572 protein-coding genes, 7 tRNA genes, 2 pseudogenes and 2 riboswitches (1 of these 583 running past the window's edge) are annotated in these 667845 nt (G+C 61.0%); of the genes and pseudogenes, 275 read left to right on the forward strand and 306 right to left on the reverse strand.

The window, feature by feature from the left end; all coding sequences use genetic code 11:
• The 3 genes from F0P96_RS05005 to F0P96_RS05015 form a co-directional block, all read right to left on the reverse strand.
• Positions 1-1136, reverse strand: partial view of a DUF6438 domain-containing protein gene (locus F0P96_RS05005; protein ID WP_151077733.1) — the 5' portion only. The gene continues 145 nt to the left of window position 1, outside the view; the window shows 1136 of its 1281 coding nt (coding positions 1-1136); the start codon lies at positions 1134-1136; its stop codon lies beyond the left edge, outside the window.
• 138 nt (positions 1137-1274) lie between these two features.
• The gene (gene yidC / locus F0P96_RS05010; RefSeq protein WP_151077734.1) at positions 1275-3107 is read right to left on the reverse strand and encodes a membrane protein insertase YidC; all 1833 of its coding nucleotides are present in this window, start codon (positions 3105-3107) and stop codon (positions 1275-1277) included.
• A 333-nt stretch (positions 3108-3440) separates the two neighbouring features.
• Positions 3441-5096, reverse strand: a complete 1656-nt coding sequence (locus F0P96_RS05015) for a CTP synthase (RefSeq protein ID WP_151077735.1) — start codon at positions 5094-5096, stop codon at positions 3441-3443.
• A 362-nt stretch (positions 5097-5458) separates the two neighbouring features.
• Between F0P96_RS05015 and F0P96_RS05020 the strand changes: the two genes are divergently transcribed.
• The 10 genes from F0P96_RS05020 (at position 5459) to lepB (ending at position 13938) form a co-directional block, all read left to right on the forward strand.
• On the forward strand, positions 5459-5803 hold the full coding sequence (locus F0P96_RS05020; protein ID WP_151077736.1) for a hypothetical protein: 345 nt from the start codon (positions 5459-5461) through the stop codon (positions 5801-5803).
• Positions 5804-5991: 188 nt separating this feature from the next.
• Complete coding sequence (locus tag F0P96_RS05025; protein ID WP_151077737.1) at positions 5992-6594, forward strand: YdeI/OmpD-associated family protein; 603 nt, start codon at positions 5992-5994, stop codon at positions 6592-6594.
• A 100-nt stretch (positions 6595-6694) separates the two neighbouring features.
• Positions 6695-7177 carry a YdeI/OmpD-associated family protein gene (locus tag F0P96_RS05030; RefSeq protein ID WP_151077738.1) on the forward strand — a complete coding sequence of 161 codons (483 nt, stop codon included), beginning with the start codon at positions 6695-6697 and terminating at the stop codon, positions 7175-7177.
• Between the two features lie 141 nt (positions 7178-7318).
• Positions 7319-7909 (forward strand): helix-turn-helix domain-containing protein, encoded by a 591-nt coding sequence (locus F0P96_RS05035; protein ID WP_151077739.1) that lies wholly within the window; start codon positions 7319-7321, stop codon positions 7907-7909.
• Positions 7910-8081: 172 nt separating this feature from the next.
• The gene (locus F0P96_RS05040; RefSeq protein ID WP_160620436.1) at positions 8082-8489 is read left to right on the forward strand and encodes a hypothetical protein; all 408 of its coding nucleotides are present in this window, start codon (positions 8082-8084) and stop codon (positions 8487-8489) included.
• 105 nt (positions 8490-8594) lie between these two features.
• Entirely contained in the window at positions 8595-9950 is a 1356-nt protein-coding gene (locus tag F0P96_RS05045) for a D-alanyl-D-alanine carboxypeptidase/D-alanyl-D-alanine-endopeptidase (protein ID WP_151077741.1), read from the forward strand.
• Positions 9951-10170: 220 nt separating this feature from the next.
• Positions 10171-11115 carry a ParB/RepB/Spo0J family partition protein gene (locus F0P96_RS05050; protein ID WP_151077742.1) on the forward strand — a complete coding sequence of 315 codons (945 nt, stop codon included), beginning with the start codon at positions 10171-10173 and terminating at the stop codon, positions 11113-11115.
• Between the two features lie 17 nt (positions 11116-11132).
• Complete coding sequence (locus F0P96_RS05055) at positions 11133-11837, forward strand: DUF5683 domain-containing protein (RefSeq protein ID WP_151077743.1); 705 nt, start codon at positions 11133-11135, stop codon at positions 11835-11837.
• A gap of 21 nt (positions 11838-11858) precedes the next feature.
• Positions 11859-12578, forward strand: coding sequence for a 4-hydroxy-tetrahydrodipicolinate reductase (dapB, locus tag F0P96_RS05060; RefSeq protein ID WP_151077744.1), 720 nt, complete (start codon positions 11859-11861; stop codon positions 12576-12578).
• A 202-nt stretch (positions 12579-12780) separates the two neighbouring features.
• Entirely contained in the window at positions 12781-13938 is a 1158-nt protein-coding gene (lepB, locus tag F0P96_RS05065; RefSeq protein ID WP_151077745.1) for a signal peptidase I, read from the forward strand.
• A 78-nt stretch (positions 13939-14016) separates the two neighbouring features.
• On the opposite strand, the gene F0P96_RS05070 is transcribed toward lepB, so the two are convergent.
• On the reverse strand, positions 14017-14679 hold the full coding sequence (locus F0P96_RS05070; protein WP_151077746.1) for a uracil-DNA glycosylase: 663 nt from the start codon (positions 14677-14679) through the stop codon (positions 14017-14019).
• A gap of 126 nt (positions 14680-14805) precedes the next feature.
• Here F0P96_RS05070 and apaG point away from each other — a divergent pair, with 126 nt between their 5' ends.
• Both apaG and F0P96_RS05080 read left to right on the forward strand, forming a co-directional pair.
• The gene (apaG, locus tag F0P96_RS05075; protein ID WP_151077747.1) at positions 14806-15192 is read left to right on the forward strand and encodes a Co2+/Mg2+ efflux protein ApaG; all 387 of its coding nucleotides are present in this window, start codon (positions 14806-14808) and stop codon (positions 15190-15192) included.
• A gap of 100 nt (positions 15193-15292) precedes the next feature.
• Positions 15293-16096, forward strand: coding sequence for an O-methyltransferase (locus F0P96_RS05080; protein WP_151077748.1), 804 nt, complete (start codon positions 15293-15295; stop codon positions 16094-16096).
• A 130-nt stretch (positions 16097-16226) separates the two neighbouring features.
• On the opposite strand, the gene kdsA is transcribed toward F0P96_RS05080, so the two are convergent.
• Both kdsA and F0P96_RS05090 read right to left on the reverse strand, forming a co-directional pair.
• The gene (gene kdsA, locus F0P96_RS05085; RefSeq protein ID WP_151077749.1) at positions 16227-17051 is read right to left on the reverse strand and encodes a 3-deoxy-8-phosphooctulonate synthase; all 825 of its coding nucleotides are present in this window, start codon (positions 17049-17051) and stop codon (positions 16227-16229) included.
• A 137-nt stretch (positions 17052-17188) separates the two neighbouring features.
• The gene (locus tag F0P96_RS05090) at positions 17189-17791 is read right to left on the reverse strand and encodes a methyltransferase domain-containing protein (protein WP_151077750.1); all 603 of its coding nucleotides are present in this window, start codon (positions 17789-17791) and stop codon (positions 17189-17191) included.
• Between the two features lie 126 nt (positions 17792-17917).
• Here F0P96_RS05090 and F0P96_RS05095 point away from each other — a divergent pair, with 126 nt between their 5' ends.
• Complete coding sequence (locus tag F0P96_RS05095; protein WP_151077751.1) at positions 17918-18865, forward strand: hypothetical protein; 948 nt, start codon at positions 17918-17920, stop codon at positions 18863-18865.
• A 94-nt stretch (positions 18866-18959) separates the two neighbouring features.
• On the opposite strand, the gene cphA is transcribed toward F0P96_RS05095, so the two are convergent.
• Positions 18960-21605 carry a cyanophycin synthetase gene (gene cphA / locus F0P96_RS05100; RefSeq protein ID WP_151077752.1) on the reverse strand — a complete coding sequence of 882 codons (2646 nt, stop codon included), beginning with the start codon at positions 21603-21605 and terminating at the stop codon, positions 18960-18962.
• A 329-nt stretch (positions 21606-21934) separates the two neighbouring features.
• Here cphA and F0P96_RS05105 point away from each other — a divergent pair, with 329 nt between their 5' ends.
• The gene (locus F0P96_RS05105) at positions 21935-22330 is read left to right on the forward strand and encodes a hypothetical protein (protein WP_151077753.1); all 396 of its coding nucleotides are present in this window, start codon (positions 21935-21937) and stop codon (positions 22328-22330) included.
• Between the two features lie 94 nt (positions 22331-22424).
• Here the strand turns inward: F0P96_RS05105 and F0P96_RS05110 are convergent, their stop codons facing one another.
• The 4 genes from F0P96_RS05110 to F0P96_RS05125 form a co-directional block, all read right to left on the reverse strand.
• Complete coding sequence (locus F0P96_RS05110; protein WP_151077754.1) at positions 22425-27140, reverse strand: fibronectin type III domain-containing protein; 4716 nt, start codon at positions 27138-27140, stop codon at positions 22425-22427.
• Between the two features lie 352 nt (positions 27141-27492).
• Positions 27493-27563, reverse strand: a tRNA-Cys gene (locus F0P96_RS05115).
• A gap of 197 nt (positions 27564-27760) precedes the next feature.
• Positions 27761-29875 carry a 30S ribosomal protein S1 gene (gene rpsA / locus F0P96_RS05120; protein ID WP_235917391.1) on the reverse strand — a complete coding sequence of 705 codons (2115 nt, stop codon included), beginning with the start codon at positions 29873-29875 and terminating at the stop codon, positions 27761-27763.
• Between the two features lie 181 nt (positions 29876-30056).
• Complete coding sequence (locus F0P96_RS05125) at positions 30057-30377, reverse strand: DUF7878 domain-containing protein (RefSeq protein WP_151077755.1); 321 nt, start codon at positions 30375-30377, stop codon at positions 30057-30059.
• A gap of 318 nt (positions 30378-30695) precedes the next feature.
• On the opposite strand from F0P96_RS05125, the gene F0P96_RS05130 reads away from it, so the two are divergent.
• Positions 30696-31598 (forward strand): alpha/beta fold hydrolase, encoded by a 903-nt coding sequence (locus F0P96_RS05130; protein WP_151077756.1) that lies wholly within the window; start codon positions 30696-30698, stop codon positions 31596-31598.
• Between the two features lie 85 nt (positions 31599-31683).
• Here F0P96_RS05130 and F0P96_RS05135 read toward each other — a convergent pair whose 3' ends face one another.
• On the reverse strand, positions 31684-32751 hold the full coding sequence (locus F0P96_RS05135; protein ID WP_151077757.1) for a fatty acid desaturase family protein: 1068 nt from the start codon (positions 32749-32751) through the stop codon (positions 31684-31686).
• Positions 32752-32998: 247 nt separating this feature from the next.
• Entirely contained in the window at positions 32999-34075 is a 1077-nt protein-coding gene (locus F0P96_RS05140) for a fatty acid desaturase family protein (RefSeq protein ID WP_151077758.1), read from the reverse strand.
• Positions 34076-34332: 257 nt separating this feature from the next.
• Between F0P96_RS05140 and F0P96_RS05145 the strand changes: the two genes are divergently transcribed.
• A complete protein-coding gene (locus F0P96_RS05145; RefSeq protein ID WP_151077759.1) occupies positions 34333-34806 on the forward strand; it encodes a hypothetical protein in 474 nt (157 codons plus the stop codon).
• Positions 34796-34996 carry a helix-turn-helix transcriptional regulator gene (locus F0P96_RS05150; RefSeq protein ID WP_151077760.1) on the forward strand — a complete coding sequence of 67 codons (201 nt, stop codon included), beginning with the start codon at positions 34796-34798 and terminating at the stop codon, positions 34994-34996. Before F0P96_RS05145 ends, F0P96_RS05150 begins: the two co-directional genes overlap by 11 nt.
• A 69-nt stretch (positions 34997-35065) precedes the next feature.
• Here the strand turns inward: F0P96_RS05150 and F0P96_RS05155 are convergent, their stop codons facing one another.
• From F0P96_RS05155 to tsaD, 5 genes are all read right to left on the reverse strand, one after another.
• Positions 35066-35560, reverse strand: a complete 495-nt coding sequence (locus F0P96_RS05155) for an HNH endonuclease (RefSeq protein ID WP_151078285.1) — start codon at positions 35558-35560, stop codon at positions 35066-35068.
• A 197-nt stretch (positions 35561-35757) separates the two neighbouring features.
• The gene (locus F0P96_RS05160; RefSeq protein ID WP_235917392.1) at positions 35758-36564 is read right to left on the reverse strand and encodes a C40 family peptidase; all 807 of its coding nucleotides are present in this window, start codon (positions 36562-36564) and stop codon (positions 35758-35760) included.
• 231 nt (positions 36565-36795) lie between these two features.
• Positions 36796-37266, reverse strand: a complete 471-nt coding sequence (gene smpB, locus F0P96_RS05165) for an SsrA-binding protein SmpB (protein WP_151077761.1) — start codon at positions 37264-37266, stop codon at positions 36796-36798.
• Between the two features lie 77 nt (positions 37267-37343).
• The gene (locus tag F0P96_RS05170) at positions 37344-37751 is read right to left on the reverse strand and encodes a thioesterase family protein (RefSeq protein WP_151077762.1); all 408 of its coding nucleotides are present in this window, start codon (positions 37749-37751) and stop codon (positions 37344-37346) included.
• 567 nt (positions 37752-38318) lie between these two features.
• The gene (gene tsaD / locus F0P96_RS05175; RefSeq protein WP_151077763.1) at positions 38319-39329 is read right to left on the reverse strand and encodes a tRNA (adenosine(37)-N6)-threonylcarbamoyltransferase complex transferase subunit TsaD; all 1011 of its coding nucleotides are present in this window, start codon (positions 39327-39329) and stop codon (positions 38319-38321) included.
• A 166-nt stretch (positions 39330-39495) separates the two neighbouring features.
• Between tsaD and F0P96_RS05180 the strand changes: the two genes are divergently transcribed.
• From F0P96_RS05180 to F0P96_RS05240, 13 genes are all read left to right on the forward strand, one after another.
• A complete protein-coding gene (locus F0P96_RS05180; RefSeq protein ID WP_151077764.1) occupies positions 39496-44055 on the forward strand; it encodes a translocation/assembly module TamB domain-containing protein in 4560 nt (1519 codons plus the stop codon).
• Between the two features lie 105 nt (positions 44056-44160).
• Positions 44161-45054, forward strand: a complete 894-nt coding sequence (locus tag F0P96_RS05185; protein WP_151077765.1) for a cell division protein FtsX — start codon at positions 44161-44163, stop codon at positions 45052-45054.
• Positions 45055-45076: 22 nt separating this feature from the next.
• Positions 45077-45472: a four helix bundle protein gene (locus tag F0P96_RS05190; protein ID WP_151077766.1), complete on the forward strand. Its 396-nt coding sequence runs from the start codon at positions 45077-45079 to the stop codon at positions 45470-45472.
• Between the two features lie 20 nt (positions 45473-45492).
• Positions 45493-45804 carry a DUF3098 domain-containing protein gene (locus F0P96_RS05195; RefSeq protein ID WP_151077767.1) on the forward strand — a complete coding sequence of 104 codons (312 nt, stop codon included), beginning with the start codon at positions 45493-45495 and terminating at the stop codon, positions 45802-45804.
• Between the two features lie 3 nt (positions 45805-45807).
• Entirely contained in the window at positions 45808-46608 is an 801-nt protein-coding gene (locus F0P96_RS05200; RefSeq protein ID WP_151077768.1) for an undecaprenyl-diphosphate phosphatase, read from the forward strand.
• Positions 46605-47501: a tRNA pseudouridine(55) synthase TruB gene (gene truB, locus F0P96_RS05205; protein ID WP_151077769.1), complete on the forward strand. Its 897-nt coding sequence runs from the start codon at positions 46605-46607 to the stop codon at positions 47499-47501. The genes F0P96_RS05200 and truB overlap by 4 nt, the downstream gene beginning before the upstream one ends.
• A gap of 64 nt (positions 47502-47565) precedes the next feature.
• On the forward strand, positions 47566-48519 hold the full coding sequence (locus F0P96_RS05210; protein WP_151077770.1) for a bifunctional riboflavin kinase/FAD synthetase: 954 nt from the start codon (positions 47566-47568) through the stop codon (positions 48517-48519).
• Positions 48520-48569: 50 nt separating this feature from the next.
• Entirely contained in the window at positions 48570-48899 is a 330-nt protein-coding gene (locus tag F0P96_RS05215; protein ID WP_151077771.1) for a hypothetical protein, read from the forward strand.
• 26 nt (positions 48900-48925) lie between these two features.
• A complete protein-coding gene (locus tag F0P96_RS05220) occupies positions 48926-49624 on the forward strand; it encodes a CoA transferase subunit A (protein ID WP_151077772.1) in 699 nt (232 codons plus the stop codon).
• Between the two features lie 135 nt (positions 49625-49759).
• The gene (locus F0P96_RS05225; RefSeq protein WP_151077773.1) at positions 49760-50419 is read left to right on the forward strand and encodes a CoA transferase subunit B; all 660 of its coding nucleotides are present in this window, start codon (positions 49760-49762) and stop codon (positions 50417-50419) included.
• Positions 50420-50524: 105 nt separating this feature from the next.
• Positions 50525-51652, forward strand: coding sequence for a hypothetical protein (locus F0P96_RS05230; protein WP_151077774.1), 1128 nt, complete (start codon positions 50525-50527; stop codon positions 51650-51652).
• Between the two features lie 321 nt (positions 51653-51973).
• The gene (locus F0P96_RS05235) at positions 51974-53620 is read left to right on the forward strand and encodes a bifunctional GNAT family N-acetyltransferase/carbon-nitrogen hydrolase family protein (RefSeq protein ID WP_151078287.1); all 1647 of its coding nucleotides are present in this window, start codon (positions 51974-51976) and stop codon (positions 53618-53620) included.
• A 235-nt stretch (positions 53621-53855) separates the two neighbouring features.
• Positions 53856-57416, forward strand: coding sequence for a M36 family metallopeptidase (locus F0P96_RS05240; RefSeq protein WP_151077775.1), 3561 nt, complete (start codon positions 53856-53858; stop codon positions 57414-57416).
• A gap of 79 nt (positions 57417-57495) precedes the next feature.
• Here the strand turns inward: F0P96_RS05240 and F0P96_RS05245 are convergent, their stop codons facing one another.
• Positions 57496-57867: a hypothetical protein gene (locus F0P96_RS05245; protein ID WP_151077776.1), complete on the reverse strand. Its 372-nt coding sequence runs from the start codon at positions 57865-57867 to the stop codon at positions 57496-57498.
• Between the two features lie 312 nt (positions 57868-58179).
• Here F0P96_RS05245 and F0P96_RS05250 point away from each other — a divergent pair, with 312 nt between their 5' ends.
• The 3 genes from F0P96_RS05250 to F0P96_RS05260 all read left to right on the forward strand — a co-directional run bounded on the left by F0P96_RS05250 (position 58180) and on the right by F0P96_RS05260 (position 62043).
• Positions 58180-60261 (forward strand): family 20 glycosylhydrolase, encoded by a 2082-nt coding sequence (locus F0P96_RS05250; protein WP_151077777.1) that lies wholly within the window; start codon positions 58180-58182, stop codon positions 60259-60261.
• Positions 60262-60326: 65 nt separating this feature from the next.
• Complete coding sequence (locus tag F0P96_RS05255; RefSeq protein WP_151077778.1) at positions 60327-61193, forward strand: hypothetical protein; 867 nt, start codon at positions 60327-60329, stop codon at positions 61191-61193.
• Between the two features lie 232 nt (positions 61194-61425).
• On the forward strand, positions 61426-62043 hold the full coding sequence (locus F0P96_RS05260; RefSeq protein ID WP_151077779.1) for a 3'-5' exonuclease: 618 nt from the start codon (positions 61426-61428) through the stop codon (positions 62041-62043).
• Positions 62044-62685: 642 nt separating this feature from the next.
• Here F0P96_RS05260 and F0P96_RS05265 read toward each other — a convergent pair.
• The 19 genes from F0P96_RS05265 to F0P96_RS05355 all read right to left on the reverse strand — a co-directional run bounded on the left by F0P96_RS05265 (position 62686) and on the right by F0P96_RS05355 (position 88033).
• On the reverse strand, positions 62686-66486 hold the full coding sequence (locus F0P96_RS05265; protein ID WP_151077780.1) for a hypothetical protein: 3801 nt from the start codon (positions 66484-66486) through the stop codon (positions 62686-62688).
• A gap of 121 nt (positions 66487-66607) precedes the next feature.
• Positions 66608-70312: a sensor histidine kinase gene (locus F0P96_RS05270; RefSeq protein ID WP_151077781.1), complete on the reverse strand. Its 3705-nt coding sequence runs from the start codon at positions 70310-70312 to the stop codon at positions 66608-66610.
• A 121-nt stretch (positions 70313-70433) separates the two neighbouring features.
• Positions 70434-70817, reverse strand: coding sequence for a DUF983 domain-containing protein (locus F0P96_RS05275; protein ID WP_235917393.1), 384 nt, complete (start codon positions 70815-70817; stop codon positions 70434-70436).
• Between the two features lie 10 nt (positions 70818-70827).
• Complete coding sequence (locus tag F0P96_RS05280; RefSeq protein WP_151077782.1) at positions 70828-71082, reverse strand: hypothetical protein; 255 nt, start codon at positions 71080-71082, stop codon at positions 70828-70830.
• A 50-nt stretch (positions 71083-71132) separates the two neighbouring features.
• Entirely contained in the window at positions 71133-71693 is a 561-nt protein-coding gene (locus tag F0P96_RS05285; protein WP_201743865.1) for a DUF420 domain-containing protein, read from the reverse strand.
• Positions 71680-72234 (reverse strand): SCO family protein, encoded by a 555-nt coding sequence (locus tag F0P96_RS05290; protein ID WP_160620427.1) that lies wholly within the window; start codon positions 72232-72234, stop codon positions 71680-71682. Before F0P96_RS05290 ends, F0P96_RS05285 begins: the two co-directional genes overlap by 14 nt.
• Before the next feature lie 123 nt (positions 72235-72357).
• Positions 72358-72708: a cytochrome C oxidase subunit IV family protein gene (locus F0P96_RS05295; RefSeq protein WP_151077784.1), complete on the reverse strand. Its 351-nt coding sequence runs from the start codon at positions 72706-72708 to the stop codon at positions 72358-72360.
• A gap of 91 nt (positions 72709-72799) precedes the next feature.
• Positions 72800-73546: a cytochrome c oxidase subunit 3 gene (locus F0P96_RS05300; protein WP_151078290.1), complete on the reverse strand. Its 747-nt coding sequence runs from the start codon at positions 73544-73546 to the stop codon at positions 72800-72802.
• Positions 73547-73590: 44 nt separating this feature from the next.
• The gene (locus F0P96_RS05305) at positions 73591-74178 is read right to left on the reverse strand and encodes a cytochrome c oxidase subunit 3 (RefSeq protein WP_151077785.1); all 588 of its coding nucleotides are present in this window, start codon (positions 74176-74178) and stop codon (positions 73591-73593) included.
• Between the two features lie 91 nt (positions 74179-74269).
• Positions 74270-75145: a heme o synthase gene (gene cyoE, locus F0P96_RS05310; protein ID WP_151077786.1), complete on the reverse strand. Its 876-nt coding sequence runs from the start codon at positions 75143-75145 to the stop codon at positions 74270-74272.
• Positions 75146-75197: 52 nt separating this feature from the next.
• The gene (locus tag F0P96_RS05315) at positions 75198-76286 is read right to left on the reverse strand and encodes a COX15/CtaA family protein (protein WP_151077787.1); all 1089 of its coding nucleotides are present in this window, start codon (positions 76284-76286) and stop codon (positions 75198-75200) included.
• Between the two features lie 105 nt (positions 76287-76391).
• A complete protein-coding gene (locus tag F0P96_RS05320) occupies positions 76392-78248 on the reverse strand; it encodes a cytochrome c oxidase subunit I (RefSeq protein ID WP_151077788.1) in 1857 nt (618 codons plus the stop codon).
• Between the two features lie 29 nt (positions 78249-78277).
• Positions 78278-79339 carry a cytochrome c oxidase subunit II gene (locus F0P96_RS05325; protein WP_151077789.1) on the reverse strand — a complete coding sequence of 354 codons (1062 nt, stop codon included), beginning with the start codon at positions 79337-79339 and terminating at the stop codon, positions 78278-78280.
• A 94-nt stretch (positions 79340-79433) separates the two neighbouring features.
• The gene (locus tag F0P96_RS05330; RefSeq protein ID WP_235917394.1) at positions 79434-80762 is read right to left on the reverse strand and encodes a quinol:cytochrome C oxidoreductase; all 1329 of its coding nucleotides are present in this window, start codon (positions 80760-80762) and stop codon (positions 79434-79436) included.
• A gap of 2 nt (positions 80763-80764) precedes the next feature.
• Complete coding sequence (locus tag F0P96_RS05335; RefSeq protein ID WP_151077790.1) at positions 80765-81487, reverse strand: c-type cytochrome; 723 nt, start codon at positions 81485-81487, stop codon at positions 80765-80767.
• Positions 81487-82011 carry a DUF3341 domain-containing protein gene (locus tag F0P96_RS05340; protein WP_151077791.1) on the reverse strand — a complete coding sequence of 175 codons (525 nt, stop codon included), beginning with the start codon at positions 82009-82011 and terminating at the stop codon, positions 81487-81489. The genes F0P96_RS05335 and F0P96_RS05340 overlap by 1 nt, the downstream gene beginning before the upstream one ends.
• Positions 82004-83458 (reverse strand): NrfD/PsrC family molybdoenzyme membrane anchor subunit, encoded by a 1455-nt coding sequence (nrfD, locus tag F0P96_RS05345; protein ID WP_151077792.1) that lies wholly within the window; start codon positions 83456-83458, stop codon positions 82004-82006. The genes F0P96_RS05340 and nrfD overlap by 8 nt, the downstream gene beginning before the upstream one ends.
• Positions 83459-83533: 75 nt before the next feature.
• Entirely contained in the window at positions 83534-86602 is a 3069-nt protein-coding gene (locus F0P96_RS05350) for a TAT-variant-translocated molybdopterin oxidoreductase (RefSeq protein WP_151077793.1), read from the reverse strand.
• 105 nt (positions 86603-86707) lie between these two features.
• Positions 86708-88033, reverse strand: a complete 1326-nt coding sequence (locus tag F0P96_RS05355) for a cytochrome c3 family protein (RefSeq protein WP_151077794.1) — start codon at positions 88031-88033, stop codon at positions 86708-86710.
• Positions 88034-88412: 379 nt separating this feature from the next.
• Between F0P96_RS05355 and rpsF the strand changes: the two genes are divergently transcribed.
• The 7 genes from rpsF to F0P96_RS21180 all read left to right on the forward strand — a co-directional run bounded on the left by rpsF (position 88413) and on the right by F0P96_RS21180 (position 97526).
• Positions 88413-88790 (forward strand): 30S ribosomal protein S6, encoded by a 378-nt coding sequence (rpsF, locus tag F0P96_RS05360; RefSeq protein WP_151077795.1) that lies wholly within the window; start codon positions 88413-88415, stop codon positions 88788-88790.
• A gap of 1 nt (position 88791) precedes the next feature.
• Positions 88792-89043, forward strand: a complete 252-nt coding sequence (gene rpsR, locus F0P96_RS05365; RefSeq protein ID WP_151077796.1) for a 30S ribosomal protein S18 — start codon at positions 88792-88794, stop codon at positions 89041-89043.
• A 30-nt stretch (positions 89044-89073) separates the two neighbouring features.
• Positions 89074-89517 carry a 50S ribosomal protein L9 gene (gene rplI / locus F0P96_RS05370; protein WP_151077797.1) on the forward strand — a complete coding sequence of 148 codons (444 nt, stop codon included), beginning with the start codon at positions 89074-89076 and terminating at the stop codon, positions 89515-89517.
• A gap of 179 nt (positions 89518-89696) precedes the next feature.
• Positions 89697-91802 carry a GSCFA domain-containing protein gene (locus F0P96_RS05375; protein WP_151077798.1) on the forward strand — a complete coding sequence of 702 codons (2106 nt, stop codon included), beginning with the start codon at positions 89697-89699 and terminating at the stop codon, positions 91800-91802.
• 91 nt (positions 91803-91893) lie between these two features.
• Entirely contained in the window at positions 91894-93969 is a 2076-nt protein-coding gene (locus F0P96_RS05380) for a thioredoxin domain-containing protein (protein ID WP_151077799.1), read from the forward strand.
• A gap of 99 nt (positions 93970-94068) precedes the next feature.
• On the forward strand, positions 94069-96636 hold the full coding sequence (gene priA / locus F0P96_RS05385) for a replication restart helicase PriA (RefSeq protein ID WP_201743864.1): 2568 nt from the start codon (positions 94069-94071) through the stop codon (positions 96634-96636).
• A gap of 272 nt (positions 96637-96908) precedes the next feature.
• Complete coding sequence (locus tag F0P96_RS21180) at positions 96909-97526, forward strand: TM2 domain-containing protein (protein ID WP_151077800.1); 618 nt, start codon at positions 96909-96911, stop codon at positions 97524-97526.
• Positions 97527-97604: 78 nt separating this feature from the next.
• Here F0P96_RS21180 and F0P96_RS21130 read toward each other — a convergent pair whose 3' ends face one another.
• Positions 97605-98168: a hypothetical protein gene (locus F0P96_RS21130; protein WP_201743863.1), complete on the reverse strand. Its 564-nt coding sequence runs from the start codon at positions 98166-98168 to the stop codon at positions 97605-97607.
• Positions 98169-98369: 201 nt separating this feature from the next.
• On the opposite strand from F0P96_RS21130, the gene F0P96_RS05400 reads away from it, so the two are divergent.
• The 3 genes from F0P96_RS05400 (at position 98370) to F0P96_RS05410 (ending at position 100788) form a co-directional block, all read left to right on the forward strand.
• The gene (locus tag F0P96_RS05400) at positions 98370-99152 is read left to right on the forward strand and encodes a class I SAM-dependent methyltransferase (protein WP_235917395.1); all 783 of its coding nucleotides are present in this window, start codon (positions 98370-98372) and stop codon (positions 99150-99152) included.
• Between the two features lie 43 nt (positions 99153-99195).
• Positions 99196-100422, forward strand: coding sequence for an S-adenosylmethionine:tRNA ribosyltransferase-isomerase (locus F0P96_RS05405; protein ID WP_151077801.1), 1227 nt, complete (start codon positions 99196-99198; stop codon positions 100420-100422).
• 63 nt (positions 100423-100485) lie between these two features.
• Entirely contained in the window at positions 100486-100788 is a 303-nt protein-coding gene (locus F0P96_RS05410; protein ID WP_151077802.1) for a hypothetical protein, read from the forward strand.
• 72 nt (positions 100789-100860) lie between these two features.
• Here the strand turns inward: F0P96_RS05410 and F0P96_RS05415 are convergent, their stop codons facing one another.
• The gene (locus F0P96_RS05415) at positions 100861-103440 is read right to left on the reverse strand and encodes a M14 family metallopeptidase (RefSeq protein WP_151077803.1); all 2580 of its coding nucleotides are present in this window, start codon (positions 103438-103440) and stop codon (positions 100861-100863) included.
• Between the two features lie 150 nt (positions 103441-103590).
• On the opposite strand from F0P96_RS05415, the gene F0P96_RS05420 reads away from it, so the two are divergent.
• A complete protein-coding gene (locus F0P96_RS05420) occupies positions 103591-104037 on the forward strand; it encodes a DUF2721 domain-containing protein (RefSeq protein ID WP_151077804.1) in 447 nt (148 codons plus the stop codon).
• Between the two features lie 6 nt (positions 104038-104043).
• On the opposite strand, the gene F0P96_RS05425 is transcribed toward F0P96_RS05420, so the two are convergent.
• Positions 104044-104322 (reverse strand): hypothetical protein, encoded by a 279-nt coding sequence (locus F0P96_RS05425; RefSeq protein ID WP_151077805.1) that lies wholly within the window; start codon positions 104320-104322, stop codon positions 104044-104046.
• A gap of 151 nt (positions 104323-104473) precedes the next feature.
• Here F0P96_RS05425 and F0P96_RS05430 point away from each other — a divergent pair, with 151 nt between their 5' ends.
• From F0P96_RS05430 to F0P96_RS05445, 4 genes are all read left to right on the forward strand, one after another.
• Positions 104474-104944 carry a hypothetical protein gene (locus tag F0P96_RS05430; RefSeq protein WP_151077806.1) on the forward strand — a complete coding sequence of 157 codons (471 nt, stop codon included), beginning with the start codon at positions 104474-104476 and terminating at the stop codon, positions 104942-104944.
• A gap of 79 nt (positions 104945-105023) precedes the next feature.
• Positions 105024-105461: a DUF5362 family protein gene (locus tag F0P96_RS05435; protein ID WP_151077807.1), complete on the forward strand. Its 438-nt coding sequence runs from the start codon at positions 105024-105026 to the stop codon at positions 105459-105461.
• Between the two features lie 169 nt (positions 105462-105630).
• Complete coding sequence (locus F0P96_RS05440) at positions 105631-106536, forward strand: prohibitin family protein (protein WP_151077808.1); 906 nt, start codon at positions 105631-105633, stop codon at positions 106534-106536.
• Positions 106537-106639: 103 nt separating this feature from the next.
• On the forward strand, positions 106640-107830 hold the full coding sequence (locus tag F0P96_RS05445) for a ribonuclease D (RefSeq protein WP_160620425.1): 1191 nt from the start codon (positions 106640-106642) through the stop codon (positions 107828-107830).
• Between the two features lie 102 nt (positions 107831-107932).
• Here F0P96_RS05445 and aceA read toward each other — a convergent pair whose 3' ends face one another.
• Together aceA and aceB are read right to left on the reverse strand one after the other, a co-directional pair.
• Positions 107933-109234 carry an isocitrate lyase gene (aceA, locus tag F0P96_RS05450; RefSeq protein ID WP_151077810.1) on the reverse strand — a complete coding sequence of 434 codons (1302 nt, stop codon included), beginning with the start codon at positions 109232-109234 and terminating at the stop codon, positions 107933-107935.
• A 190-nt stretch (positions 109235-109424) separates the two neighbouring features.
• Complete coding sequence (gene aceB / locus F0P96_RS05455; protein ID WP_151077811.1) at positions 109425-111053, reverse strand: malate synthase A; 1629 nt, start codon at positions 111051-111053, stop codon at positions 109425-109427.
• Positions 111054-111268: 215 nt separating this feature from the next.
• Between aceB and F0P96_RS05460 the strand changes: the two genes are divergently transcribed.
• Both F0P96_RS05460 and mltG read left to right on the forward strand, forming a co-directional pair.
• A complete protein-coding gene (locus F0P96_RS05460) occupies positions 111269-112747 on the forward strand; it encodes a helix-turn-helix domain-containing protein (RefSeq protein ID WP_151077812.1) in 1479 nt (492 codons plus the stop codon).
• A gap of 100 nt (positions 112748-112847) precedes the next feature.
• The gene (gene mltG / locus F0P96_RS05465) at positions 112848-113912 is read left to right on the forward strand and encodes an endolytic transglycosylase MltG (protein ID WP_160620423.1); all 1065 of its coding nucleotides are present in this window, start codon (positions 112848-112850) and stop codon (positions 113910-113912) included.
• Positions 113913-113927: 15 nt separating this feature from the next.
• On the opposite strand, the gene F0P96_RS05470 is transcribed toward mltG, so the two are convergent.
• Positions 113928-115439 (reverse strand): hypothetical protein, encoded by a 1512-nt coding sequence (locus F0P96_RS05470; protein ID WP_151077814.1) that lies wholly within the window; start codon positions 115437-115439, stop codon positions 113928-113930.
• 63 nt (positions 115440-115502) lie between these two features.
• Between F0P96_RS05470 and dtd the strand changes: the two genes are divergently transcribed.
• Together dtd and F0P96_RS05480 are read left to right on the forward strand one after the other, a co-directional pair.
• Entirely contained in the window at positions 115503-115958 is a 456-nt protein-coding gene (gene dtd, locus F0P96_RS05475; protein WP_151077815.1) for a D-aminoacyl-tRNA deacylase, read from the forward strand.
• 13 nt (positions 115959-115971) lie between these two features.
• Positions 115972-116298, forward strand: a complete 327-nt coding sequence (locus tag F0P96_RS05480; protein ID WP_151077816.1) for a nucleotide pyrophosphohydrolase — start codon at positions 115972-115974, stop codon at positions 116296-116298.
• 367 nt (positions 116299-116665) lie between these two features.
• On the opposite strand, the gene F0P96_RS05485 is transcribed toward F0P96_RS05480, so the two are convergent.
• Positions 116666-117391 carry a 2-phosphosulfolactate phosphatase gene (locus F0P96_RS05485; protein WP_151077817.1) on the reverse strand — a complete coding sequence of 242 codons (726 nt, stop codon included), beginning with the start codon at positions 117389-117391 and terminating at the stop codon, positions 116666-116668.
• Positions 117392-117540: 149 nt separating this feature from the next.
• Entirely contained in the window at positions 117541-118641 is a 1101-nt protein-coding gene (gene gcvT / locus F0P96_RS05490) for a glycine cleavage system aminomethyltransferase GcvT (protein WP_151077818.1), read from the reverse strand.
• 148 nt (positions 118642-118789) lie between these two features.
• On the opposite strand from gcvT, the gene F0P96_RS05495 reads away from it, so the two are divergent.
• The 3 genes from F0P96_RS05495 to F0P96_RS05505 all read left to right on the forward strand — a co-directional run bounded on the left by F0P96_RS05495 (position 118790) and on the right by F0P96_RS05505 (position 121213).
• A complete protein-coding gene (locus F0P96_RS05495) occupies positions 118790-119158 on the forward strand; it encodes a CZB domain-containing protein (RefSeq protein ID WP_151077819.1) in 369 nt (122 codons plus the stop codon).
• Positions 119159-119182: 24 nt separating this feature from the next.
• Positions 119183-120685: a sensor histidine kinase gene (locus F0P96_RS05500; protein WP_151077820.1), complete on the forward strand. Its 1503-nt coding sequence runs from the start codon at positions 119183-119185 to the stop codon at positions 120683-120685.
• Between the two features lie 72 nt (positions 120686-120757).
• Positions 120758-121213 carry a response regulator gene (locus F0P96_RS05505; protein ID WP_151077821.1) on the forward strand — a complete coding sequence of 152 codons (456 nt, stop codon included), beginning with the start codon at positions 120758-120760 and terminating at the stop codon, positions 121211-121213.
• Positions 121214-121298: 85 nt separating this feature from the next.
• Here the strand turns inward: F0P96_RS05505 and F0P96_RS05510 are convergent, their stop codons facing one another.
• The 3 genes from F0P96_RS05510 to F0P96_RS05520 form a co-directional block, all read right to left on the reverse strand.
• A complete protein-coding gene (locus F0P96_RS05510) occupies positions 121299-121874 on the reverse strand; it encodes a ribonuclease HII (RefSeq protein WP_151077822.1) in 576 nt (191 codons plus the stop codon).
• 109 nt (positions 121875-121983) lie between these two features.
• Positions 121984-122232 (reverse strand): hypothetical protein, encoded by a 249-nt coding sequence (locus F0P96_RS05515; protein ID WP_151077823.1) that lies wholly within the window; start codon positions 122230-122232, stop codon positions 121984-121986.
• Between the two features lie 154 nt (positions 122233-122386).
• The gene (locus tag F0P96_RS05520; protein WP_151077824.1) at positions 122387-128248 is read right to left on the reverse strand and encodes a right-handed parallel beta-helix repeat-containing protein; all 5862 of its coding nucleotides are present in this window, start codon (positions 128246-128248) and stop codon (positions 122387-122389) included.
• A 519-nt stretch (positions 128249-128767) separates the two neighbouring features.
• Between F0P96_RS05520 and F0P96_RS05525 the strand changes: the two genes are divergently transcribed.
• The 15 genes from F0P96_RS05525 to F0P96_RS05595 all read left to right on the forward strand — a co-directional run bounded on the left by F0P96_RS05525 (position 128768) and on the right by F0P96_RS05595 (position 153267).
• Complete coding sequence (locus F0P96_RS05525; RefSeq protein WP_151077825.1) at positions 128768-129352, forward strand: NUDIX domain-containing protein; 585 nt, start codon at positions 128768-128770, stop codon at positions 129350-129352.
• A gap of 78 nt (positions 129353-129430) precedes the next feature.
• Positions 129431-130261, forward strand: coding sequence for a lysophospholipid acyltransferase family protein (locus tag F0P96_RS05530; RefSeq protein WP_235917396.1), 831 nt, complete (start codon positions 129431-129433; stop codon positions 130259-130261).
• 13 nt (positions 130262-130274) lie between these two features.
• Positions 130275-130562, forward strand: a complete 288-nt coding sequence (gene gatC, locus F0P96_RS05535) for an Asp-tRNA(Asn)/Glu-tRNA(Gln) amidotransferase subunit GatC (protein WP_151077826.1) — start codon at positions 130275-130277, stop codon at positions 130560-130562.
• A 3-nt stretch (positions 130563-130565) separates the two neighbouring features.
• Positions 130566-133280: a hypothetical protein gene (locus F0P96_RS05540; protein WP_151077827.1), complete on the forward strand. Its 2715-nt coding sequence runs from the start codon at positions 130566-130568 to the stop codon at positions 133278-133280.
• An 11-nt stretch (positions 133281-133291) separates the two neighbouring features.
• Complete coding sequence (locus tag F0P96_RS05545) at positions 133292-134017, forward strand: ABC transporter ATP-binding protein (RefSeq protein ID WP_151077828.1); 726 nt, start codon at positions 133292-133294, stop codon at positions 134015-134017.
• Positions 134018-134137: 120 nt separating this feature from the next.
• Positions 134138-134686, forward strand: a complete 549-nt coding sequence (locus F0P96_RS05550) for a cob(I)yrinic acid a,c-diamide adenosyltransferase (protein ID WP_151077829.1) — start codon at positions 134138-134140, stop codon at positions 134684-134686.
• Between the two features lie 92 nt (positions 134687-134778).
• Positions 134779-135843 carry a branched-chain amino acid aminotransferase gene (locus F0P96_RS05555; RefSeq protein WP_151077830.1) on the forward strand — a complete coding sequence of 355 codons (1065 nt, stop codon included), beginning with the start codon at positions 134779-134781 and terminating at the stop codon, positions 135841-135843.
• 156 nt (positions 135844-135999) lie between these two features.
• A protein-coding gene (prfB, locus tag F0P96_RS05560) for a peptide chain release factor 2 (RefSeq protein ID WP_151077831.1) occupies positions 136000-137077 on the forward strand; the annotation gives its coding sequence in 2 pieces (ribosomal slippage) (positions 136000-136050 and positions 136052-137077; 1077 coding nt in all).
• Between the two features lie 358 nt (positions 137078-137435).
• The gene (locus F0P96_RS05565; protein ID WP_151077832.1) at positions 137436-140603 is read left to right on the forward strand and encodes a SusC/RagA family TonB-linked outer membrane protein; all 3168 of its coding nucleotides are present in this window, start codon (positions 137436-137438) and stop codon (positions 140601-140603) included.
• 67 nt (positions 140604-140670) lie between these two features.
• Positions 140671-142158 (forward strand): SusD/RagB family nutrient-binding outer membrane lipoprotein, encoded by a 1488-nt coding sequence (locus tag F0P96_RS05570; RefSeq protein ID WP_151077833.1) that lies wholly within the window; start codon positions 140671-140673, stop codon positions 142156-142158.
• Between the two features lie 135 nt (positions 142159-142293).
• Entirely contained in the window at positions 142294-143592 is a 1299-nt protein-coding gene (locus tag F0P96_RS05575) for a cytochrome c (RefSeq protein WP_151077834.1), read from the forward strand.
• 177 nt (positions 143593-143769) lie between these two features.
• A complete protein-coding gene (locus F0P96_RS05580; RefSeq protein ID WP_151077835.1) occupies positions 143770-146856 on the forward strand; it encodes a SusC/RagA family TonB-linked outer membrane protein in 3087 nt (1028 codons plus the stop codon).
• Positions 146857-146877: 21 nt separating this feature from the next.
• A complete protein-coding gene (locus F0P96_RS05585; protein WP_151077836.1) occupies positions 146878-148296 on the forward strand; it encodes a RagB/SusD family nutrient uptake outer membrane protein in 1419 nt (472 codons plus the stop codon).
• A 152-nt stretch (positions 148297-148448) separates the two neighbouring features.
• On the forward strand, positions 148449-151598 hold the full coding sequence (locus F0P96_RS05590; RefSeq protein ID WP_235917397.1) for a SusC/RagA family TonB-linked outer membrane protein: 3150 nt from the start codon (positions 148449-148451) through the stop codon (positions 151596-151598).
• Between the two features lie 22 nt (positions 151599-151620).
• A complete protein-coding gene (locus F0P96_RS05595; protein WP_235917398.1) occupies positions 151621-153267 on the forward strand; it encodes a RagB/SusD family nutrient uptake outer membrane protein in 1647 nt (548 codons plus the stop codon).
• Positions 153268-153320: 53 nt separating this feature from the next.
• Here F0P96_RS05595 and F0P96_RS05600 read toward each other — a convergent pair whose 3' ends face one another.
• The 4 genes from F0P96_RS05600 to lon all read right to left on the reverse strand — a co-directional run bounded on the left by F0P96_RS05600 (position 153321) and on the right by lon (position 159461).
• A complete protein-coding gene (locus tag F0P96_RS05600) occupies positions 153321-154049 on the reverse strand; it encodes an SDR family NAD(P)-dependent oxidoreductase (RefSeq protein WP_151077837.1) in 729 nt (242 codons plus the stop codon).
• A 102-nt stretch (positions 154050-154151) separates the two neighbouring features.
• Positions 154152-155564, reverse strand: a complete 1413-nt coding sequence (hslU, locus tag F0P96_RS05605; protein WP_151077838.1) for an ATP-dependent protease ATPase subunit HslU — start codon at positions 155562-155564, stop codon at positions 154152-154154.
• Between the two features lie 186 nt (positions 155565-155750).
• Positions 155751-156806 (reverse strand): type IX secretion system protein PorQ, encoded by a 1056-nt coding sequence (gene porQ / locus F0P96_RS05610; protein ID WP_151077839.1) that lies wholly within the window; start codon positions 156804-156806, stop codon positions 155751-155753.
• 147 nt (positions 156807-156953) lie between these two features.
• Entirely contained in the window at positions 156954-159461 is a 2508-nt protein-coding gene (lon, locus tag F0P96_RS05615) for an endopeptidase La (RefSeq protein WP_235917399.1), read from the reverse strand.
• Between the two features lie 248 nt (positions 159462-159709).
• On the opposite strand from lon, the gene F0P96_RS05620 reads away from it, so the two are divergent.
• Entirely contained in the window at positions 159710-161743 is a 2034-nt protein-coding gene (locus F0P96_RS05620) for an OmpA family protein (RefSeq protein ID WP_235917400.1), read from the forward strand.
• A gap of 74 nt (positions 161744-161817) precedes the next feature.
• Here the strand turns inward: F0P96_RS05620 and F0P96_RS05625 are convergent, their stop codons facing one another.
• The 6 genes from F0P96_RS05625 to F0P96_RS20895 form a co-directional block, all read right to left on the reverse strand.
• Positions 161818-162324, reverse strand: coding sequence for a DUF6702 family protein (locus F0P96_RS05625; RefSeq protein WP_151077840.1), 507 nt, complete (start codon positions 162322-162324; stop codon positions 161818-161820).
• 114 nt (positions 162325-162438) lie between these two features.
• On the reverse strand, positions 162439-163752 hold the full coding sequence (gene rseP, locus F0P96_RS05630) for an RIP metalloprotease RseP (RefSeq protein WP_151077841.1): 1314 nt from the start codon (positions 163750-163752) through the stop codon (positions 162439-162441).
• Between the two features lie 197 nt (positions 163753-163949).
• Positions 163950-165122, reverse strand: coding sequence for a 1-deoxy-D-xylulose-5-phosphate reductoisomerase (locus tag F0P96_RS05635; protein WP_151077842.1), 1173 nt, complete (start codon positions 165120-165122; stop codon positions 163950-163952).
• 164 nt (positions 165123-165286) lie between these two features.
• A complete protein-coding gene (locus F0P96_RS05640; protein WP_151077843.1) occupies positions 165287-165733 on the reverse strand; it encodes a 3-oxoacyl-ACP synthase in 447 nt (148 codons plus the stop codon).
• A gap of 553 nt (positions 165734-166286) precedes the next feature.
• The gene (locus tag F0P96_RS05645; protein WP_151077844.1) at positions 166287-167780 is read right to left on the reverse strand and encodes a GH3 auxin-responsive promoter family protein; all 1494 of its coding nucleotides are present in this window, start codon (positions 167778-167780) and stop codon (positions 166287-166289) included.
• 40 nt (positions 167781-167820) lie between these two features.
• Positions 167821-168264, reverse strand: a complete 444-nt coding sequence (locus F0P96_RS20895; RefSeq protein WP_167291169.1) for a hypothetical protein — start codon at positions 168262-168264, stop codon at positions 167821-167823.
• Positions 168265-168471: 207 nt separating this feature from the next.
• Between F0P96_RS20895 and F0P96_RS05650 the strand changes: the two genes are divergently transcribed.
• Positions 168472-168903 (forward strand): OsmC family peroxiredoxin, encoded by a 432-nt coding sequence (locus F0P96_RS05650; protein ID WP_151077845.1) that lies wholly within the window; start codon positions 168472-168474, stop codon positions 168901-168903.
• 164 nt (positions 168904-169067) lie between these two features.
• Complete coding sequence (locus F0P96_RS05655; protein WP_151077846.1) at positions 169068-169565, forward strand: hypothetical protein; 498 nt, start codon at positions 169068-169070, stop codon at positions 169563-169565.
• A 96-nt stretch (positions 169566-169661) separates the two neighbouring features.
• Here the strand turns inward: F0P96_RS05655 and dnaA are convergent, their stop codons facing one another.
• The 4 genes from dnaA to F0P96_RS05675 form a co-directional block, all read right to left on the reverse strand.
• Positions 169662-171218: a chromosomal replication initiator protein DnaA gene (gene dnaA / locus F0P96_RS05660; RefSeq protein ID WP_151077847.1), complete on the reverse strand. Its 1557-nt coding sequence runs from the start codon at positions 171216-171218 to the stop codon at positions 169662-169664.
• A 131-nt stretch (positions 171219-171349) separates the two neighbouring features.
• Positions 171350-172279 carry a bifunctional metallophosphatase/5'-nucleotidase gene (locus tag F0P96_RS05665; RefSeq protein ID WP_151077848.1) on the reverse strand — a complete coding sequence of 310 codons (930 nt, stop codon included), beginning with the start codon at positions 172277-172279 and terminating at the stop codon, positions 171350-171352.
• A gap of 85 nt (positions 172280-172364) precedes the next feature.
• The gene (locus F0P96_RS05670; RefSeq protein ID WP_160620422.1) at positions 172365-173126 is read right to left on the reverse strand and encodes a 5'-nucleotidase C-terminal domain-containing protein; all 762 of its coding nucleotides are present in this window, start codon (positions 173124-173126) and stop codon (positions 172365-172367) included.
• A gap of 50 nt (positions 173127-173176) precedes the next feature.
• Entirely contained in the window at positions 173177-174430 is a 1254-nt protein-coding gene (locus F0P96_RS05675) for an outer membrane beta-barrel protein (protein WP_151077850.1), read from the reverse strand.
• A 143-nt stretch (positions 174431-174573) separates the two neighbouring features.
• Between F0P96_RS05675 and F0P96_RS05680 the strand changes: the two genes are divergently transcribed.
• The 5 genes from F0P96_RS05680 to F0P96_RS05700 all read left to right on the forward strand — a co-directional run bounded on the left by F0P96_RS05680 (position 174574) and on the right by F0P96_RS05700 (position 181154).
• Positions 174574-176397 (forward strand): methylmalonyl-CoA mutase family protein, encoded by a 1824-nt coding sequence (locus F0P96_RS05680; protein ID WP_151077851.1) that lies wholly within the window; start codon positions 174574-174576, stop codon positions 176395-176397.
• 105 nt (positions 176398-176502) lie between these two features.
• Positions 176503-178644 carry a methylmalonyl-CoA mutase gene (gene scpA, locus F0P96_RS05685; protein WP_151077852.1) on the forward strand — a complete coding sequence of 714 codons (2142 nt, stop codon included), beginning with the start codon at positions 176503-176505 and terminating at the stop codon, positions 178642-178644.
• A gap of 396 nt (positions 178645-179040) precedes the next feature.
• On the forward strand, positions 179041-179232 hold the full coding sequence (locus F0P96_RS21415) for an energy transducer TonB (RefSeq protein ID WP_160620420.1): 192 nt from the start codon (positions 179041-179043) through the stop codon (positions 179230-179232).
• A gap of 171 nt (positions 179233-179403) precedes the next feature.
• Positions 179404-180036, forward strand: a complete 633-nt coding sequence (locus F0P96_RS05695) for a hypothetical protein (RefSeq protein ID WP_151077853.1) — start codon at positions 179404-179406, stop codon at positions 180034-180036.
• A gap of 401 nt (positions 180037-180437) precedes the next feature.
• Positions 180438-181154 (forward strand): hypothetical protein, encoded by a 717-nt coding sequence (locus F0P96_RS05700; protein WP_151077854.1) that lies wholly within the window; start codon positions 180438-180440, stop codon positions 181152-181154.
• A gap of 66 nt (positions 181155-181220) precedes the next feature.
• Here F0P96_RS05700 and F0P96_RS05705 read toward each other — a convergent pair whose 3' ends face one another.
• Positions 181221-181643, reverse strand: a complete 423-nt coding sequence (locus F0P96_RS05705) for a hypothetical protein (RefSeq protein WP_151077855.1) — start codon at positions 181641-181643, stop codon at positions 181221-181223.
• 351 nt (positions 181644-181994) lie between these two features.
• Entirely contained in the window at positions 181995-183587 is a 1593-nt protein-coding gene (locus F0P96_RS05710; protein WP_151077856.1) for an ABC-F family ATP-binding cassette domain-containing protein, read from the reverse strand.
• 741 nt (positions 183588-184328) lie between these two features.
• Between F0P96_RS05710 and F0P96_RS05715 the strand changes: the two genes are divergently transcribed.
• Positions 184329-185294: a hypothetical protein gene (locus tag F0P96_RS05715; RefSeq protein WP_151077857.1), complete on the forward strand. Its 966-nt coding sequence runs from the start codon at positions 184329-184331 to the stop codon at positions 185292-185294.
• A gap of 59 nt (positions 185295-185353) precedes the next feature.
• On the opposite strand, the gene F0P96_RS05720 is transcribed toward F0P96_RS05715, so the two are convergent.
• Positions 185354-185752, reverse strand: coding sequence for a DoxX family protein (locus F0P96_RS05720; RefSeq protein ID WP_151077858.1), 399 nt, complete (start codon positions 185750-185752; stop codon positions 185354-185356).
• Between the two features lie 366 nt (positions 185753-186118).
• Here F0P96_RS05720 and F0P96_RS05725 point away from each other — a divergent pair, with 366 nt between their 5' ends.
• Together F0P96_RS05725 and F0P96_RS05730 are read left to right on the forward strand one after the other, a co-directional pair.
• A complete protein-coding gene (locus F0P96_RS05725; protein ID WP_151077859.1) occupies positions 186119-186904 on the forward strand; it encodes a hypothetical protein in 786 nt (261 codons plus the stop codon).
• 123 nt (positions 186905-187027) lie between these two features.
• Complete coding sequence (locus tag F0P96_RS05730; protein WP_151077860.1) at positions 187028-187762, forward strand: metal-dependent hydrolase; 735 nt, start codon at positions 187028-187030, stop codon at positions 187760-187762.
• A gap of 84 nt (positions 187763-187846) precedes the next feature.
• Here F0P96_RS05730 and F0P96_RS05735 read toward each other — a convergent pair whose 3' ends face one another.
• Positions 187847-188332, reverse strand: a complete 486-nt coding sequence (locus F0P96_RS05735) for an ankyrin repeat domain-containing protein (protein ID WP_151077861.1) — start codon at positions 188330-188332, stop codon at positions 187847-187849.
• A 144-nt stretch (positions 188333-188476) separates the two neighbouring features.
• Complete coding sequence (locus F0P96_RS05740; RefSeq protein WP_151077862.1) at positions 188477-189469, reverse strand: alpha/beta hydrolase; 993 nt, start codon at positions 189467-189469, stop codon at positions 188477-188479.
• 177 nt (positions 189470-189646) lie between these two features.
• On the opposite strand from F0P96_RS05740, the gene F0P96_RS05745 reads away from it, so the two are divergent.
• Positions 189647-190039: a YybH family protein gene (locus tag F0P96_RS05745; RefSeq protein WP_151077863.1), complete on the forward strand. Its 393-nt coding sequence runs from the start codon at positions 189647-189649 to the stop codon at positions 190037-190039.
• 102 nt (positions 190040-190141) lie between these two features.
• Here F0P96_RS05745 and F0P96_RS05750 read toward each other — a convergent pair whose 3' ends face one another.
• Positions 190142-191830: an SBBP repeat-containing protein gene (locus F0P96_RS05750; protein ID WP_160620418.1), complete on the reverse strand. Its 1689-nt coding sequence runs from the start codon at positions 191828-191830 to the stop codon at positions 190142-190144.
• Between the two features lie 428 nt (positions 191831-192258).
• On the opposite strand from F0P96_RS05750, the gene F0P96_RS05755 reads away from it, so the two are divergent.
• The 4 genes from F0P96_RS05755 to F0P96_RS05770 all read left to right on the forward strand — a co-directional run bounded on the left by F0P96_RS05755 (position 192259) and on the right by F0P96_RS05770 (position 195340).
• Positions 192259-192969 carry a L,D-transpeptidase family protein gene (locus F0P96_RS05755; RefSeq protein WP_151077865.1) on the forward strand — a complete coding sequence of 237 codons (711 nt, stop codon included), beginning with the start codon at positions 192259-192261 and terminating at the stop codon, positions 192967-192969.
• 100 nt (positions 192970-193069) lie between these two features.
• Positions 193070-193528 carry a VOC family protein gene (locus tag F0P96_RS05760; protein WP_151077866.1) on the forward strand — a complete coding sequence of 153 codons (459 nt, stop codon included), beginning with the start codon at positions 193070-193072 and terminating at the stop codon, positions 193526-193528.
• Positions 193519-194076 carry an NUDIX hydrolase gene (locus F0P96_RS05765; protein ID WP_160620414.1) on the forward strand — a complete coding sequence of 186 codons (558 nt, stop codon included), beginning with the start codon at positions 193519-193521 and terminating at the stop codon, positions 194074-194076. Before F0P96_RS05760 ends, F0P96_RS05765 begins: the two co-directional genes overlap by 10 nt.
• Positions 194077-194242: 166 nt before the next feature.
• A complete protein-coding gene (locus F0P96_RS05770) occupies positions 194243-195340 on the forward strand; it encodes a WD40 repeat domain-containing protein (protein WP_151077867.1) in 1098 nt (365 codons plus the stop codon).
• An 87-nt stretch (positions 195341-195427) separates the two neighbouring features.
• On the opposite strand, the gene F0P96_RS05775 is transcribed toward F0P96_RS05770, so the two are convergent.
• Entirely contained in the window at positions 195428-196849 is a 1422-nt protein-coding gene (locus tag F0P96_RS05775; protein ID WP_151077868.1) for a DUF5723 family protein, read from the reverse strand.
• A gap of 150 nt (positions 196850-196999) precedes the next feature.
• On the opposite strand from F0P96_RS05775, the gene meaB reads away from it, so the two are divergent.
• Positions 197000-197986, forward strand: a complete 987-nt coding sequence (meaB, locus tag F0P96_RS05780) for a methylmalonyl Co-A mutase-associated GTPase MeaB (protein WP_151077869.1) — start codon at positions 197000-197002, stop codon at positions 197984-197986.
• A gap of 4 nt (positions 197987-197990) precedes the next feature.
• Here the strand turns inward: meaB and F0P96_RS05785 are convergent, their stop codons facing one another.
• The 8 genes from F0P96_RS05785 to F0P96_RS05820 all read right to left on the reverse strand — a co-directional run bounded on the left by F0P96_RS05785 (position 197991) and on the right by F0P96_RS05820 (position 208375).
• Positions 197991-198374: a VOC family protein gene (locus tag F0P96_RS05785; protein ID WP_151077870.1), complete on the reverse strand. Its 384-nt coding sequence runs from the start codon at positions 198372-198374 to the stop codon at positions 197991-197993.
• A 9-nt stretch (positions 198375-198383) separates the two neighbouring features.
• On the reverse strand, positions 198384-199676 hold the full coding sequence (locus F0P96_RS05790) for a gliding motility protein GldB-related protein (RefSeq protein ID WP_151077871.1): 1293 nt from the start codon (positions 199674-199676) through the stop codon (positions 198384-198386).
• Positions 199677-199740: 64 nt separating this feature from the next.
• Positions 199741-202344: a DUF5916 domain-containing protein gene (locus F0P96_RS05795; protein ID WP_151077872.1), complete on the reverse strand. Its 2604-nt coding sequence runs from the start codon at positions 202342-202344 to the stop codon at positions 199741-199743.
• A gap of 249 nt (positions 202345-202593) precedes the next feature.
• Positions 202594-205140, reverse strand: a complete 2547-nt coding sequence (locus tag F0P96_RS05800) for a M56 family metallopeptidase (protein ID WP_151077873.1) — start codon at positions 205138-205140, stop codon at positions 202594-202596.
• Positions 205137-205565, reverse strand: a complete 429-nt coding sequence (locus F0P96_RS05805; protein ID WP_151077874.1) for a BlaI/MecI/CopY family transcriptional regulator — start codon at positions 205563-205565, stop codon at positions 205137-205139. Before F0P96_RS05805 ends, F0P96_RS05800 begins: the two co-directional genes overlap by 4 nt.
• Before the next feature lie 210 nt (positions 205566-205775).
• A complete protein-coding gene (gene folB / locus F0P96_RS05810) occupies positions 205776-206147 on the reverse strand; it encodes a dihydroneopterin aldolase (RefSeq protein ID WP_151077875.1) in 372 nt (123 codons plus the stop codon).
• 193 nt (positions 206148-206340) lie between these two features.
• Positions 206341-207348 carry a DivIVA domain-containing protein gene (locus F0P96_RS05815; RefSeq protein WP_151077876.1) on the reverse strand — a complete coding sequence of 336 codons (1008 nt, stop codon included), beginning with the start codon at positions 207346-207348 and terminating at the stop codon, positions 206341-206343.
• Positions 207349-207442: 94 nt separating this feature from the next.
• Entirely contained in the window at positions 207443-208375 is a 933-nt protein-coding gene (locus F0P96_RS05820) for a WD40 repeat domain-containing protein (RefSeq protein WP_151077877.1), read from the reverse strand.
• Between the two features lie 178 nt (positions 208376-208553).
• Here F0P96_RS05820 and F0P96_RS05825 point away from each other — a divergent pair, with 178 nt between their 5' ends.
• Positions 208554-209213 (forward strand): 4'-phosphopantetheinyl transferase family protein, encoded by a 660-nt coding sequence (locus tag F0P96_RS05825; protein WP_151077878.1) that lies wholly within the window; start codon positions 208554-208556, stop codon positions 209211-209213.
• A gap of 23 nt (positions 209214-209236) precedes the next feature.
• Positions 209237-209839, forward strand: coding sequence for a redoxin domain-containing protein (locus F0P96_RS05830; protein WP_151077879.1), 603 nt, complete (start codon positions 209237-209239; stop codon positions 209837-209839).
• A 124-nt stretch (positions 209840-209963) separates the two neighbouring features.
• Here the strand turns inward: F0P96_RS05830 and F0P96_RS05835 are convergent, their stop codons facing one another.
• From F0P96_RS05835 to F0P96_RS05855, 5 genes are all read right to left on the reverse strand, one after another.
• Positions 209964-210863 carry a transglutaminase-like domain-containing protein gene (locus F0P96_RS05835; protein ID WP_151077880.1) on the reverse strand — a complete coding sequence of 300 codons (900 nt, stop codon included), beginning with the start codon at positions 210861-210863 and terminating at the stop codon, positions 209964-209966.
• Positions 210864-211425: 562 nt separating this feature from the next.
• On the reverse strand, positions 211426-211824 hold the full coding sequence (locus tag F0P96_RS05840; protein ID WP_167291171.1) for an OsmC family protein: 399 nt from the start codon (positions 211822-211824) through the stop codon (positions 211426-211428).
• 777 nt (positions 211825-212601) lie between these two features.
• Entirely contained in the window at positions 212602-214257 is a 1656-nt protein-coding gene (locus F0P96_RS05845) for an acyl-CoA carboxylase subunit beta (RefSeq protein WP_151077881.1), read from the reverse strand.
• A 102-nt stretch (positions 214258-214359) separates the two neighbouring features.
• Positions 214360-215379, reverse strand: coding sequence for an MlaD family protein (locus F0P96_RS05850; RefSeq protein ID WP_160620412.1), 1020 nt, complete (start codon positions 215377-215379; stop codon positions 214360-214362).
• Between the two features lie 89 nt (positions 215380-215468).
• A complete protein-coding gene (locus F0P96_RS05855; protein WP_420840943.1) occupies positions 215469-216266 on the reverse strand; it encodes an N-acetylmuramoyl-L-alanine amidase family protein in 798 nt (265 codons plus the stop codon).
• Between the two features lie 104 nt (positions 216267-216370).
• Here F0P96_RS05855 and F0P96_RS05860 point away from each other — a divergent pair, with 104 nt between their 5' ends.
• From F0P96_RS05860 to rplS, 8 genes are all read left to right on the forward strand, one after another.
• Positions 216371-219220: a putative LPS assembly protein LptD gene (locus F0P96_RS05860; protein ID WP_151077883.1), complete on the forward strand. Its 2850-nt coding sequence runs from the start codon at positions 216371-216373 to the stop codon at positions 219218-219220.
• A gap of 149 nt (positions 219221-219369) precedes the next feature.
• The gene (gene panB / locus F0P96_RS05865) at positions 219370-220185 is read left to right on the forward strand and encodes a 3-methyl-2-oxobutanoate hydroxymethyltransferase (RefSeq protein WP_151077884.1); all 816 of its coding nucleotides are present in this window, start codon (positions 219370-219372) and stop codon (positions 220183-220185) included.
• A gap of 266 nt (positions 220186-220451) precedes the next feature.
• Entirely contained in the window at positions 220452-221168 is a 717-nt protein-coding gene (locus F0P96_RS05870) for an RluA family pseudouridine synthase (RefSeq protein WP_151077885.1), read from the forward strand.
• A 156-nt stretch (positions 221169-221324) separates the two neighbouring features.
• Positions 221325-222086, forward strand: a complete 762-nt coding sequence (locus tag F0P96_RS05875; RefSeq protein ID WP_151077886.1) for an acyl-CoA desaturase — start codon at positions 221325-221327, stop codon at positions 222084-222086.
• A gap of 165 nt (positions 222087-222251) precedes the next feature.
• Complete coding sequence (locus tag F0P96_RS05880) at positions 222252-222803, forward strand: 30S ribosomal protein S16 (protein ID WP_151077887.1); 552 nt, start codon at positions 222252-222254, stop codon at positions 222801-222803.
• Between the two features lie 107 nt (positions 222804-222910).
• Entirely contained in the window at positions 222911-223492 is a 582-nt protein-coding gene (gene rimM / locus F0P96_RS05885; RefSeq protein WP_151077888.1) for a ribosome maturation factor RimM, read from the forward strand.
• 66 nt (positions 223493-223558) lie between these two features.
• A complete protein-coding gene (gene trmD, locus F0P96_RS05890; protein WP_151077889.1) occupies positions 223559-224302 on the forward strand; it encodes a tRNA (guanosine(37)-N1)-methyltransferase TrmD in 744 nt (247 codons plus the stop codon).
• A 98-nt stretch (positions 224303-224400) separates the two neighbouring features.
• Positions 224401-224775 carry a 50S ribosomal protein L19 gene (rplS, locus tag F0P96_RS05895; protein WP_151077890.1) on the forward strand — a complete coding sequence of 125 codons (375 nt, stop codon included), beginning with the start codon at positions 224401-224403 and terminating at the stop codon, positions 224773-224775.
• A gap of 63 nt (positions 224776-224838) precedes the next feature.
• On the opposite strand, the gene F0P96_RS05900 is transcribed toward rplS, so the two are convergent.
• Complete coding sequence (locus F0P96_RS05900) at positions 224839-225243, reverse strand: hypothetical protein (protein ID WP_151077891.1); 405 nt, start codon at positions 225241-225243, stop codon at positions 224839-224841.
• A gap of 154 nt (positions 225244-225397) precedes the next feature.
• On the opposite strand from F0P96_RS05900, the gene F0P96_RS05905 reads away from it, so the two are divergent.
• Both F0P96_RS05905 and F0P96_RS05910 read left to right on the forward strand, forming a co-directional pair.
• Positions 225398-228409, forward strand: coding sequence for a M1 family metallopeptidase (locus tag F0P96_RS05905; RefSeq protein ID WP_151077892.1), 3012 nt, complete (start codon positions 225398-225400; stop codon positions 228407-228409).
• A gap of 4 nt (positions 228410-228413) precedes the next feature.
• Complete coding sequence (locus F0P96_RS05910; RefSeq protein ID WP_160620411.1) at positions 228414-229034, forward strand: inorganic diphosphatase; 621 nt, start codon at positions 228414-228416, stop codon at positions 229032-229034.
• 103 nt (positions 229035-229137) lie between these two features.
• On the opposite strand, the gene F0P96_RS05915 is transcribed toward F0P96_RS05910, so the two are convergent.
• Complete coding sequence (locus F0P96_RS05915; RefSeq protein ID WP_151077894.1) at positions 229138-229842, reverse strand: hypothetical protein; 705 nt, start codon at positions 229840-229842, stop codon at positions 229138-229140.
• A 269-nt stretch (positions 229843-230111) separates the two neighbouring features.
• Here F0P96_RS05915 and F0P96_RS05920 point away from each other — a divergent pair, with 269 nt between their 5' ends.
• The 4 genes from F0P96_RS05920 to F0P96_RS05935 all read left to right on the forward strand — a co-directional run bounded on the left by F0P96_RS05920 (position 230112) and on the right by F0P96_RS05935 (position 232739).
• Entirely contained in the window at positions 230112-230519 is a 408-nt protein-coding gene (locus tag F0P96_RS05920) for a 6-pyruvoyl trahydropterin synthase family protein (RefSeq protein ID WP_151077895.1), read from the forward strand.
• Entirely contained in the window at positions 230512-231180 is a 669-nt protein-coding gene (folE, locus tag F0P96_RS05925; protein ID WP_151077896.1) for a GTP cyclohydrolase I FolE, read from the forward strand. Before F0P96_RS05920 ends, folE begins: the two co-directional genes overlap by 8 nt.
• Positions 231181-231364: 184 nt before the next feature.
• Positions 231365-232288, forward strand: a complete 924-nt coding sequence (locus F0P96_RS05930; protein ID WP_151077897.1) for a TIGR01777 family oxidoreductase — start codon at positions 231365-231367, stop codon at positions 232286-232288.
• Positions 232289-232466: 178 nt separating this feature from the next.
• On the forward strand, positions 232467-232739 hold the full coding sequence (locus tag F0P96_RS05935; RefSeq protein ID WP_151077898.1) for a BPTI/Kunitz domain-containing protein: 273 nt from the start codon (positions 232467-232469) through the stop codon (positions 232737-232739).
• Between the two features lie 105 nt (positions 232740-232844).
• Here F0P96_RS05935 and F0P96_RS05940 read toward each other — a convergent pair whose 3' ends face one another.
• The 8 genes from F0P96_RS05940 to F0P96_RS05970 all read right to left on the reverse strand — a co-directional run bounded on the left by F0P96_RS05940 (position 232845) and on the right by F0P96_RS05970 (position 239921).
• Complete coding sequence (locus tag F0P96_RS05940; protein ID WP_151077899.1) at positions 232845-235247, reverse strand: transglycosylase domain-containing protein; 2403 nt, start codon at positions 235245-235247, stop codon at positions 232845-232847.
• Between the two features lie 216 nt (positions 235248-235463).
• Positions 235464-235613: a hypothetical protein gene (locus F0P96_RS20905; RefSeq protein WP_160620409.1), complete on the reverse strand. Its 150-nt coding sequence runs from the start codon at positions 235611-235613 to the stop codon at positions 235464-235466.
• Positions 235614-235669: 56 nt separating this feature from the next.
• The gene (locus tag F0P96_RS05945) at positions 235670-236050 is read right to left on the reverse strand and encodes a hypothetical protein (protein WP_151077900.1); all 381 of its coding nucleotides are present in this window, start codon (positions 236048-236050) and stop codon (positions 235670-235672) included.
• A 28-nt stretch (positions 236051-236078) separates the two neighbouring features.
• Positions 236079-236885, reverse strand: a complete 807-nt coding sequence (locus tag F0P96_RS05950; protein ID WP_151077901.1) for a hypothetical protein — start codon at positions 236883-236885, stop codon at positions 236079-236081.
• Positions 236886-236947: 62 nt separating this feature from the next.
• Entirely contained in the window at positions 236948-238621 is a 1674-nt protein-coding gene (locus F0P96_RS05955; RefSeq protein ID WP_151077902.1) for a DUF4153 domain-containing protein, read from the reverse strand.
• A gap of 108 nt (positions 238622-238729) precedes the next feature.
• On the reverse strand, positions 238730-238927 hold the full coding sequence (locus tag F0P96_RS05960) for a hypothetical protein (protein WP_151077903.1): 198 nt from the start codon (positions 238925-238927) through the stop codon (positions 238730-238732).
• A gap of 50 nt (positions 238928-238977) precedes the next feature.
• Complete coding sequence (locus F0P96_RS05965; RefSeq protein WP_151077904.1) at positions 238978-239277, reverse strand: winged helix-turn-helix domain-containing protein; 300 nt, start codon at positions 239275-239277, stop codon at positions 238978-238980.
• Complete coding sequence (locus tag F0P96_RS05970; RefSeq protein WP_151077905.1) at positions 239274-239921, reverse strand: hypothetical protein; 648 nt, start codon at positions 239919-239921, stop codon at positions 239274-239276. The genes F0P96_RS05965 and F0P96_RS05970 overlap by 4 nt, the downstream gene beginning before the upstream one ends.
• 145 nt (positions 239922-240066) lie before the next feature.
• On the opposite strand from F0P96_RS05970, the gene F0P96_RS05975 reads away from it, so the two are divergent.
• The 3 genes from F0P96_RS05975 to F0P96_RS05985 all read left to right on the forward strand — a co-directional run bounded on the left by F0P96_RS05975 (position 240067) and on the right by F0P96_RS05985 (position 242551).
• Complete coding sequence (locus tag F0P96_RS05975) at positions 240067-240852, forward strand: class I SAM-dependent methyltransferase (protein WP_151077906.1); 786 nt, start codon at positions 240067-240069, stop codon at positions 240850-240852.
• Positions 240853-240954: 102 nt separating this feature from the next.
• Complete coding sequence (locus F0P96_RS05980; RefSeq protein ID WP_151077907.1) at positions 240955-241836, forward strand: UbiA family prenyltransferase; 882 nt, start codon at positions 240955-240957, stop codon at positions 241834-241836.
• Between the two features lie 76 nt (positions 241837-241912).
• On the forward strand, positions 241913-242551 hold the full coding sequence (locus F0P96_RS05985; protein ID WP_151077908.1) for a hypothetical protein: 639 nt from the start codon (positions 241913-241915) through the stop codon (positions 242549-242551).
• 43 nt (positions 242552-242594) lie between these two features.
• Here the strand turns inward: F0P96_RS05985 and F0P96_RS05990 are convergent, their stop codons facing one another.
• Both F0P96_RS05990 and rho read right to left on the reverse strand, forming a co-directional pair.
• On the reverse strand, positions 242595-243266 hold the full coding sequence (locus tag F0P96_RS05990) for a DsbA family protein (RefSeq protein ID WP_151077909.1): 672 nt from the start codon (positions 243264-243266) through the stop codon (positions 242595-242597).
• A 167-nt stretch (positions 243267-243433) separates the two neighbouring features.
• A complete protein-coding gene (gene rho / locus F0P96_RS05995) occupies positions 243434-245596 on the reverse strand; it encodes a transcription termination factor Rho (RefSeq protein ID WP_151077910.1) in 2163 nt (720 codons plus the stop codon).
• A gap of 423 nt (positions 245597-246019) precedes the next feature.
• Between rho and serS the strand changes: the two genes are divergently transcribed.
• Entirely contained in the window at positions 246020-247294 is a 1275-nt protein-coding gene (serS, locus tag F0P96_RS06000) for a serine--tRNA ligase (protein WP_151077911.1), read from the forward strand.
• A 46-nt stretch (positions 247295-247340) separates the two neighbouring features.
• Here the strand turns inward: serS and F0P96_RS06005 are convergent, their stop codons facing one another.
• From F0P96_RS06005 to polX, 6 genes are all read right to left on the reverse strand, one after another.
• On the reverse strand, positions 247341-247703 hold the full coding sequence (locus F0P96_RS06005) for a zinc ribbon domain-containing protein (protein WP_151077912.1): 363 nt from the start codon (positions 247701-247703) through the stop codon (positions 247341-247343).
• 48 nt (positions 247704-247751) lie between these two features.
• The gene (locus tag F0P96_RS06010) at positions 247752-248021 is read right to left on the reverse strand and encodes a UBP-type zinc finger domain-containing protein (protein WP_151077913.1); all 270 of its coding nucleotides are present in this window, start codon (positions 248019-248021) and stop codon (positions 247752-247754) included.
• Between the two features lie 13 nt (positions 248022-248034).
• Positions 248035-248502: an OsmC family protein gene (locus F0P96_RS06015; RefSeq protein WP_151077914.1), complete on the reverse strand. Its 468-nt coding sequence runs from the start codon at positions 248500-248502 to the stop codon at positions 248035-248037.
• Between the two features lie 4 nt (positions 248503-248506).
• The gene (locus F0P96_RS06020) at positions 248507-248818 is read right to left on the reverse strand and encodes a phosphoribosylpyrophosphate synthetase (protein WP_151077915.1); all 312 of its coding nucleotides are present in this window, start codon (positions 248816-248818) and stop codon (positions 248507-248509) included.
• A 130-nt stretch (positions 248819-248948) separates the two neighbouring features.
• Positions 248949-250013, reverse strand: coding sequence for a glycosyltransferase family 9 protein (locus F0P96_RS06025; RefSeq protein ID WP_151077916.1), 1065 nt, complete (start codon positions 250011-250013; stop codon positions 248949-248951).
• Between the two features lie 31 nt (positions 250014-250044).
• Complete coding sequence (polX, locus tag F0P96_RS06030) at positions 250045-251814, reverse strand: DNA polymerase/3'-5' exonuclease PolX (protein ID WP_151077917.1); 1770 nt, start codon at positions 251812-251814, stop codon at positions 250045-250047.
• Positions 251815-252006: 192 nt separating this feature from the next.
• Here polX and F0P96_RS06035 point away from each other — a divergent pair, with 192 nt between their 5' ends.
• The 4 genes from F0P96_RS06035 to F0P96_RS06050 all read left to right on the forward strand — a co-directional run bounded on the left by F0P96_RS06035 (position 252007) and on the right by F0P96_RS06050 (position 255150).
• On the forward strand, positions 252007-252411 hold the full coding sequence (locus F0P96_RS06035) for a hypothetical protein (protein WP_151077918.1): 405 nt from the start codon (positions 252007-252009) through the stop codon (positions 252409-252411).
• A 109-nt stretch (positions 252412-252520) separates the two neighbouring features.
• Positions 252521-252928 (forward strand): EVE domain-containing protein, encoded by a 408-nt coding sequence (locus F0P96_RS06040; RefSeq protein ID WP_151077919.1) that lies wholly within the window; start codon positions 252521-252523, stop codon positions 252926-252928.
• 91 nt (positions 252929-253019) lie between these two features.
• Positions 253020-254498 (forward strand): hypothetical protein, encoded by a 1479-nt coding sequence (locus tag F0P96_RS06045; protein ID WP_151077920.1) that lies wholly within the window; start codon positions 253020-253022, stop codon positions 254496-254498.
• Positions 254499-254586: 88 nt separating this feature from the next.
• Positions 254587-255150: a DUF4252 domain-containing protein gene (locus F0P96_RS06050; RefSeq protein ID WP_151077921.1), complete on the forward strand. Its 564-nt coding sequence runs from the start codon at positions 254587-254589 to the stop codon at positions 255148-255150.
• Positions 255151-255294: 144 nt separating this feature from the next.
• Here F0P96_RS06050 and F0P96_RS06055 read toward each other — a convergent pair whose 3' ends face one another.
• Positions 255295-256584 (reverse strand): aminopeptidase P N-terminal domain-containing protein, encoded by a 1290-nt coding sequence (locus tag F0P96_RS06055; protein WP_151077922.1) that lies wholly within the window; start codon positions 256582-256584, stop codon positions 255295-255297.
• Between the two features lie 144 nt (positions 256585-256728).
• Between F0P96_RS06055 and F0P96_RS06060 the strand changes: the two genes are divergently transcribed.
• From F0P96_RS06060 to F0P96_RS06090, 7 genes are all read left to right on the forward strand, one after another.
• Positions 256729-257184 carry a hypothetical protein gene (locus F0P96_RS06060; protein WP_151077923.1) on the forward strand — a complete coding sequence of 152 codons (456 nt, stop codon included), beginning with the start codon at positions 256729-256731 and terminating at the stop codon, positions 257182-257184.
• A 92-nt stretch (positions 257185-257276) separates the two neighbouring features.
• Entirely contained in the window at positions 257277-258305 is a 1029-nt protein-coding gene (locus F0P96_RS06065; RefSeq protein ID WP_151077924.1) for a glycosyltransferase family 9 protein, read from the forward strand.
• A 159-nt stretch (positions 258306-258464) separates the two neighbouring features.
• A complete protein-coding gene (locus F0P96_RS06070) occupies positions 258465-259718 on the forward strand; it encodes a M16 family metallopeptidase (protein ID WP_151077925.1) in 1254 nt (417 codons plus the stop codon).
• 6 nt (positions 259719-259724) lie between these two features.
• Positions 259725-260177, forward strand: coding sequence for a YDG/SRA domain-containing protein (locus tag F0P96_RS06075; protein ID WP_151077926.1), 453 nt, complete (start codon positions 259725-259727; stop codon positions 260175-260177).
• 211 nt (positions 260178-260388) lie between these two features.
• Positions 260389-261036, forward strand: a complete 648-nt coding sequence (locus F0P96_RS06080) for an O-methyltransferase (protein ID WP_151077927.1) — start codon at positions 260389-260391, stop codon at positions 261034-261036.
• A 119-nt stretch (positions 261037-261155) separates the two neighbouring features.
• Positions 261156-264167, forward strand: a complete 3012-nt coding sequence (locus tag F0P96_RS06085; protein ID WP_151077928.1) for a TonB-dependent receptor — start codon at positions 261156-261158, stop codon at positions 264165-264167.
• 208 nt (positions 264168-264375) lie between these two features.
• Positions 264376-266706, forward strand: a complete 2331-nt coding sequence (locus F0P96_RS06090; protein WP_151077929.1) for a lytic transglycosylase domain-containing protein — start codon at positions 264376-264378, stop codon at positions 266704-266706.
• A 94-nt stretch (positions 266707-266800) separates the two neighbouring features.
• Here the strand turns inward: F0P96_RS06090 and F0P96_RS06095 are convergent, their stop codons facing one another.
• Complete coding sequence (locus F0P96_RS06095; protein ID WP_151077930.1) at positions 266801-267865, reverse strand: fatty acid desaturase family protein; 1065 nt, start codon at positions 267863-267865, stop codon at positions 266801-266803.
• 244 nt (positions 267866-268109) lie between these two features.
• On the opposite strand from F0P96_RS06095, the gene F0P96_RS06100 reads away from it, so the two are divergent.
• From F0P96_RS06100 to trxA, 5 genes are all read left to right on the forward strand, one after another.
• Positions 268110-269336: an NAD(P)/FAD-dependent oxidoreductase gene (locus F0P96_RS06100; RefSeq protein ID WP_151077931.1), complete on the forward strand. Its 1227-nt coding sequence runs from the start codon at positions 268110-268112 to the stop codon at positions 269334-269336.
• Between the two features lie 41 nt (positions 269337-269377).
• Positions 269378-269836 carry a hypothetical protein gene (locus tag F0P96_RS06105; RefSeq protein WP_151077932.1) on the forward strand — a complete coding sequence of 153 codons (459 nt, stop codon included), beginning with the start codon at positions 269378-269380 and terminating at the stop codon, positions 269834-269836.
• A gap of 147 nt (positions 269837-269983) precedes the next feature.
• Positions 269984-271618, forward strand: a complete 1635-nt coding sequence (locus tag F0P96_RS06110) for an FG-GAP-like repeat-containing protein (RefSeq protein ID WP_160620407.1) — start codon at positions 269984-269986, stop codon at positions 271616-271618.
• 215 nt (positions 271619-271833) lie between these two features.
• The gene (gene dnaE, locus F0P96_RS06115; protein WP_151077934.1) at positions 271834-275550 is read left to right on the forward strand and encodes a DNA polymerase III subunit alpha; all 3717 of its coding nucleotides are present in this window, start codon (positions 271834-271836) and stop codon (positions 275548-275550) included.
• Between the two features lie 132 nt (positions 275551-275682).
• On the forward strand, positions 275683-276012 hold the full coding sequence (trxA, locus tag F0P96_RS06120; protein WP_151077935.1) for a thioredoxin: 330 nt from the start codon (positions 275683-275685) through the stop codon (positions 276010-276012).
• Positions 276013-276109: 97 nt separating this feature from the next.
• Here the strand turns inward: trxA and F0P96_RS06125 are convergent, their stop codons facing one another.
• The 5 genes from F0P96_RS06125 to F0P96_RS06145 all read right to left on the reverse strand — a co-directional run bounded on the left by F0P96_RS06125 (position 276110) and on the right by F0P96_RS06145 (position 284776).
• Entirely contained in the window at positions 276110-277048 is a 939-nt protein-coding gene (locus F0P96_RS06125) for an energy transducer TonB (protein ID WP_151077936.1), read from the reverse strand.
• Between the two features lie 141 nt (positions 277049-277189).
• Complete coding sequence (locus F0P96_RS06130) at positions 277190-280159, reverse strand: T9SS type A sorting domain-containing protein (RefSeq protein WP_151077937.1); 2970 nt, start codon at positions 280157-280159, stop codon at positions 277190-277192.
• A gap of 273 nt (positions 280160-280432) precedes the next feature.
• Entirely contained in the window at positions 280433-280897 is a 465-nt protein-coding gene (locus F0P96_RS06135) for an Lrp/AsnC ligand binding domain-containing protein (RefSeq protein ID WP_151077938.1), read from the reverse strand.
• A 534-nt stretch (positions 280898-281431) separates the two neighbouring features.
• Positions 281432-282535, reverse strand: a complete 1104-nt coding sequence (locus F0P96_RS06140; RefSeq protein ID WP_420840944.1) for an isoaspartyl peptidase/L-asparaginase family protein — start codon at positions 282533-282535, stop codon at positions 281432-281434.
• A 30-nt stretch (positions 282536-282565) separates the two neighbouring features.
• Positions 282566-284776 carry a protein-disulfide reductase DsbD family protein gene (locus F0P96_RS06145; RefSeq protein ID WP_151077939.1) on the reverse strand — a complete coding sequence of 737 codons (2211 nt, stop codon included), beginning with the start codon at positions 284774-284776 and terminating at the stop codon, positions 282566-282568.
• Positions 284777-284926: 150 nt separating this feature from the next.
• Here F0P96_RS06145 and F0P96_RS06150 point away from each other — a divergent pair, with 150 nt between their 5' ends.
• Positions 284927-286261, forward strand: coding sequence for a hemolysin family protein (locus tag F0P96_RS06150; RefSeq protein WP_151077940.1), 1335 nt, complete (start codon positions 284927-284929; stop codon positions 286259-286261).
• Between the two features lie 141 nt (positions 286262-286402).
• Here F0P96_RS06150 and F0P96_RS06155 read toward each other — a convergent pair whose 3' ends face one another.
• Positions 286403-286918, reverse strand: a complete 516-nt coding sequence (locus F0P96_RS06155; protein WP_151077941.1) for a gamma carbonic anhydrase family protein — start codon at positions 286916-286918, stop codon at positions 286403-286405.
• A gap of 81 nt (positions 286919-286999) precedes the next feature.
• Between F0P96_RS06155 and F0P96_RS06160 the strand changes: the two genes are divergently transcribed.
• A complete protein-coding gene (locus F0P96_RS06160; RefSeq protein ID WP_160620405.1) occupies positions 287000-288352 on the forward strand; it encodes a Fic family protein in 1353 nt (450 codons plus the stop codon).
• Between the two features lie 48 nt (positions 288353-288400).
• Here F0P96_RS06160 and F0P96_RS06165 read toward each other — a convergent pair whose 3' ends face one another.
• From F0P96_RS06165 to F0P96_RS06200, 8 genes are all read right to left on the reverse strand, one after another.
• Positions 288401-289099 (reverse strand): hypothetical protein, encoded by a 699-nt coding sequence (locus F0P96_RS06165; protein WP_151077943.1) that lies wholly within the window; start codon positions 289097-289099, stop codon positions 288401-288403.
• A gap of 331 nt (positions 289100-289430) precedes the next feature.
• A complete protein-coding gene (locus F0P96_RS06170; protein WP_151077944.1) occupies positions 289431-290414 on the reverse strand; it encodes a radical SAM protein in 984 nt (327 codons plus the stop codon).
• A 148-nt stretch (positions 290415-290562) separates the two neighbouring features.
• On the reverse strand, positions 290563-291324 hold the full coding sequence (locus tag F0P96_RS06175) for an endonuclease III domain-containing protein (protein ID WP_151077945.1): 762 nt from the start codon (positions 291322-291324) through the stop codon (positions 290563-290565).
• Positions 291325-291456: 132 nt separating this feature from the next.
• The gene (locus tag F0P96_RS06180; RefSeq protein WP_151077946.1) at positions 291457-292164 is read right to left on the reverse strand and encodes a YiaD family glycine zipper/OmpA-like lipoprotein; all 708 of its coding nucleotides are present in this window, start codon (positions 292162-292164) and stop codon (positions 291457-291459) included.
• A 429-nt stretch (positions 292165-292593) separates the two neighbouring features.
• Entirely contained in the window at positions 292594-292893 is a 300-nt protein-coding gene (locus F0P96_RS06185) for a glycine zipper domain-containing protein (RefSeq protein WP_151077947.1), read from the reverse strand.
• A 188-nt stretch (positions 292894-293081) separates the two neighbouring features.
• Positions 293082-293825: a YiaD family glycine zipper/OmpA-like lipoprotein gene (locus F0P96_RS06190; RefSeq protein ID WP_167291173.1), complete on the reverse strand. Its 744-nt coding sequence runs from the start codon at positions 293823-293825 to the stop codon at positions 293082-293084.
• Positions 293826-294052: 227 nt separating this feature from the next.
• The gene (gene accD / locus F0P96_RS06195; protein ID WP_151078305.1) at positions 294053-294928 is read right to left on the reverse strand and encodes an acetyl-CoA carboxylase, carboxyltransferase subunit beta; all 876 of its coding nucleotides are present in this window, start codon (positions 294926-294928) and stop codon (positions 294053-294055) included.
• 138 nt (positions 294929-295066) lie between these two features.
• Positions 295067-296119 (reverse strand): class I fructose-bisphosphate aldolase, encoded by a 1053-nt coding sequence (locus tag F0P96_RS06200; RefSeq protein WP_151077948.1) that lies wholly within the window; start codon positions 296117-296119, stop codon positions 295067-295069.
• 162 nt (positions 296120-296281) lie between these two features.
• Here F0P96_RS06200 and F0P96_RS06205 point away from each other — a divergent pair, with 162 nt between their 5' ends.
• Genes F0P96_RS06205 through F0P96_RS06215 form a run of 3 tightly spaced genes read left to right on the forward strand, consistent with a single transcriptional unit; the run spans position 296282 to position 298862 of the window.
• A complete protein-coding gene (locus F0P96_RS06205) occupies positions 296282-297292 on the forward strand; it encodes an OmpA/MotB family protein (protein ID WP_235917401.1) in 1011 nt (336 codons plus the stop codon).
• Between the two features lie 50 nt (positions 297293-297342).
• The gene (locus F0P96_RS06210; RefSeq protein ID WP_151077949.1) at positions 297343-298146 is read left to right on the forward strand and encodes a hypothetical protein; all 804 of its coding nucleotides are present in this window, start codon (positions 297343-297345) and stop codon (positions 298144-298146) included.
• A gap of 41 nt (positions 298147-298187) precedes the next feature.
• Positions 298188-298862: a hypothetical protein gene (locus F0P96_RS06215; RefSeq protein WP_151077950.1), complete on the forward strand. Its 675-nt coding sequence runs from the start codon at positions 298188-298190 to the stop codon at positions 298860-298862.
• Positions 298863-298950: 88 nt separating this feature from the next.
• Here F0P96_RS06215 and F0P96_RS06220 read toward each other — a convergent pair whose 3' ends face one another.
• A complete protein-coding gene (locus F0P96_RS06220) occupies positions 298951-299934 on the reverse strand; it encodes an MBL fold metallo-hydrolase (protein ID WP_151077951.1) in 984 nt (327 codons plus the stop codon).
• Between the two features lie 159 nt (positions 299935-300093).
• Positions 300094-301233, reverse strand: a complete 1140-nt coding sequence (locus F0P96_RS06225) for a cystathionine gamma-synthase (protein ID WP_151077952.1) — start codon at positions 301231-301233, stop codon at positions 300094-300096.
• Positions 301234-301383: 150 nt separating this feature from the next.
• Here F0P96_RS06225 and F0P96_RS06230 point away from each other — a divergent pair, with 150 nt between their 5' ends.
• The 4 genes from F0P96_RS06230 to F0P96_RS06245 all read left to right on the forward strand — a co-directional run bounded on the left by F0P96_RS06230 (position 301384) and on the right by F0P96_RS06245 (position 303957).
• Entirely contained in the window at positions 301384-302370 is a 987-nt protein-coding gene (locus F0P96_RS06230; protein ID WP_160620401.1) for a DUF2167 domain-containing protein, read from the forward strand.
• An 84-nt stretch (positions 302371-302454) separates the two neighbouring features.
• Positions 302455-303168 (forward strand): TVP38/TMEM64 family protein, encoded by a 714-nt coding sequence (locus F0P96_RS06235; protein ID WP_151077954.1) that lies wholly within the window; start codon positions 302455-302457, stop codon positions 303166-303168.
• 109 nt (positions 303169-303277) lie between these two features.
• A tRNA-Arg gene (locus F0P96_RS06240) sits at positions 303278-303351 on the forward strand.
• 321 nt (positions 303352-303672) lie between these two features.
• Entirely contained in the window at positions 303673-303957 is a 285-nt protein-coding gene (locus F0P96_RS06245) for a helix-turn-helix domain-containing protein (RefSeq protein WP_151077955.1), read from the forward strand.
• Between the two features lie 64 nt (positions 303958-304021).
• Here the strand turns inward: F0P96_RS06245 and F0P96_RS06250 are convergent, their stop codons facing one another.
• The 3 genes from F0P96_RS06250 to F0P96_RS06260 form a co-directional block, all read right to left on the reverse strand.
• Complete coding sequence (locus F0P96_RS06250) at positions 304022-304333, reverse strand: hypothetical protein (protein WP_151077957.1); 312 nt, start codon at positions 304331-304333, stop codon at positions 304022-304024.
• A gap of 469 nt (positions 304334-304802) precedes the next feature.
• On the reverse strand, positions 304803-305399 hold the full coding sequence (locus tag F0P96_RS06255; RefSeq protein WP_151077959.1) for a hypothetical protein: 597 nt from the start codon (positions 305397-305399) through the stop codon (positions 304803-304805).
• Positions 305396-305794, reverse strand: a complete 399-nt coding sequence (locus F0P96_RS06260; protein WP_151077961.1) for a hypothetical protein — start codon at positions 305792-305794, stop codon at positions 305396-305398. The genes F0P96_RS06255 and F0P96_RS06260 overlap by 4 nt, the downstream gene beginning before the upstream one ends.
• Positions 305795-306258: 464 nt before the next feature.
• On the opposite strand from F0P96_RS06260, the gene F0P96_RS06265 reads away from it, so the two are divergent.
• Positions 306259-307596: a hypothetical protein gene (locus F0P96_RS06265; protein WP_151077963.1), complete on the forward strand. Its 1338-nt coding sequence runs from the start codon at positions 306259-306261 to the stop codon at positions 307594-307596.
• 130 nt (positions 307597-307726) lie between these two features.
• On the forward strand, positions 307727-308035 hold the full coding sequence (locus F0P96_RS06270) for a hypothetical protein (protein ID WP_151077965.1): 309 nt from the start codon (positions 307727-307729) through the stop codon (positions 308033-308035).
• Between the two features lie 113 nt (positions 308036-308148).
• Here the strand turns inward: F0P96_RS06270 and F0P96_RS06275 are convergent, their stop codons facing one another.
• Genes F0P96_RS06275 through F0P96_RS06290 form a run of 4 tightly spaced genes read right to left on the reverse strand, consistent with a single transcriptional unit; the run spans position 308149 to position 317157 of the window.
• Positions 308149-311178 (reverse strand): type I restriction endonuclease subunit R, encoded by a 3030-nt coding sequence (locus F0P96_RS06275; RefSeq protein ID WP_151077967.1) that lies wholly within the window; start codon positions 311176-311178, stop codon positions 308149-308151.
• 20 nt (positions 311179-311198) lie between these two features.
• Complete coding sequence (locus F0P96_RS06280) at positions 311199-314564, reverse strand: sacsin N-terminal ATP-binding-like domain-containing protein (protein WP_151077969.1); 3366 nt, start codon at positions 314562-314564, stop codon at positions 311199-311201.
• A gap of 17 nt (positions 314565-314581) precedes the next feature.
• On the reverse strand, positions 314582-315688 hold the full coding sequence (locus F0P96_RS06285; protein ID WP_151077971.1) for a restriction endonuclease subunit S: 1107 nt from the start codon (positions 315686-315688) through the stop codon (positions 314582-314584).
• Positions 315688-317157, reverse strand: coding sequence for a type I restriction-modification system subunit M (locus tag F0P96_RS06290; protein ID WP_151077973.1), 1470 nt, complete (start codon positions 317155-317157; stop codon positions 315688-315690). Before F0P96_RS06290 ends, F0P96_RS06285 begins: the two co-directional genes overlap by 1 nt.
• A gap of 142 nt (positions 317158-317299) precedes the next feature.
• Here F0P96_RS06290 and tcmP point away from each other — a divergent pair, with 142 nt between their 5' ends.
• Both tcmP and F0P96_RS06300 read left to right on the forward strand, forming a co-directional pair.
• Positions 317300-318154: a three-Cys-motif partner protein TcmP gene (tcmP, locus tag F0P96_RS06295; protein ID WP_151077975.1), complete on the forward strand. Its 855-nt coding sequence runs from the start codon at positions 317300-317302 to the stop codon at positions 318152-318154.
• A gap of 4 nt (positions 318155-318158) precedes the next feature.
• Positions 318159-318878, forward strand: coding sequence for a DUF5131 family protein (locus F0P96_RS06300; RefSeq protein ID WP_151077977.1), 720 nt, complete (start codon positions 318159-318161; stop codon positions 318876-318878).
• 7 nt (positions 318879-318885) lie between these two features.
• Here the strand turns inward: F0P96_RS06300 and F0P96_RS06305 are convergent, their stop codons facing one another.
• Positions 318886-320370, reverse strand: coding sequence for a type I restriction-modification system subunit M (locus F0P96_RS06305; RefSeq protein ID WP_151077979.1), 1485 nt, complete (start codon positions 320368-320370; stop codon positions 318886-318888).
• Positions 320371-320651: 281 nt separating this feature from the next.
• On the opposite strand from F0P96_RS06305, the gene F0P96_RS06310 reads away from it, so the two are divergent.
• The 6 genes from F0P96_RS06310 (at position 320652) to F0P96_RS06335 (ending at position 329872) form a co-directional block, all read left to right on the forward strand.
• Positions 320652-322046 carry a site-specific integrase gene (locus F0P96_RS06310; RefSeq protein ID WP_151077981.1) on the forward strand — a complete coding sequence of 465 codons (1395 nt, stop codon included), beginning with the start codon at positions 320652-320654 and terminating at the stop codon, positions 322044-322046.
• 579 nt (positions 322047-322625) lie between these two features.
• Positions 322626-323831 carry an aldose epimerase family protein gene (locus tag F0P96_RS06315; protein WP_151077983.1) on the forward strand — a complete coding sequence of 402 codons (1206 nt, stop codon included), beginning with the start codon at positions 322626-322628 and terminating at the stop codon, positions 323829-323831.
• A gap of 95 nt (positions 323832-323926) precedes the next feature.
• Positions 323927-325633, forward strand: a complete 1707-nt coding sequence (locus tag F0P96_RS06320) for a ribulokinase (protein WP_151077984.1) — start codon at positions 323927-323929, stop codon at positions 325631-325633.
• A gap of 28 nt (positions 325634-325661) precedes the next feature.
• On the forward strand, positions 325662-326357 hold the full coding sequence (locus F0P96_RS06325; protein WP_151077986.1) for an L-ribulose-5-phosphate 4-epimerase: 696 nt from the start codon (positions 325662-325664) through the stop codon (positions 326355-326357).
• A 128-nt stretch (positions 326358-326485) separates the two neighbouring features.
• Complete coding sequence (gene araA, locus F0P96_RS06330) at positions 326486-327976, forward strand: L-arabinose isomerase (RefSeq protein WP_151077988.1); 1491 nt, start codon at positions 326486-326488, stop codon at positions 327974-327976.
• A gap of 192 nt (positions 327977-328168) precedes the next feature.
• Positions 328169-329872, forward strand: coding sequence for a sodium:solute symporter family transporter (locus F0P96_RS06335; RefSeq protein WP_151077990.1), 1704 nt, complete (start codon positions 328169-328171; stop codon positions 329870-329872).
• A 64-nt stretch (positions 329873-329936) separates the two neighbouring features.
• Here the strand turns inward: F0P96_RS06335 and F0P96_RS06340 are convergent, their stop codons facing one another.
• Positions 329937-330587, reverse strand: coding sequence for an HAD family hydrolase (locus tag F0P96_RS06340; RefSeq protein WP_151077992.1), 651 nt, complete (start codon positions 330585-330587; stop codon positions 329937-329939).
• 252 nt (positions 330588-330839) lie between these two features.
• Here F0P96_RS06340 and F0P96_RS06345 point away from each other — a divergent pair, with 252 nt between their 5' ends.
• Positions 330840-331877, forward strand: a complete 1038-nt coding sequence (locus tag F0P96_RS06345; protein WP_160620399.1) for a LacI family DNA-binding transcriptional regulator — start codon at positions 330840-330842, stop codon at positions 331875-331877.
• 27 nt (positions 331878-331904) lie between these two features.
• On the opposite strand, the gene F0P96_RS06350 is transcribed toward F0P96_RS06345, so the two are convergent.
• Positions 331905-332573, reverse strand: a complete 669-nt coding sequence (locus F0P96_RS06350) for a DUF2461 domain-containing protein (protein ID WP_151077995.1) — start codon at positions 332571-332573, stop codon at positions 331905-331907.
• Positions 332574-332896: 323 nt separating this feature from the next.
• On the opposite strand from F0P96_RS06350, the gene F0P96_RS06355 reads away from it, so the two are divergent.
• The 4 genes from F0P96_RS06355 (at position 332897) to F0P96_RS06365 (ending at position 336275) form a co-directional block, all read left to right on the forward strand.
• Positions 332897-333958 (forward strand): LacI family DNA-binding transcriptional regulator, encoded by a 1062-nt coding sequence (locus tag F0P96_RS06355; RefSeq protein WP_151077996.1) that lies wholly within the window; start codon positions 332897-332899, stop codon positions 333956-333958.
• Positions 333959-334122: 164 nt separating this feature from the next.
• Positions 334123-334446 carry a carboxypeptidase regulatory-like domain-containing protein gene (locus F0P96_RS20910; RefSeq protein WP_167291167.1) on the forward strand — a complete coding sequence of 108 codons (324 nt, stop codon included), beginning with the start codon at positions 334123-334125 and terminating at the stop codon, positions 334444-334446.
• 243 nt (positions 334447-334689) lie between these two features.
• The gene (locus F0P96_RS06360; protein ID WP_151077997.1) at positions 334690-335334 is read left to right on the forward strand and encodes a sce7726 family protein; all 645 of its coding nucleotides are present in this window, start codon (positions 334690-334692) and stop codon (positions 335332-335334) included.
• A gap of 143 nt (positions 335335-335477) precedes the next feature.
• Positions 335478-336275: an oxygenase MpaB family protein gene (locus F0P96_RS06365; protein ID WP_151077998.1), complete on the forward strand. Its 798-nt coding sequence runs from the start codon at positions 335478-335480 to the stop codon at positions 336273-336275.
• Between the two features lie 120 nt (positions 336276-336395).
• Here the strand turns inward: F0P96_RS06365 and F0P96_RS06370 are convergent, their stop codons facing one another.
• The 9 genes from F0P96_RS06370 to F0P96_RS06415 form a co-directional block, all read right to left on the reverse strand.
• The gene (locus F0P96_RS06370) at positions 336396-337340 is read right to left on the reverse strand and encodes an N-acetylornithine carbamoyltransferase (protein ID WP_151077999.1); all 945 of its coding nucleotides are present in this window, start codon (positions 337338-337340) and stop codon (positions 336396-336398) included.
• A 23-nt stretch (positions 337341-337363) separates the two neighbouring features.
• Positions 337364-337855 (reverse strand): hypothetical protein, encoded by a 492-nt coding sequence (locus tag F0P96_RS06375; protein WP_151078001.1) that lies wholly within the window; start codon positions 337853-337855, stop codon positions 337364-337366.
• Positions 337856-337980: 125 nt separating this feature from the next.
• On the reverse strand, positions 337981-341229 hold the full coding sequence (gene carB / locus F0P96_RS06380) for a carbamoyl-phosphate synthase (glutamine-hydrolyzing) large subunit (protein WP_151078002.1): 3249 nt from the start codon (positions 341227-341229) through the stop codon (positions 337981-337983).
• Between the two features lie 148 nt (positions 341230-341377).
• Positions 341378-341779 (reverse strand): hypothetical protein, encoded by a 402-nt coding sequence (locus F0P96_RS06385; protein ID WP_151078004.1) that lies wholly within the window; start codon positions 341777-341779, stop codon positions 341378-341380.
• A gap of 111 nt (positions 341780-341890) precedes the next feature.
• Entirely contained in the window at positions 341891-342967 is a 1077-nt protein-coding gene (gene carA, locus F0P96_RS06390) for a glutamine-hydrolyzing carbamoyl-phosphate synthase small subunit (protein ID WP_151078007.1), read from the reverse strand.
• Positions 342968-343631: 664 nt separating this feature from the next.
• The gene (locus F0P96_RS06400) at positions 343632-344771 is read right to left on the reverse strand and encodes an aspartate aminotransferase family protein (RefSeq protein ID WP_151078011.1); all 1140 of its coding nucleotides are present in this window, start codon (positions 344769-344771) and stop codon (positions 343632-343634) included.
• Positions 344772-344908: 137 nt separating this feature from the next.
• Complete coding sequence (argC, locus tag F0P96_RS06405) at positions 344909-345889, reverse strand: N-acetyl-gamma-glutamyl-phosphate reductase (protein ID WP_235917426.1); 981 nt, start codon at positions 345887-345889, stop codon at positions 344909-344911.
• A 70-nt stretch (positions 345890-345959) separates the two neighbouring features.
• Complete coding sequence (gene argG, locus F0P96_RS06410; protein WP_151078013.1) at positions 345960-347141, reverse strand: argininosuccinate synthase; 1182 nt, start codon at positions 347139-347141, stop codon at positions 345960-345962.
• A complete protein-coding gene (locus tag F0P96_RS06415; protein WP_151078014.1) occupies positions 347142-347717 on the reverse strand; it encodes a GNAT family N-acetyltransferase in 576 nt (191 codons plus the stop codon).
• Positions 347718-348550: 833 nt separating this feature from the next.
• Between F0P96_RS06415 and argB the strand changes: the two genes are divergently transcribed.
• Positions 348551-349333, forward strand: coding sequence for an acetylglutamate kinase (argB, locus tag F0P96_RS06420; RefSeq protein ID WP_151078015.1), 783 nt, complete (start codon positions 348551-348553; stop codon positions 349331-349333).
• The gene (locus F0P96_RS06425) at positions 349321-350391 is read left to right on the forward strand and encodes a M20 family metallo-hydrolase (protein ID WP_151078016.1); all 1071 of its coding nucleotides are present in this window, start codon (positions 349321-349323) and stop codon (positions 350389-350391) included. Before argB ends, F0P96_RS06425 begins: the two co-directional genes overlap by 13 nt.
• 38 nt (positions 350392-350429) lie before the next feature.
• On the opposite strand, the gene F0P96_RS06430 is transcribed toward F0P96_RS06425, so the two are convergent.
• Positions 350430-350894, reverse strand: coding sequence for a VOC family protein (locus tag F0P96_RS06430; protein ID WP_151078017.1), 465 nt, complete (start codon positions 350892-350894; stop codon positions 350430-350432).
• A gap of 177 nt (positions 350895-351071) precedes the next feature.
• On the opposite strand from F0P96_RS06430, the gene argH reads away from it, so the two are divergent.
• The 6 genes from argH (at position 351072) to F0P96_RS06460 (ending at position 359123) form a co-directional block, all read left to right on the forward strand.
• Positions 351072-352373 (forward strand): argininosuccinate lyase, encoded by a 1302-nt coding sequence (gene argH, locus F0P96_RS06435; RefSeq protein WP_151078018.1) that lies wholly within the window; start codon positions 351072-351074, stop codon positions 352371-352373.
• A gap of 113 nt (positions 352374-352486) precedes the next feature.
• Positions 352487-353119 carry a peroxiredoxin gene (locus tag F0P96_RS06440; protein ID WP_151078019.1) on the forward strand — a complete coding sequence of 211 codons (633 nt, stop codon included), beginning with the start codon at positions 352487-352489 and terminating at the stop codon, positions 353117-353119.
• Between the two features lie 397 nt (positions 353120-353516).
• Positions 353517-356630 (forward strand): T9SS-dependent M36 family metallopeptidase, encoded by a 3114-nt coding sequence (locus tag F0P96_RS06445; protein WP_201743862.1) that lies wholly within the window; start codon positions 353517-353519, stop codon positions 356628-356630.
• Positions 356631-356871: 241 nt separating this feature from the next.
• The gene (locus tag F0P96_RS06450) at positions 356872-357888 is read left to right on the forward strand and encodes an NAD(P)/FAD-dependent oxidoreductase (RefSeq protein ID WP_151078020.1); all 1017 of its coding nucleotides are present in this window, start codon (positions 356872-356874) and stop codon (positions 357886-357888) included.
• Between the two features lie 92 nt (positions 357889-357980).
• Positions 357981-358307 carry a 2Fe-2S iron-sulfur cluster-binding protein gene (locus F0P96_RS06455; protein WP_151078021.1) on the forward strand — a complete coding sequence of 109 codons (327 nt, stop codon included), beginning with the start codon at positions 357981-357983 and terminating at the stop codon, positions 358305-358307.
• A gap of 63 nt (positions 358308-358370) precedes the next feature.
• Positions 358371-359123, forward strand: a complete 753-nt coding sequence (locus F0P96_RS06460) for a hypothetical protein (RefSeq protein WP_151078022.1) — start codon at positions 358371-358373, stop codon at positions 359121-359123.
• Positions 359124-359172: 49 nt separating this feature from the next.
• Here the strand turns inward: F0P96_RS06460 and F0P96_RS06465 are convergent, their stop codons facing one another.
• Both F0P96_RS06465 and F0P96_RS06470 read right to left on the reverse strand, forming a co-directional pair.
• Positions 359173-359601 carry a hypothetical protein gene (locus F0P96_RS06465; RefSeq protein ID WP_151078023.1) on the reverse strand — a complete coding sequence of 143 codons (429 nt, stop codon included), beginning with the start codon at positions 359599-359601 and terminating at the stop codon, positions 359173-359175.
• Between the two features lie 181 nt (positions 359602-359782).
• The gene (locus F0P96_RS06470) at positions 359783-366160 is read right to left on the reverse strand and encodes an alpha-2-macroglobulin family protein (protein ID WP_151078024.1); all 6378 of its coding nucleotides are present in this window, start codon (positions 366158-366160) and stop codon (positions 359783-359785) included.
• A 226-nt stretch (positions 366161-366386) separates the two neighbouring features.
• Between F0P96_RS06470 and F0P96_RS06475 the strand changes: the two genes are divergently transcribed.
• Entirely contained in the window at positions 366387-367097 is a 711-nt protein-coding gene (locus F0P96_RS06475; protein WP_160620390.1) for an outer membrane beta-barrel protein, read from the forward strand.
• Positions 367098-367240: 143 nt separating this feature from the next.
• The gene (locus F0P96_RS06480) at positions 367241-368002 is read left to right on the forward strand and encodes a fatty acid desaturase (RefSeq protein ID WP_151078026.1); all 762 of its coding nucleotides are present in this window, start codon (positions 367241-367243) and stop codon (positions 368000-368002) included.
• Between the two features lie 30 nt (positions 368003-368032).
• On the opposite strand, the gene F0P96_RS06485 is transcribed toward F0P96_RS06480, so the two are convergent.
• Complete coding sequence (locus F0P96_RS06485; protein WP_151078027.1) at positions 368033-368605, reverse strand: DinB family protein; 573 nt, start codon at positions 368603-368605, stop codon at positions 368033-368035.
• A 105-nt stretch (positions 368606-368710) separates the two neighbouring features.
• On the opposite strand from F0P96_RS06485, the gene F0P96_RS06490 reads away from it, so the two are divergent.
• The 5 genes from F0P96_RS06490 to F0P96_RS06510 all read left to right on the forward strand — a co-directional run bounded on the left by F0P96_RS06490 (position 368711) and on the right by F0P96_RS06510 (position 375387).
• A complete protein-coding gene (locus F0P96_RS06490; RefSeq protein WP_151078028.1) occupies positions 368711-369685 on the forward strand; it encodes a hypothetical protein in 975 nt (324 codons plus the stop codon).
• A gap of 102 nt (positions 369686-369787) precedes the next feature.
• Complete coding sequence (locus F0P96_RS06495) at positions 369788-373387, forward strand: hybrid sensor histidine kinase/response regulator (protein WP_151078029.1); 3600 nt, start codon at positions 369788-369790, stop codon at positions 373385-373387.
• A 45-nt stretch (positions 373388-373432) separates the two neighbouring features.
• A complete protein-coding gene (locus tag F0P96_RS06500) occupies positions 373433-374161 on the forward strand; it encodes a LytR/AlgR family response regulator transcription factor (protein WP_151078030.1) in 729 nt (242 codons plus the stop codon).
• 31 nt (positions 374162-374192) lie between these two features.
• Positions 374193-374825 (forward strand): PKD domain-containing protein, encoded by a 633-nt coding sequence (locus tag F0P96_RS06505; protein WP_151078031.1) that lies wholly within the window; start codon positions 374193-374195, stop codon positions 374823-374825.
• 184 nt (positions 374826-375009) lie between these two features.
• Positions 375010-375387, forward strand: coding sequence for a hypothetical protein (locus F0P96_RS06510; RefSeq protein WP_151078032.1), 378 nt, complete (start codon positions 375010-375012; stop codon positions 375385-375387).
• A gap of 21 nt (positions 375388-375408) precedes the next feature.
• On the opposite strand, the gene F0P96_RS06515 is transcribed toward F0P96_RS06510, so the two are convergent.
• Positions 375409-376917 carry a hypothetical protein gene (locus F0P96_RS06515; protein ID WP_151078033.1) on the reverse strand — a complete coding sequence of 503 codons (1509 nt, stop codon included), beginning with the start codon at positions 376915-376917 and terminating at the stop codon, positions 375409-375411.
• Positions 376918-377271: 354 nt separating this feature from the next.
• On the opposite strand from F0P96_RS06515, the gene F0P96_RS06520 reads away from it, so the two are divergent.
• The 4 genes from F0P96_RS06520 to F0P96_RS06535 are packed head-to-tail and all read left to right on the forward strand — an operon-like array spanning position 377272 to position 381297.
• Positions 377272-377502: a hypothetical protein gene (locus F0P96_RS06520; protein WP_151078034.1), complete on the forward strand. Its 231-nt coding sequence runs from the start codon at positions 377272-377274 to the stop codon at positions 377500-377502.
• 57 nt (positions 377503-377559) lie between these two features.
• The gene (locus tag F0P96_RS06525) at positions 377560-379305 is read left to right on the forward strand and encodes an ABC transporter substrate-binding protein (RefSeq protein ID WP_151078035.1); all 1746 of its coding nucleotides are present in this window, start codon (positions 377560-377562) and stop codon (positions 379303-379305) included.
• 55 nt (positions 379306-379360) lie between these two features.
• Complete coding sequence (locus tag F0P96_RS06530; protein WP_160620388.1) at positions 379361-380329, forward strand: ABC transporter permease; 969 nt, start codon at positions 379361-379363, stop codon at positions 380327-380329.
• Between the two features lie 50 nt (positions 380330-380379).
• On the forward strand, positions 380380-381297 hold the full coding sequence (locus F0P96_RS06535) for an ABC transporter permease (RefSeq protein WP_160620386.1): 918 nt from the start codon (positions 380380-380382) through the stop codon (positions 381295-381297).
• A 452-nt stretch (positions 381298-381749) separates the two neighbouring features.
• Here F0P96_RS06535 and ftsH read toward each other — a convergent pair whose 3' ends face one another.
• Both ftsH and rsfS read right to left on the reverse strand, forming a co-directional pair.
• A complete protein-coding gene (ftsH, locus tag F0P96_RS06540) occupies positions 381750-383879 on the reverse strand; it encodes an ATP-dependent zinc metalloprotease FtsH (RefSeq protein ID WP_151078038.1) in 2130 nt (709 codons plus the stop codon).
• 155 nt (positions 383880-384034) lie between these two features.
• Positions 384035-384421 carry a ribosome silencing factor gene (rsfS, locus tag F0P96_RS06545; protein WP_151078039.1) on the reverse strand — a complete coding sequence of 129 codons (387 nt, stop codon included), beginning with the start codon at positions 384419-384421 and terminating at the stop codon, positions 384035-384037.
• A 41-nt stretch (positions 384422-384462) separates the two neighbouring features.
• Here rsfS and F0P96_RS06550 point away from each other — a divergent pair, with 41 nt between their 5' ends.
• The 5 genes from F0P96_RS06550 to rlmB all read left to right on the forward strand — a co-directional run bounded on the left by F0P96_RS06550 (position 384463) and on the right by rlmB (position 391537).
• Positions 384463-385227, forward strand: a complete 765-nt coding sequence (locus F0P96_RS06550; RefSeq protein WP_167291175.1) for a biotin--[acetyl-CoA-carboxylase] ligase — start codon at positions 384463-384465, stop codon at positions 385225-385227.
• Between the two features lie 293 nt (positions 385228-385520).
• Entirely contained in the window at positions 385521-386147 is a 627-nt protein-coding gene (locus F0P96_RS06555) for a T9SS type A sorting domain-containing protein (protein ID WP_151078040.1), read from the forward strand.
• Between the two features lie 204 nt (positions 386148-386351).
• Entirely contained in the window at positions 386352-389288 is a 2937-nt protein-coding gene (locus tag F0P96_RS06560; protein WP_235917403.1) for a glycosyltransferase family 117 protein, read from the forward strand.
• A gap of 267 nt (positions 389289-389555) precedes the next feature.
• On the forward strand, positions 389556-390734 hold the full coding sequence (locus tag F0P96_RS06565; protein ID WP_160620382.1) for a GWxTD domain-containing protein: 1179 nt from the start codon (positions 389556-389558) through the stop codon (positions 390732-390734).
• Positions 390689-391537 carry a 23S rRNA (guanosine(2251)-2'-O)-methyltransferase RlmB gene (rlmB, locus tag F0P96_RS06570; protein WP_151078043.1) on the forward strand — a complete coding sequence of 283 codons (849 nt, stop codon included), beginning with the start codon at positions 390689-390691 and terminating at the stop codon, positions 391535-391537. The genes F0P96_RS06565 and rlmB overlap by 46 nt, the downstream gene beginning before the upstream one ends.
• A 132-nt stretch (positions 391538-391669) precedes the next feature.
• On the opposite strand, the gene F0P96_RS06575 is transcribed toward rlmB, so the two are convergent.
• On the reverse strand, positions 391670-392755 hold the full coding sequence (locus tag F0P96_RS06575; RefSeq protein WP_151078044.1) for a mannose-1-phosphate guanylyltransferase: 1086 nt from the start codon (positions 392753-392755) through the stop codon (positions 391670-391672).
• A gap of 83 nt (positions 392756-392838) precedes the next feature.
• Entirely contained in the window at positions 392839-393819 is a 981-nt protein-coding gene (locus F0P96_RS06580) for a KpsF/GutQ family sugar-phosphate isomerase (RefSeq protein WP_151078045.1), read from the reverse strand.
• 80 nt (positions 393820-393899) lie between these two features.
• Here F0P96_RS06580 and recQ point away from each other — a divergent pair, with 80 nt between their 5' ends.
• From recQ to F0P96_RS06595, 3 genes are all read left to right on the forward strand, one after another.
• Positions 393900-396128 (forward strand): DNA helicase RecQ, encoded by a 2229-nt coding sequence (gene recQ / locus F0P96_RS06585; protein ID WP_151078046.1) that lies wholly within the window; start codon positions 393900-393902, stop codon positions 396126-396128.
• A gap of 145 nt (positions 396129-396273) precedes the next feature.
• A complete protein-coding gene (locus F0P96_RS06590; RefSeq protein WP_151078047.1) occupies positions 396274-398370 on the forward strand; it encodes a M3 family metallopeptidase in 2097 nt (698 codons plus the stop codon).
• A gap of 102 nt (positions 398371-398472) precedes the next feature.
• A complete protein-coding gene (locus tag F0P96_RS06595) occupies positions 398473-398994 on the forward strand; it encodes a dihydrofolate reductase family protein (protein ID WP_151078048.1) in 522 nt (173 codons plus the stop codon).
• Between the two features lie 73 nt (positions 398995-399067).
• Here the strand turns inward: F0P96_RS06595 and F0P96_RS06600 are convergent, their stop codons facing one another.
• Complete coding sequence (locus tag F0P96_RS06600; RefSeq protein ID WP_151078309.1) at positions 399068-399484, reverse strand: BrxA/BrxB family bacilliredoxin; 417 nt, start codon at positions 399482-399484, stop codon at positions 399068-399070.
• A 376-nt stretch (positions 399485-399860) separates the two neighbouring features.
• Between F0P96_RS06600 and F0P96_RS06605 the strand changes: the two genes are divergently transcribed.
• Both F0P96_RS06605 and F0P96_RS06610 read left to right on the forward strand, forming a co-directional pair.
• Complete coding sequence (locus F0P96_RS06605; RefSeq protein ID WP_151078049.1) at positions 399861-400919, forward strand: tetratricopeptide repeat protein; 1059 nt, start codon at positions 399861-399863, stop codon at positions 400917-400919.
• 25 nt (positions 400920-400944) lie between these two features.
• Entirely contained in the window at positions 400945-403068 is a 2124-nt protein-coding gene (locus F0P96_RS06610) for an OmpA family protein (protein WP_167291177.1), read from the forward strand.
• Between the two features lie 135 nt (positions 403069-403203).
• Here the strand turns inward: F0P96_RS06610 and F0P96_RS21420 are convergent, their stop codons facing one another.
• Positions 403204-403437 (reverse strand): DUF2750 domain-containing protein, encoded by a 234-nt coding sequence (locus tag F0P96_RS21420; protein WP_420840945.1) that lies wholly within the window; start codon positions 403435-403437, stop codon positions 403204-403206.
• A 252-nt stretch (positions 403438-403689) separates the two neighbouring features.
• Here F0P96_RS21420 and F0P96_RS06620 point away from each other — a divergent pair, with 252 nt between their 5' ends.
• The 6 genes from F0P96_RS06620 (at position 403690) to F0P96_RS06645 (ending at position 409072) form a co-directional block, all read left to right on the forward strand.
• Entirely contained in the window at positions 403690-404343 is a 654-nt protein-coding gene (locus F0P96_RS06620; protein WP_151078051.1) for a LutC/YkgG family protein, read from the forward strand.
• Position 404344: 1 nt separating this feature from the next.
• Positions 404345-405121: a UDP-2,3-diacylglucosamine diphosphatase gene (locus tag F0P96_RS06625; protein ID WP_235917405.1), complete on the forward strand. Its 777-nt coding sequence runs from the start codon at positions 404345-404347 to the stop codon at positions 405119-405121.
• Positions 405081-406055, forward strand: a complete 975-nt coding sequence (locus F0P96_RS06630) for an NHL repeat-containing protein (protein WP_151078053.1) — start codon at positions 405081-405083, stop codon at positions 406053-406055. Before F0P96_RS06625 ends, F0P96_RS06630 begins: the two co-directional genes overlap by 41 nt.
• Positions 406056-406181: 126 nt before the next feature.
• Positions 406182-407174 (forward strand): ComEA family DNA-binding protein, encoded by a 993-nt coding sequence (locus F0P96_RS06635; protein ID WP_151078054.1) that lies wholly within the window; start codon positions 406182-406184, stop codon positions 407172-407174.
• 102 nt (positions 407175-407276) lie between these two features.
• On the forward strand, positions 407277-408149 hold the full coding sequence (locus F0P96_RS06640; RefSeq protein WP_151078055.1) for a hypothetical protein: 873 nt from the start codon (positions 407277-407279) through the stop codon (positions 408147-408149).
• A 41-nt stretch (positions 408150-408190) separates the two neighbouring features.
• A complete protein-coding gene (locus tag F0P96_RS06645) occupies positions 408191-409072 on the forward strand; it encodes an SDR family oxidoreductase (protein WP_151078056.1) in 882 nt (293 codons plus the stop codon).
• A gap of 132 nt (positions 409073-409204) precedes the next feature.
• On the opposite strand, the gene F0P96_RS06650 is transcribed toward F0P96_RS06645, so the two are convergent.
• From F0P96_RS06650 to F0P96_RS06660, 3 genes are all read right to left on the reverse strand, one after another.
• Positions 409205-410914, reverse strand: coding sequence for a hypothetical protein (locus F0P96_RS06650; RefSeq protein ID WP_151078057.1), 1710 nt, complete (start codon positions 410912-410914; stop codon positions 409205-409207).
• A gap of 227 nt (positions 410915-411141) precedes the next feature.
• Positions 411142-411645 carry a gliding motility lipoprotein GldH gene (locus F0P96_RS06655; RefSeq protein ID WP_151078058.1) on the reverse strand — a complete coding sequence of 168 codons (504 nt, stop codon included), beginning with the start codon at positions 411643-411645 and terminating at the stop codon, positions 411142-411144.
• A gap of 9 nt (positions 411646-411654) precedes the next feature.
• Positions 411655-413187 (reverse strand): PSP1 domain-containing protein, encoded by a 1533-nt coding sequence (locus tag F0P96_RS06660; protein WP_151078059.1) that lies wholly within the window; start codon positions 413185-413187, stop codon positions 411655-411657.
• A gap of 445 nt (positions 413188-413632) precedes the next feature.
• Here F0P96_RS06660 and F0P96_RS06665 point away from each other — a divergent pair, with 445 nt between their 5' ends.
• A complete protein-coding gene (locus F0P96_RS06665) occupies positions 413633-414442 on the forward strand; it encodes a M57 family metalloprotease (RefSeq protein ID WP_151078060.1) in 810 nt (269 codons plus the stop codon).
• Between the two features lie 463 nt (positions 414443-414905).
• Here the strand turns inward: F0P96_RS06665 and F0P96_RS06670 are convergent, their stop codons facing one another.
• The 6 genes from F0P96_RS06670 to F0P96_RS06695 all read right to left on the reverse strand — a co-directional run bounded on the left by F0P96_RS06670 (position 414906) and on the right by F0P96_RS06695 (position 422481).
• Positions 414906-417578: a S8 family serine peptidase gene (locus F0P96_RS06670; RefSeq protein ID WP_160620378.1), complete on the reverse strand. Its 2673-nt coding sequence runs from the start codon at positions 417576-417578 to the stop codon at positions 414906-414908.
• 100 nt (positions 417579-417678) lie between these two features.
• Positions 417679-418746 (reverse strand): NHL repeat-containing protein, encoded by a 1068-nt coding sequence (locus F0P96_RS06675; RefSeq protein WP_151078062.1) that lies wholly within the window; start codon positions 418744-418746, stop codon positions 417679-417681.
• 105 nt (positions 418747-418851) lie between these two features.
• Entirely contained in the window at positions 418852-420015 is a 1164-nt protein-coding gene (locus F0P96_RS06680; protein ID WP_151078063.1) for a zinc-dependent alcohol dehydrogenase, read from the reverse strand.
• 139 nt (positions 420016-420154) lie between these two features.
• The gene (locus tag F0P96_RS06685; RefSeq protein ID WP_151078064.1) at positions 420155-421057 is read right to left on the reverse strand and encodes an SDR family oxidoreductase; all 903 of its coding nucleotides are present in this window, start codon (positions 421055-421057) and stop codon (positions 420155-420157) included.
• An 86-nt stretch (positions 421058-421143) separates the two neighbouring features.
• Entirely contained in the window at positions 421144-421833 is a 690-nt protein-coding gene (locus tag F0P96_RS06690) for a peptidylprolyl isomerase (RefSeq protein WP_151078065.1), read from the reverse strand.
• A 39-nt stretch (positions 421834-421872) separates the two neighbouring features.
• A complete protein-coding gene (locus F0P96_RS06695) occupies positions 421873-422481 on the reverse strand; it encodes a GNAT family N-acetyltransferase (protein ID WP_151078066.1) in 609 nt (202 codons plus the stop codon).
• Positions 422482-422582: 101 nt separating this feature from the next.
• Between F0P96_RS06695 and F0P96_RS06700 the strand changes: the two genes are divergently transcribed.
• Positions 422583-423215 carry a DUF2238 domain-containing protein gene (locus F0P96_RS06700; RefSeq protein ID WP_151078067.1) on the forward strand — a complete coding sequence of 211 codons (633 nt, stop codon included), beginning with the start codon at positions 422583-422585 and terminating at the stop codon, positions 423213-423215.
• On the opposite strand, the gene hemC is transcribed toward F0P96_RS06700, so the two are convergent.
• Positions 423212-424168, reverse strand: a complete 957-nt coding sequence (hemC, locus tag F0P96_RS06705) for a hydroxymethylbilane synthase (protein WP_151078068.1) — start codon at positions 424166-424168, stop codon at positions 423212-423214. The two genes, F0P96_RS06700 and hemC, sit on opposite strands and share 4 nt — an antisense overlap.
• 68 nt (positions 424169-424236) lie before the next feature.
• Positions 424237-425265: a hypothetical protein gene (locus F0P96_RS06710; protein ID WP_151078069.1), complete on the reverse strand. Its 1029-nt coding sequence runs from the start codon at positions 425263-425265 to the stop codon at positions 424237-424239.
• 154 nt (positions 425266-425419) lie between these two features.
• Between F0P96_RS06710 and F0P96_RS06715 the strand changes: the two genes are divergently transcribed.
• The 3 genes from F0P96_RS06715 to F0P96_RS06725 all read left to right on the forward strand — a co-directional run bounded on the left by F0P96_RS06715 (position 425420) and on the right by F0P96_RS06725 (position 427311).
• Positions 425420-426037, forward strand: a complete 618-nt coding sequence (locus F0P96_RS06715; RefSeq protein WP_151078070.1) for a class I SAM-dependent methyltransferase — start codon at positions 425420-425422, stop codon at positions 426035-426037.
• Positions 426038-426071: 34 nt separating this feature from the next.
• Positions 426072-426515 carry a hypothetical protein gene (locus F0P96_RS06720; RefSeq protein ID WP_151078071.1) on the forward strand — a complete coding sequence of 148 codons (444 nt, stop codon included), beginning with the start codon at positions 426072-426074 and terminating at the stop codon, positions 426513-426515.
• Between the two features lie 82 nt (positions 426516-426597).
• A complete protein-coding gene (locus F0P96_RS06725) occupies positions 426598-427311 on the forward strand; it encodes a TIGR04283 family arsenosugar biosynthesis glycosyltransferase (protein WP_151078072.1) in 714 nt (237 codons plus the stop codon).
• Positions 427312-427318: 7 nt separating this feature from the next.
• Here F0P96_RS06725 and F0P96_RS06730 read toward each other — a convergent pair whose 3' ends face one another.
• From F0P96_RS06730 to F0P96_RS06745, 4 genes are all read right to left on the reverse strand, one after another.
• Positions 427319-428461 (reverse strand): DNA polymerase III subunit, encoded by a 1143-nt coding sequence (locus tag F0P96_RS06730; RefSeq protein ID WP_151078073.1) that lies wholly within the window; start codon positions 428459-428461, stop codon positions 427319-427321.
• A gap of 24 nt (positions 428462-428485) precedes the next feature.
• Positions 428486-428758: a hypothetical protein gene (locus F0P96_RS06735; protein ID WP_151078074.1), complete on the reverse strand. Its 273-nt coding sequence runs from the start codon at positions 428756-428758 to the stop codon at positions 428486-428488.
• A 27-nt stretch (positions 428759-428785) separates the two neighbouring features.
• The gene (locus F0P96_RS06740; protein ID WP_151078075.1) at positions 428786-430021 is read right to left on the reverse strand and encodes a GlmU family protein; all 1236 of its coding nucleotides are present in this window, start codon (positions 430019-430021) and stop codon (positions 428786-428788) included.
• Between the two features lie 163 nt (positions 430022-430184).
• Positions 430185-430433, reverse strand: coding sequence for a type B 50S ribosomal protein L31 (locus tag F0P96_RS06745; protein ID WP_151078076.1), 249 nt, complete (start codon positions 430431-430433; stop codon positions 430185-430187).
• Positions 430434-430642: 209 nt separating this feature from the next.
• On the opposite strand from F0P96_RS06745, the gene F0P96_RS06750 reads away from it, so the two are divergent.
• The 11 genes from F0P96_RS06750 (at position 430643) to F0P96_RS06800 (ending at position 441325) form a co-directional block, all read left to right on the forward strand.
• Positions 430643-431056, forward strand: a complete 414-nt coding sequence (locus F0P96_RS06750; RefSeq protein ID WP_151078077.1) for a hypothetical protein — start codon at positions 430643-430645, stop codon at positions 431054-431056.
• 141 nt (positions 431057-431197) lie between these two features.
• Entirely contained in the window at positions 431198-431794 is a 597-nt protein-coding gene (rdgB, locus tag F0P96_RS06755) for an RdgB/HAM1 family non-canonical purine NTP pyrophosphatase (RefSeq protein ID WP_151078078.1), read from the forward strand.
• Positions 431795-431932: 138 nt separating this feature from the next.
• A complete protein-coding gene (gene udk, locus F0P96_RS06760; protein WP_151078079.1) occupies positions 431933-432553 on the forward strand; it encodes a uridine kinase in 621 nt (206 codons plus the stop codon).
• A 201-nt stretch (positions 432554-432754) separates the two neighbouring features.
• Positions 432755-433165 (forward strand): hypothetical protein, encoded by a 411-nt coding sequence (locus F0P96_RS06765; RefSeq protein ID WP_151078080.1) that lies wholly within the window; start codon positions 432755-432757, stop codon positions 433163-433165.
• 34 nt (positions 433166-433199) lie between these two features.
• Complete coding sequence (locus F0P96_RS06770; protein ID WP_151078081.1) at positions 433200-433628, forward strand: hypothetical protein; 429 nt, start codon at positions 433200-433202, stop codon at positions 433626-433628.
• A 173-nt stretch (positions 433629-433801) separates the two neighbouring features.
• Entirely contained in the window at positions 433802-436795 is a 2994-nt protein-coding gene (gene secDF / locus F0P96_RS06775; RefSeq protein WP_151078082.1) for a protein translocase subunit SecDF, read from the forward strand.
• A 225-nt stretch (positions 436796-437020) separates the two neighbouring features.
• On the forward strand, positions 437021-437611 hold the full coding sequence (locus tag F0P96_RS06780) for an RNA polymerase sigma factor (protein WP_235917406.1): 591 nt from the start codon (positions 437021-437023) through the stop codon (positions 437609-437611).
• The gene (locus F0P96_RS06785) at positions 437598-439277 is read left to right on the forward strand and encodes a hypothetical protein (RefSeq protein WP_151078084.1); all 1680 of its coding nucleotides are present in this window, start codon (positions 437598-437600) and stop codon (positions 439275-439277) included. The genes F0P96_RS06780 and F0P96_RS06785 overlap by 14 nt, the downstream gene beginning before the upstream one ends.
• Positions 439278-439367: 90 nt before the next feature.
• The gene (locus tag F0P96_RS06790; protein ID WP_151078085.1) at positions 439368-439784 is read left to right on the forward strand and encodes a c-type cytochrome; all 417 of its coding nucleotides are present in this window, start codon (positions 439368-439370) and stop codon (positions 439782-439784) included.
• A gap of 13 nt (positions 439785-439797) precedes the next feature.
• Complete coding sequence (locus F0P96_RS06795; protein ID WP_151078086.1) at positions 439798-440385, forward strand: YceI family protein; 588 nt, start codon at positions 439798-439800, stop codon at positions 440383-440385.
• 31 nt (positions 440386-440416) lie between these two features.
• The gene (locus F0P96_RS06800; RefSeq protein WP_235917407.1) at positions 440417-441325 is read left to right on the forward strand and encodes a DUF5777 family beta-barrel protein; all 909 of its coding nucleotides are present in this window, start codon (positions 440417-440419) and stop codon (positions 441323-441325) included.
• Between the two features lie 105 nt (positions 441326-441430).
• On the opposite strand, the gene F0P96_RS06805 is transcribed toward F0P96_RS06800, so the two are convergent.
• Positions 441431-442057, reverse strand: a complete 627-nt coding sequence (locus F0P96_RS06805; protein WP_151078087.1) for a NifU family protein — start codon at positions 442055-442057, stop codon at positions 441431-441433.
• 193 nt (positions 442058-442250) lie between these two features.
• Between F0P96_RS06805 and F0P96_RS06810 the strand changes: the two genes are divergently transcribed.
• Positions 442251-443318 (forward strand): OmpA family protein, encoded by a 1068-nt coding sequence (locus F0P96_RS06810; RefSeq protein WP_160620376.1) that lies wholly within the window; start codon positions 442251-442253, stop codon positions 443316-443318.
• Positions 443319-443344: 26 nt separating this feature from the next.
• On the opposite strand, the gene aroC is transcribed toward F0P96_RS06810, so the two are convergent.
• Positions 443345-444424: a chorismate synthase gene (gene aroC, locus F0P96_RS06815; RefSeq protein ID WP_151078089.1), complete on the reverse strand. Its 1080-nt coding sequence runs from the start codon at positions 444422-444424 to the stop codon at positions 443345-443347.
• Between the two features lie 66 nt (positions 444425-444490).
• Positions 444491-445915, reverse strand: a complete 1425-nt coding sequence (locus F0P96_RS06820; RefSeq protein ID WP_160620374.1) for a BatD family protein — start codon at positions 445913-445915, stop codon at positions 444491-444493.
• Positions 445916-446740: 825 nt separating this feature from the next.
• Between F0P96_RS06820 and F0P96_RS06825 the strand changes: the two genes are divergently transcribed.
• From F0P96_RS06825 to F0P96_RS06845, 5 genes are all read left to right on the forward strand, one after another.
• Positions 446741-447457: a ferritin-like domain-containing protein gene (locus tag F0P96_RS06825; RefSeq protein WP_151078091.1), complete on the forward strand. Its 717-nt coding sequence runs from the start codon at positions 446741-446743 to the stop codon at positions 447455-447457.
• A gap of 39 nt (positions 447458-447496) precedes the next feature.
• The gene (locus F0P96_RS06830) at positions 447497-448348 is read left to right on the forward strand and encodes a ferritin-like domain-containing protein (RefSeq protein WP_151078092.1); all 852 of its coding nucleotides are present in this window, start codon (positions 447497-447499) and stop codon (positions 448346-448348) included.
• A 168-nt stretch (positions 448349-448516) separates the two neighbouring features.
• Positions 448517-449206, forward strand: coding sequence for a ferritin-like domain-containing protein (locus F0P96_RS06835; protein WP_151078093.1), 690 nt, complete (start codon positions 448517-448519; stop codon positions 449204-449206).
• A gap of 13 nt (positions 449207-449219) precedes the next feature.
• Positions 449220-450047 (forward strand): ferritin-like domain-containing protein, encoded by an 828-nt coding sequence (locus F0P96_RS06840; protein WP_151078094.1) that lies wholly within the window; start codon positions 449220-449222, stop codon positions 450045-450047.
• A 237-nt stretch (positions 450048-450284) separates the two neighbouring features.
• Positions 450285-450479 (forward strand): hypothetical protein, encoded by a 195-nt coding sequence (locus F0P96_RS06845; RefSeq protein WP_151078095.1) that lies wholly within the window; start codon positions 450285-450287, stop codon positions 450477-450479.
• Here F0P96_RS06845 and queG read toward each other — a convergent pair.
• The 3 genes from queG to ruvB all read right to left on the reverse strand — a co-directional run bounded on the left by queG (position 450476) and on the right by ruvB (position 453030).
• The gene (gene queG, locus F0P96_RS06850; RefSeq protein WP_151078096.1) at positions 450476-451456 is read right to left on the reverse strand and encodes a tRNA epoxyqueuosine(34) reductase QueG; all 981 of its coding nucleotides are present in this window, start codon (positions 451454-451456) and stop codon (positions 450476-450478) included. The genes F0P96_RS06845 and queG overlap by 4 nt on opposite strands.
• Positions 451457-451588: 132 nt before the next feature.
• A complete protein-coding gene (locus F0P96_RS06855) occupies positions 451589-451837 on the reverse strand; it encodes a hypothetical protein (RefSeq protein ID WP_151078097.1) in 249 nt (82 codons plus the stop codon).
• A 143-nt stretch (positions 451838-451980) separates the two neighbouring features.
• A complete protein-coding gene (gene ruvB / locus F0P96_RS06860) occupies positions 451981-453030 on the reverse strand; it encodes a Holliday junction branch migration DNA helicase RuvB (protein WP_151078098.1) in 1050 nt (349 codons plus the stop codon).
• A 215-nt stretch (positions 453031-453245) separates the two neighbouring features.
• On the opposite strand from ruvB, the gene F0P96_RS06865 reads away from it, so the two are divergent.
• Entirely contained in the window at positions 453246-454283 is a 1038-nt protein-coding gene (locus F0P96_RS06865) for a hypothetical protein (RefSeq protein ID WP_151078099.1), read from the forward strand.
• A 22-nt stretch (positions 454284-454305) separates the two neighbouring features.
• Here F0P96_RS06865 and F0P96_RS06870 read toward each other — a convergent pair whose 3' ends face one another.
• A complete protein-coding gene (locus F0P96_RS06870) occupies positions 454306-454650 on the reverse strand; it encodes an HIRAN domain-containing protein (protein WP_160620372.1) in 345 nt (114 codons plus the stop codon).
• Positions 454651-454768: 118 nt separating this feature from the next.
• Between F0P96_RS06870 and F0P96_RS06875 the strand changes: the two genes are divergently transcribed.
• Positions 454769-455230, forward strand: coding sequence for a DUF4268 domain-containing protein (locus tag F0P96_RS06875; RefSeq protein WP_151078101.1), 462 nt, complete (start codon positions 454769-454771; stop codon positions 455228-455230).
• 24 nt (positions 455231-455254) lie between these two features.
• On the opposite strand, the gene F0P96_RS06880 is transcribed toward F0P96_RS06875, so the two are convergent.
• Positions 455255-455548 carry a hypothetical protein gene (locus F0P96_RS06880; protein ID WP_151078102.1) on the reverse strand — a complete coding sequence of 98 codons (294 nt, stop codon included), beginning with the start codon at positions 455546-455548 and terminating at the stop codon, positions 455255-455257.
• Positions 455549-455617: 69 nt separating this feature from the next.
• Entirely contained in the window at positions 455618-456850 is a 1233-nt protein-coding gene (locus F0P96_RS06885) for an acyl-CoA dehydrogenase family protein (RefSeq protein WP_235917408.1), read from the reverse strand.
• Between the two features lie 221 nt (positions 456851-457071).
• Between F0P96_RS06885 and F0P96_RS06890 the strand changes: the two genes are divergently transcribed.
• From F0P96_RS06890 to F0P96_RS06900, 3 genes are all read left to right on the forward strand, one after another.
• Entirely contained in the window at positions 457072-458808 is a 1737-nt protein-coding gene (locus F0P96_RS06890) for an APC family permease (protein ID WP_151078103.1), read from the forward strand.
• Between the two features lie 126 nt (positions 458809-458934).
• Entirely contained in the window at positions 458935-459789 is an 855-nt protein-coding gene (locus F0P96_RS06895) for an FRG domain-containing protein (RefSeq protein ID WP_235917409.1), read from the forward strand.
• Between the two features lie 103 nt (positions 459790-459892).
• A complete protein-coding gene (locus F0P96_RS06900; RefSeq protein ID WP_151078105.1) occupies positions 459893-460729 on the forward strand; it encodes a phosphodiesterase in 837 nt (278 codons plus the stop codon).
• A 173-nt stretch (positions 460730-460902) separates the two neighbouring features.
• Here the strand turns inward: F0P96_RS06900 and hrpB are convergent, their stop codons facing one another.
• Positions 460903-463446: an ATP-dependent helicase HrpB gene (gene hrpB / locus F0P96_RS06905; RefSeq protein WP_235917410.1), complete on the reverse strand. Its 2544-nt coding sequence runs from the start codon at positions 463444-463446 to the stop codon at positions 460903-460905.
• Positions 463447-463765: 319 nt separating this feature from the next.
• Between hrpB and F0P96_RS20915 the strand changes: the two genes are divergently transcribed.
• Together F0P96_RS20915 and F0P96_RS06915 are read left to right on the forward strand one after the other, a co-directional pair.
• Positions 463766-464500 (forward strand): peptidoglycan-binding protein, encoded by a 735-nt coding sequence (locus F0P96_RS20915; RefSeq protein ID WP_201743860.1) that lies wholly within the window; start codon positions 463766-463768, stop codon positions 464498-464500.
• A 39-nt stretch (positions 464501-464539) separates the two neighbouring features.
• On the forward strand, positions 464540-466252 hold the full coding sequence (locus F0P96_RS06915) for an esterase/lipase family protein (RefSeq protein ID WP_151078106.1): 1713 nt from the start codon (positions 464540-464542) through the stop codon (positions 466250-466252).
• 7 nt (positions 466253-466259) lie between these two features.
• On the opposite strand, the gene F0P96_RS06920 is transcribed toward F0P96_RS06915, so the two are convergent.
• Complete coding sequence (locus F0P96_RS06920; protein ID WP_151078107.1) at positions 466260-466586, reverse strand: rhodanese-like domain-containing protein; 327 nt, start codon at positions 466584-466586, stop codon at positions 466260-466262.
• Positions 466587-466683: 97 nt separating this feature from the next.
• On the opposite strand from F0P96_RS06920, the gene pnuC reads away from it, so the two are divergent.
• The 4 genes from pnuC (at position 466684) to F0P96_RS06940 (ending at position 469293) form a co-directional block, all read left to right on the forward strand.
• Positions 466684-467346, forward strand: coding sequence for a nicotinamide riboside transporter PnuC (gene pnuC / locus F0P96_RS06925; protein ID WP_160620368.1), 663 nt, complete (start codon positions 466684-466686; stop codon positions 467344-467346).
• Positions 467346-467918 carry an AAA family ATPase gene (locus F0P96_RS06930; RefSeq protein ID WP_151078109.1) on the forward strand — a complete coding sequence of 191 codons (573 nt, stop codon included), beginning with the start codon at positions 467346-467348 and terminating at the stop codon, positions 467916-467918. The genes pnuC and F0P96_RS06930 overlap by 1 nt, the downstream gene beginning before the upstream one ends.
• Before the next feature lie 45 nt (positions 467919-467963).
• Positions 467964-468845 carry an aldose 1-epimerase family protein gene (locus F0P96_RS06935; RefSeq protein WP_151078110.1) on the forward strand — a complete coding sequence of 294 codons (882 nt, stop codon included), beginning with the start codon at positions 467964-467966 and terminating at the stop codon, positions 468843-468845.
• A gap of 70 nt (positions 468846-468915) precedes the next feature.
• Positions 468916-469293, forward strand: a complete 378-nt coding sequence (locus F0P96_RS06940) for a GNAT family N-acetyltransferase (protein WP_338074386.1) — start codon at positions 468916-468918, stop codon at positions 469291-469293.
• Positions 469294-469305: 12 nt separating this feature from the next.
• Here F0P96_RS06940 and F0P96_RS06945 read toward each other — a convergent pair whose 3' ends face one another.
• A complete protein-coding gene (locus F0P96_RS06945; protein ID WP_151078112.1) occupies positions 469306-469545 on the reverse strand; it encodes a hypothetical protein in 240 nt (79 codons plus the stop codon).
• A 205-nt stretch (positions 469546-469750) separates the two neighbouring features.
• Positions 469751-469861: riboswitch (TPP riboswitch) on the forward strand.
• A gap of 58 nt (positions 469862-469919) precedes the next feature.
• On the opposite strand from F0P96_RS06945, the gene F0P96_RS06950 reads away from it, so the two are divergent.
• The 11 genes from F0P96_RS06950 to F0P96_RS07000 all read left to right on the forward strand — a co-directional run bounded on the left by F0P96_RS06950 (position 469920) and on the right by F0P96_RS07000 (position 484333).
• Positions 469920-472433: a TonB-dependent receptor gene (locus tag F0P96_RS06950; protein ID WP_235917411.1), complete on the forward strand. Its 2514-nt coding sequence runs from the start codon at positions 469920-469922 to the stop codon at positions 472431-472433.
• Between the two features lie 161 nt (positions 472434-472594).
• Positions 472595-473398, forward strand: a complete 804-nt coding sequence (locus F0P96_RS06955) for a DUF2490 domain-containing protein (protein ID WP_151078113.1) — start codon at positions 472595-472597, stop codon at positions 473396-473398.
• 96 nt (positions 473399-473494) lie between these two features.
• The gene (gene guaB, locus F0P96_RS06960; protein ID WP_151078114.1) at positions 473495-474973 is read left to right on the forward strand and encodes an IMP dehydrogenase; all 1479 of its coding nucleotides are present in this window, start codon (positions 473495-473497) and stop codon (positions 474971-474973) included.
• Between the two features lie 183 nt (positions 474974-475156).
• Positions 475157-477244, forward strand: a complete 2088-nt coding sequence (locus F0P96_RS06965; RefSeq protein ID WP_151078115.1) for a GAF domain-containing SpoIIE family protein phosphatase — start codon at positions 475157-475159, stop codon at positions 477242-477244.
• A 14-nt stretch (positions 477245-477258) separates the two neighbouring features.
• Positions 477259-477588, forward strand: coding sequence for an STAS domain-containing protein (locus tag F0P96_RS06970; RefSeq protein ID WP_151078116.1), 330 nt, complete (start codon positions 477259-477261; stop codon positions 477586-477588).
• Between the two features lie 29 nt (positions 477589-477617).
• Entirely contained in the window at positions 477618-478028 is a 411-nt protein-coding gene (locus F0P96_RS06975; RefSeq protein ID WP_151078117.1) for an ATP-binding protein, read from the forward strand.
• A gap of 109 nt (positions 478029-478137) precedes the next feature.
• A complete protein-coding gene (locus tag F0P96_RS06980; RefSeq protein WP_151078118.1) occupies positions 478138-480465 on the forward strand; it encodes a peptidylprolyl isomerase in 2328 nt (775 codons plus the stop codon).
• A 289-nt stretch (positions 480466-480754) separates the two neighbouring features.
• A complete protein-coding gene (locus F0P96_RS06985; RefSeq protein ID WP_151078119.1) occupies positions 480755-482134 on the forward strand; it encodes a peptidylprolyl isomerase in 1380 nt (459 codons plus the stop codon).
• 109 nt (positions 482135-482243) lie between these two features.
• On the forward strand, positions 482244-483209 hold the full coding sequence (locus F0P96_RS06990) for an AAA family ATPase (protein ID WP_151078120.1): 966 nt from the start codon (positions 482244-482246) through the stop codon (positions 483207-483209).
• A gap of 77 nt (positions 483210-483286) precedes the next feature.
• Entirely contained in the window at positions 483287-483742 is a 456-nt protein-coding gene (locus tag F0P96_RS06995; protein ID WP_151078121.1) for a hypothetical protein, read from the forward strand.
• Positions 483743-483823: 81 nt separating this feature from the next.
• Positions 483824-484333 carry a hypothetical protein gene (locus tag F0P96_RS07000; protein WP_151078122.1) on the forward strand — a complete coding sequence of 170 codons (510 nt, stop codon included), beginning with the start codon at positions 483824-483826 and terminating at the stop codon, positions 484331-484333.
• 70 nt (positions 484334-484403) lie between these two features.
• Here F0P96_RS07000 and F0P96_RS07005 read toward each other — a convergent pair whose 3' ends face one another.
• Complete coding sequence (locus F0P96_RS07005) at positions 484404-485288, reverse strand: SDR family NAD(P)-dependent oxidoreductase (RefSeq protein ID WP_151078123.1); 885 nt, start codon at positions 485286-485288, stop codon at positions 484404-484406.
• A 220-nt stretch (positions 485289-485508) separates the two neighbouring features.
• Between F0P96_RS07005 and F0P96_RS07010 the strand changes: the two genes are divergently transcribed.
• Positions 485509-486042 carry a GNAT family N-acetyltransferase gene (locus F0P96_RS07010; RefSeq protein ID WP_151078124.1) on the forward strand — a complete coding sequence of 178 codons (534 nt, stop codon included), beginning with the start codon at positions 485509-485511 and terminating at the stop codon, positions 486040-486042.
• A gap of 90 nt (positions 486043-486132) precedes the next feature.
• On the opposite strand, the gene F0P96_RS07015 is transcribed toward F0P96_RS07010, so the two are convergent.
• Positions 486133-487278, reverse strand: a complete 1146-nt coding sequence (locus F0P96_RS07015; RefSeq protein WP_151078125.1) for a hypothetical protein — start codon at positions 487276-487278, stop codon at positions 486133-486135.
• 161 nt (positions 487279-487439) lie between these two features.
• Here F0P96_RS07015 and recA point away from each other — a divergent pair, with 161 nt between their 5' ends.
• From recA to F0P96_RS07035, 4 genes are all read left to right on the forward strand, one after another.
• On the forward strand, positions 487440-488528 hold the full coding sequence (gene recA / locus F0P96_RS07020; RefSeq protein ID WP_151078126.1) for a recombinase RecA: 1089 nt from the start codon (positions 487440-487442) through the stop codon (positions 488526-488528).
• Between the two features lie 365 nt (positions 488529-488893).
• On the forward strand, positions 488894-489736 hold the full coding sequence (locus tag F0P96_RS07025; RefSeq protein WP_151078127.1) for a DUF3108 domain-containing protein: 843 nt from the start codon (positions 488894-488896) through the stop codon (positions 489734-489736).
• 100 nt (positions 489737-489836) lie between these two features.
• Positions 489837-490547 (forward strand): response regulator transcription factor, encoded by a 711-nt coding sequence (locus tag F0P96_RS07030; RefSeq protein ID WP_235917412.1) that lies wholly within the window; start codon positions 489837-489839, stop codon positions 490545-490547.
• A gap of 117 nt (positions 490548-490664) precedes the next feature.
• Positions 490665-491840, forward strand: a complete 1176-nt coding sequence (locus F0P96_RS07035; protein ID WP_235917413.1) for a sensor histidine kinase — start codon at positions 490665-490667, stop codon at positions 491838-491840.
• A gap of 72 nt (positions 491841-491912) precedes the next feature.
• Here F0P96_RS07035 and F0P96_RS07040 read toward each other — a convergent pair whose 3' ends face one another.
• Positions 491913-492098 carry a hypothetical protein gene (locus tag F0P96_RS07040; RefSeq protein WP_151078128.1) on the reverse strand — a complete coding sequence of 62 codons (186 nt, stop codon included), beginning with the start codon at positions 492096-492098 and terminating at the stop codon, positions 491913-491915.
• Positions 492099-492232: 134 nt separating this feature from the next.
• Here F0P96_RS07040 and F0P96_RS07045 point away from each other — a divergent pair, with 134 nt between their 5' ends.
• The 4 genes from F0P96_RS07045 to F0P96_RS07060 are packed head-to-tail and all read left to right on the forward strand — an operon-like array spanning position 492233 to position 495492.
• Positions 492233-492484 carry a hypothetical protein gene (locus F0P96_RS07045; RefSeq protein WP_151078129.1) on the forward strand — a complete coding sequence of 84 codons (252 nt, stop codon included), beginning with the start codon at positions 492233-492235 and terminating at the stop codon, positions 492482-492484.
• Between the two features lie 43 nt (positions 492485-492527).
• Complete coding sequence (locus F0P96_RS07050) at positions 492528-493271, forward strand: hypothetical protein (RefSeq protein ID WP_151078130.1); 744 nt, start codon at positions 492528-492530, stop codon at positions 493269-493271.
• A 32-nt stretch (positions 493272-493303) separates the two neighbouring features.
• Complete coding sequence (locus tag F0P96_RS07055) at positions 493304-494431, forward strand: SHOCT domain-containing protein (protein WP_151078131.1); 1128 nt, start codon at positions 493304-493306, stop codon at positions 494429-494431.
• A gap of 8 nt (positions 494432-494439) precedes the next feature.
• Positions 494440-495492, forward strand: a complete 1053-nt coding sequence (locus F0P96_RS07060) for a DUF3089 domain-containing protein (protein WP_151078132.1) — start codon at positions 494440-494442, stop codon at positions 495490-495492.
• Here F0P96_RS07060 and F0P96_RS07065 read toward each other — a convergent pair.
• From F0P96_RS07065 to rplM, 5 genes are all read right to left on the reverse strand, one after another.
• The gene (locus F0P96_RS07065; protein ID WP_151078133.1) at positions 495489-495800 is read right to left on the reverse strand and encodes a hypothetical protein; all 312 of its coding nucleotides are present in this window, start codon (positions 495798-495800) and stop codon (positions 495489-495491) included. The two genes, F0P96_RS07060 and F0P96_RS07065, sit on opposite strands and share 4 nt — an antisense overlap.
• 66 nt (positions 495801-495866) lie before the next feature.
• Positions 495867-496706: a translation elongation factor Ts gene (tsf, locus tag F0P96_RS07070; RefSeq protein ID WP_151078134.1), complete on the reverse strand. Its 840-nt coding sequence runs from the start codon at positions 496704-496706 to the stop codon at positions 495867-495869.
• A 157-nt stretch (positions 496707-496863) separates the two neighbouring features.
• The gene (rpsB, locus tag F0P96_RS07075; protein WP_151078135.1) at positions 496864-497631 is read right to left on the reverse strand and encodes a 30S ribosomal protein S2; all 768 of its coding nucleotides are present in this window, start codon (positions 497629-497631) and stop codon (positions 496864-496866) included.
• 18 nt (positions 497632-497649) lie between these two features.
• Positions 497650-498036, reverse strand: a complete 387-nt coding sequence (gene rpsI, locus F0P96_RS07080) for a 30S ribosomal protein S9 (RefSeq protein ID WP_151078316.1) — start codon at positions 498034-498036, stop codon at positions 497650-497652.
• A gap of 49 nt (positions 498037-498085) precedes the next feature.
• Positions 498086-498538 carry a 50S ribosomal protein L13 gene (rplM, locus tag F0P96_RS07085; RefSeq protein WP_151078136.1) on the reverse strand — a complete coding sequence of 151 codons (453 nt, stop codon included), beginning with the start codon at positions 498536-498538 and terminating at the stop codon, positions 498086-498088.
• Positions 498539-498731: 193 nt separating this feature from the next.
• Here rplM and F0P96_RS07090 point away from each other — a divergent pair, with 193 nt between their 5' ends.
• Positions 498732-500201, forward strand: coding sequence for a hypothetical protein (locus F0P96_RS07090; RefSeq protein ID WP_151078137.1), 1470 nt, complete (start codon positions 498732-498734; stop codon positions 500199-500201).
• A gap of 9 nt (positions 500202-500210) precedes the next feature.
• On the opposite strand, the gene F0P96_RS07095 is transcribed toward F0P96_RS07090, so the two are convergent.
• The 3 genes from F0P96_RS07095 to F0P96_RS07105 form a co-directional block, all read right to left on the reverse strand.
• Entirely contained in the window at positions 500211-500924 is a 714-nt protein-coding gene (locus F0P96_RS07095; RefSeq protein ID WP_151078138.1) for an RluA family pseudouridine synthase, read from the reverse strand.
• Positions 500925-501119: 195 nt separating this feature from the next.
• Positions 501120-502148 carry a YeiH family protein gene (locus tag F0P96_RS07100; protein WP_235917414.1) on the reverse strand — a complete coding sequence of 343 codons (1029 nt, stop codon included), beginning with the start codon at positions 502146-502148 and terminating at the stop codon, positions 501120-501122.
• Positions 502149-502225: 77 nt separating this feature from the next.
• Positions 502226-503137, reverse strand: a complete 912-nt coding sequence (locus F0P96_RS07105; RefSeq protein ID WP_151078139.1) for a LysR substrate-binding domain-containing protein — start codon at positions 503135-503137, stop codon at positions 502226-502228.
• A gap of 175 nt (positions 503138-503312) precedes the next feature.
• On the opposite strand from F0P96_RS07105, the gene F0P96_RS07110 reads away from it, so the two are divergent.
• On the forward strand, positions 503313-505457 hold the full coding sequence (locus F0P96_RS07110; RefSeq protein ID WP_151078140.1) for a S9 family peptidase: 2145 nt from the start codon (positions 503313-503315) through the stop codon (positions 505455-505457).
• Positions 505458-505543: 86 nt separating this feature from the next.
• Here F0P96_RS07110 and F0P96_RS07115 read toward each other — a convergent pair whose 3' ends face one another.
• The 6 genes from F0P96_RS07115 to F0P96_RS07140 form a co-directional block, all read right to left on the reverse strand.
• A complete protein-coding gene (locus tag F0P96_RS07115) occupies positions 505544-505909 on the reverse strand; it encodes a hypothetical protein (RefSeq protein WP_151078141.1) in 366 nt (121 codons plus the stop codon).
• 462 nt (positions 505910-506371) lie between these two features.
• Complete coding sequence (locus F0P96_RS07120; protein WP_151078142.1) at positions 506372-507346, reverse strand: bestrophin family protein; 975 nt, start codon at positions 507344-507346, stop codon at positions 506372-506374.
• Between the two features lie 127 nt (positions 507347-507473).
• Positions 507474-509300, reverse strand: a complete 1827-nt coding sequence (locus F0P96_RS07125) for a MutS-related protein (RefSeq protein ID WP_235917415.1) — start codon at positions 509298-509300, stop codon at positions 507474-507476.
• Positions 509301-509435: 135 nt separating this feature from the next.
• Positions 509436-510995, reverse strand: a complete 1560-nt coding sequence (locus F0P96_RS07130; protein WP_151078143.1) for an FAD-dependent oxidoreductase — start codon at positions 510993-510995, stop codon at positions 509436-509438.
• A 96-nt stretch (positions 510996-511091) separates the two neighbouring features.
• A complete protein-coding gene (locus F0P96_RS07135; protein ID WP_151078144.1) occupies positions 511092-514607 on the reverse strand; it encodes a PAS domain S-box protein in 3516 nt (1171 codons plus the stop codon).
• 104 nt (positions 514608-514711) lie between these two features.
• Complete coding sequence (locus tag F0P96_RS07140; protein WP_160620366.1) at positions 514712-517723, reverse strand: CheR family methyltransferase; 3012 nt, start codon at positions 517721-517723, stop codon at positions 514712-514714.
• A 445-nt stretch (positions 517724-518168) separates the two neighbouring features.
• Here F0P96_RS07140 and F0P96_RS07145 point away from each other — a divergent pair, with 445 nt between their 5' ends.
• Together F0P96_RS07145 and F0P96_RS07150 are read left to right on the forward strand one after the other, a co-directional pair.
• On the forward strand, positions 518169-519197 hold the full coding sequence (locus tag F0P96_RS07145) for a chemotaxis protein CheB (protein ID WP_201743859.1): 1029 nt from the start codon (positions 518169-518171) through the stop codon (positions 519195-519197).
• A gap of 188 nt (positions 519198-519385) precedes the next feature.
• Positions 519386-519670, forward strand: a complete 285-nt coding sequence (locus F0P96_RS07150; RefSeq protein WP_151078146.1) for a KGG domain-containing protein — start codon at positions 519386-519388, stop codon at positions 519668-519670.
• A gap of 95 nt (positions 519671-519765) precedes the next feature.
• On the opposite strand, the gene F0P96_RS07155 is transcribed toward F0P96_RS07150, so the two are convergent.
• Positions 519766-520407 (reverse strand): response regulator, encoded by a 642-nt coding sequence (locus tag F0P96_RS07155; protein ID WP_151078147.1) that lies wholly within the window; start codon positions 520405-520407, stop codon positions 519766-519768.
• A 262-nt stretch (positions 520408-520669) separates the two neighbouring features.
• Between F0P96_RS07155 and F0P96_RS07160 the strand changes: the two genes are divergently transcribed.
• Together F0P96_RS07160 and F0P96_RS07165 are read left to right on the forward strand one after the other, a co-directional pair.
• On the forward strand, positions 520670-521020 hold the full coding sequence (locus F0P96_RS07160; protein WP_151078148.1) for an STAS domain-containing protein: 351 nt from the start codon (positions 520670-520672) through the stop codon (positions 521018-521020).
• A gap of 189 nt (positions 521021-521209) precedes the next feature.
• Positions 521210-521518: a KGG domain-containing protein gene (locus tag F0P96_RS07165; RefSeq protein WP_151078149.1), complete on the forward strand. Its 309-nt coding sequence runs from the start codon at positions 521210-521212 to the stop codon at positions 521516-521518.
• A gap of 100 nt (positions 521519-521618) precedes the next feature.
• On the opposite strand, the gene F0P96_RS07170 is transcribed toward F0P96_RS07165, so the two are convergent.
• Together F0P96_RS07170 and F0P96_RS07175 are read right to left on the reverse strand one after the other, a co-directional pair.
• Positions 521619-522494, reverse strand: coding sequence for a cyanophycinase (locus F0P96_RS07170; RefSeq protein ID WP_151078150.1), 876 nt, complete (start codon positions 522492-522494; stop codon positions 521619-521621).
• Positions 522495-522992: 498 nt separating this feature from the next.
• Positions 522993-523436: a RidA family protein gene (locus F0P96_RS07175; protein ID WP_151078151.1), complete on the reverse strand. Its 444-nt coding sequence runs from the start codon at positions 523434-523436 to the stop codon at positions 522993-522995.
• 115 nt (positions 523437-523551) lie between these two features.
• Here F0P96_RS07175 and F0P96_RS07180 point away from each other — a divergent pair, with 115 nt between their 5' ends.
• Both F0P96_RS07180 and F0P96_RS07185 read left to right on the forward strand, forming a co-directional pair.
• Positions 523552-524361 carry an energy transducer TonB gene (locus tag F0P96_RS07180; protein WP_151078152.1) on the forward strand — a complete coding sequence of 270 codons (810 nt, stop codon included), beginning with the start codon at positions 523552-523554 and terminating at the stop codon, positions 524359-524361.
• A gap of 160 nt (positions 524362-524521) precedes the next feature.
• Positions 524522-526045 carry a diadenylate cyclase gene (locus F0P96_RS07185; RefSeq protein WP_151078153.1) on the forward strand — a complete coding sequence of 508 codons (1524 nt, stop codon included), beginning with the start codon at positions 524522-524524 and terminating at the stop codon, positions 526043-526045.
• Between the two features lie 42 nt (positions 526046-526087).
• Here F0P96_RS07185 and F0P96_RS07190 read toward each other — a convergent pair whose 3' ends face one another.
• The 5 genes from F0P96_RS07190 to F0P96_RS07210 form a co-directional block, all read right to left on the reverse strand.
• Positions 526088-526597, reverse strand: coding sequence for a PaaI family thioesterase (locus F0P96_RS07190; protein ID WP_151078154.1), 510 nt, complete (start codon positions 526595-526597; stop codon positions 526088-526090).
• A gap of 40 nt (positions 526598-526637) precedes the next feature.
• On the reverse strand, positions 526638-527198 hold the full coding sequence (locus F0P96_RS07195; protein WP_235917416.1) for a PPC domain-containing DNA-binding protein: 561 nt from the start codon (positions 527196-527198) through the stop codon (positions 526638-526640).
• A gap of 143 nt (positions 527199-527341) precedes the next feature.
• Entirely contained in the window at positions 527342-528586 is a 1245-nt protein-coding gene (locus F0P96_RS07200) for a hypothetical protein (RefSeq protein ID WP_151078155.1), read from the reverse strand.
• 17 nt (positions 528587-528603) lie between these two features.
• A complete protein-coding gene (locus F0P96_RS07205; protein WP_151078156.1) occupies positions 528604-529326 on the reverse strand; it encodes a hypothetical protein in 723 nt (240 codons plus the stop codon).
• A gap of 100 nt (positions 529327-529426) precedes the next feature.
• Positions 529427-529990, reverse strand: coding sequence for an RNA polymerase sigma factor (locus tag F0P96_RS07210; RefSeq protein WP_151078157.1), 564 nt, complete (start codon positions 529988-529990; stop codon positions 529427-529429).
• Positions 529991-530234: 244 nt separating this feature from the next.
• Between F0P96_RS07210 and F0P96_RS07215 the strand changes: the two genes are divergently transcribed.
• Positions 530235-530765 (forward strand): hypothetical protein, encoded by a 531-nt coding sequence (locus F0P96_RS07215; RefSeq protein WP_151078158.1) that lies wholly within the window; start codon positions 530235-530237, stop codon positions 530763-530765.
• A gap of 60 nt (positions 530766-530825) precedes the next feature.
• On the opposite strand, the gene amaB is transcribed toward F0P96_RS07215, so the two are convergent.
• Positions 530826-532424 carry an L-piperidine-6-carboxylate dehydrogenase gene (gene amaB / locus F0P96_RS07220; protein ID WP_151078159.1) on the reverse strand — a complete coding sequence of 533 codons (1599 nt, stop codon included), beginning with the start codon at positions 532422-532424 and terminating at the stop codon, positions 530826-530828.
• 184 nt (positions 532425-532608) lie between these two features.
• Here amaB and F0P96_RS07225 point away from each other — a divergent pair, with 184 nt between their 5' ends.
• Positions 532609-533034 (forward strand): hypothetical protein, encoded by a 426-nt coding sequence (locus F0P96_RS07225; RefSeq protein ID WP_151078160.1) that lies wholly within the window; start codon positions 532609-532611, stop codon positions 533032-533034.
• A 75-nt stretch (positions 533035-533109) separates the two neighbouring features.
• Here the strand turns inward: F0P96_RS07225 and F0P96_RS07230 are convergent, their stop codons facing one another.
• The 8 genes from F0P96_RS07230 to F0P96_RS07265 form a co-directional block, all read right to left on the reverse strand.
• On the reverse strand, positions 533110-534609 hold the full coding sequence (locus tag F0P96_RS07230) for a Do family serine endopeptidase (RefSeq protein WP_235917417.1): 1500 nt from the start codon (positions 534607-534609) through the stop codon (positions 533110-533112).
• A gap of 209 nt (positions 534610-534818) precedes the next feature.
• Positions 534819-535265, reverse strand: coding sequence for an Hsp20/alpha crystallin family protein (locus tag F0P96_RS07235; RefSeq protein WP_151078161.1), 447 nt, complete (start codon positions 535263-535265; stop codon positions 534819-534821).
• Positions 535266-535494: 229 nt separating this feature from the next.
• Entirely contained in the window at positions 535495-536286 is a 792-nt protein-coding gene (locus F0P96_RS07240) for a DUF2490 domain-containing protein (RefSeq protein WP_151078162.1), read from the reverse strand.
• 57 nt (positions 536287-536343) lie between these two features.
• Complete coding sequence (locus tag F0P96_RS07245) at positions 536344-537531, reverse strand: M20 metallopeptidase family protein (protein ID WP_201743936.1); 1188 nt, start codon at positions 537529-537531, stop codon at positions 536344-536346.
• 90 nt (positions 537532-537621) lie between these two features.
• Complete coding sequence (locus tag F0P96_RS07250; RefSeq protein ID WP_151078164.1) at positions 537622-538017, reverse strand: hypothetical protein; 396 nt, start codon at positions 538015-538017, stop codon at positions 537622-537624.
• Between the two features lie 3 nt (positions 538018-538020).
• Positions 538021-538578, reverse strand: coding sequence for an SPOR domain-containing protein (locus F0P96_RS07255; protein ID WP_151078165.1), 558 nt, complete (start codon positions 538576-538578; stop codon positions 538021-538023).
• Positions 538559-539269 (reverse strand): deoxyribose-phosphate aldolase, encoded by a 711-nt coding sequence (gene deoC / locus F0P96_RS07260; RefSeq protein ID WP_151078166.1) that lies wholly within the window; start codon positions 539267-539269, stop codon positions 538559-538561. Before deoC ends, F0P96_RS07255 begins: the two co-directional genes overlap by 20 nt.
• Positions 539270-539332: 63 nt before the next feature.
• Complete coding sequence (locus F0P96_RS07265) at positions 539333-540319, reverse strand: helix-turn-helix transcriptional regulator (protein WP_151078167.1); 987 nt, start codon at positions 540317-540319, stop codon at positions 539333-539335.
• Between the two features lie 108 nt (positions 540320-540427).
• Between F0P96_RS07265 and F0P96_RS20920 the strand changes: the two genes are divergently transcribed.
• Positions 540428-540970: a cupin domain-containing protein gene (locus F0P96_RS20920; RefSeq protein ID WP_160620365.1), complete on the forward strand. Its 543-nt coding sequence runs from the start codon at positions 540428-540430 to the stop codon at positions 540968-540970.
• 159 nt (positions 540971-541129) lie between these two features.
• Here F0P96_RS20920 and secA read toward each other — a convergent pair whose 3' ends face one another.
• The 8 genes from secA to F0P96_RS07305 form a co-directional block, all read right to left on the reverse strand.
• Positions 541130-544546, reverse strand: coding sequence for a preprotein translocase subunit SecA (gene secA, locus F0P96_RS07275; protein ID WP_151078168.1), 3417 nt, complete (start codon positions 544544-544546; stop codon positions 541130-541132).
• 168 nt (positions 544547-544714) lie between these two features.
• Positions 544715-545659 (reverse strand): dTDP-4-dehydrorhamnose reductase, encoded by a 945-nt coding sequence (rfbD, locus tag F0P96_RS21135; RefSeq protein ID WP_201743858.1) that lies wholly within the window; start codon positions 545657-545659, stop codon positions 544715-544717.
• A 3-nt stretch (positions 545660-545662) separates the two neighbouring features.
• Positions 545663-546955, reverse strand: a complete 1293-nt coding sequence (locus tag F0P96_RS21140; protein WP_201743857.1) for a family 1 glycosylhydrolase — start codon at positions 546953-546955, stop codon at positions 545663-545665.
• A 67-nt stretch (positions 546956-547022) separates the two neighbouring features.
• Positions 547023-548219: a UDP-galactopyranose mutase gene (glf, locus tag F0P96_RS07285; RefSeq protein ID WP_151078169.1), complete on the reverse strand. Its 1197-nt coding sequence runs from the start codon at positions 548217-548219 to the stop codon at positions 547023-547025.
• Between the two features lie 79 nt (positions 548220-548298).
• Positions 548299-549528, reverse strand: a complete 1230-nt coding sequence (locus tag F0P96_RS07290) for a glycosyltransferase family 1 protein (RefSeq protein ID WP_151078170.1) — start codon at positions 549526-549528, stop codon at positions 548299-548301.
• Positions 549529-549707: 179 nt separating this feature from the next.
• Positions 549708-550235 (reverse strand): GNAT family N-acetyltransferase, encoded by a 528-nt coding sequence (locus F0P96_RS07295; protein ID WP_151078171.1) that lies wholly within the window; start codon positions 550233-550235, stop codon positions 549708-549710.
• 3 nt (positions 550236-550238) lie between these two features.
• Positions 550239-551033, reverse strand: a complete 795-nt coding sequence (dapF, locus tag F0P96_RS07300) for a diaminopimelate epimerase (RefSeq protein WP_151078172.1) — start codon at positions 551031-551033, stop codon at positions 550239-550241.
• A gap of 49 nt (positions 551034-551082) precedes the next feature.
• Positions 551083-551571 (reverse strand): DinB family protein, encoded by a 489-nt coding sequence (locus tag F0P96_RS07305; RefSeq protein WP_151078173.1) that lies wholly within the window; start codon positions 551569-551571, stop codon positions 551083-551085.
• Between the two features lie 110 nt (positions 551572-551681).
• On the opposite strand from F0P96_RS07305, the gene F0P96_RS07310 reads away from it, so the two are divergent.
• The 3 genes from F0P96_RS07310 (at position 551682) to F0P96_RS07320 (ending at position 554778) form a co-directional block, all read left to right on the forward strand.
• Complete coding sequence (locus tag F0P96_RS07310; protein ID WP_151078174.1) at positions 551682-552566, forward strand: class I SAM-dependent methyltransferase; 885 nt, start codon at positions 551682-551684, stop codon at positions 552564-552566.
• A gap of 89 nt (positions 552567-552655) precedes the next feature.
• A complete protein-coding gene (locus tag F0P96_RS07315; protein ID WP_151078175.1) occupies positions 552656-553609 on the forward strand; it encodes a Ppx/GppA phosphatase family protein in 954 nt (317 codons plus the stop codon).
• 101 nt (positions 553610-553710) lie between these two features.
• Positions 553711-554778, forward strand: coding sequence for an Ldh family oxidoreductase (locus F0P96_RS07320; protein WP_151078176.1), 1068 nt, complete (start codon positions 553711-553713; stop codon positions 554776-554778).
• Between the two features lie 118 nt (positions 554779-554896).
• Here F0P96_RS07320 and F0P96_RS07325 read toward each other — a convergent pair whose 3' ends face one another.
• Positions 554897-555745 carry a murein L,D-transpeptidase catalytic domain family protein gene (locus F0P96_RS07325; RefSeq protein ID WP_151078177.1) on the reverse strand — a complete coding sequence of 283 codons (849 nt, stop codon included), beginning with the start codon at positions 555743-555745 and terminating at the stop codon, positions 554897-554899.
• A gap of 268 nt (positions 555746-556013) precedes the next feature.
• Here F0P96_RS07325 and F0P96_RS07330 point away from each other — a divergent pair, with 268 nt between their 5' ends.
• Positions 556014-558386 (forward strand): alpha-amylase family glycosyl hydrolase, encoded by a 2373-nt coding sequence (locus tag F0P96_RS07330; protein WP_151078178.1) that lies wholly within the window; start codon positions 556014-556016, stop codon positions 558384-558386.
• A 132-nt stretch (positions 558387-558518) separates the two neighbouring features.
• Here the strand turns inward: F0P96_RS07330 and F0P96_RS07335 are convergent, their stop codons facing one another.
• From F0P96_RS07335 to F0P96_RS07355, 5 genes are all read right to left on the reverse strand, one after another.
• Positions 558519-560834: a TonB-dependent receptor gene (locus F0P96_RS07335; protein WP_151078179.1), complete on the reverse strand. Its 2316-nt coding sequence runs from the start codon at positions 560832-560834 to the stop codon at positions 558519-558521.
• Between the two features lie 125 nt (positions 560835-560959).
• Positions 560960-561346, reverse strand: coding sequence for a hypothetical protein (locus F0P96_RS07340; RefSeq protein WP_151078180.1), 387 nt, complete (start codon positions 561344-561346; stop codon positions 560960-560962).
• A gap of 66 nt (positions 561347-561412) precedes the next feature.
• Positions 561413-562099, reverse strand: a complete 687-nt coding sequence (locus F0P96_RS07345; RefSeq protein ID WP_151078181.1) for a HupE/UreJ family protein — start codon at positions 562097-562099, stop codon at positions 561413-561415.
• 15 nt (positions 562100-562114) lie between these two features.
• On the reverse strand, positions 562115-563449 hold the full coding sequence (locus tag F0P96_RS07350) for a tetratricopeptide repeat protein (RefSeq protein ID WP_151078182.1): 1335 nt from the start codon (positions 563447-563449) through the stop codon (positions 562115-562117).
• A gap of 107 nt (positions 563450-563556) precedes the next feature.
• Positions 563557-565680: a DUF4331 family protein gene (locus tag F0P96_RS07355; protein WP_151078183.1), complete on the reverse strand. Its 2124-nt coding sequence runs from the start codon at positions 565678-565680 to the stop codon at positions 563557-563559.
• Positions 565681-566230: 550 nt separating this feature from the next.
• Between F0P96_RS07355 and hscA the strand changes: the two genes are divergently transcribed.
• Complete coding sequence (gene hscA / locus F0P96_RS07360; RefSeq protein ID WP_151078184.1) at positions 566231-568093, forward strand: Fe-S protein assembly chaperone HscA; 1863 nt, start codon at positions 566231-566233, stop codon at positions 568091-568093.
• Positions 568094-568260: 167 nt separating this feature from the next.
• Entirely contained in the window at positions 568261-569466 is a 1206-nt protein-coding gene (locus F0P96_RS07365) for an anhydro-N-acetylmuramic acid kinase (protein ID WP_151078185.1), read from the forward strand.
• Here F0P96_RS07365 and F0P96_RS07370 read toward each other — a convergent pair.
• The 55 genes and pseudogenes from F0P96_RS07370 to F0P96_RS07645 all read right to left on the reverse strand — a co-directional run bounded on the left by F0P96_RS07370 (position 569463) and on the right by F0P96_RS07645 (position 614558).
• Positions 569463-569948: a hypothetical protein gene (locus F0P96_RS07370; protein WP_151078186.1), complete on the reverse strand. Its 486-nt coding sequence runs from the start codon at positions 569946-569948 to the stop codon at positions 569463-569465. The two genes, F0P96_RS07365 and F0P96_RS07370, sit on opposite strands and share 4 nt — an antisense overlap.
• Before the next feature lie 115 nt (positions 569949-570063).
• On the reverse strand, positions 570064-573657 hold the full coding sequence (locus F0P96_RS07375; protein ID WP_167291179.1) for a CARDB domain-containing protein: 3594 nt from the start codon (positions 573655-573657) through the stop codon (positions 570064-570066).
• Positions 573658-573821: 164 nt separating this feature from the next.
• Positions 573822-574139, reverse strand: a complete 318-nt coding sequence (locus F0P96_RS07380; RefSeq protein WP_151078188.1) for an FtsB family cell division protein — start codon at positions 574137-574139, stop codon at positions 573822-573824.
• Between the two features lie 71 nt (positions 574140-574210).
• Entirely contained in the window at positions 574211-575482 is a 1272-nt protein-coding gene (eno, locus tag F0P96_RS07385; protein ID WP_151078189.1) for a phosphopyruvate hydratase, read from the reverse strand.
• Between the two features lie 196 nt (positions 575483-575678).
• Positions 575679-576260 carry a 50S ribosomal protein L17 gene (gene rplQ / locus F0P96_RS07390; protein WP_151078190.1) on the reverse strand — a complete coding sequence of 194 codons (582 nt, stop codon included), beginning with the start codon at positions 576258-576260 and terminating at the stop codon, positions 575679-575681.
• 153 nt (positions 576261-576413) lie between these two features.
• Positions 576414-577406, reverse strand: a complete 993-nt coding sequence (locus F0P96_RS07395; RefSeq protein ID WP_151078191.1) for a DNA-directed RNA polymerase subunit alpha — start codon at positions 577404-577406, stop codon at positions 576414-576416.
• Positions 577407-577505: 99 nt separating this feature from the next.
• The gene (gene rpsD, locus F0P96_RS07400) at positions 577506-578111 is read right to left on the reverse strand and encodes a 30S ribosomal protein S4 (RefSeq protein ID WP_151078192.1); all 606 of its coding nucleotides are present in this window, start codon (positions 578109-578111) and stop codon (positions 577506-577508) included.
• Positions 578112-578206: 95 nt separating this feature from the next.
• On the reverse strand, positions 578207-578599 hold the full coding sequence (gene rpsK / locus F0P96_RS07405) for a 30S ribosomal protein S11 (RefSeq protein WP_151078193.1): 393 nt from the start codon (positions 578597-578599) through the stop codon (positions 578207-578209).
• Between the two features lie 78 nt (positions 578600-578677).
• Entirely contained in the window at positions 578678-579055 is a 378-nt protein-coding gene (rpsM, locus tag F0P96_RS07410) for a 30S ribosomal protein S13 (protein WP_151078194.1), read from the reverse strand.
• Between the two features lie 22 nt (positions 579056-579077).
• Complete coding sequence (gene ykgO, locus F0P96_RS07415; RefSeq protein WP_034256541.1) at positions 579078-579194, reverse strand: type B 50S ribosomal protein L36; 117 nt, start codon at positions 579192-579194, stop codon at positions 579078-579080.
• A 9-nt stretch (positions 579195-579203) separates the two neighbouring features.
• Complete coding sequence (gene infA / locus F0P96_RS07420) at positions 579204-579422, reverse strand: translation initiation factor IF-1 (RefSeq protein ID WP_078013177.1); 219 nt, start codon at positions 579420-579422, stop codon at positions 579204-579206.
• Positions 579400-580206: a type I methionyl aminopeptidase gene (gene map / locus F0P96_RS07425; RefSeq protein WP_151078195.1), complete on the reverse strand. Its 807-nt coding sequence runs from the start codon at positions 580204-580206 to the stop codon at positions 579400-579402. Before map ends, infA begins: the two co-directional genes overlap by 23 nt.
• A 2-nt stretch (positions 580207-580208) precedes the next feature.
• Positions 580209-581525, reverse strand: a complete 1317-nt coding sequence (gene secY / locus F0P96_RS07430) for a preprotein translocase subunit SecY (RefSeq protein ID WP_151078196.1) — start codon at positions 581523-581525, stop codon at positions 580209-580211.
• Positions 581526-581536: 11 nt separating this feature from the next.
• On the reverse strand, positions 581537-581983 hold the full coding sequence (gene rplO / locus F0P96_RS07435) for a 50S ribosomal protein L15 (protein WP_151078197.1): 447 nt from the start codon (positions 581981-581983) through the stop codon (positions 581537-581539).
• A 13-nt stretch (positions 581984-581996) separates the two neighbouring features.
• Entirely contained in the window at positions 581997-582176 is a 180-nt protein-coding gene (gene rpmD / locus F0P96_RS07440; protein ID WP_151078198.1) for a 50S ribosomal protein L30, read from the reverse strand.
• A 6-nt stretch (positions 582177-582182) separates the two neighbouring features.
• Positions 582183-582701, reverse strand: coding sequence for a 30S ribosomal protein S5 (rpsE, locus tag F0P96_RS07445; protein WP_151078199.1), 519 nt, complete (start codon positions 582699-582701; stop codon positions 582183-582185).
• A gap of 3 nt (positions 582702-582704) precedes the next feature.
• Positions 582705-583052, reverse strand: coding sequence for a 50S ribosomal protein L18 (gene rplR, locus F0P96_RS07450; protein ID WP_151078200.1), 348 nt, complete (start codon positions 583050-583052; stop codon positions 582705-582707).
• A 9-nt stretch (positions 583053-583061) separates the two neighbouring features.
• Positions 583062-583616: a 50S ribosomal protein L6 gene (gene rplF / locus F0P96_RS07455; protein WP_151078201.1), complete on the reverse strand. Its 555-nt coding sequence runs from the start codon at positions 583614-583616 to the stop codon at positions 583062-583064.
• A 19-nt stretch (positions 583617-583635) separates the two neighbouring features.
• Positions 583636-584034 (reverse strand): 30S ribosomal protein S8, encoded by a 399-nt coding sequence (rpsH, locus tag F0P96_RS07460; protein ID WP_151078202.1) that lies wholly within the window; start codon positions 584032-584034, stop codon positions 583636-583638.
• A 216-nt stretch (positions 584035-584250) separates the two neighbouring features.
• Positions 584251-584520: a 30S ribosomal protein S14 gene (gene rpsN / locus F0P96_RS07465; RefSeq protein WP_151078203.1), complete on the reverse strand. Its 270-nt coding sequence runs from the start codon at positions 584518-584520 to the stop codon at positions 584251-584253.
• 8 nt (positions 584521-584528) lie between these two features.
• Positions 584529-585077, reverse strand: coding sequence for a 50S ribosomal protein L5 (gene rplE / locus F0P96_RS07470; protein ID WP_151078204.1), 549 nt, complete (start codon positions 585075-585077; stop codon positions 584529-584531).
• 24 nt (positions 585078-585101) lie between these two features.
• A pseudogene (rplX, locus tag F0P96_RS07475) lies at positions 585102-585356 on the reverse strand (50S ribosomal protein L24); the annotation flags it as partial.
• Between the two features lie 3 nt (positions 585357-585359).
• Positions 585360-585728: a 50S ribosomal protein L14 gene (gene rplN, locus F0P96_RS07480; protein WP_110976717.1), complete on the reverse strand. Its 369-nt coding sequence runs from the start codon at positions 585726-585728 to the stop codon at positions 585360-585362.
• A gap of 1 nt (position 585729) precedes the next feature.
• A complete protein-coding gene (gene rpsQ, locus F0P96_RS07485) occupies positions 585730-586020 on the reverse strand; it encodes a 30S ribosomal protein S17 (protein ID WP_151078206.1) in 291 nt (96 codons plus the stop codon).
• Between the two features lie 20 nt (positions 586021-586040).
• The gene (rpmC, locus tag F0P96_RS07490) at positions 586041-586241 is read right to left on the reverse strand and encodes a 50S ribosomal protein L29 (RefSeq protein WP_151078207.1); all 201 of its coding nucleotides are present in this window, start codon (positions 586239-586241) and stop codon (positions 586041-586043) included.
• A 2-nt stretch (positions 586242-586243) separates the two neighbouring features.
• On the reverse strand, positions 586244-586669 hold the full coding sequence (gene rplP / locus F0P96_RS07495) for a 50S ribosomal protein L16 (RefSeq protein WP_151078208.1): 426 nt from the start codon (positions 586667-586669) through the stop codon (positions 586244-586246).
• A 34-nt stretch (positions 586670-586703) separates the two neighbouring features.
• Complete coding sequence (gene rpsC / locus F0P96_RS07500; protein WP_151078209.1) at positions 586704-587594, reverse strand: 30S ribosomal protein S3; 891 nt, start codon at positions 587592-587594, stop codon at positions 586704-586706.
• A gap of 164 nt (positions 587595-587758) precedes the next feature.
• Positions 587759-588103: pseudogene (rplV, locus tag F0P96_RS07505) on the reverse strand (50S ribosomal protein L22); the annotation flags it as partial.
• A gap of 3 nt (positions 588104-588106) precedes the next feature.
• The gene (gene rpsS / locus F0P96_RS07510) at positions 588107-588385 is read right to left on the reverse strand and encodes a 30S ribosomal protein S19 (protein WP_078013193.1); all 279 of its coding nucleotides are present in this window, start codon (positions 588383-588385) and stop codon (positions 588107-588109) included.
• Positions 588385-589212 carry a 50S ribosomal protein L2 gene (gene rplB, locus F0P96_RS07515; protein WP_151078211.1) on the reverse strand — a complete coding sequence of 276 codons (828 nt, stop codon included), beginning with the start codon at positions 589210-589212 and terminating at the stop codon, positions 588385-588387. The genes rpsS and rplB overlap by 1 nt, the downstream gene beginning before the upstream one ends.
• 54 nt (positions 589213-589266) lie before the next feature.
• Positions 589267-589554 (reverse strand): 50S ribosomal protein L23, encoded by a 288-nt coding sequence (gene rplW / locus F0P96_RS07520; RefSeq protein WP_151078212.1) that lies wholly within the window; start codon positions 589552-589554, stop codon positions 589267-589269.
• Positions 589554-590192 (reverse strand): 50S ribosomal protein L4, encoded by a 639-nt coding sequence (gene rplD / locus F0P96_RS07525; protein WP_151078213.1) that lies wholly within the window; start codon positions 590190-590192, stop codon positions 589554-589556. The genes rplW and rplD overlap by 1 nt, the downstream gene beginning before the upstream one ends.
• Before the next feature lie 5 nt (positions 590193-590197).
• Entirely contained in the window at positions 590198-590818 is a 621-nt protein-coding gene (rplC, locus tag F0P96_RS07530; RefSeq protein WP_151078214.1) for a 50S ribosomal protein L3, read from the reverse strand.
• A gap of 267 nt (positions 590819-591085) precedes the next feature.
• Positions 591086-592378: an O-antigen ligase family protein gene (locus F0P96_RS07535; RefSeq protein WP_151078215.1), complete on the reverse strand. Its 1293-nt coding sequence runs from the start codon at positions 592376-592378 to the stop codon at positions 591086-591088.
• Between the two features lie 158 nt (positions 592379-592536).
• Positions 592537-592842: a 30S ribosomal protein S10 gene (gene rpsJ, locus F0P96_RS07540; RefSeq protein WP_106930172.1), complete on the reverse strand. Its 306-nt coding sequence runs from the start codon at positions 592840-592842 to the stop codon at positions 592537-592539.
• Between the two features lie 24 nt (positions 592843-592866).
• Positions 592867-595005 carry an elongation factor G gene (gene fusA, locus F0P96_RS07545; RefSeq protein WP_151078216.1) on the reverse strand — a complete coding sequence of 713 codons (2139 nt, stop codon included), beginning with the start codon at positions 595003-595005 and terminating at the stop codon, positions 592867-592869.
• A 98-nt stretch (positions 595006-595103) separates the two neighbouring features.
• A complete protein-coding gene (gene rpsG, locus F0P96_RS07550; protein ID WP_151078217.1) occupies positions 595104-595571 on the reverse strand; it encodes a 30S ribosomal protein S7 in 468 nt (155 codons plus the stop codon).
• 111 nt (positions 595572-595682) lie between these two features.
• Positions 595683-596111 carry a 30S ribosomal protein S12 gene (gene rpsL / locus F0P96_RS07555; RefSeq protein ID WP_151078218.1) on the reverse strand — a complete coding sequence of 143 codons (429 nt, stop codon included), beginning with the start codon at positions 596109-596111 and terminating at the stop codon, positions 595683-595685.
• 227 nt (positions 596112-596338) lie between these two features.
• Positions 596339-596587, reverse strand: coding sequence for a hypothetical protein (locus F0P96_RS07560; RefSeq protein ID WP_151078219.1), 249 nt, complete (start codon positions 596585-596587; stop codon positions 596339-596341).
• A gap of 98 nt (positions 596588-596685) precedes the next feature.
• Entirely contained in the window at positions 596686-597429 is a 744-nt protein-coding gene (locus F0P96_RS07565; RefSeq protein WP_151078220.1) for a class I SAM-dependent methyltransferase, read from the reverse strand.
• Between the two features lie 72 nt (positions 597430-597501).
• Positions 597502-597834: a DUF3467 domain-containing protein gene (locus F0P96_RS07570; protein WP_151078221.1), complete on the reverse strand. Its 333-nt coding sequence runs from the start codon at positions 597832-597834 to the stop codon at positions 597502-597504.
• Between the two features lie 182 nt (positions 597835-598016).
• Entirely contained in the window at positions 598017-602360 is a 4344-nt protein-coding gene (gene rpoC / locus F0P96_RS07575; protein WP_151078222.1) for a DNA-directed RNA polymerase subunit beta', read from the reverse strand.
• Positions 602361-602695: 335 nt separating this feature from the next.
• Positions 602696-606580, reverse strand: a complete 3885-nt coding sequence (rpoB, locus tag F0P96_RS07580) for a DNA-directed RNA polymerase subunit beta (RefSeq protein WP_151078223.1) — start codon at positions 606578-606580, stop codon at positions 602696-602698.
• A gap of 255 nt (positions 606581-606835) precedes the next feature.
• Positions 606836-607216, reverse strand: a complete 381-nt coding sequence (gene rplL / locus F0P96_RS07585; RefSeq protein ID WP_151078224.1) for a 50S ribosomal protein L7/L12 — start codon at positions 607214-607216, stop codon at positions 606836-606838.
• Between the two features lie 60 nt (positions 607217-607276).
• The gene (gene rplJ, locus F0P96_RS07590) at positions 607277-607831 is read right to left on the reverse strand and encodes a 50S ribosomal protein L10 (protein ID WP_151078225.1); all 555 of its coding nucleotides are present in this window, start codon (positions 607829-607831) and stop codon (positions 607277-607279) included.
• Between the two features lie 14 nt (positions 607832-607845).
• Positions 607846-608544: a 50S ribosomal protein L1 gene (gene rplA, locus F0P96_RS07595; RefSeq protein ID WP_151078226.1), complete on the reverse strand. Its 699-nt coding sequence runs from the start codon at positions 608542-608544 to the stop codon at positions 607846-607848.
• Positions 608545-608556: 12 nt separating this feature from the next.
• Positions 608557-609000, reverse strand: a complete 444-nt coding sequence (rplK, locus tag F0P96_RS07600) for a 50S ribosomal protein L11 (protein WP_151078227.1) — start codon at positions 608998-609000, stop codon at positions 608557-608559.
• A gap of 113 nt (positions 609001-609113) precedes the next feature.
• Positions 609114-609674: a transcription termination/antitermination protein NusG gene (gene nusG, locus F0P96_RS07605; protein ID WP_151078228.1), complete on the reverse strand. Its 561-nt coding sequence runs from the start codon at positions 609672-609674 to the stop codon at positions 609114-609116.
• A gap of 21 nt (positions 609675-609695) precedes the next feature.
• The gene (gene secE, locus F0P96_RS07610; protein WP_151078229.1) at positions 609696-609890 is read right to left on the reverse strand and encodes a preprotein translocase subunit SecE; all 195 of its coding nucleotides are present in this window, start codon (positions 609888-609890) and stop codon (positions 609696-609698) included.
• A gap of 70 nt (positions 609891-609960) precedes the next feature.
• Positions 609961-610031: transfer RNA gene (locus F0P96_RS07615), tRNA-Trp, on the reverse strand.
• 117 nt (positions 610032-610148) lie between these two features.
• Positions 610149-611336: an elongation factor Tu gene (gene tuf, locus F0P96_RS07620; protein WP_151078230.1), complete on the reverse strand. Its 1188-nt coding sequence runs from the start codon at positions 611334-611336 to the stop codon at positions 610149-610151.
• Positions 611337-611486: 150 nt separating this feature from the next.
• Positions 611487-611558 (reverse strand) — tRNA-Thr (locus tag F0P96_RS07625).
• 53 nt (positions 611559-611611) lie between these two features.
• A tRNA-Gly gene (locus F0P96_RS07630) sits at positions 611612-611684 on the reverse strand.
• A gap of 28 nt (positions 611685-611712) precedes the next feature.
• Positions 611713-611795: transfer RNA gene (locus tag F0P96_RS07635), tRNA-Tyr, on the reverse strand.
• Between the two features lie 186 nt (positions 611796-611981).
• Complete coding sequence (locus F0P96_RS07645) at positions 611982-614558, reverse strand: M1 family metallopeptidase (protein ID WP_151078232.1); 2577 nt, start codon at positions 614556-614558, stop codon at positions 611982-611984.
• Positions 614559-614664: 106 nt separating this feature from the next.
• Between F0P96_RS07645 and F0P96_RS07650 the strand changes: the two genes are divergently transcribed.
• The 3 genes from F0P96_RS07650 to frr all read left to right on the forward strand — a co-directional run bounded on the left by F0P96_RS07650 (position 614665) and on the right by frr (position 616644).
• Positions 614665-615165 (forward strand): acyl-CoA carboxylase biotin carboxyl carrier protein subunit, encoded by a 501-nt coding sequence (locus F0P96_RS07650; RefSeq protein ID WP_151078233.1) that lies wholly within the window; start codon positions 614665-614667, stop codon positions 615163-615165.
• Positions 615166-615231: 66 nt separating this feature from the next.
• Positions 615232-616029: a UMP kinase gene (pyrH, locus tag F0P96_RS07655; protein WP_151078234.1), complete on the forward strand. Its 798-nt coding sequence runs from the start codon at positions 615232-615234 to the stop codon at positions 616027-616029.
• 51 nt (positions 616030-616080) lie between these two features.
• A complete protein-coding gene (gene frr / locus F0P96_RS07660) occupies positions 616081-616644 on the forward strand; it encodes a ribosome recycling factor (RefSeq protein ID WP_151078235.1) in 564 nt (187 codons plus the stop codon).
• Between the two features lie 76 nt (positions 616645-616720).
• On the opposite strand, the gene nadD is transcribed toward frr, so the two are convergent.
• The 7 genes from nadD to F0P96_RS07695 all read right to left on the reverse strand — a co-directional run bounded on the left by nadD (position 616721) and on the right by F0P96_RS07695 (position 622066).
• Positions 616721-617317 (reverse strand): nicotinate (nicotinamide) nucleotide adenylyltransferase, encoded by a 597-nt coding sequence (gene nadD, locus F0P96_RS07665; protein ID WP_151078236.1) that lies wholly within the window; start codon positions 617315-617317, stop codon positions 616721-616723.
• Positions 617318-617323: 6 nt separating this feature from the next.
• A complete protein-coding gene (gene gmk / locus F0P96_RS07670; RefSeq protein ID WP_151078237.1) occupies positions 617324-617908 on the reverse strand; it encodes a guanylate kinase in 585 nt (194 codons plus the stop codon).
• 9 nt (positions 617909-617917) lie between these two features.
• A complete protein-coding gene (locus F0P96_RS07675) occupies positions 617918-618211 on the reverse strand; it encodes a hypothetical protein (RefSeq protein WP_151078238.1) in 294 nt (97 codons plus the stop codon).
• Positions 618212-618249: 38 nt separating this feature from the next.
• Positions 618250-618900: a sigma-70 family RNA polymerase sigma factor gene (locus F0P96_RS07680; protein ID WP_151078239.1), complete on the reverse strand. Its 651-nt coding sequence runs from the start codon at positions 618898-618900 to the stop codon at positions 618250-618252.
• Positions 618901-618968: 68 nt separating this feature from the next.
• Positions 618969-620243, reverse strand: coding sequence for an O-antigen ligase family protein (locus F0P96_RS07685; RefSeq protein ID WP_160620363.1), 1275 nt, complete (start codon positions 620241-620243; stop codon positions 618969-618971).
• A 21-nt stretch (positions 620244-620264) separates the two neighbouring features.
• On the reverse strand, positions 620265-621302 hold the full coding sequence (locus tag F0P96_RS07690) for a glycosyltransferase family 9 protein (protein ID WP_151078241.1): 1038 nt from the start codon (positions 621300-621302) through the stop codon (positions 620265-620267).
• Complete coding sequence (locus tag F0P96_RS07695; protein WP_151078242.1) at positions 621299-622066, reverse strand: glycosyltransferase family 2 protein; 768 nt, start codon at positions 622064-622066, stop codon at positions 621299-621301. Before F0P96_RS07695 ends, F0P96_RS07690 begins: the two co-directional genes overlap by 4 nt.
• Before the next feature lie 95 nt (positions 622067-622161).
• Between F0P96_RS07695 and F0P96_RS07700 the strand changes: the two genes are divergently transcribed.
• Positions 622162-622857: a hypothetical protein gene (locus F0P96_RS07700; RefSeq protein WP_151078243.1), complete on the forward strand. Its 696-nt coding sequence runs from the start codon at positions 622162-622164 to the stop codon at positions 622855-622857.
• A 73-nt stretch (positions 622858-622930) separates the two neighbouring features.
• On the opposite strand, the gene ahcY is transcribed toward F0P96_RS07700, so the two are convergent.
• On the reverse strand, positions 622931-624244 hold the full coding sequence (ahcY, locus tag F0P96_RS07705; RefSeq protein ID WP_151078244.1) for an adenosylhomocysteinase: 1314 nt from the start codon (positions 624242-624244) through the stop codon (positions 622931-622933).
• Between the two features lie 117 nt (positions 624245-624361).
• Positions 624362-625078: a DUF4397 domain-containing protein gene (locus F0P96_RS07710; protein WP_151078245.1), complete on the reverse strand. Its 717-nt coding sequence runs from the start codon at positions 625076-625078 to the stop codon at positions 624362-624364.
• Positions 625079-625223: 145 nt separating this feature from the next.
• Between F0P96_RS07710 and F0P96_RS07715 the strand changes: the two genes are divergently transcribed.
• Both F0P96_RS07715 and F0P96_RS07720 read left to right on the forward strand, forming a co-directional pair.
• On the forward strand, positions 625224-625844 hold the full coding sequence (locus F0P96_RS07715; RefSeq protein WP_151078246.1) for a hypothetical protein: 621 nt from the start codon (positions 625224-625226) through the stop codon (positions 625842-625844).
• Positions 625845-625890: 46 nt separating this feature from the next.
• Positions 625891-627105 (forward strand): class I SAM-dependent methyltransferase, encoded by a 1215-nt coding sequence (locus F0P96_RS07720; protein WP_151078247.1) that lies wholly within the window; start codon positions 625891-625893, stop codon positions 627103-627105.
• Positions 627106-627128: 23 nt separating this feature from the next.
• On the opposite strand, the gene F0P96_RS07725 is transcribed toward F0P96_RS07720, so the two are convergent.
• Positions 627129-627728 carry a DNA-3-methyladenine glycosylase gene (locus F0P96_RS07725; protein WP_151078248.1) on the reverse strand — a complete coding sequence of 200 codons (600 nt, stop codon included), beginning with the start codon at positions 627726-627728 and terminating at the stop codon, positions 627129-627131.
• A 117-nt stretch (positions 627729-627845) separates the two neighbouring features.
• Positions 627846-628073, forward strand: a riboswitch (cobalamin riboswitch).
• Between the two features lie 236 nt (positions 628074-628309).
• On the opposite strand from F0P96_RS07725, the gene F0P96_RS07730 reads away from it, so the two are divergent.
• Positions 628310-630181 (forward strand): TonB-dependent receptor, encoded by a 1872-nt coding sequence (locus F0P96_RS07730; RefSeq protein WP_160620361.1) that lies wholly within the window; start codon positions 628310-628312, stop codon positions 630179-630181.
• Positions 630182-630219: 38 nt separating this feature from the next.
• Complete coding sequence (locus F0P96_RS07735) at positions 630220-631305, forward strand: YncE family protein (RefSeq protein ID WP_151078250.1); 1086 nt, start codon at positions 630220-630222, stop codon at positions 631303-631305.
• A gap of 78 nt (positions 631306-631383) precedes the next feature.
• Here F0P96_RS07735 and F0P96_RS07740 read toward each other — a convergent pair whose 3' ends face one another.
• On the reverse strand, positions 631384-631662 hold the full coding sequence (locus tag F0P96_RS07740) for a hypothetical protein (RefSeq protein ID WP_151078251.1): 279 nt from the start codon (positions 631660-631662) through the stop codon (positions 631384-631386).
• A gap of 167 nt (positions 631663-631829) precedes the next feature.
• Here F0P96_RS07740 and F0P96_RS07745 point away from each other — a divergent pair, with 167 nt between their 5' ends.
• The 3 genes from F0P96_RS07745 (at position 631830) to F0P96_RS07755 (ending at position 634331) form a co-directional block, all read left to right on the forward strand.
• Positions 631830-632201, forward strand: coding sequence for a DUF502 domain-containing protein (locus tag F0P96_RS07745; RefSeq protein WP_151078252.1), 372 nt, complete (start codon positions 631830-631832; stop codon positions 632199-632201).
• Positions 632202-632206: 5 nt separating this feature from the next.
• Positions 632207-632770, forward strand: a complete 564-nt coding sequence (locus tag F0P96_RS07750; RefSeq protein ID WP_151078253.1) for a helix-turn-helix domain-containing protein — start codon at positions 632207-632209, stop codon at positions 632768-632770.
• A 106-nt stretch (positions 632771-632876) separates the two neighbouring features.
• On the forward strand, positions 632877-634331 hold the full coding sequence (locus F0P96_RS07755; RefSeq protein WP_151078254.1) for a hypothetical protein: 1455 nt from the start codon (positions 632877-632879) through the stop codon (positions 634329-634331).
• A 2-nt stretch (positions 634332-634333) separates the two neighbouring features.
• Here F0P96_RS07755 and F0P96_RS07760 read toward each other — a convergent pair whose 3' ends face one another.
• Positions 634334-634906, reverse strand: coding sequence for a hypothetical protein (locus tag F0P96_RS07760; protein ID WP_151078255.1), 573 nt, complete (start codon positions 634904-634906; stop codon positions 634334-634336).
• A gap of 92 nt (positions 634907-634998) precedes the next feature.
• Here F0P96_RS07760 and F0P96_RS07765 point away from each other — a divergent pair, with 92 nt between their 5' ends.
• On the forward strand, positions 634999-637365 hold the full coding sequence (locus tag F0P96_RS07765) for a B12-binding domain-containing radical SAM protein (RefSeq protein ID WP_235917418.1): 2367 nt from the start codon (positions 634999-635001) through the stop codon (positions 637363-637365).
• Between the two features lie 80 nt (positions 637366-637445).
• On the opposite strand, the gene F0P96_RS07770 is transcribed toward F0P96_RS07765, so the two are convergent.
• From F0P96_RS07770 to F0P96_RS07780, 3 genes are read right to left on the reverse strand one after another with little or no spacing between them, the layout of a single operon-like run.
• Complete coding sequence (locus F0P96_RS07770) at positions 637446-638798, reverse strand: alpha/beta hydrolase family protein (protein WP_160620359.1); 1353 nt, start codon at positions 638796-638798, stop codon at positions 637446-637448.
• Positions 638795-639331 carry a GNAT family N-acetyltransferase gene (locus F0P96_RS07775; protein ID WP_151078257.1) on the reverse strand — a complete coding sequence of 179 codons (537 nt, stop codon included), beginning with the start codon at positions 639329-639331 and terminating at the stop codon, positions 638795-638797. The genes F0P96_RS07770 and F0P96_RS07775 overlap by 4 nt, the downstream gene beginning before the upstream one ends.
• A 27-nt stretch (positions 639332-639358) precedes the next feature.
• On the reverse strand, positions 639359-639628 hold the full coding sequence (locus F0P96_RS07780) for a hypothetical protein (protein ID WP_151078258.1): 270 nt from the start codon (positions 639626-639628) through the stop codon (positions 639359-639361).
• Between the two features lie 146 nt (positions 639629-639774).
• Here F0P96_RS07780 and F0P96_RS07785 point away from each other — a divergent pair.
• Positions 639775-639847 (forward strand) — tRNA-Gly (locus tag F0P96_RS07785).
• A 158-nt stretch (positions 639848-640005) separates the two neighbouring features.
• Here the strand turns inward: F0P96_RS07785 and F0P96_RS07790 are convergent.
• A complete protein-coding gene (locus F0P96_RS07790) occupies positions 640006-640545 on the reverse strand; it encodes a hypothetical protein (RefSeq protein ID WP_151078259.1) in 540 nt (179 codons plus the stop codon).
• A gap of 117 nt (positions 640546-640662) precedes the next feature.
• Between F0P96_RS07790 and F0P96_RS07795 the strand changes: the two genes are divergently transcribed.
• Together F0P96_RS07795 and F0P96_RS07800 are read left to right on the forward strand one after the other, a co-directional pair.
• A complete protein-coding gene (locus F0P96_RS07795) occupies positions 640663-640899 on the forward strand; it encodes a helix-turn-helix domain-containing protein (protein ID WP_160620357.1) in 237 nt (78 codons plus the stop codon).
• Between the two features lie 160 nt (positions 640900-641059).
• Positions 641060-643252, forward strand: a complete 2193-nt coding sequence (locus tag F0P96_RS07800) for a tetratricopeptide repeat protein (protein WP_151078261.1) — start codon at positions 641060-641062, stop codon at positions 643250-643252.
• Between the two features lie 74 nt (positions 643253-643326).
• On the opposite strand, the gene F0P96_RS07805 is transcribed toward F0P96_RS07800, so the two are convergent.
• Entirely contained in the window at positions 643327-644361 is a 1035-nt protein-coding gene (locus tag F0P96_RS07805) for a DUF3871 family protein (protein WP_235917419.1), read from the reverse strand.
• Positions 644336-645184, reverse strand: a complete 849-nt coding sequence (locus F0P96_RS07810; RefSeq protein WP_235917420.1) for an AAA family ATPase — start codon at positions 645182-645184, stop codon at positions 644336-644338. The genes F0P96_RS07805 and F0P96_RS07810 overlap by 26 nt, the downstream gene beginning before the upstream one ends.
• A 928-nt stretch (positions 645185-646112) precedes the next feature.
• Here F0P96_RS07810 and F0P96_RS07815 point away from each other — a divergent pair.
• Entirely contained in the window at positions 646113-647393 is a 1281-nt protein-coding gene (locus tag F0P96_RS07815; protein WP_160620355.1) for a hypothetical protein, read from the forward strand.
• Between the two features lie 209 nt (positions 647394-647602).
• Here the strand turns inward: F0P96_RS07815 and F0P96_RS07820 are convergent, their stop codons facing one another.
• From F0P96_RS07820 to F0P96_RS07835, 4 genes are all read right to left on the reverse strand, one after another.
• Entirely contained in the window at positions 647603-649882 is a 2280-nt protein-coding gene (locus F0P96_RS07820) for a KAP family P-loop NTPase fold protein (protein ID WP_151078264.1), read from the reverse strand.
• A 134-nt stretch (positions 649883-650016) separates the two neighbouring features.
• Positions 650017-650610 carry a 3'-5' exonuclease gene (locus tag F0P96_RS07825; RefSeq protein WP_151078265.1) on the reverse strand — a complete coding sequence of 198 codons (594 nt, stop codon included), beginning with the start codon at positions 650608-650610 and terminating at the stop codon, positions 650017-650019.
• 755 nt (positions 650611-651365) lie between these two features.
• The gene (locus F0P96_RS07830) at positions 651366-652463 is read right to left on the reverse strand and encodes a DNA/RNA non-specific endonuclease (RefSeq protein ID WP_235917421.1); all 1098 of its coding nucleotides are present in this window, start codon (positions 652461-652463) and stop codon (positions 651366-651368) included.
• A 125-nt stretch (positions 652464-652588) separates the two neighbouring features.
• Positions 652589-653020, reverse strand: a complete 432-nt coding sequence (locus F0P96_RS07835; protein ID WP_151078267.1) for a hypothetical protein — start codon at positions 653018-653020, stop codon at positions 652589-652591.
• 105 nt (positions 653021-653125) lie between these two features.
• Between F0P96_RS07835 and F0P96_RS07840 the strand changes: the two genes are divergently transcribed.
• From F0P96_RS07840 to F0P96_RS07865, 6 genes are all read left to right on the forward strand, one after another.
• Complete coding sequence (locus F0P96_RS07840; protein WP_151078268.1) at positions 653126-653389, forward strand: hypothetical protein; 264 nt, start codon at positions 653126-653128, stop codon at positions 653387-653389.
• A 59-nt stretch (positions 653390-653448) separates the two neighbouring features.
• Positions 653449-653721, forward strand: a complete 273-nt coding sequence (locus F0P96_RS07845; RefSeq protein ID WP_151078269.1) for a hypothetical protein — start codon at positions 653449-653451, stop codon at positions 653719-653721.
• Between the two features lie 108 nt (positions 653722-653829).
• Positions 653830-654303, forward strand: coding sequence for a LexA family protein (locus F0P96_RS07850; RefSeq protein ID WP_151078270.1), 474 nt, complete (start codon positions 653830-653832; stop codon positions 654301-654303).
• On the forward strand, positions 654278-655588 hold the full coding sequence (locus F0P96_RS07855) for a Y-family DNA polymerase (RefSeq protein ID WP_151078271.1): 1311 nt from the start codon (positions 654278-654280) through the stop codon (positions 655586-655588). Before F0P96_RS07850 ends, F0P96_RS07855 begins: the two co-directional genes overlap by 26 nt.
• A 36-nt stretch (positions 655589-655624) precedes the next feature.
• Complete coding sequence (locus tag F0P96_RS07860) at positions 655625-655903, forward strand: hypothetical protein (protein WP_151078272.1); 279 nt, start codon at positions 655625-655627, stop codon at positions 655901-655903.
• A 47-nt stretch (positions 655904-655950) separates the two neighbouring features.
• A complete protein-coding gene (locus F0P96_RS07865; protein ID WP_151078273.1) occupies positions 655951-656571 on the forward strand; it encodes a hypothetical protein in 621 nt (206 codons plus the stop codon).
• 173 nt (positions 656572-656744) lie between these two features.
• On the opposite strand, the gene F0P96_RS07870 is transcribed toward F0P96_RS07865, so the two are convergent.
• The 5 genes from F0P96_RS07870 to F0P96_RS07890 all read right to left on the reverse strand — a co-directional run bounded on the left by F0P96_RS07870 (position 656745) and on the right by F0P96_RS07890 (position 666020).
• Positions 656745-658793, reverse strand: coding sequence for an FG-GAP-like repeat-containing protein (locus F0P96_RS07870; protein WP_151078274.1), 2049 nt, complete (start codon positions 658791-658793; stop codon positions 656745-656747).
• A gap of 474 nt (positions 658794-659267) precedes the next feature.
• A complete protein-coding gene (locus F0P96_RS07875; RefSeq protein WP_151078275.1) occupies positions 659268-659588 on the reverse strand; it encodes a hypothetical protein in 321 nt (106 codons plus the stop codon).
• 109 nt (positions 659589-659697) lie between these two features.
• Complete coding sequence (locus F0P96_RS07880) at positions 659698-661002, reverse strand: site-specific integrase (RefSeq protein WP_151078276.1); 1305 nt, start codon at positions 661000-661002, stop codon at positions 659698-659700.
• 529 nt (positions 661003-661531) lie between these two features.
• The gene (locus F0P96_RS07885) at positions 661532-661729 is read right to left on the reverse strand and encodes a PID-CTERM protein-sorting domain-containing protein (protein ID WP_235917422.1); all 198 of its coding nucleotides are present in this window, start codon (positions 661727-661729) and stop codon (positions 661532-661534) included.
• Positions 661730-661808: 79 nt separating this feature from the next.
• On the reverse strand, positions 661809-666020 hold the full coding sequence (locus F0P96_RS07890) for an FG-GAP-like repeat-containing protein (RefSeq protein WP_151078277.1): 4212 nt from the start codon (positions 666018-666020) through the stop codon (positions 661809-661811).
• Positions 666021-666825: 805 nt separating this feature from the next.
• Between F0P96_RS07890 and F0P96_RS07895 the strand changes: the two genes are divergently transcribed.
• Positions 666826-667677: an aldo/keto reductase gene (locus F0P96_RS07895; protein WP_151078278.1), complete on the forward strand. Its 852-nt coding sequence runs from the start codon at positions 666826-666828 to the stop codon at positions 667675-667677.
• Positions 667678-667845 lie beyond the last annotated feature (168 nt).

The raw sequence follows: 667845 nt of genomic DNA on the forward strand, positions 1-667845 counted from the left end.
CTCAGGTACTGGTCTTGCAGCTTGCTGAAACCTACCTCCTGGGCCTGACGGAGCATTTCGGTTACCGTGGCAGCCGGGAGCTTCAACTCGTAGGTGCCTTCTTTCGCCACGTTGCGGTATCCCACGTAATGCACCCGGCCGCTGGCCCAAATGCTGGCCTCGTAGTGCGGGCAAGGGCCGAAACAGGGCGTTTTACGGAACACAATGACCGGTGCTTCTTCGCTGGCTTCGCCGCGGCCGGGGCTGCTGGTTTCCATGCTGGCCATCGGGCCTTCCTCCACGGCTTTCACCGTGCCGCCGCTGCCCATGGGCTGATCGGCGGGGTTGGTGGCCGGGGTCAGGCGCGTCCGGATGTTTTTCCGAATGGGCGGCTCGGGCTTGTGGCCCCCGGTTTCGTAAACGGGCGACTGTTCCCCTTCGGGTTGCTGCGTCACGCCTTCGGGCCGTGCCGGGGGCTCTGGCTTATGTCCGCCGGTTTGGTATACCGGTTCCCTTTCCAGTTTGGGGCCGCCGGCCGGGCTGGTGCCCGCAGTCGTTTCGGGCTGGTGCCCGATGCTGTGGGACGCCCCTACCGCCGGGGGCTCGGGCTTGTGCCCGCCCGTTTGGTACACCGGCTCTTTCTCCAGCTTGGTGCCGCCGGTGGTGCTGTTGCCGCTCGGCGGCTCGGGCTTGTGGCCGCCGGTCTGGTATACCGGCTCTTTTTCCACCTTGGTGCCACCGGTTGCGGTACCGCCAGCGGGCGGCTCTGGTTTATGGCCACCGGTTTGGTACACGGGCGGGCGCTCTACTTTGCTGCCGCCCGAGTTGCCCGTTGGCGGCTCGGGCTTGTGGCCGCCGGTTTCGTAAACGGGCGGGCGCCCACCGCCGGTGGGTGTTTGGGGGCGCACCGGCGGGCGAGTGGCAGGCGGGGTGGTACGCACAGGGCCGGGCTGCGTCGAGCCGCTGCTGGCGCCGTTTCCGGGGTACGAGCCGTACACCGGTCCGGGCGTGTTACCACCACCGCTGTATACTACGTCGCCGCCGTAGGGGCGCGGGCCGCGCTGCTTGTCGGTCACGTAATAATTGACGGTGCAGGCCGGCAGCAGGGCGGCGCTCAGCAGCAAAGCGGTCAGGTAAGCGGGTATGGGTAGACGCATGGCTGTAAGGAGAAAGGGGTCTGGTTCGGCAATTTCCAAAAAGCGGACCAATACCGCGGAAGTAAAATATTCGGCAACAAAAAAGCCTCCCGGCGCGTGCACCGGAAGGCTTTAAATGCTTGACAGCGAAGTTGAAAATTATTTTTTCTTCGGCTGCGGCTGCTTCTTGGCTTCTACTTCGCGCTCCTGCGCGGCCTTCATGGCTTCGGCCAGGCGGGCCTGGAAGCCGGCGGGCTTTTTGTCTTTGTTTTTCTCTTTGTTGGCCTGCAACTGGGCGTGCAGCTTGTCTTCGTCCACGAAGCGGCGGGTAATGGCCTGCTGGGCGAACGTCACGATGTTTGACACGAAGTAGTACCAGGTCAGACCGGCCGGGTAATCGTTCAGCACGAAGAAGAAGATGAGCGGCATGAGGTAGCTGTACACCTTCATGGGGCCCTGCATGGCCGAGGGGTTCAGCTGGTTGCTCTGCCAGGTCATGAGCAGCGTAGAAGCCGTCATCAGCAGCGTAAACAAGCTGATGTGGCTGCCCAGGTACGGCAACTCAAACGGCAGCCGAATGGGGGCGTCGTAGGTGCTCAGGTCTTTGGCCCAGAGGAACGACTCGCCGCGCAGCTCAATGGCATTCGGGAAGAACTGGAACAAGGCCAGCAGCACCGGAATGGTAGCCAGCATCGGAATGCAGCCGCTCAGGGGGCTGGAGCCGGTGCTTTGGTAGAGCTTCATGGTTTCGCTCTGCACCTTCATCTGGTCGTCGCCGTACTTTTCCTTGATGGCGTCGACCTCGGGCTTGAGCACCCGCATTTTGGCCTGCGAGAGGTACGACTTGTACACCAGCGGCCAGAACAGCAGCTTGATGAGCACCACCAGAATGACGATGATCAGGCCGTAGGAGCTGATGAACTGCTCCAGGAACGAGAAGACCGGAATGACCAGAAAGCGGTTGACGTAGCGGAACACGCCCCAGCCCAGGTACACGTTGCGCTCGAAGTTGGGCGCTACGGCTTTTAGGGTGGAGAACTTGTTCGGGCCGAAGTAGTACTGCATCTGCGCACCGGCGGCCGACTGCGCTTCGGCGCCGGCAATCTGCACCGTGCTTTGCAGCGTCTTGATGAAGGTGCTGTCGGGCAGCGACACGTTGGAGTTGAACTTGCCCGTGGGGAATTCCTTGCCGGCAATCAAACCAGCCGTGAAGAAGTCGTGCTTGTGGCCTACCCATTTCACGGGACCGGGCGCGGTTTGCTCCTCGGGCTTTTCGCTGGCTTCGGCAATCGAGCCCAGGTCGTCCTCGGCCAGGTAGTAGTTGATGGTCGAGTGGTTGCGGTTCTGTTTGAGGCTCTGCTCGGTGTGGCGCACGCGGTCGAGCCAGGTCAGCGTCAGCGGCTCGGCGCTTACCACGCCGCTCAGGCCTGCCAGCTTCAGGTTGTAGTCAATCTGGTAGCTGTTGTCGAGCAGGGTGTAGGTCTGCAGCACCTGCTGACCGGGCGCCAGCTCGGCCGTGAACGTCACGCGCTGGCCTTTCTTCTCTCCCTCAGCCACCGGCTGCGCGCCCGACGAGCGGAAGAACAGGCTGGAGAGCTTCACCTTGCGGCCGTCCTGCAGGGGCAGCTGCACGTCGATGTTGCCGCTTTGCTTGTCGAGCAGGTAGAAGGGCTGACCGAAGAAGGTTTTCTCTTTGTTGAGCATTACCACCTCGGGACGGCCGCCCTGGGTCGAGAGGGTTACCGTCAGCTTGTCGTTGCGCAGCTCCACGGTTTCGGCAGTGCCTTGGCCGGCGGCGGCAAACGCACCGAGCGTGCGGGCCCGGGCCGCCGAGTCGAGCGGCGCGGGCGCGGCGGGCGTGGCGGCTTGGGCGGCCGTGGTGGTGGTAGGCTTGGCGGCTTGCTCTTCGGCCGGCTTGGGCTTGAAGAAAAACAGGTAGGCCAGCAACAGCGCCGAAATGAGCATGAGGCCAGTGGCCTGATTCTTATCCATGAATGGACGGGGTATTGAGTAAAAGGCAGTTAGAACCGGTTAGCGGCCCAGCGCTGCCAAAACGAGGCGCAAAAGTACATGACAATCAGCCAACTGCCCACAACCGATTTGCTATCGACTGAGGTTCCACGGGTTACAACAACCGGGCGCATCGGTAGGCGGCTGCCAAATTGGCCGGGGGCAGCGCAGCTTCAGCCCAATCAGCCTTGTCCTTAAGGCCGTCATGCTGAGCTTGCCGAAGCATCTCTACCGCTTCGTTGAGTCGTTCGGTAGAGATGCTTCGACAAGCTCAGCATGACGTTCTGGTACGGCTTCGGGTCAGCCGATTTATCCCTACACGGCCACCAGCTGCTTGTGGTGCTGAATGGCGGCACGCACGAAGCGCACGAACAGCGGATGCGGGTTTTGCACGGTGCTTTTCAGCTCGGGGTGAAACTGCCCGGCCACAAACCACGGATGGTCGCGCAGCTCAATCATTTCCACCAGGCCGGTGTCGGGGTTGGTGCCCGAGGCCACCATGCCGGCTTCTTCGAATTGCCGCAGGAACTCGTTGTTGAACTCGTAGCGGTGGCGGTGGCGCTCCTCGATGTGGTTACGGCCGTAGGCTTTGGCAGCCTTCGAGCCTTTGCGCAGCTCGCAGGCGTAGGAGCCCAGGCGCATGGTGCCGCCTTTCTGGGTAATGAGCTTCTGCTCGGCCATCAGCCCGATAACCGGGTGGGGCGTTTGCGGGTCCATTTCGGTGGAGTTGGCGCCTTCCAGCTGGAGCACGTTGCGGGCAAACTCAACCACGGCGCACTGCATGCCCAGGCAGATGCCGAAAAACGGAATGCCCTCTTCGCGCACGTACCGAATGGCGGCCAGCTTGCCCTCGAAGCCCCGCTCGCCGAAGCCCGGCGCCACCAGCACGCCGTCGACGCCGTGCAGCAGCTGGGCCACGTTGTCGGGCGTGATGTGCTCCGACTGAATCATGCGCACCGACACGCGGCACTCGTTTTGGGCGCCCGCGTGCACAAAGGCTTCCAGAATGGACTTGTAAGCGTCGGGCAGCTCCACGTACTTGCCCACCAGGGCCACGGTCACTTCCTCGGTGGGGTTTTTCAGCTTGCCCAGGAAGTCTTTCCAGATTTCCAGGTCGGGCTCGGGCGCGCCGCCGGTGAGCTTCAGCTTCTTGATGACGCGCTCGTCGAGCTTTTCCTTGCGCATGAGCAGCGGCACCGAGTAAATGCTGTCGGCGTCGAGCGACTCGATAACGGAGTTGATCTGCACGTTGCAGAACAGCGCAATTTTCTTGCGCATCTCCGGGGGAATGGGGTGCTCGGAGCGGCAGACGAGGATGTCGGGCTGCAGGCCGGCCTCGCGCAGGTCGCGCACCGAGTGCTGGGTGGGCTTGGTTTTCAGCTCGCCGGCCGCTTTCAGGTAGGGCAGCAATGTGAGGTGAATCACGAGCGAGTCGTGCGGGGGCAGCTCCCAGCGCAGCTGGCGCACGGCCTCCACGAAGGGCAGGCTCTCGATGTCGCCGATGCAGCCGCCGATTTCGGTGATGACCACGTCGAACTCGCCGTGCTGGCCCAGCAGCAGCATCCGGCGCTTGATTTCGTCGGTGATGTGGGGCACCACCTGCACGGTTTTGCCGAGGTAGGCACCCTCGCGCTCCTGCCGAATCACGGTGTCGTAGATGCGGCCGGTGGTCACGTTGTTGGCCTGCGAGGTGGGCGTGTTTAAGAACCGCTCATAATGGCCCAGGTCGAGGTCCGTCTCCGCGCCATCATCCGTGACAAAACACTCGCCGTGCTCGTAGGGGTTGAGCGTGCCGGGGTCGATGTTGATGTAGGGGTCGAACTTCTGGATGGTGACCCGGAAGCCGCGGGCTTGCAAGAGCTTGGCCAACGAGGCCGAGATGATGCCCTTGCCCAGGGAGGAGGTAACTCCGCCGGTGACAAAAATGAACTTGGCCGTTGCAGCCGGGGGGGTGGGGGTTCGGTCTGGCATAACGGGAAACAAAGGTAGGGAAAGAGTTGGGGCTTCCCGGTCTTTGTTGCCCGTTCTGCGCGGGGCAGGCGGCTAGCTGTTGCTGCGGCTCGGCCTATACCCGCAACTGGTGCCAATAGCGGCAATAGCACCACCGGTAGCTATATTGCCGAAGGTTTCTTGCGGGCTAAACCGATATAACCGAAACTCAAAAGCTGTTGCCAGTTTCGGCAATAGGAATGTTGTGTGCTATACTTTGATACAGCGTTTAACATTAAAGTAGGACACATCAAAAAGACCTTTAATTTTAGCAAAAACAATTAATATTTATGAGGGTCTATTTGTGGGGTTTTTTGACAATTGTTTTGACTTCCTGCATATATATGAGGAAGCCTGCTGAAATCATTTCTTCCCCTTCTGGAGAATATAGTTTAAAGATTGATTTAAACAAAGACAAAACGGCCAGAACTAAGTATGACTGCATTTTACTGACTTTATATGACAAGGAAGGTAAAGAAATAACAAAGCTGCAAACAGGAGCATCAAATAACATGAAATGGGCCGTAGGCTGGTATTCCAATAAAGACACAATAATTGTGAACAGTAAAGACATAGGCACTCACGCTTATCATCTAACGGACAAAAAGCAACTTGACACACTTACTATAACACAGGACATAAATTCGATAGCTGAAAATCTTCTTAATAAGAAGTATGCCGGTCGTTGAGGCTGACAGATAAGTACAGCACACAACAGTGTGTTTATAAAATTGTGGCGGGACGTTAAGCATTTGACTTTAAATCACTATTTTGCTTTTGTGGTTAATTGAACCTGACGTTTTTCAATTGCCACAACTTCATAAACACTGAAACGTTGCCCAAGTAATTATTTTAATTCGTGACATAACCTCTCCCCATGAACCCCAAAACCGACTTCTATTTCCGCAAAAACGAGCAATGGCAAGCCGAACTAGCCCAGCTGCGCCGGATTGTGCTCGACTGCGGGCTGGAGGAAGAATTGAAATGGGGCGTGCCGTGCTACTCGTTTCGGCAGCGCAACGTGCTGCTGCTGCACGTCTTTAAGAACTACTGCGCCCTGCTGTTCATGAAAGGCGCACTGTTGCAGGACGCCGACGGCCTGCTGGTGCAGCAAACCCGCAACGTGCAGGCCACGCGGCAGGTGCGGTTTACCGCGGCCGCCGACATTGTGGCGCTGGAGCCCACCCTGAAAGCAACCATCTACGAGGCCATTGCGGTGGAAGAAGCCGGCCTGCAAGTGCCCTACAAACCCACCGCCGAATTTGCCATGCCAGCGGAGCTACAGCAGCAGCTGACCGCCAACCCGGCGCTGCAAGCCGCTTTTGACGCCCTCACGCCGGGGCGGCAGCGCGGGTACCTGCTGCACATCGGCGAGGCCAAGCAGGCCAAGACCCGGGCGGCGCGGGTAGAAAAGTGCACGCCGCTCATATTGGCGGGCAAAGGCTTGCAGGACGACTACTTTACTTCCCGCCGCCGGTAACCCCCTGCCAAGGCATTCGGTTGCTTTTCGGCCCGCTCGTTTCCGCTCGCGCCGAGGCTATTGCCCACCAGACTACTTCCACCACAACACGGCGACGCGCATGCACCGGTTTGAAGCGCCCATTGACCTGATTGGCATCAACCCCTTCGTGTGGGTGCCCGACGACATCCTGCTCGACCTCTTCGCGCAGGCCGGCACCAGCAAAGGCCCCATTCCCATTTGCGGCACGGTGAACGGCAAGGCGTACACCCAAACGCTGGTGCGGTACCAGGGACACTGGCGGCTGTACATCAACACCGCGATGCTCAACCATTCGCCCCAGCGAATTGGCGAAACCATCGACCTCACCATTGCCTTCGACCCGGCCGACCGAACGATTGCGCCCCACCCTCGGCTGGTGCAGGCCCTGGCCGACTGCCCCGACGCCAAGCGGGTGTTTGACGGGCTGGCCGCCTCCCGGCAGAAGGAAATCGTTCGGTACATTGCTTCGTTGAAAACGGAAGAAAGCATTGCGCGGAACGTCGCTCGGGCTATCGACTTTTTGTTGGGCAAGGGCCGCTTCGTGGGGCGCGACAAGGCCTGACGGCAACTCGCAACTGGGTCTTTGCTGGGCGCGTTGCCCTACACCAAACGCGTGCCGCTGTAGGGTATTTTTCTTCTTCAGCGCAAACACCCTACACCAGTTGTAGGGTATTTTTGTTGGCGAACAGCAATACCCTACACTATGCCCCGCCCTGCTTCCCCTTCCGATACTGCAATAGCTGCTGTACGAACACACTTTGGCCTTAGCCAACAGGAAATGGCCGCGTGGCTGGGTGTCGGTGAAGCCCAGGCCGGCCACCTCGAAACGGGCCGGCGCGGCCTCTCCCCCGCCGCCGCCGAAGCCCTGGCCCCGCTGGTGCGGCAGCTGCCGCCGCCCGATGCGCCCTCGGCGCTGGCCGCTGCCCCTCCCCCGCTGGCGCTGGGCCGGCCCGAAGCCGCTCCGCTCGAAGCGCGCCTCGACTACTGCCAGCACCACGCCCGGCGGCTGCGGCGGCAGTTGAAGCCCCTCGAAGCCCAGGCCGCCGTAGCCGCCCGCTGGGCCGAGGCTTTGCCCGCCATCCGCGCCGCCTTGCCCGCTGCCCCCGCCGCCGAGCCCGACGCCACCGCCGATTGGGCCGGCTGGCACAACTGGTTTCGGCACCGCTGGCTGGACAAGCGCCCCACGGCTCTGCCCTCGCATCAGAGCGCCCGCTACCACCTGCTGCGCCTGCAGACCGAAGCCCTCGAAACCGAAGCCGCCGCACTGCAAGCCCTGCTGCCCACTAATGCCTGACGGGATTTCGCTAGGCACTACTTTCTTTTGCAAAGTGCAAGCTTACATCATCGATTGATCGACCATATATTTAAAATATATCCACTGAACTTGCCATAATTCCAATCATTGTTACATTTAAGCAGTACCATTTTCCACCATTTATTCTCGTCTGACCGTCATGGCCTACGATGTGAACACCCTTAAAACCCGGCCCCAGTGCCTGGAAGCTAAAGACAAGTTGGAAGCCGAGCTGGACGGCTACCAAAACCGCAATCAGAACCTGGATTTCCAGGACCGGCGCGACGGCCGTACCGACGCCTCCACCGCGCAGCGGCTAGCCAAGGCCACGAGTCAGGTGACCTACCTGACGGAGCAGCTGGCCAACACCGGCCTGTCGGAGAAGGACCGTTTGCGCTTCGAGGACCAGCTAGATACGGCCACGTACCAGCAAAAGCGGCTGAGCCGACGCGCCACCAACGCTGGCGGCGCGGAGGATTTTCTGGCCGAGGTCGACGCCGACCAGGTGGACGCCCAGGTAACGCTGCTGAGCGGGGCCATAGCCGCCGTGCAGGCCCGCCACGACGCGCTGCCGGCGTAGAGCCCGGTACGAGTTCCACGAAAGCCCCCGGCCAAGGGGCCGGGGGCTTTTTTGTTGCCGGCTGCGGCGCCCAACTCGCGGCCGCTGCCGTAGCTTAGACGCCCCATGCGTCGCTCGATTCTCCTGCTTGCCGGTTTGGCCCTGTCGGTTTCCCTCGCCACAGCCCAAACCACGCCGCCCACCATTCCGCCGCCCCTGCCCGCCGCGCCTGCCGACTGGCTGCTGCGCGAGCTGGAAGCCTCGCCCGTGCTGCGCCAGCACCACGCCGGCCTGCAGCTCACGGCCGTAGCCACCGGCCAAAGCCTGCTGAGCTGGCACGCCGAGCAGTATTTCACCCCGGCCAGCACCCAGAAGCTGCTCACGCTCTACGCTGCGCTGCGCATCCTGCCCGACTCGGTGCCCAGCCTGCGCTACCTCGTGCGCGGCGACACGCTCCTGTTTCGCGGCACCGGCGACCCTACCCTGCTGCACGGCGACGTGCCCTCGGCGCGGGCCTACCAGTTTCTGCGGCAGTGGCCCGGTCCGCTCGTGCTGTGCCCCACGCCCTACGCCGAGCCCGCCTACGGCCCCGGCTGGACCTGGGACGACTACCCCTACTATTTCCAGCCCGAGCGCGGCGCGTTTCCCATCTACGGCCACACGGTGCGCTTCTACGCCCGCCAGCCCGGCCGCGCCCCGTTGGTGCTGCCCCGCGTGTTTCGGCCCTGGGTAACGCCCGCCCCGCCCGGTGCCACCAGCCCCGACCACATCCGGCGCGACCTGGAAGCCAACCGCTTCCAGTGGTTTGCCTCACCAAAGGCCTGGGTCGATGAAACGCCCTTCCGCACCAGCCCCGAGTTGCTGCTCACGCTGCTGCGCGACACCCTGCACCGCCCCGACGTGCAGCCCGGCCGCTGGCGCCTGCGCCCCGGAGAGCAGGCCCGCGTGCTGCACGGCCTGCCCGTCGATTCGCTCTACCGCCGCACCATCCGCGTGAGCGACAATTTTCTGGCCGAGCAAACCCTGCTGCTCTGCTCGGCCCAGCTCGGCCACGATACCCTCAGCGCCGGCCGCGTCATCCGGTACGTGCGCCGGCAGGGCTGGCTGCGCGACCTGCCCGACTCCACCGCCTGGGTCGACGGCTCGGGCCTCTCGCGCCTCAACCTGACCACCCCGCGCAACCAGGTGGCCCTGCTGCTGAAGCTGCACCAGCTGGTGCCCGAGCCGCGGCTGCTGAGCTTGCTGGCGGCCGGCGGCGGGCAAGGCACCCTGCGCCGCGTGTACCGCCCCACCGACCGGAAAGCGTGGCTGTGGGGCAAAACCGGCACGCTCAGCAACAACCACACGCTCTGCGGCTACCTGCGCACCACCTCGGGGCAGCTGCTGGCCTTTAGCTTCATGAACAACAACCACTTGGCCGAAACCACCGTGGTGCGCCGCGAGATGGAGCGGCTGCTGACGCTGGTGCACGAGCGGCTCTAGACGGGCCTTGGGCGGCAACGGCCCAGCACCCAGCCGGTGCCTCACCCAAAGCCCAGGCGAGGCGCAGCAGAAAATGTTCCACGAATAGTTAGTTAACATTCAGCCACTTAAATACCAGCCGGTCTAATGTTCCACAAAAACTATAGGTTCTTTCCCGGTGCTTTCTGCTATTTTTGATTTCCCATCGGCCGCTATTTGGCCGGCAGGTTCTTGAGCGAGTATGTCAGAGAAGCACGAAGAGAAAACCGCCCCGACGCCGTTGCCGAAGCGCCGCGTAGGCGGCCTGGGCCGCGGGTTGAACGCCCTGATCGAAGGCAGCTACGAGAAAAAGGGCGAACGGCTGGTGCCGCACCCCGCCAACTCGGTGGGGCTGATTCCGGTGGAGCAAATCGAAGCCAACCCCTACCAGCCCCGCACGCACTTCGACCAGGACGCCCTCCAGGAACTGGCCGAAAGCATCCGCATTCAGGGCATCATTCAGCCCGTAACGGTGCGCCAGACCGGTCCCGCCGCCTACCAGCTCATTTCGGGCGAACGGCGTTTGCAGGCTTCCAAATTGGCGGGCCTGGAGACCATTCCGGCCTACATCCGCAAGGCCGACGACCAGCAAATGCTGGAAATGGCGCTGATTGAGAACATTCAGCGCGAAAACCTCAACGCCATCGAAATTGCCCTCAGCTACCAACGCTTGGTGAGCGAGTGCAACCTGAAGCAGGAAGAGCTGGGCGACCGGGTGGGCAAAAACCGCTCGACGGTAACCAACTACCTGCGCCTGCTCAAGCTGCCGCCCGCCATCCAGATTGGCCTGCGCGACACGCTCATTTCGATGGGCCACGCCCGCGCCCTGCTGAGCGTGGAAGACGGCCAGCAGCAGCTGAACCTGTTTGAGCGCATTGTGGCCGAAGATATGTCGGTGCGGCGCGTGGAGCAGCTGGTGCGCCAGGGCCTCTCGCCCGCGCCCAAAGCCACGCCCGGCGTGCAGCCGCAGGGCGAGCAGCCCGTAGTGCCGCCGGCCGAAATCAAACGGGCCGAACGGCACTTGTCCGACCGCTTCGGTTCGCGCGTACAAGTAAAACCCACGGCGCAGGGGCGCGGCGAAATTCGCATTGCCTTCGACTCGGCCGAAGACATGCACCGCATCCTGAACATACTGCAACCGGCGTAGCCTGCGTTGGGCCAGTTATGAGCAATTCGCGTTTCCATGGCCTCCCGGTGGCCCCACTGCTGCTGGCGGTGGGGCTGCTGCTTTTCCCGGCGGCCCGCTTGCAGGCCCAAACCGTCACGGCCGGGCCCGACTCCGCTCGGGTGGCTACGTCCAGCAAAGCCGTGGCCGATTCGCTGCGGCGTACCGAGCGGCTCTTCGGCCTGCGCATGACGCGCCCCACCAAGGCGGCGGTGCTGGCCATGGTGCTGCCCGGCGCCGGGCAGGTGTACAACCACAAGTACTGGAAACTGCCGCTGGTGTACGGCGCCCTGGGCCTGACGGTGTACGGCGAGGTGTTTTACTACGGCCGCTACCTGGAGTTCAAGAAGGGCTACGAGATACGCCAACGGCGCGTGCTGCTGAAAGACCCCACGTTGCTCGATACCGGGCCGAACTCGGGCCAGTACACCAACACCACCGAGGGCGACGCCACCCAGCAGCGCGTGTTCTACGCCTACCGCAACCGCCGCGACGTGTTTTTTGCCTACATCGGCCTGGCCTATGGGCTGCAGATAGTGGATGCGCTGGTAGATGGCCACCTGCACGATTTCGACATCAGCGAAGACCTGAGCCTGAACTGCCGGCCCCACCTGATGCTGCCCGGTGTGGGCCTGCCGCCCACGGCCGGCATGGCCCTTACCTTTACGCTGCACCCGCCCAAGCCGGCGGGGGCACGCCGCTAATTCCCCGACGTTTCTTCCCTTATGAAGCTTTTACTGATTGGCTACGGCAAAATGGGCCGTACCATCGAGGCGCAGGCCCTGAGCCGCGGCCACCAGATTGCCGGCATCATCGACCCCTCGCACCCCGACGTGAAGCTGGCCGATTTCGGTTCGCACAACGCCGACGTGGCCATTGAGTTTACCCACCCCGACGCGGCTTTTGCCAACGTAACGGCCTGCCTGCGCCAAGGCCTGCCGGTGGTGTGCGGCTCCACGGGCTGGCTGCACCGCTTCCCCGAGGCCAAGGCCTTGGCGCAGGAAACGGGCGGCTCGTTGTTCTACGCTTCCAACTACAGCGTGGGCGTGAACCTGTTTTTCCACTTCAACGAGTACGTGGCGGCCAAAATGCACCAGTTCGGCGGCTACGACGTGCAGGTGCGCGAAATTCACCACGTGCACAAGGTCGACCAGCCCAGCGGCACGGCCCTGACGGTGGCCGAAGGCATTTTGCGCCACTACCCCGAGAAGAAAACCTGGCGCAACGATGCCGCCGAGTCGCCGCAGGAGCTGGCTATTCTGTCGGAGCGCTCGGGCGAGGTCGTGGGCACGCACATCGTCACGTATTCGTCCAGCGCCGACGTGCTGGAGCTGAAACACGAGGCCTTGTCGCGCGAGGGGTTTGCGCACGGCGCGGTGCTGGCGGCCGAATGGCTGCCCGCGCACCAAGGCGTGTTTGGCATGAAAGACCTGCTCGGGCTGTAGCTCCGCCGCGGTTGGCGGTTGGCGAGTACCAGCCCTTTGGGGGGCCGCACACGCTTTCGGGCCGGTCGTCGTTTAGGCGTCGAAGCCGAGCTGCCCAAGGCTGAATGTTGACTCTGGCTACCGAAAAAAACCGGATATTCAGCCGCCTAATTATTCTCTCCCGACATTTTTGCGGACGTGCTTGTCGTCCTTTTGTTTGCACATGGCAGTTACCTTCTGGAAGAAAAAAGAAGCCGAGCAACCGGCCAAGCCCAAGAGTTTCTGGCGCGAGTGGGGCGACGCTATCCTGTTTGCGGTGGTGGCGGCCACGCTCATTCGCTGGGCCACCTTCGAGGCCTACACCATTCCCACGCCTTCCATGGAGCACTCTTTGCTGGTGGGCGACTACCTGTTTGTGAGCAAGCTGCACTACGGCCCGCGCACGCCCCAAACGCCCCTGCAGGTGCCCCTGACGCACCAAACCCTGTGGGGCACCACGCTGCCCAGCTACTCCGACGCCATTCAGCTGCCCTCCTACCGCCTGCCGGGCTTTTCGGAGGTGAAACGCAACGACGTGGTGGTGTTCAACGTGCCTTTTGAGGACCAGCACCCCGCCGATTTGCGCACCAACTACATCAAGCGCTGCGTGGCCGTGGCCGGCGACGTGGTGGAAGTGCGCAACCAGCAGGTGTACGTGAACCAGCAGGTGAACCCCACCCCGCCCGAGTCGCAGACGCGCTACTACCTGCAGGTGAGCGAACCGGTGCGCCCCAAGATTTTTCAGGAGCGCGGCGTGGTCGACTACAACTCACCCGACGGCACACCCATGCTGGGTGCCCTGCCCGACGGCACGGCCGCCTACATGGCCGACATGACCGCCACCACGGCTGCGTTCTTCAAGCAGCAGCCCTACGTGAAGGGCATCATCAAGGAAGATTCCGAGGTCGGCAAAGCCGAGCTGGACGTGTTTCCCAACAACCCCGACTACCCGCACAGCACGCCTTCGCAGGTGGTAGCCTGGAACCGCGACAACTACGGCCCGCTGCAGCTGCCCAAGAAGGGCCAGACCGTGCAGCTGACGGCCCAGAACGTGCCCATCTACCAGAAAATCATTCAGCGCTACGAGCACAACGAAGGTATTACGGTAGCCAATGGCCAGATTCTGCAGAATGGCAAGCCCCTGACGAGCTACACCTTCAAGCAGAACTACTACTTCATGATGGGCGACAACCGCCACGACTCCCTCGACTCGCGTTACTGGGGCTTCGTGCCCGAAGACCACATTGTGGGCAAGGCCGTGCTCATCTGGATGTCGGTGGACCCGCACGCTTCGTTCCTGAGCAAGATTCGCTGGAGCCGCCTGTTCCACACCATCGACTAGGCTGCCCGACCAGGCCCAAGCCCAACGGCCCGCTGGATATGCGTCCAGCGGGCCGTTGCTGTTAGCAGCGCCAGCCGCCTACCACTGAATTGGCTGTTGCCCGTGCTTTTCGAGGTACGCGTTGGTTTGGCTGAACGGCCGTGAGCCGAAGAAACCTTTGTCAGCGGCGTAGGGCGAAGGGTGCGCGGCTTTCAGGATGAGGTGCTTCCGGCTGTCGATGAGTTCGGCCTTTTTCTGGGCGTAGGCGCCCCAGAGGATAAACACCACATGCTCCTTCTGCTCCGAAACCTTGCGAATGACGGCGTCGGTGAACTCCTCCCAGCCGCGTTTCTGGTGCGAGCCGGCCGTGGCGGCGCGCACGGTGAGCGTGGCGTTGAGCAGAAGCACGCCTTGCTCGGCCCACCGGTCGAGGTTGCCGTCGGGCGGGCGGGGTGTGCCCAGGTCGCTTTCCAGCTCCTTGAAGATGTTGATGAGCGAGGGCGGCGTGCGCACCCCGTGCTGCACCGAAAACGCGAGGCCGTGGGCCTGCCCGCGCCCGTGGTAGGGGTCTTGGCCCAGGATAACGACTTTCACCTGATCGAAGGGGCAGGCGTCGAAAGCGTGGAAAATCTGGTTGCCGGCTGGGTACACCGTTTGGGTGGCGTACTCGTCTTTCACAAACTGAATAAGTTGCTGGAAGTAGGGCTTTTCGAACTCGGGCTGTAGCACCTTGCGCCAGCTTTCTTCTATCTTTACGGACATACCTCTGCGGTTTTTGGGGTCGGCAATCAGGGCCAAACGTAGCCCCGTTGCGTACGTAAACCAAAACCGAAAGGCTGCTGTTAGCCTCCTTGGTATCTTCCTTCCCGCCGTCTACACCCAGCCGTCATGAATTCGACCACCACGCAAGGCGTTACGGTCAGCGTTTCGACCAGCTATTTGCCCGACTACTCCAGCCCCCAGCAGGAGCACTTTGTGTTTGCTTACAAAATCGACATTCGCAACCGCAGCGAGTACACCGTGAAGCTGCTGCGCCGCCACTGGCACATTCACGACGCCAACGGCGTGGTGCGCGAGGTGGAAGGCGAAGGCGTGGTGGGCCAGCAGCCTACCCTCGAGCCCGGCGACGCCCACCAGTACGTATCGGGCTGCAACCTGAAAACCGGCATCGGCAAGATGCGTGGCACCTACCTGATGGAGCGCGTGGCCGACGGTCGTACCTTTGAGGTCGACATCCCCGAGTTTACCCTCGTGGTGCCGTTCCGTCTGAATTAAATCACCTGGCTAAATGGCTGAATGGTTGACTGGCTGGTCGTTCTGAAACGTTGGAACGGCTGGCCAGTCAACCATTCAGCCATTTAACAATTCTTCTCCCTTGCTTCACCACGCCCTGCGCTACATCCGCTTCTGGCTCCGCTCGGGGAATGCACACGGGTTGCATTCCCCGTTTGTTTTTGGTCTCTACACCGACGTGGTGCTGCACACCGGCTCCTTCGCCGCCTTCGAACCCGTTGAGCAGCGCCGCCAGGCGCTGCTCAACGACCGGCGCCGCCTGCGCATCACCGATTTCGGCGCGGGTTCCCAAACCGGGGCGGGAACCGAACGCGAGGTGCGCGCCATTGCCCGCTCGGCCGCCAAACCGCCCCGGCTGGCGCAGCTGCTGTTTCGGCTCGTCAACCGCTTTCGGCCCGCCACCATTCTGGAGCTGGGCACCTCGCTGGGGCTGACGACGGCCTACCTGGCCGCAGCTTCATCGAAAGCCCGGGTGTTTACGCTGGAAGGCTGCCCGCAAACGGCTGCCGTGGCCCGCGAAACCTTGCAGCAGCTCGGCATCGGCAACGTGCAGCTCACCGAGGGCAACTTCGACCACACGCTGCCGCAGGTGCTCCGGCAACTACCCGGCCCGCTCGACTTCGCCTTCTTCGACGGCAACCACCGCTACGAGCCCACCGTGCGCTACTTCGAGCAGTGCCTCCCCTACCGCACCGACGCCTCCGTGTTCATCTTCGACGACATCCACTGGTCGGCCGAAATGGAGCAGGCCTGGGCCGCCATCAAAGCTCACCCCGAGGTGACGCTGACGGTGGACTTGTTCTTCATCGGCCTCGTGTTCTTCCGCAAAAGCCAACCGAAACAGCACTTCACGCTGCGTATCGAAGCGCGCGGGTTGGGCGTGTAATCAACCTCTCCTGTCATCCTGAGCGTGAGCGAAGGACCTTCTCACGTTAGAACAATGGTTGTTCAGCGGTGAGAAGGTCCTTCGCTCACGCTCAGGATGACAGATAAGTACAGTAACCACCAACAAACGGTTAGCGCACGGCGTCGCGCACGCGGGTGAGCTTCTCGAGCAGGGTTTGCAGGCGGTCGAGCTGGAGCATGTTGGCACCGTCCGACAGCGCCGTGGCGGGCGTGGGGTGGGTTTCGATGAACAGGCCGTCGGCGCCCACGGCAATGGCGGCTTTGGCAATGGTTTCGATGAGCTGGGGCTGGCCGCCGGTTACGCCGCTGCTTTGGTTGGGCTGCTGCAGGGAGTGCGTCACGTCCATCACCACGGGCACGCCAAAGGCACGCATGGTGGGCAGGTTGCGGAAATCGACCACCAGATCGGAGTAGCCGAAGGAGTTGCCCCGGTCGGTGAGAATCACGTGCGGGTTGCCCGACTGCTGCACCTTGTCAACGGCAAACCGCATCGACTCGCCCGACAAGAACTGGCCCTTTTTCACGTTTACCACCTTGCCGGTTTGAGCCGCGGCCACCAGCAAATCGGTCTGGCGGCACAGGAAAGCCGGAATCTGCAGCACGTCCACGTACTCGGCGGCCAGGGCAGCTTCATCCGATTCGTGGATATCGGTGACGGTGGGCACGCCGATTTCGCGGCCGACTTTCTGCAGAATGCGCAATGCGGTTTCGTCGCCGATACCGGTGAAGGAATCCAAGCGCGAGCGGTTGGCCTTGCGGTACGAGCCCTTGAAAATAAAGGGAATCTGGAGCCGGTCGCAGATGGTGCGTACCTGCTCGGCAATGCGCAGGGCCATGTCTTCGCCCTCGATGACGCAGGGCCCGGCCATCAGGAAAAACTGGCCGGAATTGGTGTTGCGGAAATGAGGAAGCGCAGTGGCGAGGGTTTCTAGCATGAGAAATTGCGGCGGAAGGCCGGTGAGACGTGGGATGTAGCGCGAGCTTTCAGTTCGCGTGTCGTTGCCAATGCCGCGACGGTTGTCGTTCTGCAATACGCGAACTAACAGTTAGCTTCGCTGACCTGCGGTTCGCGCTACGAAGCTTTGCGCTGTAAACAAATGAACAGCTCCCGGCCGGCGCGGGGCTTGATGGAGTTGTGGGCCGTATCGAAATGCACGAAGTCGAAGTACGGCGCGAAGTAGGCGCGGTATTCCTCGCGGCTGCCGCCGAAGGGCGGCTCGTTGCCGGGGCCCACGGGCCCGTCGAACAACAAGCCCACGAGCTTGCCGCCGGGCCGCAACAGCTGGGCGCATTGCCGGGCGTAGGCGGGCCGCTGGCCGGGGTCAAGGGCGCAGAAGAAGGTTTGCTCCACAATAAGGTCGAATGGGCCTTGCAGGGCGAAGAAATCGGCCAGCAGCAGGTGCTCAGCCGGGAAGTCGGGCACGCGCGCTTGCAGGGCTTCCAGAGCTTCGGGCGCAATGTCGGCCACGAATACGTGGGGCCAGCCGTGGCGGTGCAGCCACTCGGCTTCGTAGGCGCGGCCGGCGCCCGGAATGAGGATGCGACGCTGGTCGGGCGCGCCGAGCTGAGCGAAGTACGCCCGGAGCGGTTCGGTGATGGTGCCCACGTCCCAACCGTCGCGGCCGGCGTGGTAGCGGGAGGTCCAATAAACGGCGTCGAAAGGCTGAGAATCCATGCAGGAAGTGGGCTACCGAGGGCTCCAAAAGTTGCCCGGGGATAATATCCGTCTATTTTTGCCGTAAAGGTAACGTCGGGGTCCTACTTGAAACAGGCCCGACTTCATTCACTTCTCCCCGTTGCTATGGAACAAGAGCAGGCTCCCGAACGCCGCAATAATAACCGCATCCTGCTGATTGTGGCGTTGTTTCTCGTGCTGCTGGGCATCAACGGCATTCTGTTCTACATGAACCAGCAGAAGGCCAAGCAAAACGAGCAGCTCACCACCGACATCAAGGCCAAAGACCTCAAGCTGGAAGAGCAAATCAAGCAATACGAAACCCTCAAGGGCGATTTTGAACGCCAAAGCCAGGAGCTGCAGGGCATGGGCCTGGCCAACGACTCCCTCGAAGCCAAAATTGCCAGCATCAACGCCGATTTGCTGAAGCTGCGCTCCTTCCGGGCCGGCTCGTTCTCTCTATCCGATCAGAAACGCTTTCAGCAGCGCGCCCAGAACTTTGAGCGGCAGTTGCGCCAGAAAGACGAGGAAATTGCCCAGCTGAAAAAAGACAACGAGACACTCTTCACCGAAACGCAAACGCTGAAGGACCGCCAGAACCGCCTCACCGACACGCTCACGACGGTAGCCAAGTCGAACCAGGAACTGAGCGAGAAAGTGGCCATTGCCTCGCGTCTGCAGGCCGAAAACATTCGCATTGGCGTGATTAACCGCCGCAACAAAGAGGACTCGGACGACGACAACGAGTTCAAGGCCAAGAAGGTCGAGAAAATCAAAGTGACCTTCAACCTGAGCCGCAACGACGTGGCGCCCAAGGAAACCAAGCAGATTGTGATGCGCCTGCTGGAGCCCGATGGCTCGGCCCTCTACAACCTGAGCACCGGCGGCGGCACCTTCATTTCGGAGGGCAACGAGGCCTTCTACACCGCCAAACAGGAAATCGTGTTCGACAACACCCGCCAGGGCGTGCAGTTTGTGTACGCCAAAGGCGCCGACTACAAGCCCGGCCAGCACACCGTGGAGCTGTACGCCGACGGCTACATGATCGGCAAGGCCAACTTCACGCTGAAGTAGTAGCCCGCACACAGCCTCCGACGTTTGCTCCCGCAAAAAAGCCCCGCCAGAAATCTGGCGGGGCTTTTTTGTGCTTGTTCAGGACGAAAGGGGCCTACACTTTCTCCGGCTGGCGCTGGCCCAGGCTGGCTTCAAAGGCTTCGAGCTTGGCCAGCGTGGCCTTGATGTTTTCGGTGAAAATGGTAATGACCGACCCTTCACGCGCGGTTTGCAGCACGTAGTCGATGGCGTCGGGCTCGGTTTCGATGTAGGTGATGGGCAGATCGGGCTTGTCGGTCACGAGGCCGGCGCGCATGAGCCCCTCTATTTCGGCGGCCGTTTTGCCGCGCAGGTCCTGGTCCTGGCGCAGCACCACTTCGTCGAAAATGCGGCCGGCCACGCGGGCAAAAGCCAGCGTGTCTTCGTCGCGCCGGTCGCCAAGGCCCGACACGATGCCGACCTTATGGGTAGCGGGCGTGGCGTCGAGGAATTCGGCGAATTTCTGAATGCCGTGGGTGTTGTGGGCGTAGTCGACAATGACCTCGAAGCCGGGAAACTTGAAGAGGTTCATGCGGCCCGGCGTTTTGGCCGCCGACGGGATGTAGGTGCGCAGCGCGGTCTTGATGTCGTCCTTGTCGAAGCCGTAGCAGTAGCAGGCCAGGGCGGCGGCCAGCGCGTTTTCGATGTTGAACTTGGCCCGCCCGCCAAAGGTCACCGGCATTTCGGAGGCCCGGTCGATGCGCAGCTTGTAGCTGTTCTTGAAGATGGTCACGTAGCCGTCTTCGTACACCGCGGCCACGCCGCCGCGCTCCACGTGCTCCTGAATGCGCGGGCTGTTTTCGTCCATGCTGAACAGGGCCACGCGGCAGTCCACCACGTGGCGCATCTCGTAGGTCAGGTCGTTGTCGGCGTTGAGCACGGCCCAGCCGCTTTTGCGCACGGTGCGGGGCACCACGCTCTTCACCACCGCCATTTCCTCCACGGTATGAATGTCGCGCAGACCCAGGTGGTCGGCGGCCACGTTGGTTACCACGGCCACGTCGCAGCTGTGGAAGCCGAGGCCCGAGCGCAGCATGCCGCCGCGGGCCGTTTCCAGCACCGCAAAGTTCACCGTTGGGTCTTTCAGCACAAACTCGGCCGACACCATGCCGGTGCAGTCGCCCGATTCGAGCTGCTTGCCCTGAATGTAGATGCCGTTGGTGCTGGTGTTGCCCACTTTGTAGCCTTTGGAGGCCACAATGTGCGCCAACAAGCCCGTGGTGGTGGTTTTGCCGTTGGTGCCGGTTACGGCAAAGATGGGAATGCGCGCCGTGGAGCCCTGCGGAAACAGCATGTCGACCACGGGCGCGGCCACGTTGCGCGGCAGCCCATCGGCGGGCGAAATGTGCATGCGGAAGCCCGGGGCCGCGTTTACTTCGATGACGGCACCGCGGGTTTCGTTGAGCGGAATGGCAATGTCGGTCGTCAGCACGTCGATGCCGCAAATGTCGAGGCCCACGATGCCGGCGACGCGCTCGGCCATGAGCACGTTGTAGGGGTCCACCTGATCGGTAACGTCGCTGGCGGTGCCGCCGGTGCTGATGTTGGCCGTGCTTTTGAGGTAGAGCGTTTCTCCCGCCGGCAACACCGATTTGGCAGTCAACTCTTTGGCCTTCAGAATCTGCTGGGTGTGCTTGTCGATTTTGATCTGGGTGAGCACCTTTTCGTGGCCCACGCCGCGGCGCGGGTCCTCGTTCACCTTATCCACGAGCTGCTGAATGGTACTCACGCCGTCGCCCGTAACGGCGGCCGGGGTGCGCTTGGCTGCGGCCACCAGCTTGCCGTTGATGACGAGCATGCGGAAATCGAAGCCCTCGATAAACTGCTCCACGATGACGGCGCGGGAATACACCTGTGCGGCCTTGAAGCCCGCCAGTGCTTCTTTCCAGCTGTTGAGGTTGATGCTGGCGCCCTTGCCGTGGTTGCCGTCGAGCGGCTTGGTCACGATGGGAAAGCCTAGTTTTTCGATGGCCTCGCGCAACTCGTCGGCGTCGTACACTGTGGTGCCGCGCGGCACGGGCACGCCGGCCGCGCCCAGCATGGCCTTCGTGCGGTTTTTATTACCCGCAATTTCCACTCCCGCGTGCGAAGTGCTGCTGGTGGTGGTGGCCCAGATGCGCTTCTGATTGACGCCGTAGCCGAGCTGAATAACGTTGCTGTGTTTGAGCTGGATGTAGGGAATGCCCCGCGACGCGGCTTCGGCCACGATGCTGTAGGTGCTCGGCCCAATGAATTCCTGCTCGCGGATGTCGTGCAACCGGTCGACGAGGCCTTTCAGGTCGTACTTCTGCTTTTTCACCAAGGCGTTCAGCAGCTCCACGCCGGCTTCCACGGCCACGCGCCCGGCCCGCTCTTCCTGGTACTCGCAGAGCACCATTTCCTGGCCCGGTTCGTGGGCCGGCATCGATTTGCCCCAGCGCACGGGCATGCCGGCCATGCGCTGCAGTTCTACGGCTACGTGCTGGAGCACGTGCCCCCACGGTTCACCGTCGGACAACTGGTCTTCGGTGAGGGGCGGACGCTTGGCGGTTTCGCGCGGGTCCTTGCTGCGCGACTCGGCCAGGCCGGGCATCAGCTTGAGCAACCGGGCCGCAAACCCAGGTACGGCGTTGCTCCACGTATCGGCCAAATCTTCCAGGTCTACTTTGGCCACGATAAGCTTGGGGTGCTTCACGGACCAGTAGCTGGGCCCACGCATGGTGCGGAGGTCGATAATCTGCATAAAAGGAAGTGTTGAGGGAGGGAGAATGTAGCCGGTTTGTACGCGCAGTTTAAATGTAGGGATATTGTCCGGTTGCCTGCGTATTGTACAGCTTGAAGGGCTTTTTCTTCAACTTCCTGAGCATGTGCTGCCTTGCCCCAAACCGAAAAATTCCTGCGGTATGAAGCCATACTGTTATTGCCCCACGCACCGCGCAGAAGTCCGCGGTATATCGTATCTTTGCGCTACCAAAAACTATTCTTTCAGCGCCCCGTTGGCTTCGGCCGGCGGGGCGTTTTGGTTTTACCGCCGACTCGGTACCTTGCTGCTCCCTACAATACTCTTCCAACATGGCCTCGGAAACCGTTGAACGTTTCGTGCACGACATGCGCGCCCGTATGGCGCAAGATGCCCACACCGAGCGCGCCACCCAGGTGGTGCTGCTACGGCGGTTACTAGCGGTAGTGCGCGCCCTGCTGCCCTACGAACCCCAGGCCATTGTGCCCGGCACCGCCCCCTGGACGGAAGCCGCCGCCTTGGAAGCGCGTTGGCGCAACGGCCGTACGCTGGTAATAGCCACCCGTTGCCGCCCCTTTTCGCCCGATTCGCGCCTCACGCTCTACAAGTACAACGAAATCAGCCTTTCGCTTTCCGTCGCCCACGAGCAGCTTCCGGCGGCCTTGGGATTGTGCCTGGGCCCAGCCACGGTGCAGCAGACGACGGAACAAACGACTGGTCCGGCTTAACTAATTAGCCCCGGCTTACGAGCGCACAAAAAAAGCCCCGCCAATTGGCGGGGCTTTTCGTTGGGCATTGCACGACTGGCGGTCGTGCTACTTGCTATTCAACAATGAGGCGCTTCACCAGTAGCCCTTCGGTGGTCGAAAGTTGCAGCGAGTACATGCCGCGGGGCAGGCTCGTCACGTCAAACGACGCCTTTAGGCCGTTGGCCGCCGCAGGCAGCATACGCGCCTGCACCTGCTGGCCCAACGCGTTGTAGAGCGTGGCCTGCACTGCTTTGTGCGTCAGGGCTGCGGGTAGCTCTACCCAAAACAGCTGCTGTGCCGGGTTGGGGTATACCCCAACCTGCTCGGCCAACGCGGTGCTATGGGTAGTACCGAGCACAGTGGTGAACGGCACGTTGGCCGTAGCGGTAGACCGGGTGCCACCGGCGCAGTTGCTGACGATGCTTACGGTGTAAGGCGTATTGGGCGTCAGTCCCATCAGGGTTAGCGGCGAACCACTCGCCCCAACGCTCTGGGCACTGCCACCGGCGGGAGTGTACGTTACGGTGTAGTTGGTAGCCGATGCACTGGGCGTGAAGCTCACCGTTGCAGCGGTGCTGCTCACGCTTGTCACCAACACGTTGGTGGGGGCGGCACACACGGCCGGCAGCGAAGCCGTCAGGAAGTTCAAGCAAACAGGCGTCGTTGAGGTCTGGCTGCCGCAAATGCTGGTCACGCACACGGTATATTGCGTGTTCGGCTGCAGACCAGTGATGGTCACCGGCGAGCTGGTCGGGTTCGGCGTCACAATCACCGGCAGGCTACCGCCCGTGGTGATGTACGACACCTGGTAGCTCGTATTGCCAGCCGCGCCCACAAAGTTCACCTGGGCCGAGTTTGGCGTGATACCCGTTGCCGTTAGCCCGGTGATGGGCGGGCAGGCGGGTGCCGCAGCCGTGGTAAACGTAGTCGTGGCTGCCGTCGACGTCTGTCCACCGCCGCAGTTGCTCACCACGCTCACGGTGTATTGTGTGCCGGGAGTCAACCCGCTTAAGGCTACGGGTGAAGCCGTGGGCGCAGGCGTGACGGTGGTAGCCGAACCACCTTGCGGCGTGTACGTTACCGTGTAGCCCGTGCCGGCACTGGCTGGCGTAAACGTGAGGCTGGCAGAAGTAGACGTAATGCTGCCGGCCGTCAAGTTGGTAACGGGGTTGCAAGGCGCCAGCGTGGTAAAGGTGGTGGTAGCAGCGGTGGAAGTTTGACCAGCGCCACAGTTGCTCACCACCGACACCGTGTAGGTAGTGCCGGGCAGCAAACCCGTCAGGGCCACCGGCGACGCCGTGGGGTTGGGCGTGACGGTGGTAGCCGAGCCGCCCGCCGGCGTGTACGTCACCGTATAGCTCGTGCCGGTGCTGGCAGGCGTAAAGCTGAGGCTTGCCGACGTAGTGGTAATGCTACCGGCCGCCAGGTTCGTTACCGCGTTGCACGGGGCCAGGGTGGTAAACGTAATGGTGCTGGCCGTCGAGTTAAGCCCGTTGGAGCACTGGCTCGTCACCGAAACCGTGTACGTAGTGCTCGGGGCCAAGCCCGTCAGCTGCACCGGCGAAGACGTGGGTGCAGGCACAATGGTAACCGCCTGCCCAGCCTGCGACGTGTATGTAACCGTGTACGTTGCCCCACCAGTTGGAGGAGCAAACGTGAGCGTCGCGCTGTTCGTCGTTACGTTGGTAGCCGCTAGGCCCGTTACCGGGTTGCAGGGCGTGAGTGTAGTGAAAGTAGCCGTTGCCGCCGGGCTCTGGCCACCGCCGCAATTGCTCACAATGCGCACTGTGTAGGTGGTACCCGGTGTCAGGCCCGTCAGTGCCACCGGCGAGCCAGTAGGATTAGGCGTGACGGTGGTAGCCGAGCCACCAGCCGGGGTGTACGTCACCGTGTAGCTCGTGCCGTTGCCAGCCCCAAAGCTCACCGTAGCCGACGTAGTAGTAATGGCACTTACCGTGAGCGTCGTCGGCGCTATGCACGTGGTGGTGGTGAAGGTCGTGGTAGCGGCCGTCGAGGTTTCACCCGGCAGGCAGTTGCTCACCACCGACACCGTGTAGGTAGTGCCGGGCAGCAAACTCGTCAGGGCCACCGGCGACGCCGTGGGGTTGGGCGTGACGGTGGTAGCCGAGCCACCAGCCGGCGTGTACGTCACCGTATAGCTCGTACCAGCCGTTGGCGGCGTGAAGCTCACGTTGGCCGAAGTGGTGGTGATACCCGAAACCGCCAGGTTGGTCACGGCCGGGCACGGCGGATCGGTGGTAGCGCATACCGTGAACTGGCCGCCGGCTGCGCTGCCCACTTGCCACACGCGGGCGTACACCGTAGCGCCCGGCGTCAGGCCCGTGGCACGCACCTGCGAGAAGTTGTTGGCGCCGAAATTATCGTTGCAGCCCAACGGCGTCAGCGCACCGCAGCTGCCCGAATACAGTTGCAGGCCAGTGTCGGTTACCGTGCTGCCACCCACAGCGCCCGTCGCCACCTGCACGATGCCATTGGCGGGTACAGTCAGGCTAAACCACACGTCGTTGACGGCACCGGTGGTGCAAGTCGGCGCTCCGATGGGAGCCGCAGAAGCCGTAGCGCCTACCGTGGTAGCCGTTACAGGCGCGCAGGCCGTAGCCACAGTCAACGCCGTAGGTGCAGCGCAGTTGTCGTTGGCCGGCGGCGGCGGGGCGGTCGTCAGCGTCAGCGCCAGCGGCAGGCCCGTGCCGCTGGGGCAGGTGGCCTGAATGGTGACGGTGTAGGTGGTGCTCGGCGTCAGGCCCGTCAGCACGGCGGGCGAACTGGTGGGGCTGGGCGTGAGAATGGCCAGGTTGCCACCCTGCGGGGTATAGGTAATCGTGTAGCTGGTGGCACCCGTGGGCGGTGTAAAAGTCAACGAAGCCGTGGTGCTGGTGATGGAGCCCACGCCCAGGTTGGTTACCGTACCACAAGGGGCGTCGGTGGTGGCACACACGGTCAGTTCGCTACCGGCCGTAGCACCGAACTTCCACACCCGCACATACACGGTGCTGCCCGGTGTGAGGCCGGTGCGGCGTAGCAGGGAGAAGTTGCCGTTGGGCGAGGCATCGTCGTCGCAGCCCAACAGCGTGAGGCTGCCGCAACTACCGGAATACAGAGCCAGGCCGGTATCGTTCACGCTATTGGTGGCGCCTGGGCCCGTTTCTACTTGCAGAACGCCGTTGGCGGGCACCGTCAGGCTGTACCAGATGTCGGCCGTAGTAGCCTGGAAACCGGCGCAGCCCGGAGCCGGCGCACCTACCGACGAAGTGGCTGCACCCACGCTGCCCGGCACGAGGGCTCCGCAGGTCCCAATACCAATGCTGGTGATGGGCGTTGCGCCGACGCATTCATCATTGGCCGGGGCACCGCCCAAGTTCGTGTAGGTGCGCGTCAGCACCGAACCGACGCCGGCCGGACACACGCTCTGCAGCGTCACGGTGTAAGTAGTGTTAGCCAAAAGGCCCGTCAAGGCAACCGGTGAGCCGGTGGGGGCCGGCGTTACGGTAGTCGTGGGGCCACCAGCCGCCGTGTAGGTCACAATGTAGCTGGTGGCGTTGCCGCTGGGCGTAAACGAGAGGCTAGCCGTGGTAGCGTTGACGCCGGAAATGGCAAGATTGAGCGGATCAGGACAGGCCGGAGCGCCGGTGACACAAATTGTAAACGCACCGCGTGGGCTCGTGTCGCTGTAGCCTGCCACCAGGACATAGTAGGTAGTGTTGGGCGTGAGCGACGTATAGCTCAGCGGCTGAGCGGGGCCGTTGGGATTCTGCGAACAAGCCAGTTGGGTGAGCGGAGCGCTGCAGGAAGCGGCCGAAAACAAGCGCACCTGCCCGGCGGCAAAGCCCGTGACGGTGATGGTAGCACTGGTGCTGGCGCCACCGGTGGCCGGCGTCGTAAACTGGTACCACACGTCCATCGGGCTCAGGTCGGCGGCGCAACTGGGGTTGGAGTAGCCGTTGGGCGTGGTGGTGCCGGCCCCAAAGGTGGTGCCGGTGGTGGGGTTACACGTTGCGCCGACGGGCAGGTTGATGGCCCCGCAAGGGTCGTCGTTCAGCAGCGGCACGGTAAAGCTGAAAAACGGCGACTGCAGCGTGTTGCCACCGCACTCTGTGCGCACCGTCACGAAATAGGTGGTACCGGGCGTCAAACCCGAAAAAACCGTCGGAGAAGTAGCATTCGTGACCGTTTGCTGGCCTCCGGCACCGCCCTGCAGCACCACGGTGAAGGCCGTGTTGCCCGGCCCGGCCGTAAATGCCACCGAAGCCGACGTACCCGTCGGGAAAGTAACGCCCAGCACCGCCGGCGCTCCGCACGTGGGCGGATCGGTAATGCAGATGGTGAATTGTCCCTGCGTATCGGTGGAGGAGAAACCCGCTACCTGAACGTAGTAAGTCGTGTTGGGCTGCAGTGCGCCCGTCACCAGGCGAGGCGCCGGCGTATTGGCCGCATTGGAAGCACTGCAGCTCACTTGCGTGAAAGTACCGGTGCACGAAGGCGCCGAAAACAGCCGAATCAGACCGGCTGGGTTGCCCGTCACCGTGATGGTGGCCCCGGCGCTACCAGCCCCGGTCGCATCGGTCGTAAACTTGTACCACACGTCCTTGGGCGTGGGGTTGTTGAACGACCCGCAGGTGTTGGCCACCGTGCCATTCACGGTAGTTGTGGTAGCGCCTACGTTGGTACCCACCGTTGGCACCGTGCAAAGGCTGCCGTTCAACGACAGTTGCACGGCCCCGCAGGGGTCGTCGTTGGCCGGAATTTGCGCCTGGGCAGCGCCGCTACTCAATAAAAAAACCGCCAGCAACAACCCCGTGAGGCGTGTTGTGGCGGTAGCGCCGCGTGTTCGCAGCACCCTACAGAACCATGTAGTGAGGAGTACGGGTGGGTACATAGAAAAGGGTGAAGGGTGAAATGGAGTGGAAACCACAAGCCGGTTGTTGAAGCATTGGGCCTGTGGCAGTAATGTATTAATTAAATGGAAAACTACAATACCGATTTCCATTTCTACAGCCCCATTCAGCACCGCTTTTCACGTCTCCCCCGCCGCCCAATTTCACACCCATAGCCTGCTTCCTGCCAGCCCTAAAAGCCGAAAGCCCCGCCAACCAGGAAGGTCGCGGGGCTTTCGGATTTCTCAGAGGTGACGAGCGGATTCGAACCGCTGTAGGAGGTTTTGCAGACCTCTACCTAGCCACTCGGTCACGTCACCTTGTTGGGGCTTGGGGGCGCAAACATACGTTATCCTTCTGCTTTTGCCAAACCGACAGGGCTCCTTTCAGCCTCATACAAAGATAAGCCGCTGTGCATGTGCAGGAAAATAACGCTGCAACGTAGCTAAAAAGGCAATAAAAAGCCCCCGACCGAACGGCCGGGGGCTTTTGTTACGAAGGCTGAAAGCCAGGCGAATTACGCCTTGTCTTCTTTCTTCTCGTCAGCGTTTTCGTCGCTCGACGAAGAGGTCAGGTCCTTCACTTTCTCGGTGATGGAATCCACCACGTCGCCAGCTACTTCTTTGGCCTTTTCGAAAGCGGCCGAGTGCGTAGCGGCTTCCAGTGCGTCGCCGGCTACTTCGGTTACTTTGTCGAGGGCGGCCGAAGCGGCACCGGTTACGGCGGCGATGATACCACCTTGCGCAGCTTCTTCGGCAGCGGGAGCTTCTTCAGCTTTGCCAGCCTTCGGCGTGCGGTCCGACAGCTTCTGCTCGGCGTCGGCGCGCTCGGTGCCCATCAGCTTGTCGCGCAGGGCGCTCAAAGCATCCAGGTCGCCCAGGGTCGACTTCTCAGCGGTCTGGTTTTTCTTCAGGTCGCTGATCTTGCCTTCGCCAGCAGCAGCGGCAGCACCAGCGGCCGGCTTCTTCTTGGCGAATTTCGAAGCACGGTTCGTGTCTTCTTCCTGGCTGTAGGTAGCGGTGTGCGACAGCACGATGCGACGGTCATCCTTCGAGAATTCCGACACTTTGAAATCGAGCGAGTCGCCAACCTCGGGCTGCGAGCCGTCTTCTTTCACCAGCGACTTCGGGTAAGCGAAGCCTTCGATGCCGTAGGGCAGCTCCAGCACGGCGCCGCGGTCCGATTTCTCGGTGATGGTCGCCTTGTGGGTCGAGCCGGGGGTGAATACCGTCTGGAACGTATCCCAGGGGTTTTCCTCCAGCTGCTTGTGGCCCAGGGCCAGGCGGCGGTTCTGCACGTCCAGCTCCAGAACTACTACGTCCAGACGGTCGCCCACCTTCACCATTTCAGAGGGGTGCTTCACCTTCTTGGTCCACGACAGGTCCGACACGTGCACGAGGCCGTCCACACCTTCTTCCAGTTCTACGAACAGGCCGAAGTTGGTCAGGTTACGCACGAGGCCGTTGTGCTTGGTGCCCACGGCGTACTTGCCACCGAAGTCGGCACGCGTCCAGGGGTCCTCGCTCAGCTGCTTGATACCGAGGCTCATCTTACGGTCGTCGCGGTCGAGGGTCAGAATCTGCGCCTCTACTACGTCGCCCTGCTTGATGAAGTCCTGCGGGTTGCGCAGGTGCTGGCTCCACGACATTTCCGAAACGTGGATCAGACCTTCTACGCCGGGTACGATTTCCATGAACGCGCCGTAGTCGGCCACGTTCACGATGCGACCCTGCACTTTCGAGCCGGGCTGCAGGTCTTGCGGCAGCGAATCCCACGGATGCGGGGTCAGCTGCTTCAGGCCCAGCGAAATACGCTTCTTGGCTTCGTCGAAGTCCAGAACAACCACGTTGAGTTTCTGGTCGAGCTGCAGCACTTCGCTCGGGTGCGCGATACGGCCCCACGAGATGTCGGTGATGTGCAGCAGGCCGTCGACGCCGCCGAGGTCGATGAACACGCCGAAGTTGGTCATGTTCTTGATAACGCCCTCGAGGATCTGGCCTTTCTCCAGGTTGTTGAGGATGGCTTCGCGCTGCTTCTCGAGGTCTTTCTCGATCAGGACTTTGTGCGAAACAACCACGTTGTCGAAAGCGGCGTTGATTTTCACCACTTTCACTTCCATGCGACGACCCACGTAGATGTCGAAGTCGCGGATGGGCTTCACGTCGATCTGCGAGCCGGGTAGGAAGGCTTCTACGCCGTCCAGCTCCATGATCAGACCGCCCTTGGTGCGGCGCTTCACTACGCCTTCCAGGATGTTGTCGAACTCCAGGGCGTCGTAGATAGCCTTCCAGGCTTGCTTGATCTTGGCCTTCTTGCGGCTCAGGATCAGCTGCCCGTTGGCATCTTCCTGGTCTTCGATGAATACTTCTACTTCGTCACCGGGCTTGAGGTCGGTCAGGTCGCGGAATTCCGAGCGCGGAACCAGGCCGTCCGACTTAAAGCCGATGTTCACGATTACGTCGCGGTCGTTTACCGAAACCACCGTGCCTTTTACCACCTGCTCTTCCTCTACCGTAGTGAGGGTGCCGGCGTACATTTCTTCGAGGCGGGCGCGCTCCTCTTTCGAGTAGTTACCGCCGAAGCTGTTGGCTTCAAGGTTGTCCCAATCGAAGCCGTCTTGCAAATCTGCCATGATGTAGTGCAGTGGCCCTGGTGTACACGTCCGGGGCAGGGCCCACCGTCGGAACGCGTTTTTACTTGATTACCAAGGCCAAAGCCCCGGCCCGCCACCCTGGCGGGGCGGCAAAGATACGAGTTTGAAGCCTAATTACCAGCACCATTAGGGTAGTTACTATAAGCTTCAATGGCTCTTATTATCTGCTTAACTGTTCGTCTTCTCGCATTTGAATGGCGGCGTCCAGCACTTGAACAAAACGAAGGAATATAGCTTTCAAAACGCTAGCCTCGAATTGGATGTGGCTTTCGTACTCCTGCCAAATAGAATAAAGCCTGTAGCGCTGAGTTGGGGTTAGTTCGAATTTTAGGATTGGTCCTTCTCTTTCGTCGTGGTCCATGGTGAAGTATTCCATGCTCATTTCTTGCCCCGAGTTTTCGGTGTGGGTCAGCCATGCACGCAGCGTTTGTGAAAACTCGAGCAGTAATATGTTTTCATCACGGCAGTAATATGTTTTCATCACGGAAGAAGACTTGTTGGTCGATTTTAATAACAAGTAGTCCTTCTAACAAGGCCTGCCAATACTCTCTCCGGTCATCGGGGGGAAACGAATGAACTGAGAAGTCTACTGTCAAAGCCATACAGATTGGGGTACGGTGAAGAAATAAAGTGCTAAAATATTCATCTGTTGTAACCGATCATTCATCGGGCACTTTCGCCCACTCATCCCAATTATTCGCTTGATAATTCTTGGTTCATCAATAATTCAAACAACCCAAGCGCCCATTAGAAAGTAAGCCCTACCTCATCCTTTTCCACACCTAACACCTACCCCCTTATGCCTTACCTCAAAGCGGGCCAAGACGCCCAGGGCAACGACGTCAACATCTTTTACCAAGACTGGGGCCAAGGCGACCCGGTGGTACTTATTCACGGCTGGCCCGCCGACCACCAGATGTGGGAGCATCAGTCGCATAGCCTGGCGCACTACGGCAAGCGCGTTATTGCTTACGACCGGCGCGGCTTCGGCAAGTCGGATAAGCCTTGGGGCAAGTACGATTACGACACGCTGGCCGCTGACCTGAACGCCCTGCTCGAAGGCCTGAACTTGCAGAACGTAACGCTGGTGGGCTTTTCGATGGGCGGCGGTGAAGTGGCCCGCTACATGAGCAAATACGGCGGCGCCCGCGTGAGCCGGGTGGCCTTGGTGGCGGCCGTGACGCCTTACCTGCTGAAAACCGACGACAACCCCAGCGGTGTACCCAAGGAGGAGTTCGACAAAATCGTGGACGGGCTGCGCAAGGACCGCCCCGACTTTCTGCAAACCTTCGGCAAGCAGTTCTACGGTGTGGGCGTGGTGAGTCACCCCGTCAGCCAGGCCACACTCGACTGGATGCAGATGATGTGCCTGCAAGGCGCACCCCACGCCACCGAAGAATGTGCGCGGGCCTTCAGTGAAACCGATTTCCGCCAGGATTTGCAGCGCATCAACGTGCCCACGCTCATCATTCACGGCACCAGCGACAAAACAGTGCCCATCGAATCGAGCGGCGACCAAACGGCTAAGCTGCTGCCCAACGCTACCTATATTAAATACGACGGCGAGCCGCACGGGCTGTTTGCCACCGCCGATGGCAAAGACCGCCTGACACAGGACTTGCTGGATTTTGTGGGCGGCAGCGCCTCTCCCGCTACCGGTTCCGCCGACGGCTCGGGCCGCTACGGCGTGCGGCCCCAGTAGTCCCCGGCTGCATTCATCTATCAGCAAAAAGCCCCGGCTACGAAGTTTCGTAGCCGGGGCTTTTTGTGATACAGAATGGTGCAGGCTACGCGGCGCGTCCCATCTGGCGCAGGAAGAGCACGTGGGAGAGGACGGCTTGGCGCATGCGCGGGAATTCGTTGTAGGTCACGTTGAACTCGGCGCAGGCCTGCTTGATGATCTTGCTCAGGGCCGGGTAGTGCACGTGCGAAATCTTCGGGAACAAGTGGTGCTCCACCTGGAAGTTTAAGCCGCCCACGAGCCAGCTAATCACGCGGCTTTCGGTGGCAAAGTTGGCCGTGGTCTTGATTTGGTGAATGGCCCACTCGTCTTCCAGCTTGTTGGTGGTGGCGTGGGGCACCGGGAAGGCCGTGTGCTCCACGGTGTGGGCCAGCTGAAATACCAAACTCAGCACCAGGCCAGCAAAGCTGGTGACAACGGCAAAGCCAATCAGCCAGTTGACGAAACCCAGCGTGTAGATCGGCAGACCGATGTAGAGGGCGAGGTTGAGCACCTTGAAGCCCCAGAACACCAGATGGTCGCTCACCTCCATCTTCTTAATGGCAATGGTGCCGATTTTCCGCTTGAAATACTTCTGGTAATCCATCACGAAAATCCAGGAGATGTAGAGCAGGCAGTAGAGAAACCAGAAGTACAGGTGCTGAAAGCGGTGCAGCTTGTGGCGCTTCTGCTCCAGGCTCATGCGCATCCAGGGCTGGATGTCGATGTCGTCGTCGGCGCCGTCGATGTTGGTGTACATGTGGTGTACTAGGTTGTGCTTGGCGTTCCACATATAGCTGCTGCCGCCCAGCACGTTCAGGGTGAAGGCGGCCACGTTGTTGAGCCACTTGTGCTGCGAAAACGAGCCGTGGGCGCCGTCGTGCATCACGTTGAAACCGATGGCGGCAATAGTGCCGCCCAGCACCACGGCTTCGAGTAGGGCCCACATGGGAGCAGGCGTGAAGAACACCAGATGCACATAGAGCACCACAAAGCCCAGCAGCAGAATGGCGGCCTTGCTGAGCAGACCGGTGCTGCCAGTGGTGGACTTACCGGTTGCTTCGAAGTAGTGGTTAATGCGGTTTTTCAGCTCCACGTGGAAGGAGCGGGTGGCGGCAAACTTGGGAAGGGACATCAATGGCTGTGTAAAAAATGAGTCCCGGCGGCAGTGAAGCACCGAAACGAAGCCAAAGAACCTACCTCGGCAACCGACTTGCCGCAGAGCATAAGCCACGCCGCAAGTATACCTACCCCAACGGCGTCACCGCTTGGCTGGTTCAGTGCGGCTGGCTGTGCCACCCGGCCAGACACGACAAAAGGGCCAACCCAGGCAATGAGTACCTGTATTGGCCCTTTTATATTTTTACCGGGTTGGTAGCGTTTTACGCGGCGCGCCCCATCTGGCGCAGGAAGAGCACGTGGGAGAGGACGGCCTGGCGCATGCGCGGGAATTCGTTGTAGGTCACGTTGAACTCGGCGCAGGCCTGCTTGATGATCTTGCTCAGGGCCGGGTAGTGCACGTGCGAAATCTTCGGGAACAAGTGGTGCTCCACCTGGAAGTTCAGCCCGCCGAGCAGCCACGTTACCACCTTGTTGTTGGTGGCGAAGTTGGCGGTGGTTTTCAGCTGGTGAATGGCCCATTCGTCTTCCAGCTTGTTGGTGGTTTCGTGCGGCACGGGAAAATCGGGGCCTTCCACGGTGTGCGCCAGCTGAAACACGAGGCTAAGCGAAAAACCGGCCACGGCGGCAAAAATCAGAAACCCGATAAGCCAGGGCGTGAAGCCGACGATATAGATAGGCAAGGCCACGAACAGCGCCAAGTACAGCGCCTTGAACCCCCAGAACACGAACTGGTCACTGGTTTCCATCTTCTTGATGGGCACCGAGCCGATGCTGCCCTTGAAGTATTTCTGGTAGTCCATCATGATGACCCAGGCCAGGTAGAACAGGGCGTACAGAAACCAGAAATAGTAGTGCTGGTAGCGGTGCAGCGCGCGGCGCGGCTGCGTGGTGCTCAGGCGCAGCCAGGGCTGGGCGTCGATGTCGTCGTCCACGCCGTCGATGTTGGTGTACATGTGGTGGATGAGGTTGTGCTTCATGTTCCACATGAACGAGTTGCCGCCGAATACATTCAGCGTGAAGGCGGCGGCCTGGTTCAACCATTTGTGCTCCGAGAACGAGCCGTGGGCGCCGTCGTGCATGATGTTGAAGCCGATGGCAGCCCCTACCCCACCCATCAGCACGCACTCCAGCATGGCCCAGCCGGCCGAGGGCGTGAAAAACACGAGGTGGATGTAGAAGAACAGCAGTGCGCCGGTGAGCAACGCGGCTTTGGTGAACAGCGTGGCGTTGCCGGTGGTGGCTTTGCCGGTTTCGTCGAAATACTCGCCAATGCGGCGCTTCAGCTCAGCGTGGAACGACTGGTTGTGCCGGACAGCGGCAAACTTGGGTACAGACATGCAATCGGGGAAAACAAGCGGGGTGCAAAGGTAGACCGCAGCCGCCGATTGATGCTATGGGTGCTCAACCAAGCCGGAGGCGGCATAATTCATCTACGCAGAAACCGGGCGACGCAGCGCACTATCGGTGCTCTAATCGACACCGCACCACCCCGAAACGTTCAGCTCAGGGGAAAAACAGCACCGCATTTATGTAAAATAAACTTGACTTTATGTCGCGTTTGCTTTACAATTGCTTAACCCAATTCTGAACCCTCATGAATACACGCTTTCTTTTTCCGCACCGCTACAAGGCCACCGGCTGGGTGCTTTTTGCCGCTGGTGCGGTATTGGGCCTTGCCGCCTGGAATTTTGAGTGGCAACCGTCTTGGCTGACGTTTCAGATACCCCCTTTTGTGCTGCCCCATCCCACGCTCGGCAAAGACGGCATGCCTACCCCGCACAATTTTCTGCCCGAGCTGAGTGCGGTGCTGTGCATCATCGGGGCCTTGCTGGCGGCCTGTTCCCGCGAGCGGTACGAGGACGAATTCATCATGCGCCTGCGCCTCGACTCGCTGCTGTGGGCCGTGTACATCAACTACGGCCTGCTCATTCTGGCCTTGCTGTTCACCTACGAGCTGGTGTTTCTGAATATGATGGTTTACAGCATGTTCACGCCGCTGGTGCTGTTTCTGCTGCGCTTTCACTACGTGCTCTACCGCACCACCCGCGCCGCCCGCTATGCTGAATAAGCTGAAACTGGCCCGCGTGGCGTTGGGCCTCACGCAGGAAGACGTAGCCCGCCGCATTGGCGTAAGCCGGCAAACCGTCAACGCCATGGAATCGGCTAAATACGTGCCCTCCACGGTGCTGGCCCTGAAAGTGGCGCGGCTGCTGGGCAAGCCGGTGGAAGAGCTGTTTGTGCTGGAAGCCGACGACTGAACCGTCCAAAAGCGTCCGGCCTTCGGAATCGACGCCCACAAAAAAACCGGGCAGCTGTTGCTGCGCCGGTCAGTTGAGGTACGCGTGCCAGGTGTGGTCGATGGAGCCGGCCGAGAGCTTGAGGAAACTGGCCAACGTGGGTTTTTTGGGCTTTTGCCTGACGGTGAGGCCAGCCTCCTCGGGGGTTCGGTGGCCCTTGGCGTGGTTGCAGCGGGCGCAGGCGGTCAGCAGGTTCACCCAACTCGAGTCGCCGCCGCGGGAGCGGGGCATCACGTGGTCGAGGGTCAGGTTTTTGGTCGAGCCGCAGTACTGGCACTCAAAATGGTCGCGCTTCATGATGTTGTGGCGGCTGAGGGCAATGCCTTTGTAGGGCACGCGCACGTAGCGCTGCAACTTGATGATGCTGGGCTTGGGGTAGGCGCGCGACACGGTACGCAGGAACGCACCTTCCTTGTTGGCCACCAATTCGGCTTTGTCGAGGTACAGGAGCACAAACGCTTTCTGCACGCTGCACAGGGTAATGGCGGAGTAGTCGCCATTCAAAACGAGCACTTTCTGATCCATACGAGCTTGAGGCGGAAGCATGCGGAACTAGCGGTAAGCTAGGGGTTTCCGGCTGCTTACGCAACTCCAATGCCCGGTGGTTGGTTCACGCCGATTGGGCGGGCGTGGCAACCAGACAACTCGTGGCGCTTGCTGTGGCGGCGCTGCCGCCGCCGAGGCGTTCGGCTGGCCCTGTTTGCAGCCCCGGCGGGAGGGGTTTATTCCGGCAGCAGGCGCTTGATGAGGCGCAGCTTGTGGGTGTATTTCTGCCGCTGGCGGTTGTAAATACCGTTGTGGTCGAGCGGGTCGATGCGCACCTCGCCGCTGGCGTGCAGAATCTGCTGGTCGTCGAGCAGCATGCCCACGTGCACGATGTTGCCCTCGGCGTTGTCGAAAAAGGCCAGGTCGCCGGGCTGGGTTTGGGCCACGAAGTGTACGGGGCGGCCGTGGTCGATTTGCTGGCGGGCGTCGCGCGGGAGCTGCTGGCCGATGAGCCCGTAGAGCTGCTGCATGAGGCCCGAGCAGTCGATGCCGAACAGGGTTTTGCCGCCCCAGAGGTAGGGCGCTTTCAGGAACAGCTGGCCCGCTTTCAGCAGCAGGGCCTGGCGCTTGTCGGTGGGGCCGTGCAGGCCGTGGCCGTTGAGCGGGTTGGTGGCGGCCCCGTTGTAGAAATACGTGTCGTTGTCGCCCAGGCGCAGGCTCATGCCGTCGAAAAACGGCAGGCGGGCGCCGAGGCTGACGGGAATGCGCACGTCGGCGTTGCTCACCATTTGCACCACGTCGAGGCTGCGCGGGTGGTCCTGGGCGCTCCAGGCGGCCAGGTACTCGGCCGACACGGGCTGGTGCTGCTTGAAATCGATCCAGCCCACGTACTGGTCGGCGGCGAGGCGCACCTGCAGCCAGTTGCCTTGCGCGAGCAGAATGCTGTAGCACTCCCCGAAAATCAGCTGGGTAACGATTTCGGCTCTATCGGTGGGTTCGGCGCGCACCGGCACGACGCTCAGGGCGCAAATTCCGTGTTCCAAGGGGTAATTTGAAATAAATCAGGCAGCAAGGTACGCAAGGAAACCTGCAGGCAGGTGGCATTACGGGAAGGCACGGCATTCCGCGCCTCAAGCAGTGCCAATCGGTCCGGGCCGGTGGCGGAAACGCAACGAGCCTGACGAGCCGAATCCAGTTTCGGTTCATCAGGCTCATTCGGCTGGGGCTTGGCGAAGGACCGGTTGCGCCGGCTCGCGCCTCGCAACGGCAGCGGGCTAGTACTGGGCGCGGTCCATTTCGCGCTTCTGGTCTTTGGCTTTCAGGTCTTCGCGCTTGTCGTAGAGCTTTTTGCCGCGGGCCAGCGCAATGTCGACCTTGGCAAAGCCCCGGTCGCTGATGAAAATATGGAGCGGAATGATGGTGAGGCCCTGCTCCTGGCTTTTGTCGTGGAGCTGGCGCATCTCCTTTTTGGTGAGCAGCAGCTGGCGCGGGCGGGTGGGCTCGTGGTTGTTGTAGGTACCCTGGGTGTACTGGGCAATGGTGACGCCGTGCAGCCAGAGCGTGCCGTTCGAGCCAAAAGTGCAGTAGCCCTCGGTGATGTTGGCGTTGCCCACGCGCAGGCTCTTGATTTCGGTGCCCACGAGCACCATGCCGGCCGTGTACTTGGCCAGGAAGGAATATTCGTAGCCGGCGCGGCGGTTCTGGATGTGAATGGCGCGCGGGGCGGTGTCTTTGGCTTTGGCCATGAGGAGAAAAGAGTCGCGGGGGAAGCAGCGGGCGGCAGGAGCAGCCGTTGCGTCACGAAAATAGAGCGGAAAACAGGTTAGGCAGACGCTTGCAGCGCGGCAAACCGGGCCGCCAGCTTGGCCTGGTCGACGATGCGTTGGCCGGTGCGGCCGGTAGCTACCAGCCGCGGGCCCACGCGGGCTTCTACGGTGCAGGTCAGTTCGCGGCCGTGCAGGGCGGCAAAGGTAGCAGTCAGCGTCAGGGTTTCGCCCGCAAAGGCGGGGGCGTGGTGCTGCACCTCCAGCATCGTGCCGATGCCCTCCTCCCCTGCCTCGCGCATCTGGAGCACGAACAGGCGGCCGGCCCACTCCATTTCGCGGGCCAGGGCGAAGGTGCTCAGAACCGGATGCACCAAGCCACCGCCGGCGTCGAAAGCGGCGAAATCGGCTGGCACGACGGTGTAGCGGTGGGTTTGCTGGTCGCCTAGGTGAAAGGGGTTGGTCATATTAGAACGTCATGCTGAGCTTGCCGAAGCATCTCTACTGCTTCGTTGCAGAGTCTAGTTATTTGCCTAGAACCAAACCTGAACGAGAAAAAACGCGGGCGCGCATGCCCAAAACCACATAAAAGCCCGCTTGATGGTTTCTTGGTTTCGCAGCAGCCACTGGAGAGGCGGGCGGTGCACATTCTCCTTGTTGTAATTCAGGTGGAACCACACCTGCAAATCGACCATTAGCCGGGAGCCTCGACTCATGAGAGCTACCGTTACAAGAAGCCACGCTGTTTCACGGAGCTGCCCAGCAAGCAAGTTGGTCGTAGGAAGATACGGCCACAAAGCATCCGTCACTAAGAGCAAGCAAATGCCGCCAACTATCAAAAGCCATAAGGTCATTTCGGAGACTTTGGCTGGCAAAACCATTACGGCCCCGTAGTTCAGCACAATAGCAACGAGGCAAGAAAGTATGGAAACTACAATCACTGATTCTCTATTACAGCAGGACTTAATAAGCAGCTTGCCTAACGAAGCGGTAGAGATGCTTCGGCTGCGCTCAGCATGACGTTCTGATAAAGCCTACCCCAGCTTCAACCGTGGGTCGGGGCTGGCTAGCTGGGTGGCAAAATCCCCAGCTTCGTACTGGAAATGCGCGGTCATGGCAATCATGCCGGCGTTGTCGGTGCAATACTGGAAGGCCGGGATGAACACCTGCCAGCCCAGCTCGTCGGCCAGGCGCTGCAGCTCGGCGCGCAGACCGGAGTTGGCGGCCACGCCGCCGGCAATGGCAATGTTGGTGAGGCCGTACTCGGCGGCGGCGCGGCGCAGCTGGCGCATCAAGGTCTGAATGATGGTGTGCTGAATGCTGGCGCAGAGGTCGGCCAGGTTTTCTTCGATGAAGGCCGGGTTCTGCTGCGTTTGCTGGCGCAGGAAGTACATCACGGCGGTTTTCACGCCGCTGAAGGAGAAGTCGTAGCCGGGCATCTGGTTGACGGGGAACGGGAAGCGCAGCGGGTTGCCTTGCTGGGCCAGCTTGTCGAGGCGGGGGCCGCCGGGGTACGGCAGGCCCAGCAGCTTGGCGGTTTTGTCGAAGGCTTCGCCGGCGGCGTCGTCCTGGGTCTGGCCGATGATGTCCATCTCGAGCGGGCTGCGCACCACCACGAGCTGGGTGTGGCCGCCGCTCACGGTGAGGCACAGAAACGGAAACTGCGGCCGCGGCTCTTCAATGAAGTGCGCCAGAATGTGGGCCCGCATGTGGTTGACGCCGATGAGCGGTTTGTCGAGGGCCAGGGCGAAGCTTTTGGCGAACATGCCGCCCACCAGCAACGAGCCGAGCAGGCCGGGGCCCTGGGTAAAGGCCACCGCGTCGAGGTCGTTTTTGCTGATGCCGGCTTTTTGCAGGGCCGCCTGCACCACCGGCAGCAGGTGTTGCTGGTGGGCGCGCGAGGCCAGCTCGGGCACCACGCCGCCGTATTGTTCGTGCACTTGCTGGCCGGCCACGATGTTGGCCAGAATCTTGCCCCCGGCCATGACGGCGGCGCCGGTGTCGTCGCACGACGACTCGATGGCCAGAATGATGGGGTGTTCCATACGCTCGTATAAGCTAGGCTGAGAGGCCGAAGTGCCGGCAATCAGCTTTTTTTGTAGAAATTCCGCCGATCGGGAATGCACAAGCATCCTCCGATTCGGCGTTTACGTCTTGCAGTCGGGCCGATTGCCGTCGGCTCCACCGCTTTTCTTCCCTCCCGACAACCGCGTGCAAGTTATAAAGGCCATTCTGAAGGTGCTGCTGGGGCTGCTGCTCCTGCTCGGCCTGTTGCTGGGCGCGGCAGTGCTGGCCCTGCGCATTCCGGCCGTGCAAACGAGCGTGGCGCGCAAAACGGCCGCCATTCTTTCCGACAAGCTCGGCCACCAGGTTACCATCGGGCGCGTGGACGTGCGCCCTTTCACCCGCGTGGTGCTCGACCAGGTGCACGTGCTCGACCGGGCCGGCAACGAACTATTCCATATCGGCCGCACCGATGCCACCATCAGCGTCTTCTCCATTTTCTCGCCCAACAAGCTTTACATCAGCAAGGCCACGCTCACCGAGCCGCGCTTTTCGCTGGTGACTTACGCCGGGCAGCCCGATTCCACCAACCTCGACCAGTTTCTGGGGGCGGTAAAAAAGCTGCTGGGCGCACCCGATACCACGAAAGCCAAGACACCCTTCGACTTCAAGATTGAGGCCGTGGACCTGCGCAACGCCCGCTTCGTGCTCAACCGCCAGAACCGGCCCAAGGAGCCGTACTACGGCAAGTCGATGGACTACGCGCACATGGACATCGACAGCGTGTACGCCGACTTGTCGCAGATCTGGTTTCGCGGCGACACCATCCATGCCCGCATTGCAGGCATGCGCGCCGTGGATATTCCGTCGAAAACCCGCCTGAAAGAGCTGGCGGCCGACATGACCTTCGCCACCCATTTCTGGGAGTTCGACCAGCTGAACCTGCGCGTGGGCAACAGCCGCCTGCGCGACTACGTGAAGTTTGAGTACGCGCACTTCCTGAACTTCGTCGACTTCAACGACTCGGTGAAGGTGACGGCGCGCCTCAAGCCCAGCCGCGTGTATTCCAGCGACATTGCGCTGTTTGCCCCGCAGCTCAACGGCTGGAACGAGCAGGTGCTGATTTCGGGCGAGGCCAAGGGCTACGTGCGCAACTTCACGGCCAAAAACCTCGACCTGCGCTACAGCACCGGCGGCACCCACATCATCGGTAACATCACGGCCGAGGGCCTGCCCGAGTGGAAGGAAACCTTTGCCGAGCTGCGCCTGCGGCCCGGCACCGTGCTCAACCCCGTGGACCTGAAGCCCATGCTGCCCAAGGACGTGTACACGTACTTCGACCGCGTGGGCACGCTGAAGCTGAACGGGCAGTTTCTGGGCTTCTACAACGACTTTGTGGCCAACGGCGACTTTGAGACGCGCCTCGGCAACGTGACGTCCGACGTCAACCTCAAGTTCAAGAACGACGCGCGCTTCTCGTCCTACGAAGGCACCGTGCGCACCAGTAATTTCCAACTGGGCAAGCTGCTCGGCGACGAATCCATCATCCGCGACGTGGCCGTGAACGGGCGCGTGAAAGGCCAGGGCTTCACGCCCGAAGGCGCCCGAGCCCGCGTAACGGCCACCATCCCGCACATTTGGGTGAAGGGCTACCGCTACCAGAACATTCAGGTAACCGACGGGCAGCTCAGCCGACAGTCGTTCGACGGCAAGGTGCGCGTGCAGGACCCCAACCTGCAAGTGAGCGGCGAGGGCACCATCAGCTTCGGCCGCCAGCAGGCCTTCGATTTGATAGCCAACGTGCAGAAAGCCAACCTGCAGGCCCTCGGCATTATCAACCAGCCGCTCACCGTTTCGGCGCGGGCCGACGTGAAGTTTCAGGGCCTGACGCTGGACGCGCTGCTGGGCCGCATTCACCTGCGCGATGCCCGCCTGGCCCTGCGCGGCCGCACCGTGCACCTCGATACCCTCGATTTGCTGGCCACGCGCCGCAACGGAGAGCGGCTGCTGGCCATGCGCTCCGATGCCTTTAACCTGCGCGCCCAGGGCAACTTCGAGTTTACCCGCGTGATTCGCGACGTGCAGCAGCTGGCCGACGAGTACCTGCTCAACTTCCAGGGCGACGCCGCGGCCACGGCCGCCTACTACCGCCGCAAGCGCCGCCTGCCCACACCCGACTACAACATTGCCCTCAACCTGTACCTGAAGCGCCCGAACCCGCTCATTCACGTGTTCTTGCCGCAGCTCACCGTCAGCGACTCGACGCGCATCGAGGGCTCGTTCCGCAACGGCAACACGTCCATTCTCAACTTGAGCGGCAGTGTGGCCAAGGTGCAGTACGACAGCATTCGGGTGGAAAAAGCCACGTTTGACCTGCTCACTTCCAAGCTGCCCTACGAGCCCACGGTGCTGGCGCAAACCAGCGTGACTTCGCAGCGGCAGCGGCTGCCGCTGCTGGGCGCCACCGAGCAATTTTACGTGGAAGGCGTGTGGGACCAGGACAAAATCAACTTCTCGTCGTCGTTGGCCCAAACGGGAACCACCAACCGCGCTCAGATCAACGGGGCGCTGGATTTCCTGCCCGGCGCGGTGCAAATCGTGTTCCGCCAGTCGGGCGTGAACCTGCTGGGCCGTGAATGGACCATTGCCCAGGACAACGCCATTACCATCCGGGGTGGCGGCCGTGAGGTAGACGTGCAGAACTTCACCCTCTCCAACGGCGGGCAGCGCGTGAGTGCCGTGGGGCAAGTATCGGAAGACCCGTCGCGCACGCTCCACCTGGAAGTGAAAGACCTGGAGCTGGCCACCCTCAGCAGCCTCACCCGCCAGAACATGACCGGGCGCGTGAATGCCGTGGGCGACGTGCGCGGCGTGTTTGGCAAGCTCGTGGCTTCGGCCCGCCTGAACGTGGACTCGCTCTACTTCGACAAGGTGCTGATTGGCAACGTGGCGGGCGTGTCGGACTGGGACAACCAGGCCAGCCGCCTGGGCGTGAACCTGAACGTGGTGCGCGACGGGCGCAACGTGCTGAGCGTGGCCGGCACCATTGCGCCCGGCGCCGCGCAGGAACAGCTCAACCTCACCGGCGTGCTCAACGATGCGCCCATTAAGCTGGCCGAGCCGTTTCTGGCCGGTGTGCTCAAGGACCTCGGTGGCACCGGGCGCGGCACGCTGCGCCTCACCGGCAAGTTTGCCTCCCCCAGCCTGCGCGGCGACGTGGCCGTGCGCAACGGGCAGCTCACGTTTGCCTACCTGAACACCACTTACACCTTCGAGGACCGCATCCGGTTCTTCGAGGACCGCATGGTGTTCCGCAACATCAAGCTGCGCGACATGCTGGGCAACAACGGCACCCTCGACGGCACGATTTACCACAGGGGTTTCGACGACATGCGCCTGGACCTGAAGGCCTCGTTCCGGCGCATGCAGGTGCTCAACACCACCCGTCGCGACAACGACCTGTACTTCGGCACGGCCTTCGCCACGGGCACTGCCACCGTTACCGGCCCCACCGACAACCTGGTGGTGAACGTGCGCGCCCGCAGCGAAGCCGGCACCCGCCTCTCGCTTCCGCTCGACAACGCCGCCACGGCCACGCAGGCCAGCTACATCCGCTTCGTCAACCGTAACCCGGCGCTGCAGGACACCACCAAAACCGCCACCGGCCCGGTGCGGCCGAAGGTGGACCTCTCGGGCATCTTGCTCAACTGCGTTTTCGACGTGACCCAGGACGCCTATATGGAGGTGATTCTGGACGAGAATACCGGCGACGTGATTCGCGGAGCCGCCGCTGGGCAGCTGCGCCTGAACATCGACACCCGCGGCGACTTCAACATGTACGGGCAGCTGGAAATCGTGCGCGGGGCCTACAACTTTACCTTGCAAGGCCTTGTGAACAAAGAGTTTCAGGTGCGGCCCGGCGGCACGCTCACCTGGAACGGCGACCCGTTGGCCGGTGAAATGGACGTAACGGCCACCTACACCCAACGCACGCCGCTGGGTCCAGCCCAGGGCTTCAGCAGCAACTACACCGCCTCGGTTACGGCCGTGATGAACCTGACCGGCGACATGCTGCTGCCGCGCATTCAGCTCGGGCTGGAGTTTAACGATTCGCCCTCGGCCGCCGAGGGCGAAATCATTTCCTTCCTCTCCAACATCCGCAACGACGAGCAGGAGCTGAATCGGCAGGTATTTTCGCTGCTGCTGTTCCGGCAATTGGCGGCCGTGGGCGGCGTGGGCGGCGGGGCTTTGGGCGGCACCACCGGCACGGTGCAAAACAGCCTGGGCCAGATTCTGTCGACGCAGCTGGGGTTGCTTACCTCGCAAATCGACCAGAATCTGGAAATCAACTTCAACCTCGACGGCGTGACGGCTGAGGAACTGCAACGGCTGCAAGTGCGCCTGAGCTACAGCCTGCTGCAAGGGCGCCTGCGCTTTACCCGGCAAGGCGGCATCAGCAACACCACGACCACGCCCGACGGCGGCGTGGCTACCAGCCAAACCTCCTTGGTGGGCGACCTGAGCCTGGAATACTTCGTGCGCAAAGACGGCAAGTTCCGGGTGCGCCTGCGCTACGAAACCACCCCCCGCGACCTGGGCCAGACGCTGGTGAACCAGCAGCGCGCCGGCCTCAGCTTCGTGCACACCGAGCAGTTCGACAACCTCACCGAGCTCTTTGCCCGTAAGCGCCTGCGCCGCCGCGAAGAAGCCGCCCGCAAAGCCCGCGAGCAGCTCACCATCGACGACGACCCGCGCACCTCGCTGTAAGTTGCGGATTGCCAGTTGCTAGCTTGCCTGGGGCAGCCTGTTTTACCTCAATTGCCGGGCAACTGGTAACTGGCAACTCGCAACTGCCTATTTTTGCCCTCCCCTATGCCGCAATTCCGCCCCGTCCGCAAAAAGAAGCTTGGTAGCTACCCCCACACGATGGTGGTGTTCAGCATCACGCTGGCGTTGCTGGTCATTGGGCTGTTTGGGCTACTGCTGGTGCACGCGCACAAGCTTTCGGAAGCGGTGAAGCAGAACCTGGAGGTGCAGGTGTACCTAGAGCGCGACCTGCCCGAAACCCAGTTGCTGGCCTTGCAGCGCACGTTTGCGCAGAAGCCCTACATTGCTTTCAAAGGCAGCGAGCCGCAGGTGCGGTTCCTCTCGAAAGAGGAAGGCGCCCAAGAATTCGTGCAGCTCACCGGCGACGACTTTCAGCAGTTTTTGGGCGACAACCCCCTGCGCGACGCCTACATCCTGAAAATCAACCCCGAGTTTGCCGACTCCGTAAGTTTGCGCCGCCTCAGCCAGGATTTGCGCCAGCAGCCGGGCGTGTTCGAGGTCAGCTACGTGCAGAGCCTGATTACTTCCATCAACCAGAACGTGCGCAAGGTGAGCCTGTTGCTGCTGGGTTTTGCGGCCTTGCTGGTGGTGGTGGTGTCCATTCTCATCAACAACACCATCAAGTTGGCGCTGTTCTCGCAACGCTTCCTCATCCGCTCGATGCAGCTGGTGGGCGCCACGTCGTGGTTTATTCAGAAGCCGTTCCTGCGTCGCGCTACCTGGCAGGGCGTGGTGAGCGGCGCCTTGGCGAGCCTGCTGCTGTTGGCCCTGCTCCAATACGCCTACCTGCAGGTTACCGAGCTGCAGCTGCTGCGCGACGAACGCCTGATTGGGGCCGTGCTCGTCGCATTGGTGGTACTGGGCGGTGTCATTGGCTTTTTCAGTTCCTACCGCGCCGTGCGCAAGTACCTGCGCATGTCGCTCGACGACTTGTACTAGCGTTAAATGGCTGAATGGTTATATGGCTGAGCAACCCTTTCCGGCACCGAAGTATCTACGCCTCGGCGACATCGAGTGCTACCGGGTTAGTTTTGCCCTCAGCAACGTGGTGTGGCAGCAGGTGAAAGGCTGGCCGGCCATGGCTCAACGCACGGTTGGCGAACAGTTCGTGCGCGCCACCGACAGCATCTCCGCCAATATTGCAGAGGGTTTTGGCCGCTATGGCAAGAAAGATAAGATCAAGTTTTACCGCATTGCCCAAGGCTCCCTATTCGAGGCGCTGGATTGGAATGAAAAGTCCAAAATTCGCCAACTGACTACCCCCGAACAGTACGAGCACGTTTTTCACGAACTTCAGCGGCTACCCAAAATGATCAACGCACTGGTGAAATACACCAACAGCCATCTGACCATTTAGCCATTTGACCATTTGACTTTATGCAACCCACGCGCTTTGCCTTCGGGCCCCGCAACTACCGGCTGATGTTCCTCGGTCTGGGCGTACTGGCCGCCGGCTTCATTGCCATGTCCCTCGATTCGGCCCCCTACGGCGAAGGCGTTCTGGGCCTGACCGTCGGTCCGCTGCTGCTGCTGGCGGGCTTCATCATCGAGTTCTTCGCCATCATGGTGCGCTCGGGCCACCCGACCAATACGGCCCCAACGCCCGCGGCTCCGGTAGCCGGCCAACCCACCCCTGCTGCCCCGGTGCCGGCCGTGCCGGTGACGCCGCCCACCTACCAGCGCCGCTAGCCGATGACGTACTGGCAAGCCCTGCTCCTGGCCATCGTCGAGGGGCTGACCGAGTTTCTGCCCATTTCCAGCACCGGGCACATGATTATTGCCTCGGCGCTGGTGGGCATCGAGCCCACGGCCTTTACCAAGCTCTACAGCGTGGTCATCCAGCTCGGGGCCATTGCCTCGGTGTTTGTGGTGTACTGGCGCCGCTTTTTCCAGAGCCTCGACTTTTACTTCAAGCTCATCGTCGGCTCGTTGCCCGTCATTGTGGTGGGCCTGTTGCTCGACGATTTCATCGACCAGCTGCTGGGTTCGGTAGCCGTTATTGCCACGGCCCTGCTGCTGGGCGGCATCGTGCTCATGTTCATCGACAAGTGGCTGCCCCAAACGCCTCCGCAGGAAGGCGGCCACCCCGTGACCACGCCCAGCTACCGGCAGTCGTTTATCATCGGTGTGTTTCAGTGCCTGGCGGTGCTGCTGCCCGGCACCAGCCGCTCGGCGGCCACCATCATCGGCGGCCTCACCCAGCGCCTCACCCGCCAGTCGGCGGCCGAGTTTTCGTTTTTTCTAGCCCTGCCCGCCATGGCCGGCGCTACGGTGCTGAAGGTGTACAAGAACTTCCACCTGATTCAGGCTCAGGACATCAAAATCATCCTGTTTGGCAACGTGGTGGCCTTTGTGGTGGCGCTGCTGGCCATTCGGCTGTTCGTCGGTTTCGTGGCCAAGTACGGCTTCCGCGCCTTCGGCATCTACCGCATCATCGTGGGCGGCTTGCTGCTCATCATGCTGGCCCTGGGCATTGATCTGCGCCTGATATGAACGAAGAACAAGCGGACGTTCATCCGTCTGAGCAAAACCAGCCTACCCCGCCGCCTGCCACCCACAGCCAGCAGCCAACAGCTAATGAGCTGCTGACGCCCGAGCGCATTGCCGAGGGCGCGGTGCTGCTCATCGACAAGCCGCTGACGTGGACCTCGTTCGACGTGGTGAAGAAAACCAAGTACCTGCTCAAGGCCAAGAAAATCGGCCATGCCGGTACGCTCGACCCCTTGGCTACCGGCCTGCTGATTTTGTGCACCGGCAAGCAAACCAAGAGCATCGACCAGATTCAGGCGCAGGAAAAGGAGTACACCGGCACGTTTCGCCTCGGCCAGACCACGCCGAGCTTCGACCTGGAAACGCCCGTCGACCACGAGCTGCCCACGGCGCACCTGACCGAAGAAGCCGTGCGGGCTGCCACCGCGCCCTTCGTCGGCCTGATTGAACAGACGCCGCCGCTGTTTTCGGCTGTGAAGGTGAACGGCGAGCGGGCCTACGAGGTAGCCCGCCGCGGCGCCGAGGCCGAAATCAAAAGCAAGCAGATTACCATCAAGGCCTTCGACATCACCGCTGTGGCCCTGCCCGACGTGCATTTTCGGGTGGTGTGCTCCAAGGGCACCTACATCCGCAGCCTCGCCCGCGACTTTGGCGCGGCCTTGAGCTGCGGCGCGCACCTCACCAAACTGGTCCGCACCCGCATCGGCGAGTACCGGCTGGCCGATGCCCTGAGCATTGCCGACCTGGAAGCCCACCGCGCCCCGCGCCCCGAGGGCGAAGCCACGCGGCCGCAACGCCCGCGCCGGGAACGGCAACCCGAGCGCCGCGCTGGTCTGGAGTACTACAATGCCCGGAACAGCGCCCCGACCGCACCCGAAGCGCCCGAAACGGCGTAGGAAAAGCGGCGCATACAGCGCGGACGCTACCTTCGCGGCCGCCACTCACCGAAATCAGTGCCCCATGCAAGTTGTTCGTGACCCCGCCGCGTTTCCGCACCTGACCAATGCCGTGGTAACCAGCGGCACCTTCGACGGCGTGCACGTGGGCCACCAGCGCATTTTGCACCGCCTGCAGGAAGTGGCCCGGCAATCGGGCGGGCCGAGCGTGGTGATTACCTACTGGCCGCACCCGCGGCTGGTGCTGGCCCCGCCGGCCGCGCACCCCGAGCCCTTGCAGCTGCACTTGCTCAACACCCTGGAGGAGCGCATCGACAAGCTTGAATCTTTCGGCGTCGATTACCTGCTCATCGTGCCGTTCACGCGGGAGTTTTCGGAGTGGACTTCTGAGCAGTACATCCGCGAGCTGCTGCTGAATACCGTGGGCACGAGCAAACTGGTCATTGGTTACGACCACCGTTTCGGCAAAAACCGGGAAGGCGGCTTCGACTACCTCAGCCAGAACGCCGACCGCTACGGCATGAGCGTGGAGGAAATTCCGCGCGAAGACGTGGACGCCGTGGGTGTGAGCAGCACCCGCATCCGCCGCGCCCTGGAAGCCGGCGACGTGGCCACCGCCAACCGCTACCTCGGCTACAATTACCCCTTCACGGGCACCGTGGTGCGCGGCAAGCAGCTGGGCCGCACCATCGGGTTTCCCACCGCCAACATGCAGCAGCCCGAGGGCCTGAAGCTGGTGCCGGGCCGCGGCGTGTACGCCGTGCTGGCCACTACGGCCGCCGGCACGCACCACCAGGCCATGCTCAACATCGGCGTGCGCCCCACCGTGGGCGGCGACCTGCAGCAAACCGTGGAAGCCCACCTGCTCGACTTCGACGGCGACCTGTACGACCAGCCGCTGACCGTGGAATTCATTGCCCGCCTGCGCGACGAGCAGAAGTTCGACGGCCTCGACGCCCTGAAAGCCCAGCTGGCCAAGGATGCCGACGCGGCCCGTCAGCACTTGGTAGGCGGCTAGAGTTCCGGCCAGCCAATGGTGCCGGAGCGCGAGAAAACGTAGGTTTGTGCATGGCCGTCATTCGCCCCGCTCGCCCGTTGCCTTCGCTCGAAGCCCTGCTCATCGAGCTGGAAGACCAATTGCCCCAGTATTCCTACCGCCTGCGGCGCTACGTGCACGGCACCTGCATTTTGGCGTGGCGCAGCACCCGGCCGGGCGCCGAAATATGGGTGAAGGCCGGCGGGCTGCTGGTGGAAGAAGCCGTGCCCGATAACTGGACGGCGGCGCTGTCGGGGCGTTTCGGCTTGCTGGGCTTGCTGGTGATGCGCCTCTTCAACCGCCGCGTGGGCGAAGCGCGGCGCGTCATTGCGCGCTATCTTGCGCTGCGCTACGGCGCCTGACCCTCCTCAACTTTCCCCTTCGTTTCATGATCAACAAAGTGGTAGCCGATGCCCAGGCCGCGCTCCTGGGCATTACCGACGGCATGACGCTCATGCTCGGCGGCTTCGGCCTGTGCGGCATTCCCGAAAACTCGATTCAGGAGTTGCTGCGCCTGGGCGTGAAGGACCTGACGTGCATTTCCAACAACGCCGGCGTCGACGATTTCGGTATTGGGCTGCTGCTGCAGCGGCGGCAGGTGCGCAAGATGATTTCCTCCTACGTGGGCGAAAACGCCGAGTTTGAGCGGCAGCTGCTGGCCGGCGAGCTGGAAGTGGAGCTGATTCCGCAAGGCACTTTGGCCGAACGCTGCCGCGCGGGCGGCGCGGGCATTCCGGCCTTCTACACCCCGGCCGGCTACGGCACCGAGGTGGGCGAAGGCAAAGAGTCGCGCGAGTTCAATGGCAAGATGTACCTGCTGGAAACCGCTCTGCACGCCGACTACGCCCTGGTGAAAGCCTGGAAAGGCGACACGGCCGGCAACCTCATCTACAAAGGTACGGCCCGCAACTTCAACCCGATGATGGCCACGGCCGGCAAAATCACGGTGGCCGAAGTGGAAGAGCTGGTGCCCGCCGGCGAGCTGGACCCGAACCAGATTCACACGCCCGGCATCTTCGTGCAGCGCATTTTCGAGGGCAAAAACTACGAGAAGCGCATCGAGCAAAGAACGGTTCGGCAAGGCTAGGCCAGCACGTCATTCCGAGCGCAGCCGAGGAATCCCGCGTGTTTACCTCAGTAGTAAAATTACTCTTGAGCATCAGCACGCGAGATGCCTCGCTCACGCTCTGCATGACGTTCTAACCCTCAACTTCAGCACATCATGTTAGACAAACACGGCATTGCCCGGCGCATCGCGCAAGAAGTAAAAGACGGCTACTACGTCAACCTCGGCATCGGCATTCCCACGCTGGTGGCCAACTACATTCCGCAGGGCATCAACGTAGAGCTGCAAAGCGAAAACGGCCTGCTGGGCATGGGCCCCTTCCCCACCGAGGCCGAAGTCGACCCCGACCTGATTAACGCCGGCAAGCAGACGGTGACCACGCTGCCGGGCTCCAGCATCTTCTCCTCGGCCGATTCGTTCGGCATGATTCGCGGCGAGCATGTGGACCTCACCATCCTCGGCGCCATGGAGGTGTCGGAGCGCGGCGACATTGCCAACTGGAAGATTCCGGGCAAGATGGTGAAGGGCATGGGCGGCGCCATGGACCTCGTGGCCTCGGCCAAAAACATCATTGTGGCCATGCAGCACGTAGCCAAAGACGGCTCCTCCAAGCTGCTGCCCAACTGCACGCTGCCCATTACGGGCCTGCACTGCGTGAAGAAAATCGTGACCGAGCTGGCCGTGCTCGACGTGACGCCCGACGGCTTCGTGCTGCGCGAGCGGGCCCCGGGCGTATCGGTGGAGCAAATTCAGGCGGCTACCGCCGGCAAGCTGGTGATACCCGCCGAAGGCGTGCCGGAAATGACGGGCGTATAAGCTCCTCCGCTGCTAGTAGCGCAACGCCGCGCGGCTGCCGGGTTTTCCGGGCGCCGCGCGGCGTTGTATCTTTCCGGCCCGTTTGGTTCACTAGCTCAGCTTTCTATGCTCCGACACTTCTACGCCCTGGTTCTGCTGCTGAGCTTGCCCCCCACTGCGGCCGTGGCCCAGTCGCCCAGCATCGACCGTACTGACATGCCCATCATCGGCGACTCGCTGCGGCTGAGCCAAGCTGCGGCGCAGCTGCCGGCCACGGCCCCGCCCCTCTCGCGGCGCGGGGCCAACCAAACCTGGAACTACACAGGTCTGCAGCCGGTGAGCCAGCGCGTGGAGCGCTACGCCAATGTGAACACCACGGCCCTCACGCTGCAGTTCACGTTCGGCCCGACGGGCGGCGTGAACCGCGCCACGCTGGTGTCGCCCCAAAACCTGCCCGTGCCGCCCGGCGTGCCCGTGCCCTTCACCGACCCGGTGGAGTTCTACAACCTCTCGAACGCCGATTTTCGTTCGGTGGGCTTCGGGGCTTTGGTCAGCGGCTTCGGGCTGCCTGCTACCTACCAAAGTCAGGCGCAGCAGGATGTTATCTACCGTTTTCCGCTGAGCTACACCAGCGCCCCCGATTCCAGCAATTCGTACTTTCAGATCAGCGTGCCGGGCACGGGCTTCCTCTCGCGCAAACGCAAACGCGTGAACCGCCCCGATGCCTGGGGTACGCTTACCACACCCTTTGGCACGTTTCAAACGGTGCGCCTCGTCACGCGCCTCGAAGACCACGACAGCGTGGCCGTGGGCGCCGGCGCTGGGCAAGGGCTGACGCTGCCCGTGCAACGCGAATACAAGTGGCTGGCGAAAGGCATTCACGTGCCCGTGCTGACGATTACCACGGCCGTGGTGGCCGGCCAGGAAACCATTACCGGCGTGGAATACCGCGACGTGTACCGCCGCATTGTTACGGCCAACCGCGAAGCCGCAGCCCTGGCAGCGGTAACGGCCTTTCCCAACCCCATTTCGGCGGGGTCGGCCCTACAGCTCACCGGCTTTGCCTCTTCCGACAGACGGATACGCGTATCGGCTACCGACCTGACCGGCCGGCTCTTGTTCGACCGCGCAGCACTAGTGCTACAGGGCGTGGCTACGGTTCCAGCCGAAGCGTTTGGCCGCTTCCGCGGCGTGGCGGTGCTTCGCCTTCAAACCGACCAAGGCGTGGCGGTGCGACGGGTGGTGCGGCAATAGCGGCACCGGACGCATAGATTACGACGGGCCGTTTGGGCTGGCGCACCCCAGGCCAGACCGCTCAACTGCCCGCGGTGAAGCCTCGGGGAACCTCTCGGCTGCGGCGGCGCTTTGTAACGGATGGGGCTTGCTGCTGGCCGAGGTCAGCAAAAAGTGCTGCTGTAACGTATGCATAGCGGGAAACGGCACGGCGCGGTCCGAAGCTGTACCGCTGCTGCCCCATTCCCTACTTTTGACTTCTCCATTTCGCCTTTTCCTATGGCTACCAACTCGCATGCTACCAAAACCGGTGGCACGGCCAAGAAAAATACCCTGCCGGGCATGCCTCAGGCGCCCGAGCTGCTGACGCCCACGGCTGTGCCGGCCCACAAGCTGGTGCTGCGCACCCTGCGCCGCTCCGACTTCAAGGCCGTCAAGAACATCATGGACAAGGTGTATTCCAACATGGAAGGCGCCTGGGCCCAGGACGAATACAACAACCTGCTCCGCAAATTCCCCGAGGGCCAGATCTGCATCGAAGACAACGGGCAGGTGGTGGCTGCGGCGCTGGCCATCATCGTGCAGTATTCCGACTTCGGCGACCGGCACACCTACTCCAAGATTACCGGCAACGGCCGGTTCGACACCCACAACCCCGACGGCGACACGCTCTACGGCGTCGACGTGTTTGTGGACCCCGAGTACCGCTCCCTCCGCCTGGGCCGCCGCCTCTACGATGCCCGCAAGGAGTTGTGCGAAAGCCTGAACCTGCGGGCCATGGTAGCTGGCGGCCGCATTCCTGGCTACGCCCAGTACGCCGGCGAGATGACGCCCGCCAAATACGTGGAGATGGTGCGCGCCAAGGAGTTGACCGACCCGATCCTCACGTTCCAGCTCTCCAACGAGTTTCACGTCCGCAAAATCATCCGTGGCTACTTGCCCTACGACTCCGAGTCGAAGGCCTTTGCCACGCTGCTGGAGTGGATCAACGTGTACTACGACGAAGATTCGGAGAAGCTGATCGGCAACGTGAAGAGCAACGTGCGCATCGGCATTGTGCAGTGGCAGATGCGCGCCGTGCGCAGCCTCGAAGACTTCTACCAGCAGATGGAGTTCTTCGTGGACACTGTGTCGGGCTACAAGTCCGACTGCGTGCTGTTCCCCGAGTTCTTCAACGCGCCGCTGATGGCCCTGACCGAAGAATCGTCGCCGGCGGTGGCTATCCGGGCCATGGCGGCCTTCACCGAGCCCATCAAAACCAAGCTCATGGAGTTGGCCGTGAGCTACAACATCAACGTCATTGCCGGCTCGATGCCGGTGTACGAAGACGGCAAGCTGCACAACGTGGCCTACCTCTGCCGCCGCGACGGCACCGTGGACGAGCAGTACAAGCTGCACGTGACGCCCGACGAGGCCAGCTACTGGGGCATGCGTGGCGGCGACAAGCTGCGCTGCTTCGACACCGACTTCGGCAAAATCGGCATTCTGATTTGCTACGACGTGGAGTTTCCCGAGCTGGCCCGCCTGCTGAGCGAGGAAGGCGTAAAAATCCTGTTTGTGCCGTTCTGGACCGACACCAAGAACGCCTACCAGCGCGTGCGGCTCTGCGCCCAGGCCCGGGCCATTGAAAACGAATGCTACGTGGCCATTACTGGCTCGGTGGGCAACCTGCCGCGCGTCGAGAACATGGACATTCAGTACTCGCAGTCGGCCGTATTCAGCCCCTCCGACTTTGCCTTCCCGCACGACGCCATCGTGGCCGAAGCCACGCCGAACACCGAAATGACGCTGATTGCCGACCTCGACCTCGACTTGCTCAAGGACCTCAACAGCTCGGGCGCCGTGCGCAACCTGCGCGACCGGCGCAAGGATCTGTACTCCATCAGCTGGTCGGTGAAGAAAGCCGAGCGCGACGACGAGCTGCTGGCCCAGGGCGAAGAGCGCGCCCCGCGCAGCACCAAGCGCAAGCTGATGCACACGGCAGGGTAAAGCGGTTTTATGGCAGTTGCCTAATTTATGAAACGGCCACCCTACAAGGTGGCCGTTTTGCATTGAAGTAGCTCCTATGCCTTGCTGGGCAGCTGCAAACCGGGCCATTCCACTCGGGGTACGCGTGTGGTGGTTTCCATTCAACTATCTGTATTTTTGAACCTACGCTTATCTACTGCGGCCTTTGTTGCTCTGCCCAACGGCAGTCCGTTTTTTCCCCGAACCATTTTTGCCCGTGAGGAAAACCTCTACTCTTCGCCAGCTTGGCCTGGCGGCCCTCGGCTTTTTGCCCCTGACTGCCCTGCACGCGCAGTCGCTCAACCCCCAACAGGCGTTTGAAAAAGCCCTGGCCGTGCGCGGTCAATGGGCCGCCGGCTACGCGCCTACCGACTTGCGCCTAAGCAACGCCTACGCCGATGCCAACGGTCTGGAGCACGTGTATGTGCAGCAGGTTTACCGCGGCATTCCGGTGTACAACCGGGTGCAGTCCCTGGCTTTTGCCAAAGGCCGTTTGGCCTCGCACGCGGGTACGTTTGTGCCGGTTAAAGAACTAATGGCCTTGCCGGCCTCACCGGCTATTTCGGCCGCTACTGCGGTGAGCCGCACCCTGCAGCATCTGGCCGCCAGCACCACCAAGGCCCCGGCCCTGTTGACGGAAACCGGTGGCCCCGAAGCCCGTCAGACGTTCGACGGCGCCGGGGTGGCCCGCCGCGACATTGTGGCCAGCCTGACCTGGGCACAAGACGATGCCGGCAAACCGCACCTGGCCTGGAACGTGAACATCGACCTGCTGAACTCCTCCGACTGGTGGAACGTGCGCGTAGACGCCGGTACCGGGGCCATTGTGGGGCAAGACAGCTGGACCGTGCACGAAGCCGCCGCCAACCGCCACCGTAGCCGGCCAGCTACCGGCACGACTTCGCAGGTGGGGTTCAATACCTACGCGGCCGCGTACCTGCCGCCCACTACCACCACGGGCACATACCTGGTGGTGCCGTACCCGCGCGAAAACCCCTTCGCGACTGGTTTTCAAACCGAAACCGAGCCGTGGCTGAAAGTGGGCGCCGGCAACAGCGCCACCACCCACGGCTGGCACTTCGACGGCACAACCAACTACGCCTTTACGCGCGGCAACAACGTGGCTGCCTACGACGACGTGGCCCGCACCAATGCGCCGGGCAACTACGCCGCTTCGCAAACGCCGGCTCCGGCGCTTAGCTTCGCCTACACGCCCAACCCGACGGCGGCGCCCAGCACCTCGGCCAACCGCAATGCCGCCATTGTAAACCTGTTTTACTGGAACAACATCGTGCACGATGCGCTGTACCAATACGGGTTTACGGAGGCTGCCGGCAACTTTCAGAACGACAACCTGGGCCGCGGCGGTAGCGGTGCCGACTACGTGAAGGCCGAAGCCCAGGACGGTGGCGGCACCAACAACGCCAACTTCGACACCCCGCCCGATGGCGTGAGCGGCCGCATGCAGATGTTTCTCTGGAGCCCGGCCGACACGCCCCTGATGATTGAAACGCCAACCAGCATTGCCGGCTCCTACCAGATGGCCGAAGGAGCCTTCAGCACCAACAACCGCTTGGCCAACGTGGGTCCGGTTTCGGGACAAGTGGTGCTGTACACCGATGCCGGCAGCAACCCCGTAACCAGCCTGGGCTGCGCCAGCCACGCGGGCGCTTCGCTCGCGGGCAAAATTGCCCTAATCTACCGCGGCAGCACCTGCGGCTTTGCCGCCAAAGTGAAAAACGCCCAATTGGCCGGCGCGGCGGCCGTTATCATGGTCAACAACGTGGGAGGGGCCATTATAACCATGGGCGGCACCGACAACACGGTGACGATTCCGGCCGTGATGGTGTCGCAGGACGATGGCGCCCTCATTGCCGGGCAACTGGCGGCGGGCGTGCAGGTTACGCTGAGCCGCCCCTCGCCCACCGCTCCGCAGATGGACGGCGACCTGGACAACGGCATCATTGTGCACGAGTACGGCCACGGCGTATCGAACCGCCTGACCGGCGGGCCTTCCAACAGCAGCTGCCTCAACAACGCCGAGCAAGGCGGGGAAGGCTGGAGCGACTACCTGGCGCTGATGCTGAACACCGACTGGACGAATACGCCACTGACCGACGGCCCGCGCCCGCGCCCGGTGGGCAACTACGCCGATGGCCAGCCCGCCAACGGCCTGGGCATTCGTCGCTACGCCTACTCCACGTCGCTCACCACCAACCCGCTGACGTACGCCAACGTGGCTGCCACGCCCGAGTCGCACGCCATTGGCGAAATCTGGTGCGCGGCCCTGTGGGACATGACGTGGAACATCATTCAGCAGCACGGCCGCATCGAGCCGAACTTGTTTAACGGCGCCGGCAACGGCGGCAACAACGTGGCCCTGAACCTGGTGATGCAGGGCATGAAGCTGCAGCCCTGCCAGCCCGGTTTCCTCGACGCCCGCGACGCTATTCTGGCTGCCGATTCGCTGCTCTACCAAGGCCAGTACCACTGCTCCATCTGGCGGGCCTTTGCCCGCCGGGGAATGGGCTACAGCTCAGTGCAGGGCCGCTCTACCAGCGCCACCGACCAGGTAGCCGCCTTCGATATGCCGCCGAGCGTGACGATGGAGAAACTGCCCGCCGTGGTGCAGGGCAACACGTTCAACGTGGCCATTAAGCTGAGCTGCAACTGCCAGGTGCCTACCTCGAGCTACACCGTTACCAACGAATTGCCGGCCGGTATGCAATTCGTGAGCAGCAGCACGGGCGGCACGCTCTCAGGCACCAAAGTGGTGTTCGACAACCTCACTTTCACCACGCCCGGCCAAACGCAGACGCTGCGCTTTCAGGCCCAGGCCTCGGCCGCGGCCGCCTGTGCGCAGGTATTGCCCGTCAACGACGACCGCGAAGCCAGCACCCTCGGCAGCTTTGTGAGCCAGCCCATTTCGGGCAGCACCAACTGGTCGGTAAGCACGGCCCACGCCTTTAGCGGCACCCATACCTGGTTTGCGCCGCCGCCCCTGGTGCCGTCGGATTTTGTGCTGACATCGGCGCCGTTTACTCCCACTGGGCTGTCGGTGCTGTCGTTCTACCACTACTTCGACTTCGAAGCCACGTACGACGGCGGCACGGTGGAGCTGTCGACCAACAACGGCACCAGCTGGCAGAACGCGGCCACGTACTTCGTGCAGAACGGCTACAACAGCACGTTCGACGCCAGCACTTCGGCCCCGGGTCAGCGCTGCTTCTCGGGCCGCAGCGTTTCGGGCAGCACCGGCTTCATCCGCTCGGTGCTCGATTTGCGCTCCTTCGCCGGCACGCCGCTGCGCCTGCGCTTCCGCACCCGCACCGACACCGACAGCCCCGGCACGTTCGAAGGCTGGTTTATCGATGACATCCAGGTCATCAACGGTTGCGGCGGCACCCAGCGCGTAGAGCTGCTGGCTGGCAACACCCTGCAAGAGGCCCAGAACGTTCTGACTTATCTGCTACCGGTCACCACCACGGCCCAAAAGCCGTCGTTGGCCCAGGCCAGCCAGTTTTCGGCCCAGCCCAACCCCTTCGGTGCCGAAGGTGTACGGCTGCAGCTGAACCTGCCCGCCGCGCTGCCCCAGGTAGGCCTCACGCTCTACGACGTAACCGGCCGCGTGCTGTTGCGCCGTACGCTGCAGCGCGTAGCCACCGGTACCAGCACCGTGAGTTGGCCCGAAACGGCTGATCTGCCGGCCGGCCTTTACTTGGTGCGGGTCCAACTGCCCGACGGCAGCGGCACCACGTTGCGCGTAGAGCGGAAGTAAAACTTCAGCTATTAAGTCGCACAAAAAGGCCTCGCCGAAATTCGGCGGGGCCTTTTTGTGTTGGGGCGTTCCTGTGCGCTTAGGCGCCTTCGGGGCCGTGGTGGGGGTTGGCCGGCTCGTTGGTGTCGATGTTCTGGGTGCCGCTCTGGCGGAACCGCTCGTCGCCGCGCTTGGTCTGCGAAGCGTCTTCGGGCGGGGTTTCCTGGCCGTAGCGCGGCTGAAAATTGTTGGCCGTTTCGCCAACGACGGCGGTGCCGCCGGGTACGCCGCCAAACTCGCCGTAGTTGGGGCTGCTTTGGTGCGGGGCGTGGGCTTGGCCGGTGGGCTGCTGGGTTTGCTGCTCGTGGGGCAGGTTATCGGCGTCGGCGGTGCCGCGACGCAGGTTTTCGGCCTCCTGGGAGCCTCGCAGCTCCGAAAATTCGTCGGGGTTTTGGTGTTGTTGAGTAGCCATGGTTGCGGAGCCGGACTATGGGGTCCGGTTCCAAGGCTTACGCGAAACCCGCCCGGCAGGTGACGAAGCCGCCTGTTTTTCGGCTACTCGGCGCGGCCGGCTGCTTGCTGGGCCAGCTTCTTCGCAACCCGCCCGCAACAGCCCGGCGCTGTGCATGAACAGTTCTTACTCATACCCATTCCGCCTCCAATGCCCCAAAGCGGCGTTGCTACGCCCGGCAATCAGATTTAGTGGGCTCCAGCAAATAGCCACTGTAGTCCTTTCGGCAAAGAAATTGCGCGCTGCCGAGGCATTTCGCCGTAAACTCGCCTCATGCTTCGTCTGCTGATTCTGTTCCTGCTACTGCCCTTCTTGTCTTTCGCCCAAGCCCCGGCCGATACCCGCCAACTCATGCCGGTGCCGAATATCGTGCAGTGGGGCAGCGGCCGCCTGGCCTTGCCCGCCGCGTGGCGCGTGCGCATTGCCACGGATACCGACCCGGCCGTGCGCGCCGGGGTCGAGCGGTTTAATACCTGGCTCAGCACCCAGGCCGGCGGACCCAAGCGGCTCCCATCCAGCTTCGTAACCGGTGGCGCGGCCGAGCTAACCGTGACGTATAGTGCGCCGCTGCGGGCCACACTCAGCAACGACGAATCGTACTCGTTGCAGGTTACGTCGGCGGGCGTAGCGCTGTCGGCACCGGCGGGCATGGGCGTGCTGCGGGGCTTGGCTACGCTGCAGCAGCTGCTCACGCGCGGGCCGAAAAACGCACTATATTTCCCCGAAACCACGATTCTCGACAAGCCCCGCTTTGCCTGGCGTGGTTTGCTCATCGACGCGGCGCGGCACTTCATGCCGGTGTCGGTCATCAAGCGCAACCTCGATGCCATGGCCGCCGTGAAGCTGAACGTGCTGCACTGGCACCTCTCCGACGACCAAGGCTTTCGGGTGGAAAGCAAGGTGCTGCCGCGGCTGCACGAGGTGGGCGGCGCCAACGGCTACTACACCCAGGCGCAGGTGCGCGAAATCGTGGCCTACGCGGCTGCCCGGGGCATCCGGGTGGTACCCGAGTTCGACGTACCCGGCCACACCACGGCCTGGATTGCGGCTTACCCCGAACTGGCCTCCAACGACTCGACCTACGGCGTGTCGCCGCGCTGGGGCGTGCTCAACATTGCCATCGACCCCACCCGCGAATCGACCTACCAGCTGCTCGACAAGGTGCTGACGGAGATGAGCGCGCTGTTTCCCGACGAGTACTTCCACATCGGCGGCGACGAAAACGACGGGCGGCAGTGGCGGCGCAACCCGCGCATTGCGGCCTGGATGCGCGAAAACGGCTTCGTGAAAGCCGCGGATAACAAGCAGCTCGACAAGCACGCCCTGCAGACCTATTTCAACCGGCGCATGCTGCAAAAGCTCAACGGCCTGCACAAGAAGATGGTGGGCTGGGACGAAATTCTGGGGCCCGACTTGCCCGAAAGCACGCTCATCCAGAGCTGGCGCGGGCAGAAGGGCCTCGTGGAAGCCGTGAAGCTCAAGCACCAGGCTTTGCTTTCCAGCGGCTACTACCTCGATCTGAACTACTCCGCCGCCGCCCACTACGCCGTCGACCCCATTCCAGCCAACACCACCCTCAGTAAGGAGGAGCAATACCTGGTGCTGGGCGGCGAGGCGGCCATGTGGGCCGAGTTTGCCGATTCCGTCATCGTCGATTCGCGCATCTGGCCCCGCGCCGCGGTGGTAGCCGAGCGGCTTTGGTCGCCGGCTTCGGTTACCAACGTGCCGGATATGTACCGCCGCATGGCCTTGGTGTCGGCCGAGCTGGAAACGCTGGGCCTGCAGCACCGCCGCGCGCCCGAGCAGCTGCTGACGATGATGGCCGCCGGCCACGACGTAGCGCCGCTGCGCACCTTGGCCAGCGTGCTGGAGCCGGTGAAAGACTACAAGCGCCACTTTCAGGGCTTCAAGTACACTACCAGCACCCCGCTCAACCGTTTGGTCGACGCGGCCCCGGCCGAATCGGAGGCGGCCCGGCAGTTTAGCGTCACGCTCGACAGCCTGCTGCGGCAGCCGCGCGCGGCGCAGGGCCGGCTGTCCAGCGCGCCCGAGGCCCGGCGCCTGTTGCGGCGCGTGCAGGCGCAGCTGAAAACCTGGCAGCAGAACGACGCCCGCGTGCAACCGCTGCTCAAAGCCAACCCAAGCCTGCAGGAGTACGCCCCGCTGTCGGCGCAGCTGAAAACCGTGGCCACGCTGGCCCTGCAGCGCCTCGACCAGCTCGAAAAAGGCCAGACGCCGCCCGCCGATTGGCTGGCCGCCGCCCAGAAGCAGCTGGACGCCGCCAAACAGCCCGCCGGGCAAACCGAATTGGCCCTGGCCACCAAGCTCGGCAAGCAGCTGCTGATGCTGCCGTAGCCAAGCCGCGCCAAACTGCGTAGGTATGGCAGCCACCTTGCCGCCTTCGGGTGCTGTTATCTGCTATGCCGTTTTCTGCCCGCCGCTGCGCCGCCGCGCTGCTCCTGTTTTTTCCCCTGGCCTGCCAACGCGGCGAAACCGAACGCGACGGCCCGACCGAAACCGTAGCGCCTACCGAAACGGCCGCCGTGCTGGCCCGCCGTCTCAGCCCGCTGCTGCGCGGCGTGTGGGTGCGCGCCGAGTACCTCGAAACCCTGCAGCGCACCCGTTCGCCCCAGGCCGCCGCCGGGCAGCTGCGCGATATCGTGGCCCTGGCCATTAACCCCGCTCGCCGGGCCGGCGACAGTTTGCTGGTGGAAACCAACCTCAACAACCACGAGGCCGGGCAATTTATGCTTTACTTCCGCCCCGGTCGCAAGGCCGCGTCCCTGCCCACCAGCCGCGTCGATTACGACAGGGAAGGCGGGTTCTACGAGCTGGCCTACGTCACGTCGGGCACCGATACCACGCTGCAATACCAGCACTTCAATAAGCGCGAGAAGCCGCTCGAAACCCTTTCCTTCCGCCGAGTGCGGGGGCTGACGGCTGCGCCCGGTGCCACCGCCGAAGCCGTGCAGCGCGTGGCCAACGCGGTGCTGGCCGGCTCCTACACCGCCCTCGATTCGGCCGGACGCCGCAGCCGGGTACGCCTGCGCCCCGACGGCACCGTGCAGGGCCTGCCGGGCGTGCGCAGTTTCCGCTTAGCTACCGACTTTGCCCAAACCCTGGCCAACGACCGCGACAACCTGCTGCTGAACCCCGGCAGCAAGCGTCCGCAACTCTGCACCTACACCCTGCGCGGCGACACGCTGCGCCTCTACGCGGCCCGCATTGTGGAGCCCGAGCTGCGCCAGGGCCACCTGCGCTACACCCTGGTGCGCCAGCGGCCGTAGATTGAGACGCATATTTGCGTCTCAATCGTTGAACGACTCACGCTATGATGATTTCCTACACGGGGCGGCCGCTGAGACGCAACCGAAGGACGGAGTTAGTCAAGTAGGCGTCACTACCACCGGGCGGCTAATTGCGGGCGGCGTTTTTTACCCCGTGGGATTATGACTTACTTCGGTTTGGCATTGCCGGCACGTGGCCGTTGTGTGCCCGTATCCGGTACCTACCCGCCCCATGCAGCGCAAGATCCAGCAAGACCTCGACGAGCTTAACTTCACCGCCATCGACTTTGAAACGGCCACCGAGAAGCGGCACAGCGCCTGCTCCATTGGCATGGTGCAGGTGCGCGGCGGGCAGATTGTAGAGCAACGGCAGTACCTCATTCGGCCGGTGGAGCTGCGGGTGTCGCCCATGAACTACAGCATCCACCGCATTTCACTGGAGCAGCTGCGCACGGCCCCGCAGTTGCCGGAGCTGTGGCCGCTCATCGAGCCGTTTCTGCACGAACAGCTGGTGGTGGCCCACAACGCGTCCTTCGACATGAGTGTGCTCGACCACACCCTAGCAGCCTACCAATTGCCCGCGCCCCGCTGCCACGCGCTGTGCTCGGTGAAGCTGGCCAAAGCGGCGTTTCCCGAGCTGCCGCGCACCCGCCTCAGCGACCTAGCCGCGCATTTCGGCTTGGAGCTGAACCACCACGACAGCCTCTCCGACGCGGCCGCCTGCGCCGAAGTAACGCTGCGCGCCCTACGCAGCGGCCACCCCTTCACGTTCTCCTTTGCCCAACGCGAGCTGACAAAGGGCATGGGCACGAAGCCGCGTACGGCGCAAGCTTGGCGCGGGTGGCGCTAAACGGCAGGCGGCCTCTCGCCCGTCATGCTGAGCTAGTCGAAGCATCTCTCCCGCTTCGTTGAATGTCAGAAATCTTTCGCAGGACTTTTGGGCTTTGAATATGGATAAATAGGCTCTGAAGTAGGGGTGTATCTTTACCTCTCTCCACATCTATATCCACCTCAATTCGTGAGTCTATTCTTTCGCGCCATTGCGTTTTTCGCTCAGGTTTTACGAAAACTTGGTGCCCGTTCCCCCTTGATTCAGCTATTGCGGTGGTCTGCACGATACAGATTTCCTTGCTGCTTCTGATACTCACAGTCATCAGCATCGCCCGGCAGCATAGGATGGTCAGCAAGCCGCAGTTCATTCTGTTGACCTGTGTGCTGATAGTGTGCAATTATTATTACTTCGGGAAACGCAAAAAACGAATTCGAACCTATCAAATAGAAACCTTCGACGGCTTGCATGTGGCTGTTGGCATCGCGCTTTACTTTGCTCTAACGGTTGGAGTGCTAGCTCTAATAATACCGATCGGGAAGCTTCTCACTGCCGAATAAGCTATGGGTGGAGGACAGATTGGCGCAGGTAAAATAGTTTCTAAAGCTCCAACGAAGCGGTAGAGATGCTTCGACTAGCTCAGCATGACGGGCGAGTTACCACTTAAAACAGCACCGACACCTGCATCCGGCCGGTGTGCACCACGCCCAGGCCGTTGGCTTTGCGGCCGTCGTAGTTCAGGGCTAGGTTCAGGCCGTTGCTCAGGCGCTGCTCCACGCTCAGGTTCCAGGTGAGGTTGTTGCCGGGGCGCAGGGCGTTGAGGATTTCGAGGCCCACCACCGAGGCCGGGTCGCCTTGGAAGGCCACGCGGGTAAAGCGCGTGGCGGCCGAGAGGGTGCGCTGGCTCACCTGGCTGATGCGGGTTTCCAGGCCCAGCTCGTCGAAGGTGCCGCGGGTATCGGCCTCGGCGCCGCCGGCTAGGGTGTTTTTCTTGGTGGTGCGCAGGTAGGTGCCCGTGAAACGGAACACGCTGCCGGGCTGGTAGCTCAGCTCGGGCGCCCACTCGTACTGCTCGATGCGGAAGTTGCGCGGGATGAGGTAGGTGCTCTGGCTTTCCCGGATGCTGCGCGTGCCGGTGAGGCGGCTGGTGAACGACTGCGAGAGGTTGCGGCGCAGCAGCACGCTTTGGCTGGCCAGGTTGCGGGTGTCGGTGCCGGTGGAGAGCAGGCTTTTCTGCTGGGCCTGCTGCACCGTGAATTCGGCCCCGAAGATGGGGTTCGAGCGGTTGAAGTACACGGTGTTGCGCAGCAGCTTGTTGAGCGAAAGCAGCGTGGCCTCGTCGGTTTGGTAGGCGAAGGGGTTGAGGCGGGCGCTCAGGCTTTTGTCGGTGGTGCGGCGGTCGAGCGTGACGGTGCTCAGGGTGCTGAGGCGGGCCACGGCGGCGCGCCAGCCGGTGCCCTCGCGCCAGCCACGCGGGGCCGCCACCGTCAGGCGGTAACCGAAGCGGTTGGTGAAGGCAATGATATAGTCGTCGGTGGGAATGAACACCTTGATGTGGGTGCGGTAGACGGCGTCGGGCGTTTGGGCCTCGAAGAACTCGTCTTTCTGCTGCTGCCCGTCGAAAGGGGCCGCGTCGCGCCAGTAGTGGGTGCCGCCGTAGGGCACTGGCACGTAGGAGTAGTCGCGGCGCAGCTCGCGGCCGGTGGCCACGCTGTAGGTCAGCTCCGAGCGAACCTGCTTGTTGAGCAGCGAGGCATTCCAGCCGATTTGGCCGAGCACGGTACGCTGCCGGGCCGAGTCGCGGGCGGCCAGGTCGCGGTAGGTGGCCAGCAGGTTCAGGTCCTGGTTCGGGCCGAGGCGGGTGGTGAGCGTGCCCTGCACGGTTTGGGCCTGGGCGCGCGGGCGCAGCTGGGTTTGCTCGGCGTTGGGCGTCTGGTCGCGGCGGTAGGTGTAGTCGAGGCGGTAGTGGGTGCGGGCCGTGTCCTGGCTCTGGATGAACACCGCGTGCTCGTCGAAGTAGTTGGCCGACTGGATGGAGTCGCCGGAGGGCAGCTGCACCCGGTTTTTGTCGAAACGGTAGGCGTAGCCGGGTACGATACGGCCCCTGGTGTAGCGCACGGCGGTTTCGCCGCGGGCCCAGGTGCTGCGCTTGCGGCCGGCGTCGGCGGCCAGCACAAACAGGGAGCCGCGCAGCTCCACGTCGCCGATTTTCTGGGCCGCATCCAGCCAGTGCTGCAAGCCGCTGACCTCGCCCGCCCGGTAGCGCCGGCTTACGCGGTAGCCGAAGTTGTTGTCGGCATCCTTGATGGCGCCCACGGCGAAGTTGAGGATGTTGTCTTCGCGCGGCGTGCGGGTATTACCCACACCCAACTGGCTGTTGCCGGTGCTCCAGTTGCGGTCGAACTCAATGTCGCGGTACCGGTCGATGGGCGCAAACCGGGCACTGGTGTACTCGTAGTCGAGGGCCGAACGCAGCTTGTAGCCCTGCACCACTGGCAGGTTGCCCAGCTTCGACCCGAGGACCTGGCTCAGGGGCCGGTCCTGCACTACGTAGCCCACGCGCAGGGCGCGGCCCTGGTCTTGCTCGGGCGAGAAACGGTTGAGGTCGAGCTGCGAGGCGGCCAGGTCCACGAATACCGAGGCCGTAGGGTCGAGCCGGTAGCTGGCGCCGGCCGTTACCAGCTGCTTCTGCAGGGGCGTGGGCAGCTGCCGCTCGGCGCGGTAGCGGCCCTGGCGCACGCCGTTCTGCGGCGCCCGGTACTCGTACACCCGCCCGTTGGCTGACTGGTAGGTGGCGCTCAGCACGTAGTCGCCGTTGCCCTGCCCCACGTCGGTAAAGCGGGCTCCGTATACCTGCCCGCTCAGCGAATCGGTGGCGTACACGAAGATGTCCTGGCCGGTAATGGGGTCGGTCCGGCGCAGGTACTGCACCTGGCGGCGGTCGTAGGTGACGGGGGGCGCGCCGGGCACCGACACGAGGCTCACGTTGGCGGGCGTGTTGCGCAGCAGCTCCTTGTCGTCGTCGCTCAGGTTGAGGTTGGGCGAGTTGTCAGGGTTGTCGGCTTCGCGGTAGAAGTTGGCGTGCAGCTGCAGGCGGCCGGCTTCCTGGTAGTGGCTCAGGTGGTAGAGCGAGCGGGAATAGTTGAAGTCGGAATACTCGAAATCGATGCGGATGCGCGAGTTGCTGGTGATGAGGTGGCGGGGCGAAAACGTAACTTCGGCCGTGTTGTAGTCGATGACGTAGTCGTTGTCGAAGCCGCGCAGCAGCAGGCGGCCGTCGAGATACACCCGCTCGGAGTTGGCCAACACAATGATAAACTGCTCCCCATTGGGCCCGCGCAGTCGGTACGGCCCCTGCACGTTTTCGATGGGCGGCACGACCAGACTGGCAAACTTGCCCTTGGCCACGCCGGCCGCCACCGTGGTGCTGCTGCGCAGCGGCCGCAGCCCGCGCACCTCGGTTTGCACCGTCTGCTCCCCGGCCCCGCCCGCGGCCGGCTGCGTCACGTTCACCGATGGACTTCCCCCCTGCTCCGGCGACAACGGCGGCGTGCCCACCCCGGGCGTGCCGAGCGTTGGGGCGAGAGGGTAATACGGATTGGGCAGCGTGACGCCGGGCTGCGCGGCCCCGGCGGCGGTGCTCATCAACCCCAGCTTCACACCGGTATTCACTTCCACGGCCGCGCCCTGCACGTTTTTGTAGAAACGCAGGAAGTAATCGGGCTTGTTGCGCAGCACCACGTCGCCGGCCGTCAGCGTCCAGTTCGGGTGCGTGAGGGTGATGAAAATACGGTCGAACTCCTGCAGTTGCTGGGTGTTGCCCTCGGGCTGAAAGGGCACGTTCTGGTCCGAAATGTTGGCCGTGAGGTTGATGTTGTCGGTGAGCTTGCCTTCGAGCTGCAGGTTTAGGGCCGAGTTGACGAATACGTTCTGGGCATTGCCGAAGGAAATGCCGCGGGTGAGGTTGCCGGTTTTGTTGATGCCCGGCGTGGCCAGAATCTGCTCTTTCTGAGTGAAGTCGCCAAAGCCGAAATCGGGCCGGGCGTGGAAACCCACGGAGTCCATGAGGCTGCGCGGCCGCCGCGCCACCGTGGCCGACAGCCGCAGCGGCAGCACGCGGTAGCACACCAGTACCGAGTCGGGCCGGTTGGTGGCCAGCCGCACGTCGGCCTGCCCCGCCTCGGGCGAAGCCACCCGGCTGCTGGGCCACACGATGCGGTAGCGTCCCGTGCGCGCATCGTAACCCACTGCGCGGCCGTCGACAGCCACCGACGACGGCACGACCGTGAGCGTGTCGTTGAGCACAAAATCGGTAGTGTCGCGCCCCGCTGGCACCCGCACCCACGCGCACCGGCGCGACGACGGCACCGTGCCCGGCCGTACCTGCCCGAATGCCCGCACGCCCGCCGCCAGCAACGCCAGCAGCAGCACGGAGCAGACGAAACGGGGTAAGCGGTGCGGCATAGAACGGGCGTGGGCGCGCGGCAGAAGCAAATAACGTTCGGCAAGCTAACGTCGTGTACGACCGGAAAAGTCCCCGCAGCGGCCGGTGGCTACCTCCTGGCCTTTGGCACCGTTGGCTGCATTACTGCGGAGCCAGCGGCAGGTCAATGCAGAAAGTGGTGCCGACGTCTTCCTTCGTCTCAAACCAGATGGTCCCGCCGGCGCTTTCGATGCCGCGGCGCGCCACAGCCAAGCCGATGCCCGAGCCTTTTTCCTTGGTGGTAAAGTTCGGCCGGAACACCTTCTCGCGCACGTCGTCGCTCATGCCCGCGCCGTTGTCTTGGATGCAGATGCGCACGTAATCGGGCTTGGGCAGCTCGATGCGGGCCACCACGTGAGGCTTGCGGCCCTCGGGAATTGCCTGCAGGGCGTTTATGAGCAGGTTGTTGAAGGTGCGCACCAGCAGGTTTTCATCGGCGTACACAATGAGGTGCTCCGCATTTTCGGGCAGCTCCAGCGCCACGTGCTGGTGCAGGGCCACGCAGCGGCGCAGCACCTCGGCCACGGCCAGCTTCTCAGGGCGCATGGCGGGCAGGTTGGTGAAGTTCGAAAACGAGGTGGCAATGTCCGTCAGCACGTCAATCTGCGTGATGAGCGTCTGGGCAATGCGGCCGATGAGGTCTTCGAGGTTGTCGCGCTTTTCTGTGAGGGCCCGCTGCAGAAACTGCAGACTCAGCTTCATGGGCGTGAGCGGATTCTTGATTTCGTGGGCCACTTGCCGCGCCATTTCGCGCCAGGCGGCCTCTTTTTCCTGCATGGCCAGCTCCCGCTTGCTGTCTTCCAGCTTGTGGAGCATGGTGTTGTACTCGCGCACTAGCAGCCCAATCTCGTCGTTCGACTCGTAGCCCAACGGCTCGTTCTGGCCCGTGAGGGTGGTATGGCGCAGCTTTTCGGTGATGACCTTGAGCGGGCGCGTGAGAAAGCGCGAGGCCACAAACGACAACACCAGAAACAGGATGAACATCACGGTGAAGATGTTCAGGATGGTCGTCGTCAGCTCCGTGAGCTTGGTGTTCAGCTCCTTGGCCGAGTCGAAGAACGGAATGCCCACGTAGCCGATAACGGCCCCTCCGCCCGGCGACGCCGACTCGGCCCGCAGCGGCAGGTACAGCGCGTTGAAGGAAAGCGTGCCGGCCCGCTCGGTAAGCAGGATGCGCGGCTGGCCGTGCTCGGCCAAAGCCACTACGGCCTGCGGGTTCATCAGGCTGCTCAGCAAGCCGGCCTCGAAGATGAGCGGCTGGCTGCTCACCAGCAGCTGCCCCTGCTCGTCGTAGAGGTTCAGGTCGGTTTCGGTGAGGGTCGAGACATTTTCGGCCAGTTCGGTAAGGCGGTTATGCTTGGTCGAGTCGGCCAGAAAGGCGCGGTTCTTCAGTAGGTTCTGCTGGGCCAGCTGCCCGCGCCGCTCGTAGCTGCGGCGCAGGTCGCGCTTGTAGGTGTCGGTGAACAGGCTGGCCGTGGCCAAACTCACCACCAGCAGCGGCACCACAATCCCGATGTTGAGAAACAGCTGAATCTTGGTGCTGAAATTGGTGCGCAGCACCGTCAGGCGCGGGCCGCGGGCGAAGAGCAGGTAGAGCAAAGCCGCCACGAGCATCCCCGCTAGATGCAGCAAAAACCAAAACGAGAAGTTGGCCAGCCACTCGGCCGCCGCATATGTGGCCGACGACACCACCACCACGCGCTGCTGCGGGCCGCGCACGCCCAAGTGGTGTACTTTGTTGACAACCACCCCGGTTGTGTAGAGGCGCGCATCCGCAAACTGCGCCAAGGGGAAATTATTGGTGTAGTCGAAGTCGCCTTCGCTGTACACCAGGCGCTGGTCTTCGTAGCCGGCGTAACTCAAATCGGAGCTTACCGTCGGCTGGAAGTATTTCTGGTCGACGAGCAGTTCGGGCACAACGCTGTTGGCGGTCAGCTTCTTCAGCGCCAGTTCCAGCAGCACCGTCGATACGGTTCCGTTCACGGTGCGCACCGGCACGAAGGCGGCGTAGCGCCGGGTATCGAAAGAGCCGCCCGAGCGCAACAGGTAGACATTGGGCAGGTCGGTGGCCGAGGCTTGCCGCAGCAGCCGGGCCCGCACCTGGGCCAGCTTCGGGGCGGCCGCATCGGCGTTCATTTCGTTGCCCGCCGGGTCGTAGAGGGTGGTGCGGGCTTCGTACTTGTTGAAGTAGCCGCGCAGGTAGTACTTCACGATTTTCTGCCGCACCACGTCTTGGTTGTCGAAGGCGCTGGCCAGCTTGGTCCGAATGAGCGGATCGGCGGCAATGTCGCGGGCACTTTCCGCCAACAGAAACTCGCCTTGCAGGTCGTTGTCCACGAGCAGGTTGCCGGCCAGCCGCTGCTTGTTGAGCAGCAGTTGGTGGTCGAAGTGTTCGTAGAGGGCCACCGCTCCGGTGGTGGCGCTCAGCCCGAGTAACAGAAAGAAGAACAGGTACAACTGGTACGGCAACACCGCTCCCGCCGGTCGCAGCCCCGTCAGTCGGATAACCAGAAAAAACAGCAGCGTAAGGCCCAGCAAACCCGAAGCCGCTTGATCGTTCCAGAAGCCCAGCAGCGCGAACAACACCCCGAAAGTCGCCAGCGCCAACGCCCCGATCAAGCGCGTGCGCGGGCGCACCGCCGCTTCAAATACCTGGGCCAGAATCCAGAAGCCAATCATGTAGCTGCCCGTGTGCAACACAATGGCCAGGCACAGCAGCAACTTGAAGCCGGAGAACTGCGTGTTCTGCGTGATGTCGAGCACCAGTTGCGAGTTGCTCACGCAGCTGAGGTAGAATTCGTAGAGCGTGACCAACAACCCGTAGAACGTTAGCACGGCCACGGCCCCTACCGCCACCCACCGGCTCGGCTGCCCCAAGCGCCGGATGTAGCGCACCACCCCGTAGCGCCGAAACAGCAGCAGCGCATACCACGCGACGGTGAGCAGGTAACAGGCGTTGATGAGCAAGTCGCCGAGCGACGGCGACACCCACGAAGCGGCAAACACCCGCGGATCGAACAACGGGAGTTCGATAAAGGAAAACGGTAGCCCGAAGTACAGCAGCACTGCCCGAAACACGGTGAGTGGCACCACCATGGCCAAAGCCCCCAACAACGGCTGCCCCTGCAGAAACTCCTGCCGGGCCAGCCGCAACCACCCCACCACCGACAATACGAGCCCTAGAATGAGCAAGCCCAGCGGCACGTATTTGCCGGCTACGGGGTCGGGTTGGAGGTCGTCGAGGTACAGCAGCAGCTTTCCATCGGAGCTTTGAAGCTGCGGCAGGCCAGTGTAGCTCTTGCCCGCTGCGGGCGGCACTACGTGCAAGCCCTTAAAAAGAGCCCGCTCAGAGCCTTCGCGCAAGTAGCGGTTGCTGATGCCGTAGCGGCGCTCCAACGGAATATAGGTCAGGATGACGTACGGGCCCACGGGCTGGCGCAGGGCCAGGTAGTAGCCGAAGCGCATTTCCACCAGCTTCTCCCGAAACGGCTGCGTCACGTTCTCCGGCTCGGGCTGAATCGTATGGTCGGACCAATACAGCAGCCGCTCGCCTCGAAAAACGAAGGTAGGATAGGCACACTCCTGCAAGTCCTGAAAACTGCCGGCGCCTTTTCGCAAGCGAATTGCCAGCGTGTCGGCGTCGCGTCGGGCATCCTGCGTGGCGTTGTGCAACAGCTGTTGCAAGGCTGTTACATCGGAACGCTGCAGAACTCCTTCTCCCGCGGCGTAGCGGTTGCTCACGTAGGCCCCGACAAAGCAGAGCAACGCCAGCAACAGTAACACGATGGGAAAACGGGTTGATTTCACGCAGCAAACAAACTAATATGACAGCCTTCAGCCGCAAAAGAGCCTTGACCGGACCGCTTTAAAAGCAAAAATGCCGCCAGCAGGCAGCATATACGCAAATAGCAAGCGGGGAATCGAGAAGCTACTGCTCTCGACCGGCGTACTTGGGGTCGTAGCACGTTCCGCCAAACCAATACAGCATCAGCGCACGGGCGTACCGAAACAACACCGGCGTGAGCAGCACTACTACGCCCGCCACGGCCGCAATGTACACCCACACCGCCGGATCGTGGGCTAGAAAATACACCAGGATTCCGGTAAGAACGACTACGCCCACAGACAGACCGTAGCTGATGTACATGGCGCCCCAGTAGAAACCCACTTCCGGTTCGTAGTGCAGCCCGCACACGGGACAAGCCGTAGGCATGTCATCGAAATGCTGCAGGTTGAGGGCGCTGTGGGTGAATAGCCGACCACGGCGGCAACGCGGGCACTTCAGGCGTAGCAGCGCCAACGGCGCAGACATGGCCATTGCCCTAACGAGCGGCCGCCTGTCGCTTTTTCAACTGGCTGTTGCGGTACCAGAAATACCCCACCGAACCAATGAGCACATAGGGCACGGCCATTAGGTACAGAATACCCGAGTTCAGCCCCGAAAAATCGTAGGCCTTTTCCTCCGAAGTACGACCCGACTCCACGTTGGTTTTGCACATGGCGCACTGGGCGGCGGCCAGTTGCGGCGCGGTGCTAAGCGTGAGGGCGAACCATGCAGCTACGAACGACTTTCTCATCCCTTTTGAAACACCTTTTGGGCAGTTAAGTTTCCTGCAGACCGCGCTGGTTAGTGCTGGTAGTACGGTGAAATCATGAGGTACACCACTACCCCGGTTACCGATACGTAAAGCCAGATGGGAAACGTCCAGCGGGCAATGCGGCGGTGGCGGGCAAACTGATTGGTCAGGGCGAAGTACAGCGTAAATAACACCAGCCCCACCGTTACAGCCGCCAGCACAATATGCGTCAGCAGCACGAAGTAGTAAATGCCGCGCATCAGTCCCTCGCCGCCGTAGCGCGTGGTTTGGGCCTGCGAGTGGTACACCACATACGACACCAGGAACAGCGCTCCGAGCACGAAAGCAGTACCCATCATGGCCCGGTGCTGCGCCACTTTTTTCTGCCGAATGAACACGTAGCCGATGACCAGAACCAAGGCCGTCAGCGAATTCAGCACGGCATTCACGGCGGGCAGATAGCTCACGTCGAGGCCTGCTACGCGAAACACCTGCGGGAAGTAATACAGAACGGCCACAGCAACCGGAATAATAAGGCCTAGGGCCAGCATTCCAATTTTGTAGGCCTGCGGCGTGGCCGGCGCGGCAACGCCGGAGTTAGTCGTGGTCATAAGTGTAAAGCAGTACGCGGATTTCAGTGATGAGCCGGTCCACCTCGCGCGCATCCAAGCCGTCATAGATGCCGCGAATGTGCTGGTCGCGGTCGACGAGCACGAGGCGCTGGCTGTGTACGGAACCGGCAGCCGGCCCAATGGTTGCGGGGCCGGGCTCCCCCACGCGGTACTCATGCAGTGCCAAATGGCGGATGCTGTCTTGCGGACCGGTCAGAAAAAACCACTTACCCGCAATGGCCCCGTATTCCTCGGCGTAGCGCGCCAGTACCGGCACCGAGTCGTGCTGCGGATCGATGGAGTACGACAGCAGCTTGACGCGCGGCTCGGCGCGGTATTTCTCCTGCACGCGCTGTAGCTGCGCATTCAGGCGCGGACACACCTGCGGGCAGGTAGCAAAGAAAAAACTGGCGACGTACACGCTGCCCTTCAGGTCGCCGGGGGCCAAGCTGCGTCCCGACTGGGTTTGCAAACTCCCCGGCGCGACCCGATGAAAAACAGTATCGCGCTGCCACTTACCTCCCGCCTGCGTGGAATCCACACGACTGGGATAGTAAGTGCGTAGCGCGAAACGGTTGGTGCCGAACGTGGTTAGAAACACGAAGGCCAGGACCGGCACAAGCAGAATGAGGCCCAGAACGAGAACTTGCTTGGGCCGCATTCGCTATTTGTAGGCGTTGAAAATAGACTCGCCGACGAAGCTACCTTCCGAAATCAGTGCCACCAGCAGCCAGATGAGCAAAGCCATCGGTACCAGAATGGTCCAGATCAGTCCTTTGGTTTCGTGGCGCAAGTGCATAAACTCGGCAACGATAAAGAAGGCTTTGAAGATGGTCAGGATGATGAAGATGCTGTTGCGCAGCGTGCTCGAGGGCATGGTGAAAGCCAGCAAGAACTCGAAAGCGGTAATGCCGACAATCCAAGCCAGAGCCTTCAGAATGGGCTTTACGTTCGGCTTGCCGTGGTCTGCAGCGCCGTGGGCGTTGTAGTCAGTTTCAGGGGCGTGATGAGCCATTTCGTTGAATGGTTAGATGGTTAAATGGCTAAATGGTTGATGGTTCTGCTGTCAGAACGACCAGCCATTTAGCCATTGGGCCACTTGACAATTAAATTAGGTAGAAGAAGGTGAAGACAAAAACCCACACCAAGTCTACAAAGTGCCAGTAGAGGCCGATTTTCTCCACCATCTCGTAGTGGCCGCGCTTGTGGAAGGTGCCGTTGGAGGTAGCAATGAATGCCCACACCAGCAGGCAAAGGCCCGAGAATACGTGGGTGCCGTGGAAGCCCGTGATGAAGAAGAACAGGTCGGCGAAGAGCACCGGACCGTATTCGTTTACCGTAAGGTTGGCGCCAAATACGGTGCTGCCGTCGGCCATTTTCAGGCCATGCTCGCTACCGGTGATAAAGTGGGTCCATTCCCACGCCTGGCAGCCCAGGAACATGCCCCCGAATAGGATGGTCCACAACAACCACTTTTGCACGTCGTCTTTGTCCATGCGGTGGCCAGCTTCTACAGCCAGCACCATGGTCACCGACGACACGATGAGAATCATCGTCATTAAGGCCACAAACGCCAGCGGAATATCGATGCCGTGCAGGCCGGGGAAGGCGTTGAATACTTTCTCCGGAATGGGCCAGTGGGCCGTGGAGAAGAAGAAATCATGCGCTTTGCCGACGTAAGCAAGGTGGCGGTGACGCACCATACCGTAGGTGGTCAGGAACGCCGCGAACGTGAAAGCATCCGACAGCAGGAAAAACCACATCATCAGCTTGCCATAGCTAGCCTTGAAGGGTTCGTTGCCGCCGTCCCAGGTACCGGTGCGCGGTGCCTCAGCCGTGGCCGCAGTTTGCATTGCCGCGTGTGGAATGGCCATAATGAGCGTGAAAAAAGACGAAACTAGTGGTTCAAAAGTAGGAACAAATACAGGTACAACCAAAGCGCGCCGAGGAAGTGCCAGTAGATGGCGCCGTTGGTAATAGCCATCATGTTGCGGGAGTGGACCTTAAAGCGCAGGCTTTTCAGCAACACCACCAGCACGAACACCAAGCCGGTAACCAGGTGAAAGGCGTGCACGCCCGTCAGCACGTACAGAAACGAGCCGGACGGATTCGCATCAACGCCACCAAAGAAAATCTTGTTGCGTACCAGCTCGCCCCACACGTTCCATTGCCCTACGAGAAAAGCCAAGCCCAAGGCCAGCGTAGCGAACAGCCCGATTTGCACGCGCTTCAACTCGTCGCGGCGGGCTTCAAACCACGCCCACTGCATAGTGGCGCTACTGGCTACGATGAGGATGGTGTTTACGAGCAGGCCGTTGGGCAAGGTGTATTCCAACCAGTTGCCTTCGCCCCGGCGCACAATGTAGGCGCTGGTAAAGGCAGCAAACATCATGGTGATGCTGACAATCATCAGCCACAACAGGAACCGAAGCGGGTGAATACCGCTGCCGGGCTGCTTGTTGCTAAGCGTTTCGGAAGAATGCATGTCGTATCAGGTATTGAGTGTTGATTGTTGAAACGGCCGTCCCAGCCGCGGGCATGAACAATGGCCCTTTCTCTCAATCAACAATCCGCTTTTAAATTTTGTCAAAAACCAAGGCTATCTGCACAATAGGCAGATAGAGAAACGAACCAAACATGATGCGCATGGCGGCTTTTTTGGTGCAGGTGCGCATCAGGTAAAGGGTTTGCATCAGAAACAGCACGCCGCAGACCACGGCAATAAGCGCCGAGGTTTTGCCCGTCATGCCAAACTGCATGGGTAGCAAGCTCAGCGGTATGAGCAGCAGCGTGTAGGTCATTATTTGGAACGCCGTGCGCAGGTCGCGGCCACCAGGGGCCGGGAGCATCCGGAAGCCGGCTTTGCGGTAGTCCTCGTCCAATACCCAAGCAATGGCCCAGAAGTGCGGGAACTGCCACATAAACTGGATGCCAAACAGAATCCAAGCACCCATGCCCAATTCGCCGGTCAGGGTGTTGGTAGCGGCTACCCAGCCAATCATAGGCGGCAAGGCGCCGGGAATGGCACCTACAGCCACGCAGATGGGGGAAATCGTTTTGAGCGGCGTGTAAATGAAGCCGTACAGAATGAGCGAAATCAGCGACAACGCGGCTGTCAACGGATTGAAGTACAAGCCCAGCAGCGCCAAGCCGGCTATGCCGGTGAGCCCAACAAACACCCACCCCTCAGCCACCGACAGCACACCTTTGGGCATGGGCCGCTTGGCAGTGCGCTTCATCAGTTTGTCGAGGTCTTTCTCGTAAATCTGATTAATGGTGTTGGCGGCGCCCGTCACCAGCATACCGCCCAGCATCACCAGCAGCGCCCCAACCCAGTGAATTTTCCAGCTGAACTCGTGCTGTCCGAGCATATAGCCAATGGCAGCCGAAAAGGACACCGTTAGCGAAAGACGGAACTTGAGCAGTTGGAAGTAAGCCCTGACTTTGGTCATCAGTGGTTAAAACAAGCGAGCCTGTGTAAAGGCTCCGAAACGGGCCGCAAAGTTACGCAACAACGCCCGGATACCGCTCCAACCGCGTCACTTTCACAGCCTGCCGGTAGCGAATGAGTGCGAGGAACTGCAGACCAAACAGCAGCGTGCCCAGTGTGAGGTGCACCGGCTGCACAGCAGCAGGCACAGCCAGATAGGCCAATACAACACCCGCCACAATTTCCAACCCAATAACCACCATAATGGCCACTGCCAAGCGCTGCAGCCGGATGTTCCGACTGTGGTATAACTGCCAAGCGGCGTAGGCATTGATCAGGAGCAGCACCAGCGAGAATGTGCGGTGGACTTTAAAAGCACCGCCTAACTCGGCTATCCATTGCTCGCGGTGCAGATAATTCAGGCCAAAGGCAATCATGTCGATTTGCTCCCGCACTTGCGTACCGAGCAGGATCTGCCCAAACGTCAGCAGCGCTGCTGTGGCCAGCACGACGGCCAGCCCACGCGCTTTGGGTATGCCCGCTCCAGACTCCCCTCCTAGTCCCTGCTTATCGGCGCGCACAAGGGCCCATTCCAGCAGTGCTACCAGCACCAGAGCCAATGCCATATGAATGGTTACCAACTCGGGCAGCAAGTTGGTGGAAACGACCAATGAACCCAGCCAACCTTGGATGCCTACGGTGATAAAACTCACAAAGGCAGCCCAGAATACGAGCGAATCGCGCCGCAGAAAGGGCCAAGCGGCCAGCACCGTTGCGAAGATGAATACACCAATCAAAGCGCCCAGCAGTCGGTTGACGTACTCAATCCACGTTTTGGTAGCATTGAAGTCGGTGTCGATATACTGCGTAGGGTGCGCAAACAAATCGGCGGCTACTTGCTTGAAACCGAGTTTCTGCAACGTTCCGGCGACGCGCTGGTTTTTGGCCACACGCTGCGCGGTGTACACTTCTTTGTAGTTCGGCGGCAATTGGCTGGCTTCGGTAGGCGGCACCCATTGGCCGAAGCACTTAGGCCAGTCGGGGCAGCCCATGCCAGAGCCGGTGCTGCGCACGATGCCTCCTACCAGAATGAGCAGGTAAACGGCCACGATGGTCAACGTGGCGGTCAGCCGAAAGCGGCGGACGAAAGCAGGTTGATTCATTTGCGTAGTCAAAACAGCGTAGGGCTCGGAAGTTCCGGCCACACACGGTCAAAAAGAAAGGGAAACCCTGCGCGGATTTCCCTTTCGGTGAGCTGTGAAGCTCGATTATTCCATTTCCTTCTCGTAAGGCAGGTTCGACGACACCGTCTGCGAGTAGGGCACGTTCTGCGGAATGAAATCCGACTCTGAACCCGGCTTGCTGTAGTCGTAGGGCCAGCGGTACACGGCCGGAATCTCGCCGGGCCAGTTGCCGTGACCAGGCTCGATGGGCGTTGTCCACTCCAGCGTGGTCGAACGCCAGGGGTTTTCGGTGGCGCGACGGCCGCGGAAGATGCTGTAGATGAAGTTAAACAGGAAGACGAACTGCGCGAAGAATGCCAGGATGGCGGCAATCGAAATAAACGCGTTCAGGTCGGCGAACTGGTTGAACATCTCGAAGCCCGTCCAAGCGTAGTAGCGGCGCGGGAAGCCTGCAATGCCCACGTAGTGCATCGGCAGGAAGATCAGGTAGGCCGAGGTAATGGTCAGCCAGAAGTGCACGTAGCCGAGCTTCTCGTCCATCATGCGGCCAAACATCTTGGGGAACCAGTGGTACACCCCGGCGAACATGCCGAAGAACGCCGACGAACCCATTACCAAGTGGAAGTGAGCTACCACGAAGTAGGTATTGTGCATCTGAATGTCCAGAGCGGCGTTGCCCAGGATGATACCCGTCAGACCACCCGAAATGAACAATGACACGAAACCGATAGCGAACAGCATGGCCGTGGTGAAGCGGATGTTGCCGCGCCACAATGTTGCCAACCAGTTAAACGTCTTCACCGCCGAGGGAACGGCAATGATGAGCGTCAGGAACATAAACACCGATCCAAGGAAGGGGTTCATGCCGGTGATGAACATGTGGTGAGCCCACACAACAAACGACAGCAGCGAGATGCCCAGCAACGAGCCAATCATGGCGCGGTAGCCGAAGATGGGCTTGCGGGCATTCGTGGCCATTACTTCGGACACGATACCCATGGCGGGCATGATTACGATGTACACTTCGGGGTGACCCAGGAACCAGAACAAGTGCTGGAACAGGATGGGCGAACCGCCAACGTGGTTGAGTGCTTCACCGCCGATGTAGATGTCCGACAGGAAGAACGAGGTACCGAACGAACGGTCGAAAATCAGCAGCAGGGCAGCCGAAAACAGTACCGGGAACGACAGCACACCCAGAATAGCCGTCAGGAAGAACGACCAGATGGTGAGCGGCAGCTTGGCCATCGACATTCCCGCGGTGCGCAGGTTGATGATGGTGGTGATGTAGTTCAGGCTACCCAACAGCGACGACACGATGAACAGCGCCATGGCTACCAGCCACATTGTCTGGCCCAGGCCCGAGCCGGGAATGGCTTGGGGTAGAGCCGACAGCGGCGGGTAAATCGTCCAGCCAGCCGAAGCAGGACCGGTTTCGAGGAACAGCGAGATGAACATGATTACGCTCGACAGGAAGAAGAACCAGTACGAGAGCATGTTCAGGAAGCCCGAAGCCATGTCGCGGGCGCCGATCTGCAGCGGAATAAGGAAGTTCGAGAACGTACCGCTCAAACCAGCCGTCAGCACGAAGAACACCATGATGGTGCCGTGCATTGTTACCAAGGCTAGGTAGAATGCGGGGTCAAGCTTGCCGCCCTCTACCCAGCTGCCCAGAATAGGCTGCAGCCATTCCAGCGTAGCCTCGGGCCAGCCGAGTTGCAGACGGAAAATAGTAGAGAGCGTAGCGCCGATGAACGCCCAGAAAATCCCCGAAATCAGGAATTGCTTGGCAATGACCTTGTGGTCGGTGCTGAAGACGTACTTCGTGAGGAAGTTGCCTTCGTGGTGCTCGTGCTCGTCGTGGTGGTCGCCGGTGGCGTGATGCTGCACGTGCGGGGCTTCCTGCGCGTGGGCATTCGTCGGGATATTGGTAGCAGCCATTAGGGACGCGTGCTTTAAGTAGTTACGGGTTACAGCGAAGCCTTGGCTTCAATAGCCGCGGGCGCAGCCGCCGTTGCTTCTTCAACCGACCCAGCCTGATTCTGTTTCAGGTTGGCCAGTACCTCGGGGTTCTGCTCCACAAACGGCTTCTGCTGGGCATACCAAGCTACGTAGTCGTCCGGCTCGTCCACGATGATGTTGAGCTTCATAGCGAAGTGGCCGCGGCCGCAGATCTGGTTGCAGGCCAGTTCGTAGTTGAAATTCGGGTTACCGGTTTGGCTCCGCATTTCGTCGGTCGTTTTGGTCGGCGTAAACCAGAAGCGAGTGGGCATACCCGGCACCGCGTACATCTGCACGCGGAAGTGCGGCATGTACACGGCGTGCAGCACGTCGCGCGAACGAATCTTCAGCAGCACCGGGTGGCCTTTTGGCACGTGGATTTCGCTGGCCGTGAAGTCGTCTAGGTTCTTCTGGTCGTTGAAATCGAGGCCCATTTCATTCGTGGCGTCGATCATGCGGAAGTTGGAAGCACCCAGCTGTTGGTCACGACCGGGGTAGCGCACCATCCAGTTGAATTGCTTAGCGACTACTTCCAGCACTACCGAATCTTTGGGAGCCGGACCAGTGATGCTGGTCCATTGCTTCCAACCACCGAAAATCAGGCCCGACATTACAATGGCGGGAATGACGGTCCAGATGATTTCAATCTTGTTGTTGTGGGCAAAGAAGTACGCCCGACGGCCCTCGCGGTATTGGTACCGGTAGGAGTAAACAAACAACGCAACCTGGGTGATGACGAACACGATGCCGATGATGAGCATGGTGGTCCAGAACATCCGTTCCAAGTGCGCCCCGTGAACAGAGGCAATGGGCGGGTTCATCTTGTCCCAGTTGGCCACGAACGAGTAGGCAAAAGCGCCACCGCCCACTACCATGAATACCAGCATCAGGATGGCATTCACCCGGTTGCTAAGGCCAATTTCACGCGAGTAGCTACCCGAGAAAATGGAAGTCAGAACTTGAAGCCGGAACAGCAGGCCGAATACGACCAGCAGCAGTACCAGCGCCAAGAGAATACCGAGAGCAATCATTACTTGGATGAAGAAGTGAGAGTTGAGAGGTTAGAAGTGAGATGTCGTTATACCGTCAAGTCTAACTTCTCACTCCTCAATACTCATGTCTAAACTAGGTGGTGTGGTGAATACTCTCGTCCACGAACGGATGGTTCACCGGCAGCAGCGAAGCTTGCGACAGACGACGGGTCATCAGGGTCAGCCAAGCGCCCAGGAAAATCAGGGCGACACCTATTTCGATGATAAACCCGCTGTCACCTTTAAGCGTTCCGGGCATGATCATCAAGTAGAAGTCGAGCCAGTGACCGATGAGGATGGCAATGGTAGCGAGCTTCAGCATGATCATCTGACGCTTGGCGTCGCGGGTCATCAGCACCAGAAACGGGAAGGCGAAGTTGATGATCAGGTTGAAGAAGAACAGCCAAGTGTACTTGCCGTCGAAGCCGCCGAGGCGCTGGTTGAAGTACACGGATTCCTCGGGGAGGTTAGCGTACCAAATCAGCATGAACTGGGAGAACCACACGTAGGTCCAGAAGATGCTGAAACCGAACATCAGCTTGCCCAAGTCGTGCAGGTGGTTCGAGGTCAGGAAAGGCAGGTAGCCGGCTTGCTTCAGGAAGATGGCGCACAGCGTAATGGCAGCAATGCCAGATACCCACCACGAAGCAAATACGTACCAGCCGAACATCGTCGAGAACCAGTGCGTGTCAATCGACATAACCCAGTCCCAGGCGGCCATCGACGAGGTAACGGCAAACAGTACTAGGAACAGCGCCGACACATTGATGCTCTTGTCCCAGAAACCAGTGCCCCCCATCTGGTCTTCCTCGAGCGATAGTTTGCGCAGACGCTCCGAGAAGAACCACCAGATGGCCAGGTACACCACCATGCGAATCACGTAGAAGGGCAGGTTCAGAAAACCCGACTTGCCGGCAATAACGGCGTCGTAGTTTTCCGATTTCGGATCCATGATGCCCGGCATCGTCCAATGGAAGATGTCGTGGTTAATCAGACCCACACCGAAAACCACCAACATGATGATGGCGCCAGGCAGCAGCCATGCGCTAAAGGCCTCAGCAATGCGCTTAACTACAATGGACCAGCCAGCATAGGCGACGTAGTTGATAGCTACGAACACCGTGCCTACCACCGCAATACCGGTGAAGTAAACGTTGCTGTGCCACAAGCTTATGATGAGGCGTTTTAGCCAGATGGGGCTGCCGTGGTGTTCGGCCGAAGCTCCTGCACCAGCAGCATGATGGGCGCCCTCGGCGCCGGCAGCATGGTGCTCAGCACCAATGCCCATGAAAGCCAGTACCAAGCCGATAGCGAGCAGGATAACGCCCACTACCATGAACAAGGTGAAGCGGCGGCGAGCCGACGGTGCCAGCTCCAGAAACTCAGCCGTAGCGGTTTCGTGATGATGCGTCGTTGTTGCCATAGTTAGTTCGCCGTGCCGTTACGGGCTTCATCGCCTTGGGCGGGCGTTTCCGAGGCTTTGCCAGCCTGGGCTTCACCGTAAGGAGACGTGTTTTCCGGATTCGTTTTCTGACTTGGTTCGAGTTGGTCGTTCACCAGTTCGGACAGAGCGTCGGGGCCTTTGCCCTTCTGCAGCACACGTACGTACATGGCAATCTTCCACCGCTCTTCGGGGTTCACCTGCGAGCCGTGCGGCATCATGCGGTTACGTCCCCATTGAATCACGTGGTAGATATGACCGTCGTTCATGGTAGCATAAGCACCAGTAGCGTAGTTAGGCACGCCTTTGAACTTCTGCCCTACCAAACCCTGACCATCGCCTTGCTCTCCGTGGCAGTGTTGGCAAATGCGGGTGTAAAGCACTTTGCCTTCTTCCAGGTTTTCGCGGGTGTAAGGCAGCGGATTGCGCAGCGTACGCTCAGCAATACCAACACTATCCTTACCAATGTGGTCGTAATAGTTGAGTTTGCCGCGGGGCACCGTACCGTTTACCGGGGTGCGCTCGTTGATGCCCATCGGGTTGATCGTATTGGCATCAACCTGCCGCAAGGGGTCGTACGGTATTGACTCGTACATCTCCGGCGCGTACTCCAAGCCGGGGTCGTTGGCGTCGTTGCAAGCCGTGGCCAGCACCGAAGCAAACAGAACAGCCGAAGCCCGTACGCCGTGTTTGAGGAATGGCGTCATTATTCTTTGGTCATTTCTTTCTCGTTCACTTCGGATGCGCCGTTGGCACGGAGCAACTGGCCGAGTTGGCCCATATCAGCACCATCTTTCAGTTCGATGGCCATAACGAACTTGTCGTCGGTCGAGCGAACATCCATGACGGGTACCTTAAAGCGGGGGAAAAGCTTGCTGATAACGTAGAAGGTAATTACCATCCCGTGGCAGCAAAACAGTACCGTCAACTCGAAGGAAACCGGGATAAAAGCCGGCAGCGCAATGTGCGGCTTACCGCCAATAATCATTGGCCAGTCGAAACCCAGCGTGTAGATCTGCAGCCAGAGCGCGAAGGCCAAGCCAGTCAGTCCAAAGAAGAACGCAGCAATGGGCAGACGCGAGCGTTCGATACCCAGGGCATCGTCGATGCCGTGGACCGGGTACGGCGAGAAAACGTCGTAGATTTTTACGCCGGCCGCGCGGACGTTGTCAATGGCGTGCAGGAGCACGTCTTCGTCGTCGAAGATGCCGAGCGCGTAACGCTTAGTCATGCTTGTCGTAGTTTACGGGGGCTGAAGCAGGAACACCGGTGGAACGGTAGGTCGACTGTTGCGCCCCCGTGTTGGGGCCGCCGTAGGTCGGGCCGTTATCGACACCGTACTTGAGGATGGTCTTCACTTCGGCCATGTTAATCACGGGGAAGAACTTGGCGAAGAGCAGGAACAAGGTAAAGAACAGGCCCAGCGTACCCACGTAGATGCCGATGTCGATCCACGAAGGCGAGAACATGGCCCAGCTCGACGGCAGGTAGTCGCGGTGCAGCGAGGTTACGATGATTACAAAACGCTCGAACCACATGCCGATGTTCACGATGATCGAGAGAATGAACGTGGCCGGGATGCTGTAGCGCACGCGGCGAATCCACACCAACTGGGGCGAAATCACGTTGCAAGTCATCATCGAGGCGTAAGCCCACCAGTACGGACCGGTTGCGCGGTTGATGAAGGCGTACTGCTCAAATTCTACCTGCGAGTACCAGGCAATGAAGAATTCGGTGATGTAGGCTACACCTACAATCGAGCCCGTAATCATCATGATTTTGTTCATCAGCGCGATGTGCTCGAGCGTGATGTAGTCTTCCAGCTTGAATACCACGCGGGTGATGAGCATCAGCGTGAGTACCATGGCGAAGCCGGAGAAGATAGCACCAGCAACGAAGTAGGGCGGGAAGATGGTGGTGTGCCAGCCCGGCACGACCGAGGTAGCAAAGTCCATCGATACGATGGTGTGTACCGAGAGTACCAGCGGAGTCGAAACCCCGGCCAGAATCAACGACACCGTCTCGTAGCGCGACCAGTGCTTGGCACCGCCTTTCCAGCCCATGCTCAGCACAGCGTAAGCGCGGCGGGCAATGGGACCGGTAGCCCGGTCACGGATGGTAGCAAAGTCGGGTACCAAACCGGTGTACCAGAATACCAGCGACACCGAGAAGTAGGTCGAAATAGCGAATACGTCCCAGAGCAGCGGCGAATTGAAGTTCGCCCACAGCGAGCCATAGGTGTTTTGCAGCGGCAGCACCCAGAAAGCGAGCCACGGCCGGCCCATGTGCAATACCGGGAACATGGCCGCGCAGATTACGGCGAAGATGGTCATGGCTTCAGCCGCGCGGTTGATGGAACTCCGCCACTTCTGACGGAACAGCAGCAGTACGGCCGAAATCAGGGTGCCAGCGTGACCGATACCTACCCACCACACGAAGTTGGTGATGTCCCACGCCCAGCCAACGGTTTTATTTAGGCCCCACTCCCCGATTCCGTACCACAGCGTGCGGTACACCGAGTAGAAGAAGATGCCCAGAAAGAACAAGGCAACGGCCAGCGCGGCCATCCAGCGGATGTTCGGCTTGGCCTCCACCTGGCGGCACACGTCCTGGGTGACGTCGTGGTACGTCTTACCATTCGTTACGAGTGGTATGCGTACAGGCGAAACGTGCTGCATATGCTTTATGAAAAAGTGAAGGGCGCGGCGGCTAGGCGTTGCGGCCCAGTTGCCGCGCCCGGTTAAGTCTCTGGATTAGGCTACAGGCTTCTCAGCACTCTTCTCAACGTTGCGGATCTTAGTGAGGTACGCAATGTTGGGTTGCACGTTGATGGCATCGAGGGCGTGGAAAGCCCGCTCGCCGTCTTCGCGGCGCAGGATTTTCGAAATCCGCGACTCCGGGTCGCGCATGTCGCCAAATACGATGGCCTGCGTGGGGCACGACTGCGCACAAGCAGTGACAATTTCGCCGTCTTTCGGACGACGCTTTTGCTTCTTGGCTTCGAGTTTACCAAGCTGAATGCGCTGTACGCACATCGAGCATTTCTCCATCACACCACGCGCACGCACCGTCACATCCGGGTTCAGCACCATGCGGCCGAGGTCGGTGAACATGTGGCCGTTCACGGTTTCGAACTTCTCGTTGGAGTAGTACGAGAACCAGTTGAAGCGACGCACTTTGTAGGGGCAGTTGTTGGCGCAGTAGCGCGTGCCCACACACCGGTTGTAGGTCATCTGGTTGAGACCTTCCGAGCTGTGGGTGGTTGCCAGTACCGGGCACACCGTTTCGCAGGGGGCGTGGTTGCAGTGCTGGCAAAGCATCGGCTGGAAAATTACCGACGGGTTGTCGGAAGGATCTTCCATAGCGGCGTAAGTCGCCAGCTTGCCTTTGGTTTCAAAGTCCGACTTGTGGGCATCCGAGCTGTAGTAACGGTCGATGCGCATCCAGTGCATCTCGCGGCGGTTGATAACCTCCTGCTTGCCGACTACAGCCACGTTGTTTTCCACCTGGCACCCAATCACGCACGAGCCGCAGCCGATGCACGAGTTCAGGTCGATGGCCATGCCCCAGTGGTGGTTCTTGTACTCGTAATCCTGCCACAGCGAAACCTTGTTCGGTTTCTCCAGGCCTTCCGGCGTGGCAATCTTGTCGTACTCGGTTACTTCCTTGGGGTTTTCACGGTATTGAGCCAGTGTCGACTCCTGCACCACCGGCTTGCGGTCCATGATGGTGTGGTGGGTTTGCGTCTGGGCAATGGGCTGACGCGCACCGGTCGAAGCAACTTGGGCCGTGGTAGCTCCCACGAGGCCGCCGTTACGCAGTACCATCATCGGGTACACGTTGGCACCGACTTTGTCGGCTACTTTACCGGCCTTTTCGCGGCCGTAACCGAGGGCAATACCGATAGTGCCTTGGGCTTGGCCCGGCTGAATCAGCACGGGCAACTCGGCAATTTTGCCTTTGCCAGTCGTCACGCGCACTACGTCGCCTTGCTCCCACTTCTGCTCCACGGCCATGGCGCGCGGAACCGTTACGTAGTTGCCCCACGTAGCTTTCGATACCGGGTCGGGCAATTCCTGCAGCCACGGGTTGTTGGCTTCGCAGCCGTTGCCAACGCCTACTTTTTCGTAGATCATCAGCTCGATGCCACTCACAGCCGGGGCCGAAGCAATAGCCGAAGCAGCAGCGTCGGCCGACATCGTCGGGCCGGCTTGGGCTGCCGAAGCACCGCTCAGCGTGCCGGTGGCAACACCATCGTGTACGGCTTTGTCCCAACCGCCCTGGAAGTTACCGCCCAAAACACCGCGCCAAGAGTTGCGCAGGTAGTTGTAGTAGGTATTGGGGTTACCAGCCCATGTCAGCAGGGTTTCCTGTGCTTGGCGAGTCTTAAACAGCGGCGTAATTACCGGCTGCGACAGGCTCAGGAAGCCACGCTTGGGCTCGTAGTCGTTCCACGACTCCATCCAGTGGTGGTCGGGGCACTGGTAGGTGCAAAGCGAACCTGTTTCGTCGAGCGTCGGGTTCAGCGAGATGGTCAGACCCACCTTCTTGCCTTGTAACGCCTGCTTCAGCTGGTCACCCATCGGGTGGTCGTACACCGGGTTGGCGTTGTAGAAAATCACCGCGCCTACCTGGCCCTGGCCGATGGCGTTGATGAGGTTCAGCATGCGCTGATCATCGCCCTGGCGCACTAGTGAAGGTGCATTCGGGTTAATGGTCGTGCCACTGTTGCCGAGGGCCGCGTTGATTGCGGCCACCAAGGTTTGCTCAGCTACATCGTTGGAGCCGCACACTACCAAACCACGGCTACCAGCAGCGCGCAGCTCAGCAGCCGCTTTGTTGATGGCCTCGTTTAGGGCTTGGTTTTGCAGGGCAGCACCGCTGCCGCCTACCAGCTTGTTGTAAAGGGCCAATACGGCTTTACCGTGCTCCGAGGGCTTTACCGCTACGCGCACGTCGGCATTGGAACCGGTCAGCGACATGTTGGTTTCGAACTGGAAGTGGCGCGACATGGTCTTCTTGTCGCTCGACACTTTGCGGTTCGTGATGTACTGGGTAGCGTACTCAACCGGCGAAATCCAGGTACCGAGGAAATCGGCGCCGAAGCTCACGATTACCGAGGCTTGACCGAAGTCGTAACCCGGAACCACTCCGCCGTTCGCGCGCAGCAGTGCCGAGGCCGAATGGGCATCGTACATCACGTGCTCGGTACCCGCAAAACGCCCGGCAAACTCGGCAATGGCGCGCTTGGTGGTCGGGCTGATAATGGTCGGCGAAACGATGGCAATACGACCGGCCGAAGCCAGCGCGGTGCGAATTTCCTGGTCGATCTGGTCGCGGTCAATTTTCGCGTTCCGGTCGCCGTTTTTCGTGAAGGCTTGCAGGCGCTCGGAGTCATAAAGGCTCAGCACCGAAGCTTGGGCACGGGCCGAGAGGCCACCGCGCGTGATGGGCGACTCGGGGTTGCCTTCCAGCTTGATCGGACGTCCTTCGCGCGTCTTGATCAATACCGCGTTGTAATCCTGACCCGTGAAGTAGGTCGAGGCATAGAAGTTGGCAATGCCCGGATCAACTTCTTCCGGCTTATTCAGGTACGGAATGGCTTTGCGAACCGGCGCCTCGCAGCTAGCCAGCGTGGCAGCAGCCAGGCCAAAACCCATCAGCTTCAGGAAGTCCCGGCGCGGGGCCACCGTCTCATCGGTCGAGGCGTGGCGTTCCTTCACCGGCATGAACGAACCGAATTCGCTCAGGGCGTTGTGCACAAACTCCGGCGAGTTTTCGAGTTCCTCGATTCCCTTCCAGTACTTAGGCGACTCTTGCATTTCGTTGGTAGTCGGTATTTGGCAGTGAGTATTGAGCAGTTGGTAGTGAGGGGTTGGCTGGGCCAAACGATCAGTACTCAACACCCAGGTCTCAGTACTTTCAAATTAGTAGTGGCACTTCGAGCATTCGGTGCCGCCGTTCGACGACACGGTGAACGGAGCGCCGGCATTGGCATCGTTGTGCAGCTTCACGAGGTTGTCGTAGTAGCCGTTGCCTTTGGTGTTCAGCGGCGTCTCGCGGTGGCAGTTGATGCACCAGCCCATCGTCAGGGCCGAGTATTGGTACACCACGTCCATCTTCTCAATCGGGCCGTGGCAGGTCTGGCACTGAATACCGCCAACTTGCGTGTGCTGCGAGTGGTTGAAGTAGGCCAGATCCGGCAGGTTATGGATACGCACCCACTGAATCGGCTGCTGGCGCTGAATGGCGCGGTAAATCTTCTTGATTTCCGGCGAGGTCGTCTTGATCTGCGAGTGGCAGTTCATACAGATGTTGGCCGACGGAATGTTGGCCGACTTGCTCTTGTACACCGAAGTGTGGCAGTACGCACAGTTGATCTGATGCTCACCCGCGTGCAGCTTGTGCGAGAAGGCAATCGGCTGGGCCGGCTGGTAGCCTTGGCTCAGGCCTACCGCCATCAGGCCTTGGATGGATTCGTACAAGATAACCAGCACGAACAGCACCCCCACCACGCCGCGCAGCCAGCCCGATTTCAGGATAGCAGCCCAATCGGTCTTCTGCTCCAGAATCTCAACGTCGCGGCCGTCAAGGTCTTTGCGGCCTCGCAGCACGTCTTTCATGATGTTGGCAATGATGACCAACGTCACGACAAGCACGATGAGCACTACTACCAACACGATCAGCACGGCGTTCATGTACTTACCCGCACCGGCAGCGTCAGAAACGCCTTTACCTTCCGAAGTATCGACAGCCGTTCCAGCTGGATCTTTAGCCGCAACAGGAGCGCCTTCGGCCGACTTCACATAGGCAACAATCGAGGTAATTTCCGCGTCGCTCAAGGCGAAGCTGGGCATCTGCTGCTTCTGGTACTCGTTGAAGATTTTCACCGCGTACTCGTCGCCGCTAGCTACCACCTTGCTGGAGTTCTTCACCCATTTGATGATCCAGGGCATGGGGCGGCGCTTGTCGATGCCAGCCAGCGCCGGACCAACCACCACGTCGTTGACGGCGTGGCACTGGGCGCAGTTACCTTTGAAAAGGGCGTCGCCGGCCGCAATAGCGGCGGCATCACCTGCGGGAGCGGCGGTACCGGCGGCAGCCGCAGCGGCGCCAGCCGGCGCAGCGCCGGGCGTCACACCTTCTTTACTTACTGAAGCGGCGTCTTGCGCGGCCAGTTGGCCAACGGCAGTAAACGTCAGAAACAGAGCAAGAAGCCAGTGTGAAAAGGGACGTAGTCGGTAGCTACTCATTGCAAAACGTGCTGAGAAAACGTAAAAGCAGGGCGCTTTAGGGCCACAAATGTAGCCCACGATTGCCAGACAACAAACCGCGTTTGGCTCTTTTTTGGCCTATTTGGCCTGCTTAGAATCATTCTAAGGGAGCCGACTCACACCTTATATATATAGGTATCAGCCCGGAGCAGCTACGCTTGATGCCAGTGCAATTTCACACGTTACTGCATCCTCAATCTGTTTATCAGCCTACGCACGGAGCAAGTTGCCGGTTGGCAATCAAGGCATTAGTTGCCGGCCAACAGAAATTATTTGCAGCTCAGTGGCGGCGCCGGGCCGAAAAAGCTTTACCTTTGCCGGCTCATTCATCGTCTCACTTACAAATCTCTGTTCCAACATGGACAACAGAAACTATGAGACCGTCTTTATTCTGACGCCCGTTCTGAACGACGCGCAGGTACAAGAGACGATCGAGAAGTTCACGCAGGTGCTTAAGGAAAATGGCGCCGACCTTCTGAACACGGAAAATTGGGGCCTGCGCAAGCTCGCCTACCCGATTCAGAAAAAATCGACCGGGTATTACTACTTGGTAGAATTTACCGCTCCCACCACGGCTATCGACGTGCTGGAACTGGCATACCGTCGCGATGAGCGCGTTATCCGCTTCCTGACCACGGCCCTCGACAAGCACGCTGTGGCTTACAACGAGCGTCGCCGCAAGGGCGAACTGAAAGGCCAGAAGGCCAATACGCAAACCGAAGCCGTAGCCCAGTAAGATGAGCCTCGCCAACGAACGCATCCATAAGCAGGAGCAGCGCACCAAGTACTGCCGCTTCAAGAAAGCCGGCATTCGCTACGTCGACTACAAAAACCCGGACTTCCTGCTGAAGTTCGTGAACGAGCAGGGCCGCATTCTGCCCCGCCGCATCACGGGCACCAGCCTGAAATTCCAGCGTAAAGTAGCCCAGGCCGTGGCCAAAGCCCGTCACCTGGCTATCATGCCTTACGTGGCTGACCAGCTGAAATAGTCCTTTACCTGATAACGACGACCGACTGAGATGGAAGTAATCCTGAAAGACGACGTAAAAGGTCTGGGCTACAAGAACGACATCGTTAGTGTAAAGCCCGGCTACGGCCGCAACTACCTGCTGCCCCAAGGCATTGCAGTGCTGGCTGACAAGACCAACAAGAAAATCGTAGCCGAGAACGTGCGTCAAGCCGCTCACAAGGCCGATAAAATCAAAGGCGATGCGCAAGGCTTGGCTGACCGCATCGGTGACCTGACCATCGAAGTTCCGGCTAAGGTGGGCGAATCGGGCCGTATTTTCGGCCGCGTAACCACGCTGCAGATTGCCGACGCGCTGAAGGCCAAAGGCTTCGACGTGGACCGCAAGCGCATCAGCTTGGACTCGGATCCTGCTTCGGTGGGCGAGTACAGCGCCACGATTGACCTGCACCGCGAGGTGAAGCATAAGCTGCGTGTAAACGTAGTAGCTGAATAAGCTTCTGCAACGTCAGTTCTTGAAAGCCCTGCCCCTGCGGCGGGGCTTTCTTTTTTTAGGGCGAAATTTGCGCACAGCAAGCCTGCCGATTACTGGACAAATCGGCGTTGGTTTTGGCTAACCGCGCGGTGTTGCGTAGGTTGCTTGTCCATTGCGCGGCCCTGAAGCCGCATTTGCGAATGTTTCGAACTGAATTAGCTATAAAACCCGATCCGCAGCCGCTTTCTGTGGGGGCGCGGGTCTTCACCATTGGTTCCTGCTTCTCCGAGGTCATCGGCGGGCGGCTGGCGGCGCACAAAGTGGCGACGCAGGTTAACCCCTTCGGTACCGTCTTCAACCCGCTGGCCGCTGCCAAACTGCTGCGCGCCGCCGCTGGTGAAGACGTGGACTGGCAGCAGCACGTGGTAGAAGCGCGCGGCCGCTGGCAGAGCTACGACCTGCACGCCACTTTCGGCGCCGACTCGCCGGTGGAGCTGGTACAGCACATCGAGCAAACCGTACAAGCAGCCGCGGACTTTCTACGCACCGCCGATGTAGTGTTGTGGACGCTGGGTACCGCCTTCAGCTACCGCCTGCGCGACACGGGCGAGCTGGTGAATAACCTGCATAAGCTGCCGGCCGAGCGGTTTGAGAAAGAATTGCTGAGCGCCGAGGAAATTGTGACGGCCGTGGCCGAAACCCACGCACTGCTGCGCCGCCTGAACCCCAACATCCGACTAGTACTGACGGTGAGCCCCGTGCGCCACTTGCGCGACACACTGCCGCTGAACGCGGTGAGCAAGTCGGTACTGCGCGTAGCCTGCCACTACCTGAGCGAACTGCTGCCGGCTACTTCGTACTTCCCGGCCTACGAGCTGTTGCTCGACGATTTGCGCGACTACCGCTTCTACGGGGCCGATATGCTGCACCCCTCGGAGGTGGCGGAAGATTACGTGTGGGAGAAGTTCATGGGCGCTTATTTCGACGAGGCCTTCCGCGGCTTTGTGTACGAATGGGACGCTATCCAACGCTCATTGGCACACCGGCCGCTACACGAAGGTGCGCCGGAGCACCGGCATTTCCTGGAGCAGACCGAAGCCCGTTTGCAACGCCTGGCCAACGTAGTGAACGTGCGGCAGGAGTTGCGGGAATTGCACAAACGCATTGTTGCGCTGCCGCCGCCCAAACCAGCTCCGGCAGTCGATGAAGACGACGATGAAGAGCGCATCGACATCGGGGAAGGCTCGGCACCGGCGCCGGCTCGACGCCTGGAGCCCGTCGTTACGCCCGTAGTGGAAGCGGAAGCCCTGGAAGAAGAGCGGGAGCAGGAAGCGGAAGCCGTAGAGGCCGAGGAAGCCCGCATCGACGAGGACCACGACTACTTCAGCATGGTGGAAGGAGCGTCGTTGGACGAAACAACGGATCAGGAACAGGCCGAAGGCACCGCTCCCAAACGGCGGAAACGCAAGCGTGGCGGCCGCAAACACAAGAAAGGCAACCGCAATGCGGCCGAAGGCGCTGCGTCCGAAGCAGGAGAAGCCGAAACTGTGGCAGCGGTTCCGGTGGATGCGGTACCTGTGGACGTAATTTCGGTTGAGCTTGCTCCAGTCGAGCCAGTTGAGTCGCCGGCCGCTTCCGATGGGGCGCATGAGCAGGCGGCAACGTCGAAATCAAGCCGCTCGCGCCGCGGACGACGCGGCAAGCACGCTCCCGAGGCGGCGAAAACGCCGGAAGCGTTGTCGGCCGAAGCGGCAGCCCCGCTAGCAGAACCATCGGCTGCGGTACCGCAACAGGAAACGGCGTCGGAAGCCACGCCGGAAATGCCAGGCGCGCCTTCGGAATCGGCAGAAGCTGCGCCCGCGAAATCAGCGCGGACGTCGAACCGCAAACCGGCCCGCAAGCCGGTACCGGCACGTCCGCGGCCTATTCGGCAGGCTACGGCTGGGCTTACGGCCACGCCTTCGGTGGCGGAACCAGCACCGGCACCGGAGACTCCGGCAGCAGGTGAGCCTACGGGGGCAGCAGATGCTGCCGGAACACCTGCGCCGCGTCGGCGACCGGCGCCGCGCCGCAAGGCGGCGGTTTCGGCCGCTGCTGAAGCAGCTGCTTCAGTTTTGGCACCTACACCTCCAGTTCCGGCACCTGCGGTGGAAACGCCCGCAACGCCGGAACCGGCCCGGCGACCAGCCCGAGCGCCACGCCGCAAGCCCGATACACCAGCCGCCGATGCCGCGCCCGCATCAACTGCGCCGAAACGACCGACTCGTGCGCCGCGCCGCAAGCCCGGCGCTTCGGAAGCCTCCTAACTTTTCTCTGCAAACCCGGCCCTGCAAGGCCGGGTTTGTCTTTGGGGGCCGGCGCGTACGTATGCATCACGGCCTCTCCCTCTTCCCTGCCATGCACACCCCTTCACCCGACGCCCGCCCTAACCGCCTCGCCCACGAAACCAGCCCGTACCTGCTTCAGCATGCCTACAACCCTGTCGATTGGTATCCGTGGGGCGAAGAGGCATTGCAAAGGGCCCGCAACGAGCAGAAGCCGATTCTGGTGAGTATTGGGTACGCGGCCTGTCATTGGTGCCACGTGATGGAGCGCGAATCGTTCGAGCACGAGCAGATTGCGCGGGTGATGAACGAGCGGTTTGTGTGCATCAAAGTGGACCGGGAAGAGCGGCCCGACGTGGACCAAGTGTATATGGACGCGGTGCAGGCCATGGGCGTGGGCGGCGGCTGGCCGCTGAACGTGTTTCTGACGCCGGAGGCCAAACCGTTCTACGGCGGCACGTACTTCCCGCCGAAGGGCTGGTTTGAGCTGCTGCAGCAGGTATCTAATGCCTACGCCTCGGCAGAGCATCGGCCCGAGTTGGACAAGTCGGCGGAGGATTTTGCGCGGGTGCTGAGGGCTTCGGACCTGGAGAAATATGGCGTGCAAGCGGCTGCTGAGAGCGTAGACCGCCAGCAGTTGCAGAAGCTGCTGCTGGCGCTGGAAAAGCGCTTTGACCGGCAGCGGGGCGGCACCGGCCGGGCCCCCAAGTTCCCGATGCCGGTAATCTGGCGGTTTCTGCTGCGGGCGCACCAACTTACCGGCAACCACCTGGCCCTGACCCAGACCACCCGCACGCTCACCGAAATGGCTTGGGGCGGTATCTACGACCAAGTGGGCGGCGGTTTTGCGCGCTACTCGGTGGACGAAGAATGGCTGGTGCCGCACTTCGAGAAGATGCTCTACGACAACGGCCAGCTCGTGAGCCTCTACGCCGAAGCCTACCAGGTGACGCAGGACGAAGAATACCGCGCCGTGGTACGCGACACGGTGGCTTTTGTACAGCGCGAGCTGCTGAGTCCCGAAGGCGGTTTTTACGCCTCGCTCGATGCCGACAGCGAAGGCGTGGAAGGCAAGTTCTACGTGTGGGAGCTGGCCGAACTCTACGACGTGCTCGGCGACGAAGCCCCGCTGGCGGCCGCGTATTACCGCTGCACCGCCGAGGGCAACTGGGAACACGGCCAGAATATCCTGCACCGTCGCCAGAACGACGCCGAGTTTGCTGCCGCCCACCAGCTCACGTCCGGCGTAGTGGCCGAGTTAGTGCGGGGCTGGCAGCAGAAGCTCCTCACCCACCGCAGTCGACGCGTACGCCCCGGCCTCGACGACAAAATCCTGACCGGCTGGAACGCCCTGATGTTGCGCGGCCTCTGCGACGCCTACCGCGCCTTCACTGAGCGCGAATATTTGGCGCTGGCGCTGCGAAATGCCGAGTTCATCGAAGCCAACCTGGTGCGAACTTATACGGGCGGGCTGTGGCGCAGCTGGAAAGCCGGGCGCGGCAGCGTGGTGGCTTTTTTGGAAGACTACGCCCTGCTCGTCGATGCTTACACGAGCCTCTACGAAGTGACGTTCGAGGAACGGTGGCTGCGCCGGGCACAGGAACTGGCCGACTACGTGCTAGCGCATTTCGGCGACGATACCGGCGACCCGCACCTGTTCTACACCGACGCGACGGGCGAGGCGCTGATTGCCCGCAAAAAGGAGCTGTTCGACAACGTCATTCCGGCTTCCAACTCCGTCATGGCCTACAACCTGCTGCGCCTAGGCACGCTGCTCGACGTGCCGGCCTGGCGTGAGCGGGCCGCGGCCATGCTGGCGCGGGTGCAGGAGTTGGCCGTGAAAGAGCCGCAGCATTTGGCCAACTGGGCCGCGCTGTACCTGAGCCGGCTGGCCCCGCTGGCCGAAATAGCCATTGTGGGCCCCGATGTGGAAGCCCTGCGGCAGCAGCTCAGCCGCCACCCGCTGCCCAACGCGGTGCTGGCCGGCAGTACCCAGGAAAGTGAGTTGTCACTGCTGCAAGGGCGTTTTCAGAACAGCCAAACGCGCATCTACGTGTGTTACAACCACGCTTGCCAGCAGCCGGTAAGCTCAGCAGCCGAAGCCCTGGAACAGCTGCGGGCGGCTTGGGCGGCCGCACAGACCGGATGAGCTCATGCGGGCGGTAGATAACCCCGGCCATTGCTCGGCGGTTGTGCTTCCATCCCACCCCCGCGCGGGTTACCTTTGTAGTTCGCCGCCCCCGAATCCGTGTCGCAGACCCAGCTATTCATCCTTCCCGACTCCGAGCCCACCCCGGCCGCAGCCGACCGCGTTACGTTGTTTGCCGACGTAGTGCTGCCCCTGCCGCTGCCCAAGCTCTACACCTACCGCGTGCCCTACGAGCTCAACGACCAGGTAGTGGTTGGCGGGCGGGTGCTGGTGCAGTTCGGGGCCAAAAAGACGCTGAGCTGCATCGTAGCCGCTGTGCACGAAACCGCGCCCAAGGATTACCAAGCGAAGTATATCTTGGAGTTCATCGACGATGCGCCGGTTGTCACGCAGCCGCAGCTGAAGCTGTTTCGCTGGATTGCCGAGTACTACCTCTGCACGCTGGGCGAGGTAATAAACGCGGCCTTGCCGTCGGCGCTCAAGCTCAGCTCGGAATCCAGGGTGCAGCTGCACCCGGCCTACAAGCGCGACGAGCACCCCTACCCGCTGAGCGAGCAGGAAGAGAAAATTGTGGACGCGCTCAGCACCGAAGAAGGCAAGGCGCTGACGTTTTCGGAGGTGGGCGAAGTGCTCGGCATCAGCTCGTTTCACAAGGTGATTAAGAGCCTGATGCAGAAAGACGTCATCTTTCTCTTCGAGCACATTGCCGACAAGTTCACGCCCAAGGTGGTGAAGAAAGTGCGCTTGGCCCACCATTTCGTGAGCGAGGCGGCGCTGGAGAGTTTGTTCGAGCAATTGGCCGCCAAGGCCAAGCAGCTCGACGTGCTGATGCGCTACATACAGCGCGTGCCGGTGTACCAGAACGAGCACCTCAACCACCGTGGCCTGGAAAAAGCGGCGCTGACGAGCAGCCCGCACCTGTCGCCCTCGGCGGTGAACACGCTCATCAAAAACGGCGTGCTCGAGCAATTCGACCAGATTGTGTCGCGCTTCCCGATGGATGACGACCCCAAGCAGCAAATGCCGTTTGCGCTGAGTGAAGGCCAGCTGACGGCCCGCAACGAGGTGCTCGACCACTTTCAGCAGAAGGATATTGTGCTGCTGCACGGCGTAACGGGATCGGGCAAGACGGAAATCTATATCGACCTGATCAAGAACGCGCTGGAAGGCGGCGGGCAAGTGCTGTATCTGCTGCCTGAAATTGCCCTTACGGCCCAGATTGTAACCCGTCTGATGCGCGTATTCGGTACGCGGCTAGGCGTGTACCACAGCAAGTTCTCCGACAACGAGCGGGTGGAAGTGTGGAACGGCGTGCTGTCGGGCCGCTTTCAAGTGGTGGTGGGCGTGCGCTCGGCCGTGTTTCTGCCCTTCGACAACCTCTCGCTCATCGTGGTCGACGAGGAGCACGAATCGAGCTACAAGCAGTACGACCCCGCCCCGCGCTACAACGCCCGCGAGGTGGCCCTGATGATGGGCACCTTCCAGGGCGCCAAAATTCTGCTCGGCTCGGCCACGCCCTCGGTCGAAACCTACTACCAATGCCGCGCCGGCCGCTGGGGGCTCGTCACGCTCACCAAGCGCTTCGGCGAAGCCGGTTTGCCCGACATCGAACTGATTGACACCCGCCGTAACCAGTCGCCGGGTGCCAACGGGCAGCCGAAGCGGCCCACGCACAACTTCACGCCCGAGCTGACCGCCGCCATTGAGGGCCGGCTGGAGCAGAAAGAGCAGGTGATTCTGTTTCAGAACCGCCGCGGCTACTCGCCCTTCATTACCTGCCTCGACTGCGGCTGGATACCCAAGTGCAAGAGCTGCGCCGTGAGCCTGAGCTACCACAAGCACGCCCACGAGTTGCGCTGCCACTACTGCGGCCACCACGACCAGATGCCGCGCGAGTGCCCGGCCTGCGGCTCGATGGCGCTGCGCATGATGGGTTTCGGCACCGAGCGCATCGAAGACGACCTCAAGATTATGCTGCCCCAAGCCATGGTGCAGCGCATGGACCTCGACACCACCCGCGCCAAAAACGCCTACCAGCAAATCATCAGCGACTTTGAGCAGCAGCGCACCAACGTGCTGGTGGGTACGCAAATGGTGACCAAGGGCCTCGACTTCGGCAACGTGAGTTTGGTGGGCATCATCAACGCCGACAGCATCATCCACTACCCCGATTTCCGGGCCCACGAGCGCGCCTACCAAATGTTTGTGCAGGTGAGCGGCCGGGCCGGGCGCAAGGGCAAGAAGGGCAAGGTCATCATCCAGACCGGCGACCCGCAGCAGCCCATCTTCGACAAGGTGATGCGCAACGACTACGTGCAGTTCTACGAGTACGAGCTGGAGCAGCGGCGCGAGCATCTGTACCCACCGTTTGCGCGCGTCATCAAAATTACGGTGAAGCACGTGGAGGAGCGCGGCGCGCAGGAAACGGCTATTTCGCTGGTGCAGGAACTGGTGGAGCGGCTTGGCCGCGAAGCCGTGTTGGGCCCTGAGGCGCCGTACATCTTCCGCATCCGCAACTTCTACCTGCAGGAAATCACCATCAAGCTCAGCCGCGAGCATACCGTGCTCAAGCACGCCAAGGCCCAGATTCTGGAAAGCATCAACCTGATTAAAGCCGCGAAAGACTTCAAAGGCGCCCGCATTGCCGTCGACGTCGACCCGATGTAATTCCTCCTATTCCAAACGCAACGCCCCGACTTGCTGCTGCTTAGCGCGAGTCGGGGCGTTGCGTTTTGGGCGCTTTTAACGAGGCAAATCCATTTCAGGTTGCGCCAATTGGCGTTATCACCCGATTATGTGGCCAAAACTTTATTGTACCGAATGTTTGGCGCGCTAGAAATCGTCCTATATTGCCACCCAATTCCGGGAAAATTCATTCCCATTGCCGCCTTACTCCTACTCATCTCTTCACTTTTCCTACCTCTTACCCTTTTACCCATATGGGCAAAATCTCCTCCCTCCTGACCACCGCGCTGGTGGTAGTGTCCCTCGCCTCGTGCAGCAAAGAGAGCTACACGTTCCAGAACAAAGCTCCGTACGGCGCTACCTACACGGCTGCTACCACAGCTGCTCCCGTAACGGAAACAGCAGCTGCCGAGGCTCCCGTAGCAGTTGCTACGCCCGAGCTGACGGCCTCGGCTACCAAGCCTGCTGCGGTGAAGCACACGGCCCGCACCTACGCGGCCCACGCCCAAGCTGCCAAAACGGTAGCGGCTGCCGAAACCAAGGCGGCTCCCACCAAAGCCGAAATCAAAGAAGCCAAGGCTACGCTGAAGGCCATGCACAAAGCCGCCAAGAAAGCCAACCCGGCTTCGCCGCTGGCTGGTGGCAAAAGCCAACTGGTGGCCGCGCTGCTCTGCTTCTTCCTGGGCGGCCTAGGCGTGCACCGCTTCTACCTCGGCTACACGGGCCGCGGCCTGCTCTACATTGCCCTGGCAGTTACCAGCTTCCTGATTGTGCCGGCCATCGTACTGCTGGTGCTGGTTATCATCGACCTGGTGAAAATCCTGACCGGCAGCTTGCAGCCCAAAGGCGGCAGCTACGAAACGACACTGTAGAAGTAATCTTGCTTTACAGGCAACAAAAAACCCGGTCATTGCTGACCGGGTTTTTTGTTGCCTGTAAAGCGTCTGTGCCTATACTTCTTCGAGCAGGCCCAGAATCAGGAGCACCACGCCGATGATGGCCAAGATGTAGCCCAGCAGGCCAATCACGCCGCCGAAGATGCCCAGCAGTACGCCGGCAATCAGCAGAATCAGGCCCAGCTTCACGTAGTGGTTCAGGGCTTGCGCATCCGAAGCCGATGCCGCGTTGTGGTGCTGGCGGATTTGCGCTTTAGCAGCCAGCTTGTCGGCTTTTTTCAGCACGTTGTTGAGGGCCAGCTTTTGCACCACGTTCAGCTTCCGGGCGGGTGCGGGCGCTTCCACTTTGGCGGCGGATGCCGTGCTGGCGGTAGCGGGTGTAGCGGCCGCCACCGGAGCGGCTGGAGCCGTGGCTACGGGCGCTTCGGCTGCTACCGGAGCGGGCGTTTCGGCGGGGGCCTGAGCGGGCTGCTGCACAGCTACCGAGCGGTGAACATCGCCGTGGTAGGGGCTGGTCTTGGGCAGCATTGCGTACTCGCTGCGGCCGCAGCCCGACAGCGCCGCGGCAATTACCGCAGCACCTGCGAGTTTGTTGAGCAGTTTGGCAACGTGCTTCATAAGGGGTAGGAGTTGGTGAAAGTGCGAAAGTGCAAGTATTACGGGCCCAAAATAGAAATGGCTGAATAAATATTGCAGCTTATCGATTCCTGAGGGCAGGCCAACGGCGGCATTTCCAAAGCGTAGAAGCAGTTAAGCGGTTGAGCGAACGTCGCGGGGTTGCGCGTTGTTAATCGGTTGCGCTTTTCTTTGCACGCACGTATGCCGATTCTGTTCCGATTAGTTCTGCGCGAAGCCTTGCCGGGCTTGCTGATGGTTTTACTGCTGGCTGCCTGTGCGCAGCCGCCGCTCGAAAGCACCGCTGCTGCCAGCGTGCAGCGCCGCGCCGACATCATTCCCGACACGGCCGGCTACCAGCGCCGCGCCCCGCAGGACCCCAACGGCATTGGTCGCTACTATCAGGGCCGGCAAATTGCCCACGTGATGGGCCACGAGGGCGCCGACTGGCTGGAGCGTCCCGGCCGCGACGAGCAGGAAGGCACGGCCATTTTGTTGCGCGAACTGCAGCTCAAGCCCACCGACGTGGTAGCCGATATCGGGGCGGGCACGGGCTATTTTACGTTCCGCATCAGTCCGCTGGTGCCGCGTGGCAAAGTGCTGGCCGTGGATATTCAGCCCGAAATGATTGCCGAGCTGCAGCGCAACAAAGCCAAGAAGCAAGCCTACAACGTGGAGCCCGTGCTGGGCACCGTGGAAAACCCCAATCTGCCCAATAGCGGCGTGGACGTGGTGCTGATTGTGGACGCGTACCACGAGTTTGACCACCCCCGCGAGATGATGCGCGCCATTCGCAACGCGCTGCGCCCCGGCGGCCGGCTGGCCCTCATCGAGTACCGCGCCGAAGACCCCAACGTGCCCATCAAGCGCATTCACCGCATGAGCGAGGAACAGGCCCGCCGGGAGGTGGAGGCCGTGGGTTTGCAGTTCGTGGAAAACCGCACCGCGCTGCCCCAGCAGCACATGCTCATTTTCCGGCGCCCGTAGCAACCCGCGCAGCAGCCAGCAGCGGGCCTTACCTTTGCGGCTTATGCAGCCCGCCAACCCTCGCCTGCTCGCCATCCGCGACTTTACCTACGACCTGCCCGCCGAGCGCATTGCGCCCGAGCCCCTCCCCGACCGCGACGCCTCCCGCCTGCTCGTTTGCCGGGCTGGTGAGCTTACCGACCGCACGTTCCGCGACCTGCCGGCTGAGCTGCCAGCTGATGCGCTGCTGGTGTTCAACAACACCAAAGTGGTGCGGGCGCGCCTGCATTTGAACAAACCCACCGGCGGGCAAATCGAGCTGTTTTGCCTTGAGCCCGTAGCCCCGCACCGCGCGCTGGAGCAGGCCATGCAGCAAACCGAAAGCTGTACCTGGCGCTGCCTGGTGGGCAACGGCAAACGCTGGAAAACCGGCGCCATTTCCACCGATTTCGTTACGCCCACCGGCCAGCCTGCACAGCTGTTTGCCGAGCGGGCCGCCATTGAAGACGGCAGCGCGCTCATCCGCTTCAGCTGGCTGCCGGCCGAGCTGCCGTTTGCGCAGGTGCTTAGCGCCGTGGGCAAGCTGCCGCTGCCGCCCTACCTCAACCGCCAGCCCACCAACGCCGACGATGTGCGCTACCAAACTGTGTATGCGCAGCACGAAGGTGCGGTGGCGGCTCCTACTGCCGGCCTGCACTTCACCGATGCCATCATGACCGCGCTGCACCAGCGCGGCATCGGTACGGCGCAGTTGACCTTGCACGTGGGCGCGGGCACTTTTCAGCCGGTGAAGGCCGAGCAGATGCAAGGCCACGCCATGCACGCCGAGCCCATCAGCGTAGATGCCGGGCTGCTGCGGCAGCTTTTGGCGCACGCGCCGCGGCCGGTAATTGCGGTGGGCACCACCAGCCTGCGCACGCTCGAAAGCCTGTATTGGCTGGGGCGTGAGCTGCACCTGAGCGGTGCGTTGCCAGCTGCCGTAGAGCAGTGGCAGCCCTACCAAGAAGATGCCGCTGAGGTTTCGACCGCCGACGCTTTGCAGGCTTTGCTGACTCACCTGACCACTACCGGCTCCCATGCCATTCAGGCCAGCACGCAGCTGCTCATTGCGCCGGGCTACCGGTTTCGGGTGGTGCAAGGGCTGATTACCAACTTCCACCAGCCCGAAAGCACCTTGCTGCTGCTGGTGGCGGCCCTGCTGGGCCCTGACTGGCGCACGGTGTACGACCACGCGCTGGCCAACGGCTACCGGTTTCTGAGCTACGGCGACAGTTCGCTGCTGCTGCCGTAGTCGCGCAGCATCTTTCCGGTCGAGCATCCGTACAAGGTTCGTTTCCAACCCCAGAATACGACCATGAAAAAGATAACTCTGCTGCTGGCCGCTGTGGCGCTGACCAGCGTTTCGGCCCTGGCCCAGAATACGCCCACTCAGAAAACGGAAGTAGACGTACGCGAAAATGGCACGGTGAAAGCCGAAACCACCACCCGTACGGGCCGCACCAAAGCCGGCCAGAAAATTGAAAACACGGGCCAGGACGTGAAATACGCTGGCAAGAAAACTGGCCACGCCGTGCATCGCGGTGCCCAGAAAACCGGCCATGCCGTGAAGAAGGGCGTTAAGAAAGTAGGTAACAAAGCCGAAGACGTTGTAGACTAAGCAAGGCTTTATTGCCCACAAAAAAGCCCCGGCCGAGTATAATCGGCCGGGGCTTTTCGTTGCGGTTGGCTGCTACTGCCCCACGAAAAACACCGCATTTGTGAAGAGCAGCTTGCCGGCCTGCCAGAAACCCCGGAACAGGGGATTATCGGCAAGGTAAATGACCTGGCCGCGGCCCATTTCCTGGTTGGCCAGCACCACAGTATCGGAGAGCTTACGGCGGGCGCGGCTACCGGCGAAACCGGCGGTGTACTCGTTTTTGCGCAGCACGCCCACGTTCCAGCTGCCTTCGCCCAAAAACTGATAGTTGAGTGGGTCGCGCACGAGGGCGTAGTAGCTGCTGCCGTAGCCGAAAGCCAGGGGGTGCGAGTTGTCGAGCTGCACGCGGTAAACGCTGCCTTGCACCCGCTCGCCGAGGGCTTCGCGCTCGGCGTCGGCGTAGCGGCGCAGCAGGCGGTAGGGGTCGGCTTTCTTAGCGCGGGCCGAGTCGGCGGGCTTCACTTTCAGGGCGAAGTCTTTTTTGCCGGCCAGGTAGCTCATGGCGCCTTCGAGGGCAATGAGGCGGCCACCGCCGCGCACCCAGGTTTTCACGTTTTCCAGCTGCTTGTCGGTCAGCAGGTCGCCGTAGTCGCCGTCGGGCAGAATGAGCACGTCGAACTTGCCCAGCGGCACGGCGGCGAAGTAATCGGTGCCGATGACGCTGATGGGGTAGCCGAGTTGTTGCTCGAAGAAATGCCAGATTTCGCCAAAAGCCGTGGGCGAAATGCCGTTGCCGGCTACTACGGCCACATTGGGCCGGCCTACGGAGCGCACGTAGCCCGAGCCAATATCGGCGCCGGTGGTCGAGAAGCCGGTTTGCACAGCTGTCAACTCGGCTCCTACCGAATCGGCCAGGGCCCGCACCAGCGCGTCGAAGCGCGGACCAAGGGCCTCGTTGCCGGTGCGCGGAATGACGAGCGTGCCGGGCTGAAACTGCTGCTTGCTGGCCTCGAAGGCCTTTTGGGCTACGCGCACCCGCATCCGCCGCTGCAGCAGCGCCGATAGCAGGCGGGCGTCGCGCGGGGAATTCCAGCGGGCCACGTAGGCGTAGGGCTTATCGGTTGCCAACTGCGCGTTGGCGGTTGCCAATTTAGGGTCGGCAGAACGGTCTGGCACCTGCGCATTGGCAGCCGGCAACTGCGACGTTAGCGCGTAGCCTTGCAGGCCGTAGGCGTAGGGCAAGGCCCAGGCGGTAATGTCGTAGGTCAGCGAATCCTCCAGCGCGGGGCTGGGCTCGAACAAGACCTTCACCAGCGTCGATTTGGGCTGGTACATGCTCACCACCACGTCGGTGGACTTGATGGTCAGGGCCTCGTCTTTGCCGGTGGCGTAGTTATAGCCGCGCAGCTTGCGCTGTTTGCCGGCGTAGCCGAACTCGATTTGCTGCTGGCGCAGGTATTCCGTGAGCGGACGGAGCTGGTCGGCGGCACCACTCACCACAAAGGTTTTGTAGCGACCGTGGGGCTTGGTGCGGGCATCGGTGTAGTACTTGCCGAACTCCTTCAGCAGCTGCGTTTGGTTGTCGGCAGCGGCCCGAATGGTGGCCAGGCTGGCGGCGTGGTGGTGCGCAATGCGTTGGCTGAGCGTGAGCGTGTCGCCGTCGGACTTGGTGACGCGCACGCCGGCCCGGCCCGAACCGCCCTGCTCGTAGGTCATGCCGATGGCGCCGTTGAACGAGGGCCAGGTGTCGCCGTAGCTGGGGTAAAACAGGTCGTAGGTTTCGCGAGTGAAGTAGAGCCAGTTGTTCTGGTCGAACACCTTGCGGTTGTATTCGCCGATGGTATTCTGAAACGTACGCTGCCAAGCGGTAATGTCTTCGTGGTAGGGCTTGGCGGCGGGCGAAAAATAGTAGGGGTCGTCCACGCTCATTTCGTGGAAATCGGCGTGCACCTGCGGCAGCCACTGGTTGTAGAGGGCCACGCGCTGGCGGCTTTCCTGCTGCGTTTGCCAGGCCCAGTCGCGGTTCAGGTCGAACAGATAGTGGTTGTAACGGCCGCCGGGCCAAGCTTCGCGGTGCTCCCAACTCAGGGGTGACGCGTTGGTGGGCGCACCGGCTTTCTGGCCGTACCACTGCACGTACCGCTCGTGGCCGTCGGGGTTCACGCAGGGGTCAATGAGCAGCACCACGCGCTCCAGCCACTGCTGCGCCTCCTGGTTTTGCGGGTTGCTCAGGTCGTAGAGCACGCGCATTACGGCCTCGCTCGACACGGCCTCGTTGCCGTGGATGTTGTAGCTGAGCCACACCACGGCCGGTTGGTCGGCCGACGGGGTGGCGTTGCCTTTCTCGATGCCGGTGAGCTGCAGGTTGCGGTGCCGGATGTCGTCGAGGCGCTGCAGGTTGCGGGCTGAGGCTACCTGCACCACTTCCAGCGGGCGGCCTTCGTAGGTTTTGCCGTAGGGCTGAATGCGCAGGCGGTCGGGTGCTTGCTGCGCGAGGTGGGCCACGTAGCGCAGCAGCGACTCGTGCGGCGTGAAGCGGCTGCCGAGCGGGTAGCCCAGAAACTGCTCGGGCGTGAGCGGCGCGGTGGGCTGTTGGGCAACGCTGGCAGTAACACTACACAGCGCGCTGGCCACCAAACCAACGCGTAACAGGCGCGAAAGGCATTTTATCATGCGTGAAGAAAGCAAAAAAGAGGCAGCCGCCACTACTGCCCAAATTGCAGTCGGCACACCCGGCACGCGGCCGAATCCCAATATCCCAGGCGGCTGTTTATACTCGTGAGCGGCGCGGCATTGGCCGGCGCCTCCTACTACTTCCGCCCGATGGACATTTCACTAACTACTCCTGCCCTGCTCTTCCCGGCGTTGTCGCTATTGCTACTGGCCTACACCAACCGCTTCATGGCGCTGGCCAACCGCGTGCGCACGCTCAAAAGCCAGTACGTGGAAACGCACCGCGAGCATCACATGCGCCAGATTCAGAACCTGCGCCGGCGCCTCGTCATCGTGCGCAATATGCAGACCGTCGGCATCGGCAGCATGTTTAGCTGCGTGCTGTGCATGTTTTTGCTGTTTGCGGGCCTGCGCTCCGCCGGCGAATTGGTGTTCGGCGCGAGCCTGCTGGGCTTGCTCGTGTCGCTGGGCATGTCGCTTTGGGAAATCCAGATTTCGGTGGATGCCCTCAACATCGAACTCGACGATTTGCAGCAAGACGAGCAACAGCGGCAGAATAGCAGCCGGCAGGAGGCTCGTGCCGAAGAAGAGCGGTAGGCGTGGCTAGTCGAGCGGCATGGTCAGGCGGCGGTCGGCAGCGCGGTGCGGTTTTCCGGTCGATTTTTCGCGCAGCTGATACAGCACGCTTTCGGCCACGCCCCGCCCAAACAGGCACATACCGGCATTGAACACGCCCAGGGCCACGGTACCGGCCGCTACCCATTGGCCCGTAGGGGCGCCGTTTTGTTTCATGGCCGTGGCCCATTGCACCAGGCACGTGCCGAAGCCAATTACCATCAGCCCGCTGGGCGCAAACGTCAGCCACTTGGTTTTGTGAGTCATTGCAAAAGAATGTGAGTGGGGAAACAGGAAGCCGAAACGCGCGCCTACCAGGCCGGCGGGCGCGTTGTTTCCCTACGTACAATCGGGCTGGGCGGTAACGCTACCTTTGCACACCCGCCGTTTGGCTTCCTCCGATTTATCTGCCTGCCCTATGTCTGCCTTCACCTTCGACCGCCTGCTCCAACTCACCTTCGGTCCCAACAACACCGAACTGCTCACGCCTGCTGCCTATTCCGCCTACGACGAATTTGAGGCGGCCCAGCCCGCCGAGCAGCCGTTCCGCTTCGAGCGCGTGCGTCTGCTGGTGGCCATGAGTTTGCTCAAAGCCTTGTCGGACCTCGGCGGCCCCGACGACAGCCACCAGGTGTTGCTGGTGCTGCAGCGGGCGCTCCAGGCCCGGTCAACCGACGAAATCGACGCCATCATCACCAAAGACGCGCAGCGGTTCGAGAAACTCTACACCAACCTCTACGTGAACGACGAAGGCGGCCAGTTGCTGGAGCTGTTCGAAGAAACCCTGTCGGCCGACACCGAGCCGGCCATGTCTCATGTCATCGACGATGCGGCCGAACTCATCAGCACACTCGATTTCGACGCCGCCCACGACGAAGACGAAGAGTAATTTTGCCCCGGGCGGGAGTCGGTAATTGATTTTCCTTAAGTTGGCAGGAGTTATTTTTCCTTCCCCCCTTTTTCCTCCTATGGAACACGATTACACTTCTTCCACCAGCCTGACGCTTTCGCAGGCCGATCAGCATTACTTGTCGGCTACCCGCCGCTGGACCAGCTTTCTGGCCATTGTGGGGTTTGTTATGACGGGTTTCATCGTGCTGATGGGGCTGGGCGTGGGGTTGTTTGCCAGCAGCATGCCGGGCCAAATGAAAGGCATGGGATTCATGGGCATTTTCTATGTGCTGATTGCGGCGCTCTACTTTTTCCCTTGCCTGTACCTCATGCGCTTCAGCTCCCGCATGAACACGGCTTTGCTGCACAACGACCAGCAGGCGCTTACCCAGGCGCTGGCCAATCACAAATCGTTCTACAAGTTCATCGGCGTGCTCATGATCATCACGCTGGCACTCTACGCCTTGGGCATTGCCGTGGCCATGACTATCGGCCTGGGCAGGCTGGTGGGCTAATCAACTGGTATTAAGCTCCCATTAGCTTGAAAAGCTGCCCCAATGGGCAGCTTTTCTTATTGCTGGTAGCCGAACCGGCTGGCGCCGGTTGTATTCGCGCCCAACCGCTACCTTTTCGGCGGATTCTGCCAGCACGGGTGCCATAGCCTGCGCCTTACATTTACCCACCATGACCCTCGCTTTCATTGGCCTGCTACTGCTCATTTTCGGGCTGAACGCGGGCAAAATTTCTCCCGCTGCCTTTCGGTTTCGCGGTGGGCTGTTGTTTACGGGGCTGTTGCTGCTTGTGCTGGGTGTGGCCACGGCCGTCGTCAAGCAAATTGAGCCCGGCGAAGTGGGCGTGCAAACGCTCTTTGGGCGGGTGCAGTCGCGCATCCTCACCAGCGGCCTGAACGTGGTCAACCCCTTCGTCAACGTCACCACCTTCGACACGCGCACCCAAAACTACACCATGTCGACGGTGCACGACGAGGGCCAGAAATCGGGCGACGACGCCATTCGGGTACTCACCGCCGACGGCCTCGAAGTGGTGGTCGACCTGACGGTGCTCTACCGCGTGATTCCCGAGCGCACCCCGCAGATTCTCACCCGCATTGGCGAAGACTACCAGAACAAAATCGTGCGCCCCATCACCCGCACCCGCATCCGCGACAACGCCGTGTACTACGACGCCGTGGCGCTGTACTCTACCCGGCGCAACGAGTTTCAGGCGCGCATTCTGAGCACCATCCAGACCGATTTCCAGCGCAACGGGCTTGAACTGCAGCAGCTCCTGATTCGCAACATTCAGCTGCCGCAGTCGGTGAAAGGCAGTATCGAAAGCAAGATTCGGGCGGAGCAAGACGCGCAGAAAATGCAGTTTGTGCTGCAGAAAGAGCGGCAGGAAGCCGAACGCAAGCGCGTGGAAGCCCAGGGCATTGCCGACTACCAGCGCATCGTCTCGTCGCAGCTAAACGAGCAGATGCTGCAGTACGAAAGCATCAAAGCCCAGAAGGAAATTGCCACCTCGCCCAACAGCAAAGTCATTGTGATGGGCCGCGGCAACGGTGCCCAGGTGCTGCTTTCCGATAAGTAAGTCCCGCGGCTGCGGCTGCCGGCTTTTGGCGACCCGCCCCGAGGTAGCTACATTTACTCACCCGGCCGCGCCGGCTCCAATCTGCTTTTCCCTTCGACTGCCCTTGCCTGATATCCTTTACCTGACCACGTCCGACGCATTAGCCGACGCCGTGGCCGCGCTGCGTAGCGCCCCGCGCATCGCCATCGACCTCGAATTTGACGACATGCGCCACCGCTACGGGCGCAACTTGGCGCTGATTCAGGTATTCGACGGCCAGCGCGTGTACCTGATTGACCCGCTGCCGCTGCCCAACCCCGCGCAGGAGCTGCAGCCCCTGTGGGACGTGCTGCAAGACCCCGCCGTGGAGAAAATCTTCCACAGCTGCCGCTCCGACATCTTGCTGCTCGACGAGCTGTACGGCGTGCACGTGCGCCACATCACCGATACCAGCGTGCAATACCAGCTGCTGGGCGAGGCCGACAACAACATTTCCCTCGGCCGCCTTGTGCAGCAGGAGCTGGGCCTGGAACTGGACAAAGGCGAGCAAAAATCGAATTGGCTGAAGCGCCCCCTCTCCGAGGCGCAACTGGAGTACGCCGCCAACGACGTTATCTATCTGTTTGAGCTGGCCGAGCGCCTCACTGCTCGGCTGGAATCGTTGGGCCGGGGCCAGTGGGCCGCCGAAGAAAGCGCCGCCCTCGAAGACGTGCGCTACCAGCGCGACGACCGGCCGTGGATGAAAATTGCGGGCCGCTACCGCATCAGCCACGACGAGATGCCGCTGTTCCGCGACCTGTATCAGCTGCGCGAAGAAGTGGCCAGAATCATCGACCGGCCGCCCTACATGGTGTTTGCCAACGACCGCCTCGCCGAGCTGGTGCGCGACACGCCCAACGGCACCAACGCCTGGCGCAACGCCCGCGGCCTGCACCCCGAACTCAAGCGCAGCCCCTACTTGGAGCGTCTCACGGCCATGTCGCCGGGCCAGTACCAGCCCGCCCCCGACCCGCCTACCCCCTACCAGGAGCGCCGCTTCCCGTCGCGCCGCCGCCTCACCGGCGCCGCCGCCGCCCGCGCCGACCAGCGCGAGCAGCAGCTGATGGCCCTCAAAACCCAATTGGCCGACAATTTCAACGGCTACGTGGCCAACCTCGTACTGTCGAACCGCCTCATCGGCGAGATTGTGGAGCAAGGCGCCGCCGAAGCCCTGCGCCCGTGGCAGCAGGAGCTATTGCGCGAAGCCAGCCGCCGCCAGGGTGTCGATTTTGAAGAATTGGCCCGCCCACTCGACGTTTCCGGCAGCCGGCGCTAACCCATTGCGTCCTAAAAACAACAACGCCCGGCTAACTTGGTCGGGCGTTGTGCTGTTTATGCGAGCAGGTAGTAAAACAGGGCGTTTGGGCGCATAACGCACTTAGTGCCCGTGAAATTGCTCTTCCTCGGTAGAGCCCACCAACGCCGCCGTGCTACTCTGCCCCGCCGACACCACGTTTTGCACCGCATCGAAGTAGCCCGTGCCCACGAACGACTGATGCTTGACGGCCTTAAAACCGTCTTTCTGCAGCGCAAACTCGCGCTGCTGCAGTTGCGAGTAACCGGCCATGCCCCGGTCGCGGTAGGCCAAGGCCAGTTCAAACATGCTGGTATTGAGGGCGTGAAATCCGGCCAGCGTGATGAACTGAAACTTGTAGCCCAAAGCGGCCAGCTCTTCGCGGAAGGTTTCCATCTGCTCGACGCTCAGCTTGGAGGCCCAATTAAACGAGGGCGAGCAGTTGTAAGCCAGCAGCTTGCCGGGGTAATGCGCATGAATGCCTTCGGCAAACTGCCGGGCCTGCTCCAGATCGGGGTGCGAGGTTTCCATCCAAATCAGGTCGGCGTAGGGCGCATAGGCGAGGCCGCGCGCAATGCAGGCTTCCACGCCGCAGCGGACACGGTAGAAGCCTTCGGGAGTACGCTCGGCCTCTTGCAGCACAAAAGGTTTGTCGCGCGAGTCCACGTCGGCAGTGAGCAAGTCGGCCGCGTCGGCATCGGTGCGGGCCACAATGAGCGTAGGCACGCCCAGTACATCGGCGGCCAGGCGGGCCGAAACGAGCTTCTGCACGGCCTCCTGCGTAGGCACGAGCACTTTGCCGCCGAGGTGGCCGCACTTCTTGGCCGAGGAAAGCTGGTCTTCGAAATGCACGCCCGCAGCGCCGGCCTCAATCATCATCTTCATCAGCTCGAAGGCGTTCAGGTTGCCGCCAAAGCCCGCTTCGGCATCGGCCACAATGGGCACCAGCCAGTGCACGTTGCCTTGCTCGCCGTTTTCATCTGCCAGGTGCTGAATCTGATCGGCGCGCAGCAGGGCGTTGTTGATGCGGCGCACTACGTTCGGCACCGAGTCGGCGGGGTACAGGCTTTGGTCGGGGTACATCTGGCCGGCGCCGTTGGCGTCGGCGGCCACTTGCCAACCGCTCAAGTAAATGGCGTTCAGCCCAGCTTGTACTTCTTGCACCGCTTGGTTGCCGGTGAGGGCACCGAGGCCGGCCACGTATTCTTCGGTGTGCAGCTGTTGCCAGAGCCGCTCAGCCCCTTGTCGGGCCAAGGAATACTCGATGCACACCGAGCCCTGCAGCTTCACTACGTCTTCGGCAGAATACGGGCGCTGGATGCCCTGCCAGCGGGGGTTGGTCGACCAGTCGTGGGCAATGGCGGCAATACGTTCGGCGCGGTTCATAAGCAGTGGTTTGGGGTTGTGGAAAAGAGGTCAGAAAAGGCAAAGCGGTATCGTCCGACCGTTTTAGGGTCGGTGTAGGGGCGCGTTGCACGCACCTATCGAGACTTCGTGAATGTGCTGGGGCCGGACTGCCAGCCGCCGTTAGCATCAGCTTACGATGGCAGCAACGACGGGCACCTGTGAGGCGCCGCTACGGCAGGAGTTCGTAGGCGGGCAGCGTCAGGAAATCGGCGCATTCGTCGGCCGTCACGAGGCGGTCGAGGAGTTGCACGGCCGGGCGGTAGTGCTCCACGTAGGTTTCCTCCTCTACTTCCTGGCGCAGTTTGTCTACCACGTCTTTCAGCAAAGCCCGGTACAACTCGGCCGTTACGGCGCGGCCATCGGCCAGTTCGGTGCCGGGCGTGTGCAGCCATTGCCACACTTGCACACGCGATATTTCGGCTGTGGCGGCATCCTCCATCAGGTTGTAGAGCGGTACGCAGCCGTTGCCGCCAATCCACGCACCGAGGTAGCGCAGCGCCACATCGAGGTTCTGGCGAAGGCCGGCCTCCGTAATGGTGCCCTGCGGCGCCTGCAGCAATTCGGCGGCCGTGGGCAGCGGCTCGGTAGAACGCGGCTTGTCAATCTGGTTGGGGCCGGGCATCAGCTCGTCGAACACCTCCAGCGCAATGGGCACCAGCGCCGGGTGCGCTACCCATGTGCCGTCGTGGCCGAGGCGGGCTTCGCGGAGTTTGTCGGTGTGCACCTTGTCGAGGGCAATGGCGTTTTCGGCTTGGTTGTCTTTGATAGGAATTTGGGCGGCCATACCACCCATGGCGTGCACACCCCGGCGGTGGCAGGTATCGATGACGAGACGCACGTAGGCAGCCATATTGGGCACCGTCATCGTCACTTGGCTGCGGTCGGGCAGGCGGTATTCGGGCTGGGCACCCACGGTTTTGATGTAGGAGAAGATGTAGTCCCAGCGGCCGCAGTTCAGTCCGGCCGAGTGCTGGCGCAGCTCCCACAGAATTTCGTTGGTTTCGAAGGCGGCCGGTAGCGTTTCAATCAGCACCGTGGCTTTAATGGTGCCTTTTGGAATCTTCAGCTCCCACTGCGCCAGCTCAAATACCTCGTTCCAGAGGCGCGCTTCGAGGTGGCTTTCCAGCTTGGGCAGGTAGAAATACGGGCCGGTACCGCGGGCCAGCAGCTCGTGGGCGTTGTGGAAGAAATACAGCCCGAAGTCGAACAGCGCGCCACTCACCGGTTCGCCATCTACCAGCACATGCTTTTCGTTGAGGTGCCAGCCTCGCGGGCGCACCAGCAGCGTAGCGGTTTTTTCTTTCAGCCGATAGGTTTTGGCAGGCGTTTCCAGCGCAATGGTGCGGCGCACGGCGTCGCGCAGGTTAATCTGCCCGTGCACCACGTTTTCCCAAGTCGGCGCCGAGGAGTCCTCGCAGTCGGCCATAAACACCTTTGCTCCCGAGTTCAGGGCGTTGATAATCATCTTCCGCTCCGTGGGGCCGGTAATTTCCACGCGCCGGTCCTGCAAATCGTCGGGCAGCGGTGCCACCTGCCAGTCACTTTGGCGCAGGCTCTGGGTTTCGGGCAGAAAGTCGGGGAGCTTTCCGGCGGCGTATTCGGCACGGCGCAGCTGCCGCAGTTTCAGCAATTCCTGACGGCGCGGCTCGAAATGGCGGTGCAACGCGGCCACGAATGCCAACGCCGAGGGCGTCAGGATTTCTGCAAAGGTGCTGGCATGTGCGCCCGTTACTTTCACTCGTTCGGGACAGAGAAAGGAGCTTGAGGTACTCACACGCGGTTGGTCGAGGGTTTCCATGATGTTTTAGCGAAGGTTAGGTCGAGTAGTGACCAAACATACGCTAGCGAATTTGTTTTTTCAAGCGAATTTTCGCTAATAATAAATTATTCTCTAAAAATGAGTCTTTCACTAAATGCAAAGCTGCTTTTGTTTCTTTGTATTCTCCCTTGATACATGTCCACAGCCTATCCGATCAACTGCTGTCAGGCTTTGGCTTACGCTCATTTCCCTCTATGCTTACGCACGCCCAGGTTGTTCGCCTGATTTTCGGCCTAAAATTGCGGCAGCTGCGGCAGGAACGCAGTTTTACTCCCGCTGCTCTGGCACAGGAGGTCGACGTTTCGGTGTCGTATCTGAACGAAATTGAGAAAGGGAAGAAGTATCCCAAGGCCGACAAAATCATGGCTTTTGCACGGGTGCTGGGCGTGAGCTACGACGAGTTGGTGTCGCTGAATCTAGGCAAGCGGCTGGCGGCCGTGTCGGAGTTGCTGCAGTCGCCGGTGCTGCGCGAGTTTCCGCTGGATATGTTCGGGCTCGACCCCAGCCGGCTCATCGAGCTGGTTTCGGACGCACCGACGCGGGTTATGGCGTTTGTGAGTACGCTCTGGGAACTGGCCCGCAACTACGAGGTGCGGCAGGAGCACTTTTACCTGGCCGCACTCCGCTCCTACCAGGAGATGCACGAAAACTACTTCGACGACTTGGAGGACGCCGTGCGCAGCTGCGTGGCGCGCTTTCGGCTGCGCACCGAGCCGCCGTTTGACCTGCATCAGCTGGAAGACTTGCTGGGGCAGGAATACGACTACCTAATCGACCGGCACGAACTGGGCACACTGCCCGAACTCCAAGGGCTGCGGTCGGTGTTTCAGCCGGCGGCCAAGCGGCTGCTGTTGCGGCCGGGCCTGTCGCGGGCGCAGGAGGCGTTTGTGCTGGGGCGCGAAGTGGCGTTCAACTACCTCGGGCTGAAAGACCGGCCGTACACCAACGTGCCGGCCGCTACGCCGGGCTCGTTTGAGCAGGTGCTGAACCACTTTCGGGCCTCGTATTTCGCCGTGGCGTTGTTGATGGAAGAAAGCCAGCTGGTGGCCGATTTGCAGGCGTTTTTCTCGGCGTCGCGCTGGAACGCGGCCCTGCTGCTGGGTTTGCTGGCGCGCTACGAGGTGTCGCCGGAAATGCTGCTGCAGCGCGTAACCAACCTGCTGGCGCGGCACTTCGGCATCGGCAGCCTGTTCTTCCTGCGCTTCGACCAAGCGCCCGGCGACGAGCGGTTTCAGCTGACCAAGGAGCTGCACCTCTCACGCCTGCACAACCCCCACGGCAACGAGCTGCAGGAACATTACTGCCGCCGCTGGGTGAGCTTGTGGCTGATGGAGCAGGCCCGCCAGGCCGGCAGCCCCGGCTTGCGCGTGGGCGCGCAACGCTCCCGCTACTGGGGCACCACCGACGAGTATCTGTGCCTGACCATTGCTCGTTCCGACGCCTCGGGCCACACCACGAGCGTAACAGTGGGCCTGCCCATCGACCAGAACCTGCGGCAAAAAGTGGCATTTCTCGACGACGAAGCCATTCCCACGCGCTGGGTGAACGAAACCTGCGAACGGTGCTCGATTCCCGACTGCGAGGTTCGTGCCGCGCCGCCGGTGGTCATCAACAAGCAGCTGCAACGGCAGGCCCTCACCGATGCCGTGGCGGCGTTGGTGCGCGGGCAATAGCGCCGTAGCGCGGAACCCGGCAGCTGGCTGTTAACGTCTCTACTCCATTCCATTCGATGCCGGCACCTTTCCGTACCGGCTTCGCTTCACCGATTGCTCTTTGGCCTCTCGCAGTTCTTCTTCCAAACTCTGGCGCCGTGTAAGCGCGGCCTTGCTGTTGCTCCTGCTGGTGCTGGGCGGCGCCAGCCTATACGCCGCATGGCGGGTGCTGTGGCGGCCCAACGTAGCTGATTCGGCTTATGGGCCGGCCTACTTGTTTATCCGCACGGGCGCTACTTACCAAAGCGTGCTCGATTCGCTGGAACGGCACGAGCTGCTGCAGGAGCCGGCCACCTTTAAATGGCTGGCTGAGCGGCGCGGCTACCCCGCGCAGGTGCACCCCGGCCGGTACCGGCTCGATTTCGGCCTCGGCAACGCGGCCTTGCTGGACCGGTTGCTGCGCGGCGAGCAAGACACGGTGGATTTCGTGCTCGACGCCTTCAAGTACAAGCCGCAACTGGCGCGGCAGATGCAGCGGCAGCTGGAAGCCGATTCGACTTCACTGCGGCGCTTGCTGAACCGGCAAGCGTGGCTGCAGCAGCAATATGGCGTCGATACCACGTCGGTGCTGACGCTCTTTATTCCCGGCCGCTACCGGTTCGTGTGGAATACCTCGACGCTGCAGTTTGTCGACAGCATGGCGGCGCATCACCGCCGGTTCTGGACGGCTGAGCGCCGCCGCCGGGCCGATTCTTTGCAACTCAGCCCAACCGAGGTGCACGTGCTGGCCAGCATTGTGCAGCGCGAAACCGCCAAGCCAGAGGACAAACCCGTCATTGCGGGCGTATACCTCAACCGCCTGCGCCGCGGTATGCGCCTGCAAGCCGACCCCACGCTGCTCTGGGCCATCGGTAACTTCGGCGTGAAGCGGGTCCTGAACCAGGACAAGCTGGTGGATTCGCCCTACAACACCTACAAGCACAAGGGCCTGCCACCCGGCCCCATCACCTCGGCTAACCGCCAGACGCTCGACGCCGTGCTGAAGCCTGCCGCGCACCAGTACCTGTTCTTTTGCGCCCGACCCGACGGCAGCGGCTTTTCCGACTTCGCCGTAACGTTTGCCGAGCACAAGCAAAACGCCCGCCGCTACCAGCGCCGCCTCGACAGCCTCAACATCAAGCGCTGAAGCGGGAAACACGGCTTAGCGCAGCGGAATCAGCCGCAGTTGCACCGAATCGTGGGCGGCTTGCTGCTGGCGGGCTAGCGTGGCGCGGTAGCCGAGGCCGGTAAACTCGGAGTGCTCCAAGTACAGCAATGGCGCGGTCAGCGGCGGCTCGGGCCACGCGGCCACGGGCGGCACCGCACGCAAGGAATCGAAGGCCCGCACGTTGGTCACGCGGTGGTAGTCGTCGAGCAGCAGGTAGTGGTAGCCTTGCCGGCGCAACGCCCGCAGCTGCGCGCCGGTGGTGGCGGGGGTTACGGCAATGCCGTAGCGCTGCGCGGCGGGCACCAGGCCAATACCCACGGTGGTGGCCACCCGCTGAATGCCGTGCTGATGCAGCCACGCGGCTACTTGCGGGTAGCGCGTGGGTAGGTAGGCGTACACCTCGCGCTGCAACTGCCACACGTTGTAACCGATAGCGGCTAGTAGTGCTACGACGGTAATGGGCCGCGCAAGCCACTGCCGCAGCACCAATACCACCAGCCCGTACATCGGCACGAAGCCGAACAACAGGCCGCGCGGCGCTTTGTAGAGCAACGACATGCCCGCCAGAATGCACACGGCCCACACCAGCAGGTAGGTGGCAATGGGCAGTGGCCGCTGCCGCACTCCGCCCCCAAACCACACCAACCCGGCCGCCAGTGCCGGCAGCAGCAAGGGTGTTTCGAACGCGGCCAGAAAGCGGAAGTAGTATGACAAATCCAGGTCGCGGGTGGCTTGCGCGATGCCGCCGCGCCCGGCCGCGTTGGCGCCGGGAAACAGGATGGACACGTATACCGCCGGCCAACGATACACCGGCACGCCCGACACCGCCCAGGCCACCACGCTCAGTACCACAAACGGCGCGGCCAGCACCAGCAGCACGCGCCACCAGTTGCCCGAGCGCGTCAGTAGGCCGTCGTGTTGCTGCACCTCCAGCACGGCCAGAATGGGCAGCGTGAGCAGGAATTTGTAGTTGATGCTGAGCCCAAACGCCAGCCACGCAGCCGTGCGCAGCAGCGTAGCCCGCGACGGATGGTGCAGCCGCTGCCAGTGCGCCCGCAGCAGCCCGGTTAGCGCCAGCAAACTCCAGGAACTCATGATAAAGTCGCGGCCGGAGGCGGTGAGAAATACCGAAGAACCCGTAAGCATCACCAGCAGCGCAATTTCGGGGCCGGGCAGGCGGGCGGCGCGGGCAATCCAGTCGGTGAGCAGGCCCAGAGCGGCTACGGCCACAAGGGCGTTCAGCACGAGGAACACGCGGTAGTCGGTGCTGAACCAGGCCACCGGGGCGTAGAGCAGGTAGAAGGCGGGGCTGCCGTGCCGGAAAATCTGGCCGAAGTCGAGATGGGCGACTTGCTGCACAATCTGCCAGTTACGCACCGAGTCGAAATCGGCCAGCGAGGCTTCGGGCAGGCGCCAGAGCCGCAGCAGCGCCACGGCGGCCAGGGCCGGCAGCAGCCAGCGCAGCTGAGCGGCGGGCAACGGAACGGAAGCGGGAACGGGCTGCACGCGGCGAAGATGGGTATTTGCTGCCTTTCTTTGCCGTAGCATCACGTTCCGACGTTCCCGTTTATGCGAGTAGTAGTACAACGCGTCACCGAAGCCTCGGTGACAGTAGAAGGCGAAGTTACCGGCCAAATTGCGGCCGGCCTGCTGGTGCTGGTCGGGTTTGCCCCTACCGACACCGCCGCCGACCTCGACTGGATGGCCCGCAAGCTGGTGCAGCTGCGCATTTTTGGCGACGACGAGGGCCGCATGAACCGCTCGGTGCAGGACATCGGCGGCGACGTGCTCGTGGTGAGCCAGTTCACCCTCTTGGCCGACGCCCGCAAAGGCAACCGCCCCAGCTACATCGGCGCCGCCGGGCCCGACATTGCCGTACCGCTCTACGAGCAGCTTGCGACCCTCTTGCAGCGCCTCATGGGCCGCCCCGTGGCCACCGGCCGTTTCGGCGCCGACATGAAAGTGCGCCTGCTCAACGACGGCCCCGTGACCATCGTGCTCGACTCGCCCAGTTCCGCCGCCTAACTCCACCCGTACCATGACCATCGAAGAAGCCCAACAAACCGTCGACCAGTGGATTCAGACCACCGGCGTGCGGTATTTCAACGAGCTAACCAATATGGCCATGCTCACCGAGGAAGTGGGCGAAGTGGCCCGCATCATTGCCCGGCAGTATGGCGAGCAGTCCTTTAAGCCTTCGGACCGCGACAAAGTGCTGGCCGATGAGTTGGCCGACGTATTGTTTGTGGTGATTTGCCTGGCTAACCAAACCGGCGTGAACCTGACCGAGGCCCTGCAGCGCAACTTGGAGAAGAAAACCCAGCGCGACGCCATCCGGCACCAGCAAAACGAGAAATTGCGGTAGGGGTACGTTGTTGCACGCGCCCGCCGTCAGGTCATTCCTGCAAACCGGAATAGCAAACCCGGGCCTCGTACACCATTCCCCTGCGCGGGAATGGCAAACCGGAGCAGCCGAATGTGAAATCGGAACACCGGAATCCCATTCCGCCGCAGCCGAACGCCGTTCGGCTACAGCGGAGGGCCCTCCGCTACAGCCGAACGTGAAACCGGTGCAGCCGAATGGCATTCGGCTGCACCGGTTTCACGTTCGGCTGCACAGGAATGAGGTTTGGCTGCTACGGTTTGCCATTCCGCTGCACAGGAGGGGCCTCAGCTACAACGGAGGCCCCTCCGCTGCACGGGAGGGGCCCCGCCGCCAACTCCGAAACGGCCTAGCCGGCTGCTACCAGCCGGTCGTCCTGCCACACGGGTAGCGTGGTGGGATACTCGTCGAGGCGCAGACAGAAATCAAAGTCTTTGTTGGCTTCGAGCGAATTCAGGCGCCGCACGTGCGACGACTGCAGCAGGTAGGCATGTAAATCGGGTCGGGCTTGCTGCCACAGGTGCAGCGCGGCCAGGGTATCGTCGGAGGACGTTACATCGAAGGTAGCGGCCAGGCGCTCGGCCAGGGCCCCACCGAATACGGTGTCTTCGAGGCAAAACTTGCCTTTCCAGCCGGCGCACACCACCACCACGTCTTTCTGCTGGGCCTGGGCAAAATCGGCCACGGCCTGCAGGTTCAGGAACGCGCCCACCACCACGGCATCGGCTGCCAAGGAGCGGCGCAGGGCCAGCGTGCCGTTGGTGGTGCTGATGGCCACGGCCCGGCCACGCACCGGCAGCCTGCCGCCCGGAAGGTAGCCGAAGGGCGAATTCCCGAGGTCGAAGCCCTCGGCGGCGCGGCCGTCGCGCTCGGCGGCGGTCAGGCAGCCGTGCTGCTGGCCCAGGGCGGCGCATTCGGCCAACTCGGCCACCGGAAATACGTGCGTCACGCCGTTGGCCAGCGCCGTAACGATGCTGGAGGTGGCGCGCAGAATATCAACCACCACGGCCACCTTGCCGCGCAGGTCGTAGAGCGGCAGCAGCTCGGGCGAGAAACAGATATCGACGGAGGGCATGGTACGGTGGGTAATGAAATACGTCTGTCATCCTGAGGCGCAGCCGAAGGACCTTTTCACCACTGAACGGCCATCGAAACAACGACTCGTTCGGCAAGCATAAGGTCCTTCGCTGCGCTCAGGATGACAGACGATTTGCTAGGTTCAACTTATTCCTCCGTGCCTTTTACCAGCGGCAGCTTGCTCACGGTGGCGGGCAGGTTTTTGCCGCGCACCTGCACGAAAATGGGGGTACCGGGCTGGCTGTACTCTGTTTTGACGTAGCCCAGGCCCACACCCTTGCCCAACGAGGGCGACTGGGTGCCCGAGGTAACCTCGCCGATAACCTCGCCGGCTTCGGTCACCAGCGGGTAGTGGCTGCGCGGAATGCCGGCAGCGTCCATCACAAAGCCCACCAGCTTGCGCGTCACACCTTGCTCCTTCTGCTGCTTGAGGGCGGCCGAGTTGGTGAATTCTTTGGTGAACTTGGTAATCCAGCCCAGGCCGCCTTCCAGCGGCGAGGTGGTGTCGTCGATGTCGTTGCCGTAGAGGCAGTAGCCCATTTCCAGGCGCAGCGTGTCGCGGGCGCCCAGGCCGATGGGCTTCAGGCCGTAGGGCTGGCCGGCTTCCATGATCTTGTCCCATACCTGCCGGGCCGACTGGTTGGGCACGTACAGCTCGAAGCCGCCCGCGCCGGTGTAGCCGGTGGCCGAGATGATGACATCGGGCACGCCCGCAAACTCGCCCTGCACGAAGGAGTAGTAGGGAATGCTCTTGAGGTCGGCGGCGGTCAGGCCCTGGAGCGCGTCGGCGGCTTTGGGGCCCTGCACGGCAAACAGGCTCATTTCGTCCGACACGTTCTGCAGGTCGGCGCCCTGGGTGTTGTGCTGGCTGATCCAGTTCCAGTCTTTGTCGATGTTGGAGGCGTTGACCACCAGCATGTAGTCCTCGTCGGCCAGCTTGTAGACCAGCAAATCGTCGACGATACCGCCCTCATTGTTGGGCAGGCACGAGTACTGGGCCTTGCCGTCGGCGAGCTTGCTGGCGTCGTTGCTGGTCACGCGCTGAATCAGGTCGAGGGCATGGGGGCCGCGCACCCGAAACTCGCCCATGTGCGACACATCAAAAATGCCTACGGCCCGGCGCACGGTGTGGTGCTCGTCGAGGTCGGAGGAGTAGCGCACGGGCATGTTGTAGCCGGCGAAGGGCACCATCTTGGCGCCGAGTTGCTGGTGCACGTCGTTGAGCACGACGGTTTTCAGGTCGCTCATAAAAACAGGATGCGTGGGAGGTCGTCGATGGGGAAACTTCGGCCCGGGGGCCGGGCGCAAAAGTAGCCCAATTCGGGCGGAGGCCAATTGGTTATCTTTGGGCCTGGTTGCCCGTTTACCCGTCTTCGGCAGGGCGTTATTTGGTTCCATGCCCCGTCCCTTCAAGGAAGAGCTTGACGCCGCCCGGCTCAAGCACGTACTCTTCAAGTCCAAGCTGCGCTCCTACCTCTACGGGTCGGGCATCGACGATGCGCCCATTCGCGACCCGCGGGTGTGCGCCCTGGGCCAGTGGATTGAGCAGATTGGCCGGCCCCAATTTCGGCACCTGCCCGAGATGCAGCAGCTCGACGAACTGCACGAAGAAATGCACCGCGAAGCCAACCGCCTGCTCGACCTTTACGGCGCCGGCCGCCGCGACGAAGCCGTGGCCGGGCTGAGCGGCGTCAACCGCTTGGCCGATATGCTGACGGACCTGCTTGATACTTTAGAAGCGAAGTTGCGTACAGAAGGCCGCTAACCCCAGCGCCCCCTGCCGCTCCTGATGAAGCTCAAGCTTTCTACCCGCCTCTTTATTGGGTTTCTGTCCATTGCGCTGCTGTTTCTGGCAGTCGTCATCGTCAACTACCAACTCTCGCGCAGCGTGCTGCGCAACTCCGAGCGCGTAGCCCATTCCCAGAACCGCACCGCCCAATCGACGCGCATGCTGGGCAGCGTGGTGGACATGGAGGCCGGTTTTCGGGGCTATTTGCTGGTGGGCAACGAGCGGCTGCTCGACTCTTACTACGAGGGCGAGCGGCAGCTGCTGGGCAGCTTCACCAACCTGCGCGCCGAGTTCGAGCCCGACGACCCGCAGTACCAGCGCCTGCTGCGCGCCCAAAACCTCTACGAGCGGTGGTCGGCCTACTCGCACCTGCTAGTCGCCGAAAAACGGGCGGCGCGTAAGCGCAACCCCATTCAGGAAGGCCTCGACGGCATGGAGCACCGCAACTTGGCCGGCGACCTGACCGGCAAGCGCCTCATGGACCAAATTCGGGTGCTGTTCCGGGGCTTCGACCGCACCGAGCTGGCCGCCCGCGAGAAGCTGCGCGAGAAGCTGGCCGACAGCATCCGCGAAACACGCATCCTGTCCATCACGCTCACGCTGCTGGCCCTGCTGCTGGGGCTGCTCAGCGCCTTATTTCTGGCCCGGCTACTCTCGCGCCGCATCAATATCATGGTGCAGCTGGCCCAGCGCATTGCCCAAGGCGAATACCACGCCCACCTGGCCGACCGCGGGCAGGACGAGCTGAGCGAGCTGGCCGCTTCGCTGAACTCGATGGCCGGCACCATCGGCACCACCATTACCCAGCTGGAGCGTCGCAACCAAGAACTCGACCAGTTTGCCTACGTGGTGTCGCACGACCTGAAAGCGCCGTTGCGCGGCATCGAAAGCGCCTCGCGCTGGATTGAGGAAGACATGAACCAGGAGCTGCCGGCTCACATTCAGGAGTTTCTGATGCTGATGCGCGTGCGGGTGCACCGCATGGAAAACCTCATCAGCGGCATTCTGGAGCTGGCCCGCATCGGCCGCGTCGAGCAGCTCGACGAGCGGGTAGATGTGCGCGAGCTGCTCACCGAAATCGTGGACGTGCTGGCCCCGCCGGAGGGTTTTCAGATTACGCTGCCCTCCTACCTGCCCGTGCTGCTGGCCCCGCGCGTGGAGCTGCACCAGGTGTTCAGCAACCTGCTCAGCAACGCGCTCAAGTACCACCACGAGCCCGCGCGCGGCGTGGTGCGCGTGGGCTACCGCGAAACGCCCGCCGATTATGTTTTTACCGTAGCCGACAACGGCCCGGGCATTGCGCCCGAATACCACGAGCGGGTGTTCGTCATTTTTCAGACCCTAACCGAGCGCGACACCCTGGAAAGTACCGGCGTGGGCCTGGCCATCGTCAAAAAAATTGTGGAGCGCCACGGCGGCACCATCCGGCTGGAATCGGCCGAGGGACGGGGTGCCACGTTCACATTTACCTGGCCCAAGCAGGCGCCGAAGCCCGGCGCCTGACGGGCTGAATAACTCAAGGGCCTGCGTTTCGCGTATACTGCGCTCCGCCCTTCTGCTTTCCTTCTTCTTACTATGCTCCCTGCCCCTACCACAGCTGCCAGTATCCTTCTGGTTGAAGACGACCAAATGGATATCATGAACGTGCAGCGCGAACTGCGCAAGCACGACATAACCGTTCCCATGTACGTGGCCCGCAACGGCCGCGAGGCCCTTGCCCTGCTGCGCGGCGAAGGCGACAAAGCCCCCATTCAGAAACCCACGGTGGTGATGCTCGACATCAACATGCCCCGCATGAATGGGCTGGAGCTCCTCGAAGTCCTCCGCTCCGACCCCGAGTTTGTGGGCCTGAACGTGTTCATCATGACGACTTCCGACCTCGAATCGGACCGTCTGAAAGCCCAGCAGCTGGCGGTGAGCGGCTACATCATCAAGCCCCTGAACTTCGACAGCTTCGGCGAAGGCGGTTCCACCGTCGATGGGTTTAGCCTGTTTCTGGATTTGCTCAAGCTCAAAGAGCACCACCAATAGAGCTGCATTGCAGCGAACCTGCCCAAACGCCGCGGCCGGCCTTGCTACTTCAGCACAGGCCGGCCGCGGCGCTTTACCCCGGCACCTACAGCAACCGGAACCCCATGCGGTGGTGCGGGGTGGGGCCGAAGTCGCGGATGGCTTGGCGGTGCTGCGCGGTAGGATAGCCCGCGTTCTGCTCCCAGCGGTAGTGCGGGTAATCGGCCGCCAGTTCTCGCATTCGCTCGTCGCGGAAGGTTTTGGCCAGCACCGAGGCCGCCGCAATGTGCCGGTACAGCCCGTCGCCCCGAATGATGCAGGTATGCTCGATGCCCTCGTAAGCCTTAAAACGGTTGCCGTCGACCAGCAGGTGGGTGGGCGTGATACTTAGCTGGGCCACGGCGCGGTGCATAGCCAGGTAACTCGCCTGAGCAATGTTGTAAGCCGCAATATCGTCGGGCGAGGCTTCGGCCACGGCCCAGGCCACGGCTTCGCGGCAAATGATTTCGCGCAGGGTGTCGCGGCGCTTGGCCGACAGCAGCTTGGAATCGGTGAGGCCGGCGGGGGCTAGGTCGGGCGGCAAAATGACGGCGGCGGCAAACACCGGCCCGGCCAAGCAGCCGCGGCCGGATTCGTCGAGGCCGGCCTCGTGGGGCTGACCGGTAAAGGAAGCGAGAAGCATAAGTGGCGCAAAGGTAGGCTGCTATGGCCTTCAGCCAGACTCCAGTACACGCAAAACCGCCTCCCTGTTGGTGCAAGGAGGCGGCTTACTTGTATTGGAGGAACCGTCGCTAGTGTTTGCCGGCGGTGCTGCCGGTAATGTTGGCCGAGTCGTTTTCGCCACGGCGCTGGCCTTGGCTGTCACGCGGGCCCTCGTCCAGTTCCCCGTCTTCGTCGGTGCTCATGTATTCGTTGGTGGTCGGCCCCAGGCCACCGGTTTGCTGCTGCAGTTCGGCTTCTACCTGGGCGTGCTTCAGGTTGAAGAGCGGGTCGCCGGGTTGTTGGGTGTTTTGGTTGGTCGATTTTTGGTTGTTAGCCATAGTAGTGCGGCGCTGGTCGGGATGTAGGCGGCCAGCAGAACCTAAGGTACGGAGCCAACAAATACAGAGTTAAGCTAATATTACCCCAAGCTCAACAAAAACGGCCGCTACCCTAAGGTAGCGGCCGTTGCCGTTCATGAAGGGTCCATCCACCCTATTGTTTCACGAAGCGGCGGGTCAGGCTCAGGCCGTTGGCGCCCTGAACTTTCACGTTGTATACCCCGGCCGGCAGGCGGCGCAGGTCCAGCGTCGTACGCAGGGTGCTGTCGAGCGCCTGGGTCATCAGCAGGGCGCCGGTGGTCGAGTACACCTGCACCGTAGCCTGCTGGGCCGAGGCCTGCAGCGTCACGTTCAGGTAGTCGGCCGCCGGGCTGGGGTACAGCGCCAGTTCCACAGTGGCATTGCTGGCCCCGAAGCGCACGGTGCGGATTTCCGAAGCGGTAGCCGTGCCGTCGAAGTCCACCTGCACGAGGCGGTAGTACACCGTGGCGGCCGTGCGGGCGGCATTGGCGTCGGTGTAGGCGTATTGCTGCTTGGCGCTGGTGCTGCCGTGGCCTTCCACCGAGCCCACCTTCTCGAAGGTCTTGCCGTCGATGGAGCGCTCTACGTCGAAGTGGTCGTTGTTTTTCTCCGAAGCGGTTTCCCAGGTCAGCAGCGCGTCGGCCGACTTGGCTTTGGCTTCAAAGCTCGTCAGCTCTACCGGCAGGGGCTGGTTGAGACCCACGGCGGCATTGCCCGAAAACTCCGAGGTATTGCCTACTGCCGTACCGTTGACCAACGTACCGCTCAGCAAAGTGGCCGTGGCCGTGATGCGGGCGTTGGCGGCCGTCAGCGCGGCGCGCTGGGTAGAATTAAGGCTGCTGATCGGGATGATGAAGGCGTAGCGGTTCACGCCGGACTCCGTGCCCTGGTTCAGGCCGTTGATCAGGCCGCTGTAGCCCCAGGTGCGGGTGTCCACGTCCTGGGTCGAGAGGCCTTCCGTGCGGGCGGTCAGGTACGTACGGCCTTCACCGAAAGCGGCCGTGGTGGCGTCTGACACGAAGAACTCCAGCAAGGCACCGGCCGGGGCAAAGCCCGTAATTTCCAGGTTGCCGGTCGTCGTGTTGGTGATTACCGACTGCGTGATGATAGGGAAGTTCAGGATGCCGTTGGCACCCGAGTCACCGTCCCCGTTGTCGTTTACAGTCGTGCCGTCACCGTTGGGGCTGGCCGCGCTGGCCAAGTCAATGCCGAGGCCGGTGGCGGCGCCGTTCAGGAAAATCGAGTTCTGCGTGAAGCGGTTGCCCGAGGTACCGGTACCGGCGGCAATACCGGCGGCGCTGTTGTTGTTGATGGTGTTGCCGCTGATCAGGTTGTTGGTGCCCAGCTGGATGCTGATGCCCGAATCGTTGGCGGTGCCGCCAGTGCCGTTGTTGTTGATGGTGTTGCCGCTGATGTTGTTGGTGCTGTTGGCACCCGCCCCCGACAGCTCAATGCCGTAGCCGGCGTTGTTGCTGATGAAGTTGTTGGTAACCGTGTTGCCGGAGGCATTCTGCAGTACCACGCCTTCGGCATCGGTGGCGGCAATACCGGCTGCCGCCACCGTGGCCCGACCGGTACGCAGCACGTTAGCCGTAACGGTTACGCCCGTGGCGCCACCCGTGAGCAGCACGCCCGCCGTGGCGTTATTGAGCGTCGTAACGTCGGTGATGGTGGTGCCCGTGGCTGCCGCGCCGCTCACCGTTACGCCTGCACCCTGCGCCAATACCGCGCCGCTGGTGGCCGTGCTGTTGCCCACGGCGCTGCTCAGGCCGAGAGAGGCAAGGCGCGTGCTGGCACCCGTCACAAACAGACCGGCGTTGTTGTTGAAGTTCACAATCACCTCCGGATCGGTCGTGGTAGCGTCCGAAGCGGCCGGGCCGTCACCGGTCAGGGCCGTTTGCGTCGAGCCGTCGATGGTGGTTTGGCCGTCGATGATGGAGGGCAAGGCGCTGCTGAGCGTGATGGTAAAGGCTTTGGTGGCGGCGCTGTAGCCGGCCGGAGCCGTCAGGCCAGTGCGCAAGCCGGCCAGCACGTCCGAGGTGCGGCCGTCGTTCATCATAAAGATGGCCGACTCGATGCCCGCGGCGGGATTGACGCCCGTGGGCGTGCCGTTGTTGTTGAACTGCTCCTGATTCAGGTTGGTGTTCGGCAGGGCGTTGGCGTTGGTAATGAACTGGCGCAACGAGCCTTGGCCGGTGTCGTTGGTATTCACCACGGCATCGAAGTTGAAGCCGAAGTTCACGTTTGTAGCAGCGGCTACTACCGTCGGAATCGAAACCGTGCTGATGGACTGCGGCAGTTTGTTACCCGCCGTCAGGGCCGACAGCAACTGGCTGCCCGAGTTGGCTGCGGCGTCCTCCTTGGTGGGGTCTACCCCGCCCACGTAGTTCGTCACGCCCTTCACGTACGTCTGCACCGGCACTACACCGCTGGCCGCGCTGTTGCGCACCGACGTTACGGTGGAATTAACCACGCGCACCGAGTAGTTGCCGCTCAGCACGAGCGGGAAGGTGTACGCCCCGTTGGTGCCCGACGAGATGGTGTTGACGATTGCACCCGATTCGGTGTCGTACAGCTCCACGGTGGCTCCGCTGCGGCCGATGGCGTTGTTGGCAAAGCCGCTGGCTTGCGCCGCCGTGTTGGCGGCGGCAAAGTCGCGGCCGGCACCACCGCCGTAGTTCACGTCGTCGAAGATGATGCCCGAAATGGTGGTGCTGTTCTCCACCGAAATCGAGTAGGTAGCAGCCTCGCTCAGCTCGCCGGTGTTGTCGCGGCTGCTGTAGAGGAATTCGGCCGTGCCCACGTAGCCCGAAACCGGGGTAAACTTGATGCGGCTGGCGTCGGCGAGGGAAATTTCCTGGCCGTTGCGCAGCGCCGCGCCGTCGAGCGTGAGCGTGCCCTGCGTGGTGGGCGAGGTAATGGTCTGGATGTAGAACGAGCTAACCGAGCCGGGCGCCGTGTCGGAGCCGGTGAGGGCCGGAATGGTGGTGGCCGAAGCTTGGTTCGAGACGCGGAAGGTCTTGGCGTCGGCTACGGGCAGCACGTTCACGGTGCAGTCGTTGCCGTCGTTTTTGGCCGTGGCCACGGCGGCGTTGCTCACACTCACTTGGTCGAGGCTGACGGTGGTGGTGCTGGCAGCGGCCGTCGTGAAGCCGATCTGTACTTTGTACACACCGCTTTGCGGAATGCTCACCGACAGGTTTTGCACGTTGGCGTTGCCGAAGGCAGTGCTGGCCTGTACCGCCGTGCTATTGCCCGCTGCGTCGATGATGTTTACACGGTAGACTGGCGTGTTGGTCGTCGCCGAAGCTTTGGCCTGGAAAGTTACCACCGACGAGCCGTTCAGGCGCAGGAAGGGGGTAGTGTACGAGCTGAGTGTAGTGCTCAGCGCACCGCTCAGCAACGATTCGTTGCCCGTGAGGGTCGGCGTGGTGCCGCCGTCGTTCAGGCTCATGTTGGTCACCGCTTCGCACAAATCAGTCACGATGCGGCCCTCGAAATCCTGGGCGTACGCCGTGGTACCGGGGTTGACGGTCTGGCTGGCCTGGTTGTTATTCAGGTTGGTTTCGGCCTGCGTAGCGGCGCCCGAAATAGTGGCTGTGTTCGTGAATGTGCCGTTCTGGGACAGCGTAGCCTGAATAGCCAGAGTAGCCGAAGCGCCGTTGGCGAAGTTGCCAATGGTCCAGATGCCGGTGCTGGGGTCGTAGCTACCAACCGAAGGCGTAGCCGATACGAAGGTCAGGCCGCCGGGCAGTTGGTCGCGCACTTGCACGCTGGTAGCGGCGGCACCGTTGTTGGTAGCCGTTACCGTGAAGGTCACCGTTTCGCCGAGGGAGTACGGGCCGAGCTGCACTTGCTGGGTCACGGCCAAATCGGTACCACCGGTAGCCGAAGGAGCAACTGGAATGGTATAAGTAGCCGTGTTCGATGTCGCGCCGATGTCGTCCACCGCCGTGTAGGTGAAGGTCGGCGTAATAGCTACAGCTACTACAACCGGCGAGAAAGTCAACCGCGAAATTTCGGTCGGCGTAAGCGTGCGGTCGGTCAGCGAGGAGGCTGTGGTCAGCGAAACGACAGTGCCGTTGTCGCGGGTGTATTTCAAAGAACCCTGCGTGGCCGTGTTTGGAATGCTGGCGGCCGTAATGACGTAGCTGGCAATGGTGTTGTCACCATTCGGGTCGGTAGCTACCAAGGCCGGAATTGGCTGGTTGGCCGTGCCGCTCACCAGCGTCGGCGAGGTAATGTTGCGCGCAACGGGCGCCTGGTTGGGCTGCGTCGTTACCTGAGCGGCGCTCAGGCTGCCGTTGTTGTTTTCCGGCTGGTCGTCTACCGTTACCGTGCTGGCCGCCACACCCGAAACCGAGTTGCTGGGCATGGTGAAGGTCACCGTGTTGGTCACTACCGCGCCCGAAGCGACAGTGGGGTTGTTGGCGAAGGTCACCACGCCGGTGGTGCTGTTGTAGCTAGCCGTGCCTGGAATGGTAGGCGTCACACCAATCGGCAGCTGCAGAGTCGGCTGTACGTTAAGGGCATTTTCGGCGCTGTTGTTGGTCGTCGTCACGGTGTAAGTGACGGTGTTGCCAGTAGTGGCGCGAGCCGGGCCACTCACCACGGTAGCCACGTCGGCGGCGCACCACGAAAACGACTCGAAGGTCAGCAACTGCTGGCCGGGGTTAGCGGCCGTAGTAGTATTGGAGTAGGTTATGACGACCTTGTTGATCGGCACGGGAAAAGTCACTACCGTATTGCCGTCAGGCGAGGTGCTGTTGGCACCGGAACCCGTGAAGGTGTTGCCGGATTGGGTCACGTTGGTACCTTCAACAGCGTTGGCGGCGCTAAGCGTGTAGATGGTGCCGTTGCTCTGGTAGCCTTCAATTCTTACTTGGTCGGTCCAGCTGGCGTTCTGGAAGTCAACGTCCCCCATGGACATCGAGAAGCCCGACACGAAGCGGCTCAATGTGAAAGTTACCGTCGCCGTCTTGTTGGTAGCGTTGTTGGGGTAATCGGAAGTCCACACCAGGGCATTACCAGGCATGGTGGGGTTGGCTTCTATCCGCAGTGCCGAAGGCACGCTGCCCGTGTAACCCGGTACCGAAAAACCGCTAGCCGAAATGGTAGTAGCACCTACTTTAACTGCTTGGGTACCGGTCGTCCAGTCTTCCAGCATCGGGCGGGCGGCAAAGTCGAGGACCGAGTTTTTATTGCAGCCCGCATTGCCGACCGGAATAGCGTATAGCACCGAAGCCGCCCCCGAAGCGCCGTTGTTGTCGGTGGCGTTGTACGAGAACGTGACGTTGCCAAACAAACCGGCAATGGGGTCAAACGTTAGGCTGGCAGCCTGCGCCGGCGTGAGCGGTTGGTTGACCGGTACGGCCACGCCGTTCAGCTTCAGCGTGCCTTGAGTAGCAGGGTCGGGCACCGTCAGCAGGGTATACGAGGAGATGCTGCCATCCACATCGGCGGCAAACAGCGGGTACGCCAGCGGCGTGTCACCAGCCGTGTTTTGCAGCAGCGGCGAGGTAATTTGGCGCGGAAAAGGAGCCGCGTTGACGCGTGCGCCGCTCGTGATGCTGTTGATGGTATAGGTAGCCGTGTTCGACGTTGCGTTGGTATTGTCGGCTACGCTGAAGGTAAAACTGTCGCTGCCTGTGGCACCGGCATTGGGGTCGTAAAGCCAAGCCGGGTACTCCAGTGGGCTCACCGTCAGGCCGGCCGTTACTTGCACGGACGCCCCGTTCGAGACGTTGTAGGCATACAGCACACCTTTGGTGGGCACGGTCACAAACGTCAATTCCGTCACCGTGAGGTTGGCGTCGGCGTCGGCATAGATGGTGGCGCTGATGGCGTTGTTGAACAGCAACGTTGGCCCGTTACCGTTCGGGATGGCCGTGGCATAGGCCGTGTTGTTGGCTACCGGGGCCGCCGCGTGAGCAGCTAGCCCCGTAAAACCGCTCAGCGCCAGCAGAAGCACTGCAAAGCGTACGGCTGTTTTCATTGAAGTATGGTTTGAATGGATGGATTCTTCGCCAAGCCAAGGACTGCCCTTCGCTTCATAATGCAAAACTATATCGACCTTCTATGACAGCTCATTGATTTTCGACCAACGTAGCATTTTGCTAGGCGAACGATAAATTTGAGTTGCTGTACGAATCCATTGCCCCTGCACTATTCCAGCAAGTGAGATTCGTAATAATCGGCCCTACTTGAGACCTTCTACACGGCTAATTTTCACCAAACGAACTATTTTTCTAAGATTGGCTCGTTTTGAGGTTATATATAAATAGTAAAATATACACACATAATGGCCTTTCCCGCCTTGCATTAACAGGGCTCTTCAAAAGGTGAAACGCAAAATCAGCCACCTACGAAGTAGCTAGAAAGCCGGATTTACAGCAGCCCATTTTATTTGATAAATACAAATATTTCACATTACAGATAACTCCAAACTCCACTTCTACTTGTGGCATGTTCCCCAGCTACATTTGCGGTGCTGGTCTATACCCACTACTCGCTCATGCAAGCTCAACCCGACGAAACCCACAACCCCTGGCAAACGCTCAGCACACAGCCTATCTACCAGAACCCTTGGATCAGCGTGCGCGAAGACCAAGTGATTAACCCGGGCGGCGGGCGTGGCATCTACGGCGTGGTGTCGATGAAGAACAAGGCCCTCGGCATTGTGCCCATCGACGAGCACGGCAACACGTGGCTGGTGGGCCAGTACCGCTACACGCTCAACGAATACTGCTGGGAAATTCCGATGGGTGGCGGCCCGGTAGAGCTAGACATCCTCGAATCGGCGCAGCGGGAATTGCTGGAAGAAACCGGCCTGCGCGCCCACCGCTGGACCAACATTGCCCGCCTGCACACTTCCAACTCCGTAACCGACGAAGAGGGGTTCGTGTTTCTGGCCGAGGAACTGGAACAAGGCGAGGCTGTGCCCGAGGAAACCGAGGAGCTTCACCTCTGGAAGCTGCCTTTGCACGAGGCGGTGGAAATGGTGATGAACAACCGCATTACCGACGCCATTAGCGTGGCCGGTTTGCTGAAGGCCGAGCGGGTGTTGGCTGCCCGCACCGGCCACAGTTCGGCCACGTAACGGCACTTAATGCAGACCGGGGAGCGTTAAGACCTCGTTTCTGCCCGGTCCATCCTTGTTGGTTGCTACCTTTGCACGATGCGTCGATTGTTGCGCTATATCGGTCACCGCCTATACACCACCTGGGCTACGTTCTGGTTCGTTATGCCGTTTGTGCTGACGTACCCGCTGCAGTGGCTCCTGAGCCGACGCCCGGCCGGGCATCGGTACATGCACGCGCTCAACCGCGTATGGGCGCTGCTCTTCATTCGCATGTGGGGCATTCCCGTCGATATCATTCGTAAGGCTCCCATGCCCACGGGGCCGTACGTGTACGTATCCAACCACAGCTCCTACATCGATATTCCGTTGCTGTTCAAGGCCATTCCGGGTTTTTTGAACATCATCGGCAAAAGCTCCCTGGCCAAGGTGCCGCTCTGGGGAACCATCTTCGGCAATACCTACATTACTGTCAACCGCGACAGTGTGGTGAGCCGGGCCCGCTCGATTGTGCAGGCCCGCAAGAGCCTGGAGGAGGGCCGTTCGGTCATCATTTTCGCCGAAGGCAAGATTTCGGACAAACCCGGTGAGGAGTTGATGCCCTTTAAAGACGGACCCTTTCAACTGGCCATTGCGGTGGGCGTACCGGTGGTGCCCATTACTATGCCCTACAACCACCACTTCATGCCCGATGTGAGCGGTTCGTTGCGGGTACGTTACGCGCCGCTCCGGGTGGTAATGCACGCACCTATTTCCACCCAGGGCCTTACCGCGGCCGATGCCCCCGCGCTGAGGGAACGGGTGCAAGGCATTGTAGCCAGTGCGCTGGATCCGGCCGCCGGCGGCATACCCGAGCCCAGCACTTGGCGTACCTTGGTGGCGCCGAAGCGCACTACGGCCCCAGCCGACGCGGTGCTGCCCAATTCTTAACGACTTCTTTCCGATGAGTACTGACCTGAATACCCTCCGCCAGCTGGCGCACTTGGCCCGTCTCGAATTTGATGAGCGCAACGAGCAAAAAATGCTCGGGGACCTGAACGAAATCCTGAACTGGGTGGAACAGTTGCGGGAGTTGGATACCACCCAAGTAGAACCCCTGGTACACCTCTCGCGCGAGCTAAACGTGCTGCGCGAAGACACGCCGCGCAACACCGTTTCGCACGCCGAGGGCCTGCTCAACGCCCCGCGCAAAGACAGCGACTATTTCCGCGTGCCCAAAGTATTGGAATAAGGCGTGCCCGAGCCCATTTCTTCACCGTCCCCGCTAGCCCGTTTTCGCGGCATTACCGCGCTGCTCGGCACGCTGGTGGTGTTGGCCTTGGGCTTGGCGCTGTATCAATTTCTCACGGGCAACGACCATACTCTGCCCGTGGGCACGGTGGCGCAGCTAACGCCCGTGCCCGTCACGGTGGCCCGTATTCCCACCGGCCTCGACAGCCTCGCGCTGCAGGTCAACGGCTACTTAGTGACCCAAACCCGCGACGTGGGCGGCCCCGAACTATGGCCCGCCGCCGCCACGCTGTGGGTGGTGTGGCTGGGGGTGGCCCTCACCGTTTGGCTGGCCGTCATCAGCACTTTGGCCCGCCCGGCGTTTCTGGGCGGCATGGTGGCCGTCATCTTCCTGCTCATGTCGCTCAATGTAGATGTGCTGGAGGTTTTCGGGGCGCAGCGGTATTTCCTGCTGGCCGCACTTATCCTGTTGGGCGGTGCGGCGTTTGTCTTGCAGGCGTTTCTGGAGCATGTTTCGCTCGGTCTGCGCCTAGTGCTGTTCGCAGTGCTGGTAGTCGGTTTGGGCGCTTTGCTCTACTGGCGGGCCCCGTTTCCGGCTGCTTATATCACCTTACATTTAGCCGCCTACGGCACGCTGGCTGGCGCCGCGGCCGTGGTGTTGCTGGCCCTGTGGGTTGGCGTTGAGCTGATCTTCGCCCTGCTGTGGTTCAACACGCAATCCGACAATCCCAAAAGCCGTTTCGGCCTGTTGCCGTTTGTGCTGACGAGCCTGCTGCTGTTGGGCTCGTTGCTGTTTTATTACCTAAACGGCGGCCAGCTTCAGATTTTTCCCGGTGGCATCTACCTCGACCCCTACCTGCTGGTGCTCTTGGCTGCCGTAGCAGGCTGGTGGGGCCTGCCTCAACGGGCCCGTACCTACACCGACTGGCTTCCCTACCCTGCCGCGGCCTTGCTCTACCTTACGTTGCTCTTGGTGGCCATAGCCTCGGCGGGCTACGCGGCAGCTACGGCCAACGGACCGGTGCTGTCGGCTAGTCGGGAGTTGGCGGCATTGGCGTTGCTGAGCGTGGGCGGGGCATTTTTCCTGTATCTGCTGCTCAATTTTGCACCGCTCATGCGCAAGCGGCTGCAGGTGTTTCGCGTGGCTTACGACCCACGCCGGCTGCCCTTTTATACCGTGTATCTATTGGCTGCCGCCGCAATGGGGGCTGTACTCGTCCGCAACAATGCGGATTTGATTGACCAAGTTCATGCCGGGCAATACGTGCAGCTGGGCGACCTTACCCGCTTCCAAAGCGAAGGCCAGCCCAACGACGAGTACTTAGCCTTGCTGGCCGAACGCTACTATGCCGAGGCCGACCAACTCGACCCGCGCAATGCCCGCGCCGCGCTGGGCCGGGCGGCTTTGTACCAAAGGCTGGCCCAGCGGCAAAACGAAATCAATATTCTGCGGCTGACGCTGGAGCGAGAGCCCAACGAAAAGGCCCTGTTGCGTCTGGCAGCCCGCTTCGACCAAGCCACCGACTTCTTCGAGCACCAGCAGATTCTGCGGCAGGGCCTGCGCAGCTACCCCGCCAGCCGGTGGCTCAACACCGAAATGGCGCAGCTCTACACCCGCTCCGCCCTCACCGATTCGGTGGTGTATTACCACCAGCGCGCCGTCGCCGTCGATGCCGACGACGCTGTGGCCCACACCAACTGGCTGGCCTTTCTGCTGAAAAACAACCAACTGCGCGGCGCTCAGGAAGCCACAGCCGCTCATCCATTGCCCTCTTGGCTGGCTTGGCAGAGCAACGACGTGCTTCGGCAACTTATGGCCGGCGCGAGCACCCCGTTACCGGCTTCCCAAACGAGCAATGATTCGGTGTTGACGGCCGCACAGTTTGCCCGCTTCTACCACGTTGGGCTCATGCGGGCCGCCCGCCGCGACACGGCCATGCTGCCCTCGTTGCGGCGCCTGCGTCAGCTACCGGCCAACGACGCCTTTGCCGACCAGCTGATTTTTCTACAGGCTCTCACGCAACTACGCAGCCAGGAACCGGCGCAGGGCTACAACCTGATGGAAACACTTGCAGCGGGCGACAACGGCGGTTACTTTCATCATGTACTCGGGCTTTACTTGCTGGAACGCGGCCTCTATGCTTCGGCGGCGCCGCGCTTCCAACTAGCCCAGCAAACCGGCGACGTCTCGGCCTCCTTGCCTCGTGCCTATGCTTTCGCCCTCAGTTCCCAGCCCGATTCGGCGCGGGCAGCGGCAAGCGTAGCGGCGGCTACGCCCGCGTTGGCGACGTCAGCAAAACGTTTAGTTGACGCCTTGCCGCTCCAGGCAAAACCGGTACCGTTTCAGCCGCTTGCCGCCCAATTCCGGCAAGCGGCGGGGCTCCCGAAACGCGCTGCCGAAAACCAGTACCGCCGGTTGGTCGAGGTTGACCCGTTCTCCGAAACCGGCATTGTGCAAGCCGCCGATTTCTTCGCCGGCCAAGGTCAATACCTAGCGGCGTATGAGGCCCTGCGACGCGCCACGCAGTATAATCCCGAGTCTACGGCACTTCTGCAGCGGTTTGCCTTAGCCGCCGCCGACGCTGGTTTGGTTCAATACGGCGACCAAACAGTAGCCAAATTGCGCCCATTGCTTCCAAGCGCGGAATATATTACCTTTCAGCGCCAATACGACAAGCGGCGCGCCGTCCACCGGGCCGCCGCAGCACCCTGGGACTAAAACCACGCGCCATGCTGCCGCCTGTCATCGACACGTCCGAAATTTCCAAAATGTACCAGATGGGTACCGAGCGCATCCATGCGCTCCGTTCCATCACCATTCGCATTCAGCGAGGGGAGTACGTCGCCTTCATGGGCCCGTCGGGCTCGGGCAAATCCACGCTCATGAACATCGTGGGCTGTCTGGACACCCCCACATCGGGGTCCTACGTGCTCAACGGCAAAGACGTCAGTCGCATGACCGACAACCAGCTGGCGGAGGTACGTAACCGCGAAATTGGGTTCGTTTTCCAGACGTTTAACCTGCTACCTCGCGCCACCTCGCTCGATAACGTAGCCCTGCCGCTCATCTATGCCGGCTACAGCAAATCGGAGCGCGAAGAGCGGGCCATGGAGTCGTTGCGCTCGGTAGGCCTAGCCGACCGCGCCAAGCACAAGCCCAACGAACTGTCGGGCGGGCAGCGCCAGCGTGTGGCCATTGCCCGTGCCTTGGTCAACGACCCGAGCATCATTCTAGCCGACGAACCGACCGGTAACCTCGACAGCAAGACCAGCTACGAAATCATGGACTTGTTTGAGGCGCTCTATGCCAAAGGCAACACCATCATCATGGTTACCCACGAAGACGATATTGCCCACTACGCCCACCGCATTGTGCGCCTGCGCGACGGGCTTGTGGAAAGCGACAACGTCAACGAAAACGTAGCCTCGCACCACGCCGCCATGCGCGGCGTATAGCACCCGCTCTTTCTCCATTTCTTTTGATGCCTCAACCCGGCCCGTTGAGGCATTATTTTTTGCCTGTTACCTTCGAAGTCGCTAACGTTCGTTAGCTTTCATTCTCTTTCACCTTCCGCTGTGAAAATTTATACCCGCACCGGCGACAAAGGCCTCACTTCCCTCATAGGCGGCACGCGCGTGCCCAAGTCGAGCTTGCGCATCGAAGCCTACGGCACCGTCGACGAGTTGAACTCCTGGATTGGGCTGGTGCGCGACCAGGATGTGTGCGCTCTATACCGCCCCCTGCTGAAGCAGATTCAGGACCGCCTTTTCACCATCGGGGCCACGCTGGCCTCCGACCCCGAACGAGCCCGCATGGCGCTGCCCGACTTGCACGATGCCGACGTGCTGGTACTGGAGCAGGAAATGGACCGCATGAATGATATTTTGCCCGAGTTGCGGCATTTTATTCTGCCCGGCGGGCACCCCTCGGTTTCCTACGCCCACGTCGCCCGTTGCGTGTGCCGCCGCGCCGAACGCCTCGCCATTTCCCTGCGCGAAGAATCCTTCGTGCCCGATTTAGTGGTAATGTACCTGAACCGCCTGTCGGATTACCTGTTTGTATTAGCCCGCCTGATGTGCCACGACCTCGGCAGCGAGGAAATTACCTGGCAACCGCGGGGCTAACGGAAGCGTTTCAGCCTTATTCCCCCTTTTAGGCTGTATCTTCCTTACCCCCTACCCACCTTTCCCCTCTCTCCATCTCCTTCTCGCTTGTCATGACTGAAACTCTGACGATCAATATCCACCGTAGCCCGGTTTCCCGGCTGGGCGAACTGGATCCTGCGAACATTGAATTCGGCAAACTCTTTTCCGACCACATGTTTGCGGTCGATTTTGTAAACGGAGAGTGGCAGGAGCCTCAGATTGTTCCCTACGGCGACATGGCGGTGAGCCCCGCCAACTCGGCGCTGCATTACGGCCAAGCCATTTTTGAGGGCATGAAAGCTTACCGCACCGCCCAAGGCGGCGTGGCACTGTTTCGCCCGCTGGACAACCTGCTCCGCCTCAACGCCTCGGCCGAGCGCATGTGCATGCCCGCTCTACCCGAGGAACTCTTTATGCAGGGCCTCACCCAACTCGTTCGCCTCGATGCCGCCTGGGTGCCCGAAGCCGCCGATACCGCCCTCTACATCCGGCCCTTCATGTTCGCCACCGACGGTTTGTTGGGTGTGCGGCCCTCTGATACTTACCGCTTCATGATCATCACCTGCCCGGTGGGTGCTTTCTACAACAAGCCCCTGCGGGTACGCTTTGAGGAGAAATACGTACGCTCCGCCGAAGGAGGCGCTGGTTACGCCAAGAATGCCGGCAACTACGGCGCCGCTATGTACCCTACCAAGTTGGCTCAGCAGCAAGGCTACAACCAACTCATCTGGACCGATGCTTCCGAGCACCGTTACGTAGAGGAATCGGGTACGATGAACGCCATTTTCGTCATCAACAACCGCATCATCACCCCGGCCCTCAGTTCCTCCATTCTCGACGGTATAACCCGCCGCAGCGTGTTGCAACTGGCCCGTGACTGGGGTATGCCCGTAGAGGAACGGAAAGTATCAACGCACGAAATTATCGAGGCCCTTCAAACAGGCACTCTGCAAGAGGCATTTGGCGTTGGAACGGCTGCTACCATTGCCCCTATTACTGCCATCGGCTACGAGGGCCACGATTACGAATTGGCCGCTGTAGATAACAGTGCTTTCTCGCGGCGGGCGGCGGCGGCGCTACAAGCTATTCGCACCGGCGAAGCCGAGGATTCTCACCGTTGGATGGTGGAGGTATAATCCTCTCCGCTAGCTGCTTCTCGTGCCGCCCGTTGTTTGCCCATAGCAAGTAGCGGGCGGCACTGCTTTCAACGGTGTACATTTACTTTTCTGCTTGGCTGCCGCAGCTTGCTGCGGTGCGCTAAAGTTTCGTTTAACCCCGCTACCCTTTCGCTCATGACATTGGAGCAAGTGAAAGACTTGAGGGGCCGTGTGGAGGCCCTGAGGAGGTATCTTTGACTACGATGCCCGCAAAGAACACGTACTGGCTGTAGAAGCTCAGAGCCAAGCGCCCGGTTTCTGGGATGATTCGCGACAAGCCGAACTCACCTTGAAGGAGCTCAAGTCGGTGAAAGTGTGGACCGACGACTACGAAGCTGCTGCCAAAGCAATGGACGACGTGGACGTGCTCTTCGACTTCTACAAGGAAGGCGAAGCCACCGAGCAGGAAATGCGCGCTGAATACGACCACGCGCTGCAAACCGTCGAACAATTGGAGTTCAAGCGCATGCTTTCCGACGAGGAAGACCAGTTGTCGGCTATCATCGACATCAATCCCGGCGCCGGCGGAACCGAAAGCCAGGACTGGGCCGAGATGCTGATGCGCATGTACATCATGTGGGGTGAAAAGCACGGCTTCAATGTGCGCCAAGTGAGCTATCAGCCGGGCGAAGGCGCTGGAATAAAATCTGCTTCTTTGGAAATTGAAGGTCAGTTTGCCTATGGGTACTTGAAAAGTGAAATCGGCGTGCACCGCCTAGTTCGCCTTTCCCCCTTCGATTCCAGTGGCCGCCGACACACGTCGTTTGCATCTGTCTTTGCCTATCCAGTAGTCGATGACACCATCAAAATCGAGGTTAACCCCGGAGATATTGAATGGGACACATTTCGTGCGGGTGGAGCTGGCGGCCAAAACGTGAACAAAGTAGAAACAGCTGTGCGCCTGCGGCACAAGCCCTCTGGCATCGTTATCGAGTGCCAGATTGAACGGTCGCAGCTCATGAACAAAGAGCATGCGTTGCGCATGCTTCGTTCGCGTTTGTACCAGCAGGAATTAGACAAGCGCAATGCTGCTAAAGCCGAGGTAGAAGCTGGCAAAAAGCGGATTGATTTCGGCTCCCAGATTCGGAATTATGTACTGCACCCTTACAAGCTGGTGAAAGACCTTCGTACTGGCATTGAGCGCAGCGACGTGCAAAATGTGCTGGACGGAGATTTAGATCAATATATAAAAGGGTACCTTATGGAAAATTAACTTCTTGAGCATCTATCTACTGAAGCCGGCCTTAAACGGGTATTAACAACAAAGGTTTCTCCAAATATTGCCTGCCTATTTATTACACAATTGCTGTAATTATATACCCCTTTTATTATTATAAATAGCCTAGCTTTTTTGGAATTTTAGATCCAACTGCTTCTTTCAAAAAGTTTATTATGCCAACACTTTTCTTGATATAATTTTACAAAAAAGCCTTATATTGACATAGCACCTGTTGGTATTCCAATACAGCTATGTCGAGTTGTTAAGTCCCTTTTTGCGGTTTCAAGTTGTAAATTCTATTATTGCTTACAGAACCTTCACTCACCATTCACTCACCAAACCCAAAATCCTCATGAAGAAAACTTTATTTATGGCCGGCTTGCTCACCACTAGCCTGTTGCAACAGGCGGAGGCGCAAGTGCGGACCATAACCGGTCGGGTTACCGATGCGGAGACCAACACAGGATTGCCTGGTGTAACTGTACTCGTTAAAGGCACTCCTACCGGTACTTCCAGCAACTCGGAAGGTCAGTTTACGCTTGAAGTGCCTGCAAATGCTACCACCTTGGTATTTAGCTTTGTAGGCTACACCACCGTGGAGCGCCCCATCGGTAACGCCAGCACTATCGACGTGCGCTTGGCCACCGACACCAAGCAATTGGGCGAGGTAGTGGTAACGGCCCTGGGCCGTGAGGAAGAGAAAAAGTCTCTGGGCTACTCCGTACAGGATGTTAAGGGTGCCGATCTGACCCAAGCGCGCGAAACCAACGTGGTTAACTCGCTGCAGGGCAAAGTAGCCGGCGTGCAGATTTCGAACAGCTCGGGCCAGCCCGGCAGTTCGTCGCGTATCGTAATCCGCGGTGCCAAATCGGTTACCGGCAGCAGCCAGCCGTTGTTCGTAATTGACGGTCAGCCGATCGACAACTCGAACTTCGCCAACAGCGGCCCCAACGGCGGTGTTGACTACGGAAACGCAGCCTCCGACATCAACCCCGACGACATCGAGAGCATGACGATCCTGAAAGGCGCTAACGCAGCGGCTTTGTACGGTTCGCGCGGTGCCAACGGTGTTATTGTCATTACCACGAAATCGGGCCGCAAAAACCGTGGCTTGGGTATTTCGATCAACAGCACCACGACGTTTGAAACGCCGCTGAAGCTGCCTGAGTACCAGAACGAATACGGCCAAGGCAACGCGGGCGAATTCGAGTTTGTGGACGGCCAAGGCAGCGGTACCAACGACGGTGTGGATGAAAGCTGGGGTCCCAAACTGGACGGCCGCCTGATTCCGCAGTTCAACTCGCCGGTAGTGAATGGCGTACGCCAGGCCACGCCGTGGGTAGCCCACCCCGACAACGTGAAGAACTTCTTCGAGACGGGCCGTACGCTGACCAACAACGTGGCCCTGTCGGGCGGCAACGACAAATCGGGTATCCGGGTGTCGTACACCAACCTCGACCAGAAAGGCCTACTGCCCAATACGTTCCTGCGCCGCAACACGGTGAACGTAAACGGTGGCACCGACATTACCGACAAGTTCAAGGTTAGCACGAACATCAACTACTCGGAAACGCGTGGCCGCCGCCCGCAGCTGGGCTACAGCTCCCAGAACCCGATGCAGCAGTTCGTGTGGTTTGGCCGCCAGGTAGACATCAGCGAGCTGAAGAACTACAGCAAGCCGAACGACATCAGCGGTACCAAGTACAACTGGAACTACAACTACCACAACAACCCGTACTTCACGCTGTACGAAAACCAGAACAACGACCGTCGTGACCGGGTAATTGGGAACCTGACCCTGACCTACTCGCCGGTGCAGTGGCTGACGTTGACGGCTCGTACGACCAACGACTTCTACAACCAGATCAACACCCGCCGCATCGGTCTGGACGACATCGAACAAACCATCAACGACGACTACACCGAAGACAAAATCTTCGTGTTGGAGCGTAACACCGAATTCCTGGCTACCATCAACCGTAACATCACGGAGGATATCAACCTGGACGTGCTGGTGGGCGCCAACCGTCGCGACAACCGCCAGGAGTACAGCTCCATTGCAGCTCCTGACTTGGCGGTTCCGGGCTTGTTCAACCTGAGCAACTCGTCGAAGCCGCTGGCATTCAACACGACGAGCAACAACAACACGGCCGTTTTGAACCCCATTTCAAAGCGCCGGGTGAACAGCTTGTACGGTTCGGCGAAAATCGGCTACCGCAACTTCGCGTTCTTGGGTGGTACGGTTCGTAACGACTGGTCCTCGACCTTGTCGCCCGACAACAACTCTTACTTCTACCCGTCTATCGACGGTAGCTTCGTAATCACGGAGGCCCTGGGCATCGAAAACTCGCCCTTGTCGTTTGCCAAAGTGCGTGCTGGCTACGCCGAAGTAGGTAACGATACCAACCCGTACAACCTGCGCAACTACTACCTGATCAACCAGCCGTACGGCGGCGACCCGGCAGTAACGGTAGGCAACACCCTGCTCAACCCCGACCTGAAGCCGGAGCGCACCAAGTCGCTGGAAGCTGGCGTGGAAGTTCGCTTCCTGCAAGACCGCATCGGTCTGGAACTGACGGGCTACAAGACCAACTCTATCGACCAGATTCTGGCTGTGCCGGTTTCGGCTTCGACGGGTTACCTGGCTAAGAGCTTCAACGCGGGTAAAATCTCGAACCGCGGTATCGAGGCTATCCTGAACGTTGCGCCCCTGGCAGCCGACAACCCCTTCCAGTGGAACCTGACGGCCAACTTCGCCGCCAACCGCAACCGCGTTGACGAGTTCGACAAAGAAGGTCAGATCAAGACGCTGGTTCTGGGTACCACCTGGAGCATGAACGTAGAAGCTCGTGTGAACGAAACCTACGGCGCGTTCTTCGGCAACGACTTCCTGCGCGTGAAAGAAGGTCAGTACGCTGGCCAGATCATTTACGACGAGGACGGCCTGCCCCAGAGCGACCCGACCCGCAAAGTGTTGGGTAACTACACGCCCGACTGGATTGGTGGCTTGAACAACGCCTTCAGCTACAAAGGCGTCAACTTCAGCTTCCTGATTGATACGCGTCAAGGTGGCGACATCTTCTCGGTAACCAACCTGTGGGGTAACTACGCCGGCACGCTGGCTACGTCGCTGCCCGGCCGCGAAGGTGGGATTATTGGCGAAGGCGTGAAGGAAAATGCCGACGGCAGCTTCAGCCCGAACGACATCAAAGCCAACGCTGAAGACTACTACAAAGCTCGCTACATCAACAGCATCCACACCTCGAGCATCTTCGATGCCTCGTTCGTGAAGCTGCGCGAAGTGAAGCTCGGCTACCAGCTGCCAAAATCCCTTGTTGAGAAAACTTTCTTGAAGGGCATTGGTGTTTCGGCAGTAGGTCGTAACCTGTGGATTATCCACTCGAATGCACCGAACATTGATCCGGAGTCGGCTTTCAACAACGGCAATGCGCAGGGCCTCGAGTTTGGTCAGATTCCCTCGACCCGTAGCTACGGTTTCAACATCAACCTGACTTTGTAATATGAAAACGGGTCGGCGTTTTTACCGGCGTCGACCTGCTTTCCTTCACACTTTGTTTCTTCCTACAATGAGTGCTTTTAACTACCGCAAGCTTGCCTTCGCCTTGCCGCTCGTCCTCGGGCTGGCCTCGTGCGATAAGGGGTTTGAGGGGCTGAACAAGAACCCCAACAACCCGGAAACGGCTAACCCCGCTTACGTTCTCACCAACGCCGAGCGCCAGAACATTTTCCGCCTGTTCGACGTGCCCGCCGCGCAGGACGGCTCGCAACTGATTGTGCAGCACTGGGCCAAGGTGCAGTACACCAACGAAGACCGTTACTCGTTCCGTCCGGCTTCCTACCAGAGCATCTGGGATGGTTTCTACAGCCAGGGCCTGCAGGACTTCAACGACATCATCCGCCAGGGCAAGGCGCAGAACAACCCCAACTACCAGGCCGTCGGCATGATCATGCGGACGTACTTCTTCTCGGTGCTCACCGACATCTACGGTGATATTCCGTACTCGGAAGCCGGTCGTTTGGCTGACAACATCATCACGCCCAAATACGACAAGCAGGAAGACATCTACACCGGCATGATTGCGGAGTTGAAAACGGCTAGTGCCTTGATCAACACGAGCGGTGCCGACATCAGTGGCGACGAAATCTACTTCGGCGACATGGCTGCGTGGAAAAAGTTTGCCAACTCGCTGCGCCTGCGCTTGGCCATGCGCATTGCCGACGCAAACTCGACCCTGTCGCAGTCTGCCGCAGCAGAAGCACTGGCCGCTGGTGTGTTTACCAGCAACGCCGACAACGCCCAGTTCAACTTCCTGCCCGCTTCGCCGAACAACAACCCGGTTAACGAAAACCGCAAGACCCGCGACGACCACCGCGTAAGCCGCACTTTGGTGCAGCGCTTGCTGAAGCTGAACGACCCGCGCATTGCCGTGTATGCCAACCACCCCGAGTGCGGTGATGCTAGCGCTCCGTACGGTGATTCGACGAACACCTACCGCGGTGTACGCAACGGCCTGACGAATGCTCAAGCCACCGGCCTGGGACCGTTCTGCGCTACCTCGAAAGTAGGCGACTACTTCACCGCAGGTGATGCTCCGGGTGTGTTGATGACCTACGCCGAGGTGCTGTTCTTCAAAGCCGAAGCTCTTGCCCGCGGTACTTACGGCATTACGGGTGATGCTACCACCGAGTACAAGAACGCTATTACGGCTTCGATGGAGCAGTACGGCATTTCTGCCGCTGATATTGCCACCTACTTGGCCCAGCCGGCAGTAAACGTGACCGTAACCGGCACCAACTTCAAGCAGGCCATCGGCGAGCAGAAGTGGATTGCACTGTTTGGCCAGGGCAACGAAGCGTGGTCGGAATACCGCCGCCTCGATTACCCGGTACTGCCCCTGCCCCGCAACCCCGTGGCAGCTGCTGGTGGCAAAATCCCGGTTCGTTTCCCTTACCCGGCCAACGAACAATCGGTTAACCAGGCCAGCTACGCTGCGGCTGTTGCCCGCCAAGGCGCCGACGGTTTGACCACCAAACTGTGGTGGGATAAAAACTAAGGTTCAACTTGGTTAAGCTTTAAAAGCCCCTCGGCGTTTGCCGAGGGGCTTTTTTATTCCCCAACGGAACCGGAAATCATGAGTAACTTTATCAACGGAACCGTTTCCCATTACTTCCCGGCTCCTACTTCTGTCTTGAGCGTACTCACTCGGCTGCTTTTCCTGGCTGCAATTATGGCGTGGCCTCTGGCCGGCTTTTCGCAAGGCCAGGCCATAACCTACACCCAACATATAGCCCCCATTCTGCAGGCCAACTGCGTGCCCTGCCACAAGCCAAGCGGCGCAGCTCCTTTCTCGCTGCTGACCTACAGGGATGCCGCTCGGAGGGCCAAGACCATTCAGGTGGTTACGCAAGCGCGCTATATGCCGCCGTGGAAGGCGGACAGTCATTACCGATCCTTCGCCAATGAGCGCCGCTTAACAGATGGCCAGATTGAGTTGATAAAGAAGTGGGCCGCTAATGGTGCCCCACAGGGCGCCGTGGCGAAAACTACCGCATTGGCCCACGCCGAAACCAAAGCCCCGAAGCCCGATTTGGTCTTACGCCCCAAGGAGGCGTACCGTATTCGGGGAAACAACACAGAGAATTTTGTGATGTTCAAGATTCCCGTGGACCTGCCCGCCGATCAGCCTGTTCGTGCCATTGAGTTCGTTCCGGGCAATCGGCGGCTGTTGCACCACGCCAATTACGCTATCCAAGCCGTAGATGCCAACACCGACATTTACCGGGGAAGCGACTACGTGCTGTCTGATCAGTTTCTGACCAATCTGGGCGAGTTTCAGCCGCTGATGGCGGACTTGGTGTACTACGGCGGCTGGATTCCGGGCTCGTCTATGCAAGAGTTTCCGAGCGGAGTGGGCTTTGCCCTGCCGCGTCGAGGAGTCATTTTGCTGACGGTGCATTACGGCGGTTCCGCCGTCGACACCTCCGACTGGTCGGCCATCAACGTGTACTTTGCCGCTCAGCCCGTAAAACGGGTGGTGCAAGCCGTCAGCATTGGGTCGGGAGGCATCGGTGAAATCACACCTCCGCTCATCATTCCCGCCGACAGCGTCAAGCGGTTTGAAGTAAAGCTGCGTACCAGCACCGATCTATCCTTGCTTTATGCCTGGCCGCACATGCACCTGCTGGGCAAATCCTACAAAGCGTGGGCCACCCTGCCGTCGGGCGAGGATGTGCCGCTGGTGCGAATACCGGCTTGGGATTTCCGTTGGCAGGAGTCGTACAGGTTCAAACAAATGCTTTACCTGCCTAAAGGCTCTGTTATAACGGTCCAAGGGGTTTACGACAACACCCGCAAAAACCCCAATAACCCGTTCAATCCGCCTCAGATGATTATTTCAGGTGGATTGATGGAATCCCGCAGTGAAATGCTGAACTTAATATTGCTATTCCTCCCCTACCAGCAGGGCGACGAACGAGTTACATTGTAAGGCGCAGTAAGGTTTTACATACAAGTCATTTACAGCTAATTACTCAAACAGCCACTTACAGCTCACGGCAATCGGACTTCGTTGGTGAAGCCGGTAAATTGCCGTATACTTGCTATTGGGAACGTGCCTTTTAGCACGGAATGCCCTCGCCCACCTCACCCAACAACCTTTTTTCACATGAAGAAAACTTTACTCATGAGCAGTGGGCTCATGATTTCTCTGCTGCAGCCCGCAGCGGCTCAGGTGCGGAGTATATCTGGCCGGGTTTTCGACCGAACCAACGGTGAGGCCCTACCGGGCGCCACGGTTCTGGTTAAGGGAACCTCTGCTGGTGTATCGACCAATTCCGATGGCACCTTTGCCCTGGATGTACCAGCGGGTGGCACTACTCTGGTTATTACGTCGGTGGGCTATCTGCCTATCGAACAAGCACTGGGCAAGCAACAGCGCTTGGATATTGGCTTGGCTCCTGATACCAAGACCCTTAATGAAGTAGTGGTAGTGGGCTACGGTGAGCAGTCCAAAACGCTCATCACCACTGCCGTGTCGACCATCGACAACAAGCAGTTCCAAGGCCAGCCCGCTACGGGCGTCGACCAGATTCTGCAGGGTCGGGCATCGGGCGTACAGGTAACCTCCAGCTCGGGTACGCCGGGCGGTGGGGTTTCGGTGCGTATCCGCGGCAACAACTCCATTACGGCCGGTAGCCAGCCGCTGTACGTAGTCGACGGCACGCCCGTGCTGAGTGGCAGCTACTCGGATATCGGAGTGGGTGGCCAGGGCCTGAACGCCCTGTCGGACATCAACCCCAACGACATTGCTTCCATCGAAATTCTGAAGGACGCTTCGGCCGCGGCTATCTACGGTTCGCGCGGCTCCAACGGGGTCGTGCTTATCACCACCAAGCGTGGCCAAGCCGGCCGTACGAAGCTCAACTTCGACATGTACGTTGGCACGCAGGAGGTTATCAAGAAGCGTGAGGCCCTACCGGGTCCCGAGCTGGTAGCCCTGATTGGTGAAGCCTACAACAACACCGGCCAGGCGCCTCCCGCGGGTTTGCCCACCGATGTTAACACCAACTGGCAAGACGAAATCTTCCGCAAAGCCCCTATTTCCAACTATACCCTGACCATGTCGGGTGGCGACGCCAAAACCAAAATCTTGGCCACGGCTTCCTACTTCGACCAGAAGGGTATCGTTATCGGTTCGGGTTACAAGCGGGGCAGCGGCCGTCTGAACATCGACTACAACGTGTCGGATAAAGTAAAAACCGGTTTCAACGTGGGCCTTAGCCGTTCGTTGAGCAACCGTATTTACAACGACAACAACATCTACGGTGTAGTATCGGGCTCGGTACTGCTGGGTTCTTACGTACCGGTGCGCAATGCCGACGGCACGTGGGGCAAGGATGAAACGGGCCTGACTCCGGTAGCCAACCCGGTACAGCAAGCCACCGAGGCCATCTTCGATTCGCGTTCGACGCGTTTGGTTGGCAACGCCTTCGTGGAGTACGAGCCCATCCGGGACCTGCTCATCCGCAGCAACTTTGGCACCGACTACATCAACCTGAAGGAAGACCAGTTCGAGCCGAGCACCCTGCCGCAAGCGTCGGCTTCGCGCGGTGCCGGTACGTCTAACAGCCGTTCGGAAGTGCTGTGGCTCAACGAAACCACCGCCCGCTACAACCGCACGTTTGCCAACGACCACAACCTGAGCCTGCTGCTGGGTGCCGGTGTACAAAGCAACTACCAAGAAGGTCAGCAAACCAGCACGACCAACTTCCCCGGCAACGACATTCGTACGGTGGGTGCTGGTGCTGTGAACGTAGGTGCCGCCTCTGATATTACGGAGTGGGCCTTGGTATCGGGCTTTGCGCGCTTCAACTACGACTACAAAGGCAAGTACATTTTCCAAGCTTCTACGCGCCGCGACGGTTCTTCCCGCTTTGGCCGCAACCAGCAGTACGGCTGGTTCCCGGCTGCTTCGGTAGCTTGGCGTGTAGGTCAGGAAAACTTCCTGAGTGGCTTTACAGCCCTGAGCGAGTTGAAACTGCGTGCTGGCTACGGCCGCACCGGCAACCTCAACATCGGCAACTTCGCCTCGCGTGGTCTTTGGTCGCCTAGCTACTACGGCAACTACGCAGGTCTGGCTCCTTCGCAGTTCGGCAACGACGACCTGACGTGGGAGAAAAGCGGCGAGTACAACGTAGGCGTAGACTACGGCTTCTTCGACAACCGCATTATCGGTTCGGTGAACGGCTTCTCGCGCAAATCGATTGATTTGTTGCTCAACCGCCAAGTACCGTCTTCTTCTGGCTACTCTACACGCGCCGAAAACTCGGGCGAAGTGACCAGCAAGGGCTTGGAATTTGACCTGACGACCGAAAACTTCCGTGGCTCCAACGGCGCTTTCAGCTGGACGACGAACCTGAACCTCTCGTTCATTCGCAACGAGATTACGCAGCTCGCCACCAACAACCAATTGCAAGGTTTCGGCAGCATTCTGAAAGTAGGCCAGCCGCTGGGTGCCTTCTACGGTTACCGTGTCGACCGTATTTACCAGAACGTTGAGGAAATCAAAGCCGACGACCAAGCCGCCCGCGACAAAGCTGGCAAACCGAACGACGGCTCTATTTTCTATCAGCTGAGCTCGGCTATTCCCGGCAAGGGAACCTCGCCCGGAGACATCCGCTTCAAGGATTTGAACGGCGACGGCCGCATCACCTCGGCTGACCAAGAGGTAATCGGTTCGGCTCAGCCGAAGTTCTTCGGCGGCATGACCAACACGCTCAGCTGGAAAGGCATTGACCTGAGCTTCTTCTTGCAGTTTACCTACGGCAACGATATGTACAACAGTACCAAGGACTTCGGCGAAAGCATGTCGACGGTTTACGGCCAGTTTGCTACCGTACGCGACCGTTGGAAATCAGAAGCCCAGCCCGGCAACGGCAAAATTCCGCGTGCTGCTGCTGGCGACCCCAACAGCAACCGTCGCGACTCGGACCGCTACCTGGAAGATGGCTCTTACGCTCGCCTGAAAACGGCTACGCTGGGCTACAATCTGCCTTCCCAATTGGTTAACAAAGCCCATTTGCAGTCTGCTCGCATTTACGTAGCCGGCCAAAACCTGCTCACGTTCACCAACTACTCAGGTCTTGACCCGGAAGTAAGCACCTTCAACACCACGAACACGGCGTTGGGTACCGACTTCCTCACCTTCCCGCAAGCCCGCACTTACCAACTGGGCGTGAACCTGGGCTTTTAACCAATTTTCGACTTTCACCGAATGAATATTCGTCAGAAAGCCATCGGGCTGGCCCTTTTGGGCCTCCTCGTTGGTGGCACTTCCTGCAAAGATTTCCTCGACGTTACGCCTGCCAACTCGGTAGAGGACCGTCGAATGTTTGGCAACCCCGAAAACGCAGAAGCTTCGGTATACGGTTGCTACGGCGCGCTGTCGTCGGCTAACTACCTTGGGTTGCGCTACCCATTGTTTGCTGATTTAGCAGCTGATAACCTCACCCAGACCGGTACCTTCGCCTCCTTCAACGAAATTGACTTGGCAAGCATTCAGCCGAGCAATACGGAGACGACGGGCATGTGGGGCACCATTTATGCTGGTATCAACACGTGCAACAACGTGATTGAGCGCGTAGAAGCTACGCCGGGGTTGTCGGACGCGCTGAAGAAGCAATACGTAGCCGAGGCCAAGGCCCTGCGTGGTTTCCACTACTTCAACCTGGTACGTTACTGGGGTGGAGTTCCGTTGGTTCTTAAGTCAACGAAAGTTGATGAGCCAATTTCTTCGCTGAGCATCCCGCGGAGCACGGTCGAAGAAGTGTATAATCAAGTGCAAGCTGACTTTGATGCAGCTGAACTTGATTTGCCCCTGACCTCCGACCCCAGCCGGCTCAACAAGTGGTCGGTACGCGGCCTGAAAGCTCGCTTGGCTTTGTACCGCAAACAATGGGCTACCGCAGCAGACCTCTGCGACCAGATTCTGGCCAACCCGAGCTACGGCTTGGTGCCCAACTACCGCGACCTGTTTGAGGGTGGTTTCACCAAGGAAAGCCTCTGGGAAGTCGATTTCACCCAGACCAACTCCAGCCAATTCGCGTTCTTCATGTTCCCGTCGCCATTCGGGCGTGGTGAAGTAGCTGCCACGGGTGCCACAGCAAACCTGGCAACAGCCAGCACCAACGGTACTTCTTACGAGAACCGCACGACCGACAAGCGCTACGCCGCTACCCTTTCCGTTGGTTTCCAGCTGAACGGCACAACGGTAAAGGGCAACACGGTAGTGAAGTACGACGACCCCGGCAACGGCGACGACAATTACATTGTCATCCGTTTGGGCGAAATCATCCTGACGGCTGCCGAAGCCAAAGCTGAGCTGGGTGGAGCCCGTCTTAATGAAGCTCTTGCTCACATGAACGACATCCGGGTACGCGCCGGCTTGGCCCCTCGCACTTTGGCTACCACCAATGCTCAGGCAACGCTCTTGTCGCAGATCGAACGCGAACGTCGCTTGGAACTGGCCCTCGAAGGCCACCGGTGGTTCGACCTGAAGCGTCGCGACCGGGTACAAGCAGTACTGGGTACGTTGGTTCCCAATTTGGCTCAGAACCGCGACCGGGAGTTGTGGCCGATTCCAGCTCGTGAGCTAACCAACAACTCCAAGCTCGTGCAGAACAACGGGTATTAATCCAATATCCTATTTACATTAAAAGCCTCCATCGTCAGTGATGGGGGCTTTTTCTATTTCTGCTGTTAAAATTCGAAGCATTTTGTAATAAAAATATTAGCACGTGCCTTACATTTAAGCAAAACTCTCACTTCATACTCACTCACTCTCGTATGAATAAACTTTTACTGGGTCTGATTCCCCTAATGAGCCTCGCTCATCTGGCGGAAGCCCAAAATCGTCAAGTCTCTGGCCGGGTAACTGACCGTACGACAGGCGAAGGCATACCGGGGGCTACGGTTCTCGTCAAAGGAACTACCAGCGGCGTTTCTACAAACTCCGATGGTACGTTCACGCTGGGTGTTCCCACCGGCGGAGGTACGCTGCAGATCAGCTCGGTGGGCTTCATCACCGTAGAAAGGCCCATTGGCGAAGAAAGCCAAATCACCATTGGGCTGGCAGCCGACAACAAGCAGTTGAGCGAAGTCGTTGTAACGGGCTATGGCACGCAGGAACGTCGCGACGTAACCGGCTCCATTGCATCCGTGCAAGGCGAAAGTATTTCGAACCTTCCCACGCCGAGCTTCGACCAGCAGCTGGCTGGCCGTGCCGCTGGTGTACAAGCCACCACGCCTTCGGGTCTGTTGGGCCAGGCACCGCGCATCCGTATTCGCGGCACCAACTCCATTTCGTCGGGCGCCCAGCCCCTCGTGGTAGTTGATGGCGTTCCGGTGCTGACCGGTGACCAAAGCGGGGTAGTAGCCAGCAACGCGTTGGCCGACATTAACCCGTCTGATATCGAGTCGTACGAGGTGTTGAAAGACGGTTCGGCAACGGCTATCTACGGTTCGCGGGGTGCCAACGGGGTTATCCTGATTACCACCAAGCGTGGCCGTCTGGGCAAAGCTCAGATCAACTACGACAACTGGTTTGGCTGGGCCAAAACGGTGAAGCGCTACGACGTGCTGAACGCTGATCAATTCATCGAAATCAGCAACGAAAAGCGCAAAAACAACAACCAGGCCGCCATTGCATTTCCTTTTGAAGTGAATGGCAGCAAGGTTAGCACCGATTGGCAGGACGAAATCTTCCGGACGGGCTTCCAGCAAAACCACGCCCTCACGATTAGCGGCGCAACAGACAAGACCAACTACTTCTTCTCTGCCGGCTACACCGACCAAAATGCTGTGTTGATTGCCAACTCCATGAAGCGGGCGACTTTCCGCACCAAAGTGGAGCAGGAAGTAATCAAGTGGCTGCGCGTGGGGCTGAATGCTGGTTTGACGCGCACCGAAACCAATGGCCTCAACACGAGCGTCAACGGCCTGTCGGGTAACGTTACCAGCGCACTGGCTCTGTTCCCCAACGTTCCGGCTCGCAATGCAGATGGCACACCTTACATCAGCACTACTAACCCGGCAGTAGTTGGCCAAGGCAATAACACCGTTTCGATTGCCTTCAACTACCCGAACATCATTTTCCCGCTGGAGAACAACATCTACCGCGGTACCAGCTACCGTGGGTTGGGAAATGTCTTCGCTGAAGTTGAACCGCTGAAAGACCTGCGGCTGCGCACCCAATACGGTGTTGACCTGTTGCTCAACGACGACTTCCAGTTCAACGACCCGCGTCATGGCGACGGTCGGGGGCCCAACGGTATCGTGTTTCAACAGTTTGCGCCTACTTTCCGCTGGAACTGGCAGAACACGATTTCTTACAACAAGACCCTAGCTGAAGCTCACAAAATCGGAGCAGTAGCCGGCCTTGAATACCAGCGCACTAAGTTCCAGTCGTACTTCTCGCAAGGCACTGGTTTGTCAGATATTGACTTTGGTGTTAACAACCTGGTTTCGGGCACTGTAGCCTCGCCCACGGTTGGCGGTGGCGTCAACGAAAACGGTTTTCAATCCTACTTTGGTCGCCTGAACTACTCGTTCAAGGACCGCTACCTGTTCAGCCTTACTGCCCGTTACGACGGTCTGTCGTCGCTGCCGGAAGACAACCGTTACGGCTTGTTCCCCGGAGCTTCGGTTGGCTGGCGCATCTCGGAAGAGCCGTTCTTTGAAGGCCTCGGGATAGAAGCCATTTCTGACTTTAAGGTGCGTGCCAGCTACGCTATCGTAGGCAACACGGATATTGGTCTTTTCCCCTACGCCGGCACTTTCGGCCCGGCTAAGTACGGTTCGCAAAATGGCATTGGCTTCAACCGCGATGGACAGTTCGGCAACCCGGACTTGAAATGGGAGACGTCGAAGAAAAAGGACATCGGCTTTGACTTTGGGCTACTGGACAACCGGATAACCTTTGGCGCCGATTACTACATCAACGACAACGACGACCAGATTCTGCGGGTGCCGATTCCGCTGTCGTTTGGTATTCCAGGCAACGGCTACAGCGCCAACATCGGTCGTCTGGAAAGCAAGGGGTTTGAATTCAATTTCAACTCCCAAAACATTCAGGGCGAAGATTTCACGTGGAATACCAACCTGAATTTCTCGACCAACAAGAGTGTCATCAAAGAACTCTACAACAACGAGGACATTCTGTTCACCTACACCATTAACCGAGTTGGCCAGCCGATTGGCTCTTTGTTCGGCTACGACTACCAAGGGGTGAATTCGGCTAACGGCTACCCGATCTACCGTCGTGGTGATGGAACGACCCTGATCCAGGCTAACGTGGACAACAACACGTTCTACCCCTACGACCCGAACAACCCCGGCGCAACCCTGGGTCCGGCTACGGGTACTACTCCCGCAGGGCAAGTGGCCCGCACCACCGCCTTGGGAGCTACTGATAAAATCCTATTGGGCAACACGAACCCAACTTGGTTTGGCGGTGTAACCAACTCGTTTACGTTCAAAGGGTTTGACGCTTCGTTGTTCGTCCGCTTTGCCGGAGGAAACAAGATTTTCAACGAAACGGCTCGTCAGATGCTGCGGCAGGATTTCCTCAACAACAGCACCTTGATTCTGGACCGTTGGACGACGCCTGGGCAAAATGCCGATGTACCCAAGCTGCGCTACGGCAACACGGACTTCATCAACCGTTCTGGGGAGGCTCTTTCGCGCTTCGTTGAAAAAGGCGACTTCGTGCGCATCCAGAACATCACGCTCGGCTACACTTTGCCGAAGCAGGTTATTTCTGGCTTGAGCCGGGTACGCATCTACGGGCAAGTGAACAACGCCTTCACATTCACCAAATACACCGGTGTAGACCCCGAGGTTAACTCGAACGGTGAAACAAACAGCCAGTTCGGCATTGACTACAACAGCAACCCGCAGCAACGCGTGTTCACGGCTGGCGTCAACGTCGGGTTCTAACCACTTTTGCTGACTCTGCTTTATGAATAATAACATCTTGGGCCTTTTCGCTCCGCACCGTTTGCGGGTAATGGCCTTGGTCGCTTTCCTGGCACTTGGCAGCACCGGCTGCGAAGTAACCGACTTGCAGCCGCAAGACGCCATTTCTGAAACGCTGGCCTTCAACACTCCCGACCGCATTGCTCTGGCCGTAACCGGGGTATACAACGCAGCCCAGTCGGGCTACTACGATGCTTTGAATGGCACCGCACTTGGCACCCGCGGCTATCCTTTTGGCTCAGCAGCAACTGCTCTAGGCGACGTGCGAGGAGAAGACGTTGTTGACATGGCCGGCTTCTTCGGCATTGTCGGCCTGAACAACATCACTCCTTCCAGCCCGAACGTGGTGAACATGTGGAACAATTTGTATTCCACAATTAACCAAGCCAACGTAGTGATTGAGGGGGTACGTAAAGCGGCCACGGCTGGTACCATTACGGCAGCCAACGCAGCCATTTACGAGGGTGAAATGCGTTTCCTGCGCGCCCTCTCTTACCACGAATTGCTGCTCAACTTTGCTCGCCCCTACAACGACAACAATGGCAGCAATCCTGGTGTCCCGTACCGGGACTTCCCGGTAAATACCATTGAGTCGCTGGAAAAAGCCCGGGCACTAGATCGTAGCTCCGTAAGCGTAGTCTACGACAAGATGCTGGAAGACCTCGACTATGCCGAAACCAATCTGCCCGGCACTCGTGGGGGCAGCCTGAAGGTTACCCGTGCTACCAAAGGAGCGGCTATTGCTTTAAAGCAACGCCTGCGGATTCACCAAAGCAAGTGGGCAGAAGCCAAAGCGGAAGGTGACAAGCTCGTCACGGGTACGACTACGTTTACGGCACCAGCTGCCAACGGAGGTTACAGCTTGCAAGGCTCTCCCGACGCAGCCGCACCTGGCCGTACTACTGTTACCAGCGAGAACATTTTCTCGATTGAGAACAGCGCGGACGACAATGCTACTACCAACGGATCATTGGCTTCGGTGTTTGGTTCAGCCGCCGCCACTCCCGTAGGCGTTGGTGGACGCGGTCTGGAAGCCATTAGCCCTAACCTGTTCAACGCTTCATTCATCCCGTGCAACGACCGTCGTCGTACCACGCTGATGCAGCAGAACGCTGGCGCTTACTACAGCTTCAAGTACAAAGACGCCGCTACCTACTCCGACTTTGCACCGCTCATCCGCTACGCTGAGGTTATCCTCAACCAGGCTGAAGCCGAGGCCAATATCGGTGGGGCTAACTCGGTTCGCGCGTTGGCACTCCTCAATGCCGTGCGCGGACGCGCCGTTGATGCTGCTGATTTATATGTTGGCCTAACCGGTGATGCGCTTATTCAGGCTATCCTCAACGAGCGACGCATCGAACTGATTGCAGAGGGCTTCCGCTGGGATGACATTCACCGCTTGTCGGTGGGGCCATCGGTACGCTTTAGCCCACGGCCAGGTGGCGGTATTCCCCGCAAGCTGGATTCGTCGCAAGCTATTGCTGCCAACTACAACTGCACAACCCGGCCAGCAATAAACGGCTCTGTGGCGGACATTCCGTACACGGATTACCGGTTCCTGTGGCCGATTCCGGCTTCGGAAATTGCCAACAACCCAGGCCTGAAAGGCAAAAACAACCCTGGCTATTAACCTAGTGTTGCGTTGAATAAAAAGCCCCAGCCGCTGGCTGGGGCTTTTTGTTTTTATAGGTCGCCAATACGCAGTACAACGGATTCGGCCTGATGCGGCGGCCTTGTCAGCCATTGCTGAATCTTGGCGGCTACCGCCTGAGCATCGGCCAGTTGATTCTCTTGGTGCAACGCATTGAAATGTTTGGCCTGGCTGAACTGCTGCTCGTCGGCCGTGCGAATCTGGGCTTGCATGTCGGTATCAATTACACCGGGGACCAGGCTGCGGATACGCGCGCCGCGGCCGCGCAGGTCCTGCTCGTGCTGGGCTACTTGGCTGAGCATGTCCAACGCGGCCTTGGAGGCACAGTACGCGCCCCAGCCGTCGACGGGGCGCTGGGCGGCACCGCTGCTGATGTTGAGCACGGTGCGCGGCACCGCCAAGCCGCTGTACGCGCTCAGAAAGGTATTCATGAGCATGGCCGGCGCTACCACGTTCACATCGAACACGAATTCGTAATGTTCGTTGGGCTGCTCGCCGATGTAGCCGATTTCGCCCACCACGCCGGCGTTGTTGATGAGCGTGAGGGACTGCGCATCGGGGCGGGCCGGGAAGATTTTGAACAGGTTGTTTTCCACTGCCACGATGTCGGACAAATCGAGCGGCTGGTGCTGGTAGCGCGGGTGCTCGATGGTGGCGTGGCGCGACACCCCGAGGACGTGGGTATCGGGCTGAGCCAGCAACGTTGCGGCCAGGGCTTTGCCAAGGCCACGGCTGGCTCCGGTGATGATGTAGTAGTGCATGCGCAAAACAGATGGGTTCAGGGAAGGATGTACGCAGAAAACGCAAAAGGGCCGTCGGATGGACGGCCCTTTTGCGTTCGGGAAAAGTTGTGTTCGGCGCAGTTACAAAATATACTGGCTCAGGTCGCGGTTCTTCACCATGCCCTGCAGCCGCTCGTCTACCAGTGCGGCCGTAATCTGAATGCGGGCGTTGGCGCCAATCTTGTCTGGCACATCGAACAGGATATCGTTCAGCAACCGGCTCATGACTGTGTGCAGGCGCCGGGCACCAATGTTTTCGACGTCGCTGTTGACATCGAAGGCAATTTCGGCGAGGCGCTCCAGGGCCGCATCGTCGAAGAGCAGTTCCACGTCCTCGGCTTTCAGCAGGGCCTCGTACTGCTTGGTAAGGGCGTTTTTGGGATCTTTCAGAATGCGGTAGAAGTCGTCTTTCGTCAGGCTTTGCAGCTCCACGCGAATGGGGAAGCGGCCCTGCAGCTCGGGAATGAGGTCGGAGGGTTTGCTGACGTGAAAGGCCCCGGCGGCAATGAACAGGATGTGGTCGGTGTGCACGATGCCGTACTTGGTATTCACGGCCGAGCCTTCGACCACCGGCAGCAGGTCGCGCTGCACGCCTTCGCGGCTCACGTCGGGGCCACCTTTCTGGGTGCTGCTGCTGGCCACTTTGTCGATTTCGTCGATGAAGATGATGCCCGCGTTTTCGGCTAGCCGAATGGCCTCGTCCTTCACCTCGTCCATGTCGATGAGCTTGGCGGCTTCCTCGTCGAGCAGAATGCGGCGGGCTTCGGCAATGGTGACTTTGCGCTTGCGGGTTTTCTTGGGCATCATCGAGCCCAGCATGTCCTGCAGCCCGGCCAGCGAAGCTTCGTCGATGCCGGCCTGCCCACCCATGATGCCGAGGCCGGGGTTGGTGGCCTGCTGCACCTTGATGTCGATGTGGCGGTTTTCCAGCTCGCCGTTGCGCAGCTTTTCGCGGAACCGCTCCCGCGTCCGCTCGTTCAACTCGGCGTCGGAGTGCGGCACGTCGTCGGAAGCGCCGCCAAAGCCTACCGACGACGGCTTGACAACGGAGCTTCCCATGCCCTGAATGGGCGGAATGAGGGCGTCGAGAATGGCGTCTTCCACCAGCTGGGCGGCCTGGGTTTTCACGGCCTCTTTGCGACGCTGCTTCACCAAGTTCACGGCCTGCTCGGCCAAGTCGCGCACCATGCTTTCCACGTCGCGACCCACGTAGCCCACTTCGGTGAACTTGCTGGCCTCAACTTTGGTGAAGGGCGCGTCGGCAATGGCGGCGAGGCGGCGGGCAATTTCGGTTTTGCCCACGCCGGTGGCCCCAATCATGAGAATGTTGTTGGGCACGATTTCGCGCTGCATGTCGGCGGGAGCATGCATGCGGCGCCAGCGGTTGCGCAGGGCAATGGCCACGTTGCGCTTGGCGTCGTGTTGGCCGATGATGTATTTGTCCAGCTCGGCCACAATCTGGGCCGGCGTGGGAAAAGTGGCAGAATCCAGCATAAAGAAGGGCGGCCGGGAGTGTGGCCGGTTAGTAGATACCAAGCCGCGGGCTTAGCGTTGCCCGGGTAGCAAAAATGATGGCGGATGCGGGTGCGTGCCGTTCTGGCAGGACGCTTTGCCGAACGGATAAACGAGAAGCGCCACAGCGGTGGCTGTGGCGCGTTCCGATTGTTGTCAACCACTCCCCTATTTCTCCTTCTTGGTAAAGAGTTCGTCGATGTTGCGCGCGAGGGTAAGGTAGTTGGTGGCACCCGACACGTGGTAGTAGGCGCGGGTGTACTCAAACTGGTACTTGCTCACTTTCAGCAGCACGCCGAAAGCCAGGCCGGCGCCGCCGGAGGTGTTGTCGAGGCGCAGTTCGCGGCGGCGCAGGTGGTTGTAGCTCACGCGCACGTTCAGGCCTTTGCCCAGCAACAGTTCACCGCCCACCGTGAAGTGCCGGGCAATCTTGTCGCCGGTGCTCTTCTTCGCCGTTTTCTGCTGTCCGTCGAGGGTGTTGCGGTTCACCTGGGCCGTGTCGAGGTACACGATGTCGAAGTCGGTAAGGTGGTGCGCCGTGATGGTGAAGCGCAGCGGCATGTGCTCGGGCTTCACGGTGAGGCCCAGCTGCACATCCAACGGCAGCGGCTCCCGCTCGGCGCCGTCGAAGGGCTTTACCTGGTAGCCGAGGTTTTTGACGGCCAACCCCACCGAGAAATCCTGCGTGGGGTGCTTAAACAGGCCGCCGACATCGGCCAGCACCGCCGTGGAATGATTGCCGGCAATGCCGGCCACGGCAAAGCGCGCGGCCCAGCCCAGCGTGATGGGCCCGCGCGTGTGGGCGTTGGCCACGGTGAGGTGGTAATCGTTGACCGAAAACGTACCCAGGGCGTTGCCCGCCGGGTCGTACTGGTCGAAGTCACCGTAGTTGAGGTACGACAGGCCGAAGCCCCAGCGGCCCAGCTTCTCGGTATTGCGGGAATACACGGCGGTGCTCTGGCGGATATCGGCCAGATAGTCGCCGTAGCTCAGCGCCAAGCGCCCATCCGAATCGGCATTGAGCAGCGCCGGGTTGCCGTAGAGCATGCCGGGGTCGTTGCTCGGGCCCGAAACTACCGCGCCGCCCAACGCCGCCAGCCGTGCCGTGGGCGGCAGCGCCAGCGACGTAAACACGGTTTGGCCGCCAATCTGGGCCTGGGCCGACAGCGTAGCCGCTAAAGCGGGCACCACAAGCGCAAGAACGCGGCGTAGGGGTCGAATCATGGGTAACAAAAGTGCAAATGAGGGAGGCCGATGACGCTGCAGCAACAGGCGCTATTGCGCACGGAGCTTGCCCAATCCCGAAGATACAACAGCGCCCCGGTCAAACGAACCGGGGCGCTGTTTCTTGTTTGGCCTACCGTTTTGTTTCTACTGCACCTCTACTTCGTGGGCCGAAACGGGCACCGTACGGTCGTCGCGCACGGTGAGCTTGAGTGGCTTGTTCACCAGTTCATCGAGCAGGGCCACACGCAGCACGTCGTCCACGCGGTCGACGTAGTGAATCTTGAGGCCCTTCACGTACTCGGCGGGGATTTCGTGGAGGTCCTTGCGGTTTTTCTCGCACAGGATAATGTCGCGGATGCCGGCGCGCTTGGCGGCCAGAATCTTCTCCTTGATGCCGCCCACCGGCAACACCTTACCGCGTAGCGTGATTTCGCCGGTCATGGCCAAATGGCTGCGGATTTTGCGCTGCGTAAACACCGAGGCAATGCTGGTGAAGATGGCAATGCCCGCGCTGGGCCCGTCTTTGGGCACGGCACCTTCGGGAAAGTGAATGTGCAGGTCGTACTGGTCGAAGAGGCGGTAGTCAATGTTCAACTCCTCGGCGCGGCTGCGCAGGTAGCTCAGCGCCGTCACCGCCGATTCCTTCATCACGTCGCCCAGTTGGCCCGACAGTGTGAGCTTGCCCCGGCCCCGGCTCAGCAGGCTTTCCACGAACAGAATGTCGCCGCCCACGCTCGTCCAGGCCAGGCCCGTCACCACGCCGGCGGTTTCGTTGTCTTGGTACAGGTCGCGGTCGAAAATCTGCACGCCCAGAATGCGCGTCACGTCCGAGGGCTCCAGCTTGGCCGGAAACGGCTCTTCCATGGCCTTGTGCTTGGCAATGTTGCGCACCACGGCGCCCAGCTTGCGCTCCAGGCTCCGCACGCCCGATTCGCGGGTGTAGTCGTCGATAACGCGCGTGAGGGCGCTGGTGCTGATGGCAACATCCTTTTGCGTCAGCCCGTGCTCGGCGAGGAGCTTGGGCCACAGGTGCTTTTTGGCAATCTGGGTTTTCTCCTCCAGCGTGTAGCCCGACACGTCGATGATTTCCATCCGGTCGCGCAGGGCCGGGTGAATGGTATCGAGCGAGTTGGCCGTGGCAATGAAGAGCACCTTCGAAAGGTCGTACTCCACTTCCAGGTAGTTGTCGGTGAAGGTCGAGTTCTGCTCCGGGTCGAGCACTTCGAGCAGGGCGGCCTGCGGGTCGCCGCGGAAATCGGCCCCTACTTTGTCGATTTCGTCGAGGATGATGACCGGGTTGGAAGCGCCGGCTTTCTTGATCTGCGAAATGATGCGGCCGGGCATGGCCCCCACGTAGGTTTTGCGGTGCCCGCGAATTTCGGCTTCGTCGCGCACGCCGCCGAGGCTCATGCGCACGTACTTGCGGCCCAACGACTGCGCCACCGAGCGGCCCAGCGACGTTTTGCCCACGCCGGGCGGGCCGTAGAGGCACAGAATCGGGGCTTTCAGGTCGTTCTTGAGCTTGAGCACGGCCAAGTACTCCAGAATGCGCTCCTTCACCTTTTCCATGCCGTACTGGTCGGCATCGAGGATTTTGCGGGTGCGCTTCAGGTTGAAGTTGTCCTTGGTATACTCGCCCCAGGGCAAATCGAGCAGAAACTCCACGTAGTTCAGGCTCACCGGGTATTCGGCGGCCATCGGGTTCAGGCGGGCCAGCTTGTCGAGCTCCTTGGTGAAGTGCTTGGCCACGGCCTCCGGCCATTTTTTGGCCTTGGCCCGCTGCCGAAACTTGTCGACGTCCTGGTCGGGGCCGTCGTGGCCCAGTTCGTCCTGCAGCACCTTCAGTTGCTGGCGCAGAAAATAGTCGCGCTGCTGCTGGTCGATGTCGGTGTGAACCTTGCTCTGGATTTCGTGCTTGATTTCGAGCAACTGGATTTCCTTCAGCAGCATTTCCAGCAGCTGGGTGCCGCGCTGCACGCCGTCGTTGATTTCGAGCAGGCGTTGCTTCTGCCCCACCTCCACGTTCAGGTTCGACGACAGGAAGTGGATCAGGAACGCGGGCGACTCGATGTTGTCCAGCGCCACCTGGGCTTCCTGCGGAATTTCCGGGTTCAGCTTCAGCATCTTGCTGGCCGCGTCTTTCAGCGACGCCATCAAGGCCTTGATTTCCTTGCTCACCCGCGCCGGCAACGACTCCGGCAGGTACGTGACCCGTGCCGAGAGGTAAGGCACCTCCGACGTGACTTCATCGAGCTGAAACCGCTGCTGCCCCTGAATGATGATGGTGGTGTTGCCGTCGGGCAGTTCCAGCAGCTTCAGAATGCGGGCCAGCGTGCCCACTTGGTAGAGGTCGGTTACGCCGGGGTCTTCGGCCCCGCTCGTTTTCTGGGCAATCACGCCCACCAGCTTGTTGCCGCGGTAGGCGCGGCGCACCAGCCGGATGCTTTTTTTGCGCGTCACCGTTACGGGCAACACCACGCCGGGGAAGAGCACCGTGTTGCGCACGGGCAGAATGGGCAGGACCTCGGGCGCTTCGCTCAGCTCGGGCTGGTTTTGCTCGGGGTCGGTGGCCACCAGCGAAACCATTTCGTCGGGGCCATCGGTCATCAGCAAAATCGAGTCGGGGAAACGCGGATCGGATTTTTTTGTCATAAATAGCAGTCAGTCGCGGCGGCGTGCCAGAGTGGCAGCCCTGGGCGGGGGCGCGGCGACTAATTTTCGAAGATACAGCTTTGTCAAGAGCTGTGCCACGGGCCTGGCCGGTACAATTTTCGGCCGCTGCGGTACACCCAGGGCAAGTCACTCGGCCAGAGCGGCAGGCGGATAGCCGCGCATGCCCGAAAAGCTATATTTTTGATGCCCCATTCCGCCCGATTCGGTTCCCCGCGCTACCGCTTTATATGTTTCGCCTGATTCGTCCGCTCTTCCTGCTTCTGCTGCTTACCACGCTTCTAGCGGACCGGCTGCTGGCCCAGCAGCCCGCCCCCATGCGGCAACGGGCGCTGACGGGCAAAATCACGCGGCAATTGCGCGTGCGCCCCGATGCCACGCCCGATTTCCTGAACGTCAACCGCATTGCCTACTTCGAAGACAAGAAAGCCCTGCGCGATATTGCCAAGGCCGAGAAGCGCAAGAACTGGAACGCCGCGCGCGGCCTGCTGGAGAAGTACGTAGCGCAGTTTGGCATCGAGAATTTCTACAAAAACAACCAGATGCTCTGGCGCATGGGGCAGCTCTACGAGCGCGCCGGCAACGAGGAAAAAGCCAAAGCCTACTACCGCCTCGCCCTCAAGCACCACCGGCAGGACGTCACCAAAATTCAGCTGTACTACGACTCGCTGGAGCAGAAGGACGCCGACCTCTACGTGCCGCTGAAAACGTACTACGACATTGTGGAGTACCGGAAAAACATTGCCACGTTCCGGCCGCCCAAAAACGTGTACACCAACATGGGCTCGGGCATCAACTCGCAGGTGGAGGACTACGGCCCGAGCTACAACGACGACTCGCAGCAGCTGATTTTCTCCTCGAAGCGCAAGCGGCGCGGCATCCACGGCGTTGTCGACGAAGACCTGTACGTAGCCAAGCGCGAAGGTGAGCAGTGGCTCGACGCCGAGCCGCTTCCCAAGCCCATCAACTCGCCCTACAACGAGGGCTCGGCCTGCCTGAGCAAGGACGGCACCACCATGTACTTCTCGCGCTGCGAATGCCCGACCTGCCACGGCAACTGCGACTTGTTTGTGAGCAAGTTTAAGAACGGGCAGTGGACGGTGCCGCAGAGCCTGGGCATGGCCGTCAACTCCACGGCCTGGGACTCGCAGCCGACCCTCTCGCGCACCGAAGACACGCTGTACTTTGCCTCCGACCGCATCGGCGGGTTCGGGCTGTCGGATATCTGGTTTACCCACAAGCTCAAGAACGGGCAATGGGCCAAGGCCCAGAACATGGGCCCCATCATCAACACCCGCGAGAGTGAGGTAAGCCCCTTCTACCACCCGCTCTACAACGTGCTCTACTTCTCGTCGCGCGGGCAGCTGCTCAATTTCGGTGACTTCGACATCTACAAGGCCTACCGCGTGACGGGCCGCTGGCAGGAGCCCATCAACATCGGGCCGCTGGTGAACGGGAAAGGCTCCGAGTACTACTTTACCATCGACGCGGCATCGAAAAACCTGTACTATGCCCGCTCGGAGGAAAAGCAACTCAAGAACCTCGACCTGTATTCCTTTCCCCTGCCGATGGAAGCGCAGCCGCTGGCTACCACGCACGTCGAAGGCTCGCTCATCGACTCCATCACGCAAAAGCCCCTGGGCGGCATCGTAAGCATTGTCGACGTCGACAACGGCATTGAGGTGGCATCCAAGTACGTGCGCCCCGACGGCTCCTTCGATTTCGACCTCATCGACGGCTCGAAGTACGTGATGCTCATTCAGAGCCCCGATTACTTCACTGTGGAGAAGAAATTCGATTTGCAGGCCGATACGGTGATGAAGCTCATGACCACGAGCATCGACTACAACATTCCGCTCATCTTCCGCAATATCGAGTTCGACGAGGGCAAGGCCACGATTCGGACGAGCATGCACACCACGCTGGACCGCATTGTGGTATTCATGGTCGACCACCCCGAAACCAAGCTGCGCATTGCCGGCCATACCGACGCTATGGGCGACTCCGACGTGAACGAGAAACTCTCGCAGGACCGCGCCGATGCCATTCGCAAGTACATCGAAACGAAAGGCAAGCTGCAGCCCAACCGCATTGAAAGCTTCGGCTACGGTAGCTCGCAGCCGCTCAAGGACGAGGCCACCGAGGAAGACCGCCGCACCAACCGGCGGGTGGAATTCCGACTCGTGAAGCCGCAATCGGACCAGAAGCCCGCGCCAGCCGGGAAAGACGCCAAGGACAAAGACGGCACCGGCAGCTGGAACTAGAAACACCGCGGGCCCCGACTTTCGAAAGTCGGGGCCCGCGGTGTTTTACAGTCGTTTTTAGCGCCCGCGTGGCGTTACCAGCTCAGCAGCTGGGCCTCGTTGCCGTTGCGGAACAGGGCGCTTTTCTTGCCGCTGCTGGCCTCCACGTTCACGATGTTCATCTGGTCGGGGAACTGCTCCAGCAACAGGCGCTGCTGCAGCCGCACGCCCTGCAGCGGCCGGGGCAAGGCCACCGAGAAATACAGCCAGTGCGCGTCGTTTTCGCGTTCCATACCGATGTACTTCAGCGGAAATTCCTCGCTTGGCTTGCCAGTGAATACGATGGTTTTGCGCAGGTAGGCGGCCACCAACGGCTGCACCACAAACGGCGGCGTTTGGTCGAGGCTGATGGGCCGGGGCTGCCCTACGGATAGGCCCTTTTCCAGGTCGTCGGTAAAGACTTTCAGGGCTACTTCCAGCTGTTTCTTCTGGGCATTCACCTTCACGTCCATGATGCTGGCGTGGTAGGCGTGGGCAAAGGCGGCAAGGCTTAGCAGCAGCGCAGAAGCCAGTACAAACAGGCGGCGGGGCATGGGCAACATCGGGGGTGGGAGAAGGAGAAAGACCTTACCGCGACCAAACGACGGCCGCGGGGCAAGTCGTTCAAACGGGGTAAGGTCTTGGGCTACGCCAGGCGGCGAAACAATTGGGCGGGATTAAAAGAACGACTTGAAGATGTCGTTGAAGAACACGAACACCATGAGGCCCAGCAGCAGCACCATGCCCACTTTCTGGGCGTTTTCGAGGAAGTTATCCGAAGGCTTGCGGCCCGAGAGCATCTCGTAGGTGAGGAACACCACGTGGCCGCCGTCGAGGGCCGGGATGGGGAGCAGGTTCATGAAGGCCAGCACCATCGAGAGCATGCCGGTGAGCGTCCAGAACTTCACCCAATCGAAGGTGCCGCCGTAGGTTTGGGCAATGGCAATGGGGCCGCCCAACGACTTGCGGGCCGAAGCCTCGCCGCTGAAAATCTTGCCGAAGGCCTTCAGCTGCGCGCCGATGATGCCAAACGCCTGCTTGGTGCCGGCCGGCACCGATTCGGCCAGTCCGTACTCGCGGGTGGCGTACTTCAGCAACGACTTAGGCCGGAAACCCACCTTGCCTTCCTCGTCCACGTTCACCGTGAGGGGCACTTGCTGCGTGCCGCGCTGCACCAGCAGCGGCGTGGGCTTGTTGGCGTTGGCTTTGAGGGCGGTCTGCAGCTCGGGGAAAAACTGAATGGTCTTGTTGCCCACCTTCAAAATTCGGTCGTTCACTTGCAGGCCGGCTTTGGCAGCCGGGCCGGCGGGCACCACTTCGCCCACCACAAAGGGGTCGTTGGGCACCACAAAGAACGATTGGTCGGCATCGGCCATCTTGTCCATGAAGTCCTTGGGCACCGAAATGTCCACCAGCTGGCCGTTGCGGTCGACGGTGTAGTAGCTGCCGTTGCCCAGCACCACATCGGGCGAGTACACGTCGTTGAACTGCTCGAAGGGCCGCCCGTTGATCTTCACAATCTTGTCGCCGGGGCGGAAGCCGATCTGCTCGCCCAGCTTGTTGGGCACCACGCCAAAGCGCTGCGCCTCGGCGGCGGGCAGGTAACTCTCGCCGTAGCTGTAGGTGAGCAGCGTGAAGATGAGGATGCCGGTGAGGACGTTGACAATGATGCCGCCCAGCATTACAATCAGGCGCTGCCAGGCCGGCTTGGCCCGGAACTCGTAGGGCTTGGGCTCTTCCTTGAGCGCGTCGGTATCCAACGACTCGTCGACCATGCCGGTAATCTTGACGAAGCCGCCCAGGGGAACGGCACCAATCATGTACTCCGTTTCGCCGAATTTCTTACCGAAGATTTTGGGTGGAAAGCCGATGGAGAATTTCTCCACCCGCATGCCAAACCACTTGGCCGACAGCATGTGTCCCGCCTCGTGCACGCCCACCAAAATGGTGAGCCCCAGCAGGAGTTGCGCGGCCATTACCAGAATATCCATCTATTGTGTGTTGGGGGTTGTTTTCGTTAAGAGTTGAACGTCATTCCGAGCGAAGCCGAGGAATCTCGCGTGTTTACTGGATAGTAAAATTACGCTCTGGCACCAGCACGCAAGATGCTTCGCCTTTGGCTCTGCATGACGTTCTTATTGGTATCGTTTAGGACGACACCGTTTATTGGTAAACCGTTGCCAGCCCACTAAGATTTCACCAGCTCGGCAGCAACCCGGCGCGTTTCCTCGTCGGTGGCCACGTAGTCGTCCAGCGACGGGTCGGCAAGGTACGAAACCTTGGAGAGGCAGCTTTCCACCACGTCGGGCAATTCGAGGAACTTGATCTGGTCGCGCAGGAAGGCAGCCACGGCAATTTCGTTGGCCGCGTTGAGCACGCAGGGCGCGTTGCCGCCGCGCCGCATGGCCTCGAAGGCCAGCGGCAGGTTGCGGAACGTGTCGCCGTCGGGCCGCTCGAAGGTGAGCGTGGGGTAGTCGAGAAACGAGAAGCGCGGAAACGTGTTGGGCAGGCGCTCGGGGAAGCCCAGCGCGTATTGAATGGGCAGCTTCATGTCGGGCAGCCCCAGCTGGGCTTTCAATGACCCGTCGCGGAACTGCACCAGCGAGTGAATAATGCTTTGCGGGTGCACCACCACATCGATCTGCTCATCGGTCAGGCCAAACAGCCACTTGGCCTCAATCACCTCCAGGCCCTTGTTCATGAGCGAGGCCGAGTCGATGGTGATTTTGGCGCCCATGTCCCAGTTCGGGTGCTTGAGGGCCTGCGCCTTGGTTACCTGCGCTAGGTCCTGCGCCGAGCGGCCCCGAAACGGTCCGCCCGAGGCCGTCAGAATGATTTTCTCCACTGCTTCGGGCTTCTCTCCTACCAAGCATTGGAAGATGGCCGAGTGCTCGGAATCGACGGGGTAAATGGCCGCGCCGTGCTGCCGGGCCAGGGCCGTGACGAGCTGCCCGGCTACTACCAGGGTTTCCTTGTTGGCCAGGGCAATGGTTTTGCCGGCTTTCAGCGCGGCCAGCGTGGGCAGCAGCCCGGCGTAGCCCACCAGGGCAGTCAGCACCACGTCTACCTCGGGGCGGGCGGCTACTTCGGCTAGGGCGGCAGCCCCGGCCAGCACCTCGGTTTCGGGCTGATTGGCCAGGGCGGCTTTCACCGCCAGATAGTTGCTTTCGTCGCCGATGACGACCACGGCGGGGCGAAACTCGCGGGCCTGCATCACCAGCAAATCGGCGCTGCGCTGGGCCGTGAGCACCGCCACGCGGAAGCGGCCGGGGTGGGCCCGCACCACGTCGAGCGTTTGGGTGCCAATGGAGCCGGTGGAGCCCAGCAGGGCCAGCACGCGTTGGGGTTGGGGAAACGACATGGATTCGGGACGCTGGCCGCTTGGGTGCGGCTGCGCCAGTGGCAAAGGTACAGCTTCGGGCGACCGGCTCCGCAAGTTGCACCGGCACCGCACCGTCGCTTGCTTCTGACATCGGTTTCGCCTTGCTTACGGGCCTCTGCCAACGGTGCAGGGGTGCCGGGTGTCTACTGCACCTGTTCTACCCGTATCGGCTTGCCGTTGAACACGGCCTGCTCGCCGGCTCGCTTGCCGCTGAGCGCCGCCGCTACCGGTGCGGCGGCCGATACGGCGAAGTAATCCTGGCCCTCAACGGTGAGCTTGCCGGCGCTGATACCGAGGTAGAAGCGGCCCAGATTGGTGGTGACCAGCGCGCCGGGGTGCACTGCGTCGCAGGGCTTGGCGGGGTCGATGCGGGCCAGCTCGGCGAGCAGCTTGCGGGCTTCGGCCAGCTGCACCAGGTTCCGGTCGCGTTCGTTCTGGGCCATGGCGCGGCCGGTTTCGTACTTGTCGCCCGCGCTGCTCTTGGTTTCGGAGTTGGCCGACTCCTGGGCCGCGTTGATGGCGGCCTGGCAGGTGGCCATGCGGGCTTCTGCGTATTGCTGGCAGAGGGCGTAGAGGCGGGGTTTGATCATTTGCAGAATATGAAATAAGCCAACCGCTGTTGATCGGGCCGATCAATTCTACCACTCTATTCTGAGAAGTCCCTTCTGCACCGAGGCACACAACTGTTTTCACTGACTCTTTGTGCAAATAATGGTCTGGCAATGTGGCAAGTCAAAATCCTCCGTCGATGTCCTAATGCGCTTGTGGTACTGGAGGAAGGGATATAATAGTCGAATTTGCAATTGCATTAGTGACTGAAGAAGATGCCTGTTCCGGTAAAGGCGACCAACAAGCTTAAACATAAACCCACCAACAACGCTCGTTTAGCCTTCCTGAATACTTCAGCATTCCCGCTCAGCTTAAGCATTATGACGTGGAGCAACCACAACGCAACAGCACCTAAACTTCCAAATACCAATGCTCCAGTAAATCGAAGTAAAAAGCTGGTAACCAAAGATTCTTTCAACCTCTCGTACGTCTCTTCGGAACCTATGAAGAACATAGAGAATGCAAAGGTCAGCGCTCCAATGAGTAGCCAGCACACGAGGTTTATTGCTTTTAACATCGTGCTGTATTCCGCTGTCAAGCTCTTAGTAACCCATCCGCCAGCACTCGGTCATTGCTCAGGCGCGGCACCTTGTTCTGCCCGCCCAGCTTCCCCTGGCTCTTCATGTAGCGCTGAAACGCCCCGGCCGGCAGCGGCGTGAGTTGCAGCGGCGCGAGGATGTTGCCCCTGAGCAGGTCGTCGTAGTACACGTTGCGGCGGCGCAGGCCGGCATCGAGGGCAGCGGCGAAGGCAGCGGCATTGTGGGGCGGGCGGGCAAATTCCACGAGCCACTCGTGGCGAGAGGGCTCGGTGGCGGTGTCGCTCACGCGCGGGGCCACGGTGAATTCCACCACCTCGGCCTCGGGAAACTGCTGCAAGGCCTCGCGCAGTGTCTGCTCCACTTCCTCTCCGATGACGTGCTCCCCAAAGGCCGACAGGAAGTGCTTGATGCGGCCCGTGACGAGGACGCGGTGCGGGCGCAAACTCACGAAGCGCACGGTGTCGCCCACGGAGTAACCCCACAGCCCGGCGTTGGACGACACCACCAAGGCGTAGTTGCGGTCCAGCTCCACCTCGGCCAGGGTGAGGCGCGGTGGGTTGGGCTCGAAAAAGCGTTCGGCGGGAATGAACTCGTAGTAGATGCCCGCGTCGGCGAGCAGCAGCAGGCCGGGGTTGCCGGGCTCGTCCTGGAAGGCAAAGAAGCCCTCGGAGGCCGGAAACAGTTCCAGTGTATCCACCGGCCGGCCAATGCTGTCGAGCAGCTTGCGGCGGTAGGGCTCGAAGTTGACGCCGCCGTACACGAACAGCTGAAACTGCGGAAACACCTCCCCTACCGGCCGACCGGTGCGCTCGGTCAGGCGGTCGAAATACATCTGCACCCAGGGCGGAATGCCCGAAATGAGCGTCATCGGCTGGCCCAGCGTTTCGTCCACGATGTGGTCGAGCTTCTGCTCCCAGTCGTCGATGACGTTGGTTTGGTAGCTGGGCAGTTGGTTGCGGCGCAGGTAGCCGGGCACGTGGTGGTTGGCAATGCCCGAGAGGCGGCCGGTGTGAATGCCTGCCACCTGCTCCAGCTCGGGCGAGCCGGACAGGAAAATCAGCTTGCCGTCGAGAAACTGCGGCTTGCCGGTGCGGTGCACGTAGTGGAGCAGCGCATCCTTGGCCCCGTTGATGTGGTTGCCGATGCTGTCCTTGGTAATCGGAATGTACTTGGCGCCGGAGGTGGTACCGGAGGTTTTGGCCAGGTACAGCGGCTGACCGGGCCACAGCACGTCCCGCTCGCCCTGCTTGATGCGCTCGATGTAGGGGCTCAGGGCTTCGTAGTCGCGCACGGGCACGCGCTGCTGGAAGTCCGGCGCGGTGCGGGCGGCGGCCAGGTCATGGTCGCGGCCGAAGGCGGTGGCGGGGCCGAGACGCAGCAGCTCCTGCAACACCCGCTGCTGGGCGGCTTCGGGGTGTAGCGCCCACTTTTGGTACTGGTGGGCGACGTAGGCAGCAAGGGGGCGGCTTAGGAAGGACTTCAGGCCCATTCGGAGAGATGCGGGAAAGGCGGGAAGGTAAATGTAGCGGCTAAGGGCTTACCCGTTGCCAGCCGTTTGGGTTGAAGCGCGCGGTGTCAACGGGCTGAACAAGCTGCCACAGGCCCAACACAGGAGTAAGCTTTACGACTCTGTAAGTAGTGCTGGTGGTTACGAACAGGTTATAAGTCTGCTCTGTAATTCGGATGCTCGGATTTTCTTCAGACCTATACAAAACTCGCTTGGTTTGCCATGGTACAGCATCTTCGAAAAAGAAGCTAAGCGGCAGCACAATCAACAGCACCAACAGCCAAGCCAATGTGAGCAGTAGGAGAATACCCCTAGCTGGTGATTCGTGCTTGTTCTCTTCTCTAAGTGCAACGTGTAGCCATACAGCAAACGGGCCCACAACGCCAAATAGAATATTTCGCACTAAGTCGAATCCCCTGACTAGATAGGTGCAAGTCGTTTCGAAGGGCAGAAAACGGAATAGCACATCGGCAACCGCTAACGTTACGCCAGTCCACCCCAAAATGACAACCCAGCGTCGCCAACCCGTCCATCTATTCGCATAAGCTCTAAAAGGCATGATCTGACATCAGGTTATATATCCTGAAGAGACGCTAAGTTTAAGCAACCTCCGCCATACGCATGCGGTATTGCAAGCACATTCTTCTCTCCCAAACCCAACACCCTACCCATCATGATCAACCAACGTGGCAATGCCGTGTGGAACGGCGACAGCAAAGGCAGCGGCGAAATCACCACCCAGAGCGGCTTGGTAAAAGTCCCCTACTCCGTCGGGGCACGCTTCAACGGCGAAAAGGGCAGCAACCCCGAGGAGCTGGTAGCGGCGGCCCACGCCGCCTGCTACACCATGTTCCTGGACGTTATCCTGACCAAAGACGGCAAGCAGGTCAAGCAGCTTCGCTCCGAGTCGAAGGTGACGCTGGACACCTCGGGCGACGTGCCGCGCGTCACCAAGATTGCGCTGACTACCGAAGGCGAAGTAGAAGGCATCACGCAGGAAGAGTTTCAGCGCTACGCCGAAACGGCCAAGGAAAACTGCCCGATTTCGGCCCTGCTCAAAGGCGGCGCGGAATTGACGCTGGCTTCCGCCACGCTGAAATCGTAGACCAAAGCATATTCCGAAACGTCGTGCTGAGCGCAGTCGAAGCATCTCTACCGAACAGCAAAGCGGTAGAGATGCTTCGACTGCGCTCAGCACGACGTTCTTTTCATCTAGCACCCGCCTACAGCGGTTTTGCGTAGTTTTGCCGCCTCCCCTACCTGCTTTCTATGCCTTCATCCTATACCCGCATTGGGTTGCAGCCCGCCAACACCTCGCGCGTGCCGTTCTTTGGTCAGCTGGTTTTTGCCCTCGTGGCCATAGCCTACCCGCTGCTCTCCATCATGGGCGACCCAAACCGCACGCCCGGCGTGCTGCGCTACCTCGACTGGATGTTCCTGGTGCTGGCCGTGGTGTTTCTGCTCTACATTCTGGTGCAGAACCTGCCGCTGTTTGGCACCCAAACCTACCTCGAAATCACGCCGGCCTACCTCGTACACAAGCCCGGCCTGTTCATTGGCAAGCAGCCCTTTGCCGCCCGCGACCTGCGCGGCCTCGACCTGGAGCCGCGCCAGCTGCTGCTGCGCATGCAGGACGGCACCAGCTACTCCTTGAACCTGCGCCAGGTGCGCGGCAAGCGCCGCCGCCAGCAGCTGCGCGGCATGCTCCAAGAATTCGCCCAGCACAACAAGCTGGATTTCCGCGAGCAAACCGCCACCGAGCTTTAATTTAGAACTCAGACATAGGAACTGAGAGCTTAGAGACCGTTCCGGATGGAATCCATTCGGAACGGTCTCTAAGCTCTCAGTTCTACTTTCTACGCTCTACTTATTGCCCGTAAACTTCTTGCGCAGCTCCTGAATGGTGGCGCGGAAGGTCTTATCAGAGTCGATAAGGTCCGACACGGTTTGCACCGAGTGGATAACGGTGCTGTGGTCGCGCCCGCCGAAGTGGTAGCCGATGCTCTTGAGCGAGTGGTTGGTGTGCTCCTTGGCGAAGTACATAGCCACCTGCCGGGCCGTTACCACTTCTTTTTTGCGCGTTTTGGCCTTCAGCAAGTCCACCGGAATGCTGAAGTGCTCGGCCACGGTTTTCTGGATGAAGTCGAGGTTTACCTCGGCCTCCACGTCCTCGATGATGTGGCGCAGGGCCTGCTTGGCCATTTCCAGGTCTACCTCGCGGCGCGTGAGGCTCGACTGCGCGATGAGCGAGATGAGCACGCCTTCCAACTCGCGCACGTTGGTTTCAACGGAATAGGCAAGGTACTCCACCACCTGCGGCGGAATGTCGATGCCGTCGGCCATCATCTTGTTCTGGATGATGGCTACGCGCGTTTCGAAGTCGGGGCTCTGCAAGTCGGCCGTGAGGCCCCACTTGAAGCGGCTCAGCAGGCGTTCCTCGAAGCCTTTCAGCTCGCGCGGCGGCACGTCGGAAGTCATAATCACCTGCTTGCCGGCCTGGTGCAGGTGGTTGAAGACGTGGAAGAACATTTCCTGCGTGCGGTCTTTGCCCGCCAGGAACTGCACGTCGTCCAGAATCAGGATGTCAACCAGCAGGTAGAAGTTGCCGAAGTCCTGCACCGAGTTGTTGCGCAGGCTCTCGATGAACTGGTTGGTGAACTTCTCGGCCGATACGTAGAGCACAAACTTGCCCGGCGCGTGCTCCTTGATGTGGTTGCCGATGGCCTGCACCAGATGGGTTTTGCCCAGGCCCACGCCGCCGTAAATCATTAGCGGGTTGAACGAGGTGGTGCCCGGCTTGTTGGCCACGGCAAAACCCGCCGAGCGGGCCAGGCGGTTGCACGAGCCCTCGATGTAGTTGTTGAACGAGTAGTTCTGGTTCAGCTGCGAGTCGAGGTAGCTGCGGTCGGCCACCGAGCGCGCCTCGAAGGGGTTGCGCAGCGGTGGCGGCGGCGCCAGTGCGGCCGCGGCGGCCTGCACGTTGGCAGCTTGCCGGGCGGCGTTGTTGGTCACGCTGCCGTTGCCGGCAAACGCCGACACGGCCGGGTTCTGGTTCGAGCCCATGGGCCGCACCTGCGCCGCTGTGGGCGTGTTGGCCGGGGGCCGTTGGCTGGCGGCGCGGGCCGCCGGCAGGTTCACCGTGCGCGGCCGCGACTGTTCGTTGCCCTGGTCGACCACGATGGAGTACTCCAGCTGGCCGTCGGGGCCCAGTTCCTGCACAATGGCCTTCTTCAGCACATCGACATAGTGCTCTTCGAGCCACTCGTAGAAGAACTGGCTGGGCACCTGAATGATGAGCAGCGCCCCTTGCAGGGCCACCGGCACGATGGGCTCAAACCACGTACGGAAGCTCTGTTCCCCGACGTTGGCGCGGATCACATGCAGACAGTTGGCCCATACGGTACGGCAATCCTTCTGCATTAGTGGAGCGGCGCAAGCGGTGTGCGGTGAGGTATAACGGAGCAGGTACCAAAACGCGGGCGCGAAGCCACGGTTCGGCTAAAGGGAGACAAAAATGTGGAAAAGTCGGCAGAGCGCCAAACCCTTTTCTGCTACCCCAAAGCTGACGCATTGATACTCAACGCCCCAGCCGCAGCCACGCCCATTTTGCGCGTAGCCCGGTCGAAAGAATAGTCGATGCGCCCGAGTTTGATGCCCGACCAGCCCACTTGGTTGACCAAGGTACGATGCCCTTGCGCACCTTCCACCACGGTGGGCGTGTCGAGGAAGGTGTGGGTGTGGCCACCCAGGATCAGGTCGATGCCGGGCACGGCGGCGGCCAGCTTATGGTCGTCGACTTTGGCGCTTTCGTACTTGTAGCCGAGGTGCGAAAGGCAAATGACCAGGTCGCACTTTTCCGGGCCGCGCAGGTGCTGCACTTGCTCTTTGGCCACGGCAATGGGGTCGAGGTACTTGGTGGCGCCGAAGTTCTTATCGGCAATGAGGCCGGCCATTTCGATGCCCACGCCGAACACCCCGATGCGCACGCCCTGCTTCTCAAACACTTTGTAGGGCTGAAAACGGCCCTTCAGCGGCGTTTGGGAGAAGTCGTAGTTGGCAATGATGAACGGGAACTGCGCGTTGGGCAGCTGCTTCTGCAGGCCCTCGAGCCCGTTGTCGAAGTCGTGGTTGCCGAGGGTGGCCGCGTCGTAGCCCATCTGGCTCATGAGCTTGTATTCCAGCTCGCCGCCGAAGAAGTTGAAGTACGGCGTGCCCTGCCAGATGTCGCCCGCGTCGAGCAACAGCACGTTGGGCTGCTCCTTGCGGATGCTCTGTACCAGCGCCGCCCGTCGCGCCATGCCGCCCTGGTCGGCCCACTGCGCGCTGTTCACCGGAAACGGGTCGATGCGGGAGTGCATGTCGTTGGTGTGCAGGATGGTGAGGTGCACGGCGCTGCCCGCGGCCGACAGCACGCCGGGGCCGAGGAGGCCCAGGCCAGCGGTAGTCAGGGCAGAAGATTTGATAAAGTCGCGGCGGTTCATGGCGAAGTCGTGGTAGGGCGCGAAGCAAAGCGGCCTCAGCGCGGATGCGGGTTGATAACGGCAGTTCGGCTATATCGATGCCGGCTTATAGCACTTTCACCCGGCCTTCTGCTTTGGCTTCCACCGGCTTGCCTTCTTTGGTGAGCTGGCGGATGTGGTCGTTGATGGCCGAGCGCACCAGCACGCCGGTTTTGCGCGGCACCAAGGGCTTGAAGAAGTCCAGATGGTCGCCGCCGCCGGCCAGGTAGTCGGAAATGGCAATGGTGTAGGTGCGGCTGGGGTCGAAGGGCTTGCCGTTGATGAGGATGTCGGTGGGCTTGCCGCCCGCGGACGTGTAGGTAGCGCCCGACAAGGCCATTTTGATGGGCGCGGCGTACTCAAACATCTGCTGCACCACCGGGCCGGGGGCGTCGAGCACCACCAGCTCGTTTTCGAAGGGCATCAGCTCAAACACCGACCCCACGGTGAGGTTGCCGGCCGGCAGCTCGGCGCGCAGGCCACCGTTGGTCATGACGGCCAAATCGATGGGGGTGCCGAGGGCCGCAGTGGCGCGGGCACGCAGGATATCGGCCGTGAAGTTAGCCAGCGGCGACTCGCCGGGGTTCTTCCGAATGGCCACCGGCGCCGTACCGATAACGGTGCCCATCTGCTCCTGCACGCGCTGGCGGTAGGGCACAATCACCGCCTCGGCCTTCGGGTCGGCGGGCTGGGCGGCGGTTACGGTTTGGGCCGCGGTGGTGTCGAGCTTGGGCTGGTAGGCGCCGCGTTGGCAGGCGGAGGCCAGTGCAACTACAAGAAACCCGAGCGGAAGTGCCCGCCGAAACGGGGCCGTCGAAAACAACTGCATGGGAGGCGAAAAGGGAAAGTAGTCGACAAAGATACGCCGCTGCCGGTGCGCTACTGGCCCGCGTGCTGCCCGAACCGATAGCCCAACACCAGCTGCAAGGCGTGGGGCGAGGCGTTGGTTCCGGTGAAGCTGGAAATGGCATCGACCCATTCGTAGCGCACTTCCGCTTCCAGCTGATGGCCGCCAACTGGCACAGCCAGCCCCAACGCGCCCAGCGCCCCGTAGGCTACCGTCCGCGGGTCAATCAGTTCGGGGTCGTTGGTCTCAGAAACGGGAAAACCGGGCCGGGTTGATACGCTGTGATAGTTGCTGGAAGTTTGGAATTGCGTCGAAATCAGCACCCCGGCCTGAACGAACGGCTGCAGTTTGGAATTGCCCAGGCTGTAGCGCAGGGAAATGGGCAGGCGCACAAACTGCGCTTTGTAGCGGGCTGTGGCCTGGCTCGGATAGCCAATGTAGAGTCCGCTCGCACCTCCTTCAAACTGCTTTTCCACGTCGATGGAAGTCCAGTAAGCTTCGAGCCCCACAGCTAGGCGCGGCCCGAACCGCGCCGGATGCACGAGGATGCCCGCGCCCACCATCGGCCGCATGCCGGTCTTGAACGTTTGTCCTTGCAAACGCCCCTCGCCAAAGCTCAGGGAGCTTTGCTGACCGCCTGCAAACACCCGGAAAGTGGTGGTTTTTTGCGGCGGAATGACGGCGGCAGCGGCGCCGAGCGTTACGCAGGCGTTGTACTTCGTAATCAGTCGGGCCAGCTCCGTGTCGGTGTAGCCCACGCGCTCGATGAGGGGTTCCACGGCCGGGCAACCGCTCAGAATCTGTTGCAGCTGGGTGCGGTAGCGGGTATCCTGCACGCGGCCACGCTGCAGCTGCCCGCCCACCATCCGCTCCACGGTGGTGTCGCGCTTCAGCAGCTCAATCAGGCTTGGGGCCGCCGGAGCCGCTACGTAGAACCGTACGCGGTCCTGGGCATCGGTGAACGAGTACAGCCCAACGGCGCCGCGCACCAGCTGCAGCACAAACACCGGCACGCCACTCACCGGCTGGCTCTCGAACCGAGGGCCCTTGAATAAGCCGTAGCCTCGCAGGCCGCTGGGTTTGTACTGCTGCGTGGTGCCGTTTTGCCGGAATTCCACTTGCTGGGCATTGTAGCGGTAGCCCCGGAAATCGACTTCGCCGCGCAGGGTGTCGCCGGCCAGGGGCACCACGTAGCCGGGCCGGAAAGTGCCTTGGCCCTGGGCAGCCCCGGAAATGAGTATAAACAGCAGGACTAGCTGACGGAATGGAGGTATGCGTAGGGGCATTCGAACAGGAAATTGTGACTGGAACAGCCGACAAAGGTAAGGCGGCATTCCGTCATCGTTCTTCACCGGCCAGAATACCCGCATTGCGCCAAACTGCGGTATCTTTCGGCCGCGCCGCCCTCCCCGCGCGCCTCGTCTGCTCTATGTCCGATTCGCCCCGCTCTGCCCCCGTCTCGTTTTCCGAATTTGAGCCGCTGACCACCGCCGCCTGGCAGGAGCGCATACGGCGCGACCTGAAAGGTGCCGACCCGGCCGATTTGCGCTGGGACACCCGCGAAGGCCTCACGCTTGAACCGTTTTACCACCGCGAGGCGCTGGCCGCCCTCGGCGAGGCCCCGACCCCGCTGGTTCGGCCCGGCCGCCAGGCCGCGCCCAATGCCTGGCGCAACGTGCCCACCTTGCTGGTGCCCGCCGGCCACGACGGCCGGGCGGCCATCGACCACGCGGCCCGCGCCTTGCAGAACGGTGCCGACGGCGTGCACTTCGAGCTGACCGAGCCGGAGCGCTTTGACCTAGAGTACCTAGCCACTACCCTCCCGCTGAACAGCCTCGTGCTGGGCTTCACGGTGGCCCGCCAGCCCGAAGAGTTTGTGCACCGCTTGCTCGCGGCAGCAGCGCAGCTGCAGCTGAAGGGATTTCTGCGGTTTGCGCCGGGCCAGGGCCTCTCGCCCGACGACTACGCCCACCAAACCCAGGGGCTGCAGCGCTGCCTGCAGCTCACGCGCCACTGGCCGGAGTTTTTCCCGCTGTCGGTCAACAGCAGCTTTTTCGGCAACCGCGGCGCAACGGCCGTACAGGAGCTGGCCTACTCGCTGGGCGTGGCCGTGTCGTTTTTCAGCAACCTGGTTTCCGAAGACCAGGACGTGGACGCGACGGCCGTGGCCTCGGCGCTGCACTTCCACGTGAGCGTGGGGCCGAGCTACTTCACTGAAATGGCCAAGCTGCGCGCCCTGCGTCGGCTGTGGGCCACCTTGCTGCACGCCTACGGCGTACATCCCGAAGTAGCCGCCACGCTGCGCATTCACGCCAGCACGTCGTCGTGGACGCAAACCACGCTCGACCCGCACACCAACCTGCTGCGCGTGACCACCGAGGCCATGAGCGCGGTGCTGGGCGGGGCCGACTCGGTTTCCGTGACGCCCTTCGACAGCCTCTACGCCGAGCCCAACGAATTTTCGGCCCGCATTGCCCGCAACGTGCCGGTGATTCTGCGCGAAGAAGCCCATCTGGATAAAGTAGCTGACCCCGCCGCCGGCTCTTACTACATCGAGACGCTGACCGACCAGCTGGCCAAGGAAGCCTGGGCACTGTTTCAGCAGACGGAAGCGGCTGGGGGCTTTTTGGTGGCCCGCGGCAAGGCCATGGAAAGCATCCGGCTGGCCAACATGGAGCAGTTCCGGCGCATTGCCACCGGCGAGCAGGTTATTGTGGGCACCAACCTTTTTCAGAACCTGCACGAGCAGTTCAGCTTCGACCCCAAGAAGCTGCTGCGCAGCCGGCAGTTCGATACCGCGCGGGCGGCCTACCCCTCGGAAGTGCTGCGGCTGGCCACGGCCATGCACTTCATCCGCAAGGAGCAGAAGCGCAAAAAGGCCGCCGTGGTGTTGCTCGGCACCGATACCATTCAGCAGATCTACGACTCGTTTGTGCGCCTGCTGCCCGCCGACCAGCGCCCGGCCATGACCGAGGTGCCCGCCCGCGGCGACCTGTCGCTGCTCTTCTCGTCGGCCGAGGAAGCCACGCTCATGTCGGCCAAGCCCGAGCAGTTCCAGCAGTTCGCCGACTTCATCCGCAACCGCCCCGACGACAGCGAAGACGACGGCGCCCAAATGCAGAACGAAGCGCCCGTGCTCCTGGCCTGCGACCTGCCCACCATGCAGGACGCCGTGAAGTACTTCGGCTTCCGCGAGTTCACCGTGTCGGGCTACAGCACCGACGACGTGCTGGCCCGCCTGCAAGGACGCTAGCCGTTCCACCTGACAATGATTATGAACGTCATGCTTCGACTGCGCTCAGCATGACGGCCACAAGGCCTTTTAGCCAGCGGCCCGCCGCAGCCCCAGCCATTCCCCATGAAACCCGACTTCGCCCATATTCCCTACGACGCGGCTCCGCTGCCTGCGCTACCCGCCAAACCGGCCAGCAGCGCCACGCCCGAAGGCATTGAGCTGAAAGGCCACTACACCGCCCACGATGTGGCCCACCTCGACCACCTCGGTTTTGGGGCGGGGCAGGCGCCGTACTTGCGCGGGCCGTACGCCACGATGTACGTGCAGAACCCCTGGACCATCCGGCAGTACGCGGGCTTCTCCACAGCCGAGGCCAGCAACGCCTTCTACCGCCGCAACCTCGCCGGCGGGCAGAAGGGCCTTTCGGTGGCCTTCGACCTGGCTACCCACCGCGGCTACGACTCCGACCACCCGCGCGTGGTGGGCGACGTGGGCAAGGCGGGCGTAGCCATCGACTCGGTGGAGGACATGAAGGTGCTCTTCGACCAGATTCCGCTCGACCAGATGTCGGTGTCGATGACCATGAACGGGGCGGTGCTGCCCATTATGGCCTTCTACATTGTGGCGGCCGAGGAGCAGGGCGTGCTGCCCGAAAAGCTGGCGGGCACCATTCAGAACGACATTCTGAAGGAGTTCATGGTGCGCAACACCTACATCTACCCGCCTGAGCCGTCGATGCGCATCATTGCCGACATCTTCAGCTACACGGCGCAGCGGATGCCTAAGTTCAACTCCATCAGCATCTCGGGCTACCACATGCAGGAGGCCGGCGCCACCGCCGATTTGGAGCTGGCTTACACCCTGGCCGACGGCGTGGAGTACGTGCGCGCCGGGCTGAAAGCGGGCATGACCATCGACCAGTTCGCGCCTCGCCTGTCCTTCTTCTGGGCCATCGGCATGAACCACTTCATGGAAATTGCCAAGATGCGCGCTGGTCGCCTGCTCTGGGCCAAGCTCATCAAGCAGTTCGGGGCCGAAAACCCCAAGTCGCTGGCGCTGCGCACGCACTGCCAGACCTCGGGCTATTCGCTCACCGAGCAGGACCCATTCAACAACGTCACGCGCACCTGCGTGGAGGCGCTGGCCGCGGCCCTCGGCGGCACCCAGAGCTTGCACACCAACGCCCTGGACGAGGCCATTGCCCTGCCCACCGACTTCTCGGCCCGCATTGCCCGCAACACCCAGCTGTATCTGCAGCACGAGACTGACATTACCCGGGCAGTGGACCCCTGGGGCGGCTCCTACTACGTGGAAACGCTCACCCACGAGCTGGCCGACAAGGCCTGGGCGCTGATTCAGGAAGTGGAGGAACTGGGCGGCATGGCCAAAGCCATCGAAACCGGGCTGCCCAAGCTGCGCATCGAGGAAGCCGCCGCCCGCAAGCAGGCCCGTATCGATGCCGGCAAGGAGGTGATTGTGGGCGTGAACCGCTACCGCCTCTCCGACGAGGAAGCGGCCCGCGAAGACCAGATTGAAATCCTCGACATCGACAACGCCGCCGTGCGCGAGTCGCAGATTGCGCGCCTCAACCAACTGCGCGCCGAGCGCGACGCCACCGCCGTGCAGCAGGCCCTGGCGGCCCTGACCGAGGCCGCCCGCTCGGGCGCGGCCAACCTGCTCGACCTGGCCGTGCAGGCCGCCCGCCTGCGCGCTACCCTCGGCGAAATCTCCGACGCGCTGGAAGCCGTGTACGGCCGCCACCAGGCCACCATCCGCACCGTCTCGGGCGTGTATTCTGCCGAAATGGACTACGACCAGGAATTTGCCAAGGCCCGCCAGCTGGCCGACGAGTTCAGCCAGAAGGAAGGCCGCCGCCCCCGCCTGATGGTGGCCAAAATGGGCCAGGACGGCCACGACCGCGGCGCCAAGGTCATTGCCACATCCTTCGCCGACGTGGGCTTCGACGTGGACATTGCCCCACTGTTTCAGACGCCCGAGGAAGTAGCCCGCCAGGCCGCCGAAAACGACGTGCACGTCGTGGGCGTGTCGTCGCTGGCGGCCGGCCACAAAACCCTGGTGCCCCAGCTCATCGGGGAGTTGGCCAAGCTCGGCCGCGAAGACATTCTCGTCATTGCCGGCGGTGTCATCCCGGCCCAGGACTACGCCTTCCTCTACGAGGCCGGCGTAACCGGCATCTACGGCCCCGGCACCGTCATTGCCGTAGCCGCGCAGGAGATTCTGCAGAAGCTCTCAGCACATGTTTAGTACAATGTCACCCCTTGAACAGGTACCTAAGAGACTGGTGGGTTTACTAGAGTAATGAAAAAGCTGCTACTCTTGGTGTCTTTTTTTATGATTGCGGGGCAAGTGCCTGCGCAGGTGAGGAAGGGTCATCCAACTAAGAAAATCAGCACATCCACACGCCGGACGAATGCTGCCATTGCCCCTGCCGATTCTCAAGGTCGAGCCTCAGTTGATCTTGATGAAGCCCAAGCAGGCCCGCCTTGTGGGGTCCCGTGCCCGGCTTTCAACCCTAGCGAAGACATTGTTTAGATCTTTGTAGAAAAGCATCCGGTTCCTCCGGGTGGCTTTGAGGCTTACAGAAAAGCTCTTTTAAATGCGGTACGAGTACCAGTTGAAAAGCCTCTTTTGAAGGGAAATGTGTTTGTAAATTTTGTGGTCGACAAAAAGGGAAAGCTCACGGATATGGAAGTCGTCAAGGGTCTTTCTCCTGAATACAATGCCGAAGCAGTGCGAGTAGTACAGTTGTTTCAGCCGTGGACTCCCGGTTTCCAGAACGGGCAAGCCGTGCGGGTTATGCATACGATTATGGTGCCTTTCCCTCCCAAATAGTCACATCCAAGCCTTGTGGGGTTTTCTCCGTCTGCGTCATTTAACCGGCCCGCCACCCCAGCGGGCCGACTTCGTTTCTTCCCTTTCGCTTCTTCTGTCGCTTAAGCAGCCACAGCAGCGCGGGGCGGATAAGGCTAATCCTTCTAATCCTTCATTTGCATCTACAGCAAAATGAAATACCAACTCTGGCTACGCTCTAAACCGGAAGCTTCAGTAGAAGAGAAGCATAAAAGCCTGATAACTGCTCTGCAGAGCTTAGAAGAACCCTGGCGGCTGCACGGGGCTGACTTTCCTACACCAGAATTTGGGAGTGACCTATATGCCAGCTTTTCCTTCCATAAATGTCTATCCAAAGGCATAAGGGGCCACGTTTTCTACAGGTATCGGAACATGCTGGCTGATACTTCAGGCCATGACGATTACCTGTATTTTGAATTCAATGCAAGGAAGATTGACTTCAGATACATAGTCGACTCTGTATTACCAGCACTTATCCGCTCCTTCAATGCATACTATGGGTATCTGGCAATTGAAGAGTTGATATATGTTGATTTCAACAAGAGCAGGCACAGGGATTATAGGAAAGAGTTAGTCAGATTTTATCCCGTCTTCTTCATGAGCGACGAACTATGCACAAAAGCATTAGGATTTACGGCGCGTTCTGTGAAGGCGAAGCTTGAAAACACCCCAACGAAAACCGAACTACTTAACGACGGCATACTGCTGATAAGCAGCTATTCTCCGCTTACTGTAGCAGAATCCGCCCGGGTTGATACAGCTTTGAATTCGTTGTTGTGCGCATAGTTAATACCACCATATCAACCATTATTTCCTACTGATTACCTCAGTCGCTCGAGCAGCCGCAGCAGCGCGGGGCGGGTGGGCAGTAGCGGCCGTTACTCGTCCAGTAATGCGTTTCGGTTGGCCAGTAGAGGATCTTAGGTGCCCAGTAGTTCATTTCGGTCGGCCAGTAGTCGGCTCAAGCAGGACAGTAATGGGTGTCGGATGCCCAGTAGTCCATTTCGGGCGGCCAGTAGTCGGTTTCGGGTGGGCAGTAGAAGGTTTTGGGCCGCCAGTAGTCCGTTTCGGTCGGCCAGTAAAGCGTTTCGCTCGATTTTGGCGGTTGCGGGCGATATAGGGAGCTTGTTTAATCTATACATTCCTATACCTTATCGGCATTGTTCAACTACTTACCCCACTCATTTATGGAGCCTACCGAGTCGACCCGCCGCTTATTTACCGAGTCCGATGCCGCCATGCGCAGCCGCATGCGCACAATGCACGGCCATTACCTTACCGATGCGGCCGCGTTTGCCGCCTTCAACCCCGCGCTGGGCGGCACCTTCGGGGCCGACTGGCTAACCGCCATCGACACGGCCGACCTGGCGCCCAACGTGGACGCGCGCCGCGGCGAGCTGCGCGAAGACACCGCCGCCGTGGGCTCGGGCATGGAGCAGGCCAAGCGCGTGGCCCAGCAAGTGTTCTACTACGTGGAGCAGGCCTTTCCCAAGAACAAAGGCCGCCTGAGCCAGTACGGCAAGGACCGCTACGCCAAAGCGGCCACCGACTCCGAAGAAATGCGCCTGCTGCTCGACATGGCCGCCCAGGCCGCCGAGCGCGACAAAACCGAGCTGGCAGCCCACGGCTTCGGCCCCCAGCAGCTGGCCGACCTCAAAGCCCTGGCCACCCGCCTCGACGCAGTGGACACGGCCCAGGAAATGCAGAAAGGCACCAACCAGGAAGGCACCGACGACTACGTGCGCCTCCAGAACGCGGCCTTCGGCTTCGGCCAGCAGCTCAACAAAGCCGCCAAGCTGGCCTTTGCCGCCGATGCCACCAAGCGCCAGCTCTACCGCCTCTCCGACGCCGACCCGGACGCCGCGGCGCGACCGGGCAAAAGCCCGCAGCCGCCCACCGCGTAGCGTAACGCAACCGGCCCGTCCTTCCAGGCGGGCCGGTTTGTTTGTGGGTGGCCCCGCGGCCACGGGCTAGGCCTGCTGCTTGAGCCAGGCGGCGGCCGTGGCTTCGTCGTCGCAGAACTGGTAGGCCACAAACTGGCTGTGCGAGGTAGAAAGGACCGACTTGGAGGCCAGACGCGCAAAGACGTCGGTGGGCAGCAGGATGGCCGCGTAGCGGTAGGGGCCCTCCCCCACGGCTTTGGGCAGCCACACGTCGGTAACCCAGGCGGTTTCGTCGGCGGTGAAGGGCGCCATGTCGCGCTGGTCGGCCAGCAGCTTGCTCCAAGTGCGCAGGCGCAGCAGCTGGTCGAGGTGAGTGAGTACGGCCTGGAAATCGGCGAGCTGCCGGCTGCCGGGCTTCCATTTCACCACGGCAAAGCCGCCGGGGTGCTCGGCTACGCGGCCGGCCGCGTTGTCGAAATACGCGCGCTGCGAGGTAGAGGTAGACAACATAGAGTAGAGGTGGTGTAGGAGCAGGTACCCAAAGTACGCACAGCCGCGCCGCCCGGCACCCTCCGGGCCGGTTTTTCTCTTGCTTCTGCTGACGGTCATGCTGAAAAGGGCTGGGAGGCAACGGCGGACGACCCGCGTTGCCAGAACGTCATGCAGAGCGCAGCGAAGCATCTCGCGTGTTTAGTTGGGGTTGCCAACTGACATCAGCACGCGAGATGCTTCGCTTACGCTCTGCATGACGGCCTGAAGGGAGCAGACGAAGCGGTAGAGCTGCTTGGCTGCGCCGACCTTCGGTTCGACAAGCTCTGCATGACGGGCTGGGTTACTTGGCGGCGGACTGCACGGCGGGCTTTAGGGGAGGGTGATGGTGGCGGCCACGCCGATTTCGTCGACGAAGTGCTGGTCGTGGGAGATGAGCAGGATGGTGCCGCGGAAGTCCTTCACCGCTTCGGTGAGTACCTGCTGGCTGCGCAGGTCGAGGTTGTTGGTGGGCTCGTCGAGGATGAGCAGGTCGGGGGCGTTGTTGCGCACGGTGAGGCAGCAGAGCAGCAGCTTCATCTTTTCGCCGCCGCTCAGGCCCTCACACCTCCGGTCCCACCCGTCGCGCGGAAACTGGTGGTAGTGCAGCACCGTTTTCAGCTCGTGCTCCAGCAGCCCACGGGAGTTGAAGTGCTGAATCTGCTCAAACACGGTCCGCTCGTTGTCGATGAGCGAGTAGCCCTGGTCGATGTAGAAGTACTCGAAGTCGGCCCGCGCAACGGTGCCGGCCGACGGGGCGAGCTGGCCGGTCAGGAGCCGGAGCAAGGTGGTCTTGCCCGCGCCGTTGGGGCCCGCCAGGCGCACCCGGTCGCCGGAGCGCAGCTGCAGCGTGAGCGGCTGCGGCCACAGCGGCCGGGGGCCGTAGCCCACGTTGACGGCCTGGGCCTCCACCAATACCTTGCCCCGGTGCAAGTCCGACTGCGTCAGGTCGATTTTCAGGGCGTGTTGCTCCCGCAACTGCGCCCGGAGCTGCTGCACGCGGTCGGTCAGGCCGCTCAGCTTCTCGCTCTGCACTTCCTTCAGGTGGGCCGAGCTTTGCTCGGCCTGCCGCTTGAGGTTGCCGGCCACAATGCGCGGCAGGCCTTTTTTGTGCTGGCCGGCCTTGCCGCGGGCTTCCAGCTTGTGGCGCTGCTCGGCCAGCTCGCGCGCCTTTTGCTGGGCCTGGTGCAGGGTTTTGTGGCTGTCGTCGAGCTGGGCCTGCAGCGCCGCCAGCTGGCCGTCTTTTTGGGCGCGGTAGAAATCGTAGTTGCCGCCGTAGGCCTCCACGGCGGTGGGGGTCAGTTCCAGCGTGGGCTCGAGCAGATTAAGCAGGGCCCGGTCGTGGCTTACCACCAGCAGGGTGGCCGGGCTGCGCCGGATGAAGTCGTAGAGCAGGCCGCGGCTCTCGGTGTCGAGGTGGTTGGAGGGCTCGTCGAGCAGCACGATGCCGGGCGTTTGCACCAGCACCCCGGCCAGGAACACCTTGGTTTTTTCGCCGCCGCTCAGTGCGCCCAGAGGCTGCGTGAGCGGCACATGCTGCAGGTGCCAGAAGGCCAGCGCCGCCTGCACGCGCTCCTCCACGCCCCAGTCGTCGTCGAGGCAGGCGAAATGCGCGGGCGCGGCGTTGCCGCCGAGAATAGCCGCCAGGGCCTGCAGCTTGGCCTCGATGCCCAGGGCTTGCGCCAGCGTGTAGTCGTCGTACTGGCCCAGGTGCTGCGGCACGTAGTACGGCGGCTCGGCCAGCGTGGCGCTACCGGCGGTGGGCTGCAGGTGCCCGGCAATGAGCTGGAGCAGGGTCGATTTGCCCACACCGTTGTGGCCGACTAGCGAGGCTTTGCTGCCGGCAGCAAGGGCCAGGTGCAGGTCCCGAAACAGCACTTCGCCGTCGGGGTGGGTATAGGAAAGCGCGTTGAGTACGATACTCATACAGGGAAGTCGGAAGAGAGTGGGATGCTGCGCACGCCTCTGACCTCGTCTGTTGGACGAGGAGGCTGCGGGAGCAGAAATTTTGGAATAGCCACCAACGAGCAACGGCACGCACCTACCGGACAAGCGGCAGAGACTGAAACCCAGCGTGGCGGACTTATAGCTCACCACGCCCTGAAACGCAGCTGGAGGCTGGGGTCGGTGCTTGGTGGCCGGACGTGGTTGGTTCGTTGGCTAGCCCGGTGTGCCGGGCTGCCTTTGGGAAAGCGGCGCTGGCGCTAATGCTTCGCAGCACGGCCGGGGAAGAGAATTACATGCAAGCTGAGTTGAGGCAGCCCCCCCGCATGCGGGGCACTGCACAAGTGGGCAATTTCATGGTCAGCTCATTCCGCAGCGGCGGAAACGGGGCTGACGCGCCATCGGCTTGTTTGCTCAGATGCTTTCCATTGGGATAGTGCTTGGCTTATCCGGGTGCAAGTATACGCAAAGGCCGGAAGTACAGCCGCCATTGCCATCTGACACAGGACACAAGTGGTCAAGCCATTGGCGGTACACAGGCACCTCAAAACGTTGAAATCAGCTTGGATCAGGAGGGCTGCTGGCGGAAACGTGGCCCTCCCTGCGCGCCCAGCCAAACTGCATTTGGCAGCGGCAGCACATGTATATGTGAGGCCCTGAATTTGGTCGATGGTGCACCGAGGCGCTACGTTTGGGGCGGCCAACTTCGCCGCCCCAAACGCCATGAAAAACACCATCTGGGCATTGCTCGCGGCCCTGTGCCTCTGGCTGGCCGTGCCGGCCCAGGCCGCTCCGCGCGCCGCAACCGATACGCTGTTGCGCATTGCGGCCAACCCGGCCAAGGGCTTCAACTACCCTTACTTCCTGCTGGTGCCCAAACGCACGCCCCGCAACGCGCCGGTGTACCTGATGGTGGAGCCCAACAACACCGGCGCCCTGAACGACACGCTGGCCGTGCACGAGCGGGCGGCACGCATTGCCATTGGTGGTCCGAAGGCGGGACTGTCGCGCCCCCTGGCCCGCGAAATCGGCGTGCCGCTGCTCACGCCGGTGTTTCCGCGCCCGGCCACACAATGGCAGATCTACACCCACGCCCTCGACAAAGATGCCATTCACGCCACCGGCGACCTGGCCCGGCTCGACGTGCAGCTGCTGCGCATGATTGACGACGCCCGCCAGCAGCTGCGCACCCTGCAGGTGCAGGCCCACGAGCAGGTGCTGCTCAACGGCTTTTCGGCCTCGGCTACGTTCGTCAACCGCTTTACGGTGCTGCACCCCGAGCGCGTGCGGGCCGTGGCCGGCGGCGGGCTCAACGGCCTGCTGATGCTGCCGGTGGCCAAGGTGCAAGGGGCCGCCCTGCCCTACCCCCTCGGCCTGGCCGACTACCGGGAGCTAACCGGCCACAAGCTCAACCTGCGCCAGTACCAGGCCGTGCCGCAGTTCTTCTACATGGGCGCCCTCGACGACAACGACGCCGCCGCCTTCGACGACGCCTACGACACGGCCGAGCGGGCCCTCATTTACCAGCACCTGGGCCAGCAGATGCAGCCCACCCGCTGGGCCTACTGCCAGCAGGTGTACCGCGACCATAAAATCAACGCCCGGTTCCAGACCTATCCGCACATCGGCCACGGCACCGACATGGTCATTTTCAACGAGCTGAAAGCCTTTTTCCTGGCCCAGCTATAGGCCCGCGGGATAAAGCGGGCAGTTGGTGGCCGTCGAAGTATTGGTGTAGCCACATCGGCTCAGGCGGTACCCGCGCGGTGACGCAGGCTGTCGAGACTCCACGGCCCTGGGCCCTGGAAGAAAATGTAGAGAAACACGAAGCAAAACAGCACGGCTGGTTCGCCGCTGTTGAGCAGCGGCAGCGGGTGCTGGGGCACGTGAGCCATGAAGTAGGCCACGGCCATTTCGCCGCTGGCCAGGAAAGCCGCCACCCGCGCAAACAACCCCACGGCTACCAGCAGACCGCCCACGAGTTCGATAATCCCGGCCACGCCCATATGGGAAGCCAGCTCCACGGTCGGCTTGTCGCCGGGGAAGCCCAGCAGTTTCTGGCTGCCGTGCAGGGCAAAGAGTACCCCTACCACGATGCGGAGCAGGGCGTAGATGTAGGGTGCGTAGCGGCTGAGCGAGGCGTTCATGGCGCAAACGGTGAAGTGACCAGAAGTAGACTGAAGGTTTAACGCGGCCCTTCCGACCCAGGTTGGGTGTCCGCCGAAAGGCGCTACTGCCCTGCCTCCTGCCCAACTCTGCTTAGGCGCATCAACCGCTTGCCTGGCCTCCGCTCCTACTCAACACGGTTTCGCGGCGGCTTCCCATACTCATTACTGCTTCTGTGGCAAGCTGTTTTTATGCAGGCCAGCGCATCCTGGCCCGATTTTCTCCGTCCCGACGGCCCTTGGTGTTCTACCCTATCGGTCCGGTACATGGTGCATTCTTTACTTCTCGTGTTGGGGCTGTGGCAGCCCGTAGCCCCTCTCGCTGCCGCCGACTCCCTGTCCCGCCCCTTGCTGCGACGTTGGACCTGGTACGGCGGCCCGTTGGTGGGCTTGGCCCGGCCGTCGATGAAGATTGAAAACAACTTTCCCTACGCGAGCTACGCGGGCGGGCAGCTCGTGGAGCCGGCGTATCTGCTGGGCCAGAATGTAGATGCCCGCTTGCGGCCCTTGGGCGGCTTGCAACTGGGGCTGGAGTCGCCGGAGCGGCGCTGGGCTCTGCACACCGAAGGCACGGTGCGGCAGTTCGGCGGCTATCGGCAGCAGTTTGCCACCGGCTACGCGGCCTTCCCTACCAAAACGTACTCCATGAATGCCGCTGCCGTGGCCTTCACCCTGGGCGGGCGCTACCAGCTGCCGCTGCGGCAGGTGCGCGTATTTGTTGGTGCGGGCTGGAGTATTACCCGGTGGTACGGCGTGCGTTCGGGCGTGCAATACGATGGTGTGATGAGCCGCGAGCTGGAAGGCATTGTGCTGCCGGCCAGCGGCTCGTTCATGCAGGGCCTCGCCCCCGGCTCCGTCGACCAACGAGTAGCGCAGCCTTACTTTCCGCATGCCGGCGGACCGTACGCCGAAGCCGGCGCGCACTACCGCCGCTGGACGTTGGCCCTGGGCTACCGCCGTACCCGCGCCCACACCTTCGACGACCCCAGTTCGGCCGCCTTTCGGCAGCAAAGCCGCCAAACCGGCGAGTTGATGGGATTCAAAACCGCGTTTGGGTACTACGCCACGCCGCGCACCAGCTACCTCACCGTCGGCTGGCGGCTGTTTGACTCCCGGCACGTGCCGGAACTGTAGCGCCGCTGGGCGCAATAGCTGAATTACAGTCCTTGCGCAGCGTGCCGCCCCCGATGAGGTTTGGTGGGGAGGCAATCGGCTTTGCTACCTTCGGCCGCCAGTTCTTATCAGATTCAGCCTTAGATGCCCGCCACCACGCAGCTGCAGTTTCTCGGCCACGCCGCTTTCCGCCTCATTTCGCCCGAGGGCAAGATTATTCTCATCGACCCCTGGTTTACCAACAACCCCTTCGTGCCGGAGCACCTCTGGCAGCCGGAGCAGGCCGACCTCGTGCTCATTACCCACGGCCACGACGACCATTTCGACCCCGAGCTGCCCGGCCTGCTGGCCCGCACCGGAGCCGTGTGCGTGGCCCAGGCACAGGTGCGCTTCTACCTCTACGAGCAAGGGGTGCCCACCGCGCAGTTTGAGCCCCTCAACAAAGGCGGCGCCGTAGAAATCCAAGGTGTCGAAATTACCATGACGCTGGCTTTCCACGCTTCCCACATCGACCTGCCCGACGGTACCGCCGGCCACGCGCACGAAGGTGTCGGCTTCATCCTGCGTTTCTCCGACGGCGCGGTGATATATGCCGCCGGCGACACGGCCCTGTTCGGCGACATGCGGCTGCTGGCCGAGCTCTACCAGCCCACCGTGGCCCTGCTACCCATTGGTGGGCGCTACACCATGGGGCCACGCGAGGCCGCCCACGCCGCTCGGCTGCTGCGCGTCTCCCACGTGGTACCCTTTCACTATGGCACCTACCCCGCCCTCACCGGCACACCCGACGAGTTGCGGGCCCACCTTGCCCCAACCGACGGCGTGACGGTGCATGCGCTGAAAGCCGGTGAAATGCTGCCCCTGGAAAAGCGGCAATAAGCTTCCTAAGGCTTACCTACAACGAACCTGGCCCGCCTTCAGCAGCTGAAAGCAGGCACGTCTTTTTTCAGCAAAATCTGCGGCTTATTGGGGCAGCACCTTCAGGGCTTCTTCGTTGCCTTGCTGAATGGCGAGGTCGTACGCCGAGAGGCCGCGCACGTCGCGGATGGCGGTATCGGCGCCGGCATCGAGGAGCACGGGCAGGATGTCGTGCCGGCCGAAGAGCGTGGCAAACATGAGCGCCGTGCCGCCGTTGCCGTTTTGCAGGTTCAGGTCGGCACCGTGGTCGATGAGGGCCTGTGCCACCTCGGGGTAGCCCTTGAAGCTGACGCCCATCAGGGCGGTGTTGCCGGCGGCGTCCTGCACGTTGGGGTCGGCACCGGCTTCGAGCAGGGCATACGTGGCGTCGAGGTGGCCGTCGTAAGCGGCTACGATGAGCGGGGTAAAGCCCTTGCCGTTCTGAATGTTCACGTCGATGCCCCCGTCGAGCAGCTCTTTCAGGTAGGCAACATTGCCGCGGCGGGCGGCATCAAACAGCAGGTCTTCGGGGCGGGAGGAAGAAAAATCCATTGAGTACAGAAGGATGGGGTCTACATAACCGCTGGAACCTGCCCTTGGTTGAAGGGACGCGCCAACGCATTAAAATCAACTGTGCAAGCATACGATTTTCTCTCCTTCCATCCGCCCCGGTTTTGTAGCGGCCGGCGGCATCCGTCAGTCGTTTTGTAGGGCGGTAGTAGCCGGCAACACCTTGCCCAGCCACTGAAACATTTGCCGGTACACCTCGGCCCGCACCGCCGGGCGCGACAGCACCAAGTCGTGCATACCGCCCTCGATGGCGCATACCGTTACGTGCGGCCCCAAGCGCGGCGCCAGCGTGCGAATATGCTCGACGTTCAGCACGGCGTCGGCTTCGAAAAACTCGTCGTTGAGGGGGTGGTAGCGCCGCACAGTGCGGGCCGAGTGCAGCACCAGTACCGGCTGGGCCACGTGCAGCCCCCGCGCCACGGCGCGGTGCCCCGCGGCAATGGCCCGCAGCCAGCCCATGGTAATGGGAAATACCTCGATGGGTTTCCAGGGCAGATGGTATTCCCACTCGCCCTGAAAATTGCGGTGCAGGCTTTGGCCGTAGGATTCCGGCAGCTTTCCGGGCAGAAACACATTGGGCAGCGCCCGCCCCAGTGCGGCTACCACCGGCACGCCGATATGCCGCAACAGCCACGGCTGGTTCATGGCAAAAAACGGGCTGTTGAGCACCAATGCCGCCAAGGCGTCACGCCGGGCGCCGACCTCGGCATACAAGGCACCGATAAGGCCGCCGGTCGAATGCGCGTTCAGCACCACGGTTTGGTGGCCTTCGCGCTGAATGGTGGCCAGGGCGGCGTCGAGGTCGGGAAAGTACTCGTGCAGGTTGCGCACATTGTTGGGGCGCTGGTGCGGGAGCAGGGAGCGGCCGTATTTGCGCAGGTCGAGGGCGTAGAACCGGTAGCCGTGGGCGGCCCACTGCTCGGCTAGCTCGCGCTGGAAAAAGTAGTCGGAGAAGCCGTGCACGTAGAGCACTGCCCGGTCGGGCAGTGGGCCGGCTGCCTGGTGGCGCACCAGCGTGCAGCACACCGCGCCTTCGTAGTCGGTGGGCTGCGCAATGGTCAGTTGCTCAAAGTCGGGCCCGAGTACGTCGGGGCGGTAGGAAGAAGCGGAAGCAGGCATGGCAAAACGAAACTGACGGATAGTGTACGCCGGGCGGCCCGCTGGCAGTTATTTCCGAGCACAACCGGGTCAAATATCCGCCCTGGGAGTGTTGCAAACGGGCTAAAATCTAATACCTTGACCTGCGCGGCCCTGCGCGGCTGCTGGTTTCTTCTTTTCCCCAAACTCCGTACGCTCATGCACGCTCCCACCGACACCATCGTGGACGAAATCCGGCAGATCAACGCTCGGTTTGAGAATACCTTCAGCCGCGGCGACGCCTCCGGCATGGCCAGCCTCTACACCGCCGAAGGCATGCTGCTGCCCGCCGGCAGCGACGCCGTGCAGGGCCAGGCCGCCATTGGCAGCTACTGGCAGCAGGTGATGAACCAGGGCTTCTCCCGGGTAGAGCTGCACACGGTGGAAGTCGACCACGTGGGCCGCGATGCGGCCGTGGAGCTGGGCACCTACCACATGCGCGACGCCGCCAACCAAGTGCTCGACCAAGGCAAATACATTGTCGTCTGGAAGCAGGAAGATGGCGAATGGAAGCTGCAGCGCGACATCTGGAACAGTAATTCTGCCCAATAGCCTCCGAAAACGGCTGGTCTGTATACCGACAATAAAAAGGCCCCGCTACCAAGCGGGGCCTTTTGGTTATGGGCAGCGGAGTTGCTCGTGCGGCTCGCTCGTTTAGCGCACCGTTACGCGCGACACGGCGGTTTGGCCGTTGCCGAGCGTGGCGCGCAGGTGGTAGAGGCCCGGGGCCAATCCGGCCAGCGCAACGCGGTACGTACCGGCTGCTTGCGGCAACGTCTGCTCCCGCACCGTGCGGCCCAAGGCGTCGGTCAGGGCCAGGCGGCCACCGCCTGCGGGCAGAGCTAACTTGGTGTAGTCGTCGGCGGGATTGGGGTACGTTTGCAGAGCCACATCAGCAGCAGCGCGCGTAGCCGTGATGGTACCGCCGGCATTGAGCTTGCTCACAAAAAAGCCGATACCGGTGCCGGTGGATGCAACGGAGCCGAACGAAACGGTGCCAAGCACCCCGCCGGCCAGGTAGGCATTGCCGCCGGCATCGGTGGCCACATCAAAGGCAATGGCCGCGTCGTTGGCGGTGGTGCCACCGGCCCGGTTCGCCCAAATAGCATTACCCAGCCCATCGTATCGGACCACAAATACGTCTTGCGTATTAGCGGTGAGCGTGGTGGTGCCAAAGGTGACGCTGCTCTCGAAATAGCCCGTAACATAAAGACCACCGCGGTTGTCGAAGGCTACACCCTGTCCCTGGTAGTAGTCGGGCGCGGTAGGAACGATGCGGCGCGACCATTGCGGGGCACCTGTAGCCGAAAAGCGGGCCACGTAAATTTCGGATGCGTCGCTGGTGCTGGTGAAAACACCGTTGACATAGCCCGTAATGGCCACGTTGCCGCTGGCGTCCACGGCCACGTCGGAGACGCCGTCGTTATTGGCAGTGCCCGCCCGCTGCGCCCATACGGTGTTGCCTTGTGGGTCAAACTTGGCCACAAAAATATCCTCGTCGTTGACCGCGCCGGTGCCGGCTGGCAGGGTAACGGAGCCAAATATGGCGGCGGGTTGCCGAATGACGCCCCCCAGGTAGGGGTTGCCGGCGGCATCGGTCGTCAGCGCATACCCGAAATCGGAGCCGTTGCTGCCGCCTTTACGAATCCAGACCTGCGCGCCGTTGGTAGCCGAAAGCTTGCACAAGAACACGTCGCTATTAGAAGCCGACACCGTGGAAGCGCCCCCGAAGCCGATGGAACCGGCAAAATCACCGCTGACGTACACGTTGCCGCTGGCATCGGCAGCAATGCCGGTAGCATAGGCGCTGTTCCCGCCGGTTACGCCGCCGGGAATAGCCCACAACAGGTTGCCCTGCGAATCCAGCTTGGCTACATAAGCATCGGTTACGCCGTTGGCCGTGGTGAGCGTGCCGGGTGCTCCCGGAAACGAGAGCGAACCACTGAAGTAGCCGGTCAGATAAGCGTTGCCAGCGGGGTCGACGGCTACGCTAACGTCGGTGTCGCCCGACGTGGTGTTTGCCTGCCGGGCCCAGGCCACGGTGCCGTTGGGGTTCAGCTTAACCAAAAACAGGTGCCCGTTGCCGGCGCCGGCCGCCAACGTAGTGCTACCAATGGTAAATGTTCCCTCGAACACGCCGCAGACATACTGACTGCCGTCGGGAGCTACCGCAATTTCATTGGCGCGGCTGCCGTCGTTTGCCCCGCTACTGCTGTTGGCCCGCACCACCGAAGCCCACGTGGGCGCAGCTACCTGGGCTTGGGTTGAAAGGGCGGCAAATCCAAGTGCGGCAAGGAGCCCGAGCCGAGTAAATAAAGGGGTAAAAGGAGTACGTGTGTGCATAAGGCAGTTGAGTAGAAGAAGTGAATTTGCACGCCGAAAATACTGATACCACATTAGTATCCCAGACAAAAGACGAATTATTCATCATTTATTTCAATTCGTTTTTCACCCTACTAATAGGCATAATCCGCTACCTATTGCCTCTTGTATTTGAGAATTATGCTCGTGCATTACCGTATAATACTCTGCTCGCGTAGCCCGCTGACGTTCTGCTGCTTTCGTTGGTATCGGCGTACTCCAGCATCAGCCATTAATGGCCCAGATGCAGCCGAAGCCGGGTCTTTTTCAGCCGGACTATATAGCTCGCATACAATAATTCCAACCTCCACCGTTCTTGAGCCCAGATGCCGCAGCCGCGCAACGAGCCCACTCCGGGCTTATTTGCAGCAGTACGGCACCTCCTCATGCGGTTTTGGCTTGCTGGCGTCGTGCTGTTCACGACCATAGCGGCGCGCCCGGTAGCGGCGCCCGGTTTTCGCGACGAACAACTGCTGCACCCGCGGGTGCAGGCCGCTTACCACGATGCGTGGCCGGCCCTGCGCAGCCTGCTGCGGGCCCACGCCATCGAGCCCAGCCAACTGGAGGTGTTTTTCCGGGTGTTTAAAGTGGGCACCCGCCTGGAAGTATGGGCCCGCAACCGCACCGACGCTTCGTTTCAACTTCTGAAAACGTACCCGCTGGCCGGAACTTCGGGCACGCTCGGCCCCAAGCGCCGCGAGGGCGACGGGCAGGTGCCCGAAGGCTTCTACCGCATCGACCGGTTCAACCCCGAAAGCCTCTACCATCTCTCCCTGGGCCTCGACTACCCGAACGCCGCCGACCGCCTGCTAGGCAGCGCCAAGCCCGGCGGCGACATCTTCATTCACGGCTCCAACGTCACCATTGGCTGCCTGCCCATTACCGACGCGGGCATTCGGGAGGTGTACGTGCTGGCCACCGAAGCGCGGCATGCCGGCCAAACCGACCTGCAAGTGCATATTTTTCCCTTCGAGCTGACCGACGAGCAACTCCAGCGCCGCCGTGGCAGCGTGCATTACGCGTTCTGGCAGAGCTTGGCGGCGGGCTACCGGCAATTTGCCAAGCATCATACCCTGCCTACCGTGCAGGTTGAGCCGGGTGGGGCCTACGTGGTGCGGTAGCGCGGGCAGCAGTCGGGCATCTTTTTTCGACGGATGCCGGTAGATTGGGGTACCACACCGCACGCTGCCTTTTGGTTTCTGCATCTCACTCTCTGCTCCTATGCCGCTGCTCGCCGCCCGCTACGCCCACACCAACCTCATTGCCGAAAACTGGCAGGAACTGGCTGCTTTCTACGAAACCGTGTTTGGCTGCCAGCCGGTACCGCCCGTGCGCGACTTCCGCGGTCCGCAGCTAGAGGCTGGCACCGGCGTGCCGGGAGCAGCGTTGCGCGGCGCGCACCTGCGCCTGCCCGGCCACGGCGAACAAGGCCCCACGCTGGAAATCTTCGAGTACAACCCGCTGGAAAACCGCGCCCGCACCGCGCCCAACCGGCCCGGCTTCGGCCACATAGCCTTCGAAGTGCCCGATGTGGAGGCAGCCCGCGCCGTGGTGCTGGCCGAAGGGGGCCACGCCCTGGGCGAGGTAGTAACGCTGCAAACCGCCACCGGCGCCCGCGTTACCTGGGCCTACGTGACCGACCCCGAGTGCAATATCATCGAGCTGCAGCAGTGGAGCTAAAACCCATACGCCAAGCAGCACCGAACCCACCGCTGCGCGACGCGGCGGTACTGGTGCCCGTGTTTCGCGACGCGGCCGGCGAGCTGCGGCTGGTGCTGGTCCGGCGCGGCAATTTTGGCGTGCACGGCGGGCAGCTGGCCTTTCCCGGCGGCAAAGCCGACCCCACCGATGCTTCGCCGCTGCACACGGCTTTGCGCGAAGCCGAAGAAGAAGTAAGCCTGCGGCCCGAGCAGGTAACCGTGCTGGCGACGCTGCCCGTGCTGACCACCTTCACCACCGGGTTCCGGGTGGCGCCGTTTCTGGGCCGGATAAACCGGCCAACGACGTGGCACTGGCAAACAGCCGAAATCGACGAGGTGCTGGAAGTGCCTGTGCGCGAGCTGACGGCCGAAAACCATGCCACCGAAATGAGGCAGCTGCCCGGTTGGCCACAGCCCGCCGAGGTGTCGTTTTACCGCGTGGCCGGCGGGCACCAGCTGTGGGGCCTGAGCTACCGCATTGTGCGGGGTTTGCTGCCGCGGCTGCAAGCAGGTGAGTGGGAAATCTGACAGCGGCAGGAAGCGGCCGTACCACGCCACTGTCTCGCTTGCGCCGCCTCAGAAACCGGGCCGGCAACAGGCGGGCGCGGGCCTGCTTCAATTTTTTGGCACAGATTTGCGTTACACGCTGCTACGCGGCCGGCTTCAACCATTGGGCGGGCCGCTGACTCATCCTATGCACAACCGTTTTCTGCTTTTCGTTGCGCTGTGGCTGCTGAGCTTCGGCGCCCGCGCCCAGCAACAACAATCCATCTGGTACTTCGGCCAGGAGGCCGGCCTCGATTTCCGCCAGGGTGCCCCTACCCCGCTGCTCGACGGCAAGCTGACCACATACGAGGGCTGCGCCGTGGCCACCACCTCGCGCGGCCAGCTTCTGTTCTACACCAACGGCGTGAACGTGTGGAACCGCCAGCACCAGTTCATGCCCAACGGCAAAGGGCTGATGGGGAGTAAGTCGAGCGCCCAGAGCGTGCTCATCGTGCCCGACCCCGGCAGCGGCAACGTGTTCTACCTCTTCACCACGGCCGCCGAAGGTGGCTCAGGCGGCATGCGCTACTCCGTGCTCGACATGACGGCCGAAGGCGGCCTCGGCGACGTGAAACGCAGCAACGTGCTCCTCATTTCGCCGGTGGCCGAAAAGCTGGCCGCCGTGCGCCACCGCAACGGCAAAGACGTGTGGGTGGTGGGTCACCGCTGGAACTCCAACGCCTTCGTGAGCTACCTCGTGACGGCCGACGGCATCGTAACGAAGCCCAACCTGAGCAACGTGGGCAGCATGCACGCCGGCCCCGGCCGCAACGCCATCGGCACCATGAAATTCTCGCCCGACGGCCGCAAGCTGGCCGTGGCCATCTGGCGCGAGGCCAACCGCGTGGAGGTCTTCGACTTCGACAACGCCACCGGCAAAGCCGCCAACCCGAAAGTGTACAAAGGCTTTGAGGAAGCGTACGGCGTGGAGTTTTCGCCCGACGGCTCGAAGCTCTACGTGACCAGCAACGGCAACGGGGGCGGCAACGCCCAGGTGTGGCAGCTGAACCTGAAAACCGGCGACAAAACCGCCATCGGCAATTCGGCCAACCGCAAAATCGGCTCGTTGCAGCTCGGCCCCGACGGCCGCATCTACGTGGCCCGCGAAGACAACCCGTTTCTGGGCGTCATTCAAAGCCCCAACGCGGCCGGCGCAGCCTGCCAGTACGACGACAACGGCATCAAGCTCGGCGGCCGGCGCAGCAAGCTCGGCCTGCCCAACTTTGTGCAGAGCGGCCCGCGCTAACCCGCAACTACCCAAAAAAGCAGTGCCACGACCTGGAGCCGTGGCACTGCTTTTTGTTTTTGGTATTTGCTCGGCTTGGCTTTTGGCCTACTTGGTTTCCCCGATTTTGAACCGCAGGAAGCCCATAGCTACCGACACGTAGGGGTTTTCGGAGGTAAGCAAACCGGCCACGTCGCGGGTGCTGATGCCGGCTTCGTAGACTTTGGTGGTGAGCGTGACGCCCAGCGGAATGCTGAACGCGTAGCCCGCGCCGGCCGTGGCGCCGGTGCTCAGGCGTACCCAGCGCGCCGGTTTAAAATCGAGGCCCACGCCCACAAACGGAGCTGCAATGTTACCGGCTACGTTGTTGAGGGGCATGGTCACGTCGAGGCCGGTTTCGAAATACTCGCTGATGCGCACGCCCACGCCGGCCCGGAACTTGGTGGGCAGGTTGGCGGTGCGCTCGGTGCCGGGGGCGTACTGGAAGAGGCTGTCGGAGCCGGCGGCCAGCAGTTCGGAGGCTTCTTTGATGAAATTGTAGGTACCAATACCGGCCGAGCGCAGCCGCTTCAGCTTTTGGTCGTTGGCCGTTACCAGGTTGCCTTCCCAGGTCATTTTGCCCATGTCGGTAATGGCTACGCCCACGCGCACGGCCTTGCCCACGTCGGCCGACAGGCCGAGGTCGAAGCCGTTGCCTTTGCCCACGGGCTGCAGACCGGAGTCGCGCTTCTTCAGGTTGAAGTTGGGGTTTGAGGCCAGCTTGCCGTAGTCGATATCAAACAAGGGCGAAAGGGCGCCGTAGGCTTCCACTTTGCCGTTTTTTACCCGCGTATCGGTAATGCCCACGCCTTCGATGTAGCGGTAGCCCGCCCCGGCCGTCAGCTGCAGCATGTCGTAATCGAGCACGCGCACGCCATAGGCCACGTTGAACTCGTTCAGCCACGACACCTGCACCTCGGTGCCGTCCAGCGCCTCCGACACCAGCGGCACGGTCGCCAGGTTCTTGGGCGTGCCGTCGGCGTTGAAGTTGGCTTTGATGATGGGCGCGTTGAAGCCCAGAAACAGCAACTCGGCGGCGTTCTTGTTGAGCCCCACGTGCGTGCTGATGCGCTGCCGGTTGCTCACGGCAATGGTGCCGATGCTGGGCAAAGACACCGACAGCCCGAACGTGTTGACGTCGATGTTGGCGTTGAGAGCGTTATCGGAAGTAAACGACTGGGCCAGACTCAGCTTGTCGGCGTCGGTGAGCTTCAGTTCGCTGTCGTAAATGAGGTGGTTGAGCTGCGTGCGCGTGAGGGACTGCGACCCGGCGCCCAGCCCGAACTCGCCGATGCTGAAGGCTACTTTGGCGCTGCCCACCCGAGCAAGGTTGGCCGGGTTGATGCCAATGGCCTGGTAGTCGCGGGCAAAGGTGGTGGACACGCCGCCCCGGCCGGTGGAGGTAAAGTTGCTCAGCTCGTTTTGGGCTTGGGCTGCCAAGGCGCCCAGCATGAGGCCCGGCACTAGCAGCGCCCGCAGAAATACGTTCATCGGAAATACAGAGGATGGTGCAAAAACGCTGGCCTGCGTAGTAAAACGTGCCAACGCGCAGCAAGTAGCTACTTTTAAGCCTTGCAAGCAATGCCGCCCGGCCTATAATCGACCACCGCCGGCCGCAGGTCTGCCTTTTGCCCGTTTCCCGTGCCCAAACGCCTCTCCCTCGCCCAGTACACCGACGGCCTGCTCGCCGGCAACCGCTTCGTGCTCAGCCGCGCCATCACCCTCGTCGAAAGCACGCTGCCTGCCGATAAACACTTGGCCCAGCAGGTACTCGACGCGGTGCTGCCCCGCACCGGCCGCTCGGTGCGGCTGGGCATTACGGGCGTGCCGGGCGTGGGCAAAAGCACTTTCATCGAAAGCTTGGGCATGCACCTGGTGGCCGAGCGCGGGCACCGGCTGGCCGTGCTGGCTGTGGACCCCACCAGCCAGCGCAGCGGCGGCAGCATTCTGGGCGACAAAACCCGCATGAATCAGCTGGCGGCCCATGAGCACGCCTTCATCCGGCCCTCGCCCGCGGGCCGTTCGTTGGGCGGCGTGGCGCGCGCCACCCGCGAGGCGCTGCTGCTGTGCGAGGCGGCGGGCTACGACGTGATTTTCGTGGAAACCGTGGGCGTGGGCCAGAGCGAAACCGCCGTACACGGCATGGTCGATTTCTTTTTGCTGCTGATGCTGGCCGGTGCCGGCGACGAGCTGCAGGGCGTGAAGCGCGGCATCATGGAAATGGCCGACGCCGTCGTCATCACCAAGGCCGACTCGGGCAACGAACTTGCGGCCAAGCGTGCCCGCCGCGAATACCAGAGCGCCCTGCAACTGTTTCCGCACGCGGCCTCGAGCTGGGCACCGGTGGCCCGCACTTGCTCGGCCCTCACCGGCGAAGGCGTGCCCGGCGTGTGGGAGGAGCTGCAACGCTACCTGGAAGTGGTGCGCGGCAACGGTTTTTTTGAGCAACGGCGGCAGGAACAGAACCTGCAATGGCTGCACCACAGCATTCGGGAGGCGCTAGAGGAACGATTTTATGCCCGCCCCGACGTGCACCAGCGCCTTGCTCAGCTACAATTGGAAGTGCAGGAAGGCCGCCGGTCTGCCTTTGGGGCGGCCGAAGAGCTGCTGGCGCTGGGCGACGTGTAGGGGCTCAGCCCAGCAGGTCCCACTTGTTGCCGTAGCAGTCGGCAAACACCACCACGCTGCCGTAGCTTTCGTGGCGCGGCTCTTCCAGAAACTGCACGCCCAAGGCCTTGTAGCGGGCGTAGTCGCCGGCAAAATCGTCGGTGTGCAGAAACAGGAAAACGCGCCCGCCGGCTTGGTTGCCCACTTGGGCCTGCTGCTCGGGCGTGGCGGCCTGGGCCAGCAGCAGCGCCGGGTGCGCGGCCCCGCCCGGCGACACCCGCACCCAGCGTTTGCCGAGGCCGCGGTCGGTGTCTTCCAGCAACGTGAAGCCCAGCACACCCACGTAGTAGGCCAGGGCTTCGTCGTAGTCGCGCACAAGCAGCGTGAGGTTTCCGAGGTATTGCGCCATACAGAAGGTTTAACGAGCCGCCAGACCTTTTTCGTAGCCGCTCTTTTCCAGAAACTCGGGGTAACTGCCGATGTTCAGAATTTCCTGAATGGCCTGCTTTTTATCGGCGGCCTTGGCGTAGTAGGCCTGGCAAATTCTGTAGCCGACGTAATAGCCGAGGTCGGCCGGTTTTGCAGCTGTTTCCTGCCCGCCGTTCCCAATCCAGTTGTTCCAGTTGGTGCTGGTCATTTCCTTTTTGAAGTCGGCCCAGATTTCCGCTTCGTGGGCATTGCCGTAGGCGTGGATACGGGCGTTCGGATTGGTACCCGTCACGACTTCGGCCAGAAAATCGGCCATGCCCTCGTTGATGGCGCCGCGCAGCAAGGTGAGGTCGGGAGAGTCTTTCTGAATGTAGTGAATGTGCTCGTGCGCCACTATCACGGGCACCAACGCTACCGGACTCAGAATGGCACGGCCGCGCACGCTCAACTCATCGAGGGGTACGCCGGGGCCGTTGCTAAGCTGATCGGCACCGAGCAACAGCCCGTTTGGCGACACCGTGCCGGCCGAGCTGAAGCGGCCGATGACGAAGTACACATCGGGAAAGCGCGCGGCCGGATACAGCTCTTTGATCTTGCGGAAGTTGGCCTGCATCTGCGGCTTAAACCCGGCAATCTGCTGCGTGGTGGGCCGAATGCTGCGGTAGAAGTTGGGCTTCTGGTCGAGGTTGCGCACAAACCGCGCCACGGAGTGAATCTTGCGGTCGAAGTAATCCTCCAGTCCCACGCTGGCCTTGTCGAAGTACTCCCGCTGAAAAATGGCGTGCCGCTGCGCAGTGTCGCGGGCGGCCAGGTCGTAGGCCCGCCAAAAGTTGTCGATGTCGCTCGTAACGAGGCGCACCTTGCGCGGGTCGGCTTCCCGGGCAGTGGCCTGGTCCATGCGCTTCACAATTTTGGCAAACCCAGACGTCGTGCGCAGGCTGGCGAGGTCGGCATCTTTCCGCACGTGCTCGGCTTGGTTGAACCCCGCTTGCTGAGCCGCCGCCAACTGCTGCAGGGCGGGTTGGGGTTGGCCGGCCAAGGCGTAATAGCAAGCGGCGTTGTACAGCGCCGATGCCCGGGCCAGCCGATGCGGCTCGGCGCCGGCCAGGCGCTGGTAGCGCGCCGCCGCTTCGGGGTAGCTTTTGGCTGCGGCACTGCGTTTGGCCTGGGCCCGCAGCGAATCCAAGGGCGGGGTAGCCGGCAGGGTCTGGCTCTTTGCGGCTTGGCTGCAAGCCAGGCTCGCCCACAGCGCGGCTGCAAGAGAGGCGTTGCGGTAGTGCATAGTGGAGGGTAGGCGTTAAGTTGGTAGCAGAAGAGCCTAATTAAACAGACTATTTCCTACGCAGCTAGCTCCGTTTTTTGCGCAGGGCGAGGTAGTCGAGGTAATACAGGATTTTTACCGAGACGGAGTTGTTGTGGGGCGTGTTGATGGTGTTCGAGAGGTTGTCGAAGTAGAGCGGTGTGGCTTGGTTGGCATTGAAGGACGAGTAGCCCGCGTTTTTCCAGACCACGCTCACCTGCGAGCCGGGCGCAAACCACCACGAGTACACCGCGTCGATGTTGAAGGCGTTGAACGTGTTGTTGCGGTTGCGCTGGTAGTCCACCAGTTCCTCCTCGCCGCCGGGTTTCAGGCGGGCAAAGTCGCGGTAGCGCACGTTGCTGGTGTAGTGCCGCGCCCGAAACGTGAACGACATGCGGTTGGAAAACGTGTAGGCCATGGAGGCCACGTTGGTCACCGTAATAACCTTGCGCCGCCCCAGAATAACCTGGTCGAGGTAGGGCTGATCGAGCGGCTCGTCGCTGTCCATGCCGCCGTTCACGTAGCCAATCTGGTTGTCGCTCAGGTTCCAGTTGAAGTTGTAGCGGAAGTTGAGCTGGTTGTTTACGCGGTAGCGCGGCGAAATGCCCAGGCCGTAGCCGGCGCGGCCGGTGCGGTTCAGGCGCTGGCCGGCTTCGCCGTAGCCGCGGCGGTCGGCAGTGTAGAGCCGAATGCCGGCGTTTACGTCCCAAGCCAGCTTCTTGCGGTAGTCCGTCGATATAAAGGCACCCAGGTTGGCATTGGCCGGCACCCGCACCCAGTATTCGCCCAGTGTGGCGGTGCGCGGCTCAAAATAGTCGCGGTTCACGGGGTTAGCGTCGAAGTTGAAGCCCGCCGTCAGAAAGCTCTTGGTGAAGGTGGTGTTGGCGCCGCCGTAGAGGTTGGTGCGCTGGTAGAGCATGGGCTTGTAAAGCAACGACTGGTCGAGGCCGAAGTAGGAATAGAAGTTGTTGACCTTCCAGAAGGGCTTGTAGTGGTTGTAGTTGCCGAAGATGCCCTGCGAGATGTTGTTGTTGCCGAACAGGATACCCAAGTCGTTCGGGTTGTAGTGGTCCGATTCGATGCCCTGGTTCAGGCCCCAGGTGAAGTTGCCGCTGATTTTGCTCACGCCCACTTGGTACTTGTAACCGTTCTGGTCGTCGATTTTCTCTTCGGTGCCGAAGTCGTTGCCGCGGCGGCGCGAGTACACCATGCGGCCGTCCACGGCGTAGGAATTCTTCTTGTTGGCGAAGCGGAACAGGCCGCCGGTGACGTTGGCGTCGTAGGTGCGGCCCCAGCGCGTGACGTTGGTATTGATGAGCGAGACGTAGGAGTTGTTTTTCAGGCTCTGGTCGAGCACCGCAATGCTGTAGTTGCTGAACGGCTGCGTCAGTACGTCGCGCTTGGCGCCGGTGGCGCTGTCCTGCAGCGTGGCGTACACGTCGTTGCTCAGCGCGTTGAAGAGGCCCACGCCCAAACCTTTGTTGGTGCGGCCCGAAATCTTGGTGGCGTTCAGCAGCTGCGTTACGCCGGGGTTGCGGGCCACAAATTCGCCCTCGTGCACGCGCCCTTCCGCGTCGCGGTAGCGCTTGCGCAGGTAGCTGCTGGCGCTGCCATAGCCGATGGGCTGGGCACCCACGCGGCGCGAGTAAAACAAGCCGCCTTTGTTGAACAGCTCGGTGCCCTCGGTGAAGAACTGGCGGTTTTCGGCAAACTGCACCTCGAAGGGCGACAAATTCAGCACCTGGTTGTCGCTCTGCACCTGCCCGAAATCGGGCACCAGCGTCGCGTCGAGCGTGAAGCTCTCGTTGATGCCCCACTTCACGTCCGCGCCCCCGTTGAAGCTCGTCGTCGTGCGGCGGCTGGGGTCGGCCAGCTCCGGGTCGTGGTTCACGTAGCCCGACACGTAGGGCGTCAGGCTCAGGCGCAGGGGCGGTTGCACGTCGCGCACGCCGGTAAGCAGGCCCCACTGGTTCACAAACCCATCGACGGCGGGCCGCACCTCGTTCCAGAAGAAATCCTGGTTGTCGCGCTTGCGGCGGCGCATAAACTGCAGCCCCCACAGTTGTTCGGGCTGGTTGCCGAAACGAATGGCCGAGTACGGAATGCGGATTTCGGCCACCCAATCGGTGCCGTGCAGCGAGGTGCGCGAGTCCCACACCGCGTTCCAGTTGAAGTCCTCCCCACTCGCGGGCGAGTAGCGGGCGTCCATCTGCACGCCGCCGGTGGTTACAAAAAAGCCGTAGCCGTTGAGCTTGTCGTGGTAGGTGTCGAGGAAAATGCCGATAAAGTCGCTGTTGCCGAAGTTGTCGCGCGGGGTCAATTCCCGCAAAATCGAATCGGGATTCACGTCGTGCATCACGGCGCCCACGTACAGGCTGGCGTCGTCGTAGAGCACGCGCACTTCGGTTTTGTGCCGCTCGTGCGGGCCGGGGTTAGGCCGGTTCTGAATGAAGTCGGTGGCGGCCTCAGCCTGTTGCCAGGCTGCTTCGTCGAGCACGCCGTCGAGCTTGATGCCGCCGCTGATGCGCACCGCGCCCAGTTGTTTTTTGGGAGCCGGCGTGTTATCGGTTTTGGATTCGGGCGACTGAGCGCGGGCCACGCCGGCCCAGAGGCTCAGCACAACCAGCAACAGCGTACAACTGCGCATCATGGGAAAGGGGAAAGGGAACGGGCCAGCAGGTCTTTTGCCAGTATCTGGGTGCGCGAATAGATGCAATTGGGACGCTTGGCGTTGCTTGGCTTCCTAACTAATTCCTCGGGCCTGCATCCGGCGCGGAATTGTGCAACCGGGCAAAAAAGCGGAAGCCGGTCGGGTCTCTCCTCCGACCGGCTTCACCACACCACCGTTCACTCACCAAAGTCCCGATATGTGGTTGCCTACGTTGTTGCGCGGCGCGGCTTAATCGTTGTTGACGACGATGTCCATGTTTACATTGCTGCCCTCGGTCCCGCCCAGCAGCTTGCGGTAGCGGGCGGCCACGTCGGCCGGCTGCTTTTTGCCGTTCACCACCATTTCGTTGTTGTTGAGGCGAAACTGCAGGGTGTTGTCGTCGTCTTCAATAATCTGGTCTCGCACCAGGGCCGAACGCACATCCACCGAGTTGATGAGCGTGGTTTTGGGTGTACGGGGTGCCCGCGGGGTGCGCGGCGCTTTGGGTGCCGTGGGGGCCACCGACGGGCGCGGGGCGCGGGGCGGACGGGGCGCCGCCGGGGCCGGGGTGCCCGTCGAGTTGTAAATGATGGAGCGGTTGGTATTGTTGCGCGTGATGGTCATCGAGCCGCCGGCATTCAGGTCGCGTTCGTTCAACTCTTTATAGATGCCCAGGTACTTGCGCAGCATGGCCTCGGGTTGCTCCTTGCCATTCACCGTCAGGCGGCTGCTCGTGAGCTGGAAGGTGAAATTGTTGGTGTCGGTAATCAGCCCGTCGCGGCGCAATTCGCCCACCAATTTTTCCTCCACCTCGCGGTTGCGCTCTTCCCGTTCCCGGGCGCGTTCCTCCCGTTCGCGGGCGCGTTCTTCCCGTGCCCGCGCGGCTTCCTCACGCCGTTCGGCTTCGGCTTCGCGGCGGTCGGCCTCGGCTTCTCGGCGGGCTTCATCCCGTTCCCGCACGCGCTCCTCGGCTTCGTGGCGACTTTCTTCCAAGTCTTGGCGCTGGTCGCGAATTTTCTCCAGTTGCTGCTCAATCCGTTCACGGTCCGCTTCGCTCAGGTCGGCTTGCTGGCGGGCTTTTTCCAGACCGCGCTCGGCCTCGCGCAGGGCATTGCGGGTAATGCCTTCCGCATCCACGTACACCTGCGGGTTTAGCTGGCCGTCGGGGCCGAGGCGGAACACCCGCGTTTGGCCGTCCTCCAGGCGCTGGTACTTGAAGTTCTTCGCAAAGTCTTTGTCCAGCTTGTAGAATTTCTTGTCGAAGTCCTTGCCGAATTTGTCTTTGAACTCCTTCTCGAATTTTTCGCTGTCGAAGGAGTACTCGTAGCGGCCCGGAGCAATGTAGCGGTGGGCGTAGCCGCTGCCCGAGGGCACCTGAATGACCTCCACGCGCGACTCGTTGTCTTTTTTGCCACCGCGCCGGTCGCTGCTGCTAGTTTCCACCCGCTCGCCGTTCACGTACAGATCGGTCAGCCGGCCCTTCTTGTCTTTCTCAATGATAACCGAGCCCGGTCCGCCCCGACGGTTGACCTCGCGGTCGAGCACAATCACGCGGCTTTCGCCTTTGTTCTTGGCTTTGCGCTTGCGTTTCCGGTCATCGTCGTCATCGTCGCTGCTGCAAGTAGCGTCCGTCAGCGCGGCCGTTTCGGCCACGGTGGCCTCTATTTGCTTGATGTCGGGCTGCGTGATGAAAGCGGGCATAGCTTGGCGCAACAGGCGCGGCGCGGCGGCCGCCAAATGCGGGTGCGCCAAGGCGGCCACTGCACTAATCGAAAGCAATACAATACCCATCATTACCACGCAGGCAGCCAGAAAGCCTTCGGAGAAAGTGGGGGCGCCCCGGCGCTGCACCAGGCGACGCACCCGGCCCAGCAACGAGCCTTGGGGTCCTACGGCGGCCATGGTCAGGCGCGGGGCCACGGCGCGCTCCAAGCCCAGTTCGGCCAACGCGGCCAGGGCGCGGGCCAGCACCAGCGGGTCGCCGCAGAGCGAGGCGGCCACGTCGTCGCAGCAGTTTTCACGCTCCGAGCGCAGCGTAGCGGTCAAGAACCACACGGCCGGGTGGTAGAAGAACAGGATTTCGGCAATCGACTGGATGATGTTCACCAAGTAGTCGCGGCGGGCTACGTGGGCCAGTTCGTGGGCCAGAATGGCTTCCATTTGCATAGGGCTCAGGCCCGCCACGGCGCCCAAAGGCAGCAGGATCATCGGCTTCAGGTGGCCCACTACCACCGGCACCCGCACCAGGCTCGACTCCAGCAGCGCCACGGGACGCTTCAGGCCGGCGCGCTCCGAAAGGTTGGCCAGCCGGTGCTGCCAGGCCAAACCCAGCGGCCGGGTACCGTAGTGGCGCAGGCGCTGCACGTAGGCCAGCCCGCCCAAGAGGCGCAGGGTCATGGTCAACAGCCCGAGCAGCCACACCGTCACAATCAGCGGCAGGTTGTGCTCGATGTAAGCCAACACCACTTTCTTGCTTAGCGGATGCTCGGCGGCGGGTGCCACGGTGGCCATGGCATCGGCCGCGGCGCTTTGCACCCATGCTTCCGAGGAAGTAGCCACGCTAGCCGGAGCGGCCGTGAGATAGTAGCGCATGAACGTGACGCCCGCCAGCAGCAGAATTAGCCCCAGGGAGGCCGCCGTGACGGAGTAGCGCACCTGCGCCGAGTGGCGGCGCAGCAGCAAGAGCAGCCCCGCCAGCGCCAGCGCCACCAAGGCGCCCTGCCAGAGCGAGTGCAGAAGCGTGTAGCCAACGGCGCGCACCAGCGCAGGCGTCAGCAGGGTCTCGAGCCAATTCATTTGGTGTCAGGCGTAGCGGTTGGGGAGGGTTGGTCGGGGTCTTGTTGGTCGTCCATCGAGTCGAGCAGGTCGCGGATCTGGTCCAGCTCGGCACGGGAGGTTTTGCGGTTGCCCAGGGCCTGCTGCACCAGCTTCAGGGCCGAGCCTCCGAAAGCAGCTTCCAGCAATCGGTCGATGAGCACGCCTTGGGTTTCCTGCTCGCGCAGGGCCGGGCGGTACACATGGGTGCGGCTGGAGTCGTCGCGGGCCACAATGCCTTTCTCGTGCATGAGCTGCAGCAGCTTGAGCGTGGTGGTGTAGCCCACGTCGCGCCGCTTGCTCAGCTCGTCGTTCACAAAGCGCACCGTGCTCGGACCGTGTTGCCAGAGCACCTGCAGAATTTCCAGCTCCGATTCCGTCGGGCGCGGTACGTTGTTCTTTCCCATCTCGCGGTTCAATTCTTTACGAAACCATTCGTAACCCAAACATATACGAAAGGCATCGTACTTGTCAAGTTTTTCCTACGAAATATTTCGTGAATCTACGTCACAGACAGCCCGCACCAGAAAAGGCTGCATATAAGTTACAGCCTCCGAATGGCTTGTGTACTCCCATTCTGGGGTGATTGCCCGGCACTGCCGCCCAACGGCGGCGCGCTACAGCACCGGGCCCGGCCGCTTGCGCTTAAGCGTGACGCGCGCGCGGTGGCAAATGCCGCCCAATGGCGGGTTGAACTTCGACACGCTCACTTCCACCCGCTGCACATGGGGCAAGTCGTGCAGCACCCGGTCGATGATGCGGTGGGCCAGGTGTTCGAGCAGCCGCGCCGGGGCCTGCATTTCCTCGTACACGAGCTTGTAGAGAAGCTCATAATTCACGGTTTCGGGCAGCTTATCGGTGGCGCCGGCGCGGTAGAGGTTGGTGCGCACTTTCAGGTCCACGCCGTACTTGTTGCCGATTTTCTGTTCCTCGTCGTAGTAGCCGTGAAAGGCAAAAAACTCGAGTCCTTCCAGCGCAATCTGGCCCATGGTTGAAACAGTGAGGTGGTGAAATAATGCGTTGCTGCCTTGTCAGTGGTTTGCCGTCCACCGCCCAGCCAAGCGGGAACCGGCGCAACATCGCCCCAGCCCGCCGCAAAGGAAACGAAAAAGCCTGCCCCGTAGGGCAGGCCGGTCGTCCACGAAATCCGTGGAATTCAGTAAATCAGCTGGAATCCGTGGGCTAGATTTCGTCGAAAAACGACTTCTCGGCCTCGGCACCGGCGGGCACGGTGGCCATGCCGGGGTGCGTTTGCGGCGTGGGCGGGGCAATTTCGGGCGCGTTGGGCGTCACCGGCTGAATATCGGGCCGGGCCGGTTCCACATTAGGAGCACCGGGGCTGGGCACTTGCGACGGCTCGGGCACGTAGATGCGCGACGGTTCCGAAATGCCGGGATTTTCGTGCGGATGCGCCGGGTTGATTTCGGGCCCCGGCGTGTGGGCCGGCTCGCCGGGCTGCGGTTGCTTGCCGGGCTGTGGGCCAATGGGCCGGTTGGTAGGCTCGCTGCCGTAGGCAGCACCGCCCGTAGCCGGCGCGGTAGCCGGAACCGAGGCGGCCGACGAAGCGGACGATGTTTGAACGTACATGGAGGTGTCGGTTGCGGGCGAGGCGGGTTCCTCACGGTTTACCTTTACGCTAGCCGCACGCGAAAGGATGGCCGCCACCGAACCGCGCGGGCGCTGCTGGGCTTTCTCCACTTTCTCCTGCACGCCGGCGGCCAGGTGCTGCAAGTCGCGCATCAGGGTATCGAGCACACTTTCGAGGCGCTGGTGCTCCTGACCCAGGGTATTCACTTCGGCCTGCATATCGGCCACGGCTTTTTCGGCTTGCTGGTAGGCCTCGTCCACCACACGGCGGGCTTTCTGGCGGGCGTCGGCCAGCAGTTGCTCGGCTTGCAGCTGGGCTTCGCGCTGCTTCAGCTCGGCTGATTTCTGAGCTTGGTCGACAATGCTGGTGCTGGTGTCTTCGGCCGTTTTGAGGGTGCGGTAGAGCGAGGTTTCCACTTCGCGCATTTTCTGCACGTCGTGCTGCGCCTGATCGAGCTGGCGGCGCAATTCGCGGTTTTCGTCGCTCATTCGCTCCCACTGCTGCGAAAGCGTGAGCAGGAAGGCGTCCACCTCGTCTTTGTCGACGCCGCGGAAGGCGCGCTCGAAGGTTTTCTGCCGAATGTCGAGGGGGGTAATTTTCATGGTAAGGTCAGTATTGAGTATGGCGTACGTAGTAGTGGGAAGAAGCCTGTTCGCGTCGAATACGGGATTCTCACTACTCAATACCAGCTACCAACTACTCTTGCAAAAGCTGCCACACGGCCAGGCTGCGGTCGTCGCTACACGAAACTAACCGATTCTGCCGGCCCGACCAAAACAAGCGGTTTACGGAGGTACCGTGCCCGGCGCTGCGGGCGCGGTCGACCACGCGCAGCAGGCGACCGGTGCTGGCCTCCCACAGCTTGATGCTTTTATCCATGCTGCAGGTGGCGAAGAATTGCCCGTTGGGGCTGAAGGCAAGATGATTGATGGCAAACAGGTGCGCCACGACGGTCAGGTTTTCACGATAATCGGCGGCCACGTCGTAGGCGCGGAGGTGGGCGTCGCGGCCGGCGGCCAGCAGCTGCGTGCCGTCGGGGCTGTAGGCTACGGTGAACACCGAATTGGTGGCCTCGGCCAGCGTGTAGCGCAGCTGCAGCGAATCGGCATCGAGGATGCGCACGGTGGCGTCGGAGGTGCCAATGGCCAACTCGCCCCGCTCTTCGTGCAGCGCAAGGCTGCGCAGGCTTTTGTCGGCCACGCGCAGCAAAAGCTCGAGGCTGAAATCGGCGGCGCGCAACACGGCCAGCGTACCGTCGCCGATGGCTACGTAGAGCCGTTGGCGAACTTCGGAGTAGGCAAAATCGAAAATGGCCACCGGCGGCAGGGCCGTGGCGCACCAGAGCTGCTTTTGCGCCAGATCAATAACCTGCACGCCTTGGTAGTTGTGGCCAATCACCAGCAGGCCGCGCCCGGCCACGTAATGAAGCGCGTACACTGAGTTTTCGACGCGGGCCACCAGCTGCCCGTCCTGCTCGGGCTGCTCGATGCTCCAGCTCACCACGAGGCCGTCGGCGCCGGCCGAGAAGAACGCGTCTTCTGCCGCGTGGCCCGCCAGCGCGTACACGCAGTCGCGGTGGCCGGTGAGAGCGGCCAGTTTCAGGAGTTGCGGGCGGTGCAGCAGGGTCATGGCAGGCGAAAAGCAGCGCCGGGAGGTCGGCAGCGCGAAAATACGGCGCCCGGCGTAGGGGCGCGTTGCGCCCGCCCGCCGTTGCACGGCGCATCTGCCTTCACGCGGTTTTTTACACGAATTGTTTCCGTTCTTGGTAGTCTGTTCAACGAACGGGCGCGGGCAATGCGCCCCTACCATGCCGCTACACCGCATTTCCACTTTCGCCGACGGGCAAACCCTGCTAGGGCTGTGGCAGCTCACCGAATCGGTGGAAGAATTGCTAGCCCAAGTACCCGCGGCGGCCGACTACGCCGCCCTGCTGCCCGCCGGGCGCGACCCGCAGCGGCCGCGCCAATGGCTGGCCGGCCGGGCCTTGGTGCACACGCTACTTCCGCACCTGCCGGCCAGCGCACCCAGTGCCCGGGTGCGCAACGATGCCGCCACCAACCAGCCGTTCATCGAAAGCCAGCCCGCGTTGGGCGTGTCGTTGTCGCACTCCGGCGCGTGGGTAGCGGCGCTGCTCACGGCCGAAGGGCGCGTTGGCATAGATGTTGAACTAGTGCGCCCAAAAGCCCGGCTGCTGGCGCCCAAGTTTCTCACCGAAACCGAGCGCGCCGACGCAGGCGACGACGACGTGAAATACAGCCTGAACTGGAGTGCCAAGGAAACGCTCTACAAGCTCTACGCCCGCCGCCGCTTGTTATTCAAAGAGCATATCCGGCTCGATCCGTACATCCGCCAGGAAAACGGCATCTTCACCGGCCACTTGCTGACCGAAGGTGCCCACAGCCAGCACCAGATTCAGTACGAACACCTCACCTCCGATTGCGTGCTGACTTGGTGCCACGCCCGCTAACCATCTCTCGCCTTCCCCCTGCCATGTCGCTTCGTCGTCTCTCGCTTCTTGCCGCCGCCCTGCTCATCACCGCCACGGTGGTTGTCACGTCGGCCCGTGCCCAGTCGGGACCCGTGTCCGATTTCACGCTGAAAAGCGCCGACAACACGGCGGTTTCCCTCAGCTCGTTTGCCGAGAAGAAAGGCGTGGTGGTGGTGTTTACCAACCCCAGCTGCCCGTTTTCCAAGCTCTACGAAAGCCGCCTGTTGGCGCTGGCCAGCCAGTATGAAGGCCAGGGCGTGCAGTTTCTATTCGTCAACGCCCCCATCAACCTGGAACAGGCCCCCGAAGCAGCCGGTGCCGACAAAGTGAAGGTAAAAACCACCGGCGCCAGCCTGGGCCAGTACAGCGACGAAGGTTTGAAAGCCGCCACCCTGCTGGGCGTAACCAAAACGCCGGAAGCGGTGGTACTGCAGCCCACTGGCAACGGCTTTACCATGCGCTACCGCGGTGCCATCGACGACAACCCGCAGATGGAAAGCTACGTGAAGGACCGGTACCTGAAAGCCGCCCTCGACGCCGTGGTGGCCGGCCAAGCCGGCGGCCTGACCGAGAAACGCGCCTCGGGCTGTCTGATCAAGAAGTAAGTTCACAATCCCGTCATCCGGAACAACGCGAAGGACCTTCTCCCGCCAGAACAAATCGTTCGAGCTAGAGAAGGTCCTTCGCGTTGCTCCGGATGACTGTTTTTGTTTGTTAGCTACCAGCAGCTTATTCCTCTTCCGGCGTATCGTCGTCCTCGGTTTCTTCGGCTTTGGCCGAATCGGCGGCGGAGCTGTCGGTCAGAATAGCTAGCAGCACGCCTATTTCGGCGGCTTTTTCGGGCTCCTGCATCTTCTCGAAGCTCACGGCGAGGTTGCGCAGGGCGCGCCGCACGATGTCGAGGTTGGAGCAGGGCTCGAAGAAAATGTCGTTGGCCGGCAGGTTCAGCTGGGCCACGTAGTGCTCGATGTCGGTGCGGGTGAGGATCAGGCCGCGGTTGTAGCAATTGATGTAGAACGGGTCCTCGTCGGCATCCTCGGGGCGAAAGGTGAGGATGAATAGGTTGGGCAGGTTCACCCCCGAAACCGGTAGGCCCAGGCGCTGCGCCACCAGCAGGTAAATCACGCACAGCGTGAGCGGGTTGCCGCGGCGCGTTTCCAGCACCAGGTGCAGCATAGAATTGGCCGGGGCGTGAAAGTTCTGGGTGTTGGCCGAGAACTTGTGCACCTTGAACAGCACGTGATTGAGGGCCCGTACGATATCCACCGGGCCCATTTGGGGCAGCAGCAGCATCCATGCCTCGTAGCGCAGCTGCTCCACGGCTCGGTTCAGGGCCTGCAGGTCGGCGTCAGGGTATTGGTAGGAATTGATGAGCCACATGCCCTCCAGCAGGTTTTCGCCACCCGACTCGCGCCACACCCGCAGCCGCTCCTGCACGCCCGCAAACTGCAGGTCGTGAATCAGGTCTTCGAGGCGATGCTGCTGGGCCGTATCGAGGGTTTCCTCCCAGGCTTCCTCCAGAAACGGTATCACGCTTTCGCCCAGCTCCTGAATGCGGCCTTCGATGTGGGGGCGCACCTCCGCGTCGTCGAGCAGCGAAATAAGGGCTTTGATTTCTTTATTGGTCATGCCTAAAAGCAATACCGCGCCCAAGTACGGCGCGGCCTCTGGATTCGGGATAGGGTCAAAGATACGGCTCCGGCCCTGGTAACACCGATGCGAGCGGCAGAATTCACCGCCGCGCCCGGCTTTGATTTACGGCCGGGCTCGTGGAAGCGCGAAGGCTTGCAAGGCTTTTCGGTTTCGCTGAGCATCTGCGCATCCAACCGTAAGCGGAAGGGTCGGCTTTCACCCGCGCTTCTACCCACATGCCTGGCGGCCGCGCCGAATGGCGGCCGCGCAGCCCCAGGACAGTGGCCGACGAGAGGCTCACCATTGTGTTCGGCCGGTGCTTGCGCTACGCTCCACTGCCTGGCTGCCTTCGATGCAGATAATCTGGCCTGCCACGTGCCGCTGGGAACGGCCGCGTTTCCACGTAGGCCAGGTGCTTTTGCCGAACCGGTACTGCCCGAAATAGCGGACCCGAAAAGCAACGGGCGCGGCAGGAGTGCAGCCAGCCGTGCGACTCCCCCGCTTGGGTTGCGGGCTAGTTACCTTTACGTGGCAGACAGGCGTGCAAGCGGGCGTTGCGTTAGGGCAGCAGGGTGATGCTGGCTCCCCGGCGTAGGGTATTGTGGACTTCCGCAACGCGGTCGGTGTAGCGGATAAGGTCTTCAATGTCCGCGGCGGGAGCATCTGAAACGACGCGGGTCTGGTATGTGAAGTTTGTGCCGGCTTCACCTTCGGCTCCGAATTCGCCGCTCACGACCACTTCCACGCTCGTCAAGGACAGCTTCCGTTTACTGGCTTCCCGATAAAGGTCGTTGCAAAAACACGTTGCCAGGGCCAGCAACAGCAACTCGCCGCCGTTTACCGACGAGCCGAATCCCGATGGCTTCGGTGCAATCTGTACGGCCTTGGCGGCGCCGTCGGTTTGCACCTCAACCAGGTGCTCCTGAGCTTGATTATAGATGCGGGCCAACATTTTCATAGCAGACGTCTTGCAGAGCGCAGCCTGATGCCGTGCCCTTAGTGACACCTGCTTAATATAAAGCAAAAAGCTCACCCTCATAACAGTAAGGAGCCTTCAACCGCCACCAGCAACTCTTGTAGCCACTTAAGAATCAGCCGCCCCACCTGTACGCTCACTGTTTCGGGCTGAAAATGGCGAGAGGCCCGGTGCTATTTCGTCGGCGTTGATGAACTCGCGGCAATCGAGCAAAACGTATGCAGTGGTTTTACCCGCACCGTTGCAGCCAAAGAGGAGACAGAGCTTCATTAGACTGCAAGGCAGTATATCACTCTGAAATAAGCTCGGCCCACCGCAATGAGGTTGCAGTGAGCTGAGCTAACCTCATTAACATTGGTCAATGTACCTCAACCCGCTTGACTGTAACAGTTTGACGGATGTAATTAAGTATGATGAGCCCGACAATGATTAGTAACAACCTATACAAATAAAACTCCCAACTAAAAAGCTTAAAACTGTCCAGCACCTCGTTCAAAAATCGGCCGCATATACTTAATGCAGGGCCTGCTACAAGTGTAATGATTACCCACCACTTCAGATTTACCAAGGGATTTTTATGCTTGGCAACAACTAAGAATAGCAATACAGCCATCCAAAGTAATCGGATTATGCCAAGCACATTAAAGCCATTTAGCAACGCGTAGATAGACAATAATCCGCCAGCGGATAATCCTATTACCAAAAACCAATAAAACACCCTATTTTGAAAAACAGTTTTTTCCATCATTTATAGCTTGCTCATACCTGAATCACCCCCACGTTGTACGCCTTTTCAATGGGCGCGTGGTTGGCCATTTCAATGCCTTGTGAAATGACACGTCGGGTTTCCAGCGGGTCAATCACGGCATCGACCCAGAGGCGGGCGGCGGCATAGTAGGGCGAGAGCTGCTCGTCGTAGCGGGCCTTGATCTTGTCGAACATTTCCTTTTTGGCCTCCTCGGTGAGCTTTTCGCCCTTGCCCTCGGCGGCGGCTACCTGAATCTGCAGCAGCGTATTGGCCGCGGCGGCCCCGCTCATCACCGCCAGCTGGGCCGTAGGCCAGGCCACGATCAGGCGCGGATCGTATGCTTTGCCGCACATGGCGTAGTTGCCGGCCCCGTACGAGTTGCCGATGATAACCGAGAACTTCGGCACCACGGAGTTCGACATGGCATTGACCATTTTCGCCCCGTCCTTGATGATGCCGCCGTGCTCCGACTGCGAGCCGACCATGAAGCCGGATACGTCGTGCAGAAACACCAGCGGAATCTTCTTCTGGTTGCAGTTCATGATGAAGCGCGCCGCCTTGTCGGCCGAGTCGGAGTAAATAACGCCGCCCATTTGCATGGCGCCCTTCTTGCTCTTCACGATTTTGCGCTGGTTGGCCACAATGCCCACGGCCCAGCCGTCGATGCGCGCCAGGCCGCAGATGAGCGTCTGGCCGTAGAGGTCCTTGTAGGGCTCGAACTCGGAGTTATCGACCAGGCGGAGGATAATATCCATCATGTCGTAGGGCTTCACGCGGTCCGAAGGCAGCAGGCCGTAGATTTCCTTCTCGTCGTGGGCCGGGGCCTGCGGGGCTTTGCGCGAGAAGCCAGCCGTGGGGTTGGCGCCCATCTTGTCGAAGATGTTGCGGATGTGGTCGAGGCACTCCTCGTCGGTCTGGAACTTGTAGTCCGTCACGCCCGAAATTTCGGAGTGCGTGGTAGCCCCGCCCAGCGTCTCGTTGTCGATGGATTCGCCGATGGCCGACTTCACCAGGTACGAGCCGGCCAGAAACACCGAGCCGGTACCGTCGACAATCATGGCCTCGTCGGACATGATGGGCAGGTACGCCCCGCCGGCCACGCACGGGCCCATAATGGCAGCCAGCTGCACGATGCCCATGCTGCTCATCACCGCGTTGTTGCGGAAGATGCGGCCGAAGTGCTCCTTGTCAGGGAAGATTTCGTCCTGCATCGGCAAATACACGCCGGCCGAGTCGACCAGGTAGATAATCGGCAGCTTGTTTTCGATGCTGATTTCCTGGGCGCGCAGGTTTTTCTTGGCCGTAATCGGAAACCAGGCCCCGGCCTTCACCGTGGCGTCGTTGGCCACGATGATGCACTGCCGGCCCTGCACGTGGCCGATAACCACCACTACGCCGCCGCCGGGGCAGCCGCCTTCGTCCTGGTACATGCCTTCGCCGGCAAATGCGCCGATTTCCACGGTTTCGGACCCTTCGTCGATGAGGTAGGCAATCCGCTCCCGCGCCGTGAGCTTGCCCTTGGCTTTGTGGGCGGCAATGCGCTTTTCGCCGCCACCGAGCTTCACTTTCTCCAGCCGCTTGTGGAGCTGGAAGTTGAGCTGCTTGAGCTGGTCTTCGTTTTTGTTGAATTCGAGGTCGGCGCGGGTGGGGGCAGCAGGCTGGTTCACGGGAGAGAAATGGAGCGAGGGGAAAAGCAAGAAATCCGCCTGGCAGGGCGGATTTCAAAGGTACACAGTCCGCCGAATCTAAGGCGGGTAGCGGTGGTTGGGTTACGGCTTCACGGCCGAGTCGGCCTGCGAGACGGTTTTGGTTTCGCGCTCGGTTTTGCCGTTGGGCTTGGTTTCGGTTTCGGTCTTTTTCTTCTCCTTGCCGCCTCCGCCAAACACCGAGAAGTGCACGTAGCGCTTGGGATTGGCCTTCAAATCGACCAGCAGCGCGTTGGAGCTGGCGGCCGTGGCATTGAGGTTGGTGTAGAGCGAGTCGTCGTTGATGAGCTTGCCCAAGGAGCCCTTGGTGCTGGTGAGCGACTGGTTCAGCGACTTCATGGCCACCTGCGCCTCGCCCACGGTGGTGTTCAGGTCGCGCACGGTTTTGGCCAGCGGCGCGGCTTTCAGCGTGTCGGTTATCAGCGACAGGTTGGTAGCCAGCCGGTCAAACTTCTTTTCCGTTTGGTTCAGCGACTTGGTCAGCTGGGCCATGTTGGTGGTAATCTGGTTGATGTTGCGCTGGTTCATGATGAGCAGGTTGCGCAACGCTTCCGTCGAGCCCTGAGCGTTGAGCAGGGTTTGCTGCAGGCTGATTTTGGCTTCCTTGCTCAGGAAGCTGTTCACCTTCATCAACGTCGAATCGACGGTACCGAGCACGGGCATGGCCTTGGCCTGGAAGGCATCGGTGATGCTGGCCACGGTAAACGACTTCAGCTCCTCGCCGCCTTTGAAGGTGACGGAGTTGCGGCCGTTTTGAATGAGCACGATGGTTTTGGAGCCCAGTAACGAGCCGTTCAGGCTGGCCACAGTAGAGTCGCCCACCGTCACGTCTTTCCGGATTTCGAGGCCGGCACGCACGCTGTTGCCCTTCTCGGGCTGCAGATCGAGGCTGCGCACCTGCCCTACTTGAATGCCGTTGAGCAGAATGGGCGCCGATAGCGGCAGTCCTTCTACGCTGGCGTAGGTGGCATAATAGAGTTTATCGGACGAAAAGACATTGCTGCCTTTCAGGAATCGAAAGCCCACAAACAGCGCTGCCAGGGCCACAATGGCTAGCAGGGCAACTTTAGCTTCTTTTGACACGGACACGGGGGCGCGGGAGCAAGGGTGTGGAAGGGATATGGCGGGCACCAAGCGGCGCACCAAAGATGGCAACGAGTCGGGAACCGCAATTAGTTGGCGGCGTTCATCGCCTCGAGTTCCTGCTTGTATTTGCGAAAAGCCCGGTAGATACCCGAAGCCATATACGATTGCCCCGACTTATCGTTCAGGTACCGCTCTTCGCCGGGATTGGTGAGAAACCCGGCCTCGATGAGCACCGACGGCATGGTCGATTTCCAGAGCACCAAGAAGCCCGCCTGCTTTACCCCGCGCGACGCCCGCCCCACGGTGGTGCGGAACTCGTGGTCCACGTTTTGGGCCAGGCGCAGGGAATTGTCGATGTAGGCGCTTTGATAGAGCGAAAACAGGATGTGCGACTGGGGCGAGCGGGGGTCGAAGCCGTTGTAGCGGGCCTGGTAGTTGTCTTCCTGCAGAATTACGGCGTTTTCGCGCTTGGCCACGGCCAGGTTGGCCTCGGTCTTGTGCGGGCCCATCGTCCACACCTCGGTGCCGCGGGCGCCCGAGGGGCCGGCGTTGCAGTGCACGGAAATGAAGAGGTCGGCATTGGCGCGGTTGGCAATGCCGGCGCGGTCGGCCAGCTCCACAAACACGTCGGTTTTGCGGGTGTACACCACCTTCACGCCCGGCATGTTCTCTTCGATGAGATGCCCCAGCTCCAGAATAATTTTCAGAGACACGTCGGCCTCGCGGGCCGACTGGCCGGCGCACCCACGGTCTTTGCCGCCGTGGCCGGCATCGAGCACCACGGTACGCAGCCGGTAGCCTTTGGGAGCAGCCGGCCGCAACGAATCGGGAGCCGCCGCGGGCTCTTGCGCCACGCTGGCCGCCGGCCCGACAAGCAGCGCCAAAACGGCAGCGCCAAGGAGGACAATATTCCGCACGGAGTTCGTTAGATGGGGCGTCTACCCGCTACTTTTGCACACTTAGCCACAAAATAAGCGAATAAATCTGCGTGAGTTCTTTTACCGCCTTCGTTGACAGCCGAGGACGAAGCCAGTGGCCGGGCTTACGCAGGGCGCTGCTGTGGAGTTGGCTGGGCTTGTGCCTGCTGGCCGCCGTGCCCGCCGCCGCGCAGCAACCTGCTGCCCCGCTGCGTCCGGGCCAAACCAAGCCCGCAGCCGCTCCCCGCCCCGCCGCTGCCTCCCGACCCGATACCAGCGTGGCCGTTTCGGGTACGCCGGACTCGCTGCGAGTGGGCGTGGGCGGCGCCAAAGGCGACATCGAAACAACCGTCAAGTACCGAGCCAAGGACTCCATTCGGTTTGAGGTGCAGAAGCGCGTGGCCGACCTCTACAACGACGCCACCATCAACTACGGCGACATGAACCTCGATGCGGCCCGCATCACCGTCGACTACAGCCAGAACCTGATAACGGCCGAAGGCAAGGTCGATACCACGGGCAAAGTGCGAGGCCGGCCGCTGTTTAAGAACGGGGCCGAAACCTACCAAGCCGGGCGCATCGTGTACAACATCAAAACCAAGCGCGGCCGCATTACCGACGCCGTAACGCAGCAGGGCGAAGGCTACGTGCACGCCCAAGTGGTTAAGAAAAACGAGTTCAACGAGATATACGGCCGCAACGGGCAGTACACCACCTGCAACCTCGAGCACCCGCACTTCTACATCAACGCCAGCAAGATGAAGGTGATACCGGGCCAGAAAGTCATTTCGGGCCCGTTCAACATGGTCATCGGCGACATTCCCACGCCGCTGGGCTTTCTGTTCGGCTATTTCCCAACCCCCGGCAAGAGCCGGGCCTCGGGCATCATCATTCCCACCTTCGGGCAGGCCGCCGACCGCGGCTTCTTCCTGCGCAACGGGGGCTTCTACTGGGCCACCAACGAGTACATCGGCGTGCGCCTGACGGGCGACATTTACTCCGGGGCCGGCAATGCTTTCGGCGGCTACAACGCCACTGCCGAAATGACCTACCGCAAGCGCTACCGCTTCGACGGCCGCTTCAGCTTCAGCTACGCCCAGCGCCCGGCCCAGCCCCTGCAGCCCAGCACCTCCGTCGACACTGACCCCAACACGCTGCGCACCTTCAAGCCGAAATCCATTTGGCTGAACTGGAGCCACACGCCGGTGTCGCGGCCCGGCGGCGGACGCTTCTCGGCCAGCGTGCAAACGGGCTCCGACGTGTACAACAAGCAGAACTCGTTGGACGTGCGCAACTACCTCACGCCCTCGTTCAACTCCACCATCAGCTACTCCAAGCAGCTGCGCAACCTGCCCGTCAACTACAGCTTGGCCGCCAACCAAACGCTGAACACCCAAACCGGCACCATCTCGGCGACGCTGCCCTCGGCCACCGTGGGCGTGGCGCGTCAGTACTTCTACGACCTGCTGGGCCTCACGTCGCAGGGCCGCTGGTACGAGCAGTTTGCCGTGGCCTACACTTTCACGGGCCTCAACCAGGTTTCGAACACCGAGCCCAGCCGCACTATTTCCGGCGGCCTGCCGCTCATTGGCGGCACCAATGCCACGCGGGTTATTCCCATCAAAGCCGAAAACATTAGGGCGCTGCTGCGCAACAACCAACTCAGCCTGGAGCACCGCTTCGATGTGGCGCTAGGCAGCTATCCGCTGTTCCGGCATTTCACCTTTTCGCCCTCCATCAACTACGGCGAATCGTGGTACTTCAAAAAGCTCGACTACAAGTACGTTGAGGCGGCCCGCGCCATTCGCATCGATACCTTGCGGGGTTTCAACCGGGTGTATACTACCTCGGGCAGCGTGTCGATGCAAACCAACCTCTACGGCACGGTGGTGCGCAAAGGCACGCGCAAAATCCAGGCTATCCGCCACCGCCTCTCGCCCAGCGCCACCTACACCTACGCCCCCGATTTTTCCCGCAACACCAACCTCTACGACCTGAACGTGCTGCCCGAAACCCTGGTGGACCCCAGCACCGGCCGGCCGTACCTCACGCGCTCCTTCTCGCGCTTTCAGGGTTTTGGCGGCAACGTACCCTCGGGCACGCAGGTGAGCCAAATCAGCTTTGCGCTGCAGAACCAGGTGGAAATGAAGGTGCGCAACGCCAAAGACACGACCGGCAACGAACCTTTCAAGAAAGTGAGCCTGCTTGATGGTCTGGACTTTTCCACTGGCTACAACTTCGCCCTCGACAGCCTGAAGCTGCAGCCGCTCCAGGCCCAAATGCGCACCCAGGTGTCGCAAAAGCTGAACCTGATTGTAACGTCTACTTTCGGCTTCTACCAGCGCGACACGCTGGGTCGCGACATCAACCGCTACCTCTTCGACCAAGCCAGCCCGCGCCTGGCCCGCCTGAACAACGCTACCGTGGGCCTCACCTACCAGTTCGACAGCAACCAGCGCCCCAACCGGCCGGGCCAGACGCCGCCCAACCAGCCCCGCCTGGCGCCCAACAACAATCCGCAGCTGGGCGACCCGAACCAGATTGACCCCTACGCCGACTACGTCGATTTTGACATTCCCTGGACGCTGAACGCCTCGGCCAACGCCTTCTACCAAAACCCGGCGCCGGTCCCGCGTGGGCAACCGCTGCCCCGGGCGTGGTCGGCCGTGTCGCTCAACCTCAGCGGCCAGCTCAAGCTCACCGACAAAATGCGCATCGGCTACAGCACCGGCTACGACTTCATCAGCAAGCAGGTCTCGTTCACCTCCCTCGATTTCTTCCGCGACCTGCACTGCTGGCAGATTTCGGGGCAGTGGTGGCCTTTCGGCCAGCGCCAGGGCTTCAACGTGACCATTGGGGCCAAGTCGGCTTTGCTGCAGGATTTGAAGCTGAACCGCAACCGCACCTTCCTGAACCGGTAACGAGGGAATGAGGCCGTACTAGCGGCTGGGGCCTTAGGTTAAGCGGGACCCGCTACTTTTGCCCAGCCCGCCAGGTGATTTGAGGCGCTTCCTGTTTCTCATCCGCAGAAACCTAATCACCCATTCCTTCATCACCCAATCCCAAGACAGTGTCCCAGCACAAGGAAATCAAGCGCGTGACCACGCATCAATTGCTGGCCATGAAGCAGCGCGGCGAGAAAATCTCCATGCTCACGGCCTACGATTATTCGATGGCCCAGATTCTGGACGGCGCCGGCATCGATGTGCTGCTTGTCGGCGACTCGGCTTCCAACGTCATGGCCGGTCACGAAACCACGCTGCCCATCACACTCGACCAGATGATTTACCACGCAGCCTCCGTGGTACGCGCCGTGGGCCGGGCCTTCGTGGTGGTCGATATGCCGTTTGGCTCCTACCAGGGCAATTCGTCGGAGGCCTTGCGTTCGGCCATTCGCATCATGAAGGAGTCGGGCGGGCACGGCGTGAAGCTGGAAGGCGGCGCCGAGGTCAAGGAAAGCATCATTCGCATCCTCACGGCCGGTATTCCGGTGATGGGCCACCTCGGCCTCACGCCCCAGAGCATCTACAAGTTCGGTACCTACACCGTGCGGGCCAAGGAAGAAACCGAGGCCCAGAAGCTCATCGAAGACGCCAAGCTGCTGGAAGAGCTGGGCTGCTTTGCCTTGGTGCTGGAAAAAATTCCCTCGGCCCTGGCCAAGCAGGTGGCCGAGCAGCTCACTATCCCGGTTATCGGCATCGGCGCCGGCCCCGACGTGGACGGGCAGGTGCTGGTGGTGCACGACATGCTGGGCATTACCAAGGAATTCAAGCCGCGCTTTCTGCGCCGCTACGCCGAGCTGGGCGACCTGATGCACGACGCCGTGGCCCGCTACATCAGCGACGTAAAGAGCCGCGACTTCCCCACGGCCGACGAGGCGTACTAAGCCCGGGCTTCCATAAGTATACAGTACCCGCCACGGCCCGCGCCGTGGCTTCTTTTTATACTTCTGCCAGCACGCGCGGCTTTTCGGCCGTGCATGGCGCCGATTTCACGAGGGCCCGCGTGTCCTTTTTGCAAACTCTGTCGTTACTTTGTAGCAGCCGCCAAGGGGCGCGGCGTGTAGCCTTGCTATTGAGCACGTGATGTTTGCCTTTCGGACCTCCCAGCAGGCCGAGCCCCGCCTACGAATACCCTTTCCGAAGTTTACTAGTGAATAGACCTGCCATCTGGTCGGAGCAGAAAGAAATTCTGTTCGAGGACAACCACCTGCTCATCGTCAACAAAACCGCCGGCACCCTCGTGCAGGCCGACGAGACCGGGGACGAGCCGCTTTCCTCTAAAGCCGCCGAATACCTGCGCCTGAAGTACAAGAAGCCCGGCAACGCCTTCGTCGGCGTGTGCCACCGCATCGACCGCCCCGTGACGGGCATTGTGGTGCTGGCCAAAACCAGCAAGGCCCTGAGCCGGCTGAACGAGATGTTCCGCGACAACCAGATGCACAAAACCTATTGGGCGCTGGTGGGCAAAGCGCCCGCGCCCGAAGAAGGCACACTGGTGCACTGGCTGCTGAAAGACCCGATGCGCAACGTGACCAAGGCCTACGCCCAGAAACACGTGCAGGGCCAACGCGCCGAGCTGCATTACAAAACCCTGGCCCAGTTCGGCCACCGGTACCTGCTCGAAATAAATCCCATTACCGGCCGCCCGCACCAGATCCGGGTGCAACTCTCCACCGGCCTCGGCACGCCCATCACCGGCGACGTGAAGTACGGCGCCATGGCCCCGCTGCCCGACATCAGCATTGCCCTGCACGCCCGGCGCCTGCAGTTCAAGCACCCCGTCACGCACCAGGAAATGGACATTGTGGCCCCGCTGCCCGATGCCGAAGTGTGGGACCCGGTGCGCAACGCCGAACTGGTGAAGTAAGCCTCCTTCCGCCGTCGGCTGTGGTGCCCTGCCGCGCCTGACGAAAGTCATTGGCCGACCGCGCCAGCGCTGGTAGGTTTGCCCGCGGCAATGAACTAAACGCCTCCTTCCGCGTTGTGTAGCCTCGAAGGTTTTTCCACACCATCTTCTTTTTCCATGCCGATTCTGTTGTTTTTCGTCGGGCACTGGTACCTGTCGCTGTTTGTGCAGACGTTTTACCTGCACCGCTACGCCGCGCACAAGATGTACACCATGAACCGGTTCTGGGAGCGGTTCTTCTTCGGGCTGACCTACGCCGCCCAAGGCTCGTCGTACCTCTCGCCGCGGGCTTACGCGCTGCTGCACCGCATGCACCACGCCTTTTCCGACACCGAGAAAGACCCCCACTCGCCCCACTACTCCTCGAATGCCTTTTCGATGATGTGGAAGACGAAAAACATCTACAACTCGGTGCTCAACAACGAGTACGACCTGGCCAAGCGCTTCGAGGGCGACTACCCCACCTGGAATTTCCTGGAGCGCATCGGCGACCATTGGATGTCGCGCGTAGCTTGGGGCACGGCCTACGTGCTGTTCTATGTGGCTTTTGCTACCCAGTGGTGGATGTACCTGCTGCTGCCCATTCACTTTTTGATGGGCCCGATTCACGGTGCCATCGTGAACTGGAGCGGCCACAAATACGGCTACCAGAACTTCGACAACCACGACAAGTCGCGCAACTCTCTGTTCTTCGACTTTCTAACCGGCGGCGAGCTGTTTCAGAACAACCACCACAAGTTGCCCATGCGCGTCAACTTCGGCGTGAAGTGGTGGGAACTGGACCCCACCTACCCCGTCATCTGGACGCTCGACAAGGTGGGCATCATCAAGCTCAAGAAGCAGAAATCGGCGCAGGAGCCCGAGCGCATGGCCGCTTAGGTTTACCAGCTAAAACCACAGAAAACGGCGTTTGGGCTATCCAAACGCCGTTTTGCTTTTCTATCTATGGGCAGCCTTCCGAAAACCGGGGCTTTTGCCTACCTTTGCCGTCCCAAATCTTTTTTCACCCGACGCACGGGTTGCGTCACCTAACCACTACGGTTTATGGCAGTTAAAATCCGCCTCGCCCGCCGCGGCCGCAAAAAGGCCGCTATGTACGACATCGTTGTTGCTGACTCGCGCGCTCCGCGTGACGGCCGCTTCATCGAGAAAATCGGCACGTACAACCCCCTCACCAACCCCGCCAGCATCAACTTCGACGCTGACAAGGCGTTCGATTGGATCATGAAGGGTGCCCAGCCGACCGATACCGTTCGCGCTATGTTGTCGTACCGCGGCGTGCTGATCCGTAAGCACCTGCAACTCGGTGTTATCAAAGGCGCCATCACGCAGGACGCCGCCGACCAGCGCTACCAGCAGTGGATCGACGAGAAGAACGCCAAGATTGAAAACAAGCGTACCAACGTAGGCGCTGCCAAAGACGATGCTCGCAAGCAGCAGCTGGCCGCCGAAACCAAGGTGCGCGAAGCCCGCGCCGAGGCCCTGCGCCAGAAGCAAGCCGCTGCGCAAGCTGCCCTGAACCCGGCTCCGGCCGCCGAGGAAGCTGCTGAAGGCACCGAAGAAGCTCCGGCCGAAACCGCCGAAGAAAACGCGTAAGGCACCTGCTTCGGTAGCGAAGTAACCTGTTTGGGAGTTTAGGAGTGGCCCCGCGCCGGCTCTTAAACTCCCAACTTTTTTACCCCCTCCTCTTTCAACCGACTGCTATGACGCTCGACGAAAGCTATGAACTGGGCTACGTGGTGAAAACCCACGGCCTGAAAGGCCAGGTAGTGGCCGAATTCGACGTGGACGACGTGGAGGAATACCTCGACGTGGAAGAGGTGTTTGTGGAACGGCCCGTCGGTTCGGGCAAGCTGTACCGCTTTGCGGTGGAGCGCCTCAGCCAGCAGGCCGGCACCCGCGTGCTGCTCAAGCTCAAGGGCGTCGACCGCATCGAGGATGCCGAGCTGTTGCGCGGCCTCAAGCTGTTCCGCCCGCTTGACGAGCTGCCCGAACTGGAAGACGACCAATTCTACTTCCACGACGTGGTAGGCTTTACCGTGGTCGATGCCAACCTAGGCAAGCTGGGCACCGTGGAGGCCTTTTACGAGCTGCCCGAGCAGGATTTGCTGGCTATGCGCTACCAAGGCCAGGAAGTGCTCATTCCAGTGGTTGACGAACTCGTGCAACACGCCGACGAAGACTCGAAAGAGCTGTATGTGACCTTGCCCGAAGGCCTGCTGGAAGTGTACCTCTCGCCCCCCTCCCGCGAGCGGGACGAGCCCGACGAATTTGACGAAGCCTAAGCAAGCGGTTAGCCAGTGGCTGTTGGCCATTAGCTGACTTCTGAAATAGCCAACAGTTCCCTACCTATGCGCTTCGACATCGTTACGTGCCAGCCTGAGTTACTGCGCAGCCCGCTCGGCCATTCCATTGTGCAACGGGCCCAGGACAAAGGCTTAGCCGAAATTCACCTGCACGACCTGCGCCAGTTTGCCATCAATAAACACGGCCAGATCGATGATTACGTGTTTGGTGGCGGTGCCGGCATGGTGCTGCGCCCCGAGCCCATTGCCGCCTGTCTCGACGGCCTGCTCGCCGAGCGCCGCTACGATGCCGTCATCTACCTGACGCCCGATGGCCCAACCTTCCGGCAAGGCACGGCCAATCGGTTGTCGCTGCTGCAGAACATCATTCTGCTCTGCGGCCACTACAAAGGCGTGGATGAGCGCATTCGCACAACCTACATCACCGACGAAATCAGCATCGGCGACTTTGTGCTGAGCGGCGGCGAGCTGGGCGCGGCCGTGGTAGTCGATGCCGTGGTGCGGCTGCTGCCGGGAGTGCTCGGTAACGAAGAATCGGCCCTGAGCGACTCGTTTCAGGACAATCTGCTTTCCCCACCGGTATATACCCGTCCGGCGGAGTGGCGCGGCCAGGAAGTGCCGGCAATTCTACTTTCGGGCGATACGCCCAAAGTAGAAGAATGGCGGCACGAGCAAGCCCTGGAGCGCACCCGCCAGCGCCGGCCCGATTTGCTGGCCGATTTGCCCGCTGAGGCCTTTGAGGCGCCCAAACCTCGAGGGACCCGCCGCAAGCCTTACAAAAAACTCTAAGGGCTAGTGTTGTAGCTCTGCCCAAAACCCGTATATTTGCGCCTCCTTACCGAACCCATGTGGGCGGCGGCGCCGTCCCTTTCGTACTTTTTGCCGTCATGAGCCAACTAATCGACCTCATCAACCAGGAATCCAAAGAGCGCCGCGCTAGTTTTCCTGAATTCGCCGCTGGCGACACCGTTAACGTACACGTGAAAATCCGCGAAGGCAACAAGGAGCGCATTCAGCAGTTCCAGGGTGTTGTTATTCAGCGTCGCAACGCCAACACCAACGGCGAGACCTTCACCGTACGGAAAGTGTCGAACCAGATTGGCACCGAGCGTATTTTCCCGATCATCTCGCCCAACATCGACAAGATCGAGGTAGTGCGCCGCGGTAAAGTACGTCGTGCCCGCTTGTTCTACCTGCGCGGCCTGTCGGGCAAAGCGTCCCGCATCAAAGAAAAGCGCGTGAACGTAGCCGCCAAGGCGTAGTTCTTTCGCTGACCACAGCAAAAAGCCGGGCTTTCCACATGGAAAGCCCGGCTTTTTTTATTGCTAGGCATGGTTAGCCGCGTCGCCTTGCAGGTCATCTTCGGCAGAGGTTTGGTTGCGCTGTATCTGTTTGGCAGCTTGCAACAGCGCTTGGCCCAGGTTCTCGACGCGGGGGCGGGTGTTGCCGTCGGCAAATTCGGCCGCTTTGCCCGTGTTTTCGCCCAGGCGGTGCAACAAGTCGCTTACCACGATATGGTCGATGGTGCCGCCGCCAAAGTGCGCTTTGAGGGCCTGCATGTCTACTATGATCGGGTGCAGTTGCGGGTTGTTGGCGTCTTTCAGGTCTTCAATCCAACGCTGCAAGTTGTTGTCGAGCCCGGCGCGGGTTGCCTCTTCCAGCAAGTCGCCTCCCAGCAGTTTGGTTGCTGCATCGAGGTGCACTTGGTGCTGTACTTCTTTCTTTTCCATGAGGCGGTAGGGGTTGGTGATGAAGAAATGCCGCGGGCCATACGCCGGAGCGGCACCTTGGCTAACGGCTGCCAGCGGCGCGGGTTGTTGCCGCTCCCAACAGCATCCGGCCCGAACACGTACTTTCGCCACGCTCTTTCCTTAACTCCGTGCTATGCCTAAGTTTCTGGTCGGCCTAACCCTAGCCGCCCTGCCCCTGGCCTCCCTGGCCCAAACGCCTGCGCCGTCGTCCAACCGGCCCTATTTTCAGCAGGAAGTCAACTATTCCATCGACGTGGCCCTCGACGACCAGCAGCACGTTCTCACGGGCCGCGAGGAAATGCAGTACGTCAACAACTCGCCGGATGCGCTGCCCTTTATTTGGGTGCATTTGTGGCCGAATGCCTACCGCGACAACAACACGGCTTTTGCCCGCCAGCAACGTCAGCTGGGCAAACGCAAGTTTGAGTTTGCGTCGGCCCAGGAGCGCGGCTACATCGACCAGCTCGATTTCAAAGTAAACGGCCAGCCGGCGCAGCTGCAGTACGACGCGACCAGCCCCGACATGGCCAAGCTCTTGCTGCCGCAGCCCTTGGCGCCGGGCCAGCGCGCCACCATCAGCACCCCGTTTCGGGTGAAGCTGCCCGATTCGTTTTCGCGGATGGGCCACGTGGGCCAGAGCTACCAGATTTCGCAGTGGTACCCCAAACCGGCCGTGTACGACCGCACGGGCTGGCACCCCATGCCCTACCTCGACCAAGGCGAGTTCTACTCCGAGTTCGGCTCGTTTGACGTGCGCATTACCCTGCCCGACAACTACGTGGTGGGCGCGACCGGCGAGCTGCAGAACCCCGACGAAAAGCAGCGCATGGATCAGTTGGCGCTGGCGGCGGCCAAGAAAGCCAAAGACGATTTTGGCTCCGATGTGAGCTTCCCGGCTTCGGCTTCGACCACCAAGACGCTGCGCTACACCCAAAACCAGGTACACGATTTCGCGTGGTTTGCCGACAAGCGTTTCAACGTGCTTAAAGACACGGTGGCCATTCCCGGCGGCGCCCAACCGGTGACGACGTGGCTGCTGTTTACGAACCGCAACGCCGGCGACTGGCTGGCCCACCGCGACGACATCAAGAAAGCCCTGCTGGGTTATTCGCAGTGGGTGGGCCCCTACCCCTATTCAGCCGCCACGGCGGTGGATGGGGCCCTGAGTGCCGGCTCGGGCATGGAATACCCGATGGTGACGGTGACCGAGCCCAGCGCGGTGGTACACGAAGTTGGCCACAACTGGTTCTACGGCATACTGGCCTCCAACGAGCGGGAGCAGCCGTGGCAGGACGAAGGCGTGAACAGCTACCTCGAATCCCGGGTACAGCGTCAGGACGACCCGAGCAAAACCTTTCTGGGCTCGTTGCAGAACTTTCCGGCCAAGAAACTAGGCCTCGATGGCCTGCCGCCCGACGCGCTGGAAAACGCCGCGTGGCAGGTAGCCGCCAGCCGCGGCCTCGACCAACCGGCCGGCAACACGGCTTCGACGCAGTACCCGAGTTACAACTACGGCGCCATTGTGTACCAGAAAACGGCCGGCTTGCTGCGCTACCTTGCGGGCTACCTGGGCCAGGAGAAGTTCGATGCCGGCATGCACCTCTACTTCGACCGGTGGAAGTTCCGCCACCCGGCCCCGGCCGATATGCAGGCCGCGTTTGAAGAAGCGGCGGGCCAAAAGCTGGACTGGTTTTTCCAGACCATGCTCAACACCACTACGCACTACAACGCCACGGCTGCTGACCTGCTGCTGACCAACGACCAAGTGAAGGTATTGGTGCGCAACGAATCCAACGCGCCGTTTGCGGTGCCCGTTGCCACCGTCGATGCCCAAGGCAAAGTATTGGAAACACTCTGGACGCCCGTCTTCGGTGGTCCAGAAGCCGAAACCAACGCCTCGGAAGAGCTGGATACCGACATAACGCAGCTCAATTTCCGCCGCACGCCAGAAGTAGCGGCCGTGGTTATCGACCCGCTGTATGTGTCGCCGGAAATCAACCGCCGCGACAACCGCCGCGCCTTGAGCGGCCTGCTGCCCACGGTAGAGCCTATTAAGCTTCGTCCGCTGGCCAGCCTGGAGCGGTGGGACCGGTCGTCGGTGTACTGGCTGCCGGTAATAGGTGCCAACACCCACGACAAGTTTATGCTCGGGGCCGCGTTCTACAACAGCCCCCTCGTGCCCAAAAAGCTCAGCTACGTGGTAATGCCCATGTACAGCTTCAACCGCAACGATCTGAAAGGCGTGGGCCAGCTGACGTTGAACTCCATTGCCTCGGGCCGCCTGCTGCAACGCGTGCAAACCAGCTTTTTGGTCACCCGCTTCGAACGCTACACCAAGTACGAGCCTAGCCTGACGCTTGATTTCCGCCGCCCCACGCTGGCGTGGCCGCAACAGCAGTTGCAGCTGGCTTATACCCGCATCAATATTGCCGGCAACGGCCTCGAAGGCCGCAGCAACGACTATTTCGTGCCCACGGTGCGCTACTCCGTGGCCGGCGGCAATGCGGCCCGCCGCTACACCGCCGACATCGAGTACAACACGCTGGTAGCCGACTCTATCGGGGTCAACTCGAAAGCTGCTCAGCTGCTGCGCGCCGCCGCTACCTACGAGCAATACTACACCGCCAAAAAGAGCTTCCGCGTGCGCCTGTTCGGCGGCCGCTTCCTGCAGCACCCCGCTACTTCGCCCTTCGTGATGGGCCTCTCGGGCAGCCCCGACTATCGCCGCCAGACGTCTTTCCTCGACCGGCAGCAAATTTCGGATACCTGGACGGCGCAGACCCACCAAACCGACGACCGGGACGGGGCTTTCAAGGCGTATCTGCCCGTGGCCAGCACCAAGTGGCTGACGGCGCTGAACCTAGAAGCCGACGTGCCCAAAACGCCATTTGCCGCCTTTGCTGACTTCGGGGCCACCGATTCGCGCCAGCTCTTGAGCCCCGGCCGCAACCAGCGCCTGTTCTACGACGCCGGCCTGGCCCTGACTTCTTTGAACGGTGCGTTGCGGCTCTACCTGCCCATTGCCGGCTCGCAGTATGCCAACGGTCTGCCCGACGGCCGAAAAGATTTCACCGACCGCATCCGTTTTGTATTTGATTTGCAGAAGCTCAACCCACTCCGGTTGCTCGATCAAGCTTTTCAATAGCCGCATGCCTTTTCGCTTGTTCCGTTCCGCCGTGGCGCATCTCACACTTGTGGGGTGCGCCACGGTCGTTGTGGCCGCCTGCCAACCGCATTACGAAGACCTGCCCACCTTTTCCGACGACCGGCACCTGCTGCAGGTAGTGGTAGAAACGCCCGCCGGCAGCAACCACGAGTTGCGCTATTCCCTGCGCACACGGGAGTTCAGCCCGGTGCTGCGCGCCGGCACCGCCCGCGTCGTGCAGTTTCTGCCTTACCCAACCAACGTTGGTTTCATTCCTTCAACCCAGATGCCGGCCACGGGCCAGCGCCCGGCCGCCCCGCAAACGGCGCTGGTACTGACCGAAAGCGTGGAACCCGGCACCGTACTGGAAGTATTGCCCGTGGCCATGCTCCTGCTCGATAATGCGGGGGAAATGGAATCGGTGGTGGTAACGGTACCGGCTCGGCCCAGTCAGCAAGTTTTGCCCGTTTCGTCATGGCAGGAGCTAAAAGCCCAATACCCTGCCGTGCCCGAGCTTCTGCGCCTTTGGTACCAGAACCACGCAGGCCGTGGGCAAGTGCGCGTGGTGGGCTGGCGCGATGAAAACGCCGCGCTTCAGCACGTGCGAACTATACAGCGCCGCTAGCTAATTACCTACCCCCACCACAAACACGAAGGCCCCGCCAAGATTGGCGGGGCCTTCGTGTTTGTGCAAGCACTGAACGGCGCGGGTAACCAGCGCCGCCGCACTACTCAATTTTGTTCATACGGTCTTTTACCGACTCCAGCTGCACGCGCATGTTCACAATGTCGGCGCGGGCGGCTTCCTGCTCTTTCAGGTTGGCGTCCACTAGGTTGTTCAGTTTCACGAGTTCAGCGGCGTTTTCGGCCAGCATCTGCTGAATTTCGGTTTTCTTCAGCTTGTTCTTCTCGATGTCCTTCTTGATGGCGTCCTGCTTGCCGATAACCGCCATGTGGTTGTTCTGCGAGTTTACCAAGGCACGCTCGGCTTCCTGTACCTGCAGGGCAATGTCTTCGCGGTACAAGCCGCGGGCAAAGTCCTTCAGGTAGTTCTCCGCCGATTTCCACTGCGCAGGCGTGGCGTCTTTGCTCAAGTAAGCGTTGCCCAAGTCAATCGACCACCACACCGTGGTGCCCGTCGGCACGGCATCTACTTTGCTGATGATGCGAATGGGAGTCTTGGAAATCGACTCCACCAGTACGCCGTCCATGCTGTACACGCCTTTATCAACTTTCACTTTGCCGATTTTTTCGTTGATGAGTTTCACCCACGAATCTTCAACGCGCTTGCTGTCAAGCTGGATGGTGACACGCTGGCCTTTGCGGGGAATACCCTTGATGGCCATGTCGGTTTCGTCGACCGGCGAACGTTGGGCAAAGCCGGCAGTCGTCAGGACGAACAGGAGAAGCGAAAGGAGTACGCCTGATTTCATACGATGCAAAATGAGGTGTGTAAGTAAGTGTGTGAAAGTGAAAACCTTTCCAGCTCGAGGCTTTGTGTTTCATCAAATTTAACCACCCTGACGCAATGCACCAGTTGTTGGCCTTGATTTTTTTAAGACGATTGCGCTTTTATTAGCAAATACCTATCATTTATTGAATACGTGCAAATAATTGCACTTTTTGAGGCTAACCCTTTCTTGTAATTGCCCAATTGCTGGGTTTTTAAAACAAAACGCCTATATCGTAAGTTAGGGCGCGTATGAAAGTAACCATCGGGCGAACCGAGCACTTCAATGCAGCCCACCGCCTGTACCGGCCGGATTGGTCTGATGAACAGAACGATGCCGTTTTTGGCCTGTGCAACAATCCCAACTTTCACGGCCACAACTATGTGCTGACGGTGCGCCTGACCGGGGTGCCCAATCCCGAAACCGGCTACGTGTACGACCTGAAGGAACTGGGGCGCCTTATCAAGCGCGAGATTCTGGATACCTTTGACCACCGAAACCTCAACCTCGACACCGAGGATTTTCGCCACCTCAACCCCACGGCCGAGCATATTGCCGTGGCGTGCTGGAACCGGCTGCGGCCGCACCTGGCCCCCGAGTTGGCTTTATCGGTCACGCTTTTCGAGACGGACCGCAACGTTGTAGAATACCATGGCTGATCAGCCCGATCCGACGGCGGCGCCCCACGCTACCGATGCCCACCTGACTCCGGCCCTGCACACGCCCCTGCGCGCCGACGCCTTTGCCCTGAGTGACGACGAAAAAATCGAAGGCATTGCCGAGCACTTCCGCCACATCATGGATTTGCTGGGCCTCGACCTGAACGACGACAGCCTGCGCGGCACGCCGCGCCGCGTGGCCAAAATGTTTGTGCACGAGTGGTTCCGCGGCCTCAACCCCGAGCACCGCCCCGAAGTACGCCTCTTCGACAACCGCTACGACTACCACCAGATGCTGGTGGAGCGCGACATTACGCTGTTTTCCTGCTGCGAGCATCATTTCGTGCCCATCATCGGCAAAGCGCACGTGGCTTACCTGCCGGCCGGCAATGTGGTGGGCCTTTCCAAGCTGAACCGGGTGGTGCAGTACTACGCCCGTCGCCCGCAGGTGCAGGAGCGCCTCACCCGCCAGATTGCCGAGGAGTTGAAACAAGCCCTGCACACCGACGACGTGGCCGTGCTCATCGAAGCCGACCACCTTTGCGTGATGAGCCGCGGCGTGAACGACACGAGCAGTTCGACCATCACTGCCGAGTACAGCGGAGCATTCGGCCACGACGAAAAGCTGCGCAGCGAGTTTCTGCGGCTGATTGGCAAGTAATTCAGCGGCATAGCCCGCCTTTGTTGGACCTTTGCCGGGCCGTGGTAGCACCAACCACGGCCCGAAGTTGTTTAGTCTGTAACGGTCCAGCACGGTGTTTGGGCCGGCTCGTACGTTTTTCAGAAACACCGACTAGCTTTGCGGCCCTTTGACGCCGGCGCTACTGCGCGGCGCGGCCATTCTTATGAAACAGTCGTTGCGTAAAGTGTTGATTTCGGGGGGACGCGGCCTCATTGGCATGCGCCTTTCCGAAATGCTGATTGATGCGGGGTACGAAGTGGCGCACCTCAGCCGGCAGACCTCGCACGGGCATTATTGCTCGTTTCGCTGGGACCCCGCCACTGGCCAGATCGACGAGGGCGCGCTCCGGTACGCCGATTACGTGGTGAACTTGGCCGGCGCCAGCGTCTCGGACGAGAAGTGGAGCGAGGAACGGAAGCGCGAAATCCTGGACAGCCGGGTGGGTGGCACCAACTTGCTGGCCCGCGAGCTGCGCGAACGGGACCACCACGTAAAGGCGTTCATCTCGGCCTCGGCCATTGGCATCTACGGCGACGCCAACGGCCGCTTGCTCGACGAAACCACGCCCCCCGCTCCTTCCGACGATTTCCTGGCCACCGTGGCCACCCAGTGGGAACAGGCCGCGCACCACGTGCAGGAGTTGGGCATCCGCACCGTTGTCACGCGCATCGGTATTGTGCTCAGCGATGCCGGCGGCGCCCTCCCCCAGATTGCCCGCCCCGTGAAGCTGATGGCCGGTGCGGCGTTGGGCTCGGGCAAGCAGTACATGTCGTGGATTCACATCGACGATTTGTGCCGGCTGCTGATTCAGATGATGGAGGATACCGACTGGCAGGGCACGTACAACGCCGTGACGCCGAATCCCGTCACCAACAAGGAATTTACCACCACGCTGGCCGAGGTGCTGCACCGCCCGCTGGTGCTGCCCAAAGTGCCGGAGTTTGGCCTGAAACTGGTAATGGGCGAGATGAGCGAGATTGTACTGGCCTCGCAGCGCGTGAGTGCTCAGAAGGTACTGCAACAGGGCTTTCAGTTCGAGTACCCGGAACTGAAGCAGGCTTTGGAGGCGCTTTACGGGGAGGAATAGTCCGCTCAAGCCGTGGTTCCGGCCAGAGGCGCATTTAGAAGCATTCTATACGCTGCCGCCCGCTTGTCGACCTTGGCGACGTCGGCCGCCTGAAATGTTCAGGGCCCCTGGGCGGGGTAAGGTTGGCAACGCGCACAGGCCAACGCAACCTTGGGCCGGTAGTGGGGCTCCTGCGGATATGAAACAGCCCGTCTACGCCCTACTCCTACTCGCAGCCAGCGCAATGCTGAGTTGCAAAACCGACTGCGCCGAGCCCATGCGGCCTGCCAAGTGCTCCTTGCAGCCCGACCCAGGCGTGTGCAACGCCTACATGCCGCGCTATTACTACGACACTGGCGACGGCCGCTGCAAAGAATTCATCTGGGGTGGCTGTGGCGGGGTCGTGCCCTTCCAAACGCTGCAGGAATGCAAGGACTGCGGCTGCGAGGACGCCCAATACCAATCAAACTGAATCTACTCGCGCAACCGGCCTTGGCTGTAGAGCTAAAACGCGAACTGGGCCAGCCGCTACTGTAGCAGCTGGCCCGGTTCGCGTTGTTTATTGGTGCGTCTGCGCTTAGGGGGTCTTCAGGCTGTCGGGCACGGCCACTTCGCCGCTGTTGATCTGCTCTAGCAGGTTGTCCACCGCAATGGAGTCGATTTGCACGGCTTGGCGTTTGGGCCGGTCGTATTCCTCGGTGTAGCAGATGTACTTCTTGCTGATTTTGCCGGGGTACTTCGGGAACGGCCCCATAGTGATGTCCAGCTCAGGGTCTTGGTAGAGCTTCTCCATGTAGGTGCCGAAAATGGGCAGCGCCATGCGGCCGCCTTCGCCCTGCTGGGTGCGGAAAAAGTGAATGGAGCGGTCTTCGCCGCCCACCCACACACCGCTCACCAAGTCCTTGGTTACGCCCATGTACCAGCCGTCGGAGTAGTTCGAGGTGGTGCCGGTCTTGCCGCCGATCTGGTTGTCTTTTTTCCACAGCTCGTACTCCCACAAGGCCTGCGAGGTGCCGCCGGGCTCGTCCATGCCGCCGCGCAGCATGTAAAGCATCAGCCAGGCGGTTTCGGCCGGAATGACGCGTTTCTGCTGGGGGTCGAATTGCTTGATGACGTTGCCGTTGCGGTCTTCGATGCGGGTGACGATGAGCGGCTCGGTGCGGAAGCCGCCGTTGACGAAGGTGCTGTAGGCGTCCACCATTTCGTACACGCTCACGTCGCCGCCCGAGCCGAGGCCGATGCTGGGCACCGGCAGCAAAGGGCTGCGGATGCCCACTTTGTGGGCGTAATCGGCCACGGTGTTCCAGCCCACCCGTTCGGTCAGCTGGGCCGTCACGGAGTTGACGGAGCGGGCCATGGCGTGGCGCAGCGTCATGTTGATGCCGGTGTACTCGCGGGTCACGTTGTCGGGCTGCCACTCCATGGGCTTGCCGTTTTCCACGTACTTGATGGTCACGCGCTGGTCCCGAATCCGGTCGCAGGGCGCGTAGCCCTTGTCGATGGCCGTCAGGTATACAAAGGGCTTGAAGGTGGAGCCGGCCTGGCGGCGGCCCTGCTTCACGTGGTCATATTGGAAGAAGCGGTAGTTGAGGCCGCCCACCCAGGCTTTCACGTAGCCCGTGTAGGGGTCCATCGTCATCATGCCGGCCTGCAGGAAGTGCTTGTAGTAGGCCAGCGAATCGAGCGGCGACATGACCAACGTGGTGTCGTTGTCGTCGTGCTTCCAGGTAAACACCTTCATGGGCCGCTTGGCGTGCAGGGCCGAGTCGAGCTTGGCGGGCTGGCCCTTGTAGCGGGCGGCGAGGCGCTTATACACCTCGGTGCGCTTCATCTGGGTCTCGATGAAATCGGGAATTTCCTTGCCGTCCTCGTCCACCCAGGGGTTGGAGTTGCGGTTGCGCCAGAAGTTGTCGAAGCTGCGCTGCAGGATTTTCATGCGCTTCTGCACCGCATCTTCGGCGTGGGCCTGCATGCGCGAGTCGATGGTGGTGTAGATGCGCAGCCCGTCGCGGTACATGTCGTAGCCGTTCTTTTCGCACCAGCTGTTCACAAACGAACTGATGGCGCCGCGGAAGTACGTTTCGGGCCCATCCACGTGCTTTTCTACTTGGTAGCGCAGCACAATGGGCTGGGCCTGCAAGGTCTTCACCTCGGCGGCCGACAGCACCCCGGCCTGGCCCATGCGCTGCAGCACCAGGTTGCGGCGCTTGGTCGAGGCTTCGGGGTGAAAGCGCGGGTTGAAGGCGGTGGGGTTGTTGAGCACGCCCACCAGCACGGCGGCTTGCTCGGGCGTGAGCGAGTCGGGCGAGGTGCTGAAGAAGGTTTTGGCGGCCACTTTGATGCCGAACGCATTGGAGCCGTATTCCACCGTATTCAGGTACATCCGCAGAATTTCTTCCTTGGTGTAGCGGCGCTCCAACTCCACGGCCGTCAGCCATTCCTTCATTTTAGCCACGAGCGTACCCACCACGGGCACGTGGCCGAGCAGGCCGCGGGTTTCGCCCCGACGGGTCTTGTAGAGGTTTTTGGCCAGCTGCTGCGTGAGGGTGGAGCCGCCGCGCTTGTCGCCGCGCAGGGCCGCATACACCGAGCCCACAAGGGCCTGCGGATCAATGCCGGCGTGCTCGTAGAAGCGCACGTCCTCGGTAGCTACCAGTGCTTTGATGAGGACGGGCGCCATCTTATTGAGCGGCACCGGGGAGCGGTTTTCGCGGTAGTAGCGGCCGATGAGCACGCCGTCGGAGGTAAACAGCTCGGAAGCCTGTTCGACCTTGGGATTTTCCAACTCCTCCAACCCCGGCGACTTGCCGAACAGGAACAGGAAGTTGGTGCTGACCAGGATGGGCAGAAGAAAGAAAAACCCGGCTGCCGCCGCAAATGCCGCCCACAGCACGCGCGAGAGGCGGTTGGGCCACGGCCGCTGCACACGGCTCGGCTTCGGGGCAGGCGGGTTTGTTTTCGGGGTTACGGCAGAGGGCATTGGCACGGACTAAGACCAGGCATCGGCACAGGGCCCGACTCCGGTGGTAGTACAAATATACCAGTTGCGGCCGGGGTGGCGGCGCGCCACTGTCCTTCTGCTTTCCTAACGCATAAAATCAGCAACTACACCCCACGCCACAACGGCGGTTAGCAGCGCCGCAACCACGAAAACGCAGGCGCTTGTCAGCCGGAGCAGTGCTCTAATCCACCACGGCTAAGGTTCCCGGCTGGCCTGCCACATCACCAATGGCCCCAACCACAGCAGCAACCAAAGGCCCACAATCGTGCCGCCCACAAACGCACCGGCAGCTCCTGGGGTATTGGGCCATATTTCGTCGATGCTCAACCCGTTCAAGGTGCACACGGCGGTACCCATAACGACCCACAACGTGCACCTGCGCAGGCATGCGCCGCCCCTCATCAGCCCTGTTCAGCTTGGCTGCCCATTGCCTCCAGAAGCCCAGCCACCGATACCATCATTCCGACGATGTAGCCGATTTCAAACGGCAGCATACCGGCCATGTCGGGGTCGTGCTTGCTGCTGATGAAGAGCCACACGCACAGCAGTTCGTGCACAAACGTGAGGGCCCACAGCGTAATAGCCGTGCCGCGTTTGGCAGTGCGCTTGGTCAGGCGCCAGCGCAGAAAGTAGAGCACGAGGCCCGGCCAGGCAATGGGCACGAGCAGCATCAGGTTCATGGCCACGATGGTAAGCGTGTCTTTTACTTGCTGGGCCGTGGCTATCCAGCGGCCGTACGGGCTGTATCCCGCTACCGGCTGCGTGTGTTCCTGGTATTCCATAATTGGAGGATAGTATGCCGGGGCTAGATTAGCGCAGAGCCGACGCCATGGGGCCAGCCACCGCGCGGGCTTGGTTGAACTGGAAGGCTGGGCGTGGGGCGGTTTTGCGCGGTTCCTGCCTGCGTATCTCAATCGAGCCGGGCTGCCGGATCATGTCCTGGGCCCGCTCCCACTCGGCCGAAACGGCGGCCGCAAAGCCCACCGGCCCCATGCCGCCGGCCCACAGCGTGCGGTTGTAGCTCAGCCACACCAGCACCGAGGTGCCCACCATGAGCCCGCGGTGCAGCTGCTGCCGTAGCCACCAGCCGGCCCGGCTGCTACGCCGCCGCTCCTGCACCAGCGTGAAGCACTGGAAGTTGATGTGCATTTCCTCGTCGCGCAGCAGGCGCAGGCAGATTTGCTGGAGCAGGCTGGAATAGGTAGCGTGAAACACGGCGCGGTAGTACACCGCCGCAATTATTTCGGCCGTGAGCAGCACCCGAATGGTCGTTTCAAACGTGCCCCACTGCCGCAGCCGCCGGAACACATCATCGACCCAGGTCTGGCGCAGGCAGGCAATACCCTGCTTGCCCAAAAAACGTCCCAGCACGCGGGCATGTCCCTGCTCCTCCCCAATAAAAAGCCGAATGGCGGCCACGTGGTCGGTGTTGCCCGTGTCTTTCACGCGCTGGTAAAGGTGCTTGCCCTCGGAGCTTTCGCCGCGCTGAAAGTGCTGCAGCGAACGGGCCACGGCGCGCCGCTCCCGGGCGGTAAGGCGGTAGGTATCGTCCCAGCTCAGGTCGTCGAGGTGGGTTTGGTTCTGGCGGAAGTAGGTTGTCCAGTCGGCAAACGTCATAGCAGTAGCGGGCCAGCCTTCGGCGAAGGCGGAAAAGGTGAAATGAGATAAGCAAAGGGCGGTTACCGGTTCGTAGCGGGCTGGTAGCTCTTGAGGGCTTGATAAGCGGCCCAATCGGCGTAGGTCCAGTCCTGCCAGCTGGCTTCGGCTTCGTACGCCGCACGCCATTCGGCCACGCGTTCGTCGAGGGCCCGCTGCGCGGCCGCGGGTTGCAGCTGGGTGGCTTGGTGGTGAGGCCCCGCAACGGTCAGGTATGGGTATTCGTTGAGCGTGGCGCGCTGGGCTACCAGCGTGGGCAGCACGCGGCCGGGCATGTTCAGCAGAAAGCCGAGGTCGAAATGGTGCGGGTCGCGCCGCGGGTTGGCGCGGTGGCTCGTCAGGTTGTAGCCCGCAATCCAGATTTCCCAATTGCCCAGCGCCAGGCACAACAGCACCACATAGGCGGCCAGGCTATTGAGGCGCACCAGCGAAAATGCCGAGCGGCGCTGCCAGATTTTCAGCAGGATGGTAGCCAGCCCGAACAGCGTGAGCAGCAAGAAAAAGCACACGCCCACGCGCTTGTAGGCCAAGCCCATGTGAACGATGTAATAGTAATTGCGCAGCCCCACCGACACGGCCAGTACCGCGTTCTGCAGCACCCACAGCGTGGCGCCCCAGCGCAGGAGCGGCAAGCCCGGCTGGTAGAAATTCAGGTTGCGGCGGAAAAACCACAACACAATGCCCATGGCCAGCAGAATGCTGAAGATGAGCACGTAGGTGCCCTCGTGCACAAATTGCGCGAGGTCGAAACCCGGTTCGGGCACAAAGCCAAACCACAACCAGCTGATGTCAATGGCATTGACGGCCAACAAGAGCAGGTTTACCAAACCGAACACCGCCAGGGCCGCCAAGTATTCTTTGCGCAAATCGGCCATGCGAAACCGCCACTCCCGGAAATCGGGGTTGCGCACGCTGAACGAGGCCACGCCGTCGCGCCGCCGGTGAACAAACTCGGGAAACCGGGCCTCCAACTGCGCCAAAACCGGCACCGGTACCCGCAGCAACACCACAGCGGTAAACGAAACAGCAAATATCCAGAACACCACGGGCGCATGCAGCAGCATCTCCAGCAGGCGCAGCAGCCCATCCGCAATCGGCGCCCACAGCTGGTTGGCCAGCGCATTGTACCGGGGGTTGGCCAGCAGAAACAGCACGTGAAACACCACCAACACCAGCACGGGCACCAGCAGCAGCTTGGCGTACCAAAACGTGCGCCCGGCTTTGGTTTCGCGGGTGGGAATATAGGTGCGAATGAGCACGCCCGGCAGGCCCAATAGCACCTCGGCCGCTGAAAACCCGCCGGTCATGCCGGCCAGAAACAACTGCTTAAGGTGGGGCTGATTGGCAAACCCCAGCACCATGGCCATCGACACAAAACAGGCAAAAAAAGCCGCAAACGAACCGTACAGCAACACGGCCACCGCCGCGGCTACCGTGCCGGCCACCAATAGCCGGAAATAGCTGGAGCGCCACGCTGCCTTGGGCCGGCTGAGCAGCAGGATCCCCAAGGCCAGCAACGTGTACAGGGCTAGGTTGAGCCCGACGTTCTCCTGCCAGAACAACACGTGGAATAGCAGCGTGCCCAACGGCAGCAGCCATTTCTGGGTAGCGGTCAGGACCAGGCGCGCCGGACGCCAGCTAAGCAGGCCGTGGGCGGCAGTCCACTCGGTAGTGCGGGCGGCAAAAAGCGGTAACATACAGCAGCGAAAAGAGGTGAGAATCAGTTTTTCAAGAAAAAGGCCGCCAGACGGCGCGCAGAAAAGCAGGTACACAAAACCCGGCAGCCCCGCACCCAGGCCTGTAGCCTACTTGCAGACGGAAGCCTGGCTCATCAGCCACTCCACGCCCCAAAAGGCGGCGCATAGGTTGGCGGTCCACTCAAAATCGGGATGCACGGCCAGCAGCAGGCCCGACAGCAGCCAGCATCCCACCAGAAACAACCCCGCCAGCCCCATCAGCAGCAGCGTTTCGCGGTCTGGTGCAGGGGAACGTTCGTGCTGCATATTACTGCATTTTAAAGTTCTTTGCGTTTCAAAGTAACAAGGCAAAAAAATTAGCCGTCTTGGCGAAGCAGCTTTTCGAGCGTGCTGAGGTGGTCCTGAAAAGCCTGCTTGCCTTCGGCGCTGGCCGTGTAGGTGGTGTTGGGCTTCTTCCCCACAAACTGCTTGTTTACCTGCACGTAGCCTACTTTCTCGAGGGCAGCTACGTGGCTGGCCAAGTTGCCGTCGGTGAGGTCGAGGGTTTCCTTCAGGTCGTTGAAACTCACGCCGTCGTTGGCCATGAGCACGGCCATTACGCCCAGCCGCACGCGGTGGTCAAATGCCTTGTTGAGCTGATGGATGGCGTGCTTCACGAGCGGGGGGCGCGTTCGTAGCGGTTGTACATGAGCAGGCCATAGCCGATGTGGCCCAGCCCAAACCCGAGCGCAAAGAACAGGAAAGCATAGTTGGGCAGCAAACTGGCCACCAGTCCGAGCAGCAGCATGGTGTAGGCCAGCAGCTTTATTTCGTCGAGGGTGTATTTGCTGGCATTCAGCAGCGCCATGCCGTAGAATACCAGCATAGCCGGCACCACCAGCCCCGCCGCGCCGCGCACATACAGCTGAATGCAAAACAACCCACCGACCACCAGCGGCACGGCAAGGCTCCAGAACAGGCGCCGGGCGGCGCCGTCCCACAGGGTACGCCCGTCTTGCAGGGCCCGGCGGCGCGTAAACCAAAACGCTACCGCAAAAGCCAGCAGCACGGTGCCCACTGCCAGCCCCAGCAGAAACGGCAGCGTACTGGCCCGCGCTTCCGTCGAGCCTTCCATCAGCCGCACAAACCCACCTTCGCCGTAGTGCGACGTGAGGTACCAGTGCCCGAAGGCGGCCCCGGCCAAGGCTACCACCCCCGCCCCGATACCCGACAGGCCGCTAAGCGAGATGAACCGCGAGGAGCGCTCCATGATGGAGCGAATCTCGGTGAGTTGAGCTAACGGATCGACGGCAGGCTTCATATTTCCAGAGCACTTTGTAATGCAAAGCTAATAGCAAAACCGGCAGATCCTAGCTACCGCAGTATTTTTTTTGGCGGGCGGGCGACATAAGGTCTTTCCTCTGCCCGCTACTTCCGTTATTTCCTGCACCTCCCACTCACCTGCTATGAAGCTGCGCCTGCACCTGTTTGAGTTTGAAGACCAGCCGTGGTTCCCCGCCGTCATTCGGGCGGGCATGATGGACTACCTGCGCTTCATGATTACGCACCTGCACACGTACCGGCCCATTGCGCCGCTGCTGGCCGAGGGCTTGCGCCGCACCGGCCAAACGCAGGTGCTGGAGTTGTGCGCCGGGGCCGGCGGCGGCGCCGAGGATGTGCTGCAGGCCCTGCGCACAGCCGGCGTAGCCGGGGCCACTATTACCCTTACCGACCTGTATCCGCAGCCACAGGCCTGGGCCCACATTCAGCAAGAAACGGCTGGGGCCATCCGCTTTGCGCCCGAGTCCGTCAACGCCTTGCAGGTTCCGGCTGAACTACCGGGGTTCCGGGCTGTGTTTTCGGCGTTTCACCATTTTCGGCCGGCCCAAGGCGAGGCGTTGTTGCGCGACGCGGTGCTGGCGGGCAGCGGCGTGGGCGTGTTTGAGGGGGCTGGCAAGCACTGGCTGGAACTGCTGCTGGCGTGCACGGTGCTGCCCGTTGTGCAGCTGCTCATAACGCCCTTTATTCGGCCTTTTCGTTTCAGCCGCCTGTTGTTCACCTACCTCCTGCCGCTCATTCCTTTGTTCACCATTTGGGACGGCGTGGTGAGCATTCTGCGCATGTACCCGCCCGATGCGCTGCTCACGCTGGCCCACCGCGCCGACCCCCAGGAACGCTACGCCTGGCAGGCTGGCAAACTGCGCCACCCTTTGGGCCCCGAAGTCACGTACCTCATCGGCTGGCCGAAGTAGTCCGGCGCACGGCCGCGCGTTTGGCCACCGGCGCCAGGTTTCCGCTTTGGGCCCGAAGAACCTGAACTTCGCGCTACATTCGGCAGCCACTTTTTTCTGCTCATGCTCCTTGCCTACCGTCGCGCGTTGCCGCTGCTGCGCATTCCGTTTTCGGTGTACCTGATGCCGGTGTTCTGGTTTGCCCTGAGCGCCCTGCGCGAACCGTTTCCGGTGGGCCGCGCCGTGGCCGTGTTTCTGGTGATTCACATGCTGGCCTACCCGGCCTCCAACGGTTACAACTCCTGGTTCGACCGGGACGAAGGCAGCATTGGGGGCTTGGAACGTCCGCCCCGGGTTACGCCCGAGCTGTGGCGACTGGTGGTGCTGTTCGACGTGCTGGCCGTGCTCGGCGCGCTGCTGATTTCGGTGCCTTTTGCGGGCCTGCTTACCACGTACCTGCTGGTATCGAAAGCCTACAGCTACGACCGGATTCGGCTGAAAAAGTATCCCATCATCAGCACGCTGGTAGTGGTGGTGTTTCAGGGCGCGTTTACGTTTTTGATGACGCAGGTGGGCGTGGGTGCTTCCCTGGAGACAATCCTGGCCGACCAAAACTTGGTGCTAGCCTTGGTGAGCAGCTTGTTTTTATGCGGTTCCTACCCGCTCACGCAGGTGTACCAGCACACCGAAGACCGGCAGCGCGGCGACCAAACCCTGAGCTTGCTGCTGGGCATCCGGGGCACATTTGTGTTTGCGGCCCTGGGCCTTCTGCTGGGCGCATCGGTGCTGGGCGCCGCTTATCTGTGGCGCAACGAGCCGCGCAACTTGCTGGTGTTTGCTGTGGCCACGCTGCCAGTAGTATTGCTGTTTAGCCGCTGGGCCTGGCAAGCGTGGCACAATGGCGCCGCCGCCGATTTTCGGCGCACCATGCGCATGAACCAGGTGTCGTCGCTGTGCCTGAGTGCGGCGTTTGTGCTGATGCTGGCGCTGCGCTATTGGGCGTAGTCATCAACACAGACCGCCGAAGGCGGCCCCGGCCGACTAGGTCAACATCCGCCCGTGTTGCTTCGTAGGCTCCGGTATGCATAGCTACCGCCTCCCTTCTGCCCTCCTGCTGGCTTTGCTGGCCGCTTGTTCTGCTCCGCAATCCGACCAAACTGCCAGCGGGCCTACGACCCGCGGCGTCGATTCGGCCGATGCCCGGCCGGTCGAGCCGATGGATACGACTTCGGCTTCGGTGGCCAATGCGCAATCGGATACGCTGAAGGCCGTGCGCACGCGGCACCTGTTTTCGTCGCCCACCGCCCCCGACCTGTTCCAGCTTGTGCTTCGCGGCGACTCCCTACTAAGCAGCGAAGCCACGTTTACCATCACGGCCGCCGACGGCACGGTTATTTTCCGCGAAACGCTGTCGTCGGCCGATCTGGAGGCCTCTATGGTATACCAGATGACCAAACCCGGGGCCACCAAGGCCGAGCGCGAAGCCTACGTCCGTCGCCGAATGAACGAGTTTTTCGCCGACAAGAATTTCCGCAAGCCCGCCGTCGGCAGCACCGACATTTACCAGCCCGGCACCGTAGACCGCGCCGTGTGGGACGACCTGCGCCGCCGGCCCGATGCCGTGGGGTTCTCTTATTTAGTGGGCAAAGAAGACGGCCGCCGCATTGCGTGGTCGACGTTGCGCAAGCAAGTGGTGCGCTACGGTTCTACGGGCGGTTAGCAGCTACTGGCATCTTTGAGTAACCTGCCGACTTGCAACGCCCCTACCCCGCCGCTGATTGAGTATCAAGAAGCAGTTGCTCCAAACCGGCTTTTATCTGCTCGTAGGGCTGGTAGCCGCGGGCCAGCACGTAGCCCTGCTGGCCGTGGGCAAAAATGAGCGTGGGAAAGCCCTGCACGCCCATGCGCTGCACCACATCGAACTCGTGGCGGGTGGCTTGCCGGGCTGCGTCGCTGTCCCACCACCGTTTGAATTCGGCCACGTCGAGACCAAAAGATTGGATAAGCGGCTCGTAGGTGGCAAAATCGTTCAGGTCGCGGCCGTCGCCGAAATGCGCCTGCTGCAGGGCGTGGGCAAAAGCCGTGTCGCGGCCCAGCGGGTCGAGTTGCTTGAATACCTGCAGGGCCCGGCTTGGCGGCTCGGAGTCGTTGAGGTAGCCGCCGGCTGCACCAAGTTGCCGAAACGATTCGCCAAACTGCACACCGGTAACTGCTTCCACTTGCTCTAGGGCCTGCCCGATGTAACCCCAGGCATCCCGTATAGGCCCCACTTCGTCGCCGGTAAACATGCCGCCACTCAAAACCGCTACGGGCACACGGTCGGCGTATTCTTCGGCTAGCCGCTGCATCACCGGGCTCATGCCGTAGCACCAGCCGCACAGCGGGTCAAAAATGTAAAGTAATTGGGTATCGGGTAGCGAACGAGCAGATTCCATACGGCAAAGGTGAACAAGTTTCGGCGGCCTCAAACCTGTACCTGAAGGCAGCCGTTTTGTTTGACGAGGCAGCCTTCGGGCGTATTGTCGGCCCGAGTAGCCAAAACGCAAAACGCCTTCCGAATAGGCTTCGGAAGGCGTTTTGAGAAATTCAAAGAAGCAGCAAATTAGCCGTTCATCGACACCAGGAATTCCAGGTTATCCTTGGTGCCACGCATGCGGTCCTTCAGGAATTCCATGGCCTCGGTGGCCGACATATCCGACATGAACTTGCGCAGCACCCAAGTGCGGCTCAACTCTTCTTTGCCCATCAGCAGGTCTTCGCGGCGGGTGCCCGAAGCCGGCACGTCGATGGCCGGGAAAATGCGCTTGTTGGCCAGCTTCCGGTCGAGCACCAGTTCCATGTTGCCCGTGCCTTTGAATTCTTCGAAGATAACTTCGTCCATCTTCGAGCCGGTATCCACCAGCGCGGTGGCTACGATGGTGAGCGAACCGCCGTTTTCCACATTGCGGGCCGCACCGAAGAAGCGCTTGGGCTTCTGCAGCGCGCCGGCATCGATACCACCCGACAGGATGCGGCTCGACGAAGGCTGCACCGTGTTGTAGGCGCGGGCCAGGCGAGTAATCGAGTCGAGCAGAATGACCACGTCGTGGCCGCACTCCACGAGGCGTTTGGCTTTGTCCAGCGCCATCGAAGCAATTTTCACGTGGCGGTCGGCCGTTTCGTCGAAGGTCGAGCTGAGCACTTCGGCTTTCACCGTGCGCTGCATCTCGGTTACTTCCTCGGGGCGCTCATCGATGAGCAGCACGATGAGGTATACCTCGGGGTGGTTTTCGGCAATGGCGTTGGCAATTTCCTGCAGCAGCACCGTTTTGCCCACTTTGGGCTGGGCCACAATCAGGCCGCGCTGGCCTTTGCCAATGGGCGCGAACAGATCGAGAATGCGCGTCGAGAGCTGCGAGGGCGCAGTCGTGAGCTTCAGGCGCTCATCGGCGAAAAGCGGCGTAAGGTGCGAGAAGGAAATTCGGTCGCGCACATCTTCTACCGAGCGGCCGTTGATGCTTTCCACCGACACCAGCGCGTAGTACTTCTCGCCTTCCTTGGGCGGCCGCACGGTGCATTTCACGGTGTCGCCGGCTTTCAGCGAGTACTGCTTCACCTGCTGCGGCGAGACGTAAATATCGTCGGGCGAGGCGAAGTAGTTGTAGTAAGGCGAGCGGAGGAAACCGTAGCCACCGTCGGGCATCATTTCCAGCGCGCCTTCGCTCGGGATGGTAATGTCGAGCGACTCCACGCGCGGCGGCTGTTGCTGCCGCTGCTCGTTGCGCTGCTGTTGATCGGGGCGTTCCTGCCGCTCCGGACGGTCGCCGCGCTCGGGGCGCTGGTCGGGCCGTTGTTGGTCGATGCGGGGCTGGTCGCCGCGCTGCTCCGGACGGTCGGGGCGGTCCATGCGCGGCTGGCGCGGGTCGCGGCCGAAACGGTCGTCGCGGCGCGGCTGGTCCCGCAGGTCGCGGCCGTCGCGCTGGGGCGTCGGCCCAACCACAGCCCGCGGGTCGGTGGTGCGCGGCGCTTGGTCGGCGCCGGGTGCAGCGGGCTGCTCACGCGGGTCGCGGGTCTCGCGCAGTTCGGCGCCGGGCTCGGGTTGAGGCGCTCCTGGGGTGGAATTCCGGCGAAAGTCGTCGCGGCGGCCTTCGCGCGGCTCCCGCATGGTGCGGCCGGGCTGGGGCACCACAAAGCGCGTGGGCTGGGGCGGGCGGTTGTCGCGCGGCGCTTCGGCAGGGCCGGGCGCGGCTACGGCGGCTGGCGCGGCCGTTTCGGCAGCCACGGCTGGAACTTCTACCGGTTGCGGGGCCGCGGGCGAATCGGGCGCGGCAATGGTTACGCCGGACGCTACTTCGTCGATAGATTCGGGGGCCGCCGGGCGGTTGCGACGGTCGGGCCGCTGGCCGGCGCGCGGCGCGCGGCCGTTTACGGGCGCAGCCGGTGCTTCGGCCGCCGGGGCCGCCTCGGCAACAGAAGCGTCTTCGGCTACCGGCGCTGCGGCCGGTGCGGCAGTGCGCGGAGCAGCATTGCGAGCCGGGCGGCGCTCTACGCGGGCCGGGGCGGCCGGAGCCGGGGCACTGGCTGCGGGAGCGGCGGCCGGCGCGTCTTCATCAGAGGGGCGGCGCTTGCTGGGGAGCTGGTCGGCGGGCAGAATGGCCTGCTGATCGAGGATTTTGTAGATGAGGTCCTGCTTGCTGAGGCGGCGGAAGTTGCCCACGTTCAGGGACTCGGCAACTTCTTTCAATTCGGACAGCAAACGGTCCTTCAGCTCATCAATAGTGTACATACTGCGGTACGGGGAGGGGAATAATGGGGTGGCAGCGCCCAAGGAGTGCGGCGGCCGCAGCAAAAGCGGTCGGCATCAACGGGAAAGCCCGACAAGGGGAAGGGCGCAAACGCGCTCGGCAAGGTGGCAAATCAGAGTAGAGACTCCGGCGCTGGAATTAATCGGGCCGCTGCTGCACAAGTTCAACACCCGGCGGGACCCGGCATCAGTCGCCGGCTTGCTAGCGCAATGTTACACATTACGCCCAAATCGCCCAACAAGATACATCGTTTTTATGATCGGGCACAGGAAGTTTGATTTTTCCGCGCCGCTGGTAGTTGCCGCCACGGGCAGGCAGCCGGGTTTGCGGCGGCATGGGCTGCTGCATCTGTTAAATCTGCGGGTTACTTTTGCCGCGTTCCACCGAGTATAGCTGCCTGAAGTATGCTGCAAGTTTCCGTCCTGAAAGAGCAAACCGACCGCGTGCTGGCCGGCTTGGCCAAGAAAAACTACCCCAATGCCGAGGCCGAAGTCCAGCACATTCTGGAGTTGGACCAGCGCCGCAAACACCTGCAAACCGAGCACGACCAAAGCCAGGCCGAGGCCAACAAGCTGGCCCAGCAGATTGGCGGGCTGATGAAAAGCGGCGACAAAGCCGGCGCCGACGAACTGAAGGCCCGCACAGCCACGCTCAAAACCCACACCAAAGCCGCCGCCGACGAGCTGGCGCAGGTGGAAAAAGACCTGCAAAGCGCCTTGTACCTGCTGCCCAACCTGCCCCACGAGAGTGTGCCGCAGGGCCGTTCGGCCGACGACAACGAGGTGGTGCGCGAAGTAGGCGAGCAGCCCACGCTGCCCGAAGGCGCGCTACCGCACTGGGACCTAATTAAGAAGTACGATATCATCGACTTCGAGCTGGGCAACAAGATTACCGGCGCGGGCTTCCCGGTGTACAAAGGCCAGGGTGCGCGGCTGCAGCGGGCCCTCATCAACTTCTTCCTCGACGAGGCCTTGGCGGCCGGCTACACCGAAATTCAGCCGCCTATTCTCATCAACGAGGCCTCGGGCTACGGCACCGGTCAGCTGCCCGACAAAGAGGGCCAGATGTACCACGCCACGGCCGACGACCTGTACCTGATTCCGACGGCCGAGGTGCCCATTACCAACCTCTACCGCGACGAAGTAATAGCCGCCGACCGCCTGCCGATTCGCAACACGGGCTACACGCCGTGCTTCCGCCGCGAGGCCGGCTCGTGGGGCGCGCACGTGCGCGGCCTCAACCGCCTGCACCAGTTTGACAAGGTGGAAATCGTGGAAATCGACCTGCCCGAGCGCAGCTATGCCACGCTGGAGCGCATGTTGGACCACATTGAAGGAGTGCTGCAAAAGCTGGAGCTGCCCTACCGCGTGCTGCGCCTGTGCGGCGGCGACATGGGCTTCACTTCGGCCCTCACCTACGACCTAGAGGTGTGGAGCGCGGCGCAGGGCCGCTGGCTGGAAGTGTCGTCGTGCTCGAACTTTGAAACCTACCAAGCCAACCGCCTGAAGCTCCGCTACAAGGACCAGAACGGCAAAAACCAGCTGCTGCACACGCTCAACGGCTCGGCCCTGGCTCTGCCGCGCATTGTGGCGGCGCTGCTCGAAAACAACCAGACGGCCGAGGGCATTCGGCTGCCCCAAGTGCTGCACCGCTACTGCGGCTTCGAGCAGATTGGGTAATTCTATCCACAGCAAAAAAGCCCGGCTAGCAGTAGCCGGGCTTTTTTTATTGGCTGAAAAGCTCCGAGCGTTTCAGGCGCAAGGGTCTTGGATCAGCGCTGATTTCGTGCTTACCGAACCCGCACTGGGGGCAATAGCGGGCTTCCGGTGTGCGCAGAGGCTTGTGGCACTGCGGACATGGCGGCCCATACTGGTCGGTTGCGTGGTGCCATACCGCATTGGGGTTTGTTTCCTCGAAGCCCGTCAGCAGCCGGTACATTTCCAGCATGGCGCGAAAGTGCTCGGCTACCCGATCCAATTCCAACTGCTCAGGCACCGGAGCTTGCCGCCGTTGCCGCTCCCGTTCTACCACGGCCAGTCCGTTTTGTTTGGCTTCCATCACCAAGCTAAACTCATCGGGCTCAAGCATGGGCATTTCCTGCTGGCAGCGCCAACACCACATTGCTTTCATAAAGAATCAATACTCTGCAAACGACTCATCCTGGTAGCACCAGAGCCACCTTTCGCCGGGCTCGGCGGAGGCTACTACGGGGTGCTCGGTAGCGCGAAAATGCTTGGTGGCGTGCTTGTTCTTGGAATCGTCGCAGCAGCCGACGTGGCCGCACTCCTGGCACACGCGCAGGTGCACCCACCGGTCGCCCAGGGCCACGCACTCGGGGCAGATGTGCTCGCCGGCGGCCGTTACGTGGTCGAGGGCGGTGAGATGGGCGCAGAGCTTGGGCTGCATACCTAAGGGCTAATTAGATGGTGAAGGACTCGTTTTCGGGCACCAGGCGTGTGACGATGCGGATGCTGCTGAGCAAGGTTTTCTGCACCGGGCATTTCTCCGAAATCAGCTGCAGGCGCTGGCGTTGCTCGGGCGTGAGCGGGCCCAGCAGGTGCAATTCCTTGCGCACTTCGTCGAGGCGGGCATCGGGTGAGGTTTCGCAAGCTTGGCAGTCGGCCACGTGGCCGCGGTGGTGGCTCAGGCGCACTTCCACGCCTTCGAGCGGCCACTTTTTCTGGGTGGCGTAGAGGCGTAGTGTAATGGCGGTGCAGCTGCCGAGGGCGCTCAGAAGCAGGTCGTATGGCGTGGGGCCGTGGTCGTGGCCGCCCGCCGCTACTGGCTCGTCGACTACCAAGCTATGGCGACCGGCTTGCACGCTGGCTTGCAGGTCGGCGGCGCCCACGCGCACCAGCACGAAGGCGGTTTCGGAGGCTTCGGTCACGGGCCTAGGCGTGAGGCATGTGTAGTTTGTGCATCAGGGCATCGGCCCAGGGCTCGGAGTATGCCCCAAAAGCACTGACGAGCAAGCCGCGCAGCCCGTCCTCCGATTCGATGGCGTACACCACCGATTCGTCGCCGGGGTCGGACGTACCTTCGAAACGGTGAAACTCGCGCACGTAGAACTCGTCGGGGTGCAGCTCCAGGTCGAGGCCGGGACAGTAGAGGTGGTCGTCCACCACGTTGAAATCGGCGGTGAAGCCGCGGCGGTTCAGGTCGCGTACAGCTTGCGTAAGGGTGTCATAATGCTGGGTTTCCATAGAGCGGCGGGGTTTGATTACGAGGGAAAAGATAACGGTTTTCACCGTTGCTCCTTTCTATAGTCTGCTTTGTATCAGCAGCGTTGCGCGACAGGCGGCTATTTTCTCGCGCCGCTGTTGGCTACCCGGCTTACCGCCCGTCGCGCGTGGGCGGCAGGTCGAGGTCGAAGCGAATGTCGCGCATGCAGCGAAAATGGCCTTGCGGGCATTTGTCGTAGCCGATTTTGGAGCACGGCCGGCAGGCCAGGCCTTCGACTTCGAGCACCCGAAACTCGGTGCGGTAGGGGTACATGCCGAAGGCCGGCACGGTGTTGCCCCACACGCTGAATATTTCCTTCCGAAACGCGGCCGCAATGTGCATCAGGCCGGTATCGTGGCTGATGACGAACTGCGCCTGCCGCACCAACGAAGCTGACTGGTGCAGCGAAAACCGCCCGCAAGCGTTGTAAATGAGCGTGGAGGACGGCGAAGCGGCGGGTTGCGCCGGAAAATGATAGGGACTGTCGGGAATCTGGCGGTGCGGGGGTGCGGCCGGCGTCACCTGCTTTTCGAAGGCCAGCTCCACCACATGCCCGGTGCTTTCGTCTTCGGGGCCGCCTAGCAGCACCACGGGCCGCTGCAGCTGCGCGCACAACTCAATGATGCGCTCCACGGGCAGGCGCTTGGTGGCGTGCTGGGCCCCGATGGCAAAGGCCACGTAGCCGCGCTGAAATTCAGCGGGTAGCGCCACACTCGTGTCGACTTCCTGGCCCGGCGGAATAAAGTAATCGAGCCCTCGGCCGTCGTCGCGCACGCCAAGCGGGGCAGCGGCCGCTAGGTAGCGCTGCACAATGTGCACAGGCGGCAGGGTGTTAAGCTTCAGGTTCACAAGCAGCCATTTGCGCCAGTTCAGCTTGTCGAAGCTGGCCGACGGGCGGCCTAGCCGCGCCTTGATGAGCAAGGTGCGCAGGTTGTGGTGCAAGTCGACGACGAAATCGAATTGCTCCTGCTGCAACTCGGCCACCAGTTCGCCCAGCGTGCCCGTGAGGCAGTGCACTTTATCGACGTACGGGTTGGCTTCGAGCAGGCCGCGGTAGGCCGGCTTGGTACAGAAATGCACCCGCGCGCCCGGCACCTGCTGCTGCACGCACCGCACCACGGGCGTGGTCAGCACAATGTCGCCGATGGAAGAAAAGCGCAGGATGAGGATTTTCACGAAGCTATGGTGGAGCGTGGCGTTTCGACGGCTAGCTAAACAGCGGGCCGAGGTCGACGGGTTTCTTGGCGGCTGTTTTGCCGCTGAACTTCACGGCTTGCTGGCGGCGCTGCTGAAAGAAGGCGTCGATTTCGTCCACGGTCAGGGCGTTGAGCGTGGTGGCGGCGGTGAGGCCGCCCTTGCGGCCCTGCAGCACGCCAAAGCGCATGTCGGCGTAGCCGTCGGTGTGGTGGGCGTCGGGGTTGATGCTCAACTTCACGCCTTGCTGCAGCGCGTAGCGCACCCACTGCCAGTCGAGGTCGAGGCGCCAGGGGTTGGAGTTGATTTCGATGACCACGTTGTGCTCGGCGCAGGCGTCGATGACGGCTTTGAAGTCGATGGGGTAGCCTTCGCGACGCAGCAGCAGGCGGCCGGTGGGGTGGCCCAGCATGGTGCAAAACGGGTTGGCAATGGCGCGCAGCAGCCGCTCGGTGGCGCGCTCCTGGTCCATTTTCAGGCCGCTGTGCACCGAGGCCACAATGAAGTCGAACTCGGCCAGCACGTCGTCGGGATAGTCGAGGGAGCCGTCGGAGAGGATGTCGGACTCGATACCCTTGAAGATGCGAAACGGCGCCAATTCCTTATTGAGCTGGTCGATTTCGCGGTGCTGCTTGCGTACCTCGTCGATGCTGAGGCCGCCGGCGTAGTGCGCGGCCCGCGAATGGTCGCAAATGCCAAGGTACTGGTAGCCGTTGTCGCGCAGAAACTCGGCCATCTGGCGCAGCGAGTGGGCACCGTCGGAGTAGGTGCTGTGGTTGTGCAGGGAGCCGCGAAGGTCGGTTTCTTCGAGCAGCAGCGGCAGCTGGTGCTGCTGGGCTTCCTGCACTTCGCCGGCGCCTTCGCGCATTTCGGGGGCTATGTAGTCGAGGCCGGCGGTTTGGTAGATGGCTTCTTCACTGAAAAACTTGGTGCGGCGCACCAGCTCGCGCAGCGTGGCGGCGGGGGCTTTGTCGCCGAGCGGGGCGGCCAGGTGGGCATCGGCGCCGGTGGTCAGGAACAGGCAACTCACGAAATCCTCGGGCTTGGCCAGCTGCACTTCCACTTTCACGCCCGAAGCTTCGGCCGTGCCGCGCCACGCAAACGGGCCGGAGTGCGCGTCGTCGGCCACGAGGCCTTCGGTGGCGTTCAGGGCGTCGTGGGCTTGCCAGGCTTGGGTGGTAGCGGCCACCACGCGCACGGTTTCCACCACGGGCAGGGCGCGGCGCACTTCGCCGCTGGCCGCTACCTGCTCGGTGCGCAAGGCGGTTTTTAGCAGTTCTATCAGCTGCGCGGCCAGTTGCTGGGCGTGGGGCAGCAGCAGCTTGCCGCGGCTTTGAGCCGTGAATTCGAGGGCCTGCAAAATGGCCTCCTGAGTTTTCTGGCCGAAGCCCTTGAGTTGACTCACGCGGTCCTGCTCGGCGGCTTCGCGCAGCGCGTCGATGCTTTCCACGCCCAGCTCGCGCCAAATGGTGCGGATTTTCTTTGGGCCGATGCCTTTGATGCCAAGCATTTCGACCACGCCGGGCGGGGTTTCGGCCTGCAGACGGGCCAGCTCGGGAAACGTGCCGGTGCGCAGCAGCTCGGTGGCGACGGCAGCGGCGCTTTTGCCCAGGCCGCCGGTGGTGGTAAACTCGGCCGGGTTGAGGTCCTGCAGCGGCACTTCCAGCCGGTCGATGGCCGCGGCGGCACCTTCGTAGGCGCGCACTTTAAACGGGTTTTCGTCGTGCAGCTCCAGCAGCTGCGCCATCAGCCGAAAGGCACGAATCAGGGCACGGTTTTCCATGGAACAAAGGTGGCGGTTGGGTTTTGCTTTTCGGCTGCTTGGGGCCGGTTTTCAGCTGAGCCTAGCTGAAACGCCCGCTTGGTCGACGTTGCGCCCCGGATGACGTACATACTTCCGGCACGGTTGGCTTTTACTTGCCAAGCAGCTGCTCGAAACCAAAACCAAACCCGCCGATTGCGTATGTTACGGCCTATGCGACTCACCGTTCTGCTTTTTGCCTTCAGTGTGCTGCTCCTGGCCAGCACCTGCCGCGACGACGCGGCCAAATCCCCCGAAATGAAAGTACTGTTCCGCACCTGGCTCCACGCCCACGAAGAAGACCAGGGCGACGTGCTCGTGTACCGCCCCAATACCTACAGCTTCAAACCCTCGCGCGGGCGCACCGGCTTTGCCTTCGACCCAAACGGGCTGTTCACGCAGTACGACATTGCCCCCACCGACGGCATGGAAGGCCGCAGAGGCCAGTGGACCGCCGAAAACGACCACACCCTGCGCATCAGCCTGCAAGACCAGCACGAACCCGACTACCGGCTGGAAATTGTGTCGCTCACGCCCGAGCTGCTGCAGGTGCGGCGCTTGCCCGTTGTCAGCAAGTAATGAAGTGCGGCAGGGAGTAGATGCAATGAAATAGCGCCATGCAGTGTCGGCCTGTGGGGTTCTTACCTTTGCTCTTCTCGCCTCGCCACGCAATTACTTCATCGCACCTTTGAACTACTGGCTCGTAAAATCCGAACCCGCCGCGTACTCGTTTGCCGACCTCGAACGCGACGGCCACACCGGCTGGACCGGCGTGCGCAACCACCAAGCCCGCAACTACCTGGCCCAAATGCAGCCCGGCGACCAGGTGCTTGTCTATCATAGCGTGACCGACAAGGAAGTAGTGGGAGTGGCCCAGGTGGCCCGTGCCGCCTACCCCGACCGCACCGCCGAGCCCAGCTCGCCCTGGGTGGCCGTGGATTTGCAGCCCAAGCTGCGCCTGCCGCGGCCGGTGTCGCTGGCCGCCATCAAAGCCGATGCGCGCCTGCAGCAGATGGGGCTGTTACGGCAGTCGCGGCTCTCGGTAATGCCCTTGCAGGCCGCCGAGTTTGATGCGCTGCTGGAGCTGGCCCACTAGCGCGGCACGGTACATTTCGCGCCCCGTTTGGCCGCTGTTTCCGTTGCTTCGTTGTATCTTGTTAGGCGCCGCTTTTTCTGTTTTGCCTGCTATGAAACGACTTTTACTTTGGGCATTGCTGCTGGCACCGATGGCGCTGTGGGCCCAGCCCACGCAGCCCGCCCGGCTGGAGCTTCGCCTCGACCCCGACGAAAGCGACGTGCGCGTGCTGCCCCTGGCCGACAGCACGGTAGCGCTGCTGGTGGAAAGCCCCATGAAAGGCAAGTTTCAGCAGGAATTCGCCCTGCTGCACTACGACCAGCAACTGCGGCAGCGCCGCCGCACGCCCCTGCCGGTACCCAAAGAGTATCAGTTGACCGAGTCGGCGGCCGAACTGCCCTATGCCTACGCCCTGTTTCAGTCGAACTACACAGCGGCCAAGCTGCTGCTGCTGCGTGTAGATCTGCGCACCGGCGCGCTGCGCGAATACAGCTTCGACACCGAGAAAGTAGACGATATATATAGCCTGGAAGCGCTGAGTGGCAACCTGTTTGCCAGCGTAGAGGTCGACGGGCACCTAACGGTGCTGCACCTCGACATTGCCCAGGAACAGTACCGGCTGCTCACCTCCCTCTACGAGCCGCTGCCGGCGCAGCTCACCTTCCTGGCCGATTCGGTGAGCAAGCGGCTGGCTTTTGTGCTCAGCCAGAGCAACGGGCTTCGCTCCCGCCTCCAGATCAAGCAGCTTTCGGCGCAGGGCCAGCTGCTGGCGTCGCAATTTGTGCAGGCCGAAAGCGAGCGGGGCCTCATTACGGCCGAGTTGAGCCCCGGCGACAGCGCCTCGCGCCTGCTCACCGGCACCTACACCCTGCGCGACCCGCGGTTTTCGCAGGGCCTGTTTGCGACCGACTTAACGCCCTCGGCAGCCGTGCGTGCACCGCTGCGCTTCTACGATTTTCTGAGCCTGAAGCACTTTTTCGATTACATGAAGCCCGCCAGGGCCGAGCGCATGCGGGCCCGCAGTGCCAAGCGCCGGGCCGCGGGCCGCGAAATGCGCTTGCACTACCGCTTGCTCACGCACCGGCTGCTGCCGTTTCAGAGCGGGTACGTGCTGGTGGGCGAGGTATACTACCCGCACTACCGCTACGACTCACCATACGGCACCATGCTCTATGCCCTGCGCGCCTTCGACGGCTACCGCTCCACGCAGGCCATTGTGTGCGGGTTCGACAGCACGGGCACGCTGCTCTGGGACAACAGCTTTCTGCTGAAAAACGCCGACCGCTACACCCTCACCGAAACCGTGCGGGTGCGGCCCCTGCCCGACGGCCAGCGCCTGGCCCTGGCTTACCTCGACGAAGAACAGCTGCGCTATAAAATCATCGACCGCACTACGCCAGCCCCGAACGACCTGCAAGTGCCGCTGCTGACCAACCTGGAGGGAAAGCGCGAAAAAACGGTTTCGACCAACCACGAGGGCATTTTGCCGTGGGTGGGCAGCCGGTTTCTGGCCTACGGCTACCAGCGCGTGCGCCCCGAGCACGGCGAAAGTCGGCTGGTGTTTTTCGTCAACGCGGTGGCTTTTGAGTAGGCCGAAGCCGGCTCGAGCACAACCCCAACCCACCCGCAGCGCGTAGGCAGGAACCTGGTTTCGTTCCTCACCGCCTACTCCCGCTGCCATGAATGTTCGCCTGCTGCGTTTCCTGCCCTTGTTGGTGTTGCTGTGGCTGGGTGCCTGCCGCACGGCCGGCCCCGAAAAGCCCGCCCGCACCGTGGCCGAGTTTTTCTCCAAGTACGAAAGTCGGCCCGGCTTTCGGGCCACCACCTTCGAGCCCAATTTTCTGACCCGGATTTTGCTGGGCCGCATCGGCAAGCTCTCCGATACCGAGGCGCTGCAGGCCCTGACGGCCGTTACCTCCATTCGGGCCCTCACCTTCACGCCTACCTCGGCCGGCGCCCGCAACCTGACCGAGCGCGGCCTGCTCGATGAAGTGGACGGGCTGCTGCGCAACGAGCGGTACGACCCATTGCCCACGAAAGAAACCAGCGGCGGCAACGCCGCCTACCGCTACGCCGTGCGCCGCACCGGCACCGACCGCATCCGCGAGGTAGTAGCCACCGGCCGCCAAACCGACACGCCCGACTCCTTTGTGATGCTGGCCATCAGCGGCGACTTCACCCAGAGCCAGCTCGACCAGCTCACCAAAATTCTGCCGGGCCTGGCCGGTGAAGTGACCAAGTAAGACCACGGAATAGTTGCGCTGAACCCCGTTTCCAGCGAATTTTTTCCGGATTCTGCGGATTTTGTGGATAGCTCCAAACGACGTGGTGCCACGACTTTTTCGTCGTGGCACCACTGTTGTTAAACCGCAAGTAATTCGAAACGGCTACCGAGCCATCAACCGTTCGATGTCGTCGGCTTCCAGCGGAATGTCGGCCATCAGGTCCTCGCACTGCGAGCGGGTGATGACCACATCGTTTTCGAGGCGGATGCCCAGGCCCTCTTCGCGGATGTAGATACCCGGCTCGACGGTATACACCATCCCGGGCTCGAACACGCGGTATTTGGCGCCCACATCGTGCACGTCGAGGCCGAGGTAGTGCGAGGTGCCGTGCATGAAGTACTTCTTGTAGAGCGGGGCTGCCGGGTCCTGGTTGTTCACGTCGCCTTGGCTGAGCAGGCCCAGGCCGATGAGTTGCTGCTCCATGAAGCGGCCCACACCGGCATGGTATTCTTCGATGTGGTTGCCGGCCACCAGCTGCGACTTGGCGTACTGCATCACGCGCAGCACCGCGTCGTATACCTCGCGCTGGCGCTGGGTGAACTTGCCGTTGACGGGGATGGAGCGCGAAAGGTCGGCGGCGTAGTTGGCGTATTCGGCCCCGAAATCGAGCAGAATCACGTCGCCGTCGTTGCAGGGCCGGTCGTTGCTCACGTAGTGCAGAATGCAGGCGTTGGCCCCCGAAGCAATGATGCTGCCGTAGGCCGGCCCGCGCGAGCCGCTCTTGATGAACTCGTGCACGATTTCGGCCTCGATTTCGTACTCCATCACGCCCGGTTTCACGAAGCCCAACAGGCGCCGGAACGCGTTGCCGGTGATTTCGCAGGCCTTGCGCATCAACCGGATTTCCTCCTGGCTCTTGATGGCCCGCAAGTGGTGCATGATGGGGGCCGCGCGCTTGTAGTCGTGCAGCGGGTACTGCTCCCGAATTTCCCGGATAAAGCGGGCGTCGCGGGTTTGCACCTCCACCACGGCCCGGATGTGCTCGTTCGAGTTCAGGTACACGTGCTCGGCCTCGTTCATGAGCGCGGGCAGTACCGACTTAAAGGAGTCGAGCCACAGGATGGTTTGCACGCCGGACTGCTCGCGGGCTTCCTGCTTGGTGAGCTTGTAGCCTTCCCACACCAGAATATGCTCGCTGGTTTCCTTCAGAAACAGGATTTCGCGGTACTGGGGCAGCTTGGCATCGGGAAAGATGACGAGGATGCTTTCTTCCTGATCGACGCCGGAGAGGTAGAACAAATCGTTGTTCTGGCGGAAGGCCATGGTGCCGTCGGCATTGGTCGGCATCACGTCGTTGGAGTGGAAGATGGCCAGGGAGCCGGGCAGCAGCTGCCGCTCGAAGTTGCGGCGGTTTTGGGTGAAGAGGTCGGGCGAAATAGAGCCGTAGCGCATGGAATCGGGGTAAAAGCTCGGGAAAGACGGCCGCCGGGGCCGCTGGCTGCAAGTTAGGCGGAATGGCTGGATGCGCATTCGGCCCCGACGCTCTACCTTGCTCACCGGCTGGGCCCAGCTTGGCCGGCCCACCAGCGCGCTACTATGAACCACTTGCCTGTTCCGGAAACGGGAGCAGATACTGCCCCCGCCACGGCAGCACCCGCTGGCCGCCGCCAGTACCGGGGCCTGCATCTGGTGGGTTTGGTGGGTTGCGTGTCCCTCATGCTGTGGTGCCACCACTGGCTAAACAATGCGCACCTGTCGGACCTGGACGGGAAGCCGGCCGAAACCAGCCGCTACATCCTAGCCCTGGTGTTGGTGCTGCCGGCCATCAGCGGCTTCTGCTTTTTTGGCCAACGGCTGTGGCGCGGCCGCTGGCTGCTGTGGCTGGCCCTGGTGCTGCTCTGCACCGAATGCGCGGTGTTGGTGGGCACGTTCTTGCTGATTTGCTTCGTAGGCACGGGTACGACCTGGCAGACGATGCTGCTGGCCCTGGGCGTTGCGGCCTGCGTAGCGGCCGGCTTTGGCGTGTGGCGGCAATTGCGAAGGCCCCGCTAGGTTGGCGGGTTGAAGCCCGCGCTACAAACCTCGCTGCTAGGCGCTTCGGAAACGCCATCGGCGCGGTATCTTTGTCATCCGCATTATTCTCCATGCCTGCATCCAGCGCCGTCTCCCCCATTCTGCTCATTCAGACCGCCTTCATTGGCGACGTCATTCTGGCCACGGCGCTGCTGGAACGCCTCCGCGAAACCGAGCTCGATACTCCGGTGGATGTGCTGGTGCGGCGCGGCAACGAAGGCCTGCTGCTGAACCACCCGCACGTGCGCCAGGTGCTGGTGTGGGACAAGAAGAATGACAAGTACGGCGGCCTCTGGCGCCTGCTCCGCCAGATTCGGGCTACGCACTACGGGCGGGTGTATAACCTGCAGCGCTTCGCCTCCACGGGCCTGCTCACCGCGTTTTCGGGTGCCGAGGAGCGCGTGGGCTTCGATAAAAACCCGCTGAGCTGGGCTTTCACGCGCCGCGTGCCCCACGGCTTTGCGCCGGGCCTGCACGAGGTGGGCCGCAACCTCAGTTTGCTGGAGCCCGGCATTGCCGGCCCGCTCACCCGTCCCCGCCTCTACCCCGCGCCTGCCGACGAAGCAGCCGCCGCGCCGTACGTGGTCGAAAACTACATCTGCATCGCGCCCACGTCGGTGTGGTTTACCAAGCAGTTCCCGCAGGAGCAGTGGGAAAAGCTGCTTCGCGCCCTGCCGCCGCATTACACCGTGTACCTGCTCGGCGGCCCGCCCGACGTGGCCGCCTGCGAAGCCCTGCGCCAGGCCACCGACCGCCCCGGTGTGGTGAACCTGGCCGGCAAGCTGTCGTTGCTTGCCTCGGCGGCCCTCATGCGCGGCGCGGTGCTCAACTACGTCAACGACTCGGCCCCGCAACACTTGGCCTCGGCCGTCGATGCGCCTACCTGCGCCGTGTTTTGCTCCACGGTGCCGTACTTCGGGTTTGGGCCGCTCAGCTCGTTTGCCCGCGTGGTGGAGTTGCGCGAGGAACTGGCCTGCAAGCCGTGTGGGCTGCACGGCTACGCCAAATGCCCGCTGAGCCACTTCCACTGCGCCCACGGCATCGACACGCAGCAACTGCTGGCCGTGCTGGCCGAAGCCGAGCAGCTGGTGGGCGTATAGTCGCACCGGCAAAACCCATCGGCCGAAACCATTGGTGGCCCTTGACGGTCTATCTTTGCAGTCTGTCTCAGCGGCTGGGTTTAGGGCCATTCGCTGACTTTTTTCGTTGTTTTTACGCGCCGGCTCCGCTACTTCGCCCCGCCCGGCCCGCCGCTATACATGCTCGATTACGACCTCCACGAATACCCCAACGGCATCCGGCTGCTGCACAAGCAGGTGCCCCACACCAAAATTGCCCACTGCGGCTTTCTGCTCGACATTGGCTCGCGCGACGAGCGGCCGGAGCAGTACGGGCTGGCGCACTTCTGGGAACATATGGCCTTCAAGGGCACCGAGAAGCGCAAGTCGTTTCACATCCTGAACCGCCTCGAAAACGTGGGCGGCGAGCTGAACGCCTACACCACCAAGGAGAAAATCTGCTTCTACGCCTCGCTGCTGAGCACCCACTTCGAGCGGGCTTTCGAGCTGCTGACCGACCTGACCTTCCACTCGGTGTTTCCGCTCAAGGAAATTGAGAAGGAGCGCGGCGTGATTCTGGAGGAAATGGCCATGTACGTCGACGCCCCCGAAGACGCCATCATCGACGACTTCGACGCGGTGGTATTCGGCGAACATGCCCTGGGCCACAACATTCTGGGCACCCGCGAAAGTGTGTCGGGCTTTCAGCAGGCCGATTTTCAGCAGTTTCTGCGCGAGCAGGTGCGCACCGACCGGCTCGTGTTTACGTCCGTGAGCAACCTGCCCTTCAAGCAAGTGAAGCGCATGGCCGACAAGTACCTGGCTGCGCTGCCGGCCCAAACCGGTGCGCGGCCGCGCACGCCGTTTTCGGTGCACGCGCCCACGCAGCAGCGCGTCGAAAAACCCATTACGCAGGCCCATTGCTTGGTGGGCGGCGCGGCCTACGCCCTGCCCGATGCCCGCCGTTTGCCATTCTTCATGCTCACCAACATTTTGGGTGGCCCCGGCATGAACTCGCGCCTCAACATGGGCGTGCGCGAGAAGTACGGCCTCGTTTACAGCATCGATGCCACGTATTCGCCCTACACCGATACGGGCCTGTTTGGCATCTACTTCGCCACCGAAAAGCGCCAGCTGGAGCGCACCACCCAACTGGTACTCAAGGAGCTGCGCACCCTGCGCGAAAAAGCCCTGACCACCAGCCAGCTGCACGTGGCCAAGCAGCAGCTGATGGGCCAGCTGGCCATGGCCGAGGAAAGCAACGGCGGCATGATGCAGCTGCTGGGAAAAAGCACCCTCGACCTCGGCCGCGTGGAGTCGCTCAACGAAATCTTCGACCAGATCCAGCGTGTCACCTCGGCCGAGCTGCTGGAACTGGCCAACGATATCCTGCGCGAAGACCAGCTGAGCACCTTGCAGTACGTGCCGCAGGGCAAGAAAAGCGTCCGCGGCTAACCGGCCATGGGCACGCCGCGCTTTGGGCATGTGGGTTCGTATTTGCCCGGCGACACATTTCGCTCGCGTCTGGAGCTGCGCCTCGCGGGTATGCACACGCCGGTGCGGGCGGGCATTGCCGGCTCGCAACACACCGGTGCCGAAAGCATCGTCCTGTCGCAGGTGTACGAAGACGACGTGTTCGGCGAGGACGAAATCATCTACACCGGCCAGGGCGGGCGCGACGCCAAAACCGGCCAGCAAGTGAGCGACCAGACGCTGAACGACCGGAACCTGGCCTTGCTGAAAAGCGCCGAAACAGGCTTGCCGGTGCGGGTGCTGCGCAAAGTGCATGACGAAGCCACGGCCGCCGAGGTGTTTCGTTACGAGGGCTTGTACCGCGTGGTCGGCTCGGCCTACGGGCCGGGCCGGTCGGGTTTTGGCGTGTGGCGGTTTCGGCTGGTGCCAGTAGCAGCTTAAGCAGAAGTCATGTTTTGCCTAGTCGTCCCGTACGAAGTCAGAAGCATAACAGAACAGGAGAGCAGTCCGCAAACAAGCCTGCACTTTTAAGCCCCGGTGGTTTAGCGCCAATGCCGCGGTGAAAATGGTTCTGCTGATGTCGAATGCTTCTGTTCTTAGCCCGTTCCATCGGCGTGGGTCCATCACTATTCCCTCAAAACCGCGCATTTCCATGAGTACGGCCGAATCTGAAGCCCAACGCTACGCCGACGACCACACCTCGCCCGAGTCGCCGTTGCTGGGCCGGCTGGTGCGCGAAACGCACTTGCAGACGCTCATGCCGCGTATGCTCTCGGGGCACTTTCAGGGGCGGCTGCTGAGCATGATCAGCCACATGGTGCGGCCGCGGCGGGTGCTGGAACTGGGCACATTCACGGGCTACTCGGCGCTGTGCCTGGCCGAAGGGCTGGCCGCCGATGGCGAGTTGCACACGGTGGAGCAAAACCCCGAGTTGCGCAGCCGGGTGGCCCGCTACGTGGACGAAGCCGGCCTCGACGGCCGCGTGCACCTGCACATCGGCGACGCCGAGCAGCTGATTCCTACGCTGGCCGAAACCTGGGACCTGGTGTTTATCGACGCCGACAAGATTCGCAACCGCGTGTACTACGAGCTGGTGCTGCCGCAGGTGCGCCCCGGCGGGTTTATTCTCATCGACAACGTGCTGTGGAGCGGCAAGGTGCTGCCCTCCTACCCCATGAAACCGGCCGACAAGGACGGGCAAGCCGTGCGCGCCTTCAATGACTTTGTGCAGCAGGACGAGCGGGTGGAAAATGTTTTTTTACCGCTGCGCGACGGCCTGTTTTTGGTACGCAAGCTATAATCCATCAACAACTTACCCGCTAGCCCTGCCCTTACGAGTGGCCCTGCGTATAAGTGGGCTGATTAAACATTGCAGCCGCCAGCCTGTCGAATCCGGCGGCACCTTCTGCCTACCCACCCATGACGCATCGAATACTCTGGCTGCTGGCCTTTCTGCTGGCGGCGGCGCAAGCTTCCGCCCAAACCTATCCTGTTAGCGGCCGAGTGGTCGACGGCAAGGACCAGTCGCCGCTCATTGGCGCCAACGTGCTGCTGACCCGGCTCAGCCCCGACTCGGCCAAAACCGGTGCGGCCGTGGACCCCAACGGCAACTTCGCCATTGAGGGCAACGCGCCGGGCAGCTACCGTCTCACCATTTCCTTTCTGGGCTACCAAACCGTGAAGCGCGTGGTATCGGTGCGCGACGCCCCGGTGGTGCTGGGCACGCTGCCGCTGAACGTGGGCGGCATTACGCTAAAGGGCGTGGAGGTAACCGGCCGCGCTGCCGCCGCCGTGCAGAAGGGCGACACCTCGCAATACGACGCGCGCGCCTTCAAAACTAACCCCGACGCCAACGCCCAGGACCTGATTACTAAGATGCCGGGCGTAACGGTAGACCCCGGCACCGGCAAGGTGCAGGCGCAGGGCGAGCAGGTGCAGCGGGTGCTGGTGGACGGCAAGGAGTTTTTCGGCAACGACCCCGACGCGGTGCTCAAGAACCTGCCGGCCGAGGCCATCGACAAGATTCAGGTGTACGACCGCGCTTCCGACCAGTCCCAGTTTACGGGCTTCGACGACGGCAACCAGCAGAAAACCATCAACATCGTGACCAAGCCGCAGTTTCGCAACGGGCAGTTTGGGCGGGTGCTAGCCGGCGCCGGCCGCGGCGGCGAGGGCGACAACCGCTACCGGGCCAGCGGCAACATCAACTTCTTCAAGGGTAAGCAGCGCTTCTCGGTGCTGGCGCAGAGCAACAACGTGAACGAGCAGAACTTCGGCACCGATGACCTGCTGGGCGTGGTGGGCAGCTCGGCCCGCGGCGGCGGCGGCGGCCGCAACGGTGCCCAGGGCGGCGGCAACCCGGGCGGCGGTGGCGGCAACAACGCGGGCAACTTCTTGGTGGGCCAGAGCGGCGGCATTTCCAAAACCAACGCCGTGGGCTTGAACTACTCCGACACCTGGGGCAAGAAAACCGACGTGCAGGCCAGCTACTTTTTCAACCGCAGCACCAACACCCTCAGCAGCAGCACCAACCGCCGCTACACCGCCGAGGACTCCCTGGGCCGTGTGCTGCGCTACCAGGAAAGCTCGCTGACGACCAGCACCAACATGAACAACCGCTTCAACCTGCGGCTGGAGCACAAAATCGACTCGCTGAACTCGCTGCTGTGGCAGCCGCGCCTCTCGGTGCAGAACAACGACAGCCACAACAACCTCGACGGCGGCACGTTCCGCGAGCAGAACAACAGCGAAGCGGGCAACGGCGAGGTGCGCAGCAGCAACCTGAGCGACTACCGCGCCGACAACATCGGCATCAACTTCGGGCAGTCGTTGCTGTACCGGCACCGCTTCCATACCCGCGGGCGCACCTTCTCGCTGGGCGTCAACATGGCCTACAACACCCGCAGCGCCGAGAACTTCCTGAACTCGGTGAACGAGGACTTCACCCGCTCCGAAACGCCCATCACCACCCGCACCGACCAGTTTTCGGACCTCGACCAGGTGGGCTGGCAGTGGAGCGCCAACGCCAACTACACCGAGCCGCTGAGCCCCAAAAGCCAGTTGCAGCTCACCTACAACACCACCTACTCGCCCAACGACTCCGACAAGCGCACCAACAACCTCGACCCGGGCAGCGGCGCGTACTCGGTGTTCAACCCCGAGCTGAGCAACGTATTCACGAGCCGCAACCTCACCAACGCGGGCGGCATCAGCTACCGCTACAACGACAGGGAGCTGCAGTGGTCGGTGGGGGCGCAGGTGCAGCACGCCCAGTTGAACAACGAGCAGGAGTTTCCGCGCGCGGCCACCACCCGCCTGAGCTTCCTGAACGTGCTGCCCAACGCCCAGATTCGCTACAACTTCTCGAAGCAGCAGAACCTGCGCCTGAACTACCAGATGCGCACCAGCTCGCCCAGCATCAGCCAGCTGCAGGAAGTGGTGAACAACTCGAACCCGCTGCAGATTACGACCGGCAACCCCAACCTGCGCCAGGAAAACAACCACAACCTGTTTCTGCGCTACTCGCTGGCCAACGTGGAGAAGTCGACCTCGTTCTTCGCCCTCGTCGGCGGCTCCTACACCAACAACAACATCACCAACAGCACCCGCATCTTCAGCCGCCCCACCGAGTTTCGCGGGGTGATTGTGCCGGCGGGCGGACAGGTGACGCAGCCCGTGAACCTCGACGGGCAATACTCGCTGCGCTCCTTCGCCAACTACACCGTGCCGCTCACGTTCGTGAAGTCGAACCTGAACCTGAACACCAACGCGAACTTCTCGCAAACGCCCGGCTTGGTGTCGATTACCGGCGTGGATGAGCAGCAGCTGAACTACAGCCGCACGCCCAGCTTCGGCTTTGGCGCCGTGCTCAGCAGCAACGTCAGCCCGAACCTCGACTTCACGCTCTCCTCGAACTCGACCCAGACCTACGTGCGCAACAGCGCCCAAACCAACGCCAACCGCCAGTATTTCCGGCAGAACACCAACCTGCGCTTCAGCTGGATCATTGTGAAAGGCGTTACCATGCAGTCGGACGTGAACCACGTGTCCTACACCGGCCTCTCCGACGGCTACAACCAGCAGTTTGTGCTCTGGAATGCCTCGGTGGGCAAGAAATTCCTGCCCAAGCAGCAGGCCGAGCTGAAGCTTTACGCTTTCGATATTCTGAAGCAGAACAACAGCATTCAGCCCAACCAGACCTCGGCCTACGTGGAAGACGTGCGCACCAACATTCTCACCCGCTACCTGATGCTGATGTTTACCTACAACATCCGCAACTTCGGGGGTGGCGCCGGCCCCGACCAACCCGGCAATACCCAGCCGGGCAACGAGCGGTTCAACCGTCCCGGCGGATTTGGACCGGGCGGCCCCGGTGGCAACCCGGGCGGTGGCCCCGGCGGTTTCGGCGGCCCGCCTCCCGGCGGCTTCTAAACCTACCTTCGTTCGATCAGTACTCTCGAAACCAGCCCCTCGCGGCTGGTTTCGTTTTTTCTGGCGGCCGTTGAAAAGCCGTTTTCTGCGCCACAGAGCTTGTTGTCAGCCGAAAACGCCGTTTGCGCGGGTTTTTTTCGCCTATTTTGTGGGCTGAGGGGGCCGGCCAGCACCGTGCGCAGCGCCGGGCCCTCCGCTCCGCCTGCTTATGAAACGATTGTTGCCGTTGTTGCTGTGGGTGCTGCCGTTGCTGGCAGCGGCCCAACGCGCCGCCCCCGTACTGCCCACCGTAACCGTGCCCGCCGAGCTGGCTTTTGCCGGGTTGCGCCTGCGCCTCACCGAAGCCGGCCGCGCCGCCGTGCAGCAAAAGGTGAATGCCTTGCGGCTGCATCCCAGCTCGTTTCAGGTCCGCGTGGCCCTGGCCGATGCCGCTTTCCCGCTCATCGACCGGGTGCTGCAGGAAGAAGGCGTGCCCACCGATTTTCGCTACCTCTGCCTGCAGGAAAGCGGCCTGCAAGGCGACGCCCAAAGCATCCACGACGCCGTGGGCTACTGGCAGTTCAAGCTGGAGTCGGCCACCGACTTTGGCTTGCTGGTGAACGAGCAGGTGGACGAGCGGAAGCACTTGGTAACGGCCACGCGCGGCGCGGCCAAGTACCTGCAGCGCAGCCAGCGCATGTACCAGAACTGGCTGAACTCGCTGCTGAGCTACAACTTAGGCCCCGGCGGCGTGAAGCCCTACACCCTGCCCACCGATGCCAACGCCACCGAAATGGAGGTGACGGACAAGACCCACCCGTACGTGCTGACGTTCCTGGCCCACAAACTGGCCTACGAACCCGCCGTGGGGGCCAATCCGCGCCCGGCCATGCGCCTGCGCGAATACCCGGCCGTGCCCGGCCAGTCGTTGGCGGTGCTGGCCCAGGCCCTGCAAACCGAGCCCGCCGAAATGGCCAAGTACAACCGCTGGCTGCTGGGCCCGGCCGTGCCCACCGACAAAACCTACACCGCGCTGGTGCCCGTTACCGATTCGTTGCAGCTGCTGGCCATGGCCGTGCAGCAGAAGCAGAACGCCACCAAGCTCGTCATCAAGCCCGACACCGACCCGCACAACGCGGCGTTTGTGACCGTGAACGGCCTGCGCGCCGTGGTGGCGCTGCCCAACGAATCGAAGGAAGAACTGGCCCGCCGGGCGGGCGTGAAGCTGCGCCGCTTCATGCAGTACAACGACCTGATGCCCTTCGACAACATTGTGGTGGGGCAGCCCTACTTCGTGCAGAAAAAACGCGACAAGGCCGAAACCGAATACCACGTGGCGCAAACCGGGGAAAGCTTGGCGTCGGTGTCGCAGAAGTACGGGGTGCGGGCCAAGGCCATTCGGAGCAAAAACCGCATGGCGGCCAACGAGGCCCTGCTGCCCGGCCGCGTGCTGTGGCTGCAGCACTCGCGGCCGCGCGAGGTGGCGGTGGAGTTTAAGAACGCCGACCTGAACGCGGCCGCGCTGGAACGCCCCGTGGGCCAACCTGCACCGGCCGAGCCGGCTGCTAAACCGGTACCGGCCACGCCCAAGCGCAAAGCCCCCGAAGCCGACGTGTACACCGGCCGCACCGCCGAAGCCCAGCGCGTTATCGACGATGCGCCCGAAGCCTCCGAAGATTCTACCGGCGGCAAAGGCCTGCTGGGCCGTTTGCGCCGCCGCCCAGCCTCGGCCGACACCACAGCCGATTCCTCGGTTGAAAATCTGAACGACGTTTCGGCCGAAGCCGCAGCGCCGGCAGCTCAACCGCCCGTGGCCCCGGCCCGTGGCGTGTACACGGGCGGCACGGCCAAGAAGCCCCTGCCGGCTTCGTCGCCCATTGCCGACGAGCCACAACCCGACACCGACGCCGTAGCTACCGAGTCGGCACCGGTGAAACCGAGCCCCAGCAAGGCAGAAGCGGCCCCGAAACCGGCTACTGCGCCTGCAGTTACTGCGGCCCCTGCCGTGGTCAAAGCTGCACCTCAAGCATCGGCAGCAGCTGCCAGCACCGCCAAACCGGTAGCGGCTCGTCCGGCCGTAGTGCCGCCTGGTCTACCGGCTTCCGCTACGGCCACGGCCACGGTGCCCGTGCCGGCCGATGGCTTGCATACCGTGCAGCCCGGCGAGACGCTCTACGGCGTGGCCCGCCGCTACGCGCTGGCGCCGGCCGATTTGGTGGCCTGGAACAACCTGCCGCGCAACCCGGCCTTGCGCCCCGGCCAGGTGTTGCGCCTGACCAGCAACTCGGCGGCCAAAGCCATTGCCGAAACGGTTGCTACACCTGCCGCTACGCCTGCCAAACCGGCTGCTCCCGCGGCTACGCCAAAACCTGCCCCTGCCGAACCCGCGCCAGCCGCAACCGCGGGCGGCGTGGTGAAACACACCGTAGCGGCCGGCGAGTCGATGTACGCCATTTCGCGCAAGTACGGCGTCACTATCAAGCAGATTATGGAGTGGAACAACAAGCCGGATTTCAATGTGCGCCCCGGCGAAGTGCTAACGCTGAAGCCCGCCAAGTAAAACGCGGCTTGCCGCTTGATGTCCGTGTAACAAGAGAAAAGGCAGCCCGCGCGGGCTGCCTTTTCTCTTGTTGACGCAATGCTGCCAGTTGCCATCAGGCCGCTTGCACCATAGGCTGGGGCACAATCCGGCGCGTACGGGACTTCAGCAGTGCCACCACCTGCTCGTCGGATTGATACCGGTTGCCGAGGTTGACGAAGTGTCGGGCCATCAGGTCGTAGCGCTTGGTCATGAGCCAGGCAAACAGGTGCAGGAAGTGGATGCCGTCGAACACAATGGCGTCGTGCTGGATGTACTTGTCGAGGTTTTTCTGAAAAAAGGCCGGGTGCTCGGTCCAGTGCAAGCCGGGCCGCACGTGGTGGCCAATGTGGTAGCCGTCGTTCCAGCACTTGTGGTTGTAGCGGGTGTTGATGCAGGTGACGCTGTTGGTGTAGGCGTTGCCGGGCGCGGCGGCATCCACAAAGGCGTGCTGCGTCCAGTTGCCGAGCATCATGATTACCCGCGAAATGAGCAGCGGCAGCACAAACACCACCAGCGTAGCGGGCCAGTTGAGCAGCCACAACCCAACGCAGAGCGCAAAAAACAGTACTTCGCCCCGCAACGACCGAAACGCCAGCCGCTGCTTGTTGGTGCGCAGAAAATACTCCACCAGCTCCTTCATGCCCAGCACCATAAACGAGCCGAGGTAGCGCGCAAACCCGCGCCACGAGTCGCGCTGGTAGTTCATGGTCGAGCTGGTATCGGTTTCGGTGTTGTTTTCGGCGTGGTGCATGCCGATGTGGTGCGTGAAGTAGGTTTCGGGGGTTTGGCCGAACAGCGGCCCGATAACCCACGGCAGGTAGTGGTTCAGCCAGCGGTACTGCTTCTTGAAAATGGGCCGGTGGCAGGCGCAGTGCAGCATCAGCCCGAAAGGCCCCTTGAAGGTGATGTTGTTCAGGAACAGGTAGAGCCCGGCCACCGCGCCCCACGCCCACCCGTGGAGCACGGGCAGAAACAAGAGTACCGCCAGCGGAATCAGGGTGAGGCTGATTTGCACGATGAGGTAGAAGAACGGCAGGTCGCGCGGGTCTTGCGCGAGGCGCAGCAGCCAGCGGCCAAACGCCGACACCGGAGCATCGGGGGAATACACCCGGTCGGTAAGTACCAAAAGCGGTTTCATAGGACGTGAGTTGGAAAAATCGGCCGCGGCAGACCGACAACAAAGCATTTACCGCTCGGCGGATTTCGAGCGAGTACCTCACCCAGCCCACGGAGCTTCTGGCGCCCCGTGCTCCGTAAACTCCACAGTTGCTTACAAGGTAAGCCTTTCTGCACGGCCTCTTCGGTGCTGGCCCGCCCAACGGCCGGTCTGGCTTCGCCGTAAGTGCTGCTACGGCCAGCAGCGGCCACTAACTGGTATTTCTATGATTCTGACGACAGGCCAACCTTTCTGGCTGACCGAACACGGCATGGTGCGCTACCCCCGGCTCGAACACGACCTGACGTGCGACGTGGCCGTGGTGGGCGGGGGCATTACGGGTGCTTTTTTAGGCTACTACCTCACCAAAGCCGGGCTGAAAACCGCGGTGCTGGAAGGCCGCTACCTGGGCGGGGGCAGCACTTCGGCCAGCACAGCCATGTGCCAGTACGAACTGGATGTCGACCTCATCGACCTACGCAACCAGCTCGGTATTCAGCGCGCCAACGACGCTTACCTCGCCAACCTCTACAGTGTGCACGCCCTGCACCGGCTCTGTACCCAGGAACTTCCCGTCGACTGCCACTTTCAGTATTGCCAGAGTTTTTACCTGGCCAGCAAGCAGCGCGACGTGAACCACCTGGCCGACGAAGGCGACGCCCGGCGCGGCATTGGCATCGAAGCCCGCTACCTGAGCGAAGCAGAACTACTGGAGCGCTACCAGTTGCTGGCCCCAGCCGCCTTGCTCTCCGACGACACGGCTCAGGTGGACCCGTATCTGCTGACCCATACCCTGCTGCAAACGGCCCAACAAAGCGGCCTGCAGGTATTCGAGCGCACTCCCGTGCAGTCTTGCGGTGTGACCAACGATGGGCAGGGCGTGACGGTGCAGGCCGGCGCGCACCGCGTGCGGGCCGGGCACGTGGTGGTGTGCACCGGCTACGAAGCCGACAACCTCGTGCCGCGGGACCTAGTGAACCTGCATTCGACCTACGTGGTGCTCAGCCAGCCTGGCGAAGCTACCGCCTTGCCCACCGGCACGGCCCAGATATGGGAAACGGCCCGCCCCTACCTCTACACCCGCACCACGCCCGACGGCCGCATTATGGTGGGCGGGCGCGACGAAGCCATCAAAGCCGCTACGTTTCAGAACACGGTGCTGGAGCACAAGGTCGAAAAGCTGGAAAAGCAGTTTCAGGAGCTCTTCGATTGCGCCACACCCTTCACCCGCGACTTTGTGTGGGGCGGCGTGTACGGCGAAACGTCGGACGGGCTGCCCTACATTGGGCCGCACAAAGACTTTCCGCGCACCTACTTCGCCCTCGGCTACGGCGGCAACGGCACCACCTACAGCCTGCTGGCCGCCGAAATCATTCGCGATGCGCTAACGGGCCGCCAGCACCGCCACGCCGCTACTTTTGCGTTTGACCGCGTGGGCGGGGCGCCGGCCTAACCGGTTTTATCTTGTCGAACCTTCTCTGTTCCTTGTCTGCTATGAAGTCGTTTGCCTTGGCTGCCTTACTAGCCGTTGCGGCGCCCGGGGCCGCCTCGGCCCAAACCAAGCCCGCGGCCGCGTCGCCCACCAGCCTCGAAGCCCGCGTAGGTCAATACTACACCGACCTGACGCAGCGGCTGCGCGAGATTTACTACGCCCCGAGCGACGGCCGCGCCATTGCCTTCATCAGCAGCACCACGCAGGAAATGGGTGCCCGCCGCAAGGCCCTGCGGGCCGAACTGGCGCAGCGACCCGCTTCTGCCAAAGCCACGAATCCGGCCGCTTCACCACTCGCCAGCGTGGCCACGCAGCGCCAAGCCATTGAAGAGCTGAACAGCAGCCCCGCCGCCGCAAAGTTCACCGAGCGTTTTGGGCGCAATCCGGCTCTGGAGTTGGCCTACAAGCGCCTCATTGAGGCCAATTTGGCTGAGCTGAATCCGGCTCCACCGCGGCCGTAAGGAGGCAGCCACATGTTCTACTAACTGTCAGTAGTTTAGCCGGTCCTTTTATTTGTAAGCCGACCCACGTAGCACGTTCATTCCACCCTTCATTTCCACCTTCTTATGATGCTTTTTACGCTTCGCAGTCAATTGTGCGGCTGCACCATGTTATTAGCTTCGGCCGCTTGGGCGCAAGGCCCTATGGTATCGAGCCTGGCGCCCGCCCGCCACGCCCCGGCCGCTGCCCGCAACGCCAACGTGCAGCTCACCCTATCGCAGCCGGCAGCCGCTACCGCAGCGCTGCACGTGTTTAGCAGCCGCTCGGGTGGCAAGAAGGCCGGCACTAGCACGGTGGCCGGCAACACCGTCACCTTCGACCCCAGCTCGGATTTTAAGCCCGGTGAAACCCTCACAGCCACGCTCACCAACGCGGGCGGCCCCATGCACACGTGGCAGTTCACGGCGGCTGTGGGCGGCGGCACCGGCGTATTCGGCGGCGGCAGCGACTTCAACTTCCAGAATAACTACACCGCCATTAACATTCTGCCCGGCGACTTCGACAACGACAACGACCTTGACGCCATGGTGGTGGCGCAGCAAAGCGGCGCGGCCCTGTTGATCAATAACGGCGCCGGGCAGTTTACCCGCAGCTCGGCCGGCATTCCCAACACCAACTACCCCACGGAAACGGCCGTCGGCGACATCGACGGCGACGGGGATTTGGACGTCGTTTCCTCCCCCAGCCGACCTTATGCCATTACTGTGGCGCGCAATAATGGCAACCTGAATTTTGTTTCCGCCGCCGCCCTCAGCATCAATCCGATTTCGACCGAAATCAACAGCCTGACCCTCGCCGACATCGACGGCGACGCCGATTTGGATTTGTGCCACCTCAACCCCGTTGCCAAACAGATAACTATTTGGCCCAACGACGGCACGGGTAATTTTGGCCCCGCCCGCACCACGGCTACCAACTTGGCAAATACCGTTGCCATGCGTCTGGGCGACGTCGACAACGACGGCGACTTGGATGCGCTGGTCTACAACCGCGTCAGCGGCGAAGCCATGCACGTGTTTCTGAACGACGGCAGCGCCAACTTCACAGCCGGCAGCAGCTTCCCCATCAGCTCTTACGATGCCCACACAAGCCTTGCCGATATCGACGGTGACGGGGATTTGGACCTAGCCTCCGGCGACTACGGCATGTTGCCGCAGGCGCACCTGTACCTCAACAATGGCAGCGGCACTTTCACGGCCGGTCAGGTAGTGCCTATCAGCGGGTCGCCCCGGCAAATTGCCTTTGGCGACGTAGATGCCGATGGCGACTTGGACATGATCATCAGTGCCAACCAGACCATCAGCCTGAGCCTGAACGCGGGCAATGGGACCTTCACAGCAGGGCCCATTACCCCCATCTCCAGCCGCTGCGTTGCATTGGCCGACGTAAACGGCGACTCGGCCCTCGACCTGCTTACTGTTTCGCTCAACGGCAACAACCACGAGGTGTTCAATACCCGCCTGAACACCCTGATTACCAGCAGCAAGTCCAGTGCCCGTGCTGCCTTCCAAGTGTGGCCTAATCCGGTTGGAGCGGGAGCCGCCCTGCACATCACCCTGCCCACTGCGGCTCCGGTGGCTACGTACTCGCTCCAGACGCTGCTGGGCCACACGATCAGGCAGCAGCAATTCAGCGGACGCAACACCACCGTTTCGCCCGAAGGCTTAGCCAGTGGCGTTTACGTGCTGAAAGTACAGGTGCCAGGCCAGCCGCTGGCGGCTCAGCGCATCGTGGTCAACTAGTACTTGGCGCTGGCAAACAGAAACGGACGGACTTTAAGTCCGTCCGTTTCTGTTTACTCCAATACGCAAAAACTCCTGCCGCCGCAACGTTTCCTTTCCCCTCCCCTGGCGGTAACTTTACCCTACCTAATGCGGAATTATGAATCCTGAATGCTGAAGTAGCAGGCGTCCGGGAATTCATGACTCCGTGTTCAGAATTTTTAATTCCCCGAAGGATGCCCACGTTCTCGCACCTGCACTGCCATACCCAATATTCCCTGCTCGACGGGCAGGCCAGCATTTCGGCGCTGATGAAAAAGGCGCAGGCCGACGGCATGCCTGCGGTGGCCCTCACCGACCACGGCAACATGTTTGGGGCGTTTAACTTCGTGGCCGAGGCCAACAAGTACAATGTGAAGCCCATTGTGGGCTGCGAGTTTTACTTGGTGGACGACCGGCACAAGAAAAGCTTCAGCCGCGAGAAGGGCGAGCGGGACGTGCGCCACCACCAACTGCTGCTGGCCAAGGACCAAGCCGGCTACCAGAACCTGGCCAAGCTTTGCTCCATGAGCTTTATCGAGGGCGTGTACTCCAAGTACCCGCGCATCGACAAGGAGCTCCTGCTGCAGTACCACGAGGGGCTGATTGCGACGAGCTGCTGCATTGGGGCCGAGATTCCGCAGGCCTTGCTGTGGAAGACGGAGGCCGAAGCCGAGGAAAAGCTGAAGTGGTGGCTCGACGTGTTCGGCGAGGATTATTACATCGAAATCCAGCGCCACGGCATCGAGAACATCGACAACACCGGCAAAAGCCAGGAGGACCTCAACCAGATTCTGCTGCGCTGGGCCCAGAAGTACAACGTCAAGGTCATCTGCACCAACGACTCGCACTACGTCAACCAAGAGGACTTCGCGCCCCACGATTTGCTGTTGTGCGTGAACACCGGCGAGGAGCACAGCATCCCCGTCGGCGACTTCCAAACCAAGTATTTCCGCCTGATTTCGGGCCAGAACGAGGTGCTCTACGACCACCTCGACCGCCTGCGCCCCCTCGCCGGCAAAGACGACCACGTGCGGCGCCAGCTCATGCGCATCGACGAGGAAATGCAGATGCCCAAGCCCCGCTCGCGCTTCGGCTTTCCCAACGACCAGTTCTACTTCAAGACCCAGGCGGAAATGGCGCACCTCTTCGCCGACGTGCCCGAGAGCCTGGACAACACCAACGAAATCGTCGACAAAATCACGCCACCAAAACTGGCCCGCGACATCCTGTTGCCCAACTTCCCGCTGCCGGCCGGCTTTGCCAACGCCGACGAATTTCTGCGCGAGTTGACCTATGTGGGTGCTTTTGGGCCGGGTGCGGGCAAGGGCATTGTCACGCTGGCCAAGCCCCCGCGCTACGCCGAACGCACCCCCGAAATCGAGGAACGGCTGGAGTACGAGCTGCGCATCATCCAGACGATGGGCTTCGCCGGCTACTTCCTCATCGTGCAGGACTTCATCAACCAAGGCCGCAACATGGGCGTGGCCGTGGGCCCGGGCCGCGGCTCGGCGGCCGGCTCGGCGGTGGCCTACTGCGTGGGTATCACCAACATCGACCCGATTAAGTACTCCCTGCTGTTCGAGCGTTTCTTGAACCCGGAGCGCGTGTCGATGCCCGATATCGACATCGACTTTGACGACGTGAACCGCCAGCGCGTCATCGACTACGTGGTGGACAAGTACGGCAAGACGCAGGTGGCCCAAATCATCACCTTCGGTACGATGGCGGCCAAATCCAGCATCAAGGACGTGGCGCGGGCCATGGAGCTGCCGCTGCCGCTCACCAACGAGCTGGCCAAAATGGTGCCCGAAAAGCCCGGCACCACGCTGGCCGGCGCCTTCGCCGAAAACCAGGAGCTGGACATGATCCGCCGCGACGACGCGCCGGACAACCTGCGCGGCCAGATTCTGCGGCTGGCTGAAAAGCTCGAAGGCTCGGTGCGCAACACCGGCATTCACGCCGCCGGCGTCATCATTGCCCCCGACGACATCACGAAGTACATTCCGGTGTCGACCTCCAAGGACTCGGACCTGCTCGTGACGCAGTTCGACGGCAAGGTGATTGAGTCGGCCGGGATGCTCAAGATGGATTTCCTGGGCCTGAAGACGCTCACCATCATTGTGGATGCCCTGGAGCTGATCAAGAAAAACCACGGCGTCGACATCAACATCGACGACATCCCGCTCGACGACGAGAAAACCTACGCCCTCTACCAGCGCGGCGACACCATCGGCACGTTCCAGTTCGAATCCGAGGGCATGCGCATGTACCTCAAGGACCTCAAGCCCACCAACATCGAGGACCTGATTGCCATGAACGCCCTCTATCGCCCGGGCCCGATGCAGTTCATTCCGAACTTCATCAACCGCAAGCACGGGCGCGAGGAAATCGAGTACCCGCACGAGCTGCTGGAGCCCATTCTGAACTACTCCCAGGGCATCATGGTGTATCAGGAGCAGATCATGCAGGCCGCCCAGATTCTGGCCGGCTACTCCCTCGGCGGCGCCGACCTCTTGCGCCGCGCCATGGGCAAGAAGGACATGAAGAAGATGGCCCAGGAGCGGGAGAAATTCTGCAAGGGCGCCGCCGAGCTGCACGGCATCAAGGAGAAGAAGGCCAACGAGGTGTTCGACGTGATGGAGAAGTTTGCGGCCTACGGCTTCAACCGCTCCCACTCCGCGGCCTACTCGGTGGTGGCCTACCAGACGGGCTACCTCAAGGCCAACTACCCGGCAGAGTACATGGCCGCCGTGCTGACCAACAACATGTCGGACATCAAGAAGGTGACCTTCTTTATCGAGGAAGCCCGCCGGCAGAGTGTGCAGGTGCTCGGCCCCGACGTGAACGAGTCGGTGCTGAAGTTCAACGTGAACGAGAAGGGCCAGATCCGCTTTGGCATGGCGGCCGTGAAAGGCGCGGGGGAAGCAGCCATTGAAAACATTGTGGCGGAGCGGGGTAAGAAAGGCCCTTTCACCGATATTTTCGACTTCTCCAAGCGCGTCAACCTGCGGGCCGTCAACAAGAAAACTTTCGAAAGCTTGGCCTTGTCCGGGGCCTTCGATTCGTTTGAACGGTACCACCGTCGGCAGTTTGTGGAAGCTCCCTCGGGCGACCAGAACCTCATCGACAAGGCCGTGCGCATGGGCCAGCAGTACCAGGCCGACCAGGACTCGGCCCAGCAGAGTCTGTTTGGCGGCGGGGCCTTCGGGGCCGTGGCCATGCCCCTGCCCAAGGTAGCCGACATGGAGCCTTGGCCCGCTACCGAGCAGCTGCGCCGCGAGAAGGAAGTGGTGGGTTTCTACCTTTCGGGCCACCCGCTCGACGACTTCAAGCTCGAAATTGACTCCTACTGCACCTGCGGCCTGGACAAGGTGGAGACCTACAAGAACCGCGACGTAACGGTGGCCGGCCTGATTACGAACGTCATGTTCAAGACCACCAAGACCGGGCAGCCTTTCGTGTCGTTTACGGTAGAAGACTACGAATCGAGCCTGAACCTAGCCCTGTTCCGCGACGATTACAGCAAATTCTCCCCGCTGATTAACCCGCGCAACTACGACAAGGAGCAGGTGCCGCCCATGTTCATCCGGGGCAAATATGCCCAGCGTTTCCGCGACTCCGACCAGTTCGAGTTCAAGATCATGACCATGGAGCCGCTCTTCAACGTGGCCGAGAAGCTAGCCAACGGTGTGCGCGTGCAACTCGATCTGCGCACCATTACCGAGCCCTTTATGGACCGCTTTATGGAGGCCGTGGAAGGCTGCGCGGGCTCGAAAAAGCTGGAAATCAAGTTTGCGGAGCCCCACGAGCAGTTGACGGTCGACACGTACTCGCGCCGCTACCGCATCGAGCCCAAGGAGTTCATCCGCCGCATGCGCGAGATGGAAATCGACGCCTGCCAGCTCATCTAGATAGGGCAAGCTCGATATTTGAACTTTCCTCGGCGGCGCATGTTTGACAACCAATCTGCTACCTTGCGCGCCCAATCCGCGTAAGCGGATTACGCAACATCGACCTCACTTTTTTCTAAACTGAATACGACAATGGGACACAAAGCCATTGAAATCACCGACGCCAACTTCGACGAAATCATCAACTCGGATAAGCCCGTGCTGGTGGACTTTTGGGCCGAATGGTGCGGTCCGTGCCGCATGGTGGGCCCGGTAGTAGAAGAGCTGGCCGGCGAATACGAAGGCAAAGCCGTCATCGGCAAAGTTGACGTTGATGCCAACCCGCAGACTTCCGCCAAGTTCGGCATCCGTAGCATTCCTACGCTGCTGGTGTTTAAGAACGGCCAAGTAGTTGACAAGCAAGTGGGTGCCGTGCCTAAGCATGTGTTGGCCCAAAAGCTCGAAGCCCAAGTAACGGCTTAAGCCTTTCGCCGGAATACTTTCCGGTTACGCAACAGCCCCGCTTTCTGTAGCAGAAGGCGGGGCTGTTGCGTGTGGGCGGGTATGGTCTTTCGAGCGGTTACCAAGTGGCACGGGCCTCCACGGGCGGGGTAGGTGCGGGCTTGGGCCCACCAAACAGCCGGAAGTCGGGGGCAAAATAGATGGGCACGGTGTAGGTGAAGGCCGTGGGCACGTTGTACTCCCGGCCCGGTTTGAAGCGCGGCAGGCTTTTCACTACCCGAATGGCTTCGTTGTCGGCGTCGGCGGAGAGGCCGCGCACCACGCGTACCTGGCTCACACGGCCGTCTTCGTCCACGGTGTAGCTCACGTAGACTTTGCCGGTAATGCCCTTGCGCCGAGCATCCTTCGGGTATTCGGTGTGGGCGTTTAGGTAGTCGAGCAGAGCGGTTTCGCCGCCGGGAAATTCCGGTGGTTGCCGCCGCAGCAGCAAGCCGTCGAACAGGGTGCCGTTTTCGTTGTAGAACGTCAGGGCCGTGGGCTGGCCCTGCTCGATGCTCTCGACGGCGGCAGGCTGGCCGGTGTTGTAGTAGTAACGCCATTCGCCCAGGGCATGGTTGCCGGCGTACTGACCCTCCGAGCGTTTTTGCCCGTTGCGGTGCACGCTCAGCCAACGCCCCGTGCGCACCCCGTTGTGGTATTCGCCCCGCTCCCGCACCTTTCCGTCGTCGTACCACGCTACGTACAAGCCGGTTACTTCGTCATCGTGAAAATGCACTTGGCTGGCTTTGGCCCCGTTGGGGTGGTACCAGGTGAAGAGCCCGTTCCGAACCGGCGTCTCCTGGCTTGTGAGGAAGCCCCTGAGCATGAGGGTGCCGTTCATGGCGTATTCGCGCATGGGCAACAAGCCGGCTTCCGGGCGCTGGTCGACGATGCGGTAATGGCTGGCGCTGTCGGGTACGGTTTCTTCGTTACGCTCGTTGAGGTACACGGCGGGCAGGCTCTGCGCGGCGCCCCCGAGGGCACTGCAAACAAAAAGCGCAACGAGCAACACTTTCATGACCGTGGGCAGCGGGGCAGAGTATTCTGGGCAATCCTTTCGAAATATACGTTGCCCGAAACTTCCTTGCAGTCAAGCCTCTGGGTTTTTTACAAAAAAAGATACCGGCCGTGGCGCCACCCACGACCGGTACCGGGCGCCTCACAATTTCTGGAAGCGCACCTGCACGCGTCTCTGCTTCGTCTCCACCTGCACGAAGTAAAGTCCGCGGTGCAATTGTCCTACTTCGAGCCGGAGTTGTTGCGGCTGGCTGGAAGCAGGTAATAATTGGGTCAGGCAGGTGCGGCCGAGGGCATCGGTAACGCGCAGCACTGCTGGCCCGGTATCGGAGGTTGGGTTGAGTTGCACGTTCAGCCAATCGGTGGCGGGCACCGGCCAGGCTTCCAGTGCGAGAGGTGCTTCTTCGGCAACTGTCGTTACCGTGACAATGGGCGAGAAGTAGAACTGCCCGTCAAAATCCACCTGTCGCAGCCGGTAATAGCGCAGGTGCTGGCCACCCACCAAGGCGTTGTCGTGCAAGTGGGCGTAGTTCGTTGGCGTTGCTTTCGTGCCCTGAGCCGAGTAGGTCTTGAGCACGGTAAACTCCTTTCCATCCACCGAAGTCTGAACTTCAAACACGGCCGCGTTTTTCTCTTGGGCCGTGCGCCAGTTCAACTGCACATCCTTCCCGTTCAACACGCGACCCTGAAACTCGACCAGCTGCACCGGCAACGGATTACGCGCCGTGGCCGATCCGAAAGTGGTATTGGTGCTGGTGCCGTTTACCAACGGCAAGGCCAAGGAGGCATCAAGGTACTTGAAGGTGGTGTTGGGCGGAGTGGCCTGGCCGTAGTTGGCCCATTGCCCACCTGCCAAACCCACAATGCGCAAGTCCAGCAAAGCCGCTGCCGTTTCCGAAATGTCGCTGAGTGGCAACGTGTAGTAGAGGCGCATGATGGCGTTGGCAGTACCTGCCGTGCGGGTAACGTCCCAGTACTCCCGGTTGCTGACCTTAAACAAGCCTGAACCCGGCTCAAGCATGGTGTTATTCGGCGCAGGCGCTACGTAGGCGACAATGCGGTAGGTATTGCTGGTTGCGGCAGTCGGCTTCACGCCGGCCACTTTCAACCGGCCACTGGCACCCACCGGAAACGTGTATACTTGGGCGGTGCTGTTGGTCTGGCGGGCCAGCGGGCCGGCAACGTAGCTGTTATTCGAGGCATTCTGCCACGTAGCAGCCGGCGCAAGTGTGAGCAGGTTAGCAGTGGTTGTCAGCAGGTTTCCTTGCTGCAAGTCCAGCATTCCTGCCAGTTGCGTAGCCCGGCTCAGCGTCACGTTGCCACCGGTGTTTCGAACGCCGAGCCTAGCTCCTGCTACCAAGTTATTGGGCAGCCCGTTTCCGGTTACTTGGTTGTTGCTGCCAGTGTATACGTAGCCCGCGCTGGTGCTGTAGGTGCGGGCACCCGTCACTTGAATATTGCCTGTGTAAGCACCAATAAGTGGTGTTTTAGCGGCAATACCCTGGAAGTGCCCGATTTCAAGCGTTGCTCCGTTGTTGAGGGTGAAGTCGCCGTCGCCCGTCAGGGTGTTGTCGGCCAGGTCTACGGTGGCTCCGCTTAGCACAGCTACGCTTACTACCCCGTTGATAGTCGCACTGGAAGCGCGTCGGAACCGTTGCACCGTGTTCCCGCTGAACTGCACCAAGGCCGTTCCGCCGGTAATCTCACGGCGCAAGTCGCTGTTGGCATTCAACAACAGGTCGCCTTTCAAATCAATGGTGCCGCTGGTGGTGCCTCCGCTAACCAAAAGCGTAGCATCCGATAGGCTCAGCGCCCCACCCACCCGAAGCGTACCGCTGCCCGATGACGACGTGTTGCTGAGTTCAAACCGCCCCCCATTCATCACGAAGTCGTTGGTCACGTCGAATACCCGGCTACGCGACGAGCCGTACCGTGCCACGCATACCTGTCCCCCCGTTTGCTCGTAGCTCCCCACCGTAGTAGTAGTAGCGCCCGAGCCAGTGAGTTGCGTGAGCTGCAGCCGGCCCGAGCCAGTATTACGCACCGTCAACCGGCCGGCAATTTCCATCAACCCGGAGGTATTGAGGTTGAAAGTGGTGCTGCCCGACCCCGAAGTACCATAGTTCGGCGTGTCCCATACCACGTTTCCGAATGTTTGGCCGTCGTTGGCGAAATCACTCGCGTCAGTTACCTGCTTGATTTCCAGAGTCGACGTGGGGCTCCAAACCGCTTTCGGCAGCGCGCCTCCGTTGGCCGAATGGGTATAGGTTGCGCCTGCACCCACTTCCATGGAGCCTCCCAGCGCAAACGTGATGTCGTGCGTATTGCTCTGATTACGGAAGGTGCCTTTCATCAGCAGATCGGGCAAAGTAGAGCCAGTCGTATGTGTTACCGTAATGGCACCGTTGGGCAATTGCACCATCAAGCCACCTGCTTCTACCAATGCTTCGGTGAGGGTTACTGCAGCATTTACCAAAAGTTGGCCGCCACTTTGCACCGTCAGGGCTTCAAAGGTTGGGCCGCTGGCATCTACGCTCAAGGTTCCTCCGTTGCCTACCAAGGTAGGACCCAGTACGGTGTTGGTCGTCACCCCGTCGGCCAGTTTCACTTCGCCGTCGTCCTTCACGGTAACCTTGCCCAAACGCCCTTCACTAGCCAAGGTCGCCACCGCGTTATTGCTCACACTCGTTTCGCCAAAGTTGGCCAACTCGGTGTTTACAATCAGTTGAGTGCTGGTGCCGTCTACAATCATTTCGGCGCAAACCAAACGAGCATTGACAGTGAGTTTACCTACATCCGTGCCGGTGCCTGGCTCTACCACAATCTTGTTGACGTCGTTACTTACGCCCGCGTTGTTGATTACTTTGGGGTGCCGTACGTAAAAGGTTTTGGTGAAATCCAGTGCGCGAGTGTTGTTGGGAGTCCAGCCCGCAGCCGTCAAACGCTCCCAACCGCTTCTATTGGTGAAAGCCAACGGCGTGCTCAACGAACGGTAGTCGCCCACGTTTTGGGCAGCTATGGGTATTGCGCCGCTAAGAAGGTATGCTAGCAGCAAAACCCACAGGCGTAGGCACATAGGCCCGTCGCCTGTCAGCTTGGTTATGGCAGACATAAGGTGGAAGGATTGGTGGAGAGATGCACACGTTGCCCTCCGGCGAACGAGGGCGGCAAGCGCACAGCAGCACTGGCAATGCTTAAGCGCGATTGTTATGTAATTATAGCAGTATATTTTTTCACTTTAATTTATAAGCATCAAAACCATGTCTTTTATTTTTATATATCCAATTGCCGCGTTAATGTCCAATGAAAAGCCCAAGGCCTGCCCAACGAAGCAATTCACTTCGCTGGGCAGGCCTTGGTGGTGCCCTCAGTAACTGATGTGTGCCTAGATAAGCTGAATTGGTCGGTTTAGCGTTTCCTCCAAGGAAATCAACGTTTCGGTACGCTCAATGCCTTCAATCAACTGGATGCGGTCATGCAGTACATCGCGCAAGTGCTGGGTGTCGCGGCATACCAAACGGGCAAACACCCCATAGGCTCCGGTGGTGAAATGAATGCTCACTACCTCAGGAATATCACGCAGTTGTTCGGCCACACTATTGTAAACCGAACTCTTAAGCAGGTAGATGCCCAAGAACGCGTTTACTCCATACCCCAGCTTGGGGTAATCAATCTTCAACGTAGCTCCGCGCACAATGCCTAGTTCCTCTAAGCGGGCCATGCGCACATGCACCGTGCCACCCGACACATGCACCTTCCGAGCTATTTCCGTGTAAGGCATTTTGGCGTCTTCAAGCAATAAAGCCAAGATTTTACGGTCGGTGTCGTCAAGTTCGTAATTACGGGCCATTTTAAAGGGTGCTATTTGAAAAGGTGTCAAAAAGTGCGGCTTAAAATAAAAATACAGTAAAAATCACCCGTTGATGATGAAAATATTTTATGATACCGATCCTTATGTTACATTTGTTGCAATACAACGCAGCAGGCGTTGCCGAATTTGTAGAAAGCAGGAAAAACGAGTTTCTTTTTTCCGTGGCGCAATTAGGCGAAAAACCATCTGTTTGATGATAGAAGCGCTTAATGGAGGTTCGAATCCTCGTTTTACAACTAGGGGTGGTTTGTGTTGAGGAATTAAAAAGGACGTATCTGGGTGGGTGCGTCCTCTTCAAGAGGCGGCATCTGGGTGGGTGCCGCCTTTTTTTTGCCCTTTTGGTAAAGCGTAACCCGCTAGCAAGAACAGCCTCAGGTGTACTCGATAGTAAAGGCAGTTACCTTCCAAGAATAGTATGTTTCTCAGCAAACGTAACTTTGCCTAGCAAAAGTATAGTTAATTACCCCAATTCGTATGCATAACGCATACTTTAGAGTACCAGGCAACTCCCTCTCATCGGTAGATTAACACCTTCGTCTCTCCGTTGGCCTTAATATACCCTCGGTACATTCCTTCCGAATTAAACGGCATGGCAATGTTTCCGGCCGGATCGAGCGCAATCAGGCCGCCGTCGCCACCCAGTTTGCCCACCTTATCTATGGTCGCCTGGGCAGCCTGTGCTACCGGTACCTGCTGGTACTCAACACGAGCGGCCACATCGCGCGCCACAGTAGCCCGAATGAAAAACTCGCCCCAGCCAGTGCACGACACGGCACAGGATTGGTTGTCGGCGTAGGTACCGGCCCCAATGATGGGCGCATCGCCTACTCGGCCGTAGCGCTTGTTGGTCATTCCGCCAGTGGAAGTAGCAGCTGCCAAGTTGCCGTATTGGTCGAGGGCCACAGCCCCTACGGTGCCGTACTTGCGCCCCTCGACGAAAATGGGCGGTTCGGCATAGCCCTGCGGCTTTCCTGCTTTGGTCTTGGTTTTGGACTTGCCGGGCGCGGCCGGGGCAGCCGCTTTGGTGGGCGCATTCAGCTGATCAGTAACAACTCCTTTTTCCGAAGCCAGTGCTTTTTGGAGCTGTTGGTAGCGCGCTTCGGTGTGAAAGTAGCTGGGCTCCACAATAGCAAGCCCCTTCTCTTTGGCAAACTGGTCGGCGCCCGGCCCCACTAGCAGCACGTGCTCCGACTTGTCCATCACGGCGCGGGCCGCAGTGATGGGGTTTCGCACGGTGGTTACTCCGGCTACCGAACCGGCTTTAAGGGTCTTCCCATCCATGATGGCGGCGTCGAGTTCGTTGCGGCCGTCGTGGGTGAAAACGGCTCCTTTGCCGGCATTGAACAGGGGCGAATCTTCCATCACCCGAATGGAGGCTTCCACCGCATCCAGCGAAGAACCACCCTGCTTGAGAATGGCATAACCGGTTTGCATAGCTTGGTTAAGCGCATCGGTGTAGGCCTTTTCCTTTTCGGGCGTCATATTCTGCCGCGTAATGGTGCCCGCGCCACCGTGAATAACCAGCGTAATGCGGTTAGGGTCGGCGGCGCGCTGCGTGGCGGGCGTCTGGGCTTGCACAGTCCCAGCCATCAAGAGCAAGAAGAGGAGCTTTTTCACGGTGGCAGGCAAGACAACAGAATATTTAAGTTAACGCTGCGCAACCGGCTGCCCGGCGCGGTGTTGCTGTAGACCACGGTCGAGGAACTGCACAAAGCGCGCTACGTCGGGCTCGTAGGCCAGGGGCTCGGCGAGGGGCTGCCCATCGGGCGAGAGCAGTACGTAGTAGGGCTGCGCATTGGCTTGGAATCGGCTGATTTCAAAGTCCAGGTTCTGTTCCCCAATGGCCTTCTTCACGCGGTTGTCGCGTTTGGAGGTGTACCACTCGGTTTGGGGCAGTTCGGTTTTGTCGTCTACATAGAGGGCTACCACCACATAGTCGCGCTGCAGGCGCTGAAGTACTTGCGGGTCGCTCCACACCGAGGCTTCCATGAGGCGGCAGTTGCCGCAGTTGTGGCCCGTGAAGTCGACGAATACCGGCTTGTTCTGTTGCCTGGCACACCGCAGAGCTTGTTGCAAGTCGAAATAGCCCTGCAGGTTCAGGGGCAATTCCAGGAAATTGCCGTGGCGCGGGGCTTCGCATAGTGCCGTAGCGTTGTCGGTAGCAGCCACGGCGGGCAGTGCGGCGGGGCCGGCAGCCATGCTGAAATCGTGACGCGAAGGCGGCGGCAGCAGAGCCGATAGGGCCGGCAGCGGGGCCCCGAACAAGCCGGGTACCAAGTAAAACATGAACGTGAACGACACGGCCGCCAGCAGCAGGCGCGGTACGCTCACGCGGGTACTTTCGTCGTCGTGCGGCAAGCGGATGAAGCCCAGCAAGTAAAGGCCCAGCAAGCCGGCCAGCACCACCCAAATGGCCACGAACACCGCCCGCGGCAGCAGGCCCCAGTGGTACGAGAGGTCGGCGGAGCTCAAGAACTTGAAAGCCAGAGCCAGCTCCACAAAGCCCATCATGACTTTGAGGGTATTCAGCCAGCCACCCGAGCGGGGCAGGCTTTTCAGGGCCGAAGGAAACAGTGCGAAGAGCACAAACGGCAGCGCGAAGGCCAGGGCGAAGCTCATCATGCCCAGCGTGGGGCGCAGCAACTCGCCGCCGGCCGAGGCAATGGCAACCGACCCCACAAACGGCACCGTGCAGGAAAACGACACCAACACCAACGTGGCAGCCATGAAAAACAGCCCGCTCCAGCCGCCTTTGTCGGCTTGCCGGTCTACCTTATTAACGAGGCCGGTAGGGGCTTGAATTTCGAACAAGCCCAGAAACGACAGCCCGAACAGCACGAAAATGCCGAACGACACCACATTGGGCAGCCAGTGGGAGCTGATGACGTTGGCCGCATCGGCCCCCAGTGCTAAGCTCAATACTACCCCCACACCGGTATAAATAGCCACGATGCTCAGCCCGTACACCAATGCCTTGGCAATGGACTGGCTGCGCGACCCGCCGGTGCTGGTGAAGTACGATACCGTCATGGGCAGCATGGGGTACACGCAAGGCATGAGCACAGCAAGCAGGCCGGCTCCAAAAGCCAGAGCCAGGTATTGCCAGAGGCTCAGGGCCGTGGTGCCAGCGGGTTTGGCCTCGTTGGCGGCCGGTGCTACGGTGACGGCCGTGGCGCCAGAGGCAACAACCGGCGTTTCGGTCACAACCGAAGCCGACGAAGCGGCGGAACCCGCGACAGGTGCGGTGGTGCTATCAACTGCCGGTGCGGAGCTGGTGGCGGCTGCGGGCGCGGTGGCGAGCGGGGCGGTAGCGGGAGCAGCAGGAGCCTGACCAGCAGCAGCAGTAGCTGGCGCGGAAACCGCGGCCGGCGCCGTGCCGCTTACTTCGATAGGCCCAAACGCGAGGGCGTCGCTACCGGGCACGCAGCGGCCGTCGGTATCGGTGCAGCTCTGGTAATCGGTGCCGGCCTTGATATTGAGGGTGCCGGGCTGCAGCAGCCGGATGCGCTGCCGAATTTGGCCCGTGGTTTCGAAGTAAGTAACGTCGCCTTTAAAGACGGTGTCGAATTTCTTCTTGGTGCCCACCGATTTGGGCGCGCCCACCAGCTCGTAAGCCGGGCTTTTGGTCCAATTGAACGTGAAGACGGTGGGGCCGAGGTCGGGGTCGAAGTCGGTGGCGTAGAGGTGCCAGGTGGGCTCGATGCGGGCGTTGACGATGAGGTCAACCTCGTCGCCGACTTTGGCGGTGGGTTTGCTCACGGCCGTGGCCAGCTTGGTGGGCTCCAGCACCTGCGCCCAACTGGTTACCGTCAGCCACAACAGAACCCAACTCAACAACGCGGTTTTTCGCAAATACATAGCAGCAAACGGAATTTTCCGAAGAAGAAACAAAGTTACGGGAAGCGTTGCACTCGGCTTGGGCAACAACGAACCCAACCGCGTGTTCCAAATCCCGTACTTTTGAAACACAATGGCAGCTAGGCCGACTGCGCCGCGGCTGCCGCATCTATGGCCTTAAAGATTTTTTTAACCCTGTTGCTGGTACTGGCAAATGGGTTTTTTGTAGCGGCTGAATTCGCCTTTGTTAAGGTTCGCCTATCCCAGATAGAGATTAAAGCCCAGGGCGGCAATCGGCTGGCCAAGCTCGTGCTCAGCATGTTGCACGACCTGAATTACTACCTCTCGGCCACGCAGCTGGGCATTACGCTGGCGTCGCTGGCCCTGGGTTGGATTGGCGAAAGCGTGGTAGCCGAGGTGGTGCTGGCCATCATCAATCAGTTTGGCATTACGCTTTCGGACAAGGCCGTGCACCAGATTGCGCTGGCTACCTCGTTTTCGCTTATCACGGTATTGCACATTGTACTAGGCGAGCAAGCGCCCAAAGTGCTGGCCATTCGCAAGCCCGAGGATGTAAGCATTGCCATTGCCATTCCGCTGCGGGCCTTTGGTTTGCTGGCCTTCCCCTTCATTTGGCTGCTCGATAAGCTCTCGAACCTAGTGCTGCGCATTTTTGGCGTGGCGTCGGTGCACGAGGCCGAGGTGCACACGTCCGAAGAATTGCGCCTGCTGCTCGACCAAAGCAAGCAGAGCGGCGAGTTGCAGGAATCGGAGCACGAGCTGCTGGAAAACGTGTTCGAGTTCAACGACCGGATGGTAAAGCAAATTATGGTGCCGCGCACCCGCATTGCCGCCATCGACGTGAACACGCCGCAAGACGCGCTGTTTGAGACGGTGTACAACGAAGGCTACTCGCGCATTCCGGTGTTCGAGGGCAACATCGATAACATCGTAGGCGTGCTCTACGTGAAGGATTTGCTGCCGCTGGTGCGCCGCCAAGAGGCCATTGTGCTGGCCAAGATCATGCGTACGGCCTTCTTCGTGCCCGAAACCAAGAAAATCAACCGCCTGCTGCGCCAGTTTCAGCGCAAGCACATGCACATGGCCATTGTGTCGGATGAGTTCGGCGGCGTGTCGGGCATCGTCACCATCGAAGACATCATGGAGGAGTTGGTGGGCGAAATCCAGGACGAGTACGACAACGAGGTGCCGGTAGTGGAAAAGGTATCGGACATCGAATACCGCGTGAATGCCTCCACCGCCATTCCCGACGCCAACGAGTTTCTGCCCTTTGCCCTGCCCGAAGGCGAAGACTACGAAACCGTAGGGGGCCTGATCAACGTCATCTACGGCGCCATTCCCGAAGTCGGCGACGTAGCCGTGCTCGACAACTACGAGTTCCGCATTCTGCAACGTTCGCGCCGCGCCGTGGAGCTGGTGCAGCTGCGCGTGCTGCAGCCCAACGAGCGGGAGGCCGCCGCCGATTTCCTCGATCTGGAGGAGTAGAACAGCCTCAACCTTCCGTCATTCAGAGCGAAGCGAAGAATCTCGCGTGCTGACCTTGGATAGCAACCCAGGGGAAACACGCGGGATTCTTCGCTTTGCTCTATGTGACGTTTTTCTGGACGACGGTCTTTTGATTTCTACTCAGCCCTTAAACCAGCCGGCATACATTATATAGTTGTCGGCAGTGCGGCGCAGGTTTTCGGCCTGCACTTCGCTCACGGGCTTGATGCGGCGGGCCGGAATGCCGGCGTACAGGTAGCCCGGCTCGCACACGGTATTTTCCAGCACGACGGCGCCCGCGGCAATAATGCAGCCGCGCCCCACCACGGCGTTGTCCATCACAATAGCGCCCATGCCAATGAGCACGTCGTCCTCCACGGTGCAGCCGTGCACGATGGCGCGGTGCCCGATACTCACGCGTGCCCCAATGGTGGTAGCTGCCCGCAGGTAGGTGCAGTGAATCACAGCCCCGTCCTGAATATTGGTCTTCTCCCCCACCCGAATGCTGTTCACGTCGCCGCGCACCACGGCATTGAACCACACGGTGCAGCCGGTCCCCAGCACCACGTCGCCGACGATGGTGGCGTTGTCGGCCACGAAGCAGCTCGGGTCGATTTCGGGGCACTTGCCTTGGACGGGAAGAATGAGTGCGGGCATGGAAAGGGATGAGAAGCCGGGGAAACAATGTGTGTAATTTACATTCATTATTTCCCTCCTCTCCCGCCACTACTTGCCTGCATGACTACTTATTCCGACGAGCTACTCGACCAACTAGCCCGCATCGACGCGCTGCAACAGCAGATTGATGCGCTGCGCCCGCTGCCCGCCGATGTGCAAGCACGCATCTTCCAGAAGTTTCGCCTCGACTGGAACTACCATTCCAACTCCATCGAAGGCAACTCCCTGACCTACGGCGAAACGGTGGCCTTTATTATGGAGGGCGTCACGGCCAAAGGCAAGCCGCTGAAGGACCACCTCGACCTGCGCGGCCACAACCAAGGCATTGATGTACTGCTGGACATTGTCAAGAACCCCGAGGCCGAACTGACCGAGCGCGACATCCGGGAGCTGCACCACATTATTATGGTGGAGCCTTATGCCGTGATGGTGGACACTGCTGCCGGCCCGCAACGCCACCTTGTGGAGCCGGGCCAGTACAAGACCATGCCCAACCACACCCTCACCGCTACCGGCGAAACCCATTTCTACGCCACGCCCGAGGAAACCCCGGCCCGCATGCACGACCTGCTGGCGTGGTACCGCACCCACCGCGACACCCTGCACCCGCTGGTGCTGGCGGCCCTCTTTCACCACAAGTTCGTCGCCATTCACCCCTTCGACGACGGCAACGGCCGCATGACGCGCCTGCTCACCAACCTGCTGCTGATGAAGGCCGGCTACCCGCCCGTGGTGGTGAAGACCGAGGAGAAGCGCGAATACTACGCCGTGCTCAGCCAAGCCGACGCCGGCCTCAACGAACCGCTGCTGACGTATTTCGCAGAGAGTCTGATTCGGTCGTTAGAAATTTACTTGAAGGGCGCTAAAGGAAAAGATTTTACTGAGCCCGATGATCTGGATAAAAGAATAGCCCTGCTGAAGAGAAGTTTTACGACAGAAGATTATATAAAGGAAACTATTAACCCCGGCTTAATAAGAAACTTGTTTGCCAATTCAATTTTTAATTTATGCAAAGCCGCAACTAATAAGTCAGAAGAATTATCCTCATTGTTTTCTTCTACCAAGTTCTTCTACATCTTCAATACTACTGCCGGCCGTCATACTTTCTCAGATACAGGCGAATTAGCCAGTTGGTTATGGGATGGACCTTACGAACGAGCATGGCCACTACAGTCATTTGAGTTCCAGTATGCTTGGCTAGGTTTCAAAAAGAGTATAGAGCCATTCGATATACATCAGTTAATAGATATAAATTTCAGTTTATATAAGTATAAAATAAAAATAGACAGGGGCAGAGAAATAGAAATAAGCAAATTCTACCACCAGCCATTAACTCAATCTGAAGGCAATGAAATAATAAGCGCCTTTATCAATTCAGCTATTGACAAAATTCAATCCATAACAAAGGTGTAACAAGCCACGGCCCCGCCGGTTTCCCGGCGGGGCCGTTGTCATTTCAGCTTACTTCCTGCTCGGCGGCAAGTCCAGATTATTGGTACTGCCTTCGCTCCCGCCGCGCCGCACCACTTTAATGGCTTGGCGGAAGCGGTTCCAGAGGTCCGGGTCGTCTTCCTGGTAGAGGGCGAAGTAGGTTTCCAACTCCTTGAGCAGGCGGGCCGAGTCTTTGATGAGACGCTCCAGGGCTTGGCGGCCGGTGCTGCCGCTCACGTCGCTGAGGCGGCCCTCGGTGGTGGCGCTGCCAAAGGCGGCCAGCAGCGTGCGGGCTTCTTGGTAGTGGGCGGCCGTGAAACGCCGTTTGGCCAGGGCGGTTTCGCGGCCGGGTACCAGGTCCAGCAGGCGCTGGGCTTCTTCGCCAAAAGAGCTTTCGTTAAGGTTGCGCAGCTCGCCCAAGCGGCCGGCAGCGGCACGCAGCTTGGCATCGGTGCTGCGCAGAGCCTCGGCCCGGATGGCCAGAATGAGGCGGCGCAGCAGGACCGTGAGTTGGTTGCGGGTGCCCTTTTTGCGGGCGGGGTTGCCGTCGGTGTCGGCGGTCAGCACCTGCTGGGCTAGGTCGGCACCGCGTTGCACGTTGGCCGCCAGTTGGGTGCGCAGCGGGGCCACGTCGTCCTCAATGTCGGCGTAGGCTGCGGGGGTTTGCGCCAGAAACGCGGCGGCGGCGGTGTCGCGGCGCAGGCGTGACTCGATTAACTCGTTTTTCATGATATGGAAGGGGAAAAGATGAGCCGACAGAATGGCGTCAAGATACGGAGGGCCCCCATTTCGGCCAACTGCTACGGCCCTGCTTCCCAACCTGTGTGGCCGATTTACCAGTATCAGCACAGCGGTTCCCGGCGCGTGGCCGCAGCTTCCCGGTGTCTGCGCATCAGTTCCCATCCCCTCTCCGCGACTTCCCGGAGGGTGAGCAAGTCTTCCCACGCTCTGGCCTGCCCCCCCAGGCCGTGCGCGTCGTTCCCCAGGCCGTACCAACACCTCCCAGCCTGTAACCGAGCTTCCCAGGCTGTATCTTTTCTCCCGGTTTCCTACCTCGGGCCTACCGTGCCAGCATCCGTTTCCAGGTGCCTTTGTGCCAGTTGTACTTGAGCGTGCTGGGCAGAGCTTGCCAGAAATACTTGCTGGTTTCTACCGCAAAGCTGGGCTGCATGTAGCAGTTGATGGTGCAGCCTTCGCACTGCGGCAGGCGGCCTTCCAGCGCGGCCAGCGTTTGCACCGGCTCGGAGTGGTAGAGGTCGTGCAGCCGGCCTTCGATGGGGAAGCTGCGGGTACCGAGGTGGTAGCAGGGCAGCACCAGCTCGTTGGAAGGCGAAATGACGAGCGTGGTGCTGGCAGCCCGGCACACAGGCGCGGCCACGTGGTTGCCGCCGTCGCGCCGCAGCTGAATGAAAGCCTCGTTGAGGTACACGCCGGGCCGCTTGCCGAAGGCCGACACGTGCGCCAGCTGCTCCTCCGTGAGCTGGGCGCCGGCTTCCACGGCGTTGTACTCGAAAGCGGGGTTAATGATCAGCATCAGGCCGTTGGGGCGGCTGATGTCGCGGTACACGGCCTCGAGCTGGTCGAGGTTTTCGGGGAAAACGGTGAACAGGATATCGGGCCGCTCGCCCAGCTCCCTGGCTACCCGAATGCTTTCCATCACGAAATCGAAGCAAGGCACGCCCCGGCCGCGGTCGTGCTGGTCTTTTTCGCTGCTGTCGAGGGAGAAATGCAGCATGTCGATTTTCCCGCGCAGCCGCTCAGCATACTTCGGGTACAGCATGCCGTTGGTCGTCACCGTCGTGATGAACCCCATGTCGTGGGCCAGGGCCAGAAACTCGGGCAGCTGCCGGTGCAGCAGCGGCTCGCCACCCGTGAAGTCAATTACGGACACGCCCAGCCGCTTTAGGTCGCGCAGGTTTTGCTCCACGTCGGCCAGCTGAATATAGGGCGAGGGTTTCTCCCAGATGTCGCAGAACGAGCACTTGGCATTGCACCGGTAGGTGACGTAGTAATTGCACAGAACCGGATGGTTAACAAGGCGCATATTTTTAGCAGACGGCTATTAGCTGATGGCTGTTGGCGGCAAGTTACGCCCTTTGTCGGGGCGAGGCGGGATTACGCTGCCCCACAGCAAGCCACAGTCGGCACTCGGCTGGCAGCTCTCGGCTAACAGCCAATGGCCAATAGCTTAATTAGTGCTGCTTCTTTCCTTCCCACTTTTTGGGCGTAGCGGCCAGCGCGGCGGCATCGGCGGGGCCGTAGTGCTCCAAGTAGTAGTTGCAGAAGCTTTTCAGCGGGCAGGCCGGGCAGTTCGGCTTGGTGAAAAAGCAGATGTGCTGCCCCAGCCAGTAGTTGTGCTTGTGAAAGTTGAACAGTGCCTCGGCGTCGGCTGGCAGCAGAGCCAGCAACACCGTATGCGCCTTGTCCGCCGACACCTTCGGGCCGATCATGCCCACGCGCTGCGCCACGCGGTGCACGTGGGTATCGACGGGAAGCAGCGGCTTGCGGAAGTTGAAGAGCAGCACCAACGACGCCGTCTTCAGGCCGATGCCGGGCATATCGGTCAGCCACGCCAAGGCTTTATTGGTGGGCCAGTCGGCCAGAAAATCGAGCGTGTAGTCGCCGGCCTCGGCCTTGATGCGCCGTAGAATCTCCTGAATGCGCGGCGCCTGCGTGTCGGGCCAGCGCGTGGTGCGAATGGCGTGGGCCAGCGCGGTCGTCGGTGCGGCTTCTACCCCGGCCCAGTCGCCAAACGCTTCCAGCATCCGGTCATAAGCCAGTTCTTCGTCGTCGTGGGTGGTGCGGTGCGACAAGACCGTACTGATCAGCTCGCGCATGGGCGTGCGACGCGGTTCGCGCGGCAGCAGGCCGTAGAACTCGTTCAGAATGGCGTGGTCGGCCAGGGCTTTGGCGGCGGATGGCGAATCGTAGGTAGCGAGGGGCGCGATAGGCATAAACGGTTGTACCGCCGGGCTGCGGCGCGGGTTACTCCAAACGCCTCAACAACGGGCACAAAAAAATCCGGCGGCTCCCGCGTTGGGGAGCCGCCGGATTGGCAGCAGGACTGCGGCTATGGCCGGCCCAGCTTAGATGGTGCCTTTTTCGGCAGCTTTCTTCAGCTTCTCGTTGGCGTAGATGGCTACTTCCACGCGGCGGTTCTGGCTGCGGCCAGCTTCGGTTGTGTTGTCGGCAATCGGCTGGTGCGAACCGTAGCCCTTCACTTCGAAGCGCGACGACTCCACCCCTTGGTTCATGGCGTAGTTGGCTACGGCCTGAGCGCGGCGAACCGACAGCGGATCGTTGATGGCATCGGAGCCGGTGTTGTCGGTGTGGCCTTCAATCAGCACGTTGGTGTCGCCGTACTTCTTGAGGGTTTCAGCCAGCGTGCCAATGTTTTCCTGGGCAGCAGCGGTGAGGGTCGACGAGTTCTTGGCGAACAGGATGCCCGAAGCAAAGGTGATTTTGATGCCTTCGCCTACGCGCTCTACTTTGGCACCGGCCATGTCGCGGCGCAGTTCTTCGGCTTGCTTGTCCATGCGACGACCGATGAGGGCACCAGCGCCACCGCCTACGGCAGCACCAATTACGGCGCCTACAGCGGTACCTTTTTTGCCACCAATCACGCGGCCCAGTACGGCACCGCCGGCAGCACCGCCCAAGCCACCAATGATGCCGCCCTTAGCGGTTTTGCTCATCGGTTTTTTGGTGGTCGTGGTTTGGGCCTGCGAGAAGGTTGAGCCCAGCAGCAGCACAAAGGCCAGCAGCATTGCGAGAGAAGAACGGAGGGTGTTCATGGGGTATTGGGGGTTGGGTTGTTTCTGAGTGAATGGAGCAGTGAAACCAGTGCGGCGGGCCATTGCTCCGTGTTTGGGTGGTGTTAGGCAACCACCTTGCCAAAAATCAAAGACTGCTGGAAAAGCACCAGTCAATTTCCTGACATTCAGCGGCAATAATTTTCAGAATACCGCCTGCAGCTTGTCTTGTGCTGCCTTAGCAGATGTTAGCAGCGCATTGCTACCGGCGGTAAAGATGTAACCAAACGCGCAAACTTTGCCTACGCGCCGGTGGCCGCGTTTGCTGCCGCCCTAAACGCGGCCGTAGTTGGATTGTTGCCGTGCAGCCCAAAAACAAAAAGGCCGCCCCGGTTTCGGAACAGCCTTTTTGGCTCGTAATCTTATGGTTAAGTCCTGATACTTTTTCAGGAAAGCTCAGCCAAGAGTCACCTAGTCTTTGCGCGAATACTGGTCATAACGCACCGGGTCTTTCTTCTTATCCTTTTTGCGCCCAATGATGGCGCCACCCACGGCACCGGCGGCGCCACCAATCAGCGCGCCCTTGCCCCGGTCGCCTTTCCCGGCAATTACAGCGCCGGTGGCGGCGCCGGCACCGGCGCCTACCACGGCGCCCTTGCCTTTTTTGCTCCAACCTTTTTTCGGAGTTGTCTGGGCCTCGGCCGAAACAGTAGCCGCTCCCAGGAGCGAAACGCTCAGAACAGCAGCAACGAAAGCTTTATGAAAGTTCATGATTTCTAGGAGTTGAGTTCTGCAACAACGCGCGGCAACGACGCCGTTGTAGAATAGTGAGACAATGGTATTGAAACGCAGCTACCAGTGCCTGGGGTTACAAGCCGCTATGGTTGGCTCCCTTAAGCTATAAGCAAAAAGGCCACACCCTGCGGCGCGGCCTTTTTGCTTTCAGTTGACGGGGTGCCTTAGAGCGTGCCGTTTTCGGCAGCTTTCTTCATTTTCTCGTTGGCGAAAATGGCAATTTCCACGCGGCGGTTAGCCTGCTTGCCTTCCATAGTGGTGTTGTCGGCTACGGGCTGCGACGAGCCGTAGCCTTTGGTCGTGATGCGGGCCGCATCGACGCCCTGCTGAATGGTGTAGTTGGCCACGGCTTGGGCCCGGCGCTCCGACAGCGGTTGGTTGATGGCGTCCGAGCCACTGTTGTCGGTGTGGCCTTCCACCAACACGTTGGTGTCGGGGTATTTTTTCAGCACCGTAGCCATGTTCTGGATTTCGGTTTGCGAAGCGGCGCGCAAATCCGACTTGTTCGTATCAAACAAGATGCCCGAGTCGAAGGTGATTTTGATGCCTTCGCCCACCCGCTCTACGCGGGCGTTCTTCATGTCGCGCTGCAGTTCTTCGGCCTGCTTGTCCATTTTGCGGCCGATAACGGCGCCCGTAGCACCGCCCACGGCGGCGCCGGTAATGGCCCCGATGGCAGTACCGTTTTTGCCGCCGATTACGCGGCCCAGCACAGCACCGGCCGCGGCACCGGCACCGGCGCCAATGAGGCCGCCTTTGGCCGTTTTGCTCATGCCCGGGTCGTTGCGGGCGCCGCCCCCGTTGCTGGAGGGCAAGCTACCGCTCGAAGCGGTTTGTGACGATTTGCAGGCGCTGAACAGTATGGTACAGAGCAACAGCAGCGAAAGGAGTGATTTGAGGGAGTTCATGGAGTACAAGTGGAAAAGTTGAGGGAGTCGGCGGATTGACTTTTGCCGGTATCTACTGCATCTGGTTGCAAAATGTTCGGGGAATATAGCCGAGGCCGTATTTTCAAGACTCTAACCGGCTGCCACTCCGAATGATGCAAGCGTAGACGCGGCAAACCCCGCTCCGATGTCGGTTCAGACACCAAAGCGGGGTTTTCAAGAAGCGTGCCGAAGCACAACCTCCGCTATCAGCGGGGAACAGCCGGTGCCTCCACCACGGCCGGCCGCAGCATGTGCAGCAGGTCGGTGAGTTGCTGCTTGAGCTGCTTGCGGTCCACAATGAAATCGAGGAAGCCGTGCTCAAGCACAAACTCGGCGCTCTGAAAGCCCTTAGGCAGGTCTTTGCCAATGGTTTCCTTGATAACGCGCGGCCCGGCAAAGCCGATGAGCGCGCCCGGCTCGGAGATGTTGAAGTCGCCGAGCATGGCGTAGGAAGCCGTGACACCGCCGGTGGTGGGGTCGGTGAGCAACGAGATGTAGGGCACGCCGGCTTCGGAAAGCAGGGCGAGTTTGGCCGAGGTCTTGGCCATCTGCATCAGCGAGTAGCCGGCTTCCATCATGCGCGCCCCGCCCGATTTGCTGATCATCAGGAACGGAATGCGGTGCTGGCGGGCGTAGTCGATGGCGCGGGCAATTTTCTCGCCAACCACCGAGCCCATGGAGCCGCCGATGAAGCGGAAGTCCATGCAGGCCACCACCAAATCCTGGCCGTTCATGAGGCCGTGGGCCGTGCGCACGGCGTCTTTCAGGCCTGTTTGGCGCTGCGTAGCCGCAATGCGCTGCGGGTAGGCCTTGGTGTCCACAAAGTGCAGCGGGTCGGCCGACGACAGGTTTGTGTCGAGTTCAGTGAACCGGTTGTCGTCGAAGAGCACCTCAAAGTACTCGGCCGAGTCGATGCGGTCGTGGTAGTTGCACTTGCCGCAGGTGTAGAGCAGGCGCCGATGTTCGCCCATGTCGGCCACGGTACCGCACTCGGGGCACTTGTACCACAAGCCGTCGGGCGTCTCCTTCTTCTGTTCCGTCGGGGTGATGATGCCCTTCTCCTGACGCTTAAACCAAGCCATGCTTTGCATTCAGTTTGCTGGATAAATTCTGAGGCAATGAGTGCGTTTCTGCCAGTGCAGCAGATGAAGATGAGCAACAAACAACGGCTTCAAGACCTCGTTTGTTGCTCATCTTCAGGCACTCATTGATGACTGCCGCTAGGCAATCGTGATTTGCTCGTTCAGGTACACGTCCTGAATGGCGTTGAGTAAGTCCACGCCTTCGGCGAAGGGGCGCTGGAAGGCCTTGCGGCCCGAAATCAGCCCTTGCCCGCCGGCGCGCTTGTTGATGATGGCCGTGCGAATGGCCTCGTCGCGGTCGGTGGCGCCTTTGCTTTCGCCGCCCGAGTTGATGAGCCCGATGCGGCCCATGTAGCAGTTGGCCACCTGGTAGCGCGTCAGATCAATCGGGTTGTCGGAGGCCAGGGTTTCGTACATGGCCTTGTGGGTCTTGCCGAACTTGAGGGCACTGAAACCGCCGTTGTTTTCGGGCAGTTTCTGCTTGATGATATCGGCGCCGATGGTGACGCCCAGGTGGTTGGCCTGCCCGGTGAGGTCGGCCGATACGTGGTAGTCCTTGTCGGCGGTTTTGAAGGCGTTGTTGCGGGTGTAGCACCACAGCACCGTGGCCATGCCCAGCTCGTGAGCCCGCTCGAAAGCCTGGGCCACTTCCTGAATCTGGCGGCTCGACTCTTCCGAGCCGAAGTAAATGGTAGCCCCCACGGCCGTAGCGCCGAGGTTCCAAGCCTCCTCTACCGAGCCGAACATGATCTGGTCGAACTTGTTGGGGTAGGTCAGCAGCTCGTTGTGGTTGATTTTGACCAGAAAGGGGATTTTGTGGGCGTACTTGCGCGCCACCGTCCCGAAGGTGCCAAACGTAGTGGCCACCGCGTTGCAGCCGCCTTCCACGGCCAGCTTGATGATGTTTTCGGGGTCGAAGTACATCGGGTTCGGCCCGAACGAGGCGCCGGCGGTGTGCTCGATGCCTTGGTCGACGGGCAGGATGCTCATGTAGCCGGTGCCGGCGAGGCGGCCCGTATTGTAGAGCTGGCCGAGGCTGCGTAAGACCTGCGGCGAACGGCTCGATTGCAAAAAGCACCGGTCGATGAAATCGGCGCCGGGCAGGTGAATTTGGTCCTTCGTAATGGTTTGACACTCGTGCTGGAGCAGCGCTTCTACTTCGGCGCTTACCTGGAGGGTGCTGGTGGCCATGCTCGGGGTGGTAGGGAAGAAATGGGAGGGGAAACGGTCGACAAATATAGGTCGAAAATCGGTTCAGGTGAGGCCTTTGATTGACGGTTCGGCCGTTACGGACTACCTTGCCAACGCCGTACGGCCGGCTCCGTAATCCGGTCTTTTTTGCCTTCTTCTTTCGTGAAAAACTCCTCTTCTACTCTCCTGCTGGCCGCTGCGCTGCTCGGCAGCGCCACCCTGCCCGGCTGCGTTGCTTCCAAAAAATACGACGACCTGGTGGCCCGCCAGAAAGCTACCGACCAGTCGCGCGAGGCGGCCGAGCGGCAGGCCCGCGAAGCCGTTGCCGAACTCAAAAAAGCCACCGAGTCGCTCAACGAGCTGCGGCTGGAAAACCGGCGTCTCGTAACCGATTCGGCCCAGACCGGCACCATCCTGCGCAAAACCCAGGTGCTGTACCGCGAGCTGAGCGACACCTACGACAAGCTCATCAAGAACAACGAGAAGGTGCTGGCCAACAAAACGGCCGATTACCAGAAAGTGGCGCAAGACCTGGCCCGCCGCGAAGCCGAGCTGGGCGAGCTGTCAAACAACCTCAACAAGAGCCGCGGCGAAATCGACAAGCTGGCCGCCGACGTGAAAACCCGTGAGGCCCGCCTGGCCGAACTGGAGAAGGCGCTGGCCGAGAAAGACGCGGCCGTGAATGCCCTGAAGGCCAAAGTGAGCAACGCGCTGCTTGCATTCAAAGCCAGCGACCTGCAGGTGAAGGTGAAGGACGGCAAGGTGTACGTGTCGTTGTCGGAGCAGCTCTTGTTCAAATCGGGCTCCACGAAAGTTGACCCGAAAGGCCAGGAGGCGCTGACCAAGCTGGCGGGCGTACTCAAGGAGCAGCGCGACGTGAACGTGGTGGTGGAAGGCCACACCGACAACGTGGCCATTCTGAAAGGCACCGCGGGCATGCAGGACAACTGGGATTTGAGCGTACTGCGCGCCACCGAAATTGCCCGCCTGCTGACGGCTGGCGGGGTGCAGCCGGAGCGCGTGACGGCCTCGGGCCGCTCGCAGTACGTGCCCGTGGCGGCCAACGACAACGCCGCTAACAAGGCCATGAACCGCCGCACCGAAATCATTCTGACGCCCAAGCTCGACGAGCTGTTTCAGCTGCTGGACGCCAACTCGCAGCCCGCGAAATAATCTAACCCTGTCTACGTTACGTTATTCTTGTTACTCAACCCCACAGCTCTATGAAACACTGGATACGATTGGTCATGTTGCTGGCCGTTTGGGCCGGCAGCACTACTGCTGCCTGGGCCACGCACGTATTTGGCGGCCAACTGACCTATAAACATCTTGGCGGGCAGCAGTACCGGGTAACGCTGACGGAATACCTCGACCCGGCTTCAATGGCCACCGTGATGCAGACCAGCGTAACACTCAGCTGTACCCGCAACGGCTGCTCGCCCACTAATACTGGCAATTTCACGACTGAGATGATGAAAACCGGCGAGCGGTATTTTCCCAGCATGAGCTGCACAGGCGTCCAGAATGTTTATTTGGCTCGAACCTTCACTGTAGACGTGCAGCTGCCACCGGCTAGTTGGGCATTGAGCATTGATGATTCCAACCGGTCGGTGGTCATGTCGAATCTGTATCGACCCGACCAAAAAACCATGCACCTGGAAACACGGTTAGACAATACAACTGGCCTGGTCGATCAGTCTCCGCAGCTTTCTATTTTTCAGCTCCCCTTTGCGGCAGTGGGCCAGACTGCCTTTTACAACTTCGGCGCCTACGATGCTGACGGGGATTCGCTGGTATACAGCTTGGCACATCCCTCGGGCCACAGCTCCCCGCTCCCTGCTTGCGCCGACTCTATTGCGTTTACCGGCTATGCCGCCGGGCAAGTCACCGATTCGGGCAACGGACAGGCTGTTGCTTTTCCCGCCGGGATGCTGTCGGTCGGACTACCAATGCCCGCTTTTCGCGCCGAAAATGGTGTGGTGGAGCCCGCCTTACAGCTTAACCGCCAACTGGCCAACTGGTGGTGACCCCAGCAGCATTAGGGCAATATGCCGTAGCGGTGCAAATAGTGCAATACCGTCGCATCAATGGCCAGCCAGTACGCATTGGCAGTTCCATTAGCGAGGTGGTTTATACAGTTTATAATTCCACTAACCGCACACCGTTTGTACAGGCGGTAACGTTGAACGGTGCTTCCGCAACAATCAATCAGCCGCTATCGGTGCGACCCGGCCAGCAGCTTGACCTTGTTGTGACGGCAGCCGACCCTGACGCGGGCCAAAATGTGCAATTGCAAAGCGACGTAACGTCCCTGCTGCCCGGCGCCACATTTCAAACCAGCTTCCCAGCGCCGTCGGCCCGCGTTACTTGGCAAGTACCGGCCAATGCCCCATTCGGCAGCACTTATTCCTTCGGCATTGCCCTAACCGACGACGCCTGTCCGAGCCGGGGCACTGCGGTGTATACGATTCCGCTGCGCGTCGGCGCGTTGGTTGCCTCGGCTCAGAACCGGCGCAATGTTGCACAGCTCTCGGCCTATCCTACCCCGTTTACCAACCGAGTACGCTTTCAACTGGCTGGCTCATTGGCCCAGCCGGTGGTCATCACCGACGGACAAGGCCGGGAAGTAGCCCGCCTCCTTTCGCAGCCCGACGGCGCGGTGGAATGGACGCCCCGCGGGCTTGTACTTTGCCCGCAGCGCCGACGGACGGCAAATCGTCCGGCTACTGCACCAATAGGCTAGCTCTCCAAACGCCTCGTTTCAGGAAAAACCGTCGCGGCCTGTTCTCGATGCGAGCAGGCCGCGGCAATTCTGGAAGCGTCGGCAGGCGTTATAACCACCAGCGCGAATTATAGGCGCCGTCCGTTGGCACTACCGACTCGCCCGGCCGGGGTAATAGTAGTTCCACTGCATTGGCCGCCGCAGCCACCAGCAGCCGCTCCACCGGCTCGGTCCAGCCGTGAAAAGCCAGGTTAAAGGTTCCCCAATGCAAGGGCAATAACAGCTTGCCGCGCAGGGCCCGGTGCGCCTGCACGGCGTGTTCGGGCCCCATGTGAATATCGGCCCACATGTCGTCGTAGGCGCCGACTTCGAGCATCGTCACGTCGAAAGGGCCGTATGCCGCGCCGATTTCGCGGAAGCCAGCTTCGTAGGGTCCGGAGTCGCCGCCGAAAAAGGCGCGGTGCGTAGGGCCCAGCAGGCACCACGATGCCCACAGCGTGTTGTCGCGGGTGAGGGAGCGGCCGGAAAAGTGCCGGGCGGGCGTGGCAACCAGCGTGTGCGCTGGGCCCAGTGGCACTTCCTGCCACCAGTCCAATTCCGTGACTTGCGCGGCCCTGACACCCCAGCGCCGCAGGTGCCCGCCCACGCCCAACGGGCAGTAGAACGGCACGCCGGTGCGGCTCAACTCCCGAATGGCGCTTTTGTCGAGGTGGTCGTAGTGGTCGTGCGACAGGATGACGGCATCGAGTTTGGGAAGTTCCGCCAGCGCCAGCGGCGGGGCAAAAAAGCGCTTCGGCCCAACGGCCGACGAAGGCGACGCGCGCGGCCGCCACACCGGGTCGGTCAGCACGCGCTTGCCGTCAATTTCGATGAGCGTCGACGAGTGTCCAAACCACGTTACGCGCAGGCCCTGAGCCGGCGCGGGCGCAGCCAAGGCTGCCACATCGGCCCGAAACGGCCCCAGCGGCTTGGCGGGCTCGCGCAGTTCCTTGCCTAGCAGCCAGCGTTGCGCCATGCGGCCGTAGTCGGCCGACATGCCGGTGGGAATGGTGTTGAGGTATTTCTTACCGCCGAACCGGGAAGGAGTTTTCATAATCAGCAAACGGGCGGCCACAAGCAGCCGCTTTAGGCACGACGTGTTAGCGGCACATTTACTTTATTTCCCCGGTCCGCATCAACAGCAAAGCCGCCTGCTCCACATGGCACAGGCGGCTTTGCTATTGACCCCGAAAGGCGTTTCGTTGGCAAGAAACTAGCCGATGGCCTGGGCCAGGTCGGCAATCAGGTCTTCGGCGTCTTCAATGCCCACACTCAGACGAATGAGCGAATCGGACAGGCCGGCTTTGCGGCGCTCTTCGGCCGGAATGCTGGCGTGCGTCATGGTGGCGGGGTGGCCCGAGAGGCTTTCGACGCCGCCGAGGCTTTCGGCCAGCGAGAATAGCTCAAACTTCTCCAGCACGGCTACGGCATCCTCAATCTTATCGGTTTTGAGCACGAAGGAAATCATGCCGCCGAAGTCGCGCATCTGCTGGCGTGCCACCTGGTGGTTGGGGTGCGACTCGAAGCCGGGCCAGTACACCTGCCCTACTTTAGGGTGCTGCTTGAGGTACTCGGCCACGGCGCGGCCGTTTTCGCAGTGGCGCTGCATGCGCACGTGCAGGGTTTTGAGGCCGCGCAAAATTAGGAAGCAGTCTTGCGGGCCGGGCGTGCCGCCCGAGGCGTTCTGGATGTAGGCCAGGCGCTCGGCCAGTTCGGCGTCTTTCATCACCAGAGCGCCCATCACCACGTCGGAGTGGCCGCCCATGTACTTGGTGAGCGAGTACATCACCACATCGGCGCCCAGTTCCAGCGGAGTTTGCAGGTAGGGCGTGGCAAAGGTGTTGTCGACCACCAGCAGCGCGCCCGATTCTTTCGCCACCTCGGCCATGGCCTTGATGTCGATGATGTGCAGCAGCGGGTTGGTGGGCGTTTCGGCCCAAATGAGCTTGGTGCGCTCGTTGCAGGCGGCGCGCACGGCTTCCTTGTCGTGCATGGGCACGAAGTGAAACTTGATGCCGTATTTGGCGAAGATGCGCGTGAAAATGCGGTACGAACCGCCGTACAGGTCGTTGGTCGCCACCACTTCGTCGCCGGGCTCCAGCAGTTTCACCATGCAGTCGATGGCAGCCATGCCGGAGGCAAAGCACAGGCCGTGGGTACCATTGTCGAGGGCCGCCAGGGCATCCTGCAGCTGCGTGCGGGTGGGGTTGTGGGTGCGTGAGTACTCGTAGCCTTTATGGTCGCCGGGGGAGCGTTGCACGTAGGTCGAGGTCTGGTAGATGGGCGTCATGATGGCGCCGGTGGTGGGGTCCGGGTGCACGCCGGCATGGATGGCTTTGGTGCCGAATTTCATAGCAACTGCTTGGAACGTGAGAAAGGGGAAACGCTGAAGCGGCCCAAAGGTAGCAGGGCATTTTTTCTTGGCGCGGGTTTGCCACCAAGCTGCTGGTGCTCCATATCTTGTACCCGTTTGCCTTATTCGTTCACCTTTCCATTTTACCGCTTGAAACACTTTTTACGCCTTCTCTGCCTGCTGCTCGCGCCCGTGCTCGGCGCCCAGGCCGGCACCACGCCCGTCGATTCGGCGGCGTTGTTCAAAGCCAAGGTCGATTCGCTCAACGCGAGCTTCCGCTACCAAACGGGTACCATCAAACTCGGCAAGGACCTGGGCAGCCTCAGCGTGCCCAAAGACATGCGCTTTCTCGACGCCGAACAAAGCAAGCGCGTGCTTACCAAAATCTGGGGCAACCCTGAAACCGCTGCCGAAGACGTGCAGGGCATGCTCTTTCCGCTCGACAAAGGCCCCGTCAGTGAAAACAACTGGGCTTTCGTGGTCAGCTACGAGCCCATGGGCTACGTGAAAGACGACGATGCCGAGGACATCAACTACGACGACCTGCTAAAAGACATGCAGGAGGAAATTCGCGAGGGCAACGCCGCCCGCCGGGAAGCTGGCTACGCAGGCATGGAACTACTCGGTTGGGCCGTGCCGCCGCACTACGACAAAGCGACCCACGCCCTGCATTGGGCCAAAAAGCTGCAGTTTGACAACAACGCCGCCCCCACGCTCAACTACGACGTGCGCTTGCTCGGCCGCAAAGGCGTGCTAAGCCTAAATGCCGTGGCCGACCCCATCCAGCTCGGCTTGGTAGAATCGCAGATTCCGGCCGTTGTCAAGGGCACTGATTTCGCCCAAGGCCTGCGCTACGCCGATTTCGACCCCAAGCTTGACGAAGTAGCAGCCTACTCCATCGGCGGACTGGTAGCTGGCAAAGTACTGGCGAAAGTGGGCGCGCTGGCCGTCATTGCCAAGTTTGGCAAAGCCATTCTGCTGGTGCTGCTCAAAGGCTGGAAGTTTATCCTGCTTGCCTTGGGCGCCGGCTGGTCGTTCATTCGCCGCTTCTTCACCGGCCGCGGCAAGGAAGATGCCGAGCCTACATTGGCCCTCGACGAGGCCGCGGCCGATGGCAATCCACCCACCGAAATGTAGCTTCGGCGCCCGGATTTACGTTTCAGCCCCTACCAAGCGGGCCGGCCCGGCAGCCGGCCCGTTTTTTTATTTCATGCCTTGCCCATGCGCTTTCTCCGAGACCTGTTTCGCACCAATTTTTCCACCCTGCTCTCGATGGGGCTGCTGGTGGCCATGCCGGTGGTGGGCAGTTCGTCGCTGTCGTGGCTGCTCTACCGCAACCAGGAGCTGCTGCAGCACCTCTCGCCGCTGCAGGTGGGCTTGTATTTCCTGCTCATTGCCTTCACGATGGCCTTTGCCCTCACGCCCACCACATTCGTGGCGCTGGTCACGGGCTTCTACTTCGGCTGGCTGGGTTTTCCGGGCATGGTCGTCAGCTATGCCCTGGCGGCGCTGGTTGGCTATGCCATAGCCTCGGTGCTCGACCACGGCAAGATGCTCACCTTTCTGCACCACTTCCCGAAAGCCGATGCCGTGATGCGCGAGCTGAAAAACGACAGCTGGCAGCTTATCCTGCTCACGCGCATTTCGCCCGTTCTGCCCTTCGCCCTCATGACGTTTGTGCTGGCCGTGATGCGCGTGGAACGCAAACGGTTCCTGCTGGCCTCGGTGGTGGGCATGCTGCCGCGCAGCCTGTTCTTCTACTGGCTCGGCACCAAAGCGCAGGACGTGTTCAGCGCCGTGCGCAACCCCGACAGCGGCAGCGCCGGCAAAATTCTCATCGGCGTACTGATTGCGGTATCGGTGTTTGGGTTGTACTGGCTTTTCAACCGCGCTTTGAACCGAGCGCTGCAAAACAGCCAAAAAAATTCCACCTGAATTTCAGCGGCTTGCTTCCCGCAACAGACATTTTTCAAGAGAATAGCCACTTGCCATTTGTGTTTCCGAAAATCAGGAGGCTATCTTTGCACTCCGCAAGACGGAAAACGGTCACGTAGCTCAACTGGATAGAGCACCTGGCTACGAACCAGGAGGTTTGGGGTTCGACTCCCTACGTGACCACTGAAAACGCCCTCAGCACCGCGCTGAGGGCGTTTTTGTTTTCTCTAGTATGCGATGAGTATGCAGGGCACTTCGGAGGGAGCTGAAGAGGGCTATCTTCTGCTATCTTCTAGGTCTGCTCATCGGTGATTCAGACGTTAGCAGAACGTTGCCTATTTCAGCGCCCATTGAGCTGCTGAATAGAATCTTGTTCTGGGGTGCGCAGCAACGCGGCTTCAACTCGACTCTGTACCATCGCTAAAATTTATTTTTCGAAAACAGCTCGATTTTTAAACTAATCGAAAATGAGAATCTATAAGGGGGCACTTAATCAAATCCCCCATGAACATCGGCTTCACACCGAACGAAATCAACGCCCTCGCTGAACAACTCTGCCCTGCTATCCTGCATAGGCTCGACGCGGCAGTCAAGCAGCACCTTAAGTCTTCCACCCCGTCGCTGGTACGGCTCACCGTAAAGGAGGTAGCGGACCAACTGAAGCTGTCTGAAAAGACCATTTTGAAGTACCTCGCGGAGGGTCGGCTTAGTGGGAACAATCTAGGAACAATCACCAAACCAGTTTGGCGAATCAGCCAAAAAGCAGTCGATGATTTTCTAACCCACTGATTGTTTGGGTCTCTGTTGCTGCACGACAACAAAAAGCCCCGGTTACGCCGGGGCTTTTCTCGTATCACAGGTTCTTGTCGTTGTAGAAGATACGGATGAGTTTCATACCGTACTCGTTCAGCTCCACGTCGGTCATGTTGGGGCGCTTGGATGTCACTTCATCAAGCAGTCGTCGCAACATGCTGCGCGTCGCAGTCAGTGGCATATTTGGGGTCAGTTCGTCGGCAAAGTCTTCCAAATCGAACTTTGTTGTCAGCTCGTCCGATGTATCGAAGGTCTGCTGGCGCAACGCATCGGCGATAAGCGTTTTGAAGACCTCCACTGTCTTTTCGTCAAGCGTGAAGGTGTAGGTGTCTTCGGTGGTCGTAGTGGTCATGGTCGTCACGTTAGGCGATGCGTATGAATATAACATCATCTCTCGTTTTCACAAGCGGCTTGCCTATCGCGCACGACGCGTTTGGCGACGATTACAAACCCGTCTGGCAGGGGCGGCAGTATCTCCATTGGAAACTGCAGCCCGTGGACCGGACACGAAATCCAGCCTTCCAGCACGTGCCCGGCTTGACGCCATACAACGCCGACAGCGCCCTCGACCAAGTCGCCGCACGTGGGGCACCAATAGTCTAACAAGGGCGCGTCGTGCTCGTCTACACGAACCTGCCCGTCCGGTTGATGAAGCCACCGATTCGCTAGTGTCGTCATATGATGCTCTCAAGCGGGTAAGCGTTGTACTTCCGGGCGCTGCCGTTCGTCCCGTTGATGTGGTGTTTCACGGCGCGTCCATAAGCGTTCCTAAAAAGGGCAACCACTGATTGATGGGAAAGAGTAAATCCAGCTTGGCGCCGCTAGTACTGCCACGTGCAGGTTGCCAGAAACGGCTTAGGGTGCAGCGAGTGAACCAAACCATCCGGTATCCTGATTTGCCCCAGCCCGTAGTTCAGGTTCGTATGCGTCGTCCGGTCTTTGGCGAATACGATGAACTGGCTGACGACCACCCGGTGACGCTCTTTTCGGATGTTCAACGGATTTAGCGCATACGAGAGCCGCCAGTCCATCGCCTGCTTGAATGTGACCCTCTTCTCTTGCCCCATGGTCATTCCCGCCAACTGCGCGGTGAGGACGGGCGACGTCCGGATATAGGAATTCGAAAGGCGGAGTTCCGTGCCACTGCCGGCGAGATAGTGGGTAAGGATAGCAGCCCCCTCCGGCGATACCACATGCCCGCCCGCCGCAAGCGTTTTGTAGAGCAGCATACACTGCACCCGGTCAGTGGCGTCCAGCCTGCCCGTGCTGAGGAAGCGGGCATATATCCGGTCCAGATGCTGGCTCACGGCGCGGTCGAACATGCGCCCTAGTGGCGAAGCCAGTACCGCCACAACGAGGCTGCCGCCAAGCAGGCAACCTGCGGTAATTCGGGAAAGTCGGCGGGTAAGAGGTGTCATGGCAGGCAGCGGTATCGGGTATATTCTTGGGCGTTGTGCGGCACCGGCGTACTGCTCAGGCGCACTACAAAAGCTTTCGTGGTTGCGCTGACTGCTGCAACGCGCAGGTCGGGGTCGGTCTGGATGGCTTCGTGGGCTGGCGATGCTTGGAGCTGCTTCAGAATGTACTGCGCCAAGTCCCGAGGCGCACGGCTGCGGGCGTTGTAGAGGGTACCGCAAAGTTCTGCGTAGCCATTGTTCGGGTCGTGGGATAGGGTATCGCGCTGGTCCAGATAACGATTGAAGAGCGCCGCTCCGTATAGCAGGTCGGCGCTGAATTCGGGGGGCGCGGTGCACGGTAGGAGCCGCTGCCGGTGCTGGTTCAGCGCAGCGATGTATTCGTTGAGGGCAATCACGTATTCGGCGTTGAGCCAAAGTAAAAAGTGTCGCTCTGCCGCCAGTACAGGTCAGGTAGACCATGACTGCTTCCGCCAGCCCAGCGACTTTATTTCTTATCTGCTTTTGCGAGAAAGCCGTCATGCCGGTAAAATTTTCACATGGTAAAGGCTCGCGCACAATTGCGACATGTAGCTTTTATCAAAACACAACTCATTTAATATCAATCAATTGCTACATAGTCGCCCTATTAATGGATAGAAAACGAAATGAGATTATGTTATTGATATTTTCACAGGTTGGACGTTACATGAATTATCATCATCAACCCAAATTAGATATAATCCACCCAGTTCTCAGGAATATTATTCTACATATTATTTAAGGAATTATAAATAATATTTTAACCAAATAAACTTTTGGGCTTAATGTATTACAAGGAAGGTCAAAACGCTACGGCGACCAACCCTTCACTTATTTCATCATGTCCCTTTTGTTTGAACCTCGGGATGTAAATTTCAACGAATTGCTTCACCAGAAGTACGGTAAAACTTACACTCAGAAGCACAAGTGGAAGTACTATCACTTGTACACCCTGCTGCTAAAAAAGAGCCTGTATAGCAACGATATTTGGCATGCCATTTCCTCCACGGCACTGCGCGACCTGTACGGTCGCTCCGGTGCGCGTGGTAATGAAAAATGGGTTTATCGTCTCATTCGCGAGGACTTGAAAAGCTGGAACGTCATCCTGTACCATACCGAGCAGGTCGATGTAACCAAACGAATTGCCCGCTACAAGATTTTGGATGAGCGGGTGTTGAGCGGCTATCATCTAGTGGATACAGTAGTTCCCCGGCGACATGCACCGCCAAAGCCGGCGCCTACCAAGTATGCGGGCATCCACGGCATGATTCAGCAAACCGCGAAAAAGCTTCGAGTGGATTACACCGCGGCGCTAGCCTTTATCGAGGATGCATACGCTCAAAGCTTATCGCTTAAGGACAAGCCTATCCAATGGAATGTCATTCAAAAGGGAAAGTGGTCGGCGTTCAGAAACCGCGTGGTGGACGCCTCGATTTACTCGCGCTGGCTTTGGCACCTTTATAAGCTTGACAGGGGCGCATACGGCTTCAAAGTGGACCTCGGCAATACCAACCGGGTGTTTTACCTGCTCACGCAGATTCCCAGCCATTTGCGGAAATTCATGTTACTCGGGGGCAGACACCTTGTGGAAATAGATATTACTGCCGCCCAGCCCCTCCTGTTCACGAACATGGTGCTGGCGTACTGCCGCCAGCAAGGCATTACGGCAATCCCCGACGACGTGCGGCGGTGGAAAACATTGTGCGAAGAGCCCGACCCAGATAAAAGTTTATACCCGGCGCTGCATTCGCTTATGGTTGGTGCCCAACTCCTGTTGGATTCGCACCTGCGGTTCGACCCGTTAACCAAGAAAGCATACCGGGTGCGGGAGTACACAAAACTTTTTAAGGCAGAATTTTTCGCTAAAATATTTTTTGACGAAGACAAACGGACCCAAATGCGCCGTGTTTTTGCGGAGGCATTCCCCACTGTTTCCGCTGCCATAACTCATTTTAAACGAGGAGACCACCGCAACTTAGCGTTAGCGCTGCAGCAGATGGAAGCTGATTTAGTCGTCGGAACGGTCTGCGCCCGGCTCTACGCGCAAAATATCAGGGCGCTTCCTGTTCACGATGCACTGTACGTCCACGCTGAGCATGTAGAAACCGTGGTCGATGAGATAAAGAAAGCTTTCCAAGATATTAACCTCTGCGCACGGATGAAAATAAAGAATATGTAGAAATATATTGTTACAAAACAAACCCGCGACATGCAGCATAATAATCCTACATATCAATAATCAACATTTTTGATTGAAGAATAAAAACAAATATCAACTTTTATTATACAATATTTAAAACCATAAAATCATGGAAAAAATAAACTCATATAAAAGATTGGTAGATGTGCTGCTTGCCGCTTCTATGAACGGCTGCGACGCAGGTATATCGACCGAGCCGGGGGGACTCCACGCTGGTTACATGTTGCTCATTATCGAATTCGCTAACGGTCCGAGCAAGGATTATCTCGTGAACATAAATTTGCTCCCTGCGATGGAAGCAATCTTTGCTTCACCTATAGAAAATCGTGCTCCCGGTTTTTGCAACCCGCTCCGAATGACTGCAACCGTACAGCAAGAGCTTAAAAGGCTAAAAAATAGCAGTGTGCCCCAACCCTAACTCTCTCGCCAAGCTCAGCGCTTCAGTAGACGACTAAATGAAAGCCCCGACATCGAGAGACGTCGGGGCTTTCTCATGGTATGGCTGCCGCCTGCAAAATGGTTGTTTTCGCATTAATAATACTGCTCCACGTACTGATACGCCTTCTCGAACAGTTCATGGTCCTTGTGAAGCTGGTACTTGAGCAGCGCCTTTCGCAGCTCGCTACGCACCAGCTTCTTCCCAGCTTCGGTGGTCTGCCAGCTTGGGAAGCGAACCTTGCGCACGATTTCGTCAATGTCCGTGACGATGCGCTCCACGATAGCGGGCGTTTTATCAGTGCGAATTTCGAGGAACAGCTCGGTCAGGGCGGACTTGGCGTTTTGCTGCTCGGCGACTGGGGCTTCGACGTTTTTCTCGGCTTGGAGAGTTTCGGTTGCTAGCTGGCACAGCTCCTTGATGAACTCGATGCTGCTTATTAATCCTTGTTCGGCGCGGGCGCGCACCTTTTCTAGCCGCTCACTGAGGGCGAGGAATTCGGGGCTGCTGTGACGCCCAAGACGCCCGGCGATAAGCTTTGCCAGCTTTTTCGCCTTCTTGGGGTCTTTGGCATTCATCAGGTCATCGATGACATCGGCGTTAAGCACCATTTCCTCCATATCATCGTGAACGCCGCTTACGTGGACGTGCTCATGGATGAGGCGGGTGGTTTCGGCACCAAGGGCAAACCATAGCAAGCGTCCGTTATCGGAGGCAGCGGGGCGTACGGAGTCGTACACCTGCGACAACCACTTGTAATCCACCCGATACGGCGACAGAAACGGGTCTGGGCTCAGGGCTTCCCATATTTTCGACAGCGCCCCATAGTCGATAGCGAAGGCGTCGCGCTTCTCGTTTGTATCGATGCAGTCCTGCGCGGCTTCCAATCCCTCAAACCCTACCAACGTGCGGTCCACGCCGGGGAAATGCGAGAGGGCTTTGGCAAGTAAACTCGGCAGCATGACCTTGTACTCCGCCATGCTGGTCACCACGTTCTGCATGGTCTTCTCATCGAACGCCAAGGCTTTTGCCGTGTCATCGAAAGAGCCGAAATAATCAACGATACGCCCAAAACCTTTGTTCGGGAACAGGCGGTTGGTGCGGCAGATGGCTTGCAGCAGCGTGTGGTCCTTGAGGCTCTTGTCGAGGTACATGGTCTGCAGTACCGGCGCGTCGAAGCCAGTAAGCAGCTTTGCTGTAACGATGAGGAACTGCAGCGGGTGCTTGGGGTCCTTGAACTTGTTCAGCAGCTTTTCCTGCTGGTCACTGTTCATCGCCCATTGCTTTTTGAAGGCGTCCGGGTCGTTGGCAGTAGTGGAGATGACCACGGCGCTGGCTTCCGGAGAAAGCAATTTGTCCAGCTCTTCTTTGTACTGCACGCAGGCGTAGCGGTCCGGCGTCACTATCATTGCCTTGAAGCCGTGCGGCTCCACATGGGTCTGGAAGTGCTGCACGATGTCCTCGGCAATAGCGTGGACCCGTTGGGGGGCTTTCTGAAACTCGATGAGGTTGGCAGCCCGCTTGCTAAGCGTGTTTTGGTCGGCTTCGCTCAGGTTGGCGCGCTCCGCCAGCTCGGCAAATGCGGCATCCAGCTTTTCCTTGTCCACATGCACTTCGGGGAGACGCGGCTCGAAGTGCAACTCCAAGGTTTGCTTATCGGCAATGCTTTCCTGAAACGTGTACCGGGACAGGTAGCCGCCCTCGTCGGTTTCAGAGCCGAAGGTGGCGAAGGTGTTCTGGTCGCGCTTGTTAATTGGAGTACCCGTCAGCCCGAAGAAGAAAGCATTCGGCAGCGCCTCGCGCATATACACGCCTAAGTCTCCTTCTTGGGTACGGTGCGCCTCGTCGCAGAGCACGATGATGTTGTCGCGCAGGTTCAGGTTCTGGGGCGCATCCTGAAATTTTTGGATGGTGGTGATGATAACCTTACGGGTATCCTTCGCCAGTTTATCCCGCAGGTCTTGAATACTGTCGGCGGGCACCACGTTGGCAACCTCGGCGCTAAGGAACGTACCGCTGATTTGCTGGTCGAGGTCCTGCCGGTCTACCACAATGAGAATTGTGGGACTTTTCAGCGCCGCCAGGCGCCGCAGCTTCTGGGCGGCGAAAACCATCAGCAGAGACTTGCCGCTACCTTGAAAGTGCCAAAGCAAGCCCTTCCTGATGGTTCCATCCACCACGCGGTCCACGATGGCGTTGGCGCCCTCGTATTGCTGGTAACGTGCCACCACCTTCATCTTTTTCTTCTTGCTGTTAGTGGCGTACAGCGTGAAGTTTGCCAGCATGTCCAGCAGGGTAGCGGGGTTGAGCAAGGAGCAAAGCTGCTTGCCGACCTCCTTCATGCCCACGGCTTGCGCCAGTTCGTCGGCGGGTACGCCATCGGCAGCTTCCAAGCGCCACGGGCACCAGAACTCAAGCGGGGTGCGCACGGCACCGTAGAAGAACTCCTTGCCCTCGGTGGCGAAGCTCAGCACATTCGGCACGAACAAGGGTGTCACAGCATTTTCGTACACCTCGTGCACCTCGTATGCACCATCGAGCCATGTAACAGCGGGGCGGACCGGCGTTTTGGCTTCGCCCACCACCAGCGGAATACCATTCACGAACAGCACCACGTCGGGAATCTTGGTCTCGGTGCCGGTGCGGATATGGAACTGGTTGGTGGCGATGTAGTCGTTGTGGGTCAGGTCCTGAAAATCGAGCAGGCGCACCGTTACGTGCTGCCCATCGTTTCCGAAGGGCATACTCTTCTCCCCGCGCACCCATTTGGCAAACTCCTCGTTGGCACCCACCAGCCCGACCTCATGTACGGCGAGCAAAATGTTGCGCAGCTTGTAGATGACTTCATCGGCGCGGCTGGGCTGGGCGGCGATACTGGGGTTGAGCCGGATGAGGGCATCCTTCACATCGGCTTCCAGCAGCACGTCGGTTTCCTTGCGCTTGAGATGGTTAGCGGGTACGTAGCGCCACTGGCACGTTCCCGCGCTGGCGGCTGCTCCCGGCACAGCCCCGTAGGTAGCAGCCGGCTCGTGTACCTTGCCGTTACCGTTGCTGTTCAAGTTTACGCCCGTGAGCTTATGGATGATGGAATACTCGACGGTGTTGAGTTCGTTGAAAGAAGGCATAGTGGCGACCGGAGATACGACTAGAGAATAGCAGCCTTAATATCTTGGATTAGAGCGTCAAATGAGTTGCGACGTGCGTCGATGAATTCGTGGGTGACGAACACCTTGCTTTGATGCAGCGACGATACATCAAACCAAACGGGTGCATCAGTCTGGCTGTATAGTTGCTCGAAGTGCTCAATTTCTTTGGCAATTGGCTCCATCGTTGACTGCAAGTCTTTCACGTACACTAGCTCTTGCCGAACGTGTTCCGCAGTCACATCTTCGGCGCGACGGTCGCGCCCTACTACGCAGAGGGCAAAGGGCTCCTCGCCTTTAGCCGCCCGCTTTGCTTGTGATTGTGCCAGCCGAATGTGCTGCGGATTGTCCTTCTTGAAGGATTTTAGCTCTATGTAGAAGGCTTTATTGGTAGCAAGGTTGCGCACGGCAAAATCGTAGGAGCCGATACCGTGGTAATCAATTTGCGCTACCGTGGCTGTAGTACCCGAGCCGGGCTCTATGACAACTGTAACACCGGCTTCCATCAGAGCTTCCTTGAAGGCTCGCTCCATTTCTGCTCCGATGCTCTGCAGGAACTTGAAACTGGCAACGTCGCCTTCAAGGTTTGCCGCAAACTTTAACACTTGGTCCAGCACCGCGTCGCTGCTGGTGAGCTGCGCCAGTTTACGCAGCTTAGTTACGTCGGTGCCGGATTCAGTGATGGCAACTAAGTCGGCGATAGAATCGGCTTGACGCAGCAGTTTTATCACGTCGCTGCCCTTACCGCTCTTCTCGATGTTCAGGATGTAGAACATCCGCCCCGACTCCTCGTGAAACTGCGCCAGATATTGCTTTGCCAACGCCTGATGCACGTTACACCAGTCAATTAGCGTCAGAAGCTGGTCACGGTAGTCCATGTGCTTCCGCTGGTTGCTGATGCTGTCCACCTTCAGCATGATGTCGTTGCCCAGCTCATCGAATTTGTACGCGCCTTTTGGCAAGTTCAAGCCGATACCGTCCATGAGCAACTGCGGCATCCAACGGGGCTTCGACCGGTCAAAGGCGTGGAGCAATTCCAGCAGTTCCTCATCGAGCGGCTGGGTAGGAGTGCCGAAGTTGTACAGGTCTTTATAGGCGCAGAGCTTGCCTTCGCGATTGGGCACGATATTGCCAAACTCAAGCAGCGGTTTGAACGTGCCGCTCTCTGCCACAAACCGTAAGTAGCGCCCCAACAAGTTCACCGCGTCTTCCTCGTCGCGGTTCAGCGACGTTGCTAGCCCTGCTACCGTTTGCATATTGGAGATGCAGCCGTTCAGATGCAACGTCAGCAGTTGCGTGGCTTTGCCGGGGTCGAAATGCTTTAGGCTCTCAACGGGCAGGAAGTCTTCCTCGAAGTGCAGCAGCTCCTGTGCATACTTAAATAGCTGGCTCCGGAAGGTGGTATCGTCGGCGCTGGGCGAGGTTAGACGCAGTAGGTCAACGAGAATTTGCTGAGCGTCGCCACGGCGGAGGAATGCCGATTCTAACGTATCGCCGCTGTTCAGCCGTTCTTTCAGTACCCGGTTGATTTCGGCGGATGCCTCACGCAGCCCCCTGTCTTGGTGCTTGTAGCCGGGCAGTACGGTGTCACGCCGTGCCAATTCCTGCCGCCACGGCAGATTCAGCTTGTGCAGCACGTCCAGAATGGGTGCTGGAATCAATTCGTCGGCGCGTTCTACATAAAGCTTATCTAAGGGGCGCAACTCGCCGTGCTGATTGGGCACGGCGGCGTACGTCTTCAGCAAATCGAGCTGCTTTTGCTCTGCCAGATAGGCGTATAGCTCATTGAGCCAAACAATTGCTGCTTCTTCGCTGCCACCTTCTCTTTCGCTCATGGGCAGAGCCGCCAGTGTTTTCTTCTCCGCTACGAGGCGCAGTAGGTCTTCGAGCCCGAGGTGCAGCAACTTGCCCCAGCTCAGCATTTCTTCTTCAATGCCCAGCGCCTTTATCCACGGCGTGAGCAGCTCCCGGCGCGGCACGGCATCCTTGCCCAGAAAGCCTGCCGCCAGCTCCCACAGCGCCTCATTGTCTTCCTGCTTGGCATTGGCACGCAGGCGTGGGATACGCACGGTTGCCAGCACCGCCGGAACCCTGTCTTCGGTTTCCACGAGGGGCAGTTCCAGTAATGCTTTGCGCCACGTGGTTTGCAGGGCTTTGTACCACGCGGTAGTAGTCGCGTCGAAACTGGGATTTACTTCGGGAATACGGGTATTTGCCAGTACGAAACGGTTACGGGCGTTGTGCTCCAACAACCACGCGGTGAATTCCAGCGCCGCCACTTGCGCAGCTTCCAGCAGGGCGCGGTTTTGTGTGGGCTCCTCGCCTTTCCCATTCAGGAAAATACTGTCGCGGGGTTCGGTAGGAAAAAATTCGAAGCCGTTCAGGGCGAAGGGAAAGTGGAATTTCTCCGAGCCAATCAGCGGAAAGTCGCGGTAGAGCATGGGTTGCTCCCCAGTAGGCGGTACGAGGGTCAGCGACTCGAAATCTTCGACTTCCGCCAGCAGACGCAGTTCCTCGGTTTCATAGGCGACATAGTGCCGATAGTATATACTCCCCTGCTTGGCACTGTGGGTGGATACCGTGTACCACGCAATACGGTCTTCGGAGCGGTCCTTCGTGACTTGGTAAGTGTGCGTATCACCATCGGGCAGACTGACGCGCACCTTCTTTATCTTCAGATTCGGAATGTTGAGCAGCGTACCGGGGAGGGTGTGTACCAAGTCGGCGATGCCGGCGCGGGCTGCCTCGTGGTTTTCCTCCTCCTGCAGCACGTAGCAGAACTCGGTGTGCAGGTCAGCTTCCGTGCGGTCTTGCGCGTAGGTGGGCAGCAGCGGAAACTCATCCTCGTTGTGGTCCAGATAGATTATTCTGTCGAGCGATTCGCTGATGCTGCTGAGCAGTGCTTCGGACGTGGTACCGGAGCGGTCGAGGATGAGCTTGAACTGGCGGTGCTGGTCATTGGCGCGCTTCACCACGCCCCCCACTTCTATCACGTCGGCAAGCAGGTGGGTGCTGATGAAGCCCGTACCGAACTTACCGGTCACCTCCTCGTCGCTGCTGTCCGACGCCTTAGAACTGACCTGCTGAATCAAGCCAGTGATGTTCTCCACGTGGAACGGGTCGCCGTTGTGGCGGAAGCTCAGGCTTTCGGGCGTCAGCCGGATTTCGATGGTTACGCGCCCGAAAGCGTTGGTCACGTCCTTGGCATTCTGCATCAGCTCCCACACCCAACGCCGGTTGGAAAGGTGTGCGTTGTTGCGCAGGTTCTTCAGAATCTGGATGATTTTGTCCGCCGTGAGCTTGTAATTATTGCGGATAATACTTTTCTGAACGTCGGATATTTCGGGTTGGATAGGCGGGGTTGACATAGAATTAGAAGTGGGCGTTAGGCAGAGAAAATTTGGTTGATGAGCTGCGTTTTTACTTTGTCGGATTGGGATATTGAAGCCTCACAACCTTCGATTGTCTTATCGATACGCTTGAGTTTCAATTCAACTTCAGGTTGGTCTTCTTTCGGGGGCAGAAAAAGGCTCATCTCCATGAGCGTAGACTTGTTGAGCTTAGGTCTGGTAGACCCAGAAACGTAGTCGGAAATATCGCTGTGGTTGAAATATTCTTTCACCAAGTATCTGCTAGCATCTGTAATCCTCAGAACGTGGGCGTGGTTATTTACCCAGCATTTTTCGTCTACTTCGTATGCAATATCCAGATTTCTTGTGCTCAAGTTCTCACCATCCTCAGACACAAGGAGTATCGGCTCATTGTACAAGAAACCATCGACGTAATCCACTACCCCGCTTGCTCCATAATACGGGTATATACCCGTGCTACGGTCTGATTTCTTCACGGGCTTGCGTTTGCTATCCAAACAAACTGCGATTTGCTCGATAGTCACCTGCTCCGTCTGGGCAGGCTCAAATACCACACGCAGGGTCTCTTTTTTTGAAGCCCTTAATGAATCTAACACATTCCGTTGCTTCTCCCCTACCTCGTCCGCCGCCCAAAGCAATTCCGCCAGCCGGGCTTGCTGGTCGCGGGGCGGCAGCAGGAACTCTTCCACTTTCAGGTGTCCCCAGTTCACGGTAGGCGACAAACCTCCCACCGAAATATCAACTACCCGGTGCATAAATGCATCGGAATGCAAGAAAAAAGGGAACAAGCGCGGCTCGATAACATCGGGCTTGGCGCGGAGCACCATTGCGTGCGCGGAGCAGATGCCATCGAATGTGGCTACGGCAGCTTTACGCTGATAGGCACGGCGGCGACCAAAAATCACGTCGCCAGCATACACCAGCAGCTTGATTCCGTCCACATCGGCGGGAGTTCCTTTCCGTTTGATGTGCAAGGAGCCGGAGTCTAAGTGTTCCAGCCCCACATAGATTGTCAAGTCGGTGGCACCCGGTTCCACGCGCTTCGAGATATTGTGGGCTATTTCATCAAAACGGAAGGTTTGCCAGTCCGATTTGTCAAGGGTTTCGAGCAGATTGGGCATTAGGATTCGGAAAGCTCCGCGAGTAGCGCGGTAAGAGAAGTGCGTAGGCTGGTGGCACTGGCGGACCACTCCGCCACCGTTTCGGTAAGGGTTGAAGCAGCAGCGGCGGTACCGCGCACGTTCGAGACGTAAAAGGCAATGTTGAGCGAGGCGTCGCGGGCAAGTACATCCTCCATCGGCACCACCTTGGCAAAGCCCTCCACATCCTGAAAGTCCCGGTAGGTTTTCAGGATTTTCTGAATGTGGGTTTCATCGAGGTGGCTGATGGTTTTTTCGGTCTTCACCTCGTCCACGGCGTTGATGAACAGGATGCGTCCTTGCCGTTCTGCGGGCTTGCGGTTGCGGCACAGCAGCAGGCAGCTCTCCATCGGCGAATTGTAGAACAGGTTCGGTCCCAAGCCAATCACCGCGTCCACTACATCGGCTTCAATCATCTTGCGTCGGATGTGCGCCTCCTGATTGCGGAACAGCACGCCGTGCGGATGCAGCACCACCGAGCGCCCGGTGTCGGGCTTGGTGCTGAGCTGGATGTGCTGCTGGAACGCGTAGTCGGCGCAGCCTTGCGGGGGTGTGCCCCAGATGTTGCGCCCCCACGGGTCGTGCTGAAAGCCGGGCTGGTCCCAGCGTTTGATGGAGTACGGCGGGTTTGCCAGCACCACGTCGAACTGCCGCAGCCGGTCGTGGTGCAGCAGGCGCGGGTGGCTCAGGGTGTTGCCCCGCGCAATCTGGAAGTCCTGAATGCCGTGCAAGAACATGTTCATGCGGGCAATGGACGAGGTAATCAGGTTGATTTCCTGCCCGTAAATGCGCAGCGTGCGGTACTCCTGCCCTGCCTCCTTGAGCTGCAGCGCCGCGTTGAGGAGCAGTCCTCCGCTGCCGCAAGTCGGGTCATATATCGATTCCCCCGGCTGCGGGTCCATCAGCAAGGTCATCAGCCGTACCACCGTGCGGTTGGTGTAGAACTCGGCAGCAGTGTGTCCGCTGTCGTCGGCAAATTTCTTTATGAGGTACTCGTAGGCGTTGCCGAGTTGGTCCTGCGGTACGGCAGCCAAACTGAGCGTCTGCTGGGAGAAATGTTCAATGAGGTTGAGCAGCGTGGCATCGGACAGGCGGTCCTTGTTGGTCCAGTTCGCATCGCCGAAGATGCCGCCGAGCACATCGGGGTTAGCCTTTTCGATGGTGTGCATGGCAGCCAGCAGCGCCGCGCCCACGTCGGTCGTTTGAGCGCGCACATCGCGCCAGTGCGCCCCATCCGGTATCTGGAAGCGGTGGTGTTCGGCGAAAGTGGCGTAGTCCTTATCCCCTTCCGAATCCTTCATGGCTTGGGCAAACTCCTCGTCGTACACGTCGGAGATGCGCTTGAAGAACAGTAGCGGGAAAATATATTGCTTGTAATCTCCGGCGTCGATGTGCCCGCGCAGGTGAATGGCGGCACCCCAGAGGTACTTTTCGAGTTCGGTTTGGGTCATTGGGCAAGTATGGAAAGGTAAAGCTACCGCGCCGCTACCTTCTTACCAACCACTCCGTCCCCTACGCGAGCGTTCAGCATTGGAATTCTCGCTACCGGCGCTGTATCTTATAGCCTTGTTACTCTTGTAGAAGAATTGTTATATGAACGAATTCGGTGGTGTCTGGACCGAGGAGAAGATTGAGGCTTTCATGAAGTATGTGAAAGCGTACCTACAGGTGATGAAAAACCGAACCCACTTTCGGTTACTGTACTTCGATGGCTTCGCTGGGTCGGGCACGATAAGCCCCGATGAAGACCACGACCCAGAGCAGTTCATTCAGGGCGTGGCGACCCAAGTGCTGTCCATTACGGAGCCACGCGAGTTCGACGCGTATTTCTTCGTGGAAAAGAACCCCGAGCACGCGCAAAGCCTATCAGAACTGATAAGAGCCCGTTTTCCTGATAAAAGAGTGCGCGTAGTCGAAGGCGACTGCAACGAGAAGCTGATGCAGTTGGCTACGTACATGCGTAACCCCGAACGCATTAACGACCGCGCCTTAGTGTTCATCGACCCGTACGGGATGCAACTCAGTTGGAGCACCATCGAGGCGTTGCGCGGGGCGGAAATGGACGTTTGGATTCTCGTGCCGACCGGCGTAGCCATTGGTAGGCTTCTCAAGAACAACGGCGAGATTCAGCCGGGCTGGATGGCACGGCTGCAGGATTTTCTCGGCATGAGCCCAGAGGAGATAAAAGCGTACTTTTACCGCCAAGAAACGAGCCTGACGCTGTTTGGTGAAGAAACAGTCACCGTCAAACAGGACAAAGCCTCGGAACGTGCAGGAAGGCTGTATGGGGAGCGAATTCGGTCGGCTAACATTTTTAGGCATGTTTCTGAGCCATTAGTGCTTAGAAATTCCAGAAATGCTATCTTATATCACTTTATTTTGTGTTCCAATAATGCAACAGCACTGAGAATTGCTAACGATATTAACAAAAAAATGAACAGGAAATGACCCTATGGCTCAGTCAAGTATAGAGTGGACCGAGATGACTTGGAACCCCACCACCGGGTGCGACAAGCTATCTGCCGGCTGCAAGTTTTGCTACGCCGAGGTGATGACCAAGCGCCTCCAAGCAATGGGGCTGGAAAAATACTCGGCAGGCTTCCGGTCGATTCGAACCCACGAGGCTGAGCTAACGCGCCCCTATGAGTGGATGAAGCCGAGAAAGGTATTCGTCAACTCCATGAGCGACCTGTTCCACGAGGATGTACCATTGGATTTTATCCAGCGCGTCTTCGGCACCATGAACGACTGCCCGCAGCACCAATTTCAGGTACTGACCAAACGAGCGGAACTATTGGAGCAGTACTCCCCCACTCTTAGCTGGTCGCCGAATATTTGGATGGGGGTATCCGTTGAAGACCATCGGGTTCAGTTCCGTATCGACCACTTACGCCGTTGCGGCGCGCACGTCAAGTTCTTATCCCTAGAGCCCCTGTTAGGTCCACTCCCCGACTTAGACCTAGAAGGCATTCACTGGGTCATTGTGGGGGGCGAATCTGGGCGCAAGCCGCGCCCCATGCAGCAAGAATGGGTGGAAGACATCCGCCAGCAATGCTTGCGGGCGGGGGTAGCTTTCTTCTTCAAGCAGTGGGGCGGCATTAACAAGAAAGCGGCAGGAAGAACCTTGAACGGCAGGACCTACGACGCGATGCCGTTGGTAGCCTGCCATTAAGATTCCTCTACAGCAACTCGAACTCCCCGAGCAGCTTACGAAACCGGTCTTCCGCTTGCCATGCCGCCTGTGCCGCCGTTTCGAGCTGCGTCAGTGCTTCGTCAAGGCTGGGCAACGCGTCGCCGGCAGCTTTCTCGATGTACAGTGGGATGTTCAGGTTGAAATCCTTTTGAGCAACCTCTGCTGCATCCACGAGGCGGGCATGGTGCGGCACGTCTTCGCCAGCAGCGTACCACCCGTAGATGGTATCCACGTGCTCCGACTCCAAGAAGTTCTGGGCTCTGCCCACGCGTACTTGGTTCGACGCGTCGATGAACAAGATTTTACCACGTCGTTCGGCAGGCTTCTGCGCCCGGAACACCAGCAAGCAAGCTGCCAGCGTAGTGCCGTAAAAGATATTCGCGCCCAAGCCAATTACGGCGTCCAGCTTATCCTGCTCAATCAGCGCCTGTCGGATACGCCCTTCGGCGCCCTTACGGAACAGCGCACCGTGTGGCAATACCACCGCCATACGCCCCCGGTCGGGCTTCATGGACGAAATCATGTGCTGAACCCATGCCATATCGCCGTTTGATTTTGGCGGCACCCCAGCGAAGTTGCGTCCGAAGGGGTCGGCGCTCCATTCATCCACGCCCCATTCTTTAAGCGAGAAAGGCGGATTGGCTACCACGCAGTCGAACTGACGGAGTTGGTCATGCTGAACGAATGCCGGGTAGCGTAAGGTGTCGCCCCGCGCAATCTGGAAGTCCTCGATGCCGTGCAGGAACAGGTTCATGCGGGCGATGGTCGAGGTGGTCAGGTTCTTCTCCTGCCCGAACATGCGCAAGGTGCGGTAGTCGCGCCCTGCTTGGCGCAGATGCTCAGTGCACTCAAGCAACATGCCCCCCGTCCCCGCTGCCGGGTCGTATATCGATTCCCCCTCCTGTGCATCCAGAATGAGCCCGATTAGGTGCACCACCGAGCGCGGAGTGTAGAACTCGCCCGCTTTTTTGTTGGTCAGGTCGGCGAAGTGCTTGATGAGGTACTCGTAGCTCTGCCCTAGAATATCGGGCTCTACGGCGTCGTTTGAGAGGTTATACTGAGAGAAATGCTCAATCAAATTGATGAGCAAGCCATCGGGCAGCTTCTCGCGGTTGGTCCACGGCGCGTCGCCGAAGATGCCGTAGAGCTGCTTAGGGTTAGCGGACTCGATGCCTCGGAATGCCGCTTGCAGCGCCTCGCCCACATTGGTGGACACCTCGCGTACATCGCGCCAGTGGCAGCCATCGGGAATGACGAACCGGTGCAGTTCCGCCAACGCCGCGTAATCCGCGTCTCCCTCCGATTCCGCCAGCGCCTGCGCAAACTCCTCGTCGTACACGTCGCTGATGCGCTTGAAGAACAGCAGCGGGAAGATGTACGCCTTAAAGTCCGCTGCATCCACTGGACCTTTCAATATCCATGCGGCGTGGGATAAATGCTGTTCGAGCTGGGATAGGGAGAGCTTTTTCATGCGAATAGATTGGTCATGCCTGACACATGACCGATTGCAAATGTACCCCCCTGCCCGATGGTAACCAATGTGTATTTCTCCTTCTACCGGGCAATCAAGGCACCGTATTCTTCGTTTAGAGTGCAGCTATGAGCTTTTTAAAAATATTTTTTACCGCTACTACCCCCATTTTAAAACTTTCCGATTTCGAGACTCTATAACGCCGGATTCTGTGAGAAACCTACCCCAAACTGGGCGTGGTCACGGCTCTATTCATCAACAACTTCTTTCTCTTTCCACTCATGGCAAAGAAATGCTATCTGGCGGCGCGGAACCTCAGCGGAGGTCACGTTACCATCTACGCCGAGTATTCACATGCTCGCAAAATCAAGCGCCTTCCTACGGAGGTGCGCATCCCCCAAGCTCAGTGGGACAACCACAGCCGCACCGTAATCGGCACGGGAGCTAAATCGCATAACAAGAAAGCACTCGATGTGCTGGAAACGCTCAGTGCCAAGGTTCAGGAGCTGTATCTCGCTAATGGATGTGTATATCCGACCTGCGCCCAGCTTACCAAGTCCTTGGAGATGCGGTCAATTGAATTACAAGTCGAGGCAGACGAGTTGCCTCTGACGGAAGTGCTGACTAATTGGATGAAGACGAAGGAAGACTGGGCGGCAAGCACCCGTCGCAACTTCAACACAGTGCTGCACAACATCGAAGACTTCGAGAAGGCACACAAAACCACATGGTACCTGTCTTCGCTCCAAACTGAAGACATACGCCTTTGGCAGCAATGGTTGAAAACTGCTAAACGAGGCAAGGAGCAACAGGGCTACAATGACCAGACGCTACATAAGCGCGTGCGTCTATTACGGCAATTCCTACGCCAGCATCCTGCTCCCGGTGTCAACCTCGCTGATGAAGGGGCAAAAGCACTACACGCCGTAATGCAGACCACGCCTTTCGTTCTAGCTCAAGACGATTTGGACGCCATCGAGGCGCTGCCATTCGGATTACACTCGCGCCTAGACAAGATTCGGGACCTGCTGGTACTGCAAGCATTCTGCGGCTTGAGGTGGAGCGACCTACGACGCCTCAACAGCCGCTTCGTCACGGGCAATTTCATCAACATGCCGATGAAGAAAAGCGGGGCGAAAGCATCCAGAGTCCACATCCCAATATTTCATCAGGCTCGGGCTGTTTTAAACAAATACACCATCAACGGCGTGCTCAGCTTACCGGCAATCAGTGAGCAAAAGTTCAACGACGGTATAAAGGAAGTTTGCCAACAGGTAGAAAGTTTGCACGAGGAGCACACGCAGGATTACCGCCTACGCGGGCAGGCGTTGGAGCGTACGAAGCTCAAATGGGAGTTCGTCACTTCACACACCTTGCGGCGCACTTTCATCACGGAATGCCTGAACAAGGGCTTCGCCTTAAAAGAGGTGATGAGTTGGTCGGGGCACCGCACGTTTCTTGCATTCCAGAAATACGTGGGCATTACCGAACAGCGGGAGGACAGCATTGCCGAGCATCACGAACGTTGGAAAGCTGGTAAACAAAAATCCGCGCCCTCTTCGTCCGCCCCCGTGCTAGCGGCGGTTGAAGCCATGCTGAATGGTAATTCGTCCTTTGAGGTCAGGCAGGGTTTAGAGCACCTCTTGAAGCAGTATGCAGGCAGTATGCAACCCTAGCAAATCCTAGCGGAACCTAGCTCCCATGTATTGGCTGCGAGGTTAGAAAAGCCCCAAAAGCGAGTGTACTGCAGAGTTCAGCAGACGCTAGCAGAAGCCCGGCACCTCCCTACGTGACCACACAAAACGCCCTCAGCACCGCGCTGAGGGCGTTTTTGTTTTATATCTATTGCCTTTAGCTCTTTGTGGCTAGAGACTCAGCACAAATCAGAGCCCTTGTACCCTGGCTGCAATTGCCCGCTTTGCTGAGGCTGACTACTATTTTATCTGCCTTGCCCAAAGCCTGCGTGTGAGCTTTTGCGAGAGACGACACCCGGGCTTCACGCATCTTCGACAGCAGCAATTGCTTTTGGGTGCCTCACCGGAATGGCCTTTCTGCTCTCAGCTGCTGCACCCTTGCATTTTACCTAACTCCTCGAGATGCTTTTAAACATCGTTTACACAAACGATTGTGTAAACCAAGAACCTTTTCTACTTTAGGAGCCTGAATAGGGCCGCATTCCCGCATTTCAGAGGTAGTAGCCGCGCAAGTCGTCCGGTGCCAACCCCTACTGCTTTCATCCTTCTTTCCCCTCGCTCATGCTGTATTCTTCCCGCATTGGTGCTGCCACGAGTTGTGTGGCCGGATTGGCAGGCTTGCTTGCCGTAACTGCCTGCAATCAGTCGCCTTCCAACGAGCAGGCGGCCTCGCAATCTGCCTCAGCAGCCGACTCTACGCAGACGATTTCTGGCAGTGCTGCGCCGGCCGTTGCTGATTTTGGCACGACCAAGGCCGGCGAGCAAGCCAAGCTCTATACGCTCACCAACGCCCACGGCTTGCAAGTGAGCATCAGCAACTACGGCGGCACGGTAACCAAGCTGCTGGTGCCCGACAAGAACGGCCAGTTGGGCGACGTGGTGCTGGGTTTCGACGACGTGAGCGGTTACCAAAGCCCGGAATTCGCCAAATCCAACCCCTACTTCGGGGCCCTGATTGGGCGCTACGGCAACCGCATCCGCGGCGGAAAATTCACGCTGAACGGCAAAAATTACACGCTGGCGAAAAACAACGGCGCCAACACCCTGCACGGCGGCAACCAAGGCTACGACCGGGTGATGTGGCAGGCCGAACCCGGCACCTCGCCCGCGGGCCAAACCCTCACGCTTAGCTACCTGAGCAAAGACGGCGAAGAAGGCTACCCCGGCAACCTGCGCGTGACCGTGGTGTACACGCTCACCAACGAAGACGCGCTAAAAATCGACTACTCGGCTACCACCGACAAGGCCACGCCCGTCAACCTGACCAACCACGCCTACTTCAACCTGAGCGGGGGCCAAGACGTGCTCGGCCACGAGGTAACCATTCCGGCCGACCGCTACACGGTGGTGGACGCGGGTCTGATTCCGACCGGCGAGCTACGCCCGGTGAAGGGCACGCCGTTCGACTTCACCACGCCCCACACCATTGGGGAGCGAATTGCGCAGGTGCCCGGCGGCTACGACCACAACTGGGTGCTGAACCAGCCCAGCGGCATGCACGCCGCGGCCACGGTGTACGAGCCCACGTCGGGCCGCACCATGGAGGTGACGACTTCGGAGCCCGGCCTGCAGTTCTACACCGGCAACTTCCTCGACGGTACGCTGAAAGGCAAAGGCGGCGCGGTGTACGGCAAGCACGCGGGCTTCTGCATGGAAACCCAGCATTTCCCCGACTCGCCCAACCAGCCCAAATTCCCGAGCACCATACTGGAGCCCGGCCAAACGCTGCACTCCTCGTCGATTTACCGCTTTAGCGTGCACAAATAAGCGCAGTGCTGCGGGGCCCATACGCGCCCTCAACGCTTGTTGACGTCCCGTTTTAGCCCGCACTAACTCCTCGTTCCACCCGTTTCACCCACCCAATGACCCAAGCTTACGTCATCGGCATCGACTACGGCACCGACTCCGTGCGGGCCGTGCTGGTCGATGCGGGCACCGGCGCCGAAGTGGCCCAGGCCGTACACCCTTATGCCCGCTGGAGCCAGCAACGCTACTGCAACGCCGCCCAAAACCAGTTCCGCCAGCACCCGCTCGACCACCTGGAGGGCCTGGAAGCCACCGTGCGCCAGGTAGCGCAGAAAGTGCCCGCCGAACAGATTGTGGGCTTGGCCGTGGACACCACCGGCTCGACGCCCGGCCCGGTGAACGAGCACGGGCAGAGCTTGGCCCTGACGCCCGGTTTTGAGGAGAATCCGAACGCCATGTTCGTGCTCTGGAAAGACCACACGGCCCTGGCCGAGGCGGCCGAAATCAACCAGAAAGCCAAAACCTGGGGCGGCACCGACTTCACCCAGTTCGAGGGCGGCATCTATTCGTCGGAGTGGTTTTGGGCCAAGATCATGCACGTCACCCGCCAGGACGCCGCCGTGGCCCAAGCCGCGTACTCCTGGATGGAGCACTGCGACTGGCTCACGCTGCAGCTGACCGGCGGCGAGCTGACCACCTTCAAACGCAGCCGCTGCGCCGCCGGCCACAAGGCCATGTGGCACGAAAGCTGGGGCGGGCTGCCGAGCGAAGACTTCGTGCGGCATCTCGAACCCAAGCTGGCGGGCCTGCGTGAGCGGCTGTTCAGCGCCACCTACACCGCCGACGAAGTAGCCGGCACGCTCTCCCGGGAGTGGGCCGAGCGCCTGGGGCTGACGACTAACACAGTAGTGGCCGTGGGTTCCTTCGACGCCCATGCCGGCGCCGTGGCGGGCGAAATCGAGGCTTACTCGATGGTGAAAGTAATGGGCACTAGCACCTGCGACATTGTGGTGGCTCCCATGGACGCGGTGGGCACCAAGCTCGTGCCCGGCATCTGCGGGCAAGTCGATGGCTCGGTGATTCCCGGCATGCTGGGGTTGGAAGCCGGCCAATCGGCTGTGGGCGACTTGCTGGCTTGGTTCCGGCAGGTGATTGAGTGGCCGTTGCGGGCCCTGGTGCCGCAGTCGGCGGTGCTGACGGCCGAACAGCAGCAGGCCCTGCGCCAGGAGCTGAGCGACCGAATGATGGTGGAACTGAACAAGGCCGCCGCGGCCGTGAACCCCGACGAATCGGCGGTGCTGGCCCTGGACTGGGTGAACGGCCGCCGCACGCCCGACGCCAACCAAGCCCTGAAAGGCGCCCTGATGAACCTGACCATGGGCACCGACGCCCCACATATTTTTCGGGCGTTGGTGGAGGCCATCTGTTACGGCTCGCGCCAGATTGTGGAGCGTTTCGAGCAGGAAGGCATTGCCATTAAGCAGGTGATTGGCTTGGGCGGCGTGGCCAAAAAATCGGCCTTTATGATGCAAACGCTGGCCGATGTGCTCAACCGCCCCATCAAGGTAGCCGAGTCGGATCAGGCACCGGCGCTGGGCGCGGCCATGTACGCGGCCGTAGCCGCCGGTATCCACCCCGACGTGACGACGGCCCAGCGGGCCATGGGCAACGGTTTTGCCGACACCTACACGCCCAATCCCGACCGCGTGGCCGACTACGAGCGACGCTACCAGCAGTACCAAGCGTTCGGTCGGTTTGTGGAACAGAACAGCCAGCGCATGGCTGGCCAGGCCGCCGAAACAGCACTGGCGGCCCAAGCCTAGCCCAGTCCTCACGATCAGCCAAACCCAGATGTATCAAGAGTTGAAGCAGGCCTGCTACGAGGCCAACATGCAGTTGCCCAAGCTGGGGCTGGTGCTTTTCACGTTCGGCAACGCCAGCGTGGTCGACCGGGAGCGGCGGGTTTTCGCCATCAAGCCCAGCGGCGTGCCCTACGAAACGCTGCGGCCCGAAGACATCGTCATCGTGGATTTCCAGAACAACATCGTGGAAGGCACCAAGCGGCCGTCATCGGATACCAAAACCCACGCGCTGCTGTATTCGCACTGGGATTCCATCGGTGGCATTGTGCACACCCACAGCACCTACGCCACGGCCTGGGCCCAGACGCAGCTCGATATTCCCATTTTGGGTACCACCCACGCCGACCACCTCACGGTGGACGTGCCCTGCGCCCCGCCCATGGACGACGCCTCTATTCAGGGCGACTACGAACACCAAACGGGCTGGCAGATCATCAACGAGTTTCAGCAGCGCGGCCTCACGCCCGAGGAAGTGGAAATGGTGCTGGTGAGCAACCACGCACCTTTTACCTGGGGCAAAACGGTGGAAAAAGCCGTGTACAACAGCGCCGTGCTCGAAGAAGTAGCCCGCATGGCCTACCTCAGCTGCACGCTGCGCCCCGGCTTGCCGCGCCTCAAAGACGCGCTCATTCGCAAGCACTACGAGCGGAAGCACGGCGCCAATTCTTACTACGGCCAAAGCTGATTTGCCTTTCTGCGGCAGCCCAACACGCAAGCATGCCAGGGCTGCACAATCGATAAACTAACAACGTCTTTCACCACTGCGGTGGCTTTCGTCTTTCCGGCGCAACCGCACCTTGCCCGTTTCTTTCCATGATTGACCTCTCCCGCTACGAAGCCTGGTTTATCACCGGCAGCCAGCACCTTTACGGTCCCGAAACCCTCAAGCAGGTGGCCGAACACTCGCAGCAGATTGCGCAGGCCCTCGGTTCGGCTCTGCCTATCAAGATTGTATACAAGCCGGTGCTGACCGGGCCCGACGAGATTTACCAGCTGGTGCAGGAAGCCAACACCAACTCCAACTGCGTGGGGCTGGTGGCGTGGATGCACACCTTCTCGCCGGCCAAAATGTGGATCAACGGCCTGAAGATCCTGCAGAAGCCGCTGGCCCACCTGCACACGCAGTTCAACCGCGACATTCCGTGGGCTGACATCGACATGGACTTCATGAACACCAACCAATCGGCGCACGGCGACCGGGAGTTTGGCTTCATTGGGACCCGCATGCGGCTGAAACGCAAAGTGGTGGTGGGCCACTGGCAGAGCGCCGACGTGCACGAGCGGCTGAGCATCTGGGCCCGCGCCGCCTGCGCCTGGGCCGACTGGCAGGGCGGCCGCGTCGTGCGCTTCGGCGACAACATGCGCTACGTGGCCGTAACCGAGGGCGACAAAGTGGAGGCCGAAATCCAGTTTGGTTACAGCGTCAACACCTACGGCATCGGCGACCTGGTGGCCGTCATCAACGAGGGCACCGACGCGGAAATCGACGCGCTGCTGAGCACCTACGAGCAGGAATACCAGCTGGCCGATACGCTGCTGGCCGGCGGCAGCCAGCGGGAGTCGTTGCGCGAGGCGGCCCGGATTGAAGTGGGGATGCGCAAGTTTTTGCAGAACACCAAGGCCATCGGCTTTACCGACACCTTCGAGGATTTGCACGGCATGGCCCAGCTGCCCGGCATTGCCACCCAGCGCCTGATGGCCGAGGGCTACGGCTTCGGTGGCGAGGGCGACTGGAAAACCTCGGCCCTGGTGCGCGCCATGAAAGTGATGGGCAGCGGCCTGCCCGGCGGCAACTCTTTTATGGAAGACTACACCTACCACTTCCAGCCCGGCAACGAGCAGGTGCTCGGCTCCCACATGCTGGAAATATGCCCCTCGATTGCAGAAGGCAAGGCCAAGGTGGAAGTGCACCCGCTGGGCATCGGCGGCAAGGCCGACCCGGCCCGCCTGGTGTTCAACTGCCCCGCCGGCCCGGCCCTGAACGCCACCATCGTCGACCTCGGCCACCGCTTCCGGTTGGTGGTGAACGAGGTGGAGGCCGTAGCGCCCGAGCAGGAGCTGCCCAAGCTGCCCGTGGCCCGGGTGCTGTGGAAAGTGCAGCCCGACCTGGCCACCGGCGCCGCTGCCTGGATTTACGCCGGCGGGGCCCACCATACCGGCTACAGCCAAAACCTGACCACCGAATACCTCGAAGATTTCGCCGAAATGGCCGGCATCGAGTGCGTGGTCATCGACGAAGCCACCAAGCTGCGCACTTTCAAAAACGAGCTGCGCTACAACGAGGTGGCTTTCGGCCAGCGCTAGGCTGCGGGCTTTTGCTTTCTGCGGCTTAGCTTGCCGGGGTATTGTGCTATGGCCGCTGCGTGCCGAACCTAACGCGCGGCGTGCTTCCCAGTGCAGTACCCCGGCAGCACGCCGCCACCGCAGCCGTGCCGGTTTAACCTCTTTACCAACCCTCCTTTTTGCCGTCCACCATTTGCTTTTCCCACAACCCGTATGAACGCTTTTAACTCGCTGGATATAGCGGTTTTCCTGTTTTACCTCGTGGGCGTATCGGCCTACGGCTACTACGTGTACCGGCGCAAGCAAAAGGCGCAGATGGACACCAAGGACTATTTCCTGGCCGAGGGTTCGTTGACGTGGTGGGCCATCGGGGCCTCGATGATTGCCTCGAACATCTCGGCCGAGCAGTTCATCGGCATGTCGGGCAACGGCTTTACGGTGGGCGTGGCCGTGGCGGCCTACGAGTGGGTGGCGGCCATTATCCTCATCATCGTGGCGGTGTTCTTCATGCCCATTTACCTGAAGCAGAAGATTTACACCATGCCGCAGTTTCTGGAGCAGCGCTACAACGCGGCCCTGAGCCTAATCATGAGCATTTTCTGGCTGTTCCTCTACATTCTGGTCAACCTCACGTCCATCCTCTACCTCGGGGCGCTGGCCATCAGCAACCTGGTGGGCGGCGGCGGCAACAGCTTCCACCTGATTATGGTGGCCCTGGCCGTGTTTGCCCTCGTCATCACCCTCGGCGGCATGAAGGTGGTGGGCTACACCGACGTTATTCAGGTGGTGGTGCTCATCGTGGGTGGTTTGGCCACCACCTACCTCGCCCTGACGCTGGTGAGTGAGAAGTTCGGAATGGGCCACAGCGCGCTGGCGGGTTTCAACATGATGATGAAGGACGCGGGGGATCATTTCCACATGATCTTCGAGAAACCCTCGCCCAACTCCCCACAAGTCGAAATCAACAAGTACCTGATGCTGCCCGGCATTGCCATGTACCTGGCCGGCCAGTGGATTGTGAACCTGAACTACTGGGGCTGCAACCAGTACATTACGCAGCGCGCCCTGGGCGCCGACCTCAAGACGGCCCGCACCGGCATTCTGTTTGCCGGCATGCTCAAGCTGCTGATGCCCGTGATTGTGATGCTGCCCGGCATTGCGGCCTACGTGCTGCACAAAAACGGCAGCCTGCAGGCCGAAATGGCCTCCACCGGCTCGTTCAACCCCGACAACGCTTACTCGGCCATTCTCACCTTCCTGCCCAACGGCCTGAAAGGTCTCTCGCTGGCGGCCCTCACAGCGGCCATTGTGGCCTCGTTGGCCGGCAAAGCCAACTCCATTTCCACCATCTTCACCCTCGACATCTACAAGCGTTACCTGCGCCCCGAGTCGGATGAGAAGAAGCTGGTGTGGGTGGGCCGCGTAACGGTGTTTGTGGCCATGCTGCTGGCCATCATGCTCACCTGGCAGGACTTGCTGGGCATCGGCGGGGCGGGTGGCTTCACCTACATCCAGAAATACACGGGCTTCATTTCGCCGGGTATTGTGGCGGTGTTCGTGCTGGGCTTGTTCTGGAAGCGCACCACGGCTCCGGCGGCCATTGCGGGTATGCTGGCCGGCTTCTGGCTGTCGGTGTTTTTCAACAACTACGCTCCGGCCGTATTCGGCAACGAAACGCTGTTTTACACCGCCTTCCCCAACGGCAAGGGCGGCTACGAAATTCCGTTCCTCATCTGCATGGGCCTCTCGTTTGCCTTCACCTTTGTGCTGATGGTGGGCATGAGCCTGGCCGGGCCGGTCATCAACGCCCGCGCCATTCAGTTCGATGCGCGCATGTTCCGCGTCAGCCCGCAAATCATGTCGCTCATCGTGGTAACGATGCTCATGATTACGGCGCTGTACGTGAAGTTCTGGTAGACTTTGGGCCCTCCTGCGACGGCGGCCGGCTTCTCACGCTGCCGTGCCGCCGTCGCAGGAAAGGCTACAGCAGGCTCTTGAAAAACGGGTCGGTGAAGTCGGGGGCGAAGTGCAGCACGTTGGGTAGCGCGGCAAACTCGGCCTCCTCGTGGGTGGTGGTCAGCACCACGGCGGGCATGCCGGCGCGGTGCGCCGCTTCGGCTCCTTTGGGCACATCTTCGAACACCACGCAATTGGCGGGGGCCACGCCCAGCAGCGCGGCGGCTTTCAGAAACGTCTCGGGGTCGGGCTTGCTCAGCGTTACATCGTCGGCACTCACCACGGCCGCAAAGTAGGGTCGGATGCCGAGGTTATCGAGCACGAAGTCGATGTTGAAAGGAATGGCCGCCGAGCCAATGGCCATGAGAATGCCGCGCTGCTGGGCCTGCTGCAGGAAGTCGGATAGCCCCGGCAACAGCTGCAGGTGCGGCCGAAAAGCCTGCTGATAGCGCCGCTCCTTCTTCTCGGCCAGGCGCTCCATTTCCGCCGCGCTGAACCGGTCGGGCCCGAACAGGCGCACCAGCACCTCCTGGTTTTTGCCGTACATCTGGGGCTTCACTTCGTCCCACGTCAGGCCGGCACCCAGGTCTTCGTTGAGCAATTCCTGCCAGGCCTGGGTATGAAAGGCCATATCGTGAATCATGGTCCCGTTGAGGTCGAAAATGAAGGCTTTCATTGAGTGGAGCGAAGCAGAAACAGGTGGAGCCGGCTGCAAGCGGGGCACCAGGGAGTGTTTCCGGCCCACCGCTTGCGCAGGGCAATATTAAGCTGCCGGGCACGCAAGCGTTTGGGCAAACGCAAGGTTTTCCCTTTCGCCTGAACGAACGTCTGCTGCCCGTCTCGCAGTTACTTGTACACAACGCATTGTGTAGCACGCTTTATGGCTCCTAGAAAGAAGTCCGTTTCCGCCGCCCACGCTCCTGTTTCAATGGCCGACCTGGCCCGCGAGCTGGGCGTGAGCATGACCACTATTTCGCGGGCCCTGAGCGACCATTACAGCATTGGGCCGGAGATGAAGCAGAAGGTGCTGAAGCTGGCCAAGAAGTACAACTACCAGCCCAACCGTATGGCCTCGGCTCTGCGCAAAGGCAAAAGCAAGCTGCTGGGCATCATCGTGCCCTACATTGAAGGGCATTTTTTCCCCAAAGTGGTGCACGGCATTGAAACCGCCGCCCGCCACGCCGGCTACAACGTCATCATTTGCCAATCGAGCGAGGATGTGGCCCAGGAGCGCCGCAACATCGAGTTGCTGCTGAGCGCCCAGGTGGCCGGCGTGCTGGTTTCGGTGTCGCGCACCACCACCGACTCGGCCCACTTCGACAAGGTGCGCAGCCGGGGGCTGCCGCTAGTGTTTTTCGACCGCCTCATAGCCGGCGACGACGTAAACGCAGTGGTGCTGAATGACTATGAAGGCGGCTACCTCTCTACGCGTCATTTGCTGGCCCAGGGCTGCCGCCGCGTGGCGCACGTGGCCGGCCCGCAAAACCTGAGCATTTACAAAAACCGCCGCCAGGGCTACCTCGATGCCCTGCGCTATGCCGGCCTGCCCGCCGACGAAGCCCTGATTGGCTACACCGACATGACCCAGGCCGCCGGTGCCGAACTGGCCCAGCAGTGGCTGGCCCTGCCCCACCCGCCCGACGGCGTGTTTGCCGCCGGCGACTACAGTGCCCTGGGCGTGCTGCAGGAAGCCGAACGCCAGGGCCGCCGCGTGCCCGCCGACTTGGCCATCGGCGGGTTCAGCAACGAAACCTTCACCGTCATTACCAAGCCCACCATCACCACCGTCGACCAGCGCTGCGAGGAAATGGGCCAAGCCGCCGTGCGTTTGTTGCTGGAGCTAATCGAGGCAAACGGGGCACCGTTTACGCCCCGGCAGATCGTACTCGGGCCCGAGCTGCTGGTGCGCGGCTCGTCGCTGCGCCTGCAGCAGCCTGCCGACAAGCCCAAGTCGGCCGCGAAATAGCCGGGCGCCAGCGGCGCGAAACCGGGACTAGCCTTCCACGGCGCGGTTCAGAAACGCCACCAGCGGATGCAGGCTGCGAAATGCGTCGGCCACCTGGGCGCGTAGCGTGGGCGCCAGCACCTCGGCATCCGGCAGCGGGCGGACGGCGGTGAAGCTGCGCAGCTTCAGGTACGGCAGCGCGGGATTGGCCGCGTCGTAGCCTTTGGGCGGGCGCTGCAACGACGTTTCTGGGCTCAGCCCGTTGAAATACCGCCGAAAATCGGGCGCAGCCAGCAGCTGTTCGAGAACCGGCAAGTCGTAGTCGATTTCCTGCCGAATGGCCGCCAGCAGTTTGGCGTCGGGCATGTAGAGGCCGCCGGCCACAAACGAGCCGCCGGGCTGAATGTTGAGGTAGTAGCCGGCCGTGGGGGCCTGGCGGCCGCCGGCGTTCAGCCACGCCCCGAAGTTGGTTTTGTAGGGCGACTTATCGGCCGAAAAACGCACGTCGCGGTTGATGCGGAACACCGCCTTTTTCGCCTGCAGGTTGGAAGCCGCAATGGCTGGGTCGGCTGCCTGCAAATCGGCAAGCACATCGGTAACCAGGGCCACGAAATCGGCGCGGGCGGCCTCGTAGGGCTTGCGGTGCGCGTCGAACCACGGTTTGGCGTTGTTGGCTTGCAAGTCGGCCAGAAAGGCCAGGGTAGCGGGCTGGAGCATGCGGCGAAGTGACTAGGCTGGGTTGGCGCCCCAAATTAGGACCACGCCGCCGGATGCAGCGCGTCGGGCGGTGCGGCAGCGGCGCCGTTGCGCCCGACTCCGGTCGCCGGTGTATCTTGCTTCCGTACTTGAGCGGTTTGCCCATGATTCTGATTGCCCATCGACGACCTTGCCAATTTTCACGCGGAGCTGTTGGGTCAGGCGCAGAACCCGGCTTCGGTCCCGCAATAAAAAGTAACGCGCAACGGCCCCGACCTTTTTCCGTTGGTTCGCGGTAATTGCACGAAGCTCGCCCGAGCTTCCGTAGATTGGCACCTGAGAGTATGGCTAAACAGAATCCCAAAGCAAACCGACGCACCTCCATCACGGACCTGGCCCGCACCCTGGGCATGTCCATTTCCACCGTTTCGCGGGCGTTGGCGGGCCACGCCGAGGTGAGCGAGGCCACCAAGCAGCGGGTGCGGCAACTGGCCGAGGAGCTGCACTACCAGCCCAACCAGCTGGCGGCGGCCCTGCGCCGCGGGCGCAGCAACACGCTGGGCGTGCTCGTGCCGCACATCACCGGGCACTTCTTCCCCGAAGTCGTCAACGGCATTGCCGTGGAAGCCAGCAAGGCCGGCTACAACGTGATGATCTGCCAGTCGAACGAGGACGTGGAACAAGAGAAAAAGAACTTGGAGCTGCTCATGAACGCCCAGGTCGAGGGCATCCTCGTGTCGCACGCCAATACCACGCTGGATTTCGCCCACTTCGACGCCGTCAACAAGCTCGATATTCCGCTAGTGTTTTTCGACCGCGTGGTGGAAGGCATGCAGGGCCACCACGTCGGCTCGGTGGTGCTCGACGATTACGCCGGGGCTTATGCGGTGGTGTCGCACCTCATCGAGCAAGGCTGCCGGCGCATCGCGCACTTTTCGGGGCCGCTGCACGTCAACATCAACCGCAACCGCCACCAAGGCTACCTCGACGCGCTGACGGACCACCACGTGCCCGTTATCGAAGACCTGACCTGCTTTTTCGACCTGAACCTAGAAACCGGTGCCGTGGCCATGCGCGAGCTGCTGCAATCAGCGGAGCTGCCCGACGCGGTATTTGCGTCCAACGACCTGGCCGCTGCCGGCGCCATGCAGGTGCTCAAGGAACGCGGCCTGCGCGTGCCGCAGGACATTGCCGTGGCCGGGTTCAGCAACGAAACCTTCACCATTCTCACCGAGCCTACCCTGACCACGGTGGACCAGTGCTGCCACGAAATGGGCCAGACCGCCGTGCAGCAGCTCGTGCGCATGATTCCCGACGACTCGGATAAAACGCCCGACCCCATTGTGCTGAAACCCCGGCTCATCGTGCGCAACTCCTCGCGCCGCCTGCCCGACGAGGCGCAGTAGCTTTGCCCCACCCCGCCAGCTTGCAGCCCACGCCCCAAAGGTTCGTCCCTTCGTTGAAGCCTCTGTCGCGCCCGCTGCATACCTGCTCCTTTCCACTTTCGTTTTTTCCGGCGGCGCCGGTGGCAGGTGGTTGCTGCGGTGCTGCTGACTGCCAACTCCCGCACTTGGGCGCAGTAGCCGGTGTCGGGCTGGCTCCTAAAGGCGCGGCTGTGGAGCTGGCTACCGTCACGCTGCACCGCGCCGCCGATTCGGTAGTGGTGAAAAACGAATTCAGCGACCCGTCGTGCCGGTTCCGTTTCGAGGAGGTAGGCATCGGGCGCTACCTAGTGCCGGCGGCGCAGCTCGGCTTCGGGCGTGCCTGGTGTACGCCGCTTGAGGCGCAAGTGCAAGCCCGCAACGAAACCAGTACGTTGCGGCGGGCGGCCAGCGCGGCCATGTTCAAGCTCAGCGCCACCTCTACCTACGACAACTGCGTGGAGAGCCTGTAGCAGCGCGGCGACTCCCGCGTAGTTTCCTTTAGCTGCCGCCTCGGCAGCGACACCGTGGCGCCCACCCGCAAACGCCTTGGCGGTGCCGAAGACGAAAAACGCCGCGCCGGGTAGGGTGCGGTGGTCGGTGCAGCAAGGCGAATTCGCGTCTTCGGTATTGAAAGCCCAGTTTGACACCGCCAGCAACGATTGGCGGGCAGTTGTGCAGCTCTTCAGGCCGTTGAGGTGTATCTTCGGGGTTCCATGAACGACCCCGAGATTCGCGCCCTGCTTTATCCGCTGCTCACCGAGGGCGTATACATCGACGAGCTGCCGACGGGAACGACGCGCGCCGATGTGGTGCACATCACGCCGCAGTTTATGCACGGCTACGAAGTGAAGGGCGACGGCGACACGCTGCTGCGCGTGGCCAAGCAACTCCCCTGCTACACCCGCGCCTACGATTTCGTGACGTTTGTGGTGACGGAAAAGCACCTGCCCAAGCTCCTGCCGCTGTTGCCCGAATGGGTGGGCATCCTGGTAGCCTCGCCCGAAGGCCTGCGCCCGCACCGCCCGGCCAGCTACAACGCCACCGTGGAGCGGGCCGCCGTGGCCGGCCTGCTGCGCCTAAGCGAAGTCAAAGCCTACCTCTTCGACCGCGGCCTGCACCACGTGGGCCTGCTGCGCCGCCGCGACCTGAGCCACCTGCTGGCCACCGCCCACAGCATTCCGCTTTCCGGCCTCGCCCAGTTTGTGCGCGACCGGCTGATGGCCCGCCTGCCGCAGCGCCTGCAGGCCCGCGCCGAACGCAAAGCCGAGCGGCAGCAACGCCCGGCGCGGGCGCGCAAACGCAGCCGTAAACCAACGGTGAAACGGAAACGCGCAGCCGTGACTTCACCACGCAAATAACAACCTGATGGATAGCTCGGGGCTACTCAAGGGAATGTTTACTTTGCAATTCAAAGTACTTTATTACATTTGTAGATGTTACCTTCTACTGGCAATGCCCGTTGCTTGGTGGATGTCGGGAAATACCTTTCTGCTGCTGGATTATGTCGCAACACTCGGAATACTTTGTGGCCCCGAACTCGGTGGTGCGCACCATTTGGGGCAAGGCCGATACGGTCCTGTTCATTTTTGCCGGCGCTGCTGCTGAGTTTGCCCTCAACAAGGCCGTGGACTGGCTCTACTTCACCGGCCGCTTGCCCGCCGACCCGCTGGCCCGCTTGTTTTCGACGGTGGAATACGCCCGGCAAATCGTGTTTGCCGAGCGCGCCGCGGCCGAGCGTGCCATCGACACCATTGCCGCCATTCACGCGGCCGTGGAGGCCAAACGCGGGATGGCCATTCCCGATTGGGCCTACCGCGACGTGCTTTTCATGCTCATCGACTACTCCATTCGGGCATTTGAAGCCCTGGAGCGCCCGATGACCTTGGCCGAACGGGCAGAAGTATTTCAGGTTTTTACCCGCGTGGGCCAGCGCATGGGCATTCCTGAACTGCCGGCCTCGTACGCCAACTGGGAGCAAACGCGGCAGGAGCACTTGGCCGAGCACTTGGAGTACAGCCGGTTTACGGCCGATTTATACCGGCAGTACGCCAAGCATTTGGGCCTCTTCCGGTACCGGTTGTTGCTGCAGGCGCAGCGGGTAGTAGTGCCCGAGCCGGTAAGCCAGTTATTGCGGCTTGGCCGGGTGCGCTGGCTGCTACCGGCGCTGTTTGCGTACCGCTACACCCAGCACCTGCCGTTCAGCAAATGGGCCCGGGAAAGCCTGCTCCCCGACGGCTACAAGGAGAAAATCCTCCGGCTCGACGTAGCGCCAACAACCGAGCTGCGCGCCGCCGGCTGACGCGTTAAGATCTGGCTTATTAAAATTGTTTGTCATCCCGAGCAACGCGAAGGACCTTACCCCGCGTGAGCAAGTCAATCTAGCGGGGTAAGGTCCTTCGCGTTGCTCGGGCTAACCGGCTTACTTGAGCATCTCGTGCAGCACCGTCTGCATGGAAAACACGCGGTTGCCGGCTTCCTGCACCACCAGCGAGTTGGGCGAGTCCAGCACCGCGTCGGCCACTTCCACGTTGCGGCGCACCGGCAGGCAGTGGATGAACTTGCCGTTGTTGGTGAGGGCCATGTGGTGGGCGTCCACCATCCAGCTCGGGTCCTGGGTGATGACCTGCCCGTAGTTGCGGTAGGAGCTCCAGTTTTTGGCGTACACGTAGTCGGCACCTTCCAGGGCCTTCTGCTGGTCGTACTCGATGCGGGCGCCCTTGGTGAACTGCTCGGCCAGCTCGTAGCCCTCGGGGTGGGTGATGACGAAGTCCACCCAGTCGACTTCCGAGAACCAGTCGGCGAAGGAATTGGGCACGCACTGGGGCAGGGCGCGCACGTGCGGGGCCCAGGTCAGCACCACTTTCACGCGCTCGGTTTTCTTCGTCTCGGCCACGGTGATGAGGTCGGCGAAGCTTTGCAGCGGGTGCAGGGTGGCGCTTTCCAGGCTGATGACGGGCACGGTGGCGTACTGCAGAATCTTGTTGAAGACCACCTCGTTGTAGTCCTCGTCGCGGTCCTTGAGGCCGGGGAAGGTGCGCACGCCCAGCACGTCGCAGTACTGGCTCATCACGGCAATGGCTTCCTTGATGTGCTCCTGCGTGCTGCCGTTCATCACCGTGCCGTCGGCCATTTCCAGGGTCCAGGAATCGGCGCCGGCGTTGAGCACCCAGGCTTGCGCCCCGAGGTTGTAGGCCGCCTTGATGGAGCTGAGGCGGGTGCGCAGGCTGGGGTTGAAGAAAATCAGCCCGACGGTTTTGTTGCGGCCCAGGTGCTGGTAGCCGAAGGGGTTCTGCTTAATCTCCAGCGCCTGTTGCAGCAGGGCGCGGTAGTCGGGTACGTCAGCGAACGAGGTGAATTTTTTCATCAAGAGAGTCTGAAGGAAAGATGTTAATGCTCTTCAACCCAATAATCAGCCACTTTACCGTGACCGGTCATTTTTACTGCCAAAAACATAGGGTCGATTATAGACCAGCCAATCGGGTATAGAAGTAAGGTGTCAGGATGGCCATGCAAGCGGTAAAACTCATTGATTCTATCAGCTCGCTCCTGAGAACTTAGGTTGGAGTTTGTGGTGTAAACCAGAGAATCAGGATACGAAAGCCCCTTCGGCAAACGAGTTTCTACTCCTTCATGGCTGGGCAAGCCAAGGAGACCCACTACCGAATCGTGCGGCATACCTTTTCTAAGGTGATGGTCCATTAAATCCTGCACCATTCTAGCTCTAGGATTACTCTTTTCATTTTCGTCGTTATGCTTTAGCCAAGCTGCTTGATCAAAGTAGCCTAGATAGTTACAAGCGCATGGAAGGAATAGCATTCCAAGAAGGATGATTTTTTTTCGTAGCATAAAATGTTGTTGAGTGAGCTGTTCTGCATTCAAGACCGTCCTGCTGAGCTTGCCGAAGCATCTCTCCCGCTTCGTTGGATAGTGACTTTACTATCTGGGAAAGCGGGAGAGATGCTTCGACAAGCTCAGCAGGACGGTCTGACAACCTCCGCCACTTCCTACAGCACCGGCTCGGTCTGCGCCTTGAACTCCTTCCAGCTCTTGATGCTCAAATCCTGCAGCTTCAGCGTGGTGAAGGCCTTGATGAAGGCTTTGGCCAGGCGGGCGTTGGTGATGAGCGGGATGTTGAAGTCGACGGCCGTGCGGCGGATTTTGTAGTCGTTGTCCAGCTCGCCCTTGGTCAGGTTCTTCGGAATGTTGATGACCAGGTCGATTTTCCGCTCGCGCAGGTAGGTCAGGGCGTTGGGCTCCTGCAGCTCGTCGGGCCAGTAGACCAGGGTGCTGGCGACGCCGTTTTCGGTCAGGAACAGGTGCGTGCCGTGGGTGGCGTAGATGGTGTAGTTCTTCTGTACCAGCAGCTTGGCGGCGCTGAGCAGGGCCACCTTGGAGAGCAGCGGACCGCTGGACATCAGCACCGTCTTCTCCGGAATGCGGTAGCCCACCGACAGCAAGGACTTCAGCAGCGCTTCCTCGGCCGTGTCGCCCAGGCAGCCCACTTCGCCGGTGCTCGTCATGTCCACGCGCAGCACCGGGTCGGCGCCCTGCAGGCGGGTAAAGGAGAACTGCGAGGCTTTCACGCCCACGAAGGGCAGGTCGTACACCAGCTCGCTCGCGTCGCGCTCCACGTGCTGACCCAGCAGCACCTTCGTGGCCTTCTTGATCAGGTTGTGGCCCGATACCTTGCTCACGAACGGGAAGCTACGGGAGGCGCGCAGGTTGCACTCGATGACGCGGATGGCGCCGTTTTTCTCCAGGAACTGGATGTTGAACGGCCCGCTGATTTCGAAGCGCTTGGCAATCTTCTCGGCAATGACCTTGAGCTTGCGCACCGTGCCCACGTACACGCGCTGCGGCGGGTAGTACATGGTGGCGTCGCCGGAGTGGACGCCGGCAAACTCCACGTGCTCCGATATGGCGTACGATACGATTTCGCCCTTGTCGGCCACCGCGTCCAGCTCGATTTCCTTGGCTTCCTGGATGAACTCCGACACCACCACCGGGTACTCGGCGCTGACCTCGGCGGCCAGTTTCAGGTACTCCTCCAGCTCCTGCGGGTTCGACACCACGTTCATGGCCGCGCCCGACAGCACGTAGCTCGGGCGGATCAGCACCGGGAAGCCCACCTGCTTCACGAAGTCGTAGATGGCCTCCATGGTGGTCAGCTCGCTCCAGCGCGGCTGGGCAATGCCCAGCTCGTCCATGATGCTGCTGAACTTGTGGCGGTTTTCGGCCTCGTCGATGCGGGCGGCGGCGGTGCCCAGGATGGGCGCGCCGGCCGCTTCGAGGCGGGTGGCAATGTTGTTCGGAATCTGCCCGCCGGTGCTCAGAATCACGCCCTGCGGCGCCTCGAAGTCCAGAATATCCATCACCCGCTCGTAGCTCAATTCCTCGAAGTACAGGCGGTCCGATACGTCGTAGTCGGTGCTTACGGTTTCGGGGTTGTAGTTGATGATGATGGACTTGTAGCCCTCCTCGTTCACCGTCTGGGCCGCATTCACGCCGCACCAGTCAAATTCCACCGACGAGCCGATGCGGTACACGCCCGAGCCCAGCACCACCACCGACTTGTCGGTTTCGGGCGCCAGGTCGTTTTCGGTGCCGTGGTAGGTCAGGTACAGGTAGTTGGTCTGGGCCGGGAATTCGGCCGCCAGCGTGTCGATTTGCTTGACCACCGGCAGCACGCCCAGGGCCTTGCGGCGGGCGCGCACCAGCATTTCGTTGGCCTTCACCTCGGCCGGGCCCAGGAGTTGCACGGCCAGCTGCTGGTCCGAGAAGCCCGACTTTTTGGCCTGGCGCAGCAGGTCGGTGTCGAGGGCGTCGAGGCCGCCCTGCTGGCGCTTTTCGCCCAGCTCCAGGCTCAGCTGGTAGATGCCGTAGAGGCGCTGCAAAAACCACCGGTCGATGCGCGTCAGCTCGTACACGCGCTCCACGTCGTAGCCGGCCTGGAAGGCCTCGTTGATGGCGAAGATGCGCTCCTCGTTCGGCTCGCTCAGCAGCCGGTCGAGGTCGGCCAGGTCAATGGGCTCGGGCTTGTTGGCCACGAAGCCGCGCCGGCCGGTGTCAAGCATGCGCAGGCCCTTCTGCACGGCTTCCTCGAAGGTTTTGCCGATGGCCATAACCTCGCCCACGCTCTTCATGGCCGAGCCAATCTGGCGCTGCACGCCGGAGAATTTGCTCAGGTCCCAGCGCGGCAGCTTCACCACCAGGTAGTCGAGCGAGGGCTCGAAGAAGGCCGAGGTGGTCTGCGTCACGCTGTTTTTCAGCTCGGCCAGGGAGTAGCCCAGGCTCAGCTTGGCGGCCACGAAAGCCAGCGGGTAGCCCGTAGCCTTGGACGCCAGGGCCGAGGAGCGCGACAAACGGGCATTTACCTCAATCACGCGGTACTCCTCCGAGTGCGGGTCGAGGGCGTACTGAATGTTGCACTCGCCCACGATGCCCAGGTGGCGGATGGTCTTGATGCCGATGCTGCGCAGCTTGTGGTACTCGCGGTTGCTCAGGGTCTGCGACGGGGCCACCACGATGCTCTCCCCGGTGTGGATACCGATGGGGTCGAAGTTCTCCATGTTGCAGACGGTGATGCAGTTGTCGAACTGGTCGCGCACCACCTCGTACTCCACCTCTTTCCAGCCTTTCAGCGACTCTTCCACCAGAATCTGGTCGGAGGTCGAGAAGGATTTCTGGGCCAGGGTGCGCAGCTCCTCCATGTTGTTGGCGAAGCCGCTGCCCAGGCCGCCCAGCGCGAAGGCGGCGCGCACGATGATGGGGAAGCCAATCCGCTCAGCCGCGGCCAGCGCGTCTTCCATCGTCGTCACGGCTTCGCTGCGGGCCGTGAGCACGCCGATCTGGTCGAGCTTTTCCTTGAAGATGTCGCGGTCCTCGGTGTCGATGATGCTCTGCACGGGCGTACCGAGCACGCGCACGTTGTACTTCTCGAACACGCCGGCGCGGTACAGGGCCACGGCGCAGTTCAGGGCCGTCTGGCCGCCGAAGGCCACCAGAATGCCGTCGGGCTGCTCCTTCTTGATGACTTCCTCCACGAAGTAGGGCGTCACGGGCAGGAAGTACACGTCGTCGGCAATGTCGTCCGACGTCTGCACGGTGGCAATGTTGGGGTTGATGAGGATGGTGCGGATGCCTTCCTCTTTCAGCGCCTTGAGGGCCTGCGAACCGGAGTAATCGAACTCACCGGCCTCCCCGATTTTGAGGGCGCCGGAACCGAGGATGAGGACTTTCTGCGGTTTTTCCATCTATGTAGGTGCGGTGGTGGGAGCGGGGCTCCCGGCTTAGCCCGGCGGATGCCGGCGTGAGGGGGTGTGGTTTGTTAGAATGACGTCGTTAGCACGTCCTGCTGAGCGAAGTCGAAGCATCTCTACTGAACTGCTTCCTGCGCTTCGACTATACTGACTCGGGATACTTTTGCCATACCCCGGCACAGACGTGAACCTTGTCATTCATATCCACCAGTTCTGGTCGACAGCAGATGTCTATAACATCAACTCTGTCTCCTAGGCGCTCAACGACAAGTTTGTAAGACTTTACAGCCTCAACAGAAATGTCTTCATGCTGAAGCAAGTCAAAGAATTGCTGTCGGAAATTTGAGAGAGAAGCTTCAACTTCTGTGCTTCGGAGCGGATGCATTTCTGCTTTCAGCACATCTAATTCAAGCTGCGACAAATCGTTGTGCAGAGCAAACCGATGTAACACTGTACAGGTGTATTGCTGACCAATATGACTCATCGTGCTGAAGTACGAATGAGCAGCGTTGTGGCCTATCGATTTGAGCTTCTTAAGTTTCATCGTGGCCGAACTCAGGAAAACACTATCCAAATGCTTGAAACGAAGCGGTAGAGATGCTTCGACCAGCTCAGCAGGACGTTCTTTTCCGTCGTGCTGAGCTTGGTCGTTCGGCTACTTACCAGCCTTGTGCTTCTCTACCTCGTCCAGGAACTGGTCGAAGAGAAACTCCGTGTCCTGGGGGCCGCCGGCGGCTTCCGGGTGAAACTGGGTGGAGAAGAAGGGCTTGGTTTTGTGCTTGATGCCTTCGCAGGTGCCGTCGTTCAGGTTCTCAAACAGCATGTCCCAGTCGGCGGGCAGCGTGGCGGTGTCCACCGCGAAGCCGTGGTTCTGGCTGGTGATGTAGCTGCGCTGGGTGCCGGTGAGCTTCACAGGCTGGTTGTGGCTGCGGTGGCCGTACTTGAGCTTGAACGTGTCGCCGCCGGCCGCCAGGCCCATGAGCTGGGAGCCCAGGCAAATGCCGAAGATGGGCTTGTCCTGCTGCAGGGCTTTCTGCAGGTGCTCGATGGTGGGCACGCACATTTTCGGGTCGCCGGGGCCGTTGCTCAGGAACAAGCCGTCGTAGTCGAGCTGGGTGAAGTCGTAGTCCCAGGGCACGCGGATCAGCTCCACGTCGCGCTCCAGGAAGCAGCGGATGATGTTGGTCTTGGTGCCGCAGTCCACCAGCACGATTTTGTTTTTGCCGGTGCCGTAGTGCTGCACGCCCTCGGGGCTCACCTGGGCCACCAGGTTGTCCTGGTTGGGGTCGTGCAGGGGCACGTCCTCCGCGGCCACGATTTTGCCGAGCATGGCGCCCTTCTCGCGCAGCTTCTTGGTGAGCATGCGCGTATCCACCCCGCAGATGCCGGGGATGTTGTACTCGGCCAGCCAGTCGCCGAGGCTCTTGGCGGCGTTCCAGTGGCTGTGCTCCTCGGAGTAGTAGTTGACCACCAGGCCGGCCACGTGAATCTTGTCCGATTCGAAAATCTTGGAAATCGACTCGTACAGCTCCTCGCCCGGCACGCCGTAGTTGCCCACGATGGGGTAGGTCAGCACCAGAATCTGCCCGGCAAAGGACGGGTCGGTGAGGTTTTCGGGGTAGCCGGTCATGGCCGTGCTGAACACCACCTCGCCCGCAGCGGAGGTGAAGGCGCCGAAAGATTGGCCCTGGATTTCGGTGCCATCTTCGAGGACGAGTTTTACTTGCTTCATGTTATTTACCCTGCGTGTCGGTTTCTTTTGAGTAACAAGTAGGTTCTGACTGAAAGCCATTCCAGTAAACCCAGAGTCTTTCGCACTGGTCGCAAACCAGTATGTGTTTCATTTTATCGTAAAGCTCGTCCGGCTCAATCTTGTCTGTAAAAGCGTCGTACTCGACATCAGAAATGAAGAGCAATTCGGCTGGGTTGGGAATGGGACTGTAGCTAATCCAATTGCCGCACTTACAGACAATTTTCGGCATGGCTATTTCGGAGCTAGATGCGTGGCGATTCTAAAACGCTCTACATCGGACGTCTGACGAATGCGAGGCGTCACCTCAACCCTATTTAGGAACCGGCCGGAAACAATTTCGGCTGGAACAGAACCAAACATCAGAGGTCTATTCCAGCCGAACGAGGACTTAAGCCAAACGGGAGCGAAAGAAAGTAGATCAATCGGTCCCGCACCCGGCCGCTCCCAGATGTCAGGCATCGGGAAATCGGGCGGGCAGGCCTGCTGGAAGAAAGGGGCTTGGGTGGCCGTGCTTTCGGGGAAAGAACCGGCCAGAGGCTGCGCAGTTATGGGAAACGGCAGCGTGCAGCTTATCGGAAGGAGCGTGATGCTCGTGAACTTCGTCGGGCCACTCATTAAGGCCGCAAGTTAGACCACAAGTCGCTTAACTCCTTACCTCCGCCGGAATAATTGCGTACAGCGCCCGCAGAAACTGGTCTACCTCTTCGCGTTTGATGTTCAAGGGCGGCAGCAGGCGCAGCACCCCGGGGTCGGAGGCGTTGCCCACGAAGATGTGGTACTCCGTCAGCAGCTTGTCGCGCAGGTCCTTGATGGGAAAGTCGTACTTGATGCCCACCATCAGGCCGCGGCCGCGCACCTGCTGGGCGCCGGCGTTGGTCAGCAGCTCCTGGCGCAGGTACTCCCCCATTTTCGTAGCATGGGCCAGCAGATTTTCCTGCTCGATGACTTCCAGCACGGCCAGCGCGGCGGCGCAGGCCAGGTGGTTGCCGCCAAACGTGGTGCCCAGCAGCCCGTACGAAGCCTGAAACTCCGGCGAAATCAGGATGCCGCCGATGGGAAAGCCGTTGCCCATGCCCTTGGCCACCGAAATGATGCCCGGACATACGCCGGCATGCTGGTGCGCGAAGAACTTGCCGCTGCGGCCGTAACCGCTTTGCACTTCGTCGGCGATGAGAACGGCGCCGTACTGCTGGCACAGCTGCTCCAGCCCCTGCAGAAACTCGTCGGAAGGCATGATGATGCCGCCCACGCCCTGAATCGGCTCGATGATGACGGCGCAGGTCTGGCCCGCCTGCAGCACCCGCTCCACGTCCGCCAGCTCGTAGGGCAGGAAGCTGATCTGGTGCCCGGCATTAAAGGGCGCCACGATTTTCTGGTTGTCGGTGGCAGCTACCGCGCCCGAGGTGCGGCCGTGAAAAGCGCCCTTGAACGCAATGACGTGGCTTTTGCCGGTGTGAAAAGACGCCAGCTTCAGCGCATTCTCGTTGGCCTCGGCGCCCGAGTTGCACAGGAACAGCGCGTAATCCTGGTAGCCCGACACCTCGCCCAGCTTCCGCGCCAACTCGCGCTGAATCGGGATGTGCACCGAGTTGGAGTAGAAGCCGATTTTCTGCACCTGCTCGGTGATGCGCCGCACGTAGTGCGGGTGGCTGTGGCCGATGCTGATGACCGCGTGGCCGCCGTAGAAGTCGAGGTACTGCTCGCCCTTATCGTCCCAGAGCTGCGCCCCAAGGGCGCGCACCGGCGTGATGTCGTTGAGCGGATAGACGTTGAAAAGCTCCATTTCTTCAGAGTCTTAACCTCACCCCCGGCCCGTCTCCAAAAGAGAGGGGTGCGTTCTGGCAAGGCGCGTTTTTCAGGTGAATCAAAGAAAGACGTCCGGCTCCCCCTCTCTTTTGGAGAGGGGGTCGGGGGGTGAGGTCAGAACAGCACCGACTTGAGATTCAAACCCGTCGTCTCCGGCAGGCCGAAAAGCAGGTTCATGTTCTGAATGGCCTGGCCCGAAGCGCCCTTCACCAGGTTGTCGATAACTGAGGTGATGAGCAGCTGCTTGCCCAGTTTCTGCACGTGCAGCAGGCACTTGTTGGTGTTGACCACCTGCTTGAGGTGCACTTCCGCGTCCGACACTGTGGTAAAGGCAGCCTCGGCGTAGAACTCCTTATACAGCGCCCGCGCCTCGTCCTGCGTCAGCTCCGACGGCGTGTAGACCGTGGCGAAGATGCCGCGGGTGAAGTTGCCGCGGTACGGAATGAAGTGCATCTCGCTTGTCAGCTCCGGCTGCAGCTGCGCCAGGCTCTCCCCTATCTCGCCCAAATGCTGGTGCGTGAAGGGCTTGTAGATGGACACGTTGCCCGTGCGCCACGAGAAATGCACCGTTTCCGACAAACTCTGCCCCGCGCCCGTCGAGCCGGTAATGGCCGATACGTGTACGTCGTCGGTGAGCCGGCCGGCCTGGGCCAGCGGCAGCAGCGCCAGCTGAATGGCGGTGGCAAAGCAGCCGGGGTTGGCAATGCTCTGCGCCTGCTGAATGCGCGTGCGGTTCAGTTCCGGCAGCCCGTACACGAATTCGCGGTCCTGAAACTCCCGGTCGGCGCTCAGGCGGAAATCGTTGCTGAGGTCGATAACGTGGACGGTTTCCGGCAGCGGGTGCTTTTCCAGAAACGCCCGCGAGTTGCCGTGGCCCAGGCACAGGAACACCACGTCTTCGTCGCCGCGGAGCTTGTCGGTAAAAATCAGATCCGTGTCGCCTACCAGGTCGTCGTGCACGCTGCTCACGTCGTTGCCGGCGTTAGAGGAGCTGACGATGCTGGCAAACTCCACGAACTCGTGGTGCAGCAGAATGCGGATCAGTTCGCCCGCCGTGTAGCCGGCCCCGCCGACGATGCCCACCTTAATTTTCAGCCCTTCCGGCGCGGGCGCAGTGGTACTACGACTCGAAGTCGTAGTACCACTATCGTTGAACGAGTCGTTGCTATTCATTGAAGGAGGAATGAATACGCAGCTGGTTGCTGAAAATCTTGATAAAGCCCTTCGCGTCGCGCGAATCCCAGGCGTTGTTTTCCTCGCCGTAGGTGGCCACCTTCGACTGCATCATGTCGAATTTCGACTCGATACCCAGCAGCTCGAACTGGTAGGGTTTCAAGGTCACGTACACCGTGCCCGACACCCGCTCCTGTGACGACTCCAGGAAAGCTTCCATGTCGCGCATCACCGGGTCGAGGTACTGCGCCTCGTGCAGCAGCGTGCCGTACCAGTTGGCGATGTAGTCCTTGTGCAGCAGCTGCCAGCGCGACGACGTGTGCTTTTCCAGCAGGTGGTGGCCCTTGATCAGAATCAGCGGCGCCGGCGCCTCGAAGCCCACGCGGCCCTTGATGCCCAGAATGGTGTCGCCCACGTGGGTGTCGCGGCCGATGGCGTACTGCCCGGCCAGCTCGTTCAGCGCCACGATGAGGTCGACGGGTTTCATGGCTTCGCCGTTCAGGGCTACTGGCTCCCCTTTCTCAAAGGTGATGCTGATTTCCTGCGGCTCGGTCTTCGTCAGCTGGGTCGGCCAGGCCGATTCGGGCAGGCCCTGCCGCGAGGTCAGCGTCTCGACGCCGCCTACGCTGGTGCCCCAGATGCCCTTGTTGATGGAGTACTTGGCTTTTTCCCAGCTCATCTCCACCCCGTTGGCCTGCAGGTAGTCGATTTCCTGCTGGCGCGAGAGGCCCAGGTCGCGGATGGGCGTGATGATTTCGGTGTTCGGCGAAATCACCGAGAAGGCCACATCGAAGCGCACCTGGTCGTTGCCGGCGCCGGTGCTGCCGTGGGCAATGTAGTCGGCCTGGTTTTCGCGGGCGTACTCGGCCAGCGCCAGCGACTGAAACATTCGCTCCGCGCTGACGCTCAGCGGGTAGGTGTCATTCTTCAGCACATTTCCCGCCAGCAGGTAGCGCAGGCACTGCTGGTAGAACCGCTCGGTTACATCAATGACCTCGTGGCGCTTGGAGCCCATTTCGTAGGCGCGCTTTTCGATGCCGGCCAGCTCCTCCTGGGAGAAGCCGCCCGAGTTGACGATGACCGTGTGGACTTCCAGGCCCAGTTCGCGCGTCAGGTACACGACGCAGTAGGACGTATCCAAGCCGCCGCTATAGGCGAGAACTACCTTTTTCATTTAGTGCTGGTGGGGTTGTTCGATGATGTCGATGGAAGCCTGGCTGAATTGGTCGTCGAGTTTGTCGTAGACCATGCCGGTGCACAGGCACATTTTGCGCTGGTTTTCCTGCAGGATGGGGTAGTTCTTGCAGGCCGAGCAGCCCTTCCAGAAGTCATCGGACTGGGTCAGCTCGGGGAACGTAACGGGGCGGTAGCCCAACTCGGTGTTGATTTTCATGACCGCCGCCGAGGTGGTGATGCCGAAAATCTTGGCCTGCGGGTACTTGGTGCGCGACAACTCAAACACGCGGTGCTTGATGGCGCGGCCCAGACCTTCCTTGCGCAGCTCGGTATTCACAATCAGGCCCGAGTTGACGACGAATTTGGCGTCCTCAAACGTCTCGATGTAGCAGAAGCCGGCCAGCTGGTCGTCGATGAAGGCAATGATGGCGTCGCCGCGCTCCATCTTCTTTTTCAGGTAGTTGGGGTCGCGCTTGGCAATGCCCACGCCGCGCTGCCGGGCCGATTCCTCGTACCACAGGCAAAGGGTGTCTACGTACTGCGCGTCGGCAGCATCAGCAACTCGTAAAATCATGGGGAAGGAGACGATGGTACCGGCCGGTGCGGGGCGCGGCAAAAAGTCAGGGGTTCAGCGAAAACAGCAGCTGTACGCTCAGGTACACGGCGCGAACCGCCCGGTGGCGGCGTCGCAACGACCAGCCTGCTCGGGAGCGGCCGGTATCCGGGAAAAGTGCCAGTTGGGGAGGGTTGGCTGGGGGCGGGCAACGGGGGGTATTCGTTGCTCAGGCGGGGCGCTTGCGTCTACCCACCATCAGTACATGTACCGCGTCCTACACTCGTGCAGCCAGTTTTTGTCGTTAGAGTCCTCTCCGCTTGTGGGCGTCGTCGGCTTCGACAACGGCTACCACTCCTGAAATTTTTCGCAAACATACTCTTCAGTCTTTACAATGCAAACGTACTTTTGCGCCGCAGGCGGCAGAGCACGAAGACTGGCCGGGCAACCTAAGCCGCGGATCTGGCTAACTTCTACGGTTGCGGGCGTTTGGCGACTGAAAACCGGCTTTGAAAAAAGCAGCGACTCAGAGAAAAAAAGTCGTCTGCGCGCCGGCATGTTGCAGATCAAATGCGAGTAGAGGACCGCAACGGCTCCGCCCCGGGCTGGCCTGCCCGCGTGGGGCTGGAAAGCAGCAAGGGGAAAGAAAATCGTCGAAGCATGGCGGGGGCCGTGAGGCAGGTGGTCAATTTGCTGCCATAACGTAGAACCCGTAAAAAATCGTTTCAAAAACGCGGCGTTATCGCGGCTTCCTTCGCAAGCCATTGGGCAGCGCAGGCTCTTCGCGTTGAACAGCCTGACCGCAATCGGCCCAACCCACGATTACGACGCGAATACGCGCTGCTACAACCGATATGAAAAACGTACTCAAGGTATTCAAGATTGGGGGCGGCGTGCTCGATGATGACGCGCAGCTGCACCAGTTTGTGCGCGAATTCAGCCAAGTGCGCGGCCGGAAAATTCTGGTGCACGGCGGCGGAAAAGGCGCCAGCCAGCTACTGCAGGGACTGGGCATTGAGCCGCGCATGGTGCAGGGCCGCCGCATTACCGACGCCGCCACGCTGGACGTGGTAACGATGTTTTACGCCGGCAAAACCAACAAGCAATTGGTAGCGCTGCTGCAGCAGGCCGGCACCAATGCCCTCGGCCTTTCCGGCGCCGACGGCAACGTAATTCGGGCCGTGAAGCGCCCGGTAACGGATATCGACTACGGCTTTGTGGGCGACCTGCCGGCCGACAGCGTGGATGCCCGCCTGCTCGGCACGCTGCTGGAAGCCGGCCTTACGCCGGTGCTCTGCGCCATCACCCACGACGGCCAGGGCCAGTTGCTGAACACCAACGCCGACACCATTGCCAGCACTGTGGCGCGGGCCCTGGCCGCGAGTTACGAGGTGGAGCTACATTTCTGCTTCGAGAAGGACGGCGTGCTGGCCGACATCACCGACGACGCCTCGGTGATTCCTCAGATTCAGCCGGCGCAGTACCAGCAGTTGAAAGCCGAGGGCGTCATTGCCGCCGGTATGATTCCGAAGCTTGACAACGCCTTTGCGGCCCTCGCAGCGGGCGTGGAGAAAGTGGTTATTGAAAACGCGCTCAAGATCAACGAACCCGTGAAAACCGTGCTATGCCGCAGCTAATCGAGCCGCTGGAAGAGGCGGCCATTCGGCTGCTGATGGCGCTGATTCAAACACCTTCCTTCTCGCGGGAAGAAGGCCCGACGGCCGACCTGCTCGTGGATTTTCTGCGGCAGCACGATGTGGAGCCGCAACGCGCGGGCCACAACGTATGGGCCCAAAACCAGCACTTCGACCCGGCCAAGCCTACTGTTCTGCTCAACTCGCACCACGATACGGTGAAACCCGGCGCCTCCTGGACCTACGACCCGTTTGGCGCGGCACTGGAAGGCGACCGGCTCACCGGCCTCGGCAGCAACGACGCGGGCGCTTCGGCGGTGAGCTTGCTGGCTACGTTTCTGTACTTCTACCCACGCACCGACCTGACCTTTAATCTCGTTTGCGCCATTACGGCCGAGGAAGAAATTTCCGGCGCGGGCGGCATTCGTAGTGTGCTGCCGCTGCTGCCGCCCATGGCGCTGGGCATTGTGGGCGAGCCGACGCAGATGGACCTGGCCATTGCCGAAAAAGGCTTGGTGGTACTCGACTGCGTAGCGCACGGCCGCACCGGCCACGCGGCCCGCAACGAAGGCGAAAACGCGCTTTACAAAGCCCTGGACGACATTAGTTGGATTCGGCAGTACCAGTTTCCGGAGGTGTCGCTGCTGCTTGGGCCGGTGAAGATGACGGTAACGCAGATCAGCGCCGGCACGCAGCACAACGTAGTGCCCGACCGCTGCCCGTTTGTGGTGGACGTGCGCACCAACGAATGCTACACCAACGCCGCGGTAGTGCGCACGGTGCAGGAACACGTGCAGGCCGAAGTCACGCCGCGCTCCACCCACCTGAATTCTTCGCGCATCAGCCCCGACCACCCGCTGGTGCGCCGCGGGCTGGCGCTGGGCCACAAAACGTTTGGCTCGGCCACGCTGTCGGACCAATCGATGATGCCGTTTGATACCGTGAAAATCGGCCCCGGCGACTCGGCCCGCTCGCACACCCCCGACGAGTACATTCTGCTCAGCGAAATCCGCGGCGGCATTCGAGGGTACGTGGCCTTACTCGACGGGCTGGTGCTGTAAAAACGCTAGTCGTACTGCCCGTCGTTGCCCGACTGGCCTTAAGCGTTTTCGAGCGCGGCAATGTCAATCTTTTGCATTTGCAGCATGGCGGCCATTTTGCGCTGTGCGCGGGCCGGCTCGGGGCTTTGCAGCAACTGGCCCAGGTTGGCCGGCGTCACCTGCCACGACACGCCAAACGGGTCTTTCAGCCAGCCGCACCGGCCCGGTTGGCCCCCGTTGGCGGTCAGCTTGACCCACAATTCGTCGATTTCGGCCTGGTTGGCGCAACTCACCTGCAGGGAAATGCCGTCGGTGAAAGTGAAGTGCGGGCCGCCGTTCATTGCAATGTATTTTTGGCCGGCCAACTCGAATTCCACCGTCATGGCGCTGCCCGCGGGCATGGGCATACCTTGGCCGTAGCGCGTTACGTTGATGATTCTGGAGTCTTTGAACAGGCTGGTATACAAGGTAGCCGCCTCCTCGGCCTGATCCTTAAACGTGAGAAACGTGGTGATTTTCTGCATGGCCGTAGCGCTTGGTGGGGTACAACGTAAAGGTATCCGCTACCAGCCGGGCAGGTGAAGGAAAAGCCGACAAAAACAGGGCCGTTTGCGACAGGACCGAGAAATGCCCGTATGCGGCCGCATCCGTTCAACACCGTACCAGGAAGCCCGACCAGCGGCTTCTGCAGCACCAACAACATGAAAATCTGGGACAAAGGCATTGCCGTCGACAAGAAAATCGAGCAGTTCACCGTGGGCCGCGACCGGGAATTGGACCTGTACTTGGCCCGCTTCGACGTGCAGGCCTCCAAGGCGCAGGCCAATATGCTGGCGCGGGTCGGGCTGCTGGCGGCAGAGGAAAACGAGCAGTTGCAGCGGGGCCTCACGGAGCTGGCCGCCCAACTTGAGGACGGCACGTTCACCATCGACGACAGCTTTGAGGACGTGCACTCCAAAATCGAGTACTTCCTGACGGAGAAGTTTGGCGACGCGGGCAAGAAAATCCACACAGCCCGCTCGCGCAACGACCAGGTACTAACGGCCATTCAGCTGTTTTTGAAGGACTATTCCGAACGCGCCGCCGCCAAAACACTGCAACTCGTAACGGTGCTGCTGCAGAAAGCCAAACAGCACCAGGCCGATTTGATGCCCGGCTACACGCACTTTCAGGCGGCCATGCCCAGCTCGTTCGGGCTGTGGTTTTCCGCTTATGCCGAGCATTTGCTGCTCGATCTGGCCCTGTTTGAAGCCGCCCACACCGTGGCCGACCAGAACCCGCTCGGCTCGGGGGCCGGCTTCGGCAGCTCCTTCCCCATCGACCGGCAAATGACCACCCGGGAGCTACAGTTCGGCAGCCTGGCCGTGAGCAGCGTGGGCGCCCAGATGCTGCGCGGCAAAACGGAAAAAACGGTGGCTTTTGCCCTGGCCGGCATGGCCGCCACGCTGGCCAAGATGGCCTACGACCTGGTGCTCTACAACTCCCAGGATTTGGCCTTCGTGGAGTTGCCCGCCGCCTTTACGACAGGCTCCAGCATCATGCCGCACAAGAAAAACCCCGACGTATTTGAGCTGATTCGGGCCCGCTGCAATGCGCTGCAGGCGCTGCCGAACACGCTCATGCTGGCCACCAGCAACCTGCCCTCGGGCTACCACCGCGACTTCCAGATTCTGAAGGAAATTCTGTTTGAGCCGCTCACGCAGTTTCTGGACATCCTCGACATCGTGCTCTTCGCCTTGCCCGAGCTGAAAATCAAGCCGAACCTGGTGGAGCAGGCCAAATACGACGCCATTTTCACCGTCGAAAACATCAACCAGCTCATTCAGGCCGGTGCGCCGTTCCGCGAAGCTTACAAGCAAGTGGGCCATGCCGTGGAAGACGGTAGCTACGTGGCGCATCGCGAGTTTCACACCACGCACCTGGGCAGCGTGCACAACCTTGGGCTGGCCGAAATTCAGGCGAAGGTCGACGCGTTCCGCAGCCGCAGCCGCTTGTTCCGCTAGCTGAGGCAGTCGGCGGGCTAGCACTCAACCCGCCGAATGGCCTACCCACAGATGTGCACGCATTTTCCGCGGCAGCGCTTACTTTGGCCGGCTCAACACCAAACCCTGTTTCCATGGCACTCCGTTTAGGCGACACCGCCCCCGATTTCACGGCCGACTCGACCCAAGGCCGCATCAACTTCTACGAGTACCTCGGCACCAGCTGGGGCATTCTGTTCTCGCATCCCGCCGACTTCACGCCCGTGTGCACCACCGAGTTGGGCCGCGCCGCCAACCTCTCGGCCGAATTTGCGCGCCGCAACACCAAGATGATGGCCCTGAGCGTGGACGCTCTCGACAACCACCACCAGTGGACGCAGGACATCGAGGAAACCCAGGGCGCCGCCGTTGATTACCCCATTGTGGCCGACCACGACCGGCGCGTGGCCGAGCTCTACGACATGATTCACCCGAATGCCTCCGAGAAGTTTACGGTGCGTTCGGTTTTCATCATCGACCCCGCCAAGAAGGTGCGCCTCACCCTCACCTACCCCGCCGCCGTGGGCCGCAACTTCGATGAGCTGCTGCGCGTGATTGACGCCTTGCAGCTCGGTGACCAGCATCCCGTAGCCACGCCCGTCGACTGGCGACCCGGCGACGACGTGATTATCGGCCTGGGTGTGAAAGACGAGGACATCGAGAGCAAATTTCCGCAAGGCCACCGCCGCGTGAAGCCGTACCTGCGCTACACCACGCTACCGGCCTAACGGCGCTTTGCTTGTTTTGCTTTTCTGTTGGTCCGGTTGCGGTTGATGCGGCCGGACCAACACGTTTATTGGCGGCCACCTTATCGTCGGCCGGGTTAGCGGAATAATCCTAGCACCTGTCTAGCTCGACATTTCAGCCCAGCGCAAATAGACAGCATTGCGTTTGAATTCAACGCCTATGCACTTATTACCAGACGTTTATTGCAATATGTACCACTACACACCCTGAAGTGTCAAGGGCTTTGCACAAGCCCATGCACTGGGTAGAATGCCCATTCGCAGGCAAAACAAGAGGAATTAATAGCATAATCGACCATTAATTGCACTTATAATTTAATATATATTACTTTTTTAATAAAAGCCATACATTCAGGCTCCAACAAGCCCGCACCTGAATATGGCACACCCACTACTTTCCCTGCATCGGCCGCTGCTATTGGCCGCTCTGCTGCTGAGCACGCCCGTTGTGATGGGGCAAACCCAGCCCGTTCCGCCCGCCAAGGCTGTTCCGCAAGCCGCTTTGGACCACTTGCAGCGCAACAAGCAAACGCTCCAGCTAGCCGAGGCCGACATAGCCGACCTAACCCTGAGCAGCGAAACGCGCACTGCTCACAACGGTTTGCGGCACGTGTATGTGCAGCAGCGCTACCGGGGCATCCCCATTCACGGCGCCGTTACCACCGTCAACATGCTCGGCGACGAGCGGGTGCTGAGTGTGGGCAATCGGTTTCACAAGGATCTGAGCCGCAACGTGAAGGCGGCTTCCAGCGTGATGCCGGCCGAAAATGCTGTAGCCGCTGCTGCCCGCCACCTGGGCCTGAGCCCACGCGAGTCGCTGGCCGCCCGCAGCCGGAGTACCGAGCCCGAGCGGGCCACGCAGTTTGGCACCGCGGGCATTTCGCTGGAGCCCATTACGGCCAAGCTGGTGTATCAGCCCATGCCCGACGGCAGCCTGAAGCTGGCCTGGGAGGTCTTTATCTACGAGCTCGATGCGCTGAACGCGTGGAACATTCGCCTCGATGCCAGCACCGGACAGGTGCTGGAGAAAGACAACTTGGTGACGCATTGCGAATTTGACAACCAAGGTGCCGGTGGCACTTTCATCGACGGCAAGCGCCAGCTGATGACCCCGCTGGTGGCCCCGGCAGTAGCCCTGGTGCCGTATGCCAACCCCACCGAAAACGCTTACAACGTCTTCACCCTGCCCTCCGAAAGCCCCAGCCACGGGCCGCGGGCGTTTGCGGCTACCTCCACCATCGACCCGGTAGCTTCGCCCTACGGCTGGCACGATACCAACGGGGCCGCGGGGGCAGAGTTTACCATCGCCCGGGGCAACAACGTGCACGCGTACGAAGACCCATCCAACAACAACAGCGGCGCGAACTACAGCCCCGACGCCGGCGCCGCGCTGCTGTTCGACTACCCCATCGACTTCACGCAGCAACCGGTAGCCTACCGCAATGCGGCCATCACCAACTTGTTCTACCTCAACAACATCATGCACGATGTATGGTACAAGTATGGGTTTGACGAGGCCAGCGGCAACTTCCAGGTCAACAATTACGGCCGCGGGCCCGTTGTGGCTCCGCTTGGGGCCAACGACGATGTGCGCGCCGAGGCGCAGGACAGCCGCAACATTGCCGCTACCCGCAACAACGCCAACTTCTTCACGCCCATCGACGGCCAGCGGCCACGCATGCAGATGTACCTGTGGACGGGTATACCCGGCCCCGAGACATTCAGCATTACGGCTCCGTCGTCGTTGGCCGGCTTCTACATCTCCCGGCTGGCCTCGTTTGCCGCGCCTTTGCCCGCCACGCCCATCACCGGCAAGCTGGTGCTGGCCAGCACCGCCACCGGCGTGGGGCAGGAAGGCTGTTCGGCCCTCAACAATGCCGCAGCCATGAGCGGCAACATTGCGCTGGTGTACCGCGGCAGCTGCGACTTCTACGTGAAGGCGTACTACGCCCAGCAGGCCGGCGCCACGGCCGTGGTCATGATCAACAACCTGCCCGGCGAGCCAAGCTCGATGGGCGGCTCGTCGCCGGTACCCATCACCATACCCATGCTGATGATCAGCCAGGAAATCGGTACGAGCATCCGGACCGCCATGAACGCGGGGCAGGAAGTGCAGGTGTCGCTCAAGAATGACGGCATCGGGCCCGAACTCGACGGCGACTTCGACAACGGCATCATTGCCCACGAGTACGGCCACGGCATCAGCACCCGCCTGACGGGTGGCCGCCTGAATTCCAACTGCCTTAACAACGCCGAGCAGGGCGGCGAAGGGTGGAGTGACTGGTTTGGGCTGATGCTCACCATGAAGCCCGGCGACACGGGCGCCAAGAAGCGCGGCATTGGTACCTACGCCCTGGGCTACCCCACCACCGGCCGGGGCATTCGTCCGGCCCCGTACAGCACCGACTTTGCCGTCAACGATTATACGTATGACGACACCAACAACCCGGCCGTAGCCGAACCCCATGGCATCGGGTTTGTGTGGGCCACGATGCTCTGGGACTTGAACTGGGCCTTCATTGGCCGGTACGGCTTCAACCAGGACCTATACAACGGCACCGGCGGCAACAACATGGCCATGCAGCTCGTCATCGACGGGCTGAAGATGCAACCCTGTAGCCCCGGTTTCGTGAATGCCCGCGACGCCATCCTGCTGGCCGATGAAGCAAACTACGGCGGCCAAAACCAGAAGCTGATCTGGCAGGTATTCGCCCGCCGCGGCTTGGGCTACAGCGCTACGCAAGGCTCCTCCAACAACCGTTTCGACCAACACGAAGCCTATGATTTGCCGCCCAAATACGCCTGCGTGCCGCCCACCATTGCGGTGGTTCCGGCTTCCAATGTGTACACCGGTGCCGGCCCCGGCACCATCTTCCTGGGGTATGGCGCGCAGAGCGTAACCCTGCAGGCCAGCGGCGTCAACATCACCACGTATAGCTGGTCGCCCGCCGCCGGGCTGAGCAACCCCAACATTGCCAACCCTGTGTTTACGCCGACTGCAGCCGGCACCTACACGTTCACCGTAACGGCTACCGACGTCAACTCGTGCGTGGAAACAGCTCAGGTGACCATCAACGTGCTTGACGTGCGCTGCGGCAACGGCAACCGCAAGGTGCTGGTGTGCCACAAAGGCAATGATCTGTGCGTGGACGCAACGGGCGCCGCCAGTCACCTGGCCCACGGCGACCGGCTGGGTAGCTGCAATGCTACCCCGAGCGTCCGTGCCGTGTCGGAAATGGTCCTCACCGCTGCGCCCAATCCCACTGCCGACCGCACCACCCTCTCGTTTGAGCTACCGCGCGACGGCCACTTCCGTCTCGAAATCGTGGATATGCGCGGCCAGGTAGCCTCGATGCTGGCCGAGGGCGAAGGACGCACCGGGCAGGTGTACCAGTACGAATTGAGGAAGGGCCTCCTCCGCAACGGCCTGTACATCGCCCGCCTGGTTACCGACAAGGAGTACAAGTTTACGCGCCTCGAACTACGGGATTAGGGGCGCCCCGGGTTCCTTCCCGACCAACGGGCGGACGCAGCTGGTGCGTCCGCCCGTTTTTTTGCTACGTCGCGCCAGTCAGCTTCTTTCTTTTCGGTGGCCTTTGGTTTAAGCGAAGCACTGTACCTTTGCGCCCGATTTTCACGCCCAAGGCAACCGCCTGCCCTGCTTGGTGGTTACTTACCTGATCTGATTGAGCACAAGCCCGCTGTGGCCCCGCTCCCGACTGTTTTCACCCTCAATGCACTCCACCATTTCCACCGATATCTGCATCATCGGCGCCGGCCCCGTGGGCTTGTTCGCCGTTTTCGAAGCCGGTCTGCTGAAGCTCCGCTGCCACGTGGTCGACGCCCTGCCCCAGGTGGGCGGGCAGCTGTCGGAAATCTACCCCAAAAAGCCCATCTACGATATTCCGGGCTTCCCCGAAGTGCTGGCCGGCGACCTGGTGCAAAACCTGATGCGCCAGATTGAGCCTTTCCACCCCACGTTCACGCTGGGCGAGCGGGTGGAAAAGTTTGAAAAGCTGGAAGATGGCTCGTTCTCGCTCCTCACCACCGACGGCACCGACATCCGCTGCAAAGCCATTGCCATTGCCGGCGGTCTGGGTTCGTTTGAGCCCCGCAAGCCCGCCATCGACAGCCTCGAAGCCTACGAAGGCGGTAAGGGGGTGTACTACATGGTGCGCGACCCGGAGCACTTCCGCGACAAGCGCCTCGTTATTGCCGGCGGCGGCGACTCGGCCCTCGACTGGACCATTTTCCTCTCCAACGTGGCCAGCGAAGTAACGCTGGTGCACCGCGGCACCACCTTCCGCGGCGCCGCCGACTCGGCCGAGAAGGTGAAGGCCTTGCACGAGGCCGGCAAAGTGAACTTGGTGCTGAGCAGCAACGTGACCCACGTGCACGGCGACGACGTGCTCGATGCCGTTACCATCACGGCCAACGACGGCACCGAGCGCCGCCACGCCGTCGACAGCTTCATTCCACTCTTCGGCCTCACGCCCAAACTGGGCCCGATTGGCGAGTGGGGGCTGGAAATCGAAGACGACGCGGTGAAGGTGAACACGCTGGACTACTCCACGTCCATGCCCGGCGTGTACGCCATCGGCGACATCAACACCTACCCCGGCAAGCTGAAGCTGATTTTGTGCGGCTTCCACGAGGCCGCGCTCATGGCCCAGGGCGCTTACAAGCACATCTACCCCGACAAGCGCTACGTGCTGAAGTACACCACCGTCAACGGCGTGCCGACTTTGTAAAAGCGCTGTTGGCTATTAGCCGTTGGCCGTTAGCCTGCCGTTTTGGGCACATACCGCCACCAGCTAATAGCCAGCAGCCAACAGCTACTACTATGACCGACGAAGTACGCGTATACATCGAAGAAGCTCCCGGCCAGCGCACCGAGCTGGTTGCGCCCACCGATATGGGCCTGAGTTTGATGGAAGTGATGAAGGCCTCGGGCTACGACATTCAGGCCACCTGCGGCGGCATGGCCCTGTGCGGCACCTGCCACGTGGAAGTGCTGGCCGGTCCCGAGCTGCCCGAGCCCTCCGACGACGAAATGGCCATGCTCGAATCGTTGCCCATCATGAGCCAAGGCAGCCGCCTCTCGTGTCAGATTCGCATCACCGAACGCCTCGACGGGCTGGTGGTGCGCCTGATGCCGCAGAACGCGTAGGCCCAGCCCCAACACAAGAAACCGAATCGGTCGGACGTTGGCCGCACCACTACCCGGTGCTCCATGTCCGACCGATTTCTTTTTTGCCGCCCGCCAGCGTCTGCGCTGCTGGGTTTGGCCACGCTGGCCGCCTCCATTCACGCCGCGCCGGCCCAAAGCCTGCCCCAGCCGGCGGTATCGTTTAGCAGCGGGCTCAACCTCATGGCTGCGCCGAAGTGGATTTTCGACGGCAACACGCTCGTTGAGGAAGTCACCCCGGCCGCAAAGCTGCAGGTCAGTTGGCCGCTTACTTCCCACCTAGAAGCGGCGGGCTACGCGCGCACCGGCGCCTGGACCGATTGCGCCACCAGCCGCTTCGGCAGCAGCTACGGCTTTGCCGGCTACTTGTACCAGCTAGGCGGCGGGCTGCGCTACACCGATTTCCTGAACCTAGGGCCTTGGCTGGAGTCGTTCGTGGGCCTGAATGCATCCGCTGGCTACGTCGACCGGAGCGGCTACAGCCCACCTGCGCCGCCCGCCGTGCGCTGGACTCCCTTGGTGGGCGCCGAAGCAGGCCTGCAAGCCTGGCTCACCCCGACGAGCGGCCCCGTGGTTACGTTCGAGCTGCAGCGCAGCCTGCGGCCCTTCTACGCCCCCTTCACCCGCACCGATTACCTCGCGAGGCCCGCCCCGCAGCCGCCCGAATTATACGACGTGCATTTCCGCTCTTCGCCGGGACACGCCGCGCTGCTGCTGGGCTGGCACTGGCTGCTGCCCGAACGCCGCCCGCGCTGGCACACGCCGCGCTACAGCCACGAAACCGAACCCGAGGAATAGCAAAGCGGCGCCCCGTTTCCGGAGCGCCGCTTTGCATTCGGGTGGTGGCTTAGCGCCGCCGCTTGGTGGTTTTCTTCCGGCCCGATGAAGTGGAGCGGTGCGCCGACGAGCGGCGGCGCGTGGACGTGCGGTGGTAGGTGCGCTTGGGTGCGGCGGCCTTTACGGCGGCGGCGTTTTCTTCCGCCATTTCCTCTACCGTGGGCGGGCCAATGGCCAGCGCGTCGGCGCTGCTGGGGTCGAGTTGCGGGCGGGGCGCGACGGCCCGCACCGACGGCATTTTCTTGCGCGGCGGCATCAGAAACGTGCGTTCGGCGCGCTCCTGCGCCGAGAGTTTTTCCTCGCCGGGCAGCGTGGGGCCCACCGGTACCGCTACTTTTCCGGCTACCGGCGCGGCATCGTGCTGCGCCGGGCCTTCCTGGGCATGCACGGCAACCGAGAGCAGAACTGCGGCCGCCGTCGACAGAGCGTATTTAAACATGGTCATCATCCGGCTGATTCAACAGGACCGCGAAAGTACCAGTCGCCTCCGGAAAAGACAAACCACCAATAATCCTATCTGCTACTTAACCATGCAGACAGTCAGCCCATAAGCACCACACGAATCGGCAACGCTCAACCGAAAGCCAGCTCACCAGCATTTCAGGCCGGCACAGGCCGCTCTATTGTTGAGGGCCGATTTTCAGGCGTTGCCCGGCCGAGTGGTTGGTGAATTCGGGCGCGTAGAGGCACTGCACCTGGCTGATGCCCGAACTGAAGTCGCCGGCCTGGGCGGCCCGCAGGCGGTACTCGAATACGTGCGTGCCACGCGGCAATACGTCCATGAAAAAGTTGGTAGCCGCGTCGCGGGGGCTTTCGTAGTAGCCCAGGCCCTGCTGGTAGCGGTAGCCCGAGGTCTGGTCGATCAGCTCGAGGCCGGCGGCGCGGGTGTCTTTCAGGTGCACGTATTCCAGTTCCCGGTCGGTTTTCAGCACCAGCCGCACTACCAGCACCTCCCCAACCCGCAGCGGCGCGCCCACCGTCATGGGGCTGAGCACCGGGCCGCTGGCGCCGGGCGTTTCGCGGAACAGCTGCCGGGCGAGCGTGAGCGGCGCGTTGTCGGCCAGGGTAACCTTGTCGAGCTGCTCGAAGTACTGCCAGTACAGGCCGCCCCAAGCCACGCCGGGGTTCTGGTTCTGCACATTCACTTTGCCCATGCCGGCCTGCACCTGCGCGGCCGGGAAGCTGCGCTTTACATAGCCGGTGCCGGCCTCGGCCCCCTCGGTGGTGTTGATGGTTTGGGAGCCGAGCGTGACCTGCAGCGGTTTGGTGGGTTCCAGCCAGTTGCGCGACCCTTGCAGGAGCAGGGCGTAGCAGGCATCGGCGGTGGCGCGGGTGCTTTCCCAATTGTGGGTGCGCTTTTGCGTTAGCAGCCACAGCTTCATTTCCTCCACGGCTTTCTGGTCGGCGGCTACTTCGTGGAAGGCTTCGATGAGCTGCGTCTGGGTTTCGGTGGGGGCTTGCTGCCAGTAGAAGCCGGGGCGTACGTCTTTCCAATACATGCCCAGCTCGTCGGACTGCAGCGCGTTCTGGCGCAGCGCCTCCATAATGTCGCGGGCGGGTTTGGGCTGGGCGGCGCGGTGCAGCGTGAGGGCGGCCAGGGCCTGCAGGTAGCGGTTGCGCTTGGGCCAGTAGGTAGCCGCTTGGGTGCGGTAGTAGTCGTAGGCGGTTTTGGCGGCGGCGGGCAAGGGCACATCGGCGGCCCAGAACGAGCGGGCGTAGAGTGCGTGCAGCGTAGCGTCGCCGAGGTGGTCGTCGGCGAGCTTCACGCCTTTCTGCTTACGCAGCAGCTCGTATTCTTTCACCACGGCCCGGTCGATGAAGCCCACGGCGCGACGCAGCAGCTCGGCGGTGCGCGCGTCCTGCAGCGCATCAAACGCCCCGAGGCGGCGCGAACGGCCCAGCCCGGCCACAATCAGCTGGGTGATGTAGGGGTTGTCGGGCATCTGCTTGAACCACGGGAAAGCGCCGCTAGGGCTTTGCAGCTCCACCAGCTTCTGCACGGCGCGCTGGGTTTCGGCTTGCAGCCGCTCCTGGTCGAAGAGGTCGGCGAGGCGACGCATGCGTTCCGTGTCCGATTGCCCTTCGCGCACCCACGGCGTTTCCTGCAGCAGCAGCATTTTCAGCTCCTGGTTTTGCTCCAGCTTGCTCCGCAGCGCATTTTTGTCGCCGCTGGCCACGGCCTTCTTCCACTCCTCAAGCACCGGCCGGATGCGCGGATTCTGCTGCACGATGCGGGCGGCGAGGGTATTGGCGTAGAGACGCGAGAAAACCTGCTCCGAGCACTCATAAGGATACTCCATCAGGTAGGGCAAGGCCTGCACGGCGTACCACGCGGGGTTAGCGGTCAGCTCCAGCGTCAGGCTCTGGTTTTGGCGCGTGGCCGAGGTGGTGCTGGTAAGTTTCTTCAACTCGAAGGCGCGGGTGGTGTTGCCACGCACCGTGAGCGGCAAGGCTTCGGTTACCAGCAGGCGGTTGGGCAGCACCGGCAGCGTGTTTTCCTCGCCGTCTTGGAAAGTTGTCCGTTGCGAGTTGTCCGTTGCCTGTTTGTTTTGCCGACGCCTTTTCTTCTCTTTCCCTGGCAATTCGGAACCGGCAACGGGCACTTGCCCCGACGCCACCACGCGGTAGGTCACGGCTTCGAGGCCGGCGGGAATGGCGAGGTCCCAGCCGACGGTAGTACTCTGGCTGGCAGCTACCTGAAACTGGGTTTGGGCGGCGCTTTTCAGCAGCTGCTGGTCGATGGGCTGGTTGGTACGGGCGTCGAAAAGCAGCAGCTGGGCCGTGCCGCCGAGGGCCAGGCCGCTGAGGTTGCTGATTTTGGCGGTGAGGCGCAGCTGGTCGCCTTCGCGGAAAAAGCGCGGCGCGTTGGGCGTCACCATCAGCTCTTTCTGGGTGACGAGCTGCCGCGCCAGCAGCCCCGTTTGCAGGTCAGACGTGTGAGCCAGCGTCAGCAGCTGCCAGCGCGTCACGGCTTCGGGCATCTGAAATTCGAGCACGGTTTCGCCCTGGCTGTTGGTGCGCACGGCCGGCATCCAGAAGGCCGTTTCGCGGAAGTCGGAGCGCGCCGCTACCATCGATAGGTTGTTTTGCCCTTTCGGCGCGCCGTAGCCCACGGCCACTTTCTGCTCGACGACTTCCTCTACTGCCGCGTTGGATGCCGAGGCATCGGCGGCCATTTCCATTGCCATCGGCGCGGGCGCACTCATCCCCCGAATTTGCACCCCGGCGGCTTTGCCCATTACCGCGCGTGACACGGTTACTTCGCTCAACTGCCGCGTTTCCCTATCGGCCTTGGTTCCTGGTCGTGTGAGCCGGGCTTTATCGGCCCACTGCCATGCCCACATATCCAGCCGTAGGCGGGGGTATTCGGGCTGAAAGTTGCCCGTGGGCTTGCCATCGAAGCGGTTCAACCACGTGTCCCACGCTTTCGAGTTGAACTGCGCCGACCACGCAAACCGCGCCGGGAAATACGGCGCCGGCAGCTCGGGCCGACGGAAGGAATGCGGCCGAAAATAGTCGAGTGACTGGTCGTAGAGCGAGGCCAGCAGCTCGGCCGCGGCAGGCTGGTTCTGGCTGTTTTTGATGGTTACGCGCCAGGTTTCCTTCTGGCCCGGCTGCAGCTTGTCGCGAAACGTGCTAATGTCGAGGTGCAGCGGCCGCTCGGGCTCGGCTACCTGAATGGTGATGTCGCGTTGGTAGAAACGGCCGGCGTACACAAATACCAGCCGCACGTACAGCGGGCCGCTTTGGCCGGCCGTGGTGGGCAGCGTCAGCAGGCGTTGCTCGTTGCGCAGCGTCAGCCACTCGGCGCGCAGCAGCTGGCCGCGGCTTTCCACTTCCAGCCGCGCCTGCACTTCGCCAAAGCCGGTACCGAGGAGCACTTGCGCCGGTTGGCCGGGCGCTACGCTGTCTTGCCCGGCCGTCAGCCACGCGGGCAGTGGCAGGGGCAGCTGCTTGGCCGCAGAGTTGTAGAGTGTGAAGCCGAGCTGGGCCACGGCCGTGTCGCGGCCGGCGGCGCGGGCTTCCAGCAGGTAGGCGCCGGGCGTTTGGCTGGCCAAGGCGCGCTGCACTTCGGGCAAGTCGGTGCGCTGTTTGGTGTCGAATGTCCACTCGCCCACCGCGGTGCGCGGCCAGGTTTGCGGGTCGTCCTCGCGCATCCAGGCATCGAGCGGAAACAGCTGCTGGTGCTGCTCGCGACTGAGGCCGGGCTGGTTGGGCCGCGGACCCAGGCGCGGCTGGAGCGTGCGACTGGACGGCGTGAGGCGGTACAGGCGCAGGGTGCCGGTAGCGGGCGTTGGCTCGCCGGTGGCATTCTGGCTGCGCAGCGCCAAGGGCTCTATGGGCTGCTGCTGGTCGATTTGCTGCGGGCCAGTCAGGCTCAGGTTCAGCGCCGCCCCGCCGAGCGAGATGCCGCGCTGCTGGGAGCGGGTTTCGCCGTTGGGGTCGGTTACGTCGGCGGTTACTTCGAACACGTACGTCGGGCGCCACGGGCCGGGGGGACGGTAGCCTTCGTCGTCCTCGGGGTTGCGCGGCGCGTCTTCGTTCAGCGCCTCATCAGGTGGCGTAGCCGTAAAGCCGACGCGGAAACGGCCGGCCGCGTCGGTTTTTGCGGTGCCGGTGGCAATCTGCTGCTCGCCGCCCCCGCCGGGGGAATACGGGCGCGGCAAGCCTATGCGCCCGCCACCAAAGCCAAAGTCACCGTCGAACCGACCCAACATGGGCCAGATGGTGCGACGCACAACGCGGTATTGCACCGTGGCCCCATCGATGGCTTGGCCGGCGTAGGCTGTGGCTGTGCCGCGCACCGAAAGCGTGTCGCCCAGTTTGGGCGTACCCGGCACCGGGTCGAGCGTCACGAAAAAGGTCGGGCGCTTGTAGTCTTCCACCGAGAAGCCGGTGCCGCCCAGGTGCTGCTCGCCGGTGGGCGTGCCGGTGCTGAAGGTGACGACCTGCAGCTGCATCTGCCCGTTGAGCAAGCCGCCGGGCAGCGTCAACGAGCCGTGAAACGAGCCAAAATCGGACGTGGTAAAGGCGAGGTCCTGCACTTTCTGGCCGTTGACATCGTGCAGGCGCACCTGCACTTTCAGGTTTTTCACCACTTCGCTGCGGCCGTTGCGCGGCTGCACCGCAATGCCTTTGAAATAGAGCGTCTGGCCCGGCCGGTAAATGGCGCGGTCGGTGTATACGAAAGCCACGGGCCGCTCCTGGGGCTGTTCGTTGCGGCCCACGCCCCGGTTGTAGTTCAGCTGCCCGGTCACCACCAAGGAATCGGCGCCTTTGCGCAGCAGCAAGCCCGCCGTGTAGCGTTCCGAAGGCTCCAATGCCGGGTACAAAGCGTGTCCATCAGCCGCCGTAACGACTTCCTGCCCGGCCTTGACGGCCGTTTGGGTAGCGTTGTAGCTGTAGTACAGCGGCTGCACGGTTACGCCGGGTGTGGGCTGCCCGCTGCGGCGGTTCAGCGTCCACAAATCGGTGCCGCCCGCCGGAGCGGTGCGCTGCATCAGGCCCAGCTCGCTCACCGACACAAAGGCGTAGGTAGTGGCTACGTCCTTCCGCTGCTGGGTGGGTTGCTCGGCGGCGGTGCTCAACACCACCAAATAGTGCCCGGGGGGCAGCGTGGGGCCGGCCAGCTCGGTGCGGTGCTCCCGGTAGTCGGCGGGGCCGGGCAGAGCGAGGCGCCAGGTGGCGGCGGGCTTGGTGGTGAGCAGCTTGGCGTAGGCCTTTTCCAGCTCGGTGTGGCGCTGGCCGGTGGTTTCGCGCAGAATGGCGCGGGCCGGCACTTTCCAGGCGAAGCCGTGGGCCTGCGTAAGGTTGCGGTAGCGCAGGTTCAGCAGTAGCGGCTCGTTGGGCAGTTGCACTTCCATGGTCTGCACCTGCAGGTCCACGCTTTCCAGTGCGTTCAGCAAGGCTTGCGCCTGTTGTGCCCCGGTCGATTTAGGGTAACGCGCCACGGCTTCGCGGGCCAGTGCCACTACTTCGGCGGCGGGGCGCTGCATGCGGTTGGCTAGCTCCGCCAATTCGGCCTGAAACTCCGACCACATGGGCAGCGCGGTGTACTGCGCGGCGGCGCGGCGCAAGGCAGTTTCGTAGGCGGCGTTTTTGCCCGGAAAAGCAGCGCGCTGGTGCACGAAGGCGAGGCGGCCTTTTTCCACGTCGGCCAGCGCAGCCGGGTTCTTGGCGTCGGCGAGGCGGAAGGCGGTGAGTTGCTGCCAGGTGCGCAGCGCGTGCAGCGGGCCGTTGAGCGAATCGGCGGCGGGCGCGTTCAGCGGCAGGCGGGCAAACTCCGCGTTCGGGCCCAGCAGGCGCAGGTCGGTAAAGCGAAACTGCTCGGCGGGCTTGGTCAGGTACAGCTCTTCGTCATTCAGCGCCTCGATGGCGCGGTGGGCCAGCAAATCGTAGAGCGTGGGGCGCAGTTGCTGGCCGGTGGCATCGGCCAAGGTTACCAGCTGGCCCAGGTCGCGCAGGGTGGTTTGCTGCTGACGCCGGGCGTCGGTTTCCACCGAGGCGCGGTAGTGGCGCACCACTTGGGCGGCGAGGCGGGCGGCGTCCCAGGTTTGCAGGTCGTCGGGGCCAAGCGAATCGGCGGCGGGCTGCACCTGGGTGCGGTCGTAGAGGCGGTAGCGGTTTTGGCGCAGGTAGTTGTGGTAGTGCTCGGCCAGCAGGCTGTGCAGCAGCGGCCGGGCCGGAAACGTGGCCGTGCGCAAATCCGCTTCGAGCAGCCCGATGCCTTTCACGTCGGCATCCTGCTGCTTGCGCTCCAGCAGGTGCAGCCGGTACACCAAGGCCCGCACGTAGTCGGCCGACTGCTGCTTAGTGCGGGCTTGCCGGTAGATGTCGAGCACCAGTTTTTCGGCCGAAGCAGTCTGGTCTTTGGCCAGCAGGGCATCAATTTTCTTCCACTGGGCGGCGTAGGGGCCGCCGGCCGCCGGGGCCGAGGCATTGGAAGGAACCACCATACACAACAGCCACAGGGCCAGAATCAGCAGGGAGAAACGCATAAGCAAAGCAAGACAATTACGGCTAAGAGATGCCCGCCGGCGCCGGTTTCCACACGCCACCGCACTCTTTTTATTGCGCAAGCATCCGGCCAAACCACTGTTGCACGCTCCATCACCCGATTATGTGAGGCGGTAAATGGCTGATTCTGAACTCTGCGGCACTGGCTTTGATAGACGCGCTGCCGCCGGTCCGCAAGCAGCGGCCAGTGTGTTTTTCGCTCTTGCCATGATTCGTTACTTGTTTGCGGCTGCCGTGGCCGCGTTCCTCTTCGCCGCCCAACCCACCCAAGCGCAGTTCAGCCTCGGCCCGCGGGTGGGCCTGAATGCGGCAACGTTTCGCGTTAGCCCCGACCCCATCGGGGAAAACCCACGCCGGCTGCCGGGCTACCAGGTGGGCGCAGCCGCGCAGTGGCGCCTTGGGGCTGTGGCCATTCAGCCGGCGGTGCTCTACACCCAGCAGGGCGCTCGGCACCACGCGCAGCAGCACGTGCTACTCAAATCGGGGGAGTTGGCGCCCTATCGCACCCGCAACACCACGCGCCTCAACTACCTCGAGCTGCCGTTGCACGTGGCCTACGCCCCGGCGTGGGCCCGCCACGCGCAGGTATTCGCCGGGCCCTACTTCGGCATGGGCGTAGGCGGCTACCTCGAAGCCGAGCCGGAAGTCAGCGAAGTACAGGGCATTCCGGTATCCCCCAGTCGCGAAAAAGCCCAGTTTCCCCGGTTGCTTGGCTCGCGGGAAGACGCCCGGCTGTTCGACTGGGGCCTGCAGGCGGGCGTAGGCTACCAGCGCGGCCCGGTGCTGGTGCAACTGCAGCAAAGCGGGGGCACCCGCGACGTGTGGCCCGACTACTACCAAGGCCGTAACGGCCGGCGTTATCATCGCGTCACGTCCTTCACACTTACCTACCTTTTCGGGTCGAAATCTGCAGACTAACGCGCCTAAATTGGCTTGAAAGCGAGGTTTTCCGGTGCAGCTTCGCTTTTCCCTGCTGGCGTCGCGTGTAGCCCCACCTCCCGGCCATTTCCTGCCGTAGGCGTACGGTCTGCGCGTCGTATCTTCGGTTTCTGCCCCACCCCATGAACCCGACTGCTGCTTCCGCTCATTTGCGCCTCACCCCTCGCCAACGCATCGTGGAACTCGCGCGGCCTTGGGCGCTACTGGCTTTCTACATCGGCGCGGCCGCGGCGGGCTGGTGGTGGCTGGCCGTACCGTTGGCCGTGGCCGTGTGCCTGGCCACGTTCGTGCAGATGCACGACGCCATGCACAACGCGCTCGGTTTCTCGAAACCGGCCAATGCCCGTCTGCTCACGCTTAGCGGCTTGTTGTTGCTCAAAAGCGGCCACGCGCTGCAAGTCACGCACCTGCGCCACCACGCCCGCTGCCTCACCCCCGACGACCCCGAGGGTGCCCCGGCTACCTGGAGCTTCGGCCGCGTGCTTTGGCAAGGCCCCTACCACATTCTGATGCTGCGGCGCGAATCGTTGCGCATGGCGCCGCACACGCGTCGCATTCAGCTCCTCGAAACCAGCCTTACGCTGGTGCTGCTGGCGGCTTTTGTGGCGCTGTACCTAGCTACAGGTTCGCTGATTGGCTTGGTGTATTGGGCGGTGGCTTTCGTGATGAGTGCCACGCTGCCGATTTGGGCGGCCTACGTTCCGCATCATTTGGCCGAAGAGCATCCGGCGGCCCGCGCCGCTTCGGCGGTGGCCCAAATCTGGACGCCGGTGGTATCGTCGTTTGCCTTTCACCACGTGCACCACCACTACCCGCGGGTGCCCACGGCCTTGCTGCCCCGTGCCGCGGCCGAGCTACCGCCTCCGCCGCCTCACAACCACTAAAGCCGGCGCAACACGGGCCCGCCGAATAAACTAGCGGCGGCCGTCTAGCACGCGTTCGGCCTGGGCGGTGTGGCGCTGCAGGTGCGCAATCAGGAACGCAAACTGGTCGGTGAGGCGCAGACGCACCAGCGGAATGATGGCGTTGGGTATGCGCACAGCGTTGGCGTTGACTTCGCGGGCCGTGCGCAGCAGGTGCAGCAGTTCATCGAGCTGGCGCAGAAACACCTCGACCACGGTGCGCGGCAGGCGCGAACCGCTGGGCGCAAACTGCTGCGGCGACTTGAGCGGCTTTTCGCGGGCCGGCACCAGCATGGAGGCCACCAACCGCTTTCCGATGGGGCCCGATTTGACCGTGTCGACCGGGCGGCTACCGCGCTCCTGGGCACGGCGCAGGCGCTGGTTTATCACCGGCAAATACAGCCCGCCGATGATGTTGAGGTGCTCCAGGCACTGGCCCACGCTCCACTTGTCGGGGGCCGGACGCCGGTTCAGTTCGTCTTCACTCAGGCTCCGAAACCGCCGCAGGGCCAGTTCCCGAGCTTCTTCCACGGTGCGGGTCAGGTGGTCGAAAAAGTCGGTGGTGCGGGTGGGAAACGGGGCCATAGAAGCGACGAAAAAAGCCGGCTGGGCGTTCGGCCGGGCCAAAATACGCCAGTCGCCGCGTTTCGGCAACGCCAAAGCCGGCTCAGGTTTGATAAATTGCCTTCTATGCCGCGCTTCCTTCTGCTCGTTTTCGCCTGTGCCAGCCTGCTCGCCACGATTCCGGCGCGCCCGGCCGCGGCTCAGGCCGTGCCCAGCCCCGTCGAAAATATCGACTACATCGTCACCTTCGGCGCGCAGGCCGACAAAAGCTGGGGCGACGACGACTTCACACAGACGTTTTTCTTTCTGGTGCCCAAGGCCCGGCGCGAACCGCTCTACATCCGCGTGTTCGACCCCGACTGCGGCGGCAAGCTCGACGAAGCGAAGTTCGGCTGGAACACCCAAACCGCCTTCAGCCTTTACGGCGGCGCGGGCGCCCACTCCGGCCCCGATGCCCGCAGCACCGAGCCCCGCGGTAACTTCCGTTCGGGCACGCTGCTCAAAACCCAAACGTTCGGCGCCGAGGCAGCCTACGACGGCAAGTGGTTCACGTTCGGCCCGCTCAATCCGCTGGAAGGTGAGCTGGTGCCGGAGTTCGACGGCTACGTGTTCAAGCTGGTGGCGCAGGGCCTGAAAGGCGACGACGGCAACCTTTACCGCTATTTCCTGAGCAGCAGCCCCACCCAAAACGTGGCGGTGGAAGGCGGCAACGCGTTTACCTACGAGTACTCCTTCCGCCTTGCCTCGAAGCCCGGCGCCAAAACGCACCTCTACCCGTTCGTGAACAACCGCGTGGTGAGCATCAAGCAGAGCAATTTCGACCTCGACGACGACGCCACCATCACCATTTTTTCGGTGGCGAAAAACGGCCACCCGGCCGCCGTATCGGGCGATGAGCAGTGGCGCAGCAGCACCCATCCCATTTCCGAAAAAGAGCACGGCCTGTCGGTGGACCTGCAACTCGTCAACCGCTCGAAAGTCTCCAACGACCTTGTGTTCTACGTCACCGACCAGTACGACACGGCCCTGCCCTTTTTCGCCGTGCCCCTGGGCGGCCCGCCGAAGTACCGCTACGAGGTCGACGTAAAAATCCGGAAGTAGCGCGCCGGGGCTGGGCGGGCCACTGCACGCGTTCAACTGCGGCGGGGCTTCGTTCGCCGGAAATGCCGCTTCTGGTTTCCTGGCCTGCAGTACCTTCCGTTGATGTTCCGCTTTCTTCTTCGGCTTACTTGGTTGTGGCTGCTTCTGCTGGCCTCTGCGGCGCTGCGGGCCCAGCCCACCGCGTTTGTCAAGCACTTTGGCCCTGCCGAAGGCTTTGCGCCGCGCTTTGTGTATGCGCTGGCGCAAGACCCGCAGGGATACCTCTGGGTTGCTACCGCCGAGGGCGTGGTGCGCTACGACGGCACGGCGTTTCGCGCGTTTACCACTAAAAGCGGGCTGGCCGAAGATTTTGCCACGCGCCTGTACGTGCAGCGGCCCACCGGTACGCTGTGGGTGGCGCACTACCAAGGCGGCGTGTCGCGCTGGAACGGCCGGCGCTTCGTGCCCGTGTCCAACCGCGCCGCCTGGCCCGACAGCCTGCACGCCGGCCCGGGAATTCCGTCCTCCGATACCGCCGCCGTCAACAGCTACGCCCGCCGCCACCGCCTCCGCCTGCCCGACGACGCCCAGGTGTCGTGCGTGCTGAACGACCGGGAAGGCAACGGCTGGCTTGGCACGGCTGGCCAGGGCCTGTGGCGCCACTCCGACCGGCATTTGCGCCTGATACCAACACCGCCTGCACCGGCCGGTGCTATTACAGCGGCCGGTGCAGGCGGCCTCGCGCTGTTCGGCACCGCGGCGGGGCGGCTTTTCAGCATCGGGCAAAGCGGCTCGGGGGAATTTTACACGAGGCCGGCATTTTCTGGCTCCTTTCCACAAGCCATTACCGCAATTGCCCAGGCAACAGCGCCCAGCACCAGCAAGCAGGCTGACTTGCTATGGATTGGCACGGGCAGCGGAGTGTGGCAGCTTCGGGCCGGCAAGGCTCAACTTCTATCGAGCCTACCGCGCAACCTACGCGTTACGGCCTTGGCCTGGGACGCAGTTGGCGGCTATTTGTGGGTCGGTACGGCCTTGGATGGGGTGTACCGCTGTCAGCCCGAGGGCCCGGCTCCGGCCGAGCATTTCACCACGGCCAACGGCTTACTCCACAACACCGTTTCGGCCCTGCTGGCCGATGCTGCCGGCCGGGTGTGGATTGGTACGCAGGGCACCGGTCTGGCCGTGTGGCACCAGGGCGACTTCACCTACCACCGTTTTGGCGAAGGGCTCGACGTGACCGACCTGCGCGAACAGCCCGCTGGCACGGTCTGGATTGGCACGGCCGGCCAGGGGTTGTGGCGTCATCAGCAGGGCAAGTTCAGGCGCTACACCACGGCCAACGGCTTGGCTTCTGCTTATTGCTACGCTGTTGTTCCGTTTCGCCATAGTTCTGGGCAAGCTTCTCATTCGGCTTCGCCGCGGGAGTTTGTGCTGCTGGTGCATCAGCAGGAACTAAGCGCCTTCGACCCGGCCACGGGCCAAGCCACCCCGGTTGTAGCCGCCGATAATCCGTTGCTGCGGGGTTTACGCCCTTTCGCAACGGTTTCTAGTACCGCCAATGGGGTTTGGCTGGCGTCAAGCCAGGGCCTTCTGCAGCTCGATGCGTCGCTCACCTCGCCTTGGCCCACGTCTTCCCCGCCCACCCTCGCCCTGACTGGTGCGCAGGTAGATGGTGCCCCGCGCGACGCTGCCAAGCTTGGGCAACTGAAGGCGGGGCAGCACCGCCTGAATTTTACTTTCCAGGGCGTTACCCTGCAGCCTCGCCCGAGCTCCGGCGGCCTGCAATACCAATACCGTCTGCGCGGCTACCTCGACGACTGGAGCCAACCCAGCGCTACCGGTGAAGCCCAGTTTCCGCGCCTCGACGCGGGCCAGTACGTGCTGGAAGCCCGGGCCCGCCTAGGTTCGCAGGGCGCCTGGAGCCGGGTGGAGCAGGTGGGGTTCGGTATTGCCACGCCGTTTTGGCGCACGTGGTGGTTTGCCGCGCTGGCACTGCTGACTGTGGGTGCCGGTGTATGGGCCGTGGTGCGCACCCGCGAAGCGACGCTGCGCCGCCAGAAGTTTCAGCTCGAAACCACCGTGCGCGAACGAACCACGGAGCTGCGCCATCAGAAAGCCCACATCGAGCAGATGAACACCGAGCTAACGGTGGCGCGCGATGCAGCCGAAGCCTCGCGCAAAGCCAAGGCTCAGTTTCTGGCCAACATGAGCCACGAAATTCGCACCCCAATGAACGCCGTCATTGGCCTGACGCACCTGCTGCAGCGCATGCCCACCACCGGCGAGCAGCGCGAGTACCTGGAAGCCATCCAAGGCTCGTCGCAAAACCTACTCACCATCATCAACGACATCCTCGATTCGTCGAAGATTGAAGCCGGCAAGCTCACCCTGGAGCACACGCCCTTTGGCCTGCGCGAACTGCTGCAACGGGTGGGGCGCATGTTCACCTTCGCCACGGCCAGCAAAAACCTCTACCTCGATCTGCAACTTGCCCCCACTGTACCCGCGGCCGTGTATGGCGACCCGGTGCGCCTGAACCAAATCCTGGTTAACCTCATCGGCAACGCCATTAAGTTTACCACGCACGGCGGCGTTACCGTTTCGGCTACCGCTACGGCCGTGCCCGAAAGTGCCGGCGCGTGGCGCGTGCAGCTGGCCGTGCGCGACACGGGCATTGGCATTCCGGCCAACAAGCTGGAAGCCATTTTCGAAGACTTTTCGCAGGCCAACACCAGCACCACGCGCCAGTTTGGCGGTACGGGCCTAGGCCTGAGCATCGCGCGCAACCTTGTGGAGTTGCACGGCGGCCAATTGCACGTCGAAAGTCAGGAAGGCGCAGGGTCTACGTTCTGGTTTGAGGTGCCTTACCAAGAGGCCGACCCCGCCAGCGTCCCATCCGACGCCCCCGCCGACCTCAACCCTTTCGACCCGCCGTTGCGTGTGCTGGTGGCCGAAGACAATGAACTTAACCAACTGGTGGCCCGCAAAACCCTGGAAGCCTGGAACGTGCTTGTGACTCTGGCCGCCAACGGCCGCCTGGCCGTGGAAGCCGCCACCGCACCCGCGGCCGCGTTCGACGCCGTGCTGATGGATGTGCAGATGCCCGAAATGGACGGCTACGAAGCCACCCGCCAACTCCGCCTGCACTTTCCCGACCGGCAGCAGTTACCCATCATCGGCCTCACCGCCTCGGCCCTGCCCGAAGACCGCGCCCTGGCCCTGGAGGCCGGCATGAACGACACCCTGCCGAAGCCTTTCGACCCGGCCATCTTATATACCCGGCTGGCCCAGTTTACCGGCCGCATCGTGCCCGATTCAGTACCAAAATCCCGTGTCGCGCCCACTGCAGGTGTGGCACCAGCGGCACCGCTCACCCTCGATTGGGAATTGCTCGAAGAGTTGGCTTTCGGCAACGAAGCCTTTATCGGGCAGGTAATCGAAACGTTCCTGCGTGAAGCCCCTTTGCTGTTGGAGCAGTTGCAACAGGCCGCGCAACGCCACGACCCGGCCGCGCTCGGCCAAGCGGCGCACAAACTAAAAGGCCAGGTGGCCTATTTTGGAGTGGCGAATCTGCACAAGCGCCTCGACGCCTTGGAACGCCAAGTTCACGCGGGCGAAACCACCGATGCAGCCGCCCAGGTAGCGGGCATCGGGCAGCAGCTGGCTGAACTGTATCCAGCCCTTCGGCAACGCGTGCAGCAAACCACTCCGCTTCCGTAAAATCTGCCTACCGATTTTTTCCGCCCGGCTTCTATATTTGATACCATGCCGCATTCCCCCGTTTCCCCGCTTCGCTGCCTCGTTGTCGATGATGACCCCATGGCCGTGCAGGTCGTGCAAAACTGCATTGCCAACACCAGCTTTCTAGAAGCCGCGGGCAGTTGCACCAGCGCCGTGGAAGCCGCCGATGTGCTGCGCTCTACGCCCATCGACCTGCTGTTTCTCGACGTGGAAATGCCGCAAATGTCAGGCATCGACCTGCTCGGCACCTTGCAGAATCCGCCGTTGGTCGTGCTCATCACCAGCAGCACCGAGTACGCGGTACAGGCCTTTGAGCACAGCGTGGTCGATTACTTGGTGAAGCCTGTTCGGTATGCACGGTTCCTGCAAGCCGCTCAAAAAGCGCTGGATGCGGTAGAAGCCCGCAGCGCGTCCGACAAAGAACCCACCACGCCCTCCGGCGCCGATTTCACGTTCGTGAAAGTCGATAACAAGCTGGTGCGGGTGCTCTTCGACGAGGTGCGCTACGTGGAGGCCCTCGGCGACTACGTGCATGTGGTAACGGGCCAGCAAAAACTGATTGTGTACAGTACCATGCGGGCAGTGGAAGAGAAATTTCCGGCCCAACAGTTTGTGCGGGTTCACCGCTCGTTTATCGTCAACCTGCGTCATATCCAGGCCATCGAAGACAACGCGGTGGTTATCGAAGGCAAGCATATTTCCATCGGCCAAACCTACTTACGCGAGGTGCTGCAACGGCTGAACAAGTTTTAGGAGCCGGAACTTGCTTGCCTTTTTACTGCCTATGAACCTGCTTCTGAGCCGCCCCACGAGCGGATTGCTTTTCCGGCTCCCTCCGCTCGTCGTGCTGACGCTGGCAGGCTCAGTTGCTCATGCCCAACAAGCTGGCGACACCCTCAGCGTAGCCTGTCCGGCTCCTCGCGTGCCCGCTCCCTGCTTGGAACTCAATGCCCAGCGTTCCGTCGACCCCGCCGCTGGGCCGCTCACGTATCGTTGGCTAATGGGCGACGGCACTATCCTCACGGGGGCGGTGGTTTCGCACTGTTACGCTACCCGCAAACGCTACACCGTGCAACTCGATGTGGTCGATGAGCGCACTGGGGAGGTGCGGCAGGCAGAAAAGACCCTCGTGGTCGATTTCACTTTGGAGCCATTGCTGGATTTCACCATCAGCTCCGATACCGTGCGCATCGGGCAGGCCGTGACGTTCGATGCGAGTGTCGCTCAGAACCCGCCCTGCTACAACGAAGTTGCGCTGTGGGATTTTCGCGACGGCACCGTTGCCAATGGGCGGCGTGTTACGCACTCTTTCCGCAAAGCAGGTCGATTTGAGGTGCGCATGAGTCTTCGCGGCAACGGCCCCGGCTCTTGCCCCGACAGCCATTGTGTGAGCCGAACGGTGGTAGTTCGGCCTTAAACAGTTGCATTCAGCTTATTTTTTTATGGCTCCAAAAAAGCCCTTTTGGGCCGCTGTGCCCTGATTTTAGACCGGAAAGGATCGGGTGGGCAGTAAAATTTTAGTATTGGTGTATTTTTCCGCTAAATATTTGTTTTTATTTGCATCAGCATAATCATCCAGCCTCCTTTAAATACCACACCGTATGAAACGCTTCGTTTTTGCTCTTGCTCTTGGTTTTAGTGTTGCCGGTATTGCGCAAGCGCAAAGCGGCTCGGATGCTCCTCGCCAGCGTGCTGTTGAAATGACCCGCCAGCTTGCGCCGCAGCTAGGCTTGGACGAAGGCCGCCAGATGCAGGTTCGTCGGTTGCTGGTTGAGCGCCTGCAGCAGGAGGAAGAGGTGAACAAAATGTACGCCGGCGACCAAACCATTCACGCTGCCAAGCTGCGCGAAATCCTGAACGGCTACGAAACCCAGCTGCAGCAAGTCCTCACGCCCGCGCAGCTGCACCGCTATCAGCAGCTGGCTGCCAATAGCAACGCCACCCAGACCAGCGTGCAAACTGCCGCTGCTCAGCGCTAGCCTAGGCCTGCTTTACAACCATTAGGTATGGATAGCTCCCTGGCGCAATAAGCCCAGCGTGATTACCCATAGATTCTCGTAGGGAATAATTTCAATATCGGAAAATGCTTCGCCAGGCGGTGGTGTTTCGCGCAAGCGGTCTACCAACGCCTGGCCTTTTTCCTCACACAATACCGGGTTATAGTCTACTTTAACGGTCAGTTGCAGCAGCCGGAAAAACAACCGGCTGCGCAGCGTCGACGCATCGCGCAGGTGCGCGGTTTCGTACTTCCGCAAGCTTTCCAGTCGGAGCAGCAAGGCTTCGGCGTTGTTCTGCCGCAGGTAGTAGAGGAACTGAAGGATCAGAATTGCCACGTTGTACCCGCGCTTGTCGCGGCTATGGTCGGGGATGCTCTGTACCAATTGTGCGAAGTGCACCGGCCGCAACCCGGCCTCTTCCGGACGAATGAAGTATAGGTAAGCCCGCATCAGTTCCCAGCGCTGCACCGCTGGCCGGGTGAGCTTGGTTACGAAAGGATTCTGCTGCATTCGTTTCAGCAGTTTGCCAGCTTGGTCGTATTCGCCGCTGTGCATGGCCAGCAAAAAGTAGTTCTCCAGCATACTGAACCAGTTGTTGGTCGATCGGCTGAAGGCTTTGAGGTAATCCTCTGCCAGCGCAAGGCCCTCTTCGAGCCGGCGTGCCCGCAAGTGAGCATAAAGACTATAGTACTTGGTGAAGCGGCTATCAAAACGCTTGCGGTTTAGTTTGCCCTTGGCAAATTCTTGCTCTGCTTCGGTTGTAATTCGAATAATCTCGTCGAAGTTGCCTGGCAGTTCCTGCTGCATCAACCTCAGCTTGAGCAGGATGTCGTAAATGGTGAACGAACGCGTTTTCCGGTACAACTCCGTCAGCCGGGTAATTACGTCGGGCAGGTACTGTAGCAAACGCCGGCGCGCGTGTACTGTGCGCATCAAGTCCATTTTTGCCCCCCAGTACAGCCGCATTGCTTCCCGCTCGGCCATCAGCACTTCCTGCAGGCGTTCTAGTTGCCGCACCGTTTGGCGGTACTGCGAATAGTTATTGGTTTCGACGTAGAGCCGACGCAACAACTCCAAACTGCTGACTGCATGTTGGGTGAACTCACCATCCAATGCCAGCCGCAGAACTTTCCGCAGAATTTGGGCAATAATGGTTCGTTCGCTTTCCCACCACAGTACATGCGCCTGGTGCAACAGGTCAACGCATTGCTGCTCGTGCCGCAGAAACACGGGATGGCGCGGGTCGGAGTAGTCTAGAAAATACAGGTGGTTGAGCAACTTCTCTTGGAGTCGCTGCTTGATTTTCCGTACTGCCGCCTGGTTTTTAGCCGAGGCGCTGCCATAAAGAGTTTTTGCAACCTGCAAACTGGTTACATTGGCATCCGTTGCCAGCAAGTCGAGTAATTCTTCTTCTCGGTTGCGGCTGCCTTTCGCCCTTCCCACGCCCAATAGCGGCAACGTAGTCAACCGGCGCTTCGTCACAATTTTAGCTAGATTGTTCAGCTCGTGCATGGCTAATTCTGCATTATATGCGTGCTAGGGCATTTTTTTCTATTTCTCTCTTGCCAGCAAGAACGTCACAAAAACTCAACAACCTTCCTTTCTCCTGCAAATTGCTGCGCTCATCTTTGCTACGTGAATACATGGGTGGTAGGCAAGCATTTTGTCACATTCGCACACAAAATGAAAAGCTCAGCAATTTGAAAAATGTATTCCAAACGCCAAATTGCACTATTCTATAATTTAAGTTAAATAATTTTTTTTTATAGTGATAGTCACACAGCCTAGCTAACCTTCCTTTATTTCGGCATAAAAACGCAGGAAGTTTGTGTCAGTCAAACAGTTGACCCACCCACCTGTACTACTATGCTGGAGCTCCTTACCCTCGCCCTCCTACAGTTTCAAATCCTTGGCTTTTCCCCTGAAGCTGCTTCGTTGGACGCTTCTGTCCGGGTTGAGCAGACGTCGAGTGCCGATAGCGGCGGTACCGGCTGGGGTGACGGCACGACGTGTGAATCGGGCGGTACGGGCTGGGGCGACGGCACCACGGCCAACGACTCGGGCGGAACCGGCTGGGGCGACGGCACCAAGAACTAAGGCGCTTCTATCTTGGGGCAGGTTGGGTACCTTGCATGCCGCAACTTCTGCCGCCTTATGATTCGATTGCTCCTGCGTGGTGTTCTTGCACTACTCACGGTTGGACTTATAGCTTGTTCTTCGCCTGCCCCATTGCAGGATGCGCCGACTACCGTACGGGTCAGTTGGCCGCGGGACCCGGAGTCGCTCAACCCGGTTGTGCTGCCCAACGCTTTTGCGGTGCAAATCAACAATCTGCTCTACCAAAGTTTACTGGTAGTTGATGGCCCACGGAGGCGCTATGTCCCGTGGCTTGCTACCGCCCTGCCCGAAACCCGCCGGGCGGGCCCTATAACTTACCTGACGTATACTATCCGCCCTGAAGCTACCTGGGACAACGGCCAGCCGATAACGGGGCACGATGTGTTGTTTTCGTTACGTGTTCTGTTCTGCCCTGGCGTGCCCAACGAGCGAATCAGCAGCGGGCTATCCTTCGTCCGCAATCTGGAAATTGACCCAGCGGATGCCCGACGGTTCACCTTCGTATGCGCTGGCTTTGCTCCCGAGTACGGCATTACCAGCGGCGACTTCCCTATTCTACCGGAATACTTACTCGACCCGCAACACGCATTGCGGCCCGTACCGCTGGCGGAACTTACCGCCGACTCGTTGACTTCGGCCAGCAAGACCGCCTGCGCCGCGTTTGCTGCGCAATTCAACCTCGCGGAAAAGTGGCGCGACCCGCAGCAGGTTCGTGGCAGTGGCCCTTACGAATTGGTAAGCTGGCAGAGTGGTCAGCGGCTGGTGTTGCGGCGCAAAAGCAAGTGGTGGGCCGATAAGATGGCGGCTGCTTCGCCCATGCTCGCGGCCCGCCCCTCTCGCTTGGAGTTCCACATCATTCCCGATCCGACAACGGCCCTGCTTGCCTTGCGCCGCGGCGACGTTGATGTGTATCCGAACATGCCTGCAGCCGATTTTGAGCGGCTGCGCACGTCGTCGGACGCGGCGCGCTTTCATTTGTACACGCCTGCCTCCTACCGCATGGTGGCGCTGGAAATGAATACACGCCAGCCTATGTTGCGGGAATCGGCCACCCGGCAGGCGCTGTTGCACCTGCTCGATGTGCCGCAACTCATGCGCGCCACGCAATATGGCCTGGGGCAGCTCAGCGTAGGATTGGTCAGTCCGCGTGAGCGGTGGGCATACCACGACAGCTTGCCGTTGCGGAGCTACAATCCGCAGAAAGCAAAAGCCCTGTTGCGCGCTGCCGGCTGGCAATTTACAGGCACCCGCTGGCAACGCCACGCAAGTGCGCAAGGTTCTCAGCCGCTTGCTCTGCAACTGCATTACCGTGCTGGTGACCGAACTTTTGAAACGGCCGCGCTCCTATTCCAACAAGCAGCGAAGGAACTGAAAATCCCGGTGTCTCTTCGCCCCACCGAGGCGTCGCTGCTGTCGGAGGTGCGGCGCAACGGCCAGTACGATATGGTGTTTCGCTCGTTCTACGGCAACCCCTTCTCCTATGATTTGCGGCCGATTCTGCACACCGCCAGCATTGGGCTGACCGGGGGCAACACCTCAGGATTTGGTACGCCCAGCTCCGACCGCCTCCTCGAACAGCTAGCCGCGGCAGAAGACTCAACGCAAAAGAAACGTCTGCTGCATCGGCTGCAGCTCATGCTCTACGAGCAAGCACCGCTAGGTGTGCTATTCTACGAACCCAACCGGCTGGCAGTGGCTAGGCGGTTTGCTGACGTGCGCCCAGCGGGCCCCGAGCCCGGTTATAACCTGGCGTCGTTTGCCCTGAAGGCTTCGGCGAACTAAGGTGGCGGTGATGGGGCACGCGCTATGGCTTCGCCTGAGTCGGGCTCTGCTGGCGTTGTGGCTGGTCATATCCATCATCTTTCTATTGAGCCATAGCCTTCCTCGGGTAGCCTTACAGTCCGAAGACACCGGACTGAGGACCGGTTTTTTGCCCGAAAGAGCGGCGGCTGAATTGCGTTACCAACGACGCTTGGGGCTGGATCAGCCGGTTTTTTATTTCCGACTGGCACCCTGGCACTGGCATGGGACGACCAATCAGTACCACCGCTGGCTTACAGACCTGTTGCGAGGTGACTTGGGGGCTTCCTACCGCGACGGGCGCCCCAGCACGGCAGTGCTGCGCGAAACAGTAGGGGTAACCTTGCCCTTGGTGAGCCTGGCTTTTATCGGATGCACCTTCCTTTCCATAAACCTCGCATTGGCAATGGCCATGTGGCCCAGGGTACGGTCGGGTATGCTCGTGCTGTTGCACGGACTGGAGGCGTTGCCCTTGTTTGTGCTGGGTTTGCTGTTGCTGCTGCTGTTGGCCAACCCCGATGCGCTGGCGCTCTTCCCGGCCTACGGCTTAGGCTCGGCCGACCTTCAAGAACTTACGTGGCTGCAGCGTCTGCCTTATCTGGTACTTCCCGTCAGCAGTTTGGTACTGGTGAACCTGCCGGCGTTGGTATTGACATTAGATGCCGCGCTGCAACAAAGCCGCGTCCAACCTTACATGACTACAGCCCGGGCCAAAGGCGCTTCCATAGCTGGCGTGTGGATTCGTCATGCCCTTCCCAATGCCCTCCTGCCGTTTCTTACGCGCCTAACCGATTTACTACCGGCTTTGGTCGGTGGCGCGGTTGTAATAGAGGTGCTGTTTGCGCTGCCTGGGCTGGGGCGGCTGTTGCTTGCAGCCGGAGCTACACGAGACTATCCGGTATTGCTAGGCGGCGTATTGATGGCGGCAGTGGTTCGGCTGGTTTCGTGGCTGCTGGCCGACCTTCTTCAGGCAGTAGCTGACCCTCGCACCCGAACCAGCAAATGAGAGTATCCGGCAAGACAGGTTGGTTGCAGAATGCAGCGTACGCTTGGCTTATGGCCTTGCTCCTGCTGGCTTTTTTTGCGCCGTGCCTTCCGTTGCAGTGGGCATTTGGCAGGCTCGATGTACTGCGCATAGCAGCCCCTCCCTCCGCAATCCACTACCTGGGCACCGACCCATACGGCCGCGACGTGCTGGCCGATCTACTGCTTGGGGCCCGTACGCTGCTCGCTGTTGGATTACCTGCTGCGCTGCTCACGTCTCTCATCGGAATATTACTTGGAGCCAGCGCGGGCTTTTGGGGCAACCAACAGCTCCGCATACCTAGTGTTTACTTCGTAGGTGTACTTCCAGGCATTCTGGCCGTTTGCGTTTTTGGTGTTTCCTGGCCAGTTGTTCCGGCGGCGTTATTAGGCCTGATTGCGTCTTGGGCACTTCACTACTTCCGGTCAAGCCAATACAAGATTGTGTTTCCTGTCGACTCCATCGTTCTGGCAGCAATGCTGTGGCTTGGCGCAATTCCGCGGATAATACTGATCCTAGTCCTTTGTGCCGCCATAGACCTCACGCCCCCCGCACTGGTAGCCCTGCTTGCCCTGACCAGCTGGCCGGCGACAGCGCGGCTGGCCCGCGCAGAGGTGCAACGCCTGCGTATGTTGCCATTCATAGAAGCGGCAAAGGTCAGCGGGTTACCTCCTATCCGCATAGTATGGCATCACATCTTGCCCAATGCCTGGCCCGTATTGCGCGCTGCCATACCGCTCAACCTGAGTGCGTGCCTAACCTTCCAAACCACGCTAGCCTTCTTGGGACTTGGGCTGCCCGATGGTGCAACCGATTGGGGACGTATGTTGAGCCTTGCTAAGCTTGAGCCAACCGCTTGGTGGTTAATTGTATTCCCATGCGTGGCCCTGGCCACAACCTTTCTGGCCCTGCGTGTCGCCACACCTACCCATTCCCGCACTAGCGCTTAGGGTCGTAACCAACGCATTTCGTCACAAACTAGCCAAATATGTAGTCCAATTCCGCCGAGTGAAGTTATAGAGCAACCTAATATAGCCGCGTAGCATTTTATAGTATCAATTCCACCATCAATAATTATAGTCACGCTACTTGAGTATCCTTCCTTTATCCTGCATGCGAGGCGCCGTAATATTGTTTCTACAATGGCGCTGACAGTTACCGCTTCGGTGTTTAACCGCCTCCGCTTGTTGTACGGTAATGGAGTATGCTAGTGACTAATTAAGCGGGCAGGTGGGCAACTGAAAAAAGGTCCTGAACCGCTGTGAGTTTTTTGCAACTTAAAAGGTGTGGGAAAAACCGCTGGTTGTGCTAGCGGTTTTTCTGCGTTTAAGGCTTCTCTTACCACAAAAAAGCGCCGCTTCTGATCTAGAAGCGGCGCTTTTTACAGCAGTTGCATTAGCTGCTATACATCAAACGAAACCGTACTACCCGTTGGTACACTAGGCGTCGGATTGTTGTCCGTAGCTGGCTGGCCCGGCAGGTTCAGGTCGGGCAGGTCGTTGCTGAGGGGCGTACCGTTGGGGTGTTCCTGCTTTCGCTCACTTAGGGTTTCGCTGCGGTCGGTGCCGGCAGTGTGGGCCTGGTAAGTGGTTTGCGTATCGAAAGGGCGGCGGCCGACGAGGCGCTCCAAATCGTCTTGGAGAAGGATTTCCTTTTCCAGCAGTTCCTGCGCCACCACTTCCAGTTCACGGCTGCGCTCGGTGAGCAACTGCTTGGTACGGATGTAGGCGTTTTCGATGATGGTGCGCACCTCCTCGTCAATCATCTGGGCCGTGGCTTCGGAGTACGGCTTGGTGAAACCGTATTCGTTGTTTCCCTTGGAATCGTAGAACGAAATGTTGCCGAGCTTGACGTTCATGCCGTACATGGTCACGATGGAGTACGCCATCTTGGTGATGCGCTCCAAGTCAGACAAAGCACCGGTCGAAATCTTACCGAACACCAGTTCCTCAGCGGCGCGGCCACCCAGGGCCATGCACATTTCGTCGGTCAGTTGCTCAGTGTTGTAGAGAAACTGCTCTTTGGGCAGGTACTGCGCGTAGCCCAGAGCTGCTACGCCCCGGGGCACAATGCTCACTTTCACCAAGGGGTCGGCGTGCTCCAAGAACCAGCCCGCAATGGCGTGGCCGGCTTCGTGGTAGGCCACGATTTTCTTTTCCTCGGGGCTGATGATCTTGTTTTTCTTCTCCAAGCCGCCAATCACGCGGTCGACGGCGTCGGTGAAGTCCTGCATGGTCACCATCTTCTTGTCGCGGCGGGCGGCAATGAGAGCGGCTTCGTTGCAGACGTTAGCAATTTCGGCGCCGGCAAAACCGGGCGTCTGGGCGGCCAGCTTGCGCGCATCCACATCGGGACCCAGCGTGAGCGGCTTGAGGTGCACGTTGAAAATCTGCGTGCGGCCCACAATGTCGGGCTTGTCGATGCTAATCTGCCGGTCGAAGCGGCCGGGGCGCAGCAAAGCCGAGTCGAGGGTGTCGGGGCGGTTAGTAGCAGCCAGGATGATAACACCCGAGTCGGTACCGAAGCCGTCCATTTCCACCAACAGCGAGTTGAGCGTGTTTTCGCGTTCGTCGTTGCCGCCGGGCACGTTGCCGCGCGAGCGGCTCCGGCCAATGGCGTCGATTTCGTCGATGAAGATGATGCAGGGGGCCTTGGCTTTGGCTTGCTTAAACAAGTCGCGCACGCGGGCCGCTCCCACCCCCACAAACATTTCCACAAAGTCGGAGCCCGACAGCGAGAAGAAGGGCACATCGGCTTCGCCAGCTACAGCTTTGGCCAACAAGGTTTTACCCGTACCGGGAGGTCCTACCAGCAAGGCTCCTTTCGGAATCTTGCCGCCCAGGATGGTGAACTTCGAGGGGTTTTTGAGGAACTCCACGATTTCCTGCACCTCTTCCTTAGCTTCTTCGAGGCCGGCTACGTCTTTGAAGGTAATCTTCACTTTGTCGCCGCCCTCAAACAAGGCCGCGCGCGACTTGCCAATGCTGAAGATCTGACCGCCGGGCCCCGCTGCCCCGCTCATGCGGCGCATCAGGAACCAGAAGCCGACTAGCAGCAGCAGGAAGAAGCCCCAGCTAGCGAAGATGTCGGTTACACTCTGCCGCGTGTCCACGTCCAGCCCAATCTGCTGATCGGCGGGAATAGTTGCGCGCAGCTTGTCGTAGTCTTCCTTAAAGGACTTGCCGTCGATAACGCGGAAGGTGTACTGCGGGCTTTGCTGGTCGAAGGCCAACGGCCCGCGGCTGCGCAGCTCGCGCCGGTACTTTTCGTTTTGCAGCGCCTCCGGTTTGAGCGTCACGTCCACCGTCCGGTCGTTGACCAGGGTAATGGTGCGTACGTCGCCGGCCAGGAGCATCTGCTCGAAGCGCTGTTGGTTTATTGGAACGGCTGAACTGCTTTTGTTCAGGTAGAACAACCCGAACACCAGCACAGCCAGCCCGAGCAATACCCAAAGCTGCATGCCGGGGCGAGGCGCGCCGGGCGTGGGCAGCATGGGCTTTTTCTTTTTCGGAGAAGGGGTGTTATCTGGCATGTAAAAAGAAAGTCTTCAACGGAAGGAAAGACACTGGACTGAACAGGCCGCCGAAGCGGATTGTTCGGTCCTGGGGTACGCTGAGGCTAACGCACGGCTGGCCAAATTACCTTATCGGCCGACCGACGCGGGCCAAAAAGAAATGTGGGTACCCGTTACTTCACCGCCGTTTCCTCCTCGATGTAGGAGATTTCAGCGTCGCCCCAAAGCTCTTCGAGGGCGTAAAACTGGCGTCGGTCGCGCAGGAACACGTGCACCACCACATCTACGTAGTCGAGCAGTACCCACTCGCGGTTCAGGCGGCCTTCGCTTTGCCAGGGGTTCTGGCCGGTGGCTTTATCCACTTCTTCCTCCACCGAACGGGCAATGGCATCGAGCTGGGTATCGGACGAAGCCGAGCAGATAACGAAGTAATCGGCTACGGCATTTTTTAGGTTTTTAAGATTGAGCACCACAATGTCGACGGCCTTTTTTTCCTGCATGCCGCGCACTACGATGTCTGCCAAGTTGTCCGAATCCTGCCGAACCGGGGAAATTTTCATAAGAGAGAGTACGTTTGTCAACACAAAGTAGAAAAAATCGGGTGGAGCAAATCAGTCCCCAAACCCTTTTCACGGGCCAACAGCTGCTGTGGTTGCCGGAATGCGGCTCTACAAACACCGAGGCGCGCGAACTGATTGGCCAAAACCGCGCCACCGAAGGCTGCACCGTCATAACAGACCGTCAGACGGCCGGGCGCGGGCAGCGCGGCAACGGCTGGGAAGCAGCTCCCGGCGAAAACCTGACGCTGTCGGTGGTGTGGCGCCCCGCGTTTCTGACGGCCCCGACGCAGTTCCGGCTGAACCTCGCCGTCGCCCTGGCCGCCCACGATTGGGCCAGCAGCCTGCTTGGCCCCGACCCCGCTTTGCGCGTGAAATGGCCCAACGACCTGTTTTACCACGACCAAAAGCTGGGCGGCATACTGATTGAGAACACACTTGGCGGCGCACAAATTCACTGGAGCGTTGTCGGAATGGGGCTAAATGTTAACCAAACCCGGTTCGGCGTTGGCACGGCTACTTCCATAAGCCTGTTGACGGGTCGCTCGTATGCGCTGGCACCGCTGGCCACGCAGTTGCTGGAATGCCTGGAGCAGCGGTACCTGCAGCTACGGAACGGCCGCCACGATGCCTTGCACCGCGAATACCTAAGCAAGCTGTACCGTTTCGATGAATGGCACTACTACGAGGTAGAGGGGCAGCGCTCGGCCGGGCGCATCGTGGACGTGCGGGACACCGGGCACCTTGTGGTGGAAACGGCTACCGGTACCGAGCGCGCCTTCGGATTGCAGGAAATTCGGCACTTGTAAGGTGCTGGTTGGGTTCGTGTGTAGGTAGTAGGCAGAGCAGGCAACCCTTCGTGTGCGGTTTCCGAGTGGGAAGAAAACAGCCCAGCACTGCTTATGTCGCCGTAGTGTTAAACCACCGCCTGCTTATTTGCTCTAATCAGTGTTGCGAGGTCAAATTCAAGCAACCAAACCGCTTCCCTGAATTGGGCACGGTGCTTGCAATTTACGCACACGTAGGAGCGTCGGCCATGCGCCTTTTGCCTTCTCTCAACCGTTTACCCCACGCCGCGTTGCGGTGAATCCCCCAGCTTCTTATGAAAACTTTTACTCGTTTGGCTTTGGTACTGACGCTGCTTTGCGTACAGGCGTCGGCTTTTGCGGCTACTTGGACAGTTACCGTCAGAGACAACGACTATAGCCCCCAATTCCTCAACATTCAGCCTGGCGACGTTGTGCGCTGGCAATGGGCGTCGGGGGTTCACCCCACCATGTCGGACAGCAGCCCGGCCGCTTGGTCGACGTTTACGCCAAGTGCTTCCACTACCCGTTCCATAACGTTCAATACGCTGGGTAGCTTCCCCTACCATTGCACGGCACACGGGGCGCCCGGCGCGGGCATGTACGGTGAAATCACGGTTTCGCCGGTGCCTACCCCTACCCTGAACCTACGCAACGCCACTGCTTCGCTGGATGTATATCCCAGCCCTGCCCGCGGTGGCCAAGTAACCGTGGCGATGGGTGACGCTAAGGCCAACGGCATATATCAGTTGCGCGTGTCCAACATCATCGGCAGCGAGGTACGCAGCATATCGTTGCGCCCTGAACTGGTTGCCAAGGGTCAGCCCGTGGACTTGTCGGGCTTGCCAGCAGGCATTTACTTCTGCAACCTGTTGGTGAACGACAAAGCAATAGCCACCAAGCGAATTACCATCCAAGACTAAACGGCCCTTGCTTCCCTGCCGTACCATACTGGTCTGTACCGAGCAGCCGCCCCACGGGGCGGCTGCTTTTTTATGTTTCCCGCTCGGCCAGTTGGGCCTGGCTGGTCACGTGCTGGATTTATGCCTACTTTTGACCTCTCTGAAAATGCCTCTATGCAGCGATACCATCGTCTGAATAACCTGATCGGCTGGCTTGTTTTTGCCATGGCCACCGTCACGTACTTGCTCACGCTTGAGCCTACGGCCTCCTTCTGGGACTGCGGCGAATTCATCGCCTGTTCCTACAAACTGCTGGTACCGCACCCGCCCGGGGCGCCCACTTTCTTGCTGCTGGGCCGCATCTTCTCGCTATTCGCTACCGACCCAACCAAAGTTGCGGTGCTCGTGAACACGCTCTCGGCCTTGAGCAGCTCGTTCACGGTGCTGTTCCTGTTCTGGACGATTACCATCCTGGCCAAGAAGCTGGTGCTGGGTCGGCCGGGCATGCACGACGACCGGGGCCTGGAGCCGACCCCGCCCCAGACGCTGCTCATCCTGGGCAGCGGGGTGGTGGGCGCCTTGGCGCTGGCGTTTTCGGACTCGTTCTGGTTCAACGCTGTTGAGGCGGAGGTCTACGCCCTGTCGAGCTTGTGCACGGCCGTGGTGGTGTGGCTCATGCTCAAGTGGGAAAACCGCGCCCACGAAGCCGATGCCGACAAGTGGCTCATCCTCATTGCCTACGTCATGGGCCTGAGCATTGGTGTGCACTTGCTCAACCTGCTCGCCATTCCGGCCCTGGGCCTCATCTACTATTTCCGCCGCACCGACAAAGCTACTTGGACTGGCGCGGTCATCACGCTGGTGGTATGCAGCATCATCGTCGGGCTGATTCTAGTGGGCATCATTCCGGGCTTGCCCTCATTGGCCGGCTCGTTTGAGGTCTTCTTCGTCAACTCGGTAGGGTTGCCGTTCAACTGGGGTTTGATTCTGTTCCTGGTGTTGTTCTTTGGGTTGGTGGTGTTCGGGTTCCGTTACTCCATTCGCTCAAACAATCGCGTATTGAACACGGCGCTGCTCAGCTTTGTGTTCATTCTGATTGGCTACTCCTCGTACCTGATCATTCCGATTCGCTCCAGTTTCCACCCCACCATCAACGAGAACGACCCCGAGGATGTCCTCTCGTTTGTGAGCTACCTGAAGCGCGAGCAGTACGGCGACCGGCCCCTGCTCTACGGCCCGCAGTTCAATGCCCAGCCCATCGACCAGAAAGAGGGTGCTCCGCGCTACGCGCGTCAGGGCAACAAGTACGTGGTGGTTGAGCACAAGCTCGAAACTATTTACAACGACGAGGACAAGATGCTCTTGCCGCGTTTGTACAGCAACGACCCCAACCACATTCAGCAGTACAAGAAGTGGGTGGATATTCAGGAAGGCACGCGCCCGACGATGGGCCAGAACCTTTCCTTCCTGTTCCGCTACCAGATGGGCCACATGTACTGGCGTTACTTCCTCTGGAACTTCGTGGGCCGCGAGTCGGATGTGCAGCAGGCCGGGGTGCTGTGGCCGACGGGAGCTGGCAAGAACGGCCTGCCCGAACGCATTGCCGACAGCGCCGCCCGCAATAACTTCTTCGCCATTCCGCTGATTTTTGGCCTACTGGGTCTGTTCTTCCACATCCGCCGCGACGGCCGCAACGCCCTCATCGTGGGCCTGCTGTTTTTGTTCACGGGTCTGGCCATCGTCATCTACCTCAACCAGCCGCCCATCGAGCCCCGCGAGCGGGACTACACTTTTGCCGGCGCTACCTACGCCTTCGCCATCTGGATTGGCCTGGGTGTGCTCGGGCTGGCCGATTTGCTGCGCCCGGTACTGAAAGCTGACGGCTTGCGTGGTGGTCTGGCCGTGGCACTCGGCCTGCTTGCTCCGGCCCTCATGGCGCAGCAGGGCTGGGACGACCACGACCGTTCCGACCGTTACAATTCGGTGGATTCGGCCAAGAACCTGCTGAACTCGCTGGCACCAAATGCCATTCTGTTTACCAACGGCGACAACGACACCTTCCCGCTCTGGTACGCCCAGGAAGTGGAAGGCGTGCGCCCCGATGTGCGCGTGGCCGTGCTCAGTTACCTGAATACCGACTGGTACATCGACCAGATGAAGCGGGACAGTTACCTGTCGCAGCCGCTGCCCATTGGGATGGAGAAGAAGGACTACGTGCAGGGCACCAACGACTACCTGCCCTTCGTGGAGAATCCCTCGGTGGCCGAAGTAAACCTGCGGGAGTTCATGCAGCTGATTCGGCAGAACAGCCCGCTGCTGCAGGTGCAAACCCAGAGCGGCCACTCGCTGCTGTCGTTCCCGACGCGCAAATTCTACCTGCCCATCGACACGGTGGCGGTGCAGAAGCTGAACATCATCCCGAAAGACCGCCGCGGCCAACTCGTGGCGCGCATGGACTGGGACATGGGCCGCGGTGCCATCGAGAAGAAGAACCTGGTGATTCTGGACATGCTGGCTACTAACAACTGGCAGCGCCCTATTTACTTCTCCTCGACGGTGAACACGCAGGATTTCATGAACCTGCAGCCTTACTTCCAGCTCGAAGGCCTGGCCTACCGCATTTTGCCGGCCCGCGACCCGAACTACCAGCCGCAGGGCGGCGACGAAGGCTACGTGGCCAAGGACTTGATGTATGACAACCTCATGCACAAGTTTGCCTACCGCAACCTCGACCGCGCCGACATCTTCTACGACGAAAACCAGCTGCGCTTCCCGGCCAACTACCGCGACAAATTTGCCCGCTTGGCCCAGACCTACGCCGACGCCGGCGACCTGCAGCGCACCAAGGAAATCGTGGATTACTGCCTCAAGGTGATGCCCGACAAGGCTATTCCGTACGATTACTATACTCCGCAACTGGTGGAGCCGCTCGTGAAAGTGGGCGAAAAGCAGCAGGCCGACAACATCATGGACACCATGACCAACCGCGCCCAGCAGGCGCTGGCCTACTACAGCACCAGCCCCACCAGCGGCCTCTTCGACCTCGAAGTGCAGTTGCAGTTGCTCACGTTGCAGAGCGTGTACCGCGCCGCCGAAAAAACCGGCGACCGGGCCCGGGCTACGAAAGCCCTGCAGCTGCTGCAGCAATATTATCCGCAGTAACGGGAATAAAGCCACTCATTCGAAACGCCGCTCGGCTCTGCCGCAGCGGCGTTTCTTTTGCTTCCCGTGGCACCCCAGCCACCTGGCCCTAGCGTTGCTCGTGTTCAGCTTCTCGCCGAGCCATTGCCTTGTGCTGTGGTTTGAGGCGTATCCTTTTCCCGTCCCTTATACCCCGCCGATTCTGCCAACTTCACGTTATTAGTGTTTATGCGGTGTCTGGGTTTACTTCTGAGGTTGCTGGTGGGGTTGGTAGCAGCCAGTCCCTGCATGGCGCAACGTCTGCCTTCCCCCGCCCGCTTCGACTTCACGGGCCTGTACAACCCCGCGCGCCGGGCCCAGGTCGACGTGCGCCGCGAAGCCGACAGCCTACGCCTGTATGTGCGCTTCCCCGATGCCAGCGTGCTGCGCCCGGGTCAACCATTGCGCCTGGTGGGCTGGAGCAACTACAACGCCCGCTCGCCGTTGTGGCAAACCACTGTTCCACTCGGCTCGCGTACGTTACGGCGCGAAGGCACAGCAGCCTGGGTGGAATGCCGCGTACTGGCCGCGGCACTCGACGGCGTGCAGGTGCTGGTCGCCTGGCCCGCTGCCTACCTGCCCGATGACCCCGCCGTAGCTGCCTGGTTGGAGCTAACGCCCGACATGCGGAGCCGCTCCTACATCCTGGTCGATTCGGTGGGACAGCCGTTGCTGCGCCGCTATGTGCGCGTGGGCGAACCGTTCGGCGTGGATTGCTACGGCCCCGAGCAGCCGTTGACCGTGCGCCGCTACACGGCCACGTTTGCTCCTGCGCTTCCACCCTATTCCAAGCCTGCAGCAGCGGCCAAACCTCGCTCTTTACGCGCCGAAGCCGAGCAGGAAGTGCGGGCGGGCCAGCGGATGCGTTTACCGGAGCCCGGCCTTTACACCATTCAGCCGGCCAATGCCGGAGCGCCCGTTGGAGTGCTGGCGCCCAACGGTGCATTTCCTGACTTAACCATTGCTACCGAGCTAGTGGCGCCGTTGCGCTACCTCACCACCAGCGAAGAACGCACGCGCCTGGAGCAGTCAAACACACCCAAACGGGAGGTCGATGCGTTCTGGCTGCGGGCGGCCAACAACCGCCAAGGCCCCGCCCGGCAACTACTGCAGCAGTTCTACAGCCGCGTAGAAGAAGCCAACCAACTCTTCACCGCCCACAAGCCCGGCTGGATGACCGACCGCGGCCTGCTCTACATTGTGCTGGGCCCGCCCAACCGGGTGCAACGCAGCCCCGCCGAAGAGCGGTGGCAGTATCCTAACGCCGGCTACGGCACGGCCACGTACGTGTTCCGTGCCAAACCGAGTACCTTTGCCCCCGATTACTATGAACTGGTGCGCCGCCCCGAGTACGAACTGCTCTGGTATGCCGCCGTGGAACAATGGAGAACAGGTCTGAACGCCCCCAGGGCGGAGGCCGGCCGCTGAACGAGCGCCGCCCCGCCTTCAAAAAAACCTACGCCCCGCGCCCCGCCGCCGACCGCAGCATCGAAATGATTTTCGGTCTGCGCCCGATTCTGGAGGCCTTGCACGCTGGCCGCACGCTGGAGAAAATCTTCCTGCTGAAAGGCACGAAGAACAGCCTCGTGAGCGAAATCAACGAGTTGGCCCGCGCCGTCGATACGCCCATCTCGCTGGTGCCGGCCGAAAAGCTCGACAACCTCACCCGCAAAAACCACCAGGGTGCGGTGGCCTTCCTCTCTCCCATCGACTACGCGCCGCTCGACTCGCTGCTGGCCGGGTTGTTTGAGCAGGGCAAGAACCCGCTCATCCTCGTGCTCGACCGCATCACCGACGTGCGCAACTTCGGCGCCATTGCCCGCTCGGCCGAGTGCCTCGGCGTCGATGCCATTGTGGTGCCCGCTCGCGGCGCCGCCCAGCTAAACGGCGACGCGCTGAAAACCTCAGCCGGCGCCCTCACCCGCGTGCCCGTGTGCCGCGAGCCGAACCTACACACCACCCTACGCCGCCTCCACGACTCGGGCCTGCAGATTGTAGCCTGCACTGAAAAGGGTGACGGCAGCCTCGAAAGCACCGATATGGACATGACCGGCCCGCTGGTGGTGGTGATGGGCAGCGAAGAGGACGGAATTACGCCCGACCTCCTGACCTTGGCCGACGCCAAGCTGCGCATTCCGATGATCGGGCAGATTGGCTCCTTGAACGTGTCGGTAGCCAGCGGCATTCTGCTCTACGAAGTGCTGCGCCAGCGCTTGGCTGCGCCACAGTAGCTGAGGACAGCAGCGCAGGAACTGTCATCCTGAGCAACGCGAAGGACCTTCTCCCGCCAGAACGAGACGTTGTTACGTGCAGCGTTCTGGCGGGAGAAGGTCCTTCGCGTTGCTCAGGATGACAGAGGCTTTTTAATTGTAGCCCGCGCCTTTCTTCGACTTTACGTCGGCCACGAAATCCTTCACGCGCTGCTCCTCGGTGCGTTTGCAGATGAGCAACACGTTGTCGTACTCGGCCACGATGTAGCCTTCCAGGCCTTGCACCACCACGAGGCGCTCGGAAGGCGTTTTGATGACGCACTCCTTGGTGTCGTACAGGATAGCGTCGCCGTCGACTACGTTGCCGTCGGCGTCGTGGTGGCCCATGCGGTGGAGCGAGTCCCAGGTGCCTAGGTCGCTCCAGCCGAAGTCGGCGGGCAGCACGTACACGTTGTCGGCCTTTTCCATCACACCGTAGTCGATGCTGATGTTGCGGCAGCGGGAGTACGCCTCGTTGATGAACTCCTCTTCCTGCGCCGTGCCCAATTGCGGCAGCCCGTCGTCGAACACCTCGGCAATGTCGGACAGGTACTGGTGAAAAGCCTGCACTATGACATCGGCGCGCCATACAAACAAGCCAGAGTTCCACAGAAAGTCGCCGCTGTCGACGAACATCTGGGCCAACTCCAAATTAGGCTTCTCGGTGAAGGTTTTCACCTTCCGCAGGTTGGTGTCGCCCAGCTTCTGCTCATCCATGTATTGGATGTAGCCGTAGCCGGTATCGGGGCGCGAAGGCTGAATACCGAGCGTGATGAGCACGTTGTTCTGTTGCGCGGCTCCCACGGCTTGGCGAATCACGTCCTGAAACACGTCCTCCTTCAACACGGCGTGGTCGGCCGGCGTGACGATGATGGTGGCGTTCGGGTCGCGCTGGGCAATGCGGTAGCTGGCGTAGGCAATGCACGGGGCCGTGTTGCGGCCGATGGGCTCCCCCAGAATCTGGTCGGGCTGCAGCTCGGGCAGGTGCTTTTGCACTAGCTCGGTGTAGTCGCGGTTGGTCACCACAAACACGTTTTCGGGCGGGCAAATGCCGGCGAAACGGTCTACGGTGAGGCGCAGCATGGATTTGCCAACGCCCAGCACGTCGTGAAACTGCTTGGGGTTGTTGGTACGGCTGAACGGCCAGAAACGGCTGCCAATGCCGCCAGCCATTACCACGAGGTATGTGTTCTGAGTCATTTAATGCAAAAGAAGTGTGTTTCTCAAGGGCCATATCGGCACCCTCGGCTACACCAGCAGGGAGTACAAAAGTAGCAATTCGGCTACACCAGCCCTTCGCGCAGCAGATCGTGGAGGTGAATAAAGCCCAGGAAGCGGCCGGCTTCGGTTACCACCAATTGGGTGATGTTGCGCTCCTGCATGCGGGCCAAGGCTTCCACGGCAAATTCCTCGACGTCGATGGTCACTGGGCCGGGCGTCATGATGTCTTGGGCGCGCACCTGTGCCAGCCGCTCGGGAGCAAAATTGGAAAGCATCCGCCGCAGGTCGCCGTCGGTTACGATGCCCTGCAGCTGGCCGGCGCCGTCGAGCACGGCGGTGGCTCCGAGGCGCTTGCCCGAAATTTCGAGGATGACTTCGGCAAGGCGGGCGTCGAGCGGCACCCGGGGCGTTTGGTTCTGGCGGCTCAGGTCGCCCACTTTCAGGTAGAGTTTCTTGCCGAGGGTGCCGCCGGGGTGCAGGTGTGCAAAATCCTGCGAGCTGAACCCGCGTGACTCTAGCAGCGCCACGGCCAGCGCGTCGCCCAGGGCCAGGGCGGCAGTAGTGCTGGTGGTGGGAGCCAGGTTGTGCGGGCAGGCCTCTCGCTCCACGGGGGTGTGCAGCACAAAATCCGACTGGAGGGCGAGGTACGAGTCGCGGTTGGCCACCAGCGCGGCCATGGGCACTCGCAACCGCTTGAGCAGCGGCACCAGCACCTTTATTTCGGGCGTGTCGCCCGACTTGCTGATGCAGATAATAAAATCCTGGGGCTGAATCATGCCCAGGTCGCCGTGAATGGCGTCGGCGGCGTGCATAAACAGGGCTGGCGTGCCGGTAGAGTTGAGCGTGGCCACCATTTTGCCCGCAATGTGGGCGCTCTTGCCAATGCCGGTGACAACCACGCGGCCGTGCAGTCCCAAAATGGTACGCACGCAATCTTGGAAATCTCCGGTTTGCCCAATAGCTTCGGCTACGCCCCGAATGGCTTCTGCTTCTTGCAAAAGCACTTTTTTTCCGATGGAAGTAATGTCAGTCTGGGCTTTCAATCTAACTTTGTTTAGATTGAGCAGTAAACCTCTTTCCTAGTTTCCGCCCGGTTTGCACCCTTTGCTCAAGAGGAAGAAAGATGTCAGAAGTAGCCAACACAGCAGAGCCGATTGCCAAAAAGAAGGCCGCCAAGCCCGTTGGGGCCGATTTGAAGGCCAAGTTAAAGGAAGTTTTTGGCTACGGTCAGTTCCGCGGCACGCAGGAGGCCATCATCCAGAACGTTATCGACGGCCATAACACGTTTGTGATTATGCCGACGGGCGCGGGTAAGTCGCTGTGCTACCAGTTGCCAGCCCTTGTGCTGCCGGGCACGGCCATCGTCATTTCGCCGCTCATTGCGCTGATGAAAAATCAGGTCGACCAGCTCAACGCCTTTGGGGTAAATGCCCAGGTGATGAACTCGACGCTGACCAAGACCGAGGCCAACCGGGTGAAGAAGGACGTCATCAACGGCGACGTGAAGCTGCTGTACGTGGCGCCGGAGAGCCTGACGAAGGAGGAAACGCTTGATTTTCTGCAGAAGGCCACCATTTCGTTTGTGGCTATTGACGAGGCGCACTGCATTTCGGAGTGGGGCCACGATTTCCGGCCCGAGTACCGGCGCATCCGCGGCATCATCGACAGCCTGGGCATGGGCGTGCCCATTATTGCCCTCACGGCCACGGCCACGCCCAAGGTGCAGCTCGACATCCAGAAAAACCTGCAGATGGACGACGCCTCGGTGTTCAAGACGTCGTTTAACCGCACCAACCTCTACTACGAGGTGCGGCCCAAGCACCAGACCAAAAAGCAGCTGATTCAGTACGTGAAGCAGCGCAAGGGCCAGGCCGGCATTGTATACTGCCTGAGCCGCAAGAAGGTGGAGGAAATTGCCGAGCTGCTGAAGGTCAACGACGTGCGGGCCCTGCCCTACCACGCCGGCCTCGACCCGCAGACGCGCATGCACAACCAGGATGCGTTCCTGAACGAGGAAGCCGACGTGATTGTGGCCACCATTGCCTTCGGCATGGGCATCGACAAGCCCGACGTGCGTTTCGTGATTCACTACGATACGCCGAAGTCCATTGAGGGCTACTACCAGGAAACCGGCCGCGGCGGACGCGACGGACTCGACGGCGACTGTCTGATGTTCTACAGCTACGACGACATCGTGAAGCTGGAGAAGTTCAACAAGGACAAGCCGGTGACGGAGCGCGACAACTCCAAGCTGCTGCTGCAGGAAATGGCCAACTACGCCGACTCGGCCGTGTGCCGCCGCAAGCAGCTGCTGCACTACTTCGGCGAGGTGTACGAGAAGGATTGCGGCTTCTGCGACAACTGCAAGCACCCGCGCGAGAAGTTCGAGGCCAAGGAGTTTGTGAAGCTGGCCCTGCAGTCCGTGCAGCAAACCGAGCAGCGCTTCGGCATCGACCACCTGACGAGCGTGCTCACGGGCCTCACCAGCCCGCACATCGAAAGCTACGGCCACGATCAGCTGCCGGTGTACGGCGCGGGCAAAGAGCACGACGTGGCGTTCTGGCACTCGGTTATCCGCCAGTGCATGCTCAACGGCTTCCTGGGCAAGGACATCGAGAATTTCGGTGTTATCAAGCTCTGCGACAAAGGCGAGGAATTCCTGGCCGCGCCCTTCAGCCTGAAGTTTGCCAAAGACCACGACTTCGAGAAGGAAGTGCAGCAGGAAGAGCGGAAGGAGGAAGTGCAGCAATCGGCGGGGCACGACGCGGCCTTGTTCGATATGCTGAAGGCCCTGCGCAAGAAGCTGGCCCAGCAGAAAAACCTGCCGCCCTACGTGCTTTTTCAGGACCCGAGCCTGAAGGAAATGGCCACCACCTTCCCCACCAAAATGGACGACCTGGCGCACGTGTCGGGCGTGGGGCAGGGCAAGGCGCAGAAGTTTGGCGCGCCGTTTCTGGAGCTGATCAAGAAGTACGTAGCCGACAACGACATCGAAACCGCCGCCGACGTGGTGGTGAAATCGGCCGTCAACAAGTCGAAAATCAAGATTTACATCATCCAGCAGATCGACAAAAAGATGGACCTGGAGGAAATTGCGTCCTCCAAAGGCATCGACATGCGCGAGCTGATGGAGGAAATCGAGCACATCTGCTACGCCGGCACCAAGCTCAATCTGGATTACTACATCGACTCGGTGCTCGACCAGGACCGGCAGGAGGAAATCTACGACTACTTTATGCAGGCCGCTTCCGACAACATTGCCGTGGCCTTGGAAGAGCTGGGCACCGACGACTACACCGAAGAGGACCTGCGGTTGATGCGTATCAAGTTCCTGAGTGAAGTGGCCAACTAACGCTGGCACCGCCTTCACGCGAAAAACGCCCACGGCCTCGGCTGCGGGCGTTTTTGTTTGTGCCAATGCAGCGGTTGACCCCTAGCTCCGTCTCTCGGTTTCGGCTATCTTGGTCGCACACTTCCTTTTCCCTTTCCCTGCACCAATGACTTACTCCTACACCAAACTGCCTGCCCGCGTGGGGCTGGCCTTGCTGCTCACCCTGGGCGGCGTATCAGCGGCCACGGCCGGCGACGGTCCGACGCCCAAACCGGCTACGTCGGTGCTGATGCCGTCCTTCAACAAGACGGTTGATTTCAAGAAAACCACCAAGGCCGATATCAAGAAAACCACTGACGTGGCCGTGCTGGAAGCCAAAGCATCGTTGGCAGGCATTTACCTGGTGCCCGACAACAAGCGCACGTTTGCCAACACCATGCTGGCCCTCGACAACCTTTCGGCCCGGATTGGGCAGGCGGGCGGCACCATCAACATTCTTTCCAATGCCAGCCCCGATTCGGCCATCCGCAACCAGGCCCAGCGCAGCATTGCCGAGCTGAGCAAGTTTGGCAACGAAATGGAGCTGGACGAGAAGCTTTACAAGGCCGTGAAGGCCTACTCGCAAACCGCCGAAGCCAAAGCCCTGACCGGCGCGCGCAAGAAGTTTCTGACCGAAACCATTGAGGATTTTGAGCGCAGCGGCTTTGCCCTGAGCCCCGAAAAGCGCCAGGAACTAGGCAAAATCAACGACCGGATTTCGGAGTTGAGCCTAGCCTTCGGCAACAACATTGCGGCCTACAAGGACTTTTTGCTGGTGAGCGAGGCCGACATGAAAGGCCTGCCCGAAGACTACAAGAAGGCCCGCCCCAAGGAGGGCGACAAGTACAAGATTGGCCTCGACGGCCCGTCGTACAGCACGTTCATGAAGTACGCGGCTTCGGATGAGGCCCGCAAGCAGCTGTTTGTGAAGTACAACAACCGCGCGGCCGACAAAAACCTCGACGTGCTGAAGCAGCTGCTGGTGGAGCGCCAGAAGAAAGCCAAGCTGCTGGGTTACCCCAGCTACGCGGCCTACCAGATCAGCAGCCGCATGGCCAAAACCCCGCAAACGGTGTGGGACTTCGAAAGCAAGCTGGTGGAGCGCGTGAAGCAGAAAACCGCGCAAGACGTGGCCGAACTGCTGGAAGTGAAGCGCACGGCCTCGGGCGACCCGAAAGCCAGCACGCTCAGCCCCTGGGAAGTGAGCTACTACAACGAGCTGCTGATGAAAAACAAATACCAGCTCGACGCCGAGAAAACCAAGGAGTATTTCGCACTGAACAACGTGATGGACGGTCTGTTCCAGACCACGCAGCACCTGTTTGGGCTGAAATTCAACGAGGTGAAAGACGCTTCGACCTGGCACCCCGACGCCCGCCTGTTTGAGGTGCAGCGCGACGGAAAGCTCATCGGCCGCTTCTACCTCGACCTGCACCCGCGCGACAACAAGTACACCCACGCCGCTTGCTTTGGCATTGTGCCCGGCAAAGCCACGCCGCAGGGCTACCAGATTCCGACGGCCGCGCTGCTGTGCAACTTCAACGCGCCCACGGCCGACAAGCCGGCGCTGATGTCGCACGGTCAGGTGGTGACGTTCTTCCACGAGTTCGGCCACGTGATGCACAACTTGTTGACGACGGCCGAGCTGTCGTCGCAGTCGGGCACCAGCGTGAAGCGCGACTTTGTGGAGGCACCTTCCCAGATTCTGGAAAACTGGGCCTGGAACTACGACGCCCTGAAAGGCTTCGCCAAGCACTACAAAACCGGTGAGGTGCTGCCCAAGTCGCTCTACGACAAGATGTGGGCGGCCCGCAACGTGGGCTCGGGCATAGCCGCTTCGGCCCAGATTTTCTACGGCACGCTGGACATGACGCTGCACGACAAGTTTGACCCGAACGGCACCGAAACCACCACCGACGTGCTCAAGAAGGTGCAGAACCAGATCATGCCCTACCCCTACCTGGCTGGGACCAACATGCAGGCTGCTTTCGGGCACCTCACGGGCTACGGCGCGGGCTACTACGGCTACATGTGGTCGAAAGTGTACGCCGAAGACATGTTCTCGGTATTCGAGAAAAACGGCGTGATGGACCAGAAAACCGGCCTGCGCTACCGCGACATTGTGCTGGCGCAGGGCGGCACGAAGGAAGAGCTGGATTTGGTGAAAGAATTCCTCGGCCGCGAGCCGAACCAGGAAGCTTTCTTCAAGTCATTGGGCTTGTAGGCTGATTCCTTAGACTGCGGCTTGCCCGCTTTGCAGCTGCCCAATACCTTGGCGCCTCGCTCCGCAGCATTGCGGGCGAGGCGCCATTTTTTATTTCAGGTCATGCGCGAAATCGTCCTCTACATCGCCGCCTCGCTCGACGGCTACATTGCCGACGAAGCCGGTAGCGTAGCGTTTCTGAAACCGTTCGAAGAATCGGGTGAGGACTACGGCTACCACGAATTTCTCGGCAGCCTGCAGGCCGTGGTCATGGGTTCCCGCACCTACGAGCAGCTGCTGGGGTTCGGCATTCCGTGGCCCTACGCTGGCTTCGATACTTACGTGTGCACCCAGCGGAATTTGCCCACCCATGCCGACCCGCGCATCCGGCTCTTGAACCGGCCGGTAACGGAGCTGGTAGCCGAACTGCCCGCAGGCCGCACCTGGCTGGTAGGCGGCGGGCAGCTCATCGACTCGTTCAACGCCGCCGGGCTTATCGACCGGCTGATGCTGGCCGTGATACCCGTTGTTCTGGGCCGCGGCGTCAAGCTGCTGACCCAGCCGCCGCCGCAAAAATTAGCGCTAAAAAATTTTCAAAAATATTCCGACGGCGTGGTGATGCTCGACTATCAACTGCTGGGTTAGTCGCCGCTAAATGCAAGCAAAAAGGCCCGCAGCAGACGCCGCGGGCCTTTTCAGCACGAAAAACTTACTATTACTAGCAGTATTCGGCAAAGGCGCCTTGAAGGTTGTCCACAATGCGCATCAAGTCGTTGCCTTCGATGTGGTAGCGCTCAATCATGTGCACCAGTTCGCCGTCTTTGAAGAGGGCAATGCTGGGCGAACTGGGCGGGTACGGCAGCAGATGCTCGCGCACTTTGGCCACGGCTTCGGTTTCCATGCCGGCAAACACGGTCACGAGTTTCGCCGGCTTTTTGTCGGAGCTCGACAAAGCCATTTTCAGGGCCGGGCGGGCCTTGGCGGCGGCGCAGCCGCACACCGAGTTGACGGCCACCAGCACGGTGCCCTGGGCGGGAATGAGGGCGGCGTCCACTTCTTCGGGCGACATCAGCTGCTCGAAGCCGGCGTCGGTGAGGTCTTGGCGGATGGGGGCCACCATGTATTCGGGGTACATTGCCATGGGAATAAACTGGCTGAGGGTACGGAAAGAAAAGTCGCGGACACGAAGGCCGCGGCGGGTGCAAAATTACGCAAACTCCGACACGGCGCGGTGTATAACCACCGAAGCCAGCTAAATGGTTTGCTGATGGCGACAGATTGAGTGGTGGCAATGCAGGTGACTCGCCTGCCGGGCCTGCGGAGAAAGGGATTGTGAGAAAAATAGCAACTCAAACTCGCGGCCCGGCCGGACACCTGTCGGTGCAGGAGCTGAACTGGAAGCCGCGACCAGAGTTGACTTGACAAGCTAAGTTTGAGCAACGGCTGGCTTCTGCGGAAAAATCCAATATATTTCGACAAGGAAACGTCCACACCCTGGACCAATTACCAGCATGATGCAGAAATTACTTTTCACCATTTGCCTATCGACAGCGGGTTTTGCGGCCCAGGCACAGGTAGATACTGTACGGGCCACCACGTTGCCACCGGCGCAGGTAGCTGAGAAATATTACAATAGCGGCGTGGCGAAGTTCAACCAGAAAAGCTACCAGGCGGCCTTGCAAGACTTCGACCAAGCCATTAAGACCAAGGCCGACTTTGGCAAAGCCTACTACAACCGCGCTGCCACCCGCTACGAGCTGAAGCAGTACGGCCCGGCTGTGCAGGACTATAACCAAGCCATTCAGTTGGAACCCACCAGCTTCACGGCGTGGTATGGCCGTGCCCAAGCCAAGCAGGCGTTGGGCGAAAACGACGGTGCAGAGCAGGACTACGGCAAAACCGCCGAGCTGAAACCCGATTACGCCCCGGCGTGGTACTACCGCGGCGACCTACGCTTCGAAAAAGGCGACTACCAGGCGGCGCTGGCTGATTTCACCGCCGCCATCAAAGCCGACCCCAAGTACGCCTACGCCTATCACGACCGGGGCAGTGCCCAGCGCCAGCTCGGCAACTACGCCGCCGCCGTGCAGGATTATTCCGAAGCCCTGCGCCTGCAGCCCGAACTGGAAGTAGCCCTGCTGAACCGCGCTGCCGCCAAGCGCCGCCAGAACGACGCCAAAGGCGCGTTGGCCGACTACAACGCCTACCTCGGCCACCACACCGACAACCCCGTGGCCTACCTCGGCCGCGGTCAGGCTCGTTTTGAGGCCGGCGACTACAAAGCGGCGGCGGATGATTTCAGCAAGGCGCTGGAGCTGAAACCCGGCTACGCGCTGGCCCTGAACAACCGCGCTGCCGCCAAGCTCAAGCTGGAAGATTTCAAGGGTGCCGAGGCCGATGCCACGGCCGCTATTCAGCAAAACGCGCAGTACGCCGAGGCCTACCTAAACCGCGGGCACATCCGCGAAATGCTGCGCAATCCCGCCGGCGCCTGCGCCGACTGGCGCAAGGCCGCCGACCTGGGTATAGAAGCAGGCAAGAGCTACGCTGCCGCTTCGGGCTGTGAATAAGATGGGCCCTTTGATGCTTGCGACGATGATTTCAGTACCTACGCCCGCCTTTCGCGCTGTGAAGATTACGACCTCCAAGTGGCCCCGCAGCTTGGGCGCCTTCCTGGCCGCACTGCTGCTGGCCTACTCGGCTTCGGCCCAAAACCAGAACATCGAATTCACCAAAGACCAGTTCAACGGCGACAAGGAAGGGCTGAAAACCGCGCTCAAGGAAATCAAGCTGGGCAACGAGTGGTACGACACCGACCCGCCCCGCTACGAGCAGGCGCTGCCGCACTACCTGGCCGCGCAGCAGTTCAACCCCAACAACGCCCTGCTCAACTTCCGCATTGGGGCCTGCTACCTGGGCTCGGGTGGCCTTAAAGCCAAGTCGCTGCCCTACCTGCAGAAAGCGCAGCAGCTCAACCCCCAAGTGGATGAGCGCCTGCACTACCTGCTGGGCCGGGCCTTGCACCTGAACGCGAAGTGGACGGAGGCCATTGCCGAATACAAAGCGGCCCAGCCACCGGCCGGGCTGAAAGACGCCAACGCCCGCCAGAACGACATCAACAAGAAGATTGCCGAGTGCCAATCGGGCATGGCGTTGCAGAAAAACGCGGCCCGCGTGTTCATCGACAACGTGGGGCCGAACGTCAACTCCAGCGCGGCCGACTACGGGCCGGTCATCACGGCCGACGAATCGGTGATGCTGTTTACCTCGCGACGCCAGGGCGGCGTGGGCGACGACAAGGACCCCGAAACGGGCGGCTACTTCGAAGACATTTGGCAGTCGGTGCGCAACGCCGACGGCACCTGGCAGCAGGCCCGCAACCTGGGCACCAACGTAAATACCAAAGGCCACGACGCCGTGGTGGCGCTGGCCCCCGACGGCCAGCGGCTGATTACCTACGTGGAAGACGGCGCCGGCGACCTGCACGAAGCCTCGCTGAAAGGCGCGGAATGGAAGAAGCCCCAGCAGCTGGGCCGGCGCATCAACGGCGGCCAGTCGCACGAGCCCTCGGCGGCCTATACGCCCAACGGGCGCATGCTCTACTTTGTGAGCAACGGCTCCCCCAAGAGCAACCGCGGCGGCCACGACATCTGGCGCATCGACATCGAAGGCCGCGGCGACGCCGAAAACCTCGGACCGGTGATTAACACGCCCTTCAACGAAGACGGCATTTTCGTGCACCCCGACGGCAAAACCATCTACTTCTCGTCGGAAGGCCACAACTCGATGGGCGGCTACGACATCTTCAAGTCGGAGTGGAAAAACGGGCAGTGGACCAAGCCCGAAAACCTGGGCTGGCCGATTAACACCCCCGACGACGACGTGTTTTTCGTGCTGTCGGCCTCGGGCCGCCACGGCTACTACAGCAGCACCCGCGAGGAGGACGGCCTAGGCAGCCGCGACATCTACCAGATTACCTTCCTCGGCCCCGAAAAGCCGCCAGTGCTGTCGGGCGAAGACCAGCTGCTGGCCTCGCGCGCCGCGCCGCTGCGCGAAACCCTGCTGGCCCCGCCGGTCGCCATTGCCTCGGCCCAGGTAACCATCCTGAAAGGCACTGTAACCGACGCCGACTCGAAGCAGCCCATCGAGGCCACCATCGACTTGGTCGACAACTCGCTGGCCCAGACCATTGCCTCGTTTACCAGCAATGCGCAGTCGGGGCGCTACCTCGTGTCGCTGCCCTCGGGCACCAACTACGGCATTGTGGTGCGTAAGGAAGGGTACCTGTTCCACTCCGAAAACTTCGATTTGCCGCAGGGCGCGGCCTACTCGGAAGTGGTGAAGGACATTCCGCTCAAGAAGCTTGATGTGGGCGCCAAAGTGGTGCTCAACAACATCTTTTTCGACTTCGACAAGGCCACCTTGCGCAAGGAAAGCACCGCCGAGCTGCAGCGCCTCGTGCAGCTGATGACGACCGAATACCCCAGCCTGCGCATCGAAATTTCGGGCCACACCGACAACGTGGGCAAGGCCGAATACAACAAGGACCTCTCGCAGCGCCGCGCCAAAGCCGTGGTCGATTACCTTACCGGCAAGGGTGTGGCCGCCGCGCGCCTCACTTCGGCCGGCTACGGCGATACGCAACCCGTGGCCACGAACAACACCAAGGAAGGCCGGCAGCTGAACCGCCGGACGGAGTTTAAGGTCCTTAGTAAATAGGTATCGGACGCAATCTTACATAGGAGAAGCGGTGCTGCGGCTCGAAGCTGCGGTACCGCTTTTCGTTTTCACCCTCAAATATTCATTGTCGACTTCTGTTAAGGGCACTGAGTCGTTTGTTTCACTTGACTTTTATTACTCGTATTGCTCCAGCTCCTGATTTAAAGCGTCCGGCAAATACTGAGGAGACACTTCTATAGCTTGTCGCATTAGATTAGGGAATACACCGACTAGTTGATCATGCGTTATCATTCCCGGCAGCCATTTCTCGATGAACTGCTGCAACTCTATTTTCGCAGGTTTGTAGCCATTCCATTCTTCAACGGCATAGGCTTGGGCAAACGCTTCTTCGGGCCAGAACGGCAGCACTTCCTGCCCTTCATCGTTAGCGACTACTGCCCAGCCTTCTTCCTCTTTTAGCCCCCATACCGCTTAAAAATCGGCTATTTTCCTGACGAAGTATTCAAACCGTTGAGGCGCGGCAAGCTTGAGCACACTTTCAAATTGCTTCGGATGCATAACTTTTTGGGCCAATATATCTGTTAAAGCACGGAGGTAACTCGTCCACAAAATCCGTGGAATCCGAAAAATCCGTCTAAATCCGTGGTTAGCTTTGCACCTATGCCCTCCGAAACCTCCCGCGACATAGTGCTGCGCCGTGTGCGCGAGGCTTTGCAGAAGCCCAGCCCCCACCTGCCGCCCACGCCCAACCTCACCTCGCCCGTTTTCGCCCCGCCGGCCGACGACCTCACGGTGCTCTTCGCCGAAAGCTTTGTGAGGGTGGGCGGCACGTTTTACTACTGCGCCTCCGAAGCCGACTTTTTCGACCAGCTGTTCGCCCTCAAAAAGGAGCGCAGCATCGAGCACCTGTTTGTGTGGGAACCGGAGCTGAAGAAGCTCTTGCACGCGGCCGGCATCGTGTTTACGGGCGACGAAACCGACTTCATTGCCCACGCCGACGCGGGCCTGACGACCTGCGAAGCCCTGGTAGCCCGCACCGGCTCGGTGGTGCTCAGCTCGGCCACAGCCAGCGGGCGGCGCCTGAGCATTTACCCCGACCAGCAGCTGGTGTTTGCCCGCGCCTCGCAAATCGTGGCTGACATCGGCGACGCGCTGGCGCGGCTGGAGCAGCAGTACGGGACCGACAAGCTGCCGTCGATGCTCTCGTTGGCTACCGGCCCGAGCCGCACCGCCGACATCGAAAAAACGCTGGTCCTGGGCGCCCACGGCCCGCGCAGCATCACGTTGTTTCTGATTGATGACCTCGGCGCCTAAGATGCTCCCCACCCTGCCCGACGTGCCGCTGCGGCCGGGCCAGCGCGTGTACTTCGCCTCCGATTTTCACCTCGGCGCGCCCTCCGTGGCGGCCTCGCAGGAGCGGGAGCGGCGCATTGTGCGCTGGCTGGATATGGCCGCGCAGGACGCGGCGGCCATCTACCTCGTCGGCGACATTTTCGACTTCTGGTTTGAGTACCGTCACGCTATTCCGCGCGGCTTTATCCGGCTGCAGGGCAAGCTGGCCGAACTCACCGACCGCGGCATTCCCATCACCTTCTTCACCGGCAACCACGACATGTGGATGTTCGGCTACTTCACCGAAGAGTTGGGCATTCCGGTGCTGCGCCACCCCGTCAGCCTGAACATCGGTCCGCACCGCTTCCACCTGGGCCACGGCGACGGGCTGGGGCCGAAGGACTACACCTACAAGTTTTTGAAGCGCGTGTTTGCCTCGCCGGTAGCGCAGTGGCTGTTTGCGCGCCTGCACCCCAACTTCGGCATCGGCATTGCCAACGCGTGGAGCCAGCGCAGCCGTATCAGCAACACCGGCAAAGACGACCAGTATTTTGGCGACGACGAGTGGCTGCTGGTGTACTGCCGCGAGTTGGAAAAGCGCATTCACCACGACTACTACGTGTTTGGCCACCGCCACCTCCCGCTCGATGTGCCAGTGGGCCCCGGCAGCCGCTACGTGAACTTGGGCGAATGGGTCAATTATTGTACCTACGCGGTGTATGACGGACAGCAACTCGCCCTCGAACACTTCACCGGCTAACGTCTTGCACCCGCGGCTGCCGATGCTGCTGGGCGGGCTGTTGCTGCTCGCCTTTCCGCTGACGGCTTCAGCCCAAACGGCCACCACGCCGCCCTCGGCCCCGGCCGCCGTACGCCCGCCGGCGCAGCCCGCAGGCAAGCCAGCCGAAACCGTTTCAGCTACACCGGCTGCGCCCGAAGCCTGGAAGCTGGTGCGCACCATTGCGCTGCCGCAGCCCGGCCCGGCCTCGCTCGACCGCCGCGGCAACCTTTACGTGGCCGACGCCAAGAACAACCTGCGGCAGTTTGCGCCCGATGGCCAGCCGCTGGCCGTCTACTCGCCGCCGCTGCCGGGCCACACGGCCCAGGTAGAAGCCTGGAACACCACCAAGGTGCTTGTGTTCTACGACGACCGGCAGGAGCTGCTGTTTCTCGACCGGTTTCTGGCGCCCATTTCCAGCACACGCCTCGCCGAGTACACCGACGGCCAGATTCGAGCCGCCACCCTCGCGCCCGACGAAAACCTGTGGCTGCTCAACGAGAGTGATTTGCGGCTTTCGCAGTTCAGCACCCAACAGCAGCGCTTTAGCATCAACACCCCGCTCGATTTGCTGCTGGGCCGCCAGAAACCCGATTTTCGCTTCCTGCGCGAGTACCAGAACAACCTCTACCTCGTCGACCACAACTCCGACGTGTGGGTGTTCGACAACTTGGGCAACTTCCGCAAACGCCTCCCCTTCCAAGGCCTTACCACCATCGGTTTCCGCGGCGACGAGTTGTATTTCCTGAAAGACGGGCAGCTGCACTTCTTTCACCTTTACCAGCTGAAGGAACGTACCCAACCGCTGCCCACGCCGGCCGGCACTGCCGTTAGCCAGGTGCTGGTGGGCGAACAATACGCCTACTGCTTTCTGCCCGAAGGCGTGGCCGTGTACCAGTTGCCGCTGGCCAAGTGAGGCCGAATCGGCTGGCACCACATTCTGCTATTCCTATTTTCCGATTCATTTCTTTACTTACACCCGGCCCAGTGCTTTGGCGCGGGGTCACCAAGCTATTGTTCGTCGTTTTGTTAGTTGGTTTTTATGGGTTTGCTTACGCCGCTGCACCGGTTGGTGCGCCGCCATTTTGGGTTTTCGCGGGCTGAAACCAACGGGTTTGCCGTGTTGCTGCTGGTATTGCTGGGCCTGTTTTCGGCGCCCGTTCTCCTGCGTCCAGCCCTGCCCGCCTACAATCCCGCTACTGACCGCCAGCAGCTCGATGCCGTAGCGGCCGAGCTGGCGGCGCAACGCCCCGCCTACACCCCGCGCTTCCGCAGCAAATACCCCCAGCGCAAGCCCTACGAAGCCGTGGCGCAGGTGCCGTTGGCGCCCTTCGACCCCAACGCGCTGGACGAAACCGGCTGGCAGGCCCGCGGGCTGCCGCGCTACCTGGCCACGCGCCTGGTGAAATACGGCAGCGCCATTGGCGGCTTCAAGGCCAAAGAACAGATTCACAAAGCCTACGGCCTGACCGAGGAACAATACGCACGTCTTGCTCCCTACATCCAACTGCCCGAGGCGCTGCCGCCGCGCGCGGCCCGGGAGTTTGCCAGCCGCTACCCCAAAAGCCGCTTCGGCCCCGACTCGGCCCGTTTTCCTCCTTCAAAGTTTACGCGCAAGCCCAAGCATCTGGCGGCCTTCGACCTGAACACGGCCGACACCACCCAGCTGATGCAGATTCGGGGCGTGGGGCGGCGGTTGTCGGCGCGGGTGGTGGAGTACCGCGGACGGCTGGGCGGTTTCCTTTCTGTGAACCAAACGGCCGAAATCTACAGCCTGCGCGACGCGCCCGACCTGGTAGATAGCCTGCGCAAGTACACGTTTGTGGCTGCGGGTTTTCAGCCCGCGCCCATTAATGTAAACAAAGGCTCGTTTGAGGACCTGTACCCGCACCCCTACGTGGGCAAGCGGCTGGCGCGGGTGCTGGTGGCCTACCGTGCCCAGCACGGGCCGTTCAAGCAGGCCGCCGATTTGCAGCAGATCCGCACGTTGAGCGAAGAAGACTATCAGAAACTGCTGCCGTATCTGCGGTTTTAAGCGCCGAAGCCAGTGCCAGAAACAGCCGCCGAGGGCTACTTTGCGTAAGCGCAAACCAGCGTGTAGCGCCGCAGCGTTTCTGTTCACTCAAGCTCTTCTGCCATGCTTTTTGTCCTCCGCGACAAGCTTGTTCCTCTCCTGATTTTTCTGCAGTCGGTGATTTGCGGGTGTGCCCGCGACGCCGACCGGGGCGACTTTGAGCGGGTGTCGCAGGCGTATACCATCAAGCAAGTGGGCCGCATGGAGCGCGACAAGGTGGTGGAAAGCTCCGGCCTGGCCCTGGCCAACGCCGAAGGCGACCTGTGGACGCACGGCGACGGGGGCAACACCAGCAACCTGTACCTGATTACGCCCCAAGGTGACCTGCTGCGCACCCAACCCGTGCGCGGCGCCCACAACGTGGATTGGGAAGACCTCGCGCAGGACCGCCAACGCGGCTTTCTGTACATCGGCGACTTTGGCAACAACGCCAACAAGCGCCGCGACCTGCGCATCTACCGCCTCAGCGGCCCACAGTTCACGCAGGTAGATACCATCCTGTTCCGCTACCCCGATCAGCAGCAGTTCCCGCCGAAGAAAGCCCGGCGCAACTTCGACTGTGAAGCCTTCTTCTTCCGTGACGACAGCTTATACCTGTTCACCAAAAACCGCGGCAAGGGCAATTGGGTGAAAGAATACCACCTGCCCGCCAAACCTGGCAACTACGTAGCGCGCTTGGCCGACAGCATCCGCATCAACACCTGGATAACGGCAGCCGACATCAGCCCCAACGGCCGCACCGTGGCCTTGCTGGGCTACGGCCACGTGTACCTCATCGAGCCGCAACCCGGCCAAAAACTTTTCTCGGGTGCCAAAAGTTGCTTGCCACTTCCCACCAGCGGCCAGGCCGAAGCCCTCACGTTCGTCAACGACCACGACTTTGTAATCAGCAACGAAAAAGGAAAGCTCTACCGCGCCGTGCACGACGGCAAGTGATGCTTCACGCTGGTTTCGCTATTGCCCTCTGATTCACTCTTATGAAAACAGACACCATCCTCATTACCGGCGCTACGGGCACGGTAGGCTCTGAACTCGTCCGGGCACTGGCCAACCGCGGGGCCACCGTGCGGGCCGGGGTGCACTCCGTCATCAAAGGCGACCGGCTCAAGCACCTGAATCCCGAAGTGCAATTAGTGGAGCTGGCTTTCGAACGCCCCGAGACACTCGTGCCGGCCTTCACTGGCGTCGACCGGGTGTTTCTCATCACGCCGTTTTCGCCCGAGCAGGTAGCCGTTGCCCGGCAGCTCATTGATGCCGCCAAAGCCGCCGGCGTCAAGCAGGTTGTGAAACTATCGGCACTGGGCGCCGAGGCCGAGCCCGGCATTCAGCTGGGGCGCTGGCACCGCGAAGCCGAGCAATATCTGGCGCAAAGCGGCTTGTCGTACGCTATTGTGCGGCCCAGCAGCTTCATGCAGAATTTCATCACCTACCACGCCGACGGCATCAGGCAGCAAGGTGCTATTTACCTGCCGCTCGGCCAGGGCCGCCTCAGCTACATCGACGCGCAGGATATTGCCGCTGCCGCCGCCGCCATCTTGCTCGACGACCCGATTCGCCACCACGGCCGCGCCTACCCACTCACCGGCTCCGAAGCGTTGTCGACCGACGAGGTAGCTCGCATCATCGGTCAAGCCGCTGGCCGCGACGTGCGCTACGTCGACCTGCCCGAGGATGCAGCCCGCCAGGGTATGCAAGGCGCTCCGCAGTGGCTTGTTGATGCCATGATGGAACTGAACGCCATCGGCAAAGCCGGATACGCCGCCACCGTGGCGCCTGATCTGGAACGGTTAACAGGTCGCCCGGCCCGCACTTTCGCCGAGTTTGCCCAAGACCACCGCACCGCGTTTGCGGCGGCGTAGCGAATCGCCGACTAGCTGTCCGTGGTCGTGTACCTACAATACTCGGCAGCCACCGGTGAATGATTCTCCATTGGCAACAAAAAAGGCTTTCTGCACTGCAGAAAGCCTTTTTTGTTATCGGTCAATTACCACTTAGTAGCGGTCATCGTCGTCGCGGCCGCTGTTGCGGCGCGGCGCAGAGCCGTAGTCCGAATCGTCGTTCGATTGGTTGCGGTAACTGTTGCGGTTTCCTTGGCCGTAGTTGCGGTTGCGGTCCTGCGAGTCATAGTCGCCGCGCGAGGCCGAGCCCGTGCGCGAGTTACGGTTCGACGAATCGTACTCGTCGTTGTAGGAGCCGCCGCGCGAGCCGTAGCCTTCGCCGGAGTTGCCGCCGTAGCCACCCTGGCCCTGGTTGTAGCCGCTGCGTGAGCCGTAGTTCTCGTTTTGTGAGCCGTACGACGAACCCGAGCGGCCCGAGCCGTACCGGTCGTCGTTGTAGCCGCCGCCGTAGCCACCGCCCATGTTGCCGCCGCTCATGCCGCGGTTGCCGCGGCCGTAGTCGTCGCCTTGCTGCATGTTGCTGCCGCCGTAGTTACGGCCGCTGTAGTCGCCGCCCTGCGAGCCGTAGGTATCCTGGTAGCCGCCGCCCATGCTCTGCGAACGGCCCGAGCCGGAATAGTCGCCGCCACGCGACGGGCGGTAATCCTCGTGCTGGTTGCGACGGCCGTACTGGCTGTCGTCGCCTTGGCCGTAGCCACCGCGCATGCCTTGGCCGCCGCGGTTGCTCATGCCCCCGCCCATCGACGAGCGGCCGTAATCTTCGCTGTAGCCCTGGCTGCGGCCGTAGTTAGAGCCGTTGTCGTTGTTGTAGTCGTTGCGGCCCATGTTGCCTTGCGAGCCGCGGCCGTAGTCGCCACCTTGGCTGCCGTAGCCTCCCTGGTCGTTGCGGTTGCTCATGCCTCCTTGGCTTTGGCTGCCGTAGCCGCGCTCCTGATAGCCGTAGGAGTCGCGCATGCCTTGGCCGCCGCTCATGTTGCCTTGGTGCATGTCCTGCGAGCCGCGACCGTAGCTGCCGCTGTAGCCGCCCTGATTGCCGTAGCCACCTTGGCCCTGGTACTCGTCGCGGCCGCTGTACTGGCCGTAGGAGTTGCCTTGGCCGCCGCGGTTGTACTGATCCTGCCCGTACTCGTTGCCGCGCGAGCGGGTGTCGTAGTCGCGGTTTTGATTGCCGTAACCACCCTGGGTATTGCCGGAGCCCTGGCTACCGTATTCGCCACGCCCCGAGCCGCTGTACATATTTTCGTCCCGGTCACGGTCGTTGTAGCTGCCCTGGGTGCTGTTGCCGAAGTTGCCGCCGTAGTTGCCGCGGCTTTCGGAGTTGCTATCCATGCCGCCGCTGTTTTGCTGGCTGCCCGACATCGACAAAGAGTCCTGGTTTTGGCTGCGGCTGCTCGACGAAGACGACGAGCCTTTGCTGCCCGATTTCTTGGCCGTGGCCGACGTGCCGCTGGCACCCGTAGCGCTGGTAGCGCCCGATTTGCTGCTCGACGATTTGCTGCCGCTGGCAGATGATTTGCCCGTGCTGGCGCCACTCGTACGGCTGGTGCTGCCGCTCTTGCCAGCCGACACCGCTCCCTGGCCCATGCTCGTTTGCGAGTCGGCCAGCGACTGGCTGGAAACACTCGAGCCTGACGTACGGTTGCTGTCAGTGCTGCCGCTGGTCAGGCTCGTGGTAGAACCAGATTGATTGGTGCCGGAGTTCATGCCGCCGGTCGATGTCGAGCCGGAAGCCGAAGTACCCGACTGCATCGAACCGGCATTCTGGTTCTTGGCGTCGTTCTGATTTTTGGTGTTGTCAGCCATGATGAGGGTGTTTTGGGTGAAAAGATGGGGAAACAAAAAGTGCCTATCCTATACGCTGCGCATTCTGCCGAGTTCCGTTTTTTGCACACTTTCATACATAGTAAAATACTATGTTTCCCCATTGCCTGGTCCGTTGTTTTCTACGCGCAACCAAGTTCGTCACCGCCCAAAAACAAACCAGCCACTGCGGGAGGGCAGTGGCTGGCTTCAGGTAAAAAACAAGCTTGTTAAGGCGTGTCGGGTGCTTTTTCATTGGCTTTGACTACCCGTACGCCCATAGCCATGATGCCCGGCAATACGTCCTGCCGCATGTACTGCTCCAGCACCACGGTGTAGGTACCGGGGCGCGCAAACCGCTGCTTCGGAAGGGCCAGAAACTGGTGGTCGAAAATGTCGCCGGTGCCGTCGCCGAGTGGTTCGCCGGTCTTGGGGTCCATCAGAACCATGTGGTGCAAAAGCCGCGACACCACTTGCCCGTCGGGCCCCGTGAGTGTGTGCTTCACATACAGGTTGTAGTAGCCGTAGGCCGAGGCGTTGCGCACATTGAAATACACGTCGTACAACTGCGTGGTGTCCTGAATATCGAACGAAAACGAGGGCTTGTTCTGCACCGACCACGCATAGTCGGGCAGGTCGATGTTGGTTTCGTACACCCGGTTTGGGTCGCAGGCCACCAATAGCGGCAGCACCAGCAGCCACAGCATCGCACGCAACAGGGCAAGGTTGTTCATCGGCATGGGCTACGAAGCAGCTGGTGGAGGAGTTGAACCGCCGCCTTCGCCCCCGCTCCGGCGGCCGCCGCGCCGCGAACGGCTGCTGCGGCCCGACCGTTCGGCGGCTCCGCTGTCAGCTGCCGGTTTTGGTGTCCCCGGCGCCGCACCGTCGGCCGATGGCGACGCGTTGCGGAAACGTGGGTCGAAGCGCGGCGTGGGCCGCTCGGGCCGTGGCGCGTCGTTGCTGGCGCCGCTGCGGGCCCCACGGCGGCTACCCGAACGGCTGCCTTTCGGGGCCCGTCCTTCGGCTCCTTCAGAAGGCGTAGCTACGCCCGTGGGCTCGGGCCTCGGCTTGGGTTCCGGCCGCGGCATTGGGGCCGACTTCGGGACCGAAGCAGTGGGCTTGGGTAGCGCATTGCCCGGAGCGGTAGTGGTGGTAGGCTTCTTCTTGCGCTTGCTGCGCTTGACGCCTTTTATTTTGTCGTCGAGGCGGTCGAGGGAGCCTTCCACGTGGTCCTGCACGCTGGGCGTGGGTTCGGCCTCAATCACCGGGGCCAGCAGCGCGTCCGGCTTCTCCCCGGCTTTGTTCAGCGTCTGGATTTCGCGCACGCGCTCGGCCGTGAGCATGTGCCAGTTGTTGTCGCCGCGGTAGGCAAACCACATGCGCTTCTTGAAGATGTCGGTCTTCTGCAGGAAGGCTTCGCCCTGCTGGGTTTGCAGGGGGCGCTGCACTTGCGGAATGTCCTTCAGCGCGTCGAGGTAGGTATCGAGCTCGTAGTTGAGGCAGCACTTGAGCCGCCCACATTGGCCCGATAGTTTAGCCGGGTTCAGGCTCAGATTTTGGTAGCGTGCGGCGGTGGTACTCACGCTCTTGAACTCCGTCAGCCAGGTAGAGCAGCACAGCTCGCGCCCGCACGACCCGATACCGCCCAGGCGGCCGGCTTCGTGGCGCAACGAAATCTGGCGCATCTCTACCCGCACGCGGAATTCATCGGCGAGGCGCTTGATCAGGTCCCGAAAATCCACCCGGTCTTCGGCCGAGTAGAAGAATGTGGCACGGGTGCGGTCGGCCTGATACTCCACGTCGGAGAGTTTCATTTTCAGGCGCAACTCGTCGACGAGGGAGCGGGCCTTGAACATGGTGCCCAACTCCAGGTTTTGGGCGGCTTCAAACCTCTCGATGTCCTCGGCCGTGGCCACCCGCATGATGCCGCGAATGTCCTTGTGGTCGACGGGCACCTTTTTCTTGCGCATCTGCAGACGCACCAGTTCGCCCTTCAGCGACACGTGGCCAAGGTGCCAGCCGTTGCCGCCGGTTTCCACCACCACGGCGTCGCCGGTGACGAGGGCCAAACGATGGGTATTGCGGAAAAACTCTTTGCGGCCGCCCTTGAAGCGCAGCTCGACGATATCGAATTCTTTGAAGTCGACGGGCAGGTCTAGGTCCTGCAGCCAGTCGAAAACGTTGAGGCGGTTACAGCCTCCCGATGAGCAGCCCCCTTTGGAGCCGCAGCCAGACGTAGAGCATCCGCCCCCGCTGGAACATGAAGTGCAAGCCACGGAAAAAATATCTATGTGTAAGCGGGCCCAAGACAGGCCCGACGGAAAATCCGGTTCCTAACAAAGATAAGAAAACGGGCGCGGCAAGGCGCCGCGCGTCGTTGGGATGCGCCGATTGCTCTTTTTGCGTTGTGGCGCCTTCGGATGCCATGCCGGGCTACAGAAGCTGTTAGGGCAATTCCGTGCCAATTGTACTACGCCAACGAAGCAGCAACGATGGACCCAGAATTCATTTTGTTTTCACTTATGCAATAAATACAAATATAAACTTGGCTTAATATTAAGGACTAACCCCTCTGAACTCCGCTATGAATACATGAGCGCGCGCACGCATACCGTTGAAACATTTACAAGGTTCCACTAAAAAAATTTTGTTATTCTGAATTTTAGTCCGACTTTTTGGTCGTTCTTTTCACCAAACCCAACCAAACCAACCAAAACCTCTATGAAGCTTACCCAAATTTTACCCGCTCTGAGCATTGCTGCCTTCTCAATGGTGGCCTTCTCCTCGTGCCAGAAGAAAGAAGAAGTTCTTGCTAAAGACCAAATTTCGAAAGACGAGTTATCCAAAATCCAAGCACTGGGCTTTACCTCGGCCGACGCCAAAAAAGTGGACGACGGTATTGTGGTGGAAGGCGACATCCTGCTGACTAAGGAAGTGCTGGCCAGCAAGCCGGAGAGCCAACTGCTCCGTGTTGGCGAAGATGAGCAATACCGCACCACCAACTTGGTACAGCGCCTGCCCCGCACGCTGACGGTAAAACTGATCGGCAGCTTCCCTTCTGCCTATGTATCGGCTGTGGATGAGGCCATCCGCCGCTACAACGCGGAGAACCTGCAGCTTCGCTTTACGCGCATCACCGGCAGCACCTCTGCTGATTTGCCCATTACTTCGCAGTACCTGGGTGCTGGCATCCTGGGCCAGTCGGGTGGCTTCCCCTCGGGTGGCAACCCCGCTCCTGGCTTCAAACTGTCGCCGAGCGTAATCAACAGCACCAACGTTGGCTACATTGCCACCATCATGGCGCACGAAATGGGCCACTGCATTGGCCTGCGCCACACCGACTATTTCAACCGCGCATACAGCTGCGGTGGTGCAGCCTCCAACGAAGGTGCCAGCACGGTAGGCGCTATTCTCATCCCCGGTACGCCCTCGGGTGCCGACCCCAACTCGTGGATGCTGGCCTGCGTTGGCAACGGTGTTAGCCGCCCGTTCAACTCCAACGACCGTATTGCCCTCAACTACCTCTACTAAGCCTCGCCGCTTAGCAGAACGCGAAACGTCCCCTGGCTCGGCTGAGCCAGGGGACGTTTTTTGTTACCTAATACCGTGCTATACTGCCTGCTTGCTTGTAGCAATGCAGACTGTACCGTTCTAAGCCGTACAGAGAATTGCGTTCTGCTGGCTTTAGGGTGAAGTAAAACCGCTTTATTCACCTCAGCCCCGCCCTATTCGCTCCGTTGAGCTAGCAGTATTGGCCTATGGGCGGATCGTGAGGAAACACTTCACCAGCGAGGCGAGCTTGCCTGTGTGGACAGTGAGGAAAAAGGTCTGTTTGGATAAAATTGATACGTCATGCTAAGCGCAGCCGAAGCAACGCTACCGCTTCGTTGTGTCTTTCGGTAACGTTGCTTCGACTGCGCTCAGCATGACGTGCTTTTTTTGCCTCCACGCGCCTAAGTGTAGCCGTTGGTAGTAAGGCAGGTCCGGCGACGTTTTATAGCACCAGGATGCGCCGGGTTACTTCGCGGCCTCCCGGTATGCTTACCCGCAATAGATAGGTGCCGGACTTCAGTCCGTAGGTATCCAGCTCTTTGATGATGCTGATGTCGGTTGTTACGTCGCGTTGCAACCGGCCCAGTACATCGAACAGGCGCATGCGTAACGCTTGCTCGGGAGGACCGACTACAAACAGGGGTTCCCCGGCGGTTACCGGAACCGGATACACCAGCACATCGGCCACGGCGGGCACGAAGTTTACGACTTCAGTCTGGCTGTAGAGGGTTTGGCCCGTGCTGAGTTGCAGGCGGGTGCGGTATTCGGCCCGGCCCAGCTGCGGCTGCGGATCGGTGAGCAGGGTTGTCAACTGTAAGTTGGTGGTCAGGCTTTGCACGGCGGAAAAGCTACCATCGGGATTCCGTCGTTCCAGCGCAATGCTCTGCAAGCGGTAGGTAGTGCCCAGCGTGAGGTTGAACTGAACCGTGTCCATCACCTGCTGCTTGGGCAGGAAGGAGCGCACGTAACACCCGTAGTAACTCTGGGTCACATCCACGGTACTGCTCCGCTCCCCTACCCGACTTTGCACAACGGGAGCCACGGCGTAGTAGCGGGCTGTGGCTTCGGTGGTGGTGAGGCGCAGGGCGGTATCGGGCAGCAAGCGGAAGGGCTCCAACTGGGTGGCGCCTAGCCGGTACACTTGGTACTGAGTGGCGCCGGGCACCGGGGTCCAGGTGAGCAGCGTTTCATCGGCGCAGGCATAGGCCACATCCAGCAGCAGTGGTTGGGCTACGAAAAACGTATCGGAGGCAACGGCCCCGGCAGCGGTGACGAAGCGGAGCTGAGCGGCTGCCGGGGTACTAGGGGCCGACCAGCGCAAAGTTTGCCGGGCTAGATCAACGGAAGTACTAATGGTGGTCCAGGTAGTTTGCCCTACGACCTGGTATTCCAGCCGGGCGTCCGTGGCCGGGCCGGCCCACTGCCAACGCAGCAGCGCCTCTTCCCCGGCCCGCACGTTGCGCGCTTTTGAGGGGTGAAGCCAGGTAAGGCCGTTTTCCAGTTCGTAGGCCACGTTGAAAGCTTGCGGCCCTTGTCCCAGTTGGTAGCCCCGCACGCGCAGTTCGTAAGTGCCAGCCGCGGGTAGGTCCAGCGTAATCTGTTCGGCGTTGTCGCGGTGGTTGGGGCGGCGGCGGGCGGGCTGGGCCAGCGAATCGAGGTGGGGATAGGCGCTGAGCGTCCACGGCAGCCAGCTTTGGCCATCGGCGGGCCGGGCGAGGGTCAGGTCCAGGTCGTTGACAAGGGTCGTAGCGGCGTTGGCGGCGGCTTCCGGGTCCGTCCAGGCCAGTGTGATTTTGAGGCGGTGGGTACCGGCCGGCACCGTCAGCGGAAACACCTGTTCCTGTCCCTGGCCCACGCTCCCTGCCACAAAACGACCGTCGAGCATGGTTTGCACCGCCCCCAGCGCGTCGGCCTGGCCGTAACCTGCTACGAAATCCACGTTGGGCCGCCCGGTATCGTCGGCCGAGTTCAGTAGGGCGGCCCGCACCAGCGCCGAGGTGGGTAATGTGCCGTGCCGCTCCCGGTAGGCGTGCTGGGCAAGTAGACTGATGCCCGACACCAGCGCCGCCGCGTCGGAAGAACCGCCGCTGCCGTAGGCCACCAGCTCGGGCTTCACCCGGCCGTCGGCGGCGGGGCCGCGGGAGCTGAGCGCCACCACTTGCCCCAGGGCATCGGTATTGCCTACGCTCAGGCTGTTTTTGGCGTTTTTGAACTCGCCGGTGAGGTTGGCTGTGTTGGCCAGTCCGGCATAGGTGGTGCCCGCAGCGCCGGGCTGGTTGCCGATGTTGCCGGAAGAAAATACGTGCACCAAGGCCGGGTATTGCCGCGCCTGCGCGTCGTAGGCACGGGCTTCGAGGCCGTAGAAATTCTCCACGCCCACGTTCACCCCGTAGGAGTGATTTTGCACCGAGACGCCCTGCGCCGCCAGTGTCGCGCCGTTGTCGGGCAATAAGTTGCGGGAACTGGCTTGGGCGATGCGCGCCTGCCAAGCCGCGCCTTTGCCGTTGGGCGACGAGTTGCCGGCTCCGGCAATAAGCGTGGTCATGATGGTAGAGTGCGCATCAAGTACCTGCGCCTGCGGGTCAGGGTTGACGAGGCGCCCCTTGAAGTCGATGTCGGTTTCGTCAATGGGGTCTTCCTTCACCGAAACCGTCAGTCCCTGGCCCGTAAGCTGCGGGTAACGGGCGTGCACGGCGGTTATTTTGTTGGCCATGAGGTCAGCGCCGTTGAGTTGGCGCTCCGGCCGGGCCTGGCGGTCGGCGGCCTGTACAAAGCTCACGTAGGGGCAGGCCGCCAGCGCGGTGGCTGTGGCGACTCCTTGCACGGTAAACAACTGCGCATCGGTAGTGGCCTGCAGGTGGGCGCCGGGCAGGTGCTGGGCGGTCCAGCGGCGGAAGGCAGCAACATCCAGAACCTGTACGCGGAAAGCAGCGGCCCGCGGAACCAGCTGCAGCGGCGGCGCTAGTTTTGCCGACAGCGCGGCGCGGGCAGCGGGCGTTTGGGCGTGGGAAGCGGACAGCAGCGCGGCGGGCAGCAGCACCGCCAAAGCGGAGCGAAACAGTACGGTTTTCAGAGCGGTGGTTTGGTAAGGCGCAAAATCAACCGAGCAACGCACGCGGCCCAGGTTGATGGCAGGAGCAGGAGAATGGCTTTCAAGATACGAAAGCCAGCCGACGCGTGCACGGCATTCCGATCCTTTAGCCCCCGCCATTCACCTAGCGAATTACCCGCACGGTATGGTTGCGCCCGTCGGCTACGTACACGGCCCCGCCGGGCCCTATGGCCAGCCCCAACGGGCTTTTGAAGCGGGCCGCGGCCGCTGATCCGTCGGCGCTGCCTGGCGAATTGGCGTCGCCGGCCAGGGTGCCCACCTGCCCAGTGGCAGGGTTGATTTGCCGAACCACCATGCCAGCCGCATCGGCCACATACAGCGTGCCGCTGGCGCCCAGGGCCATACCCGAGGGCGCCCCAAACCGGGCTTCCGCGCCGGTACCGTCGGCGTTGCCAAATTTGCGGACCTTGCCGGCTAGGGTGCTCACGGTGCCGTCAGCGCCGATACGGCGCACGGTCATGTTGCCGTTGTCGGCTACGTAGAGCGCGCCGCTGGCTTCGACGGCAATGCCGTAGGGGTAGCGGAAACCGGCCGCCGTGCCCGGGCCATCGAGGCTGCCGATGCGCTTGGGGGTACCGGCCAGCGTAGTCACGGCACCGGCGGGACTGATGCGGCGCACCGTGTGGTTGTAGGTATCGGCCACGAGCACGTTGCCTGCGGCGTCGACGGCCAAGGCGTGGGGCTGATTGAACCGCGCGGCGGCCCCCACACCGTCGGCGGTGCCGGGAAGGCCGGCAGCTCCGGCCAGCGTAGATATTGCCCCATCGGGCGTGATTTTGCGAATGACGTTGTTGCCGGTGTCCGCTACGTACAGAGTACCCTGCGCATCCAGAGCCAGACCGACGGGGTTGAACAGCCGGGCTGCGGGGCCGATGCCGTCGGCGAAGCCTTTCTGCCCGGCGGTACCGGCCAAGGTGCTGACTTGGCCTGCGGCGGTGATTTTGCGAATGACATGGTTGTCGGTATCGGCCACGTACACGTTGCCGCCGGCGTCTACTGCCACGCCCATGGGGCGGCTGAAGCGGGCAGCCGCGCCCGCGCCATCGGCGCTGCCCTTGCTGCCCGCCGTACCGGCCAGGGTACTAACTGCGGCGGACGTAGCGGATTGGGCGGCGGCTCGGGTCAGGAGCGTGCACCACAGCAGCAGTAAGAACTGATAACGCAGAAGCATAACTCGAACAGAAAAGGCCGCGCAAGGTAAGGCCCGGACAACAAGCACCCCGGCCGGTGCGGCCGGGGTGTTTCCTGAAGTAGTCGAAAAGGTTGCCGACGACAGCTAGGGCTTGAGCACTACTTTGGTGCAGTTGTCCTTCTTGTTGCGGAAGATGTCGTAGCCGTGCGCGGCTTCGGCCAGCGGCAGGCGGTGCGAAATGACGTCGTCGAGCTGCACCTTGCCGTCGATGACGTACTGCAGCAGCGTATCGATGTGCTTGTGGGCAGGGGCCTGCCCGCCACGCAGCGTAATGCCTTTGTCGAAAAACTGGCCCAGGGGGAAGTTGTCGAAATACGCACCGTACACGCCCAGCACCGACACGTTGCCCCCGCGACGCACGGCGCTCATGCAGGCTTCCAGCACTTTGGGGGAGCCTTTTTCAAAGTTAATAACGGCCTTGGCGCGGTCCAGCAGGTCGCGCTCGGGCTCGAAGCCCACGGCCTCCACGCACACGTCGGCACCGCGGCCGCCCGTCAGGGCGCGGATTTCTTCAATCACCTGCTTCCGGTCTTCCCACAGGATGGTTTCCACGTTGGCCGTGGCCCGGGCTTTGTCGAGGCGGTACTGTAGCACGTCCACGATGACTACGCGGCCCGCGCCGCGCAGCCAGGCCGATTTGGCGGCCATGATGCCCACCGGACCGGCCCCGAAAATGGCCACGAACTCGCCGCCCTTCACCTCGCCCCAGTCGATGCCGCTGTAGCCGGTGGGAAAGATATCGGTGAGGAACAGGGCCTGCTCGTCGGTAAGCGAGTCGGGAATGACGCGGGGGCCGTAGTCGGCGTAGGGCACACGCACGTACTCGGCCTGCCCGCCGTTGTAGCCGCCGTAGAGGTCGGTGTACCCGAAGAGGGCGCCGCCTTTTTCCGTCAACACGCCGCCTTCGGGGCCGTAGTGGTCGGGGTTGGAATGCTCGCAGTGGCCGGGCAGGTCGCGGTTGCAGAAAAAGCAGGTGCCGCAGGCTATCGGGAAGGGCACCACTACCCGGTCGCCCACTTTCAGCTTGCCGCCCACGCCTTTGCCCACTTCCTCCACAATGCCCATAAACTCGTGGCCCAGCACCATGGGCCGGGGCTGCGGAATGCCGCCGTTGTAGATGTGCAGATCGGAACCGCAAATGGCGGTGCTCGTCACCCGGATAATGGCGTCGCGCGCGTCTTCAATCTTCGGGTCGTCGACCGTGTCGACTCGCACGTCTTTGATGCCGTGAAACACTAATGCTTTCATAAAAAGGTGGTTTGGTTGTGGAAAAGAGGACGACAAGGAGCACGGAGGCTAACGGACCGATTCCGGCCGAGGTTACCTAAAACCGCAAGCCCGACCGCAGCGGCTACGGTCGGGCTCGTCTGAGAAGGCCAGTGAAGTATCAGCCTGCCTGGGCCGATACAATGCCGATGCCCTCGGCGAAGCTGTGCGGCTGGTAGCCCAGCTCACGCGCGGCCTTGTCGATGACGAAACCGGTGCGCAAGGGGCGCTGGGCCGGTTGCGAAAACGTGCTGGCGTCCACGCGTTCGATCAGGCTGGCATCGAGCGAGAAATAGGCGGCCACGCGCTGGGCAATGTCGTAGGGCGTGAGGTACTCGCGGCCCGACAGGTGGTAAATGCCCTGCGCATCGTGCCGGGCCAGCAGCCAGCAACCTTCGGCCAGGTCTTCGGCCAATGTGGGCGTGCGCCATTGGTCACTGACGACTTTGATGGGCTTGCCGGCGCGCAGCGAGTCGCGCACCCACAGCACAATGTTGGTGCGGCCGCCGCCGTGCACCACCCCGTACACCAACACCGTGCGCGCAATGGCCCAGCGCAGGTCAGGCACGCGCTGTACGGCCTGCTCGGCGGCCAGCTTGCTGCGGCCGTAGTGGCTGATGGGGTTGGGCACGGCATCTTCCGCGAGCAGGCCGCGGGAACCGTCGAAGATGAAATCGGTGCTCAGATGCGTGAGATGCACGCCGTGGGCAGCGCAGGCGCGGGCCAGGTTTTCGGTGGCCGTTACATTCTGCCGCCAGCAAGCGTCCTGGTTCAGCTCGCACTCGTCCACGTTGGTCATGGCGGCCGTGTGCACCACGTGCGTGGGCTGCCATTCCCCAATAACGCGGTCGACCTGGGCGGCATCGGTCACATCCAGCACCGTGAAAGGCACCGTGGGAAATACATCGGCCAGGCGGTTGGCACCGCGGGCGGTGGCCAGCAGCGTCACGCCCGGCTGCTGGTGCAGCCGGCCAAGCAGTTTCTGGCCCAAAAGACCGTTGGAGCCCGTTATCAGCAGCCGCATAAAAGCAGAATTAGGGGTATTGAAAAGACAAATGGCTGGCTGCTCAAGCGTTGAACAGCCAGCCATTTGCCCGTGTGGTTAGCGGGTTATTGGTACTGGTATCCGTACAGTTCGGTGATTTTCTTCTTCTTCAACTTCTCCACTTTCACCGTCATTTTCACGGCCTCGGTGGGGCGGTCCATGTCGTTGCGGGCGGTTTTGGCAATTTTATCGACCACGTCCTGCCCCTGAATCACCTGCCCGAACACGGTGTACTGGCCGTCGAGGTGGGGCGTGCCTTTGGGGTTCTGCACGATGTAGAACTGCGACGACGAACTGGCGCGGGTGGGATTCACGAAGTCGCCCTGGCGGGCGGCGGCCACGGCCCCGCGCTTGTGCTTGTACTCGGGGCGGATTTCGGCCGGAATCGTGGGGTCGTTGGGCTGGCCCATGCCGTCGTTGTTCGGGTCGGCGTCCTTCGAGTTGGCGTCGCCCCCCTGAACCATGAAGTCGGGAATGACGCGGTGGAAAGTGGTGCCGCTGTAGAAGCCGTTTTTGGCCTTGTCGAGGAAGTTGGCCTTGTGCAGAGGCGTCTGGTCGAAGAGCACGAGGCGAATGTCGCCCAAGGCCGTGGCACCTTGCATCACGCTCAGCGTTACTACTTCGTCTTTCTTGCTGGGCTTGGGGGCCTTGGTTTTAACTTTCGATTCGGTGCGGGCGGCTTGCTGGGCCTGCACCGCCGGGGCCGAAAACAGGAGCAGGGCCGCAACAGCTGTAAAACGCAGGGTAGCGAACATAGGCAAAGACTAGGGGGTGAAACGTTTCAGAAGGCGAAACTACGCGGTTTCGGTGGAGCGCGCCACCCAGTCGGTACGCAGCAGGTCGAAGTAGTCGATGTCGACGTAGCGGCCGTCGTCGCCCTGCCGGAACTCGCGCCGCAGCCGGCCTCCGTGCACGAAGCCCAGCCGCAAGGCCAGTTGCCGGCTCCGTTCGTTGTCGGGCAAAATGCGGGCGAATACCTTTTCGAGGCGCAGTGCCTCAAACGCCGCTTCGCCCAGCACCGCCACCAACCCTTCGCGCAGCAGGCCCTGCCCCTCAAACGCGGCCCCCACGAAGTAGGCAACCTCGGCTTTGGGCACATCGAAGGGACTGCGCAGCACGTCGCGCAGGCTGATGAGGCCGGCACAACGGCCCGGCGCCGCTACCGGCCAGATTCCGTACTGAAACCCGGCGCCGATGGCCCAGTCGGCTTCGCGCAAGGCAATGAAAGCGGCGGCTGACGCCTCGTCGGTTACGGCGCCGAGGGTACGCGGGAAGTTGCGCAGCAGGCGCGGCGCTTCGCTCGTGAGCATGGCCCAGAGGGCGGGCGCGTCGGCGGGCTGCCACGGGCGCAGCAGCAGGCGCGGGGTGCATATTTCGGTGGGCGGCTGGGGGCGGTCGAGCATGGCAGCGGCAAAGAAGGAACTACGAATAAACCATTCTGCTGGCCGATGCGCACCGCCGTTTGGTGGCCGGCTGCGTACACGGCGCAACTTCTTCCTGCCCCATGCCCGACACCTCCCCTACCCGCTGGTTTCCGAAACTTCTGCTGGCCGCCTACCTGATGCTGTTTGCCGCGCTGTCCATCAACCCGTATAGCCGCGGTACTTGGGTAGCCGAAAACGCGCCCATTGTGCTCATTGTGGCGGCGCTGGTGGTGCTGCACGTGCGCGGCGTGCGCTTCAGCAACCTAGCCTACGCCCTCATGAGCGTGCTGATTTTTCTGCACACCATCGGCGGGTACTACACCTTCGAGCGGGTGCCGTTCGACTGGTTCAACCACCTCTTCGGCTTCAAGCGCAACATGTACGACCGTGTGGCGCACGTGAGCGTGGGCTTTTTCGCCTTCGCCATTCTGGAGCAAATCGACCGCACGGCTACCATTCGGGTGCGGTGGGTGGCTTATCTGTTTGCGCTGTGCGTCATCGGCACGGTGGCCATGAGCTACGAAATCATCGAGTGGCTCTATGCCGACCTGAGCGACCCCACGGCCGGCGCCGCCTTCCTCGGCAGCCAGGGCGACATTTGGGACGCGCAGAAAGACATGCTGGCCGACACCAGCGGCGCGGTGCTGGCGCTGGCCTTGTATGCGCTGACGGGACGTGGGCCCAAGCCGGGAACAGATTCGGTTCGCGCCTAAAACGTGCCCGACTCCGAGTGCCGATGCTCCCGGATGTCGGCCAGAATCTGCACGCCGCCGCGGCTTAGCACGGCTTCGGCCGTGGCGTGGCCCAGCTCTTCGGCCGCTTCGATATCGGTGGTGCTGCGGATTTCCTCCACGTACTGCTGCCCGTCGAGGCTGATGAGGCCGCCGTGCAGTTGCAGGGTGCCTTCGTCGGTGAAGGTGGCCAGGGCAAACGACGGAATGCTGCAGCCGCCTTCCATGGTGCGCAGAAAGGCCCGCTCGGCCCGCAGGCACACGTGCGTATCGGGGTCGTCGAGCAGGTTGCGCAGGGCCATTTTGCGGGGCAAATCCAGGTTTTTAGCGCATTCGATGGCCACCGAACCCTGCCCGGCGGCGGGCACAAACTGGGTTTCGGGCATCACATTCACAATCAGCTCGTCGTACTCCATGCGGTGCACGCCGGCAAAGGCTAGCACCAGGGCGTCGTACTGGCCTTCTTCGAGCTTGCGCAAGCGCGTTTGGAGGTTGCCGCGCGCTTCGGCCGTAATGGCCTGCGGGTAGTGGCGCTTGAGCATGGCACGGCGGCGGGTGCTGCTGGTGCCCAGCACAATGTCGGGCTGGTCGAGCGAAAACGAAGGATCGAAGCTCACGATAACGTCATTCACCTGTTCACGCTTCATGAAGGCCAGCAGCTCCAGGTCGTCGGGCAGGGTGCTTTGCACGTCTTTGGCGCTGTGCACGGCAATGTCGATTTGGCCCGTGCGCAAGCTTTCTTCCAACTCTTCCGTAAACACGCCCTTAGCCCCAATTTTATCGAGGGAGCGGTCGAGCACCACGTCGCCCTTGGTGGTGATGATGACGATTTCGGTACGCAGGCCGGCGGCGAGCAGCGTGTCGGCGACGTGGTGGGCCTGCCACAGCGCCAGTTTGCTGCCGCGGGTACCGATGCGGATGGGTAAATGCGACATAGAAAAGCAATCAACAGAAACGGCCTGCAAAGGTAGCGCGGCCGGGGCAACGAAACTGGTAATTCCGCTTAAAGGTGCTCTGTCCGCGGCTTGTGCAGCGGATTGGGCACCACGGTTTGCTTGGCCGCCAGCGTAGCCTTGTCTTCGGTGTACTTGTCGTAGATGCGCGGGTCAATCTTTTTGCGGTCGATGAAGAACAAGCCCGCGTTGAAGCCGCGCCGCCGCACCCACTCGTTTTCGATGAAGGCCACCAGCCGCTCGGGCAGGGTGTATTCGCCGGTGGGGGCGCCGTACCGGCCCAGAAAATACTGCCGGGCCTCCACGGCCGGGCGCACCCGGCCGCCCTGGCCGCGGCGCAGCCGGTCCACGTCGGCCATCCAGTTGCCGGTGATGATGTTCATGGCCGGATAGGGGGCGGGGTTGCCCCACATGACCTTTTTGCCCGGGCCGTTTACGTTGGCAAACCACGGAAACTGCGCCATCATGAAGCCCGAGAAGTAAGCGTACTCGATGGGGTCGTATTTGCGCTGCCGGAACACCAGCGTTACTTCGCGGCGCTCCTGGCGCACCAGCCGCACAAACTCGCGCCGAAAGGCCGCGTCGGCGAAATAGTGCTTGGCTTCGGCAAAATCGTTGAAGAGCAGCCACAGCCCGTTGCAGTGCACCACGCCGTGCAGGTAGTTGACGACGTGGGGCATGCGCCGCTCGGGCCCGTGCGGTATTTCGGGCAGCTGCGCCGATTTCTTCACCATCTCGGCCAGAAACCCGCCCACTTTCTGCATGATGTGCTCGTCGGATTCGGTGGCTATGCCGGGGGCCGGCTGGGTCCGAAACACCACGTTGCGCAGCCAAGCTAGTTCATCAGTGCCGGGGAGGCGGCCGGTGCACCACGGGTGGGTTTTGTCGATGAGGCCGGCGTGCACCTTCTGCACGTGCCAGAGCCGCAGCACGTGGTAGGCCCCAAGGGTATTGTGCACCACGTCGCCGCGCACGATGCTCACGGCGCCTTTCACATTGCGCGCCCAGTTGCGCAGCCGCCCGCGGGCAGGCGCAGCGGGTAGTTCCTGAAGCGTGTGGTACGGGGCGGGAATTTGCATACCAATAGACGATGAGGTGAATGACGGCGCAGAAGCAAGCCGGGTGAAGTGCCCGCCGAAAGCCAACGGCCGCTAGCCCGGCGGTGGTACATCCGTCCGGGCTTTTCGGTACATTGGCTTCCGCCTTAGGCGGGTAACGTGCCGGGGCCGTGCTATGTCGACTGCCTCGAACAATATTCGCTATTTCTTTTTCTCGCTGGTTTATGACCGCGCCCTGCAGTGGTTTTACCGCCCGCTCATTGCGCGGCTCATCGGCGAGGTAAACGCCCAGCCCGCCGGCCAAGTGCTCGAAATCGGCGTGGGCACGGGTCTGTCGCTGCCGTTCTACCGCCAGCCGCACGTCACAGCCATCGACTGCTCGGCGCCCATGCTGAGCGCGGCCCGGCGCAAGGCCAATGCCCTGCCCGACTTGCAACTGGAGCTGGTGCACGCCTCCGCCGAAGACTACAGCCCCCAGGCGCACCGTTACCGTCACATCGTATTTTGCAATACGCTGTCGGTGGTAGCCGACCCCGCGGCGGTGTTTCGGGCGTACTATGTGGCCCTGCCGGCAGGCGGCAACATCTATATCCTGAACCACTTTACGCCCGAGCGCGGTGTGTTGCGCATACTAGATCGGCTCTTGAAGCCGTTGGGCAACGTGCTCGGCTTCAAGAGCTATTTCCCACTCTCCAGCCTTGTGGGCCCCGACGCGCTGGCCCAGGCGCGCACCGTCCTGAGCGGCTATTGGGGCATTGTTCACATTCAAAAACTCCCTTATGCAAGTGCGTGATGCTCGGCGACTGGCCCTTCATTGCCTGCTGCCCATGCTCGTCAGTCTGGTAATTTACGTGTGCTTCCGCTCCCAGAAAACCATCGTCAACCAAGTGCTGCAACTGGTGGGCATCCGTCCGGCCCTGTGGCGGCTGACGCACGCGCGCTGGCTGGTGTACAACCTGCCGGGGGCGCTGTGGCTGTATGCTTTTCTGTGGTTCAGCTCTTTGCCGGGCCGTAAACTCCTGTACCTGCTACCGCTTTCCATGGCGCTGGGAATAGAGTTGCTGCAGCTTTTGCACATTACCGACGGCACTTTCGACCCGCTCGACGTAGCCTTTTACGGCTTGGCGGGGTTGGCTTTTGCGGCTTCGCAGCACCTGACCACACCCTGGACCTTGCCCGTGTTTCGCACCGCCACCCGCGCCCGTCTCTACCGGCTCACCTGGGTTAGCTTCGTAGCGGTGGTGCTGCTCTCCGATGTGTGGGTGCGGTAGCGCAGCGCCCCTGGATTTTGGCTTCAGCACAACCCCGCTTAGCCCGCCGACCTATTACTCTCTCCTTTAACCCCAACCGGTGATGCTATCGGTTATCATTCCTACCCTCAACGAAGGCCAGGCGCTGGCCGAGGTGCTCCGCCACGTGGCCGGTAATCTGGGCGTGGTGCCGCACGAAATCATCGTGTGCGACGGGGGCAGCCGTGACGACACCTGCGCGGTTGCCCGGCAGTACGGCGCCCAGGTGGTGCGCACCGAACGCCCCAGCCGCGCCGCCCAATTAAACCTGGGGGCCCAGCAGGCCGCGGGCGAACTACTGTACTTTCTGCACGCCGATACGCTGCCACCGCCTCGGTTTGGCGTTATTATCAACCAGTACCATGCCCAGGGTTACCAAGCTGGTTGTTTCCGGCTGCGTTTTGACTACCGCCACTGGATTCTGCGCCTGAGTGGGTGGGCGTCGCGCTTCAATGCGCACAACTTCCAGTTCGGCGACCAAAGCCTGTTCATGAACGCCGCCGCGTTTCGGCAGCTAGGCGGCTTCAACGAGGAGCTGCTGCTGATGGAAGACGTGGACATTGTGGGGCGCATCAAGCACCTTCACCGGTTTGTGGTAATGCCCTACGAGGTTCTGACCTCGGCCCGCAAATACCGTGAATATGGCGTGAGTCGCACCGAATTGACCCATCTGGCGGTATTCACGCTCTACAGTCTGCACGTGAAACAGCCCACGCTGGCGCACTGGTATCGAAAGCTGCTCCATAACCGGCGCAACAGTACCCGCAAGGCGGCGTAGACGCAGGCTACACCGCGGCGGGCAGGCGCAGGTACTCGGCCAACTGCAGCGACGTATCCACGAAGGTGATGCGCGGGTTGGCGTTGCGTTCGATGTGGAAATGGGCGTCGTTCAACTCGCGCACGAGGTCGTCGGCGTTCAGGCGGTGCACAAACTGGCAGAACCGGCTGATGAACGTCTGCTCTTGCGCCGGTAAGTGCGGCACCAGCTGCGGGTCGAGGCCGTAGAGCAGCACCTTGCGCGTGAGGCCGAGGGCGTACTGCAGAAACTCTTTCTGGTTTTCGCGCCCCATTTTCTGGAAGTTGTCGGCGGCAGCCACAATTTTTTCCAGGCTCAGGCCATAGCAGGCGCGCATCCAGTCGGCGTACGTCTGGAAATAGTCGTTGCCGCCGTCCTGGTCGCGGGCGGCCAGCGCGGCGCCCAGGTTGCCTTCGGTGAGTTGGGCCAGTTGCCGGGCCTTCACTTCGAGCACGCCAAACTGCCCAACCAAGTGCTGGGTGATTTCCTCTTCCCGAAACTGCCGCACGGGCACCAGCTGCACGCGGCTGAGGATGGTGGGCAGCAGTTTGTCGGGCTGCTGACACACCAGCAAGAACACGGTGGCGGGAGGCGGCTCTTCCAGCAGCTTGAGCACGGCGTTGGCGGCGGCGGGGTGCATCAGCTCGGGCAGCCAGACGACCACCAGCTTGAACTGCGCCTCAAACGCTTTCAGCGACACCAGCTTGAGCAGCTGCACCGCCTCGTCCTTCGAGATGTTGCCCTGCTTGTTTTCGGCCCCGATGTGCTGCATCCAGTCATTCAGGCCCTGGTAGGCGCCGCTCTCGGCCAACACAAACGTGCGCCACTCGGCCGCAAACTTGTGGCTGAGCGCGTCTTTGCTCACCGCCTTGGTGGTGGTGACAGGCAGGATAAAGTTCAGGTCGGGGTGCACCAGCCGGTCGATTTTGCGGCAGCTGGCGCACTGCCCGCAGGAATCCTGCGGCTGGCGGTTTTCGCAGTTCAGGAAAGCGCCGTAGGCCAGCGCCAGGGCCAGCGCGCCCGAGCCCTCGGCTCCGCGAAACAGCTGCGCGTGGGCCACGTGCTGGCGCTGCACGCTCTGTACCAGTACCTGCTTTACCTCGTTGAGGCCGGGAATATCAGCAAAACGCATCGGCGCTCCGGAGTTGAAATCGGCTTAAAAAAACGTGCGCAGCACCATGAACATGCCAATGCGCAGGGCCATGGTAACGGCCGCAATACCCATAGCAAACAACGCTTTCTGCACGATGGGCAGCGGCCGGCGCAGCACCCGTATCAGCAGCCAGATACCCAGGCCGGTGATGAGCAGCGACACCAGCCCGGCGCGCCACGAAATTCCAAAATCGAGCAGGCAGCCCCCCACCAGCGCGGCCACCAGAAAGGCAGCCATGCCGTAATCAGCCCCGCGCATTTGCTGCTCCTCGGCCATGTTCTGTGTGTTTATCGAAAGAAAGAGTTACAGTTCGAAGCTGGCATCGGCAGCCGGGGCGGAGGTCCGCTCCCACACGCGGTCCTTCACCGTCAGTTCGTATACCTTGGCCATAATGGCCTGCTCCACGTCGTCGTAGGGCAGGTGGCGGCGCGCCATCACGCGGTCGGCCACCTCGGCTGCTTTGGGCAATCGGAAGGTTTCGAAGCCCGAGGCACCGCCCCAGCTGAAGGACGGAATGAAGTTGCGCGGGAAGCCCGCCCCGAAGATGTTGGCCGCCACGCCCACCACCGTGCCGGTGTTGAACATGGTGTTGATGCCGCACTTGCTATGGTCGCCCATCATCAGCCCGCAGAACTGCTGCCCGGTATTCACGAAACGGCCGGCGGCATGGCTCCACACCTTCACCGGGGCGTAGTTGTTCTTGAGGTTCGAGGTGTTGGTATCGGCCCCCAGGTTGCACCACTCGCCGATGACCGAGTTGCCGAGGTAGCCGTCGTGGCCTTTGTTGGAGTAGCCCATCAGGATGGAGTTGCCCACTTCGCCGCCCACTTTACAGTGCGGGCCCACGGTGTTGTCGCCGCGCATTTTGGCGCCGGCATTGATGTGGCTGCCTTCGCCCAGCGCCAGCGGCCCTTTGATGATGGCCCCCTCGTGCACCTGCGAGTTTTTGCCGAGGTAAATCGGGCCGTCTTCCGCATTCAGGATGGCCGCCCGAATCTTCACGCCTTCTTCGATGAAGATGTTTTCGGGGGCGTATACGATGGTGTGCGCGTCGTTTACCGGCTGCGAGGTGCGGCCGGCCGTCAGCAGCTTGAAGTCGTTGCGGATTTCGGCGCCGTTGCGCAGAAACAGGTGCCAGGGCCGGCTGATGACCGTTACTGGCTCGGCTACTTGTTTGGTCACGGGCAGGCCATCCTGGATCAGCTCGGCTATCTGCGAGGCATCGGCTAGGTGCGCGGCCACCAACACGTCGTCGCAAAACAAGGCTTCGCCGGGCTGCAGCTGCTTCACCTGCTGGGCCAGCACGTCGTCGGCGCACACGGCCCCGTTGATGACGAGGGCCGGGCCCACGGCGGGTGCGGCCGGGTATTTGGCCTGCAAATAGGGTTCGGTGAGGTAGTGCACCGGCTCGCCGAGGCGGTGCTCCCATTTTTCGGCCAGCGTGAGAATGCCACACCGCAGGGCCGCTACGGGCCGGGTGAAGGTGAACGGCAGCAGGTGCGGCCGGATGGCCGGGTCGTCGAAAAGCAGGATGTTCATCGGAGTAGCAGGAGCGCGTTGGTCGGCAACTGGGCCGGGGTCGGAGCGCAAAGGTCGCAGTCCGGCGCCAGTTCAAAAACAAAAACTCCCGCCAGACGAGCCGGCGGGAGTTTGTAGGTACGTGAAGGTCGATTGCAACCGGCAACCGGCCACCCGCAATAGACTAAGCTTTTTTCGCGTAGCGGCTGCGGAATTTCTCCACGCGGCCGGCCGTGTCGATGAACATGTTCTTGCCCGTGTAGAACGGGTGCGACTGGCTGCTCACTTCCACCTTGATGACGGGGTAAGTCTTGCCGTCTTCCATCGTGATGGTCTCGTTCGAGGTCATCGTCGAACGGGTGATGAATTTGAAGTCGCTCGAGGTGTCCTGGAACACTACCTCGCGGTACTCGGGGTGGATGTCTTTTTTCATGACGCGAAAAGCGGTTGATTCCTTGTGACCCTGCCGATTTTGCGGAAGGGAGGGCAAAGGTACATAGCTGAGGCTGAAATCAAAAGCCCGCGCATTTTTTTCCGCCTCCGCGTCTTTACTTGATGCTGATAATTCCCGGAATTGGTTATTTTTGGTCCCGGCCCGGCTCGTTTTCCCCGCCCCTTCCCCACCCTTAGCAGCGCCGCCGCATGATTCGCAAACCGCTACTCCTGCTATTTACTGCGCTGCTATTGATTGTTCCGGCCGTTTGGGCCGTTACCCTCACCCTCTTTCAGGCCACGCCCGACGGCACGTCCGTGCGCATCGAATGGGAAGTACTGAGCGAGGCGGGCGTCACGTCGTTCGACCTGTACCGGCGCGGCGGCAACGACGCCAACTTTGACCGCGTGACGGTAATCTCGCCCACCGGCCAGCGCCGCTACCAGTACACCGACGCCAACCTGTACCGCGGCACTACCGGCACCGCCGGCGGTGGCCCCTACACCTACCGCCTCACCGTGCACAGCAGCGGCGCCGCCGACCAGTCGTACACCACCAGCCTCACGCAAACGCCCAGCGCCGTGCAGCGGTCCTGGGGCAGCATCAAGTCGATGTTTCGATAAATGGCTGAATGTTGGCCCCGGCCGGCCTACGAACTCACCACACAACCGGAATCATTCCGGTTTTTTTGTGCCTGCCCGATTCGCCCGGCGTCGTTACCCGACCAGCCATTTAACCATCCAACCATTTAGCCATTCACCCCCATGCGCCTTTGCTTCGCCTCCAATAACGCCCACAAGCTCGACGAAATTAGGCCGCTGCTGCCGGCGGGCATCGAGTTGCTCAGTTTGGCCGATATCGGCTGCCAAGAGGAACTACCCGAAACCCAGGATACGCTGGAAGGCAACGCCCGCCAGAAAGCCCGCTACGTATGGGACCATTACGCCACGCCCTGCTTTGCCGACGACACCGGCCTGGAAGTAGCCGCCCTGAACGGGGCGCCGGGCGTGTACTCGGCCCGCTACGCCGGCCCCCAGCGCGATGCCGCCGACAACATACAGAAACTTCTGCTGGAGCTACAGAACCAGACCGACCGCGCGGCGCAGTTCCGCACGGTGGTGGCTTTGGTGCTGAGCGAAACCGAGGAACACCTGTTTGCCGGCTCGGTACCGGGGCTTATTACCGAGGCACCACGCGGCAGCGGCGGCTTTGGCTACGACCCCGTGTTTGTGCCCACCGAGGGCGACGGCCGCAGCTTCGCCGAAATGCCGCTGGCCGACAAGAACGAGTTAAGCCACCGGGCCCGGGCCGTGAAGAAACTCGTAGCTTTTCTGAACGGTTTGACCGACGGCAACGCCTAAGCTCGCACGGGCGGCAGCGTAGCGCCAAGCGGCTCGAGAAATGGCTGGTCACGCATCGGTGCATTTTTTGGCCGGTGGTTCGAGGCTAAGTGCCTACTTTTGCAAGGTTGGGCCAGCCACAACGCCCCATTTCCCCTCATGCAACAACCTTTCATCGTCGGCATTACCGGGGGCAGCGCCTCGGGTAAGACCACTTTCCTGCGCCGCCTGCTTTCCGCGTTTTCAGAAGACGAAATCTGCCTGATTTCGCAGGACAACTACTACCACCCGCGCGAAAGTCAGCTGGTGGACGACCAGGGCGTGACCAACTTCGACCTGCCCTCGTCCATCGACTCGGCAGCCTACGCGGCCGACGTGCTGCAGATCAGCCAGGGCAAGGAAGTGCGCCGGCCCGAATACACCTTTAACAACCCCGGCGCCACGCCCAAAGAGCTGGTATTCAAGCCCGCTCCGATTGTGGTGGTGGAGGGCATTTTCGTGTTCTACTTCGAGGAAGTGGCCAAGCTGCTCGACCTAAAAGTATACATCGACGCCCGGGAGCACGTGAAAGTGCTGCGCCGCATTGTGCGCGACCGGGACGAGCGGGGCTACGACCTGGAAGACGTATTGTACCGCTACACCAACCACGTGGCGCCGACCTACGAGAAGTACATCAAGCCCTTCAAGCACGACGCCGACCTGATTATTCCCAACAACCGCCACTTCGACAAGGGGCTGGATGTGCTGGTGTCGTTTTTGAAAAGCAAAGTCAGGAGCTAAATCGCCCCGCACAATTTCCTTCTAACAGAGTATCACTATTTATAACTGTTCGTATATTTTCGCAGCAAGCTCCGCTTAGGTAGCTGGCGGCTAAGCGGGCGTTACGGGTTGCCCACCCATTATGATGCTATTTCAAGCGGGGTGGTCGAAAACCGCTTTATAAATCTGAGTAGACAACCAATTACAACCAATACAACCATTATGAAAAAAGTACGCTTACTAATTCCTTTCTCAATGACATTGTTGATTGGAATGGGAATTATTGTGGGGTGTGATAAGAACCAAGAGGTTTCTTCGGTGGAGCAAACGGTTACGTCGATTCAGCAGCAGGAGGGCATAGTGACGGAAGAAGAATTTGAGAATGTTGCGGAAGCAGTGTGCGCAGCCCTCGATGAGAACCACTACGCTCAGGTTACCCAGGTGGAGGGGGGCTATATTTTTCAAGTGCGGGAGGGAAACTTGGAACCTCAAGAAAGAACTTACTGCAGCTACGCCTATGCAGGCAACACATTTTTGAACTGTCTAAAACATGCTACAGCTATTGCACCAAACCATTGCGTAAGAGTTGGGTACAGTACAACTACTCATCTTTATACAGTCTATGACTGTTAACATGAGCGCACAGCACCGTTAGTATAGTAACCAAATGGCCTGCTTCTTTCTCGAAGCGGGCCATTTGGCTATATTTGTAGCCCTGCTGCGTATCGTGTTGTTTTTCACCGCCATATTACCCCGTCTGCGTTTTAGCCTGCTGGCCGCCACGTTGCTGTTGGTGGTGGGGCTGAACAACCAGGCCGTAGCCACGTTCCGGCTGCCGGCCAAGGCGGGCAACGCGCGCGTGAGCAGCGTGCCGAAGGGCACGGTGGTCAAGCAGAAAGTAACCCTGGAAGCTACGTCGCCGCTGGCGCCGTGGCTGCTGCCGGCTCTCGACGGCTGGTTTCCGCCCGTACCGGCGGCCCCGCTGGCGGCGGTTTCCTGGCCGCTGGCCACCGCACCGCGGCCCCGGCCCTGCGCCGTCCCCGACTGGTTCCACACACGCCTGCTCGAAGCAGCGCTGTCGCCGCACGCGCCCTAGCGAGCCGACGCAGCCGGTTGCCTTTCTCCCGCTTACAGGTGAGTTCAACCGCTGACCGCCGCAAGCTTTCGGCTTGCCCCAATTGCCTTTCGATGCTCATGCGCCCCGCCGGTAGTGCCGGGCGGCCGCTTTGCCTCGGGGCCCCAATCCAGCACCTTTCTTAATTCCATTCAATGCGTAACAAAGGCTTAGTCATTGCGCTGACACTTATCGTGTCGGCGTTGTGCGTGTACTTCCTCTATTTCACCTTCGTCTCGCGCCGCGTGCAGGCCGACGCGGTGACCTACGCCACCCGCAACGGGCAGGTGGACCAACAAAAGCGTCAGCACTACCTCGACTCGGTGTGGCGCGTGCCGGTAACCAGCGTGCTGGGCGCCGACTACACCTACCGCGACGTGCGCGCCTCGGAGCTGGGCCTCGGCCTCGACTTGAAAGGCGGCATGCACGTGACGCTGGAAGTGTCGCCGGTGGAGATTGTGCGGGCCATGGCCGGCAACTCCAAAGACCCCAAGTTTAACCAGGCCCTGACCCGCGCCCAGGAGCTACAGAAGCAGAACCCGAGCGCCTCGTTCACGGCCCTGTTTGCCCAGGCCTTCCGCGACGTGGCCCCTGGCGACAAACTGGCCCGCATCTTCGCCAACACCACCAACAAGAGCCGCGGCATCGACTACAACTCGACCGACGCGAAAGTGCTGAGCGAAGTAGACAAGGAAGTAGAAGAATCCATCGACCGCGCCTTCCGCATTCTGCGCACCCGCGTCGATAAGTTTGGCGTGAACCAGCCGAACATCCAGCGCGTGAAAGGCACCGGCCGCATTCAAATTGAATTGCCCGGCGTCGACAACCCCGACCGCGTGCGCAAGCTGCTGCAGGGCCAGGCCAAACTGGAGTTCTGGGAAGTATACAAGCAGGACGAGTTCTATCCCTACCTGGCCCAACTCGACGCCATTGTAAAGGCCAAAGACGAAGCCGCCAAAGGCGGTGCAACGGCCGCTACCACCTCGACGACCGACACGACGGCTACGGCCGCGGCGGCCGGCGACTCGACTTCGCTGGCTAGCCAGCTGGCCAAGAAAAACGCCAAGGCCGATTCGGCCAAAACCGCCGCGCAAGCGGGTTCGGGCCTCGCCAAGTACTTCACCATGCCCGGCACGCTGGGCGCCAACGTGCGCGACACCGCCCGCGTGAATGCCCTGCTCCGCTCGCCGGAAGTGAAGGCCGTATTGCCCGGCAACCTCACCTTCCTGTGGGACGTGAAGCCGACGACCATCGAAGGCCAGGAATACCTGCAGCTGAACGCCATTCGGAAAGGCCGCGAGTCGGTAGCTCCGCTGGGCGGCGAAGTGGTGTCGGATGCCCGCCAGGACTACGACCAGGGCGGCCGCCCCGAGGTATCGATGCAGATGAACCCGACCGGGGCCCGCAAGTGGCAGAAGCTGACCGCCGCCAGCATTGGCAAGCAGGTAGCTATTGTGCTCGACGATTACGTGTACTCGGCGCCGGTGGTGCAGTCGGAAATTGCCGGCGGCAACTCCAGCATTTCGGGCAACTTCACCATTGAAGAAGCGCAAGACTTGGCCAACGTGCTGAAAGCCGGTAAGCTGCCCGCCCCCACGCGCATCGTGGAAGAAGCGGTAGTAGGTCCGTCGCTCGGGCAGGAAGCCATCAACCAGGGCCTGTACTCCTCGCTGGCCGGTCTGGGCGTTATCATGCTGTTCATGGCCTTCTACTACGGCCGTGCTGGTTTGGTAGCCGATGCCGTACTGCTCTTCAACATGTTCCTGATTCTGGGTGTACTGGCCCAGTTCAGCACCGCCCTCACGCTGCCCGGCATTGCCGGTATGATCCTGGTAATTGCTACCTCGGTTGACGCCAACGTACTGATCTTCGAGCGTATTCGCGAAGAACTCAACCACGGCCTCTCGCACAAGGACGCCATCAATAAGGGCTACTCGCGTGCCTTCACGGCCATCTTCGACACCAACGTTACCACGCTGATCATTGCCCTGATCCTGGGCTTCTTTGGCACGGGTCCGGTGCAGAACTTCGCCGTGACGCTGGGTATCGGTGTGTTTACCTCGTTCCTTTCGGCCTTCTTCGTGTCGCGCCTCATCATCGAGTGGCTGATCAAGGGCAAGGAAACGACCCGCATCACCTTCTCGACCTTCCTTTCGCGCAACCTGTTCCAGAACGTGAACTTCGACATCGTGGGCAAGCGCTACATCGCCTACGCCCTTTCGTCGGCGGTCATCGTGATTGGTTTCGTGCTGATGTTCATCCAAGGCGGCCCGAACCTGGGCGTGGACTTCCGCGGGGGCCGCGCCTACGTGGTCGACTTCAACAAGCCGATGGTAGCCTCCGACGTGCGTGAGCACCTGCACGGGGTGTTCCAGAACGCCGGCACCGAGGTGAAAACCTACGGCTCGGCCGACCGCCTGCGCATCACCACCGGCTACTTGGCCGATGACGAAAGCACCACCGCCGACCAGAAAGTGCGCGCCGCCCTCGACCAGGGTCTGCAGCAGTACGCCTCGTCTGCGCCGGTCGTGCAAAGCACCTCGAAAGTGGGCGCTACTATTGCCGACGACATCAAGAAGACCTCGGTGCTGAGCTTGGGCCTGACGCTGCTGGCCATCTTCGTGTACGTACTCTTCCGCTTCGAGAAGTGGCAGTACTCCATGGCCGCCGTAGTCGCGCTGTTCCACGATGCCTTGTTCGTAATTGCCTGTTACCCGATTGCCCGCGCCCTGGGCATGAACCTGGAAATCGACCAGGTATTTGTGGCCGCCGTGCTGACCGTAATTGGTTACTCGATGAACGACACCGTGGTTATCTACGACCGTATCCGCGAGTACCTGAAGGAAAACCCCAACCTGACCTTCGCGCAGGTGGTAAACCCGGCCCTAAACAGCACCTTCTCCCGCACGATGATTACCGCCACCACCATCCTGATGGTTGTAACGGTACTCTTCTTCTTCGGCGGCGAAACGCTCCGCTCGTTCTCCTTCGCCATGATTGTGGGCATGATCATCGGGACGTACTCCTCGCTGTTCATTGCCGCCCCGCTCATCCTCGACACTTCGGCCGGCAAGGCCAAAGGCAAGGGCACGGAACCCGGCGCCCCCGCCGACGCCGCTGCGCCCAAGCTCTCGACGGCTCTGCAATAAGGACCACGGCCGAAGACGACTTTCCGCCTGGCGGAACAGCGTCTCGGATTCCACAGCCGTGGTGGAAAACACCCAAAGCAGCCCGACCGGTCCCGGTCGGGCTGCTTTCGTTTGCGGGGTACTGGCGTGGCGGTATTGTTCTATCGAATGCGTAACTTTTTAGGGAGCGAAGGCAACCTTTTGCGCACGCCTTCCCGAGTGCTTTGTTGTAACTCCCCCGCCACCGTGTCTGCCAAACCCGACCACGACCCCGCCGAAGTGCTGCTGGCCATTCTGGCCGGGTGCCGACGTGCCGAGCGGGCAAGTCAGCGGCAGCTGTACACGCGCTACTACAGTTACGCCATGAGCGTGTGTTTGCGCTACACCCGCACCCGCGACGAAGCCATGGAAGCCGTCAACGACGGTTTTATGAAAATCTTTCGCGACGTGGCTCGTTTCGACGTGACCAAGCACGAGCTCAGCGGCTCGTTTCGCGGCTGGCTCAAGCGCATCATGATTCACACCGCCATCGACCACTACCGCGCCACCGAAAAGCACCAGCACCAGCAGGACCTGGCCGACGTAGCCAATTACCACCCCGAAGAAGGCGCCACCCCGCTCGATTCACTGGCCTACGACGAATTGATTCAGCTGATTCAGCGCCTCACACCGGGCTACCGGACCGTGTTCAACCTGTATGTGATTGACGGCTTTACCCACGAAGAAATAGCGCAACAGTTGGGCATTTCCGTGGGCGCTTCCAAATCCAATCTTTCGAAAGCCCGGGCCCATTTGAAGGCCATGTTGCTCAAAACCACCCACCATGTCTACGCCTAACTTATCGGATGAGGAACTGGATGCGCTGTTTCGACAGGGCGCCGATGACTACCCCGAGGAGGTAAACCTGGGGGCGTGGCTGCGCATGGAACAGCGCCTGGACGAAGCCGAAATGCAGCGCCGCGTGAACCGCAAAGTGGCGCGCTTTTTCCTGGCCGAGGTGGCAGCCGTAGCCTTGTTGCTGCTGCTGTGGCTGGGCTACCGGCAGTATACGGGCCCCGCCACGGCGGCGCGGCGCACCCAGCCGGCAGCTACTCAACCGGTAGAAGCGCCAGCTAAACAAGCTCACCGCTCTGGCGAGACGCAGCTTGCGGCCGCTAGCCGAATGAAACCCGCTGGCACCGCGAAACCCGCAGCATCGTTGGCTACCGACGCCAGCCTCCAAGGCGAGGCTTCGCCGGCCACCCGCCCGGCCGCAACGGCCAACGATGCGGCTATGACTTCCGGCGAGGCTGCTTCGGCAACGCTGGCCGCTTCGGGCACCGCCGGATTAGTAGCGCCGGGCAGTTCCCGCAATTCCGGGCGCTCGGGTGAGTACTCCCAAGCTGCGGCACCAAAAAGCCAAGGCCGACGGCCCCGTATTTCGACTTATGCAGCAACTGCTACGCATGATGCCGCGGCGCGGGCGGGCCGTTCTGCTGGTACCTCCGTTGAATCTTCCCGTACGCTAGCCAGTCGGTCTTCCACTCCCCAAACGGCTGCTGCCAGCACTGCCAGCCGATCCACGACTGGCTCAGGCGCCGCCGCTTTCTCCCAAACACAGACGGAAGCCCGCGGCAGCGCATTGCCACCGGCAGGCCAAACCACGCCGGTTGAGTACGCTACCGGCGCGGCAATACGCACCGAGAGCAGTAACTCCGTCGGTGGCAAGGCAACCCGCGCTGCCAGCGTTGCTTCCCCCGATAACGAATCGACGTCCACCTCTTACGACCTGCTCAACCCAATCAACCCGGCTTTGCAGGGCCTGAACACGGCCGACTTGCCCGTGCTGACGGCCCAAGCGCAGCCGACGGTAGAGGTAGCGGAGCGCCCGGAGAAGCCGCGCTTGCAGCCGGCGCATCGGCTGGCGGTTTCGTTGGTCTACTCGCCCGATTTTAGCACCGTGCGCTTCGCCAACATCAAGGCACCGGGCACCAACTTCGGGGCGCTGCTGGAATACCGCTTCACCAACCGCCTGCGCATCAGCACCGGGTTTGTGCGCTCGGACAAGAGCTACAAGGCCCGCCGCGAAGATTACACCATTCCCGATGCCCCCACCGGCGGCGGCTCCTATGCGCCCTCCTACGAGTGGGTGCAGGGCACCTGTACCATCTGGGATGTGCCGCTGAACCTGCGCTACGACTGGCTGGCGCGGGCGCAAAGCCAAGGGTTTGTATCGGCGGGCCTGTCGTCGTTCTTCATGAAAGAAGAGCACTATTACTACGACTACGTGGTGAAGAACCGCTACGGCACGCCCACTACCTACACCTGGAACCGCAAAGTGTACAACGGCCGGCAGCATCCGCTGAGCGTGCTAAACCTGTCGGGCGGCTACGAGCGGCAGGTGGGCAGCCGCTGGAGCGTGCAAGCCGAACCCTTCGTGAAGATTCCGTTGGGCGGCGTCGGCTACGGCAACATCAAACTCCTGAGCGGCGGCGTCTTCCTCGGCCTTAAATACGGCCTGTAGTACGGTTTACTTAGGTTTTTTCTTTCGGCTACCCGGTATTGCGGGCTGGCCTGGGCTCCTCTTTTCTTCCACCGTTTCGGTTTCGCTCCCATGCGCACCACCTTCATCCGAAAGCTACTGCCGACCGGGGCGCTGGTCGGGGCCTTTGTTACGCTTGCCTTCCTCAACAGCTGTTCCTACGACAACGCCGAGGAGCTGTTTGGCCAGCAGGAACCCACCGAATGCGACACGGCGGCCGTGACCTACAGCGGCACCATCAAGCCCCTGCTCACCCAGCATTGCTACAGCCAGAATGGCGTTTCGTGCCACAGCGGCAACACGCCCGAAGCCGGCATTAACCTGACGGACTACAACACGGTGAAGCTGTATGCAGGCTTCCCCACCTTGCTGGCTGTGGTGGAACACCGGCCCGGCTACCCCGCCATGCCCCAAAACGGCACCAAGCTTTCCGACTGCGACATAGCCCACCTGCGCACCTGGATTGACGCAGGGGCCCTTAACAACTAGTTTTTTCGCGCCTATGAAATCGTTGTTTCTCGCGTTGCTAGTGGCCGTGGCCCTGGGGCGCCCGGCCGCTGCCCAGCGGTATTCTACCCGCATGGCTACCATCGACTTCTTCTCTGATGCGCCACTGGAAGACATCAAGGCCAAGAACACGCAGGTAGCCGCTACCGTCGATTTGCTAAGCCAGCAGCTGGCATTTGTGGCCAACCTCAAGGAATTTGACTTTCCCGACAAGCTCATGCAGGCGCACTTCAACGAAAACTTCGTGGAGTCGGAGAAGTACCCGCGGGCAACGTTCAGCGGCCGCATTTCCGGCCTGCCCGAAGGCGGCCTGCCCGCCGTGGGCACTACCGCGGTGCAGGTGGAAGGCGAGTTGACCCTTCACGGCGTGAAGCGGCGCATCAAGCTGCCCGCGTCGCTGGAAATGCAGGACAAGCAGCTCGTGGCCAAAGCCCAGTTCAACGTGGCCCCGGCCGACTACAAAATCGACATTCCGTCGCTGGTGAAGGAGCACATTGCCAAGTCGGTGGCCGTGACGGTATATGCCGTGTGCGCCCCGCAAGGCCCCACGCCGCAGATTTCGTCGCAGACAACCCGTCCTTGACCGGCTTGCATTGCCTTTACTCCCCTCCCCTATGACTTCTTTCTACGTTTCTTCCATCCGAAGCCTGCTGCTGGGCGCGGCACTGGTGCTGGGCCACACGGCCGCAGCCCAGGACGACCTGCTCAACCAGCTGGAGCAGGAAACCAAAACCGAGGTAAAAACCGACTTTGCCACCGGTACTTTCAAGGGCACGCGAATCGTCAACGGACACTCGGTGGAAACGCCGGCGCAGGGTTCCATGCTGTTTCTCATCGGGCACCGCTTCGGCACGCTCAACAGCGGCGCCTACAACTTCTTCGGCCTCGACCAAGCTACCATTCGACTGGGCCTCGAATACGGCATCAACGACCGCGTGGCCGTGGGCATCGGGCGCAGTTCGCTTGACAAGACCTTCGACGGCTTTGTGAAATACAAAGCCCTGCGGCAGCACACCGGACCCGCCGCGTCGCCGGTTACGGTTACGCTGCTGGCCAGCAGCACGCTCACCACGCTCAAGTTTCCCGTCGGCGCCGACCGCAGCGTGGGCAAGCGCATGGCCTACTCCTACCAGGCATTGGTGGCGCGCAAATTCAGTCCCTCGCTTTCGGCGCAGCTCATGCCCACCTTGGTGCACCGCAACCTGGTAGACAAACCCACCGACAACAACGACGTGTACGCGCTGGGTGGCGCCGTGCGGCAGAAAATCAGCCGCCGCGTAGCCCTTACGGCCGAGTATTACTACGTGCTGTCGGAGCACACCAGTGAGCAGTTTCGCAACCCAGTGGCGTTTGGCTTCGACATCGAAACCGGCGGGCACGTGTTTCAGCTGCACTTCACCAACGCCAACGGCATGGTCGATCCGCTGTTTATTCCACGCACCACCGGCAACTTCTGGGACGGCGACATTTTCTTCGGCTTCAACGTTGCCCGCTCCTTCGGCATCGGCCACCGGAAAGAGTAGCCTGCGTTTTTACCCTCGCATCCACCTACACCACCCACAAAAAAGCCCGGCACATTGGCCGGGCTTTTTTGTTTACGAATGCGGCTGGGCACAGAAGCCCAAACATTAAAAGCCGGCGGTTACGCCTTCGGCCACCACTTCCGTTACCTGGGGCACCATGCGCTTGAGCAGGTTTTCGATGCCCGACTTGAGCGTGACGGTAGCCGAGGGGCAGCCCGAGCAGGAGCCCTGCAGGTTCACCGTTACCACGCCTTCGCGGTAGCTCTTGAAGGTGATGTTGCCACCGTCCTGCTCCACGGCGGGGCGCACGTAGTTGTCGAGCAGGTCGATGATTTTCTGGGCCGTTTCCTGGTCTTCAGCCGAGTGGTCGGCACCGGCAGCCTGCTGGGCGGCGCGCTGCTCGGCGGCGGGGTCGACGAGGAAAATGGGGCCGCCCGACTCCACGTACGACTTCAGGAAAGTGCGCAACTCGGGAATGAGTTGCGTCCAAGTATGGTCGGGTGTGGTTTTGGTGACGGTTACGAAGTTGGCGGCGATGAACACGCGGCCCACGTAATCGAACTTGAACAGCTCCTGAGCCAATGGCGAGTTGCTGGCCGATTCGGCGTCGGGGTAGTCTACGCTCACGCCGTCGCTCACAAGCTGGGCGTTGAGCACGAATTTCATCGACTCGGGGTTGGGCGAGGCTTCGGCGTAGATGGAAACCGAGCCGGCGGGGGCGGTAGTATTCATGATGAGACTGTGCTACTTAGGTCGAGGAAGGAGGCCGCCACAAAGCGGGTTTGGTGTATAACCGCAACAGGGCCCCGGTGGTTGCAAAGGTAATAGAATGTGGGTGGCTGGTAGCGGCAAATACGGGTTGGCGGGTATGGCGGCGGGCTTGGGCGAGCCGCACCTTTACGGCCGGTTCATTTGCCTTCTGCCCATGCTATTCCGCCTTGCTTTACTGGCTCTGAGTGTACTGTTCGCCACTTTGGGCCGCGCCCAGCAGCTAGTACCGCGCCTGCTGCTCGACGAAGAATTTCACGACAACCACCGCAACTGGCCCACCGGCCTGCTCGGCAACGCCGAGTACAGCTTTCGGCCGGGCGAATACGTGGGCAAGGAAATCCGCCGCGAAAACCGGCAACGCGTGGCCCTCATTCAAGTGCCGCTCGACGCCGACCGCGACTTCGACATCGAGGCCGAATACCGCACCAGTTGGGTAGGTACGCTGGCCTGGGGCGCCCAAGACGAGGAAAACATGCAGCTCTTCGGGCTCAACCCCGACAAGCACGTTTCCATTTGCGGCTGGCGGCGCGGCAAGTTTTTCTGGGGTGCGCCCGAAAGCACCACCGCGGCTGTCATCAACGAAAAAGGCTGGAACACGCTGCGCCTGGAGCGGCGCGGAAAGCGCGTACGGTACTTCATCAACGGCACGCCGGTGGCCGACACCAAGTTTGCCGGGCTGTGGGGCCAGGGCATTGGGCTCGAAACCAACCGCGGCTCTACGGCGCGGCTGCGGCACCTGCGCGTGTGGCAACTAGAGCCCGAAATGCCAGCGCCAGCCGCCACTCCTGCGCCGGCCGCGGCTATTGCGCCGGTGGCCACAGCCAGCACGGCGGAACCCGCCGATGCTGCCGAGGCCCTGGCCGCCCCGCTGCGTGGCGGGCAGCGCCTGGCGCTGCGCAACGTATTTTTCGTGCAAGGCCAACCCGAACTGCTGGGCACCAGCAAACCCGAGCTGGCGCGGCTGGCCAAGGCGCTCAACAACCAGTCGGCCTTGCGCATCCGGCTGGAAGGCCACACCGACAACCAAGGTCCGGAAGACAAAAACCAGCTTCTGAGCGAACAGCGCGCCCAAGCTATCAAGACTTTCTTGGTGAAGTACGGTGTAGCGGCCGAGCGGCTCGAAACCGTTGGTTACGGCCCCACACGCCCCGTGGCACCAAACGACACCGAAGCCCACCGCCGGCAGAACCGGCGGGTGGAGTGCGTGGTCGTGGAGCAGTAACGGCCTGTTTCTTCCTTCGCGCGGCGCTACAGCCGACTGGCGCGGGCGCGCAGCAGCATATCGGCCAGCACGAGGTTGGTCATGGCGTCTACAATGGGCACGGCGCGGGGCAGCACACACGGGTCGTGGCGGCCACGGCCGGCTAGCTCCACGGCTTCGCCTTGGTCGTTGATGGTTTGCTGAGGCTGCAAAATGGTGGCCACGGGCTTGAACGCCACGCGGAAATACACGTCCTGCCCGTTGCTGATGCCGCCCTGAATACCGCCCGAATGATTGGTGCGGGTACGCACCCGGCCGGCCTCATCGGTGTAGAAGGCATCGTTGTGCTCCGAGCCAAACAGCAGCGTGCCCGCAAATCCCGACCCGTATTCGAAGCCCTTCACTGCGTTGATGCTCAGCATGGCCTTGCCCAGCTCGGCGTGCAGCTTGTCGAACACCGGTTCGCCCAACCCCGTGGGCACCCCCGTCGCCACGCCCGTAATGATGCCGCCCACCGTATCGTGCCGGTCGCGGGTCTGCCGAATGAGGTCGGCCATGCGCGCTGCTGTTTCGGGGTGCGGGCAGCGCACCAGGTTGGTATCGATCAGGCTTAAATCGAGCTGCTCGTAGCTCACCGGCACCGCCACGGCCCCCACCTGCGACACGTAGCTGCGCACGCGCACGCCGTGGTGCGCTAGCAGCGCCGCCGCCACCGCGCCGGCTGCCACGCGGGCCGCCGTTTCGCGGGCCGACGAGCGGCCGCCGCCGCGGTAGTCGCGGTGGCCGTACTTCTGGTCGTAGGTATAATCGGCGTGCGAAGGGCGGTAGGCGTGCTGGATGTGGGAATAGTCGTGGCTGCGCTGGTCCTGGTTGCGGATAAACAGCCCGATGGGCGTGCCCGTGCTACGGCCCTCAAACAGCCCCGACAATACCTCCACCGTATCGGCTTCGCTGCGCGGCGTCGTCAGCTCCGATTGGCCCGGCCGGCGGCGGTCCAGCGCCGCTTGAATGGCCGCCGCCTCGATGGGCAAGCCCGCAGGACAGCCATCGATGACTACGCCAATGCCCGGCCCGTGCGACTCGCCGAAAGTGCTGATGCGGAACAACTGTCCGTAGGAATTGCTCATGCCCAAAAATGCAGTAATGAAACCCGGCTGCATGCAGCACGGCCCGGCGAAGCTACAACCGGATTGCTACCGTCGGCCGGCCCGCCACCACCCAATCACCGTGAGAAGGCCCAAAACAGCCAGTACTGCATAGGCATAACGGCGCGTTTGCTGCGGCGTATCCAGTGGCCGCAGTGTGTTGTCGGCGGCCGGAATTTGCTGGGCGTAGAACGGGTCCGTGCGGATGTAGGCCGCCGTAGCCGGTGCCGAGCGGGTGGCTTCGCCCCGCACGGCCAGCACCAACTCGGGCCGCAGCGTGTCGTAGCGGGCGTGGTTGAGGTCGAACACGGGCAGCGCAAAAACCCGCCGCAAGGAATAGGTGCCCGGCTGGCGGGCTACCAGCCGGTAGCTCCACACCTTGCGGCCACCCACGCGGCCGTTTTGCCGGGTTATTTCCTGCCTGACGTCGGGGCCGTACAATTCCAGGCCGGGCGGCAGGGTGGCGGTAGGTTCGGGTAGAGCGGTCAGGTTGCCCTCGCCCTCCACAGTCAGGGTGTAGGTGTAGGCCTGCCCGGTACGAAACGCGGTTCGGTCGATGCCTTCGAGCAGCCGATAACGCCCAACCGACGAAACCCCACTGGCTGCCGGCAAGGGGCGGACCGTAACCGTGCGCGGCGTGCTGCGGTAGGTTTTGTAGCCCGCCATGCGGTTGTCGGCTCCGGCTACGGGACGCTTGGCCACGCGGTATTTCTTCATTTCCAGGCTGAGCGCGGGGAACTGCAGCGGCTGCGCGTTGAGCGGGTAGAATACCGTTTCGTAGAGGCGGTAGCGCAAAAACGGCTTGCCGCCCACCCGCACCGAATCGGGTACGATATCGGCCTCATCGAACGACTCTTCCCAGGCTGTGGGCTGCCGCAGCTGTTGTAGAAGCACGGGCAACTGCTCGGCAAAGCGGTGAAAGTCGAGCAGGCCCTGGTCGGCGGGCGCCAGGTAGAAATACAGCCCGATGTGCACCGGCTCGCCCACCCAGGCCGTAGTTTTATCGGGCACCACGGCCAGAAACGCCTGATCCTGCGGCTCTACGTACTCCTGCCCTTTGGGCTTGCCCAGCAGCTGGTCGAGCAACCCAATGCCTTGCAACGGCTTGGTGGGCGCCGCCCCGGCATTGGGCGCAGCACTGGCGGCCGGCTGCGGCAGCACGTGCAGCTTGGCCCCCAGGGACTTCACCACCTGCCCGTTCACCGTCAGCGAAAAAGGCTTCACGTCGAAGTCTCCTTCGGCGAAGGCAGCGTAGCGCTGGGTGAGCAGCAGCTCTACCGTAGCCTTGCCGTTCACGATGCGCGTAGTCGTCGTCGACGACTTGCCGCTTTTCTTAAAGCCCTCGAGGTCGGGGAAGGCGGAATACCGCTCCAGCTTGGCGCCGCGCAGGCGCAGGGCAATGGTGAAGTATTCGTTGACGGGAAACGTGGTGCGGCCCAGCTCCAACGACGCCTGCTGACTCGGCGCAGGCACCACAGCAGCTGGGGCGCTGGCAGGCGGCGTTTGGGCTTGCATTTGCCGGCCCCACAAGCCTACCCACAGGAAAAGAACCAAAAACCGCAGCATCTAGTCAAACCTACGCAGAAATCGGCGAAAAGAGGCTGTAAACGCGCTTTTCGCAGCAACGGCAAAACTGCCGCAAGCGCTACGCTTCACCCTTCCCCTTCGGGTCCATTCAAGCGGCGGCGCTATTCCAGGCTGTAAAGGTCCTGCTCTGTTTCGCGCCCACAATTTCTGTTGCTTTAGCTCCGGGTAACGTACCGAACAATCTGCTGCCAAAACCCATGTAGCGCCGCTCAATGTTGCTTTACACCGGCGGCCGCCACGGCAGCGCCGCGGCTACGACGGCAAGGATGACCTTTCAGCCAGCACGGTGGGCGTCGGAAGTGGCGACTTTGGGGTGCCCACATCGACGCGCCGGAGTAGCCCGAAGTAGCAGTTTATGCCCAACGGTGAGTTGGTCCCCATACCAGCTTTTTCATGCGTGCCTGTACTCCATCAGTAAAATAGGAGAATCTGTTCCGGATTGATTTATAAAAAAAACCGCAGGCGGAGCATTTTTTTTCGGGTCTTCGATTCAGCAGGAAAAACCAGCCCCTTGGCGCGAAAAACGGCCTTTCGCCTTGGCAACACCTCCTTTTACATAAGAAAATTCCTTGACACCTGCAAACCGTTTACCAACGGATTGCCGTAAGTGCTGCCATACTCCCCAACCCCCTCTGTTTCTGATTAGTTGACAGGCTCCTGACAGAGGCTGAACGGGACTCCCTTGCGTTTTTCACCCAACATTTTATCCTCATGTCCAAACACCTGCAAACGCCCGAAACTGGCCAGGACCTCGGCGGTGCGCTTCAGAAGCCCATCCAGCGCCGCTCGTTTCTGCTCTACACCGGCGCCACCGTCGCGGCTACCGGCCTGCTGCTCGCTGGCTGCGACGATGACGACGACAACGGCACCACCACCACCGTCAACTTAGGCTCGGGTGATGTAGGCGTATTGAACTATGCTTATGCGCTGGAACAGCTGGAAGCCGCGTTTTACGCCCAAGTAGTGGCTACGCCCTATTCCGGTATTACGGCAGATGAGCGCACCGGCCTGACCGCCATTGCCAAGCACGAGGCCATTCACCGCGACTTTTTCAAAGCGGCTATTACCTCGGTGGCAGCCAGCCAGATTATTCCGGGCCTGACGCCGGACTTCAGCAAAGTCAACTTCGCCGACCGCAACTCGGTGCTGACTACGGCGAAGACGTTTGAAGATCTGGGCGTGGCAGCATACAACGGTGCTGGCGCCCTCATCAAGGACAACACCTACCTGCTGCTTGCCGGCAAGATTGTGTCGGTGGAAGCACGGCACGCCGGTTACATCCGCGACTTGCTCAGCAACGGCGACTTTGCCGGCAGCGACGTGGTAAATGCCTCGGGCCTCGACCGCGCCCTGTCGGTAGCCGATGTGCTGGCGGCCGCCCAGCCCTTCATCAAAGAGAAGATTTCGGGCGACAACGTGGGCAAATAGCCCGGCGTGTTCCTTTTTTCCATCTGCATCCCTTTCGCCATGAACCTGTTTAAAATAATCGCAGACCTCGAAAAGGTAGACCCGGAAATGACCGCGCGTCTTACCCACCGCCGCAGCGCCCTCACCCTACTGGGCGACCTGAGCAAGAAATTTGCGTTGGCAGCCGCCCCTATTGCCATCGGCTCGGCCTTCAACAAAGCCATGGGCCAGAACACGCTGTCGGCCGTGAACGACGTGCTGAATTTTGCCCTCACGCTGGAATACCTCGAGGAAGATTTCTACGCCCAAGCGTTGGCCGCACCCACGCTGGCCGCCAACCTGACCACTGGCAGCGCCGCACGCAACGCCATTCAGACCATCAAAAACCACGAAACGGCCCACGTTACGCTGCTGAAAGGCGCCCTGGGCACGGCTGCGGTTGCGCGGCCTGCCAGCTTCAACTTCGGTACCGCGTTTGCCACCTACGCCTCGTTCCTCACGTTTGCGCAGGCTTTTGAAGATACCGGCGTGCGGGCCTACAAAGGCCAGGCTGGTACGCTCAAAACGGCCGGCAACCCCAACAACGTGCTGCAAACCGCCCTGCAGATTCACTCGGTGGAAGCCCGCCATGCTGCGCACGTGCGCTACATGCGCCGCGCCGTCGATCCGCTGGCCGCCAGCCAATACGGCTGGGTGACCAACGCGGAAGCCAACGGTGCCCCGGCGGCCGTATACAACGCTGGCAACCCGGCCACCACGTTTCCGGCTGAAAGCAACTTCACCCAAGCCGCACTCGATCTGCGCACTCAGTTGGGCACTACTTACACGGCGGCCGAAGTAAGCGAAGCCTTCGACGAGGCCCTGGACAACACCACGGTGCTGGCCATTGCCCGCTCGGCTGCAACCTTCTAGCCGTAGCTGTTCTCTTCGTAGCAAAGGCGCCCCACACCGGGCGCCTTTGTTGTTTTTATCGGTAGCCAGCACCCCGGCCCACCGGCCTAATGTGTGTCGGATGAGCTACCTTTGACGTTCTACTTTGGCCCGCTGCTTTCACCTGCGGCCGGATTTCACTAGTGCCTCATGCCCAACGCCTCTTTCTCTTCTGTTGAGCCCGCCCGCCGCCGCTTTTTGCGCTCGGCCGGTACGGCCGTAGCTGCCTCATTGGTGCTAGCGGCCTGCGGCGACGACAATACGCCCACCCCAGTCCCTACGGTACTGTCGCTCGGCAGCGGCGACATGGGTTTGCTCAGCTATTTCTTGCGCCTCAAGCAGGTGCAGGCCGCTTTCTACGAAAAGGTAACCACTGCTCCGCCGGCTTCTCTGCCTGCTGCGGAGCTGGATTTGCTCAAGGAAATTCTGCTGCACAAGCAAATTCAGCGCGACTACCTCGCCAATTTGCTCAGCCAAAACAGCCAAAATGGCCTGCTTACTGGCGTGGAAATTTCCTTCAGCAGCCTTTCCCTTACGACGCGGGCGGAAGTGCTGGAAGCAGCGCGCAAGTTTGAGGACCTGGGCGTAGCCGCCATGAACGGCGCCGGCAAGTACTTCTCCTCTACCACCTTCCTGGCGGTGGCCAGCCGTCTGGCTTCGGTAGAAGCTCGCCACGCCACCGCCGTGCGCGACTTGATACAGCCCAGCTCGTTTGCGGCCTCCGACGTGGTGGATGCCGAAGGCCTGGGCGTGAGCAGCACACCTACTGCCGTGGTTACCGAGCTGAACAAATACGTGTCTCCCCTTCCTTTCTCGGCTGCTTCGCTTCCGAACAGCTAATCCGCCGCTTCGCATGAACTTCCTGACATTTCTTGATGCGCTGGGCGAAGCTGACACGCCCGGCACTTTGCCCCGCCGCGCTACGCTGCACCAGTTGGGCCGCGCCGCGGCTGCCGCGCTGCCCTTGGCCGTAGGCACTGCGCTGGCTACCCCGGCAGTGGCCCAGCGCGCCGGCACGCCCCTCGACTTTTTGTTGCTCGCCCTACGCCTCGAATGGCTGGAGCGGGAGTTCTATACCCGCGCTACTTCTGCGTCGGCCAACCTGCCGGGCCTCTCGGCCGATTTGCAGGTGCTAAAAGGCCACGAAACGCTGCACGCCACCAAGCTGGAAGGCTTCGTGCGGGCTTCGGGTGGTACCGTACCGGCTCAGCCCAACTACGATTTCACGGCGGGCGGCGGCGACCCAACGAAGGCCATTTTTGCCACCGACGTGTTTACCAATCCCGTGACGTTTCTGAGCGTGGCGCAGGTACTGGAAGACGCCGGCGTGCGGGCCTACAAAGCGTTGTTCAGCACCTTCATTACCGACCGTACCATTCTTGATGTGCTCGTGCGCATTCACACGGTGGAAGCCCGGCATGCGGCCCATATCCGCAAGCTGCGCAACCAAAAAGCGTGGGTGAGCAAGCTCGATGGCGGAGGGCCGGTGCCCGGCAAAACCGATTTCGTGTATGCCGGCGAAGACAACGTGAAGCAACCCACTACGGCCACCGCTACCCTCGACATCACCACCCTCGATGCCTACAAAGATGCCGCGAAGCTCGCCCCGGTTACCGAGGCGTTCGACGAAGCCTTTGCCTCGACCAGCGTGCAACAACTCCTGGGGCTGTTTACTTATTAGCGGCGTCGCCTTTTCCTAAAAAAGCCCCGCCTCGCTAGCCGAGTAGCGGGGCTTTTTGTTACTGAATGAAATAAAGTTCCTCCTCCCCCCTTGCATTTAGCGCCGCATTAGTTGTATCTTTCTTCGTAATCCCGCCGCGCTTCGGTAGGAGGTTTGCCTTCGTTGCGGTTTTCCGTAAAAGGACGCGCTTCCCCTACCTACACAACCAAATTTCCCCACCTATTTTACACGACTCCCATGTTGGAATACGTGAAAACCATTCTGCTCAAAGTCAGCTTCGACCGGATGCTGTTTGAGAAAGAATTACGCAAAGCACTTCGGGCGCTGGTGCCCGAAGAGGTTACCCAACTAAAAGCTTGGTGCTACACGCAATTCGCGAAGCTTTACCGCCGCGTGCTCAAGCGCGTTTTTGCCCAGGTAAAAATGGCCTAGTCCGGCTCGGTGGCCGGCGGCGTCGCTGTTACGGAGTCGCCGGCCACAAACCGGATGTTGCGGGTGAGGCCTGCGTAGCCGGTGCGCTTCACGGCTGAGCGCCGAAACAACTCGTTGAACACTTCGTGGGTAATTTCCTGCCAGTCGGCAGCCCGCATTTCCTTTAGCTGGGGATGCGGCTGGAATTGCTCTTCCTCCGTGGCCCGCGCAAAGCGGTTCCAGGGGCACACGTCCTGGCAGATGTCGCAGCCGAAGACCCAATTGCCAAACTGACCTTGCACCGAGGCCGGCAGCTGGTCTTTCAGCTCGATGGTGAAATAGCTGATGCATTTGCTGCCGTCGACCACATAGGGCTCCACAATGGCATTGGTAGGGCACGCATCGAGGCAGCGGGTACAGGAGCCGCAATAGTCGCGGATGGGGCCGTCGTAGTCCAGTTCCACGTCCACAATCAGCTCGGCAATGAAGTAGAACGAGCCGGCACCGGGCGTGATGAGGTTGCTGTTTTTGCCTACCCAGCCCAAACCGCTTTTCTTGGCCCAGGCTTTATCCAGCACCGGCGCTGAATCGACAAATGCCCGGCCGCCTACCTTGCCGATGTGCGCCTGCATGTCCTGCAGCAGCGTTTTGAGCTTGCCCTTGATGACGTGGTGGTAGTCGGCGCCGTAGGCGTACTTGCTGATGTGCAGCGTATCAGCAGGCTGTTGGTTTTCTTCGGCGGGGTAGTAGTTCAGTAGCAGCGAAATAACCGACTTCGCGCCCTCCACCAAGCGGCGCGGGTCGAGGCGCTTGTCGAAGTGGTTTTCCATCCAGCGCATTTCGCCCTGCATGCCTCGGGCCAGCCATTGCTCCAGCCGCGGCGCCTCTTCCTCCAGAAAATCAGCCTTGGAGATACCGCAGGCCATAAAGCCCAGCTCTGCCGCCCGGCGCTTGATAAAGCCGGTCCATTCAAGGCGGGTCAGGTCGGAAGCTTGCATGAGGGCAAAGGTCGTTCAGCCGGCAACAAAAAAGCGCGCCCGAGGAGTTCGGGCGCACAGAGCTAAACGGAATACCAAATTTTCTGCGCTACAACGCCACTATCCTATAGCCAATTTGAAGCCCGCCAAATATTACCTCTCAAATACCAGATCAGTTAAAAGAATCCACAAGGAGTTCTTAACGGGGTTATGATTTTCTAATCCATAATCGTCCAAATTATCCTCGAACAACACCAGCACCCTCCCACCGTAATGTTCGCGGGCATCAATAATTCTACCCCGTTTGCCTATTAGTCGCCAATAATTTTCCCTTCTCTCAACATCAGACTTAGCTACAGTTCTTCCCAGAAATGATTTCAATCTTACTTGTTGCTGTTTCATAAGGGCTACGGCATTTCCGTTGGTACATCTGCGGCTGCTATTGCACTTGGAGCTTATTAGTGAAACAAATGGCGGCAGCAGAAAAAAAAGCCGAAGGCAACGTTTTTACAGCTGCCTTCGGCCAATTTGCTAAATCAATACGCTTATTCCTGTGCAAACAAGTCGCCGGCTACGTTGCCGCGCATGTGCTGCGGCATGGGGCGGCCGAGGTGCTTGTAGGCGGCTTCGGTGGCTTCGCGGCCGCGCGAGGTGCGCTTGATGTAACCTTCCTGAATCAGGAACGGCTCGTACACTTCCTCAATCGTCTCGCCTTCTTCGCCGCAAGCCGTGGCAATGGTGCTGATGCCGACGGGGCCGCCCTTGAACTTGTCGATGATGGTCGACAGGATGCGCTTGTCCATGTCGTCGAGGCCGTGGTGGTCGACGTCGAGGGCGTTGAGGGCAAACTGGGCAATGTCGACGGTGATGGTGCCGGTGCCTTTGATCTGGGCGAAGTCGCGGGTGCGGCGCAGCAGGTTGTTGGCAATACGGGGCGTACCGCGCGAGCGGCGGGCAATTTCAAAGGCGGCGTCCTCGTGAATGGGCGTGGCCAGGATTTCGGCCGAACGCTGCACAATGCCGGTCAGCAGCTTGGCATCGTAATACTCCAGACGCGAGCTGATGCCGAAACGGGCCCGCAGCGGCGAGGTGAGCATGCCCGAGCGCGTGGTGGCGCCGATGAGCGTGAAAGGCGACAACGAAATCTGCACCGAACGGGCATTCGGACCCGAATCGAGCATGATGTCGATGCGGTAGTCCTCCATGGCCGAGTACAGGTATTCTTCCACCACGGGGTTGAGGCGGTGAATTTCGTCGATGAAGAGCACGTCGTGCGGCTCCAAGTTGGTGAGCAGGCCCGCCAAGTCGGAAGGCTTGTCGAGCACCGGGCCGGAAGTCATCTTGATGCCGGCGCCCAACTCATTGGCTATGATGTGCGACAGGGTGGTTTTGCCGAGGCCGGGAGGCCCGTGGAGCAGCACGTGGTCGAGGGCGTCGCCACGCTGGCGTGCGGCGGCCACGAACACCTTTAGGTTCTCCACCACCTTGTCCTGGCCCGTAAAGTCGGCGAAGGACAACGGACGCAGGGCCTTGTCGATTTCTTTTTCCGTGGCATCCATGTGGGACGTGCCGCCGGTCATGTACGGTTCGCGCATACGAAACGAGGAAAGTTCGTGGGTCGAGGTTTTCAGTGGTAAAGTAACACCCGCGCCCGCCAAAACGTCCCGAACGCACAATATTTTTAGCAATATTTTTACTTACCCACAGAGCTAGCCAATTTCATTAGTAATTCACGCTGGGCGTAGTTGCAATAGCTATTTTATTAGCCCTCATTCTTACCTTATTCTTCCATTCACTAGCCGAAATTGATATGTCTGAACCGACCGAGCCTGCTGCCGGTGCCAATGCCCTGCCGCCCGATTTTTACGAAAAGCTGGCGCCATGCCTCAACATGTGCGGCATGGGATGCATGCAGCTCTTCACCCGGCCCAACGACCCGTTGCCGCAGGAAATTACGGCCCTCACGGGGCTCGACATGGCCGAAACGCGCATGATTTCGGCTATTAACAGCAACGACACCCTGAGCCGGCAGTTTATGGAAGAGCCCGGTATGCTTTACATGTACCTGCTGGTGGGCCGACTGGCATTGGAGAGTCCATTGGCAGAGCCGGTGCTCCATTACCTCAAGCAAAGCGCCGGCTTCAACGACCAGCAATTGACCGGCTTGCACGAGCACGCCCTGAACTTCGGCGCCACCATGGTGGAACTGGTGGGCAATTATGTGGCCAGCAGTGATGAGGACGCTTCGGCGTTGGAACTGCTGCGCCTGCAAGTGGAGGGCGCGTTTGCCCGCCTCACCGACACGCTCACGATAGTCGATGTGACCCAGCCCGAGGCCGCCGAGCCCGAAGAAAACCTGCTGCTTGATCTGGACGCTGAACCGGTACTCGAAATCGGCTTTCTGGAGCCGCAGCTGCAAATGCTGCGGCTAGCGGTGAACCTCACCAAGCTGCTGCCGCTGATTTCAGACTCCGCCTTTGCCCAGGCCTTGCCCGCGTTGCGCGGCTGCCCCGCGCCCGCGCTGGATGCGTTGGCTGACCGCTTGAGCGAGGCAGAAGCCGAGGCCCGCATTCCGTTGTCGTTGCCCGAGTTGGTGGTGCTGTATCAGGCCACGCAAGTGCTGGCCATGGCCCTGCTCTCGAACGTGCTGGACGTGTTGCGGTGGCAAGAGGTAATGGGCGATGCGGAACGCGAAACGCCCATGTCGGCCGAGGATTTCAGCCAGAGCCAGGAAATCATCTGCTCCATGATTTCGGGCTTCGTGGAGTTCGTGCAGGAAAACTTCGCCGACGAACCGGTAATTGCGGAAGTGCGGGCGGAAACCGTGGCCCTGGCCGACTTGCTGTAGAGTAGACTGCGGCCATTCGCGGCTACTCGTGCAGCAGCACTTCAATGTTGAGGTAGAGCCAGTCGTCTTCCCAAGATTTGTGGGTGAGGCGGGCCGAAATGTGCTTGCCGGCGTCGAGGAGCCGCGCCACCGTTTCGTTGCGGCCTTCGGGCAGATAGCCAAGCCACACGCCGCCGGCCTCGGGGCGGGTGTGCACCTGCACGGCCCAGTCGTCGAAGGTGCTGTCGGCCTCGCGGCGCAGCTCCAGGGGCTGGTTCAGTTGCAGGCTGGGCTCGTGCTGGGCCAGGTTGTCGCGGTGCGAGGTGCCGGCAACGAGGCACTCCAGCAGGATGAGGGGCTCGGCGGCGGAAGCGGAGGCGTGGGGCATGGGGCGGGGCTTGAAGCTGCAAAATAGCAAGCAGCCAGCAGCTTTGACCACGGACTTGCCTCCTCGCGTATAGGTTGGCGGCTCCGGCGTTATTTTGGGGCCGTACTTTTCGCCCTCGATGTATAGCAAAACCGAAGTTGCGCAGCTTCGCCAAGCGTTCTGGACCACGTTTGGCCAATACATGCAGCCCGTGCCTTCGGCCGAAGGCCTGCCGACGAACTGGGTCAACTACAAAACCGGCCTCAAACACGTGTATTTCCGCCTGCACGCTGACGGCAAACGGGCCCACGTAGCCATTGACATCACCCACCGCGACGCGGGCGTGCGGGAGTTGTTTTTCGAGCAGTTTCGGGAAGTGCGCCCGATGTTGGAAGAAGCTACCGGCGAAGCCTGGACCTGGGAGGCCGAAACCCAGGACGAGAACGGCCAGCCCATTGCACGCATTTCGCAGGAACTGGCGCCGGTGAACCTGTTCAACCGCGACGATTGGCCCCGGCTGATTTCATTTTTCAAGCCGCGCATCATAGCCCTGGACGAGTTCTGGTCGATGGGGCAATACGCGTTTGAGGCGCTACGGTAGCCCGCGTCAGCTTCGGCAGTGGCGCTAGTTGCCGGCGGGCTGCTGCGGCCTGTGCGGCTCCCTTGCAGCTTTGGCTTTAGCCCAGAGCCGCGCAACGAGCCGAATCAGCAGCAGCGCGAGGGCCAAGCCCAGCCAAACGAAGGGCATCAGCAGCGCCCAAGTGCCGCAGAGGTTGCCTTTGCAGCCGTTTTTGTAGAATGCCGGAATGAGCCAGGCGCCGGCCAGCGCGCACAACCCCAGCCAGACGAGCGTGTACCGCCAGCCCAGCAGGTAGATGATAACGCCTAGAACCAGGGCAGCCAGCAGAAACTCTTTCATAGGTCACCCTGTACGCAAAAAGCCCCGCCGACGGCAAGGTCGACGGGGCTTTTTGCAAAGTCGAGGCGCCTATTTAAACGCCTGGATGCCGGTAATATCGGCCCCGGTGATGAGCAAGTGAATGTCGTGGGTGCCTTCGTAGGTGATGACCGACTCCAGGTTCATCATGTGGCGCATGATGGGGTATTCGCCGGTAATACCCATGCCGCCGTGAATCTGGCGCGCCTCGCGGGCAATGTGCAGGGCCATGTCCACCGAGTTACGCTTGGCCATCGAAATCTGGGCCGAGGTGGCTTTGCCCTCGTTTTTGAGCACCCCGAGGCGCCACACCATCAGCTGGGCCTTGGTGATTTCCGTAATCATTTCGGCCAGTTTCTTCTGTTGCAGCTGGAACGAGGCAATGGGCTTGCCGAACTGCTCCCGCTCCAGCGAGTATTTCAGGGCCGACTCGTAGCAGTCGATGGCCACGCCGATGGCACCCCAGGCAATGCCGTAGCGGGCCGAGTCGAGGCAGCCGAGCGGGCCTTTCAGGCCTTCCACGTTGGGCAGCAGGTTTTCCTTGGGCACCTTCACGTTGTCGAACACCAGTTCGCCGGTGATGCTGGCGCGCAGGCTCCACTTGTTGTGGATTTCGGGGGCGGTGAAGCCTTCCATGCCTTTCTCCACGATGACGCCGCGGATGCGGCCTTCGTCGTTTTTGGCCCACACCACGGCTACCTGGCTCTGGGGCGAGTTGCTGATCCACAGCTTGGCGCCGTTGAGCAGGTAGTAGTCGCCCATGTCCTTGATGGTGGTGGTCATGCCACCGGGGTTCGAGCCGTGGTCGGGTTCGGTAAGGCCGAAGCAGCCGAGCCACTCACCCGAAGCGAGCTTGGGCAGGTATTTCTTGCGCTGTTCCTCCGAGCCGTAGGCGTAGATGGGATACATCACCAGGGACCCTTGCACCGAGGCGGTGGAGCGCATGCCGGAGTCGCCGCGCTCAATTTCCTGCATGATCAGGCCGTAGCTGATGTAGTCCAGCCCGCCGCCGCCGTACTCGGTCGGAATCGTCGGGCCGAAGGCGCCGACTTCGCCAAACTTGCGCACGATTTCCGAGGGGAAATGTGCTTGTTGGGCCCACTTCTCGATGTTGGGGCTGATTTCCTTCTTCACGAAGTCGCGGATGCTCTGGCGAATGAGCTTGTGCTCTTCGGTCAGCAAACCATCGATATCGTAGTAATCGGTGAAGCCGGCGGCGTTGGTCGAACCGCGGTGCTGGGCGGCCTTGGCTTTGGGCGAGAGTACGTCAGCTTGGGAAGACATGGGTAGGGAAACGGATTGGGTTGGAAGCTCAAAGATAGGTATTTCGGGATGCAGAACCGGCCGCCGCGGCGGGTGTTTTGCGCCTCTGCCGGGGCCCGTCGACTGCTATAACCGCTTCAGCCGGCAGAAAATGCCGCGGTGTGCCGTTACCAAATCATCTTTCCAGCGCGCAAATTCGTAGCCTTAGCCCACGCTACCGCTCCACACCTTTCCCACTCCCCATGAGTACCCACAAAAAGCTAAACGAACTGGAGGCAACCGCCATTTGCGGCAACGACATTTCCTCTTCGTGCCTGTACGTATCGGCGCTGGCTATAGCCTATGCCGGGCAGTATGCGTGGGTGTCGCTGCTGCTGGTGGGGGCGGTGCTGTTTCTGTTCCGGCGCATCTACGGCGAAGTGGTGGGCGCCTTGCCGCTCAACGGCGGCGCCTACAACGTGCTGCTGAACACCACGAGCAAGGCCAACGCCTCGTTGGCAGCGGCCCTCACCATCCTGTCGTACATGGCCACGGCGGTTATTTCGGCCTCCGAAGCCATGCACTACTTACACGCGCTGTGGGAGGGCCTGCCGGTACTGCCGGCCACCATGGGCCTGCTGGGCTTGTTTCTGGTGCTCACGCTGCTGGGCATGTCGGAGTCGGCGAAGGTGGCGGTGCTCATTTTCGTGGTGCACCTCACCTCCCTCACCGTGCTGGTGGCGGTGGCCATTTGGTACCTGTTCAATCACGGCACCGATACCCTGTCGCTGAACTTCCACACGCCACTGAAAGGCAGCCTGCTATCGGCCTTGTTTTTTGGGTTCAGCGCGGCCATGCTGGGCATTTCGGGGTTCGAAAGCTCGGCCAACTTTGTGGAAGAACAGGCCCCGGGCGTATTTCAGAAGACGCTGCGCAACATGTGGGTGGTGGTGAGTTTTTTCAACCCGCTGCTGGCGTTTCTGGCCGTGGCGGTGCTGCCGCTCGTCACGGTGGGGCAGCATACCGAAACGCTGCTGTCGTACCTCGGCGGCGTGGCCGGCGGGCCGTGGCTGGCCGCCCTCATTTCCATCGATGCCGTGGCGGTGCTCAGCGGCGCGGTGCTCACCTCGTTTGTGGGCGTGAGCGGGCTGATGAAGCGCATGGCGCTGGACCGCATCTGGCCGCCGCTGTTTCTGAAGGAAAACAAGCGGGGCAGCAACTACGTCATCCTGCTCTCGTTTTTCGCGCTTTGCATCAGCATTCTGCTCATCACGCGGGGGCAACTGGGGCCGCTGGCGGGCGTGTACACCATTTCGTTTTTGTCGGTCATGGCGTTTTTTGCTATCGGCAACTTCCTGCTGAAGGGCAAGCGGGCCCGGCTGCCGCGGCCGGTATACGCGTCCATCGGGGCGGTTGTGCTGGCGTTTTTGGGCGTGGTCATCGGTTTGTTTGGCAACATCAAGCTGCACCCCGATTACCTGGTGGTGTTTCTGCAATACTTTGTGCCCACCATGCTGCTGGTGGTAGTAATGCTGGAGCGGGTGGCCATTCTGAAATTGATTTTGGCTGCCGTGCAGCGGGCGGCCAAGCGCTACGGCACCTTGTCGCGCTTGGGGCGCATCACGCTCAAGCGCATGCTGCGCGAGCTGAACCAACAGGAATTCGTGTTTTTCACCAAGGGCGACAACGTGTCGAACCTCAACAAGGTCATGGCCTACGTGGTGGAAAACGAATTCACCAACAAGCTCAAGATTGTGACCCTGCTGCGCGAAGGCGAAGAAGTGTCGCCCGACCTGCTGCGCGACGTGGAAGTGCTCGACCGCGCCTACGAGCAGATTGACGTGGAGTTTGTAACCCGCCGCGGCACGTTCAGCCCCCAGCTCATCGACGAGTTGTCGGCCGAATGGGGCATTCCCAAGAACTTTATGTTCATCGGTTCGCCCGGCGACCAGTTCCCTCACCAGATTTCGGAACTGGGCGGCGTGCGGCTGATTATCTGAGTTCTGGTTTTCAGCCATTTCCGCTTTCGGTAGCCCGCTACATGCGCACCGCTGTTGCGGGCGGTGTAGCTTCGCTGCCGGGTGCTGCGTATGCTTGGCAGCCGCTCGTTTCATTCCCGCAACTCCGTGGCTATTTCCCCTCTCGTTCCCCCCGTCGACATTGAAGTGCAGTCCTGGGAAGAGCTGCAGCACGTGCTGTTTCGCGACACCTGGGACGGCCGCATCGGGCGGTTCCGCTCGCCGTTTGTGTACCGCGGCGTCCGCTCCCGCGACTACACCCTCACCACCAGCCTGCAGCGCCTCGGCGGGCAGTACCACGAGCTGGAGCACCACTTGCTGCGCAACTTCCGCAAGTACGCCCACGACACGCCCATGATGGACACGGCCTCGGTGTGGAACTGGCTGGCCGTGGCCCAGCACCACGGCCTGCCCACGCGCCTGCTCGACTGGACGTACTCGCCCTACGTGGCCCTGCATTTCGCCACCGACGACCTCGAAGCCTACGACCGTGACGGGGTAATCTGGGCCATGAACTACGTGAAAGCCGCCGAGTACCTGCCGTTGCGGTTGCGCGAAGCCCTGCACAACGAAGGCTCCAACGTGTTTACGCCCGAGTTGCTGCAACCCGTGTGCACCACCCTGCGCGAACTGGCCGACATGCAGCCCGAACACCCGTTTGTGCTTTTTCTGGAGCCGCCGTCACTCGATGCGCGCATCTTGCACCAGTACGCCCTGTTTTCGATGATGTCGACCTCGCAGGCCATTCTGCCGGAGTGGCTGGAGCAGCACCCCGAGTTGTTTTTCCGCATCATTCTGCCGGCCCGCCTCAAGTGGGAAGTGCGCGACAAGCTCGACCAGGCCAACATCACCGAGCGCGTGCTGTTCCCGGGCCTGGGCGGCCTCAGCCGCTGGCTGCACCGCCACTACAGCCCCGCTCCCAACAAAGATGCCCACTCCGGCCTAGACCAAATTTCGGGGTAGCTTCTTACCGCCCCGCGGCATCATTGTCCCACCAAGCCGGCGCGTTGCCCAGGCAGCGCATACGGCCGGGGCCCACGCTTTCTGTTGTCTTGATTCAGCGCTTATGATCATTGCCCAGTTCAGCGACACCCACATCAAAGACGGCAGCGAGGAAGGTGTGGCCGGCATGCAAGCCGCCGTGGCGCATATACTGCAGTTGCCCGCTTTGCCTGATGTGGTGGTAATAACGGGCGACTGCACCGACGGCGGTACCGCTACGGAATACGCGCGGTTTTGGGAGTTGCTGCAGCCGCTGCCCATGCCGGTATATGTGATTCCCGGCAACCACGACCACCGCCAGCGGCTGCACGACACGGTAGGAGCACAAGGCCGGCAGCCGCTGCCGGGCTTCATGCAGTACACGGTAGAGGCGGGCCCGCTGCGCCTGCTGATGCTCGACACCCTCCTGCCCGGCTCCGATGCCGGCGAGCTGTGCCCGCAGCGCCTGCAGTGGCTGGAGGACCGCCTCGCGGAAGCTCCTGATAAGACGACGCTGGTGTTCATGCACCACCCGCCCTTCCGCACCGGCCAAGCGCCTTTCGACCGGATTGGCCTGCGCGATGCCGCCGCTTTCGGGGCCATTATTGCCCGTCACGCGCAAGTGGAGCGCGTAGCGGCCGGGCACGTACACGCCGGAGTGCAGCGCCGTTTTCAGGGTACCGTTGCCGTTACGTGCCCGTCGGTCATGCACCAGCTGCTGCCCGATTTTCGGCAGCCCGAGCGCCTGATTGTGGCCACCGAGCCGCCGGCTATGTTGCTGCACGTGTGGCAAGAGGGCATTGGCTTACTTACCTACACGAGCCCCATTGCCCCACCAAGCGCCATTATTGAGCTGCACAACGGCACCGACTGGCTTACTCCGCCGCGGGAAGTCAGAGCGAGGGGCATCCAAGGCCAGTAGTCCAAGAGCAGCGTGTTGGGGATTTTAGGTTTTGGTCATGCTTCGGCAAGCTCAGCATGACGTTCTAAGCGGCTGGTAAATGAATTCCAAACACGCTTAACTTCTGTAAGCAGCCAGACTTCACCGGCCCAAGTCAAACACAGGCGGTCCATGCTTACCGAAACAAGCTTTTGCTACCGGCCTTCCAGCCGCTTTTTGGTGAGCTTGGTGGGTACATGGGTTAGCGGGTCATCGGGCCAGGGGTGCTTGGGGTAACGGCCACGCAGGTCCTTGCGCACATCGAAGTAGCCGGTTTGCCAGAAGCTGCGCAGGTCACGGGTAACCTGGGCCGGGCGGCCGCCCGGGGAAAGCAGGTGCAGGGTCAGGGGTACGCGGCCGTTGGCAATGCGCGGCGTATCGAGCAAACCGAATACCTCCTGCAGTTTCACGGCCAGCACGGGCGCGGCCGGGTCGCTGTAGTCGACGCGAATGTGGGAGCCGCTGGGCACTTCGAGGTGGGCCGGAGCGAGGCGCTCCAGGTCCTGCCGCTGCGCCCAGCCGCCGGGCAGGCGGCCCAGCAACAGCTCGTTCCAGTCGAGGCGGCCTACATCAGCCAGGCTGTGCAAGCCCGCCAGATGCGGCCCCAGCCACTCGTCGAGTTCGGCCTGTAGCACTTCGTCCGACACCTCTGGCCAGTCGGCCGGAAACTGCTGGTGCAGGAATACCAGCCGCTGCCGAAGCTGCTGGGCGCTTTCGGGCCAGGGCAGCTGCGCCACACCCGCCGCGCGCACGGCATCTTGCAAGGCCTGGGTCACCAGCTCGGCACTGGGCTGCAATAAGGCAGCATCGCTCAGCACCAGCGCCCCCAACCGCCGCACACGCCGCGCCACTACCTTTCCGGAGGCGGCATCGAAACGCACCTCGTCGCGGTTGTCAATTTGCTCGGGGAACAGCTGCTCGACTTCGGCCAACGACACCGGCGCGGCCAAACTCGCCCGCGGCGCGGTGGCAGTGCCGTCGAGGTAGGCTATGGCAAAAAACTGGTCCTGCGCACTAAAGAACTCGGCTGGCAGCGTGGCCCGCTGGCCCGTAACGAGGCGGACGCGCTCGGGCGTTTCGCGCTGTGCCAGCCGGTCGGGATAAGCCAGTGCGGCCAATATTCCGGCCCCATCGGGTTCGATGTGCTGCCCGCTTATGCCGGCCCGGCCGCGCAAAGCCGCCGCGGCTTCGCGCACCCGGCGCACGGCCCCGGCATCGGCTACTAGTCCCGGCAATGGCGAACGACCCGAGTGCAGCGCTTCCAGCCGCAGGCGCAGATCGGGCGGTGCGGGTTGGCCGGGGTCGGTGGCGCGCAGCATGTCGCGCTCGGCCAGCAAGGCTGCAAGCAGGCAAGCCGTGGCCCCGTGGTTCAGCTCGCGGCCGCGCACCACCAAATGCCCCAGGCGTGGGGGCAAACCCAGGCGGGCCAGCTCGCGGCCGTGGCTGGTGGCTTGCCCCGAAGGCAGCACCGCACCCAGGCGCACCAGCAGTTCGCGGGCCTGGGCCAGGGCCGGTGTCGGCGGCGCATCGAGCCAGCGCAGCGCACCAGCCTCGGCGCCCCACAGCGCCAGTTCCAGAGCCAGGCCGCTGAGGTCGGCGGTGAGCATTTCGGCCGGCAGATGCGCCGGCAGTTGCTGGTGCTCGGCTTCCGTCCAGAGACGCAAACACACGCCGGGGCCAAGGCGGCCGGCGCGGCCCCGCCGCTGGTCGGCAGCGGCTTGGCTCACGGGCACGGTTTCGAGGGTGGTGAGGCCGGTGCGCGGCACAAAACGGGGCACGCGGGCATACCCGCCGTCGACCACTACGCGCACGCCTTCGATGGTGAGGCTGGTTTCGGCAATGCTGGTGGCCAGCACCACTTTGCGGCGGCCGGCCGGCGCGGGACGCAGAGCGGCATCCTGCTGCTCCAGCGGCAGTTCGCCGTGCAGCACGTGCATGTCTACCGCATCGGGCAAGCCCGGCCCGAGGCGCTCGGCCACGCGGCGCTGGTCGGCTAGGCCGGGCAAAAACACGAGGATGTCGCCGGGGTGCTGGGCCAGGGCTTCGCGCACGACGGCGGGCGTAAGGTCGGCCAGCCGCTCGTGCGGGCGCGACGACCCCCCCGCGGCCCGGCGCGGGCTTAGGTACTGCGTCTCGATGGGGTGCATGAACCCGGCGCTGGTAACCACCGGCGCCTCGAGCCACGGGCCGAGGCGCGCGGCATCGAGTGTGGCCGACATGACGAGCAGGCGCAAATCGGGCCGCAACACGGCCTGGGCGTCGAGGGCCAGGGCCAGGCCGAGGTCGGCTTGCAGGCTACGCTCGTGAAACTCATCGAAGAGCACGGCGGCAATGCCTTCCAGCGCGGGGTCGTCTTGCACGAGGCGCGTGAGTATGCCCTCCGTTACCACCTCAATGCGGGTGTGCGCCGACACCTTGTTTTCGAGCCGCACGCGGTAGCCCACGGTGTGGCCCACCGGCTCACCGAGCAGCTGGGCCATGCGGGTGGCAGCGGCGCGGGCGGCCAATCGGCGGGGTTCCAGCACCAGAATTTTGCCCTCGGCCCGCCAAGGCGCTTCGAGCAAGGCCAACGGCACGACCGTGGTTTTGCCGGCACCCGGCGGGGCCTGCAGCACGGCGCGGTTGCCGGTTTCCAGGGCCGCGAGTAGCTCGGGCAGCGCGGCGCGAATGGGTAGATCGGGGAGCAGAAAATTGGGCAAAACAGAACGGATTCAGACCAGCTTGGCAAAGGTCGGCACTCGGCGGCTGATTGCGGAAAGTCTGCTTCCGCGGGAGTTGCGTTCGGCTGCCTGTACTGAAGTCGAACCGCGCGTTTCACCGTCCGGCAGCACGCCTGCCAAATTATTTTGCACTGCTATTTGCCTTATATAATTAAACCTACATATTACCAGCAGTTAGCTCAAACTAAATCGTTTACGCATGAATCCTCCTCAACCAGTCGGGCCAGTCGGGCCCTTGGGGCCACCCCCTCCTTCCTATCCGGGCCAGTTGCTCAAGAAGGGCATCCACAACAAGCCTATGGTTACGCTGCTCCAGCAACGCCTGCTGCAGTTGGGCTGCGGGCCGCTGGAAGTTGACGGCGACTTTGGCAAGCAAACCGAAGCCGCCGTGCGCCAGTTTCAGATGCGCTTCGCCGACCAGGACGGCCTGCCGCTCAAAATCGACGGCGAAGTAGGTTCGCTGACGTGGGCGGCGCTGTTTGGCCAGCAAAGCGTGTCGCAGACGCTCACGCCGCAACCGGGCCACCCGCTGCTGGTGCGGATGCTGCAGCTGGCCGCCGCCGAAGTAGGCGTGCTGGAAGAGCCGCCCGGCTCCAACCGCGGCGCCCGCGTCGATCAATACATTACCCGCACCGGCCTCAACCCCAACGCCGGGAATTTTGCCTGGTGCATGTGCTTCGTGTACTGGTGTTTCGACGAGGCCGCCAAGCAGCTGAAGGTGGCCAACCCCTGCATCAAAACGGCCGGGGTGCGCGACCATTGGACCAAGGCGAAGAAAAAAGGCATCCGTACCATCACGCCGGATCAGGCTGTGCAAGAGCCCGCGCTGGTGCGGCCGGGGCAGCTGTTTTGCCTATACCATTCGGCCACCACGGGCCACATCGGCATCGTCGAGTCGGTCATTGGCGGCAAGCTCACTACCATCGAGGGCAACACCAACACCGGCGGTTCGCGCGAAGGTATTGGGGTGTTTCGGCGCACCCTGCGGCCCATCAGCAGCGTCAACCTGGGCTTTATCGATTACAACGCCTAGCCGTTCGGCTCGGCGTTTCACTCATTTTTCTTGCTCGATATGGCAGCGCGCTTTCGTATCAAACCCCCTTTTTACCCCATTGTGTACGTGCGCGGCTACGCCATGTCGGGCTCCGAGCGCACCGATACGTTTCACGACGGCTACTACGGGTTCGGCTCTACCTCGGTGCGCCGGCTGCAAGGCCCGCCCGACCCCGACCGCTACCTGCAGGCCGATGTATTCGAAGGCCAGTTGGTGCGCTTTATCAAGGATTTTGGCTACGCCGACGCCATCAACCGCGGCAACCGCATCGACAGCCTGGCGGCCGAAATGGCGGCTGATGCGGATGCCGAGGTGCGCCCGCCCTACCGCATGAACCTGCGCAACCCCTCGCGCAGCCTCTGGATTTCGCGCTTCTACGACTCCGACGTGCTCGGCAACCGCCTGCGCGGTATTGAGGAGCACGCTGCCGATCTGCTGTCGCTCATCACCGAAATCATTCCGGCCCAGTTGGAATCGTGCGACGTGGACCTGGGCCCGAAGCGTGCCGACTACAAGGTGATTCTGCTGGCCCACTCGATGGGTGGGCTGGTGTGCCGCACCGTGATGCAAAACCTGCTGCCTACCAGCAAGCTGCCCAAAGCCGACCGCGACCCAAAACGCTGGATTCACCGCCTCGTGACGATGGGCACGCCCCACCGCGGCATCGACCTGAGCGTGCTGCCCAACGGCGTGGAGCAGTGGCTGGCCAACACCTTGAACGCCAACGACAGCGGCATTTTTCAGCCCGACCAAATGCGCCGCTACCTGCGCCTGACGGGCTACTCCGACCGCGAAGTACACAGCCTGGGCGACCCCGCCGACCCGCTGCACTTTCCGGCCAAGCGCTGCCTGTGCATCGTGGGCAGCAACTACCGCGACTACAGCGTGGCCAACGGCTTGGCCAAAGTGGCGACCGGCTCGTTTAGCGACGGGCTGGTGAAGCAAAGCAACGCCTACGCCGTGGAGGGCCGCGCTGCCCCAGACGGCTCGTTTCCGCCGGAGCGCACCGCCTTCTACGCCAACGTACACCGCGCCCACTCCGGCTACGAGGGCATCGTGAATTCCTACGAAAGCTGGGAAAACATTCACCGCTTCCTCTTTGGCGACGTGCTGGCCGACGTGGCCCTGCGCGACCTGCGGCTGCATACCGCCCCGCCTGACAAGGCCCGGCAGGAGCGCGTCACGTACGACATCGAGTTCAGCCTAAGCGTGAAGGGCACCCAAACCAAGCTGCACGAGCGGCGCCAGGACCCGTGCGAAAACGCCATGCGCTACGAACACGCCGCGCTGGCCCAGGCCAACGCGCCCATTGCGCTGCACACGGTGTTTCTGAACTCCAACCTGAAAAAAGACGCCTCGGAGCCGTTTCTGCACTTTGTGCTGATGCTGCGCGTAACCGAGCACCGCGTGCGCGAAGCCGCCGGCTTGGGCGGGCTTTTCGACAAGGTGAAGCACTTGGTGGGCGTGGAGGCCGACTACCTGCCGCTGCCGGTGTACAGCGAAACCGCCGAAATCCGCGTCGGCGACCTTGACCCCACGTCGCCGGGCTTTGAGGTGCAGTACCGCTGGGCCTCGGATGCCGCCGTGGGCGCCGCCTGGCGCACGGCCAACAAAACCAAGACCGACTCTGGCCTGCAGTATTTTATCGAGCTGCGGGAAGCCAACTCGCTCAGCGGCAAGCTCGCCATCAGCGCCCGTCGCTGGCCCGACCGCAGCCTCACGCTGGACTAGCCCGCCGCTAGTACACCGCCACGCTTGGGTCGACGCGCTGTGACCAAGCGTGGATACCGCCGCGCAGGTTCAGCAGATTGGTGCGCTCGTGGCGGTGCTGCAGGTAGGCCAGCGCCTGCATAGAGCGCACGCCGTGGTGGCAAATGAGTACCACGGGCCGGTCGTCGTCAATTTCTTCGGCGCGGCGCGGCAAGTCGCCGAGCGGGATGAGCGCGCTGCCTTCGATGCGGCAGTAGGCGTATTCCTCGGGCTGCCGCACGTCAATCAGCTGGAGGGTTTCACCGGCGGCCAGCCGGTCGCGGAGCTGTTCGGGCGTGAGTTCGGGAAGCGGCATACCGGGTAAAAACAAACAAAAAACGTGGGAAGGCACAAAAGTAGCCTAACGGGCATTAGCTTTGGTAGCGGCTGCCCACCCACAGCCTTTTTGCGCGTTGTCCACCCCCTTCAGTCTCCTCACTCTCCTGCTTTCTTCGTGGTTTGACCTCTGGACGGCGGCGGCTGGCAACAGCCCCGTCGAATGGGTGGCCGTACTCACGGGGCTGGCCTGTGTGTGGCTGGCAGCGCGCAACACCGTCTGGAATTTCCCGGTGGCCATCGTCAGCTGCCTGATTTACGTGCTGGTGTACCACCGCGTGCAGCTCTACTCCGACCGCAACCTGCAGCTGGTGTTTGTGTTGATGAGCGTGTACGGCTGGTACCAATGGCTGCGCGGCGGCCCCCAACACGCCGAGCTGCCCATTAGCCGCACGCGTCCCGCCGAATGGCTCTGGCTGACGGCTGGCGTAGCGGCATACACCAGCGGCTTCGGCTACTACCTGCAGCACTACACCGACGCGGCCTTCCCCTACGTCGACAGCTTCACCACCGGCCTGAGTTTGGCCGCTCAGTACCAACTGGTGCGCAAGCGACTGGAAAACTGGCTGGTGTGGCTGCTTGCCGACGCTATCTACGTACCCATGCTCTGGCTCAAGGGCTTGGCGCCCACCTCGGGTTTGTATTTCGTGTACCTGATTCTGGCGGCCTACGGGTACTGGGAATGGCGCCGCACGATGCGCAGCCAAACGGTTTCACCCCTTTCCACCCTTGCCCGCTGATGCTGCGTATTGCCTTGACCGGCCCCGAATCGACGGGCAAAACCACCCTGAGCCGGCAGCTAGCCGAGCAATACCACACGGTGTGGGCCGCCGAATACGCCCGCGAATACCTCGAAAGCCGCAACCTGGGCAGCCACTACACCTTGGCCGACCTCGAAATAATAGCCCGCGGGCAGCTGGCGGCCGAGGAAGCTGCCGTAGCCCAAGCCGAAGCCGCGGGCCTGCCCGTGGTGTTTTGCGACACCGAGCTGCTGGTGATTAAAGTGTGGGCCGAGCACGCCTTTGGCGCCTGCCCCGAGTGGATTTTGAACGAGATTGAGCACCGCCACTACGACTTGGTGCTGCTGCTGGGCGTGGATATTCCGTGGGAACCGGACCCCTTGCGCGAGCATCCGCAGCTGCGCCAGCATTTCTACGAGCTGTACCGCAGCGAATTGGACAGCCGCTTGTCCAACTTCGCCGAAATCAGCGGCGACGCTTGCCGCCGGCTGGAACAGGCCCGCTTTCTGGTCGACGAACTGCTGCTCAGCCACGGCTTTGTGCCGCCTCAGCCCGCCGCGCTGGAATCGTAGCCCCAGGCTGCCGCACATCGGCCCGGAGTGCGTTATTTGCGGGCTATGACCTATTTCCTCGAAAACGACCGGTGCCGGGTAGGCATAAACCAGCACGGGGCCGAGCTCAGCAGCTTCGTCCGCAAAGACTTGGGCGGCCTCGAATACCTCTGGCAAGCCGATGCCGCGGTGTGGGCCCGCCACGCGCCGGTGCTGTTCCCCATCGTCGGCCGCCTGCCCGAGGACACCTACTACCACAACGGCCAGGCGTACCGCCTGCCGCAGCACGGTTTCGCCCGCGACCGGGAATTTGCGCTGGTTCAGCAGTCGGCCGACCACCTGGTGTTTCGCCTCACCGACGACGAGGCTAGCCACGCCGCGTACCCGTTTGCCTTTGAGCTGGACATCAGCTACCACTTGGTTGACAGTACGCTGCACGTGGGTTGGCGCGTGCACAACCCCAGCGCGGCGCAGGAGTTGCTGTTCAGCATTGGCGCGCATCCGGCTTTCCGCTGCCCGCTGCTGCCGGACGAGCAGTTCGAGGACTACGCCTTCCGCGTCGACCACCCCGTGCAGTTCGACCAGTACCTGCTGGCCGGCGGCTTGCTCACGGGCGAAACCGAACCCGTATTTTCCGGGCCGGCCACGGAACTGCCACTGACCTACCCGCTATTCGAGCGCGACGCCTTGGTGCTGAAACACTACGATTTCACCCAGATTACGCTCGCCAGCGCCCGTTCGCCGCGGGCAGTGCGCATGAAGTTCGAGGGCTTTCCGTACCTCGGCCTCTGGACGAAAGGCGCAGGCGCCCCTTTTGTATGCATCGAGCCCTGGCACGGCGTGGCCAGCTCGGTTGGTGCGCCCAGTGAGTTGCGTGATAAGGAAGGTATTCTGACGCTGGCGCCCGGCCGTGCGTTTGAGGCCAGCTACAGCATCAGCGCCGAATAAGGACATGCCGGCTTCTGCCTTCGACATTCGCCGCATTTCGGCGGAGCAAACCTATGCCTTACGCCACGCGGTGCTTTGGCCCGACAAGCCGCTGGATTATGTGCGGGTGGAAAACGACGCGGCCGGTTTCCATTTCGGCGCCTTGCGTGGCGAAGAGTTGGTAGCCGTCATTTCGCTGTTTGTAACCGGGCACGAAGCCCGCTTCCGCAAGTTTGCCACCCGGCCCGACTGTCAGCACCGAGGCATCGGCTCAGCCTTGCTGCGGCACACGTTCGCTGAAGCGCTGATGCGCGGTGCCACCCATATATGGTGCGATGCGCGGCAGGAGGCGGCCGGTTTTTACTACCGTTTTGGCATGCGGCAGACCGGGGAGCCTTTTTTCAAAGGTGCGGTTCCGTACGTGCGCATGCGGGCAACACTCGATTTTAGTGCTGTCGGCTGCGTTTGAGAAGCTTCTGGTTTACTGCAAGGCCGGCTCGGTGGGGCGTACTGGGCGCCGCCGGTTGTAGTCAGGCTCCCAGTCGTTGATGGGGCGCGAAATGCCCGGCGGCAGGTCCAGGTCGGGGAGGCCGTCGTCGAGCGGTTCGCCGCCGTCATCGTCGTTGTCGGCGGAAGGCGGGCGGGAGTATTTGCGGCGCGGCATCACCATGAAGTAGGCCAGGATGGTGAGAACCACGAGTGTGTATACAAGGCTAATCATGGCGCAATCAGGCTTGGGTGGCGGGGCAGACTCCCTCCCCGTATAGGCGCTAACGAAGCAGGCCGGGCCGTGGTTTTGCTTCGCGGCGGCTTTTTTTGCCCGCCCACCCGGCCTCGTCATCGGCTTGACTATCAAGTTAGAAAGCATTTGCCCGAGAAGCAAATAGCCCGGGCTTGCGCCTTTGCCGCGTCGCGCTCTACCTTTGCCCCGCGTTTAGGGGTGCTCCACCGCTATAGAGGCGGCGCGGGGCTGAGATTATACCCATTGAACCTGATTCGGCTAATACCGGCGAAGGGAACAAACGGTACGCGAACGAGAAAGCCGCAGCTCCGACCCCTGGGGCGCGGATTCGTTCCACCTTTTCATTTTTCACCTTGTTCAAATTTCACTCCCTGCCCGGGGCGGCCTTTCTGCTGCTGCTCGGGCACGCGGCATGGGCACAAGGCCCCGTGTCCGGCACCATCACCGATGGCCGCAATGGCCAGGCGCTGCCTGGCGCCACCATCACCCTCGACGGTGCCCCGGCCGGCGTCGCCGATGCCAGTGGCGCCTTCAGCCTGCCGGCTGTGCCGGCCGGCGCGCACGAGCTGCGCGTCACGTTTATCGGCTACCAGGCCAGCACCCGCCGCGTGCTGGGGCAGGCCGCGCCGCAACAGGTGGGCGTAGCGCTGCCGCCGGCCGATGTGCTGACCGGCGAAGCGGTGGTAACGGCCACCCGCGCCAACGAGCGGACCGCCACCGCCTACACCAACCTGAGCCGCGAAGAGCTGCAGAAGCGCAACTTCGGTCAAGACATTCCCTACCTGCTCGACCAGACGCCTTCGGTGGTCGTCAGCTCCGATGCCGGCGCGGGGGTGGGCTACACCGGCATCCGCATCCGGGGGGTAGATGTGACGGGCATCAACGTGACCATCAACGGCGTGCCGCTCAACGATGCGGAGTCGCACGGGGCGTTTTTCGTGAATACGCCGGACCTAGCTTCGTCGATTCAGGACATACAGGTACAGCGCGGCGTGGGCACCAGCACCAACGGCGGCGCGGCTTTTGGCGCCAGCCTGAACATTCGCACGCTGAGCGTAAACCGCGACCCGTACGCCGAAACCCAGAACACCTACGGCTCCTTCAACACTTGGCGCAACACGGTGTCGTTCGGCTCGGGCTTGGTGGGCGGCAAGTACACCTTCGACGGCCGCCTCTCACGCATCAGTTCCGATGGCTACATCGACCGGGCTTCGTCGGACTTGAAGTCGTACTACTTCGCGGCGGGCTACCAGCAGAAAAACACCATGCTGAAGTTCGTGACCTTTTCGGGCCGCGAGAAAACCTACCAGGCCTGGGACGGCGCACCGGAAGCCCTGGTAAACGGCGACGCGGCCGCCCTGGAGAAATACATTGCCTTCAACTACATCGAAGGAGCCGACGCCGAGAACCTGCGCAGAGCCGGCCGCCGCTACAACGTATACACCTACGACAACCAGGTGGACAATTACCAGCAAAACCACTACCAACTGCACTTCTCGCAGGGGCTGGGCCAGAGCTGGAACTTGGGCGTGGCCTTGCACCTCACGCGCGGCTTTGGCTACTACGAGCAGTTCCGGGCCGATAACAAGCTGGCCAACTACGGGCTGCCGCCCGTGGTGGTGGGCACAGCTCCGAACACCGTCACCATCAGCCGCACCGACCTCATTCGGCGCAAGTGGCTCGACAACTACTTCTACGGCGCTACCTACGCCCTTAACTACCAGCCCCACGGCGACGACCGGCTGAGCGCCACGCTCGGCGGCGGCTGGAACCGCTACGCCGGCGACCATTACGGCGAGGTTATCTGGGCCCGCTACGCGTCTACGTCCAGCATCCGGCAGCGCTACTACTTCAACGAGGCCGAGAAAACCGATTTCAACGTTTTCGCCAAGGCTACCTACCAAGTTGCCCCCCGCGTGGGCTTGTTTGCCGACTTGCAATTGCGCACCATCGATTACCAAATCAAGGGCGTTGATGATGACAAGCGCGACGTGACCACCCGCGCCAGCTACACCTTCTTCAACCCCAAGGCCGGCCTCACCTTCACCGTAGCCGATGGGCAGCAGCTTTACAGCAGCTTTGCCGTGGGCCACCGCGAACCGGTGCGCTCCGACTTTACCGACCGCCCTGCCGACGACCGGGCCCGCGCCGAACGCCTGCACGACGTGGAGGCCGGCTACCGATTCCGGTTTGCGCGGCCCGTGGCGGGACTATCGGCCGTGCGCGGCGAGGTGAACTACTTCTACATGAACTACCGCAACCAGCTGGTGGCCACCGGGCAGCTCAACGACGTGGGTACCGCTCTGCGCACCAATATCCCGAGCAGCTACCGCACCGGCGTGGAACTGACGGTCGCCGCCGTGCTGGGTGCCGAGCGCCTGAGCTTGAACAGCACACTTACGCTCAGCCGCAACCGCCTGCGCCGTTTCCAGGAAACCATCTACGTGTACGACCAAGACTACAACGTGCTGGAAACGCAACTGGTAGAGCGCAGCAATTCCGCCATTTCCTACTCGCCATCGGTAGTGTCGGCCACCACGGCCGAAACGCAAGTGCTGAAAGGCCTGCGCGTGGCGCTGCTCTACAAAACCGTGAGCCGCCAGTACCTCGACAACTCAGCCAGCGCCGCCCGCAGCCTGAAGCCCTACCAGGTAGCCGACCTGCGCCTGCGCTACTCCGTGCAGCCGTCGTTTGTGCGCGAACTGGAGTTTAGCGTGCTAGTGGGCAACCTCTTCAACCAGCGCTATGCGGCGGCCGGCTATACCTACGGCGGCCTTTACCAGCTGGGCGAAGAGCGGCTGGTATTCAACTTCCTCTCGCCGCAGGCCACACGCAATTTCCTGGCGACGGTGGGCATCAAGTTCTAAGTGCCGGGTTCGTTTTCCGCCAGCGCAGCCCCGATGCCGCCCGGTGTCGGGGCTGTTGCGTGCTATCCGGCGGCATTAAAAGGGTCTTAAATCGACGCACGGCGTAACAATTCGGTAACAAGGCACGGTAGCTTTGCACACGCTTACCCATTGCCCTTTTGATGCGCCACCTGTCTGCCCGTTTTGTTGCCGTTCTTCTTTTTGGGTTTCTGTGTTTTACCGCAGCATCCGTTTTTGCCCAAACGCCCCTGCCCGCGGGCCGTGTGGCCGACCACAACCACCACGTGTGGCTGGTGTACAACGGCGACTTTCAACTGGTGAAACGCTGGGGCGTGCACACCGAAGCGCAGTGGCGCCGCGCCAACTGGATCAGCGACCCGCAACAGAACTTCGTGCGCGCCGGCATCAACTACCACGCCACCGATAACCTGCTGCTTACCGCCGGCTACGCCTTCGCCGACACGCACCCCTACGGCGACTACCCGGCGGCTTCGGCTTTTCCCGAGCACCGCCTGTACCAGCAAGTACTGCTGAAAGACAACGACGGATGGCTGCAACTGCAACACCGCTACCGGCTGGAGCAGCGCTGGGTGCGCTTTGCGGGCCAGGATATCTACACCTACCTCAACCGGGTACGCTACCAGTTGCGGCTGGCAGCCCCGTTGGTAGGCGCCAAAATAACGCCCCGCACGCCCTATGTGGTGGCATCCGATGAGTTGTTTGTCAACTTCGGCCAGAACGTAACCAACAACTTCTTCGACCAGAACCGGCTGTATGGCGCGTTTGGCTACGTGGTGAAGAAAGGCGTGAGCGTGGAGGCGGGCTACATGCACCAGTTGGTGCAGCAGCGCAATGGCCGTGTGTTCGAGCACAACCACACCATGCAACTGGGCCTGACGCTGAACCTGGATTTCCGGCGCACACCCGTGACGCCCGCCGAAGCCGCTCCGGGCGCGTCGCAGTAAGGTTAAGCGAATGTAAAGCCAGCCCCTACAGGCTTGCCAACCAATAAATCATCCTACCTTTACCCGGCAAAAGGTCCCACTTCTTTTCCTTTTGCCATGGCTGCCGACTCTGTCGCCAAAATTGCCTTCGAGGCCCTGACCTACGACGACGTACTGCTGCTGCCGGCGTACTCCGAGGTATTGCCCCGCGACGCGGACACCAGCACCCGCCTCACCCGCCGCATCCGGCTCAACATTCCCTTCGTTTCGGCCGCCATGGATACGGTGACCGAGTACGAGCTGGCTATTGCGCTGGCGCAGGAAGGCGGCATCGGCATCATCCACAAAAACATGAGCATCAAGGCGCAGGCCGAGCAGGTCCGGCGCGTGAAACGCTCGGAAAGCGGCATGGTGCTCGACCCCATTACGCTGGGCGAAGGCGCTACGCTGGCCGACGCGCAACACCTGATGCGCAAAAACAAGATTGGTGGCATTCCCATCGTCGACGGAGAGCGGCGCTTGCAAGGCATCCTGACCTCGCGCGACCTGCGCTTCGAGAAGGATCTGACGCGCTCCGTCACCACGGTAATGACGCCCGGCGCCCGCCTCATCACCGCCCAAGCCGGTACCGATTTAGCCCGCGCCGAGGAAATCCTGCACGAAAGCAAAGTTGAGAAGCTGCCGGTGGTCGACGCCGACGGCCGCCTTGCCGGCCTCATCACCTACCGCGACATTCGCAAGCGCCGCTCCCGCCCCCGCGCCTGCAAAGACGAGCTGGGCCGGCTGCGCGTGGGGGCTGCCGTGGGCGTAACGCCCGACACGCTGGAGCGCGTAGCGGCTCTGGTGGAAGCCGGCGTCGACGTAGTGAGCATCGACACCGCCCACGGCCACTCCAAAGGCGTGCTCGACATGGTACGCACCGTGAAGCAGCGCTTCCCCAACCTGGAGCTGATAGCCGGTAACGTGGCCACCGCCGCCGGCGCCCGCGCCCTAGCCGATGCCGGGGCCGACGCCGTGAAAGTGGGCGTGGGCCCGGGCTCCATTTGCACCACCCGCATCATTGCCGGCATTGGCGTGCCGCAGCTCTCGGCCGTGCTGGAAGCCGTGCGCGGCCTCGAAGGCACCGACGTGCCCGTTATTGCCGACGGCGGCGTGAAATTCTCCGGCGACGCCGTGAAGGCCCTGGCCGGTGGCGCGGGCTCGGTCATGATTGGCTCGTTGCTGGCCGGCACCGAAGAGGCACCCGGCGACATCATCATCTACGAAGGCCGCAAGTACAAAACCTACCGCGGCATGGGCTCGGTAGAAGCCATGGAAGACGGCTCGAAAGACCGGTATTTCCAAGATGCCGAGGACGACGTGAAGAAACTGGTGCCCGAGGGCATTGTAGGCCGCGTGCCCTTCAAAGGCGGCGTAGCCGAAGTGCTCTACCAACTGGTAGGCGGCCTGCGTGCCGGCATGGGCTACGTAGGCGCCGCCGACATGACGGCCCTGCACCAGGCTCAAATGGTGCGCATTACGGGCGCCGGCCTGCGCGAGTCGCACCCCCACGACGTGCAGATTACGCGGGAAGCACCCAACTACAGCAGCCGCTAGCTAAACCAGCAGCGCAGCATTTGCGTTAGGCAACACCGCCGCCGTTCGGAACCGAGCGGCGGCGGTGTTTCTACAAGCGGCCCGCCTGAGTAGGCGTTTTCTGTGGCGGCTTGTATCTTCGGGCTTCGGCACGCCTGCTTTCTACGCGGCTCCGCCGTACAACATCCGCTGCTTTTTCGCTGCATGACCCCCTTCCCCCGGAAGCTTAACTCGGCATTGTTACCCGGCGCCGCCCTGTGCTGGCTGGCCATGCTGGTCGGGGCGGTCTTGCGCGCCAGTCCGGAGTTGGCCCAGCAGTGGGGCACGGTACCCGACGGGGCTTTGCTCGGCGCGCACGCCGGCATGACTCTGTTCTTGTTTCTGCACGAACGCAACCACCTCTCGCGCCTCCGCGGTACCGAGTTTGTGGCCCTGCTGCGGCGGCTGATGATGGGTGCCGGGTTACTGGCAGCGGCCGGCGCCGTGGTGCATTTCGCCGCGCAGGCGCTGGGCCTCATCCCCGTAGCCAGTAATACGGTGCCGCTCAACGTGCTTTACGTGGTCAACATCGGCGTTACCACGTTTTTCCTGGCCCGGGCCTACAATACCTGGCGGTCCTTGGTTTTTTTCCGCGCTACGCACACCACGCGCCAGCGCTGGTATTGGTTTGAATTGCTGCTGGGTATTGCGTTGGTTCTGCGCTTGTTCATTCCCGGCAATGCGCTGGTCTACCTCGCGGTGCCGCTGCTGGGGCTGGCCATCTTGGGCGTTTACCTCGGCTCACACCAGCAGTGGGTGGCCTACATCAGCCGCAAGCACCGCTGGGCCGCTGTGGGCCTGCAGCTGATGGCGCTGGTCGTATGCGTGCTGCTGATGGTGTATTTCCTCTCCACGCAGCAAGACACCACTTTGGTAGCGCCGTTCGGCCAACGTGCGTTCCTGTTGCTGATGACCGCTTTTTCCGCGTTCTACTCGTTCGTCGGCCTGATGGTCACATTCGTGACGCTGCCCACCGCTACCGTCTTTGAGCAGAAGCGCGAGGAAATTCTCAGCATGCAACGCCTGGCCCAGTTCATTCAGAAAGGCCAGAGCGAGCAGGAGGTGTACTCGCTGCTCTTCGATTCGGCGGTGCAAACCGTGGATGCCGACGCGGCCTGGCTCGACCTCCACGAAGCCACGGCAAACCCCGCCCTGTCGCACCGCATCGACGCGACGACCAGCCGCCGCATCTGCGACTTGCTCACCGATTACAACATCGGGCATATCGATTACCTCAACAACGACCTGCCCAACAGCGCCGGCTTCCGCGCCCTCAACCTGCCCTACGGGTCGTTAATTGTCATGCCGTTGCGCACCAGTCAGTCGCACGTGGGCACGCTGTATCTGCTCAAGCACAACACCCAGGGCTTTGACCGCGAAAACCTGGGGCTGCTGCAAACCTTCACGGGCCAAACGGTGGTGCGCATCGAAAACCTGCGCCTGATGGAGGAGTCGCTGCACAACGAGCTGGTGAAGGAAGAGCTGAAAATTGCCAGCCTGGTGCAGGAAAGCCTCATTCCGAAGGTGCTGCCAGCCGACAGCTGGTTTGAGATTCGCTGGCACAGCCAAGCGGCGCGCGAGGTGGGCGGCGACTTCTACGACTTTCTGCAGCTGAGCGCCTCGCGCATTGCCATCATCATCGGCGACGTATCGGGCAAGGGCACTACGGCGGCCTTCCACGTAGCGCAGCTGAAGGGCATTTTTCACACGCTGATGCTCCTCGATCAGCCCGAGAAAGGCCAGCCCCTGCAGCCCAGCAAGTTCATGACCATGGCCAACCAGGCCCTGAGTCATTGCCTGGAGCGCAGTTCGTTCATCACGGCCTCGTTCTACATCATCGACTACAAAGAACGCGGCTTTGCCTTTGCGCGGGCCGGCCACTGCCACACGCTCTACTACAATGCCGTGACGGAGGAAACGTTCTACTTCCAGACGGCGGGGCTGGGCCTGGGCATCCTGCGCGATGCTTCCTACGAGAAGCGCATCAAGAACATGTACTACGACTACAACCCCGGCGACGTGATGGTGATGTACACCGACGGGATTGTGGAAGCGCGCGACGTGAACGGCGAAGAATACGGCGAAGACCGCCTGCGCGAGCTGCTGGGCCGCACGTTCTACCTCGACGCCGAAGAAATCAAGCAGGCCATCGTCGACGACGTGGAGCAGTTCAGCCACGGCCTGCCCCCGCACGACGACCAAACCCTGCTCATTGTCAAATTCAAGAGCACCCAACCCGAGGTGCTGGCCTGACGTAGAGAGATGCTATGAAAATTGTACAGAACGCAGACTCCAACACCCTCACGCTCGGCCTCGACGGCGAGCTTGACGCCAGCTCGTCGGTATTGCTTGACGCCGAGCTTACCCAGCCCGATATCCTGCGCCACCAGAAGGTCATGATTGACTGCCAAAAGCTCAATTATATCTCGTCGGCTGGTTTGGGCGTGTTTATTTCGCACCTGCAGCGCTTTCAGGACGCGGGGGTGAAACTCGTGTTTTTCAACATGCAGGAGAAGGTCCACAACGTATTCGAAATCCTCGGTCTCGACTCGCTCATGACCATCGTGCCCACCCAGCAGGAAGCCGCCGCCCTGTAATTTTCCCTGCCGCACGCCCCACACCACCCATGAACCACTCCCTTCGCGTCAGCTGCAGCCGCCAGAACCTGAAAGTGGTGCGCGACTTTGTGGGGGAATTTCTCGCCGAGTACGGGCTGTCGGCCATTCTCCAGAACCAGATCATCCTGGCCGTCGACGAAATCGTGGCCAACCTCATCATCCATTCCAACCACGAAGACGAGAGCAAATTCCTCGACATTCGGCTGGCGGTGGAAAACAACGAGTTTCGGTTTGAGGCCGAAGACGGCGGTGCCTCGTTTTCGCCCTCCGGCTACCAAGACCCCGACATGGAGGAGCACATCCGCCAGGCCAAGAAGGGCGGCGTGGGCATTGCCCTGGTCAACCGCATTATGGACCACGTGGAATACTCCAGCGTGGGCACGCGCAACTTTTGCCGCCTTACCAAGCGTTTGGGCTGAGCTAGGCCTTCGGCAGGCGCCGAAATTTGCGTAACATTGCGACTAGCAGCCGTCCGCGGCCGGTCCCGCCGGCTTGACGGACGGCTCTTTTGTGTCACTCATATTTAGTATGCGCAGCAACCGCATTCTGTTCTCGAGCGCCGCGTTGGCGACGACGATTCTGGCCGCGTGCCAAGCTTCTAAACCTACCACCGCTACCACTTCTCAGCCGGTTCTGATGTCGTTGGGCACTCATGAGGTGCCGGCGTCGGAGTTTGCGTACGTGTACCGCAAAAACAACGGTACCGCCCCCGACGCCAACACCAAGCAGAGCGTGCAGGAGTACCTCGACCTCTACACCAATTTCAAGCTGAAAGTGCTGGAAGCCGAAGCCAAAGGCCTCGACACCACCCGCGCCTTCAAAGCGGAATTGGACGGGTACCGCCAGCAACTGGCCCAGCCTTACCTGACGGAGAAAAGCGTGACCGACCACCTGGTGCGCGAAGCCTACGACCACCTGCAAAAGGAAGTCAACGCCTCGCACATCCTGATTCGCATTGCGCCCGAAGCCGACCCGAAGGACACGCTGGTAGCCTACAACAAGATTGTGGCCCTGCGCCAGCGCGTGACCGGCGGCGAAGACTTCGAAAAAGTAGCCCGCGAAACCTCTGAAGACCCTTCGGCCCGCGAAAACGGCGGCCGTTTGGGCTACTTCACGGCCATGCAAATGGTGTATCCGTTTGAAGCCGCAGCCTACAAAACGCCCGTGGGCCAAGTGTCGCAGCCCATTCGCACGCGCTTTGGCTACCACATCATCAAGGTCAACGACATGCGCCAGGCGCAGGGCGAAATCAAGGTGGCTCACCTCATGATTCGCGCCACGCCCGGCATGCCCAAAGCCGACTCGGTAACGGCCAAGAAAAAGGTTGATGAACTCTACAGCCGCCTGAAAAAGGGTGAGAACTGGGAGAAAACCGTAGCGCAATTCTCGGAAGACGCCGGCTCGGCGGCCAACGGCGGCGAGTTGCCGCCCTTCGGCACCGGCCGCATGATTCCCTCGTTCGAGGAAGCCGCATTCAAGCTCCAGAAGTCCGGCGACCTGTCGGCCCCGGTGCAAACGCCCTACGGCTGGCACATCATCAAGCTGATTGAAAAGCAGCCGCTGGCTTCGTTTGAGCAAATGGAGCCGAGCCTGAAGCAGAAAGTTGCCAAAGACTCCCGCTCGGAGCTGAACCGCGCCGCTTTCCTCAAGCGCGTGCGCGTGGAAGACAAGTTTACGGAAGTGCCTACGGTGCGCGACGCCGTGCTGGCCCAGGCCGATACGGCGCTGGTAAACGGCCGCTTCAAAGCCGATACCTACCTGGCGAAGTTCAGCGCGGCTCCGGCCGGCAAAGCCAGCAAGAAAACCACCGCGGTAAGCGCCACCACGCCGCTCTTCACCATCGGCACCCAGGCCTACACGGTGAAGGACTTCGCTACTTACGTAGAGCAGCACCAGCAGCCGCGCCCCAATACCACGCCGGCCTACGTGGCTCAGCTGCAGTACGACCAGTTTGCCGACCAAAGCCTGCTCGACTACGAGCGCACCAACCTCGAAAACAAGCACGAAGACTACCGCATGCTCGTGAAAGAGTACCGCGATGGTATCCTGCTGTTTCAACTGATGGACGAGAAAGTGTGGTCGAAGGCCATTGAGGACACCGTGGGTCTGCAGAAGTACTTCGCCGCCAACCAGGCCAAGTACCAGTGGGAACCCCGCGTGCAGGGCACCGTTGTCAGCGCCGCCTCGCCGGAGCTGCTCAAGCAGGCCCAGCAGCTGATGGCCAAGGGCCGCTACACCGTAAAGCGCAACTTTCCTGCTACGCTGGCTTTCCAGCCCGGCCGCGACGCCCTCACCAAGCCGGCGGCTACGCAGCTCAACAGCATGGTAGAGCCGCTGGTGCGCGACACCACCCTGACCGTGCGCGTAATCGGCCAGGTGAAAGCCGGCGAGAACAAAGCCCTGGCCCAGCAGCGGGCCCAGCGGGTAGCCGATGTGCTGAAGCGCAAAGGCGTGCCGGCCAACCGCGTGAGCGTGGCCACGTCCACTCGCCCTGCCGCCGGCGTGGCGCAGCTGGAAGTGACGACCACTGCCTTGGTTGGCGTAGAAGAAATGATGAACGAGAAGAACCCGCTGGCCGTGCAAGTGCAGCAGCGCGCCTTCCCGAAAGGTGAAAACAAGGTAGTCGACGGTGTGCCGCAGCAACCCGGCACCTACACCGCCCAGCAGGATGGCCGCTACTACGCCGTGATGGTGGAGAAGGTATTGCCCGCCGGCCCCAAAACGCTGGCCGAAGCCCGCGGCCAAGCCACTTCCGACTACCAGAATTACCTGGAGCAGGAATGGATTAAAGAGTTGCGCCAGAAATACCCGGTGAAAGTAAACGAAGCCGAAGTAAGCAAGCTGGTAACGAAGTAATGCCAGCGCCTCAGCCACTTTGCTGAACCAACGCCTAGGGTGCCACGGCTGCCAGTCGTGGCACCTCTGTTTTTACGCGGCCGTCATTGCCCGCCGATTGCGGCCCCACGCGTGCAACTTTCCTCGCGCGGGCCGGCTCCTTGCCGGGAAGCGCGGGGCGGCTTTTTGTCTGCCGAGCGAATTATGTTGAAATTTACCGGCTGCTTTGGCTGTTGCGCAGAGTAGAGTTGGTCGTTAGGCTTTGGCGTGCCGCCCGAGCCGTTCGAACCCCGGATTTTGTAACGTGAACATGACGCATTCTTTTCGTACCGCCGCCGCGGCTTTCCTGATGGCGCTAACGGCCGTAGCGGCCCAGGCCCAAGTGGTTGCCGGTTTGGGGCGTGGCACCAAGCAAGTTGTCGACGGCATCATTGTGAAGGTGGACAACCAGATTGTCCTGCGCTCCGACCTGGAGGCCATTTATGCCCAACAGCAACAGCAGGCCGAAGGCAAGCCCTTGCCACCCAACCTGCGCTGCGAGATTCTCCAGTCGCTCACCCTCAACAAGCTGCTGCTGGCCAAGGCCGAAACCGATTCGGTGGTGGTGGACGACGCGCAGGTAAACAACGAGCTGAACCGCCGCATGAGCTACTTCATCCAGCAAATCGGCTCGGAGAAAAAACTGGAAGAGTACTACAACAAGCCCCTGCGCCAGCTCAAGGAAGAGTTGCGCACCCAGGTGCACGAACAACTGGTGCAGCAAAAGATGCAGGACCAGATTTCGGGCAAAGTAACCGTGACGCCCCGCGAAGTGCGCCAGTTTTTCTCGCGCATTCCCAAGGACAGCATCCCGTATTACTCCACCGAAGTAGAAGTCGGTCAGATTATTAAGCTGGCCAAGCCCGACGATAAAGCCGAGCAAGCCACCGTGGCCAAGCTCAACGAGCTGCGGGCCCGCATTCTGGCCGGCGAGAGTTTCGAGGCCTTGGCCAAGGAGTTTTCCGAAGACCCCGGCTCGGCCAAAGAAGGCGGCTACCTCGGCTTCTTCAAGCGCCGCGAGTTGGTGCCCGAGTACGAAGCCGCCGCGTTGCGCATGGAGCCCGGCGGGTTGTCGCCGGTGGTGAAGTCGCAGTTCGGCTACCACCTCATCCAGCTCATCGAGAAGAAAGGCGACAGTTTCAGCTCGCGCCACATTCTGCTGAAGCCCGCGACGGGTAACAACAACGTCTCGGCCGCCGCCGCCGAGCTGGCCAAGCTGCGCGTGCGCATTCTGGCCGACAGCATTTCGTTTGCCAAAGCCGCCAAGGACGTTTCGGACGATAAGCAGAGCGGCGCCAACGGCGGCCTGCTGGCCAACCGCCGCGACGGTGGCAGCCGCCTCCCGCTCGACCAGCTCGACCCGGCCATCTTCTTCACCATCGACACCATGAAGGTGGGCCACATCACGCCGCCCCTGCCCTACCGCACCGAAGACGGCAAAGACGCCGTGCGGATTCTGTGGCTGAAATCGAACACCGCGCCGCACCAGGCCAACCTGAAGGACGACTACCAGAAGATTGCCACGGCGGCCCTGAACGAAAAGAAAAACAAGGCGCTGGACGCGTGGTTTGAGAAAAACCGCGGCTCGGTATACCTCGAAGTCGACCCCGAATTCACGGGCTGTTCCGTGCTTTCGGCTGAAAATAAGTAGTTGCTCGTATTCGGTTTGCCGTTGTTGGGCTGGCCGCCGCAACCTGTGGCAGCACGCGCCCGACAATAGCCGACTGATACCCCGTAACTGACCCTTGATACCTCCTCGAATGCGACAATACTCATCGGATAAAGAAGCAGCCGACGCGCTGGCGCAGGCCTACAAAACGCTGCGCCAGGAAATTGGGAAGGTGATTGTAGGGCAAGACGAGGTGGTGCGGCTGTTGCTGACGGCCGTATTTTCGCAGGGCCACGCGCTGCTGGTGGGTGTGCCGGGCTTGGCGAAAACGCTGCTGGTGCAAACCGTGGCCGATGCGCTGGACCTCTCGTTCAACCGCATTCAGTTTACGCCTGACCTGATGCCCTCCGACATCGTGGGCTCGGAGACGCTCAACAACCAGCGCGAGTTTCACTTCGTGAAAGGCCCCGTGTTTGCCAACATCATTCTGGCCGACGAAATCAACCGCACGCCGCCCAAAACGCAGGCTGCCTTGTTGGAATCGATGCAGGAATACGCCGTGACGGTGGCCGGGCAGCGCTACCCGCTGCAGAAGCCGTTTTTCGTGCTGGCCACGCAAAACCCCATCGAGCAGGAAGGCACCTACCCGCTGCCCGAGGCCCAGTTGGACCGCTTCATGTTCAACATCACGCTGGACTACCCTAGCTACGAGGCCGAACTGCAGATTGTGAAAAACACCACAGCCGACATCAAGCCGACGGTGCAGAAAATTTTGCACGCCGACGACATTGAGGCGTTCCAGCACCTGGTGCGCCGCGTGCCCGTCACCGACAACGTGATAGAGTACGCCGTGAGCCTGGTGCACAAAACCCGTCCCAACACCCAGCGCGCCGCCCCCCGGGCCACGCAGCTGCTGGAGTGGGGCGCCGGCCCGCGCGCTTCGCAGCACCTCATTGTGGGCGCCAAGTGCAACGCCCTGCTCAACGGCAAATACTCGCCCGACATCGAAGACGTGCGCGCCGTGGCCCCGGCCATTCTGCGCCACCGCATTGTGCGGAACTTCAAGGCCGAAGCCGAAGGCACCACCGTCGACCAGATTGTGCAGGAATTACTGTAAATGACATTTTCCCGAACGTCATGCTGAGCTGGTCGAGGCATGACGTTCCGCTTTTTGCTCTTTCTGCCCTTACCCTCATGGAAGTACAAGGCTACTACGACAACTTTCCGCGCAACCTGCACATGGTGGACGACGCCCTGCGTGCGGGCCTCGACTTGCGCACCACGGCACTGGAAGTGTCGCTGCCGCTGGAAATCTACGTGCTGAGCGAAGTGCTCAACCAAGCCGGCGGCCAGTTCCGCCTCAGCACCGACGGGCTCAACCGCGTGGCCGAGTTCAAGCAGCAGTACGACGCCGCGTTCGATGCCACCAACGCGGCCATGCAGCGCATTCTGGACGACGCCAAGGCCTACATGCGCACGCCCGAAGGCCGCGTACTGACCAAGGAAATGCTCATTCGTCGGCTGGAGTTTTTCAACGAAGCCGCCCGCCAGGTAAACGTGATGCGCACCCAACAGTCGCTTGGCAGCCCGGCGCAGTACAAGCACCCGCACCTGAGCGAAGCCGCCCTCATTTCAACGCTGCCGAAGTAGACTTTACGGCGCAGAATAAACAGCAAGCCCGCCCAAACAGGCGGGCTTGCTCTATTTACGACTGGTACCGGCTTATAAACTATGCTCCTCTCCAAGGAAGCCCTGCGGCGCTTCTTTTACAACCAACAGATAACGCCTGCAGCGGTCCTGGTACTGTTGGTCTATGCTCTCCTGTCGGGTTTCCTGTTCTGGAGTTTTCTGTCAGAACCCCACGCGCTTGAATTCAGGCCGCTTTTGCTGGTTTACACCCTTGGTACCCAGTTCTGGTTTCTCCTCTTTGGCTTCAGGCAACTACGTAACATAACGCTGTACCTCACCTGGTGCTGCTGGGGCTTGGCTCACCTGCTGGCCTATTTTGCGCTTAACCATACGTCAGGCTATGAAGGCCCGCTGCGCAATACGCTGGTCCTACTGTTGCTATTTCAAGGGCTTCGCTACCTGAGTCTCCGCCTACGACAAGTAGACTTCATTCCAGCAGTAGGCAAGCCACCTTGGTATGTCGACGGACGACGCGCAACGGGAGTCGACTTCTTGTTGACACATCTATACATGGGCATCATTCTGCTGCTTTTTCTGCTCTCGCTGCTCTAAGCAGAAACCCCCGACTGCACGACGCAACCGGGGCTTGCATTCTGATGGGCGTATGGCGCAATCCAATGCCTTACCCCAGGTGCTGCCACTGGTCTTGCTTGCGGATTTCGGCGTGGCCGTCCATGGCATGCTCCAGTTTTAGCTCACCTTTGGGTTCCTTTTTGAGGCTGCCGGGCACTTCGGCGCCGTGCGGCCCTTTGGAGTTGGTTACGCCGCCGTCCACAAAATACAGGGCGCCGGTTACGTAGCTGGCCTCGTCGGAGGCCAAGAACAGGTACACGTTGGCCACTTCTTCGGGGGTGCCACGGCGGCCCATCGGTGGGCCATCCACCACACCTTTCTCCATCTTGGCCGACATCGGCCCGGTTTCCTTGTGCGTCCAGGCCGTGTCAATGGGGCCGGGGCACACGCAGTTGGCGCGCACGCCTTCTTTGGCCTGTTCCGTCGACACGCCCTTCATGAAGGCGTGGATAAAAGCCTTGGTGCCGCCGTAGGGCGTGTTTTCGGCAATGCCCATCCAGCCCGCCTCCGAACCCGCCGACACGATGTTGCCGTGCGTTTTTTGCAGTTCCGGCACCGCCGCCCGCGTCATCATGAAGCAGGAGTAGATGTTGTTTTTGACCATGTACTGAAAAGCATCTACCGGGTACTTGTCGATGGTGGCCGTGGCGGGGAAGGTGCCGGCGTTGTTGATGAGAATGTCCAGCTTGCCGTATTGCTGCACTGCCAGCCTCACACAGGCCTCGGCCGTTTCCTGCACCGACAAGTCGCCGGTGAAAGCCACAGCGCGGCCACCGGTCTGGCTGATTTCCTCCACAACCTCGTGCACGGGGTCTTCCACGAAACCGGCCACCACCACGGCGGCGCCCTCCTTGGCAAATCGTTTGGCCACGGCCTCGCCGATGCCCGTGCCGCCGCCCGTTACAATGGCTACTTTGCCTTCCAATCGGTTCATACTATCAGGTGTTTTGGGGTGGGTAGAATGGGCTGCTGCGTTTCAGCAACCGAGACTAACGCTAACGCAGCCCATTGCCGGAGGTTTTTTCAACGAGTGATAGGCATGAAGAGCAAGGAAGAAGTCATTCCAAGACCGCCCATGCCGGGTACCCATCCCCCGTTTTTCCCGTACCTCCGGTGTTGCCCATTGCCCTTCCTTCATTGATCCTGGATCATTGATGCTGCTGCCTGTTCCACCGGCTGCGCCGATTACCACGGCCCGGCTTCTGCTTCGCCCCTACTCGCCCGCCGATGCGCCGGCGTTTTTTGCGGTGCTCGACGCCGACCGCCGCCGGCTGCAACTGGCCTTCCCGCGCCGCGTAGCCGCCGTGCGCACCCTCGCCGATGCCCAGCAAACCCTCTACTCCTACGCCGCCAACTGGCGCCAGCGCCGCCTGCTGGTGTGGGGCATCTGGCTACGCGAATCGGGGCTCTACCTGGGCGACATCAGCCTGCAGCCCGACACGGCCCGCGCCCGCATAGGCGAAATCGGCTACTACTTGGCCCGCTCGGCCGAGGGCCACGGCTACGCCCGCGAGGCTCTGCACGCCATCGTGCACTATGCTTTCGGCCCAGCCCTCGATTCCCGCCAGCTCATCCTGCGCTGCCGCCCCGACAATGCCCGCAGTCAGGCCACCGCCGAAGCCGTGGGCTTCCGCCGCAGCCCGCAGCAAGGCGAACCGGGCATTTGGCAATACGAGCTGCGGCGCTAAACGTCACACCAACCAACGGCAATCGACCCTGCTCGCGGACGATTGGCCGCGGGCAGGGTCAGACTGCTTCGAGGCCGCGGATGCCTTGTTCTACTCCCGGCGCAGGGTGGTCAGGAAAAACTCGGTGTTGAAGTTGATGTAGGTGCCGAAGGAAAACTCGAAGTAGCGGTTGGTGAAGTCGTAGAAGGGCTCGAAGCGGGTGGAAAGCGTGAGGCCCTTGGTAAGTTGGTAGTCGCTGAAAAACCGTGCAATGAGCAGTTCCCGACGCTTTTCGGTGTAGCCGGGGCTGTTCACGGTATAGGAAATCGACTGATAAAGCGGGCCGCCCTGCGGGGCAATGAAGCCGTTGCCCCGCCAGTACCCGAGCTGTAGCTTGGTCAAGCGCGTATCCACCCCGGCGTTCAGGTACAGGCCGGTGCCGCTTTTGTAGGGCAGCACCTTCGTAAAGGAATAGTCGTGGTAGTACACGCCGTAGGCATCGGCGTGCACGGCGTGGAAAAACGACGAGGCCAGTTCCTTGCGCACCCGCACGCCGCTGGCCACGTTGAAGAGCGTCGTCAGGGGTTTGTCGAGGGTATCAATCTGGCCGCCGCGGTGAATGGCCAGAAACTGAAACGGTACCCGCACCAGCCAACCGCGCGTCGAGTCGTTCACAACTTTCGCATCGGCCACGAGGCCCCCGGCTACTTCTTCCTGAAAGTTGCTGAAGCGGTACTGCTGCCGCTGCCAATCCACCCACGCATCGAGGCTGATGCGGCGGGTGTTGAGCTGGTACTGCATGCCCTCCTCCAGCCGGTTGAGCATTACGCGTTCGAAGTCGAAGATGGGCTCGATGTAGCCGTGGTTGAGGTGCGCGTCGATGTTGCCAAATACAATGCGGTGCGGGCCGTGCTGGTAGATGGCTGTGAACAACGGCCGCACCTGGCGCAACCGCGGCGTGCCGTAGTCCTTCCACAAAAACACGCCCGCTTCTAGCCGAATTTCGGCGCTGGGAAAGTACACCAGGCGCGGGGCCAGCTGGGTGCCGTAGTAGGTGCGGCCCTCAAAAATCTTGTTGAAATACTCGTTGTCCTTCGTGAACAGGAACCCTTGCACCGCCAGGCGGAGCTGATTCTGGTAGTCGGCCCGTACCGCCGGGCGGTACTGAAACGCCCGGTTGTCGAGCTGGGCCCATGCTAACTGATTTATAAAACACAGAATGCCAATAGCTAAACCTTTTAGCAAATATTTTCTCATATATTTATTGCGCAACTGGCACAAAAGCGGGGGCACTTGTGTTAGAAAAAGCCGCCCGCAATAGACGCAACGGGGTTTTTCCCGTAGCAATTGCTAGCTTGGCGGCACCGCCTCATCAGCGACATTCAAACCTACATCATATCTTCCCAACGCACGCACACATGGCTGCAACCACAGACAAAACGGTGAACCAAAACGCCGAGAAAATGAAGGCTCTCCAGCTCACCATGGACAAGCTGGACAAGGCTTATGGCAAGGGCACCGTCATGAAGCTGAGCGACAACAAAGTGGTGGATATTCCCGCCATCAGCACCGGCTCGCTGGGCCTCGACATTGCCTTGGGCATCGGCGGCGTGCCGCGCGGCCGCGTGATTGAAATCTACGGGCCGGAATCGTCGGGCAAGACGACGCTGACCCTACACATGATTGCTGAAGCGCAGAAGAAAGGCGGCGTGGCCGCGTTCATCGACGCCGAGCACGCCTTCGACAAGAGCTACGCCGAGAAGCTGGGCATCGACACGAGCAACCTGCTCATCGCCCAGCCCGACAACGGCGAGCAAGCCCTCGAAATTGCCGACCAGTTGATTTCGTCGGGTGCCATCGACATCTGCGTAATTGACTCCGTGGCCGCGCTGGTACCGAAAGGTGAACTGGAAGGCGACATGGGCGACTCGAAAGTGGGCCTGCACGCCCGTCTTATGTCGCAGGCGCTGCGCAAGCTCACCGGCACCATCAACAAAACCGGCTGCTGCTGCGTGTTCATCAACCAGCTGCGCGAGAAAATCGGCGTGATGTTCGGCTCGCCCGAAACCACAACCGGTGGTAACGCCTTGAAATTCTACGCCTCGGTTCGCCTCGATATCCGCCGCATCGGCCAGATCAAGGAAGACAAGGACAACGTGACCGGCAACCGCACCAAGGTGAAGGTGGTGAAGAACAAAGTAGCGCCGCCCTTCAAAGTGGTCGAGTTCGACATCATCTACGGCGAGGGCATTTCGAAAGTGGGCGAAATCCTCGACCTGGCTACCGACATGGAAATCATCCAGAAGTCGGGCTCGTGGTTCTCGTACAACGGCAACCGCCTGGGCCAAGGCCGCGAAGGGGTGAAAACTATCCTGCAGGACAACCCCGAGCTGGCTGATGAAATCGAAGCCAAAGTGCGGCAGAAAGCCAAGGGTGAGCCCGAGGCCGTAGCCGCCGCCATTCCGGTGGACATGAGTGGCCCCGAAGACGGCGAAGACACGCTCTAAGCTTGCTTCTTTAGAAACGAAAAGCCCGCTGCACAATGTGCAGCGGGCTTTTTTGTTGGTATTCGTGCTATGTAGCGCTACTTTCCGTTCGCGGACTGTAGGGTAGGTATTGAGGTATCAGGCTATCGTTCGGGGCTACGCGACCGGAAAGCTCGCGCTACATATCGAAAGCGTGCTATACTTTTCGGCCATACAATTTCACTCTGACAGTCTTCTACTTAGCAACCGAACGGAAACCGAATCAATATTCGTTGCGGTACATACTTGTCAGGATTCGGCGGCGCTTCCGCTTGGCTTGGCGGCATGTTATATTTGCTTGGCACCCGCTTTGCGTAGGGCCAGCCTCCACTCACTCTGTTTCCCGCGTGTTTCCCTTTCTCACCCCACGCCGCTGGCTGTTTCTTCCCCTTGCGCTGCTTTTCCTGGCCGTGCTGGGCCTCACGGCCTATTCGCCCAACGACACGGTGCCGCGGGCGGTACGCAACGAAAGCTTTAAACGGGGCGAAGAAATACGCTACAAAGTGCACTATGGGCTGATAACGGCCGCCGAGGCCGTGATTGAAGTATCCGACGACCTGCACCGCATCAACGACCGGCCCTGCTACAAAGCCACCGTGACGGGGCGTACCAACGGCTCCTTCGACCTGTTTCTGAAGGTGCGCGACACGTGGCGGTCCTACATCGACACGACGAGCATGTTGCCGCAGCGTTTCTTCCGCAACATCGAGGAAAACAACTACCGCAAGAAGGAAACCGTGGACTTCGACCACACCCGCGACATGGTGGACGTGGAATCGAAAAAGAAAGACAAGGAAGTGAAGCGCAGCACTTTCAAGGTGCCCGACAACGTGCAGGACCTCGTCAGCGGCTTCTACTTCCTGCGCACCGTCGATTTCAGCAACCGCAAAGTGGGCGACCAGGTGAACGTAAAGGGCTTTTTCGACAACGAGGTGTTCGACATGACGGTGACCTACAAGGGCCGCCAGAACGTGGAAACCAAGGCCGGCACCATCCGTGCCATTCGCCTCACGCCCAAAATGCCCAAAAACAAGCTTTTCCGCGGCGAAGACGCTATTTCCGTGTATTTCTCCGACGACCGAAACAAGATTCCGGTGCTCTTCGAGGCCGAAATGTTCGTGGGCTCGGTGAAGGTGGATATGTACAAGTACAGCGGCCTAAAAAACCGCTTGGCGCTGGTGAAGGAGTAGCCGCGCGGCGGAGGTCACAAAAACGTAACACGCCCGCTGTCAGGCTTAGCGGTATTTTTGCGGCGGAACGCGTGTTCGTTCCGCTTAGCTGCTTACTGCCGTGCAACAGCCCTCTGCTTCCGCATCTACTGTGTACAAAGTGTTGGTAGTCGACGACGACCCCGACATTGTGGAACTGCTGGAGTACAACCTGCGCAAGGAAGGCTACGAGGTGGCCACGGCCTCGGACGGCCGCAAGGCCCTGGAAGTAGCCCCGCAATTTGCCCCCGATATTGTGCTGCTCGACGTGATGATGCCGCACCTCGACGGCATTGCGGCCTGCCGCGAGCTGCGCGCCCAGCCGCGCTTCAAAGACACCTATATCCTGTTTCTGACGGCCCGCGCCGAGGAATTCTCGGAAGTAGCCGCCTTCGAAGCCGGCGCCGACGACTACCTGACCAAGCCCATCAAGCCCCGCGCCCTGATGAGCCGCCTCGCCGCCGTGGTGCGCCGCGACCTGGAGCCCGCCACGCCGCAATCCGATGTCATCGACATCAACGGCCTGCGCATTGACCGCACGGGCTTTGCCGTGTACCAGGAAGGCCGCAAAATCTCCCTCCCGAAGAAGGAATTTGAGTTGCTGGCGTTTCTAGCCGCCTCGCCCCACAAGGTATTCGGCCGCGACGAGCTGCTGCAGAACATCTGGGGCAACGACGTGTTTGTGCTGGCCCGCACCGTGGATGTGCACGTGCGCAAAGTGCGCGAGAAAGTAGGCGACCATCATATCCAGACCATCAAGGGCGTCGGCTACAAGTTCAACGCCGATAACTGATTCGGTTGCCAGTTCCCAGTTGCCGGTTGCCCGTTGTGAAGTGGTAGTAGCTTCCCGCAACTCCCAATTCGCAACCGGCAACTGGGAACTGCTAACTGACGATTTGCGACTTTTGAGGTGAAAATCAACCGTCATGCTACGGCGCCGGCCCGCGGGGTTGCGCGGCTTTCGGCGCGTCAGCACGCGCAGGAAGAGGTATTTTCAGCTCATGAATCGTCGTTGCCCTTCGTGTTCCGCCTGAATCTTTCGTCCCGCAGCATTGCCATCCTCATTGCACTGCTGGTGGGCGGCGTGCTCACGTTTTATGGGCACCTAGCGCCCAAACTACCATTTCAGCAGGCGGTGCTGGCGGGCGGCATTACTGTTGCGGCCTGCTTCCTGCTGGTGTATCTATCGTTTGAGGCGTTGCTGTTTCGAGAAATCAACAACATCTACGCCGGGTTGGAGCACGTGAAGCGCAAGGAGTTTCGGCGGCTCTCGAACAAGTTCCTGTTTCGGCCCGACCCGCTCAAGCGCATGCGCGACGAAATCCTGGACATGGCCCAGCGCCGCCAGCAGGAAATCGACGAGCTGCGTCGCCTCCAGCACCTGCGCTCCGACTTCCTGGCCGACGTGTCGCACGAGTTGAAAACGCCCATTTTCGCGGCCCAAGGCTTTGTGCATACGGTGCTCGACGCCGGCGAAGACGAGGTATTCATCCGCGAGAAATTCCTGCTGAAAGCCGCCTCTGCCCTCGATGCCCTCGACGCACTGGTACAGGACTTGGTCACGATTTCGCAGCTCGAAAAAGGCGTGGTGCGCATGCGCCGCCAAACGTTCGACCTGGCCTTGCTGGTGCGGGAAATCTTCGAGCAGTTGGAGCTGAAAGCCACCAAGCGTCAGATGACCCTTGAGCTGCTGCCTGCCGACTTGCCCCTGGAAGGCGTGCGTGTGCTGGCCGACCGCAACCGCATCCGGCAGGTGCTCATCAACCTCATCGACAACGCCCTGAAGTACGGCCGCGAGCAGGGCCACGTAACCGTAACGCTGCACGAGATGAGCAAGAGCGTGCGCATTGCGGTGTACGACGACGGCGAGGGCATTCCGGAAGAGCACCAGCGCCGGATTTTCGAGCGGTTCTACCGCATCGACAAAAGCCGCTCGCGCGAGTCGGGCGGTTCGGGCTTGGGCCTTGCCATTAGCAAGCACATTGTGGAGGCGCACAAATCCACCATCCGGGTGCGCAGCGCCGTCGGCAAGGGCACCACGCTGGAATTTAAGCTGGCCAAACCCAAAGCGCCGGTGCGCGACTGATACCTGCTGAGCACAGAAAAGGCCGTTCCCGAAACAGGAACGGCCTTTTCATTGGGTGAGTGGCGCAGCTTGCTATTTACTTGACTTGCGGCCCGAGCCGCCGGGATTTTTCCCGCCGCCATCATGCTTATTCACGGTGGCCCAGGCGCGGCTTTCGGCTTCTTTTTCCGATACGCCACGCTTTTCGTAGCCTTCTTCGATGTGCTCGGCTTGGCGCTTTTGCTTGTCGGTGTACTTGGATTTATCTCCTTGTGGCATGACTACAAAACGGTTAGGTTGTGGAAATGCGCAGCAACGCGTTTGTGTACGCAATTCCTCCGCGCGGGTTGAAGCTGACCAGACCCGGGAGTTACCCCAGCTTGGTATCTTCGTCCCAGTATTTTCCCTTCGCCATGCGCCACGTAGCCGATATTCCGCACCCCGACCTCAAAATCACGCTCTTGGCGTGGAACGGCAAGTATCTGCTTAAGCTCGAAAAGGGCATGCTGGAACAAACCTACAAAGTGAGCGAGCTGGACCTAGTGGGCGGCGACGAGGAAATGCGCCAACTCCTCGACGACACCTTTGTGGCCGCCGCCGTGCGCCGCTTTGCCGACATGCGCGACGACCTGCAGGCCGCCCTGGAGCGCCACGATTTGCTCTAGCAGCCTACTTTTTTCTCACGATTTTTCCCAACGGTTCTTACCGATGAAAACCCCACTCTCCCACCTGCTGGGCCTCTTGCTGACCATTGCGGCCCTTGCCCCTGGCAGCCGCGCCGTAGCCCAGGTATACGACGTGCGCACCAGCACCGTGAACGTAGACCGCCGCGAACGGCCGGCCTTGAAAGTACAGGTAGAAGGCAGCACGGCTCTGGTCCGCGAATACTTTCAGGACTTCATGAAAGAGAATTACAACATCCGCTTCAAGACCGGCGGCGTGTTGGGTATCGGCGGCAGCAAAGACGTGCTGACGGCCAAGCAAACGCCCGTTTCCAGCGTATCGGGCAAGCTCATCGATTTTTACGCCAACGTGGTAGCGCCTTCCGATACCACCACCGAGGTGCAAGTATTTGCGTCCTTCGACAACGGCACAACCTGGCTCGACCCTGAACGCACCCCTTCCGAATTTGCGGCCCTGCGCACCATCGTCAACAACTTCGCCCGCGAATCGCGCGCTTACTTCTACAAGGTACAGGTGCAGGAAGCCGAAAAGCTGCTGGTAGCGGCGCAGAACGAAAAAGTCCGGCTGGAGAAAGACATCAAAACCACCCAGGAAAACACCACCAGTAACCTGGCCAAAATTCAACAGCTTCAGCAGCAAAACGAGAAAAACGTAGCCCGCGTGAAGGACGACGAGGAAAAGCTGGTTCAGAGCACGGCCGCTTTGGAGCGCCAAAAAACCCTGCTGCAGCGCCGACGTGACCGTTTGGCCGGCCTCGACCGTAAATAGTCTGCGGCTCATCCCCGGCCCCACCATCACCCATGGACAACACCAATCCGTCGCCCCTCGACACGCTGCGCCAACTCAAAGAATGGCTTGATGCCGGCACCATCACGCCGCAAGAATTTGAAACGCTCAAACGCAAGCTACTTTTCGACGAGAAAACGCCTGCTTCCGCCCCAACCGTTAGCACGCCACCGCCTGCGCCTACTCCCCCGCCCGCACCCCCACGCGCCGAGCCGCACGTGATTCCCCCTCCTGTCGACGACCCGCTGCTGCCGCCGGTGCTGGCAGACGAGCCGGGCCAGCCGCAGCTGGAACCCGTGATTATGGATCCGGTGCACTACACGCCCACCGAGTCGGCCACGCCCAATGCTGTTTTTTCCACTGAAGACGCCTACGAGCCCGAGCCCCAGCGCAAACAACCGCTGGCTACCGTGCTCATTGTGGGCGGCATTGTGTTGCTGCTGGCCCTCACGGCCTACCTAATGCTGGGCAACCGCGAGTCGGAGCGGCTGGCCAGCACCACCCTCACCGCCGCCGATTCGGCTGCCGTAGCTGTGGAAGAAGGCCCCCAGGCCGAGCAGCTGGAACTGCCGCCCGTAGCGGCTCCCGAAACCGTGCGCCTGCAACCCGCCATTCCCATTGCTACCGATTCGGCTGCCGCAACAACTCCCGCTGTTGCCCCCGGCACTGCGGAGGCGTCGGCCGAAAACAGTGCTGCCGGAGAAGCCGCGGTGAAAGTCCGTGTGCAGCGCGCTCTCTCGGCTTTGTATGCCGACATGGAAGCTGCGCCGTTTAACGCAGCGCAGCACTTTGCGCCCCAAGTAGAGCGGTTTTATACGTTGCAGAACACCACGCCGGCCGCCATCGAAGAGGAATTGAACCGCTCGCACTTCCCAGAGTTTCTCGAAAGCCAGATCAGCTACGACCCCGGCACGCTCCAAATCAGCCCCGTGGCTGAAGACGGTACCGTGATGGTGCAATACCAAGAGCGCGGCAAGAGCCTGCGCAAGTCGCGCAACCAGTACCAGCAGACTGTGGCGCAAGTGCGGGCGCGGCTCGATAAAAACGGCAAGCTCACGTATTTCCGGCAGGAGCGCCTACTAGAAAACACGTTTACCGACGCAGCCCAACCAGCACCGGCTACCGTGCCGCCCGCCCAATAACTCCATCCATGCCCTTTCTGCAGCTGTTTTTCCGCTTGCGGTATAGCCTCGTGGTAGCTTGCCTGCTGCTGAGCGGGTGCATCAACCTGATCAAGCCCCACCACGAGTTTGCCGACGAGGACGACATTCCCGCCTCCGCCCTCGACTACAGCCAGCCCGACAGTTGGGCCGCCCTGCCCACCCGCGCCGATGCCGCCGACCAAGTGCCCGAAGGCAGTACGCTACAGGACCGCCAGGCCCAAGCCGCGGCCGACGTGTTCTTCGTGCACCCCACCACGCTGTTTCGGCGCGAGTGGAACGCCGACCCGCGAAAAGACCGCCTCAACAGCTTCACCGACCGCGCTTCCATCCGAAAGCAGGCCTCGGTGTTCAACGCGGCCGCCCGCATCTACGCACCGCGCTACCGGCAGGCCACACTCATGTCGTTTTTCGACAGCACCGCCAACGGCCAGCAGGCCCTGGAACTGGCGTATCAGGACGTGCGCTCGGCGTTCCAGTACTACCTGAAACACTACAACCAGAAACGCCCCATCATCGTGGCGGGCCACAGCCAGGGTACCCAGCACGCCAAACGCCTGCTGCGCGAGTTCTTCGACCGTGACCCGGCCCTGCGCCGCCGCTTGGTCGCGGCTTACCTTATCGGCTTCAATGTGCCCGCCACCAGCTTTCAGGCCCTGAAGCCCTGCGCCGATTCGCTGCAAACCGGCTGCTACGTAACGTGGAATGCTGCCGAATGGGGCCACGGTTTTGCGCCCTGGCAGCATTCCGTGGTCGTCAATCCGCTTACCTGGACGATGGATACCACCACGGCCCCCGCAACGCTAAACCGCGGTAGCGTACCCAACGACTTCGAGAGCATCGAGCCGCAGAAAGCCGACGCCAAGATTCACAACGGCGTGCTATGGGTGCACCCGCCCGAAGGCAACGGTTACCCACGCTTTCTGCTGCCCGGCCAACCGGCCTTGCACCACTCCTTCCACATCGTCGACTACGGCTTGTTCTACATGAACCTGCGCCGCAACGCCCTGGCGCGGGTGCAAGCGTGGCAGCGACGTAACTAGCCTTGCTGAGACCCAGCTAGCTGGTCGTCAAAAACCTGACGCAGATGGTTTATTGCAATGTTTGGATAGTTGCTATTGAATGCATCTACGCTTTGCCAGAAGTGCTGCTCATTGAATCCGGCGAAATCATTTGTTGCGGCCAAGGCTAAGTTGTGCAATAGGTAAGCCACCGCACCCGTGTAATTGCTGTAACTCTTCAGCTGTTCGACAGTCCAAACATCTGCATGGTTATCCGTCGGAGTAGTACGAATGCTCAATAGAAAATCGTAGAGCAAGTAACGATAAGCGCTTTTCTCGTGGTCAGTCATATGCCAAATAACAAAAAAGCCCGCTGGCGCAATGCCAGCGGGCTTTCGAATTGTGGTTAATGATGCTTAAGCACCGATAGCCACACGCTTGAAGTCCGATACCGTCATGCCTTTCGACGTTTTGTCGAGCAGCTGGGCGATGGTCAGCGAACCGTCTTTCACGAATTCTTGGTTCAGCAGGGTATTCTCCTTGTAGAACTTGTTGAGCTTGCCTTGGGCAATTTTCTCCAGCATGGCCTCGGGCTTGCCTTCGGCACGCGCCTGCTCTTTGCCGATTTCGATTTCGCGCTCTACCGTAGCCGAATCCACACCGTCTTTGTCAACGGCTACGGGACGCATGGCTACGATTTGCATGGCTACGTCGCGGCCTACGGCAGCCACGTCGGCGTTGCCTACGTTCTTCAGGCCCACCAGTACGCCTTTCTTGTTGTCGGAGTGGATGTACGAGGCTACTTTCTCAGCGGTCATGTTCTCGTAAGCCACCACATCCAGCTTCTCGCCGATTTTGCCCATCAGGTCGGTGATGTGGTCTTGCAGCGAGCGGCCATCGGCCTGGGCCGAAGCCAGCAGGTCTTCCTTGGTGCCGGCGTTGGTTTTCACGGCGGCGTCCAGGATTTGCTGAGCCAGGGCTTTGAAGTCGGCTACTTTCGAAACCGGCTCGGTTTCGCAAGCCAAGGCAATCAGCTTGCCATTGGTGCCGTCTTCGCTCACGCTAGCCAGTACCAAACCTTCCGACGTGGCGTTGTCCGAACGCTTGTCGGCAATTTTCTGGCCCTGCTTGCGCAGAATGTCGCGAGCGGCTTCGAAGTCGCCATCGGCTTCTACCAGCGCTTTTTTGCAATCCATCATGCCCGCACCGGTCATGGTGCGCAGCTTGTTCACGTCTGCGGCGGTAATTGCTGCCATTGTGTAGATCTGAGAGTTGAGAACTTAGATGTTAGAATGATGCGGAAAGCCCACCGGGCCGGTAAAAGCAAGAAGAAGTTAGAAGCCGAGGCTGAAAAGAAGTACACTCTCCAGGTCTCTAACTTCTAACTTCTAAAATCTCACTTCTACAAAAGACCTATTCGTCGGCGTTCTGCTTTTCCTGGATGGCTTCTTCGTCAGCCTGCTTGCGGTCAGCGTCCTCTTTGTCCACCTTGCGCTCCGACAGACCTTCTTCGATGGCCTTGCTGATAGCACCCACGATCAGGGCTACCGACTTCGAGGCGTCGTCGTTGGCCGGAATGGCGAAGTCAACGAGTTCGGGGTTCGAGTTCGTGTCGCAGATGGCAAACACCGGGATACCTAGCTTGTGGGCTTCTTTCACGGCGATGTGCTCACGCTTCACGTCGACCACGAACAGAGCAGCGGGCAGGCGGCTCAGGTCGGCAATGCCACCCAGTACGCGCTCCAGCTTCTCCCGCTCACGCGACAGCATCAGACGCTCACGCTTGGCAATAGCAGCGTAGGCGGTGTTTTCCTTCACCATCTTGTCGATGGTGCTCATTTTCTTCAGCGACTTGCGCACGGTGGCGAAGTTGGTGAGCATGCCGCCCAGCCAACGGTCGGTCACGTACGGCATTTTGAGGCGCTTGGCCTCTTCCGTTACGATTTCCTGCGCCTGCTTCTTGGTGGCCACAAACATGATCTTGCGACCCGACTTGGCAATGTTGCGGATGGCCGACGAGGCCTGGTCCAGCGACACCAAGGTTTTGTTCAGGTCGATGATGTGGATGCCGTTCTTCTCCATGAAGATGTACGGCGCCATTTTCGGGTCCCACTTGCGGGTAAGGTGACCAAAGTGGGCACCGGCATCCAGCAAGTCTTTATAGGTGATGGACTGAGCCATAATGAAAATTCCTCTGGATTAGCGTTTCGAGAACTGGAACGAACGACGAGCCTTGCGGCGGCCCGGCTTCTTGCGCTCCACCATGCGGGGGTCGCGGGTCAGGAAGCCTTCCTTCTTCAGGGCCGGACGGGTTTCGGCGTTTTCTTCAACCAAGGCCTTCGAAATGGCCAGGCGAATTGCTTCGGCCTGGGCGCTGATGCCTCCGCCGCGCACGTTTACGCGCACGTCGTACTTACCCACGGCATCGAGCGTGGTGAAGGGCTGGTTGACGATGGTTTCCAGGAGCTCGTTGCTGAAGTACGACTTCATGTCCCGGTCGTTGATAGTGATATTCCCTTGCCCGGCTTGCACGTAGATGCGAGCCACCGAGGTTTTTCTTCTACCAGAGGTGTTGATGATTTCCATGAGTTGACGAATCAATGAAACGCGGCCCGGCAAAGGGCAACGCTGTTTTTTAGAGGTTGGTCAGCGAAACCGTGGTGGGCTGCTGGGCCTGGTGCGGGTGCTCGGCGCCGGGGTACACGAACAGGTTGCGGAACTGGGCCGCGCCAAGGCGGTTGCCTTGCAGCATGCCTTTCACCGCGTGCTCGATAACCGAAGCCGAGTTCTTGGCCTTCTTGTCGCGCAGGTTGATGCTGCGCTGACCGCCAGGGTAGCCCGTGTGGCGCAGGTAGATTTTGTCCGTCAGTTTCTTGCCGGTCACGCGCAGTTTGTCGGCGTTGATGACAATGACGTTGTCGCCGCAGTCGGCGTTGGGGGTGAACGAGGGCTTGTGCTTGCCACGCAGCATGTTGGCAATCTGGCTGGCCACTCGTCCGAGCGTGTTGTCGCTGGCGTCAACAATGACCCAGGCCTTATCGGCCGAGGCTTTGTTCACCGAGCGCGTCTTGAAGCTCAGATGATCCATGGATCAAGAGGGTTGAGGGTTGGGTAAGTATTTACGAATCAGCCACAAACTCTGCGAAGAAGGCACAGGGTCCGGGAAAAACGGACACAAAGTTACTCCTTTTTGCTTGAGTTGCAATGCAGTAGCCTAGAATTGTACCGGGCGGCTTGGACTTTTGCGGTATCTTTGAGCTTTGTACTTAGCCCATTAGCTCATGCCCGAAGCCGCCGCAGCTTCTTTTGTTATTCCTCCGCGTACCGATGATTGGTGGGCCCGCCGCCTGCTGGCGGCGCTGCTGCTGCTCTCAGTGGCGGTGGCGTGCTTCACCAAAACCACCTACGATTCGGGCGACAGTATTGCGCACTACCTCTTCGCGCGCTATGCCTTCGAGCACCCCGAAAACTTTCTGCACTCGTGGGCCAAGCCGGTGTACGTGCTGCTGACGGTGCTGCCGGCCCAAGCGGGTTTTCGCGGCATCATGCTGTTCAACTGCGGGGCCGTGGCGCTGGCCGCCTGGGCGGCCTACCGGCTGGCACGACGCCTGGAGTTGCCGTGGCCGTGGCTAGCCATCGTATTTACCTACGCCGCGCCCGATTATTTTCGAGCCCAGTTTTCGGGGCTTACCGAACCGCTGTTTAGCACCGTGCTGGTGTGCGCGGCGGCACTCACGGCCGGCCGGCGCGTGGGCTGGGGCACGGTGCTGGTTTCGTTTCTGCCGCTGGTGCGCTCCGAGGGCTTCCTGATGCTGGGCGTGTGGCTGGTGTATTTGGCCCTCACGCAACAATGGCGGCACCTGCCCAAGCTGGGCATCGGCTTTGTGGTATTCAGCCTGATTGGCGGACTGTTTTACCACGACTTCTGGTGGATGTTTACCCGCAACGCCTATCCGTATAAAGCGGCGCGCTACGGCTCGGGGGAGCTGCTGCATTTCGTCGTGAGCACGCCGAAAGTAATTGGCTGGGCACTCACGGGGCTGTTTGCGGCGGGCATCGGCGCCAAAGTGCTGCTGTGGCTGCGACCCTGCCAGCGTCAGCGGCCGGCGGCGTTTCGGCGGGAGCTGTTTCTGGTGTACGGCAACGTGTTCGTGTACGGGGCAGCCCACAGCCTCTTTTGGTGGCTGGGCATTTTCGCCTCGTTTGGCATGATTCGGGTGCTCAACGGCATCGTGCCGCTTATGGCACTGGTGGCGCTGCACGGCCTCGACGCCCTGAGCCGACAACTGCACCGCCCCGCGTTGCGCAACTACGCGGCCACGCTGGTGGTGCTGGCCGTGGCCATTTACCCGCTCACGGGCGCCCGCAACGGCTTCCGCTGGCGCACCGATTTTCAGCAACTGCCCGACCAGCGGCTGACCGAGCAAGCCGCCCGCTGGATCGACCAAACCTACCCGGCCGGCAACCCGCCCATCGCCTTTGAACATCCGTTGGTGGCCCTGGCCCTGGAAGCCGACCCGTTTGATAAAGCGCAACGGCACCACATCGAAAAGCTGAACCCCGCGCAACCGTTGCCGAGCGGCTCGTTGGTGGTGTGGGACGATTGGTTTGCCGTGATGGAAGGCGGCACCCAGCTAAAGCACCTGAGCGAGTCGCCGGCGTACCGGCTGCGGTGGCAAGGTAGCGTGCCGCGCGATGCGCGCCACCCCGAAGACGGCACTTACCACATGGCCGTGTTCGAGAAACGCTAGCCTGGCCGTTTAGCTGTACTGGCGCAGCGTATCCACGAGCACGCGGAAGTCCTTGGGGTAGTCGGCCTGTACGCTGATGGGTTCCCCGTCGAGACCGGCGAAGGTGAGCTGGTAGGCGTGCAGGGCGAAGCGCTTGATGAAGGGCTGCTCTTCGTCGCCCTGCTTCACGTTGAACTTGCGCTTGAGCGACGAGAGGTAGAAGTCCTCGCCGCCGTACATGGTGTCGCCCACGATGGGCGCCTGCAGGTACATTAGGTGGAGGCGAATCTGGTGCATGCGGCCGGTAATGGGCATGCACTCGAAGAGCGTGTGGCGGGCGAAGGTTTCGAGGGTGCGTACCAGCGTTTCGGCGTGCTTGCCGTTGAAGGCGAGGCGGGCTTTGCCCTTGGTGGTGGTTTCGATGCTGCGCTCCACGCGCAGGCCTTCGTAGTGGTGCACGCCCCAGCTCACGGCGTGGTACACCTTCTGCACCTTGCGGTCCTCAAACTGCATGGCCAGGTTGCGGTAGGCCTCGGGGTGCTTGGCCAGGGCCAGGGCGCCACTGGTTTCTTTGTCGATGCGGTGGCCGGCCTGGATGTCGTCGTAGTGCTGGCGGGCAAGGCGCAGGATATTGGGTGCGCCACCTACCCGCTCGTCGAGCGTGGCCAGAAACGGCGGCTTGTTGATGACGAGGTAGTCCTCGTTTTCGAATATGATGAGGTCTTGAAAAGCAGGTAGCTTCATGAATCGCAGATGACGCGGATGGGGCGCGGGTGCCGCAGATGCGACTGGCGCGGATGACGCCGACCTTGCAGGCATTGCTGCATCGGCAAGACTAGCTGAACAAAGGCAGCGTACGAGTTGGTGCCGCAAAAATAGCGGAGCCACAACTTATTGGGTTGTGGCTCCGTGCAAAAGAAGGGCAGCAGTTGCGGGTATTTACGCCACCGTGTGCAGAATCACCCACAGCGACACGACCGAAATGAAGACCCAGAGCAGCACGCCTTGGATAAACGGCTTGGCGCCGACCGCCTTCAGCACTTTCGTCGACAGGCCCGCCCCGATCAGAAACAGCGTAGCGGTGAGGCCGAGCTTGGCCAGGCCCACCAGCAGCGGCGCCACGGGCTTGAGCACCGGCACGTAGCTGACGAGCAGCATGGCGGCAATGAAGCCGAGGATGAAATACGGCAGCTTGACTTTGGTGCCGGGCGTTTTGAAGAGCACCGCCGTGCCCAGTGCCACCGGAATGATCCAGAGGGCGCGGGCCAGCTTCACGGTGGTGGCAATCTGTAGGGCTTCGTTGCCGTAGTGGCTGGCGGCACCTACCACCGACGACGTGTCGTGAATGGCAATAGCGGCCCACAAGCCGAACTGATTCTGGCTCATGTTCAGCGCCTCGCCGACCACCGGAAACAGGAACAGGGCAATGGCATTGAGCACGAACACCGTGCCCAGCGCCACCGACATTTCCTCTTCCGAGGCTTTCACCACCGGGCCGACCGCCGCAATGGCCGAGCCGCCGCAGATGGCGGTGCCGCTGGCAATGAGGTGCGAAGTGCGCCGCGACACGCCCAGCCAGCGCCCCACGAAGTAGCCCAGCGTGAGCGTGCTGATGATGGAAGCCACGGTAAACAGCAGTCCTTCCTGGCTGGCCTGTAGCGCGGTTTTGGCATTCATACCGAAGCCCAGGCCGATAACCGACCACTGCAGCAGCTTGCTGGTGTATTGCTTGCTCTGAGCAGGAAACGGGTTGCCGAAAACCAGCGCTACCGTCAGCCCCAGCGCCAAAGCCAGCGGCGGGGAGCCCCACGGCGTCAGGCACAAAAGCAGCGTGAGGCCAAACAGCACCTGCTGCGGCGTAACGAGCCAACGGCCGAAGTGGAACGGGCGGGTGAGCGAGGCAGCAAACCGGCTGCGGGCGTGGTCGGCTGGGGAAGGTTGGTAGGTTATGCGGTGGGCGGTCTTCACGGTTCTTCGGCGGCAAGAGGGGCGCCAAAAGTACGCTGATTACCAGCCGTTGGATAATCACAAATACTTATAACCTATTACTTCTGGTTATGCACGTCGCTCAACTGCCGGTGGGCGTAGGTGAGGAAGCGCTGCGCCGGCTGCGGCAGGGGCTGGCCCTGCACCCACACGGCATCGAGGCGGCGCGAGAGGTGCAAATCCTGCACCGGCACGATTTCCAGGCGGCCGGCAGCTACTTCTTTCCCAATGGCGCGCTTCGACACAAACCCCAGCGCATCGGAGGCTTCGATGTAGGACTTGATGGCCTCGGTGTTGTCGAGGTAGAGCGCAACGGACAGCTGGGCGAGCTTGATTTTATGTTCGCGCAGGGCAAACTCCAGCACTTCCAGTGTGCCCGAGCCCCGTTCGCGCAGCACCAGCGGGTGCCGCAGTGCCTCGGCCAGCGGCACGGGCTGAGCAGGCGGTCCAGCGGCCGAGGCCCGGCGCAGGGCCACCAGCTCGTCGTGCAGCAGGAGTTCGTAGTGCAGGTCGCGGTTTTTCACCTGGCCTTCCACAAAGCCCAAGTCGATGTGGCCGCGCAGCAGGGCGTCGGCAATCTGCTCGGTGTTGGCGTTGAGCAGGGTCAGCTCGACGCGCGGGTAGGCGGCCTGAAAACCGGGCAGAATGGGCGGAATGATGTACTGCGCCAGCGTGGTGCTGGCCCCCAGGCGCAGACGGCCGGCGGCGGTGTCGTGCAGGGCGTGGAGCTGCTCGGTGAGTTGCTGGTGCAGGTCGGCCACGCGGTCGGCGTAGGCGAGCAGCAGCTGGCCGGCTTCGGTGAGGGACACGCGGTTGCCGCGCCGCTCAAACAGCCGCTGGCCGTAGCTGCGCTCCAGCTCGCGCACGTGCTTGGTGACGGCCGGCTGGGTGACAAACAGCTCCTGCGCGGCCTTGGTGAAGCTCAGGTGCCGCGCCACCGCCTGAAACACGCGCAAACGAAAATCGGACATGGCCGCAAGGTAGAATAGAACGCCGCACTCCCGGTTGGCCGAAACCGCGTGGGCGAGCTTCGGTGGAAGCCTGCCTGGCCTCCTGAGCGAAATCAGCGCGCCGCCCGCTCAACGCTTGTTGCCGGGCTTCGGCCGTTAGTGGCTACCTTGCTTATCCGATTTCCCGCCTGGTCTTATGAAAAAATCTTTGCTGCTGGCCGCTTTGGCCGGCGCTTCCCTCCCGCTGTCGGCCCAACAGCAACTCCTCACGCCCGAACTGCTCTGGCAACTGGGCCGCTTGGGCGAAATGCAGGTGTCGCCGGACCGCAAAACCGTGGCCTTCACCGTGACGCGCTACGACCTGAACGTCAACAAAGGCAGCGCCGATATTTACACGGTGCCGGTGAACGGCGGCGCCGTGAAGCAGCTGACCACCACGCCCGCCAGCGAGAACACCCTCAACTGGCGACCCGACGGCAAGCTGACGTTCCTCTCCGACGAAGGCGGCAGCACGCAGCTCTACGCGATGAACGCCGACGGCTCGGGCAAGACAAAAATCAGTGACTTTCAGGACGAAAGCCTCTCGAACCTGAAGTACGCGCCCACCGGCAAATTCATTTTGTATACCCAGGACGTGAAGGTGCGCAAGAGCCTGCAGGACCTCTACCCCGACCTGCCCAAAGCCGACGCCAAGCTCTACGACGACCTGTTTTACCGCCACTGGACTTCGTGGGAAGATGACAAAGCCTCGCACGTGTTTTTTCAGCCCGTGGCCAACGACGGCAAGCTCACCGGCTACGGCAAAGACGTGCAGGAAGGCGAGGTATTCGACTCGCCGGTGCGGCCGCTGGCCGGCTCCGAGCAGCTTGCCTTTTCGCCCGACGGCTACAAACTGGCCTACACCTCGCGCAAGCTCTCGGGCCGTGCCGAAGCCGTGAGTACCAACTCCGACATTTACCTCTACGACCTGCGCAACAACGCCACCGAGAACCTGTCGAAGGGCATGGAGGGCTACGACATCGAGCCGGCCTTCTCGCCCAACGGCACGCAGGTGGCCTGGCTGAGCATGGCCACGCCGGGCTTCGAGTCGGACCGCAACGGGATTGTGGTGCACAACCTGGCCACCGGCAAGCACGAGGACATCACGAAAGGCTCGGAGCTGAGCGCCGGCAACCTGCGCTGGTCGCCCGACGGCAAGACGATTTACTTCGTGGCCGTGGTGGAAGGCACCGAACAGCTGTTTTCGGTGCCCAGCAAGGGCGGTAAAATCAGCCAGCTGACGAAGGGTCTCCAGAACTACAACGCCTTCGAGCTGGTGGGCGCCGACGCGGCCATCTGCAACCGCACCACCCTCAGCACGCCCGCTGAAGTGGTGCGCGTGAACCTGAAAAACGGCAAGGAAACCGTACTCACGCAGCTCAACCAAGATGTGTTGGGCAACGTGAAGCCGGTGAAGGTGGAAAACCGCCGCGTGACGACCACCGACGGCAAGCAAATGCAGGTGTACGTCATCTTCCCGCCCGATTTCGACCCGAAGAAAAAGTACCCCACGCTGCTGTACTGCCAAGGGGGCCCGCAAAGCCCCATCACGCAGGCGTTCAGCTACCGGTGGAATTTCCCGCTGATGGCTTCGCAGGGCTACATTGTGGTGGCGCCCAACCGCCGCGGCCTGCCCGGATTCGGCCGGCAGTGGAACGACCAGATCAGCGGCGACTGGGGCGGCCAGCCGATTCAGGACTACCTCTCGGCCATCGATAAAATCTCGGAGGAGCCTTACGTGGACAAGGACCGGCGCGGCTGCGTGGGGGCCAGCTACGGCGGCTACTCGGTGTATTACTTGGCCGGCCAGCACAAGGGCCGCTTCAAGACGTTCATCGCCCACGCCGGTTTGTTCGACCTGACGAGCTGGTACCCGACGACCGAGGAAACTTTCTTCGCCCACCACGATTTGGGCGGCGCGCCCTGGTCGCAGATTACCTCGCCCAACGAGCTGCAGCAGGCCGCCGACGTGGAGAAAATGGTGAATGGCGACCGGAAAGCCACCACCAACACCAGCATCTACCGCACCTACACGCAGTTCAACCCGCAGCGCTTCGTGGGCAACTGGGATACGCCCATCCTCGTCATTCACGGCGGTAAAGACTTCCGCGTGCCCGAGGGCCAGGGCATGGAGGCGTTTGGCTCGGCGCAGCTGCGCGGCATTCCCAGCCGCTTCCTGTACTTCCCCAACGAAGGCCACTGGATTCAGAAGCCCCAGAACGCGGTGCTCTGGAAACGTGTGTTTTACGATTGGCTGGCCCGCACGCTGAAGCCCGAAACGGTAACCGGAATGGCCAAATAAAGGCCCCGATGATCCAACAAGCCACGGCCCCGTTTGCAGTGCGCAAACGGGGCCGTGGCTTGTTGGGGTGGCGCTACCGACTGCCTTTAGGCCGTTTTGCGAGCCAGCATTTCTTGGTTGCACCACTGTTCGGCGTCGAGCAGGGTGGGCACCACCGGCGGGTGCACCGCCGACAACGTTTCGAGTTCCTGCCGCACAGTGTCGTTGAGGTGGCAGAGGATGAGGCTCATGCCGTGTTTGCGCAGCTTGTTGTAGTAGAAGGTCAACAACTGGTTGGCGTCGGGCGGCAAGTGGTGCAAATGGCTGCAGTCGACCCACACGCTGGACTTGCCGCTGCGCACGGCGCGGCGCAACGCCCAGTCGAGAGAGTCATCGTGCTCAATCTGATCAGGCAGGTCGTCGGCCAAAATGAGCAGGTAGCTATTGGGTAATATTTCGCGGTAAACCTCCATTGGGGGTAGGGAGTGCGGTGAATTGGTGCGGTGGAGCAAGGGCGGCAGTACAAGTAAACCAGCCGCGTGAAGCACGCGGCGCGAGCAAACGCATCAAGTCAGGGCAAGGCAGGGGGGTTATAGGTGGCTGCGGGGGCCGAAGCCCATCAACTTCTCACTTCTCTCGGCAGCAGTCTACTTGCGCAGTGGCACGCAAGTCACTTATGTTCAATTCGTTCTTCGGGTTATACTCAAAAATTCGCCATATGGTTCCAATACTATATAGATTACCGGAAAGAACAGTATATATCCGTTTTTACCACCGTCTGCCGCGGGCACTACGGATACAGGCTCCAGAGCCGACGCACACGTTTCGCAGCGGCGCAGGCACAGAGCAAGGACAACCGAAACAAGTATTCGGTTGCTCAACTGATTGAGTAAGAGTAGATACTAACGGCAGAGCCAACCACAAAACAGGGCGGCCTAGTACAGCACGTCGTCAATGGGCTGGATTTTGGGCGGCAGCTCGGTTTCGCCCAGCATTTCGCGCAGGTCAATTTCGACGGCGCGGCATAGGGCCGTCATGGGCACGTCGTTCATTTGGTACTCAAACGGGTTTTCGCTCGTGTGCCCCACCGACTCGATAGTGTTGAACACCCACGCCACCAACGTGGCAAAGGGCACCGTGAGCCACACCATGTAGTGGCCCAGGCTGTCGAACTCGCGCAGCAAACCCAGCGGCAGCAGCAGGGCAAACAGGCACACAAACACGAAGCTGTAGAAGGCGAACTGGCGCGGGAACGGCGTGTTTTTGATTCGCTCACACCCGCCTTGCAGTACAAACAGCTGATCGAGCGTTTGCATCGTGCCCACGTGCTGGAAGTCGTTGAGCAGGCCACGTTCCTCGCGCAAAATCCGCAGCTCGGCGGCCTGTCGGCGCAGCAAGTGCGTGGGCGGGTTGGCCCGGTGGCGCATAAACTCGCTTTCCTCCTCGCTCAAAAACGGCGCTACCTCGTCGGCCCACCGCTCGTCGCGCTGGCGACGCAGCTCCAGGCGCAAGGCATTGCACCACGCAATGTGGCGGTAGAGCAGCACGCGGTGCCGCTCCGTCAGCTCGGCGGCCGTGGCCGCGGGCCGGATGTTGGTCAGCTCCGGGGCGTCCACGCGCGACGTCACGTACTCCAGCATCTGGATGGCCCAGGTGCGGCTGGCATTCACGATGCCGCCCCAGATCTGGCGGCCTTCCCAGAATCGGTCGTAGGAGCCGTTGTTCTTGAAACCGATGTAGAACGCCACGGCCGTACCCAGCGTGGCTACCGGCTGCCAGGGAATGGACAGCTGCGTGAAACCACCGGCAAACAGCGCGCACACCACCGTGTTGTACAGCAATAGTAACAACACCGGGCGCCAGGCTTTTCGCCAAATGATGTTCCAACGCAGGTTTTGCCGAATGTACATGCCGGTAGTGAGGTAAAGCGGTGCCGGGGTTGTGCCGAACTGATGAGCTACTTACCGGGCAAAGGGCGCGAAAGGTTTTGCGTATTGCCGGCTTGCCGCGCTGCTCCGTTCGCAAAGCACCTCATACTCAGCCGGTGCCAATGCCCATCAGCTCCATCAGTTTACTGGCGTTGAACTCACGGCAGATGCCGGGCGTGAGGCGGTAGTCGAAGCGAATGTCGTCGCCTTCGACGGTGCTGTTGAAGCTGAAATTGCGCACGAAGCCGGGCAACTCCTGTTCCAGGTCGCCCAGCTCCAGATCGTGGGTGCTCACGAGGCCGCTGGCGGGCCGCCGGTGCAACTGCCGGATCAGGCCGCGGGCGCCGTCGTGCCGGTCGCGGGAGTTGGTGCCTTTCAGGATTTCGTCGAGCAGGAAAAACACGGGCTGGCCCTGCTCGGTGAGGTCGAGCAGCTGGCGCAGGCGTTTGAGTTCGGCGTAGAACGACGACGTGCTTTCGGCCAGGTTGTCTTGGGTGCGCGTGGCCGTGAAAAGCTGCATCGGCCCGATGCGCAGCTGCCGGGCACACACCGGTCCGCCGGCCAGCGCGAGGACCGCGTTGATGCCCAAGGTGCGCAGAAACGTGGTTTTGCCCGACATGTTCGAGCCCGTAACCAAGGCCGTGCGGCCCGCGCCGGCGGTAGCAAAGTCGTTGGCCACACGCTGCGCGCTGAAGATGAGCGGGTGCGCCAGGGCTTCGGCGTCGAAGGTGAGCGGCGCGCCCATCACCTCGGGCACGGCCCATTCGGGCTGGGCGTATTGGGTGGCGGCGAGGCTCACCAGGGCTTCGGTTTCGGCCACGGTTTCCAGCCACGGCTCCAGCGCGCCGCCCAACTCCCGCTTCCACCGCTCCAGCCGCCACATCCAGAAGAAGTCCCACATGAGCAGGTTGTTGGCAAAGAATCCGGCCAGGGTGCTCCAACGCAGCGAAAAATTCTGGGCAATGCGCGCCAGCCGCGCCACATAGGCCGAAGCCGGCTGACCGGCGCTCAGCAGCCGCGCCCGCAACTCTACCAGCAGCGGCGCCGTGCAGTCGCGCTCTTCCAGGCTGATGAGCTGGTCGCGGTAGGCCCGCAGCACGTCGTGCATGTCCATGCTGCGCTCGAAAATGGCGTCGCGTTCGGCCCGAAAACGGTAGTTGACGGCGTACATAGCCAAGACCGGTGCACCCGCCAGCCAGCCCGAATATCCCAGAAACCACAGCACCACACCCGCCACGGCCAGCGGCGGCAGCACCGGCAGCAGGGCCAGAATCCAGGCGTGCTTGGCGTAGAAACCGGGCGCGTGCATCCAGTGCAGAAACGGGCGCGGGTCGTCGGCTTGCTTGGGGAAATGCCGGGCGCGGGCCTGCCAGTCCTGTCGCCACGCTACGTCCGGCGCCAGTTCGGCCACGGCCTGCTGCCGCGCCCGCAACTCGGGCACGGCGGCCGGCGCCTGCAGCCACGCAGCCAGCCGGTCTTGGCCCAGCCGGGAAGTGGTGCGGCTCAGCAGCTGAAACAGGGAGTGCGCACCGAAGATGTCGAGGTCGGCGGTGTAGGGGTGTGCGCCGTCGGCGTAGCGTTGGCCGCTGTCGAAACCGTTGATGTTGCCGGCCAGCCGCTGCAGCTCTTCCTGGTTGATGAGGCCAAGCAGCTGCTGGTGCCGCAGCCGGTAGCTGATGCGGCTGTGCCAGCGCATGACCAGCAAAAACACTACGTAGGCCACGGCCAGCAGCGCCCACGCCGCTGCCGTGTACTGGTTGCGAAACAGCCACCAGGCTCCCCCAGTCGCTCCGGCAAAAACGGCTACGCGCAACCACCCCACAGCCGCGTGCCGCCCGCTTATGCGGGCGGCTTCGGCGGCGTGCGTGGCGACGTTGTCGGTAAAAATGGCGTGGGGCGAAACGATAAGTGGGCGGATGGCAGCGGAAACAGGCACGGCAAAGCAGCTAGACCAGCGAAGGTACGTGCCTGGTTTAGGAGTTGGGAAGCTGTGACTCTCCCAGCGGTTAGTGTCCCTCTTCGATTCAGGACTTGCCAGGAGTGGTTTATCAGAGCCCAGAACGAAACTCCCCTACTCCACCTTTCCCAGCCCCCGGTCCGCCGGGCCGTTCATCAGCTCGCCGTAGGCACTGAAGCGGCTGCCGTGGCAAGGACAGTCCCAGCTTTTTTCGAGGTTGTTCCAGTGCACCACGCAGCCCAAGTGCGGGCAAATGGCCGAGCACTCGTGCTGCTGGCCTTGTGGGTCGCGGTACACGGCCACTTTGGCAAGGCCGCGGCGCAGCACAGCACCGGTGTCGGGCGCTATTTCCTCGGCCGAGGCCACGTCGCCGCCGGTGAGCAGGTCGGTGTATTCGGCGGCTACGTTCAGGTTTTCCTTCAGGAATTCCTTGGCCGTGTCGAGGCTGCCGGTAATGCGGCCGGGGTCGTAGAGCTTCTCCCAGGGGTTGTCGCGGCCTTGGATGAGGTCGGTGATGAGCATGGCGCCCAGGGTGCTGTGCGTCATGCCGTGGCCCGAGTCGCCGGTGATGATGTACACGTTGTCGGCGTCCATCGGATTGCGGCCGGCGTAGCCGAGGCTGTCGACGGGCTCCATCACCTGCCCCGACCACCGAAATTCGGTTTGCTGCGCGCTCGGGAAGTGTTTCCGCGTCCATTCTTCCAGGCAGCGCAGCCGCTCTTCGGGGTCCGATTCCTGCCCGGTTTTGTGGTCCTCGCCGCCCACAATCAGCAAGTCATAGGCGCTGCCGCTGGAGGTAGAATCGGGCATTTCCTGCAGGCGGATGTAGTGGTAGGGGTCGGCGGTGTCCCAATACAGCGCCTGGGTTACCGAGCCTTTGGGCACCCGCACGGCCACCACGTAGGTGCGGTAGGGCGCCTGCTTGGTGTGCATCACCACCCGGTCGTTGAAAGGCGTGTTGGTGGCCACCACCACGTGCTTGGCCGCTACTTCGGCGCCGCCCTGGGTTACCACGCGCACATCTTGGTCGATGACGTGGATTTCGGTGGCGCGGGTGTGGGTAAAAATGCGGCCACCGCGCTTCACCAGGGCTTGCGCCAGGCCGTTGAGGTACTTGAGAATGTGAAACTGGCCCTGGTTGGGGAAGCGCAGACAGTCGCCGGTATGAAAGCCGGTGGCGCGGGCATCGGGCAGCCGCTCTACGCCGCCGAGGCCGGCGCGGTGAGCGGCTGCCAGCTCGTCGTCGAGCTCCTTTACGGTGCCGCCGGCGGGCAAAAACAGAAAGCCGTCGAGGCGGGCAAAGTCGCAGGCTATGTTTTCTTCGCGGGCAATGCGCTCAATCTGGTCGATGGCGGCGCCGTGGCTGTCGGCGGCGAGGCGGGCGCCCTCCTGGCCAAACAGCTTTTCGAGATTGTAGTACCGGTCGTCGAGGGCGTTGGAGAGGTGGGCGGTGGTGCGCCCGGTTTCGCCCGAGCCGATTTCGCCGTCTTCGAGCACCACCACGGTGCGGCCTTCGCGGGCCAGCAGGTAGGCGGTGCTCAGGCCCGCTATGCCGGCCCCAATGACCACCACGTCGGCGGTGGTGTTCTGCGAGAGGACCGCGAAAGTGGGGCGGTCGGCGGTGGCCAGCCACGCGGTGGGCGTGGCGCCGGAGCTTTGGTCAGGCGTGAGCATAGGGCAGCGAAGTGTAGAATGAAACGCTGTGTGCTTACGCCGCCCGGTGCGCCGGGGTTAGTGGTCGAGCTTGCCGTTTGCGGCCGGCCGGCCTGTTTATGCCAGGAGACTTGGCTTCGTCGGCAGCTCCTGCGCATCCGACCCAACGGGCAACTCGATGCTGATGGTGGTACCCCGGCCGGGCTGCGAGCGGATGGTGAGCTGGCCGCCGAGCAGGCCTACGCGGTTACGAATGCCGGTCAGGCCAATGCCGCTGTGCTGGTTTACGGCCGTTTCCACATCGAATCCCGCGCCGTCGTCTTCCACGCTTACCTGAATGTGCCGGCCGGCTGGCTCCACGTACACGAACGTTTCGCGGGCCTGGGCGTGCTTCATCACGTTGTTGAGCAGCTCCTGCACGATGCGGTAAATGGCGGTTTCGAGCACGCGCGGCAGAGCCGTTGGCAGCTCACCAACGGCCAAGTGTACCTGCAAACGCTGCTGCGGAATACGCTTGCAGAGTTCTTCCAGCGCGGTTTTCAGGCCGAAGTCTTCCAGGATATTGGGCGTCAGCTCGAAGGAAATGCTGCGCGTGGCTTTAATGGCTTCGTTGAGCACGCCCAGCGCGGCGGCTCGGTGTTCCTCATCAACGGGTTTGTGCTCGAGGTGCAGCTTGGTGGCGTACAGTAGCTGCCCCACGCCGTTGTGCAGGCCCTCGGCAATGCGCTTCCGCTCGTCTTCCTGGGTGTGCAGAATGGCGCTGAGCACTTCTTTCTGGCGCTGGAGCTGGGCCTGGGTGGCAAGGGTGGCCAAGCGGTTGCGTTCGGTCACGTCGCGGATTACGGCCAGCACCCCGGTTATGTCGCCGTTGGGGTTTTGCAGGGGCGCGAAATAGGCGTCGAAATACTGGTTGCGGAAGGGCAAATCGTAGCGCTGCAGCAATTCGCCTTTCAGCACCCGCTCCAGCACCTGGCGGTATTGCGGCACGTTCAGCTCGGGCACCAGCTCAAACAGCTTGCGGTTTACCACCTCGCTTTCCACCAGTCCGAAGGTTTGCTGCGCTACGCGGTTGAGCACCGTCACGCACAGGCTGGCATCGAGGGCCACGATGCCGTCGACGCTGGTGTCGAGCAGGCTGCGGGAGAAGTCTTTCTCGGCCTTCAGCTTGGCGTTGGCCTGCTGGGTTTCGGTCACGTCGATGGCGAACAGGATGCCACACTGCCGCTCCTCGTCGAAAAAGCCGTAGTTCTGGAAGTACACCTGCTGGCCCCGGTTGGGCGGCAGGCCCAAAAAGCGCACTTCGTTGCCACTCAGCAGCACGTTCATGTGCTCCAGCAGCATGGGGTAAGCATCGAACACGTTGCGGCCGTTCAGGAAATTATCGGCCACGCCAAGGCGCTGCAACCCGGCACCCACTACCTCCAGCAAGGTACCATCGGGCGCCACGCGGGTGAGTACCACGGGCATGTTGTGCACAATGCGGTCGAGCAGGCGCGTCTGGTAGCTGATTTCCTGCTGGGCTTCGTAGCGGTCGGTCACGTCGCGCACCAGACCCACAAAGCGCAACGGCTGGCCGGCGGGGCTGTATACGGCTTGGCCGGTGGCCGCCACGTGGTGCACCGTGCCATCGGGCCACACCACCCGGTGCTCCAGCTCAAAGGGCGTGTTGTGCTGAATCGACGCCTGAAGAGCAGCACTTACGGCCGCTATGTCGTCGGGGTGCATGGCCTCGGTAAGGGCAGCAAACCGGCCCGGCAGCGAGGAAAAAGCGCGACCGAAGATGGCCTGGGCGCGTTCGTCCCACTGCAGGGCGTTGGTTTCTAGGTCTACCTCCCACACGCCGGCACCTGAGCTGATGAGGGCCAGTCGCAGTCGTTCTTCGCTGTCGAGCAGGCGCTGCCGGTCGCGGCGACGCTCGGTTACGTCGCGCAGCACGCCGGTTATCTGCAACGGGGCGCCCTGCTCGTCGCGGGTAAGCTGGCCGTTGGCCCGCACCACACGCACCTCGCCGCCGGGGTGCACCACGCGGTACTCGGCGTTGAGCTGCTCGTTTCCGTGTACGGTTTGCTCAATGGCAGCCTGCAGCAGCTCCCGGTCGTCGGGGTGCGTGAGGCCAATCAGCTCGTCGAAGGTGTAGGGCTGCTCGGGCGGCAGGCCCAGAATGGCGCGGGCTCGCTCGTCGAGGTATACTTCCTCGGTTTTCAGGTTCCAGGAGTTCACGCCCAGCTTGGCCGACTTGAGAGCCGCGCGCAGCCGGTTTTCGCTTTCCCGCAGGCGCTCCACGTCATGGCGGCGTTCGGTCACGTCGCGCCACACCATGTGGGTAAGGGTGGTCTGCTCCGGAATGGCTACCGGCGTGAGCACGCCCTCAATCCAGATGTCGCGGCCCGAAAAGTGGTGCATCAGCATTTCACAACGCAGTGAGCCTTGCTGCTGGGCCAAGCGCACGTTGTCGGCAAACCACTCGGCCGTCAGGCGGCCGTCGGGCTGGCACTCCGGCGCGCACACCGCCACCGGCTGGCCCACCACCTGCTCCGGGCGCTCGGCCCCAATGAGGCGCAGCGCGGCGGCATTGCAGGCGGTATAGCGGCCATCCTGGAGCAGCAGCATGCCGTCGGAGCTTTGCTCGAACAGGGTACGAAAGCGGGTTTCGCTGGCTAGCAAGGCTTCCTCGGCGCGCTTGCGGGCCGTAATGTCGCGCCACGTGGCGTACAACAGCTGTTGCCCGCCTACTTCGATGGGCGTCACGGTGACGTCCATCCACATCGGTTCGCCCGCAAACGTGTGGCGCAGCCATTCAAACTGGCAGGAGCCGGTGGCCTGGACCGTGCGCAGGTAGTGCTCCATCAGCTCGCGCGACGAACGACCGTTGGGCTGCACCGGGGGCACGTTCAGCAGCAGCGGCTGCCCCACAATCTGGCTTTTGTCGCGGGCGCCCAGCAGGCGCACAGCGGCTTGGTTGCAGTCGACGTAGCGGCGGTCGTGCACCAGCACCGAGGCGTCGGCCGACTGCTCGAAGAGGGTGCGAAACTTGGCTTCGCTGGTGGTCAGGGCCTGGGCCGTGCGTCGCTGCTCGGTGGTGTCGAGGAAGGTCACGCGCACCTGGGTGGTGCCGGCAGTGGCCACGGGCAGGCCTTCGAGCAGGGCGTGGAACGGGGTGCCGTCGTGGCGGCGCATTTCCAGCTCGCAGGTCTGGCGCTCCTCGCTGTGCAGGGTGCGCTGCAAAAACTGATAGAACGCGTCGCGGTTGTCGGGGGCCACAAACAGCTGAAAGCGGCGGTCTTGCAGCAGCTGGCGCGTGGTGCCCAGCAGCTGGCTGGCGCGCAGGTTGAGCTGCTGAATGAGGCCGTGGGCATCGAGGGTGCAGTAGCCGACCGGGGCAAAATCGTAGAGGTCGATGAACTGGGCCCGCACCCGCTGGGCTTCCTGCTGGGCCAGCAGCAGCTCCTCGTACTGCATTTCCAGCTCTATCTGGTGCACCTGCAGCTCTTCCACCAGCCGCTGCACTTCCTCGGGGCTTTTCTGGCTCAGGGTTTCGGTAACCACGCGGCGGCGCTCGGCCCGCTGGCGCAGCTCATCGAGGCTGCTGGTGTGAAGGCGGCCGGCCATATCGTCGGCGAGGGAAGCACTCATAGCGGGGAAGGAACAAGGCGGCAGCCCGAGTAAAGTACGCAGAAACGGCCGGCTTTGCGGGCTGGTGCGGCCGTGCCCACCCGCGCGGCGCCTACCGGCGCGGCCTACTGCGCCGCGGGCATTTCGCTGATGCCCAGCAGCAGGTGGCTGCTGGGGTGACCGTCGAGCTGAATGCTGCGGCCGTAGAAACGCAGGAGCTGGCGGCCCAGGCGCGGAAATTCGGCTTTCACGTCCAGGTTGTCGAAGGCTTGCTGGGTGCGGGCCAGCTCCTGGAGCTGGTCGGTGAGGCGGCCGTCTTTCCAGGCGCCGTCGCCGAGGTCGGCCAGGAGCTGGCCGCGGCCCTGGGCCGAGTCGATGCCGAACATATCGGCAAAGGCCTGGCTGAGCGACACCACGCGCAGCTCGGCGTCGAGCACCACCAGCGGCTCGCGCACGGCCTGCACCACGCTTTCGGCCATGGCGGTGCTTTGCTGGGTGCGCCGCTCCAGCTCTTTGAGGGCCGTAATGTCGGTGAAGGTGATGACGGCCCCGTTGATGTAGTTGTCGAGGGTGCGGTAGGGCAGAATGTGCATGTCGTACCACTCGCCGGTGGTGGTCTGGATGTTGGCGTGCGTGGGCACCAGGCGGTCGAGCACGCGGCGCACGTCGGGCTCCAGGTTTTCGTAGCGCAGCTTGGAGGCAAAGTGCGTGATGGGCCGGCCCACGTCGGTGGGCTGGAGCGGAATGATGCGCCCGACGGAGGCCGTGAAGCGCTTCACCACCATGTCGTTGTCGAGGAAGATGGTGGCAATGCCCGTGGCGTCGAGCAGGTTCTTCATGTCGTTGGCGGCCTGGCTCAGCTCCTCGGTTTTGCTTAGGTACTGCATGTTGAGGGTCATCAGCTCCTCGTTCAGGCTCTGCATCTCCTCTTTGTTGGTCATGGCCTCCTCGTTGGTGCTTTGCAGCTCCTCGTTGGCCGACTGCAGCTCTTCGTTGGTGCTCTTGAGCTCTTCCAGGCTCGACTCCATTTCCTCGATGGTGTTTTGCAGGCGCTGCTTGGTGTACTGCAGCTCCCGCTCCAGGGCTTCCACGGCGTTGTCGCGCAGCACGTCGGTTTTGCCGGCGCGGGGCCGGCGGCGCGGGGTGGGCACGTCTTCGAACACCACCAGCAACAGGCCAGCCAGGGCCTCGGGCTGCGGCAGGTACTTCACCGTGAGGCGCACCAGCTCGTGGCCGCGGTCGGTGCGCAGCTTGGCGGCTTCCACTACCACGTCCTGCCGCTGCTGGGTGGCGCGGTGCACGGCCCCGCTGATTTCGAAGCGCAGCTCTTCGCGGGCCATTTCCAGCACATTCATGCCGCTCATGCCGGGAGCGGGCTCCAAGTATTTGCCGGTGCGGCCGTTCACGTACAGGATTTCGCCTTTCACATTTATCACCACCGAGGGCGGGGCGTAGGTGCCAAGCAGGAGTTTCTGCACCATCAGGGCGAAGGTGCTGTCCTTGCGGGCGGGGGTATGCATGCTAGCGGACGTAGTGGCCGCGGCGGCTTGCCGGGCGAGGGTAAAGGGGAAGTTGACGATGCGCGCCAGCGAGTAGGGCACGTTGTTGCGCTGGGAAATTTTCCACTTGATGTCGAGCGGGGTGAACAGCTCCTGAAAGCCGGTGAGGTTTTCGCTCGGCCCCAGAAACAGCAGCCCGTTGGGGTTGAGGGCGTAGTGAAACACCGGAATAAGGTTGCGCTGCAGCTCGCTGCTCAGATAAATGAGCAGGTTGCGGCACACCAGCAAATCGAGCTTGGTGAAAGGCGCGTCCTTGTTGAGGTTATGCACCGCAAACACCACCACGTCGCGCACTTCCTTCCGGATCTGGTAGCTGGCGTCGGCTTTGGTGAAGAAGCGCTGCAACCGCTCCGCGCTTACGTCGCCGGCTATGTTCTCGCTATAGAGGCCGTTGCGGGCAAAATCGACGCCCTCCTGGTTGATGTCGGTGGCGAAAAGCTGAATCTTGAGGTACTTGTTGGGCGCCACCTGGTCGAGGCACTCCTGCAGCACCATCACCAGCGAGTAGGCCTCTTCGCCGGTGGAGCAGCCGGGCGCCCACACCCGAATGGTGCTGTCGGCGGGCTTGCGCTGGAGCAGCGGCACCAGGTGCTGCTTGAGGCTGTCGTAGGCCTCCTGGTCGCGAAAGAACTTGGTGACGCCTATGAGCAGCTCTTTGAAGAGCTGCTCCACCTCCTGCGGGTTTTCCTGCAGGTAGCGCACGTAGTGGGTAAATTCCTTGATCTGGTGGGAATTCATGCGCCGCTCGATGCGTCGGAACACGGTATTGCGCTTGTAGAAGCTAAAGTCGTGGCCGGTTTTGTTGCGGATGAGCATGAAGATCTTCTGTAGCGCGTGGGCCGGCCGGGTGGTGGAATCCGGGTCTTCCGGCTCGGGGCGGGCGGCCAGCAGCGGGCGGCGCACGTAGTCGAGCAGCACGGCGGGCATTTGCTCGGGCAGCAGCACCTGGTCCACAAACTCGGTGTTCAGGGCCGAGCGGGGCATGGAGTCGAAGGCGGCCGAGTCGGGCTCCTGCACCATCACCATCCCGAAGTTTTCCATCACCATTTTCAGCCCAATGGTGCCGTCGGAGCCGGCGCCGGAGAAGATGATGCACACGGCCCGCTCGCGGCTGTCTTTGGCCAGGCTCTGCAGGAAGTAGTCGATGGGCATGCGCCGGCCGCGGGGCTGCGTGGGCGGCAGCAGCAGCAGCGTGCCGTGCAGAATGCTCATGTCGCGGTCGGGCGGAATGCAGTAGACGTGGTTGGGCTTCACCTTCAGGCCGTCTTCGGCGCGCTGCACAGGCATGGGCGTAAAGCGGGCCAGCACGTCGGGCAGCATGTCTTTGCCGTCGGGGTCGAGGTGCATCACCACCACAAAGGCCAGGCCGCTGTCGGGGGGCATGTACTGAAAAAACCGCTCCAGGGCCTCCAGGCCGCCGGCCGAGGCGCACAACGCCACCACCGGGTGCCGCTCGCCCTGGTTTTCGAGCGGGCGAATCTCCACCACTTTGCCGTGCGGGAACTGCTCGTCGGCGGTAACGGTTTCGGGCTGGGTCCGCGCGCCGGTTTCCGACGGAGGGTTGGGAGTCTGGCTCATGGCAAAGGGCAAGCCAGCCGGCACGGAGCAGCGGCAGGACATGGGAAAAGCAAGGAAAGCGCGGCGCCGGCGCGGCCTAAGTCGCCTGGCATAGCCTTGTCAAATTTAGCCAACGGCGGGCGTTTCTGCCGCGCCGGGACCGTGGCGCGCGGGCAACAGTTAAGAATACGTGTTTTGCGCAGCGGTGTGGAAAACACGTATTCTTTGCCCTTGGCAACCCATTTCAATTGGCCCGTGGTTGCGCTACGCTCTTGATTAGCAACTGGCTGCTGCGTGCCGCCAACGGGCGCCCCGGCGTGTACAGGGGCTTTTTGCGGCTCTTCGTACGCTCAGGAGCGCCGGGGCGGACACTGAATAGCGTCTTCTTTTTCGGCCGGCCTGCGTATTACTGCTTGATTCCTTTGTTCGCCGCCGGGCTGCATGGGCAGCCGTTTTCGTTTCGCCTGTGCAATACCTTCACCACGTCATCGTCATTGGCACCTCGGCGGGTGGCATGCCTGCCCTGACGCAGCTCGTGGCCCAACTACCGGCCGACTTGCCCGCTGCCGTGTTTGTCGTGCAGCACCTCGCCCCCGACTCTTCGGGCCCACACCTGGCCAGCCGCCTGGCCCAGCACACCAGCTTGCAGTGCCACCTTGCCGAAGACGGCCAGCACATTGCCAAAGGCCACTTGTACCTGGCCCCGCCCGACCGCCACCTGCTGGTGAAGGAAGGCCATGTGCTGGTGACCAAAGGCCCGCGCGAAAACCACTACCGCCCGGCTGCCGACGCCTTGTTTCGCTCGGCCGCAGCGGTCTACGGGCCTCTCACCATTGGGGTCGTGCTTACCGGCATGCTGCACGACGGCACGGCCGGCCTGGAGCTCATCAAGCGCGCCGGCGGCGTGGCCGTGGTGCAAGACCCCCACGATGCCGAGTACCCGAGCATGCCCGTCAGCGCCCTGCGCAACGTGCAGGTCGACTACTCGGCGCCCCTGTCCGAAATGGGCGCTTTGCTGCAGCAACTATGCGACACCCGGCCCCTGGCAACGGGCCCGGTTCCCGACGATATCATTCAAGAAGCCGCCATTGCGGAACGGGTTGTGGGAACTACGCAAGAAGTCAGGCACATTGGGCGGCAGGTACCCCTCACCTGCCCCGACTGCGGCGGTGCCCTCTGGGAAATGAAGCACGGCAACCTGCTGCGCTACCGCTGCCACACCGGCCACGCCTTTACCGCCGACGGCCTGCTGCGCGACACGCAGGAGTCGCTGGAAGAAACCCTGTGGGTAGCGCTGCGCATGATGGAGGAGCGCAAAAACCTGCTCTCCAGCATGGCCATGCGCGGCGAAGGCCAGTGGAGCGTGCAACAGGAAGAGCGCAGCGAAGAGCTCAAGCAGCACATCAACCGCTTGCGCGAGTTTTTGCTCAACGGCCGCTCGGCCAGCAACCCGCTGGGCGAGGTAGATGCCGAAGGCAGCAGCCAGACCGGCTGATTGGCGTGCCCTCGGAATGAGCGTAAAAAACCCGTAGCCAAAGCTCCGTATAATTAGGTAAAAAGCCGCAAAAAAGCTCGTCAATGGGCTTTTTTGCGGCTTTTTACTTGTCCATTTCGGTACCTGCGTCGTTACTAAACCTACAGGAATTGTCCTGCATGTAACACCCTCTAACCAACTCCAAAATCATGGCAGCGAACAATCAGAACCAGCACGGCGGCAGCTCGCAACAGCACTCTGAAGCCGGCAAAAAAGGCGCCGAAGCCAAGAACAACCAGAGCGGGAACCAAGGCAGCGGCAAGAGCGAGCGGGGCTTCGCCGCGATGAGCGACGAAGAGCAACGGCGCATTTCGAGTGAAGGCGGAAAAGCCTCGCATGGTGGCGGCAGCAGCAGCCAGCGCGGGGGCAGCAGCGAGCAGCACCGCGAAGCCGGCAAGAAAGGCGGCGAAGCCAGCGGCGGCAACCGCCGCTAGTGCTTCGGCTTATGGCCCATACACGAGCAAAGCCCGCGGCAGGCTACCTGCCGCGGGCTTTTGCGTGCTTGGCCGGTACCAGCTGCCCGACTTTCTTAGGCCAGCAGCCCGGTTTCCATGGCGTATTTGATGAGGGCGGCCGTGTTTTTGGCCTGCGTCTTTTCGATGATGTTCTGCCGATGGGTTTCGATGGTACGCTTGCTGGTGAAGAGCTTGTCGGCTATTTCGGCGTTGGTGAGGCCCTCGGCAATGAGGCGCAGCACCTCGGTTTCGCGGTTGGAGAGGTCGTTGGGCTTCTTGGGGCCGCCGGAGCTGGGTGCCTCAATGGCCTTGTGCAGCAGGTTCAAGCCGATTTCGGTGCACAGAAACGGCCGGCCACTGGCCACCGTGCGAATGGCGTGCACAATTTCTTCCTTCCCGGCATTCTTGAGCACGTAGCCCAGGGCGCCGGCCGTCAAGATCTGGTGCACGTACTTCTCGTGGTCGAGCATGGAGAGGATGAGCACGCGCACTTCGGGAAACTGCTCGCGCAGCAGCGGCATGGTTTCGAAGCCGCTCAGCTCGGGCATGTTCAGGTCCATCATCACTACATCGGCGGGGGTGTGGGGGAGCATGTCCAGCAGTTCGCGGCCGTTGCGGGCCTGGCCCACCACTTCCAGTTCAGCTACATCCGAGAGCAGGGCCTGAATCCCGTCGCGAATGATGGTGTGGTCGTCAACAAGGATAAGACGGATCATAGGTGTGGAAATAAGGTGGCGGACTCGTGCATCAAGATTAACGCCTTCGGCGGGGGAATTGCTGCGTTTGGCCGAAGATTACGCAGTAGTACGTAGGCTGTGCGGCTAGTACGGACGAGGTAAAATGGTTATTTACACGGGGTTAATTCAATCTAGTATTCACTAGATTCGTTTGGATTGGCTTTGAGCCGAACGGTTTCTGCCAGCCAGTCCGGCTGCTTTAGTTGCGGCTACCGTCCCCTACCTCTTAGCACCGAAAAACATGCTTGGCTTTACGTCCCGCCGTCACCCTACGGCCCGCATTGTGCGCGTCAACTTCAACGCCATTGCGCCGGTGGAGCTGGCCCGCACCCTGGCCCAGGACCCCGACATCCAGCGCAAGCCGCTCTACGTGCTCATCGACTGCGACGACGTGCGCTGCCTGCGCACCCACGGCGTCTGCCATTTCGTCTCGCAGCTACTGCTCATGCGCCGGGCCGGCGTGCAGATTATGCTGCACAACGTGGGCAACACCCTTGCCCGCGCGCTGCGCCTGCTGCACCTAGACGTTGTTTTTGAGCTGGCCGCCACGTCGCACTTCCGGCCCGAATACCGCGCCCGCCCAGCAGCATAGGTTGGGTCTGGTGCTTCTGTTCAAGCGGTGCAGCTCGTCGGTTTTAATACGGAGGCCTGCTCCGTAAAACTCGGTAAATGCGCCCAAAATGGCCTTTTAATGCTGCTATGAGCCGGCCTATCGAGCAGCGGCACCGTTAAAAGCAGCAAGTTCTAATCAACTCCGTCTCATCCTCACAACCCCAACACCATGGCAACAAACTCCCAAACCCCGCGCGGCAGCAGCTCGCAGCAATCTTCGCAGGCCGGTAAAAAAGGCGCAGAAGCCCGCACCACCTCCGGCACCAGCAACCGCGGTTTCGCCTCGATGGACCCCGAGCAGCAGCGCCGCATTGCAGCCGAAGGTGGACGCGCCTCGCACCAAAGCGGCCGCGGCCACGAGTGGACCTCGCAGGAAGCCCGCGAAGCCGGCCGCAAAGGCGGCATGGCCAGCGGCACCCGCAACGCCAACGCCCAGGGCAGCAGCCCGCGCAACGACTCCAGCGCCGGCAACCGTTAAGTTATTCTGCTACTACTTCTGTCCCATTACTCTGAGCTATGAAAAAGGCCCCGGACGTTGTCCGGGGCCTTTTTGCATGCTTGCGGGTGCCGCGGCCGCACTATACGTACATCTGCTCCAGCACCGGAATGCTGTAGCGTTGGCCGCGGGCCAGCAAGTGAATGCGCAAGTCGCGGATGGAGAATACCTCGCCGGGCTTGATGTCGTAGATGGTGTTGCCGTCGCACTCCCGCCCGTCGACTATCACCACCATGCCGTTGCCGATGACTTCCAGCTCACAACCGTTGGTGACGACCACGCCCGTGTCTTCTTCCAGCCCCAGCCCAATGCAGCCGGGGTTGGTGGCAATGATCTGGGCCATGCGCACGATGCGGCCGCGGGCCACAAAATGGGTGTCCACGGCCACGTCGTGCATGAACTGCAGGCCGGTGGTCACGTGAATTTCGTCTTTTAGGAAGCCGGCGTCGTTGCGGCCCTGGTAAATCATGGGCGTCGACATGGCAGCGGCGCCGGCACTAGTACCCGCAATAACGAAGCGGTGGTTGGCGTAGCGTTCCTTCATGCAGCGCAACATATCGGTGCCGCCCAACAGGGCAGTGAGGCGCAGCTGGTCGCCGCCGGTAAACATCACGCCCGCCGCGGAATCGAGCAGGCGAATGGCGTCGGGGTTGTTGGCCTCGTCGCGGCTGCGCACGTCGAGCACTTCCACGTGCTTGACGCCTAAATCGGTGAAGGTTTTAACGTAGTCGTCGGCGGCTTCCTCGGGCTTTTCCGCCGCGGCAGGAATGATTACCACCGGTCCTTCGCCGGTTAATTCATCAACAAAACGCTGTAGAATGCTGTCGGCGGCCATTTCGTCGCTGTCAGGCTGGCCTTCTTTCTGTTCGTGGCCGCCAATAGCAATGAGAATACCTTTGGGATGGGGGCAGTTAGTAGATGCTGTGCGTGGAGCGGCCGTCTTTTTGCGAGTGGGCATGGGCAGGGAATATCGGTACAGCGGCGAGTGTAATACGCGCCCTCCCCTGCCGCGGATGCGCAGCAGCCGACAGCCAAAAGGAATCTTGAGGCCAGCTTGCCACCCGCTATTTTTTTTGCACTCAGCAGCTTATACCCGGCCGTATGAGCCACCGCAAAGCACCTGGCTTGGCCGACAACTAGAAAATTTACGTGTTTTCCCGCGGCTTCGCCCCGTAAAAATCCGAGTCCTGCCACGGCTTGCGGTATACACTCAGCATTTGCTGCGGCAGGGCTTTCAACGACTCGGTTTACGCGCTGGCCCAACGCCACTACGCATTCCTAAAACCGTACTTGTCGCCCCGCAGAATCCGTATTGGCAGCGGGGTGGCAGGAAATCGGTGCCGTTCCTTTGTAGTGGTAGGCTGCTCGTCAAATGCGGCAACTAGGCGCAACCTCAGGTGTGGTGTTGCGCCGTGACGAGCGGCCTGCTTTTTTTATGCCCGCCGGTGTTGCCGCGCTACCGCTCGCCCACCCAGGCAATGCATTTCAGTTCGATGGCTATGGGCGTAGGCAGGCAGTTGATTTCAACGGTGGTGCGGCAGGGCTGCGCGCCGGCAAAATACTCGGCGTAGAGGCGGTTGTAGGTCGAGAAGTCGTCCTGCATGTTGGTCAGGAACACGGTCACGTCCACCAAGTCTTCCCAGCGGGCTCCGGCTTCTTCCACGATGTAGCGCACGTTCTGAAACACGGCGTGGCACTGCCGCTCGAAGTCGTAGCGCAGGATGTTGCCGTCTTCGTCAAGCTCCACGCCGGGTACGTGCTTTTCGCCGCGCTGGCGCGGGCCCACACCCGAGAGAAACAGCAGGTTGCCCACGCGCCGGGCGTGCGGGTACAGGCCCACCGGCTCGGGCGCACGCGACGAGTTCAGGGCCGAAGAATCGGGGGAAGAGGAAATGCTCATGGGCCGAAATTAGGGGCTTTTCGGTAGTTTGGGCAGCGGGCATCCGGCTGCTGGTGCGGTTGTTGCCCCGGGCCTACCCACTTTCCTGCTCCTCTCGTATTCGTATTCCCTGCCCATGATTCGTCTGTTTCGTTTTGGCACGCTGGCGGCCCTGCTGCTGGCGGCTACTCCGGCTGCGCTGGCTCAGCAAAAACTCAAGTACCCCAAAGCCTCTCCCGTCGACATTTACGATGCCGTGGAAAAGCCTGCTGTGCCCATCGGCGGCGTGGAAGCCTACGCCAACTACCTCGGCGACAAACTCAACTACCCCACCGTTGCGCTGCAGGCTGGTGTGGAGGGCACCGTGGAAACCACGTTTGTGGTGGAGAAAACCGGCTACACCTCGGGCTGGACCGTTACCAAGTCCCTCTCGCCCGAGTGCGACGCCGAAGCCCTGCGTTTGATTAAGGCCGGCCCGCGCTGGAAACCCGCCGAGCACCGCGGCGGCGTGGTGCGCCAGCGCGTAACGGTGCCCATCACGTTTAAAATGCCCCTGGGCGCCGGAGGCGCTGCTCCGCAAGATCCGGCGGCCCAAGCCGGCGTGGCAGCCGGTGCCGCATCAAGTTCGGCTGGTCCGCAAGTAGTTACGCCCGACGAGCCCGCGCGGCCCGTGGGCGGCACCGATGCCTTTTTTGAGTGGGTGCAGAAAAACCAGAAGTACCCCGCCCTGGCCTGGCAGCGCAAAATTCAGGGCAAGGTGATGATGGAATTCATGATCGAGAAAGACGGCTCGCTCAGCAACATCAAGCCGGTGAAGCGCCTCGGCTCGGGCCTCGATGAGGAAGCCATACGCCTCATCAAAGCCAGCCCGAAATGGGAGCCGGCCAAGTACAAGGGCCAACCCGTCCGCCAAAAAATGGTGCTACCGATTCTGTTTCAGCTCTAATACCAGGGCGCCACGACACCGCCGCCCCCGCGCCTAAACATCAGGCGCGGGGGCGGCGGTGTCGTTTGCGACTCATTTCAGCTGTTTTGGTCCCGGGTTAAAGTATTGCGTAAACAAAAACGTCTGCTTGAGGGTAGTTCTAGCTCCTGTCCCCGCCGCTATGCTTTCCCCCCTTCCGGTACTGCCCGCCTCCCTCGCCCCCGCCGACGACTACACCATTTGGCCGTACCAGGCGCAGTTTCAGCGGGCGGCGCAAACGAGTGCCACCGCCATTTTCGAAGACCTCGACGCCGACCTGCAGCCGTCGGTGGCCTTGCTCGGTATTCCCGTCGATGGCACGATGCCCGTTTGCTTGGAGCCGGAGGATTGCGGCTACCCCGCCGAGCGGTTTGCCAACGTGCTGGCTCGCTCCAAGGAGTTGCATCAGCCCCACACGGCGCAGGAAAACGTGCTTTATGGCCGCGAAACCGCCCGCCGGCGCCGCGAAACCATCAGCCTGCGCCACGCCGTGCAGGAAGCCCTCGACGCTTTTGACGGCACCAGCGGACAGCAGTCGTTTGCCAGCCTGCCAGTCCGCATCGATTCGTTTTTTGTAGTGGCCGTGCTGCGGGTACGCCGCAAGGCCTTGCGCACCCAGCCGGCGCTGCAGTCCAGCCGCTACTACACCGACGGCAAGCCCCTGGCCGCGTCGCTGGTGCAGGCCGCCATGCTGCGTTTCGGCGAAGAATGCACCAAGGCGCTGCTGGAACCCACGCCCGGCATGAGCATGCTGGCCCGCCCCCGCGACGCCGACGAAATCATTCGGGCCGCCGGCAAGCTGCTGATGGATACGCCGGCCCAGGCCCTGAGCAACGACCCTTCCAACGCCAAGCTCTTCGCCACGCTCAACACCATTTCGTCGTTGCGCTACGAAGGCACCGCGGGCGTGGGCCAGTTGCTGCTGGCCCGGCGCTACCACCCCAACATCGAGGAGATTTTCGCCCTCACCTGCCCCACCCCGCTCACCGACTACCGGGCCGTGCGCAAGCTGCTCCAAATGACCAGCAACGACGTGTGCCTGCTGGCCGACGGCGAGAACGTGTATGCCATGGGCCGCCTCGTGGGCGACTACGATGCCGCCCGCGAAGACCTCTTCGTTATCGGCTTCGTGAACCACTACGTGTGGGAGTTCCGCCACGCGGGCCGGGTGCTCATGCGCGCTTCCTACGGCCTGCCCAGCCTGCCGCACACGCGCCTGAGCCGGAGCCAGTTTCGCCGCAGCCTGCGCCACACCTTCGGCATCACCAATTCCGACAAGGTAGAGCGCCTCTGGGACGTACTGCTCGAAGCCAGCCGCCAGCCCAAGGGCACGCTTATGGTCATTACCTCCGAGGCCCTGGCCGAAGCCGACCGCCTCAAGCTGCAGTGCACGCTCATCGACCCGGTGCAGCTCACGCCGCTCATCACGCGCCTCGTCACCGCCATCGACGGCGCCGTGCTGCTCGACCCCGAGGCCTACTGCTATTCCATCGGCGTCATTCTCGACGGCAAAGCTTCGGGCCGCGGCTCCAGCACCCGCGGCGCCCGCTACAACTCGGCGCTACGCTACGTAGAAAGCAGCCCGTACCCGTGCATTGCCATTGTGGTGAGCGAAGACGGTTTGGTGGATATTCTGGCCAAAGACCACTTGCCGGAAGCGGAATAGCACTTTTCACTCAAGAGAAAAAGCGTAGCTGGGTAGCCCCGTCTACGCTTTTTTCTTGGCCCGAAACGACCACGTGATGCGGAACACGGCTACCACGTCGCCGGCTTCGTCGCGGCCGGTGCTGGTGCACTCCACGGTGCGGCCTTCGCCGGTAGCGCAGCTTTCGGCAATGGCTTGCGCAATAGCCGCTCCATCGGTGCTGGTGAAGGCAATGCGCGTTACGGCTTTCTTGGTGAATTCGGCCTGCATGCCCACCACCAGCATCGATACCGATTGCTCGTTGGTGCTGGTGTACATCATGGCCAATATGCCCGACGCCATTTCCGCAGCCATGCTCAGGCAAGCAAAGTAGATGCTACGGAAGGGGTTCTGGGTGAGATACTTGAAGGGCACCGTCACAGTAGCGGCCTCGTTGGTGAGCTGCGTGACGCGCAGGCCCGCCAGCGCCGCCATCGGCAAACGCTGCAGCGCAAACAGGCGCAGCTTGAGCGGGTTGAGCAGGTTGCGACGAAAAGCCGCCAGGCGGGGCGAATCGGGAACGAGAACGGACATAGGGCACAAGCAGCAGCTACGGGGCCGCCTAGCAAGAAAGTTAGGGCTTTTTAGGCGCGACAGGCCGCGTGGTGCGCTTGCCCGTTGCCGCGGCCGGCCGCACCACCAGTTCTTTGTAGCCAAACGTGGGGTCGGTTTCGCGCCCGAATTCCACGTCTTCAAGCACGCCCACCACCAGTTCGGCAGTGGTGTACACCACGTTACCGTCGAGCAAGTGCCCACCGATGGTCCGCCCGGTGGAGTCGGCTACCGACAGGTGCAGGTGGCTGCCGTTTTCGGCCAGCGTGCCCACCAAGGATACGATTTCGAAGTGGCCGCGGTACACCGTAGGCCCCTCTTGGTTGGCCAGCCGCAGCGTGACCTGGGTAAGGCTGCCCACGCAGGTGAGCATCGCGCCGGCTTTCAGGTGCTGACGGGCCGCAAACGCCACTAGTTCCTGCCGCAGGTCGGCGCCGGGGCGCAGCCGCAGGGCGTACGTGTACATGGCCGAAGGCACTGGCTTGGAAACGGTGGTGGCAGGCATGGCAGCAGGGGTTTGGGCCTGGGCAGTGGCGGCGGCAAGCCCCGCCAGCAAGGCCCACCCGACGAAACGACAACGCATGAGGGCAAAGATAGTCGGCCCGCAACCCCAGCGCCGAAAAACAGAAAAAGCCGGTTGCAGCCGGCTTTTTCCCTTCACTTCTCCCGCACTGGGTCCTTCAAGTTCTTACCTACCGTACGTTACCGCCAGCGCAACCGGATTGTTTAGCGGTTGAAGCTGATGCTGCTGTAGCGGGCCTTCACGTTCACGTTGCCGGCCGACTTGGCTTGGGGCGTGCCGTAGCGCCCCTGCATTTCGCTCGATGAGGCGCTGCTTTCTTCGGTTTTCACCTGTACCAGCCGTTTGTCGATGAGCAGCTTGCCGTTTTCGGCATTCACATCGAAGAGAAAACCGGCATCGTCGGGGAAATTCAGCAGAATGGTGCTATAGCCGCCGTCGACGTTGATGCTGCGGAAGTTGGGGCCGGTGGTGCGCACTTCGAAATTGGGGCAGTACTGCACCTTCATATTCAGCTGCTCCGACACTTTATCGACGCTGAAGCGCGAGTAGCCGGTGCTGCCCTGCAGGTTGCGCACAGTGCCCAGGCTCACGTCGCCGTACTTGCTGTGCACCGCCAAATCCTGCACCGTGCCCATGTCAATATCGGAGCCGTTGTTGCGCAGGTCTACGGTGTGGCCGGCATCCAAGCGCAGTCGCGAGTAGGAAGCATCGATGGAGGCCTGGCGGGCGTACTGCACGGTGGCGGCGCTGTTGTTCACGCGCACCGAGTTGCGGGGGCCGTCGAGGCGGCCGGTGCGCAGGGTACCATAAGTCAGAGCCAAGTCGGCGGTGCCAGTCAGGTCGCCGCTGATGGTCACGTCGCCGAAGTTGTTGCGCACTTTCAGCGGCGTGCTTTTGGGCATCCAGATGGTGTAATTCACCTCGTACAGGCGCTGGCGACTCCAACATTCGCGGGGCATTTCGCCAAACTGGGTGCGCAGGGTAATGCCGCCTTCGGTATTGGCCAGCTCCTGCGTCAGCACCTGAATCATGTCGAGCAGCTGCTGGGCTTTTTGCTCGTTGTCGGCCCGCGAAATGATGTCGACCTCGGCTTTCACCTCATTGCGGGCCCAGGTATTGATTTGCACGCGGCCGTAGCGGGTATCTACCGTGAGGGCGCGGCCGGCAGGCGCTTTAAACGTGCGGCTCAGCTTGCGGCTTTTTTCGATGGCCGGTGCGGCCGATGGCTCGGGCTGTACGCCGGCTGAGGTATTTTGCCCGTTCTGGCCGTTCTGCAGGCTGGGCTCGGGAATTTGCTCCCAGAAATGGTCGGCCGGGGGGCACGGGGCTGCCAAACTGGCCTTGGCTGGCTGGCCGTTCTGCGCCGCAGCGGGCCCGGCTAGCAGCGCCAGCACAGTCAGCCACGGCAGCAGCCGGGCTTTTGCGTTGCGAAGCGGGTATGTGGCCATGCGGGGTAGCAAATTATTTATTTGGCGGTGGCGAGGTAGGCCTCGTCGTGGTACTGCTGAATCTGTTCGCGTGTGCGCAGCTGCTGGTTCAGGATGTCGAGCCGAATCTGCAGGTTGCGGCTCATGGCTTCCAGCACCACGTCGGGGTCGGGGTTGCGGTAGAGCTCGGTGCGCAGTTGGCGGTAGGTCGAGTCAAGAGCCACCAGCTCCTGCTTCCATTCGGTCGTAGCGGGGGCCGTCCCGGGCTTGGCTTCGGCATCGAGGCGGCGCAGCTCGTGTTGCTTTTCCAGAATCTGCGACGCGTAGTAGGCTTCCATGCTGCGGACCGCAGAAGCCAGACGCTTGGCCGGGCTGCTGGCCGATACTTCAATCGGTTCGGGCATGCCCACGATGTTGGTCACAGCCTCGGGCTGCGACTGGCTGGCGGGCAGTTCGGTAGCCAGGGTATCCGTAGCAACAGGAGCGTCGGCGCGGCGCAGGCCGTAGCCGCCGGCCAGCAGCACCAGCGCTACGGCAGCCGCCGCGGCATACTGGGGCCAGCTCTGGAACCGGCGAACCGGTACGGCGGCTGCGGGCATGGGTGGAATCAGCGGCACGACGTGGGTGGGCGTCGTGTCGTCGGTGGCCGGCTCGTCGAGCCGCGCTTCGATGGCGTCCCAGAGGTCGGGGCGCGGCTCGAAGGCGTCGAGGTCGGCGTGGTGCCGGTCGACGAAGGCCTCAAGTCCGGAGTTGGGTTTCATGGCAGTCATAGTCTTTCGCACAGGGGCTCCCCAGGACCGGGGCGCGGGTGGGTGGCTAGCGCCGATCGGTCCTTGTCAGTGAAACGTATTTTATCGAGAATTAGAGTCCGTGTTGCTTGGCCAGCTCGAGCAATTTTTTGCGCGCCCGGCTGTACTGCGACTTGGAGGTGGACTCGGTGATGTTCATGATGCCGGCAATTTCGCCGTGGTCGTAGCCCTCCAGCAGGTAGAGCGTGAGTACCACGCGGTAGCCGTCGGGCAGGTCCTGAATGCAGCGGCGCAGCACGTCGGCGCGCCACTGTACGTCGTCGGCCTCGCCCGGGGTTACGGGTTCATCGGCGCCGGCGCCGTCGTGCTGCTCGGCCAGCGGCACCAGCTGCAGACGCCGGTTGCGCAGGCAGTTGATGCTTTTGTTGATGACGATACGCTTGAGCCAGGAGCCGAACGAGGAGTCGCCTTTGTAGGTGTGCAGCTCGCGAAAGGCGCTCAGGAAAGATTCCTGCAGCACGTCCTCGGCCTCGGCGTAGTCGCCGGTGATGCGCAACGAGGCGTTGAACATGGCTTTGGCGTAGCGCTTGTAAATCTCAGCCTGGGCACGCCGGTCGCCCAAGCGGCAGCGCTCCACCAGCGGAGCATTGATGTCTACGTAAGCAACGGCTTCCATGGGCACAGCAGGTTGGGTCGGGCTTTCGGGGTGATGAGCAGAGGGCGGTGGATAAAGTTCGGTCATCGGCTGCACATTTGCCACGCTCTCGAATCATTTACAGGAGAAAGACCCGGCCCGCTTGCCAGAGGTTGCACCCGGCGCAGAGGTTGTGGGGCATGCCAAGGTGCATGTTTCAATTGGAACCCAGCCGTTAGTTTTGTTACCGGAACCTAGCGCGTCCTTTCTTCTTTTATCTCTTGTTATGCACATCACTACTTGGCTGCTGGCGGCCGCAACCGTGGCCACGCTCACCACTTGCCGCAAGGTCGATTTCGGCCCCGACCCGAGCATTGCCTACCGCGACCAGCGGAACGTTCCCTTCGGAGGTGATGATTCGGACTGGAAAGCCGACGGCGACTGGAAGAAGGTGGAGCGGAAGCTGTTCGACGACTTGTCGGTACAGGTCGACGGCGCGGGGGCGGGCGGGTACCGGAGCATGAGCTTGTTTCCGAACCCGATAGCCCCGGCCGAGCGGCGAGCCACGCTCTACACCAACCTGCAGAACGCCAACCCGCTGCACTTGCGGCTGGTGATGGTGGACAAGAAGTACCGCAAGGTGGCCACGCAAAGTGCGGAGGTGACACCCAACAGCCGCAACGACTACAAGCTGGTGCTCGACTTTCCGGCCGATAAGTTCAAGCAGGACGAGCTGTACCGCATCTACTATGTTTTCTACGACGACCAGGGCCTGCGCTTCAAAGGCCACGGCGACTTTCTCATCAAAGACCAATAAAGCAAAACGGGCCGTTTCCTGCGCAGGAAACGGCCCGTTTTGCGTTGGCAACGCCTCGGCTTAGATGTCGAACTTGATGCCCTGCGCCAGGGGCAGCTGCGTCGAGTAGTTGATGGTGTTGGTCTGGCGGCGCATGTAGATTTTCCACGCGTCGGAGCCCGATTCGCGGCCGCCGCCGGTTTCCTTCTCGCCGCCAAACGCACCGCCGATTTCGGCACCCGAGGTGCCGATGTTCACGTTGGCAATGCCGCAGTCGGAGCCCGTGGCCGACAGGAATGCCTCGGCTTCGCGCATGTTCAGGGTAAAGATGCTCGACGAGAGGCCCTGGCGCACGCCGTTCTGCAGGTCGATGGCGTTTTCCACCGCGCCCGAGTACTTGATCAGGTACAGGATGGGCGCAAAGGTTTCTTCCTGCACGGTGTGGTACTCGTTCTTGGCTTCCACCAAGGCGGGCTGCACGTAGGTGCCGGTTTCGTAGCCGGCGCCGCTCAGTACCTGGCCGCCGGTGAGCAGCGTGCCGCCTTCGGCCTGCACAGCCTCCAGGGCTTTCGTGAACGACTGCACCGCGTCGGTGTCGATGAGAGGGCCCACTAGGTTGCCGTCCTGCAGCGGGTGGCCGATGGGCAGCTTGGGGTAGGCTGCGAGCAGGCGCTGCTTCACGTCGTCGTAAATCGAGTCGTGAATGATGAGGCGGCGCGTGGTGGTGCAGCGCTGGCCAGCGGTGCCCACGGCCCCGAACAGCACGGCGCGGATGGCAATGTCGAGGTCGGCGTGCTCGGTGAGGATGATGGCGTTGTTGCCGCCCAGCTCCAGCAAGGCCTTGCCGAGGCGGGCACCTACTACTTCGCCCACTTTCTTGCCCATGCGCGTCGAGCCCGTGGCCGACACCAGCGGCACGCGCATATCGGCGGCCATTTTAGCGCCAATCTCGGCGTCGCCGATGATGACGTTGAAGATGCCTTCGGGCAGCTCGTTTTCAGCCAGTACATCCTTGATGATGTGCTGCACGGCCACGGCCACCAGCGGGGTCTTCTCCGAGGGCTTCCAGATGCTCACGTCGCCGCACACGGCGGCCAGCATGGCGTTCCAGCTCCACACGGCCACCGGGAAGTTGAAGGCCGAAATGATGCCCACCAGGCCCAGCGGGTGGTACTGCTCGTACATGCGGTGCGCCGGGCGCTCCGAGTGCATCGTCAGGCCGTGCAGCTGGCGCGAGAGGCCCACTGCAAAGTCGCAGATGTCAATCATTTCCTGCACTTCGCCGAGGCCTTCCTGCAGGATTTTGCCCATCTCGTAGCTCACCAGCTTGCCCAGGTCGTCTTTGTACTCGCGCAGCTTGTTGCCAATCTGGCGCACGATTTCGCCGCGCTTGGGCGCCGGCACCAGCCGCCAGGTTTTGAAGGCTTCTTCGGCCTTGCGCACCACCTGCTCGTAGTCGTCGGCGGTGGCCAGGGCTACCGTGGCAATGCGCTTGCCGTCGGTGGGCGACGAAATGGTGCGGGTGTTCGTGTTGCCTTCGCCGCCCCACTGCAGGCCCGTGCTAAAGGCCGGGTTGTGGTCCTGAATGCCAAGCTGGCGCAACACCTGCCGAATGCCGTGGTGGTCGTGGTCGGTTATGTCGGTGCCAGTGGCGGTGGCTTCTTCGATGGCTAATTTCATGCGTGGGAAAGGGTTAGGTGCGGCCCCGCCGCGGGTGAGGTTCAGACGGCAAAGCTAAGAAATACCGCCGGGCGCCATGGCAAAACCTACCGTTGAAACAGCCGGCAGCCTCATCCGGCCAACGCGGCTTCGCTGCCGCCGCACATACCGTAACTTGCAGCCTCTATTTCTGCTGGCAAGCGGTATGTTCATTTTTACGACCGATTATTTACAACTCGCCCACGGTCCCGAACCGGATATTCTGGTGGGTACGTGGCTGCGCTTCGTAACCTTGGCCGAGCTGCAAGCCGGCTACGAGGCCGTGCGCGACGCCGGTGTGCGGTTTCGGGCCCCGCGTTGGCTCATGGATTTGCAGCACCGCCAATTGCCCCTGCCGACTGAGTACGGCCACTGGCTGCACGATTTGTTTCTGCCAAGCCTCTATGCGCACTTTGCCGAGCCGGTACGCATGGCCTGCCTCATGTCGGCCGCACAGTTTACGGACGTGTGGCAAAACCCCGTCAGCACCGCCAACGCCCAGCTGCTCACGCATCCGGAGCGCCCTTTTCACCTGGCCTTGTTCACCAACGAAAGCGAAGCCCTACAGTGGCTGACGCAGGAAACCGTTTAGCTCCCGTCTCATATTGGGCAACAAAAAAGCCCTTGCCGGTGCGGCAAGGGCTTTTTTGTTTGATTGGCTAGCTGATTAGTCTACCTGCCCAATTGGGTAGTAGGCTTTGCGGCCGTCGGGGTATACGCCCTCCACCAGCGCCCCTTGGTTGCCCTTGGCGGCCTCGAGGTAGCGTTTCACGTCCTGCGGCTTGGTCACCTTGTTCTTGTCGATGCGGGTGATGATGAAGCCGTCGGCAATGCCGGTTTCGCGGAAGTTGGAGCCGCGCACGCCCGAAATCTTCGCGCCGCCGTCGAGGTCAAGCTTGTTGGCTTCCTGGCGGCTGAGCGGGGCAAACTTGGCGCCTTCGTACTCCACGGCCGCGCCGGTTTCCTCGCGCACAATGTCGGTGGTGCCGGTGGCGTTGCGCAGGGTGGCGGTAGCGGTGCGGGTATCCCCGTCGCGCAGGTAACTCACCTTAATCTTGTCGCCAGGGCGGAACCGGGCCACTTGCTCCTGCAGCTGCGAGGCGGTGTTCACCTTCACCCCGTTGATTTCGGTAATGACGTCGCCTTCCTTCAGGCCGGCGTCGGCGGCAGCACTGGTTTTGCCCATGCCCACCACGTACACGCCGTCGAGGTTTTTCAGCTTTTTCTCCGAAGCCAGCGTGGCGTCCACTTCGCGGATGTTTACGCCCAGCAGGGCGCGCTGCACCACTTTGTACTTCAGTAGGTCGTCGACCACCTTGCTCACAATGGAGCTGGGCACAGCAAACGAGTAGCCTTCAAACGAGCCCGAGCGCGAGGCAATGGCCGAGTTGATGCCGATCAGGTCACCGTTCAGGTTTACCAGCGCGCCGCCCGAGTTGCCGGGGTTTACCACGGCGTCGGTTTGCAGAAACGACTCGATGCCCATGCCTTCACGGTCGCGCAGGATGTTGATGTTGCGCCCTTTGGCCGAAATGATGCCGGCGGTAACGGTCGAGTTCAGGTTGAAGGGGTTGCCCACGGCCAGCACCCACTCCCCTACTTTCACGTTGTCGGAGTTGCCGTAGCGCACGTAGGGCAGGTTGTCGGCGTCGACTTTGAGCAGGGCCAGGTCGGTGTTGGGGTCGGTGCCCACGAGCGTGGCGCTGTACTTGCGCTTGTCGTCGAGCACGACTTCAATCTTGTCGGCCTTGTCGATGACGTGGTTGTTGGTCACGATGTAGCCGTTGGCGGCAATGACCACGCCCGAGCCCGAGCCTTGCTGCGGCCCCGACTGGCCGCGGAAGCCGTCGGCATCGTCGCCGAAGAACTGGCGCAGGAACGGGTCCATCCGAATGGCGTCGTTCTGCGACATTTTCGGCGCGTACTCGGTCATCACGTGCACCACCGCCGGCGTTACGGCCGAGGCCGCCGCCACGAAGTTCAGCCCCTCGGGTACGGCGTACGTGGAGCTGCGCAGGGCGCTGGTGTAACGCACGTTCGGGTCGGTGGCTACCGCCTGGGGCTCGGCCGTACGGGCGGGCTCCAGCAGCTTGTACCCACCAACGGCGACGCTGCCGCCCAGAACGGCGGAGGCCATTAGGCCGAGCATCATTTGTTTGGCTTGCATGGGTAGGAAAGGGGTAATGTGGGTTGGTAGTTCGGAATCTAAAATACGAAAGCCGCGTGAGGATGCTATGAAAAAATCTTCCGCGGTTTCGGGGGTGCGCCTTCTAACGCCAGATACCCCGGCGCCAGTATAGGGTTGCATAGCTATAACCGCAAGCGGCACAAAAAAGGCACCAACAAGCGGTGCCTTTTTTGTTGGGGAAGGGCCGCTTAGCGCACCTCGATCTGGAAACGGGCGGTCTTGTCGGCGTCGTAGGGCAGCACGAGGCGCAGCACGCCATCGGTCAGTTCGGCCTCTACGGCTTTGGCGTTGACGTTGTCGGGCAGGCGGAACTGGCGCGAGAACGAGCCGTAGCTCGACTCCATACGGCGCAGTTTCGGAGCGTTTTCGCCTTCGGCAACCGGGGCTTTCCGCTCGCCGCTCACGGTGAGGGTGCCTTGCTGCACGTCAATGGTCAGCGAGTCTTTGGGTACGCCGGGCAGCGTAAGCAGCAGCTCGTAGCCGTTGGCGGTTTCCAGCACGTCGGCGGCGGGCACAAAGCCTTCGGCCGGCCGGTTCACGCCGGGCAGCGTTTCGCTCAGCAGCTGGTTGAACATGGCATTGAAAGCCCGCGACGGACGCAGGGCCGAGTTCGGGGTGGTCATCAAAGTTGCCATTGTAGTAAGGATGAAAGTGGGTTCAGAATCAGGAGTTGAATGTCAGTTTCTGGCTGACACATTTCCCTTTTAGTAAAATCTGTACCAATCACTTTTCAATGACAAAATGACAATTTATCAACTTGCATTACGGACAACCTGTATGCAACCGATTAGTGAAAGCGTCAACAAAGAGCCGAACGGCGCTTTTCAACCAAGCAGCTATTCAGACATAATGTCTGAACGCGTTTTAATGCTGCGTCGGTAGCTGCACGCGCTCAAACGCATTCTGCCCTTCGAAGAGCGTAAAGCGCAGGTCCAGGCCTACGACGGGCGTAATAAGGTTGCGCCTGCCGCCGGAAATGGTGATGTTCCCGTTGAGGTCGAACTGCGGCTGGGTGATAAAGTAGTCGGACTGGCGCAGGAAGTAGGGCGTCAGGTCCACGTGGTCGGACAGGCGGATGCCCACCTCCGCCCGCAAGCGCGTCTGGTCGATTGTTCGCTCATTGGGCTGCTCGTCGGGCGGCTGAATGCGCAACACAGTGCCGGCATCGAAGGCCAGGCGCGGGCGCAGAGCTAGGCGGCCGACGGTGAAGCTGCGGTAAGCATCGAAGCGCAGGCGGGCCAGCCCTTCTTTGCGGGCCGGCGCTTTGCGGAAGGCATATTCCAGGCTCAGCCGCTGGCCGAAGGTGATGCCGCCTAGGTCGCCGCGGTGGCGCAACAGGCCTTCGGGCAAGAGCAAATTGGTGCCGGGCTCGTGCTGGTAGCGCACATTGGCCCCGATGCTCCAATGGTCAGACAAAAAATGCTCGTAGCCGCCCAGCGCGTGGTATTGGTAGAACGGGCCGGCCTGGTTGATGTCGTTGTCGGTGCTGCGCTGCCCGTGCAGGGCCAGCCAGAAATAGTCGCCGCTTTGGCGGGCCAGTTCCAGCTGCACTTCGGGCCAGAGTGCCGTGGGGTTGGTGGCGCGGCGCTGGGCCGTGGCTTCGTGACCGAGCACCGCCACACAAGCCAAAACGGGAAAAATCGTCCAGAATTTCATCGTAGAAACAAACAGTTGCACGCGTAAATATTACCTCCTGTGGCCGCCAGCTGTGGTTTATTCCGCCGCCAGCTCCTGCAGGGCCAGCCACGCCATCAGGCCGGGGCCGGTTTCGAGGGCCGCGTGGTCGATGTCGAAGGTGGGCGTGTGGACCGACGAGGCGAAACGGCCGTCGGCGGCGCGGGTACCGAGGCGGTAGAAGCACGAGGGCGCGGCCTGCGAAAAGTAGGCGAAGTCTTCAGCGGCCATCCACTGGTCGAGCTCCACCACGTTGTCGGCACCGAGGTACGTTTCGGCGGCGGCCTTGGTGCGGGCGGTGGTGGCTTCGTCGTTTTCGAGGCAGGGGTAGCCGTTGCGAATTTCCAGCTCGCACTCGGCGCCCATCGAGGCGGCCAGCCCTTCGCAGAGCTGGCGCAGGTGCTGGTGGGCTTCCTGGCGCCACTGCTCGTTCATGGTCCGGAACGTGCCTTCGATATAAACTTCGTTGGGAATGACGTTAGTAGCGCCGTTGGCTATGACTTTGCCAAACGACAGCACCGAGGGCATTTTGGGATTGGCGCGGCGGCTCACAATCTGCTGCGCGGCCACAATGAGGTGTGCCGCCACCAGCACCGGGTCGAGGTTTTGCTCGGGCATGGCGCCGTGCCCGCCCTTGCCGCGCACGGTCAGGTACAGCTCGTCGGTGCTGGCCATGTAGCGCCCGGCCCGAATGCCGATTTTGCCGGCCGGCAACTGCGGAAACACGTGCTGGCCCAGCACGCTCTGCGGCGCGGGATTTTCGAGCACCCCTTCCCGAATCATGACCGACGCGCCGCCAGGCAACCGCTCTTCGCCGGGCTGAAACATGAGCTTGACAGTGCCCTCGAACTCGTTGCGCAGCTGCACCAGAATGCGCGCCGCGCCCAGCAGCGACGAAGTGTGTACGTCGTGGCCGCAGGCGTGCATCACGCCGGGGTTTTGGGAGCGGTAGGGCACCTCGTTCTGCTCCTGAATGGGCAGCGCGTCCATGTCGGCGCGCAGGGCCACGGCGCGGCGACCGGGGTTGCGGCCTTCGATAAGGGCCACCAAGCCGGTGCCCGCAATGGGCTGCGGCTTCAGGCCGAGGCTTTCGAGCTGCTGCTTTACGAATGCCACGGTTTCGTGCTCTTCAAACGACAGCTCGGGATGAGCGTGCAAATGGTGACGCAGGGCCACCACGTCGGCGGCCTGGGCAGCGGCTAGTTCTCGGATGCGTTCGGGCTGAATCACGGATTCGGGCGAATTAGGCGGATTTATCGGATTTCGTAGACGGCGCGGCGCTTCGGGCGGGGCTTAGCCAAAGGTGCGCTTTCCCACTCACTCAAACAGCACGCTCAGGTGCGGACGGGTGGCCACCGTCATGTGGCGGCCGTAGGCGTTGGGGCTGAAGGCGGCTTCCAGCTGCTCTTCGCTCGACGCGAGGCGGCTCACCAGCACGCAGTCGTGGAAAGCGAGGTACTCGCCGCCCTTGTCGTTGTTGTAGCGGATGCGGCCGCGCACGGCCACCGTCAGATCGAGCAGCGCGGCCTCGGTGGCAGCTTGCACCAGCGTCACGTCCACCAAGCCGTGGTGAGGCCAGAGCGAGAGCAGCAGCACGAGGCCCTCGTGGCGCAGGCGGTAGTGCAGGCTGCCGTCAGCGCCTTCGGTGGGAATGGTTTCCACACCCTGCAGCAAATCCAGCTCGTCCCACTGCAACTCCCGGATGAGCGGCATCGGCTAGAAGCGGGTTTTGTTGATGAGCACCTGCGTGGCCTGCATTTCGGCCTTCGGAGCCAGGGGCCGCAGCCGCAGCATGGCCTGCTCGGCCTCCAGGCGCGTGGTGTAGTCGCCGATGAAGAGGCGGTAGAGCGGCTGCTTGAAGGTGAGGTAGTCGGTTTCCTGCGGGTAGCGGCTGATGATGGCGCGGCGCGCGTTCATGGCGTCCTGCCGCTCCAGCCCGATGTACACCAAGATGCGCCAGCCGTTGGTGTACTTCACGTTTTGGTTGGTGTAAGCCTGGTCGCGCAGCCGCTGGTCGATAAGGGCGTTGACGTGGGCGGTGGGCGTCACGTTGGGCTTGGCCGCGCCGGTCGTGGCTTTCGGCAGGGCGGGCGGCGTAAATACCGGGCGGTACTTGCTCAGGTCTTCGGCCGCAACCGCAGCCGTTTTGGCCGAAGCGGGGCGCGTGGTATCGGGCGGGGCGGTGGTGGCGGTAGCCGCCGGGGTGGACGCGGCGCAGGCGCCGAGCAGCAGCAAAGCAGGCAGCACGAGCAGGTTAGTAAGCAGTCGGTTCATGGGCAGCGGCGGAAGCGTCGGGTTGAGCATCGTCGGGCACGAGCAGGGCCAGACCGGCGGAAGCGCCGAGGCGGTCGGCTCCGGCCTGCACCAGCGCCACGGCTTGCGCGTGGGAGCGAATGCCCCCGGCAGCCTTGATACGGATGCGGGCCGGCAACTGGTCACGCATCAGCCGCACATCGTCTACCGAAGCCCCGCGGCTGGCAAAGCCAGTGGACGTTTTCACGAAATCGGCCCCGGCGGCCGCGCACAGGTCGCAGGCCCGCCGGATGTCGTCGGGCGTGAGCAGTGCGGTTTCGATGATGACTTTCAGCAAGGCACCGTGGCGGTGGCAGAGCTGGGCGAGGTGCTCGATATCGTGCTGCACCAGCGCGTCGTCGCCCGAGGCAAAGGCGGCGTTGTTGAGCACCATGTCCAGCTCGGTGGCGCCGTGGCGCAGGGCTTCGGCGGCTTCGGCCTGCTTGGCGGCCGGCGTGCTGTAGCCCAGCGGAAACCCAATTACGGTGCATACCGCCACGCCCGAACCCTGCAACGCAGCGGCGGCTACCGGCACGTAGTGCGGCGGCACGCACACGCTGGCAAACCCGGCGGCGCGGGCTTCGGTGCACAGCTGCTCGATCTGGGCGCGGGTGGCATCGGGCCGCAGCAGGGTGTGGTCGATGCGGCCGGCGAGGTTGTGGGGGTCGTGCATAGCGCGGGGAAAAAGTCCGACAAAGGTAAATAATCCGCCGCCGCGGCCGGGAAGCCAGCCACGCTACCGCACCTGCGACGGCGCCAGCCCGAACTTGCGCCGAAAGCAGGTAGCAAAGTGCGCGGCATTGACGAAGCCGACCTGCTCCCCTACTTCCTGCACCGGCAGGGCCGTAGTTTCGAGCAGGGCACGGGCCTCGGTGAGCCGCTTTTCGGCGATGTACCCAAACACGGTGGTACCGCACACTTCCTTGAAGCCTTTTTTCAGCTTGAAGTCGTTGATGCCAAAAAGCCGGGCCAGCTCCAGCAGCGTCGGCGGCGCGGCGTAGTGCGCATCGAGGTAGGCACGAATGGCGTGAAACAACTCGTGCTGGGCGTGGGGCAGCGCGGCGCTGGCGCGGGCGTGGTGCACCTGCCGGTACTGGCGCTGCTGCTCGGCAAACAGGTCCAGGAAGCGCCCCTCAATGAACATGCGTTTGAGCACGCCGCTGTAGGGACACTGCCGCAGCTGCTCCAGCAACTGCCGGATTACGGGGCGAGCGGCCACGGCGGCGGGCAGGCTCATGAAGGACTGCTCGTGGCGCAGGCGCTTTTCGTACAGCGGCAGCCACTCGTCGTTTCCTTCGATGAGCTGCCGAAAAAACGCCGGGTCTAGGCCCAAATGAATGGCCCGAAACTGCCCTTGCCGGTCGGGCGTGAGCAGGTGCCGGGTGGTGGTGCCCACGTCGTAGATGGAGTTGTGGTGGCCGCCGGTTACCTCGTAGGGCTTGGTATAGGCCGAGCCCGACTGGCTGCTGCCGCTCATTTGGTAGAGCATGCCCACCCAGGGCGTGGCATCGGCTTCCCGAATTTCCAGGGGCCGGTGCAGCGGCCCGGCAATTTCCATGATGTGCAGGCGCCCCGGCAGCACTACTTCGCTCGAAACCACGCTGCCCACGTGCGCGGGCACATCCCAGGTGGCGCCACCGGTCAGCAGGTCGCCCTCCGGCCGGTACTGGCTGGGGTCGAGCAGCCGAAGCTCTTCGATGCGGGCGGAGTAGGTGGTGGCCATGCCGACGAAAATAACTCCGTTTGGGAAAAGCGAAACTCCCGGACGGCAAAGCCGCCCGAGGCGGTGGGTCAGACCTTTGGGCTACACTTCTCACCCTACCCAACCGCTATGAAACGCAACTTCGAAAATCCCTCGATCAAAGACCAGATCTACTTCCAGCAGTTTGCGGAAGAACCCGGCGACGGCACCACCATCATCGACGTGACGCTGGCGCCCGGCGGCGGCAACGGCCTGCACTACCACCTGTCCTTCGACGAAATCTTCGAATGCCTTGAGGGCGAGGTCAGCATTCAGGTCGGCAACAAGGTTCAGGTATTGCAGCCGGGCGAAACGGCCGTGGCCCCGCGCAAATCGGTGCACCGGTTCTTCAACCAAAGCCAGGCGCCGGCCCGCTTCCGCGTTACGCTCACGCCCGGCCACGTGGGCTTCGAGAAAGTCATCAAAATCGTCTACGGGCTGGCGGCCGATGGTCGCCTCAAAAAAGACGGCGGCCTGGCCAAGTTCTGGCAGATGGGCGTGGTGGTAGAATTGTCCGACACCAACGTACCCGGCTTCTTCAGCTTGGTGATGCCCCTGTTGCGCCGCAGTGCCCGCCGCGCCCTCGCCGACGGCCGCTTCGACCGGGAGTTGCGCCCGTATCTGGCGCAGTAACGCCCTGCCTTCCTTTCGCGGAAACGCATCATTTCACCCAAGCACCACAAATAAAAACGCCCTGGCTGTGCAGCCGGGGCGTTTTTATTATTGTCCACAATCGAAGATCAGCGAAGCTAAAATCCGGGGAATCCGAAAAATCCGTCGGAATCCGAGGTCTTAGTCGATGAGCACGGCGCGGTTGTTCAGCACGTCTTCTTCTACGCTCTTGAACTTCACGTCGCGCACGATGCGGCCGTCCATGTACTGCACGCTCACTTTGTCGTTGCGGTTAGCCACTTTCTGCGAGCGAACCGGCACCTGCTTTTCGGCTACGGCGGGCTCCAGGCCCAGGGCGTGGGCTTGTTCGAGGTCTTCCTGCCCTGCTCCGAGCGAGGCCGACGACACTTCCTTTTCGGCCTTGAGCTTGGGCTGCGGGGCGCGCGGGGCCTGCACGGCTTCCTCAAAATGAATTTCGGGCTCCTCCATCGGGCTGTTCTGCGAGGCCGGAATGTCGGCGCGGAACAGGAACGACACGGTGTCTTCGTTCACCTTACTAATCATGCGCTTGAAGAGCTCAAACGACTCGAACTTGTAAATCAAGAGCGGGTCTTTCTGCTCGTACACGGCGTTCTGCACCACCTGCTTCAGGTCGTCCATGGCGCGCAGGTGCTGCGTCCAGGCCTCGTCGATGAGGGCCAGCACAATCACCTTCTCGGCGGCGCGAATCAACTCCAGACCGCGGTTCTGGCGGGCGCGCTCCAGGTTGGCCACGGCCTGCACCTGTTTGCGGCCGTCGGAGAACGGTACGGCAATGTTTTCGAAGGGTACTTGCTGGTTGAGCAGGTCCACTACCAGCGGCAGGGCCGACTCGGCAATGACTTCATTCTTGCTCTGGTAGTAGCCCAGCGCTTCGCCGTAGAGCTTCTGAATGAGGGCCGGCGCCTGCGTAGCGGCAAATTCGGCAGCCGAAATGTGCGTATCGTAACCGAACACGCGGATGATGGCCAGCTTGAAGTCCTCGTAGTCGCCCGAAATCTTGTGGCCGCTCACGATGTCGTCGCTCACGTCGTAGATCATGTTGAGCACGTCCAGCTCCAGCCGCTCGCCGAAGAGGGCGTTGCGGCGGCGCGAGTACACCACTTCGCGCTGGGCGTTCATCACGTCGTCGTACTCCAGCAGGCGTTTCCGAATGCCGAAGTTGTTTTCCTCGACCTTCTTCTGGGCGCGCTCGATGCTGTTGGTAATCATGGCGTGCTGAATCACCTCGCCTTCCTGCAGGCCCATGCGGTCCATCAGGCTGGCAATGCGCTCCGAGCCGAACAAACGCATCAGGTTATCGTCGAGGCTCACGAAGAACTGCGAGGTACCCGGGTCGCCCTGGCGGCCCGAGCGGCCGCGCAGCTGCCGGTCTACCCGGCGCGACTCGTGGCGCTCGGTACCGATGATGGCCAGACCGCCCGATTCCTTGGAGGTTTCGCGCAGCTTGATGTCGGTACCGCGGCCGGCCATGTTGGTGGCAATGGTCACGGTGCCGGGGTAGCCGGCGTTGGCCACGATTTCGGCCTCGCGCTGGTTTTGCTTGGCGTTCAGCACTTGGTGCTGGATGCCGCGCAGCTTCAGCATGCGGCTGATGATTTCGGAGTTTTCGACCGACGTGGTACCCACGAGGACGGGGCGGCCGGCTTTTACCAGCTCCTGGATTTCCTCGGCCACGGCGTTGTACTTCTCGCGCGTGGTCTTGTAGACTTTGTCGTGCTGGTCTTTGCGCAGAATGCCGCGGTTGGTGGGAATCACCACCACATCGAGCTTGTAGATTTCCCAGAACTCGCCTGCTTCCGTTTCGGCCGTGCCGGTCATGCCGCCCAGCTTGTGGTACATGCGGAAGTAGTTCTGCAGCGTCACGGTGGCGTAGGTCTGCGTAGCGTCTTCGATGCGCACGTTCTCCTTGGCCTCGATGGCCTGGTGCAGGCCGTCGGAGTAGCGGCGGCCTTCCATCACGCGGCCGGTCTGTTCGTCCACAATCTTCACCTTGTGGTCGTCGGTGACGATGTATTGGTCGTCGCGCTCGAATAGGGTGTAGGCCTTCAAGAGCTGGTTGATGGTGTGGATACGCTCGGATTTCTCCTGGTAATCCTGCATCAGATGCTCCTTGGTGTGCAGCTTCTCGTCGGCGCCCAGGGTCTTGTTGTTCTCGATGGCGGCCAGCTCCGAACCGATGTCGGGCAGGATGAAGAAGTGCGGGTCTTCGCCCTGGCCGGTAATCAGGTCGACACCGCGCTCGGTCAGCTCAATCTGGTTGTTCTTCTCGTCGATGGTGAAGAACAGCGGCTTGTCGGCCTGCGGCATTTGGCGCGAGTTGTCGGCCAGGTAGTGGTTTTCCGTTTTCTGCAGAATGGCGCGGTTGCCGGTTTCCGAGAGAAACTTAATGAGCGGCTTGCTCTTGGGCAGGCCCCGGAAGGCGCGGAACAGCGCCAGACCACCTTCGCCGTCTTTGGGACCGTCTTTGCCTTCTTTGATGAGGCGCTTGGCGTCGAGCAAGTACTGCTGCACCAGCTTCTTCTGCTCGTCTACGAGGCGCTGGATGCGCGGCTTCAGAATCAGGAATTCGTGCACGTCGCCTTTGGGCACCGGGCCGCTGATAATGAGCGGCGTACGTGCATCGTCAATCAACACGGAGTCCACTTCGTCGACCATGGCGTAGTGGTGCTTGCGCTGCACCAGCTCGTCGGTTTCGCGCGCCATATTGTCGCGCAGGTAGTCGAAGCCGAACTCGTTGTTGGTGCCGTAGGTGATGTCGGCCTGGTAGGCGGCGCGGCGGCCGGGCGTGTTGGGCTGGTGCTTGTCGATGCAGTCGACGGTGATGCCGTGGAACTCGAACAGCGGCGCGTTCCACTCCGAGTCACGCTTGGCCAGGTAATCGTTGACGGTTACCAGGTGCACGCCGCGCTTCGACAGCGCGTTAAGGAACGAGGGCAGGGTCGAGACGAGGGTTTTGCCCTCACCGGTGGCCATTTCGGCAATTTTGCCCTGGTGCAGTACCACGCCGCCAATCAGCTGCACGTCGTAGTGCACCATGTCCCACACAATCTCGGCGCCGGCAGCCGTCCAGCGGTTGGACCAGATGGCCTTGTCGCCCTGAATGGTGACGTTGGACTTGCGGCTGGCGTAGTCGCGGTCGTAGTCGGTGGCCGTAACCACCAGTTGGCCGTTTTCCTTGTAGCGGCGCGCGGTTTCCTTCACAATTGCGAAAGACTGCGGCAGTACTTCCAGCAGCACCACTTCCAGCTCCTTGTTGCGCTGCTTTTCCAGCGCGTCAATCTGCTCGAAAATGCCTTCCTTCTGCTGAATGTCGAGGTTGGGCTGGTCGGCAATCTGCTGGTGCAGGGCGGCAATCTGGGCGTCGATGGCTTGCAGATGCTCGCTGATGCGGGCCCGCACCTGGTCGGTCTGGCCGCGCAGCTCGTCGTCGGAGAGGCCTGCCAGTTTGGCGTATTCGGCGTTGATGGTCGCCACGTAGGGGATGATGCCTTTCAAGTCCCGCTCCGACTTGGTGCCGAAGACTTTGGTGACGGCCTTCCCGATAAAATCGAACATGCTGCTAGAAGTTTGCTGAAAAACGCCGGGGCGCACCTCAAATTTACGGCGTTTGGCGGAAAACCCCGGCCGAAGTCTGAATTACCCCAGAAATGCTAAACCCCGCTGCTCCAAAAAGAGTGCGGGGTTTGGCAATGCGGCTAAGATGTCAGGCCGAAAGCGGCGCGGCTACGCCGCCTGCGACTCGTCAACCTCCACTCCCGCGTCTGCCATCTGCACATCCACGGCGTGGCTGCGGTAGTCGGTTTCGTTGAGGTAGCGTTCCAGACCGTGCTCCACGGTGGGCATCAGCCAGGCCCGCTCGCTTTCGAGCACCGTGTAGCGCGGCCGGGCGGCAGGCAGCCCAAAAGCGGCCATCGGCTTGCCAATAACCATATCGGGGTCGAAACCGGCCATTTCGGCGGCGCGGCGGGCAAATTCAGCCCAGGTGTAGCTGCCGTGGTTGGCCAAGTGCCAAATGCCGCTTTCCTTGTCGATGAGCAGATCGAGCGAGGTGTTGACGAGGTCGTACACGTACGTCGGGGTGATACACACGTCGTCGGCCGCCTCGAAGGTTTCGCCGCGCTGCAGCGCCTGGAGGACGAAGTGAATGAAGTTGTGCTCGTCCCAGGGGCTGAAAAAGGCACTGGCGCGCACCACCAAGGCGCTGGGCAGCGCGGTCAGCACGTCGCGCTCGGCTTGCAGCTTGCTGCGGCCGTAGGCGTTCTGCGGGTTGGGCTGGTGGCTTTCGAGGTAGGGCGTCTCCTGCGCCCCATCGAACACCAAATCGGAGGAAAACGTGAGCAGTTGCACGCCGTGGCGGGCGCAGGCTTCGGCCAGCAGCCGCGGGCCGGTGGCGTTTTCGCGGAAGCAGCGCGCTTCATCGGTTTCGGCTTCGTCGACGCGCACGTAGCCGGCCGTGTTTACCACCGCCCAGGGATTGTGCTTCGCAAGGGCTTGTTCGATGGATTCGGGCTCGGCAATGTCCAACTCGGCGCGGTTAAGCACCACGGCATTCAGATTGCGGGTGTAGCAGATGCGCGCAAAAGCATTACCCAGGGTGCCGGTGGCACCGGTAATGAGCAAGGAACGAGGAGAAGCGGCAGCGTTGTGGTTGTTTTCAAAAGTCATCATCAGCTAAGCGGGTGCGAGGTGCCGGAAGTGGTAACGCTCGGGGCGCTGCCACCAACCCGGGTGAGCAAGAGCGGGGTGGGTGTAGTGGCCGTGGCGGGCCAGTGCCTGCACCATCTGGTGCAGGGCCGTGGGGCGAGGCGCGGGGCTGCGCACGTCGAACACGCCGCTTTCGTAGCGGCCGTCGTCGCGGGTGAGCAGGCAGTTCCAGTCGTAGGCGCCGAGTAGGGCCCACACCGTCACGGCGCGGATGTCGGCACCTTCGGCGCGCAGGGTGCTGGCAGCTTGCCAGGCCTGTTGCAGCCAGCGCATCTGCTCTTCGCGAGTGCAGGCCAGCTGCACTTCGGTAATGGCAACGGGCAGTTGGTAACGCTCCCAGGTTTCGGCCATCAGCTGTTGCACGCCCATCGGCTCGATGGGCTGCACGCGCACGGCCTCCACGTCGGCATAGGCGTCGTGGTGGTTGTGGCTGAAGGAGTGCGCGGGGTACCGGTCGAATTGCTCGTCGAGGAACCGCTCACTGGTCACGTAGTAGTTGATGCCGAGCACGTCGGGCGGGCACGGCTCGTTCACCAGCTCGTGCAGTTCGTGTTCGGCAATGCCGTTGTCGAGCAAAAAGCGCCACAGCGGGTGCTGCTCGGTTACGCGGCCGCACAGCAAATCGAAGGTGAGCCAGCGCCGCTGGTTTTCGAAATCGGCCTGATAGCGCATGCGCTCGGTGCTGTGCACGTGGCCCAGGTCCTCGGTTTGCACCAGCTGAGCGGCGGGGTTGATTTCCCGAATGGCCTGCATGGCGCGCTTGGTGCCCTGCACTTGGTTGAGCAACATGCGCACGAAGGTGCGGTCGTCGCGGTGGTGCGGGTACCAGAGGCCGTATAAGCCGCTGAAGCGCGCCGTGGTGAGCGGCTCGTTGACGGGCGTGTAGTGCGTAACCCACGGAAAACGCTCCGCCACGAGGCGCGCAAAGTGCGCTAGGCCGTCGGCAAAATTTTCCTGGTGCAGCGCCGTGTAGCGCGGACCGCTGCCGTGGTGTACCAAGCCCACGATGGGGTCGATGCCCAACTCGCGCAGGCGGGGCAGCCGTTCGTCGGCAAACGACCAGTCGAGCTGGTCGAAGCTTTCGGGCGCTACATGCTCCCACAACACGGGGTAGCGCAGTTTGCGAAGTCCTAGCTCCGCAAATAAGTCCAAATCGGTGGGGCGGCGCCGGTGGCCACTCCGGCTGATCTGGTCCGAATACTCGTCCCCGACTCGCCGGCAGCTGCACTCGACGCCGCCCCATAGTTCTACGTTGCCCATGCTTTGGGTTTTAGCGTCAGCTGGAGTGGAGGCATGGCAACAGTGGCCACCCCGGCGCGACGAATGATTAGGCTTTTTTCTTGTCCGGGTCGCGGGGCAGCAGTTTTTCCATCAGCGTGGCCGAACCGGTAATGGCCGGTTTGGCGGGCGTGGCCGTGCCTTTCTCCTCTTTTTCTTTTTCGGTAATCTTCTTGTAGACCGTCAGGGCCTGGGCCACTACCTGGTCCATGTTGTAGTACTTGTAGGTAGCCAGGCGGCCTACGAAGTGCACGTTGGGCGTTTCGTCGGCCAGCTTCTTGTACTTGTTGTACAGCTCGGCGTTTTCGAGGCGCGGAATCGGGTAGTACGGGTCGCCCTCGGCTTTGGGATACTCGTACACGATGCTCGTCTTGGGGTGCGTCTGACCGGTGAGGGCCTTAAACTCGGTGATGCGCGTGTAGAGGTGCTCGTTGGGGTAGTTCACCACCGGCGCTTCCAAGTGCTGCTCTTTGTTCAGCGTTTCGTGCTTGAACTCGAGCGAGCGGTATGGCAGCTTGCCGAACTTGTAGTCGAAGTACTCGTCGACGGGGCCCGTGAAAATCATTTCCTTGAACGGGATGAAATCCACGATGTCGTGGTAATCCGTGTTCAGCATGATTTTGATGTTCGGGTGGTCGAGCATCTTCTCGAACATCTTGGTGTAGCCGTGCAGAGGCATGGCCTGGTACGTGTCGGTGAAGTAGCGCCGGTCGCGGTTGGTGCGGGTGGGCACACGCGAGGTTACCGACTTATCCAGCTCCGACGGATCGAGGCCCCACTGCTTGCGGGTGTAGTTGCGGAAGAACTTCTCGTACAGCTCGCGGCCTACTTTGCTCACCACCACGTCTTCCGACGTTTTGATGACCGGAATTTCCTCGGCCAACGACTCCAAGAATGCATCGACTTCGAAGGAAGTCATGCTGGTGCCGTACAGCTTGTTGATGGTATCGAGGTTGATGGGAATCGGCACGTGCTGGCCGTCCACCGAGGCCAATACCCAGTGTTCGTAGGGGCGCCAGTCGGTGAAGTTGGAGAGGTACTCGAACACCTCTTTGGAGTTCGTATGGAAGATATGTGGGCCGTACTTATGGACCAGAATACCTTCCTCGTTGTAATGGTCGTAGGCGTTGCCACCAATGTGGTTGCGCTTGTCTACAATGAGCACTTTCTTGTTGGACCGCGTGGCCAGACGTTCGGCCAGCACGCTGCCAGCAAAGCCGGCTCCGACGATCAGATAGTCAAACATAGCTCGGGGGATGGTGGTGGTTGGGTGTGGAAAAGAGGAAGGTAATGTGCGGTAACTCCGAGGGGTTGTACGAGAAAGGCTAGCGTGCGGCTACTTTTTGCAGTTCGGCCTGCATCAAACCGACCATGCCTTGCCACGTCTGGTCCCACGAAATCGTGGCCAGGTACGCATCCACGCGCTGCAGCCAGGCGGCATCGTCGGCCTCGTCGAGAGCCAGCGAAATGGCTTTGCCAAACGCATCGGCGTCGGCAGCAATGTGCACGAGGCCCAGCTCGCCGTAGGGCCGCACCACGTCGCGGATGGGCGTGCTAACCACGGGCTTGCCAGCGGCCAGGTATTCCGGGGTTTTGGTGGGCGAAATGAACTTGGTGCTTTCGTTGTCGGCAAAGAGCAGCGTGGCTACGTCCCAGCCGTGCAGGTACGTGGGCAACTCTTTGTAGTCCTTGCCGCCGAGGTAGTGGATGTTCTTGGATTGGGGCAGCGAGGCCGGGTCAATCTTCACCACCGGGCCGATGATGACGAACTGCCACTCGGGATGCGCGGTGGCCAGCTGGCCCAGTAGTTCAATGTCCAGCCGCTCGTCGACCACGCCAAAGAAACCGACGCGCGGGTGCGCAATGTCTTTCTGGTCGGCCGGCTCGGTGAGGTTGGTGCGGGCCTGCCCGAAGTGCGCTTTGTCGATGCTGCTCGGGAAGGCGTGGGCGCTGTGGTGCTGCTTGGTTTTGGCCTCGTAGAGGCTCTGCCCGCCCGTAAACACCAGCTGCGCCTGCTTGAACAATTCCTGCTCGCGGCTGCGTAGCTCGGGGTGTGCGCCCTTGAAGTTGGCCAACTCGTCCATGCAGTCGTAGATGGTGAGGAACGGCTTCAGGTGCCGCGACTTGGCCAGGAACATGGGTGAGTAATACCACGCCACGAAGTCGTGGATGTTCTCCTGTTTGAAGTAATTCGTCAGTAGTTCCGACTGAATTTTGTCGGCTGCTGCTTCGCTCAGGCCGCCGGGCAAATGCGCCACCACTACTTTCAGCTTGCCGGCTTCGCGTTCCTTCACCTCCATCCACGGCTTCATCTGCAGGTCGTCGAAGTGCGTGCAGGGTTCCTCTACATAAAACACCCGCGTATGCTTGGCAAAACGCGAAAGCAGATGTTGCGGGCGCTGCCACACAAAGTCCCAGTGCAGGTGCGCAAAACAAACCAGATCGGGTAAGGAATTGCCAATAGACGAATCGGTGGCGGCGGCAGTGGTTGGGGTAGTAGTAGAGGTAGCGGCGGTGTCGTCCGACGCAAGGGCCGGGGCATCGAGTAAGGACATGCGAAAGAGCGTCAAAAGAGTTTTGGCGAAACGGGCGGTGCGGGAAAACGGGGGGACTCGGAAGCGAAGAATAGCTGCAACCAAGCGCGGCAGATAAGCATACGCAGGCTGGCGGCAAAAGGATATACCCCCGGCGGCGTTTCGCCATCGGCAGGTAGGTGCTAGCCTGAAAAACGGGGTTATTCGGCGCCCAACACGTATTGTAACTCCACAGCATCGAGCCAGCCGGCAGCGGTGCGCAACCAGTGCCGACGCACACCCACACGCCGAAAACCGGCCGCCCGAAACAGGCGCAGGCTGGCGGTGTTGTTGGCCGCTACCGTGCAGTGCAACTGGTGCAGTTGCAGGGTATACTGCGCGTACTCGCACAGCACCTGCAAGGCGGCCACGGCATAGCCGCGCTGCCGCTCGGCGCGGGCCACCATAATGCCCACTGCCGCGCGGCGGTGGTGGGGCTGAAAGTCGAACACATCTACGGTGCCCACGGCGCGGTTGTCGGCCACGGCGCAGATGACCAGCCGCAGCTGGCGGACTTCGTAAAAATCGGCGGCGGCGTTTTCGAGGTAGCGCCGCAGGTTGTAGCGCGAAATGGGCGTGAGCGTGTCGCTGCCGATGCCCCATACCTCGGCGTCGTTTTCGAGGTCGTAGAGAAACTTCAGGTCGGTATCCTCCAGGGCGCGCAGCGTTACGTCGGCTGATTTCAGCATGGGCTACAGCGCAATGGAGCCGGCAAATACGTGCTCGGCGGGCCCGCTCAGGTACACGTCGGTAAACGAGCCGTCGGCGTGGCGCTGGAAGGCCACGCTAAGGTCGCCGCCGAGGGTGCGCAAGGGTACAGGGCTGGCAGCGCCGCGCCGCGCGGCCGCCAGCGCCACGGCCGTTACGCCGGTGCCGCAGGAGAAGGTCTCGTCTTCCACGCCGCGTTCGTAGGTGCGCACCTGCCACGGTTGGTCGGCCGCTTGGGGCGCTTCCACGAAGTTGACGTTGGTGCCGCCCCGCTCCCGAAACGTGTCGCCGTAGCGCACGGCGCGGCCCTCGCCGTACACGTCGTATTCGGCCAGGGTGCTGGCGGCCAAAAACCGTACGATGTGCGGCGAACCGGTATTGAGAAAAATGCCGTCGGGGAGTTCCTGCTGGCCGGCTACGTCCATCATCCGCAGGTGTACGCGGCCATCGGCATCCACCGAGGCTTCGTGGGGGCCGTCGGCTGCCAGAAAATGGGCTTTGTCGGTGATGACGCCGAGTTGCCGGGCGAAGGCCACGGTGCAGCGGCCGCCGTTGCCGCACATCGAGCCCAGGTGGCCGTCGGCGTTGAAGTACACCATTTCGAAATCGTAGCCCGGCAGGATGCGCAGCAGAATCAAGCCGTCGGCCCCAATGCCGCGGCGCCGGTCGCAGAGCCGACGCACCAAGGCGTGGTCGTCGGCCGGAAACGTGCGGGCGCGGTCGTCCACCATCACGAAGTCGTTGGCGGTGCCTTGGTATTTGTGAAAGTGCAGGGTCATGGGAAGAAGCAAGGTTCCGGTAGGCACGTCTGCGAGCGGCAACGGCGCGTCAAACAAACACTTTTTTCAGCAAGGCTACCTGCCCGGCGTGATACAAGTTGTGCTGCGCAACGCCGTGCAGCAGCACATAGTTCGTGGTGCCAGTACCCGGCGTACTCATGGAAGTTGCACCGATTTCCCGGTCCAAGTCAGCGTCGGACAAGCGAGCAGCCGCGGCCAGCAGCGCACCATGCGCGGCGGCCAGTGCTTGTTGGGCCTGTTGCCAAGCCGCTTCGTCGGCGGGCTGCGGCAGGGCGGGCCAGTCGTGAGCGGCAGACATTTCCTCCGAGCGGTTTTCGCGAATGCGCTGCTCTGCGACGCGCATCCAAGCCGTGAGGTGCAGCACAATCTCCCAGATGCTGTGCACCTGCGGCAGGCGCTGTGCAACGGCCTGCGCCGCCGTCATATCCTGCAGCGTAGCCAGCAACGACGGGCCCGACCACGCGTCGCCGTTGAATGCGCGCTGCAGTTGGTCGATGATGCGGTTGGTTTCTGCCATACATCAGGCGCAAAAAGTGGCGGCCGATTGGGCAATGTACACGGCAACCGTTGCGTAGCGTACCTTTGCCGGCCCGTGCGGCGGGTAGCCTCGGGTAGTTCAAAGGTACTATGTATTCATTCCTGACGACCAGTCCCTGGCCCGATTACGAGCTGCTCGACAGCGGCAACTTCCTCAAGCTGGAACGCTTTGGCCGCTACGTGCTCAGCCGCCCCGAGCCCCAGGCCGCCTGGGACCCGCACCTGCCGTCCAGCGAGTGGCAGCGCGCCCACGCCACGTTTGCCCGCGAAGCCGGCAGCCAGGAGCGCGGGCAGTGGAAGCTCAAGCCCGGCATGGCCGAGCAGTGGGTGATTACCTACGAGCGGCCCGACGGCCTGAAGCTGAAGTTCCGGCTGGGCTTGTCGTCGTTTAAGCACGTGGGGCTGTTTCCCGAGCAGGACCCCAACTGGCAGTTCATTTACGAGCAGACCAAGAAGCGCCGCGCCGAGAAGCCCAAGGTGCTGAACCTGTTTGCCTACACCGGCGCAGCCACGCTGGCCGCCCGTGCCGCCGGCGCCGACGTAACCCACCTCGACTCGGTGAAGCAGGTCAACTTCTGGGCCCGCGACAACATGGACGCCTCGGGCCTCGACGGGGTGCGCTGGCTGGTGGAAGACGCTTGGAAATACGTGCAGCGCGAGGTGAAGCGCGGCAACAAGTACCAGGGCCTGATTCTGGACCCTCCCGCCTACGGCCGCGGCCCCAACGGCGAGAAGTGGCAGCTCGAAGACCAGCTCAACGAAATGCTCAAGCTGTGCCGCGAGCTGCTCGATCCGCAGGACCACTTCTTCGTCATCAACCTCTATTCCATCGGTTTTTCGGCGCTGATTCTCGACAATCTGATCGGCGGCATTTACCCACCCTACGGCCGCCAGCGCGAAATCGGGGAAATTTACCTGCACGACCAGGGCCAGCGCAAACTCCCGCTGGGCACGTTCTGCCGCTTTGCCAATTAATTTGGTGCTTGGTGTGTAGAGCCTGGTGCTTGGTTAGTTCTGGCACAAGCACCAGGCTCTACGCACCAGGCACGACGCACCTACGCACCATGCACCAAGCACCAAGCACTAAAAGACGTCTGGCCCTCATCGACATGGGCACCAACACGTTCCACCTGCTCATTGTGGAGCTGGCCGCCGACCGGCAGCAGGAGCCCACGGTGTTGCTGCGCACCAAAGTGGGCGTAAAGCTGGGCGAAGGCGGCATCAGCAACGGCGAAATTGCACCGGCGGCCTACGCCCGCGCGCTGCACACGCTGCAGGCTTTTCAGGAGGAAATTGAACTGCACCAGGTAGAGCAGGTGCGCGCCACGGCCACCAGCGCCGTGCGGGTGGCCCGCAACGGGCAGGAGCTGGTCAAGGACATCTTTCAGCAAACCGGCATCCGCGTCGAAATCATTGCCGGGGCCCGCGAAGCCGAGCTGATCTGTCAGGGCATTCGGCAGGCCGTGGCGCTGGGCTCCGAGCCGAGCCTGTTGGTGGATATTGGTGGCGGCTCGGTGGAGTTCATCATTGCCAACGCCGATACGATTTTCTGGATGCAGAGCTTCGAAATCGGCGCGCAGCGGTTGCTCGACCGGTTCTTCCGTCACGACCCGCTGCACTTCGCCGACGTGCAGGCCGAGCAGGACTACCTGCGCGCCACGCTCGCGCCGCTTTTGGCCGCCATTGCGCACTTCAGGCCCGCCACGCTGGTGGGCGCGTCGGGCACGTTCGACACCCTCGGCGACCTGCAGGCGGCCCGCCTAGGCCAAGATTACAGCCACCAGCCGCCGGCCCGCACCATCTCGCTCGACAGCTTCCGCCACAGCTACGAGCTGCTGCTGCGCCTGCCCCATGCCGAACGCCTGGAACTCCCCGGCATGACGCCCTTGCGGGCCGACATGATTGTGGTGGCCTGCGTGCTTATCGATTTTGTGCTGAAATGCGGCCCGTTTACCGGCATCACCGCCTCGGCTTACGCCCTCAAAGAAGGGCTTCTGGCGGAGTTACTCGGCCGCTAATTCGCCTGCAAGTTTGGCAGTACGCCCTGCCGCACGACCTTTGCAGCTCGCGCGGCCGGCACCATTGCCCGGGGCGCGCGGCTGCATAACGTACGCCCCACATGGCTTCTACCTTTTCCTATACCCGCCTCTTTGCCTTCGCCGAAGCGGTATTTCTGGGCATGGGCTGCTCCGCCGCCGATGCCCGCCAAGCCACCGAAACCCTGCTATCCGCCGATCTACGCGGCGTCGATTCGCACGGCGTGGCCCGCCTTAGCGGCTACCTGCGGCTCTGGGAAGCCCAGCGCGTGAATGCCACGCCCGCCATCGGAGTGGTGCACGAAACGCCCAGCACGGCCGTCGTCGACGGCGACGCGGGCCTGGGCTTGGTGGTGGGGCCGCACGCCATGCGGCTGGCCATCGAGAAAGCGCAGCAAGTGGGCACGGGTTGGGTAGCAGTGCGCAACTCCAATCACTACGGCATTGCCGGCTACCACGCCATGCTGGGCCTGCCCCACGACATGATTGGCATTTCGCTCACCAACGCCTCGCCGCTGGTGGCGCCCACGCATTCGTTGGAGCGTCTGCTGGGCACCAACCCCATTTCGGTGGCCATTCCGGCCGGCGAGCAGCCGCCCTTCGTGCTCGATATGGCCACGACTACCGCGGCGCAGGGCAAAATGGAAATCCTGGAGCGCAAGGGCCTGCCCGCCCCCGCCGGCTGGATTCAGGACCGGGACGGCAACTCGTCGTCGAACCCCACCGAAACGCGCAACGGCGGCGCGCTCATTCCGCTGGGTGGCGAAACCGGTAGCCACAAGGGCTACGGCCTGGGTGCAACGGTTGATATTCTGTCGGCGGTGCTGTCGGGGGCGAATTACGGGCCGTGGGTGCCGCCGTTTGTGGCGTTTCTGCAGCCGCCGGCCAACCCGGTAGGCCAGGGTATCGGACACTTTTTCGGTGCCATGCGCGTAGATGCTTTCCGGCCCGCCGCCGAGTTCAAGGCCCACATGGACAACTGGATTCAGACCTTCCGCCAAGCCAAAGCAGTGCCCGATAAGCAGGTGCTCATTCCCGGCGACCCGGAACGGCTGATGACCGAGCAGCGCCTCTTGCACGGCATTCCGCTTTTGCAGAAAGTAGTGGACGATTTGCAGCAGGTAGGCGCCAAATTTGGGCTAACGCTGTAGTTCGCTACCCGTTTTTCGGAAACCCTGTACTACCTCAAACGCCAAACGCGCCTCCGGGCTTAATCGGAGGCGCGTTTGGCGTTTGCTATGCGTACGAGACGTTACGAGGCCGCTTTACTTACACGCGCTGCGCGGCCGAGGCCGTGGCGGCAGTGGCGTATTCATGTGCAGCAACGTCGGTGTTCAGGAATTCCGAGTCGTAGCTGGTATCGGGTCCGTTCAGGAACAAACACGTACCGCCGTGCACCGCGTCGATGATCTGGGCGTACTGGTCCATGGGCAGGGCGGGGCAGCCAAGGCTGCGGCCCAGACGGCCGTACTGCTGAATGAAATCTTCGCTGACGTAGTCGGCACCGTGCATCACCACCGAACGTTCGAGGGCATTGTCGTTGTAGCCTTCGTCGACGCCCTGCAGTTTGAGCGAACGGCCGTGCTTGCCGGTGTAGTCGTCCTGGGTTACGTAGAAGCCCAGGCTGCTCATGTTCGACTCGTTCTCGTTGGAGAAGTTGGTAGCCACGTTCTCACCCGAGTTGTGCCCGTGGGCCACCAAGGTGTGAAACAACACTTGCTTCTGGCCCAGATCGAGCACCCAGAGGCGTTTTTCGGTCGAGGGCTTTTCGAAGTCCACCACCGTCAATACCTCGCGGGAGGCATCGAGCTTGCCCTCCGCTTTCAGGTTCAGAAAACCCGTGTAGGCTTTGCGGAATACGTCGTAGCTCAGGCCGCTCTCGGCCACGTTCAGGTCGTCGTAGAGCTGCCGCACGCCGCTGTTGAAGGCATTGGCCTCAAACAGCTGCAACGAGGGCATCCGCACCGAAGTCGCATGCGGGTGCGCTTGGGTAGAACTAACCGAAGAAGCCAGGGGCGTGGCGAGAAACAACGAAGCTACAAAGGGCAATACCCGCCGCATGGCCCGACGGGCGCGCACTTTCAGTCGAAGACGGTGTACAACGCTATGCTTTTCCATGAGTATCAGGCTTTTTGTCGGCAACGTAGCTTTTACGGCCCCGTCCTAAACAAAGATACCTCCCCGCTGAAAATAGCAGCATAGAGGATGGTGCATATTTCAAACACCCTCGCGGCCTCGAATAATTCCCTCGGGCCTTATTTCGGAATAATCCTATTGCACGCTGCTGCATTTTTCTTACCTTTTCCGGCCAAGGAGGACCGCAAACGTTTCCGGGGCATTTTTACGCTTAACGTCCTTTTCCTCAACCCAAACACCTCTACTCACAATGCAACAATTTTGGCGCGCCGCCTCCCGCTGGGGGCTGCTGCTCACCCTCGGTTTGGCTTCGCTGGTGCCCCGCTCCGCCGACGCCCAATCCAAAGTCGTTCTGCAAGGTTTCTGGTGGGACTACTGGAACTCCAACTACCCCAACGGCTGGGCCAATTACCTGACCGAGCTGGCCCCGCGCCTAAAGGCAATGGGCGTAGATGCCGTCTGGATTCCCCCATCCATCAAAAACGGCAACCAAGGCAACGGCTATTCGCCCTTCGACCACTACGACCTCGGCGACAAGTACCAGAAGGGTTTTGTGGGCACGCGCCTGGGCACCAAAGACGAGCTACTGCGCATGGTGGCGGTGCTGCACGCCAACGGGATTGAGGTTGTACAGGACGTGGTATTGAACCACGCCGACGGTGCGGGCTCGAGCACCGGCGCGGGCGGCCAAGACCCCGGTGCCTGGGAAGACTACAGCACGAGCAAGTACAAAAACTTCCGCTACGTGAGCTACAACTCGCCGGCCACGGCGGAGGACGCCGCCAACTACCTCGCCCGCTCGGGCCGATGGTCGAAAAACTGGCAGAACTTCAACCCCAACCCCGGCAACAACTCGACCTCCGGCGACTGGAACGCGGTATACTTCGGGCCCGACGTGAGCTACTATTCGGGCTCCTACGGTACCAGCTCCAACGCGACCTACAACCCCGCCCAGGGCGCCGACTACATGCGAAACGGCGCGCGCAACTGGCTGGTCTGGTACAAAAAACAAGTGGGCTTCGACGGGGTGCGCCTCGATGCCGTGAAGCACTTTCCAGACTTTGCTACTGAAGATTTCCTCTACAACCTGCAGAGCAACGCCGGCTGGGCCTCGGGCGGCGCTACCATGTTTGCGGTGGGCGAATGGGTAGGCGGCGGCAGTCAGCTCGACCAGTGGTGCACCAACGTGCAAAACCGTTCGGGCACCTTCGATTTTGGGCTGCGCAACGGCCTCTACAGCATTGTCAGCGGCGGCGGCAACTTCGATATTGGCTCGTTGCCGGGCTACCAGCAGGGTACGCGCGTGGTTAATATCAACGGCACCTACGTGCACCGCACCGTGCCTTTTGTGAACAACCACGACACGTTCCGGCCCCAAACCAGCAGCACCGGCAACTACACCGGCTGGAACACCGGCTCGGAGCTGGCCCCGCACATCGACCCGTTCGACCCGCGCCTCTCGGCCACCTACGCCGCCGCGCTGGCCATGGACGGCTCGCCGCAAATTTTCTTCGAAGACCTGTTCAACGTGGGCAGCACGGGCAAACGCTTTTCGCACCGCCCCACCAGCACGGTAGACCTACCCACGCGCTCGGACCTCGAAAACCTCGTATGGTGCCACCAAAACCTGCACTTCAAAGACGGCGCTTACAAGGTGCGCTGGCAGGCCGCCGACCACTTGGTGATTGAGCGCAGCACCAAGGCCATCATCGGCATCAACGACAACTTCTCCACCTGGCAGAACAGCACCGTATCGTGCGATTTTGCGCCGGGCACCGTGCTCAAGGACTACTCGGGCGCCAACGGCACGGCCACTGTGACGGTGAGCGGCTCGCAGACGGTAGCCATTAACACCCCGCCTTGCAACGGCACGGCGGCCGGCGGCCGCCGCGGTTACTCGGTGTGGGCGCCGGTGAACATCGGCACCAACTACGTGCGGCCGGCTCGCACTACTACTCAGGAATGGGAACTGGCCGATGACCTCGGCGACCGGGACAGCCGCTCTTTGGGCCAGGGGGGGCAGTTGCCGGCTTCTTCCACGGCGTGGCGCACGGCAGGCCGCATCTACGTGGGCGCAAACAAGACCATCAGCTACAACCTGTTTCCGTCCGACGGCACCAAGTCGCTGGTGGTGGCTTTGTTCAACGCGGCTGGCACGCAGGTCAGCAGCGCCACTGGCACCGGCACGCTCACCGGCAGCTATACTCCCACCGCCGACGGCTGGATTACGCTGAAAGCCCGCCAAAACAGCACCACCAACCCGGCTCAGAAGGCCTTCGTGAAAGCGACCTACACCGCTCCGGCCGTCGTGAACACGGCTACGGCGGGCCGCACGGCGCTGGCCACGGCACCCACGCAACGGCTCGATGTACAAGCCGATTTGCAGCTGTACCCCAACCCTACGGCTTCGGACCGCTTCGACCTCACCGTCATCAGCAACGCGGAGCTGAAGGCCGCGGTGCAGGTGTTTGACCTCACGGGCCGCCTTGTGCACCAAGAGCCGCTGGCGCTGTACCCCGGCACCAACGAATTGCGCCTGAAGCCACGCACTCCCCTGGCAGCCGGCGTGTACCAGATAACGGTGCCCCAACTGCACCTCACGCGCAAGCTGGTGCTGAAGTAACCGCCCCACATCAAACCGCGAAAAAGCCCCGTCTGAAACCAGGCGGGGCTTTTTCGCTTGGGAGCAACCCTAATTGCTTCCTTGTAAAATCTGGTGCCAGCTTCGGCAGGGCACGTTGCGCCGAACCAGTTATCAGAAAAAGAGGCTGCCGTTTAGCTTCACGAAAAACGGCGTGCCCGGCGTGTAGTGTAGCTCCGACACCGACTCTTTTTCGCCTTGCAAGCGGCTTTCGGTGTCGAATTGAGCCTCGTTCCAGTCGGCGTTCAGCAGGTTCTCGATGCTGAAACCAACCTGGTAGCGGCGCTGGGTGTAGCTGGCTACGGCATCCATGATGAAGTAGCCGCGGGCGCGTACGGTATTGTCTTCGTTGGCGGGGCGGCTGTCGAGGTGGCGGTAGCGCAGGCTGGCGCTCAGGCCGCCGGGGCGCTTCACCGTCAGGCCGCCGATGCTGGTGAAAGAGGGCGCCAAAGGGATGTAGTTCTGGCCTTTCGGTGCGCCCACGGCACGGCCGTGGTTCAGGTTCAGGTCGACGTCCGCGAAAAGCGAAGAACTGAGTTGGTGGCGCAGGCCGAGGTCGACGCCGAAGCGGCGGGTGCGGCCGGCACTTTCCACAACGGCTTCGTCACCCACGTACACCAGTTCGTCTTGCAGGTGCAGCGCCCACACCGCCACATTTACCACCAGGCTCGGCAAGGGCTTGAAGTTGCTGCCTACCTCGTAGCCGATGGCGCGGGGCAGCGCTTTGCCGGCGCCCATTACCACGGAGCGGGCGTCGTTGGAGTGGAAGCCAAAGCCCGAGCGCGCAAACAGCTGCACGGCCGGCGTGAGCTGGTAGTACAGATTCAGCTTGGGGCTGACGCGGGGCTTGCCGGCGCGGCCGGAAAGCGAGTCGTACCGGTCTTCGCGGAAGCGGAAATGGAAGTAGTCGGCCCGCAGCGCGGCGTTGACGGTGAAACGGTCGGCGACGGGCAGCGTGGCGTCGAACCAGGCGAAGACGCTCTGCTCCTGCACCCGGCCGCTCACGAGCGTATCGCGCACTGTGCGGCGGTAGGCGCGGCTCAGCGCCAGCGTCACGTCGTCGAGGCGGGTACCGAGGCCGGAAGTGGTGCGCAGCGTGCGGCGGCCCAGGGCGATGTCGCGTTCGTAGGTGCCGCGGTAGCCAAGAAGGTTGCGCGCTTCGTTTTGCCGAATTTGGTCGCCTTGCACGCTGTCGGCCAAGAAGAAGGTAAAGTTGGAATACAGATTGAAGTGGTAGCGCGCGTAGTACACCTGCTGGGTGAGCACCGCGTTATGCGGCAAATCCACCGTTAGCTGGGCGTTGGCGTTGGTGCGGTCGGTGCTGCCGCCCTCGGTGTTGTCGAGGCTGCCGAAGCGCGTGATAAGGCCTCCGTGCACGGCGCGCTCCGGAATCTGGCCCGAAGCGTCCCAGGCAGAAGTGAAGTGCGAACCGGTAAGGGCCAGTGTAGCGCGGTCGGAAAGCTGCCCGGTGTACTTGGCCAGCCCGTTGAAGCGCTTGAAGTGCTGCGGGCTCTCGAAGTAGGAGTTGGTGAACATGTACTCACTGGCCACATAAGCACTTTCCGGCCGCTTGTGCCCGAAGAGGTGGCCGTTTTTGCCGGTCAAATCGACCATTAGCAAAGCCCGGCGCGTATCGAAACGCCCTACCTCAACCTTGGCCTGGCTCTGCTCCAGGCTGGTTTTGGTGGTGAACTCGCCCGCGCCCGACGTGGCAAAATCGCCGAAGCGCGCTGTGTACGGGCCTTTGTAGACGCGCAGCTGCTCGATGGTTTCGGGAATGACGAAGTGAAAATCGGCGTAGCCTTGGCCGTGCGCGTGGCTTACCATGTTCACCGGCACGCCGTCGAGGCTCACAGCAAAGTCGGTGCCGTGGTCGGAATCGAAGCCGCGCAGGAAAATCTGCTCGGCTTTGCCGCCGCCGGCGTGCTGGGCAATGAAGAGGCCCGGTACCAAGCGTAGCAGGTCCTGCGCCGAATTTACGGGCCGTAGCTGCCGGTCGATGCCCGCAATAGCCGATACACTCTGGTTCAGGTCGCGCGGCTGGGCCACGGTTACTTCGGCCAGCTGCAGCGCCACGGCCGCCACGGCGAAGTCGATGGTCTTGGTTTCGCCCGCAGCTAGCGTAACCGTTGTGGTGCGCGCGCGGTAGCCCAGCGCCGATGCGCGCAAGGTGTAGGTGCCGGCCGGCAGTCGGCTGATGCGAAACACACCCAGCGCATCGGCGCTGGTGCCATTAGAGCTTCCCACGAGCTGCACGCTCATGCCGGGCAAGGGCCGGCCGGAAACGGAATCGGTGATGGTGCCGCGCAGCGTGGCGGTGGCGGGCTTGCCAGTTTGGGCGGCGGTAGAAAAGGCAAGCAGAAGCAAGCTGCCGAACGTCGCCAGCCAAGCCAGCGCGCCGGAGCCGGCGCGTAAACAAAAAGAATACATACCCGAGGCAATGCGGCGGCCAATCGAAAAGATGGCGGCCGGTTCAAAGACAAAACCGGTTTTGGGTGCTCTGGGCACCACAAGAGCCACCGGGCCCGGAGGGCACGGGTGGGCCTACAGCGGAATTATCCCTGGCGCGGGGGCAGATACCAATCGGCGGGAATACCAGCCACTAATGGAGGCCCAGTAACAGCATGCACGGTGCGGCCACTGCGCGCAACGGGCACCAAAAGGCTAGCAAAAGGGGCGGATGCACAATGCACATCAAGGCTTTTCACGGTCGTCAGCACGTGCTGCCACGAATCAAGGGGCACGCGTTTCTGCAGGGCCTGTTGCTCGCCGTTGCAGTGGTCGAAGCAGTCGAGGCGCAGGTAGTTGTCGCGCTGGCAGGTGTTGCTGTGCACGTAGGGCTTGGCGGGCGGACGCAGCGGCTCGGGCCGGCCTACCAGGCCAGCGCCTACCACCAGCAGGTAGTAGGTGAGCAACAGCAGCACCGCGTACGTCCGAGCCATGTCGTTGTCAATCGTTGAGTATTAGCGCCGTTGGCGCGGCGGCATCGGCTGAAAGTTGAATCCGGTTTACACGAAAAACACGCGTTCTACCGTCCACCATAGAGCCACGGCACCAATCAGCAGCGACACGGGCACCACAATGCGCTGCTTGTACCAGGGCTTGTTGCCGAACCACTTGCCCACCAGCAGCCACGCGAGCAGGATGATGGTAACCTGGCCCAATTCTACCCCCACGTTGAAGCTGATAAGCGACTCCATGAAAGCGTGTTTCGGCAGGCCGATATCGGCCAGCGCACCGGCGAAACCCAACCCGTGCAGCAAGCCGAAGCCAAACACCAAAGCCACCCGCCAGGGCTGCAGGCGGTCGGTAAGCAGGTTTTCGATGGCCACAAACAGGATAGACAGCGCAATGAGCGGCTCGACCACCGACGAAAGCGGCGTGACCAACCCTGCTGCGGCTAAACCCAGCGTGATGGAGTGCGCCACCGTGAAAGCCGTGGCCTGCCAGAGCACCGGCTTCAGGCGCGGGTCTAGAATGAACAAGCCCAGCACGAACAGAATGTGGTCGAGGCCGAGCGGCAAGATGTGCGTGAAGCCGAGCTGCAGGTACGTCAGCACCACGTCGGTGCGGGAGAGGCGGCTGAGGTCGGTGTTGAGGGCATGGGCCTGCCCGACCGTGGGCCACAGCAGCAATGCCAGCGGAAACAGCCACAGGCTTCGGCGGAGCAGAACCGGGGCGGACAAACGGAACATCGGCAACAGGAAAAATCAGCGAGCGGCCGTTAGCAACAGCGGCTGGTCGGCAGGATCGGTGAGCAGGTACGGATTCAGCGTTTTGGCTTGCTGCAGCAAGGCTTGCCCTTCGGCTACCTGCCCGCTGCGCAGCGCAATGCAGCCGGCGCGGTAGAGCAGCTGCGGGTTTTGGCTGCCGGTGCGGCGGGCCTGCCGCATGTACTGCTGGGCCTCCTTGTACTCACCGCGGCGGTAGTGCACCCACGCCATGGCTTCGCACACGTCGATGTTGGCCGGGCGGCGGTCGTACTCAATTTTGGCGTGTTGCAGGGCTTTGTCTAGCTCGTTCGTCTTCAGGTAGGCATAAGCCAGCTCTCGGTCGGAGTAATGGCCAAGGGCTTCATTTTCGTCGGCGGCGTTGGCATCGGCTGCCAACTCGTTTACCACGGCGCGGGCGGCTTGCTCGGCACGGCGCGGCTCGTTGTTCAGGCGGTAAGCCTCGGTCAGCTCTTCCATAAAAGCGTAGTCGCGCACCAGCAGGCGGGCTTGCGTCAGCTGCTTGATGGCGGCGGGGTAGTTGCCGCGGGCCAGGGACGTGCGGGCCAGACCGGCCAAGGCGTAGGCGTAGTTAGGCCGGGTGGCCATGGCCATTTGGTATTGCTCGTCGGCGCGGTTCAGGTCGCCGCTGTTTTCGTAGAGGCGGCCCAGCACCACGCGGCACCATTCGGTTTGCTCCAAACCGGGTACGCCGGCCTTCACGGCCATGTCCATGGCTTCTCGTGCACCGTTCAGGTCGCCGTGAATTTCGCGCAAGTACGACACCCGTGCGTAAGCCCGCAGATCGGGGCGCAATTGGTTCATGCGGTCGGCGGCTTTCACAGCCTCTGCATAATGCCCCAACTCCACGTAGGCGTCGCACATCAACCCTTGCACAAACGCGTTGGCGGGGTTGAGGTCGGCGGCTTTTTGAGCCACGGCCAAACCTTGCGAAAAATGGTGCTGCGAGAGGCAGATAACGGCTTTGGTGCACAGCGCCTCAAAGTTTTCGGGCTCCTGGGCCAGCACTTCATCGGCCAACTGCAGCGCAGCGGCGTCGTAGTACGGGTGGTTGCCGGTCACGCGGCCCTCCTGAATGTAGGCCTGGGCCAGCAGCAGGCGGGCCTGGTGGTCATCGGGGTTCTTGCGCAGGCGGGCTTGCAGGCCGCCCACGGCGTTGCGGGTGTTCAGCCACTCGCCGCCCAGGGCCATAGCGCCGTGGCGGGCTTGCAGCTTGGGAATGGGAGCTACGGGGTGGCGCAGCAGTAGTGCGCCGGCAGCCGCCACAAAACCCAGAATCAGGAAGGTGTAAAGAATGCGTCGGCCTGTAGTCATAAGCGGGAAGCAGGTCGTGGAAAGTGAGTGGGCTGGGCCGTATCCGGGAAACCCGTACGCCCGGCCACCTTGCGGCGGCCGGACGATTGGGACTCAGCAACGCGGGGCTACTGATTGTTGTGGATCAGTTTCACCGACTGCAGCGTGGTGCTGCCGGTCGAGAGCGTGGCGACGTACATGCCAGCGGCCAAGCGGTTGGGCTGCCACTTGAACTCGTAGGCACCCGGCTTCACCACTTTGTCGCGCACCGGCGTGGCAATGAAGCGGCCGTTCAAATCGGTGATGGTGAGGGTTACGGGCATGCGTTGCGTAACCTGGTAGCTGAAGGTGGTTTGCTCCACAAACGGGTTCGGGTAGTTCTGCGCCATCGAAGCCAACTCGGGCTTCAGGTTCAGGCCGCCGTTCATGCTCCGCTGGGCCAGGGCCACGGCTTGCGCCTTGGTGCCGCTCCAGGGCGTTTGGGCATACGGGAAGGCCGCTTTCAGCGTGGTGTCGTTGGCCGTAATGCCGGCGTTGAACCCTACCACGCTCAGCAGCTGCGGCGTGACCGGGTTGGTGGCCGTGGCCGTGTAGTCGTCGTAGAACAGGCCGATAGCAGCCAATACAGCACCGCCCACGGCTTGCAGCTCGATGCGCGTCACGTCGTCTTCCAGCCGGCGGCCGTTCGGGAAACCGTCCATGTTCGGAATGTTTTGCAGCGTGGCGTTGGCATTGAAGCGCGGGTCGGTCAGGCCGAGTACGGCAGCATAAAGCAAGCCCTCCGAGTTGAAGTCGGGCGAGTTGCGGGGCGTGGGCGGCACGGCCATATTCAGGCGCAGCATGTCGCCGCCGGGGTTGGCCGCCGTGGCGTTGGCCAGCAGGAAGTTGTTGATGAACGGCTTGCCGGCCGTGAGGGGGTTACGCGGCGTTTTGCCGGTGGCCAGCTGGTACGGAATCAGGTTCGGCACGCCGGTGTGGAAAATCGGCAGAATATCGACCGAACGCGGCTTGCCGGCGCGCAGCAGGTACGGACCGAAAGCATTGGCGGCCAGCGCCGTACCGTTCAGAGCCGCATTGCCAGCCAGGCCAGAAAGGCCGGCCGCACCGTTGCGGAAGTCGAAGCCGGCGGCGGGCAGGCCTGGGCTACCGGCCAACGACGCGGTTTGGATGCGCAGCGGTGCGAGGCCGAGCACGGAGGAACCGTAGTAGGTTTGGCCGTTGGCCGCGCCGGTGGCCATGTACAGGCCCAGTTCGGGGTTCGAGAGGTAGTCGTCGGTAGCAGCAGCTTCGGCGTAGGGCGTGGTGAAGTTCCACGCGTCTTTGGCTCCAATGGGGTTGATTACCTCGTTGGTGAGCGGCATGCCCAGGCGCGACACCTGCACATAAGCACCCGTGTTCGACTGCGTGCCGTTGGTGTTCAGGGTACGAATGGCCGGGCGGCTGGCCGAAGCCCATACCCCAATCACGAAATCGGAATCGAGGATGTTGGCGGCCTGCGCGGCCGTTTTGCCGTCTTTCTGCAGCGCCGAAATAGGAATTTGCAACGCAATGGCGTGGGTATTTTTACGAGCCAGGCCGTCGCGGGCCGCACCGGGTGCCCGAATGCCACCGAGGTCGAAAATGCCGCCCAAATCAGCGAAGAACGGGTCGTCGACCGGGCCGCAGAATACTTTAGCGCCGTTGCCCAGCGTCTGAATAGCGCTAGTCATTAAGGCGTTGTATGAGCCGGCATTGAGGCCCGCGGCGCCCGTGATGGAACGCGGCCCAACGTTAGGCGGCGGCACTACGCCATTGGTAATAACGGGCGTAAAAGCCCCACCAGCCGCACTGGCCTCCATGGTGTAAGTGGTCTTCAGGTTCTGCTGCCCCAGCCGGATGTTGAAAAAGGTAGTGGGGTCTTGGTTGGTGCGGGTGAAGGTGAAGCGGTAAGTAAAGTCGTCCCCAGTAGTTGTCGGCTTATTTTTGATGTGAATTTCGTACCGAATATTTTCCCCGAAGGTGTTGTAGTTCGGCCCGCCCTGCGGCAGCTCCAACGGAATGTAGTTGGCAATGATGGTGATGAAATCCGGGTTGTCGGGGCTCCGGAAGGCGTAGAGGTCGGTGTTGTCGGCCAGCGGGTCGTCGGCAATCAGCGGAGCCTCGCGGTGACTAGAAGCCTCCAACGTGCTGTGTTGGCCGCTCCAGGCCAGCACGCCCAAAAGCGTAGTGCACGACAAGCCCAGAAGCCAAAGCGGGCGGAAACGGTTTTCCATAGGTAAGCGGGTTTAGGGTTGGTGAGAAAGTGATGGTGACTTAGGAAAGCGAATACAAAGCCTCAATAGCGCACACCAGGCCGTTTGGCCCAGGGCATGGCTAGGCCCAAGCCGGGTTCGGCCGTATGCTGGAAGGAGTAAAAAACCGATGGTGCCCGGGGGAGGGCGCGGTTACGGGGAATTGGGGTACGCTGGCGCGCCGGAAGGTGTAAGAACCGGCGCGAGGGGAGCGGCAGCACGTGCTAGGGCTGCAGCGGAAGCGGCAAGGGAGCGTAGGGGAGAGAAACCGCCCAGGTGCAGGCGGCTTGCCCGAAGGTCAAGTGCGTGATGTACGTACGCTTCTGCCAAACAGATTGCCGAGTTCCATCTTTTTAAGATTTATTTTCAACGAACCGGCTAAACCGTTGTCATATTGACGAAATAGACTTCCCCGGGATATTGTTTTAGAAAGGCAGCAATGATTGGCAGAAAAGCCGTTGCCGCCCCCGGCGGGCTTTTCGTCGTAGTTTTGCGCCCCCGCCGGGTCCACCCCTTTCTCCCCCCGCGACTTATGGCCAAAGTATCCATCAACTTGTCGACCGGCTCGCTGCAGCAGGCCGAAATCATCGTCGGCATCGACTTGGGCACCACCAACTCGCTGGTGGCCTATATTCACCCTGAGCACCGCCAACCCGTAGCCATCAACGACCAGGGCCGCGGCACCATTGTGCCCTCGGTGGTGCACTTCCCGGCCGACGGCTCCTCCCCCATCGTGGGCAACGAAGCCCGCAACTACCTCGAAACCGCGCCCCAGAATACCATTTATTCGGTGAAGCGCCTGCTGGGCAAGTCCTACAAAGACCTCGGCCAGCACGCCGGCGAGCTGGGCTACAAGGTCATCGACGACGACTCCGAGGGCCTCGTGAAGATTCGGGTGCAGGACCGTTTCTACTCGCCCATCGAGCTGTCGGGCGAGATTCTGAAGGAGCTGCGCGCCCGCGCCGAGCATGCGCTGAAAACGCCCGTCAACAAGGCCGTGATTACCGTGCCGGCTTACTTCAACGACTCGCAGCGCCAGGCCACCCGCGACGCCGGCCGCCTTGCCGGACTCGAAGTGCTGCGCATCGTGAACGAGCCCACGGCCGCTGCGCTGGCCTACGGCATCGGCCTGAGCCCCGACGACGAGAAAACTGTGGCCGTGTACGACCTCGGCGGCGGCACCTTCGACATCAGCATTCTACACCTGCACCAGGGCATTTTTGAAGTACTGAGCACCCACGGCGACACCTACCTCGGTGGCGACGACTTCGACCGCACCGTGGTCGACTACTGGGTAGCTCAGCACAGCCTGCAAGCCGAGGTAGCGGCCGATCCACAGCTAAAACAGCGCCTGCGCCTGCTGGCCGAACAAGCCAAGCGCCACCTCAGCCAAGCCGATACTTTCGGCGCGGCCCTCTCGCCCGAGGTCAATCTGACGCTTAACCGCGCCGAGTTCGACCACCTCATTCGTCCGCTGGTGGAGCGCACCATGGCCTCGTGCCGCCAGGCCCTGGCCGATGCCAAGCTCGAGGCATCGGCGCTGGACGCGGTGCTGCTGGTGGGCGGCTCCACGCGCGTGCCGCTGGTGTACGATACCGTGTCGGCGTTTTTCGGGCAGCCGGCCAACAATTCGCTCAACCCCGACGAAGTAGTAGCTCTGGGCGCTGCCATTCAGGCCGACATCCTAGCCGGTAACCGCCGCGACATCCTGCTGCTCGACGTGACGCCGCTCACGCTGGGCATCGAGACGATGGGCGGATTGCTGGACCCGATTATTCCGCGCAACTCCAAGATTCCGACCAAGGCCGGGCGTCAGTACACCACCTCCGTCGACGGGCAGGTGAACATGAAGATTTCGGTATATCAGGGCGAGCGGGACCTGGTGCAGGAAAACCGCAAGCTGGGCGAATTTGACCTGCGCGGCATTCCGGCCATGCCCGCCGGCCTGCCCAAAATCGACGTCAACTTTATTCTGAACGCCGACGGCATCCTGAAAGTGGAGGCGCTGGAGCTGCGCTCGGGCGTGCGGCAAAGCATCGAAATCAAGCCCCAATACGGCCTCACCGACGAGCAAGTGGAGCAGATGCTGATGGACTCGCTCACCCACGCCAAGCAAGACGTGGCCGCGCGCATGGTCATCGAGGCCCGCACCGCCGCCGAGCAGATGCTCTACCAAGTCGACCGGTTTCTGCAGACCAACGGCCAGCACCTCACCGAAGACGAAATCGGCCAGACGCGCCAGAAGGCCGAAGCCGTGCGCGCCACCCTCGGCTCGGGCGACAAAGACCTTATCTACCGCGCCGTGGATGAGTTGGAAGAGCTGACGCGCCCGTTTGCCGAGCGCGTGATGCAGATTTCTATTCAGCAGGCCATGACGGGCAAGAAAATCATCTAGCTCTTCGGCATCGGCTGCATTTCAAAAAGCCCGTGGTACACCCGTGCCACGGGCTTTTTGTTGCTCCGTCAACCGTACTGTGTGCGGCTTAGAGCATTTCTGATGCGCTTAGGATGCTGTTGCAACCGAGTCAGCTTCTCTCCTACCGTCGCGCTACCTTAGCCCGCATGAACCCGCACCTCGCCCGCCTCTGCCAACTCGCCCAGCAACCCAGCCGCCGCATCATCGGCCTCATGTCGGGCACCTCGCTCGACGGGCTCGACGTGGCGCTGTGTCGGCTCGAAGGCAGCGGCCCCGGCACCCGGCTCACGCTTGAGCAGTTCGTAACCGTGCCCTACTCCGACGACGTGCGCTTGCGCGTCCGGCGCGTGTTTGCCCAAGGCCAGGTATCGTTGGAAGAGCTGACGCTACTCAATGCTTGGCTGGGCACGCTGCACGGCCAACTGGTGCTTGATTGTTTGCAAGCGTGGGGCATAGACGCGGCCGCTGTGGATGCTATTGCCAGCCACGGCCAAACCGTGTACCACGCCCCCGAGCACCAGCACCAACGGCCCGACTACTCGCTGAACGCCACCCTGCAAATCGGCGACGGCGACCATGTAGCCGTGCGCACCGGCATCATCACCCTCAGCGACTTCCGCCAGAAGCACATTGCCGCCGGCGGCGAAGGCGCTCCGCTGGCAGCCTACGGCGACTTTCTGCTGTATTCGCAGGCTGGCGAAGAGCGGCTGCTGCTCAACCTCGGCGGCATTGCCAACTTCACTTACCTGCCCGCTTCCCTCGATGCCGCCACCGTGTTCAGCACCGACACCGGCCCCGGCAATACCCTGCTCGATGCTTTCGTGCAGCAGCTCTATCCTCAGCACCGCTACGACCCAGACGGCGCCCTGGCGGCTTCGGGCACGGTGGATTCGGTGCTGCTCGCGGCGCTGCTGGACCACCCGTTTTTCCAGGCGCCGCTGCCCAAAACCACCGGCCCCGAGCTGTTCGGCCCTGCCTACGTGCGCGCGGCGCAGGAACGCAGCGGCACCTTCGACTTGGCTCCTACCGATCTGCTGGCCACCCTCACTGAGTTCAGCGCCCACGGCGTGGCGCTGGCAGCCCAACTCGCCTTTGGCCCAAGCCCACAGGCGGCGGTATACGTGAGCGGCGGCGGCATGCACAATCCCACGCTGCTGGCGGCCATCCAACGGCACTTGCCCGCCTGCCGCTTTGCCGATACCCACGCGCTGGGCGTAGCGCCCGATGCCAAAGAAGCAGTGCTGTTTGCGGTGCTGGCCAACGAAACGCTGAGCGGCTCGGCCGTGTCCATTGGGGCGGGGCGGCAGCGCGTGCCAGCCGTTACGCTGGGCAAAATATCCTTGCCGGGTTAGCGGATGGGCGGGCCGGGTTCTGCGGTCGGGCGGGCTGCCGGAACGAGTGTAAAGTTCAAAATACCCGTTGCGGCCGAGTCGCGGAAGGTCACGTCGAGTTGCACTTGCGGCACCTTCGCGGTGGTGTCGCTCCGAAACATGAAGGCGTAGAACATGCGCGCCTGCTGGTCGTCGTGCAGGCGCACGCCCAGTTTGTATAGGTCGATGGGCGACTGAAACCGCTGCCCTTGCGCATAGAGCGGCTGGGCGGCGGCCTGAAACCGGGCCGGCGTAACGGCCGTGCGCACTTCTGGCGCCAGAAAAGCGTAGGCGGCGGCGTAATCGGCGCGGAGCACGGCCAGCAGAAACTGCCGTGCCACCCGTACCTGTGCCGACGGCGTAACGGCGTGGGCTGGTGGAACGCTGGTGCAGCACACCAGCACGAGAGCCGCCAGCAAGCAGCGCACCATTGTCGAGCGGCCCATCCGTGGGAAGTCTATCATCGGCTGGCTGAACGCAAACGCGCCGGTTTTGGTGCGCCCGCAAAAAAGCCCGGCGGTGCCGCCTCCGAAATTCCATTCGAAGCCGACACCGCCGGGTGACAATGGTGAACCGCCGTTAGTCGATAACCACGCGCCGTACCACGTTCAGGTTGGCGCCGCTGATGCGCAGGGTGTACACCCCACGGGCCAATGTTTCGGTGCCGAACACTTGCGAACCACCGGTGCTGCGCAGCGTTGCATGGCGCCGGCTTACCACTTGTCCGAGGCTGTTTACCAGCGTCAGTTCAGCGGCCGTCGTTTGGCCGGCTCCCGCTACTTCTACTGTAAACGCGGCACCGGCGGCTACCGGAGACGGAAACAGGCTGATGGCGAAACCGGCCGTTTGCTCGCGCACGGCCGTGCCCTGCAGCACGGTTATGGCCCGGCTCACCACGTTGTTCTGCTCGTTGGTTTCCGTCACTTGGCCCGCGGGGTCGGCTACGTAGAGCAGGAAGTACGGGCCGGGCACCGTGTTGGCCGGAATCGTCATGGCAGCGGTGCGGGTACTGCCGAAGCCTGGATTCATGCTGGCCACGTTGATGGAATGCAGCCACACGTCGTTGCTGCTGAAAGTGGCATCGGTAGACAGATAGTAGCCGAGCCCGTGGGCGCCCGCCGCTACCGGACCGCTGTTCTCGAAGAAACACGTGGTGGCCACGTTGGCTCCGGCGCTTACCGAAACCGGCGAAACCGTGGGCGACGACACCACCAAGTCGGGGTTGGCACCGATTACTGTAATGGCTATCGGAGCAGCGGCGTTGTTTTGCTCGTTGGTTTCCACTACCGCGCCCGAGGGGTCGGCAATGGCCAGCAGGTAGTAAGTACCCGAAGCCACGTTGGTGGGCACCGTTACGTTGTTGTTGCGGGTAACGGAAGCTCCGTTGTTGAGCGTACCGCCCGACGAAGTGCCTAGCAGTTGGTCACCGGCATCGAATACCGCGTTTTGCGAGAGGTAGTAGCTCACCACCGTAGCAGCGGCGACACCCGGCCCCACGTTGCTAAGCGTAACCGAAGCCGCAACCTGCGCACCAGCCGCAACCGTGGTAGGCGTGGCCGTAAACTGCGGCAGCGTCAGATCGGGAAGCGCCGCCGTGAAGCACGACACCGCCGCCTCAAAGCCGGGCGCCACAGCCGTCTGGTCGCTGGTAAAGCGCAGCGTGAGGGCGCCGCTGCTGTTGCCGTTGGAAGCCGTGATGATGCCCGGCGACTGGAAGCCCGTGAAGGAGCCCAGCAGCGTAGCCGCCGTGGAATTGCCGTCGTAGATGTAGAGGTAATCGAAACCCGATTCGAGCGCGAAGCTGGTGAAGTTCAGGCGCACTTTGGCGCCGGCCGTGGCGGGCAGAATGGTCAGCGTACCGTCCGAGAAGTTGGCGTACTCGTCGGTGCCGCCGTTGTCGTACACGGTGGTGCTGCACGTGGTAATCGTGGAAGTACCCGTTTGGGGTACCATCTGCCCATTGAAAGGCGCCGTCACGTTCATCACGCTGTAGGCAAGATTGTTCTGCTCGTTGCTTTCCGGCACGGCATTTTGCGCATCGGCCACGAACAGCACGTAATAGCCGGCGGGTGTGGTTGTGTTCGGGATTACCACGTTGGTGTTGTACGTCTGTCCGAACCCGGGGCTGATGGCCGCAGTCGGCACATTGCTCAGCAGCACGTCGTTCACGTCGAGGGTCGTGTTGGTCGAGAGGTAGATGCGCAGGGAGTTGGCCGGGGCCAGGGCCGAGCCCTGGTTGCTAAAGTAGGCGCTGCAAGTAACCGTGCCACCCGCCGCCGTGGCCGAGCGCGACACGAAGGCTTGCGAAACGACGTAGTCGGGGCTGGCTGGCGCCACCGTAAAGGGTACGCTGGCGACGTTGTTCTGCTCGTTGGTTTCGCCTACCTGGTTCTGGTAATCGGCCACAAACAGCACATAGTAACTGCCCGTAGCGGTGCCCACCGGCACCGTCAGACTGCCGAAGCGCGAAGAGGAAGTACCACCCGATAACGTTCCGCCGAAAGTAGATGTGAGCAGCACGTCGTTGGCATCCAAGGTGGTGTTGGTCGACAAATAGTAGCCCACGTTGCTCGAGGCCGCCAGCGTCGTGCCGATGTTCGCAATGTAGTTGTTGGCGTAGAACGTGAAGCCCGGCGCCGCCGTGGTCACAGACAAACCCGGCTGCTGAATCACCAAATCCACGTTGGGCTGTTGCACCGTCATGGGCACGCTCACCACGTTGTTCTGCTCGTTGGTTTCGGTTACCTGGCCTTGGCGGTCGGCCACAAACAGCACGTAGTAGCTGCCGGGCGCAGTGGCCGCGGGCACCGTGAAGTTGCCGTATACCGCGGTGCTTTGGCCAGCTCCCAACGAGCCCACGGCGCTGCTGACCAACAGTACGTCGCCAGCGTCGAGGGTGGTGTTTGTGGATAGGTAGTAGCCCACACTGCTAGCCCCCGCGGTAATGTTGCCCTGGTTCACCAGGTAAGCCGACGTGCTGTTGGCGGTGCCGGCCGTGACGGTGGTGTAGTAAAGCGAGGCTTGTTGAAAGAGTAAGTCGATGCCAGGCGGCGATACCGTGATGCTGACCGCGGCCACGTTGTTCTGTTCGTTGGTTTCACCGACCACATTCTGGTAGTCGGCCACAAATAGCACGTAGTAGCTGCCGGTGGGAGTGCCGGCCGGAATATTGGTGGTGCCGTAGCGGCTGCTTTGGAAGGCGGGCACGAGCGTGCCCCCAAACGTCGACGTCAGCAGCACGTCGCTGGCGTCGAGGGTGGCATTGGTCGAGAGGTAATAGCCCACGCTGCTCGACGGCGCCGTGGCATTGCCCAGGTTGTTGATGTAGCACGACAACGACAGGATGCCGCCCTGCGCTACCGAAACCGGCAAGGCCGACGCCTGCTGAATCACCAGGTCGTGGTTGGGCGAGGCCACCGTAATCGAGACGCTGGAGACGTTGTTTTGCTCGTTGCTCTCGCTGACGGCGTTTTGGTAGTCGGCCACAAACAGCAGGAAGTAGCTGCCCGGCGCGACGGCCGTGCCTAGCTGCAGGTAGCTGTTGCGAAAGGACGACCCGTTAACCGACAGCGCCCCACCGATGGAAGTACCCAGCAGTTGGTCGCCAGCATCGAGAGTGGCATTGGTTGAGAGGTAATACCCAACGTTGCTGCTGGTAGCCGTTGTACCCGAGAGGTTGTAAATCGAACAGCTCGACTGAATGGTACCGCCGGCTACTACCGATGCCGGGTAAGCCGTAGCACCCTGCAGGGTAAGATCGGGCTGCGGCACGCTCGTTACGCAGCTGATGCTCGCATCGAAGCCGCTGTAGGAATAGTAGTTGTAGCCCCCGAAACGAAGCGTGAGGGCGCCGCTGCTCGTCGAGCCGTACACCGTGCCCGGCATGTTGGCGCCATAGTAGGTGCCAATAATTGGTGCCGCCGTGCTGGTGCCGTCGTAAATCGTCAGGTAGTCGTTGTAATCGACCACAAACGAATTGAATTGCAGCTTGACTTTGTTGCCGGCCGTACCGGGCAAAATCGTCGTCGTGCTGTTCGAGTTGGGGGCGTAAGGTCCGGCAGGTCCACCGTTGTCGTACAGATTGCCCGCGCAGGTGGTAATGGTGGAAGCGCCCGTTACCGGCATGATGTAGGCTTGGCCGTGGGCCTGCTTCGCCAGCCCCGCGCTTACCATACAGCAAACCACTAGCAGCAACCTCCGCAAAGCGGAAGAGTAATGGTGTTTCATACTAAAACTATTTAAAGAAGAACGTCGAAAGTTACAACGCGGAGCGGATAAGGCGAGTCAACACCGAACCTCTGGGCTTGAAATAAAATCGTTCAGAAGTATCCCCGGCGTTATTCGGCTTCTTCCTGCGGCACCAGAATAAACACGTCTTCACCCGGCCGCTTCATCACGTACTTCTCGCGGGCAAATTTCTCCAGCATTTCCGGACTGCTAAGCAGTTCGGTGCGGTCCTGCTTGACCTCGGCAATCTTCTGCGTGTAGTAGTCCCGCTCGGTGCGCAAATCCTGCCATTTGCGGTACATGTCGTACTGCTTCATCAGGTCGTTGGCGTCGAAGAGCACCATCCACGCCAGAAAGGCCAAGCCCGTCAGAAAGTAGAAGCTGCGCAGAAAGCGCGGAATGCGGTCGAAGAAAGCCGGCAGTTGCATAGGGTAAAAGTACATACAAAAACGGCCGGGCTGCACAAGCAGCCCGGCCGTTTCGTTCCCAAAAGGTAGCGTTACATCTTGTGGCCCGGGTAGTAGGCAATTTCGCCCAGCTCCTGCTCAATGCGCAGCAGTTGGTTGTACTTGGCCATACGGTCGGAGCGCGACATCGAACCGGTCTTGATCTGGCCGCAGTTCAGCGCCACGGCCAAGTCGGCAATGGTGTTGTCCTCCGTTTCGCCCGAGCGGTGCGACATGATGCTCTTGTACTGGTGACGGCGGCCCAGGTTGATGGCGTCGATGGTTTCCGTCAACGAACCGATCTGGTTAACCTTGATCAGAATGGCGTTGGCCACGCCCTTGTCGATGCCTTCCTGAATGCGCTTCACGTTGGTCACGAACAGGTCGTCGCCTACCAGCTGCACGTTTTTGCCTACGGCGTCGGTCAGCTGCTTCCAGCCGGTCCAGTCGTCCTCGTCCAGGCCGTCCTCGATGCTGATGATAGGGTACTTCCGGGTCCATTCGGCCCAGTAGTTCGCCATTTCGCTCGACGTGAGCTTCTCGCCCGAGCTTTTCTTGAAGTGGTAGTGCCCGTCCGAATAGAATTCCGAAGCGGCGGCATCCAGCGCAATCATCACGTCGTCGCCGGGCTTGTAGCCCGCGGCTTCAATGGCTTGCAGCACCACTTCGATAGCCGCTTCGTTCGATTCGATGTTCGGCGCAAACCCGCCTTCGTCGCCTACGTTCGTGCTCAGGCCTTTCTTCTTGAGCACGGCTTTCAGGTGGTGGAAAATCTCCGAGCCCCAACGCATGGCTTCGGTAAACGACTCCGCCCCTACCGGCATGATCATGAACTCCTGGAAGTCAATGGAGTTGTCGGCGTGCGAGCCACCGTTCAGTATGTTCATCATCGGCACCGGCAGCGTAGAGGCATTCACGCCACCCACGTAGCGGTACAGCGGCATACCAGCTTCCTGCGCTGCGGCACGAGCCACCGCCAAGGAAACGCCCAAAATGGCGTTGGCACCCAGGTTGGCTTTGTTCGGCGTGCCGTCCAGCTCCAGCATGATCTTATCGACCAGGCTCTGCTCGAACACCGAGAAGCCAACCAGCTCTTCGGCAATCTTGCTGTTCACGTTATCCACCGCCGTCAGCACGCCCTTGCCCATGTACTTGCTCTTGTCGTCGTCGCGCAGCTCTACGGCTTCGTGCTTGCCCGTAGAAGCTCCCGAAGGCACCGCGGCGCGGCCGACCACGCCGTTGTCGGTGGTCACGTCTACTTCCACGGTCGGGTTGCCGCGCGAATCGAAAATCTGGCGGGCGTTGATGGCAGCAATGATGCTCATATCAGGAAAATGAAAAGTGAGAAGGTATGCGGCAGTTTGGGGATTCCGCCGTGGGTTTGGGTTGAGTGAGGAAACCGAGCTTGCGCACCCGGCCGGGCAAAGAAACACAAGTGCCCGCGAACGGCATAAAAAAGACAAGGGGACGAACCCCGTAGGATTCGTCCCCTTGTGCTTAGTGTCTCGGAAGACCGGTCATTTACGATGCAGCTTCTTCGCCTTTTTCCTCGCGGGTCTCGCCTTCTTTCAGCGTCTCCGTGGTGGTGTCGGCAGGAGCTTCCGTAGCCGTGGTGGCAGCCGGAGCTTCGGTCGAGGCAGCAGCTACCGGAGCAGCGGCGCCTTCGGCCTTTTTGCCGCCGCGGCGCGAACGACGGGTCGTCGTCTTAGCAGCACCAGCGTTTTTGGCTTCGAGCAGGGTCTCGTTGTAGTCCACCAGCTCCATCACGCACATGTCGGCGTTGTCACCGGCACGGCCGGCGCTCAGCTTGATGATGCGGGTGTAGCCGCCGGGGCGGTTGGCCACTTTGGCCGCTACGTCACCGTAGAGCTCCTTCAGCGACTCCTTGTTCTGCAGCAGGGCAAACACCATGCGGCGCGAGTGGGTCGTGTCGTCTTTCGAACGGGTCAGGATCGGCTCAACGTACTTGCGCAGCTCCTTGGCTTTGGCCACTGTGGTGGTGATGCGCTTGTGCAGGATCAGCGACGAAGCCATGTTCGACAGCATCGCGTGACGGTGGGCGGTGGTCCGGCCCAGGTGGTTGTCTTTTTTACCGTGTCTCATCGGACAATAAAGAAATGAAGTGTATGTGCTTGCGGACGGTAGCCACGGCGGGCCGAAGCCTCATTTGAACCGCCGCCCCTCGGGCACACTGGTTGAAAAAGTAAGTGGTGAACCCAGCTACGTTGCGCCAGGTTCACCACTCAGGGTACTTTGTTAGTCTTCTTCGAGGCGGAACTTCGCCACGTCCATGCCGAAGTGCAGGCCTTTTTCCTCCACGAGGTTTTCCAGCTCGGTCAAGGATTTCTTGCCGAAGTTGCGGAACTTCATCATATCGGCCAGGTCCAGCTGCACCAAGTCGCCCAGCGTCTTGATGTCGGCGGCCTTGAGGCAGTTGTACGCACGAACCGAGAGGTCCATGTCCTGCAACGGCGTCTTCAGCACCTTGCGCATGTGCAGCGTTTCCTCGTCCACGCTCTCCTCTTCTTCCGGCTTGGAAGTTTCGAAGGTCATCGTGTTGTCGGAGAACAGCATGAAATGCTGGATCAGAATGTTGGCGGCACCTTTCAGCGCATCCTCTGGGTGAATCGAGCCATCGGTCTGGATTTCGAGCAACAGACGCTCGTAGTCGGTACGCTGCTCCACACGGGTGTTTTCCACCGAGTACTTCACGTTTTTAATGGGCGTGAAGATGGCGTCGATAGAAATTTGACCGAAGATCTGGTCGTTAGGCTTGTTCTCCTCAGCCGGCACGTAACCACGGCCTTTCTGAATGGTGAATTCAAACTCCAGCGACGTTACGCTCGGGTCAACGTGGCAAATGATCAGCTCCGGGTTCAGCACCTGGAAGCCGTTCGTGAACTTGTTGATGTCACCGGCCGCGAACGTGTCCTGACCGCTGATGCGAACCGTGATTTTGTCTTCGATTACATCGTTGACCTTCTTGAACCGAACTTGCTTCAGGTTCAGGATGATTTCCGACATATCTTCAATCACGCCCTCGATGGTCTGGAACTCGTGCAACACGCTGTTGGTGCGCACCGTGGTGATGGCGTAGCCCTCGAGCGACGACAGCAGGATGCGACGCAGTGCGTTGCCAATCGTGACGCCGTAACCCTTCTCCAGCGGTTTGAACTCAAACGTTCCGTAGAAGTCGTCGGATTTCTCCATCACGACCTTCTCCGGCATTTGAAAAGCGAGAATTGACATAGATGCGGATGTAAGGGATGTTGAATGGAAGAAGCAGGCAATGCAGGAGCCGGCCCTGCCCAAGAAAGCTCTCGGGCAGCAACCGGCTCACTGTCAGGCTTACTTCGAGTACAGTTCGACGATCAGCTGCTCCTCGATTTTCTCGGGAATCTGGTCGCGCTGCGGCACCGAAATGACCTTACCGGCCAGTTCTTTGCCGTCCCACTCCAACCAGCCGAAAGCACGCGCGTTGCGCACCGACAGACTCGTGGTAATGGCTTCCAGCGACTTCGACTTTTCGCGAACCGCAACGATAGCACCCGGCTTCACGTGGAACGACGGGATGTTTACCACCTCGCCGTCAACCGTGATGTGCTTGTGCGACACCAACTGACGGGCAGCGCGGCGCGTCGGGGCGATGCCCAAACGGTACACCACGTTGTCGAGGCGCTGCTCCAAGAAGGCCAGCAGGTTTTCGCCGGTGATGCCCGGCTTGCCAGCGGCTTTGTCGAAGAGGTTAGCGAACTGCTTTTCCAGCACCCCGTAGAGGTACTTAACTTTTTGCTTCTCCATCAGCTGCACAGCGTATTCCGACTGCTTCTTGCGGCGGCCGCGGCCGTGCTGGCCCGGAGGATATGCTTTCTTGGTGAGTGCCTTGCTCGGGCCGAAGATGGCTTCCCCGAAGCGACGGGCAATCTTGGTTTTTGGGCCGGTATAACGTGCCATTTCAGAGAGGTGATTTTTCTGGAAAGAAAAGTAAACTGCCTGGCTAGCGCGCTGGCTCCCTCACGGGGCGAGCGTAGCCACGCGTCTGCCGTTACTCAGACGCGGCGACGTTTGGGCGGACGGCAGCCGTTGTGCGGCAGCGGCGTCACGTCGCGGATAGTTGTTACCTCCATGCCCATGTTCTGGAACGTGCGGATAGCCGATTCACGGCCAGCGCCCGGGCCTTTCACGAACACCTCTACTTTGCGCATGCCCAGGTCGTAAGCAACCTTGCCGCAATCGTTGGCTGCCGTTTGGGCAGCGTACGGGGTGTTCTTTTTCGAGCCACGGAAGCCCATTTTGCCGGCCGAAGCCCACGAAATCACCTGGCCGTTGTTGTTCGTAACCGAGATGATGATGTTGTTGAACGAAGCCTTGATGTGCACCTGACCGGTGGCTTCCACCTGGACGACGCGCTTCTTGGCTTTGTCTTTTCTCTTTTGTGCCATTTGGTTATCGCAAAAAAGGCGAGAGGTGTTGGCGGCAGTTGGAATGTGAGGAAGGCCCGCCGCCGATTCCCGCTAGTGTTATTTCGTAGCCTTCTTCTTGTTGGCAACGGTTTTCCGTTTGCCTTTGCGGGTACGCGTGTTGTTTTTCGTACGCTGACCCCGAACCGGCAGCCCTTTGCGGTGACGGAGGCCACGGTAGCAACCGATGTCCATCAAACGCTTGATGTTGAGCTGTACTTCCGAGCGCAGAACGCCTTCCGTCTTGTACTCCGCGGCAATGATGCTACGGATTTCACCAGCTTCGGCTTCCGTCCACTCGCTCACCTTCTTGTTCAGGTCAACACCTGCTTTGGTGAGGATGGCCTGCGAGGCCGAACGGCCGATGCCGAAGATGTACGTGAGGGCGATTTCGCCGCGCTTTTTGTCCGGGATGTCTACCCCTGCAATACGTGCCATGTTCTTGTGCTGCTAGTGTGGCTTAACCCTGACGCTGCTTGTAACGCGGGTTCTTTTTGTTGATCACGTAAAGTTTGCCTTTACGACGAATCACTTTGCAGTCGGCGCTGCGCTTTTTGACCGAAGCTTTGACTTTCATGTCGCGGGGTTATTTGTAACGGTACACGATTCGGCCCTTCGACAAGTCGTAGGGCGACATTTCGAGCTTTACTTTGTCGCCAGGCAGAATCTTGATGTAGTGCATGCGCATCTTTCCGGAGATGTGCGCAATTAACTGGTGACCGTTCTCCAACTCCACGCGGAACATGGCGTTCGAAAGGGCTTCCAAGATGGTTCCGTCCTGCTCAATCGACGACTGTTTGGCCATAAGGCTGCTGTTGCTGCTGTAAAGCTTTTTCTATGTAAGCAAAGGAGGTGAGTATCTCCGCCTTGTTTTGTCGAATAACGACAGTGTGTTCGAAGTGCGCGGAGGGCTGCCGGTCCTTGGTGCGAATGGTCCAGCCATCCTTTTCCTGCACTACGGACTTGACGCCCAGGTTCACCATCGGTTCGATGGCCAGCACCAGCCCGCTCTGCAGCTTTAGCCCCGAACCACGCTTGCCGTAATTCGGAACGTCTGGCTTCTCGTGCAGGCTTTTGCCGAGTCCGTGCCCTACCAACTCCCGCACAACCGAATACCCCCGTTTCTCCACGTAATCCTGGATTGCGAAGGACAGGTCGCCCATGCGGTTGCCGGCTATGGCCTGCTCGATACCCACGTACAAGGATTCCTTGGTAGCTTCGAGCAAGGCTTTCACTTCGGGCTTCACGTCCCCTACCGGGTACGTGTAGGCGCTGTCGCTGTGGTAGCCGTTGAGCTTTACGCCGCAGTCTACCGAAATGACGTCGCCGCTTTTGAGGACGAAGTCGCCCGGGAAGCCGTGTACCACCACCTCGTTGGGCGAGATGCACAGACTCGACGGAAAACCGTTGTACCCCTTAAAAGAAGGTTGCGCGCCATGGTCCCGGATGAACTCTTCCGCGCGCTTGTCCAGCTCACGCGTTGTAATTCCTTCCCGAATCATGCCCGCAACTTCTCCGTGCGCCTGAGCCAGCACCTGCGCGCTGGCTCGGATGAGTTCGATTTCTTCTTCGGTTTTGTACAGTATCATGCTTACGAAGCCAGCGCGATATTTTGCGCGCGACCTTTCAGCTTGCCCGTCTTCATCATGCCGTCGTAGTGACGCATGAGCAAGTAGCTTTCAATCTGGTTCATGGTATCGAGTACCACACCCACCATAATGATAAGCGACGTGCCGCCATAAAAGGCGGAGAACGGACGAGTGACGCCAAACAACAAAGCAATGGCCGGAAAGATTGCAATGAGAGCCAAAGCAATTGCCCCCGGCAGCGTGATGTGAGTTAGCACTTCATCAATGTGCTCCGAGGTAGCATCTCCCGGCTTCACGCCTGGCACAAAACCACCGCTGCGCTTCAGGTCATCCGCAATTTGCTTGGGATTGACGCTGATAGCCGTGTAGAAGTACGTGAACAGAATAATCAGCGTAGCAAAGACCACATTATACTGCCACGAAGTGTAATCTGAGAACTTCTGCCCAATGAACGTCGCCGTTTCGCTGTCCTGGCTCCAAGCCGAGGCAGCAATGGCAGGTACGAACATCAGCGACTGAGCGAAAATGATCGGCATAACGCCGGCCGCATTCACTTTCAGCGGGATAAACTGACGCTGAGCGTTCAACTGGCTTACGCCCCCTACTTGCTTGGCGTATTGTACCGGAATGCGACGAACCGCTTGGGTCAGGATGATAACACCCATTACCACAAAGAACAGTACCGCCAGTTCAATCAGGAAAATCAGCGAACCACGCATGCCTTTGGCAGCTGCTTCGCCGATGATGGCGCCAGGAAAACGCGACACGATACCGATCATGATGATCATAGAAATACCGTTGCCGATGCCCTTGTCGGTGATTTTCTCGCCCAGCCACATGCAAAACAGCGTACCGGCGGTGAGAATCAACATCGTCGAAATGGTGAAGAATACACCGGTACTGACGATGGCGTCCTGATTGATGGTGGCAATAAAGCCCACCGACTGCGCCATTACGATTGGAATGGTGAGCAGACGGGTGTATTGGTTGATCTTCTTGCGGCCCGATTCGCCTTCCTTCTGGAGCTTCTGGAAGTACGGAACGGCAATCGTGAGCAATTGCAACACGATAGACGCTGAGATATACGGCATGATGCCGAGCGCGAAAATCGAAGCGTGACTGAAGGCACCGCCCAGCAGGGTATCGAGCAAACCGAATACCCCACCTGACTTCGCATCCAAACGGCTCGGATCAACGCCCGGCAGCACAACGTAAGAACCCAGCCGGTAGATGGCAATGAAAAAAAGCGTATTGAGAATCCGCGTACGCAGATCCTCAATCGCAAAAATGTTCTTAACCGTTGTGATAAACTTGTTCATGCCGAACGGACTTACAGCTTCACAGCTTTGCCACCGGCTTTCTCAATAGCTTCAATAGCCGATTGCGAGAAAGCGTGAGCGTGTACTTCCAAAGCAGTGGTTACTTCACCACGGCCCAGAACTTTGATCTTGGCGTTTTTCGAAGCCAGACCGTTGGTCACGAAGTACTCCGAGTCCATCACGGACGTCTGAGCCTTTTCGTTCAGAGCCTGCAGCACATCGAGGTTGATGGCTTTGTACTCTACACGGTTGATGTTTTTGAAGCCAAACTTTGGGATGCGACGCTGCAAAGGCATCTGGCCACCTTCGAAGCCAGACTTCTTGGAGTAACCCGAACGCGACTTGGCGCCTTTATGACCACGCGTCGAGGTACCGCCGCGCGTCGAGCCTTCACCACGGCCCAAGCGCTTGTTGTTGCGCACGGAGCCTTCAGCGGGCTTAAGATTGCTGAGATTCATGATGGGGTATCGTCTACAGGGCGGTTACTTCTACCAAGTGACCAACTTTGGCCACCATGCCGGCTACGGCCGCAGTGTTTTCCACTTCGCGGACAGCGCCGATTTTCGTCAGGCCGAGGGCCTTCATCGTGCGCTTCTGCCGCTCGGGGCGGTCAATCACGCTGCGCACTTGTTTGATTTGGATCCGTGCCATCGTCGCTTAGCCGTTAAACACTTTGTCGAGGCTGATGCCACGTTGCTGGGCAACTTGCATCGGGTCGCGCATTTTATTGAGGGCGTCAAAAGTAGCCTTCACCACGTTGTGGGGGTTCGACGAACCTTTCGACTTGGCCAGTACGTCTTTGATACCGGCGCTTTCGAACACGGCACGCATAGCACCACCTGCAATTACGCCGGTACCGGCAGCCGCCGGCTGCACCAGCACGAAACCGCCCGAGTATTTGCCTTCCATTTTGTGAGGCACCGTATGCTTGTACATCGGTACCTTCACCAGGTTTTTCTTGGCGTCGTCGATTGCCTTGGCAATGGCGTCGGTTACTTCGTTGGCTTTGCCGAGGCCGTGGCCTACGGTGCCGTTGCCGTCACCTACTACTACGATGGCCGAGAAGCTGAAGCGACGACCACCTTTTACCACCTTCGCTACGCGGTTGATGGCAACTACTTTTTCCTTCAGGTCAGACTCCGAAGCCTTAACCGTGGGTTTATTCTGCTCGCGCATAGCTTAGAATTTGAGGCCGCCTTCGCGGGCACCTTCTGCCAATGACTTCACGCGGCCGTGGTAGAGGTAACCCGAACGGTCAAATACTACCTGCGTGATACCTTTCTCTTGGGCGCGGGAGGCCAGCTCCTTGCCCACGGCAGCTGCCGTAGCTACCGGCGTGTCGCCAGCGGTTACGTGCTTCGACGAAGCAGCCACGATAGTGCGGCCTGCGGTGTCGTCGATGATCTGCGCGTAGATGCCCGTGTTGCTGCGGAATACCGACAGGCGGGGGCGCTCGGACGTGCCGGCCACCTTGTTACGGATGTGGCGCCGGATCCGAAGTCTTCTCTCTGCTTTAGTTACAGCCATTGTGCTCGGTTATTTCGAGGCGGTCTTACCAGCCTTGCGACGAATCTGCTCACCCACGAAACGCACACCTTTGCCTTTGTAAGGCTCAACTTTGCGCAGCGAGCGAATTTTAGCGGCTACCTGACCGATCAACTGCTTGTCGATGCTGGTCAGCGTGATGATCGGGTTCTTACCCTTCTCGGTCACAGCCGTTGCGGTTACTTCCTTCGGCAGAGCCAGGAAGATGTTGTGCGAGTAGCCCAAAGCCAGCTCCAGCATGCTGCCGGTAGCGGTGGCTTTGAAACCTACACCTACCAGCTCCAGCTGCTCGGTGTAGCCATTGCTCACGCCGGTCACCATGTTGCTGATCAGCGAGCGGTACAGGCCGTGCATGGCCTTATGGCGCTTCTGCTCAGTCGGACGCTCCACCAGAATGGAACCGTCTTCGGTGCGAACCGTGATGTCGCGGTCAACGGGAGTTTTCAGTTCCCCTTTGGGGCCCTTCACCGTTACTTCGTTGTCGTTGCCGACGGTCAGCTGCACGCCCGTGGGCAGGCTGATCGGCAGTTTACCAATGCGGGACATATCTTCTCTTCTCTCTCGCTTAGTACACGTAGCACAGCACCTCGCCGCCCACGTTCTGGGTTTTGGCCTCTTTCTCCGTCATCACCCCTTTTGAGGTCGACAGAATCGCAACGCCCAAGCCGCTCAATACACGCGGCAGGTTCTCCACGTGAGCGTAGGTGCGCAGACCAGGCGTGCTGATGCGCTCCAGCTTCTGGATAGCGGGCTTCTTGGTAACAGGGTGGTACTTGAGGGCGATTTTAATCGTGCCTTGTACCGACGAATCATCAAAACGGTAGCTCTGAATGTACCCCTTCTCGTGGAGCACTTTCGTAATTTCCTTCTTGATGTTGCTGGCCGGAATCTCTACAACCCGGTGGTTCGCCTTGATGGCGTTGCGGACCCGGGTCAGGTAGTCGGCAATCGGATCTGTGTTCATTTGGATGTTTAAGAGGGCCCCCGCGTTTAGGGAACCGCAAAGGTAGGAAAATTTCACCACCACTTAGACCAGTGATGGTGAAATTTTCGGTTAAGACTACTTGGCATTCACGACGAAAGTCGCAGCCAATGGTTTCTTTCGGCAACCTGCCAAATGGGTGATGCTCCCAAGGAAGCATCGGGTAACTTGGAGTTACTGGTGAAGCCTCGCGGCTGGTTACCAGCTAGCCTTCGTTACGCCGGGAATTTTGCCAGCCGAAGCCATTTCGCGGAACGTCACGCGGCTGATGCCAAACTTGCGCATGTAACCACGGGGACGGCCGGTCAGCTTGCAGCGGTTGTGCAGGCGCACGGGCGAAGCGTTGCGGGGCAGCTTGTCGAGGCCTTCATAGTCGCCGGCAGCTTTCAATGCTTTGCGCTTTTCAGCGAACCGAACAACCAGCGCCTCGCGCTTCCGCTCTCTTGCTTTTACAGATTCCTTAGCCATTTGTCAGCTTATTTCTTGGCGTTGGCAAACGGCATCCCGAAGGCGCGCAGCAGCTCGTAGCTCTGCTCGTCGTTTTCAGCCGTCGTTACGAAGGTGATGTCCATACCGGAAATCTCCTTGATCTTGTCAATCGAAATTTCCGGGAAAATGATTTGCTCCTTCACGCCGAGAGTGTAGTTACCACGACCGTCGAAGCCTTTGTCGCTGATGCCTTTAAAGTCGCGTACGCGGGGCAGTGCAACAGTCAGCAGACGGTCGAGGAATTCGTACATCTGCTCGCCGCGCAGGGTAACACGGGCGCCGATGGGCATGCCTTCGCGCAGCTTAAAGTTCGACACCGAACGCTTCGCGATGGTCGGTACGGCTTTCTGACCGGTGATGATGGTCAGTTCGTCCACGCCGTTGTCCACGAGCTTCTTGTCGGCTACAGCCTTACCAATACCGCGGTTGATGCAGATTTTGGTAATGCGCGGCACCTGCATGGTGCTCTTGAACTGGAACTTCTCCTGCAGTTGCTGGCGAATCTCCTTGTTGTATATGTCTTTGAGTCGAGCCATTGTCTTGGGGCCTGATTAGGCTTTCTTAGAATCAACCAGCTTGACGTTGCTCACGTGAATCGGAGCTTCGATCTTGGTGATGCCACCTTGCGGCGACTTTGCACTGGGTTTGTTGTGCTTGGTCACCAGGTTCAGCCCCTCCACGATTACGCGCTGGGTGGTACGGTTTACCGACTTGATAACGCCGGTCTTGCCACGCTCGTCACCAGCAATAACCAGGACATTGTCGCCGGTTTTCACGTGCAACTTTACGGGCGCTGCTTTGGGTTTCGTTGCCATTGGTTAGAGAACTTCAGGAGCCAGCGACACGATTTTCATGAACTGCTTCTCGCGCAGTTCGCGGGCTACAGGCCCAAAGATGCGCGTGCCACGCGGCTCGTCGTTATTGTTGAGCAGCACGGCGGCGTTGTCGTCGAAGCGAATGTACGAGCCGTCTTTGCGGCGTACTTCCTTTTTCGTGCGAACTACCACAGCTTTCGATACGGCACCCTTCTTGGCATTGCCCGAAGGGATGGCCGACTTGATAGCCACGACAATTTTGTCGCCTACCGAAGCATACTTCTTGCCCGTGCCCCCGAGGACGCGGATGCAGAGTACTTCTTTGGCGCCGCTGTTGTCGGCTACCGTCAGACGGGATTCTTGCTGGATCATCTTACTTGGCTCGCTCTACGATTTCAACCAAACGCCACCGCTTCCGCTTGCTCAACGGACGGGTTTCCATGATGCGCACCGTATCGCCTTCGCCGCACTCGTTGTTTTCGTCGTGGGCGGTGAACTTGGTCGACTTCGACACGAATTTGCCGTAAATCGGGTGCTTCATTTTGCTTTCAACCACAACAACGATGGTCTTGTCCATCTTGCTGCTGGTCACGCGGCCGACGCGCTCTTTGCGCAGGTTACGCTCTTCCGTAGCGACGCCCTGCTGTTCTGCGTTGTTTTCCATTGCTTACTTATCAGCGGCTACTACGAGTTTTGCTCCTGCTCGCGACGCTTCAGCTCGGTGAGCAAGCGGGCGATGTTGCGCCGACCGTACTTGATGCGGGTCGGGTTTTCCAGGGGCGAGATGGCGTGGGCAAACCGCAAGGTCTGGCCGTTCGTCTGCTCCTTTTTGATCTGCTCTTTCAGCTCCTCGAGCGAAAGGGCACGGACTTCAGCGTTTTTCATCTTTACTTGGCCTCAACGTAGTCGCGACGTACCACAAATTGGGTGCGAACCGGCAGTTTCTGGGCTGCCAAACGCAGCGACTCCTGAGCCAGTTCCAACGAAACCCCGTCCGACTCGAACAGGATGGTGCCGGGCTTAACCACGGCTACCCAGTACTCGGGCGAGCCTTTGCCTTTACCCATACGAACCTCTGCAGGCTTTTTGGTGATGGGTTTGTCTGGGAAGATGCGAATCCACACTTGACCTTCACGCTTCATTGCGCGGGTCATGGCGATACGAGCTGCTTCAATCTGGCGGGCCGTAATCCAGGCTTGCTCCAGGGATTTGATAGCGAACGAACCGAAGTCGATGGAGCTACCGCGGTAGGCCAGGCCGTGTACGCGGCCCTTCTGCATCTTCCGATATTTGGTTCTTTTCGGTTGTAACATGTCTTAGTCTCGAAAAAGAAGTGGAAGAGAAGGACTAACGACGGGGGCCACGGCCTGCGCCGCCACCACCGGGGTTACCGCCACGGTTGCCACCGGCACCACCGCCAAAGCCGCCACGGCCTGCGCCACCGCCACGGTTGTCACCGCCGCCACGTGGGCCACGGTCACCACCACGGCCACCACGGTCGCCGCCACGCTCACCCCGGTCGCCACGCTCACCGCGCGGGCCACGGTCACCGCGGTCGTTACCGCCTTGGCCTTGCTGCTGAGTCAGCAGCTGGTTGGGCGAGAGGTCGGGCTTGCCGAATACTTCACCACGCATGATCCACACCTTGATGCCGATTTTGCCATACACCGTCTGGGCTTCAGACAAGGCGTAGTCGATGTCGGCGCGGAGGGTGTGCAGCGGGGTGCGGCCTTCCTTGTATTGTTCCGAACGGGCAATTTCAGCACCGCCCAGGCGGCCACCACACTGCACCTTAATGCCTTCAGCGCCCACACGAATGGCACCCTGAATGGCTTGCTTCATGGCGCGACGGAACGAGATACGAGCCTGCAGCTGCTGGGCGATGCTTTCGCCTACCAGCTTGGCGTCGAGTTCCGGACGCTTGATTTCGAAGATATTGATCTGAACGTCCTTGCTCGTGAGCTTTTTCAGTTCGTCTTTGATCTTATCAACTTCCTGGCCGCCTTTACCGATTACCACACCCGGACGAGCCGTGTTGATGGTGATGGTGATGCGCTTGAGGGTACGCTCGATGATGATTTTCGAGATGCCGCCCTTCGGGATGCGTGCCAGGATGTATTTGCGGATTTTCTCGTCTTCGACCAGTTTGTCAGCAAAGTCTTTGCCGCCGTACCAGTTCGAATCCCAACCCTTGATGATGCCGAGGCGGAAACCTACCGGATTAACTTTCTGTCCCATAATACTTATTCGGTGGCGTCAGCCGCGGTTTGGGTATCAGCTTTCTTGGTCGAGCGACGCGTCGTCTTCTTCGGTGCTGCTTCAGCAGCCGGAGCAGCGGCAGCGGCCGGCGCAGTTTCCTGCTTGGCAGCGGCGTCTTTCAGGCCTTGGCGGCTGCCAATGGCTTCCACCTTCGAATCAATGATGAGCGTGACGTGGTTGCTGCGCTTGCGGATGCGGTGGCCACGGCCCTGGGGGGCGGGGCGCAGACGCTTCAACTGGCGGCCTTCATCCACGAAAATCTCTTTGATGTAGAGGTTTGCGTCTTCAATGCGCTCGTCCTCGTTCTTCTGCTGCCAGTTGGCCAAGGCCGACAGGAGCAGCTTCTCGACACGCTCAGCGCCCGAATTCGCCTCAAACTTCAACAAGCTTAAGGCACGGGTAACGCTTTTGCCGCGTACGAGGCCGGCCACGAGGCGCATCTTGCGCGGCGAGGTCGGAACATTACGGAGTTTGGCTACTGCTTCCATGTCTTAGCGCTTGCCTTTGTCTTTTTTGGCGACGTGGCCGCGGAAGTTGCGCGTGGGCGCGAACTCACCGAGCTTGTGACCGACCATGTTTTCGGTCACGTACACCGGAATAAATTTATTGCCGTTGTGAACGGCGAAGGTATGCCCTACGAAGTCCGGCGAAATCATCGAGCGGCGCGACCAAGTCTTCACCACCGATTTCTTGTTGGACTCCTCCATCACCTGCACCTTCCGCTCCAGGCGGAAGTCGATGTACGGGCCTTTTTTAAGCGAACGTGCCATTACTTCTTGCCTTTACGCGAAACGATGAGTTGCTCAGAGTACTTGTTCTTGTTGCGGGTCTTGGCGCCCTTCGCGAGCAGACCTTTGCGGCTGCGCGGGTGACCACCGCTCGAGCGGCCTTCACCACCACCCATCGGGTGGTCAACGGGGTTCATTGCAACACCGCGAACGCGCGGACGAACGCCCAACCAACGGTTACGACCAGCTTTGCCGAGACGTACGTTCATGTGGTCGCCATTCGAAACCGTACCAACCGTGGCCATGCAGGTTACCAGAACCATGCGCATTTCGCCGGAAGGCAATTTCAGCGTCGCGTACTTGTCTTCGCGGGCCACCAGCTGGGCGTAGGTACCGGCCGAGCGGGCCATTACGGCACCAGCACCGGGCTGCAGCTCGATGTTGTGGACAATCGTACCGAGCGGCATGTTGCGCAGGGTAAGAGCGTTGCCCACTTCCGGGGAAGCCGAAGGGCCCGATACCACCGTGGCGCCTACCGTCAAACCAGCTGGAGCGATGATGTAAGCCTTCTCGCCGTCCGCGTAGTGCAGCAGGGCGATGCGAGCCGTACGGTTGGGGTCGTACTCAATCTCCTTCACGGTAGCCGGCACATCGTGCTTGCTGCGCTTGAAGTCGATTACGCGGTACTTCTGCTTGTGACCACCGCCGATGTAACGGTTGGTCATTTTTCCGGAATCATTCCGGCCACCGGATTTTTTGAGGGGTGCCAACAGCGACTTCTCCGGCGTCGACGTGGTAATCTCGTCGAAGGCCGGGGCGATGCGGAAGCGCTGACCCGGTGATGTTGGTCTTAGTTTTTTGAGTGCCATTGCTTAGCTGAAATGCTCTGGCGGGAAGATGCCCGCCCGAAACGATGGTGCTGCTTAGATGCCGCTGTAGAAGTCGATTACGTCGCCTTCCTTCACGGTCACGATGGCTTTTTTGCCATGCGGACGGCGGCCAATCACTGCACCCGTCTTCGTGAACTTCGACTTGAGCTTGCCGTTGGTGCGGATGGTGTTGATGCTCACCACCGTCACGCCGTACAGCTGCTCGATTTCTTTTTTGATCTGAACCTTGTTGGCGGTGCGCTCAACCTGGAAGGCGTATTGGCCTTTCTCGTTCAGCGCCGTGGCCTTCTCGGTCACGATGGGCTTCTTGATCGTGCTCATTACTCAGCGGCCGTGTAAAGTTGATTGAGCGCCTGCAGGCCGTCTTCCGACAACAGCAGGGTGTCCGTGTTCAGCAGGTCGTGCGTGTTCAGGGCAACGGGCGTAGCCACTTTCACCTTCTGAATGTTGCGAGCCGACAGCACCACGTTCTTGTTAACCTCACCCGTTACCACCAGCGTCTTTTTGCCGTTGTTCAGGTTCAGACCGCTCAGGATGTTGAGGAAGTCTTTGGTCTTGGGAGCTTCGATGTTGAAGTTCTCAACCAAGGCCAGACGGTTTTCGCGAGCAAGTACCGACAGGGCCGACAGACGGGCCAGCTGTTTGGTTTTCTTGTTCACTTTGAAACCGTAGTCGCGCGGCTTGGGACCGAATACGCGACCACCGCCGATGAACACCGGCGACTTCATCGAACCAGCACGGGCACCGCCGGTGCCTTTCTGCTTCTTCAGTTTCTTGGTGGTGCGGGCAATTTCAGCGCGCTCCTTCGACTTGTGCGTGCCCTGGCGCTGGTTGGCCAGGTACAGCTTCACGTCGAGGTACATGGCGTGCTCGTTCGGCTCCAGCCCGAAGATGGCGTCAGACAGCGTCACCTTGCGGCCGGTGTCCTCACCTTTGATCGTCAATACAGAGAGTTCCATCGCGCCTATTTCTCCAGAATCACGTAACCGTTTTTAGCACCGGGCACCGAGCCGCTCACCAAGATGAGGTTGTGCTCGAGCATCACGCGCATCACCTTCAGGTTTTGCACTTTCACCCGGTCGCCGCCCATGCGGCCAGCCATGCGCATTCCTTTGAACACGCGCGAAGGCCAGGAGCAGGCACCGATAGAACCGGGGTGACGGCCGCGGTTGTGCTGGCCGTGGGTTTGGCCACCAACACCAGCAAAGTTGTGACGTTTTACAACGCCCTGGAAGCCCTTGCCTTTGGACGTACCAACTACATCGACGAAGTCGCCTTCAACGAAGTACTCGGCATTCACTTCGGCGCCGAGCGTGTACGAAGCCACGTCGTCGGTGCGGAATTCCACGAGTTTCTTGCGGGGGGTAACGCCCGCCTTAGCGAAGTGGCCAGCCAACGGTTTGTTGGTGTTCTTGGCCTTCTTGTCGCCGTACCCGAGTTGAACGGCCGTGTAGCCGTCGTTCTCGAGCGTTTTCACCTGCGTCACTACGCACGGGCCAGCTTGGATGAGCGTGCAGGGCACGTTCTTGCCGTCCGGAGTGAAGAGGCTTGTCATACCGATTTTCTTACCGATAATGCCAGGCATTCGAATGGGGTTTGAGAAAAGACACAGGAAAACGCCCGAATGACGTTTTCGGAAAGGGAGTGCAAAGCTAGGGAATTATGAAGACAAAATTGCAACCCCCTTCTGAAATAATTTAGAGTGGGTTGCTGCTACTACTCAGCACGTTCGGTGCGGCCTTAGGCCATTGGCCAATCCGACGAAGCATTCAGCAACACGGAATTGGTCAATAATTTGTGGTGCGCAGCCAGTATTTCGCGAAAGAAACGGCGCAAGGCTCCTTCTTCTATCTTACGGAGCAATGACCACTGATTCGCCTTCTTGGCGCGCGGGCAATACCCAAAGCAGAAACGCGAGAAAGAAGGCGGGAATTACGGTACCAATTTGGCTTTCCAGCATTGGATTGACCATGAAGGACACGGTAATAACTACGTAGTAGGCCATGAGCAACCAGCTCCATTGCCGCCGCGCCCACCAGAGGGGATAATAGAAGCCCAACAGAAAGACCACCAAACCAACCGAGCCGTAGGAAACCAGCTGCTCGAGGTACTGATTGTGTGGCCGGTTGTAATTGTTCTCCGTGATTTGGGGAAAGAGTTGATGGTAACGCTGGCTCATCTCTTTGTGTACATCGGCCTTGCCCACGCCCCAGATAGGATTGTCCTTCACAATAGCCCAAGCCGCTTGATAGGAATAAACCCTCCCTACCAGCGAATAGCGGTTGGCTTCCTGTGACTGACTGATTTGTCCAGCATCTTCCTGCGTGTTGTGGTACTTATTGCGAAACGTAGGTAAACAGAAATAGCTCATCAGGGGCATCAACAGCAGGAAACCAGCCAGCGCGAAGGCTTTTTGCAGCTGCCGCCGCCATAATAACACGGCTCCATATCCAATGCTGAGCAAATAGAATGCTAATAGCCCACTGCGCACAGCTAATAAAAACTGGAAAAAGACGAGGAACGCAATACCAGCAATTAGCCACGTAATACCTTTCCTCTTTAGGCTTTCCCGCTCCCATACACACACGCCCGTAGCAATAGCCAATGCTACCAGCAAACTAAAGTTAACGTGGTCTGGCACCGTTGGCATGAGCTTGGAATGGGTGTATAGTTCGTTGATTTCGGCGGTGTGGAATAAGTAATAGATAGTGCTGCCTAAAGCCGACAGTGCGGTTACGCATACAAATAGCGCCAGCAAACTCACTCGTTGCTTATCGGAAGGTACTGGCAGAATGCCAAAGGCCAATGGCAGCAGCACAAAAGGCAACTGCAATACTACCCCCTTCCAATACTGGTCTATATTTTCCCTATCGGTATTGAGCCCCGAAGCCAACTGCAAGCCAAAGAGCAAAGCCACTGCCGCGTAAGCCGGCCATTTTTCCCGTTGTGCGAAACGGCGCGTTAGCGCCCAATATCCCAGACCGGCAAGGGTTACGAGCCCAATTCCAATGCTCGACAGTGTACGCAGCACAGGAATGGTATACATGCCGATAATAACTAGGGCGCAGCCGACAACAGACAGCAGCTGTAGCACCCGAACACCGGAGGAAGAATGAACATCAGTTTGAGGATGGGACTGAGTCATTGGGCTATGAAATCATGATTATCTTATGCTGCTACAGTTGCTCGCATGCAACCATTGTTGTGCGAATCTTCCGCACTACCAGCACTTGGGTTCTACAAAAACAAACCCCACCGGCTTCCTGAGTCGGTGGGGCTTATTATTTCAAACGAGGGCTATCCTCAGACTTTGATTTCTACGTCAACGCCGCTGGGCAGTTCCAGCTTCATCAGGGCATCTACCGTCTTCGACGAAGTCGAGTAGATGTCCACGAGGCGCTTGTAGGTGCAGAGTTGGAATTGCTCACGGGCCTTCTTGTTCACGTGAGGCGAACGAAGGACGGTGAACTTGTCTTTCTCAGTGGGCAAAGGAATCGGGCCGCTTACGATGGCACCCGTGGCTTTCACCGCCTTTACGATCTTCTCCGACGACTTGTCGACGAGGTTATGATCGTAGGACTTCAGTTTGATGCGAATTTTCTGGTTCATGATGTCAGCTTGTGAAAGCAACGATTATTTACCGCCTTTTACTTTGGCGATGATGCCCTCGGCGAGGTTCATCGGCACCTGCTCGTAGTGCGAGAAGGTGAGCGACGCCGAAGCACGACCCGACGAAATGGTGCGCAGGTCGGTTACGTAGCCGAACAGTTCCGACAACGGAACGTCAGCCTTGATAACCTGAGCGCCAGCCTTCGTGTCCATGCCTTTCATGATGCCACGGCGACGGTTCAAGTCACCCGTTACCGGGCCCGTGTACTCGTCCGGCGACACTACTTCGACAGCCATGATAGGCTCGAGCAGCTTCGGAGCGCAACGCGGTGCGGCCTCTTTGTAGCCCAGACGTGCCGCCATTTCAAACGACAGCGCATCGGAGTCAACATCGTGGTACGAGCCGTGGAAGATCTTCACACGCATCGAGTCCATGGGGAAGCCGGCCAGTACGCCGTTCTTCATGGCCTCTTCGAAGCCCTTCTGGATCGGGGCAATGAATTCGCGCGGGATAACACCACCGGTGATGCCGTTGACGAACTCCAGACCGGGTTTCTCCGGCTCGGTTTCTTTCGGACCGAGTTCGAATTCGATGTGAGCAAACTTACCACGACCACCCGTCTGCTTCTTGTAGACTTCGCGGTGCTCGATGGTTTTGGTAATCATCTCCTTGTAGGCTACCTGCGGAGCACCCTGGTTGATTTCAACCTTGAACTCGCGACGCATCCGGTCGATGATGATTTCCAAGTGAAGCTCACCCATGCCGCGCAGTACCGTCTGGCCCGTTTCGGGGTCGGTGAATACCGTCAGGGTGGGGTCTTCTTCTACGAGTTTGGCAATGGCCATACCCATCTTGTCCACGTCGGCCTGCGTCTTCGGCTCGATAGCGTAGCCGATTACGGGCTCGGGGAACGACATCGACTCGAGAACCAGACGGTCTTTCTCTTCCGTCAGGGTGTCACCGGTCTTAATGTCTTTGAAACCCACGCCGGCGGCAATGTCACCAGCCTGGATCTTGTCGATGGGGTTCTGCTTGTTGGAGTGCATCTGCATCAGACGCGAGATGCGCTCCTTCTTGCCCGTACGGTTGTTGAACACGTACGAACCCGACTCGAGCTGACCCGAGTAGCAGCGGAAGAAGCACAGACGGCCCACGAAGGGGTCGGTGGCAATCTTGAACGCCAGGGCAGTGAACGGCTCCGAGTTATCGGGGTGACGCTCTACTTCCTCGCCCGTGTCGGGGTTGGTACCGATGATAGCCGGCATGTCGAGCGGCGAGGGCAGGTAAGCCATTACGCCGTCCAGCATCGACTGCACACCTTTGTTTTTGAAGGCCGAGCCGCACATTACGGGCGAGAACTTCATGTCGATTACCGCCTGGCGGATAACGACCATCATTTCTTCGCGGGTAATGCTGTCCGGATCTTCGAAGAATTTCTCCAGCAGGGCGTCGTCGTATTCGGCTACGCTTTCTACCAGCTTTTGGCGCCACTCGGCTACCGTCTCCACCAGATCCTCGGGAACCGGAATTTCGTGGTACGATTTGCCTTGGGTAGCGTCGTCCCACACGATGGCTTTGCCAGTGAGCAGGTCAACTACGCCTTTGAAGGTGTCTTCAGCGCCAATCGGAATCTGCAGGGGCACCGGGTTAGCACCCAGTTTGTCCTTGATTTCGGTTACGGCTTTGAAGAAGTCAGCACCGGCGCGGTCCATCTTATTGACGAAGCAGATACGCGGCACTTTGTACTTGTCAGCCTGACGCCATACGGTTTCCGACTGCGGCTCTACGCCCGAAACGGCGCAGAACAGGGCAACGGCACCGTCGAGCACACGCAGCGAACGTTCCACTTCAACGGTGAAGTCAACGTGGCCGGGGGTGTCAATCAGGTTGATTTTGTACTGCTTGGTTTCCGGCGTCGGGTCGCCGTTGGCGTCCGTCGGGTAGTTCCAGAAGGTGGTAGTAGCAGCCGACGTGATGGTGATACCACGCTCCTGCTCCTGCTCCATCCAGTCCATCGTGGCGGCACCTTCGTGCACTTCCCCGATTTTGTGGGTTTTACCGGTGTAGTATAGGATACGCTCCGACGTGGTGGTCTTACCGGCGTCGATGTGCGCCATAATCCCAATGTTGCGGAGGTACTGAAGGTCTTTGTTTACGGCCATTGTCTTATGCGGACTTAGGAATGTGGGGACTCAAGGCTTGGATTCGTGTTGGAACAACAATCCAGGGCCGAAAGTCCCCAACTACCCAAAAACCATTCTTAGAAACGGAAGTGCGAGAAAGCCTTGTTGGCTTCGGCCATCCGGTGGGTGTCGTCCTTTTTCTTAACGGCAGCACCTTCACCTTTTGCGGCGGCGATGATTTCACCGGCCAGCTTGTCTTTCATGGTCTTCTCACCGCGACGACGCGAGTATTGAATCAACCACTTCGAACCCACGGCGATGCGACGGTCGGGGCGAACTTCGGTGGGCACCTGGAAGGTAGCACCGCCTACGCGGCGGCTCTTTACTTCCACGGTCGGCATCACGTTGTTCAGGGCTTTGCGCCACTGCTCGAGGCCGTTTTCCTTGGTGCGAGCTTCTACTTGCTCCAGGGCGTCGTAGAAGATGCCGTACGACAGGCTCTTCTTGCCGTCGTACATCAGGTAGTTAACGAAACGGGTAACCAGCGTCTCGCCGAACTTGGGGTCCGGCAGGAGGATGCGCTTCTTCGGTTTTGCTTTTCTCATGATTTCGAAAGGGCTTGGCGACTGTGCTTAGAGTGGAATCAAGCTTCACGCGCACGGGGCGCATTACTCAGACCCCTGATTCAGACACCGACAGCCGTCAGAGTGACCTTATTACTTTTTCTTACCTGCGGGTTTGCCGCCTTTGCCAGCTGCTGCGGCAGGTTGGCCCGGCTTCGGACGCTTGGCACCGTACTTCGAACGACGCTGGAGACGGCCGCTTACGCCGGCGGTGTCGAGGGCACCACGGATGATGTGGTAACGAACGCCCGGCAAGTCTTTCACACGACCACCGCGGATCAGCACGATGCTGTGCTCCTGCAGGTTGTGGCCTTCGCCCGGGATGTAGGCGTTAACCTCTTTGCCGTTGGTGAGGCGCACGCGAGCTACTTTACGCATGGCCGAGTTCGGCTTCTTGGGCGTGGTGGTGTACACGCGGGTGCACACGCCACGGCGCTGGGGGCACGAATCGAGAGCCGGCGACTTGGATTTCGTCGTCAGTTTCTCGCGGCCTTTGCGCACTAATTGGTTGATGGTTGGCATCTAAATGGGGTTTGTGCCGGGAGGGTCTTCTCCCAAAAAATTAGGCTTGCAAAGGTAGACAGTCTGATTTACAATAGCAAACGGGTATTGTAACTTAACCCGAAGTGCTTGTCCTGCTCAGTATCAGGGTATTTACGCTAATGAATCCTGGCCTTCGGAAAGGCACAAGAAAAGCCCGCACGGCAACGCGCGGGCTTTTTGGTCATTCTTGTGAGTTAGGAACGCTGCTAATCCGCCGCCTGCAAGGTGACCGGCCCAAAGTCGGCGCAACGGCTGAGCACGTAGCCCAGTACCTCCAGGCTGGCGCGGCTGCGGCTGTAGTCGCAGTAGTATAGGCCGTACTCGGCTCTTTGCAGCTCAGCATCGGGCATACCAGCCAAGCTGCCCGTACCGCGGTATTCATACCGGCCTAACTCGTCGCAGTGGTCAAAGTGTGGGGCTTTGCGCAGGATGGCAGCAGCCTGATCAGCCGTCATTGAACAAACGATGCGGTACTCATAGCCCATTTCTATCAGACACATTACCTTGCTATGTAACCTTATTTACCAAAAGCCGCAGTTGATATACAAGTTTACTACTTGTGTATTTTGCCAGCCCGTAGGAATATCGGGAAACGCACTTCCCGCTTGTCTTTGCCCCACAGCTCCCGCAGCGGCTGCTCAATCTGCCGTAGCGGCTCCTCTCCTACTTCCGTCCGATAGCGCTGCACGCTGCTCCACGTCTGCAAATAACGCAGAAACCGTTCAGCATCCCAGCTTTGCCGCTCCTCAAAATCGTGCAGCTGCATGTCGACGAATGGAAACGGAATGCGAGCAAACCGGTCGTCGATGTGGCGGCGGTTCTCGTCCCAATACGGCCCGACAATGTCAGTATAGAAGTGCTGCACGAGTGCGTCAATATCAGCGTTGACTTGGACCAGCCCATAGCCCCACTCGGCAATGGTGGCGCCGGGCCGGGCCACGCGCCGGGCTTCGCGATGGAACGCGTCGGCATCGAACCAGTGCAGGGCTTGTGCTACGGTTATCAGGTCGAAGCTGTCGGCGGCGAATGGTGTTTGCTCGGCTCTGCTGACGCGGTAATTGATATTCGGCTTTGGCGCAGCCTGCGCTAATTGCTGCTCACTTATGTCGGTGGCTTCCACACGAGCAAAGTATTCGGCTAGGTCGCTGGCTACTTGTCCGTTCCCGGTGCCGCAGTCCCATGCGGCTTCCCGTCCGGGCGTAATGGACAGCAAGAACTCGTAAAGCGCCGGTGGATAGGTGATGCGAAACTGCGCGTACTGGGCGGCGTGGCCGGAGAAACGGTCTAGTGGCTGCATAAACGGGAACAGCAAGGGCCACAGGCGTTGCTGCCGTGGCCCTTTAATAATATCATTCTCAAAAAGGAAGCCTTACGCCTCCCCCATCGTGCCGCTGAAGTTCATCGGGAAGCTGGGCATGTCGCCTTGCACCTTCACCGGGCCGAAGCTCCGTTCGTACCGCTCGATGTTGTCGGCCAGCGCCGACAGGAGCCGCTTGGCATGCTCGGGCGTAATAACCACGCGGGCTTTCACCTTGGCTTTGGGCAGGCCGGGCATCAGGCGAATGAAGTCGATGACGAACTCGCTGCTGCTGTGCGCAATCATGGCCAGGTTGGCGTACTCGCCTTCGGCAATGTCTTCGGAGAGTTCGATATTGATTTGCTGCTGTTCTTCGGGAATAGGTTGGGGCGGTTGTTGGCTCATGCTTGTAGCGCAAACTTTTAGTTCGCGTAGTGTTGAACAGAATCTGTTGACTTGCGGCGGTAATACGCGAGCTGAAAGGTCGCGCTGCATACCGCACCGCTAAAAGTAGGCAGAAAAAGAAAAGCCCGCCGGAATTGCTTCCGGCGGGCTTCCCTACTTAATCAGCCTAAGCGGCCGGCCAATTACTCGGCCGACACTTCGCGCTTGCTGCGGCTGGCGCGAGGACGAGCCTCGGCAGCAGCCGGCGCAGCGGCCACCGGCTCCGGGTCTTCGGTCGAACCAACGATGATGCGTTGGTAGTCGCGCAGACCGGTACCGGCCGGAATGAGGTGACCCACAATTACGTTTTCCTTCAGGCCCAGCAGTTCGTCGGCCTTGCCACGGATGGCGGCTTCCGACAGCACCTTGGTTGTTTCCTGGAAGGAAGCGGCCGAGATGAACGACTGAGTACCCAACGAAGCCTGCGTGATGCCTTGCAGCGTGGGACGCGATACGGCCGGCGAAGCGTCGCGCACTTCTACCAGCTTCAGGTCGCGGCGGCGCAGCGAGGAATTCTCGTCGCGCAGCTTACGAGCCGTTACGATCTGACCACGCTTCAGCTCCGTCGAATCACCTTCTTCCGTTACCACCTTCATGTCGATGATGGAGTCGTTTTCTTCCATGAAGGTCACCTTGTCGATAACCTGGTGCTCCAGGAAGGAGGTGTCGCCCGGATCGATAATCACGACTTTCTGCATCATCTGGCGGACGACCACCTCGATGTGTTTGTCGTTGATTTTCACACCCTGCAAGCGGTACACTTCCTGAATCTCGTTCACGAGGTACTCCTGCACGGCACCGGGGCCCTGAATGTTCAGGATGTCAATCGGGGTAATGGCACCATCCGACAGCGGCGCACCGGCGCGGATAAAGTCGTTGTCCTGCACCAGAATGTGCTTCGACAGCGGCACCATGTACTTCTTCTTCACGCCGTCTTTCGACTCGACAAAGATTTCGCGGTTACCACGCTTCACCGTGCCGTAGGTTACCACACCGTCGATTTCCGACACGACGGCCGGGTTCGACGGGTTGCGGGCTTCGAACAGTTCGGTTACGCGGGGCAGACCACCGGTGATGTCGCGGGTTTTGCCCACGGCGCGTGGAATCTTGGCCAGGATGTGACCGGCCTTGATTTTCTCGCCATTTTCCACGCTGATGTGCGAACCAACGGGGATGTTGTAGGCTTTCTGCGCTTCGTCGCCGCCTTTCTTGCCGGCTTTCACGATGATGGCCGGCGCCAATGTCTTGTCTTTCGACTCGATGATTACCTTCTCGCGGTGACCGGTCTGTTCGTCCGATTCCTCGCGGTAGGTAATGCCTTCCTTGATGCCGTCGTAGTTGATGGTACCGTCGAATTCAGCCAGGATAACCGCGTTGTACGGGTCCCAGTTGCAAAGTTCGGCGCCTTTCTCTACTTCCTGCCCTTCGTCAACCACCAGGAACGAGCCGTACGGTACGTGGTTCGAGATGTACACCTTGCCGGTGCCTTTCTCCACGATGCGTACTTCGCCCGAGCGGCCCATCACCACTTTGCCTTTCACGCCTTCGTCGGTCACGGTATCCACGGTGCGGATATCCTCGAACTCAACGACACCGGCGAACTTGGCGCGGATGCTGGCTTCAACGGCAATGTTGGAAGCCGTACCACCTACGTGGAACGTACGCAGGGTCAGCTGCGTGCCCGGCTCACCAATGGACTGCGCAGCAATTACGCCAACCGCCTCGCCGCGCTGGACCATACGGCCCGACGACAGGTTGCGGCCGTAGCAACGGGCGCAGATACCACGCTTAGCTTCGCAGGTCAGTACCGAGCGGATTTCCACCGATTCGATGCTGGTCTGGTCGATACGGCGCGTGATTTCCTCGGTGATTTCGTCGCCGGCAGTCAGGATAACCTCGTCCGTGAGCGGGTCGATGATATCGTGCACCGCTACGCGGCCCAGGATACGCTCGGCCAGCGGCTCTACCACGTCCTCGTTGTCTTTCAGGGCGAAGGTCTCGATGCCACGCAGCGTACCGCAGTCCACATCGTTCACAATCACGTCCTGCGACACGTCTACCAGACGACGCGTCAGGTAGCCGGCATCAGCCGTCTTCAGAGCGGTGTCGGCCAGACCCTTACGGGCACCGTGGGTCGAAATGAAGTACTCGATAACGTCCAGGCCTTCTTTAAAGTTAGACAGAATCGGGTTTTCGATGATTTCGCCTACCGAACCCTGCAGCGACTTCTGCGGCTTGGCCATCAGACCACGCATACCGCCGAGCTGACGAATCTGCTCGCGCGAGCCACGGGCACCGGAGTGCATCATCATGTAGATCGAGTTGAAGCCCTGGTCGTCCGTTTCAAGACGACGCATGAGCGTCTCCGTAATCTGGTTGTTGATGCGCGTCCAGATGTCGATAACCTGGTTGTAACGCTCGTTGTCGGTAATCAGACCCATCTGGTAGTTCTGGGTTACCGCATCCACGTCGGCCTTGGCCTGCGCGATGAGGGCGTCCTTCTCCTTCGGAATCTGAATGTCACCCAGACCCATGCTCAGGCCGCCTTTGAAGGCCGACTGGAAGCCGAGGGTCTTGATGTCGTCGAGAAACTGGGCGGTACGGGCCATGCCCGTGCGCTTAAACACCAGCGAAATGATCTGCTGGAGCTTCTTCTTCGTGAGCAGTTCGTCCACGAAGCCCACTTCCTGCGGTACGTGCAGGTTGAACAGCACACGGCCAGCTACCGTTTCGATGATTTTCGTGACCAGGTTATCTTCCTCGTCGCGAACCACCGTGCGCACCTTGATGTAGGCTTGCTTCGAGAGTTGACCTTCGTTGATGGCAATAACCACTTCCTCAGCCGAGTAGAAGGTCATGCCTTCGCCCTTGATCTTCTCCTCGTCGGTGCTGCGCTTGCCTTTGGTCACGTAGTACAGACCCAGAACCATGTCCTGCGACGGCACCGCGATGGGCGCGCCGTTGGCCGGGTTCAGGATGTTGTGCGAGGCCAGCATGAGCATCGAGGCTTCCAGTACGGCAGCCGGTCCCAGGGGAACGTGCACAGCCATTTGGTCACCGTCAAAGTCAGCGTTGAAGGCAGTACACACCAGCGGGTGCAGCTGGATAGCTTTGCCCTCGATGAGACGCGGCTGGAACGCCTGGATACCCAAGCGGTGCAGCGTAGGAGCACGGTTGAGGAGCACCGGGTGGCCTTTCAGCACGTTCTCCAGGATGTCCCACACCACGGCGTCCTTGCGGTCCACGATTTTCTTGGCCGACTTCACCGTCTTCACGATGCCGCGCTCGATGAGCTTGCGGATGATGAACGGTTTGAACAGCTCAGCCGCCATGTTCTTGGGCAGACCGCACTCGTGCAGCTTCAGCTCGGGGCCTACCACGATAACCGAACGGCCCGAGTAGTCGACACGTTTACCGAGCAGGTTCTGACGGAAGCGGCCCTGCTTGCCTTTCAGCATGTCGGACAGCGACTTCAGGGCACGGTTGCCTTCGGCGCGCACGGCATTCACCTTGCGCGAGTTGTCGAACAGGGAGTCGACGGCTTCCTGCAGCATGCGCTTCTCGTTGCGTAGAATCACCTCGGGAGCCTTGATTTCGATCAGGCGCTTGAGGCGGTTGTTGCGAATGATAACGCGACGGTACAGGTCGTTCAAGTCGGAAGTAGCGAAACGGCCACCGTCCAGGGGCACGAGGGGGCGCAGTTCCGGCGGAATCACCGGCACCATGCGAATCACCATCCACTCGGGGCGGTTCTCGATGCGGCCGTTGGCTTCGCGGAAGGCTTCCACCACGCGCAGACGCTTCAACGCTTCGGCTTTACGCTGCTGCGAAGTTTCGTGGGCGGCGGAGTCACGCAGCGAATAGCTCAGCTCGTCCAGGTTCAGGCGCTCGAGCAGCATGTAGAGCGCGTCGGCACCCATGCGGGCGATGAACTTCTGCGGGTCCTCGTTGGGCAGCATCTGGTTCTCGCGAGGGAGCTTGTCGATGATGTCCAGGTATTCATCTTCGGTCAGGAAGTCGTACTGCTGCACGCCTTCCGTCTCCAATACGCCCGGCTGCACTACCACGTAACGCTCGTAGTAGATGATCTGGTCGAGCTTTTTGGTAGGCATACCCAGCAGGTAGCCAATTTTATTCGGCAGCGACTTGAAGTACCAGATATGGGCTACGGGCACCACCAGTTCGATGTGGCCCATCCGCTCACGGCGCACTTTCTTCTCGGTCACCTCCACGCCGCAACGGTCGCAGATGATGCCTTTGTAGCGAATGCGCTTGTATTTGCCGCAATGGCATTCCCAGTCCTTCACCGGCCCGAAGATCCGCTCACAGAACAGACCGCCCATTTCGGGCTTGTACGTCCGGTAGTTGATCGTCTCGGGCTTCACCACTTCGCCGTTCGACCGCTCCAGAATGGCTTCGGGCGAGGCGAGCGAGATGGTGACTTTCGAGAAGTCCTGCACTAACTTCTTGGTTTTTGCAAACGCCATGTTGCTTGTTTATTAAGCTGTTAGCTTGTTGCTGTTCACTGCCTGCTTCCTTGCAGCTGCCCGTAGGCAATACCGCAGAAATTCAGAACAGCTCGACTCACGTAAAAGTGCTCTGCGGGTCGGATAGGTACGCCGCGCAGTAGGTTTCATCGGGTCTGAGGGTGAAGTCCGGTTGACTTCATCGAATGGCTGGTTGATGACTTTTCAGGCGGTGTTTGTTGTCCTGACCATATCTCGGAACAACACCCGAAAAGCATGTCGCGCAGCCGCTCGCAGTATGCACGAAATGGTTGCCGACGCCCGCAGGCACCAGCAACCATCTCTATGCAGCTTTATTAGTCCAGCGTGATTTCCAGGGCCAGACCACGCAGCTCGTGAATGAGCACGTTGAACGACTCGGGAATATTCGGCTTGGGCAACACGTCGCCCTTCACGATGGCTTCGTAGGCTTTGGCACGGCCAATCACGTCGTCCGACTTCACCGTCAGGATTTCCTGCAGGATGTTCGAAGCGCCGAAGGCTTCCAAAGCCCATACTTCCATTTCGCCGAAGCGCTGGCCACCGAACTGCGCCTTACCACCCAGCGGCTGCTGCGTGATGAGCGAGTACGGACCGATGGAACGGGCGTGCATCTTATCGTCGACTAGGTGACCGAGTTTGAGCATGTAAATCACGCCCACGGTTACTGGCTGGTCGAAACGGTCGCCAGAGAGGCCGTCGTGCAGGTACGCACGACCCCAATCCGGCAGGCCGGCGTCGGTCAGTTCCTTGGCCACTTCTTCTTCGGTACCACCGTCGAAGATGGGCGTCGAGTACTTGCGGCCCAGCTTGAGGCCGGCCCAGCCCAGTACCGTTTCGTAGATCTGACCGATGTTCATGCGGCTCGGTACACCCAGCGGGTTGAGCACGATGTCCATCGGGGTGCCGTCGGGCAGGAAGGGCATGTCCTCATCGCGCACGATACGTGCTACGACTCCTTTGTTACCGTGGCGACCGGCCATCTTGTCCCCCACCTTCAGCTTGCGCTTCTTGGCGATGTACACTTTGGCCAGCTGCACGATGCCGGCGGGCAGCTCGTCGCCTACTTCCAGCGTGAAACGGTCGCGCTTGAAGCGGGCCGTTACGATGTTGCGGCGCTTGGTGTAGTTCTTCACCAGCTCCACGAGCATGCTGTTCACCTTCTCGTCGGCGGTCCACCCTTCCAGGATCAAATCCTTGAACATGTTGACCTCCTCCGGCACGGCGTAGTTGCTCTCGTCCTTGTAGGGGTTCTTGTCGGGGAACAAGGCTTCCGTGATGTTCTTCTTCCCGAATTTTACGCCCTTGCTCAGGATTTCGTCACCGAAGCGGTGCTTCACGCCTTGCGACGTTTTGCCTTCCAGCAACTGCACCAGCTTCTCCACCATCACCGTTTTCACGCCACGCAGCTCAGCGGCGTAGCGGTCCTTCAGCTCCTCTACTTCGCGCTTCGACTTGGCCCGCAGGTTCTTGTCCTTCTTGGGACGCGAGAACAGCTTCGTCTCGATAACGACACCCTGCAAAGAGGGCGGCGCTTTGAGCGAGGCATCTTTCACGTCGCCAGCCTTGTCGCCGAAGATGGCTCGCAGCAGCTTCTCTTCCGGAGTCGGGTCGGTCTCGCCCTTCGGCGTGATCTTACCGATCAGAATGTCGCCTTCGCGTACTTCCGCACCGATACGGATGATGCCGTTCTCATCGAGGTTGCGTACGGCTTCCTCGCTCACGTTCGGAATTTCCGAGGTCAGCTCTTCTTCGCCGCGCTTGGTTTCGCGTACTTCCAGCTCAAACTCTTCGATGTGAATCGAAGTGAAGATGTCGTCGCGGACCACCTTCTCCGAAATAACGATGGCATCCTCGAAGTTGTAACCCTGCCACGGCATAAATGCCACCTGCATGTTACGACCCAGGGCCAGCTCACCGCCTTCGGTAGCATAGCCTTCGCACAACGGCTGGCCTTTCTCAACCCGGTCACCGCGTTTCACGATGGGGCTCAGGTTGATGCAGGTATCTTGGTTGGTGCGACGGAATTTGATCAAATCGTACGTAATACGCTCGGCGTCGAAGCTCACGAGGATGTCTTCGGCGGAAAGGTCGTACTTCACGATGATCTTGTTGGCATCGACGTAGTCGATGACGCCGGGACCTTCGGCTACTACCAAGGCGCGCGAGTCGATGGCTACGCGGCCTTCGAGGCCGGTACCCACAATCGGAGCCTGCGGACGCAACAGCGGCACGGCCTGACGTTGCATGTTCGAGCCCATCAGTGCGCGGTTGGCGTCGTCGTGCTCCAGGAACGGAATCATCGAGGCAGCCACCGACACAATCTGGTTCGGTGCAATGTCCATATAGGTGTACTCGGTCGGCTCTACCACCGGGAAGTCACCTTCGAAACGACCTTTCACGCGGTCCGACAGGAAGTTGCCGTTGTCATCGAGGCGGGCGTTGGCCTGCGCGATGTGGTGGGTGTCTTCCTCCTCAGCCGTCAGGTACTTCACGTTCTCGCTCATATCTACCGTGCCGTTTTCCACGGTGCGGTAGGGCGTCTCGATGAAGCCCATCGAGTTGACGCGGGCGTGCACGCACAGCGACGAAATCAGACCGATGTTCGGGCCTTCCGGCGTTTCAATAGTGCAGAGGCGGCCGTAGTGCGTGTAGTGTACGTCACGTACTTCGAAACCAGCCCGCTCGCGCGATAGACCGCCCGGCCCGAGCGCCGATACGCGACGCTTGTGCGTCACCTCAGCTAGCGGGTTGGTTTGGTCCATGAACTGCGACAACTGGTTGGTGCCGAAGAACGAGTTGATAACCGACGACAGCGTGCGGGCGTTGATCAGGTCAACGGGCTTGAAGTCCTCGTTGTCGCGCACGTTCATGCGCTCCTTGATGGTACGCGCCATACGGGCCAAGCCCACGCCAAACTGGGCGTAAAGCTGCTCGCCCACGGTGCGCACACGGCGGTTCGACAAGTGGTCAATGTCATCGACCACGGCCTTCGAGTTGATCAGGCCGATCAGGTACTTCACGATGAGGACGATGTCCTCGTTGGTCAGTACGCGGGCTTCCCAGTTCTTGTCGAGGCCCAGCTTCTTGTTGATGCGGTAACGGCCAACGTCGCCGAGGTCGTAACGCTTATCCGAGAAGAACAGCTTCTGGATGATGTCACGCGCGGTTTCTTCGTCGGGCGCTTCCGTGTTGCGGAGCTGGCGGTAAATCTGCTCTACAGCTTCCTTCTCCGAGTTGGAATTGTCCTTCTGGAGGGTGTTGTAGATAATGGCGAAGTCAGCAATGTTGACGTTTTCGCGGTGCAGGATGATGGACTTCACGCCCGAATCCACGATGGTGTCGATGTCCTCGTCCTCAACGGTCGAGTCACGTTCCAACAGCACCTCGTTGCGGTCAATCGAAACCACCTCGCCGGTGTCCTCGTCTACGAAGTCTTCCGTCCAAGTGCGCAGCACGCGGGCAGCCAGCTTGCGGCCAACTACCTTCTTGAGAGTTTTCTTGTCGGCTTTCACCTCTTCCGACAGCCCGAACAGGTCGAGAATATCTTTGTCGGTGCCGTAGCCGATGGCACGCAGCAACGTGGTAACTGGGAATTTCTTCTTCCGGTCGATGTAGGCGTACATCACGTTGTTCACGTCCGTGGCGAATTCAATCCACGAACCCTTAAACGGAATAATACGGGCCGAATACAGCTTCGTGCCGTTGGTGTGCTTGCTCTGGGCAAAGAACACGCCCGGCGAACGGTGCAGCTGGGATACGATAACCCGCTCGGCGCCGTTAATTACGAAGGAACCCTTCTCCGTCATGTAGGGAATGTTCCCGAGGAACACTTCCTGCTCGATGGTTTCGAAGTCCTCGTTATCGGCGTCGTTGCACAGCAGGCGCAACTTGGCTTTCAGCGGTACCGAGTACGTCAGGCCACGGTCGATGCACTCGTCAACCGAGTACTTGGGCGGATCGACGTGGTAATCCATGAACTGCAGCACGAAGTTTTCGCGCGAGTCCGAAATCGGGAAGTTCTCGGCAAACACCTTGAACAAGCCCTCATCCGTACGATTTTCGGCGGCCGTCTCGAGCTGAAAGAAATCCTGGAACGACTGCAACTGTACGTCCAAGAAATCCGGATACTCAATAACCTTCTTAATCTTGGCGAAGTTGATCCGCTCCTCGGCCGAAGCCGTTTTCTTGCGTGTAGCCAACGTGTAAGGGGGTTAAAATGACAAAGGGTGGTACTCTGCAAACTTTGCGTAGCTTCTACGCGTAGACGCGCGAAAACGCCCCTAAGGGCGAGGAAACCGCGTTCAGCAAAGTTCGTAGGCTACAAACAGGAAAAGACCTGACTTAGTTGCCAGGCCTTCTCCATGCTTGTTGGGCGGGTTGAAACGGAAACGGCTGACGCAATGTCACCGGTAACCGCGGGGTCCGTCCGATGAAGCAGGTGGGTGGGAGGTTAATTACTTAACCTCTACTTCAGCACCAGCTTCTTCCAGTTGCTTCTTCAGCGAGTCAGCCTCGTCCTTAGCAACACCTTCTTTCAGGGGCTTCGGAGCGCCGTCAACCAGTTCTTTGGCTTCCTTCAGGCCCAGGCCGGTCAGGTCTTTCACCAGCTTCACTACAGCCAGTTTCTGAGCGCCAGCGGCTTTCAGGATTACGTCGAACGAGGTCTTCTCCTCGGGAGCCTCAGCAGCAGCGCCAGCGCCACCACCAGCCATCATTACCGGAGCAGCAGCTGCCGGCTCGATGCCGTACTCGTCCTTCAGGATACCAGCCAGTTCGTTAACTTCTTTAACGGTCAGGCTAACGAGCTGCTCTGCAAATGCTTTCAAATCTGCCATTTTGCAAAAAAATTTGGGGGTGTTGTTGAAAACGATTGAATGAATAAAAGAGAGCAGCGGTTAGCCTGCGGCCTCTTCTTTTTCCGAAAGGGTTTTGAGGATGCCAGCCAGTTTGTTGCCGCCGCTCGACAGAGCAGAAATAACATTCTTGGCGGGCGACTGGAGCAGACCGATGATTTCACCGATGAGTTCCTGCTTGCCTTTGATGGTGGCCAGCGTTTCGAGCTGGTTGGCACCTACGAACAGGTCGCTGTCGAGGTAAGCGCCTTTCAGCGCCGGCTTCGGCTCTACGTTCTTGCCGTAGTTCTGCGACTTGTAGAAATCCTTCAGCAGCTTGGCAGGAGCCGAGCCCGACTCTTTCGAGAACAGGATGCCCGACTGGCCTTTCAGGGCTGCGTCCAGCTCGGCGGTGTCGCCCGAGAGGCGGTCCAGCGCTTTGCGGATCAGGGTGTTCTTGTAGACCTTGTATTCCATGCCGCGCGTGTAGCACAGGCGACGGAATTCGTTGATCTTCGCCACGGTCATGCCCGAGGCATCCGTGAGGTAGAAGAAGCTGTATTCGCCGAACTTTTCGGCCAGCTCATCTACGAGGGCGTATTTTTCTTCCTTCGTCATGATCAGGCGCGTTATTATTTGGCGGAGTTAACCGAGGTATCAACCGGTACACCCGGGCTCATCGTGCTCGAAAGCGTGATGCTCTTGATGTAGGTACCCTTGGCCGACGAAGGCTTCAGACGCTGCAAGGTCTGGATCAGCTCCAGTGCGTTTTCAGCGAGTTTGTCTTCACCGAACGACACTTTGCCAACCGAGGTGTGAATGATGCCGGTTTTGTCAACTTTGAAGTCGATTTTACCTGCCTTCACTTCCTGCACAGCCTTGGCTACGTCCGTGGTTACGGTGCCCGACTTCGGGTTCGGCATCAGGCCACGCGGACCCAATACGCGGCCCAGACGGCCAACCTTAGCCATTACGGCCGGCATCGTGATGATTACGTCGATGTCGGTCCAACCTTTCTCGATCTTGGCGATGTAGTCGTCCAGACCTACGAAATCGGCACCAGCAGCCGTAGCTTCGGCTTCTTTGTCCGGGGTCACGAGGGCCAGAACGCGTACCGTTTTGCCGGTGCCGTGGGGCAGCGTAGCAACGCCACGTACCATCTGGTCGGCTTTGCGGGGGTCAACACCTAGGCGCACGTCGATGTCAACCGAGGCATCAAACTTGGTGAAGGTGATTTCCTTTACCACTTTGGCCGCGTCCTGCAACGAGCGTACTTCCGTCAGGTCGAACTTGGCAAGGGCTTCCTTGCGCTTTTTGCTCACTTTTGCCATGGTCGTAGCCGATTACTTGGTGAGGGGGCTTTCGCCCGTAATGGTGATGCCCATGCTGCGAGCGGTGCCAGCTACGAGGCTCATGGCCGACTCGATCTTGAAGGCGTTCAAGTCGGGCATTTTCGTTTCGGCAATTTGGCGGACTTGGTCCCAGGTCACCGAGCCAACTTTGTTACGGTTGGGCTCTTTCGAGCCGCTTTGCAGTTTCGCTGCTTCCATGAGCAGGATCGGCGCGGGCGGCGTCTTGATGACAAAGTCAAACGACTTGTCAGTGTACATGGTGATGAGAACAGGTAACACTTGGCCGGCTTTATCCTGGGTGCGAGCGTTGAACTGCTTGCAGAATTCCATGATGTTCAAGCCCTTTGATCCAAGCGCAGGTCCAATCGGCGGGGCAGGGTTAGCCGCGCCTCCCTTTACCTGAAGTTTCAGGTAACCTCTGATTTCCTTGGCCATTTGGGTTGGTTAAAGGTCGACATTAGGTGGCGCCTAATGCCGGTTCGAAAATGCTCCTATGGAAGCAACCGCCAATCTGGAGCCCCGGCTGGCGGCCGTACTTGTAACAGTGTCTATACTTCCTTTTCGACCTGCGTGTAGCTCAGCTCTACGGGCTGGGCGCGGCCGAAAATCTTGACAATCACGTTCAGCTTCTTGCGCTCCTCGAACACTTCGTTTACCGTGCCCGAGAATCCGTTGAACGGACCGTCGATAACCTTCACCGTTTCGTTTACCACGAAAGGCACCTCAAGCGTGGCGGTCTGCTCTTCCGTTTCATCCACGATGCCCAGGATGCGGTTTACTTCGCTCATGCGCAGCGGAACGGGCTTAGTGTTGGCGGTTTTGCCCTCCTTGTCGCTGAGGAAGCCCAACACCCCAGGCGTGCTGGTTATGATGTGGTCAACCTCACCGTGCGTCAGATCGGCGTGGATCAGGATGTAACCTGGAAAAAAGCTACGCTCACGCACTCGCTTTTTACCGTTACGCATCTCGTACACCTTCTCGGCCGGAATCAGCACCTGCGGCACCAATTCATCAAGGCCGTGGCGGTGAATCTCGGTTTCGAGGTACTGCTTGGCTTTCTTCTCTTGTCCGCTCACCGAGCGCACCACGTACCACTTCAATTCTCCCATCGTAGTATACTAAGGCTGGGACTAGCGGAACGAATTGTAGAAGGCCTTCAAGAGCGACTCAAACGTCACGTCCATCACGCCAACGACGGCGGCAAACACCAGCGAACCGATAAGTACTAGGCCGGCACTCTTCTGCAGTTCGTCGAAAGTGGGCCACGTGGTCTTGTAGCGCATCTCCTCGACGGTGTCGCGGAAGTATTTCGTCAGCTTGTCCATGATTGATGTGCCGGTTGACGGATTGGGGCAAAAGCAGTGGCTGCGGGTACAGCCACCTGAAAAGGATCAGCACGGGCGGAGAGATTCGAACTCCCATCAAAGGTTTTGGAGACCTCTATTCTACCCTTGAACTACGCCCGTGTAAGCGCTCCAATTCAAACAGGGGTTTGAACGGGACTGCAAATGTAGGGAACTGTTTAGACAAAACAAATCCGGCCCCGAAAAAATCGGAGCCGGATTGTCTTGACTCAGCGGTAATTAGTCGAGGATTTCGGTTACCTGACCAGCACCTACCGTACGGCCACCTTCGCGGATAGCGAAACGCAGGCCTTTTTCCATAGCTACAGCATTGATCAACTCAACATTGATCGTCACGTTGTCGCCGGGCATTACCATCTCAACGCCTTCGGCGAGGGTGATGATACCGGTTACGTCCGTGGTACGGAAGTAGAACTGGGGACGGTAGTTGTTGAAGAACGGGGTGTGACGGCCACCTTCTTCTTTCGACAGAACGTAAACCTCAGCCTTGAACTTTTTGTGGGGGGTTACCGAGCCGGGCTTGCAGATAACCATGCCGCGACGGATGGCTTCTTTTTCAATGCCACGGAGCAGCAGACCTACGTTGTCGCCAGCTTCGCCACGGTCGAGGATCTTGCGGAACATCTCAACACCGGTCACTACCGACTTGAGGTTCTCAGCACCCATGCCGAGGATTTCAACGGCTTCACCCGAGTTGATTACGCCACGCTCGATACGACCGGTAGCAACGGTGCCACGACCCGTAATCGAGAATACGTCTTCCACCGGCATCAGGAACGGCTGGTCCGTCAAGCGGGGAGGTATCGGAATGAACGAGTCAACAGCAGCCATCAGCTCCTCGATCTTGGGAACCCAGGTAGCGTCACCGTTCAGGCCGCCCAGAGCCGAACCCTGAATAACCGGAATGTTGTCGCCGTCGAAGTCGTAGAACGAGAGCAGTTCGCGGATTTCCATCTCAACGAGTTCGAGCAGCTCGGGGTCGTCAACCATGTCCACTTTGTTCATGAACACTACCAGCTGCGGAACGCCTACCTGGCGGGCCAGCAGGATGTGCTCACGCGTCTGGGGCATCGGGCCGTCGGTAGCAGCTACCACGAGGATAGCACCGTCCATCTGGGCAGCACCGGTAACCATGTTCTTCACGTAGTCAGCGTGACCGGGGCAGTCAACGTGAGCGTAGTGACGGTTTTCGGTAGCGTACTCAACGTGAGCCGTGTTGATCGTGATACCACGCTCTTTTTCCTCGGGCGCGTTATCGATCGAAGAGAAGTCACGCTTAGCGGCCAGACCTTTGTTAGCCAGCACCGTGGTGATGGCAGCGGTCAGGGTCGTTTTGCCGTGGTCCACGTGACCGATCGTGCCGATGTTTACGTGCGGCTTGGAACGGTCAAAAGTTTCTTTAGCCATTGTAAAGAGATTGGGAAGAAATTTTGAGGAAAAAGAGAAACGCGCTGATACTGCAAGAAAGCGAAACGCAGACTCCCCGAAGGAAACGCTGCACGTCGCTTGCAGAAGGCCAGACGATGACAGGCGCGCTGTCCCGTTGGGTTCACTCTGAGCCGTTGCGGGGATTTGAACCCCGGACCTCTTCCTTACCAAGGAAGTGCTCTACCCCTGAGCTACAACGGCTGGTTATTTCGAGTCAGTGGCTTTTGCGTGAGCAGATGCGGCAAGGCAACTAGAGCGGGAGACGAGGTTCGAACCCGCGACCTGCAGCTTGGAAGGCTGCCGCTCTACCAACTGAGCTACTCCCGCGTAAAAGGGCACTGACAAGAAAAGGGTGTGGGGGGAGGAGGATTCGAACCTCCGAAGTCCGAAGACAGCAGATTTACAGTCTGATCCATTTGGCCACTCTGGAATCCCCCCGCTTGTGTAACTCGGCCGGTTGCCAAGGTTGTTTTCCCGTTCATTCGGCGGCTTTTGGCAACCCGTCTGGTGAATGGAGACGCAAAATTAAGGGCTTTCTGATGCAAGTCAAGCAACCGGCCAAAAACATGCGTTTATTTTTTTGGCTTTCGCCACTGTTTCGTGAGCAAAAAAAGCCATTCGGCTTTATTGCAGCAGGTTATAAATACCAATAAGGCGCTCATCTTTTTCCTTTCCGCGGATGTCCGCAAGGGTGCCTTTGAGGTTCGGCATGTTTTCCGACAGGGTTCGGAGGCCATGGTATGCCCCAAGACGCACGTAGTATTCGGGATGCGTGCGCGCCATGACTTCGAGTTTGCGCAAGCCTTTGTCGCGCTCTACGGCGGGCATGCGGAGCATGAACGTGCCGAAATCCTGAGCTACCTGATACAACTCGGCGCTGTTGCTGTCGTCGAGACGATGCAGGTACCACTGGTATTGATCGGCATTGCCATTAAGGGCATAATAGCCCGACAATGCGGTGACCAAGGCCGGGTTGGTTTCGTTTTGTAGCGAATTGATTTTTTCGCGCGTTGCAACGGTCGGGGCTTTGGCCAAGGCGTTGATAGCCGCGCCCATTACCAGATACGAACTGTCGGCTAGGGCCTTGGCGTATACTTCGCTGAAGTCTTCGTTGGGGAAAGTGCCGAGGGCAAGCAGTGCCGTACTGCGCACGCGGCTGTCTTTATCAGTAATGGCTACGCGCTTGAGGTCTTGGCGAACGGCACCGCCTTCGGGGCCTTTGTAGCGGCGTAGCGCCTCGGCCGCGGCCCGGCGGGTTCCCCAGAACTTATCGTTGAGCGCGTTGCGGAGCATGCCACTTACCAGCAGGTCGCCCACTTTGGGTTTGAGCTCCTCAATGGCTTGTAGCTTCGAGAGGAAGTTGCGGGCGTGGTAGTATTGGTACACCAGCTCGTCCTGGGTCTTTTCCTCTTCCAGATCGGCCAACAATGTCTTCTCGGCATCGAACTGCACGAGGCTGGGCTTCTGGTTGACGGGCAGTTGGAACGTTTGCGCGGCTTTGGTAACGACGATGCGGTGGTCGGTGGGCTGGTTGTTGCTCCAGGTAGTGACAACAACCGGCAGGCGGTAGATGGGTTGATAGAGTGTGTCCTGCTTCTGCACCACGTGCAGCGTCACTTTACCGTCGGCGTAGGAATGCGACACGGCCACGTCGGGGTGGCCGCGCTGCATGAACCATTGGTCGAAGAACCACATGAGGTCTTCGCCGGTCACGTCTTCGAAGGCCATGCGTAGCTCGGCAATTTCTACAGCCGAGTACTTGTTCTGGGCGAGGTAACGGTTGAGGGTGGTGAAGAAGGCATCGTCGCCGATGAGGCCGCGGAGCATGTGGAGCACGCGGCCGCCTTTCTCGTAGGAGTGGCGGTCGAACATGTCCTCCTTATCGGCGTAGCGGTAGCGAATGAGCGGTTCACGCTTGCCCTGGGCTTCCTCGAAGTAATAGCCAAGCTTCTTATGTGCCTGCAGGTCGGCTTCCTCCCGGCCGTACTTGAACTCGGCCCAGAGGTATTCGCTGTAATCGGCAAAGGACTCGTTCAGCGGCAGATTCGACCACGATTCGGTGGTCACGTAGTCGCCAAACCACTGGTGAAACAGCTCGTGGGCAATAACGTCGTCGCGGTTTTCGTCGAGCAGTTCCCGCTTGGTGAGCTGCACGTTTTCGCCGTGAATAGTGGCCGTGGTGTTTTCCATAGCCCCCGATACGTAGTCGCGCACGGCTACCTGGGCGTATTTGTCCCACGGATAATCGATGCCGAGCTTCTTGGAAAAGAAGTCCATCATCTGAGGCGTGTTGCCGAACACCGCCTTGGCCGAGGCAGCGTATTTGGGCTCGACGTAGTAATCGACGGGCTTGCCGCGCCAAGTATCGTTGATGACGGCGTAGTCGCCCACGGCCAGCATGGCCAAGTACGGCGCGTGCGGCTGATTGAGCTTCCAGGTATCGGTGCGGGTGCCGTCGCTGTTTTTCTTGGAGGCCGTCAGTAGGCCGTTCGACAGCGTTTTGTACTGCGCATCTACGGTCAGGCTGATTTCCTGCGTCATGCGCTGATTGGGCCGGTCAATGGTCGGGAACCAGCAGGAGCTGCCTTCCGTCTCGCCCTGCGTCCAGATCTGCTTGGGCTTGTTCTTGTCAGTACCCAGCGGGTTGATGAAGTACAACCCTTTGTCGGAGGTAATGGCAGCGCTGCCGCCAGCGGCCAGTTCGTTAGGCTTGGCCATGTACTGAATGCGCACCTGGTAAGGCTCGGTGCGGGCATAGGCCTTGTCGAGCGTGATGCTCAGGCGCCGCTTGTCGTACTGGTAGTTGAGGTTCTTTTCCTTGGTGCCGGCCAGCAGTTTCACACTCTTCACGTCAAAACCCTTGGCGTCGAGCACGAGCTGCGTTTGCGGGTAGAAATGCGGCCGCACGGTGATGGTAGCCACGCCCAGCAGCCACTGCTTCGCCCAATCAAACTTCACGTCGAGCTTGGTGTCGACGAGGTCGTGGAGGATGGTGGCGGCGGGCTGCACCGGGTTGACGGGCGGCAGCCAGTTGGGCACCACCAGGATGGATTGCGGCGAAATCTGCGCGGCCGGCGCGGGCTGAGTAATAGGCGCTTTGCGGGCGCCGTTTTTTTTCGGAGTCGACTTGGTAGGCTGGCCTAGCAGGGTAAAGGGCAAGGCAATAGCCCAGAAGAAGGCGCCGAGGGCCGCGTATCTCATTGGGGTAGAATTGGGGTAATCTGGGCTTGAAGTTCGGGAATAATTTCAGATTCCGCCTATCTTTAAGCCCTTTTCCGCCCTCGCCTCACCCCTATTTCCTGCCCGCATGCTACAGGTCCGCACCGGCCCCGATTCCGTTTGGGACGTCGATTACCGCCCCGATCAGATTACCGTCAACGGGCAGCCGTTTAGCTGGGACTTGGTGGAGTTGGGCAACGGCCGCTACCATTTGCTGTGGCAAAACCGCTCCTACCCCGTGGAGGTAGTGAGCGTAGATGGCGCCGCCAAGACCGTGCAGCTCAAGCTCGATGGCCACCGCTTCGAGCTGCAGGCCAAAGACCGTTTCGATTTGTTGCTCGACAAACTGGGCATGAGCCAAGCGGCCAGCAATAAGATCAACGAGGTGAAGGCGCCCATGCCAGGCCTAATCGTGGATATTCGGGTGGCGCCGGGCCAAACGGTGCAGAAAGGCGACCCGCTGCTGGTGCTGGAGGCCATGAAAATGGAAAACATCCTCAAAGCGCCCGGCGACGGCACCGTAAGCGCCGTAAAGGTGAACCTGCGCGACAACGTGAACAAGGGCCAGATTCTGGTCCAGTTCGCGTAAGCTCAAAAGCGCCTCAACCGGGCGCTTTTTGCGCCTTTAGCTAAGTCACAACTCAACCCCAGACCGTTGAAATACAACCGAATTCTGCTGAAGCTGAGCGGCGAGGCCCTGATGGGCAAGCAGCAGTACGGCATCGACGCCGAGCGTCTGATGCAGTACGCCGAGGAAATCAAGACCGTGGCTCAAACCGGTGTGCAGGTGGCTATTGTCATCGGCGGCGGCAACATTTTCCGCGGCGTGCAGGCGGAGGCCTTCGGGCTCGACCGTGTGCAAGGCGATTACATGGGCATGCTGGCCACCGTCATCAACTCGATGGCCCTGCAAAGCGCCCTTGAGAAGCTGGGCGTACCTACGCGTCTGCTATCGGGCGTTACCATTCAGCGCGTGTGCGAGCCGTACATCCGCCGGCGCGCTTTGCGGCACCTGGAGAAAGGCCGCGTGGTCATCTTTGGGGCGGGCATTGGTTCCCCGTACTTCACTACCGACTCGGCCGCGTCGTTACGGGCTATTGAGGTGGAGGCCGACGTGGTGCTGAAAGGTACCCGTGTGGATGGCATCTACACCGCCGACCCGGAGAAAGACCCGTCGGCTACGCGCTACCCGCAGATTACCTTCGACGAGGTAATGGAGAAGAACCTGAACGTGATGGACATGACGGCTTTTACGCTCTGCAAGGAGAATAATCTGCCCATTATTGTGTTCGACATGAACAAAGGCGGCAACTTGCAGAAACTTGTGGAGGGCGAAGCCATTGGTACCCTGGTTACCATGAACGGCGACGACAGCCACCGGCTCGACCCTAAACACAGCGCGTTGCAGCCCGACTTAAAACGCGCCTCGGCGACGCCTACGGAGCAAGCCTGATTTGTTTTTACCACTCACCCCGACATTTTCCCAACTCATTTCCGCCCCCCAATGGACGAAGAAATTCAGTTGTACCTGAGCGACGCCGAAGAATCGATGGAAAAGGCGCTGCAGCACACCAACACCGAACTCAGCCGCATCCGCGCCGGCAAGGCCTCGCCGGCCATGCTCGACTCCCTACGCGTGGACTACTACGGCACGCCCACGCCCATCAGCCAAGTGGCCAATGTAGCCGCGCCCGATGCCCGCTCACTCGTTATCAAGCCTTGGGAGAAAAACATCCTCGGCGAAATCTCGAAGGCCATTAAGAACAGTGACTTGGGCCTGAACCCGATCATGGACGCCGATTCTATTCGTCTGAACCTGCCGCCGATGACCGAAGAGCGTCGTCGGGAGTTGGTGAAGCAGGTGAAAAACGAGTCGGAAGGCGGCAAGGTGCGCATCCGCGGCATTCGCAAAGACGTGAACGAGTCGTTGCGTAAGCTGCTGAAGGAAGGCGCTGCCGAAGACGCCATCAAAGACGCCGAAGCCAAGGTGCAGAAGTTTACCGACAGCTACATCGTGAAAATTGATGCAGCCATGAGCAAGAAGGAATCGGAAATCATGACCATCTGATTCCGCTGCCTGGCGCAACAAAAAGCCCCGACTGCATCAGCAGGCGGGGCTTTTTGTTGTATGGTGTAAAGCTGAGTTAGCGTTGCCAGTAGCCTTTTGCTTCAATTTCCTGCGCCACGTCGTCGGGCACTAAGTAGCGAATGGATGCCCCAGCTTGCAGACTGTGCCGGATGAACGTGGCCGAAATGTCCAGCAACGGTGCTTCTACCACTCGTACGCGCGGCCAATCGGGCAGGACATCGACGGCAAAGCCGGGACGCGGATACACGTAGACGTCTAGCTCGGTTCGTAGGCGCTCGGCGCCTTTCCAGCGCGGTAGGCCCGCAAGGTTGTCGCCGCCGGTGATGAGCACGAATTCTGTACCCGGGTGCTGGCGGCGCAGTTCGTCGAGCGTGTCGATGGTGTAGCTAGGGCGCGGCATGGTGAATTCCACGTCCAGGGCGCGCAGCCGGTCGTTGCCGGCAATGGCTAGTTCGACCAAGGACAGGCGGGCGGCTTCGGGCAGCAGTTCTTCTTCTACTTTGAACGGGCTCTGCGGCGACACTACCAGCCATACGGCCGACAAATCGGTGCGCGTGGCCATAAAGTTGGCCAGAATCAGGTGCCCGGTATGGATGGGGTTGAACGAGCCGAATAGCAGACCTACCCGTTGCGAAGCCTCAGGCGTTGCCATCAGGGCTTACACAATGGCCGGCTCGCCCGAAATGAAGTCGCGCACGAGCTTTTCGGCTTGCGCGGTGGCTACATCCAAGTCGTCGTTGACGATAACGCCATCGAAGCGGTCCTCAAAGGTCAACTCGAAGTTGGCCTTGTAGAGCCGCGCCGAAATGCTTGACGCCGAATCGGTAGCGCGCGACTTAAGCCGCTGCTCCAGCACCTCCATCGACGGCGGTTTTACAAACAGGCACAGGGCGCGGTCCTTGTAAAACTCCTTTACCGACAAACCACCTTTCACGTCGATATCGAGGATGGCGTGCTTGCCGCTTTCCCAGATTCGCTCGATTTCCGATTTCAGAGTGCCGTAGTAGGAGCCCTCGTAGACTTCCTCCCACTCCACGAACTCGTCGTGGCGGATTTTCTCCTGAAACTCCTGAACCGTAATGAAATAGTAGTCCTTGCCATTCACTTCGGCCCGACCGCGACGGTCGCGGGTGCAGGCCGAAATAGAAAAGCTTAGCTCCGGCACACGTTCCATGAGCCGGTGGACGATGGTGGTTTTGCCAGCACCGGAAGGCGCCGAAAAGGCAATGATTTTCCCCTGCATGGGGCGAAATTAGGCCTTTTCGGCCTGCACCCGCGCCATTATTTTAGAGGACAGCTCCGAAGGCACGCCTTTGCGGCCCACGTACTGGTTCACAAAATCTACGAAGATGCGCTGTTTATCAAGGCTATCGAAGCACGGCGAGCAGTCTTCGGCGTGGTTGACGAAGTAGTCTTCGTCCTCAACGCTGGGCTCGTTGCCCACGATGAGTTGGTCTAGAATCGTATTCACACGCTCACAGTCGGGCCCTTGGGCGGTTGTGGTTGCCGGGGCACCGAGTTGGTTGGGAGTAGACTTTGCAGCCATAACTTGGGGGAGAAAGGAAGAAAGAAGAGTTTCGAAGTCTAGTTGTCGTCTTCGTCATCTGCCAAGGCAACACCGTCTTCGTCGGATTCGTTACCGTAGCCCATTTTTTTCGCGTAACGTTCGAGCTTCTCTTTCAAAAAGTTGCGCGCCCGGTGCAGGCGCGAGCGAACCGTGCCGATGGGAATATCGAGCACTTTGGCCATTTCCTCGTAGGTAAACCCTTCCAGGTCGCAGAGGATGATGACGGTGCGGAAATCCACGGGCAGCGAGTTCAGCGCCGAGGCCACTTCATCACCGATCAGGTCGCGGGTGGCTTGCTGACGCAAATCGGCGGAGGTAGACCCCGCGTCGCCATCCGAATCCACGTCTTCGGTGTTGTAGTAGCCTTCGATTTCGCTGTAATCGACTTTGGCCGGCTGCTTGCTTTTTTTCCGAAAGTCGTTGATGAACGAATTTTTCAGGATGCGAAACAGCCACGCTTTGGCGTTGGTTCCCGGCTCGAAGTACTCGAAAAAGCGGTAGGCCTTCAGATAGGTCTCCTGGACGAGGTCGTTGGCGTCGTCCTCGTCGAGGGTGAGGCGGAAGGCAAAGTTGTAGAGCGAATCCAGCACCGGCAGCAGCTCGGCCTGAAAACGACGGTCTTTTTCCTCCTTGCTCAGTTTGGGTACCCGTTCGGGAGTATCACTCATAAGTGGGTGGGGTTCGGGCAAGGCAGCTGTGAATATGCCTTACGAGCAAATGTAACGAAACGAACTACTCATTGGGTTACGCCGCGGGCGGCGGCCCGGCGCTCGGTAGCTACCACCAAAAAGCCGTAGAGAAACACAAACAGGTTGAACCCAATTTGTAGCTCCAGTAGCGAATCGGCCAGGGCGGCGGCGCCGAATATGAGCAGGAAATGCCTTACGTACGGATTTCGCCGGGTGGCGGGTTGCCACAGCGGCCCCAGCAGCGCCCACAGCCACACGACAAGGCCCACTACGCCGGCCCCAACGAGGTAGTGCAGGTACTGATTGTGAATCATGACGCGGTTTTCGGGGCGCAGGCCGTAGTCGCGCCAGGCGTACTGTTCCATCATGGCCTGGCGCACATCGGCGGGGGCTACACCCAGCACGGGATGCTCCTGCACGAGCACGCCGGCGGTTTGCCAGGCGGCAATGCGCTTGGCCAAGGAGTAGTCGTTGATGTCGTGCTGGTAATAGAACTGCTCGACATCGTAGCGGGTGCTTTTGTAGCGCTGCCGCACCGATTCAAGCGAATAATAGGCGACGAAGGGCATGAGCAACGCCAGCCCCAATAGCGCCAACGCCCACACCGGACGGCGCAGCAGCAAGCCCGCTGCCGTGGCGGCTAGACCCGCATAAAAAGCCAATAGGCCGGTGCGGTACGCCAACACATGCAGGCTAATGGCGGCCGCCGCAGCGGCCAGCAACAGCAACGGTCGGCCCCACTTCCCAATTCCGTCCTCTTGACTTAGGGAAAAGCCAAAAAAGCTTGCCAAAGCCAGCATCAAGCCGAAATGGATGTGAAAGACGCCCGTAACGGAACCCACGTTCTGACCGGCATTGATTAGTTCGTGGGCGTCGTTGGTGTTCCACAGATAATAGCCCACAGTAGCCAAGCCCAACAACGCATTGCCACCCACAAACAGTACCCCAACGGCAAACCGCTGCCGAACACTCAGGGGTGCAGCCAAGGCAAAAGCCAGCGGAACCCCAATCAGCGGAAGCTGCCGGAACAGCTCGTGGCGCCAGACAGGCCAATCCTGCGTGTACCACCACGTGAGTGGCATGAGCACATACAACAGCAACAGCCGCTGCACGCTGCGGCTACGCAGCCACAACGGCCAAGCAGCGCGCAGGCCAGGATTGAGCAGAGCGGCTACCACGGCTGCCACGGGCGCCAACGCTACCAACGCCCGCGCCGTCAGCAATAGGCTGACGGTGCCAGCTACGCAGGCAATAAGTAGCAGGTACTGCGACAAATAGCCATTGAAGTACCACCGACGAACTAAGCTAACCACAGGATTCACGCAAGCTAAAACGACATTCTCCTAAAGGTAAGCGGGCGGCAGCGGCTCCCAAGCGGCAATGCGCGCCAGCACCTGCACCGGCTGTAGGGCCTTGATGCAGGTGCAGGCAGCGGCATCGGCGCGGCAATCCTGGCAGTCGGGCTTGTCGAACACCAGGTATTCGGCCCTGGGGCCGAGTGGCGCCCAACGGCCGGGGTGAATGGGCCGCATGGGTGGAAACAGGCCCAGTGCCTGCCGCCCCAACGCCGCCGCCAAGTGCAGCGGACCGGTACCCGAAGCCACCAGCCCGTCGGCGGCACCAATGAAAGCCAGAAACTGCGGCAGGTTGAGTTGCCCGGTTAAATCGGTAAGTACTGCCGCGTGCTCCTGCAGCCACTCGCGCATGGAGTCGCCTTCGGCTTGGGTTCCGGTCACAAACACGCGGTGCCCCTGGGCCTGCAGCGTGCGGGCCAACGCGCCGAAATGCGCCAGGCCCCACTCGCGGCCGTGGCCTCGCGAACGAGGATGCAGAATAATGTTGAGTTGCCGACCGGATTGCCGCTGCAGCACCTGGGCAGTGGCAGAAGCCAGCGACTCTGCCGGTACCAAACGGCCCAGTGGCACCAACTCGGATAAGGAAGGCACCGCTGCCAGGCCCAGCGGACGAAGCAGCTGCATATTAAGTTGGGCTTCGTGCAAGGGCGAATGGCGGCGGCTCAGGGCCACCAATCGGTTGCAAGTGAGCCAATGAAACCAGCGGCTGCGGGTGCCTATGCGCACCGGAATCTGGGCTTTGCGAGCCAACGAGGCCAAGCGGCGGCTGGGAAATACGTGCAGAATGGCGTCGGCACCTATCTGCTGTAGCGCAGCTATTTGCTCTTGTTCGGGCAGTTTTTGCAGGTCATCGTCGCTGATAAAGCTGTCGACGGCCGGACAAGCCGCTGCCACGGCGCGGGTGTAGTCGCGGCCCAACACCACCACGCGGCAGCCGGGGTAGCGCTGCTTCAGCCAACCGCACACGGGCAAGGTCAGCACCAAGTCGCCGATGGCATCGGTACGGCTTACGAGGAAGGTTTTCATCGGGCAGTCTGGCGGTTCAGCACGCGCAGCTTGGCGTATTTCAGAAAAACGCCCCACGCCGACAGCGCCGCAATGCCCAGGCCCGCGAAGCCGTCGAGCACGCCGCCACGAAGCAGATACAGGTGCAGAAACTTCCACCCCGGCTTCAACCCCAACTGCACCCAGCCAGCGTGCTTGCCCCGCGCGGCCAACTCTTCAGCGCCAATGGAGGTGAACTTGTTGAGTTGCTGCACGTGGCTTTCGATGGTCGGGTATGAGTAGTGGAGCAGGTCATTAGTCAGCGACCCTACTGTCTGGTTGGCTTTGACTTCGTACCGCTCGTGCAACAGCTGCCCTTGCCAGGCACCGAGGCGCCGGTCGTAGAGGCGCAGCTTTCGGTCGGGATACCAGCCGCCGTGGCGCACCCACTGGCCGCAATAGTTGGTGAGGCGCGGCAAGGTGTAGCCGGCATGCTGCCAGTTGGCTTTCAGCTGCTCGATTTCGGCCCGCAACGCGTCGGTCAGCACTTCGTCGGCGTCGAGTTGCAAGACATGGTTGTAGCGGGCCTGCGCCGTAGCGAAGTTCTTTTGCTCGACGTAGCCGGCAAAAGCGTGCGTCACCACGCGGACGCCATGTTCCTGGCAAATAGCCACGGTGCGGTCCGTCGAGCCCGAATCCACCACCACCACGTCGTCGGCCACACCGCCAAGCGCCGCCAAGCAGCGCCCGATGTTGGCTTCCTCGTTGAAGGTGATAATGACGACGGAAAGGGGAACTGAGGGCATAGGAGCGGTAAATATCGCCGCTTGCAACCAGTTATACATTTTGGTGCTCTAAAAGCTGAGGCTTACACAGCCACGCCCCCACTAACTGAATTATTATGAAAGCACCGGTACGCATGGTTGGTATTGCTCTGCTCCTGTTCACCGGATGTCGAAAGGAGAACCAAGTCGAACCGGCTTGCGGCGGATCATGTACGGTTATTAAAGGACGCTTTGTAACCGACAATGGAGCACAACCAATTAGCAAGCTTCCTGTAGAAATCAAATGGATTAAATCCACCGGCATCATCGGAGGTACCATACGCCGCAAAGCCGCAACCAAAACGGATGCTTCCGGCTATTACGAATTGCGCTTCTACGTAAAGGACGACGAGCTTACCGACGGGCATTTTGCTGTTCAATACGCGGGCAACAGTGCTGATTATGTCCTCGACCGGGAAAACAAGGGCGCTTCTTTCCTGGATCTTACACGGGATACTGTCATTACCAGCGACTGGCTGCTGCCGCGCAAAGCGTATATCGATTTTGAGCTGACAAATCCCACCTCCACTCCTTCTCCATATTATGGGTACACCACGTTCAGCTTTGCCAATGGCTCTTTTCCACGGCAAGGGAGGTTCGGATATGGCGTGGTGGTAACCTGGCACGATCCGGGAACCACGCGAGTAGAAGTAGCCGCCAATCAGCTCATCGACATCGAAACGCTCACCACCAAAAACGGAGTACGTGTCGTAACCCACGACACCATTCGTTTAAGGCCAGGCAGCCATTACACGCACCGCGACCATTATTAGCCAGTTCCTGAATACCAAAAAAGCCCCGCCTGAGTAATCAGGCGGGGCTTTTTTGGTATTAACCTACAGCGGCTTAGTAGCGGTACAGGTCCGACTTGAACGGGCCTTCCGGCGTTACACCGATGTAACCGGCTTGCTTAGCGTTCAGCTCGTCCAGCTCCACCCCAATTTTTTCGAGGTGCAGGCGGGCTACCATTTCGTCGAGGTGCTTGGGCAAGGTGTACACCTTGTTTTCGTACTTGTCGGCGTTCTGCCACAGCTCCAGCTGGGCCAGCGTCTGGTTCGTAAACGAGTTCGACATTACGAACGAGGGGTGGCCGGTGGCGCAGCCCAGGTTCACCAAGCGGCCTTCGGCCAGCACGATAACGTCTTTGCCGTCAATCGTGTACAGGTCAACCTGCGGCTTGATAGTGTTCTTGGTGTGGCCGTAGTTGCCGTTCAGCCACGCCATGTCGATTTCATCGTCGAAGTGGCCGATGTTGCAGACAATGGCTTTGTCTTTCAGGCTGCGGAAGTGCTGCTCGGTGATGATGTCGCAGTTGCCGGTGGCGGTAACCACGATGTCGGCGCGCTTGGCGGCGTCGGCCATTTTCTTCACCTCGAAACCGTCCATGGCGGCCTGCAGGGCGCAAATCGGGTCGATTTCCGTCACGATAACGCGGGCGCCAGCGCCGCGCAGCGAGGCAGCGGTGCCTTTTCCTACGTCGCCGTAGCCGGCTACCACGGCTACTTTACCGGCCATCATCACGTCGGTGGCGCGGCGGATAGCGTCTACGCACGACTCTTTGCAGCCGTACTTGTTGTCGAACTTCGATTTGGTAACCGAGTCGTTGATGTTGAACGCAGGCATGGGCAGGGTGCCGGCCTTCACGCGGTCCATCAGGCGCAGCACGCCGGTGGTGGTTTCTTCCGAAATGCCCTTGATGCCGGCAGCCAGCTCGGGGAACTGGTTCAGCACCATGTTGGTCAGGTCGCCGCCGTCGTCGAGGATCATGTTCAGCGGCTGACGCTCTTCACCGAAGAACAGCGTCTGCTCAATGCACCAGTTGAACTCCTCTTCGTTCATGCCTTTCCAGGCGTAAACTGGCGTGCCAGCGGCTGCAATGGCGGCAGCAGCGTGGTCCTGGGTCGAGAAGATGTTGCAAGACGACCACGTAACATCGGCCCCGAGCACTTGCAGCGTCTCGATGAGCACGGCGGTCTGAATCGTCATGTGCAGACAGCCGGCAATGCGGGCGCCCTGCAGGGGCTTGCTCTCACCGTACTGGGCGCGCAGAGCCATCAGGCCCGGCATTTCAGCCTCAGCCAGTTGAATCTCCTTACGGCCCCACTCGGCCAGGGCAATGTCTTTTACCTTGTAGGGTACGTAGGTCTTGGTCTCTATCATGGTTTTGAGATTTTCGCAATCCAACCACAAAGGTAACCAATTTGTTAATCGGGTGATACACAAAAAAGCCCGGAGCAAAGTGCGCCGGGCTTTCCTGAAAGATGGTAGTAGGCTCTGCTAGTTGTTGTTGATAACATCTAGTGTTATGGCCTCATCAGCCGGAACGGCTGGCGAATTACGGCCGCGCAGTACGACGGTGTAAATCTTTCCGGCTTCAAACGTCACGGCTTTTGAAGTCAGCGTGCTACCCAAAGTGGTAGCTTGCCGAGCTTCCAGCGTGTAGGCTCGGGCATCAACAGAAACATAGCTTGGCGACGACTGACCATAGGCAATAGCCGTGGCAATGGGTTGGACCCCGGCGCCCTGCGGTTGCAAGGTGATGGGGCCCGCATCGAAGCCGAGGTTCACAAACCGCACATTGGCTTTGCTTGCGGCTGGTGCGGCCTGGTCGTCATTCAATACCAAAGAGCCCACGGTAGAAGCCGTTGGGTTGTAAACGTACACGCTGTAGCGCTTGTCTTTCTCGATGGTTTGCGTGAGCGACAGAATATCGGCCTGCGTGGCATTGGCCTTTACTTTCACTACACGGTTGCCAGTGTTTACAGCTTGATAACCCGTCGATTTGGCAAAATCCGCGTCAGCTACTTTTTTGTCGTCAACGACCAAATCCACTTTGACCTTGTTGTACGGAGCAACATGAATGGCTTGGATGTTGCCTTGGTCGGGCTTGGGCGTAACGGGGTCCGGATCATCGTCGCCGCAGCTGGTGAAAATGGCAGCGGGTACGGCAGCCAGCAACAACAGCTGACCAAAACGTTTCAGGGGGTGATTCATGGAAGAAGAAATTAGGTGAACACCTCTTGTGGTGCGCTGAGAACGTAATCCGTCGGGCTTTTGTTGGAGGGGCGAAATGGAGGCTAGTATTTCTACCGGCGGAATAGCATCTTTCCATTGAGCTTTTGACTGTTATCTTTGTAGCATGACCCTCTCCACCCTGGCGGCCGCTCTGCACGAGAAGCGCCGTACTGCCTTGTCGATTTCCTTCGCTTTGGCTTTATCGTCTCCAGTTTTAGCCCAAGAGTCGGCACCGCAGCAACCGGCTACCATTCGCCTGAGCCCCGAGGATGTGGAGCGCGGGTTGAACGGCCCCCAGAAAAACTTTTGGTTTGCTACCGGCGCCAGCCAGGAGTACCAAAACGCCGGTTTTTTCGGGCAACGCCTGCGCCCCTACATCAGCGACGATGCCGAGGCTGTGGCCAACCTCAACCGGTACCGCCGGCAGAAGTGGCTGTACTTGGGTGAGCGGTTCGTGTTTTTGGGTGCCCTGAGCCTGTACGGCCAGCAAGTGTTAGCCAAAGACGAGTGGCAGTACTTCAACAACACCCAGAAAGCCGCCGTGGGCGTAGCGGTGGGCAGCCTATTGGCCAATGCCCTCATTACGCGCCACACCAACCAGCACTTTGTGCGGTCGGTGGAAGCGCACAACGCCACTTTACCCGCCGCCCGCCGTATGGGTATGGAGCGGGCCCTGCCCAACCTGCTCGGCGTAACGGCCCCCACGGGTCGGCCGCAGCTGCTGGTGGGCTGGTCGCTGCGCTAGTTTCCGCTCTTTCCCCGTTCGCGTAGATTCGCGTTTTTTGCTCGTGATGGACGTTCCGCTGTCGGCAGCGGCTCGGCAGTATGTGGCCGAGCACCTGCACGACGACCCCGCTACGCTGGCCTTGCAGGCACGGCGTTATCCGCATTTGCCGGTGCCCGAGCTGGTGCGCCAGATTCAGGCCCGCCAGAAGGCCAAGGCCAAGCTGCCAGCTTGGGCCGATAACGCTGAACTGGTGTTTCCGCCGGCCTTGTCGGTTGAGCAGGCGTCGTCGGCACGCTCGGCGGCATTCAAAGCCAGCCTCGTGAGCGGGCAGCGGCTGGCCGACCTCACCGGCGGTTTTGGGGTAGACGTGGCGCATTTCGCGGCCCACGTCGAGGAAGTGCACTACGTGGAGCGCAACCCGCAGCTGGCGGCTGTGGTGGAGCACAACTTGGCGGTGCTGGGCATCGACAACGTGCAGTGCCACGCCGCCGAAGCCGAAAAATGGCTGCGCGAACAACCTGACGGGTACTTCGACTGGATTTACCTCGACCCGGCCCGCCGCGACAAAGCCGACAAAAAGATTTTCCGGCTGACCGACTGCGAGCCGGACGTGCTGCGCCTGCTGCCGCTGCTGCTGCGCAAGGCCCGGCGCGTGCTGCTCAAAACCTCGCCCATGCTCGACATTGACCAGGCGGTGCAGGAACTGGGCCACGTGCGGCGGCTGTGGGTAGTGGCCGTGGACAACGAGTGCAAGGAGGTGCTCTACAAGCTGGGCGACGAGCCGGCCGTGGACCCCGAGCGCCTTACCGTAAACCTGCTGCGCGACGGACGTGAGCAAACTTTCCGGCTTAACAAAACGCGCGAAACGCGCGCCATTGCCCGCTACGCCGAGCCCCAGCAGTACATCTACGAGCCCAACGTGGCCGTGCTGAAAGCGGGCGGCTTCAAGAGCATCGGCACCAGCTACAACCTGCTGAAGCTGCACCAGCACAGCCACCTTTACACATCTGATGCGCTCCGTGCCGACTTTCCCGGCCGCATTTTCCGCTGCGTGGCCACGTGCCGATACGACAAGAAAGAGCTGCTGGCGTACCTCGGTCCCGAGCAGCGCGCCCACGTAACGACCCGCAACTTCCCCGATTCGGTAGCCGATTTTCGCTACAAAACCGGCATTCGGGAAGGCGGCACGCTGTACCTGCTTGGCACTACCGATTTGCGCGGCCGCCTGATTGTGCTGGTTTGCGAACGGCTGCACTTGCCGGCGCCGACCACAACGTAGAAGTGCTCGTCGGACCGGCGGTTTTATTTCGCCGGGCTGGTCCATTTGCTGCCCAGCACCCGAAACCGCCACGGCAGCGCCGCGTCGGCGCCCGCGTAGTCGATGCCCACGCGCGGGCTGGCCAGTACTTGCTCATCCGGTATTTGCTCGCCGCGGTCTTCCAGCCAAATCAGGTCGCCGGTTACATCGGTGCCGTAGTGTGCGGTGCTGATGCCGAGGGCCTGGGTGAGCAGGCCGGGGCCGGCCGTAAGTTTCGCTGAAGCCACCATCAGGCCGCGCCGCAAGAGCATTTCGTCCACACCTTCGGTGGGCTCCAGGCCGCGAATGAGCACGGCATCGGCTTTGCCGGCTTCGTTGGTAATGATATTAAACAGCGCGTAGCGGCCGTAAATCAAGTATACGTAGGCTACTCCGCCGGCTTCGTACATGATTTTGGTGCGCTTGGTAAACCGCCCAAGGTGCGAATGGCACGCTTGGTCGTTGATGTGCGCGTAGGCTTCGGTTTCGACGATGCGGCCGCCGGTCAGCACGCCATCGATGCGGGTGAAGAGGTGTTTGCCGAGCAGTTCGCGGGCAATGGTCACCACATCGGGGCGGCGGTAGAAGGCGGCGGAAAGCTTCATGGCTCGGCTGTACGGGCGACAAGTGCGGTGCGTTGGCCGCCACGCTGCGCTACCTGCAAACCCGGCTTCAGCGCCGCGCAATCCGGCCAGGATATCAAATCCGATAAATCCGTGGTTATCTTTGCCCCGAACATAGGTGGCCAGACCCCAATTGCGGGGCGCGGCTGAAAAGGGAAGGCCGTGCAACTCGGCCGCTGTCCCCGCAACTGTAAGCTTCACGTACCCAGCGTCGGGCCCTACCCGCCACTGTTCCGCTGACGGCCGCTCCTTCCCGAGCAGCCCGAGGGATGGGAAGGCCGCCCCCGCGAAGCAAGCCAGGAGACCTGCCTCTGTTATTTTAGTGTTCGGCACCTGCGGAGGACGGGTGGAGAATGAATCATTTAGGCCGCTGGCAATGCTTGCCAAAAGCCAGATTACCTGATTCTGACTCGGCTCTAAGGTGGGCTGTCGAAGGCCACCGCAGGGTTCTGGACCGCATTTTTCGGCTCCCGAAAAATCTGGTTCGGATGCATTACGCGTTTTCAAGAAGGTCGCTGCGGCGGCTTGGTCTGCTTTTCGGTAGCGCAGTACTGGCTTGCCCGTTGGCCCAGGTTCAGGCGCAGTCGGTTACCGACACCGCGCGGCACGTGCTGCCCACGGTGCAGGTACAGGCGGCACGCCCGGCCAAGTACGCCGCCGGTAGCCGCTTCACTTCCCTCGATTCGACGGCCCTGGCGGCCTACCAGGGCGGCACCGTGGCCGATGTGCTGTCGGCACGCACGCCGCTTCACCTGAAAACCTACGGGCCGGGGCAGCTGGCGTCCATTTCCATTCGGGGCACTTCGGCGCGGCACACGGCAGTTCTCTGGCACGGCTTTGCGCTGAACTTTCCCACGCTGGGCGAGGCCGATATGGCCCTGCTGCCCGTGGCTGGCGTGAGCCGCATTGATGTGCAGCACGGCCCAGCAGCCTCGCTCTACGGCAGCGGCGCGGTGGGCGGCGCGGTAGTGCTGGGCGAGCAAACCGCGCCGGCCGGCACCCGCCTCGGCGGCATGGCGGAAGTCGGCAGCTTCGGCACCCGCACCTTGAGCGTGAGCGGCAGCCAGCGCGACGGCCGCGTGAGCATACGCACGGGCTTTATGGTGCGCGACGCCCGCAACGATTTTACCTACACCAGCCGCGAGTTTGCCGGGGTGCTGCGGCGGCGCCAGCAAAACGCGGCCCTGCAGCAAAGCAGTTTTCAGCAAGACCTGACGGTGCAGGTAGGCCGCCGCGGCGAGCTGTCGGCGGCGGCATGGCTCACCGACGCCAACCGCCAGATTCAGCCCTCGATGGGGGCGGCCAACAACCACGCCCGCGAGCGGGACCAAAGCGCCCGCGTGGTGCTGGGCTACCGCCAGCGTGGCTTGCGCAGCGAAACGGTGGTGCGCGTGGCGTGGTTCGGCGACCTGCTCGACTACCAAAACGACGACCTGGCCACCAGCCACTCGCGCAGCGCGGTGCGGCAGGCGCACTTGGAACATACGCTGCGCTGGCGTTCCAACGTGAGTCTGCGCCTGGGGGCCGAAGCCCAGGACTTTGTGGCCCGCGTCGACGGGTACCGTCGCTCGGTGCAGGAGCAGCGCTACGCCGGCTTTGCCCTGCTGCGCTACGACCCCACCCCGCGCCTGCGCCTGACACTTAATGCCCGGCAAGCGGCTTTGCCCGGCCGGCAGCCGCCGCTCACGCCCACGCTGGGCGCCGAGTGGGAAGTGTGGCGCACCAACCAGCAGCAGCTGTGGCTGAAAGCCAGCACCGCCCGCAGCTACCGGGCCCCCACCCTGAACGAGCGGTACTGGCGGCCCGGCGGCAACCCCAATCTGATTCCCGAAACCAGCGTGGGCGGCGAAAGTGGTCTGCACTACGAAGCCACCACCAGCAGTCAGCTCCGTCTGCAGGCCGATTTGACAGCCTATGGCTTGGTAGTCGACGATTGGGTGCAATGGATTCCGGACGCCAACGGCGTGTATTCGCCGCGCAACTTGCGGCAAGTGCGCACGCAGGGCCTCGAAGCCAGCAGCCAGCTCCAGTGGCAGCTGGGAGGGTATGCGTTGCGGGCCGGCGCCGGGTACGCTTTCACGCAAGCCCGCAAAATCAGCGGCTACCCGACCGACGCCGACCCGATCGGCGTGCAGCTGCCTTACGTGCCTTTGCACGCCGCTACGCTGCACACCGACCACGAGTGGCGCGGCTGGCTGCTTACGGCTTCCGGCACATTTACCGGTTTCCGCTACACCAGCGCCTCGGCCACCGAGTATCTCCCCTCCTACCGGCTGCTGAACGGCAGCGTGGGCCGCCGCTTCGCCGTGGGCCGCTGGCAGCTGACGGCGCTGCTGCAGGGCTACAACCTCGGCAACGCCGACTACCAGAACTACGATGCCCGCGCCATGCCCGGCCGCAGCGGCACGCTCAGCCTGCGCGCCAACTGGCACTAACCTTTTGAACCGTTTTTCTTCTCTTCACCCCCCTTTCTATGGACAACCGTTCCTTTCTCCACCGGCTAGCCACTGCCTGTGCCCTGCCGCTTGCCCTTGCAGCCCTTGTCTCCTGCGACCCCGACGGCGAAACCATCACGCCTCAGGCCGGCAGCAACAGTGTGCTCGTCGTCAACGAAGGCAAGTTTCAGAGTGCCAATGCTTCGGTGAGCGTGTATGAGCCGGGCGCCAAAGCCGTGACCAACAAGGACATCTTCCGCTCGGCCAACAACCGGGCGCTGGGCGACGTGGCCCAGTCGATGACGGTGACTGACGGGCGCGGCTACATTGTGGTCAACAACAGCAAGAAGGTGGAGGTCGTTTCGCTGCCCGATTTCAAGTCGGTGGGCGTGATTGGCAAGCTGCGCCTGCCGCGCTACTTTGCGGCTGAGGGCAACCGCGGCTACATCACCCAGTACCGCGCCTACGACGGGCTGCCCGGCCAGGTGATTGTGGTGGACCTGACCACGTACCGCGCCATCGACAGTGTCTCGGTGGGCATGTACCCCGAGCAGATTCTTATCAGCAGCGGCAAGGCTTACGTGGCCAACAGCGGCGAAAACACGGTTTCCATTATCGATTTGGCCTCGAAAGCGGAGTCGAAAGTAGTGGTGGGCGAATCGCCCAACAGCCTGGCGCTGGACCGCAACGGCCGCTTGTGGGTGCTGTGCGGCGGCAAGATTGTGTACCTGCCCGATTACAGCGACCTGGACTACGCCCAAACTACGGCCGGTACCTTGGTCGATTTCCTGCCCAGCGCCCCGGCGGCCCAAAACCGCCGCACGTTTGCCTCCAACCGTAGCCAGCCCGGCCGCCTGAAACTTAACGCAGCCGGCGACCAGCTGTACTTCACGTACCTGAGCGGCGTGTACCGCATGGGCATTGCCGATGCCACGCTGCCAACCACGCCCATCATTCGCCGCAAACTTATCGGCCTGGGTATTGATCCGCTCGACAACAGCATTTACGGTGGCACCGGCACTTTCTCGGCCGAGGGCAAGATCATTCACTACAGCAACGCCGGCGCGCCGCTCGATTCGGCCGCGGTGGGCATTGGGCCCAACAGCTTCGTATTCGTGAAATAAGGCGCCAAAGCGCCTCAAGCCAGAACGCCCGCTGACTTAAAAGTCAGCGGGCGTTCTGGCTTGAGGAGGTAGCCAAAATTAGTCTTCTACGCCGTCGTTGTTGAGGTCTTTGGCACGGCGGGCGTGCTCGTACTGGCGCTCCTGCTTGCTCACGGCGGTGTCGCGCATGATGCGGGCGCTGTCGACGCCGCCGCTGGCGGTTTGCGCGCCGGGGTCGGTGGGGGCTTTTTCGTAGCCGCGTTCTACGTTGGTGTCGCCTTTGTCGCCGCCGGTGCTGCAGGCGGGCAACGCGGCGGAAATCAGCAGGGCCGCGCCGAAGAGCCGGAGCGGGCGGAGCAGGTGGGAGGTCGTGTTCATGAAGAGAAGAAGGTTGTGGGAGGTCGAGCGGGCAAAATACAGAGCCGGCGGCAATAGCCGTGCACGAATATGTAGCACAAACGCCGCGGCCGGTTTTTGGTTATTCTGCGGTGGGCACGCGCGGCGGCCCGCCGGTGCCGCCGCGCGGTTGCTATATCTTTGCGCCCATGTCTGCTGCTCCCCGTCGTCGTGCCGCCCGTGGCTCTTTTGATTACCGCCCGCTGCTGCGGCGCGCCGGCATTCTGCTGGCCGTCAGCTTTGGTCTGTCGCTGGTGCTGATGACGTATTTGTTCGGTTTCAGCGACGGGTTTTTCGGACGGCTCCTGGGCTCGACCACCGTGCTGTTTACGCTGCTGGCGGTGACTTTTTTGCTCGTCGTGCCGTTTGTCAATTGGGCCGCCGAGCACTGGTTTGGCCGCACCTGGGCCGAGGCACCCACGCCGCAGCCGGCCCGCCGGCCCCGGGCGGCCAACGTGCCCAAAGCCACCAACGCACCCAAGCCGGCCCGCTACGCCCCGCGCCATTCCGAAAACGACTAACGGCCATGACCACCGAGCTGCACATCAAAAACATGGTTTGTCCGCGCTGCATCAGCTCGGTGCAGCGCATTCTCACCGGGGCCGGCTACCAGCCCACCGAAGTCACGCTGGGCCACGCCGTGCTAGCCGAGCACACGCCCGCCGACCCCGAGCAGGTGCGGCCGCTGCTGGAGGCCGAGGGCTTCGAGCTGCTGCTCACCCGCGACGAGCAGCTGGTGGCCCAACTCAAAACCGCGCTGGCCGACTACCTCAACCACCTGCGCACGGCCCGCACGCCGCTCACCACCTCCGCCTACCTCGCCGACCGCTTCGGTACTTCGTATGCGCACTTGAGCAAGCTGTTTTCGCGTGAGGCGGGCATCACGCTGGAGAAATACCTCATTCGTCTCAAGATTGAGCGGGTGAAGGAGCTGCTGAGCTACGGCGAGCTGACCCTGGCCGACATTGCCGAGCAGCTGCGCTATAGCTCCTCGCAGCACCTTTCCAACCAGTTTCGGCAGGTAACGGGCCAAACGGTGACCGAGTACAAAGCCCACCCCGACCGCACCGCCCTCGACCAGATTGCCTAGCGGCCCAAACCGCGCAGGGCCGAAAGTCGCACGCTGCACCGGGTAATCTTGCACCAACCTTCGGGGGCGTGGCGGGGTATGTAGCGTGTCCCTTTGATGCGCCCCGATGAAATACTTGTTGCCTCTCCTGGCTTTGTGGCTGCCTCTGGTGGCCGCCGCGCAGCACGAGCACCACACGCCCCCTCCTGCTTCGGCCCCCGATACCACGCGCCGCGCCCCCAAACCCGTGGAGCACGGCATGGAGGGCATGCAGCACGACATGCACGGCGGCCACCAGATGGCCGGTGCCGACACCGCCATGCACGATATGGCCGGGATGCACGATGGCGGTATGGGCAGCATGTCGCACGCTTATTCGCGCAACTTGCCCATGGCGCGCAACGGCTCGGGCACGGCGTGGCAGCCCGACGCCACGCCGATGTACATGGGCATGAGCCACCACGGCCCGTGGATGGTGATGAACCACGGCGCCATTTTTGGGCGCTACACCAACCAGAACATCGGCCGCTCGGGCGGCCAGCGCGGCGGCCGCACGTTCGATGCGCCCAACTGGTTTATGACCATGGCTCAGCGCCCCATTGGCGAAAAAGGCCTGCTGAACCTCACGGCCATGATTTCGCTCGACCCGCTTACGGAAGGCCTCAACGGCTATCCGCTGCTGTTCCAGTCGGGTGAGGCGTACCGGGGCCAGCCGCTGGTGGACCGCCAGCACCCGCACGACCTGTTTTCGGCCCTGAGCATCGGCTACACCCACGCGTTTTCGGACGACGTGGACCTGACGCTGTACCTCGGCTACCCCGGCGAGCCGGCCGTGGGGCCTACAGCTTTCATGCACCGCCTCTCGGCCATGCCCAACCCCGATGCGCCCCTCTCCCACCATTGGGTCGACGCTACGCACATCACGTTCGGCGTGGCTACGCTGGGGCTGCGCTACCGGCAGTTCAAGCTCGAGGCCAGCAACTTTACCGGCCGGGAGCCCGACGAGCACCGCTACAACTTCGACCGCCCGCGGGCCGACTCCTGGGCCGCCCGCCTGCAGTGGGCCCCCACCGATGAGCTGGTGCTGGAAGCCGGCCAAGCCCGCCTCCACAGCCCCGAGGAGCTGCACGCCGACGAGGACGTAACCCGCACCACGGCCGCTGTGCTGCACAGCCGCCAGTGGGGCGACTACCATTTCGTGGCTTCGTCGCTGATTTGGGGGCTGAACAACTCCGGCCACGGCAACGAGCACTCGGCCCTGGCCGAAACCAACCTGACGCTGGGGCGCCCCACGTTCTACGGTCGCTACGAGTTCGTGCAGAAAGACCCCGAAGAGTTGGCCGTAGTACACACCCACGAAGGCGAAACCGTGTTCAATATTCACGCCCTCACGCTGGGCAGCAGCTACCGCCTCACGCAGCTGGGCCAGAAAGGCCCCGAATTGCACCTGGGCGCGCAAGGCACCGTGTACCGACCCGATACGGAACTGCGCGGCCTCTACGGCAAGGTACCGGTGTCGGCCGAGGTGTATCTGCGGCTGAACGCGCCGTTGATGCGCATGGGCGGGATGAAGGGAATGTAACTTCAGGAAAGCTGCCCTGGGCCTTCGTGGTTGTGGTCCAGCTTGCCGCGGTTGTTGGTCTGCACCAAGGGCACATCGAAGGTCACCGGAATGTTGAACGGTGCCCCAAGTAGGTTGGTCCCCTCTTGGAAGTCGTTGTTTTCAATCTGCACTTCCGCTTCGTACTGACAGTCGAAGAAGTTGACGAAGCCCTTGAACGCATTGCCCACCAAGCGCACAGGGCAGCCGGGCTTGTTGTGGCCGCCAGCCTGAAAATCGAGGTAGCTGTCGAAGGTGCATCCTTCGATGTCTAAGCCTTTGAGAAAGTAAGCGAAGATGAAGCTGGCTTTGGCAAAATGCGCCTGGCGCAACGTAACGGGCTGCTCAAAGGCGAATCCACCGGATCCGCTGATTTCATCTATCCGGCAGTGCTCAATCACCAGCGGATAGGAGAAATAGGTGTAATGGTCGGTTGCCAGATTAGCTAAATCCAAAGCCCCCTGCACATGATAGCCACGCAGTGGCTCCAGTGCCTGAATCTTTTGCAGTGCTTCGTCGGCAGTAATCGGCGTGAGGGAAGGCAAAGGCGTAGTCATAGCACTGGATAGTTCGGGCCTGCCAATATAAGCCCCACGCTGCGGCCTTACCTTTGCGGGCACCTTTGCCGCCCCTTGGCGGTTGTTGCCCCGTGCCGACGACTACGCCCCGCATTCTGCTCATCACGCCGCCGCTCACGCAGCTCAATACCCCGTACCCGGCCACGGCCTACCTCACGGGTTTCTTGCGCGGGCGCGGCTACCACGTGGCCCAGGCCGATATGGGCATCGAACTGGTGCTGCGGCTGTTTTCGGCCAACGGCCTGCGGCGCGTGTTCGACGCTATTGAGCAAGGCAGCTTTGCGCTGAGCGACAACGCCCGCCGGATGCTGCGCCTGCGCCGCCGCTACGAAAGCACGGTAGAGCCGGTCGTACGGTTTCTGCAGAACAAGGACCTGACGCTGGCTCCGCGCATCTGCCACAGCCGCTTTCTGCCCGAGGCCTCGCGCTTCGACAACATTGCCGACCTCGACGCGGCCTTCGGCACGATGGGCCTCACCGACCAGGCCCGGCACCTGGCCACGCTTTACCTCGAAGACCTGGCCGACCTCATCAAGGAAACCGTGGGGCCGCAGTTCGGCTTTTCGCGCTACGCCGAGCACCTGGGCCTCACCGCCACGTCGTTCGACGAGCTGCACACGGCCCTGCAGCAGCCCCCGAACCTAGTCGACGAAATGCTGCTGGAGTGCTTTGCCGAGGTACTCCGGCGCGAGCAGCCCGAGGTGCTGGGATTCACCGTGCCCTTCCCCGGCAACCTCTACGGCGCCCTGCGCCTCGCCCAGTTTGCCAAGCAGCAGCGCCCCGCAATCCGCACGCTGATGGGCGGCGGCTACCCCAACACCGAACTGCGCGGCATCAAGGAGCCCCGCTTTTTCGACTACATCGACTACCTGACCCTGGATGACGGCGAAGGCCCCTGGCTGAAGCTGTTGAAGTATCTGGCGGGCGAAAAAGCCCGTCATGCAGAGCGCAGCGAAGCATCTCGCGTGCTGACTCCTGGTAGCAACCGTCATGCTGAGCCCCGCGAAGCATCTCTACCGTTTCGTCAGAATGCATCCAACGAAGCGGTAGAGATGCTTCGCGGGGCTCAGCATGACGTCTTGGAACAACCAGCTTTCCAGCGCACATTCCGGCGCAACGCGGCCGGGCAGGTCGAGTACCTCAACAACTGCCCCGATGCCGATATTCCGCACGCCGAAGTAGGCACGCCCGACTACGACGGCCTGCCGCTTAGCGAGTACCTGTCGGTCATCGAGGTGCTGAACCCCATGCACCGGCTCTGGAGCGACGGGCGCTGGAACAAGCTCACCGTGGCCCACGGCTGCTACTGGAAACGCTGCTCGTTCTGCGACGTGACGCTGGACTACATTCGCCGCTACGAAACTGCGCCGAGCACCTTGCTGGTCGACCGCATCGAGCAAATCGTGCGGCAAACCGGCCAGACGGGCTTCCACTTCGTCGACGAAGCCGCCCCGCCCCTGGCCCTGCGCGACCTGGCCATCGAACTGCTGAAGCGGCGCGTGAGCATCACGTGGTGGGGCAACATCCGCTTCGAGAAAACCTTCACGCCCGATTTGTGCCGCCTGCTAGCCGCCTCGGGCTGCATTGCCGTGTCGGGCGGGCTGGAAGTGGCTTCCGACCGGCTGCTGGCGCTGATGGAAAAGGGCGTCACCATCGCCCAAGTGGCCCGCGTGACGGAGGGCTTCACCCAGGCCGGCATCATGGTGCACGCCTACCTGATGTACGGCTTCCCCACCGAAACCGCGCAGGAAACCGTCGATTCGCTGGAGGTGGTGCGGCAGCTGTTTGCGGCCGGCATCGTGCAGTCGGGCTTCTGGCACCGCTTCGCCATGACGGCCCACTCGCCCGTGGGCCAGAACCCGGCGAAATACCACGTGCGGCCAATCGGCCCCGAGCCCGGCAATTTCGCCTGGAACGACCTGTGGCACGACGACCCCACCGGCGCCGACCACGAGCTGTTCGGCCCGGGCCTGGCCAAGTCGCTCTACAACTACATGCACGCCGTGGCCCTCGACGAGCCGCTGCAATTCTGGTTCGATTTCCGCGTACCGCGCCCCACCGTGCCGCGCCAGCTCATCGAAAAAGCGCTGCAGGAGCCCGGCAAGCCCGATGCAGCCAAGCAGAACCTGCGCCTGTTCTGGCTGGGCAACGCTCCCGAACTGCGCCTCGAAACCAAGCACAAAAAAGGCCGCGCCGCCGAGCAGGCCGTCCTCACGTTCTACGAGCAAGCCGAAGACTTCGAGCTGAAAACCACGCCTGAAATCGGCCACTGGCTGCACGCGCTGCTGGTGCAGTTGTCGGCTGATTACGATACCAAGCTCTTGCTAAAAGACGCCGCCCGCTCGTTCCCAGCCGAAGCCGTGGGCCTCTCTTTTGAGGCGTTTTTGGTTTCGCCGCTGTGGCTGCAGTTGCGCGAAAAGGGCCTGCTGCTGGTATAGCCAGCGTCGGCAGCACGACGCAGCGTCACGGCTCCAAAGTGGTGGCGCTGCTTTTTAGATTTCTACTGCCCACTCCGCCGCTATTGTTGCGCCGTTTGTTGTTTCAGCCAGCCCAGCATGTCTTCCAAGTAGCCCGGCGCAGGCTGCGGCCATTGCCAGCGCTGGGTGCTGTCGGCCGGGGCACCGCCGAGCATGATTTCGTGGTCGGCATTAGGGTAAAGTTTGACTGCTGAGCCGCGCCGACGCCCTACCGAGCTGCGCAGCCGCTGGGCGGTTTCGCGGGCGTTAAAACGGTCGTCGGCCGCGCCGTAGAGCAGCAGCGCGGGCACCGGTACCCGCTGCCAGGCTTGGCGCGGGTCGAGGTCTAGGTCGCGCCACTGCAGCAGGGTTTTGCGCTCGGCAGCCGTGGGCAACTGTTTCGGCAACGTGGTGTGCGACGCCCAAGGCTGTTGCCAGGCTTCGGCCAGCACCGTGGCAGCCCGCACAGAATCGGACGGCCGGCCACGGCGCACAAACTGCTCCACGGCATCGAAGGCGCGCAGGGCCTGGCGCATTTCGGCCGGTGAAACGCCAGCTTGGCGCAGGAAGCCTTGGTTCTGGTAGCGCGCTGCCGCGCCCCACGAAACACCCGGCCCCGATACGCCGACGACAAACGCTACGGGCTTGCTTGGTTGCCCCGCCGCCAGCGCGGCCACGGTAGCGCCTTGGCTGATGCCCCACAACCCTACCCGCGCCGAATCGACGCGAGGCTGCGCTTTGAGCACCCGCACAGCCGCCAGGGCGTCTTCGGCCAAATCGGTTTGCGAATAGGCTGCCGGACCACGCTGCCTGGCATCGCGCCGATCATAGACCAGCGCCACAAAACCGTTGCGGGCCAGCAAATCGGCATAGGCATATAGGTCTTGCTGGTGCGGAGTGCCGGAGCCGTGCAGTAGTACTACCGCCGGGTGCAGCAGCGTATCGGTGGGCACCAGCAACGTAGCCGCTGCGGTGCCCACGGCTGTCGGCAACGGCAAAGGGCGGGCTTGGTAAAGCGGCTTGGGTGCTTCGCCGCGGCGCAATACCAGCAGGTTGGCCTGCAGCGTGTCGCCGAAGTACACTGTACCGCGGAAGAAGTTGGATTCGTGGCGCACATCGAGCCGAGGCCCATGCACACTGGCGGCCTTTAGCTGAGTGCCGACTACTTGTACTATGGGGTATTGCCAGCCCAGGCCTTGCGCCGTGGGCACCCGCAAATCGGCTTGTAGGGTATCACCGTGCAGTTCACGCAGGTCGAAGGTGACGCGCAGTTCGGCGCCGCGGCAGGTAAGGGTGCCCTCGTAGTGCCCGGTGGGCGGTGGTGTTTGTGCCTGCTCGGGGGCGCACGCGTTCAGCAGCGCTCCGGCGGCCAGAAGCAAGCTATAGAGCACCCACCAGCGGCTTGACTTCCTCACAGGCCTTTGCGTAGGATGTAATCGTTCTGCACGTCGTTGCCCACGCGGTATTCTGTTTCGCCGATTTGCTTGAAGCCTTTGCGGCGGTAGAACTCCTGGGCGCGCTCATTTTTCTCCCACACCGTCAGCACCACGGAGCGGCAGCCGCGGGCTTTTGCTTCGTCGAAGCAGCGCCGCAGCAGCGCGGCACCCAACCCCGTACCGATCCAATCGGTGCGCACGTACAGGCGTTGCAGTTCGGCGCGGGTGCGCACGTCGGCACCAGCCTCCGCGCCTAACGTCGAGCCGATGTAAAGCTTGGCGTAGCCCACCAGTTCCTGCTGCATGTATGCCAGCAGGAAAATGGTATTGGCATCTTCCAGCTCGGCCAGTTGCTGCTCCGGCCCGAAGTGTTCGGCGAGGTACTGCGCCATATCCTCGGGGGTGTTCTGGTCGGCGTAGGTGTCGCGAAAAGTTTGCCGCCCCAGCTCGGCGAGCTGAGCGGCCGTGGCAGCGTTGCGCTTGGCAACTACAAGACGGAGCGGAGACGACATGGGGCAAACTTACGCACTCCCCGCCGGTCAGCTAATGGAATGGTCGCCCGGCTCATCAGATACGTGTCCGTCGCGGCGCATTCGCCAGCCGTACCGGATGAGGAGCACGCCGAGTAACAGCATAAGCACCGTCAGAATAAGATAGGTAGCTCCAACGGCGTCCCCGGAACCCTGCTGCCACTCCACGGCTGCTATACCAAAGCGGATGAGCTGGGCCAGCAGCAACAGCGTGCCAGCTACCATCAGCAAACTGCCCGTTACGCGGCGCGACATGGGCGACATGAACGAATTCGGCATGACATCAAAAAGTTGTTCCGTGTTGCATACGCGAATTACCCGCCTTATGCTGCCTGCAGGCGTCACGCTGCCTCGGTTCCGCACTCACCGGATTTGAATGGATTGCAAATCGACCAGAAGCATGTATTTTTGCCTTACCCAACCCCGCGAGAGTAGCTCAGTTGGTAGAGCATCAGCTTCCCAAGCTGAGGGTCGCGAGTTCGAACCTCGTTTCTCGCTCATTGATACACAAGCACTTAGGCCTGCGCCTGGGTGCTTGTTTCGTTTTCGGTGCCCACCGTGGTGCCTACAACCTTTTCCGCCCGTCGCCGTGGAAAATGAACCTGGTTTCTGTTCGTGGCCTAAACCATTGAAAATAGCCTGCTGCTTTAACAGCGTTACTTCACTGCTTTGCAGTAGAAGGTAAGCCGGTACGTGTCTTGAATGCCCATCGGGTAGCCCGTTTCCGGGTCGATTTCTGAGCGTTCCCATTCAACATTAAGTGATCTGTTTCCGCTCACCGTTGACCGCCAAGTGGCCAGTGATGCGCGCTTGGGGTTACTAATTTCTGCTGCGGGCGGTACGATCTGGCCAAAGTAGTAAGGTCTGACATACGACACGGTAACAATCCCGTCGGGGCCTTGCGTCCGCGTTGGCTGGGATGAAAGGCTGTACACCTCGTAGGCAGGTTCCCCTACGGTAGAGCGGTAGAAAGGCCCAGCCACCGTGTTGTAAATGGCGACGCTTGACGGCCCCCCCGTTACTAGCAGCAGATTCACGTTCCATGACCGCACATCTCTGAACTTTGGCCACTCAGCTTTACGGCTAACCTTAAGGGTGACTTTGTAGACTTGGTACTTGCCAGGGTAAAGCAGGTCTTGGCAATTGGCTACTGAAACGCAAAAGGTCATTGCGAGTAGCGTGAGCATTGTTTTCATGACGAAATGATGTAGCTGAGAAGGGCCAAGTTTGCCCCACCCAAAAGTAGAAATTTCATGTTTCCTTCTACACATGTGTAGAAGCTGCTCCGAAACGATTACAGGAGCTTGCCACCCGTGAAAAACCCGGGTGGAGTCAAAATTTTTGGAGATCATCTGCGTCGCCTGCGCGAGGCACGTGAGTGGAGTCAAGTGGAGCTTGCCGACTACGCCAACGTGTCGAACATGACCGTGCACCGGATTGAAACCGCCCAGTTTGCAGCTACCATCGATGTGCTGCTTTCCCTAAGCAAGGCATTACAAATGCCTCTGCATGAACTGGTCAAGTGCCCCGGAATGGAGGAAGCGGACTGAGCACCCACACGCTCCTTCTTGGCACTAGCCCACGTAAGGTGCATGGCGTTGGAGTTTTAGCAGGGGCTAGCAGTAGTGCGCGCCGGTTTTCGGTTCTTTGTTCTGCTCGAGGTGACGGATGTGCGCTGGGTAGCAAGGAAAGATTCGCACCACGTTCTCTGTGACACGCTTCGAGAAGATTGTACTGCTGGTTTCGGCTGCTTTGCTGGCCCTTTTGGCTGCGACCGGTCACATTGGGCTTCTGGCCTTCTGCCTGTGCGTGCTGGCACTGATGTATGCAGCCGGCGCCTTCTGGTTGTTTCGCTCCCCCCAAGGGCCCGTGGCCTGGGTACGTCTCGCAGCCGGAGCTTGCCTGGCCGGCGCGTTGTACGCCTTGGCAGAAAACATTCAACTACAGCGCGGGCCCTTGGCGCTGTGGCTACCCGCCCTGCCCGGCCTGCTGAGTGCAGGGCTGGGGTTCTACCTGCTCCGAAACCGGCATGCGACGGCTCCGGTGAGCAGCTACCGCCTGCTGTTGTGGCGCACCGCCGTGCTGTTCGGCGTAGGCGCTTTCTTCGCCTACCTGCCTATCACCTGCGGTTTCTACCGCTCGGCCTTGCTCCTGCTGCACGATGACGATTCGGCGTTGGGGAGCAACATCCGCATGTTTGGTTATTCGCAGCAGGCCGAGGCAGCGTTGGAAGCGAACGACTGCCGCGCCGCTCTCGCAGCCGCTCACCAAGCGTACACGGCGGGCCAGCGCTGGCTGGGAGCCGACTCGGTGCGCGAGCGGTGGAAAATCAGCGGGGCGTACACCACCCTCTACAAGGCCTACGCTTGCCAGGCCCAGGCGGCTTACGACCAGCACCAGTACGCTCAGGCCCTGCAGAACTACCAAACCGCGCATCGGTTCCTGGTGACGGGGGACCACCGCGCCGAAAAAGACGACGCGCCCTCTACCTACTGGGCGGAAGAGCAGGCGTGGTCCCTCGACAACATGGCCTTCTGCAGGCTGCGGCAGCGGCAATTCGAACCGGCAGACTCCTTGTTTCTGCTTGCCCTGAAGTCCTACCACCGCGTGCACCCGAAGCCAGACGCCGGCACGGCACGCTTGCTGAGTGACTTTGCCGAGTCGCTAGCCACGGCCGGCAACCGGGCCGCGTCGACGCAGCTTTACCGACAAGCGAATCAGGTGCTGGCGTCATCCCCGGAAGCAGCGTCCGACGTGGCGGCCAACACCCTCAACATCGTGCTCAACCTCTTCGGGCAGGACAGCCTGCCCCAAGCCCAGCGCCTCTTGCAGCGCCTGAAGCTCGCGCCCAGCGACTCGGGCAACTGGTCCAAAGCCCGCCTCTACGAAGGCGTCTGCTTCCACAAGCAGAGCCTGTACCGCCAAGCGGACGGGGTGCTGTCGGCGCATCTGCGGTACCTGGACGAAAACCGCGGCAGTTGGTCCCGCCGCGTCGCCTGTCAGTTGCTGCTGGCGAAAAACTGCGTGGCGCTGGCCCAGTACCCGCGGGCGCGGGCTTACGCCACCGCGGCCCAGGGCCTGTTCCGGCAGCACCGCGGCTCCGGAACCAGCGACGAGGCCCGCTGCCTCGACGTGTTGGCGGCAGTCAACCATGCGCAGGGCCACTACCAGACCGCAGCGCAGCAGTACGAGCAGGTACTGGCTGTCTACCGGCGGGAAAGCAGTTCCTCCGTAGCCGCAACAGCCAACGTGCACCAAGCCTTGGCGGACCTAAGCGTCACCTTGGGCGACGTGCCCGCGGCCCAGCAGCACGTTCGCGCAGCCATGGCGCTGCTGGAAGAGGACGGCGCCCTCCGGTACCCCAGCCAAACCGCGCTGCTCAACACGGCCGCTTATGTGAATGCCGTGTCGGGGCAGGCAGCGGCCGCCCGGGCGCAGTACCGCCAAGTGCTGGCCATCAACCGCCGGTTCGGACAAGACCGGAGCCTCACCACGGCCGGGGCCTGGAACGGCTTGGGACTGCTGGCAACCGAGCAGCGCCGCTTCGCCCAGGCCGACTCGTTGTTGGCCGCCTCCGTCGCGCTGCACGAGGCGTTGCTGGGCGAGCGGCACCCCTCCACGGCCACCGTGTACCTGAACTACGCCGCCTTGCGGGTGCAGCAGGCGCAGGCAGCGGAAGCCGAAACGTGGATTGAGCGGGCGCAGCGGGCAGCGGAAGCCAGCCTGCCCACCGACCACGACCTGTTCGGAGACGTTGCCGCTGCCCGTGGGGGTGTCGCAGAAGCCCGGGGAAAGGGCCCCGCGGCACAAGCCTTCTACCAGCAGGCGCTGGCCATCTACTCGCGCAAATTCGGAGCGAGCCATTGGAAGGTGAGGCAACTGCGCAGCAAACCCGCCAGCTGACCGCGTAGCCGAGGCAGCACCCTCTGAAGGCCCCCGCCCCATAATGCGGAGCGAGGGCCTTCCGGCGCAGTGGGTCATTGCAGATACCAACTGGTGCTACGGCCTTCGACGGCGTCCTGCACCTGCAGGGCAAAGTCCAGCGCGTTAACGGAGCGGTCCAGGAACTGGTCGATGTAGGTGCTCTTGTTGGCCCCGGTGAAGAGGTTGTAGAGCCGCCACAGGTTGATGTCGCCGTTATCGTCGCGGCAGAAGCTCTCGTCGCGGAAGTAGTCCCGGCAGACGGTGCCGAGCTGCTGGTCGCCGTAGAGCAGCGCGGGAACCTGCTGCTTGGCCGCGGGGGGCAGGTGTTGGTACATGCGGCAGCGCCCGATGAGTTGAGCGAACTGCTGCTCGGTCAACGCGTACTCGGTCAGCGCCTGGAGCTGGCGCAGGTGGCGGTGCTGCTCGTAGGCACCTAGCAACTGGTAGATGGCGGCCCGGAGTTGGTCAAGGCTTCCCACGCGCAGGTCGCCCAGGTACCCGTCGGTACGCACGCAGAGGTTGGTGCAGACCAGGTTCCGGAAGCCCACGAAGAGCTTGAAGTGCTCGGTGGCCCCCTTGCGGTTGTAAAGGTTGTCTAGGTTGTACGCCTTCACCCCGCCCACGACAAGCGTGAGCTGGTTCCCGCCGACCGTGTCGTAGATGGTCGGCACCTCGATGCAGAACATCAGGCGTTCGTAGTAGATGGTCCGCTCCCAGTCCTCCAACTGGTTGGCCGGCTTGTTCCGAGCCTCGGGGATGCGGCCCTTGATCGGGTGCGAGACGCGGATCTGCGGGGCTAGGATCTGCTCGCCGCGGAACACATCGTACACGGCCTCTTCGGTGGCCTGAATGAAGTCGCCCTGCGAGATTAGCGGCTCGTTGTCCTTCACGTACACGGGAATGATGTGGTGCTGCCGAATGTCGGAGAAGCTGGTCTCGACGGTGTTGGCCTCGATGAAGGCACGGGACGTGGATGCTTGGGCGGGCCCAGAAACAGAAGAGCCAGGCGCTTGCAGGCCTGGCTCTCGGATGATTTGCAGTTGGTTTGCTGGCTGGTCGGCGCTAAGCCGCATGAGGTTGGTTTCCATGGTCGGAATGGGTTTGTGAAAAAGTGGGTTGAACAAAGGGTACTGCAAGCAGCCGCTGTTTCTGCTGCTGGAACGCGGGTTTGTGGGCCTGCTGCTGCTCGGGCGTGAGCAAGCGGTAGAGCTCGGTGAGCAAGGCCATCGTGTGACACTGACGAATGAGTGCTTGCACGTCTTCCGCCGTAGCAGGGCGCGCAACGGATCCGGTCTGGCACCACTTCAGCAGCTTCTCCCCTACTTGGGGAGTGAGTTTACTGGGCGGCTGATCCATGAAAAGCCGCGTCCGGTCTTTCGTGGCCGTGGCGTAGTGCTTCAGGTCCAACTCGAAGACGAGGGTGAACTCGTAGTCGATGCCGTCGCGCTGGATGGGTTTCATGCCCACCTTCTCGGGCACCTGCTTGCCGTTGCGGTCGGCGAGGACGTACTCGGTTTTGGAGCGAGCACAGGCGATGACGTGCAGCGGAGAGCGGGTGATGCCCTCTACCAAAGCATTGTGGCGGGGCGTGACCTTGCTCCAATTGCTGAAGCTGTTGCCGGGCAACGAAGCGTGGTAATCCAACAGGTGTTCCCAGCACGGGGAAATGCTGTCGAGCACAACGACCTCCATGCCGGCCTGCTCGCACGCGTCCAGCGCCTGCAAGTACCGCTCGGGCGTGAACGGCGCACCCAGCTGCAGCACGTTGTACGCGCCAAGGTCGGCGTACAGATCGGCGGAGCGCTCCGTGTCGATGACGGCGACTTTGGACCAGTTGCCGCCTGTGAGCCCGTGCGCGACCAGCAGAGCGCTCATGGTTTTCCCGGCCCCACTCGGGCCTTGCAGCAGCATCTTCAAAGGACACTGCTGCCGATTTGCTGTGTGTAGTTGCATCAACTCGTCAGCGTTTAAATGTGAAAGAGTTAAACCCCAAGGCTTTTGCAGGCCTTGAGGAAAAGGCAATCCTTGCCTCATTAAGGATGGGGGTAGGTAAAATTGCCCAGCCCGTGGGCTGGGGTAAAAGTCACCCTACCCCGTACGAACACGGACTTAAAATTTTTTAGATTTTTTAGCGCTTATGTTAGATCCATCTACGTTTTCAAAACAGGTTGAGCGAAGGTTCACCATCTTGCAAATCAGCAAGCATCGACCCCAAGGGCGCTACTGAAACGACTCAAGACCTGTAACAGAAGGTGGGTACTTAGCGATGTACTGATCTTGGAGCCCTGCAAAACCCGCGCATCAGAATCACAGCCTTCGAGCCAAATTCGAGAAAGCAAGCACGCGTGCAAATGGGTAATTTGCGTAGAACTGCTGACTCATTTGCGTGACCAGCTGAGATGCCATTTATCCCTTTTCTGTAGGACGGAATTCGATGACTCGCCGACCCGCCAAAAGGAAGGAAAGACTTCCGTCCGATGTACCCAATGTGTGGGTGCCAGCCACTTTCGACTTCGACGACTTTTGCCCACCCGGCACGCTGACAGAACGAAGTCGGCAGAATTTGAAAAATGCTTGCTACTTCATTCTGAGCTCCCTTTCCCGACACAGGAGAAACCCCGTTGAGCTTGAAAAGCTTGAGGAGTGCGGTTACCACAGGCTTTGGTCCCAACTTTTGCGAGATGTTTGCGGAAGCTGCTACAAGGACGCCCTCGACAGGTTGAAGGGGAAGTGGCTTGAAGCAGACCCCAGGCCGCCTAGAGACGGCCGTAGCCGAGGGTTTCGCCTGCTCCCGCATGCGGACGCTGCCGTTTCCGTTCCCAAAGAGTTGAGTGGAACCGTGCGCAACCGCTGGGCCCGTCTGCTAGTGCGAGGCGAAGAGCAGGCCCAGCAGTCATTGGATCCGTTGGCACATTTGACAAAATGGTTCGACCCCAAACGACTGACGGTTGACCTAAGTGCGGCCCACAACTTTGTGGAACTGGGCTTCGCCCGGGTAGTTCAAATGATTGAAGCTTCTTCCTTGAGCGAAGAGGAAAAGGCTGAAGCACGGGGCCGAGCGAACCTAAAGCTGAACGCTCAAATCGCTTCCCTTCGCGCTTTGAAAGACGGGAACTACAACCTGTCGAACACGGGCAGAGATGAGCGATTACACAGCGTTTTGACAAACATCAAGCGGGAACTTAGGTCGTTCATCCAGTTTGACGGCCAATTCTTGGTCACCCTGGACATCAAGTCCTCGCAGCCGTACTTTTTCACCAAGCTGATGCGAAAGCGGTTCTACAGTGCCAGTGCAAAGGATCGTTTGGGTTTCAAATCACTCGTAGCAAAACCCACGCACAAAGGCCGCGCCCCTCACCCACCCTCCACAACCACCTCGCCCCCTTCACTTAACTCCGTTACGTTGTCAGGTTGCTTGTTAATGCCTGAAAAACACACAGTTGCCACCAGTGAAATCTTTAAGATTTCGTGGAACGAAGGCTTTTACAAGCACTTTGCACGTCTCGTGGCTCCATCCCCCTTGAAAAAGGAAGCTGAGGAAGCCGCCGTCGCGGCTGCGAAGCGAGACACCATGTTCTTGTTGTTTGACAGCCAACCGCGCAAGTTCAGTTCAGCGCAGTACAAAGCTTTCAAGAGGCACTTCCCCTGTGAAGCAGAAGTTCTCAGTTTCATTTCTCGGCTAGGGGTGAATTTGCCTGTGCTCCTGCAACGCTTGGAGAGCCGGGTAATATTGGAGCACGTCACAAAACGGGTTGCGGCGGAGCTGCCCGACGCGGTAATGTTGACCGTACATGACTCCATCCTGACTACTCCTGGGTTTTCAGCGGACGTTGAGCAGATCATGGCAAGCGAACTGGCGAGCTTGATGCATGTCCAACCTGGCATTAGCGCAGACGCTCACACAAGTCACTCTGAGCTGGGAAAGCTACAAGCCTTTGCGCAAGGCATCTTCACCAATACTTTCGAAACGATTCGAAAACGTAAGGGCATTTCGTACGCCCAGTACCAACGAGACGCCCCGATGCTACAAGTACTACCTAAACACGATGGAGTGACATTGTTCAGTGCACGATACTACGATTCTTGTCTTGAGCCGCTTTACGATGAGGACCTGTACTAAATCACTTAGACCGCCTCAGCTAGCTGGTTAACTTCTTCAAGCAGCGAAACGACTTGTCGGGCTTCGGATTCTGAGAAAATGCCCCTCAAGCCAGGGCTGAAAATGCCGGTGAAGGGTGCTTCGAACAGGCTTGCGAGTTAGAAAATGCGTTGGAACTTAAGTTTTGTACTTTACAGTTGACTTGTGCTTCGCCTAAGCAATTCGCGTTACTACTGGTCCGAACTTTCGGTGTGTGTGCCTGATTGCAGACTTTGGTACAAGTAAGCAAACTGCCGTAACCGGTCCGTCTGTGTAGGTTGCTGGTAATCCCTTTCGTCCCCAGGGTACGACATCACAGGCTCATCACCCAGCACTCGACGGACCTCTTCGTAGAGGTAGGAACCAAAGAGTTCCGTAGCAGCGGCAACTTTCTGAGTCGTGACATTTGCGAAAAAGTTCTTGCCGTCCATTGTAATCACGCTTGAACAGATGGCCATTAGGTCATGAATGTCATCAGGTGATTGACTCAGAAAATCTTGGATGTACGAGACGACGTTTGGCTGACGGTTACTTTTTGCCCAAGTAGTGAAAAGGAGGCCAAAAGCATAGAAAGGGTGCGACTTGTACAGTGGTTGCCCCCCTGCTTCGTTGAGCGCACGTTCTAGAAAGAGTTGAGGTAAAACTTCATCCATCAACTCTTGCCATTCCTCCTCCATGAACAGGCGTCTTGGGTTTAGAATGGTACCTTCCTCTGTCTCGATGTAGCTTTCCGGTCCAGTTTCCTGCTTCCGGAAGCTGCGCAATACGTAGTACGTTTCTCTAGCAAAGTAGAAAGTCCCACCGGCAGCCACCAGTGATTCGATTAGTCTTCTTCGTTCGAACGCTTCACTAACTTGGAACAGTAGAGTTGTTAAAAGATTAGCAGCCTGACGCTCCTGGCTGATTACCCTTTCAATCCAAGGACCATCCACAGCTCCTGCAAACTCATGGCTTAATTCAGCAATAACATCCCAGAGACCACTAGCTTGTCGTGAACTGAAACCTGGAACTTGGTACGCTACTTTTTGAAGGAAGAGCCCAACTCCTAAGCGGCTGACCAATCCTTCTGCTGCAGTAGCTTGTTCCGTTGGCGTTCCTTGCAGAAAAGCGTCAAACTCACGATCAGATACATCACCACGTACTACCGAGTAGGCGAAGTAGCGAGGGAAGTGGGAAGGAGAAGCCACTGCCTTACGTCTTGTCAGGGCCTCGACAGTAGATGGAGCACTGTTCATCCAAGGTAACCCACCGTGGAACAGCTTAGCAATGGCAGGGAAAAGAGCATACAGCAAAGACAGCCCTGCATTCACACCGTCCTTTCCGTAGGGTTCGACGGTGTCTAGGATTGCTTTTTTGCGGGCTTCCTCAACATCAGCCCTTCTTGGGAATGCAACGGATTCCACCCCTCCAACAAAATCTACTTCATGAGTTGCGACAAATCGATGTAACCGAGGATAAAAGATGTGTAGAGCTTCTACCAAAATCTGGTCAACAACATTTACTTCGCCTTGCAGCAAGGGCAAGCTGAATTGGACTGCATTTGCAAAGCGGACTGCAAGTCTAGGAGTAGTAAGCCGAGGCAAGACCCCCGAACGTAGTGAGCTAATCAGACATTCCTGTTCTAGCACTGTGAGGTTAGCATCTGTTTCTGCTAATGCTTCCAGCAAACGATTCCAGCAGAATTGCAGCAAATCATCCTGACGCGCAAGGGGAAGACGCAAAGGCACCTGAATGATTTTCTCCAGAAAGTTCTGCCCGGCCGAAAACGTGAGGCTCCCCTTTTCATCATCGGCACCTGATGAAAACATTTCCCCAATTGCACGCGCTACCATTTCATCATCAAACGAGAGCAAGTAGGAAGTTTGGTCAAAATCAGCAGTTAGTTTGACTAAACGAAAAACTGCTTGAATCTGTGACTTCTCCAAGCGATCAATGTCATCGATGATGACCACCACACGTTTCCCTGATTCTTCGAGTAGTTTTTCGATTCGTTCTCGTTGCTCATCGATTTCAGGCTGTGCCATCTTCAGCAGTGCCTCAACGCTTTTACCAATGTCCGCGGAAACCGGGCCTAGCGACAACGAAGGCACCAGAGGCGCAACATAGGAACTGAATCCTTTCACAGCTCGCTGCTTCTTTGTAAGCAGGTTTTGTCCGATGATTTTGGCTAGCTCTCCGAAGAAATTCAAGAGCAGTTGCGTCTCGTCAGCGAAACGCCAAGGATTGAAATTGAGAACCACAACTTTGTCCGGTGCTTCTGCCAAGGCACGCCTGATGAAACCCAGAACAGAACTTTTGCCTTCGCCCCACTTGCCGTACAGCCCAACTACGATGCTCTTTTTGCTGCTGCGCTTGATGAGTGTCTCGGCAATGCGTTGCGAAAATTTAACTCTTTGAAAATCATCGTGGTCTGGGTTCTCAATCGGTCCACCAGCGCTACGTGTTTCGGCATCAATGGGGTCTGTAGGCATCCGTACCTGCTTAATGTTTGATCTGGGTAGAGTGATTGATCAACAAAGTGCATCATTTAGCCGGCTTTTGTAAGAAAAAGAGCCCCACCAACTACTCGTGGGTGAGGCTTTTGAATCGGGTAGCGGTTAACGTTTCAAACTAGCACCCCAAGCTGCCTCAGTTCGAAAAAGCACCGGGCGCAGGCAACGACGTCGTTTAGGGCGTTGTGGGCACCCGGGAACCCGGTGTTGAAGAGTTTTTGGTACAGCTCCACTAGGGTAGGCCACTTGTACCCAAACCGGGAGGGAATCTGGCAGAACTCGGTAGCCGACTTCATGGTGCAGTACGATGACGCGCTTTCCCAATCGAAGTTCATGCTAAGCCGGTGAAGTTCGGCACCCACGATTTTGGAGTCGAAATCGTAGTTGTGGGCCACGAGGAGTTGGGCTTGGTGGAGACGCGGCAGAAACTCCCGCAGCACCGAGGCCAAGTTCACCCCTACGTGCAGGGCTTCTTCCTGAGAGATGCCGTGCACGGCGGTCGCCTCCTCGGGAATGGTGAAGCCAACCGGGCGGATGGTGTAGACTTTTCGCTCGATTAACTCGCCCTCTTTGTTGTACAGGTCCCAGGCCAGCTGAACCAAGCGGGGCCAGTTGTCAGAATCCGAGAGGGGGGCGTGCCAGCTACGGGCGAGGCCTGCGGTTTCGGTGTCGAAAACCAGGCAGAAAGGGGGGATTTTTTGTTCCATGCAGAAGGGTTTTTGGGCGAACCTACAGCCTTTCTACACCGAAGTCAATGGTTTGAATTTCAGACACATGCGATCACAAACCAAGTTCTGAGAACCCGGTCCATGAAGCACTCGTTCATCGGCCAGTTTGCTGGAAATGCAGAAAATGCCCTTTCCTCGTCCGGCTTCTCAGAACTCGACTGCTTTTTCCTGCGAAAGTTTTTTTCAGCTCCTGCAAGATTTCTGCTTTCACAGGGCTTGCGCCGTTCAAACCGGGGGTGAACTCGGTTGGGAAGCAGTCGGCAACACCGTACCCGTCCAAGCCGAGTACATTCGCTGCAGTTCGTTACTCATATTACTGATTTCGCTCCCGGGGATGCTTTCCAACTCTCCTTTTCAAGCTAGCCAGCGGGGCCAGAATGCTCTCCACCGCCTGCTCGTGCGTCGGCGACGCCGTCACATGCTTGCCCGGCTGCACGGCACCCCGGCTGCAGCGGACCACCTACAGGAAACGGAGGATTTGGCTGCAGCACACGCACAGCTAACGCGCCTGCAACTGCAACGTCCGGAGCAATTGCAAGCGGAAAGCAACGCGTTGCTACGCACAGCTTTGCTGTTGGAGCGCATGGGCCTGCTGCCTCCCTTACCCGACCAGGTTGCTCACCAACTAGAGATTCGTCAGCGTGTGTTAGCACGTCTCGAAAAGGCAAGGAGCCTCCCGCCTCGTCCTCCCGAAGCACCTGGCTAACTAGTGTGCATGCAGAAGGGTGCCTTGCCTACTGGGTCGGCCCGGCGTCAACTTGCGCTTCAACACTAGCCTGTACCGAGGCGGGAACAGCCGACAACAGATCGTAGCCGGTGGCCTGCTCGATGGCGTCCACCGTGGTGCGGTAGCCGCCCCAACTGGTGCTGACGGTGTTCTCGTTGGGCGTGTCGACGGCAATCACGCGGGTAGTGGCCGTGACGCGGCTCGCGTCGTTGTCGCCCACGGGCAGCACCACCACGACCTTCCAGATGCGCTTGGGCACGGTCACACGGCCGCCGTTGATGGTCGTGGTCACCCCGCCGTTGCTGCCGGTGCCGCCGGTGCCGTAGTGGCCCATGATGATGTACAATTCGTTACCGGCGTTGACCAGCGTGCGGCAGTAGTCCTCCAAGCTGGCCCAGGTCTGCTGGTTGTTGCGCGGGGCCTGGGGAATCATGTTCGTCATCAGGAACGTGGCCGAGTTGTCGGCCACCGTGCTGGTGCGGTCAGCGGAGGGGCAATTGTGGCCCCGGTCAAAACCCGAGCCGGAGTAGCCGTTCGCGGGCACGTGGTACCAGCTGTTCGGCAGATCAAAGTCGGGGCGGAAGTCGTCCTGGCGCGGGGCCGTGCCAAGCCAAGTGCGGCTCAGGTGCCAGCTCACCCAGTTGGGAATGCCTTTGTCGCGGTGATAGCTGAGCGCGTACTGGGGCTTATACAGCAGGTAGTTCGTGAACAGCTGCTCGTCGGGCGTGGCCCCGCTCGGGTTGCCAAGCGTCAGGTGCTCGGGCAAGGGCGGGGGAACGGGCTGCACCGTTAGGGCCGGCACCTGCACCGTGGCGTTGGTGCGCACCGTGACTCCGAGCGGGTCAGGCGTCTGGTACCCGGCAGCCGCCGCGTAGGCCAGGGTGTACTCGCCGGTCGGCAAGTCGGCAAAGGCGTACGTGCCGGCTTGCAGAGTAGCAGCAACGGCCGTGCCGCCGGCGACGGGCGTCGCCGTGACGCCGGTTAGGGCTGCCGCCGGGCTGTAGGTGCCGGTTACCGCGCCGACCTGCCGCTGCGGTTGCGGGGTAGGGTCGGATGTGGTGCTACAGCCCGGCGCCCAGATCGCGCTGCCAACGAGAAAAGCCAAGACACGGAACCGACCGAATGAGAGCATAGGAAGACAAAGCAGGAGGTAGCCAAAGCTACACGTTTTGTAGCCCGTCATTGGTTCCACACACTGGAGCCCCTTCCGCCCGAGAGGCGGTAGCTAGGTTACTTAACCCGCACGTAGTGCTCCTGCCCCACCACTTTGGCCGCCGTGGACCCGGGTAGGTACGCCCCCTGTACCTCGAAGGTCAGCCTGGTTGCCGTGAGTTCGGTGACCGGTACGTCCAGCGCGGCCGAGCGGCCAGGCACGTGTATGCGGTTGCTCTGAAAGGTGTACTGGGTAACGGGTTGGTTCTGCACCCCGTGTTTGTCGAACGAGTGGAAGGTGGTCGCGGTGAAGACGAGACGGATCGAATCGGAGGTGTCAACTTGCTTGCCGAGCAGGTTGCCGCTGGCATCGTACGAGTAGTACGTCTGATCCAGCATCAGCCACTCACCCTCCAGAGTTGGTTTCGGAGCAGGCGCCGGGGTGTCTTCTTTGCAGGCAAAGGTGAGGACAACTAAGCTGAGCAGCAGGGCGCGTAGTGAATGGTTCATGCAATTGGCAATCAGGGGGATTCTACAACCCGGCAAAGATACCACGCGACAGTCAGTACTTCACCTGCTGCTACCTCTTCACCGGGGCGCTCGTATCTTGACCCGATGCCCACCGGTCACTACGCCTTCCGCCTCCTCTCCCTTGAAGATCAGCTGGCCACGGTGTGGGCCGAAGGCCGGTTCTTGATGACGCGTTGGGAAGAAGAGGACGCCATCAACCTCTACCACATGCCGGGTGGCTTCTTCGCCGAGGTGTACTACGACGAGGAAACCAACCACCTACACCGCACCCGCACCTTTACCAGCGTGGCATGCCTGGAAGACTACGCCATTTACGTGCGCCTGTCTTTGCCGCCTGGCATCGAATGAAAGACGGCTTCTTGCACAGGTGCCGGAACCAAAGCGGGCCCGACGTGTTACGTGCCACCATGAGCCACGAAGTTGCCAACCTGACCCACGCCGAAGCCACGGCCTCCCTGCCGGTGCTGCACTACGCCCGATGCGTAGACGACAGCCAGCGCCCGCCCAACCACACCGGCGACTGGCCCCAAGCGGGCACGCTGTACCCGGTTCGCCTGGTCGAAAGTCGCTTGGAAGGCATGGACTTGGTGCATGTGCTCGGTTTCCAAGCCGACGCTCCGTACTTCAATGCCTTTGCCCCGCACCGCTTCCAGCTGGTCGCGGAAGTGTGGTTGAACTGACCACCGGCAGCTAGCTGAAACAACCCCGTTTTACTACTTTTGTTAGCATTGAATTACTAATTCCATTGGCTTCGCGTATACTTGTGGCAAACCCTTGTGTTGAAGCCCATGTGCGAAGTTGAAATTTTAAGTGTTGCCCGGGAGCCCGTGTGGCTGATCGAGTGCGACTTACCGGTTCCGGCCGGCTTCCCCTCCCCGGCCGATGACTACCGCAGCGAGCGGGTAGACCTGAACAAAATCTTGCTGCCCCACCCCGATTGCACCTACCTGGCCCGGGTGCGGGGCGACAGCATGGCAGGCTCCCCTTCTCACATCCCCGACGGGGCACTGCTCGCGGTGGACTGCACGCTCACCCCGCAGCACAACCACGTCGTCGTGGCCGCGGTGGAGGGCGAATTCACCGTGAAACGGCTGGAACGGCGCGGCCTCTCGTGGTGGCTGGTGCCCGACAACCCGAAGTACCCCGCCGTGGACGCGGGGACCTACGCCCGCTTCGAGGTCTGGGGCGTGGTAACCCACGTGGTCACCGAACTCATCCACGGTAAGCTGCACGAGAATGTTCGCGCTCGTCGACTGCAATAACTTCTACGTCTCCTGCGAACGGGCCTTCAACCCGTCGCTGGAAGGCAAGCCCGTCGTCGTGCTCAGCAACAACGACGGCTGCGTGGTGTCGCGCTCCAACGAGGCCAAAGCCTTAGGGGTGCAAATGGGCGTGCCGTACTTTCAAGCCCGGCCGCTGTTGGAACGTCACGGCGGCTTGGCGTTTTCGAGCAACTACGCCCTGTACGGCGACTTGTCGAGTCGGGTGATGCGCCTGCTGGCGGCCGAAGCACCGGCCGCCGAGGTGTACTCGGTGGACGAGTGCTTCCTGGATTTGCACGGCATGACCCGGTGGCTGGAACCCGACCTGGCTGCTTTCGCCGGTGAGTTGCGGGCCAAAGTCAAGCGGGGCACGCACATTCCCACCTGCGTGGGCATCGCGCCCACCAAGACCCTGGCCAAGCTGGCGAACCGGGTGGCGAAGAAAACCCCGGCCCTGCACGGCGTGTGCTGGCTGCAGGACGCAGAGAAGCGGGCCTGGGCGCTGGCCCAGGTACCGGTGGAAGACGTCTGGGGCATCGGCCGGCAGTACGCCCACAAGCTCCACCAGCACGGCATCACCACCGCCGCGCAATTGGCAGCCGTGCCGCTGGGCTGGGCCCGGCAGCACTTGGGCGGCGTGGTGGGGCAGCGACTAGTACGGGAGCTGCAAGGGTTTCCCTGCTTGGCGTTGGGCGAGAGCGAGGACGGAACCCGGCAACGGCAAAGCCTGTGCGTGTCGCGCACCTTTGGCGGGGCCGTGACGGACTTTGAGGCGGTGTGGGAGGCGCTGGCCACGCACGTGACGCGGGCGGCTGAGAAGCTGCGGGCACAGGGCTCGGCCGCACACCTGCTCACCGTCTTCGTCGAAACCAGCCGCTACGACGGCACCCCACCCCCGCACTCGCGCTCGGCGGGGGTTACGCTGCCGGCCGGCACGGCCAACACGGGTATGCTGCTGGCCCAAGCCCGGGCGGCGTTGCGGCGCATTTACGGCCCCGGGGCACGCTACGTCAAGACCGGCGTAGTCCTCGGCGGCTTTGAGCCCGAGGGGCAGCGGCAACTGGACTTGTTCCACCCGGACCCGGAGCCGCTGGTGCGCGAAGAGCCGAAGGCAGCCGTCATGGCAGCCCTCGACGGGCTCAACCACCGCTTCGGACGCGGCACGGTAACGCTGGCCGCAGCCCTGGTGCCGAAACAAGCGCCTAAACCTACCTGGGCCACGCGCTTCGAGCAGCGCACCCCAGCCTACACGGGCTGGGACGAACTCTGGACCATCTCGGCCTGACCGGCTGTGTCACTTTCTCACCCTACCCTACTTTCCATGGAACCCAACGCGCACCCACTCATGCACGTCAGCGCCGAACTTGATCCATCTTTTCACGCCTTGGTGTTGCGCATTCACGCCGACGGCTACCATTCCTGGGTGATTACCCACGACGAGCAGCGCTACCGCCGCGACGGGCTGAATGCCACCGCCCGCTACCTGGCCATTCGTTACTTAGCCAGCCGGCCAGAAGAAGTGCGGCGCATGGGCCGGGTACAGGTTACTGACTTGATTAAAGCGGCCCTGGAGCAATACGAAGGGCAACGGGCGGCCTGATTTTCTGCTGTGGACACCGGTTTCAGCGCTTTCACCCAACTTGCGCCATGCACCTGACCCTCTTGTTGGACTTTAGCGCAGGCGACGCGAGGTGGTTGGGCGGTTTGTTGTGGAAGGCGGCCTTGGCGCTGTGGATGCCGCAGCTACTGGTACTCTTCCTGGTCTTTCGAAGACGACGGAAGGATTGGGAAAGCTTGTGGAGGGAGTTGCTGCTGGTGGTAGCGCCCGTTCTCTTGTTTGTTGGTGCTGTGGCCACCCCGAAGGGGCTGGGCGTGCTGCTACTGCTGGTCATCTACTCGGACGTGCAGTGGGCGCAGTTACTTGCGGTTTTGGCCCTTCCCACAGTTGTAGGCCTCATCGCCGTGGTAGCGACCCGGAAACCGAACCCCCATCCCGTTCCGGCACCTGAGCCATCTTCGCCCCTGAAGACAATGGGGCTGGGGCTTGCCGGCCTTGCAGCAGCAGTACTCTGGTGGGCGGGGCCGATGTTGGTGCATTTGTACGTCACGGCCCGGCAACCGCCCCCCTTGCAGACCCACGACTTTCCTTTTCCCTCCCGTGCCGAACGGGCCCGTCGCGACTCAGTGCGTCGCATCGGGGAACAGAAGCGGGCCGAACGCTACTTTGACTCACTTGCGCAGCACCCGCACACCACGCCGGAATGGTAGCCCTTCGGCTGCGGTGCCTAACGCGGACTTAAGGCGGCACCGTGACGCTGGCCGCTGCCTTGGCACCCAGCACTTGTCTGGGCAATTCGCTTCCACAGCAGATGCCCGTCTACATCAGTCGGTGGGAGCAGCTGTGGCCGCGAGGCCGTTCGCCGTACCTCGCATGACCCCGTTTAGTAGTGATGCATCACTGGCAACCGCTTTCGGGCGTCTGCCTGCTGCACGTCGAGGAAGTACAGCCCGGCAGGCAAGCGTTCAGGTAACACCAGGGAAACGGTGGTAGCGCCGACGACAAGCTTCCTTGTCAGGGTTGCGTGCACGCGCCCCAACGCGTCCGTGAGGGTAACCGAAACAGGTCCATCGGCCGTCAGCTGCAGCTGCACTTGCAAATTTTCCATGAAGGGGTTCGGGCAAGCCTCCACACGCCACCCAGCACCGCTGGAACTTGCTTGCAGCGTACGAACAACGCTCAAGCGCTCGGTACCGTCGAAGTCAAATTGGCGCAACCGGTAGTACACGACCGATTGGGAATGGTGGGGCCACCCCTCATCCGCGAAGCGGTACTGGGTGGGGCCGGCAGTGCTTCCTTGCCCGGGCTGCCAGCCGAGCTGTTGGAACGTGCGGCCATCGGTGGAAACCTCCACCGCAAAGCCACGGTTGTTCGTTTCGGTGGCCGTTGACCAGCGCAAGACTGCACTTGCTCCGCGGCGCTCGGCTTGAAAGTCAGCCAACTCCACGGGGAGCGGTGGTGAGGAAGCCGGCTGGTTGAGGCGCACGCTCAAGGAATTTCCCAGTTCATTAGCGGTAGCCGCGTCTAGATCAAGGTCACCGTCGAGGTCCGCAAGCACCAAGTAGCCGGGTCCATCGCCAACCAACACATCTGTGCCACCCGCGAAGGAACCACTGCCATTGTTCAACCTTGTGGAAATTCGATCGGTCCCAGGGCTGGCGGCCACAATGTCCAAGTCGCTGTCTCCATCCACATCAACCAAACGAAGGTCGCGTGGTGTTGCCGCAACGGAAACGTTGCTCCCTCCCCCGAACACTCCGAACGAGTTGTTCAACCGCACGCAGACTTGGTTCCCCGTTTCATCACTAGCCACGGCATCCAAATCCCCGTCGTTGTCAACGTCCCCAAGCCGGAGCCGTTGCGGGGACAAACCCGCTGCGTAATCGCCCCCGCCTGAAAATCCGCCGTTGCCATTATTGAGCCGAACACTAATCAAATCATTGTTGGTCAACAGCATGTCCAAGTCCCCATCTTGGTCCACATCGCCCAGCACAGCATTGCGAGAGGGTGATCGGTTACCGCTAAGAAACACAACGGAGCCGGTCGTGAAGAAACCGTTCCCGTTGTTGAGTCGCACGTGTACCTCATTTGGAAACCCAGAAACGGCAACGAGGTCCAGCGCTCCATCCCCGTTCAAATCGCCCAACGTCAGGTCAGTCGTAAAGCGGCTCACGGACGCTCTGTGGTCTTGGTACGCAAAGTATCCCGAACCGTCGTTGACGTACACCACAATGTCCCGGGCGGTTGGACCGTAGATGTAGCCGATGACATCCAGGTCTCCGTCCCCGTCCACATCGCCCATGGTCATGTGGATCAACGATGCTGTGTCACCCGATGGATCTGAGTACAGGACCGGGTAATCGATTTGAGGGCCGAACGCACCGGTCCCGTTGTTCAGGCGCACGGACACACCTCCATTTTGGAACACCAAGTCCAAATCTCCGTCGCCGTCGACATCGCCGGCGAACAAATCTCTGGCAGCCGTTCCCGGTAACTCGGCCCCAACCGTTGGCGCGACAAAATTCCCACCGCCGCTGCCTCCCACGGCTGCCGTGAATTGAAACACCCGCGGTGCCTGCAGCGGTTGACCGGCTTGGTTACGTACACCAGTAGACGCCGTAGCCATGACGGTTTCGCCAGGATTCCAACCGTAAGTTGGGGTAGCTTCCAGCACGGCTCCGGTCACGGCAATGTCCGCACTGTGCCCGCTGCGCATTCCTCCGCGCATGCCGCTGTGGAGGTACAGCCCACCTGCGCTGTTGGGGTCAAGGAGTTGGGAAAACTGTACCTGCACGGGCGCACTGCGGCCAATGCTGTTGGCGTTTGCTACCGGGCTGAGGGATGTAATGGTGGGTTGGGCCACAGCGGCTTGGCCAATTGCCAAGATTCCGCTAGTCAACCCAGCAACCCGTACAGGAAGGGAGATTCCCATGAACTGATTGTGTAGGATACAGCTAATGCAGAAGGAACCAACTACCCGTCGGTCCCCAATTACTTTTGAACAGCGCCTGCCAACCCAGGGAGTAATGCGCGTGCTACCGCACTACTACCTAGTAGGCATCATGCTGTTCAATGCTACACCTTTCACGGGCAAAGCACAAATGATTCTTGAAAAGGCAAAGGCAGCTACCTGACCGTCAAAGGCATGCAGCTACGGTCTTCGCTCCTTGGGAAGACTGGTCCGGTAAGCTGTGCACTGGCGAGTACGTCCAACAGGCATTCAAGGTGTTGGGCAAAGCGGAACGGCGGCACCAGAGCCAAACGGCTTCCAGCACCACCGTTGACAAGCGGCTTCGGCCACCCAAATCCGTCTTCTCAGCGTCTGCGTGGGCTTGGCGTTTGGTTCATCCTACAGGGATGGGGGTGAAAGACCAAAGGCGCATCAAGGGGAGGTAGTTCCCGTTTGCTAGTAGAGTCGTCGGCGTTTCCCAACGGTCCACAGACCGTTGGTCCAGTCTGAAACGGGTCCCAACTCCACTGCCGTGCCGTCCTCGACGCGTTGCAGGATGCTCATGGCTTTGAGCGAGCCAGTTGCACGCTCGGGAAAACGCCGATCCCGCATGACAACCGATGTCCAGTGATCCCAGCAATGCTCAAGGCAGATGTCAGGGAAAATCGACACAATGTACTCATGGGAGAGCCAGTGGTCCGTAAACTCGAGCAACATGCATTCTGCGGATGCCGTGCGAACCACGCGGTAACGGTACTCAATCATTTCTAACTGCATTGGATGTGGTGGGTTGGTGTTCACTCAGTTGTGAACACCAACCCTAACCCGTCTGCAGACCTTTCATTAGCCACCCCAGCAACTTTTTTCTTAAGGGTGGTCAGTGTCGTTAAAGCAAACAGTCAAACACTGAATCCAGAGCATCAGCATCAAACGAGTCGAGGTAAATGGCAGTCACCGTTTCGGACTTGTGCCCCAACGCTTCGCTGATGAGGCTGGTCGCTACGCCGCCTTTCTTGAGACTCGTCGCGAAGGAGTGACGTGCCACGTAGGTCGTCAACGGGATGGCGATGCCGGCCTCAGCAGCTAGGGCTTTAAGATCTTGGTTAACCTGTGCCAAAATCTTGTGCAGACGGTTTTTGATCTGCGACGCTGACCGGTGCCGGTTAACGTCAAGGATCGGAAAGATGTACTGCTCCGGCTTGCCACTGGTAACCGAACGGTAGAAGTTCAAGATGCCCGCAGCCGGAGCCACCAGCTTAAAGACAAACTTGCCTCCGGTCTTCTGCCGCTCGTAGCGCAAGCGCACTTCTCCCGTCTCCCCTACCGCCAAGTCGCACCAGCGCAGTTGGGCCAAATCGACAAAATTGATGCCGCCGCAGTAGAAAGAGAACAGAAACACATTTTTGGCCCGCTGCAGGCGTTCGGTCGCTGGCGTAAGTGCTTCCAGCCGCCGGAGCGCTTCCCGGCTGATGGCCCGCTTGGCCGTGCTCACGTCGAATTTGCCCACGCTGAACTTGTGTCGTTCGGCAGCGGTACGGGCAAAGGGGTAATGCTCCAAGCGGGCGTCGCCGTTGGCAATGGCTTTGTTAAGGACGGCCCGCAGCGTACGGAAGCGCAGCGACAGGGTAATTTCCTTCTTGCCCGAAGCCCGGAGCGCCGTCTCCCACCGGTTGCAAAAGGCCACGGTTACGCGTTCGAAGGGGACATCGTCCACCCCAAACTCGGCTTGAATGAACTTGAACAGCTGGTTGCGCAGGTCGCGGTACACGGTGGCGTTGCCGACCTGGCCCGCCTGCAGCATGTCGGCGACCAGTTCATCGGTGAAAGCGAGGAGATACACACGGCGCAGCTTCCGCCGTTCCTCGGCAGCTTGGACCAGCACTGTGCCAGCATCGTGGCGCTCGTCGTTTACCGCCAGAGCACGAGCCGCCTCCGCGTACTTCAATTCCCACTTGTGCAGTTCCTGGAGCAGTTGGGTGCGCTGCGGTTCGGGGTAGCTACGGCGGACGTCCTGTTTCTTTGCATTCCAGTACTTGGGATGCAACGACAAGCCGGTGGATCGGTAAATTTGCTTCCGGTCTTTGGTGATGCGCACCAGGAACGGGTGCGAACCGTCGGCTAACGTCTTGCCGACTTTGTAAATGATGCGGACAGTGGCCTGCCCTTCTTTGTGTTCGGTCGTCTTGCTCATCGGTTTGAGCCGCTGCGGCGGTGCCTACAGCGGTGCCTACAAGTGATGACGACGGTCGGAAAAGGAGAGAGGTTCAACAGAAAAAGGGCCTTGACAAGCTGGAAACGCCTTTCACTTCGCTAACCAATCAGCTTCCCAAGCTGAGGGTCGCGAGTTCGAACCTCGTTTCTCGCTCATTCATAATCAGCCACTTAGCCGCAAGGTTGAGTGGCTGACTTGTTTTTGGTTTAAACTCTGGTTTAAACAAAGCAGCCAGTATACCGATGCTCGTAGGAACAGCCTGCCTATCACCTGTCACAACTTCCTGAACTAAGCTTACTGCAACCTAAGCCGATAGCAACAAGCCTGCTACAGCGTGGTGAGGTCGTTCAGCTAAACCGAGCTTTCAACTGAACAGCAGAGCAATAAGAAGGCCGCTTCAGCGACCTGCCGGTTCCTTTTCGGGAGTAGTTATTCAGGGTTTCATTGCTCCTAAACACGAACGCTCTTCCGAAACCGGAAGAGCGTTCGTGTTTAGAGGCCGGCTTCCCTAGCGGGAACGACGCTGGTGCAGGCGCCGCAAGGCATAAGCGGCTCCACCAGCCAGCAGCAGCGAGGCGCCGCCGTCGATGGGAACGGCCGTAGGTGTGCCTGGCAGGGGGCCACCTGAGCCGGGGTCTTGGGCGAAGGCCCCGTGAGCAGCCAGCAACAGCAGGGCCGTGGCAGCTACATACTTCAGCATATTCATGATGCGTAGATAAGAAGTCGAGAAAGAATGGACGTTGGCCATCCGAGGCCCCGACGTGCGGTGCCCGGATGATTTGGCCTTATTGGCGCACCAGGCGCTTGGTCACCGGGCCTTGGGGGGTAGCCAGGTGTAGCAGGTACACGCCGGCGGGCAAGCTGCGCACATCCAGCTGGGTGTCGGCGGCGCGCAGCAGTTGGCGCAGCACCACTTGGCCGACACTGTTGTGCACCTCCACGTCGGTGGCGCCCCACGAGGCCGGGCGTTGCAGCGTGAGTTGGCCGGCAGTGGGGTTGGGGTACAGGTGCACCTGCTGGGCCAGCTGCGCCGGGGTTGCGGCCGTGACACGGCTGCCAAACTCCAGCTGGAAGCGGCCAGGGGCCGGGGTGCCCGCCAACGTCACTGCGTAAGTGGCACCGCTCATCAGCACGGTGCGCGCACCGGTTTGCTGATCCACCAGCGTGGCCGTGAGGCCAGCGGGCAGGTTACCTAAGTGTTCGGCGGTGAAGACGTAGGAGCCGGTCCGCGGCACCCACACCGCAAGCGGAATCAGCGTGGATGAGCCGAAAGCGGCGCGTCCATCAATGGCCATTTCCTGCCCGCCGATAGCCAGCGAAGCTAGGTTCAGCCCCGTGGAGTTAAGCAGCTTCACGGCGTCAAACTCAGCGTCAGCGCCATCGGTGGCGCCGGCTTGGGCGTACACGGTCAGCGCGTCGGTCAGGCCCTGCCCGCTGAGCGTGAGCGTAAGCTGCGGGCGCGTATCGTTGCCGCGGCGCACCGGAGACTGCTGCGCGTAGGTGGTCACGCGGTTCGAGTTATCTAGTGCTAAGTTGCCAGAGGTCTGCCCGCTGCTCACCCGCACGAAGAACGCCTGGGCCGTGCCGACGAGCGGGTTGCCGAAGCCGTTGACGTAGCTGCGGTACTGCCCGCCGTACTGCGAGGTGCTTTCAAAAGTGTAGAAAGCCGCATCCATGTTGGTGCGCTGTCCGGCCGGAATTGTGCTGAAGTCCAGCGGCGAGGGATAGGGGTTGCCGATGAAGTTCCAGCCCGCGTCAGCAGCGGTAGCACCGCTGTTGCGATTCAGCGAGATGGTCCCGCTGCTGTTGCCTACCTGTCCGGTGAAGCTCAGCGTGCTGGCGCCGGGCAGCTGCACCGTAAAGCCGGTAGTAGCCAGTTGAGCCGCATCACTCAGGTTCGTTGGCGACGCCCAGCCTTTGTCGAAGGCCGACAGCGTGGTGGCCGGTGATGAGGCCAGGCGACTCTGGTCGTAGCGGAAGATGGTGGGGAAGGGCGTGGTTAGGTTCGGCGTGGTCGAGGAGTTGTAGGCCGGGTTGACCACCAGCGTAGTGCCCCCCGAGCCGAAGGCGGCCACCGTCGCGTTGGCCACCGGGGCCACGAGGTGGCGGTAGCCCATGCCGGGGTTCAGCGTCGGGTCTATGTAGCGCTGCACGGTCACGGTCGTGCCCAACACGGAGCCCGCGCCCAGGTTGGCAACCAGCGCCGTGCCCGCTGCGTCGGAGAGCAGGGTCAGCGTGCGTGCGTTGAGGTTTAAGCTGCCCGCGTTGAGCGTCACAACTTCCCGAACGGCCAGGTTCTGCGACAGGGTCAGGGTGCCGGTGTTGGTCGAGGTCAGGTTGCGCACCTGCGCGGGCAGGCCGTTGCCCGTCACCTGGGCCCCCGAGCCGTTGTAGATGTAGTTGGCGTCGGACGAGAAGCTGCGTGTGCCCGTCACCTGCACTGCGCCGGTGGCGCCCGAGGCAGTAATGCCGGCCGCGTTGCAGATGCTGAGCGTAGCCCCGGCCTGCAGGGTAAACGAGCCTGCCCCGGTTACATTTTGGCAATTGGTGTTTAGCGAGCCGCCGGTCTGCACCACCAAGGTGCCGGCCACGCTCACGTCCCCGGCCAGCGTTGCTGCGCCGGTGCCCGTTACGGTGATGTTGTTGTAGCTACCGGCCGGCACACTCTGAGGCGTGCTGATGGTCAGGTCGGTAAGCTGGTTGACTGTCACCGTCTGCTGGGCCGAGCTGCTGCAGGTGCCGCCGTTGCTCACGTCCACGGTGTAGGTCTGAGTGCTAGAGGGCGAGGCCGTTACGGTGGCCGTGTTGGTGCTGCTCAGGCCAGTGGAGGGGCTCCAGGCGTAGGTCGAGGCCACGATGCTGCTCTGGCCGGGCGTGACGTAGGCCGGGGCGTTTTGCAGAGTGCCGTTGTTGGCGCCCACTTCGTCGGTAGCGGTGCTGCCGCTGCCTTCGTTCAGGCGCCAGAAACCGGCCAGGCCGGCGGCGGTTCCAGCCGGAGCAGCGTTCATGGTGGCCTGGATTTCGGCCTGGGTGCGGGCCGTGCTCCACACGCGCACCTCGTCGATCTGCCCCTGCCACGACTCATTGAGGAAGCCGGGGTTGCTGCCGAACATGAAGCGGTTGCCGGTGGTGCCGGTGTTGGCCCCGCCGACGTACACGTACTCCACGCCATTCTTGTAGAACTTGATGCCGGTGGAGCTATACACCACGGCCACGTGCTGCCACTGGTTCAGCTCGACGGTAGTGGGCTCCCACACGCCGCTGCCCGTGAATACGCCCCAGTTGTCGGTGTTGCCTTCGATGACCAGCGTGCGGTCGAAGTTGCCGTCGTCGACGGAGAAAACCGTTTGGCGCACGCCGTAGCTGCTGCGCGTGGGGTACACCCAGGCCTCCCAGGTGGTGTTGGGCAGGGCACTGGGCGCCGCGTTGAGGTTGGTGCTGACGCGCTGGCTGCTGGCACTGTTCAGGCCCGAAAAGCTCAGGGCCAGGTTGGCGCGGGCCGTCAGCGTCACCGAGCCGCCAGTGTTGATGGTCGTCGGGCCGCCCGCCACGATGGAGGGCGGTGCCACGTAGTTGATAGTAGCCGTAACGGCCGAGCGCCCGGGGCTTTCCACGTTGGTGGAGCTTACCGTGCTGACGTAATAGGTAGTGGTGCCGTAGAGCGTGGGCGTAACGTAGCTACTACCCGTGGCCCCGCTGATGGCCGTGCCCCCCGACGCTTGCGTGTACCAGCGGTACGAACCGCCGCTGGGCGCCCCGCTGGCCGTGAGTGTAACGGAGCCCGAGCCGCAACGGCTGGCGCCGGTGGTGGTCGGGGCGAAGATGGCCGTGTTCAGCAACACGCTGATGCTATTGTTGTCCCGGTTGGCCGTCACGATGTCGGGCTTCCCGTCGCCGTTCACGTCGCCGGCGGCCACGCCCCAGGGCCGGCTGCTGGCGCCGGTGGAGTAGACGGTAGCTGTGCCCAGCGTACCGTTGCCCGCGCCCAGCAGCACGCCCACGGTAGTACCGGCCCCGCCCGATAGCGGCCCCACGTGGGTGGTTACCACATCGAGGCGGCCGTCGCCGTTGAAATCGGCCAAGGCTACTTCGCGCGGATTGACGGCCCCGGTCGTGTAAGTAGTCATGGTGCCGAAAGTGCCGCCGGACTGTCCCAACAGCACGCCCACGTTGCTACTGTTGTAGTTGACTACCACCAGGTCGGGGCGGCTGTCACCGTTCAAGTCGCCCAGCTGCAGGCCCGCCGGTGCCGAGCCGACGGGGTACTGGGTAGCCGTGCCCAGTGTGCCGTTGCCCGCGCCCAGCAGCACCGATACGGTGGTGCCGTCGGCACCGCCGAAGTTGCTGACTACCGCGTCGAGGCGGCCGTCGGCATTGACGTCGCCCAGCGCTACGTTGTACGCGCTGATACCGGCCCCGGTGCTGAAGAAAGTCGGGGCGCCGAAGGTGCCGTTGCCCTGGCCCAGAAATACGCCCAGGCTACCGTTGCCGACCGTGATTACCGCGTCGAGGCGGCCGTCGGCGTTCAGGTCGCCCAGCTCTACGTTATAGGCGGAGGCGTTGACGTTGGTTGGGAAAGTGGTGGCGGCCCCAAAGGTGCCGCCGGCCTGGCCCAGCAGTACGCTCACTCCCACGGTGTTGCTGGTGTTGACTACTACCGCGTCGAGGCGGCCGTCACCGTTCAGGTCACCCAGGGCCGTACCAAACGGTGCTCCGTTGTTGGCCGTGGCGTAGGTAGTACTGGCCGCGAAGGTGCCGCCAGCCTGGCCCAGCAATACGCTGAGGCTAGCGGCGCTGATGCCAGCCGTAACGATGTCGGGCCGGCCGTCGCCGTTCAGGTCACCAAGGGCGGGGTAGCTGGGCCCATTAGCGGTGGCGTAGCTGGCGAAGGGCGCAAACTGCGCCTGCGCCGGGGCGCCGGCGAGCAGCAGGCCCAGCAGCGGGAGCCAGTGCCGCCGAGCTCCCACGGGGAGACAAGGTGTAAACAAGTGTTGCATAAGCGGAATGGTTGGTGGAAAAACGATTGTTGCGGGGGCGGGCAATGCATGTCCCTCAGCGCGGCTGTGTGTGGCTACCTACTGCCTAGTAGCGGGGTAATACAGATCTATTCACGATAAATCCAGTTTGCGTAGCCGAGGCAGATTTAATGGCCGTCAGATAATAGCCAGTATTTGCAAAGTGAGTTCAGCAGGTTTGGCAGTGCGGTTTCGGACCCCTAGGTAATTTGTAAAAAGATCATTCGCAATATTGATAGATAAATATTATTATAACTTAATCATGTGATTCTACAAACAACAGTTCATGGTGGCGACCCAACGGCATCCCGCAGGCCTAGCACTGCATCTTCTGTGCTGCCTGGCGTTTGGCGGCTGGCCCGCCCACCGGTCGTTTTGGTCGTTGTTCAGGTTTGCTGTAACCGACTAAGCTTCCATTACCCCAGCGAAACTTGCGCTGGGCTCTATCAAAACGACGCTAACATCTGCGGGCTGGCTCCTGAGGCCGGCAAGGTTGCTTGGCCCCCTTCTCCCCGAGTTCAGTAACGCTCCTTCTCATATTCGGCTGTACCGATTCTTTACGGTGAAGTACTCAGACGGCTGTTTGAATTTTATACTAATCCGTTTGATTCCCTTTTTCCGCTAACACCCAACTCCCGGACCTTTGTGGTGCTATTTCGAAGCAGGCGGCTGGGCGGAGAGGTTCGATCAAAGCCTGACCGCCTCGGCACCCGTGGCGTACATGCACAGACGTGCTCGTCCTGCTGCCAAACACGACTCGTGAATCCCCTTTTTAGTCGAGAAAGCAATGCAAACCGTAACCTTGAACAACGGGGTCAAAATGCCCCTGCTGGGTTTTGGCGTCTACCAAATGCACGACCCGGCCGAATGCGAAACCAGTGTGCTGGAAGCTATTAAGGCCGGCTACCGGCTGATTGATACGGCCGCTTCGTACCTGAACGAGGAAGCCGTGGGCCGGGCCATCCGCAAGAGCGGCGTGCCCCGGGAAGAGCTGTTCATCACTACCAAGCTGTGGGTGCAAGATGCGAGCTACGAAGGCGCCAAGCAGGCGTTTGAAACGTCGTTGCGCAAGCTCGGCCTCGACTACCTCGACCTCTACCTCATTCACCAGCCCTACGGCGACGTGCACGGGGCTTGGCGGGCCATGGAAGAGCTGCACAAGGCCGGCCGCATCAGGGCCATCGGCGTGAGCAATTTTGCCCCCGACCGGGTGATGGACTTCCTGGTGCAGCACGAAGTGAAGCCGACGGTGAACCAAGTGGAAACCCACCCCTTCCACCAGCAGATCGAAACCCAGCAGTTCCTGCAGGAAAACGGCGTGCAGATTGAGTCGTGGGGGCCCTTTGCCGAGGGCAAGAACAACCTGTTCCACAACGAGCTGCTGCAAGGCATTGGGGCGAAGTACCAGAAGTCGGTGGCGCAGGTGGTGTTGCGCTGGCTCACGCAACGCAGCGTGGTGGCCATTCCCAAGTCGGTGCGGCCCGAGCGAATAGCCGAGAACTTCAACATCTTCGACTTCGAGCTAAGCCCCGAGGATATGGACGCCATCAAGGCCCTCGACACCAAGGCCAGCCTGTTCTTCGACCACCGCGACCCGAAGATGGTCAAGTGGATCAGCGAACGGAAAATCCACGACTAACCCCGGTTACCGACTCCAAGCACGGCAATCCGCTATCTTCTGGCTTTGGGTTTCATATAGAAGTTCAAACCGCTGCTTACCTGCTGGTGTCGGTTGCCCGCGCCACCTCACACCTTAGAGCGTGTTGGGGAATAATCCTCAGCTTATGTCCTTTAGGTAATTGCGGAG

Source organism: Hymenobacter busanensis (genome assembly GCF_008727865.1).
In the GTDB taxonomy this organism is placed as follows: Bacteria; Bacteroidota; Bacteroidia; order Cytophagales; family Hymenobacteraceae; genus Solirubrum; species Solirubrum busanense.

Coding starts and splice junctions, on each gene's coding strand:
- F0P96_RS05435 (WP_151077807.1), top strand. CDS start 105,024: ATGGAACACGATTACACTTCTTCCACCAGCCTGACGCTTTCGCAGGCC.
- eno (WP_151078189.1), bottom strand. CDS start 575,482: ATGAGCATCATTGCTGCCATCAACGCCCGCCAGATTTTCGATTCGCGC.
- F0P96_RS06915 (WP_151078106.1), top strand. CDS start 464,540: ATGGCAGCGCGCTTTCGTATCAAACCCCCTTTTTACCCCATTGTGTAC.
- accD (WP_151078305.1), bottom strand. CDS start 294,928: ATGGCTTGGTTTAAGCGTCAGGAGAAGGGCATCATCACCCCGACGGAA.
- F0P96_RS07140 (WP_160620366.1), bottom strand. CDS start 517,723: ATGAGCCAGACTCCCAACCCTCCGTCGGAAACCGGCGCGCGGACCCAG.
- F0P96_RS05050 (WP_151077742.1), top strand. CDS start 10,171: ATGTCAGAGAAGCACGAAGAGAAAACCGCCCCGACGCCGTTGCCGAAG.
- rpsH (WP_151078202.1), bottom strand. CDS start 584,034: ATGAACACAGATCCGATTGCCGACTACCTGACCCGGGTCCGCAACGCC.
- F0P96_RS06290 (WP_151077973.1), bottom strand. CDS start 317,157: ATGACCCAAACCGAACTCGAAAAGTACCTCTGGGGTGCCGCCATTCAC.
- F0P96_RS05565 (WP_151077832.1), top strand. CDS start 137,436: ATGAAGAAAACTTTATTTATGGCCGGCTTGCTCACCACTAGCCTGTTG.
- F0P96_RS06840 (WP_151078094.1), top strand. CDS start 449,220: ATGAACTTCCTGACATTTCTTGATGCGCTGGGCGAAGCTGACACGCCC.
- F0P96_RS05185 (WP_151077765.1), top strand. CDS start 44,161: ATGCCGCAATTCCGCCCCGTCCGCAAAAAGAAGCTTGGTAGCTACCCC.
- F0P96_RS05785 (WP_151077870.1), bottom strand. CDS start 198,374: ATGGCGCAATACCTCGGAAACCTCACGCTGCTTGTGCGCGACTACGAC.
- F0P96_RS05740 (WP_151077862.1), bottom strand. CDS start 189,469: ATGCCTGCTTCCGCTTCTTCCTACCGCCCCGACGTACTCGGGCCCGAC.
- F0P96_RS05770 (WP_151077867.1), top strand. CDS start 194,243: ATGCACAACCGTTTTCTGCTTTTCGTTGCGCTGTGGCTGCTGAGCTTC.
- F0P96_RS07355 (WP_151078183.1), bottom strand. CDS start 565,680: ATGGAAAACCGTTTCCGCCCGCTTTGGCTTCTGGGCTTGTCGTGCACT.
- F0P96_RS07005 (WP_151078123.1), bottom strand. CDS start 485,288: ATGAACCGATTGGAAGGCAAAGTAGCCATTGTAACGGGCGGCGGCACG.
- F0P96_RS07065 (WP_151078133.1), bottom strand. CDS start 495,800: ATGACTGACCACGAGAAAAGCGCTTATCGTTACTTGCTCTACGATTTT.
- F0P96_RS06975 (WP_151078117.1), top strand. CDS start 477,618: ATGAACCACTCCCTTCGCGTCAGCTGCAGCCGCCAGAACCTGAAAGTG.
- F0P96_RS07010 (WP_151078124.1), top strand. CDS start 485,509: ATGCTGCTGCCTGTTCCACCGGCTGCGCCGATTACCACGGCCCGGCTT.
- F0P96_RS06320 (WP_151077984.1), top strand. CDS start 323,927: ATGACCCAAGCTTACGTCATCGGCATCGACTACGGCACCGACTCCGTG.
- F0P96_RS06335 (WP_151077990.1), top strand. CDS start 328,169: ATGAACGCTTTTAACTCGCTGGATATAGCGGTTTTCCTGTTTTACCTC.
- F0P96_RS07095 (WP_151078138.1), bottom strand. CDS start 500,924: ATGAAGCTACCTGCTTTTCAAGACCTCATCATATTCGAAAACGAGGAC.
- F0P96_RS07820 (WP_151078264.1), bottom strand. CDS start 649,882: ATGCCTACAGACCCCATTGATGCCGAAACACGTAGCGCTGGTGGACCG.
- F0P96_RS07535 (WP_151078215.1), bottom strand. CDS start 592,378: ATGACTCAGTCCCATCCTCAAACTGATGTTCATTCTTCCTCCGGTGTT.
- rfbD (WP_201743858.1), bottom strand. CDS start 545,659: ATGATGACTTTTGAAAACAACCACAACGCTGCCGCTTCTCCTCGTTCC.
- F0P96_RS06675 (WP_151078062.1), bottom strand. CDS start 418,746: ATGCTTCTGCGTTATCAGTTCTTACTGCTGCTGTGGTGCACGCTCCTG.
- F0P96_RS05210 (WP_151077770.1), top strand. CDS start 47,566: ATGCAAGTTGTTCGTGACCCCGCCGCGTTTCCGCACCTGACCAATGCC.
- F0P96_RS06565 (WP_160620382.1), top strand. CDS start 389,556: ATGGCGCAACGTCTGCCTTCCCCCGCCCGCTTCGACTTCACGGGCCTG.
- rplJ (WP_151078225.1), bottom strand. CDS start 607,831: ATGACGAAGGAAGAAAAATACGCCCTCGTAGATGAGCTGGCCGAAAAG.
- F0P96_RS05125 (WP_151077755.1), bottom strand. CDS start 30,377: ATGAAAACATATTACTGCCGTGATGAAAACATATTACTGCTCGAGTTT.
- F0P96_RS07750 (WP_151078253.1), top strand. CDS start 632,207: ATGACCACCGAGCTGCACATCAAAAACATGGTTTGTCCGCGCTGCATC.
- rpsG (WP_151078217.1), bottom strand. CDS start 595,571: ATGAGAAAAGCAAAACCGAAGAAGCGCATCCTCCTGCCGGACCCCAAG.
- F0P96_RS06220 (WP_151077951.1), bottom strand. CDS start 299,934: ATGAAAACTCCTTCCCGGTTCGGCGGTAAGAAATACCTCAACACCATT.
- F0P96_RS21130 (WP_201743863.1), bottom strand. CDS start 98,168: ATGAAGCACGTTGCCAAACTGCTCAACAAACTCGCAGGTGCTGCGGTA.
- F0P96_RS06155 (WP_151077941.1), bottom strand. CDS start 286,918: ATGCCCGCACTCATTCTTCCCGTCCAAGGCAAGTGCCCCGAAATCGAC.
- F0P96_RS05950 (WP_151077901.1), bottom strand. CDS start 236,885: ATGACGTTTGCCGACTGGACAACCTACTTCCGCCAGAACCAAACCCAC.
- F0P96_RS06605 (WP_151078049.1), top strand. CDS start 399,861: ATGATGCAGAAATTACTTTTCACCATTTGCCTATCGACAGCGGGTTTT.
- F0P96_RS05245 (WP_151077776.1), bottom strand. CDS start 57,867: ATGGCTACTCAACAACACCAAAACCCCGACGAATTTTCGGAGCTGCGA.
- F0P96_RS05670 (WP_160620422.1), bottom strand. CDS start 173,126: ATGCAGTTGTTTTCGACGGCCCCGTTTCGGCGGGCACTTCCGCTCGGG.
- rplR (WP_151078200.1), bottom strand. CDS start 583,052: ATGGCTGTAACTAAAGCAGAGAGAAGACTTCGGATCCGGCGCCACATC.
- F0P96_RS06560 (WP_235917403.1), top strand. CDS start 386,352: ATGGCCACCGTCACGTACTTGCTCACGCTTGAGCCTACGGCCTCCTTC.
- F0P96_RS06495 (WP_151078029.1), top strand. CDS start 369,788: ATGTTCCGCTTTCTTCTTCGGCTTACTTGGTTGTGGCTGCTTCTGCTG.
- F0P96_RS05875 (WP_151077886.1), top strand. CDS start 221,325: ATGCCGATTCTGTTGTTTTTCGTCGGGCACTGGTACCTGTCGCTGTTT.
- F0P96_RS05970 (WP_151077905.1), bottom strand. CDS start 239,921: ATGAAGCCTGCCGTCGATCCGTTAGCTCAACTCACCGAGATTCGCTCC.
- F0P96_RS06870 (WP_160620372.1), bottom strand. CDS start 454,650: ATGCCCCACGCCTCCGCTTCCGCCGCCGAGCCCCTCATCCTGCTGGAG.
- F0P96_RS06185 (WP_151077947.1), bottom strand. CDS start 292,893: ATGAACTTTCATAAAGCTTTCGTTGCTGCTGTTCTGAGCGTTTCGCTC.
- F0P96_RS05635 (WP_151077842.1), bottom strand. CDS start 165,122: ATGTCGTTTCCCCAACCCCAACGCGTGCTGGCCCTGCTGGGCTCCACC.
- F0P96_RS20920 (WP_160620365.1), top strand. CDS start 540,428: ATGAAACGCAACTTCGAAAATCCCTCGATCAAAGACCAGATCTACTTC.
- F0P96_RS06340 (WP_151077992.1), bottom strand. CDS start 330,587: ATGAAAGCCTTCATTTTCGACCTCAACGGGACCATGATTCACGATATG.
- F0P96_RS06450 (WP_151078020.1), top strand. CDS start 356,872: ATGCACTCCACCATTTCCACCGATATCTGCATCATCGGCGCCGGCCCC.
- F0P96_RS06100 (WP_151077931.1), top strand. CDS start 268,110: ATGATTCTGACGACAGGCCAACCTTTCTGGCTGACCGAACACGGCATG.
- F0P96_RS05625 (WP_151077840.1), bottom strand. CDS start 162,324: ATGTTGCCCATGCCCCGCCGCCTGTTTGTACTGGCTTCTGCGCTGCTG.
- F0P96_RS07215 (WP_151078158.1), top strand. CDS start 530,235: ATGCACATCACTACTTGGCTGCTGGCGGCCGCAACCGTGGCCACGCTC.
- F0P96_RS05255 (WP_151077778.1), top strand. CDS start 60,327: ATGCCGTTTTCTGCCCGCCGCTGCGCCGCCGCGCTGCTCCTGTTTTTT.
- F0P96_RS07155 (WP_151078147.1), bottom strand. CDS start 520,407: ATGATCCGTCTTATCCTTGTTGACGACCACACCATCATTCGCGACGGG.
- F0P96_RS06460 (WP_151078022.1), top strand. CDS start 358,371: ATGTCCGACCGATTTCTTTTTTGCCGCCCGCCAGCGTCTGCGCTGCTG.
- F0P96_RS06690 (WP_151078065.1), bottom strand. CDS start 421,833: ATGTTCGCTACCCTGCGTTTTACAGCTGTTGCGGCCCTGCTCCTGTTT.
- amaB (WP_151078159.1), bottom strand. CDS start 532,424: ATGAAATTAGCCATCGAAGAAGCCACCGCCACTGGCACCGACATAACC.
- F0P96_RS07060 (WP_151078132.1), top strand. CDS start 494,440: ATGCCCTTTCTGCAGCTGTTTTTCCGCTTGCGGTATAGCCTCGTGGTA.
- rlmB (WP_151078043.1), top strand. CDS start 390,689: ATGGAGAACAGGTCTGAACGCCCCCAGGGCGGAGGCCGGCCGCTGAAC.
- F0P96_RS05405 (WP_151077801.1), top strand. CDS start 99,196: ATGCAGCCCGCCAACCCTCGCCTGCTCGCCATCCGCGACTTTACCTAC.
- rplP (WP_151078208.1), bottom strand. CDS start 586,669: ATGTTACAACCGAAAAGAACCAAATATCGGAAGATGCAGAAGGGCCGC.
- F0P96_RS05295 (WP_151077784.1), bottom strand. CDS start 72,708: ATGGCTCATCACGCCCCTGAAACTGACTACAACGCCCACGGCGCTGCA.
- rpsN (WP_151078203.1), bottom strand. CDS start 584,520: ATGGCTAAGGAATCTGTAAAAGCAAGAGAGCGGAAGCGCGAGGCGCTG.
- F0P96_RS05980 (WP_151077907.1), top strand. CDS start 240,955: ATGCTCCTTGCCTACCGTCGCGCGTTGCCGCTGCTGCGCATTCCGTTT.
- F0P96_RS06710 (WP_151078069.1), bottom strand. CDS start 425,265: ATGCAAATTCCCGCCCCGTACCACACGCTTCAGGAACTACCCGCTGCG.
- F0P96_RS05710 (WP_151077856.1), bottom strand. CDS start 183,587: ATGAGTATCGTACTCAACGCGCTTTCCTATACCCACCCCGACGGCGAA.
- F0P96_RS06310 (WP_151077981.1), top strand. CDS start 320,652: ATGGCAAAGAAATGCTATCTGGCGGCGCGGAACCTCAGCGGAGGTCAC.
- secA (WP_151078168.1), bottom strand. CDS start 544,546: ATGTTCGATTTTATCGGGAAGGCCGTCACCAAAGTCTTCGGCACCAAG.
- F0P96_RS06995 (WP_151078121.1), top strand. CDS start 483,287: ATGGAAGTACAAGGCTACTACGACAACTTTCCGCGCAACCTGCACATG.
- F0P96_RS05130 (WP_151077756.1), top strand. CDS start 30,696: ATGCCTTACCTCAAAGCGGGCCAAGACGCCCAGGGCAACGACGTCAAC.
- F0P96_RS05930 (WP_151077897.1), top strand. CDS start 231,365: ATGAAACAGTCGTTGCGTAAAGTGTTGATTTCGGGGGGACGCGGCCTC.
- F0P96_RS05935 (WP_151077898.1), top strand. CDS start 232,467: ATGAAACAGCCCGTCTACGCCCTACTCCTACTCGCAGCCAGCGCAATG.
- F0P96_RS21180 (WP_151077800.1), top strand. CDS start 96,909: ATGGGCAAAATCTCCTCCCTCCTGACCACCGCGCTGGTGGTAGTGTCC.
- F0P96_RS05555 (WP_151077830.1), top strand. CDS start 134,779: ATGACTGAAACTCTGACGATCAATATCCACCGTAGCCCGGTTTCCCGG.
- lon (WP_235917399.1), bottom strand. CDS start 159,461: ATGACAAAAAAATCCGATCCGCGTTTCCCCGACTCGATTTTGCTGATG.
- rpoC (WP_151078222.1), bottom strand. CDS start 602,360: ATGGCGTTTGCAAAAACCAAGAAGTTAGTGCAGGACTTCTCGAAAGTC.
- F0P96_RS05265 (WP_151077780.1), bottom strand. CDS start 66,486: ATGCCGCACCGCTTACCCCGTTTCGTCTGCTCCGTGCTGCTGCTGGCG.
- F0P96_RS05340 (WP_151077791.1), bottom strand. CDS start 82,011: ATGACTAAGCGTTACGCGCTCGGCATCTTCGACGACGAAGACGTGCTC.
- F0P96_RS06980 (WP_151078118.1), top strand. CDS start 478,138: ATGCGCAGCAACCGCATTCTGTTCTCGAGCGCCGCGTTGGCGACGACG.
- F0P96_RS07090 (WP_151078137.1), top strand. CDS start 498,732: ATGCCCGAAGCCGCCGCAGCTTCTTTTGTTATTCCTCCGCGTACCGAT.
- scpA (WP_151077852.1), top strand. CDS start 176,503: ATGAAACCCGACTTCGCCCATATTCCCTACGACGCGGCTCCGCTGCCT.
- F0P96_RS07380 (WP_151078188.1), bottom strand. CDS start 574,139: ATGCAACTGCCGGCTTTCTTCGACCGCATTCCGCGCTTTCTGCGCAGC.
- F0P96_RS07715 (WP_151078246.1), top strand. CDS start 625,224: ATGACCCTCTCCACCCTGGCGGCCGCTCTGCACGAGAAGCGCCGTACT.
- F0P96_RS05440 (WP_151077808.1), top strand. CDS start 105,631: ATGACCCTCGCTTTCATTGGCCTGCTACTGCTCATTTTCGGGCTGAAC.
- F0P96_RS06200 (WP_151077948.1), bottom strand. CDS start 296,119: ATGGCCACCAGCACCCTCCAGGTAAGCGCCGAAGTAGAAGCGCTGCTC.
- F0P96_RS07725 (WP_151078248.1), bottom strand. CDS start 627,728: ATGAAGCTTTCCGCCGCCTTCTACCGCCGCCCCGATGTGGTGACCATT.
- F0P96_RS06225 (WP_151077952.1), bottom strand. CDS start 301,233: ATGAAATTCGGCACCAAAGCCATCCATGCCGGCGTGCACCCGGACCCC.
- tcmP (WP_151077975.1), top strand. CDS start 317,300: ATGAACGAATTCGGTGGTGTCTGGACCGAGGAGAAGATTGAGGCTTTC.
- tuf (WP_151078230.1), bottom strand. CDS start 611,336: ATGGCTAAAGAAACTTTTGACCGTTCCAAGCCGCACGTAAACATCGGC.
- F0P96_RS05775 (WP_151077868.1), bottom strand. CDS start 196,849: ATGAACGTATTTCTGCGGGCGCTGCTAGTGCCGGGCCTCATGCTGGGC.
- F0P96_RS05335 (WP_151077790.1), bottom strand. CDS start 81,487: ATGACGCCATTCCTCAAACACGGCGTACGGGCTTCGGCTGTTCTGTTT.
- rplM (WP_151078136.1), bottom strand. CDS start 498,538: ATGGATCATCTGAGCTTCAAGACGCGCTCGGTGAACAAAGCCTCGGCC.
- rplQ (WP_151078190.1), bottom strand. CDS start 576,260: ATGAGACACGGTAAAAAAGACAACCACCTGGGCCGGACCACCGCCCAC.
- F0P96_RS05695 (WP_151077853.1), top strand. CDS start 179,404: ATGAAATACCAACTCTGGCTACGCTCTAAACCGGAAGCTTCAGTAGAA.
- rpsS (WP_078013193.1), bottom strand. CDS start 588,385: ATGGCACGTTCGCTTAAAAAAGGCCCGTACATCGACTTCCGCCTGGAG.
- F0P96_RS06190 (WP_167291173.1), bottom strand. CDS start 293,825: ATGAACTCCCTCAAATCACTCCTTTCGCTGCTGTTGCTCTGTACCATA.
- dnaA (WP_151077847.1), bottom strand. CDS start 171,218: ATGCAGAAGGATTGCCGTACCGTATGGGCCAACTGTCTGCATGTGATC.
- secE (WP_151078229.1), bottom strand. CDS start 609,890: ATGGACAAGCTGACGAAATACTTCCGCGACACCGTCGAGGAGATGCGC.
- F0P96_RS05590 (WP_235917397.1), top strand. CDS start 148,449: ATGAATAAACTTTTACTGGGTCTGATTCCCCTAATGAGCCTCGCTCAT.
- F0P96_RS06270 (WP_151077965.1), top strand. CDS start 307,727: ATGGAAAAAATAAACTCATATAAAAGATTGGTAGATGTGCTGCTTGCC.
- F0P96_RS07880 (WP_151078276.1), bottom strand. CDS start 661,002: ATGAGCAAGACGACCGAACACAAAGAAGGGCAGGCCACTGTCCGCATC.
- F0P96_RS05585 (WP_151077836.1), top strand. CDS start 146,878: ATGAATATTCGTCAGAAAGCCATCGGGCTGGCCCTTTTGGGCCTCCTC.
- rplK (WP_151078227.1), bottom strand. CDS start 609,000: ATGGCCAAGGAAATCAGAGGTTACCTGAAACTTCAGGTAAAGGGAGGC.
- rplO (WP_151078197.1), bottom strand. CDS start 581,983: ATGAATCTCAGCAATCTTAAGCCCGCTGAAGGCTCCGTGCGCAACAAC.
- F0P96_RS06145 (WP_151077939.1), bottom strand. CDS start 284,776: ATGTATTTGCGAAAAACCGCGTTGTTGAGTTGGGTTCTGTTGTGGCTG.
- nadD (WP_151078236.1), bottom strand. CDS start 617,317: ATGGCAACGCCTGAGGCTTCGCAACGGGTAGGTCTGCTATTCGGCTCG.
- F0P96_RS06770 (WP_151078081.1), top strand. CDS start 433,200: ATGGCCTGCTTCTTTCTCGAAGCGGGCCATTTGGCTATATTTGTAGCC.
- F0P96_RS06105 (WP_151077932.1), top strand. CDS start 269,378: ATGAAGTCGTTTGCCTTGGCTGCCTTACTAGCCGTTGCGGCGCCCGGG.
- F0P96_RS05375 (WP_151077798.1), top strand. CDS start 89,697: ATGTTTCGAACTGAATTAGCTATAAAACCCGATCCGCAGCCGCTTTCT.
- F0P96_RS06935 (WP_151078110.1), top strand. CDS start 467,964: ATGACCTATTTCCTCGAAAACGACCGGTGCCGGGTAGGCATAAACCAG.
- F0P96_RS07305 (WP_151078173.1), bottom strand. CDS start 551,571: ATGGCAGAAACCAACCGCATCATCGACCAACTGCAGCGCGCATTCAAC.
- F0P96_RS05070 (WP_151077746.1), bottom strand. CDS start 14,679: ATGTCCGTAAAGATAGAAGAAAGCTGGCGCAAGGTGCTACAGCCCGAG.
- rplC (WP_151078214.1), bottom strand. CDS start 590,818: ATGCCTGGCATTATCGGTAAGAAAATCGGTATGACAAGCCTCTTCACT.
- hscA (WP_151078184.1), top strand. CDS start 566,231: ATGGCCAAAGTATCCATCAACTTGTCGACCGGCTCGCTGCAGCAGGCC.
- F0P96_RS06010 (WP_151077913.1), bottom strand. CDS start 248,021: ATGCAGCCCAAGCTCTGCGCCCATCTCACCGCCCTCGACCACGTAACG.
- F0P96_RS06315 (WP_151077983.1), top strand. CDS start 322,626: ATGCTGTATTCTTCCCGCATTGGTGCTGCCACGAGTTGTGTGGCCGGA.
- F0P96_RS05520 (WP_151077824.1), bottom strand. CDS start 128,248: ATGAAAACAGCCGTACGCTTTGCAGTGCTTCTGCTGGCGCTGAGCGGT.
- F0P96_RS06880 (WP_151078102.1), bottom strand. CDS start 455,548: ATGAAAGAGTTTCTGCTGGCTGCCCTGGTTCTAGGCGTTATCATCTAC.
- F0P96_RS06790 (WP_151078085.1), top strand. CDS start 439,368: ATGCGCACCACCTTCATCCGAAAGCTACTGCCGACCGGGGCGCTGGTC.
- F0P96_RS07045 (WP_151078129.1), top strand. CDS start 492,233: ATGCGCCACGTAGCCGATATTCCGCACCCCGACCTCAAAATCACGCTC.
- F0P96_RS05545 (WP_151077828.1), top strand. CDS start 133,292: ATGCTGCCGCCTGTCATCGACACGTCCGAAATTTCCAAAATGTACCAG.
- tsaD (WP_151077763.1), bottom strand. CDS start 39,329: ATGGAACACCCCATCATTCTGGCCATCGAGTCGTCGTGCGACGACACC.
- fusA (WP_151078216.1), bottom strand. CDS start 595,005: ATGGCCGTAAACAAAGACCTTCAGTACCTCCGCAACATTGGGATTATG.
- F0P96_RS07105 (WP_151078139.1), bottom strand. CDS start 503,137: ATGTCCGATTTTCGTTTGCGCGTGTTTCAGGCGGTGGCGCGGCACCTG.
- F0P96_RS06845 (WP_151078095.1), top strand. CDS start 450,285: ATGTTGGAATACGTGAAAACCATTCTGCTCAAAGTCAGCTTCGACCGG.
- F0P96_RS05700 (WP_151077854.1), top strand. CDS start 180,438: ATGGAGCCTACCGAGTCGACCCGCCGCTTATTTACCGAGTCCGATGCC.
- F0P96_RS05680 (WP_151077851.1), top strand. CDS start 174,574: ATGTCCGATTCGCCCCGCTCTGCCCCCGTCTCGTTTTCCGAATTTGAG.
- nrfD (WP_151077792.1), bottom strand. CDS start 83,458: ATGCAGCACGTTTCGCCTGTACGCATACCACTCGTAACGAATGGTAAG.
- yidC (WP_151077734.1), bottom strand. CDS start 3,107: ATGGATAAGAATCAGGCCACTGGCCTCATGCTCATTTCGGCGCTGTTG.
- F0P96_RS07225 (WP_151078160.1), top strand. CDS start 532,609: ATGTTCATTTTTACGACCGATTATTTACAACTCGCCCACGGTCCCGAA.
- F0P96_RS06090 (WP_151077929.1), top strand. CDS start 264,376: ATGAAACGATTGTTGCCGTTGTTGCTGTGGGTGCTGCCGTTGCTGGCA.
- F0P96_RS07775 (WP_151078257.1), bottom strand. CDS start 639,331: ATGTCGTCTCCGCTCCGTCTTGTAGTTGCCAAGCGCAACGCTGCCACG.
- rimM (WP_151077888.1), top strand. CDS start 222,911: ATGACGCTCGACGAAAGCTATGAACTGGGCTACGTGGTGAAAACCCAC.
- F0P96_RS07290 (WP_151078170.1), bottom strand. CDS start 549,528: ATGTCCTTACTCGATGCCCCGGCCCTTGCGTCGGACGACACCGCCGCT.
- F0P96_RS06575 (WP_151078044.1), bottom strand. CDS start 392,755: ATGACTCAGAACACATACCTCGTGGTAATGGCTGGCGGCATTGGCAGC.
- F0P96_RS06835 (WP_151078093.1), top strand. CDS start 448,517: ATGCCCAACGCCTCTTTCTCTTCTGTTGAGCCCGCCCGCCGCCGCTTT.
- gcvT (WP_151077818.1), bottom strand. CDS start 118,641: ATGAGCGACCTGAAAACCGTCGTGCTCAACGACGTGCACCAGCAACTC.
- F0P96_RS06415 (WP_151078014.1), bottom strand. CDS start 347,717: ATGATTTTACGAGTTGCTGATGCTGCCGACGCGCAGTACGTAGACACC.
- F0P96_RS07805 (WP_235917419.1), bottom strand. CDS start 644,361: ATGGAAACCAACCTCATGCGGCTTAGCGCCGACCAGCCAGCAAACCAA.
- F0P96_RS05215 (WP_151077771.1), top strand. CDS start 48,570: ATGGCCGTCATTCGCCCCGCTCGCCCGTTGCCTTCGCTCGAAGCCCTG.
- F0P96_RS06750 (WP_151078077.1), top strand. CDS start 430,643: ATGATTCGCAAACCGCTACTCCTGCTATTTACTGCGCTGCTATTGATT.
- F0P96_RS05955 (WP_151077902.1), bottom strand. CDS start 238,621: ATGTTACCGCTTTTTGCCGCCCGCACTACCGAGTGGACTGCCGCCCAC.
- F0P96_RS06945 (WP_151078112.1), bottom strand. CDS start 469,545: ATGATTAGCCTTGTATACACACTCGTGGTTCTCACCATCCTGGCCTAC.
- carA (WP_151078007.1), bottom strand. CDS start 342,967: ATGAAGCAAGTAAAACTCGTCCTCGAAGATGGCACCGAAATCCAGGGC.
- F0P96_RS07150 (WP_151078146.1), top strand. CDS start 519,386: ATGGCAGCGAACAATCAGAACCAGCACGGCGGCAGCTCGCAACAGCAC.
- F0P96_RS06170 (WP_151077944.1), bottom strand. CDS start 290,414: ATGCGCCTTGTTAACCATCCGGTTCTGTGCAATTACTACGTCACCTAC.
- F0P96_RS05840 (WP_167291171.1), bottom strand. CDS start 211,824: ATGAAAATGTTGGCCCGCATCTATAATCAAGCTCAGGAGCACCTGGTT.
- F0P96_RS05570 (WP_151077833.1), top strand. CDS start 140,671: ATGAGTGCTTTTAACTACCGCAAGCTTGCCTTCGCCTTGCCGCTCGTC.
- F0P96_RS07810 (WP_235917420.1), bottom strand. CDS start 645,184: ATGCTGCTGCAAGGCCCGAGTGGGGCCGGGAAAACCATGAGCGCTCTG.
- F0P96_RS06795 (WP_151078086.1), top strand. CDS start 439,798: ATGAAATCGTTGTTTCTCGCGTTGCTAGTGGCCGTGGCCCTGGGGCGC.
- F0P96_RS05910 (WP_160620411.1), top strand. CDS start 228,414: ATGCCTTTTCGCTTGTTCCGTTCCGCCGTGGCGCATCTCACACTTGTG.
- F0P96_RS06890 (WP_151078103.1), top strand. CDS start 457,072: ATGAGTACCCACAAAAAGCTAAACGAACTGGAGGCAACCGCCATTTGC.
- rplF (WP_151078201.1), bottom strand. CDS start 583,616: ATGTCCCGCATTGGTAAACTGCCGATCAGCCTGCCCACGGGCGTGCAG.
- F0P96_RS05495 (WP_151077819.1), top strand. CDS start 118,790: ATGCCCCGTCCCTTCAAGGAAGAGCTTGACGCCGCCCGGCTCAAGCAC.
- F0P96_RS07255 (WP_151078165.1), bottom strand. CDS start 538,578: ATGAACCGACTGCTTACTAACCTGCTCGTGCTGCCTGCTTTGCTGCTG.
- F0P96_RS06130 (WP_151077937.1), bottom strand. CDS start 280,159: ATGTCTGCCATAACCAAGCTGACAGGCGACGGGCCTATGTGCCTACGC.
- F0P96_RS05915 (WP_151077894.1), bottom strand. CDS start 229,842: ATGAAATCAGGCGTACTCCTTTCGCTTCTCCTGTTCGTCCTGACGACT.
- secDF (WP_151078082.1), top strand. CDS start 433,802: ATGCGTAACAAAGGCTTAGTCATTGCGCTGACACTTATCGTGTCGGCG.
- F0P96_RS06930 (WP_151078109.1), top strand. CDS start 467,346: ATGCTGCGTATTGCCTTGACCGGCCCCGAATCGACGGGCAAAACCACC.
- F0P96_RS06600 (WP_151078309.1), bottom strand. CDS start 399,484: ATGTACCCCGAATACATGGTGGCCCCCATCCGCCAAGACCTCACCGAC.
- F0P96_RS06345 (WP_160620399.1), top strand. CDS start 330,840: ATGGCCGACCTGGCCCGCGAGCTGGGCGTGAGCATGACCACTATTTCG.
- F0P96_RS06735 (WP_151078074.1), bottom strand. CDS start 428,758: ATGGCCGAGGAGCAGCAAATGCGCGGGGCTGATTACGGCATGGCTGCC.
- F0P96_RS06385 (WP_151078004.1), bottom strand. CDS start 341,779: ATGAAACTTAAGAAGCTCAAATCGATAGGCCACAACGCTGCTCATTCG.
- F0P96_RS06865 (WP_151078099.1), top strand. CDS start 453,246: ATGTCTGAACCGACCGAGCCTGCTGCCGGTGCCAATGCCCTGCCGCCC.
- F0P96_RS07840 (WP_151078268.1), top strand. CDS start 653,126: ATGCCCACCGGTCACTACGCCTTCCGCCTCCTCTCCCTTGAAGATCAG.
- F0P96_RS05285 (WP_201743865.1), bottom strand. CDS start 71,693: ATGACCACGACTAACTCCGGCGTTGCCGCGCCGGCCACGCCGCAGGCC.
- F0P96_RS06360 (WP_151077997.1), top strand. CDS start 334,690: ATGAACGACCCCGAGATTCGCGCCCTGCTTTATCCGCTGCTCACCGAG.
- rpsB (WP_151078135.1), bottom strand. CDS start 497,631: ATGGCTCAGTCCATCACCTATAAAGACTTGCTGGATGCCGGTGCCCAC.
- F0P96_RS07240 (WP_151078162.1), bottom strand. CDS start 536,286: ATGAAATTCTGGACGATTTTTCCCGTTTTGGCTTGTGTGGCGGTGCTC.
- F0P96_RS06720 (WP_151078071.1), top strand. CDS start 426,072: ATGCTCGTCAGTCTGGTAATTTACGTGTGCTTCCGCTCCCAGAAAACC.
- F0P96_RS06785 (WP_151078084.1), top strand. CDS start 437,598: ATGTCTACGCCTAACTTATCGGATGAGGAACTGGATGCGCTGTTTCGA.
- F0P96_RS05645 (WP_151077844.1), bottom strand. CDS start 167,780: ATGGGCCTGAAGTCCTTCCTAAGCCGCCCCCTTGCTGCCTACGTCGCC.
- deoC (WP_151078166.1), bottom strand. CDS start 539,269: ATGCACGACCCCCACAACCTCGCCGGCCGCATCGACCACACCCTGCTG.
- rpsQ (WP_151078206.1), bottom strand. CDS start 586,020: ATGGAAAACAACGCAGAACAGCAGGGCGTCGCTACGGAAGAGCGTAAC.
- F0P96_RS06805 (WP_151078087.1), bottom strand. CDS start 442,057: ATGAATACTACCGCCCCCGCCGGCTCGGTTTCCATCTACGCCGAAGCC.
- F0P96_RS05905 (WP_151077892.1), top strand. CDS start 225,398: ATGCCTAAGTTTCTGGTCGGCCTAACCCTAGCCGCCCTGCCCCTGGCC.
- F0P96_RS07110 (WP_151078140.1), top strand. CDS start 503,313: ATGAAAAAATCTTTGCTGCTGGCCGCTTTGGCCGGCGCTTCCCTCCCG.
- F0P96_RS05730 (WP_151077860.1), top strand. CDS start 187,028: ATGCCCGCCACCACGCAGCTGCAGTTTCTCGGCCACGCCGCTTTCCGC.
- F0P96_RS07870 (WP_151078274.1), bottom strand. CDS start 658,793: ATGGGAATCTCCCTTCCTGTACGGGTTGCTGGGTTGACTAGCGGAATC.
- F0P96_RS06095 (WP_151077930.1), bottom strand. CDS start 267,865: ATGAAACCGCTTTTGGTACTTACCGACCGGGTGTATTCCCCCGATGCT.
- F0P96_RS05675 (WP_151077850.1), bottom strand. CDS start 174,430: ATGCCCCTACGCATACCTCCATTCCGTCAGCTAGTCCTGCTGTTTATA.
- F0P96_RS07370 (WP_151078186.1), bottom strand. CDS start 569,948: ATGATAGACTTCCCACGGATGGGCCGCTCGACAATGGTGCGCTGCTTG.
- F0P96_RS06005 (WP_151077912.1), bottom strand. CDS start 247,703: ATGCTTGAGCCCGATGAGTTTAGCTTGGTGATGGAAGCCAAACAAAAC.
- F0P96_RS06400 (WP_151078011.1), bottom strand. CDS start 344,771: ATGGAGCTTTTCAACGTCTATCCGCTCAACGACATCACGCCGGTGCGC.
- F0P96_RS06465 (WP_151078023.1), bottom strand. CDS start 359,601: ATGTTTAAATACGCTCTGTCGACGGCGGCCGCAGTTCTGCTCTCGGTT.
- rplD (WP_151078213.1), bottom strand. CDS start 590,192: ATGGAACTCTCTGTATTGACGATCAAAGGTGAGGACACCGGCCGCAAG.
- F0P96_RS06020 (WP_151077915.1), bottom strand. CDS start 248,818: ATGGAAACCCAGCATTATGACACCCTTACGCAAGCTGTACGCGACCTG.
- dapF (WP_151078172.1), bottom strand. CDS start 551,033: ATGACCCTGCACTTTCACAAATACCAAGGCACCGCCAACGACTTCGTG.
- F0P96_RS07570 (WP_151078221.1), bottom strand. CDS start 597,834: ATGAGCCAACAACCGCCCCAACCTATTCCCGAAGAACAGCAGCAAATC.
- F0P96_RS05330 (WP_235917394.1), bottom strand. CDS start 80,762: ATGGCAACAACGACGCATCATCACGAAACCGCTACGGCTGAGTTTCTG.
- recA (WP_151078126.1), top strand. CDS start 487,440: ATGGCTGCAACCACAGACAAAACGGTGAACCAAAACGCCGAGAAAATG.
- F0P96_RS05155 (WP_151078285.1), bottom strand. CDS start 35,560: ATGGATCAGAAAGTGCTCGTTTTGAATGGCGACTACTCCGCCATTACC.
- F0P96_RS05795 (WP_151077872.1), bottom strand. CDS start 202,344: ATGATGCGCAGTTGTACGCTGTTGCTGGTTGTGCTGAGCCTCTGGGCC.
- F0P96_RS05650 (WP_151077845.1), top strand. CDS start 168,472: ATGATCAACCAACGTGGCAATGCCGTGTGGAACGGCGACAGCAAAGGC.
- porQ (WP_151077839.1), bottom strand. CDS start 156,806: ATGATTCGACCCCTACGCCGCGTTCTTGCGCTTGTGGTGCCCGCTTTA.
- F0P96_RS07265 (WP_151078167.1), bottom strand. CDS start 540,319: ATGGCCACCACCTACTCCGCCCGCATCGAAGAGCTTCGGCTGCTCGAC.
- F0P96_RS06955 (WP_151078113.1), top strand. CDS start 472,595: ATGCGCCACCTGTCTGCCCGTTTTGTTGCCGTTCTTCTTTTTGGGTTT.
- dnaE (WP_151077934.1), top strand. CDS start 271,834: ATGCCCACGTTCTCGCACCTGCACTGCCATACCCAATATTCCCTGCTC.
- gatC (WP_151077826.1), top strand. CDS start 130,275: ATGAGTACTGACCTGAATACCCTCCGCCAGCTGGCGCACTTGGCCCGT.
- frr (WP_151078235.1), top strand. CDS start 616,081: ATGGACGAAGAAATTCAGTTGTACCTGAGCGACGCCGAAGAATCGATG.
- F0P96_RS06210 (WP_151077949.1), top strand. CDS start 297,343: ATGAAACACTGGATACGATTGGTCATGTTGCTGGCCGTTTGGGCCGGC.
- F0P96_RS07325 (WP_151078177.1), bottom strand. CDS start 555,745: ATGGAAAAGCATAGCGTTGTACACCGTCTTCGACTGAAAGTGCGCGCC.
- F0P96_RS05025 (WP_151077737.1), top strand. CDS start 5,992: ATGAACCCCAAAACCGACTTCTATTTCCGCAAAAACGAGCAATGGCAA.
- F0P96_RS05705 (WP_151077855.1), bottom strand. CDS start 181,643: ATGTTGTCTACCTCTACCTCGCAGCGCGCGTATTTCGACAACGCGGCC.
- argH (WP_151078018.1), top strand. CDS start 351,072: ATGAAAATCTGGGACAAAGGCATTGCCGTCGACAAGAAAATCGAGCAG.
- aceA (WP_151077810.1), bottom strand. CDS start 109,234: ATGAACCGCGCCGAACGTATTGCCGCCATTGCCCACGACTGGTCGACC.
- rplE (WP_151078204.1), bottom strand. CDS start 585,077: ATGGCTCGACTCAAAGACATATACAACAAGGAGATTCGCCAGCAACTG.
- F0P96_RS06695 (WP_151078066.1), bottom strand. CDS start 422,481: ATGCTCGACCGCCCCCAGCCGCCCACCGAAATATGCACCCCGCGCCTG.
- F0P96_RS06300 (WP_151077977.1), top strand. CDS start 318,159: ATGGCTCAGTCAAGTATAGAGTGGACCGAGATGACTTGGAACCCCACC.
- serS (WP_151077911.1), top strand. CDS start 246,020: ATGCTGCAAGTTTCCGTCCTGAAAGAGCAAACCGACCGCGTGCTGGCC.
- F0P96_RS07190 (WP_151078154.1), bottom strand. CDS start 526,597: ATGTCCGTTCTCGTTCCCGATTCGCCCCGCCTGGCGGCTTTTCGTCGC.
- F0P96_RS07170 (WP_151078150.1), bottom strand. CDS start 522,494: ATGCCCACTCGCAAAAAGACGGCCGCTCCACGCACAGCATCTACTAAC.
- ftsH (WP_151078038.1), bottom strand. CDS start 383,879: ATGCCAGATAACACCCCTTCTCCGAAAAAGAAAAAGCCCATGCTGCCC.
- smpB (WP_151077761.1), bottom strand. CDS start 37,266: ATGGCCAAAGCCAAAGACACCGCCCCGCGCGCCATTCACATCCAGAAC.
- F0P96_RS06110 (WP_160620407.1), top strand. CDS start 269,984: ATGTTATTAGCTTCGGCCGCTTGGGCGCAAGGCCCTATGGTATCGAGC.
- F0P96_RS05045 (WP_151077741.1), top strand. CDS start 8,595: ATGCGTCGCTCGATTCTCCTGCTTGCCGGTTTGGCCCTGTCGGTTTCC.
- F0P96_RS06475 (WP_160620390.1), top strand. CDS start 366,387: ATGATTCGTTACTTGTTTGCGGCTGCCGTGGCCGCGTTCCTCTTCGCC.
- F0P96_RS07165 (WP_151078149.1), top strand. CDS start 521,210: ATGGCAACAAACTCCCAAACCCCGCGCGGCAGCAGCTCGCAGCAATCT.
- F0P96_RS06285 (WP_151077971.1), bottom strand. CDS start 315,688: ATGCCCAATCTGCTCGAAACCCTTGACAAATCGGACTGGCAAACCTTC.
- F0P96_RS07745 (WP_151078252.1), top strand. CDS start 631,830: ATGTCTGCTGCTCCCCGTCGTCGTGCCGCCCGTGGCTCTTTTGATTAC.
- F0P96_RS05990 (WP_151077909.1), bottom strand. CDS start 243,266: ATGGAATCTGCTCGTTCGCTACCCGATACCCAATTACTTTACATTTTT.
- F0P96_RS06250 (WP_151077957.1), bottom strand. CDS start 304,333: ATGACCACTACGACCACCGAAGACACCTACACCTTCACGCTTGACGAA.
- F0P96_RS07185 (WP_151078153.1), top strand. CDS start 524,522: ATGCTTTCCCCCCTTCCGGTACTGCCCGCCTCCCTCGCCCCCGCCGAC.
- F0P96_RS05430 (WP_151077806.1), top strand. CDS start 104,474: ATGTCTGCCTTCACCTTCGACCGCCTGCTCCAACTCACCTTCGGTCCC.
- F0P96_RS07200 (WP_151078155.1), bottom strand. CDS start 528,586: ATGGCCACATACCCGCTTCGCAACGCAAAAGCCCGGCTGCTGCCGTGG.
- F0P96_RS05500 (WP_151077820.1), top strand. CDS start 119,183: ATGAAGCTCAAGCTTTCTACCCGCCTCTTTATTGGGTTTCTGTCCATT.
- F0P96_RS07755 (WP_151078254.1), top strand. CDS start 632,877: ATGAAATACTTGTTGCCTCTCCTGGCTTTGTGGCTGCCTCTGGTGGCC.
- F0P96_RS05220 (WP_151077772.1), top strand. CDS start 48,926: ATGATCAACAAAGTGGTAGCCGATGCCCAGGCCGCGCTCCTGGGCATT.
- F0P96_RS06160 (WP_160620405.1), top strand. CDS start 287,000: ATGACTACTTATTCCGACGAGCTACTCGACCAACTAGCCCGCATCGAC.
- F0P96_RS06055 (WP_151077922.1), bottom strand. CDS start 256,584: ATGCGCTACGGCTCTATTTCGCCCGACCTCTTCACCCAAAACCGCCGC.
- F0P96_RS06485 (WP_151078027.1), bottom strand. CDS start 368,605: ATGGCCCCGTTTCCCACCCGCACCACCGACTTTTTCGACCACCTGACC.
- F0P96_RS07350 (WP_151078182.1), bottom strand. CDS start 563,449: ATGACTACAGGCCGACGCATTCTTTACACCTTCCTGATTCTGGGTTTT.
- rpsL (WP_151078218.1), bottom strand. CDS start 596,111: ATGCCAACCATCAACCAATTAGTGCGCAAAGGCCGCGAGAAACTGACG.
- F0P96_RS06060 (WP_151077923.1), top strand. CDS start 256,729: ATGAACCACTTGCCTGTTCCGGAAACGGGAGCAGATACTGCCCCCGCC.
- F0P96_RS05380 (WP_151077799.1), top strand. CDS start 91,894: ATGCACACCCCTTCACCCGACGCCCGCCCTAACCGCCTCGCCCACGAA.
- ahcY (WP_151078244.1), bottom strand. CDS start 624,244: ATGATAGAGACCAAGACCTACGTACCCTACAAGGTAAAAGACATTGCC.
- F0P96_RS06505 (WP_151078031.1), top strand. CDS start 374,193: ATGAACCTGCTTCTGAGCCGCCCCACGAGCGGATTGCTTTTCCGGCTC.
- ykgO (WP_034256541.1), bottom strand. CDS start 579,194: ATGAAAGTCAAAGCTTCGGTCAAAAAGCGCAGCGCCGACTGCAAAGTG.
- F0P96_RS06255 (WP_151077959.1), bottom strand. CDS start 305,399: ATGACACCTCTTACCCGCCGACTTTCCCGAATTACCGCAGGTTGCCTG.
- F0P96_RS05530 (WP_235917396.1), top strand. CDS start 129,431: ATGCGTCGATTGTTGCGCTATATCGGTCACCGCCTATACACCACCTGG.
- F0P96_RS07690 (WP_151078241.1), bottom strand. CDS start 621,302: ATGAAAACCTTCCTCGTAAGCCGTACCGATGCCATCGGCGACTTGGTG.
- F0P96_RS06555 (WP_151078040.1), top strand. CDS start 385,521: ATGAAAACTTTTACTCGTTTGGCTTTGGTACTGACGCTGCTTTGCGTA.
- F0P96_RS07860 (WP_151078272.1), top strand. CDS start 655,625: ATGGAACCCAACGCGCACCCACTCATGCACGTCAGCGCCGAACTTGAT.
- F0P96_RS05745 (WP_151077863.1), top strand. CDS start 189,647: ATGCACGCTCCCACCGACACCATCGTGGACGAAATCCGGCAGATCAAC.
- F0P96_RS06620 (WP_151078051.1), top strand. CDS start 403,690: ATGCCCTCCGAAACCTCCCGCGACATAGTGCTGCGCCGTGTGCGCGAG.
- F0P96_RS05830 (WP_151077879.1), top strand. CDS start 209,237: ATGTCGCTTCGTCGTCTCTCGCTTCTTGCCGCCGCCCTGCTCATCACC.
- F0P96_RS07855 (WP_151078271.1), top strand. CDS start 654,278: ATGTTCGCGCTCGTCGACTGCAATAACTTCTACGTCTCCTGCGAACGG.
- F0P96_RS07135 (WP_151078144.1), bottom strand. CDS start 514,607: ATGAGTGCTTCCCTCGCCGACGATATGGCCGGCCGCCTTCACACCAGC.
- F0P96_RS07695 (WP_151078242.1), bottom strand. CDS start 622,066: ATGCCCTCAGTTCCCCTTTCCGTCGTCATTATCACCTTCAACGAGGAA.
- F0P96_RS05305 (WP_151077785.1), bottom strand. CDS start 74,178: ATGCATTCTTCCGAAACGCTTAGCAACAAGCAGCCCGGCAGCGGTATT.
- F0P96_RS06490 (WP_151078028.1), top strand. CDS start 368,711: ATGCCGCGCTTCCTTCTGCTCGTTTTCGCCTGTGCCAGCCTGCTCGCC.
- F0P96_RS07825 (WP_151078265.1), bottom strand. CDS start 650,610: ATGGAACAAAAAATCCCCCCTTTCTGCCTGGTTTTCGACACCGAAACC.
- F0P96_RS05230 (WP_151077774.1), top strand. CDS start 50,525: ATGCTCCGACACTTCTACGCCCTGGTTCTGCTGCTGAGCTTGCCCCCC.
- F0P96_RS06635 (WP_151078054.1), top strand. CDS start 406,182: ATGGGTTTGCTTACGCCGCTGCACCGGTTGGTGCGCCGCCATTTTGGG.
- kdsA (WP_151077749.1), bottom strand. CDS start 17,051: ATGCTAGAAACCCTCGCCACTGCGCTTCCTCATTTCCGCAACACCAAT.
- F0P96_RS06265 (WP_151077963.1), top strand. CDS start 306,259: ATGTCCCTTTTGTTTGAACCTCGGGATGTAAATTTCAACGAATTGCTT.
- F0P96_RS06430 (WP_151078017.1), bottom strand. CDS start 350,894: ATGCAGAAAATCACCACGTTTCTCACGTTTAAGGATCAGGCCGAGGAG.
- apaG (WP_151077747.1), top strand. CDS start 14,806: ATGAATTCGACCACCACGCAAGGCGTTACGGTCAGCGTTTCGACCAGC.
- F0P96_RS05425 (WP_151077805.1), bottom strand. CDS start 104,322: ATGACTCACAAAACCAAGTGGCTGACGTTTGCGCCCAGCGGGCTGATG.
- F0P96_RS06885 (WP_235917408.1), bottom strand. CDS start 456,850: ATGTCTTCCCAAGCTGACGTACTCTCGCCCAAAGCCAAGGCCGCCCAG.
- cyoE (WP_151077786.1), bottom strand. CDS start 75,145: ATGACCAAAGTCAGGGCTTACTTCCAACTGCTCAAGTTCCGTCTTTCG.
- argG (WP_151078013.1), bottom strand. CDS start 347,141: ATGAAAAAGGTAGTTCTCGCCTATAGCGGCGGCTTGGATACGTCCTAC.
- guaB (WP_151078114.1), top strand. CDS start 473,495: ATGGCTGCCGACTCTGTCGCCAAAATTGCCTTCGAGGCCCTGACCTAC.
- F0P96_RS06325 (WP_151077986.1), top strand. CDS start 325,662: ATGTATCAAGAGTTGAAGCAGGCCTGCTACGAGGCCAACATGCAGTTG.
- F0P96_RS07160 (WP_151078148.1), top strand. CDS start 520,670: ATGCTTGGCTTTACGTCCCGCCGTCACCCTACGGCCCGCATTGTGCGC.
- F0P96_RS05035 (WP_151077739.1), top strand. CDS start 7,319: ATGCCCCGCCCTGCTTCCCCTTCCGATACTGCAATAGCTGCTGTACGA.
- rseP (WP_151077841.1), bottom strand. CDS start 163,752: ATGGATATTCTGGTAATGGCCGCGCAACTCCTGCTGGGGCTCACCATT.
- F0P96_RS05580 (WP_151077835.1), top strand. CDS start 143,770: ATGAAGAAAACTTTACTCATGAGCAGTGGGCTCATGATTTCTCTGCTG.
- F0P96_RS06665 (WP_151078060.1), top strand. CDS start 413,633: ATGAAGCTTACCCAAATTTTACCCGCTCTGAGCATTGCTGCCTTCTCA.
- F0P96_RS05835 (WP_151077880.1), bottom strand. CDS start 210,863: ATGACCAATAAAGAAATCAAAGCCCTTATTTCGCTGCTCGACGACGCG.
- F0P96_RS06365 (WP_151077998.1), top strand. CDS start 335,478: ATGTCGCAACACTCGGAATACTTTGTGGCCCCGAACTCGGTGGTGCGC.
- F0P96_RS07895 (WP_151078278.1), top strand. CDS start 666,826: ATGCAAACCGTAACCTTGAACAACGGGGTCAAAATGCCCCTGCTGGGT.
- F0P96_RS05975 (WP_151077906.1), top strand. CDS start 240,067: ATGAAGCTGCGCCTGCACCTGTTTGAGTTTGAAGACCAGCCGTGGTTC.
- F0P96_RS06445 (WP_201743862.1), top strand. CDS start 353,517: ATGGCACACCCACTACTTTCCCTGCATCGGCCGCTGCTATTGGCCGCT.
- F0P96_RS06125 (WP_151077936.1), bottom strand. CDS start 277,048: ATGAAAGTGTTGCTCGTTGCGCTTTTTGTTTGCAGTGCCCTCGGGGGC.
- rpmC (WP_151078207.1), bottom strand. CDS start 586,241: ATGAAAAACGCTGAAGTCCGTGCCCTTTCGCTCGAGGAGCTGAAAGAG.
- rpsE (WP_151078199.1), bottom strand. CDS start 582,701: ATGCGCGAGCAGAATAAACCCACGGTTAAGGCTTCGGAGTCTGACCTG.
- F0P96_RS07780 (WP_151078258.1), bottom strand. CDS start 639,628: ATGCCGAATTCGTTCATGTCGCCCATGTCGCGCCGCGTAACGGGCAGT.
- F0P96_RS06355 (WP_151077996.1), top strand. CDS start 332,897: ATGGCTAAACAGAATCCCAAAGCAAACCGACGCACCTCCATCACGGAC.
- dapB (WP_151077744.1), top strand. CDS start 11,859: ATGAAGCTTTTACTGATTGGCTACGGCAAAATGGGCCGTACCATCGAG.
- F0P96_RS06135 (WP_151077938.1), bottom strand. CDS start 280,897: ATGGCCCGTAATTACGAACTTGACGACACCGACCGTAAAATCTTGGCT.
- F0P96_RS06715 (WP_151078070.1), top strand. CDS start 425,420: ATGTCGACTGCCTCGAACAATATTCGCTATTTCTTTTTCTCGCTGGTT.
- F0P96_RS05090 (WP_151077750.1), bottom strand. CDS start 17,791: ATGGATTCTCAGCCTTTCGACGCCGTTTATTGGACCTCCCGCTACCAC.
- queG (WP_151078096.1), bottom strand. CDS start 451,456: ATGCAAGCTTCCGACCTGACCCGCCTTGAATGGACCGGCTTTATCAAG.
- F0P96_RS05595 (WP_235917398.1), top strand. CDS start 151,621: ATGAATAATAACATCTTGGGCCTTTTCGCTCCGCACCGTTTGCGGGTA.
- F0P96_RS07565 (WP_151078220.1), bottom strand. CDS start 597,429: ATGCAGCCACTAGACCGTTTCTCCGGCCACGCCGCCCAGTACGCGCAG.
- F0P96_RS06455 (WP_151078021.1), top strand. CDS start 357,981: ATGACCGACGAAGTACGCGTATACATCGAAGAAGCTCCCGGCCAGCGC.
- F0P96_RS06610 (WP_167291177.1), top strand. CDS start 400,945: ATGATTTCAGTACCTACGCCCGCCTTTCGCGCTGTGAAGATTACGACC.
- F0P96_RS06515 (WP_151078033.1), bottom strand. CDS start 376,917: ATGCACGAGCTGAACAATCTAGCTAAAATTGTGACGAAGCGCCGGTTG.
- F0P96_RS05030 (WP_151077738.1), top strand. CDS start 6,695: ATGCACCGGTTTGAAGCGCCCATTGACCTGATTGGCATCAACCCCTTC.
- F0P96_RS07760 (WP_151078255.1), bottom strand. CDS start 634,906: ATGACTACGCCTTTGCCTTCCCTCACGCCGATTACTGCCGACGAAGCA.
- F0P96_RS05315 (WP_151077787.1), bottom strand. CDS start 76,286: ATGAATCAACCTGCTTTCGTCCGCCGCTTTCGGCTGACCGCCACGTTG.
- F0P96_RS06810 (WP_160620376.1), top strand. CDS start 442,251: ATGCTATTCCGCCTTGCTTTACTGGCTCTGAGTGTACTGTTCGCCACT.
- F0P96_RS05715 (WP_151077857.1), top strand. CDS start 184,329: ATGAAAAACACCATCTGGGCATTGCTCGCGGCCCTGTGCCTCTGGCTG.
- F0P96_RS07055 (WP_151078131.1), top strand. CDS start 493,304: ATGGACAACACCAATCCGTCGCCCCTCGACACGCTGCGCCAACTCAAA.
- secY (WP_151078196.1), bottom strand. CDS start 581,525: ATGAACAAGTTTATCACAACGGTTAAGAACATTTTTGCGATTGAGGAT.
- F0P96_RS05275 (WP_235917393.1), bottom strand. CDS start 70,817: ATGTCTGCGCCGTTGGCGCTGCTACGCCTGAAGTGCCCGCGTTGCCGC.
- polX (WP_151077917.1), bottom strand. CDS start 251,814: ATGGAAAACCGTGCCCTGATTCGTGCCTTTCGGCTGATGGCGCAGCTG.
- F0P96_RS07230 (WP_235917417.1), bottom strand. CDS start 534,609: ATGCAAGCCAAACAAATGATGCTCGGCCTAATGGCCTCCGCCGTTCTG.
- F0P96_RS07320 (WP_151078176.1), top strand. CDS start 553,711: ATGGCTTCTACCTTTTCCTATACCCGCCTCTTTGCCTTCGCCGAAGCG.
- F0P96_RS05750 (WP_160620418.1), bottom strand. CDS start 191,830: ATGCACACACGTACTCCTTTTACCCCTTTATTTACTCGGCTCGGGCTC.
- F0P96_RS06730 (WP_151078073.1), bottom strand. CDS start 428,461: ATGCGTTTTGCTGATATTCCCGGCCTCAACGAGGTAAAGCAGGTACTG.
- F0P96_RS07040 (WP_151078128.1), bottom strand. CDS start 492,098: ATGCCACAAGGAGATAAATCCAAGTACACCGACAAGCAAAAGCGCCAA.
- rplW (WP_151078212.1), bottom strand. CDS start 589,554: ATGAGCACGATCAAGAAGCCCATCGTGACCGAGAAGGCCACGGCGCTG.
- F0P96_RS06625 (WP_235917405.1), top strand. CDS start 404,345: ATGCTCCCCACCCTGCCCGACGTGCCGCTGCGGCCGGGCCAGCGCGTG.
- F0P96_RS06470 (WP_151078024.1), bottom strand. CDS start 366,160: ATGCGTTTCTCCCTGCTGATTCTGGCCCTGTGGCTGTTGTGTATGGTG.
- rpsI (WP_151078316.1), bottom strand. CDS start 498,036: ATGGAAATCATCAACACCTCTGGTAGAAGAAAAACCTCGGTGGCTCGC.
- F0P96_RS05250 (WP_151077777.1), top strand. CDS start 58,180: ATGCTTCGTCTGCTGATTCTGTTCCTGCTACTGCCCTTCTTGTCTTTC.
- F0P96_RS06180 (WP_151077946.1), bottom strand. CDS start 292,164: ATGAACACCCTCCGTTCTTCTCTCGCAATGCTGCTGGCCTTTGTGCTG.
- F0P96_RS05355 (WP_151077794.1), bottom strand. CDS start 88,033: ATGAGTAGCTACCGACTACGTCCCTTTTCACACTGGCTTCTTGCTCTG.
- F0P96_RS07650 (WP_151078233.1), top strand. CDS start 614,665: ATGCTACAGGTCCGCACCGGCCCCGATTCCGTTTGGGACGTCGATTAC.
- argB (WP_151078015.1), top strand. CDS start 348,551: ATGAAAAACGTACTCAAGGTATTCAAGATTGGGGGCGGCGTGCTCGAT.
- F0P96_RS07700 (WP_151078243.1), top strand. CDS start 622,162: ATGAAAGCACCGGTACGCATGGTTGGTATTGCTCTGCTCCTGTTCACC.
- F0P96_RS05420 (WP_151077804.1), top strand. CDS start 103,591: ATGGACATTTCACTAACTACTCCTGCCCTGCTCTTCCCGGCGTTGTCG.
- rpsF (WP_151077795.1), top strand. CDS start 88,413: ATGGACAACAGAAACTATGAGACCGTCTTTATTCTGACGCCCGTTCTG.
- F0P96_RS05020 (WP_151077736.1), top strand. CDS start 5,459: ATGAGGAAGCCTGCTGAAATCATTTCTTCCCCTTCTGGAGAATATAGT.
- rplL (WP_151078224.1), bottom strand. CDS start 607,216: ATGGCAGATTTGAAAGCATTTGCAGAGCAGCTCGTTAGCCTGACCGTT.
- F0P96_RS07330 (WP_151078178.1), top strand. CDS start 556,014: ATGCAACAATTTTGGCGCGCCGCCTCCCGCTGGGGGCTGCTGCTCACC.
- rdgB (WP_151078078.1), top strand. CDS start 431,198: ATGCGCCTTTGCTTCGCCTCCAATAACGCCCACAAGCTCGACGAAATT.
- F0P96_RS05735 (WP_151077861.1), bottom strand. CDS start 188,332: ATGGATTTTTCTTCCTCCCGCCCCGAAGACCTGCTGTTTGATGCCGCC.
- F0P96_RS06165 (WP_151077943.1), bottom strand. CDS start 289,099: ATGAAAAACGAGTTAATCGAGTCACGCCTGCGCCGCGACACCGCCGCC.
- F0P96_RS05015 (WP_151077735.1), bottom strand. CDS start 5,096: ATGCCAGACCGAACCCCCACCCCCCCGGCTGCAACGGCCAAGTTCATT.
- rplN (WP_110976717.1), bottom strand. CDS start 585,728: ATGATCCAGCAAGAATCCCGTCTGACGGTAGCCGACAACAGCGGCGCC.
- F0P96_RS05260 (WP_151077779.1), top strand. CDS start 61,426: ATGCAGCGCAAGATCCAGCAAGACCTCGACGAGCTTAACTTCACCGCC.
- F0P96_RS07250 (WP_151078164.1), bottom strand. CDS start 538,017: ATGCCGCTCATCCGGGAGTTGCAGTGGGACGAGCTGGATTTGCTGCAG.
- aroC (WP_151078089.1), bottom strand. CDS start 444,424: ATGAGCAATTCCTACGGACAGTTGTTCCGCATCAGCACTTTCGGCGAG.
- F0P96_RS07710 (WP_151078245.1), bottom strand. CDS start 625,078: ATGAATCACCCCCTGAAACGTTTTGGTCAGCTGTTGTTGCTGGCTGCC.
- F0P96_RS06595 (WP_151078048.1), top strand. CDS start 398,473: ATGCGCGAAATCGTCCTCTACATCGCCGCCTCGCTCGACGGCTACATT.
- F0P96_RS06630 (WP_151078053.1), top strand. CDS start 405,081: ATGACGGACAGCAACTCGCCCTCGAACACTTCACCGGCTAACGTCTTG.
- trmD (WP_151077889.1), top strand. CDS start 223,559: ATGCGCTTCGACATCGTTACGTGCCAGCCTGAGTTACTGCGCAGCCCG.
- rplS (WP_151077890.1), top strand. CDS start 224,401: ATGAGCCAACTAATCGACCTCATCAACCAGGAATCCAAAGAGCGCCGC.
- F0P96_RS05150 (WP_151077760.1), top strand. CDS start 34,796: ATGCTGAATAAGCTGAAACTGGCCCGCGTGGCGTTGGGCCTCACGCAG.
- F0P96_RS07315 (WP_151078175.1), top strand. CDS start 552,656: ATGCACCAAGCACCAAGCACTAAAAGACGTCTGGCCCTCATCGACATG.
- F0P96_RS05145 (WP_151077759.1), top strand. CDS start 34,333: ATGAATACACGCTTTCTTTTTCCGCACCGCTACAAGGCCACCGGCTGG.
- F0P96_RS05880 (WP_151077887.1), top strand. CDS start 222,252: ATGGCAGTTAAAATCCGCCTCGCCCGCCGCGGCCGCAAAAAGGCCGCT.
- F0P96_RS05140 (WP_151077758.1), bottom strand. CDS start 34,075: ATGTCTGTACCCAAGTTTGCCGCTGTCCGGCACAACCAGTCGTTCCAC.
- tsf (WP_151078134.1), bottom strand. CDS start 496,706: ATGGCAGCAATTACCGCCGCAGACGTGAACAAGCTGCGCACCATGACC.
- infA (WP_078013177.1), bottom strand. CDS start 579,422: ATGGCCAAACAGTCGTCGATTGAGCAGGACGGAACCATCTTGGAAGCC.
- F0P96_RS06480 (WP_151078026.1), top strand. CDS start 367,241: ATGAACCCGACTGCTGCTTCCGCTCATTTGCGCCTCACCCCTCGCCAA.
- F0P96_RS07375 (WP_167291179.1), bottom strand. CDS start 573,657: ATGGTAAGCGCGGGGCTGGCGAAGCAGGCCCACGGCCAAGCCTACATC.
- F0P96_RS07000 (WP_151078122.1), top strand. CDS start 483,824: ATGCTCCTCTCCAAGGAAGCCCTGCGGCGCTTCTTTTACAACCAACAG.
- F0P96_RS07120 (WP_151078142.1), bottom strand. CDS start 507,346: ATGTACATTCGGCAAAACCTGCGTTGGAACATCATTTGGCGAAAAGCC.
- F0P96_RS05800 (WP_151077873.1), bottom strand. CDS start 205,140: ATGAATTGGCTCGAGACCCTGCTGACGCCTGCGCTGGTGCGCGCCGTT.
- F0P96_RS06740 (WP_151078075.1), bottom strand. CDS start 430,021: ATGAACATCCTGCTTTTCGACGACCCGGCCATCCGGCCGCACCTGCTG.
- F0P96_RS06875 (WP_151078101.1), top strand. CDS start 454,769: ATGTATAGCAAAACCGAAGTTGCGCAGCTTCGCCAAGCGTTCTGGACC.
- recQ (WP_151078046.1), top strand. CDS start 393,900: ATGTCAGAAGTAGCCAACACAGCAGAGCCGATTGCCAAAAAGAAGGCC.
- F0P96_RS05460 (WP_151077812.1), top strand. CDS start 111,269: ATGCTTACGCACGCCCAGGTTGTTCGCCTGATTTTCGGCCTAAAATTG.
- F0P96_RS07365 (WP_151078185.1), top strand. CDS start 568,261: ATGAACCCGCACCTCGCCCGCCTCTGCCAACTCGCCCAGCAACCCAGC.
- F0P96_RS06085 (WP_151077928.1), top strand. CDS start 261,156: ATGACGCATCGAATACTCTGGCTGCTGGCCTTTCTGCTGGCGGCGGCG.
- F0P96_RS05400 (WP_235917395.1), top strand. CDS start 98,370: ATGCCGATTCTGTTCCGATTAGTTCTGCGCGAAGCCTTGCCGGGCTTG.
- F0P96_RS05985 (WP_151077908.1), top strand. CDS start 241,913: ATGCATAGCTACCGCCTCCCTTCTGCCCTCCTGCTGGCTTTGCTGGCC.
- F0P96_RS07115 (WP_151078141.1), bottom strand. CDS start 505,909: ATGGAGGTTTACCGCGAAATATTACCCAATAGCTACCTGCTCATTTTG.
- F0P96_RS07835 (WP_151078267.1), bottom strand. CDS start 653,020: ATGAACCATTCACTACGCGCCCTGCTGCTCAGCTTAGTTGTCCTCACC.
- F0P96_RS06680 (WP_151078063.1), bottom strand. CDS start 420,015: ATGAAAGCATTAGTGTTTCACGGCATCAAAGACGTGCGAGTCGACACG.
- trxA (WP_151077935.1), top strand. CDS start 275,683: ATGGGACACAAAGCCATTGAAATCACCGACGCCAACTTCGACGAAATC.
- F0P96_RS05170 (WP_151077762.1), bottom strand. CDS start 37,751: ATGACCAACCCCTTTCACCTAGGCGACCAGCAAACCCACCGCTACACC.
- F0P96_RS07130 (WP_151078143.1), bottom strand. CDS start 510,995: ATGCTCACGCCTGACCAAAGCTCCGGCGCCACGCCCACCGCGTGGCTG.
- F0P96_RS06050 (WP_151077921.1), top strand. CDS start 254,587: ATGAATGTTCGCCTGCTGCGTTTCCTGCCCTTGTTGGTGTTGCTGTGG.
- F0P96_RS06970 (WP_151078116.1), top strand. CDS start 477,259: ATGAAAATTGTACAGAACGCAGACTCCAACACCCTCACGCTCGGCCTC.
- F0P96_RS06275 (WP_151077967.1), bottom strand. CDS start 311,178: ATGCCTTCTTTCAACGAACTCAACACCGTCGAGTATTCCATCATCCAT.
- F0P96_RS07865 (WP_151078273.1), top strand. CDS start 655,951: ATGCACCTGACCCTCTTGTTGGACTTTAGCGCAGGCGACGCGAGGTGG.
- F0P96_RS05235 (WP_151078287.1), top strand. CDS start 51,974: ATGCCTCAGGCGCCCGAGCTGCTGACGCCCACGGCTGTGCCGGCCCAC.
- F0P96_RS06900 (WP_151078105.1), top strand. CDS start 459,893: ATGATCATTGCCCAGTTCAGCGACACCCACATCAAAGACGGCAGCGAG.
- F0P96_RS05665 (WP_151077848.1), bottom strand. CDS start 172,279: ATGAACCGCCGCGACTTTATCAAATCTTCTGCCCTGACTACCGCTGGC.
- rpsR (WP_151077796.1), top strand. CDS start 88,792: ATGAGCCTCGCCAACGAACGCATCCATAAGCAGGAGCAGCGCACCAAG.
- F0P96_RS06830 (WP_151078092.1), top strand. CDS start 447,497: ATGAACCTGTTTAAAATAATCGCAGACCTCGAAAAGGTAGACCCGGAA.
- F0P96_RS05320 (WP_151077788.1), bottom strand. CDS start 78,248: ATGGCTGCTACCAATATCCCGACGAATGCCCACGCGCAGGAAGCCCCG.
- F0P96_RS07175 (WP_151078151.1), bottom strand. CDS start 523,436: ATGAGCATTTCCTCTTCCCCCGATTCTTCGGCCCTGAACTCGTCGCGT.
- F0P96_RS05805 (WP_151077874.1), bottom strand. CDS start 205,565: ATGGGAAAGAACAACGTACCGCGCCCGACGGAATCGGAGCTGGAAATT.
- F0P96_RS06745 (WP_151078076.1), bottom strand. CDS start 430,433: ATGAAAAAAGACATCCACCCCGAGTACCGCGAGGTAGTGTTCCAGGAC.
- dtd (WP_151077815.1), top strand. CDS start 115,503: ATGCGAGTAGTAGTACAACGCGTCACCGAAGCCTCGGTGACAGTAGAA.
- F0P96_RS06640 (WP_151078055.1), top strand. CDS start 407,277: ATGCTTTTTGTCCTCCGCGACAAGCTTGTTCCTCTCCTGATTTTTCTG.
- F0P96_RS05940 (WP_151077899.1), bottom strand. CDS start 235,247: ATGCCCTCTGCCGTAACCCCGAAAACAAACCCGCCTGCCCCGAAGCCG.
- F0P96_RS06655 (WP_151078058.1), bottom strand. CDS start 411,645: ATGAACAACCTTGCCCTGTTGCGTGCGATGCTGTGGCTGCTGGTGCTG.
- F0P96_RS05505 (WP_151077821.1), top strand. CDS start 120,758: ATGCTCCCTGCCCCTACCACAGCTGCCAGTATCCTTCTGGTTGAAGAC.
- F0P96_RS20915 (WP_201743860.1), top strand. CDS start 463,766: ATGGTTACGCTGCTCCAGCAACGCCTGCTGCAGTTGGGCTGCGGGCCG.
- F0P96_RS06425 (WP_151078016.1), top strand. CDS start 349,321: ATGCCGCAGCTAATCGAGCCGCTGGAAGAGGCGGCCATTCGGCTGCTG.
- F0P96_RS05095 (WP_151077751.1), top strand. CDS start 17,918: ATGGAACAAGAGCAGGCTCCCGAACGCCGCAATAATAACCGCATCCTG.
- F0P96_RS07645 (WP_151078232.1), bottom strand. CDS start 614,558: ATGAGATACGCGGCCCTCGGCGCCTTCTTCTGGGCTATTGCCTTGCCC.
- folE (WP_151077896.1), top strand. CDS start 230,512: ATGGCTGATCAGCCCGATCCGACGGCGGCGCCCCACGCTACCGATGCC.
- rpsJ (WP_106930172.1), bottom strand. CDS start 592,842: ATGAACCAGAAAATTCGCATCAAACTGAAGTCCTACGATCATAACCTC.
- F0P96_RS06725 (WP_151078072.1), top strand. CDS start 426,598: ATGCTATCGGTTATCATTCCTACCCTCAACGAAGGCCAGGCGCTGGCC.
- F0P96_RS07740 (WP_151078251.1), bottom strand. CDS start 631,662: ATGAACACGACCTCCCACCTGCTCCGCCCGCTCCGGCTCTTCGGCGCG.
- aceB (WP_151077811.1), bottom strand. CDS start 111,053: ATGGAAACCCTCGACCAACCGCGTGTGAGTACCTCAAGCTCCTTTCTC.
- F0P96_RS05760 (WP_151077866.1), top strand. CDS start 193,070: ATGCCGCTGCTCGCCGCCCGCTACGCCCACACCAACCTCATTGCCGAA.
- F0P96_RS06075 (WP_151077926.1), top strand. CDS start 259,725: ATGGGCACGCCGCGCTTTGGGCATGTGGGTTCGTATTTGCCCGGCGAC.
- F0P96_RS06175 (WP_151077945.1), bottom strand. CDS start 291,324: ATGCCTATCGCGCCCCTCGCTACCTACGATTCGCCATCCGCCGCCAAA.
- ruvB (WP_151078098.1), bottom strand. CDS start 453,030: ATGCGCGAACCGTACATGACCGGCGGCACGTCCCACATGGATGCCACG.
- F0P96_RS06305 (WP_151077979.1), bottom strand. CDS start 320,370: ATGAAAAAGCTCTCCCTATCCCAGCTCGAACAGCATTTATCCCACGCC.
- F0P96_RS06985 (WP_151078119.1), top strand. CDS start 480,755: ATGACGCATTCTTTTCGTACCGCCGCCGCGGCTTTCCTGATGGCGCTA.
- F0P96_RS05195 (WP_151077767.1), top strand. CDS start 45,493: ATGCAACCCACGCGCTTTGCCTTCGGGCCCCGCAACTACCGGCTGATG.
- F0P96_RS05350 (WP_151077793.1), bottom strand. CDS start 86,602: ATGCAAGAGTCGCCTAAGTACTGGAAGGGAATCGAGGAACTCGAAAAC.
- F0P96_RS07295 (WP_151078171.1), bottom strand. CDS start 550,235: ATGCTGAAATCAGCCGACGTAACGCTGCGCGCCCTGGAGGATACCGAC.
- rpsK (WP_151078193.1), bottom strand. CDS start 578,599: ATGGCACAAAAGAGAAAAGACAAAGCCAAGAAGCGCGTCGTCCAGGTG.
- F0P96_RS06080 (WP_151077927.1), top strand. CDS start 260,389: ATGAGTACGGCCGAATCTGAAGCCCAACGCTACGCCGACGACCACACC.
- F0P96_RS05945 (WP_151077900.1), bottom strand. CDS start 236,050: ATGGAATACCAGGAACACACGCAGCCGGTAGCGGGATACAGCCCGTAC.
- F0P96_RS07790 (WP_151078259.1), bottom strand. CDS start 640,545: ATGAAAACAATGCTCACGCTACTCGCAATGACCTTTTGCGTTTCAGTA.
- F0P96_RS05510 (WP_151077822.1), bottom strand. CDS start 121,874: ATGCTTCTCGCTTCCTTTACCGGTCAGCCCCACGAGGCCGGCCTCGAC.
- F0P96_RS06035 (WP_151077918.1), top strand. CDS start 252,007: ATGCGACTCACCGTTCTGCTTTTTGCCTTCAGTGTGCTGCTCCTGGCC.
- F0P96_RS06650 (WP_151078057.1), bottom strand. CDS start 410,914: ATGGCTGACAACACCAAAAATCAGAACGACGCCAAGAACCAGAATGCC.
- F0P96_RS06765 (WP_151078080.1), top strand. CDS start 432,755: ATGAAAAAAGTACGCTTACTAATTCCTTTCTCAATGACATTGTTGATT.
- F0P96_RS06500 (WP_151078030.1), top strand. CDS start 373,433: ATGCCGCATTCCCCCGTTTCCCCGCTTCGCTGCCTCGTTGTCGATGAT.
- F0P96_RS06065 (WP_151077924.1), top strand. CDS start 257,277: ATGCCTGCATCCAGCGCCGTCTCCCCCATTCTGCTCATTCAGACCGCC.
- F0P96_RS06070 (WP_151077925.1), top strand. CDS start 258,465: ATGCTCGATTACGACCTCCACGAATACCCCAACGGCATCCGGCTGCTG.
- F0P96_RS05300 (WP_151078290.1), bottom strand. CDS start 73,546: ATGCAAACTGCGGCCACGGCTGAGGCACCGCGCACCGGTACCTGGGAC.
- F0P96_RS06685 (WP_151078064.1), bottom strand. CDS start 421,057: ATGCGGCTGCTGATAACGGGCTCCAACGGTCTTTTGGGCCAGAAACTG.
- F0P96_RS06920 (WP_151078107.1), bottom strand. CDS start 466,586: ATGCCGCTTCCCGAACTCACGCCCGAACAGCTCCGCGACCGGCTGGCC.
- rplI (WP_151077797.1), top strand. CDS start 89,074: ATGGAAGTAATCCTGAAAGACGACGTAAAAGGTCTGGGCTACAAGAAC.
- lepB (WP_151077745.1), top strand. CDS start 12,781: ATGGCAGTTACCTTCTGGAAGAAAAAAGAAGCCGAGCAACCGGCCAAG.
- F0P96_RS06370 (WP_151077999.1), bottom strand. CDS start 337,340: ATGAAAAAATTCACCTCGTTCGCTGACGTACCCGACTACCGCGCCCTG.
- rplB (WP_151078211.1), bottom strand. CDS start 589,212: ATGGCACTCAAAAAACTAAGACCAACATCACCGGGTCAGCGCTTCCGC.
- F0P96_RS06590 (WP_151078047.1), top strand. CDS start 396,274: ATGACTTACTCCTACACCAAACTGCCTGCCCGCGTGGGGCTGGCCTTG.
- F0P96_RS05525 (WP_151077825.1), top strand. CDS start 128,768: ATGCAAGCTCAACCCGACGAAACCCACAACCCCTGGCAAACGCTCAGC.
- carB (WP_151078002.1), bottom strand. CDS start 341,229: ATGGAAAAACCGCAGAAAGTCCTCATCCTCGGTTCCGGCGCCCTCAAA.
- F0P96_RS06535 (WP_160620386.1), top strand. CDS start 380,380: ATGGCCTTGCTCCTGCTGGCTTTTTTTGCGCCGTGCCTTCCGTTGCAG.
- F0P96_RS05415 (WP_151077803.1), bottom strand. CDS start 103,440: ATGATAAAATGCCTTTCGCGCCTGTTACGCGTTGGTTTGGTGGCCAGC.
- F0P96_RS05920 (WP_151077895.1), top strand. CDS start 230,112: ATGAAAGTAACCATCGGGCGAACCGAGCACTTCAATGCAGCCCACCGC.
- rplA (WP_151078226.1), bottom strand. CDS start 608,544: ATGGCAAAAGTGAGCAAAAAGCGCAAGGAAGCCCTTGCCAAGTTCGAC.
- F0P96_RS05790 (WP_151077871.1), bottom strand. CDS start 199,676: ATGCACTACCGCAACGCCTCTCTTGCAGCCGCGCTGTGGGCGAGCCTG.
- F0P96_RS06350 (WP_151077995.1), bottom strand. CDS start 332,573: ATGCTCCAGCCCGCTACCCTGGCCTTTCTGGCCGACTTGCAAGCCAAC.
- F0P96_RS05825 (WP_151077878.1), top strand. CDS start 208,554: ATGCCGCTACACCGCATTTCCACTTTCGCCGACGGGCAAACCCTGCTA.
- F0P96_RS06990 (WP_151078120.1), top strand. CDS start 482,244: ATGCGACAATACTCATCGGATAAAGAAGCAGCCGACGCGCTGGCGCAG.
- F0P96_RS07180 (WP_151078152.1), top strand. CDS start 523,552: ATGATTCGTCTGTTTCGTTTTGGCACGCTGGCGGCCCTGCTGCTGGCG.
- F0P96_RS05190 (WP_151077766.1), top strand. CDS start 45,077: ATGGCTGAGCAACCCTTTCCGGCACCGAAGTATCTACGCCTCGGCGAC.
- F0P96_RS06150 (WP_151077940.1), top strand. CDS start 284,927: ATGGCCTTAAAGATTTTTTTAACCCTGTTGCTGGTACTGGCAAATGGG.
- udk (WP_151078079.1), top strand. CDS start 431,933: ATGCAACAACCTTTCATCGTCGGCATTACCGGGGGCAGCGCCTCGGGT.
- F0P96_RS06825 (WP_151078091.1), top strand. CDS start 446,741: ATGTCCAAACACCTGCAAACGCCCGAAACTGGCCAGGACCTCGGCGGT.
- F0P96_RS07885 (WP_235917422.1), bottom strand. CDS start 661,729: ATGAATATGCTGAAGTATGTAGCTGCCACGGCCCTGCTGTTGCTGGCT.
- F0P96_RS07735 (WP_151078250.1), top strand. CDS start 630,220: ATGGACAACCGTTCCTTTCTCCACCGGCTAGCCACTGCCTGTGCCCTG.
- F0P96_RS05410 (WP_151077802.1), top strand. CDS start 100,486: ATGAAAAAGATAACTCTGCTGCTGGCCGCTGTGGCGCTGACCAGCGTT.
- F0P96_RS07195 (WP_235917416.1), bottom strand. CDS start 527,198: ATGCGTTGTCGTTTCGTCGGGTGGGCCTTGCTGGCGGGGCTTGCCGCC.
- map (WP_151078195.1), bottom strand. CDS start 580,206: ATGATACTGTACAAAACCGAAGAAGAAATCGAACTCATCCGAGCCAGC.
- hslU (WP_151077838.1), bottom strand. CDS start 155,564: ATGCTGGATTCTGCCACTTTTCCCACGCCGGCCCAGATTGTGGCCGAG.
- F0P96_RS07050 (WP_151078130.1), top strand. CDS start 492,528: ATGAAAACCCCACTCTCCCACCTGCTGGGCCTCTTGCTGACCATTGCG.
- glf (WP_151078169.1), bottom strand. CDS start 548,219: ATGTTTGACTATCTGATCGTCGGAGCCGGCTTTGCTGGCAGCGTGCTG.
- F0P96_RS05485 (WP_151077817.1), bottom strand. CDS start 117,391: ATGCCCTCCGTCGATATCTGTTTCTCGCCCGAGCTGCTGCCGCTCTAC.
- F0P96_RS07310 (WP_151078174.1), top strand. CDS start 551,682: ATGTATTCATTCCTGACGACCAGTCCCTGGCCCGATTACGAGCTGCTC.
- F0P96_RS06045 (WP_151077920.1), top strand. CDS start 253,020: ATGAAACGACTTTTACTTTGGGCATTGCTGCTGGCACCGATGGCGCTG.
- F0P96_RS07205 (WP_151078156.1), bottom strand. CDS start 529,326: ATGAAACCCAACTCCGGACTTGAGGCCTTCGTCGACCGGCACCACGCC.
- F0P96_RS05960 (WP_151077903.1), bottom strand. CDS start 238,927: ATGCAGCACGAACGTTCCCCTGCACCAGACCGCGAAACGCTGCTGCTG.
- rpsM (WP_151078194.1), bottom strand. CDS start 579,055: ATGGCACGTATTGCAGGGGTAGACATCCCGGACAAAAAGCGCGGCGAA.
- gmk (WP_151078237.1), bottom strand. CDS start 617,908: ATGCAGGGGAAAATCATTGCCTTTTCGGCGCCTTCCGGTGCTGGCAAA.
- F0P96_RS06800 (WP_235917407.1), top strand. CDS start 440,417: ATGACTTCTTTCTACGTTTCTTCCATCCGAAGCCTGCTGCTGGGCGCG.
- rho (WP_151077910.1), bottom strand. CDS start 245,596: ATGTACACTATTGATGAGCTGAAGGACCGTTTGCTGTCCGAATTGAAA.
- rsfS (WP_151078039.1), bottom strand. CDS start 384,421: ATGAAAATTTCCCCGGTTCGGCAGGATTCGGACAACTTGGCAGACATC.
- F0P96_RS07335 (WP_151078179.1), bottom strand. CDS start 560,834: ATGTATTCTTTTTGTTTACGCGCCGGCTCCGGCGCGCTGGCTTGGCTG.
- F0P96_RS07340 (WP_151078180.1), bottom strand. CDS start 561,346: ATGGCTCGGACGTACGCGGTGCTGCTGTTGCTCACCTACTACCTGCTG.
- F0P96_RS05280 (WP_151077782.1), bottom strand. CDS start 71,082: ATGAGAAAGTCGTTCGTAGCTGCATGGTTCGCCCTCACGCTTAGCACC.
- nusG (WP_151078228.1), bottom strand. CDS start 609,674: ATGGGAGAATTGAAGTGGTACGTGGTGCGCTCGGTGAGCGGACAAGAG.
- F0P96_RS05480 (WP_151077816.1), top strand. CDS start 115,972: ATGACCATCGAAGAAGCCCAACAAACCGTCGACCAGTGGATTCAGACC.
- F0P96_RS07890 (WP_151078277.1), bottom strand. CDS start 666,020: ATGCAACACTTGTTTACACCTTGTCTCCCCGTGGGAGCTCGGCGGCAC.
- F0P96_RS07015 (WP_151078125.1), bottom strand. CDS start 487,278: ATGAGAAAATATTTGCTAAAAGGTTTAGCTATTGGCATTCTGTGTTTT.
- F0P96_RS05620 (WP_235917400.1), top strand. CDS start 159,710: ATGTTTCGCCTGATTCGTCCGCTCTTCCTGCTTCTGCTGCTTACCACG.
- F0P96_RS05325 (WP_151077789.1), bottom strand. CDS start 79,339: ATGATTGCTCTCGGTATTCTCTTGGCGCTGGTACTGCTGCTGGTCGTA.
- araA (WP_151077988.1), top strand. CDS start 326,486: ATGATTGACCTCTCCCGCTACGAAGCCTGGTTTATCACCGGCAGCCAG.
- F0P96_RS05200 (WP_151077768.1), top strand. CDS start 45,808: ATGACGTACTGGCAAGCCCTGCTCCTGGCCATCGTCGAGGGGCTGACC.
- F0P96_RS05815 (WP_151077876.1), bottom strand. CDS start 207,348: ATGAAAATTACCCCCCTCGACATTCGGCAGAAAACCTTCGAGCGCGCC.
- F0P96_RS07680 (WP_151078239.1), bottom strand. CDS start 618,900: ATGAGTGATACTCCCGAACGGGTACCCAAACTGAGCAAGGAGGAAAAA.
- F0P96_RS05900 (WP_151077891.1), bottom strand. CDS start 225,243: ATGGAAAAGAAAGAAGTACAGCACCAAGTGCACCTCGATGCAGCAACC.
- F0P96_RS05515 (WP_151077823.1), bottom strand. CDS start 122,232: ATGGCTAACAACCAAAAATCGACCAACCAAAACACCCAACAACCCGGC.
- F0P96_RS07345 (WP_151078181.1), bottom strand. CDS start 562,099: ATGTTCCGTTTGTCCGCCCCGGTTCTGCTCCGCCGAAGCCTGTGGCTG.
- F0P96_RS05820 (WP_151077877.1), bottom strand. CDS start 208,375: ATGACCCTGCTGCACCGCCCGCAACTCCTGAAACTGGCCGCTCTCACC.
- F0P96_RS06440 (WP_151078019.1), top strand. CDS start 352,487: ATGGCACTCCGTTTAGGCGACACCGCCCCCGATTTCACGGCCGACTCG.
- F0P96_RS05720 (WP_151077858.1), bottom strand. CDS start 185,752: ATGAACGCCTCGCTCAGCCGCTACGCACCCTACATCTACGCCCTGCTC.
- rpsD (WP_151078192.1), bottom strand. CDS start 578,111: ATGGCACGTTATACCGGCCCAAAAACCAAGATTGCCCGTCGCTTCGGG.
- F0P96_RS05600 (WP_151077837.1), bottom strand. CDS start 154,049: ATGCACTACTACATCATCACCGGAGCCAGCCGTGGCCTTGGCAAAGCC.
- F0P96_RS06855 (WP_151078097.1), bottom strand. CDS start 451,837: ATGAAACAGCAACAAGTAAGATTGAAATCATTTCTGGGAAGAACTGTA.
- F0P96_RS07720 (WP_151078247.1), top strand. CDS start 625,891: ATGGACGTTCCGCTGTCGGCAGCGGCTCGGCAGTATGTGGCCGAGCAC.
- truB (WP_151077769.1), top strand. CDS start 46,605: ATGAACGAAGAACAAGCGGACGTTCATCCGTCTGAGCAAAACCAGCCT.
- F0P96_RS05135 (WP_151077757.1), bottom strand. CDS start 32,751: ATGTCCCTTCCCAAGTTTGCCGCCACCCGCTCCTTCCACGTGGAGCTG.
- F0P96_RS06235 (WP_151077954.1), top strand. CDS start 302,455: ATGCGCTTTCTCCGAGACCTGTTTCGCACCAATTTTTCCACCCTGCTC.
- F0P96_RS21140 (WP_201743857.1), bottom strand. CDS start 546,955: ATGGGCAACGTAGAACTATGGGGCGGCGTCGAGTGCAGCTGCCGGCGA.
- F0P96_RS07210 (WP_151078157.1), bottom strand. CDS start 529,990: ATGGAAGCCGTTGCTTACGTAGACATCAATGCTCCGCTGGTGGAGCGC.
- F0P96_RS05225 (WP_151077773.1), top strand. CDS start 49,760: ATGTTAGACAAACACGGCATTGCCCGGCGCATCGCGCAAGAAGTAAAA.
- F0P96_RS06525 (WP_151078035.1), top strand. CDS start 377,560: ATGATTCGATTGCTCCTGCGTGGTGTTCTTGCACTACTCACGGTTGGA.
- F0P96_RS07675 (WP_151078238.1), bottom strand. CDS start 618,211: ATGGCTGCAAAGTCTACTCCCAACCAACTCGGTGCCCCGGCAACCACA.
- F0P96_RS06645 (WP_151078056.1), top strand. CDS start 408,191: ATGAAAACAGACACCATCCTCATTACCGGCGCTACGGGCACGGTAGGC.
- rpsC (WP_151078209.1), bottom strand. CDS start 587,594: ATGGGACAGAAAGTTAATCCGGTAGGTTTCCGCCTCGGCATCATCAAG.
- F0P96_RS07875 (WP_151078275.1), bottom strand. CDS start 659,588: ATGCAGTTAGAAATGATTGAGTACCGTTACCGCGTGGTTCGCACGGCA.
- F0P96_RS07560 (WP_151078219.1), bottom strand. CDS start 596,587: ATGACGGCTGATCAGGCTGCTGCCATCCTGCGCAAAGCCCCACACTTT.
- F0P96_RS07845 (WP_151078269.1), top strand. CDS start 653,449: ATGAGCCACGAAGTTGCCAACCTGACCCACGCCGAAGCCACGGCCTCC.
- F0P96_RS06510 (WP_151078032.1), top strand. CDS start 375,010: ATGAAACGCTTCGTTTTTGCTCTTGCTCTTGGTTTTAGTGTTGCCGGT.
- F0P96_RS06700 (WP_151078067.1), top strand. CDS start 422,583: ATGCCCGACACCTCCCCTACCCGCTGGTTTCCGAAACTTCTGCTGGCC.
- cphA (WP_151077752.1), bottom strand. CDS start 21,605: ATGCAGATTATCGACCTCCGCACCATGCGTGGGCCCAGCTACTGGTCC.
- folB (WP_151077875.1), bottom strand. CDS start 206,147: ATGGGCCAGATTGCGCTGGAAGGACTCGAGTTTTTTGCCTTTCACGGC.
- F0P96_RS05055 (WP_151077743.1), top strand. CDS start 11,133: ATGAGCAATTCGCGTTTCCATGGCCTCCCGGTGGCCCCACTGCTGCTG.
- rpsA (WP_235917391.1), bottom strand. CDS start 29,875: ATGGCAGATTTGCAAGACGGCTTCGATTGGGACAACCTTGAAGCCAAC.
- F0P96_RS06965 (WP_151078115.1), top strand. CDS start 475,157: ATGACCCCCTTCCCCCGGAAGCTTAACTCGGCATTGTTACCCGGCGCC.
- F0P96_RS07395 (WP_151078191.1), bottom strand. CDS start 577,406: ATGTCAATTCTCGCTTTTCAAATGCCGGAGAAGGTCGTGATGGAGAAA.
- F0P96_RS07850 (WP_151078270.1), top strand. CDS start 653,830: ATGTGCGAAGTTGAAATTTTAAGTGTTGCCCGGGAGCCCGTGTGGCTG.
- rpmD (WP_151078198.1), bottom strand. CDS start 582,176: ATGGCACGGATCCAAATCAAACAAGTGCGCAGCGTGATTGACCGCCCC.
- F0P96_RS05655 (WP_151077846.1), top strand. CDS start 169,068: ATGCCTTCATCCTATACCCGCATTGGGTTGCAGCCCGCCAACACCTCG.
- F0P96_RS05640 (WP_151077843.1), bottom strand. CDS start 165,733: ATGATCAAACCCCGCCTCTACGCCCTCTGCCAGCAATACGCAGAAGCC.
- F0P96_RS06245 (WP_151077955.1), top strand. CDS start 303,673: ATGAACATCGGCTTCACACCGAACGAAATCAACGCCCTCGCTGAACAA.
- hemC (WP_151078068.1), bottom strand. CDS start 424,168: ATGTCGCATTTACCCATCCGCATCGGTACCCGCGGCAGCAAACTGGCG.
- F0P96_RS05105 (WP_151077753.1), top strand. CDS start 21,935: ATGGCCTCGGAAACCGTTGAACGTTTCGTGCACGACATGCGCGCCCGT.
- F0P96_RS07235 (WP_151078161.1), bottom strand. CDS start 535,265: ATGGCAACTTTGATGACCACCCCGAACTCGGCCCTGCGTCCGTCGCGG.
- F0P96_RS06520 (WP_151078034.1), top strand. CDS start 377,272: ATGCTGGAGCTCCTTACCCTCGCCCTCCTACAGTTTCAAATCCTTGGC.
- F0P96_RS06280 (WP_151077969.1), bottom strand. CDS start 314,564: ATGTCAACCCCGCCTATCCAACCCGAAATATCCGACGTTCAGAAAAGT.